Annotated in this window: 982 protein-coding genes, 22 tRNA genes, 1 other RNA gene, 2 pseudogenes and 3 riboswitches (2 of these 1010 only partly in view); of the genes and pseudogenes, 560 read left to right on the top strand and 447 right to left on the bottom strand. The window is 29.1% G+C overall.

The window, feature by feature from the left end:
• Both hslU and hslV read right to left on the bottom strand, forming a co-directional pair.
• Window positions 1-807, bottom strand: partial view of an ATP-dependent protease ATPase subunit HslU gene (hslU, locus tag ACTTA8_RS06810; protein ID WP_440655079.1) — the 5' portion only. It extends 567 nt beyond the left edge of the window; the window shows 807 of its 1,374 coding nt (coding positions 1-807); the start codon lies at window positions 805-807; the stop codon falls past the left edge of the window.
• The gene (gene hslV, locus ACTTA8_RS06805; RefSeq protein WP_440655078.1) at window positions 807-1,322 is read right to left on the bottom strand and encodes an ATP-dependent protease subunit HslV; all 516 of its coding nucleotides are present in this window, start codon (window positions 1,320-1,322) and stop codon (window positions 807-809) included. Before hslV ends, hslU begins: the two co-directional genes overlap by 1 nt.
• An 89-nt stretch (window positions 1,323-1,411) precedes the next feature.
• On the opposite strand from hslV, the gene hisB reads away from it, so the two are divergent.
• Genes hisB through ACTTA8_RS06770 form a run of 7 tightly spaced genes read left to right on the top strand, consistent with a single transcriptional unit; the run spans window position 1,412 to window position 5,243 of the window.
• Window positions 1,412-2,002, top strand: coding sequence for an imidazoleglycerol-phosphate dehydratase HisB (gene hisB / locus ACTTA8_RS06800; protein ID WP_440655076.1), 591 nt, complete (start codon window positions 1,412-1,414; stop codon window positions 2,000-2,002).
• Window positions 2,003-2,007: 5 nt separating this feature from the next.
• Window positions 2,008-2,634: an imidazole glycerol phosphate synthase subunit HisH gene (gene hisH, locus ACTTA8_RS06795; RefSeq protein WP_440655075.1), complete on the top strand. Its 627-nt coding sequence runs from the start codon at window positions 2,008-2,010 to the stop codon at window positions 2,632-2,634.
• Entirely contained in the window at window positions 2,634-3,359 is a 726-nt protein-coding gene (gene hisA, locus ACTTA8_RS06790) for a 1-(5-phosphoribosyl)-5-[(5-phosphoribosylamino)methylideneamino]imidazole-4-carboxamide isomerase (RefSeq protein ID WP_440655074.1), read from the top strand. The genes hisH and hisA overlap by 1 nt, the downstream gene beginning before the upstream one ends.
• Window positions 3,352-4,107: an imidazole glycerol phosphate synthase subunit HisF gene (gene hisF / locus ACTTA8_RS06785; RefSeq protein ID WP_440655072.1), complete on the top strand. Its 756-nt coding sequence runs from the start codon at window positions 3,352-3,354 to the stop codon at window positions 4,105-4,107. Before hisA ends, hisF begins: the two co-directional genes overlap by 8 nt.
• 1 nt (window position 4,108) lies before the next feature.
• The gene (gene hisE / locus ACTTA8_RS06780) at window positions 4,109-4,381 is read left to right on the top strand and encodes a phosphoribosyl-ATP diphosphatase (protein WP_440655070.1); all 273 of its coding nucleotides are present in this window, start codon (window positions 4,109-4,111) and stop codon (window positions 4,379-4,381) included.
• Window positions 4,378-4,743 carry an HIT domain-containing protein gene (locus ACTTA8_RS06775; protein WP_440655069.1) on the top strand — a complete coding sequence of 122 codons (366 nt, stop codon included), beginning with the start codon at window positions 4,378-4,380 and terminating at the stop codon, window positions 4,741-4,743. Before hisE ends, ACTTA8_RS06775 begins: the two co-directional genes overlap by 4 nt.
• Window positions 4,740-5,243: a GNAT family N-acetyltransferase gene (locus ACTTA8_RS06770; RefSeq protein ID WP_440655068.1), complete on the top strand. Its 504-nt coding sequence runs from the start codon at window positions 4,740-4,742 to the stop codon at window positions 5,241-5,243. The genes ACTTA8_RS06775 and ACTTA8_RS06770 overlap by 4 nt, the downstream gene beginning before the upstream one ends.
• Here the strand turns inward: ACTTA8_RS06770 and ACTTA8_RS06765 are convergent.
• The 3 genes from ACTTA8_RS06765 to ACTTA8_RS06755 are packed head-to-tail and all read right to left on the bottom strand — an operon-like array spanning window position 5,240 to window position 9,180.
• Window positions 5,240-6,508, bottom strand: coding sequence for a tetratricopeptide repeat protein (locus tag ACTTA8_RS06765; protein WP_440655066.1), 1,269 nt, complete (start codon window positions 6,506-6,508; stop codon window positions 5,240-5,242). The two genes, ACTTA8_RS06770 and ACTTA8_RS06765, sit on opposite strands and share 4 nt — an antisense overlap.
• 42 nt (window positions 6,509-6,550) lie before the next feature.
• Window positions 6,551-7,096 (bottom strand): LolA family protein, encoded by a 546-nt coding sequence (locus tag ACTTA8_RS06760; RefSeq protein WP_440655064.1) that lies wholly within the window; start codon window positions 7,094-7,096, stop codon window positions 6,551-6,553.
• Window positions 7,096-9,180, bottom strand: coding sequence for a DNA translocase FtsK 4TM domain-containing protein (locus tag ACTTA8_RS06755; RefSeq protein ID WP_440655062.1), 2,085 nt, complete (start codon window positions 9,178-9,180; stop codon window positions 7,096-7,098). The genes ACTTA8_RS06760 and ACTTA8_RS06755 overlap by 1 nt, the downstream gene beginning before the upstream one ends.
• Before the next feature lie 62 nt (window positions 9,181-9,242).
• On the opposite strand from ACTTA8_RS06755, the gene ACTTA8_RS06750 reads away from it, so the two are divergent.
• Window positions 9,243-10,316, top strand: a complete 1,074-nt coding sequence (locus tag ACTTA8_RS06750; RefSeq protein WP_440655061.1) for a ubiquinone biosynthesis protein UbiB — start codon at window positions 9,243-9,245, stop codon at window positions 10,314-10,316.
• A 3-nt stretch (window positions 10,317-10,319) separates the two neighbouring features.
• Here ACTTA8_RS06750 and ACTTA8_RS06745 read toward each other — a convergent pair whose 3' ends face one another.
• Window positions 10,320-10,958: an LON peptidase substrate-binding domain-containing protein gene (locus tag ACTTA8_RS06745; RefSeq protein ID WP_440655059.1), complete on the bottom strand. Its 639-nt coding sequence runs from the start codon at window positions 10,956-10,958 to the stop codon at window positions 10,320-10,322.
• Between the two features lie 44 nt (window positions 10,959-11,002).
• Between ACTTA8_RS06745 and ACTTA8_RS06740 the strand changes: the two genes are divergently transcribed.
• The 3 genes from ACTTA8_RS06740 to ACTTA8_RS06730 all read left to right on the top strand — a co-directional run bounded on the left by ACTTA8_RS06740 (window position 11,003) and on the right by ACTTA8_RS06730 (window position 12,355).
• Window positions 11,003-11,857, top strand: coding sequence for a sulfotransferase domain-containing protein (locus tag ACTTA8_RS06740; RefSeq protein ID WP_440655058.1), 855 nt, complete (start codon window positions 11,003-11,005; stop codon window positions 11,855-11,857).
• A gap of 69 nt (window positions 11,858-11,926) precedes the next feature.
• Window positions 11,927-12,001, top strand: a tRNA-Gly gene (locus tag ACTTA8_RS06735).
• Window positions 12,002-12,007: 6 nt separating this feature from the next.
• Window positions 12,008-12,355 carry a 4a-hydroxytetrahydrobiopterin dehydratase gene (locus ACTTA8_RS06730; RefSeq protein ID WP_440655057.1) on the top strand — a complete coding sequence of 116 codons (348 nt, stop codon included), beginning with the start codon at window positions 12,008-12,010 and terminating at the stop codon, window positions 12,353-12,355.
• On the opposite strand, the gene purH is transcribed toward ACTTA8_RS06730, so the two are convergent.
• From purH to ACTTA8_RS06700, 6 genes are all read right to left on the bottom strand, one after another.
• Window positions 12,345-13,880 carry a bifunctional phosphoribosylaminoimidazolecarboxamide formyltransferase/IMP cyclohydrolase gene (gene purH, locus ACTTA8_RS06725; protein WP_440655055.1) on the bottom strand — a complete coding sequence of 512 codons (1,536 nt, stop codon included), beginning with the start codon at window positions 13,878-13,880 and terminating at the stop codon, window positions 12,345-12,347. The genes ACTTA8_RS06730 and purH overlap by 11 nt on opposite strands.
• Window positions 13,880-15,505, bottom strand: coding sequence for a heparinase II/III domain-containing protein (locus ACTTA8_RS06720; RefSeq protein ID WP_440655054.1), 1,626 nt, complete (start codon window positions 15,503-15,505; stop codon window positions 13,880-13,882). Before ACTTA8_RS06720 ends, purH begins: the two co-directional genes overlap by 1 nt.
• A 4-nt stretch (window positions 15,506-15,509) precedes the next feature.
• Window positions 15,510-16,169 carry a ribulose-phosphate 3-epimerase gene (gene rpe, locus ACTTA8_RS06715; RefSeq protein WP_440655052.1) on the bottom strand — a complete coding sequence of 220 codons (660 nt, stop codon included), beginning with the start codon at window positions 16,167-16,169 and terminating at the stop codon, window positions 15,510-15,512.
• Window positions 16,170-16,197: 28 nt separating this feature from the next.
• Window positions 16,198-16,554 (bottom strand): hypothetical protein, encoded by a 357-nt coding sequence (locus tag ACTTA8_RS06710; RefSeq protein WP_440655051.1) that lies wholly within the window; start codon window positions 16,552-16,554, stop codon window positions 16,198-16,200.
• Between the two features lie 69 nt (window positions 16,555-16,623).
• The gene (locus tag ACTTA8_RS06705; RefSeq protein ID WP_440655050.1) at window positions 16,624-18,438 is read right to left on the bottom strand and encodes a sodium:solute symporter family protein; all 1,815 of its coding nucleotides are present in this window, start codon (window positions 18,436-18,438) and stop codon (window positions 16,624-16,626) included.
• Window positions 18,438-18,698: a DUF4212 domain-containing protein gene (locus tag ACTTA8_RS06700; protein ID WP_440655048.1), complete on the bottom strand. Its 261-nt coding sequence runs from the start codon at window positions 18,696-18,698 to the stop codon at window positions 18,438-18,440. The genes ACTTA8_RS06705 and ACTTA8_RS06700 overlap by 1 nt, the downstream gene beginning before the upstream one ends.
• A 121-nt stretch (window positions 18,699-18,819) precedes the next feature.
• Between ACTTA8_RS06700 and ACTTA8_RS06695 the strand changes: the two genes are divergently transcribed.
• Window positions 18,820-19,443, top strand: a complete 624-nt coding sequence (locus tag ACTTA8_RS06695) for an esterase (RefSeq protein ID WP_440655047.1) — start codon at window positions 18,820-18,822, stop codon at window positions 19,441-19,443.
• On the opposite strand, the gene acs is transcribed toward ACTTA8_RS06695, so the two are convergent.
• On the bottom strand, window positions 19,440-21,506 hold the full coding sequence (gene acs, locus ACTTA8_RS06690) for an acetate--CoA ligase (RefSeq protein ID WP_440655046.1): 2,067 nt from the start codon (window positions 21,504-21,506) through the stop codon (window positions 19,440-19,442). The two genes, ACTTA8_RS06695 and acs, sit on opposite strands and share 4 nt — an antisense overlap.
• A gap of 10 nt (window positions 21,507-21,516) precedes the next feature.
• On the bottom strand, window positions 21,517-21,930 hold the full coding sequence (locus ACTTA8_RS06685) for an EVE domain-containing protein (RefSeq protein ID WP_440655044.1): 414 nt from the start codon (window positions 21,928-21,930) through the stop codon (window positions 21,517-21,519).
• A gap of 72 nt (window positions 21,931-22,002) precedes the next feature.
• On the opposite strand from ACTTA8_RS06685, the gene ACTTA8_RS06680 reads away from it, so the two are divergent.
• Complete coding sequence (locus tag ACTTA8_RS06680) at window positions 22,003-22,545, top strand: 2OG-Fe(II) oxygenase (RefSeq protein ID WP_440655043.1); 543 nt, start codon at window positions 22,003-22,005, stop codon at window positions 22,543-22,545.
• A gap of 5 nt (window positions 22,546-22,550) precedes the next feature.
• On the opposite strand, the gene tsaD is transcribed toward ACTTA8_RS06680, so the two are convergent.
• A complete protein-coding gene (gene tsaD, locus ACTTA8_RS06675; RefSeq protein WP_440655041.1) occupies window positions 22,551-23,624 on the bottom strand; it encodes a tRNA (adenosine(37)-N6)-threonylcarbamoyltransferase complex transferase subunit TsaD in 1,074 nt (357 codons plus the stop codon).
• 55 nt (window positions 23,625-23,679) lie between these two features.
• On the opposite strand from tsaD, the gene hemC reads away from it, so the two are divergent.
• From hemC to ACTTA8_RS06635, 8 genes are all read left to right on the top strand, one after another.
• Window positions 23,680-24,597: a hydroxymethylbilane synthase gene (gene hemC / locus ACTTA8_RS06670; RefSeq protein ID WP_440655040.1), complete on the top strand. Its 918-nt coding sequence runs from the start codon at window positions 23,680-23,682 to the stop codon at window positions 24,595-24,597.
• Between the two features lies 1 nt (window position 24,598).
• Window positions 24,599-25,297 carry a uroporphyrinogen-III synthase gene (locus ACTTA8_RS06665; protein WP_440655039.1) on the top strand — a complete coding sequence of 233 codons (699 nt, stop codon included), beginning with the start codon at window positions 24,599-24,601 and terminating at the stop codon, window positions 25,295-25,297.
• A gap of 2 nt (window positions 25,298-25,299) precedes the next feature.
• On the top strand, window positions 25,300-26,385 hold the full coding sequence (locus tag ACTTA8_RS06660; RefSeq protein WP_262589969.1) for a mechanosensitive ion channel family protein: 1,086 nt from the start codon (window positions 25,300-25,302) through the stop codon (window positions 26,383-26,385).
• Window positions 26,382-26,672: a YggT family protein gene (locus tag ACTTA8_RS06655; protein ID WP_440655038.1), complete on the top strand. Its 291-nt coding sequence runs from the start codon at window positions 26,382-26,384 to the stop codon at window positions 26,670-26,672. The genes ACTTA8_RS06660 and ACTTA8_RS06655 overlap by 4 nt, the downstream gene beginning before the upstream one ends.
• 8 nt (window positions 26,673-26,680) lie before the next feature.
• Entirely contained in the window at window positions 26,681-27,526 is an 846-nt protein-coding gene (gene folD, locus ACTTA8_RS06650; protein WP_440635371.1) for a bifunctional methylenetetrahydrofolate dehydrogenase/methenyltetrahydrofolate cyclohydrolase FolD, read from the top strand.
• Between the two features lie 79 nt (window positions 27,527-27,605).
• The gene (locus ACTTA8_RS06645; RefSeq protein WP_262589965.1) at window positions 27,606-27,809 is read left to right on the top strand and encodes a hypothetical protein; all 204 of its coding nucleotides are present in this window, start codon (window positions 27,606-27,608) and stop codon (window positions 27,807-27,809) included.
• Window positions 27,810-27,812: 3 nt separating this feature from the next.
• Window positions 27,813-28,085: an SHOCT domain-containing protein gene (locus ACTTA8_RS06640; protein ID WP_440655037.1), complete on the top strand. Its 273-nt coding sequence runs from the start codon at window positions 27,813-27,815 to the stop codon at window positions 28,083-28,085.
• Window positions 28,086-28,093: 8 nt separating this feature from the next.
• Window positions 28,094-28,885, top strand: coding sequence for a TauD/TfdA dioxygenase family protein (locus ACTTA8_RS06635; protein WP_440655036.1), 792 nt, complete (start codon window positions 28,094-28,096; stop codon window positions 28,883-28,885).
• On the opposite strand, the gene ACTTA8_RS06630 is transcribed toward ACTTA8_RS06635, so the two are convergent.
• From ACTTA8_RS06630 to ACTTA8_RS06620, 3 genes are read right to left on the bottom strand one after another with little or no spacing between them, the layout of a single operon-like run.
• Complete coding sequence (locus tag ACTTA8_RS06630) at window positions 28,886-29,869, bottom strand: MBL fold metallo-hydrolase (protein WP_440655035.1); 984 nt, start codon at window positions 29,867-29,869, stop codon at window positions 28,886-28,888.
• 4 nt (window positions 29,870-29,873) lie between these two features.
• On the bottom strand, window positions 29,874-30,965 hold the full coding sequence (locus ACTTA8_RS06625) for a PQQ-dependent sugar dehydrogenase (RefSeq protein WP_440655034.1): 1,092 nt from the start codon (window positions 30,963-30,965) through the stop codon (window positions 29,874-29,876).
• Window positions 30,940-31,650, bottom strand: a complete 711-nt coding sequence (locus tag ACTTA8_RS06620; RefSeq protein WP_440655033.1) for an SDR family NAD(P)-dependent oxidoreductase — start codon at window positions 31,648-31,650, stop codon at window positions 30,940-30,942. The genes ACTTA8_RS06625 and ACTTA8_RS06620 overlap by 26 nt, the downstream gene beginning before the upstream one ends.
• Window positions 31,651-31,677: 27 nt before the next feature.
• Between ACTTA8_RS06620 and ACTTA8_RS06615 the strand changes: the two genes are divergently transcribed.
• The 5 genes from ACTTA8_RS06615 to ACTTA8_RS06595 are packed head-to-tail and all read left to right on the top strand — an operon-like array spanning window position 31,678 to window position 34,576.
• On the top strand, window positions 31,678-33,168 hold the full coding sequence (locus ACTTA8_RS06615) for a cryptochrome/photolyase family protein (protein WP_440655031.1): 1,491 nt from the start codon (window positions 31,678-31,680) through the stop codon (window positions 33,166-33,168).
• A gap of 5 nt (window positions 33,169-33,173) precedes the next feature.
• On the top strand, window positions 33,174-33,503 hold the full coding sequence (locus ACTTA8_RS06610) for a hypothetical protein (protein ID WP_440655029.1): 330 nt from the start codon (window positions 33,174-33,176) through the stop codon (window positions 33,501-33,503).
• Between the two features lies 1 nt (window position 33,504).
• Window positions 33,505-33,633 carry a DUF2256 domain-containing protein gene (locus ACTTA8_RS06605; RefSeq protein ID WP_262589955.1) on the top strand — a complete coding sequence of 43 codons (129 nt, stop codon included), beginning with the start codon at window positions 33,505-33,507 and terminating at the stop codon, window positions 33,631-33,633.
• A 5-nt stretch (window positions 33,634-33,638) separates the two neighbouring features.
• Entirely contained in the window at window positions 33,639-34,358 is a 720-nt protein-coding gene (locus ACTTA8_RS06600; protein WP_440655028.1) for a type 1 glutamine amidotransferase, read from the top strand.
• On the top strand, window positions 34,355-34,576 hold the full coding sequence (locus ACTTA8_RS06595; protein WP_440655026.1) for a hypothetical protein: 222 nt from the start codon (window positions 34,355-34,357) through the stop codon (window positions 34,574-34,576). The genes ACTTA8_RS06600 and ACTTA8_RS06595 overlap by 4 nt, the downstream gene beginning before the upstream one ends.
• Here the strand turns inward: ACTTA8_RS06595 and ACTTA8_RS06590 are convergent.
• From ACTTA8_RS06590 to ACTTA8_RS06560, 7 genes are read right to left on the bottom strand one after another with little or no spacing between them, the layout of a single operon-like run.
• Window positions 34,573-35,712, bottom strand: coding sequence for an FAD-binding domain-containing protein (locus tag ACTTA8_RS06590; protein ID WP_440655025.1), 1,140 nt, complete (start codon window positions 35,710-35,712; stop codon window positions 34,573-34,575). The genes ACTTA8_RS06595 and ACTTA8_RS06590 overlap by 4 nt on opposite strands.
• Before the next feature lie 6 nt (window positions 35,713-35,718).
• Complete coding sequence (locus ACTTA8_RS06585) at window positions 35,719-36,099, bottom strand: phosphate-starvation-inducible PsiE family protein (protein WP_440655024.1); 381 nt, start codon at window positions 36,097-36,099, stop codon at window positions 35,719-35,721.
• Complete coding sequence (locus tag ACTTA8_RS06580; RefSeq protein ID WP_440655023.1) at window positions 36,099-36,557, bottom strand: hypothetical protein; 459 nt, start codon at window positions 36,555-36,557, stop codon at window positions 36,099-36,101. Before ACTTA8_RS06580 ends, ACTTA8_RS06585 begins: the two co-directional genes overlap by 1 nt.
• Window positions 36,558-36,610: 53 nt before the next feature.
• Window positions 36,611-37,228 (bottom strand): DsbA family oxidoreductase, encoded by a 618-nt coding sequence (locus ACTTA8_RS06575; RefSeq protein WP_440655022.1) that lies wholly within the window; start codon window positions 37,226-37,228, stop codon window positions 36,611-36,613.
• A 4-nt stretch (window positions 37,229-37,232) separates the two neighbouring features.
• Window positions 37,233-38,420 carry an argininosuccinate synthase gene (locus ACTTA8_RS06570; RefSeq protein WP_440655020.1) on the bottom strand — a complete coding sequence of 396 codons (1,188 nt, stop codon included), beginning with the start codon at window positions 38,418-38,420 and terminating at the stop codon, window positions 37,233-37,235.
• Between the two features lie 4 nt (window positions 38,421-38,424).
• Window positions 38,425-38,934 (bottom strand): invasion associated locus B family protein, encoded by a 510-nt coding sequence (locus tag ACTTA8_RS06565; RefSeq protein WP_440655018.1) that lies wholly within the window; start codon window positions 38,932-38,934, stop codon window positions 38,425-38,427.
• Window positions 38,925-39,959, bottom strand: coding sequence for an aldo/keto reductase (locus ACTTA8_RS06560; protein WP_440655017.1), 1,035 nt, complete (start codon window positions 39,957-39,959; stop codon window positions 38,925-38,927). Before ACTTA8_RS06560 ends, ACTTA8_RS06565 begins: the two co-directional genes overlap by 10 nt.
• Window positions 39,960-40,038: 79 nt before the next feature.
• Here ACTTA8_RS06560 and ACTTA8_RS06555 point away from each other — a divergent pair, with 79 nt between their 5' ends.
• On the top strand, window positions 40,039-40,800 hold the full coding sequence (locus tag ACTTA8_RS06555; RefSeq protein ID WP_262589945.1) for a Bax inhibitor-1/YccA family protein: 762 nt from the start codon (window positions 40,039-40,041) through the stop codon (window positions 40,798-40,800).
• A 1-nt stretch (window position 40,801) separates the two neighbouring features.
• On the opposite strand, the gene ACTTA8_RS06550 is transcribed toward ACTTA8_RS06555, so the two are convergent.
• On the bottom strand, window positions 40,802-41,146 hold the full coding sequence (locus tag ACTTA8_RS06550; protein ID WP_440613652.1) for a DUF2794 domain-containing protein: 345 nt from the start codon (window positions 41,144-41,146) through the stop codon (window positions 40,802-40,804).
• Window positions 41,139-41,690, bottom strand: a complete 552-nt coding sequence (locus ACTTA8_RS06545) for a septation protein A (protein WP_440655016.1) — start codon at window positions 41,688-41,690, stop codon at window positions 41,139-41,141. The genes ACTTA8_RS06550 and ACTTA8_RS06545 overlap by 8 nt, the downstream gene beginning before the upstream one ends.
• Window positions 41,691-41,777: 87 nt before the next feature.
• Between ACTTA8_RS06545 and hspQ the strand changes: the two genes are divergently transcribed.
• From hspQ to ACTTA8_RS06470, 15 genes are all read left to right on the top strand, one after another.
• Window positions 41,778-42,098, top strand: coding sequence for a heat shock protein HspQ (gene hspQ / locus ACTTA8_RS06540; protein ID WP_440655014.1), 321 nt, complete (start codon window positions 41,778-41,780; stop codon window positions 42,096-42,098).
• A 172-nt stretch (window positions 42,099-42,270) separates the two neighbouring features.
• Window positions 42,271-42,978: a heme ABC transporter permease CcmC gene (gene ccmC / locus ACTTA8_RS06535; protein ID WP_440655013.1), complete on the top strand. Its 708-nt coding sequence runs from the start codon at window positions 42,271-42,273 to the stop codon at window positions 42,976-42,978.
• Window positions 42,975-43,202: a heme exporter protein CcmD gene (locus ACTTA8_RS06530; RefSeq protein ID WP_440655011.1), complete on the top strand. Its 228-nt coding sequence runs from the start codon at window positions 42,975-42,977 to the stop codon at window positions 43,200-43,202. The genes ccmC and ACTTA8_RS06530 overlap by 4 nt, the downstream gene beginning before the upstream one ends.
• A 10-nt stretch (window positions 43,203-43,212) precedes the next feature.
• The gene (gene ccmE / locus ACTTA8_RS06525) at window positions 43,213-43,632 is read left to right on the top strand and encodes a cytochrome c maturation protein CcmE (RefSeq protein WP_262589939.1); all 420 of its coding nucleotides are present in this window, start codon (window positions 43,213-43,215) and stop codon (window positions 43,630-43,632) included.
• Window positions 43,633-45,507: a heme lyase CcmF/NrfE family subunit gene (locus ACTTA8_RS06520; protein ID WP_440655010.1), complete on the top strand. Its 1,875-nt coding sequence runs from the start codon at window positions 43,633-43,635 to the stop codon at window positions 45,505-45,507. It begins immediately after the preceding gene.
• Window positions 45,504-46,022: a DsbE family thiol:disulfide interchange protein gene (locus ACTTA8_RS06515; protein WP_440655008.1), complete on the top strand. Its 519-nt coding sequence runs from the start codon at window positions 45,504-45,506 to the stop codon at window positions 46,020-46,022. The genes ACTTA8_RS06520 and ACTTA8_RS06515 overlap by 4 nt, the downstream gene beginning before the upstream one ends.
• Window positions 46,019-46,378 (top strand): cytochrome c-type biogenesis protein, encoded by a 360-nt coding sequence (locus tag ACTTA8_RS06510; protein WP_440655006.1) that lies wholly within the window; start codon window positions 46,019-46,021, stop codon window positions 46,376-46,378. The genes ACTTA8_RS06515 and ACTTA8_RS06510 overlap by 4 nt, the downstream gene beginning before the upstream one ends.
• A 6-nt stretch (window positions 46,379-46,384) precedes the next feature.
• On the top strand, window positions 46,385-46,897 hold the full coding sequence (locus ACTTA8_RS06505) for an acyloxyacyl hydrolase (RefSeq protein ID WP_440655004.1): 513 nt from the start codon (window positions 46,385-46,387) through the stop codon (window positions 46,895-46,897).
• A gap of 10 nt (window positions 46,898-46,907) precedes the next feature.
• Window positions 46,908-48,059, top strand: a complete 1,152-nt coding sequence (locus ACTTA8_RS06500) for an alpha-hydroxy acid oxidase (protein ID WP_440655003.1) — start codon at window positions 46,908-46,910, stop codon at window positions 48,057-48,059.
• Between the two features lie 73 nt (window positions 48,060-48,132).
• Window positions 48,133-49,296 (top strand): pyridoxal phosphate-dependent aminotransferase, encoded by a 1,164-nt coding sequence (locus ACTTA8_RS06495; RefSeq protein ID WP_440655002.1) that lies wholly within the window; start codon window positions 48,133-48,135, stop codon window positions 49,294-49,296.
• Between the two features lie 3 nt (window positions 49,297-49,299).
• Window positions 49,300-50,796 carry an FAD-linked oxidase C-terminal domain-containing protein gene (locus ACTTA8_RS06490; RefSeq protein ID WP_440635392.1) on the top strand — a complete coding sequence of 499 codons (1,497 nt, stop codon included), beginning with the start codon at window positions 49,300-49,302 and terminating at the stop codon, window positions 50,794-50,796.
• Window positions 50,750-52,030, top strand: coding sequence for an FAD-binding protein (locus ACTTA8_RS06485; RefSeq protein ID WP_440655001.1), 1,281 nt, complete (start codon window positions 50,750-50,752; stop codon window positions 52,028-52,030). The genes ACTTA8_RS06490 and ACTTA8_RS06485 overlap by 47 nt, the downstream gene beginning before the upstream one ends.
• Entirely contained in the window at window positions 52,030-53,319 is a 1,290-nt protein-coding gene (gene glcF / locus ACTTA8_RS06480) for a glycolate oxidase subunit GlcF (RefSeq protein ID WP_440654999.1), read from the top strand. Before ACTTA8_RS06485 ends, glcF begins: the two co-directional genes overlap by 1 nt.
• A 7-nt stretch (window positions 53,320-53,326) precedes the next feature.
• Window positions 53,327-54,280 (top strand): 2-hydroxyacid dehydrogenase, encoded by a 954-nt coding sequence (locus tag ACTTA8_RS06475; protein WP_075505843.1) that lies wholly within the window; start codon window positions 53,327-53,329, stop codon window positions 54,278-54,280.
• Between the two features lie 6 nt (window positions 54,281-54,286).
• Window positions 54,287-55,492, top strand: coding sequence for an MFS transporter (locus tag ACTTA8_RS06470; protein ID WP_440654997.1), 1,206 nt, complete (start codon window positions 54,287-54,289; stop codon window positions 55,490-55,492).
• On the opposite strand, the gene ACTTA8_RS06465 is transcribed toward ACTTA8_RS06470, so the two are convergent.
• Window positions 55,489-56,577 carry a GAF domain-containing protein gene (locus tag ACTTA8_RS06465; RefSeq protein WP_440654996.1) on the bottom strand — a complete coding sequence of 363 codons (1,089 nt, stop codon included), beginning with the start codon at window positions 56,575-56,577 and terminating at the stop codon, window positions 55,489-55,491. The two genes, ACTTA8_RS06470 and ACTTA8_RS06465, sit on opposite strands and share 4 nt — an antisense overlap.
• 143 nt (window positions 56,578-56,720) lie before the next feature.
• On the opposite strand from ACTTA8_RS06465, the gene ACTTA8_RS06460 reads away from it, so the two are divergent.
• From ACTTA8_RS06460 to ACTTA8_RS06395, 14 genes are all read left to right on the top strand, one after another.
• Window positions 56,721-57,782 carry an NAD(P)-dependent alcohol dehydrogenase gene (locus ACTTA8_RS06460; RefSeq protein WP_440654995.1) on the top strand — a complete coding sequence of 354 codons (1,062 nt, stop codon included), beginning with the start codon at window positions 56,721-56,723 and terminating at the stop codon, window positions 57,780-57,782.
• 20 nt (window positions 57,783-57,802) lie between these two features.
• Complete coding sequence (locus ACTTA8_RS06455; protein ID WP_440654994.1) at window positions 57,803-59,341, top strand: extracellular solute-binding protein; 1,539 nt, start codon at window positions 57,803-57,805, stop codon at window positions 59,339-59,341.
• 72 nt (window positions 59,342-59,413) lie between these two features.
• A complete protein-coding gene (locus ACTTA8_RS06450; protein ID WP_085114993.1) occupies window positions 59,414-60,277 on the top strand; it encodes a carbohydrate ABC transporter permease in 864 nt (287 codons plus the stop codon).
• Between the two features lie 3 nt (window positions 60,278-60,280).
• Window positions 60,281-61,129 carry a carbohydrate ABC transporter permease gene (locus ACTTA8_RS06445; protein WP_440654993.1) on the top strand — a complete coding sequence of 283 codons (849 nt, stop codon included), beginning with the start codon at window positions 60,281-60,283 and terminating at the stop codon, window positions 61,127-61,129.
• On the top strand, window positions 61,129-62,208 hold the full coding sequence (locus ACTTA8_RS06440; protein WP_440654991.1) for an ABC transporter ATP-binding protein: 1,080 nt from the start codon (window positions 61,129-61,131) through the stop codon (window positions 62,206-62,208). Before ACTTA8_RS06445 ends, ACTTA8_RS06440 begins: the two co-directional genes overlap by 1 nt.
• Window positions 62,201-63,274, top strand: a complete 1,074-nt coding sequence (locus tag ACTTA8_RS06435; protein ID WP_440635399.1) for an ABC transporter ATP-binding protein — start codon at window positions 62,201-62,203, stop codon at window positions 63,272-63,274. The genes ACTTA8_RS06440 and ACTTA8_RS06435 overlap by 8 nt, the downstream gene beginning before the upstream one ends.
• Window positions 63,275-63,399: 125 nt before the next feature.
• Complete coding sequence (locus ACTTA8_RS06430; protein ID WP_262589921.1) at window positions 63,400-64,560, top strand: TRAP transporter substrate-binding protein; 1,161 nt, start codon at window positions 63,400-63,402, stop codon at window positions 64,558-64,560.
• Window positions 64,561-64,636: 76 nt separating this feature from the next.
• Entirely contained in the window at window positions 64,637-65,221 is a 585-nt protein-coding gene (locus ACTTA8_RS06425) for a TRAP transporter small permease subunit (RefSeq protein ID WP_440654990.1), read from the top strand.
• A complete protein-coding gene (locus tag ACTTA8_RS06420; protein WP_262589918.1) occupies window positions 65,211-66,572 on the top strand; it encodes a TRAP transporter large permease in 1,362 nt (453 codons plus the stop codon). The genes ACTTA8_RS06425 and ACTTA8_RS06420 overlap by 11 nt, the downstream gene beginning before the upstream one ends.
• A 6-nt stretch (window positions 66,573-66,578) precedes the next feature.
• Entirely contained in the window at window positions 66,579-67,907 is a 1,329-nt protein-coding gene (locus ACTTA8_RS06415; protein WP_440654988.1) for an amidase, read from the top strand.
• A complete protein-coding gene (locus ACTTA8_RS06410; protein WP_179850415.1) occupies window positions 67,908-68,084 on the top strand; it encodes a hypothetical protein in 177 nt (58 codons plus the stop codon).
• A gap of 17 nt (window positions 68,085-68,101) precedes the next feature.
• Window positions 68,102-69,007, top strand: a complete 906-nt coding sequence (locus tag ACTTA8_RS06405; RefSeq protein WP_440654987.1) for a DMT family transporter — start codon at window positions 68,102-68,104, stop codon at window positions 69,005-69,007.
• 85 nt (window positions 69,008-69,092) lie between these two features.
• Window positions 69,093-69,809, top strand: coding sequence for an alpha/beta hydrolase (locus ACTTA8_RS06400; RefSeq protein WP_440654986.1), 717 nt, complete (start codon window positions 69,093-69,095; stop codon window positions 69,807-69,809).
• A gap of 49 nt (window positions 69,810-69,858) precedes the next feature.
• A complete protein-coding gene (locus ACTTA8_RS06395; RefSeq protein ID WP_440654984.1) occupies window positions 69,859-70,422 on the top strand; it encodes a hypothetical protein in 564 nt (187 codons plus the stop codon).
• On the opposite strand, the gene ftsY is transcribed toward ACTTA8_RS06395, so the two are convergent.
• A complete protein-coding gene (ftsY, locus tag ACTTA8_RS06390) occupies window positions 70,415-71,332 on the bottom strand; it encodes a signal recognition particle-docking protein FtsY (protein ID WP_440654983.1) in 918 nt (305 codons plus the stop codon). The genes ACTTA8_RS06395 and ftsY overlap by 8 nt on opposite strands.
• Window positions 71,332-72,156, bottom strand: coding sequence for a diaminopimelate epimerase (gene dapF, locus ACTTA8_RS06385; RefSeq protein ID WP_440633094.1), 825 nt, complete (start codon window positions 72,154-72,156; stop codon window positions 71,332-71,334). Before dapF ends, ftsY begins: the two co-directional genes overlap by 1 nt.
• Before the next feature lie 166 nt (window positions 72,157-72,322).
• Here dapF and ffh point away from each other — a divergent pair, with 166 nt between their 5' ends.
• The 29 genes from ffh to atpC all read left to right on the top strand — a co-directional run bounded on the left by ffh (window position 72,323) and on the right by atpC (window position 105,235).
• Complete coding sequence (gene ffh / locus ACTTA8_RS06380) at window positions 72,323-73,681, top strand: signal recognition particle protein (RefSeq protein ID WP_440654982.1); 1,359 nt, start codon at window positions 72,323-72,325, stop codon at window positions 73,679-73,681.
• A 17-nt stretch (window positions 73,682-73,698) separates the two neighbouring features.
• Entirely contained in the window at window positions 73,699-74,184 is a 486-nt protein-coding gene (gene rpsP, locus ACTTA8_RS06375; RefSeq protein WP_440654981.1) for a 30S ribosomal protein S16, read from the top strand.
• Window positions 74,185-74,198: 14 nt separating this feature from the next.
• Window positions 74,199-74,885 (top strand): tRNA (guanosine(37)-N1)-methyltransferase TrmD, encoded by a 687-nt coding sequence (gene trmD, locus ACTTA8_RS06370; protein WP_075506095.1) that lies wholly within the window; start codon window positions 74,199-74,201, stop codon window positions 74,883-74,885.
• Window positions 74,886-74,901: 16 nt separating this feature from the next.
• Window positions 74,902-75,456, top strand: coding sequence for a 50S ribosomal protein L19 (rplS, locus tag ACTTA8_RS06365; protein ID WP_262589909.1), 555 nt, complete (start codon window positions 74,902-74,904; stop codon window positions 75,454-75,456).
• 11 nt (window positions 75,457-75,467) lie between these two features.
• Window positions 75,468-76,871: a 3-isopropylmalate dehydratase large subunit gene (gene leuC / locus ACTTA8_RS06360; protein ID WP_440654979.1), complete on the top strand. Its 1,404-nt coding sequence runs from the start codon at window positions 75,468-75,470 to the stop codon at window positions 76,869-76,871.
• Complete coding sequence (gene leuD / locus ACTTA8_RS06355; protein ID WP_440613682.1) at window positions 76,872-77,477, top strand: 3-isopropylmalate dehydratase small subunit; 606 nt, start codon at window positions 76,872-76,874, stop codon at window positions 77,475-77,477.
• Window positions 77,470-78,576 carry a 3-isopropylmalate dehydrogenase gene (gene leuB, locus ACTTA8_RS06350; RefSeq protein WP_440654978.1) on the top strand — a complete coding sequence of 369 codons (1,107 nt, stop codon included), beginning with the start codon at window positions 77,470-77,472 and terminating at the stop codon, window positions 78,574-78,576. Before leuD ends, leuB begins: the two co-directional genes overlap by 8 nt.
• A gap of 26 nt (window positions 78,577-78,602) precedes the next feature.
• Entirely contained in the window at window positions 78,603-80,366 is a 1,764-nt protein-coding gene (locus ACTTA8_RS06345) for an acyl-CoA dehydrogenase family protein (RefSeq protein WP_440654976.1), read from the top strand.
• 2 nt (window positions 80,367-80,368) lie between these two features.
• Window positions 80,369-81,985, top strand: coding sequence for an acyl-CoA synthetase (locus ACTTA8_RS06340; protein ID WP_440633088.1), 1,617 nt, complete (start codon window positions 80,369-80,371; stop codon window positions 81,983-81,985).
• 8 nt (window positions 81,986-81,993) lie between these two features.
• Window positions 81,994-82,770 (top strand): alpha/beta fold hydrolase, encoded by a 777-nt coding sequence (locus tag ACTTA8_RS06335; protein WP_440654974.1) that lies wholly within the window; start codon window positions 81,994-81,996, stop codon window positions 82,768-82,770.
• The gene (locus tag ACTTA8_RS06330) at window positions 82,767-83,876 is read left to right on the top strand and encodes a dimethylsulfoniopropionate demethylase (RefSeq protein WP_440654972.1); all 1,110 of its coding nucleotides are present in this window, start codon (window positions 82,767-82,769) and stop codon (window positions 83,874-83,876) included. Before ACTTA8_RS06335 ends, ACTTA8_RS06330 begins: the two co-directional genes overlap by 4 nt.
• 15 nt (window positions 83,877-83,891) lie before the next feature.
• On the top strand, window positions 83,892-84,899 hold the full coding sequence (locus ACTTA8_RS06325; protein WP_440654971.1) for an aspartate-semialdehyde dehydrogenase: 1,008 nt from the start codon (window positions 83,892-83,894) through the stop codon (window positions 84,897-84,899).
• Window positions 84,889-85,272 (top strand): succinate dehydrogenase, cytochrome b556 subunit, encoded by a 384-nt coding sequence (gene sdhC / locus ACTTA8_RS06320; protein WP_440654970.1) that lies wholly within the window; start codon window positions 84,889-84,891, stop codon window positions 85,270-85,272. Before ACTTA8_RS06325 ends, sdhC begins: the two co-directional genes overlap by 11 nt.
• 1 nt (window position 85,273) lies before the next feature.
• Entirely contained in the window at window positions 85,274-85,600 is a 327-nt protein-coding gene (gene sdhD, locus ACTTA8_RS06315) for a succinate dehydrogenase, hydrophobic membrane anchor protein (protein ID WP_440635420.1), read from the top strand.
• Window positions 85,600-87,375, top strand: a complete 1,776-nt coding sequence (sdhA, locus tag ACTTA8_RS06310) for a succinate dehydrogenase flavoprotein subunit (RefSeq protein ID WP_440613691.1) — start codon at window positions 85,600-85,602, stop codon at window positions 87,373-87,375. Before sdhD ends, sdhA begins: the two co-directional genes overlap by 1 nt.
• Window positions 87,375-88,154, top strand: a complete 780-nt coding sequence (locus tag ACTTA8_RS06305) for a succinate dehydrogenase iron-sulfur subunit (RefSeq protein ID WP_262589896.1) — start codon at window positions 87,375-87,377, stop codon at window positions 88,152-88,154. The genes sdhA and ACTTA8_RS06305 overlap by 1 nt, the downstream gene beginning before the upstream one ends.
• A 39-nt stretch (window positions 88,155-88,193) precedes the next feature.
• Window positions 88,194-89,687 carry a CoA-acylating methylmalonate-semialdehyde dehydrogenase gene (locus tag ACTTA8_RS06300; RefSeq protein ID WP_440654969.1) on the top strand — a complete coding sequence of 498 codons (1,494 nt, stop codon included), beginning with the start codon at window positions 88,194-88,196 and terminating at the stop codon, window positions 89,685-89,687.
• A gap of 10 nt (window positions 89,688-89,697) precedes the next feature.
• On the top strand, window positions 89,698-90,660 hold the full coding sequence (gene mdh, locus ACTTA8_RS06295; RefSeq protein ID WP_440654967.1) for a malate dehydrogenase: 963 nt from the start codon (window positions 89,698-89,700) through the stop codon (window positions 90,658-90,660).
• 2 nt (window positions 90,661-90,662) lie between these two features.
• A complete protein-coding gene (sucC, locus tag ACTTA8_RS06290) occupies window positions 90,663-91,823 on the top strand; it encodes an ADP-forming succinate--CoA ligase subunit beta (protein ID WP_440654966.1) in 1,161 nt (386 codons plus the stop codon).
• Window positions 91,824-92,699 carry a succinate--CoA ligase subunit alpha gene (gene sucD, locus ACTTA8_RS06285; protein ID WP_440654964.1) on the top strand — a complete coding sequence of 292 codons (876 nt, stop codon included), beginning with the start codon at window positions 91,824-91,826 and terminating at the stop codon, window positions 92,697-92,699.
• 36 nt (window positions 92,700-92,735) lie between these two features.
• Window positions 92,736-95,654, top strand: coding sequence for a 2-oxoglutarate dehydrogenase E1 component (locus ACTTA8_RS06280; protein WP_440654963.1), 2,919 nt, complete (start codon window positions 92,736-92,738; stop codon window positions 95,652-95,654).
• A 6-nt stretch (window positions 95,655-95,660) separates the two neighbouring features.
• Window positions 95,661-96,962 carry a 2-oxoglutarate dehydrogenase complex dihydrolipoyllysine-residue succinyltransferase gene (gene odhB / locus ACTTA8_RS06275; protein ID WP_440654962.1) on the top strand — a complete coding sequence of 434 codons (1,302 nt, stop codon included), beginning with the start codon at window positions 95,661-95,663 and terminating at the stop codon, window positions 96,960-96,962.
• Window positions 96,963-98,363, top strand: coding sequence for a dihydrolipoyl dehydrogenase (gene lpdA / locus ACTTA8_RS06270; RefSeq protein ID WP_440654961.1), 1,401 nt, complete (start codon window positions 96,963-96,965; stop codon window positions 98,361-98,363).
• A 22-nt stretch (window positions 98,364-98,385) separates the two neighbouring features.
• Window positions 98,386-100,341, top strand: a complete 1,956-nt coding sequence (gene priA / locus ACTTA8_RS06265; RefSeq protein WP_440654960.1) for a replication restart helicase PriA — start codon at window positions 98,386-98,388, stop codon at window positions 100,339-100,341.
• Window positions 100,342-100,449: 108 nt separating this feature from the next.
• A complete protein-coding gene (gene atpH / locus ACTTA8_RS06260) occupies window positions 100,450-101,007 on the top strand; it encodes an ATP synthase F1 subunit delta (RefSeq protein WP_075506074.1) in 558 nt (185 codons plus the stop codon).
• The gene (gene atpA / locus ACTTA8_RS06255) at window positions 101,008-102,543 is read left to right on the top strand and encodes a F0F1 ATP synthase subunit alpha (RefSeq protein ID WP_262589886.1); all 1,536 of its coding nucleotides are present in this window, start codon (window positions 101,008-101,010) and stop codon (window positions 102,541-102,543) included. It begins immediately after the preceding gene.
• Window positions 102,544-102,549: 6 nt separating this feature from the next.
• Window positions 102,550-103,422, top strand: a complete 873-nt coding sequence (locus ACTTA8_RS06250; RefSeq protein ID WP_075506072.1) for a F0F1 ATP synthase subunit gamma — start codon at window positions 102,550-102,552, stop codon at window positions 103,420-103,422.
• Window positions 103,423-103,424: 2 nt separating this feature from the next.
• Window positions 103,425-104,843 carry a F0F1 ATP synthase subunit beta gene (gene atpD, locus ACTTA8_RS06245; RefSeq protein WP_262589885.1) on the top strand — a complete coding sequence of 473 codons (1,419 nt, stop codon included), beginning with the start codon at window positions 103,425-103,427 and terminating at the stop codon, window positions 104,841-104,843.
• A complete protein-coding gene (atpC, locus tag ACTTA8_RS06240; protein ID WP_440633077.1) occupies window positions 104,843-105,235 on the top strand; it encodes an ATP synthase F1 subunit epsilon in 393 nt (130 codons plus the stop codon). The genes atpD and atpC overlap by 1 nt, the downstream gene beginning before the upstream one ends.
• Here the strand turns inward: atpC and ACTTA8_RS06235 are convergent.
• The 12 genes from ACTTA8_RS06235 to metX form a co-directional block, all read right to left on the bottom strand.
• Entirely contained in the window at window positions 105,228-105,704 is a 477-nt protein-coding gene (locus ACTTA8_RS06235; RefSeq protein WP_440654959.1) for an RNA pyrophosphohydrolase, read from the bottom strand. The two genes, atpC and ACTTA8_RS06235, sit on opposite strands and share 8 nt — an antisense overlap.
• A gap of 1 nt (window position 105,705) precedes the next feature.
• Window positions 105,706-106,842 carry a S41 family peptidase gene (locus ACTTA8_RS06230; RefSeq protein WP_440654958.1) on the bottom strand — a complete coding sequence of 379 codons (1,137 nt, stop codon included), beginning with the start codon at window positions 106,840-106,842 and terminating at the stop codon, window positions 105,706-105,708.
• A complete protein-coding gene (gene rsfS, locus ACTTA8_RS06225; protein WP_440654957.1) occupies window positions 106,839-107,189 on the bottom strand; it encodes a ribosome silencing factor in 351 nt (116 codons plus the stop codon). The genes ACTTA8_RS06230 and rsfS overlap by 4 nt, the downstream gene beginning before the upstream one ends.
• A 17-nt stretch (window positions 107,190-107,206) precedes the next feature.
• Complete coding sequence (gene nadD, locus ACTTA8_RS06220; RefSeq protein WP_440655473.1) at window positions 107,207-107,734, bottom strand: nicotinate (nicotinamide) nucleotide adenylyltransferase; 528 nt, start codon at window positions 107,732-107,734, stop codon at window positions 107,207-107,209.
• Window positions 107,730-108,980, bottom strand: a complete 1,251-nt coding sequence (locus tag ACTTA8_RS06215) for a glutamate-5-semialdehyde dehydrogenase (protein WP_440654956.1) — start codon at window positions 108,978-108,980, stop codon at window positions 107,730-107,732. Before ACTTA8_RS06215 ends, nadD begins: the two co-directional genes overlap by 5 nt.
• A complete protein-coding gene (gene proB, locus ACTTA8_RS06210; RefSeq protein WP_440654955.1) occupies window positions 108,981-110,087 on the bottom strand; it encodes a glutamate 5-kinase in 1,107 nt (368 codons plus the stop codon).
• Window positions 110,077-111,060, bottom strand: a complete 984-nt coding sequence (gene cgtA, locus ACTTA8_RS06205; protein ID WP_440654954.1) for an Obg family GTPase CgtA — start codon at window positions 111,058-111,060, stop codon at window positions 110,077-110,079. Before cgtA ends, proB begins: the two co-directional genes overlap by 11 nt.
• A 26-nt stretch (window positions 111,061-111,086) precedes the next feature.
• On the bottom strand, window positions 111,087-111,341 hold the full coding sequence (rpmA, locus tag ACTTA8_RS06200; RefSeq protein WP_075506491.1) for a 50S ribosomal protein L27: 255 nt from the start codon (window positions 111,339-111,341) through the stop codon (window positions 111,087-111,089).
• A 14-nt stretch (window positions 111,342-111,355) separates the two neighbouring features.
• Window positions 111,356-111,754 (bottom strand): 50S ribosomal protein L21, encoded by a 399-nt coding sequence (rplU, locus tag ACTTA8_RS06195; RefSeq protein WP_440633072.1) that lies wholly within the window; start codon window positions 111,752-111,754, stop codon window positions 111,356-111,358.
• A gap of 66 nt (window positions 111,755-111,820) precedes the next feature.
• A complete protein-coding gene (gene gloB / locus ACTTA8_RS06190) occupies window positions 111,821-112,540 on the bottom strand; it encodes a hydroxyacylglutathione hydrolase (RefSeq protein WP_262589875.1) in 720 nt (239 codons plus the stop codon).
• Complete coding sequence (metW, locus tag ACTTA8_RS06185) at window positions 112,541-113,137, bottom strand: methionine biosynthesis protein MetW (protein WP_262589873.1); 597 nt, start codon at window positions 113,135-113,137, stop codon at window positions 112,541-112,543.
• Window positions 113,127-114,257, bottom strand: coding sequence for a homoserine O-acetyltransferase MetX (gene metX / locus ACTTA8_RS06180; RefSeq protein ID WP_440654952.1), 1,131 nt, complete (start codon window positions 114,255-114,257; stop codon window positions 113,127-113,129). The genes metW and metX overlap by 11 nt, the downstream gene beginning before the upstream one ends.
• Window positions 114,258-114,448: 191 nt before the next feature.
• Between metX and hisC the strand changes: the two genes are divergently transcribed.
• Window positions 114,449-115,531, top strand: coding sequence for a histidinol-phosphate transaminase (hisC, locus tag ACTTA8_RS06175; RefSeq protein WP_440654951.1), 1,083 nt, complete (start codon window positions 114,449-114,451; stop codon window positions 115,529-115,531).
• A complete protein-coding gene (locus tag ACTTA8_RS06170; RefSeq protein ID WP_440654949.1) occupies window positions 115,532-116,428 on the top strand; it encodes a prephenate dehydrogenase in 897 nt (298 codons plus the stop codon).
• Here the strand turns inward: ACTTA8_RS06170 and ACTTA8_RS06165 are convergent.
• From ACTTA8_RS06165 to ACTTA8_RS06155, 3 genes are read right to left on the bottom strand one after another with little or no spacing between them, the layout of a single operon-like run.
• Complete coding sequence (locus tag ACTTA8_RS06165; RefSeq protein ID WP_440654948.1) at window positions 116,425-117,168, bottom strand: C40 family peptidase; 744 nt, start codon at window positions 117,166-117,168, stop codon at window positions 116,425-116,427. The genes ACTTA8_RS06170 and ACTTA8_RS06165 overlap by 4 nt on opposite strands.
• Window positions 117,158-118,534, bottom strand: coding sequence for an AmpG family muropeptide MFS transporter (locus tag ACTTA8_RS06160; protein WP_440654947.1), 1,377 nt, complete (start codon window positions 118,532-118,534; stop codon window positions 117,158-117,160). Before ACTTA8_RS06160 ends, ACTTA8_RS06165 begins: the two co-directional genes overlap by 11 nt.
• A 2-nt stretch (window positions 118,535-118,536) precedes the next feature.
• Complete coding sequence (locus ACTTA8_RS06155; protein WP_440654946.1) at window positions 118,537-119,976, bottom strand: TrkH family potassium uptake protein; 1,440 nt, start codon at window positions 119,974-119,976, stop codon at window positions 118,537-118,539.
• A gap of 87 nt (window positions 119,977-120,063) precedes the next feature.
• On the opposite strand from ACTTA8_RS06155, the gene ACTTA8_RS06150 reads away from it, so the two are divergent.
• From ACTTA8_RS06150 to ACTTA8_RS06135, 4 genes are read left to right on the top strand one after another with little or no spacing between them, the layout of a single operon-like run.
• Window positions 120,064-121,626, top strand: a complete 1,563-nt coding sequence (locus ACTTA8_RS06150) for a lysine--tRNA ligase (RefSeq protein ID WP_440654945.1) — start codon at window positions 120,064-120,066, stop codon at window positions 121,624-121,626.
• Entirely contained in the window at window positions 121,626-122,678 is a 1,053-nt protein-coding gene (locus ACTTA8_RS06145) for a quinone-dependent dihydroorotate dehydrogenase (RefSeq protein ID WP_440653117.1), read from the top strand. The genes ACTTA8_RS06150 and ACTTA8_RS06145 overlap by 1 nt, the downstream gene beginning before the upstream one ends.
• Window positions 122,679-122,730: 52 nt before the next feature.
• Window positions 122,731-123,042: a 50S ribosomal protein L28 gene (gene rpmB / locus ACTTA8_RS06140; protein WP_075506505.1), complete on the top strand. Its 312-nt coding sequence runs from the start codon at window positions 122,731-122,733 to the stop codon at window positions 123,040-123,042.
• Window positions 123,042-123,596, top strand: a complete 555-nt coding sequence (locus tag ACTTA8_RS06135; RefSeq protein ID WP_440653116.1) for a queuosine precursor transporter — start codon at window positions 123,042-123,044, stop codon at window positions 123,594-123,596. Before rpmB ends, ACTTA8_RS06135 begins: the two co-directional genes overlap by 1 nt.
• Here the strand turns inward: ACTTA8_RS06135 and speB are convergent.
• Genes speB through ACTTA8_RS06120 form a run of 3 tightly spaced genes read right to left on the bottom strand, consistent with a single transcriptional unit; the run spans window position 123,593 to window position 126,698 of the window.
• Window positions 123,593-124,468 carry an agmatinase gene (speB, locus tag ACTTA8_RS06130; protein ID WP_440634794.1) on the bottom strand — a complete coding sequence of 292 codons (876 nt, stop codon included), beginning with the start codon at window positions 124,466-124,468 and terminating at the stop codon, window positions 123,593-123,595. The genes ACTTA8_RS06135 and speB overlap by 4 nt on opposite strands.
• A gap of 2 nt (window positions 124,469-124,470) precedes the next feature.
• A complete protein-coding gene (locus ACTTA8_RS06125; protein WP_440648278.1) occupies window positions 124,471-125,514 on the bottom strand; it encodes a 1,9-bis(guanidino)-5-aza-nonane synthase in 1,044 nt (347 codons plus the stop codon).
• Window positions 125,514-126,698 (bottom strand): type III PLP-dependent enzyme, encoded by a 1,185-nt coding sequence (locus ACTTA8_RS06120; RefSeq protein ID WP_440613720.1) that lies wholly within the window; start codon window positions 126,696-126,698, stop codon window positions 125,514-125,516. The genes ACTTA8_RS06125 and ACTTA8_RS06120 overlap by 1 nt, the downstream gene beginning before the upstream one ends.
• A gap of 164 nt (window positions 126,699-126,862) precedes the next feature.
• Here ACTTA8_RS06120 and ACTTA8_RS06115 point away from each other — a divergent pair, with 164 nt between their 5' ends.
• Window positions 126,863-127,426 carry an ActR/PrrA/RegA family redox response regulator transcription factor gene (locus tag ACTTA8_RS06115; protein WP_440613721.1) on the top strand — a complete coding sequence of 188 codons (564 nt, stop codon included), beginning with the start codon at window positions 126,863-126,865 and terminating at the stop codon, window positions 127,424-127,426.
• On the opposite strand, the gene ACTTA8_RS06110 is transcribed toward ACTTA8_RS06115, so the two are convergent.
• Window positions 127,419-127,970 (bottom strand): biotin transporter BioY, encoded by a 552-nt coding sequence (locus ACTTA8_RS06110; protein WP_440654943.1) that lies wholly within the window; start codon window positions 127,968-127,970, stop codon window positions 127,419-127,421. The two genes, ACTTA8_RS06115 and ACTTA8_RS06110, sit on opposite strands and share 8 nt — an antisense overlap.
• Window positions 127,971-128,081: 111 nt before the next feature.
• Here ACTTA8_RS06110 and polA point away from each other — a divergent pair, with 111 nt between their 5' ends.
• Genes polA through ACTTA8_RS06075 form a run of 7 tightly spaced genes read left to right on the top strand, consistent with a single transcriptional unit; the run spans window position 128,082 to window position 136,603 of the window.
• Window positions 128,082-130,856 carry a DNA polymerase I gene (polA, locus tag ACTTA8_RS06105; RefSeq protein WP_440654942.1) on the top strand — a complete coding sequence of 925 codons (2,775 nt, stop codon included), beginning with the start codon at window positions 128,082-128,084 and terminating at the stop codon, window positions 130,854-130,856.
• A gap of 56 nt (window positions 130,857-130,912) precedes the next feature.
• The gene (locus tag ACTTA8_RS06100) at window positions 130,913-131,620 is read left to right on the top strand and encodes a response regulator transcription factor (RefSeq protein ID WP_440613724.1); all 708 of its coding nucleotides are present in this window, start codon (window positions 130,913-130,915) and stop codon (window positions 131,618-131,620) included.
• Window positions 131,620-133,161 carry a sensor histidine kinase gene (locus ACTTA8_RS06095; protein WP_440654941.1) on the top strand — a complete coding sequence of 514 codons (1,542 nt, stop codon included), beginning with the start codon at window positions 131,620-131,622 and terminating at the stop codon, window positions 133,159-133,161. Before ACTTA8_RS06100 ends, ACTTA8_RS06095 begins: the two co-directional genes overlap by 1 nt.
• 42 nt (window positions 133,162-133,203) lie before the next feature.
• A complete protein-coding gene (gene ahcY, locus ACTTA8_RS06090; protein ID WP_440633057.1) occupies window positions 133,204-134,490 on the top strand; it encodes an adenosylhomocysteinase in 1,287 nt (428 codons plus the stop codon).
• Complete coding sequence (gene tsaE, locus ACTTA8_RS06085; RefSeq protein WP_440654939.1) at window positions 134,474-134,926, top strand: tRNA (adenosine(37)-N6)-threonylcarbamoyltransferase complex ATPase subunit type 1 TsaE; 453 nt, start codon at window positions 134,474-134,476, stop codon at window positions 134,924-134,926. Before ahcY ends, tsaE begins: the two co-directional genes overlap by 17 nt.
• A gap of 12 nt (window positions 134,927-134,938) precedes the next feature.
• On the top strand, window positions 134,939-135,880 hold the full coding sequence (locus ACTTA8_RS06080; protein WP_440654937.1) for a phosphotransferase: 942 nt from the start codon (window positions 134,939-134,941) through the stop codon (window positions 135,878-135,880).
• Between the two features lie 3 nt (window positions 135,881-135,883).
• Window positions 135,884-136,603, top strand: coding sequence for a sugar phosphate nucleotidyltransferase (locus tag ACTTA8_RS06075; RefSeq protein ID WP_440654936.1), 720 nt, complete (start codon window positions 135,884-135,886; stop codon window positions 136,601-136,603).
• On the opposite strand, the gene ACTTA8_RS06070 is transcribed toward ACTTA8_RS06075, so the two are convergent.
• Window positions 136,557-137,267: a 2,3-bisphosphoglycerate-dependent phosphoglycerate mutase gene (locus ACTTA8_RS06070; RefSeq protein WP_440654934.1), complete on the bottom strand. Its 711-nt coding sequence runs from the start codon at window positions 137,265-137,267 to the stop codon at window positions 136,557-136,559. The two genes, ACTTA8_RS06075 and ACTTA8_RS06070, sit on opposite strands and share 47 nt — an antisense overlap.
• Window positions 137,268-137,311: 44 nt before the next feature.
• Between ACTTA8_RS06070 and ACTTA8_RS06065 the strand changes: the two genes are divergently transcribed.
• Window positions 137,312-137,701, top strand: coding sequence for a VanZ family protein (locus ACTTA8_RS06065; RefSeq protein WP_440654933.1), 390 nt, complete (start codon window positions 137,312-137,314; stop codon window positions 137,699-137,701).
• Window positions 137,688-138,287: a transglycosylase SLT domain-containing protein gene (locus ACTTA8_RS06060; protein ID WP_440654932.1), complete on the top strand. Its 600-nt coding sequence runs from the start codon at window positions 137,688-137,690 to the stop codon at window positions 138,285-138,287. The genes ACTTA8_RS06065 and ACTTA8_RS06060 overlap by 14 nt, the downstream gene beginning before the upstream one ends.
• Here ACTTA8_RS06060 and ACTTA8_RS06055 read toward each other — a convergent pair.
• From ACTTA8_RS06055 to msrA, 4 genes are read right to left on the bottom strand one after another with little or no spacing between them, the layout of a single operon-like run.
• A complete protein-coding gene (locus ACTTA8_RS06055; RefSeq protein WP_440654931.1) occupies window positions 138,284-141,406 on the bottom strand; it encodes an efflux RND transporter permease subunit in 3,123 nt (1,040 codons plus the stop codon). The genes ACTTA8_RS06060 and ACTTA8_RS06055 overlap by 4 nt on opposite strands.
• 4 nt (window positions 141,407-141,410) lie before the next feature.
• Window positions 141,411-142,406, bottom strand: coding sequence for an efflux RND transporter periplasmic adaptor subunit (locus tag ACTTA8_RS06050; RefSeq protein WP_440654929.1), 996 nt, complete (start codon window positions 142,404-142,406; stop codon window positions 141,411-141,413).
• A 3-nt stretch (window positions 142,407-142,409) separates the two neighbouring features.
• Window positions 142,410-143,222: a rhodanese-like domain-containing protein gene (locus ACTTA8_RS06045; RefSeq protein ID WP_440654928.1), complete on the bottom strand. Its 813-nt coding sequence runs from the start codon at window positions 143,220-143,222 to the stop codon at window positions 142,410-142,412.
• Between the two features lies 1 nt (window position 143,223).
• Window positions 143,224-143,667: a peptide-methionine (S)-S-oxide reductase MsrA gene (gene msrA, locus ACTTA8_RS06040; protein WP_440654926.1), complete on the bottom strand. Its 444-nt coding sequence runs from the start codon at window positions 143,665-143,667 to the stop codon at window positions 143,224-143,226.
• Window positions 143,668-143,700: 33 nt separating this feature from the next.
• On the opposite strand from msrA, the gene ACTTA8_RS06035 reads away from it, so the two are divergent.
• Window positions 143,701-144,582 carry a DMT family transporter gene (locus ACTTA8_RS06035; RefSeq protein ID WP_440654925.1) on the top strand — a complete coding sequence of 294 codons (882 nt, stop codon included), beginning with the start codon at window positions 143,701-143,703 and terminating at the stop codon, window positions 144,580-144,582.
• Window positions 144,575-145,210, top strand: a complete 636-nt coding sequence (locus tag ACTTA8_RS06030; RefSeq protein WP_440654924.1) for a DNA-3-methyladenine glycosylase family protein — start codon at window positions 144,575-144,577, stop codon at window positions 145,208-145,210. Before ACTTA8_RS06035 ends, ACTTA8_RS06030 begins: the two co-directional genes overlap by 8 nt.
• Here the strand turns inward: ACTTA8_RS06030 and ACTTA8_RS06025 are convergent.
• A complete protein-coding gene (locus ACTTA8_RS06025) occupies window positions 145,197-145,496 on the bottom strand; it encodes a DUF1330 domain-containing protein (protein WP_440654923.1) in 300 nt (99 codons plus the stop codon). The two genes, ACTTA8_RS06030 and ACTTA8_RS06025, sit on opposite strands and share 14 nt — an antisense overlap.
• Complete coding sequence (locus ACTTA8_RS06020) at window positions 145,497-146,384, bottom strand: hypothetical protein (RefSeq protein ID WP_440654922.1); 888 nt, start codon at window positions 146,382-146,384, stop codon at window positions 145,497-145,499.
• A gap of 33 nt (window positions 146,385-146,417) precedes the next feature.
• On the opposite strand from ACTTA8_RS06020, the gene ACTTA8_RS06015 reads away from it, so the two are divergent.
• Window positions 146,418-146,951 carry a phosphoribosyltransferase gene (locus ACTTA8_RS06015; protein WP_440654920.1) on the top strand — a complete coding sequence of 178 codons (534 nt, stop codon included), beginning with the start codon at window positions 146,418-146,420 and terminating at the stop codon, window positions 146,949-146,951.
• Window positions 146,952-146,989: 38 nt separating this feature from the next.
• Here the strand turns inward: ACTTA8_RS06015 and ACTTA8_RS06010 are convergent, their stop codons facing one another.
• Complete coding sequence (locus ACTTA8_RS06010) at window positions 146,990-148,300, bottom strand: NCS2 family permease (protein ID WP_440654919.1); 1,311 nt, start codon at window positions 148,298-148,300, stop codon at window positions 146,990-146,992.
• Window positions 148,301-148,426: 126 nt separating this feature from the next.
• On the opposite strand from ACTTA8_RS06010, the gene ACTTA8_RS06005 reads away from it, so the two are divergent.
• Complete coding sequence (locus ACTTA8_RS06005; protein ID WP_440654918.1) at window positions 148,427-148,732, top strand: hypothetical protein; 306 nt, start codon at window positions 148,427-148,429, stop codon at window positions 148,730-148,732.
• 41 nt (window positions 148,733-148,773) lie between these two features.
• Here the strand turns inward: ACTTA8_RS06005 and ACTTA8_RS06000 are convergent, their stop codons facing one another.
• Together ACTTA8_RS06000 and ACTTA8_RS05995 are read right to left on the bottom strand one after the other, a co-directional pair.
• Window positions 148,774-149,220, bottom strand: a complete 447-nt coding sequence (locus ACTTA8_RS06000; protein WP_440654916.1) for an Hsp20 family protein — start codon at window positions 149,218-149,220, stop codon at window positions 148,774-148,776.
• 102 nt (window positions 149,221-149,322) lie between these two features.
• On the bottom strand, window positions 149,323-151,398 hold the full coding sequence (locus ACTTA8_RS05995; RefSeq protein ID WP_440654914.1) for a S9 family peptidase: 2,076 nt from the start codon (window positions 151,396-151,398) through the stop codon (window positions 149,323-149,325).
• A gap of 16 nt (window positions 151,399-151,414) precedes the next feature.
• On the opposite strand from ACTTA8_RS05995, the gene ACTTA8_RS05990 reads away from it, so the two are divergent.
• Window positions 151,415-151,915 carry a J domain-containing protein gene (locus ACTTA8_RS05990; RefSeq protein ID WP_440654913.1) on the top strand — a complete coding sequence of 167 codons (501 nt, stop codon included), beginning with the start codon at window positions 151,415-151,417 and terminating at the stop codon, window positions 151,913-151,915.
• On the opposite strand, the gene ACTTA8_RS05985 is transcribed toward ACTTA8_RS05990, so the two are convergent.
• On the bottom strand, window positions 151,912-152,877 hold the full coding sequence (locus ACTTA8_RS05985; RefSeq protein ID WP_440654911.1) for a glycosyltransferase family 9 protein: 966 nt from the start codon (window positions 152,875-152,877) through the stop codon (window positions 151,912-151,914). The genes ACTTA8_RS05990 and ACTTA8_RS05985 overlap by 4 nt on opposite strands.
• Window positions 152,878-152,927: 50 nt before the next feature.
• On the opposite strand from ACTTA8_RS05985, the gene ACTTA8_RS05980 reads away from it, so the two are divergent.
• The 4 genes from ACTTA8_RS05980 to ACTTA8_RS05965 are packed head-to-tail and all read left to right on the top strand — an operon-like array spanning window position 152,928 to window position 156,561.
• A complete protein-coding gene (locus ACTTA8_RS05980; RefSeq protein ID WP_440654910.1) occupies window positions 152,928-153,812 on the top strand; it encodes a dihydrodipicolinate synthase family protein in 885 nt (294 codons plus the stop codon).
• Between the two features lies 1 nt (window position 153,813).
• On the top strand, window positions 153,814-155,004 hold the full coding sequence (locus tag ACTTA8_RS05975) for a class I SAM-dependent methyltransferase (protein ID WP_440654908.1): 1,191 nt from the start codon (window positions 153,814-153,816) through the stop codon (window positions 155,002-155,004).
• A gap of 27 nt (window positions 155,005-155,031) precedes the next feature.
• Window positions 155,032-156,237 (top strand): hypothetical protein, encoded by a 1,206-nt coding sequence (locus tag ACTTA8_RS05970; protein WP_440654907.1) that lies wholly within the window; start codon window positions 155,032-155,034, stop codon window positions 156,235-156,237.
• Between the two features lie 30 nt (window positions 156,238-156,267).
• On the top strand, window positions 156,268-156,561 hold the full coding sequence (locus ACTTA8_RS05965) for a hypothetical protein (RefSeq protein WP_075506452.1): 294 nt from the start codon (window positions 156,268-156,270) through the stop codon (window positions 156,559-156,561).
• Here the strand turns inward: ACTTA8_RS05965 and ACTTA8_RS05960 are convergent.
• Complete coding sequence (locus ACTTA8_RS05960) at window positions 156,558-156,905, bottom strand: DCC1-like thiol-disulfide oxidoreductase family protein (RefSeq protein ID WP_440654906.1); 348 nt, start codon at window positions 156,903-156,905, stop codon at window positions 156,558-156,560. The genes ACTTA8_RS05965 and ACTTA8_RS05960 overlap by 4 nt on opposite strands.
• Window positions 156,906-156,992: 87 nt before the next feature.
• Here ACTTA8_RS05960 and tldD point away from each other — a divergent pair, with 87 nt between their 5' ends.
• From tldD to ACTTA8_RS05945, 3 genes are read left to right on the top strand one after another with little or no spacing between them, the layout of a single operon-like run.
• Entirely contained in the window at window positions 156,993-158,405 is a 1,413-nt protein-coding gene (tldD, locus tag ACTTA8_RS05955; RefSeq protein ID WP_440654904.1) for a metalloprotease TldD, read from the top strand.
• Window positions 158,406-158,408: 3 nt separating this feature from the next.
• Entirely contained in the window at window positions 158,409-159,725 is a 1,317-nt protein-coding gene (locus ACTTA8_RS05950) for a TldD/PmbA family protein (RefSeq protein ID WP_440654902.1), read from the top strand.
• Window positions 159,722-160,693: an NAD(P)-binding protein gene (locus ACTTA8_RS05945; protein ID WP_440654900.1), complete on the top strand. Its 972-nt coding sequence runs from the start codon at window positions 159,722-159,724 to the stop codon at window positions 160,691-160,693. The genes ACTTA8_RS05950 and ACTTA8_RS05945 overlap by 4 nt, the downstream gene beginning before the upstream one ends.
• A gap of 2 nt (window positions 160,694-160,695) precedes the next feature.
• On the opposite strand, the gene ACTTA8_RS05940 is transcribed toward ACTTA8_RS05945, so the two are convergent.
• On the bottom strand, window positions 160,696-161,376 hold the full coding sequence (locus tag ACTTA8_RS05940; RefSeq protein ID WP_440654898.1) for a DUF6134 family protein: 681 nt from the start codon (window positions 161,374-161,376) through the stop codon (window positions 160,696-160,698).
• Between the two features lie 44 nt (window positions 161,377-161,420).
• Between ACTTA8_RS05940 and yczE the strand changes: the two genes are divergently transcribed.
• Window positions 161,421-162,068 carry a membrane protein YczE gene (gene yczE, locus ACTTA8_RS05935; protein WP_440654897.1) on the top strand — a complete coding sequence of 216 codons (648 nt, stop codon included), beginning with the start codon at window positions 161,421-161,423 and terminating at the stop codon, window positions 162,066-162,068.
• Here the strand turns inward: yczE and typA are convergent.
• On the bottom strand, window positions 162,065-163,891 hold the full coding sequence (typA, locus tag ACTTA8_RS05930; protein ID WP_440654895.1) for a translational GTPase TypA: 1,827 nt from the start codon (window positions 163,889-163,891) through the stop codon (window positions 162,065-162,067). The two genes, yczE and typA, sit on opposite strands and share 4 nt — an antisense overlap.
• A gap of 404 nt (window positions 163,892-164,295) precedes the next feature.
• Window positions 164,296-164,835, bottom strand: coding sequence for a DUF2939 domain-containing protein (locus ACTTA8_RS05925; protein ID WP_440654894.1), 540 nt, complete (start codon window positions 164,833-164,835; stop codon window positions 164,296-164,298).
• 67 nt (window positions 164,836-164,902) lie between these two features.
• Between ACTTA8_RS05925 and ACTTA8_RS05920 the strand changes: the two genes are divergently transcribed.
• The 5 genes from ACTTA8_RS05920 to ACTTA8_RS05900 all read left to right on the top strand — a co-directional run bounded on the left by ACTTA8_RS05920 (window position 164,903) and on the right by ACTTA8_RS05900 (window position 167,123).
• Entirely contained in the window at window positions 164,903-165,190 is a 288-nt protein-coding gene (locus ACTTA8_RS05920; protein ID WP_440654892.1) for a hypothetical protein, read from the top strand.
• 35 nt (window positions 165,191-165,225) lie between these two features.
• Window positions 165,226-165,414 (top strand): hypothetical protein, encoded by a 189-nt coding sequence (locus ACTTA8_RS05915; RefSeq protein WP_440654890.1) that lies wholly within the window; start codon window positions 165,226-165,228, stop codon window positions 165,412-165,414.
• Window positions 165,415-165,442: 28 nt separating this feature from the next.
• Window positions 165,443-165,967: a hypothetical protein gene (locus ACTTA8_RS05910; RefSeq protein ID WP_440654888.1), complete on the top strand. Its 525-nt coding sequence runs from the start codon at window positions 165,443-165,445 to the stop codon at window positions 165,965-165,967.
• 49 nt (window positions 165,968-166,016) lie between these two features.
• Window positions 166,017-166,685: a hypothetical protein gene (locus ACTTA8_RS05905; RefSeq protein WP_440654886.1), complete on the top strand. Its 669-nt coding sequence runs from the start codon at window positions 166,017-166,019 to the stop codon at window positions 166,683-166,685.
• An 81-nt stretch (window positions 166,686-166,766) separates the two neighbouring features.
• Window positions 166,767-167,123, top strand: a complete 357-nt coding sequence (locus tag ACTTA8_RS05900) for a hypothetical protein (RefSeq protein WP_440654884.1) — start codon at window positions 166,767-166,769, stop codon at window positions 167,121-167,123.
• Between the two features lie 8 nt (window positions 167,124-167,131).
• On the opposite strand, the gene ACTTA8_RS05895 is transcribed toward ACTTA8_RS05900, so the two are convergent.
• From ACTTA8_RS05895 to ACTTA8_RS05885, 3 genes are all read right to left on the bottom strand, one after another.
• The gene (locus ACTTA8_RS05895) at window positions 167,132-168,340 is read right to left on the bottom strand and encodes a tyrosine-type recombinase/integrase (RefSeq protein WP_440654882.1); all 1,209 of its coding nucleotides are present in this window, start codon (window positions 168,338-168,340) and stop codon (window positions 167,132-167,134) included.
• Window positions 168,341-168,420: 80 nt separating this feature from the next.
• Window positions 168,421-168,651, bottom strand: coding sequence for a hypothetical protein (locus ACTTA8_RS05890; protein ID WP_440654880.1), 231 nt, complete (start codon window positions 168,649-168,651; stop codon window positions 168,421-168,423).
• Window positions 168,652-168,750: 99 nt separating this feature from the next.
• Complete coding sequence (locus ACTTA8_RS05885) at window positions 168,751-169,404, bottom strand: hypothetical protein (RefSeq protein ID WP_440654878.1); 654 nt, start codon at window positions 169,402-169,404, stop codon at window positions 168,751-168,753.
• A gap of 147 nt (window positions 169,405-169,551) precedes the next feature.
• Between ACTTA8_RS05885 and ACTTA8_RS05880 the strand changes: the two genes are divergently transcribed.
• From ACTTA8_RS05880 to ACTTA8_RS05850, 7 genes are read left to right on the top strand one after another with little or no spacing between them, the layout of a single operon-like run.
• Window positions 169,552-170,292, top strand: coding sequence for a recombinase family protein (locus ACTTA8_RS05880; protein ID WP_440654876.1), 741 nt, complete (start codon window positions 169,552-169,554; stop codon window positions 170,290-170,292).
• On the top strand, window positions 170,285-170,584 hold the full coding sequence (locus tag ACTTA8_RS05875) for a hypothetical protein (RefSeq protein WP_440654874.1): 300 nt from the start codon (window positions 170,285-170,287) through the stop codon (window positions 170,582-170,584). Before ACTTA8_RS05880 ends, ACTTA8_RS05875 begins: the two co-directional genes overlap by 8 nt.
• Window positions 170,532-171,008, top strand: coding sequence for a hypothetical protein (locus tag ACTTA8_RS05870; protein ID WP_440654872.1), 477 nt, complete (start codon window positions 170,532-170,534; stop codon window positions 171,006-171,008). The genes ACTTA8_RS05875 and ACTTA8_RS05870 overlap by 53 nt, the downstream gene beginning before the upstream one ends.
• Window positions 171,008-171,559 carry a hypothetical protein gene (locus ACTTA8_RS05865; protein WP_440654871.1) on the top strand — a complete coding sequence of 184 codons (552 nt, stop codon included), beginning with the start codon at window positions 171,008-171,010 and terminating at the stop codon, window positions 171,557-171,559. Before ACTTA8_RS05870 ends, ACTTA8_RS05865 begins: the two co-directional genes overlap by 1 nt.
• The gene (locus ACTTA8_RS05860) at window positions 171,559-172,116 is read left to right on the top strand and encodes a hypothetical protein (protein WP_440654870.1); all 558 of its coding nucleotides are present in this window, start codon (window positions 171,559-171,561) and stop codon (window positions 172,114-172,116) included. The genes ACTTA8_RS05865 and ACTTA8_RS05860 overlap by 1 nt, the downstream gene beginning before the upstream one ends.
• Complete coding sequence (locus ACTTA8_RS05855; RefSeq protein ID WP_440654869.1) at window positions 172,116-172,295, top strand: hypothetical protein; 180 nt, start codon at window positions 172,116-172,118, stop codon at window positions 172,293-172,295. The genes ACTTA8_RS05860 and ACTTA8_RS05855 overlap by 1 nt, the downstream gene beginning before the upstream one ends.
• Window position 172,296: 1 nt before the next feature.
• Window positions 172,297-172,695 (top strand): hypothetical protein, encoded by a 399-nt coding sequence (locus ACTTA8_RS05850; RefSeq protein ID WP_440654868.1) that lies wholly within the window; start codon window positions 172,297-172,299, stop codon window positions 172,693-172,695.
• Window positions 172,696-172,797: 102 nt separating this feature from the next.
• Here ACTTA8_RS05850 and ACTTA8_RS05845 read toward each other — a convergent pair.
• From ACTTA8_RS05845 to groES, 5 genes and pseudogenes are all read right to left on the bottom strand, one after another.
• Window positions 172,798-172,974, bottom strand: a pseudogene (locus ACTTA8_RS05845) (RepB family protein); the annotation flags it as partial.
• Between the two features lie 48 nt (window positions 172,975-173,022).
• Entirely contained in the window at window positions 173,023-173,406 is a 384-nt protein-coding gene (locus tag ACTTA8_RS05840; protein ID WP_440654867.1) for a hypothetical protein, read from the bottom strand.
• Between the two features lie 143 nt (window positions 173,407-173,549).
• The gene (locus tag ACTTA8_RS05835) at window positions 173,550-173,789 is read right to left on the bottom strand and encodes a hypothetical protein (RefSeq protein WP_440654865.1); all 240 of its coding nucleotides are present in this window, start codon (window positions 173,787-173,789) and stop codon (window positions 173,550-173,552) included.
• A gap of 829 nt (window positions 173,790-174,618) precedes the next feature.
• Window positions 174,619-176,283 (bottom strand): chaperonin GroEL, encoded by a 1,665-nt coding sequence (gene groL / locus ACTTA8_RS05830; RefSeq protein WP_440654863.1) that lies wholly within the window; start codon window positions 176,281-176,283, stop codon window positions 174,619-174,621.
• A gap of 23 nt (window positions 176,284-176,306) precedes the next feature.
• On the bottom strand, window positions 176,307-176,597 hold the full coding sequence (groES, locus tag ACTTA8_RS05825) for a co-chaperone GroES (RefSeq protein WP_075506443.1): 291 nt from the start codon (window positions 176,595-176,597) through the stop codon (window positions 176,307-176,309).
• Window positions 176,598-176,727: 130 nt separating this feature from the next.
• Here groES and ACTTA8_RS05820 point away from each other — a divergent pair, with 130 nt between their 5' ends.
• The 6 genes from ACTTA8_RS05820 to ACTTA8_RS05795 are packed head-to-tail and all read left to right on the top strand — an operon-like array spanning window position 176,728 to window position 183,162.
• On the top strand, window positions 176,728-177,546 hold the full coding sequence (locus ACTTA8_RS05820; RefSeq protein ID WP_440654861.1) for a TIGR01459 family HAD-type hydrolase: 819 nt from the start codon (window positions 176,728-176,730) through the stop codon (window positions 177,544-177,546).
• The gene (locus ACTTA8_RS05815) at window positions 177,540-178,463 is read left to right on the top strand and encodes a bifunctional riboflavin kinase/FAD synthetase (RefSeq protein ID WP_440654859.1); all 924 of its coding nucleotides are present in this window, start codon (window positions 177,540-177,542) and stop codon (window positions 178,461-178,463) included. The genes ACTTA8_RS05820 and ACTTA8_RS05815 overlap by 7 nt, the downstream gene beginning before the upstream one ends.
• Entirely contained in the window at window positions 178,460-181,183 is a 2,724-nt protein-coding gene (gene ileS, locus ACTTA8_RS05810; protein ID WP_440654858.1) for an isoleucine--tRNA ligase, read from the top strand. Before ACTTA8_RS05815 ends, ileS begins: the two co-directional genes overlap by 4 nt.
• Window positions 181,184-181,185: 2 nt before the next feature.
• Complete coding sequence (gene lspA / locus ACTTA8_RS05805) at window positions 181,186-181,695, top strand: signal peptidase II (protein WP_440654857.1); 510 nt, start codon at window positions 181,186-181,188, stop codon at window positions 181,693-181,695.
• Entirely contained in the window at window positions 181,682-182,011 is a 330-nt protein-coding gene (locus ACTTA8_RS05800; protein WP_440654855.1) for a DUF3035 domain-containing protein, read from the top strand. Before lspA ends, ACTTA8_RS05800 begins: the two co-directional genes overlap by 14 nt.
• The gene (locus ACTTA8_RS05795; RefSeq protein ID WP_440654853.1) at window positions 182,011-183,162 is read left to right on the top strand and encodes a glucose-6-phosphate isomerase; all 1,152 of its coding nucleotides are present in this window, start codon (window positions 182,011-182,013) and stop codon (window positions 183,160-183,162) included. Before ACTTA8_RS05800 ends, ACTTA8_RS05795 begins: the two co-directional genes overlap by 1 nt.
• Here ACTTA8_RS05795 and rsmD read toward each other — a convergent pair.
• Both rsmD and purD read right to left on the bottom strand, forming a co-directional pair.
• A complete protein-coding gene (rsmD, locus tag ACTTA8_RS05790) occupies window positions 183,159-183,719 on the bottom strand; it encodes a 16S rRNA (guanine(966)-N(2))-methyltransferase RsmD (protein ID WP_440654852.1) in 561 nt (186 codons plus the stop codon). The genes ACTTA8_RS05795 and rsmD overlap by 4 nt on opposite strands.
• Window positions 183,719-184,981 carry a phosphoribosylamine--glycine ligase gene (gene purD, locus ACTTA8_RS05785; protein ID WP_440654851.1) on the bottom strand — a complete coding sequence of 421 codons (1,263 nt, stop codon included), beginning with the start codon at window positions 184,979-184,981 and terminating at the stop codon, window positions 183,719-183,721. Before purD ends, rsmD begins: the two co-directional genes overlap by 1 nt.
• A 24-nt stretch (window positions 184,982-185,005) precedes the next feature.
• Between purD and ACTTA8_RS05780 the strand changes: the two genes are divergently transcribed.
• Window positions 185,006-185,200 (top strand): DUF2093 domain-containing protein, encoded by a 195-nt coding sequence (locus ACTTA8_RS05780; protein WP_440654850.1) that lies wholly within the window; start codon window positions 185,006-185,008, stop codon window positions 185,198-185,200.
• Between the two features lie 2 nt (window positions 185,201-185,202).
• Here the strand turns inward: ACTTA8_RS05780 and ACTTA8_RS05775 are convergent, their stop codons facing one another.
• From ACTTA8_RS05775 to ubiA, 5 genes are read right to left on the bottom strand one after another with little or no spacing between them, the layout of a single operon-like run.
• Window positions 185,203-186,063, bottom strand: a complete 861-nt coding sequence (locus ACTTA8_RS05775; RefSeq protein WP_440654849.1) for a lysophospholipid acyltransferase family protein — start codon at window positions 186,061-186,063, stop codon at window positions 185,203-185,205.
• 4 nt (window positions 186,064-186,067) lie between these two features.
• Window positions 186,068-186,997, bottom strand: coding sequence for a tetraacyldisaccharide 4'-kinase (lpxK, locus tag ACTTA8_RS05770; protein ID WP_440654847.1), 930 nt, complete (start codon window positions 186,995-186,997; stop codon window positions 186,068-186,070).
• Window positions 186,987-188,228, bottom strand: a complete 1,242-nt coding sequence (locus ACTTA8_RS05765; protein WP_440654845.1) for a 3-deoxy-D-manno-octulosonic acid transferase — start codon at window positions 188,226-188,228, stop codon at window positions 186,987-186,989. Before ACTTA8_RS05765 ends, lpxK begins: the two co-directional genes overlap by 11 nt.
• 2 nt (window positions 188,229-188,230) lie before the next feature.
• On the bottom strand, window positions 188,231-189,967 hold the full coding sequence (locus ACTTA8_RS05760) for an ABC transporter ATP-binding protein (RefSeq protein WP_440654843.1): 1,737 nt from the start codon (window positions 189,965-189,967) through the stop codon (window positions 188,231-188,233).
• Window positions 189,967-190,833, bottom strand: coding sequence for a 4-hydroxybenzoate octaprenyltransferase (gene ubiA, locus ACTTA8_RS05755; RefSeq protein ID WP_440654841.1), 867 nt, complete (start codon window positions 190,831-190,833; stop codon window positions 189,967-189,969). Before ubiA ends, ACTTA8_RS05760 begins: the two co-directional genes overlap by 1 nt.
• A 49-nt stretch (window positions 190,834-190,882) precedes the next feature.
• Here ubiA and ACTTA8_RS05750 point away from each other — a divergent pair, with 49 nt between their 5' ends.
• Entirely contained in the window at window positions 190,883-191,287 is a 405-nt protein-coding gene (locus ACTTA8_RS05750) for a DUF2721 domain-containing protein (RefSeq protein WP_075506429.1), read from the top strand.
• Here the strand turns inward: ACTTA8_RS05750 and ACTTA8_RS05745 are convergent.
• The 3 genes from ACTTA8_RS05745 to ACTTA8_RS05735 are packed head-to-tail and all read right to left on the bottom strand — an operon-like array spanning window position 191,284 to window position 193,779.
• Complete coding sequence (locus ACTTA8_RS05745) at window positions 191,284-192,255, bottom strand: quinone oxidoreductase family protein (protein WP_440654839.1); 972 nt, start codon at window positions 192,253-192,255, stop codon at window positions 191,284-191,286. The genes ACTTA8_RS05750 and ACTTA8_RS05745 overlap by 4 nt on opposite strands.
• Window positions 192,256-192,258: 3 nt before the next feature.
• Window positions 192,259-193,095: a pirin family protein gene (locus ACTTA8_RS05740; protein ID WP_440654837.1), complete on the bottom strand. Its 837-nt coding sequence runs from the start codon at window positions 193,093-193,095 to the stop codon at window positions 192,259-192,261.
• 18 nt (window positions 193,096-193,113) lie between these two features.
• A complete protein-coding gene (locus ACTTA8_RS05735) occupies window positions 193,114-193,779 on the bottom strand; it encodes a haloacid dehalogenase type II (protein WP_440654835.1) in 666 nt (221 codons plus the stop codon).
• Window positions 193,780-193,795: 16 nt separating this feature from the next.
• On the opposite strand from ACTTA8_RS05735, the gene ACTTA8_RS05730 reads away from it, so the two are divergent.
• The 9 genes from ACTTA8_RS05730 to ACTTA8_RS05690 all read left to right on the top strand — a co-directional run bounded on the left by ACTTA8_RS05730 (window position 193,796) and on the right by ACTTA8_RS05690 (window position 201,930).
• On the top strand, window positions 193,796-194,497 hold the full coding sequence (locus ACTTA8_RS05730) for an RsmE family RNA methyltransferase (protein ID WP_440654833.1): 702 nt from the start codon (window positions 193,796-193,798) through the stop codon (window positions 194,495-194,497).
• A 60-nt stretch (window positions 194,498-194,557) separates the two neighbouring features.
• Window positions 194,558-195,373, top strand: a complete 816-nt coding sequence (gene coxB / locus ACTTA8_RS05725) for a cytochrome c oxidase subunit II (RefSeq protein ID WP_428080982.1) — start codon at window positions 194,558-194,560, stop codon at window positions 195,371-195,373.
• Window position 195,374: 1 nt separating this feature from the next.
• On the top strand, window positions 195,375-197,009 hold the full coding sequence (ctaD, locus tag ACTTA8_RS05720; protein WP_075506423.1) for a cytochrome c oxidase subunit I: 1,635 nt from the start codon (window positions 195,375-195,377) through the stop codon (window positions 197,007-197,009).
• Between the two features lie 30 nt (window positions 197,010-197,039).
• Entirely contained in the window at window positions 197,040-197,951 is a 912-nt protein-coding gene (gene cyoE / locus ACTTA8_RS05715; RefSeq protein WP_440654832.1) for a heme o synthase, read from the top strand.
• A gap of 118 nt (window positions 197,952-198,069) precedes the next feature.
• Complete coding sequence (locus ACTTA8_RS05710; RefSeq protein WP_256998103.1) at window positions 198,070-198,603, top strand: cytochrome c oxidase assembly protein; 534 nt, start codon at window positions 198,070-198,072, stop codon at window positions 198,601-198,603.
• Window positions 198,604-198,612: 9 nt separating this feature from the next.
• Window positions 198,613-199,401, top strand: coding sequence for a cytochrome c oxidase subunit 3 (locus ACTTA8_RS05705; protein ID WP_075506420.1), 789 nt, complete (start codon window positions 198,613-198,615; stop codon window positions 199,399-199,401).
• A gap of 10 nt (window positions 199,402-199,411) precedes the next feature.
• On the top strand, window positions 199,412-200,065 hold the full coding sequence (locus tag ACTTA8_RS05700) for an SURF1 family protein (protein WP_440654830.1): 654 nt from the start codon (window positions 199,412-199,414) through the stop codon (window positions 200,063-200,065).
• A complete protein-coding gene (gene thrC, locus ACTTA8_RS05695) occupies window positions 200,066-201,448 on the top strand; it encodes a threonine synthase (protein WP_440654829.1) in 1,383 nt (460 codons plus the stop codon).
• Window positions 201,445-201,930, top strand: a complete 486-nt coding sequence (locus tag ACTTA8_RS05690; RefSeq protein WP_440654827.1) for a peroxiredoxin — start codon at window positions 201,445-201,447, stop codon at window positions 201,928-201,930. Before thrC ends, ACTTA8_RS05690 begins: the two co-directional genes overlap by 4 nt.
• Here the strand turns inward: ACTTA8_RS05690 and rnhA are convergent.
• The 15 genes from rnhA to ACTTA8_RS05615 are packed head-to-tail and all read right to left on the bottom strand — an operon-like array spanning window position 201,922 to window position 214,591.
• Window positions 201,922-202,347, bottom strand: a complete 426-nt coding sequence (gene rnhA, locus ACTTA8_RS05685) for a ribonuclease HI (protein WP_075506416.1) — start codon at window positions 202,345-202,347, stop codon at window positions 201,922-201,924. The two genes, ACTTA8_RS05690 and rnhA, sit on opposite strands and share 9 nt — an antisense overlap.
• Entirely contained in the window at window positions 202,347-203,312 is a 966-nt protein-coding gene (locus ACTTA8_RS05680) for a homoserine kinase (protein ID WP_262589791.1), read from the bottom strand. Before ACTTA8_RS05680 ends, rnhA begins: the two co-directional genes overlap by 1 nt.
• Entirely contained in the window at window positions 203,313-204,257 is a 945-nt protein-coding gene (gene ispH, locus ACTTA8_RS05675; protein WP_262589790.1) for a 4-hydroxy-3-methylbut-2-enyl diphosphate reductase, read from the bottom strand.
• Window positions 204,238-205,185 (bottom strand): Brp/Blh family beta-carotene 15,15'-dioxygenase, encoded by a 948-nt coding sequence (locus tag ACTTA8_RS05670; protein WP_440654825.1) that lies wholly within the window; start codon window positions 205,183-205,185, stop codon window positions 204,238-204,240. Before ACTTA8_RS05670 ends, ispH begins: the two co-directional genes overlap by 20 nt.
• The gene (locus ACTTA8_RS05665) at window positions 205,186-206,250 is read right to left on the bottom strand and encodes a lycopene cyclase family protein (protein WP_440647001.1); all 1,065 of its coding nucleotides are present in this window, start codon (window positions 206,248-206,250) and stop codon (window positions 205,186-205,188) included.
• On the bottom strand, window positions 206,237-207,088 hold the full coding sequence (locus ACTTA8_RS05660; protein WP_440634709.1) for a phytoene/squalene synthase family protein: 852 nt from the start codon (window positions 207,086-207,088) through the stop codon (window positions 206,237-206,239). Before ACTTA8_RS05660 ends, ACTTA8_RS05665 begins: the two co-directional genes overlap by 14 nt.
• Before the next feature lies 1 nt (window position 207,089).
• Entirely contained in the window at window positions 207,090-208,550 is a 1,461-nt protein-coding gene (crtI, locus tag ACTTA8_RS05655) for a phytoene desaturase family protein (RefSeq protein WP_440654824.1), read from the bottom strand.
• A gap of 39 nt (window positions 208,551-208,589) precedes the next feature.
• A complete protein-coding gene (locus tag ACTTA8_RS05650; RefSeq protein WP_440654822.1) occupies window positions 208,590-209,102 on the bottom strand; it encodes a F0F1 ATP synthase subunit B family protein in 513 nt (170 codons plus the stop codon).
• Entirely contained in the window at window positions 209,077-209,667 is a 591-nt protein-coding gene (locus ACTTA8_RS05645; RefSeq protein ID WP_440653014.1) for a F0F1 ATP synthase subunit B family protein, read from the bottom strand. Before ACTTA8_RS05645 ends, ACTTA8_RS05650 begins: the two co-directional genes overlap by 26 nt.
• 4 nt (window positions 209,668-209,671) lie before the next feature.
• Complete coding sequence (locus ACTTA8_RS05640; protein WP_006997791.1) at window positions 209,672-209,899, bottom strand: F0F1 ATP synthase subunit C; 228 nt, start codon at window positions 209,897-209,899, stop codon at window positions 209,672-209,674.
• Window positions 209,900-209,916: 17 nt separating this feature from the next.
• A complete protein-coding gene (locus ACTTA8_RS05635; RefSeq protein WP_075506408.1) occupies window positions 209,917-210,651 on the bottom strand; it encodes a F0F1 ATP synthase subunit A in 735 nt (244 codons plus the stop codon).
• A gap of 9 nt (window positions 210,652-210,660) precedes the next feature.
• Window positions 210,661-210,936, bottom strand: a complete 276-nt coding sequence (locus ACTTA8_RS05630; RefSeq protein WP_262589780.1) for an AtpZ/AtpI family protein — start codon at window positions 210,934-210,936, stop codon at window positions 210,661-210,663.
• 9 nt (window positions 210,937-210,945) lie between these two features.
• Complete coding sequence (locus ACTTA8_RS05625) at window positions 210,946-213,519, bottom strand: chromosome segregation SMC family protein (protein ID WP_440654820.1); 2,574 nt, start codon at window positions 213,517-213,519, stop codon at window positions 210,946-210,948.
• Between the two features lie 8 nt (window positions 213,520-213,527).
• Window positions 213,528-214,106 carry a DsbA family protein gene (locus tag ACTTA8_RS05620; protein WP_262589778.1) on the bottom strand — a complete coding sequence of 193 codons (579 nt, stop codon included), beginning with the start codon at window positions 214,104-214,106 and terminating at the stop codon, window positions 213,528-213,530.
• Window positions 214,103-214,591, bottom strand: coding sequence for a DUF721 domain-containing protein (locus ACTTA8_RS05615; RefSeq protein WP_440654818.1), 489 nt, complete (start codon window positions 214,589-214,591; stop codon window positions 214,103-214,105). The genes ACTTA8_RS05620 and ACTTA8_RS05615 overlap by 4 nt, the downstream gene beginning before the upstream one ends.
• Between ACTTA8_RS05615 and ACTTA8_RS05610 the strand changes: the two genes are divergently transcribed.
• Together ACTTA8_RS05610 and ACTTA8_RS05605 are read left to right on the top strand one after the other, a co-directional pair.
• The gene (locus ACTTA8_RS05610) at window positions 214,592-215,578 is read left to right on the top strand and encodes an A/G-specific adenine glycosylase (RefSeq protein WP_440654817.1); all 987 of its coding nucleotides are present in this window, start codon (window positions 214,592-214,594) and stop codon (window positions 215,576-215,578) included.
• On the top strand, window positions 215,575-216,720 hold the full coding sequence (locus tag ACTTA8_RS05605) for a salicylate 1-monooxygenase (RefSeq protein WP_440654816.1): 1,146 nt from the start codon (window positions 215,575-215,577) through the stop codon (window positions 216,718-216,720). The genes ACTTA8_RS05610 and ACTTA8_RS05605 overlap by 4 nt, the downstream gene beginning before the upstream one ends.
• Here the strand turns inward: ACTTA8_RS05605 and ACTTA8_RS05600 are convergent.
• The 3 genes from ACTTA8_RS05600 to ACTTA8_RS05590 form a co-directional block, all read right to left on the bottom strand.
• A complete protein-coding gene (locus ACTTA8_RS05600) occupies window positions 216,717-217,787 on the bottom strand; it encodes a site-specific DNA-methyltransferase (protein WP_440654814.1) in 1,071 nt (356 codons plus the stop codon). The genes ACTTA8_RS05605 and ACTTA8_RS05600 overlap by 4 nt on opposite strands.
• Before the next feature lie 105 nt (window positions 217,788-217,892).
• The gene (locus ACTTA8_RS05595; RefSeq protein WP_440654813.1) at window positions 217,893-218,453 is read right to left on the bottom strand and encodes a ribonuclease HII; all 561 of its coding nucleotides are present in this window, start codon (window positions 218,451-218,453) and stop codon (window positions 217,893-217,895) included.
• Window positions 218,453-219,169, bottom strand: coding sequence for a uracil-DNA glycosylase (locus tag ACTTA8_RS05590; RefSeq protein WP_440654811.1), 717 nt, complete (start codon window positions 219,167-219,169; stop codon window positions 218,453-218,455). The genes ACTTA8_RS05595 and ACTTA8_RS05590 overlap by 1 nt, the downstream gene beginning before the upstream one ends.
• 14 nt (window positions 219,170-219,183) lie before the next feature.
• Between ACTTA8_RS05590 and ACTTA8_RS05585 the strand changes: the two genes are divergently transcribed.
• From ACTTA8_RS05585 to ACTTA8_RS05570, 4 genes are all read left to right on the top strand, one after another.
• On the top strand, window positions 219,184-220,872 hold the full coding sequence (locus tag ACTTA8_RS05585) for a tetratricopeptide repeat protein (RefSeq protein WP_440654809.1): 1,689 nt from the start codon (window positions 219,184-219,186) through the stop codon (window positions 220,870-220,872).
• Window positions 220,869-221,711: a 4-(cytidine 5'-diphospho)-2-C-methyl-D-erythritol kinase gene (locus ACTTA8_RS05580; protein ID WP_440654807.1), complete on the top strand. Its 843-nt coding sequence runs from the start codon at window positions 220,869-220,871 to the stop codon at window positions 221,709-221,711. Before ACTTA8_RS05585 ends, ACTTA8_RS05580 begins: the two co-directional genes overlap by 4 nt.
• A gap of 34 nt (window positions 221,712-221,745) precedes the next feature.
• Window positions 221,746-221,819: transfer RNA gene (locus ACTTA8_RS05575), tRNA-Gln, on the top strand.
• Window positions 221,820-221,824: 5 nt separating this feature from the next.
• Complete coding sequence (locus ACTTA8_RS05570) at window positions 221,825-223,099, top strand: CCA tRNA nucleotidyltransferase (protein WP_440654806.1); 1,275 nt, start codon at window positions 221,825-221,827, stop codon at window positions 223,097-223,099.
• On the opposite strand, the gene greA is transcribed toward ACTTA8_RS05570, so the two are convergent.
• Genes greA through ACTTA8_RS05555 form a run of 3 tightly spaced genes read right to left on the bottom strand, consistent with a single transcriptional unit; the run spans window position 223,096 to window position 224,863 of the window.
• A complete protein-coding gene (gene greA / locus ACTTA8_RS05565; protein ID WP_440633748.1) occupies window positions 223,096-223,572 on the bottom strand; it encodes a transcription elongation factor GreA in 477 nt (158 codons plus the stop codon). The genes ACTTA8_RS05570 and greA overlap by 4 nt on opposite strands.
• 3 nt (window positions 223,573-223,575) lie before the next feature.
• The gene (gene hemF, locus ACTTA8_RS05560) at window positions 223,576-224,403 is read right to left on the bottom strand and encodes an oxygen-dependent coproporphyrinogen oxidase (RefSeq protein ID WP_440654805.1); all 828 of its coding nucleotides are present in this window, start codon (window positions 224,401-224,403) and stop codon (window positions 223,576-223,578) included.
• Between the two features lies 1 nt (window position 224,404).
• On the bottom strand, window positions 224,405-224,863 hold the full coding sequence (locus ACTTA8_RS05555; protein WP_440654803.1) for a tRNA (cytidine(34)-2'-O)-methyltransferase: 459 nt from the start codon (window positions 224,861-224,863) through the stop codon (window positions 224,405-224,407).
• A gap of 91 nt (window positions 224,864-224,954) precedes the next feature.
• Here ACTTA8_RS05555 and petA point away from each other — a divergent pair, with 91 nt between their 5' ends.
• Genes petA through ACTTA8_RS05540 form a run of 3 tightly spaced genes read left to right on the top strand, consistent with a single transcriptional unit; the run spans window position 224,955 to window position 227,521 of the window.
• Window positions 224,955-225,467, top strand: a complete 513-nt coding sequence (gene petA / locus ACTTA8_RS05550; RefSeq protein ID WP_075506393.1) for a ubiquinol-cytochrome c reductase iron-sulfur subunit — start codon at window positions 224,955-224,957, stop codon at window positions 225,465-225,467.
• 10 nt (window positions 225,468-225,477) lie between these two features.
• Complete coding sequence (locus ACTTA8_RS05545; protein ID WP_440613798.1) at window positions 225,478-226,740, top strand: cytochrome b; 1,263 nt, start codon at window positions 225,478-225,480, stop codon at window positions 226,738-226,740.
• Between the two features lie 22 nt (window positions 226,741-226,762).
• Window positions 226,763-227,521, top strand: coding sequence for a cytochrome c1 (locus ACTTA8_RS05540; protein ID WP_440655471.1), 759 nt, complete (start codon window positions 226,763-226,765; stop codon window positions 227,519-227,521).
• Here the strand turns inward: ACTTA8_RS05540 and ychF are convergent.
• The 7 genes from ychF to lgt are packed head-to-tail and all read right to left on the bottom strand — an operon-like array spanning window position 227,498 to window position 233,412.
• On the bottom strand, window positions 227,498-228,571 hold the full coding sequence (gene ychF, locus ACTTA8_RS05535) for a redox-regulated ATPase YchF (protein WP_440654802.1): 1,074 nt from the start codon (window positions 228,569-228,571) through the stop codon (window positions 227,498-227,500). The two genes, ACTTA8_RS05540 and ychF, sit on opposite strands and share 24 nt — an antisense overlap.
• Window positions 228,571-229,131, bottom strand: a complete 561-nt coding sequence (pth, locus tag ACTTA8_RS05530) for an aminoacyl-tRNA hydrolase (protein WP_440654801.1) — start codon at window positions 229,129-229,131, stop codon at window positions 228,571-228,573. The genes ychF and pth overlap by 1 nt, the downstream gene beginning before the upstream one ends.
• A gap of 40 nt (window positions 229,132-229,171) precedes the next feature.
• Window positions 229,172-229,861, bottom strand: coding sequence for a 50S ribosomal protein L25/general stress protein Ctc (locus ACTTA8_RS05525; RefSeq protein WP_440654800.1), 690 nt, complete (start codon window positions 229,859-229,861; stop codon window positions 229,172-229,174).
• A 45-nt stretch (window positions 229,862-229,906) separates the two neighbouring features.
• Window positions 229,907-230,839, bottom strand: a complete 933-nt coding sequence (locus ACTTA8_RS05520; RefSeq protein WP_440618924.1) for a ribose-phosphate pyrophosphokinase — start codon at window positions 230,837-230,839, stop codon at window positions 229,907-229,909.
• Window positions 230,840-230,848: 9 nt separating this feature from the next.
• Window positions 230,849-231,607, bottom strand: coding sequence for a peptidoglycan editing factor PgeF (gene pgeF / locus ACTTA8_RS05515; protein ID WP_440654799.1), 759 nt, complete (start codon window positions 231,605-231,607; stop codon window positions 230,849-230,851).
• Window positions 231,600-232,649, bottom strand: a complete 1,050-nt coding sequence (locus ACTTA8_RS05510) for an SAM-dependent methyltransferase (RefSeq protein ID WP_440654797.1) — start codon at window positions 232,647-232,649, stop codon at window positions 231,600-231,602. Before ACTTA8_RS05510 ends, pgeF begins: the two co-directional genes overlap by 8 nt.
• Window positions 232,633-233,412, bottom strand: a complete 780-nt coding sequence (gene lgt / locus ACTTA8_RS05505) for a prolipoprotein diacylglyceryl transferase (RefSeq protein ID WP_440654795.1) — start codon at window positions 233,410-233,412, stop codon at window positions 232,633-232,635. Before lgt ends, ACTTA8_RS05510 begins: the two co-directional genes overlap by 17 nt.
• Before the next feature lie 32 nt (window positions 233,413-233,444).
• On the opposite strand from lgt, the gene ACTTA8_RS05500 reads away from it, so the two are divergent.
• On the top strand, window positions 233,445-233,696 hold the full coding sequence (locus ACTTA8_RS05500; RefSeq protein ID WP_440654794.1) for a hypothetical protein: 252 nt from the start codon (window positions 233,445-233,447) through the stop codon (window positions 233,694-233,696).
• Here ACTTA8_RS05500 and ACTTA8_RS05495 read toward each other — a convergent pair.
• From ACTTA8_RS05495 to ACTTA8_RS05485, 3 genes are read right to left on the bottom strand one after another with little or no spacing between them, the layout of a single operon-like run.
• Window positions 233,674-234,993 carry an ATP-binding protein gene (locus tag ACTTA8_RS05495; RefSeq protein ID WP_440654793.1) on the bottom strand — a complete coding sequence of 440 codons (1,320 nt, stop codon included), beginning with the start codon at window positions 234,991-234,993 and terminating at the stop codon, window positions 233,674-233,676. The two genes, ACTTA8_RS05500 and ACTTA8_RS05495, sit on opposite strands and share 23 nt — an antisense overlap.
• Entirely contained in the window at window positions 234,974-235,651 is a 678-nt protein-coding gene (locus ACTTA8_RS05490; protein ID WP_440654792.1) for a response regulator, read from the bottom strand. The genes ACTTA8_RS05495 and ACTTA8_RS05490 overlap by 20 nt, the downstream gene beginning before the upstream one ends.
• Entirely contained in the window at window positions 235,644-236,081 is a 438-nt protein-coding gene (locus ACTTA8_RS05485) for a MarR family winged helix-turn-helix transcriptional regulator (protein ID WP_428080895.1), read from the bottom strand. The genes ACTTA8_RS05490 and ACTTA8_RS05485 overlap by 8 nt, the downstream gene beginning before the upstream one ends.
• Window positions 236,082-236,153: 72 nt before the next feature.
• Here ACTTA8_RS05485 and ACTTA8_RS05480 point away from each other — a divergent pair, with 72 nt between their 5' ends.
• Window positions 236,154-237,035, top strand: coding sequence for a branched-chain amino acid aminotransferase (locus ACTTA8_RS05480; protein ID WP_440654791.1), 882 nt, complete (start codon window positions 236,154-236,156; stop codon window positions 237,033-237,035).
• Here the strand turns inward: ACTTA8_RS05480 and pgsA are convergent.
• From pgsA to uvrB, 5 genes are read right to left on the bottom strand one after another with little or no spacing between them, the layout of a single operon-like run.
• The gene (gene pgsA / locus ACTTA8_RS05475) at window positions 237,032-237,616 is read right to left on the bottom strand and encodes a CDP-diacylglycerol--glycerol-3-phosphate 3-phosphatidyltransferase (protein ID WP_440654789.1); all 585 of its coding nucleotides are present in this window, start codon (window positions 237,614-237,616) and stop codon (window positions 237,032-237,034) included. The genes ACTTA8_RS05480 and pgsA overlap by 4 nt on opposite strands.
• Before the next feature lie 2 nt (window positions 237,617-237,618).
• On the bottom strand, window positions 237,619-239,454 hold the full coding sequence (gene uvrC, locus ACTTA8_RS05470; protein ID WP_440654788.1) for an excinuclease ABC subunit UvrC: 1,836 nt from the start codon (window positions 239,452-239,454) through the stop codon (window positions 237,619-237,621).
• A complete protein-coding gene (locus ACTTA8_RS05465; protein ID WP_440654787.1) occupies window positions 239,441-239,866 on the bottom strand; it encodes a dihydroneopterin aldolase in 426 nt (141 codons plus the stop codon). Before ACTTA8_RS05465 ends, uvrC begins: the two co-directional genes overlap by 14 nt.
• Window positions 239,863-240,615, bottom strand: coding sequence for an SDR family oxidoreductase (locus ACTTA8_RS05460; protein ID WP_440654786.1), 753 nt, complete (start codon window positions 240,613-240,615; stop codon window positions 239,863-239,865). Before ACTTA8_RS05460 ends, ACTTA8_RS05465 begins: the two co-directional genes overlap by 4 nt.
• Entirely contained in the window at window positions 240,597-242,771 is a 2,175-nt protein-coding gene (gene uvrB, locus ACTTA8_RS05455; RefSeq protein ID WP_440613811.1) for an excinuclease ABC subunit UvrB, read from the bottom strand. The genes ACTTA8_RS05460 and uvrB overlap by 19 nt, the downstream gene beginning before the upstream one ends.
• Before the next feature lie 36 nt (window positions 242,772-242,807).
• On the opposite strand from uvrB, the gene ACTTA8_RS05450 reads away from it, so the two are divergent.
• Both ACTTA8_RS05450 and ACTTA8_RS05445 read left to right on the top strand, forming a co-directional pair.
• On the top strand, window positions 242,808-243,995 hold the full coding sequence (locus ACTTA8_RS05450; protein ID WP_440654784.1) for a pyridoxal phosphate-dependent aminotransferase: 1,188 nt from the start codon (window positions 242,808-242,810) through the stop codon (window positions 243,993-243,995).
• Window positions 243,996-243,998: 3 nt separating this feature from the next.
• Window positions 243,999-244,652, top strand: a complete 654-nt coding sequence (locus tag ACTTA8_RS05445) for an NAD(P)H-binding protein (RefSeq protein WP_440654783.1) — start codon at window positions 243,999-244,001, stop codon at window positions 244,650-244,652.
• Between the two features lie 2 nt (window positions 244,653-244,654).
• On the opposite strand, the gene ACTTA8_RS05440 is transcribed toward ACTTA8_RS05445, so the two are convergent.
• Together ACTTA8_RS05440 and trxB are read right to left on the bottom strand one after the other, a co-directional pair.
• Window positions 244,655-245,287: a hypothetical protein gene (locus ACTTA8_RS05440; RefSeq protein WP_440654781.1), complete on the bottom strand. Its 633-nt coding sequence runs from the start codon at window positions 245,285-245,287 to the stop codon at window positions 244,655-244,657.
• 114 nt (window positions 245,288-245,401) lie between these two features.
• Window positions 245,402-246,346 carry a thioredoxin-disulfide reductase gene (gene trxB, locus ACTTA8_RS05435; protein ID WP_440654780.1) on the bottom strand — a complete coding sequence of 315 codons (945 nt, stop codon included), beginning with the start codon at window positions 246,344-246,346 and terminating at the stop codon, window positions 245,402-245,404.
• Between the two features lie 21 nt (window positions 246,347-246,367).
• Between trxB and ACTTA8_RS05430 the strand changes: the two genes are divergently transcribed.
• Complete coding sequence (locus ACTTA8_RS05430; RefSeq protein WP_440654778.1) at window positions 246,368-247,312, top strand: mitochondrial fission ELM1 family protein; 945 nt, start codon at window positions 246,368-246,370, stop codon at window positions 247,310-247,312.
• On the top strand, window positions 247,312-247,977 hold the full coding sequence (locus ACTTA8_RS05425; protein WP_440654776.1) for a hypothetical protein: 666 nt from the start codon (window positions 247,312-247,314) through the stop codon (window positions 247,975-247,977). Before ACTTA8_RS05430 ends, ACTTA8_RS05425 begins: the two co-directional genes overlap by 1 nt.
• On the opposite strand, the gene ACTTA8_RS05420 is transcribed toward ACTTA8_RS05425, so the two are convergent.
• Window positions 247,974-248,312, bottom strand: coding sequence for a heavy-metal-associated domain-containing protein (locus ACTTA8_RS05420; RefSeq protein ID WP_440654775.1), 339 nt, complete (start codon window positions 248,310-248,312; stop codon window positions 247,974-247,976). The genes ACTTA8_RS05425 and ACTTA8_RS05420 overlap by 4 nt on opposite strands.
• Before the next feature lie 68 nt (window positions 248,313-248,380).
• Here ACTTA8_RS05420 and ACTTA8_RS05415 point away from each other — a divergent pair, with 68 nt between their 5' ends.
• Window positions 248,381-248,770: an ATP-binding protein gene (locus ACTTA8_RS05415; RefSeq protein ID WP_440654774.1), complete on the top strand. Its 390-nt coding sequence runs from the start codon at window positions 248,381-248,383 to the stop codon at window positions 248,768-248,770.
• Here ACTTA8_RS05415 and ACTTA8_RS05410 read toward each other — a convergent pair whose 3' ends face one another.
• Window positions 248,771-249,136, bottom strand: coding sequence for a hypothetical protein (locus ACTTA8_RS05410; RefSeq protein WP_440654773.1), 366 nt, complete (start codon window positions 249,134-249,136; stop codon window positions 248,771-248,773).
• Between ACTTA8_RS05410 and ACTTA8_RS05405 the strand changes: the two genes are divergently transcribed.
• The gene (locus tag ACTTA8_RS05405; protein ID WP_262589735.1) at window positions 249,105-249,413 is read left to right on the top strand and encodes a hypothetical protein; all 309 of its coding nucleotides are present in this window, start codon (window positions 249,105-249,107) and stop codon (window positions 249,411-249,413) included. The two genes, ACTTA8_RS05410 and ACTTA8_RS05405, sit on opposite strands and share 32 nt — an antisense overlap.
• Before the next feature lies 1 nt (window position 249,414).
• On the opposite strand, the gene ACTTA8_RS05400 is transcribed toward ACTTA8_RS05405, so the two are convergent.
• Entirely contained in the window at window positions 249,415-250,407 is a 993-nt protein-coding gene (locus ACTTA8_RS05400; protein WP_440634671.1) for a type IV pilus twitching motility protein PilT, read from the bottom strand.
• Window positions 250,408-250,543: 136 nt separating this feature from the next.
• Between ACTTA8_RS05400 and ACTTA8_RS05395 the strand changes: the two genes are divergently transcribed.
• From ACTTA8_RS05395 to ACTTA8_RS05355, 9 genes are read left to right on the top strand one after another with little or no spacing between them, the layout of a single operon-like run.
• Entirely contained in the window at window positions 250,544-252,310 is a 1,767-nt protein-coding gene (locus ACTTA8_RS05395; RefSeq protein WP_440654772.1) for a PilN domain-containing protein, read from the top strand.
• Window positions 252,310-253,524: a LysM peptidoglycan-binding domain-containing protein gene (locus ACTTA8_RS05390; RefSeq protein ID WP_440654770.1), complete on the top strand. Its 1,215-nt coding sequence runs from the start codon at window positions 252,310-252,312 to the stop codon at window positions 253,522-253,524. Before ACTTA8_RS05395 ends, ACTTA8_RS05390 begins: the two co-directional genes overlap by 1 nt.
• Entirely contained in the window at window positions 253,524-255,134 is a 1,611-nt protein-coding gene (locus tag ACTTA8_RS05385) for a secretin N-terminal domain-containing protein (protein ID WP_440654769.1), read from the top strand. Before ACTTA8_RS05390 ends, ACTTA8_RS05385 begins: the two co-directional genes overlap by 1 nt.
• 28 nt (window positions 255,135-255,162) lie before the next feature.
• A complete protein-coding gene (locus tag ACTTA8_RS05380; protein ID WP_440654767.1) occupies window positions 255,163-256,914 on the top strand; it encodes a GspE/PulE family protein in 1,752 nt (583 codons plus the stop codon).
• Between the two features lie 4 nt (window positions 256,915-256,918).
• Window positions 256,919-258,208, top strand: a complete 1,290-nt coding sequence (locus ACTTA8_RS05375; protein WP_440654765.1) for a type II secretion system F family protein — start codon at window positions 256,919-256,921, stop codon at window positions 258,206-258,208.
• Window positions 258,209-258,211: 3 nt separating this feature from the next.
• On the top strand, window positions 258,212-258,787 hold the full coding sequence (locus ACTTA8_RS05370) for a pilus assembly FimT family protein (protein ID WP_440654763.1): 576 nt from the start codon (window positions 258,212-258,214) through the stop codon (window positions 258,785-258,787).
• Entirely contained in the window at window positions 258,787-259,602 is an 816-nt protein-coding gene (locus tag ACTTA8_RS05365; RefSeq protein ID WP_440654761.1) for a type IV pilus modification PilV family protein, read from the top strand. Before ACTTA8_RS05370 ends, ACTTA8_RS05365 begins: the two co-directional genes overlap by 1 nt.
• Before the next feature lies 1 nt (window position 259,603).
• Window positions 259,604-263,272, top strand: a complete 3,669-nt coding sequence (locus ACTTA8_RS05360) for a PilW family protein (RefSeq protein ID WP_440654759.1) — start codon at window positions 259,604-259,606, stop codon at window positions 263,270-263,272.
• Window positions 263,272-268,956, top strand: a complete 5,685-nt coding sequence (locus ACTTA8_RS05355) for a LamG-like jellyroll fold domain-containing protein (RefSeq protein WP_440654757.1) — start codon at window positions 263,272-263,274, stop codon at window positions 268,954-268,956. The genes ACTTA8_RS05360 and ACTTA8_RS05355 overlap by 1 nt, the downstream gene beginning before the upstream one ends.
• Window positions 268,957-268,958: 2 nt before the next feature.
• Here ACTTA8_RS05355 and ACTTA8_RS05350 read toward each other — a convergent pair whose 3' ends face one another.
• The 7 genes from ACTTA8_RS05350 to ACTTA8_RS05320 all read right to left on the bottom strand — a co-directional run bounded on the left by ACTTA8_RS05350 (window position 268,959) and on the right by ACTTA8_RS05320 (window position 279,731).
• Window positions 268,959-270,440 carry a FecR domain-containing protein gene (locus ACTTA8_RS05350; protein ID WP_440654756.1) on the bottom strand — a complete coding sequence of 494 codons (1,482 nt, stop codon included), beginning with the start codon at window positions 270,438-270,440 and terminating at the stop codon, window positions 268,959-268,961.
• Window positions 270,437-272,053 carry a hypothetical protein gene (locus ACTTA8_RS05345; RefSeq protein ID WP_440654755.1) on the bottom strand — a complete coding sequence of 539 codons (1,617 nt, stop codon included), beginning with the start codon at window positions 272,051-272,053 and terminating at the stop codon, window positions 270,437-270,439. The genes ACTTA8_RS05350 and ACTTA8_RS05345 overlap by 4 nt, the downstream gene beginning before the upstream one ends.
• A 79-nt stretch (window positions 272,054-272,132) precedes the next feature.
• A complete protein-coding gene (locus ACTTA8_RS05340) occupies window positions 272,133-274,820 on the bottom strand; it encodes a FecR family protein (RefSeq protein WP_440654753.1) in 2,688 nt (895 codons plus the stop codon).
• The gene (locus ACTTA8_RS05335) at window positions 274,817-276,211 is read right to left on the bottom strand and encodes a tetratricopeptide repeat protein (RefSeq protein ID WP_440654752.1); all 1,395 of its coding nucleotides are present in this window, start codon (window positions 276,209-276,211) and stop codon (window positions 274,817-274,819) included. Before ACTTA8_RS05335 ends, ACTTA8_RS05340 begins: the two co-directional genes overlap by 4 nt.
• Window positions 276,204-278,159 carry a CHASE2 domain-containing protein gene (locus ACTTA8_RS05330; protein WP_440654751.1) on the bottom strand — a complete coding sequence of 652 codons (1,956 nt, stop codon included), beginning with the start codon at window positions 278,157-278,159 and terminating at the stop codon, window positions 276,204-276,206. The genes ACTTA8_RS05335 and ACTTA8_RS05330 overlap by 8 nt, the downstream gene beginning before the upstream one ends.
• A gap of 54 nt (window positions 278,160-278,213) precedes the next feature.
• Window positions 278,214-278,765, bottom strand: a complete 552-nt coding sequence (locus ACTTA8_RS05325; protein ID WP_440654749.1) for an invasion associated locus B family protein — start codon at window positions 278,763-278,765, stop codon at window positions 278,214-278,216.
• A gap of 18 nt (window positions 278,766-278,783) precedes the next feature.
• Window positions 278,784-279,731, bottom strand: coding sequence for a LysR family transcriptional regulator (locus ACTTA8_RS05320; protein WP_440654748.1), 948 nt, complete (start codon window positions 279,729-279,731; stop codon window positions 278,784-278,786).
• 113 nt (window positions 279,732-279,844) lie between these two features.
• Here ACTTA8_RS05320 and ACTTA8_RS05315 point away from each other — a divergent pair, with 113 nt between their 5' ends.
• The gene (locus tag ACTTA8_RS05315; protein ID WP_440654746.1) at window positions 279,845-286,975 is read left to right on the top strand and encodes an autotransporter-associated beta strand repeat-containing protein; all 7,131 of its coding nucleotides are present in this window, start codon (window positions 279,845-279,847) and stop codon (window positions 286,973-286,975) included.
• Here ACTTA8_RS05315 and ACTTA8_RS05310 read toward each other — a convergent pair.
• Window positions 286,972-287,808 carry an AAA family ATPase gene (locus tag ACTTA8_RS05310; protein ID WP_440654744.1) on the bottom strand — a complete coding sequence of 279 codons (837 nt, stop codon included), beginning with the start codon at window positions 287,806-287,808 and terminating at the stop codon, window positions 286,972-286,974. The genes ACTTA8_RS05315 and ACTTA8_RS05310 overlap by 4 nt on opposite strands.
• A gap of 51 nt (window positions 287,809-287,859) precedes the next feature.
• Here ACTTA8_RS05310 and ACTTA8_RS05305 point away from each other — a divergent pair, with 51 nt between their 5' ends.
• Window positions 287,860-288,492 (top strand): hypothetical protein, encoded by a 633-nt coding sequence (locus ACTTA8_RS05305; protein ID WP_440654743.1) that lies wholly within the window; start codon window positions 287,860-287,862, stop codon window positions 288,490-288,492.
• Complete coding sequence (locus ACTTA8_RS05300; RefSeq protein ID WP_440654742.1) at window positions 288,492-289,556, top strand: putative zinc-binding metallopeptidase; 1,065 nt, start codon at window positions 288,492-288,494, stop codon at window positions 289,554-289,556. Before ACTTA8_RS05305 ends, ACTTA8_RS05300 begins: the two co-directional genes overlap by 1 nt.
• On the opposite strand, the gene ACTTA8_RS05295 is transcribed toward ACTTA8_RS05300, so the two are convergent.
• From ACTTA8_RS05295 to ACTTA8_RS05285, 3 genes are read right to left on the bottom strand one after another with little or no spacing between them, the layout of a single operon-like run.
• The gene (locus ACTTA8_RS05295; RefSeq protein ID WP_440654740.1) at window positions 289,553-291,250 is read right to left on the bottom strand and encodes a tetratricopeptide repeat protein; all 1,698 of its coding nucleotides are present in this window, start codon (window positions 291,248-291,250) and stop codon (window positions 289,553-289,555) included. The genes ACTTA8_RS05300 and ACTTA8_RS05295 overlap by 4 nt on opposite strands.
• 34 nt (window positions 291,251-291,284) lie before the next feature.
• Window positions 291,285-292,040, bottom strand: coding sequence for a prepilin peptidase (locus tag ACTTA8_RS05290; protein ID WP_440654739.1), 756 nt, complete (start codon window positions 292,038-292,040; stop codon window positions 291,285-291,287).
• Window positions 292,041-292,553, bottom strand: coding sequence for an STAS domain-containing protein (locus ACTTA8_RS05285; protein WP_440654738.1), 513 nt, complete (start codon window positions 292,551-292,553; stop codon window positions 292,041-292,043).
• Window positions 292,554-292,591: 38 nt separating this feature from the next.
• On the opposite strand from ACTTA8_RS05285, the gene ACTTA8_RS05280 reads away from it, so the two are divergent.
• Window positions 292,592-293,359 carry a hypothetical protein gene (locus ACTTA8_RS05280; protein WP_440654736.1) on the top strand — a complete coding sequence of 256 codons (768 nt, stop codon included), beginning with the start codon at window positions 292,592-292,594 and terminating at the stop codon, window positions 293,357-293,359.
• Window positions 293,360-293,369: 10 nt separating this feature from the next.
• Here the strand turns inward: ACTTA8_RS05280 and ACTTA8_RS05275 are convergent, their stop codons facing one another.
• The gene (locus tag ACTTA8_RS05275) at window positions 293,370-294,047 is read right to left on the bottom strand and encodes a hypothetical protein (protein WP_440654735.1); all 678 of its coding nucleotides are present in this window, start codon (window positions 294,045-294,047) and stop codon (window positions 293,370-293,372) included.
• Between the two features lie 67 nt (window positions 294,048-294,114).
• On the opposite strand from ACTTA8_RS05275, the gene ACTTA8_RS05270 reads away from it, so the two are divergent.
• The 7 genes from ACTTA8_RS05270 to ACTTA8_RS05240 all read left to right on the top strand — a co-directional run bounded on the left by ACTTA8_RS05270 (window position 294,115) and on the right by ACTTA8_RS05240 (window position 301,707).
• The gene (locus ACTTA8_RS05270) at window positions 294,115-295,740 is read left to right on the top strand and encodes a hypothetical protein (protein ID WP_440654734.1); all 1,626 of its coding nucleotides are present in this window, start codon (window positions 294,115-294,117) and stop codon (window positions 295,738-295,740) included.
• A gap of 171 nt (window positions 295,741-295,911) precedes the next feature.
• Entirely contained in the window at window positions 295,912-296,514 is a 603-nt protein-coding gene (locus ACTTA8_RS05265; RefSeq protein WP_440654733.1) for a type IV pilin protein, read from the top strand.
• An 87-nt stretch (window positions 296,515-296,601) separates the two neighbouring features.
• Window positions 296,602-297,450, top strand: coding sequence for a hypothetical protein (locus ACTTA8_RS05260; protein ID WP_440654732.1), 849 nt, complete (start codon window positions 296,602-296,604; stop codon window positions 297,448-297,450).
• The gene (locus tag ACTTA8_RS05255) at window positions 297,447-297,953 is read left to right on the top strand and encodes an rRNA adenine N-6-methyltransferase family protein (RefSeq protein WP_440633804.1); all 507 of its coding nucleotides are present in this window, start codon (window positions 297,447-297,449) and stop codon (window positions 297,951-297,953) included. The genes ACTTA8_RS05260 and ACTTA8_RS05255 overlap by 4 nt, the downstream gene beginning before the upstream one ends.
• Window positions 297,954-297,985: 32 nt before the next feature.
• Window positions 297,986-298,870 (top strand): AAA family ATPase, encoded by an 885-nt coding sequence (locus ACTTA8_RS05250; protein WP_440654731.1) that lies wholly within the window; start codon window positions 297,986-297,988, stop codon window positions 298,868-298,870.
• Entirely contained in the window at window positions 298,860-299,786 is a 927-nt protein-coding gene (locus ACTTA8_RS05245; RefSeq protein ID WP_440654729.1) for a hypothetical protein, read from the top strand. The genes ACTTA8_RS05250 and ACTTA8_RS05245 overlap by 11 nt, the downstream gene beginning before the upstream one ends.
• Window positions 299,779-301,707: a transglutaminase family protein gene (locus tag ACTTA8_RS05240; protein ID WP_440654728.1), complete on the top strand. Its 1,929-nt coding sequence runs from the start codon at window positions 299,779-299,781 to the stop codon at window positions 301,705-301,707. Before ACTTA8_RS05245 ends, ACTTA8_RS05240 begins: the two co-directional genes overlap by 8 nt.
• 19 nt (window positions 301,708-301,726) lie before the next feature.
• On the opposite strand, the gene ACTTA8_RS05235 is transcribed toward ACTTA8_RS05240, so the two are convergent.
• A complete protein-coding gene (locus ACTTA8_RS05235; RefSeq protein ID WP_440654727.1) occupies window positions 301,727-303,286 on the bottom strand; it encodes a sulfatase-like hydrolase/transferase in 1,560 nt (519 codons plus the stop codon).
• A gap of 134 nt (window positions 303,287-303,420) precedes the next feature.
• Here ACTTA8_RS05235 and ACTTA8_RS05230 point away from each other — a divergent pair, with 134 nt between their 5' ends.
• Window positions 303,421-304,203, top strand: coding sequence for a hypothetical protein (locus tag ACTTA8_RS05230; RefSeq protein ID WP_440633809.1), 783 nt, complete (start codon window positions 303,421-303,423; stop codon window positions 304,201-304,203).
• A 115-nt stretch (window positions 304,204-304,318) separates the two neighbouring features.
• Window positions 304,319-304,654: a diacylglycerol kinase gene (locus ACTTA8_RS05225; protein WP_440633810.1), complete on the top strand. Its 336-nt coding sequence runs from the start codon at window positions 304,319-304,321 to the stop codon at window positions 304,652-304,654.
• Between the two features lie 33 nt (window positions 304,655-304,687).
• On the opposite strand, the gene ACTTA8_RS05220 is transcribed toward ACTTA8_RS05225, so the two are convergent.
• The 5 genes from ACTTA8_RS05220 to carA all read right to left on the bottom strand — a co-directional run bounded on the left by ACTTA8_RS05220 (window position 304,688) and on the right by carA (window position 310,172).
• The gene (locus ACTTA8_RS05220; RefSeq protein WP_440633811.1) at window positions 304,688-304,990 is read right to left on the bottom strand and encodes an STAS domain-containing protein; all 303 of its coding nucleotides are present in this window, start codon (window positions 304,988-304,990) and stop codon (window positions 304,688-304,690) included.
• Between the two features lie 99 nt (window positions 304,991-305,089).
• Window positions 305,090-305,302 (bottom strand): hypothetical protein, encoded by a 213-nt coding sequence (locus tag ACTTA8_RS05215; protein WP_440654726.1) that lies wholly within the window; start codon window positions 305,300-305,302, stop codon window positions 305,090-305,092.
• A 3-nt stretch (window positions 305,303-305,305) separates the two neighbouring features.
• On the bottom strand, window positions 305,306-305,692 hold the full coding sequence (locus ACTTA8_RS05210) for a hypothetical protein (RefSeq protein WP_440654725.1): 387 nt from the start codon (window positions 305,690-305,692) through the stop codon (window positions 305,306-305,308).
• A gap of 87 nt (window positions 305,693-305,779) precedes the next feature.
• On the bottom strand, window positions 305,780-308,998 hold the full coding sequence (gene carB / locus ACTTA8_RS05205; protein ID WP_440654724.1) for a carbamoyl-phosphate synthase large subunit: 3,219 nt from the start codon (window positions 308,996-308,998) through the stop codon (window positions 305,780-305,782).
• Window positions 308,976-310,172: a glutamine-hydrolyzing carbamoyl-phosphate synthase small subunit gene (gene carA, locus ACTTA8_RS05200; RefSeq protein ID WP_440654723.1), complete on the bottom strand. Its 1,197-nt coding sequence runs from the start codon at window positions 310,170-310,172 to the stop codon at window positions 308,976-308,978. The genes carB and carA overlap by 23 nt, the downstream gene beginning before the upstream one ends.
• Before the next feature lie 127 nt (window positions 310,173-310,299).
• Here carA and ACTTA8_RS05195 point away from each other — a divergent pair, with 127 nt between their 5' ends.
• The 5 genes from ACTTA8_RS05195 (at window position 310,300) to ACTTA8_RS05175 (ending at window position 314,638) form a co-directional block, all read left to right on the top strand.
• Window positions 310,300-310,761 (top strand): GatB/YqeY domain-containing protein, encoded by a 462-nt coding sequence (locus tag ACTTA8_RS05195; protein WP_440654722.1) that lies wholly within the window; start codon window positions 310,300-310,302, stop codon window positions 310,759-310,761.
• Entirely contained in the window at window positions 310,761-312,536 is a 1,776-nt protein-coding gene (dnaG, locus tag ACTTA8_RS05190; RefSeq protein ID WP_440654721.1) for a DNA primase, read from the top strand. The genes ACTTA8_RS05195 and dnaG overlap by 1 nt, the downstream gene beginning before the upstream one ends.
• Before the next feature lie 65 nt (window positions 312,537-312,601).
• The gene (rpoD, locus tag ACTTA8_RS05185; RefSeq protein WP_440654720.1) at window positions 312,602-314,425 is read left to right on the top strand and encodes an RNA polymerase sigma factor RpoD; all 1,824 of its coding nucleotides are present in this window, start codon (window positions 312,602-312,604) and stop codon (window positions 314,423-314,425) included.
• A gap of 3 nt (window positions 314,426-314,428) precedes the next feature.
• A tRNA-Val gene (locus tag ACTTA8_RS05180) sits at window positions 314,429-314,503 on the top strand.
• Between the two features lie 58 nt (window positions 314,504-314,561).
• Window positions 314,562-314,638 (top strand) — tRNA-Ile (locus ACTTA8_RS05175).
• Window positions 314,639-314,641: 3 nt separating this feature from the next.
• Here the strand turns inward: ACTTA8_RS05175 and ACTTA8_RS05170 are convergent.
• The 3 genes from ACTTA8_RS05170 to ACTTA8_RS05160 are packed head-to-tail and all read right to left on the bottom strand — an operon-like array spanning window position 314,642 to window position 316,527.
• Complete coding sequence (locus ACTTA8_RS05170; protein WP_440654719.1) at window positions 314,642-315,112, bottom strand: hypothetical protein; 471 nt, start codon at window positions 315,110-315,112, stop codon at window positions 314,642-314,644.
• A gap of 6 nt (window positions 315,113-315,118) precedes the next feature.
• On the bottom strand, window positions 315,119-315,703 hold the full coding sequence (locus ACTTA8_RS05165; protein ID WP_440654718.1) for an MlaC/ttg2D family ABC transporter substrate-binding protein: 585 nt from the start codon (window positions 315,701-315,703) through the stop codon (window positions 315,119-315,121).
• A gap of 17 nt (window positions 315,704-315,720) precedes the next feature.
• Window positions 315,721-316,527 carry an MlaA family lipoprotein gene (locus ACTTA8_RS05160; protein WP_440654717.1) on the bottom strand — a complete coding sequence of 269 codons (807 nt, stop codon included), beginning with the start codon at window positions 316,525-316,527 and terminating at the stop codon, window positions 315,721-315,723.
• Between the two features lie 104 nt (window positions 316,528-316,631).
• Here ACTTA8_RS05160 and ACTTA8_RS05155 point away from each other — a divergent pair, with 104 nt between their 5' ends.
• The 20 genes from ACTTA8_RS05155 (at window position 316,632) to ligA (ending at window position 338,853) form a co-directional block, all read left to right on the top strand.
• Entirely contained in the window at window positions 316,632-317,363 is a 732-nt protein-coding gene (locus ACTTA8_RS05155) for an N-acetylmuramoyl-L-alanine amidase (protein ID WP_440654716.1), read from the top strand.
• A 41-nt stretch (window positions 317,364-317,404) separates the two neighbouring features.
• Window positions 317,405-317,761, top strand: an RNA gene (gene rnpB, locus ACTTA8_RS05150) — RNase P RNA component class A.
• 264 nt (window positions 317,762-318,025) lie between these two features.
• On the top strand, window positions 318,026-318,484 hold the full coding sequence (mraZ, locus tag ACTTA8_RS05145) for a division/cell wall cluster transcriptional repressor MraZ (protein WP_440654714.1): 459 nt from the start codon (window positions 318,026-318,028) through the stop codon (window positions 318,482-318,484).
• Between the two features lie 10 nt (window positions 318,485-318,494).
• Window positions 318,495-319,970 carry a cell division protein FtsZ gene (ftsZ, locus tag ACTTA8_RS05140; protein WP_440654713.1) on the top strand — a complete coding sequence of 492 codons (1,476 nt, stop codon included), beginning with the start codon at window positions 318,495-318,497 and terminating at the stop codon, window positions 319,968-319,970.
• A gap of 18 nt (window positions 319,971-319,988) precedes the next feature.
• Complete coding sequence (gene rsmH / locus ACTTA8_RS05135) at window positions 319,989-320,999, top strand: 16S rRNA (cytosine(1402)-N(4))-methyltransferase RsmH (protein WP_440654712.1); 1,011 nt, start codon at window positions 319,989-319,991, stop codon at window positions 320,997-320,999.
• Window positions 320,996-321,304 carry a cell division protein FtsL gene (locus tag ACTTA8_RS05130; RefSeq protein WP_440654711.1) on the top strand — a complete coding sequence of 103 codons (309 nt, stop codon included), beginning with the start codon at window positions 320,996-320,998 and terminating at the stop codon, window positions 321,302-321,304. The genes rsmH and ACTTA8_RS05130 overlap by 4 nt, the downstream gene beginning before the upstream one ends.
• Window positions 321,301-322,992 (top strand): peptidoglycan D,D-transpeptidase FtsI family protein, encoded by a 1,692-nt coding sequence (locus tag ACTTA8_RS05125; RefSeq protein ID WP_440654710.1) that lies wholly within the window; start codon window positions 321,301-321,303, stop codon window positions 322,990-322,992. The genes ACTTA8_RS05130 and ACTTA8_RS05125 overlap by 4 nt, the downstream gene beginning before the upstream one ends.
• A gap of 2 nt (window positions 322,993-322,994) precedes the next feature.
• Window positions 322,995-325,838, top strand: coding sequence for a UDP-N-acetylmuramoyl-L-alanyl-D-glutamate--2,6-diaminopimelate ligase (locus ACTTA8_RS05120; RefSeq protein ID WP_440654709.1), 2,844 nt, complete (start codon window positions 322,995-322,997; stop codon window positions 325,836-325,838).
• Window positions 325,839-326,924, top strand: coding sequence for a phospho-N-acetylmuramoyl-pentapeptide-transferase (mraY, locus tag ACTTA8_RS05115; RefSeq protein WP_440654708.1), 1,086 nt, complete (start codon window positions 325,839-325,841; stop codon window positions 326,922-326,924).
• Entirely contained in the window at window positions 326,924-328,207 is a 1,284-nt protein-coding gene (gene murD, locus ACTTA8_RS05110) for a UDP-N-acetylmuramoyl-L-alanine--D-glutamate ligase (protein ID WP_440654707.1), read from the top strand. The genes mraY and murD overlap by 1 nt, the downstream gene beginning before the upstream one ends.
• Window positions 328,197-329,315: an FtsW/RodA/SpoVE family cell cycle protein gene (locus ACTTA8_RS05105; RefSeq protein ID WP_440654706.1), complete on the top strand. Its 1,119-nt coding sequence runs from the start codon at window positions 328,197-328,199 to the stop codon at window positions 329,313-329,315. The genes murD and ACTTA8_RS05105 overlap by 11 nt, the downstream gene beginning before the upstream one ends.
• A 3-nt stretch (window positions 329,316-329,318) precedes the next feature.
• On the top strand, window positions 329,319-330,386 hold the full coding sequence (locus tag ACTTA8_RS05100; protein WP_440654705.1) for a UDP-N-acetylglucosamine--N-acetylmuramyl-(pentapeptide) pyrophosphoryl-undecaprenol N-acetylglucosamine transferase: 1,068 nt from the start codon (window positions 329,319-329,321) through the stop codon (window positions 330,384-330,386).
• Complete coding sequence (gene murC, locus ACTTA8_RS05095) at window positions 330,376-331,770, top strand: UDP-N-acetylmuramate--L-alanine ligase (RefSeq protein WP_440654704.1); 1,395 nt, start codon at window positions 330,376-330,378, stop codon at window positions 331,768-331,770. The genes ACTTA8_RS05100 and murC overlap by 11 nt, the downstream gene beginning before the upstream one ends.
• Window positions 331,770-332,675, top strand: a complete 906-nt coding sequence (gene murB / locus ACTTA8_RS05090; protein ID WP_440654702.1) for a UDP-N-acetylmuramate dehydrogenase — start codon at window positions 331,770-331,772, stop codon at window positions 332,673-332,675. The genes murC and murB overlap by 1 nt, the downstream gene beginning before the upstream one ends.
• A gap of 1 nt (window position 332,676) precedes the next feature.
• The gene (locus tag ACTTA8_RS05085; protein WP_440654701.1) at window positions 332,677-333,591 is read left to right on the top strand and encodes a D-alanine--D-alanine ligase; all 915 of its coding nucleotides are present in this window, start codon (window positions 332,677-332,679) and stop codon (window positions 333,589-333,591) included.
• Window positions 333,572-334,243 carry a cell division protein FtsQ/DivIB gene (locus ACTTA8_RS05080; RefSeq protein ID WP_440654700.1) on the top strand — a complete coding sequence of 224 codons (672 nt, stop codon included), beginning with the start codon at window positions 333,572-333,574 and terminating at the stop codon, window positions 334,241-334,243. The genes ACTTA8_RS05085 and ACTTA8_RS05080 overlap by 20 nt, the downstream gene beginning before the upstream one ends.
• On the top strand, window positions 334,236-334,940 hold the full coding sequence (locus ACTTA8_RS05075; RefSeq protein WP_440654698.1) for a hypothetical protein: 705 nt from the start codon (window positions 334,236-334,238) through the stop codon (window positions 334,938-334,940). The genes ACTTA8_RS05080 and ACTTA8_RS05075 overlap by 8 nt, the downstream gene beginning before the upstream one ends.
• Before the next feature lie 64 nt (window positions 334,941-335,004).
• A complete protein-coding gene (lpxC, locus tag ACTTA8_RS05070; RefSeq protein ID WP_440654696.1) occupies window positions 335,005-335,925 on the top strand; it encodes a UDP-3-O-acyl-N-acetylglucosamine deacetylase in 921 nt (306 codons plus the stop codon).
• A gap of 47 nt (window positions 335,926-335,972) precedes the next feature.
• Window positions 335,973-336,821 carry an outer membrane protein assembly factor BamD gene (locus ACTTA8_RS05065; RefSeq protein ID WP_440654694.1) on the top strand — a complete coding sequence of 283 codons (849 nt, stop codon included), beginning with the start codon at window positions 335,973-335,975 and terminating at the stop codon, window positions 336,819-336,821.
• A gap of 1 nt (window position 336,822) precedes the next feature.
• A complete protein-coding gene (ligA, locus tag ACTTA8_RS05060; protein ID WP_440654693.1) occupies window positions 336,823-338,853 on the top strand; it encodes an NAD-dependent DNA ligase LigA in 2,031 nt (676 codons plus the stop codon).
• Here the strand turns inward: ligA and ACTTA8_RS05055 are convergent.
• Together ACTTA8_RS05055 and ACTTA8_RS05050 are read right to left on the bottom strand one after the other, a co-directional pair.
• Entirely contained in the window at window positions 338,836-340,530 is a 1,695-nt protein-coding gene (locus ACTTA8_RS05055) for a M24 family metallopeptidase (protein WP_440654692.1), read from the bottom strand. The genes ligA and ACTTA8_RS05055 overlap by 18 nt on opposite strands.
• Window positions 340,527-342,563, bottom strand: a complete 2,037-nt coding sequence (locus ACTTA8_RS05050) for an ATP-dependent helicase (RefSeq protein ID WP_440654690.1) — start codon at window positions 342,561-342,563, stop codon at window positions 340,527-340,529. The genes ACTTA8_RS05055 and ACTTA8_RS05050 overlap by 4 nt, the downstream gene beginning before the upstream one ends.
• A gap of 33 nt (window positions 342,564-342,596) precedes the next feature.
• On the opposite strand from ACTTA8_RS05050, the gene ACTTA8_RS05045 reads away from it, so the two are divergent.
• Window positions 342,597-344,087, top strand: coding sequence for an AsmA family protein (locus tag ACTTA8_RS05045; protein ID WP_440654688.1), 1,491 nt, complete (start codon window positions 342,597-342,599; stop codon window positions 344,085-344,087).
• Here ACTTA8_RS05045 and fumC read toward each other — a convergent pair.
• The gene (fumC, locus tag ACTTA8_RS05040; RefSeq protein WP_440654687.1) at window positions 344,075-345,463 is read right to left on the bottom strand and encodes a class II fumarate hydratase; all 1,389 of its coding nucleotides are present in this window, start codon (window positions 345,461-345,463) and stop codon (window positions 344,075-344,077) included. The genes ACTTA8_RS05045 and fumC overlap by 13 nt on opposite strands.
• A gap of 66 nt (window positions 345,464-345,529) precedes the next feature.
• On the opposite strand from fumC, the gene ACTTA8_RS05035 reads away from it, so the two are divergent.
• Window positions 345,530-345,901, top strand: a complete 372-nt coding sequence (locus ACTTA8_RS05035) for a phosphoribosyl-ATP diphosphatase (RefSeq protein WP_440654685.1) — start codon at window positions 345,530-345,532, stop codon at window positions 345,899-345,901.
• Here the strand turns inward: ACTTA8_RS05035 and nadC are convergent.
• On the bottom strand, window positions 345,898-346,731 hold the full coding sequence (gene nadC / locus ACTTA8_RS05030) for a carboxylating nicotinate-nucleotide diphosphorylase (protein ID WP_440654683.1): 834 nt from the start codon (window positions 346,729-346,731) through the stop codon (window positions 345,898-345,900). The genes ACTTA8_RS05035 and nadC overlap by 4 nt on opposite strands.
• Before the next feature lie 4 nt (window positions 346,732-346,735).
• Window positions 346,736-347,725, bottom strand: coding sequence for a quinolinate synthase NadA (nadA, locus tag ACTTA8_RS05025; protein ID WP_440654682.1), 990 nt, complete (start codon window positions 347,723-347,725; stop codon window positions 346,736-346,738).
• 55 nt (window positions 347,726-347,780) lie between these two features.
• Between nadA and ACTTA8_RS05020 the strand changes: the two genes are divergently transcribed.
• A tRNA-Leu gene (locus tag ACTTA8_RS05020) sits at window positions 347,781-347,866 on the top strand.
• A gap of 12 nt (window positions 347,867-347,878) precedes the next feature.
• Here the strand turns inward: ACTTA8_RS05020 and ygfZ are convergent.
• Window positions 347,879-348,766 (bottom strand): CAF17-like 4Fe-4S cluster assembly/insertion protein YgfZ, encoded by an 888-nt coding sequence (gene ygfZ / locus ACTTA8_RS05015; protein ID WP_440654680.1) that lies wholly within the window; start codon window positions 348,764-348,766, stop codon window positions 347,879-347,881.
• Window positions 348,767-348,809: 43 nt separating this feature from the next.
• Between ygfZ and ACTTA8_RS05010 the strand changes: the two genes are divergently transcribed.
• Window positions 348,810-350,117 carry a dihydroorotase gene (locus tag ACTTA8_RS05010; RefSeq protein WP_440654678.1) on the top strand — a complete coding sequence of 436 codons (1,308 nt, stop codon included), beginning with the start codon at window positions 348,810-348,812 and terminating at the stop codon, window positions 350,115-350,117.
• Here ACTTA8_RS05010 and ACTTA8_RS05005 read toward each other — a convergent pair.
• Both ACTTA8_RS05005 and ACTTA8_RS05000 read right to left on the bottom strand, forming a co-directional pair.
• A complete protein-coding gene (locus ACTTA8_RS05005) occupies window positions 350,110-350,445 on the bottom strand; it encodes a DMT family transporter (RefSeq protein ID WP_262589656.1) in 336 nt (111 codons plus the stop codon). The genes ACTTA8_RS05010 and ACTTA8_RS05005 overlap by 8 nt on opposite strands.
• Window positions 350,445-352,340, bottom strand: coding sequence for a propionyl-CoA synthetase (locus tag ACTTA8_RS05000; protein WP_440654676.1), 1,896 nt, complete (start codon window positions 352,338-352,340; stop codon window positions 350,445-350,447). Before ACTTA8_RS05000 ends, ACTTA8_RS05005 begins: the two co-directional genes overlap by 1 nt.
• A gap of 213 nt (window positions 352,341-352,553) precedes the next feature.
• Here ACTTA8_RS05000 and ACTTA8_RS04995 point away from each other — a divergent pair, with 213 nt between their 5' ends.
• The 5 genes from ACTTA8_RS04995 (at window position 352,554) to ACTTA8_RS04975 (ending at window position 356,447) form a co-directional block, all read left to right on the top strand.
• Window positions 352,554-353,321, top strand: coding sequence for a bacteriorhodopsin-like (locus tag ACTTA8_RS04995; protein ID WP_440651056.1), 768 nt, complete (start codon window positions 352,554-352,556; stop codon window positions 353,319-353,321).
• 103 nt (window positions 353,322-353,424) lie between these two features.
• Window positions 353,425-354,426, top strand: coding sequence for a fatty acid desaturase (locus tag ACTTA8_RS04990; RefSeq protein WP_440654674.1), 1,002 nt, complete (start codon window positions 353,425-353,427; stop codon window positions 354,424-354,426).
• A 60-nt stretch (window positions 354,427-354,486) separates the two neighbouring features.
• Window positions 354,487-354,807 (top strand): 2Fe-2S iron-sulfur cluster-binding protein, encoded by a 321-nt coding sequence (locus ACTTA8_RS04985; RefSeq protein WP_440654673.1) that lies wholly within the window; start codon window positions 354,487-354,489, stop codon window positions 354,805-354,807.
• A complete protein-coding gene (locus ACTTA8_RS04980; RefSeq protein WP_440654671.1) occupies window positions 354,808-355,824 on the top strand; it encodes an NAD(P)/FAD-dependent oxidoreductase in 1,017 nt (338 codons plus the stop codon). It abuts the gene before it with no gap.
• Entirely contained in the window at window positions 355,821-356,447 is a 627-nt protein-coding gene (locus ACTTA8_RS04975; protein WP_440654669.1) for a glutathione S-transferase family protein, read from the top strand. The genes ACTTA8_RS04980 and ACTTA8_RS04975 overlap by 4 nt, the downstream gene beginning before the upstream one ends.
• On the opposite strand, the gene ACTTA8_RS04970 is transcribed toward ACTTA8_RS04975, so the two are convergent.
• Window positions 356,448-356,963 carry a TraR/DksA family transcriptional regulator gene (locus ACTTA8_RS04970; protein WP_440654668.1) on the bottom strand — a complete coding sequence of 172 codons (516 nt, stop codon included), beginning with the start codon at window positions 356,961-356,963 and terminating at the stop codon, window positions 356,448-356,450.
• 79 nt (window positions 356,964-357,042) lie between these two features.
• On the opposite strand from ACTTA8_RS04970, the gene ACTTA8_RS04965 reads away from it, so the two are divergent.
• From ACTTA8_RS04965 to ACTTA8_RS04940, 6 genes are all read left to right on the top strand, one after another.
• Complete coding sequence (locus ACTTA8_RS04965; RefSeq protein ID WP_440654667.1) at window positions 357,043-358,362, top strand: glycosyltransferase family 39 protein; 1,320 nt, start codon at window positions 357,043-357,045, stop codon at window positions 358,360-358,362.
• 3 nt (window positions 358,363-358,365) lie between these two features.
• Window positions 358,366-359,235, top strand: a complete 870-nt coding sequence (locus tag ACTTA8_RS04960) for a glycosyltransferase (RefSeq protein WP_440654666.1) — start codon at window positions 358,366-358,368, stop codon at window positions 359,233-359,235.
• A 12-nt stretch (window positions 359,236-359,247) separates the two neighbouring features.
• Entirely contained in the window at window positions 359,248-360,021 is a 774-nt protein-coding gene (locus ACTTA8_RS04955; RefSeq protein WP_440654664.1) for a hypothetical protein, read from the top strand.
• Window positions 360,022-360,060: 39 nt separating this feature from the next.
• Window positions 360,061-361,497 carry a DUF1800 family protein gene (locus tag ACTTA8_RS04950; protein ID WP_440654663.1) on the top strand — a complete coding sequence of 479 codons (1,437 nt, stop codon included), beginning with the start codon at window positions 360,061-360,063 and terminating at the stop codon, window positions 361,495-361,497.
• On the top strand, window positions 361,494-362,645 hold the full coding sequence (locus ACTTA8_RS04945; protein ID WP_440654661.1) for a DUF1501 domain-containing protein: 1,152 nt from the start codon (window positions 361,494-361,496) through the stop codon (window positions 362,643-362,645). Before ACTTA8_RS04950 ends, ACTTA8_RS04945 begins: the two co-directional genes overlap by 4 nt.
• Before the next feature lie 67 nt (window positions 362,646-362,712).
• Window positions 362,713-363,747, top strand: coding sequence for a GMP reductase (locus ACTTA8_RS04940; RefSeq protein ID WP_440613904.1), 1,035 nt, complete (start codon window positions 362,713-362,715; stop codon window positions 363,745-363,747).
• Between the two features lie 14 nt (window positions 363,748-363,761).
• Here ACTTA8_RS04940 and ACTTA8_RS04935 read toward each other — a convergent pair whose 3' ends face one another.
• Both ACTTA8_RS04935 and ACTTA8_RS04930 read right to left on the bottom strand, forming a co-directional pair.
• Entirely contained in the window at window positions 363,762-365,039 is a 1,278-nt protein-coding gene (locus ACTTA8_RS04935; RefSeq protein ID WP_440654660.1) for a Y-family DNA polymerase, read from the bottom strand.
• Window positions 365,017-365,412, bottom strand: a complete 396-nt coding sequence (locus ACTTA8_RS04930) for a LexA family protein (RefSeq protein ID WP_075506508.1) — start codon at window positions 365,410-365,412, stop codon at window positions 365,017-365,019. The genes ACTTA8_RS04935 and ACTTA8_RS04930 overlap by 23 nt, the downstream gene beginning before the upstream one ends.
• Before the next feature lie 188 nt (window positions 365,413-365,600).
• Here ACTTA8_RS04930 and ACTTA8_RS04925 point away from each other — a divergent pair, with 188 nt between their 5' ends.
• The 6 genes from ACTTA8_RS04925 (at window position 365,601) to alaS (ending at window position 372,617) form a co-directional block, all read left to right on the top strand.
• Window positions 365,601-365,984, top strand: a complete 384-nt coding sequence (locus tag ACTTA8_RS04925; protein ID WP_440654659.1) for a VOC family protein — start codon at window positions 365,601-365,603, stop codon at window positions 365,982-365,984.
• 13 nt (window positions 365,985-365,997) lie between these two features.
• Window positions 365,998-366,363 (top strand): GFA family protein, encoded by a 366-nt coding sequence (locus ACTTA8_RS04920; RefSeq protein ID WP_440654658.1) that lies wholly within the window; start codon window positions 365,998-366,000, stop codon window positions 366,361-366,363.
• A complete protein-coding gene (locus tag ACTTA8_RS04915; protein WP_440654656.1) occupies window positions 366,329-367,297 on the top strand; it encodes a uridine kinase in 969 nt (322 codons plus the stop codon). Before ACTTA8_RS04920 ends, ACTTA8_RS04915 begins: the two co-directional genes overlap by 35 nt.
• Window positions 367,294-368,592: a TolC family protein gene (locus ACTTA8_RS04910; RefSeq protein ID WP_440654655.1), complete on the top strand. Its 1,299-nt coding sequence runs from the start codon at window positions 367,294-367,296 to the stop codon at window positions 368,590-368,592. Before ACTTA8_RS04915 ends, ACTTA8_RS04910 begins: the two co-directional genes overlap by 4 nt.
• A gap of 108 nt (window positions 368,593-368,700) precedes the next feature.
• Window positions 368,701-369,855, top strand: coding sequence for a recombinase RecA (gene recA / locus ACTTA8_RS04905; protein WP_440613910.1), 1,155 nt, complete (start codon window positions 368,701-368,703; stop codon window positions 369,853-369,855).
• Between the two features lie 95 nt (window positions 369,856-369,950).
• Window positions 369,951-372,617: an alanine--tRNA ligase gene (gene alaS, locus ACTTA8_RS04900; protein WP_440654654.1), complete on the top strand. Its 2,667-nt coding sequence runs from the start codon at window positions 369,951-369,953 to the stop codon at window positions 372,615-372,617.
• Here alaS and ACTTA8_RS04895 read toward each other — a convergent pair.
• Entirely contained in the window at window positions 372,609-373,823 is a 1,215-nt protein-coding gene (locus tag ACTTA8_RS04895; protein ID WP_440654653.1) for an NADP-dependent isocitrate dehydrogenase, read from the bottom strand. The genes alaS and ACTTA8_RS04895 overlap by 9 nt on opposite strands.
• A 76-nt stretch (window positions 373,824-373,899) precedes the next feature.
• Here ACTTA8_RS04895 and ACTTA8_RS04890 point away from each other — a divergent pair, with 76 nt between their 5' ends.
• The 9 genes from ACTTA8_RS04890 to panB are packed head-to-tail and all read left to right on the top strand — an operon-like array spanning window position 373,900 to window position 381,204.
• Entirely contained in the window at window positions 373,900-374,547 is a 648-nt protein-coding gene (locus ACTTA8_RS04890) for a phosphatidylserine decarboxylase (RefSeq protein ID WP_440613919.1), read from the top strand.
• A 2-nt stretch (window positions 374,548-374,549) separates the two neighbouring features.
• Window positions 374,550-375,356, top strand: coding sequence for a CDP-diacylglycerol--serine O-phosphatidyltransferase (pssA, locus tag ACTTA8_RS04885; RefSeq protein ID WP_440654652.1), 807 nt, complete (start codon window positions 374,550-374,552; stop codon window positions 375,354-375,356).
• Complete coding sequence (locus ACTTA8_RS04880; protein WP_440654650.1) at window positions 375,356-376,267, top strand: glycosyltransferase; 912 nt, start codon at window positions 375,356-375,358, stop codon at window positions 376,265-376,267. The genes pssA and ACTTA8_RS04880 overlap by 1 nt, the downstream gene beginning before the upstream one ends.
• Window positions 376,268-376,879, top strand: a complete 612-nt coding sequence (locus tag ACTTA8_RS04875) for an RlmE family RNA methyltransferase (protein WP_440654648.1) — start codon at window positions 376,268-376,270, stop codon at window positions 376,877-376,879.
• Window positions 376,880-376,916: 37 nt separating this feature from the next.
• Window positions 376,917-377,993 (top strand): IMP dehydrogenase, encoded by a 1,077-nt coding sequence (gene guaB, locus ACTTA8_RS04870; RefSeq protein ID WP_440654647.1) that lies wholly within the window; start codon window positions 376,917-376,919, stop codon window positions 377,991-377,993.
• The gene (locus ACTTA8_RS04865) at window positions 377,993-378,430 is read left to right on the top strand and encodes a tetratricopeptide repeat protein (protein ID WP_440635310.1); all 438 of its coding nucleotides are present in this window, start codon (window positions 377,993-377,995) and stop codon (window positions 378,428-378,430) included. Before guaB ends, ACTTA8_RS04865 begins: the two co-directional genes overlap by 1 nt.
• Window positions 378,420-379,982, top strand: coding sequence for a glutamine-hydrolyzing GMP synthase (gene guaA / locus ACTTA8_RS04860; protein WP_440654645.1), 1,563 nt, complete (start codon window positions 378,420-378,422; stop codon window positions 379,980-379,982). Before ACTTA8_RS04865 ends, guaA begins: the two co-directional genes overlap by 11 nt.
• 21 nt (window positions 379,983-380,003) lie before the next feature.
• Window positions 380,004-380,423 carry a VOC family protein gene (locus ACTTA8_RS04855; RefSeq protein ID WP_440654644.1) on the top strand — a complete coding sequence of 140 codons (420 nt, stop codon included), beginning with the start codon at window positions 380,004-380,006 and terminating at the stop codon, window positions 380,421-380,423.
• A 4-nt stretch (window positions 380,424-380,427) separates the two neighbouring features.
• Window positions 380,428-381,204, top strand: coding sequence for a 3-methyl-2-oxobutanoate hydroxymethyltransferase (gene panB / locus ACTTA8_RS04850; protein ID WP_440654642.1), 777 nt, complete (start codon window positions 380,428-380,430; stop codon window positions 381,202-381,204).
• On the opposite strand, the gene ACTTA8_RS04845 is transcribed toward panB, so the two are convergent.
• The 3 genes from ACTTA8_RS04845 to ACTTA8_RS04835 form a co-directional block, all read right to left on the bottom strand.
• Window positions 381,201-381,812: a YjbE family putative metal transport protein gene (locus tag ACTTA8_RS04845; protein ID WP_262589620.1), complete on the bottom strand. Its 612-nt coding sequence runs from the start codon at window positions 381,810-381,812 to the stop codon at window positions 381,201-381,203. The genes panB and ACTTA8_RS04845 overlap by 4 nt on opposite strands.
• Before the next feature lie 83 nt (window positions 381,813-381,895).
• Window positions 381,896-382,387 carry a tetratricopeptide repeat protein gene (locus ACTTA8_RS04840; protein WP_440654640.1) on the bottom strand — a complete coding sequence of 164 codons (492 nt, stop codon included), beginning with the start codon at window positions 382,385-382,387 and terminating at the stop codon, window positions 381,896-381,898.
• Window positions 382,387-383,160 carry a 5-oxoprolinase subunit PxpA gene (locus ACTTA8_RS04835; protein ID WP_440655470.1) on the bottom strand — a complete coding sequence of 258 codons (774 nt, stop codon included), beginning with the start codon at window positions 383,158-383,160 and terminating at the stop codon, window positions 382,387-382,389. The genes ACTTA8_RS04840 and ACTTA8_RS04835 overlap by 1 nt, the downstream gene beginning before the upstream one ends.
• Window positions 383,161-383,188: 28 nt before the next feature.
• On the opposite strand from ACTTA8_RS04835, the gene ACTTA8_RS04830 reads away from it, so the two are divergent.
• From ACTTA8_RS04830 to ACTTA8_RS04785, 10 genes are all read left to right on the top strand, one after another.
• Window positions 383,189-383,866 carry an allophanate hydrolase subunit 1 gene (locus tag ACTTA8_RS04830; protein ID WP_440654638.1) on the top strand — a complete coding sequence of 226 codons (678 nt, stop codon included), beginning with the start codon at window positions 383,189-383,191 and terminating at the stop codon, window positions 383,864-383,866.
• Window positions 383,856-384,797, top strand: coding sequence for a biotin-dependent carboxyltransferase family protein (locus ACTTA8_RS04825; RefSeq protein WP_440654636.1), 942 nt, complete (start codon window positions 383,856-383,858; stop codon window positions 384,795-384,797). The genes ACTTA8_RS04830 and ACTTA8_RS04825 overlap by 11 nt, the downstream gene beginning before the upstream one ends.
• Window positions 384,797-385,669: a DMT family transporter gene (locus tag ACTTA8_RS04820; RefSeq protein WP_440654634.1), complete on the top strand. Its 873-nt coding sequence runs from the start codon at window positions 384,797-384,799 to the stop codon at window positions 385,667-385,669. Before ACTTA8_RS04825 ends, ACTTA8_RS04820 begins: the two co-directional genes overlap by 1 nt.
• 31 nt (window positions 385,670-385,700) lie before the next feature.
• Window positions 385,701-385,790: riboswitch (glycine riboswitch) on the top strand.
• 78 nt (window positions 385,791-385,868) lie between these two features.
• On the top strand, window positions 385,869-386,969 hold the full coding sequence (gene gcvT / locus ACTTA8_RS04815; protein ID WP_440654632.1) for a glycine cleavage system aminomethyltransferase GcvT: 1,101 nt from the start codon (window positions 385,869-385,871) through the stop codon (window positions 386,967-386,969).
• Entirely contained in the window at window positions 386,969-387,349 is a 381-nt protein-coding gene (gene gcvH, locus ACTTA8_RS04810; protein ID WP_262589607.1) for a glycine cleavage system protein GcvH, read from the top strand. Before gcvT ends, gcvH begins: the two co-directional genes overlap by 1 nt.
• Window positions 387,349-390,219, top strand: coding sequence for an aminomethyl-transferring glycine dehydrogenase (gene gcvP, locus ACTTA8_RS04805; protein ID WP_440654630.1), 2,871 nt, complete (start codon window positions 387,349-387,351; stop codon window positions 390,217-390,219). Before gcvH ends, gcvP begins: the two co-directional genes overlap by 1 nt.
• A 6-nt stretch (window positions 390,220-390,225) precedes the next feature.
• On the top strand, window positions 390,226-391,464 hold the full coding sequence (locus ACTTA8_RS04800; RefSeq protein WP_440654629.1) for an NAD(P)/FAD-dependent oxidoreductase: 1,239 nt from the start codon (window positions 390,226-390,228) through the stop codon (window positions 391,462-391,464).
• Window positions 391,457-392,221, top strand: a complete 765-nt coding sequence (locus tag ACTTA8_RS04795) for a DUF1365 domain-containing protein (protein ID WP_440654628.1) — start codon at window positions 391,457-391,459, stop codon at window positions 392,219-392,221. Before ACTTA8_RS04800 ends, ACTTA8_RS04795 begins: the two co-directional genes overlap by 8 nt.
• Complete coding sequence (locus ACTTA8_RS04790) at window positions 392,221-393,399, top strand: class I SAM-dependent methyltransferase (RefSeq protein WP_440654627.1); 1,179 nt, start codon at window positions 392,221-392,223, stop codon at window positions 393,397-393,399. The genes ACTTA8_RS04795 and ACTTA8_RS04790 overlap by 1 nt, the downstream gene beginning before the upstream one ends.
• 10 nt (window positions 393,400-393,409) lie before the next feature.
• On the top strand, window positions 393,410-393,949 hold the full coding sequence (locus ACTTA8_RS04785) for a DUF3833 domain-containing protein (protein WP_440613940.1): 540 nt from the start codon (window positions 393,410-393,412) through the stop codon (window positions 393,947-393,949).
• Here ACTTA8_RS04785 and ACTTA8_RS04780 read toward each other — a convergent pair whose 3' ends face one another.
• Entirely contained in the window at window positions 393,950-394,708 is a 759-nt protein-coding gene (locus ACTTA8_RS04780) for an SDR family NAD(P)-dependent oxidoreductase (RefSeq protein ID WP_440654625.1), read from the bottom strand.
• Between the two features lie 21 nt (window positions 394,709-394,729).
• Here ACTTA8_RS04780 and ACTTA8_RS04775 point away from each other — a divergent pair, with 21 nt between their 5' ends.
• Entirely contained in the window at window positions 394,730-395,197 is a 468-nt protein-coding gene (locus tag ACTTA8_RS04775) for a TspO/MBR family protein (RefSeq protein ID WP_440654624.1), read from the top strand.
• A 2-nt stretch (window positions 395,198-395,199) separates the two neighbouring features.
• Window positions 395,200-396,303 carry an NAD(P)/FAD-dependent oxidoreductase gene (locus ACTTA8_RS04770; protein WP_440633895.1) on the top strand — a complete coding sequence of 368 codons (1,104 nt, stop codon included), beginning with the start codon at window positions 395,200-395,202 and terminating at the stop codon, window positions 396,301-396,303.
• Here ACTTA8_RS04770 and ACTTA8_RS04765 read toward each other — a convergent pair whose 3' ends face one another.
• Genes ACTTA8_RS04765 through ACTTA8_RS04740 form a run of 6 tightly spaced genes read right to left on the bottom strand, consistent with a single transcriptional unit; the run spans window position 396,304 to window position 403,912 of the window.
• Window positions 396,304-397,749: a protein adenylyltransferase SelO gene (locus ACTTA8_RS04765; RefSeq protein ID WP_440654622.1), complete on the bottom strand. Its 1,446-nt coding sequence runs from the start codon at window positions 397,747-397,749 to the stop codon at window positions 396,304-396,306.
• A 5-nt stretch (window positions 397,750-397,754) separates the two neighbouring features.
• Window positions 397,755-400,523 carry a formate dehydrogenase subunit alpha gene (gene fdhF / locus ACTTA8_RS04760; RefSeq protein ID WP_440654621.1) on the bottom strand — a complete coding sequence of 923 codons (2,769 nt, stop codon included), beginning with the start codon at window positions 400,521-400,523 and terminating at the stop codon, window positions 397,755-397,757.
• On the bottom strand, window positions 400,523-402,178 hold the full coding sequence (locus ACTTA8_RS04755) for an NADH-ubiquinone oxidoreductase-F iron-sulfur binding region domain-containing protein (RefSeq protein ID WP_440654619.1): 1,656 nt from the start codon (window positions 402,176-402,178) through the stop codon (window positions 400,523-400,525). Before ACTTA8_RS04755 ends, fdhF begins: the two co-directional genes overlap by 1 nt.
• A 16-nt stretch (window positions 402,179-402,194) precedes the next feature.
• A complete protein-coding gene (gene fdhD / locus ACTTA8_RS04750) occupies window positions 402,195-403,034 on the bottom strand; it encodes a formate dehydrogenase accessory sulfurtransferase FdhD (protein ID WP_440654617.1) in 840 nt (279 codons plus the stop codon).
• Between the two features lie 2 nt (window positions 403,035-403,036).
• The gene (locus ACTTA8_RS04745) at window positions 403,037-403,513 is read right to left on the bottom strand and encodes an HPP family protein (protein ID WP_440654615.1); all 477 of its coding nucleotides are present in this window, start codon (window positions 403,511-403,513) and stop codon (window positions 403,037-403,039) included.
• Window positions 403,514-403,912: an iron-sulfur cluster assembly scaffold protein gene (locus ACTTA8_RS04740; protein WP_440654614.1), complete on the bottom strand. Its 399-nt coding sequence runs from the start codon at window positions 403,910-403,912 to the stop codon at window positions 403,514-403,516. It abuts the gene before it with no gap.
• 24 nt (window positions 403,913-403,936) lie between these two features.
• Here ACTTA8_RS04740 and mobA point away from each other — a divergent pair, with 24 nt between their 5' ends.
• The 6 genes from mobA to ACTTA8_RS04710 are packed head-to-tail and all read left to right on the top strand — an operon-like array spanning window position 403,937 to window position 410,161.
• On the top strand, window positions 403,937-404,563 hold the full coding sequence (mobA, locus tag ACTTA8_RS04735) for a molybdenum cofactor guanylyltransferase (RefSeq protein ID WP_440654612.1): 627 nt from the start codon (window positions 403,937-403,939) through the stop codon (window positions 404,561-404,563).
• A complete protein-coding gene (locus ACTTA8_RS04730; protein WP_440654611.1) occupies window positions 404,556-405,809 on the top strand; it encodes a molybdopterin molybdotransferase MoeA in 1,254 nt (417 codons plus the stop codon). The genes mobA and ACTTA8_RS04730 overlap by 8 nt, the downstream gene beginning before the upstream one ends.
• Before the next feature lie 49 nt (window positions 405,810-405,858).
• Window positions 405,859-406,764: a DMT family transporter gene (locus ACTTA8_RS04725; RefSeq protein WP_262589588.1), complete on the top strand. Its 906-nt coding sequence runs from the start codon at window positions 405,859-405,861 to the stop codon at window positions 406,762-406,764.
• 6 nt (window positions 406,765-406,770) lie between these two features.
• Entirely contained in the window at window positions 406,771-407,988 is a 1,218-nt protein-coding gene (locus ACTTA8_RS04720; protein WP_440654610.1) for an aminopeptidase P family protein, read from the top strand.
• Window positions 407,989-407,993: 5 nt separating this feature from the next.
• A complete protein-coding gene (locus ACTTA8_RS04715) occupies window positions 407,994-409,109 on the top strand; it encodes a serine/threonine protein kinase (protein ID WP_440654608.1) in 1,116 nt (371 codons plus the stop codon).
• 2 nt (window positions 409,110-409,111) lie between these two features.
• Window positions 409,112-410,161, top strand: coding sequence for a threonine aldolase family protein (locus tag ACTTA8_RS04710; RefSeq protein ID WP_440654607.1), 1,050 nt, complete (start codon window positions 409,112-409,114; stop codon window positions 410,159-410,161).
• Here ACTTA8_RS04710 and ACTTA8_RS04705 read toward each other — a convergent pair.
• The 8 genes from ACTTA8_RS04705 to ACTTA8_RS04670 form a co-directional block, all read right to left on the bottom strand.
• Window positions 410,154-410,381 carry a hypothetical protein gene (locus tag ACTTA8_RS04705; RefSeq protein WP_262589584.1) on the bottom strand — a complete coding sequence of 76 codons (228 nt, stop codon included), beginning with the start codon at window positions 410,379-410,381 and terminating at the stop codon, window positions 410,154-410,156. The genes ACTTA8_RS04710 and ACTTA8_RS04705 overlap by 8 nt on opposite strands.
• Before the next feature lie 102 nt (window positions 410,382-410,483).
• Complete coding sequence (locus tag ACTTA8_RS04700; protein WP_440654605.1) at window positions 410,484-410,954, bottom strand: zinc ribbon domain-containing protein; 471 nt, start codon at window positions 410,952-410,954, stop codon at window positions 410,484-410,486.
• A 24-nt stretch (window positions 410,955-410,978) separates the two neighbouring features.
• On the bottom strand, window positions 410,979-411,875 hold the full coding sequence (locus ACTTA8_RS04695; RefSeq protein WP_440654603.1) for an endonuclease NucS domain-containing protein: 897 nt from the start codon (window positions 411,873-411,875) through the stop codon (window positions 410,979-410,981).
• 359 nt (window positions 411,876-412,234) lie between these two features.
• Window positions 412,235-412,840, bottom strand: coding sequence for a hypothetical protein (locus tag ACTTA8_RS04690; protein ID WP_440654601.1), 606 nt, complete (start codon window positions 412,838-412,840; stop codon window positions 412,235-412,237).
• A 2-nt stretch (window positions 412,841-412,842) separates the two neighbouring features.
• Entirely contained in the window at window positions 412,843-413,430 is a 588-nt protein-coding gene (locus ACTTA8_RS04685; protein WP_440654600.1) for a hypothetical protein, read from the bottom strand.
• Window positions 413,427-413,618: a hypothetical protein gene (locus ACTTA8_RS04680; protein WP_440654599.1), complete on the bottom strand. Its 192-nt coding sequence runs from the start codon at window positions 413,616-413,618 to the stop codon at window positions 413,427-413,429. The genes ACTTA8_RS04685 and ACTTA8_RS04680 overlap by 4 nt, the downstream gene beginning before the upstream one ends.
• Window positions 413,611-413,961, bottom strand: coding sequence for a hypothetical protein (locus ACTTA8_RS04675; RefSeq protein WP_440654597.1), 351 nt, complete (start codon window positions 413,959-413,961; stop codon window positions 413,611-413,613). The genes ACTTA8_RS04680 and ACTTA8_RS04675 overlap by 8 nt, the downstream gene beginning before the upstream one ends.
• A gap of 283 nt (window positions 413,962-414,244) precedes the next feature.
• On the bottom strand, window positions 414,245-415,237 hold the full coding sequence (locus tag ACTTA8_RS04670) for a hypothetical protein (RefSeq protein WP_440654595.1): 993 nt from the start codon (window positions 415,235-415,237) through the stop codon (window positions 414,245-414,247).
• A 130-nt stretch (window positions 415,238-415,367) separates the two neighbouring features.
• Here ACTTA8_RS04670 and ACTTA8_RS04665 point away from each other — a divergent pair, with 130 nt between their 5' ends.
• The gene (locus ACTTA8_RS04665) at window positions 415,368-415,838 is read left to right on the top strand and encodes a GFA family protein (protein WP_440654594.1); all 471 of its coding nucleotides are present in this window, start codon (window positions 415,368-415,370) and stop codon (window positions 415,836-415,838) included.
• On the opposite strand, the gene ACTTA8_RS04660 is transcribed toward ACTTA8_RS04665, so the two are convergent.
• From ACTTA8_RS04660 to ACTTA8_RS04640, 5 genes are read right to left on the bottom strand one after another with little or no spacing between them, the layout of a single operon-like run.
• Entirely contained in the window at window positions 415,831-416,658 is an 828-nt protein-coding gene (locus ACTTA8_RS04660; RefSeq protein ID WP_440654592.1) for a phytanoyl-CoA dioxygenase family protein, read from the bottom strand. The two genes, ACTTA8_RS04665 and ACTTA8_RS04660, sit on opposite strands and share 8 nt — an antisense overlap.
• Window positions 416,655-417,734, bottom strand: coding sequence for a Gfo/Idh/MocA family protein (locus ACTTA8_RS04655; protein WP_440654591.1), 1,080 nt, complete (start codon window positions 417,732-417,734; stop codon window positions 416,655-416,657). The genes ACTTA8_RS04660 and ACTTA8_RS04655 overlap by 4 nt, the downstream gene beginning before the upstream one ends.
• The gene (locus tag ACTTA8_RS04650) at window positions 417,731-418,741 is read right to left on the bottom strand and encodes a Gfo/Idh/MocA family protein (protein ID WP_440654589.1); all 1,011 of its coding nucleotides are present in this window, start codon (window positions 418,739-418,741) and stop codon (window positions 417,731-417,733) included. Before ACTTA8_RS04650 ends, ACTTA8_RS04655 begins: the two co-directional genes overlap by 4 nt.
• Before the next feature lie 27 nt (window positions 418,742-418,768).
• The gene (locus ACTTA8_RS04645; protein ID WP_440654587.1) at window positions 418,769-419,449 is read right to left on the bottom strand and encodes a formylglycine-generating enzyme family protein; all 681 of its coding nucleotides are present in this window, start codon (window positions 419,447-419,449) and stop codon (window positions 418,769-418,771) included.
• Window positions 419,450-419,453: 4 nt separating this feature from the next.
• Entirely contained in the window at window positions 419,454-420,278 is an 825-nt protein-coding gene (locus ACTTA8_RS04640) for a phytanoyl-CoA dioxygenase family protein (RefSeq protein ID WP_440654585.1), read from the bottom strand.
• Window positions 420,279-420,289: 11 nt separating this feature from the next.
• On the opposite strand from ACTTA8_RS04640, the gene ACTTA8_RS04635 reads away from it, so the two are divergent.
• Window positions 420,290-421,063, top strand: a complete 774-nt coding sequence (locus ACTTA8_RS04635) for an MOSC domain-containing protein (protein WP_440654583.1) — start codon at window positions 420,290-420,292, stop codon at window positions 421,061-421,063.
• Here the strand turns inward: ACTTA8_RS04635 and ACTTA8_RS04630 are convergent.
• From ACTTA8_RS04630 to rpsF, 12 genes are all read right to left on the bottom strand, one after another.
• Complete coding sequence (locus ACTTA8_RS04630) at window positions 421,060-422,388, bottom strand: MFS transporter (protein WP_440654581.1); 1,329 nt, start codon at window positions 422,386-422,388, stop codon at window positions 421,060-421,062. The two genes, ACTTA8_RS04635 and ACTTA8_RS04630, sit on opposite strands and share 4 nt — an antisense overlap.
• Window positions 422,389-422,419: 31 nt before the next feature.
• A complete protein-coding gene (locus ACTTA8_RS04625) occupies window positions 422,420-423,295 on the bottom strand; it encodes a DMT family transporter (protein WP_440652737.1) in 876 nt (291 codons plus the stop codon).
• Complete coding sequence (gene gshB / locus ACTTA8_RS04620) at window positions 423,292-424,215, bottom strand: glutathione synthase (RefSeq protein ID WP_440654579.1); 924 nt, start codon at window positions 424,213-424,215, stop codon at window positions 423,292-423,294. Before gshB ends, ACTTA8_RS04625 begins: the two co-directional genes overlap by 4 nt.
• On the bottom strand, window positions 424,205-425,500 hold the full coding sequence (locus tag ACTTA8_RS04615) for a glutamate--cysteine ligase (protein ID WP_440654578.1): 1,296 nt from the start codon (window positions 425,498-425,500) through the stop codon (window positions 424,205-424,207). Before ACTTA8_RS04615 ends, gshB begins: the two co-directional genes overlap by 11 nt.
• Window positions 425,501-425,529: 29 nt before the next feature.
• Window positions 425,530-426,087: an HD domain-containing protein gene (locus ACTTA8_RS04610; protein WP_440654576.1), complete on the bottom strand. Its 558-nt coding sequence runs from the start codon at window positions 426,085-426,087 to the stop codon at window positions 425,530-425,532.
• A 3-nt stretch (window positions 426,088-426,090) separates the two neighbouring features.
• On the bottom strand, window positions 426,091-427,572 hold the full coding sequence (purF, locus tag ACTTA8_RS04605; protein ID WP_440654575.1) for an amidophosphoribosyltransferase: 1,482 nt from the start codon (window positions 427,570-427,572) through the stop codon (window positions 426,091-426,093).
• Window positions 427,526-428,071, bottom strand: coding sequence for a CvpA family protein (locus ACTTA8_RS04600; protein ID WP_440654573.1), 546 nt, complete (start codon window positions 428,069-428,071; stop codon window positions 427,526-427,528). Before ACTTA8_RS04600 ends, purF begins: the two co-directional genes overlap by 47 nt.
• Window positions 428,071-430,464, bottom strand: a complete 2,394-nt coding sequence (locus ACTTA8_RS04595) for an efflux RND transporter permease subunit (RefSeq protein WP_440654571.1) — start codon at window positions 430,462-430,464, stop codon at window positions 428,071-428,073. The genes ACTTA8_RS04600 and ACTTA8_RS04595 overlap by 1 nt, the downstream gene beginning before the upstream one ends.
• Before the next feature lie 20 nt (window positions 430,465-430,484).
• Window positions 430,485-431,903, bottom strand: coding sequence for a replicative DNA helicase (locus ACTTA8_RS04590; RefSeq protein ID WP_440654569.1), 1,419 nt, complete (start codon window positions 431,901-431,903; stop codon window positions 430,485-430,487).
• A gap of 69 nt (window positions 431,904-431,972) precedes the next feature.
• Window positions 431,973-432,431, bottom strand: coding sequence for a 50S ribosomal protein L9 (gene rplI, locus ACTTA8_RS04585; protein WP_440654568.1), 459 nt, complete (start codon window positions 432,429-432,431; stop codon window positions 431,973-431,975).
• Complete coding sequence (gene rpsR, locus ACTTA8_RS04580; protein ID WP_262589558.1) at window positions 432,431-432,703, bottom strand: 30S ribosomal protein S18; 273 nt, start codon at window positions 432,701-432,703, stop codon at window positions 432,431-432,433. The genes rplI and rpsR overlap by 1 nt, the downstream gene beginning before the upstream one ends.
• Complete coding sequence (rpsF, locus tag ACTTA8_RS04575; protein WP_440654567.1) at window positions 432,703-433,056, bottom strand: 30S ribosomal protein S6; 354 nt, start codon at window positions 433,054-433,056, stop codon at window positions 432,703-432,705. The genes rpsR and rpsF overlap by 1 nt, the downstream gene beginning before the upstream one ends.
• Window positions 433,057-433,142: 86 nt before the next feature.
• Between rpsF and fabD the strand changes: the two genes are divergently transcribed.
• From fabD to gmk, 4 genes are read left to right on the top strand one after another with little or no spacing between them, the layout of a single operon-like run.
• Window positions 433,143-434,069 (top strand): ACP S-malonyltransferase, encoded by a 927-nt coding sequence (fabD, locus tag ACTTA8_RS04570; RefSeq protein WP_440654566.1) that lies wholly within the window; start codon window positions 433,143-433,145, stop codon window positions 434,067-434,069.
• Window positions 434,066-434,803: a 3-oxoacyl-[acyl-carrier-protein] reductase gene (gene fabG / locus ACTTA8_RS04565; protein ID WP_440654565.1), complete on the top strand. Its 738-nt coding sequence runs from the start codon at window positions 434,066-434,068 to the stop codon at window positions 434,801-434,803. The genes fabD and fabG overlap by 4 nt, the downstream gene beginning before the upstream one ends.
• A gap of 48 nt (window positions 434,804-434,851) precedes the next feature.
• A complete protein-coding gene (locus ACTTA8_RS04560) occupies window positions 434,852-435,091 on the top strand; it encodes an acyl carrier protein (RefSeq protein ID WP_008544320.1) in 240 nt (79 codons plus the stop codon).
• A gap of 8 nt (window positions 435,092-435,099) precedes the next feature.
• Window positions 435,100-435,732: a guanylate kinase gene (gene gmk, locus ACTTA8_RS04555; RefSeq protein ID WP_440654564.1), complete on the top strand. Its 633-nt coding sequence runs from the start codon at window positions 435,100-435,102 to the stop codon at window positions 435,730-435,732.
• Here the strand turns inward: gmk and rsmA are convergent.
• The 6 genes from rsmA to ACTTA8_RS04525 are packed head-to-tail and all read right to left on the bottom strand — an operon-like array spanning window position 435,721 to window position 443,393.
• Window positions 435,721-436,506: a 16S rRNA (adenine(1518)-N(6)/adenine(1519)-N(6))-dimethyltransferase RsmA gene (gene rsmA, locus ACTTA8_RS04550; RefSeq protein WP_440654563.1), complete on the bottom strand. Its 786-nt coding sequence runs from the start codon at window positions 436,504-436,506 to the stop codon at window positions 435,721-435,723. The two genes, gmk and rsmA, sit on opposite strands and share 12 nt — an antisense overlap.
• Entirely contained in the window at window positions 436,503-437,459 is a 957-nt protein-coding gene (locus tag ACTTA8_RS04545; protein WP_440654562.1) for a 4-hydroxythreonine-4-phosphate dehydrogenase PdxA, read from the bottom strand. Before ACTTA8_RS04545 ends, rsmA begins: the two co-directional genes overlap by 4 nt.
• Complete coding sequence (locus ACTTA8_RS04540; RefSeq protein WP_440654561.1) at window positions 437,449-438,381, bottom strand: peptidylprolyl isomerase; 933 nt, start codon at window positions 438,379-438,381, stop codon at window positions 437,449-437,451. Before ACTTA8_RS04540 ends, ACTTA8_RS04545 begins: the two co-directional genes overlap by 11 nt.
• Before the next feature lie 16 nt (window positions 438,382-438,397).
• Window positions 438,398-441,205 (bottom strand): LPS-assembly protein LptD, encoded by a 2,808-nt coding sequence (locus ACTTA8_RS04535; RefSeq protein WP_440654559.1) that lies wholly within the window; start codon window positions 441,203-441,205, stop codon window positions 438,398-438,400.
• Window positions 441,195-442,268 (bottom strand): LptF/LptG family permease, encoded by a 1,074-nt coding sequence (locus tag ACTTA8_RS04530; protein ID WP_440654558.1) that lies wholly within the window; start codon window positions 442,266-442,268, stop codon window positions 441,195-441,197. The genes ACTTA8_RS04535 and ACTTA8_RS04530 overlap by 11 nt, the downstream gene beginning before the upstream one ends.
• On the bottom strand, window positions 442,269-443,393 hold the full coding sequence (locus ACTTA8_RS04525) for an LptF/LptG family permease (protein ID WP_440654556.1): 1,125 nt from the start codon (window positions 443,391-443,393) through the stop codon (window positions 442,269-442,271).
• 61 nt (window positions 443,394-443,454) lie between these two features.
• On the opposite strand from ACTTA8_RS04525, the gene ACTTA8_RS04520 reads away from it, so the two are divergent.
• Window positions 443,455-444,909: a leucyl aminopeptidase gene (locus ACTTA8_RS04520; protein WP_440654555.1), complete on the top strand. Its 1,455-nt coding sequence runs from the start codon at window positions 443,455-443,457 to the stop codon at window positions 444,907-444,909.
• 1 nt (window position 444,910) lies between these two features.
• Window positions 444,911-445,312 (top strand): nucleoside-diphosphate kinase, encoded by a 402-nt coding sequence (ndk, locus tag ACTTA8_RS04515; RefSeq protein WP_440655469.1) that lies wholly within the window; start codon window positions 444,911-444,913, stop codon window positions 445,310-445,312.
• On the opposite strand, the gene purN is transcribed toward ndk, so the two are convergent.
• The gene (gene purN, locus ACTTA8_RS04510) at window positions 445,302-445,883 is read right to left on the bottom strand and encodes a phosphoribosylglycinamide formyltransferase (RefSeq protein WP_440654554.1); all 582 of its coding nucleotides are present in this window, start codon (window positions 445,881-445,883) and stop codon (window positions 445,302-445,304) included. The genes ndk and purN overlap by 11 nt on opposite strands.
• Window positions 445,858-446,889 carry a phosphoribosylformylglycinamidine cyclo-ligase gene (purM, locus tag ACTTA8_RS04505; protein WP_440654552.1) on the bottom strand — a complete coding sequence of 344 codons (1,032 nt, stop codon included), beginning with the start codon at window positions 446,887-446,889 and terminating at the stop codon, window positions 445,858-445,860. Before purM ends, purN begins: the two co-directional genes overlap by 26 nt.
• Before the next feature lie 11 nt (window positions 446,890-446,900).
• On the opposite strand from purM, the gene ACTTA8_RS04500 reads away from it, so the two are divergent.
• Genes ACTTA8_RS04500 through aspS form a run of 3 tightly spaced genes read left to right on the top strand, consistent with a single transcriptional unit; the run spans window position 446,901 to window position 450,424 of the window.
• Window positions 446,901-447,980: a DUF2066 domain-containing protein gene (locus tag ACTTA8_RS04500; RefSeq protein WP_440654550.1), complete on the top strand. Its 1,080-nt coding sequence runs from the start codon at window positions 446,901-446,903 to the stop codon at window positions 447,978-447,980.
• Entirely contained in the window at window positions 447,977-448,639 is a 663-nt protein-coding gene (locus ACTTA8_RS04495; RefSeq protein WP_440654548.1) for a DNA replication protein, read from the top strand. Before ACTTA8_RS04500 ends, ACTTA8_RS04495 begins: the two co-directional genes overlap by 4 nt.
• A complete protein-coding gene (gene aspS / locus ACTTA8_RS04490) occupies window positions 448,640-450,424 on the top strand; it encodes an aspartate--tRNA ligase (protein WP_440654547.1) in 1,785 nt (594 codons plus the stop codon). It begins immediately after the preceding gene.
• A 2-nt stretch (window positions 450,425-450,426) separates the two neighbouring features.
• Here the strand turns inward: aspS and ACTTA8_RS04485 are convergent, their stop codons facing one another.
• The gene (locus ACTTA8_RS04485) at window positions 450,427-451,242 is read right to left on the bottom strand and encodes a TSCPD domain-containing protein (protein ID WP_440654545.1); all 816 of its coding nucleotides are present in this window, start codon (window positions 451,240-451,242) and stop codon (window positions 450,427-450,429) included.
• A 114-nt stretch (window positions 451,243-451,356) separates the two neighbouring features.
• On the opposite strand from ACTTA8_RS04485, the gene ACTTA8_RS04480 reads away from it, so the two are divergent.
• Complete coding sequence (locus tag ACTTA8_RS04480; protein WP_440654544.1) at window positions 451,357-451,716, top strand: NADH-ubiquinone oxidoreductase subunit NDUFA12 family protein; 360 nt, start codon at window positions 451,357-451,359, stop codon at window positions 451,714-451,716.
• Window positions 451,679-452,080, top strand: a complete 402-nt coding sequence (locus ACTTA8_RS04475) for a DUF2155 domain-containing protein (protein ID WP_440654542.1) — start codon at window positions 451,679-451,681, stop codon at window positions 452,078-452,080. The genes ACTTA8_RS04480 and ACTTA8_RS04475 overlap by 38 nt, the downstream gene beginning before the upstream one ends.
• Here the strand turns inward: ACTTA8_RS04475 and accC are convergent.
• The 3 genes from accC to aroQ are packed head-to-tail and all read right to left on the bottom strand — an operon-like array spanning window position 452,077 to window position 454,289.
• Entirely contained in the window at window positions 452,077-453,414 is a 1,338-nt protein-coding gene (gene accC / locus ACTTA8_RS04470) for an acetyl-CoA carboxylase biotin carboxylase subunit (RefSeq protein WP_440635438.1), read from the bottom strand. The two genes, ACTTA8_RS04475 and accC, sit on opposite strands and share 4 nt — an antisense overlap.
• A 3-nt stretch (window positions 453,415-453,417) precedes the next feature.
• Window positions 453,418-453,852, bottom strand: a complete 435-nt coding sequence (locus ACTTA8_RS04465) for an acetyl-CoA carboxylase biotin carboxyl carrier protein (protein ID WP_440614627.1) — start codon at window positions 453,850-453,852, stop codon at window positions 453,418-453,420.
• Entirely contained in the window at window positions 453,849-454,289 is a 441-nt protein-coding gene (gene aroQ, locus ACTTA8_RS04460; protein ID WP_440614626.1) for a type II 3-dehydroquinate dehydratase, read from the bottom strand. Before aroQ ends, ACTTA8_RS04465 begins: the two co-directional genes overlap by 4 nt.
• A gap of 16 nt (window positions 454,290-454,305) precedes the next feature.
• Between aroQ and thiS the strand changes: the two genes are divergently transcribed.
• Both thiS and ACTTA8_RS04450 read left to right on the top strand, forming a co-directional pair.
• Window positions 454,306-454,515 (top strand): sulfur carrier protein ThiS, encoded by a 210-nt coding sequence (thiS, locus tag ACTTA8_RS04455; RefSeq protein WP_075506542.1) that lies wholly within the window; start codon window positions 454,306-454,308, stop codon window positions 454,513-454,515.
• Window position 454,516: 1 nt separating this feature from the next.
• Window positions 454,517-455,290: a thiazole synthase gene (locus ACTTA8_RS04450; RefSeq protein ID WP_440614625.1), complete on the top strand. Its 774-nt coding sequence runs from the start codon at window positions 454,517-454,519 to the stop codon at window positions 455,288-455,290.
• Here the strand turns inward: ACTTA8_RS04450 and ACTTA8_RS04445 are convergent.
• Window positions 455,283-457,103, bottom strand: a complete 1,821-nt coding sequence (locus ACTTA8_RS04445) for an Rne/Rng family ribonuclease (protein ID WP_440654540.1) — start codon at window positions 457,101-457,103, stop codon at window positions 455,283-455,285. The two genes, ACTTA8_RS04450 and ACTTA8_RS04445, sit on opposite strands and share 8 nt — an antisense overlap.
• A 102-nt stretch (window positions 457,104-457,205) precedes the next feature.
• On the opposite strand from ACTTA8_RS04445, the gene ACTTA8_RS04440 reads away from it, so the two are divergent.
• Genes ACTTA8_RS04440 through ACTTA8_RS04430 form a run of 3 tightly spaced genes read left to right on the top strand, consistent with a single transcriptional unit; the run spans window position 457,206 to window position 463,270 of the window.
• The gene (locus tag ACTTA8_RS04440) at window positions 457,206-459,542 is read left to right on the top strand and encodes a penicillin-binding protein 1A (RefSeq protein ID WP_440654538.1); all 2,337 of its coding nucleotides are present in this window, start codon (window positions 457,206-457,208) and stop codon (window positions 459,540-459,542) included.
• 36 nt (window positions 459,543-459,578) lie between these two features.
• Complete coding sequence (gene prfB, locus ACTTA8_RS04435; protein WP_440655467.1) at window positions 459,579-460,637, top strand: peptide chain release factor 2; 1,059 nt, start codon at window positions 459,579-459,581, stop codon at window positions 460,635-460,637.
• Window positions 460,634-463,270, top strand: coding sequence for a hypothetical protein (locus ACTTA8_RS04430; RefSeq protein WP_440654536.1), 2,637 nt, complete (start codon window positions 460,634-460,636; stop codon window positions 463,268-463,270). The genes prfB and ACTTA8_RS04430 overlap by 4 nt, the downstream gene beginning before the upstream one ends.
• Here the strand turns inward: ACTTA8_RS04430 and tyrS are convergent.
• Complete coding sequence (tyrS, locus tag ACTTA8_RS04425; protein WP_440654534.1) at window positions 463,267-464,496, bottom strand: tyrosine--tRNA ligase; 1,230 nt, start codon at window positions 464,494-464,496, stop codon at window positions 463,267-463,269. The genes ACTTA8_RS04430 and tyrS overlap by 4 nt on opposite strands.
• A 45-nt stretch (window positions 464,497-464,541) precedes the next feature.
• Between tyrS and ACTTA8_RS04420 the strand changes: the two genes are divergently transcribed.
• Window positions 464,542-465,687: an anhydro-N-acetylmuramic acid kinase gene (locus ACTTA8_RS04420; RefSeq protein ID WP_440654533.1), complete on the top strand. Its 1,146-nt coding sequence runs from the start codon at window positions 464,542-464,544 to the stop codon at window positions 465,685-465,687.
• Here ACTTA8_RS04420 and ACTTA8_RS04415 read toward each other — a convergent pair.
• The gene (locus tag ACTTA8_RS04415) at window positions 465,684-466,328 is read right to left on the bottom strand and encodes an alpha/beta hydrolase (RefSeq protein ID WP_440655466.1); all 645 of its coding nucleotides are present in this window, start codon (window positions 466,326-466,328) and stop codon (window positions 465,684-465,686) included. The two genes, ACTTA8_RS04420 and ACTTA8_RS04415, sit on opposite strands and share 4 nt — an antisense overlap.
• Before the next feature lie 149 nt (window positions 466,329-466,477).
• Between ACTTA8_RS04415 and ACTTA8_RS04410 the strand changes: the two genes are divergently transcribed.
• The 9 genes from ACTTA8_RS04410 (at window position 466,478) to ACTTA8_RS04370 (ending at window position 472,875) form a co-directional block, all read left to right on the top strand.
• Window positions 466,478-466,903 carry an Rrf2 family transcriptional regulator gene (locus tag ACTTA8_RS04410; RefSeq protein ID WP_440654532.1) on the top strand — a complete coding sequence of 142 codons (426 nt, stop codon included), beginning with the start codon at window positions 466,478-466,480 and terminating at the stop codon, window positions 466,901-466,903.
• A gap of 1 nt (window position 466,904) precedes the next feature.
• A complete protein-coding gene (gene sufB, locus ACTTA8_RS04405) occupies window positions 466,905-468,347 on the top strand; it encodes a Fe-S cluster assembly protein SufB (protein ID WP_262589522.1) in 1,443 nt (480 codons plus the stop codon).
• The gene (gene sufC / locus ACTTA8_RS04400) at window positions 468,348-469,082 is read left to right on the top strand and encodes a Fe-S cluster assembly ATPase SufC (RefSeq protein ID WP_440654530.1); all 735 of its coding nucleotides are present in this window, start codon (window positions 468,348-468,350) and stop codon (window positions 469,080-469,082) included. It begins immediately after the preceding gene.
• On the top strand, window positions 469,082-470,320 hold the full coding sequence (gene sufD / locus ACTTA8_RS04395; RefSeq protein ID WP_440654529.1) for a Fe-S cluster assembly protein SufD: 1,239 nt from the start codon (window positions 469,082-469,084) through the stop codon (window positions 470,318-470,320). Before sufC ends, sufD begins: the two co-directional genes overlap by 1 nt.
• A complete protein-coding gene (locus ACTTA8_RS04390) occupies window positions 470,317-471,537 on the top strand; it encodes an aminotransferase class V-fold PLP-dependent enzyme (RefSeq protein WP_440654528.1) in 1,221 nt (406 codons plus the stop codon). The genes sufD and ACTTA8_RS04390 overlap by 4 nt, the downstream gene beginning before the upstream one ends.
• Window positions 471,534-471,998, top strand: a complete 465-nt coding sequence (sufU, locus tag ACTTA8_RS04385; RefSeq protein ID WP_262589517.1) for a Fe-S cluster assembly sulfur transfer protein SufU — start codon at window positions 471,534-471,536, stop codon at window positions 471,996-471,998. The genes ACTTA8_RS04390 and sufU overlap by 4 nt, the downstream gene beginning before the upstream one ends.
• A gap of 2 nt (window positions 471,999-472,000) precedes the next feature.
• Entirely contained in the window at window positions 472,001-472,300 is a 300-nt protein-coding gene (locus ACTTA8_RS04380; RefSeq protein ID WP_075506523.1) for an SUF system Fe-S cluster assembly protein, read from the top strand.
• Complete coding sequence (locus tag ACTTA8_RS04375) at window positions 472,300-472,632, top strand: HesB/IscA family protein (RefSeq protein ID WP_440654526.1); 333 nt, start codon at window positions 472,300-472,302, stop codon at window positions 472,630-472,632. Before ACTTA8_RS04380 ends, ACTTA8_RS04375 begins: the two co-directional genes overlap by 1 nt.
• Window positions 472,633-472,704: 72 nt before the next feature.
• Entirely contained in the window at window positions 472,705-472,875 is a 171-nt protein-coding gene (locus ACTTA8_RS04370; RefSeq protein WP_428080472.1) for a hypothetical protein, read from the top strand.
• Between the two features lie 7 nt (window positions 472,876-472,882).
• On the opposite strand, the gene glnA is transcribed toward ACTTA8_RS04370, so the two are convergent.
• Complete coding sequence (glnA, locus tag ACTTA8_RS04365; RefSeq protein ID WP_440654525.1) at window positions 472,883-474,289, bottom strand: type I glutamate--ammonia ligase; 1,407 nt, start codon at window positions 474,287-474,289, stop codon at window positions 472,883-472,885.
• A 140-nt stretch (window positions 474,290-474,429) separates the two neighbouring features.
• On the opposite strand from glnA, the gene ACTTA8_RS04360 reads away from it, so the two are divergent.
• Together ACTTA8_RS04360 and ACTTA8_RS04355 are read left to right on the top strand one after the other, a co-directional pair.
• Window positions 474,430-474,912: a YbaK/EbsC family protein gene (locus ACTTA8_RS04360; RefSeq protein WP_440654524.1), complete on the top strand. Its 483-nt coding sequence runs from the start codon at window positions 474,430-474,432 to the stop codon at window positions 474,910-474,912.
• Window positions 474,909-475,790, top strand: a complete 882-nt coding sequence (locus ACTTA8_RS04355) for a DMT family transporter (RefSeq protein WP_440654522.1) — start codon at window positions 474,909-474,911, stop codon at window positions 475,788-475,790. Before ACTTA8_RS04360 ends, ACTTA8_RS04355 begins: the two co-directional genes overlap by 4 nt.
• Here the strand turns inward: ACTTA8_RS04355 and ACTTA8_RS04350 are convergent.
• From ACTTA8_RS04350 to ACTTA8_RS04340, 3 genes are all read right to left on the bottom strand, one after another.
• Window positions 475,783-476,688 carry a homocysteine S-methyltransferase family protein gene (locus ACTTA8_RS04350; protein WP_440654520.1) on the bottom strand — a complete coding sequence of 302 codons (906 nt, stop codon included), beginning with the start codon at window positions 476,686-476,688 and terminating at the stop codon, window positions 475,783-475,785. The two genes, ACTTA8_RS04355 and ACTTA8_RS04350, sit on opposite strands and share 8 nt — an antisense overlap.
• 7 nt (window positions 476,689-476,695) lie before the next feature.
• Window positions 476,696-476,758: riboswitch (SAM riboswitch) on the bottom strand.
• Between the two features lie 91 nt (window positions 476,759-476,849).
• Window positions 476,850-477,440, bottom strand: coding sequence for a putative 2OG-Fe(II) oxygenase (locus ACTTA8_RS04345; RefSeq protein ID WP_428080462.1), 591 nt, complete (start codon window positions 477,438-477,440; stop codon window positions 476,850-476,852).
• 36 nt (window positions 477,441-477,476) lie between these two features.
• Entirely contained in the window at window positions 477,477-478,223 is a 747-nt protein-coding gene (locus tag ACTTA8_RS04340) for a sulfite exporter TauE/SafE family protein (protein ID WP_440654518.1), read from the bottom strand.
• A gap of 15 nt (window positions 478,224-478,238) precedes the next feature.
• Here ACTTA8_RS04340 and ACTTA8_RS04335 point away from each other — a divergent pair, with 15 nt between their 5' ends.
• Window positions 478,239-478,739 carry a molybdenum cofactor synthesis domain-containing protein gene (locus ACTTA8_RS04335; protein WP_440654516.1) on the top strand — a complete coding sequence of 167 codons (501 nt, stop codon included), beginning with the start codon at window positions 478,239-478,241 and terminating at the stop codon, window positions 478,737-478,739.
• Here the strand turns inward: ACTTA8_RS04335 and ACTTA8_RS04330 are convergent.
• Genes ACTTA8_RS04330 through moaA form a run of 8 tightly spaced genes read right to left on the bottom strand, consistent with a single transcriptional unit; the run spans window position 478,720 to window position 483,138 of the window.
• Entirely contained in the window at window positions 478,720-479,136 is a 417-nt protein-coding gene (locus tag ACTTA8_RS04330; RefSeq protein WP_440618637.1) for a YqaA family protein, read from the bottom strand. The two genes, ACTTA8_RS04335 and ACTTA8_RS04330, sit on opposite strands and share 20 nt — an antisense overlap.
• Window positions 479,137-479,157: 21 nt before the next feature.
• Window positions 479,158-479,403: a DUF1244 domain-containing protein gene (locus tag ACTTA8_RS04325; protein WP_440651169.1), complete on the bottom strand. Its 246-nt coding sequence runs from the start codon at window positions 479,401-479,403 to the stop codon at window positions 479,158-479,160.
• On the bottom strand, window positions 479,396-479,980 hold the full coding sequence (locus ACTTA8_RS04320; protein WP_440654514.1) for a sulfite oxidase heme-binding subunit YedZ: 585 nt from the start codon (window positions 479,978-479,980) through the stop codon (window positions 479,396-479,398). Before ACTTA8_RS04320 ends, ACTTA8_RS04325 begins: the two co-directional genes overlap by 8 nt.
• Window positions 479,980-480,885, bottom strand: coding sequence for a protein-methionine-sulfoxide reductase catalytic subunit MsrP (msrP, locus tag ACTTA8_RS04315; RefSeq protein ID WP_440654513.1), 906 nt, complete (start codon window positions 480,883-480,885; stop codon window positions 479,980-479,982). Before msrP ends, ACTTA8_RS04320 begins: the two co-directional genes overlap by 1 nt.
• On the bottom strand, window positions 480,872-481,324 hold the full coding sequence (locus tag ACTTA8_RS04310; RefSeq protein WP_440654512.1) for a molybdopterin synthase catalytic subunit: 453 nt from the start codon (window positions 481,322-481,324) through the stop codon (window positions 480,872-480,874). The genes msrP and ACTTA8_RS04310 overlap by 14 nt, the downstream gene beginning before the upstream one ends.
• Entirely contained in the window at window positions 481,324-481,593 is a 270-nt protein-coding gene (locus tag ACTTA8_RS04305; RefSeq protein WP_440654510.1) for a molybdopterin biosynthesis protein MoeD, read from the bottom strand. The genes ACTTA8_RS04310 and ACTTA8_RS04305 overlap by 1 nt, the downstream gene beginning before the upstream one ends.
• 5 nt (window positions 481,594-481,598) lie before the next feature.
• The gene (moaC, locus tag ACTTA8_RS04300) at window positions 481,599-482,144 is read right to left on the bottom strand and encodes a cyclic pyranopterin monophosphate synthase MoaC (protein WP_440654509.1); all 546 of its coding nucleotides are present in this window, start codon (window positions 482,142-482,144) and stop codon (window positions 481,599-481,601) included.
• 1 nt (window position 482,145) lies between these two features.
• On the bottom strand, window positions 482,146-483,138 hold the full coding sequence (gene moaA / locus ACTTA8_RS04295; protein WP_440654507.1) for a GTP 3',8-cyclase MoaA: 993 nt from the start codon (window positions 483,136-483,138) through the stop codon (window positions 482,146-482,148).
• 33 nt (window positions 483,139-483,171) lie between these two features.
• On the opposite strand from moaA, the gene ACTTA8_RS04290 reads away from it, so the two are divergent.
• Window positions 483,172-484,011: a phytanoyl-CoA dioxygenase family protein gene (locus ACTTA8_RS04290; RefSeq protein ID WP_440654506.1), complete on the top strand. Its 840-nt coding sequence runs from the start codon at window positions 483,172-483,174 to the stop codon at window positions 484,009-484,011.
• A gap of 35 nt (window positions 484,012-484,046) precedes the next feature.
• Here ACTTA8_RS04290 and ACTTA8_RS04285 read toward each other — a convergent pair whose 3' ends face one another.
• The 4 genes from ACTTA8_RS04285 to ACTTA8_RS04270 all read right to left on the bottom strand — a co-directional run bounded on the left by ACTTA8_RS04285 (window position 484,047) and on the right by ACTTA8_RS04270 (window position 487,809).
• Window positions 484,047-485,009: an aldo/keto reductase gene (locus ACTTA8_RS04285; protein ID WP_440654505.1), complete on the bottom strand. Its 963-nt coding sequence runs from the start codon at window positions 485,007-485,009 to the stop codon at window positions 484,047-484,049.
• Between the two features lie 3 nt (window positions 485,010-485,012).
• Window positions 485,013-485,855 (bottom strand): amidohydrolase family protein, encoded by an 843-nt coding sequence (locus ACTTA8_RS04280; RefSeq protein ID WP_440654504.1) that lies wholly within the window; start codon window positions 485,853-485,855, stop codon window positions 485,013-485,015.
• 19 nt (window positions 485,856-485,874) lie between these two features.
• The gene (locus ACTTA8_RS04275) at window positions 485,875-486,729 is read right to left on the bottom strand and encodes an SDR family oxidoreductase (protein WP_440654503.1); all 855 of its coding nucleotides are present in this window, start codon (window positions 486,727-486,729) and stop codon (window positions 485,875-485,877) included.
• Window positions 486,730-486,804: 75 nt separating this feature from the next.
• Complete coding sequence (locus ACTTA8_RS04270) at window positions 486,805-487,809, bottom strand: substrate-binding domain-containing protein (protein ID WP_440651178.1); 1,005 nt, start codon at window positions 487,807-487,809, stop codon at window positions 486,805-486,807.
• Between the two features lie 142 nt (window positions 487,810-487,951).
• On the opposite strand from ACTTA8_RS04270, the gene ACTTA8_RS04265 reads away from it, so the two are divergent.
• Window positions 487,952-488,971 carry a LacI family DNA-binding transcriptional regulator gene (locus tag ACTTA8_RS04265; RefSeq protein WP_440647751.1) on the top strand — a complete coding sequence of 340 codons (1,020 nt, stop codon included), beginning with the start codon at window positions 487,952-487,954 and terminating at the stop codon, window positions 488,969-488,971.
• Here ACTTA8_RS04265 and ACTTA8_RS04260 read toward each other — a convergent pair whose 3' ends face one another.
• Genes ACTTA8_RS04260 through iolG form a run of 3 tightly spaced genes read right to left on the bottom strand, consistent with a single transcriptional unit; the run spans window position 488,972 to window position 491,749 of the window.
• A complete protein-coding gene (locus ACTTA8_RS04260; protein WP_440647749.1) occupies window positions 488,972-490,009 on the bottom strand; it encodes an ABC transporter permease in 1,038 nt (345 codons plus the stop codon).
• On the bottom strand, window positions 490,006-490,746 hold the full coding sequence (locus ACTTA8_RS04255) for an ATP-binding cassette domain-containing protein (RefSeq protein ID WP_440647747.1): 741 nt from the start codon (window positions 490,744-490,746) through the stop codon (window positions 490,006-490,008). Before ACTTA8_RS04255 ends, ACTTA8_RS04260 begins: the two co-directional genes overlap by 4 nt.
• Before the next feature lies 1 nt (window position 490,747).
• Window positions 490,748-491,749, bottom strand: coding sequence for an inositol 2-dehydrogenase (gene iolG / locus ACTTA8_RS04250; RefSeq protein WP_440654502.1), 1,002 nt, complete (start codon window positions 491,747-491,749; stop codon window positions 490,748-490,750).
• 138 nt (window positions 491,750-491,887) lie between these two features.
• Here iolG and iolE point away from each other — a divergent pair, with 138 nt between their 5' ends.
• Window positions 491,888-492,790 (top strand): myo-inosose-2 dehydratase, encoded by a 903-nt coding sequence (gene iolE / locus ACTTA8_RS04245; RefSeq protein ID WP_440654500.1) that lies wholly within the window; start codon window positions 491,888-491,890, stop codon window positions 492,788-492,790.
• Window positions 492,791-492,832: 42 nt separating this feature from the next.
• Here iolE and ACTTA8_RS04240 read toward each other — a convergent pair whose 3' ends face one another.
• Window positions 492,833-493,798 carry a hydroxyacid dehydrogenase gene (locus ACTTA8_RS04240; RefSeq protein ID WP_440654499.1) on the bottom strand — a complete coding sequence of 322 codons (966 nt, stop codon included), beginning with the start codon at window positions 493,796-493,798 and terminating at the stop codon, window positions 492,833-492,835.
• 112 nt (window positions 493,799-493,910) lie between these two features.
• Here ACTTA8_RS04240 and ACTTA8_RS04235 point away from each other — a divergent pair, with 112 nt between their 5' ends.
• The 3 genes from ACTTA8_RS04235 to ACTTA8_RS04225 all read left to right on the top strand — a co-directional run bounded on the left by ACTTA8_RS04235 (window position 493,911) and on the right by ACTTA8_RS04225 (window position 496,935).
• Window positions 493,911-494,507, top strand: a complete 597-nt coding sequence (locus tag ACTTA8_RS04235; RefSeq protein ID WP_440654498.1) for a TRAP transporter small permease — start codon at window positions 493,911-493,913, stop codon at window positions 494,505-494,507.
• On the top strand, window positions 494,507-495,796 hold the full coding sequence (locus ACTTA8_RS04230) for a TRAP transporter large permease (protein ID WP_440654496.1): 1,290 nt from the start codon (window positions 494,507-494,509) through the stop codon (window positions 495,794-495,796). The genes ACTTA8_RS04235 and ACTTA8_RS04230 overlap by 1 nt, the downstream gene beginning before the upstream one ends.
• 86 nt (window positions 495,797-495,882) lie before the next feature.
• Complete coding sequence (locus tag ACTTA8_RS04225) at window positions 495,883-496,935, top strand: TRAP transporter substrate-binding protein (protein WP_262589484.1); 1,053 nt, start codon at window positions 495,883-495,885, stop codon at window positions 496,933-496,935.
• A gap of 40 nt (window positions 496,936-496,975) precedes the next feature.
• On the opposite strand, the gene ACTTA8_RS04220 is transcribed toward ACTTA8_RS04225, so the two are convergent.
• Complete coding sequence (locus tag ACTTA8_RS04220) at window positions 496,976-497,446, bottom strand: tetratricopeptide repeat protein (protein WP_440654495.1); 471 nt, start codon at window positions 497,444-497,446, stop codon at window positions 496,976-496,978.
• Between the two features lie 105 nt (window positions 497,447-497,551).
• On the opposite strand from ACTTA8_RS04220, the gene ACTTA8_RS04215 reads away from it, so the two are divergent.
• Window positions 497,552-498,784 carry a cytochrome-c peroxidase gene (locus ACTTA8_RS04215; protein WP_440614586.1) on the top strand — a complete coding sequence of 411 codons (1,233 nt, stop codon included), beginning with the start codon at window positions 497,552-497,554 and terminating at the stop codon, window positions 498,782-498,784.
• A gap of 31 nt (window positions 498,785-498,815) precedes the next feature.
• Complete coding sequence (locus ACTTA8_RS04210) at window positions 498,816-499,898, top strand: Gfo/Idh/MocA family protein (RefSeq protein WP_440654493.1); 1,083 nt, start codon at window positions 498,816-498,818, stop codon at window positions 499,896-499,898.
• On the opposite strand, the gene ACTTA8_RS04205 is transcribed toward ACTTA8_RS04210, so the two are convergent.
• Genes ACTTA8_RS04205 through ACTTA8_RS04185 form a run of 5 tightly spaced genes read right to left on the bottom strand, consistent with a single transcriptional unit; the run spans window position 499,891 to window position 504,612 of the window.
• Window positions 499,891-500,814 (bottom strand): hydroxyacid dehydrogenase, encoded by a 924-nt coding sequence (locus ACTTA8_RS04205; protein WP_440654492.1) that lies wholly within the window; start codon window positions 500,812-500,814, stop codon window positions 499,891-499,893. The genes ACTTA8_RS04210 and ACTTA8_RS04205 overlap by 8 nt on opposite strands.
• Before the next feature lie 37 nt (window positions 500,815-500,851).
• Window positions 500,852-501,772: a DMT family transporter gene (locus ACTTA8_RS04200; protein WP_440654491.1), complete on the bottom strand. Its 921-nt coding sequence runs from the start codon at window positions 501,770-501,772 to the stop codon at window positions 500,852-500,854.
• An 11-nt stretch (window positions 501,773-501,783) separates the two neighbouring features.
• Entirely contained in the window at window positions 501,784-502,767 is a 984-nt protein-coding gene (locus ACTTA8_RS04195) for a phytanoyl-CoA dioxygenase family protein (protein WP_440654489.1), read from the bottom strand.
• 31 nt (window positions 502,768-502,798) lie between these two features.
• Window positions 502,799-503,668: a 2OG-Fe(II) oxygenase gene (locus ACTTA8_RS04190; RefSeq protein ID WP_440654488.1), complete on the bottom strand. Its 870-nt coding sequence runs from the start codon at window positions 503,666-503,668 to the stop codon at window positions 502,799-502,801.
• Window positions 503,668-504,612 carry a ketopantoate reductase family protein gene (locus ACTTA8_RS04185; protein ID WP_262589476.1) on the bottom strand — a complete coding sequence of 315 codons (945 nt, stop codon included), beginning with the start codon at window positions 504,610-504,612 and terminating at the stop codon, window positions 503,668-503,670. Before ACTTA8_RS04185 ends, ACTTA8_RS04190 begins: the two co-directional genes overlap by 1 nt.
• A gap of 87 nt (window positions 504,613-504,699) precedes the next feature.
• On the opposite strand from ACTTA8_RS04185, the gene ACTTA8_RS04180 reads away from it, so the two are divergent.
• The 3 genes from ACTTA8_RS04180 to ACTTA8_RS04170 are packed head-to-tail and all read left to right on the top strand — an operon-like array spanning window position 504,700 to window position 506,934.
• Window positions 504,700-505,677, top strand: a complete 978-nt coding sequence (locus tag ACTTA8_RS04180; RefSeq protein WP_440654486.1) for a DUF1907 domain-containing protein — start codon at window positions 504,700-504,702, stop codon at window positions 505,675-505,677.
• A 28-nt stretch (window positions 505,678-505,705) separates the two neighbouring features.
• Entirely contained in the window at window positions 505,706-506,119 is a 414-nt protein-coding gene (locus ACTTA8_RS04175; protein ID WP_262589473.1) for a MarR family transcriptional regulator, read from the top strand.
• On the top strand, window positions 506,119-506,934 hold the full coding sequence (locus ACTTA8_RS04170; RefSeq protein ID WP_440654484.1) for a 3-methyl-2-oxobutanoate hydroxymethyltransferase: 816 nt from the start codon (window positions 506,119-506,121) through the stop codon (window positions 506,932-506,934). Before ACTTA8_RS04175 ends, ACTTA8_RS04170 begins: the two co-directional genes overlap by 1 nt.
• Here ACTTA8_RS04170 and ACTTA8_RS04165 read toward each other — a convergent pair.
• Window positions 506,931-507,725 (bottom strand): HpcH/HpaI aldolase family protein, encoded by a 795-nt coding sequence (locus ACTTA8_RS04165; RefSeq protein WP_440654482.1) that lies wholly within the window; start codon window positions 507,723-507,725, stop codon window positions 506,931-506,933. The two genes, ACTTA8_RS04170 and ACTTA8_RS04165, sit on opposite strands and share 4 nt — an antisense overlap.
• 2 nt (window positions 507,726-507,727) lie before the next feature.
• Window positions 507,728-509,170, bottom strand: coding sequence for an NAD-dependent succinate-semialdehyde dehydrogenase (locus ACTTA8_RS04160; RefSeq protein WP_440654480.1), 1,443 nt, complete (start codon window positions 509,168-509,170; stop codon window positions 507,728-507,730).
• A gap of 95 nt (window positions 509,171-509,265) precedes the next feature.
• On the opposite strand from ACTTA8_RS04160, the gene iolD reads away from it, so the two are divergent.
• The 6 genes from iolD to ACTTA8_RS04130 all read left to right on the top strand — a co-directional run bounded on the left by iolD (window position 509,266) and on the right by ACTTA8_RS04130 (window position 516,397).
• Window positions 509,266-511,110, top strand: coding sequence for a 3D-(3,5/4)-trihydroxycyclohexane-1,2-dione acylhydrolase (decyclizing) (gene iolD / locus ACTTA8_RS04155; protein WP_440654478.1), 1,845 nt, complete (start codon window positions 509,266-509,268; stop codon window positions 511,108-511,110).
• 6 nt (window positions 511,111-511,116) lie between these two features.
• Window positions 511,117-512,274: a Gfo/Idh/MocA family protein gene (locus tag ACTTA8_RS04150; protein WP_440654476.1), complete on the top strand. Its 1,158-nt coding sequence runs from the start codon at window positions 511,117-511,119 to the stop codon at window positions 512,272-512,274.
• A gap of 11 nt (window positions 512,275-512,285) precedes the next feature.
• Window positions 512,286-513,308 (top strand): NAD(P)-dependent oxidoreductase, encoded by a 1,023-nt coding sequence (locus ACTTA8_RS04145; protein WP_440654474.1) that lies wholly within the window; start codon window positions 512,286-512,288, stop codon window positions 513,306-513,308.
• A gap of 113 nt (window positions 513,309-513,421) precedes the next feature.
• A complete protein-coding gene (locus tag ACTTA8_RS04140; protein WP_440614572.1) occupies window positions 513,422-514,447 on the top strand; it encodes a sugar ABC transporter substrate-binding protein in 1,026 nt (341 codons plus the stop codon).
• A gap of 91 nt (window positions 514,448-514,538) precedes the next feature.
• The gene (locus ACTTA8_RS04135) at window positions 514,539-515,633 is read left to right on the top strand and encodes an ABC transporter permease (RefSeq protein ID WP_440614571.1); all 1,095 of its coding nucleotides are present in this window, start codon (window positions 514,539-514,541) and stop codon (window positions 515,631-515,633) included.
• Window positions 515,633-516,397: an ATP-binding cassette domain-containing protein gene (locus ACTTA8_RS04130; RefSeq protein ID WP_440614570.1), complete on the top strand. Its 765-nt coding sequence runs from the start codon at window positions 515,633-515,635 to the stop codon at window positions 516,395-516,397. Before ACTTA8_RS04135 ends, ACTTA8_RS04130 begins: the two co-directional genes overlap by 1 nt.
• Here ACTTA8_RS04130 and ACTTA8_RS04125 read toward each other — a convergent pair.
• On the bottom strand, window positions 516,394-517,020 hold the full coding sequence (locus ACTTA8_RS04125; RefSeq protein ID WP_440654472.1) for an AAA family ATPase: 627 nt from the start codon (window positions 517,018-517,020) through the stop codon (window positions 516,394-516,396). The genes ACTTA8_RS04130 and ACTTA8_RS04125 overlap by 4 nt on opposite strands.
• A gap of 10 nt (window positions 517,021-517,030) precedes the next feature.
• Window positions 517,031-518,479 (bottom strand): xylulokinase, encoded by a 1,449-nt coding sequence (xylB, locus tag ACTTA8_RS04120; RefSeq protein ID WP_440654470.1) that lies wholly within the window; start codon window positions 518,477-518,479, stop codon window positions 517,031-517,033.
• A 77-nt stretch (window positions 518,480-518,556) separates the two neighbouring features.
• Here xylB and ACTTA8_RS04115 point away from each other — a divergent pair, with 77 nt between their 5' ends.
• Genes ACTTA8_RS04115 through ACTTA8_RS04105 form a run of 3 tightly spaced genes read left to right on the top strand, consistent with a single transcriptional unit; the run spans window position 518,557 to window position 520,699 of the window.
• Window positions 518,557-519,015, top strand: coding sequence for an RbsD/FucU family protein (locus ACTTA8_RS04115; RefSeq protein ID WP_440652622.1), 459 nt, complete (start codon window positions 518,557-518,559; stop codon window positions 519,013-519,015).
• Window positions 519,015-519,926, top strand: a complete 912-nt coding sequence (gene rbsK, locus ACTTA8_RS04110) for a ribokinase (protein ID WP_440654468.1) — start codon at window positions 519,015-519,017, stop codon at window positions 519,924-519,926. Before ACTTA8_RS04115 ends, rbsK begins: the two co-directional genes overlap by 1 nt.
• Before the next feature lie 11 nt (window positions 519,927-519,937).
• A complete protein-coding gene (locus tag ACTTA8_RS04105) occupies window positions 519,938-520,699 on the top strand; it encodes an SDR family NAD(P)-dependent oxidoreductase (RefSeq protein ID WP_440654466.1) in 762 nt (253 codons plus the stop codon).
• Window positions 520,700-520,702: 3 nt separating this feature from the next.
• Here ACTTA8_RS04105 and ACTTA8_RS04100 read toward each other — a convergent pair whose 3' ends face one another.
• Entirely contained in the window at window positions 520,703-521,704 is a 1,002-nt protein-coding gene (locus ACTTA8_RS04100; protein WP_440654464.1) for a 4-hydroxythreonine-4-phosphate dehydrogenase PdxA, read from the bottom strand.
• A gap of 89 nt (window positions 521,705-521,793) precedes the next feature.
• Between ACTTA8_RS04100 and ACTTA8_RS04095 the strand changes: the two genes are divergently transcribed.
• The 12 genes from ACTTA8_RS04095 (at window position 521,794) to ACTTA8_RS04040 (ending at window position 533,780) form a co-directional block, all read left to right on the top strand.
• Window positions 521,794-522,768 (top strand): Bug family tripartite tricarboxylate transporter substrate binding protein, encoded by a 975-nt coding sequence (locus ACTTA8_RS04095; protein WP_440647715.1) that lies wholly within the window; start codon window positions 521,794-521,796, stop codon window positions 522,766-522,768.
• 23 nt (window positions 522,769-522,791) lie between these two features.
• On the top strand, window positions 522,792-523,298 hold the full coding sequence (locus ACTTA8_RS04090) for a tripartite tricarboxylate transporter TctB family protein (protein ID WP_440654462.1): 507 nt from the start codon (window positions 522,792-522,794) through the stop codon (window positions 523,296-523,298).
• A complete protein-coding gene (locus tag ACTTA8_RS04085) occupies window positions 523,299-524,771 on the top strand; it encodes a tripartite tricarboxylate transporter permease (protein WP_440635000.1) in 1,473 nt (490 codons plus the stop codon).
• 2 nt (window positions 524,772-524,773) lie between these two features.
• Window positions 524,774-525,523, top strand: coding sequence for an SDR family NAD(P)-dependent oxidoreductase (locus tag ACTTA8_RS04080; RefSeq protein WP_440618600.1), 750 nt, complete (start codon window positions 524,774-524,776; stop codon window positions 525,521-525,523).
• Between the two features lie 5 nt (window positions 525,524-525,528).
• On the top strand, window positions 525,529-526,431 hold the full coding sequence (locus ACTTA8_RS04075; protein WP_440654460.1) for an ROK family protein: 903 nt from the start codon (window positions 525,529-525,531) through the stop codon (window positions 526,429-526,431).
• A gap of 179 nt (window positions 526,432-526,610) precedes the next feature.
• Window positions 526,611-527,516: a sugar ABC transporter substrate-binding protein gene (locus ACTTA8_RS04070; RefSeq protein WP_262589451.1), complete on the top strand. Its 906-nt coding sequence runs from the start codon at window positions 526,611-526,613 to the stop codon at window positions 527,514-527,516.
• Between the two features lie 72 nt (window positions 527,517-527,588).
• Window positions 527,589-529,184, top strand: coding sequence for an ABC transporter permease (locus tag ACTTA8_RS04065; RefSeq protein WP_440618598.1), 1,596 nt, complete (start codon window positions 527,589-527,591; stop codon window positions 529,182-529,184).
• Window positions 529,184-529,963 (top strand): ATP-binding cassette domain-containing protein, encoded by a 780-nt coding sequence (locus tag ACTTA8_RS04060; RefSeq protein WP_440654459.1) that lies wholly within the window; start codon window positions 529,184-529,186, stop codon window positions 529,961-529,963. The genes ACTTA8_RS04065 and ACTTA8_RS04060 overlap by 1 nt, the downstream gene beginning before the upstream one ends.
• Before the next feature lie 42 nt (window positions 529,964-530,005).
• On the top strand, window positions 530,006-530,854 hold the full coding sequence (locus ACTTA8_RS04055) for a phytanoyl-CoA dioxygenase family protein (RefSeq protein WP_440654457.1): 849 nt from the start codon (window positions 530,006-530,008) through the stop codon (window positions 530,852-530,854).
• 133 nt (window positions 530,855-530,987) lie between these two features.
• A complete protein-coding gene (locus ACTTA8_RS04050) occupies window positions 530,988-531,749 on the top strand; it encodes an SDR family NAD(P)-dependent oxidoreductase (protein ID WP_440652610.1) in 762 nt (253 codons plus the stop codon).
• 8 nt (window positions 531,750-531,757) lie between these two features.
• On the top strand, window positions 531,758-532,741 hold the full coding sequence (locus ACTTA8_RS04045; RefSeq protein WP_440652609.1) for an aldose epimerase family protein: 984 nt from the start codon (window positions 531,758-531,760) through the stop codon (window positions 532,739-532,741).
• Between the two features lies 1 nt (window position 532,742).
• A complete protein-coding gene (locus ACTTA8_RS04040; RefSeq protein WP_440652607.1) occupies window positions 532,743-533,780 on the top strand; it encodes a Gfo/Idh/MocA family protein in 1,038 nt (345 codons plus the stop codon).
• Here the strand turns inward: ACTTA8_RS04040 and ACTTA8_RS04035 are convergent.
• A complete protein-coding gene (locus ACTTA8_RS04035; protein ID WP_440655464.1) occupies window positions 533,777-534,841 on the bottom strand; it encodes a tartrate dehydrogenase in 1,065 nt (354 codons plus the stop codon). The genes ACTTA8_RS04040 and ACTTA8_RS04035 overlap by 4 nt on opposite strands.
• A 105-nt stretch (window positions 534,842-534,946) precedes the next feature.
• Between ACTTA8_RS04035 and ACTTA8_RS04030 the strand changes: the two genes are divergently transcribed.
• Window positions 534,947-535,459 carry a pentapeptide repeat-containing protein gene (locus tag ACTTA8_RS04030; RefSeq protein ID WP_262589441.1) on the top strand — a complete coding sequence of 171 codons (513 nt, stop codon included), beginning with the start codon at window positions 534,947-534,949 and terminating at the stop codon, window positions 535,457-535,459.
• Window positions 535,460-535,462: 3 nt separating this feature from the next.
• Window positions 535,463-535,756, top strand: a complete 294-nt coding sequence (locus ACTTA8_RS04025) for a hypothetical protein (protein WP_262589440.1) — start codon at window positions 535,463-535,465, stop codon at window positions 535,754-535,756.
• A gap of 85 nt (window positions 535,757-535,841) precedes the next feature.
• Here the strand turns inward: ACTTA8_RS04025 and mgrA are convergent, their stop codons facing one another.
• The gene (mgrA, locus tag ACTTA8_RS04020) at window positions 535,842-536,870 is read right to left on the bottom strand and encodes an L-glyceraldehyde 3-phosphate reductase (protein WP_440654455.1); all 1,029 of its coding nucleotides are present in this window, start codon (window positions 536,868-536,870) and stop codon (window positions 535,842-535,844) included.
• A gap of 129 nt (window positions 536,871-536,999) precedes the next feature.
• Between mgrA and ACTTA8_RS04015 the strand changes: the two genes are divergently transcribed.
• Window positions 537,000-538,439 (top strand): sodium:solute symporter family transporter, encoded by a 1,440-nt coding sequence (locus ACTTA8_RS04015; RefSeq protein ID WP_440654453.1) that lies wholly within the window; start codon window positions 537,000-537,002, stop codon window positions 538,437-538,439.
• A 1-nt stretch (window position 538,440) separates the two neighbouring features.
• Here ACTTA8_RS04015 and ACTTA8_RS04010 read toward each other — a convergent pair whose 3' ends face one another.
• On the bottom strand, window positions 538,441-538,809 hold the full coding sequence (locus tag ACTTA8_RS04010; protein WP_440654452.1) for a thioredoxin family protein: 369 nt from the start codon (window positions 538,807-538,809) through the stop codon (window positions 538,441-538,443).
• Between the two features lie 69 nt (window positions 538,810-538,878).
• Here ACTTA8_RS04010 and ACTTA8_RS04005 point away from each other — a divergent pair, with 69 nt between their 5' ends.
• Window positions 538,879-539,811 carry an ABC transporter ATP-binding protein gene (locus ACTTA8_RS04005; RefSeq protein WP_262589436.1) on the top strand — a complete coding sequence of 311 codons (933 nt, stop codon included), beginning with the start codon at window positions 538,879-538,881 and terminating at the stop codon, window positions 539,809-539,811.
• A complete protein-coding gene (locus tag ACTTA8_RS04000; protein ID WP_262589435.1) occupies window positions 539,801-540,568 on the top strand; it encodes an ABC transporter permease in 768 nt (255 codons plus the stop codon). The genes ACTTA8_RS04005 and ACTTA8_RS04000 overlap by 11 nt, the downstream gene beginning before the upstream one ends.
• On the opposite strand, the gene ACTTA8_RS03995 is transcribed toward ACTTA8_RS04000, so the two are convergent.
• The 3 genes from ACTTA8_RS03995 to ACTTA8_RS03985 all read right to left on the bottom strand — a co-directional run bounded on the left by ACTTA8_RS03995 (window position 540,565) and on the right by ACTTA8_RS03985 (window position 543,282).
• Window positions 540,565-541,704: a glycine cleavage T C-terminal barrel domain-containing protein gene (locus ACTTA8_RS03995; RefSeq protein WP_440618588.1), complete on the bottom strand. Its 1,140-nt coding sequence runs from the start codon at window positions 541,702-541,704 to the stop codon at window positions 540,565-540,567. The genes ACTTA8_RS04000 and ACTTA8_RS03995 overlap by 4 nt on opposite strands.
• A 101-nt stretch (window positions 541,705-541,805) precedes the next feature.
• The gene (aceA, locus tag ACTTA8_RS03990; RefSeq protein ID WP_440654451.1) at window positions 541,806-543,080 is read right to left on the bottom strand and encodes an isocitrate lyase; all 1,275 of its coding nucleotides are present in this window, start codon (window positions 543,078-543,080) and stop codon (window positions 541,806-541,808) included.
• Window positions 543,081-543,120: 40 nt separating this feature from the next.
• Complete coding sequence (locus ACTTA8_RS03985) at window positions 543,121-543,282, bottom strand: hypothetical protein (RefSeq protein ID WP_440614544.1); 162 nt, start codon at window positions 543,280-543,282, stop codon at window positions 543,121-543,123.
• A 111-nt stretch (window positions 543,283-543,393) separates the two neighbouring features.
• Between ACTTA8_RS03985 and ACTTA8_RS03980 the strand changes: the two genes are divergently transcribed.
• From ACTTA8_RS03980 to ACTTA8_RS03955, 6 genes are all read left to right on the top strand, one after another.
• Window positions 543,394-544,827 (top strand): helix-turn-helix domain-containing protein, encoded by a 1,434-nt coding sequence (locus ACTTA8_RS03980; protein ID WP_440618586.1) that lies wholly within the window; start codon window positions 543,394-543,396, stop codon window positions 544,825-544,827.
• 173 nt (window positions 544,828-545,000) lie between these two features.
• Window positions 545,001-545,270 carry a GNAT family N-acetyltransferase gene (locus ACTTA8_RS03975; RefSeq protein ID WP_440614542.1) on the top strand — a complete coding sequence of 90 codons (270 nt, stop codon included), beginning with the start codon at window positions 545,001-545,003 and terminating at the stop codon, window positions 545,268-545,270.
• Window positions 545,261-546,007, top strand: a complete 747-nt coding sequence (locus ACTTA8_RS03970) for a sulfite exporter TauE/SafE family protein (protein WP_440654450.1) — start codon at window positions 545,261-545,263, stop codon at window positions 546,005-546,007. The genes ACTTA8_RS03975 and ACTTA8_RS03970 overlap by 10 nt, the downstream gene beginning before the upstream one ends.
• Window positions 546,004-546,558, top strand: coding sequence for a hypothetical protein (locus ACTTA8_RS03965; RefSeq protein WP_440654449.1), 555 nt, complete (start codon window positions 546,004-546,006; stop codon window positions 546,556-546,558). The genes ACTTA8_RS03970 and ACTTA8_RS03965 overlap by 4 nt, the downstream gene beginning before the upstream one ends.
• Window positions 546,559-546,560: 2 nt before the next feature.
• Window positions 546,561-547,130: an SOUL family heme-binding protein gene (locus ACTTA8_RS03960; RefSeq protein ID WP_440654448.1), complete on the top strand. Its 570-nt coding sequence runs from the start codon at window positions 546,561-546,563 to the stop codon at window positions 547,128-547,130.
• On the top strand, window positions 547,127-547,540 hold the full coding sequence (locus ACTTA8_RS03955; RefSeq protein ID WP_440614538.1) for a carbonic anhydrase: 414 nt from the start codon (window positions 547,127-547,129) through the stop codon (window positions 547,538-547,540). The genes ACTTA8_RS03960 and ACTTA8_RS03955 overlap by 4 nt, the downstream gene beginning before the upstream one ends.
• Here the strand turns inward: ACTTA8_RS03955 and ACTTA8_RS03950 are convergent, their stop codons facing one another.
• Both ACTTA8_RS03950 and ACTTA8_RS03945 read right to left on the bottom strand, forming a co-directional pair.
• Window positions 547,541-550,075, bottom strand: coding sequence for an ABC transporter permease (locus ACTTA8_RS03950; protein WP_440654446.1), 2,535 nt, complete (start codon window positions 550,073-550,075; stop codon window positions 547,541-547,543). It lies immediately after the preceding gene.
• Window positions 550,059-550,724 (bottom strand): ABC transporter ATP-binding protein, encoded by a 666-nt coding sequence (locus ACTTA8_RS03945; RefSeq protein WP_440654444.1) that lies wholly within the window; start codon window positions 550,722-550,724, stop codon window positions 550,059-550,061. Before ACTTA8_RS03945 ends, ACTTA8_RS03950 begins: the two co-directional genes overlap by 17 nt.
• Window positions 550,725-550,929: 205 nt before the next feature.
• Here ACTTA8_RS03945 and ACTTA8_RS03940 point away from each other — a divergent pair, with 205 nt between their 5' ends.
• Window positions 550,930-553,881: a hypothetical protein gene (locus ACTTA8_RS03940; RefSeq protein WP_440654443.1), complete on the top strand. Its 2,952-nt coding sequence runs from the start codon at window positions 550,930-550,932 to the stop codon at window positions 553,879-553,881.
• 230 nt (window positions 553,882-554,111) lie between these two features.
• On the opposite strand, the gene ACTTA8_RS03935 is transcribed toward ACTTA8_RS03940, so the two are convergent.
• Window positions 554,112-555,806 (bottom strand): carbamoyltransferase N-terminal domain-containing protein, encoded by a 1,695-nt coding sequence (locus tag ACTTA8_RS03935; RefSeq protein WP_440654441.1) that lies wholly within the window; start codon window positions 555,804-555,806, stop codon window positions 554,112-554,114.
• A 1-nt stretch (window position 555,807) separates the two neighbouring features.
• On the bottom strand, window positions 555,808-556,524 hold the full coding sequence (locus tag ACTTA8_RS03930) for a hypothetical protein (protein ID WP_440654440.1): 717 nt from the start codon (window positions 556,522-556,524) through the stop codon (window positions 555,808-555,810).
• A 19-nt stretch (window positions 556,525-556,543) separates the two neighbouring features.
• Between ACTTA8_RS03930 and ACTTA8_RS03925 the strand changes: the two genes are divergently transcribed.
• Together ACTTA8_RS03925 and ACTTA8_RS03920 are read left to right on the top strand one after the other, a co-directional pair.
• On the top strand, window positions 556,544-557,461 hold the full coding sequence (locus ACTTA8_RS03925; protein WP_440654439.1) for a hypothetical protein: 918 nt from the start codon (window positions 556,544-556,546) through the stop codon (window positions 557,459-557,461).
• 2 nt (window positions 557,462-557,463) lie between these two features.
• Window positions 557,464-557,973 carry a hypothetical protein gene (locus ACTTA8_RS03920; RefSeq protein ID WP_440654438.1) on the top strand — a complete coding sequence of 170 codons (510 nt, stop codon included), beginning with the start codon at window positions 557,464-557,466 and terminating at the stop codon, window positions 557,971-557,973.
• 26 nt (window positions 557,974-557,999) lie between these two features.
• Here the strand turns inward: ACTTA8_RS03920 and ACTTA8_RS03915 are convergent, their stop codons facing one another.
• Window positions 558,000-558,533, bottom strand: a complete 534-nt coding sequence (locus ACTTA8_RS03915; protein WP_440654436.1) for a DUF2939 domain-containing protein — start codon at window positions 558,531-558,533, stop codon at window positions 558,000-558,002.
• 66 nt (window positions 558,534-558,599) lie between these two features.
• Between ACTTA8_RS03915 and ACTTA8_RS03910 the strand changes: the two genes are divergently transcribed.
• The 4 genes from ACTTA8_RS03910 to ACTTA8_RS03895 are packed head-to-tail and all read left to right on the top strand — an operon-like array spanning window position 558,600 to window position 560,717.
• Entirely contained in the window at window positions 558,600-558,905 is a 306-nt protein-coding gene (locus tag ACTTA8_RS03910) for a hypothetical protein (RefSeq protein WP_440654435.1), read from the top strand.
• 42 nt (window positions 558,906-558,947) lie between these two features.
• Window positions 558,948-559,559, top strand: coding sequence for an arylesterase (locus ACTTA8_RS03905; protein WP_440654434.1), 612 nt, complete (start codon window positions 558,948-558,950; stop codon window positions 559,557-559,559).
• Entirely contained in the window at window positions 559,560-560,249 is a 690-nt protein-coding gene (locus ACTTA8_RS03900; RefSeq protein WP_440654432.1) for an ion transporter, read from the top strand. It begins immediately after the preceding gene.
• A gap of 9 nt (window positions 560,250-560,258) precedes the next feature.
• Entirely contained in the window at window positions 560,259-560,717 is a 459-nt protein-coding gene (locus ACTTA8_RS03895) for a hypothetical protein (RefSeq protein ID WP_440654430.1), read from the top strand.
• Between the two features lie 5 nt (window positions 560,718-560,722).
• Here ACTTA8_RS03895 and ACTTA8_RS03890 read toward each other — a convergent pair whose 3' ends face one another.
• Window positions 560,723-561,118: a hypothetical protein gene (locus tag ACTTA8_RS03890; protein WP_440618578.1), complete on the bottom strand. Its 396-nt coding sequence runs from the start codon at window positions 561,116-561,118 to the stop codon at window positions 560,723-560,725.
• A gap of 130 nt (window positions 561,119-561,248) precedes the next feature.
• On the opposite strand from ACTTA8_RS03890, the gene ACTTA8_RS03885 reads away from it, so the two are divergent.
• The 3 genes from ACTTA8_RS03885 to ACTTA8_RS03875 all read left to right on the top strand — a co-directional run bounded on the left by ACTTA8_RS03885 (window position 561,249) and on the right by ACTTA8_RS03875 (window position 562,784).
• Window positions 561,249-561,506 carry a hypothetical protein gene (locus ACTTA8_RS03885; RefSeq protein WP_262589412.1) on the top strand — a complete coding sequence of 86 codons (258 nt, stop codon included), beginning with the start codon at window positions 561,249-561,251 and terminating at the stop codon, window positions 561,504-561,506.
• Window positions 561,507-561,613: 107 nt separating this feature from the next.
• Window positions 561,614-562,162 (top strand): tetratricopeptide repeat protein, encoded by a 549-nt coding sequence (locus ACTTA8_RS03880; RefSeq protein ID WP_440647658.1) that lies wholly within the window; start codon window positions 561,614-561,616, stop codon window positions 562,160-562,162.
• A 1-nt stretch (window position 562,163) separates the two neighbouring features.
• Window positions 562,164-562,784: an SOS response-associated peptidase gene (locus ACTTA8_RS03875; RefSeq protein ID WP_440618575.1), complete on the top strand. Its 621-nt coding sequence runs from the start codon at window positions 562,164-562,166 to the stop codon at window positions 562,782-562,784.
• Between the two features lie 2 nt (window positions 562,785-562,786).
• Here ACTTA8_RS03875 and ACTTA8_RS03870 read toward each other — a convergent pair whose 3' ends face one another.
• Both ACTTA8_RS03870 and ACTTA8_RS03865 read right to left on the bottom strand, forming a co-directional pair.
• Window positions 562,787-564,082, bottom strand: coding sequence for a DEAD/DEAH box helicase (locus ACTTA8_RS03870; protein ID WP_440647656.1), 1,296 nt, complete (start codon window positions 564,080-564,082; stop codon window positions 562,787-562,789).
• Between the two features lie 85 nt (window positions 564,083-564,167).
• Window positions 564,168-564,653 (bottom strand): YajQ family cyclic di-GMP-binding protein, encoded by a 486-nt coding sequence (locus ACTTA8_RS03865; protein WP_440654429.1) that lies wholly within the window; start codon window positions 564,651-564,653, stop codon window positions 564,168-564,170.
• Between the two features lie 61 nt (window positions 564,654-564,714).
• Between ACTTA8_RS03865 and ACTTA8_RS03860 the strand changes: the two genes are divergently transcribed.
• Window positions 564,715-565,734: a D-2-hydroxyacid dehydrogenase gene (locus tag ACTTA8_RS03860; RefSeq protein WP_440654427.1), complete on the top strand. Its 1,020-nt coding sequence runs from the start codon at window positions 564,715-564,717 to the stop codon at window positions 565,732-565,734.
• A gap of 18 nt (window positions 565,735-565,752) precedes the next feature.
• Here the strand turns inward: ACTTA8_RS03860 and ACTTA8_RS03855 are convergent, their stop codons facing one another.
• Genes ACTTA8_RS03855 through ACTTA8_RS03840 form a run of 4 tightly spaced genes read right to left on the bottom strand, consistent with a single transcriptional unit; the run spans window position 565,753 to window position 571,121 of the window.
• Window positions 565,753-566,715: an oligopeptide/dipeptide ABC transporter ATP-binding protein gene (locus tag ACTTA8_RS03855; protein WP_440654426.1), complete on the bottom strand. Its 963-nt coding sequence runs from the start codon at window positions 566,713-566,715 to the stop codon at window positions 565,753-565,755.
• Window positions 566,708-568,570, bottom strand: coding sequence for a dipeptide/oligopeptide/nickel ABC transporter permease/ATP-binding protein (locus ACTTA8_RS03850; protein WP_440654424.1), 1,863 nt, complete (start codon window positions 568,568-568,570; stop codon window positions 566,708-566,710). Before ACTTA8_RS03850 ends, ACTTA8_RS03855 begins: the two co-directional genes overlap by 8 nt.
• Complete coding sequence (locus ACTTA8_RS03845; RefSeq protein ID WP_440614524.1) at window positions 568,567-569,508, bottom strand: ABC transporter permease; 942 nt, start codon at window positions 569,506-569,508, stop codon at window positions 568,567-568,569. The genes ACTTA8_RS03850 and ACTTA8_RS03845 overlap by 4 nt, the downstream gene beginning before the upstream one ends.
• Window positions 569,509-569,564: 56 nt before the next feature.
• Complete coding sequence (locus ACTTA8_RS03840; protein ID WP_440654423.1) at window positions 569,565-571,121, bottom strand: ABC transporter substrate-binding protein; 1,557 nt, start codon at window positions 571,119-571,121, stop codon at window positions 569,565-569,567.
• Window positions 571,122-571,263: 142 nt separating this feature from the next.
• On the opposite strand from ACTTA8_RS03840, the gene ACTTA8_RS03835 reads away from it, so the two are divergent.
• The 12 genes from ACTTA8_RS03835 to ACTTA8_RS03780 all read left to right on the top strand — a co-directional run bounded on the left by ACTTA8_RS03835 (window position 571,264) and on the right by ACTTA8_RS03780 (window position 584,009).
• The gene (locus ACTTA8_RS03835; protein ID WP_440654422.1) at window positions 571,264-571,899 is read left to right on the top strand and encodes a DUF1028 domain-containing protein; all 636 of its coding nucleotides are present in this window, start codon (window positions 571,264-571,266) and stop codon (window positions 571,897-571,899) included.
• Entirely contained in the window at window positions 571,899-573,104 is a 1,206-nt protein-coding gene (locus tag ACTTA8_RS03830; RefSeq protein WP_440654420.1) for a M20 family metallo-hydrolase, read from the top strand. Before ACTTA8_RS03835 ends, ACTTA8_RS03830 begins: the two co-directional genes overlap by 1 nt.
• Window positions 573,105-573,121: 17 nt before the next feature.
• Window positions 573,122-573,571 carry a YtoQ family protein gene (locus tag ACTTA8_RS03825; RefSeq protein ID WP_440654419.1) on the top strand — a complete coding sequence of 150 codons (450 nt, stop codon included), beginning with the start codon at window positions 573,122-573,124 and terminating at the stop codon, window positions 573,569-573,571.
• Between the two features lie 4 nt (window positions 573,572-573,575).
• The gene (locus ACTTA8_RS03820; RefSeq protein ID WP_440654417.1) at window positions 573,576-574,172 is read left to right on the top strand and encodes a hypothetical protein; all 597 of its coding nucleotides are present in this window, start codon (window positions 573,576-573,578) and stop codon (window positions 574,170-574,172) included.
• A 55-nt stretch (window positions 574,173-574,227) separates the two neighbouring features.
• Entirely contained in the window at window positions 574,228-575,679 is a 1,452-nt protein-coding gene (locus ACTTA8_RS03815; RefSeq protein WP_440654415.1) for a deoxyribodipyrimidine photo-lyase/cryptochrome family protein, read from the top strand.
• Window positions 575,680-575,770: 91 nt separating this feature from the next.
• Complete coding sequence (locus ACTTA8_RS03810) at window positions 575,771-578,077, top strand: efflux RND transporter permease subunit (protein ID WP_440654414.1); 2,307 nt, start codon at window positions 575,771-575,773, stop codon at window positions 578,075-578,077.
• Window positions 578,074-578,877, top strand: a complete 804-nt coding sequence (locus ACTTA8_RS03805) for an outer membrane lipoprotein-sorting protein (protein WP_262589398.1) — start codon at window positions 578,074-578,076, stop codon at window positions 578,875-578,877. Before ACTTA8_RS03810 ends, ACTTA8_RS03805 begins: the two co-directional genes overlap by 4 nt.
• Window positions 578,874-580,055 carry a hypothetical protein gene (locus ACTTA8_RS03800; protein WP_440654413.1) on the top strand — a complete coding sequence of 394 codons (1,182 nt, stop codon included), beginning with the start codon at window positions 578,874-578,876 and terminating at the stop codon, window positions 580,053-580,055. The genes ACTTA8_RS03805 and ACTTA8_RS03800 overlap by 4 nt, the downstream gene beginning before the upstream one ends.
• Window positions 580,056-580,326: 271 nt before the next feature.
• Window positions 580,327-581,169 carry a HalD/BesD family halogenase gene (locus tag ACTTA8_RS03795; RefSeq protein WP_440654411.1) on the top strand — a complete coding sequence of 281 codons (843 nt, stop codon included), beginning with the start codon at window positions 580,327-580,329 and terminating at the stop codon, window positions 581,167-581,169.
• 1 nt (window position 581,170) lies between these two features.
• Window positions 581,171-582,067, top strand: a complete 897-nt coding sequence (locus ACTTA8_RS03790; RefSeq protein WP_440654410.1) for an NAD(P)-dependent oxidoreductase — start codon at window positions 581,171-581,173, stop codon at window positions 582,065-582,067.
• Window positions 582,064-582,795, top strand: a complete 732-nt coding sequence (locus ACTTA8_RS03785; RefSeq protein WP_440654409.1) for a class II aldolase/adducin family protein — start codon at window positions 582,064-582,066, stop codon at window positions 582,793-582,795. The genes ACTTA8_RS03790 and ACTTA8_RS03785 overlap by 4 nt, the downstream gene beginning before the upstream one ends.
• On the top strand, window positions 582,795-584,009 hold the full coding sequence (locus ACTTA8_RS03780) for a Coenzyme F420 hydrogenase/dehydrogenase, beta subunit C-terminal domain (RefSeq protein WP_440654408.1): 1,215 nt from the start codon (window positions 582,795-582,797) through the stop codon (window positions 584,007-584,009). Before ACTTA8_RS03785 ends, ACTTA8_RS03780 begins: the two co-directional genes overlap by 1 nt.
• Before the next feature lie 26 nt (window positions 584,010-584,035).
• Here ACTTA8_RS03780 and ACTTA8_RS03775 read toward each other — a convergent pair whose 3' ends face one another.
• Together ACTTA8_RS03775 and ACTTA8_RS03770 are read right to left on the bottom strand one after the other, a co-directional pair.
• Window positions 584,036-584,263 (bottom strand): DUF6552 family protein, encoded by a 228-nt coding sequence (locus ACTTA8_RS03775; protein WP_440618568.1) that lies wholly within the window; start codon window positions 584,261-584,263, stop codon window positions 584,036-584,038.
• 4 nt (window positions 584,264-584,267) lie between these two features.
• Window positions 584,268-584,729 carry a DUF2141 domain-containing protein gene (locus ACTTA8_RS03770; RefSeq protein ID WP_440654406.1) on the bottom strand — a complete coding sequence of 154 codons (462 nt, stop codon included), beginning with the start codon at window positions 584,727-584,729 and terminating at the stop codon, window positions 584,268-584,270.
• On the opposite strand from ACTTA8_RS03770, the gene ACTTA8_RS03765 reads away from it, so the two are divergent.
• Window positions 584,713-585,102: a DUF2306 domain-containing protein gene (locus ACTTA8_RS03765; RefSeq protein ID WP_440651227.1), complete on the top strand. Its 390-nt coding sequence runs from the start codon at window positions 584,713-584,715 to the stop codon at window positions 585,100-585,102. The genes ACTTA8_RS03770 and ACTTA8_RS03765 overlap by 17 nt on opposite strands.
• A 23-nt stretch (window positions 585,103-585,125) precedes the next feature.
• Here the strand turns inward: ACTTA8_RS03765 and ACTTA8_RS03760 are convergent, their stop codons facing one another.
• Window positions 585,126-586,100 (bottom strand): dihydrodipicolinate synthase family protein, encoded by a 975-nt coding sequence (locus ACTTA8_RS03760; RefSeq protein ID WP_440654404.1) that lies wholly within the window; start codon window positions 586,098-586,100, stop codon window positions 585,126-585,128.
• Window positions 586,101-586,217: 117 nt separating this feature from the next.
• Here ACTTA8_RS03760 and ACTTA8_RS03755 point away from each other — a divergent pair, with 117 nt between their 5' ends.
• Window positions 586,218-586,670 carry an Lrp/AsnC family transcriptional regulator gene (locus tag ACTTA8_RS03755; protein WP_440654402.1) on the top strand — a complete coding sequence of 151 codons (453 nt, stop codon included), beginning with the start codon at window positions 586,218-586,220 and terminating at the stop codon, window positions 586,668-586,670.
• 87 nt (window positions 586,671-586,757) lie between these two features.
• On the opposite strand, the gene ACTTA8_RS03750 is transcribed toward ACTTA8_RS03755, so the two are convergent.
• From ACTTA8_RS03750 to ACTTA8_RS03740, 3 genes are all read right to left on the bottom strand, one after another.
• The gene (locus ACTTA8_RS03750) at window positions 586,758-587,729 is read right to left on the bottom strand and encodes a DUF3179 domain-containing protein (RefSeq protein WP_440654400.1); all 972 of its coding nucleotides are present in this window, start codon (window positions 587,727-587,729) and stop codon (window positions 586,758-586,760) included.
• Between the two features lie 61 nt (window positions 587,730-587,790).
• Window positions 587,791-588,462, bottom strand: a complete 672-nt coding sequence (locus ACTTA8_RS03745; RefSeq protein WP_440654398.1) for a GNAT family N-acetyltransferase — start codon at window positions 588,460-588,462, stop codon at window positions 587,791-587,793.
• A gap of 28 nt (window positions 588,463-588,490) precedes the next feature.
• The gene (locus ACTTA8_RS03740; RefSeq protein WP_440654396.1) at window positions 588,491-588,694 is read right to left on the bottom strand and encodes a hypothetical protein; all 204 of its coding nucleotides are present in this window, start codon (window positions 588,692-588,694) and stop codon (window positions 588,491-588,493) included.
• Window positions 588,695-588,726: 32 nt separating this feature from the next.
• On the opposite strand from ACTTA8_RS03740, the gene ACTTA8_RS03735 reads away from it, so the two are divergent.
• The 4 genes from ACTTA8_RS03735 to ACTTA8_RS03720 are packed head-to-tail and all read left to right on the top strand — an operon-like array spanning window position 588,727 to window position 591,733.
• Window positions 588,727-589,272 carry a DUF4174 domain-containing protein gene (locus ACTTA8_RS03735; protein WP_440654394.1) on the top strand — a complete coding sequence of 182 codons (546 nt, stop codon included), beginning with the start codon at window positions 588,727-588,729 and terminating at the stop codon, window positions 589,270-589,272.
• A gap of 37 nt (window positions 589,273-589,309) precedes the next feature.
• On the top strand, window positions 589,310-589,909 hold the full coding sequence (locus ACTTA8_RS03730) for a LysE family translocator (protein WP_440654392.1): 600 nt from the start codon (window positions 589,310-589,312) through the stop codon (window positions 589,907-589,909).
• An 11-nt stretch (window positions 589,910-589,920) separates the two neighbouring features.
• On the top strand, window positions 589,921-590,340 hold the full coding sequence (locus tag ACTTA8_RS03725) for a hypothetical protein (RefSeq protein ID WP_440654391.1): 420 nt from the start codon (window positions 589,921-589,923) through the stop codon (window positions 590,338-590,340).
• 46 nt (window positions 590,341-590,386) lie between these two features.
• Window positions 590,387-591,733 carry an NAD(P)/FAD-dependent oxidoreductase gene (locus ACTTA8_RS03720; RefSeq protein WP_440654389.1) on the top strand — a complete coding sequence of 449 codons (1,347 nt, stop codon included), beginning with the start codon at window positions 590,387-590,389 and terminating at the stop codon, window positions 591,731-591,733.
• Between the two features lie 272 nt (window positions 591,734-592,005).
• On the opposite strand, the gene ACTTA8_RS03715 is transcribed toward ACTTA8_RS03720, so the two are convergent.
• Entirely contained in the window at window positions 592,006-592,740 is a 735-nt protein-coding gene (locus ACTTA8_RS03715) for a hypothetical protein (protein ID WP_440654388.1), read from the bottom strand.
• A 109-nt stretch (window positions 592,741-592,849) separates the two neighbouring features.
• Here ACTTA8_RS03715 and ACTTA8_RS03710 point away from each other — a divergent pair, with 109 nt between their 5' ends.
• The 4 genes from ACTTA8_RS03710 (at window position 592,850) to ACTTA8_RS03695 (ending at window position 595,692) form a co-directional block, all read left to right on the top strand.
• On the top strand, window positions 592,850-593,470 hold the full coding sequence (locus ACTTA8_RS03710) for a hypothetical protein (protein ID WP_440654386.1): 621 nt from the start codon (window positions 592,850-592,852) through the stop codon (window positions 593,468-593,470).
• A 4-nt stretch (window positions 593,471-593,474) separates the two neighbouring features.
• Window positions 593,475-593,894, top strand: coding sequence for a hypothetical protein (locus ACTTA8_RS03705; protein ID WP_440654385.1), 420 nt, complete (start codon window positions 593,475-593,477; stop codon window positions 593,892-593,894).
• Between the two features lie 150 nt (window positions 593,895-594,044).
• Complete coding sequence (locus tag ACTTA8_RS03700) at window positions 594,045-594,881, top strand: hypothetical protein (RefSeq protein ID WP_440654384.1); 837 nt, start codon at window positions 594,045-594,047, stop codon at window positions 594,879-594,881.
• The gene (locus ACTTA8_RS03695; protein ID WP_440654383.1) at window positions 594,874-595,692 is read left to right on the top strand and encodes a M48 family metallopeptidase; all 819 of its coding nucleotides are present in this window, start codon (window positions 594,874-594,876) and stop codon (window positions 595,690-595,692) included. Before ACTTA8_RS03700 ends, ACTTA8_RS03695 begins: the two co-directional genes overlap by 8 nt.
• Before the next feature lie 54 nt (window positions 595,693-595,746).
• Here the strand turns inward: ACTTA8_RS03695 and ACTTA8_RS03690 are convergent, their stop codons facing one another.
• Complete coding sequence (locus ACTTA8_RS03690) at window positions 595,747-596,376, bottom strand: endonuclease NucS domain-containing protein (protein ID WP_440654382.1); 630 nt, start codon at window positions 596,374-596,376, stop codon at window positions 595,747-595,749.
• Between the two features lie 124 nt (window positions 596,377-596,500).
• Between ACTTA8_RS03690 and rseP the strand changes: the two genes are divergently transcribed.
• The 4 genes from rseP (at window position 596,501) to ACTTA8_RS03670 (ending at window position 601,013) form a co-directional block, all read left to right on the top strand.
• Window positions 596,501-597,613 carry an RIP metalloprotease RseP gene (rseP, locus tag ACTTA8_RS03685; RefSeq protein ID WP_440654381.1) on the top strand — a complete coding sequence of 371 codons (1,113 nt, stop codon included), beginning with the start codon at window positions 596,501-596,503 and terminating at the stop codon, window positions 597,611-597,613.
• A gap of 157 nt (window positions 597,614-597,770) precedes the next feature.
• Window positions 597,771-598,046, top strand: a complete 276-nt coding sequence (locus ACTTA8_RS03680; protein WP_075506581.1) for an HU family DNA-binding protein — start codon at window positions 597,771-597,773, stop codon at window positions 598,044-598,046.
• A 144-nt stretch (window positions 598,047-598,190) separates the two neighbouring features.
• Window positions 598,191-599,492, top strand: a complete 1,302-nt coding sequence (locus ACTTA8_RS03675) for an ammonium transporter (protein WP_440654379.1) — start codon at window positions 598,191-598,193, stop codon at window positions 599,490-599,492.
• 228 nt (window positions 599,493-599,720) lie between these two features.
• Window positions 599,721-601,013: an ammonium transporter gene (locus ACTTA8_RS03670; protein ID WP_440654377.1), complete on the top strand. Its 1,293-nt coding sequence runs from the start codon at window positions 599,721-599,723 to the stop codon at window positions 601,011-601,013.
• A gap of 54 nt (window positions 601,014-601,067) precedes the next feature.
• On the opposite strand, the gene bcp is transcribed toward ACTTA8_RS03670, so the two are convergent.
• Window positions 601,068-601,535, bottom strand: coding sequence for a thioredoxin-dependent thiol peroxidase (gene bcp, locus ACTTA8_RS03665; protein WP_440654376.1), 468 nt, complete (start codon window positions 601,533-601,535; stop codon window positions 601,068-601,070).
• An 85-nt stretch (window positions 601,536-601,620) separates the two neighbouring features.
• Here bcp and ACTTA8_RS03660 point away from each other — a divergent pair, with 85 nt between their 5' ends.
• The gene (locus ACTTA8_RS03660; protein ID WP_440654374.1) at window positions 601,621-601,965 is read left to right on the top strand and encodes a rhodanese-like domain-containing protein; all 345 of its coding nucleotides are present in this window, start codon (window positions 601,621-601,623) and stop codon (window positions 601,963-601,965) included.
• Here ACTTA8_RS03660 and ACTTA8_RS03655 read toward each other — a convergent pair.
• Window positions 601,962-602,540, bottom strand: coding sequence for a 2-hydroxychromene-2-carboxylate isomerase (locus ACTTA8_RS03655; RefSeq protein WP_440654373.1), 579 nt, complete (start codon window positions 602,538-602,540; stop codon window positions 601,962-601,964). The two genes, ACTTA8_RS03660 and ACTTA8_RS03655, sit on opposite strands and share 4 nt — an antisense overlap.
• Window positions 602,533-603,006 (bottom strand): ABA4-like family protein, encoded by a 474-nt coding sequence (locus ACTTA8_RS03650; RefSeq protein WP_440654372.1) that lies wholly within the window; start codon window positions 603,004-603,006, stop codon window positions 602,533-602,535. Before ACTTA8_RS03650 ends, ACTTA8_RS03655 begins: the two co-directional genes overlap by 8 nt.
• Before the next feature lie 24 nt (window positions 603,007-603,030).
• On the opposite strand from ACTTA8_RS03650, the gene ACTTA8_RS03645 reads away from it, so the two are divergent.
• Entirely contained in the window at window positions 603,031-603,594 is a 564-nt protein-coding gene (locus tag ACTTA8_RS03645) for a regulatory protein RecX (RefSeq protein ID WP_440654370.1), read from the top strand.
• Here the strand turns inward: ACTTA8_RS03645 and ACTTA8_RS03640 are convergent.
• From ACTTA8_RS03640 to ACTTA8_RS03630, 3 genes are read right to left on the bottom strand one after another with little or no spacing between them, the layout of a single operon-like run.
• The gene (locus tag ACTTA8_RS03640; protein WP_440654369.1) at window positions 603,586-603,729 is read right to left on the bottom strand and encodes a hypothetical protein; all 144 of its coding nucleotides are present in this window, start codon (window positions 603,727-603,729) and stop codon (window positions 603,586-603,588) included. The genes ACTTA8_RS03645 and ACTTA8_RS03640 overlap by 9 nt on opposite strands.
• Window positions 603,729-604,493 carry a 3'(2'),5'-bisphosphate nucleotidase CysQ family protein gene (locus tag ACTTA8_RS03635; protein WP_440654368.1) on the bottom strand — a complete coding sequence of 255 codons (765 nt, stop codon included), beginning with the start codon at window positions 604,491-604,493 and terminating at the stop codon, window positions 603,729-603,731. The genes ACTTA8_RS03640 and ACTTA8_RS03635 overlap by 1 nt, the downstream gene beginning before the upstream one ends.
• 3 nt (window positions 604,494-604,496) lie before the next feature.
• Entirely contained in the window at window positions 604,497-604,667 is a 171-nt protein-coding gene (locus ACTTA8_RS03630) for a DUF3553 domain-containing protein (protein WP_075506600.1), read from the bottom strand.
• A gap of 41 nt (window positions 604,668-604,708) precedes the next feature.
• Between ACTTA8_RS03630 and mnmA the strand changes: the two genes are divergently transcribed.
• The 13 genes from mnmA (at window position 604,709) to ACTTA8_RS03565 (ending at window position 616,179) form a co-directional block, all read left to right on the top strand.
• A complete protein-coding gene (gene mnmA / locus ACTTA8_RS03625; protein WP_440654366.1) occupies window positions 604,709-605,827 on the top strand; it encodes a tRNA 2-thiouridine(34) synthase MnmA in 1,119 nt (372 codons plus the stop codon).
• A gap of 163 nt (window positions 605,828-605,990) precedes the next feature.
• Window positions 605,991-607,166 carry a trans-sulfuration enzyme family protein gene (locus ACTTA8_RS03620; RefSeq protein WP_440654364.1) on the top strand — a complete coding sequence of 392 codons (1,176 nt, stop codon included), beginning with the start codon at window positions 605,991-605,993 and terminating at the stop codon, window positions 607,164-607,166.
• Entirely contained in the window at window positions 607,163-608,383 is a 1,221-nt protein-coding gene (locus tag ACTTA8_RS03615; RefSeq protein WP_440648669.1) for an MFS transporter, read from the top strand. The genes ACTTA8_RS03620 and ACTTA8_RS03615 overlap by 4 nt, the downstream gene beginning before the upstream one ends.
• A complete protein-coding gene (locus ACTTA8_RS03610; RefSeq protein WP_440634937.1) occupies window positions 608,361-609,575 on the top strand; it encodes a chorismate-binding protein in 1,215 nt (404 codons plus the stop codon). Before ACTTA8_RS03615 ends, ACTTA8_RS03610 begins: the two co-directional genes overlap by 23 nt.
• Window positions 609,572-610,132, top strand: coding sequence for an aminodeoxychorismate/anthranilate synthase component II (locus ACTTA8_RS03605; RefSeq protein WP_440654362.1), 561 nt, complete (start codon window positions 609,572-609,574; stop codon window positions 610,130-610,132). Before ACTTA8_RS03610 ends, ACTTA8_RS03605 begins: the two co-directional genes overlap by 4 nt.
• Window positions 610,092-610,835 (top strand): aminotransferase class IV, encoded by a 744-nt coding sequence (locus ACTTA8_RS03600; protein WP_440654361.1) that lies wholly within the window; start codon window positions 610,092-610,094, stop codon window positions 610,833-610,835. The genes ACTTA8_RS03605 and ACTTA8_RS03600 overlap by 41 nt, the downstream gene beginning before the upstream one ends.
• A gap of 2 nt (window positions 610,836-610,837) precedes the next feature.
• Window positions 610,838-611,236, top strand: coding sequence for an HIT family protein (locus tag ACTTA8_RS03595; RefSeq protein WP_440634934.1), 399 nt, complete (start codon window positions 610,838-610,840; stop codon window positions 611,234-611,236).
• Between the two features lie 98 nt (window positions 611,237-611,334).
• On the top strand, window positions 611,335-612,129 hold the full coding sequence (locus ACTTA8_RS03590; RefSeq protein ID WP_440654359.1) for an adenylyl-sulfate reductase: 795 nt from the start codon (window positions 611,335-611,337) through the stop codon (window positions 612,127-612,129).
• Window positions 612,130-612,162: 33 nt separating this feature from the next.
• On the top strand, window positions 612,163-612,633 hold the full coding sequence (gene aprB, locus ACTTA8_RS03585; RefSeq protein ID WP_075506608.1) for an adenylyl-sulfate reductase subunit beta: 471 nt from the start codon (window positions 612,163-612,165) through the stop codon (window positions 612,631-612,633).
• On the top strand, window positions 612,633-614,492 hold the full coding sequence (gene aprA / locus ACTTA8_RS03580; protein ID WP_262589350.1) for an adenylyl-sulfate reductase subunit alpha: 1,860 nt from the start codon (window positions 612,633-612,635) through the stop codon (window positions 614,490-614,492). The genes aprB and aprA overlap by 1 nt, the downstream gene beginning before the upstream one ends.
• A 27-nt stretch (window positions 614,493-614,519) precedes the next feature.
• Complete coding sequence (locus tag ACTTA8_RS03575; protein ID WP_075506610.1) at window positions 614,520-614,870, top strand: hypothetical protein; 351 nt, start codon at window positions 614,520-614,522, stop codon at window positions 614,868-614,870.
• A gap of 66 nt (window positions 614,871-614,936) precedes the next feature.
• Window positions 614,937-615,071 (top strand): hypothetical protein, encoded by a 135-nt coding sequence (locus ACTTA8_RS03570; protein WP_440654358.1) that lies wholly within the window; start codon window positions 614,937-614,939, stop codon window positions 615,069-615,071.
• 28 nt (window positions 615,072-615,099) lie between these two features.
• Window positions 615,100-616,179, top strand: a complete 1,080-nt coding sequence (locus tag ACTTA8_RS03565; protein ID WP_440654356.1) for a TSUP family transporter — start codon at window positions 615,100-615,102, stop codon at window positions 616,177-616,179.
• Here ACTTA8_RS03565 and ACTTA8_RS03560 read toward each other — a convergent pair.
• Genes ACTTA8_RS03560 through ACTTA8_RS03550 form a run of 3 tightly spaced genes read right to left on the bottom strand, consistent with a single transcriptional unit; the run spans window position 616,176 to window position 618,721 of the window.
• A complete protein-coding gene (locus tag ACTTA8_RS03560) occupies window positions 616,176-617,249 on the bottom strand; it encodes a YeiH family protein (RefSeq protein WP_440654355.1) in 1,074 nt (357 codons plus the stop codon). The genes ACTTA8_RS03565 and ACTTA8_RS03560 overlap by 4 nt on opposite strands.
• Before the next feature lie 16 nt (window positions 617,250-617,265).
• Window positions 617,266-618,432 carry a UxaA family hydrolase gene (locus tag ACTTA8_RS03555; protein ID WP_075506613.1) on the bottom strand — a complete coding sequence of 389 codons (1,167 nt, stop codon included), beginning with the start codon at window positions 618,430-618,432 and terminating at the stop codon, window positions 617,266-617,268.
• Window positions 618,433-618,436: 4 nt separating this feature from the next.
• Window positions 618,437-618,721 (bottom strand): UxaA family hydrolase, encoded by a 285-nt coding sequence (locus ACTTA8_RS03550; protein ID WP_440654353.1) that lies wholly within the window; start codon window positions 618,719-618,721, stop codon window positions 618,437-618,439.
• A gap of 116 nt (window positions 618,722-618,837) precedes the next feature.
• Here ACTTA8_RS03550 and xsc point away from each other — a divergent pair, with 116 nt between their 5' ends.
• From xsc to ACTTA8_RS03515, 7 genes are read left to right on the top strand one after another with little or no spacing between them, the layout of a single operon-like run.
• Window positions 618,838-620,622 (top strand): sulfoacetaldehyde acetyltransferase, encoded by a 1,785-nt coding sequence (gene xsc / locus ACTTA8_RS03545; protein WP_440654352.1) that lies wholly within the window; start codon window positions 618,838-618,840, stop codon window positions 620,620-620,622.
• Complete coding sequence (locus tag ACTTA8_RS03540; RefSeq protein WP_440654351.1) at window positions 620,615-620,998, top strand: SxtJ family membrane protein; 384 nt, start codon at window positions 620,615-620,617, stop codon at window positions 620,996-620,998. Before xsc ends, ACTTA8_RS03540 begins: the two co-directional genes overlap by 8 nt.
• Window position 620,999: 1 nt before the next feature.
• Entirely contained in the window at window positions 621,000-621,149 is a 150-nt protein-coding gene (locus ACTTA8_RS03535) for a DUF5989 family protein (protein WP_440654350.1), read from the top strand.
• Window position 621,150: 1 nt separating this feature from the next.
• On the top strand, window positions 621,151-622,986 hold the full coding sequence (locus tag ACTTA8_RS03530; RefSeq protein ID WP_440654349.1) for a carbamoyltransferase family protein: 1,836 nt from the start codon (window positions 621,151-621,153) through the stop codon (window positions 622,984-622,986).
• A 15-nt stretch (window positions 622,987-623,001) separates the two neighbouring features.
• Window positions 623,002-624,180: a hypothetical protein gene (locus ACTTA8_RS03525; protein WP_440654348.1), complete on the top strand. Its 1,179-nt coding sequence runs from the start codon at window positions 623,002-623,004 to the stop codon at window positions 624,178-624,180.
• Window positions 624,177-625,484, top strand: coding sequence for an NAD(P)/FAD-dependent oxidoreductase (locus tag ACTTA8_RS03520; RefSeq protein ID WP_440654347.1), 1,308 nt, complete (start codon window positions 624,177-624,179; stop codon window positions 625,482-625,484). The genes ACTTA8_RS03525 and ACTTA8_RS03520 overlap by 4 nt, the downstream gene beginning before the upstream one ends.
• A gap of 17 nt (window positions 625,485-625,501) precedes the next feature.
• Entirely contained in the window at window positions 625,502-626,698 is a 1,197-nt protein-coding gene (locus tag ACTTA8_RS03515) for a hypothetical protein (RefSeq protein ID WP_440654346.1), read from the top strand.
• A 1-nt stretch (window position 626,699) separates the two neighbouring features.
• Here the strand turns inward: ACTTA8_RS03515 and ACTTA8_RS03510 are convergent, their stop codons facing one another.
• Genes ACTTA8_RS03510 through ACTTA8_RS03500 form a run of 3 tightly spaced genes read right to left on the bottom strand, consistent with a single transcriptional unit; the run spans window position 626,700 to window position 629,293 of the window.
• The gene (locus ACTTA8_RS03510; protein WP_440654345.1) at window positions 626,700-627,584 is read right to left on the bottom strand and encodes a DMT family transporter; all 885 of its coding nucleotides are present in this window, start codon (window positions 627,582-627,584) and stop codon (window positions 626,700-626,702) included.
• A gap of 58 nt (window positions 627,585-627,642) precedes the next feature.
• Complete coding sequence (locus ACTTA8_RS03505) at window positions 627,643-628,419, bottom strand: fumarylacetoacetate hydrolase (protein WP_440654344.1); 777 nt, start codon at window positions 628,417-628,419, stop codon at window positions 627,643-627,645.
• A gap of 13 nt (window positions 628,420-628,432) precedes the next feature.
• Entirely contained in the window at window positions 628,433-629,293 is an 861-nt protein-coding gene (locus ACTTA8_RS03500; RefSeq protein WP_440654343.1) for a DMT family transporter, read from the bottom strand.
• 51 nt (window positions 629,294-629,344) lie between these two features.
• On the opposite strand from ACTTA8_RS03500, the gene ACTTA8_RS03495 reads away from it, so the two are divergent.
• Window positions 629,345-629,944 (top strand): LysE family translocator, encoded by a 600-nt coding sequence (locus tag ACTTA8_RS03495; protein WP_440654342.1) that lies wholly within the window; start codon window positions 629,345-629,347, stop codon window positions 629,942-629,944.
• Here the strand turns inward: ACTTA8_RS03495 and ACTTA8_RS03490 are convergent.
• Genes ACTTA8_RS03490 through ACTTA8_RS03475 form a run of 4 tightly spaced genes read right to left on the bottom strand, consistent with a single transcriptional unit; the run spans window position 629,941 to window position 633,675 of the window.
• Complete coding sequence (locus ACTTA8_RS03490; RefSeq protein WP_440654340.1) at window positions 629,941-630,744, bottom strand: M23 family metallopeptidase; 804 nt, start codon at window positions 630,742-630,744, stop codon at window positions 629,941-629,943. The genes ACTTA8_RS03495 and ACTTA8_RS03490 overlap by 4 nt on opposite strands.
• Complete coding sequence (locus ACTTA8_RS03485) at window positions 630,729-631,487, bottom strand: SDR family NAD(P)-dependent oxidoreductase (protein WP_440614478.1); 759 nt, start codon at window positions 631,485-631,487, stop codon at window positions 630,729-630,731. Before ACTTA8_RS03485 ends, ACTTA8_RS03490 begins: the two co-directional genes overlap by 16 nt.
• Entirely contained in the window at window positions 631,487-632,080 is a 594-nt protein-coding gene (locus tag ACTTA8_RS03480) for a TerC family protein (RefSeq protein WP_440654338.1), read from the bottom strand. Before ACTTA8_RS03480 ends, ACTTA8_RS03485 begins: the two co-directional genes overlap by 1 nt.
• Window positions 632,080-633,675 (bottom strand): GMC family oxidoreductase, encoded by a 1,596-nt coding sequence (locus tag ACTTA8_RS03475; protein WP_440654336.1) that lies wholly within the window; start codon window positions 633,673-633,675, stop codon window positions 632,080-632,082. Before ACTTA8_RS03475 ends, ACTTA8_RS03480 begins: the two co-directional genes overlap by 1 nt.
• 140 nt (window positions 633,676-633,815) lie before the next feature.
• On the opposite strand from ACTTA8_RS03475, the gene ACTTA8_RS03470 reads away from it, so the two are divergent.
• The 5 genes from ACTTA8_RS03470 (at window position 633,816) to ACTTA8_RS03450 (ending at window position 639,420) form a co-directional block, all read left to right on the top strand.
• Window positions 633,816-634,910 (top strand): TRAP transporter substrate-binding protein, encoded by a 1,095-nt coding sequence (locus tag ACTTA8_RS03470; protein WP_262589327.1) that lies wholly within the window; start codon window positions 633,816-633,818, stop codon window positions 634,908-634,910.
• 71 nt (window positions 634,911-634,981) lie between these two features.
• Window positions 634,982-635,596, top strand: coding sequence for a TRAP transporter small permease subunit (locus ACTTA8_RS03465; RefSeq protein ID WP_440654334.1), 615 nt, complete (start codon window positions 634,982-634,984; stop codon window positions 635,594-635,596).
• Window positions 635,596-636,930 carry a TRAP transporter large permease gene (locus tag ACTTA8_RS03460; RefSeq protein WP_440654332.1) on the top strand — a complete coding sequence of 445 codons (1,335 nt, stop codon included), beginning with the start codon at window positions 635,596-635,598 and terminating at the stop codon, window positions 636,928-636,930. Before ACTTA8_RS03465 ends, ACTTA8_RS03460 begins: the two co-directional genes overlap by 1 nt.
• Before the next feature lie 26 nt (window positions 636,931-636,956).
• Window positions 636,957-638,414 carry a cytosine permease gene (locus tag ACTTA8_RS03455; RefSeq protein WP_440654331.1) on the top strand — a complete coding sequence of 486 codons (1,458 nt, stop codon included), beginning with the start codon at window positions 636,957-636,959 and terminating at the stop codon, window positions 638,412-638,414.
• Between the two features lies 1 nt (window position 638,415).
• The gene (locus ACTTA8_RS03450) at window positions 638,416-639,420 is read left to right on the top strand and encodes an alcohol dehydrogenase catalytic domain-containing protein (protein ID WP_440654329.1); all 1,005 of its coding nucleotides are present in this window, start codon (window positions 638,416-638,418) and stop codon (window positions 639,418-639,420) included.
• Here ACTTA8_RS03450 and ACTTA8_RS03445 read toward each other — a convergent pair.
• The gene (locus tag ACTTA8_RS03445; RefSeq protein ID WP_440654328.1) at window positions 639,404-639,538 is read right to left on the bottom strand and encodes a hypothetical protein; all 135 of its coding nucleotides are present in this window, start codon (window positions 639,536-639,538) and stop codon (window positions 639,404-639,406) included. The two genes, ACTTA8_RS03450 and ACTTA8_RS03445, sit on opposite strands and share 17 nt — an antisense overlap.
• Before the next feature lie 75 nt (window positions 639,539-639,613).
• Between ACTTA8_RS03445 and ACTTA8_RS03440 the strand changes: the two genes are divergently transcribed.
• Window positions 639,614-640,264: a DUF3047 domain-containing protein gene (locus ACTTA8_RS03440; RefSeq protein WP_440654326.1), complete on the top strand. Its 651-nt coding sequence runs from the start codon at window positions 639,614-639,616 to the stop codon at window positions 640,262-640,264.
• Here ACTTA8_RS03440 and ACTTA8_RS03435 read toward each other — a convergent pair whose 3' ends face one another.
• On the bottom strand, window positions 640,265-640,405 hold the full coding sequence (locus ACTTA8_RS03435) for a hypothetical protein (RefSeq protein WP_440618523.1): 141 nt from the start codon (window positions 640,403-640,405) through the stop codon (window positions 640,265-640,267).
• 58 nt (window positions 640,406-640,463) lie between these two features.
• Here ACTTA8_RS03435 and ACTTA8_RS03430 point away from each other — a divergent pair, with 58 nt between their 5' ends.
• Entirely contained in the window at window positions 640,464-640,877 is a 414-nt protein-coding gene (locus ACTTA8_RS03430) for a YbgC/FadM family acyl-CoA thioesterase (RefSeq protein ID WP_440654324.1), read from the top strand.
• On the opposite strand, the gene ACTTA8_RS03425 is transcribed toward ACTTA8_RS03430, so the two are convergent.
• Window positions 640,874-641,554: a uracil-DNA glycosylase gene (locus ACTTA8_RS03425; RefSeq protein WP_440654322.1), complete on the bottom strand. Its 681-nt coding sequence runs from the start codon at window positions 641,552-641,554 to the stop codon at window positions 640,874-640,876. The two genes, ACTTA8_RS03430 and ACTTA8_RS03425, sit on opposite strands and share 4 nt — an antisense overlap.
• A gap of 2 nt (window positions 641,555-641,556) precedes the next feature.
• Between ACTTA8_RS03425 and ACTTA8_RS03420 the strand changes: the two genes are divergently transcribed.
• Window positions 641,557-642,114, top strand: a complete 558-nt coding sequence (locus ACTTA8_RS03420) for a histidine phosphatase family protein (protein ID WP_440654321.1) — start codon at window positions 641,557-641,559, stop codon at window positions 642,112-642,114.
• 10 nt (window positions 642,115-642,124) lie between these two features.
• Window positions 642,125-642,262 carry a hypothetical protein gene (locus tag ACTTA8_RS03415; RefSeq protein WP_262589316.1) on the top strand — a complete coding sequence of 46 codons (138 nt, stop codon included), beginning with the start codon at window positions 642,125-642,127 and terminating at the stop codon, window positions 642,260-642,262.
• Here the strand turns inward: ACTTA8_RS03415 and ACTTA8_RS03410 are convergent.
• Genes ACTTA8_RS03410 through ACTTA8_RS03400 form a run of 3 tightly spaced genes read right to left on the bottom strand, consistent with a single transcriptional unit; the run spans window position 642,259 to window position 643,088 of the window.
• Window positions 642,259-642,687: a hypothetical protein gene (locus ACTTA8_RS03410; RefSeq protein ID WP_440654320.1), complete on the bottom strand. Its 429-nt coding sequence runs from the start codon at window positions 642,685-642,687 to the stop codon at window positions 642,259-642,261. The genes ACTTA8_RS03415 and ACTTA8_RS03410 overlap by 4 nt on opposite strands.
• Window positions 642,674-642,844, bottom strand: a complete 171-nt coding sequence (locus ACTTA8_RS03405) for a hypothetical protein (protein ID WP_179850442.1) — start codon at window positions 642,842-642,844, stop codon at window positions 642,674-642,676. Before ACTTA8_RS03405 ends, ACTTA8_RS03410 begins: the two co-directional genes overlap by 14 nt.
• A complete protein-coding gene (locus tag ACTTA8_RS03400; protein WP_075506630.1) occupies window positions 642,837-643,088 on the bottom strand; it encodes a DUF1289 domain-containing protein in 252 nt (83 codons plus the stop codon). Before ACTTA8_RS03400 ends, ACTTA8_RS03405 begins: the two co-directional genes overlap by 8 nt.
• Before the next feature lie 84 nt (window positions 643,089-643,172).
• Between ACTTA8_RS03400 and ACTTA8_RS03395 the strand changes: the two genes are divergently transcribed.
• The 7 genes from ACTTA8_RS03395 to ACTTA8_RS03365 all read left to right on the top strand — a co-directional run bounded on the left by ACTTA8_RS03395 (window position 643,173) and on the right by ACTTA8_RS03365 (window position 650,302).
• A tRNA-Leu gene (locus ACTTA8_RS03395) sits at window positions 643,173-643,257 on the top strand.
• Between the two features lie 10 nt (window positions 643,258-643,267).
• A complete protein-coding gene (tig, locus tag ACTTA8_RS03390; protein ID WP_440654319.1) occupies window positions 643,268-644,713 on the top strand; it encodes a trigger factor in 1,446 nt (481 codons plus the stop codon).
• Window positions 644,714-644,745: 32 nt separating this feature from the next.
• On the top strand, window positions 644,746-645,357 hold the full coding sequence (gene clpP, locus ACTTA8_RS03385; RefSeq protein WP_440654317.1) for an ATP-dependent Clp endopeptidase proteolytic subunit ClpP: 612 nt from the start codon (window positions 644,746-644,748) through the stop codon (window positions 645,355-645,357).
• Window positions 645,358-645,446: 89 nt separating this feature from the next.
• The gene (clpX, locus tag ACTTA8_RS03380) at window positions 645,447-646,715 is read left to right on the top strand and encodes an ATP-dependent Clp protease ATP-binding subunit ClpX (protein WP_075506632.1); all 1,269 of its coding nucleotides are present in this window, start codon (window positions 645,447-645,449) and stop codon (window positions 646,713-646,715) included.
• Between the two features lie 60 nt (window positions 646,716-646,775).
• Window positions 646,776-649,154 (top strand): endopeptidase La, encoded by a 2,379-nt coding sequence (gene lon, locus ACTTA8_RS03375; RefSeq protein WP_440654316.1) that lies wholly within the window; start codon window positions 646,776-646,778, stop codon window positions 649,152-649,154.
• Window positions 649,155-649,204: 50 nt separating this feature from the next.
• A tRNA-Val gene (locus ACTTA8_RS03370) sits at window positions 649,205-649,280 on the top strand.
• A gap of 68 nt (window positions 649,281-649,348) precedes the next feature.
• Window positions 649,349-650,302 (top strand): tyrosine-type recombinase/integrase, encoded by a 954-nt coding sequence (locus ACTTA8_RS03365; protein WP_440654315.1) that lies wholly within the window; start codon window positions 649,349-649,351, stop codon window positions 650,300-650,302.
• An 11-nt stretch (window positions 650,303-650,313) separates the two neighbouring features.
• Here the strand turns inward: ACTTA8_RS03365 and ACTTA8_RS03360 are convergent, their stop codons facing one another.
• Window positions 650,314-650,631 carry a hypothetical protein gene (locus ACTTA8_RS03360; RefSeq protein ID WP_440654314.1) on the bottom strand — a complete coding sequence of 106 codons (318 nt, stop codon included), beginning with the start codon at window positions 650,629-650,631 and terminating at the stop codon, window positions 650,314-650,316.
• A gap of 116 nt (window positions 650,632-650,747) precedes the next feature.
• On the opposite strand from ACTTA8_RS03360, the gene ACTTA8_RS03355 reads away from it, so the two are divergent.
• Window positions 650,748-652,055: an MORN repeat-containing protein gene (locus ACTTA8_RS03355; RefSeq protein WP_440654313.1), complete on the top strand. Its 1,308-nt coding sequence runs from the start codon at window positions 650,748-650,750 to the stop codon at window positions 652,053-652,055.
• An 11-nt stretch (window positions 652,056-652,066) separates the two neighbouring features.
• On the opposite strand, the gene ACTTA8_RS03350 is transcribed toward ACTTA8_RS03355, so the two are convergent.
• The 10 genes from ACTTA8_RS03350 to ACTTA8_RS03305 form a co-directional block, all read right to left on the bottom strand.
• Window positions 652,067-652,258, bottom strand: a complete 192-nt coding sequence (locus ACTTA8_RS03350) for a hypothetical protein (protein WP_440654312.1) — start codon at window positions 652,256-652,258, stop codon at window positions 652,067-652,069.
• 64 nt (window positions 652,259-652,322) lie between these two features.
• The gene (locus ACTTA8_RS03345; protein ID WP_440654311.1) at window positions 652,323-652,658 is read right to left on the bottom strand and encodes a hypothetical protein; all 336 of its coding nucleotides are present in this window, start codon (window positions 652,656-652,658) and stop codon (window positions 652,323-652,325) included.
• Complete coding sequence (locus ACTTA8_RS03340) at window positions 652,655-652,981, bottom strand: hypothetical protein (protein WP_440654309.1); 327 nt, start codon at window positions 652,979-652,981, stop codon at window positions 652,655-652,657. The genes ACTTA8_RS03345 and ACTTA8_RS03340 overlap by 4 nt, the downstream gene beginning before the upstream one ends.
• Window positions 652,982-653,332, bottom strand: coding sequence for a hypothetical protein (locus ACTTA8_RS03335; RefSeq protein ID WP_440654308.1), 351 nt, complete (start codon window positions 653,330-653,332; stop codon window positions 652,982-652,984). It abuts the gene before it with no gap.
• Window positions 653,333-653,335: 3 nt separating this feature from the next.
• A complete protein-coding gene (locus tag ACTTA8_RS03330) occupies window positions 653,336-653,581 on the bottom strand; it encodes a hypothetical protein (RefSeq protein ID WP_440654306.1) in 246 nt (81 codons plus the stop codon).
• 39 nt (window positions 653,582-653,620) lie between these two features.
• A complete protein-coding gene (locus ACTTA8_RS03325) occupies window positions 653,621-654,322 on the bottom strand; it encodes a hypothetical protein (RefSeq protein WP_440654305.1) in 702 nt (233 codons plus the stop codon).
• Window positions 654,319-654,606 carry a hypothetical protein gene (locus ACTTA8_RS03320; RefSeq protein ID WP_440654303.1) on the bottom strand — a complete coding sequence of 96 codons (288 nt, stop codon included), beginning with the start codon at window positions 654,604-654,606 and terminating at the stop codon, window positions 654,319-654,321. Before ACTTA8_RS03320 ends, ACTTA8_RS03325 begins: the two co-directional genes overlap by 4 nt.
• Before the next feature lie 78 nt (window positions 654,607-654,684).
• Entirely contained in the window at window positions 654,685-654,927 is a 243-nt protein-coding gene (locus ACTTA8_RS03315) for a hypothetical protein (protein WP_440654301.1), read from the bottom strand.
• 10 nt (window positions 654,928-654,937) lie between these two features.
• Window positions 654,938-655,357: a hypothetical protein gene (locus tag ACTTA8_RS03310; RefSeq protein ID WP_440654300.1), complete on the bottom strand. Its 420-nt coding sequence runs from the start codon at window positions 655,355-655,357 to the stop codon at window positions 654,938-654,940.
• 6 nt (window positions 655,358-655,363) lie between these two features.
• Window positions 655,364-656,008, bottom strand: coding sequence for a hypothetical protein (locus ACTTA8_RS03305; RefSeq protein WP_440654299.1), 645 nt, complete (start codon window positions 656,006-656,008; stop codon window positions 655,364-655,366).
• A 386-nt stretch (window positions 656,009-656,394) separates the two neighbouring features.
• Between ACTTA8_RS03305 and ACTTA8_RS03300 the strand changes: the two genes are divergently transcribed.
• The 38 genes from ACTTA8_RS03300 to lpxB all read left to right on the top strand — a co-directional run bounded on the left by ACTTA8_RS03300 (window position 656,395) and on the right by lpxB (window position 693,583).
• On the top strand, window positions 656,395-657,384 hold the full coding sequence (locus tag ACTTA8_RS03300) for a hypothetical protein (RefSeq protein ID WP_440654298.1): 990 nt from the start codon (window positions 656,395-656,397) through the stop codon (window positions 657,382-657,384).
• A 475-nt stretch (window positions 657,385-657,859) separates the two neighbouring features.
• Window positions 657,860-657,934 (top strand) — tRNA-Val (locus ACTTA8_RS03295).
• 12 nt (window positions 657,935-657,946) lie between these two features.
• A tRNA-Asp gene (locus ACTTA8_RS03290) sits at window positions 657,947-658,023 on the top strand.
• A gap of 88 nt (window positions 658,024-658,111) precedes the next feature.
• On the top strand, window positions 658,112-658,480 hold the full coding sequence (locus ACTTA8_RS03285) for an NADH-quinone oxidoreductase subunit A (RefSeq protein WP_075506634.1): 369 nt from the start codon (window positions 658,112-658,114) through the stop codon (window positions 658,478-658,480).
• A gap of 10 nt (window positions 658,481-658,490) precedes the next feature.
• Window positions 658,491-659,006: a NuoB/complex I 20 kDa subunit family protein gene (locus ACTTA8_RS03280; protein ID WP_425321967.1), complete on the top strand. Its 516-nt coding sequence runs from the start codon at window positions 658,491-658,493 to the stop codon at window positions 659,004-659,006.
• A 2-nt stretch (window positions 659,007-659,008) separates the two neighbouring features.
• The gene (locus ACTTA8_RS03275) at window positions 659,009-659,614 is read left to right on the top strand and encodes an NADH-quinone oxidoreductase subunit C (protein WP_440654296.1); all 606 of its coding nucleotides are present in this window, start codon (window positions 659,009-659,011) and stop codon (window positions 659,612-659,614) included.
• Window positions 659,598-660,773 (top strand): NADH-quinone oxidoreductase subunit D, encoded by a 1,176-nt coding sequence (locus ACTTA8_RS03270; protein WP_218836792.1) that lies wholly within the window; start codon window positions 659,598-659,600, stop codon window positions 660,771-660,773. Before ACTTA8_RS03275 ends, ACTTA8_RS03270 begins: the two co-directional genes overlap by 17 nt.
• Window positions 660,770-661,378 (top strand): NADH-quinone oxidoreductase subunit NuoE, encoded by a 609-nt coding sequence (gene nuoE / locus ACTTA8_RS03265; protein WP_440654294.1) that lies wholly within the window; start codon window positions 660,770-660,772, stop codon window positions 661,376-661,378. The genes ACTTA8_RS03270 and nuoE overlap by 4 nt, the downstream gene beginning before the upstream one ends.
• Window positions 661,371-662,702 carry an NADH-quinone oxidoreductase subunit NuoF gene (gene nuoF, locus ACTTA8_RS03260; RefSeq protein ID WP_440654292.1) on the top strand — a complete coding sequence of 444 codons (1,332 nt, stop codon included), beginning with the start codon at window positions 661,371-661,373 and terminating at the stop codon, window positions 662,700-662,702. Before nuoE ends, nuoF begins: the two co-directional genes overlap by 8 nt.
• Window positions 662,695-664,725, top strand: a complete 2,031-nt coding sequence (nuoG, locus tag ACTTA8_RS03255; RefSeq protein WP_440654291.1) for an NADH-quinone oxidoreductase subunit NuoG — start codon at window positions 662,695-662,697, stop codon at window positions 664,723-664,725. Before nuoF ends, nuoG begins: the two co-directional genes overlap by 8 nt.
• A gap of 1 nt (window position 664,726) precedes the next feature.
• Window positions 664,727-665,725 (top strand): NADH-quinone oxidoreductase subunit NuoH, encoded by a 999-nt coding sequence (gene nuoH / locus ACTTA8_RS03250; RefSeq protein ID WP_440654289.1) that lies wholly within the window; start codon window positions 664,727-664,729, stop codon window positions 665,723-665,725.
• 2 nt (window positions 665,726-665,727) lie between these two features.
• Window positions 665,728-666,213, top strand: a complete 486-nt coding sequence (gene nuoI / locus ACTTA8_RS03245) for an NADH-quinone oxidoreductase subunit NuoI (protein WP_075506642.1) — start codon at window positions 665,728-665,730, stop codon at window positions 666,211-666,213.
• Window positions 666,214-666,846: an NADH-quinone oxidoreductase subunit J gene (locus tag ACTTA8_RS03240; RefSeq protein WP_440654288.1), complete on the top strand. Its 633-nt coding sequence runs from the start codon at window positions 666,214-666,216 to the stop codon at window positions 666,844-666,846.
• Complete coding sequence (gene nuoK / locus ACTTA8_RS03235; protein WP_075506644.1) at window positions 666,839-667,150, top strand: NADH-quinone oxidoreductase subunit NuoK; 312 nt, start codon at window positions 666,839-666,841, stop codon at window positions 667,148-667,150. Before ACTTA8_RS03240 ends, nuoK begins: the two co-directional genes overlap by 8 nt.
• A 2-nt stretch (window positions 667,151-667,152) precedes the next feature.
• Window positions 667,153-669,066, top strand: coding sequence for an NADH-quinone oxidoreductase subunit L (gene nuoL, locus ACTTA8_RS03230; RefSeq protein WP_440654287.1), 1,914 nt, complete (start codon window positions 667,153-667,155; stop codon window positions 669,064-669,066).
• On the top strand, window positions 669,066-670,547 hold the full coding sequence (locus ACTTA8_RS03225) for an NADH-quinone oxidoreductase subunit M (protein WP_440654285.1): 1,482 nt from the start codon (window positions 669,066-669,068) through the stop codon (window positions 670,545-670,547). The genes nuoL and ACTTA8_RS03225 overlap by 1 nt, the downstream gene beginning before the upstream one ends.
• A gap of 1 nt (window position 670,548) precedes the next feature.
• Window positions 670,549-671,967, top strand: a complete 1,419-nt coding sequence (gene nuoN / locus ACTTA8_RS03220; RefSeq protein ID WP_440654284.1) for an NADH-quinone oxidoreductase subunit NuoN — start codon at window positions 670,549-670,551, stop codon at window positions 671,965-671,967.
• Complete coding sequence (locus tag ACTTA8_RS03215) at window positions 671,967-672,503, top strand: biotin--[acetyl-CoA-carboxylase] ligase (protein ID WP_440654283.1); 537 nt, start codon at window positions 671,967-671,969, stop codon at window positions 672,501-672,503. Before nuoN ends, ACTTA8_RS03215 begins: the two co-directional genes overlap by 1 nt.
• 5 nt (window positions 672,504-672,508) lie before the next feature.
• Window positions 672,509-673,255 carry a type III pantothenate kinase gene (locus ACTTA8_RS03210; protein ID WP_440654282.1) on the top strand — a complete coding sequence of 249 codons (747 nt, stop codon included), beginning with the start codon at window positions 672,509-672,511 and terminating at the stop codon, window positions 673,253-673,255.
• 1 nt (window position 673,256) lies between these two features.
• A complete protein-coding gene (locus ACTTA8_RS03205; protein ID WP_440654281.1) occupies window positions 673,257-674,915 on the top strand; it encodes a ribonuclease J in 1,659 nt (552 codons plus the stop codon).
• The gene (locus ACTTA8_RS03200; RefSeq protein WP_440654279.1) at window positions 674,915-675,160 is read left to right on the top strand and encodes a DUF1467 family protein; all 246 of its coding nucleotides are present in this window, start codon (window positions 674,915-674,917) and stop codon (window positions 675,158-675,160) included. The genes ACTTA8_RS03205 and ACTTA8_RS03200 overlap by 1 nt, the downstream gene beginning before the upstream one ends.
• A 1-nt stretch (window position 675,161) precedes the next feature.
• Window positions 675,162-676,496, top strand: a complete 1,335-nt coding sequence (proS, locus tag ACTTA8_RS03195) for a proline--tRNA ligase (RefSeq protein WP_440654278.1) — start codon at window positions 675,162-675,164, stop codon at window positions 676,494-676,496.
• Entirely contained in the window at window positions 676,493-677,722 is a 1,230-nt protein-coding gene (locus tag ACTTA8_RS03190) for a lipoprotein-releasing ABC transporter permease subunit (RefSeq protein ID WP_440654276.1), read from the top strand. Before proS ends, ACTTA8_RS03190 begins: the two co-directional genes overlap by 4 nt.
• Window positions 677,715-678,392, top strand: a complete 678-nt coding sequence (locus ACTTA8_RS03185) for an ABC transporter ATP-binding protein (protein WP_440649009.1) — start codon at window positions 677,715-677,717, stop codon at window positions 678,390-678,392. The genes ACTTA8_RS03190 and ACTTA8_RS03185 overlap by 8 nt, the downstream gene beginning before the upstream one ends.
• Entirely contained in the window at window positions 678,385-681,801 is a 3,417-nt protein-coding gene (gene dnaE, locus ACTTA8_RS03180) for a DNA polymerase III subunit alpha (protein WP_440654274.1), read from the top strand. The genes ACTTA8_RS03185 and dnaE overlap by 8 nt, the downstream gene beginning before the upstream one ends.
• A 129-nt stretch (window positions 681,802-681,930) precedes the next feature.
• Complete coding sequence (gene rpsB, locus ACTTA8_RS03175) at window positions 681,931-682,749, top strand: 30S ribosomal protein S2 (protein ID WP_440654272.1); 819 nt, start codon at window positions 681,931-681,933, stop codon at window positions 682,747-682,749.
• A 1-nt stretch (window position 682,750) separates the two neighbouring features.
• On the top strand, window positions 682,751-683,602 hold the full coding sequence (gene tsf, locus ACTTA8_RS03170; RefSeq protein ID WP_440654270.1) for a translation elongation factor Ts: 852 nt from the start codon (window positions 682,751-682,753) through the stop codon (window positions 683,600-683,602).
• The gene (gene frr / locus ACTTA8_RS03165; RefSeq protein WP_440654268.1) at window positions 683,603-684,154 is read left to right on the top strand and encodes a ribosome recycling factor; all 552 of its coding nucleotides are present in this window, start codon (window positions 683,603-683,605) and stop codon (window positions 684,152-684,154) included.
• Window positions 684,151-684,825, top strand: a complete 675-nt coding sequence (gene uppS, locus ACTTA8_RS03160; RefSeq protein ID WP_440654267.1) for a polyprenyl diphosphate synthase — start codon at window positions 684,151-684,153, stop codon at window positions 684,823-684,825. The genes frr and uppS overlap by 4 nt, the downstream gene beginning before the upstream one ends.
• Window positions 684,825-685,484 (top strand): phosphatidate cytidylyltransferase, encoded by a 660-nt coding sequence (locus ACTTA8_RS03155; RefSeq protein ID WP_440654266.1) that lies wholly within the window; start codon window positions 684,825-684,827, stop codon window positions 685,482-685,484. Before uppS ends, ACTTA8_RS03155 begins: the two co-directional genes overlap by 1 nt.
• Complete coding sequence (gene dxr / locus ACTTA8_RS03150; protein WP_440654264.1) at window positions 685,484-686,656, top strand: 1-deoxy-D-xylulose-5-phosphate reductoisomerase; 1,173 nt, start codon at window positions 685,484-685,486, stop codon at window positions 686,654-686,656. Before ACTTA8_RS03155 ends, dxr begins: the two co-directional genes overlap by 1 nt.
• 1 nt (window position 686,657) lies before the next feature.
• A complete protein-coding gene (bamA, locus tag ACTTA8_RS03145; protein ID WP_440654263.1) occupies window positions 686,658-688,901 on the top strand; it encodes an outer membrane protein assembly factor BamA in 2,244 nt (747 codons plus the stop codon).
• Entirely contained in the window at window positions 688,901-689,407 is a 507-nt protein-coding gene (locus tag ACTTA8_RS03140) for an OmpH family outer membrane protein (protein WP_440654262.1), read from the top strand. Before bamA ends, ACTTA8_RS03140 begins: the two co-directional genes overlap by 1 nt.
• Window position 689,408: 1 nt before the next feature.
• A complete protein-coding gene (gene fabZ, locus ACTTA8_RS03135) occupies window positions 689,409-689,855 on the top strand; it encodes a 3-hydroxyacyl-ACP dehydratase FabZ (protein ID WP_440654261.1) in 447 nt (148 codons plus the stop codon).
• Window positions 689,856-689,906: 51 nt separating this feature from the next.
• Window positions 689,907-690,887, top strand: a complete 981-nt coding sequence (gene lpxD / locus ACTTA8_RS03130) for a UDP-3-O-(3-hydroxymyristoyl)glucosamine N-acyltransferase (protein ID WP_440654259.1) — start codon at window positions 689,907-689,909, stop codon at window positions 690,885-690,887.
• Window positions 690,884-691,666 (top strand): acyl-ACP--UDP-N-acetylglucosamine O-acyltransferase, encoded by a 783-nt coding sequence (gene lpxA, locus ACTTA8_RS03125; RefSeq protein ID WP_440654257.1) that lies wholly within the window; start codon window positions 690,884-690,886, stop codon window positions 691,664-691,666. The genes lpxD and lpxA overlap by 4 nt, the downstream gene beginning before the upstream one ends.
• Before the next feature lies 1 nt (window position 691,667).
• Entirely contained in the window at window positions 691,668-692,453 is a 786-nt protein-coding gene (lpxI, locus tag ACTTA8_RS03120) for a UDP-2,3-diacylglucosamine diphosphatase LpxI domain-containing protein (RefSeq protein WP_440654256.1), read from the top strand.
• Window positions 692,450-693,583, top strand: coding sequence for a lipid-A-disaccharide synthase (gene lpxB, locus ACTTA8_RS03115; RefSeq protein ID WP_440654255.1), 1,134 nt, complete (start codon window positions 692,450-692,452; stop codon window positions 693,581-693,583). Before lpxI ends, lpxB begins: the two co-directional genes overlap by 4 nt.
• Here lpxB and gltX read toward each other — a convergent pair.
• The 7 genes from gltX to ACTTA8_RS03080 form a co-directional block, all read right to left on the bottom strand.
• Complete coding sequence (gene gltX / locus ACTTA8_RS03110; RefSeq protein ID WP_440654254.1) at window positions 693,563-694,960, bottom strand: glutamate--tRNA ligase; 1,398 nt, start codon at window positions 694,958-694,960, stop codon at window positions 693,563-693,565. The genes lpxB and gltX overlap by 21 nt on opposite strands.
• Window positions 694,961-694,982: 22 nt before the next feature.
• The gene (gene lexA, locus ACTTA8_RS03105; RefSeq protein WP_440654252.1) at window positions 694,983-695,660 is read right to left on the bottom strand and encodes a transcriptional repressor LexA; all 678 of its coding nucleotides are present in this window, start codon (window positions 695,658-695,660) and stop codon (window positions 694,983-694,985) included.
• 89 nt (window positions 695,661-695,749) lie between these two features.
• The gene (locus tag ACTTA8_RS03100) at window positions 695,750-696,541 is read right to left on the bottom strand and encodes an indole-3-glycerol phosphate synthase TrpC (protein ID WP_440654250.1); all 792 of its coding nucleotides are present in this window, start codon (window positions 696,539-696,541) and stop codon (window positions 695,750-695,752) included.
• On the bottom strand, window positions 696,534-697,526 hold the full coding sequence (trpD, locus tag ACTTA8_RS03095) for an anthranilate phosphoribosyltransferase (RefSeq protein WP_440654248.1): 993 nt from the start codon (window positions 697,524-697,526) through the stop codon (window positions 696,534-696,536). Before trpD ends, ACTTA8_RS03100 begins: the two co-directional genes overlap by 8 nt.
• A gap of 4 nt (window positions 697,527-697,530) precedes the next feature.
• Window positions 697,531-698,097 (bottom strand): anthranilate synthase component II, encoded by a 567-nt coding sequence (locus ACTTA8_RS03090; RefSeq protein WP_440654246.1) that lies wholly within the window; start codon window positions 698,095-698,097, stop codon window positions 697,531-697,533.
• Window positions 698,097-699,554 carry an anthranilate synthase component I gene (gene trpE, locus ACTTA8_RS03085; RefSeq protein ID WP_440655462.1) on the bottom strand — a complete coding sequence of 486 codons (1,458 nt, stop codon included), beginning with the start codon at window positions 699,552-699,554 and terminating at the stop codon, window positions 698,097-698,099. Before trpE ends, ACTTA8_RS03090 begins: the two co-directional genes overlap by 1 nt.
• Window positions 699,554-700,975, bottom strand: coding sequence for a SurA N-terminal domain-containing protein (locus ACTTA8_RS03080; protein WP_440654244.1), 1,422 nt, complete (start codon window positions 700,973-700,975; stop codon window positions 699,554-699,556). The genes trpE and ACTTA8_RS03080 overlap by 1 nt, the downstream gene beginning before the upstream one ends.
• Window positions 700,976-701,031: 56 nt before the next feature.
• Between ACTTA8_RS03080 and tpiA the strand changes: the two genes are divergently transcribed.
• Genes tpiA through ACTTA8_RS03040 form a run of 8 tightly spaced genes read left to right on the top strand, consistent with a single transcriptional unit; the run spans window position 701,032 to window position 707,459 of the window.
• A complete protein-coding gene (tpiA, locus tag ACTTA8_RS03075; protein ID WP_440634095.1) occupies window positions 701,032-701,772 on the top strand; it encodes a triose-phosphate isomerase in 741 nt (246 codons plus the stop codon).
• Window positions 701,773-701,778: 6 nt separating this feature from the next.
• Window positions 701,779-702,078 carry a preprotein translocase subunit SecG gene (gene secG, locus ACTTA8_RS03070; RefSeq protein ID WP_075506676.1) on the top strand — a complete coding sequence of 100 codons (300 nt, stop codon included), beginning with the start codon at window positions 701,779-701,781 and terminating at the stop codon, window positions 702,076-702,078.
• 44 nt (window positions 702,079-702,122) lie between these two features.
• Entirely contained in the window at window positions 702,123-703,739 is a 1,617-nt protein-coding gene (locus ACTTA8_RS03065; protein WP_440654242.1) for a CTP synthase, read from the top strand.
• The gene (gene kdsA, locus ACTTA8_RS03060; protein ID WP_440654240.1) at window positions 703,736-704,557 is read left to right on the top strand and encodes a 3-deoxy-8-phosphooctulonate synthase; all 822 of its coding nucleotides are present in this window, start codon (window positions 703,736-703,738) and stop codon (window positions 704,555-704,557) included. The genes ACTTA8_RS03065 and kdsA overlap by 4 nt, the downstream gene beginning before the upstream one ends.
• Window positions 704,554-705,810 (top strand): phosphopyruvate hydratase, encoded by a 1,257-nt coding sequence (gene eno, locus ACTTA8_RS03055; RefSeq protein WP_440654238.1) that lies wholly within the window; start codon window positions 704,554-704,556, stop codon window positions 705,808-705,810. Before kdsA ends, eno begins: the two co-directional genes overlap by 4 nt.
• Window positions 705,810-706,112: an FtsB family cell division protein gene (locus tag ACTTA8_RS03050; protein WP_440618473.1), complete on the top strand. Its 303-nt coding sequence runs from the start codon at window positions 705,810-705,812 to the stop codon at window positions 706,110-706,112. Before eno ends, ACTTA8_RS03050 begins: the two co-directional genes overlap by 1 nt.
• Window positions 706,102-707,022, top strand: a complete 921-nt coding sequence (gene lipA / locus ACTTA8_RS03045) for a lipoyl synthase (protein ID WP_440654237.1) — start codon at window positions 706,102-706,104, stop codon at window positions 707,020-707,022. Before ACTTA8_RS03050 ends, lipA begins: the two co-directional genes overlap by 11 nt.
• Window positions 707,022-707,459, top strand: a complete 438-nt coding sequence (locus ACTTA8_RS03040; protein ID WP_440654235.1) for a type II toxin-antitoxin system RatA family toxin — start codon at window positions 707,022-707,024, stop codon at window positions 707,457-707,459. Before lipA ends, ACTTA8_RS03040 begins: the two co-directional genes overlap by 1 nt.
• On the opposite strand, the gene ACTTA8_RS03035 is transcribed toward ACTTA8_RS03040, so the two are convergent.
• The 3 genes from ACTTA8_RS03035 to ispF are packed head-to-tail and all read right to left on the bottom strand — an operon-like array spanning window position 707,456 to window position 709,511.
• Window positions 707,456-707,923: a CinA family protein gene (locus tag ACTTA8_RS03035; RefSeq protein WP_440654233.1), complete on the bottom strand. Its 468-nt coding sequence runs from the start codon at window positions 707,921-707,923 to the stop codon at window positions 707,456-707,458. The two genes, ACTTA8_RS03040 and ACTTA8_RS03035, sit on opposite strands and share 4 nt — an antisense overlap.
• Window positions 707,923-708,414, bottom strand: coding sequence for a phosphatidylglycerophosphatase A family protein (locus ACTTA8_RS03030; RefSeq protein ID WP_440654231.1), 492 nt, complete (start codon window positions 708,412-708,414; stop codon window positions 707,923-707,925). Before ACTTA8_RS03030 ends, ACTTA8_RS03035 begins: the two co-directional genes overlap by 1 nt.
• Window positions 708,411-709,511 carry a 2-C-methyl-D-erythritol 2,4-cyclodiphosphate synthase gene (gene ispF / locus ACTTA8_RS03025; RefSeq protein WP_440654229.1) on the bottom strand — a complete coding sequence of 367 codons (1,101 nt, stop codon included), beginning with the start codon at window positions 709,509-709,511 and terminating at the stop codon, window positions 708,411-708,413. Before ispF ends, ACTTA8_RS03030 begins: the two co-directional genes overlap by 4 nt.
• Window positions 709,512-709,534: 23 nt before the next feature.
• Between ispF and ACTTA8_RS03020 the strand changes: the two genes are divergently transcribed.
• The 10 genes from ACTTA8_RS03020 to ACTTA8_RS02975 all read left to right on the top strand — a co-directional run bounded on the left by ACTTA8_RS03020 (window position 709,535) and on the right by ACTTA8_RS02975 (window position 720,658).
• On the top strand, window positions 709,535-711,316 hold the full coding sequence (locus tag ACTTA8_RS03020) for an ATP-binding protein (protein ID WP_440654228.1): 1,782 nt from the start codon (window positions 709,535-709,537) through the stop codon (window positions 711,314-711,316).
• A gap of 1 nt (window position 711,317) precedes the next feature.
• Entirely contained in the window at window positions 711,318-712,673 is a 1,356-nt protein-coding gene (locus tag ACTTA8_RS03015; RefSeq protein ID WP_440654226.1) for a sigma-54-dependent transcriptional regulator, read from the top strand.
• Window positions 712,674-714,065 carry a Trk system potassium transporter TrkA gene (gene trkA / locus ACTTA8_RS03010; protein WP_440654224.1) on the top strand — a complete coding sequence of 464 codons (1,392 nt, stop codon included), beginning with the start codon at window positions 712,674-712,676 and terminating at the stop codon, window positions 714,063-714,065.
• A gap of 238 nt (window positions 714,066-714,303) precedes the next feature.
• Complete coding sequence (locus tag ACTTA8_RS03005) at window positions 714,304-715,473, top strand: TrkH family potassium uptake protein (RefSeq protein WP_440654222.1); 1,170 nt, start codon at window positions 714,304-714,306, stop codon at window positions 715,471-715,473.
• A 29-nt stretch (window positions 715,474-715,502) separates the two neighbouring features.
• Window positions 715,503-715,579: transfer RNA gene (locus ACTTA8_RS03000), tRNA-Arg, on the top strand.
• A 125-nt stretch (window positions 715,580-715,704) separates the two neighbouring features.
• Entirely contained in the window at window positions 715,705-716,745 is a 1,041-nt protein-coding gene (locus ACTTA8_RS02995; protein ID WP_075506690.1) for an amino acid ABC transporter substrate-binding protein, read from the top strand.
• 63 nt (window positions 716,746-716,808) lie between these two features.
• Entirely contained in the window at window positions 716,809-717,960 is a 1,152-nt protein-coding gene (locus ACTTA8_RS02990; protein WP_440654220.1) for an amino acid ABC transporter permease, read from the top strand.
• Window positions 717,961-719,403, top strand: a complete 1,443-nt coding sequence (locus tag ACTTA8_RS02985; RefSeq protein ID WP_440654219.1) for an amino acid ABC transporter permease — start codon at window positions 717,961-717,963, stop codon at window positions 719,401-719,403.
• Window positions 719,404-719,405: 2 nt separating this feature from the next.
• Window positions 719,406-720,140, top strand: a complete 735-nt coding sequence (locus ACTTA8_RS02980) for an amino acid ABC transporter ATP-binding protein (RefSeq protein WP_316963573.1) — start codon at window positions 719,406-719,408, stop codon at window positions 720,138-720,140.
• A 146-nt stretch (window positions 720,141-720,286) separates the two neighbouring features.
• On the top strand, window positions 720,287-720,658 hold the full coding sequence (locus tag ACTTA8_RS02975) for a helix-turn-helix domain-containing protein (RefSeq protein ID WP_440654218.1): 372 nt from the start codon (window positions 720,287-720,289) through the stop codon (window positions 720,656-720,658).
• Window positions 720,659-720,724: 66 nt separating this feature from the next.
• On the opposite strand, the gene ACTTA8_RS02970 is transcribed toward ACTTA8_RS02975, so the two are convergent.
• Together ACTTA8_RS02970 and ACTTA8_RS02965 are read right to left on the bottom strand one after the other, a co-directional pair.
• Window positions 720,725-720,800 (bottom strand) — tRNA-Asn (locus tag ACTTA8_RS02970).
• A gap of 50 nt (window positions 720,801-720,850) precedes the next feature.
• A tRNA-Cys gene (locus tag ACTTA8_RS02965) sits at window positions 720,851-720,924 on the bottom strand.
• Window positions 720,925-721,045: 121 nt separating this feature from the next.
• Between ACTTA8_RS02965 and ACTTA8_RS02960 the strand changes: the two genes are divergently transcribed.
• The 11 genes from ACTTA8_RS02960 to phoB all read left to right on the top strand — a co-directional run bounded on the left by ACTTA8_RS02960 (window position 721,046) and on the right by phoB (window position 734,903).
• Window positions 721,046-723,673, top strand: coding sequence for a valine--tRNA ligase (locus ACTTA8_RS02960; RefSeq protein WP_440654217.1), 2,628 nt, complete (start codon window positions 721,046-721,048; stop codon window positions 723,671-723,673).
• Complete coding sequence (ilvD, locus tag ACTTA8_RS02955) at window positions 723,673-725,391, top strand: dihydroxy-acid dehydratase (RefSeq protein WP_440654215.1); 1,719 nt, start codon at window positions 723,673-723,675, stop codon at window positions 725,389-725,391. Before ACTTA8_RS02960 ends, ilvD begins: the two co-directional genes overlap by 1 nt.
• Entirely contained in the window at window positions 725,391-726,596 is a 1,206-nt protein-coding gene (locus tag ACTTA8_RS02950) for a sugar phosphate nucleotidyltransferase (protein ID WP_440654213.1), read from the top strand. The genes ilvD and ACTTA8_RS02950 overlap by 1 nt, the downstream gene beginning before the upstream one ends.
• Before the next feature lie 7 nt (window positions 726,597-726,603).
• Window positions 726,604-727,446 carry an EamA family transporter gene (locus ACTTA8_RS02945; protein ID WP_440654211.1) on the top strand — a complete coding sequence of 281 codons (843 nt, stop codon included), beginning with the start codon at window positions 726,604-726,606 and terminating at the stop codon, window positions 727,444-727,446.
• A 265-nt stretch (window positions 727,447-727,711) separates the two neighbouring features.
• Window positions 727,712-728,869: an ATP-binding protein gene (locus tag ACTTA8_RS02940; RefSeq protein WP_440654210.1), complete on the top strand. Its 1,158-nt coding sequence runs from the start codon at window positions 727,712-727,714 to the stop codon at window positions 728,867-728,869.
• A 105-nt stretch (window positions 728,870-728,974) separates the two neighbouring features.
• Window positions 728,975-729,994: a substrate-binding domain-containing protein gene (locus tag ACTTA8_RS02935; RefSeq protein WP_440654209.1), complete on the top strand. Its 1,020-nt coding sequence runs from the start codon at window positions 728,975-728,977 to the stop codon at window positions 729,992-729,994.
• Window positions 729,995-730,104: 110 nt separating this feature from the next.
• The gene (pstC, locus tag ACTTA8_RS02930) at window positions 730,105-731,508 is read left to right on the top strand and encodes a phosphate ABC transporter permease subunit PstC (protein WP_440654207.1); all 1,404 of its coding nucleotides are present in this window, start codon (window positions 730,105-730,107) and stop codon (window positions 731,506-731,508) included.
• On the top strand, window positions 731,501-732,763 hold the full coding sequence (gene pstA / locus ACTTA8_RS02925) for a phosphate ABC transporter permease PstA (protein WP_440654206.1): 1,263 nt from the start codon (window positions 731,501-731,503) through the stop codon (window positions 732,761-732,763). The genes pstC and pstA overlap by 8 nt, the downstream gene beginning before the upstream one ends.
• A complete protein-coding gene (gene pstB / locus ACTTA8_RS02920) occupies window positions 732,763-733,524 on the top strand; it encodes a phosphate ABC transporter ATP-binding protein PstB (RefSeq protein WP_440614405.1) in 762 nt (253 codons plus the stop codon). Before pstA ends, pstB begins: the two co-directional genes overlap by 1 nt.
• A 3-nt stretch (window positions 733,525-733,527) precedes the next feature.
• Entirely contained in the window at window positions 733,528-734,220 is a 693-nt protein-coding gene (phoU, locus tag ACTTA8_RS02915) for a phosphate signaling complex protein PhoU (RefSeq protein WP_262589241.1), read from the top strand.
• A gap of 2 nt (window positions 734,221-734,222) precedes the next feature.
• Window positions 734,223-734,903, top strand: coding sequence for a phosphate regulon transcriptional regulator PhoB (gene phoB / locus ACTTA8_RS02910; RefSeq protein WP_440654204.1), 681 nt, complete (start codon window positions 734,223-734,225; stop codon window positions 734,901-734,903).
• Here phoB and ACTTA8_RS02905 read toward each other — a convergent pair.
• From ACTTA8_RS02905 to znuA, 5 genes are all read right to left on the bottom strand, one after another.
• Window positions 734,892-735,548 (bottom strand): MIP/aquaporin family protein, encoded by a 657-nt coding sequence (locus ACTTA8_RS02905; RefSeq protein ID WP_440654202.1) that lies wholly within the window; start codon window positions 735,546-735,548, stop codon window positions 734,892-734,894. The two genes, phoB and ACTTA8_RS02905, sit on opposite strands and share 12 nt — an antisense overlap.
• A complete protein-coding gene (locus tag ACTTA8_RS02900) occupies window positions 735,538-735,969 on the bottom strand; it encodes an arsenate reductase ArsC (RefSeq protein WP_440654200.1) in 432 nt (143 codons plus the stop codon). Before ACTTA8_RS02900 ends, ACTTA8_RS02905 begins: the two co-directional genes overlap by 11 nt.
• Window positions 735,969-736,190 (bottom strand): DUF6552 family protein, encoded by a 222-nt coding sequence (locus ACTTA8_RS02895; protein WP_440655460.1) that lies wholly within the window; start codon window positions 736,188-736,190, stop codon window positions 735,969-735,971. The genes ACTTA8_RS02900 and ACTTA8_RS02895 overlap by 1 nt, the downstream gene beginning before the upstream one ends.
• A 59-nt stretch (window positions 736,191-736,249) precedes the next feature.
• Window positions 736,250-737,131, bottom strand: a complete 882-nt coding sequence (locus ACTTA8_RS02890) for a phytanoyl-CoA dioxygenase family protein (protein ID WP_440654198.1) — start codon at window positions 737,129-737,131, stop codon at window positions 736,250-736,252.
• 132 nt (window positions 737,132-737,263) lie between these two features.
• A complete protein-coding gene (gene znuA / locus ACTTA8_RS02885) occupies window positions 737,264-738,280 on the bottom strand; it encodes a zinc ABC transporter substrate-binding protein ZnuA (protein ID WP_440654197.1) in 1,017 nt (338 codons plus the stop codon).
• 70 nt (window positions 738,281-738,350) lie between these two features.
• Between znuA and ACTTA8_RS02880 the strand changes: the two genes are divergently transcribed.
• Genes ACTTA8_RS02880 through ACTTA8_RS02865 form a run of 4 tightly spaced genes read left to right on the top strand, consistent with a single transcriptional unit; the run spans window position 738,351 to window position 741,324 of the window.
• Window positions 738,351-739,097 (top strand): ATP-binding cassette domain-containing protein, encoded by a 747-nt coding sequence (locus tag ACTTA8_RS02880; protein ID WP_440654195.1) that lies wholly within the window; start codon window positions 738,351-738,353, stop codon window positions 739,095-739,097.
• Window position 739,098: 1 nt separating this feature from the next.
• Window positions 739,099-739,902 carry a metal ABC transporter permease gene (locus tag ACTTA8_RS02875; protein ID WP_440614397.1) on the top strand — a complete coding sequence of 268 codons (804 nt, stop codon included), beginning with the start codon at window positions 739,099-739,101 and terminating at the stop codon, window positions 739,900-739,902.
• A gap of 25 nt (window positions 739,903-739,927) precedes the next feature.
• Window positions 739,928-740,326: a Fur family transcriptional regulator gene (locus ACTTA8_RS02870; protein WP_440614396.1), complete on the top strand. Its 399-nt coding sequence runs from the start codon at window positions 739,928-739,930 to the stop codon at window positions 740,324-740,326.
• A complete protein-coding gene (locus ACTTA8_RS02865; protein ID WP_440654193.1) occupies window positions 740,326-741,324 on the top strand; it encodes an Ldh family oxidoreductase in 999 nt (332 codons plus the stop codon). Before ACTTA8_RS02870 ends, ACTTA8_RS02865 begins: the two co-directional genes overlap by 1 nt.
• On the opposite strand, the gene xth is transcribed toward ACTTA8_RS02865, so the two are convergent.
• Together xth and ACTTA8_RS02855 are read right to left on the bottom strand one after the other, a co-directional pair.
• Complete coding sequence (gene xth / locus ACTTA8_RS02860) at window positions 741,316-742,092, bottom strand: exodeoxyribonuclease III (protein WP_440654192.1); 777 nt, start codon at window positions 742,090-742,092, stop codon at window positions 741,316-741,318. The two genes, ACTTA8_RS02865 and xth, sit on opposite strands and share 9 nt — an antisense overlap.
• The gene (locus ACTTA8_RS02855; RefSeq protein ID WP_262589230.1) at window positions 742,092-742,409 is read right to left on the bottom strand and encodes a HesB/IscA family protein; all 318 of its coding nucleotides are present in this window, start codon (window positions 742,407-742,409) and stop codon (window positions 742,092-742,094) included. Before ACTTA8_RS02855 ends, xth begins: the two co-directional genes overlap by 1 nt.
• 50 nt (window positions 742,410-742,459) lie before the next feature.
• Between ACTTA8_RS02855 and ACTTA8_RS02850 the strand changes: the two genes are divergently transcribed.
• From ACTTA8_RS02850 to secF, 13 genes are read left to right on the top strand one after another with little or no spacing between them, the layout of a single operon-like run.
• Complete coding sequence (locus ACTTA8_RS02850) at window positions 742,460-743,578, top strand: deoxyguanosinetriphosphate triphosphohydrolase (protein WP_440654191.1); 1,119 nt, start codon at window positions 742,460-742,462, stop codon at window positions 743,576-743,578.
• On the top strand, window positions 743,575-745,308 hold the full coding sequence (gene argS, locus ACTTA8_RS02845; RefSeq protein WP_440654190.1) for an arginine--tRNA ligase: 1,734 nt from the start codon (window positions 743,575-743,577) through the stop codon (window positions 745,306-745,308). The genes ACTTA8_RS02850 and argS overlap by 4 nt, the downstream gene beginning before the upstream one ends.
• Window positions 745,308-745,571, top strand: a complete 264-nt coding sequence (locus ACTTA8_RS02840) for a hypothetical protein (RefSeq protein WP_262589227.1) — start codon at window positions 745,308-745,310, stop codon at window positions 745,569-745,571. Before argS ends, ACTTA8_RS02840 begins: the two co-directional genes overlap by 1 nt.
• A complete protein-coding gene (locus ACTTA8_RS02835) occupies window positions 745,561-746,511 on the top strand; it encodes a glycoside hydrolase family 3 N-terminal domain-containing protein (protein ID WP_440654188.1) in 951 nt (316 codons plus the stop codon). The genes ACTTA8_RS02840 and ACTTA8_RS02835 overlap by 11 nt, the downstream gene beginning before the upstream one ends.
• Before the next feature lie 9 nt (window positions 746,512-746,520).
• Window positions 746,521-747,264: a segregation and condensation protein A gene (locus ACTTA8_RS02830; RefSeq protein ID WP_440654187.1), complete on the top strand. Its 744-nt coding sequence runs from the start codon at window positions 746,521-746,523 to the stop codon at window positions 747,262-747,264.
• Entirely contained in the window at window positions 747,257-747,958 is a 702-nt protein-coding gene (gene scpB, locus ACTTA8_RS02825) for an SMC-Scp complex subunit ScpB (RefSeq protein ID WP_440654186.1), read from the top strand. Before ACTTA8_RS02830 ends, scpB begins: the two co-directional genes overlap by 8 nt.
• Window positions 747,959-748,005: 47 nt before the next feature.
• Complete coding sequence (tatA, locus tag ACTTA8_RS02820; protein ID WP_262589223.1) at window positions 748,006-748,206, top strand: twin-arginine translocase TatA/TatE family subunit; 201 nt, start codon at window positions 748,006-748,008, stop codon at window positions 748,204-748,206.
• Between the two features lie 5 nt (window positions 748,207-748,211).
• Window positions 748,212-748,430, top strand: a complete 219-nt coding sequence (tatB, locus tag ACTTA8_RS02815) for a Sec-independent protein translocase protein TatB (RefSeq protein WP_262589222.1) — start codon at window positions 748,212-748,214, stop codon at window positions 748,428-748,430.
• Window positions 748,423-749,193, top strand: a complete 771-nt coding sequence (gene tatC / locus ACTTA8_RS02810; RefSeq protein ID WP_262589221.1) for a twin-arginine translocase subunit TatC — start codon at window positions 748,423-748,425, stop codon at window positions 749,191-749,193. Before tatB ends, tatC begins: the two co-directional genes overlap by 8 nt.
• Entirely contained in the window at window positions 749,186-750,445 is a 1,260-nt protein-coding gene (serS, locus tag ACTTA8_RS02805; protein WP_440648414.1) for a serine--tRNA ligase, read from the top strand. The genes tatC and serS overlap by 8 nt, the downstream gene beginning before the upstream one ends.
• Before the next feature lie 53 nt (window positions 750,446-750,498).
• Entirely contained in the window at window positions 750,499-750,789 is a 291-nt protein-coding gene (yajC, locus tag ACTTA8_RS02800) for a preprotein translocase subunit YajC (protein ID WP_440654184.1), read from the top strand.
• 13 nt (window positions 750,790-750,802) lie between these two features.
• Window positions 750,803-752,356, top strand: a complete 1,554-nt coding sequence (secD, locus tag ACTTA8_RS02795) for a protein translocase subunit SecD (RefSeq protein ID WP_440654183.1) — start codon at window positions 750,803-750,805, stop codon at window positions 752,354-752,356.
• Window positions 752,356-753,252, top strand: coding sequence for a protein translocase subunit SecF (gene secF / locus ACTTA8_RS02790; protein WP_440654182.1), 897 nt, complete (start codon window positions 752,356-752,358; stop codon window positions 753,250-753,252). The genes secD and secF overlap by 1 nt, the downstream gene beginning before the upstream one ends.
• On the opposite strand, the gene ACTTA8_RS02785 is transcribed toward secF, so the two are convergent.
• Both ACTTA8_RS02785 and uvrA read right to left on the bottom strand, forming a co-directional pair.
• Window positions 753,249-753,851, bottom strand: coding sequence for a urate hydroxylase PuuD (locus ACTTA8_RS02785; RefSeq protein ID WP_440654181.1), 603 nt, complete (start codon window positions 753,849-753,851; stop codon window positions 753,249-753,251). The genes secF and ACTTA8_RS02785 overlap by 4 nt on opposite strands.
• Window positions 753,852-753,901: 50 nt before the next feature.
• Window positions 753,902-756,754, bottom strand: coding sequence for an excinuclease ABC subunit UvrA (gene uvrA, locus ACTTA8_RS02780; protein WP_440654180.1), 2,853 nt, complete (start codon window positions 756,752-756,754; stop codon window positions 753,902-753,904).
• 89 nt (window positions 756,755-756,843) lie between these two features.
• Here uvrA and ssb point away from each other — a divergent pair, with 89 nt between their 5' ends.
• The 6 genes from ssb (at window position 756,844) to ACTTA8_RS02750 (ending at window position 762,277) form a co-directional block, all read left to right on the top strand.
• Entirely contained in the window at window positions 756,844-757,296 is a 453-nt protein-coding gene (ssb, locus tag ACTTA8_RS02775) for a single-stranded DNA-binding protein (protein ID WP_262589214.1), read from the top strand.
• Between the two features lie 5 nt (window positions 757,297-757,301).
• On the top strand, window positions 757,302-759,881 hold the full coding sequence (gene gyrA / locus ACTTA8_RS02770; protein WP_440654178.1) for a DNA gyrase subunit A: 2,580 nt from the start codon (window positions 757,302-757,304) through the stop codon (window positions 759,879-759,881).
• Window positions 759,881-760,375, top strand: coding sequence for a pantetheine-phosphate adenylyltransferase (coaD, locus tag ACTTA8_RS02765; protein WP_262589212.1), 495 nt, complete (start codon window positions 759,881-759,883; stop codon window positions 760,373-760,375). Before gyrA ends, coaD begins: the two co-directional genes overlap by 1 nt.
• Window positions 760,368-760,928, top strand: a complete 561-nt coding sequence (locus tag ACTTA8_RS02760) for a peptidylprolyl isomerase (protein WP_262589211.1) — start codon at window positions 760,368-760,370, stop codon at window positions 760,926-760,928. The genes coaD and ACTTA8_RS02760 overlap by 8 nt, the downstream gene beginning before the upstream one ends.
• A gap of 8 nt (window positions 760,929-760,936) precedes the next feature.
• Complete coding sequence (gene tgt, locus ACTTA8_RS02755) at window positions 760,937-762,049, top strand: tRNA guanosine(34) transglycosylase Tgt (RefSeq protein ID WP_440634142.1); 1,113 nt, start codon at window positions 760,937-760,939, stop codon at window positions 762,047-762,049.
• Between the two features lie 152 nt (window positions 762,050-762,201).
• A tRNA-Lys gene (locus ACTTA8_RS02750) sits at window positions 762,202-762,277 on the top strand.
• A 10-nt stretch (window positions 762,278-762,287) separates the two neighbouring features.
• On the opposite strand, the gene ACTTA8_RS02745 is transcribed toward ACTTA8_RS02750, so the two are convergent.
• Window positions 762,288-763,115 carry a M48 family metallopeptidase gene (locus ACTTA8_RS02745; protein ID WP_440654177.1) on the bottom strand — a complete coding sequence of 276 codons (828 nt, stop codon included), beginning with the start codon at window positions 763,113-763,115 and terminating at the stop codon, window positions 762,288-762,290.
• 112 nt (window positions 763,116-763,227) lie between these two features.
• Between ACTTA8_RS02745 and ACTTA8_RS02740 the strand changes: the two genes are divergently transcribed.
• Entirely contained in the window at window positions 763,228-763,884 is a 657-nt protein-coding gene (locus ACTTA8_RS02740) for a DUF502 domain-containing protein (RefSeq protein WP_440634143.1), read from the top strand.
• On the opposite strand, the gene recG is transcribed toward ACTTA8_RS02740, so the two are convergent.
• On the bottom strand, window positions 763,881-765,932 hold the full coding sequence (gene recG, locus ACTTA8_RS02735) for an ATP-dependent DNA helicase RecG (protein ID WP_440654175.1): 2,052 nt from the start codon (window positions 765,930-765,932) through the stop codon (window positions 763,881-763,883). The genes ACTTA8_RS02740 and recG overlap by 4 nt on opposite strands.
• A gap of 23 nt (window positions 765,933-765,955) precedes the next feature.
• Here recG and ACTTA8_RS02730 point away from each other — a divergent pair, with 23 nt between their 5' ends.
• Window positions 765,956-766,213 carry a succinate dehydrogenase assembly factor 2 gene (locus ACTTA8_RS02730; protein WP_440614375.1) on the top strand — a complete coding sequence of 86 codons (258 nt, stop codon included), beginning with the start codon at window positions 765,956-765,958 and terminating at the stop codon, window positions 766,211-766,213.
• Window positions 766,214-766,218: 5 nt separating this feature from the next.
• On the opposite strand, the gene ACTTA8_RS02725 is transcribed toward ACTTA8_RS02730, so the two are convergent.
• A tRNA-Ser gene (locus tag ACTTA8_RS02725) sits at window positions 766,219-766,308 on the bottom strand.
• A gap of 85 nt (window positions 766,309-766,393) precedes the next feature.
• Between ACTTA8_RS02725 and rarD the strand changes: the two genes are divergently transcribed.
• The 9 genes from rarD to ACTTA8_RS02680 are packed head-to-tail and all read left to right on the top strand — an operon-like array spanning window position 766,394 to window position 774,830.
• Window positions 766,394-767,272: an EamA family transporter RarD gene (gene rarD, locus ACTTA8_RS02720; RefSeq protein ID WP_440654174.1), complete on the top strand. Its 879-nt coding sequence runs from the start codon at window positions 766,394-766,396 to the stop codon at window positions 767,270-767,272.
• Complete coding sequence (locus ACTTA8_RS02715) at window positions 767,259-768,260, top strand: lytic murein transglycosylase (RefSeq protein ID WP_440614373.1); 1,002 nt, start codon at window positions 767,259-767,261, stop codon at window positions 768,258-768,260. The genes rarD and ACTTA8_RS02715 overlap by 14 nt, the downstream gene beginning before the upstream one ends.
• Window positions 768,250-769,089 (top strand): hypothetical protein, encoded by an 840-nt coding sequence (locus ACTTA8_RS02710; RefSeq protein WP_440654173.1) that lies wholly within the window; start codon window positions 768,250-768,252, stop codon window positions 769,087-769,089. The genes ACTTA8_RS02715 and ACTTA8_RS02710 overlap by 11 nt, the downstream gene beginning before the upstream one ends.
• Window positions 769,082-770,233, top strand: a complete 1,152-nt coding sequence (locus ACTTA8_RS02705; protein WP_440654172.1) for a D-alanyl-D-alanine carboxypeptidase family protein — start codon at window positions 769,082-769,084, stop codon at window positions 770,231-770,233. Before ACTTA8_RS02710 ends, ACTTA8_RS02705 begins: the two co-directional genes overlap by 8 nt.
• Entirely contained in the window at window positions 770,226-770,840 is a 615-nt protein-coding gene (gene tmk, locus ACTTA8_RS02700) for a dTMP kinase (RefSeq protein ID WP_440654170.1), read from the top strand. The genes ACTTA8_RS02705 and tmk overlap by 8 nt, the downstream gene beginning before the upstream one ends.
• Entirely contained in the window at window positions 770,837-771,766 is a 930-nt protein-coding gene (locus ACTTA8_RS02695) for an AAA family ATPase (protein WP_440654168.1), read from the top strand. The genes tmk and ACTTA8_RS02695 overlap by 4 nt, the downstream gene beginning before the upstream one ends.
• Entirely contained in the window at window positions 771,759-773,300 is a 1,542-nt protein-coding gene (gene metG / locus ACTTA8_RS02690) for a methionine--tRNA ligase (protein WP_440654167.1), read from the top strand. The genes ACTTA8_RS02695 and metG overlap by 8 nt, the downstream gene beginning before the upstream one ends.
• On the top strand, window positions 773,293-774,054 hold the full coding sequence (locus tag ACTTA8_RS02685) for a TatD family hydrolase (protein WP_440654166.1): 762 nt from the start codon (window positions 773,293-773,295) through the stop codon (window positions 774,052-774,054). The genes metG and ACTTA8_RS02685 overlap by 8 nt, the downstream gene beginning before the upstream one ends.
• A gap of 5 nt (window positions 774,055-774,059) precedes the next feature.
• A complete protein-coding gene (locus tag ACTTA8_RS02680; protein ID WP_440654165.1) occupies window positions 774,060-774,830 on the top strand; it encodes an MBL fold metallo-hydrolase in 771 nt (256 codons plus the stop codon).
• Here ACTTA8_RS02680 and ACTTA8_RS02675 read toward each other — a convergent pair.
• Genes ACTTA8_RS02675 through ACTTA8_RS02665 form a run of 3 tightly spaced genes read right to left on the bottom strand, consistent with a single transcriptional unit; the run spans window position 774,825 to window position 777,025 of the window.
• Entirely contained in the window at window positions 774,825-775,367 is a 543-nt protein-coding gene (locus tag ACTTA8_RS02675) for a glutathione peroxidase (RefSeq protein ID WP_440654164.1), read from the bottom strand. The genes ACTTA8_RS02680 and ACTTA8_RS02675 overlap by 6 nt on opposite strands.
• Window positions 775,364-776,545 carry a Na+/H+ antiporter NhaA gene (gene nhaA, locus ACTTA8_RS02670; protein ID WP_440654163.1) on the bottom strand — a complete coding sequence of 394 codons (1,182 nt, stop codon included), beginning with the start codon at window positions 776,543-776,545 and terminating at the stop codon, window positions 775,364-775,366. Before nhaA ends, ACTTA8_RS02675 begins: the two co-directional genes overlap by 4 nt.
• A 6-nt stretch (window positions 776,546-776,551) precedes the next feature.
• The gene (locus ACTTA8_RS02665) at window positions 776,552-777,025 is read right to left on the bottom strand and encodes a zinc-ribbon domain-containing protein (RefSeq protein ID WP_440654162.1); all 474 of its coding nucleotides are present in this window, start codon (window positions 777,023-777,025) and stop codon (window positions 776,552-776,554) included.
• 94 nt (window positions 777,026-777,119) lie between these two features.
• Between ACTTA8_RS02665 and ACTTA8_RS02660 the strand changes: the two genes are divergently transcribed.
• The 8 genes from ACTTA8_RS02660 to ACTTA8_RS02625 all read left to right on the top strand — a co-directional run bounded on the left by ACTTA8_RS02660 (window position 777,120) and on the right by ACTTA8_RS02625 (window position 782,773).
• Window positions 777,120-777,196, top strand: a tRNA-Pro gene (locus ACTTA8_RS02660).
• A 5-nt stretch (window positions 777,197-777,201) separates the two neighbouring features.
• Window positions 777,202-777,483, top strand: a complete 282-nt coding sequence (locus ACTTA8_RS02655; protein ID WP_440614362.1) for an ETC complex I subunit — start codon at window positions 777,202-777,204, stop codon at window positions 777,481-777,483.
• A 3-nt stretch (window positions 777,484-777,486) separates the two neighbouring features.
• Window positions 777,487-778,479 (top strand): putative transporter, encoded by a 993-nt coding sequence (locus ACTTA8_RS02650; protein ID WP_440654161.1) that lies wholly within the window; start codon window positions 777,487-777,489, stop codon window positions 778,477-778,479.
• A complete protein-coding gene (glpX, locus tag ACTTA8_RS02645) occupies window positions 778,479-779,423 on the top strand; it encodes a class II fructose-bisphosphatase (RefSeq protein ID WP_440654160.1) in 945 nt (314 codons plus the stop codon). Before ACTTA8_RS02650 ends, glpX begins: the two co-directional genes overlap by 1 nt.
• Before the next feature lie 44 nt (window positions 779,424-779,467).
• Window positions 779,468-779,542, top strand: a tRNA-Glu gene (locus ACTTA8_RS02640).
• An 18-nt stretch (window positions 779,543-779,560) separates the two neighbouring features.
• Window positions 779,561-779,824, top strand: coding sequence for a GIY-YIG nuclease family protein (locus ACTTA8_RS02635; RefSeq protein ID WP_440654159.1), 264 nt, complete (start codon window positions 779,561-779,563; stop codon window positions 779,822-779,824).
• Window positions 779,799-781,922 carry a glycosyltransferase gene (locus tag ACTTA8_RS02630; RefSeq protein WP_440654158.1) on the top strand — a complete coding sequence of 708 codons (2,124 nt, stop codon included), beginning with the start codon at window positions 779,799-779,801 and terminating at the stop codon, window positions 781,920-781,922. The genes ACTTA8_RS02635 and ACTTA8_RS02630 overlap by 26 nt, the downstream gene beginning before the upstream one ends.
• On the top strand, window positions 781,919-782,773 hold the full coding sequence (locus tag ACTTA8_RS02625; protein WP_440654157.1) for a glycosyltransferase family 2 protein: 855 nt from the start codon (window positions 781,919-781,921) through the stop codon (window positions 782,771-782,773). The genes ACTTA8_RS02630 and ACTTA8_RS02625 overlap by 4 nt, the downstream gene beginning before the upstream one ends.
• A 20-nt stretch (window positions 782,774-782,793) precedes the next feature.
• On the opposite strand, the gene ACTTA8_RS02620 is transcribed toward ACTTA8_RS02625, so the two are convergent.
• The gene (locus ACTTA8_RS02620) at window positions 782,794-783,747 is read right to left on the bottom strand and encodes a site-specific integrase (RefSeq protein WP_440654156.1); all 954 of its coding nucleotides are present in this window, start codon (window positions 783,745-783,747) and stop codon (window positions 782,794-782,796) included.
• 81 nt (window positions 783,748-783,828) lie between these two features.
• Here ACTTA8_RS02620 and ACTTA8_RS02615 point away from each other — a divergent pair, with 81 nt between their 5' ends.
• Genes ACTTA8_RS02615 through ACTTA8_RS02605 form a run of 3 tightly spaced genes read left to right on the top strand, consistent with a single transcriptional unit; the run spans window position 783,829 to window position 785,043 of the window.
• Window positions 783,829-784,305, top strand: a complete 477-nt coding sequence (locus tag ACTTA8_RS02615) for a DUF2938 family protein (protein ID WP_440654155.1) — start codon at window positions 783,829-783,831, stop codon at window positions 784,303-784,305.
• A 44-nt stretch (window positions 784,306-784,349) separates the two neighbouring features.
• Window positions 784,350-784,787 carry an N-acetyltransferase family protein gene (locus tag ACTTA8_RS02610; protein ID WP_440654153.1) on the top strand — a complete coding sequence of 146 codons (438 nt, stop codon included), beginning with the start codon at window positions 784,350-784,352 and terminating at the stop codon, window positions 784,785-784,787.
• Window positions 784,768-785,043, top strand: coding sequence for a methylated-DNA--[protein]-cysteine S-methyltransferase (locus ACTTA8_RS02605; protein ID WP_440618399.1), 276 nt, complete (start codon window positions 784,768-784,770; stop codon window positions 785,041-785,043). Before ACTTA8_RS02610 ends, ACTTA8_RS02605 begins: the two co-directional genes overlap by 20 nt.
• Before the next feature lie 548 nt (window positions 785,044-785,591).
• Here the strand turns inward: ACTTA8_RS02605 and ACTTA8_RS02600 are convergent.
• Genes ACTTA8_RS02600 through rplM form a run of 7 tightly spaced genes read right to left on the bottom strand, consistent with a single transcriptional unit; the run spans window position 785,592 to window position 790,822 of the window.
• Window positions 785,592-786,440 carry a DMT family transporter gene (locus tag ACTTA8_RS02600; protein WP_440654152.1) on the bottom strand — a complete coding sequence of 283 codons (849 nt, stop codon included), beginning with the start codon at window positions 786,438-786,440 and terminating at the stop codon, window positions 785,592-785,594.
• 16 nt (window positions 786,441-786,456) lie between these two features.
• Window positions 786,457-787,359, bottom strand: a complete 903-nt coding sequence (locus ACTTA8_RS02595) for an AEC family transporter (protein WP_440654150.1) — start codon at window positions 787,357-787,359, stop codon at window positions 786,457-786,459.
• Complete coding sequence (locus ACTTA8_RS02590) at window positions 787,359-788,651, bottom strand: homoserine dehydrogenase (RefSeq protein ID WP_440654149.1); 1,293 nt, start codon at window positions 788,649-788,651, stop codon at window positions 787,359-787,361. The genes ACTTA8_RS02595 and ACTTA8_RS02590 overlap by 1 nt, the downstream gene beginning before the upstream one ends.
• The gene (locus tag ACTTA8_RS02585; protein ID WP_440654148.1) at window positions 788,648-788,872 is read right to left on the bottom strand and encodes a hypothetical protein; all 225 of its coding nucleotides are present in this window, start codon (window positions 788,870-788,872) and stop codon (window positions 788,648-788,650) included. Before ACTTA8_RS02585 ends, ACTTA8_RS02590 begins: the two co-directional genes overlap by 4 nt.
• Window positions 788,869-789,891: an N-acetyl-gamma-glutamyl-phosphate reductase gene (argC, locus tag ACTTA8_RS02580; protein WP_440654147.1), complete on the bottom strand. Its 1,023-nt coding sequence runs from the start codon at window positions 789,889-789,891 to the stop codon at window positions 788,869-788,871. Before argC ends, ACTTA8_RS02585 begins: the two co-directional genes overlap by 4 nt.
• Before the next feature lie 33 nt (window positions 789,892-789,924).
• On the bottom strand, window positions 789,925-790,362 hold the full coding sequence (rpsI, locus tag ACTTA8_RS02575; protein ID WP_440614345.1) for a 30S ribosomal protein S9: 438 nt from the start codon (window positions 790,360-790,362) through the stop codon (window positions 789,925-789,927).
• A 1-nt stretch (window position 790,363) separates the two neighbouring features.
• The gene (rplM, locus tag ACTTA8_RS02570; RefSeq protein ID WP_440614344.1) at window positions 790,364-790,822 is read right to left on the bottom strand and encodes a 50S ribosomal protein L13; all 459 of its coding nucleotides are present in this window, start codon (window positions 790,820-790,822) and stop codon (window positions 790,364-790,366) included.
• 142 nt (window positions 790,823-790,964) lie between these two features.
• Window positions 790,965-791,031, top strand: a riboswitch (SAM riboswitch).
• Window positions 791,032-791,033: 2 nt separating this feature from the next.
• Here rplM and ACTTA8_RS02565 point away from each other — a divergent pair.
• Window positions 791,034-792,362 carry an O-acetylhomoserine aminocarboxypropyltransferase/cysteine synthase family protein gene (locus tag ACTTA8_RS02565; RefSeq protein ID WP_440654146.1) on the top strand — a complete coding sequence of 443 codons (1,329 nt, stop codon included), beginning with the start codon at window positions 791,034-791,036 and terminating at the stop codon, window positions 792,360-792,362.
• Window positions 792,363-792,389: 27 nt separating this feature from the next.
• Here ACTTA8_RS02565 and ACTTA8_RS02560 read toward each other — a convergent pair whose 3' ends face one another.
• Complete coding sequence (locus ACTTA8_RS02560; RefSeq protein WP_440654145.1) at window positions 792,390-793,370, bottom strand: COX15/CtaA family protein; 981 nt, start codon at window positions 793,368-793,370, stop codon at window positions 792,390-792,392.
• An 88-nt stretch (window positions 793,371-793,458) separates the two neighbouring features.
• On the opposite strand from ACTTA8_RS02560, the gene ACTTA8_RS02555 reads away from it, so the two are divergent.
• Window positions 793,459-793,749 carry a chorismate mutase gene (locus ACTTA8_RS02555; protein ID WP_075506733.1) on the top strand — a complete coding sequence of 97 codons (291 nt, stop codon included), beginning with the start codon at window positions 793,459-793,461 and terminating at the stop codon, window positions 793,747-793,749.
• A gap of 1 nt (window position 793,750) precedes the next feature.
• Here the strand turns inward: ACTTA8_RS02555 and ACTTA8_RS02550 are convergent, their stop codons facing one another.
• From ACTTA8_RS02550 to ACTTA8_RS02525, 6 genes are read right to left on the bottom strand one after another with little or no spacing between them, the layout of a single operon-like run.
• Window positions 793,751-793,942, bottom strand: coding sequence for a 50S ribosomal protein L33 (locus ACTTA8_RS02550; RefSeq protein WP_023853780.1), 192 nt, complete (start codon window positions 793,940-793,942; stop codon window positions 793,751-793,753).
• A complete protein-coding gene (locus ACTTA8_RS02545; protein WP_440654143.1) occupies window positions 793,943-794,305 on the bottom strand; it encodes a MerR family transcriptional regulator in 363 nt (120 codons plus the stop codon). It abuts the gene before it with no gap.
• Window positions 794,298-794,597: an HU family DNA-binding protein gene (locus tag ACTTA8_RS02540; protein WP_440654141.1), complete on the bottom strand. Its 300-nt coding sequence runs from the start codon at window positions 794,595-794,597 to the stop codon at window positions 794,298-794,300. The genes ACTTA8_RS02545 and ACTTA8_RS02540 overlap by 8 nt, the downstream gene beginning before the upstream one ends.
• Window positions 794,598-795,599: a phosphate acyltransferase PlsX gene (gene plsX, locus ACTTA8_RS02535; protein WP_440654140.1), complete on the bottom strand. Its 1,002-nt coding sequence runs from the start codon at window positions 795,597-795,599 to the stop codon at window positions 794,598-794,600.
• Window positions 795,600-795,612: 13 nt separating this feature from the next.
• Window positions 795,613-795,795 (bottom strand): 50S ribosomal protein L32, encoded by a 183-nt coding sequence (gene rpmF / locus ACTTA8_RS02530; protein WP_023853776.1) that lies wholly within the window; start codon window positions 795,793-795,795, stop codon window positions 795,613-795,615.
• Window positions 795,796-795,797: 2 nt separating this feature from the next.
• Entirely contained in the window at window positions 795,798-796,265 is a 468-nt protein-coding gene (locus tag ACTTA8_RS02525; RefSeq protein WP_440654139.1) for a ubiquinol-cytochrome C chaperone family protein, read from the bottom strand.
• Between ACTTA8_RS02525 and bamE the strand changes: the two genes are divergently transcribed.
• Window positions 796,264-796,746 carry an outer membrane protein assembly factor BamE domain-containing protein gene (bamE, locus tag ACTTA8_RS02520; protein ID WP_440654137.1) on the top strand — a complete coding sequence of 161 codons (483 nt, stop codon included), beginning with the start codon at window positions 796,264-796,266 and terminating at the stop codon, window positions 796,744-796,746. The two genes, ACTTA8_RS02525 and bamE, sit on opposite strands and share 2 nt — an antisense overlap.
• Here the strand turns inward: bamE and ACTTA8_RS02515 are convergent.
• The 11 genes from ACTTA8_RS02515 to ACTTA8_RS02465 all read right to left on the bottom strand — a co-directional run bounded on the left by ACTTA8_RS02515 (window position 796,733) and on the right by ACTTA8_RS02465 (window position 806,261).
• Window positions 796,733-798,838, bottom strand: a complete 2,106-nt coding sequence (locus ACTTA8_RS02515; RefSeq protein ID WP_440654136.1) for a sodium-translocating pyrophosphatase — start codon at window positions 798,836-798,838, stop codon at window positions 796,733-796,735. The two genes, bamE and ACTTA8_RS02515, sit on opposite strands and share 14 nt — an antisense overlap.
• 76 nt (window positions 798,839-798,914) lie before the next feature.
• Window positions 798,915-799,874: a thiamine-phosphate kinase gene (gene thiL, locus ACTTA8_RS02510; RefSeq protein WP_440654135.1), complete on the bottom strand. Its 960-nt coding sequence runs from the start codon at window positions 799,872-799,874 to the stop codon at window positions 798,915-798,917.
• The gene (locus ACTTA8_RS02505; protein ID WP_428080061.1) at window positions 799,867-800,268 is read right to left on the bottom strand and encodes a transcription antitermination factor NusB; all 402 of its coding nucleotides are present in this window, start codon (window positions 800,266-800,268) and stop codon (window positions 799,867-799,869) included. The genes thiL and ACTTA8_RS02505 overlap by 8 nt, the downstream gene beginning before the upstream one ends.
• Entirely contained in the window at window positions 800,265-800,654 is a 390-nt protein-coding gene (gene ribH / locus ACTTA8_RS02500; RefSeq protein WP_440654133.1) for a 6,7-dimethyl-8-ribityllumazine synthase, read from the bottom strand. Before ribH ends, ACTTA8_RS02505 begins: the two co-directional genes overlap by 4 nt.
• The gene (gene ribB, locus ACTTA8_RS02495; RefSeq protein ID WP_440654132.1) at window positions 800,654-801,754 is read right to left on the bottom strand and encodes a 3,4-dihydroxy-2-butanone-4-phosphate synthase; all 1,101 of its coding nucleotides are present in this window, start codon (window positions 801,752-801,754) and stop codon (window positions 800,654-800,656) included. Before ribB ends, ribH begins: the two co-directional genes overlap by 1 nt.
• Complete coding sequence (locus ACTTA8_RS02490) at window positions 801,741-802,334, bottom strand: riboflavin synthase (protein WP_440654130.1); 594 nt, start codon at window positions 802,332-802,334, stop codon at window positions 801,741-801,743. The genes ribB and ACTTA8_RS02490 overlap by 14 nt, the downstream gene beginning before the upstream one ends.
• Complete coding sequence (gene ribD, locus ACTTA8_RS02485) at window positions 802,327-803,439, bottom strand: bifunctional diaminohydroxyphosphoribosylaminopyrimidine deaminase/5-amino-6-(5-phosphoribosylamino)uracil reductase RibD (protein WP_440654129.1); 1,113 nt, start codon at window positions 803,437-803,439, stop codon at window positions 802,327-802,329. The genes ACTTA8_RS02490 and ribD overlap by 8 nt, the downstream gene beginning before the upstream one ends.
• On the bottom strand, window positions 803,420-803,878 hold the full coding sequence (gene nrdR, locus ACTTA8_RS02480; protein ID WP_075506746.1) for a transcriptional regulator NrdR: 459 nt from the start codon (window positions 803,876-803,878) through the stop codon (window positions 803,420-803,422). Before nrdR ends, ribD begins: the two co-directional genes overlap by 20 nt.
• Before the next feature lie 3 nt (window positions 803,879-803,881).
• Window positions 803,882-805,189, bottom strand: coding sequence for a serine hydroxymethyltransferase (glyA, locus tag ACTTA8_RS02475; RefSeq protein WP_440654128.1), 1,308 nt, complete (start codon window positions 805,187-805,189; stop codon window positions 803,882-803,884).
• Between the two features lie 6 nt (window positions 805,190-805,195).
• A complete protein-coding gene (rpiB, locus tag ACTTA8_RS02470; protein ID WP_440654127.1) occupies window positions 805,196-805,621 on the bottom strand; it encodes a ribose 5-phosphate isomerase B in 426 nt (141 codons plus the stop codon).
• A 1-nt stretch (window position 805,622) separates the two neighbouring features.
• On the bottom strand, window positions 805,623-806,261 hold the full coding sequence (locus tag ACTTA8_RS02465; protein ID WP_262589157.1) for an aspartyl/asparaginyl beta-hydroxylase domain-containing protein: 639 nt from the start codon (window positions 806,259-806,261) through the stop codon (window positions 805,623-805,625).
• A 73-nt stretch (window positions 806,262-806,334) separates the two neighbouring features.
• On the opposite strand from ACTTA8_RS02465, the gene hemB reads away from it, so the two are divergent.
• The gene (gene hemB, locus ACTTA8_RS02460) at window positions 806,335-807,324 is read left to right on the top strand and encodes a porphobilinogen synthase (protein ID WP_440654125.1); all 990 of its coding nucleotides are present in this window, start codon (window positions 806,335-806,337) and stop codon (window positions 807,322-807,324) included.
• Here hemB and recO read toward each other — a convergent pair whose 3' ends face one another.
• Genes recO through dapA form a run of 10 tightly spaced genes read right to left on the bottom strand, consistent with a single transcriptional unit; the run spans window position 807,325 to window position 814,647 of the window.
• Entirely contained in the window at window positions 807,325-808,005 is a 681-nt protein-coding gene (recO, locus tag ACTTA8_RS02455; protein ID WP_440654124.1) for a DNA repair protein RecO, read from the bottom strand.
• A 1-nt stretch (window position 808,006) separates the two neighbouring features.
• Window positions 808,007-808,672, bottom strand: coding sequence for a ribonuclease III (rnc, locus tag ACTTA8_RS02450; RefSeq protein WP_440654122.1), 666 nt, complete (start codon window positions 808,670-808,672; stop codon window positions 808,007-808,009).
• Entirely contained in the window at window positions 808,672-809,409 is a 738-nt protein-coding gene (lepB, locus tag ACTTA8_RS02445; protein ID WP_440654120.1) for a signal peptidase I, read from the bottom strand. Before lepB ends, rnc begins: the two co-directional genes overlap by 1 nt.
• Window positions 809,409-809,792, bottom strand: a complete 384-nt coding sequence (gene acpS, locus ACTTA8_RS02440; RefSeq protein WP_440654118.1) for a holo-ACP synthase — start codon at window positions 809,790-809,792, stop codon at window positions 809,409-809,411. The genes lepB and acpS overlap by 1 nt, the downstream gene beginning before the upstream one ends.
• Window positions 809,792-810,511: a pyridoxine 5'-phosphate synthase gene (locus tag ACTTA8_RS02435; protein ID WP_440654116.1), complete on the bottom strand. Its 720-nt coding sequence runs from the start codon at window positions 810,509-810,511 to the stop codon at window positions 809,792-809,794. The genes acpS and ACTTA8_RS02435 overlap by 1 nt, the downstream gene beginning before the upstream one ends.
• Window positions 810,508-811,095, bottom strand: a complete 588-nt coding sequence (gene pyrE, locus ACTTA8_RS02430) for an orotate phosphoribosyltransferase (RefSeq protein WP_075506756.1) — start codon at window positions 811,093-811,095, stop codon at window positions 810,508-810,510. Before pyrE ends, ACTTA8_RS02435 begins: the two co-directional genes overlap by 4 nt.
• Entirely contained in the window at window positions 811,052-812,797 is a 1,746-nt protein-coding gene (locus tag ACTTA8_RS02425) for a RelA/SpoT family protein (protein WP_440654115.1), read from the bottom strand. Before ACTTA8_RS02425 ends, pyrE begins: the two co-directional genes overlap by 44 nt.
• A gap of 20 nt (window positions 812,798-812,817) precedes the next feature.
• Entirely contained in the window at window positions 812,818-813,336 is a 519-nt protein-coding gene (gene folK / locus ACTTA8_RS02420) for a 2-amino-4-hydroxy-6-hydroxymethyldihydropteridine diphosphokinase (protein ID WP_440634578.1), read from the bottom strand.
• Window positions 813,302-813,772 (bottom strand): SsrA-binding protein SmpB, encoded by a 471-nt coding sequence (smpB, locus tag ACTTA8_RS02415; RefSeq protein ID WP_075506759.1) that lies wholly within the window; start codon window positions 813,770-813,772, stop codon window positions 813,302-813,304. Before smpB ends, folK begins: the two co-directional genes overlap by 35 nt.
• A complete protein-coding gene (dapA, locus tag ACTTA8_RS02410) occupies window positions 813,772-814,647 on the bottom strand; it encodes a 4-hydroxy-tetrahydrodipicolinate synthase (protein ID WP_440654113.1) in 876 nt (291 codons plus the stop codon). The genes smpB and dapA overlap by 1 nt, the downstream gene beginning before the upstream one ends.
• 43 nt (window positions 814,648-814,690) lie before the next feature.
• Here dapA and ACTTA8_RS02405 point away from each other — a divergent pair, with 43 nt between their 5' ends.
• Window positions 814,691-816,877 (top strand): lytic transglycosylase domain-containing protein, encoded by a 2,187-nt coding sequence (locus ACTTA8_RS02405; protein ID WP_440654111.1) that lies wholly within the window; start codon window positions 814,691-814,693, stop codon window positions 816,875-816,877.
• Here ACTTA8_RS02405 and ACTTA8_RS02400 read toward each other — a convergent pair.
• A tRNA-Ser gene (locus tag ACTTA8_RS02400) sits at window positions 816,878-816,969 on the bottom strand.
• 67 nt (window positions 816,970-817,036) lie between these two features.
• Between ACTTA8_RS02400 and ACTTA8_RS02395 the strand changes: the two genes are divergently transcribed.
• Genes ACTTA8_RS02395 through ACTTA8_RS02380 form a run of 4 tightly spaced genes read left to right on the top strand, consistent with a single transcriptional unit; the run spans window position 817,037 to window position 822,132 of the window.
• Window positions 817,037-818,290, top strand: a complete 1,254-nt coding sequence (locus tag ACTTA8_RS02395; protein WP_440654110.1) for a sarcosine oxidase subunit beta family protein — start codon at window positions 817,037-817,039, stop codon at window positions 818,288-818,290.
• Entirely contained in the window at window positions 818,290-818,565 is a 276-nt protein-coding gene (locus tag ACTTA8_RS02390; RefSeq protein ID WP_440654109.1) for a sarcosine oxidase subunit delta, read from the top strand. Before ACTTA8_RS02395 ends, ACTTA8_RS02390 begins: the two co-directional genes overlap by 1 nt.
• A 5-nt stretch (window positions 818,566-818,570) precedes the next feature.
• Entirely contained in the window at window positions 818,571-821,582 is a 3,012-nt protein-coding gene (locus ACTTA8_RS02385) for a sarcosine oxidase subunit alpha family protein (protein WP_440654107.1), read from the top strand.
• Window positions 821,569-822,132, top strand: a complete 564-nt coding sequence (locus ACTTA8_RS02380; RefSeq protein ID WP_440654105.1) for a sarcosine oxidase subunit gamma — start codon at window positions 821,569-821,571, stop codon at window positions 822,130-822,132. Before ACTTA8_RS02385 ends, ACTTA8_RS02380 begins: the two co-directional genes overlap by 14 nt.
• A gap of 3 nt (window positions 822,133-822,135) precedes the next feature.
• Here ACTTA8_RS02380 and ACTTA8_RS02375 read toward each other — a convergent pair whose 3' ends face one another.
• Genes ACTTA8_RS02375 through gatC form a run of 7 tightly spaced genes read right to left on the bottom strand, consistent with a single transcriptional unit; the run spans window position 822,136 to window position 828,785 of the window.
• Window positions 822,136-822,663, bottom strand: coding sequence for a thermonuclease family protein (locus ACTTA8_RS02375; RefSeq protein ID WP_440654104.1), 528 nt, complete (start codon window positions 822,661-822,663; stop codon window positions 822,136-822,138).
• Window positions 822,663-824,000 (bottom strand): MATE family efflux transporter, encoded by a 1,338-nt coding sequence (locus tag ACTTA8_RS02370; protein WP_440654102.1) that lies wholly within the window; start codon window positions 823,998-824,000, stop codon window positions 822,663-822,665. Before ACTTA8_RS02370 ends, ACTTA8_RS02375 begins: the two co-directional genes overlap by 1 nt.
• Before the next feature lie 20 nt (window positions 824,001-824,020).
• Entirely contained in the window at window positions 824,021-824,926 is a 906-nt protein-coding gene (gene trhO / locus ACTTA8_RS02365) for an oxygen-dependent tRNA uridine(34) hydroxylase TrhO (RefSeq protein WP_440654100.1), read from the bottom strand.
• Window positions 824,926-825,576, bottom strand: a complete 651-nt coding sequence (locus ACTTA8_RS02360; protein ID WP_440654098.1) for an O-methyltransferase — start codon at window positions 825,574-825,576, stop codon at window positions 824,926-824,928. Before ACTTA8_RS02360 ends, trhO begins: the two co-directional genes overlap by 1 nt.
• Window positions 825,577-825,580: 4 nt before the next feature.
• Window positions 825,581-827,044: an Asp-tRNA(Asn)/Glu-tRNA(Gln) amidotransferase subunit GatB gene (gatB, locus tag ACTTA8_RS02355; protein ID WP_440654096.1), complete on the bottom strand. Its 1,464-nt coding sequence runs from the start codon at window positions 827,042-827,044 to the stop codon at window positions 825,581-825,583.
• Window positions 827,041-828,498, bottom strand: a complete 1,458-nt coding sequence (gene gatA, locus ACTTA8_RS02350; RefSeq protein ID WP_440654095.1) for an Asp-tRNA(Asn)/Glu-tRNA(Gln) amidotransferase subunit GatA — start codon at window positions 828,496-828,498, stop codon at window positions 827,041-827,043. The genes gatB and gatA overlap by 4 nt, the downstream gene beginning before the upstream one ends.
• Window positions 828,498-828,785 carry an Asp-tRNA(Asn)/Glu-tRNA(Gln) amidotransferase subunit GatC gene (gene gatC / locus ACTTA8_RS02345; protein ID WP_075506772.1) on the bottom strand — a complete coding sequence of 96 codons (288 nt, stop codon included), beginning with the start codon at window positions 828,783-828,785 and terminating at the stop codon, window positions 828,498-828,500. The genes gatA and gatC overlap by 1 nt, the downstream gene beginning before the upstream one ends.
• Window positions 828,786-828,835: 50 nt before the next feature.
• Between gatC and ruvX the strand changes: the two genes are divergently transcribed.
• Genes ruvX through ACTTA8_RS02310 form a run of 7 tightly spaced genes read left to right on the top strand, consistent with a single transcriptional unit; the run spans window position 828,836 to window position 835,474 of the window.
• Window positions 828,836-829,291, top strand: a complete 456-nt coding sequence (gene ruvX, locus ACTTA8_RS02340) for a Holliday junction resolvase RuvX (RefSeq protein ID WP_440654093.1) — start codon at window positions 828,836-828,838, stop codon at window positions 829,289-829,291.
• Window positions 829,292-829,333: 42 nt separating this feature from the next.
• Window positions 829,334-830,272 (top strand): aspartate carbamoyltransferase catalytic subunit, encoded by a 939-nt coding sequence (locus ACTTA8_RS02335; protein ID WP_262589128.1) that lies wholly within the window; start codon window positions 829,334-829,336, stop codon window positions 830,270-830,272.
• The gene (pyrC, locus tag ACTTA8_RS02330) at window positions 830,273-831,559 is read left to right on the top strand and encodes a dihydroorotase (protein ID WP_440654091.1); all 1,287 of its coding nucleotides are present in this window, start codon (window positions 830,273-830,275) and stop codon (window positions 831,557-831,559) included.
• Between the two features lie 2 nt (window positions 831,560-831,561).
• Window positions 831,562-832,140: a glycerol-3-phosphate 1-O-acyltransferase PlsY gene (gene plsY, locus ACTTA8_RS02325; protein ID WP_440654089.1), complete on the top strand. Its 579-nt coding sequence runs from the start codon at window positions 831,562-831,564 to the stop codon at window positions 832,138-832,140.
• A 37-nt stretch (window positions 832,141-832,177) separates the two neighbouring features.
• On the top strand, window positions 832,178-834,760 hold the full coding sequence (gene topA, locus ACTTA8_RS02320; protein ID WP_440654088.1) for a type I DNA topoisomerase: 2,583 nt from the start codon (window positions 832,178-832,180) through the stop codon (window positions 834,758-834,760).
• The gene (locus tag ACTTA8_RS02315) at window positions 834,760-835,023 is read left to right on the top strand and encodes a hypothetical protein (RefSeq protein ID WP_440654086.1); all 264 of its coding nucleotides are present in this window, start codon (window positions 834,760-834,762) and stop codon (window positions 835,021-835,023) included. Before topA ends, ACTTA8_RS02315 begins: the two co-directional genes overlap by 1 nt.
• The gene (locus ACTTA8_RS02310) at window positions 835,013-835,474 is read left to right on the top strand and encodes a RidA family protein (RefSeq protein WP_440654085.1); all 462 of its coding nucleotides are present in this window, start codon (window positions 835,013-835,015) and stop codon (window positions 835,472-835,474) included. The genes ACTTA8_RS02315 and ACTTA8_RS02310 overlap by 11 nt, the downstream gene beginning before the upstream one ends.
• Window position 835,475: 1 nt before the next feature.
• Here ACTTA8_RS02310 and ACTTA8_RS02305 read toward each other — a convergent pair whose 3' ends face one another.
• Together ACTTA8_RS02305 and ACTTA8_RS02300 are read right to left on the bottom strand one after the other, a co-directional pair.
• Window positions 835,476-836,771, bottom strand: coding sequence for a UDP-glucose dehydrogenase family protein (locus ACTTA8_RS02305; protein ID WP_440654083.1), 1,296 nt, complete (start codon window positions 836,769-836,771; stop codon window positions 835,476-835,478).
• The gene (locus tag ACTTA8_RS02300; protein ID WP_440654081.1) at window positions 836,768-837,583 is read right to left on the bottom strand and encodes a sugar phosphate nucleotidyltransferase; all 816 of its coding nucleotides are present in this window, start codon (window positions 837,581-837,583) and stop codon (window positions 836,768-836,770) included. The genes ACTTA8_RS02305 and ACTTA8_RS02300 overlap by 4 nt, the downstream gene beginning before the upstream one ends.
• 34 nt (window positions 837,584-837,617) lie before the next feature.
• Here ACTTA8_RS02300 and ACTTA8_RS02295 point away from each other — a divergent pair, with 34 nt between their 5' ends.
• A complete protein-coding gene (locus ACTTA8_RS02295) occupies window positions 837,618-838,433 on the top strand; it encodes a pantoate--beta-alanine ligase (RefSeq protein ID WP_440654079.1) in 816 nt (271 codons plus the stop codon).
• Here the strand turns inward: ACTTA8_RS02295 and mgtE are convergent.
• Window positions 838,430-839,803 (bottom strand): magnesium transporter, encoded by a 1,374-nt coding sequence (gene mgtE, locus ACTTA8_RS02290; RefSeq protein WP_440633440.1) that lies wholly within the window; start codon window positions 839,801-839,803, stop codon window positions 838,430-838,432. The genes ACTTA8_RS02295 and mgtE overlap by 4 nt on opposite strands.
• A gap of 61 nt (window positions 839,804-839,864) precedes the next feature.
• Between mgtE and lipB the strand changes: the two genes are divergently transcribed.
• Window positions 839,865-840,482, top strand: coding sequence for a lipoyl(octanoyl) transferase LipB (gene lipB, locus ACTTA8_RS02285; RefSeq protein ID WP_440654077.1), 618 nt, complete (start codon window positions 839,865-839,867; stop codon window positions 840,480-840,482).
• Here lipB and ACTTA8_RS02280 read toward each other — a convergent pair.
• The 42 genes from ACTTA8_RS02280 to ACTTA8_RS02075 all read right to left on the bottom strand — a co-directional run bounded on the left by ACTTA8_RS02280 (window position 840,460) and on the right by ACTTA8_RS02075 (window position 870,010).
• The gene (locus tag ACTTA8_RS02280; protein ID WP_440654075.1) at window positions 840,460-841,377 is read right to left on the bottom strand and encodes an RluA family pseudouridine synthase; all 918 of its coding nucleotides are present in this window, start codon (window positions 841,375-841,377) and stop codon (window positions 840,460-840,462) included. The two genes, lipB and ACTTA8_RS02280, sit on opposite strands and share 23 nt — an antisense overlap.
• Before the next feature lie 10 nt (window positions 841,378-841,387).
• Entirely contained in the window at window positions 841,388-841,831 is a 444-nt protein-coding gene (gene rplQ / locus ACTTA8_RS02275) for a 50S ribosomal protein L17 (protein ID WP_262589113.1), read from the bottom strand.
• A complete protein-coding gene (locus ACTTA8_RS02270) occupies window positions 841,831-842,859 on the bottom strand; it encodes a DNA-directed RNA polymerase subunit alpha (protein WP_075506787.1) in 1,029 nt (342 codons plus the stop codon). Before ACTTA8_RS02270 ends, rplQ begins: the two co-directional genes overlap by 1 nt.
• Entirely contained in the window at window positions 842,859-843,308 is a 450-nt protein-coding gene (gene rpsK, locus ACTTA8_RS02265; protein ID WP_075506788.1) for a 30S ribosomal protein S11, read from the bottom strand. Before rpsK ends, ACTTA8_RS02270 begins: the two co-directional genes overlap by 1 nt.
• Before the next feature lie 2 nt (window positions 843,309-843,310).
• On the bottom strand, window positions 843,311-843,694 hold the full coding sequence (rpsM, locus tag ACTTA8_RS02260) for a 30S ribosomal protein S13 (protein WP_075506789.1): 384 nt from the start codon (window positions 843,692-843,694) through the stop codon (window positions 843,311-843,313).
• A gap of 55 nt (window positions 843,695-843,749) precedes the next feature.
• On the bottom strand, window positions 843,750-844,313 hold the full coding sequence (locus ACTTA8_RS02255; RefSeq protein ID WP_440648593.1) for an adenylate kinase: 564 nt from the start codon (window positions 844,311-844,313) through the stop codon (window positions 843,750-843,752).
• Window positions 844,314-845,594, bottom strand: coding sequence for a preprotein translocase subunit SecY (gene secY, locus ACTTA8_RS02250; protein ID WP_075506791.1), 1,281 nt, complete (start codon window positions 845,592-845,594; stop codon window positions 844,314-844,316). It lies immediately after the preceding gene.
• Between the two features lie 9 nt (window positions 845,595-845,603).
• Window positions 845,604-846,056, bottom strand: coding sequence for a 50S ribosomal protein L15 (gene rplO, locus ACTTA8_RS02245; protein ID WP_075506792.1), 453 nt, complete (start codon window positions 846,054-846,056; stop codon window positions 845,604-845,606).
• Entirely contained in the window at window positions 846,056-846,571 is a 516-nt protein-coding gene (gene rpsE, locus ACTTA8_RS02240) for a 30S ribosomal protein S5 (protein ID WP_075506793.1), read from the bottom strand. The genes rplO and rpsE overlap by 1 nt, the downstream gene beginning before the upstream one ends.
• Window positions 846,572-846,573: 2 nt before the next feature.
• Complete coding sequence (gene rplR / locus ACTTA8_RS02235; protein ID WP_440654074.1) at window positions 846,574-846,930, bottom strand: 50S ribosomal protein L18; 357 nt, start codon at window positions 846,928-846,930, stop codon at window positions 846,574-846,576.
• Window positions 846,930-847,469, bottom strand: coding sequence for a 50S ribosomal protein L6 (gene rplF, locus ACTTA8_RS02230; RefSeq protein WP_262589108.1), 540 nt, complete (start codon window positions 847,467-847,469; stop codon window positions 846,930-846,932). Before rplF ends, rplR begins: the two co-directional genes overlap by 1 nt.
• Entirely contained in the window at window positions 847,469-847,864 is a 396-nt protein-coding gene (gene rpsH / locus ACTTA8_RS02225; RefSeq protein ID WP_428080012.1) for a 30S ribosomal protein S8, read from the bottom strand. The genes rplF and rpsH overlap by 1 nt, the downstream gene beginning before the upstream one ends.
• An 11-nt stretch (window positions 847,865-847,875) precedes the next feature.
• A complete protein-coding gene (rpsN, locus tag ACTTA8_RS02220) occupies window positions 847,876-848,181 on the bottom strand; it encodes a 30S ribosomal protein S14 (protein ID WP_075506797.1) in 306 nt (101 codons plus the stop codon).
• A gap of 2 nt (window positions 848,182-848,183) precedes the next feature.
• On the bottom strand, window positions 848,184-848,738 hold the full coding sequence (rplE, locus tag ACTTA8_RS02215) for a 50S ribosomal protein L5 (protein WP_262589106.1): 555 nt from the start codon (window positions 848,736-848,738) through the stop codon (window positions 848,184-848,186).
• Window positions 848,738-848,983, bottom strand: a complete 246-nt coding sequence (gene rplX, locus ACTTA8_RS02210) for a 50S ribosomal protein L24 (RefSeq protein WP_262589105.1) — start codon at window positions 848,981-848,983, stop codon at window positions 848,738-848,740. Before rplX ends, rplE begins: the two co-directional genes overlap by 1 nt.
• A gap of 1 nt (window position 848,984) precedes the next feature.
• The gene (gene rplN / locus ACTTA8_RS02205; protein WP_008544079.1) at window positions 848,985-849,353 is read right to left on the bottom strand and encodes a 50S ribosomal protein L14; all 369 of its coding nucleotides are present in this window, start codon (window positions 849,351-849,353) and stop codon (window positions 848,985-848,987) included.
• Window positions 849,353-849,589, bottom strand: coding sequence for a 30S ribosomal protein S17 (gene rpsQ / locus ACTTA8_RS02200; protein ID WP_428080011.1), 237 nt, complete (start codon window positions 849,587-849,589; stop codon window positions 849,353-849,355). Before rpsQ ends, rplN begins: the two co-directional genes overlap by 1 nt.
• Window positions 849,582-849,773, bottom strand: coding sequence for a 50S ribosomal protein L29 (gene rpmC / locus ACTTA8_RS02195; protein ID WP_075506802.1), 192 nt, complete (start codon window positions 849,771-849,773; stop codon window positions 849,582-849,584). The genes rpsQ and rpmC overlap by 8 nt, the downstream gene beginning before the upstream one ends.
• Window positions 849,774-850,184: a 50S ribosomal protein L16 gene (rplP, locus tag ACTTA8_RS02190; protein WP_075506803.1), complete on the bottom strand. Its 411-nt coding sequence runs from the start codon at window positions 850,182-850,184 to the stop codon at window positions 849,774-849,776. It lies immediately after the preceding gene.
• On the bottom strand, window positions 850,184-850,864 hold the full coding sequence (gene rpsC, locus ACTTA8_RS02185) for a 30S ribosomal protein S3 (RefSeq protein WP_440654072.1): 681 nt from the start codon (window positions 850,862-850,864) through the stop codon (window positions 850,184-850,186). The genes rplP and rpsC overlap by 1 nt, the downstream gene beginning before the upstream one ends.
• Complete coding sequence (gene rplV, locus ACTTA8_RS02180; RefSeq protein WP_440614293.1) at window positions 850,848-851,246, bottom strand: 50S ribosomal protein L22; 399 nt, start codon at window positions 851,244-851,246, stop codon at window positions 850,848-850,850. The genes rpsC and rplV overlap by 17 nt, the downstream gene beginning before the upstream one ends.
• Window positions 851,247-851,248: 2 nt before the next feature.
• Window positions 851,249-851,539, bottom strand: coding sequence for a 30S ribosomal protein S19 (gene rpsS, locus ACTTA8_RS02175; protein ID WP_075506806.1), 291 nt, complete (start codon window positions 851,537-851,539; stop codon window positions 851,249-851,251).
• Complete coding sequence (rplB, locus tag ACTTA8_RS02170; RefSeq protein WP_075506807.1) at window positions 851,539-852,378, bottom strand: 50S ribosomal protein L2; 840 nt, start codon at window positions 852,376-852,378, stop codon at window positions 851,539-851,541. The genes rpsS and rplB overlap by 1 nt, the downstream gene beginning before the upstream one ends.
• A gap of 4 nt (window positions 852,379-852,382) precedes the next feature.
• Window positions 852,383-852,676, bottom strand: coding sequence for a 50S ribosomal protein L23 (gene rplW / locus ACTTA8_RS02165; protein ID WP_262589101.1), 294 nt, complete (start codon window positions 852,674-852,676; stop codon window positions 852,383-852,385).
• 1 nt (window position 852,677) lies between these two features.
• Window positions 852,678-853,301 (bottom strand): 50S ribosomal protein L4, encoded by a 624-nt coding sequence (rplD, locus tag ACTTA8_RS02160; RefSeq protein WP_440654071.1) that lies wholly within the window; start codon window positions 853,299-853,301, stop codon window positions 852,678-852,680.
• Window positions 853,301-854,011, bottom strand: a complete 711-nt coding sequence (rplC, locus tag ACTTA8_RS02155; RefSeq protein WP_440614291.1) for a 50S ribosomal protein L3 — start codon at window positions 854,009-854,011, stop codon at window positions 853,301-853,303. The genes rplD and rplC overlap by 1 nt, the downstream gene beginning before the upstream one ends.
• A gap of 2 nt (window positions 854,012-854,013) precedes the next feature.
• A complete protein-coding gene (gene rpsJ, locus ACTTA8_RS02150) occupies window positions 854,014-854,322 on the bottom strand; it encodes a 30S ribosomal protein S10 (protein WP_023853699.1) in 309 nt (102 codons plus the stop codon).
• Window positions 854,322-856,400, bottom strand: coding sequence for an elongation factor G (gene fusA / locus ACTTA8_RS02145; protein ID WP_440648601.1), 2,079 nt, complete (start codon window positions 856,398-856,400; stop codon window positions 854,322-854,324). The genes rpsJ and fusA overlap by 1 nt, the downstream gene beginning before the upstream one ends.
• Before the next feature lie 6 nt (window positions 856,401-856,406).
• On the bottom strand, window positions 856,407-856,877 hold the full coding sequence (gene rpsG, locus ACTTA8_RS02140; protein WP_075506812.1) for a 30S ribosomal protein S7: 471 nt from the start codon (window positions 856,875-856,877) through the stop codon (window positions 856,407-856,409).
• On the bottom strand, window positions 856,877-857,248 hold the full coding sequence (gene rpsL, locus ACTTA8_RS02135; RefSeq protein ID WP_075506813.1) for a 30S ribosomal protein S12: 372 nt from the start codon (window positions 857,246-857,248) through the stop codon (window positions 856,877-856,879). Before rpsL ends, rpsG begins: the two co-directional genes overlap by 1 nt.
• 169 nt (window positions 857,249-857,417) lie before the next feature.
• Window positions 857,418-861,590, bottom strand: a complete 4,173-nt coding sequence (gene rpoC, locus ACTTA8_RS02130) for a DNA-directed RNA polymerase subunit beta' (protein ID WP_440654069.1) — start codon at window positions 861,588-861,590, stop codon at window positions 857,418-857,420.
• Window positions 861,590-865,675 carry a DNA-directed RNA polymerase subunit beta gene (gene rpoB / locus ACTTA8_RS02125; protein ID WP_440654067.1) on the bottom strand — a complete coding sequence of 1,362 codons (4,086 nt, stop codon included), beginning with the start codon at window positions 865,673-865,675 and terminating at the stop codon, window positions 861,590-861,592. The genes rpoC and rpoB overlap by 1 nt, the downstream gene beginning before the upstream one ends.
• A gap of 56 nt (window positions 865,676-865,731) precedes the next feature.
• Entirely contained in the window at window positions 865,732-866,097 is a 366-nt protein-coding gene (gene rplL / locus ACTTA8_RS02120) for a 50S ribosomal protein L7/L12 (RefSeq protein ID WP_262589092.1), read from the bottom strand.
• Between the two features lie 6 nt (window positions 866,098-866,103).
• The gene (rplJ, locus tag ACTTA8_RS02115) at window positions 866,104-866,622 is read right to left on the bottom strand and encodes a 50S ribosomal protein L10 (protein ID WP_428081222.1); all 519 of its coding nucleotides are present in this window, start codon (window positions 866,620-866,622) and stop codon (window positions 866,104-866,106) included.
• 5 nt (window positions 866,623-866,627) lie between these two features.
• Complete coding sequence (rplA, locus tag ACTTA8_RS02110) at window positions 866,628-867,317, bottom strand: 50S ribosomal protein L1 (protein ID WP_440618335.1); 690 nt, start codon at window positions 867,315-867,317, stop codon at window positions 866,628-866,630.
• Window positions 867,317-867,742 carry a 50S ribosomal protein L11 gene (rplK, locus tag ACTTA8_RS02105; RefSeq protein WP_262589090.1) on the bottom strand — a complete coding sequence of 142 codons (426 nt, stop codon included), beginning with the start codon at window positions 867,740-867,742 and terminating at the stop codon, window positions 867,317-867,319. Before rplK ends, rplA begins: the two co-directional genes overlap by 1 nt.
• Entirely contained in the window at window positions 867,742-868,272 is a 531-nt protein-coding gene (gene nusG, locus ACTTA8_RS02100; protein ID WP_262589089.1) for a transcription termination/antitermination protein NusG, read from the bottom strand. Before nusG ends, rplK begins: the two co-directional genes overlap by 1 nt.
• Window positions 868,272-868,463 carry a preprotein translocase subunit SecE gene (gene secE / locus ACTTA8_RS02095; protein ID WP_262589088.1) on the bottom strand — a complete coding sequence of 64 codons (192 nt, stop codon included), beginning with the start codon at window positions 868,461-868,463 and terminating at the stop codon, window positions 868,272-868,274. Before secE ends, nusG begins: the two co-directional genes overlap by 1 nt.
• Before the next feature lie 17 nt (window positions 868,464-868,480).
• A tRNA-Trp gene (locus ACTTA8_RS02090) sits at window positions 868,481-868,556 on the bottom strand.
• A gap of 10 nt (window positions 868,557-868,566) precedes the next feature.
• Entirely contained in the window at window positions 868,567-869,757 is a 1,191-nt protein-coding gene (gene tuf / locus ACTTA8_RS02085) for an elongation factor Tu (protein ID WP_262589086.1), read from the bottom strand.
• A gap of 47 nt (window positions 869,758-869,804) precedes the next feature.
• Window positions 869,805-869,878, bottom strand: a tRNA-Gly gene (locus ACTTA8_RS02080).
• Window positions 869,879-869,924: 46 nt separating this feature from the next.
• A tRNA-Tyr gene (locus ACTTA8_RS02075) sits at window positions 869,925-870,010 on the bottom strand.
• A 130-nt stretch (window positions 870,011-870,140) separates the two neighbouring features.
• Here ACTTA8_RS02075 and rlmB point away from each other — a divergent pair.
• Together rlmB and ACTTA8_RS02065 are read left to right on the top strand one after the other, a co-directional pair.
• On the top strand, window positions 870,141-870,884 hold the full coding sequence (rlmB, locus tag ACTTA8_RS02070) for a 23S rRNA (guanosine(2251)-2'-O)-methyltransferase RlmB (RefSeq protein WP_440654065.1): 744 nt from the start codon (window positions 870,141-870,143) through the stop codon (window positions 870,882-870,884).
• A gap of 33 nt (window positions 870,885-870,917) precedes the next feature.
• Window positions 870,918-870,993, top strand: a tRNA-Thr gene (locus ACTTA8_RS02065).
• Window positions 870,994-871,145: 152 nt separating this feature from the next.
• Here the strand turns inward: ACTTA8_RS02065 and ACTTA8_RS02060 are convergent.
• The 5 genes from ACTTA8_RS02060 to ACTTA8_RS02040 all read right to left on the bottom strand — a co-directional run bounded on the left by ACTTA8_RS02060 (window position 871,146) and on the right by ACTTA8_RS02040 (window position 874,499).
• Window positions 871,146-871,916, bottom strand: a complete 771-nt coding sequence (locus ACTTA8_RS02060) for an NAD kinase (RefSeq protein WP_440652363.1) — start codon at window positions 871,914-871,916, stop codon at window positions 871,146-871,148.
• Window positions 871,917-871,920: 4 nt separating this feature from the next.
• A tRNA-Leu gene (locus ACTTA8_RS02055) sits at window positions 871,921-872,006 on the bottom strand.
• A gap of 44 nt (window positions 872,007-872,050) precedes the next feature.
• Entirely contained in the window at window positions 872,051-873,343 is a 1,293-nt protein-coding gene (locus tag ACTTA8_RS02050) for an NAD(P)H-dependent oxidoreductase (protein WP_440654064.1), read from the bottom strand.
• A gap of 5 nt (window positions 873,344-873,348) precedes the next feature.
• On the bottom strand, window positions 873,349-873,750 hold the full coding sequence (locus tag ACTTA8_RS02045; RefSeq protein WP_440654063.1) for a gamma-glutamylcyclotransferase family protein: 402 nt from the start codon (window positions 873,748-873,750) through the stop codon (window positions 873,349-873,351).
• Complete coding sequence (locus ACTTA8_RS02040; RefSeq protein WP_440618330.1) at window positions 873,750-874,499, bottom strand: competence/damage-inducible protein A; 750 nt, start codon at window positions 874,497-874,499, stop codon at window positions 873,750-873,752. The genes ACTTA8_RS02045 and ACTTA8_RS02040 overlap by 1 nt, the downstream gene beginning before the upstream one ends.
• 20 nt (window positions 874,500-874,519) lie before the next feature.
• On the opposite strand from ACTTA8_RS02040, the gene sfsA reads away from it, so the two are divergent.
• From sfsA to grxD, 9 genes are read left to right on the top strand one after another with little or no spacing between them, the layout of a single operon-like run.
• Entirely contained in the window at window positions 874,520-875,218 is a 699-nt protein-coding gene (gene sfsA, locus ACTTA8_RS02035; protein WP_440654061.1) for a DNA/RNA nuclease SfsA, read from the top strand.
• A complete protein-coding gene (gene map / locus ACTTA8_RS02030; RefSeq protein ID WP_262589077.1) occupies window positions 875,211-875,981 on the top strand; it encodes a type I methionyl aminopeptidase in 771 nt (256 codons plus the stop codon). The genes sfsA and map overlap by 8 nt, the downstream gene beginning before the upstream one ends.
• Window positions 875,982-875,984: 3 nt before the next feature.
• On the top strand, window positions 875,985-877,277 hold the full coding sequence (gene purB, locus ACTTA8_RS02025) for an adenylosuccinate lyase (RefSeq protein WP_440654059.1): 1,293 nt from the start codon (window positions 875,985-875,987) through the stop codon (window positions 877,275-877,277).
• Window positions 877,277-878,062 (top strand): phosphoribosylaminoimidazolesuccinocarboxamide synthase, encoded by a 786-nt coding sequence (purC, locus tag ACTTA8_RS02020; protein ID WP_440654057.1) that lies wholly within the window; start codon window positions 877,277-877,279, stop codon window positions 878,060-878,062. The genes purB and purC overlap by 1 nt, the downstream gene beginning before the upstream one ends.
• On the top strand, window positions 878,059-878,301 hold the full coding sequence (purS, locus tag ACTTA8_RS02015; RefSeq protein ID WP_440654055.1) for a phosphoribosylformylglycinamidine synthase subunit PurS: 243 nt from the start codon (window positions 878,059-878,061) through the stop codon (window positions 878,299-878,301). The genes purC and purS overlap by 4 nt, the downstream gene beginning before the upstream one ends.
• Before the next feature lie 3 nt (window positions 878,302-878,304).
• The gene (purQ, locus tag ACTTA8_RS02010) at window positions 878,305-878,988 is read left to right on the top strand and encodes a phosphoribosylformylglycinamidine synthase I (RefSeq protein ID WP_440654054.1); all 684 of its coding nucleotides are present in this window, start codon (window positions 878,305-878,307) and stop codon (window positions 878,986-878,988) included.
• Window positions 878,985-881,177, top strand: a complete 2,193-nt coding sequence (gene purL, locus ACTTA8_RS02005; RefSeq protein WP_440654052.1) for a phosphoribosylformylglycinamidine synthase subunit PurL — start codon at window positions 878,985-878,987, stop codon at window positions 881,175-881,177. Before purQ ends, purL begins: the two co-directional genes overlap by 4 nt.
• Window positions 881,177-881,407 (top strand): BolA/IbaG family iron-sulfur metabolism protein, encoded by a 231-nt coding sequence (locus ACTTA8_RS02000; RefSeq protein ID WP_262589071.1) that lies wholly within the window; start codon window positions 881,177-881,179, stop codon window positions 881,405-881,407. Before purL ends, ACTTA8_RS02000 begins: the two co-directional genes overlap by 1 nt.
• A complete protein-coding gene (gene grxD / locus ACTTA8_RS01995; protein ID WP_262589070.1) occupies window positions 881,407-881,739 on the top strand; it encodes a Grx4 family monothiol glutaredoxin in 333 nt (110 codons plus the stop codon). Before ACTTA8_RS02000 ends, grxD begins: the two co-directional genes overlap by 1 nt.
• Before the next feature lie 9 nt (window positions 881,740-881,748).
• Here grxD and rpsD read toward each other — a convergent pair whose 3' ends face one another.
• From rpsD to ACTTA8_RS01950, 9 genes are read right to left on the bottom strand one after another with little or no spacing between them, the layout of a single operon-like run.
• On the bottom strand, window positions 881,749-882,366 hold the full coding sequence (gene rpsD, locus ACTTA8_RS01990; protein ID WP_440648935.1) for a 30S ribosomal protein S4: 618 nt from the start codon (window positions 882,364-882,366) through the stop codon (window positions 881,749-881,751).
• A gap of 40 nt (window positions 882,367-882,406) precedes the next feature.
• Window positions 882,407-883,120 carry an RNA methyltransferase gene (locus ACTTA8_RS01985; protein WP_440654051.1) on the bottom strand — a complete coding sequence of 238 codons (714 nt, stop codon included), beginning with the start codon at window positions 883,118-883,120 and terminating at the stop codon, window positions 882,407-882,409.
• Window positions 883,120-883,983: an urea carboxylase-associated family protein gene (locus ACTTA8_RS01980; RefSeq protein WP_440654049.1), complete on the bottom strand. Its 864-nt coding sequence runs from the start codon at window positions 883,981-883,983 to the stop codon at window positions 883,120-883,122. Before ACTTA8_RS01980 ends, ACTTA8_RS01985 begins: the two co-directional genes overlap by 1 nt.
• A gap of 2 nt (window positions 883,984-883,985) precedes the next feature.
• Window positions 883,986-885,587: a citramalate synthase gene (gene cimA / locus ACTTA8_RS01975; RefSeq protein WP_440654047.1), complete on the bottom strand. Its 1,602-nt coding sequence runs from the start codon at window positions 885,585-885,587 to the stop codon at window positions 883,986-883,988.
• Entirely contained in the window at window positions 885,584-886,939 is a 1,356-nt protein-coding gene (gene cysS / locus ACTTA8_RS01970) for a cysteine--tRNA ligase (protein WP_440654046.1), read from the bottom strand. The genes cimA and cysS overlap by 4 nt, the downstream gene beginning before the upstream one ends.
• Window positions 886,940-886,984: 45 nt before the next feature.
• Window positions 886,985-887,722 (bottom strand): NAD(+) synthase, encoded by a 738-nt coding sequence (nadE, locus tag ACTTA8_RS01965; protein ID WP_440654044.1) that lies wholly within the window; start codon window positions 887,720-887,722, stop codon window positions 886,985-886,987.
• 39 nt (window positions 887,723-887,761) lie between these two features.
• Window positions 887,762-889,141 (bottom strand): class II 3-deoxy-7-phosphoheptulonate synthase, encoded by a 1,380-nt coding sequence (locus ACTTA8_RS01960; RefSeq protein WP_440652346.1) that lies wholly within the window; start codon window positions 889,139-889,141, stop codon window positions 887,762-887,764.
• Window positions 889,142-889,176: 35 nt separating this feature from the next.
• Entirely contained in the window at window positions 889,177-890,997 is a 1,821-nt protein-coding gene (gene glmS, locus ACTTA8_RS01955) for a glutamine--fructose-6-phosphate transaminase (isomerizing) (protein ID WP_440654043.1), read from the bottom strand.
• Between the two features lie 2 nt (window positions 890,998-890,999).
• Window positions 891,000-891,623 carry a DapH/DapD/GlmU-related protein gene (locus ACTTA8_RS01950; protein ID WP_440654041.1) on the bottom strand — a complete coding sequence of 208 codons (624 nt, stop codon included), beginning with the start codon at window positions 891,621-891,623 and terminating at the stop codon, window positions 891,000-891,002.
• Between the two features lie 69 nt (window positions 891,624-891,692).
• On the opposite strand from ACTTA8_RS01950, the gene ACTTA8_RS01945 reads away from it, so the two are divergent.
• The 4 genes from ACTTA8_RS01945 to ACTTA8_RS01930 are packed head-to-tail and all read left to right on the top strand — an operon-like array spanning window position 891,693 to window position 895,934.
• A complete protein-coding gene (locus ACTTA8_RS01945) occupies window positions 891,693-892,358 on the top strand; it encodes an HAD family hydrolase (RefSeq protein WP_440654039.1) in 666 nt (221 codons plus the stop codon).
• A gap of 53 nt (window positions 892,359-892,411) precedes the next feature.
• Window positions 892,412-893,914, top strand: coding sequence for an MmgE/PrpD family protein (locus ACTTA8_RS01940; RefSeq protein ID WP_440654037.1), 1,503 nt, complete (start codon window positions 892,412-892,414; stop codon window positions 893,912-893,914).
• Window positions 893,914-894,810, top strand: a complete 897-nt coding sequence (gene prpB, locus ACTTA8_RS01935) for a methylisocitrate lyase (RefSeq protein ID WP_440654035.1) — start codon at window positions 893,914-893,916, stop codon at window positions 894,808-894,810. Before ACTTA8_RS01940 ends, prpB begins: the two co-directional genes overlap by 1 nt.
• Complete coding sequence (locus ACTTA8_RS01930; protein ID WP_262589057.1) at window positions 894,810-895,934, top strand: bifunctional 2-methylcitrate synthase/citrate synthase; 1,125 nt, start codon at window positions 894,810-894,812, stop codon at window positions 895,932-895,934. Before prpB ends, ACTTA8_RS01930 begins: the two co-directional genes overlap by 1 nt.
• A 2-nt stretch (window positions 895,935-895,936) precedes the next feature.
• Here ACTTA8_RS01930 and ACTTA8_RS01925 read toward each other — a convergent pair whose 3' ends face one another.
• The 3 genes from ACTTA8_RS01925 to ACTTA8_RS01915 are packed head-to-tail and all read right to left on the bottom strand — an operon-like array spanning window position 895,937 to window position 899,057.
• Complete coding sequence (locus ACTTA8_RS01925; protein ID WP_440654033.1) at window positions 895,937-896,110, bottom strand: hypothetical protein; 174 nt, start codon at window positions 896,108-896,110, stop codon at window positions 895,937-895,939.
• A 5-nt stretch (window positions 896,111-896,115) separates the two neighbouring features.
• Window positions 896,116-897,129: a ribonucleotide-diphosphate reductase subunit beta gene (locus ACTTA8_RS01920; RefSeq protein ID WP_440614253.1), complete on the bottom strand. Its 1,014-nt coding sequence runs from the start codon at window positions 897,127-897,129 to the stop codon at window positions 896,116-896,118.
• On the bottom strand, window positions 897,120-899,057 hold the full coding sequence (locus tag ACTTA8_RS01915) for a ribonucleoside-diphosphate reductase subunit alpha (protein ID WP_440654032.1): 1,938 nt from the start codon (window positions 899,055-899,057) through the stop codon (window positions 897,120-897,122). The genes ACTTA8_RS01920 and ACTTA8_RS01915 overlap by 10 nt, the downstream gene beginning before the upstream one ends.
• A gap of 179 nt (window positions 899,058-899,236) precedes the next feature.
• Between ACTTA8_RS01915 and ACTTA8_RS01910 the strand changes: the two genes are divergently transcribed.
• Entirely contained in the window at window positions 899,237-900,691 is a 1,455-nt protein-coding gene (locus ACTTA8_RS01910) for a phosphomannomutase/phosphoglucomutase (protein WP_440654031.1), read from the top strand.
• A 103-nt stretch (window positions 900,692-900,794) separates the two neighbouring features.
• Here the strand turns inward: ACTTA8_RS01910 and ACTTA8_RS01905 are convergent, their stop codons facing one another.
• The 5 genes and pseudogenes from ACTTA8_RS01905 to ACTTA8_RS01885 all read right to left on the bottom strand — a co-directional run bounded on the left by ACTTA8_RS01905 (window position 900,795) and on the right by ACTTA8_RS01885 (window position 904,831).
• Window positions 900,795-901,196 carry an HIT domain-containing protein gene (locus tag ACTTA8_RS01905; RefSeq protein ID WP_440654029.1) on the bottom strand — a complete coding sequence of 134 codons (402 nt, stop codon included), beginning with the start codon at window positions 901,194-901,196 and terminating at the stop codon, window positions 900,795-900,797.
• Window positions 901,197-901,198: 2 nt separating this feature from the next.
• Window positions 901,199-901,984: a sulfite exporter TauE/SafE family protein gene (locus tag ACTTA8_RS01900; protein ID WP_440654028.1), complete on the bottom strand. Its 786-nt coding sequence runs from the start codon at window positions 901,982-901,984 to the stop codon at window positions 901,199-901,201.
• A gap of 40 nt (window positions 901,985-902,024) precedes the next feature.
• Window positions 902,025-903,017 (bottom strand): tRNA dihydrouridine(20/20a) synthase DusA, encoded by a 993-nt coding sequence (dusA, locus tag ACTTA8_RS01895; RefSeq protein WP_440654027.1) that lies wholly within the window; start codon window positions 903,015-903,017, stop codon window positions 902,025-902,027.
• Between the two features lie 180 nt (window positions 903,018-903,197).
• Window positions 903,198-903,578, bottom strand: a pseudogene (gene rpoZ, locus ACTTA8_RS01890) (DNA-directed RNA polymerase subunit omega); the annotation flags it as partial.
• Window positions 903,579-903,622: 44 nt separating this feature from the next.
• Window positions 903,623-904,831 carry an MFS transporter gene (locus ACTTA8_RS01885; protein WP_440654025.1) on the bottom strand — a complete coding sequence of 403 codons (1,209 nt, stop codon included), beginning with the start codon at window positions 904,829-904,831 and terminating at the stop codon, window positions 903,623-903,625.
• An 11-nt stretch (window positions 904,832-904,842) separates the two neighbouring features.
• Between ACTTA8_RS01885 and ACTTA8_RS01880 the strand changes: the two genes are divergently transcribed.
• Together ACTTA8_RS01880 and ACTTA8_RS01875 are read left to right on the top strand one after the other, a co-directional pair.
• Entirely contained in the window at window positions 904,843-905,718 is an 876-nt protein-coding gene (locus ACTTA8_RS01880; protein ID WP_440654023.1) for an NAD(P)-dependent oxidoreductase, read from the top strand.
• A 3-nt stretch (window positions 905,719-905,721) separates the two neighbouring features.
• Window positions 905,722-906,327 (top strand): flavin-binding protein, encoded by a 606-nt coding sequence (locus tag ACTTA8_RS01875; protein ID WP_440654022.1) that lies wholly within the window; start codon window positions 905,722-905,724, stop codon window positions 906,325-906,327.
• On the opposite strand, the gene ACTTA8_RS01870 is transcribed toward ACTTA8_RS01875, so the two are convergent.
• Genes ACTTA8_RS01870 through ACTTA8_RS01860 form a run of 3 tightly spaced genes read right to left on the bottom strand, consistent with a single transcriptional unit; the run spans window position 906,324 to window position 908,083 of the window.
• The gene (locus ACTTA8_RS01870) at window positions 906,324-906,614 is read right to left on the bottom strand and encodes a DUF1330 domain-containing protein (RefSeq protein WP_440654020.1); all 291 of its coding nucleotides are present in this window, start codon (window positions 906,612-906,614) and stop codon (window positions 906,324-906,326) included. The genes ACTTA8_RS01875 and ACTTA8_RS01870 overlap by 4 nt on opposite strands.
• A 27-nt stretch (window positions 906,615-906,641) precedes the next feature.
• Entirely contained in the window at window positions 906,642-907,559 is a 918-nt protein-coding gene (locus tag ACTTA8_RS01865) for an ROK family protein (protein ID WP_440654019.1), read from the bottom strand.
• Window positions 907,560-907,570: 11 nt separating this feature from the next.
• Window positions 907,571-908,083: a gamma carbonic anhydrase family protein gene (locus ACTTA8_RS01860; RefSeq protein WP_440654018.1), complete on the bottom strand. Its 513-nt coding sequence runs from the start codon at window positions 908,081-908,083 to the stop codon at window positions 907,571-907,573.
• A gap of 20 nt (window positions 908,084-908,103) precedes the next feature.
• Here ACTTA8_RS01860 and ACTTA8_RS01855 point away from each other — a divergent pair, with 20 nt between their 5' ends.
• Genes ACTTA8_RS01855 through ACTTA8_RS01845 form a run of 3 tightly spaced genes read left to right on the top strand, consistent with a single transcriptional unit; the run spans window position 908,104 to window position 910,627 of the window.
• Complete coding sequence (locus ACTTA8_RS01855) at window positions 908,104-908,658, top strand: thioredoxin family protein (protein ID WP_440654017.1); 555 nt, start codon at window positions 908,104-908,106, stop codon at window positions 908,656-908,658.
• On the top strand, window positions 908,658-909,740 hold the full coding sequence (locus tag ACTTA8_RS01850; RefSeq protein ID WP_440654016.1) for a glycosyltransferase family 4 protein: 1,083 nt from the start codon (window positions 908,658-908,660) through the stop codon (window positions 909,738-909,740). The genes ACTTA8_RS01855 and ACTTA8_RS01850 overlap by 1 nt, the downstream gene beginning before the upstream one ends.
• A complete protein-coding gene (locus tag ACTTA8_RS01845) occupies window positions 909,737-910,627 on the top strand; it encodes a DMT family transporter (RefSeq protein ID WP_440654015.1) in 891 nt (296 codons plus the stop codon). Before ACTTA8_RS01850 ends, ACTTA8_RS01845 begins: the two co-directional genes overlap by 4 nt.
• On the opposite strand, the gene ACTTA8_RS01840 is transcribed toward ACTTA8_RS01845, so the two are convergent.
• From ACTTA8_RS01840 to ACTTA8_RS01830, 3 genes are read right to left on the bottom strand one after another with little or no spacing between them, the layout of a single operon-like run.
• Complete coding sequence (locus ACTTA8_RS01840) at window positions 910,624-912,123, bottom strand: tripartite tricarboxylate transporter permease (RefSeq protein WP_440654014.1); 1,500 nt, start codon at window positions 912,121-912,123, stop codon at window positions 910,624-910,626. The genes ACTTA8_RS01845 and ACTTA8_RS01840 overlap by 4 nt on opposite strands.
• On the bottom strand, window positions 912,120-912,590 hold the full coding sequence (locus ACTTA8_RS01835; RefSeq protein WP_440618295.1) for a tripartite tricarboxylate transporter TctB family protein: 471 nt from the start codon (window positions 912,588-912,590) through the stop codon (window positions 912,120-912,122). Before ACTTA8_RS01835 ends, ACTTA8_RS01840 begins: the two co-directional genes overlap by 4 nt.
• Window positions 912,591-912,618: 28 nt before the next feature.
• A complete protein-coding gene (locus ACTTA8_RS01830; protein WP_440654013.1) occupies window positions 912,619-913,599 on the bottom strand; it encodes a tripartite tricarboxylate transporter substrate binding protein in 981 nt (326 codons plus the stop codon).
• Window positions 913,600-913,679: 80 nt separating this feature from the next.
• Between ACTTA8_RS01830 and ACTTA8_RS01825 the strand changes: the two genes are divergently transcribed.
• Complete coding sequence (locus ACTTA8_RS01825; RefSeq protein ID WP_440654011.1) at window positions 913,680-914,753, top strand: AbrB family transcriptional regulator; 1,074 nt, start codon at window positions 913,680-913,682, stop codon at window positions 914,751-914,753.
• On the opposite strand, the gene ACTTA8_RS01820 is transcribed toward ACTTA8_RS01825, so the two are convergent.
• Entirely contained in the window at window positions 914,743-915,684 is a 942-nt protein-coding gene (locus ACTTA8_RS01820; RefSeq protein WP_440654009.1) for a glycosyltransferase family 9 protein, read from the bottom strand. The genes ACTTA8_RS01825 and ACTTA8_RS01820 overlap by 11 nt on opposite strands.
• 32 nt (window positions 915,685-915,716) lie before the next feature.
• On the opposite strand from ACTTA8_RS01820, the gene ACTTA8_RS01815 reads away from it, so the two are divergent.
• Window positions 915,717-916,106 carry a DUF6165 family protein gene (locus tag ACTTA8_RS01815; protein WP_440654007.1) on the top strand — a complete coding sequence of 130 codons (390 nt, stop codon included), beginning with the start codon at window positions 915,717-915,719 and terminating at the stop codon, window positions 916,104-916,106.
• On the opposite strand, the gene ACTTA8_RS01810 is transcribed toward ACTTA8_RS01815, so the two are convergent.
• From ACTTA8_RS01810 to speD, 5 genes are read right to left on the bottom strand one after another with little or no spacing between them, the layout of a single operon-like run.
• Complete coding sequence (locus ACTTA8_RS01810) at window positions 916,096-916,884, bottom strand: phytanoyl-CoA dioxygenase family protein (RefSeq protein ID WP_440654006.1); 789 nt, start codon at window positions 916,882-916,884, stop codon at window positions 916,096-916,098. The genes ACTTA8_RS01815 and ACTTA8_RS01810 overlap by 11 nt on opposite strands.
• Window position 916,885: 1 nt before the next feature.
• On the bottom strand, window positions 916,886-917,563 hold the full coding sequence (locus ACTTA8_RS01805; RefSeq protein ID WP_440654004.1) for an ABC transporter permease: 678 nt from the start codon (window positions 917,561-917,563) through the stop codon (window positions 916,886-916,888).
• Window positions 917,563-918,255 (bottom strand): ABC transporter permease, encoded by a 693-nt coding sequence (locus ACTTA8_RS01800; protein ID WP_440654002.1) that lies wholly within the window; start codon window positions 918,253-918,255, stop codon window positions 917,563-917,565. The genes ACTTA8_RS01805 and ACTTA8_RS01800 overlap by 1 nt, the downstream gene beginning before the upstream one ends.
• Before the next feature lie 44 nt (window positions 918,256-918,299).
• The gene (locus tag ACTTA8_RS01795; protein ID WP_440654000.1) at window positions 918,300-919,151 is read right to left on the bottom strand and encodes a transporter substrate-binding domain-containing protein; all 852 of its coding nucleotides are present in this window, start codon (window positions 919,149-919,151) and stop codon (window positions 918,300-918,302) included.
• Between the two features lie 57 nt (window positions 919,152-919,208).
• Window positions 919,209-920,249: an adenosylmethionine decarboxylase gene (gene speD / locus ACTTA8_RS01790; RefSeq protein WP_440653999.1), complete on the bottom strand. Its 1,041-nt coding sequence runs from the start codon at window positions 920,247-920,249 to the stop codon at window positions 919,209-919,211.
• An 86-nt stretch (window positions 920,250-920,335) separates the two neighbouring features.
• Between speD and ACTTA8_RS01785 the strand changes: the two genes are divergently transcribed.
• Window positions 920,336-922,369, top strand: coding sequence for a bifunctional aldolase/short-chain dehydrogenase (locus tag ACTTA8_RS01785; protein ID WP_440653998.1), 2,034 nt, complete (start codon window positions 920,336-920,338; stop codon window positions 922,367-922,369).
• 1 nt (window position 922,370) lies between these two features.
• Here the strand turns inward: ACTTA8_RS01785 and mtnA are convergent, their stop codons facing one another.
• Window positions 922,371-922,746, bottom strand: the end of a protein-coding gene (gene mtnA / locus ACTTA8_RS01780) for an S-methyl-5-thioribose-1-phosphate isomerase (protein ID WP_440653997.1). 695 nt of this gene lie beyond the right edge of the window; 376 of the gene's 1,071 nt are visible here — the last part of the coding sequence; its start codon lies off the right edge, out of view; it ends in the stop codon at window positions 922,371-922,373.

Genomic DNA, 922,746 nt, shown 5'->3' with positions numbered 1-922,746 from the left:
CAAGAATACTATTCCATTGTTTTCAGTTGAAATTTTTGCAGCTTTAATAATTTTGTCTTGTTCAATTAATTTATCAGACTCATCGTTAATCAGTATCTCGTGAGATTCTTTTACTGACATCTTTCTTTTTTTTTCTTTATTCCCCATAGATTTACCAATCATTTCTCCAATGTTTATCATCCCAACATTAGCACCTGGCATTCCTGGGATTTCAAAAGATGCACCGTTTGAACCTGTATCGCTTACAGCAATCTCTATTTCATTGTCATCTAAGTCACCATTTCTTAACCTTTTTCTAAAACTCTCTCTTGTTGCAAGGCTTGCTTTTTTCCCTACTAGAGCATCTAAAACTTTTTCTTCTGCTGCTTTTTGCGCCTGTGCATATACTTCTTTTCTTTTTTTAACTTTTTCCATAGCAATTGCTATTTCAATTAAATCTCTAACTATTTGCTCAACATCTCTTCCAACATAACCAACTTCTGTAAATCTTGTTGCTTCAACTTTAACGAAAGGAGCTTCTGCTAATTTTGAAAGTCTTCTAGAAATTTCTGTTTTTCCAACTCCTGTTGGTCCAATCATTAAAATATTTTTTGGTAAAACTTCATTTTTCATTTCACCTTTTAAAGCCTGTCTTCGCCACCTATTTCTTAATGCAACAGCAACAGCTTTTTTCGCTTTATTTTGTCCAACTACAAAACGATCTAACTCAGAAACTATTTCTCTTGGCGAAAGAGCGCTTACTAAAGACGCTTCTTCTTTATGAGTTTTTTCTTTAGGATGTAAAGGTGTAACGTTTGAATTATCCATTATATTTTCTCAATTTTAACATTTTCATTTGTAAAAACACAAATATCTGCTGCAACTTTAATAGCTTTTTTGGCAACTTCTTCTGCTGACATGTTACCTTCCATTAGTACTTTTCCAGCCGCCAATGCATAATTACCACCAGAACCAATTCCAATTACATCACCTTCAGGCTCTAAAACATCCCCAGTTCCAGAAATTATATAACTGTTATTTTTGTCACCAACAGCCATTAATGCTTCTAATCTTCTTAAATATTTATCAGTTCTCCAATCTTTTGCCAGCTCGACAGCAGCTCTTGATAAATTGCCTGCATGTTTTTCTAATTTTCCCTCTAGTCTTTCAAACAACGTTAGTGCATCAGCAGTTGATCCTGCAAATCCTGCAACTACATCTCTTTTTTCAATTTTTCTTACTTTTGATGCTGTACTTTTGACAACAGTATTTCCCATACTAACTTGTCCATCACCAGCAACTACAACTTCATTATTTTTTCTAACTAATACTATTGTTGTCATATCTAATAAATGGTAACTATTTTTGATACTTCAAGTATCTAGACTGATATTGATATAGTTGGATTAAGTATGTATACCATCTAAAATATATGGCTAGAAAAGGAAAAATTTTTCGAAAAACAAAAGAAACCAGCATAAGTGTTGAATTAAACATAGATGGCAAAGGGAAATACCAAATTGATACAGGAATAGGTTTTCTAGATCATATGCTTGAGCAATTATCAAAGCATTCTTTGATTGATCTAAAAGTGAAAGCAAAAGGAGACACTCACATTGATCTTCACCACACTACTGAAGATACAGGAATAGCAATTGGTGAGGCTTTAAAAAAAGCTGCAAAAAAATTTGTAGGCATTAAAAGATATGCACACAGAGTTATTCCAATGGATGAAACGTTAACAAGAGTTGCTATAGACGTTTCAAATAGACCTTATTTAATTTGGAAAGTAAAATTGAAAGTTGAGAAACTTGGTGAGATGGATACAGAGTTGTTTAAAGAATGGTTCCAGGCATTTTCGCAGGCTGCAGGTATTACAATGCATGTCGAAAATATTTATGGTGATAACAGTCACCACATTATTGAGTCTTGTTATAAAGCATTAGCAAGATCGCTTAGAGAGGCATTGGAGATGGATCCTAGAAGTAAAAAAAGTATTCCATCAACTAAAGGCTCATTATAAGTTTAATGAACGTCACTATTGTTGATTATAATTCGGGCAATATAAGCTCTGTAATAAACTCATTTAAGGAAGTTGCTAAAAACAAAGTAAATATCGAAATAACCTCAGATTTAAATAAGATTAAATCTTCTGATAAAGTAGTTTTGCCAGGGCAGGGTTCGTTTAAAAGTTGTGTTGATGCTTTGAACAATATCAATGGTTTAGTTAATACATTAAATGAGTTTGTAATAAGTAATAAAAAACCACTTTTAGGAATTTGTGTTGGTTTGCAAATGTTTGCGGACATTGGTTTTGAAGAAACAGAAACAAAAGGACTTGGTTGGATTTCAGGCAAAGTATCAAAAATAAACAATCAAAATGGAAAATATAAACTTCCACACATTGGCTGGAACGAAATTAATATAACAAAAAATAGTAAAATTTTAAAAGGTATAGAAAATAATTCTCATATGTATTTTGTTCATAGTTATGAATTTGTACCAGAGGATAAAAATGTGATTTCGGCAACAACTGATTATTCTTCAAATATTGTTTGTTCTGTTGAAAAGGAAAATATTTTTGGAACACAGTTCCACCCTGAAAAAAGTGACAAGATTGGTCTTAAAATAATAGATAATTTTATAAATATATAATGAAGATATTCCCAGCAATAGATATTAAAGACAAAAAGTGTGTGAGGTTAGTAAAAGGAGACTTTGAAAATAAAACCGAATACGAAATGTCTCCTGTTGAACAAGCAGCTAATTACAATGACCTTGGTTTTAAAAACTTACACATAGTCGATTTAGATGGGGCATTAACTGGTGAAACAATTAATTTAGATATTATTCACGAAATAGTTACTAAATTTGATCTTAAAATTGAGATTGGTGGAGGTATAAGAAATTTTGAAAGTATTCAGAAATATACTGATGCTGGTGTTGATAAAGTTATTTTAGGAAGTGCTGCTATAAAAGATAAAAATTTTTTAAAACAAGCTTGTGAAAAATTTCCAAATAAAATTGCACTAGGTTTAGATGCCAAAGAGGGTTATTTATCTGTATCTGGTTGGAAAGAAAATTCTAATCAATTGACTTTAGATTACTTAAAAGAAGTGAACGAATATGGAGCAAGCAGGCTTATTTATACTGATATCAATAGAGATGGAATGAAGCTAAGTCCTAATTTTGAAGAAACAGTTAAGGTTGCTGATACATCTAATTGTCCAGTGATCATTTCAGGTGGAGTTTCATCAATAGATGACATTAAAAAAGCTAGGGAATTAAATAATAAAAATATTGAAGGTATTATAGTTGGAAAAGCTATTTATGATGGTGATATTAAATTGGATGAATTAGCTAAGGAAGTAAATGCTTAAAAATAGAATAATACCTTGTTTAGATGTTAAAAATGGCCGTGTTGTAAAAGGAATTAACTTTGTTGATCTACAAGATGCGGGCGATCCGGTCGAACAGGCCAAAATTTACTCCGATGGAGGAGCAGATGAAATTTGTTTCCTGGATATCACTGCATCCAATGAAAATAGAGATACAATTTATGATGTCGTAAAGAAGACTTCTAGAAAATGTTTTGTTCCTTTAACTGTTGGAGGAGGCGTTAGAAGTGTAGACGATATAAATAAATTGCTTAATTGTGGGGCAGACAAAGTTTCTATTAACACTGCGGCAGTTCGAAATTCAGAAGTAGTAGTCGAAAGCTCAAAAAAATTTGGTTCACAATGCATTGTTGTCGCCATTGATGCAAAAAAAAATGCTGATACATGGGAAATTTTTACCCACGGTGGAAGAAACAATACTGGAATTGATGCAATAGAATTTGCAAAAAAAATGGAAAATTGTGGTGCAGGAGAACTATTAGTTACATCAATGGACAGAGACGGCACCCAAATAGGTTATGATATTGAGCTAATGTCTAAAATTTCATCTATTGTAAATATTCCCGTTATTGCATCTGGTGGAGTAGGGAGTCTAGATCATTTGGTTGATGGAATTAAATTAGGAAATGCTAGTGCAGTTTTAGCAGCATCAATATTTCATTATGGTAAACACTCTGTAAAAGAAGCAAAGGAATATCTGGATTCAAAAGGAATACCTGTTAGAATTTGATATGCTTAATACATTAGAAAATCTAATTAAACTTGCAAGAGAAAGAAAAATTAATCCAATTGAAGGTTCTTATACAAATAAATTACTTACAGACAAATCTTTAAGTAAAGCCAAAGTCTTGGAAGAAGTTTATGAATTAATTGAAGCTATAGAGGAAAATACAAATAAAATTCATGAAGCAGCCGATGTATTTTATCATTTGTTAATGTATTTAGAAGCAAATGATATAAAAATTGAAGAGGTAATGGGAGAATTGGAAAAAAGAAAAAAATGAATTACGATGATAATAATATTTTTGCTAAAATTTTACGAGGAGATGTTCCTTGTAATAAAATTTATGAAGATGATTTTATTTTATCGTTTCACGACATCAACCCTCAAAAAAAAATTCATGCTTTAGTAATTCCAAAAGGAAAATATATTGACCTTGATGATTTTAGCTTGAATGCATCTCCTGATGAGATGGTCGGTCTTTTGAAGGGAATAAATATAGTTGCAAAAAAACTAGGTATTTCAACAGAAGTAGGCAAAGGTTATAGAGCCCTAGCAAACATTAGTGACTATGGTGGTCAAGAGGTTCCTCACCTACACTTTCATTTATTTGGGGGCGAAAGAGTAGGAAAAATGGTTGGGTGACAGAAGTTGTTCAAAGAAATTATTTAGAAATAAAATCACTTAAAGAACTTAAGGAAAGCCATCGATTATCAGCTGAATATTCTATAAATTTAATTGACCCAACTAATTTTCAATTAAATAAATTTTTTTATAAAAATATTGGTAAAGATCATAAATGGGTAGATAGATTAATTTGGACCGAACAACAATGGATTGATTATATTTCAAGCGATAAAGTAAAAACATATATATTAAAAAAAAATGAAGATCTTGTAGGATTTTTTGAATTAGTAAGTCATTTAGATACAAAAGAAATAGAAATCGCTTATTTTGGAATTCTTAAAGAATATCAAAATAAAAAAATTGGATCTTTTATGTTATCAGAAGCAATCAAAATATGTTTCGTAGAGGATATAAATAGAGTATGGCTACATACTTGTTCTTTAGATCACAAAAATGCTTTAAAAAATTATTTAAATAGAGGTATGAAAATATTTAAAAAAGAAAAAGTAAAAATTTAATTTTTTTGCTGTTTTAATTGCAGATGTTTTTCAACAAATTTAGAATGAAAAACTTGATCTGATATGTTTTTGTAAGTTTCATCGCCAGTCAATTTTGCAAATGCAAGCCAATTTCTGAACACTAATGCATCAAATAATGAAATCCCCTCTGATGTAGGATTTGATTTTTTGTCAAATATTAAATCTGGATTTTTTTCATCAAATTCTTTTTCATACTCTTTCCATTTTTCGTCATATTCCATGGCCTTATTATCTAAACGATTGTAATCAGGATATTTGACATAATATTCAGAACAACCTCTTTTAATCTTACAATTTAAATTCTTATTAAAATTTTTTTTTAAAATTCCTTTTAGTTCTTCTAAAATTTGATTAGATTCTTTAATAGAGTCTGAAAATATTAATCCCTTATAATTTCCTGATACACCTGATCTTAATTCAATCATGCATTTTCTTGAATTATTGTACTTAAATTTTATTTTATCAAAAACAATATATAATTTAATAAGTTCTACAATATTGGAAACTTCGATTTGAATTTTATAGCAGCCAAAACAATGTTTTGGAATAATATTAGCCTCGTTAAATATTTTTTTATGTCTATTACAATGAGGAGGCTGCTGTTGTTCTCTATAGGTTTGAACTTTATCAAACTCTAAATTGTTAAAATTTTTATCTAGAACTTTATTGATATCTTGTAGTAATTTTTTAATTTGAAGATCATCAATAAATTTATCTTGTGAATAGTACAATTGAATCTTTTTCATATCTTTGTGCGCAGTAATTATATTTGAATCGTTGTATTTAATTTCATCAGTTTGAGACAAAACATTAAGTAGACCATTTAATGGCTGCTTTAAATTTTTATTTAATTCAATTGATTTTATGTAGTTCTCAATTGATTTTTCATTTTTTCCTATTGTGTAATAAGTACCAGCCAAATTGTTGTAAAATTCAGCTGCATTAGGCTTTATAGATATTGCTTTTTCATAATCTTCTATAGTTTTTTCAAAGTTGTTAATTTTTGAAAAAGCGAAACCTCTATAAAAATAAAAAGTTGGATTATTATTATTTAGATTTATTGCGTAACTAAAATTATCAATAGAATCGTCAATTTTATTTAAATACAAGTATGACAAGCCTTTTAAAAAGAAGGAAGTTGGATTTTTTTTAATATCTTCAGTTAAATTATTTAAATAAGTTATAGCTTCAGAATATTTTTTATTCTGAATTAACTGTGCAACATCTTTAATATAAATGTCCATTTTTTTTAATATATTATCTTATCTTGAGTCTGAATTATAAAATTATTTTTGTATTGGAATATTAAAAAGATCATCATTAACCTTTTGATTTATTTTTATGCTTGATAAATATGTAGTACTTTGATTTTGATATATATCTTTAGTTTGCCAACCAAGTATATTAAAATTTTTATTATCAAAAAATATATTAATTTCGTTATTATTTTCAAAAATTTTATAATTTATTAATTTATTATCAATTATAGTTTCTTCAAAATTATAAATTTCTTCCATTAGAAAATTTTTATCCAAAATAAAATGAAGTGGAGTATTTTTAAGAGGATATCTATAATAACCTGTTCTAGTACTGATAACTAAAGATTTACCGTTTGAAATTAAAATTTTATTATTACTTTTTTTATATTTACAAAAAATTTTTTTCGGATATTTGATTATACAATCACCGTTTTCAATTTTACCATTTATACTCTGCTCAAAACTAAAACTAACACTATATGTATTTTTAAGTTTTTTAATAATTTTATCTCTATTATCTGCATTTGCTACAGATAATAAAAAAAAAAATAGCAAAAAAAAGTATTTAAACATTAAAGAACGTCTCTTTTACCAACATGATTTGCTTTACTTACAATCCCATCTGCTTCCATCATATCAATTATTCTTGCCGCTCTATTATAACCAATTTGAAGTTTTCTCTGTAAAAATGATGTCGATGCTTTTCCTTCAGATCTAATAATTTCTATAGCTTGTTGATAAAGCTGATCTTTGTCACTATGATCAAAATTATCTCCACTTTCTTTCTCATCAGCAAAATTCAAAATTTCATCAATATAATCTGGTTCTGATTGTGCTCTTAGAGAGTTGTTTATTTTTTCGATTTCATTCTCTGAAACAAAAGGAGCGTGTATTCTTATAATTTTATTAGCTGAAGACATATATAGCATGTCACCTTTGCCCAGTAATTGTTCAGCTCCTTGTTCTCCAAGTATAGTTCTACTATCAATTTTAGAAGTTACTTGAAAAGATATTCTAGTTGGAAAATTCGCTTTAATTGTTCCAGTAATAACATCTACACTAGGTCTTTGTGTTGCCATTATGATGTGAATACCTGCAGCTCTTGCCATTTGAGAAAGTTTTTGGATATAATTTTCAATTTCTTTGCCAGCAACTAACATTAAGTCTGACATCTCATCGACAACAACAACTATATATGGCATCGGCAAGCTATGTTTAGTGTTATAACCATCAATGTTTCTAACACCTTCTTTTGTCATAAGCCTGTACCTACTTTCCATTTCTTTAACTACCCAACCAAGAACAGAAGCAGCTTTTTTTGCCTCTGTAATAACTGGACATAGCAAATGTGGGATACCTTCATATGTTGATAACTCAAGCATTTTAGGATCAATTAATATAAATTTACATTTGTCTGGAGTGTGTCTGTATAGAATAGATAATATAATTGTATTTATGCATACAGATTTTCCTGATCCTGTGGTTCCAGCAATCAGTAAATGAGGCATGGACGATAAATCTCCTACTATTGGTTTACCTGAAATATTTTTACCTAAGGCAATTGGTAGTTTAATTTCTTTTTTCTTAAAGTCTTGGCTACTAAGAATCTCACTTAGATAAACATTTTCTCTTGAATTATTTGGTAGTTCAATTCCTATTGTATTACTACCTGGAATTGTTGAAATTCTAGCTGATTCCGAACTGGTGTTTCTTGCAATATCATCAGATAAATTAATTATTTTTGAAACTTTCACTCCAGGAGCAGGTTCAAATTCATTTAGAGTAACAACTGGTCCATGACTAACTTTTTGAATTTCTCCTTTGACACCAAAATCTAAAAGAATTTTTTCTAAAAATTTTGGATCATTTGATTCATTTCTTCCTGAATTTTCTCTTTCCTTCTTTGATGGCACTTTTAAAAGATCTAATTTTGGTAATTGAAATTTGCTTTTTTTATTAGCTTGTTTATCTGCTTTTATAAAAGGTAAATCTTCTTGAATAAGATTTTTGATTTCATCTTGTGGTATGTATTCACTTATAAGTTCACTTTTATCAGTATAAGATTTTTCATTTTTATTAAAAAAGATTTTAAATAATTTTTTTAAATATTTTAAAAATTTAATAGGATTAAAATTTATACTTTTTAAAAATAAAATTATTACAATTAAAATTAGACAATAATAAAATGTATTTTCTTGTAGTTGAATGATTGAATTTAAAAAAGTATGATTAAAGTAGTTTCCTATAAATCCCCCATTTCCGTTTACGTAAAAAATAAAAGAATTAGGGTAAAAATAACTTAAAAAAAGAGACCCAATTATAGAATATAAAATTGTCACAAAAGTATTTTCAATTATTAAGAAAAAATCTTTATAACGAAAAATATTTATTCCAGAGACAATGTAGGTAAGTGATATCAAAAAAGCAATTAATCCAACAGATTGAAAAAAAAGATCAGAAATAAAGCTTCCTTGAAAACCTAATAGGTTTTTAATTTCAATTTCTTTTGGAAAAATAAAATTAGGATCCTCAGGTGTGTATGAAAAAAGTGCGATAAAAAGCAAAGCTCCTGCAATAAAAACAATAATACCAAAAATCTCAATTAAACGTTTAAGTGTAAAATTAATTAATGAATTAGCTGCTTTTTTTATATTCATATATACAAATCAAATTTAACACTTTGTATCATCTAATTTTTGTTGTTAAAATTAAAAATAATATGAGAGTTTGTATATTAGGTAGTAACTTAACAAGTTTAACTTTGGCAAAAGCTTTAGTTAATCAGAATATAAATGTTGAAATTTTTACTAATAAAAAAAAACAAACAATTGATTCCTCAAGAACTATTGGAATTACAAAAAGCAATATCGAATATTTTAACAAAAATATTGTTAAAATTGATAAAATTATCTGGCAGTTACATAAAATTGAAATTTTTTCTGAAAAATTAAAACAAGAGAAATTGTTAAATTTTGAGAATAATAATGAACAACTTTTTTCAATTGTTAGTAATTATAAACTTTATAATATTTTAGAAAAAAGTCTTATTAAAAATAAATATTTCAAAAAAAATTATAAAAAAATTTTACTATCTAATATTAAAAATTATGATCTTGTAATTAATTTAGAATTCTCAAATTTTATCTCAAAAAAATTTTTCTCAAAAAAAATTGTAAAAAGATATAACAGTATAGCTTACACCGGAATATTAAGGCATAAAAAAATTGAGAATAAAGTTGCACGCCAATTTTTTACTAAAATTGGACCCTTAGCTTTTCTTCCTATTTCTGAGAATGAAACATCAATTGTTTATTCTATCAATCATTCTAATGAATTTAAAAAGGCAACTTTAGTCGATTTGATCAATCATTATAATTCAATATATAAGATTGAAAGAATAACTAAAATTTCTTCCTTCGAACTATCTTCATTAAATCTGAGATCTTATTATTATAAAAATATTTTAGCATTTGGTGATTTACTGCATAAAATTCACCCTTTGGCTGGACAGGGTTTTAATATGACAATAAGGGATATAAAAATATTGTTAGAAATTATCAAAAGCAAAAAAAATTTAGGATTGCCCCTAAACGTTTCTGTAAATCGGGAGTTTCAACGTATTACAAAACATAAAAATTTTATTTTTTCTAAAGCGATAGACTCCATTTATGAATTTTTTAACTTTGAAGGAAAATTAAAAAGCAACACCTTGGTTAATTCCTTGAAACATTTAGGTCATAATCAATTTATCAATAAAATTTTTAAAAAGATTGCAGATAGTGGTTTTGCTTGATTTTTATTGAAGGGTTCTATTTTCGTAAATATCGTGTGTATAAGTTTTTAAAATTTCTGCTATTTTATTTTTTCTAATATCTAAATTTTTTGATTCTAATAAAACTTGTTTTTCTTCAAGCGTAAATGGCGAAGTCATTGCAAGGGCATTTATTATTTCATCCAGACTTTGCCTCTCTAAAGCTTTCCAATTAATAACAAAGCCCTTTCTTTCAAACAATGATTTTAGATCTTTAAAAATAATTTCAAGATCTTGGAATTTTAATTCTGCTTTTTTTTCATCTATATCGTCTTTAAAAGTAGTAAAATCAACCTCACATTCTCTATATTTTTTTGTAGTATTTATTTCATCTATTATTTCAAATCTTAATAATCCTTTTAATTCAATTAAATAGCGACCATCATTAGTTTCATTGAAGCTTGTTATTTTACCCATACACCCAATTTTGTATAACTCTGGAAAATTTCCATAATTAGCAGGAGTTTTGGGTTGAACCATACCTATAAATTTATTTGATTTCATCGCATCATCTATCATATCAATGTAACGTGGCTCAAAAATATTCAACGGAACAGCTGTTTTTGGAAATATTATAAAGTTACTTAGTGGAAAAACAGGTATTATTTTTGGTAAATTTTTCATATTTTTTTTTAAAATAAACATTATTGATCTATATTATTTATACAATGATATTTTGGATCGCATCATACCCAAAAAGTGGAAATACTTGGTTGCGAGCATTGATAAGCTCATATTTTTATAGCCAAGATGGTATATTTAATGAAAAAATTATTAGTAATATCGGACAGTTTCCTGAAAAGAGACATTTTAATAATTTTGATTACAATCCAAAAATTGTTACAGACACAGCAAGATTTTGGTTAAAAGCACAGGAACAAATTAATTTAAATAAAAAATTATATTTTTTTAAAACTCATAATGCTTTTGGATCTGTAAATAATAATCAATTTACCGATGCAAAAAATTCTATTGGAGCAATCTATATAATTAGAGATCCAAGAAATGTCATTACGTCACTAAAAAATCATTATGAATTAAATAGTGATCAAGCTTTAAAATGGATGCAAAATGAAAACAATTATATTTATGATGTACACAGGTTTAAGCAGGATGGTTACAGTGATTTTCAATTTATAAGTTCCTGGGCAACAAACTATAAATCTTGGAAAGTACAAAAAAAAATACCAATTAAAATAATTAAATACGAGGATCTTCTTACTGAAACTTATTATGTTTTTAAAGATTTAGTTGATTTTATTAATATAACAACCGGTAATAAAGAAAAAATAAACAAAGATAAATTAAAGAATGCAGTAAATTCAACTTTATTTGATAAATTAAAAAATAGTGAGAAACAAAATGGTTTTTCAGAAGCAATTACTTCCAAAAAAAATGATGAAAAAATACCTTTTTTCTATCTAGGTCCAAAAAATGATTGGAGAAAAATTTTAGATGATGAATTAAAAAATAAATTAAATGAAATTTATAAACAGAATTTAATAGAATTATCTTACAATTGAGTTGATGAAATATGAATTTTGGCTCTTGCTTAATTAATTAAAAGCTAATAATTTCAGTTAAATAAACAAGCGGGCATAGCTCAGTGGTAGAGCGTCTCGTTGCCAACGAGAAGGTCGAGGGTTCGACCCCCTTTGCCCGCTCCAAATTTTATGAGTAATGATCTTTTAACTAAAAAATGTTTGCCTTGTGAGGGAGGAGTTCTTCCTTTTGATGTGTCTGAAATTCATAAATATCAGAAGAAAGTTGATGGTTGGGATATAACTGAAGATGAAAATAAAATATTTTTTCTATTTAAAAAATTTCAATTTGAAAACTTTTTAAAAAGTCAAAATTTTGTTAATGAAGTTGGTAAAATTTCTGAGGAAGAGGATCATCATCCAGACATAAGTTTTGGTTGGGGTTATGCAGAAATTAAAATTACAACACATGCCATTAAAGGCCTTTCAGAAAATGATTTTATTTTAGCTGCTAAGATAGATAAAATTACTAATGTCTGAAATGTCTTGTCTTAGAAAAGACCAGAATAGTATCTGTTTCGTTTGCAAATTTAATTATTTCTCTATCTCTAATTGATCCAGAAGGTTGAATTACAGCTTGAACTCCTGATTGAACTAATTTTTCAATTCCATCCACAAATGGAAAGAAAGCATCTGATGCTGCAACCAAATTATCTCCAAATAAATTAAATTTTCTCATTTTATTAATTGCTATCTCGCAGCTATCTAATCTACTTGGTTGACCCGATCCAATACCAACAATTGACTCATCTTTTGCAAGAACAATTGCGTTCGATTTGACATATCTACAAACATTGAATGCAAAAATTAGATTTCTAAGCACTTTGGGGTTTGGTTTTTTTTTAGATACAACTTTAAAATCTTTATTTTTGAATATTTTTAAGTCTTCAGATTGAACTAATATTGCTTCATTTGATGAAGTGAATTTCGTAATTTCACTAAGTGAATAACTTGTTGCATCAATTACACGTAAATTTTTTTTTGTTTTAAGTATTTTTAGGGCATCACCATCAAAACCATTAGCAATTATTACTTCTAAAAAAAGTTTATTTAGTTCAACTGCAAGATTTTTCCTTATTTTAAAGTTACAAGATACAATTCCCCCAAAAGCACTCACAGGATCACATGCTAATGCAGATTTATAGCTATCTATAGGATTTGTATTTATTGATACACCACAAGGGTTTGCATGTTTTACAATTACAGTACCTTTGTTTCTTGGTAAAGATTTTGAAATAGTTAATGCAGCAAAAATATCGTTATAATTATTATAACTTAATTGCTTTCCGTGAAGTTGTTTTAAATTAGTTTTTAAATTTTTTGAATAATATCCACTAAATTGATGTGGATTTTCTCCATACCTCAGTTTTTCAATTAAATTTGCAGAAAAAACTTTTTCTTCTGGTAAGTGTATGTTTGCTTTTTTATTAAAATAGTTTGAGATTATCGAGTCATAATAAGCAGTTTTTGTAAAAGCTGTTCTTGATAGTTTTTCTCTGAAATTTAATGATGTAGCTCCATTATTTTTACTCATTTCATCTATTAATTCTTGATATTGATCTGCAGAAGTAATCACTGTTACATCATTATAATTTTTAGCAGCAGACCTTACCATAGTAGGACCCCCTACATCTATATTTTCAATTATTTTTTTGTGATTATTTGTAGTTTCTAAAGTTTTTTCAAAAGGATAAAAATTTACAATTACTAGATCAATATTTTCAAAATTATTTTTTTTTAAGTCATTTAAATGTGTTCTATTATTTCTTTTATTTAAGATCCCTGCATGTATTTTTGGATGTAAGGTTTTGACTCTTCCCTCTAAAATTTCAGGAGAATCTGTAAAATCAGATACTTCTAAACAATTAAATTTTAATTTTTTTATTTTTTTATAAGTTCCACCAGAACTAATAATTTTGATTTGGTATTTTTTTAAAATTTCTAAAACTGGTTTTAAATTATTTTTATCTGATACAGAAATAAGAGCTGTCTTTATTTTTTTCATTAAATTTTACTTATTTCCCATCTAATTATTTGCTCGTTTTCATTATTTATGCCTGAAATATATATATTTTGGTTTTCTTGATATGAATTTTTATTACCGAAATATAAACCATTATCAATATTTATATCATAGTTATCACAACTAAATTGCCAACCTTCATCTTCTAATTGAATTAATATAAACTTATTATTTTGTGTTTTCATAACTTTAGTGTCTGGATGAAGATGAAATCTAATATCAAATTTAATTTGTTTATCAGGATCTTTTCTTACTATTTTATCATAACCAATAAATTTAAATTGTTCAGGATAGAATTCTATTTCTCTATGATGATCCAATTTAAACTTTTTGAGGTAACCATTATGACTAGCCGAAATTTTCCAATAATTCTTCTCAAAAACTATATTTTTATTTTCAATTTTTAAATCTTTTTGTATCAAAAAATTATCACCAGCTTTATTAAAATCACATGAAGAATAATCTTCAATTGAAAGTGTACTGTGTAAAGCGGTGCTTTTGGAAAATTTATTTAGTCTGTTTTTTGGATCTGGATAATATCCAGAATTTGAAATTAATTTTTTATCGTTAGAAAAAATTTCAAAAGATAAGGCGCCTGCCTGATAATTTTTGGTATATATTTTCTCAGGATTTGATCCAACGTCAGCTGCTAGGATAAATTTTTTATTTTGTAATATTGTATATCCAGCTAACTCATTAATTTGATTTTTAAAAGTATATCCAAATCGTTTTAAATATTGGTCAAATTCATTATGATTAGATGAATAATTTCCATTAAAAAAAATATCTTGTTTTATGTTTTGCCATATAAACGCATAACTGGATCCTAAATAATATATTGTTTCATCAACATATTCTGGAATTGGATTTTGCGATTCTTTAAACCATTCCCTAATAATGATTAGATATTTAAGATAAAAAACTAAATTTTGAATATTTCTTGATTTGGGAAAACCTTGTTTATCAAGAGAGTTTTTGATTAAATTTTTTAATATATTTAAACCACTGTCTAAATAATTTTTCTCATCTTTATATGCTAAACCTGTTAAAATTATTGCGGCACAGCCAATTAGTTTTTCTTCTGTTTCATCTAAATTTTTGATCTCATTTAATAAATGGTTAGTTTGTTTTTGAAGCATATGATTAAAATACAATCTATATTCTTCATTACTATCTTCATAAGTTAATTGATGATTGGAAAGCCAAGCAATAATTCTTTTTGCAGTAATGTTGAATTCCCAGATATTTTCATCAAATCTTTCATTCTTAGTAATCCATTTAAGAATAATTGATTGAGTAGTTTCCTTTGATGATTTTAAATCTAAACTAAAAAACCAAAAAAAATTATTTAGTTTTCTAAAGTCTTTTATGGGAATATTATTTTGCCAAATGGCATCAGTTGCAAAATCGTCGATTTTATATTTTTTTTTCTGATATTTTATAATTGAAGATAAAAGATGAGGACTTGGTTTATATTCAAAATTGTTATCAAAAGTTTTTGAAATTCGTTTTTCATAAAAATTTGATTTTTTGTATAATTTTTTAAATGAGGATTTTAACTTAAAAAATATTCCACTAGAAAGATTTAAGGAATTTTTAGATTGCATTAACTTATTTTGTTTTTAATAAATTAATATTTTTTTTAATATCTCCATCATTGCTTTTAAAAACCGTTGTACCAGATACAAGAATATTAGCACCAGCTTCAATTGCTATTTTACAATTATCAAAATTTATCCCACCGTCTATTTCGATATCAAAGTTAAGTTTTTCTATTTCTCTAATTTTTTTTAATTGTTTAATTTTTTCTAAAACTTCTGGCATGAATTTTTGTCCACCAAACCCAGGATTTACACTCATTATTAAAACTAAATCAATTTTATCTAAAAGATTTTTTATTAAATCTATACTTGTTTCAGGATTAAGTGAAACTCCTACTGTTTTCTTTAGATCTTTTATTTTATTTATTGAGTCTTCTAAGTTATCAGTTGCTTCAGGATGCACAGTAATTATATCTGCACCTGCATCCGCATAAGCTTCTATGTATTTATGTACTGGAGAAATCATTAAATGAACATCGAATTTTAATGAACAATGTTTTCGGAGGGCTTTAATTACTGGAGGACCTATTGTTAAGTTTGGAACAAAGTGTCCATCCATAACGTCTACATGAACCATATCAGCTCCACCTTCCTCAAGTCTTTTTATTTCATTACCTAATTGGCTAAAATCAGCTGATAAAATTGAAGGTGATATTTGTATATTTTTCATTGATATCTAGACTTACTAGTATCAATTTTTAAAATTTAATTGAATTAAAAAATTGATAAATTTGTCTAGAAATTTCACTTTCAAGAGGGAAGGATAACATTCCCATAACTGAATATCCTAAGATCCAAGGCATCAAATAAAATCTAATCATGAAAAAGAACCAAGCTACATAAAGTGGTACCAATGGTTGAATTATGAAAGATGGGGTAACAGGTTTAAAAATTTTTAATAGTGGATTAGTAAATTTTACAAACGCTTTCATAAAGAAAAATCCAGAGTCTTCCCTTTGAAAGATGTTCATTGCTACTCTTCCAACTAAAGTCCACATTATAATTCCAAGAATATAGTCAATTATATAAACTAAAGGATGAAAGTTAGCAGACATTGAGGAATTTATATTTGATCTTAAAAAGAAATAAAAGGGGCGAAATTAATCGCCCCTTAAAAAGATTGTTTATTTTTGGCCGCCGATTACAGATGCACCCGCAGGTACCCTAGAATCATCAATCATCTTTTGTGTTGCAGCGCTTGGTGCTGAAGTCATTAAACTCACAACAACCATAGCTACTAAGCTAACAGTAGATCCGAAGATACCAAATGTTAACTGAGTAATTCCTAAGAATCCGCTTCCACCACTTCGTACCCAAACTAGATACGCGAAACCAGAAACTAATCCTAAGACCATACCAGCTATAGCACCTTCTTTATTAGCTCTCTTCCACCATACACCAAGTACAAGTGGCCAGAACAATCCAGACATCGCAAAGTCAAAAGCCCAGATTACTGAACCTAAGATACCTTGGATCTCCATTGCTGCAATAGTTGCTCCTGCAAAACCAATTACTACAAGTAATACCCTTGCAACAACTAGTCTCTTAGCAGTCTCAGCTTTAGGGTCTACCATTTTGTAGTAAACGTCATGCGAGATTGCATTTGCAATTGCAAGAATCAAACCATCTGCAGTTGACATCGCAGCTGCCAAACCTCCGGCAGCAACTAGACCTGAGATTACATATGGTAATCCAGCAATTTCTGGTGTTGCTAATACAACGGCTTTACCACCCATGAAGAACTCGTTTAATTCAACAGTTCCATTTCCGTTAAAGTCGCTTACAAACATCAGATTTGCTTGGTTCCAGTTTTGATACCAATCGATTGCTTGAACTTCTGCAATTGATTTACCAATAATACCTGTTGGTAAGTTTGGATCAATCAAAGCAAGTTTAGATAGTGTCGCTAACATTGGTGCAGAAGAATATAGTAGGAAGATAAAGAATACTGACCAACCTACTGATTTTCTAGCTGCTTTTACACTTGGAGTAGTAAAGAACCTCATCATCACGTGTGGTAATGAAGCTGTTCCCATCATCATTGCTAATGCCAATGAGATGAAAGCCCAAGGTGTTGCGTTTACTTCAGAGTGAGCTTTAGTAATACCAGCTAACCCTTTAGGTACTGTAGCTAAATCAGCAGCAGAGTTTTTAACAAAACCATACTGTTGTTCTAACTCACCAATTCTAGCAACTTCATCAGCTAACATGAAGTGTGGGAAGAAACCCGCACCAATGTTATTACTGATCCAGAATACTGGAAGTAGGTAAGCTATAATTAGTACAATGTATTGCGCAACCTGTGTCCAAGTTACCCCTCTCATACCACCAAGCATTGAACATAGTAAAATACTAACTAGTCCAACATATACTGCGTATTGGAATGGGATATCTAAAGCAACAGCTGCAATAGTACCTGTAGCGTTAATTTGTGCAGTCACATATGTGAATGATGCAACAGTTAAAACGATAACCGCCATCAATCTTGCAGTATTACCACCGTATCTAGTACCTACGAAATCTGGAACTGTGTAACATCCAAATTTTCTTAAGTATGGTGCTAATAAAGTTGCAACTAACACATAACCACCTGTCCAACCTACAAGCAAAGCCATATATCCATAACCTTTGAAGTAAATACCACCTGCCATTGCAACGAAAGAAGCACCAGACATCCAGTCAGCTGCTGTTGCCATTCCGTTGAACACAGTTGGAACCGTTCTTCCAGCTACGTAATAGTTACTTGCTTGGGCTGTTCGAGATAGCCAACCAATTGCTGCGTAGATAAAAATGGTAAAACCTACAAAGCAAATACCTATTGCTTTTGCAGACATACCCATCTGCTCACCAATCGCCATTAAGATTATGAAACCTATAAATCCACCTGTGTAGATTCCATAAACTTTAGGCAAGTTATCTATAAAATTACCCTTAATCATTAGTCGTCTCCTTTTTCACTGAAGCCGAACTCTTCATCAATTTTTTCTTGTCTACCTGCAAACCAGAAAATAAGGATTACAAATATTGCAAGAGAACCTTGACATGTGAACCAATAAGTTAATGGATACCCAAAAGGTCCAGTAACTGTGTTCATTTCAGCTCCAAAAAGGAATATACCCATTGAGAATACAGCCCAGATTGCTAATGTAACAAATAGCAAACCTCTGGTCTTTTCCCAGTGTTGAGCGTTTTTCGCCATGTATACCTCTCTTTTTTAGTTATAACTGATAAAACCTTAACCATTATAAAAGAGAATAAAAGTGTAAAATTAGCCGTATTAGGTTAATTTTTTCTTATATTTTCAATAAAATTAACTTTTTATGGATAAAAAAAAATTAAGTTGGAAAGATTTATCTTTAAGTGACTTCAAAGTTTATTTTTTTTCTTTGTTTAAAGCTTTTATTCCTAAAACAAAAATTAAAACTTTAGATGAGTTAGAGGAGTTTATCCAAACAAAATCTGCATGGGTATCTCAAGTTACACTTTATAGTTATTTAAAAACTAGAATGGGGACAAGATATGTCCTTCATTTTGACAATGATGAATTTATGAAGTCAGTCAATGAAGCAAAATGGAATATTTATTCTGTTGCTCTTCAAGATTTAACTTTTTTCACTTTTTCTTATTTAAAAGTTAATTTTAGTTTTAATGAATTAGATAAAGCTAAGGAAATTTTTTTAAAAATTTTAGATGATGAGACAACGAACAACATGCCTTTAAATGTCATCGAAGAAGCAAAAAAAGAATTTGATGAAAGACTAATTAATATTGATTGGGAAAAGTATCATAATGATCGTCCTTTCAACCCAAGTGCTTTATCAATGTATAAATGGGCACCAATAGCTGATGAGCTAAAAACACTTGATCGAAAAATAGTTTTAAATTCTGTTATTTTAAAATGGGATGTTATTAAAAAAGAATTTAAAGATAGAATACAGTTTTAAATATTTTTTCTGTTTTCAACTAAACTATTAACAACACTAGGATCGGCCAAGGTAGTTGTGTCTCCTAATTGACCATGTTCATTTGCAGCAATTTTTCTTAAAATTCTTCTCATAATTTTTCCAGATCTTGTTTTTGGAAGTCCTGGAGTGAAATGAATTAAGTCAGGTGTAGCAAGTGGACCAATTTGTTTTCTTACCCAAAGTTTTAGATCTCTTTCGAGTTCACCAGTTTCCCTTTCACCAGCATTTAATGTTACATAACAATACAATCCATTACCTTTAATATCATGTGGGTAACCCACGACTGCTGCCTCTGCTACTTTCGGATGAGCTACAAATGCACTTTCAATTTCAGCTGTACCTAAGTTGTGTCCTGATACAATAATTACATCATCTACTCGACCTGTAATCCAATAATATCCATCTTTGTCTCTTCGACATCCGTCACCAGTAAAATATTTGCCTTCAAACTGAGAAAAGTAAGTATCAATAAATCTTTGATGATCCCCATATACTGTTCTCATTTGTCCAGGCCATGATTGTGCTATGCAAAGTCTTCCTTCTCCAGGTCCTTTTATCTCTTTGCCTGATTTATCAACCAACATGGGCTTAATTCCATAAAATGGTTTTGTTGCAGAGCCAGGTTTTAAAGGAATAGCACCTGTTTGAGGGGCAATTAATATCCCTCCTGTTTCTGTCTGCCACCATGTATCTACAATTGGGCACTTAGAATTTCCAACTGTTTTGTAATACCACATCCAAGCTTCTGGATTTATTGGTTCACCAACAGTTCCAAGTAACTTTAAAGATTTTCTAGATGTTTTTTTTACAGGCTTATCACCTTCTCTCATTAGAGCTCTGATTGCAGTGGGTGCAGTATAAAAAGTATTTACTTTGTATTTGTCGACTATTTGCCACCATCTAGAACTATCTGGATAGTTTGGTATTCCCTCAAACATTATAGTTGTTGCACCATTCGAAAGAGGACCATAAATAATATAACTGTGACCTGTTACCCAACCAATATCAGCAGTACACCAATAAATATCTTTTGGTTTGTAATTAAAAATATATTGATGAGTCATTGATGCATACACCATGTATCCACCTGTTGTGTGCAAAACTCCCTTTGGTTTTCCAGTTGAGCCTGATGTATATAAAATAAATAAAGGATCTTCAGCGTTCATTTCTTCTGGTTCACACTGAGATGGAACATCTTTAATTAAATCATGATACCAAACGTCTCTATCATAATTCCAACTAACTGAATTGCCTGTACGTTTAACAACAATACATTTTTTCACATTAGGACAACTCTCTAATGCTTCATCAGTTGTTTCTTTTAAAGGAATAGTTTTTCCACCTCTAACACCTTCATCGGCCGTAATTATATATTCCGACTCACAGTCATTAACTCTTCCAGAAATGGAGTCTGCTGAAAAACCTCCAAAAATAATTGAGTGGACTGCACCAATTCTAACACATGCTAACATTAAAATTGCTAGCTCTGGTATCATTGTGAGATAAATTGTAACACGATCTCCTTTTTTAATACCTAATTTTTTTAAACCATTTGCAGCTTTAGAAACTTTTTGATGAAGTTGTTTGTATGTAATTTTTTGACTATCTTTTGGATCATCACCAACCCAAATTATTGCTGTTTTATCTTTTTTATCTTTTAAATGTCTATCAATACAGTTTGCTGACGCATTTAAGGTCCCATCTTCAAACCATTTAATTTTTACTTCTTTAGAACTATATTTAACATCTTTAATTTTTTTATATGGTTTAATCCAAGTAATTCTTTTCCCTTCTTTTTTCCAAAATTCATCATTATTTTTAATAGACTGAGAATATTTTTGTTCATATTTACTTTTGTTAGCTAAACTGCTTTTGATCCACTCAGGTTTAGTTTTTATAACCAATTCTGGAGTAGGTTTGTCATTTTGTTTTAAAATTCTCTTTGATTTCTTTCTTTTAACTTTAGTTTTTTTCTTAACTACAGTCTTTTTTTTTACTTTAGTTTTTCTTTTAACTTTAGTTTTTTTCTTTTTTTTTGGCATGGATTTTTTTTTAACTTTTACTCATCTTATTTATAATTTTCCAGCTTTTATCATCAATTGGCATTACTGAAAGTCTACTTTGTTTAATAAGCGCTAAATCCCTTAAATCCTTATTTTTTTTGATATTTTCAAGGGTCACTGGTTTAGAGAACTTACTTTTAAATTGGACTGTTACCGCAACAAATCTTCCGGTCTTATCAGTTTTATCTAAATAGTGTTCTTTAATTACTTTTACTATCCCAACCACTTCCTTACCAATATTAGAGTGATAAAAAAAACATAGATCATCCTTCTTCATAATTTTTAGGTTGTTTGCTGCTTGATAATTTCTAACACCATCCCAGGGAGCACCTTTTTTGCCAGCCTTAATTTGTTGATCAATTGACCAAACATCTGGTTCAGATTTTAATAACCAATAATTCATTATTTAATTTATAATATAATAAGTTATATTTTAACTTTTTAAACAATTGTTGGACAGTTAATATTTTAGTTTATGAGAGCAGCAAATTATTCATCGATTAATATATATAATCATGATCAGATTAAAGAAATAAATAGTATCATTAGGTCAAATTTTGTACCAGGAAAAGATAATTTTGCATCAAAATCAAACAAAACTTCTGAGGTTAAATTTGTACTCTACGGAAAGCTTCAAAAATATATAGGTAAATTTGTAGATTTTTGTTTTACAGCAAACAATAATTTTTTTGGTTTTGATCTTCATCCACTAACTGATCTTAAAAAACTCAATTACAACATTTATAATACCGACCAAGAATATACTTGGCATATAGATGCAGTTCCAGGCGATCCAGTCAGAGATATTAAATTAACAGCCTTATTAAATTTATCTGATGAGAATTATGAGGGTGGAGAATTATCTTTGTTCAGAGCTAATGAAATAATTTGCAATGAATTTAATCAACCTGGGAGCGCAATTATATTTCCCTCATTTATAAATCATAAAGTTAACAGGGTAATATCAGGTAGAAGACATACTTTAGCAATTTGGTTGTCTGGACCAAAATTTAGGTAAAAATTTTAAATTTTTACACCTGCACCTTTTAAAAATGCAGCCTTCTCGTCTAAAGGCCATCTTGGTTTTGCTGGATAATCTAAATTATTAAATTCATTCAATTTATATTTTTCCAGACCTACCATTGCGATCATTGCAGCATTATCCCCACAAAGTTCTATTGGTGGAAATATACTTTTGTAATTATTGGCTTTACATAAATTAATTAACATAGATCTAATTTTTTTGTTAGCAGCAACTCCACCAGCTACTACAAAAACTTTTTCTTTTAATTCATTTTCTTTTTCAAATTCTTCAAATGCTATCTTAGTTTTCTTATAAAGAATTTCTTCAATTGTCTTTTGAAAAGAAGCTGCTAAATCAAATTTCTCTTGATCTGTTTTGATAAATTTTGAAATTCTTAAAATTGCTGTTTTTAATCCTGCAAAAGATAAATTGCATCCACCTTTATTAAAAATCGGTTTAGGTAAATCATATTTTTCAGGATCTCCTTTCTTTGCCAAAACTTCGATTTGTGGTCCGCCAGGAAATTCAATTCCCAAAAGTTTAGCTGTTTTATCAAATGCTTCACCTAATGCGTCATCAATAGTTGTTCCTAATCTTTTATATTTTCCAAGACCTTGAACACTTAAATATTGTGAGTGACCTCCTGAAATTAATAATAATAGATAGGGATAATCTAAATGAGAATTTAACTTAGGACTTAGTGCATGACCCTCAAGATGGTTAACTGCTATAAAAGGTTTATTAATTGCGTTTGCAAAAGCTTTTCCAAAACTTAAACCAACTGACAAACAAACAATTAAACCTGGCCCAGCAGTTGAAGCAACAGCATCAATTTCTTCAATTTTTTTTCCACTATCTGAAATTGCTTTTTCAACAATCCAATCTATTTTTTCTATATGTGATCTTGCGGCTAGTTCGGGAACTACTCCCCCAAATTCTTTGTGAACATCTACCTGACTAGAAACAATATTGGATAAAACTGTTGGAATTCCTTTGTCATTTTCAGTTATTATAGATGCTGCCGTTTCATCACAGCTAGTCTCTATTCCAAGAATTAAGGGTTTTTTACTCATTCAAATAGTTTTTAATAATTGTACAATCTCAATACAAGTAAGAAATAAATTTTTAATGAATAGAAAAATTATAATAGGCTCAAGAGGAAGTAAATTGGCTTTGCTTTATGCGCAAAAAGCTAAAGATAAAATTATTGAAGCTTTAAACTTACCAGATGATCAGATTGTCATTCAAACAATAACTACAAAAGGTGACCAAATTCAGGATCGAAGATTATCTGAGGTCGGTGGTAAGGGTTTATTTTCTAGTATGATTGAAAAAGAACTGAAAGAAAAAAAAATTGATATAGCCGTGCATGCATTAAAAGATATGCCAGCAATTGAAACTAAAGGACTTAGAACAAATTCATTTTTAGAAAGGACAGATCCAAGAGAAATTTTAATAACTAATGATAAGAAAAATATTAAAGAATTAAAATTAAATGCAATAGTAGGAACCTCATCTTATAGAAGGGAATTTCAAATTAAAAAAATAAGATCAGATCTTAACTGTAAATTAATAAGAGGAAATGTAGATACTAGAATCAAAAAGCTAAAGGAAGGTATTTATGATGCAATAGTTTTATCTTATGCAGGTATAAAATATTTAAATTTAGATAATGAAATTTCTGAAATTTTTTCAACTGATCAAATTATTCCAAGTGCAGGTCAAGGTATTATTGCTTTACAGTGTAGAGATAACGATGATGAAATTATAAAAGTTTTGGAAAAAATAAATCACAAAGATACTTATATGAGAGCTCACATAGAGAGAAACATTTTAAAGGTTTTGGAAGGTGACTGCGAAACTGCAATAGGTGCTCATTCAATTATAGAAGGGGATAAAATTACCGTTGAAGCTGAATTATTCTCACTAGATGGTTCTCAAATATTTTATGAAAAAAAATCTGGTAATATTGATATGTTTAAAGAAATTGGAACAGAAGTTGGTAACACTTTAAAAATTAAATCTAATAATTCATATAAAAAGTAAAATGCATATTTTGTTAACTAGACCTATAGAAGATTGTTCAGAAATGATAGTTAAGTTTCAATCTTTAGATCATAAAGTATCTCATCTACCATTAATAAATATTCAAAAAGTTCAACATGAAGAAATTAACTCTCATGATTATGGTGGTTTAATTTTTACAAGTTCTAATGCAGTGAGAAATTTAAATGTAGAAAATTTAAATAAAAAATTAATTTGTTTTTGTGTTGGTAGTGCTACAGAAAATAAAGCTAGAAGTTTAGGTTTCCAAAATACAATTGCTGCTGAAGGAAATGTTTCAAACCTTAAAGAATTAATTTTGCAAAATTATGAATTAAAAGAAACTCCACTTCTTTATGTGAGTGGTGAGATCATAACAACAGATTTAGACCAACAATTATTAAAAGAAGGGTATGTTGTTAAACGTATTATTAATTATAAAGTTAATCATACGGAAAAATTTGATGGAAATTTTGTTAATGAATTAAAGCAGAATATACCAGATATTGTTTATATTTATTCTCAAAATAGTGCCTCTAGTTTCTTAAATTTTATAAAAATCTACCACACAGAAAACCTTTGGATGAATACAAACTTGATGTGTATAGGTGAAAAAACCTCGTCAATATTGAACGAAATCAAATGGAAAAAGATATTTCTTTTTAATCCTGGAGAAGAAGAGTTTTTGTTATATAAAATTTAGGTATGGAATTAATAAATAATTTTTCTGAAATATTTTTATCTGTTTGGAATAAAGGAATACTTGGTGTTGATATTTTTCAAATTTTAATTGGAATAGGGATATTCTTACTTTTTTTAGTCTTTAGAGGGTTAATAAGTAAATTAATTATAAAAAAATTAGAAATTATTTCAAAAAGAACAACAAACAAATTAGACGATACTTTTGTTCAGTCATTAATTGGTCCAGCTAGATTTTTACCAATTGTATTAGGTTTCTTTATTGCGAGTTACTACATGACTTTTTCAACAGAGGGTAGAGAAGTAGTTGATACAATTAATAGAACTTTAATTACGATATTGATTTTTTGGGTTATTCATCAAATTATAGAACCAATTTCATATATCTTAAGTGGACTAGATAAACTTTTAACTAGAGAACTTATTGGTTGGATAATTAAATCACTTAAGATTTTAATATTTATTTTAGGATTAGCTGCAGTACTAGAATTATGGGGTATTAAGATAGGACCAATTATTGCTGGTCTTGGTTTGTTTGGAGTTGCTGTTGCACTTGGAGCACAAGATTTATTTAAAAATTTAATTTCTGGAATTTTAGTATTAGTTGAAAAAAGATTTAAAATTGGAGATTGGATTGCAGTAGATGGGATTATTGAAGGCACAGTTGAAAAAATTGGTTTTAGATCAACAACAATAAGAAAGTTTGATAAATCTCTAGCGATTATTCCTAATTTTCAATTTGCAGAAAATGCTGTGGTTAATGTTAGCGAAACATCTAATTGGAGAATTAGATGGATAATTACATTGCAGTACGACTCTACGATTGATCAATTAAAAAAAATCAGAGAGGAAATTGAAAGTTATATAAACAACAGTGAAGATTTTAATCAATCAACTGGGGTTGCGGTTAGAATTGAGAAGTTTTCTGATAGTTCAATAGATTTATTGGTAAGATGTTTTACGAATTCAAATAGTTGGAGTAATTCACTAGAAGTTAAAGAGAGATTAGCAATTGAAATTAAGCAGATTGTAGAAAAAAATAAGGCCTCTTTTGCTTTCCCAAGTCAGTCAATTTATGTTGAGAAAAAATGATAGCAATTTTTTATTTAGTTTTACAGATTTTAAAACTGTATTCTTATGTTGTAATAGCAAATGTAGTTATAAGCTGGTTGATAGCATTTAATGTTTTAAATACTCAAAATAGATTTGTTTACTCAATTTTAGAGCTTACTTACAAATTAACTGAGCCAATACTTAATAAAATTAGACGTTTTTTGCCCAATTTAGGATCACTAGATATTTCGCCAATCATTTTTCTTCTATTGATTTGGTTTATTGAAATGTGTATGAAGCTCTACATTGCACCAATAATATTTTAGAAGGTAAAATGATTTTAATTGACGGAAAAAAAGCTGCAGCTGAATTAAGAGAAGAATTAAAACAAGAAGTATCAGGACTTAAATCCAAATATAACAAAGTCCCTGGTTTAACCGTGATATTAATTGGAGATCTTACTCCAAGCCAAATTTATGTTCGTAATAAAGAAAAATCAGCAAACGAAGTAGGATTAAAATCGGAAGTAATTAAATATCCAGATAGTGTTGAAGAAAAAACTGTTTTAGAAAAAATTGAAGAATTAAATAAAGATGAAACAGTTTCAGGAATTTTAGTTCAATTACCATTACCAAAACATATAGATAAGCAAAAAGTTATTGAAGCAATTGATCCCTCTAAAGATGTAGACGGTTTTCATCCAATGAATGTTGGAAATCTTTCATCAGGTTATGAAAGCTCAGTTCCTTGTACACCTCTTGGCTGTTATTTGTTAATTAAAAAAATTGAACCAAATTTAAGTGGAAAAAAAGCAGTAGTAGTTGGTAGATCAAATTTAAATGGAAAACCAATGACTCAATTACTTTTGAAAGAAAATTGTACCGTAACAATTACTCATTCAAAAACTAAAGATCTAAAAGCTGAATGTTTAGAAGCTGATATAATTGTTGCAGCAGTTGGAATACCTGAGCTTGTAAAAGGAGATTGGGTAAAGAAAGATGCAATAGTAATTGATGTTGGTATCAATAAAACTGACAAAGGTATTGTTGGAGATGTTGATTTTGAAGATGTTTCAAAAAATGCAAAAGCTTTAACCCCAGTTCCAGGCGGTGTGGGACCAATGACTATCGCTTGTTTATTAAAAAACACAATTGAGTGTTTTAAAAGATCACAAAAATAAAGACTTTTTATCTAAGTTTAATTGTCTCAAGGATATTTAAACTGATTAAATTACAGTTGTATTTGATAAACTAGTCTAGATGAAAAAACCTAAATACGAATACAGAATTGCAATTATAATGATTTTGTTAACTGCAGTTCCAATTGGAGCTACTCAATTGGGTTGGTATTTATATAATAAGCAAGTTGGATTTGATTTTGGAATGATTGCAGGAGTTTTTTCTGTTATCTTAGCTGGATATTTGATGTATGAAAAAGGTTGGAGAGATGAGGATGAGGATTAATTAATGGAAAAAATTATTTTTTTTGCTTTAGCAGTGCCAATTTTAGGATTTGTTTTTTACCTTGGAGGATCTGCAATAATGAAAGGTTTTAAGGCTAAAGTTGATAATCGACCTATTAAACCTGAGGAAATAGAAACAGACTCTGAAACAGTAACTAGACCCTCAAATAGTAACGATTTAAGTTCTGAAATTTCAAAATTAAATGAGTTGTACAAAAATGGAGCTCTTACACAAGAAGAGTTTGAAAAAGCTAAAAGTAAATTACTGAATAGCTAAACTTAGATATGTTTAAGATTATTCCCAATAAAAAAAATATTGGGGCTGAGATTATTGGTAATGTTAAAAAAATTTCTAAAAAAGATTTTAAAATTTTTTTAAAAGCACTTGAGCTTTATGGTATGATTTTTTTTAGAAGGCAAAAATTAAGTTCTTCAGATTATATAGAGTTTGCTAAACATTTTGGTAAATTAGCAAAATATCCAAGACTAAAAGGATTAAGTAAGAAATATAAACAAATTACTGTTGTTCAAAGAAAAGCAACAGATAAGGGACCTAGTTTTGGAGAACAGTTCCACACAGACTCAATTTACACAAAAAAACCACCTAGATTTACAATGCTTTATTCTAAACTAGTTCCTAAAAAGGGTAGAGCAAATACTGAATTTTCCTCTCAATACTTAGCTTATGATTATTTGTCCAAATCAATTAAAAATAAATTACTCAAAGTGAAGGGAAGGTACTCTTCTGAAGGACCAATTTCAGTTACTACAAGAGAAAGAGTAAAAGAGAAGGGTAGAAAGATTGAAGAATTAAAATCTATTCATAAAATTATAAAAAAGATAAACTCTAAAAATACGCTTTATTGCAGTCCAGGACATCTTGTAGGATTTTCTCCAAATTTAAAAAATTTTGAAAAAGTTAAAAAACAATTATTTAAGCACCAAGTTAAAAAAAAGTTTCAATACTCATTAGAGTGGGAAAAAGATCAGTTAGCTATTTGGGACAATAGATCCATGCTCCACCAAGCTACCCCTTTTAAAGGCAATAGAATTATGCATAGAATAACTATATTGTAGTTATAATAATTCGTTTAAGGATTTTAACTCACCAATATTAAATGTAATTGCATCTTCTCTTTTAAATCCATAATTTTCTGCATTATCTTTAAATCGAATTGGTGGTTCCATAATTGGCTCTAAAGATAAAACAAAAGTCCCCCAATGCATTCCTAATACTTTTTTGCTTTTAAGATCTTTTGCTACATTTAAAGCTTCTTCTGGAGTTGTGTGGTAAATAGTTTTGTCAAACATTGGTTTAAAATTATATGCTCCAATGTTGATCATAGTAAGATCAATTGGACCATATTTTTCCCCTAATTCTTTATAAATATTTCCATAACCAGTATCGCATGCAAATAAAATTTTCCTATTTTTATATTCAATTAAAAAATTTCCCCACAAAGTTTTATTTGTATCTGTTAGGCTTCTTTTTGACCAATGAACTGCTGGTAGCAAGGTTACTTTTAAATCACTATTAATATTTTTATGATCATACCAATCCATTTCATTTACATCTTTGTAATTCTTAAAATATTTTCCAAGGTTAAGTGGAACCAATACTTTTGCATCCTTGTATGGAAAATTTCTGATAGTTGACATATCTTGATGATCATAATGATTGTGAGTTAATAAAAATAAATCTGTTTTTGGAATTTCGTTTAGATCTAAAGCAGGTTTAGTAAATCTTTTTGGTCCAAATATTAACGGACCTGCATTTTTTGAAAAAACAGGATCAGTAATAATTGTTGTATTACCTAATTTAATTAAATAAGTAGCGTGCCCAATCCAGGCAATGTAATCATCATTTTTGTATTTTTCTAAATTAGACTTCACTTTTTCTTTTTCGACAACATGCTCTTTTGGAAAATTAAGACTAATATTTTTTCTTAATTTACTGAAAGTTCTATAAGAAAATTTACCTGATCTAGATATTACAACTGGTGAACCTTCAGGATTTCGAAAAGTTCCATCTGATAAGTGGTGATAAGGTTTCTCTTTCACTTTATTAATTATTTTTTTCCATTAGCCACAAATCATCTCCAGCTAAAAAGTAAATTTTCCCATCAACTGGGTGAACTTGTATGTCTCTAATTCTCCCAATTTTATCCTTAAAAATAATTTCCTCTTGGATTTCAGATGTGTTTGAAAATATTAATTTTCTTAAAGATTTATCTTTAAGAGAAGTAATTAATGCGTGACCATTCCATTCCTCAAACTCTTTACCTTTATAAATTGTAATAGCACTTGCAGCGATTGACGGAACCCAATATTGGATGGCTTTTGTAAATCCTGGTTTCCATTTTGGACCAATTTTAGTTCCAGAATAATTTGTTCCTCCCCAGCCTAAAATTTTCCACCCATAATTTTCTCCTTTTTTGACCTCTCCAAACCAATCACCACCTCTTGCTCCATGATTGCTCATATAAATTTTTCCATCAAATTCTGAAAAAGTTAAACCCTGAGGATTTCTAACTCCTATCTGGTATATCTCTGGAAGCCAATCTGGCTTACCTTCAAATTTAGGGTTATCTTTTGGAATACTTCCATCTAAATTAATTCTAATAATACTGCCCGGATGTTGAGTTGGATCTTGAGCAATCATATTCAAGCCTCTTTCACCTGCAGAAGCAAATAAGTAATTTTCCTTGATAGCAAGTCTCGATCCAAAATGATATCCAGACTCAATTGGTGGATTTGCTTGAAATATATTTTTAAAATTTAAAGAATTCTTATTTAAATTTGCTTTTGCAATTGAGGTACTGGTTTTCCAGTCTCCTCTATTTTCTGAATATGAAATCCATAATTTTTTATCTTTATGAATAATATCTAAAAGACCACCTTGACCATGAACAAAATAGTTTAAATTATGTTCAATTTCAGAAATATTTTTTGAAACAATGTTTATTATTTTAATTTTGCCACCTTTTTCTGTAACAATTAATTCTTCACTATTAATGAAACTTGAACCCCATGGTTCACTAAAAGACCCTAATTTTTCAAAATTATAATTTTTAGAATTTGCTATTGTGGAAATTAAAATAAAAAAAAATATTAAAATAAATTTTTTCACTTTATGAAAGTTTAGATCTACCACCATCTACAGCTATAACTTGACCAGTGATCCAAGAACTATCTTCTGTAAGTAAAAATTTAGCAAGTGACGCTGAATCTTTTCCTTCCCCCAATCTTTTTAATGGATGCGCTTTTGCAATACCTTCTGCTAAAGCAGCATTTTTTAACATTGGTTCAGCAATTTTAGATTTTGTTAAGCTTGGTGCCACACAATTTACTCTTATGTTTGGAGCAAATTCTGCAGCTAAAGAAACAGTCAGACCTTCAACAGCTGCCTTTGCTGACGCTATAATTGCATGATTGGTGAAACCTCTTTGTGCGGCAACAGTTGAAAACATTACAATTGAACCTTTATTTTTTTTTAAACTTTCTTGATATCCCTTGATAGCCTCTACAGCAGAATAAAGATTAAGTTTCATGCATTTTTGAAAATCTTGCTCATTAATCATTCTAAGTGGCTTTAAGTCTATAGATCCTACACAGTAGGCCAATCCTTTGATTTCAGAAATATCTGATTTAATTTTTTCTATAAATCCATCCTCCAAAACATCCACAACAGTATGTGAGCACCCAAGCTTTTCTACAATTGGAGCAAGTTCACTTTCATTTCTTGCAACTAAATGAATATCATTTCCTGAATTTTTTAATTGTTCTGCTAAACTAGATCCAATCGAGCCAGTTGCACCAAAAATAAGATATTTTTCTGACATAAAAATTTTTATTAGTTATATTTAAATATGAAGTTATTTTTTATACTTGGCAATCAATTATTTCCAACAAAATACATTGACCGCTTCAAAAAAGACCATCTATTTTTTATGGCCGAAGACAAGGGTTTATGCACCTATGAAAAGCATCATAAACAGAAAATTTTATTATTTTTATCATCAATGCGATCTTATGCTGATGAGTTAAAGAAAAATAAATTTAAATTAGACTATGTCAAAATTGAAGACAAAGAGTTTCATGATGATTATTTAAAAAAGTTAAAAAATATTATTACTCAAAAAAAAATAAAAGAAATTTCTAGTTTCGAAGTAGAGGATAAATTTTTTGAAAAAAAAATTTATCAATTTTTAAAAAAAGAAAAAATTAATTGGAATGTAATTCAAACACCAATGTTTTTAAATTCTAGAGAAGATTTTAAAAATTATTTATCAAAATCAAAAAAACCTTTTATGGCAACTTTCTACAAGGATGTTAGAAAAAAATCTGGAATATTGATGGGGTCAGATGGTAATCCAATTGGAGGTAAATGGAGTTTTGATGAAGATAACAGAAATAAATTACCAAAAGATATATCAATTCCTAAATTTCCAAAAATTAATGAAACTAGTCACACAAAAAAATTGAAGCCTATTATTGAGAAGGAATTTAAAAACCATCCAGGGAGTACAGAGAATTTTTGGTTTGCTACTGAATATGACGATGTAGTTAAACTTTTAAACTTTTTTATAAAAGAAAAATCTAATCTATTTGGTGATTATGAGGATGCTGTTGATCAAAAAGATAATATTCTTTTTCATAGTGCTTTAAGTCCTTATATAAATTTAGGCATAATAACACCTGAATTTGTAATCCAAAAAATTTTAGATTTTCATAAAAAAAATAAAATTAGAATAAATTCCTTAGAGGGTTATGTGCGTCAGGTAATTGGATGGAGGGAATTTATGCGTGGAATTTACCAGTCCTACTCGCATGAAATGGAAACAGGAAATTTTTTTAAACAGAATAGAAAAATGAAAAGTTCATGGTATGAGGGTACTACTGGTCTTCCACCATTAGATTATGCGATTAAAAATGCAGTCACCAATGGCTGGTCACATCACATTGAAAGATTAATGATCTTATCCAATATTATGAACCTCTGTGAGATAAAGCCTACAATTGTTTATAAGTGGTTTATGGAGATTTTTGTAGACTCATCAGACTGGGTAATGGTTCCCAATGTATATGGAATGGGATTGTTTAGTGATGGAGGGATTTTCGCGACTAAACCATATATTTGCGGATCTGCATATTTTATGAAAATGATGGACTTTAAGAAAGGTGATTGGTGTAACACCATGGATGGTCTTTATTGGAGATTCATAGATCGGAACAGAAAATTCTTTTTAAAAAATCCAAGACTATCAATGATGGTTAGAATTTTTGATAAAATGAAAGATGAGAGAAAAAAAATGATTTTATCAGAGGCTGATAAATTTATTAAACAAAATACAAACTGAACTATATGTATATTGCCATTACTGGTTTAAAGCCAAAAAATTTTTTTTCAAAATTAAGATTTTGGTTGTTAGCAATCCCATCTTTTAGGGCAGCACAAAAAGCTGAAGGAAACATATTTTGTGAAACGAAGCCATTTAACGGATACCAGCATACTTTAACAGCTTGGAAAGATAGAAAACTGATGGTTAAATATTTAAATGGAACTGAGCACTCAAAAGCAATGAGAAATTTTAGAGCAATTGCAGCAGGTTCTACATATGGTTATGAAAGTGATCATATTCCAAATTGGGATGAAGCTTTAGATCTTTGGAATAATAATTTTAAAGAATATTAAATTGAAAAAACAAAACTTACCTTCAAAAATATGTCCTGTATGTAAAAGACCATTTACGTGGCGAAAAAAATGGAAACTTAATTGGGATAGAGTAAAATATTGTTCCAAAAAGTGTTCTAAGCTAAGTTAATCATAGTGAATATAATTGTACTACAACATATTAAAATCGAGGATCCGGGCTACATTAAAGATTTAATGCTATCTGATGGATTTAATTTAACCACGATAGAGTTAGACGAAGGTGAAAAAATACCAGAGGATCTTAGTAATTTTGATGGAATGTTTTGTATGGGAGGACCAATGGATACCTATATGGAAAAAGAATATCCATGGTTAATTGAAGAAAAGAAAAAAATTAAAGAATTTGTTGTAGATTTGAAAAAACCTTATTTAGGTTTTTGTTTGGGTTGCCAACTATTAGGAGAGGTAGTGGGTGGTAAAATTGTGAAATCAAATCCTGCAGAAATTGGTATTATGGATATTGATTTTTCGAAAGAAAAAGAAAACGATAATTTGTTTTCACAATTTCCTAATAAAATAAAAAGTTTACAATGGCATTCTTATGAGGTCCAAGGAATTGAAAAAAACAATAATATAACTTTATTGGCTTCCTCACCGATTACTAAATATCAAATATTTAAATATCAAAACCACGCTTACGGAATTCAATTTCATATAGAAATAAAAGATACAACAGTCAATGAATGGGGATGCGTTCCTGAATACAAGAAAGCTTTAGAGGATCAGCTTGGGAGCGATGCTTTAGAAAAGTTTAATCAATCAGCAAAAGATAACATGAATGACATGAATAATTATTCTACAATTCTTTATAATAATTTTAAAAAACTTTTATGAATAATAAAATCTTTGAATGGGCAGGGGTTATTACAGCAATATTATATTCTTTATTTGTGGCTTTAAACATAGGAATAGAATTTTTTGGTTTTTGTTTATTACTTTTGTCAGCTATCTTAATTGGAATTTGGGCTTACAGAGGTGGACATAAAGGAATTCTCTTACTGCAATTTTTTTATGCTATCGCTGGAATTATAGGTATGGTTCGATGGTTTTAACTTAAGGTTGAAACAATTTTGGGAATATAATTTTTAAAATTAAAAAAACCTTTATTACAATATTGCCAAGCTAACTGATCAAAGCTTCTGTATAAAAAACTCACATTTAAATCGTTTGAATTTAAGTAGTCTAAATTTTCACCAACTGTTGGATACAAACCATAACAATTTTCAATGTTTGTCACTTCACTTATATCAATTAACTGAAAATCAAAAGATTGATTTTTTAATCTTTGTCCTTGGTCTTCTATTAACTGAGATTTAAATTTCACTAATTTTTCACTGAGTTTAATAGATCTATTTTCATTTTTGTTAGAAACTAAGTAAATTTTCTTAAAGTTTTTTTCTTTAAAGTCAGTGATTTCAAATGAGAGATTATTATCAAAAATTAAAAGATTTTTTTCTTCAATATTTTGTGGGTTAGTAAAATCTTGTTTTATTATTTGATAAGATTTTTCTGAAATTTTCGGAGGAGCGTTTTCATTCAATTTTATGTTTTGGAATCTATTGTTCGTGAATTTTTTAATATTCCATTCACTAGCAAGATAGTGTTTGCCTTGAGTTTGAACACCTGCAACCCATCGCCATCCTAGAGTATTTGATGCAGCGTCTCCATCATAAAGATGTTTCATGAAAAATTCTGCACCTAATTGCCAAGGTAATTCTAAAGTAAAAATCCAAATACTGGCAAACCACATTCTTGTGTGATTATGCAAATAATTGTTTTCTTTTAGCTCGTTAACCCACTCATTGAAGCATTCAATATCTGTTTTTCCCTCAATTGCTGAGAGATAATTTTTATTATTTTGAAGTTCATTTTTAATTTGATTTAATTCAATAAGATAATCTGCCCAAACATTTGGTCTTAGCTCTAGCCAACCTTTCCAATAAGTTTTCCATAAAACTTCTTGAATAAATTTTTCATTTTTTGAAAAAGAAAATTTGCTTAGAGCTTTCTGGACGACCTCTTTTTCGTTAATAATTCCATGTGTTATGTATGGAGATAAGCAAGATATGTTATTTCTTTTTTCAGGACCAAAATCAAAATTTCTTAATTTAGAGTATTCTGCAAGACCGTTATCGATAAAATTATTTAATTGATTTAAGGCCTTAGCCCTTGAAGGTTCAAACATCATCTTAAATTATTTTGATTTTTTTTTCTTGAGACCTAATTTATCACTATGTCTCAATCTTAAGACAACAATTGCTCCAGCAATTAATAAAATTGCGACAGCTTCATAAACAAGTGCAGTAGGATCCATTTCTTTTCCTTGTAAAATAATAAATCTTGCAAGAGCAGTAATCGCAATAAGCAGTGGAAGGGTAATACTAATTGATTGTTGGTTCCAAAAAACTCTAACCATCGCCAGGACCTCTAAATAAAGAAACATTAATAGTAGATCAGCTAATGTTACAGATTGATTTAAGAACATCTTTTTCATTTCAATTCCAACTGCAATTACTGTACTGATTAAGATAATAACCATCAAAGCTAGTTGTAAGTTTTTTGCTATCTTATCCATTATTTGTCTTTACTAAATGGAAGCCATTTTTCGAAAACTGATTTTGACGGCCCATCATATGGAATTGAATAAGAACTTGGATTAGGACTAGTTAATACCTCAATACCTTTTGAAAAAACAAATATAAATACTATTACAAAGACAATCACCATAATTTTAAAAGGATCAAAATTTTTAGTTTGAAATACACTGCTAGATCTTTCCTCTGCTTTATGAAATTGTTTAAAAGTCATATATACAGCAAAAATTAATCCTACATGCGCCACATAAAGACCTGCCCAACCAAATGCAAATGTTGTGTATGAAAACACATATAAACTAAAAACTGTTGTCCAAATAAAACTTAAAACTAAAAGAATTTGAAGCCTAACTGTTTTGGGTAGTGCTCTCAGATCATTTTTACTATCATCAAACAAAATGTTTGCAGCATCTTTCATCCAGTTTTTTAATGAGTCCATGCACTTAACATATAGTTTTAAAAAGTTATAACAAAGGAAAAATTGACTTAATTTTAGTTTAAGTTTGAAATTATTGCATTTTCCAAGTGAGTTATACTTTGAGCACCTGATATAAAATCATTTCCTATTTCATAAAAAGGAACACCACTTATATTCTTTTTTTTAGCAATTAATATTTTTGAATTTACAGCCTCAATATTTTTATCATTAATAAAATTTTTAAAGATCTCTTCAGAAATATTATGTTGCTTTGCAATATTGGTTAAAACATTAATATCTCCTATATCCAGACCATCAATAAAATATGATTGATAAATTTTTTCTTTTATCTGGTTTTGTATATTGAACTTTTTACTCAAAATTATTAGCAAATGAGATAGAACTGTGTTGGGAGTTTTTTTTATTTTTTCTAAATTAAAAGTCATTCCAGATTCTTTTGCTTTTAATTTCATATTTTCATACATGGGATCTGCAAATTTTTTCCCACCAAATTTTATTTGAAGATATTTATCTCTAGAAATACCTTCATTTGGCATATCTGGGTTTAATTGAAATGGTATATGTTTAATTTCAAACTTTACATTGGGAAACTTTTTAATCGCTGTATTTAAATTTTTATGACCTATGTAACACCATCCACAAATAGTGTCTGCGAATATATTTATTTCCATTTATTTATGAACGAAGTTTTTTCTTATGAAAATTAATAAATCTTTCAACATTAGATTTGTTAAATGTTTTATTTTCTTCAAAGGAAACTTTTTTCATAGAGTAGGCTGAACTGTTTGTAATTCGAGACTCGATTATTACATTTCCTTTAAAAAGTTTAAGTTTTACTGAGCCATTAACTTTGTTTCTTTTCAGATCAACAATTTTTTGAAGTTTAAATCTTTCTTTTGAATACCAATAACCATTATAAATAAGTTCAGCATATCTTGGCATAATCTGATCTTTTTTATGCATTGTTTCTTTATCTAATGTTACGGATTCAATTGCTCTATGTGCATGAATTAATAAAGTTCCACCTGGTGTTTCGTACACACCTCGAGACTTTATTCCAATAAATCTATTTTCAACTAAATCCACTCTTCCTATCCCATTTTTTCCAGCAACATTGTTAAGCTTTTCTAATAGTTTAGAAGGAGACATTTTTTTTCCATTAATTGCAAAGGGATCACCATTTTTAAAATTGATTGTAATAAATGAAGGCTTACTTGGAGCTTTCTCAGGAGAAACTGTTCTTTGGTAAATAAATTCTGGTGCAGAATTTTTTGGATTCTCTAATACTTTCCCCTCAGTTGATGTATGAAATAAATTATCATCTATTGAAAAAGGTGGGGCACCTTTTTTATCTTTTGGTATTGGTATCCCGTGTTTTTTTGCATAGTCAATTAAATCAGTTCTTGATTTTAATTTCCAAATTCTCCATGGAGCAATAATTTTTATTTTTGGTCCAAAGTAATGATAGCCCAATTCAAATCTTACTTGGTCGTTTCCTTTTCCTGTAGCACCATGTGATACTGCATTAGCTTTAAATTTTTTAGCAACTCTTATTTGGTCTTTGGCAATCAGTGGTCTGGCAATAGAAGTCCCTAAAAGATACACACCTTCATAAATTGCATGTCCTCTAATCATTGGATAAACGTAATCTTTTACAAAAGTATCTTTTAAATCTTGAATAATGATATTTTTTACACCAAATTTTTTTGCGTTATTAAAAATTTTTTTTCTATCGATTTCTTGACCAACATCAGCGGTGTAACAAATTACTTCAGCGTTATAATTTTCTTGAAGCCATTTTAAAATTATGGATGTATCTAAACCGCCTGAGTAGGCAAGTACAATTTTATTTTTCGGTTTCATTTAATTATGTACAAGCTTTTTTTGATGCGTTGTAAGCTTTTGTAAATCCAAGCAAAGAATAATGATCAATTGTTTGAGATCCATTTTGATTGTACCCAGTAATCATTATTCTTGATCCCTTCTTCATTCTACTAATCATTTTTACTTCGATTTTGTTATCAGCAATCCATGCAAATCCCTGTTGTATTATATCAAACTTAAATTTGTTCTTTCCAGATGCAGCAATTACAGAATTCTTGTTATTAAATTCATATCCAGGAGTAACACTTACTTCATTTAAAATACTTTCTTCTGGTCTAAAAGTTACAAATAATTTAGCATCTCTTTTGTTTGATTTTGGTGCTTGAAGCACAGGTACTGATTGTGCAAAACATACTTTGCCATCAGGTTCATAAGCTACCATTGCCTCCCAATCTTTATATTTACCAATTTTTTTTACTTCCTGAGCAAATAGATGGTTTGAATTTAAGATAAATAGGGCTGATAAAATTATTATTTTTTTAATTAAGGACATGGGTTTGGATAAATTGTTTGAACTTGATTGATTTCTTCAATGACATCATTAGATAAATTTACATTTACACTTTCTATATCTGATTTCAACTGCTCCATTGTGGTTGCACCTATAATAACACTTGTCATAAATTCTTGGATTTCACAAAATTTAATAGACATTTGTGTCATATTTAAATTGTGTTTCTCGCAGATTTTAAAGTAAAGTTCTACAGCAGCCTCTGTGTTTGGTTTTTTATATCTTGTCCAAAAATCGAAGTCTCTTTCCATTCTTGAGCCTTTAGGAAAATTCTTATTTCTATACTTTCCTGTTAAGTATCCACTCGCCAGAGGTGAGTATGCAAGGCATCCAATTTTTTCTCTAATTGAAATTTCAGACAATCCAATTTCATAGACTCTATTTAATAAATTATAGGGATTTTGAATAGACATCATTCTTGGTAAATTTTTATCTTTTGATAGCTGCAAATAATTTAATGCTCCCCAAGGAGTTTCGTTTGAAAGACCAACGTATCTTATTTTCCCAGCTTTAATATATTTATCTAATTCCCCAAGAACATCTTCAAATTGATTCCAATCATTTTCTTTATGAACATAACCAAGTCTTCCAAAATTATTTACATTTCTTTCTGGCCAATGCAGTTGATATAAATCAATATAATCTGTTTTAAGTCTCTTGAGACTATTGTTTAAAGCCGTTTCCAAGTTTGGACCTGTAAAACTATTTTCTCCATTTCTTATATAATTTCTTGCTGGACCAGCAACTTTTGTAGCTAAAATAACTTTTTTTCTTTTTTTTGTTTTTTCAAACCAATTACCAATTATTTCTTCAGTGTCCCCATAAGTTTCTTTACGAGGAGGAACTGCATACAATTCAGCTGTGTCCCAAAAATTTACTCCATTGCTTAAAGCAAAGTCCATTTGTTCAAAGGCTTCATCTTGAGTATTTTGTTCTCCCCAAGTCATTGTACCGAGACAAATTGTGCTCACGTCAAGATCGGTATTTCCCAATTTTTTGTAATTCATTAATGTTTTATGTTAACTTTTTATTAATCTTTAAAGGTGTCTTGAATAATCATTAAAAGACTATTATATGTAACATATTATGGAATTTGATAAAAACGGAATATTAAACAGAGCAAAAGCAGCGCAACAAACTGCAGCTGTAATGGATGAAGGCTTAAGAGCCTACATGCTAAAAGTTTACAACTACATGGCAACAGGAGTGTTGTTAACAGGGATCATCGCATTAATAACATTTAAGATGTCAGTCGTAACTGATCAATCAGGTGCAATTGTTGGATTAACACAAATGGGTAATGCAATTTATTTATCAGGACTTAAATGGTTGGTGATGTTAGCTCCTTTAGGAATCGTTTTTTACATGAGTTTTGGAATTAATAAAATGAGTGCTTCAAAAGCTCAAACAACATTTTGGGTGTTTGCAGCTTTAATGGGTCTTTCATTGTCTTCAATCTTATTAGTTTACACTGGTTTGAGTGTTACTAGAGTATTTTTCATAACTTCAGCAACTTTTGGAGCAATGAGTATTTATGGTTATACAACAAAAAGAGATTTAACTAAGTTTGGATCATTTTTAATGATGGGATTGATTGGTATAATTATTGCATCAATAGTTAATATTTTCCTAAAGTCTTCAATGATGTACTTTGTAATTTCAATTTTAGGTGTTTTAATTTTCGTAGGCTTAACAGCTTATGATACTCAAAAAATTAAAAACATGTATGTTGCAAGTGACTCTGGTGAAATCGTAGGAAAAAAAGCAGTAATGGGTGCTTTAACATTATACCTAGACTTTATTAATCTGTTTATAATGTTGTTAAGACTTTTTGGTCAAAGACGATAATTTATTTTTGAAGTTTCTTCCAATTAGTATTTTTAAGTAAAGACTTAAGTTCATAAGAATTTTTTAAAATCTTACCACTTGTATCTGTGATTAAGTATTTTAAATTTTTATTTTTTGGCTTAAAATTTTTACAGATTTTATAGAGTGCATTTTCTGCTGCATTCCTAAATACACTAAAGCTAACTTGTTTGCTTGAAATGTTGAGACCATAATCTTTCCAAGAGCCTTCTGAAACCATCTTAGCATAAAGATCTAAAATAATTTTTAGCTCATCTTTTTCAAAAAATTGTTTTTCCTCTATTTTATTATGTGGATTGTTTACTACTAATCTTAAGTTATTACGCATCTATTTTATGTTTATTTATCAAAGGTACCTGAAATCCAGTAAACACTATTGTTATTGGAAGCATTCCCCATACTTTAAAATTGACCCAAAATTCTTCAGTTTGTGTTCTCCAAACAAATTCATTTAATAATGCAAGACCAAAGAAAAAAAACATCCATCTTCGATTTAAAATTTCCCATCCGATATCTGACAAAGGTATTGATTTACCCATAACTTTTTTAAGCACTGGTTCTTTCGTAAAGTATTTTCCAAAATATAAAGCCAAAGAAAACATGATATTTATTATTGTTGGTTTTACATAAATAAATACTGGATCATTAAAGTAGATAGTGAGACCTCCAAAAAAAGTTATTAAAATTCCACTTAACAAAGGCATCGGTGGTATTTTTTTTTCAAAAAACCAAACAACTGCTAATGCAATGATAGTTGCAACTATTAAGGGAGGAATTGCTACTGATAAATTTTTTCCACTGTTATAATAATAGAAAAAAAATATTGCTAAAGGTCCAAAATCAGTAACAAATTTTAAAAAAGATTTATTCACTAAAAACATATTAACATATTTGCCACATCACAAAACATTAATATTTTTTACATTGATTTTTATTTTTAAATACCCATACTAACTATTATGGCAATCCAAAAAGCTAAATTCTCAATTGGAGATATTGTTAAACACAAGCACTTCGAATTTAGAGGTGTTATTTATGATGTAGACTTCGAGTTTAACAATTCTGAGGAATGGTATCAGTCAATTCCAAAAAATGTTAGACCAAGAAAAGATCAGCCTTTTTATCATCTACTTGCCGAAAATGATGAAATTACTTATGAAGCCTATGTTTCAGAACAAAATCTTTTGATAGACGACTCAGACGAGCCTATAAAACATCCGTTAATTGAGGAAATTTTTTCAGGCAAAAAAGGCTCAAGTTATTTCAAGCTTTCTAATTAGCTATCATTTTTCAAACACATTTATTTCCAATCTAAGCCACACTAATTTTTTATAAAATGGTCATATTCTGATCAAGAGTGTTAAAAGTTAATCTTTATTATCTCCCCTCTTCATTCTTGATCAGATAATTTTTCACAATAGTATTTTTAAAATAAATCTTTAAATTATAAATATGTTTAAACTTTTAGAGCCAAATAAAATTTTTCAAATTACTTCGAAAGCACCAAAATATGTTTTATTTTTATTCGTTATTGTTCTATCTGTTGGATTAGTTGAAGCACTTATATTGTCTCCAGAAGATTATAAACAGAGTGATGCTGTTAGAATTATGTATGTTCATGTTCCTGCTGCATGGATTTCTCTTGGAATTTTTTCTTCGATAACTGTTTTATCAATTTCAGGATTTATTTTTAAAAACAAAAATTTTTTTTTAATATCCAAAAGTTTAGCACCTTCAGGTTTTGTTTTTAACATTATTGCTTTGGTAACTGGTTCTATTTGGGGGAAGCCTACTTGGGGTACATGGTGGGCCTGGGATGCTAGGATTACTTCGATGTTAATTTTAGCTCTATTTTATGCTTTATACTTAATCTCTTGGAGAATTTATGAAAATGAAGAAAAAGTTTTTAAAATCTCAACTTTTATTACCATTCTTGGAATTATAAATGTGCCAATAATTAAGTACTCCGTTGATTGGTGGAATACACTTCACCAACCTGCTTCAATAAATATTTTGTCTAAAAGCTCAATTCATTCATCAATGCTTTATCCATTATTGATAATGACTGCGGCATTTGCTCTATTTTCGTTGTTAATTTTCTTAATGAAATATAATACAGAACTGATAAAAATTAAAAATAAAGGTTTAGATAGATTATGATTAAAGAATTATTATTTATGAATGGATATGCAGTATACGTGTTATCTGCATTTAGTTTTACTTTATTAAGTTTCCTAAGTTTATATTTAGTAACAAAGGTTCAATTTATTAAAGAACAAAATAAATTTGTTGCTAAGTTTGGATCACTTAACGCTGAACAAGCTAATTCTGCAAAATCACAAAGAATAAATAAAGAAATTTTAGCTGACGCAACAAACAACTAATTTTTGATCGATGTATGGTCGAAAAGTTAAGTTAAGATTTCTGTTTGTTTCGACTATTTTATTAATTTTAATATTAACTGTTTTTTTAGTTTTAAAATCCTTAGAGGAAAACGTTGTTTATTTTCAATCTCCTTCAGAGATTAAGTCATTAACTGAGCTGACAAATAATAAAATCAGAGTAGGTGGAATGGTTAAAAAAAATTCTATTAGTATGAATTCTAACGAAGTGAATTTTATCATTACAGATTTTAAAAATGAGATTAATGTTACCTATTCAGGGGCAGTCCCAAATTTATTTGAGGAAGGAAAGGGAGTTGTAGCTGAAGGTGTTTTGAAAGACAGAAATTTCTTTTCAGCAACAAAAATTTTAGCAAAGCATGATGAAAATTATATGCCTCCAGAGGTTAAAGCTGCATTGGAGGAAAATTAATTGATTTATAGTGTTGTTGGATACTATGCATTAATTTTAGGATTAATTAGTGGTTTAATTTTGATTTACTTTTCAGTTCAAAATTTTAGAAATTCAGAAATTTTAGATACTAAAATATTATCGTTATCATTTTTACAATTATTGTTTGTTGTTATTAGTTTTTTTGGTTTAGTTTTATCTTTTGTAGTTTCAGATTTTAGTAATGAAACTGTATTTAATAATTCTCATACTACTAAACCTTTATTTTACAAGATTACGGGAACTTGGGGAAATCATGAAGGTAGTTTGTTATTGTGGTTGTTGGTTTTAACATTATTCATTTTTATTTTTTTACTAAGAACAAATAATCAATCTATAAAATACAAAACTCTAACAACAATATTTCAGCAGATAATAATTATCGGTTTTTTTATATTTTTATTAAAAACTTCTAATCCATTTAATTACTTATTCCCAATTCCTGAGCAAGGTTTAGGTTTAAATCCAATATTGCAAGATCCTGCATTAGCAATTCATCCACCTATTTTATATTTAGGCTATGTTGGTTCATCAATAATATTTTCCTCTGCATTAGCAGCAACAACTTTAAAAATGGTTTCAGGAAGCTGGGCAACTCATATAAAAAAATGGACTTTAGTTTCATGGATTTTTTTGACCTTAGGAATTTTACTAGGTTCTATTTGGGCTTATTATGAACTAGGATGGGGAGGATTTTGGTTTTGGGATCCAGTTGAAAATGTATCTCTTATGCCTTGGTTAGCATTAACCACATTACTACATTGTATATTAGTTTTAGAGAAAAAATCGATTTTAACATCTTGGGTTATAATTTTATCTATAGCTACATTTACACTTAGTATGTGTGGAACTTTCTTAGTTAGATCAGGTATCCTTAATTCAGTTCATACTTTCGCTAACGACCCTGAAAGAGGTCTATTCATATTAATATTTTTATTTGTTCTAATTTTTATTTCTTTATTTATTTTTTTCTTTTTTCATAAAGAGGATCAAAAGAATTCAATAAATCTTTTTTGGTTAAGTAAAGAAAGTGCAATTATATTGAATAATTGGTTCATGATGTATTTTTTATCTGTAGTTTTAATCGGTACAGTGTATCCAATTTTTTTAGACGTAATTTCTTCAGAAAAAATATCAGTCGGTCCACCGTTCTATCATAAACTAATTATCCCTTTCTTAATTCCATTTTTAATCGCTATGGCGATTGGACCTCAATTGAAATGGATTAAATCTAACTTAGAGAGTAAAAAAATTCTTATATTTTTATTATTTATATCGATTTTAATATCTTATTTAATTGTTAAGAATTTTGATAAAAATTTCCTTGTAAACACTATTTTAATCTCAAGTGCATTTTATTTATTTTTTATTACTGTAAGGGATTTTTTTACAATAAAATTTAAAAACATATCTCAAAATATTGCTCACTTTGGATTTAGCTTATTAATCTTAGGTATTTTATTTAATAATTTACTTTCTAGTGAAGTAATAACTAATCTTAAAATTGGTGAAAGTTATGAAAACTCAAAAATTAAAATTACACTTGAGGACGTAAACCAGAGAAGTGAAAAAAACTTTAACTCAGTAGTAGCAAATTTTAAAATAATTTCTCCAGATGGAAAAATTAATAAAATGTCTCCAGAGTTAAGAATTTATAATCAGCCAAATATAGTAACCAGTGAAGCTGATATTAAAACTTCTTTAATGAAAGATAAATTTATTGTCATAAACTTGGTGCAAAATCAGGAATATTTTAATGTTAGATATCAAGACAAACCTTTTATGCTTTGGATATGGGTATCAGTATTATTATTAAGTATGGGTGGAATATTAAGTTTTTTTAGAAAGAAAATATGAAAGATAAATTAATACCTTCAATCATAATAATTAGTTTTATAATTATTTTTTTAATATTTTATAAAGGTTTGCAGGAAACTAACATCTACACTCCTAAGTCTGAAATAAAAAAAGATGTACCAATTTTTTCTAGTATTAATTTTAACACTAAAGAAAATGTTAATTCATCAGAAATATTTAATTCAAATAAATTTTATTTATTAAACATATGGGCCTCTTGGTGTGTTCCCTGTAGACAAGAACATTCTTATTTAATGAGATTAAGTGAAAACAATAAAATAACTTTAATTGGATTAAATTATAAAGATAATTTTAATAATGCTCAAAATTTTCTAATAAAATTGGGAAATCCATACGAAACAATATTATTAGATGAAGATGGTACAATTTCAATAGAGTGGGGGGCATATGGTGTGCCAGAAACTTTTTTAATTCATAAAAATAAAATAGTTGCAAAATATATTGGGCCATTAAATGAACAATTAGTCAAAGAAATTAACTTGATTATAAAATGAGAATTTTAAAAATTATTTTAGTTATTTTATTATTAATTCCAAAAATATCATTTGCTAGTGATCAGCTTGAAAGAAATAAGATTACGAAAAATTTAAGATGTTTAATTTGTCAGGGTCAATCTGTGTACGATTCAGATTCTGACTTCGCAAATAGTATGAAAATTTTAGTTGATAAAAAACTTGAGGAAGGATTATCTGAAAACCAAATTTATGATTTTTTTAAAGAAAAATACGGAGAATGGATTTTGTATGATCCTAGTTTAAATAAAAATACTTATATACTTTGGTTATTGCCAATATTGATATTTTTACTTGGAGGTGCAATAATCCTCAAAAAACTAAAATTTAAAAATTAACCCATAATGCAATTAAAAAAAATTCTGATTTTATTTTTATTTTTAACATTTACGATTTCATTAAATGCGGAAGAAATTAAATCGAATGATTTAAATACAGAATTTAATGTTTACACAGGAATGTTTGATTTTAGTGATGATGGCAAAAAATCAACTTTGTTAGGTTTTCAGCATCAAAATGAAAATTTAAATAGAGATACTTTTTTAGGAAATTTGTCACCAATAACTGGCGCTCTTCTTACAGCAGATAGCGCAGCCTACGTTTACACAGGAGTAGAGGCACAATATAAAATAGGATCTTTAAATTTTAATCCAAGTTTTGCCCCTGGACTGTATCATGAGGGAGATGGAAAAGATCTTGGCCATGTTTTAGAATTTAAAACTGAATTACAAATCTCTTTAGACATGTCTGAAAATAGTCAATTTGGCTTTTCATATAATCATTTGTCCAATGCGAGTTTAGGAAGCAAAAACCCTGGGGCAAATAGCTATATGTTTAATTTCTTTAAAAACTTTTAGTAAATTTTTTATGAACTTAAGTGATTGTTATAATTTTGACGATTTTAGAAAATTAGCCAAGAAGAAACTTCCAGCGCCTATTTTTCATTATATTGATGGTGGTGCGGATGATGAAATAACTTTAAACAGAAATACAGATTCATTTAATGACTGTGATTTAGTTCCTAATATTTTGAATAGTGTTGGTGAACCTGATTTATCCACAACAGTTTTTGGGAGAAAAATTGATATGCCTTTATTTTTATCTCCTACAGCAATGCAAAGCTTGTATGATCCAGAGGGCGATAAAGCTTCCGCTAGAGCAGCAGAGAAATTTAATACAATTTATAGTATGTCTACAATGGCATCATTTTCTATTGAAGAAGTTGCAAATATTTCTAGTGGTCCAAAACTATTTCAACTTTACATTCATAAAGATAAATCAATTACAGATGATTTAATTGAAAGATGTAGTAGAGCAAATTTTGATGGTATGTGCATCACTGTTGATACTTTAGTTGCTGGTAATAGAGAAAGAGATCATAGAACGGGTTTTACTACCCCACCTAAATTTACATTAGATAGTTTATTAAGTTTTGCTATGAGACCTGGTTGGGTTTTTAAATATTTTACTAATAAAAAATTTGAATTAGCAAACATTAAAAACAAAACTGACAAAGGAACAAACATAGCTAAATCAGTAATGGATTATATAAATGAGCAATATGATCCAGCAATGAATTGGAAAGATGCAGAATACTGTATTAAAAAATGGAATAAACCAATGGCACTAAAAGGTGTGATGTCTGTTGAAGATGCAAAGAGAGCAATTGATATAGGTTGTACAGCAATAATGATATCTAATCATGGCGGAAGACAATTGGATGGATCTAGGTCACCCTTTGATCAAGTTAAAGCAATTTCAGATGCTGTAGGAGATAAATTAGAAATAATTCTAGATGGTGGCGTAAGAAGAGGAACACATGTTCTAAAAGCTCTTGCCGCTGGTGCAACTGCTTGTAGTTTTGGAAAAGCTTTTCTTTTTAGTTTAGGTGCCGGAGGACAAAAAGGCGTTGAAAGATTACTAGAGAACATGCAAAAAGAAATTAGAAGAAATATGATTTTGATGGGTTGTAAATCCGTAAAAGATCTTGATGCATCAAAAATAATCTACAGAAATTAAGATAAATTAAGGAAATTTAAATTTTATCTTAATAGACAATCAATTTAATTTATGTATATTTTCCAACTTTATTATGAAACTTGCAGCGTCACTTGATAGACTTGGAACAGAAAGTGCTTTCTCAGTTTTAGCTGAAGCTAAAAAATTAGAGGCACAAGGAAACCCAATGATACATCTTGGGTTAGGTCAGCCAGATTTTAAAACACCCAAACATGTAGTTGAAGCTGCAAAAAAAGCTTTAGACGATGGTCACCATGGTTATGTTCTTTCAAACGGAATTTTAGAGTGCAGACAGGCGGTTACTAGATGGATCAAGAAAAGATATAACACTGAAGTAGATCCTGAAAGAATTATCATAATGCCAGGTGGTAAACCTACAATGCATTATGCAATACAATGTTTTGGTGAGCCTGGAGCTGAAATTATTCATCCAACACCAGCTTTTCCTATTTATGAGTCTATGATCAATTATACAGGCTCTACTGCTGTACCTTATGATTTAACAGAAGATAAAGATTTAAAATTTAGTGCAGATAAAATTTTATCATTAATAACTGAAAAAACTAGATTGTTAATTTTAATAAATCCTAATAATCCAACTGGAAGTTTTGTTGAGAAATCTGAAATTGATAAATTAGCAGAGGGTTTAAAAAAACATCCTCACGTAACTATTTTGAGTGATGAAATTTACAGTAGACAAATATTTGATAATAAAGAAATGCCAACATTCTTTAACTATCCTGAGTTAAGAGAAAGACTAATTGTTTTAGAAGGATGGAGTAAAGCTTACTCAATGACAGGTTGGAGATTAGGTTGGAGTTTTTGGCCTGAAAATTTAATTGAACATATTAATAAATTACTAATCAATAGTGTATCTTGTGTAAATGCTGCAGCTCAATTTGCAGGAATAGCAGCACTTGATGGACCAGACGACTCAATTGATTTGATGATGGAAAAATTCACACAAAGAAGAAAATTAATTCATGAAGGACTGAATAGTCTACCCGGAGTAGAATGTAGTTTACCAGGAGGAGCATTTTATGCATTTCCAAAAGTTATAGGGACTGGAATGGATGGTTCAGAGTTTTGTAAAAGAGCTATGCATGAAGCGGGCGTTGCTATTGTCCCAGGCACAGCATTTGGAAAAACATGCAAAGATTACGTAAGATTTAGCTTTGCTGCATCTCAGGATAACATTTCTAACGCATTGGAAAATATCAAAAAAATGCTAGGTTAAGCTATGTCTGAAATAGCTTTGCCAAAAATTGATAGGTCTATTGTATCTAATAAATCTCAAATAGTAAAAAAACTATCAAGTTTAACTAACCCAGAAAATGTTTTAAGCGAAGCTGATGAATTGAGACCTTATGAAACTGATGCTCTTTCAGTTTATACCCAAACGCCTTTAGCTGTGGTCTTGCCTGAAAACACTAAAGAAGTTAGCGAAATTCTTAAATATTGCAATGAAGAAAATATCAAAGTAGTTCCAAGAGGAGCTGGTACAGGTTTATCTGGTGGAGCATTACCTTTGCAAGATGCCATCCTTTTAGGTTTAGGAAAATTTAATAAAATTTTAGAAATTGATTATGAGAATAAATGTGTGATCACTCAACCTGGTGTTACTAATTTAGGAATTACTCATGCTGTAGAACATAAGGGTTTTTATTATGCTCCAGATCCATCTAGTCAATTAGCATGCTCAATAGGTGGTAATGTGGCTGAAAATTCAGGAGGTGTTCATTCTTTAAAATATGGAACCACTACAAACAATATTTTAGGTGTAGAAATGGTAATGATGGATGGAACCATTTGTAAAATTGGAGGAAAATCTTTTGATCAAGAAGGATATGACCTCATGGGATTAATTTGTGGTTCAGAAGGATTATTAGGCGTTGTTACTGAAGTAACTGTTAAGATTCTGAAAAAACCAGAAGTTGTTAAAGCAGCTTTAATTGGTTTTCCATCAATTAAAGAAGGAGGAGATGCAGCGTCTGAAATAATTTCAAGCGGAATAGTTCCTGCTGGAATGGAAATTATGGACAAAGCTCTTATTGAAGCAACAGATAATTTTAGCAAAGCTGGTTATCCAAGAGATGCCGAATTATTATTAATTGTTGAACTTGATGGAACAGAGTCAGAAGTAAATGAGTTGATTAAAAAAGTTGAGATAATTTGTAAAAAAAATAATTGTTCAAGTTTAAAATTAAGCAAAAATGAAAAAGAAAGACTATCTTTTTGGGCTGGAAGAAAAGCTGCTTTTCCAGCATGTGGTGCGATGGCCCCAGATTATTACTGTATGGATGGCTCAATACCTAGAGGTAAACTTGCAGAAGCTTTACTTGAAATAAAAAAACTTTCAGAAAAATATAATTTACCAGTGGCAAATTGCTTTCATGCGGGTGATGGAAATTTACATCCACTAATTATGTTTGATGGAAATGATAAAGAGCAGTTAAGAAAAACTGAAGAGTTTGGATCAGAAATATTAAAAACTTGCGTAAGACTTGGAGGAGTAATCACAGGAGAGCATGGAGTTGGTATTGAAAAAAGAGAACTTATGTGTGAGATGTTTAATGATAATGATATTCAACAACAGTTAGATATTAAAAAATCATTAGACGAAAAAAATTTGTTAAATCCTGGAAAAGTATATCCTATTCTCAGAAAGTGCGCGGAGGAAGGAAGGGTTCATGTCCATAAAAGCAAAGATAAATTCCCAGATCTTCCAAGATTCTAATAATATCTATTATCCAAAAAATGAGAGTGAAGTTTCAGAATTAATTAGAGAACTTTACAAAAAAGACTCTCCTACAGAAATAATAGGAAATAATTCTAAAAGCTTCATAGGAAATAAAGCTCAATCAGCAAATACAATGTCACTTTCGAAGCTAACAGGCATAATAGATTACAGACCTGAAGAACTGTATATTAAAGTAAAGGCTTGCACACCAATTGAAGAAGTTGAAAAAATACTTGATGAAAATAATCAGGAATTAGCTTTTGAGCCTATTGATTTTGGTTATATAAAAAATGGTGTATCTAACAAAGGAACAGTTGCAGGTTATTTATCTTGTAATTATGCAGGCTCAAGAAGGTTTAAAGTTGGAAGTGTTAGAGATCATGTGTTGGGTTTTAAAGGAGTAAATGGCAAAGGGGATATTATTAAATCAGGTGGCACAGTAGTTAAAAATGTTACAGGTTATGATTTGTCAAAACTTATAGCTGGATCTTTTGGAACATTAGTAGCTTTAACAGAAATCACTTTAAAGGTTTTACCAAAAAAAGATACTTCAAATACAATCGCAATTTATATTGATAAATTTGAAGAGATTTTTGATTTATTTATTAAATTATCAAGTTCAAGCAGTGAAATATCAGGAGCCGTGTATGTTCCCAATAAATCAAAGGATGATGATTTTTTAAAGAAAAAAAATTCTGTATTTAAATTTAATGATTTAAAATCAAATACTTCTTTTCTAGCTTTTAGAGTAGAGGGAGATAAAATTTCAATTAAGGAAAAAATTAAAAATTTAAGTAAAGAGCTTGAACTTAATAAATTTGAAATTTCTACTTTAGATGTTTATCAATCAGAACCATTTTGGAAAAAAATTAATAATTTAGAAATTTTTGAGAATACCAAAAATAATTTAATCAGAATGGTTATTCCTCCAGCAAAAGGATCAAATTTAATAAAATTTTTAGACAATAAATATAAATATTTTGTAGATTGGTGTGGATCATTATTTTGGATAGAAGTTGATGAACAAAAAGAAGAAAAAATAAAAGAGCTAAAAAAAATAGCTCTGGAGTCAGGTGGTTATTTAACTGTAATAAAAACTTCAGCAGATTATGATTATGGAGAATCAATTTTTACAGTCGATGATATACGTTTGATGATTTCAGAAAAAATTAAGAAAAGTTTTGATCCAAAAAGAATTTTAAACCCTGGAAAAATGTATAGAGGAATTTAATGCAGACAAAATTTACTGAACAGCAACTTAAAGATTCTGATAATTTTGCTACAGAAAAAGTATTTAAAAAGTGTGTTCACTGTGGAATGTGTAATGCTACTTGTCCCACACATCAGCTGTTAGGTGATGAATTGGATGGACCAAGAGGTAGAATTTATCTTATTAAAGACATGTTGGAAAATAACAGAAAACCAACTGAAAAAGTTGTTAAGCACATTGATCGTTGTCTTTCATGTTATAGCTGTATGACTACTTGTCCTGCAGGTGTAAATTACATGCACATCATAGATCATGGAAAAAAATATATTGAAAAAAATTATGAAAGATCTTTTTTTGATAAACTAATTAGATATTTTTTATCAATCACTTTACCAAATGTTAAAGTATTTAGACTTTCAAGTTTTTTTGTTAAATTGGCAATGCCATTCAAATTCTTAATGCCTACAAAGATTAAAGACATGATTGAATTAATGCCAACAACTTTTCCAAAAAAAACTTTACCTATTAAAGAGATTTACAAAGTTTCAGACAAGAAAAGAATAGCAAGAGTTGCTTTATTAACTGGATGTGTACAAAAAGAAATTTCACCTCAAATAAACGAAGCAACAATCAGATTATTAAATAGACATGGGATTGAAGTTGTGGTTCCCAAAAAAATTCGTTGCTGTGGATCTTTAAATCATCATCTAGGAAAAGAAGAGGATGCTCACCAAGATTTTAAAAATAATATAAATACTTGGTATGAGGAGCATCAAAAGGGAAATTTAGACGCAATTTTATCTAATACATCAGGTTGCGGTACTACCATGAAGGATTATGGTTTTATTTTTAGAGATGACAAAGAGTTAAGTAAAAAAGCAAAAGTCATATCAGATCTTACAAGAGATATTTCTGAGTATATTTTTGAAAGTTTAAAACTAAATATAAAATCTAAAGGAAAGAAATATAAAGTTGCTTATCACTCTGCATGTTCAATGCAGCATGGTCAAAAAGTTCATTCACAACCAATTTCATTACTTGAAAAAACTGATAATGAAATAATGGAAATTCCACAAGGGCACATTTGTTGTGGATCAGCAGGAACTTACAATATTTTACAATCAAAAATTGCAAAACAACTATTAGAAAATAAGGTAAATAACATAGAAAGTTTAAATCCTGATTTTATTTCAACAGGAAATATTGGTTGTATTACCCAAATTTCTCATGGTACTAAAGTCCCAATTTTACATACAATTGAAGTTTTAGATTGGTACACAGGCGGTCCCAAACCTGAAATTTTAAAATAGGGGTTTTATGAAAAAAATTTTAATTACTAGAAGACTAATCCGAGAGAGTGAAGATAAAGCATCAAAATTATTTGAAGCTAAATTTAATTCAAATGATGAACTTTATTCACAATCAAAAATTATTGAAATGAGCGAAGGATGCGATGGAATTTTATCATCTTTAACTGAAAAATTAGATGCTGATACAATAAATAAGCTTCCAGATAGTATTAAAATAATTTCAAATTTTGCAGTTGGTTTTGGAAACATTGATTTAGATGCTGCTAAAAAAAGAGGTATTGCTGTCACTAATACCCCAGAAGTTTTATCAGATGCTACAGCTGAGATAGGAATATTACTTATATTAGGAGCTTGTCGAAGAGCGTCTGAGGGAATTGAGTCTGCTCGTGAGGGTGGATGGAAATGGTCCGCAGATTATTTAATTGGAAAACAGTTAACAGGAACAAGATTAGGAATTTTAGGTATGGGTCGTATCGGTCAAAAAATTGCAAATATTGCTAAATCTTTAGGCATGGTTATTCATTATCATAATCGTTCAAAATTAAGTGAAGATAAAGAGCAGGGCGCAATTTATCATGACAGTATAAAAAGTCTTTTTTCAGTTTCAGATGTTTTATCTATCTGTTGCCCAGCTACAAAGGAAACAGAAAATTTAATAAATAAAGAGACAGTTGAGTATTTCCCCAAAGGTGCTGTGATAACAAATGTTGCTCGAGGTGATATAGTTGATGATGAAGCTTTGATTGATGCATTGAATAGAAGAAAAATTTATGCAGCAGGATTAGATGTTTATAAAAATGAACCAAATTTAAATCCTGGTTATTTAAAAATCCCGAGTGTTTTTGTTTTGCCTCATTTAGGAAGCGCCACAAAAGATACTAGAATTGCAATGGGAAATTTAGCGATAGACAATATAGAAGAATTTTTTAGAACTGGTAATTGCGTTAATAAAGTTAACTAAATTTTAATGAATAAACCTGTTCTAGCTAAATCAAAAGCTATTATAATTTTTTTAGTTTTTGCTTTAGGATATTTTATTTCTACTCTCTTAAGAGCAATAACTGCAACAATTTCACCTGAATTAGTAAATGAATTTAATCTTTCTGCGGGAGAGCTTGGATTATTGGGAGGTGGATATTTTCTAGGATTTGCAAGTGTACAAATCCCTTTAGGCTATATGCTAGACATGAGAGGTCCAAGAAAAATTGTTTCATACTTTTTATCATTAACCATTGTTGGTTTATTAATATTTGCTCTCGCTCAGAATTTTTTAACTCTTTTAGTATCTAGAATTATTATAGGAGTTGGTGTTGGAGCTTGTTTAATGGGGCCTTTGACAGCTTATCGGATTTGGTATCAAGATGAAACCCAACAACGTGCAAACTCATGGATGTTAATGGTCGGTGCAATTGGTATGTTGTCATCAAGTTTACCAGTTCAATTTTTCTTACCTATAATTGGTTGGAGAAATATTTTTTTGCTTTTAGCTTTCATAACTTTGGTTTGTATAATTTTGATAATTATTTTTATTCCTCAGTGGACTTCAAAAGGTAGTCAGAAAAACGATGATGCAAAATTGAGTATTGTTTGGCAAAATCAATTCTTCAGAAGTGTTATTCCAATGGGCTTTTTTAGCACTGGAGGATTATTTGCTATCCAAACACTATGGGCTGGTCCTTGGATGATAAAAGTATCTGGGTATAAACCAGAAGAAAGTGCAAAAGGGTTATTTTTAATTTATTTTTTTATGTTGCTATCATTTTTGATATGGGGCTATTTTGTTCCGAAATTTTCAAAGAACGTTAATGATGCAATCAGATTGTTGAAATATGGTTCACCATTAAGTTTATTGATATTGGGTGTAATTATTTATCTAGGTCCAAATACAGATTCAATTCATTGGGCATTATTCATAGTTTCAGCTGTATTTTTGTCCTTAATTCAGCCAGCAGTTGGGATGGCTTTCTCTGTATCTAATGCAGGCAAAGCTCTAACTTCTTATAATTTGTTAATATTTATAGGTGCTTTTTTTCTGCAATGGATAATCGGCCTTATTATAGATTTAGGATTAAGTTTAAATTATTCTGAAATTGCTTCATTTCAATTAGCAATGTCTTTTGTACTAGTTACGTCTTTAACTTCTTATTTATATTTTTTAGTAAAAAATAATTAACTTAGATGCTTATAAATTGTAGTTCTAGATACACCTAATTTTCTTGATGCTGCAGAAATATTATTAGTTTCACTAAAAGTAGATCTAATTAGAATACACTTTTCTCTTTTAATTTTTGTATCCTCGCAATTTTTACAAGCGTAAGTTTTGTTTTGCTTGCCAGTTTCTATAAATTTACTTTCTTTAAAATTTTGACTTTTGACCACAAAAACAGATGAACCTAAATGATCTGTTATCTTTAGAGTTTTATTATTTAAGATATCTGATGCAATTGATGAAAATGAAGTTGTAAAAATTTTATTAAAATTTTCATTTTTTAAATCAACTAGTCCATTAAGCATAATTTTTGCATTGTTATTTGCACCCACAATTAATCCATCCCCATTTATTGCCAGCATTCCAACACTAGTTGTAGTTAGATATTCTTGTCTTGGGTGAAAAGAAATAATTAATTCGTTTTCAAACTTTTTAATAAACAATTTGGTTTCGATACTTCTGGTTGCAAGTCTTACTAAAGCTAGCGTATGTTGTTCTCTGGACATTGAGTCTGTTGAAGCATCAATAATACCAATAATTTTACCGTCATAATTTATGATTGGACTTGCAAAGCACGAAATATTTTCATGAGCGGTAAAAAAGTGTTCTTTACCCGAAACGATAGTTGGTTTTTTTAGTTCAACAGATAATCCAAGACCGTTTGTTCCACAAATTTTTTCTGCCCAAATTGAACCTGGTATTACTGTTTTACCAACGTCAGTTTGTAAACAAGATTTGTCATAAATTGTATCTAAGACTAATCCTTTCTCATCTGAGTAAGCTACCATAAAATTTGTTCCTGCTATTTGGGAATATAAAAGTTCTAGTTCAGGAATAATTATTCTTCTGATAGTTTCATTTCGCTCTTTTATCTCTTTTAATTCGATTGATGAAATTACACTTTGTTTAGGATCATTAAATGGATCAAGGCCTTCACTGATACATCTTAACCAACTTTCGTTAATATCTTTTCCCATCTCATAAGAGCTCATATTCCTTTTATGTAGGATATTTCTAAGTTCGCTGTTTGAGTGACTTAAGTTTGACATTTTGAAAGTTTATTTGTTTTTTTAGATACAACAACCAACCACAGGTTGTAATTGTTAACTTTCTGTACATATAAAGATGCCGTTGACTCCATTCTACATCAGAACTTTAATAGTGTTAATGAAATATTAAAGGAGAGATAATAATGAAAGCACAGGTTTTGCATAAATACGACCCTGAAATGAAAGAAAAGGTCTGGGTCACAGGTGAGGAGATGCCAGATCCTAAAATTGAAAAGGCGTCAGACGTTATAGTTAAAATTGGTGCTGCAGGAGTTTGCAGAACTGATTTACATATTATTGAAGGAGTATGGAAACACATCCAAGATCCAGATGGAAAATTATTACCATGCGTAATGGGACATGAAAATGCTGGTTGGGTAGAAGATGTGGGTTCAGACGTTACTGAATTTAAAAAGGGTGATCCTGTAATATTACACCCACTTATTTCTGGAACAGGAGGAACTTGTTTAGATTGCAGAAGAGGTAATGATATGCATGCTGAAGCAGGCGCATTTCCTGGATTAAGTATTAAAGAAGGTGGCTACGCTGAACTATTAAAAACTAGCGTTAGAAATCTAATTAAACTTCCAAAAGTATTAGCGCCTAAAGATGTTGCACCTTTTTCAGATGCAGGTCTTACAGCTTATAGAGTAGTAAAAAAAGCAACAAGACATTTGCTACCTGGTCAGAGCTGTACAATTATTGGTGCAGGAGGTTTAGGTCACATCGCTATTCAATGTTTAAAAGCTATGTGTGCAGCAGATATTATTATTGTTGAAAAATCTGAAGCAGCATTGAAACATGCAATGGAACTTGGTGGTGACCACGGAGTTTTAATTGATGGAAACGAAATTGAAAAAGTTCAAGAACTAACAAAAGGAAAAGGTTCTGAAGCTGTAATTGATTTCGTAGGTGAAAAAGGATCTACTACCATGGGAATTCAAATGACTTCTAATGGTGGTTTTTACTACATAGTTGGATATGGAGAAGAAATTAAATCACTTGCAGTTGATTTAATTATTTCTGAGAAAACAATTGTAGGTAATTTAGTGGGAACGTGGTCTGAATTATATGAATTAATGGAGTTAGCTGACAGAGGTAAAGTTAAGCTTTCTATGCAGGAGTATAGTTTAGACGATGCTAATAAAGCGCTTCATGATCTTAACGATGGTAATGTTAAGGGACGAGCTGTTTTAGTTCCATAAAAAAAAAAAGAGAGGTGATAATGAAAATAATAAAAACCTGCTTAACGGCTGTAATATCAAGTATGATGATATTTAGCCCTATGGCATATGCTGATAAGTGGAGTGATCAATTCCCACATATCAAAGCAACAGGAGATATTCCAGGTGATTGTTCTTATGAGGAAATGTCTAAGAAAAATTACAAAGGAAAAACTCTTAAAATAAATACTCACGCAATTCCAGTAATGGGAGAGCCAACAGCTCTTCATGCTGAACAGTTTGAAAAATTAACTGGAGCTAAAGTTGAAGTTACTCATACACCAGCAGGTGATTTGTATTCTAAAGCAATGGTTCCTTTTCAAGCTGGACAAGCACCTTACGATATTGTGTTTGGATTTTCTAACTTTATCAATGACTGGAAAAGATATTTAGCACCAGTTCCTAAGAAGTATATGAACTCAACAGAGATGAAAGATGTAACTAAATCTCATATGGGAGTATCATCTTGGGATGGAACTATGTACCAGTATCCAGTTGATGGTGACAGACACTATCTAAAATATAGAAAAGACGTCATTGACAATCCTGAAATGCAAAAAAAATATAAAGCAGAAACAGGAAAAGATCTAAAAGTTCCAACAACTTGGAAAGAATATGCTGAGATGGCAAAATTCTTTAATGGTTGGGACTGGGATGGAGATGGTGAGTTAGAATATGGTTCAGCTGAAGTTATGAAAAAAGACGACTTAATGTTCGCAGCTTTTTTCAGCAGATCAGTTGCATATGCTAAAAATCCAAGAACTCCAGGTGGTTTCTTTTTTGATTTAGAGACTATGACACCAAACATTAATAATCCAGGTTTCGTTGAAGCTTTAACTGATTGGGTTGAAGCTACTAAATATGTTCCTCCAGGAGGAATTAACTTTGGTTTAGGTGACGAAATCGGTTCATTTGGTGGTGGACAAACTCTATTTAGTTTTTCATGGGATGATGCATTTATTGCAGCAATGCAAGATGATAGCCCTATTAAAAACAAAGTAGGTACAGCTCCGCTTCCAGGTGCTAACAAAGTTTGGAACAGAGTTTCAAATAGTTGGGAAAATCAATACAACCAAGCTCCTTACATTGTTTGGGGTTGGGCAGTTGGTGTTGCTAAGAAAAGTAAAGTAAAAGATATGGCGTTTGATTATCTTTGCTTCTTCTCAAACGGAGCAAACCACCAAGCTGACTTAGCAATTGGTAGATTTGGTGTTAACCCATTCAAAAACTCTGACTTCGACCCTAATATTTATATTAATAGCATGGGTTGGGATCCAGAGATCGCTAACAGTTACACTCAAACACTTTTAGATATGGAGAAAAGTCAAAATAGAGTTTTCCCTTTAAGAGTTCCAGGTGTATTTGAGTTTACAAGTGCTGTCGCTACAGGAACTTCTAAAGCTTTAGCAGGACAATTGTCTCCTCAAGAAGCATTAGATGAAGTTGCTAAAGAGTGGGAAGCAATTGTAAGCAGAGTAGGTAAAAAAGCAGTAAGAGATGCCTACGCTGTTGGTGTTAAAATGGAAGATAACCAACTGTAATAATACTTAATTTATGTGGCCATTTATTAAAATGGCCACATATAAAAAACATAATATAATCCAATTTTACAAATGAACTTTAAGCATAAATATTTCTTTCTGTTTCCAGGTCTATTTGTGCTTATTGGAATTTTAATTTTTCCAATTATTTTTGTAGTTAGATTAAGTTTATCTGGATGGAATAGTTATAATCCAGGTTTAGATTTTATAGGTATAGAAAACTATATACGACTTTTTACTGATGACCCAAGATTTTGGGAATCTTTTTTTAGATTAAGTTTTTTGTCTGTTACAACAGTAATTCTCCAGTATGTGATTGGATTTGCTCTTGCACATATGGTCTGGAAAGACATCAAATTTAAAAGATTTTTTAGAGTTTTATTTTTAGTCCCAATGATGACAACTCCGGTGATCATGACTGTTATTTGGAGAACTTTTTTTCATGAATCTTTGGGGCCAGTTAATGATATTTTATCTAATTTTGGTTTATCTCCAAAATGGTTAACAGATCCAGCTTTAGCTAAATTCACAGTAATCATAGTTGAGGTTTGGCAGTGGACACCATTTATGTTTCTACTTTTATTAGCAGGTTTATTATCATTACCAAAAGAACCATTTTTGGCTGCTGCAATTGATGGAGCTAGTCCTGTTAGAAAATTTATTTATGTAACTTTTCCATTAATGGCTCCCATATCAATTGGTGCAATAATTATAAGATTAATTGAGGCATCTAAAATTATGGATACGGTGTATGTTTTAACTTCTGGTGGTCCTGGAACTGCTACAGAAACATCAAGTTTTTATATTTTTATTAAAGGATTAAGAGAGTTTCAAATGGGATATGCAGCCTCAATGTCTTTTACTTACTTAATTATTATGATCATTAGTTTAACAATCATTGCAAAGGTTTTAACTAAATTACTTTTAAAAGAATAAATTATGAGCAAATTTTATACATTTCTAAAATATTTTTTTATTGTCTTTTGGGCAGTCTTTGTTGTTGCTCCATTTCTTTGGGCCTTAACTACATCGTTTAAAGATTTTCAATCTGTAAATGGTGGAGTTACTTACATACCATGGGTAGATTTTGAACCTAATCTAGAAGGTTGGAAAGTTCTGATAAAATCTCCAGCTAAAGGTGGCGTTGATATAGTAGAACCTTATTTCAATAGTTTGTTTGTAACATGTACAGCAAGTTTAATTAGTATAATTCTCGGAACGTTGTCAGCTTATGCGCTTTCTAGATATACATTTAAAGCAGGCTTTGTAAAAAATAATGACATTACATTTTTCTTTATTTCGCAAAGAATTATGCCACCAATTGTTTTATCAATTCCATTTTTCTTATTTTTAAGTTCAATTAATTTATTAGATAGCCTCGTAGGATTGATTGTAGTTTATATTGTTTTACTGATGCCTATTGCAGTTTGGATTATGGTTGATTTCTTTAATAAAGTTCCAAGAGAAATTGATGAAACAGCTTTGATTGATGGATGTAATCCTTATCAAGCTTTCTTAAAAGTGGTGCTACCAAACTCAATACCAGGATTAATTGTTGCTGGTATGTTTTGTATTATTTTTGGATGGATTGACTTTTTCTTTGCATTTATTTTAACTTTTACAGAAGTACAGTTATTACCAGTTAAAATAGTTGCTCTGAACTCATCTGTTACTCCATGGTGGAGTTTGTCAGCATCTGCTCTGGTTTCAGTTGCACCATTAATTATAGTAGCCTTCATAGTTGAGAGATACCTATCTAAAGGAAATTTATCAGGAGCAATTAAATAATGAATTTAATAGCTAACAATTTAACTTATAAACCAAGCGAGGAATATCACTTAAACGAAGTATCATTTAATTTTAAAGAGGGGAATTTATATACAATTCTTGGAAGAACTTTATCAGGTAAAACAACTTTATTAAAAACTATAGCTGGTCTTTTAACCCCAGACAGTGGTGCTATTGAATTTGATGGTAAGGATTTTTTAAAAGTTCCAGTTTGGAAAAGAAATGTAGCTATGGTGTATCAACAATTTATTAATTATCCTCATTTAAACGTATTTGAAAATATTGCGTTTCCTTTGAGACAAAGAAAAATCGATAATGAAGAAATCAAAAATAAAGTAATGGGGTCTTTAAAATCAGTTGGGTTAATTGGCTATGAAAACAGAAAAATACAGGAGTTGTCTGGTGGTCAGCAACAACGTGTCTCTTTAGCAAGATCATTAGTTAAAAACGCCAAAATATTATTGCTAGATGAACCTCTGGTTAATTTAGATTACAAATTGAGAGAACAGCTTAGAGAGGAATTTAAGAGTTTGTTTTCAAAAGGTTTAGCTGATGAAACTATCTTAATTTATTCTACTACAGACCCAAGAGAAACCATGGAATTAAATGGAGAAGTAATTGTTTTAGACGAGGGGAAAGTGCTACAAGTAGGTCCAGCAAAAGAAATATTTGAGAACCCAAGTTCTTTAAAAGTTGCTGAAATTTCTAACGACCCACCTATGAATATTATTGAAGCAGAAATATCTAATGAGCAAATAAGATTTGAAGGTATTGAAATAAAAGCACCCAATCATCTATCAAAGCTAACAGATAGCGGACTAAAGATTGGTTTAAGATCTTCAGATATTGAACTTAATGAAAATGGTTATGAATTTGAAGTTGAGCTTGCTGAAATTAGTGGTTCTGAAACTTTGCTCCATTTAAAAAGAGGAACTATAAAAATTATTATTTCTATAGAAGAGGTTTTGAATTTTAAAATTCATGACAAGATTAAAATAGATTTTAAAATAGATAGAGCTTATGCTTTTGCTGCTGATGGTAAATTAGCATCCTCACCATTTGGAGGAAACAATGGCTAAAATTGATTTAAGTAATATCTCACATTCTTACAATCCAAATGATCCAAATCCAGTTTATGCATTAAATCCATTTTCGATGACTTGGGAGAATGGAAATAGATATGCAATCTTAGGTCCTTCTGGATGTGGAAAAACAACGATGTTAAATATTGTTTCTGGATTAGTAAGACCATCAGCTGGAAAAATATTATTTGATGATAAGGATGTTACAGATTTAAAAACAGAAGAAAGAAATATTGCTCAAGTTTTTCAGTTTCCAGTAATTTATAACACCATGACAGTTTTTGAAAATCTTGCTTTTCCATTAAAGTGTAGAGATTTTTCAAAAGCTAAAATAGATGAAAGAGTTAATTCTGTTGCAGAAACTTTAAATTTAAAATCTTTTTTAAACTCTCCTGCACGAAAATTAACAGCAGATCAAAAACAATTGATATCTTTAGGAAGAGGTTTGGTTAGAGAAGATGTTGCTGCGGTTTTAATGGACGAGCCTTTAACTGTTATTGACCCTGATTTAAAATTTAGATTGAGAAGAAATCTAAAAGAAATAAACGAACAATACAAAACAACTTTAGTTTATGTAACACATGATCAAAACGAAGCCATGACATTTGCAGATAATATAATTGTGATGAGTGAAGGAGAAGTTGTACAAACAGGTTCACCTAAAGAATTATTTGAAAGACCTAATACAACTTTTGTTGGTTACTTTATTGGTTCACCTGCTATGAATTTATTTGATAGTGAAGCAACTTCAGAAAATACTGTTAAAATAAATAATACAATAATTAAGACGAATACAAATTTGTCTAATCTAAAAAGTAAAAATATAAAATTAGGAATTAGATCTGAGTTTATTAAAATTGCAAAAAATCAAAGTGAAAATCTTGTTGATGTAAATGTTCAAAAAGTTGAAGATTTTGGAAATTACAAATTGATTACTGCAAGAATGGATAATTTTGAAATTAAGTCTAAGGTTAATAGAGAAACTGAAATTTCAGGCGAAAAAATTAAACTTCATATACCAGCTGAAAAGTGCTGTATTTACGAAAATAACAAATTGATTTAAGTTTTAAATACTACCTATAATTGTAAAAAAATTCTATCTAACCCATTCTAGATCACTTTTTAGAAAGACTCTAATCTAATAATATGTTTTAGTGCTCTACAAGTTAATTAACTAGAGGAGAATAAATGATTAAGAATAAAAAATCTTTGAAGAGTTCTAAAACTCCTTCAAGAAGAAAGTTCTTCAAAGCAGCGGCAGCAACTGGTGCAGCAACAGCAGCAGCAGTGGCTATGCCAAACATTGCTTTAGGTGACGGTCACGTTACTTTAAAAATGCAAGCTGCTTGGCCATCAGGTGCTAACATATTTTTCGAAATGGCTTCAGACTATGCGAAAATGGTTAGTGACATGTCAGGTGGTAAATTAAAAATTGATGTGCAACCAGTTGGAGCAGTTGTAAAAACTTCTGAAATTGGTCAAGCAGTTAGTTCTGGAGTAGTAGATATGGGTCACTGGGTGACAGCATACTGGTACGGAAAAAACCCTGCTGCATCTCTTTTTGGAACAGGTCCCTCATACGGAATGTCGTCTCAAGAAGTTATGGGATGGATGGAGTATGGTGGAGGAAGAGCATTATATGAAGAAGCTGTAAAAAGTGTAGGATTTAATTACACAGGTTTCTTCCATATGCCAATGCCTGCACAGCCTTTTGGTTGGTTCAAAAAGAACGTAACTAAAGTATCTGATGTTAAAGGTATGAAGTATAGAACTGTTGGTCTAGCGACTAACGTTTTAACTGCTATGGGAATGGTTGTAAGACAGTTACCAGGTGGTGAAATCCAACCAGCAATGAAAACTGGTTTGATTGATGCTGCTGAGTTTAACAACCCAACATCAGACTCACAGTTTGGAATGCAAGACGTCTCTAAACACTATCACTTAGGAAGTTTCCACCAATCTCAGGAAATGTTTGAAATTCCTATGAACACTAAGAGACTAAACAGCCTTTCACCTGAACATCAAGCTATCTTGAGAAATGCTGCTTATGCTGCAAACTCAGATAACTACTTTAAAGCATTGGTTAGATATTCAACTGACCTTGCTAAGTTGATGAATGAGCATAAGGTTAATGTTTACCAAACGTCTGATGCTATCCTAGCAGAACAATTAAAAGGTTGGGATAAAGTTGTAGGAGAGTTTTCTGCTAAAGATGCTTTCTTCAAAAAAGTAGTAGACTCACAAAAAGCATACGCTAAGAGAACTATGAAGTATCTGTTGATGAATCAACCGAACTACAAATTAGCTTATGAAAATGAGTTTGGTCCAATCGAAAAAGTTAAAATCTAATTAACTTTAAAATAAATTTAAAAGGGGGTTGAAAAACCCCCTTTTTTTTACACGTATTTTAATATATTTCTTTGATATGAAGCCATTTATACAATTTGCAGATACTCTCAGCACATCAATGGGGAAAGCTTTTTCTTGGTGCATAGTAGTTTTAATGGGAGGAACTGTTTATGAAGTAGTTATGGCCTATGTTTTTAATTCACCTACACTTTGGAACTTTGATTTTAGTATGCAGATGTATGGTGCAATTTTAATGATGTCAGGAGCATATTGTTTAGCTACGGAATCTCACGTAAGAGGAGATGTTATATATAGATTGTTTAGTCAAAGAACTCAGGCTTGGATTGATTTAGTTTTATACTTTATTTTCTTTTTTCCAGGTGTGATCGCGTTAGCTTTTTATGGATATGAATATGCTGCGCTTGCTTGGAAAATAAAAGAGACTAGTTGGAGTAGTCCAGCTCAAATCCAAATTTATATGGTTAAATCGATGATACCAGCTGCAGGTGTTTTATTAATTATTCAAGGCATCAGTGAAGTATTTAGATCTATTATATGTATTCAAACAGGACAATGGCCAGCACGAATGGTCGTTGCTGAAGAAACAGAACAAGTTTTAATGAGAACAGCTCAAGAAGAGGACAAAAAAAATGTTATTTAGTTTAACAAATCCAGAAATTGCAATTTTAATGATGGGTATGTTTTTGTTTGCAGTTCTTTTAGGTTTCCCGATTGCTTTCACTTTAATGGCTATGGGAATAGGCTTTGGATATTTTGCTTATTACGATGCAACAATGATGGAGCACATTTTTGATAATCGTATATTCCAATTGTTTGTTCAAAATACTTATACTGTTATGGACAACAACGTTCTTACGGCTGTGCCTTTATTTTTATTCATGGGATATTTAGTTGAAAGAGCAGGGATCGTAGCTAAACTATTTTTTGCAATTAGATTGGCCGCACATAGACTTCCAGCTTCAATGGCGGTAGCTGCACTAATTACTTGTACATTATTTTCGACAGCTACAGGAATTATTGGTGCTGTTGTAACTTTGATGGGACTGTTAGCATGGCCTGCAATGGTTAAAGCAGGTTATGATAAAAAATTTGCGTCAGGAATTATTTGCGCTGGTGGATGTTTAGGAATTTTAATTCCACCGAGTATTATGCTTATTGTTTATTCAGTAATAGCCCAACTATCACCATTAAGACTTTTTGCAGCAGCAATATTTCCAGGTCTACTTTTAGCAGGTCTTTACATTGCATATGCAGTATTTAGAGCATGGTTAAATCCATCTATTGCTCCTAGACCTCCTAAAGAAGATATTCCACCAACTGGTGAAATTTTAAAAGAAGTTTTGGTTTCTTTTGTTCCACTGTTTGGTTTAATTATGCTTGTATTAGGTACTATTTTGGCAGGTATTGCAACTCCAGCAGAAGCAGCTGCAGCAGGAGCTTTTGGAGCAATACTTTTATCTTGGTTTTATAAAACACTTAAATGGCAAAACTTTAAAGAGTCTGTTTTTTTAACAGCTAAAACAACTGCAATGATCATGTGGCTGTTTATTGGTTCCTGGACTTTTTCATCGGTGTTTTCTTATTTGGGGGGACACGAGGTTTTTGAACACTTCTTTACTTCTATAAATATTACGACTTGGCAGTTTTTAATTATCACTCAAATAATTATTTTTCTTCTAGGATGGCCTTTAGAATGGACTGAAATTTTAATTATTTTTGTTCCAATATTTTTACCCTTGTTAGAAGTATTTGGTGTTAATCCATATTTCTTTGCAATGTTAATTGCTTTAAATTTACAAACATCGTTTTTAACACCACCCATGGCTATGTCGGCTTATTATTTAAAAGGAGTTCAAAAATCTAATGTTGAACTTATGGATATATTCAGAGGAATAATGCCATTTTTAGCAATTGTAATATTTGCGATGTTTTTAATGTATATGTTCCCAGGAATAGCGCTTTGGTTACCGGAAACTTTATTTGCACAATAAAAGAAAATGACAGATGTTTTTTCATTAAAAGTTGAAGAACTTGCTGTAAAAATTAAAGAAGCACAAATTACATCAGTAGAGTTGTGTACAATTTATATAGACAGAGTAAATAAATTTGAAAAAGACGTAAAAGCATGGGCGCATTTAGATAAAAAACTTTTACTAGAAAAGGCATCAGAGGCTGATGAACATAGGAAATCAGGCAAACCACTCGGTCCACTTCATGGAATACCTGTTGCGGTAAAAGATATCGTTGGAACTGTTGATATGCCTACAGAATGTGGAACATCAATAAGAAAAGGGAAATCATATTCTCAAAATGCTGAAATAGTTGATCTATTAATATCTGCTGGAGCAATTATAATGGGCAAAACATCAACATCAGAATTGGCATTTTTAGGTCCTTCAAAAACTACAAATCCTCATGATTATTCCAGAACCCCAGGTGGATCATCTAGTGGATCTGCAGCAGCAGTAGCTTCTTTTATGGCTCCGCTTGCAATTGGTTCTCAAACAGGAGGTTCGGTTATAAGACCTGCATCTTATTGTGGAGTTGTTGGTTATAAGCCCAGTTATGGATTAATAAGTAGAAATGGAGTTCTTAAAACATCTGAAAAATTAGATCACATCGGTGTTTTTGGAAGATCGGTAGAAGATGTTGCTCTTCTTGCTAAAATTTTAATCAAAAAAGATAATTATGACACAGCAACAGTTCATTACTCTAGTGATGAAATGTTAGTAGAAACAAAAAAAGGACCTTTGTTTGATCCTAAATTTATTTTTTACAAGACTGATCATTGGAAGCTTCTTGGAAAAAAATCAAGAGAAGCATTTGAATACTTTATAAAATCATTCAAAAATAATATCGAAGTTTTTGATACACCTTCGTACTTTAAAGATATTCATAAATACCATCAAATAATTTATGAGACGGATTTAGCTAATAATTTTTCACTCTATTATAAAAAATATAAGAAAAAATTATCTAAGTATATGCAAGATGCAATTTCCAAAGGTAACAAACATTCTGCAAAAGAATATGCAGAAGCTATAGATTTTATGAAAAGAAGTTATGAATCTTATAAGGAAGTTTTTGAGGATTATCATGGAGTTTTATCCCCATCTAGTCCTGGAGTAGCACTGAAAGGTTTAAAAAGCACAGGAACGGCAGAATTTAATAAAGTATGGTCTTATTTAGGTACACCTTGTATATCATTACCTATACTTCAAGGTGAAAACAATTTACCTTTAGGTGTACAATTAATTGGCGCAAAATATGATGATCAAAGATTTTTAGGTGTTGCTAATTGGTTAGAAAAGGAATGTAATAATTAAATGCAAAAATTTACAACATTTTTAGGTTCTCTTCTCGCAATTGCTTTTTTAGTAGGACTTGCAACAACGTTGACTAGATCATCGATGATTGGATTTTTTGATGTTCTTCCTGTTTATATTTTAATGGGTGGAGCAATTTTTATGATGGTTTACGAAGCGTTTTTCGATAAAAAATAATTTTTCTTAATATACAATTGTCTAGTCAAAATAAAAATTTATTAGCTTTATCTCTTTTATTTATTCAACCGATATTCATGGCATCTAATTTAATTGTTGCTAGAGGTGGTGTTGAGTTTGTACCCCCAATTTCATTAGCTTTTTGGAGGTGGACGTTTGTATTTTTACTTCTTTTACCTTTCACATATTCATCATTAAAAAAAAATTTCAAAGTTATTAAAAATGAATACTCAAAATTATTTTTTCTAGGCGCAATGGGATGTGGAGTTTGTGGGGCTTTTCCTTTTTTAGCAGGTAAAACGACAACTGTTACAAATATGGGAATTATTTATACCTCATCTCCTATTTTTATAATTATGATTTCTGCAATATTTTTTAAAGAAAAAATTAATTTATTAAAAATTATTGGTTTGATTTCGTGTTTAGTTGGAGTTTTAGCAATTATTATTAAAGGAGATTTAAATTTACTTTTAAATTTAAATTTCACCATTGGAGATTTATGGATGTTGGCAGCTGCGATTGGCTGGGCCTTATATTCGATTTATTTATTTTACTGGAAATCTCAATTATCGATTTTTACTAGATTTTCTATGATATCTTTTTTTGGCGCAGTTAGTTTATTTCCATTTTATTTGGCAGAAGAAATTTATTTTGAACAAACTATATTTAATTCTGATTTTTTATTGTGGACTATATTTGCAGCCGTTTCACCAGGAATTATAGCATTTACTTTATATACTAAAGCTCAAGAAAGCTTAGGAGCTTCACTTACTGGTTTTACTTTGTATGTATTTACTATCTATGCAGCAATTTATGGATTTATATTGTTTGATGAAAATTTAGAAACATTTCATTATATTGGTACCGCACTTGTTTTTGTTGGAGTTTACTTAGCAAAGAAAAATTATGATACCAAAACCTAGGAAGTTAATTTTGCAAATTATAATTTGGATCTTCGTTATATATCTTATTTTACTAGCTTATCTTTTTATATTTCAAAGAAATCTAATGTATCATCCCCAGGAAAATAATTATTCAGGAGATAAAATAGAAGTAGAAATAGAAAAAGTTCAAATTCAAACAGCAGATAACATTAGCCTTTTAGGATGGTTTCATAAAAAAGATTTGAAAAAATTTAAGACCGTTGTTTATTTTCATGGAAATGCAGGAAGCCTAGAAAATAGAATTCATAAATTAAATCATTTTAAAAATATGGATGTAAATTTTTTAATTATCGCTTGGCGTGGATTTAGTGGAAATTTAGGAAAACCATCTGAAAATGCTTTATATGAGGATGGAAAAAGCGCAATTAACTGGCTTAAAAATAAAGGTTTGAGTGACAGTGATTTAATCATTTATGGAGAGTCACTTGGCACAGGAATTGCAACTGAGGTTTCTCAAAATAAAAAATATGCTGGTTTAATTTTAGAAACACCTTTCACTTCAATGATTGCTGCAGCTAAGAATTTTTATCCATACATTCCTGTCTCTCTAATATTGAAAGATAAATATAAAAATGATGAAAAAATAAAAAATATTAATATTCCAGTTTTAGTTATGCATGGCGAAAAAGATCAAATTGTTCCTTTTTCAATGGGAAAGAAGATGTTTGATTTAGCAAATGATCCAAAGTCCTCTTATTTTACCAAACATGACGATCATATGATGGAATTTGATAATAATATGGTTTTCCAACTAGGTTCATTTATAAAAAGTTTAAATTAAGCCACAATCAAAACAATTTTATTCCAAAAATTCTAATTAATTTCTAACCATGAAGAAATTATTCATTTATATTTTTTTGACTTTTCTTATTTCAGGAACTTCTTTTTCTAAAGAAAATTTGTCTTCAATTGAAAATTTATTTTTTATTGATCAAATGAACTCGCATGATGAAAATTTTGCTTTGTATTTTAAACCAAGAGCAAAGGCTATATTAGCAAAAGGGGAAGTAAGTAATTACATCAATGATTACCCTAAAGATCTCTATATATATGATTATAAAACAGAAGTATCATCACCATTGATTTCTTATGAATGGTTTCCAAGAAAAGCAAAAAATTTTTTGAAGGAATATAATTTTCCAGTTTTTCCAGATGATTTTGCTTATTATCTATTAAAGGATAACAAAACATTGGTCATGATTAGTGCTGTTAAAAGTTTAAAAGTAAATTTCAAATACGATATTGTTGAAAAGAAATTAGATTTATATCCAACTAATGGAAAGTTTGATTTCATTATTTCCTCTATTGCAAAGGACTGCGGACACTACAAATTTAAGGATAATTATAGATGTAGTTTCTATAAACCTTTAATATCTAGTAATTTAATTAAGTAATTTGTGTAAACGCATCAGCAAATTTTTCAGCTTCAAAAATTTGCAGATCATCTTCCTTTTCACCTAAACCAAGTGCAATAATTGGTATTTTATACTTTTTGGCTACAGCCAGAAGTATTCCTCCCTTAGCTGTTCCATCTAATTTTGTCATTACCAAGCCTGTAATTGGGATAATTTTATTAAATTCTTCAACTTGATTTAAAACGTTTTGCCCTGAAGTTGCATCTAAAACTAAAATAACATCATGAGGTGCACTTTCATCTATTTTTTTAGTAACGTTTGCTATTTTTTTATATTCTTCCATCAGGTTTTTTTTATTTTGTAATCTTCCAGCAGTATCAATTAAAACTTGATTAAAATTGTTTGATATAGATGTTTCTATTGCTTTATAGGCGACAGATGCAGGATCAGAACCTTGTGAAGATTTTGTAATTTCAACATCAATTTTTTTTGCCCAATTTTCTAATTGTTCTATAGCAGCAGCTCTAAATGTATCTGATGCTGCCAACATAACTTTATTTCCATTTTCTTTTAATATTTTACTAATTTTACCAATAGTTGTTGTTTTACCAACGCCGTTAACTCCAGAAACTAAAATAGCATTAAGTTTTTCTTTATTCTTAAAAAATTCGTTATTTTCTAGAGGTTTCATAACTGAGATAATGTAGTCTTTAAGAATATTATTTATCTCAGCAGTTAAATCTTTGTTTGGATCTATTTTTGTTTTTGATATTATTTCTCTAATTTCTGAGGCAGAAGCTACCCCAACATCTGATTGAATTAAATAATCTTCAATTCTGTCTAAAGCTTTGTCATCAATTTCTTTTTTGACAACTATATCTCTTAAGCCCGATGTAAAAGCTGAAGCACTTTTTTTAAATCCTGATTTAAATTTTTCGAAAATTCCCATTAAATTTCTATATCGATTTCTTTTATATCAGAAACAGGACCTTTCATGTGGATACTATTGTTTTCATCTATAAATATCGTCAATCTTCCAGTAGAAAATTCGATGTTAACTTTATCGCTAGCAAGTCCTGCCTGTTTAGCAGCAAAGGCAGTAGCACAAGCTGCAGTTCCACATGCTTTTGTCAAACCAGCTCCTCTTTCCCAAACTTTTACCTTTATTAACTCTTTGTTTACTATTGTGGCTATTGTGACATTACATTTTTCTGGAAAAAGTTTGTGGTTTTCTATTTCTGGGCCAATTTTTTCTATTTTGAATTGTTCGTTGTCTTCCACAAAAAAAATTATATGAGGATTTCCAACATTGACGGCTGTTCCTCCAAAAAATTCATTATTATTTGAATCAACAATTTTAATATTTAAGTTTTTAGTTTCTAATTCTTGAGATAATGGAATTTCATTCCATTTAGTTCTGCCCAAACCAATTTCAGTAGATACTAATTTTTCTCCTAAAATATGAGATTTTAAATGGCCAGATAAAGTTGTTAATATAATTGTGTCTTTATTTTTTTCTTTTCCTAATAGCTCAGCCACACACCTTGTACCATTTCCACATGCACCAGAAACCCCACCATCAGAGTTAAAAAATTCTATTGAAGCATCGTAATTTTGGTCTTTATTAATTAATATAAGTTGGTCGCATCCTATAAAGTTTCTGTCACAAATTTTAATTATTTGGTCTTTGGTAAGATTTGTAACTTTTTCTCTATTATCAATAATTACAAAATCATTGCCTAAACCGTCCATTTTAAATGCTTTAATATTCATAATTAGATATTTAACTTATTTATTGACTTTTTGAACCTCTATTATAGGTTGTTGCCGTTTCCGCAAAAACATTAACTTTGTGGTGTCTTTGGAAACAAAGAGATCGACACTAGTCAGCGAGAGTTCGCCCACTAGTGCGTTACTGCTATGCGTAACAAAAAAATATATGTTTGAAAATTTAACAAATAAATTTGAAGAAATTTTTTCTTCTTTAAAAAAAGCACCCTCTCTGAATGAAGCTCAGGTAGATGAGGGCTTGAGAAGTATTAGGCAAGCATTGCTTGAGGCAGATGTTTCTTTAGATGTTGCAAAAGAGTTTGTTGAAAACGTAAAACCTAAAGCTTTAGGACAAGAAATCATAAGATCAACTTCTCCTGGAGACATGGTTGTAAAAATTGTCTACGATGAGCTAGTAAACTTACTAGGTTCTAGCAATGCAGATATAAATTTAAATGCTGTACCACCAGTTCCTATGATGATGGTTGGTTTGCAGGGTTCGGGTAAGACAACTTCTACTGCAAAATTAGCTAAATATTTAGAAGATAACAAAAAGAAAAAAGTGATGATGGTCAGTTTGGATATTTATAGGCCAGCAGCACAAGAACAGCTTAGATCTTTAGGTGAACAGAATAATATTTTGACACTTCCAATTATTGAAGGTCAACAACCAACTGATATTTGCCAAAGAGCCATGAGTGCAGCAAATCTAAATGGAGCAGATATAATTTTGTTTGATACAGCTGGGAGAACACAAATTGATTTACAAATGATGAGCGAGATCAAACAAATTGAGAGCATTATTAATCCAGCAGAAACTTTTCTTGTAGCGGACTCTCTTACAGGTCAAGTTGCTGCTTCAGTTGCAAAAGAGTTCAAAAACACAGTTAACTTATCTGGAATAATCTTAACTAGAGCTGACGGTGATGCCAGAGGCGGAGCTGCTGTGAGTATGAAATATGTATCAAATGTTCCGATAAAATTTTTGGGTATAGGTGAAAAAATAGAAAATTTTGAGGTATTTCATCCAGATAGAATAGCAAATAGAATTTTAGGAATGGGAGACATTGTTTCTCTTGTAGAAAAAGCTGCACAAGATTTAGGTGAAGAGAACATTAAAAAAGCTGAAGAAAATTTAAAAAAGGGTCAATTCTCTATGGAAGATTACCTTTCTCAATTAAGACAAATGAAAAAAATGGGAGGCATTGAGGGGATCATGTCTTTTATGCCAGGAGTATCTAAAATTAAATCTCAAATGGATTCAGCAGGGATTGACGAAAGTATTATAACAAAAAACGAAGCTATCATTTTATCAATGACAAAAAAAGAGAGAGAGAATCCAAAAGTAATTGATGGTTCAAGAAAAAAAAGAATTGCTAATGGCTCTGGCACAGATCCAGCCACTATCAATAAATTGCTTAAGCAATTTAAAATGATGTCTGAAATGATGAAAAAGATGTCAAAAGGAAATCTGAAAGGTATGTCTGATCATGGGATACCACCAGAGCTATTTAATAAACTAAAATAATAAAATAAGGAGAACAAATGTTAAAACTTAGATTATCAAGGGGAGGCTCTAAAAAGAGACCAGTTTACAAAGTTGTTGTAGCTGACAGTCGTTTCCCAAGAGATGGAAGATTTATAGAAAAAGTTGGTTTTTTTAACCCACTACTTCCTAAAGATAAAAAAGAAAGAGTAGGTCTTGAAGCTGAAAGAATTAAATATTGGCTAGGTCAAGGTGCTAAACCAACAACAAGAGTTGCAAGAATTTTAGGTGAAAATGATTTAATCCCTATGCCAGCAGCTGGAAATAACCCAAATAAAGCTGTTCCTAAAAAAGAAAGAAATAAAAAAGAGGAAGATGGTGCAGAAGCCCCTAAAGCTCCAGCAGCAGAAGCTCCAAAGGAAGAAGCTCCTAAAGCAGAAGCAGCTCCAGCAGCAGAAGCTCCAAAGGAAGAAGCTCCTAAAGCAGAAGCAGCTCCAGCAGCAGAGGCTCCAAAGGAAGAAGCTCCAGCTGAGGAAAAAAAATAAACTGAGGACAGTATATGTGGCAAGCTCAAGTGTTTACACTTTATCCAGATATTTTTCCTGGTCCTTTGTCTAAAGGTCTATATGGAAAAGCAATGTCTAAAAATATTTGGAATTTAAAAGTAGTAAACATTAGAGATGCTGCTGAGGATAAACACAAAACTGTGGATGACACTCCCTATGGAGGTGGTTCAGGAATGTTGATGAAAGCTGATGTATTAGCAAAATCATTAGATCAAAATAAAAATGAGGGAGAAAAAATATTATATTTATCTCCAAGAGGAAAAAAATTTGATCAAAATTATGCCAAAGAACTATCAAAGGAAAAATCGGTTTCGATAATTTGTGGACACTTCGAAGGAGTTGATGAAAGAGTGTTAAGCACGAGAAATATAGAAGAAGTTAGTATTGGAGACTTTATTTTATCAGGAGGAGAGTCAGCAGCATTTGTGGTGATTGATAGTATTTTGAGACTTTTACCCGGTGTTCTGGGAAATGAGAATTCTACAGTAAACGAAAGTTTTGAAAATGGATTATTAGAGTATCCACAGTTCACAAAACCTCAAATTTGGGAGGAAAAAGCGGTTCCAGAAGTACTTTTGTCAGGAGATCACAGTAAAATTAAACACTGGCGTTTATCTCAATCTGAGGCTATAACACGCGTCCGAAGACCAGATTTATGGGAAAAATATAAGAAGAATTAATTTGATAAATATAACTATGAAAACAATTGAAGAGATAAATCAACATAACGTTAAAAAAATACTTTCAGAAAAAAAGATACCTGAATTCTACCCTGGAGATGTAGTTAAAGTAGGTGTTAGAATTACAGAGGGAAAAAAAGAGAGAATTCAATATTTTGAAGGCGTTTGTATTGCAAAAAAAAGCAGAGATTTAAACTCGTCTTTCACAGTTAGAAAAATTTCTTTTGGTGAAGGTGTTGAAAGAACATTTCCACTTTATGGAACTCTAATTGACTCAATTAAAGTTATTAGATCAGGAAAAGTAAGAAGAGCAAAATTATACTATCTAAGAGACAGAACAGGTAAATCAGCAAGGATTGCAGAAAAAATCAGAAAAAAAATTGGTATTGATGTTGATGCAAAACCTGAAACAGTTACTGAAGAAAATGTAGCACCACCAACAGAAGCTCCAAAAGAAGAGGCTCCTAAAGTAGAAGCAGCACCAGCTGCAGAAGCTCCAAAAGAAGAAGCCCCTAAGACAGAAGAAGCTACTGCCGAACAATCAACAGAAAGTACTTCAGAAAAAAAATAATTTTTTTTTCAATGTCCACTACTCTTTACGATAAAATTTGGAATGATCATTTAGTAGATCAGCAAGAAGATGGAACAGCTTTATTGTTTGTCGATAGACATTTAATTCATGAAGTTACTAGTCCACAAGCTTTTGAAGGTTTAAGAAATTCAAATAGAAAAGTTCGTCATCCTAATTTAACTTTAGCTGTTGCTGATCATAATGTTCCAACGACAGATAGAACTAAAGGGATATCAGATCAGGAATCAAAAATACAAGTTGATACATTAGAATCAAATTGTAAGGAATTTGGTGTACAGCTTTTTGGTATGGATGATAAACGACAAGGAATTGTTCATATTATTGGACCAGAACAAGGTTTTACTCAACCAGGAACAGTTATTGTATGTGGAGATAGTCATACCGCAACTCATGGTGCTTTTGGATCATTAGCTTTTGGTATTGGAACATCTGAAGTTGAACATGTTTTAGCAACGCAAACACTCGTTCAAAAGAAAGCAAAAAATTTTAGAATTAATGTTAATGGAACACTTCCATTAGGAGTAACATCTAAAGATGTAATACTTCAAATCATTGGAAAGATTGGTACTGCAGGTGGAACAGGTTGTGTAGTTGAATATGCAGGAGATTTAATAAGATCTTTGAGTGTTGAACAGAGAATGACTATTTGCAATATGACCATTGAGGGTGGTGCAAGAGCTGGATTAATTGCTCCAGATGAAAAAATATTTGAATATTTAAAAGGTAAACCCATGTCTCCAAAAGGAGAAAATTGGGAAAAGGCACTGGAATACTGGAAAAGTTTAAAAACAGATGCTGATGCAAGTTTTGATAAAGAAATAAATCTTAATGCAAATGATATTTTACCAATGATTACTTGGGGGACTTCACCTCAAGATGTAATTACAATCGATGGAAAAGTACCAAATCCTCAAAATGAAAAAGATGAGGATAAAAAGAACTCAATTGAAAGAGCATTAAAATATATGGGACTAACACCTGATATGGCAGCAACTGATATCAAGATAGATAAAGTTTTTATTGGAAGCTGTACAAATGGAAGAATTGAAGATTTAAGAGAAGCTGCCAAAATCTTAAAGGACAAAAAAATATCATCTCATGTAAATGCTATTGTAGTTCCCGGGTCAGGATTGGTTAAAGAACAAGCTGAGCAAGAAGGTTTAGATAAAATATTTGTAAATTCAGGATTTGAATGGAGAGAGCCAGGCTGTTCTATGTGTTTAGCAATGAATGCAGATAAATTAAAACCAGAGGAAAGATGTGCATCTACTTCAAACAGAAACTTTGAAGGAAGACAGGGAAGAGGCGGCAGAACGCATCTAGTAAGCCCTGGGATGGCAGCTGCAGCTGCAATCTCTGGTAATTTAGATGATGTAAGAAAGTATCAAAATTAAATGCAAAAATTTAATACATTAAAAAGTATTCCAGCTTATTTACCAATCGTAAATATCGATACAGATATGATTATTCCTAAGCAATTTTTAAAAACAATAAAAAGAACTGGACTTGGAAAAAATTTGTTTTTTGAAATGAGATATGACGATAATGGAAAAGAAATTAATGATTTTGTATTAAATCAGGAACCATTTAATAACTCAAAAATTTTAATTGCAGGAAACAATTTTGGATGTGGTTCATCAAGAGAGCATGCTCCATGGGCATTGTTAGATTTTGGAATTACTTGTGTGATTAGTTCAAGTTATGCTGATATTTTTTATAGTAATTGTTTTAAAAATGGAATTTTACCAATAATTCTCGAAGAAGAAAAAATAAAAGAACTTTCTGAATACGCAAATAGAAAAGAGGAAATTTCTGTAGACTTAAATGATCAAAAAATTATTTATGGAAACAATGAAATTAAATTTGAAATAGATCCATTTAAGAAAAAATGTTTGCTAGAAGGATTAGATGACATTGCTCTTTCTTTAAAAAAATCTGACAAAATTGAAAATTTTGAAAATCAATTAAAAGATAAAAAACCTTGGATTTTTAATGATTAAAGTTAAAAAAAGAAAAATTCTATTATTACCAGGAGATGGTATTGGACCTGAAGTAATTGGAGAGGTTAAAAAAATAATTAACTGGTTCAATGATAAAAAATCCTTAGACTTTGAAATAGATGAAGATCTTGCTGGTGGATGTTCTTACGATAAACATGGTACACCAATAACAGATGAAGTTTTTTATAAAGCTTTAGAGAGTGAAGTTGTTATGCTTGGTGCAGTGGGAGGACCCAAGTGGGATAATATTGAGTTTTCAAAAAAACCTGAGAGAGCTTTATTAAAATTAAGAAAAGAATTAAAATTATTTGCAAATTTGAGACCTGCAATATGTTTTGAACAATTAGTTGGCGCATCAACACTTAAACCAGAGGTGGTTTCTGGTTTAGATATAATGATTGTAAGAGAATTAACAGGTGGAATTTATTTTGGTGAACCAAGAGGTATTAAACCAATAGAAAATGGTGAAAGAAAAGGAATAAACACTCATACTTATACTACTAGTGAAATTACTAGAGTTGCAAGAGTTGCTTTTGATCTTGCTAGAAAAAGATCAAACAAAGTTACCTCTTGTGAGAAATCTAATGTTATGGAAGCTGGACAACTATGGAAAGAAGAAGTTCAGGAACTTTATGAAAAAGAATACAAAGATGTTGAGTTAAGCCATATGCTTGCAGATAACTGTGCAATGCAATTACTTAGAAATCCAAAACAATTTGACGTAATTGTTACTGATAATTTATTTGGTGATATGCTTTCAGATCAAGCTTCAATGTTAACAGGATCTTTAGGATTATTACCTTCTGCATCTTTGGGTGCAAAAAATAAAGATGGTGAAATGAGAGCAATGTATGAACCCATACATGGTTCAGCTCCTGATATTGCAGGAAAAGGGCTAGCAAATCCAATTGCAACAGTATTAAGTTTTGCAATGGCTTTAAGATATTCTTTAAATCTTGATAATGAAGCTGATGCTTTAGAAAATGCAGTACAAGCTGTGTTAAATGATGGTCTAAGAACGAAAGATATCCTTTCTGAGGGTATGAAAGAAGTATCTACTTCGCAAATGGGCGACGCGATAATTTCAAAATTGCAATAAACCTCTAAGTATTCTAAGCTTTTCAAATGCCAAGTTATTCTGCACCCGTCAAAGATATGATGTTTCTCTATGAAAAATTAAGAGATAACAAAAATTATAATGATCTTGAAAGATATAATGAAGTCAGCTCAGATTTGGTTAAAGATATTTTAGAAGAAGCAGCTAAAATCAATCAAAATTTAATTTTACCACTTGCTAAAGTAGGTGATGAAAATCCGGCAGTTTTAGAAAATGGTGTAGTTAGAACACCACCAGGATACAAAGAAGCTTATCAGAAATATATTGAGGATGGATGGACTTCATTGTCATGCGATCCAAAATATGGTGGTCAAGGAATGCCAAAAACAGTGAGTGCTTTTTTTGACGAAATGCTGTCTTCAGCGAGTTTATCTTTTAAACTTTATAGTGAATTAAGTATTGGAGCATACAATTGTATTAATCATCACGCTACTGATGAAATAAAAGATAAATATTTACCTAAAATTGTAGAAGGTAAATGGAGTGGTACGATGTGCTTAACAGAACCTGTTTGTGGTACTGATTTAGGTTTACTTAAAACAAAAGCAGTTAGTCAATCTGATGGAACTTATAAAATAACTGGCCAAAAAATTTTTATCACATCAGGTGATCATGACTTAACAGAAAACATTGTTCATTTAGTCTTAGCAAGATCTACCGACTCTCCTTCTGGAACAAAAGGAATAAGTTTATTTTTAGTACCCAAGTTTTTAGTAAATCAAGATGGATCGGTTGGACAAAGAAATGGTATTTCAACAGGATCTATTGAAACAAAAATGGGAATTAAAGGTTCGGCAACTTGTGTCTTAAACTTTGATGATGCAACAGGATACATGATTGGTCCTAAGGACAAAGGTTTAAATGCAATGTTTACCATGATGAATCTTGAGAGAATTGTAGTCGGTATTCAGGGATTGGGTATTTCAGAAATTGCTTACCAAAATTCACTTGCTTATGCAAAAGAGAGAAAACAAGGAAAGACTAATAATTCTAAATCTACTAATGGTGCAGATTTCATTATTGACCATGCAGACATAAGAAGAACTTTATTAAATATGAAATCAATAATTGAGGGAGAAAGAGCCTTATGCTTTTGGTTGTCTCAACAAACTGAAGTTAGTCTTCATCATCCAGATGAAAAAATTAAACAGGAAGCTTCTGATTATGTTTCTTTGATGACACCTGTAGTTAAATCTTTATTTACTGATTTAGCTATGGAGATTACGAGTGATGCTATGCAGATTCATGGAGGATACGGTTATACTAAAGACCAAGGTATTGAGCAATTATATAGAGATAATAGAATCACACCGATATATGAAGGAACCAATTCAGTTCAAGCTGCTGATTTAGTATTTAGAAAATTAATAAACAGAAATGGTGATGTAATTTCTAAATTTTTAGAAATGATAAAATCTGAATGTGAAAACAAACATGAAAAGGTAAAATCATTTACAAAAGATCTTACATATTATCTTGATATTTTATCAAAGTTCACTGGTTGGATTGTAGATAAAAGTAAAATTGAAAAAGATGATGTTTCTGCAGCTGCAAATGATTATTTAAAAACACTTGGTTATATTTCGATTGCTTTTTCATGGATAAAAATCTTAGAAATCAGTTTTAAAGACTATGAAGAAAATAAAGAGTTTTATTCAGACAAAATTAATACAGCTACATTCTACTTTGAAAAAGTGTTACCAAGAGCAGAATATCATTATAAATCTGCAGTTTCAGGTAGCTCAAATATAATGAAATTTAAATTTAATTAATAATGAATCATTACGATATTAATCTGGATAGAAATAATGCAAATTATGTTCCATTAACACCACTAACATTTTTACAAAGAGCCAAAGATGTTTATCCTGATTATGAGGCTATAGTTTATGAGGATAGAAGCTATACTTGGAATGAAGTTTATAAAAGAGCAGTAAAATTTGCCAGTGCACTTTCTAAAATTGGCATTCAAAAAGGAGATACAGTATCTTTTTTAGCTTTTAATACTCCTGAAATTTTTGAAGCACATTACTCAGTTCCAATGACAGGAGCTGTTTTAAACACAATAAATATAAGATTAGATGCTAATACAATTAATTATATTTTAAATCACAGTGATGCGAAGGTATTGGTTGTAGATAGACAATTACATGTAGAAGTAAAAAAAGCTTTAAAAAATTTAAATAAAAAAATCACGGTTATAGATATTAACGACAAACATGCTGATCAATCGAAATTGGAAAAAATTGGAGATTTAGAATACGAAAGTTTTTTAAATACTGGAGATGAGAATTTTGATTGGAAAATGCCTGATGATGAATGGCAGGCAATATCTTTAAGTTATACTTCAGGTACAACTGGCAATCCCAAAGGTGTTGTTTATCATCATAGAGGTGCGTACTTAATGTCCACGGGAAGTACTGTTGCCTGGAATATGCCTAATCGTTTAAATTTTTTAACTGTTGTACCTATGTTTCATTGTAATGGCTGGTGCTATCCATGGACAGTTCCAATGTTAAATGGAAGAACAATTTGCTTAAGAAATATTGATGTTAAGAAAATTTTTGAGCTTATTGATAAATATGACATTACTCATTTTGGAGGAGCACCAATAGTTTTAAATATGATAACTGGAGCTCCCGAAAGTGATAAAAAAAAATTAAAGCATAAAGTTTACGTCTTAACTGCTGGAGCACCTCCGCCAAGTATTATTTTTAAAAAAATGAAATCTCTTGGATTTGAAGTTATGCATGTTTACGGTCTTACAGAAACATATGGTCATGTTACACAATGTGCGTGGAATGATGGATGGAATGATTTAGATGAGGATAAACAAAATGAGATTAAAGCAAGACAAGGAGTGAGGTATCCCAATACAGAAGGAGTAACAGTTTTAGATCCAGAGACGATGAAAGAAGTTCCTAAAGACGGAAAAACTATCGGAGAGATCATGATTAGAGGAAACGTAGTAATGAAAGGTTACTTTAAAGATAAAGAAGCTACCGATAAAGCAATGAAAGATGGATGGTTTCATAGTGGTGACTTGGCAGTTATGTTTCCTGATGGATATGTAAAAATCCAAGATAGATCGAAGGATATTATTATCTCAGGGGGAGAAAATATTTCATCAATAGAAATTGAAAATACATTATCTAAACATCCTTCAGTTTCAATAGCAGCGGTAGTTGCTAAACCAGACGAAAAATGGGGAGAAGTACCTTGTGCCTTCATCGAGATGGTTCAAGATAAGCCTGTTACTGAAAAAGAATTAATTGATTTCTGTAAAGAAACTTTGGCTGGATTTAAAGTTCCCAAAAAAGTTGTTTTTTGCGAACTACCTAAGACATCAACTGGAAAAATACAGAAGTTTGAACTGAGAAAAAAAGTTTAGGAATCTAATTGATATTTGAAATCGAAAATAAAAGTATTTTTGCTTCAGACAATGGCAAAGCTATAGATAAAAACAAAGATACCATTGTTTTTCTTCATGGAAGTGGCTTATCTCATATTGTTTGGTCATTAAGTGAGCAATTTTTTTCAAATAATAATTTCAATGTATTATCTATTGATTTACCAGGACATGGAAATTCTGAGGGGCCATGTTTAAAAACTATTGAGGAGATAGCAGAATGGTTAGAACTTGTATTTGATGCCCTAGAACTTCAAAATTTAATTTTAGTTGGTCATTCACAAGGATGTTTAGAAATACTTGAATATTCCCATAGATACAAAGATCGACTAAAAAAAATAGTCTTTTTAGGTGGATCTAATAAAATGCCTGTTCATCCCGATTTGATTGAGCTTGCAGAAAATGGAGATTCTGATGCAGTAAAGTTAATGATGAAGTGGGGATATGAGGGCTCAAAAAAATTTATAGGTGGAAATCCAGTTGAAAGAATTATTCAATCTCCAAAAGATATTAGTGAAATACTTGCTGTAGATCTTATAGCTTGTAATAATTACAAAAATGGTTCAACCGCAGCTGAATCTATCGAGGTTCCATCAATGTTTGTTTTTGGTTCTTTAGATAAAATGGTTAATTTAGAATCTGGAAAAAAATTCTCTCAATTGATTAAAAATTCAACTATTCATGTAATTGAAGGATGTGGGCATATGATTATGATTGAAAAAGCATTTGAAATGCGGGACAAGGTTTTAGATTTTTTAAATAAATGAAAAATTATTCAATAGCAAAATCTAGAAGACTTAGAAGTACACCTTATACTTCAAGAATAGAAAAACAAGGTGTAACAGCTTATACAATCTATAATCATATGTTGCTTCCAGCAGCCTTTGGATCTGTAGAAGACTCTTATCATCACTTAAAAAAACATGTTCAAATTTGGGATGTTGCAGCAGAAAGGCAAGTTGAAATTTCAGGAAAAGACTCAGCTAAATTAGTTCAATTAATGACTTGTAGAGATTTATCTAAATCTAAAGATGGTAGATGTTATTATTGTCCTATTATAGATGACCAAGGTGGATTAATTAATGATCCTGTAGTGCTGAGATTAAGTCAGGAGAAATGGTGGATATCCATTGCAGACTCTGATGTAATTTTATTTGCAAAAGGATTAGCAATTGGAAATAAATTTGATGTGAAAATCTTTGAACCAAATGTAGACATCATGGCTGTTCAAGGTCCAAAATCATTTAAGTTAATGGAAAAAGTATTTGGCGAAAAAATAACTAAATTGAAATTTTTTGGATTTGATTATTTTAATTTTGAAGGAGTTGACCATTTAATTGCACAATCAGGTTGGTCTAAGCAAGGTGGCTATGAAATTTATGTTCAAAATACTGAGTCCGGTCAAAAGTTATATGATCATTTATTTGAAGCTGGTAAAGAATTTAATGTTAAGCCTGGATGCCCTAATTTAATAGAGAGAATTGAAAGTGCTCTTCTATCATTTGGAAACGATATGGATAACAATGATAACCCGTTTGAGTGTGGTTTTGATAAGTATATTAACTTAGATAGTGATGCAAAGTTTTTGGGTAAGGAAAAATTAATCAAAATAAAAGAAGAAGGAATTACCAAAAAATTGATGGGTATAAAAATTGATATTAATGAAATCAGTGTAACAGGTTCTCTAGATTTGACAGATGAAAACAATAACCTAATTGGAGAATTAAGATCTGCTTGCTATTCACCTCACTTCAAAAAAGTAATTGGTATAGCTATGATGCAAAAAGGATACTGGAATCCTGAGCAAAATGTAAAAGTTGTTGTAAATGGACATAATTGCGCTGGAAAAGTTTGCGATTTACCTTTCATTTAGTATAACAACCCCATCATGAATATAGCTATAGTCGGAGCCACGGGTAATGTTGGAAGAAAAGTACTAGAAGTGCTTGAGAGGAAAAATTTGACTATTTCAGAAATTTTTTTAGTTGCATCTGCAAGAAGTGCTGGTTCAAAAATTAATTTTAAAGGTAAAGACATAGAAGTTGAAAATTTAGAGACTTTTGATTTTTCAAAAGCAAAAATTACTTTTTTTGCAGCGGGTGGAAAAATTTCAGAAGCTTATGCCTCAAAAGCAGCAAGTCACAGTATTGTAATAGATAATTCTAGTTTTTATAGAATGGACCCTGATGTTCCTTTAATTGTACCTCAAGTAAATGCGGATGACTTAAAAAATATAAAAAAAAATATTATTGCTAATCCTAATTGCTCAACTGCACAATTAGTCTTACCATTAAAACCAATCCATGATTTATTTAAAATAAAAAGAGTAGTTGTAGCTACATATCAATCAGTATCTGGTGGTGGGAAAGCACCAATGGATGAATTAGTAGAACAGACTAAGTTAGCACTAGAAAACAAAGCAATTGAATCAAAAAATTTTACAAAACAAATTTCATTTAATTTAATTCCACATATTGATGTATTTGCTGATGACGGATACACAAAAGAGGAATTAAAAATGACCAATGAGACTAAAAAAATTCTAGATCAAAATATTGAATTATCAGCAACTTGTGTAAGAGTACCAGTTTTAGTTTCTCATTCTGAAGCAGTAAATTTAGAATTAGAAAAAGAATTTACAATTGATCAAATTAAAGAATGTCTTGAGAAAATGGAAGGCTGTAAAGTTATTGATGAGAGACAAGATGGTGGATATTCAACACCACTTGAAGCGGCTGGAAAAGATGAGACATTCATTTCAAGAATTAGAGAAGATAAGACTAAAAAGAATTGCTTAAATATGTGGATTGTCTCAGACAATTTGCTTAGAGGTGCAGCTTTAAATGCAGTTGAAATTGCCGAAACATTAATAAAAAATAATTTTTATGGAAAGTAAAAGACCTCTTTCTCCTCATATACAAATTTATAGATGGCACATATCCTCACTAGTATCTATTTCTCATAGAATAACTGGAATAATAAATATCTTTGCAATAACTTTAGTTTGCGTCTGGGTTTCTTGGCTAATTTTAGGAGAACCAAAATATGATTTGATAAACTTATTTTTTAATTCATTTCTTGGAAAATTTGTTGCAATAGGTTTAACGTGGTCTTTTAGTTTTCAGATACTTAGTGAAATCCGACATATAATAATGGATATGGGTTATGGCTATGAACTGAAGACTACTCGTCTAACAGGTTTGATGGTGATCTTTGGTTCATTGATTTTAACTATTTTATTTTACTTAATTGGAAAAAACTTTTTTTAATATGAATTTAGCTACAAAAAAATGGGTGTTTTTAAAATTATCATCTATAATTTTAGTCCCTTTAATGTTTTGGTTTATAATTAATTTCATATCAGTTTATGATGGAGATTATTCTGAAGTAGTTAGTTTTTTTTCAAACAAAACAAATAAGTTTTTATTTAGTATATTTTTAATTTTTGCTTATTTTTTTTCTGCCCTAAGTATTAGTGAGGTTTTTGAGGACTATATTTCTAATGAAAAAACCAAATATGTCGCAAACAGACTTCTCTATATTTCTGCTATAATCATTCCATTATTAACAATAATAATTTTACTTAATCTAAAATAATGAGCGCCTATAATATTATAGATCATGAATATGATGTAGTTGTTTTAGGAGCTGGTGGATCTGGCTTGAGAGCCGCTGTTGGATTAAGCGAAGCTGGATTGAAAACAGCTTGTATTTCAAAAGTATTTCCAACTAGAAGCCATACATCTGCTGCACAAGGAGGTATCTCAGCTGCACTTGGTAACATGGGAGAAGATGACTGGAGATGGCATATGTATGATACGGTTAAAGGTGCAGATTGGTTAGGTGATCAAGATAGCATTGAGTATTTATGCAAAGAAGCTCCAAAAGCTGTTTTAGAATTAGAAAAATATGGAGTTCCATTTAGCAGAACTGAAGAGGGAAAAATATATCAAAGACCTTTTGGTGGAATGACAAAAAATTATGGAAATGGAATTGTACAAAGAACATGTGCTGCTGCGGATAGAACTGGTCATGCAATTCTTCATACGCTTTATGGACAAGCCTTAAAACATAACACTGAGTTTTTTATAGAATATTTTGCATTAGATCTTTTAATGAAAGATGGAGCGTGCAAGGGATTAATTGCATGGAATTTAAATGATGGAACAATCCATAGATTTAGAGCACATACTGTAATTATAGCTACAGGTGGATATGGGAAAGTCTATTATTCAGCTACATCTGCGCATACTTGCACTGGAGATGGAAATGCAATGGTATTAAGAGCTGGATTGCCTCTTCAAGATATGGAGTTTGTTCAATTTCATCCAACAGGAATTTATGGTCATGGTACGTTAATAACAGAAGGTGCTAGAGGTGAGGGTGGTTATCTAACTAACTCTAAGGGCGAAAGATTTATGGAAAGATATGCTCCAAATGCAAAAGATTTAGCATCAAGAGATGTTGTTAGCAGATCAATGTCTATTGAAATAAATGAAGGAAGAGGAGTTGGAAAAGATCAAGATCATGTTCATTTAAACTTAAGTCATTTAGATAAAGATATTATTGAAAGTAGACTTCCAGGAATTACTGATGCTGCAAGATTATTTGCAAATGTAGATGTAACTAAAGAGCCTATACCGGTTGTACCAACAGTTCATTATAATATGGGAGGAATTCCAACAAATTATAAAGCAGAAGTTTTAACTGTTAATGGTTCAGAAAAAACTGTTCCAGGGCTGATGGCTATAGGAGAAGCAGCATGTGTATCTGTTCATGGTGCGAATAGACTTGGCTCTAATTCATTAATTGATTTAGTAGTGTTCGGAAGAGCAGCAGCAAAAAGAGCAGCAGAATTAGTTAAACCCGGAACTCCTCATGAAGAGTTACCTGAGTCTGAGACACAAAAATGTTTAGATAGATTTGATAAGTTAAGAAATGCAGATGGAAATAATAGTACCGCAGAACTTAGACTTTCAATGCAAAAAACAATGCAATCTAAATGTGCAGTATTTAGAACAGAAAAAAATTTAAAAGAAGGCGTTGATGATATTAGAAAAACTTATGATGGAATGGACTCTATTTCTGTTAAAGATAGATCTTTAGTATTTAATACTGATTTAGTTGAAACTTTAGAATTTGATAATTTAATTAGACAAGCAGTAACAACAGTAGAATCTGCATATCACAGAAAAGAAAGCAGAGGAGCTCATGCAAGAGATGATTATCCAAAAAGAGATGATGATAAATTTATGCAACATACTCTTGCTTGGTGTGATGGAAAAAATACAAAAATTAGTTATAGACCAGTCCACAAATCAACTTTGACTAATGAAGTTCAATATTTTCCACCACAAGAGCGGGTATACTAATGGTACAATTGAATTTACCAAAAAATTCTGAAGTCAAAAAAGGTAAATATTTTAAAGATAAAACAGGCTCTAAAAATCTTAGAAGAGTAAATGTTTATAGATGGGACCCTTCTACTGAAGAAAATCCAAGAATTGATACTTATGAAGTTGATATGGATAATTGTCCTTCAAAAGTTTTAGATATTTTAAATAAAATTAAAAACGAAATTGACCCAACACTAGCTTATAGAAGATCTTGTGCTCATGGAGTTTGTGGTTCTTGTGCTATGAACATGGGTGGCAAAAATGGTTTAGCGTGCACAACTCCGCATTCGGAAATTGATGGAGATATAGACATATATCCACTACCGCACTTGAAAGTTAAAAGAGATTTAATTGGAGATTTGGATGGTTTGTATAAACAGTATCAATCTATTGAACCTTGGTTAAAAAATAATTCAAAAAAAGAAACAACAGAAATTTATCAATCTCAAGAAGATAGAGCAAAACTTGATGGCGCTTATGAATGTATTATGTGTGCATGTTGTTCAACATCTTGCCCAAGTTATTGGTGGAATGGAGATAAATACTTGGGTCCAGCAGTCCTTCTACAAGCTTACAGATGGATCGTTGATAGTAGAGATGAAGAAAGAAAAGCAAGATTAAAAAAAGTTGCTGATGAATTAAAACTTTACAGATGTCATACTATTTTAAATTGTACAAATGCTTGTCCCAAAGGCCTAAATCCAGCAAAAGCAATTGCAGAAATTAAAAAAATGTTAGCTACGGCCAATGTTTAAATAGACTATTAAGTTTTTTTGATTTAAAAGACCGTATTCATGAAATTAATAGAGCACTTCGTTAATGGAAAAATAATTCCAGGTTCATCTGATAGAAAAGGAAAAGTATTTAATCCTGCAACAGGAGAACAAGAATCTGAGGTTAGACTTGCAAGTAAATCTGATTTAGATCAAGCTGTAGAAGCAGCCAAAAAAGCATTTGAAACTTGGTCTGCAAAACCTCCTTTACAAAGAGCAAGGATAATATTTAAATTTAAAGAATTAATAGAAAAAAACTCTGATGAGTTAACAAAGCTAATAGTATTAGAACATGGAAAAGTTTTTGAGGATGCTAGAGGATCTTTAACAAGAGGGCTTGAGGTAGTTGAGTTTGCTTGTGGAATTCCTCATTTGTTAAAAGGTGAATATTCAGAAAATGTTGGAACAAATGTTGACAGTTGGTCAATGAGACAACCTCTGGGGGTGGTAGCTGGAATTACTCCATTTAATTTTCCAGCAATGGTACCAATGTGGATGTTTCCAATAGCAATTGCTTGTGGAAATACATTTATATTAAAACCTTCTGAAAAAGATCCTTCATGTCCACTTAGATTAGCAGAGTTACTTAGTGAAGCTGGATTGCCTGAGGGAGTATTTAACGTAGTTAATGGTGATAAAGAAGCTGTTGATGCAATTTTAGAAAATAAAGATATTAAAGCTGTAAGCTTTGTCGGATCCACTCCAATTGCAAAATATATCTACGAAAATTCAGCTAAAAATGAAAAAAGAGTACAAGCACTTGGAGGTGCAAAAAATCACTTAGTAGTCATGCCAGATTGTGATTTGGATGGTGCAGTAAATGGATTGATGGGTGCAGCTTACGGATCTGCAGGTGAGAGATGTATGGCTCAATCTGTTGCTGTTGCTGTTGGAGATATTGGTGATGAACTAGTTTCAAGACTTTCAAAAAAAGCAGAGGCCTTAAAAGTAGGACCTGGTATGGATAAAACTTCAGAGATGGGACCTCTGGTTACAAAAGAACATTTAGAAAAAGTAAAAAGTTATGTTGATTTAGGAGTTGAAGAAGGTGCTAAATTAGTTGTCGATGGAAGAAACTTAAAACTCCAAGGTTATGAAAACGGATTTTATATAGGTGGTTGTTTATTTGATCACGTTAATAAAGACATGAGAATTTATAAAGAAGAAATTTTTGGTCCAGTTCTATCTGTAGTTAGAGTTAAAACTTTTGAAGAGGCTGCAAAACTAATCAATGATCATGAATACGGAAACGGAGTAAGTATTTATACTAGAGATGGTGATGCAGGCAGAACATTTGCTAGTAAAATTCAAGTAGGAATGGTTGGTATCAATGTTCCAATTCCAGTTCCTATGGCCTTTCATAGTTTTGGTGGTTGGAAAAGATCATTATTTGGAGATAGTGGCATGCATGGCATGGAAGGAATAAAATTTTATACTAAACTTAAAACTGTAACATCACGATGGCCTTCAGGTGTGCGTACAAACGCAGAATTTGTAATGCCAACAATGAAATAAGAGGAAATAAATGAAAAAAATATCTTTAATTGGCGCAGGCCAAATAGGTGGAACATTAGCACATTTAATCGGAATAAAGGAGCTTGTTGATGAAGTTGTTTTATTTGACGTTGCAAGTGGAATAGCTAAAGGAAAGGCTTTAGATATAGCTCAATCATCATCAGTTGATGGATTTAATGTAAAATTATCAGGTACAGACGATTATAAAGATATTAAAGATTCTAATGTTATTATAATTACAGCAGGAGTTCCTAGAAAGCCAGGAATGAGTAGAGATGACCTTCTTGGTATAAATTTAAAAATTATTAAACAGGTAGCTCAAGGAGTAAAAGAAAACGCTCCGAACGCCTTCGTAATTTGTATCACCAACCCTTTAGACGTAATGGTTATGGCGTTTCAAAAGTTTTCAGGTTTGCCTGCAAATAAAGTTGTCGGCATGGCAGGAATTTTAGATAGCTCAAGATTTAAACTATTTTTATCATTAGAGTTTGGTGTGCCTGTGAGAGAGATTGAAGCAATGGTTATGGGTGGTCATGGAGATACTATGGTTCCAATGCCAAGATTTACAAAAGTATCTGGCAAACCTTTATTGGATCTTGTGAAAGAGGGAAAGATTTCTCAAGAGAGAGTTGAAGAAATTAATCAAAGAACTAGAGACGGTGGAGCAGAAATTGTTAAGTATTTAGAAAAAGGTTCTGCTTTTTATGCACCTGCAGCATCGGGAGTTCAAATGGCTGAATCATATTTAAAAGATGAAAAAAAATTATTACCTTGCGCAGTACAGTTAAATGGTGAATACGGAGTAGAAAATGTTTATGCTGGAGTACCAGTTGTAATTGGTAAAGATGGAGTTGAGAAAATTGAAGTAGTGGATTTAGATGAAAAAGAAAATAAAGAGTTTATGCACTCTATTGATGCTGTAAAAGCTCTTTGGGAAGCTGCCTCTAAAATAGTTCCAGATCTTTCAAAATAATAATGAATATTCACGAGCACCAAGCGAAAGAAATTTTAAAGAAATATGGAGCAATAGTTCCAGCAGGATTTTTTTCAACAAATGTTGATGACTTGATTGAAAAAGCAAAAAATTTAAAAACTGAAAAGTATGTTTTAAAGGCTCAAATTCATGCTGGTGGTAGAGGTAAAGCTGGAGGAGTTAAAATTCTTAATACACTTGAGGAATTAAAAAATTCAGCAAATGAGTTGCTTGGAAAAACACTTGTAACTCATCAAACTGGACCAGAAGGAAGAGAAGTTAAGCGATTATATGTTGAAGAATCCTCTAATATAGAAAAAGAATTCTATTTATCATGTTTAGTTGATAGAGCGAGCTCAAAGATCGCATTTATTTCAAGTGACCAAGGTGGAATGGATATTGAAGAAGTAGCAAGCTCAAATCTAGAAAAAATTATTACAACTAAAGTTGATATAGCTGAAGAAATATCAGATGCAGATTGTGAGTCAGTAATTAAAATTTTTGATTTAAACAGTGATGCAAAAGATCAAGCAATTTTACTAATCAAATCGATTTATAAAATGTTTATTAGTACAGATGCTAATATGGTTGAGGTAAATCCTTTAATTTTAACAAAAGAGGGAAAGATTGTTTGTTTAGATGCGAAAGTTAATTTCGACTCTAATGCATTATTTAGACACCCTGAAATTTTAGAATTAAGAGATCTAAATGAAGAAGATCCTACGGAGATTGAAGCTAGCAAACATGATTTAGCTTATATCAAGTTAGATGGAAGTATTGGATGTATGGTTAATGGTGCAGGTCTAGCAATGGCAACTATGGATATAATCAAATTATATGGTAAAGAGCCAGCTAATTTCTTAGATGTAGGAGGTGGAGCCTCAAAAGAAAAAGTTTCTGCAGCATTTAAAATTATTCTTTCAGATAAAAATGTGAAGGGAATTTTGATAAATATTTTTGGGGGAATAATGAGATGTGATGTGCTTGCACAAGGAGTAGTGGACGCTGCAAAAGAAATTAATATTAGTGTACCTTTAGTAGTTCGACTTGCAGGGACAAATTTTAAAGAAGGAAAAGAAATTTTAGATAATTCAGGTTTAAAATTAATTTCAGCAGAGAACTTAGATGATGCTGCTAAGAAAATTGTTGAGGCTATTAAATAAATGTCAGTTTTAGTTAATAAAGAAACTAAAGTAATTTGTCAGGGTTTTACAGGTGCACATGGAACTTTCCATTCAGAGCAAGCAATAAAATATGGAACAAATTTAGTAGGAGGTGTTACTCCTAAAAAAGGAGGTCAAAAGCATTTAGACAGACCTGTATTTAATTCTGTAGCTGAAGCTAAAGATGCAGTTGGGGCAGATGCCACTATGATTTATGTGCCTGCAAAATTTGCTGCCGCAGCAATTATAGAAGCTATCGATGCATCTGTTGAATTAATTGTTTGCATTACTGAAGGTATCCCAATTCAAGATATGCTTAAGGTTAGAAAAAAATTAGATGAGTCTAATAGCAGACTTATAGGTCCAAATTGTCCAGGAATTATAACTCCAGATGAATGTAAAATTGGAATTATGCCTGGTAATATTCATAAAAGAGGTTCAGTTGGAATTGTATCTAGATCTGGAACTTTAACCTACGAAGCGGTTGCTCAAACAACTGAAAATGGATTAGGGCAATCAACATGTATCGGAATTGGAGGAGATCCTATAAATGGTACAAATTTTATAGATTGTTTAGATTTGTTTTTAAATGATGAAGAGACACAATCAATTTTAATGATTGGAGAGATAGGAGGTTCTGCTGAAGAGGAAGCTGCAGAATTTTTGAAAAACCATAAGATTAAAAAACCAACAGTTGGATTTATAGCTGGAATTACCGCGCCACCAGGGAGAAGAATGGGGCATGCAGGTGCAATTATTTCTGGAGGTAAAGGTGGTGCAGAGGATAAAATAAAAAAAATGGAAGAATGTGGAATTACAGTCGCAAAATCACCATCAATAATTGGTAAAACTTTATTTGATAAACTGTCTAATTGAAAAATATTTTTTAGAGGGATATATTAAATAAATAAGATGTCATCATCAAAAAATCTCGATTTCGAAAAAAATTCATTTTTACATAAATCAAATAGTGCATTCATTGAGCAAATGTACTTAAAATTTATTAACAAAGATAAAGATCTCCCTGAAAGTTGGTTAAATTATTTTGAAGGAATCGGTGATGAAATAAAAGTAATTGCTAATGAAATAAATGGACCGTCATGGGGACCAGAAAAGACCAAAATAAATATTGATGAGCTTCAAAAGAAAATAGATGAAAATGAAATTACTAATTTAAATAATGAAAAAATAGATACTTCAGAAAAATTTAATTTTCAATTACTTGCAGATTCTAACAAAGATTCAATAAGTGCAGTTGCGTTAATCAGAGCTTACAGATTAAGGGGGCATTTGTTAGCTGATCTTGATCCTTTGGGAATGAGAGAGTCTGAATATTTAGATGAACTTCATCCAGAGTTTTATGGTTTTAAGAAAGAAAACTATGAAAGAAAAATTTTCTTAAACGGCGTGATAAATAAAAAGTATGCCAATATTAAAGAAATTTTAAAATTTATGAAAAAAACCTATTGTGGAAAAATAGGTTATGAGTTTATGCACATTTCTAATCCTGATGAAAGAAAATGGTTTAGAGATAGAATTGAGCAAGATGATAAAGCTCTTCAGTTTACTAAAAATGGTAAGGAAGCAATTCTAAATAAATTAGTTCAAGCAGAAGGTTTTGAAAAATTTTTAGCAACTAAGTATGTTGGTACAAAAAGATTTGGATTAGATGGAGGAGAAAGTTTAATTCCTGCACTTGAGCAAATAATTAAAATTGGTGGTCAACAACAAATTAAAGAGGTTAAAATTGGAATGTCTCATAGAGGCAGACTAAATGTTTTGGCTAACGTTTTACAAAAATCTTATAAAAGAATATTTAATGAATTTGCTGGTGAATATAGTGATGACTCTGAGGATAGTGCTGGAGATGTAAAATATCATCTTGGTGCATCTTCTGACAGACAATTTGATGGAAATTCTGTTCATGTTAGTTTGACAGATAATCCATCTCACCTTGAAGCAGTAAATCCTGTCGTTTTAGGACAAACTAGAGCAAAACAATTTTTTCATAAAGACAAAGAGAGAAACAAAGTTATCCCAATACTAATTCATGGTGATGCTGCATTTGCTGGTCAGGGTGTGGTAGCAGAATGTTTTGCTATGTCAGGTCTACCAGGACATAACACTGGTGGTACTATTCATATAATTGTAAATAATCAAATTGGTTTTACAACGAGTCCTCGATTTGCAAGATCGTCACCTTATCCTTCTGATGTTGCAAAAATGGTTGAGGCTCCAATTTTACATGTTAATGGAGACGATCCAGAGGCAGTTGTTTATGCTACCAGAATAGCTACAGAATTCAGATTAAAATTTAATAGAGACGTTGTAGTAGATTTAATTTGTTACAGAAGGTTTGGTCATAATGAGGGAGATGAGCCATCGTTTACTCAGCCATTGATGTATCAAAAAATTAAATCTCACCCAAGTGTATATAAAATTTATGGGAATAAACTGGTTAATGAAAAATCAATTACTCAAGAATTATTAAATCAAAATGTTAAATCATTTAAAGATTTATTAGATGATCAATATAAAAGTGCAAAAGACTACAAGCCTAAAATAGAATGGTTTGAGGGTACATGGTCAAGATATAAACCTGAGAAAGGAAAAGATAAAAGAGGAATATCAGGTTTTGATGAGGAGAAATTAAAAATAATTTCAAAAAAAATAAATACAGTACCATCAGAAAAAAATATTCATAAAACTATTAGTAAAATATTAAATACGAGAAGAGACTCGATTGAAAAAGGAGTGGGAATTGATTGGTCTTCAGCAGAAGCTCTTGCGTTTGGATCTTTGTTAGTTGAAGGATATCCAGTTCGTTTAGTTGGACAAGACTCTGGTAGAGGAACTTTTAGTCAAAGACATTCTGTACTAAGAAATCAAATTGATAATTCGAGATATATTCCATTAAATAATATTGTCAAAGGTCAAAAACAATTTGAAGTAGTAGATAGTTTTTTATCTGAACTTGCAGTTTTAGGTTTCGAATATGGTTACAGTTTAGTTGAACCAAACACTCTAACAATTTGGGAAGCTCAATTTGGAGATTTTGCAAATGGAGCTCAAGTTGTGATTGATCAGTTTATAGCATCAGGTGAGAGAAAATGGAATAGAGCATCAGGCCTTGTAATGTTGTTACCTCATGGATACGAAGGTCAAGGTCCTGAACATTCATCTGCTAGATTAGAAAGGTTTTTACAGTTATGTTCAAACGACAATATGCAAGTTATGAATTGTACAACTCCAGCCAATTATTATCATGCATTAAGACGTCAAATGCATAGAGATTTTAGAAAACCACTAATTATAATGACTCCAAAGTCATTACTCAGAAATAAATACTGCGTTTCTAACTTAGAGGATTTTAACAAACAAAATACTTTCCATAGAGTTTTGTGGGATCATGCGATCGATCCAAAATCAAATGGTTTTATTAAACTTAAAGAAAGCTCTGAGATTAAAAAAGTTATTTTGTGCTCAGGCAAAGTTTACTTTGACTTACTTGACGCTAGAGAAAAATTAAAAAGAGATGATGTAATTATGTTTAGAATAGAACAACTTTATCCTTTCCCAGCAAAAGCTTTAGTAAACGAACTTAAACCTTATGCCAAAAATGCTAAATTCTTTTGGTGTCAAGAAGAGCCAAAGAATATGGGAGCATGGTTTTCAGTGAGAGATTATATTCAATGGACATTAGATACTTTAAAGGCTAAATATAATGAAATTTCTTATATAGGAAGAAGCCCTGATGCAACTCCAGCAACTGGATATGCAAAGAGGCATAATTCTCAGCAACAAGAAATAATTAATAAGGTGTTTGATTAAATTATAATGAGTGAAAAAATAGTAGTTCCAGTACTTGGTGAGAGTATTACAGAAGCAACGGTTGCAAAATGGTTAAAAAAAACTGGAGATGCAGTTGAAGCTGATGAACCAATTGTAGAACTTGAAACTGACAAAGTTAATTTAGAAGTCCCATCACCAATAACTGGTGTTTTAACAGAAATTAATTCACAAGATGGCTCCACAGTGGAAGTTGGAGCTTTATTAGGTTCTGTTTCAGAAAATGGTTCAGCAAAAGTGATACCAACTGAAAAAAAAGAGGAACCCAAACAAGTTGAAGAAGCTCCTCCTGAAAACAATGTAATAAAATTAGATACAAATAAAAAAGAACCAGAAATTTTTGAAGATAAAAAAACAGAAATTCAAAAACCTAAGCCCTTAGTTTTGACTGAGGAAGTAGCACCAAAACCAGTGCCAGTAATAGATAATAAAAATGATACTTTGTCTCCTGCTGTCAGAAAAATTGTTACTGAAAATAATATTGATGTTAATTCAGTTCAAGGTTCAGGAAAAAATGGTCAGGTTTTAAAAGGAGATTTAATTGGTCTAATGGGAGCAAATCCAAAACCATCAGAGAGAAAAATTCAATATGGTCAAGAAGAACGAATTAAAATGACCAGACTAAGACAGACAATTGCTAAGAGATTAAAACAAGCTCAAGAAAATGCTGCATTACTTACAACTTTTAATGAAGTTGACATGACAAATATAATGGAAATGAGAAAAGAAAATCAACAAGACTTTCAAAGTAGATATGGAATTAAATTAGGCTTCATGTCATTCTTTGTTAAAGCATGTGTAGTGGCCTTGAAACATTTCCCTGCTGTTAATGCTGAAATTGATGGCGATGAAATTATATATAAAAACTATTATAATATTAGTTTTGCTGTAGGTACGGATAAAGGTTTAGTTGTTCCAGTTTTAAGAAATGCAGATGAGCTTTCATTTGCAGATATTGAAAAAAATATCAAAGATATTTCTGAAAAAGCTAGAGATGGAAAATTAACAATTGAAGATTTACAAGGAGGAACATTTACTATCAGTAATGGTGGTGTATATGGGTCAATGTTATCAACTCCAATTCTAAACTTACCTCAATCAGGTGTTCTAGGTATGCACAACATTGTAGAGCGCCCTGTGGTAGTAGAAGGTGAAATAAAAATAAGACCCATCATGTATTTAGCTCTTTCTTATGATCACAGAATTATTGATGGCAAAGAATCTGTTTCTTTCTTAAAAATGATTAAAGAAAATCTAGAAGATCCTAGAAGATTATTTTTGGATATTTAAATGTCAGAAAAATTTCAAGCTGTAGTTATTGGAGGAGGGCCTGGTGGTTATGTTTGTGCAATTAGGCTTGCACAATTAGGTTTGAAAACAGCATGCATAGAGTCTAGAGGTTCACTAGGTGGAACTTGCTTAAATGTTGGCTGTATACCATCAAAAAGTTTATTAAATCTCTCTGAAGAATTTCATAAAGTAAAAAATTTATCCAATAAGGGTATCGAGATAGGTGAGGTGAAACTTAATCTTGAAAAGATGATGAAAAGTAAAGATAAAGCTGTAACAATATTGACCAAAGGTGTTGAATTTCTTTTAAAAAAAAACAAAGTTACTTATTTTAAGGGTCACGGAAGCTTTAAATCAAAAAATCAAATCTTAATTAAAGATGATAACAATAATGAGACAATTATTGAATCAGAAAAAACAGTAATAGCAACCGGATCTGTACCAGTTTCATTACCTGGAATTGATATTGATGAAAAAGTAATTGTTTCCTCTACAGGGGCCTTAAAATTAGAAAAAGTACCAAATAAAATGGTCGTGGTTGGAGGTGGCTACATTGGTTTAGAGATGGGTTCAGTTTGGTCAAGATTAGGTTCGGAAGTTCAGGTTGTAGAATTCTTAGATCATATTACACCTGGAATGGATAAAGAAATTTCGTCTGAGTTTATGAAAATTTTAAAAAAACAAGGTATTAAATTTAATATGCAAAACAAAGTTGAAACAATTCAGAAAAATAACAACGGAGCAGTTGTTTCAACAGTAGATAAAGATGGCAATAAAAATAATTTTGAATGTGATGTGGTATTAATTTCTGTTGGAAGAAAACCAAATACGGATGGACTAAATTTAGATGCAGTAGGAATTGATTTAGATGAAAGAAAAAGAATAAAAACTGACAAAACTTTTAAAACAAATGTCGAAAATATTTTTGCTATTGGCGATGTAATAGTAGGACCAATGCTTGCTCATAAAGCTGAAGATGAAGGAATTGCAGTTGCGGAAAATATTGCAGGACAATCTGGACATGTTAATTATGATACAATACCTGGTGTTGTGTATACTACTCCAGAAGTTGCATCTATAGGAAAAACAGAAGAACAATTAAAAGAACTTAATCAAAAGTATAAAGTTGGTAAATTTTCATTTATGGCAAATTCTAGAGCTAAAGCAATTGATGATGCTGAGGGATTTGTAAAAATATTAGCAGATGAGCAAACAGACAAAGTATTAGGAGCTCATATTATAGGCCCTCATGCAGGAGAGTTAATCGCTGAAATAGGTGTAGCTATGGAATTTGGTGCAAGTTCAGAAGATATAGCAAGAACATGTCATGCGCACCCAACTTTTTCAGAAGCAGTTAAAGAAGCTGCATTATCAGTAGATAAAAGAGCAATACACTCTTAATTTTTTTTCATATTATAAAAATATGAAATTTCCGATTCTTTTACCTAATATTTTTGATCATCCATTTACTTATGAAAGTAGTATTGATCTCGAATTGGGAGATTATGTGGAAGTTCCTTTTGGTAAATCAAAAATTACAGGTGTAGTTTGGGATGAATTTGAAAAAAATAGCAACAAAACGTTTAAAATAAAAAAAGTTTTAAGGAAGTTAGATGTGACTCCTCTAAAAAAAAATACTATTAAATTTTTAAACTGGTTTTCAGAGTACAATATTATTCCAAAAGGAATGGCTCTAAAGCTTATTTTATTAAGTAGTCATGCAATAGAAAATAAGGAGCTAAGTTCTTATAATAATTTTAAAAGTGAGATTAAAAATACATCTATAAAATTAACCAAATATCAAATCAAAGCATATGAGGAAATGGTAAGCACTAACCAAAATTTTAGAGTACATGTGTTACAAGGAACAACAGGATCAGGTAAAACTCTTGTGTATTTTGAAGCTTTAAAAAACCTTATAAAACAAGGATATCAGGGGTTAATTTTGTTACCTGAAATAGGTTTAACAGGTCAATTTGAAAAAAAATTTAATGAATATTTTGGTTTTAATGCGGCTGTGTGGCACTCAGGAGTTTCAAAAAAAAAGAAAGAATTAATTTGGAGTGGAATATCAAATGGAGAAGTTAAAGTAATTATAGGAGCAAGATCATCATTATTTTTACCTTTTAAAAATCTAGGTATGATAATTGTAGATGAAGAGCATGATCAATCATTTAAACAAGATGAAGGTGTAACTTATAATGCACGAGATATGGCAATTTCTAGAGCTTCATTTGAAAATATACCAGTTAATTTAGTAACAGCTGTTCCATCAATTGAAACTTTTGAAAATATTCAAAAAGGAAAATATTCTTTATCAAGACTTACAGAGAGGTATAAAAATGCTTCATTACCAAATTATGAAATTATAGATCTTAATAAAACTAAACTTGAAAAACAATCTTGGTTATCAGATAAAATAATTGAAAAAGTACATTTTCACCTTGAGAGAAAAGATCAGGTTTTATTTTTTTTAAATAGAAGAGGTTTTTCACCTCATGCGTTGTGCAAAAATTGTTTAACTAGCTATTCTTGTCCAAATTGTACTATCAACCTTGTTTATCATAAAAATAAAAATAATTTATTATGTCACTATTGTGGTTTTAAAACTGATTTAAAAAGAGATTGCTCAAAAGAGGGTGAATGTAATTTTGTCTTTAGTGGACCTGGTGTAGAGAGGATATCTGAGGAAGTTAAAAAAAAATTTCCTAATAAGGAAGTTGAAATTTTTTCAAGTGATACAATGAATAAAAAAGACTCATCAAGCAAATTAGAAAGAATTATAAATAATCAAACCGAGATATTAGTTGGTACACAATTAATTTCTAAAGGATTTCACTTTCCAAGTTTAAATTGCATTGTTGTTGTTGATATTGATTTATCAGCTAACGGAAATGATTTAAGAGGAGCTGAAAAAAATTTGCAGTTATATCATCAGTTATCAGGAAGAGCTGGAAGAACAGGAAAACCTGCAACAGTATATTTTCAAACCTATAACAATAATAAAAATATGATTTTAGAAATTACAAATAAAAATCCTGATATATTTTTAAAAAGAGAACTGGAAATTAGAAAAAAAAATAAACTTCCACCTTATCAAAGATTTATTTCTCTGATTATGACTGGTGAAAATCAAAAAAAATTAGAAAAAGAGGCTTATGACTTTAAAAATTATTTAGAAAACAATATCGAGGGGAATATATTAGGTCCAGTTGAAGCTCCTATATTTAGACTAAAAAGAAATTTTAGAGTCAGATTTTTAATTAGAGGTTCAAAATCTATGAAACTGCAAAATGCTATTGCAAAATCAGTTCCAAAATACAAATTTCCAAAAGGAATAAAACTTTCAGTTGATGTTGATCCAATTAACTTCAATTAGGCCCAAAAAAGAGGACTTTTTCGTCAATCAGTCACTTGAAGACACAAAGGTCATGTGCTAATTAGAGCGTGATTTTTAAATAATCTTCAACATTTTAGAGGTATCAAGTTGAGCAAAGACACAGGATTTTCAATTACTTCAGCAGAAAGGTATTCACTTGCGCTTTATGAATTATCTACTGAAAGCAATGTTACATCCCAAATAGAAGAGCAGTCACTCTCAGTTCTAAAATTGCTAGAACAAAGCCAAGATTTTTCAAATTTAATAAAAGATCCAACTACAAGCCAAGATGATTTATTAAAAGTAGTCAATACAATCTCAGAAAATTATAAATTTGATCAATTGTTAAAAAATTTTTTAAGTTTTTTAATTCAAAAGAGAAGGTTCTTTTTTGTAGAAAGAATTCTTAAAAGTTTCATCGAGATCTGTTCAGAAAAAAGGGGAGAACTAAAAGCCGAATTAAGATCTGCTAAACAATTATCTAATGAAGAAATTAAACAAATTACGGAAGAATTAACTAAAAACTTTAGTTCAAAAATAAAATTAAACTACAAACATGATGAAAGTTTAATAGGAGGTTTAGTAGTACAGGTAGGGAGTACTATGGTTGACACCTCAATTAAAAGTAAATTACAACAAATCGAAAATAGAATGATAGAGGCATAAATGGAAATAAATCCTTCAGAAGTTACAAAAATATTAAAAGAACAAATAAAAAATTTTGGAGATAAAGCAGAGGTTACTGAGGTAGGTCAGGTTTTATCAGTTGGTGATGGTATCGCTAGAATTTACGGTCTTGACAATGTTCAGGCTGGAGAGATGGTTGAATTTTCTGATGGCTCTAAAGGTATGGCCCTAAACTTAGAGAGCGAAAACGTTGGTGTTGTAATTTTTGGTGATGACAGAAATGTTAAAGAAGGTGATGTTGTAAAAAGAACTGGAAAAATTGTTGATACGCCAGTTGGAAAAGAGTTACTAGGTAGAGTAGTAGATGGTTTAGGAAATCCAATTGATGGCAAGGGTGCATTAGATAAAAGTGTACAAAAGAGCAGAGTAGAGGTTAAGGCTCCTGGAATTATCCCTAGACAATCAGTTAATGAACCAATGCAAACAGGTTTAAAATCAATTGATAGTTTGGTTCCAATCGGAAGAGGACAAAGGGAATTAATCATTGGTGATAGACAAACAGGAAAAACTGCGGTTGCAGTTGATGCAATCATAAACCAAAAAAAGATCAATGAATCAGGCGATGAAAAACAAAAATTATATTGTATTTATGTTGCTGTAGGTCAGAAAAGATCAACTGTTAGACAAATTCAAAAAACTTTAGAGGAAGCTGGTGCAATGGAATACACAACAATTGTTGCTGCAACAGCATCAGACTCAGCGCCACTTCAGTTTTTAGCTCCATATACTGGTTGTGCTATGGGTGAATATTTCAGAGATAATGGAATGCACGCGTTGATTATTTACGATGATTTATCAAAACAAGCAGTTGCTTACAGACAAATGTCACTTTTACTTAGAAGACCTCCAGGACGTGAGGCTTATCCAGGAGATGTATTCTATTTACATAGTAGATTATTAGAAAGAGCTGCAAAATTGAGTGATGAACATGGTGGAGGATCTTTAACAGCACTTCCAATTATTGAAACTCAAGGTGGAGACGTATCTGCATTTATTCCAACAAATGTAATTTCAATTACGGATGGTCAGATTTTCTTAGAAACTGAATTATTCAACCAAGGAATAAGACCTGCAATTAACGTTGGTTTATCAGTTTCAAGGGTAGGCTCATCTGCACAAACTAAAGCGATGAAAAAAGTTTCAGGATCTATGAAACTTGAGCTTGCTCAATATAGAGAAATGGCAGCATTTGCTCAATTTGGTTCAGATTTAGATGCTTCTACTCAGCAGTTATTGAATAGAGGATCAAAATTAACTGAGCTTTTAAAACAAAAGCAATATTCTCCAATGACAGTTGCTGAACAAGTAATTTCGGTTTTCTGTGGTGTTAAAGGATATCTTGATGATATCGATTTAAAAGACGTTGCAGGTTTTGAAAGTAAAATCATTGAAAAATGTAAATCAGAAAAACCTGAGATTATTGAGTCGATACAAAGTTCAGGAAAACTTGAAGAGGATAAAGAAAAGTTATTAGTTGAACTGATTACTCAATTAAAGGAAACCCTTAAATCTTAATTTGATATGGCAAGTTTAGACGACCTAAAAAAAAGAATAGCCAGTGTAAAATCTACACAAAAGATTACTAAGGCTATGAAAATGGTTGCAGCTGCAAAATTGAGAAAAGCACAAGAAAGTGCTGAAAAAGGACGGCCTTATTCAGAAAAAATGAACAATGTAATTTTAAACCTTTCTAGTGGAATTTCAGATAAAGAAAATGCACCAAAGTTATTAGCTGGTACAGGACAAGACAAAGTTCACCTTTGTGTTGTTATGACATCAGATAGAGGTCTATGTGGTGGATTTAATTCTAACATAATTAAGAAAGCAAAAAGTTACTTTTCTAAAATTTTAGATGAGAATAAAGAGCTTAAAATTATCACTGTAGGTTCAAAGGGCAATGACCAGCTTAAGAGAATTTATGGTGATAAAATAATTGAAAACATTTCATTTAAAGAGTCGAAAAATGCAAATTATTTTGATGCAGACAAAGTAGGAAAAATTATTATTGAAAAATTTGAAGCAGGTGAATTTGATGTTTGTACGATTTTTTACAATAAATTTAAAAATGTAATTACGCAAATCCCACAGGCTCAACAAATAATCCCTTTAAATGATGAGGGAAGTGAAAATAGTTCAGATGAAAGTTACGAATTTGAACCAGATGAAGATGAAATTTTAAGCAATTTGTTGCCAAAAAATATTTCAACACAAATATTTAAGGCAATGTTAGAGAATTCAGCTAGCGAACAAGGATCCAGAATGAGTGCAATGGATAATGCAACCCGAAACGCAGGTGAAATGGTTGACAAACTTACTATCGAATATAATAGAAGTCGTCAGGCAGCAATTACTAAAGAACTAATAGAAATCATATCAGGAGCAGAAAGTTTATAATTATGAGCAAAGGAATAATCACACAAGTTATTGGAGCGGTAGTAGACGTAAAATTTGAGGGAGAATTACCGGAAATTTTAACAGCATTAGAATGTAAAAATGGTGACAATAGATTGGTTTTAGAGGTTGCTCAGCACTTAGGAGAAACTACTGTAAGAACTATTGCAATGGATGCTACTGAAGGATTAAAAAGAGGAGATGAAGTTGTAAATACGAATGCTCCTATCCAGGTACCTGTTGGACCAGAAACACTAGGTAGAATTATTAATGTAATTGGTGAGCCAATCGACGAAAGAGGTGAGGTTAAAACTAAAGAAAGCTGGCCTATTCACAGAGCTGCGCCTGAATTTAATGATCAATCAACTGAAACTGAAATATTAGTTACTGGTATTAAAGTTATCGACTTATTAGCACCATATGCCAAAGGAGGAAAAATTGGACTATTTGGAGGTGCTGGTGTTGGTAAGACAGTTTTAATTATGGAATTGATTAACAACGTTGCGAAAGCACATGGTGGATTTTCAGTTTTTGCTGGAGTTGGAGAAAGAACTAGAGAAGGAAATGATCTTTACCATGAGATGATGGAATCTGGAGTAATCAAGCAAGATGGTCCTGGTTCTAAAGCTGCATTGGTTTATGGACAAATGAATGAACCCCCAGGAGCAAGAGCAAGAGTTGCTTTAACTGGATTAACAGTTGCAGAATATTTTAGAGATCAAGAAGGACAAGACGTTTTATTCTTCGTTGATAATATTTTTAGATTTACTCAAGCTGGTTCAGAGGTATCTGCTTTATTAGGTAGAATTCCTTCAGCTGTAGGATATCAGCCTACATTAGCTACTGATATGGGTAATCTTCAAGAAAGAATTACAACTACAAACAAAGGATCAATTACTTCTGTGCAAGCGATTTATGTTCCAGCTGATGACTTAACTGATCCAGCACCCGCAACATCATTTGCTCACTTGGATGCTACTACTGTACTTTCAAGACAAATAGCTGAAATTGGTATTTATCCCGCAGTAGACCCATTAGATTCTACTTCAAGAATTTTAGATCCAAGAATAGTTGGTGATGAGCACTATAGAGTTGCGAGAGATGTACAAAGAATTTTACAATCTTATAAATCACTTCAGGATATTATTGCTATCCTTGGTATGGATGAATTATCTGAAGAAGACAAATTAGTGGTAGCAAGAGCTAGAAAGATTCAAAGATTTTTATCTCAACCATTCTTTGTTGCGGAAGTATTTACAGGTTCACCAGGAAAATTAGTTGATCTTGAATCTACAATCAAAGGATTTGATGCAATCTGTAAGGGTGAATATGATCACTTGCCAGAAGCAGCTTTTTACATGGTCGGTACAATTGAAGAGGCTATTGAAAAAGCTCAAAAAATGGAAAAAGAAGCTGCAGCTTAATGAGCGAAGAATTTAAAATTGAGATAGTAAATCCTGAAAAATCTTTTTTGGTCAAAGAAGATGTATCAGAAGTAGTAGTACCTGCTTTTGAGGGAGAAATGGGGATATTAAAAGATCACATTTCAATTATCTCATTTTTAAAACCAGGTATTATCAAAGTAAGTTCAAAATCTGGTGATGAAAATTATTATGTTGAGGATGGTATAGTAGAGTTTAAAAATAATAATTTATCTATTCTAACAAGCTCAATTTATAATTTATCTGATATGGATAAATCTGTTCAACAAGATTTACTGAAAAAAGCTGAAGAAGAGGCAGGAAAGTCAGATATTAATGATCAAGCTAAATATTTAGTAGATCAAAAAATTGAAGTTTTAAAAACTCTTAATTAAGAATTTTTTTTACTTTATCTTTAACTTCTTTGTACACGTGAAGTTTAAAATCAACCACTAAGTCTGTTATTTTGTCTAGCTCTACCCATTTCCACTCTAAAAACTCAGGGTGTTTAGTTTTGATATTTATTTCACTATCTGACCCAACAAATCTCATTAAAAACCATTTTTGTTTTTGACCTCTGTACTTTCCTTTCCAAATCAAACCAAGCAATCTATCTGGAAGTTCATAAGTTATAGTCCCGTCTAATTCTTTGATCAATTCGACACTCTTAATACTAGTTTCCTCTTCTAATTCCCTGTAAGCAGCTTTTAAAAAATCCTCACCTTCATCTACACCGCCTTGTGGCATTTGCCAAAAATTTTTGGGGTTATCTATTCTTTTGGCAACAAACACTTTATTCTCTTTATTTAACACAACAATTCCTACTCCACTTCTTAGTGGAAGATTATGTAAATCTTTTTTCATTTTATCCGTTGAGTAATTTAATTGCGTAATTTAGTTGATTATCAGTGTCAGTTCTTATTTTAAAATTATCACCTTCTTCATTCACCTCAATGTCTGGACGTACACCAACCTCAGATATAGATTTCCCAGATGGAAGATAATATTTTGCAACAGTTAAACGTATTGCGCCTCTATTTTTAAGAGGAATAATAGATTGAACTGAACCTTTACCATAACTGTTTTCACCTATAACAATTGCTCTTTTGTGATCTTTTAAAGCTCCTGCAACAATTTCTGATGCTGAAGCTGATCCATAATTTATCAGTACTAATAATGTTTTTCCGTCAGTTATGTCTCCTTTTTTTGCAAACCATTTTCTATTATCAGATTTTTTTCTACTTTTAGTAGAGACAATTTCACCATTTTCTAAAAAGAAATCAGATATTCTTATTGCTTGGTTTAGTAATCCACCTGGATTATTTCTTAAATCCAAAATAAATGAATTAAGATTTTTATTTTTTTTTAATTTCTTTATTTGTTTTTCTATTTGATCACTACTGTTTTCATTAAATGAAGTTAATCTAATATAGCCAATATTTTCTTCTAATAACTCTGACTTAACTGATTGAATTTCAATTATCTCTCTAATGATATTAAATGTTAGTGCTTTTTTTTCTCCTCTTCGTCTAACTGTTAATTCTATACTTGAACCTACTGGGCCTCGCATTAAATCAACAGCTTCACTTAGAGATTTCCCTTGAACTTGGGTATCATTAATTTTCACAATGTAATCACCAGCTTTTAATCCAGCTTTTGACGCTGGTGTGTCATCAATAGGTGAAATAACTTTAACAACTCCTGCTTCCATACTTACCTCAATTCCAAGGCCGCCAAATTCACCGCTAGTTTCAGTTTGCATTTCCTCTAGAATTTCAGGAGACATATAAGAGGAATAAGGGTCTAAAGATTGAAGTAAGCCATTGATAGCAGAGTCCATGCTTTCAGATTGATTGATCTCATCAATATATTCTCTATTTATTTTTTCTAAAACCTCGCCAAATAAATCTATCTTTTTGTAAATATCTACTTCAGAAGAGTTTGCTGAACTTAAATAAAAAAATGATAAAAAAATAATTGAGTAATATTTAATTATTTTCATATCATTACTTTTTCTTTAGGAATAAATTCTGACCAGATTTTTTCTAATTCATAAAATTTTCTTTTCTCTGGATGAAAAATATGAACGATTAGATCTATACCGTCTACCAATTTCCATTCACCACTTTCTTTACCCTCAATTTTAGAGTCTTTAATTCCATTATCTTTAAGCTTTTCTAACACTTGTTCAGATAAAGATTGTATATGTCTAGATGATGTACCGCTTGCTATTATCATATAATCTGCCATCGAACTTTTATCTTTTAGATCAATAGTTACTATGTCTTCAGCTTTGTTAAGATCTAATGTGGTGATTACAATTTCTTTGAGATTTGAAATTTTATCCATTAATTAAATTCAGACTATCAAATTTTTCTTAATTGAGAAGATGAAATGTTGACTTTATTAAACTCTATGAATTTGAGGGAGGTATTACGAAGAGCCCTAAATGTCTTTGATTTTAATGAGTTTTTTTTATAACCATGTCTATCGAAAACTAAAATATTACACTTTTGTGAAATAGATTTTGATTTATACCATCTGTGAAAATTTATTAAGTTATCTGCTCCCATTAAAAAATAGATTTCAATATTTTTATTTTTTTTCAAATGATTAATTAAATCGATTGTTTTATTTGAATTAATTTTATTTTCGTAAAATCTCACTTTTATAAATGAATTTTTACCAATAATTTTTTTACAGAATTTTATTCTTTCAGTAACTGAGGTTTTGCTCTGGTTTTTAAAAGGATTTTTTTTTGTGATTGCCCAAATAATGTTTTTAAGCTCAAATCTTTTTTTTGCTTCTTTTGAAATAGCTAGATGACCTTTATGAGCAGGATCAAATGATCCTCCTAAAATTCCTATTTTTGTTTTATTTGATTTCAAATTAATTTCTTATTTTACCGTTACTTGTAATTTGATATTTGTATGAAACAAGTTGATTAAGTCCTACAGGCCCTCTTGGTGGTAGTACATTGGTAGAAATTCCAACTTCTCCTCCGAACCCAAATTCACCTCCATCTGCAAATTGAGTTGAAGTGTTATGCATAGCAATAGAGCTTTTGACTTCTTTTAGAAATTGATTGGCTGTTTTTTTGTTTTTTGTAATTATTGAATCTGTATGCATTGTTCCATACTTATTAATATGACTTATAGCTTCATTGAGGTTGTTTACTATTTTAACAGAAACTACTGAGCTTAAATATTCTGTAGACCAATCTTTTTCAGTAGCTTTAAAAATTTTACCTTTATAAAATTTAGTCAAAGTCTTTTCTCCATAAATTTTACAACCATTTTTTTCTAAATTACCCAGGATTGTATTGCTAAATTTTTTAACAATATTTTTATGTAGAATAATGGTTTCAGTCGCCCCACATATGCTGGTGTTTCTTAATTTTGCGTTAGTAACAACTCTATTTGCCATCTTTAATTCAGCGTCTTTGTCGACATATGTATGACAAATACCCTCAAGATGACCAATTATAGGAACCTTAGAAAGTTCTTGAACTTTTCTTACAAGATTTTTTCCACCACGTGGGATTATAACATCAATATATTCTTTCATTTTGGAAAGCATTACATCAACCATCTTTCTGTTTTTAGAGTCTATAAATTGTATAAAGTTTTCATCTACTTTATTTTTTTTGAGCGCTTTTCTAAAAAGTTTTGACAAAATTCTATTTGAATTGATTGCCTCAGAACCTCCTCTTAAGATTACAGCATTACCTGATTTGAAACATAAACCCGCAACATCTGATGTAACATTTGGCCTACTTTCATAAATTACACCAATAACTCCTATTGGAATTGATACTCTACTAATATTTAATCCATTAGGTCTTTTCCACTTTTTTAAAACATGATTAATGGGATCTTTAAATTTAATAATACTAATAATAGAATTTCTGATGTCGTTTATTTTTTTCTCATTTAAATGAAGTCTATTAATTAAATTTTCTTTTAATCCTATTTTTTTTGCGTAATTAATATCTTTAGTATTTTCTTTAATTATTAAACCTTTGTTTTCGTTAAGCATTTTGGCATAGGAGGCTAAAACACTATTTTTAACTTTTGTGTCTATTTTATATTGACTTGCTTTTCTTGCTCTTTTACCAATTAAATTCATATAATTATTCATCTATACTTCTACCATATCATCTTTATGAATAACTTCAGATTTTGCAACATACCCAAGTAATTTTTGAATTTCATTCGAATGGTGTCCCATAATTTTTTTTACTTCATCAGAAGAAAAAGAACTTAAACCTCTAGCACATTCATTATTTTTTTTATCTAAAACTTTTATATGATCACCTTTGTTAAATCTTCCTGATACATTTTTAATACCTGCAGCTAGTAAACTTTTTCCAAGCTTTAACGCTTTTTTGGCTCCATCATCAATTACAATATTTCCTTTAGGTGCAATTGAGCTAATTATCCATTTTTTTCTAGCATGAAGTTTAGAGACCTTTGGGCTGAACCATGTACAATTATTTTTTTCAATAATCTTTGAAATAGGATTTGAATACAGTCCGTTTGCAATAATCATACTGCTGCCAGCTAATTGACAAATTTTAGCAGCTTCAATTTTTGTTTGCATTCCTCCACTTCCATATTCATTAATTCCTTTGATATTAATTTCTTTTAAGTCTTTGTTTATATCATTTACTATTTTTATTAGTTTAGCGTCTTTATTTACTTTTGGATTTTTTGTAAAAAGGCCATCTACATCTGAAAGTAAAATTAATGTATCAGCGTTTGTAATTTGAGCTACTCTAGATGCCAATCTATCATTATCTCCATATTTTATTTCAGTTGTTGCAATTGTATCATTCTCATTAACAACTGGGATAAATCCAAGTTCGAATAAATTTTCGAATGTTCTTTTGGCATTTAAGGATCTTCTTCGTTCCTCCGTATCTTCTAGAGTTAACAAAATTTGTGAAATATTTAATTTGAATTTTGAGAAGGTCTGAGAGAATAAATTCATTAGTTCAATTTGGCCAATAGAGGCAATTGCTTGACTTTTATCTAACTTAATATTTTTTTTGTTAAAATTCATTTTTTTACATCCAAGAGCGATAGCACCTGAACTAACAATGACTATTTTTTGATTTTTATCTTTTAGTTTTTTGATGTCCCTCGCAAAGCTTGAAAGCCATTTTTTTCTTATTTTTTTATTTTCATCAACTATTAAAGATGAACCAATTTTAATAACAATAATTTTCGAGTTTTTAAGATACATAGGATAATAATTTTGCCTTAATTTTTGAAACCGACTCTTTATTCAAAGTTGTCATAGTCATTATCTCACAATTTTTATCTTTAGAGAAATCATCAATTACATCTTTAGCTGTGTCTTCATCAATTAAATCTATTTTGTTAAACACAATTAACTCTCTCTTTTCAAGCATTTTAGAACTGTAATTTTTAAGTTCATTTTTAACCTGATCATAAGATTCCTTAAGATCAAGATTAGTAATATCAATTAAATGTAATAAAGATTTGCATCTTTCTATATGTTTTAAAAACTGTATCCCAAGTCCAACACCTTCATGGGCACCTTCTACTAATCCGGGTATATCGGCTATTGTGATTTCTTTATCATCATAGCTAGCAACACCCAAGTTAGGATTAAGTGTTGTAAATTTATAATTAGCAATTTTAGGATTTGCGTTTGTGAGTGCTGCCAACAAACTTGATTTTCCTGCGTTAGGTAATCCGATAATTCCGATATCAGCTATTGTTTTAAGTTGTAACCAAATTGTAAACTCTTCTCCCAAAGTTCCTTTCGTAAATTTTCTTGGAGCTCTGTTTGTAGAACTTTTAAATCTAGTATTTCCCAAACCACCTTTGCCACCATTAGCTGCAATGTACTCTTCTCCTTTTTTGTTAAAATCAAATAATAGAGTTTTGTTATCTTCTTCAAATACCTGGGTTCCAAGAGGAACTTTTAAAACCAAATCATCACCACTTTTACCTGTTCGATTTTGACCAGAACCATTCTCTCCACGCTGAGCTTTATGATGTTGTTGATATCTGTAATCAATTAAAGTGTTTAAGTTTTCTTCTGATTTTAAAATGATAGAGCCACCCCTGCCTCCATCACCTCCATCAGGTCCTCCAAACTCAACATACTTTTCTCTTCTAAAACTTGGTGAACCGTCACCGCCGTTTCCAGCCTTAACATAAATTTTAACTTGATCGAGAAATTTCATAATACAACATTTTCTTGGTTGTACTATTAATTGGGTTTTACTGAAACGTAAGTTCTATCTAATTTAGATTTTTTGAATACAACTTTACCTTTGATAACAGAAAAAATTGAATGATCTTTTCCCATTCCAACATTTTCGCCAGGAAAAATTTTTGTTCCTCTTTGTCTAACAATTATATTTCCAGGTATTACAGTTTCTCCACCGTATTTTTTAACACCAAGTCTTCGACCAGCACTATCTCGTCCGTTTCTCGATGATCCACCTGCTTTTTTTGTTGCCATAATTTACCTAATAACTATTTACTTGCAGCTTCCTTAACTTCTTCTTTTTTGGGAGCTGGTTTAATTTTTTCAGCTTCAGATAATACTTTACCATCTTTTGAAAAAATTTTGTTAATTCTTATCAAAGAAAATTGTTGTCTGTGTCCATTTTTTCTTCTTGAATTTTGTCTTCTTCTTTTTTTGAAAATTAGAATTGTTCTATTTTTACTATTTTTAATTAAATCTGCCTCTACCTTAGCACCTTCAACATTAGGAGTTCCAACCTCAATATTTTTATCATCCCCATATGCTAGGATTTCATTAAATTCTATCTTAGTTTCAGGCTTTGAATCTGGTAATTTTTCAATTTTTAATATCTCACCAGATTTAACTTTGTACTGTTTACCACCTGTTTTTATTACTGCGTATGACATAGTATGAATATTAAATTTAAGTAACCGCAATATAGTTACCGGAAGCCTATAGTCAAGCTGAATTAGTTAGAAATTATCCTTTAAATCCCTTAATTTTGAAAAGGATTTTAGGTCATTAGCTCTTAAAAAAATATTACAATCAATTTCATCTTGTAAGGTTGATGGAATAGTAGGTAAATTATTATTTCTTTGTTGTTTTATAAATTCTATTTTCTTTAACAAAGAAGAGTTTTCAGAATCATGTTTCAAACAGAATTTTGAATTATTTAAAGTATATTCATGGCCACAATAGATTTTTGTTTCTTTAGGTAAAGATTTTAATTTACTTAAAGAGTTATACATTTGTTCATATGTACCCTCAAAAATTCTACCACATCCAAGTGAGAAGAGAGTATCTCCGGTGAATAGTAGGTTTTCTTCAAAAAAATAAAAACAAATATGTCCTGTTGTGTGTCCAGGGATATGAATAATTTTAGCTTTAAAATTTCCGCTATTCCAAATTTCATTATCTTTTAACAAGATATCAATCTCTGGTATCCTTTTTGCATCTCCATTAAATCCTAGAACAACAGATCCAAATTTTTTTTTTAATTCAGTATTACCCCCAACATGATCATAATGATGATGAGTATTTAAGATATATTTTAATTTAATATTTTTATCGTTTAAGTAATTGATTATTGGTTTAGCTTCACTTGGATCAACAACACATGCTTCCTGTTTTTCATTATCAATAATTAAATAACTATAATTATCTTGTAGGCACGGTATAATTTCAACTTTCATTTATTTTTCTATTAAAAATATTCCAAGATCAGCAAATAAATTTTTAGTTCCTAAATTACTATTTGTTATATTTGAAGTGTTGTTACTATTTAAAGCTAAAGTTTTTATCATTTTAATTTCTTTAAATTTTATAAAATTTACAAAATCTTTAATTGTGCACATATGTAAATTAGGCGTACTGTGCCATTGTTCTGGTAAAGATTTTGTTATTGGCATTGTGCCCTTAAATAATAGATGCAATCTAACTTGCCAATTACCAAAATTTGGTATCGTTACAATTGCTTTTTTTCCAACTCTTAAAAGTTCATCTAAAACAATTTCAGGGCTTAAAAATGCTTGGAGTGTTTGACTCAATACTACATAGTCAAACGATTTATCAGGAAATTGTTTTAAGTCTTTCTCTGCGTTACCTTCTATTACAGTTAATCCTTTTGCAATACATTCTTGTACTTTTTCCTTAGAAATTTCTAGCCCTCTTACATTTATATTTTTATGTTCTTTTAAAAATTGCATCAAAGTTCCATCTGCACAACCTACATCTAAAACTTTTTTATTATCCTCAATTAAATCTGATATTACTTTAAATTCATTTTTCATTTTTTAATTCTATATAAGATTTGTCTAAGAAATTCTTCAGAGCATTTAAAAAATCGGGTACATCTAATAAAAAAGAGTCGTGACCTTTATCAGATACAATTTCTACAAAACCAACATCTGCTCCAATAGAATTTAAAGCTATAACAATATCTTTATTTTCTTGGGTTGGATAAAGCCAATCAGAAGTAAAGGAAATAACAAAAAATTTAGCTTTTGTATTTTTAAATGCATCAGACAAATTTCCATTAAATTGTTTAACTAAATCAAAATAATCCATAGCCCTAGTTATGTAGAGGTAACTGTTTGCATCAAATCTATCTACAAACACAGATCCTTGGTATCTCAAATAACTCTCAATTTGAAAATCTGCATCAAAACCAAATTTCAAATCTTCTCTTTCTTGCAATTTTCTCCCAAACTTTTCCTGCAAACCTTTTTTTGAGAGATAAGTTATATGAGCTGCCATTCTTGCAACAGCAAGTCCTTTACCTGGGTTGGTGTTATTAGTTTCATAATTTCCATCTTTCCAATCGCTGTCAGCAGTGATTGCTTGTCTTCCTAGTTCATTGAAAGCAATATTTTGTGCTGAATGACTTGAGGTTGTAGCAATGGGTATAACAGTTTTAGCTTTATCAGGAAAGTTGGTGATAAATTGAAGAACTTGCATACCTCCCATGGAACCTCCGGTAATTGCAAATAGTTTATCAATTCCAAAGTGTTCAAGTAAATTATATTGTGCATTCACCATGTCATTAATTGTAATAACTGGAAAATCAGTTCCAAAAGTTTTCTGTGTTTCAGGATCTTTATGGCTTGGTCCATAAGATCCCATACATCCACCAATTACATTTGAACAAATAACAAAATATTTATTTGTATCTATTGCTTTGTCTGGACCTACAGCAAAACTCCACCAACCGTCTTTTTTAGTAACAGGATTTAAACCAGTTACAAATTGATCTCCAGTTAGTGCATGAAATACTAATATAGCATTGTCTTTATTTTCATTTAAAGACCCATAAGTTTCGAATGCAATTGGAAAATTATTTATAGTTTTACCACAATCCAATTTAAGAGGTTTTTTTATAATTAATGTATTAATATTTTTTTTTGTATTCATTTTAAGGCCTTTAGATGAATTGTGAGAAAAAAAACTATTTTAGCGGTTTTTTTTAAGCGCTCGCAATTCAGTTAAATCAGCGCATAAATTTTGTACAAGAACTTGTAATTTATGTCAATTTTTTAAAATAAGATCATATTCTCTATAAATATTTGTTTTTTTATCTATAAAGAGCTCATAAAAATAAAAAAATGAACACACCTAAATTTAAAAAATTTAACATAGAAGCTTATAAGCCTGGCAAATCTAAAATTAACAAAATTAAAAAGGTCATTAAATTATCAGCTAACGAGTCTGCTCTAGGGATGAGCCCGTTAGCAAAGAAAGCAATATCTCAAAAAAATTTAGTATTAGATAAATATCCAGATGGAAAATCTACCAATCTTAAAATGGCAATATCTAAAGCATATAAATGCAATTTCGATAAAATAATATGTGGAGCAGGTTCTGACGAGGTAATTCAAATGTTATGTCAATTATATCTACATCCAAATGATGAAGTGATTGTTCCACAATATAGTTTTTTAATGTACAGGATTTATGCAAAAATTGTTGGTGCAAAAGTTGTATTTGCAAAAGAAAATAATTTTAAAGTTTCAATTGAAGAAATATTGAAAAAAGTATCTAAGAAAACCAAAATAGTTTTTATTGCAAATCCAAATAATCCAACAGGAACATATTTAACTAAAAAAGAGACATTAGAACTTAGAAGAAAGTTGAATAGAAATATTTTATTAGTAATTGATGATGCTTACTCAGAATATATGAAAAATGATGATTACAGCTCTGGTTTAGAATTATTTAAAAATAAAGACAATGTATTTATATTGAGAACATTTTCTAAAATGTTTGGTTTGGCATCATTAAGAATTGGCTGGGGATATGGATCGAAACAGATAATTAGAGCTTTAAATGTTATTAAACCACCTTTTAATGTAAATGGTTTGGCTCAAGTTGCGGCCGCAGAGTCTTTGAAGGATAAGCAATTCATTCAAAAGTCAATTAGACATAATTTAAATTATGCAAATAGACTAAAAAAATTTCTCGAAAAATATAATATTTTTTCAAACGCTGTATCGGCAAATTTTTTACTATTAAATTTTGATGACTGTAAATATTCAGCAAATTTTCTTTACCAAAAATTAAAAAATAAAGGAATTATATTAAGATCTACTGAAGATGGTTATCATGTTAAAAACAAATTGAGATTAACTATTGGCTCATCTAGAGAAAATTTAATATTCATGAATGCAGTAAGAAAGATTTTTAATTAAATGAAAAATATTTTAATAATAGGTTGTGGTTTACTTGGATCTTCAGTTTTAAGATCTATACACAAAAATAAATTAGCAGATAAGGTATATATTTATGAAAAGTCAAAAAAGAATATATCAAGAATTAAAAATCTTAAATTACCTGGAAAAGTAGTTAGTTCATTAAAAGAAGCTGTAACAAAATCTAATTTTATTATTTTTTGTACACCTATGAGTGAATACAAAAATATTATTATGAAAATAAATAATTATATTTCTCCTAACACATTAATTACTGATGTTGGCTCTTCAAAAATTGAATCATCAAAAATAATAAAAAAATTTTTAAAAAAAGGAATTGCATGGACTTCCAGTCACCCAATTGCTGGTTCTGAAGTAAGTGGACCACAGCACGGAAAGAGCAACATGTTCGAGGGTAGATGGTGTATTTTAATTAAAGAAAAAAATACAATTAAAAAAAATTTAAATTTTCTGAAAAAATTTTGGGAGAAGATTGGATCAAAAGTAACAATCATGTCACCAGAAAAACATGACAAAATTTTTTCAATAACTAGTCATTTGCCTCACTTAATTGCATATAATTTAGTTAAGTCAGCTCAAGATTTTGAGAAAAAACAAAGCTATGATTTAATCAAATATAGCGCAGGAGGACTAAGAGATTTTTCAAGAATAGCAGCTTCCAATGAGATTATGTGGAGAGATATTTTTTTCAATAACAATAAAAATATTTCAAATGCTATTGATTTATTTATTAAAAATTTAAAATCATTTAAATCTGATATTAATTCAAAAAATAATAAATCTATTATTAACAAGCTTACTGAAACTAAAAAAGTCAGATCAAAAATAATCAAACTCAAACAAGATATTAATAAGCCAGATTTTGGAAGAAGCTAAATTTTAATTTTAGCTATTTTTTTAACTTTAAGTTTTGCTGTATTTTCAATTCTTCTAATTGTCTTAATTATAGGCATGATCAATACTTTCTTTTCAGGTCCATATGCATGTATTAATTGCTTGGAATTTAAACACATTGCGACATGCCCTTTCCAAAAAATGATATCTCCCTTTTGAAAATTTCTTTTTATGTTTCCTTTTAAATATTTAATTTGATCTTTGGTATCTCGAGGAAAAAACTTATTATTATAATAGTAAAATATTTGTAATAGGGCTGAGCAATCTATTCCCACGTAACTTTTTCCACCCCAGATGTATTTTATGTTCAAAAATTGTTTAAAGATTTTAATAAAGTTGTTTTCTTTATAATTTATTTTTTTTATATCTTTTTTTTTAATCCATTTATTTTTATCAATTCTGGCAAAATTTTTATTAGTTTCTTTAACTGACAATTTTGATCCAAAAGACAGAAAAGTATTAGTTTTTAAATTTGGTTTTTTATAGATATTTGCTTTTAAACTACTTACCTTATAATTAGCTTTAAATTCTTTTGAATATTTTTTATTTTGAATGTACCCAGTATAATTATCAAAACTAGATTTTATTTTTATCCAATTTTTAGTTTTAGATAAAATTTTAAATTTTTCTCCATACAATATTTGTGAGGTTACTTCTGAAAATTTAGAGGATTTCTTATAAATATTAGAAAAACTACCTGTAAAATAAAATTTATTTTGCACCAATTTTAATTTTATTTTTTATCATCCATAGGCATATTAGTGAAGGAATAACCATAATAGTTGTTAAGACAAAAAATGTTCCCCAATCTCCGTTTAACCAATCTACTAAAGCTCCTGATGATGATGCTAAAGTTGTCCTCCCAGCAGTCCCTATAGACGCAAGTAATGCGTATTGTGTTGCTGTATATGTTCGATCAACCAGTAAAGATATAAATGCTACAAATGCAACAGTTGCAAAAGCTGCAGTAATATCGTCAGCAATAACTGCTATTGCAAATAATAGTTCAGATTTACCAGTCCATGCTAAGACAGCAAATAACAGATTTGTAACCGCCATTAAACCTCCTGCAAAGAACATAGTTTTTATAGTTCCAGCCCTCATGGCCATTACGCCACCAATTAAAGTAAATACGACAGTTGTGATCCAACCCAATCCTTTTGAATAGATTGCTATTTGTCCTTTTGAAAAGCCTATTTCTTTATAAAATACAATCGACATTCTACCCATGAATGCTTCTCCAATTTTAAACAAAAAGACAAATCCTAAAATTCCAGCTGCTATGGCAAAACCATTTTTTTTGAAGAAGCTAATAATGGGCCCACCAATTGTTCCAGTTATATAGGCAACAAAAGTTGTAATAATATTGTTAGATCCTAGTTTACCTTTAATTAGATTATCAGTTTCCTTTTGCTTTGATTGTCTGTCAGTTTCTACTGGTTCATGAACAAACATTAGAGCAATATTCATTAAAATAATTAGAACACCTAATATTAAAAAAGTTACTTGCCAATAATCTTGGATACCAATATTTTCAAAGAACTCCGCAGTAAATAAAGCAACTACACCACCTAATTTGTAACCTGTCCACCAACCAACTACAGCCATTGCAGCACCTGCTGCCATTGATTTTCCCTCATTTTCATTAATTTGTTCAATTCTTAATGCATCTACCGTTATATCTTGAGTTGCTGATGCTATAGCGATGATTAATCCAACTGTAATTATCAACGCTAAATTTTCTGTAGGATTTATAATACTCCAAACTAGTAAACTTAATAGAATTACTAATTGCATTAAAACAATCCAACCTCTTCGGTGACCTAATTTTTTAGTTAGGAAAGGAATTTGAATTCTATCTATAATTGGTGCCCAAAGATAATTAAAAGCATAAACTCCAAAAATAAGTCCTGCCCATCCAATAGTAGATCTACTTAATCCTTCTTCTTTTAACCAAAGACTTAAACTACTAGCAATCAAGACCCATGGAAATCCACTGATTGCACCTAGTAATAAAATTCTTAGCATTCGGATATCTTTGTAAACTGAAATGGATTCTAACCAGGATGTTTTTTTTATTTCAGACATAACTAATTTTTCCAAAATGATGGTAAGAACAATACTAATATCGCAAACAGCTCAAGTCTACCTAAAATCATACCAACTGTTAAAATCCATTTAGAAAGGTCTGGTAACGCAGAAAAATCTCCATTGGGGCCAATTATTGGACCAAGACCAGGTCCAACATTTGAAATAGATGTAGCTGCACCTGAGATAGCAGTAATAAAATTTAAACCAGTTAAGGATAACAATGCAGTAAGAATAAAAAATATTACGATATAAAAGTAAATAAATGAAATTATTGAAGCTATAAATTTTTCATCAACTGAACTTTGATCATACTTAATTACAAATACCCCTTTAGGATAAATTATTTTTTTTAATTGGTTTAGAATAAATAAATAAAGAATTTGAATTCTAAATATTTTTACACCACAAGCTGTAGAACCCGCGCATCCACCTATAAACATCAAAGCAAGAAACAGGGTTATAGGAAAACTGCCCCATTTATCAAATTCTGCGTTTACATAACCAGTACCACTCAAGATTGATATAGTATTAAAAAATATTGATCTTAAACTAAAGTTTTCTTGGTTAGAAAATAATAAGTAAATAGATAAAATTATAACAGTGAATATTATAATTTTTAAAAAGGTTTTGATTTGAATATCATTTAAAAAAATTTTTTTGTTTCCACTTATAAATTTAATGTAAGCAATAAAAGGAATACTTCCCAATATAATAAAAAACATTGATGAAATCTCAATTGGTAAACTATTAAAGTATCCAATTGACTCGTTGTAGTTAGAAAAGCCTCCAGTAGCAATTGTAGTCATTGAGTGGGTTAAGCTGTCAAATTTACCCATACCAAATATCCAATAAGTGATTGCACAAAGGCCTGTTAATCCTGAGTAAATATAAATTAATCTAAGTGCTATTTCTTTTGACTTAGGGAGTATTTTTTCTGAAGAGTCATTACTTGAAATTTTAAATAATTGCATACCTCCAACATTCATTATAGGCATTAAAGTAATCGCCATTACAATTATTCCAATTCCACCTAGCCATTGTAAAATAGCTCTCCATAAAAGAAGACCCTTTGGTGCGTTCTCTAAATCTGAGATTATTGTAGATCCAGTTGTAGTAATTCCTGACATACTTTCAAAAAAAGAGTCTGTAATTGAAAGTTCAATACTAGAGAATACAAACGGTAAAGATCCAAATACTGCAATACTAATCCAAGATAGGGCAGTTAATAAGAAAGCTTGTTGTAGATTAAGTTTTTTATCGTGATCTAAATTTGATAAAAAAAATAAAGTTCCAAAGATTATGGTTACAATAGATGAGCCAAAGAAAGATGAGTCTATCTCTGAGTAAAAGAATTGTACTATAATTGGGATGAACATTGATACACCCAATATTATTTGCAGAATTCCAAGCGTAAAAAAAACAGTTTTGTAATTAGACATTTTGAAAGAACAATATTTTATGGTAAATAAATTTCAACTCTATAAGAATTAATATAATCACTAGTTTAAGGTTAAAAAGAGCAATTCATGATTAAAAAAGATGTCCTAGAAAAGACAAGTGCTTGGCCTTTTGTTGAAGCTAAAAAAATGCTTCGTGAAAGAAAAGCTTTTATTGAAAAAAAAGGTAAGATTACTCTCCAAACAGGATATGGTCCAAGTGGATTACCTCATATAGGAACTTTCGGAGAAGTTGCACGAACTTCAATGATAGTTAATGCACTTAATCAACTCACAGATTTACCAACAGAAATTATTACATTTTCAGATGACATGGATGGCTTAAGAAAAGTTCCAGATAATGTTCCTAACCAAGAATTGTTGCAACAAAACCTTCACAAACCTTTAACGCAAGTACCTGATCCTTTCCAAAAATTTAATAGTTTTGGAGAACATAATAATGAAATGCTAAAGGATTTTTTAAACAGTTTTAATTTTAAATATAATTTTAAAAGTTCCACATCTTTGTACAAGGCAGGTTTTTTTAATCCTACTTTGAAAATTATTTTAGAAAATTATGAAGGAATAATGAATATTATTTTACCAACACTTGGGAAAGAAAGACAAAAAACATACAGTCCTTTTTTACCAGTATGTCCTGACACAGGTCATGTTTTGGAGATACCTGTTATAGAAATTAATCAGTCTAATTCTAAAATAATATTCGATAATAAAGGTAAAAAATTAGAGAGCAGTATTTTAGACGGGAATTGTAAATTACAATGGAAAGTAGATTGGGCAATGAGATGGTTTGCTTTAGATGTTGATTTTGAAATGTATGGTAAGGATTTGATTGAAAGTGCAATTTTATCTACAAATATCATTAATTTGTTAGGTAAAAAGAATCCTTCAGGATTTGCATATGAACTTTTTTTAGATGAAAAAGGTGAGAAAATTTCAAAATCTAAAGGTAATGGAATAACTATTGATCAATGGTTGAAGTATGCTTCACCAGAAAGTTTATCTCTATATATGTATCAAAATCCAAAAAGAGCTAAAAAACTTTATAAAGAAATAGTTCCAAAAGCAGTAGATGAATATTTGGATAACATTGAAAAATCTAAAAAACAGACTGAGCAGCAATTAGTAATGAATCCAGTGTGGCATGTCCACAATGGTAGCATTCCAAAAGAAGACATGATTATGAGTTTTTCAATGTTATTAAATTTAGTTGAAACAAGTAATGCAGATAGTAAAGATTTATTATGGAAATTTGTAAAAAAATACAAACCCAATATTCAAGAAACTAATTTTCCTATTTTTGATGGATTAGTAGGTTACGCAATTAAATATTTTAATGATGTAATTAAGTCTCAAAAAAAATACAAAACACCTTCTGAAGATGAAAAAAAAGCTCTTGAAGCTTTAATTTCAACTTTAGCAAAATGTAATGATCAGATGTCACCAGAGGAAATTCAAACTTTGATTTATTCTACTGGAAAAGAAAATGGTTATGCTGAAAATTTAAGAGATTGGTTTAAACTTATTTATGAGGTGGTTTTTGGTGATGAAAATGGACCAAGAATTGGATTTTTTATAAGTTTTTTTGGTGTTAATGAAACAAAAGACCTTATAATGAGTAAACTCAAATAATGTATTCAAATTTAAGATCTTTAATTTTCAAATTAGATCCAGAAAAAGCGCATACTCTAGCAATTCAATCTTTAAAATTTAATTTAGTATCAAATGTATTTGATGAAAATAAAAATGATCCTATTTTTAGAACACAAATATTTGGCAAAGATTTAAGCAATCCAATAGGAATAGCTGCTGGTTTTGACAAAAATGCAGAAGTTTACAATCCTTTGTTTAAATTAGGATTTGGTTTTGTTGAAGTTGGAACCATTACTCCTTTAAAACAATATGGTAACGAAAAGCCAAGAGTATTTAGATTAGTTGAAGATCAAGCGTTAATTAATAGATTGGGATTCAACAATCAAGGATCTGAAACTATTTTAAATAGAATAAAATCAAATAAAAAAAATGGAATACTAGGAGTAAATGTTGGACCAAATAAAGACTCTGATAATCGATTAAATGATTATTTAATTGGATTAGAAAAATTTCATGAAGTTGCTGATTATATTACAATTAATATTTCTTCTCCGAATACTGAAAATCTAAGAAATTTTCATGATGAAAATAAATTAAATGAATTATTAAAATCAATCAAAGATAAAAAAAATGAACTGAAAATAAATATTCCAATCGTAGTTAAAATTTCTCCAGATATTGATTTAAAGCAAATAGAATTAATATCAGAGATTCTTTTAGAAAATGATATATCTGCAATAATTATTTCAAATACATCAGAAAGTACTAGAGATGATTTAAAAAATATTCAACGACACCAAAAAGGAGGCTTGTCAGGAAAGCCAATTGAACAAAAATCAAATTTACTTATTAATCAATTCTTTAAATTGTTAAATGGTAGAATTAAAATAATTGGGGTGGGAGGTATTGACTCTGGGAAGTCTGCACATGATAAATTTTTGTCAGGGGCAGACTATATTCAGCTATATACCGGTATGGTATTTCAGGGACCCAACATTGCTGCAAACATTAAAAAAGAGCTAAAAGAATTACTTCTTAGAGATGGAGTGAAAAATATTTCAGAAATCGTTGGAAATAAAACTCTTTCTTAATTTTAATAAACTTGACGCCCTTAATATCTCCCCTTATATAGGCACTGAAATTATGTCAAAAAAATGCGAACTAACTGGTAAAATTCCTATGAAGGGTCATAATGTTAGTCATGCTAACAATAAGACTAAAAGAAGATTTTTACCCAATTTAAAAAAAGTAAAATTTACAAGTGAGCTTGCTGGAAGAAGTTTAAAACTAACAGTTAGTAATTCAGGAGTAAGATCAGTTGATAAAAAAGGAAGTTTTGACGAATTCTTAAAAACTGTAAAAAATAAAAATATATCACCAAGATTAAAAAAACTTAAAAAAGTTATTTTATTAAAATCACCATATAAAAAAAAGCCAGTAGCTAAATCTGCTTAATGAATAAATTTTTTATCAGCCTATCTTTAATGATGGGTGTGGTTGTTTTATCCTCAAACTATCTTGTTCAATTTCCAATAAATTATTATGGATTAAATGAAATTCTTACTTATGGAGCTTTTAGTTATCCTGTAGCTTTTTTGATAACTGATTTAGCAAATAGATCTTATGGAAAGATAATTGCGAGAAAAATAGTTTATTTTGGTTTTTTTATAGGAATTATTTTTACTTTATTTTTTTCAACAAACTTCGATGATTTAATATCCATTAGAATTGCAGTTGGATCTGGAGTTGCTTTCCTTACAGCCCAATTGTTAGATATTCAAATATTTGATCGTTTAAGAAAAAAACAGTGGTTTGTTGCACCTCTAACTTCATCATTAATTGGTTCAACTATTGATACTTTTTTATTTTTCTCAATATCATTTTATGGAACAGGAGTTCCTTGGGTAACTTTGTCCTTAGGCGATTTAGCTGTTAAGTTGCTAGTAGCACTAATAATGTTAATACCATTTAGAATGTTATTAAAAATATTTAAGCCAATTAAAGTCTAATATAAAAATTTATAAGATAAAATTTTATAAGCTAATTTAGCAACAAGAAAATTATAGGAGTTGAATCCTTTAATTGGAGAAAGTTCATTAATGTCAGCTCCAACTATATTTGAATTTTTTGCTGCAATTCTAATTATCTCTAATGTCTCGTCCCACAACAATCCACCTGGTTCAGGTGTTCCGGTAGCAGGCATAATACTTGAATCTAATCCGTCGACATCAAACGTTAAGTAAACAGTCTTATTTTTTATTAATTTTTTAAATTTATTTAAATTCCATTTCTTTTTATCTTTTGCCCAGAAGATATCTATTCTATTTGAATTTTTTTTTAAAAATGGAATCTCACTTTCTGATATATTTCTAATTCCAAAAGAAATTAAAGATACATTTTTATAATCTAAACATCTTCTTATTGCTGATGCATGTGAAAATTTTTCACCATTATAACTTTCACGTAAATCTGCGTGCGCATCGAAATGTAAAAGACAAATATTTTTATATTTTTTTGTAAAAGGAACAATGCATCCTGGTGTAATTGAATGTTCACCACCAAAAGTCATTGGAAATAGTTTTTTATCTAAAATTTCCCCATTGATTTTAGAAATTTTATTTAATGCTACTTTGATATTTTTATCAATTTTGAATGGTTTTAATGTCTTGATACCTATTTTTTTGTAAGGTTCACAATTTAGTTCCTCATCATATAGTTCAACTTGGTGAGAAGCTTTGATAATTTCTTTTGGTCCATTTTTTGTTCCACCGCCATAACTAACTGTTTTTTCAAGTCCAAATGGAACGACTACTACTTTTTCTTTGAAGTTGAATGTATTATCAATTCCTAAGAAACCATGTTTGTTTGATAAGTATTTCAATTTTATATAAATATTTTTGAGAAGTTTTTTCGTTCTCTATTTTTCCACTCACCTTTATGGTAAGCATCGCTAGCTATTAATGGCAATACACTTGTTGCTTCAGCAAATACCATTTGTTCTTTAGTGATATCCACTTTACCCCAAGAACTTGCTTCTTTTAAAGTAGAACTACTACACGCACCATCTCTACTATCAGCAACTGTAATTTGTACAGCATACTTATGCATATCTACATTTTTACCAAGAAGCTCAGCACAAATAACAGTGTCTTGAATAAAATTTTTAGGAACTCCTCCACCAATCATAAATAAACCAGAACCTTTTGATTTGATTTTAATTTCCGTTAGTTCTCTAAATTCTCTAACTGAGTCTATAGTCATATGTTTTTTAGGATTTTTTTCTTGATGCATTACAAGACCAAAACCTGCACTTGAATCTGTGAAAGCTGGACAAAAAATTGGAACATTATTATCGTAAGCTGTTTCAATTAAAGAGTCTTTCTTTTTTGAATTTTTTTTTAAATATTTTCCCATTTCTAAAATAAACTCTCTCGAAGTATAACTTCTTGGTTCTAAAGTATCTGCAATTTCACAAATAATTTTATCACACATTTGAAGCTCTTCTTCATCGATATATGTGTCGTAAATTCTATCAATATAGTTGTCTCTTAATTCTGTATCATCTTGAAATTGAGATCCCTGATAATGTTTAAATCCAAGAGCTTCAAAAAAATCCATATCTACAATTGATGCCCCTGTTGCTACAATTGCATCAACCATATTGTATTTAACAAGATCTTTATAAATATTCATACATCCTGCTGCAGATGTTGATCCTGCTAAAGTAAGAAAAATTGTACACTCCTTATCTTTAAGCATTTCGTTGTAAATGTTTGCTGCATTTGCAGTCTCTCTAGATACAAATGACATTTTCTCCATTGAAGAAATAATTGTTCTAGAGTCAAACGAAGTAATATCTATATGTTCGACAGGATTTTTTAAAAAATCTCTTTTACTATTATGTCCTGGATTTTTTTGGTCTGACATTAAGCAACCATATGAGCGCTGTTAACGTCTTTTTCATACATTGACATTATTGGTTTATCTTCAACTTCATAAATTTCATCTGAATAGTAACCATTGAATTGTGTTCTAAAAGTTAATCCATATGCTCCAAGTTGACCAAGCTCTATGTAATCATTTTCTTTAATATTATTTGGTAATAAAAAAGGTCCTTTCATATAATCCATGCTATCGCAAGTAGGACCAAAGAAATCAAAAGCAGTCAATTTTTTTGAAATTATTTTATTTGAATTTTCTTTAATCATTTTAGATGGATAAACTATGTTAGGTGTGCCTGCATCAAATAGGGTTCCATATGTTCCATCGTTTATATAAAGTTTTTGTTTTTTTCTTAAATTAACTTTAACAATTGTTGAACCACTTTCTGCAACCAATGCTCTTCCTGGTTCACAAATTATCTCTGGCAACTTCTCTAATTTTAAATTAGACAAACTTTTTTTAATTTCATTGAAGTATTCATCTAATGATTGTGGAATTAAATCTGGATAAATTGTTGGAAATCCTCCACCAACATTTATTGTATCAGGGATTATTTTTGTTTTTTTAATTATATTTCCAATCTCATTTATACCTTTAGCATATGAAATTGGATGCATACACTGCGATCCAACATGGAAACTTAATCCAATTTTTTTTGCATATTGTTTTACTAATCTTAGTAATCCTACAGCTTCAGATGTTAGTGCTCCAAATTTTTTAGATAAATCAATTTCAGCATGCTCATTTGAAACAGCAACTCTTACAAATAATTCTAAATCTTTTGCATTATTTGTACTTTCAATAATTTTGATTAACTCTTCTTTTGTGTCTAATGAGAAAGTTTTTACACCATAATTAAAATAGGCCTCTTTGATACTTTCTCTACTTTTTACAGTATGCATATAAGAACATTTTGCATTTTGAGTAAGTTTTCTTATAGCTTTAATTTCTTCAATTGAGGCAACATCAAATTGGTTTACACCTGTGTTTAAAATTGTTTGAATAACTTCGGGATGTGGGTTTGTTTTAACTGCATATAAAATTTTTCCAGGGAACTTATCTAAGAAAAATTTAACCGAAGACTCTATGGATTTCTTCCTAATACAATAAACAGGCTTTTCAGGTTTCAGTTGATTTATAAGTTCTTCAACTGACTTAAATTTTTGCATTTCATATGCCTCCAAAAAAAATTTAATAAAAAAAAGTTTTTAATAAAACTTTAATAATTTGAGCCATATAATGTAAACACAGGCAATGTAAAGCAAATAATTCAATGCTGATTTGCGCAATTTTCATATATTGTAATATTAGATTTTGACCCCATATAAGGCTGATGAAAAACGAAGCCAAATTACAAAATCTAAGCGATTTCGAAAATAAGTCGCTTTTAATAGTAGATGATGACAATCCTTTTAGAGAAAGATTGGCAAGAGCTATGGAAAAAAAAGGTTTTGAAGTTTTTCAAGCTGAGAGTGTACAAAAGGGAGTTGAATCCGTTAAAAGTAAAAAACCAGGTTTCGCAGTTGTGGACTTAAGACTTGGAGACGGTAATGGCCTTGAGGTCGTTAAGGAGATTCAATCTTCTAATAATGATAGTAGAATTATAATGCTCACGGGTTATGGAAATATTCCCACTGCAGTTGCAGCTATTAAAGAAGGTGCAATTGATTACTTAGCAAAACCAGCAGATGCAGAGGATGTAGAAAAAGCATTGTTGGCAGATCCAGCTAAAAAGGCTGCACCACCAGAAAATCCAATGTCAGCAGATAGAGTTAAATGGGAACATATTCATAGAGTATTTGAATTATGTAATAGGAATGTTTCTGAAACAGCTCGAAGATTGAAGATGCACAGAAGAACTCTTCAAAGAATTCTATCTAAAAGATCCCCTAGATAATATTTCTTATTTTAATTATTTGTTTAGCGGCTAAAGCTAAAATAATAATTTTAAATAGTTCTGCTAATAAAAATGGTTTTGCACCAAGTGAAAATATCGGTTTATCCCAACCAATCAGAGTACCCAGCCATATTAAACCCAAGATATAGATTGTAGATGTTGCAATAACTAATTTAGTTAGAATAATTATAAAACTATCTTTTGTATTAATTTTTGAGGCTAAATAACAAGCAGTTAAAAAACCAATTAAATAGCCCATCGTTGGGCCAGTAAAATAGACTATACCAATTCCTTTTTCTGGAGAGTTTGAAAATACAGGTAATCCCGCAATCCCCTCTAATAAATATAAACCTACAGAAGCTAATCCAATTTTATAACCTAGGCTTACACCTAAGAATATAACAACAAATGTCTGCATTGTCATTGGGACTGGATAAAATGGAATTTTAATTTTTGCAGAGATAGTTAAAGCAATTGAACCCAGAATCACAGCTAACAAAGATTTTATGATTTTTGTTTGTGTTAAGTTTTTTGTAAGTTCCATAGTAAAATAATACTCAAAATATAAAAAATAATCTAGCTATATTAGCTTAAAGGTTTAAATTTATTTTTTTATATACAGAAATTGTTAGCAATGTAATATTTGTTAATCTTCATGAATAAAATTCAAAAAACAGATCATTTTTATTTAATTGATGGCTCTGGTTATATTTTTAGAGCTTATTATGCTTTACCACCATTGACTAGAAAAAGTGATGGACTACCCACAGGTGCTGTAAGTGGATTTTGTAGCATGTTGTTTAAATTATTAGAGGATTCAAAATCTGATCAAAATTTACAAAAACCAACACATTTTGCTGTAATTTTTGATTCTGCCAGAAAGACTTTCAGAAATGAAATTTATAGTGATTATAAAGCTAATCGATCAGAAGCCCCAGATGATCTAGCACCTCAGTTTGAGTATATTAGAAAATCAGTTTTAGCGTTTAATTTACCTTCTGTAGATTTGCCAAACTATGAAGCTGACGATCTCATAGCCACATATGTTGATCAAATACTCAAAAAAGGGGCTAAAGTTACAATCGTTTCATCAGATAAAGATTTAATGCAACTTTATAAAAAAGGTGTTCGAATTTTTGACCCTATGAAAAATAAATTTATCACAGAGGACGATGTGATTAAAAAGTTTGGTGTTGATGCTTCTAAAGTTATAGATGTTCAATCTTTAGCAGGCGATAGTAGTGACAACGTACCTGGTGTTCCAGGAATAGGAGTTAAAACAGCCGCAGAATTAATTAATAAATATGGTACTCTAGAAAAATTATTAGACTCTGCCCATGAAATTAAACAGAACAAAAGAAGAGAAACTTTAATAGAGAATAAAGATAAAGCTTTAATTAGTAAAAAACTTGTAACTCTAGATAATAAGTCTCCAGTAAATAAAAACTTAACAGAATTTAAACTCAAAGAGGTTGATAAAGATAAACTTTATAAATTTTTAAGAGAAATGGAATTTAATAGATTGTTAAGTTCTGCAATTTCAGCTTATGGGGAACCAAAGTTATCTGGATCTGAAAATAATTTAAAATCTACTGAAAAACAAAAACCAATAAGCAATAAAGATTATCATCTAATTACAGATATTAATGAAATTGATGAGTGGATAGAAGAAGCTGAGGAAGCAGGGGAAGTTGCTGTCGATACAGAGACAAGTTCGTTGGACCCCCATCAGGCTGATTTAGTTGGAATTTCACTTTGTTCAAAAATTGGAAAAGCTTGTTACATCCCAGTTGGTCATAAATCTAAGGATTGTTTAAATAAAGATAGCGTTATCAATAAATTAAAAAATTTATTAGAGGACCCAAGTGTTAAAAAAATTGGTCAAAATATTAAATTTGATTTTATAGTTTTCTACAAACTTGGTATTTCACTTTCGTCAATGGAAGATACTATGCTTATGTCTTATGTATTAGATGCTGGAAAGAACAGACATAACATGGACACCCTTTCGGATATCCATCTTGGACATAAAACAATTTCATTTAAAGAAATTGTTGGTACTGGTAAAAAAGAAATAAATTTTAGTGAGGTAGAATTAGAAACAGCAAAAAATTACGCAGCAGAAGATGCAGACGTTACTTTCAGGTTATATAAAAAATTTATCAAAAGTTTAAAATCTGAAAAATTATTTAATATCTATGAGATTTTTGAAAAACCACTAATTAAAATACTTGCATTTATGGAAATCGAAGGTGTTGAAGTAGATAGTAAATTTTTAAATTCTCTTTCCTCTAAATTTAATAAAAAAATTAAACAAATTGAAAAAGAAGTTTTCAAGATTTCTAAGAAAGAATTTAACATTGCTTCACCAAAACAATTAGGAGAAATTATTTATAATGATCTTAAGATTGCAGGGACAAAAAAAACAAAAAAGGGAAGTTTTGCAACAAGTGCAAGTGTTTTAGAAGATTTAGCCTTCAAAGGTCATGAATTTCCAAAATTAGTATTAGATTGGAGACAGGTTTCAAAATTAAAAAATACTTACTCCGACGCTTTGCCAGAGCATATTAATCCAAATACAAAAAGGGTTCACACATCTTTTTTATTGGCAGCAACAACAACAGGCAGATTAGCCTCAAGTGATCCAAATTTGCAAAATATTCCAATTAAATCTGAAGATGGAAAAGATATAAGAAAAGCGTTTAAGGCTAAAAAAGATCATCTATTAATATCCGCAGATTATAATCAAATTGAGATGAGAATTTTAGCAGATCTTGCAGATGTTAAAGAACTTAAAAAAGCTTTTAAAAATAACGAGGATATTCACTCATTAACTGCTAGCCAAATATTTAATGTCGATATTAAAAAGGTGAATCAGGACCACAGAAGGAAGGCTAAGGCAATAAACTTTGGAATAATTTATGGAATTTCTCAGTATGGTTTGGCTAAACAAATCAATGTTTCTAATTATGAAGCAGAAGAATTTCTTAATGCTTATTTTACTAAATTTCCTGAAATTAAAGTTTATATGGATAGCACAATTAAGTTTTGTAGAAAAAGTGGTTATGTAAACAATATATTTGGAAGAAGATCTCATTTTAATGGAATAAATGATAAAAATTTTAATGTAAGAAATTTTCAAGAAAGAGCAGCAATTAATGCTCCAATTCAAGGATCAGCATCTGAAGTTATGAGGTTAGCAATGATCAGATTAGACAAAAAATTAAATGAAGAAAAAAATTTGAAATCAAAAATACTTCTTCAAATACACGATGAGCTTATTTTTGAAGTCCCAAAAAAAGAGGAAAAGGCAATGGTCAAGTTAATACAGAATGAGATGACCAGTGTTACTCAAAGTGATTATCATTCCTTTTCTACCCCTTTAACAGTTGATGTAAATGTTGGTGATAATTGGGGAATGCTTCACTAATTATATTCAATTGCCTAATTTAGAACAATTTAATATTTTTATATGTAAAAATAAAAATGCAAACACAAACTATAGCTCTAATTGATGATGACAGAAACATACTAACTAGTCTTAGTATTGCCTTAGAAAAAGAGGGTTTCAAAGTTCAAACATATATTGATGGAGAGAGTGCATTAATCGGTCTTACTAGAATGCCACCTGACTTAGCAGTTATTGATATTAAAATGCCAAAAATGGACGGCGAAGAATTACTTAAGAAATTAAGAAAAAAAACTTCTCTACCAGTAATATTTTTAACATCCAAAGATGATGAAATTGATGAGTTGCTAGGATTAAAATTAGGTGCAGATGATTTTGTAAAAAAATCTGGAGGATTTTCAATTAAAGTTTTGATTGAAAGAATAAGAGTTCAATTAAGAAAAAAAGACTCAAATAATACATTAGAGGAAAATAAAAGCTTAATATCACATGGTAGATTAAAACTTGATCCATCTCAGCTTGAGTGTGAGTGGAATGGCAAACAATTGCCAGATAAATTAACAACTACTGAATTTTTGATTGTTAAAGAATTGGCAAAAAGACCTGGAATAATTAAAGAAAGAGCTCAACTAATGGATATTGCTTACAGAGAAGATACAGATATTGAAGATAGAACTATTGATAGTCACGTCAAAAGAATAAGAAAAAAATTCAAAAAAGTAGATCCTGATTTTTCAGCTATTGAAACTAGATATGGTAGTGGATATAGATGGAATGTTAGCTGATGTTTAGTAAATACTTAAAAACACTTTCTATACTTAAAAAATTTCTTTTTATAAACTTTGTAATTTTTACAATTATTGGTTTATTTACACTTACTTATCTTACAAATATTGAACCAAGTTTATTAAAAAAAAAATCTGAAGATCATATTAATATTATTAATAATACGACTGATAATATTAAAAGATTGAATATAAAATTTCAGGAAAATGATATTAGAAAATTTTTATTTTCTACAAGATTTATTTTTCAAAATTTAGACAGAGTCATTTTCTTTGACAATAAATTAGAATTAATTGGTGATACTGATACTTTAGATCTTGATCCACGATCTTTTTCAACACGATTAGATAAAATTGAATTTGAAAGTTTGAGTGAAGAAGTTAATGAAGATGAAAACAAAGAAAATAATTCTTCTCAAAATAATGAAACAAAGTCTTCATTTAAAGATTTATTAGAAAGGTATAATAATTCAGATAACTATGGAAATTATTATACTTTTACAGAAGATAATTTAAATCAATTTAAAGTTACAACAGTTAAAAATGTAAAAAGTGATGAAAATAATTTAGGTTTTATAGTTATCTCAGAGAACGCTAATGAGATTAAGACAGCTATAGATGAGAGAAGAGCATTTGTAATTAGAACGGCAATATCAGTTGGTTTTGTAATTTTAATTTTTTCTTTTGTACTTAGTAGATATTTTATTAAACCAATTCAAAATTTAGTTGGATACACAATCAGAGTAAAAGAAAAAAATCCTGGCAAAACAGGAATTGAAAATTTGAAGAATAGAAATGATGAATTAGGATTATTATCTAATTCAATGGAGGATATGACTAATGAATTACAAAAACGAATTTCTCATGCAGAAAATTTCTCAACAGACTTAGTGCATGAAATAAGAAATCCACTAGCATCTTTAAAAAGTGCATCAGAAATTTTAAAAGATACAAAAGATATAAATCAACAGAATAAGCTTTTAGATATTCTTACCCACGATGTACAAAGAATTGAAAGATTAATCACAGATTATTCACAAATGTTGAAAGATGAAGTTGCTCTTAGTAAAGAGCAAATGAAAAAATTAGATATACAACCAATTATCCAATCTGTTGTTGATGATTATAATAACATTTATAAATTCAAAAAAAATATAAGTATAAACTATCAAAACGATGGAAAGTCAGAGTATCTAATTAATGGAATTGAAAATAGGATTGAACAAATCGTTGCAAATTTATTAGATAATTCTATTTCATTTAGTGACGATGGTAGTGAGGTAACTGTAAACGTTTCAAATGGATTAGAAAAAAAAGTTACAGTTGAAATTTTAGATGAAGGACAGGGATTTAAAGAGAAAGATACTTCAAAAATTTTTAATCGTTTTTACAGTAATAGACCAGAAAATTTTGGTGAACATTCAGGATTGGGTCTTAATATTGTAAAAAATTTAGTCGAGCTCCATGATGGAAAAATTGAAGCATCTAATAGGCTAGATAAACAAGGAGCACTGATAGAAATACAATTTCCTAGTTTGTAATCTTTAGTTGATAAAATAGAACTTAAATGTATAAAGCTCGCTATGGATGATTTTAAAGTAAAAGATATTTCTCAGGCTGAGTTTGGCAGAAAAGAAATTTCTATCGCAGAAAGTGAAATGCCTGGTTTAATGGCATTAAGAGAAGAATATTCAAAAGAAAAGCCCTTAAAAGGTGCTAGAATTATTGGATGTCTCCATATGACTATCCAAACAGCAGTACTAATTGAGACATTAGTAGATCTTGGAGCAGAAGTAAGATGGTCATCTTGCAATATATTTTCTACACAAGACCATGCTGCAGCAGCAATAGCGAAAGCTGGAATTCCTGTTTATGCATGGAAAGGTGAAACAGAAGAAGAGTATTTATGGTGTATTAAACAAACAATAGTTGGAAAACCTGATTGGAAACCCAACATGTTATTAGATGATGGGGGAGATTTAACTGCCATCATGCACAATGAATACAAAGATTTGATGAAAGATATAAAAGGTGTTTCTGAGGAGACTACAACCGGAATTAAAGCATTAAATAAAATGGAGAAAGATAATTCTCTATTAGTTCCTGCAATAAACGTTAATGACTCTGTAACGAAATCTAAATTTGATAATTTATATGGATGTAGAGAAAGTTTAGTTGACGGAATCAGAAGAGCTACTGATGTTATGATGTCGGGTAAAATTGCTATAGTCGCTGGTTTTGGTGACGTTGGAAAAGGGAGTGCCGCATCTTTAAGACAAAGTGGTGCTAGAGTTCTTGTTACTGAAGCAGATCCTATTTGTGCACTTCAGGCAGCAATGGAAGGTTATGAAGTAGTTTTAATGGAAGAAGCTATTAGTAGAGCAGACATAGTTGTTACAGCAACTGGAAATAAAGATATAGTTACAGCTGATCATATGAGAGATATGAAAGATAGAGCAATCTTGTGCAATATTGGACATTTCGATAATGAAATTCAAGTTGAGGCATTGAAAAATTATAAATGGACAGAAGTTAAGCCCCAAGTACACGAAATCGAATTACCAAGTGGAAAAAGAATTATCCTATTAGCTGAGGGAAGATTAGTTAATTTAGGTTGTGCAACAGGACACCCAAGTTTCGTAATGAGCGCATCTTTTACCAATCAAGTAATTGCTCAAATAGAACTTTGGCATAACCATAAAAATTATGAAAATAAAGTTTATGTTTTACCGAAGCACTTAGATGAAAAAGTAGCAACATTACATTTGAAAAAAGTTGGGGCTAAATTAACAAAATTATCAAAAGAACAAGCAGATTACATAAGTGTTGGAACAGAAGGCCCATTCAAACCAGATGCCTATCGCTATTAAAAATAGCAAGATCGATATAAGTTCAGAAGAAACAACAAAAGTTTTAGCAAAAAGTTTTAAAAATTTTTTGCAAGGTGGAGAAATTATATTTTTATATGGTGAAATGGGTGTGGGCAAAACTACATTTATAAAATATTTGATTAATGAATTTCAAAAAAGTTCAGATTTTCGAATTACAGAAGTTTCAAGTCCAACATTTAATTTATTAAATGAATATCAAATAGGTCCCAAGAAGATAAAACATTACGATTTATTTAGGATTAAAAATAAAAGAGATACTAATGATCTAAACATATTTGAAAAAGATAATAATTTAATAACTTTTGTTGAGTGGCCAGAATTAGTTAAAGATATTCAAGAAAAAGTTATTGTATTAAGATTTAACTATGAAAATGAGCTAAATAACAGAAGTGTTGAAATCACAGGCATTGATTAAGAATATATTAGAATGAAAAATTCAAAAGATTTGCAAAAAATAAAAGGGGATGCATCATTTAGAACATTTTATAGAAGTAAAAAAAATAACTCTATTGTTGTTTATGCAAAAAAAGAAAAAGAAAAAAATTTATTAATTTATGATGCAGTCAATAAAATTTTACTAAAAAATAAAATTTCTGCACCAAATCTGATTAGCCATCATTATAAAAAAAACTTTATTGAAATTCAGGATTTTGGGAATGTTTCATTATTCAAAATTTTAAAAAATAAAAAAAAAAATAAGTATTTATTTTTTAAAAACATTATTCACATACTTAATAAATTACAAAGTATAAAAACTAAAAAGATAAAAAATTTTTTAAATCAAAATTACAAACTTGAGTTATATAAAAATAAAATTTTATATAATGAAGCAAAACTATTTAGCGACTGGTATGTTGAAAAAAAATTAAATAAAAATAAATCTTTATTAAAAAAAAAAATTAAAAATGAGATAAATAAATTATTATCTAAACTTAATAATAAAAACGTTACTTTTGTACATAGGGATTTTCATGTTTCAAATTTAATGTATTTTAAAAATCAAATTAGCTTAATTGACAATCAAGACGCTCTTATTGGAAATAAAGCTTATGATTTAGCGTCATTGATAGATGATGTTAGATTTAAAACTAATAACAGATTAAAAAATAAGATTTTTGATTATTACATAAAAACCAATAAAAAAATTAATTTAATTAAATTTAAACAAGACTTTGAAATACTATCAGTTCTAAGAAATTTAAAAATCATTGGAATTTTCACAAGGCTTGCTTATAGAGATAATAAAAAAAAATATATTCAATTAATACCTTATGCATGGGAAATGATAGATTACAGATTAAAACAGAATAAGATTTTTAAAGATTTAAAATTATTGTTAAAAAATAATTTTCCAGAATTTATTAGTTAAATTATGAAAATAAATACAGCGTTAATATTATGTGCAGGATATGGAAAAAGATTAAACCCATTAACATTAGATACACCCAAACCATTGTTGAAGTTACATAATGTAACAATGTTGGAAAAGTGCATTAAATTGATTAAAAGTTTGGGAATTAAGAAAATTTTAATAAATTCCTTTTATTTAAAAGATCATTTTCCAAAATTTTTTAAAGATAACAATTTTGATATTGATATTGATATTGAAATTATAGAAGATGGAAAAGAAATTCTAGATACTGGAGGCGGTATTTTAAATTTAATTAAGCATTCTAATGAAGATGATTTTATAGTTTTTAATCCTGATACTGTTTGGACAAAAGAGTATTTTGATGAAATTAATAAAATGGAAAAGTTCTATTTTAGTGAAAAATTAAAAAATATTCTTTTATTAGTGAACAAAAATTTAAGTTTTGATAAAAATTTAAAGGGTGATTTCAATTTAGAAAATAATCTTATTACCAAGGAATTAGATAAAAATTATATCTACATCGGCTGTCAGATATTAAGTAAAAAATTGTTTAAAAATGAAACTAATGAAAAGTTTTCAATTTCTAAAATTTGGAACAAATTGATTGATACCAAAGATTTACATGGATATGAAAGCAAACAAAATTTTTATCATTTAACTAATTTGGAAATCTTCAAAAAACTAAAAGATCTTTGGCTCTATCAGAGTCTAAATATTTAGCACTTAAAACTTTTTTATCTCCATTTACTTCAATAAGTAAAGGATTACCTGTTGGTATTTCTAATTTTGAAATTACATCATTATCCAAATTAAATAGGTACTTACAAAGAGCTCTAATTGAATTTCCATGTGCAGAAATTAAAATATTTTTATCATTTATGATTTCAATTTTCTTTTTGTAAAAATCTATTACTCTCTCATAAGTATCTTTTAGAGACTCTGTACTAGGTATTTTATCTTCAGGAATATTTTTATAAATTTCTATATTAGATGGATGATATGGATTTTGTTTGTCTAGAGAATCAGGTCTTAAATCCCAAGATCTTCTAAACTGATGTACCTTATCTTCCCCTAATTTTACCTTCATTTCGTCTTTGTTGAGACCAGTAAGTGCACCATAATGTCTTTCGTTTAATTCCCATGCCTCACTAGGAACTTTATTGTCCTTTAATTCTCCTTGAATTATTTTTAAAGTATTTTTAGCTCTTAATTGAACAGATGAGAAATAAAGATCTATTGTTAGGTTGTTTTTATTAATTAATTCACCTGCTTTTTTTGCTTCAGATTTGCCATTATCTGTTAAATCAACATCAACCCATCCTGTAAATTTTTTCTCAAGATTCCAAACACTTTGCCCATGTCTTACTAAAATTAAATAACTCATTTGTTTATCTTTTAAATCAATTTGATAAATAAACTACTACATTAATGATTAATATATTTTCAAGATATAAGCTCATTTTTTATTTATCTAACTTTGTACTAATTTTTCTATATTTATTTCCCGGAAGTATATTGGGGCATTTTTTGTACAATGATGTTAAAAAACAACCACAAATTACTCCTGATTTTATAATTTCCACAAATCATCTCTATGCTTTTTTAGTTTTTTCAGCAGTTGGTTTCTTGACATTTAAAAAATTAACACAATTTAAAAAATTAACTATTTATTTAGTTTTTCTCTCAATTATTTTAGAAATCATGCATTTATTTATTCCAGAGAGAGGTTTTGAATTTTCCGATTTATTTGGAAACTTAATTGGTGTTGTAATAATTATTATCATAAGTTTTTTTTTAAAAAAAAATGAAAAATATTAGAAGTATTTATATATTTATATTTATTTTATCTTTAAGTGGTTGTTCTTCGATACCAAAAAATGTTTCTGATGGTTGTTCAATATTTAATGAAAGATATTTATGGTACAAGCATGCCAAGAAAACAGAAGCAAAGTGGGGAACACCTGTACATTTACAATTAGCTATCATAAAGATGGAATCCAGCTTTGATTGGTTGGCAAAACCTCCAAGACAAAAAATATTTAAAGTTATTCCTTACAAAAGACCCTCTAGTTCTTTTGGATATTCTCAAGCGGTGAAAGGTACTTGGAAACAATACAAAGAAGAAACAGGTAATAAATTTGCAACAAGAACAAGATTTAAAGATAGTGTTGATTTTATTGGTTGGTATACAAACAAAACTGAGAAAATTTTAAAAGTTTCAAAGAAAGATGCTTTTAGACAATATGTTGCATACCATGAAGGGTGGGGAAATTATAAAAACTATAAAAAAAATAACAAGGTTATTAACTTAGCTAAAAGAGTTGAGAAACAGTCTAATATTTATAAAAAACAATTATCAGATTGTAAAAATAAATTAACTACAAGTAAGTATATTATTTTTTAATTTAATTGTTTTTTCAGCTCTATATCTACAGCATCAATTCTCTTAGTATTTTTTGCTAATGCTAAATACATTGTAGGAGTTACATATAGAGTAAAGAATGTTGATATAATCATTCCACCTAAAATAGTTGCACCAACTGCTAATCTTGATCCTTCTCCAGCACCAGGACCTATATTTCCGATAACCAAGGGTATCATAGCAATCATAGTACTTAGTGATGTCATTATAATAGGTCTAATTCTTAGCTTACAGGCTTTCAACACTGCCTCTTGAATTTTAACACCCGTCGTTCTTATTTGATTGGCATAATCGACTATCAAAATACTATTCTTCGTAGAAATACCAATAAGAATGATTAAGGCAATTTGTGAGAATATATTTACTGAACTATTTAAAAATAAAATAAATACTAAACCACCAAATACAGCTAAAGGAACTGTCAAAATAATTATGAAAGGGTGTACAAAAGAGTTAAATGTTGCTGCCATTACCAAATAAGCAGTCAACAAAGCTAAAGCAAAAATTAAATAAATTTCGTTTGTAGTTTCTTTCAATTCTTCTGATTTTCCTTTCCAAGTAATTTGGTTTTGAGGCGCAACTTTTATCATTACATCTTCTAAATATTTAACAGCTTCAGTTAGTGTGTAATTTTCTGATAGTGCAGCTGAAATTGTAACAGCTCTTTGTCGATTATATCTTGGTAGTGCCTCTGCAGTTCCTTTTTCCTCAAATTCAACAAGACTAGCTATTGAAACTAATTTTCCAGTTGTTTCAGATCTTACAAATATTTTTGATAATCCGTCTTGATCACGTCTATCAGCTAAATATTGTTGTAAGATTATTGGGTATTCTCTTCCTTCTTTACTAAATGAAGTAACTCTTTTTCCACCATATAGTGTCTCAAGAGTTCTACCAATATTCTCTGTAGATACACCTAAGTCATTAGCTCGATTTTTGTTTGTGATTAATTTAACTTCAGGTTTGTTTTTTGTGTAATCACTTTCAATTCTGAACATATTTCTATTTTTTCTTAATTCTCTTAGAACACTATTTTGAATATCTTCTAATTCTTCATAGCTTGTCCCATAAATAACCATCTGTACTGGTTTGTTGTAGTTTGAAACTCTTATTCCTTGTGGAGATATCGGAAATGCAAAAGTTTCTGGAACCGAAACCACTTGTCCAATAGCTTCTCTTAATACAGTTTGACTATTTTTTTCTCTATTTTTCCATTCATCAAGTAAAGCAATTATTATAAAAGTGTTATAAGATGTTGCGGATCTTCCAAATCCAGGAACTCTCATGATTAGTCTTTCATATGGGCTATCTTCTGCTTGCAATAATCTTAATATTCTTCCTTCAATTATCTGAGCTTTTTCTTGAGTATATTCAAATGAACTACCTTCATCTGTCGAACCTATTATTAAATAAGAACCTCTATCCTCCATAGGCAGCAATTCTTTTTTTGAAAAATTAAAAAGATAAGCAGATGCTGCAACGATAAAAATTATAAATATCGAAATAGTTTTTTGTCTATTTATCCAGTACTTGAGTGAATCAATATAAAATCCAGTAAAAGATTTAAATTTATTATTAAATTTTTTAACTAATAAATTAACTTTTTCTTTTTTATTCAAAAATTTACTTCCAAGCATTGGAGATAGAGTTAATGCAACAAAGGATGATACTACAATTGAAAATGATAGCGCTATGGCTGTCTCTTTAAATAAAGTTCCAGATATTCCTTTAATAAATATAAGGGGCAAGAACACTGCAATTAAAATTAAAGTAGTTGCAATAATAGCAAAAGTAATTTGCTTAGAACCTTTATAAGCAGCAACTAGTGGTGTTTCACCATTTTCTATTCTAGTATAAATCGCATCTGTCATAATTACAGAGTCATCAGTAATTATTCCTATTGCTAAAATAAAACTTAATAATACAAAAATATTTATTGAGAGATCAAAAATGTATAATCCAAGAAATGAACCAATTAAACTAACAGGAAGAGCTACAGCTGGTACAATTACCGCTTTAAGATTTCCAAGAAAAAGATAAATAATTAAAACTACTAAAACAAAAGCAATAATTAAACTTTTATAAACTTCTTCGATTGCAGCACCAATATATGTTGCTCTATTAAATGCTATCTCCAAACTTAGTCCATCTGGAAGTGATTTATTCAGTTCTTTTATTTTGGCTTTAATTTGGTTTGATAACTCTACAGTTGAAGCACCACTTTTAGCATATATGCCAATTCCTACAGTTTTTAGGTTGAGTGCATTTTTACTTTGTGCTTTGAATAAAGTTTTCTCTGAAACAGGTCCAAATTCTATATTTGCCACATCAGAAAGTATTACTACTTTGTCTTTATTTTTTCTAAGAGGAAGTTGCTTTATAGTATCTATTTTTGAATAAGACTTATCTATATTTAAAGTTAAATCTTTATTATTTGCCTCTAATGTACCAGCAGGAATATTAAGATTTTCATTTCTTAAAGCTCTTTCAACCTCTTGAATTGTAAGGTTATTGGCTGCTAATTTGATAGGGTCTATCCAAACTCTTACACTAAGCTCTCTTAGTCCACCAACTAAGATCCTTCCAACATTTGGAACACTTGAAAAAGCGTCTATAAGATATCTTTCAGCATAATCTCCAAGATCAAGATCATCCCATGTAGGAGATGTCAGTGCTACCCACATTGTAGTTGTGAAACCTGCTGCTTGTTTTAGAATTTGGGGTGGATTAGACTCGCTAGGCAAATTATCAACAACACGAGCAACTCTTTCTCTAATATCATTCGCTGCATCATCTAAATCAATATCTGTATTAAATTGTATATTAATTCTACTTCGTCCATTCAAAGAATTAGAGTCGATATTTTTAATACCTTCTGCACCACCTATTACGTCTTCAAGTTTTTGAGTTATTTCTTCATCAACAATTTCTGCTGATGCTGATTTATAATCTGTTTGAACTTGAACTACGGGAGGCTGTATTCCATCTGGAAGTTCTCGAACTGGTAGCTCCACAAAAACAAATATTCCAAAAATAATTAGAATTAAAGACATTACCCAAGCAACAACAGGTCGTTTAATACTAACTTCGGTTATATACATTTAATTACTTTTTTTCTTTTTCAGATTTTTTAAAAACATTTTTTAACCAATCAAATTTACCTTTTTTTTCTTCAGCTTTTTTGGATCCCTTTTTTTTACCCCAACTAGAATTTCCTTGTTTTTTTTTTGCACCTTTTTCTATAGGTCTAATCGTTAAATTTGGTCTAACTTTTTTTGTACCCTCAGCAACAATTTTATCTCCTTTATTTAATCCATCTAAAATCTCTACAAATCCTAAATATCTATCACCTACGGTAACATTTGTTTTTATTACTTTATTTTTCTCATCCACTTTATAAATAAATATATTTTCACCTTCGACTATTGTGCTTGTGTCAGGTGCACTTAAACCATCTCTAACATTGTATTTAATTGAAATTTCTAAAAATGAACCTGGTAAAATTTCTCCAGATTTATTATCCATTTTTATTCTTGTAGCTAATGATCTGGTATCTTGACTTATTCTGCTTGCGAAGGAGTCAACTTCACCTTTATAAATTTTATTTTTATATCCAGAAAACTTTATATCAACAGGTAAACCAACTTTTATAAATGGAACAAAAATTTCTGGTATATCAACATCGCAATACAGTGAGCTAGTATCCTCTAAATTAATCAATAAAGAAGATTTTGATACTTCTAAATCTTCAGAAAATTCTCTTTTTCCAATAACCCCATCAAATTGAGCGATAATTTTCCTATTCTTAAGATTAGCAACAACATCGCCTTTTTTAACTTTTTTATTAAAATCTATCGGCTTTAATATCTCGTATTTTTCAACCTTAAATGATTGAGTTTTAACTGGTGCTGCTGTTCCGTATGTACTTATAACATTTTCAAAAGTTCTCTCTTGTGTTGTGGTCACTATTATTCCAGGAGGAGGTCTTTTACTAAATTTTTTCTTAAAATGATTTCCAATCATTGTTCTGCCAATAATCACTATGGCAATAATTAAAAAGAAGATGACGATTATACTCGTGATTTTAGTTGATGTTTTCATAATTTAAATTTTTCCATATTCAGACCAAGATCCGTCATAAATGGTTGGGTGATATTTAGTATTAACTAAAGAATATGCAAGCGCTAAAACACAAGCAGTAACACCAGATCCACAAGAAAAGACTAAATTTTCCTCAAAATTTTTTGATATTTTTTGAAATAATTTATTTAATTCCTCTTTATTTTTAAAAGTCTTATTTTCATTTATTACCTCTGTAAAAGGCAAACATACCGAATTTGGAATAGAACCACTTCTTACATTTTTTCTTGGATCTGGAGCTTTACCTTCAAATCTTTCTCTACTTCGCGCATCTACTACTTTGAATTCTTTTTTAGAAATATTTTGATCAATTAAAACTTTATTTTTTACGAGTTTAGATAATTCATTACCCTCATAGTTAGATTTATTTAAATTTGCTGAAATATTTGAGGTCTTTTTATTTTCACTTTTCCATTTTTTAAAACCACCATCAAGAACATTAACCAATTTTGGATCATGACCAAAATAAATAAAATTATACCAACCTCTGCATGAACTTATGACATTTGAATTATCATAAATTACAATTTGATCATCTTTTGAAATTCCTAAGTCTGAAATTATTTCATTCCAAGCCACTAAGCTTGGAAGCATATGAGGAAGGTCTGTGTCTTGTTTTGAATTTTTATCTAAATCAAAAAAAATAGCATTTGGGATATGCTCTTTATCAAATTCATCTTGAGCATTTCTATTTTCAGCAGGCATATGCCAAGAACAATCAATTATCTTCACTTTGTCGAGATTTTTCTCTAGCCAATCTGTATCAACTAATGACATACTATCTTTTTTCTAGATACTTTTGGTGATACTCTTCAGCTGCACAATAGTTTTTAGTTAATGAAATTTTTGTTACTACTTTGCCAGATAGTTTAATATTTTCTTTTGCTACCATCTTTTGTGCAATAGTTTTTTGATCATCGTTTGTATAAAAAATTTCACTTCTATACTGAGTTCCAAAGTCAGGACCTTGAGAATTTAACGTAGTGGGGTCATGAAATTTAAAAAAATGTTCAAGAATATTTTCGTAAGAAATTATATTTGGATCAAATTCTAACTTAACTACTTCAGCATGATTGGTTGTACCAGAACAAACTTCTTTATAATTTGTTTCGTCAGAGTTACCTCCACAATATCCTACTTCTGTCTTTGTAACACCATCAAGTTTGCTGAACTTTATTTCTGGTCCCCAAAAACATCCTAAACCTAAAATTGCTATTTCCATTGATAAATACCTTAATTAATCTAAGTTAATCACATGTTGTCAAAAAATCAATTGGGCTTTTTTTATATGTTTATATCTGTGTGCGCTTTCTCGCTAATGGATTTAATTGTTAAATGGTCTGATGATTATCCAGTTGGGCAAGTTTTGTTTTTTAGAGGCTTTTGTGGAATTATCCCAATTTTATTCCTTATCCCTAAAGATCGGTATTTTGATTTCTATAAAACAACGCGACCTGTGCTTCATTTTAAAAGATGCTTAGCGGGACTTATAGCTTTAGTTTCTATATTTGTTGCACTTAGAAATTTACCTTTGGCAACTGTTGTAAGTATTTCCTTTGCCGCACCTATTTTTATTACAATTTTTTCAATTTTTTTATTAAATGAAAAAGTTGGTTTATATAGATGGATGGCAGTGCTAGTTGGATTTTTAGGAATAATATTTATTACTGAGCCAGGATTTAGTGCTTTAAATTTGTATTATATTTACCCAATTATTTTTTGTTTAGGTCTTTCCTATGTAGCAATTGCTATTAGAAAATTATCTACAACTGAACCACCATGGTTAATAAGTTTTTTCTTTTCATTTTCTATTATGCTTTTAAGTTTTCTGTCGTTTTATCAGGGCTGGATATTACCTAGTTTAATCGACCTATTTTTATTGTCTATGATCGGAATTCTTGGAGGACTTGCTAATTTGTGGTTATCACAGTCTTATAAATATTCAGAGGTAAGTTTAGTTTCCCCATTAAAATATCTGGGATTAGTCTTTGCAATTATTTTTGGATATTTCATCTGGAATGAAATTCCGACTGCAAAAACTTTGTTAGGATCTTTATTAGTTATTGTTTCATCTATAATTATATTCAGAAGAGAAATGTATTTGAAAAAAAAATTATCTGTTTCACGTCATGAGTAAAACTCCTTTATACTGGAATAAGGCCAAAAGATATTTATCAAAAAAGGATAAAACCATGTCTTCTTTGATTAAAAAATACAAGTCACCATCAGAAACTGTTCTTACATCTAGGAAAGATGTTTTCTTTTCTCTTTGTAAAAGTATTATTGGCCAACAAATTAGTGTAGCTGCTGCTAACGCAGTTTTTCTAAAGTTTAAAAAAAAATGTAAAAACAAGATTAATGCAAAAACAGTGAATAAATTATCAAGCTCTCAATTAAAGAGCTGTGGATTAAGCAGACAAAAAGTTGAGGGTATTAAAAGTTTAGCAAAACAAGTATTAAACAAAACATTTAATCCTAAAGTTATTCCAGGTATGTTTGATGAAGAAGCAATTGTATACTTGTCTCAACTTAGACAAATAGGAAGATGGTCTGCTGAAATGATTTTATTATTTACTTACAATCGTCCTGATATATGGCCTGTACAAGACATAGGACTACTAAGAGCTATATCAAAAAATTATAATAAAAAATATCTTCCACCAGAAAGTTATGTAAACTTATTGCAAAAAAGATTTTCCCCATATTGCTCAGTAGCCACATGGTATCTTTGGAGAAGTATAGATCCTGAACCTATTCAGTATTAAATCCTCGTACAACCTGCAAATGTCTTACAGTTGTATCTTTTGCTAGACTCCAACCTGCTTGATAATCTTTTGAATTATGACACTCTATAGCTTTTTCATAGCTTGGAAACTCCCAAATAACAGTCCTCACAAAATTGTCCCCTTCAAAGGTTTTATGTTCTCCACCTCTCACTAGCGGAATACCACCAAAACTTTTAATGATTGGAGTAACCGTTTCTGCGTATTTTTTTAGATTGTCTTTATTATTTACTTCTAAGTATAAGCTTATCCAGTAACCTTTTTCCATTTAGTCTATCCATTTTTTATATTTATTTAAATTATTAATCAAAAATTTTGGTAAATTTTTTAAAGGGTATTTTTCTAATTTTTTACCCCCTAACTTATTTTGTCTTTTGTCAGCACCTAAGTCATAAATTGCAACTTTGTTCTCTATAATTTTATTAATTTTTTTTGTTGTTAATATCTTGTTATCAAATTCTGTGTGATGTAAATATGATTTAAGTTTATATTTAATTTCATCAGCTGTTTTAATATTTGTAAAATGCCATCCTCCATTTTTAATTATTTTGCAATTTATATATTTTTTTTCAGAAAAAATTGTATCTAGTCTATATAAAGGATATTTTCGGTCTTTTATATTTCTTAACCATTGAGGATTTTTAAGATATTTTTTTTTACAAGCTTTAGTACCAGTCCAAATAAAGTTAGGTAATTTTAAATTAAATTTATAATAAAGCATATCTTGTTGAAAAAAAATTATCTTTTGACTCAAATTATTAAAATTTATAGTTTCTAGATTTGGAATTTCATCTACATCAGAAATTAGAATAATATCCTCTTTGCTAGCTCTTTCCAAACCTTTTGTAATAAAATTTCTTTGTTCATTTTCTCTGTAAACAGCGTTCATTATTAATTTTTTTGATTTTTCTTTTTCAGTATCATTCTTATTTATAATTTCTACTTTTGAAGGAACTTGATCATGAATAATGTAAATTATTTTATCTTTGAATTTATCGAATTTTTTTTTATCAAATTTTAATTCTCTTTTTTCACCTTTGTGATTATAAATACTTTCGACAATTATGAAGTAATCAATATATTTGCTTAAAATATTTAATCTTAAATCAAGTATCATCTCTTCATCAAAATACATAAAACAATCAAATATTTTCATAATGCTTTTTTAATCTTTTTAATTTTTTTTTATATGATAAAAAAAATTATGGCAGATAAATTGATAATAACCTTTGATGAATATACAAAAATTGTTGAGAAATTAGCAATAGAAGTCCATAAAAATTACAAACCAACTGTATTAGTTGGTATTATGAGAGGTGCAGCGCCTATTTTAGATATTCTCTCAAGAATATTAAAACTACCTATTGCATACATTGTTATTCAAAGTTATTCAGGTGAAGGAATTGAAGATAAGCAAGGTGAACTTATGTTTGCAAGGGAAATAAGCTCATTAGCTAATAACGAGGATTTTAGTAAAGTTTTATTGATCGATGATCTTTCTGATACTGGTTTAACTTTAAATAAAAGTATTGAGTGGTTAAAAAATTATCCTCAAACAAGAGATTTTATAGAAGAAGTTAAAACTGCTTGTCTTTGGAAAAAAAAATCATCAACTTTCGAACCAGATTTCTGTCCTGTAAGACTAGACTCTGACCCTTGGATTGTTCAGCCAACTGAACATTATGAAGAATTATCTATTGAAGAATTAATTAAAAGAAATTAGTTAACAGGGCTGGTAAACCAGCCCTGTTAAAATCTTATTTAACTTACAGCAAAACTTACAACACTAAGTATTGCAACTACCCATATTGCTGGAGAAGTGCTTGAAAACTTTCCAGTAAATATTTTAATTAATGCGTAAGAGACAAATGCTAGAGCAATTCCATTACTTATACTGTATGTTAATGGCATTGCTATCATTGCAAGTATTGCAGGAGCAGACTCAGAAATATCGTTCCACTCAATATCTGTAATATTTCTTACAAAAAGAACAGACACAAAAAGTAGAGCTGCACCATCAATTTGTTTAGGTAAACTAGTTGCTAAAGGAGCAAAAAAGATACACGCTAAAAACAAAATACCTATAACAAGAGATGTCATCCCTGTTTTACCGCCTGCTTTTACACCAGCACCAGACTCAACATAACTTGTTACAGTGGTAGTTCCCATCATTGCACCTGCAACTGTTCCAACACTGTCAGATAACATTGCTTTATTGATATCTTGAACTTTTCCATCTTTACCAACTTTACCTGCAACGTTTGCAACAGAAGTTAAAGTTCCAGCCGTATCAAAGAAGTCGATAAATAATAAAGTAAAGATTACTGTAGACATACCAGCAGTCATTGCAGCAGACAGATCAAACTCAAAAAGATATGTCATTGGAGGAGGTGAGCTAGCTAAACCATTAAATTTAGCAAGGCCAGCAGCCCAAGCAATGATACTAAATACCAATATTCCTATGATGATGTTACCTTTTACATTCATTTTTTCTAAAACAATGATGGCAATAAAAGTTGCACATCCTAAAAGAACTAATGGATCTCCAAGATTACCTAATTTAACTAAAGTTACAGGATCATCTACGACTACCTCCATAATTTGCAATCCAATGATTGCTAAAAATAATCCTATACCTGCACCAATTCCTAATTTTAAACTTTTTGGAATTGAGTTAATGAGCCATGCTCTAATTGGTGTTAAAGATATTATTAAGAATAATACACCAGCAACTAATACTGCACCAAGTGCTTCTTGAGGTGAGTATCCCATACCTGCACATACACCGAATGCAACGAATGCGTTAATACCCATTCCGGGTGCAAGTCCTATTGGCCATGTCTTTCCATAAAAAGCCATAATAAAACATGCTAAAGCTGTGGCTAAAATCGTGGCTGTATATACTGCGCCGAAATCAAAGAAACCTTTTTCTGGTCCGGCGAATTCACCCGATAAGATAAATGGATTTAAAAACATTATATAAGCCATCGTTAAGAACGTAGTAGTTCCCGCTATGACTTCAGTTTTAAAATCTGTTTTGTGTTTTTTATAATTAAAATAATTATCAAGCATTTGTCCTCCTAATGTCAGATAATTATTTGATTCTGTTGAATAATACTTTGAATAAGTCACTTTTATTCACAAAATTCAACTCACAAGTTTATATTTATGCCATATTTGTAATGATAGTGTTATTATATGAAAAATTTGAGAATTTTATTCATTACATTTTTTATCTTCTTATTTGTTTCAGGGTGTCAAACAGTAAAGCAAAAAACTGATGCCGCTATTGAAAAAGAAAACAAAAAGTTGAGCGAATTTATTGGTCAATCAGCTAGTAAATTACAAATGGAACTTGGAAAACCTGATGAAGATTTTGAAAATGAAAAAGGTAATTTTATCTTTGTCTACAACACTAAGAAGTATGGGTTTCCATGTGAAAGAAGATTTGAAATAGATCCAGATAAAATTGTAATTGGATTTGCTTCTAACGGATGTTTTTAGAATTTACCTGCGAGGATAAATCCTCGCAAGTAAGGGTAAACTTATTTAATTTCTATAAGTTTTTTCTTTTTATGTTCTGGAATAATTCTTTCACAAGATATTGTTAAAAGACCATCTTTAAGTTCAGCACCATTTACTTTAACATCATCAGCAATAGTGAATGATCTTGCAAATTGTCTTTGAGAAATACCTTTATGAATTATTTCTCCATTAACTTTATTGTTTTCAGATATATTAACTTGTTTTGTTCTTACAGTTAATAAATTATCTTCAAACTCAACCTCAACATCATTTTTATTAAAACCAGCTAATGCAACTTCAATTGCATAATTATCCTTACCAGTTTTTCTGATATTGTATGGGGGGTAGTTTGATTGCATTGTCAAACCGCCATTACCCAACATACTTTCGAATTGCTCAAACATATCGTCAAAGCCAATTGAAAAAGGTCTTAGTGAGTTAAATATAGATAGATCCTTACTTGTCATAATATCCTCCTTTTTTTAAGCAAGTTTATTTTGTGTATGCCCCATAAGGCGACATACATTACCTATGTAGGTATGATGAAAAAAATTTCAATATATGAAAAATTAAATTTTTTCTGAAATTTTTAATGCAAAGGCGTAGTCGAGTGCAATTTCTTCTATTGCCCCATCTCTACCAGATTTACCTCCATGACCCGCATTCATTTCTGTTTTAAGGAGCAACAAATTATTATCAGTTTTATAGTCTCTAAGTTTAGCTGTAAATTTTGCAGGTTCATCAAACAAAACCCTGTTATCACTTAAACTAGTTGTTATTAGCATATGAGGATAATCCATTTTTTTTATATTATTATATGGAGCATATGAGAAAATATAATCAAAGTGCTCTTTTTTCTCTTTAGCATTACCAAATTCATCAAATTCACCAACCGTAAGTGGTAAAGAGTGATCGAGATTTGTTGTTAATGAGTCCACAAAAGGAACAGCCATAATTATACCTAAAAATAATTCTGGAGCTTGATTAACAACAGCTCCCATTAATAAACCACCAGCAGATCCACCCATACCGATTATTTTTCCTTTTGAAGTATAGTTATTTTCAATCAAATATTTTGCAGCATAAATATAATCTTCAAATGTATTTTTTTTATTAGTTAACTTTCCTTCTTTCCACCATTTCATTCCTTTTTCCATTCCACCTCTAATATGCGCAGTAGCCCAAATAATATCTCTATTTATTAAGCTCAGTCTTGTTGAGGAAAAACCTGGACTCATCGAACTACCATACGATCCGTATCCGTATAGTAACAAATTTGCTGTTCCGTCTATTTTTGTATTTTTGTGTCTTGTAATCGTAAGTGGTACCATTCTTCCATCATGAGATTTAAACTCTATTCTCTCAACTATATAATCATCTGTATTATGGCCTGAGGGTATTTCTTGTTCTTTTACAAGTGTTTTAGATTTAGTTTTTAAATTATATTTGTAAACCCTTGAAGGTGTTTTGGGTGAAGAGTATGAAACGTAAACCTCATCTGTGTCTCTATTTCTTTGTGTTAATGAAATACCAGGAACACATACTTTTTCGTCAGAAAAAATTAATTCCTCTTCGTTGTTTGTTAAAGCGTCAATAACAAACAGTTTATCCAAGGCTTCTGATGTTTCGGATCTAATTATCCAGTCATTTAAAAATGTAAGTCCACCAATTAAAACTTCTTTTTTTGCAGGAATAAATGTCTCCCAATTCTGATTTTCTAAAGTTTCTGAAATATCTATTTTAAAATCCTCCGCATCTTTATTTGTATGATTGTAAAATTTTCCATTCCATGAATTTACAGAGTAAAGAATTCCCTTTTCGCGTTTAATTATTAATTTTGGATTTGGTTTTACTTCATTCACATGAAAGTAATATTGCTCCGAAGTATTGTGATCTGAAGTATTTATGAAATAATATTTCTCATCAGAACTTAACCCAATACTAACAGTGAAAGCTTCACTTTTTTCATCGAAGATTAATTCATCTTCACTTTCAAAATCTCCAATTTTATGTCTATAAATTTTTCTAGCTCTATGATTTTCATCTAACTTTGAATAAAAAAGATACTTATCATCCAAGCTGAAAATTATACTTCCTGATGTTTCTTTTATTTCTTTTGAAATTATTTTTTTATTTTTAATATTTCTTACATAAATTGTATAATACTCTGAACCTTTGGTATCTAGTGAGTACCCAAGATATTCATCATTATTACTAACTTCTAAATCTCCAACACCGAAATATTCAACATTTAATTTTTCTTTTTCTTTATCTCCATTCCAAATTTCTTCAATTTCTGATGAACCAATTTTTTTTCTTAATTTTATAGAGTAATTTCCTTTGGCAGTAGTCTTTATCCAATACTCATATGAATGATCTTTAAAAGATAAGCTTTCATCGTCTAATTTTATTCTACCTTTAATTTCATCAAATAATACTTTTTGAGCATTTTTAGTATTTTTTAGATGATACTCAGTATATCTATTTTCATCTTCTAAATATTCTTTTACCTCTGGAAGAAGCTTAGTTTTGTCTTGCAAGACCTCCAAAATATTTTCTTGATGTATCCAGCTATAGTTATCTTCCCACTCTATATTGTGACAAGATTTTAGCTCTGGTTTTTTTTTTAGATATGGTACTTTCATTTTTAACTGGAAATATATGAATTTTATAATTTATACATTATTAATTGTAATTGGTTTATATTTTTTATTAAGACTTTTTACTCAAGTTGAGTCAAAAAAAATATCAAAAGGTTTAAGAGTATTCTTATTCATAGTTTTAATCATCTTTGCAGTTTTGTTTGCAATTGGAGGTAAATTTTTACTTACTTTACCATTTACTCTCGCGAGTCTTGCTCTTTTAAAATTGAAAGGTATGTCAATTTTTCAGTTAATTTCGTTGTACAGATTAATACAAACTTTAAGAAATTCAGGGAGATTTTCATTTAATAACACTGCATCAAATTTAAATACAATGTCTACTGAAGAAGCGTATCGTATACTTAATTTAAATCCTTCAAAAAGTTTAACTAAAGAGGATGTAAATAAAGCTTACATTAAAATACAAAAAAAAATTCATCCAGATATTTCACCTGAGACTTCTAGGTTGTCTACATTAGTAAATGAAGCTAAAGAAATAGTATTAAATGATATTAGTTAAGGAATGATTGAATTTAATTTATCAAGTATTTTTTGAGGATTAATTTTATCTTTTCCTAAAGTTCCGTGAGTTACTTCATTAACATCATCAGGTAATATAGGATGCATTTTAGAACTGTAATTTCCATACATCAGGGGAGTATCTGCCATTAAAGTTATCGTTTCTACGCCAAGCGCTGAAGAAAGATGACTGAAGCTTGAATCATTACATATCGATACATCACAATTTTTAATAATCGGCAAACATTCATTTATAGATAAATTATCTAAAGATTGACAATTTTCTTTAAGGTCTGAAATTTTAATTTCATTTAAAATTTTTTGTTCTTCATCGTTTTTACCAGTTGCTAAAAAAAATTTACATTTTTTTTGCTTAGAAATTTTCTTCATTACTTTTAAATAAGTTTTAGCTGGAATCCTTTTCGTTGGTCCAGATCCACCTATACCAAGAAGTATATTAAGATCATTTTTAGAAAAATTATATTTTTTAGCAGCTTCTAAAACACTTGATTCATCAATTTGAATTTTTGGATTATTTTTTACTTGGATACCAAGTGAATCAAAAATTAATTTACTAGAAGCCTCTACCATATTTTGTCCTTTTTTCTGAAACATAGGAAACTGATAAATTTTTTTAATACCAGATAATTTTGCAATTAATTTGAAACGAAGCGAAGAGTTAAAAATGAAAATCTTATTAAAATTATATTTCTTTAATTCACTTGCTAATCTCAAACTTCCAAAAAATCCGTTATGTTCTAAGTTTTTAAATTTATTATTTTTCTTTAAAATGATTATTTCATCAATGTAGTTTGTTTGATTTAAATACTCTTTGCACTTCGAGCTTTCTTGAACAAGTAAACTTACAGGAGTATTAAATTCGTTAGATATCGCCTCTATAAAAGGTAAAAATATAATACTATCACCAATTCCCATTCTGTTCTGAACTGCTAAAATTTTCATATTTTTATTTATAAACTTTACTAATTATAATTTTTATATAAATTTTTAATATGAGTAAAATAAATGGAGTTTATGCCGCTACCTTGTCATTATTAAATGAAGATCTTACTCTTAATGTTGACAAAACGATAGAACATGTAGAATTGACTATTGATAATGGCTGTCATGGAGTTGCAATATTTGGAAGTACTGGCCAAGCTCAATTAATTTCTGTTGCAGAAAAAATCAATTTTCTAAATAAATTATCAACAAATAAATATAAAGATAAATGTATTATTGGAACTGGATTGAACTCATTAGGTGAAATAATAAATGTAATGAGAGTTTCCATATCATTAAATTTTGAAAAATTTCTGATTATGCCACCAGCATTTTATAAATATAATGACGAGGACGTATTTAAATTTTACTCTAAAATAGTAGAGTCTGTGCCACAAGCTCAAATTATTTTATATAATTTTGAAAAACTTTCTGGATATAAATTCAGTATTGAGTGTGTAGAAAAGCTTGTTAAAAATTTTCCAGACCAAATAGTTGGGGTTAAAGATAGTTCATATAATCTTTTTGAAAATTTAAAATTAGATAATTTTTCAGTTATGCCAGGTTCTGAGTCTAAATTATTGAAGGGACTAGAGTTAGGTTGCTCAGGAATAATCACTGCTACATGCAACGCAACATCCCTAATGGCAAGGAAAGTATATGATGATTTTAAAAATGGAAAAGATCAAGAAATAAATACTAAACTTTGTGATGTGAGAGGTACGTTTGAAAAATATAATTTAATTTCTGGTTTACATACTTTTTTTAAGCATAAAGATAGTATTTATGAAAATTTGCTTCCTCCTTTGAGAATTCTTAATAAAGAGGAAGAATTTGATCTTTTAAATAAATTAGAGAAATTAGATTTTTCGTTTAAATCATCTATGGCAGCTTAATATGCAATTAGCAAGGTTCTTAAATAGTGTTTTTAAGAAAGATGGTTTTATCCTAGTTGATGCAAATTCTAAAAGTTATATAATTGGAAATCCCGAGAATGAAAATCCTATAAAAGTTAAAATATTAAATAAAAAACTTCATTATAAACTTTTATTTCATCCCGATCTATATTTTGGAGAAGCTTATACCGATGGAGAAATAGTTATTGAGAACGGTAGTCTTACAGAATTTTTAGATTTGTCTTTGATGAATTTTGGTAGAGGAGATTTAAACTTTTTTAGTTACTTAATTAATAGATTGAGAGGATCATACAGATATCTAACAAATTTTAATTTTATCAAAAAATCTAAAATGAATGTTACACATCATTATGATATCAAAGATGATCTTTATGATTTATTTTTAGATCCTAAAAGACAATATTCATGTGCCTATTTTAAAAATGAAAATGATACTTTAGAAACTGCTCAGAATAATAAAATTCAGCATATAATTAAAAAATTAAATATAAAGCCAAACCAAAAAGTCCTTGATATTGGATGTGGGTGGGGATCTTTAGCAGTTGATATTGCAAAGTCAGCTAATTGTGAAGTAACTGGAATCACATTATCTGAGAATCAATTTAAATATTGTAAACAAAAAGCTAAAGAACTGAATTTAGAAAATCAATTAACATTTAAATTAATTGATTATAGAGAGCTGGATGAAAAATTCGATAGAATTGTAAGTGTTGGAATGTTTGAACATGTAGGAAGAAAATTTTACAGAAAGTTTTTTGCACAAGTTGAGAAACTTCTTAAAAATGATGGAGTTTCGTTAATTCATACCATTGGATCGGTAAATCCCCCAAGAGATCCTCACCCATGGATCACAAAATATATATTTCCAGGTGGTTATACACCAAGTTTGAGTGAAGTAACTACCCCAATTGAAAAAGCTGGCTTAATCGTTGCTGATATTGAGGTACTAAGAATGCATTATTCTCATACATTAAGACATTGGAAAGAAAATTGTCTAAAAAATAAAGATAAAATTATTAACATGTTTGATGAGCGTTTTTTTAGGATGTGGGAATTTTACTTAGCAGGTTGTGAAATGGCATTTAAATGGGGAGACCAAGTTGTATATCAGTTTCAGCTTACTAAAAATTACACTTCCACACCAGTTACAAGAGACTATATTTATCAATAATTTATTGGTAAATAATAATTCCTTTTAATGAAAAAAATAAAAAAAAAACAAAATAAATCATTTAAAAAAAGCAAAAAAAAATCTCAGCTAAAATCTAAAAAAGTTAAGAAAATTTCAAAAGTTAAAAAAACAAAACCCAAGATTAACAAAAGTAATAAAAGTAATAAAATTAAAACTAAAAAAAAAAATAATTTAAGAGTTAAAACAAAAAAAATAGTTATTAAAAAAACTAAAAAAAAAAGTTTTCTATTAAAAATAATTAATTTTCAAAATTCACTTAAACCCGAATTCAAATTTAAAATAAATATTAATATAGAAAAATATATCCAAGCATTTTTTGATAAAATTTCTGAAACAATCAGCAACTATAAAGATCTTAAAAAAGAAGAGCATAGAAGAATAAAACTTGAAAAACAGGAACAAGAAAGACAGGAAAAATTAGCCATACAGCTAGAGAGGCAAAAAGAACAAGAATTAAAGTTAAAACTAAATGAACAAGTATTAAAAGAAGAAATTAGATTAGAAAAACAAAGAACAAAAGAAATTAAGTTATTCCTAAGAAAAGAGCAGGCATTATTAAGAATTGAACAAGCTGAAAAACAGAAGAAATTTTTACAACAATTAAAATTAGAAAAACAAATTGAAAAATTTAGAGTAAGGGAAGTTAAAGAATTAGAAAAATTAGAAAAAATATCATTAAAAGAAAAAAGAGAAGATTATGCAGGACTTCAACAGAGAATTGAGAAGTTAAAAGAGAAATATCGAATAATCAGAGATCAAAAAATAAGAGAAAGAGTAGAAGCTTTAGGAGTTAAAATTCAAGGTGATGAAGATAGGGAAACATTACTAAGGAAAGAAAAAGAGTATACTTTAGCAAGGCAAAAAATTGAGTTTGCTCTTGAGAGCTTTTATAGAAGTGCTAGCAGTTTAGTTTTCCAATTAAATAAAAGGCATATCACAAGACACATGTCTATTTTTCGATGTATAGATAGAAGATTTGAAACAGGTGAGATATTTGTTAAGTGGGATGAGGCTCCTGATGAAGAGTGGTTATTATTAATTTATATTAAAAATAATTCTCCTGATGAAGGTATAGTGATTGAAGATAAAACTAATCCTGAGAAAAATATCTCTCACGAATTTAAAAATAATGAAATATTTAAGGCTTCAGACACTATGGTGGACTCCTTAACTCAATTGATTGCAAGAAAAAGAGCGAAAAATAACAATTAATTATTACATTTAATTTAAGTATTATTAGTTATGCTTTATGGAATAATTGCAATGGTAATTTTGTATGTGTTCTTAAGTTATATACTTGCTTGGATCAGATACTTTAATAGTCAGGACGAAAGGTTAGGACAATCAACCTGGAGATGGAGTTATGATTATGAAGTTGATGGAGAAAGAGACATATCCGATTTAGATGACAAGAATTTTGTAAGATTAAGAAGAAAGAGAAATAAAATTATTACCCTTATGTATTCAGTAGTTTTAATTATGTTTATTCTTTCAATGTCTTTATTAAGTCAAATTTTGATATTTTTTCTTAACTAATTTTTTAATTGTTTTTTATTTTTTAAATATAAGAAATAAGCAACTATTTCATATCCATATTTAAAAATTGTAAAGATAATAGGAAGTTTGAAAAAACTATATAAGAATTTATATTTTGGTATTCTCTTCCAGACATAAAGAAAAGCCTCTGCACCTTCAATTACTTGATCGTTTTCTTTAATGTGCAATCTTCTTAAAAGTTCTTTGTCATTTTTGGAAGTTTCTTTTTCTGCTTCTTTGTTATCCGTAATATCTATCCAATCAATATCTTCAATATTTTCTTTTTTATACATATTGATTTCTGTTCTGCAAATTTTGCAAGAGTTATTAAAATAAACTTTCATAAAAAAATTATATTAACTTTAAAATTAAGCATGTAAATGCGCCAAATGATTAGTTGAAAATTAATAATAAAGTACTATTTAAACTGAGTGAGTAATTTTTTTGACAAATCAGATTTAACAAGAAAAGATGCTGATACAATAGTATCTGATACATTGCAAAATTGTGATGATGGTGAACTATATTTGGAGGACACTAAATCCGAATCTATTTTATTAGATGATAATAAAATTAAAAGCTCAAGCTATAGTTCAGATTTAGGTTTTGGATTTAGAGCAATTACAGGAGAGGTAGTTGCATATTCTCATTCTAATGAAATATCAAAAGATTCATTAAAAAAATCCTCTGAAAATTTAAAATCTACACTTAAGTCTATGAAAGGTACTTATAATCAAGATATCTCAAGATCTAATAAAAAATTTTATCAGGATATTAATCCCATAGACCAAAAAACATTAAATTCGAAATTAGAAGTATTAAATAAAGTAAATGAGTATCTAAGAAAAAAAGATCAATCTGTAAAACAAGTTACTACGAGTTTTGCAGGTGAACAAAAATCTATTGAGATTATAAGATCAGGTGGTGAGGTATTAACAGATGTCCGACCATTAATTAGATTCAATGTATCCGTAATGTTAGAAAAAAATGGAAGAAAAGAAACTGGCGTTTATGGAATAGGTGGAAGGCAATCTTATGATGAATATCTAAAAAATGACAATTGGAAAACTGTTTGTGAGGAAGCATTTAGAATTGCCTCAGTAAATTTAGATAGTAAACCTGCTCCAGCAGGAGAAATGAAAGTTGTTTTAGGACCTGGATGGCCAGCGATTTTAATACATGAAGCGATTGGTCATGGTTTGGAAGGAGATTTTAATAGAAAAAAAACTTCTGCATTTCATGATCTTATGGGCCAAAAAGTTGCCAGTGAGGGAGTTACAATTGTTGATGATGGAACAATTGATAATAGAAGAGGTAGCTTAACTATTGATGATGAGGGTACACCAACAGAAAAAACAGTATTGATTGAAAATGGGATATTAAAGAATTTTATGCAAGATAGATTAAATGCTAGATTGATGAATACCAAATCTACTGGCTCAGGGAGAAGAGAAAATTATAGACACGTTGTTTTACCAAGAATGAGAAATACAATGATGTTGAGTGGAAACCAAACTCAAGAAGAAATGATCAAATCAGTAGACAAAGGAATTTTTGCAGTAAGTTTTGGAGGAGGACAAGTTGACATTACATCTGGAAAATTTGTATTTAATTGTACTGAGGCGTATGAAATTAACAATGGAAAGATTGGTTCACCAATAAAGGGAGCTACACTAATCGGAGATGGTCCGTCAATTCTAAAAGAAGTTTCCATGGTCGGTAATGATATGATGTTGGATCCTGGTATCGGAACCTGTGGCAAGGCTGGACAAGGTGTACCAGTTGGAGTTGCTCAACCTTCAATCTTAATTGATAAAATGACTGTTGGTGGAACGAAACTTTAAATTATGGTTAAGGATCAAGAATATCTAAGATCAAAAGCATCATTTTGCTTAGATTTAGCTAAGAAGTTAGGTGCAACTGGATCAAGTGTAACAGTAGGTCATTCAATTTCTGAAACTGTAAATTTTAGAAATAATACTTTAGACGAGTCTAATAGATCAGATGGATTAGCAATAAGTATAGAGACTTATTTGGGAAAAAAAAGATCATCGATTTCTTCATCAAACTTATTAGATGATAACATTAAAACATTAATAGAAAAATGTTTTGAAACAACTAAAAATACACCTGAAGATGAATTTAATTCTCTACCAGATAAAGATCTTTTAGCTAAAGAAATAAAAAATTTAAATTTATATGATGAGACACACTTCGATAATGAAAAAAAAATTGAATATTTAAAAGAACTTGAGAGCGCTGCATCTTCAGAAGAAAAAATCATAAATACAGAGTCTAGTTTTACTGAAAATAAATCTAACTTTATTTTAGCAAATAGTGATGGATTTTGTAATGGATACAAATCATCTTCATTTAGTGCATCTTGTGTTACTGTTGCTAAAGATGAAAATAGCATGGAAAGAGATTATGAATTTACAAGCAAACGTTATTTATCAGACATTAAGGGTGCAAAAGAACTTGGTCAAAAAGCTTCTGAACAAACCATAAGAAAGTTAAGCCCAAATAAAATTGGAAGTGAAAAAATAAGTATTATATTTGATAAAAGAATTGCAAAAGGAATGTTGGGAGCTTTTGCTGGAGCCATATCGTCATCTGCAATTTCTAGAGGAACATCTTTTCTTAAGGACAAAATCAATGAACAGATATTTACAGAAACAATAAATGTTATTGATAAACCCGATATAAACAAAGGTGTTGGGTCTCAATTTTTTGATTCAGAGGGAGTAAAATCAGATACTTTAAATCTTGTACAAAATGGTATTTTAAAAAATTATCTAGTTGATACTTACAATGGAAAAAAACTAAATTTAAAATCAAATGGAAGATCTGGTGGTACAACAAATTTATATTTCGATAATGGGAAGATTAGTTTTGAAGATTTATTAAAAAGTAATTCAAAACATATTTATGTAACCGAAACAATAGGCCATGGAAGTAATTTGGTTACAGGAGATTATTCAGTGGGTGCAACAGGCTTCCTAATTGAAAATGGCGAATTTAAATTTCCAGTAAATGAAATAACAATTGCGGGAAATTTCAAAGATATGTTTAAAAATATAACTTTAGCCAGTGATTTAGATTTTGAATATTCCATTAACTCACCAACTATGATGATAGAAGGAATGACAGTTGCAGGTAAATGAGCACTTACTGTGTAATTGGATCTGGAATATCTGGTGCTACAATTTCAAATCTATTAAATAAAAAACACTCTGTAGACCTCTATGACAAAGCAAGAGGTCCTGGCGGGAGATCGTCATTTAAAAGGTTAGATAAAAAGATAGGCTTTGATCATGGTGTTCAATATATTTCTCCTAAGACTATTGAGTTTAAAAAATTCACAACAAAACTCATAGCAAAAAAAATATTAAAAAATTGGAAGGGCCAGCATATTTTTCAAAATAAAAAGATAAAAGAAAATAAAAACCATCAAAAAATAATTGGCAGACAAGGTAATAACGATATTAGCAAGTATTTATTAAAAAAAATTAATTGTAATTTTAAAAAAGAATTAAAAAAAATTGATTTCAACAAAAACAAATGGAAACTTACCTTTTCTGATGGCGATAATAAATTTTATGATAATCTAATTTTAACTTGTCCACATCCTCAATTACTTAAATTAGCAAAAAAATTTATTAATCATTCATTTATTAAAAAAAAATTAAAAATGGATGCAAATATTACTGTCATGATAAAAATGAAAAAAACAAAAAAAAATATAAGTAGTTTTTTGTTTGATGATCAAATTTTAGGTTGGGCTGCTAGAGAAAACAGCAAGTTAAGATTTAAAAGTATTTATGAATTTTGGACACTTCAAAGTACAGCAATATGGGCAAATAAAAAAATTTTGAAAAATAAAGAAAATAAAGATTTAAATTCAAAAATATTAATTAATAAATTTTTTGATCTTACTGGTATTAAAAAAAGCAAAATCTTTTTTTCTTTAAATCATGGATGGATGTATTCATCAAATTCAAAACCTTTAAAAATTAAAAGTTATTGGAATTCAAAAATTAATTTAGGAGTTTGTGCTGATTGGTTTGTTGGACCTAGGCTAGAAGCGGGATGGATAAGTGCTAATGACCTTTTTAGGAAAATAAACAGATAAAATTACTCAATATTTTTAATTCTATACTCCCAACTTCCCATTCTTTCATAGGTAACTTTAACTATCACTGAAGTTTTTTTATCAAGCCATATATTAAAATTTAATCTTTTATCTTCTGGAAGTGTCATATCTTTAGAAGTGAGTTTAAAATGATCAGTATCAAATTCCTTCCCATTGATTGAGATTTTTTCTTTACCGATAAATGTAACCAGTTGTTCTTTTATACTTCCAGAAATAGGGCTAATTTGGCTCTCTGCTTGTAACAATTTATGGCTCCACCAATTTCCAATTGTATTTTTCAAAGAAGCTTCACCAGAAAAAGAAGATCCTTGAATATCAAATTTATTAGTTTGATTATTTAATATCAAATTTACAAATTTTTCTTTTTTATTCTGACGTGTTTTAGATTTAAAGGAAATTAAATTATCTCCAAAATATTTTTCTTCTCCAAAACCTTCTACTTCAAAAATAGTTGCTCCAAGTAGTTTTACTGTAAATTTATATTTATTATTTACAGTTGTTTCATTGTCTTTCCTAGAGAAAGAATAATTATTATATCCTATAACTTCATTATTTCTTAAGATTTCAAGTTCAATTTTTTTGAAGTTATTATAATGACCAACATGTGCGTTTAAGTTAAAAGTAAATAAAAAAAATATAATAATAGTGTAAAATTTTTTCATGATAATAATATAAATAAAAATTAAACTAAAAGTATCAATATTTAATGTTCCTATCTATAAAAAATATTCCAAAAGTAAATTGGAGCTCAAACGAAAGTTTGAACTTCAAGCCAAAATTTTCAACATCATTTTTTTTAATTTTTGGTTTAACAATTTTTGGTTTGGGAGAAGGTTTGTTAATTTTATCAACAACTGGAAACTCACCCTGGTCAGTATTAGCTGAAGGAATTTCACTCAACTCCAGTTTATCCATTGGAGCAGCAACTTTTTTTGTAAGTGTAGGAGTACTTTTTTTATGGATTTTTTTAAAACAAAAACCAGGTCTTGGAACAATATTTAATATCATCGTAATTGCTGCTATGATTGATTTCACTCTAAATTATTTTCAACCACCTTCATCTCTTTTTACAAAATACTTATTAGCAATTCTTTCAGTAATTTTAGTAGGACTTGGTAGTGGTATTTATTTAGTAGCTAATCTTGGTCCAGGTCCACGAGATGGTTTGATGACAGGACTAACAAAAACAACAAATTTACCTATAGCCTTGGTAAGAGCTTTTTTAGAAATTACTGTTGTAATTATTGGTTGGTATTTAGGTGGGACCGTTGGAGTGGGCACACTTATATTTGCTTTTGGAATTGGCCCTTGTGTAGCTTTAGGATTATTTTTAGTTGGAAAAATATTCAACTAAGCTGCAGCGCTAGTTTTCTCACTTCTTTTTCTTTTATGAGGATCAAGAATTGCTTTTCTCAATCTACAAGACTCAGGTGTAATTTCTAATGCTTCATCACTGTTAAGCATACTTAGTTGTTCAGCTATTGACATTTTTCTAACAGGAGTAAGAACGACGTTTTCATCTGTTCCTTGTGTTCTCATATTTGTTAATTTTTTTCCTTTCATGACATTTATAATCATGTCACCTGGTTTTGGAGATAATCCAACAATCATACCTGGATAAACAGGATCATTATGAGTAACAAACATTTCTCCTCTCGCTTGAAGATTAAAGATTGCAAAAGCTACTGCTTTTCCTTGTTCCATTGCAATCAATGCACCATTTCTTCTACCTTCCATTTCACCTTCAAAAGGACCGTAGTCATGGAAAATTCTATTAATTACACCTTCACCTTTAGTAAGCGTTAGAAATCTACTTGTGTATCCCATCAAACCTCTCGTAGGTGCATGAAATATCAATCTTTTCTTATTTGTACCGGTATCTTTTAGTTCAATTAATTTACCTTTTCTTCTATTCATTGAGTCGATTACTTTTGAAGAGTGTTCTTCATCTAAATCCATAGTAATTTCTTCAATTGGTTCAAGTTTGTTTCCTTGATCATCAGTCTTATACAAAACTTTTGGTGGACTCACTGTCATTTCAAAACCTTCTCTTCTCATTTGAGTAAGAAGTATTTCCAACATTAATTCACCTCGTCCACTTACGACGAATGAATCTTTTCCATCATTTTCTGAAAAAGTAATTCCTACATTGTTTTGTGCTTCTTGAACTAATCTTTCTCTAATTTGAGTACTTGTAAGTTTTTTACCTTCTGTACCTGCTAATGGAGAAGTATTAACAGTTATTGTAATCGACATTGTTGGAGGATCAATCGGAGTCGCTGGTATAGGATCATTAACTTCCAAATTACAAATTGTATCAGCAACATTTGCTTTTTCTAATCCTGCTACAACGACAATATCTCCTGCTTCTCCAACATCAATTGGAACTTTTTTTGTTCCTTCATATCTAAAAATCTTTGTTAATTTTCCTTCATCAACTTTTTCACCATTTAAATTAATAGCTTTGATTGGTTGGTTTGCTTTTGCTGTACCTTGTGTAATTCTACCTACTAGACTTCTACCTAAAAAACTGTCTGAATAAAGCAATGTTGATAACATTGCAAAAGGTTTGGTTTTATCTAATTCAGCTGGTTTAACGTGCTCCACAATTAAGTCTAATAAAGGATTTAAATTTTCTCTTGGCCCATCTACCTCATGATCAGCCCATCCAGATCTTCCACTTGCATATAAAACAGGAAAATCTAATTGTTCTTCATTTGCATCTAAACTTACAAATAAATCAAAAGTTTCATCTAAGACCTCATTAGCTCTTTGATCTGCTTTATCTAATTTATTAATAACTACAATTGGTTTTAAACCTTGTTTTAATGCTTTCGATAAAACAAATTTTGTTTGAGGCATAACTCCTTCTGCAGAGTCAATTAATAAAAGAGCTCCATCAGCCATGCTCAAAACTCTTTCAACTTCTGCTGCAAAATCTCTGTGGCCAGGTGTATCAATAATATTTATTCTTGAATCATTCCAGTTAATAGATGCAGGTTTTGCAAGAATTGTAATTCCTCTTTCTTTTTCTAGTTCCCCAGAGTCCATTAATCTTTCATCAACAACTTCATTTTCTCTAAATGATCCACTTTGTTTCATTAAATTATCAATCAAAGTAGTTTTGCCATGGTCGACATGGGCTATGATTGTGATGTTTCTTATGTTGTTGCTCATAAATTGTGGCTCTTATACATATTTAATTTGATATTAAAACTTAAAAAAACTCATGACTGGCTTGATTAATTTAAATAACTTGTGATTAATTAGACTTTTTTTGTTTATCTTTTTTAAGTTTCCTTTTTTCTTTAAAACTTAATTTGGGTTTCTTTTTTGCACTGGAATCCTTAAATGATTTTCCGCTGTATCTTTTTGACATAATTTAAATTTGCATAAAAAAAAGGCCATCATGTGATGGCCTTTTAAATTTTAGTTTTAGAGTAGTGGGATTACATTCTCATTCACTGATTGAATAACTATTGAATTACATAGATTTTTCAAATTGTTCATTACTTTGTTCATTACTCTAAAGGTCATTTTCAAAAGGAACTAAAAAGGAACTCAAAAGATAGGTCATTTAATTACTTTAGATCTCCCAGTAAGTTTTCAGGAAACTCAATTTGAGTAATTTTCCAAGTCAGACCTTTTCTATTAAAAAAAACAGGAAACTCTTGTCCCTCATTTTCATAAGTAATGTAAAAAGAACTTAAACCATTAAAGTCCATTATGGTAAACCCTCCTATTAACGTGAGAAATGTAGGTTCTGGTATTTCATCTTTTTTTTCACTCTTTTCTATCAACATACTTAACCCCTCTGGATTAAGATAAGTATCCACCATAGTCTCTACAAATTTACCAGCTAAACCAGTTAATAATACCCCAAGTTCTCCTAGATCTTTAAGTTCTTCACTCTTTTGAGTTTCTTTGAGTAATTGAATATTAATATAATTTTTAAAGTTTTCTCTTAACTCATTCCACTCCACGTAATCTTTGATAAGTTTTTTATCATTATAGTAAATTCCTTTATGAAACTGATGAAATGAATAGAGCGCTGTAAAGAAGTATAAAAATATAATTACGATTGGACTTATAATTAAAGTAAGTTTTAGTTTTTTATTCATAAAATTAAGAAGATAATTTTATCAAATCATTTTAATTAAGATATAGTTGAGTATAATTATTTAATTAGTGAAAAAACTTTTAATAATATTGATTATTTTATCTTCTTGTTCCACTCCTCAATCAAGATCTAATGAATACTATGAAACAGTTATAGGTCATATTGTTCAAACAGCTCTATCAGGGGAATGTAATTCAAAATGTATTAATTCAATTGTAAGTAATGATTTAAAATATGCCACTTATTCACAATCGATGTATGTACTAGATCAAGTAAGTAAGAAATTGCCCAATGTATTTAAAGGTGTAAAAAGAGAACTTTCTATTAAAATTGAGGAGAAATATAAAAAATATTAATTTACAAATACTATTTTTATAATTATGTCTTTATTATGAGTGATAAGAATCTACATCCAATTCCGAAAAGATCTAACATTGAGATTGTTCCTGGAAGTATAAAAAAGGTTGGTATTGGAAAATGGACATTCAAATGGAAAGAAGCTGGTAGTAGTGTAACTAATAATAAAACTATAAATACATCGGTTAAAAGTGATAATAATTTCGAATTCAAATGGGTTTAAATTAAATTGTTAATTATTATAATTAAATATGCCAAAACCTAAAAAAAAAATTAAAAGTTTTAATACGAGTGAATTAAAAAAAAATATTTTAGGTGACTGGATTTCTATTTTAAATTTCCCTTTAATTATATTTTTTTATTATTTGTGGTTCAATCAAGATAAAGTAACCGACGACACAAGTGATTTTATTTATGTGGCATTGATATTACCTGCCGCTTTAGGTTTATTTTGTGTGTTCAAGTATTCTAAAGAATACAAATTTTCTAAATTTGGACCCTCATTTTGGATTATTTTATTTGGTTTTATTTGGTGGACATTTCTTGGAGACAGTTATAATCATATGAAAAATCTGGGCAAAGCTCATCTAACACTTTTTGGCGAAACAATTCTTCATGATGTTATTTTTTATGGATCATTATTAACAGGTTTTATTATTAATCTTTCTAAAATTAAAAATTTTTTTAGAGCTATATCTTATACATTTGGACAGATACCCTTCATATTTATTGCTCTATTTTTTGTCAAAGCCGGATTAAACGCAATTAAAAAGTAGTATTTACTAATTAAATTTATAAAATAATTAAATAAAAGATAAATTATTTATGTTTAAAATTACTTTAACAGCATTATTCATTTTTTTTACATCATTAAACTACCTAAGCGCCCAGGACACAAATAATACAAGTGAAGAGTGTAGTACTCAAAAATTTGAAAATTTTTTAAATTGTGATTTTGAAACTTTGTACGAAAAATGTGGTGATAGACAAAGCGATATGATTACAGAAAGAAATTTTACCAAACAATCAGCTAATAATTTTGTAGGTGATAATTTAAGATGTTATACAAATTCATTTGATCCTATTTTTGGCATGAATTATGGAGTAGAAGTAATGTATAAGTGGGATCTAAAAAAACATAAGAATAAATCTGACAGACTTCGAGAAGCCATAAAAAATAAAGAAAAAATTAATATGGTTATGATTAGATTTCGTCGCCCAACTGAACAACAGATGGGTCAATTATACGACTATTTATTAAAAAATAAGAAAAGCAGTGGAGCTATAAATAGTATTTCCGAAGTAAAAGAAAAAAAGAAAAACTTTGCCTTATACTCTTTTGATGCGACCAAAACATTTCTTCTTATGACACCAGACTATCATGGTACTGGTGTATATTATTATTTAGCTTATGTTGGTTCTGATTTTGTTACGGATATTATTAATTCTTTTCTAGAAATTGATGAGGTAAAAACTGGAGAAGATAAATTATAGTAAACTTACAATAAAAGAGTATTTTATTAATTTATCGTGAAGAAATCGTAAATTTAATTAATAAGAGGAGAAAATGAAAATATGAATAAATTTGGAAAAGTTTTTGGTATTTTAGCTTTAATAATTTCAATAATTTCGGTTTTTTTTCCAGGTGGAGCTTTAATAGCAACACTTCTTGGAGCACCTTTAATAATCTTTTCATGGAAAGATGGAGCAATTTTTGGATATGTGGCAGGTGGTCTAAATATAATTAATATAATTTTTTTATCACCAACCGTATGGATGGCAATGGGTGTAGCGGAGGCATCTGGAGAAGGTGGAGCACTTTCATTGGGAATTTTTTACGTTATGGTTCAAGTCTTAGCTATGGCTATAATGGGATTTATTACGTGGAAGTCTAACAAAAAAGTTAGAACAAAATCAAAGAGTAAAAAATAAATCTAATATTATTTAATTACTTTAAATTTTTTAGGTATTCTTTTGTGTAATTGAATTAACGCCTCATCAGTATTTCCAAGATAGACACTCATTATCATTCTTGGACTTGTATTCATCAATTTTGATATGTCTTCAATTGAAGTTCCTTTTTTCCATTGTTCTGTGGCGTATGTATGTCTAATGGCGTAAAGAGGTCTAGTTCCACCTTTGTAATAATAAAGATTCAAATCTTTCGAAAATCTTGAAAAGGTTTTACCTGTCTTGTTCTTTAATGTTTTTCTATCTTTGATAAATGGAAAAAGTAAATAGTCATCATCTTTCAAATTCTGATGTCTGTTTATGATTTCTGAAAAGATATATTTTGTAAAAAAGTCATTGGCGATTGGGTAGTGAATTGGTTTTGTTTTAGTATTTCTGACGGTAAATTTAAGGATATCTGTTTCTGGATTATCTTTATCTTTTATAAACTCATAATCTTTTCTTTTTAAATTTAATGGTTCTAATCCTGGTCTAAATCCAGCGCTTCTTAATAAGTTAAAATAATCTTTACACTCTAGGAAAAAAATATCTTTTGTTTTTTCATACTCTTTCTTACATCTGTTGTTGATTAAATTAAGTTCTGAATTTTCGTATGGTTCTCTTGGAGTATTTATTACTTGTTGAGTTGGTGTATCAGGAACATAATCAATCTTACCTCTATCTTTCGCTCTTTTAAACATTTGAGTAATAACAGAAAAATATTTGTTAATTGTGTTTCCACTTTTACCTTCCTCTTGTAGTGAAGATAAAATTTCATCATCAATTATTTGTTCAATTGTTTCTATGTCGTTGTAATCAACATCTTCAAAAAAAGGTTTTAGATATTTCCATTTTGATTTATCTCTTTCACCTTGTTCATTATTTTTTAAGTGAGTCTTGTGTTTGTATTTTCTAACTTTAAAATTTAAATAAGGTTGGGCGATATCTAAATCAAAATTCTTTTCTTCTTTGGTAGTAGTATCTTTATTAACTGAAAACCACATTTTAAATTCTGTATTCGCTTTTGATATCGCTTCATTTATGTTTTTAGTTTTTAAACTAATTTCTTTATAACCAGATTTGTAATGAACTTTACCAACATAGAATCTACAGAAGTAAGTATTCTTATTTTTATATTTGTAGATAGATATTTTTAATCTCGGTATTTTCTTTAATGTAGTTTTATCAATAACACCCATAATTGTTTTCCTATTTGAATAATCTTAAATGGACTTTTGAGGTAATCAAATGGATTACCTCTACTCGTTAGTGAACACTTTTAGATTTTTAACAATTCGTAATTGTTGTCAATTTTCATATGTTTTACGTCTTTTACAAAACGGTCAATCATAGAAATTGAATTTAAATAATACATTTGAAGTTTTTGTGTGTCATTACCACAAGTACGAATATATGCTTTTAAATATCTTTCACTTAAATTTTCTAATTTGGAAATTAGATGTTCTTTGTCTCTCATAATTGACTTTTCTATTTCTAACTTTGTATTCATAGTTTTTTACCTTTCTTTGTTAAGTTTAACTATGAGTACAATTTATCAGAAAAGAGGGATATAATCGTTTACCTGTGACTGTGACTTTACAAAGGTAAACTAATTATCTGAATATTCACCAGGAAATTTACCTTTACAGACATTTTCTAGAATCTTTGACGCCTTAAGAATGTTCCTACTAATAATAACAGATTTGTTTTTAAATGATTTAATTCCACTACCTACACCTTGTAATTTTCGTCTTCTTAACTTTCCTTTTTGAAGTAGTGTTTTAACCTTACCTTGTCTTTCATCTATTTTGTTATTAGTTAATTCCCAAATATCTTCCAACTTCTTATCTTTATTCTTTTGTCTAAATTTCCAAGCGATTAAAAAACTATCTAACGCCACAGTTTTTATATTCTTTCTTTGATGAGTTAATACAAACCGTGAAGTAGATTTATTAACTTTATCTTTTAATAACTTTGGTATTTCTCTTTGAATCTCTTTAATCTTAAAGTTGGTTGGAATTTCTAAGGTAATTGATTGTGGATTTGTAATCTTATTAATAATCTTAATAGAACCTTTTGATGTGAATAGATGTGAATGTGTTTTAAACCATTTATCAAATTTAGAGTTCTTTATTTGAATTTCACTTAAATTCCAAGACTTGTAATACTCTTTATCTATTTTCTTGTTTAATTTTTCATCTAATAAACAAGTTTTTAAATAATCAAACCAAACTCTATAAGGTTGTAATTCACCAAATTTCATAGACTTTAAATACCATCTTTTTTAATTAAAAACATTAACTTTTGACTAGGTTCTATCAAATGTTAATGGAATCTGTTGAGGAATATAGGTTTCCTGATACCGTATTCTAACCAAGAACGTGATTAGAATAAAAACGAAAGGAAAAAAATGACTGTATATTTCTATGGAAGAAACAGCGATAGTGAGAGTTTTGAAAGAGGAAGTTCAATAGAAACTCAAATATCAAAGTGTAAATCATACGCCAACATTAAAGATTTAAAGATTGATGTTGAAATAACTGAACAGGTATCAGGAACTGTAAATTTTGAGAGGCGTCTCAAAGGTTCTGAACTAATGAGTTCTCTTAAAAGAGGGGACCATATTATTTGTTCTCATTTAGATAGATTTAGTAGAAATACTTTGAATCTTCTTACACTTGTTGAAAAATTTAAAAGACAAAAAGTAAATCTTCATTTTGTAGATGTTGGGGGAGAGGTGACAGGAACTGACGCCATGGGTTCTGTATTTCTTAAATTACTTTCTGTCTTCGCTGAATTTTACGCCAAACAAGTTAGTGAAAAAACTAAAGCGACCAAACAAAGAATGGTTAAAGAAAATAAATTTACTGGAGGATTTAGACCTAAATTTGGTTATGACGTTGATGACAATGGTTATTTAGTTCCTTGTGAGAAAGAACAATCAATTATTAGATTGATGAAAATTCTTAGGAAGAAAGGAAACTCTTATAAAAAGATTTCTGAAATAGTGACTAAATCAACTCGTAAGAAATTCGCTCAATCGTGGGTGTTTAACATTCTTAAAAGAGAAGGTTCAGTTCCCCCAAATGATGAAGTCCTTAGACACAATATCTCGAATATAGAACTTCAACCAAATATCAGTGATGTTTAAAAAGATACAAATTATAATTATATTTTTAAATGTTTTATTTACCACTCACGCTTTTAGTAAATCAAACGAATATTACAGAACTACACTTTTACATATTTTGAGCGAGTGTAGTTCTGAATGTCAAAAATCTGTAATTGAAAAAGAGATCAAACATATAATTTATAAGATATTAGAAAAACTATTAAGAAAACTAGAATTAGAGTTATTGGAAAAAAAATTGTTAACTGTTAGAGTTGATAATGAGAAAAATAATACTAATAACCCTTATTTCAATCATTTTAATTCCAACTAAATCTTTTTCTAAAGAAGTAAATTTGTCTTGTGACTTATCAAGTTTTTTTATTAAAAAAAACTTCGTCACTGATGAAGTAAAAATACCTTTAGATAAAGTTAAACCACATTATCTGGAAAAGGTCACAATTAAATTTGATATGGAAAAAGAAAAATTTTTAGGTTCAAATCTAATATACCAAGATGAATTTAGAGATGTTCTTTTTAGTGAAGAAGAAATATATTTTTTGACCAAAGGTATTGATGACGACCATTTCGCTTTTTATGATACTAGATTGAATAGATTGACAGGTCAATTAACAAGAATTACCCAACCAACAAAATCGCTTATAAAAGAACAATTAAAAAATACTGATGGACCTACTGATGGTGGTTTTAAACAAACTGAAATTTATCAATGTAAGGTTATAGATAAGTTGTTTTAATGTTTAATTTATTTAAAAAAAGTGAATACGAAACTATTTCTCAAAATATCAAATATAAAAATCATAAAATTATAGAAAAATTAAATAAAGATGAATTTAAAAAATTCTCAAAATTATCTGAAAAAAAACAGAAAGATTATTTGAGAAATTTAGTTGAAAGTTTATCGGGATTAGATTTCGCAAGAGTTATTGGGTATAGTTTTCATTTTAAAGACTTACCTATGTTCTCTTATCAATTACACATAAGTGAAAATGATTATCAATTAATCATATATGGTAGGGATGAATTCAACGGTTTTAAATGTGATTATTTGTTAAGTGAAAATGTATTTAGACTAACCTTAAAAAATAGTGATGAAGTTAAGGAAGATGAAAATGATTTCAAAAGACTAATCGGAAATGATACTTTTGATATTGTAAATAAAATAACAAAAACTTCATTCGAAGTTTCAAAGAAAGCGAAAAAACTACACAAAGAAATGATTTCAACAACTTATCTTAATGAGTTTAGTTATAATGAAAGAAAGAAAAATCCAATAAGAGTAATTTAATGAGTATTTTTGATTTTTTAAAAAAACAACCAACTTTAAAAAGAAAATTAAAACTATCAAAAGTAGAAGATTTTGATTTTATTAAAAATCTTAAAGATAAAGATTTACCTTTTTTATATGAAGATAAATTTACAAAACTGATTGATATTGTGGATATGGTATTACAAATACAACACGAACTAGGTCAATCAACAATCAACAAAAGAACAAAAGAGATTGGTTATAATGTTTTAGATAGTCAATTAGCGTATGGTTATTACTATGGTTTCTGCGATTTTGTAATCACAACTTCAAAATATAGAGAAGGAATGGTGGAACTTTTTTATCTATGGATAAATGTAGTTCATAGATTTACTAAAGTAGGAAATAGTCCAAAAGAATTTGTTGATTATTTCGCTTTAATTCAAACTGATTTTATACACGATAAAAAATCTCAATTTTATAAAGGGTGTTTAGTTGGTGGTCAGGACGCAAAAGATTGGATGAGTAAAAAAAGTCAAACAATTATGGGTTTGGTTAGTTTGTTAAAAACTACAAAGAAAATAAAAGATAAATGATGAAAACATTTAAAAAAACTTTTGATTTCTATGTGACAGACGTAGAACTAGATAATTATGTCCATACTATACTTCAAAGTCCAGAAGTAGATCCAGAAGATGAAATAGATGTGTCTGTAGATAAAGATGATTATAATACTTATTTAACTTTAAAAGTTTTAGATAGGGTATTAAATTAAAATGACCGCTATAATCTTTCTCTCTATTTTTGGATTTATTCTTGGAATGATTAATGGAGGCGCTTACCATGATTTTAAAAAGAAAATAAATGATATAAAAGTTTTATTCTTTGGTTTTTCATTTTTTAGTTTAGTATTTTTTTTCATGGTTTGGAGTGTTTTCTCTTCTATAGATGAATCTTTAAACATTCATGAGAGAGTAGGAGTATTAATTATTCCACCTTCAATTTGGGTTTTTTCTTTTGTGGATGGTTATAGAGGTGGAAATAAAATTCAAAAATTCATGGATTATTTTAAAAATTCTTTTGGAGGAATATTTAAAATCTTTGGAATTCTAATTCTTTTTCTCATAGTAATTTTACTATTAGTCAAAATAGTAAAATATTTTTGGTACTTGTAATGACAATTAAAAATTAAATTATTAAAGGATGAGTGACGGTGAGTGAGAGGTTCATTCACCGTCACTAATAACAAAATACTTAAAACTACTATTATTTATTCATTATCTACTATCAACAAAACGCTTAATGGCGTTCTCTACAACAACAGACATTATCATTCCGTGTTTTTGACATACTTGTTTAAACTTATCTTTGTAAGTTTTAGATATAAAATAATTTACTCTTTCTTTTTCATTTTGTTGTTTGTTTATTTTTTCTGATTGTACTGACCACATGGGAGATTCCTTACGTTTATTTTATGTTAGTTTTGAGTTGTCAGTATTTTGTTAATTTTTAATGTCATACGCCAATTTTACATCGCCAACTATTTCATCAATTATTTTTGACCATTGTCTTAAAGAGTGGGCGTCATTTGTTTCATGACCTAATGACTTTAGATAGTCTTTATATTTTTCTTTTTTATCTATCAGTTTATTGTGAGTCATCATATCCTCATATTCAGACTCAACTTTTCTAATATCAAAATAATCTTTGGTTTCTTTAAACTGATTTGATTTTAAAATCGCTCTAATATCTAAATTATTACCATAAGAGTGTCTTGATAAATTCTCTAATTGAACTTGAGCGTTTTTCGCTTGTCGTTCCTTTTCTTTTGAATTTTGTATCGCTTTACGCCTCATCTGTTCAGCGTTCATTCTTGTAAATTCCATATCTTGTTTTCCTTTATAAAGTTTCAACAATCATTTCTAAAATTTGAACAATCTGTAATTGTCGCTTTTCAGATGATTTTTCTTTTTTAATTTGTTGTAGTAGTTGTTTAATCTTTTGTTTGTTCATACTTATATTTATCTACTCAATCCTTGAATAAAACTCCTCTTTGTTGTTCCTCATTAATTAGTCTATTAATTTCATTAGTCTTATCTGTTCCATAGATGAATCTTTTGACTCTTTTGATTAATCCAATCGCTCTTCTATGTTCTCTATGACTTGTTTCTGTATTATCAATTACCCAATTACTTAATTGAACTAACTCCTTTAAGTAGTAATCAGATATCCTCATCACATTACCGTTTCTAAATTTTACCTTACTCATGTTTCCCTCTTTTGTTTTCTAGTGAGTTGAACTTCGTTCAACCAAGTCTAGCGACTTGTTCCTAGTAAATAATTGTTTCTAGTTTGAATACACTTTACCCATCCGCTAAAGATGGATAAAGTTGTTCAGACTGTTTCTCGTCCCGAACACATCTAATTTGATAACTGAAAGATTTTCATTTTTCTAAAATGTTCTTTCAAGGTAAGTGTGGTTCCTGTTCTCACTTTTACATCAACTTATACCGCTAAGTATTTTTTCCAAACCAATTAGATAATCTGGTACCTCATAGACCTCAAAGTATAGTCTAACTCTTTGGGATTATTATTTTAAGATGACCTTGTCCCCTTATCATCTTCTTCATACGCTTGTTTTTCCTCTAAAGACTCACACCCTTAGTTTCGTGTAGTCGTTATTGTCCTACAGAACATGAAATAAAAAAAATTAAGTATTCAGATATTGTTAATTAAGAGTCACTCGCCTTACGCCATAAATGACTATTTAAAATATCTTACTTAATCTTATGATTATTTATACAAAGGGGGTTTTCTAGTACGCTACTTTTGACAAGTTCTTGTCAGAGGTAATATTCAATCTAACCTCAAAGATATTCTAATTGATTAAACACGCTCACAGATTACACAATCGTGTGTATCGGATTTTATGTAGATTGTATCGTAAATAAATTTTCACCCTCTCTAATAGTCTTAAATTGTTCATTACTTGTTCATTACTCATTCATTACTTTGTTCATTACTTTTATTTTCGTAGAGATAAAAAAAAAGGCGAGTAAAAACTCGCCTTTTTGAATTTTGGATTTCCGAAATGAGTCTTACATTCCCATTCCACCCATTCCACCCATGCCGCCCATACCACCAGGCATACCACCAGGCATTCCACCACCAGCAGCATCTTTTTCCTCAGGTTTGTCAGCAATCATCGCTTCTGTAGTTACTAATAATCCAGATATTGAAGCAGCATCTTGTAGAGCGGTTCTTACAACTTTAACAGGATCTATAATTCCTTTAGCGAACATATCGCAATATTCTTCGCTTTGTGCATCATATCCATGTGTTTTTTTATTTTGCTCTAACAATTTACCAACAACTACTGAACCATCTACACCAGCGTTTTTTGTAATTTGTCTGATTGGAGCTTCAAGTGCTTTTCTAACAAGCTCTACACCTGCTTTTTGATCATCACCTTTTGCTTTAACCTTATTAAGGTCTTGAGCAGCATAAAGTAATGCACAACCACCGCCAGTTACAATACCTTCTTCAACTGCGGCTCTTGTTGCGTTCAAAGCATCCTCAACTCTATCTTTTCTTTCTTTAACTTCAACTTCAGTTGCACCACCAACTTTGATTACAGCAACTCCACCAGCTAGTTTTGCAAGTCTTTCTTGAAGTTTCTCTCTGTCATAGTCAGAAGTTGTTTCATCAATTTGTTGTTTAATTGAAGCACATCTTCCTTCGATATCAGATTTTTTACCACTTCCGTTAACAATGGTACTGTTATCTTTATCTACTTTAACTTTCTTACATGAACCTAGGTCATCAAGTTTAACATTCTCAAGTTTAATTCCTAAATCTTCAGAAATAACCTGACCTCCAGTTAAGATACCAATATCTTCAAGCATTGCTTTTCTTCTATCACCAAAACCAGGTGCTTTTACTGCAACTACTTTTAGACCACCTCTTAATTTGTTTACCACTAAAGTTGCTAAAGCTTCCCCTTCAACATCTTCAGAAATAATCATTAATGGTCTACCTGCTTGAACAACAGCCTCTAAAAGAGGAACCATTGGTTGTAGGTTTGTTAATTTTTTTTCATGTAAAAGAATGAAGGGGTTGTCTAACTCAGTAGTCATTTTATCACTATTAGTAATAAAGTATGGTGATAAATAACCTCTGTCGAATTGCATACCTTCAACTACGTCTAGTTCAGTTTCAATTCCTTTATTTTCTTCAACCGTGATAACACCTTCGTTTCCAACTTTTTGCATTGCTTTTGCAATCATAGTTCCTATTTCTTTATCACCATTTGCAGAAATAGTTCCAACTTGTGCAATTTCATCACTGTCTTTTACTTTTTTAGCTGATGCTACTAAGTTTTCTTTTACAACTTCAACCGCTGCATCAATTCCTCTTTTAACATCCATAGGATTCATGCCAGCAGTTACGTATTTTACACCTTCTCTAACAATTGCTTGTGCAAGAATAGTTGCAGTTGTTGTACCATCACCAGCTTCATCGTTTGTTTTGCTAGCAACTTCTTTAACCATCTGCGCACCCATGTTTTCAAACTTATCCTCAAGATCAATTTCTTTAGCAACAGAAACACCATCTTTAGTAATTCTTGGTGCCCCATAAGATTTATCCATTACAACATTTCTTCCTTTAGGACCCAAAGTCACTTTAACAGTATCAGCTAAGATATTTACTCCTCTAATCATAGCTGCTCTTGCTTCAGCATCAAATTTAACAACTTTTGCCATTTTGTTTTCTCCTTTAAATTAAATTACTTACTTGAAATACCCATAATGTCAGACTCTTTCATTATGCTATATTCTTTGCCATCTATTTTGACTTCGGTCCCTGACCATTTGCCAAATAAAACTTTGTCTCCAACTTTAACATCCATTGGAATTGTTTTTCCATCTTCTGTTTTAGCTCCACCACCAACAGCAACAACTTTTCCTTCTTGAGGTTTTTCTTGAGCTGTATCTGGGATAATTATACCACCAGCAGTTTTTTCACTGCTGTCTAAAACTTCGATTAATACTCTATCATGTAACGGTTTAAACTTCATAAATCTCCTTTATAATTCTATATAAATATGAGCCTCATATAGATATTTCATAGCCTATTTCAAGATAAGAGAATCTTTTCAGAGTAATTATGCTAGGAAAATCTAAATATTATGGTTTATAGGTAAAATAATGACCAAAAATTTAGACTTAGATGGCCTTCAGTCAATTGCTGATAATTATGACCTTTTTTACATAGATTTGTGGGGGGTCATTCATAATGGTGTCAAATTACATAACTCAGCAATAGCAACTTTAAATGAACTTAAGAAAAAAAATAAAAGGTTTGTTCTTTTAACCAATGCTCCAAGACCGAATACTACAGTAAATAAATTTTTAGAAAAAATGGGCATGAGCGAAGATTTGACAAAACATGTTTATACCTCGGGTGAAGCAGCTTTAAATTTTTTAAAAACATCTTTCAAATCTAAGAATTTTTTTCATATAGGTCCCCCTAGAGATTTTGATTTATTCAATGAATTTAAAAATAATAAATCAACCGAACTAAATGAAAGTGAATATTTACTTTGCACAGGTTTGTTCGATGACCATGAGGATGATTTAAGTTATTACAAAAACTTACTTGAAAATCACACAACAAAAAAAATGATTTGTACCAACCCTGATTTAATTGTTGATCGAGGAAATATTAGAGAATTGTGTGCAGGTTCAGTTGCTATGGTTTTTGAAAAAATGGGTGGAGAAGTAATTTATTTTGGCAAACCTCATGCTGAGGTTTATAATCAGTCTATAGACAATATTGGTAAGAAAGTTTTGGCAATTGGTGATAATTTAAATACAGATATAAAGGGCGCTAACTTATTAAATTACCATTCCTTGTTGGTTTGTAATGGAATTCATAAAGAAGAAATACAGAACAAAGGAGTTACTGAAGTATCAAAAGAGTATGAAGTTATCGTTAATTTTACTCAAACAGAATTAAAATGGTAAAGTTATATAAAAATTTCAATATTATTAAACACCATAAAAATTCAATTATATTAATTGGAAATTTTGATGGTCTTCATTTAGGACATCAAAAATTATTTAAATTAGCTCTATCATATAAAAATAAATATAATTCAAAAATTGGTGTTATTAATTTTGATCCAATGCCTAAGATGTATTTTAACAATTCATTGAAGAATTTTAAAATTTCGTCTGTAAATCAAAAATTAGAATTACTAAAAAAATTAAAAGTAGATTTTATAATTACAAAAAAATTTGATAAAAATTTTTCCAAAATAAAATCAATTAAATTTATAAAAGAAATTTTATATAAAAAACTCAATTGTAAGTTTATATTTGTAAGTAATAATTTTAGATTTGGAAATAAAAGAGAAGGTGATGTTAAATTACTTATACAAAATGAAAAAAATTATAATTATAAAGTTATTAAACCAAAGCCACTTTTAAAAAGTAAAAAAATAGTATCTTCAACGATAATAAGAAACTTACTTGAAAAAGGTTATTTAAATAGAGCTAATAAATTTTTAGGAAGAGAGTGGACCATTGATGGAATAGTTCAAAAGGGAAGGCAAGTTGGAAAAAAAATTGGTTTTCCAACATGCAACATAGATATTAAGGATTATGTATTAGCACAGCCAGGAGTTTATGCGGTAAGAGTATTAAGAAAAAAAAATCAAAAAAAATTGAGTGGTATAGCAAATCTTGGCTACAGACCCACATTTAATCAAAAAAAAATCTTACTTGAGGTACATTTGTTTAATTTTTCTGGAAATCTTTATAATAAGCTTTTATCAGTGCAGTTTTTAAAGTTTATTAGAAAAGAAAAAAAATTTAAGAATGTTGATCAACTCAGAAAACAAATTAAATCTGATTTAAATATTGCAAAAAAAACTAAATGAGCAAATCTGATATAAATCTACCTAAAACAGCTTTCTCAATGAAGGCGAACCTACCAACTAGAGAACCAGAAATTCTAAATTATTGGCAAAAAATAAACCTTTATGATGAATTAAGAAAGTCAAGCAAAGGTAAAGAAAAATTTGTCTTACATGATGGCCCTCCATATGCAAACGGCAATATTCATATGGGGACAGCATTAAATAAAATTTTAAAAGACATAATTGTAAAATTTCACCAAATGGATGGAAAAGACTCAATTTATGTACCTGGATGGGATTGTCATGGTTTACCAATCGAATGGAAAATTGAAGAGGAATATAAAAAAAATAAAAAAAATAAAAACGATGTCCCTATAGTTGAGTTTAGAAAAGAGTGTAGATCTTTTGCTGAAAAATGGATCGAAATTCACAAAGGCCAATTCAAAAGATTGGGTGTGGTTGGTGATTGGGAAAATTATTATTCTACAATGAGCTTTGATGCAGAGGCTCAAATAGTGAGAGAGCTTGGAAAATTTCTTAAAGAAGGAAGTTTATATAGAGGTTATAAACCAGTTTTATGGTCAACTGTTGAAAAAACTGCTCTTGCTGATGCAGAAGTAGAGTACCAAGACCATAAGTCAGATACTATATATGCATCGTTTTCAGTAAAGTCATCTAAAATTAAAGAATTAGAAAAAAGTGAAATTATAATTTGGACAACTACTCCATGGACGATTCCTGCTAATAAAGCATTAGCTTATAATGAGGCCTTAGAATATGTTTTATTGCAAGTTAATGATGAGGGAGATTTTCAAAACAGAAAAATAGTTGTTGCACAAGCTTTACTTGAGTCAGTTATAAATGAATGTGGAATAAAAAATTATAAAGAAATTAAAAAATTTAAGGGAAAAGAGTTTAAAGATACTATTTGCAACCATCCCTTTTTAAACTTAGGTTATGAAACTGAAATCCCAATGTTGGAAGCAAGATTTGTAACAACAGATCAGGGCACAGGAATAGTTCATTGTGCACCAAGTCACGGTCCTGATGATTTTAATTTATGCTTAAATAATGGAATAAAAGCAATAGAGACAGTTGATGGTGATGGAAAGTATACAAATAATGTAAGATTATTTGAGGGTATACATATTTTTAAGGCAAACCCAATAGTTATTGAAAAACTTAAAGAACAAAAAAATTTATTATCAAATGGAGAACTAGTTCATTCTTATCCACATTCTTGGAGATCGAAGGCACCACTTGTTCATAGAGCAACGCCCCAATGGTTTATCTCTATGGAAAGTCATAAATTAAGAGATAAGGCATTAAAGGCAATTGATGACACTATTTTTTATCCAAGCAAGGGAAAAGAAAGATTAAAATCAATGATAGAAACAAGGCCTGATTGGTGTGTATCCAGACAAAGAGTATGGGGTGTACCTTTACCTATTTTTGTAAATAAAAAAACAAAAGAAATTTTGGTTGATGATGAGGTTAATGAAAATATTGCATCAATTTATGAAAAAGAAGGTTCTGATTGCTGGTTTTCAGATGATCCGCAAAGATTTTTAGGAGACAAGTATGAAGCTCAAGATTACGATAAATTAAGTGATATTGTTGAGGTTTGGTTTGATAGTGGATCAACTCATTCATTTGTATTAGAAAAAAGACAGGATTTAAAATGGCCAGCATCAATGTATTTAGAAGGATCAGATCAGCATAGAGGTTGGTTCCACTCATCTCTTTTAGAATCTTGTGGTACTAGAGGAAGAGCTCCATTTGACTCCATTTTATCGCATGGTTTTGTTGTAGATGGAAAAGGTTTAAAAATGTCAAAATCTTTAGGAAATGTAATTGCTCCAGAAGATATTTTAAAAAAATATGGAGCAGATATCTTACGAATTTGGGTAGCATCTTCAAATTATTCAGAGGATTTACGAATTGATTATTCAATATTAGACCAACATGCAGACTCTTATAGAAAAATAAGAAATACTTTCAGGTATTTATTAGGAAACCTAAATGACAATTTTGAGATGATAGATTTTAAAAAAATTAAATTATCAGAACTACCAGAATTAGAGCAATATATGTTGCATAAAATATTCTCTCTCAACAATAATTTTAAAAGATACTTTGAGAGCTATGATTTTCATAATCTTTATAAGGAATTATTAAATTTTTGTACTGTAGATTTATCGGCATTTTATTTTGATATAAGAAAAGATACTTTGTATTGTGATAGTAAAAATTCAGACAAAAGAAAATCAACAATTTTATTATTAAACATTATATTAGAATCTTTATTAAAATGGTTCGCTCCCATTTTGTCATTTACAACTGAAGAGATTTATAGACTATTATCAAAAGAAAAGAAAAGCATACATCTTGAAAAATTTTTAGAATTTCCAAAAAATTTTCAAAATAATGATTTAAATAAAAAGTGGGAACAACTCTTAAAAATCAGAGATATTTGCAATATAAGTATCGAAGAAAAAAGAGCTAGCAAAGAAATTGGGTCAAGTCTTGAAGCAGAACTAGATATTGAAATTAATGAAAAATTAAAAAACATAACAGATAATGTTGATTTTTCAGAATTATGTATCACATCTAAATCAAAAATTATTTATAATAATAAAGATATAAAAGTTACTACAAAAAAAGCAAAGGGCACAAAGTGCTCAATGTGTTGGAAAATTAACATTAATGGATGTGATAGAGTTAATTGTGCTAAGCATTAAAAATGAATTTAGGGATTGTTAAAAATAAAACTTATCAAGATTTATTTATAATTTTTTTAATTTTTATATTTGATAGGATTTCTAAAATTTTTGTAATTAATACTTATTCACAAAATTCGTTCTCTGAAATTTTTCAATCTAAGTTCTTAAATATTCATCTTATTTGGAATGATGGAATAGCTTTTGGATTATTATCTATTTCTGAAGGTAATCTATACAATTTTTTTACATTTTTAATTGTTTTAATAATATTTGGAATTTTTTTAATGTTTTATAAATCAAAAGGTTTAAGAAGATATTCATATTTAATGATTGTGGGTGGAGCGATAGGCAATCTGTTTGACAGGATTGTGTACAAAGCTGTTCCAGATTTTATAGATTTTCACATAAAAGATTTTCACTGGTTTATATTTAATATTGCTGATGTATTTATAACAGTGGGTATATTTTTTATGATTTTCATTGAATTTACTGATAAAAATAAAGAACAGAATAATTATGAAAAAACTTAAAATTGTATTTGTATTTATATTTGCTCTATCTTTTCTGAATTCCTGTGGAACACTTGGTGAGGGTTTGAGTATGAAAAAAAAAGATAATACAGATGAATTTTTAGTTAAAAAAAAAAGTCCTTTGAAATTACCACCAGATTTTGATGAGTTACCTGTTCCTTCGACTGAAAAAACATCATCTGATTTAGAAAAAGATTCAAGTATAAAAGATTTAATTACTGAAAAAAATAATGAAATTGAGGAAAAAAAAAACGAAGAACGCTCAGTTAATCAAAGTTTAGAAAATTTCGTGTTAGATAAAATAAAAAAAAATTAATGCTAACTAGAAATATTTATTTTAAAAATTTCAAGAAAAAATTTAAATATTCAAAGGTTACAGAGAAATTAAAATTTATTTTAAACGAAAAAAATGAAGTAATTAATTCCTTAAGCGAAAATTATAAATATTCATATAAAAAAAATAAAATTAGTAAATATAAAAAAAAATCTCAATTTAGAGTTATTGGAATGGGTGGTTCGTCCTTGGGCTCCAAGGCAATTTATGAATTTCTGAGAAACAAGATAAGGTTTAATTTTGAGTTTGTAGACAATCTACAGTCAAAATATGAAATAAAAAAAAAAGATTATACTAATTTGATTATTTCTAAATCGGGAAATACTACTGAGACAATAGTTAATTCAAATATACTTGTTAAAAATACTGATAAAAATATTTTTATTACTGAAAATAAAAAAAATTACTTAGCAACTTTAGCCGAAAACTTAAAAGCAGAAATTATCCATCACAATAATTTTATTGGAGGTAGATATTCTGTACTATCCGAAGTAGGAATGGTGCCTGCAGAGTTAATGGGTTTAAAGCCTGAAAAATTTAAAACACTAAATTATTTAATAAAAAAAAAAGGATTTATTAACAACCTTGTTACAAATGTAAGTACGATACTTTATTTAAATAAAAAAAAAAAATTTAACTCAGTCATATTGAATTATGATCAAAAATCGCATTCTATATTTGAATGGTATCAACAATTAGTTGCTGAGAGTCTGGGCAAGAAAGGCAAAGGTATTTTACCTATAGTCTCTAGTATGCCAAAGGATAATCATAGTGTTATGCAACTATATCTAGATGGCTTTAAAAATAATTTTTTTACTTTTTTTTATGTTAATGACGTTAATTCTTCAAAAATAAAATCGACTTCAATTTTAAAATCAAAAAAATATCTTAAAAATAAAACTTCTCAACAAATAAAATATTTACAAAAAATAGCGACAGAAAATGTTTTTAAAAAGAAAAATATTCCTTTTAGAAGTTTTGAAATTAAAAAAAGAGATGAAAATACTTTAGGTGAAATTTTTACTTTTTTTATTTTAGAGACTATATTATTGGGAAAGTGTTTAAATCTTAATCCATTTGATCAACCAGCCGTCGAATTAATAAAAAAAGAGACAAAAAACCTTCTAATTTAAGATAGCAAGAAAATCACTTTTGAAATTCCATATTTTTTTTCCTCAACTGTTTCAAAATATGCAGGAATTATATCTTTGCTGTTCTTATGTCGATGAATAACTAGAATTCCACCTTTTTTAAGAATTTTTGCATTATTTATATTTTTTAAAATTAAATTTAAATTTTCATCTTTGTATGGAGGGTCTAAAAATACCAAATCATATTTATCTGTGAGTGTATAGAATAAATTTTTGTCATAGGCATTTCCTTCAATTATTTTTGAATTTTTTATTGTTTTAAGATTTGATAAATTTTTCTTTAAAATTGTTAAGGCTTCTTTATAGTTTTCAATAAAAGTTACTTGTTTTACACCTCTAGACAAGCATTCCAAACCAAATGACCCAACTCCTGAAAAAATATCTAAAATATTGGATATATCCAAATTTATATCAAATTTATTTGAGTGCTCTAATATATTAAAAACAGACTCTTTAACCAAATCCTTTAAAGGTCTTGTTTTTAAATCTTTTGGTTGAATTATTTTTTTACCTCTAAAGGTTCCAGATATAATTCTCATCAATCTATAACTTTATATCCAATATCTTTTCTAAAAAAACCATTTGACCAGTCTAATTTTAAAATATTTTTTATTATACTTTCCCTTGCTTTTAAAAAATCATCTGAAAGACTTGTAAAATTTAATACTCTTCCACCTGTAGCGTAAATTTTTCCATTTTCAATTTTTGTACCTGCATGGAATAAGTATTCATTATCTTGAAGATCAATTTTATTTATGTTTTCTATCTCAATATTTTTATCAAATGTATCTGGATATCCTTTTGAGCAAACCACAACACATAAGCTTTTTTTGTTAGACCATTTTATATCAATTTCGTTAAGCTTTCTTTTGCAACATGAAATTAAAATATCAAAAAGGTCCGTCTCAAGTTTTGGAAGTATAGTTTGGCACTCAGGATCCCCCATTCTAACATTGTATTCAATAAGATAGGGTTCATTTTTTACTATCATGAGTCCTGTATACAAAAATCCTTGATACTCTGTATTCAAATTACTTAATCCTTTAAGAGTAGGTTTAATAATTTTATCTATAATTTTTTTTTCCAACTCTTTATTTATTAATCTTGAAGGTGAGTAAGCACCCATGCCTCCTGTATTTTTACCATTGTCGCCCTCTAAAACTCTTTTATGATCTTGTGCTGTACCAAAACATTTAAAATTTTTTCCATCATGTATTGAAAAGAAACTCATTTCCTCTCCATCTAGATATTCTTCGATAAGCAGATTTTCTGCTTTTCCAAATTTACCATTAAATATTTCTTCTATAGCAGTACTAGCTTCATTTAAGTCTTTACATATATAAACACCTTTTCCCGAAGCCAAATTGTCAGCTTTAATAACAACTGGAAAAGATGTATTTTTTAAAAAATTTGTTGTTTCATTTATATTTTTAAAAATACCAAACTTTGCTGTAGGTATTTTGTATTTTTCACAAATTTTTTTAGTAAATATTTTAGATCCTTCCAATTGAGCTGCCATTTTGTTGGGGCCAAAAACATCTATTTTTGATTTTTTAAGATAATCTACTAAACCATCCACCAGAGGTTTTTCAGGTCCAACTACAATTAAATTAATGTTTTGATTTAATATATATTTTTTAATTTCTTCAAATTTGTTTAGATCAATATCAACGTTTTTTGCAATTTTTGAAGTTCCAGCGTTACCAGGAAAACAATAGATTTCATGAATTTTATCTGATTTTTTTAATTGAGAGCATATTGCGTGTTCACGACCTCCACTTCCAATTATTCCAACTTTCATATAATAACTATATAAACCAAAATAATGAAAAAATTAGCAAAAATAAAGTATCTACCCAATAATTTTAATATAATTGAACCTGGTGAGTATGTTGAATGTGCAGTTTCAGGAAAAAAAATTAAAATTGAAAATTTAAATTACTGGAACGTTGAGTTACAAGAGGCATACTATTCATATAAAGAAGCGCACCAAAAAAGAGAAAAATTAGAAAAAAACTAAGATCATTTCCATCTATTATGTGACCAGATCCATTGAGAAGGATTTTTAGTTATCATTTTTTCCAATATTAAATTTAATTCATCTGTAATAAATTGAATTGATTGCGACTCTTTAAATAAAATAGGACTCTCAACATTAATTTTAAAATTTATCCCTTCAAGTCTTTTTATAGAAACAGGGACTATTGGAATATTAAACTTTTTTGCAAGTTGGGCTGGAACAGTGGTTGTAAGTGCTTTTTGATTAAAAAAATTTGACAATATTCCCTCTGATACTCTTTGATCTATCATCAAGGCTGTAGAAAAATTTTTTTTTTTATATTTTATTAAATTTTTCATTCCACCAATTCCTTTTTTAATTTGATTTTTGCAAATAAATTTTTTTCTTATTCTTTCCATAATTAAATTTATAAAAATATTATTTAAAGGTCTGTAGATAGCTGATAAATCGATGCCAGATTTTTCCAAATACATAGCCATTAATTCAAAGTTTGCAAAATGGCCCGATATAAAAATAACTTGTTGTTTTTTAATTTTTATATCTTCAAGTATTTCTTTTCCTTCAATTTGAATGTTATTCTTTAGGTTTCCTTTTCTAAAATCTTTAATAAACATGTACTCAGCAAAAGTCCTTCCGTAGTTATTCCACATTAGGGAAGTTAATTTATTTAACTCATCTGAATTAATATTAGGAATTGCTTTTTTAATATTCGAGTGAATAATATTTTTAGATCTAAAAAAAGGTCCTATTTTTTCAAATATTTTTCCTCCAATATATGAAGATAATTTTGGTCCTAATATTTTAAAAATTATAAAACTAGTGCTTGTTAATATAAATTGAAAAAAATAAACAATAAGCTTCATAATATTAGCTAACAAGATCCACTATCTTTTTTTCATCAAGAATTTTTAACTCAACTTTTAAATAATTTATTTTATTTCTATTTTCCTCACTTAGTCTAAAATAATCTTTTTCAGTAGTTATTATTTTACAATTAAAATTTTTTGCATTATTTATAATTTTATTTATATTCTCTTCAGAATAATTATAGTGATCTGGAAATTCATAATCTTTAAAAACATTTAAACCATAGTTTTTTATCATGGATATAAATGTCTGATGATTTCCTATTCCAGAAAAAACTAAATATTTTTCTTCTTTTTTAAATTCATCGATATTTAACGGCACATATTGTCCAAAATTAATATTTAAATTCGATGAAATATTCTTTAATGCTTCTTTGATCATCTCTACATTTTCTAAATTGCCATTTATAAAAATATTTTTATGATTGGCTAAATTATTTAAATTTTCTCTTAAAGGTCCAGCAGGTAAAGTCATGCCATTTCCTATCCAATTAATATTATTAAAACAAACAAACTTTAAATCGTATTTAATTGATTTATCTTGCAATCCATCATCAAATATAGCTACTTGGTAATTATTTTCTTCAGCTTGTTTTAAAGCATTTATTCTTTTTTTAGATGAAAAAAGCCTTCCATGTTTTTCTAATATTTTTTGTTCATCAGACTGATTTTTATAAAACTTTTTTATAAAACAGGATTTAATTTTTTTTTTTTTCAAAATTTCATTTAATTTAATACTTAATGAAGTTTTCCCCGTGCCACCCAAATATATGTTTCCAACACAAATTGTTTTTATATTTAGATCTTGTTCAGTAGGTGAAGTTATTTTAATTTTTTGAAAGAGTTGTAAAATTAAAGCTATAGGGAAAAGTAAATAAGCATAAATATTAGGTTTTTTATAATCCCAAAATTTGGGTTTTTTAAAATTCATTTTTGATTAATAAATTTAATTCATTTAAAGTTTTTTTAAGAATTGTATTACCTATTAATTTTATTTTATTTGCAATATTTTTATTTTTTTTGAACGTAATTAATTTTGCAAGTCTTTCAGGCGAATTTATTTTATATGAAATTTTTAGAGTATTTAATAATTTATATATATCCTTAAAATTATCAGTGTTAGGTCCATGAAATATTTTTGCACCACATCTTGCAGCCTCTAAGGGATTTTGACCACCTCGGTTTATAATTGAACCACCTAAAAATACAGACGATGCTATTTCATGAAATTTCTTAGTCTCTCCAAAAGTATCAACAATATAAATATCAACATTACTTAAATTTTTAGGTTTTAAACTATGAATTTTAACTACCAAATTCATAGATTTAATTTTATCTGAAATTTCATTAACTCGATGTACATGTCTTGGAATAATTATAGTTACAAGATTGCTTATTTTTTTTTTTAATTTTAAATGAGTTTCAGCACAAAATATTTCCTCATCTTTGTGAGTACTCGAAGCCACCCAGACTTTTTTTTTATTAAATTCTCTCTTTAAATATTTTGGAATTTTATCTAAATGATTGTTGCTGTTTTCAGCAAATTTAAGATTTCCTAGTTCTTTAACTTTTTTTAGTTTTAATTTATTTAAGTAGTATTTTGTCTCTTTATTTTGTGGAAAAGAAACATTTATCTTTCCAAATACTGATTTAGTAAATTTTTTTAATTTTGACCATTTTTTATAAGTTTTATTTGTTATTCTTGCATTTAATAATACTAGTGGAATTTTTTTTTTATCAAGTAAATTAAACATACAGGGCCAAATTTCTGATTCTATAAAAATAGCTAAATTAGGTTTCCAAAAATTTAAGAATTTTTTATTTATAAAATGATAATCAATCGGATAAAATTGATGTACAGCCTTTTTAAATTTAAATTTTTCAAAAACCTTAGCAGAACTTAGTGTGCTCGAAGTTACTAGAATTTGTTTTATTTTTTTGTGTTTCTCATAATATTTGACTATAGGAATTATGCTCAAAATTTCACCTACACTAGCTCCGTGAAACCATATTAATCTTCCGTTTATTCTTTTTTTGGTATTAAAACTAAACTTCTCAACAAACCTTGTTTCGTGTTCTTTATTTTTAAATAATCTGTAAACTATTATTATTGGTGAAAATATAAGAGCTAGAGAAAGTAATAATTGATATATTAAAAACATCTTTATTTCTGAATTTGTTTTTCATAAAAATTTTTATATTTTTCAGATTTTAGAATGAGTTCATCATGTTTTCCGTTATCTATAACCTGACCATTTTCAATTAAGTAGATGTTATTTGAATTTTTGACTGTTGAAAGCCTATGTGCAATTACAATTGTAGTTTTGTCATTAGTTAAAATATTTAAAGCATCTTGTATTTTTTTTTCTGTTTCAGAATCTAAGGCAGACGTCGCTTCATCTAACAATATTACTTTGCTATTTTTGATCATAGCTCTAGCTATTGAAATTCTTTGTTTTTCACCACCTGATAGTCTAAAACCATTTTCTCCAATAACTGTCTCATATTTATTTGGTAGTTTTTCAATGAAATCATGGCAATTTGATAATTTGGCAACTTTATAAACTTCGTCATCTGTGGCCTTGTCATTAGCGTATTTAATATTATTTTTTATTGTGTCATCAAATAAAGTTGTCTCTTGACTTACCAAAGAAATATTTTCCCTTAAAGATTTCAAGGTAACATCAAAAATTGATTTTTCATCCATACATATATCTCCAGACTGAGGTTGATAAAATCTCGGAATTAAGTTCAAAATCGTTGATTTTCCCGATCCACTATGACCAACTAATGCAGTCATTTTACCTCCTTCAAATTTTAAATTTATTTTCTTTAATACTTCTTTTTCTTCATTCTCATATTTGAAAGTAACATTTCGAAAATCAATTTTTGCATTTTTTAGATTTAAGTCTTGAGCGTTATTTTTATCTTTAATTAAGTTTTCGATATCAACTACTGGCAAAATTCTTGATGCCGCTGAAAAACCTTGGTTTATAACAATATTTAAAGTCGATAAAGACCTTACAGGTTGGTAAGCCAACATCATTGCAGCAAGGAAAGAAAAAAAATTATTAACCTCAAGTTGATCTTTAACTATTAATTTACCTGAATAGTAAATTAAAATTGCAATCATAATACCTGTAAAAACTTCCATAATAGGCGACATTCTTACTAATACAGTACTTATTTTTTTACTTTTCTCTTTAAGTTGCTGAAGATGTGTATCAGCTCTAACTTTTTCAAAATTTTCTTTTTGGAATATTTTTATTAATTTATGATTCTTAAAAAGTTCAACCAAATAGCTAGTGAAAAACCCCGATTTTTCTTGAGCCTCTGTTACTACTTTGCCCATTCTTTTACCTAAAGTTCTAGCAGCAAAACTTGCAAGGGGTATCATTACTATTGAAATTAAAGAAAGTTTCCAATTCTGAAAAAACATTACTGAAAGTAATCCGATTAAAGTCAAACTATCTTTAAACAAATTCAAAAGTGCATTACTTAGTAAATTAGTTATATGGTTAACATCATAAATTAAGTTTGATATAAATTTTCCTGAATGTTTTTTATCAATAAAATGTGTATCAGCTTTGATAAGTGACTTTAGCATATCAACTTGAAGTTTCATTTTTACTTCTTCTGCAACATTTATCATTAGCACTTTTGCAATATATAAAGACACTCCTTTTGTTATAAAAGCTATGATTATAAAAATTGGTATTATAAATATTAATGTTTGATCTTTATCTATGAAGATTTTTTTTATTGCCGGATCTAAAAGCCAAGCAATTGAGGAGGTACTACCTGCAACCAATATTGAAAAAAAAACAGATAAAATAATTTTATTTAAATGTTTTTGTGTATAGTCTTTATACAACCTTTTAAAAAGTAGTTTTTTATTCATTATATAGTTTTCGCTATTATTAAATTAAGAAATATAATTAATCCTAAAAAATTGTTACTTTTAAATTTTTCTAAGCAATCTGAAGGAGAAACAAAATTTAATTTCCTTATTTGAAAAATTAATAAGTGCATAATTGGAAAAATCATAAGTACAAAATAATAAAATTTAAATTTCATTAAAATTCCAATTAAAATTAGTGATAAGATAAAAATACAATATGAAACATATAAAAATTTTTTGGGATATTTTTTAAACTTTATTGAGGTCGATTTTACTCCTATAATTTCATCATCTTTAATATCTTGGAATCCATAAATTGTGTCGTACCCTAGTGTCCAAAATATGGCTCCTATATAAAAAACTATTGGAATTAATGAAATTTCATTTGAAATAGAAATCCAGGCCAACACAAGACCATAATTAAAAGTAATACCTAAAAATAATTGAGGCCAATAAGTTATTCGTTTCATTAATGGATAAGTAAATGCCAAAGGCATAGAAATCATCGCCATTATAATCGTGAAATTATTAAAATTTATAAGCACAAGAAAAGCGATTGCACATAGAGTTAATGCATAAATTGATGCAAGTGTGATGGATATTTGCCCTGAAGCAATTGGTCTATTTTTAGTTCTCTCAACTTTTTTATCAAAATTTTTATCAACGATATCATTTACGATGCAACCAGCAGATCTCATTAAAATTGCACCCGATAAAAAAAGAAAGCTATAAAAAAAATATTTTTTTAAATCTCCATTAAAGTCATAAACTATTGTTAAGCCCCAAAGACATGGCCAAAATAAAAGCATAAAGCCAATTGGTTTTTTTAACCTTGTTAACTCAATAAATAAATTTAATTGGCTCATAATTTACTTGTAAATAACAAAGGCTAGTTTCATAATCAATTTGATTCGTATGAATATAGATTACACAGTTACAGCATTGATGTTTCCAGCTATTCCATTGCTAATGAGTGTGTACAGCAACAGATTTCATTCTCTTAGCATCTTAATTCGTCAACTTCATGATGAGCATGTTTATGAAAAGCATATACCACCTGAATGGAAGAAGCAGTTTATTAATTTAAGTGGCAGAATAACACTTCTTAGATGGACAATTTTATTTGCCTCATTTGGCTTCCTATTTAATATGCTTACTGTTTTTGCACTTTACTTAGATGAAGTATTTGCAGCGAGGGTAATTTTTGGTTCTTGCTGTTTATCCATGATTATATCAATTATTTTTTTTATAAGAGAAATTCAAATTTCAACAAATGCACTAAAACTCCATATGTCTGATATGGATGTAGACGTAAACTAGGGAAGTATAACCGCTGGACCAGTAAGAACTCTAGACTCTAAATCTTTGTGTGCTTGAGCAATATCTTTTAAAGAATATTTTTTTGAAATTTTTACTTTTACTTTTCCGCTTGAAGCCATTTCAAAAACTTTATTAGCAGCTTCATCAAGTTCTTCTCTTGTTGTAGTGTACTGCATAATACTTGGTCTTGTTAAATAAAGTCCTTTTGGCTGAATTGATTTTGCAACATTAACTGGATCTAGAGGCCCAGACGCATTACCAAAAGAAACTAACATTCCTCTTAATTTTAAACATTCAATTGAACCATCAAAAGTATTTTTTCCAACTCCATCGTAAACAACAGATAATCCTTTTCCTTCAGTAATTTCTTTTACTTTTTCGGCAAAATTATCTTTGTTGTAATTAATTACATGGTCATAACCATTTTGTTTTGCATTTTCTATTTTTTCATCTGAACCAACAGTACCAATTACATTGCATCCTAAACTTTTAGCCCATTGTCCAAATATTTGACCAACACCACCTGCTGCTGCATGAAATAAAATATCTTCTCCAGATTTTACAGGATAAGTTTTGTGTAAAAGATAAAAAGTAGTTATTCCTTTTGTCATTAAAGTTGCTGCAGTTTCTAAATCAACACTGTCAGGAACTTTTACTAAGTTTTTAGTTGGATAATTTCTATGAGTTGAGTAAGCGCCAAGAGGAGCTGCACAGTATGCAACTTTATCTCCAACTTTAAAATCTTTTACATCTGAGCCTATTTTAGTTATTTCTCCAGCTCCCTCTAGACCAATTGGAGTGGGTAGAGTTAATGGATAAAGTCCTGACCTGTGATAAGTATCAATATAATTTAAACCAATAGCATGGTTTTTAATAGTTACCTCATCAGCTTTTGGTTCCTCAAGTTTAAGTTCTTTATATTCTAAAACTTCTGGTCCACCTGCTTTTGATATTATAACTGAATTCATAATTTATTTTACAAATGTACCATTATGATAATCTTGAACTGCTTGCAAGATTTCTGCTTTAGTGTTCATCACAAAAGGCCCACCTCTTGCAATTTCTTCATTTATTGGCTTTCCAGATATCACAAGAAATTTAGCATTTGTTTTTGCTTTTACTTTAAGCTCTTCACCTTTTGTTAATAATATTAAAGTACTATCTTTAACATTATCATGTTTCTCACTGCCAATTTCAATTTCACCGTCTATTAGGTAAATAAATGTATTGTGAGTTGATGGAATATTAAAATTAAATTGTTTGTCTTTGTTTAACTCCACATCAAAATAAACTGGTTCCACATTATGACCTTTTACAGGTCCTTCAGCATTTTCAAATTTACCAGCAATAACTTTTACTTGTTTCTCATCATCTTTATGAACACTCATTTTGTCTGCATCAATATAAATGTATTCTGGTTTACTCATTTTCAATTTAGCAGGCATGTTAATCCATAATTGAAAGCCATGAAGTCTTCCTTCTTTCATTGCCGGCATTTCTGAATGAATAATTCCACTTCCTGTTTTCATCCACTGAACATCACCTGCAGTCATTCTTCCTTCACCACCAGTGCTATCTTTGTGTTCAAAATCTCCCGCTAACATATAAGTAACAGTTTCAATTCCTCTATGAGGGTGAGGTGGAAAACCAGCAATATAATCCTCGCTATTTTCAGATCCGAATTCGTCTAGCATTAAGAAAGGATCAAAATAATTTGGTTCAACACCAATACTTCTTTTTAATTTTACTCCTGCACCATCAGAAGCTGGAATAGGATCTATGATTTTTGATACTTCAATTAATTTCATGGAAGCTGATATAATTATCTACTTAGTTATATCAAGTAGGCCATTTAAATTTTTAATTTCATTTTGTGGTGAATAATCAAGTTTATCAAAGATATTATTATTTCTGTTTACCCAAATAGAATTATATCCATAGTTTCCACCACCAGATACATCCCAGGTATTTGCACTTAAAAAAGCAACTTCATTTTTTTCAATTTTATATTTTTTTATTGGCATATCATAAACTTTGGAGTCAGGCTTAAAAATACCAACTTCTTCGACAGAAAAAATATCATCAAATAAATTATTTAAATTATTACTTTGTACTAATTCATTTAGTAAAGAAGGTGTACCATTTGAAAGTATTGCTAGTTTAAAATTTTTTTCTTTTAAAGATTTTAATACTTCTGGAACTTCTTCAAAAGGTGAAAGAATTTTATATAGATCTAATAATTCATCCCTCATTGAATTATCTATTTTAAAAACACTCATTGATTTATCTAAACTGTCTTCAGTGATTTGCCAAAAATCTTTGTGTCTTTTCATTAGGCTTCTAAGCCATGTGTATTCTAGTTGTGTGGTTCTCCAATAATTTGCAAAAGCTTCCCACTTATCACCAATTTTGTCTTTACATTTTTCTGCAGCTGAATTTACATCGAATAAAGTGCCGTAAGCGTCAAAAATTATTGCTTTAATATTTTTCATAAACTAATTTAATAATATGAGTAACATTAGATTATATTTTTCTAAAAGTTTATCTAATAATTTAACTGATACACTTGATAAATCTCAATCGCATTACGTAAACAAAGTAATGAGAGTTAAAGAAAATGAAATTTTTTCTTTATTTAACAGTAGTGGTGAATGGGAAGCAAAAATTTTAAACATTTCAAAAGGTATTGTTGAATTTAATGTTACAAAGCAATTAAGACAAAAAGAAAATTCTAAAGAATTGTGGCTTGCTTTTTCTCCAATTAAATCAAATTACTTTAACTTTATGATTCAAAAAGCAACTGAGTTAGGAGTTACAAAATTTATTCCAATTATATTTGATAGAACGATTGTTCGTAAGATTAATAAAGAACGATTAGAGAAAGTAATTATTGAAGCATCAGAGCAATCGAATAGAATTAATGTTCCTGATATTGAGGACCCAAGATCATTAGATAGTTTTTTAAATAGTAATGAAATGGATTTAATTTTTACTGATCTAAATTCTGAAAATACCAAAATAGATTTAAAGATGGTTACAGATAAACCTACATGTGTAATTATAGGTCCAGAAGGAGATTTTTCTGAAGAGGAAAGGGCTAAGATTCTAAAATTTAGCGGAGTTCAACCATTGAAAATTAATGAGAATATATTGAGATCTGAAACAGCTGTAATTTCAGCTATATCGATCATAAAATACGCCATAAATTGATATTTTGTCGCGAAAACTAAAGTGTAATTTTTTTGAAGACGTTCTATATAGGGTAAAAAAATGAAAAAAATTTTAATAACAATTCTTTCAATTTTAACTCCTGCAGTTGCGTTTGCTAACCAGCCAAAAGATTGGCAATTAGGTTTTCAAAAAGCAGCATCAGAGTCTATGAGAGATATAGTTAATTTTCATGACAAATTGTTATTACCAATCATAATTGCGATAAGCGTTTTTGTTTTATTTTTAATGGTCTATGCATGTATCAGATTTAGAGCATCAGCAAATCCAGTTCCTTCTAAAAGAACTCACAATGTTGCTGTAGAGGTTTTATGGACATTAATTCCATGTTTAATTTTAATCGTGATGGCAGTTCCATCTTTTAAAATTTTATATAAACAAGACTCAATACCAAAAGCAGATGTAACAGTTAAGGCAATCGGTTATCAATGGTACTGGGGATATGAGTATCCAGATGAAAATATTATTTTCGACTCTTATATGATTGAAGACAAAGATTTAAAAGAAAATCAACCAAGATTATTAGCTGTAGATAATGAATTAGTTGTTCCAGTGAATAAAGTAGTTAAAGTTTTAATTACTGCAAATGATGTTTTGCACGCTTGGGCATTACCATCTTTTGGAGTTAAAAGAGATGCGGTTCCTGGAAGAATAAATGAAACATGGTTTAAAGCGGAAGAAGTTGGAACTTATTATGGACAGTGCTCTGAGCTTTGTGGAATTAAACATGCTTTTATGCCGATTACAGTGAGAGTAGTTTCTGAAGAAGAATATCAAGAATGGCTTACTGGTGCTAAAATAAAATTTGCAAAAGAAATTAATGAAGAAGATCAATTTAAAAAACTAGCGAGTAAATAATATGTATACACAAACTGCATCACACGACGATCATCATACACCAACTGGTTGGAAACGTTGGGCGTATTCAACTAATCACAAAGATATCGGTACAATGTACCTTATATTTGCAATTGTTGCAGGTGTGATCGGAACTGCATTCTCAGTTTTAATGAGAATGGAATTGATGCATCCAGGTGATGGAATTTTGGGTGGAAACTATCATCTATACAATGTCTTAGTAACAGGTCATGGTTTAATCATGATCTTCTTTATGGTTATGCCAGCAATGATTGGTGGTTTTGGAAATTGGTTTGTACCAATTATGATTGGTGCACCTGATATGGCATTCCCAAGAATGAATAATATTTCATTTTGGTTACTACCAACTTCATTCATTTTATTAATCATGTCTATATTTATGGATGGCCCTCCAGGTCAAACTGGAGTTGGTGGTGGATGGACAATCTATCCTCCTTTATCATCTACAGCAGGACAGCCTGGTCCAGCAATGGACTTTGCTATTTTAAGTTTACACTTAGCAGGAGCGTCTTCAATTTTAGGAGCGGTAAACTTTATAACTACAATTTTAAACATGAGAACTCCAGGTATGACATTGCATAAAATGCCTTTATTTGCTTGGTCAATTCTAGTTACAGCGTTCTTATTACTTTTATCACTTCCAGTATTAGCAGGTGCAATCACAATGCTATTAACGGATAGAAATTTCGGAACTGCATTCTTTGATGCTCAAACAGGTGGAGATCCAGTGTTATTCCAACACTTATTCTGGTTCTTTGGCCACCCTGAAGTTTACATTTTAATTTTACCAGGTTTTGGAATGATCAGTCATATTGTTTCAACATTCTCAAGAAAACCAGTATTTGGATATTTAGGTATGGCATATGCAATGGTAGCAATTGGAATAGTTGGTTTCGTTGTATGGGCTCACCATATGTATACAGTTGGTTTAAGTACAGATACTAAAGCTTATTTCTTAGCAGCGACGATGATCATTGCTGTTCCGACGGGAATTAAAATATTTTCTTGGATAGCAACCATGTGGGGTGGTTCAATATCATTTAAGACACCTATGGTCTGGGCTTTAGGATTTATATTTTTATTTACAGTTGGTGGAGTTACAGGTGTTGTTCTTGCAAACGCAGGTGTAGATACAGCAATGCATGATACTTACTATGTAGTAGCTCACTTCCACTATGTATTATCTTTAGGTGCGGTGTTCGCAATCTTTGCAGGCTTTTATTACTGGTTTGGAAAAATGAGTGGTTACGAGTATTCAGAATGGTTAGGTCAATTACACTTCTGGTTAACATTTATTGGTGTAAACTTAATTTTCTTCCCTCAACACTTCTTAGGTTTAGCGGGGATGCCTAGAAGATATGCAGATTATCCAGATGCGTTTGCTGGTTGGAATTACATATCTTCAATTGGATCATATATTTCTGTAATTGGTTTAGGAGTATTTTTCGCAAATCTAATTTATGCATTTTATAAGAAAAAAGCTGCTGCTCAAAACCCTTGGGGTGAAGGAGCAACAACTTTAGAGTGGACAGTACCGTCTCCTCCAAATTTTCATACTTTTGATGAATTACCGAAGTTTGAAGATGAAGAGAGCGCAGAAAAATCTACTACTTAAAAAGTATTTAGATTTTTTGTCTAAAATTAAATGATTAAGTCTAAGTTAAAAAATAGAAATTTAAGCCAAGAAGACGTATTCAATTTCTCTGAGTTATTTAAACTCATGAAGCCAAGAGTAATGTCTCTTGTAATTTTTACTTGTGCAGTTGGTTTGTTGATGGCACCAAATATTATTCCAACAAAAGATGCAATAATTGGAATTATTTTAGTTTCTATTGGAGCTGGTGCTGCTGGAGCTTTAAACATGTGGTACGAGTCTGACTTAGATGCATTAATGACAAGGACTTGTTTAAGACCTATACCAACTGGGAAGGTTAATAAAAACCAAGCTTTGATTTTTGGTATCGCTTTATCAATATTTTCTGTTGTTGCTTTAGATTATTTTGCAAATACAGTTTCAGCAGCTTTATTGTTATTTACAATTTTGTTTTATGTGCTGGTTTATACCGTTTGGCTTAAAAGAAAAACGCCTCAAAATATAGTTATTGGAGGCGCTGCAGGAGCATTACCTCCTGTAATTGGTTGGACTATAGCTACTAACTCACTTTCACTTGAGCCATTAACTTTCTTTCTAATTATCTTTTTTTGGACACCATCACATTTCTGGGCACTAAGTTTATATAAATCTGATGATTATAAAAAAGCAAATATTCCAATGCTTCCATTGACTAATGGTGTTGAAAGCACAAAATTAAATATATTTGTCTATTCGTTAATAATGTTGCCAGTTATTGTTTTCCCATACGCAATTAATTTTGTTGGTCTAGTATTTTTAATTCCATCATTAATTTTGACAATTTACTATAATTACTTATGTTTTGAACTTTACAATTTTAAGAAGAACAAGTTTGATGCAAAAAAAGCAAAAACAATTTTTGGATACTCGATATTATATTTGTTTTTAGTTTTTGTATTTTTCTTAATAGATAAAATTTTATGATAACACCCGATAAAAAAACAAAGAAAAAAAATATTATTACTGCTTTAGCAATTTTAGCTTTTATGGTTTTTTTGTTTGTTTTTACATTATATAACGTTGGCGTATTTGATAGGCAAATATGATTAAGAGCAAAACATTAACTCCATTACTTCTGGCAGGTATTTTTTGTTTAATGTTAGGTTTATCTTTTGCGGCAGTGCCCTTATATGATCTTTTTTGTCGTGTAACTGGCTTTGGAGGAACAACCCAAGTATCTAAAGAAGCTCCGAAAATAGTTTTAGATAAAGTTGTAAGTGTAAGATTTGATACGAATGTAAACAATCTTACTTGGGATTTTAAGGCTAAATCAAATGTCATTGATGTTAAGGTTGGTCAGGTAAATAGAATTGAGTTTGAGGTTGAGAACTATGGAGACGAAACAACTTATGGAGTTGCTAGTTTCAACGTTTCACCTGCAAGTTTTGGTAAATATTATAGCAAATTAGGCTGTTTTTGCTTTGAAAAACAGGAACTTAAAGCCGGTGAGAAGGCAACTTATATTATGACTTTTTATTTGGACCCAGAACTGGTAAATGACCCAACAGTTAAAAACTTACAGGATGTAACTATGTCGTATACTTTTTTCTCGACAGATTATTATAAACAATCATAATTAAAAAATATGTCAGCTGAAAAAAAACATGATTATCACTTAGTAGACCCAAGTCCTTGGCCTATATTTACATCTTTTGCATGCTTGGTACTAGCTATTGGAGCAATTTTTTATATGCACAATGATGTATCTTGGGGAATGTATTTGGGATTAGCTCTTGTAATTTATGCAGCTTATATGTGGTTCAGAGATGTTGTGATTGAAGCTGAACATCAAGGTCACCATACTCCGGTTGTTCAAATCCATCATAGATATGGAATGACGTTATTTATTGCTTCTGAAGTTATGTTTTTCGTTGCATGGTTTTGGGCATATTTTGATATAAGTTTGTTCCCAAATGAGTTTGTTGGAAATGTTTGGCCTCCACAAGACATAGAAACTTTTGATCCATGGGACATTCCATTAATCAATACACTAGTTTTATTATTATCTGGTACTACAGTAACTTGGGCTCACCACTCTTTATTAGAAGACGATAGAAAGGGATTTATTCAAGGATTAACAGCAACTGTTGCACTAGGCTTCTTTTTTACTTTGTTACAGGCTTACGAATATCATCATGCTACATTTGATTATTCAGGACATATTTATGGTGCAGTATTTTATATGGCAACAGGTTTTCACGGTTTCCACGTAATTGTTGGAACAATTTTTCTTGCTGTTTGTTTATGGAGAGGAAGATTGGGTCACTTTACAAAAGAACACCACTTTGGTTTTGAGGCAGCTGCTTGGTACTGGCACTTTGTTGATGTTGTTTGGTTATTCTTGTTTGCAGCTATCTACGTTTGGGGAAGTTAATATTTAATCCTTGAAGAATAAGCTTCTATTTTCAGTTTTCGTTTATTTTATAATTTTAGTTTTATTGTCATTAGGCTTTTGGCAATTATATAGATTGAGTTGGAAATTAGATCTAATCAATCAAATTGAAAATTCTTTAAAGATTGATCCAGTTGAACTTCAAAATGTAGAAAAAAAAAATTATTTAAGAATTAAAACATCAGGACAAATTGATTTTGAAAAACAAATTTATCTCTATAATCTTAACGAAACTGGTAAACCTGGATTTGAAGTTATTAACCCAATTAAAGTTGGAAATGAATATTATTTAATTAATAGAGGCTGGATATCTTTTGAACAAAAAAACAAACAAGAGATTAATGTTGTTGATCAAAAAAATATTATTGGTACTTTAATGCTTCAATCAAAATCAAGCTCATTCAAACCCAAGAATGAAGTAGATAAAAATTATTGGTTCACACTAGATCGGGAAGATATTTTGAAATTTACAGGAAAAAAGTTTTCAAAATATATTATTTATTTAAATGGTAACTACGAAAACCCAAGACCAAGAGTGATCACTGCTAAAATTTCAAACAATCACAAAAAGTACGCAATTACTTGGTTTTCGATGGCGATTTCAATCCTTTTAATATATCTATATTTTAGAAAAAAAAATTATTAAATGAGATACGTCAGCACTAGAGATACTTCTAAAACTTACGAATTTAAGGATGTTTTTATCAAAGGTCTTGCTGATGATGGGGGATTGTTCATTCCTAGTTCACTTCCAAACTATAGTGAAAAAGAAATTCAAGAATTGAGGTCACTAAATTATTCAGATTTAGCAAAAAAAATTATTTTTCCTTTTATAGGAAATTTTATGGATAAAGATGAATTGTCTAAAATAATTGATAAATCTTATTCTGTTTTTAGGAGAGAAAATGTAATTGATTTCATAAAAATAGGAGATCGATCAGTCTTAGAGTTATTTCATGGCCCAACACTAGCCTTTAAGGATGTTGCTATGCAACTTCTTGGAAATTTTTATGAATTTTATTTAAGCAAGCAAAAAGAAAAAATTAATATTGTAGTTGCCACATCTGGAGATACAGGGGCAGCAGCTATAGATGCAATAAAAGGAAAAGAAAATTTAAATATTTTTGTACTACATCCTGATAATCGAGTTTCTTCTGTTCAGCGAAAAATCATGACTACTGGAAAACATGAAAATGTATTTAATATCGCTATTAAAGGAAATTTTGATGACTGCCAAAACTTAGTTAAATCAATGTTTTCAGATACAAAATTTTCTCAAGATATTAATATGTCAGGTGTAAATTCAATCAACTGGGCAAGAATTATTGCTCAATGTGTTTATTACTTTTACAGCTATTATCTCATTGAAGATCACACTAAACCCACTAATTTTTCTGTTCCCACAGGGAATTTTGGAGATGTTTACGCAGGTTATTTAGCCAAAAAAATGGGTTTGCCCATTAATAAATTGATTGTTGCAACAAATCAAAATGACATTCTCCACAGAGCTATTTCAAACGGTAATTACGAGGCTGAAACTGTTTCCGAAACTATTTCTCCTAGTATGGATATACAGATTGCAAGTAACTTTGAGAGACTTATTTTTGATTTGAATGATAAGAATTCAGAACAAACATCAAAAGACATGATGAAAATTAAAGAAGAAGGAAAATATTCAATTGATAAAGAAAAGTTAAATTTAATTAATCAAGATTTCTTATCAGCAAGAATGAGCGAGACCGAAACACTTGATATTATTAAGGCTGTTTATCAAGAATTTAATATTGTTTTAGACCCTCATACTGCAATTGGTTATGGAGCTTTTGATAAACACAATCTCAATGGTAATAATATTGTGCTAGCAACAGCACATCCATGTAAGTTTCCTGATGCAATTCAAAGTGCTATAAATATTAAAGCTGAGTTACCAAATGAACTTCAATTTATATTAAATGAGAAAGAAAATTATGATATTCTTGAAAATGATATTGAAAAAGTAAAAGAACATATTAAAGATAGATCCAAATGAAAATAAAAGAAAACGATAGCCTACCAAATTCAGAAATTTTTGTTCTTCAAGATGGAGAGCCTGTAAAAAAAAATATAGAAGATTTTTTTAAAGACAAAAAAGTTGTAATATTTGGACTACCCGGGGCATATACTTCTGTATGTTCTGCTAAACATTTGCCAGGATATATTAAGATGCATGATCAATATAAAGAAAAAGGTATTGATCATATAATTTGTGTTTCAGTAAATGATCCCTTTGTGATGAATGCTTGGGGTAAACAAAATGATGTTGGTGAAAAAATTGTTATGATGGGTGACCCATTTCTTAATTTCACAAAAGAAATTGGTGCAGATATTGATAAAAGTGGCAGAGGTTTAGGAATTAGATCTAATAGATACACGATGTTTGTTGATAACATGAAGGTTATTAAAATTCAGGAAGAAGCAGATACAGGATCTTGTGAAATCTCAGCAGCAGAAAATTTCTTTAAATTAATCTAGACTTGCAGCTTTTTTAGCTAATAAATCAACTTCTTCATTTAGTGGATTTCCAGCATGAGCTTTAACCCAGTTCCACTTAATCTTAAAATTATTATTCAAATCATGCAATTGAACCCATAAATCTTTATTTTTAACATCTTCTTTATTAGATGTTTTCCAATTATTTTTAATCCAATTGTGGATCCAATCAGTAATTCCATTTTTAACATATTTAGAATCCGTGTAGATTTCTATCAAATCTTCAGAATTTACTTCTTTTAATGCATTGATTGTCGCCATTAATTCCATTCTATTATTTGTTGTATCTTTTTCACTTCCACTTATTTTTTTCACTTCATTATCAGTGCATATTATTGCTGCCCATCCACCATTTCCTGGATTTTTTAAACATGAGCCATCAGTATAAATTTTAATCATTAAATCAAATAATCTTTAAAACTATTCAAATTGTTATGGGTAATAAGTTTTTGATAATATTCGTTTGGATCTTTAATTTTGATTAATGCTGTTTTTGGAGTATTTGTATAATCAAATAGTCTAGTTAACAGATATCTTAGAGCAGCACCTCTGCACAAAATATTTAAATTGTTTTTTTCATTTAAATTAATTTTCTTAACACTGTTGTATCCCTTGATTAATTTATCAACTTTCTTCTTATTAATTACAAATTTTTTATTTTTTTCATCAAAACATAGTGCATTAATACAGATTGCTATTTCATACATATAGTAATCGTTAGCAGCAAAGTAAAAGTCTATAATTCCCGACAGCTTATTTTTATCAAAAAAAATATTATCTACGAATAAATCACCATGTATAATTCCAGAAGGAAGTTTTTTTGGCCAATTTTTTTTAATATCGTTAAAATTATTAAATAAAAATTTTTTCAAATTTGATCCTTTATTTGATTTAAATTTAATACTCTGGAGTAAAGGTTTTAAATATTTTACACCCATTGAATTTTTTCTAGTAAATTTTATCTTCTTAGTAACCATATGCATTTTAGCTACTGCTTTTCCAATAACATAGCAGTCACTTTCGTTAACTTTCTTTTTATCTTTTCCACTTAAGAAAGTCACAATACAGGCTGTTTTATTTTTTAGTTTAATTAAATAATTTTTGTCTTTAGTTTTAAGTGGTCTTGGGCAATTAATTTTTGAATCATTTAAATAATCCATTAATTTCATAAAAAAAGGTATCTCTTTTGGAAGAACTCTCTTCTCAAAAATTGTGAGAATAAACTTTTTATTTTTGGATTTTAAAATGTAATTTGTATTTTCAATTCCTTTAGTAATTCCTTGGAAACTTAAAATTTTTTCAATATTAAACTTCTTATTTATTATATCGATATCACTCTGATTTATTTTTGTATATACAGCCATTTAATTTAATTTGTTAGGAACTTTAAAGACCACATTTTCTTTTATAATTTCTACTTCCTCAAGATTTATAGAAAATTTTTTTTTTAATTCATTAATAAAATTTTCTACAAGAATTTCGGGTGCTGATGCTCCTGATGATATACCAATAGTATTTGAATTCTGTATTTGATCAAAGGGAATTTCACTTTCAGAATGAAAAAGTTGTGAATTTTGACAACCTGATTTTTTTGCTACTTCAACAAGTCTAACTGAATTTGAAGAGTTTCTACTACCTATTACAAAAAACATATCACACTTTTTTGCAATATTTTTTACTGCCATTTGTCTATTAGTTGTTGCATAACAAATATCCTCTTTTGCTGGCTCTTTAATGTTTGTATATCTATCTTTCAAAATTTTTATTATTTCTTTAGTGTCATCAACAGATAGTGTTGTTTGAGTTATATAAGCCAATTTTTCTTTATTATTGGTTTTATACTCCATTGCTTCAGCTTCATTTTGAACCAAATCAATAGATCCTTTGGGTAATTGGCCCATAGTGCCTATTACTTCTGGATGGTTCTCATGTCCAATCAAAATAATATGATAACCAGCTTTATTTAAGTTTTCCGCTTCTCTATGAACTTTAGAAACTAGTGGACAAGTAGCATCTACATAAGTCATTTTATAATTTTCAGCATCTTCTGGTATTTTTTTTGGAACACCGTGTGCAGAAAAAATAACAGGTCTAGATTTGTCATTAATTTCCTCCAATTCTTCAACAAAGATAGCACCTTTATTTTTTAAATTATCAACAACATGCTTGTTATGAACGATTTCGTGTCTAACGTAAACTGGCGATCCATATTTTTGAATAGATTTTTCTACAATCTCTATAGCTCTCTCAACACCAGCACAAAAACCTCTTGGAGCAGAAAGTAAAATTTTAATTTGTTTGTTTTTCATTTTTCTCTAAAAAATATTCCAGCAATATATGTGGAAAGGTTAAAGACGCCAAACCAATAAAAATTAGTTTTAAGATTGCATCATCTAAATAATTAACGTCATTTAACAAAAATAATACAATTATTGAAATAAAGATTGTTAAAAGAGTAAGTGGTAAAGCCTTTAAAATAAATAATTTTAGCCCATTTTGGAGATTGTTTTCATCAAGGTCGATCGCAAGCGAAATAGAGTGCCTCACAGAATGTAAAAAACAAAAATAAATTGTAAAAGCTGTTAAAGGAGTAAAGTAGTAATTTAAAATTATAATTGAGAAATAATCAAAAAAAATAGTGAATTTTTTTATTTCAAACTTATCAATAAATAAAAATACACTTGATAATGAACTCAAAATAATTGATATCTCGATTATCTTTTTTTCTTCTAAAAATTCTAAGAATAAATAAAAATTTTCATTAACAACAAGTAATGATTTGAATATTTTCACAGTATCATCAAAATGAAAAAAAAGCGGGGCAAGAATTATGAGCGATCCTTTTAAAAGGTATAATAATTGAATTAAGTACGATTTTTTGTTTATTAAAAATTGTGTATCTTCTTTACCAAAATGAAATGCTGCCACTATAAGAAAAACTAACAGTGTGGTTGCAGGTAAGAGTGACCAAATAATAATGACGCAAACCGCTATAAAAATATAAAAGATATAGAAAATATATATTCTTTCAAAATTAAACAATTTAAGAAGTTTTTTACCTTTAATATAATCTAATGCACCGTGTGAAACTCCAATAGTTAAAATTAAAAATAAGCATATTGATGATGAAATATCTAAATAATTTAATTTAAACATCACAACAGAAAATAGATTAATTAGCAAAAAAAATATAAATGAATGATTAAGGTTAATTTTTTTAATTAATTGATTAGTCATTTAAAATAATTCTTTTAAAAATTTCCATTTAGGCATTTTTAAAATTATTTCTAAATCTTCAAAAAAATTACTTTTATTAGATAAGAAATTAATAGCAGTCTTAGGTGAACTATTGAACATTTTAAAAAAAATTTCCCCCATATCTGAAGAGTTATTTCTTAAAACTTTCAAAAAAATATTGTCCAAAAAATCATATTTTTTCTTAATTTTAAACAATTTAGCTTTAGAAATATTTTCAATGTTTTCTGTTATATATTTGCTGTGTTCCTGAATATTTAAAAAAGTATAACCCGTGCTTAATCTTGTCATATCACCGGCTGATCCAATATATATTTCATTTAATTTTTTTAGATTTTTATTTCTAAATAAAGGTATAGAGCCTTCTTCTTTAAAATTGATTTTATAATTTCTGATATTTAAATGGTTTTTTAAGTATTGATCTATTTGATTATCATAATCTTTTATATTTTCATTACTTAAATTTGATATCCAGGTAGTTTCCACAAGAGCACTTTTTTTTGAAAAAGGTAAAGTGTAAAAAAAATGAACCTCATTTTTTTGATCACACGCAAAATCCATTAAGTTAAATATTTGGTCATCAAAAAAATCTTTTTCTGTTTCAATTTCTACACCACAAAAATGTTGCCACAAATTATTTGTCTTATTTTCAAAATTAGGAACGCTGTTAAAAATTATTGAATTTGATAATTCAATATCATTAATATTCTTAAAAAATTTTATATTTTCATTTAATTTAAGTTTTGAAAGAATTTTGTCATAAAATTTTCCAGTATCTATAGATTGATAAGGTGTTAGCTTGCAATCAATAAACTTTGTATCATTAGGAATGTTTATAGAAAAATTATTCCAACTTTTTTTTACACAATCATCAAAATTATGTGGAAATACTTTCCAAAATGACCAAGTTTTGTCTCTTTTATATTCGTCCCTAGGCTCAATTATAGCCAAAGATTTATTTTTTAATTTATCAGAAATTTCAAGTTCATAAGCCAAAGACAAACCTGCACAACCACCACCGATAATTATATAATCAAAATCTTTCATTTAAATTTATCTCTTCATTAATTAATGAATGATCATGTTCAATGTTATTATCATTTTTATTTGTAAATGTTAAAATTATTAAATCAAATATTGATAAAAAAGTTTCAATAATTTTTTCAATTTTTGTTACATAAATTTTTCCAGAATTTTTATAATTTTCTAAATTATTTTTATTAATTATTTTGTGTCCAATTTTCCTGTAGACTCGCCTTGCAACTAAAATAGAGAATCTGAAACTTAAAGGTATTTCTTTAATTGAGTAAAAAGAATTTTCATAAAATCTTTCAGATAAAGAAATGGTAGATTTGATATCGTTGAAATTTTCATTGATATAAATTCTTTTATTATTTTTATCTTCAATTACGTCTCTTGAAATATTGGTAAGCTGCATTGCTATTCCAAGATCGATAGCTGATTTCAAGGAATCTGTCTTATTAACTTTTAAAATTTTTGCCATCATTAAACCAACTGTACCTGCTACTCTATAAGAGTAAATTAATAACTCTTTTTTTGATTTTAATTCCACTCTTTCTTTAATATCTGAATTAATCCCATCAAATAAATCATTAATTACTTTTGTTGAAATATTAAATTCATCTATAAGTTCCCAAATATTTTTAATAACAATATTCTTAAAGTTTTTATTTAAAAAATCTTTTTTAAAGTTTTCAAATTTAATTATTTTGTCTTCTAATTTTGCTGGATCATCTGCAATATTATCCGCTTCTCTACAAAAATCATAAAGCGCAGAACATTTGTCATAAGTTTTTTTTGGTAAAAAAAAACCAGCCCAATTAAATGATTTTGCATATGTTGATAAATAATTTTTAGTTAACATTCTAGATCAATTTATCTAATACTTTTGCTGATGAAAGTACTCCTGGTACTCCCGCACCTGGGTGAGTTCCAGCACCAACAAAATATAAACCATCATAAATCTCTGATTTATTATGAAATCTAAAATAAGCTGATTGAGTGAATTTAGGCTGAATTGAAAAACCTGATCCATATTTTGTATTTAGTTCTTTCTCAAAATAATCAGGTGTAAGATAAAAGTCTGATACAATATTATCTCTAAGATTTGGCATTAAATCATTTTCCATTTTATCAATCACAAGATTTTTCATTTTTTCACCTTCTATTTGCCAATCTATATTTGATTGATTATTTGGAACTGGAACCAATACATAAAAACAATCACTACCCTCAGGAGCCATGCTCTTATCTGTTGCAGAAGGTCTATGTAGATAATAGCTAATATCGTTATTTAATTTTTTATGATCAAAAATATCATCCAGATGTTCTTTATATTTGTTTCCAAATTTAATTGTATGATGCTCAACGTTTTCATAGACTTTTTTGGTTCCAAAATAATAAACAAATAAACCCATTGAGTAATCCATCCTCTTTTGTTTCCAATCAAACAGCATTGAGTTTTTTAAGTTTTTACTAGTCATCTTTTCATAAAAAGCAGGAGGGTCGGCATTACAAATAACATTATCAGCTTTGATAATCTCTTCATTGTCAACTACAACACCAGTAATTTTATTATTCTTAGTAATAATTTGTTTTACCTCAGTATTTTTTATTATTTTGATTTCTATTTCCTCCATTAACTTTTCAAATCCTTTAATTATATTTCCTGTACCGCCCATTGAATAATGAATGCCCCATTTTTTTTCTAAATAAAGAATTAGCCCATAAATTGAGGTAGTTGTGAATGGATTACCACCAACCAAAAGTGGATGCATACTAAGCATCCTTCTTAATTTTTCATTTTTTACATAAGACGATACTAATGAATAAACTGATTTATAACTCTTAAGTTTTAATAATGCTGGCAGCTGTTTCATCATAAAAAAGGGTCTATCAAATGGAACATCTGCAAGTTCTAAAAATCCTTTCTCAAAAATTTTTTTGGTAAAATTTACTAAATTTTCATAACCCTTAACATCTTCTTGATTTAAATTTTCAATTTGTTTTTTCATTTCTATTTCATCACCTGAGTAATTAAATTTAGTTTGGTCCTCAAAAACAAATTGATACCAAATTTTAAGTGGGGTTAGTTTTATGTAGTCCTCAGGATTTTTAGAAAACAAACTGAATAGTTCGTTAATTAAATATGGAGCTGTTATTACTGTTGGCCCAGCATCAAAGGTAAAACCATCTTTTTTGAAAACTCTAGCTCTTCCACCTAAATCTGAATGTTTTTCTATTAATTTTACTTTATGTCCTTTGGCTCTTAGTCTAATTGCTGCAGCAATACCACCAAATCCAGATCCAATAACTATAGAATTCATTGCTGTAATTTATAGCTTTTTAAGGAAATTGTAACCGTATTATGAGTTTATTTTTTTTAGCTGTTCTTTAGTTTCTTCTAAATTTTTTTGAAATACAGCATCCAGTTTAGATTTATCAACTGATGTAGTTATGATTTTTTTTACTGAATCTACCGCTATTTTGATTGAAGCATCTTTTATTTCTTTCAATGCAGCCTCTTTCATTTGGCTAATTTTATTTTCAGCTAAACTTTTTTTAATTTCTGATGATTTATGAAATTTATCATTTAAATCTATTATTAATTTATCCGATTCTTTTTTTGCATTCTCCAAAATTTCATTACTTACTGAAGTAGCGGTATCTAATTTTTTTTGAGCATTATCGAGCAAAGTTTTTGCTTCTGTTCTCAATTTTTCACTTTCATCTATCTCATTTTTGATATCAGAAATCATACCATCAAGCATTTGAGAAACTTTTTTTGGAATTTTAAAGCAAACTAAAACTCCGATGAAGATTACAAATGAAATTGCTACCCAGAAAGTTGCATCAATTGCCATAGTATTTATCTCCATTTCTTCTAGATAGATCGTCAACAATTGCTGATATACTGCTATTATTTACTTCAGCACCAATAAGTTTTTGAAGTAACTCGGATGATGTTTCTATAGCAATTTTATTTATTTTATCAGGTGCATTATCTCTTAAAGCTTGGATTTCTTTTTCCGCTTTAGCTATTTCGTCATCTATTTGTTTATCAAGAACGTCTCTTTTAGCATTTATATCTTTAACTGCCTTTTCTCTTGCTTGATTAAACATAGCATTAGCTTCAGTTTTGCTTTTTAAAATTATTTGATCATATTCTTTAAGTTTGGTCTCACTATCTTCTCTTTGTTTTTCAGCTGCCTCAATATTTTCTAGAATTTGAGATTTTCTAGATTCTAAGTTGTTACTAATTTTTGGAAGGATTAGTTTAGATAAAACCAAATACATTATCCCAAAAGTAAGTACCAACCAGAAAATCTGAGAAACCCAAAACTCTGGATTTAATTGAGGCATTCCTCCACTTTCAGCGGCAAAAGCTTCTTTGATAAAAAAGAAGCTTAAAAATACCAGATGAAGATATATTTTTTTGACCATTAACTTAAAACGCAAATAAAATAATCAATGCAACAACTAATCCAAATAATCCTGTTGCTTCAGCAAGTGCAAAACCTAAAAGTAGGTTAGGAAATTGTTTCTGAGCTGCTGATGGGTTTCTCATAGCACCTGATAAATAATTTCCAAAAATTATTCCAATACCAACACCGGCACCAGCTAAAGCTATTGCTGCTAAACCTGCTCCGATCATTTTTGCTGCTTCTAATTCCATTATATCCTCCTCTGTTATTAATGGTGTAAATTTAATGCATCATTTAAATAGATGCAGGTTAAAATTGCAAAAACATATGCTTGAAGAAAAGCAACTAATATCTCCAAACCAGTTAATGCAACCGAAAAACTTAGTGGAAGCCATCCACCAACTATTCCAAGACTAATTACAAAGCCTCCGAAAACTTTCATCATTGTATGACCAGCCATCATATTTGCAAATAATCTAACTGATAGACTTATTGGTCTACTTAAATAAGAAATAATTTCAATAACTACTATTAAAGGAAGTAATACCGCTGGTACTCCACTTGGCACAAACAATTTTAAATATCCAAAACCATGTTTAATAAATCCAATTACTGTTACGCCAATAAAGATAAATGCAGCAAGAACAAATGTAACGATAATATGACTAGTTACAGTGAATGTGTACGGTATCATTCCAAACATGTTGCAAAATAAAACAAACATGAACAATGAAAAAATAAATGCAAAATATGGTTTTGCTTTAGAACCAGCTGTATCACTAATCATTTTAGCAACAAAGGTGTAGCTAAGTTCTGCTAATAATTGAATTTTATTTGGTAAGATTGAATTTTTCTTAGATCCTAAATTAAAAATTAATAAAATAGAAACTGTACTTATAATCATAAACAAACTTGCGTTTGTAAAAGATATATCAAATGCTCCAACTTTTATTTCAGGTCCAATTCTATAAACATCGAATTGGGACATCGGGTTTGCTGCCATAGTACTAACTTATTTTTGCATCTTTTTTGCTGATCTAATCACGTTTGTTATTCCAGCGACCACCCCAACAAAAAAAAATATTAATATAAACCAGGGTTTAGTACCAAAGGTCTTGTCAAAAATAAACCCAATAATTGTCCCGACGGCCACTGCAGAAACAAGTTCTGTGCTCAATTTGAATGCAGTTCCAATAGGCGAGGGATTATCCTTCTTGTTATAAAGATTTTTCTTGGAAATCTTGCTTTTTGCAATCTCTAAGCGAGTTTTAAAAGGGTCTTTTGCCATTTATTCTGGTTAAGCAACCATACTTTCTGCTTTTTGAAGGTCTACGGCTACCAGTTGGCTTATCCCTTTTTGAGGCATAGTTACCCCATATAGCCTGTTCATTTTAGACATTGTTAAGGCGTGGTGAGTAACAATTATAAATTTAGTGTTAGTAATTTTAATTAATTCCTCTAGCAAGCTACAAAATCTTGTAACGTTAGCGTCATCAAGAGGAGCATCCACCTCATCTAAAACACAAATTGGAGAAGGGTTAGTTAAAAATACTGCAAATATCAAAGATAGGGCAGTAAGTGCTTGTTCACCACCAGATAATAAAGTTATAGATTGAAGCCTTTTTCCTGGTGGACTGACTAACATTTCTAAACCAGCTTCTAATGGATCATCAGAGTCTACTAATTCAAGCTTGGCATTTCCTCCATTAAAAAGTTTTGTATAAACCTCATTAAATTTTCTGTTAACTTTTTCAAATGCCTCAACAAGTCTTTCCCTTCCTTTTTGATTTAGCTCATCAATACTATCTTTAAGTTTAACAATTGCAGTAACTAGGTCACTACGATCTTGTTCCATTTTTTTTATTTCTTCTTCATACTTACTAGTTTCCTCATCTGCTTTTAAATTTACAGAACCTAATTGATCTCTTTGTTGTTTTTTTTTATCTAATGCATCTTCTTGATCAACATGATTTGGAAGTTCTTCAACTCCAAATAAATTTGAATTTTCTAAAATATTTTCTTCTGTTAAATTTAATTCTGTATTAACCCTATCAAGCAAATCATTTTTTCTTTTTTGTAAACCTTCTATGGTTGCACCTGAGCTAGCTTTTCGCTCTCTAATTTGAATTGATTGCTCTTGTATCTCATTTAGTTGAGCTCTTAAAGTTTCAATTTTTTTATCAGTTTCTTCTATAATTTTTTCGTTCTCTATTTTTTCTTCATCAGAAATTCTTAAATTTTCTGAAATTTGACCTTTTCTTTCTGCTTGTACTCTTGGCTGATTTTCTAAATCATTTAATTGTTTAGATAATTTATTTTTTCTTTCAGTTAATTCATTTACCATTTTTTCTGAATTTGATAAAAGATTTTTCCAGCTTTCTATCTCAGTCTCTATTGTTTTTATTCTTTCATTTCTTTTTACCGATTCATTCTTTATCGACTGATTTTTACTATATGCATCAGCATATTTTTCTTGAAGTATTTTAATATTTTGAGATTTCTCATTTACACTTAATAGTTCTGTTCTTGATTTTTCATTTTTTAAATCATTAATAAAATTGTCTAATTCCATATTACATCTATCGAGTAATGTAACTGCTTGATTTATCTCATTATTATCAATTAATTCTTTTGCTCTAGTAATTGAATTTTTTACATCCTTTATAGGACCAATGCTTATTTTAATTGTATCGTCAGCTAAACTATTAACAACTTCGTCAACTTCTTTTTGCTCTCTTTCAAGTTCATTTTTTGCATTTTCTAGATCTTCGTTTGATAACTTTTCTGTTTCAAAATATTTTGAATCTACTTCAATTAAATCTGACTTTTCTTCCTTTAATCTTTTTTCATTGGAGTTAGCATCAATAATAATTCCATTTTCTCTAGTTATGTCTTCGTCTAAAGTCTTTATTGATTTCTTAATTGTTTCAATTTCATCTTGAATTCTAGTATTTTCCTCATCTAGGTTCTGTAGTTCCAAATTAAGTCTCTGTATTCTTGATAAATTTTCAATATTTTTTTCTCTAAGTGGAGCAACTTTATCAGTTGAAGTTTTTATTAAGTTTTCAAGTTCAGATATCTGATTGTTGAAACTTTCAACTTCTCCTCCTGCCTCTGTATTAATTTCATTTTCTATTCTTATTTCCTTATCGATATCTAATAATCTTAGATAATATAGACCAGCCTCTATTTTTTTTATTTCCTCTGAAATTAATTTGTATTTTGTAGCTTCTTCCGCTTGTTTTTGAAGATTTGCCAATTGTTTTTCTTGTTGCCTTCGTAATTCATCAGCTCTTTTTAAATTATTTTCAGCCGCGCCAAGTCTAAGTTCAGCTTCATGTCTTCTTACATGTAAACCAGAAATTCCAGCTGCCTCCTCAAGTATTGCTCTTCTGTCAGTAGGTTTTGCTGTCACTAAAGCTCCAATTCTTCCTTGACTAATCATAGAAGGGGAATGTGCACCCGTTGAAAGATCTGCAAAAAACATTTGAGCATCTCTTGCTCTTACCTCTTTGTCATTAATATAAAATTTAGAACCCTTATCTTTTTCAATTTTTCGTCTAACTTGAATGTTTTCTAATTCACGATATTGAATGGGACCTTCTTTTTCTTTGTTCTCTACTTCTATGGAAACTTCTGCAATATTTTTTGATGCTTTATTAGATGTACCTGAAAAAATTACATCTTCCATTCCTGAACCTCTCATACTTTTTGCAGAGGTCTCTCCCATTACCCATCTTAAAGATTCTACTATGTTTGATTTTCCACAGCCGTTAGGACCAACAATTCCAGTAAGACCTTCTTCTATCAAGAAATTTGTTTTTTCAGCAAATGATTTAAATCCATTTAATTGGATTTTTTTAAACTCCATGCACTAACTTATATCATTTTTTCTAGTGCTTTTTTTAAATTTTTATAATTAAGTTTTTTTTCGAATTTTTTGTTATTTATTATTATCGTAGGAGTTGAGTTTACCTTGAAGTTTTTAGAACCATCTATTCGGTCATTTAACACAAAATCCTCAATATTTTTGTTATTCACACAAGATTCAAAATCGATGGAGAAACCTTCATTTTTTAAAAATATTTGAAGATTTTTATTTGCTTCTTCAATAGAGCTTCCCTTTACCCATTTTTGTTGGTTGGCGTATAAACTTTCCAAAATATCAGCATTACCATCATTTTTACATTGAGCAACTTTTGAAGCGTTGAAGGCGGCAATATCTAAAGGAAAATGTCTAAATTCTATTTTAGCAAGACCTGTGTCCAGATATTCTTTTTTAAGTTCTGGATAAACGTTTTTATGAAAATTAGCACAATGGCTGCAAGTTAGTGACTCGAACGCAATTATAGTTATTTTTGCGTCTTTATTTCCAACAATAATTCTTTTTATTTCTTCAGCGTTTAAATTTGAAAAGCTTCCTAAAACAATTATGGCAAGTAATATAATTTTTTTCATTTTTCCTTATAAACTTTTGTTAATTCTGTTAATGATTTTTTAATCTTTTCGTTTTTAACATCTTTGATTTTATCGCGATATTTACTAATTGCCACATTATTAGATTTAATTTCATTCAAACTGCTAGTTTTTTGTTCCTCATCAAAGCTAATAAATTTGAGCTTTTCAACAACATCGTAGCCAAAAAAATTATTCATTTTATCTAAAATGTTTTTTTTTGAATATTCTACATCTACTTCATGGCCCCTTTTAACCATTACAACTAAAGTACTCACACCAAATCGATTTGAGTTTTTGAATGTTTTTGGGAAACAGACTTTAAACAATTCATTCCCGACTAAATATTTCCAATTACTGAGTGTTTCTGAATATATATGACCTTTTTTATTAATAATTTTTTTTAGATTTTTTGGCAAAGTGTCTTTGAAAGATCTTAATCCTTGAATGCTAGTATTTCTCTGCTTAGTATTATTTTTAAATTGCATATGAAAGATCTAATAATAACAAATAAAATTCTCAATTGGTACGATATAAATAAGAGATCTTTACCTTGGAGAAATAAGGTTTCACAAGAAAAGAAACAATACTTTATATTGGTTAGCGAGTTTATGTTGCAACAAACTCAGGTTGCTACTGTGATACCTTATTTTAATAGATTTATTAAAAATATTCCTAATATTGAAAAGTTATCAAAATATAATGATAGAAAATTAACCAAACTTTGGGAAGGTCTTGGATATTATTCAAGAGTAAGAAATTTAAAAAAAACTGCTCAAATAATTGTTAAAAAATTCAATAAAAAAATACCTAGAGATTTTTATGAATTAAAATCATTACCAGGTATTGGCGATTATACAGCGAGTGCAATTTCAGCAATCGCATTTAACAAACCAATAATTCCTTTGGATGGAAACATTGAAAGAGTATTAAAAAGATATCTGTATTTAAAGAAACAAAGTCAAATTAAAAAAGAATTCTTACAAGATCAAAAAAAAATTTTTGGGACATCGACAAAAAGATCAAGCGATTATGCGCAAGCTTTGATGGAATTGGGTGCATTAATTTGTAAACCTACAAACCCTAATTGTAATAAATGTCCACTATCTAATAATTGCAAAGCATTTAAAAATAAAAATTTTGATTTAGTGAAATTAAAGAAAATTAACAAGGAAACATATTATAAATTGAATGTTTATAAAAAAAATAATCAATATTTATTAATCAAAAATAATAAATTTAATTTTTTAAAAAATTTAAATATTTTTCCAATGGATCAATTAAATAATCCTAAAAATTTTGATAAAGATTTAAATTTTAAAATATCTAATATGAATATGAATATTAAAATTGAATATAAAAAGAAGCATTACTTTGACAAAAATATTAATTGGATAAATCCTGCAAAGCTTGAAAATTATGTACTTCCAACATTTACCAAAAAGATAATAAAATTCTTAGAAAGTCAAAAATGAAAAAAATAGCAATTATTGGCGCAGGTATTTCGGGTCTGTTTATAGCTAACTTATTTAAAGGAAATAAAGATTATCAGGTCACAATTTATGAAAAAAAAACTTCATTAGAAATAGGGGAAGGTTATGGCATTCAATTATCTGTTAATAGCGTAAAGTTATTAAACAAATTAGGCTTCTCTTCCTTGTCGAACAAAGAGAAATTTAATCCAAAAAAAATTGACTTTTATCAAATTAAAAATTCAAAGAAAATTTGTGATTTAGATATTTCAGAATTTAATTTTGATGATTGTAAGTATACAACATTGAAAAGATCAAAATTACTTCAGTTTCTAATAAATCGACTGGATAACAATACAATCCAGTTTAACTGCAGTTTGGACAAGATAGAATACAGCAATGATTCAATAAATTTAACTTTTGATAAAGAAAAAACAACTTGTGATCATTTAATTATTTCAGACGGTGTATTTTCAAAAGGAAAGTCATTAATTTCAAATAATAATTCAGAACCAATTTACAATAACACTATCGCTGTTAGAGCCAGTGTATCTAAAGAAAGTCTTGATATTATAAACGAGGATAATATTTCTTTATTTTTAGGATCAGATTTTCATTATGTATTATATCCACTTAATAATGATGAAAATTTTAATTTTATTGGGATATTGAAGAATAAGTTAAATTCCGATCAGCAAAAAAACCACAATCTTTGTAATGAAAGTACATTTATTGAAAACATTAAACAAAAATTATCCAAGAAAATTTCATCAAAAGTATTTCAGAGTCTTGAAGATATTAAATTGTTTCCAGTTTTTGTAAGTAAAAATCCATTTATTCCTCCCAAAAATATTTATTTAGTTGGAGATGCTTTTTTTGCATTCTCTCCTTCTTTTGCTCAGGGAGCCTCACAATCAATAGAAGGAGCTAATCAATTACATAAAGTTATAATTAACCAAAAAAATGATTTTTATAATTCTAGATTAGAGAGAGTAAAAATGATTAATAGAAGATCTGATTTTAATCAATTTGCTTTTCATTTATCAAATCCGATTATGATCTTTTTTAGAAATATTTTTTTAAAGCTTTTGACAAAAAATAAAAAATTTCTGCAAAGTTATTTAGGTAAAATTTATAAAGATTAATTTTTAGAAATTAATCTTTGTCTCAAGTAATCGATTGGGTAGGTTCGTCCATTAATATCACAATGCCAAAATGTCCAACCATTACAGCTTTCAGCTCCCAAAATAGTAGCTGCAACTTTATGAATAGAACCTTCCGCTTGGTTGTGTTTGATGCTACCATCAGCCATTATTCTTGCTGTTATTTTTTTCTTATTATCAAAAATATTTGTTCCAGGCTTAATTATTCCAAGCTCTACCAACGATCCAAATGGAATTCTTGGTTTTGATCTGTTATTTTTAAGTGTATCTAATAAATCATCTTCAATTGGTTTGGTAGCCTTTAAACGTTCCTCAGCAGCTTTAAAATAATTCTTTTCTTTTTCTATACCAAAATAATTTCTCCCTAGTTTTTTTGCAACTGCAGCAGAAGTTCCAGAACCTAAAAAAGGATCAAGAACTAGATCATTTTTATTTGATGTAGCTAGTAAAATTCTATGTAAAAGTGATTCTGGTTTTTGAGTAGAGTGAATTTTTTTTCCATTTTTTTTAAGTCGTTCAGAACCACTACAAATAGGAAGACTCCAATTAGATCTCATCTGAAGATCATCATTTAAACATTTCAAAGACTGATAATTGAATGTGTATTTTGATTTTTCACTCTTCGAAGCCCAAATTAAAGTCTCATGAGCATTTGTAAATCTTGTGCCTCTAAAGTTAGGCATTGGATTATTTTTATTCCAGATGACATCATTTAGTATCCAGAAACCTAAATTTTGTATTGCAGTTCCTACTCTAAAAATATTATGGTAACTACCTATAACCCAAATAGCTCCATCCTTTTTCAAAATCCTTTTGCATTCATTAAGCCATTCATACGTAAACTCATCATATTTTTTAAAATTTTCAAATTGATCCCACTTGTCGTTTACAGCGCTTACTTTTGATCTATCTGGTCTAGTCAATTCACCTTTTAATTGTAAATTATATGGAGGGTCAGCAAAAATTAAATCAAAAGTTTCACGTGGAATTTTTTTTAATTCTTCGAGACTGTTTCCGTTAATTATTTTATTTTTAAAATCAGATTTCATTTGTAAAAAATTAATTAGACTCCAAATGGATTCCTCGGTCAACCTGTGATTGAAAAAATTAGATTCGATTTGTGTATCGAATTTTAATGATAACTAGATGTAGTATTAAGTTAATCTAGATATAGGAGAGAAAGTTTTTCTATGATGTTTGGTTATGCCTAGTTTCTTTAATGCTTGTAAGTGTTGTTTAGTTCCATATCCAAAATTTTTATCCCAATGATAACCTTTGTTTTTTTTTGATAGAGTAGCAACTAATCTATCTCTTGATACTTTTGCTATTATAGAGGCTGCAGAAATTGATGGAATTTTTTTATCACCCTTTATGATCGATTTTAATTTATAATTTTTTAAATTTGGAATTTTGTTTCCATCTATCAATACAAGAGTTGGTTTTTTTTTTAATTTTAATATAGATCTTTTCATAGCCAGTAAACTTGCATTTAGTATATTGAGTTTTTCAATCTCGTTAACAGAAGCTTTGCCTAATGACCAAATTGAATTTTTTTTAATATAATTAAAAAGGTATTCTCTCTTTTTTTTACTCAACACTTTTGAGTCTTTTAAAATTTTTGGATCCGCAGATTTCTTGAGAATGACAGCAGCAGCATAAACAGGACCTATTAAACTACCTCTGCCGACCTCATCAACACCAGCTATTAATTTCATTAAATTGTTAATTTTAACTCTTTAACTTTTTCTCTTATTTTTTTTAAATCTTCCCATGAATATTTTTTATTATCTGGATATCTAATTAAATAAGAAGGGTTAAAAGTTATCATTAAAGGATAAGTATTATTATTTAAAATTATTTCCTTCCATTTACCTCTTTCTGAAGATATTTTTTCATTAATCCCAGTAACAGCTTCCATAGCTGTGCTACCCATTAAAATTATAATTTTGGGATCAATAATAGATATATGTTCTTTTAAAAAGTTTGAGTAACGTTTAATTTCTTGTGAAGTTGGTTTTCTATCCTCTGGTGGTCTAAAATTTATTGCATAACTTGTATAAATATTTTGTCTCTTAATATTTATTGCTATTAACATTTTGTCTAAAAGCTCTCCACTTTCTCCTTTAAAAGGGTTTCCAACTTTGTCTTCAATTTCGCCTGGTGCTTCTCCGATTAACATTATAGGACTATCAATATTTCCTTCTCCAAGAACAATATTTTTGGAATTATTTCTTAGTTTACAATTTTCAATTGAATTTAATTGTTTCTTTAGATTTTCTAATAAATCTTGTTTATTTCTTTGATTGATATCACTTTCTTTTTTGACTTCAGAAAACCTATTAATAGGTTTTTTATCAAATACAAAATTGGCTTCTATTGTATTTATTAATTCTTCGTTTAATTTGTCGTTTTGATTTATCAATTTTTTCACCTTACAAGGATTAAATGATATCTAAAATATTTAAAATCATATTGTTATTAGTGTTATCCTATCAGACACCCGTTTATTCTAAAAGTACAAGTTTTAATGATTTCAACTCAAGAGATTTATCTAATTATTTTTCAGGTATTATAGCTTATGAAAATAGAGATAATTCAGAAGCTTTAAAATATTTCAATTTAAGTAAAGTTTTATTAAACAGCCATGACAATTATTTAAAAAGATACGTTAATTCTCTTGTATTGGAAAACAAAGTAGCGCAAGCAATTAATGTTATAAAAAATAACTCAAAAAAAAGCAACTCCAATTTTTTTGATGCATATGTTTTATTAATAATTGATAGTTTGAAAAAAAATGATTTTGATAAAGCTGATATTTACTTAGATCAAAGTTTGAGATTTCAGGAAGAAAATAGAATTAATCTAGTAATTTTTGAGACTTTAAAGCAGTACATTTACACTTTTAAAAATAAAAAACTTTTACCTAATAAGAAAAATTTTGGAAACTTATCATTAATAGCTGAGGCATTTCAAAGATGTCATTATAATGATCAAAGAACCAGCTCTTTCTTTTTAAATTTAATCAACAGTCAACAAGGTGATTATTCAAGATATATATTTTTTTATATAAATTATCTTATTCAGAATAAGGAGTTTGATCAGGCAAAGTCAGTAATTGATCAAATTGATTATATTGGCTCAACACTTTTGTTAACTCAAACCAAAAGCTGGATAGATAATAATAAGTTTAAAAGTTTTGAAAAAATTTTCTCATGTGGAAACCACAATGATATAATTAGTGAATTTTTATTTTTGATATCAAATCTTTATTCATCACAAGATAATTTTGAAAAATCAAATTTTTATTTAAATTTATCAATATACTTAAATCCTAAATTTGAATTTAATTTATCCCTTGTTGCAGAAAATTTCTTTGCAGATGGTGAATACAACAAGGTAAAAAAAATAGTAAGAAAATTTAAAGAGACTGATGAGTTTTATTATTGGTTTAGAGTTAAAAAAGAAGCGCAAATAATAGTGAAAGAACAAAATTATGAAAAGGGCACAAGCTATATCGAGTCTAAATTTAAAAATATTGAAAAACCTAATCCAAAGATGATTTTTGATTTAGCGAATTTTTACAAAAACTCTAAAAATTATGAACTTGCAATTGATAATTATTCAAGATTAATCTCCTCACTAGAGGATACATCTGTAATTAAATCAGATATTTTATATCGAAGAGGTGGGAGTTACGAAAGATTAGGTAATTATGAGAAGTCAGATGAAGATTTACTTCATGCATTAAGAATAAGACCTAATGATGCATATGTCCTAAATTATCTTGCTTATTCTTGGTTAGAACGTGATTACAAAATAGATGAAGCGATGGAAATGTTAAAAATAGCATATGATTTAAAAAGTAATGATCCCTATATTATTGACTCAATTGGTTGGGCATATTTCTTGATAGAGGAATATAAAGAAGCAGAAAAATATTTAAAAAGAGCTGTAGAATTAATGCCTGATGACCCAATAGTAAATGATCATTACGGAGATATATTGTGGAAGCTAGATCAAAAAATTCAGGCGAGATATTTTTGGAATAGTGTGTTGAGCTTTGATGATACTGAAGATGATATGATAGAAAATATAAACAAAAAATTGATTACTGGCTTTAAATCTATTCAATGAAATTAAATTTAAAGTCTCATGCTAAAATCAATTTAGCTCTCAATGTAACAGGAAAAAATAAATCATTACATAAAATTGAAAGCATCATTAGTTTTATTGATTTGTATGATGTTATTTCAATAAAAAAAAAAGGAGGTGAAAAACATAATATTTCTTTTCAAGGGAAATTTGCGAAAGGTATTGGAAAAAAAAATACCGTTCAAAAACTCTTTCAAATACTAGATCGAGAAAAATTATTGCTAAATCAAAAATTTAGAGTTTCTATAACAAAGAATATTCCTCAAAAAGCAGGACTTGGTGGTGGTTCTATTAATGCTGCGAGTATTTTAAATTTTTTAAATAAAAAAAAGGTAATTAAAATTAGTGAAAAGAAAATTTTGGAGGTTTGCTCTGAAATAGGGTCTGATGTTATTTTAGGTATAGACCCATCTAGCTCAGTTTTACTTTCAAACAATAAAATCAAAAAATTTTTTAATTGTCCGACTCTAAATATGCTTTTAATAAAGCCCAATTTTGGTTGTGCGACAAAAAAAATTTATTCTAACGTTAAAAATTTTAAAAAACCAAAATTTAATAATCCAAAAAAAAATATGTTTGGTTATAAATTTTTAAAAAATCAAAGTAATACTTTAGAAGATGTTGCAATTTCAAAATACCCACAAATAAAAAAGATTAAGTTGTTTTTAGAAAAGACTAATAATCCTGAGTTTGTAAGAATGACTGGGTCTGGATCTACAGTTATTGCATACTATAAATCAGTCAAAGACTGTAATTCAGCAAAAGTTCAATTTAAGAGGAAATTTAAAAATTGTTGGTTGTGTGTATCAAAAACTATATAAATTTATTTTTTTTGTGTTATAGGAACTATAATATTGGGGCGTAGCCAAGCGGTAAGGCACGGGTTTTTGGTACCTGCATCCTAGGTTCGAATCCTAGCGCCCCAGCCATATATATGGATAAATTTTTAGATAAAATTTTTTTTAGGTCCAAAAATCTTAATTACATAAGTAAAAATATAAAAAACATATCCGAGAACACTCCTGCAAAAAAAATTTTTGAAGCAATTAACAATTATTCTGAAAATAGTGAATTAAGATTTGTTGGAGGATGTATTAGAAAAATTATAAATCGAGAAGAAGTAGATGACATTGATTTAGCAACTAACATTACACCAGATGAAGTTTGTGATGCACTAAATAAACATCAAATTAAATTTTTTGAGTCAGGTAAAGAACATGGCACGATAACTGCAGTAATAAATGAAAAAAACTATGAAATTACTTCACTTAGAAAAGACGTTGCTACAGACGGAAGACATGCAAAAGTTGAATTTACTTCTGATTGGAAAGAAGATTCAAAAAGAAGAGATTTTACAATTAATGCTATTTACTCTGATAGTTTAGGAAATTTATTTGATCCACAAAATGGTAAGCTAGATTTAAATAAAGGTGTTTTAAAATTTATTGGAGATCCAGAAAAAAGAATTCAAGAGGATTATTTAAGAATATTAAGATATTTCCGTTTTCATATTAATTACTCAACTGAAAATCATAAAACAGAGATAATTAAAATATTTAAAAAAAATATCAAAGGTATTTCGAACTTATCTGCTGAAAGATTATTAGATGAATTTAAAAAGACAGTTAAATCAAAAAATTTTCTCAAATTATTTGAAGATCAACAAAGTTTAGAAATATTAGAAATAGTATTTCCACAATTTAAAAATATTAATCATTTTAAGAAGCTAAATTCATTCAGTTCTAAAGCTATCAGTAGCTTTGACTTTATTTTTATAATTGCATTACTGATTATTGATGAAACAGACAATACTGATTATTTTATTTACAAATTTAAAATCTCAAAAAAAGATCAAAAGAGGCTCAAATTAATTCATTATTTTTTCAAAGAAAATGTGAATATTAAAAGTTTTACAGAAAAAAACTTTAATAAAATATTTTACTATAATGGCAGACAAACTGTGATTGATATAATTAATTTTAAATTGTTCTTTTCAAGTAAGGTAGAAAATAAATTATTAAAATTACTTAAAATTTATGAAAATAAAACATTGCCTGAATTAAAAATTGGAGCAAATATTTTAATGTCTAAGTATAAAATTCCTGAGGGTAAAATTTTAGGTAATAAATTAAAACTTATTGAAGAAACCTGGGTTCAAAATGGATTTCAAATTTCAGATAAACAAGTTGAAAAAATTGTAAAAAGTTAAATATATTTAACGTCTTTAATTTCAAAATTCTTTGTGCCTGAGGGGGTGTTTATTTCCACAAGATCACTTTTATTTTTACCTATTAATCCTTTTCCAATTGGTGACTGAAAGAAAATTAATTTTTGTTTTAAGTCAGCCTCATCTTTTCCAACAATTTTATAATTTATTTTTTCTCCACTATCTAAGTCTTCTAAATATACAGTTGATCCAAAAATTACTTTGCCCTCATTATTTAATTTAGTTACATCAATTACATTAGCTCTAGCTATTATGTCGTTTATTTCAGTAATCCTACCTTCATTGTGAGATTGTTCTTCCTTTGCAGCATGATATTCGGCATTTTCTTTGAGATCTCCATGCGATCTTGCTTCAGCAATTGCAGCAACTATTTCAGGTCTTTTCTTTTCTTTTAAAAAAATGAGTTCTTCCTCTAATTTTTTTAGACCATTTGAAGTTATAGGTTCTTTTTCCATTTTTTATTTCCACTTTGCTAAGGGAGGTAATGACATTAAAATTCCTTCAACATTACCACCAGTTTGTAATCCAAATTTAGTTCCTCTGTCATACAGTAAATTAAATTCTGCGTAACGACCTCTCTTAATATACTGCTTCTCTTTTTCTTTTAAAGACCATTTTTTGTTAATTTTTTTTCTAATAATTTCATTAAAAATCATTTGAAAAGTAATACCAACATCTCTTACAAATTTAAAATCTTTTTCGAAATTATCATCTTTATAATCAAAAAAAATTCCCCCAATTCCTCTAGCTTCTTTTCTGTGGGGTAAATAAAAATATTCATCGCACCATTTTTTATATTTTTTATAATAATTTTTATTATGTTGATCACACATTAACTTTAAAGTTTTATGAAATTTATTTTTTTCATTATCATCTTTGATGGCTGGGGTTACATCCATTCCCCCTCCAAACCAATTTTTTTGAGTGCTGATATATCTTGTATTAAAATGCATAGCTGGAATGTGTGGATTTTGCATATGCATAACTATTGAAATTCCTGAAGCCCAAAATCTAGGATCTTTCTCAGCTCCTAGTATATTTTTTTGAAATTTTTTAGGAAATTTTCCATATACCTTTGAGAAATTTACTCCTACTTTTTCAAAAATTTTTCCATTTTTTAAAATTCTATATTCACCACCTCCTTCATCTTTTTTAGAGTTTCTTTTCCAAGAAGTTGATACAAATTTTATTTTGTTGTTTTCTAATTCAAGTATGTCATTACAAATTGCATTTTGTAATAATTTGAACCAATTGCTAGCTAGGTCTTTTTTAATTGAATTGTCCATATTACATTAAATTATTTTGCCTTAAACTTTCAGCCAAAACTATTGCAACTGAGGATGCTATATTTAGAGATCTAGCATTTTCATTCATTGGAATTTTTAGACGATCATCAATCAGCTTATGAACCTTCTCTGGAACACCAGCGCTCTCTCTTCCAAATAATATTGTATCATCAGCTTTAAAATTAAATTTAGTATAATTTATAGAACCCTTTGTTGTCATTAAAACAATTCTTTGATTCTTTTTTTCTTCAAAAAAATGTTCTGCACTTTGGTAGAATTTAATTTTACTATAGTCCATGTAGTCCATGACAACTCTTTTAAACCTTTTGTCAGATAATAAAAATCCACAAGGCTCAATAATTTCTAATTCCGCCCCTAAACAGGCACACGTTCGTATAATTGCAGCTGTATTCTGTGGAATATCTGGCTCGTATAGTGAAATTTTAGGTCTAGGTTTCATCCGTAATGTGTCATTCTTTCAGTAGAAAAATTACTGTTATCTTATAAGAAATCGTATATTAAATTAATTTTTTAACAAAAAACTATTTAAAATGTCAGATAAAAAGCCAAAAAAAAGAAGAGATTTTTTATTTACAGCGACCACAGCTGTAGGTGCAGTTGGAGCTGCAGCAGTAGTGTGGCCCATGGTAGATCAAATGAACCCAGATGCTTCAGTTAAAGCATTAGCAAGTACCGAGGTAGATGTAAGTTCAGTCAAACCTGGAAACACAATTACAGTTCTATGGAGAGGAAAACCAGTTTTTATTAGAAGAAGAACACAAGAAGAGATCGACGAAGCAAGATCTGTTAAAATGGAAGAATTAATTCATCCAGAAAAAGATGAGGATAGAGCAAAAAATCCTGAATGGTTAGTCATGCTTGGAGTTTGTACTCATTTAGGATGCGTGCCTTTGAATGACAAAGGTGATTATAATGGATGGTTTTGTCCTTGTCACGGTTCTCACTATGATACGTCTGGAAGAATTAGAAAAGGACCAGCTCCTTGGAATATGGAAGTTCCAAAATATGAATTCGTAAACGCAAACACAATTAAAATAGGATAGTACAGCTGTTATGAGTGATCACGATTATCAACCTAAATCAAAAGTTGGTCAATGGTTTAATGATAGATTACCGTTACTAACTCTTGCAAATCATTTAACGGATTATCCTACTCCAAAAAATTTAAATTACTGGTGGACATTTGGAGGAATTTTAACTTTTTGCTTAATCACACAAATTATAACAGGATTAACTTTGGCAATGCATTACATTGCTCATGCTGACATGGCATTCGAAAGTGTTGAGCATATAATGAGAGATGTTAACTACGGATGGTTAATTAGATACATACATGCAAATGGTGCATCGATGTTTTTTCTTGCTGTGTATATTCATATCTTTAGATCGTTATTTTATGGTTCTTACAAAGCACCAAGAGAAATAATTTGGATTATAGGTATAGTAATTTACTTGTTAATGATGGCAGCTGCATTCATGGGCTACGTCTTACCTTGGGGACAAATGAGTTTCTGGGGAGCAACAGTTATTACAAATTTATTTAGTGCAATCCCGTTAGTAGGTGAGGGAATTGTAACATGGTTATGGGGTGGATACTCAGTTGATAATCCAACTTTAACAAGGTTTTTTACTCTACATTATTTAATCCCATTCTTAATAGCAGGACTTGTAATTTTACATATATGGGCTCTGCATGTACCTGGAAATAATAATCCAGTTGGTATTGATATCAAAAAACCATCTAAGGATACTGTCCCATTCCATCCATACATTGTTATTAAAGATGGTTTTGCATTATTAATGTTTATGATTGTTTTTGCATTTTTTGTTTTTTATACGCCTAATATTTTGGGTCACGCAGATAATTACATAGAGGCAAATCCTATGGTAACTCCAGCTCATATAGTTCCAGAATGGTATTTGTTACCTTTTTACGCAATACTAAGATCGGTACCGGATAAACTACTTGGAGTAATTGCAATGCTATCTGCTATTTTAATACTTGCAGCTTTACCTTGGCTAGATACTTCAAAAATTAGATCAGCAGTATTCAGACCTTTGTATAAACAGTTTTACTGGATTTTAGTAGCAGACGTTTTAATTCTTGGTTACATGGGAGCAATGCCTGCAGAAGGTCTTTATTTATTAATTGCAAGAGTAGCCACTGCCTATTATTTCTTACATTTCTTGGTTATTCTCCCTGTGCTTGGATTTAAAGAGAGAACATTACCTGTTCCACTAAGTATAACAGAGCCTATTTTAGGTGGATCACCAAACTTAGCAGCCGCAAAACACAGAGAAAGTAAAATAAAATAAAGTGAAAAAGTTATTTAAACTAATTTTAATACTTTCATTTTTTTCTCTAAATAGTATCCAAACATTTGCTGCAGAAAAAGTAGATTATCTTAAAACAGATTGGAGTTTTAAAGGTCTTTTTGGAAAATTTGATAGAGCAGCTCTTCAAAGAGGATATCAAGTTTATACGGAAGTTTGTGCTTCTTGCCATTCAATGAAATATTTGAGCTATAGAAATTTATCAGAAGAGGGTGGACCAGAGTTTTCAGAGGCAGCTGCAAAAGCAATCGCTGCTTCTTTTGAAGTTACAGATGGACCAAACGCTGATGGTGAAATGTTTACTAGACCCGGAAAACTTTCGGATAAATTTGTAATGCCATACGACAATGTAAAAGCTGCGCAAGCTGCTAACGGAGGAGCTTATCCACCAGATATGTCTGTTTTAGTTAAAGCTAGAGGTGGTGGAGTTGATTATATTTATTCTTTACTTCAAGGTTATGATGATCCACCAAGCGGAGTAGCTTTGGATGATGGAGTTTATTATAACAAATACATGTATGGTAATAAGATCAGAATGGCAGCGCCATTATCAGATGGAATTGTAGAATATGGGGATGGTACTAATGCATCAGTTGAACAGATGTCAAAAGATGTAACAACATTTTTAATGTGGGCTGCGGAGCCTCACTTAGAAGCAAGACACCAAATGGGATTTAAAGCTATAGTATATTTGATTATTTTAACTATTTTAGTTTACTTTAGTATGAAGAAAATTTGGTCACGTGTTGAATCTGAAGTTTAATACATCTCCATCTTTAACAATATAATCTTTTCCTTCTAATCTCATTTTCCCATTTGCTTTAGAATTTACCCAGCCATCATTTGCTATAAAATCTTCATAAGAAATAGTTTCAGCTCGTATAAAGCCTTTTTCAAAATCAGTATGTATTTCGCCTGCTGCCTTAGGAGCTGTACAATTTTTTTTAATTGTCCATGCTCTTGTTTCTTCAGGACCTGATGTAAAATAAGTATCTAGCTCTAGAATATTGTAACCTTTTTGAATTAACATATTTAATCCAGTTTCTTTTAAACCTATCATTTCCATATAATTTTTTTTCTCTTCAGCAGGTAGCTCATTAATTTGATTTTCAATATCAGCGGATACAATTAGTGTATTTTCATTCCCAAATTTTTCTATGAAATCATTTGTATATTTATTACCATTCTGAACGCTTTGTTCATCGACATTACAAACATATATTTTTGGCTTAATTGATAATAAACCGCTTTGATTTAATTGCTTCGTATCAAATTGTGTTTTTAGAACTGAAATATCTTTATCATTATTTATGCAATCTAGAGCAATTTCTAAAATTTTAAGTTGTTCCTCATCTACATTTTTTTTGTTATTTTTTTCCAATCTTTTTTGAATACTTTCAAGATCTGCAAGCATCATTTCAGTTTCAATAATTTCCAAATCTCTCACTGGGTTTATATCAGGATTAACATTTTGGATATCATCTGAATCAAAACATCTAATCATATGAATTACAGCATCAACTTCTCTGATATGAGAAAGAAATTTATTTCCTAATCCTTCTCCTTTTGAAGCTCCTTTAACAAGACCAGCAATATCAACGAATGAAATTGTAGTATTAATTACCTTTTTAGAGTTAGATACTTTTGATAATTTAGACAATCTTTCATCTGGTACGGGAACTACACCAACATTTGGATCAATTGTACAAAATGGAAAATTAGCCGCTTGTGCTTTACTAGAATTTGTTAGTGCATTAAAAAGTGTAGACTTACCAACATTTGGTAACCCAACAATTCCACATTTAAAACTCATTATTTATTATTAACTGTACTTGAAAATAGATCTAATTTTTTATCAATTAATATTGAAATTGACTCAGTAATATTATTTGTAATTTTTTCTAATCCAGCCATTTCATCTTCATCAAAATTTTGAAGTACAAAATCACTTACTTCCATATTGTCCTTTGGTTTTCCAATACCAATTCTTACTCTAGAATAATCTTTACCAATAAATTTATCTATTGAAGCTATACCATTATGACCTGCGCTAGATCCACCAAACTTGGCTTTAATTTTTCCAAATTCTACATCTAAATCATCATGAAAAACTATGACATCCTCAGCATCTATTTTAAAATATTCTATTAATTCTCTTATACAAATTCCTGAATTATTCATGAAAGTTAAAGGTTTAATTGCATATATTTTTTTGTCTCCAACATTTCCTGTTGTAAGCAAACCTTTAAATTTTGGTTTTTGTTTTGATAGGCCAAATTTTTTATTTATCGAGTCTATAATTTTAAAACCTACATTATGTCTATTATTTTCACTATCGGGCGTTGGGTTACCTAGTCCTACAAATAAAAGCATAAAAATTTTTTAATGGAAAACAAACTTCAGTCTAAATAATTTATTTTTTTTCTTCGGCAGGCTTCTCTTCGCCTTCAGCAGCTGGTTTATCGCCTTCAGCTGGTGCAGCAGCCTCAGCACCCGCTTCACCCTCTGCAGCTTCAGCTTCAGCTGGTTTTTCTGGCTCTTTCATTACAGTTGGAGCCGCAAGTGTTGCAATAACGAAATCCCTACCTTGAATAGTTGGTACAACTTCAGGATCTAGATTAATTGATGAAATTTTAAAACTTACTCCAATATCAATACCATCTAAATCGATTAAAAGATTGTCAGGTATTTTTTCACTTGGACATTTTAATTCAACTTTTCTTCTTACAATATTTAATACTCCACCTTTTTTTAATCCAGGTGATTTTTCATGATTAATAAATTTAACTGGAACCTCAATTCTAATTTTTAGACCAGGCACAACTCTTAAAAAATCAACATGTATAGGTTCGTCTGACAAGATGTGATATTTTACTTCTCTTGGCAGTACATTTTGTGGTTTACCGTTTACATTTAATGTAAGAATTGTAGATAAAAAATTTGAATCTTCTAACATCGACTTTAGCAGTTTCTTAGATATAGAAACTTTTTCATTTTGAGCTTCACCGCCGTAAATTATAGCTGGCACTTCTCCATTATCTCTTAGTGAGTTGAGATCACCTTTTGTTTTAGTATCTCTGATGTTAGCTTCTAAAGTATTCATAAAATCAAGGGTTTTTAGCTCAAGATCCTTAATAACACAAGGTAATTATTTAAATAAATCAGATACAGAAGTAGAATTTGATATTCTTTTAATTGCTTCACCCATTAGCCCTGAAATAGATAAAACTTCAATGTTTTTTGCACCTTTTATTTTGTCACTATTATCAATTGTGTCTGTAATTACTAAATTTTTGATAACAGAATTTTTAATTTTTTTGACCGCTTCACCACTAAGTACTCCGTGAGTAATATAAACGTAAACTTCTTTTGCACCTCTATCTTTTAGAGCTTTAGCTGCATTTACAATTGTTCCACCTGAGTCGATGATATCGTCTACAATTATACATGTCTTACCTTTTACATCCCCGATCACATTCATAACCTGAGATTGTCCTGGCTTAGGTCTTCTTTTATCTACTATAGCTAGACCAACATTTAAAAGTTTTCCAAGAGATCTTGCTCGCTCTGTACCACCCACATCTGGAGCAACACAAATCATATTTTTACTTTTAATTTTTTTCTTAACGTGTCTTGCAAAAATAGGAGTAGCAAACAAGTTATCTACTGGAATATCAAAAAATCCTTGAATTTGTCCTGCGTGCAAATCTACTGTTACAACACGATCTGCTCCTGCTTTTGTAATCAGGTTAGATACTAGTTTTGCTGAAATTGAAGTTCTTGGGACAACTTTTCTATCTTGTCTTGCATAACCAAAATATGGAATAACAGCAGTTATATTTTTGGCAGATGATCTTTTTAAAGCATCTATGCATAATAAAAGTTCCATTAAATTATCATTAGCTGGTGAAGAAACAGATTGAATAATAAAAATACTATTTCCTCTTATGTTTTCATTAATCTCAACATAAATTTCACCATCAGAAAAATTTCTAATACTTGAATTGACTAATTTAGATTTTAAATATTTAGCAATATTCTTACTGAGAGGTTTATTACTATTTCCTGATAATAATTTCATGAAAAAAACCTAATTAAGCATAATTATTGAAATATTTCTACCATAATCAGCATGATTTAAACTTTTTGATCTTCTAGCACTAAAAAATTTATTTTTAGCATCGAATGTATCAACGTCAATTTTTTCTATTTTTTTCACACCAGACTGAAGAATTAATGATTTAACATAACTAGATAAGTTAAAATATAACTTTTCTTTACCCATTTTAAAAAATTTATGATTAGTTTTGTCTTTTCTTATAAATTTTTTATAAAAATCTTTTTGAACTTCATAATTTTTAACTGATATTGATGGACCTATAATTGCTGTAATATTTTTTGTTTTAGACCCTCTCTTAACCATAAATTTAATCACTTTTGATATAATTCCCTTAAAGGCACCTTTCCATCCTGAATGAATTGCAGCTATCATTTTTCTCTGATTGTCAAAAACAAGTATCGGCACACAATCTGCAGTCAAAACCGCAATAGGTAAATTTACTTGGTCAGTAATAATTGCATCGGCCCTAGGTTTTATTTTTGATTTATACTTTTTGTCAATAAACACGAATTTATTACTATGAATTTGATTAAGTAAAAAAATATTTTTTGAGTTCTTAGAAATTTTTTTCCTGACAATATTTAAATTTTTTTTTACACTTGCACTATTGTCATTTGAACCTGGACCACAATTTAAACTTTTATAAATATTTTTTGATACACCACCGATGCTATTAAAAAAACCATGTTTGATAGCTTTATTTATTGAAAGCTTTTTAGATTTAATCAATTTGAAAACCTGTTTTAAATTTATTGTTTTTAATTTTAATCAACATTACCTTAAACAACTCCCCCATTTGTTTCTCATCAATTAAACGTCTAATTCTATAAAATAGATCTGTTTTTTGTGAGAAGGCTATATTATTACTTACAATCTCTGCTCTCTGCAAAATTCCCATACTTGTTAAGAATTTTTTTTGATTAGTAATTAGATGATCTAGTTTTTCAAATTGATTAATATAATTAGCATATAAATTAAAATTTAAATTGTATGTAATATCAGAGTCGCCGATATCTTCTAATATGTTTGAAAATTTATGATCTTTTATTGCTTGAATAGTATTTTTTATTTTCAGATCTAAATATCCATAATCAATTATTAAAAGTCCACCATCTCTGTTCTCAATAATTTTACAAATTTTCTCTAGATATTTAAACGCTTCCGGAGAGTATTCAATAACATCTTGGTCCTTAGATATTTCAAATTTAAGTTCTTGCTCTATTGTTTTAATATTAACTTCTTTATCATTGAACTCAGCCTTTTTGTAAGTTTTTAAATTAACATACCTTTCAAACCAATTATTCTCCTTTTTAAAAAATTGCTTTATTGGAAGTGCATCAAAAAATTCGTTAGCAAGATAAATGCAAGGAAATGTGTTATCGATTTCAACTTCATTTACCCAGATTATTTTTTCAGAATTTAAATTTTTTTTTTGTTCATTGATTAAATATGAGCTTTTTTCATGAATCATTAAATTACAGGAGTTAAAACAATCAGGAAAATTCTTTAATGTTTCAGATACAACTTTCATCATCTCTCCATTACCAGCGCCAAGTTCAATTAAGTTAAATTTTTTAGGTGAACCAATGCTTTTCCAAAAAGTTATTACCCAAATCGCAATTATTTCTGAAAATAGTCTTGTGATGTTGGGAGACGTAATAAAATCACCTTCCTTTCCAAAGGGATTTTTTTTCATATAATAACCATTTTCTTTATCGTAAAGAGCGTGATTTATAAATTGATCTAGAGGTAAATTAGTCGACTTGTTCATTTTTTTTCAAAAAGAAAATAATTAATCCAATTATCAAAAAGATAAAACTTATTAACTGACCCATAGTTAAATTGAATATTAGGTATCCCAATTGATCATCTGGAACTCTAAAAAATTCAACAATAAATCTAAAGATTGAATAGAAAATTAAAAATAATCCAGAAATAAATCCAGCTATAGCAAAATTTCCTCTATTTCTAAAATAAAGTAAAATTAAAAATAGAATTAAACCTTCTAATAATGCCTCATAAATTTGTGAGGGATGTCTTGATTGATTATCTATTTGTATGAATGTAACTGCCCAAGGTAAATTAGTTATAGTTCCATAAAGTTCAGAATTTATAAAATTTGCAATTCTTCCAAAAAATATTCCAATAGGTGCAACTAGAGCGACGACGTCTAAATATAAAAACGCATCTTGATTATTTTTTTTTGCAAACAATATAGTTGCGATAACAATACCAATTACTCCTCCATGAAAAGACATGCCACCTTCCCATACTTTTAAAATATCTAATAGATTATTGATATAGAATTCAAAATTATAAAATAATACATATCCAATTCTTCCACCTAAAATAATTCCAATGATTAAGTAGGTTATATAATCATCAAAATTTTTATTTATTTCAGAATTCTTTAAGAATAGTTTTTTTGCTATTAACCATCCAAATAAAATACCCGCAATATAAGCTAGCGAATACCATCTAATTTCTAAAGAAAATATTTCTATTGCAACTGGGTCAAAATTATTGATGAACATTTTAAATTATATCTATATTGTATATCTCAAATATGAAAAATTCTAAATTTATAATTGATAAATTTGCAGAACTACTAGAGCAGGGATTAATAACTTCAAAAGATTTATCATCTGAAATCTTAAATATATTTAAGTCAAAGAGAGATGAATTTGTTTTTAAAATGAAACTTACTAGCAAGGATGAATTTGAGATTCTTTCAAAGAGAGTAGAAAATTTAGAAAATAAAATTTCAAAATTAGAAACAAAAAAAAAGAAGAAAACTAGACCGGCAAAAAGATCTTAACTCTTAGCCCATTAAATTTTGATTTTTCCAGCATAATGTTGCCACCATGGGATTTGATAATATCAGACGCAATTGACATTCCTAGACCAACACTAGATTTTGAATCATTTCTCCCTTTGTCCATCTTATAAAAAGGTTTAAATACGTTCTCATGTTCTTTTTTAGGTATCCCTGGACCGTCATCATCAATAATTATAAATAGGTTTGTTTTTTTTTTGGTTAGGCTTATTTCAACTTTGTTTGCATATTTTAATCCGTTATCAATCAAGTTATTTAAAGATCTATTGATAAGGTTCTTTCTGCCATTAATGTAAATTCTAGGAATTAAATTATGAGAAATGTTTTTATTATTATATTTATTTATAATTTTCTCTATTAGTTCTGAAAGATTAAACATTTCGTCTTTTTCAACATATGACGAGCTTGTAAATTGCAGGTATTCATTAAGCATTTTTTCCATTTCGTTAATATCATCTGTTAACTTGTCAGCCGCATCTTTATCCTTAAGAAAAGCTAGTTGTAGCTTCATTCTTGTTAAAGGAGTTCTTAAATCATGACTAATGCCTGATAACATTTCAGTTCTCTGATTAAGATGTCTTTCAATTCTCTTTCTCATTTTGTCAAATTCATGACCTGCTTGACGTATCTCAAGTGCTCCTGAAGGTTTGAATTCTTCTATATCTTCCCCTTTTCCAAATCTTTCAGCAGCACGAGCTAAATTTGTAATTGGTCTTGTTTGGTTTTTTAAAAATATTAGTGAAATAATAACCATTATAATTGCAGGAACTGTAATCCATAGTGCAAATATTCTTGCAGAGGTACTAGTGACTCGATCTTTTGGAACTAAAAATTTAAAATATCCATCTTCATATTTTATTCTTAAATCAACTAGTTCTTTATAGTTTGTAGTATTAAACCAATAGATCTCAGAAGAAAATTTAGACTTCAATTCTCTTCTTAAAGTTCGATCAATTGGACTAAACCATCTTTCTTTATTTTGATCACTTAATTTTTCATCAACAACTAATTCAATATTTAAATCTAGAAACAATGAAAATAGGTTTGTCACTTCTTGTTTATCATTTTCTTCATTTTGATAAGCTTCTACAAAAGCACTAATTTCATTTACCAGAGTTCTGGTCATACCTTTATTAGTTTTAATCCATAAACTATCAAAAAAAACAATGGTGATTATTAATTGGATAGTAATTACAGGGACAGCAACAATTAAAAGTGCTCTATAAAATAATCTTTTTGGTAAAACTTTTTTTAAATAATTACTCAATCCAGAGAACATATCCTGCACCTCTAATTGTTTGCAAAAACTTAGGACTTTTTTGATCTATTTCAATTTTTTTTCTCAATCTAGTAATAATAACATCGATAGATCTTTCTTTATCTAGATTAATTAATTTTCCTATATCTTCTCTTGAAAATGTTTTTCCAGGACTATTAATCATTTTTTCTAAAATTGTCTTTTCAGTATTATTAATTTTAAATTCTTTTTGATCTCTAATAATTAAAAGTTTATTTAAGTCGATTTTGACATTTTCAAATTCAATAATTCTTTTTTGCTCAGTTTTTTGTGTCTTATCTAAAATGTTTTTTATTCTTAGAATTAATTCTTTAGGTTCAAATGGTTTGGGCAAATAATCATCTGCACCAACTTCAAGACCTTCTATTCTTTCCTTAGCTTCTCCTTTAGCAGTAAGAAGTATTATTGGAGTATCTAGATTTTTTTTATTTTCTACTATAAATTCTATTCCATTCTTTCCAGGCATCATTATATCGAGCACAATTAAATCAAACTTTATTATTTTTATTTTCTCTGAGGCATCTTCAGCACTGTCAGCTGTAGTTACTAAATAATTATTTTCATTTAAAAATTTCTTTACTAATGATCTAATACCATCGTCGTCATCAACTACTAAAATATGAGCTAAAAAATTATCCATTAATTATTTTATTTAATACATTGTCAAAATTAACAACTTCTTCTGAAGTTGAATTTAAAAGAGCAGAATAAATTCTTTTTTTTTGTAAATTAAAAATTTCTTCAAATATTTTCTTTCCTTTTTCGTTTAAAAACACATGTTTAACCCTTGTATCCTGATCATTTTTCTTAAATATGACGATATCTAACTTTATTAAATCTTTTAAAACTCTATTGAGGCTCTGCTTAGTTACTTTTAATTTTTTTAGAAGATCTGAAATAGAGATACCTTCATAAGATGAAATTAGGTGAATAACCTTATGGTGGGCTACACCAATTGAATATTTATCTAAAATTTTTTTAGAGTCTGAAAATGTCTCTCTGTAACTAACAAATAATTTTTCAATTAAACCCTTAAGTTGATCGTCTTTAAGATATAAAAGTTCTTTCATAATGGGTAAGTTATATTGACATATCAAAGATACAAAGATATTTTTCAATGATATTTTAAAATATTTTCACTAATGATACCGTACGATAAAAGATCTGGAAAAATTTGGTACAACGATGAACTTGTTGATTGGGGAGATGTAAAACTACATGTGTTAAGTCATGGTTTGCATTATGCGAGTTGTGTATTTGAAGGTGAAAGAGTTTATGATGGCTCTATTTTTAAATTAGAGGAGCATACCTCAAGATTTTTTCATTCTGCTAGAAGAATGGGTTTCGAAATTCCTTATACTGAAGAGCAAATAAATACTGCTTCAAATAAAATAATTGCAACTCAGAATGTAGAAAACGGATATGTAAGACCAGTAGCTTGGAGAGGCACTGAAATGATGGCTATATCAGCACAACAAACAAAAATTCATGTTGCGATTGCAACTTGGGAGTGGGGATCTTACTTTGATCCAAAACTAAAAGTTGAAGGCATTAAATTAAATATTTCAAACTGGAGAAGACCAGCTCCTAATACTATACCTTGGGATACTAAAGCATCAGGTTTGTATATGATTTGCACATTATCAAAACATGAAGCTGAAAAACAAGGTTACACCGATTCTTTAATGTTGGATCACGAAGGAAATATTGCTGAAGCAACAGGGGCCAATGTATTTTTTAAAGATAAAAATGGAGAAATTCACACACCAATTCCAGATTCGTTCTTAGATGGAATTACAAGAAGAACTGTAATTGGAATTGCAAAATCAAAAAATATAAAAGTACATGAAAGAAAAATTAGTCCAACAGAACTTCCTAACTTTGTGGGATGCTTTTTAACAGGAACTGCTGCTGAAGTTACACCTGTATCTTGTATTGCAGAAAATCAATTCAAAGTTTGTGATACCATCATCGATCTTAATGAAAGCTATCAAGCGCTGGTGAAAAAGAAAAAAGCAGCTTAATCTTTGTTATCTTCTGATATTGCGTGGTCAATACCCTTTCGTAAATAATCATAACCTGTAAATAAAGTAAGCGCAGCTGATAACCATAAAAAAATAATCCCAATAGTTTGAGCATTATAATTTTCAAAGTTGATTATTTTGTTTCCAGTATCTCCTGAAAGTAGAAGACCAATAGCAACCATTTGTAACACTGTTTTGAGTTTAGCAAGATTTGAAACTGGAAGTTTAATCTGACCTTTTGCTAAAAATTCCCGTAATCCAGAAATTAAAATTTCTCTAGTTAAAATTATTATAGCTGCAATAACCTCATAATTTCTGATTGTTCCATCCATCACCAGTAAAATTAGAGCTGTAGCGACTATAATTTTATCTGCAATTGGATCTAATAGTTCTCCCAATTTAGACTCTTGTCCTAACATTCTAGCTAACATGCCATCTAAAAAATCTGTAAATGAAGCAATTATAAATAAAATTAAAGCAGTTAAATCACCATAAAAACCTGGAAGATAAAATGCTAAAACAAAGAAGGGTACAATTATTATTCTCCCTATTGTCAGAATGTTTGGAATTTTTTTTAACATAATTATTCGTGAAAGAAGTTATATATCTTTTTTGCTACTTTTTCTTCAACACCTTCAACAGATTTAATTTCATCCAAACTAGCTGACTCAACAGATCTTGCTGACCCAAAATGGTTTAACAGTGCTCTTTTTCTAATTGCTCCTATACCCTCAATTTGGTCCAGTAAAGATTTGCTAATTCCTTTTTTTCTCTTTGCTCTGTGGGCACTGATTGCAAATCTGTGTGATTCATCTCTTATCCTTTGAAGAAAGAATAGAGTAGGGTCATTTTTTGAGAATTTATATTCTTTGCCATTGTGAAAAAATGTTTCATTTCCACTATTACGAAATTTACCCTTTGCTATTGCGATAATTGGAATGTCGTGAAGCCCCAATTCATTTAAACTTTCTCTAGCTACTGAATATTGTCCTTTTCCTCCATCTACTAATACTAAATCAGGAAAAGTGAGATAATTATCTTTTTCTTGAACGGCACGTTTAAATCTTCTGTTTAATACTTCTCTCATCATCCCATAGTCATCTTGCTCATTTTTTTTGTGCTTGATATTGAACTTTCGATATCTTTTTTTAATAAATCCCTCATCGCCATAAGCAATTAAAGCTCCAACACTATTTGTTCCTTGGATATGGCTGTTATCATAAACCTCAATTAAATTTATATTTGTTTCAAGATTGAATTTTTTTGCAACTTCATCAAAAAGTTCTCGATTATTCTGACTTTCATAAAGTTTTCTATTCAAACTGTCTTTTGCGTTTTTTATTGCTTGATTAATTACTTTTAGTTTTGAACCTTTTTTAGCAACACTAATGTTAATTTGTTTTCCCTCTTTTTGAGTTAAAGTTTTTTCAATTAAAACTTTTTCTTTTATTTCCTCAGATAAAATTATTGCAGAAGGCACACTTTTATTTTCATAAAATTGTGAAACAAATGAATTTAAAATATCTCCTAATTTTTCATCTGGGTCATGTTTTGGGAAAAAAGCTTGGTTACCCCAATTTTGCTTTGAACGATAAAAAAATACTTGAATACAAGTTTTGCCAGACTCTTTGTATCCAGCAATAACATCTGCCTCTACTAAGTTTGCCTCATTAATTCTTTGAGAAGATTGAATAATATTTAAAGCTTTAATTCTATCTCTTAAAATTACTGCTTTTTCAAAATCTAATTCTTCACTTGCCCTTTCCATTTGGCTTGAAAGATTTTTTTGAATTTTTCTTGATTTACCTGATACAAATTCAATAGCATCATCAACTGTTTGTTGATAATCATTTTTTTCAACATAACCAACACATGGACCAGAACATCTTTTAATTTGATAAAGGATACAAGGTCTTTCTCTATTTTTAAAAACAGTATCATCACAAACTCTTAGATGAAAAATTTTTTGGATCATCTTTATAGTCCAGTTAGCTGAACCTGCTGATGCAAAAGGGCCAAAATAAAATCCTTCTTTTGTTTTTTTTCCTCTATGTCTTTTAATTTGTGGCCATTTATCCTTGTTACCAATAAAGATAAATGGAAATGATTTATCATCTCTTAATAAAATATTGAATTTTGGCTTAAATTTTTTAATTAAGTTTGCTTCTAGAAGTAGAGCTTCACTTTCATTCGAAGTAGTTGTTATCTCTAATTTTCTAGTTTGAGACAACATTCTCTCAGTTCTAATTATATGGTTTTTTTCAGATACATAACTTTTAAGTCTATTAGGAAGATTTTTTGCTTTTCCTACATAAAGGATTTCATTTTTTTCATTTAGCATCCTGTAGACACCAGGAAGTTTAGGGACTAGCGAAAGCTCTTTTTTAATTACCTCTTTTCCTATTTCAGAGCTTATCATGACTTCTTTTTTTGGTAATTTGAATACCAACAGATGAACATTGCTTAAGAATTTCTAATTTCTCAATTTTCAACATTATTTTAGCAATCCTTTGATCTTTGAATAATTCATCAAATACAGCCTCAGCTAATGTTTCAAGAAAGTTGTAGTGTTTTTTTTTAACAAGTTTTGTGATCAATTTTACAATTGTTCCATAATTAACAATTGATTTTATATCTTTATCACTTGATGGCTTTTTATCCTCGTAATCAATTTCTAGGCTAAATTTAACTTTTTGAGGCTTTTTCTTTTCAAAGTCATAATAGCCAAGTTTTAAATTTAAAATTAGTTCATTAATTAGAATTTTCTTTTCGTAATTAAAAAGACTTTTGTTTTTATTTATTCTTACAATCTTAAAATTACTTCTTTTCATTCTTTGCCCATAATATCTGGTGTTTGCCAGTTTAAGTTCTGCCCACTATCTATAGCTAAAACTTGTCCTGTAATAGATATATTTTTTATAAAAAAGTCAACTGCATTACATATTTGTTCAACATCAACTTGTTTTTTTAGTGGGGTTGCTAAATATTGTTTTCTAAAATGTTTTTCAGATTGTCTTTGATTTTTAATAGTTGGGCCAGGTGCTATACCGTTTACTCTAATTTTTGGAGCTAAACTCATAGCACTAGTTTTAGTCAAAGTATAAAGTCCAGTTTTACTAATTGTGTACGAAAAAAAATATGGAGTTAGTTTGAAAACTCTTTGATCAATTATATTAATTATATTGTTATTTGTTCCTTTAACATTTTTTGCAAATTCTTTTGATAACAGTGCAGGTGTTCTTAAATTTGTTCTTAAATGTTGCCCCCAACTATCTGTTGTAAAGTTTTCTAATTTATCATTTTCAAACAAAGAGGCATTATTAATTAGACAATCAAAATACTTAAGTTTTGATTTTGCATATTTTACAATTTTATTTACATCATTTTCTTTGCTTAAATCTCCTTTAACTAAGTAAACTTTAGTACCATTATTTGATAGTTCTATTTTTAACTTTTCAGCTTTTGATTTTGATTTATTAAAATGAATCAAAATTTCTTTATTAGGACCAGATAATTTTTTTGCTATTGCAGCACCAATTCTTGTTGCTCCACCAGTAATAATTATTTTCCGTGCTTCCATTTTTTATCTCTTTTTTTTGTAACTTTTGTTCCAGGCATTCCCATTGTTGATCGACCTTTTGGATAAAGTTTATTTTTTACATCATACTGCCTTATTTTTGGATTTAATGTAATTTCTAATTCGCTACTTTCCAACTTTCTTATTTCGTCTCTAATTTTAGCGGCTTCTTCAAATTCAAGATTAGATGCAGCTTCTTTCATCTTTTTATCTAGTGCTTTAAGATGTTTCTTTAAGTTTCCACCAACATTAGAACCCTCGCTTATTTTTACATAATCTTTTTCATAAACACTCTCTAAAATATCGCTAATTTCTTTTTTAACTGATGTTGCGCTAATCTTATGTTTTTTATTATAAGCTATTTGAATATTTCTTCTTCTATCTGTTTCAGCAACTGCCTTTTTTATACTTTTGGTTTCTTTATCAGCATACAAAATAACTTTTCCATCTACATTTCTTGCTGCTCTTCCTATTGTTTGAATAAGCGAAGTTTCTGATCTTAGAAAACCTTCTTTGTCCGCATCTAAAATTCCAACTAGAGCACATTCAGGAATATCAAGACCCTCTCTTAGTAAATTGATACCAACTAAAACATCGAATACACCCATCCTCAAGTCTCTCATTATTTCAATTCTCTCTAAAGTATCTATATCTGAGTGAAGGTACCTAACTTTAATTCCATTTTCATGAAGATATTCAGTTAAATCTTCTGCCATTTTCTTGGTAAGAGTTGTGACTAAAACTCGATGATTGTTTTCAATCACCCTTTTGCATTCGTGCATCAAATCATCTACCTGATTTTTTGCAGGTCTAATTTCAACTACAGGATCAATTAGTCCAGTTGGTCTGATAACTTGATCAATAAATTTTCCTTTTGTTTGCTCTAGTTCCCACGGTCCTGGTGTTGCAGATACAAATACAGTTTGAGTTCTCATTAAATCCCACTCTTCAAACTTTAATGGTCTATTATCCATGCATGATGGCAGTCTAAAACCATATTCCGCAAGAGTACTTTTTCTTGATCTATCTCCTTTGTACATTCCATTAAGTTGTGGAACAGTTACATGACATTCGTCAACAAATATTAATGTATTATCTGGAAAATATTCAAATAGAGTAGGAGGAGGTTCTCCTGGTTTTCTTCCAGATAAAAATCTTGAATAGTTTTCAATTCCAGCACAAGAACCAGTTGCTTCAATCATTTCTAAATCAAACTTAGTTCTTTCCTCTAATCTTTGAGCCTCTAATAATTTATTTTCTGCTCTATGTTTTTTTAAAGTTATTTCTAATTCTTTTTTAATATTAATAACTGCCTGTTCGATTGTAGGTTTAGGAGTTATGTAATGACTATTCGCATAGACTTTTACTAAACTTAGTTCTCTAACTTTATCCCCAGTTAAAGGATCAAACTCTTCTATCTGTTCTAATTTATCTCCAAATAGACAAAGCCTCCAAGCTCTGTCCTCTAGATGGGAGGGAAATATTTCTAAATATTCTCCTCTTGCTCTAAATGTTCCTCTATAAAAATTTTGATCATTTCTTTTGTATTGTAAAGCAACTAAAGATTTAATTATTTCTTCTCTGTTGTAATCATAATTTTTTTGAAGAGTTAGTGTCATTTTACTGTACGCCTCAACAGAACCTAATCCATAAATACATGAAACACTTGCTACAATTAAAACATCATCTCTTTCCAAAAGAGATCTGGTTGCAGAGTGTCTCATTCGGTCAATTTGTTCATTAATCGATGCCTCTTTTTCTATATAAGTGTCAGATCTTGGAACATAAGCCTCCGGTGTATAATAGTCATAATAAGAGACAAAGTACTCAACTGCATTATCTGGAAAAAATGTTTTCATTTCTCCATAGAGTTGTGCTGCAAGGGTTTTGTTTGGAGCAAGTATCAATGCTGGTCTATTAGTAGCCTCGATTACTTTTGCCATTGTAAAAGTTTTTCCAGATCCTGTAACTCCAAGTAATACTTGATTAAATTGATCTTTATTTGCACCATTTACTAATTTCTTAATAGCTTCTGGTTGATCACCTGCAGGTTTAAAATCAGATTTAATTTTGAATTTTTTTCCACCTTCGAGTTTTCCACCAATTTTAGGATTTTTACTCTGAATATCTGTAATTAAATCTTGATAAGTATTTTCCATATATTAAACAGCGTATTAGAATTTATTTATATTTCAATGAGCATAATATCAGACAGTTTAAAACGAATTAAACCATCACCAACTATTGCAGTTACTCAAAAAGCAAGAGAACTTAGAGCTGCAGGAAAAGATGTAATTGGACTTGGAGCTGGAGAACCAGATTTTGATACACCAGATAATATTAAAAATGCAGCAATTAAAGCTATCAAAAGTGGAGACACAAAATATACAGCAGTAGATGGAACACCTGCTTTAAAAAAAGCAATCGTAGATAAGTTTAAAAGAGAGAACAAAATTAATTACACTACAGATCAAATCACTGTTGGTGCTGGTGGAAAACAAGTTCTTTACAATGCTTTCATGGCAACTTTAAATAAAGGTGATGAGGTAATTATTCCTGCACCTTTCTGGGTTTCTTATCCTGATATGGTTTTACTAGCTGGTGGAAAACCAAAGATAGTTAAGTGCACAGAAGAAGAAGGATTTAAACTTACTGCAAGTAAATTAAAAAAAGCTATTACTAAAAAAACAAAATGGGTAATTTTAAATTCACCTTCCAATCCAACTGGAGCAGGTTATTCAAAAAAAGAAATTGAAGATTTAGCTAAAGTTTTAATGAAAAATAAAAAAGTTCATATTTTGAGTGACGATATCTATGAACATATAGCATATGATAATTTTAATTTTTATACAATTGCTCAAAATTCTAAATTGAAAGATAGAACTTTGACTATGAATGGCGTTAGTAAATCTTATGCAATGACAGGTTGGAGAATAGGGTATGCTGCAGGACCAAAAGATATCATTAAAGCAATTGGTAAAATTCAATCTCAATCAACATCAAACCCAACATCTATCAGTCAAGCTGCTGCAGTTGAAGCTTTAAATGGAAATCAAGGTTTTATAAAAAAAAGATCAAAAGCTTTCAAAGAAAGAAGAGATTTTGTTGTAAAAAGTTTAAACAGCATTAATGGTATAAATTGTTTAACACCTAATGGGGCATTTTATGTATTTCCAAGTTGTAAGGGATTGTTAAATAAAAAAACTAAATTGAAAACTGATACCGAGTTTGTTCAAAAACTACTTGAGCAATCTAATGTTGCAGTTGTTCAAGGATCTGCATTTGGTTTAGATGGATACTTTAGAATTTCTTATGCTACTTCAATGCAAAATTTGAAAAAAGCAATGGATAGAATAAAATCTTTCTGTGAAAGCCTTTCTTAAGAAGTGAAAATAGCACTACTATTTGGCTCAACTGGATTAGTTGGAGGTCATGTTTTAAATCAACTTACTCAGAATGATAATTACTCTAAAATTAAAATTTTTGTTCGTTCTCCAATTCAAATAGATAATTCAAAAATTGAAGTAATTAAAACTGATTTTAATAATTTAGAAAAATACAAAGAACAGATTGTGGGAGATGAATGTTATTTTTGTATTGGGACAACAAAAAAAAATTCTCCTGATAAAAATGAATATCAAAGAATTGAATTAGATATTCCAAAACAAGTGGCTCAAATTGCAAAATCTAATAATGTTAATTCATATTTATTTGTATCATCAGGATACGCAAATTCTAAAAGTTCAGGAGATTATTTAAAATATAAGGGCCTGGTAGAAGAAGAGATCTTAAGTTTAGGCTTTTCTAAAATAGGAATTATGAGACCCTCATTTATTTTGGGTAATAGAAAAGAATTTAGATTGGGAGAGAAAATAGGAATAATTATTTTTAAACTACTTAATCCTTTATTTATTGGACCACTGAGAAAAATGAGATCAATTCATTCAGAAACAATTGCAAAAGCAATGATTAAGATTGCAAATGATAATATCGATCAAAGAATCTTTGAGTCAGATCAAATTTCAGATTTAGTAAAATAAATTTATTTTAATTTACAATGACTGTTTTCTACGATGCACCCAACTTTTTCCATTTCTTCGTCAAATATTTTTGGGTGTCTTAAAGCATAAATATTTTTTAAATAATTAATTCCATACCGTTTAAATTTTCCATCTTCTGTAAGTGCACCAGATTCGTGCCCATATGAAATCACAGTTTCTAATAAATTTCCTTTTTTATCATAGAGAACTGTTTCTCCATAACAATTACAAAAATAACTTCTGTTCTGTTCAGGCTCAATATCAATAAAAATAGAGGTTCCTCTTATTCCAATTGTGCCGTGAGGAATTTCAACATTTAATTCTTCTTGTCTTTTGCCAAAAACTGCATGAACAGAACCTTTAATAACTTTTAGTAAGTTTTTTGAGACAAATTGAAGTTTAGTTTCTGGTCTTATTAAATAAAAATCATCTTTAAATTTAATTATTGATTTTTCATCTTTAGTTTCAATTGTAGAATTATTTAAATCTTGAAAATTTAATTCTGCCTCCTTACCATCTATAAAAAATTTTCCTGATAATATTTTATTAGTTTCAGAGGCAAATGCGAGCTTTGGGCTTAACCCCCAAGCAATCATAATTTGACTTACAGTTTTTATAAATTTTCTTCTGTTCATTTAAATTAATTTTATACCTGAAATTAAAAGATGAGGGTATACAAAATTTTTATACTAAGCTTAATCTTAACGATTATTCATTATCTAGCAAATACTATTAATTATAACTTAAAATTAATGGGCTAGGAATTTTTCTGCTTCTAGAGCAGCCATACAACCCATCCCTGCGGCTGTAACTGCTTGTCGGAAGGTTTTATCTTTAACATCTCCTGCAGCATAAACTCCAGGAATATTCGTTTCTGTAGAATCTGGTTTTGTAATTAAATAACCTTCTTTATCCATTTCTAATTGGTCTTTGAAAAGTTGTGTTGCAGGATCATGACCAATTGCAATAAATAAACCATCTAATTTAACTTCCTCTGTTTTTTCAGTTTTCAAATTTTTAATTTTTATCCCTTTAACATTTTTTGGTTCACTATCACCTAAAACATCCTCAACAACAGAGTCCCAAACAATTTCAATTTTTTTATTTTCCATCAATTTTTTTTGCAGCATCTTTTCAGCTCTCAAACTATCTCTTCTATGAATTAATTTTACTTTTGATGCAAATTTTGTAAGAAACATTGCCTCTTCTACTGCAGCATTACCACCTCCAACTACAGCAACTTCTTTATCTTTAAAAAAGAAACCATCACATGTAGCACATGCTGAAACTCCAAATCCTCTAAATTCTTGTTCAGATTTAATGTTTAACCATCTTGCTTGCGCACCAGTTGAAATAATTATGCTATCTGCAGTATATTTTTGACCACTATCACCGACAGCTTCAAAAGGTGTAGATTTTAAATTCACTGATCCGATATGGTCTTCTATCATTTCTGTTCCAACAGCTTTTGCTTGATCTCTCATTTGATCCATTAACCACGGTCCTTGAATTACTTCTGCAAATCCTGGAAAATTTTCTACATCAGTTGTTGTTGTTAATTGTCCACCTGGCTGAGCGCCGTGAACAAGGATAGGATTTAACATTGCTCGTGCAGCATAAACAGCTGCTGTGTATCCGGCAGGACCAGATCCAATTATTAACACTTTTGTGTGTTTAGTTGGATTTTGACTCATATGAAAGCTATATAGTGATAAATGTCTAAATTAAAAGGTTTATTATTAACTCAAGGAATGCATGGAATGATTAGTCAAGTCGAGGGACTAGCAAAAGCACTTGATATTGATTTTACACACCACAAAGTTGAACTAAAAAGTATTTGGAAACTTGTTCCACCTAAATTTACCCCAATTTCTCAAAACGTTTATAAAAAAGTTGAAGATAATGATTTTGATATAATAATCTCATGTGGAAGAAAGAGCGTAATTCCATCTATTCACTTAAAAAGTATTTCTAAAAAAAAAATATTTAATATTCATATCCAAGATCCAAAAATAGATTTTAATCATTTCGATTTTATTGTTGCTCCAGAACATGATGGAATTAATGGCGATAATATTATTAGCACAAAGGGAGCTATTCATTATCTTTCAGAGAAAGAAATTGTGGAAAATAAAGATTATTTAAATTCTTTTATCAAAAAGGACGAAAGAAAAATTTGGTGCTTAATTATGGGAGGACCAACAAAATATTATGATTATTCAACTAAAAATATGAAACACATTTTCTCAATGTTTTATAAATTAATGAAGAAACATGATTTCCAATTAGTAGTAATCCCATCAATGAGAACCCCAATAAATACTATTCATTATGCAAAAGAGTTTTTTGGAGAAAAACATACAGTGATTATGAATGTAGATAAAAAAGCCTATCTATCTGCTTTAGCTTTATCTGAAAATATAGTTGTTACATGTGACTCGAGTTCAATGATCTCCGAAGCTGCGTTAACAGGTAAACCAATATATGTGGCTAATATTTTACCAAAAAAGAATGACAAAAGATTCCAAAGATTTAGAAATTTATTTAGAGAACTAAATATCACTAGAAACTTAGGTGAGGAAATTGAAAATTGGAACTATGAAAAACTAGATGAAACGAATAGAGTAGCAAAAATTATTAAAGAAAAAATTCAATCTTAATGTCATTTTTAAATTCTATAAAAAATAATTCAAAAAAATATTATACACCATTTGATCATTGGGAATATAGCAATGCTTTATCTGAAGGAGCAATTGAAGAGATTATTAAAGCAGATATTCCAGATTTAAGTGATCATAATTTGAATTATGACGGGACAAGAGCAATTGATGGAGGAGCAGCAGAATTTAGAGAGGGTATTTCCTCTGGTGGTAAAGCAATAAAATTTAGATGTTTTGTAACAAAAGAAAATAGTTCTCAATTTCCAAATCTTGTAAAATTTATAAATGAACTTCAGTCAAAAGAAACATTTGAGACAATATCTAAAATGATCAATAAAGATTTATCTAATTCATTTGTTAGAGTTGAAGTGATTTGTGATAGAGAGGGTTTTTGGCTCAAACCACACTGTGATATTAAAGAAAAATTAATGTCAGGATTAATTTTTGTAAATAAAACTAATGAGTCTGAAGATTTGGGAACTGATTTTTATAATGAAAAATTAGAGAAAGTTAAAACATTGCCTTACAGAAACAACTACGGTTATCTTTTTACCAGCGGACCAAATACTTGGCATGGCATGGAAAAAAAGAGCATTCTTAAAGAAAGACGATGTTTACAAGTAAACTATGTGACTTTCGAAACTGATTGGAAAGTAAAAAATTAAAATTTATTTAATGAAACTAATCCAGATTTTGGATCAATAATTTTTTCATTTAAGGTAGCAACTTTACCAACTGCAAAACCAGCATTCTCAATTACCTTTTTAAAGTCCTCTTCAGAAAAATTTGGAGTATTTTCAAAGTTTATAAACGCAACTCCCTCTGGCCATGAAACTTCAACATTACCTTCACCTGTTGCAGCTTTAAGTTCTTTTTCAACTTTTGCTTGGCATGCCATACATACCATTCCATCTACAACTCCAATCATAGCAACTTCTGCTTTGACTATGTTTTGAAAAAATAATAATGATGTAAATAAAACTAATAAGATTTTTTTCATAATTCTCTTATAAACTATTTTTTTTAATTTAATATACCCATATTGGGTAATACTATTGAAATTTATTTATGAACATAAAAATGCATTCAAATCCTTCAGAGTTAAAAGATACAAGATTTAAAATAGAGGAATATTGCAAATTAAATCTACCAAATATTGAAATAGCAAGTGTAACTCTAGCAATTGATGAAGCTTTACAAAATGTAATTCGTTATTCATATAAAATGAAAAAAGATCAAAAAATTGATTTAAATTTAGAAATTATAAATGACGATGAGCTTAAAGTAATAATTACTGACTACGGTGAACAAGTACCATTAGATACGATTAAACCAAGAGATTTAGATAAAGTCAGACCTGGAGGTTTAGGAGTATACTTCATAAAGAAAACTTCTAAATTTTGTGAGTACAAACACAATGAGGTTGGTCCCGGCACAACTTTAACTTTAATTTTTTAACTATTCCTCTTTAACTAGTTTTGGCTTTGCACATTTATAAAATTGGTTAGACCCTCTTAATGATTTTTGTAACAACGCTAATTCATTAGAATTTTGGCTGTAAGTTAAATTTGTCTGAAGTCCTCCAATAGATCCAACAGAGGAGAAAGATGATGGGGTTTGTTTACCCATCTTGAAATTTACTTTTGTTTTTGAATTATTAATTTTGGTTAAAATAATTTGTTTTCTCTTTTTTGAATAAACCCAAACTGTTGTATTTTTTTTATTTTTACAACTTAATTGATAAATATTTGCATTAGAATTTTTAGGAATAAAAGCTATAACAATAATAACGATGGTAAATTTTAAAAAAAATTTAAATAACATTAAAATATTCTTTCTAGCTTTTTTTGCATTTTTAGCAGCTAATTATCTTTATAATAATATCATTACAAAATCCACAGCTAACAATATCAAGTTTTTAGAGGTTGAGGTTGAGCTAAAAGGTAATGTGGATTTCAATTTAAAATGTGAAGGAGCAAATAATCCAAATCCTTCAAGTGTTAACAGAGGCCTTGGCGAACAAACTGAAAGTAATTGTACTGGTACTGGAACTTTTTCTGCAATAGTTCCCCAACAAAGATTTACCGAAAGTTCAAATTAATCTACTCAACTAATTTTTTGAGTTTTAAACCCTCAAGACATTTTTCCATTGTAAACATTCCATCTTTAGCAGATGTTTGAAGAGTAGATTGAATTTGTTCTGTTTTGCCTTCTCTAATTAAATTTCTTATAGCAGGTGTTCCCGTCATTACTTCATGACATCCAATTCTTCCTCCACCTTTCTTTTTTAATAACTGTTGAGACATTACTAATCTAATTGATCCAGCTAACATTGTCTGTGCTTGCTCTTTTTGAGCTGGAGGAAAGACGTCTAAAATTCTTGTAATTGTTGATGAGGCACTACTTGCATGTAAAGTTCCAAAAACTAAGTGACCTGTTTCTGCTGCAGTCAATGCTAATGAAATAGTTTCAAGATCTCTCATTTCACCAACTAAAATTACATCAGGATCTTGTCTTAATGCAGACTTTAATGCCTTTGCAAAACTTCCAGTATCTTTTCCAACTTCCCTTTGAGAAATAATACTTTTTTTAGCAGGATGAACAAATTCTATTGGATCTTCAATTGTAATTATATTTTCTGCTCTATGAGAATTAATCTGATCTATCATTGCAGCAAGTGATGTAGACTTACCAGATCCAGTTTGTCCTGTAACAAGCACCAATCCTGTTTTATGAGTGATTGCTTCATGTGCTGCAGGTGGCAAACCTAGTTTTTCAATATTAGGAATTTCACTTATAATTTTTCTAAGAACCATACTTGGTCCATAAGAAGAATAATAACCGTTTGCTCTAAATCTCTGTCCATCAACAACAACAGCAAAATCTAAATCACCATTGCTTATTAAATAATCATATTGAGCTTTATCTAAAGATTGTTTCCAAAAAGTTTCTATATCTTGTCTTGAAATAATATCTTCACTAAAAACTTTAATTTCACCGTTCTCTCTGATTGCAAATGGTTGATTCGATCTGATGTGAATATCTGACAAATCATATTCTTTTGGGTATGATTTTAATTTATCGTGAAGACTCATAAATGTTTTGATGCTCTAAAAGTTGTAGCTTTTCAAGTTTTTTTTAATGTTTATATATATATAAAGTAACACAACTAATGCTTGTGTACCGATTCGGTATTTATTATTGTGATTTTATTCGGTTTTTATAAAAATTATGATTGATAAAATTGGTCCTCCTATTGCAAAAGCTTTTGCTCCTATCATTAAATTAATAGGAAAAAATCACTCAAAAAAAGAAAAAGTAATAGGTGTTGTCTTTAGAGATAAATTTATTCAAGCTGCAGAAATTTCATACAAAAAAGGTGTTTGCAAAATTGATAATTTCTCTAATCAGCAAATAGCAGGAATTGGAGAAGACCAAGATTTTTTATCCGCAACAACATATTTAAGTGATCAAGTTAAAAACGCTTTAGATTCGATTAAAACTAAAACAAAAGATATTGCCGTTTCTTTGGACACATCTAAGGCACAAATTTACAATTTACAAATTCCAATTATGGATGAAGAAAGTTTAAGGGAAGCAACTGCTTTAGGTGGATTTTGGGATCAGTTTGATGAAACACCTGAAAATTTAGATGAATTTGAAACAAGTTATTCTGTAATGAGTACAAATGAAGAGCTTGGTGTAATGGATGTAGTTTTAGTTGCCATGGAAATAAAGTTTGTAGAAACTTATTCGAATATTTTTAGACTTGCAGGCTACAATCCTGTTGTTATTGATCTTGCACCATTTGCACATATCAATGCTCAAGGAATTCTTCTTGGGAAAGAAGGTTTCGAAACTCCAAATGTGGTTTTAAATTATACTAAAGAGGAGAAAAGTATCACGATTTGTTCTAATAAAGGATTTCAATATTCAGAATTAAATATTATTGAAGCAGATCAAGTGTTACTTGATACTGTGGAAGAAGTTGAGAGTATTGAAACAGAATTTTGGGATGAAATCTTTGAAAGATTGGGTTCACAAATAAAACAATATTTAGTTGAGTATGAAACAAAGTATGAATTTGATCCAATTAATATTGTTACAGTAATTTCAGATAAATCTAAAATTAAAAATGTTTCAAAAGGAATTGAGAGGCAACTAGGAGATGTTGTAGTTAAAATTTACAATCCCGAGGATTCAGCTGAAATTTCTGATGATGCAAAAAAATATATCGACTCACTGAGTAATAAATCTCTTGCATCAGAGGCTATAGGAATTGCATCAAGAAAATTAAATTCATTTGATCTAGATACTAATGAAATAATTTCAGTAAATTTATTGTCTAATTTTAATCAAGTGAAAATTAACAGGAGATCAAAATCATTAGGAAATTTTTGTTTATTGATATCAATGATATTTATTTTAGGCTTTATAGGACATGTGCTGCCATTTAAAATGTTGAAGATTATGAATAATTCCTCAAAATTAAATGCAGCCAAGACACTACAAGAAGATGTTGAAAGTAAAAAAAATCTTTTGAATGGGTACAATGCTAAAATTAAAAAAATAAAAGCAGATAAAAATACAGCTGCTTCATTTGGATCAAATTTGAAAACAACAGCAAATCTTTATGCTAGTCTAAATCAAATAGTTCCAAAAGATGTAAGATTAACAAGTTTTGGGATAGAGGAAAAAAACAATATCTTATTTTCTGGAGTTGCAATGAATGACCAAGCAGTTGTAAAAATGATGAACAACTTTTCAGAAAATGAAGTAGTAAGTGATAGTAAAATTGAAGCATTGGTAGAGTTTTCTAAAGAAGATAGGTTAGATCTTTATAAAATCGAAGGTCAACCTGCACCTAAGGAGGAAGATTTACCAAAAGAAAAAATAACTAAAAAATTTAATTCAAGATTGTCTTTGAAACCTCTAGAGAATGAGATTTTTGATGATGAAACTGTAGTTCTAAAACTATTGAAGGCAGGTAAAAAATAATGTTACTTCGATATTTACTAACATTTGTAGTAATATTTTTTCACAGCAATTCTTATGGTGACCCATTTACAAATGAAATTGGTATTATTAAAGAGCCGGAAGTAGTTGAGATTGTTGTTGAAGAGACTGTAGAGCCTGAGTCTGATTTATTAATTGAGGAGGATATTGCTAAAGAACTCGAAATGGCAGAGGAACTATTTAATAACAATGATGAAGAAACTATAGTTGCTGAAGCTGAACCTGAAAGCACTGAACTAGTTACAGTTTTAAATATTGATCCAATTGTTGCATATGCTTTAAGAGAATATTTACTGAAAGGTGTAGCGCTGAGTAAGGAGTCTGACATTCAGTTTCAAAGAGCCAAAGTTAGAAAAATTGATATAGCAAAAACACCGACTACTCACATCATATCTGAAAACGATACAATTGAAAAAATTGCTTTTAGATATGGTTTTTCTTTAAGAGAAATAGAGATTGCAAATGCGATATACCCTGGATCTAGGAAACTAGTTATTGGTGATAAGTTAGTAATCCCAAATAGATTTCACATAGTAAAAGAAGGTCAAAATTTAAATATTATTGCAGAAAGATATAATTTAAATCCAACACAACTTGCTTCTTACAATAATTTAGAAGACGAAAATATTTTATTAATAGGTGATAAATTATTATTACCGTTCTTTATTCATGTAACTAATGCAAATGAAACAATTGCTGATATCGCTGAAAAGTATGAAAGAGAAATACCTGAGTTAATTGAATTTAATGCTTTTGAAAAAAACACAGTTATTTTAAATGAAAATCAATTAGTAAAAATCCCAATCTATACTAATAAAAATATTTCTTATGAAAATTTAGATAAGAAAAGTATTAGTGACTTTAAAATAGATAGAAAAAATCTTGCAATCATAGAAATAAACAGCAGCGAATTTATGGTTAGAGAGGGAGATAGAATAGGAAATAGAGACGGTGTAATAGTTTCAATTGAAAAAAATAGAATGATTGTTTTAGAAGATAATATTGAATATGAGTTTTTAATAAATACTCCAATAGTAGGTTTGGCAATTGCATCTCTACCACAAACTGCTACTGAGGAATTGGTTAATACTGATATAAATAGTGAAGAAGTTGATAGTGGAACCGAGAGTGTTGATGAGGAAAATAATGATGAAGGTACTGAAACTGTAACAAATGTAGAGGATTTGTTTAACTAATGTTTAAAAAATTAATAATTTTATTTTCTGTTTTCATAATTCTTACGAGCTGTAGAAGTGGAAGACCAGATATGGCTAATGAACAAAAAGATGGAGGTGCTGTTCAAGATATTGAAATTTTTAATGTTAAAGCATCTGCAGAAAATTTTAGAGATACGACAGATGAATTCGCCAAAGATGTAGAAGATATTCAAAAAATTGAAAAAAAACCTTTAAAACGAAGAATATCATTAAATAAAACTGACGACGCAAAAAAACCCTCTTCTTTAAAAATAGTTGATCATAACTCATTTGTAAAAAAATTGGATACGAATGAAGTATCTTTAAAATTAAATAACATGGATATCAAATCAGCTTTAAAATTATTTGCTGGACTAGCTCAAAGAAACATAATTATTGGAAATGAGGTAAGCGGAAATATAACTATAGATTTTGAAAATATCAAATGGGGATCAGCAGTATATGCATTGTTAGATATAAATAATTTAATAATGACAGAGGATAGAGACTCAGGTTTGTTAAGAGTACATTCTCAAGAGGTATTTGTAGAATTAGAAAAAAATAAAATTGAAAGAACTTTAGAGGTAAATAAAAATGTACTAACATTGGAAAGTGGAGGAAGCCTTGATACTGATACAGATGGTGAAGCAGAAAGATTATTAGTGACTGAAATTTTTAAAGTTTTTCATCAAACTTCCGCAGATATAATAGAACCTATTCAATCGATATTGGGCGATGAAAATGAAATAGAGTTTGTTGATGACCCTTCAAATAATCAGCTTTTGGTAAAAGGAACCCCAGAGGAATTAAATCAAGTAGAGTCGTTGTTAGATCAAATTGATATTGAAAAGAAACAAGTTTTAATTGAGGCATATATTATAAATGCTTCTGATACCTTCCAAGAAAACTTCAATAATAGATTAGAGGCTGTAAATGCTAGCCAACTTGAAAATGGTAGAGATGGCATTGTATATACAGGAGTATCAACAAATCCTGGTCAAGATGGTTTTGCCTTTAACATAGATACTACTACAGAAACTGGTCCGGAATTAAGTACTGGATTTCCAGATGAAACTCTAGCAGGTGGCGCAGTTTTAATTGGTAATATTGGAATAACAAGATTGAAAGCTGTTATTAATATGTCAATTAATGACAAACTAAGTGAAACTATCTCTAATCCAAAACTTTTTGCAATGGACGGAGAAACAGCAACTTTAACTCAAGGAAAAACTTTACTTAAGGTAATACCAGCAGCTGGAGATGCGGCTGCTAGCACCGTCGAGGTACCGCAAAATTTAACTATTGAGGTTACTCCTGATGTAATTGGAGATAGTAAAGTAAAACTAGAATTGACACTTAACAATGATAAACCTGGAGATGCTAGTGGAAGTGATGTTGCAACTGATGAAGAATCATTGACATCGATAGTATTGTTGGAAACTGGTCAAGTAGCAGTCTTAGGTGGTGTTTATGTTAATACTAAAAATGATAATGATAATTTTGTGCCTTTTTTTTCAAAAATTCCACTTCTAGGCACATTTTTTAAATCCCAAACAAAACAAGACGATAGAACACAACTATTAATATTCGTGAGTGCAAATATTGTATAAGTTATAAATTGAATTATAACTATAGACGATGCCTTCAATAAATCCTGATATAAGTCTTAAAATTACAACACTTCTTAAAAATTCAGGAAAACTTTCTGAAGCAAATTTTAATGAAGCTAAAAAAAAATATGAAAGTAATGGTAAAGTACCCCTTGGCGTTCTAGAGTACCTAATTAATGATAAATTAATAACTGAAGACGATGTTGTTTCAGCTGTTTCAAGAAATTACGCTTTACGTAAAGTTGTTTTAACAGAGCAAAGTATTAAAAAAGATGCTGTAAAAAAACTTCCAAAGGACTTTATAATGGAAAATGAAATGCTTCCATTTGAACTTAATGGGAGAATTTTAAAAATTGCATTATTTGACCCAACTAGATCTACATTAGCTGGCAAAATTAAAAGTATGACTGGTTGCAATGTTGAATTGTATGTTGCTAAACCAACTAATTTAGATCAAGCTCTAAAATTTAAATCTGTAATTGAAGCAACACAAGAATCAGCAAGTTCAATAAATGCTCAAGCTCAAAAATCATCGCTCTCCAAACCAAATTTGAACGTCAAAGTACCAAATGTTAAAATTGCTGGAGGCGAAAATGCTGTTGTTGAGTTTGTTGATAAGGTTTTAAATGAATCTTTTTTTAGTGGTACGAGTGATATTCATATTGAAATTTTTAGAAGAGGTGAGGCTCGAATAAGATTTAGAAAAGATGGTGTTCTTCAAGAACAATTACAGTTCAAACAATTTCTGATGGAGAACTATAACGCAATAGTTACCAGATTAAAAATTATGTCTGGTTGTGACATTTCAGAAAAAAGATTACCACAGGACGGAAAACTTCAATTTAAAAATCCACAACCAAAAAATGAGGATGATGTTGATATTGATGTTAGATTTTCAGTTATTCCAGCTAAGGAAGGTGAAAGAGTTGTTATGCGTTTACTTGCTGCTGGACCAGATCTTGGTTTAGAGCAAATTGGTCTTGATAAAGAAGATTATGATAATTTAGTTACAGCTATAACTGCTCCCCAAGGCATGGTTTTGGTTACCGGTCCAACAGGTAGTGGTAAGAGTACAACTCTTTATGGCTGTATCAAAAAAATAAATAATCCTGGGACAAATATAATGACAGCTGAAGATCCAGTTGAATTTTATTTGAAAGGTGTCGGTCAAATTCAAGCTAATAATGAAATTGGTTTAACATTTGAAGCGATATTAAAATCTTTTTTAAGACAAGACCCAGAGGTAATTCTAGTTGGAGAGATAAGAGATAAATCTACAGTAGATATTGCAATTAAAGCAGCTTTAACTGGACACTTGTTGTTAAGTACACTTCATACAAATGATGCGGTCTCAACAGTTGTTAGATTAGTAAATATGGGTGTTCCAAGTTTCATGGTTGCATCAGCACTAAGTTTGATTGTTGCTCAAAGGTTAGCTAGAAAAAATTGTTCGTCATGTACTGCTGATGATGAAAAAGTTACTAAGGAAAATTTATTAGAATATGGTTTTAAAGAGGAAGAATTAAATTCATTTGTACCCAAAATGGGTGCTGGTTGTGCAGAGTGTAACAACACTGGGTACAAAGGCAGACAGGGAATTTATGAAGTTTTAAAAAAAACTCCTAATTTAGAAGCCGCAATCTTAAGAGATGCTAGAGGAGATGAGATGCTTGAAGTTGCTGTTAAGGATGGTTTTAAAACTATGCAAGTTATTGGCAGAAATTTTATTAAAAAAGGTATATTGTCTGTTGAAGAATATTCTAGAATTTTAGTAGTTTAAATATATGGCAACATTTCAGTATGCTGGCGTTCAAGCTGGAAAAAAAATTAATGGTGTAATCTCTGCTTCTGATCCAAGAGCTGCCGCTGCAGAACTTAGAAAAAAAAAAATTATTGTTACCTCAATAAAAAAAGGAAATGGTAAGTCAGATTCAAAAGGACCACCATCCTTAGACGATATTCCTATAAGCAATGCACCAATAATATTTTCAAAAGGTAACATATATTTAAATTTTGGTCCTTGGGCCAAGGTACCTCAAAAAGAATTATTGCAGTTTACAAAAAAGGTTTCGACTATGATTAAAGCAGGCCTACCTATATTAGAGTCTATAATGATGATTAGAGATCAAACTGTACATATGAAAATGAAAATGACAGCTCACTCTATAGTTAAAGATTTAAATGGTGGTATGAATTTGACAGATGCATTTGCTAAACATCCAAAAATATTTGATAATATTTATTTAAATATGATTTCCGCAGGTGAGGCTAGTGGTAAGCTGGATGAGTTTTTAATTAAATTAGTAGAGTTATTAGAGAAAAATGCAAAAATTAGATCAGGAATAAAAAGTGCATTATTTTATCCTGTAATGCTTCTGACTGTTGCAACAGTGATTACAATTTTTATGTTGTGGAAAGTAGTTCCAGTTTTTGAAAAAATGTATGCATCTATGGGTGTTCAGCTTCCTGGAGCAACTTTAGTTATTGTCAATGCAAGTAGGTTTATTGCTGATCCAACTAATTTATTGAAAATAGTTGGAATAATAATCATGATAAGAGTTTCGTACAATTTTATGTACAAAAATATAGAAGGTTTTAGACATGTCATGCACAAAAGATTTTTGAAGTTTCCATTATTTGGAGATTTAATAGTCAAAGCAACTGTGTCAAGGATGTGTATGATTATGGCCAATCTAACAAGAGCAGGTGTTAGCATTATTGATACAATCAAAATTTCAAAATCTGTCACAACCAATCTTGTATTTATTTATGCTCTTGAGAGAGTTGGTAAACAAATAGTAACTGGTCAAACTCTATCCGCATTACTTCAAAAAGAAGAACATATATTCCCACCCGCATTAGCTCAGTTGACCGCAGTTGGTGAACGAACAGGAAATATGGAAGAAATGTTTCAATCTATCGCAAATTACTATGAGGAAGAATTTGATGGTGTGGTTGCAGCTCTGTCGTCGATTATTGAACCTTTGATGATTGTTTTAATAGGTGCAATTATTGGAGTTCTTATGGTCGCTTTATACTTACCAATTTTCAGTATCGGAAACGCAGTAGGATAAACAATGTTTAAAAAAGAAAAGGGTTTTAGTCTCTTAGAGCTTATGACTACAATTGGTATTCTGGCTATTATAGGTGCTGTAGGATTTCCTGCCATTGACAACTTTGGTGAACAAGAAAATTTTGAGAGTGATCTTGCAACAATTCGAGGTCAAATAAATTATGTTAGACAACTCTCATTGGAAGATGGAAATGCTTACACAATAAGAATTATAAATGATACCACTAATAATACTGCAGATTTAGAGATTTGGCAGGCTCAAGGATTGAATAGATATAATGTGGAATATCATAAATCAACAGCAACCAAGTGCTCTGATTTTGATGGCACAAATGACAAAGGAACTAAACTCTTAGATTTAACAAAAAAACTTGAACATATGACAATAAGCAGATGCACATCTACAACGGGCAACTGCACAAAAGTTTCTGCTTCAAATAATTTTTTTTGTTTTTTACCGGATGGTTCGTCACCTGAAAACGCTAGAGGAGAAATGCAAGCTTCCGAAAATGCTGGAGGAAAAAAAGATTATTTACACACTTACGAGACAGGTTTTTTTAATAACGGAAAAAGAATGTAATGAATTTAAAGTACAAATTTCAGAAAGGAGTATCTTTAGTTGAGGGAATGACGGCTGCTGGAGTTTTGGGTGTAGCTATAACTGTCTTTATGACATTACAATCTTATCAAGAAAGAGATTTTGCAAATCTAAGGAAGTTTGACAAAGCTGCTTATGCAGTTGAATTAATGTTTGAAGAGCTTGCAGCTGTTTATAATCCTGTAGCTGCTCAATATGGAAATCCAAGAGTGTTTGAGGACACAACAGCTGGGACATCACTGAAAGTAAAAGGTCTAGCTCAACAACCAGGTGATGGGGATCAAATTATAATTGAAGGGGTTGGTGGAAGGTATGAGATTACCGACTCTACAGATTTTGACTCTGATAATAATACCACTTTGTCGTTGGAAAGATCAGATGTCCCCGATGATACACCTAACAAAAATATGGCATCAGACGCTACAGAAAATGCACCAATTACTTTTATATCAAATTCTGAAGGGAGTTTAGATCCTTATGATGATCTAGATATGACAAAGTTTGAAGACACAACATATAAAGCAACAATTACTAATCAAAAAGTTTTAGCCGATTTAGATAATTGGGGAGCTTTATTAAAGAAGCATCTTGGGCCTGCAAGAACTGGAGATAAAAGGTTGCTTGAAATAGAAGATATCGAAAGAGATGTTCCTGTTGATAAAGATAATGATGGAGTTACAGATCAAGAGGGAGGTGTGGATGTTTATGAAACTGTTAAAAAGAAACAAGTAACAATAATTATTAAACAAGACAAAATTGAAGAAAAATTTAGAAGATTATTTTTAGCTGGAACTTAAAATGAATTTAAAAAAATTTATTACTCAAAAAGGATTATCTCTTACTGAAGCACTGGTTGCTGTTGTTGTTTCTACAATTGTGATGGGTGCAACTTACACAATTTATAGTAATTTTCAGGGTACATTTGTTAGACAAGTTAATCACAACAATATGAAACAAGAAGCTAGATTTGCACTTCATGTTTTGCAACATGATAGCAAAATGGCTGGTTACAAACATCCCGATAGTACTGATGGTGAAGTTCAAGTGCCAGTAAAAGTTCTAAATACTGATGGCACAGAAGTTTCAGATGATACAGAGTATGGTGAAATAGTATCTTTTTGTTTTGATACTGAAGATAATAGCGGCAATATTCAAAGAAAGTTGATTAAGTATGAGTTAAAAACTCCCTACTCTCCGCTTACTGATAAAACTGTACTTAAGAAAAAAGTTTGGAATACAACAAATTGTGACGAGGATGATACCGCTAATACAACAGTCGATGTCGATTGGATGCCTGTTGCTCAGTTTTTTGATGAAATTGGCATTAGAATAAGAAGCAAACACATCGACTTTGAAATTACTTTAGTCTCTAAAGATGAAAAGGTAACAGAAAAATATACAGTCTCGTCTTACATGAGAAATCTAAACTTTGGTGGAAAAACTTATTATGTTTATGATGAGGAAGACCTTCACGAAAACCGAACAGCAGTTATACCTTTCACAGGTAGTTTAAAAGTTCAGTGTGCAAACAATCTTACAAGAGATATTCAACTTGCAAACTTTGTAACTTCAGATGACATCATTGTTCTTCATCAAGGTGAGACAATTGGTGGAACAAGTCTTACCAGGACTCATGATGCAATAGTTTTTAATTCAGAAAAGCCACCAGCGATAACCGGAATACCAAGTGTTAGTCACGATGAAATGAGATTAAAGTTAGTTACAACTACTGCTGCAGCTAATTTACCCCCAGGACTTACCGTAACATCAGGGTATGATGATTTAAATAACAATAATTCTGGTGACGATGGTGAATGGAATGGTTCTCTAACACTCGAAGGTACTTTAGATAATTTAGATACTAATTACACATTTAATTCTGATGGTTACCAAGATTTTACAATTAGATTAAAAGCAGATTTAGATACAAGTTGTGATAGCCAACCTTGGGAAGATCAAAATGAAGCTTATAAAGATTATAAGGTAAGAGTTATGAAGTATGATGCACCTCAGTTTTCAGATGTAAATTTGCATACTTGGGAAGCAAAAGGATTCACTTATGGCGATGCCAATTATGAAAGAAAAGGGACATCAAGTTATAATGGAGGTCCTAACTACGATTTAACAGATGATGGTAGATCATTTTATATACAGCAAAATTTAGCGTCTCCTTCTTTTTTAGCTTCTACAGAGGAATATGACTCATTTGTTTTAAAAGGAATGATTTGTTCTGGTGGTTATCCTGACTGTAATCACAACATGAGTGCATGGATGGATGATGATATGTTGGGTTTTGCTGCAGGATATCAAAGACCTAGTGTTGTTCAAAAAACTTGGCCAGATGGTAGAATTAGAGCCTGTGCTGGAATTGATTATGAAAGTTTAAATGGTACATCTGGATTTAGCGCATCTAAATTAAGAAATTCATTAAGAAGTAATGATAAAACAGAGTGGGATGGTTTATCGGCTTCTGAAAAAAATGAATGGTGGGGAGAACCTGCAGACCTTGTTTATGATATGTATTTATGGTCTTGGTGGGGGGCGCAAGGTAATAGATCTGCTATCCATCTACATCATTTCAAAGGTTATGAGTTCGATCACACTAGAAATTGTGGTTATAACGAAGGATCCTATCTATCACATGCTGATATGAACAGGTTAACGGGATGGTCTACTCCCAATTCATCAAAAATGTCTGATTTTAATGAGAATGGATACAATAGACTTTTCATGAGAACTGATAGTACCAGACCAGCAAATACTGGTTCTAGGAACTGTAATAATAGAGGGAGTTCATTTTCAAGAATCAGTTACAATCCTGGTGCAACTCATAAATGGGGATGTGGACACGGAAAAAATACTGGAGTTAAAAATACCATTACTCTGACATACCATCCAAATAAATTTAGAGCTAACATAGATAACAAACCACATGTAGCTAACAGCAACAGTCAAAGGTTCACAGCATTTGATTATAGATTTGATAGTGATGGAGATTTATTTGATCATACTTTATCTGCTTGGCCTTATAATGAAGATACAACACCAACTGCCATTAGTCTTCCGAGCGGAGATGATGATACTGAAGAATTAAAAGCAGAAGGGTTTAAAAGGTTTCAAAAAGGTTCTGTTGCAATAGTTTCTTTTTCACAACCTGACAACAGATATTCTAATATTCAAATTGCAAGACTACCAAGGTTTATCCCTGACAAAACTGATGGCAATAAACCAATGCCTAAAGCACAAAATTTATACTATTACATGGACGAAGACTATTTTACAGTTAACAGAATATATGGTTTGCTAAGTAAATCTTATGATCCCTTTGGAGAACACATAGAAGTATTGGTGCAGTCAAATTCATCAGCTAACTGTGCACAAATCGGTGGTAGAGGAACAAATGAAACAGCTTCAATTAAAACTCAAAGTGTAGATGGTTCTGATAGATCTATGAATTGCAGATTGAGTGGAGAGTGGAGGGCAACCACAGCAGTTTGGGCTAATAATACAGAACTTCCAAATATAGGAGAAATGTATGATACTCAAGATAAGGACTCTTATAGTGGTGCTAGGGCAACAGTAACAACTACCGCAGGAAATACTATTTATGTTTTTGCCGATGGTTCTTTCAGATATCAAGCTTATGCTGATGGTTTTAATGATGGTACTCCAAAAGAAGACTCTTTTTATTATGCAGTTCAATCAGAAGATACCTCTAATAATAGAATTTCAGACATAAAAAAGGTTTATATTGGTTTTAATATTGGAAACACTACACCTACAGGAGTTTCGTTTAAGGAAGCAGATGGTACAGCCATCACAGATAATAATAACTTTGATATTGCTGAAGATGATAACAAAGATCTAATAGTAGGTGAGATTTATGCTACTAGTACTCAAGAACCTGATACACACGATTTTGTAAGATTTAATCTTGGTGAGGTTCCAAATGATGATTCAGATAAAGATGTAGATCACGGAACTAGATTTAGAATTGACCAAAAAGATGATAAATTTTATTTAGTTTTAAATGATGATAGTGACATTAGATGGTCTAATTTACCTTCAAATAAAAAATATTTCTCGATAAGAATTGTTGCTACAGATTTAAGAGGAAACCAATTAACTACTACAGAAAAAGTATATGTAGATAGAGTTGATTGCTCAGAAACAGCAATGGAAAATATCACTGTTTATAAAACAAAAGCAGCAATGACCATTGAGGGTTATATTCAAGGAAAAGAAGGAGAGAAAGTATTTAGGAGACAGACAGTCCCACTAACTACTAGCTTGGATGAGGCTGTAATTACATTTGAATATCCCGAAAGGTCAGTACAACCATCTGTAAAAATAGCTGAAAAAACAGTAACGGTTGATGGAGAAGATGTTGTTATTGGAATGTTATCAAATAGATGTAAGGAAACTCATAGTTACATTGATAGACAGCAACTTTGGAGCGACTCATAATGAAAAAACAAAAAAACGAAAAAGGTTTTGTCCTTGTATTTGTAATTGCTGTCGTCTCAGCATTGTCAATTATGACGGGAGCAATGTTTTTTTATTATGACAATGATTTAAAAAGTGTTTCAAGAAATTCAGTTATGCAACAAGTAAATCTTGCTGCGGAAACGGGATTACAAGAAGGTCAGAAATGGATCACTGATCAGCTAAATTCAAATAGTTTTACTCTAGTTGATATTCAAAATACCCTTAATGTTGCTGACTCAGATAATAAATGCCTTAATAGGCATGGTTTTACCAATTCTAGTGAAGATATTTATTATGCAAAAAGAATAAATGCAAATCTTGGAACAGATGATCCAAAATTTGAAGACATGTCTTATGAGGTTTTTGTTCAAAGGCATGCAGATGTAGTTCGATCTATTTATTTCTCAGCAGAGGGTTCAAAAAACAATACTGAAAAAGATACTACTTACACAGACAGATCTTTTGCGCTTGTTGAAAACTTTAAAGATTTTCCAAACGATCAATTTACAATTGAAATGTGGATACAAAATAAACAGCCAGGATCTACTTATGACATGCATGCTTTTGAATGGGGTAGAACTTGGGATTTAGTATTTAAAGTTAAAAATGATGAGTGGTCTCCAAGACTTGGAGAAGTTGTTTTGGATGACCAAGGAGATATTGGATCTCCTGTTAAGGATGAGTGGGTTCACATTGCATGGGTATGGGATGGAGGTACACCGGGGAGTACTGATACCGATAATGTTAGAATTTACCAAAATGGAACTTTAAGTGGAACATATAATGCAGATATAGGAGCTAGACCTAAATCTGGTTATACTAATCCTCCTGAGACATTACCCGAAGGAGATTTTTGGCCGTTAGCAATCGGAGAAGGTTTGGCTGGCTTTAATCCTAGTAGTTATTTGACTGGAGATCCAATAATTCAAAGTGTTCCTTGGCTTGGTAATATTGCTGAAATGAGAATATGGAATGTATCAAGATCAGGCACTGACATTGCAAACAATAATAGAAGAAGATTAACAGGTTCTGAACCAGGATTAGTTTCATATTATAAGTTTAATGAAGGATCAGGTAATACTGCTAAAGATTTTAACACCTCAAGAGCAGCTGATAGAAAAAATGATGCAACGATATATGGTATTGGAAACAAAGGAACTTTATGGAAAACAGAAATTGTTAAATATCCAGTTACTTCAACAACAGACGATGCACCGTCGATCAATGTTCCACCTGGAGAAGATGTTGTTTATTACAAAATTTTATCATGTGGAAAAGGACCTCAAGAACAAATCGTTCCTCTTGAATTAATTGTTTCAGCTCCAGTTCAAAAAGGAGATGTAGGAGATGGTAAAATTGCACTTACAGAAGAAGACTTAAACGATCTAACTGGTCAAGAAGGCACTCCATTAATAACACCTTTAAATAATTATATTGCTCAAGAAGGAGTAACTGGAGATATTAAAATTCAAACCAAAGATAATACTAATACAAACTTTTATGTTTTTAAAAGGTCTATGGAGCAATGTAGTAACTCTAATTCATTTACAGATTTCAGTGCAGCCTCGTCATACTCTGAAGGAGACTGTGCAGAATTTGAAGATAAATTGTATTTCCTAGAAAAAGATGATGGAAAATCAGCTGGTGACGATTTTATAGAGGATGATTGGTCTGAGGTTTTGGGTAGCGATTGTGACGGTGTACAATTTACATCAAATTCAGGTGATAATAGTTATGGTCATTATTATAAATATTTTTCAACTGCACCAAATGTAACTTCTGATCTTGGTTACAATGGTGACTCGATTGACTGGTGGGAAGCAAAAAGAAGAGCTGAGCAATCTACTTGTGGAGGTATGCGAGGATATTTAGTTTCTATAGAAAGTGCTGAAGAAAATGAATTTATTAAAGATGCTGTAATGTGCAATAGCAGTACGCAGTCTGGCTGTACTGGAGTTACCCCTTTTCATGTTGCTGCTGGAGAAACCAGAGAAAATTACTATGGAACAAGATTAGATCAATCTAGTGATCAACACTATATCTGGCTATCAAACTCAGATTGGAGAAATCCAACCTCGAATGCAGCTAATATGCAATCAGAGTCAGGACCTTTAATGGGAATGAGTGTTTCCTATACAAACTGGCAAAGTGGTGAACCCAATAATTCAGCAGAGCCATATGCTGATATGGAAATAAATAGAAGCGATAGAACCAACGGGGGTTGGAATGATTTAAGAAGAATTCCAAATTGTAGTTCTGGAGGACTAGATTGTATTACTGGTTATGTTGTTGAATATGGAGGTTTTGATCATTTTAGCTTAGAGCATGATATTAACCAAGATGGTGACACTGACGATGCAGATGAGATAGATATTAGTGGTCATAACTTTTGTGTTGCAAGAGCCACTATAGAAGCAGACACATATGTAGCTCCGGTTGATGGAAACAGTGATGGAGACTTATTAGATCTTGATGCAGACACCAACCCAGACGTTATAGAAGATTATTTAAAACTTGATACTGATGCTGAAGATTATCCATCAGCAATAACAGGTGACATTTCTTCATCTTCTGTAGATCATAACACGACTGACGATTATCCAGGTTGGAATGCCTACACAGGAGTCCTTACTATGGTTCATTCTGGTAAACCAAATGATTGGAGTTCAACATCAACTTATTCAGCTAATGATTTTGTTTGGTTTAATAATAGAGTTTGGAAAAATACTTCAGGTGGCACGATAACTGGTGGTTCTTCATTAGATTTAACTCAAACTCCTACAATTTATAATCCACATAATTGGACTATGTATGAAGGTGACGAGTCTGATGCACCGTGTGCAGACGTAGATGTTTGGACACAAGCATTTGAATCTATAAAATATTACAATTCAAAAGAAGTAGATGCAGAAGAAGGAGAAAACCCTTATGCTTATGAAGGAACAGATGGTTCAGACGGCACAGAAGGTGAAGACACTGAAACTACTACAGCCTCGCTTGGAGAAAGAACAATTTTATTTTCTTTAGGTCCGCTTCATGTTGAAGAGCATAGAGATGGATACAATCACTTCTACGAATTTTATGAGTTTCCTGCTAGACCAGATGGAACTGCTAATTCAAGTCAAAATCTATACAATAATAAAAATAGAAGAATGAATGAAGCGTTCTCTCTATCTAGACAATTAGATTATTTTGGAAAAAGTGGATACCTTGCAACTATAACAAGCGAGTCTGAAAATGATATCATTACAACTAAAGCAGTTGGAAATGGATGGATGGGTGGATTAGCTATGTCGGATAACGCAAATACTGTAGCTAATTTAAATAAATGTGGTGGTTTCCGACAAAGATCTAATAGAGCTCAAGCAACAGCTGATTTTCAAGCTTTACGAGATTTTGAAAATATACCATTTTATAGAAATGGCCAAACTTATGGAGCCAGTACTAGATATGTTAGAAACATAGTTGAAAAATATCAAACAACAACAGCAAGAACAATTACATCAATATCAAAAGCTAATCCGGCATTAATTACAACAAGTTCGGCACATGGTCTTACCAGTGATGATATCATTAAGATCGCAGATATTAGCACTGCTAATCAAATGAATGTTGATGGTATGACACAACTAGCAACTGGATTTTATAGAGTTAGGGTTGTTTCCAATACAACATTCAGACTTGTCGATTTAGATACTAGAAATCCTATAATTTCTACTTCTTGGTCTAATTATACAGCAAGTTCAGCTCAAATGTGGGTATTGGAAGGGTATCAGAATGAATATTACAGAAAAGGATCTTCATCATTAACTGCATCAAATGCAAACCCCCAATCTCAGTCTGGTTTAACATTGTTTTATAAAGATCCTAAAATAGCTTTGTCTTCAAATGCAGCAATTACAGGCAATAATACAAAAAGATATTTTACAGATTCGTTTACAAACGTTGATGATACGGTAACGAGCACAGAATGTCCTGTATGGAGATGGATGACTGGACCTGAAGGTATGTTATGGAATGGAAGAGGTTTGGCTTTTGCTCCAACACGAACAGCTTCTGGAACACCTTCTGCTAACAATGGAACCTGGGAAAGAGGTGTTACAGCTGGTTCTAATGATCCTCAAGGTCAACAAATTGGTGAAGTGTTTGTTGATGGTATGCCATTTAGAAATTGGAATGGAACTGGAGAACCTAATAATGTTGCACAAACAGAACATGGTATTCATTTATTAGGAACTCATTTCGATGATGATGATGAGCTCACATGGAATGATTTACACAATTGGAGTGCAAGTTACTCAAATAACTTTAATTATTCAATAAGAGGATTAGTTTTAGAATATGGGGGTATGGAAAATGATGAAGATCCTAATATTAGAATAGCTACAAAAAGAGTAATTAAACTTTTTGATAGGAGAGTAACAAAAGCCATTGTGAAAATAAAATCAGGAGCTGAAACTGGCGACAAACTTGTAGTAGGCTCAGAAGAACTTAATGCAGTTAATTTAACTGCTACAGGAAATGAAACTAGCGAGGTTACTTTATCTGGAGATGCAACTTGTAAAAATTATGTTGATTTAATTAAATCTATGTATTTTGAACACAATGCATCTGCTGATGGAACAAGAGAAATAGAAGTATTGTTAGGAGATATTCAAAAGCCAAGTAACGCTGAACATTATTATCAGTTAAAAGATACTGAGTTAAGTTACAATCAAGCAAATTTTCAAGCGAGTTACCAAAACCTTTGTGGTATTCAAGGTTATTTAGCTAATGTTACAACATCTGCGGATCTAGATGCAATCGAAGAACTTGGTGTAACTGATGATAAACAAGTTTGGGTCAATGGAACAGATGAATGTCAGGGTGGAATTTTTAGATCTGGATTTTGGAGATATACATCTGGACCTTGGCAGGACAAAGAGTTTTGGAGAGTACGATTAAATGTACCCGTTGGCACAAATCAAGAGGTAATTGATAATATAGAAAACCAAGCAAGCTGTAACTATTCAACAACTAGATCAAGTCAATCAAGTGTTAGAGTTGGTCCTTTTGAAAGCTCAAATTGGATTAGCTCTCATCCAGCTGCTAATACAAATGATTATCTTGTTTTCCAACAGACTAGCTCTGCATCTACGACTGGAATTATGACTAGAGGTGGTATGGCTAGTTCCGATGTTGAGGGTTTCATCATTAGATATGGAGGAAGTGTAGGAGATTTTACAGGTGCAGATATTGAAGAAGATGATAATGATATTAATGTACTATTAGGTCCTGAAAGAGCTGAAATTTCTTTTTACAATGATGGAAGTGATAATAGTATTTTTATAAGCGATGAGGACTCTGTTAAAGTTGATACCAGTGGTGATTTAGCATTATCTACAGGGTGGTCTAAAACAGCTGATTTTGTAGCTTCTAATAATTCACCGTTAAAAATTACATCACCTTCTGGTGAGGTTGCAACAATTCAACAATGGCGAGACGAACTTCAGAAAGTTTATTATCAAAGTACTGATACTAGTGATTTTACTCCAGGAAATAGAAAAATTAAAATTAAGCTAGTGTATGGAGATACTTCATTGAATCAAGAAATTGGAATTGTAAAAACTATAGGAAGCAGAAACGCTGTTACTGTTACACCTATATCTTGGAATAATAGATAATTTTAATCTCTTGATGGCATAATACCAGTTCTTTGGCCATCTATAGTATTTTCTGTATCAGTTGCTGCATCATTATAATCAGAAACATTTAAAGCAATTGTTGCAACTGAACCAGTTGATGGATTGGGTGATCCATTCATTTGAACATTAAAGAAATCTGTTGCAGCATCTGCATAATAACTTCCAGCAGCTGAAGTAAAGTTAGCTGGATTAAAACCAGCATCACCTGATTTAGTGGTTGTTGCGGTTGTACCGTTTGAATTATTTATACTAAAAATTCCATTATTTGTTCCCCACATTGATGTAGATGCTGATCCACTAGAATAATCTGTTGTAAAAGAATAGCTAAAATCTACATCAGCGTTACCATCTAAAGATAACGTTCCTGAGTATGTGTTGTTAATCGTTTGAGACGCAAAGTTAACTGTTGTTACACCACTAAAAGTCCCAGAACCAGTTCCTTTAGTTGCTGCCATATTAATATTGTTACCTGTATAAGTATAAGTTCCTGAAGTAATTCCTTGAAAATCTCCGTAATTAGTTTGTCCTAAATTGGTACCACCATAACGTAATATATATGCTAGACCGTCTCCACCTTCAGCGTTTGCCATCACAATTTGGTTTTCTGCTGACTCGTTTTCAAATTCAGCTTGACCTTCTTCGCCAATGATATCTACAACATCAACACCTAGTACTTCTGCAATTTGATCAAAAGTTAATCCACCATCACTTAAATTTAAGGCAGTAGTTACTATTTCACCTATTATTTCATTTCCACTTATTTGTTGATCATCAAACAAACCTTCTTTAATTGCACTCTCTACATCTTGAACATCAAGATTTGCTTTAACATCTAAAAAATTTTGGAATTGTTGTAATTGCTCTTGTGTAATTTCCACTGGAGGAGTTGGAATTTGGTTTAATGATAATTGGGTAAATGAAAAAGGAGTATCTAATAATACACTTCCAAGTTCATTTGCAACTTCTACCGCTCCTGGTCGTAATCCTAAGGTATTGTCTTCTCCAGGACCAATTAGTAATACTTGTGCATTATCTTCTTCATCTATAATTGTTTGAAACTCTGTACCTCTTGCACCTATTGTTCCTGCTGCAGTCTTAACTTCTAATTTTTCAGGGTTCTTTTGATTAATCAATCCACTTAAAACTTTTACACTTCCTTCATTAAGGGTAGCTAAAAAACTGCCGTCTAATGTACTTGTATCAAAAACAAATTCATCTATTGTTATTGATGTTTTTTCTCCGATTGTAAGAACCGTCTCGTCTAAAAAGATTATTTGAGATTTAGATTTTCCATCAGAAATAATTTCATCTCCAAAGAAAATTTTATCTCCGGCTTTTAAAATTTCTCCTTTTTGATTGGTAATTTTTCCAATTGATAATGTAATTGCACCTACAATTTTCTCATCAGCAACTGAATGACTGATAAAAAATAGGGTTAAAATTAGAGCTAATATTTTCTTCAAAACATCATCCTTTTTGTTAATCCAAATTTAATTATTTCCTTATCATAGTCGTAGTTAAGGATATTTGAGCTCGACTCTATATCAGAATAAGAAAGATTGTAAAAAACATTCTTTATATACATATTCTTTATTACATCTTCTAAATTTCCAGAAAGTGTAACACTATTTGTTACAATCTCATCATCTCTGACCGTATCGCTTTTTACGAAAGTGTCAGATTTATCATATTTATTTGAGTTGTTTGAATGAGAAATTGTATAATTTAGAAATCCAATTTTTCCTGAATTTGAAATAGTATAAAAATTATTTTCATATCCATAAGAGTCTAGCTTAGCGTTATACTGATTTATACCTAATTTAAATTTTATATTATTGGTATTGCTCAAAAAATATTCATAACCCGTTGCAAGTCCATAATAAGTATTATTTTTATTATTTGCAGAACTAAAAGTAGTATCTGTTCTATAATCTGTAATACCCATATTTGAAGATACTAACAGATTTTGATTTGGTTTAGTTAGATATCTATTTTCAAGAGTAACATTATAAATTACATTTTCAGCATCATTAACAAAATTATTGTTATTCATTGAAAAGAAAGCGGACGTATAATTTTTATTGAATTGTTTATTGTAATTAACAAACAAAGAATCTAGATCATTTTCTTTATTCTTATCTCTATTCTGTCTTGTTACATTTTTACCTAAACTTAAACTTAAATTTGAAGTATCAGATAGTTTTTTAAAAGCTCCTGTTCTTATAAAGATGTCACTATAAGAATCTTCGTAAATAGTATCAGCAGCGTAATTACTTAAACTATCACTGATATATAATGTTTTTGAATTTGAAACAGTATTAACATTGTTTTCTTCTGCAAGATTAACACCAAAGTCTACATATCTAATCCAGTCGTTTTCATTCCTTGGTTTTTTTTGATTTTCTAAAGTTTGAGTTAGTGAGTTAAGTTGCTCTCTGATATCAGCTGTTAATTTTTCACTCTGTTTTATTTCATCAATAATTGCTTTTGTTCTTTCTTTAGAGTCTATTTTTAAAGATATTGACAACAAATATAATTTTAAATCTAAATTTTCAGAGTATAGATCTGATAGTCTTTCTAAAGTTGCAATAACAGTTTTATAATTTCCTAAACTTTCTTGTTCTTTTGCAAATCTCAAATTTAATTCAAGATCAGTTGGATTGTTAAGAATTTCAGAATATTTTATTCCTTTAGAATTATCATTTGATATCTGTAAATTTTCTTTCTCAGATTTATTTTCTGAAACAATTAACTCATTTATTTTACTTACAATATAACTTGGAACATTTTCAAATTCCTTTAACTCATTTAATAACTTTTTTAACTCTGTCTCATTTAAAGTTTTTTCATAAAGATAAAATAGTTTTATTTTGATCTCTAAATTTTTTGGGTAAACTTTTTTTAAAACTTCGAGCGCATAAATTGCCTCATTAACTTTGTTATCTTTTTCTTGATCAACAAATAAAAATGCTTGTTCAAGATCTTCTGGTTTATTTAAAACTTCACTTAAAACCAAATTTGCATGAGCCTTAGTGATTGAAATAAATATAAAAATAAGAAAGATTGGTAATTTCATAGTAGCTTTTAAAAATTAGAAATCATTAGAGAGGTAGTGCGATTACGTCAATTCTTATATTTAGTAATTATAAATTTACCTAATCTCTTCCATTACTTGAGGTGCCTGATATTTGATTAGTTGTTCCATCAGTGTCTTTTGTTTGAACAGTGACAGTAGTTGAAACTGAGTCTGCAAAAGATTTTCCAGACAAGTTTTCAAAATTTGACTCTACAGTTACAAAATAATTTGCACTTGCACTATCGTCATATCCTGTAGAAGGTAATGTTTTACTTATGTCTCCAGTTATAGAATTATTTATATCAGTAATGTTGCTGCTACTATCTACTTGAAATGAAGATGCGGGTGTAACATTTCCTGAAGATCTTGAGTTATATGTGATATCTTTATCAATAGTAAAATCTCTAGCTGAGGCACTTCCTATTTGCACGTCAGTAGCAACAATGCCTTGATTAATAGTTCTTGTGCTATAATTTATAGTATGAGTAGGAGTAAAAGATCCTGCAGTGTCTCCTGGGTTATCAACTGCTGTTGCTGCATTACCACCTGCAGTATCCACATAAAGCGTTGTACTTGTTCCAGTAAAGGTTTCTGTGCCACTTGTTTTAGTATTTAAGTCTGAGTAAGTAGTAGTACCTATTTTGTAGCTTTCAGTGTTTAATACAAGAGGATCATTAATTTTTATTTCATTTCCATAAGCTAAATCTAAATATCCTCTTAATGATAATTCAAAACTAGGTAGAACCTCTTCCTCTTTATTTTCAACTTCTGAATTTCTATCAAGTTTTATTTCTTCTTCAGGAAGTTCTTTTTCTTCTACTTTGCTTTCTGAAATTATTTCGTTTGCACCAATTTCTATTACTTCGGTTTTTATTTCAGCAAGAGCAACTTGTTGAAAAGCTTCATCTACTTCTGAATAAATCTCATTTAATTGACTATCAATTTGTGTATACAGTTCATTTATTTCTTCCTCAGAAGCTCCAGCTTGTATAGCTTGATCTACTCTAGAATATAATAAATTTGCTTCCTGATCTGCTTTTTGTGCCAATTCTTCAGCTCTCTTTTCTGCTTCATAAATTTCTGGAAATTGTTGTGCAAATTGTTGTTCATATTGTTGATCTACTTCTTGCCAAGCAATATCTGCCTGATCTTCTTCGACAAAAGTCACGCTTCCATCCAATTGAAATATTGGAACCAATCCTTCATCACCAGCATTTATCCAATTTTGAGAGTATTTATTTGTATCAAATATAAAACTTTCTTTTGTTTGATTAAATTCCTCATTCGTAAATACATCTAATTTAAAATCATTTCCAAATTGACCCTCTATTGATGCCAAACCAAAAGCCTCTATAGATTGATTTGCTTCAAACATTACATTATCCATTTCAAAAATTATTTGATCTAATTCCTCTGGTGAAGCTCCAGACTGTAGTGCTGTTTCAAATCTTTGATTAAGAGCATCCATTTGAGGATCAATTTGTTGTTCATAAAATTGACCTTTTTCTAAATTAATTGCTATTCCATCTTGACCTTTTAAAATAATTTGTTCAGGTATAAAATTTTCAATTAAATTATTTCCATCTCCAGGAAAATTTGCAAACTGTGGTTTAAAATCTATATCTCCCATTTCTAAAAATACTACATCGCCAGTTTGATCATTAAAGACAGGAACTTTAATGTCATTAAATCCTGCATTAAATTGATTAAATTCTGTTGGAACAAAATCTACATCTTCTATTCTTGCAGAAATAAGCATTGCTTTTTCAATTTCATTTTGCAATTCGTTTGCAAAGAATGCATCTGCCTCAGGTGAATTTATATCTATACCATCTGGTAATTCATTTTTTACGTCATCAGGTATCAATGCTCTTGGTATAACTTCTCCACTGTTTAAAAATGATTTTCCAAGTAGTTGAGCAGTGATACCTCCATCATCTTTAGAAAGTGCAGTCACCAAAGTATCTAAGACAAGATCACCTAATTCTTCATCTTCACCAAAAATTTCTGCTTGGATTAACTCTTTAATATCCTCACCTTGTTCTTCTGTTTGAGCTAGCAAAGTTTCTTCTGTCTCCTCATTTTCTGTTACTTCAATTTCTGGCTCTATCTCAAGCTCTTGAAATTTTTTTAACTCATTTTGTGATACGATAACAGGTTGTCTTGGAGCAGTATTTTGATTAACTTCTGTAAATAAATAAGGTTTGTCTAGAAGAACTGTTCCCGCTGCATTTGAAACTTCTACAGCTCCAGGTCTAAGTCCAAGCGAATTTTTTGGTCCTGGACCAATAAGTAATATTTTGCTTTTAGTTGTAATTGGATCAACTGCCGCTTTAAATTCAGTACCTCTAGTTCCTATTGTTCCGGCAGGAGTTTCAACAACTAAATTTTCCGGATTTTTTTCACTTATTTTTCCAGTAAGAATTTTTACACTTCCAGATTTTATAGTAGATAATAATTTTCCATCAGCACTTTCAGGATCAAAAATAAATTCATCAATTGTCAATTCTGTACTAGATCCCACAGTCATAACTGTTTGGTCTATAAATAATATCTGAGATTTGCCTCCATCTTCAGTATTGATTGTGTCACCAAAATATACTGGATCACCAACATTCAGTTTTTTCCCATCTTGGTTGAAGGCATTTCCAACCACAAAACCAATAATTCCAATTTCTTTAGCAAAAGAATTAGAAATGTTTAGTAAAATTAATAAAATTAAAGAATAGATTATTTTCATTGGAATTTTCTTATATGTGTTTTTCATTTAAAATAAACTCTTTTTGATAAACTAAAAATTAATGTTTCTTTTTCATAATCATTTTGTAGCCAGTTACTATTATTATTAGTTTCAGACCAAGAGATACTGTAAGTAAATGTATTAAGGAAATTTTGAAGTTTATCAGACGCTTTTAACAGTTTAATTGAATTAGAAATTTGCCCTAGTCCACCATTTAATGAAATAGAGTAATTTTCAACATCATCGTTTCTGACAATTGATGGATGCACAAATGTGTCTACTTGATTATATTCTTTATCAGTTTTTGTATAACTTAAGCCCAAATTACCAATTGGTAAGTTTTTTGAGTAAGAAACTGTGACAGAGTCATCAGTAAGACCGTTATAATCTGCAATTGCCTCAGTTTCATTAAATGCATATTTTAATGTTAAAGATTGTTGCTGGCTAAAAATATATTGGTATCCAATATTAAATCCTTTTTTAAAAGTATTAGTCTCTCTTTTTGTTGAGTTTGAAGGATTTTGATTACCTCTACTATCTGATAAAATTAAACCAGACAATATTTTATGGTTATCAATTAAATTATAGGAATTGTTTAAATTGAAACTTCTTGAAATAGAATCAGCAGTTCTCCTAGAGTTTGTGTCTGTTAATGAAAGTGATGCACTAAATGTATTTTTGTTTGAAAAATTACTATAACTTGTTGAAAAACTATTTGTATCATTTTCATCAGATGTAGCTCTATTTTGTTCTGAACTTGAAGTACCCAAAGAAAGATTTAGATTTGAGTTATCATTTATTTGATAAACTGCCCCCAACATTGAATTAATAGTTTCAATATTATCACCTTCAGTACCTGTCATGTTAACAATTGTTCCAGAAGAATATTTAGTTTTAGTATTTGAAATACTTCCAACGTTAGAATGCAATGCTGTTTTCCAACCAAAGTCCTGATAAAAAGTCCAATTTGATTTAGAAACTTTTGTTGATTTTTCTCTATCTTTTTCGGCTTCGTTTACAATATCTCTTGCTTGTTGTCTTGCTTCTGTTTTGTTTTCATTAATTTTCTTTTTATTAATATCATCAAACACCTGTGCTACTCTTTTTTTAGTTTTTTCATCAATTTCATTCGATTGTCTTATTTCAGTCACTAACCTGAGTACTTTCTCTGTACTATCTGTCTTAACTGCAATTGATAATAGATATAATTTTAGATCTATGTTTTCAGGATATAAAGCAGTCAATCTCTCAAGAGTAGCAATTACATTTTTATATTCACCAAGATCTTCCTGTTCTTTTGCATATCTAAGATTTAGTTTAAGATCAGTTGGTTGTTTTAATATTTCTGTATAAGTAACTTCAGCTTTAGCAATCGTGTTAATTGTAAGAAGCAAAAACAAATATATAAATCTAATCATTTTTTTTTCCTGAAATAACCATGCAAGTTATATCGTCTCTAAGTGGTTTTTTTGAATTTGTTAGTAGCGTGCTTAATTTGTCTATTATTTCTTGAGGCTTAAATAAACCATAATTTTTAAGGTTTTTTTCAAGCCCTTTAACTTGTAATTCTTCACCGTTTTCTAAATACCCCTCAGTAACTCCATCAGTATAAATCATTAAATTTTTTTCTTTTATATTAATTGTAGAGGTTAGAAAAAAGCTGTCCTCTTCCATTTTCATTATCCCAAGAGGCGGCAATGTAGATTTTAAATAGTCAAATTTATAATTATTATCAAAAATCATTATAGGTTCGTGGCCAAGGTTAATATATTCTACTAAGTTACTTTCAATATTTAGTTTTCCAATTACAGCAGTAATAAACATTCCTTGATATGAAGAGTCTGCTACTTGATTATTTATAAATTTTGCTATTGTTGAAACTGGCTTTTCTAGTCTTGCCATAGACCTAAACACAGCTGCAGCATTTGCCATTAAAATTCCAGCTTTTACTCCCTTTCCAGAAACATCCGCTAGAGTAAAATATAGTTCATTATTATTTATTTGAATGTAGTCGTAATAATCACCCGAGACATCTCTTGCAGGTATATTTTTTGCATACAAAACTTCATTATCCTTAAAATCAACTGGAAATAATTTTTTTTGAACTTCACCAGCAATCTCCCTTTCTTTTTTAAGAACAATTTGTTTTTTTTCGTTTTCAATTGCGATTTCGTTTTCTTGAAGATATCTAAAATAAAGTGTTATTAAAAACAACAAAGCAGAACTTAAAATTGTATAAAAAATATCTACGAAATAATTAAATTGATAAGAAACTAAACTAAGTAATATTAAACCAAAAACTAAACCAATATAAAAAACAATACTTAATTTTGGATTTATTTTTTTTGGAATAATTAAAACTAAAATTAAAGATAATAATAAAATTATATTTTCAACAATTTCAGTAGTTAAATTTCTTATAATGAAGTCATTGTTAATAATATTTTCAATAGCATGGGCATGAGTCTCGACTCCAGGAATTACCTTGCCACTCGGTATTTTTACGAAGTCAAAAATTCCTTGAGCTGAACTACCTATTAAAATAATTTTATCTTTAACAATATTTTTACTAATTTTGTCATTTAATATATCTACTGCAGATAAATATTTTTCTTTATCAAATTTTTTATAATTTATATACACTATTGAATTAGGGTCAGTATTAATTTTATATTTTCTGGTTTTAATTTCCTCAATTCCACTTTCAGATGATTTTACTAAAATACTTTTATTGTCATGAAGTAGTCTCAGTGTTTCCAAACTTAAAGCTGGCCAAATATCACCATCAATTTTTAATAAAATTGGTAGAGATCTTAAAACTCCATCTTGATTATCCAGATAAGAAATATTTCCAATTCCTTTAGCTGAATTATTTATTTCTTCTAATGAAGTAATTTTGTTTCTAAAATTGTATAAAAATTTAGAAGCATCTCCACCTCTAGAAATTAAATTTGTTTTCGGTTTTGAACTATTCATCTTATCAAAAACTGAAACATCACCCAACACTGGCAAAACTACATTGGAATTGTTAATAGCATCTGAAAGCAACTGGTCAGAATCTAAAATATTTTCATTAGATATGTTGAATTGTTTTAAGATTTTTTTTGGATTTTGTTTATCTTCTTCACTAAAAAAAATATCGAAAGAAATTACTGATGCTTCCAAATTCTCTAATTTGTCAATAAGGTCAGCAAAAACGTCTCTTCTCCAAGGAAATTGACCTATTTCACCTATACTTTTCTCGTCAATATCAACGATTAAGACATCATTAAACTCGCTATTTTCCTCAAAAATAGACTGATAAATATCATATGAGATATTCTCTATTCGTTTAACAAAATTACTGTCCTGGATTTTAATTAGCACTAACAGCGCTAGAAAAATAAGCCCAAGGTATTTTTTTAAATTTTTCACAAATTTTTAATTTTTTTGTTTTTCAAATTCAGTAAGTGCATCTTCAAAACCTTGTAATGAAGATTTAATTAAAAATGGCTTTTCTCTAAATCCATCAACTAAAATTTCAAAGTAGATTGATTTTGTCATTGCTTCTTTAATCTGTTTAAAAAGACTCTCTATCGCAGGATCGGTAGTATCATTTGAAATTGATATTATACATCCAACAACTTCACATTTTATGAAAGGTAAATTAACTGCAGTCCCTTTATGAAATTTGATCGAAGCAGGTCTTTGAACATTAACACCTAGTGGAGTAATTATATTAATTAATTCTTTTAACTCATTTTTATTATTTAAAAATTCTGAATACACTACCGTAAATTGTAGATTTAAATTTTTAACTTGTAAAAATTGTACAATTTCACATTTTTGTTCTTTATTTTCATTAACACATCTTAATGTCCAATCTCTAAATTGTTTTGTAGTAACAGTTGGTACTTTTTCTTCACTTTGTTCTGCATGAGTAAAATTTAAATTAAATACAAATATAAATATAAAAGTTACTAATAATCTCATATTTTTAATCTCTACTTATTATAACCATAAAGCATTCTTTAAAGCTTCATTGGTTGTATTAATATTTTTCTTATTATTTTTATTTTGAATCAATAAAATATCTCTATTCATTTGAGGTTTATTAATTCTAGTAAATAAAAGTTTATGATCAATTGCTACACTTTCAGGAATTATCGCAACTCCTAAGCCACTTTTAATACAAGAAGCAGCCGTTGTATCGCTATCAGTAAAAACAATATCTCTATCACTATTTTCTTGCTTTCTTTTTTTAATATTTTTTTGGATTTCTTTAAAGTCTGGGGAGGAACCTTTATTCTTTAAATAATCATAGTAAAAAAATTCACAAGTATTTCTAAAGATATAATTCTTTTCTTTTCGAACCATATCAATACTTACTTCTTTAATATCTTGAAATTGGTGCCCCTTATAAAAGGCAACACAAAACGGATCTTCATATAAATTGATCGTATCAATATTATCATTTGAAAATTTGATACAACTTATTGCAAAATCAATTTTATTTTTTTCAACTAGATTAATCATTTCAAAACTATCACTCTCAATAATTTTTATTCTTACTTTAGGATTATTTTTTTTAATCAACCAAAGTATATTTTGTTTATGGGAATAGGTAAGGGTGCTTGGAATACCAAAAACAATTTGATCATTATTTCTATTTTCATCATCAAATTCTATTGATTTTATATTTTCTATAACTTTATCATTGAACGCTAAAATCGATTTTGCATTCATATAAAAAATTTCACCTTCTTTAGTTAGAGTGACTCCTTTTTTAGTTCTGATAAATAATTTTTTTCCCAAACTATTTTCAATAATTTGTACGGATCTTGTAATTGAAGGTTGAGCAACATTTAAACTCGAACTTGCAGATAAAATACTCCCCGTATCTGCTACTGTTATAAAATACTTTAAAAACTTAGGGTTTAAGAACTCTTGATTACTCATAATCGCATTTATAGAATTTTTTTATATTTAATCAAATTGTATATATAACTAATATTATATACCATAAGTTGCATCAAAATAACTTTATTGGATTAGTGCAAGTCAAAAATTAAATGTTGTTAGAATTAAATGAAAAATTTCTTTTTTTGAAAAAGTTTATTTGCTGTTTATTTTTGATATTTATTTTTTCATTTAACGGCAAAAGTTTAGCTAACACTATAAATGAAAATACCGACACTGTAGAAAATAATAATCTTGATTTAGATGGCGATATAAAAGCAAGCACAACTTACAATATTACAAATAATGCTGTTTATACTCTTAACGGAGAAATACTTAGTAACGGCTATGATTTGACAAAACAAGGGAATGGAACTTTAATTTTAAACGCAAATAGTTCAAATTTTGGTAATGTTATTTCTAATACTTTCACCATAGAAGGTGGTTTGGTTGGAATTGGAAACAATGGATCGTTTGGAAGCGCAAACAACACAATTAGTTTAGAGGGTGGAGGAATATCATCCTCAAACACATCATCTCGTTCGATTAGTAATGATATAAACATAACATCATCAACAACTATTGGTGATGCAACAAATAATGGTGCCTTAACTTTGTCAGGCGATGTTTCAATTTCTGGAGGCAAACATACTGTTACATCAAATAGTAATAATACTTTATCTGGAGCTGTAAATCTTGGAGGTCAGAATATAACATTTGATACTTCAAGTGGAGTTACTTCAACTATATCTGGAGTAGTTAGTAATGGTAATGTAGTTAAATCTGGAAGTGGTACTTTAAAGTTAACTGGAACAAACACTCAATCTCAAACAGTTTTAAATGGAGGAATATTAGAGGTTGCAACAGATAGAGGTTTAGGAAGTGAACCTGGTAGTTTAGTCTCTGATAATATTAGAATTGTTGATGCAACTTTAAAATTTTCTAACACAGGTACAATTACTCTACATGCTAATAGAGGTATTACTTTAGCAAATAATAATGCAACGATTGAAGTAACTAATTCAGGTGCTAGGGTAAATTATAATGGTGATATATCTGGTAATTACAATTTAACAAAAACTGGATCAGGTATTTTAGCTTTAGGTGCTGCTAATACTCATGATTTATCAGGAGATGTAACAGTAAGTGCTGGTCAAATGATGTTTGTCAGTGGAACTTCAGATGCATATTCCTTTGATGTTATAGTTGCAAATGGAGCTAATGCGTCTGTAAATAATGATGCTTTTGCTTCAGGAAATTCAATTACTGTTCAAAGTGGAGGTTCTTTAAATTTTTATCCAGGGACAGATTCTGGAAGAACCTTTAGCATGGACATAAGTTTAGCAGGTTCTGGGAATAATAATTTTAACAGTGGTACAGCAGCAACATTAACATCTAGTTATGATAGAAATACTACTTTGACTGGAACAGTAACTTTAACTGCGGACTCGAATGTATTGCACAAACCTAATTTAAATTCAGATGCAAGTAATAAGTTTATATTTGGTAATTCAAATGGGTCTGCTACTATTGCAATTAATTTAGGTAGCAACACCTTCACATTGCTTGCTGAAGGAACTAACGCTAGAGAATATCAGTTTTTAGATCTTGTTAATGGAACTGGAACTTTAGATGTTGATAGATATACAACAGCAGACTTTACAAGTGGAGAAGGAGGTTTTGCAGACACAGTAAATTTAGATGTTCAGGGAACTCTAAATATGGGCTCAAGTGACACTATAGCTTCACTTACAGGTACTTCTACAGGTTCAATAGATCTACAAAATACAACTCTAACAATAGACCAAGATACCAATACTACTTATGCCGGGGTAATTACAGATAGCACAGGAACAAGTTCTATTGTTAAGTCAGGAACAGGAACATTAACTTTAAGCGGAACAAACTCTTACAGCGGTAATACTACCCTTAATGCTGGAAACTTAAGTATTTCAGCAGATAACAATCTTGGGTCTGCACCAAGTTCTGCTGATACCGATAATATAATTTTTAATGGCGGTGGTTTAATAATAACCTCAGGAGTTACATTTGACTCTAATAGAGGGGTTACAATGACAGGTGCTGGAACAATAAATACAGCATCGTCAACAACATCAAATATTCAAGGTGTTATCACTGGCTCAGGTGCTTTAACTAAATCAGGTGATGGAACTTTAACCTTAAGTGCAACAAATACTAATACTGGAGATATTACAATTTCAGCTGGAACATTAGACGTTCAAGGCCAGTTAGAAAGTGGAAATTATGATGGTGCAATTGCAAATTCAGGAACTTTTACAATAAACTCATCATCTAACCAAACTTTAGCAGGTGTGATTTCAGGAACAGGTGCTTTAAATAAATCAGGTAGTGGAACTTTAACTCTTTCAGGTACAAATACTTATTCTGGTTCAACAACTATTACAAATGGAACTATTAGTGTTTCAAGTTCAGCTAATTTAGGAGCAACTCCTGGCAGCGCAGATGGAGATAACATAATTTTTAATGGTGGAACTTTAAGTGCTACAAATGATTTTACTTTAGGTGCTAATAAAGGAATTACGTTAACTGGTAATGGTACAATTGAAGTAACATCATCCAATACAATGACCTTTGATGGTATCATTACAGATTCTGGTAATTTAACTAAATCTGGAAGTGGTACTTTAGTCTTGGGTGGAGCTAATCAAAATGATGGAACAATTACAGTAAATGCAGGTATTCTAGAAATATCTGATCAGTATTCTTTAGGGTCATCAAGTGGAGGAACAGTTGTTGCAGATGGTGCAAGTTTAAAAATAACTGATGCAATTACGATTACTAATGAGAGCTTAACATTAAATGGAAATGGTGTAAGTAATGGTGGTGCTTTACAAGCTGCAAATACTTCTGGAACAATAACATTATCAGGGAGTGCTACTACTCTTGGTTCTGATACTACAATAAATATTGATGACGGAAATTTAACATTTGGTGGTCGTTTAACAGCAGGAGCCAACAATTATGATTTAACTATTACAGGTGGTGATGGAACAATTAGACCATCAGGTGGTTTAGTGTTGAATTCTGGAACTTTGACAATGTCAGCGACTGGTACATTTTTTGCAGAGAACAGCAGTACTTATTCTGGAGGTACTACAGTGACTGCTGGTGCCATTCAGTATGGAAATAATGATGCTTTTGGTACAGGCGCTATAACAATGACTGGAGGTAAATTTTATACATCAGATGCAAGTGATTTTACAATTGATGAGAATTTAAATTTACAGGGTTCAATAACTTTAGGAAATAGTGGAGATAGCAATACAATTACTTTTTCAGGAACCAATACTCTAACTGGAAATACTACCGCCAGTATTGATAGCGCTGTATCAATGGCAGCAATTGATGATGGATCTAACACTTATAATTTAATTAAATCTGGAAGTGGAACTTTAACTTTAACTGGATCAAATGGTTACGACGGTACTACTACCATCAGTGCTGGAACTTTAACTGTAACAGGAACTCTTGATAACAACACAGCAGTAGCAGTTTCAAGTGGTGCAATTTATGATGTTGATTCAAGTGATACCATTGCATCTGTGAGTGGTGCTGGAAATATCGAAATAGCAAGTTCTCAAACATTAACTGCTGGAGATAGTAATGATAAAACTTTGTCAGGTGTAATATCAGGTTCTGGAGGTTTAACTAAAGCGGGATCAGGAACTCAAACTTTAAGTGGTGCAAATACCTACTCTGGAGCTACGACTATTAATGCAGGAACCTTATCTGTAACTGGGTCATTGTCTGACAGCACTGGAGTAACAATTGCCTCTGGTGCAATTTATGATGTGGATGCAAGTGATACAGTTGCTTCAATTGGTGGAGCCGGAAATATTGAAATTGCTGGCTCACAAACTTTAATTTTTGGTGATGGAAATAATAAAACTTTATCTGGTGTAATATCAGGCTCTGGTGGATTAACAAAAGCTGGCTCTGGAACTCAAACTCTAAGTGGTAACAACACATTTTCAGGTTTAACAACTATTGATGCAGGAACATTGACTGTTTCAGGAACTTTATCAGATAGTACAGCAGTAACAGTTGCATCAGGTGCCACTTATGATGTTGACGCAAGTGATACCATCGCATCCGTAAGTGGAGCAGGAAATATTGAAATAGCAAGTTCTCAAACATTAACTGCTGGAGATAGTAATGATAAAACTTTATCTGGAGTAATTTCGGGATCTGGTGGATTAACTAAAGCTGGCTCTAGTACTTATACTTTAAGCGGAACAAATACTTATACAGGTAACACAAATATTAATTCAGGAACTTTAACTGTTTCAGGTACTTTATCTGATAGCACTTCAGTAAGTGTTGCTTCTGGTGCAGTATATGACGTAGATGCAAGTGATACGGTTGCTTCAATAGAAGGAGCTGGAAATATTGAAATAGCAAGTTCACAAGTTCTAACTGCTGGTGACACAAACAATAAAACTGTTTCTGGTGTAATATCAGGATCTGGTGGATTAACAAAAGCTGGTTCTGGAACTCTTACTTTAAGTGGAACAAATACTTATTCAGGAAATACAACTATTTCAGCGGGTACAATTGATATAAGCGGACAATTAAACAGTGGATCGTACGCTGGTAACATATCAAATTCTGGTACACTAACTTTTAGTTCTTCAAATAATCAAACTTTATCCGGAACATTATCTGGTTCAGGAGATTTAAATAAATCTGGTTCAGGTGATTTAACTTTAACAGGAACAAATACTTTCACCGGAGATACAACATTAACTGCAGGCACTCTATATGTTGGAACAGCAAGTGATGGATCAAATACCATTATTCCAAGAGATATTAGTGTAGAAGGAGGTACATTAAGTGGAGGTGGTGTTATAGGGCGTAATGTTACATTCTCATCTACTGCAGGTACTTTAGCACCTGGAAATAGCATAGGCACTCTTACTATAACTGGTAACTTAACGTTATCTGCAGACGATACTACAAACATAGAATTTAATTCAACAACAGCAGACAAGATTGTAATTAACGGAAATACAGTGCTTGCAGGAACTATTTCTTTATATCCTGAAGATACCACTTACTCAGACGTAACACATACAATTGTAGATGCTTCTGGCGGTGGAACATTTAATGGAACTTTTTCAACAGAGACAATGAATAATGAGAGTAATCTTAATGATGCTACTTGGGATATTGTTTATGATACTTCGGCAAAAACTGTTTCTTTACAAATTGCTGAAGCAGCTAGCACATGTAACATAAACTGCACAACAACAGTTTCATCATCAAAAGATATTGCAAAAGTATTTGACAATGCAACTACTGGAACATTAAAAGAGGTTAAAGATGTTTTAGATAGCGCAACAGTTTCTTCTGTTAATACTGAATTAGATAAATTAAAAGGTACTGTAATTGCAACATCATCTATTCAATCAAATACTAATCATAATTATTTTAATAGAGCTGTTGCAAATACTACGTCTCTTTCAAACACAACCTTTGTAACAAATTTTACTTCAACAGCTAATGATCTCACTTTAGCATCATTACAAGACCAAGGTTTGTATGGAGATAAAAAAAGATACAGTGAATACTATGATTATAGCGATGTATCGGTTTTAGGTTTTATAAAAAATAATAAAAATAAATCATTTTTTGAAAGGTTCGAGTCAGATGATAGTGCTTCATTTTTAAGAACTTTTGGAACAAATACTAAAAGAGATAATATTGGTGAAGGTTATACGGGATATAATTCTGATACGACAGGAATATTATTTGGAGAACAATTTAAAAAAGACGATATAAATTTTGATGGTTATTCAATTGGAATTTCAAAAACTGATACAACTTATAATGATAGTTATGGAGATGCTGAAATTTATTCAATGCATGCCTCAATGTTTAAGCAAATTGATGATGAAGATTATGCGTTTAATTTGTTAGGTAGCGCTTTTGTATCTAAGACTAACAGTAATAGAAATGTATCTGTATTTGGAACTTCTATAGATGATAAATATAAATCTGATTTTTATGATGTTGGTTTTAATTTAGAAGCTCAGCACATAGCAAAGTATGATTTTGATGGTTATAAAATATCTCCATCTGCCAAAATAAACTATAGTTATATTTTCAAGGGAGATACAAAAGAAACAGGTGGTGATTTAGCATTAACAGTTGATAATGAAGATCTTTTTATCGTCAAACCTGAGGTTGGAATTTCAGTATCAAAAAACTTTTCTGAAAAAGATAATAAATTAAGTCTGTTGGAATTAGCAGCTTTTGTATCTAGAGACTACTTTATCGAAGGATCAGAAAATAAAGCAAGATTTGCATCTGGCTCTACTTTTAACCACGATTTACCAAGAGACAAAGAAGACTACTACTCTTTAGGGGTAGGGTATAATTTTCTTAATAAAGAGAACAACACAAGCCTAATGGCTAATGCATTTTTGTTAGAAAATACAAAAGAAGATATCAGCTCTAATATTTTTTCAATTACATTTAGAAAATTCTTTGGTGAATTTGCAAAAGGTAGAATACCAAGCGTGATTGCAAAAAAAGATATCCCAGTAAAATCTGATCAGGATCAAAATGATAATGAGGAACAAACTAAAGTAGTTTTAAAGAAAGATCCTCCTATGAAATCTGATAAAGATTTAGAACAGAGTAATGAAGTTATATCGAGCGATAATGAAATAGGAAAGGATGAAACTATCATAGCAACTTTTCCAGATCAAAATTTAAACAATGATATTAAAAAAGACGTTAAAGAAAAAATTAAAAATTTTGAGAAAAAAATTGAAATAGTTTTAAAAGAAAATCCAACAAAAGAGGAAGTTGAGGAAATTTATATCAGTTTAAACAATGAAATGAAAAATTCATCTAAAAGAGATCTAACTTTAGATGACGTTTATAATAATTTGTTTGCAAATTGTTATGTGGTAGAAAAAAATCTAACAAGATTAATTAATTATTATGATAAATTACAATTATACCAAATATTGGATAAATGTTCTCAGTTAAAAGATCCAAAAATACATTTAATTGCAAATAGGTTACATGATATTCAAATGGACGAAAGATCTGCTATTGAGATTTTATATTCAAGATATCTTAAAATTTTAAGTTACATTCCAATAGTAACTTTCATAGCATTAATCATTCTATTTTATGAAATTATTAGAAGATTTATTACTTATAGATATAATTCAAGAATTATAAGTTAAGAAAAATTATTGATAGTGTTTTCAATATCTTCTTTTTTGATCATCATTAGATCTAATTTTGTTTTGTTTTCTTTTTTATTCAATCTAACTGATTGAATTTGAATGCAATTTTCAAAAAATCTTCTTAAATCCCTTGCATTAGAATATCGGTCGCCAGTTATTTCAATAATTTTATTACAGGAGTTTTTAATTGAAGTACTTGCATCATTAGCAATCATATACTTATTATCTCGACAAAGTTTATAAAAAATTTGGTATAATTCTAAGTCATTATAATTTTCAAAAATAATATTTCTTTTAAACCTTGATACCAGACCTGCATTAGAGGAAATAAATTCTTTCATATTAGTCTCATAGCCAGCTACTATAACTATTAACCTGTCCCTATAATCTTCCATATATTTAAGCAATTCATCAATTGCTTCTTGACCATTATCGTTGGGATCGTTTTTGTTTGATAAAGTGTAAGCTTCATCAATGAATAATACATTATCTATTGCTTGATTAAATTTTTCCGCAGCTCTTTCAGCTGTTTTTCCTTTTTCTGCTACCACTAAATCACTTCTAGTTACTTCAATTAGTTTCCCACCTGAAATGATTCCTAAATCTCGATAAATATTAGCTAAAAGTCTAGCTACTGTGGTTTTTCCAGTTCCTGGATTTCCTGAAAAAATTAAATGATAGGTAAGTGGCATTGCATCTCCAAGACCTTGTTCTTTTCTTTCTTTAGAATTTTGAAGAAAAGCCAATAAATTTTTTACTTCTTCTTTTACTTTTTTTAATCCTGGTAACTTATTTATTTCATTTAGATTTTTTTCTAGATCTTCATTCATTGATTTCTATTGAATTATAGTTAAAAATTAAATTAAGATCTTTTTATTTAAATGAAACTGATAATTCAAACACTTTTAATTTTATTTTTTTCATCTTCTTTTTTATTTTCAGGTGAACCAGGAGATTTACCTGGAGAAGAAACAGACAAACCAGAAGAAATGTTTGATGAAAAACCAACAGAAAAAGAGGGTTTAGATGTCTCAAATATTACTGAACTATTAAAACCAAAAAATACTGAAGTAGTACTTCCAAAAAATAGATTAGAGCAAATATTTAACCAATCTTTTTTAGCTGAACTTAATAAAGATCAATTAAGTATAATTGGTGAATGTGAAAATAATCTTGTGGAAGGAAAATGTTACAAAGTAAGGCCAAATAAACTATCAAATCATTTTAATAATTATTATTTTTATACAAATTCTCAAAATCAAGTTTATTCAATTATTGCATTTAACAATAAAAAACAAGGTGATCTAAATTTGTGTAAAGAAAAAATTTCTTTATGGAAAGATTATTTTAATAGTTATGATTTAATTGAAAAAGAACCAAAAGATAATTCATTAAATTTTGTATTAACTGATGCTCCACAAAAAAATAGCATCGAAATTTTTGCTTCTTGTTATAATGAGCAATTTAGAGATATATCTTCTAGTTTTAGTATTAAATTTTTTAAAAATGTTTAATGAGAGTTTTTGTTATTCTCATTTTAACTATATTTATTCAAAATAAATTATATGCAGGTAATATTACTGCAGAAGTCAGACAATCTTACAAAGAAAGAACAGAGTTTGTAAAAAAATACATATCTACTATTAAAGAAAATAGAGAAACAAATAAAAAATTTAAAGGGAGTGTAGTCGAGTCTGTTTCTGGTAGACTCTATACTAGATGGGGATCTTTATCTCAATACGAATTAGATCAAAAAGCCTTAAAAGATTGTAAAAATGATGGTGGGATTGATTGTTTAGTTCGATTTAGAACTCTCAAGAAAAACCCTAAATATAATAGATATGCAAAATATATTAATTCAAAATCAAGTTTAAAAGTTTTAGGTGAGTATATTAAATCAAAAAAAAAAACTTCTTCTAGAGGAATAGATATTTTAATTAGCACTGAAAACTTTAAAAACAAAAAAGATTTTTTTTGTGGTCAAGTAAAGTCTAATTACGATGATATTATCAACAATCTTGTAAAAGAAATAAGTATCTATCCAGAATCTTTCTTAGAAAACTCAGGTTTAAAATATGTAATGGTTTGTGAAAAAATAACTGACAAATCATTAGGATTTGAACCAGGTGGTTTGGCACCAGGGCATGTTGATCAGTCGCCAGGAGTTTTTTATTTAAATTTGTCGGTTGTTAATGAAATTAAAAACTCAAAAGCAAAAAAAAATTATATTAGACTTTTGTTTCATCATGAATTCTATCACATTATAGACTCTAAATTATCTTTGATGCAATTAGATGAAACTTGGGAAAAAATTAATAAGGTAGATTATTCTGATGATTTAATAACCGGTAGCTCAGGTATTGACACCTCGGTAGAAGGATTTATTTCAGGTTATGCAAGAAATAATTCTGCAGAAGATAAAGCAGAATTATTTGCATTCATGATTGCACAACATAAAGAATTTAAAAAAGCTATAGCTAAAGATGAAATATTGTTAAAGAAATCTAAATTAATGATCTCTAGACTTAAAAATATTTCAAAAGAAATAAATAAAAATTTTTGGAAAAATTTAAATTAAGTTTTTCTTAATTCGCTAATGTTTTTAATTAATTCTTGACAATCTTTTTCAACTTTTGAAAAGACATCTGACCAGTCTCCTTGGACCTTTTGTCTGTAAATTCTAAAATTATCGTACCAAATAGTTTCATCTTTAGAATTTAGCCACCTCCAATCAGAAACTTTAGGAAGCAATAACCAAGTTTGAGTACCAAGTGTTCCTGCTAAATGAGCAATTGAAGTATCTGTAGTTATTACGAGATCTAAATATTTTATTATTGCAGCAGTATCGATGAATTTTTTTGAACCAACATCCATTAGTAAATCATAGTTAACAATATTTTCCTCTAAATTAAATTTTTCAATTTCAGATACAGCTGAACCTTTTTGAAGATTTATGAATGTAGCTGATGGATTTTTTACAATATTTTTAAAATTATTTAGAGAAACTGAATTATTAGCAACCCTAGGATTTAAACTACTACCTTGCCAGTTTAAACCAATTTTTACATTATTGTTAACCTCTATCAGTGTTTCCCATTCTAAAAGTTTATTATCATTAATTTTGATAGATGATGGTAAAGGACAATTGCTATTAAGATCTGGTGTAAGTAAATAAATTAAATTTTGTAATGGTATCCAATAATCGTAATCATCATATTCACTTTCACTACTAACAATTTCTTCTATAAAAACCATATCTTCAAAGAAATGATGAAGTTCTTCCTGACACTGGAATATAATTTTGCAATTAAGTTGACTTAATGTTTCAAGGTATCTTGAAAATTGTAAAGAATTACCCAAACCACTTTCAGCAACAATTAGAATTTTTTTATTCTCAATATTTTGACCATTCCAAATTAAATTTTTTTTATGAATTACTGATTTAAAATTTTTATCTTCATATATTCTGTGATTATATTCTTTGAAACCTTCTTCAAAATTTGACATTGATAAAAGGGTAGTACCTAGATTAATTTTTGATTTATTAAAGTTTGGATTGAGTTCAATTGTTTTTTTATACATTTCTATTGCTTCAGAATATTTCCCAGCATTTAGTAGGGTGTTAGCAAAATTAAAATGCACTACATGAGAATCTGGTTTCGCTTTAATTGCTCTTTGATGACAGATTATTGCATCTTCGTACTTATGCTGAAGATAAAATAAGTTTCCAAGATTACTTAAAATAAAATGATTACCTGGATTGTTTATTAGACCTTGTTGATAAACTTTTATGGCTTCATCGTATTTTTGTTCTTGTTTGTATAAAGTTGAAAGACTTAAGTATGCCTTTATTTCTTTAGAATTTATTTTAATGGCAGCTTTGTAACACTCAATTGCTTTTTCTAACTTTTTACTTTGTTCATAGATCAAACCTAAACTTAAATAACCATCAACATAAGTAGGGTCATGAGCCAAAAGGTTTGTTAAAACTTTTTCTGCAGCAGAGTTATTATTTAATAAAAATATATTTGTACCTAATCTATTTAGTGCTTTACGATCAAAATTTCTATCTAGTGAAGAAAAATAGTACCAAATTGATTTATCAAAGTTATTTTGTTTATAATGAATATCTCCAATTAAATTATAAATTTCATGATTGTTGGGATCGTGTTTTAATAGATTGCATGCATTTTGCTCAGCTAGGCCATATTGTCTATTATCTAATAATTGATAATTTTTTTTAATATTTTGAGCTACTAGAGATTTATTCATTTTTAAAACGAATCAGTTACCTAACAATATATCTTTAAATCAAATTATAAAAGGCTGATCCTAGATATGGATACAATGCAGAAGCTATGACTATAAAGCATCCATAAGGAATTTGAAAATTTTTATCTTTTTTATAAAGATAAATAATCAATGAACCAACTATTGCCCCAGTGATTGCTGAACTTGCCAAGATTAAGTAAATTGATTTTACTCCAAGCCAAATACCAACCATTAGAAATAATTTGGCGTCTCCTAGCCCCATTCCTTCAACCTTTCTGACTTTAAAGAATAAAAATCTAATAATATAAATAATTAAATAACCAATTACCCCACCAATGATAGAACTAAATATATTAACATCAAAAGGATTATGCTTAAAAAAAGTAAAAATCAGACCAAGAAGTGATAACGGAATGGTAATTTTATCAAGTATTAAATAATATTTTAAGTCAGTAAAAAAAATTATTAATAATCCTGAATAAAAAATAATATATGCTAAAGATTTAACATTCAGTCCATATAAACTGTAAGCATAGACAAATAAAATTGCTGTTAAAATTTCTACCACAAGATAGCTGATATTAATTTTGCTTTTGCAATTTTTACATTTACCGAGATTTAAGATGTAAGAAATGATTGGAACATTTAAATAAAAAGGTATTTTATATTTACAAGTAGTACAAAATGATCGTTTTGAAATGACATCTAAATCATTAGGAAGTCTATATATACATACATTATAAAAACTTCCAAAAATTGATCCAATAATGAACAGTGATAAGGAAAGCACTTATCTTTTAAATTTTATTTTGTCTCCATCATCATCATCTCTTTTGATGCTAGGATTTGTTTCTTCAGTTTCCTTGTTTTCTGTTTCTTCATTATCAAATTGTTGCTGAGGTTCTTCACTAGGAGCAAGGTCAACATTTTCACTTGCTTGTGGCTCAGGTTCTTGAATAGTTTCTGGCTCTGAACTTACTTCAGCTGCATTTGTACCTGTTACATTTTTAATTTTAAAAATTTTATCTAGGTGAGCTAATTTAATGACTTTCATTACTTCATTGCTAACGTCAGTTAGAAAAAATTCTTTAGAGTTACTTTTTGAGAGTTGCATGCCTTCTACTAACGCAGCTATACCAGAAGAATCAATATAGTTCACTTTTGATAGCTGCACCTCAATTGTCTTCACATTATCAATTAAATCTTTTATATTATCTCTTAGTTCTGGAGAGCTATCTAAATCCACTTCACCAGAAACGAATAGTTTTCCTATATTTCCATTAATTTTTTGTTCAATAGACATATGTATTTTTTTATATTATTAGTTTTAAATTACAACATATGATTATCGATTGTATTTGCGGAAAAAAAAAATTTAAATTAGCTGACGGCGTAATGCCAGAACAAGGCTCAAAAGTTAGATGTGGCTCATGTTCTGAGGTATGGTTTTATCATCCAGATAAAGGAAACAATCCAATCAATCAAGATACAACTCCTAAGGAAGAGCAAGATTCTTTGATAGAAAACAATAATGATATAGAAAAAAATGAGGAAATTGAGGACTTCGCTGCAACAACGCAAGCTCAAGCTCAAGAAGATGAAACGATAGATCAAACAACAAGCTTAGGAGATTCAGAAGAGTTGTTAACCACTCATGAAGAGAGTTTGTCAGAAGAGGAAATCAGAGAAGAAAATTTAGAGGATACTAACAAAGAAAATCCAGAAGTTATATCAAATTTTAAAATATTTACAGATGAAGAAACGAATGATCCTCCGTCAAAAGAAGAGATGGATAAAAATATGGATGAATATAAAATTGAAAGAGATAAAAATTTAAATTTCTTTCAAAAATTATTTAAAAAAGATAGAATCTTAGAGGCAAAAAAATCTATAGAAAAAGAACAGCAACAAGCAGATCAGCAAAAAACTAATGATGGCAGAAGAGCAAGATTGCTCTTTTATTTGCTTATACTATTATTAATTGTTTTTTCTATTTTAATAGTTCCTTTTAGAGATCAAGTTGGGATGGCATTTCCATTCATGGAACACTATTTAGAATTTTTAAAACCAATGTATGATTACATTAAGGAACCTTTGGGACTAAAATAGAAATTTATTATTAATTTTCAGTTTCAGCTTTATTTTTTGCAGCTAATTTTTCCTCTTCTGCTTTGAATTTTTCTATAATTTTTGATTTATCTTTCAATAATTTTTCTTTACCAGGGAAAACATAAACTCCAATTTTTCCTTGAGCTATTACTTTTTCAGAATTAGCATTTTCTCTAGAAATATTTTCATCAATTATATTTATTTTAAAATCACTCTCTGCAATTTTATTTTTAAAATAAGTTAAGTTTTGATAGGTACTTAAGAATTGGTACTCGATGTAATTAACTGAATAAATTTTTCCCAATTTATCACTCTCACTTTCATTTAAACTATTGATTTGCACATTAAATTCACTCGCCATTCCCGAAATTGAATTTTTGAAATTTTGAAATTCAGTTGGAGACATAAATTTCATTATTTCCTTAATATACTCATACTCATTTTTATTTACCTCTTTTCCAATTTTAGCCATTTTAATAATAATATTGTCAGACTCTTGTTGGATATTTCCAGTATTAGTTAAAAGTTTATTTTGTTTTGAAAGTTGAATTGAAGTGTAAATCTCGGAAAATAAAAATGCCAATAAGGCAATAATCATTACAGCAAAACCCACTACAACAAATTTTGATTTATCTTTAATTGATTCGTCTTCAACAACTTTTGATTTATTTTTTCCTAATCCAAACATTATAAATTTTTTACTATCATTTATAGATTTGATAAACTGCAAATGATTCGTTCTTAAAATTTATTATATGAAAAAAACCCCAATTTACATCAAAAAAACTCTTGATGAAATTAGGCTCGAATTATTAAAAGATAAAAAACTTAAACTATCCAGACAACTGTATACTCAAAAGCTAAAGGAAATTTTCAATGAGCAGGTAATTGATCTCAAAGATGGCATGGAAACAAAAATGTCGTCTACAGGCACAGATAAAACCGTTGTTATTTCTTCTTCTAAGGAATCATCTTCGCAATCAAAATCAAGACAAACTAATAACAATAATAAAATAATTTTCCTTAACAACGAAGTTGTTGAGCAAAATTTAAGTGAGATAGATGAAGCCAATAATGATTTGTCTAACTTTGGTAATCTTGACGAAAGTATCATTGAACTTAAAGATGAAGTTTCTAATAATAATGATCAAAAGATAATTGATTTGATTGAGGAAGTAGATGAAATAATTAATCTAACAAATGAAGTGGCTGAAAGAGTTGTTAGCAATAAAGAAAATAATTACGAAAAAACATTTAATGATGAAGTAGCCAAAGAAGAAATTACAACTCCTCAGATATTTTCAAACGAGCAATTAGAAATGTTAAACGCTAAAATAAATGATTTAGATTTAAATAGTTCTGAGTTAACTGAGAAATTAGATGAGTTATTAAATCAAAAAAATATTTTTTCTGAAAAATTTAATGATGAGCTTGATGTAAAATTAACTGAAGCGCTTAATAGATCTGAGGAAAGTTTAGAAAATAAACTAAACAATATTAATGATAATTATCATCAAGAGTTTGAGAAATACGAGGATGAAGCAAATAAAAATTTTGCGAATTTAGAGGATCAAATTGTTCAATTAAATACTCAGTTTCATGATATTCAAAATAATATCAGCTCAATTTCAAACAAAATAGACGATAATATTAATCAATTAAACAACCCACAAAAAATCAGTGAAAACTTAAATATTGAAAAACAAATTGATGAAAAAATAAAAGATTTAAAAGATTATAATTTAAAGATTGAAAATACATTAAATAATCTTCACAACAAAATTGAAGAGACTTTAGATAATTTATCGATCTATAGAAACGAAGCAATTGAAAAAGTAGATGAAATAAATCAAAAAATTCAAAATATTGAACCTGACTTAATAAATAAAATAGAAGAAAAACAAAAAAATAAAAGTGAATCTGAAAAACTTCAGGAGAAGTTTGAACAAATCTCCAAGGTTATGGATTTGCAAAATATGAGAATGCTTCAAATGTATCATTCATCTGAATTACAAAATAGTCATTCTATATTGCAAAATAACATGAAACAAAGAAATCAAGATCACGAATCAAAAGATAAAACATTAAAGTTAATTAAAGATCAGATGACGGAAGAGCTTTACCCAAATATCCAAAATGAAATAGAAAAACAGTTTAAGCTTTTAAAAGACCAACTTTCAAATTATGAAATTAAAAGTATTTTAGACAAAATTCAATCTACCAACATAAGCAAGGAAGCAAAAAAACCTCTAAAAAAATTTAGCAATCTTTTTGACGCAAAAAAATACGTAAAAGGAATAGTGACAAAAAAATCCAGAGATTGGATTAAGGAAAATGAAAGTTCTATAGAAAATGTAGCAAAAAAATTGCTTAATGAGTAAATTGCCAAATACTGACCTAATTATAGGTTTTTTGTTTGATAATAGTAATATATATAAAAATATTATATATCAAAAGTAAGTATTTAATTCTTTCTTTGACTTAAAAATAAAATATTACTATATCTACGATCAATATTATTTAAATAATTAAAGATAAAAAAAGGTATATAAATGAAAAAAACATTACAAAAAGGTTTTTCACTAGTTGAATTACTTGTTGTTGTAGCAATTATCGGTGTATTAGCTGGAGTTGGTGTTGTAGGCTATCAAAGTTACACAGATTCTGCAAAAGAGAGAGTAGCCATTGCTAATTTCAATTCAGTTAAAAGATTTATGGAAACAGAGTTAACATTATTAAATAATAATATTCAAACTGTTTCAGGTGCAATTAATAGCTTTTCTACTAACTGTGCAGGCTCCACTACTAAATACGATAGTGAAGCTTCTGATAAAAATATTGGTAAATTCCTTAATGGTGCTGTTTGCTATTTTGATACTTCAGGATATGGAAATGTATTCAAAAACCCGTACGATCCTGCCGGAGCAAGTCAAGTAGTATATAATAAAAACACATCAGCTCTTGAAAAAGGACACATTAACATCGCCTTTTTTACAGCCGGTTCTCGAGCAGGACTTACAGCGACAGAGCTTACTTCTGCAAAAGCAACAACGGCATCAGCAACAAAAGGTCACTTTATTATAACTTACGCAACTGCAGATGATACAGAAGGTACATCTGGAGATGAAAAAGGAAAATTATTTGAATTAAAATAATTTAATTTTTAAAGTTTTAAAAACCCCTTTATTAAAATTAAATGAAGGGGTTTTTTTTTACAGAATACCATATCAGAGAAATTATAAATGGTTCATAAATTAAATAAAACGAAAGTTATTCTAATATTCTTAGTTTTATTAGTGAGCACTTCCTTGACTTATGTTGTTCTTCAAGAATTTAGAAATAATTATTCTATAGTAAAAATTAGTGTCAATAAAACCAACGGTAGTGATACTTCATACAAAATTTCGAACGAAATTCTTAACTTTCTTAAATCAAAAAATATAAGTACTGATTTAGATAAAGATACTTTAGAGAAAATTTATTGGACAGAAAGAGTTAAAGAGGGAGGTTTAATTCTTCTATTTAGGCATTCCGAAAGAGAAAAATGGAATAATTCAGTTGAAGGTTTTGATGCTTATGAATTGTTTAATAAGTATAACGCTAGAAATTTTTCTTGGGATAAGGCAACTTGTTTAACACAAAAAGGTATTGAGGAGTCTAAATTAATTAATGAAGCTTTTTCACATGCCAATATTGAAATAAGTGAAGTTATTAGCAGTCCCTCGTGTAGAGCTGTTGAAACAGCATTGTTTGCATTTAATAAAATAGATAAAATATTCTCTGGTCTTTTGCATTATACAGCATTTCATCCTCTAGATAGGAACAAAATTGGAGAAAAATTAAAAGAAGCTGTTTTAGATTTAGAAATAAAAAAGAATAAAAATATAATTTTATCTGCTCATAATAAAGTAATTTCTCACCACAGTTTTATAGACGCGATGAATGTAGGCGAAGGATTGGAAGAATCAGGATTTTATATAATTGAAAAAAAAGATGATACTTTAAGAGTACCATTTAAGTTTAGTTCAATTAAAAATTTTATAATTCTTTTGTACAGACATGAATTTGAGAAAAGTTCATATATTAAATGAATTTAATATTTAAGAAATTTTTAAAAGATCCAAGAAATATTGGAGCTATTGTGGAATCTTCTGAAAATTCTGCAAAGAAAATTTCTAATATTATAAATAAAACTAAGATAAAAAATGTTGTAGAGATAGGGGGTGGCACCGGAAGTTTATCAAGATTTATACAAAATAAAGATTTAACAATAGTTGAGAGAGATATAGATTTTGTTAAATTATTAAGAAATACGTACCCTAGCTCCAATATTGTAAATAGCTGTGGAATAGATTTTCTTAAAAATTATAGAGATAAATATGGATTATTCACTTCAATACCACTTATAAAAAATCAAACAACAATTGACTTAACTAATTTAATTAATGAACATATTAAAAATGGTCAACTAGATTGGTTTATTATATTGGGCTATAAATTTTTCGATCAATTTAAAAAAGTTAATTTTAAGAATCATGACAGACATTTTGTGCTCAAAAATTTGCCGCCTGCCTTTATTTGGCATTACTATTAATTTAGGATGAAATTTTTTTATAAATAAGTTTTATGTTTAAAGAAATTATTAAAAGTATTAAAAAGGATATTGTTGGAAATGATCAAAATATTAAAATTTCATTAGCAGCAATATTATCTGGTGGGCATATATTAATTGAAGATCTTCCCGGAACTGGAAAAACTACTTTTGCAAAATCTATTACCGCTGCACTTAATTTAGATTTTAAAAGAATACAATTTACATCAGATCTCTTACCAAGTGATATTTTAGGTTTTAATTTTTTAAAAAATGATAAATTTGAAGTTAAGAAGGGACCAATTTTTACAAACATAGTTTTAGCCGATGAATTAAATAGGGCTAGCCCAAAAACACAAAGTGCTTTTCTAGAGGCCATGGAAGAAAAGTCGGTCACAATAGATAGAGAAACATTTACTTTACCCGATCCGTTTATTGTAATTGCAACGCAAAATCCTTCAGATTTATCAGGTACATCTTTGCTGCCTGAGTCTCAATTAGACAGATTTATGATCTCTTTTTCCTTAGATGAATTATCTGATCGGCAACAACTTACTCTTTTAAAAAATGAAAATAATTTAGATATAAAAAGAAATAATCAATTTGATTTTAAGGATTTAAGCTCTCTTCAAGAAATAAACATCAATGATAATGTTTATAAATATATTCAAGAAGTTAAACAATTTCTTAACTCAAATTTTTCAGAAGTTCATATATCATCAAGGTGCTTGAAACAAATAGTTGCGATTTCAAAATCATTAGCAATATTGAATGAAAAAGATTATGTAACCATACAAGATGTTAAAGATATTATTCCATATGTATTGAAACATAGAATTAATACTATAGAGAAAAAGTATGTTGTTAATTTTATAGATCAAGAGATATTAAAAAAAATAAATATTTCTGATGATTTTTGAAAAGTGGAAAAAGTTTATAAAAAAAAAATTAGAAAAAAATTCTGAATTTCATAAAAATTTATTAACTAAAAAAAACTTATATATTTTTCCAAATCTTAATGGATTTAAACTGGCAGTATTTATATTTTTTGCCTTTGCTTCTTCTATATTTTATCAAAATAATGTTGGACTTTTAATTTCAATTATTCTTTTCATAATTTATTTTATTTCTATTATTATTTCTTATCAAAATTTAGTTTCAATCAGGATTGATCCAATAAATTACTTAGTCCCAAATAACAAAAATGTGTATTTAAGTTTCTTTATTCAAACGCTGAACAAAAAAGACAGATTAAATCTTAATTTTCTTTTAGATAAAGAAAAATTACAAAATTTTGATTTAAGTAGCGGCAAGGAGATTAATATAAAATATTTTTTTAAAAAAAGAGGTGTTCAAGACATGCCTCAAATTAAATTAGAATCAGTATTTCCATTTGGGATCATTAAGGCATTTGGTACTGTAAAACTTAAACAAAAACTATTTATTTATCCAGAGCCTATTAAACCACCTAGTTTCCTAATTAGCAGATTAGAAAAACAAAATTTAAAAAATGATATTGATTATGAATTTGAAACTATAGAGGAGCAAAAAGAAAATGAAAATTTATCTAGGATTTCATGGAGGCATTATTCAACTATGAAAAAACTATTTATAAAAAAATTTTTAAGAATTGATAATAATGACCAAATTTTGATTGATATAGAGAAGCTTGAAAGTTCAAATTTTGAATTGTCTCTTTCGTATGCTTCTTACTTAATAGAATATTTCTATAATCAAAAAAAAAAATTTGCTTTAAAATATAAAAATTTTACATCTAATTATTCTAAATCTTTAACACATAAAAATGAGTTGCTAAAATTTATTACTAATGTCTAGATTTAATCTTCTAAACCCTAAAATTAACTCATATTTGCTTTTAGTGTTTTCTATTACCACACTTTTGTTTAATGTGAATTTTTATAATCAAATTTTATTTATATTAGTTTTAGGTTTTTCAATATTTCAAAATTTTTATCAGTACAAGTTTAAGAATTTTTTTTCTTACATAGTTGGATTGTTAGCTATTTATATCCAATTTAAATTAAATGATCAGACACTGTCGAAAGAATTTTTTTTAAATACAGTTTTATTGTTAATATTTATTAAATTTTCTGAAGCTAAAAATAAAAACGATTATTATTTCTTTAATTTTACAATAATTTTTTTATCAGTAACCTCACTAATCTATGGTCAAGATTTCTTAAGTTCAGCTAATTCAATTTTATTAATGCTGCTATCAATTCTTCATCTTTATTCAATAAATCAACAAAGAGCAATTCAACTTAATTTAAAATACATAGGAAAGTATTTATTAATTGGTATTATTGCATTATCAATAATTGGTATCACTTATTTTATATTTCCTCGTTACGAAATAAAAATTAAATTATTTGAAACTGCAAAAAATAATTTAGGAATTCCAGATCAAATCGAGCTAGGTTCTTTTAGCCAAATATCCAACAATAATGATAAGGTTTTTATCTACGACACTCTAGAAGATAAAGCTGATAAACTTATATATTTTAGAGTAAAAGTATTTGATTTATTGAACCTGGAGAGATCTTGGGTCCCAGCTCCAAATGAAGTGTTTAACAACAATTACAAAGATAGCTTTTCAATTATAAAAAAACTTAGTTCAGAAAGTATAAATTCAAAATTAATTGTTTATCCTAATGACAAAACTTGGCTACCTATATTGAATAATTTTTATTTTGATAACAAATTAGTAAAAAACAATTTCTTAAATGGAACAGCTAACACATCTGAAAAAATTGATAAAAAAATTCCTTATTTTATAAAACCTACTAATTTTCAAATTAATTTAAATGATGACCTTCAAGATTTTTATAGAAAACTGCCAAATACATTTTCTGAAAAACTATTTGATTGGTCTTTAAATATTAAAAATAGCTCTTCTTCTGATGAAGAATATTTAAATAAACTAATGGAACATTTTTCTAATGGTGAATATTTTTATTCATTAAGTCCGAATATAGATAATTCAAATAATTATGAGAAATTTTTCTTTGATACTAAAACAGGTTACTGTGAATATTATGCTGGCATGTTTGCTATTCTTGCAAGATTGCAGAATATTCCTACAAGATTGGTAAGTGGTTATATGGGGGGAACTTATAACGAATTAGGAAATTTTTATACTTTTAAACAATCTGATGCGCATACATGGGTTGAAAGTTACATTGAAGAGAAGGGCTGGATTAGATATGATCCTACACAAGTTATTCCTCAAATTAATATTATTAGCTTTAACAACGTATCCTCAAATAGTTCACAATCTCAAAATTTAGTTAAAGAAAATGATTTTTTTAAATCAAACATGATTAAGTTATATTACGATTACTTTGATTATATTTGGACAAATAAATTCCAAGAATATAATCAACAATCTAGAAATGAATTGATAAAAAATACTTTAGAGAATGTGAAGTTTAACTCATTTTATCTATTTATTTTCATTTGCACTTTGCTATTGATAAAACCTATTCAAATTTTGTTAAATAAAAAATTATTTTATTCAACTTTGTTTAAAAAAATAAAAAATAAAAAAAAAATTTACAATAAAACTCTTACCCATCAAGAACTTTTTAAGTTACTTTCTGATGAAGACAAAATTAAATTAAATGAAGTTTTTAATGTTTACGAAAAAATAAACTTTGCGAAAAATTATAAGATTAGTTACAAAACTTTCTTTAAAGAAAATTATAAGATAATAAAGTTTTACTTAAATATTGTTTAATTTTTAATTAAATTTATTATTAATCAATTGTTAATATCATTGTGGCGTTTGGACCAGGATCTTGACCATCTGTCCTTGCAGGTGGTACAAATTTCAATAGACGTCTCATATAAAAATTACTTAGAATATCTGGTCTCATTACTAAATTGTAATGCTGATCATAATCAAAATTTTTTTTATCCTCAAATAATGACACACCAAAACCAAACTGCTTGTTATTTTTTGGTAAAATCCCTAGGCCGTCTAAAATAGTAGGCGCTATATCAAAATGATTGATTTTATCTCTGTTAATTTTCTTGTTTGAATTAGTCTTAAAATAAATATTTCTCTCATCCTCTTTACTTAAGGATCCAATAAGGTCTCTAAAAGCTAAATGATCTCCTAAAATAACAACTAAAGTTTCATCCAATATACCCAAACTATCCAAGTCATCAAAAAATTTTTTAATTAAAGTTCCGGAACATTTATAAGCTTCGTATGCTTGTAAGCTTTCTGAACTTATATCTCCTATTATACACTCAGGAGAATAACCAAATGGATGGTGAGTGTCGGTATTAATGATTGTAAAATTAAAATTTTTTCCTGAATTGTAAGTTTTAATTATTTCTTTTTTTGCATGATTTAATAAGGTGCTATCATAAACACCTCCTCCCCAAGCCATTTTGTTTGAGGGTTTTTCAATTGTTCTAAAATCCTTTTTGATTATGTTAGCATCATTAACTTTAAAACCGTGTCTTTCTTTAAAAGGTCCAAAACTCTGGAATTGTTGATCAACAGAGATATAAAACACTTGTTCATAATTCTGTTTGGCCAATACATCACTCAAACAATATAATTTTTCTTTAGGAAGTTTTTCCATGTTAGTATTTACCACTACAACAAAAGGGACTGAGCATTGACTAGCCACAACCCCTGCAATACTAAAATTTGTAGAAGGTGCATGCTTAAAATCATAAACATTTTTTCCCTTAATCTCGTTGAAGGGCTTAAGAGGATCAGATTTATTATTATTAGACAATTTGCTAATATTATATTCAAGCGACTCAACATAAAATAATATTAAATTTTTCTTTTTTTTTGGTTCATTGTATTTGATTGTATAAGGGTTTTTGTAAAGATTTGGATAATCTTCATAACGAGCACTTTTTTCAAAATATTCGAAAAATCCAAACTGAAGAACAAAAAATAACGAACAGTAAAACAAAAGTATATAAGAATTGAATAATGATATTTTTAAAAATTTATTAAAAAAAATTTTTTTAATAAAATTTTTATATTTATTAATCCATAAATTTTTTTGTTCTTCATTAATTTTCAATAAAATATTTAATTTTTTATTAAATAGTAAAGTTATAAAAGCTATAATAATAGCTGGTAAAAATGTGTATAAGGCAAACTCTATTTTATATTTATTTGGTGAGTTTTTAAAACCTTCATATCCGATATGAATATTGTATAAAATTTCTACATAATAAACATTTTTACCAAAAGTTTTAGTAATCCAAAATGTGAGCGTAATTATAAAAAAGCTTAAAAACAATATCAGCAAACAGACAATATCTTTTTTAGTTAAATTCATTATAATTTGTTTGTTTATATTTAAATTTTAAATCTGCAATCTATTTTGTTCAAAAATATATAATTTCTATTGAAAGTAAAAGATAGATTAGTTAGTAAGCATAATATGTTTGTTTTATATTATAGTACACTCTAATGAAAAAAATTTTTGTTTTTTCAACTTTAGGTATTTTAATCTTATTTTCATTTTTTATTATTTTCACACAAGAAAAATCTGAAGCTAAAAAAGCTGCAGACGATGAGGCAATAGCAATTTTTGCAGGATATAAACCATTATCAAATTTAAATATGTATATTGGTTCAAAAGTAGCAGACACCTTTGAGTATTTATTAACGAATTTAAAAAATGAATGTTCGGTACTATACGGTGAAAAAATGGAGATAAAGGGGAAAATTAAGGTTGATACTGTGAGTGATGATATCTCTAGGTATAAAAATGAAAAAAATATTCAAGTTTTGTGTAAAGGTGTCAAATATGAATTTCTAGATATTAACGGAGATCCTTTAACAGATGAAATTGAATTAATGTTTAATAGCTGCAATAATTCTGTATTAGATTACTACATATCATCAGATCTAAAAGCTAATCTTTTTGGTAAAAATCCAAAAATTTTTGATGAATGGGTTTCGTATTTTAAAAATTATTCATCAAAAAATTCTGTAGTTGAAAGAAAAATTATTGAAGATGAATTTTTAGGCATAAAAACTTTATATAATGTTAATAGGAAATATTGGTACCATGAATTAAATCCTTTGGATGAGAACGGTAAAGAAATTAAAAAATCCTGGCCTCTTTATGGTACTATCTTTTTGGAAATTATTAATAAAAAAAAAAGTGAAAACACTAATGATTTAGGAACCAATAATATAAAATTTAGAAGTTATTTAAGTCATATTTCTCGCGCAAAAAATTGCTAAACTTTAAAAAAAATTTATTTAAATTTATTAAAATTTCTTAAGTTCAATTAGAGGCAGATCTACAAATTAACAATAAAGACAAATATATTTAAAATATGATAGTGTCATTTATGAAATGGTAAAAAAACTTTTCTTTAATCTTAAAAATTCAATTAATGGATTAAATGTCGCTTGTAAGGAAAATTCTTTTATTCTTGAATTAATTTTAGGGTTATTTTTAATACCATACCTTGTTTTTATAGATATTGAAATTTTATTTAAATTAATAATTTTTGTTACTTATGTAACTTTATTGGCATTAGAAATTATTAATTCTGCTATAGAGATATTATGCAATAAAATAACAAAACAATATGATGCTGATATTAAAAAAATTAAAGATTTGGGAAGTGCAGCGGTATTTATTATATTAATTACTTTACTTGCTTTAATCGTTGCAACTTTATTCTGAATCTATAGGTAAATTTTAGATATTAGTTAAAAATTAATTTTCAATATCAAAAAAACTTGTTAGTTTAGCAAGTTTTAAAACTGAAACTACAGCTTCGCTAGGTTTGACTAATTTAAATTCTTTACTTCCTTCACCAGCTCTTTGTTTGCTTTCAATCAATACTGCAATTCCTGAACTATCAATGTAATTTACAGCGCTCATATCAACTGACACAGCTTTATTATCATCTAAAGCTCCATGCACTTGTTGTCTTAAGTTTCCTGAATTTTCTAGATCTATTTCACCGCTGACTGTAATTATCAGCACGTCATTTTCAGTTTTTTCTGGATAACTCATGATTTTAATATAATCAGAGTAAACAAGTAGTCAACAAAATCATTAAACTTAAATGTTATTGCTGATGATAAATATTGAATTTAATTTAAATAATTAAGCCTAAGAGTAGCTTGCAGCAATTAATGCGATTGCAGAAATAGTAGACAAAACATAAACAAATTTCTTTTTTCTTTTTTCTTTTTTGGCAATCTTATCCATAATTTGATTATAATTTAACTTATTATTATATTCATTTTTTTCTAAATAAGCTTTAGGTATAACTACATCGTTTATATTTTTATTTTTTAAAATTATATGTTGAATATTATTCATAATTTAAATTTTTCTAGAAAGCTCAATTAATTCTTTGAGAATTATTTCATTATTTTCTAAATTTTTCTTTCTCCATTCTTGAGAAACATAAATTTTTGAATTGTCTCTAATTAACCAATTTAATTTGATTAATTCTGAAACTTTTCTTCTAACAGTTTCTCTTGGAAGACCAAGACTTCTTGAAATTAAATTAATACTTGCTCCATTTGAAGTAGAGCAAAAAACCTCATTTTCACAAATTAAGTTTTCATTTGTAAAATTTTTTAAATTAATTCTACTTACTAATTTTAATATTTGAGGGTAATAAGATCTGTCACCAAAGTCGGATATATCTTTTGTGTATATTGAAGCTACTAAATCTTCGATTATTTTGTAATTTTGTAAATGCATGGGATGATCTTTTACCCAAATTGGGTTTTATTTAAAATAAAATTTATATTATTATCTAAGCTTAATATAAAATTTTTCTATAGATATTTATTGAATAGCTTGAACTTCTAACTTTTTGGTTTTTAAAGATTTAATTGCTTCCAAACATGCTAGAGCAGTAGACATGTTTGTGCAATATGGAACTTTATTTTTAAGAGTTGCTCTACGAAGTGCAATAGCATCATTTAATCTGTGCTCACTGTTTCCACCACCAGTATTAATTACAAGTGCAATTTTATTAGAGTCTAAAACATCTACAATATGAGGACTACCACTGCTCACTTTGTTAATAATTTTACATTTCATTCCATGTTTTTGTATATATTCAGCAGTACCTTTTGTTGCACATAATTTAAAGTTAAGCTTTATCAGCTGTCTTGCTAAATCAATACCTTCATCTTTATGAGAGTCTTTTAAAGATATAAATGCAAGACCCTCTTTTGGAAGTGAATTAGCTGCAGCAATCTGACTTTTAGCAAAAGCCATTCCAAAATCTTTATCAAAGCCCATTACTTCACCTGTAGATTTCATCTCAGGTCCTAAAAGTAAATCGCTATTAGGAAACTTATTAAAAGGAAATACAGCTTCTTTTACTGCATACATTCCTTTTGATTTATCTTTAAGATTAAATTTAGAAAGTTTTTCTCCAGTCATTATTCTTGATGCAATCTTTGCAAGGGGAATTCCTTTTGCTTTTGATACAAAAGGCACAGTTCTACTAGCACGAGGATTTACTTCAATAATATAAATTTCATCTTTCTTGATTGCATATTGAATATTCATAAAACCTTTTACTTCAAGTGCTAAGGCAAGTTTTTTTGTTTGATTTTCAATTTCTTTAATTAGATATGGTTTAATTGATACCGGTGGCAAACTACATGCTGAGTCCCCAGAATGAATACCTGCTTCTTCAATATGTTGCATGATACCTGCTACATAAACATCTTTACCATCAGAAATAGCGTCTACATCAACTTCCATTGCATGATCTAGAAACTTATCAATTAGAATTGGATTTTCTTCTGCAGCTTTAAATGCTTCTTCAACAAAGTTTTTTAACTGACTTTTTTCATGGACAATTTCCATTGCTCTTCCACCCAAAACATATGAAGGTCTAACCACTAGTGGTAAACCAATTTTTTCAGATATCTTAATTGCCTCTTTGAATGTTTTTGCAATTCCACTATCTGCTTGTTTTAAATTTAATTTAATTAATAAGTTTCTAAATTGATCTCTATCTTCTGCTAAATCTATTGAGTTGTATTGTGTTCCTAAAATTGGAAGTTTGTTATCATTTAAAAATTTAGCAAGCTTAATTGGAGTTTGTCCTCCAAACTGAGTAATAACTCCTATTAGATTTCCTTTTGTTTGCTCTTTTTTAATAATGTTAAATACATACTCTTCTTTCAAAGGTTCAAAATATAAACGGTCACTCGTATCATAATCAGTAGATACAGTTTCAGGATTACAATTAACCATGATTGTCTCAAAACCTGCGTCTTTTAATGAAAAACTTGCCTGACAACAGCAATAATCAAACTCAATCCCTTGTCCTATTCTGTTAGGGCCACCGCCTAAAATTATAATTTTCTTTTTATTTGATGGATCTGCCTCACACTCAGAACTTATTGAAAAATTTCTTTGATAAGTTGAGTACATGTAAGGCGTAAATGATTTAAATTCAGCAGCACAAGTATCAACTTTTTTGTATACGGGTAGCACTTTTAAAGCTGTTCTTTTTCTTCTTACTGTATCTTCTGAGGAATTAGTAAGCTCGGCTAATTTTTTGTCTGAAAAACCATTAGATTTTATTCTATTAAATTCATTATAATCTTTTGGAAGACCTCTTTTTTTAATAATTAATTCATTATCCACAATTTCTTTAATTTGTCCTAAGAACCAAGGATCAATTTTAGATAAACTATATATTCTTTTTAAGCTAATTTTTTTTCTTAAAGCCTCCGCAACAAGAAGCATTTTGTTTGGAATATGATCTTTAAGTTTTTTTTCGATTTGTTTTTTATTTAAATTGAATATTTGGTCAAAACCAGAAAAACCAGTTTCTAGAGAAACCAATGCTTTTTGAACAGATTCTTTGAAATTTCTTCCAATTGCCATTGCCTCACCAACAGATTTCATTGAAGTACCTAAAGTCGCTGGCGAGGTAGAAAATTTTTCAAAAGTAAACCTTGGTATTTTAGTTACTACATAATCAATACTTGGCTCAAAAGAAGCGGGTGTTACTTTTGTAATCTCATTTTTAAGTTCGTCTAATGTATAACCAACCGCGAGCTTAGCCGCTACTTTTGCAATTGGAAACCCAGTTGCTTTAGATGCAAGTGCTGATGATCTAGATACTCTAGGATTCATTTCAATAACAACCATTCGTCCATTTTTTGGATTGATTGCAAATTGAACATTGGATCCACCTGTCTCAACTCCAATTTTTCTTAAACATGCAATAGAGGCATTTCTCATAACTTGATATTCTTTATCAGTAAGAGTTAAAGCTGGAGCAACAGTTACAGAATCTCCTGTGTGAATTCCCATCGGGTCAATATTTTCTATTGAGCAAATGATGATACAGTTGTCTTTTTTATCTCTTACAACTTCCATCTCAAATTCTTTCCAACCCTCTAAACACTCTTCTACAAGAACCTGGCTAACTGGTGACTCGTGTAATCCATTTTTTATAATTTTAAGATATTCTTTTTTATTCTTTGCTATTCCACCACCTAGACCACCTAGGGTAAATGCAGGTCTAATGATTGCAGGCAAACCAATTTTATTTAGAACTTTAGAAGCTTGATTGATATTATTAACAATCTCAGATTTTGGTAAATCTAAACCAATATCAATCATATTTTTTCTAAATTTCTTTCGATCTTCAGCATTAGAAATTGCTTTAGAATTTGCACCAATAAGCTCTATTTTGTATTTTTTTAATATCCCTTTTTTCTCTGCCTCCATTGCAAGATTAAGAGCAGTTTGGCCTCCCATAGTCGGTAGAATTGCATCTGGTTTTTCTTTTATAAGAATTTTCTCTAGAACCTCTAAGGTGATTGGCTCTATATAAGTTTTATCTGCAACATCTGGATCTGTCATGATGGTTGCAGGATTAGAATTAATTAAAACAACTTTATAACCTTCATCTTTTAAAGCTTTACAAGCTTGTGTTCCTGAATAATCAAACTCACATGCTTGGCCAATAATAATTGGACCAGCACCTACTACTAATATTTTTTTAAGATCTTTTCTTTTTGGCATTTTTTTTCATATTGTTAATAAATTCTTTAAATAAATAGACACTATCTTGTGGTCCAGGGTTAGACTCGGGGTGATATTGAACTGAAAATACTGGTTTATTTTTTAATTTAATACCCTCAATACTATTATCAAATAATGATTTATGAGTGACTTCAATATTTTTTGGTAAGGTTTCTTTAACAACTTCAAAGCCATGGTTCTGACTAGTGATCTCTACATTGCCATGAATTAAATTTTTTACAGGATGATTTGCACCTCTATGACCTAACTTCATTTTTTTTGTTTTACCACCAAGTGCTAAAGCGAGAATCTGGTGACCTAAACAAATACCAAATATTGGAATGTTTTTTTTAATAAGGTTTTTAATTATATTTATCGCATACTTTCCTGTAGCAGCTGGATCTCCAGGACCGTTTGATAAAAATATTCCATTTGGTTTAAGACTTAAAATTTTTTCAGAAGATGTTTTGCAATGTACTACTGTCACTTTGCAATTAAAATCAGAAAAATATCTTAAAATATTTTTTTTAATACCATAATCAATTGCAACAACATGAAATTGATTTTTTTTATTTTTTACAAATCCATCTTTCTTTTTCCAAGTTTTAAAACCTTTCCAAATATAATTTTTAGGAGTTGATACTTCTTTTGCAAGATCTAGATTTTTTAATCCACTCCATTTTAAAGTAGTATTTGTTAATTTACTTATATTAAATTTTTGTTTTTTTGAGAAAGCAATTGTTCCTTTTGGTGCTCCTTTATCTCTAATAAAATTAGTTAAACTTCTAGTATCTAGACCAGTGAGACCAACAATTTTGTTTTTCTTAAGCCAAGCATCTAGGTGCAAAAAAGCTCTATAGTTTGATGGATCAGTTATTTCTGAATTAAAAATTACTCCTTTTGTCCATATCTTATCAGACTCTATATCCTCTTTATTAGTTCCAACGTTTCCAATGTGTGGAAAGGTAAAATTAATAATTTGTCCTGCATAAGACGGATCTGAGATTATTTCTTGGTAGCCGGTTAAAGAGGTATTGAAGCATACTTCTCCGGTTGCCTCTCCTTCGTAGCCAATACCAATTCCTTTAAATACCTTCTTATTTTCAAGAACTAAAAAGCCTGTATTAATTTGATGATTATTTTTTGAGTTTATTTTTTTTGAATTTTTGATCAATTACAACTCATGAGTTAAAGGTTAATACAATAATTGCTTTATTATCGCAACAGAGATGTATTATAAAATTGTAAAAAAACAATTTTTCTTTTGAAGAATTTTTTCTTTTAAGTAGATTAAAAAAATTATGTCATTAAAGAATACTATCGAAAACGAATATAAAAATGCTCTAAAATCGAAAGATAAAAATAAAATATCAACCTACAGGTTAATTTTATCTTCTATTAAAGATTTAGATATTGCGAACCGTTCTGGCCCCAATAAGAAAGACACAGATGATGAGGATATAAAAAAACTACTTAAAAAAATGGTTAAACAACGAGCCGAATCTATTGAGATTTATAAAAAAAACAACAGAACGGATTTATTAGAAATTGAGCAGAATGAATATGATATTTTAACAAATTTTTTACCCAAACAAATGGGCGAAGAAGATACCAAAAAATTGTGTGCTGAATTAATAGCCAAGTTGGGTGCTAGTTCTATTAAAGATATGGGTAAAATAATGGGTGAGTTAAAGAAATCTCATTCTGATGAAATTGATTTTTCTAAAGCTGGATCAATAATTAAGGAATTATTGAACAGTTGATGAAATACCCCAAAGAGTATTTAGATGAAATTAAGACACGGTTGAAAGTATCAACGGTTGTTTCAAAAACAGTTTCATTAAAAAAAAGAGGTAAAGAATTTGTAGGTTTATCTCCATTCAAAAACGAAAAAACACCTTCATTTACTGTTAATGATGAAAAAGAATTTTATCATTGTTTTGCTACTTCAGAACATGGAAATATTTTTGATTTTGTAATGAAAACTCAGAATTTGAAGTTTGGAGAAGCAGTTAAACATTTAGCACAATTGGCAGGCATGCAACCATACATGTTTTCAAAAAAAGATGAAGAGAGAGAAAAAAAATGGAATGAATATAAGTCAGTCTATAATGAATATGTTGATTTTTACCATAATGAATTATTAAAAAACGAACAACATTCAAATGCTAGAGAATATTTAAAAAATCGATTTTTAAGTAAAGAAGACGTAAAAAAATTTAAAATGGGATATGTGGAAAAAAATTCAAATATATTTGAGCAATTAAAAAAAAAATATAGTGAACAAACTTTAATTGAAACTGGATTATTTTATTTAGATGAAAAAAAGAAAATTTATGTCGAAAGATTTAGAGGAAGATTAATTTTTCCAATTAATAACATAACTGGTCAACCAATTGCTTTAGGTGGAAGAATTATAGAAAAACTAGATTACCTTGCAAAATATATCAATTCGCCAGAAACTTTATTTTTTAAAAAAGGATCCAATTTATATAATCTAGATTTAGCTAGAAAATTATCAAACAAAGTAGATCATATTTATTTAGTCGAAGGCTATATGGATGTTGTAGGCTTAAGTAAAAATGGAATTGATAACGCTGTAGCAAATCTTGGCACTTCACTAACTGATAAACAAATTCAAATACTTAATCAATTTTTCGATGACATTATCATTTGTTTTGATGGTGATGAAAGTGGGTATAAAGCTGCTTTAAGAGCAGCGGAAAATTCAATTAAAGAGCTAAAACCAGTAAAACAAATTTCATTTTTATTTTTACCAAATAAAGAAGACCCTGACAGTTATGTGAATAAAAATGGAAAAGCTAATTTTATAGAATTTACAAAACAATCTAAGTTATCAATTCATCAATTTATTTTTAGTCACTATAAAAAACAAACTGAAAATAATCCTTCTTCAATGGCTATTTTTGAAAAAAGGTTAAGAGATGTAGCAAATACCATTAAGGATGATTATATAAAAAAATATGTATTAGAATATTTTTTAGAGAAAATTGCAGAATTAACTCCTCATTCAAATCAAAAAAATAAAAAAACTTACAAAAAATCAACCAAATCTTTAGATGCTACAAAGAAGTTTTATAACGAAAGCCAATCTTTATCTGGAGTTGAGCTTAAAGAATTTTCTTTAATTTACTTGGTAATTAATAATTTGAATTTAATGCAATCAAATATTCATTTAATTGAAAATCTTAAATTATTTACTGAAGTTAATAAAAAAATCTTTAATCAAATAATTGAAGTTTTAAAATCTGAAAATCAAATAGCTGTTCAGGACTTAAATTTGGATAGTCAAATAATTGAAAAGATAAATAAATTTGCGCCAATAAAATATATCTTAAAAAATAATTCTGAAGATGAACAGAAAATCATTGAATTGCTTGAAGATATTTCACGAGATTTAATGAATTATGATCTTGAGTTTAGAATTCAAGAGTTAGAATCGAAGTTTTCAGTCGATATGAGCGAGAGTACATTTAATGAGCTAAAAGAGCTCAAAAAAAAGCAGAATCTCAATTAATCTGGACAAATTTGTAATGGATTTTTACAAATTTGACATTATATAAGACTTTCAACTTTATCACTGTGGAAAGAATAATTACAAAATCATTTGCTAGATTAATGGGTCGTGGAAACCATAGAGGTTTTATAACATACGAGGAACTAAGTAAATCATTAGGTAAAAGAAATTTATCAGATGAAAATCTTGCTCAAGCTTTTATTCATATATTAGATGAAAATATCTCATTAGTTGAAAAAAAATCAGATTTTAAAGTTCTTAGAAAAAAAGAAAATTCAAATAAAGAAGAAGGTAAAACAATTGAAAAAAGTGACGATCCTATAAGAATGTATTTGCGTGAAATGGGGGGTGTCGAATTACTTTCGAGAGAAGGAGAAATTGCTATTGCAAAAAGAATAGAGGCTGGAAAAGATGTGATGTTAATTGCATTATCACAAAGTCCTATAACAGCACAACAATTTTTTGAGTGGAATGAAAAACTTCAAAAAGATGAAATTTTAGTTAGAGAAATTATAGATATAGATACAAACTATATGGAAGATGAGTCAACAGGACCAAGTGCTAAACAAAAAAATGCTGGAGAGACAGACAAAGAGGAAGGCTCTTCAGACGAAGATGATGACTTCAATCCAACTCTTGCTGCAATGGAGACAGAAATTAAACCAAAAGTATTAAAAACAGTTAACACGTTAACTAAAGAATATACAAAGCTTATTAAATATCAAAAAGAAAAGTTAGATTGTATCTTAAATTCTCAAAATTTTACACCTGCAAAGGAAAAAGGATATGAAAAAATTGTAAATGATATTTTAGAAAATATTAAATCACTTCAACTATCTCCCTCTGTTTTAGAAGAACTTGTGCAAAAACATTATGTTGAGAATAAAAAAATAATTTCATTAGAAGGTAATTTATTGAGACTTGCGATGGATCAAAAAATACCAAGAAATGAATTTATAAAATTTTATATAGGTAATGAAATAAATCCAAATCTTAAAAAATTTTTAGATACAAATATAGTATGGAAGCAATTCTTTGCAAAAAATAAAGATGAATTTAAAAATATAAGAGCAAGACTTATTGAAATTAGCCACAAACTTGGAATTTCTGTAACTGATTTTAAAAAATTAGTTAGCAGAATTCAAAAAGGAGAAAAAGAGTCTAGGATAGCTAAAAAAGAGATGGTTGAAGCAAACCTAAGATTGGTAATTTCAATAGCCAAAAAATATACAAATAGAGGATTGCAATTTTTAGACTTAATTCAAGAGGGTAATATTGGATTAATGAAAGCAGTTGATAAGTTTGAGTATAGAAGAGGATATAAATTTTCTACATATGCAACTTGGTGGATTAGACAAGCAATAACTAGATCAATTGCAGACCAAGCAAGAACAATTCGTATACCCGTTCATATGATAGAGACAATTAATAAAATAGTGAGAACTCAAAGATTAATCTTAAGTGAATTTGGCAGAGAGGCAACACCTGAAGAACTGGCACAAAAATTAAGAATGCCTTTAGATAAAGTTAGAAAAGTTTTAAAGATTTCAAAAGAACCTGTTTCTCTTGAGAAACCGGTAGGTGATGAGGAAGATAGTAGTTTAGGTGATTTTATTGAAGATACAAAAGCTTTGGCTCCGTTAGAACAAGCAATAAAATCTAATCTTGGAGAAGCGACAACGAAGATTTTATCTACTTTAACTCCAAGAGAGGAGAGAGTTTTAAGAATGAGATTTGGTGTTGGTATGAATACTGATCATACTTTAGAAGAAGTGGGTTTGCAATTCTCTGTAACTAGAGAAAGAATTAGGCAGATCGAGGCCAAAGCTCTTAGAAAATTAAAGCACCCTAGTAGATCTAAACAACTAAAAAGTTTCTTAGAAAGTTAGATTGGGCCGTTAGCTCAATAGTAGAGTACTGCATTGACATTGCAGGGGTAGTTGGAGCGTAACCAACACGGCCCACCATTATTGATTTATCTTTAATTGATAAGTTAAGAAAAATGATATAACTAACTATTGTTTTGGGCCTGTAGCTCAGTTGGTTAGAGCAGTACACTCATAATGTATTGGTCCCAGGTTCGAGTCCTGGCGGGCCCACCATATTTAATCTTTTGATATACCTGCTAGTTTTTGCAAAAGGTATATTTCTTTTTCTGTTAACCCTTTTTTATTTAATTCAGCAATTATTATTTTTTTAAGATTTTTCATAGCTAAAAATGAAAGAACACCAAGAGTTAAAGTAATCAATGAAATCCAAAAATTTGATAAATTTATTAGTATTAAAAATATTGAAATTGTAATCCAAAAAACTGTTAAACCTGCAACAATTATCTTTTGACTTTTTAAATCTTTTATTTTTAAAAAAAACAGGAACATGAGAGTTATGAGTATTAAAATTCCAGAAATTGTAAACCACAAATAAATTGAAATATCAGATGTACTTCCACCCACAAAAGTATCTTCTAACGCTTCGTTAACAAAGAATAAAATTGTTCCTTTATATGATGAATAGATTAAAAAAAATGAAGAAGTTAAAGCTGAAATTAAAAGTATCGATTTAGTTGAAATCTTCAAAATTTATTAGCTATTTGAAAAATCCCTTAATTTTGAAATCAATGCATTTATATCACCATCGGCACTAAGGATAATTGAATTAAATTCCTCTTTCTGAGTTCTTGCTAAACTTAATCCTTCTATAATAAGATCTCTGATAAGTGGTTGTTCTTTATTTTTTGTATAAATTCTCCAATCTATTTTGACAGCTGGTCTTTTATCAGTCGCAGCAAGTGTACTTGATACTATAGTGTAGTTTTCATTTATTTTTTTTTTTGAATCAACATTTATAATTGGATTAGAATATTCTGCTAATCTACTTGAGAAACTTTGTAAAAAATATTCAGTGAATACTTTTTCATATTCATTTTTTTGTTCATCAGATGCACTTTTCCTATGTGCTCCAAGTGAATAGAAACCTATGCCTCTTATATCAACTGTATCTAAAGCTATCGATTTCAATTTATCCATTCTTTCTTCTTTAGTTAAACCACTGCTTAAAGTTTCAGCGGCTCTATTAACAGTAGACTGAACAAAAACATCTGCTTCTATCGAGAAACTGTTTGTTAAATTGAGATTAAAAAAAACTAATAATATAAGTAATTTTTTCATTTTATTGGAATAATTAATTATTTATTTTCGATTTCTTCCCAGCCATTATCATCTTCAAAAATTATTTCTAAGTTTCCTCTTTGAAGATTTTTAATTTTATTTTCTCTATCTTGTAAATATAAACTTCTGATAGAAGCATAAAAATCTATTGAATTTTTTTCAAGGTTTTCAAGTGACTCTATGTTATTGGCTCTAAATTCGATACCACTTATACCTTTAGAAGCTAAATAAACTCCTTCACTCAAAAATTCATTGTTACCATGAGTAGAGGCATTATACCAAGGGTCCCCACCTAATACATTAACAAATGATCCTGTAGTGTCCCTAACCGTAGATGGCCCTAGTACTGGAAGGACAAGGTAGCAACCTGGTCCAAATCCCCATTTACCTAATGTCTGACCGTAATCTTCTCTTTCATATTTTGGAAATCCTATTTTATTAGCAACATCAATAAATCCTAAAATTCCAACAGTACTATTGACTAATAATCTTCCTGTATTAACAAATGCAGTTTTAACATCACCTTGTAAAACATTATTTGGTATTGTTATTAAGTTAGATAAGTTTCTTACTGCATTACTTGTACCTGTTTGTACTCCTTCTGGTAATTTTCTGTATCCTTCTGCTATAGGTTTTAACAATGTTTTATCAAGACCTTGATTAAATGAAAATGTCGCTCTATTTAACTTTTCAAAGCAGTCTCTAGTTTTTGTTACTTGCTCAGTTTTCTTTTTGTTTAAAGTGGTTTCACCATCTGATCCAGCATAGGCATTAATTCCTTGTAGGAAAATTAGAACAGAAATTATTAATATTTTTTTAAGCATTGTTCATTTTATATTATATAAATTTTTATAATAAAGTAATTTTTAAATTAGAAAAATGTCGATAAAGTGTTTAATAATTGTTGAAAATAGACCCCATATTGAGCATGACAATAAATCCATATTATTCACCTAATTTTGACTCAAAAAAAAGGAGTTTAGATAAAATTAATTTCATTATTTTTCATTACACAGGAATGAAAAATGAGAAAAAAGCTATTGATAAATTATTAGATATTAAGTCCAAAGTAAGTTGTCATTATTTTATAAAAAATAACGGTGAAATTTTAAGAATGGTACCTGACACATATATTGCTTGGCATGCGGGAGTTTCTAGTTGGAAAAAATTTAAATCTCTAAATAAAAATTCTATTGGAATTGAAATAAACAATCCTGGTCATGAGTTTAGGTATAAAAATTTTTCAAAAAAGCAAATTTATTCTCTAATTAAGTTGACAAAATATATTATTAAAAAATATAAAATTAATCCAAAATCTATATTAGGTCATTCGGATATTGCACCAGATAGAAAAAAAGATCCAGGTGAAAAATTTCCTTGGGAATTTTTATCAAAAAATAATATAGGTATTTGGCATGAGTTAAAATCAAATGAAATTAAAGTTTATAGAAAATTAAAATTAAGCAACCTATTAAAAATAAAATTTATAAATAATCTTTATAAAATTGGATATCCTAAGAACTCGAAAATAAATAAAAATAAATACAATAAAAATATCACAGTCGCATTTCAAAGAAGATTTAGACAAGAATTGATAGATGGAAAAATTGACAAAGAATGTTTGTTAATAAGTGAAAACCTAATAAAAAAGCTTAATTAAATTATCTTGTAATTTTTAAGTTTAATTATAAGTTCACTTTGCCAGATAAATGACTTATCGCTTTAATTTATTTTAAAGAGGAAAGTCCGGGCTCTACAAGGACACAGTGCCAGGTAATGCCTGGCAGGGGAAACCCTAGGGATAGTGCCACAGAAAATAAACCGCCATAACATGGCAAGGGTGAAAAGGTGTGGTAAGAGCACACCGGTTCTATTGGTAACAATGAACGCTGGAAAACCCCACTGGGAGCAAGACTAAGTAGAGATGACATTGTTGCAAAACTAAAAGCCGTCCTTGGCTAGTCATCAGGGTTAGTTGCTTGAGCTTAAGAGTGATCTTAAGCCTAGACAAATGATAGGTTTAAATGACAGAACCCGGCTTATAGTTTATCTGGCAATTCACAGTTTAAAAAAACAAAAAAATTAAATATCCATACAATTATTTTTATAGCTAGAAGCATAAATTTAAATGGAGCTTGAATAAGTATTCTCATTATTTTAGCAACCAAATAAATGAAAGAGCTTATCAATTTCAAATAATTACTTAGAATTTTCCTCTTAAAATGACTTTAATTAAGCAAAGAATCAACATTTGACTATCTTTTTAAATACCCATATATTCCCATATATTCCCATTTATGGAATTTATAAAATTAAAAAAACATGTTTTTATCTACTTACGAGAACAGATTGGACAAAAAAGGGAGAGTATCTGTGCCTGCTAGCTTCAGATCTCATTTGTCTAATTTAGGTTATAATGGTGTTATTTGTTATCCATCTTTTAATAATTCTTCGATAGAAGCATGCTCCCAAGACAGAATTGAAAAAATTTCCTCTGCTATAGACTCTTTAAATCCTTTTGAGGAAAAAAGAGATTATTTTGCGACATCAATATTAGCAGAGAGTATAAATTTACAGTTTGATAGTGAAGGTAGAATTTCTCTTTCATCAAAATTACTAAAACATGCAAAAATAAAAAATAGCATGTTGTTTGTTGGTCAAGGTCAAACCTTTCAAATATGGGAACCAACAGCATTTGAAAAATTTAAGACATCAGCTAGAAAAAAAGCAAATATTAATCGAGCTAATCTTAAATGGGAGCTTCAAACAAATAAACAATAGGGGAAACAAGATGACAATTAACTTTAAAGCACCAGAGATAAAAGAGCTACAACCACGACTACTAGTTCTAGGAGTTGGTGGAGCTGGCGGAAATGCAATTAATGAAATGATAGAAAATAATCTGCAAGGTGTAGAATTTATTGCAGTTAATACTGATGCTCAAGATTTAAAGTTAAGTAAAGCAAAAACAAGAATTCAAATTGGTCTAAATTTAACAAAGGGTTTAGGAGCAGGTGCAAAATTAGATATAGGACAAGCAGCTGCTGATGAGTCTTTAAATGAAATTGTAAATACACTTCAAGGTGCAAATATGGTTTTTATTGCAGCTGGTATGGGTGGTGGAACGGGCACTGGTGCTGCTCATGTCATCGCTAGAGCTGCTAAAGAATTAAATATATTAACAGTAGGTGTTGTGACTCTTCCATTTTTATACGAAGGCCCCTCTAGAATGCGAAGAGCACAACAAGGATTGGAAGAATTAAGAAAACATGTGGATACTATAATTGTAATTCCGAACCAAAACCTATTTAAAATTGCAAACGAACAAACAACTTTTGAAGAGTCTTTTAATCTTTCAAATAATGTTTTGATGCATGGAGTTCAGAGTATTACAGATTTAATGGTAAGACCTGGATTAATTAATTTAGATTTTGCAGATGTTGAAACTGTAATGGCTTCAATGGGCAAAGCAATGATGGGTACAGGAGAAGCTGAAGGTGAAGGTAGAGCACTTAAAGCTGCAGAGATGGCCATTAGCAATCCATTAATTGACGATTATACTTTGAAGGGTGCTAAAGGGTTACTAGTAAATATTACTGGTGGTAAAGACTTAAAACTTTTTGAAGTCGATGAAGCAGTTAACAAAGTAAGAGCAGAGGTTGATCCAGAAGCTGAGTTAATTATAGGAGCAATAACTGATGCTGACTTAGACGGAAAAATGAGAGTTTCAATTGTTGCAACTTCATTAGATGGACAACAACCTGAATCTAAATCTGTAGTAAATATGGTGCATAGAATACAAAATCGTAATCCTGGTTACTCTGATTTTTCAAATATGGGATCTCCAGCATTTAATTTTTCAAACTCATCAAGCCCAATTACTCATGGTGCTAACGCTCTCAAAGTTGAGAATGAGGTTGTTCAAGAACAAGAACAAGTAACTGTTGAAAATAACATGATGAATGAAAATTTTGTTTCAGAAAATAGTGTATTAACAGAAAACATTGTAGATGATAGCACTGTAAATGAAATGGAAAAATCGTTTACTCAAGAAGCAGTAGAAACATTTGAAGAAAAAAATCATGATGAAAATGTTCAAGAAAAAACATCAAATGATCTCAAGGAATTTGGTGTAGATTCAGACTCACCAGATTTATTTAGCTCAGAAAGTGAAAATTCTTCACCTTCAGATTTGTTGAATTCAGAGGATCAAGAAGATGAAGATGATCTTGAAATTCCTGCTTTCCTAAGAAGACAAAAAAATTAATGGTCTTCAAAGAAATAAATGGAAGCCACCATAGTACCGGATGTACAAAAACATTATCCTGTACTGCTAAAAGAAATTATTAGCGTTATCACCCCTCAACATGGTGGCACATTTATAGACTGTACATTTGGTCAAGGTGGATATTCAAAAAAAATATTAGAGTTTGAAAATACAAAGGTAATAGGACTTGATAGGGATATTGAAAGCCAAAAAATTGCAAATTCAATTTCAAATGATTTTGATGATAGATTTATTTTTAAAAATTTAAAATTCAGTCAATTAACAAATTTAAAAATTAAAAACGAAAATATCAAAGGTATTATTTTTGATCTTGGATATTCATTAACACAAATGAAAGATCCAAAAAAAGGATTATCTTTCAACTTAATGACAGATTTAAATATGCAATTGGGTTTAAACAACTATTCAGCTGCTGATGCTATTAATAAACTCGATGCAAAAGAATTGGAGAAAATTTTTAAATACTTTGGAGATGAAAAAGATGCAAAATATATTTCTAAAAATATTGTAAAAGAAAGATTAAACAAGAAAATTGATACACAGGGTTTAATTAAAATTATTGATAAATCAAAAATAAGAAAAAATTTTAAAGTACACAATTCAACTAAAGTTTTTCAAGCTCTTAGAATTTTTGTAAACAAAGAAATAAGCGAATTAATTTATGGACTGATAAATGCTACCAAAGTATTAAAAAAAGGAGGTGTTTTAGCTGTTGTTACATTTCATTCTTTAGAAGATAAAATTGTAAAATATTTTTTTAAAAGTCTTTCTCAAAATAAAAGTATTTCGAGATATTCACCTATTATAGATCAAAAGGAAACTCTTTTTAATTTAATTCAAAAAAAACCAATTACACCATCTGATCTTGAGATAAAAGAAAATCCTCCTTCAAGATCTGCAAAACTACGATATGCAATTAAGAAAAGTGATTTCTTTAATTTTGACACAGATATTGAGGAAAAATTTAAAAATTTTTTAGAAATTGAAAAGTTTGGAGATAAGCTTTGAAAAAATTATTATTAGTATTTACGATTATAATTTTAGTTTTAACAACAGCAATTATCAAAAATACTACAAAAAAAATTGAAGATAAAATATTTGCTTATAAAGAAAGTGTAAGACTTTTAAAATCAGATTTAGAAAATATTCATTTGGAATACGATTATCTAAGTTCTGCTGAAAAATTATTAGAATATCAATCTTTATATTTTGAAGATCAATTAGTTCAAAAAAAAATAGAAGATATTAAAATTTATAATATTTTAGAAAATGTAAATAAATTAGAGGATTATAAAATAACCAAGGAAAAATGAGTAATTTTAAAGAAAGATTAACAATTGAGGATCACAAAAATGATTTTGATTATAAAAAAAACAATACTGGATTAAATATTCAATTTAATCGAGTTGCTTTTATTTTTTTTGTCTTTTTTGTTATTTACTCAATATACACAATACATCTAATTCATTTAGGGTCTCGAGAGGCAAAAATTGAAAATATAAGTAATACACTTCCTCTCAATAGTGATCTTTATAGAGCAGATATTTTAGATATTAATGGAAATTATTTAGCAAAGACTGTTAAGTCTATTGATATTGGTCTTAAAACTTCAGACATAATTAGTAAAGAAAAATTACTGTTAAGTCTTAAAATTATTTTCCCAGACAAAGATTTTAATGAAATTGAAAAAAAAATAGAAAACAAAAAGTTTTTTTATTTAGAGAAAAAAATTTCAGAAGAAAAATATGAGCAAATTATGAAGTTGGGAGATAAATCTCTTATTCCCGAAGAAAAAGTGCTTAGAATGTATCCACAGAAAAATCTTTTTAGTCATATTTTAGGTCAAATTGATAATGACAATAATGGTATTTCTGGATTAGAAAAATCGTTAAATGAAAATCTTAGATCATCTAGAGACCCAATTAAATTAACTGTTGATAAAGACATTCAATTTTTAATTAGAAAAGAATTATTAAAATATCAGGAAATTTTTAAAAGCAAAGGTAGTGCAGCGATTTTGATGGAAGTTAATAATGGCAATATACTCTCTTTAGTTTCATTACCTGATTTTAATCCAAATGAGAGAGAAAATATATCAGATGTAAATTATATTAATAGAGTAACAAAAGGAACATACGAGCTTGGTTCAGTTTTTAAAGTTTTTACTTTTGCAAGCGCTTTAAATGAAAAATTAATTGAACCAGATACTGAATTTTTAGATTTACCAAAATCAATTAAGTGTGACAGATACAGAATTGGAGAATATGATAATGAAATACCTTCAGATTTAACTGCTGAGCAAATTTTAGTTAGATCTGGAAATATAGGATCTGTACGAATTGCACAAAAAGTTGGCCCAGAAAAATTTAAATCTTTCTTAGAGGATATTGGAGTATTAAGCCAGATTAATTTTGACATTGAAGAAGTGGCACCTCAAATTGATTATGATTTTGGAAAATGTAGATTGGCAACAGCCTCTTTTGGTCATGGAGTAGCAACAACCATTCTTCAGCTAGCAAAAGGATATGCTATTTTGGCTAATGGTGGCTACGATGTAAAACCAACATTGGTTTTTAAGGAAGATAACAAAAAAAATAACAACAAAAGAATAATTAATGAAGGAATTTCAGAGCAAGTTATTAATGCTTTAAGAAAAATTGTTAATACAGAGGAGGGTACTGCTAGATTTGCAGATGTTGAAAATTATGAAATTGGAGGCAAGACAGGTACGGCCGACCAACCCGAAGGAGGAAAATATTCAGAGGCGAAAATAAATACTTTTAGTTCGGTATTCCCAACCTCAAATCCTCAATTTGTATTTGTTGTGATGTTAGATACACCTAAAAAATCAAAAGATTATTATTATAAGTATAGGCATAGAAAAGGTGGATGGAAGGGAACACTTTATAATACAGCTGGTTGGACATCTGTAGAGGTGGCAGGAAAAGTTATAGATAAAATTGGGCCTATTTTAGCCACAAAATATTTACAGGTTAACTAAAAATGTTACTTGGAAATTATTTTGATGGTATCCACAAAAATTATAAAAAAACATTTTTTTCAGGTATCTCTTTTGATACTAGATCTTTAAAAAGAAATAATATTTTCTTTGCTATAAAGGGAAATAATATAGACGGGAATAAATTCATTTCTAAAGCTATACAAAAAGGTTCTAAAATAATTGTAACAGAACAAAAAATAAAAGATTACCGAAATGGAATTTTGTTTATAAGAACAAAAAATATAAGAAAATTATTAGCAGAAGTCTCATTTAAAATTTACAAAAAAATACCAAAAAATTTAGTTGCTGTTACAGGAACCAATGGAAAATCTTCAGTTGCTGAATTTTATTTTCAAATAATGAAATTAAATAAAAAAAAAGTAGCTTCAATTGGAACATTAGGAGTTAAATCAAAAAATATTAATTTAAATTTATTTAATACAACTATTGATCCAATTAAATTAGGACAGATTTTACAAAAATTAAAAAAAGAAAAAGTTGAAAATGTTATTATGGAAGCTTCCAGTCATGGACTAAAACAAAATAGATTAGATGGATTAAATTTTAAATCTGGAATTTTTACAAATTTATCACAAGATCATCTTGATTATCACAAAAATTTAAAAAATTATTTAAAAGCAAAACTTTATTTATTTGAAAATTTAATAGAAAAAAAAGGAAATATAATTACAGATAAAAATATACCTCAATATAAAACAATTAAGAAAATCTCTTCAAAGAAAAAGTTAAAACTATTAGCAATAAATTCAAAACAAAATAATTTTGAAATATTATCTCATAGATATGACAACGAAAATCAATTGATTAAAATAACACATAAAAATTTAATCAAGGAAATTAATTTAAAATTAATAGGTAAAATTCAAATAAAGAATATTTTGATGGCAGCAATGGCAGCACAAAAAAGTAATTTAAATTTTAAAAATATTTTAAAAGTCTTACCAAAATTAAAACCAGTTGAAGGTAGATTGGAAAAAATTGGAAAAATTAAAAATAATTCAATTGTTATTCTTGATTATGCACACACACCTGATGCTTTAAAAGTTTGTCTTTTAAATATTAAGGAGCAATTTCCTGATCAAAAGTTAAATCTTTTATTTGGCTGTGGTGGAAATAGAGATCAAAATAAAAGAGCTAAAATGGGCAAAATAGCAAGTATTTATGCAGATAATATCTATCTAACTGATGATAACCCTCGTTATGAAAATCCAGTAAAAATAAGAAAAGATATTAAAAAAGGCATCAATGTTAAGAAAATTACAGAAATTTCTAATAGAGGAACAGCAATATCGGAAGCAATTAAAAATTTGAAAAGCGGTGATATTTTACTAGTTGCAGGAAAAGGGCACGAAAACACACAGGAAATTGCTAAAAAGAAAATCAAATTTTCCGATAGAATAAAAATTCTAAAAGAAATTAATAAAAAAAACAAAAATTTATCCGATCAATTAAAGTTAAATATAATTCAAGAACTTTCCAACACTAAAAAATTATCAAAGTCTATTTCTATAAATAATGCGTGTATTAATTCTAAAGAAGTAAACAAAAACGATTTATTTTTTGCTATCAAAGGTAAAATAAATGATGGAAATAAATTTGTTTCACAATCATTTAAGAAAAAAGCATCATTAGCAATTGTAAATAAAATTCAAAATAATCTAGATAATAAATGGCAGATAAAAGTTAAAAACACCTTAAAATTTTTAACAAATGTTTCAAAAGTATACAGAAAAAATATTAGCACAAACATTATAGCTATTACGGGTAGTTGTGGAAAGACTACACTCAAAGAATTATTGGGAAGTGTGTTGGGAAAAATTTCAATTACAAGTATATCACCAAAGTCTTATAATAATAAATTTGGAGTTCCCTTAAGTCTTCTTAATATTAAAGAAAATGATCAATATGGAATTTTAGAAGTAGGAATGGATAAAAAGGGTGAGATTGATTATCTAACAAAAATAATTCAGCCAAATGTTGGAGTTATTACAAATATAAATTATGCCCATGCAAAAAATTTTAAAAACATAAAACAGATTGCCTTAGCAAAATCAGAGATTATAAGTAACATTAAACCAAATGGTTCTATTATCTTAAATGCAGATGATAAATTTTTCAAACTTCATAAAGAAATTTCTCAAAAGAAAAATCTTAAATTAATTTCATTTGGTATTAAAAGTAATAGAGCAGATATTAAGTTAATTGATATTAAATCGTTTGGAAAAAATTTTAAAATTAAAATTAGATTTATGAATAAAATTAAATATTTTATAACCTCTAATGACTATCAAAACAATATTTATAATATTCTATCTGCATTAGCTGTTATTAGTGTGAATTTAAATATATTTAATTTAAATAAAAATATTTTCTTGAATTTTAGAATTCCTGATGGAAGAGGGGACCATTCAATAATTAAAATAAACAATAAGAAAATAAATTTAATTGATCAAAGTTATAACTCAAATCCACTATCATTAAGTTCTGCTATTAAAAATTTTGATAAAATAAAATCAAACAAGTCTAAAAAGTATTTGTTGCTTGGAGATATGTTGGAGCTTGGTGGTTATTCCAAAAAACTTCATGAATCTATTGCTCCACTAATAAATCAAACTAAAATTGATAAAGTTTTTGTAAAAGGAAAAATGGCTTCTTTGATATATAAAAAAATATCAAATAGTAAAAAAGGTAAAATATTACGTAACAATTCTCAGATCGATGATTTGATTAGAAATGATATTAAAAACAATGATTATTTAATGATTAAAGCCTCACTTGCGACAGGTTTTAATAAGATAGTTAATGAACTAAAAGGTTTAAACTAAATGCTATACCAGTTTCTATTAAATTTTGTTGATAATTTTGGCTTTTTAAACGTCTTTAAATATTTAACTTTTAGAACAGGTTTATCTTTTTTTACATCATTAGTGATAGCTCTATTTATTGGTGGACCTTTTATAAAATTTTTTTCAAATCAAAAAATTTTTAATCCAATTAGAGAAGATGGACCCGAAGACCACATAGTTAAAAAAATTGGAACACCAACAATGGGTGGAATTATTATTTTACTTGGACTAATTATTTCAGTTATTTTATGGGCAGATTTATCAAATAATAATATTTTATTTTGTTTATACATTGCTCTTTCATTTGGATTACTTGGTGCATTTGATGATTATAAAAAAATTAAGCAAAGGAATTCCTCTGGAATTTCATCAAAGTTTAAAATAACTGTACAAATTATTTTAGCGTTACTAGGTGTAGGTCTGTTTGTTTATTTTAATGATTATCATGATTTAAATAATTTATATTTTCCTTTTTTTAAAAATTTAATAATTAATCTTGGATGGTTTTTTATTCCTTTTGCTGTATTTGTAATTATAGGTTCCTCTAATGCTGTAAATCTTACAGATGGTCTAGATGGTTTGGCAACAGTACCAGTAATATTGGTAGCAGCTTGTTTTGCATTTATAAGCTATGTAACTGGAAATATTGTTTTTTCAAGTTATTTACAAATTCCTTATATTGAAGGAACAGGTGAAGTTGCAATTTTTTGTGGTGCGATTATTGGAGCATGCTTAGGATTTTTATGGTTTAATGCCCCTCCAGCTAAAATTTTTATGGGAGACACAGGCTCTTTATCTTTAGGTGGTTCACTAGGAGCTGTAGGTATTATAACAAAACACGAGATTGTTCTAGCAATAACGGGAGGTCTTTTCGTTTTAGAAGCAGTCTCTGTAATGGTTCAGGTAATTTCATTTAAACTTACAGGAAAAAGAATTTTTAGAATGGCTCCCATACATCATCATTTTGAGAAAAAAGGTTGGCCCGAGTCCACTGTAGTTATTAGATTTTGGATTATCTCAATAATTTTAGCAATGATAGGACTTGCTACATTAAAATTAAGATAATGAAAAATAAAAAAAATATTTTTTTAAGAAAAAAAATATTAATATATGGATTAGGTAAAAGTGGAATATCTTCATATAAATTTTTAAAAAAAAAAGCAGATGTTTATCTTTTTGATGACAATCCAAAAATAAATAAAAAAATATTAAGTTTAAGTGAACTTTCAAAAATAAGTTTTGATGTAATTATTATTAGTCCAGGAATAGATATTTCAAAATGTAAATTATCAACGTTCTTGAAAAAAAATTCACAAAAAATTTATACAGATCTTGATGTTTTGTACTCATTTTATAACAATTTGAGCATAACAATCACTGGTACTAATGGAAAATCAACTACAGCAAAACTACTTCAAAATGCTTTGGTTGATCAAAAAAAAGATGCTCGATTAATTGGGAACATAGGAAACCCAGCACTTGCAGAGAAAAAAATAACAAAAAAAACGATTTTTGTGATCGAAGCCTCCTCCTATCAGCTAGATTATTCAAAGATTTTCAGTTCAAAATATAGCTTAATTTTAAACATTTCAGCAGATCACATTGAAAGACACAAGAACCTAAAAAATTATGTCAATGCAAAATTTAAATTAATCGAGTCACAAGTTAAGGGAAATTTTGCATACGTTAAAAAAAATGATTCATTAATCACCAAAAAAATTAAAAAAAATAAATTTAAGTCAAAAATTTATAAAGTTGATATCTCAAATTTGAAAAACATAATTGATAAGATTAGTAATAAATACTTTGCTTCTGACGGTAATAGAGAAAATCTTTCATTTATTTTTGAAATTGCACCTAAATTGAAACTTTCTAAAAACAGATTAATCCAAACAATTAATAATTTTAAGGGACTTGATTATAGACAACAAATTGTTTTTGATAAAAAAAATTTAACAATAATTAACGATTCTAAATCTACAAGCTTCGCTTCTTCAGAAAATATATTAAATAATTTGAATGATGTTTATTGGATTTTGGGAGGAATACCAAAAAAAAATGATAAGTTCAAATTATCTAAAATAAAATGTAAAAATATAAAAGCGTTCATTTTTGGTTCATATCGTAATAAGTTTCATAAAGTTTTGAGAAATAAATTAAAGGTTAAAAAATATAAAACTTTAAATGAAACCTTACGTGCAATTTTCTTAGAGATAAAAGATCAAGAAATTAAAAAAAATATAATTTTTTTTAGTCCTGCTGGTGCATCATTTGATAGTTTTAAAAATTTTGAAGATAGAGGAGATTACTTTAATAAAATAATTAAAAAAATAATATATGCAAAGTAATAGCATAATTTATAAATTTTATTACCAGTGGTGGAAAAATATAGACAAACCTATATTATTTTTAGTTAGCTTTTTATTCACCATTGGACTTTTTTTCTCTTTAGTGTCAACATCACTCATAGCTTCAGACAAATTAGATACCAACAATTATTTCTTTTTTTTTAAACATTTAATTTATGTAATTATCGGAGTAATTTTAATTTTTATTTTTTCATCTTTAAATCAAGATAAATTGTATAAATTTTCAATAATTCTCTTTTTTATTTCATTACTCTCTTTGTTTTTAGTACCTATAATTGGCATAGAAGTTAAGGGATCAAGGAGATGGATCGATTTATTTTTTTTACCAAGATTTCAACCCATAGAAATAGTGAAACCTTTTTTGATTGTAATTTTTGCAATTATTTTATGTAAAAAAGAAACTAATATTTTATTCAAATATTTAGCATCAACAATTTTAATGACTTTAGTTTCTTTGCTACTGATAATTCAGCCAGACATTGGCCAAACATTATTAGTAGTTTTTTTGTGGGCTGTTTTGATATTTTGCTCAGGTATTAATTTATATTTTTTGCTCACAATTTCTTCTATTGGATTAATTTTGTTGTCTTATATGATCATTTACATACCAAAATTTAATTATATTAAAGCTAGAATTTTTTCATTTTTTGATAAAGAAACAGGTACTCATAATTTTCAATCAGATAAAGCAATAGAGTCAATAACGAGCGGAGGTTTTTTTGGAAAAGGGATTGGAGAAGGAACACTCAAAAATAGAGTACCAGAAGCACATACTGATTATATTATTTCAGTAATTTCTGAAGAGTTTGGTGTGATTGCCATAATTTTAATCTTAATTTTGTTTTTAGTCCTAATTTATATGGTTTTTAAAAAAATAAGTTTTGAAATTGAGGAGCAAAATAAACTTATTCTAATTGGATCAGTAAGTTTAATTCTTATGCAGGCCACAATCCATACTGGAGTTAATATAAGATTATTTCCAACAACCGGAATGACATTACCTTTTTTGAGTTATGGTGGCTCTTCAATTGTAAGTACCTCAATATTGACAGGTATAATTTTAAACTTAACAAAAAGAAAAATATAATAGGTGAGAGAAAAAGTATTAATTTCCACTGGAGGTTCTGGAGGACATGTAATTCCAGCAATTACAATACATGACCATTTAAAAGAAAAATATGAAACAATAATCTCAACAGATTCTAGAGGATTAAAATATTTAGAAAAAAATGATTATAGATCTATTTTAATAGATACACCAAAGTTTAATAGCTTAATACTTTTTCCTTTTACATTATTTAAAGTCTTAATATTAACAATTAATTCTCTAAAAATATTAAAAAAAGAAAAAATTTCTTACTTAATTTCAACGGGTGGGTACATGTCCTTACCTTTATGTTTAGCAGCAAAAATTCTAAATATTAAAATTTTTTTAATTGAACCAAATATGGTTTTAGGAAGAGCGAATAGATTTTTTTTAAATTTTTCTAAAAAATTAATTTGTTATTCAATAAACTTAAAAAATTATCCAAAAAAATTTGAAAATCAGAAAAAAATTTCAAAACCTTTTATAAGAAAAAAATATTATGAAGCAAATTTATATAAAAAAGATGTAGATTTATTTACCATTATGATTATTGGAGGTAGTCAAGGAGCTAAAATTTTTGATACACTTATTAATGAAACAATTTTGAGTGTCTCAAAATCTTGCTTAATTAATGTAATTCATCAAACTAGCGAAAAAAACATAAACTATTTAAAAAATTTTTATAAAATTAATAATATAGAAAGCAATGTTTTTAGTTTTGATCAAAATTTAAATGAACTTATGAAGCAGTCTGATTTATGTATATCAAGGTCAGGCGCTTCAAGCTTAGCTGAAATGTCATTAATGAATGTTCCTTTTATAGCCATACCACTTCCTAGTTCTAAGGATAATCATCAATATGAAAATGCTAAATATTATTATGATAAAGATTGTTGCTGGATAATTGATCAAAAAAAATTTGATAAAAAGAAATTTGAAGAATTATTGTTAAAAATATTAAAGAAAGACAAAGATTATGTCGCAAAAAAAGAAAATCTAAAAAAATTAAATTATCAAAATACTTGGAATAATGTTAATCAAAATTTATTGGGAATTTTAAATGAAAATTGAATTAGCTAAATCAGAAGTTATTCATTTTGTTGGTATAGGTGGGATAGGGATGAGTGGCCTTTCTATGATAATGAAAAGAAAAGGTTTTAAAGTTCAAGGAAGTGATATCTCAAATAATAAAAATATTAATAGGATTAGAAAAGAAAAAATCAAAGTTTACGTTGGACATAAAAAACAGAATATAAGTAAGGCTACAATTTTGGTTGTTTCTTCAGCAATTAAACAAAATAACCCAGAATTAATTGAAGCAAAATCAAAAGGTCTACCAATATACAAAAGAGGCGAAATGCTAGCAAACATTGTGTCTCTCTCTAAAAATATTGTAGTTGTCGGATCTCACGGCAAAACAACAACTACTTCATTAATTGCATCAATTTTTCAAAATACAAAAATAGACCCGACGATTATTAATGGAGGAGTTATAAATTCAATCAATAATACAGCAAAATTAGGTAAAAGTGATTGGTCTATTTTGGAGGCAGATGAGTCTGATGGTAGCTTTATATTTATACCGCCAACTTATTCTATCATAACTAACATTGATAGAGAGCACATGGATTTTTATAATTCGATGAAAAAATTAAATAAATATTTTATTGATTTTGTTGAGAAGGTTCCATCTTTTGGAAAATCATTTATCTGTTTAGATGATAAGAATAATAAAAATTTAATTAAAAATATTAAAAAGAAAAATTTTTATACGTATGGTGAAGATCCTAAATCAAACTTTTCTATAAAAAATATAAATCAATATAAAGAATTTTCAAAATTTGATTTATTAATAAAATTACCAAATAAAAAAAATCGTTTCTTAAAAAATATAATAGTTCCCCTTTTAGGAAATCATAATATTAAAAATGCAGTTGCGGCTCTTGCAGTATCGTTGACTGTTGGAATATCAATATTTGATATAAAAAAAGGACTTAAAAATTTTAAAGGTGTTCAAAGAAGATTTAATAAGATTTTTTCTTTTAATAATGTTGATTTTTTTGATGACTATGCACATCATCCAACTGAGATAAGAGAAGTACTTAATGGGGTAACGAAAGTATATAAAGATTATGAGAAGATATGTATTTTTCAACCCCATAGAATATCAAGAGTAAAAGATTTAAAAAAAGAGTTTAGCTATGCTTTTAGAGATGCTGATAAAGTAATTTTATTTCCAATCTATAATGCCGGTGAAAAAATCAAACTCGGTTTTAGTTATCTTAGTTTTGCAAAACAAATTATTAAAAATTCGAGGGTTGAATTATTGATGATCGAGGATCAATTGCAATTAGCAAAATATGTAAAAAGTAATATTTATGGAAAAAAAATTGTTATTGGTATGGGTGCTGGTTCAATTTCAAGCTGGATGAGAGAACTACCCAAATATTTATAATGAAAACTAATTTGAAAAAACTATCAAAAGAGTTTGGTCAAAACCTAAAGCTAGACTGTGACTTAAAAAAAAAAAATTGGTTTAATATTGGTGGTAAAGCTAAAATTTATTTTAAAGCAGATAATTTAAAAGATTTAATCAAATTTTTAAAATTTATAGAAAATAAAGAAAATATCTTTGTCTTAGGTGGAGGATCCAACACATTAATAACAGACGACAAATATGACGGTGTAGTAATCAAGCTTGCAAATAATTTTAATAATTTATCAGTTCTGTCAGATGATATAATTATTGCAGGAAGTATTGTTAGTGACAAAGCATTATCAGAATTTGCATTAGAAAATAGATTAGGTGGTTTTGAATTTTTGTCTTGTATACCAGGTACAGTTGGTGGTGGAATTAAAATGAATGCTGGCTGTTTTAATAGAGAATTTAAAGATTTTCTAATTTCGATTCAAGCAGTTACTAAATCTGGCCAGGTAGTAACTATACCTGCAAAAGATATAAATTTTAAATATAGAGATAGCGGTCTATCTGATGACCTTATTTTTTTAAGCGCCTCCTTTAAAGGGTATAAGAAAGAAAAAGAATTAATCCAAAATGAAATGAATTTTTTAAAAGAAAAAAAAGAAAAAGCACAACCAACAAGAATTAAAACCAGTGGAAGTACTTTTAAAAACCCTTTAGATCAATCTGAAAAAAAGGTTTGGGAACTGATAAAAGAGTCTGTTCCTTTAGATATTTCTTTTGGTGATGCATATATTTCAGAAAAACACTGTAATTTTTTTGTAAATAAAGGTAATGCTAAATTTAAAGATATGAAGAGTTTGATTGAATATGTGTCAAAAAATGTTTTTGAGAAAACAGGTATAAAGTTAGAAACTGAAATTAAAATTTTAGAATAAATTGAAAAAAAAAATACTAATACTTTCAGGTGGAATATCAAAGGAGAGATTAATAAGTCTTGATACGGGTAAACAGGTTGCCAAAGAGCTGAAAAAAAATGGTTATAAAATTCAGATTTCTGAACCAGATAGATTTTTATCTTTAAATATTAAAAAATTTAAACCTGATATAATTTTTAATGCATTGCATGGTCAATTTGGAGAGGATGGATATATCCAAAGTATTTTAGAGAAATTTAAAATTCCATATACTCATTCTGGTGTTGTTGCTTCATCAATTGCAATGGATAAAGAAATTTCAAAAAAAATTTTTTTAAAAAATAAAATTACTACGCCAAAATTTTTTGTTTATAATTATGATTACAAATCATCTGATTTAATAAAAAAAATTAAGTCAAAACTTAAATTTCCAGTTGTGATAAAACCTTTAAATGAAGGTTCTAGTGTTAATGTTTTTATATGTAATAAATCCAATCTGATAAATAAAGTTAATTCATTAAAAGATTATAAAAAAATTATGATTGAGCAATTTATTGGAGGAAGAGAAATTCAGGTAGCAATTATGGGTAATAAAAAGCTTGGAGCAATTGAATTAAGACCCAAAAGAGCATTCTATGATTATCAAGCAAAGTACAACACAAATGCAAAAACTCAACATATAATCCCTGTTGATTTACCAAATAAAAAATTAAATCAAGTATTGAATATTGCGCATAAAGCACACAAGATTATTGGTTGTTCTGGTGTAACACGATCAGATTTTAAATATTTTGAGGGAAGATTTTATCTATTAGAAATTAACACTCAACCAGGCATGACTAAATTGTCTCTCGTTCCAGAAATAGCCTCTTATAAAGGAATAAACTTTCTAAAATTAATTGAATGGATATTAAAAGATGCATCAAAGAAAAAGTAAAAAAATCTTAATTTACTTTTTTTTATTAATAATTTTAAGTTCAGTCAGTAACCTAAACTTATATAATTCAAGTTTTGAAAATATTAAAACTATAAGTGTTATTGGTTTAAATGAAAATGATAAAAATAAAATAATTAATGATTTAAAGTATTTAAAATTAGAAAAAATTTTTTTCTTAAAAGAAGATAAAATTATAAAAATAATTCAGAGATATTCAATAATAGAAAAATTTAAAATATTTAAAAAATATCCATCAAGCCTGATTATTAATATTGAGAAAGCTAAACTTTTAGCAAAAATGCAATATCAAAATAAAATTTATTATATTGGATCAAATGGCAAATTATCAAAAGATAACTATATGAAAAAGGAATTACCGTATATTTTTGGAGCTCCTGATGTAATAGAATTTCTAAATTTTCAAAAAACTTTAGTTCAATCCAAGATTGATTACAATCATATTAAATCATTATTTTTTTTTAAATCTAAAAGATGGGATATAAAATTGAAAAACAATATTACTGTTAAATTACCAAAAAAAGTTGACAAACTAACTTTAAATAATTTGTGGACAATATTAAATGATAATAGATTTGAAAATATTAAAATAATTGACTTAAGAATAAATAATCAAATTATCTTAGATGGATAAAGATATAAAATTCAAAGCATACTTAAGTATATCTAACTCTAGATTTGAATTAAATCTTTTTGATGTCAAAAATTTTAAAAATTTATATCAAAAAAATTTGAAAATAATTAATAGTGATGATGCTATAAATTTTACTACATTAAGTAAATTTCTTGATGAAAATATTTATATAATTGAAAAATTATTTGGAAAATTTATTAACAACATTGATTTAATAATTAAAAGTAAAAAAATTAATTCATTCAATTTATCAATAAAAAAAAAAAACTATGAAAAAGATATTACAAAAAAATTTTTACAAAAATTACTGACAGATACTAGAGATTTGTTTCAAGAGAACCATCAAAATGAAAAAATTTTACATATGATAGTTAATCGATATATAATTGACAATGTTTCCTTTGAAACAATTAATGAAAATTTAAAAGCAGATCATATTTCTATCGAAGTAAAATTTATTACTATTCCAGATTTTATTACTTTTAATATTGAAAATGTTTTAAAAAAATATCATATACAACCAGATGATTATTTAGACGAAACTTACATAGAAAACTTTTTTGAAGAGGAAAATTTAAATTTTTACGAAAAAACTTATAAAATTCAGCATGGTGCTAATTTAAATGAGATTGATATAATTCCTAAAAATACTCAAAAAATTAGTTTTTTTGAAAAGTTTTTTCAATTTTGGGGTTAATCTTGTTTTATATTGTAATATTAATTGTTTTTGAATCTATATATATCAAAACTAATAATGGCGTGTGTCATATTTAACGCAAAAAACAATTAAAAATACAGTGTCATTTGATGGTGTAGGCCTTCATAGTGGTGTTAACGTAAATTTACATATTAAGCCGGCGGAACCAAATTTTGGAATAGTATTTAAAAGAATAGATTTAAAAAATAATAATCTTGTTTTTCCAAATTTTATTAATGTCTCAAATACCTCTTTAAATACAACAATTGAAAATGAGTTTGGAGTAAAAATTTCAACAATTGAACATTTGATGGGTGCATTATTTTGTTTAGGTATAGATAACGCTTTAATTGAAATTGACAATGAAGAGGTGCCAATTCTAGATGGATCTGCAAAAGTTTTTGTAGAAAAAATTCAGAAAATTGGATTAAAAGTTAGCAGCTTCCCAATTAAAATAATAAAAATTAATAATGAAGTTGAATATTCTGAAAATAGTAGATTTATATCAATTAAGCCTTCAACATTAAGTTTAGACATTGAATTTCAATTAAAATATCAAAATCCTGTAATTGGTAATCAAAAAAATTTGGTTAACGTATATGAGGATGATTTAAATGACGTATTTAATTCTAGAACCTTTTGCTTGCATGAGGATATTGAAATGATTAAAAAAAATGGTTTGGCAAAAGGTGGAAGTTTAGAGAATGCAATAGTTGTTAAAGGCAAAGAAATTTTAAATCATGAAGGTTTAAGGAATCAAAAAGAATTTGTGAATCATAAGATTCTAGATTGTATAGGTGATCTTTACACATGTGGATACAGAATTGTTGGATCAATCAAATGTGTTCGTGGAGGTCACTATCTGACTAATCAATTATTAAAAAAAATATTCTCGAAAAAAGAGAACTTTTCAATTATTGAAATCAAAGAAAAAAATCTTCCTCATAATCTTGTAAATAGAAATATTTTAAGATCCATTGCTTAAATTAAAAGATAGCTTTAAAATTATAGCATTAATAAGTATAAACAATTATGCAACTCTTCAGACCTATTTGCTGGGTATTAATTTTAATATTTCTGTCTTTTTGTTCAAAAGATGATTTAGAAAAAAATATTATTAAAGAAAATAGTCTGGAGCTTCAAGTTCTAGAAGCTTATGAAGAAGGTTTAAAATCCTTAAATGAAGGTGACGCCTTGTTTGCTGCCAAAAAATTTAATGAGGCAGAAACACTTTTTCCTCAATCTGAATGGGCTCCTAAATCTGCTTTAATGGCAGCTTATTCTTATTATGCTCAAGATTATTATTTGGACTCTATAGCTGAGCTTGAAAGATTTAAAAGAGTATATCCATTTTATAAAAATATGGACTATGTATATTATTTATTAGGTCTTAATTGGTATGAACAAATTATTGATGAAAAGAAAGATTTAGAAACTATCATTAATGCTAAGGAAAATTTTATATTCTTAATTATCAATTACCCTAATACAGAATATGCTTTAGATGCAGAGTTTAAAGTTGCTTTAATAGATGATGTTTTGGCGTCAAAAGAAATGTATATAGGCAGATATTACCTTCAAAAAAAGAAATGGATACCTGCCATAAATAGATTTAAGAATGTAATAGATGAATATGACACAACTACATATACTGAAGAGGCTTTATATAGATTAGTTGAAACATACTATAAAATTGGCTTAATAGATGAGGCTAAGAAATATGCAAATTTACTTGGTTACAATTATCTTTCCTCAAAATGGTATGAGAAATCTTATATATTATTTAATGAAAATTTTGAAAATAAATTAATTAATACTATTAAAAAAGATAAAAAAAATAAAAAATCTTTTTTAAAAAAATTTAAATCTCTTTTTGATTGAGATGAACAAAAAAAAAATTTATTTAGATTACTCAAAAAATATAAATCTATTTAAAAAATATAATAAAGCATACTATGAACAGAGTAATCCAAAAGTTACAGACGAAGAATATGATAATTTAAAAAATAAAATTTTAAATCTAGAAAAAAAATATAAATTCTTAAAATCTGATGACTCTCCACTAAAAATAGTTGGTCATAAACCATCAAAAAATTTTAAAAAATCTTTGCATAAAGTTCCAATGTTATCACTTGGTAATGCATTTTCTGAAGATGATTTAATTAATTTTGAAAAAAAAATAAAAAATTATTTATCAATAAATAATGATTTTGATATTAATTACAGTGCTGAGCCAAAAATTGATGGGATATCTGCCTCTTTAACTTATATAAATGGAGAGTTTTATAAAGGTCTTTCAAGAGGAGATGGAAAGGAAGGTGAGGAAATAACAGAAAATTTAAAGACTATAAATGATATTCCCAAAAAAATTTCTAATAAAGATTTTCCAGAAGAAGTAGATATTAGAGGAGAAGTATTTATTCAAAATAGTGATTTTAAAAATTTAAATGAAAAATTTGCAAATCCCAGAAATGCAGCATCTGGTTCACTTAGACAAAAAAATCCAGAAGAAACAAAAAAAATACCTCTAAAATTTATTGCTTACACATTTGGATATGAAAAAGGTTTAAAAATTAAAAACCAATTTGATTATCTAAAAAAATTAAATGAATGGGGTTTTAAAACAAACCCATTGAATATTTTAACCTCAGGTATCAAAAACCTGATGAAGAATTACCAAAAAATTGAAAAAAAAAGAGCTGATTTAGATTTTGATATAGATGGGATAGTATACAAGGTTAATGATTTCCACATGCAAAAAAGATTAGGAAATGTGGCTAATGCACCTAGGTGGGCAATTGCTCACAAATTCTCATCCAATAAAGCTGTTTCTCAAATTTTAGATATAGAGATACAAGTAGGCAGAACTGGTGCTTTAACACCAGTTGCAAAGATCAAGCCAATTAATATAGGAGGAGTTATAGTTTCAAATGCAACTTTACATAATGAAGATGAAATCAATCGAAAAGATATTAGAGTAGGAGATACAGCTGTCATAGAGAGAGCGGGAGATGTTATACCTCATATACTTTCTGTAGATATAAAAAAAAGGTTAAAAAACTCAAAAAAATTTATTTTTCCTGAAAATTGTCCTTCATGTGGATCAAAAACCATTAAAGAATTTAATAAGATTACAAAAAAAGTTGATGCTGTAAGAAGATGTTCTAGTGAAGGTTATTATTGCGATAAGATTTCAATTGAAAAACTAAAACACTTTGTATCAAAAGAAGCATTTAACATAGATGGTTTTGGAAAAAAAATAGTTGAAAATTTTTGGAAATTAAAATTTATAAAATTTCCTTATAACATATTTTATCTAGATTTTTCAAAAATTGAAAAATTAGAAGGTTGGGGCAAACTTTCTGTTCAAAATTTAAAATATTCAATTGATCAAAAAAAAAATATTTCTTTAGAGAGGGTAATTTATTCGTTAGGTATTAGACATATCGGATTAGAAAATGCCAAGCTTTTATCAAAACATTTTATATCATTTTCAAATTTTAAAAATTTATCTAAAGAAAGTGATTATGAAGACATGTTAAATATTGATGGTATTGGTGAAACACAAGTAAATTCAATTAAAAGTTTTTTTTCAAATGACGCAAACCTAAAAGTTTTGAATGAATTAGAAAAAGTTTTAGTGGTAAAAAATGCTGTTCAAAATTCTGATGATGGTTTATTAAAAAATAAGACTTTTTTGGTTACAGGTAAATTAAATGGAATTAGTAGAGCCGAAATTAAATCAATGATTGAAGAAAATTCTGGAAAAACAGTTAGTAGCGTCTCTAAAAAATTAAATTATTTAATTATTGGTGACAAACCAACAAAAAAGAAGATAGATAATGCTAAACAGCTTAAAATAAAAATTTTAGATCAGTCTGAATTTTTGAAAATGCTAAATAAAACTAGCTAACCACTTTCTTTCATTTTGATTTAAATATTTTGATATCTTTGAATAAACTTCTAAATGATATTTAAACAGATAGTTTTTTTCATTATTTGTTAATAAATCAAAATTTATTAAATCTCTCTCTATAGGTGCTAATGTTAAATTATGAAATAACAAGTTATTATTTGTTTTTTTAACATAAACTAAATTTTCAATCCTAATTCCATATTCATTCGTTTTATAATATCCGGGTTCATTACTTAAAATCATACCTTCTCTTATTTTAATTGTATTTATTTTTGTAATAGATTGAGGCCCCTCATGAACATTAAGAAAAAAGCCAACACCATGCCCTGTACCATGAGCATAATCTAAGTTACTTTTATTTAAAAATTTTCTTGCTCTTTTATCTATTTTTTTACCAGTATCTTGTCTATTTATATTAGTTGTAGCTACAGCAATATGACCCTTCAAAACTTTCGTAAAAACATCCTTGATGTTTTGTTTTGGTTTTGAAAAACAAATTGTCCTTGTTACATCAGTTGTTCCATATTTATATTGACCACCAGAGTCACAAAGAAAAATATCCCTCTTATTTATAACACGGCAATTTTCTTTCTTTGCACGATAATGGACAATGGCACCATTTTTGCCAGATCCAGCTATTGTATCAAAACTAGGATAAAGAAAATTTTTATTTAATTTTCTAAAATTTTCTAGTTTCTTAGCTGCTTCTACTTCTGTAATTTTTTTTTTATTAATTTTTTTTATCCAAAATAAAAATTTAGTTAATGCTACTCCATCGAAGATATGAGCATTTATCATATTTTTAATTTCAGTTTTATTTTTGATTGCCTTTAAAAGATAAATTGGATCTTCTCTTTTTATGATCTTAAATTTAGACTTAATTAAATTTTCATAAAATATTGAACAAGATTTGTCATCAATAATAAAGTTTTTTCCCTTAAGATTTCGTATTCTACTTGGTAGAGCATTTGTATCTAAAAATTCATCTCTATTAATAATTCTATTTTTTAATAATTGCTTACACTTTTTAAGATTACTTATAAGTAGTATTTTTTTTGACTTACTTACTATTAATCTTGAATTGGGAATTGGACTGTTAGGGCCATCTCCACCTCTTATATTTAAAGTCCACGCAACATTTTCTGGCGCACTAATAAAAATATAATCAGATTTATTTTTTTTTAAATGTTCTGTTATTTTATTTAATTTTGAATTAATACTTTCACCAACAATATTTTTATCTAAAGAAAAAAATGGTTTAGAGGTATGTTTTTTCTGTTTTTTAATTCCATCAATTAGATTTTTTTCAACAGATTTGATTTTGTTGTGTTTTAAAAAATAATTTTTAATTTGAGTATTGGTAAATAATTTTGGATCTATACCAAGTGTAAGATTTTTAAATAAACTGCAATTTATTAATTTTTCAAATCCATAAATTTTAAAATTTTTCCCACTCTCAATTTTACTTTGAATTGTGTATCTTCCGTCAGTAAATAAATAATTTATATTTTTAAGAATTATAGCTAGACCAGCAGATCCACTAAAATTTGAAATAACTTCTAATCGATTTAATTTTGAATATTCAGTAAAAAAATCGTCATTTTTTGGAATTACGTAGCCATCAATTCCATATTTTTTAAATTTATTTCTTAATAATTTTATATGATTCCTCATTTAATTCTCTTTTGATATCTTATCCACCCAGGACTTCTTGTTCCTTCTTCGATTTCAAAATCCTGATTAAACTCAAAATCATCATCATTGTTAGTTTCCTCTTCAAAGAAAGAATTTTTTTCTAAATGTTTTTCTGGTAATTCATCAATAAATCGCGAAGCCATACTGTCTATCCAATCTCCTTGGTAAAATCTATTCATCGAGAAAGAGATCACAGCTTTCTTCTTTGCTCTTGTAACTCCTACATACGCTAATCGTCTTTCTTCTTCTAGGCCATTTTGACCTTTTTCTTCAATAGATTTTTGATGTGGAAACAATCCTTCTTCCCATCCAGGTAAAAATACAACATCAAATTCCAAACCTTTTGCTGCATGCATGGTCATCATATTAATTTTTTCACCATCCCATTCTTGATCTACCGAGGTTGCTAAAGATACGTGTTCTAAAAAACTTTCTAGATTATCAAATTCTTTCATAGCACTTAACAATTCTTTAATATTTTCCAGTCTATTTTCATTATCTAAATCTTTTTTATTTTTAAGCATTGCTGAATAGCCAGACTCATCTAAAACAATTTGTAATAACTTTATATGATTTGATTTCTTTATAATTAAATCATTTCTCCATTTGATTAGAGAATTAATAAATAAACTAAGTCCAATTTTAGCTTTTGGCTTAATTAAATTTTGTTCAAGCATTTTGATTGATGCTCTTTCTAAATTTAAATTATTTTCCTTAGCAAACTCATGAATGCTTTTTAAGGTACTATCACCTATTGATCTTTTTGGATTGTTAACAATTCTTTCAAAAGCTAAGTCATCTTTCTCTTGATGAATCAATCTTAAGTATGCAACACAATCTTTAATCTCAGCTCTTTCATAAAATTTTGTACCACCTAATATTCTGTAGGGCATACCAATTTTCAGAAATCGCTCTTCAAATTCACGTGTTTGAAAAATGGCTCTAACTAAAATTGCAATGTTATTATAAGAGAATTTTTTTTTAATTTTTTTTTCAATTTCATCTGAAACTCCAACTGCTTCATCTTTACCATTTTTAAAACAGTTTAATTGAACTAAATCACCTTCTTCCATTGTAGTAATCAATGTTTTTCCAACTCTATTTTGATTATTAGAAATAAGGTTTGAAGCAACTGATAAAATATTCTGTGAGGATCTATAATTTTGTTCTAATCTTATTACTTTTGTATTCTCATAAACTTGGTCAAATTCTAAAAAGTTTTTAATCTCAGCACCTCTCCAGCTATATATTGATTGATCATCATCACCAACACAGCAAATATTTTTATTTTTTTCAGATAGAAGATTAAGCCATTTACTTTGAATAAAGTTTGTATCTTGATATTCGTCAACTAAGATATATTTAAAATTTTTAGAATATATTTCTCTAATATCAGCATTAAATTCTAAAATTTTAACTGTGTGTAAAATTAAATCACCAAAATCACAGGAATTTAAATCTGTTAATTTTTGTTGATATATTTTGTATAATGGAAGTACAGTTTTCTCATAAATATCTTTTTTATTTATGACTACTTCTCCAGGATAAAAACCTTTATTCTTCCATCTATCAATTATTGCGAGTATAAATTTTGGAGATAATTGTTTGATATCAATATTTTCTGCTTTGCATATATTTTTTATTAATCTAATCTGATCGTCAGTATCTATAATAGTGAAATTCGAGTTTAATTGTGCAGCTGATGCATGTTTTCTTAACAATTTCGCACAAATTGAATGAAAAGTTCCTAACCAAGAAAGACCAACAGCAGCAGATCCTAAAATTTTACTAACTCTATTTTGCATTTCTTTAGCAGCTTTATTTGTAAAAGTGACTGCAAGAATTTGATTAGGAAAAGCTTTTTTTTCCTTAATTATATTTGCTATTCTTGATGTTAGTACTTTAGTTTTTCCTGAACCAGCGCCAGCCACTATTAATAGAGGACCATCTAGATGCATTACAGCATCCTTTTGAGCTTCATTTAAACCATTTAAATATTCTCTATTTATCATTCAAAATAATGTTTTATAAGATTACTACTTAAAATGAATAATCTTAAATTAATTGCTAATTTTAATAAAAAATTCAGTAGATTTATTAATAATCTATTAGAGAAAAATTTAAACAAGTTAAATGTTGATAACTTTAAAAATTTATTAATTAACAATAAAATATTTTTATCTATTGTCGCACTAATTATTTTATTTTTATCATATCTTTCATTCCCAAACATTCATAGCAAAGAGGAAGTAGCTTTAGAAATTAAAAAATATTTAAAAAGCAAATTAAACCTAGAGTTTAGTTTTCAAGAAGATTTAGATTATAAATTCTTACCAAGACCTCATTTTACTACAAATAATTCCTCAATTAATTCTGAAGAAGATAAAATTGCAGAAATAAAAAAACTTAAAGTATATGTCTCTTTAGAAAATCTATTTTCTTTAAAAAATATAAAATTAAATCATGTCATCTTAGAAGAAGGAAATTTTAACTTAAACAAAGAAAATTATAATTTTTTTTATAATTTATTAGATGGTAATTTTAATGATTTTAAATTTGAAATATTAAAAAGTAATGTTTTTTTTAGAAGTTTAGAAAATGAAGTTTTATTTATTAATAATATCAAAAACGCAAAATATTTTTTCGATCCTAAAGAAATTAAAAATATGTTTTATGCAAATAATGAGATATTTAATTTACCTTATTCAATCAAAGTTTTTGATAATAAAATTGAAAAAACAATACATTCTAAAATAAATATAGAAAGTTTAAGATTAGAAATAGACAATCAATCTTCATATGATGATACAAATTATTCAGGTTTTTCAGAAATAAATTTAATAAACTCAAAAAATTTATTTGAGTATCAATATAAAAACGATTTGTTTGAGTTTAAATTTTTTGATAAAAAACAAAATCCTGAGTTTTCTTATAAAGGTAGATTTAATTTAAAACCATTTTACGCAAATATAATAGGTAATACTAATAAACTAGATCTTTCGCCTTTGTTTTCACCAAATGCGATTATTAAAGAGCTTTTAAAGACTGAAATTTTAAATAATAAAAATATTGATTTTTATTTAATTATTTCTGGAAACTATATTGAAAAATTTGATGATTTTAAAAATGTTTTAATAAAATCTAAAATTCAAGAAGGTTTAATTGATATTGATCAATCCAAAATGACATGGAGAAATAATATTGATTTTGAATTTTTAAATAGCTTAATATTTGTGAAAGAAGGAAAATTAATTTTAGACTCAAATGTTGAAATTAATATAAATGATATAAATGAACTTTATAAGTTCTTGCTTACCCCAAAAAATTTGAGAAAAAAAATTAGTAAAGTTGATGTTAATCTCACTTATTTGTTTGATGAAAAAAATATAAAAATTAACAATATAAGGGTAGACGGAAAAACACTTGAAAAATCTAATTATAATTTTGAAGACATTTTACTGAAAGAAAACAATCTACAAAATAAAATTTATTTAAAAAATTTATTGAATGAAGTGATAAAAAATTACGTAGGATAAATCATTTTTCTAGGATCAACTATTTTCAAGTAGCCTTTTTCACTGATTAATCCAGTTTTTAACGTTTCGTATTTTAGTGTTGTGTTGTTTTTCAAAGCTGTTTTAGCTATTTTTGCAGCATTATCATAACCAATATGCGGAGCTAAAGCAGTTACTAACATTAAAGAATTATCTAAATGTTCTTTTATCTTCTTTTTATTAGCTTTAATTCCTTTAACACAATAAAGGGCAAAATTTTTTGCACTGTCTGCTAATAAGTCGATAGATTGCAAAATGTTATGGGCAATTAATGGCTTAAATACATTTAATTCAAAATGACCATGCGATCCTGCCATAGTAATTCCATTGTGATTTCCAATTATGTTTGCACATACCATTGTAACTGCTTCACACTGAGTTGGATTTACTTTTCCAGGCATTATTGATGAGCCAGGTTCATTCTCAGGCAGTATCAACTCTCCATATCCAGCTCGAGGTCCAGATCCTAAAAATCTGATATCATTTGAAACTTTCATCAATGCAACAGCGCATGTATTTAATGTTCCAGAGAAATTTACTATTGCATCATGTGCCGCAAGTTCAGCAAATTTATTTGGTGCAGGTTTAAATTTTATTTTAGTAAATTTTGAAATTTCTTTAATAATTTTTTTATCAAAATTTTTTTTTGAGTTTATTCCAGTTCCAACAGCTGTTCCACCTTGAGCTAAAAATAGAATTTCTTTCAATGCATATTCGATTCTTTCGATACATTTTTTTAATTGAGCATGATATCCAGAAAATTCTTGACCAAGAGATAACGGAGTTGCATCTTGAAGATGAGTTCTTCCAATTTTAACTATTTTTTTAAATTCTATAGATTTTTTCTTTAATTCTTTTTCTAAGATTTTTAAACTTGGTAGCATTTTAGTCAACGTTTGTGTCGCTACAGAAATATGCATTGCAGTTGGAAAAACATCATTTGTAGATTGTGATTTGTTTACATGGTCGTTTGGATGAACTGGCTTTTTTGTACCTTTTCTTCCACCTAAAATTTCTATTGCCCTGTTTGCAACGACCTCATTTACATTCATATTTGTTTGTGTCCCAGATCCTGTTTGCCAGACTTTTAAAGGGAAGTTTTCATCTAATTTACCTTTGATTACTTCATCTGAGGCTTTGATTATTGCTTTGGAAATTTTATTACTAATTAATTTATCCTTAGCATGAACTATAGCTGCTGATCTTTTAATAATAGCAATAGATTTTATTATAGAAATATTAACTAAGATTTTTCCAATGTTAAAAAATTTATTTGATCTTTGCGTTGAAGCACCCCAGTATTTGTTATTGGGAACATTTATACTTCCAATACTGTCAAATTCTTTTCTTATTTTCATTGATTAATTTTTAAGTAAAAATAATTATATTCATACAATAAATTTTAAAAAACTTACAGGAGCAATATGTCGAATTTTAGTAAAGTTGGAACTTTTATGAAAACCTTTGGCCAAGATGTTAAAACTAAGCCATCTTTTAGTACCGCTAAGATAAATAAATTAAGAATAGATTTAATTAAAGAAGAGCTAGATGAGCTTACAGAAGCTATGAATAATAAAGATTTATTAGAAGTTGCTGATGCACTTACAGATATTTTATATGTAACTTATGGTGCAGGTCATGCATTTGGCATTGATTTAGATAAATGTTTTGAAGAGGTTCAAAATTCAAATATGAGTAAATTAGATGAAAATGGAAAACCAATTTATAATGAAGCTGGAAAAGTAATGAAAGGCCCTAACTATTTTAAACCAGATCTATCTAAGTTTGTAAGTTAAATTTCTAGCTTAAAGTCAACTGCTGTAGCACTATGAGTAATACTTCCTACAGAAATTCTATCTACACCAGTTGAAGCAATCGCTTTAACAGTTTTTAAATTAACATTGCCCGAGGCCTCAGTTTCGTAATACTTTTTAGCAATTTTAACTGCATTTTTTAAATTTTTGATGTTCATATTATCTAGCAGAACAGTATTAAACTTTAATCCTAAAATTGATTTAAGTTGATCAATTTTATCAACTTCAACCGTAATTTTTTTTCCTTTTTTATTATTAATTGCTTTAATAACTAAAGATTTTAAATCTGAACTTGCGATGTGATTGTCTTTTATTAAATATTCATCACTTAGATTAAATCTATGATTTGTGCCACCTCCTAATTTCACAGCATACTTTTGGATTACTCTAAGGTTAGGAATTGTTTTTCTTGTACAACAAATTTTAGTTTTTTTTCCAGCTAATCTAACAAATTTATTTGTTGTAGTTGCTATACCAGAAATATGTGACAAAAAATTTAAACCCACTCTTTCCGCAATTAAAATATTTTTTGCCTTACCTTTAATCAAAGCAACTATGGAACCTTTTTTAATTCTTGAGCCATCTTTTTTTTTGATAATAAATTTTATTTTATTATCTATTAATGAAAAAGTTTGCTTAGCAAACAATAATCCAGCAACAACTGCGTTTTGATTTGATAATAACTTTACAGTTATTATCTTATCTTTGTCAATTAAGGCTGATGTGATATCTCCTGAGGGATACAGATCTTCGTTTAGAGCTAACTTAACAGTACTTTTTATAAATTCTTTGCTTAATTTAATTTTTGACACTTAATTATCTGCCAATAGCTGCCATTCTCTCTACAGATATTCTCGCTTTTTCTATTATTTCTTTGTCCATAATAATTTCGCCAGTTTCATTTTCCAAACAATCTAAAATTTTAGGTAAAGTAATTTTTTTCATATGCGGACACATATTGCATGGTTTAACAAAATCTACATTTGGATTTTCTATTTGAATGTTGTCACTCATTGAACATTCAGTAACCATCATTACCTTTTTTGGTTGATTATCTTTTACATATTTAATCATTCCAGAAGTGGATCCTGCAAAATCACTTGCTTCTATTACATCTGGTGGACACTCTGGATGAGCAATAATTTTTATTCCAGGATTGTTTTTTCTAATATCTTCAATTTCTTTTTTATTAAATTGGTCGTGTACTATACAAATTCCTTTCCAGGATATAATTTCTATATCAGTTTGAGATGCAACGTACTTTGCAAGGTAATCGTCAGGTAAAAATATAACTTTTTTTACTCCAAGTGATTTAACAATTTTTACTGCATTTGCTGATGTACAACAAACATCTGTTTCAGCTTTTACTTCAGCTGAAGTATTTACGTATGATACTACTGGAACACCTGGGTATTTCTCTTTTAGTAATCTCACATCTTTACCAGTAATTGAGGATGATAAAGAACATCCTGCTTCCATATCAGGTAAAATTACTTTTTTATTAGGGCTCATTAATTTTGCTGTTTCAGCCATAAAGTGAACTCCTGCCATTAGAATTATATCTGCTGAAGTTTTTGACGCTTCTATAGCTAGCGCAAGTGAGTCTGCAGAGAAATCAGCAACACCATGATAAATTTCTGGTGTTTGATAGTTGTGAGCTAAAATAACTGCGTTCTTTTCTTTTTTTAATTTATTGATTTTATGTATGTACGGTGCGTGCACTGACCATTCTATTTCAGGCATCACCTTTGAAATTTTTTGGTAAATTGGATCTGTTGCTTTACGTACTTCTTGTGTAAATTCCATAAAGTTTTTTACCAATTTGAAACATACTTGTCATTCATTTATTATGAGACATATCGCGGTCGTGCTGAAATTGGTAGACAGGCACGGTTGAGGGCCGTGTGGACTTAGTCCATGAGAGTTCGAGTCTCTCCGACCGCACCAAATTTCTATTTTTTAACTAATCCAATAAGGTTTCTTTATGTTTATTGAAGCTTCTTTAGTTTTAAATTCAAGTTTTTCATCAAAGTTTTTATCTAGAAATTTGATTAAAGCGAAGGGGTAATCATTATTTATTAATACTTTACCGATTTCATTTTCATTATTAAAAATACTTTCTCCTTCGTTTAATTTTCCATTAATTATTTTTATAGGCATCAATCTTTTTGAAAGTTTATTTTTTAGCTTAATTCTAGCCGTATTTTCTTGGCCTACGTAACAACCTTTTTTAAAATCAATTCCATTTAGTTCTTCAAAATTACATTCAATACCAAATAATTTTTCTTGTAATTTATTTAAATCTTTTGGAACTATACCAAGGCTATGGCTATGAGAGTAGTATTCATTTATATTTGCATCATGAAGATCTAGCTTCTTTAAAGATAAGTAAAGTTTTTCTAAATTAATTATTAATCTTGCTCCTAATTGTTTATTTCTTGGATCTAAAAAAATAGGATCTTCTCTATAATTAATAGTAAATCCTGATTGATCTTTTGCTTCATCAAATTTCAAAAATTTTTCATGGGAAAAAGCCGCCACAACAAACTCATTACTTAGATTAAGTATTTCAACTTTAGATCTTAGCTTATATAGAGATAACTGCTTAAACAATCCATCTACCTGATGCTTTTCACAATCTAAAAGATAACCTAATTTATATTTAACAATTATAAATTCGTATAAAAATTTCCCTTGTGGAGTTAATAAAGATGTAAAACAACTATTATGTTCACTTACTTTATTTATGTCGTTACTGATAAGATTTTGTAAAAAATTTTTTGCATCCTCTCCACTTATGTAAAGAATTGATCTGTCTTCTAAAATATAAACATTTTTAATATTCATAATTGATTAATTATAGATTGTAATATAATAACAATTTCTCAGAATGTTAGATCTTTTAATCAAAAATGGACAATGTTACATCGATGGTGAATTAAAAGATGTTGATGTTGCAATAAAAGATGGAAAAATTCAAAAGATTGGTCAAATTTCAGATCAAGCAAAAGAAACAATTAATGCTAAAGGTCAAACAGTTTTACCTGGCTGTATAGATACCCAAACACATTTTAGAGAACCTGGATCAACTGATACTGAGGATCTTCATTCAGGAAGTAGGGCGGCAATAGCAGGAGGGATTACTAGTGTATTTGAAATGCCTAATACTAATCCTCCAACTTCAAACATGAAAGAGTTTCAAAGAAAACTAGATCTCGCTAAAAATAGAATGTATTGCAATTACGCTTTTTACTTTGGTGCAACTGCTGATAATGCAGACGATTTAGCTAGCTTAAAAGATTTGGAGGGTTGTTGTGGAATTAAGTTATTTGCAGGATCCTCCACGGGAAATTTATTGGTTGCCGAAGAGGACGATATAGATAAAGTTTTTCAAAACGCTTCAAAAGTCGTTGCAGTTCACTCTGAAGATGAATCAATATTAAAGATTAATAAAAAATTGATTAAAGAAGGAGATGTTCACACACACCCAGTATGGAGAAGTGCGGAATGTGCAATAGCATCAACAAGAAGAATTGTACGAATTGCAGAAAAACATAAAAAAAAAGCTCATGTTCTTCATATAACAACCAAAGAAGAAATTGATTTTCTATCTCAGCATAAGGGAAACATTACTTTTGAGATAACTCCTCAGCATTTAACTCTTTATGCTCCAGATTGTTACGACAAACTAGGAACCTATGCTCAAATGAACCCACCATTAAGAGATAAATCTCATTATGATAGATTATGGTATGGGGTAAGAAATAATTTTAATGATACTATTGGTTCTGACCATGCGCCTCATTTAAAAGAAAACAAAGATAAAGTTTATCCAAACACTCCCTCTGGGATGCCAGGTGTGCAAACTTTAATGCCTGTAATGTTAAATCATATTAATGATGGAAAACTAAGTTTAAATCAATTGATGAACTTTGTTTGTGAAAATCCTGTTAAAATTTTTGGTATAAAAAATAAAGGTTTTATAAAAGAAGGATATGATGCTGACTTTACAATTGTGGATATGAACAAAACAATTGAGATTAAAAATGAAAATATTGAAAGTAAATGTAAATGGTCTCCATTTAATGGATTTAAATTTAAAGGAACACCTACACACACTATCATTGGAGGAAAAATTAAAATGCAAGATGGAAAAATTTTAGGTGACCCAGAAGGTACCCCATTAACTTTTAGTTAATTGTTTTAGAAGAATAAATATTTACAAGAGTTAATCCTAATACAATTAAGAACATACCCAAAACAACCTGCCAACTTAAAGACTGTCCGTAAAAAATATATCCAAGTATAGCAATTGTAAAAATTCCTAAACCACACCATGTTGCATAAACTACAGCCAAGGGAAGTTTAGTAACTACAATTGAAAGACAAAAAAATGCACATACATAAAAAAATATTAAAGCACCTGTTGGAACTGGTTTAGTAAAACCTTTTGTAACAGGTAAAAGCATTGTTCCTGAAACTTCAAATATAGTCGCAGCAATTAAGATTAAATATGTTTTAAGCATTATTTTATAATTTTATTTTGAGTTAAGTTTTCTTTAATTTCATCTAAAATTGCTGGATCATCTATTGTAGGTGGAATTTTATATTCAACACCATCTGCAATTTTCCTTATTGTTCCTCTTAAAATTTTACCTGATCTAGTTTTTGGTAATCTTTTAATAACTATAACAACTTTAAATGCTGCTACAGGTCCAATCTTTTCTCTAACCATTTGAACACATTCTTTTGATACGGATTCATTATCTTTTTCAACACCAGATTTTAAAACTACTAAACCTATTGGTAATTGACCTTTAAGTTTATCTGCAATTCCAAGTACTGCGCATTCAGCAACTGATTGGTGTTCAGATAAGACTTCCTCTATTGCACCAGTTGATAATCTGTGACCAGCAACATTAATAATGTCATCTGTCCTAGACATGATCCAAATGTAACCATCATCATCAATGTGACCTGCATCATATGTTTGATAATAACCCTCATAATTAGTCATATAATTTTCTTTATATCTTTGATCTGCATTCCAAAGAGTTGGGAATGTTCCAGGAGGCAAAGGTAGTTTTACAACAATATCTCCCATTTCATTTGGTTTAGCTAAAGATTGGTCTGGTTTAATGATTTTGACATCATATCCAGGAACAGCCTTACAAGCTGAGCCATATTTTGTTTCCATCATTTCAATCCCGGTGCAATTTGAGCTGATTGCCCAGCTAGTTTCTGTTTGCCACCAGTGGTCTATTACTGGTACCTTTAATAAATTTTCAGCCCACTTGATTGTATCTGGATCTGCTCTTTCCCCAGCAAGAAACAAGCTCTCAAAACTTGATAAATCATATTTAGAGAAAAATTTACCTTCAGGATCCTCCTTCTTGATAGCTCTAAATGCAGTTGGTGCTGTAAATAAAGATTTTACTTTATAATCTGAAATGATTTTCCAGAAAACACCAGCATCTGGTGTCCCAACTGGCTTTCCTTCAAATAAAACTGTGGTACATCCTTTGAACAATGGAGCATAAACAATATAAGAGTGCCCAACAATCCATCCAATATCGCTTGCCGACCACCAAATATCATCATTATCAATATTGTAGATATTCTTCATGGTCCATTTCAGAGCAACGATATGACCACCAGTATCTCTTACAATACCTTTTGGTGTTCCAGTTGTTCCAGATGTATATAAGATGTAAGCAAACTCATTTGAATTCATCTCAACACAATCAGCATCTTTTGCATTTGAGACTGCTTCTTCCCAACTTATCTCTGTTGGAGTATTTAATTTAACTTCGTTTCCTGGTCTTTGGAACAAAATCATCTTTTCAATTTTATGATTGGCTATTTTTATAGCTTCATCTACTAGAGGCTTGTATTCAACTGTCCTTCCAGGCTCAAAACCGCATGAAGCCGTTACTAATAGTTTTGCCTTACTGTCGTCTATTCTGCTTGCAAGTTCATTTGAGGCAAATCCACCAAAGACAACTGAGTGTATGGCTCCAATTCTTGCACACGCAAGCATAGCTATCACTGCTTCAGGGATCATTGGCATGTAAATGATTACTCTGTCTCCTTTATTTACACCTTGTTGTTTTAAAGCACCCGCAAATCTTGATACTTTTGATCTAAGTTCCTCATAAGTGAACTTAGATTTGTTGCCTGTAATAGGACTATCGTAGATTAAAGCTGTTTTTTGTCCTCTTCCCTGGTCAATGTGAATGTCTAGAGCATTATAACAAGTGTTAGTAACACCATCTTCGAACCATTTATAGAAAGGAGGATTAGATTTATTTAAAATTTTTGTTGGTTTTTTAAACCAAAAGATATCTTCACTTGCTTCTTGCCAAAATTTTTCAGGGTTTTGAATGGAATTTTCGTAAATACTTTGAAATTTTTTTGACATGCTAATTTGATTCGATTTTTGATATTTTTTTGGTTTTTAACTTATAAATTGTATTTAATTTTAAAAATTCAGTAAAATCAATGCAAATTAATGACAATTAAGTCTTCATAAAACTAATTTAATTTGCTATTTAACCCCAACTTTGGCTTAGGGTTACTTAAGTCTAGTTTATATAAACTAAACAAATAAAAACTAACGAAGAGGGAGTTTTTTATGAAAAAACTTAAATTGTTTGCTCTTACAGTTGTTGCTCTTATGGGCGTAACTGGTGTTGCAAACGCTGAAACAGCTATGCTGGCTCAAGACGATTTCGTAGGTATTTCGTTTTGGTTAGTATCTATGGCTTGTTTAGCTGCTACTGTATTCTTTTTCTTAGAAAGAAGTTCAGTTCCAGCTGGATGGAGAGTTTCAATGACAGTTGCTGGTCTAGTAACTGGTATTGCATTCGTACACTACATGTACATGAGAGATGTATGGATCGCTACTGGTGACTCACCAACTGTATACAGATACATTGACTGGTTAATTACAGTGCCATTATTGATGTTAGAATTCTATTTTGTTCTATCAGCAGTAAACAAGTCAGACTCTGGTATTTTCTGGAGACTAATGATTGGTACATTAGTAATGCTAGTAGGTGGATACTTAGGAGAAGCTGGATACATCAACGCTACACTTGGTTTCATAATCGGTATGGCTGGTTGGGTATACATCTTATATGAAGTATTCTCTGGTGAAGCAGGTAAGAGAGCAGCGAAAAGTGGTAACAAGTCACTTGTAACTGCTTTTGGTGCAATGAGAATGATCGTTACAGTAGGTTGGGCGATTTACCCATTAGGTTACATTTTTGGTTACCTAACAGGTGGTGTAGATGCTAACTCACTTAACGTGATTTACAACGCAGCTGACTTCTTGAACAAGATCGCTTTCGGTCTGATCATTTGGGCAGCAGCTATGCAACAACCTGGTAGAGCTAAGTAGTAGTTTTACTTAAAATTTAAAAAAGGGCAGGTACAATTTTGTACTTGCCCTTTTTTTTTGCCTTAGGTAAAATTATGTATAGTTATTATACATATTTTTTATTATGGATGTAAAATTAGAAAAATGGCACAAATGCCAAGTTGATATTGAGGTTCTAAAAGAACTTTCAAAAAAATCAGACATTAAAGGTCTGCAACACGTTTCTGTTTTTTTTGGATTGTTGTTAATAACAGGAACCTTAGCATATATAACTTGGGGCACATGGTGGTCTGCTTTTTGGTTTTTGGTTTACGGAAACATTTATGGTTTTTCAAATCCATTGTGGCATGAGACAGGTCACAAAACTGCGTTTAAATCAAAATCTTTAAATGAATTTTTTTACTATATCTCTTCTTATCTTTCTAATTTTGAACCATTAAGATGGAGATACACACACTTTGTTCATCATGGAAATACATATTCAACAGAAAATCCGTTTGATCATGAAATTGAATATGGAAATAATTTAAAAGATACGCCAAAAAATTTATTAATGAATTTAATTCCTTTTATGGAACTTATTTATTTTAAAAAAAGTATTGCTTATGAAATTATTCAACATGCATTTGGTGTTAAAACTAAAGTTATGCAAGATTGCATTCCTGAAAACGCTCAATCAAAAGTAATTTTTAATTCTGGAGTTTTTGTTGGAATTTGGATTGCAATTATATTGTGGTCTTTAATTACATCATCTTGGTTACCAGTTTTGTTTTTTTTATTACCAAAATTTTATGGAAGAACTTTACACAAACTAGTTTCTTTTACTCAACATGCTGGTTTAGCAAGAAATATTAAAGATCATAGATACACAACAAGGGAAATGTACTTAAATCCTATCTTAAGCTTTTTATATTGGAAAATGGAATATCATGTAACTCATCACATGTTTCCAACAGTTCCATCTTATAATTTAGATAAACTTCATCATCATATTAAAGATCAGTTACCAAGAACAAATGATGGTTTAATTGATGCCTACAAAGAAATTTTACCAGCTATAATGAAACAAACAGAAGACACTAGCTACTTTTTTAAAAAAGAAGTGCCAGAACCTCAAAATGCATAAATCTTGTTAAGTATGTTTTTACTTACTTGCTCATTTTAGATAAAAACCTATATATAACACATGGCAAAAATTACTTACCATACACACGATAGCAAAACCCATACAATAGATATCCAAAATGGATTAACAGTAATGGAAGGCGCGGTTCAAAACGATATTTCGGGAATTGATGCTGACTGTGGTGGCGGAATGGCATGTGCTACCTGTCATGTTTATGTAAAAGAAGATTGGTTTGAAAAACTTCCAAAAAAAGAAGATGGTGAAGAAGATATGTTAGATATGGCCTATGAACCAAAACAAAATAGTAGATTAAGTTGCCAATTAATTGTTTCAGACGAATTAGATGGATTGGAAGTTACTATTCCAGAAAAGCAAGCTTAGATGAATAAAACAGACGTGTTAATTATTGGAGCAGGACCAACGGGTTTGTTCTGTGCTCATCAACTTGGAATTATAGGTCTTCAATGTGAAATCGTAGATAATCTAGATAAAGCAGGTGGACAGTGTATAGAACTTTATCCTGACAAACCTATTTATGATATTCCAGCAGTACCAGAATGTACTGGAGAAGAATTAACAAATAATCTCCTCCAACAAATTAAACCTTTTAATGTTAAATTTCATTTAAATGAAAGAGTTGAGGAACTAAAAAAAGTTGAAAATCGTTGGCATGTCAAAACAAGTGGAAACCAAGAGTTTGATGTAGCAGCAATTATTATTGCAGGTGGAGTTGGATCTTTTGAACCTAGAAAATTTCCAGTTAAAGAATGTGAAAAATTTGAAGGATCCTCATTATTTTATTCAATTAAAGACAAAACAATTTTTAAGGATAAAACCATTTCTATTTTTGGTGGCGGGGATTCTGCTCTAGATTGGGCAATTGAATTATCAAATACATCTAAAGTAAATTTAATCCATAGACGTGACGGGTTTAGCGGAGCTGAATCTAGCGTTCAAAAAGTAAAAGAATTAAATGAACAAGGAAAATTAAATTTATACACCAAATATCAAATGGACGCTATTAGTGAAGACAACCAAATTAGTTCGGTAAAAATAAAACATGACGAAGGAGAAATAAAAGAATTACAATCTGATTATGTTCTTGGTTTTTTTGGTTTAATTATGCAGCTTGGTCCTATTTTAAATTGGGGATTAAACATCAATAAAAAAACAGTTGAAGTAAATACTGAAAACTTTGAGACTAATGTTGATGGTATATTTGCAATTGGTGATATTTGTTCTTATCCAGGTAAATTAAAATTAATTCTTTCAGGTTTTCATGAAGGAGCTCTTGCTGCACGAGGTTGTTTTAAATATGCAAGACCAGAAGAAAAACTAAGATTTGAATTTACTACTACATCAAAGGCTGCTCAAGAGAGACTTGGTGTAAAAAAATGATAGAATTATTTACTGCTAATACTCCAAATGGTTGGAAGATTGGTATTATGCTGGAAGAAATTGGTTGTGAATACAAAGTAACTAAGATTGATATAGGAAATGACGAACAATTTAATCCAGATTTTTTAAAAATAAGTCCATTTGGTAAAATTCCTGTAATTACTGATCATGAAAATAATAAAAGCATCTTCGAGTCTGGTGCAATACTTATGTACTTAGGTGAAAAAAGTGGAAAATTTTATGATGAAAAAGATCGATTAGTAATTAATCAATGGTTGATGGCTCAAATGGGAACTATAGGTCCTATGATTGGTCAACACCATCAGTTTCATCATTATAATCCAGGAAAAAGTGAGTTTGGAGAACAAAGATATTTTAAAATTGCTAAAAGAATTTATGGAGAATTAGATACAAGATTAAAAGTTTCTAAGTTTTTAGCTAAAGATAATTATACAATTGCTGACATTGCAACATGGCCATGGATAGCAAGACATGAGTGGCATGACATTGGATTAAAAAATTATCAAAACTTATCTAGATGGTATCAAGAAATTTCTGAACGCGAAGCTGTTATAAAAGGATATGCCTTTATGGATAATGATGCGAAAATACCGAAACCTTAATTAGTCATCTGCATGAACTTTTTCATCTTTTTCATGCTTTTCTTGTGCAGCGATTGTGTATTTAGCAACCGGTCTTGCCATTAATCTTTTTAACCCAATAGGTTCAGCTGTATCTAAACAATACCCGTAAGTATCATCCATAATTCTTCTTAAAGCTTTGTCGATTTCAGAAATTAATTTAATTTGTCTATTAATTGCTTTCATCTCTACATTTTTATCGATGTATGAACTTGCCTGATCTACTAGATCTGCTGAAATATTGTTGTCATCCATACTCCCATTGTAAAGAGCTTCATTGTTTGCTTTAATTAATTCTTTCTTCCATTCATTTAATCTCATTCTAAAAAAGACTTTATGTTTTTCGCACATATATTTTTCAGTTTCTTTTGGAACGTAAGTTTTTGAAATTTTTATTGGTACTTTTTTAGGTGGCGAGGCCACAGATTTCTTTGGCTTACTTGCAACTTTTGCTTTTGGTTTAGAAACTTTTTTTTTTGCTTTAGCAGTCTTTGGCATAGCGTAATTTTGAATGGTCGGAGTATATTCAGCAAAATAGGGGTGTCAAGCAAGCTGAATTGTTATAAATATTTAGATAATGAGCGTTAATAACAAAAATATAGATAATCTTTTTTATATTTTTGTTATATCTCATCTCATTTTTTGGACTTTGACTCCAACTCTCACAAATCACAATTTACCTTTAGATACAATAGAGGCTTTAGCTTGGGGAAGCAATTTAGATTGGGGTTTTAATAAACACCCTCCCATGAGTGCTTTTTTTCCAGAAGTTTTTTTTCATATTTTTGGTTCACAGGATTGGGCTTATTATTTACTAAGCCAAATTTTTGTAATTATTTCTTTTTATTATGTTTACAAACTTTCGAACGAAATACTTAAAAACAAATTTTTTGGTTTAATTTCAGTTTTATTAATTGAGACAATTTATTTTTATAATTTTACCACACCTGAGTTTAACGTAAATGTATGCCAGTTACCTTTTTGGTCTTTAACTGCTTATTATTCTTGGAAAATTTATAATGAAAAAAATATTAAGTTTTGGGATTGTTTTTTAATAGGTTTGTTTGGTGCATTAGGATTTCTATCAAAATATTTGTTCATTTACTTATTAGTTTCTATTTCACTTTTATTTATTTATTTAATTGTAAAAAAAGAAAGAAAGTTTGATTTTAAATATTTGATTACAATAGAAGTCTTTATAGTTGCTTTAGTTCCACACTTAATTTGGTTAAATAATAATGAATTCATTACAATTACTTATGGACTTGCAAGAACAGGTTTAGAGCAATCAAGTTTTATTGATCACATCAAATTTCCATTAATATTTTTAGGAAAACAAATTGGTATATTAATTCCATTTATAATTTTAATGTTGTTATTGGTTAAAAAGATTAAATTTAAAATAAATTTTAAAGATAAAAATTTATTATTTTTGTTAGCAATTAATATTTTACCGATTGCTCTCATGTTTTTAACTTCATTGATAACAGGTTCAAAAATTCGAACAATGTGGATGACACCATTTTATTTATTCTTTGGAACATTAATTGTTTATTTATTTCAATCTCAAATAAATTTGAAAAAATTAAAACCATTTATGTTTGGATTTTTGTTTTTTTTCTTTTTATCACCTGTTCTTTACGCTTATGTTTCGGTTTCAAAAGACGATAAGAGAACAGATTATCTAGGTAAAGAAATTGCCATGAAAACTCAATATGCTTGGAACCAACAATTTAGCTCTAAGATCAATGTAGTGCTTGGAGATGAGTGGAATGCAGGTAATTTATCTTATCACCTCAAATCTAGACCTGTTTGGGAAGGTATAGTTGAAAGAGAAAAACTTGATCAATTGAAAGATCATATGTGTATTGATAATATCTGTGTTGGTTCAAGATAATCTATGAAATATTTGATTTTAGTGCCTATATATAATGACCGTGAGTCTTTAAAGTTATTAATAGAAAATATTAATAGAGAGATAAAAGATTTAAATTCTGAAATATCATTAGTGGTGATTAATGATGCCTCTTCACAACAAATCGTTGATGAATATCCTAATATTGAAAATATACACTCAATTGAAATAATTAACATGAAAGAAAACAGAGGTCATGCAAGATCTATTGCATCTGGTTTGAAATATATCTATGAAAAAAAGGAATTTGATTACGTAATTCCTATGGACGGCGATGGTGAGGATAGACCTGAAGAAATTAAAAATTTTATTGAACTATCAAAGGAAGCTGGAGACAGATCGATAATAGGTGAAAGAGTTAAAAGATCAGAAAGTATGTTTTTTAAATTATGTTACCAATTTCATAAGTTTTTAACTTTAGCTTTTACTGGGCAATCAATTAGATTTGGTAATTTTACTTGTCTCTCGAAAACAACTGTTAAAAAGATGTTGGAAGAAAAATCTACTTGGAATAGTTTTTCAGGATCTTTGAAAAAAATTGAAAAAGATCTAATTTCTTCTCCATCAATAAGAGGCAAGAGATATTTTGGGCCATCTCAAATGAGTTTTTTTAATTTGCTAAAACATTCTCTCTCAATAATAAGTGTGTTTAGAAAAACTGTTTTAATTCGTTCAGCTTTATTTATTGTTTTTTACATTTTGTTAATCAAAAGCAATGCATCAATTGTTACTTCATTGCCTTTAGTATTATTGTTAATAATGATCTATTCAATTTCTAGTTTAGCTTTGAGAGAAAATATTGAAGAACTAAATAATTCACTACAAAATATTAATGATATTGAAAAAGTAAAATAAAAAACAATTTTAATGTTCAAAAAAATTTTTGATGAGGAAAATAATATAATTAATTTTTTAATTTTTAGCTTAATTTTTATTATTTTAATATCTTATGTACAAGGTTATCAGTGCAAATATATCAAACCATTAATTTGTAAAGCACCAATAATAAATTCATTATTTTCTGAAAATGGATTTATTGAAAACATTCAATCAATACTTTTGTTTCTATCTTTGATTATTTTATTTACGATTTTAAAACATTTAAAAGATGAAACTTATTTAAAGGTTTTTATTCTATTGAAAATTATTGCTTTGACATATTATTTAGGAGAGGAGATTAGTTGGGGACAACATTTTTTTAAGTGGGGAACTCCAGAAATTTTTAATGAATTAAATAATCAAAATGAAACTAACTTACATAATATTTCAAATTTACTTGACCAGTTACCTAGATCTTTAGTTATTTTATGGTGTGGTTTTGTCCCATTTATTTTTTATTTAGTGAGAAAAAAAATGATTACATTTAGAAATGAATTAAACTTAATATTTCTACCCAGTTTAAAACTTTTAGTTGTATCTTCTATTTTGCTTTTATTTTTTTTACCAGATTTTATTGTTGATAAAATGAATCTTCATCCAGGACATTATATGGATGGTGAGGATATAATAGAGGCAAAATTTTATGATATTTTGACTTTCAATTTTGTTGAAAGATTATCTGAAATTCAAGAATTAATATTTTGTTTTTATTTTTTAACTTATTCAATATTATTTAAAAAAAGCTTAATAAAAATTAAATAAAATATTGAAATAAAAATTTTTAATTTTTATATTTATATAATGAAAAACTTTTTTAGAAAAGTTGCTTTTGGAATAGGAATTAACGAAGAAGTTCCTTCAGATCCATTAAATTGGGCTTTAAATCAAGTAGATGAAATTCCAGAATTTTCATGGACAGGAAAAATTCTTACAGAAAAAGAATTGAGAGGCCATTATAGAGACTGGGTTTATGGTGATAGAAAAGTTTTAAGAAAAAAATATAAAGATAATAAAAATCTTTACAAAGTTCATAAAGATAAATTGAGACATGAGACGGGACAAAAATTCTGGGAGTCTCTGGAGATATCCATTAGACATAATGAAGGGATTAATGGTAACAACCCAGTTCTTGCAAAACTATGGATGTTCTGGGGAAACTTTTTTGCAATCAGTGAGAAAGATTTTTTAGCAAATTATTCTACAGGTGCTTATCAAAGAGAAATAATTTGGCCTAATTTAAATCAGTCATTTGAAAAGATGGTATATGATGTAACTACATCTTGGGCAATGATACATCATTTGGATAATAGTGAAAGTGTTGGTCCAAAAAGTACTTCAGCTAAAGAAGAATGGCGAAGAAGAAAGAAAGAACCTGCAACTATTAATGAAAATCATGCAAGAGAACTTTTAGAGCTTCACACTGTATCTCCTAAGGCAGGCTATTCTCAAGAAGATGTAATTCAGTTAGCTTATATTATGACAGGGTGGGAACACAAATATGGTAAAAAAAGTTTAGAAACGGGAAATGTTTGGTTCAACTCTGAACATCATCAACCTGGAAAAAAAAATGTATTAGGAAAAGAATATAAAAAAGGCAAAAAAACATTAGCCGTTGTAATTAAAGATTTGGTTAATCATCCTAATTGCAGAGACTTTGTTGCTGAAAGATTGTGTAGATTTTTAATTACTGATGAACCTACTAAAGAGATGAAGCAACCAATTATTGATGCATTTCAAAAATCAGATGGTCATATTCCAGAAATTCATAAGGCAGCTATAAAAGTTGCTTTCGAATACAATGATAAATATAAAAAATTTCAAACACCTGAAAATTGGGTCATTCAAGTTGCAAAAATTGCAGATTTAAATTGGCCACCTTCACCAGATCTAATGGATAAATACGAGCTAGGTCAAAAACCATTCGATTCTCAACGTGAACCTGAGTGGTTATTACAAAATATTGGACATCATCCTTACAGGGCAAAACAACCAAATGGTTGGTCAGATCATTCTGACGATTGGATTTCACCAGAATTATTAATTAGAAGACTGGTTTATGCAAAAGCAAGCTACAATTTTCATAAAATTGAAAATAATAAAAATGCAGAATATTATGCAAACATGGTTGAAAAAAATTTTGATAACCCAGATAAAATAATGAACTATATCAACCAAAAAAATAGGTCTATTGAAAAACATACTCTACTTTTTAACCATCCGGAGTTTTTAAAAGCATGAAAATATCAAGAAGAGATTTTTTAAAAACTACCGCTCTAACGTCATTATATTTTGCAGGCTTTGGAGGAATAGGTAGTGCAAATGCAGGAACAAAAAAGAATTTAGTAATAATTATGTTACGAGGTGGAATGGATGGCTTGTGCGCTATTCCAGTTAAAGATGACAAAAACTTTGAAAAATTAAGAAGCAAAATCAATCTTGATAGAACTTTAAAATTAACATCTGATTTTGATTTACACCCAGCATTAAAAACATTTAAAAGTCTTTGGGATGAGAATTTAAGTGCAGCAGTTCATGCAACAAATATTCCTTATACTGGTAGATCCCATTTTGATGGTCAAAACTTAATGGAGTCTGGTGGAAAAATTCCTTACCAAGAAAAAACAGGTTGGCTTGGAAGAGGAATGAAAACAGCAGGATTGACGGGTCAAGGGTTAGCTTTAGCTTTACCGATGCCTTTATTGATTAGAGGTGTTCCAATGAATAACAATTATTTTCCTGTAGGTCGTAGTTTACCATATCCTGATACTTTAGAACTTATTAAAAAAGCTTACAAAGAATATGATGAAAAATTATTAAGTGATAATTTAGAAATAATTTTAACAAGAGATTTCAACAACAGATCTAGAGATGATGCTTGGATTTTAGCTTCGAGTGCTGGTGCAGAATTATCAAAACCAGATGGGCCTAAAGTTGCGGTTTTTGAAGTAGATGGCTTTGATACACACGCTGCGCAAGGTGCAACAGATGGAGCGCACGCAGATTGTCTATCAGATTATGACAATATTGTTAAATCTCTTAAAGCATCAATGACTAAGGAAGCATTTGATAATACTTTGGTTTTAACTTTAACAGAATTTGGAAGAACAATTAAACAGAACAGTAGTAATGGAACTGAACACGGTTATGGTTCAGCTATTTTAATGGCTGGAGGATTATTAAAAAAAGCACAAGTTTATACAGACTGGCCAGGCCTAAAAAGAAAAGAATTATTTGAAGGAAGAGATTTAAATTCAACTATCGATGCAAGATCAGTCTATGCATCAGCAATGTCTACAGTCTTCGATGTTGAATTTGAAAGAATTCAAAAAGATGTTTTCTGGGGTGATAAGCTAGACAACTTATCCGACAAGCTTTTTAAAGCTTAATTAAAAACTTATCCACAAGCCACAATTTAATTGAAATAGTATTTTAGAAATAATAGCATTTTAAATTATGAGAATAGAAGAAGAGCTTAAGCTAGATTACTCTGATGTCTTATTCAGACCCAAGAGAAGTACATTAAAAAGTAGAAAGGATGTAAATCTTCTTAGAACGTATAGATTTAAATATAGTAAAAATGAGTGGTCAGGAATTCCTATTATGGCAGCTAACATGGATGGTGTTGGCGAGCTAAGTATTGCTGAAAAATTAAATGATCATCAAATGATTACATGTTTAACAAAACAACATGATGTAAAAAAAATAAAACAAAATAAAAATATCAAAAAAATCTACCCAAACATTGCACTTAGTGTTGGTATTAAAAAAGAGGACTTTCAAAATTTAGATAAGGTTTTGAAAGAATTTAGTTTTTTCAAATTTATTTGTATCGATGTTGCTAATGGTTACTCAGAGCATTTCACAAATTTTATCAAATCAGTAAGAGAAAAATATCCAACCAAAACAATTATTGCAGGAAATGTTGTAACTGCAGATATGACACAAGAATTAGTTCTTAGTGGTGCAGATATTGTTAAAGTTGGAATAGGACCTGGAAGTGTTTGTACAACTAGAATTCAAACTGGAGTAGGTTATCCACAATTAAGTGCTGTTATTGAGTGTGCTGATGCAGCTCACGGTTTGGGAGCTCATGTAATTGCTGATGGGGGATGCACATGCCCTGGTGATGTTGCAAAAGGTTTCGGTGGTGGTGCAGATTTTGTAATGCTAGGTGGAATGTTAGCAGGTCATGATGAAGGAAAAGGTAAAATAGTAAAAGTAAATGGATCTAAGTATATTGAATTCTATGGATCAAGCTCAGAAGTTGCTAACAAAAAACATTATGGTGGATTAGCAGATTATAGAAGTAGCGAAGGAAGAAAAGTTAGAGTTAAATACAGAGGAAAAATAAATGATACTGTTTTAAATATTTTAGGTGGTGTTAGAAGTAGTTGTACTTATGTAGGAGCACCATCACTCAAACAATTGAGTAAATGTACCACTTTTGTAAGAGTATCTAATCAATTTAATGATACTTTTGTAAAATAAATTAATAATTTCTTTTAAGTTCTAATCGTTGGTAAACAATAAAAATCAGCAGTATCAATTTTAGAAGAATACTGCCTTCTCATATTCCATTTTTTATGAACCCCAGCACTTGCAACACTTAAAGTAGATCTTCCATATCGATGATTAGTATTATCAATTGATCTCATTAAACTATTTATCTTTTCATCCTTTTCAGATGTAAATAAATTTGTTTTATCACTAGCATTAGATAATCCTGTTAGCATTACGCCTGCTTTTTGATAATGATAACCATTTTTAAAAATACTCTCAAGAATTGAAACCGCAGTTTTAACAGTTTCAATACTATTATTTGTTGCAATTGGAAAATCAACTGTCTTTGCATTTGAATAATAACCAAAGTTTTTATGAAAAGGGCTGGTTCTTACAAATACTGTAATTGCTTTTGCAACCAAAGACTCTGATCTAATTTTTTCAGACGCATTTAAACAATAGTTTGCAACTGCTTCTTTTAATTCTTGAAACGTTTCAATTCTTTTTCCAAATGATCTTGAAACAACACAACTCTTTCTTTTAGTAGTAGTTGTTTCTAAATCAATACAAGGAATTCCTTTAAGCTCCATTGCGGTTCTTGAACTTAAAACATTAGAACTTTTCTTGATCCATGTGTTAGATTTATTTTTAAGCTGCTTAGCATTATAAATTCCATGCTTTTGATAAAATTTAGTTAATTGTCTACCAACACCCCAAACATCATTAATTTCAACTTTTTCTAAAATAGGATCTAAATTATCTATTCCAATTAAACTTGTTACTCCTGATTGTTTTTTCTTTGCAATATGATTTGCAACTTTACTTAATGTTTTTGTTTTTGCGATCCCAATGCTTGTTGGAATACCAGTCCATTGCAAAACTGTTTCTCTTATTTCTTTTCCAACTTTTTCTACATCCTGATCTTTAAAGTTTGATAAATCTAAAAACGCTTCATCAATTGAATAAACTTCTATTTCTGAATTAAATCTTTTAAGAGTTCTCATTACTCTTCTAGATAAATCTCCATATAAAGAATAGTTTGATGAAAAAACATTTACATTATTTTTAACAATAATATCTTTTGCTTTAAAATAAGGTTCACCCATTTTAATTCCTAAAGCTTTTGCTTCGTTAGATCTTGAAATGATACAGCCATCATTATTAGATAAAACGACAACAGGTTTTTTTCTTATTTTAGGATTGAATAATCTTTCACAAGAAACATAAAAAGAATTGCAATCAACGAGTGCTATTTTTTTAGTATACTGAGTGGATGACATAAGTAACTACTCCCCAAATAAAAACATCTTGTTCTTCATTAATTAAAATTCTGTCAGAAAACTCTTTAGAGCCAGAGGTTAAAAATTTTTTATCTCGTTCTTGAACTAAAGTTTTAACTACAAGCTCATCATGAACATTTGCAATCACAGTTGAAAAGTTTTTTGGTTTTAAACTTTTATCAACGACCAATAAATCTCCATCGTTAATGCCAACATCGACCATGGATTTTCCTTGAACTCTGATAATGAAAGTTGCTGGAACATTTCTTATTAAATGCATGTTTAGATCGATATCTTCTTCGATATAATCTGTTGCAGGAGAAGGAAAACCAGCGCCTGCTTTATGTAGATAATATGGGATTGTTAGTTTCATGTTCTTGTTTTGTTCTAATTTATAGACTATTTATGGAATACACTCAATAGGTTGTATTTTGAGTCTGTAACTGAATCAAAAGTGAATCAAAACGTGAACATCCAATCCACATATTGTGGACTTGTGGATAACTTCAACCATAGATAGTTTAAGTTGGTTATTTAAATATATAAATTCTGAGTTTGATTATGAATGTTTTAGATTTTGTCATGGTTGGTTCTAATGATCATCAAAAATCAGGTGACTTTTATGATGCTGTTTTTGAACCTTTAAAATTAAAAAGAATTTTAAAAACAGAAAAGTATTTGGGTTACGCTCATTTAAGTGATCCAGACAAAGTTCAATTTTATGTAACGCATCCTGTAAATGGTGAGCCCGCAACTTTTGGAAATGGTTCACAAACTACTTTATTAGCTGACACTAAAGAAGCAGTAGATAAATTTTACGAAGTTGCAATTTCAAAAGGAGCAAAAGATGAAGGTGGACCAGGGGTTAGAAAAGATGGAAATTACTATGCATACGTTCGTGATTTAGATGGAAATAAGATTGCAGCAAAAAGTATTTTAACTTAAATTAAGGAGATATATGAAATTAAGTTGTCATTGTGGATCTGTAGAAGCTGAAATTAATTCTACAGTTAATGAATTAGCAAAGATTGTTAGATGCAATTGTTCAATTTGCAAAAGAAAAAATGCAACAATGGGTATGGTTAAAAATGAAGATTTTAAACTTACAAAAGGTGAGGATAAAATAAAACTTTATCAATATCATACAAAAGTTGCCAAACATTATTTCTGTACTGAATGTGGAATTTACACTCATCATATTCCAAGAAGCGCACCAGCCATGACTGGATTTAATTTAGGTTGTGTTGATGAAATTAAAGTTGAAGATATAAAAGAGATAGCCCAATTTGATGGTCTTAACCATCCAATGGACCAAGAAAAATAAAAGTTCAATGCAATCTACTGCTGAGTGTTTTAAAAAAGTTAAAGGTGATTGTCTAAAATTTATTAAATCACAAGAAACCTCAAAAGAAAAATTTAGCAACAAAGATAAGATGCTTAAATCTTTTCTAATTCCAGTGTGTTTTTGGATTGCAAAAAAAGCTAATAATAAAAAACCTTACTTTGTTGGTTTAGCAGGAGGACAAGGAACTGGTAAGACAACTATAAGTTCAATTGTAAAAATAATATTAGAAAAATATTTCAAATTAAAAGTATTTAAAATTTCTATTGATGATTTTTATAAAACTAGAAAAGAAAGATCTATTTTATCTAATAAAGTCCACCCTATGTTGATGACAAGAGGGGTACCTGGAACACATGATGTAAAAATTATGTTGGATTTCTTTAAAAAATCAAAAAGTAAAAACTTTAAATCAATAAAGTTACCAAGTTTTAATAAGGCAGTAGATGACCGATCTCCTAAAAAAAGTTGGTACAATATTAAAGAGCAGCCAGATGTAATTATATTTGAAGGATGGTGTGTTGGTGCAAGAGCTGAAGTTAATAAAACACTTAAAAAATCAATTAATTCACTTGAAAGAACTAAAGATCAAAAACTTATTTGGAGAAAATATGTAAATGAGCAATTAAAGACAAAATATAAAAAACTATATTCTCAATTAAATTGTCTGATTTATTTAAAAGCAAAAAATTTTAATTTGCTTCAGAAATGGAGACTTAAACAAGAGCATAAGTTGTGGTTAAATACTAAAAATAAATCTAGTCATAAAATAATGAGCAAAGGAGATGTTATTAATTTTATGCAAACTTACCAAAGAATTACACAGAACATGTTTAAATTTGCACCAAAATATTCTACAATTATCTTAAATTTAAATAGCAACCATCAAATTAAGACAATAAAATATAATAAATGAAAAAGTTTTTAATAATTATCTTTTGTATATTTGTTTTTCCATTAAGTGCATTTTCAGCAACTTTAAAGGAAGCGCTTAAACAAACTTTTGATAATAATCTTGAGCTTCAGGCAGAGAGAAAAAATTTAGAAATTCAACAAGAAGTAATCAACATGTCCAGAAGTGATTTGCTGCCTAGCTTAACTCTTTCTGGTACAAAAAATTTTGAAGATACCAATAAACTTACAAATCAAAGTGGAGGAGATGCATCAATCACCGATACAGATACGATGACTTCTTCAATTAAACTTGAGCAAACATTGCTTGATGGAAGTGGAAGAAAAACAGAATATGAGAAAAGTAAGTTAGGATTAAATTTAACAGAAGCAAAATTAGTTAAAAAAGAACAAGAAATTTTCTTAAGAGCTATTGAGGCATATACAGGATTAATTTTAGCTTATGAAAAATTAAATATTAATGAAGAAAACGTAAACTTACTTCAAAGACAATTTGAATTAGATAATGCAAGATTAAGTAGAGGACAAATAACAGCATCTGATTTGGCACAATCCCAATCTTCTCTTGCGGGAGCTCAAGCAAGATATATTGAGGCTCAAAATAATATAGTAACTAGTAGATTAAATTATGAAAATGTAATTGGAACTATTGCAGAAGAAGCAAAATTAAAAAAAATATATAATGCACAAGTAACAATCCCTCAAAATTTAAGTGAAGCTAAAAAAATATCTTTAGAGAAAAGTCCAGAATTGATTATTGCAGAAATAGAATATGGACAATCAGAACTTGATGTAAAAATTGCAAGATCTGATCTTTCACCAACAGCAAAAATTTCTTTAGAGAGAACTTATACCGATGATTTAAGTGCAACTTATGATGAAAGAGAAAAAGATGTCTTACAAGCAACAGTATCTTGGCCTTTTCAATTTGGTGGAAAGAATAAATCTAATGTAAGTAAAAATCTTCAAGCTAAGGGAATGAAGAGATTATTATTAGAGAATGCACAAAAAAATAATACTCAGTCTGTGACATCTTCTTGGTCAACTTTGCAGTCTTCAAGAAGTTTTTTACAAGCTGTGCAATCACAAGTTAAAGCCTCAGAAGTAGCAACTGAAGGAATTAGCTTTGAATATGAAAGTGGATCTGGAAGATCTACTTTTGATGTTCTTCAATCTAGATCAAATTTAATAAACGCAAAAATTAATCTTGCTGAAGCAGAAAGAAGCTACTTGTTAGCTCAATATAGAGTTTTAAAATCAGTAGGTCTTTTAAACAGCGACTATTTAAATCTTAAGTAATTCAGTCTTTTTTTATCCATTAAAAACAAAGATCTTGCCAATGAGAACAAAATGTGTACATTTAAATCATGATTCGACTGTTAAAAAACGTAAAAAAAGAGGCAAAAAATGACGAAAAGTAACCTAAAAGTAGTTAAATCTACTAAAGATCAAGAAATGGATATTAAAGAAAAGAACAAAGCATTAGATGCTGCAATAGCTCAAATTACAGATAATTTTGGAAAAGGCTCTGTAATGAAGCTTGGCCAAAAGAGAGCTATGGATATTGAGTCTGTTTCAACAGGTTCTTTAAGTCTTGATTTAGCTTTAGGTATAGGCGGATTACCAAAAGGAAGAATTATTGAAGTTTATGGACCAGAATCATCTGGAAAAACAACATTAGCATTACAAGTTGTTGCTGAAGCTCAAAAAGCAGGTGGAATTTGTGCATTCGTTGATGCAGAGCATGCCTTAGATCCAGTTTATGCAAAAAAATTAGGTGTAAATACTGAAGAACTTTTAATCTCACAGCCAGATGCTGGTGAACAAGCATTAGAAATTGCTGATACACTAGTAAAATCAGGCTCTATTTCAGTTATTGTAATCGACTCTGTTGCAGCTTTAACACCAAAAGCTGAGATCGAAGGTGAGATGGGAGATCATCATGTAGGTCTTCAATCAAGATTAATGAGTCAGGCTTTAAGAAAATTAACAAGTTCAATTTCAAACACAAATACAATGATGATTTTCATCAACCAAATCAGAATGAAGATTGGAGTTATGTTTGGAAGTCCTGAAACTACATCAGGCGGTAATGCACTTAAGTTTTATTCATCTGTTAGAATGGATATTAGAAGAATAGGTGCAATCAAAGACAAAGATGAAATTATTGGTAACTCAACAAGAGTGAAGGTAGTTAAAAATAAAGTAGCTCCACCATTTAAAGTAGTTGAATTTGATTTGATGTACGGAAGAGGAATTAGCAAGATGGGTGAATTAGTCGATCTTGGTTCCAAAGCAGATATTATTGAAAAATCAGGAGCATGGTATGCTTATAAAGGAGAGAAGATTGGTCAAGGTAGAGAGAATGCTAAGACTTATCTGGCTCAAAATCCTAAAGTTGCTGCAGAAATAGAAATGGCAATTAGAGAAAAAGCTGGTGTTATTTCTAAAAAAATAGAAGGAAACCCGATAGATCCTGAGAAATTGGAAAAAGAAAAGAAAGTAGCTGAAAAAGAAGAAGAAGCAAAAGCCGAAGCTACTCCTCCATCTAAAAAGAATTAATAGGTCATCTTTATTAATAAAAGGCGCTTAATTTTAAGGGCCTTTTTTCCCGTACTGCATCTAGACATAAAATAAAAAAGCTGTATTTTAAAAATATGGCAGACAAAACTCTCAATGAAATTAGAAATACTTTCCTGAAATATTTTGAAAAGAACGATCATCAGATTGTGGAATCTAGTAATTTGGTCCCAAATAATGATCCAACATTGATGTTTGCTAATTCTGGAATGGTTCAGTTTAAGAACGTTTTCACAGGTTTAGAGAAAAGAGATTATGTAAGAGCAACTACTTCACAAAAATGTGTAAGAGCTGGTGGTAAACATAATGATTTAGAAAATGTTGGCTATACACCTAGACACCACACTTTCTTTGAGATGTTAGGAAACTTTTCATTTGGAGATTATTTTAAAGAACAAGCAATTGATTACGCTTGGAATTTAATTACTAAAGATTTTGGAATAGATAAAAATAGACTTTATGTAACTGTATTTCATGAAGATGATGAAGCCTTCAATTTTTGGAAGAAAATAGCAGGTTTTAGCAACGATAGAATAATTAGAATAGCAACTTCTGATAATTTTTGGTCAATGGGAGAGACAGGACCATGTGGACCTTGTTCAGAAATATTTTTTGATCATGGTGATCATTTGCATGGAGGATTACCTGGCACTAAAGATGAAGATGGAGACAGATTTATTGAAATTTGGAACTTAGTCTTCATGCAATTTGAACAAGTTACAAAAGATAAAAGAATAAATCTTCCAAAACCATCTGTTGATACAGGGATGGGTTTAGAGAGGATTGCTGCTTTGCTACAAGGCACTCATGATAATTATGAAACAGATCATTTTAAAAAAATAATTAATTCAGCTTCGGATATAATTAAAATTAAATCAGATAAATCTAATTTATCTAGTTTTAGAGTTATTGCTGATCACTTAAGAGCCAGTTCATTTTTAATTGCTGAAGGAGTATTGCCATCTAATGAAGGAAGAGGGTATGTGCTTCGAAGAATTATGCGAAGAGGAATGAGGCACTCTCATTTGTTAGGAGCTAAGGATCCAGTATTTTCAAAACTATTTGATACCCTATTAAATGAAATGTCAGGAAATTATCCTGAACTTAAAAGAGCAGAATGTTTAATTAAAGAAACTTTAAAGATGGAAGAAGAAAAATTTTTAGTTCTTTTAGATAGAGGAATTAAAATTTTAAATGATGAAATTTCTAAAATAGATAAAGTTTTACCAGGTGATATTGCTTTTAAACTTTATGAAACTTATGGTTTCCCAATTGATCTTACAGAAGATATTTTAAAATCAAAATCTTTAGAATTTGATAAAGAAAGATTTGGTGAGTTGATGAGAGAAAGTATTGAGCTTGCTAGAAAAAATTGGAAAGGATCTGGAGATAGTGCAGTTGAGCAAGTTTGGTATGGAGTTAAAGAAAAACATGGAGCTACAGAATTTTTAGGATATGAAAATGATCAAGCACAAGGAGTGATAAAATCTCTTCTTAAAAACCATAAAGAAGTTGATACTTTAAATGCTGGAGATGAAGGTATCATTGTTGTTAACCAAACACCATTTTATGCTGAATCTGGAGGTCAAGTAGGGGATACAGGATTGATCTCTAAGGATGAATTTGAATTTGAAGTAACAGATGTTCAAAAAAAATTGGGAGATTTATTTGTTCATTACGGAAAAGTTAAAAGAGGCTCAATAAAGCTTGAACAAGACGTCGAAATGAAAATTAATATTGAGAAAAGAAATGATACAAGAGCTTATCATTCAGCAACTCATTTATTACACGAGTCTCTTAGAAGAGTTTTAGGTCCACATGTTACTCAAAAAGGATCTCTTGTTGAGCCGGAAAGATTAAGATTTGATTTTAGCCATATGAAGCCAATTTCAGATGATGAGATGTTAAAAATAGAAAGTCATGTAAATGATATGATTTCTAAACAATCTGATGTAACCACAAGAATTATGACACCGAAAGAGGCAGTTGATAATGGAGCTTTAGCATTATTTGGTGAGAAATATGGAGACGAAGTAAGAGTGTTATCAATGGGGGATGAAGGAGAAAAATATTTTTCAACTGAATTATGTGGCGGAACCCATGTAAAAAACACTGGTGATATTGGTAAATTTAAGATTATAAGCCAATCCTCAATAGCTGCAGGAGTTAGAAGAGTAGAGGCTTTAAGAGATAAGCAACTAGAGGACTATCTAAAAAATAAAGAAAAAATGTTAAACTTATCATCTGAAAAAGATGATGAACAAATTAATGAGCTGAGCAGGCAAATTTCAGATCTTGGTGGAAAACCAAATTTAGATGAAAGTGATAAAAAAGTTTTAATCAAAAATTTAAATAAACAATTAGAAACTTTATCAGTTAATTCAATTTTACAAGACCAATCCAAAAATAAAGTTAATGATCTAGATGTCAATGGAGTGAAAGTAAGATTTCAAAACGTTGAAGATCTTCCTCCTAAAGAATTAAGAAAACTTGTAGACAAAGGTAAAAAAGAATTGGGCGAAGGTATTGTAATAGTTTTTGCAAGCAAAGATGACAAAGTCGGTATTGCAGTAGGTGTGACAGAAAAATTATCTGACAAATTTGATGCAGTACAATTTGTAAAAGCAGGTTCGGAAGTAATTGGAGGCAAAGGAGGTGGTGGAAGAAAAGACTTTGCTCAAGCTGGTGGTCAAGACCAATCCAAAATCAATGATGCTTTTGAAAAAATAAAATCTTTAATTTAATTTCTTTTTAAGATTACCATCAATTTCATCTAAAAACTGATTAGTAGTTAAAAACTTACTGTTTGGTCCAACAAGAATTGCTAAATCTTTTGTCATAGATCCTTTTTCAACACACTCAATACATACAGCTTCTAACGTTTGAGCAAATTTAATTAATTCTTGATTGTTATCTAATTTTCCTCTGTGAGCCAATCCTCTTGTCCATGCAAATATGGATGCAATAGGATTTGTAGAAGTTTCTTTTCCTTGTTGATGCATTCTATAGTGTCTAGTAACAGTTCCATGAGCAGCTTCAGCTTCCATCACTTTTCCATCAGGAGTTAACAAAGTACTCGTCATTAATCCTAATGATCCATAACCTTGAGCCATAGTATCAGACTGAACATCACCATCATAATTTTTGCAAGCCCAGATATATTTGCCACTCCATTTCATTGCACATGCGACCATGTCATCAATTAATCTGTGTTCGTAAGTTAATTTATGTTTTTCAAATTCTTCTTTGTATTCATTATCGAATACTTCTTGGAAAATATCTTTAAATCTTCCGTCGTATTGTTTTAAAATTGTATTTTTTGTAGACATATAGACTGGCCACTTTTTAATTAATCCATAGCTAAAGCATGATCTTGCAAAGTCTTGAATAGATTTGTCTAAATTATACATTGATAGTGCTACACCAGGACCAGTGAAATTAAATACCTCATATTTTATTTCATCTTTTCCATCTTCTGACGTCCACTTAACTTCCATTTTACCTTTTCCAGGCACTTTAAAATCTGTAGCTCTATATTGATCACCAAAAGCATGTCTTCCAATGATCACAGGATCTGTCCACGAAGGAACTAATTTCGGAATATTTTTACAAATAATTGGTTCTCTGAAAACTGTTCCTCCAATAATGTTTCTTATTGTTCCATTTGGAGATCTCCACATTTTTTTTAAATCAAATTCTTCAACTCTTGCCTCATCTGGAGTAATGGTTGCGCATTTAATTCCAACACCAATTTTTTTGATAGCATTTGCTGAGTCTATTGTGATCTGGTCATCTGTATTATCTCTGCTTTTCATTCCCAGATCGTAATATTCGATGCCAAGATCTATATATGTAAGGATTAATTTGTTTTTAATAAACTCCCATATAATTCGAGTCATTTCATCACCATCTAACTCGACAACTGGGTTATTTACCTTGATTTTGCTCATTAAATTAAATTTATCTTATTAATTGAATTAGATTGGTTTATATACATATTAATCGAAAATTAGCAAATAGAAGAATATGTTTACCAAGATATTTCCAAAGATACACACAGAGGGTTACAAGTTTATTGTAATCGCAGGATTCATCACAATCATCTTATTGTTAGTAAATGGATTTTTAGGATTAATTGGATTGCTTTTAACTATATGGGTTTATTATTTCTTTAGAGATCCTGAAAGAGCAATCATAGGAGATGACAATTATCTAGTAAGCCCAGCAGACGGTGAGGTAATTAAAGTTGAAGAGGTAGATGGACCAAAAGAATTAAATTTAGAAAACAAGAAATTTAAAAAGATTAGTATCTTCATGAACGTATTTGATTGTCATGTAAATAGAACTCCTTGTTCTGGGAAAGTTGAAGATATTTTATACAAGCCAGGAAAATTTTTAAATGCTTCACTCGATAAGGCGAGCGAAGATAACGAGAGGAATTATTATAAGTTAAAAGATAATCATGGAAATGATATTGTTATAGTACAAATAGCAGGTTTGGTTGCAAGAAGAATTGTTTGCGAGACAAATAAGGATCAAACATTAAACCAAGGTGATCGAATTGGAATGATTAGATTTGGAAGTAGAGCAGATGTGTATTATGAAAATTATGAACCATTGGTTAAAATTGGTCAGACTGCAATATCAGGGGAAACTCTATTAGCAAAAAGATAGATATGCAACAACCTAAAAAAAATTTTAAAATAGTTCCTGAAAAAAGGAGTGCTAGAGTAATTTTACCTAACATGCTGACACTTATAGGTGTTTGTATTGGTCTTACATCTATAAGATTTGCTTTAGACGGAAGATATGAGTTTGCAATCATTGCAATAATAATTGCAGCTGTAATTGATGGACTAGATGGAAGAATAGCAAGATTAATCAAAGGTACATCAAAAGTTGGAAAAGAATTAGATTCTTTGACTGACATGATTAGCTTTGGGGTTGCTCCTGCTTTTATAATGTACTTTTGGAAATTAAATGAACTTGGAAGGTTTGGATGGCTAGTTTGTTTAATATATGTAATTTGTGTTGCATTAAGATTGGCACGTTTCAATGTAAATACAGGAGGCGAACCATCTTGGAGAGATAATTTTTTTGAAGGTGTTCCTTCTCCAGCTGGTGGAATTTTAGTATTAACACCACTTATATTTAGTATGTCTAGTATTGAAGTGTTTAAAGTAGATTATACAATTATTGTGCCGATATTTTTTATTGTCACTTCTTTTTTATTGATTAGTAAGTTTCCAAGCTATTCATTTAAAAAAATTGTAATTCAAAGAAAGGCAACAATTTTCTTATTATTTGGAATTGTCTTATTTTTTGGATTATTGTTAATTTATCCTTTTAATGTAATTTCATTAAGTGCTTTAATTTATCTAACTATGCTTCCAATAAGCTTTTTTCATTATCAAAAACTTAAAAAACAAAACGAAGGTCAGAATTATGACGATGAAGATGACGATCTTGAAGATGTATTGTAATGAAAAAAAATACCATTGTTTCTTTAGCAGACTCTAATTATTTCCCTTTATTGGATGAATTAATAGACTCCATCAAACAGTTCGAAGCTAGCAAAGATACTGCAATATGTGTTTTGGATGCTGGATTATCAGAAGAACAAAAAAATAAATTATTATCTAAAGTAGATGAGATTAAATCTGCAGAGTGGGATATAAAAGTTCCTGAAAGTAAAATTAAAGGAAGAGAATGGTTAAAAAGCCAAGTTTCAAGAGCATTTTTACCAAAATATTTTCCTAATTATGAAAAATATCTTTGGATTGATTGTGATGCTTGGGTCAATGATTGGCAAACAATAGAATTATATTTCAAAGCCTGTGATAATAATAAATTGGGTATTACACAAACCATAGGACCAGGTTACAAAATTACCTCAAAAGTAAATTGGGTTTTTGGAAAACTCGCAATAATTAAATCTCAAAATTTTAAACATGCAGTAAAATCTAAAATTAATATGGACAAAGCTAGGAAATTAGCTTTTGCACCTCATATAAATATAGGTGTCTTTTCTCTAGAAAAATATTCTAAATCTTGGGAAATTTGGCAAAATAATCTCAGAGAAACTTTAAAAGGCGGAGATATTTTTGGCTCCGAACAACTTGCAATGAACATTTCGGTTTATCATGATAATATTGAAACTGAATTTTTACCTTTAAATTGTAACTGGATAACAAGCAATCTTTTACCAAAATTTGATCAGGTAAATAATACATTTGTTGAACCTTATTTACCTAATTACAAAATTGGAATAATGCATCTTGCTGCTGGCATTTGGAAAAACAATCAAGATATGAGAATTAATAAAGATATTAAAATAGAAATCCAAACTCTTGATGGCAAGATATTAAATAAAAGCTTAAGATTTGAAAATTAATTGAAAAAAAATAAAATTTCAAAAAATTGGGTCAACAAACAGCGAAGAGATACATACGTTAGACAATCAAAAGTTGATGGTTATAGAGCAAGATCTGCCTACAAACTTATAGAAATTGACGAAAAATTTAAAATTTTTAAAGGTGGGTTAACTGTTATTGATATTGGAGCTGCTCCTGGAAGCTGGTCCCAATATGCAAATAAAGTATCTAAGAATGGGAAATTAATTTCAATTGATTTGAAAAAGATGGAACCAATTGGATCAAGTCTTCAAATACAAGGTGATTTCACTGAAGAAGGAGTTCAGCAAGAGATAAAAAAAAATACAACCACTAAAGTAGATGTTGTGATGTCAGACATGGCTGTAAATACCACAGGAATTAAAAATATTGATTCAATTCAAACAGGAGAACTTTGTAAAGAAGCAATGGTATTTGCAAAAGATTTATTAAATGAAAATGGTTACTTTGTTTCTAAAATCTTTATGGGGGGAACTTTCAACGAAATAGTCGCAGAAGGTAAAAAATATTTTAAAGAAGTTAAGGTTTTTAAACCTAAATCGAGTAGAAAAGATTCAAAAGAAAGTTTTATAATTTGTAAAAAACTTAGATAGAGACTTTAAAATTAAAAGGAATCGTATATAAAAGATCATGGTTCCTATAAAAGAAGCACTCACCTTTGACGATGTTACGTTAGCCCCGAAGTACTCGGAGATATTGCCATCTGAAGTAAATACATCAGTCAATTTAACGAAAAATTTAAAACTTAAAATCCCACTTTTGTCTTCTGCAATGGACACTGTTACAGAAAGCAATATGGCTATAGCAATTGGTAAAGCCGGTGGAATAGGGGTTATTCATAGAAATTTAGATATCAAAAAACAAATTTTAGAAATTAAAAAAGTTAAAAAACAAAAATTGTTAGTTGGAGCAGCTGTTGGAGCATCAATTGCTGAATTTGATAGAGCTAAAGCTATACTTAAAGAAGGTGTAGATTTAATTGTAGTAGATACTGCTCATGGACATACCAAAAAAGTGGGAGAAATAGTTAAATATATAAAAAAAATTAAAAGTAAGAACATTGCTTTATGTGCTGGAAATATTGCAACACCTGAAGCAGCAAAATTTTTAATTAAATTAGGAGTAGATATTATTAAAGTTGGGATTGGACCAGGATCAATTTGTACAACAAGATTAGTAGCAGGGATAGGTGTTCCACAGTTAAGTGCAATTTTATCAGTAAGAAATGGACTTAAAAATAAAAATGTAAAAATAATTTCTGATGGTGGAATAAAATATTCTGGCGATCTAGCAAAAGCTTTTGCAGCAGGTGCGGATGCTGTAATGATAGGTTCTTTATTTGCCGGTACAGATGAAACACCTGGTAAATTAATTAAGAAAAATGGAAAATTATTTAAAAGCTTTAGAGGGATGGGTTCTGTAGGAGCTATGAATAAAGGTTCAGCAGATAGGTATTTTCAAACTAAGCAAAAAGATACATCCAAGTATGTTCCAGAGGGAGTAGAAGGTTTTGTAAAATACAAAGGTGATGTTGGCAGTATTATATTTAAATTAATTGGTGGCCTTAAATCTTCTATGGGTTATCTTGGTTCAAAAGAAATTGTGAAATTGAGAAACAAACCACAATTTGTTAAAATTACTAAAGCTGGATTTTATGAAAGTATGGTTCATAATGTAGATGTAATTAAAAATGACAGTAAATATTAATGAATAAAATTTTGAAATTTATTTCACTGGTTGTTTTAATTGTTTCGTTTCAATCTAATTCTTTTTCAAAGGAAAATTTTTTTAATGAAGCAATTAAATTATATGAAAAAGAAAAATATGAGGATGCGAGATTTTTATTTGAGAGAAATATTGTATTTAATCCAAAGGATGCAAATTCATACTTGTATTTAGCAAAAATTTATAATCACGAAGAAGATCAAAGAAAAGAAGAATACAACTTAGAAACTACTCTATTAATTGATCCTCAAAATGAAGAAGCTATTTTAATGCTAATGAAAATTGCACTTGAAAAATCTAATTATGATAAAGTTAAAGAATTATCTGAAACATTTGTTCAAGTATGTAAGTCATTATGTGATGAAAATAATGAAATTTTAGAGTCTTTAAAAAATCTAGAACCAAGCAATGAGTCTTGATAATAGCCTTAACAAAATCTTAATTGTAGATTTTGGTTCACAATTTACTCAATTAATAGCAAGGAGAATTAGAGAGCTTGGAGTTTTCTCTGATATTGTAAGTCATAAAAAAATTAAACTTAATCAAATTAATCAAAGCGTAAAAGGTATAATTTTATCAGGAGGCCCTCTGAATGTTTATCAAATTAATAAATATTCATTTGATAAAAAAATTTTGGAATTAAATATTCCTGTTCTTGGTATTTGTTTTGGCCATCAAATATTATCTAAACTTAATGGTGGAAGAGTTAAGCAATCAAAGCATCGTGAATTTGGTTTAGCAAATGTAATTAAAAAAAATAATAGTCTCTTAACTAATAATTTTTTTGGTACAAAAAAATCTAAAGTGGTCTGGATGAGCCATGCTGATCAAGTATCTAAATTACCTAAAAATTTTAAAGTAATTGCATCAAGCTCAAATTCTAAATTTGCAATTGTAGAAAATAAAATTAAAAATTTTTATGGTGTTCAGTTTCACCCAGAGGTAACTCATACAGAGAACGGAAAAAAACTAATTAGTAATTTTATTTTTCTTATTTGTAAAATTAAGAGAAATTGGTCATCAAAAGATCAAAAGGTACAATTAATTAAAGATGTAAGGTCTCAAGTTGGAGATAATAAAGTTATTTGTGCGTTATCAGGTGGAGTAGATAGTAGTGTGGTTGCTCAATTATTGAATAAAGCAATAGGTAAAAAACTATATTGTATTTTTGTAAACACCGGATTGCTTAGAAAAAATGAAGAATTTCAGGTTGTTAAAACTTTTAAAAAACGACTAAAAATGAATTTAATCTATGTGAATGCTGAAAAGGAATTCTTAAGTAAATTAAAAAATGTATCTGATCCAGAGAGAAAAAGAAAAATAATAGGAAATCTATTCATTAAAATATTTGAGAGATATGCAAAGAAAATAAAAAATGTAAAATTTTTGGCACAAGGAACTTTGTACCCAGATTTAATTGAAAGTAAGTCTGTTACTGGAAGTCAAACTTCCAAAATAAAATCACATCATAATGTGGGTGGTTTACCAAAAAAAATGAACTTAAAGTTAGTAGAGCCATTAAAATTTCTATTTAAAGATGAGGTAAGAAAATTAGGTTTAGAGTTAAATTTAAGTCATGAAATAATTTCACGACATCCGTTTCCTGGTCCTGGTTTAGCAATTAGAATGCCAGGTATTATTACTAATGAAAAGATTAAAATTTTAAAAGAAGCTGATCATTATTTTATACAAGCTTTAAGAGATCATGGGCTTTACCATAAAATTTGGCAAGCATATGCAGCATTACTTCCAGTAAAAACAGTTGGAGTTATGGGTGATAACCGAACATATGAATATTTATGTTTACTAAGAGCAATTACCTCTGAAGATGGAATGACTGCAGATTTTTATGAATTTAAAAAATCGTTTATGCAAACTATTTCCAACAAAATTGTCAATAGCATAAGAGGAATTAATAGAGTTGTGTATGATATTACTTCTAAGCCCCCAAGTACTATTGAATTAGAGTAATTTTAATTATAAAAACATCTTATGAAATATTTACATACAATGATCAGAATTAAAGACGTAGATGAATCTTTAAGATTTTTCTGTGAAGGCCTTGGTTTAAAAGAAACAAGAAGAATGGAAAATGAAAAAGGAAGATTTACTTTAATTTTTCTTGCAGCTCCTAACGATGAAAAGGCAGAAATTGAGTTAACTTACAATTGGGATGGTGATGAACTTGGTGAGGGTTCTAGAAATTTTGGCCATCTTGCATACAGAGTAGATAATATTTATGAAACATGTCAAAGGCTAATAGACATGGGTTACACTATAAATAGACCACCAAGAGATGGTCATATGGCATTTGTTAGATCGCCTGATAAAATTTCAATAGAAATACTTCAAGAAGGAAATTTAGAGCCTAAAGAGCCATGGGCTTCAATGGAAAATACCGGCTCTTGGTAGGTCGATGAACAAAAAGATTTCAGATTTTATAAAGAAAAAAAATAAAACTAAATTAGTAACTTTAACTGCATATTCTAAAAATATTGCATCAGTCTTAGACAATTATTGTGATCTAATTTTAGTAGGGGATTCACTTGGATCAGTTTTATATAATTATAAGTCTACTAGAGAAGTAACTTTAAATACTATGATTGAACACTCCAAAAGTGTTCGTATGGGTATTAAAAAAAGTTTAATGATTGTCGACATGCCTCATAACACTTATCGAAATCCTAAAGAGGCATTGAAAAATGCAAAATTAATTATGAAAAAAAGTAAATGTGATGGGGTCAAATTAGAGGGAGGAAAGAAAATTATAAATACTATTAAAATCTTAGTTAACAATAATATTCCTGTAATGGGCCATATAGGAGTTTTACCTCAGTCAGATAAAACATTTAAATTTAAAGGTAAGAAACAAAGTGAAAAAGAAAATATTATGAGAGACGCAAAGTTACTTGAAGAAGCAGGTTCATTTTGTATGGTTTTAGAGTGTGTTCAAACATCATTGGCAAAACAAGTAACTAAAAGTGTTAGTGTTCCAACAATTGGGATAGGTGCATCTAATAATTGCGATGGTCAGATTTTGGTATTTGATGATTTAATAGGTTTAAATCCAATCAAATTTAGATTTGTTAAGAAATATACAAATATAAAAACAGAAATATCAAAAGCAGTCTCTAAGTATGCAACTGAGGTTAAAAAAAGAAAATTCCCCTCTAAAAAATACTCTTTTAATTAAAAATATTTTTTAAACTCCTCGTTAATATTCAGTATCTCAAGATCTACTAAACCACCTATAATTAATTGTAAGCCAACAACTAAAATAAATATTAAACCAATGTAAGCTATCCAAATATGTTTTTGAATATAATTAGCCATATAAGTAGCTAATGCACCAGTAAGAACGACCGATAGGACAAGACCAAAAATCATATAGCCAAAATATCCTTGAGCTGCAGCAACAACACCTATAACATTGTCAAAACTAATCATCAGATCAGCAAATAGCACTTTACCTATACTATTTATGTACGATGGTTGTTTTGTTTTTTTAACTGAAGGTTTTATATTTTTTATATCAACAAGATCTTTTCTTAAGTCATTAACTATCCATACCAGCAATAATCCACCTAAAATTTTTATAAAATAAAATTCAAATAAAAAAGTAGCAAAGATTGCAAAAAAGATTTTAAAAACAAACGCTCCAATTACACCCCATAAAATAATTTGTTTTCTATTTTTGGGTACAAAATTTGATGCAATAGAACCAACTATCACAGCATTATCTGCTGTTAAGATAATAGTGATAAAAATAATTTGGGTTAGGATTATGAGCTCTTCAATCAAGATGTCTAATTATTATTTCAATTTAACAAGATTGCAATCAAAGAATAAAAAAAAGCGGTCAAAACATTTGACCGCCTAATAAATTAGTATTTAGATTTCTTTGTTCCTTCTATTATTTCTTTTAACTCGTTGTATTCTTCACAGTTACAAGCTTCCAATACTTTAAGTCTTTCTTTAGCTAAATCCATTCTATTTGTAGCAACATATAATTCACCTAGATACTCGTTTATTCCAATATGGTCTGGTTTGATTGCTAGGCCTTGAAGATAATATTTTTCTCCATTTTCAAAATCACCAAGTTTTCTTGTTGTAAAACCAAGATAGTTAAGTGTATCCGCTTGAATTGGTTTTTTATCGTTTGATTTTAGAAGAAGTTTTTGAGCTTTTTCATATCTCTTTTTAGCTTTTTCTAATTTGCCTTTTTTTTCATATTTTTTTGCAGCTTTAACATGAGTAACTGCTTTATCGTAATCTGATTTTACTTTCTTAGGTGTTGAGTCAGAACTGCTACCTGCTGACATTGCATTGGAAGCAAATAAAACAAATATCAAAGTAATAAATATTTTTTTAATCATTATAAAAATTTCTCCATTTGGCTTAAAGGTTTTAAGTTTAGTCCATTTTCAATTAAATTTTCTTTAATTGACTTTGCTGTTGCAAGCGAACTATCATTATCTCCATGTATGCACACAGAGTCGATTTCACAAGGTATTTGCTTTCCACTGTGACAATTCAGTGCCTGATTTTTTACCATACTCAATACATGTTTTTTAGCTTCTTCAGGGTCAGTAATTAATGCATGTGATTTTTTTCTAGAAACTAAATTTCCATCATCTTCATAGGTTCTATCTGCAAAAATTTCACAGGCAATTTTCATATCTAATTTTTTAGCTGATTGTTCCATTTTAGAACCAGTAGGTACTAAATAAATCAAATCTCTACTTATTTCATTGATCGCTTTTGCTAATGTAGTTGCTAGATCAATATCCTCACACGCCATATTATTTAATGCTCCATGTGGTTTTATATGAGTAACATTTTCTCCATGATCCTGAGCAATCTTTTGTAAAATTTCATATTGATCAATAATTAATTTTCTAACTTCTTCAGGTGCAAGGTCCATTCTTTGTCTTCCAAAATTTTCTGGGTCATTGAATGATGGATGAGCACCAATGCTTACACCATTTTTTTTTGATATTTGAACCACTTGGTTCATAGATTCTTCATCACCGGCGTGAAATCCACATGCAACGTTAGCAGAATTTACTATATCGAGTAAATCTGGATCATATTTATTTGAATGGTGTTTTGATTTTTCACCTAAATCACAATTTATATTAATTTCCATAGTTCTAATTGTTGAAGTATAACATGCCATGATAAAAAATATATCAAATCTTGGTGACGCAGCTGTTTATTGCGATTTTGGTATAGAGGTAAATAAATCAGTTAACTCTGAAGTAATAAAATATTTTAAAGCTTTAAAAAAAGAGAATGTTGAAAGTATAAATAATCTTACTCCTTCTTATAATAAATTAATAGTTTCTTACGACCTTAGAAAAACAAACTTTAAAGAAGTTAAAAAATTAATTGAAAATTTAAATGTTAATGAAACTGAAGATGACAATAGCACTAAAATTGAAATTCCTGTTTGTTGTGATGATCAATTTTCTCTTGATATAAAAAGATTAGAAGAAAAATTAAATATCAGTCGAGATAAAATTTTAGAAAATTTTTTTAGTAAGGAATATTTTTGTTATATGACAGGATTTATTGCTGGTATGCCATTTTTAGGTGATTTGGATGAAAATATGAGAGTGCCAAGATTAGAAACACCAAGAGTAAAAGTCCCAAAAGGATCAGTTGCTTTAACCGAACAATTTGCAAATATTTATACATTTGAAAGCCCTGGAGGATGGAACATACTTGGCAATACACCTGTAGATGTTTTTGATAATTCAAAAGAATTAGAGCCAAATTTAATAAATCCTGGCGATATAGTAGTTTTTAAACAAATAAATCTTGAAAAATATAATAGTTATAATGACAAATAATTTCGAAATTATAAGAGCCGGAGTAAACACAACCTTTCAGGACCAAGGAAGAAATAATTTATATCATATAGGAATTCCATTTAGTGGAGCGATGGATAATAGAAATTATAGTTTAGCTAACAAGCTGGTAGATAATAAATTAAATTCGCCAGTTATAGAATTTGCATACCAAGGACCACATATAAAATATTATGGAGATAAAATTAATATTGCAGTTACAGGTGATGTTATTTTTAAAATTATTAAAGGTGGTACAGAAATTGATGGTAATTGTTATGAGAGTTATCAAATTGAAAGTGGAGATGAAATTAATCTAATCTCAACAAATAAGTCAATTTATGGATATTTAGCAGTTGGTGGAGAATTAGATTTAAAATTTCAATGGAATAGTTGTTCGATAAATACCAAGGCAAATATTGGATCAAATAATGGAAAAAAATTAGAGAACGGTCAAAAAATAAATATCCTAAATATTAATTCAGACCAAAGTAAAAAAAAGACTAACTGTATAAATTCTAAAGTTGAAAATATTAGAGTAATAAAAGGACCAAACTTTGATTATTTTTCTGATGAAGGAAAAAAGATATTTTTTGAAAAAGAATTTTCTGTGTCAAAACTTTCAGATAGAATGGGAATGAGATTAGAAGGTCCAAAAATTGAAAATATTGTAAATACCAACATTAAATCAGAAGGGTTGTTAAAAGGAGTCATCCAAGTACCAGCAGATGGAAACCCAATTATTATGCTTTCAGACCATGGTACTATTGGAGGATATCCAAAAATTGGTGTGGTAGCTAGTGTTGATTATGATCGATTGGTACAAATATCACCTGGCTCAAAAATCAAATTTAAAGAGATAAATTTATCTGATGCTGAAACTTTATTTAAATTGTATGAGATGGATACTCAGAACTTACTCAATCAAATATAATGAATATTATTAGAAAATTTCCAGGGCCTTTTTTAATTTTCTTAGGTGCGTGTAGTCTTAGTTTTGGAGGTTTGATTGTTAAGTCATTTGAAGGGGCAACTCTTTGGCAAATATTATTTTGGAGAACAGTATTTTTCCTTATTGTAATTAGCTTGTACTTAGTTTTAACTTATAAAAAACAAGTATTTAGATCCTTTTATAATTTAGGATTTCCTGGTTTCTTTGGTGGATTTATTTTATCACTCGGTTTTAGTGGCTATGTATTTGCGATGTATAACACAACAGTTGCTAATGCTAATTTTATTATTCAAACACAAACAATCTTCCTAGCAATATTTGGTTATTTTTTTTTAAAAGAAAAAATTTCAGCAATCACTCTGACTTCAATAATTCTTGCAATTTCAGGAATACTTCTAATGGTTGGAAGCTCTTTATCTCCAGGTCAAATGTCTGGAAATATTGCAGCTTTCATAATGCCAATATCATTTGCTACTTTAATTTTAGTTGTAAGAAAATATCCAACTGTTGATATGGTTCCTGCTCAATTTGTTGCAGGAGTTTTTGCTTTGTTAATTGGTTATCTAATGTCAGAAAAAATAATGATATCTCCAAACGATATCTTTTTAGGATTTTTAGCTGGGTTTTTACAATTAGGATTAGGTTTTATATTTATTACTATCGGAGCTCAAAGAACACCATCAGCAATGGTTGGAATCATAATGTTAACAGAAGCAGTACTAGGTCCTTTATGGGCGTGGTTGTTTATAAATGAACAACCGCCTTTCATAGTGATAATTGGAGGATCAATAGTTATTTTTGCAGTTTTACTTCAATTTTACAATTTATATACATCAGAAAAAAAAGCGATCTAATAACATTTGACATTAAACAGTATTTATTAGAATATTTGTTAACGGGAGAGATCACAAACATTGTGACACCGAAGGAGCAACCGCCCAGGAAACTCTCAGGTAAAAGGACCGTATTATATTAACTCTGGAAAGAGATTGAATTCTCGCCGAAGGAGTAAAACTCTCAGGCAAAAATACAGATGGGTACGACAGAGTTAGTATGGGAAAAAAAACATCTTTAAACAAACTTCATCAAGATAACCAAGCTAAATTTGTAGAATTTGCTGGATATGAAATGCCCATACAATACAGCAAAGGAATTGTTGAAGAACATAAATTTACAAGATCAAATGCAGGTATTTTTGATGTGTCTCATATGGGTCAATTATTTATTTATGGCGAAGAAGATTTAACTGCTGATCTTGAAAAAATTTTTCCACTTGATTTAAAAAATTTGAAACAAAACTGTTCTAAATATAGTTTTTTAATGAATGATAGTGCAGGAATTCATGATGATTTGATAATCACTAAAATTGAAAAAGGATATTTAATTATTTTAAACGCAGCATGCAAAGACAATGATTTTAAAATTTTATCAGATTTACTTAAAAGTAAATATGAAATGGTTCTTGATGATCAAAGAGCATTAATTGCAATCCAGGGTCCAAAGTCAGTTGAGATTTTAAACAATATAATAGAGGGTGTTGAAAAACTTAATTTTATGACAGGGAACTGGTTTGATTATAAAGATCAGAAAGTTTTTGTAACAAGATCTGGATACACAGGAGAAGATGGTTTTGAAGTATCTATTAATAACGATTTAGCTGAGGTATTTACTCAGAATTTGATGGAAAAAGGAGCACAACTTATAGGACTTGGGGCAAGAGATACCTTGAGATTAGAGGCTGGATTGTGCTTATATGGACATGAACTTGATACTGAAAAAACACCAATTGAAGCAAACTTAAAGTGGGCGATTTCTAAAGAGAGAATTTCAAATGGTGGATTTGTTGGTTCTGATAAAATTATGAGAGAAATACAAGAAGGTACCTCTAAAATTAGAATTGGGATTAAGCCAGAAGGAAGATTGATTGCCAGAGAAAAAACTAAAATCTTTGATGAGTCAGAAAAACTTATTGGCGAGATTACCAGTGGAACCTTTGGTCCGAGTGTAAATGGCCCAATAGCAATGGGCTACATTGATAAAGAGTTTTCTAAAGTCGATACAAAAATTTTACTTGAAGTAAGAGGAAAAAAACATCCTGCAAGTGTTTGTGGGTTACCATTTTATAAAAAAAGTTACGTGAAAGGAGCAAACTAATGAGTGAGGTTAAATTTTCAAAAGAGCACGAGTGGATTACAGTGGAAGGCGATGTTGCTACCATTGGAATTACAAAACATGCAACAGAAATGTTAGGAGATATTGTTTTTGCTGAGTTACCTGAAAAAGGTTCAAGCGTTGAAAAAGACGGAACAGCAGGAGTAGTTGAGTCAACTAAAGCTGCAAGTGATGTTTATACTCCAGTAAGTGGTGAAGTAGTAGATACCAACCAAGCCATAGTAGATGATCCTGCTAAGATTAACGAAGACCCTGAGGGATCAGCTTGGTTTTTTAAACTTAAATTAAAAGATAGTTCAGAAATGGACAGCTTAATGAACAAAGAAGAATATGATAAATTTGCAAAGGAGAGTGCTAGCTAATGTTACATAATTCACAAAAAGACTTTTTAAAAAGACACATTGGCCCTTCAGAAGAAGATCAAAATAAAATGCTGAAGGAGCTTAATTATAATTCATTAGACGATTTAATAAAAAGTACAGTTCCAGAAAAGATACAATTGAAAGATGGATTAAATATAGGAGAGTCTAACTCTGAATATGAAGCATTAAGAAAATTGAAAGCGATTTCAAAAAAAAATCAAATTTATTCAAATTTTATTGGTATGGGTTACTATGGAACTTACACTCCATATGTAATTTTAAGAAATATTTTAGAAAATCCAGGTTGGTACACTTCTTATACTCCTTATCAGCCTGAAGTAGCGCAAGGAAGATTAGAAATGCTTCTAAACTTTCAACAAATGATTGTTGATTTCACAGGTATGGATATTGCAAATGCATCGTTGCTTGATGAAGGAACAGCAGCTGCAGAAGCTATGGGATTAAGTCATAGATTAAACAAAAAAGATAGCAATTTAGTTTTTGTTTCAGAAAATTGTCATCCACAAACAATTGATGTAATTCAAACAAGAGCAGAACCAATGGGATTAAAAGTACTTGTTGGTAATGAAGATAAAGTATTGGATCAACTTAAAGAGGATTTGGTTTGTGGAATTCTTCAATACCCTGGAACTTTAGGAGACATTAAAGATCCAAGTGAAGCCATTAGTAAAATCCATAAAAAAAATGGAAAAGCCGTATTAGTTTCTGATTTATTAGCTTTAGCGCTACTTAAAACACCAAGAGAATTAGGTGCTGATATTGCAGTTGGAAGTTCACAAAGGTTTGGAATACCAATGGGTTATGGCGGACCTCATGCAGCTTTCTTTGCAACTAAAGATGAATTTAAAAGATCTATGCCAGGAAGAATTATTGGTGTGTCAGTAGATAGACATGGAAATAAAGCTTACAGATTATCACTTCAAACAAGAGAGCAACATATTAGAAGAGATAAAGCGACAAGTAACATTTGTACTGCTCAAGCATTGTTAGCAATTGTTTCAGCTGCATATGCTATTTACCACGGTCCAGATGGAATAAAAACTATTGCAGAAAGAGTTTCTCAATTAGCTAAAAATTTTGCAGATAAATTAAAACAATCTGGATATGAAATTTATTCAGATCATTTCTTTGATACAGTTACAATTGTAACAAAAGATAAAACTGATCAAATCTATAAAAATGCTTTAGATCAAAAAGTAAACATTAGGAGAGTAAATTCTGAAATGTTGGCTGTTTCTTTTGATGAAAAGAAAAATGTTTATAGAGTAAATCAATTGTTGAAAATTTTTAATGCAGCTGAGTCGATTAAAAGAGAAGATCCAACAGTAAGTTTACCAAATTTACCAAAAAATTTATTAAGAACTTCAAAATATTTAGAACATCCTGTTTTTAATTCATATCATTCAGAAACCGAGATGCTTAGATATTTAAAAAAACTAGAAGATAAAGATATAGCTCTTAATAGAACTATGATTGCACTTGGATCATGTACTATGAAATTAAATGCTACTGCAGAAATGATTCCTATTTCATGGAGGGAGTTAGCGGAACCTCATCCGTTTGTACCTGTAGAGCAGATGGAAGGGTATAGAGCTTTATTCACTGATCTTAAAAATTGGTTAAGATCAATTACAGGTTTTTCTGGAGTTTCACTTCAACCAAATGCAGGTGCTCAAGGAGAATATGCGGGGTTAATGGTAATTAGAAAATATCATTTAGATAGAGGCGAAGAAAATAGAAATATATGTTTAATTCCAAGCTCAGCACATGGAACAAATCCTGCTAGTGCACAAATGGTTGGAATGAAAGTTGTAGTTGTTGATTGTGACAAAGAAGGAAATGTTGATTTTGAAGATTTGAAAAAAAAAGCAGAAGCAAATTCTGAAAATCTTGGAGCATTAATGGTTACATATCCTTCTACTCACGGTGTATTTGAAGAAAAAATTACAGATATATGTGAACTTATACATAAACACGGTGGTCAAGTATACATGGATGGTGCAAATTTAAATGCACTTGTTGGAATAGCAAGACCTGGAAATTTTGGTCCAGATGTTTGTCATATAAATTTACACAAAACATTCTGTATTCCACATGGTGGTGGAGGACCAGGAATGGGTCCAATTGCATGTAAAAGACATTTGCAAGTTTATTTACCTAATCATCCAGTTGTTAAAGATTGTGGACCTGCTACAGGAATAGGAGCAGTTTCAGCAGCCCCTTGGGGAAGCTCAAGTATTTTATCAATTTCTTGGATGTATATTAAAATGATGGGTTCAGAAGGTTTAAAATTAGCTACTCAAGTTGCTATATTAAACGCAAATTATATAGCTCACAGACTTAAAGATCATTTTCCAATTTTGTACAAAGGCTCAAATGGAAACGTTGCTCATGAATGTATCATTGATATTCGATCAATTAAGAGTGAGACAGGTATTACTGAGGAAGATATCGCTAAAAGATTGATCGATTATGGTTTCCATGCACCTACAATGTCTTGGCCAGTTGCAGGAACTATGATGATAGAGCCAACAGAGAGTGAAAGTTTATCTGAGCTTGATAGATTTTGTGATACTTTAATTAATATCAAGTCTGAAATAGATAAGATTAATTCTGGTGAGTTTGATAAAGTAGATAATCCTATTAAGAACGCTCCTCATACAGATATAGAACTTGCATCAGATGAATGGGATCATAAATATTCAAGAGAGCAAGCTGCTTATCCTGCTAAGTTCTTAAAAACAAATAAATTTTGGCCACCAGTTGCAAGAGTGGACAATGTTTATGGAGATAAGAATATCTTTTGTACTTGTCCAAGTATGGATGAGTTTAAAGAAGACGCGGCATAATCATTAATGAAAATTGCTGTAGTTGGTTCTGGGATATCAGGCTTAAGTGCTGCATATTATTTATCAAAAAAACATCACGTAGATCTTTTTGAGAAAGAAGATCATTTTGGTGGTCATTCTCACACAATAGATTTAGTTTTTGATGAAAAGAAAGTATCTGTAGATATTGGTTTTATTGTATTTAATTTTCAAACCTATCCAAATTTAATTAATTTTTTTAAAGAAAATGATGTTCAGATAGAAAAAAGTGACATGTCATTTTCTGTATCAGTAGAAAATTCAAACTTTGAATATTGTGGAAAAGGTTTAAATGGAATTTTTTCTAATAGATCTAATTTATTTAATCCTAATTTTTTAAAAATGTTTTTTGATATCATTAAATTTTATAAAAAAAGTGATCAAATAAATGTTAGAGATCAAAAACTAACTTTAGGTGAATATTTGGAAAACAATAAACTATCAAAAACGTTTATTGATTACCATATCATCCCAATGGTATCTGCAATCTGGTCTATTCCACCTTATGAAGCTAGCAAGATGCCAATAACATTCTTTTTAAAATTTTTTCAAAATCATGGGCTCTTTAAATTAAAAAATAGACCTCAGTGGTATACTGTATCTAATAGAAGTAGAACTTATGTAAACAAAGTAATTTCAAAGATAAGTGGTGAATATTTTAAAAATTATAAAATTAAAAAAATTATAAGAAAGTCAAAAGGGTTAGATTTATATTATGGTGGTGAAAGTGAATTTTTTGATTACGATAAAGTTGTTATAGCAGCTCACGCTGATGAAGCTTTAAAGTTGATTGATAATCCTACTAATGAAGAGACAAAAATTTTATCTAATTTTAGTTACAAGGAAAATATTGCATATATTCATACAGATAAAAGAGCGATGCCAAAAAATAAAAAGGCATGGTCCTCATGGAATTCATCAATCAATGACAAAGATTTAGAAAAAAATTCTATTACTTATTGGTTAAACCTTTTGCAAAACCTTAAATGCAATGAGGACATTTTTTTAACTCTTAATCCTTATTTTGAAATTGATGAGAGTAAAATACTTAAAATAGTTAAATTTACTCATCCTTATTATGATCAACAGGCACTAGATGTTCAATCAGAACTATCTAGTTTACAAAATAAAAAAGATTTGCTTTTTTGTGGGAGTTATTTTGGTTACGGTTTTCATGAAGATGGAATAAAATCATCGATTGAAATGCTAAAATACCTAAATGACTAATTCATGCATATATAACGGAAAAGTAATCCATAAACGTTTCAAACCTAAAGAACACTATTTTAAGTATAGTGTTTTCTCACTTTTAATTGATTTATCTGAGTTAAGAAAAATAGATCAAGAGATAAGCTTCTTTTCATTGAATAAATTCAATCTAATCAGTTTTCATGAAAAGGATCATGGTGAACGCGACGGATCTTCTCTTGAAGAGTGGGTAAAGAAAAATTTAGAACAAAATAGAATAGACACCACAGATATTAAAATTAAGCTTCTCTGTTATCCAAGAATTTTTGGTTATGTTTTTAATCCTTTAAGTATCTTTTTCGTTTACAATCAAAATGATAAATTAATATCTATATTATATGAGGTGAAAAATACATTTGGTGAGCAACATACTTATGTTTTTAGAGTAGATAGTGAAAATAAATTAATTCAGAATAATTGTTCTAAAAAATTTCATGTTTCACCTTTTATAGAAATGAATTGCAAGTATTTCTTTAGAATTCTTAATCCTGATGAAAAACTTTCTGTAATCATTGATCAATACGATCAAGAAGGAAAAATTTTATTTGCATCTCAAGATGGTAAGAAAACTGATTTAAATAGCAGCCAATTATTAAAGTCTTATTTAAAACATCCTCTAATGACCATTAAAATAATATCAGCAATCCATTTTGAAGCATTTAAATTATGGATGAAAGGAATTAAAATTATTAAAAAAAAAATAAAAATAAGAAACAATATAACGGTAGAGAATTAATGTTATTAAATAAAACTGCAGATAAATTAGTTTTTAAATTTTTAAGTAAAATTAAAAATGGATACCTTGAGATTACTACCCATGAAGGTGAGATATTAAAATTTGGTAACCCTGATCAATCTTTGAAGGCAAATATTAAGATAAAAAATCCAAATTTTAATTATAATTTAATTAGAGGTGGAAGTATTGGTTTTGCTGAAAGTTATATGAGAGGTGAATTTGAAACTGATAATCTTTCAGATCTAATTGAGTTAACAGCTAGAAATATTCAAGTGATATATAAATTCTCTGGTTTGCTTGATCTACCTATAATTAATTTTGTAAAAAATAAAATAATTAAAAATACAAAAAGTCGAAGTAAGGAAAATATTGCAAAACATTATGATCTAGGAAATGATTTCTTTTCATTGTGGTTAGATGATACTTTAACTTACTCAAGCGCAATCTTTGATGATAGCTCAAAAAATTTAAGCGTTGCACAAAATAATAAATACCAAAAATTAATTGATCTAATCAAACCTAGTTCTGGAGATAAAGTTTTAGAAATTGGTTGTGGTTGGGGTGGCTTTGCAGAATATTTAGGAAAGAAATACGATGTGAAACTAGACTGTATTACTATTTCTAAAAAACAATTCGAATACGCAAAAGAAAGAATTCATAAATGTGGTCTAAATGAAAAAGTAAATATTGAAATTAAAGACTACCGTGATCTTCAAGGAAAATATAATTCGATCGCTTCAATTGAAATGATTGAGGCAGTTGGGCAAAATTATTTAGAGAGTTATTTTAAAACAATAAAAGATAATTTATCGAATGGAGGAAAGGCTGCAATTCAAGCAATAACCATTGATGATAGTTTGTATGATAGATACAAAAATAAACAGGATTTTATTCAAAAATACATTTTCCCAGGAGGATTTCTTCCTAACAAAAATAGCATTAATAGATACGTTTCAGATAACGGCTTAACAATTAATTCTTACATATCATATGCAGATCATTATGCAGAAACGTTAGCTATCTGGAGAGAAGAGTTTTTGAGAAAATGGGATCAAATTAAAAATCAAGGATTTGATCTGACCTTTAAAAGAATGTGGGAATTTTACCTATCTTATTGTGAAGCTGGATTTAAATCTAAAAATATTGATTTGATTCAATTTTCAATGCAGAATAAATAACACCAATAATATGAAAATAATTAAATCAATTTCGTTGATAATTCTGGCTTTCTTAATTACAAGTTGCTCAAATAATAGTGCCATGAAACCAGAAGATTTTAAAAATAAAGAACCTAGATTAATTATTGAAGAATACCTTACAGGAAACGTTAAAGCTTGGGGTGTTTTACAAAATCGATCAGGAAAAGTTACAAGACAATTCTCAGCCGATTTAGACGGAACATGGGATGGTAAACAATTAATTTTAAAAGAAAAATTTAATTGGGACGATGGTGAAGTTCAAGACAGAGAGTGGACAATTACTAAAATAGATGAACATAATTATGAAGGTACAGCAGGGGACGTTGTTGGAAAAGCAATAGGATATTCTTACGGACCTGCTTTTAAATTTGAATACGTTTTGTTAGTTCCAGTTAAAGGAAAAGAATTAAAAATTACTTTTGATGATTGGATCTTTAAACAGGATGAAAGAGTTGCAATCAACAGAGCTACAATGACTAAGTTTGGATTTAAAGTAGCAGAACTGACTGTTGTATTTGTTAAAGATTAATTATTTCTTTTGATGCTTAGTCATCTTCCCTACTAATTTAAAATAAATTTTACTTGGAAGAAAACTAAAGAATTTTAAAGTTAAAGTAAGCGCTTTTGGAAAATGTATTTCAAAAACATTCTTATTAATCAAGCCATCATAAATTTGATCAGCTGCAAATTCAGGTGTTTTTAGAAATGGCATTTTAAAATCGTTTTTATCGGTCATGGGTGTTTTAATAAAACCAGGAGAAACTAAACAAACACGAACATTGTACCTTTTAAAATCAAAATATAAACTTTCTGCTAAATTATTTAGTGCAGATTTTGATGGTCCATAACCAGTTGAATTAGGCAATCCTCTATAACCAGCAATAGACGAAACTATAGTGATTATACCACTTTTTCTTTCTCTATAATATTGTTCCACTGCTTTAATGGAGTTAACTGTTCCAAAAAAATTTACTTTAAAAACATCTTCCATTTGCTCAACATCGATTTTTTTTTCTTTTTTTGGATTCCATGTACCAGTTGAAAAAAAACATATATCAATATTTTCAAACTTATTTTTAATCTGGTTGAAAACTTCTATACATTTTGTTTTATCAGTAACATCCAAAGGAAATGATGAAATATTTTCATAATTTTTTGAAAGTTCATCTAGGAGCTCAACTCTTCTCGCAGATACCGCAACATTCCATTCTTTGTTTGCAAATTTAATTGCCAAAGCTTTACCAATTCCTGTGCTACCACCAGTTATCCAAATAGTTTTTTTGCTCATTTTTTGTTATGTATAAACATTATGTTAAAAAATAAAATTGTAACATTTATATTATTTCTTATCATTACATTTTCAGCATCATTAATTGGAGGATTAGCTACAGTTACTTTCAAGGATCCTTGGTATTCTCTATTAAATAAACCTGTTTTTAATCCACCAGACTGGGTGTTTGGTCCGGTATGGACAATTTTATATTTATTGATGACAATTTCTATTTGGATGTATTGGCATTCCAAAAATAAAGAGATGAATACAGTTTATATTTATTTTATTCATTTAGTTTTCAATGCAACTTGGAGTATAGTTTTTTTTGTATTTCACAACATGCTTTTAGCTTTATTAATATTAGTTGTATTAATTGCATTTATTATCAATCTAATCATAAGATTTAGACGCGTCACAATGATGAGCTTGTATTTAATGATTCCATATTTACTTTGGTGTTGCTTTGCTCTAATTTTGAATACAAGTTTGATAATATTGAATTAATTATGGATGATGTTGTTGTAGTTGGTGGTGGCATAATTGGAGCAGCAACAGCATATTTTCTCTCAAAAGAGGGGAGAAAAGTTAAGGTCATTGAAAGAGATCCAACTTACAAAACAGCTTCATTTCCTTTGTCTTTAGGAGGTTTTAGAAGACAATTTTTTCAAAAAGAAAATATCTTACTTGGTAAATTTGCAAGAGAATTTATTTTTCAAATACCAGAATTATTGAAAACTGAAAAAAATCCTAATCCAACAGCAAGTATGGTAACCAATGGCTACCTTTTGATGTTTGGTCCCGAACATGCTGAAGAACAATATAAAGCTTTAGAAAATCATAAAGAATGTGATGCAGGTACAAAAAATATTAAAGGCTCAGAGCTATCGAAAGTATTTCCATATATAAATGATGAAGGTGTTGAGACTGCTACTTACACAGATAATCAAAGCGAAGGTTGGATAGATCCTTTTATGTTTCATAGTGCACTGAAAAGTAAGGCAATCGAACTTGGAGCAGAATTTATAAAAGGAGAGGTTAAAAGTCTTTCAGAGATAAATGCCAAAACAATTGTTTCTGCAGCTGGTTGTTGGACTAAAGAATTATTAGAAGACATTCCTGTTGAACCTCAAAAACACACAGTGTTCAGAGTAAAATGTCCAACATATATAAAAGAAATGCCTCTAACTGGTGATTTAACTACTGGTGTTTATTGGAGACCTGAGGGTGGAGAGTATTTAGCAGGATCACCATTATCAGTATTTGGTGCAGACGATTTAGAGCCAGCATGGAATGATTTTGAAGAATTAGTTTGGCCAGCACTAGCAAAAAGAATACCAGCTTTTGAAGAATTAAAATTAACTGGAGGCTGGGCAGGTTACTACGATTGTAACAGATTAGATAATAATGCTGTTGTTGGGAAACATCCTAAGTACGACAATGTTTATATGGCTACTGGTTTTACTGGAAGAGGATTAATGCAAGCTCCAGGTATTGGAAGAGCGTTAACTGAATTGATCACGACTGGTTCATACCAAACAATTGATATAAGTGATTTTGCTGTTGAAAGAGTGTTGGGCAAAACTGCAAGAAGAGAACCTTACGTTTTATAATTAAGTTCCACAAAAAGTTTGATATTTTTCATTACCTGTTGGTGTAGGTTTTTGAAATTCAATAATATTTTCTTGATCAGAATAAGGATTACTTAAAACTTTTAAAAGTTTATTCATTGTTTCTAGATTTCCTTTGTCCGCATCAGCTAGAGCATCCTCTACTTTTTGATTTCTTGGTATAACTATAGGATTAGTTTTTTTCATCAGTTCTAAGTATTTGTCAGATGAATTATTTAGTTTTAATCTTTTCTCCCATTCATTAGTCCAATTTTTAAAATCATCATTTTTGTACACTTCATCATCAATCTCAACACCCATTAAATGACAGAAGGTATTTGTGTAATCTACATTATTATTTTTCATCCAATCTAAAAGTTTATTAATTAAAGTTAGATCATTTTTATCTTCACCAAATAAACCAAGTTTATCTCTCATCATATTTAACCATTTTTCTTCATAAATATTTTGAAAATTATCAATTAACTCTGTTGCAATTTTAATTGCTGAATCTTCATCTTTATCAATAAGTGGTATCAAGCATTCTGCAAATCTTGCTAAATTCCATTTTGTAATTGGTGGTTGATTTGAAAAAGCATATCTTCCAAATTTATCTATAGAGCTAAAAACAGTTTTTGGATCATACTGATCCATGAATGCACATGGACCATAATCAATTGTTTCACCAGAAATTGCCATGTTATCAGTGTTCATCACTCCATGAATAAATCCAACTCTCATCCAATTAATGACTAATTGACATTGTTTTTCCATTACAAGACTTAATAAATCTAAAGCTTTATTTTTTGAGGACTTAATTTCTGGATAGTGTCTATCAATTGTGTAATCAACCAATGTATTAAGATCCTCTAGATTTTGAGTAGCTGCAATATATTGAAAAGTACCAACTCGAATATGACTGGATGCAACTCTTGTTAAAATTGCTCCATTTAACAAATTTTCTCTAACAACTTTTTCTCCAGTTTTAACAACCGCAAGACTTCTAGTTGTTGGAATATTTAAAGCGTTAATTGCCTCACTAATTATGTATTCTCTTAGCATTGGACCTAAAGCAGCCCTTCCATCACCACCCCTAGAAAAAGAAGTTCTCCCTGAACCTTTAAATTGTATGTCGAAACGTTGATTTTTATTATCTATGTGCTCTCCTAATAGAACTGCTCTACCATCTCCAAGCATCGTGAAATGACCAAATTGATGGCCAGCATATGCTTGTGCAATTGAATTGGTTCCATCAGGTAAACTATTTCCTGAAAATATTTCAGCTAATTTTTTTTTATCTATTTCTGAAAAGTTTAAATTTAAATTTTTAGCAAGTTTTTCATTTAAAATAACAAGCTCAGGCTCATGAACTGGAGTGGGCTTGATGTCTTCTTTAAATGTTTTTGATAGTTTTGAATATGAATTATCAAAATGCCAACCGATGGTCATTTTAATTAACTAACTTCAGCTTGATGTTCTTTTGGCTTAACTTCTGTTTTAAATTGATTAGAAATTTTTTGAACCTCAACTGATGAAACTTTGTATTCAGCACACATTGTTTCCTCATCTTTTCCATGACCAGTTACCATATTGACCATATGTTCTGGGAAATGGAATGTTGTAAATACAATTCCTTCTTTAACTTTGTCTGTTACTTCAACTTTTAAAGCAACTTCTCCTCGTCCAGAATATAATCTTCCAATATCACCTGTATTTAAATCTCTATGAGCTGCATCTTTAGGATGAATTAATAAAACATCTTCATCAACAATGTTTATGTTTTTTGTTCTTCTTGTCATTGTTGCTGCATTGTAGTGTTGTAGAACTCTACTTGTAGTTAAAATTAACGGATAATCTTTTTGATTAGCTTCTATCTCACTAGATTCTTTCCAATCAAAGTTTTTCAATCTTCCTTTTCCAAGTTTAAATGTTTCTGTGTGTAGAATTTGTGTATCTGTTCCATCTTCTTTTACAGGCCATTGTAATCCTAATTTACCAAGTCTCTCTCTAGTAACACCTTTAAAGAATGGTACCACATCAGCAATCTCTGCTAATACTTGATCTGCATCATAAGATGGTTGATCAAAACCTAATTTTTGCATCATCTCAGTTACAATTAGTCCATCTGGTTTTGTGCCTGGTAATGGAGGAACTGCTCTATTAACTCTTTGAATTCTTCTTTCAGTATTTGTAAAAGTTCCATCTTTTTCTAAGAATGTAGTTCCAGGTAAAACTACAGTTGCAAGTTTTGCAGTTTCACTCATAAATATTTCTTGAACCACTAATAGCTCTAATGAGTTCATTGCTTCAATAACATGTGCACTATTTGGATCTGTTTGAACTATATCTTCACCAATAATCCATAAACCTTTTAGTTCTTTACTGATTGCGGCCTCAAACATTTGAGGAATTTTTAAACCTGGTTTAGTAGGGTGAGTTACACCATATTTTTCAGTATAAAATTTTTGATTGTTTTCATCTGCTACTTCAAAATAACCTGCACCTTGGTGAGGCTGACAACCCATATCCGCAGCACCTTGTACATTATTTTGGCCTCTAAGTGGATTTACACCAACACCTTTTCTTCCAATATTTCCTGTAATCATTGCTAAATCAGCAATCAACATCACAGTTTTAGAACCTTGTTCGTGTTCAGTAACTCCTAATCCATGGAACTCCATTGAATTTCTTGCTGTTGCATAGGCAATTGCAGCTTCTTTAACTAGTTGTTTATCAACACCAGCAACTTTTGCTAACTGATCAACATCCTGTCTTTCGATTTCTTTTAAGAAATTATCAAAACCTTCTGTTCTATCTCTTACAAAGTCAGCATTATAAAGTTTAGATTTAATAATAAAGTGTAACATCATATTTAGAACCGCAACATTAGTTCCTGGTCTAAGTTTGATATGATAATCTGCAAGCTTAGCTAATTCAGTTGTTACTGGATCAAGAACAATTAATTTTTTACCTTTCATCACTTGCTGTTTAATTTTTGCTCCTGTTACTGGGTGAGCATTGGTTGGGTTTGCACCAATAACTAAAAATAAATCTGCATGATAAATATCTTCTGTTGAGTTAGTTGCAGCACCTGTTCCAAATGTTTGCTGCATACCCCAAGCTGTAGGTGAATGACAAATTCTTGCACAACAATCTACACTGTTAGTTCCAACAGCTGCTCTAATCATTTTTTGGAAAACATAGTTTTCTTCGTTTGTACATCTTGCAGAAGAAATTCCAGCAAAAGCATCTGGTCCGTTTTCTTTTGTAATTCTATTCATTTCTTTTTTGATAAAGTCATACGCTTCATCCCAACTAGCTTCCTCAAACTTTCCATTTCTTTTGATTAATGGAGTTTTTAATCTGTCAGGGTGTTCATAAAAACTAAATGCGTATCTTCCTTTGATACAAGTATGACCTGCGTTTACTTCAGTTTGTTTAGGAGTATCTATTGCAACTACCTTATCATCTTTAATTGATGCTTCTAGGTTACAACCAACACCACAGTACGAACAAGTTGTTCTAACTTTTTTATCTACAGCTGCAGATTTAGATTGGAATACATCTGAAATTGCATCCGTTGGACATGTATGGGCACAAGCTCCACATGACACACAAGAACTATCTCCAAACATCATATCGTTGTCTGTTGTAATTCTAGATTCAAATCCTCTACCACTCATTGTTAAAACAAATGATCCTTGAATTTCATCACATGCTCTGACACATCTTCCACAGTTAATACAGTTATCTAAATTCATTCTCATGTAGTCATGAGAAGTATCTCTTGGAATTCCTTTATGTTGCTTAGGACTATTGTATCTATGATCAGCAACACCTAAATCATTTGCAACTGTTTGAAGTTCACAGTTATTGTTTACTTCACAAGTATCACATTCCATTGGGTGATCAGTTAAAACTAATTCAACAATATTTTTTCTAAGATTTGTTAATGCTTCGTTTGAAGTAAATATGTGCTGGTTTTCTGTAACTGGTGTATGACAAGATGCAACCACTCTAGTTGGTCCGTCTTTTTCTAACGCAACTTCAACTGAACAAACTCTACAAGCTCCATATGGTGCTAAGTTAGGGTCATCACATAAAGTTGGTACCTTTTTTTCACCAACATAGCTTTTAACAAACTTTAAAATAGATGTATGATTAGGACCTATTTCGTAAGGTTTTCCATCAATATAAGCAATTTTTCTTTTCTCTGAGCTCATTAATTATCTTTCACCATATCATTTTTCATTTCATCGCCAAAGTATTTTAGGATGTTTTGAATAGGAGTTGGGATCGCTCCACATAGAGCACATAAGCAGCCTTTTTGCATAGTAACCAACAACTCTTCTAGTAATTTTAAAGGAATTTTAGCTGTTTTTTTCTTAGCTTGATCAAACATTTCTTTTCCTCTGTAAGATCCAAGTCTTCCTGGAAAACATTTTCCACAAGATTCTTCTGCAGAAAATTCAAACAAATGATGAATATATTCAGCCATTGGAAAATCTTTTGGGATACTAACTACACTTGCGTGACCTAACATAAAACCTTTTGCAGTAAACTCTTGAAAATCTAAATTTAAATTTTCTATTTCACTTAAAGGAACGACACCACCTAAAGGGCCACCTATTTGAAAAGCTTTAACAGGTTCTTTGTATCCGCCACCAATTTCATTAAATATTTTTTTCATTGGTGTTCCCATGTCAATTTCATAAACACCTGGATTATTAAAGAAACTATCTAAGCAAACTAATTTTGTTCCAGCTGACTTTTTATTTCCAACTGCAGAAAATTTGTCTGATCCATTTAATAAAATTCCAGTTGCAGCCGCTAAAGTTTCAACATTGTTAACTACAGTTGGTTTTTTATATAAACCTTCAGTAACTGGGAAAGGGGGTCTTACATCTACTTCAGCTCTTCTTCCTTCAATAGAAGCTATTAAAGCTGTTTCTTCTCCACAAATATATGCACCTTGACCGATACAAATTCCAAGATCAAAAGAAAAATCTGTCCCTAAAATATTTTCACCTAATAAATTTAATTTTTTAAGTTCATTAATACATCCATTGATCGCTTCAATCGATTTTGGATACTCACCTCTGATGTATAAAACTCCTTCATCACTTCCAATTACAAATCCACACAGCACCATTCCAAAAATAACTTTTAATGGTTGATCTTCTAACAGGTATCTATCTGAAAAAGCTCCTGAGTCACCTTCATCTGCATTGCAGATAACATATTTCTTATCACCTTTTGCTTTACTACAGAAATCCCACTTCATTCCAGTTGGAAAACCAGCGCCACCTCTTCCTGTAAGGTTTGAGTCTAATAATGATTTTACTATTTCTTTTTTATCTGTTTTTAAAAATTTACTTAGTTGTTCTTTAAATTGATCTGTTGATGATAACTTATCATCCATTAAAAAACTTGTTGTTGCATAGCTCTTAGAGAAAAATTTTTCTTGTTTAATTTCTTCACCTTTTAAAATTTGATCAATCTTTTCAATATCTTTTCCAGCATAATTTTCACCATCATAGTGAAATGCATGATTTTCATAACAATGACCCAGACAAAACATCTCTCCAACTTTGTCATCACCTAATTTTTCTTTTAATTTATCTTTTAGTTTGTCTTGAGTACCAGCACACATGCATGCACTTCCGTTACATACGAAAGCTTTTTTTTCTCTATGTGAAGGTCTTAAAAATTCATAAAAAGATTCAGCACCGTGAAGTGTTGAAACTCCAAGGTTATGTTTTTTTGCAATTTCTTTAATATCTTGAGGGCTTTCACTTAATGTGTTCTCTGAAATTTGCTTAAATAGGTTGTCTTTTAAGCCTATTCTTCCAGATAAATTACTTATATTTTTTGACACAATTTCCCTTTTTTTATTATTCCACCTTAACTTTTTTGTTATTTGTGTAAATATTAAAACTGTCCCTCTTTACGAAACCTATGAGGGTAATGTCAAACTTATTAGCTAAATCGATAGCAAGACTTGTTGGCGCACCAACCCCGATCATAATCCCAATATCTGTCATTAAAACCTTCTGAACTAGCTCAAAATTAAGTCTCCCAGAACACGTAATAAATTGGTCTTTTGGATCAAATTGGTTTTTCTCCAAAGCACAGCCGATAAGTTTGTCTAAAGCATTGTGTCTTCCAACATCTTCTCTTAGAGCTATCAATTTTCCATCACTGTTAAATAGACCACTTGCATGGATACCACCAGTCTTGCTGAATTCAGACTGATCTTTTCTTAAAATATCAGGTGATTTAATAATTACATCTTTTGAAATTTTAGGTTCTGAGGCATTTGTCTTTGTAGTTTTAATTATCTCTAGCGCATCCAATGAAGATTTCCCACAAACACCACAAGATGAGTTGGTTAAAAAATCTCTTTTAATTTTTGATATATTAACATTTTCTGAATTATTGAGTGTTGCAAGTATTTTATTTTGAATTTTATATTGACCAACTTTGTCTCCATAACTTTCAATGCTATCGATATCATTTAAACTTTTTACAATTTGTTCATTAAATAAAAATCCTCTTACAAGATCTTCATCATTACCAGGAGTTCTCATCGTAATAGATAAAGTTTGTTCAACCCAATTATCTTTTTCTTTGTACTTTAAAGAAATCTCTAATGGCTCTTCAATAGAAACTAAATCTTCAACATCTTTAAAATTATTAGATGAATACTTTAAAACTTTATATTTTGAATTCATAATTATTTTAAAGGATAGTTTTTTTGCAATAAATATTTATTGATTATGATTGCGAGTAACAAAATTATGATACATCCAAATATAATTGGATTAATTAAATAATTATAAGAAGCACTTCCAATAATAACAATTATTGGGTTTCCTCCTGCAGGAGGATGAACAACATTTAATAAAATCATTAAGAACACTCCAATACCTACTGCAAATGCAATACTAATATAAATTGGAAGTGGAATAAAATTAACAAATAACACCCCCACTAAAGCAGTTAACAAATGTCCAAAGAAAACATTTTTTGGTTGAGCAAAAGGACTTTCAGGAAATCCAAACAACAAAACCATGGATGAGCCAAATGATGCTGCAATAAAATATCCAAGAGTACTTTTGTAAGTTAATACTGTAAGTACCCCTATAGTGATTGCTGAAAAAAAACCTGCAATCAATGCTTTTTGTAATAATGGTTTTGTGATTTTAATCATTTAAATTTTTAATGCTTTAACAATTGTTCTTAAAGGTAAAAGCAAACATTCTTTCCTTGAAAGATTTTTTTTATCTAAAATTTCTTTAAAATCTTTCCAGTGTTTTTCTAGACTTACTTTAACATCTTCAAACAATTTTTCACCAGCTGTAACAAAATCTTTTATTTCATTTAAGTTTTTATCCTTAATTTTTCTAGATAATAAGCTGACAGATGCTTGGCAATAAATACAAGATTTACACTGATAACCCATATCTTTTACAACATCATCTTTGACAATTAAGCTTATTTCCATTTCATCTCCACAAATAGGATTTTTGTTTTTTGATTTGTGAGTAAAGTTTTCTAAAACTTTATTATTTTCTGTGTGAGACGCGATTTCTAAAATTCTTAAATCCATTTAATTTCTTTAATTCAACTTTGAATGTTTTATATTTTATTAATGGAACATAACAATATTTTAGGAACAGTGCTAGCAGGCGGGAGGTCACAAAGGTTTGGTGAAGACAAATCTCAGATATTGCTAGCTGATAAAATATTAATTGATTACATTTTGGCAGAAATAATTGATGAATTTAAGGAAGTATTAATATTATCTAATAATTCAATTAAGTTTACTAATTCAGATAAAATTTCACTAATTGGAGATATTAAAAAAGATCTTGGTCCTCTAGGCGGAGTTCTATCAGCAATGAAATGGGTAAAAGATAATAACAAAAATTATCAATGGATAGCAACTTTTCCAGTAGATACTCCCTTTTTTAAAAAAGAAATTTTACAGCAATTCATTAATCAAATTGATGAAAATGAAAGTAGTTTATTTTTTATAAAATCAAACAATACTAGGCATAACATCTTTGGTTTATGGTCGATGAATTTATTAGATCAATTAGAAGATGATCTAGAAAAGGGAGCTCGGAAAGTTGAATTGTGGGCTAATAGTATTGGAGTTAAAACAATTAATATGGAGTTTCCAAATCAAGATCCTTTCTTTAATATCAATACAAAAGAAGATTTAGAACAAGCTAAAGAATTATTAAAAAATGATTAGTTACGATCAATCTAGAAAAATTTTAAAAAAAGCAAAAATTAAAATTAAAGATGAAACTATATTGAGTGAAAACTCTCTTAATAGAGTGATTTCAGATAATATTTATTCAAAGATCAATTATCCAGCAGGAGATAATGCTGCATTTGATGGATTTGCAGTTAATTCAAAAGATACAAACGGAATTAATAAAAATTCACAAAAACAATTTAAAATAATCGGATCTATTGCAGCAGGAACAAAATCATTTAATAAAAAAATTAAAAAATATGATGCTGTTGAGATAATGACAGGCGGAATAATTCCAAAGGGTTTTGATACAATCATTCCAATAGAACAAATTATTTTTTATCCAAACAAAAATAATAAAAAATACATTTTAGTTAATCAAAAAATTAAAAAGTTTAACCATGTAAGGTTTGCAGGTTCAGACTTTAAAAGAAATGAGATCGTTGTTAAAAAAAATACAATTATTCAACCAAATCATATTTTAGCTTTTAAAACCTTGGGGATAAAGAAGATTAAAGTTAAAAAGAAAATTAATATTTTATTTTTTTCAACAGGAAATGAAATTACAGACCAAGACAGTATTCCAAACTGGAAAGTTAGAAACTCTAATAGTCATTATATCAAAAATCTTAAAGAAAACTTTTTATTCAATTTTAAAAATGGTGGAATACTTAGAGATAACCATCAAAATATTTACAAATCACAAATTAAGAAACTTATAAATAGTGATACAGATATATTGATAACATCAGGCGCTGTTTCTGCTGGAAAATATGACTATATTCCAAGTATTGTTAGAACATTTAAATTATCCAATTATTTTAAAAGTGTAGCAATCAGACCAGGTAAACCAATTTTATTTGCCAAAATTAAAGGAAAACAAAAAGCAATCTTTGGTCTTCCGGGAAATCCAATGTCATCATCTGCTTGTTTTAGATTTTTTGTTATCCCTTTTATGGAAAACATTTTAGGACTAACTGAAGAGCAACCTATCAGAGCCACTTTAAAAAATAGTTTTTCTAAAAAACGGAATTTTACAAGGTTTGCAAAAAGCAAATTAAGTACAACTAAAAATGGAAAAATAGAAGTTGAGATTTTACAAGGGCAAGAGTCTTTTAGAGTAAAATCTTTTGTTAATTCAAACATTTGGTCTTTGTTGCCAACAGGGAAATCAAAATTTAAAAAAGGAGATATCTTAGATTGTTTTTTCCCCAACCATTCTAATCAAACTTTGATTTAGAAACGAATTTTTGTTGTAGAAAAATCTTTTTAGAATTAGATTTCTAGAAATGTTAGAGTTAAGAAATCCAAAACTTGCTGTGCCAATTGTACTGTTTGCTGGCATATTATGGTCATTTGGACCTTTGGTAGTTAGATATATGGATAGTCCCAATCTTGTCCCTTGGCAGTATATATTTGGAAGAGGTTTAACTATTTTTATTCTACTTAATCTCTATCTATATTTTGAAGAAGGAAAAAACTTCTACAAAAATTACTATAAAATAGGATTATCAGGGATAGTTGGCGGCTCAGGTCTTGGAGTTGCAATGATCACGTTTATTTATTCTATAACAAACACCAGTGCTGCTGTTACTTTACTTTGTTTGGCTGCAATGCCTTTTTTCACAGCTCTTTTGGCATTTTTATTTCTTAGAGAACGAATTTCACTTAATGTTTGGATATCAATTATAATTGCTTCAGCTGGTATATTGATAATGGCAATTGGTAATACTGGTGAGAAATCTTTAATTGGTTTTGTATTTGGATTAACATCATCTATAGGTTTTTCAGTTTTTTCAGTTTCACTTAGGTGGAGAAAAGAAACTCCTAAATTTACAACAGTTGCTTTTGCAGGTTTCTTTTGTTTTGTGTTTGCATCAATTATGATTTTATCTACTGGGCAAGCATTCTTTGCTACAAGCTACAATAGTTCATTATTTTCACTACATGGATTTTTAGTTTGTTCAGGATTAATTTTGTATTCAATTGGTTCAAAAGCTATTCCAGCTGCTGAGTTGACATTGTTATCTTTAACAGAAGTTGTGGGTGGAATATTTTGGGTTTGGTTACCAATTTTAGGAATTAATGAAGTACCATCAACCAATACAATTATTGGAGGTTTTTTTCTGTTTGTATCTTTATTCTACTACAGTTTAATTATGAGATGGAATAAACGCTACATAGCATTAAATTAAATTATTATGGAACGACCAGACTTTTTTGAACTTAAAAATGGTGAAAAAGTAAAATTACCATTTACAGATAAAGAGTATAACGATCGAGTAAGTAAACTTAGATCAGTGATGGAAAAAAATGGTCTTGATATGATTATTTTAACATCCATGCATAACGTTGCGTATTACACAGGTTTTATTTATTGTTCTTTTGGAAGACCATATGGATGTGTGATTACTCAAGATAAAATTTCAACAATTTCAGCTAATATTGACGCAAGTCAACCCTGGCGAAGATCACACTGTGATAATGTAATTTATACTGATTGGAAAAGAGATAATTTTCTAAGAGCAATTGTATCAATTATTGGAAGAGATGAGCCTCCAAAAAACATTGGAATTGAAAATGATCATGTCACTTTAGATATGAGAGAAAAAATAGGATCTATTTTTACTTTCTCTGTTTTTAGTGATGTTTCAAAAGATCTAATGAAACTTAGAATGATTAAATCTGATGAAGAAATTGAGATCATTCGAAATGGTGCAAGGATTGCAGACATTGGTGGTGAAGAAATAGCTAAAAATATTAGACAAGATAACACGGAGATCGAAGTAGCAATAGCAGCAAGAGATAGGATGGAAAGAGAGATTGTTAAAAGTTATCCAGGTGCAGAGTACATGGACACCTGGGTATGGTTTCAATCTGGTATCAATACTGATGGAGCTCACAATCCAAAGACTAATAGAAAATTAGTTAAAGGAGATATTTTATCTTTAAATACTTTCCCAATGATCTCAGGGTATTACACTGCACTAGAGAGAACTTTGTTTTTGGATCATGCAGATGATGCATCACTTAAAGCTTGGGAAGCAAATGTTAAAGTGCATAAGCGAGGATTAGAATTGATTAAACCAGGTGTTAAATGTTCAGACATTTGTCATGAGCTAAATGAATTATTTGCTGAACTTGGTTACCTTCAGTACCGAACATTTGGCTATGGCCATTCATTTGGTATGCTTTCACACTTTTATGGAAGAGAAGCTGGTTTAGAATTAAGAGAAGATATTGATACTGTTCTTGAGGAAAATATGGTGGTGTCTATGGAGCCAATGATAATGATCCCAGAAGGCAATCCTGGTGCTGGTGGATATAGAGAACACGATATATTAGTGATTGGTAAAGATGGAGCAGAAAATATTACAAAATTTCCTTTTGGTCCTGAGCATAATATTATAAAAAACTAATCTTTATGATTGAGAATAAAACTATTGTTAATAGTTGGAACGAGTGGGATCCGTTAAAACATGTAATTGTTGGAAGAGCGGATGGTACTTGTATTCCAGCACCAGAGCCAGCATTAGATGCAAAAGTTCCTGAAGATAGTGATATGCGAGGACAGTTTGGTCCACGAACTAAAGACACAGTCGATAAAGCAAATGAATTATTAGACAACTTTTCAAACATGCTTCAAAAAAGAGGCATTAAAGTTGATCGACCAACACCAATTGATTTTAATCAAAAAACATCAACACCAGATTGGGAAGCAGAAACTATGTTTGGTTGTATGCCCCCAAGAGATGTTTTGTTAACTGTAGGTAATGAAATTTTAGAAGCAACAATGAGTTACAGATGTCGTTGGTTTGAATATTTATGTTACCGACCATTACTTAAAGATTATTACAATCAAGATCCTAACATGAGACACGAGTCTGCTCCAAAACCAAGATTAACAGATGCAGATTACAGAAAAGATTATTTATCAGATAAAATTGGGGTTCAAAAAAGATTAGAGTGGACTGAGAAAAAATATTTTGTAACTACTGAAGAAGAGCCATTGTTTGATGCAGCAGATGTATTGAGATTTGGAAAAGACTTGGTTGTTCAACATGGATTTACAACTAATTTAAAAGGAATTGATTGGCTAAAGAGACATTATAAAGATCATAGAGTACACGCAGTAAATTTCCCAGGAGATCCATATCCTATTCACATTGATGCAACCTTTACCCCAATAAAAGAAGGTTTGATTATCAACAATCCTCAGAGAAGATTGCCAAAAGAACAAAGAAAACTTTTTGAAGATAATGGATGGGAAATAGTTAATAGTGCTCAACCAGCACATAACGAACCGCCACCGCTTTGTTATTCTTCAACATGGTTATCAATGAATGTTTTGGTTTTAGATCCTAAAACAGTTTGTGTTGAGAAAAGTGAAATTTATCAAGCTGAACAATTAGATAAATTAGGAATGGAAGTGGTACCAGTAGAGCTTAGAGATGCTTATGCATTTGGTGGAGGACTTCACTGTTGTACAGCAGATGTATATAGAGAAGGTACTTTAAAAGATTATTTTCCAAAACAATAACAATGGCAAAAATTAAAACAAAAAGAGAGCGAGTTAAATTCGCCTCCGATAATGTCGCTGGCGCTTGCCCTGAAGTATTAGAAGCAATCATTAAAGCAAATGAAGGAGATAGTACTCCTTATGGAAATGATCCTTTATCAACAGAGTTACAAGATAAGTTTTCAGAAATATTTGAAAAAGAAGTAATTGTTTTTCCAACTGCTTCTGGAACAGCTGCAAACGCTTTAGCTTTATCTACGATGACACCATCATATGGAAATATTTATTGTCATAGGATGTCTCACATTAATACAGATGAATGTGGTGCACCCGAATTTTATACAGGGGGTGGAAAATTAATCCCTTTAACTGGAATACTGGGAAAAATAACTGCAGAAGAATTACACCAATCTATAGGTGGAAAGGGAATTGTTCATCATACACAACCTTCATCAGTTAGTATTACTCAAGTTTGTGAAACAGGAGAAGTTTATCAATTAGATGAAATCAAAAAAATTGCAGAAATTACTCATAAACATAATCTAAATTTACATATGGATGGAGCTAGATTTGCTAATGCATTGGTGTCTTTAGATGTAACTCCTGCTGAAATGACCTGGAAATCAGGGGTTGATGTATTGTCATTTGGAGCAACAAAAAATGGATGTTTAGCAGCTGAAGCAATTATATTTTTTAAGAAAGAATTGGTAGGAGACATTGCTTATTTAATGAAAAGAGCAGGGCATTTGTTATCTAAAATGCGTTTTGTCTCTGCTCAGCTTGATGCTTACATTTCAAATGATGTATGGTTGAGAAACGCAAAACATGCTAATGCAATGGGAAAAAAATTAAGTGACGGTCTAAGTAAGCATAATGATATTGAAATTACTTATCCAACAGAAGCAAATGAAGTTTTTGCAAAGTTTCCAAGAGAAAAAATAGTACATCTAAATTCTCAAGGTTATAAAATGAATGAGGAAGAATTAGATGGTAAAGCAGTTAGATTGGTCGCCGCATGGAACACTAAAAATAGTGATGTCGATGAATTGTTAAATGCAATTAAAGCTAACTAGGATTTTCTTTTAAAAACTCTATATACTTTATAACTTCATCAAATTGTTCATCAGGAATATCTTTATAACTTGCATTGAATTTACTTTTCACACAAATAGCAACATGAGCATAAGGGTTTCTTCCTTTTGGGTGATTTGGGTGATCAGGTAATTGCCCTACCAAATAATCGCCAGCTTCCTGAATAATTTTCCAGAGTTTACTTGCGTTTTCTTTGTTCATGCCACTCTAAACTTTGTTTTATCTCCAAATGTTCTAGTCTATGTTCTAGTTTATCCTAAAAAATCCTATAACCCAGAACCAGGATCGATAGAAATTTTTTAATTAATAACACCTTGCTTTCCCATATTGTTTATTATCAAGCAAACCCCAAATAGTTATAGTGAAACCACTTGTGTTGTAATCGTTCTTAGCTTGTTTACAGACTACCTGAGCATAGATTTCGGCTGCTTGCCCAGTTGGAGGACTTTTAATTTTTATCCAAAATGAAACATCTTGAGGAAAACTAGACTCTACATAACCAGGATCATTATATTGAGCCATCAACTTAGCTCTTCCCTCTCTATTTATATTTGTAGATTTTGTTGTAGTAGTTGATGAATTATATGTTTTAGTTTTTGTTTCACTCTTCTCATCTTTTGTAAGCTCACCAATTCCATATAGTAATATAAAAATGATAAATAGGGTGCTCTTCCAGCCAATACTCCATTGCTTTTTTTTAAATCCACAATTAGGGCATTTTTCTGCTGAGTCAGATATTTGTTTATTACATTCTTTACATTTTACTAAAGCCATAAGTTAAGATTATCAAAAACTTAACTATTCAACCAGCTCAAATTTTTTATATCTTAAAAACTTAACGTTATTCACAATATCTAAAGACAGTCTAATATTCCTATCTTCTTCTAAAGCAATGATTAATCCTTTTACCTCTTGATTATCAGTGGCCACATTCTTTTTGATCCACCCCATATATCTAGTTATTTGACCAACTACCTCATCACTTGCCTGACCTTTTTTTAATTCAATGACTAATAATTCAGATTTATCTTTTTTAACTGCAAGTATATCTAAAGGACCTGAGCCAGCCCAATTTTGACCAGGCTTACCAGTTGATTTATTTGGAACCAAGTCATAGTTTTCAGACAAAGAAATCTCTTCCCAATTCTTAATCATAAATTTTTCTAATTCTTTTTCTTTCGCATAAGCAGAAGCTTTAGAAGAGATTGTTTTTGTAATAGTTGTTGGTGTTTGGTCTATAGGAGTAATAATCTCCTGGATTATGTCACCTGAATCTTGAATACTTAATTGTAATTCTATGGTTTCAGAGTCATTGCCCTTACCATCTTTACAATGCACTCCATCTTTATAGTTAACTATTTTTCCAATACCTAAGTATGTAAAAGCTGGATCTTTAGTGTCCCATCTTGCGAAAAAATATGGTGTTAATTCACCACCTAATAATTTCTTAAATGTAGGTTGATTGGAATGAGATTTAGGTTTTCCATACCAAGCTATTTTCTGAGTTTGGTTGTCATAATAATTATCAAAATCATGACCAGTTTTTCCAGGAACACCAATGTTCATAAATATAATAAGTTTATCCTCAACTCTTACATATCCCGTATCCCAGTCGCCACCAGCTGGTCTTCCTGTGTCAGGTAAACAGATCCATCCAACATCTACTCTTGTATATTTTGATCCTTTTTTAAACATGGCAAAAATTTATCAGAATGTGTGTTTAGAGTCTAATTGCTTTAAAAACAGTTTTTTGATTTATCTCTAAATGTTCTAGTCTATGATCTAGTTTGTTCCTTAAATTAATGAGTCTTAATACGAATTATTTTTAATTAAATTTTAATTATCCGCCTAACTAGTGTCTACTAGTGTGAACTCGTGTGTACTAGGGTGTCCCTTTATTCCCCCAAATAATCGCCAGCTTCCTGAATAATTTTCCAGAGTTTACTTGTGTTTTCTTTGTTCACACTGTCCTATTTCTTGTTTTATCTCTTCCTGGACTAGTTTACGGACTAGTATCCTATAAAATCCTAGATTTAAATGTTTTAAATCTACTTTCATAGAATATTGTTATTTTTTAAAATTTGCATCTCCAATTCATTAAAAGAAAAATCAAATTTAATATTTTGATTAATATTTTCCTTGATAAATTTAATATCATCTAGGTCATCTGAGTTTCTTGGATCAAAAATTGAGGTTGTCCATTCAGGATTATTCAATCCCTCTTTAATCCATTCATCGTCTTCGTCTTGAAAAATATCAATTGGCATAATCAAATTTATACCAAATACTATTTTGTTAACTCTTTCTAATCTGTTTATGAATTTTACCAATAATTTAGGATCATAAAGCAAAATATCATCTACTAAATATAATTTTTCTTGAGAATATTTTATTGGTTCACAGTAAAATTTATTATTTTTTTGAATTCTATATTTTTGATTATTTTTTAAACCTTCAATCTGATCACTGTAAGGAATAGTATAGTTAATTTTCCATAAAAACTCAGAAATTGAAGAGGATTCCTCAATAAATTTTAAAATTTCATTATTCCAACAATGATCTTGATCATCCCAGTAAGAAACATTTTCTCTTACCCATAAATCTCCACCGTCATATTCAAAATAATTATTTTTTTCATTAATTAATTTTGGATAAGTCATTGTTAGTTTTTTAAATTTTCTTTCTCAATAATCTTGAAAATCTTGTCAAAATGAAAAGTTTTTATTCTATATTTGCATTTTTCAGTTAAATTTGAGCCTCCTCTTTCTACATCCTCATATCTAGTTCTAATAACAAAGTTAGATTTTTCATGCATCTCTCCAATTAGAAATTTTGATGATTTTATGCGGCTTATACATTCGACATATATACCTGTAATTATTTTTTCCTTTTTGAGTTCATTTTTAAATTCTGAATAGTCATTTTCAGTACCATATTCTCTTCCATCACGCATAAAGTCTGGGTGAGTGATGTAGTCTTTTTCTTTTAGACCACTTCGATAATACTTTGTGAATATAAGTCTAAATTCATTTACAGACTTTAATCTGAATATAATATCCATCGTTTCAGTACAGCAATCTAAACGATCATATAGAGGTGTAATTTCAATTTTGTCTAATTCTGATTTTTTATCTTCTCTTAATAATGAATTTACAAAGTTAGTGATTAAGTCTTTTTCTTCTTGAGTAAATCTTTTGATTTCTTTTGGAAATATTTGGTCATCTATCTTATCACCAAAAATTTTTATCATGAATTTTTACATTTAATTTGGATATCTACTACTGTATTTCCTTTTATATCTTTAACTTCATAATCATAAATGTATTTATCGTCATGTTTCTTTAATAATTTATCAATAAGACGGTAAACTTTAAAAAGATAACTCAGATGCTTATCCTCAACATCATCTACTTTTATTCTTAAAAAATTATTATTCATTGTTAATTTCTTTAAAAGCAATCATCATACCACTATGACTATCTTTAAGTTTATCTATTTGTTGAATATATTCTTTTGCTTTATTTGGAAATTTTTTAATTTTTTCAATTGTTTCCTTAAAAGGAAGAAGTTTTGACCCACAGATACAAATTGGTGCTTGAATCATGTAATCACATTTATCACAAACAGCGTATTGTCCATCATGACCCTGTAATTCACCTAGTTCCTCATTAATACCATAATTACATTTTGTTCCACAGTTATTGCACAAAACACTCACCCCATGATTTGAGAAAGGCACACCCCCACAAGAAAAGCAATACCAATCAATATTTATCTTCATTAAGTTTATTTTACAAAAAGATAATCAATATAGCTATTTGATTTATCTAAATATGGCCTAGTTTGTGGCCTAGTTTTTTAGTTAAATTAATGAGTCTTACAGCGAATTATTTTAAATTAAAATTTAATTATCCGCATAACTAGTGTGATGTAGTGTGAGCTAGTGTGGAGTAGGGTGTCCCGCTATCCCACCAAATAATCGCCAGCTTCCTGAATAATTTTCCAGAGTTTACTCGCGTTTTCTTTGTTCATTTAGTTTTAAATAAGTTTTATTTATTGTATTTTTAATTTCTTAAGATCTTACTTTCTGAAGAAATTACTTTATCATTGATAAGACTATTTCTAATAAATTTTAAAACCAATTCTTGGTGTGGCCAAGAACATTCAGAAAATACTATCCAGTGTCCATTTTTTAATTTTTTTCCATCCCAACGTTGTTTACATGGTTTTCCATTTACCTTAGGTCCTTTTTCATATTCAAACCAATTTACACCTGGAATTTTAGCTATCCATTTAAGATCAGTTGAGGTTGCTTTCCAATCATGTGTTAAATCATCTGGACTAGCAAATACTAATGAGTTTGCGTATTTCGCAGTCTTTAATTCGTTTACTAAATATTGTCTTACTGGATTATTTTCTTCTTTAGGCCAACAATTTGGATTAAAGGCTATAGTTCCTCCGAATAGCTCTTCTTTAAATGCTGCGTATCTTATTGCATTCCACGCACCGCAAGAATGTCCAGCTAAGAAAATTTGTTTAAAAGGGACACCGTTTAAATTAAATTTTCTTACAACTTCCTCTGTTACTTGCATTCGAACATCGGTTGATAAATTTCTTAAATATTCTTTCCAATATGGGCATTCCAAGGTATGACCAAATCCTTTTTTAATACATTTTTTAGCTGAAGCTTTAAATTTTTTTCCTGCTTCACGTCCTCCTGTAGCGTCGAGATGTCTTGTGTTTGTAATTAAGCAATTCATCCATACAATAATTTCTTTTTCTCCAATTTTGGCTCCTGATAGCATAGAAATAAAAGTAAGATCTTCACTTTGGTTGCAAAATTTCTCTTTTGTTTCGTTACCACCGTGGTTCCAAATTAGTAAAATTTTATCTTCAGGATTTTCGATTTCATAACCTTTAATTAGTTTAAATGCTTTACCTTCAAGGTTTGATGAAATGAACCCACTACTTTTTGCGCTAAGCTGTTTAGCTTGTGCTGGTAAATTTAAATTTAGTAAAAATAATGTTAGTATTATGAATTCTAAAAATTTTTTCATTCAATGATGCTAACAAAAACTCTTTAGTTTATCTATTTTATTTATCTCTCTTTCTGTAAAATTAGGGTTAAATTTTTTATAAATTTAGATCCTATTTGAATTAAGTTATTAAAACACTATAGTCTTAATTATGTCAGATAATGAAATTCATCAAGGTGGCTGTGCTTGTGGAGAAAATAGATATGAGACAACTGGTAATCCAGAAAGAGCTAGAGTTTGTCATTGTAGATATTGCCAACTAAGATCAGGTAGTCCTTTTGGTGTTGGTGCTTGGTTTAAAGAAGAAAATGTAAAACACCATTCACAAAATTATAATCAATACAAATTTGTAACAGAGAGTGGAAATACTTTTGAAACCAATTTTTGTAAAAAATGTGGAACTAGTGTTTATTGGACAATATCAGCACCTGCTTTAAAAGGTTTAACAGCAATTGCTGCTGCAACATTTGATCCACCAAGTTTTTGGTTTGGTGTATCAGGTGAAATTTTTACAAGATCAAAAGCACCTTATATTGATATTAAATGTGAAGAACAATTTGAGACATCACCAACTTATAATCCAACTAAAAAGGATGAAGATAGGTTTGATGGATCTAAATAGAATTATTTTCCCATAAAAGAGGAAAGTATTCTTCATCTAATAAATCGCTATTTTCCTTTTTATATTTTTTGTAAGTTTTGGCTGTTCCACCTTCATTTGTTGGATGAAATTTAGCATTACTTGGAACACAATGAGAAACAATTGCTCTTCGGTTATTGCTTGAAGTATTTATACCTGATCCATGCCATGTGAAGCCATGGTGAAATGAAACTCCACCAGCTGGCACTTCTACATAAGCAACTTCTATTTGTTTGTTATTTTTTTCAGCAAAAATGTTTAATTCTTTTTTATAATTTTTAGGGGAGTGAAATTCTCCTTTAGGAGGTTGAAGTCCCCATTTATGAGAGCCTTTGATATATTCTAAAGTCCCAGTTTCTTTTGAGGTATCATCTAATGACATCCAGCAAGTCATCATAGTTTGTGGAATAAGCCAATCATCATAAGCAGCATCTTGATGAAATCCTAAAGTTTTTCCTCCTGGTGGTTTCCATAAAACATTATCCTGAATTAATCTTGCACCTTGCCAGTTCATTAAACGACAGCAAACTTCACCAATTATTTTATGACAAACTACTTTTTTTATTAAATGATCTGCTTTCCAAGCATTACAGATTTGACGAGTAACATCCTCAGGATCTTTACCAAATTTCCAGTTCCATTCATCTGGCTCAATTCCTGTTTCAAAATTACCTTTAAATAAAGGCTCAAATTTATTTCTAAGATTTTCAATATAATTTAAATCTAAAAAGTTATCTAAAATCAGAAAACCATTATTATTAAACTCTTCAATTAAACTCTCATTGAGCTCAAAGTTTATCATGAATTATTTGGTAACCATGAATTATAAAGTGGATTGTCTTTATCTATTGGAAGTTTGATGTTTTTATTTTGTCTGGAAGAATCATAAACAGCGGTAACAAATTCCAAAGATTTTCTAGCATCTGATAAAGTTACCTCATCACTAGTAGATCCATCTAATTTATTTGCAATTTCATCAAACATACCTGCATACCAAGATTGAGGCTCTTCTACTTTTGCCAACACTTCATCTATTTTAGCTTGAGTAACAGGGTATCTTGGTAAGAAATGCCACTCATCATCTGCTGGACTGTATGGTTTATCCGGAGATGCACCTGACTCTGCTGTTAATCCATCAAAACAAAACCGAAGTCTACTTGTATCGTTTGCAGCTCCAAGTGTAATTGAGCTAGTAACCAATGTCCCATTTTCCATTTCAATTGATAAAGCTGCACAATCTTCAACTTCAATATCATTTACTCTCGTTGATAATTTAGCAAATACATTTGAAACTGGACCTAAGATCATGCTCACTAAGTCATGAATATGTATCGAATGACTTAATATAGCTCCACCTTGTTCACCTTCCCAAGTTCCTCTCCAAGGTTTTGAGTAATAATCTTTTCCTCTATTCCAATGAGTTTCCAAGGAAGCAATCAAAGGTTTCCCTGTTAAACCAGATTTAATTAATGCTTTTAATTTTGAAAATCCTAAACCATATCGATATTGGAAAACTGGAAAAATAATTTTACCTGTTTCTTTACTTATCTTTTCTAATTCATCTACTTCTTTAAGACTTGATACTAATGGTTTTTCACAAATTACATGCTTTCCAGCTTCCATAGCTTTTTTGCAAGCTGAAAAATGTAAGTGAGGGGGAAGACATATATCAATGATATCTATTTCTTTTACTTTTAATACTTCATCAAAGTTGAGTGACACGTTTGTTTCGGTGTCATTTGATAAAATATTGTCAATTGCTTCTCTTGTAAGCCCGCATAAAGTGTGAACATTAAACCTCTCTTTAACTTTTTGAAAATCTTCATAGTGTTTAGCGCCAATGTTAGTTCCTATAATTGCTACTTGATACTTTTTCATTTTGTTTCAGCTTTTAATTGTGCTTTTATTGCAAGTTCCATTGAAAGATAAGTTAATTCCTGAGAACAAGCAGTTTCTGTTCTATTGACTACATCATTAATTAAATTTCTAAAGTAGGGGAACTTAACATCAGAGCAATCAATGTATTTAACTTCTTCATTGTTAGCTAAATATAAATGATTACCTTTTTCTGATTTTGCTAAATCTGTATATTTTCTTATTTCTATATAGCCTTTATCTCCAAGGATTAATAATCTTCCATCTCCCCATGTCGGAAGTGCATCTGGAGTAAACCAATCTAATCTAACGTAACCGTGGCCACCATTGCCAGTTAGATTGACCTCTCCAAAATCTTGAAAACCAGGCTTTTCCTTTTTGGTAGTGTTTTCTACAAAAGCATGATTAATTTTTGCTTCATTTGAATTTGTAAATACTAAAAATTGATGAATTTGATGTGAGCCTATATCAGTAATTATTCCACCATAACTTTCTCGATCATAAAACCAGTCAGGTCTTTCATAGTTACCTTGTCTGTGTGGACCCGTCCCAATTGTTTGCTTTATTTTTCCAATTTTTCCGTCGTTAACTAATTCTTCAGCTTTAGCAACAGCTGCAACATGAAATCTTTCTGAAAAATTAACTGACCATATTTTTCCAGTTTCTTTTACTGTTTGTTTAAGCTCATTTAATTGATCTAAAGTAGTACAACCAGGTTTATCGACCATCACATCTTTTCCAGCTTTTAAAGATTCTATTGAATTATGAGCTCTATCTTTTGGAACTGAAGATATTAAAATCATATCAATTGATGGGTCATTTAATATTTCTTCCTTATTTTCTTTTCTTTTAATATTTGGATATTTTGAATTGAATTCCCCTAGGGTTAATGGATCACCTTCAGTCCAAAAATGATTACAGGTACATCCTTCTTTTAACATTTCATCCAACATGTCAAAGATATGACCATGATCGATACCTATAACTCCCAATTTTAAATTATTTTTCATTTGAAGATTTAATTTTAAAATAAAATTTTAATCAAAAGCACATCTAAAACCAACATAAATTGCATAGAAATTGGATGGTTTGTATTGTGCTCCACTTTTAGAAGTCTTAGAACCTCCATACCACCAAGAAGCACCAGCTGTTAATGAATTGTCATTTTTTTGATCGTCTATCCATTCCCAAACATTTCCTCCCATTGCAACTAAACCATTAATTCCCTCTGGTAGTTTAGTTACATCAATATGTTTGTCATAATTTAATAATCCTTGAGAATTCATATTTTTAGCCTCATCACCACTTGGGTATTTATAGACTTTGCCTTTTTCAAACTCTGAAGAATTAAATACTTGCTTGTATGCAGCGTAAGACCATTCATCAAAAGTGGGCAGTCTACCATCTATTGATTTACAGTAATCCTCAGCTTCATATCTACTAACATGGACTGCTGGCTCTAATTCACTATCAGGATTTTCGCCGTAAGGAGTTTTATATGTCCAACCATCTCTTTTTTCCCAACCTGCACCCCATTCATATCCACCACCAGTTTTCTCTGCTTCCGTTATTAAATTATTTTTTTTGGCATAATTTTTAAATTCTTGGATAGTAATTTCATATTTATTTAAAGAAAAGTTGCCAAAATCAATTTTGGTGTTTTCAAAAGCAAATGTTTTAGAAAATAAAAATAAACTTAAAATAATTAATTTCTTCATTTAATTAGTAGTTTCCTTTTTTATCTGAACCTTTATAAAAAATATCTTGAAGATTTTGATTTTCTCTTTTTTTAATCAACAAATCTTCTTTATTCATTAGTGAGTTTGGTCTTTGAATTATGTCATGGTGATGAAATTCATCAACTCCTCTTGCTAATTGAACACTATTTTTGCCTAATACTTGTTTAACATTAGTGCCAATATAACTTTGGATTACAAATCCAATTCTTCTGTCATTACTTTTGTTTATCCCTGATCCATGAACTATTCTTGGATGGTGCAATGACATTTGACCTGCAACAAGTTCAACAGATTTAACTTTATCGTCTGGAACATCATTAACTGTTTGGCCTCTTGTTAATAAATTTCCTTCATTAAATTTTTCATCATGATCTTTAATTTCTATATGTGATTTAGGCCACATTTTCATACAACCATTTTCTTCATATGAATCTGTTAAAGCTACCCAAGCTGTAACCCAATTATGAGGTTCTAAACCAATATATTTTGCATCCTGATGATAACTTACAAAACCTGTTTGGTTAGGATTTTTTATAAACAAAGTTGTTCCACATACTAAAATATTTTTTCCAATAATACTTTCTACGGCATCTAATAGTTTTGAATTATGAACTATTGAATCTAATTTTGGTGATATTAAATGAGCATTATATCTTTCTGATTTATCAATTTCATCAGGCATTTCTTTTTCGATTAATTCAATTTCATCTCTTGCTTCTTTAGCTTCTTCTTTTGATAAAATATCAATTGGTGCTAAGTAACCTTGATCTTGGTATTGTTTAAGTTGATTTGAATTTAAATTAGCCATATGTTTTTGGAATGAATATTAGCATATCCTCTATTTATTTTTCACCAGTAAAATCAATCTCGTTTCAAAAAATTAATAAATGTGAGATTAAAAAAAATATAGGAATTATTAATGATCGTTTGTTTTCGTTCTCAAGATTATTAGATAGTGGAAAGGCTCAAAAAATGGAACAGGAGCCTGGTGAGAGAAAATTGATAAATTTTCTTACTTTAAAAAATACACCTATACTTAACAAATATTCATTTGAATTTAATGAAGGAAATCTAGAATTATTTGATAACCAAAAAAAATTAATTTCAATCAATCCTAATAATCCTGAAGAAGTAAGTTTAATAGAACAAGAAGTATTAAATTTAGATGACCAAGTTAAAGGACCAGTATTTCTATTAAAGAATAACCAAAATCCTTTTTTTGACACTAATAGCGGGGGAGAGGCAATGAACTCAATATCTTTGATAAATCACAATAGTATAAAAGACTTTGAGAAAAATATGGGTAAAGAAGTCGAGTATCAAAGGTTTAGAGGAAACTTTTATGTAAGTGGTTTAGATGCTTGGGAAGAGAGAAATTGGATAGGTAAAACCATCAATATTAATGGAGTACCTTTTAAAGTTGACGATCATATTCCAAGATGCTCAGCAACAAATCTGAAACCTAAATCAGGTGAAATAACCTTTAACCTTCCTCAGAAACTTAAAGAATTTTATGATCACATGGATCTTGGAGTTTATTTAATTCCTCTAGAGGATGGCGAAGTATCTACTGAGGATAAAATTACGATTTAATTTGTTGAACTAGGTTCTTCAAAAACGTTTTTAGTTTCGTTTGTAGCAGTATTATCTAATGTTTCGGGCGTATCTGGGTCTAATTCTAATCCTGCAGGTGTGATGGTTGCAGGAACAGGTGTAAATGTAGAATCTGGATTGTCCACAGTTTCTCTTATTCTCATTCTGTATAAACCAAATGCACCAATTAAAGCATGGACTATAATTAAAAATACAAAAAATCCATTTAACCCAAACCAACCCATAAATAGCGAACATAAAATAGGACCACTTATAGCCCCTAAACCAAAGATTAATTGAAGTCCTCCTCCAGCAGCAACGAATTTAGATTTTGGAACAAAGTCATTAGTGTGTGCAAGGTTTAAAGAAAATAATGGAAGACATAAACTTGAATAGAGACCAACCGCAATAAAGAAAACTATTTTTTTAAATGCAAGTTCATCCATATAATAAATGTTTTGTATAGGATCATTAGAAGTTAAAATTGATAATAATGCTAAAGCAGAACTTCCAAATGTTGTTACGATAATTACCCTTCTTCTATCGTATTGATCAGAAAAATATCCAATTGGTCCTTGACCTAACACTCCCGCAATTGTTGCTATAAACAAAAGAATTGAAGTTTCAAATAAAGTTAGTTTTGCAAGGGTTGCGTAAACTGAAATTAATGAAAAAAATGCAGCATGAATTACTCCAGTGAAAAAAGAACTAAAAGTACCAAGAGGAGAGATTTCATAAAGTTCTTTAATACTAATTGTCTCAATTTTTTTAAATTTTGGAGCTGGTCTTTTTGTTAATAAAATTGGAACTAGCGCTAAAGATAAAAGCACAGATACCAAAATAAAAGGTTCATATGCTTTTGGTTCACTTAAGTTAAGTAACAACATTCCAACTGCAAGACCAAAATAAATTACCATCATATAAGCAGACAATAATTGTCCTCTATTCTTATTAGTTGCTCTATCGTTTAACCAACTTTCAGTAACAACATAACAACTAACTAAACTGATACCTGTTATAAATCTACTTACTGTCCACATAAATGGATTTACATAAACTACTGCAAGCAATGCACTAAGTGATGCAAGGGACGCAAAAGCTGCAAATACTCTGATATGACCAACCTTAGATACAAAATTTGGAGTTGTTCTTGAGCCAATAAAATAACCAACATAATATCCTGACATGAATATTCCTGTGGTAAATACACTAAAGTTTTCAAGTACTGATCTGATACCCATTATCTGCATTTGTAATCCATGAGCTATCATCATGGTTCCAATACCTATAAATAGGGCCCAGGATTTTTTTACTTCTTTTTGCATTTCTAAATTTTAAGTATCAATAAATTGCGGGCTAAGTAGTTTTGGTTTGTGTTTTTTTTATGGCTAGGAATGAGTGAATAGCGATAGTCAAAATGATCACCACTCCTCCTTGAATTGTCTCCATTGAAGGTTGTTCTTTTACAACCATCCACACCCAAATAGGTCCCAAAACCGTTTCCATTAGAAAGAATAGATTTACCTCAGCTCCTGTTATGTATCTTGGAGCTAGTGTTACAAGCACAAAAGGAATGGCCACACAAAGGATACACATCGCTGGAATGATATAAATATCATTGTCTTTTAGCTCAAACGTATCAATAAAGAATAAAGCGACTAATGCTACGACCAGTTTACCAACCACAGCTGAAGGAACTAGGTTAAGGCTTTTTCCAGCTCTGATGATTGTTGCCCCAGCAGCAAGACCACATGCAGTAATAAAACCTAAAATATCACCAAAAATATTTCCTAATTTCACAGAGTCGTAAAATATATAAAGAACACTTAAAAACGTAATTGCTATAGCAACCAAAGTGTTTCGATCTGGTTTTTCTTTTAAAAATATTGCACCAAAAATAGCTGATAACATTGGCGCAAGTGCAATCATAACAAGCGTGTTTGCAACATTTGTGTTTTGAATTGATAATACAAAAGTAATATTGGTAATTGAAAACGTAACTATATAAGCAACACCATAAATTGAATTTCCATAAAGTAATTTAAAAAAACTTGATTTGTAAATAAACAACATTCCAACAAACACAGTTACAAATGGAATAATGCCTCTATAAAAAACTAATCCCCAAGTATCTACATTTGAAAGTCTAATAAATAAACTATCAGGAGTGATAAACATCACTGCCACAAAAGCCATTAAAGAACCTTTTTGCTGATCAGTTAAATTGTTCATGCTTTTAATTCTTTCCAAAAAGTTTTTGCTAAATTTATTCCTGATAAATCAAAAAAAGTTTTAAGTCCTGTAGGAGAAGTAACATTGATGTCTCCATTTAATTTTTGATCTATAAAATCAATCCCTGCAAAATAAATATTTTCTTTTTTTAGATCTTTAGCAATTAATTTTGAAATTTTATTTTCTTGCTTAGTTAAATTGATATTAATCGGTTTAGCACCTTTGCTCATATTACTTAAATAAGATCCTTTTTTAGGAACTCTAGAAATTGCACCACAAACTTTTCCATTAATTATAAAAACTCTTTTGTCTCCTTTATTAATCTTAGGTAAAAATTTTTGACACATAATATGATCATGTTTTTTAATAAATTTATTAATAAGTTTTGAATTAAATTTATTTAATAAGTGAATATCATTACCACTATAACTATGAATAGGTTTGATAATTACTTTCTTATGTTTTTTAATAAAATTTTTGATTTCATTTATATCCTGAGAAAAAAGCGTATCAGGCATATATTTTAAATATTTTACTGAATATAACTTTTCGGAAATATTTCTTATTGATGTTGGGTTATTGATTATTTTAACTTTATTTTTAATGAAATCTAAAATGTAAGTCGTTGAAATATATTCTAAATTAAATGGTGGATCTTGACGGATTAAAATAAACTTACATTTTGCAAGGTCTAAAGTTTGTTCTTTAATGATTTTGTAAAATTTTTTGTTTTGATAATTAAACTTTATGAAGAAGCCTTTAGCTAAAACTTTTTTGTTAATTATTGATAGATTTTTTGGATCGTAATAAAAAATCTTATATTTGTGTTGAATTTCGTTAGCCAAAAAAACACTAGTATCAGTTACAGAGTTTAAAGAAGAGGGATGGTTGCCTTGAACAGCTACTATTTTATTTGTCATATAATTCTTCTAAATTTTCATCTTTTGAAAATTTACTAATCATATGATCTGCATTTGTAGTCTTATTATCAACTACATTTTGCAAATGATTTAAGAAGATAGTTTCGTTATTTCCTTTTTTACTAATGATATCTCTTTTCTCTAATCCTTTTCTAGAAATATCTAAAAGAGCAGAAGTCCAATGCAATAAGTCTTTACCCATTAATTGAGTGTTAAATCCTTTTTGTGGAGCTTCTAAATAAGCATTAATTATTTTATCTGTTTCCCATGAAGAGATTAATTCATACGCTTCATCTAAATTTCCATACAACATACCAATATTAAAAGCTGGTCCAGCACATAGGCAATCCCAACCACAGGTATCCATTGATCTAAGCTCAATATATTTCTTCAGTCTATTTTCAGTGAAGATTGTGCTTAAGTGGGTTGTAAGATCAGCTTCAGTTGGAAGTCTATTTCCTATTTCTTCAATTTTTCCATCCATGAAATCTTTAAATGTATATTTTCTTCCAGAAATATACTGATCATTATGTTGAATGAATAAAATTGGAAAGCTCATGACAAATTCTGCATATTTTTCAAAATCTAAACTTTCAAAAAATAATTTAGGCAAACCTCCTCTTGAAGTGCTTTGCCATACTTTAGATCTGTAAGATAAATAATTACTGTTCTTTTTTTCAACTATTGATGAGTTTGCAAATAGTGCAATTGAAATAGGAACAATAGAATTAGCTAGTTTAAATTTTTTAATAAAATCTTCTTCTGAATTGTAATCAATATTTAATTGTGTTCCACACGTTCGATACATCATATCTAAACTAAGCTCTCCACCTAGTGGCATGTCTTTTGTCATTAACTCATAACGTTGCTTAGGATTGTTTGGAATATCCTCTAATTTTGAAATAGGATCAAAACCCGCACTAACTATTTTGATATCTAATTTTTTAGTAACTTGTTTTAATTCAAATAAATAGTCTTGAGACTCTGCACAAGCTTCATGCATATGGTTTAACTTGTCACCAGATAGTTCAATTTGGTTTCCAGGTTCTAGTGTAATATTTTTTCCACCTTTATTAAGACCAATAATATTTTCTTTTTCAAAAACAGGGTTCCAGCCAAACTCAGTTAAGGCTGTAAACATTTCTTTTACTTTTGAGTAATCAATTCTTTTGTTGTCTTTAGTATTGAACAAGAATTTTTCATGTTCGATACCAATTCTAAAATCTCTATCTTCTTTGATACCAGATTTAAAATATTCAATAATTTTTTCTTTACTGTTAATCATGCGCTTTAGATAGTGGATTTTAATTTAATTTAAAGTAAAGAATAGGGCTTTCTTGAGAATATTTTTCTTACCATAGGCGCAAATTCCTCCAATTTCATACTTTTATAGTGTGGATCAAAAGAAGCCTGGTCCCATTTCTCACAAAACTCTACAGCATCATTAAAATATTTATGATCTTTATATTTATCTCTTTGATTTTGATTCTTTCCAAGATGATGCGCATAATAATACATCTGAAACTCACCATGCTTTTGAATAATCCAATGTGTTTTTTCTGAAACATAAGGTTTTAAAACTGACGCTGCATATTCTGAATGATTAACAGGAGCTAACTCGTCTCCAATATCATGCAGTAATGCTGCAACTACCAATTCTTCATCTGCATTATCTTTAAAAGCTCTTGTTGCAGTTTGAAGAGAGTGTTCAAGTCTAGTTATTTTATATCCTTCTAAAGTAGAATTTAATCCACTCATAAATTTTAATATTCGATCAGCAGTACCATCAATATATTTTTGTTCATACTCATCAAGCAACAAGTACTCATCCTTGGTACCATTTTTCATTTCAGTAAAATTTACCGTTTTCATTTTTTAGTTATTTGAGGCTGTACTTAATAAAGAAAGTTGAGTTATTTTATTATCACCCAATTCATCAACAGGTTTAACTGGGTAATCACCAGTAAAATAATGGTCTGTTAGTTGAGGATAAGCTGCATTCCTTTTGTCAAAACCAATTGCTCTATATAATCCATCAATAGATAAAAATTTAAGTGATTTTGCTCCTATGTATTCACAAATTTCATCATTAGTTTTATTTGCTGCTAATAACTCTTTTTTAGTTGGGGTATCTACACCATAAAAATCTGGATATTTGATCTCAGGACAAGCAATTCGAACATGAACTTCTTTTGCACCTGCATCATACAACATTTTAACAATTTTATAAGAGGTAGTTCCTCTAACAAGTGAGTCATCAATTAGAATAATTTTTTTATCTTTAATTGTACTTTGATTTGCATTTAATTTTAACTTTACACCTAAACTTCTAATTTGCTGACTTGGTTCAATAAAAGTCCTTCCAACGTAGTGATTTCTGATTAGACCATGTTCAAAATTCATTTTTAAATGTTGAGCAAAACCGAGAGCTGCAGCATTACCAGAGTCTGGTACAGGAACAACTATATCTGCATCAACATTGTTTTCTTTTGCAAGTTCTTTTCCTAAATTTTTTCTATGTTCATAAGCTGTTTTATTATCAAGTAAGCTATCTGGTCTTGAAAAATAAATATACTCAAAGACACACGGTCTTACTTTCTTAGGGGGGAAGGGCTTTATACTAGTTAGTTCATCATTTTCAATTAACACTATTTCACCGTTCTCAACTTCTCTTATAAATTTTGCTCCAATAATATCTAATGCACAAGTTTCAGAAGCTAACACATAGCTACTTCCTAGTTTTCCAATCATCAATGGTCTAATTCCATAAGGATCTCTTACACCTATTAAAGATTTTTGTGTCATCATTACCAAAGCATATCCTCCTTGGATTTGGAATATGGCATCAATAACTTTATCAATTGTTTTTGATCTTTTAGATTTAGCAATTAACTGAACTATGGTTTCTGTATCAGAAGTAGTATAAAAAATTGCTCCTTCTTCAACGAGTTTATTTCTTAAAGATATTGAATTTGTTAAGTTTCCGTTGTGAGATACCCCAATTCCACCTGCGTTAGTATCTGCAAAAAAAGGCTGAATATTTCTTAAAATATTATTGCCCGTAGTGCTGTATCGATTATGTCCAATAGCATAATTACCTTTAAGGTTTTTTAAAACTTTTTCTTTGTTGAAATTATCTCCAACTAAGCCAAATCTTTTTTCCGAATAATATTTTTCACCATCAAAAGTAACTATTCCACAACCTTCCTGACCTCTATGCTGAAGTGCGTGCAAACCTAAAGCTGTTAAAGCAGAAGCATCTTTTGCATTGCTTATGCCAAATACTCCACATTCTTCTTTTAGTTTCGGATCAAATATCTTCAATTTTTTCTTTAGATTCTTGATATGTTTTTTCATTAGGAAATTCTTCAACAAGATAACTACTACCTTTTTTCAAATATGGAAAGACGTATGATTTATCTAAATTAATTGGCCATTTATCGTAGTTATAAACAATATGTACTCCAGAAAAAATAGATACACATACAATATATGCTTTAACAAACCCAAAAAAGAATCCGAAGGTAGTATCCAAGCCACCAATGCCAGTATATTTTATTGCTTTACTGATACCCTTGTTAACTAATAAGACTAAAAAGATAACAACTATAAATATTGCAATTCCAAGTCCAACATCTAGAACATATTCGTTGTCGATTATATCTTTTACATAAGGTTTTATACGTGGAAATAAAATTAGTGTAATAACGTAGGCCATAAGCCATTTTGCCATTGAAAGGATGCTCAAGACAAACCCTTTTCTATAACAACTAATTAAAGACCATATGGTTACTGCGATATAGATTAAATCAATAATAGAGGATGCTTCAAAAAAATCTTTAAGAGCATCTACCATTAAGCATCTTTACCAAAAGGTTTAACCACCAATATCAATGCCGGCAGCAAAGTTAACACCGATATCATTGCAAGTAACATCGCTAGACCTGTAAACATTCCAAAATAGATGGTTGGTATAAATTTAGATAATACTAAAATTGAAAAACCAAATACAATTGTGATTGAAGTATTTAAAATTGCAACCCCAACTGTTGAGTGACAGGTTTTTAATGTGCTGTTGTAATCTTTTAGTTTGCTAAATTCTTCCTTGAATCTGTAGATATAGTGAATACTGTTATCAACAGCAATTCCGATTGTAATTGCAGCAATTGTGATAGTCATCATGTCTAATGGTATTCCTAATAATCCAATAATTCCCAAAATAAAGAATGCAGCTATGAAATTTGGCACAACTCCAATTAATGAAAGTTTAATATTTCTAAATAAAATAATAAACATTGAGAAAATACCAATCATAACCAAACCAAGTGTCAAAATTTGTGACTTAAATAAACTTTGTAACAAATTATTAAATAGAATTAATACCCCTGCTAATTTGTAATCATCCTTTTCTAATCCTAGTTCATTTTCTAGATCAAAATTAATTTTATTAATTAAGTCATTTCTTCTTAAATTTTCTTGCGAGTCTATTATTCTAAGACTTATTCGAGCCTCATTATTTTCTATTGATAGATATGGATCAATTATTTCTGTTTTAATGCTTTCAGGTATTTTTGAATACAATACTCCCATCTCTAAAGTACCAAGCGGATTATTATTGTTCAGTTGTGTTGCAACATCAATAATTGATGAAAAAGATAAAACTTTGCCGACTTGTGGAAGACTATCTAAATAATTATGAACCGATGCAATTCTATCTATTTTATCCTTAGTAAACCAATATTTTTCATCATTTGTATCTTCTTCATCTCCCCAATCTTCAAACTCATCATCATCCTCTGATTTCTTTTCCTCTTTTTTAGGAAACTTTAAAATAACTTCTAAAGGAGTGGTTCCACCAAGTTCTTCGTCAATTAGTTTCATACCTTTGTATATTTCAGTATTTTTATCGAAATAATTTATAAAACTATTCTCAACCTCAAGTTTGCTAATTCCAACGACACTTAAGACAATTATAATTCCAGTAGCAGAAAAAATTGTAAATTTATTATTTAAAGAAATTGAACCAAGTATTGATGTAATTTTAGAGTCTTGTTCTTTTTTTAAAGATACATTTCCAGTTGAAGTAAAACTTAAAAGAGTAGGGAGTAAAGTAAAAGTAATTATAAAAGATGTAATCAAACCAAAAGTCATCATCCATCCAAAATCTATAATTGGTTTAATTTCACTAAAGATTAAAGATAAGAAAGCCAAAATTGTTGTTAATACCGTATACAATATAGGCCAAAACATTTTACTCGTTGTTAAGGAAATAATTTCAAAATTATTTTTTGTTGGAAAATTTTTTTTAAGCTGGAGAAACCTTGTACTCATATGAATGTTCATTGCCATTGTAAGAATAAGCATTAAGGCAATAAAGTTTGATGAAATAACAGTTACTTTCCACCCAAGTAATCCAAGTAGACCCATCATAATAATTACAGAGAAAAAACAACTGCTAATAGGAACTATAATCCAAATTAGATTTCTAAATACAAACCAAAGAGTTGCTATAATAAATAATAAAACTCCAATACCAAACACAATGATATCACTTTTAATGAAAGTCATCATATCATCTGCAATCATTGGAATTCCACCTAGGTAAATTTTTCCAACATCGCCGTAACTTTGAATTACTTGTCTTATCTCTAGAATGTTTTGATGATTTTGTTTTTTGATTTGATCTTTGTAGTTTTCAATTTCTTCTCTAGATTTATTTTCAATATCTTCTAATTTTTTATTTTGTTTGATGTTAACAATAATCCCACTTGTCTTACCGTCTTCACTAATTACAAAATTTCTAAACACAGGACTGTTTAAAATTTCACTAAATCCTCTTTCTCTATCTACTTCTTCATCTTTTAAAGTTTTAAAACTTTCTAATCTTTCCTGAAGTGGTGCATCTGAATTATTTAAAAGTGGTATGTCTAAAAGTGTAATAACACTATGAACCCAATCTAAACTTTGAATTTTATATTTTATACTCAGTAAATTATTTATTGAAGAGTCTGTAACCATCCCTTCATTAGGAGTGTAGGTGAGAACTAAAAATTCCTTAGAACCGTATCTTTCTGTTATTTCCTGCAAGTATGCGAGATCCGGATCCCCATCAATTAACAATGTTTCTGAAGAAGCATCTAACCTAAAATCTTTAGAATAATAACCAAAACTTAAAATAGAAATAATCAGTATTATAAATACTGCTTTTGGGTTCTTTAAAACTAAGTTTTGATACATTTGAGCTAACATTAGCTCTTTTATATTTGAAATTAATTAGTTTGAGTATCTTTAAATTTGGTAAATCTTTCCTCAAACTCAAGCGTAACATTACCAATTGGACCGTGTCGTTGTTTTCCAATTATAATTTGCGCTAAGTGCGCTACTTCATTCATTTTAGCTTGCCATTCAGCATGTTCTACAGTTGCTTCTCTTGGCTCTTTTCTAGATAGATAATATCCTTCTCTGTATACAAACATCACCACGTCCGCGTCTTGTTCGATTGAGCCTGATTCTCTTAAGTCAGCTAGTTGTGGTTTATGATCATCTCTTTGTTCCACTTGTCTTGATAACTGTGAAAGTGCAACAACAGGAACTGCTAGTTCTTTTGCAATAGCTTTTAGCCCTTGCGTAATTTGAGAAATTTCCTGAACTCTACCGTCTTTATTATAAGTTGTTCCTCTCATTAACTGAATATAATCAACCACGATCATATCTAATCCAAATAGTCTTTTAATTCTTCTTGCTCTATTACTTAGTGCCGCAATACTGATAGCCGGTGTTTCATCTATATAAAGTGGAAGTTCAGCTATATTTTTAGAAGTCTCAAGAAATTTATCAAATTGATCATCAGAAATTCTTCCTCTTCTTATATCGTTTGAGCTAATTCTTGCTTGTTCTGAGATAATACGAGTTGAAAGCTGTTCAGATGACATTTCTAAAGAGAAAAAAGCTATAGAAGATTTTTTACCACTATCTTGTAATTTTTGAGCAGCATTAAATGCAATATTTGTTGCAAGTGAAGTTTTACCCATTGATGGACGACCTGCAATAATGATCAAATCAGATTGATGTAACCCACCAAGTTTATCATCCAAATCTCTAAGACCTGTTGGAACACCAACAATTCCTTCTTCATTTTTATATGCAGCAGAAGCCATTTCGATAGTTTGTTTCATGGCATCATCAAATTTAATAAGAGAAGAATTAAAAGATCCTTTTTCTGCTAAATCAAATAATTGTCGTTCAGAGTTTTCAATTATAGTCTGACCGCTAGTATCAAGGTTATTTAATTTAGCGCTATCAATAGTTTCTTCAGAAATTTTTATTAGCTCTCGTCTTACAAACATATCATATATAATTTTTGAATATTCTACTGCTTGTCTTACAGATGTAGAAAATTTAGTTACTTTAACTAAATATTCTGGAACATTAATTTCATCTTTTTCATCTTCAAAATAATTTTTTAAAGTGATTGGATTAGCAAGCATTCCTTTGTAAATAAGACTCTCGATTGCTTCAAATATCTTTTGATGCATAGGATCATAAAAGTTAATAGAGGAAACAATCGTATTAACTTCATCAAAAATATCATTGCTGACTAGTATTGAACCAATCACAGCTTGTTCAGCTTCAATGTTATTTGGTAATTCTTTGAATTTGTCTTTTACGATACTTAAATTATTTTCCATAAATCAAAATCTATAGAAAATATTTTAATATTTAAATTTTAATTTTTAACTGTTGAAAAGAATGTATAATTATTGAATTGTATCTGCCGATGTAACGTTAACTACTATTTCAGCATCAACTTCAGAGTGTAAAGAAATTCTAACTTTGAATTTTCCTAAAGATTTAATTTCTTCGACTGGTTGTATCATCGAAGGTTTAATTTCAACTTTATTTTCTTCTTGAATAAGTTTTGAAATTTCAGTTGGTTTCACTGAACCATAAAGTTCATTGTTTTCAGTACTTAATTTCTGAACTGAGTATTCTTTATTATTTATTTGTTCTGCAATATTAGTAGCTTCTTGTTTTCTCTCATTATCTTTCTTAGATAAATCAGCTTTTATTTTTTCAACTTCTTTGATGTTTTCTTTAGATGCATAAAGAGCTTTTTTGTTTGCAATTAAAAAATTTCTAGCAAAACCTCTCTTCACATCTATCACTTCACCTATAGATCCAATTCTTTTAACGTTTTCTAATAAAATAACTTTCATTATATTAAAGCTAGGTTTCTTGCTCTTTTAATTGATAAAGATAATTCTCTTTGTTTTTTTTGAGAAACGTTTGTAATTCTTGATGGTAAAATCTTACCATTTTCAGAAACATATCTTTTCAATAGTTTAATATTTTTATAATCGACCTTAGGTGCACCTTTTACTGAAAGTGGGCAAGTTTTTTTAAATTTATATTTATTTGGTTGAAAAATACTTAACTTAGCAAAGTTACTTTGCTTTCCTTTTTTATTTCCACTTTGTCTTTTTGGCATTAGTTTCTGGTACTTTCTTTGTTTTCACTTTCTTCTTTTTTTCCAAAGTAGTTAGTGTCTAAATCAAATTCTTTTACTCTAACAGTTAGATATCTTAATAATTTTTTATCAATAGCTTCGTTTTTTTCTAACTCTTCAACTACTTTACCTTTACCTTTGATTTTAAAGTGTATGTAGCTCCCTTTTTTATTTTTCTTAATTAGATAAGAAAGGTTTAGAAGGCCCCAGTTTTCGGTTTTTACAACTTCACCTTCATTTTTTTCAACAATTTTTGAATATTTTTCAGTTAACTGTTTTAACTCGCTCGGAGATGTATCTTGTCTGGCTATTATAGTATGTTCGTATAAGTTCATTTATGTTCTTTAATAAAAAGTGAGGATATACTATTATAAAAGTTCAATTACAATAGATAAAAACACAAAATTAGTAATATTTTTATATGTTTTCAGTAATATTTCCAGGTCAAGGATCTCAATTAGTTGGAATGGGAAAAGAGTTTTATGACAAATTTGAGCTTGTGAAAAGTCTATTTAAAGAGGCAGACGAGACATTAAATTATTCAATTTCAAAGCTAATATTAGAAGGACCTAAAGAAGAGCTTGATTTGACAGCAAATACTCAACCAGCAATTTTTTTAATAAGCTATTCTATATTTAATGTTATTAAAAAAGAATTTAATATTGATTTAAATAAAGCAAAATATTTTGCAGGGCATTCTTTAGGTGAATATTCTGCTTTATCTTGTGCTGGATATTTAAACTTTCCAGAAACATTAAAAATTTTAAGAATCAGAGGCGATGCTATGCAAAATTCCGTACCAAAGGGTGAGGGTGGCATGGTTGCAGTGCTTGGATCAACTGTTGAAGTAATAGAAAAAATATTAAAAGATAATAAGACCAAATTTTTGGTACAAATAGCAAATGATAATTCAGAAGGGCAAATAGTTTTAAGTGGAAAGACTCAAGATTTAGAAAAGTTAACTGAAATATTAAAAGAAAATTCAATTAAAAATATAAAACTTCCAGTTAGCGCTCCCTTTCACTGTAGCCTTATGAGTAAGGCAACAGAAATTATGACAGAAGAATTAAACAAGATTTCATTTTCTGACGGAAGTAATAAGTTGATATCAAATGTAACAGCTGAAGCCATTTCAACTTCTGAAGATTTAAAATCACTTTTAATAAAACAAATTGAAAATAGAGTAAGATGGAGAGAAAGTGTATTAAACATGATAAATAATGATATAGATCATTTTATAGAAATTGGACCTGGTAAAGTTTTGTCAGGTTTAGTAAAGAGAATTAACAGAGAAGTTAAAATTAACACAATAAACAGTCAAGAGGATATTGAAAATTTAAAAATATGAATGATTTAAAAGATAAAAATATAATTGTTACAGGCGCATCTGGAGGAATAGGTAATTCTATTGTAAAAAAATTATATGAAAGCGGTGCTAATATTTTAGCTTCAGGAACAAGAATTGAAAAACTTGAAGAATTAAAAAATGAATTCGAAAAAATAAATATTTTAAAGTTTGATATATCTCAAAGTGAAAAAATTGAAGAATTTATTGAAAATGCAACAAAAGAATTAGGTGGTAGTTTAGATTGTATTGTAAATAATGCGGGCATAACTCAAGATAATTTAGCTATTCGAATGAGTTTGGATGAATGGAAAAGAGTTATTGATATAAATTTAACTTCAACATTTTTGATGAGTAAATTTGCTATAAAAAAAATGTTAAAAAATAAATCTGGAAAAATAGTTAATATAACCTCTGTCGTAGGACATACAGGAAATTTAGGTCAAGCTAACTATACTGCGTCAAAAGCAGGAATAGTAGCAATGTCAAAAAGTTTAGCAATTGAATATGCTAAGAAAAATATTAATGTTAATTGTATCTCACCTGGATTCATTAAAACTGCAATGACAGATAAGATAGATGAAAAGTTTAAAGAAACAATCATATCAAAAATACCTTCAGCTCGTCTTGGAGAGCCTGATGATATTGCAAATGCTGTAGGTTTTTTGTGTTCAGACCAATCTAGCTACATAAATGGTGAAACCTTGCACATTAACGGTGGCATGTATATGGCTTGACAAAACAGCTTTTTAAACTAATAACGAATTATAACAAAAAGGATCAATATGTCAGAAGACGTTTCAAGCAAAGTAAAAAAAATTGTAGCAGATCACTTGGGTATCGATGAGGCTAAAGTAACTGAAGAATCAAGTTTTATAGATGATTTAGGAGCTGACAGTTTAGATACGGTTGAGTTAGTGATGGCTTTTGAAGAAGAATTTGGATCTGAAATTTCAGACAGCGAGGCTGAGAAAATTTTAACTGTAGGTGATGCAGTTAAGTTTATCGAAGGAAAAGCTAACTAGAAATTTTAATGCCCTCAAAAAATGATGGGGTTATGATTATACTTTCCTCTCCATCTGGAGCAGGAAAGACAACTCTTGTAAACTTATTGTCTAAAAAAGACAACTTTGTTACATCTATTTCACACACCACAAGAGACCCAAGGCCTGGTGAGGTGCATAATAAAGATTATTTCTTTATTGATAATGAAGAGTTTAAAAGGTTGATAAAAAATGAAGAATTTCTTGAGTACGCAAAAGTATTTAACAATTTGTACGGCACTACAAGAACACCAGTAATAAATAATTTAAATGCAGGTAAAAATGTTTTATTTGATATTGATTGGCAAGGCGCTGATCAAATAAAAAATAAAAAATTAGATTATAAATTAATTACCTTCTTTATTCTTCCACCAAGCAAAGAGGTTTTGTTCAAGAGACTCTCCAACAGAGATATGAAAGATAAATTAATTGCTGAGGAGAGGATGAAGCAATTCGAAAGAGATGTTTTGCATTGGATAAACTATGATTATGTTGTGATTAACGATGATATTAAAAAGTGCTTTGAAAAAATTGAGAATTTAATTGAAGCAGAGACAAATAATGGTTCAAAAGATTACGATGTAAAATTTATAAGAGATCATGTGGAAAAACTAACTAATTAATTTTTCGTATTCTTGTGTTAACTTAAGATAAGTTTTGGGACTTAAATTTTGAGGTCTTAATTTTAGATCTAGTTTGAGTTTATCTAATACCCTAAGGTCACCATTAAAAATTTGATTATATGGTTTTTTAATCATTTTTCTTCTATTGTTGAAAAATATTCTTGTAATTTTTTCTAAATTTTTAGGATCTTTAATTTTATAAAAATCTTTTTTGGGAGTAAAAAAAATTAAAGAGCTATCTATTTTTGGTTTTGGTTTAAATGAACTTGGTTTAATATCCATGATTTTAATTACATTCAACTTCCAGCTAGTTAAAACTGACAGCCTACCATATTTGGAGCTATTAAAATTAGCAATAATTCTATCTGCAACTTCTTTTTGAAACATTAAAACTAATGCCTCGAACCATAAATTATCTCCTAAATTTACTATCCACTTACTTAATATTTCAGTAGAGATATTGTAAGGTAGATTACCAAAAACAACTACTTTTTCATCGAATAAAGAATTTTCATCCACATCTAATACATCTTTATTTATAATATTTAAAAGATTTGGGTACTTGATTTTGAGTTTTTTAGCTAGCTCATCATCTTTTTCAATTACAAAAGTTTTCTTGGGAGTTTTATTTAAAATGTATTTTGTTAAATTGCCAGTTCCTGGACCAATTTCTAATACAATTTTATTATTAATTTCAATATGATTAACAATTGTTTTTAAAACACTATCATCAATTAAGAAATTTTGACCTAAACTTTTTTTTGCTTTAATCAAACTTTATCTAGAAATGAAATTGCTTTAATTAAACTTAATGGATTGGATAAATTTTTACCAAACATTTGTTTATTAGGACCATGATCAGGAGAAATTCTAATATATGGTAAACCTAACGTTATATTTATTGCATCATATTCATAAATTGTTTTAATAGGTGTTAGTACCTGATCATGATACATTCCTAAAATTACATCATATTTTGTTCTGTTTTGTTTCAAAAAAATGGTATCAGCTGAATATGGGCCAGAAATCTTAAATCCTTTTTTTTTTAATTTATTTATAGTTGGTAAAATAATATTTTCATCTTCACTGAATTTATCTATGGTTTCACAATGGGGATTTAAACCAACCACAGCTATTTTTGGACTAATTTTTCTATATTTTTTATAAAATTCTGTAATTAAGTAAACCTTTTCCTTGATATTTTCTTCTGTGATTTTTTTCGTGACTTCTTTAAGCGGTACATGAGTAGTTAAAGGACAAACAGATAAATTTTCATTATAAATCAGCATAGCAATTTGTTTAATTTTACTTTTTTTTGCTAAATATTCAGTAATTCCAGGAAATTTTTTTTTTAAAAATTCTTTTTTGGAAATAGGGCCATTTATCAGCTTGTAAGTCTTTAAATAAGAAAGAAGTTCAAAACCTTTTTTGAAAGAGTTCTCAATAAAACTATTAGCAATATTTTTTTGATTTTTTCTTTTTTTATATTCTATATTTATCAAGTTAATAAAATTTTTATTTTTTTTTATATTACTCAAATTATTAAAATTAATTACGTTTATATTTTTTTTTATATTTAAAATTTTCATTTGATTTTGAATTAATTTAAGTGATGATATTAAAATTATAGGTGATTTATATTTTTTAATTTTTAATGCTTTAAAAAAAATTTCTAAAAATATACTTTTTGGCTCACCACCAACTATTATTATAGGTTTATTTTTCATTGATAATTGCATTTTTTCTTATTTTATTAAAAAAAATATTAGAAAATTGATTTAATTGTTGTGTTTGTAAATTTCTTTTTCTAGCTAATATCTCTTTTTCAAAATCTATTTTTTTCTCTATTGTTTTAATATCTTCAATGTATAAAATTAAATAACCACCCGGAATTAGTATTGGATTTGTATATTGATTTCTTTTTATTTTATTCAATTCATTTAAAATTTTTTTACTTATGTTATTCTCATTTACCCAACCTAATTTTCCCCCTGTATTAGCACTGTCTGATATACTAAAAATTAAAGCCGTGTTTCCAAAACCATTTTCATTTATACTTTGAGTAATTTTTTGAATATATTTTTCTTTTTGATTTTTATTTTCAATACTAAAAAGAATTTCTGATAGCAAATAAGATTTTGAGGTATTTTTTAAATTTTTTACATTTTTTTCAATTTCTTCATTGTTTATTTTTAATTGTGAATTAAATCTTTCATATATTAAACTGTTCCATATTGCTTCATTTGATAGTTTTTTCTCAACTAATGAAATATTAATATTTAGGTTGGTCAAATATTTTATAAAGTCTGTTTTATTATTAAATCCAATTTTTTTATAAACTTGTCCAATTATATTTTCTAAATAATCCTGATTGATTTCAATTTTTTTATATTTTAAGATTTCAATCTCTTTAATTTTTTCTCTTACTAAAGAATTTTTAGCTATTTCATAAACTTTATTTTCTTCAAGATTATTTAAATTTGGATTTAAAGCTTTCAGATATCTCTTTTCATTAATTATATCTAGATATGTTATTATTTTATTATTAACTTTAACTACAATCTTGTTTTCAATGGCAAAAGATTTTGTTAATAAAATTGAGAAAATAATTAAAATTATATACTGAAAAGGTATTTTTTTTAAAAACATTTGATGCTTATTTAAATTAATCTAGTGACTGTTCAAAAGTTGTTATTGGATAAAAACTTATTGTAAACATTAAATTTTCACTAGGTTTTAAATCCCTGTCATTATAATAAGTTTTATTAAATTTAATTCCAGCAGTTAAACAATCGTTTTTATACTCATATACTAAATTGTAATATTCTGTTAAGTTAATTTCTCTATTTCTCCTAGTTTTAAAAAATAATGAATTTTCTTTATTAAAGTTATAACTAGTTTTATTTTCAATTATATTTGTATCTCCAATAATTGAGTTTTCTTCTATAAAATTAAACTCAGTAATAAAATTGTTTAAAGATAAATCTAAACCTATTGAATTGTATTTAAATTCCTCAACTTTATTATCCATTGCAAACTCATAATCTAGGATTATATTTTTCGAATATTTATATTCGAGTGATCCAAATATATTTGAGCTTTTGTTATTTATCGAGGATAATTCAGGTATATTATTTTCTTTATCATCTCTAAAAACAGATGCTAATTTGATTTCAAGAGATTTATCATCATTTGTTTTATTGTCTTTTTTAAGATAATCTACTCCAACTGTAATCGAATTTCCTGACTCGAAACTATCGTCTATACCCAGTCTATTTATATTGAAAATATTGTCAGTATTTATTCTTCTCTCGCTACTGGAATAATCTTTCATATCACTTGGATTTACTCTTAAAGATAATCTAGGAATTAAAGTTTCATCAATATTTTTATTTTTTCTAATTAACGGAAGTTCAGACTTAAATTCTGTCAATGATTGAAATTCTATTTGAGGACTTGACTTATAATTGCTTACATTTTTCCCAACACTATTTAAATTTTTAAAATAGAAATTTATATTATTTTTTATACCTAAATTTTCAAAAATATTGTCATTTACACTAAAACCAATATCATTAATCACTCTAGTTTTTAAATTATTTGTATTATCAAGTATATTATTTCCACTAGATTTAAAATCATATGAACCATATTTTGTAAGAATAGGACTAGAGGAGAATTTATAATATGGCAGAACATATTGATACCTGTCAGAAAGTGGTTTTTTTAAATCTTCATAAATATCAGCTCCTGAAGATAAAGAATATTTTTCATGTTCCAAAACAACGTTAAATCCTGATTGCAAAACATCAAAACTATTAGGTTTAATTTTACTTTCTTGAAGATTATCAGAGAATATTTTTAAATAAGTATCTTTATTTGTTTTTTCTATAAATAAATCCAGATCACTTTTGAGAAAGTTTTGAAAATCTAAATTTTTTTTATATTCAAGAAAAATATGGTTTATATTTTTTTTTTTATTTGCAATGGAAGACTTATATCCATTAGTTATACCAAAATCTGCAATAAAGTTTGAATTTTTATTAGCTTGTCTAAATTCATTTTGTATCATGATTATATTTTTAGAAAATACTGATGGAGTAAAAGTGAAGTCTTTATTTTCAGAAATAACCTGGAAATAAGGAATTTTTAGAGAAGATCCAAGCACATTAGAATTATTTAACCTAGGTGTTAAAAAACCAGATTGCCTTTTTACAGTTGGATCAGGATGAAAAAATTTTGGAAAATAAAAAATTGGTAAATCATAAACTTTCAATACTGTATCCTTATATAAAATCTGTTTTTTATTTTTGTCATGTTTAATTTCTGAGGATTCTAATCTCCAAGGAGGACAATTATCATTTTTTTTACAACTTGTGAAAACTGCCTTATTGACTTTGGTAATATTATTTTTCTGTGATGATGATATCCCATATAATCTTGGGTCGTTGTCTATTCTATCAAAGGTATTACTTTTTAGGATTATTTTTGTATCACCAGTTATGAATTGTTTGTTTTTAAAATCAAAAAAACCATTAGCAAAAAAATATCTATTTTTTTCCCTATCAGGTAAATTATAATTTTCCATAACATAAATATTATTACCTTTTAAAAATTCTTTATCTAAAAGATATTCAAAATTATCAAGTTCATACAAAGTATTGTTATCATCAAATATTTTTGTTTTTTGCGATGATGTAAATTTCATTTCTTTTTCTGAAAAGTAAGCATCATTTGTCTCAAATTTATATTTTGATTGAAAATTCGAGATAGTTTTGCCTTTTGTGTAAAATTTTACTCCTTTGATGTATACGATATTATCTGAATTAATATTAATATCTCTTCTATAATCATTTAATTCTATATTTTGTTTTGCAGTAAATTTCTCTTGATCTCTAAAATAAGTAACTTCTTCCGCTTTTAAATTAATTTTTTTAATATTATCTTCAATGTCTACATTTTGTTTTGCAGTAAATTTCTCTTGATCTCTAAAATAAGTAACTTCTTCCGCTTTTAAATTAATTTTTTTAATATTATCTTCAATGTCTACATTTTGTTTTGCAGTAAATTTATTTTTAGTTTTAAAATATGAAAATTTTTTTGATTTAACTTTAACATTGTTATTTCTATCAATAGCTAAAATTTTTCCATCAGCGGATATAGTTTCTTGGTTTTTTGAATATAAAATATTATCAGCATAAATAACTAAATTATTTTTTGTGTCTTCTATTTTAATATTACCAGCTGCATACAAAATATTTGCAACTTTGTTATACTCAAATTTTTCTGCTTTAATTGAAATACCATTATTTGTTAAAACCTCCCCTCCATCATATCCTTTAAAAAGATTACCATTTTGAGTAATTTCGATTTCTGAAACATTAAATTTAAAATTTTCATTAGAATATGAAATATTTGATTTTATTAAAATCAAAAAAAAGATGACAAAATATAATAGTCTTTTATTTTTCATTTATTCTAACTAACATAATAATAGTTACAAAGGATAAAATAATCAAAGGGATCCAGATCGATAATATATAATTTATTTTTTCAGTTGTTCCAAGTGCATTAAATAAATTATTAAAATAGTAAATTATAACACACAAAAATAAACCAATTGAAATTTTGAAAGTATTACTTTTGTAACTTTTAACCCTAAACATAAGAGCTCCTGAAAATAAAGTCATTAAAATTAAGTACAATGGATAAGAAAGTATTTTTTGAATCTGTATATTTATTTCAATGGTAGAGTAGTTTAATAGAATGTAATTTTTTTTTAACTCTAGGAGTTTTAAAAATGATAATGATGAAAGATTTGAAAATAAACTATTAATTCTTTTAGAATTAAAATTTGAATATAAATTAATCTGATTTTTAGTTTCAATTGTATTTCTTACTAATATTTCAGGATTATATATAACCCAATTATTTTCTATTATATTAATTTTATCACTCTTAATATTTCTAATTATTTCATAATTAGATGTAAATTCTGTGATTATATTGTCTATTAAAAAATTTTTATCTATTTTAGATGAATTTACTAAAAGGATTTTATTATCAATTTTGTCTCTTATCCAAAGTCCATTTTGATTTATAACCGCAAGGTATTTTCCATCTTTTGTATAATTTGATTTCGTTTCTAAGTATAATTTTTTCAGGTTAGATGAGGTAGTATAAAATACACTTACAATTATCATACTTAATATCAGTGAAACAAAACTAATAATTATTAATATTTTCGAATTTTTAAATCCAGTATATTTAAAAATTTTTATTTCATCATTATTAAAAAGTTTAATAAAAAACAATTGTGTAGAAATTAAAAATATAAATGGAAAAATTTCAAATATTACTGCTGGGGAATTTAAAAAAGATAAGTAAATAGTAAAAAAAACTCCTACGTCAATATTTTTAAAAAATTCTAGTTCACTTAATAAGTTTACAATAAATACTAAACTAAAAATAATTAATAGTACGTAAAAAAAAGAGCTCAAAAAATATTGGGATAAAAATTTTATATAAGTTTTCATTTAATTTTTTTTTAAAATGGATAAATAATAAAAATAGTATGTGATACTTAAAATTATTGGTAACAAAATTATCAAAAAATTTCTAGCATTGGAATCTTTTACAAATCTCAATGTAGTTTCAGAGAAAATAATTATGAAAAATCCAATTAAAAAAACTAACACTCTCTTTTTTGAATAATTAATTTTTTCTTTAGAGTAAACTATAAGTAAAAGAAGCGTTAACATCAAAGCTGGTAAATAAAGAGGTATCACTAATCTTTTGTAAAGTTCAGAAAGAATATTGTTTAAATTTTTTACTTCACAGTTCCTAACTTTTTTAATAATTTTTTCTAAATTAGTCTTGTTTATTAAATTTATAGCACACTCTATTAACTCTTCTGTAAAATGTTCTTGGGTTTTTTTTACTAAAATTGTGTTACTTGAAAAGGGAGATAAATTAAACTCTGATTTTTCAAATGAAAAATTTGTTATGTTTTCATTTGATATATTTATATTTTCACCCTCATATAACAAAAGAGTAGGATTATTTGAATTAGTTTTAAATTCACCTTTTTTCGCAAAAATTATCTGGAAATCTTTATCATTTATTTTTCTTTTTATATAAATGTTTTTATAACTTTCATTGTTATCTTTATCTTCTGAATAAATTGTTAAATTATTTATTGTAGCATTGAATTTCTTTACTTTAATAAAATTTTCAACGAAATTAAATTCAGAAGTTCTCATAAGGTTTCTAGCTAAATTTTGTGATTTTGGGACAATTATAGTTGTTAAAATTATTTGAATTAAAAGTAAAAAAATTGAAACAATAAAAAAATAATTTATAAAATTAATTTTTTTTACTCCATTATTCCAAAATATTATAAGTTCATTCTTAATTTCGTACTTAGAAATCACATAGGAAAAGCTAAAAAAGAATGCAAAAGGAAATATTCTTGTTAGTATTTTTGGAAAATTTAGTAAGGAGTATTGAAGGTATACTAGATAATTTCTTCCATCATCTATAATAATATCTAAATAATTAACAGCTTGAAAAACCCAAATTATTGTACTCCCACTAATTAAAGCTATCGTAAAAAAAATTAAACAATCTTTTAAAAAATTCCTATAAATTACTTTTTTCATTGAAATATGCTATTTTTACACTTATATAGCATCCATCTCGCATAGAGTGTATTGAAAATTTATGACATTAAATATCAGTTATAGAAATAATTTATCTAAAACAAAATTTAGTCATTTGATATTTTTTGTTGATGAAAAATACAATTTATCAAGTTTAAAGAAAAATTTTACAGAAACTGAGAATAGATTTATTTTTGATATATTAAATTCACGCAATTTATCAAAAAAGATAATAAGTTTTGATTTAAATTCAAAAAAAAAAATTTTTTTAATTTCAATAAAAACAAATATTAAATCTTATCAAGTTGAGAATTTAGGTGGAGAATTCTTTAATTATCTAAAAGAATTTAAACAAGAAGAATTTGCAATTAATTCTGACATTATACCTTCAAAGTTAAAAAATTTTTTAGGTTATTTCTTACATGGATTTAAATTAAAATCTTACGTGTTTGAAAAATACATAACAAAAAAGAATAAAAAAAATATATCAATTAATGTATTAGGAAAAAACATTCCATCTTTAAAAGACCAAATTAAATTTAAATCAATAGAAGCAGGAACTTTCTTGACCAGAGATTTAGTTTCAGAACCTGGAAATGTTTTGCATCCTGATGAATATGCCAAAAGAATTAAAGCTTTGAAAAAATATGGCTTAAAAATAACGGTTTATGATGAAAAAAGATTAAAGAAATTAGGTATGAATACTTTACTTGGTGTTGGCCAAGGAAGCATAAGAGGATCTTACCTAGTAACAATGGAATGGAAAGGCTTAAAAGATAATTCTAAACCGTTAGCGTTTGTTGGAAAAGGTGTTTGCTTTGATACTGGAGGAATTTCACTTAAGCCAGCAAAATTTATGGAAGATATGACATATGATATGGCCGGTTCTGCGGTTGTTGTTGGGTTGATGAAAAGTTTAGCTCTTAGAAAAGCAAAAGTTAATGCTGTTGGTGTAGTGGGATTGGTAGAAAATATGCCAGGTGGAAATGCTCAAAGACCAGGAGATATAGTTAAATCTTACAGTGGAAAAACTGTTGAAATACTAAATACTGATGCTGAAGGTAGACTAGTTCTTGCAGACGCACTTACGTATACAGAGGAAAAATTTAAACCTAGATTTATTATTGATCTTGCAACTTTGACTGGCGCAATTATTGTATCACTTGGATCTGAGTACGCAGGTTTATTTTCAAATGATGATAAATTATCTCAACATTTAATAGAAGCAGGTGAAAAGGTTGAAGAAAAAGTTTGGAGAATGCCTTTAAATAAAAATTTTGATAAATTAATTGATTCAAAAAATGCTGATATGCAAAATATCAATTATGTAGGTGGAGCAGGATCAACAACTGCTGCTCAATTTTTACAAAGATTTATATTAAAAAAAACACCATGGGCTCATTTAGATATTGCTGGTATGGCTTTCTCTAAATATGGAGGTGCGTTAAATTCAGGTGGAGCCACTGGTTATGGAGTAAGATTATTAAATAAACTAATAGAGGACAAATATGAGTAATATTGAACAAACATTATCAATTATTAAACCAGATGCTGTTGAAAGAAATCTCGAGAATGAAATTAAAGAAATGTTTAAAAATAACGGTTTTTCGATTTTAAAAGAAAAGAAAATTCAAATAGAAAAAACTGAAGCTGAGAATTTTTATAAAGTTCATGAAACAAAGCCATTTTACAATGATTTATGTGAATACCTATCTTCAGGTCCTATAGTAGTAATGGTGCTTGAAAAAGAAAATGCGGTGTTAGGAAATAGAGAATTGATGGGTGCAACAAACCCTAAAGATGCTGAAGAAGGCACAATTAGAAAGAAATATGGGATTTCAATTGATAAAAACTCTGTTCATGGATCCGACAGTGTTGAAAACGCCAAAATTGAAATCGATTTCTTTTTTAAAGATTAAAGATTTTCAAAATAGCTTTTGGATATAATTTATGCTCTTGAGCTAAAATTTTTTTAGCAAGACTAACTTGGGTATCTTTTTTTAAAATATTAACCTTCTTTTGAAGAATTATTTTTCCAGAATCTAGCTTTTCATTTACAAAATGTACAGTACATCCCGAGTATTTATCTTTATTTTCTATAGCTCTTTGATGAGTATTTAAACCTTTATATTTTGGTAACAGGGAGGGGTGAATATTTAAAATTTTACCATTAAAATTTTTAATAAAATTTTTTGAAAGGATTTTCATAAATCCTGCTAAGCAAACTAATTCAATTTTATTTTTTTTAAGATCATTAAGTATCTTTTTTTCAGCAATTTCTTTATTTTTAAAATTAATTATTTTTTTTTTAATTTTAAAAATGTCTCCATACTTCAAACCTTTAGCTAATTTATTATTTGTGATAATAAGTTTAATAGAAACAGGTGATTTGTTTAATTTAGAAAACTTAATAAGTGATTTTAAATTACTGCCTGTTCCAGAGATAAATACTGCAGTTTTTATTTTACTTGTTCCAGTCGATTGAACCATTTAATTTTACTTTATTTTTACCACTTATAATTTTTCCAATTACATATGGTTTATAATTTTTAGGAAAGTAACTTTGAATTTTGTTCAAGTTTTTTTTGTTGATAATTAAACAAAAACCAACACCACAATTAAATGTTTTTAACATTTCATTTTCAGGTATTCCATTTTTTTTAAGCCAATTAAATATTTTTAAAGTTTTAATTTTGTTTAAATCAATATCTGCTACCATGTTATCAGGAATAACTCTTTTGATATTATCTGCAAGTCCTCCACCTGTAATATTTGCACAACCATTAATAAGATTTTTTGAAATTATATTGATTATTTCTTTCACATATATTTTTGTTGGTTTCAAAAGTTCTGATTTTAAAAATTTATTTTTATTTATATTAATTTTTTTTTTATTTATTAAATACCTTACAAGTGAGAACCCATTTGAATGTAATCCGCTAGATGGAATTGCTAATATTAAATTATTTTTTTTGATTTTATTTTTATTTAAGATTTTATTTTTACCAACAATACCAACAGCAAAACCAGCTATATCAAATTTACCTTTTGAATAAGTGCCAGGCATCTCTGCTGTTTCTCCACCCACAAGTTCACAATCTGATAGTTTACAGCCCTTAACTATTCCTTTAATAATTGATTTAAGTTTAATTAAATCAATCTTGTTTATTGAAATGTAATCTAAAAAAAGCAACGGTTTTGCACCTTGAACAATTAAATCGTTCACACTCATTGCTACAAGATCAATACCAATTGTGTCAAATTTATTTAAAGAATTAGCTATTTCAATTTTAGTACCAACACCATCTGTGCAAGCAACTATTTGAGGTTGCCTTATGTTGCTTGGGATATTTGAAATAGAACCAAAGCCCCCAATATTAGAAAACTTTTTTTTGCCCCTTTTTTTTGATGATACTGATGAAATGAAATTTACAAACTTATCAGCGGCTTTAATGTTAACACCACTTTTTTTATAGGTAAAATTTTTATTATTCATTACAATATTATATGAGGTGTTTTTCAAAATTAATTAAACAGAAGAATTTATATAATCTTTTTCTATTTCTTGCTTTATTAAATATTTTTTTTTCCACAGAAAATAGTGTTGCAAAAACATTTTCTATAAAAGAAATTGAAATTTCATCTCCATTTAATGCCTCATTTGACAAAAATAAGATAATAAATCGAGGTTTTGTTGAAGCATATGGGGAACTTATTTTTACGATTGCTCAAAGCAAGGATCAAAAAAAACTTCAAAATTCATCAACCAAAGAAATTAAAAGTTTAGTTGAAACATTTTCGATTGTTCAAGAAAGTTTTATTGATGAAATATATAATCTTACCTTAAATGTAGAATTTAATAAAAAAAGTTTTTTTGAATTATTAGAAAAAAAAAATGTATTTCCCTCATCTATTATTCAAAAAGATTTAATTTTTTTTCCAATAGAGGTGGATGAAGAAAAAAATGAAATATTTCTTTTCTCTGAAAGTCAATTATTTAAAAATTGGAATTTTAAAAAAGAAAAACACCATCAACTAAATTACATTTTACCAAACGAGGATATCGATGATTATAATTTAATTAAAAAAAATATTAACAATTTAGAAGATTTTGATTTTAGAGAAATTTCAAAAAAATATAATTTTGAAGATTTTATTATAATGATTGTTTTTAAAAAAAATCAAGAAATTCGAGTACTTAATCAAATAGTATTTAACAACAGCCAACATGTAAAAAATTTTAAATTCAAAAATGTCAATTTAGAAAATTTAGAAGATTTAAAAAAATTCATAGATAAACAAAAAACAGTTTTTGAAGATTATTGGAAATTAAAAAACATAATCAACACATCAATTAAATTGGATTTGACTATATCAGTTGATAATAGCAATATAATTAAAATCGATCAGTTTGAAGAAATACTTTCTAATATAGAATTGGTTAATAAATTCAATATATTTAAATTTGATAATAAAAAAAACATTTATAAAGTAATATTTAATGGTACCCGAGATCAGTTCTTAAATTTGATGAAAGATTATGATTATTTTTTTGAAATCAAAAATAAAATTTGGGTATTAGAATGAAATCTTTAAATCAAGAAATCTTAAAATTTGATTATGAACAAAACTTTCAAGATCAGGATTTTTATGTATCAAAATCTAATGAATTTTCATTTTTATTATTGAATAGTTGGCCTAAATGGGAAAAAAATTTTATAAATTTAATTGGCGAAAAATTTTCTGGAAAATCTCATTTAATCAATATTTTTTTACATAAATTTAAGGGTATTAAAATAAACGCAGCTGATATTAGTAATGAATATTTAAAAAAAATTAAAATCTATGAAAATATAATTATTGAAGATTTAGATAAAAATATTGATGAAAAGTTATTATTTACTTTTTTGAACAATATTGAACAAGACAACAAATACTTAATTATTACTTCAACCAAACCCATAGTTGATTACTCTTTTGAATTAAATGATTTAAATTCTAGAGCAAAAAATTTTATATTATCAAAGATTGATAAACCAGAGGATGATTTATTATATGCCCTAATATTAAAAAATCTTTCTGATCGTCAGATATCAATTGATAAGAAATTAATAGATTTCATTATAAAAAGAATAGATAGATCCTATGGCAAAATATCTGAATTCATATATAAGATCGACGAAATTAGTTTAAAAAGGAAAAAACCAATCGATTTTAAAATTATTAAAGAAGCTTTAGGAGATTAATTGAGTAAATACAGAACACATACTTGTAACGAATTAAGAAAAGAAGACGTTGATAAAAAAGTATTTCTTTCAGGCTGGATCAACAAAAAACGAGATCATGGCAACTTATTGTTCATAGATTTAAGAGATAATTATGGTGTCACACAATGTATTATAGATAAAGATAATACAAATTTTACAAACTTAGAAAAAACTCAATTAGAAACTGTAGTTAAAATCATAGGTAAGGTTGTAGCTAGATCTGAAGATACAATTAACAAAGAAATAGGCACAGGAGAAATTGAGGTAAAAATTGATACTTACGAAGAACTAGGTTCTTGCAAGGAATTACCAATGCCAGTTTTCAGTAATCAAGAATATGCTGAGGAAATAAGGTTAAAATATAGATTTTTAGATTTAAGAAGAAAAAAAATACATGAAAATATAATCTTAAGATCAAAAGTTATTTCACACATTAGAAATGAAATGACTAAGTTAGGTTTTTTGGAATTCCAAACACCAATACTAACATCCTCTAGTCCTGAGGGAGCTAGAGATTTTTTAGTTCCAAGTAGATTAAATCCAGGAAAGTTTTATGCGTTACCTCAAGCACCACAACAATTTAAACAACTAATTATGGTATCTGGTTTTGATAAGTATTTTCAAATAGCCCCTTGCTTCAGGGATGAAGATGCAAGAGCAGACAGAAGTCCAGGTGAATTTTATCAACTAGATTTAGAAATGTCTTTTGTAGAACAAGAAGATGTTTTTAATGTTGTTGAAAATTTAATGGTTAATACTTTTAAAACATTTTCGAATAAAAAATTATTAAACGATAAGTTTCCAAGAATTTCTTACAAAGAATCAATGTTAAAATATGGAAGCGATAAACCTGATTTAAGAAATCCACTTATAATAAATGATATTACTGAAATATTTACAAGAGAAGATGTATCTTTTGAAATATTTAAAAAGTTAGTAAAAACTGGTTCAAGAGTAAGATGCATTATAACAAAAAATACTAAGGATAAACCAAGAAGCTTTTTCGATAATATAGATAAATGGGCCAAAGAACAAGGAGCATCAGGTTTGGCTTATTTTACATTTGAAAAAGATACTGAGTTATCTGGTAAAGGACCTATAGGAAAATTTTTCACCAAAGAAGCATTGCAAGAAATAATGAATTTAACTAATGCAGAAGTAGGTGACAGTATTTTTCTAGCTTGTGGCAAAAAAAATGAATTAGAAAAAATAACTTCTCAGGCAAGAAATAAAATTGCAGAAGATTTAGATTTAATTGATGAAGATATTTTCGCGTTTTGCTGGGTAGTTGATTATCCAATGTTTGAAAGAGATGAAGTAACCAATAAAATTGAATTTAGTCATAATCCATTTTCTATGCCACAAGGTGATTTGACAGAAAAAGAACTTGAAAATCCTCTAGAACTATTGGCTTATCAATACGATATTGTTTGTAATGGTATTGAATTATCCTCTGGCGCTATAAGAAATCACAAACCTGAACTTATGTATAAGTTATTCTCAATTGCTGGTTATGATAAGCAGCAAGTAGATGAAAAATTTAGTGGTATGATAAATGCATTAAGTTACGGTGCTCCACCTCATGGTGGTATTGCTCCAGGAATCGATAGAATTGTTATGCTGTTAGCTAATGAAAAGAATATAAGAGAAGTAACAATGTTTCCAATGAACCAGAATGCTCAGGATCTGATGATGAATGCTCCATCAGAAGTTAACCCAGAACAATTAAAAGAATTAAACTTGTCTTTAAAAAATAAAAAATAAAATTATTTCTTACCTTTAAGACTTATTTTAACATCAGACAAATCAACTAGATTTTTTTTGTAATTATTTCTAACAAATCCTTTGCTAGTAATATCCTTTACAATTTTTAATAATTGATTTTGATCATCATTTTCTTGATCATTGACATCATTTTCACCAATTGCGGGAGTATGTGCAAGATCTTCTCTATTTTGATAAGATATAGCTAGTTCTCTAAAAATATAATCTAAAATAGAAGTAGCGCTCAATATTCTATCATTTCCATGAACTTTACCTGATGGTTCAAATTTTGTTCCCACGAATGCACTTATAAATTCATCTAATGGCACTCCGTATTGAAGACCTAAAGATACTGCTATAGCAAAGTTATTCATTAATGCCTTAACTAGTTCTCCTTCTTTACTTGTGTCGATAAATATTTCTCCAATTTTTCCATCTTCATATTCACCTGTATGAAGATAAACTTTATGATCTCCAATTGTAGCTTTTTGAATATAGCCTTTTCGTCTGTCAGGCATACTAAATCTTTTGCCACCTTTTTCTGAGGATTTGTTTAAGTTTTGAACGACGGTTTCTTTACTTATAGAATTTTCACTTGTACTTTTTGAAACAATTTCAATTTTTTTATTTTCAACTACTTTTTTATTATTTGGATCTAAACTTTTAGTTTTTCTATTGTCTAACTTAACATCTAAAACTTCGAATTTACCGTCGTCTCTTTTTTCTAGGTTTTTAAGTTCTGTTTCATTAATATCGTCTAAGTAATGATTCACTTTAAAGGTACAAGTGTAATAAGTTTCTACAAGATATTTTGCCATTTTACCTCAGTTTAAAATTAGTTTGAAAATAGATTCTTTTAATTTATATACTTATTCAAATTTTAGTCTAATTTAATTTTTACAATTTTTAATTGAAATAAAAAATAAAATAACATGTTGACACTTTTAAAAAAAATTTTCACTTGGTGGAATCAGGATACTTTTGGCACAAGATTAAAAACAATTTTTTTTGGAAAACTTGCTGGTACAGATCAGTTTGGAAATAAATATTATGAAGATAAAAAAGGAAAAAGATGGGTTATATATTCTGATGTTATTGATGCATCAAAAATTCCTGTAGAGTGGTATTCATGGATGCATTTTACACCAAACAAAATAGAAAAAAAACACGAGCTTGAAAAATATGAGTGGCAAAAACCTCATCAATCAAACCTAACGGGAACAAAAGAAGCGTATTATCCAAATAAAAATAAAGATGGTGTTAAAAAAAAATATACTAGTTGGAAAGAGTAGTTTTTTTCTTTACTTACCAATCCTCTTTTTTCTATTTACAACTATTTCACATTCAAAAAGTCAACTTGAGGGTTCTTTTACAGAAATTAAGATTTTAGATAAAATTAGTTCTAAAAATACTTCATTAAAACTTAAAAATGGTCAATTGTTAAAATTTAAAGACTTATCAATTCATAGTTTAAAATGTAAAAATTCTGAATTTGACGATAATCCAGAAGTTACTGCTTACATTCAAGTCAGAGATTTATCGAATCAAAATAATGATGAAGTTTTTGTTTTTAATGGATGGATGTTTTCATCAAGCCCTTCAATAACTCCATTTGATCATCCAATTTACGATGTGTGGCTAGTAAAATGTTATTAAACTATAGTATCTTTATCTAGCCAGCTTACATTAAAATCTGAATTGATAAATTTTTTATGGTTTAACAATTTTTTGTGAAGTGGGATAGTAGTTGTAATACCTTCAATAACAAATTCATCTAAAGATCGGTTCATTCTTTGAATAGCTTCAGTTCTGTTTCGCCCATGACAAATTAACTTACAAACCATGCTGTCATAATATGGAGTGACTTTATAACCCTGGAATATAGCACCATCTACTCTTGTTCTAAATCCAGATGGCTGGTGGCACATGCTTATAACTCCTGGAGAAGGTTGAAAATTTTTACTGGCATCCTCAGCGTTTATTCTGCATTCAATAGCATGACCTCTTGGATTAATGTCGCTTTGATGTAGTGCTGTTTCCTCAGAAAACGCTATCCAAATTTGTTCTTTAATAATATCTACTCCTGTAACCATTTCTGTAACAGGGTGTTCAACTTGAACTCTAGTATTCATTTCCAGAAAATAAAACTTTCCATCTTCATAGATAAACTCAACTGTGCCTGCACCCATGTACCCAATTTTAGAGACCATTTTTACAGTTTTTTCAAAAAGATCTTTTCTAATTTCATCATTCAAAACAGGACTTGGGGTTTCCTCAATAAGTTTTTGATGTCTTCTTTGAACAGAGCAATCTCTTTCATGCAAATGCACAACTCTGTTTTTTCCAGCGAGTATTTGAACTTCTATATGTCTTGGATTTTGAAAGAACTTCTCAATATATACTTCGTCATTACCAAAGTATTTTTGTGCCTCTGATTTAGCTGTTGAAAACAAAGTTTCAAATTCTTCCTCTTTATGTACTATTTTCATACCTTTTCCACCACCTCCACCTGAGGCTTTAATCAGAACAGGAAAACCAATTTTTTTACAAAGATCTTTTGCTTCATTAATATCCCTAACACCACCTTCAGATCCTTCAATAACTGGTAAACCATTTTCTTTAGCTATTCTTTTAGCTTGAATTTTATCACCCATCATTTCGATATGTTTGGATGATGCACCAATAAATTTAATTTTATTTTCTTCTAAAATTTTAGCAAAGTTAGCATTTTCTGATAAGAAGCCGTATCCTGGATGAACAGCGTCTGCATTAGTCAGTTCTATTGCAGACATCAATGCAGGAATATTTAAATAACTGTTTGCTGGTTGATGAGAACCTATACAGACACTTTCATCTGCCATTCTTACATGCATGCTTTCTCTATCAACATCTGAATGGACTGCTACAGTTGCTATACCCCATTCTTTACATGCTCTTATAATTCTAACTGCAATTTCCCCACGGTTTGCAATTAAAATTTTTTTAAACATTATTTATTCTAAAATAAGAATTGTTTGACCAAACTCAACTGGCTGACCATCATCAACACAAATTTCTTTTACAACACCATCATGGGTAGAAGGTACATGGTTCATTGTTTTCATTGCTTCAACAATCATTATTGTGTCACCCTTTTTAATTTTTTTACCGACTTCAACAAATTTTTTTGCCCCAGGTTCTGGTGCATGATAAGCAGTTCCAATTATTGGAGAAGTAATTTCTGTACCAGATTTAACACTTTCAGAAGATTTGGAAGCAGCAGTTAAATTTGTATTGTTTACAGATGCTGGAATTGTTTGATTGCTAATTGATACGTTATTTTTTGAAACTTTAATTTTAGTATCTTTTTCGGTAATTTCTATTTCAGTTAAATTAAACTCATCTAAATAATTACTAAGTTCTTTGATTATGTTTTTATCTATTTTCATTTTTGTAAAAGCTTTTGTAATGAAATTATGGCCAAAATATATCCTTCAGTGCCTAATCCAAAAATCCCACCTGTAGCAACTCCACTAATAAGTGATTTATGTCTAAATTCTTCTCTTTTATATATGTTTGATATATGCATTTCAATTATTGGTTTCTTGAACAATTCAAGTGCATCTCTTATTGCAACTGAAGTATGTGTAAATGCGGCAGCATTTATAATCATTCCATCATAAGTTTTACGTGCATCTTGAATTGTATTTACTAAATCTCCTTCCAAATTTGATTGGATAAATTCACAGTCTAGCCCAACTTCTTTTGATTTTTTTAAACAATTTTCTTTAAGTTGTTCATAGTTACCTGATCCATATTGTGATTGTTCTCTTTCACCTAATAGATTAAGATTTGGACCATTAATAATAATTATTTTATTATTCATTCAGCTTTTATATACGATGAAAAAAATAAAAATCAAAGTAAATGGTAAAAACAGATCAATTTCTGAAACATATAAACTTTCAGATTTAATAAAACACCTTAAAATTCCTATGAAAAAAGTAGCAATTGAACTTAATGAAGAAATAATAGATAAAAAAAATGTTAACAAAATTAAATTAAAACAAAACGACAAAATTGAGATTGTTCATTTTATAGGAGGAGGGTAGTATGAAAAAAGATAATCTCATCATTGCTAAAAAAAAATTTAAATCTAGATTAATTGTTGGTACTGGAAAGTATAAAACTATGTCTGAATGTGCGAAAGCTATCAAATTGTCAGGAGCAGAGATAGTAACTGTTGCAGTTAGAAGAGTAAATATTTCTGATAAGAACAAACCTTTGTTAATGGATTATATAGATCCAAAAAAGATTACCTATTTACCTAATACAGCGGGTTGTTTTAATTCTAAAGAAGCTTTGAGAACTTTGAGGTTAGCAAGAGAAATTGGTGGGTGGAAATTAGTTAAATTAGAAGTTTTGGGAGATAAGGAAAATTTATTTCCAGATATGATTGAAACTTTAAAATCTACTGAAGTTCTTACTAAAGAGGGGTTTAAAGTTATGGTTTATTGTAACGATGATCCATTAATGGCAAAAAGATTAGAAAATGTTGGGGCTGCTGCGATAATGCCACTAGCAGCACCAATTGGATCAGGTTTAGGAATACAAAATAAAATTAATATTCAAATAATCAGGAAACAAACTAAACTTCCGTTGATAATTGATGCAGGTCTTGGACAGGCTTCAGATGCTACAATTGCAATGGAGCTGGGTTGTGATGGAGTATTGGTAAACACTGCAATTGCGAAAGCAAAAAAACCATTTGATATGGCTCTTGCATTTAAAAATGCTGTTATTGCTGGAAGACAATCATATAACTCAGGAAGAATAGATAAAACTTTAATGGGAAACCCTTCTTCTCCATTAAAAGGTATTATTTAGTTTTTTTATAATATTTCTTTTTTTTATAATTCTTTTTTATTTTTTTTACTTCTTTTTTTTGAGAAATTTTATCTTCTTTATTTTGGGTTTCTAAGTTTTTTAATTTTTCATAATGTTCAACAAGTTCAATAGTTTTTTTGGATTTGTTCTGAACGTTGATAATATATTCTGGAATTATCAGAGAGTTGTCACTGATGATATCAATTGTCATTTTATTTTTTTTTTCAAAGTAAGTTAAATCATTAACAAAGTTTTCCTTTAGAAAATCTGAAATTTTTTCACAGACTCTTACTTCAACAAATTTTGCTTTATTGGTTACAGCCTTTAATTCAACAATTTTTAATAATTTTTGAGCAAAAGACTCGTCTGTTAAAGTTACCTTCCATTTAACAGCACTTTCTCTCAATCTTTGTCGAGACATTTCTAAAAGGCCAAAATTACTTATTCTTCCTATTTGAATTCTTGCTCTATCAGATCTACATTTTTCCTTAAGCTTTCTTTCTACTAAGCGTCGGTTTCCAAAACTAAGCATATCAATGAAATCTATAATTATTAATCCTGATAAATCTCTTATTTTTATTTGTCTCGCAATTTCTTCTGCTGCTTCAATATTCGTGTCTAAAGCTGTGCTCTCAACATTTTTACCTTTAATTGAGCTACCAGAGTTAATATCTATCGATACAAGTGCTTCTGTAGGATTAATAACTAAATATCCTCCTGATTTGAGTTTAATTTCTGAGTCAAAAATTTGATTTAATTTTTGTTCAATATTTTCCTCAATAAATAACGGTGTTCTTCCTCTATATTTTTTAACTTTTTTTACACTTGATGGCATCATTGTTTTCATAAAAGATTGGGCTTTTTTATAACCTTCATTTCCTTCAACAATAATTTGGTTAGTGCTATCATCGTACATATCTCTTAAAGTTCTTTTAATTATTTCACTTTCTTGATGAATCAAAGATGGAGCTATAGAGTTAATTGCATTATTTTTTATCTGTCCCCAAGTATTAATAAGAGTTGTTAAGTCACTATTGATTTCATTTTTTGTCTTGTTGCTTCCCGCTGTTCTTACAATTAAACCCATCTCTTTAGGAATTTCAATTTCATTTAAAATAGTTCGAATTTTTTTTCTATCAGCAGGATTAAATATTTTTCTAGAAATTCCACCACCTTTAGGTGTGTTTGGCATTAACACTATGTATTTTCCTGCGATTGAAATAAATGTGCTTAGTGCAGCACCTTTTTGACCTCTCTCGTCTTTGATGACTTGTACAAGAATTACCTGATTAGGTTTGATTACTTCTTGAATTTTGTATCTTTTAAATTTGAATTTTTTTTCAGGTTTTTTTTCAGGTTTTTTTTCAGTTTTTTCCTCTGTATCTGAATTTTCTTTTATCTCTATTTCCTCTTTATCAGATTCTAAATTTTCAACCTTTTCCTCTATTGGATCATCTATTTCAAGTTTGCCCTCAGCAATATTTTCTTCTTCTTTTGCCTCAACTTGCTTTGAAAGTTCTTCCCTTGCTTTTTCTTCTTCTTCTTTTATTTTTTCAAGATCAGCTTTTGGTATTTGATAATAATCTGACTGAATATCATTAAATGATAAAAATCCATGTCTTTCTCTTCCAAAGTCAACAAAAGCTGCTTGGAGCGAAGGTTCAATCCTGCTTACCTTACCTAAATAAATATTATTTTTTATTAAATTGTTTTTTAAACCTTCGTACTCGTAGTCTTCAATATTTTCACCTGATTTAAGTACAACTCTAGTTTCATTTGGATGCGATGCATCGATATATAAATTTTTTTCCATAATATGTTGATTGTTAAGTTCATTAATTTTTTGTTTAGTAATAAATTTTGTTTATCTCTGATGCCTTATCTTTAACAAATTCCAAGATATAATGGAAACAAAATGAGTAAATTATTTAAAAATATTCTGTTATTTTCCTCTACTATTTTAATATTATTGGGTATTTTAATATTTAGTATTTTATGGAAATACTCTAACGATATTCCAGATTATAAATTTTTAAAGAGTTATAAGCCACCAGTCTCAAGCAAAGTTTACTCAAGAAATGGAGAATTGGTTGCAGATTTTTCAAAAGAAAAAAGAGTTTTTGTTCCGTACAATGCTATACCAAAAAATGTAATTAATTCATTTTTATCTGCAGAAGATAAAAATTTTTTCTCTCACCCGGGTGTTGATGCGAAAGGAGTTCTAAGAGCAGTTATAAACAATATTTCAAATATAATGTCCTCTAAAAGATTAGAAGGTGCCTCAACCATTACCCAACAAGTAGCAAAAAATTTTTTATTAACAAATGAAGTAAGCCTAAATAGAAAGATAAAAGAGGCAATTTTAGCTTTTAGAATTGAGAGAGCATTATCAAAAGAAAGAATACTAGAACTTTATTTAAATCAAATTTATCTTGGTAGTGGTGCTTATGGTGTGGCTGCTGCAAGTTTGGAATATTTTGATAAATCTATAAGAGAACTTAATTATTCAGAAGCTGCATTATTAGCTGCTTTACCTAAAGCGCCTAGCAAATACAATCCTTATAAAGATAAAGATTTAGCAAAATTTAGAAGAAATTTAGTTTTAAAAAATTTATATGAAAATAATTATATTACATCTGAGTGGTTAGAAAAATTAAGTAATCAAGAAATTAAATTAAAGAAAAAACAAAAAATATACTTAGAAGATGCACAATATTATATTGAAGACGTTAGAAAAAATGTCATAGAAAGTTTGACATACGATAAAGTTTATAAACAAGGTCTAAATATCAATACTCCAATAGATTTAGATTTACAAAAAATTGCAACTAATTCTCTAAGATCTGGGTTAATTTCCTATGATCAGAGAAAAGGTTGGAGGGGAGCGCTAATTAACAAACCTTACAATTCAAATTGGTACAAAGATTTAGATAAATACAAACTTGAAAAATCAATTAATTGGAAATTAGCAATTGTAAAAAAATTAAATAAATTTTCAGCAATTGTAGAAACGATTGATGAAAATGATGGAGTTATTGAATATAAAGATATTTCATGGACAAAAAAAGAGTTTAACCAATTATTAAAAATTGGTGACATAATTTATGTGAAACATATAAAAGATAAAAAGTATAGTTTACAACAATTGCCAAAAATAAATGGAGGAATTGTTGTAATGGATCCTTATACGGGAAGAGTTTTGGCTCTTAATGGTGGTTTTAGTTTTAAAAAAAGTGAGTTTAATCGAGCAACACAAGCAAAAAGACAACCAGGATCTGCATTTAAACCATTCGTTTATGCTCTTGCTTTAGAAAATAATTATACACCTACATCATTAGTTTTGGATGCACCCTTAGTTTTAGATCAAGGAGATGATTTAAAGTTATGGAAACCAGAAAATTATGGAAAAAAATTTTACGGTCCATCTACAATTAGAACTGGATTGGAGAAATCAAGAAATCTAATGACAGTTAGAATAGCTCAAAATTTAGGTTTGGATAAAATTATTAACTATTCAAAAAAACTTTCAATTTATGAAAATCCTGAAGAACTTTTGTCAATTTCCTTAGGTTCTGCTGAAACTACCTTGCTGCAGCTTACATCGGCATATTCTGTTTTCGTCAATGGGGGAAAGCTTGTTGAACCCGTTTTGATTGATAGGATACAAGATAGTGAGGGAAACACCATTTATAATAATGATAAAAGATCTTGTGTAAATTGTGATGCAATATCCTATCTTAGCGATGATTATCCTGAGTTAAAAAATAAATATACACAAATTTTTTCTGAAGAAACTGCATATCAAATAACATCAATTCTTGAAGGGGTAGTTCAAAGAGGAACTGCAAAAAAATTAAGGGATTTAAAATTGAATATTGCAGGAAAAACTGGAACCACGAATAATAATACTGATACTTGGTTTATTGGTTTTACATCAAATTTATTAGTTGGAGTTTATGTAGGAATGGATAGCCCGACACCACTTGGTAAATTTGAAACAGGATCAAAAACAGCTCTACCAATATTTAAAAATTTTATAAAAAATTCTGTTAAAAAGTCAGAGGCTAGACCATTTAAAGCAGCAAAAGACACAGTAATGATGGTTGTGGACACATCAACAGGTCAAAAAGCTAAATTTACATCAAAAAATACTATAATTGAGGTTTTTAAAAAGAAAAATGTTGTAGATGGTAAAGTTCTTTATTCAAATTTTGATAGAATGGATATAAACAACATATTAAAGTTTTATTAATGGATAACAATTACCAAAATTACAAAGAAGAAATAAATAAGATTAATCAAAGAATTAAGGAGTATCTTTGAAAACAATAAAATTTACTCAAAACTTGAAAAATTAAATTCTCAAATGTTAGATGCCAATTTTTGGCAAGATAAAAATAATTCAAAAAAAGTTATAAAAGAGAAAAAACTCTACGAAGACTTAGTAAATTCTTTAAATCAGTCTATCCAAAAATTAAATGATTTTGATGATTTGAATGAGCTTGCTTTAGAGGAAAATAATCTGGCAGTTCAGGAAGAAACATTACAAAATATTAAAGATTTAAAAAAAGAAGTAAAAAAAAACGAAATCAAGTGTTTTTTATCAGACGAAGCAGACTCACTAGATTGCTATATAGAAATACATGCAGGTGCTGGAGGCACAGAAAGTCAAGATTGGGCAGATATGTTGAGAAGGATGTATTTGAAGTGGTCTGATAAAAAAAGTTTTACATCAAATTTAATTAGTGAGCACAAAGGAGATGAAGCTGGTATTAAATCAGCAACAATAAAAATTGAAGGTGATTATGTATTTGGTTGGTTGAAAAAAGAATCAGGCATTCATCGTTTGGTTAGAATTTCTCCATTTGACTCAGGAGCAAGAAGGCACACAAGTTTTGCAAGTGTTTGGATTTACCCAGTAGTGGATGAAAATATAAATATTGAGATTTTAGAGAAAGATTTGAGAATAGATACTTATAGATCAAGTGGTGCTGGTGGACAGCATGTAAATACAACTGATAGCGCTGTAAGAATTACTCACATTCCATCTAAAATAGTAGTCCAATGTCAAAATGAAAGATCGCAACATAAAAATAAAGAAACTTGTATGAATATGTTAAAAGCAAGATTGTATGATTTTGAAATTAAAAAAAGAGAAGAGGAGAATCAAAGTACAGAAAACAGTAAATCAGAAATTGGTTGGGGGCATCAAATAAGATCATATGTTTTGCAACCTTATAGATTGGTAAAAGATAACAGAACAAATTATGAAAGCACAAGTCCAGATAAAATTCTTGATGGAGAATTAGATGATTTTTTAGAACAATCTCTTTACAAAATTAAATGAAAATAAATATTTTTAAATACTTTTTATTATTACTAGGATTTTTAATATCACTAATATTTTATTTAAGCATTGTTGGAATAGAGACTGACAAATTTAATCAACAGATAAAAGACACAGTTGTTCAAAGTAACAATAATCTGGATGTATCATTAAAAAAAGTAAAATTAATTCTTGATCCTTTTAATCTTAAAATAAATGCAAAAACTATTGGCGCAAATATCTATTATGCAAATAGACCACTTGAACTTGAATACATAAAAACTCAAGTATCACTTGATTCTATTCTTAAAAATAAATTAGTTTCCTCTAATTTTGAGGTAGCAACAAAGTCAATATTATTAAAAGATTTTGTAAAATTTATAAGAGCCACAAGCAATAAACCAGAATTATTAATTTTGGAAACTTTCATTAAAAAAGGACATGTAATTTTTGATTTAAATCTAAACTTAGATCAAAATGGAAAAATTAAAAATGATTACAAAATAAAAGGATTATTGAAAGATGGAAAATTTAAATTATTTAATGGATTAGATTTTAATAATATTAATTTTTTATTTAATATAGAAAAAGACAAATATTTATTTGAAGACATTAAATTTGCATCAGATCAAATTAATTTTTCCTCTAAATTATTAAAAGTTAACAAAAAGAATAATAATCATTACGTAGAGGGTAAAATTCTAAATTCTGAGGCAGTTTTATCAGATAATTTAATTAATATATTAAATTCAAATTTAAATAACTTTAATTTAAAAAATACTAAGTTTAGTTCTGAGAATATTTTCAATTTTGAAATAACTAATAATTTTAAATTAAATAATTTAAGAATAGACTCTGATATAAATTTTAAAAAAGTTATTTATAATAATAATTTAATTCCAAATTATTTTTCAAATCAAAATAGTCAAATCTTATTAGATAATCATAAATTAAAATTAATTTATGAAAACAAAGCTCTTTTAGCTAATGGTTCAGGTGAATTTAAGTTAGATAATAAATTAAATAAAATTGAATACACTTTTAAAAGAGACCAAAATAACATTGAATTTGAAACTAATTTAAATATTAAAAAAGGGATATTAAAAAATCAAAAAATTATTCAGGAATATTTTCCACTCACAAAGGATCAAATAAATATTGAAAATCATAAAATACAGTTAAAGTATAAAAACAAAGATTTTATAATTAAAGGTGAAGGTAAAGTAAAACTTAATAAAGATTTTGATTATATTGAGTATTTTTACAGCAAAAATGATAAGGATTTTGAATTCATATCTGATATTAATTTAAAAAGTGTTGATTTAAAAAATCAAGAATTCTTAAAACAATTTTTCCCATCTACTAAAAAATATCTTAACCTTCAAAATCATAAACTCAATATTAAATATAAAAATGGTTCATTAACTCTTTCAGGTAATGGAAATATAAAAATTGATAAAAACTATGATGAAATAAATTACTTTGTTTTTAATGATAAAGAAAAAACCAATTTTGATTTAAAGTTAATTTTAAATCAAACAGATTTTGAAATTAAAAATTTAAATTATAAGAAAAATATAAATGAAAAAACAAATTTAGCAGTTGCTGGAACATTAAAAAGTTCAAAAAATTTAAATTTTGAAAATATAAACATCACAGATAATGAAAATAAAATTAAGATTAATAATTTAATATTAGATAAAGATTATTTAATAGATAGGTTTGATAAAATTGAATTTGATTATATTGATACTGAAAATAAAGAAAATCAGTTTATTATTCAGAGACAAAATGAAAATCATTATAAATTAAATGGATTGTTCTTAAACGCTAATTCAATTGTAACAAATTTACTTGAGAGTAAAAAAGAAAAAGAAAATAAAATTTTTAAGAATAATTTTAAATTGGGCTTAAATCTGAATGAAATTTATATAGATGAAATTAATTTTGTTAAAAATTTACAAGGGTCAATTTTGATTAAAGATAACAAAGTTGTTGATGCAAATTTATCTGCAAATTTTGAAAATAATAAAAATATAATTTTTTCTATTGAAACAACTGATAACGGTGAAAAAATAACTAAATTTTATTCATCTAGAGCAAAACCATTGGTGAAAAGATATAAATTTATAAAAGGATTTGATGAAGGCAACTTGGATTTCATATCAACAAAAAAAAATGAAAAATCAGTATCAAATCTTAAAATTTATGACTTTAAGTTAAAAGAGGTACCAGCATTAACAAAACTTCTAACACTAGCTTCCCTACAAGGAATTGCTGATATTTTAACTGGAGAAGGAATAAGATTTGATGAGTTTGAGATGAAATTCAATAACCAGAAAAATCTAATGACAATAGATGAGCTCTATGCAATTGGCCCAGCTATTTCAATATTAATGAGTGGTTATGTGGAAGAAGAAAAATTGATAAGTCTAAGAGGGACTTTGGTACCAGCAACAACTATAAATAAAACAATAAGTAAAATTCCATTATTAGGTAAAATTTTAGTTGGTGATAAAGTAGGAGAGGGTGTTTTTGGAGTAAGTTTTAAAATAAAAGGACCACCAAAAGATCTTGAAACATCAGTAAACCCAATAAAAACATTAACTCCAAGGTTTATAACTAGAACTCTTGAAAAAATTAAAAGAAACTAACTTAATTCAATTTTAATATGCCTTTTTTTACCTATAGAAAGCTTTAAATAATTTTCTGAAAATAGCTCCTGATTAATAATAAATTTTTCATCTGAAACTACAGCATCATTAATCTTAATAGCTTTACCTTTAATCAATCTTCTTATCTCACTTTTTGAATTTTCTGCTTTAGATAAAATTATCAAATCAATTATATTGATTTTATTTTCTAATTGTGTTGTTTCGATTTTAACACTTGGTAAGTTAGAGCCCAAAGAATTTCCAGAAAATGCCTCTTTTGCTGCTTGTTCGGAATTTTTTGCAGTATCCTCTCCATGCAACATAGCCGTTGCTTTGTTAGCTAATAATATTTTTAATTCATTGATATTTTTTTCTTCTAAAGTATTGATTTCACTTATATCAATATCAGTAAACATTTTTAAAAATTTCATTACATCTCTGTCATCAACATTTCTCCAAAATTGCCAATAGTCATAAGCTGATAAATATTTTTCGTCTAACCAAATAGCACCATTTTCAGTTTTTCCCATTTTTGCACCTGTAGCTAGAGTAATCAATGGAGTCGTTAATCCATATGTTTGTTTATTAGAATATCTCTTAATTAGTTCAACACCATTTACAATGTTTCCCCATTGATCGGAACCACCTATTTGCAGAACACAATTTTTTTTTTTATTTAATTCTAAAAAATCATAGGCCTGGAGTATCATGTAATTAAATTCCATATAACTAAGCGACTGTTCTCTTTCTAATCTCAGTTTTACACTATCAAATGTAAGCATTCTATTGATGGTAAAATGCTTTCCTATATCTCTTAGAAAAGAAATATAATTTAAATCTTTAAGCCAAGTATAATTATTGACATATATAGGTTTTGTTTTTGGATCATCATTATCTAGAAATTTTTTTAGAATATTTTTAATATTTTTAATATTTTTTTCAATTTCATTTTCATCTAAAATTTTTCTTGTTTTATCTTTTCCTGAGGGATCACCTACTCTTGTTGTTCCACCTCCTAGCAATACGATTGGTTGGTGACCATTTTTTTGTAACAATCTCAAACACATGATTTGCAACAGACTACCAACATGCAAACTTTCAGCGGTGCAATCAAATCCTATATAAGCTTTAATTTTTTCTTTATCTAATAAATTAGATAAGTCAGCTTCACTAGTACATTGATAAAAATATCCTCTATCTTTAAATTCTTTTAAAAATTTATTCATAAGACTATAGTTACTATATACAAATTTTTTTTAAAAATAATATCAATGAAAAAAAAATTATTTTCAGCTATGGGCTTAATGAGCGGCACATCTATGGATGGAGTCGATGTTTCAATAATTAAATCTGACGGATATGATGAGGTAGAACTAATTTTTGATCAATACTTTGAGTACGATATTGATCTCTATAGGCAATTATCAACCTTAAGAGACAAAATTAAAAGTAGTGAAGATTTGACAAAATATTCTAAGGAATTGAGTGATTTGGAGAGAGCTTTAACTATTTTTCATGCTGAAAAGATCAGCAAAATAGCATTAAAAAATGAAATAGAAATTGATCTTATAGGTTTTCATGGTCAAACTATTTTCCATAGCCCACAAATTAAAATTACTAAACAACTAGGTGATGGCAATTTGTTATCTCAATTATTAAAAAAACCTATAATTTACGATTTTAGACAAGCAGATATTGATAACAATGGTCAAGGAGCACCTTTAACACCGATTTACCACAGATTATTAGTTAATAATTTTTTAAATAAAGAAAAAGATAATTCAGCTCAACCTATTTGCATTGTTAACATTGGAGGAATATCCAATGCTACAATAATAAATGATATTTCCAATAATATAGAAAATGATTTAATTGCTTATGATATTGGTCCAGGTAATTGTTTAATAGATGAATGGATCAGGAATAATTCAAATTTAAAGTTTGATGAAGATGGTAAAATTGCAAAATCTGGAAAAATTGATCAATTAATTCTAAATCAAGCAATAGATAATTTCAAAATTGAGACTTATTCAAAATCACTTGATGTAAAAGAATTTGATATATCTTTTGCAAGAGGTTTATCTTTAGAAGACGGGTGTTCAACAATTACAGAATTTACAGCATATTTGATTGCAGAAGGAATCAAATTTTTAAATAAAAATAATTCTAACAAATATTTATTTTGTGGTGGAGGTCGAAAGAACAAATTTTTGATTGAATCAATTATTAGAAATTCAAATTTAAATAAGAATAATTTTGATGTGATAGATAATTTTCAACTGAATGGAGATTATATCGAGTCCCAAGCGTTTGCTTATTTAGCAATCAGATCTAAATTAAATTTACCAATTTCTTTTCCAAGTACGACAAGATGTAATGCCCCAGTCATTGGAGGCAAACTAGTAAATAACTATTAATATAAAGCTGTTTCTTTTTTTATATATTTATCCAAAGTTTTTGTTAAAGCGTCATCAGTTTTAGAAAAGAAATGATTTGCTTCTGTTATAGTTTGAAATTCAACTTTGATACCTTTTTGAGCGCTTAATCTTTTATCCAATTCAGTAATATATTCTGCTGGCACCAACTCATCTTTTTTTCCATAAACAACCATCCCAGATGTTGGACATGGAGATAAAAAAGAAAAATCATAGACATTAGGTTGTGGAGATATGGCTATAAATCTATTTATTTCTGGTCTTCTCATAAGCAGCTGCATTGCAATCAAAGAACCAAAAGAAAATCCTGAAACCCAACATTGCGAATTATCAAAATTTTCTCTTTCCAGCCAATCTAGTGCTGCTGCAGCATCAGCTAGTTCGCCTTGACCATTATCAAATTCTCCATCACTTTTTCCAACTCCTCTGAAGTTTACTCTGCAAACTGAAAAATCATTTTCCATGAATGTATGAAATGTATCTACAACTACTTTATTGTTCATGGTTCCCCCATACTGTGGATGAGGCTGTAGGACTAATGCAATAGGAGAAGTATTTTTTTTACTTTTATAATATTTAGCTTCTAATCTACCAGCAGGTCCAGGTATGAAAATTTCTAAAATTTTATTATCCATATATGCAATTGATTATTGTTCTCAAAAAAAATGTACGTTTATCACAACTGAGCGACAAAATGGTAGTTTTTTTTTACTTTATAAACTTGACCATTTTAGTCGGGTATGTATAAAAAAGCCACATTTTAAGGGTAAAAATGAAACTAACATCAAAAGGAAGATATGCCGTAATGGCATTAGTTGATCTAGCAAGGTTTGATAATATCAACCCTGTATCATTAAGAGACATTTCTTTAAGACAAGGAATTTCATTAGATTTTTTAGAACAAATATTTTCAAAACTTAAAAAAAATCAAATTGTGAAAAGTATTAGAGGTAATCAAGGAGGTTACATTTTATCAAAAGACCCTAGTGAAATAAAACTTACAAATATTTTCAATGCAGTAGATGAGAAAGTTAGGACTGTTCAGTGTAAAAAAGAATCTAAAAAAGGTTGTAACGGTAAAGCTACAAAATGTATTACACACAATCTATGGGATGAACTTGAGGTTCATATTAATACTTTCTTTGAAAATAAAAGCTTAAACGACTTATTAAAAAATAATAAAGAGAACAGAGTATAGTATGGATAGTAGGCAGAAAGAAATAGATAGTTTGAAAGATTACAAATATGGTTTTTCAACAGATATAGAAAATACAAAAGCACCTAAGGGTTTAAATGAGGATGTAATAAAATTTATCTCCAATATTAAAAAAGAGCCTCAATGGATGTTAGATTTTAGATTAAAAGCTTTTGAAAGATTTAAACAACTAAAAGAGCCTGATTGGCAGAAACCGAAATATCCTAAAATAGATTATCAGGATCTTTACTACTACTCAGCTCCCAAAAGCATGAAAGATAAACCAAAAAGTTTAGATGATCTTGATCCAAAATTATTAGAGACATATAAAAAATTAGGAATTCCCCTTCAAGAGCAAGCAAGGTTAAATGGTATTGCTGTAGATGCAGTTTTCGACTCTGTTTCTGTTGCAACTACTTTTAAAGAAGAACTTACTAAGCAAGGAATTATATTTTGCTCGATGTCTGAAGCTATTCAAAAACATCCTGAATTAGTTAAAAAATATCTTGGATCGGTTATTCCTACAACTGATCATTTTTTTGCAACTCTTAATTCTGCAGTCTTTACTGATGGCTCATTTGTATACATTCCAGAAAATGTTAAATGTCCTATGGAATTGTCTACTTACTTTAGGATCAATGCATCAGAAACAGGACAATTTGAAAGAACATTAATCATAGCTGATAAAGGAAGTTATGTAAGCTACCTAGAAGGATGTACAGCTCCAATGAGAGATGAAAATCAATTGCATGCAGCTAATGTTGAATTAATTGCTCTTGACGATGCAGAAATAAAATATTCAACAGTTCAAAATTGGTATCCAGGAGATAAGGATGGAAAAGGTGGAATATATAATTTTGTTACTAAAAGAGGATTATGCAAAGGTAAAAATTCTAAAATTTCTTGGACCCAAGTAGAAACCGGTTCAGCAATTACTTGGAAATATCCAAGTTGTATTTTGAAAGGTGATAATTCTGTAGGTGAGTTTTATTCTATAGCAATTACAAATAATCATCAAAAAGCTGACACTGGAACTAAAATGATACACTTAGGAAAAAACACAAAAAGTAAAATAATTTCAAAAGGAATTTCAGCAGGTAAATCAGATATGATGTACAGAGGATTAGTAGATATATCTTCAAAAGCTGATAATTCTAGAAACTTTACTCAATGCGACTCTTTATTAATGGGCAACAAATGTGGAGCTCACACAATTCCTTACATCAAGAACAAAAATCTTAAATCAAATATAGAACATGAAGCAACAACATCAAAAATTAGTGATGAACAACTATATTACTGTAATCAAAGAGGATTGAATCAAGAAGAGGCAGTTAGTTTAATTGTAAACGGTTTTTGTAAAGAAGTTCTGCAGCAGTTGCCAATGGAATTTGCAGTAGAAGCGCAAAAACTTGTAGGTATTAGTTTAGAGGGGAGTGTTGGATAGATGTTATCAATAGAAAATCTTAAAGCAAAGATTGATGAAAAAGAAATATTAAAAGGTTTAAATTTAGATATTAAACGAGGAGAAGTTCATGCAATTATGGGTCCAAATGGATCTGGAAAAAGTACATTATCAAATATTTTGTCAGGTAAAAAAGGTTACGAAATAAATGGTAAAGTTACATTTGATGGAGAAAACTTATTAGAATTAGAAACAGAAGAAAGAGCTCATAAAGGAATTTTTTTAGCGTTCCAATATCCAATGGAAATACCAGGTGTTAACACAAATACTTTTTTAAAAACGTCAATAAATGCAATTAAAAAAGCTAGAGGTGAAAAAGAGCTAGATGCAATTGAATTTTTAAAATTAATAAAAGAAAAATCTGCAGAACTAAAATTTGATGAAAAAATTTTAAACCGACAACTTAACGTTGGATTTTCAGGTGGAGAAAAGAAAAAAAATGAAATTTTACAAATGTCTATCTTAAATCCAAAATTATCAATTCTAGATGAAACAGATTCAGGATTAGATATAGATGCTTTAAGGATAGTTTCAGAAGGAGTTAATTCACTAAGAAATAAAAACAATTCTTTTTTAATAATAACTCATTATCAAAGATTGTTAGATTATATCAAACCTGATTTTGTTCATGTTCTTAAAAATGGACAAATTATTAAATCAGGTGATTTTGAATTAGCAAAAGAATTGGAAAAAGTAGGTTATGAGGATTTTAATTAATGCAAAATGAACTTAAATTAAATTTTGATAAAATTATTAGTTTAAATAATTTTTCTGATAGTCAGAAAAAAATTAAACAAGAAAATTTTAATAATTATTTTGAAAAAGGTTTACCAAATAAAAGAAATGAGGATTGGAAATTTTCAGATATAAATCAAATTATTTCAAAAAATTTTGACAATTTAAACTTTATTGTTGATCAAAATAAAATTTTTGAAGAAAAAGATTTTCCACTAGAATTTGAACATAATAAAATAAGTTTTGTTGATGGAAAATTATATGATTTTGATTTTAAACACGAAGCCAAAGATAAAATCTTAGTCGATCAGAATTTAGACTTAGATGATACTGTTTATCAAAATACTCTTTTAAATTTGAATTCAGCATTTCTTACTAGTGTTTCGAAAATTACTATTAAAAAAGGTTACAATGTTAAAAAACCTTTGATTTTATTTAATTATTTAAGTGATGGTTTAAAATCTTCTGCAATTAATTCTAGAGTAGATATTAATTTAGAAGATGACAGTTCATTGTGTGTAGTTAATTTTTTAAATGAAAATTCTGAAAAAAATTTCATTAATTTTAGACAAAAAATTAAGATTGGAGAGAATTCAATTTTAAAAAATTACAGTCTAGACTCAAATACTTCAGAAAATATAAAGTATTTTAACAAAGATATTAATTTATCTAAAAATAGTCATTTAGAATATTTTATTTTATCAGAAGGTTCAAAATTTATAAAACAAGATATCAATTGCAATCTAGATGACGAATATGGTTCTATTGCATTAAATGGAATTATCAATTTAGAAAATGAAAAACATCATGAAATAAAAACTGTAATTAATCATAAAAAAGAAAATTGTAAAAGTTATCAATTAATTAAAAGTGTATTGAATGATAAATCAAAAGGTATTTATCAAGGTAAAATTTTTGTAAGTCCTGAAGCACAAAAAACAGATGGATACCAATTAAGTAGAGCTTTATTGTTAAATGAAAGTGTTGAATTTAATGCTAAACCAGAATTAGAAATATATGCAGACGATGTTAAATGTTCACATGGATCTACATCAGGAAATATTGATGAAAATTCAATTTTTTATTTAATGTCTAGAGGTCTCAGTTATTCAGAATCAAAAAAATTATTAACAAATGGTTTTCTTAACGAGGTAATTGAAAAAATTTCTAATGAAGATGTAAAAAAATTAGTTAAAAAATTATCAGGTATAAATGTATGAACATAGATCAAGTTAAAAAAGAATTTCCAATATTTGATGAGAAAATCCAAAATAATGATTTGGTTTATTTGGATAGTGCAAATTCATCACAAAAACCAAAAGTAGTGGTAGATAGAATTAATGAATTTTATACCAAACAATTTTCTAATGTTGGTAGAAGTGTTCACTATCTTGCGGTTGCTGCAACAAATTTATATGAAAATACTAGAACATCAGTTCAAAAATATATTAATGCTAAAGATAAAAATGAAATAGTATTTACCAAAGGTGCTACCGAAGCATTAAACCTTGTTGCTAATACATTGGGTCAAAATCATTTAAACGAAGGTGATGAAATATTAATTACCGAATTAGAACATCATTCAAATTATGTACCTTGGCATTTTTTAAGAAAATCTAAAAATATAAAAATTAATTTTGCAGAAATAAATGAAGAAGGAGAAATTACACTAGAAGAAATTGAAAAGAAAATTACTCCTAAAACAAAAGTTATTTCAATTACTCATTTATCAAATGTGACTGGAGCAATATTACCAGTAAAAGAAATTACTGATTTAGCACATTCAAAAGGAATAATAGTTGTCGTAGATGGTTGCCAAGGAGCTCCTCATTTAAAGCTAGATATGCAAGACTTAGATTGTGATTTTTATGCAATTTCTTGTCATAAAATGTATGGCCCTACAGGATTAGGGGTTCTTTATGGTAAGAAAAAGTGGCTGGATGAACTTCCTCCTTACCAAGGTGGTGGCGGAATGATTAGAGAGGTTAAAAAAGATAGAATTACCTATGGTGATTTACCTAATAAATATGAAGCTGGAACCATGGCTACAGCGCAAGTTATTGCTTTTGATCAATCAATTAAATTTCTGGAGAGCGTTGGTATTGAAAATGTTATGAAACATGAAGCAGAATTAGTTGAGTATGGCCAAGAATTATTAAAAAAAAATAATTCAGTAAAATTAATTGGAAATCCAAAAAATAAAGGTGGAGTTTTGTCTTTCACTTTAGAAGGTGTGCATCCTCATGACATCGCAACAATTTTAGATGAAGACGGAGTTGCAATAAGAGCTGGTCATCATTGCTGTCAAATTTTACATGACAAACTTAATATACCAGCGAGCGCACGAGCTTCCGTTGGAATATATAATACTAAAGAAGATTTAGATAAACTTAATGATGCAATAAATAACTGTAAGAAAATATTTAACTTAAAATGAATTTAAAAGAATTATATCAAGAAATAATTTTAGAGCATGGAAAAAATCCAAGAAATCTTCGTAAGACAGAAGATTTTAATAAAGATGCCAAAGGCAACAATCCACTGTGTGGCGATAACGTTCATGTCTATTTAAAATTAAATGGACAAAGAATTGTAGAAGATATTTCATTTGAAGGTAGTGGTTGTGCAATTTCTATGGCTTCTGCATCAATAATGACTGATTTAATTAAAGGCAAAAATGAAAATGAAGCAAAAGAAATTGTTGAAGATTTTTTAGGGATGATTAAAGAAAATCCTGAGCTTAAATCAGAAAATCTTAAAGAAGATGAAAAAACAAAACTAATGTGTTTATCTGGAGTAAAACAATATCCAATGAGAGTAAAGTGTGCCACACTATCTTGGCACACACTAGTTTCAGCTTTTGATAATAAAACTGATGAGGTTAAAACAGAAAATTAATTATGTCGAAAAAAGATCAAATTATTGAAGAAATTAGAAAAATTTACGATCCTGAGTTACCAGTGAATATTTATGAACTAGGTTTAATTTATGATATAAAAGTTGAGGATGATAAATTTGCAAAAATTAAAATGACTTTGACCACTCCTAATTGTCCTGTTGCTGAAAGTTTACCTAAAGAAGTTAAAGATGGTGCAATGCAAGTTGAGGGTATTGAAGACGTTGATCTTGAATTAGTTTGGGACCCACCTTGGAATAAAGATATGATGTCAGAAGCTGCAAAACTGGAGTTAAATTTATAATGAATCCAATTATTAAATTAAGTGATAATGCTGCGGAAAGAATTAAAGAAATTATGTCTAATGCAGAAAAAGGCTCTTTAGGTGTAAGAGTTTCAGTTAAATCAGGAGGTTGTGCTGGCATGTCTTACGTCATGGAGTATACCAAAGAAGTAAATCCAAATGACGAAGTCATTGAGGAAAAAGGTGTAAAAGTATTCGTCGATTCTGCAGCTATTATGTATTTGCTTGGAACAGAAATGGATTACAAAAAAGAGGAGCTATCTTCTTCATTTGTATTCAATAATCCAAACGAAACAGAGAGATGTGGTTGTGGGGAATCCTTTAAAATCTAGCAAAAGTTGAATATTCCCATTTAACGCATATCAGTATTGCATTATACGCATACCTAGTATATATATCTAGGTATGAATAAATTTGAATTTAAAAATCTTGTTAAAAACCTAAAAGATACAATTAAAGAAAGAACTTTCTTTAAAGATTTACGTAAAGAAGTTGAGACCGGTGCAAACGGAACTCAAGATTACGTTGTTAAAAAAGGTATTAACAAAGATACAATTGCAACAACCAGACAGTAATTAAATATTAACTACTGTAATACATCTCAAACTCTACAGGATGAGGTGCGTGTTCAAATTTATGAATTTCCTCAAACTTAAGAGCTATATAAGCATCGATTTGGTCGTCAGTAAATACACCACCTTGAGTTAAAAACTCTCTATCTTTATCTAAACTTTCCATTGCTTCTCTTAAAGATCCGCAAACAGTTGGTATAGCTTTTACTTCTTCTGGTGGCAATTCATATAAATCTTTATCAAAAGACTCACCTGGATGTGTTTTGTTTTTAATTCCATCAATACCAGCCATTAGCATTGCTGCGAACGTTAGGTAAGGATTACCTGCTGCATCTGGAAATCTAATTTCACATCTTGCACCTTTTTTACTTAAAGTAATTGGAATTCTACATGATGCGGATCTGTTTCTAGCAGAGTAAGCTAATAATACTGGTGCTTCAAATCCAGGAATTAATCTTTTGTAACTATTTGTTGTAGAGTTAGCAAAAGCATTAATTGCTTTAGCGTGTTTTAAAATTCCACCAATATAGTGTAATGCAGTTTCAGAAAGTCCTGCATATGCTTCACCAGAAAATACAGGGGTATCACCTTTCCAAATAGATTGGTGAATATGCATACCTGAACCATTATCACCAGCAACTGGTTTTGGCATGAAGGTTGCAGTTTTTCCAAAAGAATGTGTCACCATTTGAACTACATACTTATAAAGTTGAACGTTATCTGCTTGGTCAACTAAAGTTCCAAAATACATACCAAGTTCATGTTGACTTGGAGCAACTTCATGGTGATGTTTTTCAACTTTGATACCAACTTCTTTTAAGTTTTTTAAATATTCACCACGCATATCTTGCTCACTATCAACAGGTGGCACAGGGAAATAACCCCCTTTAATTTGAGGTCTATGACCCATATTTCCATTTTCATATTCTTTACCTGAATTATATGGACCTTCTTTACTATCTATTTTAAATCCACTTTCATTCATATCATTTTTAATTCTTACATCATCAAAAACAAAAAATTCTGGCTCAGGTCCAAAAAACGCTTTATCACCAATACCTGATGCTTTTAAATATTCCTCTGCTTTTTTTGCAACTCCTCTTGGATCTCTTTCGTAAGGATCTTTTTTGATTGCATCTAAAATATCACAGAACAAAACTACAGTATTATGAGACGTGAAAGGATCCATGAACATTCTTGCAGTATCAGGTTTTAAAATCATGTCAGATTCGTTAATTGCTTTCCATCCAGCAATAGATGAACCATCAAAAAACACTCCTTCATTAAGCATGTCGGCATCCACTATTGATGCATCCATAGTTAAATGTTGAAGTTTTCCTCTTGGATCAGTAAATCTTAAATCTACGAATTCTGCTTCTTTTTCTTTAATATATTTTAAAACGTTTTCTGCACTCATTTTGTCTCCTATGTAATTTTGATGGTGCCTAATTAGCAAAAAAAAGTTAAAAAATAATGCTTATTTAATAAATAACACCTATGCATTTTTTACATAAGTAGTGTATCTACTCAATCAAATTAAGGAATTTAATAAATTCAATGGAATCAATACTAAATAAAGAACCGGTAAAAAGGGCAGAAAAAGCTCTTAAAACATCCGATCAAAATTTAAATGTTATCGTCTTAGACAAAACAGCAAGAACTGCCAATGATGCTGCTACAGCTTTAGGTTGCAATGTTGGTGCTATTGTTAAAAGTTTACTTTTTAGGGCAGGTGACAACTATATATTAAGCTTGGTATCTGGAGACAAGCGTTGCTCATTAAATAAGTTAAAAAAAATTCTTAATGAAAAAGACGTGTCCATGGCATCTCCTGAGGCAGTTAAAGAAAATACTGGATATACAATTGGTGGAGTGTCTCCAGTAGGGCACTTGAAGCGATGTAAAATCTTTATTGATAAAAGTCTTGAGAGATTCCCAGATATATATGGAGCAGCTGGACATCCAAATGCTGTTTTCAAAATAAATTATAATAAGTTAATTGAAATAACAAACGGAACACCAGAAGATATTATTGAATGAGAGAACCAAAACTAATTGATTATAGTTTATTAACGTTGCTAGCATTGATTTGGGCATCAGCTTTTTTTAATATTAAAATAGCAACCTATTCGTTTGGACCTGTTACGATTGCGTTTCTAAGAGTTTTTTTTGGTTCAATTCCAGTTTTACTACTTTGCTTTTACAAACAAATTAAAATTGAGGCATTTTCAAAAGATTGGCATTGGTTTGCAATGATTGGATTTATAAATTTAGTAGCTCCATTTTTTTTAATAGCATATGGAGTTAAATCTGTTCAAAGTAACTTGGCAGCAATTTTAATGTCATCAACTTCACTTAGCTCAGTAGTATTAGGACATTTTTTCACCAAAAATGAAAAATTTAATTTAATTAGAACAACAGGAGTTCTAATTGGATTTTCAGGAATAGTTTATTTATTTTCAGATAATTTATTAATTAATGAAAATAACTTTACCTCAGCATTATTAATTTTGTTAGGTGCTACTTGTTATGTAATTGGAGGTCTTTTAACATTAAAAATAAGTAAGAAAAAAAATGAAAATGTAACCAGTTCAATTTTGATTTGGGCTACTATTATATTATTACCTTTAGTATGTTTGATTGAACAACCTTGGAAAACTGTTCCAAGATTAGATTCTACTATTTCAGTTATTTATCTTGGGTTGGTATCTACTGGAATTGCTTGGTTATTAAGATTTAGAATTTTAATTAACAATGGTTTAATTTTTCAATCTCAAGTATCTTATTTAATTCCAATATTTGGTACCATTTTAAGTTATATCTTTTTAAAAGAATTGGTTACTACTAAAGTTATAATTTCATTGATTACAGTTGCTACAGGTATCTATTTTGTAAGAAAAGGTACAAAATTTAAATAATGTTTTTTATTGCCTCTATATGAGAAGGGCGAGTTTCACAACATCCTCCGAGAATCGTGGCTCCATTTTCTTTAAATTTATTTGCAAAAATTGATATTTTTTCAGGATCTAAATCTTTTCTTTGACCTAAAAAACTATTGGGGTTAGATCCATCATTCTCTTTATACTGAGAAGTATAACCACCTTTAGGTTTGGTTGTAATAAATCCGTTTAATTTAAAACCAAATGGAACTTTAAGTTTTTGAATTTCATCTAAATTATTTTCATAATTTTCAGGCGAAACACATGCTAGAATTACTCCTAAGCAATTTTCTGTAATTATTGAATTAATTTCAGAAATTTTTTCTCCACTTGGTAAAGAATTTCCTTCAGAAATATGAACCCCAACTAAGTATGGTTTATTAAATTTCTTAATAGCTTGTATTCCACATCTAATTTCTTTGATACTGCTCCAGACGTCAAAATAGAAAAAATCTACTGAAGGATTTAGTATTTCTGCTAATTCTAAATGATCTTTTGTAATTTCTTTTTCGCTTCTCTTGTCTTCTTCATATGTCAAATCTTGAGGAGGAAGTCCTCCTGCAATCTTAATATGTGGATTATTTAATTTAGCTTTTTGTGCAATTTCACAGGCTTTCTGATTTAAGAATTTAAATTGATCTTCTATTCCATTTTCTCTCAATCTTTTTCTTCTCGTTGTAAAAGTTGTAGTTACAATTACATCAGCTCCAGATTTAATAAAATCATTATGAATATTAAGTATTAAATTGTGGTATTTTTCCTCAATTAAAGCATTTGCACTCCACAAAGTTCCTTTAGGTTCCATACCTCTGGCCAATAATTCTTGACCCATTCCACCATCTAAAATTTTTGTTGTTTTAAAAAAATCCTTATTCATTTTATCCTCACTTTTTTAGTGCTTAAGCTACATGCAGGTGCACAATATAGTTTAACTACCTTGCTAATTAGATCTAATGGGAATTTCCATTTTAGCAGTTTATGCCCGCAATAGGATCAAATCGGCAATTAGATTTATATAATATTATTAAAGTTTGTAAATTATTTATTAAAAATTATTTTAGCATTGAAAGAAAACGATCTTCTTTCTTCTTCAATATTAAAGGGGTAGGCTGTATGCATTAAGTAGTTTGGAAATATTAAAAGATCGCCTGTTTTTGGTATCAAATTAAAAATACTTTTTGAAAGAAAAGCTTTTTGTCCATTTATAAAATCAATTGTTCCATTGGTTTTTATTTTTTTATTTTTAACATTTTTATTTTTTGTCATATGTTTTGGAATTTTTAAATAACCAACACCCGATAAGTCTCCTTCATGATAATGTATAGGATTATACTCATTTTTATATTGGCTAACGACCCACAGATTTAAAATTCTAATTTCTTTAATTTTTTTAATATGTTCTTTAGTTAGAAAAATTTTAATATTTTTTATTAATTCTTTTTCCAAATTTTTTTTTATAAAACTTTTAGAAATTTGAACTTCTTTTCTAATTTGACTTGCTAATTTTGAACTATAATCATTTGATTTTGAGAAGATTTTTGTATCAACTTCATTGTTAAGTTTTTCTAAAAATTTTTTAGAAATTTTAGATTTTCCTATTGAAGGCCCAAATGGTTTAAAATTTTTCATGAGAGATTAAATATATCAAAAAATAATTAATTCAACTTAAGCTATAAGTGTTATGCCCATTCTTATAGCGACAAAAATTACTAAGCATGCAGTCATTAGAGCTAATATTTTGTTAGATAGAAATTTTATATTTAAAAAACTTCCAATTTGACCACCAATTAAGACAGCAATAAATAGTGGCCAGTAATTTAAAAATTCGTTGAAGACTATATCCTTTGTTAATTGACCACCTATACCAAAAATTGAATTTACTAAAATAAATAAGGACGCAGTACTTGTTATATGCTTTGGAAATCCTGCTTTTATCAAAAATAAAATAGGACTTAAAAATATCCCACCACCAATTCCAACCAAACCAGATATAAAACCAATGATTGATCCTATTAATATTGATAAAACTAGGGGTATTTTTTTAATTACAATTTTTTGTTTGTTAAAGGATTTGCTTTCAATAAGTAAAAAAATTCCAGCTAATATTAAAATGAAGAAAAGTAAAATCTCGAATAAATTTTTTTCAATTGAGATAGATGCTCCGATAAAAGCAAAAGGTATAGAACCAATTAAATAAGGATAAAGTAAATTAAAATTAATATTCTTTGATTTTAAAAAATTTATAGAATTTCCAGAAACTACAATAATATTACAAATCAAAGCTAAAATTGGAAAAATATAGTAAGGGATATCCCAAATTAAAAGTAAAGCAAGATAAGTTGAGCCACCACCAAATCCTATACTTGAATATAATACTGCAGTTATAAAAAAAAATATTGTAAGTATAATCATTAAAAAAATTTATTTATGATTGTAAATATAGCTTTACTAACTGTAACAGATACAAGAACAATTGATAACGATAAATCTGGTGCGATCTTGGTTGAAAAAATTAAGGAGGCCAATCATCAATTAATTGACAGAAAAATTTGTAAAGATAATAAAGCAGATATAGTTAAAATTCTAAAAGACTGGACTAATCATAAAGATATTGATGTTATCATTACAACTGGTGGCACAGGTTTAACTGGAAGAGATATTACACCCGAAGCTGTTGATGAAATAGCAGATAAACATATTCCAGGATTTGGCGAAGTTTTTAGGACTATTAGTTTAAAAACAGTTGGTACGTCTTCAATTCAATCTAGAGCTTGTGCAGTTCTATCAAATGGTAAATACATATTTGCCTTACCAGGATCCTCAGGTGGAGTAACAGATGCTTGGGATGGTATTCTTAAACATCAATTAGATATTAATCACAAACCTTGTAATTTTGTCGAATTGTTTCCTAGACTAAAAGAGAAATAAAAAAATATCTCATTATTTTTCCAAAACTCACAAGCAATAAAAAAATTAAAAACTTAATTCTCATCGTTCCAGCAATAAAAGTAATTGGATCACCAATAATTGGTACCCACGCAAATAACAAAGACCATTTACCATACTTTTTAAACCACCTGGATGATCTATCAATTTGTGTGTTAGTAAAAGGAAACCATTTTTTATCTTGAAATTTCAAGAAATAAATTCCTAGAAACCAATTGAAGATAGATCCTAAAATATTTCCAAAACTTGCAAAAAATATTAACAAAAATTTGTTATAAGTTTCTGATAATAAATAAGTTGCTAATATAGCCTCAGATGAAAAAGGAAGTATTGTTGCAGCTAAAAATGAAACAATAAATAGACTTAAATAGGCAAACATTAACTAGAATTGAATAGAAAGTTACTTCTGGTATTTTTCTTTCCATTCAGAGTAGGGCATTCCATAAATATGCTGCCTTGCATCAGGATCTGATATTTCTACTCCTTTTTTTTCAGCTTCTTCTCTATACCATCTAGACAAACAATTTCTGCAAAATCCAGCTAAATTCATTAAATCAATGTTTTGAACATCTTTTCTTTCATCTAAATGTTTCATTAATCTTTCAAGTGTAGCTGATTGAATTTCTTTTTTTAGATTATCATCCATAATTTACGTTCCTATTTTTAATTTTAATTCTTAAAGCAAGTAAAACAAGTATTATTACCAAATATACTAGTGGTCTAAAAAAAATTGTTTTAGATAACCATATATAATGAAGAGCTCCAAATATCGCTATTACGTAAATTAATCTGTGTAATTTTTTCCAATTGTTTTTAAGCAACTTCATCATCATTTGAGAAGATGTAATTGCCAATGGAAGTAGTAATACCCATGCTGCAAATCCAATAAAGATGTATTTTTTTTTCAGAACATCATCAATTATTGGCTGTAAATTAAATCTATAATCTATACCTACGTAAGTAAGGAGATGAAGAGATGCATAAAAAAAAACAAACAATCCCAACATTCTTCTAAAACTTATCCAAATATTTAAATTAGTTAGCCTTTTAAGTGGCGTCATACTTAATGTTAGACAGATAAATATTAAAGTCCACTCTCCAGTAAAATGAGTAATTTCTTTTACAGGTTCTGGCCCAAGTTTATTGAAGTATATTTTGTAAAAAATTAATAAAAAAGGAATTGTACTTAAAATAAATACACCTGGTTTAAAATATTTTCTCATTAAAAATATTTTTTTAGATCCATCCCTGTATATAAATTTGCAACTTCATCTCCATAACCATTAAACATGAGCGTTTTTACTCTTGGCACCCAAATATCTTTACCAATTATTCTTTCTGTTGCTTGAGACCATCTAGGATGATCTACATTAGGATTAACATTAGAGTAAAATCCATATTCTCGTGGAGATGCCCACATCCATGATGAAGTCGGCATTTTTTCTACAAATTTTATCTTAACAATTGCTTTTGCACTTTTGAAACCATACTTCCAAGGGATAAATATTCTCAGAGGCGCTCCATTTTGATTTGGAAGCTTTTTACCATACAAACCTGTTACAACTGTAGTTAAAGGGTGCATTGCTTCATCAATTCTTAATCCTTCTTTGTAAGGCCAGTTCAAAACCGGATATCTTTGACCTTTCATTTGTTCAGGATCATAAACACTTTCAAATTCAATATACTTTGCTTTGCTAGTTGGGTTTACTTTTGACAATAATTTACTTAGCGAAAAACCCATCCATGGAATAACCATTGACCATCCTTCTACACATCTTAATCTGTATATTCTTTCTTCAGAGACAAATGTTTCGGTTATTTCTTCCATAGAAATTTTGATAGGTTTTTCAACTTCACCCTCTATACTTAGTGTCCATGGTGATGTTTTAAAATTTTGTGAATTAACATAGGGATCACTCTTTGAAGTACCGAACTCATAATAATTATTATAAGTTGTTATGTCTTTGAAACTTGTAAGTTCATTCCTATCATCAGCTTGAGATTGACTTGCAAAAGGAATTGCGGCTACTGCTAAAGAACTTACACCATACCCAAGAGATTTAATAAAAGATCTTCTATTTTTATAAATTTTCTCTGGTGTTATTTCTGAGTACTTAATTTTTTTCATGAATAATAGGATTACCTTTTAACCAATCGCTTTGATTATTTGTATAATGTTCTTTTTTCCATATAGGAGACCTTTTTTTAATTTCTTCTATTATATATCTTGATAGAACATAAGCCTCATCTCTATGCTTGCATGCAACTCCTATAATAATACTAATTTCACCTAAATTTAAGTATCCTTTAGCATGTTCAATAAAAACACTCTTATTCTTTATATTTAGTTTTTCTTCAGCCTCATTATAAATTTCCTCAAAACTTTTTATTACCAAAGCATCATGGCTATCATATGTAATACCTAAAACACTTTTATTATTATTTTGATTACGAACTGTGCCACTAAAAATTAATGAAGCTCCAAAATCATTCGATGCTATAAACTTTTCAGCATCAATTAATGATAATTTTTTAACTTTACTATCTACAATGTCAGTATGAAGCATTAACCCCCTCCAATTGGAGGAATAATACCAATTTTTTCATTATTTGTGATTTTATAATTGTCGCTAACAATATTATTTTTTTCTGAACAAAAAGCTGAAGAGTTAATGATTTTTATATAATTTTCATTTCCATTAAATTTCTGCTCTACATATTGGATTATTTTATTCCTTATATCCTTGATTGTTGTCTTTTGACCTAGATCTAGTTCTAATAAATTTTGGTTACTAAAATCTCTTGCAGCTCCAAACAACTCAATTTTAACTTTCATAAAGTTTAGAAAAAATCTTTTAAAAAATTTGGAAGTCCATCTGGATTTTTCCATAATCCAGTTTTTCCACCTTCTTTAATTAATAATTTTACATTATCTATTTTTAGATGAGGATTTACAATTTTGCTTAAATCGTAAATTGTAATCAGAGCTGCATTTACTCCCATTATTGCTTCCATTTCCACACCTGTTTTGGCATAAGTAGAAACCACACAGTATACTTCTAGAGAACACTCTTCTTCATTCATTATGATTTTAGTAGCGGTATGATCTATTGGAAGAGGATGACACAAAGGTATTAATTCACTTGTTTTTTTAACTCCTAATACTGCCGAAACCTCTGCTAAAGTAATTGGATCACCCTTAGGCATCTTTTTACTTTTAATTAGTTCAAACACTTCTTTGACAACATAAATTTTTCCTGATGCCAAAGCTCTACGGAATGTTTCTTTTTTTTCAGAAACATCAATCATTTTAAATGAATTTTTTTCAAAAATTTCCTTTGCCCAGTTTTTTAAATCGTTATTAGTTACAATCTTTAAATTTTTCATTTTATCCACCTGTTGTTGATAGATTTTTTGTTAATCCTGTTTCTCCTATTTCAAGATAGTGAGATTCTTTTTTATAATTTAATTGTTTCAAAATTAAATCTTTCAGTTCTTCAGTTTGGTCATCTCTTTGCATCAAGTGTCTAATATTTATTCCAGTATTTCCAAATAAACACAATCTTAAATCACCTTTGGCAGTTATTCTTAGTCTGTTACAACTCTTGCAAAAATCTTTTGAGTAGGGTGCAATAACACCAAATTTTCCTTTGTATTCAGGATTTATATAATTCTTAGAAGGACCAGCATCTTTACCAAATGTTTGAATTACCCAATTATTATTATTTAAATAATCTGTAAATTTATTTGCAGACACATGATACTGATTAAAATAATCTAAATTATCTCCAGTTTGCATTAATTCTATATATCTAAAATCAATTTGATTATTTTTTATAAAATTAGCCCAACTTTTAAAATCTTCTTCTTTATCATTAACTCCTTTAAGAAGAACTGCATTAACTTTGATATTTTTAAAATTTAATTTTTGTAATTTTTTTATTCCTTCTAAAATCTCATTTAATCTATCATGTCCTGTAATTTTTCTAAAAGTTTTTGGGTCAAGACTATCAATACTTATATTTATACCATCAAGACCACTTTCATTTAAATCATCTGCAATTCTATCTAAGTGATATCCATTAGTAGTGATTACAGTTTTTTTAATACCTGAATTTTTTTTAATTATTTTAATTATATCCAAAAAATCTTTTCTAACTGTAGGTTCTCCTCCAGTTAATCTTATCTTAGATACACCTAATTCTGATAAAGCTTTTGCAAGTCTTCCAATTTCTTCTTTAGTGATAAAGGTTCTGTTATCACTTTTATCAATTTTATAACCATTGGGTAAACAGTAGCCACATTTAAAATTACACACATCAGATATTGACAATCTTATGTATGGAAACCTCCGTCCAAAACTATCTTTGAGAATATTCATATGATATATTGAGTATTATTTCTTAAATAATCTATGAGTCAAATTTTAAATGATAATGAGATTAAACTATTTAAAAGAGATGGAGCGGTATTTTTAAGAAATAAATTTGATATAAAATGGATTGAGCTTTTAAGATCTGGAATAAATAAAGCAAAAAACAATCCAAGCCCCAGGTTTACTAATCATACCACAGATCCAAATTTGCCTTGTTATTTAGAGGATTTTTGGACATGGAACTTACATAAAGAATTTGAAAATTTTGTTTTTAATTCACCTACAGCTAAAATTGCCTCTGAATTACTAGATGCCAAACAGATTAATTTAGTAATGGATAATTGGTTTTTTAGAGAAGCTGGCTCTAAATCTAAACCACCATTTCATCATGATATTTCTTACTTTGATTTTGAAGGTTCAATGTGTGTTTTGTGGATACCTCTTGAGCCAGTAAGAAAAGAAGACTCTATAGCCTGGATAAAAGGATCTCATTTGTGGAATAAATTATTTATAAGAACTCGTTTTAAAGACGGTCATAAAGTTGATGGAGCAGAAGGAGTTGTGAATGGTGTTAAGTATGAATTAACCCCAGATATAATTTCTAATAAAGAAAATTATGAATTTTTAGAATGGGATTTAGAAGTAGGAGATTGTGTATATTTTGATATTAGAACTTTACATGGAGCTTTATACGAAACTACTCCAAAATCAGACATAAACAGATTTACACTTAGAATGGCAAAAGAAAATTCAAAAATAATTTATAGAGGTGATTGGGCTAGAGAAGAAAGATCAATTATGGAGGCTAATGGATATAAAAACGGTGATGATTTAAGTGGTAAAATGTTTCCAACACTTTATGAAATTAATTCAAATTAATTATAAAATCTATTTGTCTTAAATTTTTTTAAAATTTAGCCTGGAGTATATGTCCTCTCAGCCTCTGGATCTTTGGTTGAGTAAGGTAATTTTAAAACTTCATTCCAAAATTCTTCTGGTATATCTGTTTCAGCCCAAGAAATATTTTTTTCAATACTCTGAACACTAGTAACACCACAAATGGTAGATGTTATTCTTTTATCTTTCATTGAAAACTGTAAGGCTGCAGCACCCATTTCAACATTATATTTTTTACAAACTTTTTCTAATTCTCTAGCTGGCGCAAGTTTTTCTTCAGTAGCATCCTGGTAAGTTATTTTTTTAAAATTACTTGGACCTTTTGCCAAAACACCACCTGCGTAAGGAGCAGCGTTAAAAATAGATATATTTTTACTATGAGCATAACTGTACATTTCATCTGCTTCTCTATTTAACAAAGTGTATCTGTTATGATTTATTATGACATCAAAGTCCCACTTTCTTAAGATAGGGAACATAATATCTATTCTTCCCATAGCTAAACCAACTGCTTTTGCCAAACCTTCTTCTTTAATTTTAAACAATTCATCCAATGCCCCATCTTTTTTAGTTACGTCATTTATATCTTTTACGTATTCTGGGTCATGAAGAAATAAAACGTCTACAGAATCAACGTTTAAAGCTTTTAAACTTTCTTCAACAGACTCCCTTGTTCTTTTTTTATCAAGAACCAATGTATCCATATTTCTATCGATCTTAGTTGATAAGACAAATTTTTCTGGCCACCCGCCATTTTCTTTTATTGCCATACCAATTCTTTTTTCACTTTCTCCCATTGCGTAATTTCTTGATGTATCAAGCAAATTTACTGGACCTTGAAAAAATCTTTTTAGTGTTTCTTGAGCTCTTTGTTCAGGTACTTCATAACCGTAAGTATCAGGCATACTTCCTAAAGAAGAAGTTCCAAAACTCAATTCAGTGACTTCAACACCAGTATCTTTGATTTTATTTTTTTTCATAAATTATATTTTTAGTTTATAAAACTTTACTGCATTATTATAAAAGATGTTTTGTTTTTCAGCTATACTTAATTCTTTAAGTAAATTTGTTGCTGCATTATACCATCCTAAATAGTTTGTTCTTAAGTTGCAAACAGGCCAATCTGACCCCCACAAAATCTTTTTATCAGTAAATAGATTTAATATTTCATCTACATATGGCTTTAGATCTTGCTCAGTCCAATTTTCGCAGGCTTCTGTGACCATACCAGAAAATTTACAATATACATTTTCTAGCTTAGATAATTTGTCCATACCTTTTTGCCAATGAATAAATTCTTCTTGTTTATTGTTACAGATTTTTGGTTTCATTAAATGATCTATAATAAATCTTAGAGAAGGATATTTTGTAGCAATTTTGTAAAAATTTTCCAGGTGCACTGGAAATCCTAGTGCATCAAAGCTTAATTCTAAATTAATTATATTTTTAAAAAAAGTATCAAAATTTTTATTTAAAACCCAATTTTCATCTGGAATATCTTGTATCATTGGTCTTACACCAAGAAATTTAGGATGTTTTGAGAAAATTTTTAATTTTTCTAATTGATTTTGGTCTTCAAAATTTACCCAACCAATAACTCCACAAACTAAATCAGAACCTTCAGCAATATTTAACATATATTCAGTTTCAGCATTAGTTGCTGCAGCTTGAACTAAAACAGTTTTGTGTAAATCTATAGACTCAGAAACTTTAGTTAAATCTTTAACTTCATATTTTCGATTTAATATTGGATTGTCTTTTGGCATCCAATGATAATCATCCCTTGAAGGATCCCAAAAATGTTGATGTGAATCAATAACTTTCATAAGTTATTATAAATTAGGTTCACTCTCCCAAAATGCTTTCATCTAAAATCTTAGTGTCATATGCTGAATAAGAATGCCAACCCGCAACCGTTTGATCAAAATCAACAATACTTCCAGTCATAATCCCCGACTCATCTGAGCACAAGAAAGCTAAGATCTTAGCAACATCCAAAGGTTTGTTTAATCTTTTAAATGGAACTTTGGCTTCAGCTTTTTTTAACCAGTCATCATCTGCATTATGAAATTTTTTTTGAATTACTGTTTCTGCTGGTGTATCTGTCCAACCTAAATTTACCCCATTAACTCTTATTTGGTGCCCAGATACTGAATTTGCAACATTTTTAATCATTACTGCTAATGCTGCTTTAGAAGAGCTGTAAGCAGTTAAGAAAGGCATACCACTATATCCAGCCATTGATAAAATATGAGCAATAGTTCCTTTTTTTTTATCTCTAATCATTATTTTTATAACATCTTGCATCATAAAAAGTGGAGCTTTTACATTTACATTAAAATTTTTGTCATAATTTTCCTCTGTAGTGCTTAAGATCGTTCCTCTTTCTGTAAAAGCAGCAACATTAATAAAACTATCTACAGTATTGAATTTTTTATCAGTCTCAGAAACTATTTTTTTACAATCTTCAAGTTTTTCTAAATCTGCTTGAACGTATAAGCATTCCGCACCTATACTTTCTATTTCAGATTTTATCTTGTTTCCTTTCTCTTTATTTCTTCCACAGATAGTTATTCCCTTAGCACCTCTACTTGCAAGCAATTTTGCTGTCTCAGCTCCACTACCTTGAGTACTTCCTGTTACAATTATTATTTTATTTTTAAACTGGTTAGCTTGATCAGATATATATTTATTAGTCATAAAATTTTAAGTTATACAGATAACTAAGCCCAATATAAAAATTGGGCTTAGAAACTTTTAAGAAGAATAATGATTTTATCCTGCAATACAAGATCCAATGTTTGGCTTCATACAAACATCAAGACCTGTATAGATTGCTTTTAGTGACGGGTTGTCAAATTTTAATGCTTTACCATCTACTATGTCTTTAAGAACATACATAGCTTTGTAGCCCATCATATAAGGTTGTTGACCTACTTGACCATGTGTTCTTCCAGCATCTAAATCTTCCATTTGCATTGGAAGAGTATCTGCAATTACAACAGCAGTTTTCATAGAACCAATTCTATCTGCATGCTTTTCAGCAACTCTTCTGAAAGCTTTAGATACAAATTGAGGAAAACCTCCAGTTGGTACAAATGCTGTTAGATTTGGATGTTTTGCAAAGATATCTTCCATTTGTTGTACAGAAAGAGGGAAATCATCGTTCGTGTACAGAGGACATCCGCTAGCTTCAGTCCATCCATTTTCACCTTTAAGAGCCGCACTAGGATAAGTTCCTGAATCTGCTCTTCCAGCAATAGTGTCTCTTATTCCTGACATTCTTTCATTGTGGTTTGCAGCTGCAGCACCACCAGATTGTATACAAATTTCACCACCGTTAGGTTTTAACATCATAACGATTTGCGCAAGGTATACACCAATGTCATAGTTTTTTGTTCCAACATAAGCTGCTCTTAAACCAGCATCTTTAGTTAAAAGATCTGAGTCCCAAGTAATAATTGGAATATCTGTTCCTTTAACAGCTTTTGCCATTGCAGCTGCATTAGAAGATGCAACAGCAATTCCATCAACACCTTTAGCAATTAAATCTTGAACAATTTGAACTTGTTCTTGTTCAGTATGCTCTCCAGGTCCAATGTATAAACACTCTATTCCACCAATTTCTTTCTCAGCAACTTTACAACCATCTCTTGCTAAATCAAAAAATGGGTTGTTCATAGCTTTTGGAACTAATGCAAAAACTTTATCAGCTGCATATGAAATTCCAGAAATTGATACAAAAATAAATGCTAACATTGCAATTATTGTTTTTCTCATATTTCTCTCTCTATTAGTTAGTTAATGTATTAAACAAATACTATTTAGAATGAGACTTCGTTTCAAGTAAAATGATGTAATACAACTAAAAAGTGATACATCAAATGATTGATTTTACATCATTAAGTGATATCATGCTTTCATGAAAAATCATTGGAAAAATGTCTCTATAAAGAAAATTTCTGATGAATCAGGGTTTGGTACAGCGACTGTAGATAGAGTTTTAAATAATAGGAAAGGGGTGAGTAAAAAAACTAAAGATAAAATCTTTAAAATTTTAAATAACCTTCAAAACGGAAATAATACAAATCAAACTAAAAATATTTTAATTTGTTGTCAATCAGGACCTTCATATAACAAGACTCTTGAGCAGAGTTTAGATAAAATTAATAATGAAATTTATAAGTTTAATTTGATAAAACATTTTATCCCTGCGAAAGAATTTAAACCTAGTCAATTTGTTAAAATTTTAAAAGAAACTTCAAAGTTTGATGCAGTGATTATAGTTTCACAGGAAGATCAAAATATAAATAACGAGCTAAGTAAAATTACAAGTGAAGGAAAACCTGTAATTACATTAACCACTGATTTTCCAAATTCAAGCAGATCAGCTTATATAGGTAATAATCAATCTAATGCTGGATCTACTGCTGCAAATATAATTGGAAAAAATGTTGGGAAAAGATCAGGTTCAATTTTGATGGTCATGAGCATGCCATACAGGTGCCAACAGGAAAGAGAGCTAGGTTTTAGAAAAGTATTGAGATCAGAATTTCCAAATCTTAAAATCAAAGAAAGTGTTTTTAATTTAGATACATCGGAACAAAGTTACAAATATGTTAAAAAATATATTAAAGAAAATGGACCACCGTTAGGAATTTATAATATTGCTGGAGGAAATTTAGGTGTCGCAAAAGCAATTAGTGAAATGGATGTAAAAGACCATATTGTATTTGTAGGTCATGAATTAAATAAAAATTCTAGAGATCTTTTAGAAAATAATAAAATGGATTTTGTTATAAGCCATGATGTTGAATTAGAAATTAAAGTTGCATTTGATAAAATTTTAGATTTTGAGAAAAATTCAGATAATCAAAATTCTTTTTTTTCAGATATATTAATTTTCAACAAATATAATTGTATGGATAAGAAAGTTTATTAATTAATTTTTCTTATTTTTAACTTTTTCCAACCAAACCGCACCTACGATAAATATACCTAAAAATGTTCCTTGCCAGTAAGGGTCAATTCCAGCCATTAGAAGACTGTTTCTAATTGTTTCCATTAATGCAGCACCAATAAATGCTCCAAAAGTACCACCAACACCACCCATTAAGTTAGCACCACCAATAACTGTTGCTGCAATAACTCTTAATTCATAAGTGTAGCCTAAAGCATTGGTTACTGAGCCCATCCATCCAACTATCATAACAGCTGAAATTGCTGCAAATAGTCCACTGATCATGTACACCGACATTTCAATCCATCTTGTATTAATTCCAGATAATTCCGCAGCCTTTTTATTACTGCCAACTGCAAAAACATGTTTGCCATATGAGGTATATTTCAATACTAAACCCATAACTATTGTAAGAAATATTAATAACCAAGTTGCGTTAGCAAGCCCCAGCATTGATCCTCCTCCAATTTCATAAAACATTTCATCTTTAGGTCCAAATTCATAAAACATTTTATTGTTTGAGACTACTAAAGCTAAACTTCTTGCAGCAGCCATCATTCCTAAAGTGACTACAAATGGAGAAAGTTTAACATAAGCAATTAGATATCCATTTACTGCACCAATTAATGTACCAGCAAGTAAAGCTAAAATTATTGACACCCAAACATAAACTCCTTCAAAATATGAAGCTTTGGAATACCATTCAGGTAAAAATTGAGCATCCAAAAATAAACCACATATAACTCCTGTGACACCCATTATTGACCCAACAGATAAATCTATCCCAGCAGTAATAATCACAAATGTCATTCCAATTGCCATTATTCCGATGAAAGAAAAGTTTCGTGTAATATTAAAAAGATTATCTTTGCTAGAAAAAGCATCTTCTACAAAAAACATAATAAAACAAATCCCAAATAAAGCTATTGTTACCCAAAAAGATTGTTCAGAAACAAGTTTTTGAAATAAATTCTTTTCTGTCTTAGAGATTATTTCCTGATTAAATTTTACTGAACTCATACTCTATCTATTGCCCCTGTAATTAAGCCTGTAGCTTCTTCTGTAGAAGAATCTTTTATATTTTTTTCACAAACCTTTTCACCTCGTCTTAATACTACTAGCTTGTCACATACTTCAAATATATCTGGCATTCTGTGACTAATTAACATTACAGCTATTCCTTGATCTTTTAATCTTTTTATAAGATCTAATACTTCAGCAACCTGTCTAACACTAATTGCTGCTGTTGGTTCATCCATTAAAACTAATTTAGGATTTGTAAGTCTAGTTCTTGCAATAGCCACAGCCTGTCTTTGTCCCCCAGACATTTGCATAACTAAATCTTTTGGTCGAGTTTCAGATTTAAGTTCCTCAAATAATTCAGAAGATTTTTTAAACATTGCTGGATAATCCAAATATTTAAATGGCCAAATACCTTTTTGTATCTCTCTACCTAGAAAAACATTAGATGCTGCAGTCAAATGATTACAAAGAGCTAAGTCTTGATAAACCACCTCAATACCAGACTTTCTTGCATCTACTGGTTTTGAAAATGACACAGTGTTATTTTCAAACTTTATTTCACCACTTGAAGGTTTAAAATTACCAGCAATAATTTTTAATAGTGTAGATTTACCCGCTCCATTATCACCCATTAATCCTACAGTTTCAGCTTCTTTAATATCAAAACTAACCCCTGTTAAAGCCTGTATGGCTCCAAAATTTTTTTCTATATTATTTAAAGAAAGAATGCTCATTTTAGAATTTTACATCTACAACTTTGCCACTTTCAAATGATTCATATGCTGCATTAGCTATTATTAAAGCGTTTCTACCATCTTCAAATCCTACTAATGGTTTTGTTTTATCTTCAACACATTTTACAAACTCATTAAATTGATCTCTGTAAGCTTGCTCATATCTTTCAATAAAAAAGAAATGTATGGGTTCTTTTTCATTTGTAGATGTACTTGTGTATCTTTCTAAAGAAGTTGGGGTTTGATTGTTTGAAATTACCATACCTTTACTTCCAAACACTTCTACTCTTTGGTCATATCCATAAACTGCTCTTCGAGAGTTATTAATATGGATTAAAACTCCTTTTTTTGATTTTAGAATAAACATTGCTGTATCTAGATCTTTTTCTTGCTGTGAATTTTTATCAAACAAAGCACCTCCAAATGCAGATATTTGAGCTACAGGATCATCCCCTAAAATAAATCTAGTTAAATCGAAATCATGTATAGTGGTATCTCTAAAAAATCCTCCTGCAGCTTTTAGATAGTCAATCCCTGGAGGCTCAGGATCTCTACTTGTAATAACAACCATTTCTAATTCACCAATTTCTTTTTTTACTCTTGCTTGTTGAGCTTTTGCATGACTTGCATCAAATCTTCTATTAAAGCCGATTTGAATAGGAACGTTTGTTCCCTTTATATTTTCCATGCATTCATTTACTTTATTGATATCTAAATCAATTGGCTTTTCACAGAAAATTGCCTTTCCTGCTTTTGCTGCCATTGTAATAAATTGAGTGTGTGTTGGTGTAGCTGAAGCGATAAGAACCGCATCTACATCATCTGAATTTATTGCTTCCTCAGGTGAAGATGCAATTGAACACCCTGTTGATTTTGATACCCCTTTAGCGAATTCTGAGTTAACATCATATATATATTTTAATTTTGCATTCGGATGTGCTGCAATAAATTTAGCATGCATTTTTCCAATTCGTCCTGCTCCCATTAAAGAAAAGTTAAGCATAAGAATATAGAACAGAATTAAAAAATAAAATCAAGAAACATTTTTAAATGATGAATTAAACATCAAATTAAATTATAATTTTCTTGATGCACAAAACATCATAATTTAAAAATAAATTTAACTTTTTAAATAATTAATATGTCAGTAAAATTAGGAATAGCACCAATTGCTTGGAGTAATGATGATATGCCTGAATTGGGTGGTGATACCCCTTTAGAACAATGTTTGTCTGAAGCTAGTCAGGCAGGATTTATTGGAATTGAATCTGGTGGTAAATTTCCAAACAAATCAGAAGAATTAATTCCAAAACTTACTGAATTTAAATTAAATCTTTGCTCAGGTTGGTATGGAGCTAATTTAAGAACAAATAGTATCGATGAAGAAAAAAATCTAATTCAAGATCAGTTAAAGCTTTTTAAAGATTGTAATTCACCATGTATGGTTTTTGCTGAAGTTTCTGGCTCAATTCAAGGAGATCCAAATCGAAAATTATCTACAAGACCCCAAATGGATCTGGAAGAGTCTAAAAAATATTATGAAAAAATTTCAGAAATGGGAAAATATCTTGAAGACGAAGGTATGCCACTTGCTTACCATCATCATATGGGAACAGTAATAGAGACTGAACAAGATACAGTAAGATTGCTTGAGAACACTCATGATAGTGTAAAACTAACATTAGATACTGGCCATATGTTGTTTGCTCAGGGAGATTCGTTAAAAATATTAAACGACTTTAGCGAAAGATTAATTCACATGCATTGTAAGGACATTAGAAAAAATGTTTTAGAAAAATCTTTAAAAGAAGACTTAAGTTTTAGAGGAGCATTTTTAGAAGGTGCATTTACAGTTCCAGGTGATGGATGTATTGATTACAAGCCCTTATTTGATCTGTTGAAAGAAAAAAATTATTCTGGATGGTTAGTAGTAGAGGCAGAACAAGATCCTGCAAAAGCAAATCCATTCGAATATGCAAAAATAGGTTACAAGTATTTAACTGAAACTTTAAATCTTAGTGGTATTGAGATTTATAAAAGTTAATTTTCAATAAATAATAAATCTAAATTTTTAGATTATCTCTTACTACAGTCTTACAATTTTTGATTTTTCCAATGTATCATCGAAATAATCAATTATATTTTGAATTGTTTCTACACCCATTCTTGTCATACATTCATCAGTAAACGCTGCTGTATGTGGACTTAAGTACACTTTTTCATTTTTTAAAAGAGGATTATCATTTTCTGGTGGCTCTTGTTTGAATACATCAATTCCTGCTCCAAATATTAAATTTTCATTTAAAGCCTTATCAAGATCTTCCTCATGAATAATTCCACCTCTTGCCGCATTAATGATGATGCAGTTTTTCTTCATCGTTTTAAGTAAATCATAATTAATAAGATTTTCTGTTTTTTCTGTTAAAGGCATATGTAAAGAAATTACATCCATTGTTTTTACTGCCTCTTCAAGACTATCAACTTTTTTTCCTCCAAGCTTTTCTATTGTGTCTTTATCTACAAATGGATCATAGACGAATACATTCATTTCAAATCCTAAACATCTTTTAATAAGTGCTTTACCTATTCTACCAAATCCCATAATTAGGAAATTTTTTTTCCATACTTCAATAGTTTTGGGTAATTTATTTCTATCCTTAAAATTACCTTCTTTAACTGTCGTATGATAAAGCTCTCTTCTTTTTGCTATATTAAGTAATACAAACATAACATGCTCTGCAACTGTAACTGCATTTGCATTAGCTGTAATAGCAATTTTGATATCTCTTTCTTTAGCTGTTTTTAAATCAATATTATCGTAGCCAACTCCATGTCTAGATATTATTTTAAGATTTTTGGCTTCGTTAATTACCTCACCTGGTAGTTTTGCTATTCTAACTGAAGCACCATCACAATCTTTTATTTTAGCCTTTAAGTTTTCTACTGAAACATCGTCAGTTACCTCTACATCAAAATCTGGATGGTTATTAATTAATTCCATGCCTTTATCATGAAGTTTTTGGATAACTAGAATTTTCTTTTTATTACTCATAATTTTATTTAAGCTTTTCTGTTGAAGGCTTTTCTAATACGAAAAATATCCAACAATGTAAAATAGTTTTTTAAAAAGTTGTAATTATTTTCTTATTAAAATAAATTTAGTTGTGAATTTAACTATAAAAACTCTATTTTACATTTTTAACTTTCTTGAAAAGATAAATACTTTTTTTCTAAGAATTGGAAGACAATTTGCATGGATCGCAATTTTTTTAATGGTTGTCGTAATTATGATCCAAGTTTTTTTTAGATATGTTCTCAACAACGCATTACCTTGGCCTGATGAAGTTGCGAGATTTTTAATGCTATGGATGACAGGGTTAATTGCTCCTTCAGCTTATAGATGGGGTGGTTTTGTCTCAATTGATATGCTGGAAAGATTTTTACCTAAAATCATATCAACTTTTTTAACCTTATTTTTATTGATCATATCTTTATTTGTTTTGGTCATTGGACTTGAATTAGGTTTGAAACACATTAATGCTGGATGGATATTTAATTCAGCTTCAATCAAAATTCCATTTAATTTAATTGGCGGCAAAGCAGAGCCAATAAAATTAGCCTGGATGTATATGTCGTTACCTGTTGGAATTGTTTTTTTGATTTCAGTAAACATAGAGTTAATTTTAAGAAATTTTTTAAGTAATTTTACAAAATTAGAATTACCTGAAGATTTAGATAAACAAAAATTGGAGACTCAATAATGTTGATTTGGTTTCTCCCTTTATTTTTATTATTTTTGTTAATTGGATTACCAGTATTTTTTGGATTGTTGGCTGCTCCTGGAATTTTACTTTGGCTGAATGATCAATCTAGAGATGGAGCAATGCTTTATAGAAATATTTACAATGGTATTGATAGCTTTCCTTTAATGGCAATTCCTTTTTTTATGTTGGCTGGTGAGCTAATGAATAGGGGAGGAATTACTCAAAGATTAGTAGAATTTAGCCAGGCGATGATGGGGCATTTAAAAGGTGGTTTGGCACATGTTAACGTCTTAACTTCAATGCTTTTTGCTGGCCTATCTGGATCTGCAGTTGCAGATACTTCTGCAATTGGTTCAATGTTAATTCCTGCAATGGAGAAGCAAGGGTATACAAAAAAATTTTCAGCAGCAATTACCGCAGCGAGTTCAGTAATTGGTCCAATCATTCCACCTTCAGGAATAATGATTATTTATGCATACGTTATGGGAGAGAGCGTAGCTGCTTTATTCCTAGCAGGTATTATTCCTGGAATTTTAGTTGGTGTTAGTTTGATGGTGACAATCAAGTTTATGGCTAAAAGATATAATTTTCCTGCTGTAACAAAAAAGACAACATGGAGACAAAGAGGAAAAGCTTCTTTGAAAGCTTTTTTCCCATTGATGACTCCTGTTATAATTCTAGGAGGTATACTTGGAGGGATTTTTACTCCAACCGAAGCATCTGCAGTTGCAGCTGCTTATGCAATGTTTATAGGTTTATTTGTTTTAAAATCTTTAGAGTGGAAAGACATACCAAAGGTTATGACAAAAGCTGCAATGGTTTCATCTGTAGTATTACTTTTGGTTGGTGCTGCAATGGCTTTTAAAACAGTTGTTAGCTTATCTCATGCACCAGAATATCTTGCTGAATTTGTTTTAGGATTAACTGATAATCCCTATATTTTATTGTTTCTTATAAATATTTTACTTTTTGTTGTTGGAATGTTTTTAGATGCCGGTCCTGCAATAATTATTTTAGGACCAATACTTGGACCAGTGTTTGTAGAATTAGGTGTACATCCAGTTCATTTTGCAATTATTATGTCAGTTAATTTGACTGTTGGTTTAGCAACACCACCAATGGGTTTAGTTTTATTTGTTGCGTCCTCAGTTTCTGGTGAAAGAGTTGAAACTATATCAAAAGCAATATTGCCATTTTTAGCAGTAGAAGCAATTGTAATATTTTTAATTACTTACTTCCCGTCAATCTCAATGACCATTCCTTTACTTACAGGTTTTGCAAAATAATTTTAATTTTTAGATAATAGACTCAGAGGTTCAATTTAGGTATAGTTTCTATACTTAAATATATATTTAAAGAGAGGGAAAAAATAATGAGTAAAATAATTAAATCATTCTTTTCATTATTGTTCTTAATTAGTTTTACAGCTTCTGTTTCAGCTGCTGATTACAATTTAAGAATGACAATGAACTCTAATGATCAAGATGAAGACTATGATGGTGCAGTAGTATTTAAAAACTATGTAGAAGCAGCATCAAATGGAAAAATATCTGTAGAACTTTTCGTAGGTACACAGTTATGTTCTAAAGGAGCAGAATGTTTACAAGGTGTTTCTGATGGAAGCATCGACGTTTACATTTCTACTTCTGGAGGAGCAGCTGGTGTATTCCCATACGTTCAAGTTTTAGATTTACCATACCTAATGGCAGACGACAGAATTGCTGAAGATGTTATGCAAGGTGATTTTGTAAGAACTATGAGACAAATGGCTCTTAAAGATTCAGGCGATACAATAAGATTAATGACTATTGGAAACACTGGTGGATGGAGAAATTTTGCTAACACTAAAAGAAGAGTTGCAGAACCATCAGACATGAAAGGTCTAAAAATCAGAACTGTTGTAGCTGACTTACCTCAAGAGCTTGTAAGAGCTTTAGGTGCATCACCAACTCCTATTCCATGGCCAGAATTATTTACATCTTTTCAAACAGGTGTAGTTGAAGGTTCTAAAAATGGAATAACTGACATTATGAACATGAAGTTTCCAGATGCAGGTCTAAAATATGTTACTTTAGACGGCCATGCATACATGGGAGCACTTTGGTGGATGAACAATGCAAAATATCAATCTATGCCAAAAGAACTTAAGAAAGTTATTACGGATGGATTTTATGCATTGCAACAAGCAACATTTGCATCTCCAAAAAGAAAATCAATCAAAGCATATGAAGACTTTGTAGCAGGCGGTGGAGATTTATATGTTCCAACTCCAGCACAAAAAGCTAGCTTCAAAAAAGCTGCTAGTCCAGTTTATGATTGGTTTAAGTCAAATGTTAAAGGTGGCGGACAAATCTTTGACGCTTTAACAAGCGCAGTTGCTGATGCTGAGAAAAAAGCATCAAGTGCATACGACAAAGACTTATAATCTTAATTTAATGATGGGGCGGATTTAATTATTCGCCTCATTACCTAAACGGATAAATCCAAGCTTTGTAATCTTTAATAAGTATATGCGCTTTTTCAATTTGTTCAGGAGTCATTTTTTTAACAACTTCTTCTTGAGAAATCGCAGCATCAGGATCGCCTCCAATAGCAGACAAACCATACCACATGTAAGCTCTAACAAGATCAGGAGCAGGAAGTCCTCTACCGATTTCATAATACCACCCAACACCCGATTGAGCACCGGGATGACCTTTCATCGAGGATCTAAGATACCATTCAAAAGCTCTAACATCGTCTTGCTCAACCCCAAGACCCATTGCATACATTATTCCAATAAGTTCTTCAGCATCAGCGTTCCCAGATCTAGCAGCTGGCATCAGCTCTTCCATAGCCTCTTGAAATTTTCCAGCTTCCATCAAATCTCTAGCATTTTCAATTTCTGCAAAAACTATAGATGGAATAAAAAAAATTATAAAAATATATCTCAACATATAAAAATATTAATATTTATAATTCCATTTTTAATTTCAGCAAACAAAACATATTCAATTGAATTACCAAAACCTTTAACAGGTAATGATTTTCATAAAGTTGATATGGAAAAGGTTAAAATAGGAAGACTTTTATTTCATGATAAAATTTTATCTGCCAATCGTAATATTGCTTGTGCAACTTGTCATAGCCATGATCTAGGAGGGTCTGATGGACTTTCATTAGGAATTGGTGAAGGAGGACATGGTATTGGATTAGAAAGAACAGCTGGATCAGGAGATGATAAAATCAAAAAACGTATTCCAAGAAACGCTTTAGCATTATGGAATTTGGGATTTAAAGATATTACAACACTACTTCACGATGGTAGAGTGACTAAATCTGACATATTTGGAAATGGTTTTAATACCCCAGCACAAGAACTGCTTCCAAAAGGTCTTGATAATATAGTAGCGGTACAAGCTTTATTTCCAATGACAAGGCAATTTGAAATGGCTGGAAATCCAGGTGAAAATGAAATTATAGGACTTGTTTCAAAAGTTGGTAAAGACAGTATGAGAATTGATAGAGTTTGGCCTGTTATTACTCATAGAATAAGAGGAGTTCCTGAATATGTTGAAATGTTTAAACACGCTTTCGATGATGTTGATAATGCTTTAGACATAAATATTACACATATAGTAAACTCAATTGCAGCTTTTGAAATTCATGAATGGACATCTTTTGACTCTCCATTTGATGAATATTTAAACGGAAATAAATCAGCTTTAAATTCAAATCAGATTGCAGGTATGAATTTATTCTATGGTAAAGCTAATTGCAGCTCATGTCATTCAGGGTCTTTATTGTCTGATCAAAAATTTCATTCAATAGGTATTCCACAATTTGGACCGGGCAGAACCAGACCTTTCGATCCTTATGCACGTGATGTTGGAAGAATGGTTGAAACAGATGATGTGGATGACATGTATAAATTTAAAACACCTGCGCTAAGAAATGTTTCTTTAACGGCACCTTATGGTCATAATGGTGCTTATCCAACACTTAAGGGCATAATTAAACATCATTTAAATCCAGTAACTATGAACAAAAATTGGAAACCTCAATATGCAAATTTACCTAATGCTCCATGGTTAGAACAAATAGATTTTGTGACTTTTTCTGACAAAAGAGAACAGGATAGAATTATTTCAAGTATAGATATCAAGCCAATAGATTTAAGTGAAAAAGAAATTGATCAATTAGTCTCTTTTTTACAATCTCTAACTGGAAAAAGTGGAAATCAAAGACCACTCGGTAAACCAGAAAAAGTACCAAGTGGATTAACAATTGATTAAATTTATTTAATTAAACTGATAGACAATAAATATGGAAAAAATTAAATATGGAATAATTGGAGCTGGCACGATGGCTCGAGAACATATTTTAAATTTATCTTTGATAGACGAAGCTGAAGTAGTTGCTCTTTCAGATCCTCACGAAGAGTCTTTGAAACAGTGCCAAGAATTACTTAAATCAGAAGTTGTTTGCTTTAAAAATCATCAAGATTTGATTAAAGAAAATTTAGTCGATGTATATATAATCTCATCTCCTAATTTTACTCATATTCAAATTTTAAAAGATGTAATTCAAACTAAGAAACACATATTGGTTGAAAAACCTTTGTGTACTAAGACAAAAGATTGTTTAGAAATAGAAAAACTTACTAAAGATTATCCATCAGTATTTTGGACTGCTATGGAATATAGGTACATGCCTCCTGTTTCAAAATTTATTAAAGAAATTCACAATAAAACAATTGGTGATCTAAAAACATTAACAATAAGAGAGCACAGATTTCCTTTCCTAAAAAAAGTAAATGACTGGAACAGATTTGAAAAAAATACCGGAGGAACTTTAGTTGAAAAGTGTTGTCATTTTTTTGATTTGATGCGTTTTATTGTTAAGAGTGAGCCTGTAAGTGTTTATGCGAGTGGGGGACAAGATGTAAATCATTTAGATGAGGAATATGATGGGAAAAAACCAGATATTATTGATAATGCTTACGTAATTGTTAATTTTGAGAACGGCTCAAGAAGTATGCTTGAGCTTTGTATGTTTGCTGAAAATTCTGAAATGCAAGAAGAGTTAACCGCAACAGGAAATATCGGTAAAATTGAAACTTCAGTTCCTTCAAACGAGTCTGGGAAAACTACTTCTGATGTAAGAATTGGTATGAGAGATGGAAAAACAAAACAAGAAAGTGTTAGTGTAGATCCAAAAATACTTGAAGCAGGACATCATCATGGGTCAACTTATTATGAACATTTAGCCTTTATAAATGCAGTAAAAAATAAATTAAAGCCAGAGGTATCTTTGAATGATGGATTAATTGCAGTTGCTGTTGGAGAAGCTGCTGAGACATCAATTAAACTTGGAAGAGTAGTTAAGTTAAACGAAATAATTACTTAAAAAAATCTATCGCCTTTTTAACTATAAAATTACTAACTCTTATATTTGACTCTGTTGTCACACCTGAAATATGAGGAGTTAAAATACAATTCATTTCAGATGTTATTCTTTCGTATAAATCTTTTTTAATAGGTTCATTTTCAAACACATCTAATGCAAATCCTGAAATTATATTTTGATTATAAGCATCTATAAGATCGTTCTCATTCACAACACTACCTCTAGAAGTATTAATTATTATTGGCTGTTTTTGCATTTTAGAGAATGAAGACTTGTTGATTAAATTTTTAGTCTCTTCTGTTAATGGTAAATGTAAAGAAATAATATCTGCATTTTTAAATACTTCTTCTAATGAAGATAATTTATAATTTTTTTCATTATCTTCTAATTTTTTAATATAAGGATCATAAGCCAAAACATTAAGTCCATTTTTCAAACTATAGTCAGCAACTTTTCTGCCGATGGTACCAAAACCCACTATTCCAATAGACTTTCCATTTATTTCAGAGGATTTAATAGTTGTTCTAGGCCAATCACCTTTGATCGTTCCATAATGAAACATAGGAATTTTTTTTATTAAAGACATAGAAGATGAAATCACATATTCAGCTACAGAGTCTGCATTCATACCAGTTGCAGGTTGGACATGAATATTTTTGGTTCTACAAAATTCAGTATCAATATTATCTAAACCAACACCCAGTCTTCCTATAAATTTTAATTTACTAGCGTTAGATAAAATATCTTTGGTTACTTGAGTTTTATTTCTGACAATTAAACCATCATAATCTTTAATAATTTCTTTAAGTTCTTCTTTTTTTTCCCAAAGCTTTTCATCAAATTTGATTTCAAAAGTATTATTTAGATCATCTAAACTGTCTTGATTAATAAACTCTGTTATTAATATTTTAGCCATACTTACTTATATATATTTTTAACTTAAATTGAATAACTTACTTTTTTATTGAAATCGTTGTTGGCCTTATTGAATTTGAAACAATATTTCTAGAAAGTTTTATCTCTCTTAAAACAATATAAATTCCAGCACCAATTATAAAAACATTTCCTAAATAAATATTCCAAGTAGGGATTTCATTAAAAATATAAAAACCGATCAATGCACCAATTAGTAATTGAACATATTGTGTATTTGCAAATATTGAAGCAGGAAGATGGCGAGCCGAGTTTATAATAAAAATCATTCCCATTCCTCTTAATAAACCTGCATTAAAATTTAAAAAAAAATCTGTTTTAGTCATTGGAATATAAAGCTCGAATGTAATCACACCAGAGATCACAATTAAAATTAACTTTCCAATTATTAAAAATGAATACACACTCTCTGATTGACCATATTTTTTAACCAACAAATGACCTACAGACCCAAAAATTGGTATTAACAATGCTAATAACACATAATTATTTATTTCTTTTCCAAAAGGATCAATTGCAATTATTGTTCCAATAAAACCGATCAATATTGCCGTATATCTTCTCCAACTTACTTTTTCTTTTAGAAAAATTACAGATCCAATTGTTAATACAAAGGGTGTAAAGAAGATGATACTATACATGGTTGTAAGTGGGAGTTTATTTATACAAAGAAAAAATAATCCCATTGAAATTATTAAAGTTATTGCTCTAACTAAATGTACAAAAAAGTTTTTAGTTTTAATTTTTTTCCAGGAATTTCTAACTTGTGTGTAAAGTAAAATTGGCAGTAATGCAGATAAAGAATTAATAAATATTATTTGTGTTACATGATAATAATTTGTCAATTCTTTTGCTATAGAGTCCATGATAACAAATAAGGAATAACCAAGAATTGCTAAAAAAAAGTCTACCGAGTAGACGCGGGTTGTTACTGAATTCATTAATTAATTTTTTATAATAATTTTGAAAGATTTCTTTTACTATTCTTAAACGTTGGCAAAGGATATTTAAAGGCATATTTACGTGGTATACACTTTTCTTTTGCCCTTTCCCAAAGAGCTAACCATTGTTTAAAATTCTGAATTTTGAGATTTTTTTTGTTTTTACTTCTTACATAGAAATTTGGAAGTGGATCTCTTCCAGAAGGTTGGCCGGCTACGTTATATCTAAGGTCTGCACTTATTCTAAAATCATTTGATCTATTAGGTAAGGAGCAGTGAATTGAATGTTTATGCAAAAGAATTACATCTCCAACGTCTGCCTCTAAGTGAATATGCTGCATTTTATCCAGTAATTTACTGTCTTTAATTTCTACTTGGCCCCTATAACCAGCGATATGATTTAATAATCCCATTTTATTAATTTTCTTAACAGTAATCATGCACCCATTTTTTTTTGTAGTTTTTGTAAAAGGTATCCATACAGTAACCATGTCCGTTAACTTTTGTCCTTTAGTATTAAGAACAGCAGCATCCTGATGCCAAGGTGTTCTTCCACTTAAACCGTCTAAAATTGAACCTTTTGGTAATTTTTTTTCTGGTTGTTTAATTCTAGTATTTTGTACTGGATTAGACATAATTTCTTTTCCCAAAATTTTTTCAACAACATCTAAAATGTTTTTATTGGTAATTAAATTCCATAAAGATTGAGTAGCAAAATAATCACTATCTTTCTTAACATGATCTCTTGGTAATCTAGTATTAAAATATTGATCTAAATCATCAATTTTTAATTTTGATATATAAGAATATTTTTTTTTAAAATCTAAATTAAGAACTTTTTTTAAATCTTTTTTTTTTGCAAATTTTTGGATTAAGCAATCCATTACAAATTCCATGTCATTAAGGATTGGCTTTAAATCTCTTTGAAAGTTAAGTACATTTTTTACTTTCAAGTAACCTTGTTCAAACAATTTCTTTTGTAGATTATTTGCCATTAATAGAACCTAGTAGAATTTTTTAACAATATCAATTCTTAGGAGCAGTTGTTAAATAATTTGCATCATGAAAAGAAGTTAACATTTTTTTCTTGGTGCTAATTATGTGAGGATAGTAAGCTGTTCCTTTATAATTCCAAATAACTGGCTTATTGAGTGCGTAACTTCCATAAATAAAAAATCTTTTTGGACAGTTTTTTTCTATAAAACGTTTAACTCCATGATAAGAATTTGGTGTAGATTGAAAAAATACCACAGTTCCTTTCTTTGGAGTAAATGCTTTTACTATTTCTAATTCACTCATTTTTGGAAATCGCCTGAAACTTTTTCTTAAATTTTTCTTTGATTTTTTTCTATAAATTGTAAGTGATCCTCCATTTTTCTTTGGAATATCTGTTAGATAAATTAAGAAATTATACAATCTCGTAATATCATCTCTATGAGGACGCAGTCTGTATCCTCCTTTAGAAACCGAAAAATCAATATCTAAATTAACTTTTGGGTTAGTGTAATTGTTTCCTAATAATTTTTTTAATTCACTTGAATTTAATTTCTTTTTAATAGTAAATTTTTTTTGATTAAATATTTTTGGTTTGTGAGTGTTTGTCCAAGATCCATCTTTAAAATTTTTATAAAAAAGAGTTTCAATTTTTTTATAAAATGCTTTGCTATTAAAAAGTTTGAAGAGTTTTGCGGAATTATTTGAAGATTTAATATAGTTATTAAAATTTTTTGAGCCTTTATTAATTCTGCTTCGACCACCCATTATCATGTCATCAAAAGCTTTAGATTTACTAATTTCATCAATTAATAAATTGCAAGTATTTTTCTCAACGACTTTATCTCCAACTAGTACAGGAAAATTACTTTTAATTTTTTTTAATCGATTAATTTTAAGCATTAACTATACATACCTTCTTTAACCTTGATCATTTTATACATCAGGTCATTTAAAGGTGTTTTTACTCCATGTTTTTTTCCAATTTTAGAAACAGCACCACTTATAAAATCAATTTCTGTTTTTCTTTTGTATTGAACATCAAAAGCCATTGAAGATTTGTTAGTTTGCATAGAATCTACAATTTTATTGAACATAAATAGACACTCATCTTCAGAAACATTAACTCCATCAGCAAGTGCTACTTCTCTTGTCTCTAAAATGATTTCTTTACCAAGCCCTCTTGAAACATCATTAGCCTTATTATTTACGTAAAGATCGGTGTGATGTAGGTCAAATATAGCTGAAAGAGGACCAATCGCTGTTAGAGCAAAAAGCTTCATCCATTTTCTTTTTTTAACATCTTCAGCTGCAATCATTTCTAAATTATGTGCAGTAAAAGTATCAGCTATTTCTGTAATTCTTTCCGTTATTCCTCCTTCATATTCACCAATCCATGAAGGCAATGCGCCATGGTTCATTATATGACCTGGTCCTAAAATATTAGAAGCTTGTGTTGTTGTTCCACCGATTACTTTTTCATTTCCAACGATACTTTGAATTATTGCTTCATGACCAATTCCATTTTGAAAAGACATGAAAACTGTTTTTTCACCAATAATATTTTTAATGCTATTTAACGCTGGTTCTAATGCAGTTGCTTTACACATAACAATCACTGCATCCATCTTATCTAACGATGATGGATCTGAAGTAGCATTAACTTTAATTATACGATCACCACCGTGACCATCCATTTTCAAACCATCTTTATTAATTGCATCAACATGCTCTTTCCAAACGTCAATTAAAGTTACATTTAAACCTTTTTCAGCTAGCAATCCTCCAAACAGACATCCCATTGCACCTGCGCCTAATACGGCTACTTTTAAATCTTTATTTATCATCGTTACCTTTTTAAAATTATTTATGTATAGAAATTATATATATTATCTATAGACAATATGCAAAATAAATTATAGCTTATTAACATCATGCAATTAAAAATAGAAAAAGGAGCTTTCACAAATCATTCACTTGAAGATATAGCGTATGCATTAAAAAAAGGACTTTCAGAAAATTATAAAAATGTTGAAGTAGAAGTTGTAGATTGTCCCAATCTTCGTGAATGGGATTGTCCATCTGAAGGAATAAGCGGTAACCAAAAAATCATTGATGTTGGTGGTGAACCATACATGCATGATCCTAATTTTATCGGTGCTGAATTTGATTACCAAGAAATTTCTAAAATGATTGGATCAGAAAAATCTTATGCATTAGGTGCTGGATCTGGTGCAATGTCGTGTTTAGATGGTCACTGCGGAGAATTAGTAATTAATGAAAATTTAATTACTGACGAATCTAGATCTATAATTGCAAGAGTAAGTCCTGATAAAAAATGTATTGTTGAAAAATATAGCGCACGAAAACACGGTGGACTTGGAAATATTTATTATACAGATGGTAAACAAGGAAAAGTAATTAAAATAAAAATCAAAGGAAGATCAGGTAATCAAGGTTCACTTCCGCAAGCAATGAGGTCTTCTTTATCTAATAATTTAAACCTCAATGAAAATGAACACATTGCTATCGCGGGTGTGTTTAGAATTTTAGAAGGAAAAGTAAGATCGCATGTTCAACCAGATTATAAAGATATCAAACATGAATACTATGATCCAAAACAAATGAAGTGTGTAAAAGATTTTCTTCAATTTTATGAACCTGTTGGTCCAAAATTACAGTGTTATACAGTTCTTTGGACTGGAGATCCTACTGGAGGAGAATTGAATTTAAGAGAGTCTGGTGAACATACTCATTTTCATTCTTATGAAGACGATAAAGATGCTGGTCATTACCATTTTGATGTAACACCAGATGAAATAGAATATGAAGGATATTTTAATACAGCCTCAGAAGTGCATAGAGTAAATAACATTTATAAAGAGCTACTAAGCAAAAATAGTATTGAATAGAAAACTTAATAAGTTTAAGTTTATTTAAATGAAAAGACAGTTTAAGTATCCAAAAAATTTTGAAGAACAGAAAAAGATTTCAAAATCAACTCAGAAAAGAATTACATTAGCTGAAATTTCGCTTGGAGATTTTGAGGGAAGGTTAGCAAATGATTTATTAAATTGGTTTTCTCTGACACCTCAACATTGGATTATGCTGCACATGGTTATGCTTGCTTATTATAAAAATAAATCTATTACAAAAAATGAACTATTAAGAGTTATAGAGAAATCTTATTTAACTTCTAATGTTTATATCGATACAGCAATCAAGAAAGGTTATTTTAGAATTATTAGAAACGAAAAGGACAAAAGATCAATTTTTATTTTACCATCAGTTGTTACCATTAAGACTTTTGAGGAATTTATTGATCGAAGAGACGTTCTTTATAAAGGTATTTAATGAAGAATGTATATACATGGGCTGCAAAACCAGCCAAAAGATCAACTACAGTAGGTGATTTAAAAGCAGCCAAAGGTAAAAGAAAATTTACTCAAGTTACCGCAAATACTGTTGATGAAGCTTCATCTGCTGAAAAAGCTGGCTTTGATATGATTATTGCTAACGCTAAAAATGTTATTCCAGTTAGGGAAGGGTCTAAAAATCTTTTTTTAACTGCAGCTTTAGTTTTAAACGAATTTGTTACAGCAGATGACATTATGCGTGGAGCTTTTAAAGCTTTAGAAAACGGCGCTGATGCAGTGATGACACCAAGAAGTATGGACATAGTAGAAATGCTAGCAAAGGAAGATGTACCCGTTATGGGTCACTTAGGATTAGTTCCAAGAAAATCAACTTGGATAGGTGGACTTCGAGCAGTTGGTAAAACTGCAAATGAGGCTTATGAGTTATTCCAAAAGTTTAAAAGATTAGAAGATGCAGGAGCTTTTTCTGCTGAGTGTGAAGTAATACCTGAAAATGTAATGGGAGAAATTTCTAAACGAACAGATATTGTAACTGTCTCTTTAGGATCTGGAAGAAATGCAGATGTGATGTATTTATTTATGGAAGATATTTGTGGTGATACTGAAAATCCTCCAAGACATTCTAAAGCTTATGGAAATTTATTAAAACTTAGAAATGAAATTAAGGTTGAAAGAGTTAAAGCTCTTAAAGCATTTAAAAAAGATTCTATGGCTGGAAAGTTTCCAAGCAAGAAACAATCCTCTAATTTAGATAAAAATCAGTTTGAAGAATTTTTAAATCAACTTGATTAATAAGTAGCGTCGTTGTCTTTTTTAGACAAAGAACCTTTCATCTTATCAACAGTTGCTTTAGCGCCAGCACTTAAAGCTCTTAAATCAGAAGCTATCGTTACAAAATCAAAACCTTTTTCAATCATCTTCGTTGCGTATTCTGTTGTACCATTGTGAATTCCTGCAAAAATATTATTTTTCTTTGCATGTTCTAGAATTCTCAAAATTTCTGAATAAGCCTTTGTTGTTTCAGCTCGATCAAATCCAGGTTTTTCACCGATTGCTAAACTTAAGTCTGCAGGCCCAATATAAATACCATCAACACCTGGTGTTGACATTATCTCATCTAAATTTTCTAAAGACTCTTTAGTTTCTATCATTGCTAATTTAAGAATTTCTTCATTAGCGTGATCTGCATAATCTGCACCACCATAAATTAATCCTCTAACAGGACCAAAGCTTCTGTAACCATCAGGTGGGTACATACATGCTTGAACAAAATTTTCAGCTTCTTTTCTATTACTAACCATTGGACAAACAATTCCATAACAACCAGCATCTAAAATTTTCATTATTTGTCCTGGCTCATTCCAATTAACTCTAGCAAGTGGAGTGACATCTGTCGTCGAAATTGTTTGAAGCATCGGAAGAGCATTACTGTAATCAACTAATCCATGCTGCATATCTATAGTTAATGAGTCCCAACCTTGATGTGCCATTGCTTCTGCAGATGCAGTACTTGGAATTGCGCACCAACCATTAATGACGGGTTTACCGTCTTTCATCATTTGTTTAATTTTATTTTTTCTCATAATTATACCTTTAATGCCATGTGCGTGTATTTAACGTTTAGATAATCTTTGATCGCCATTGATCCACCTTCACGTCCATAACCAGTTTGTTTGATACCACCAAAAGGAGCTTCTGCTACAGCAACTGCACCAGTATTAACAGCAACGCAACCAGACTCTAACATTTCAGAACCTCTGTTGGCTTGGTCCATGTTATTTGTATACAAATAACTACATAAACCAAGGTCGTTATTGTTTGCTCTTTCAATAACTTCATCAAATGTTTTAAACGTAAGAACGGGTACGAGAGGACCAAATGGCTCTTCTCTCATAATCGTAAAATCGTCTTTTACATTATCAAAAACAGTTGGCTCATAAAAATAACCTTTGTTAAAACCCGAAGGTCTTTTTCCTCCCATCAAAACATTGGCTCCTTCATTTTTTGTTGTCTCAACTAGTTTTTCAATTTCATCTAATCTTTTTGCAGTAGTTAAAGGACCTAAGATAGTTCCTTCATCCATACCATTTCCAATTTTTAATTTCTTTGCTCTATCCATAAAAGCTCCAAGAAATTCATCTTTTTTATTTTCTTGGATATAAAATCTATTTGGAGAGATACAAACTTGTCCATTGTTTCTGAATTTTGCAGTAATCGCAATATCTGCAACTTTATTCATATCAACATCATCACAAACAATAAAAGGTGAGTGACCACTGAGCTCCATAGTTACTCTTTGAACTTTATCTGCTGCTTTCTTTAATATTAATTTACCAACTCTTGTTGAACCAGTGATTGATACTTTTTTAATAATATCAGACTCTAATAATTCATTAGAGATTTCTGCAGGATCACCAGATAATAAATTAACCACACCATCAGGTACACCTGCTTCTTTGCAAATATTAACTAATTCCATAACTGCACCTGGTGTAATTACATCTGGTTTACAAATTACAGAGCAACCAGCAGCTAATGCTGTTGAAATTTTTCTTGCAGCTAAAATTATTGGAAAGTTCCATGGTATCAAAGCAGCCACAACACCTACTGGCTGATAGTAAACATGTACTCTTGTATCAGGAAATCTACTTTGAACTGTTTGACCGTAAATTCTTTTTGTTTCTTCAGCATTCCATTCAAATATATCTGCTCCTCCACCAACTTCTCCAACTCCTTCAGCAAGAGGTTTACCAACTTCAAGCGTTAACCATTTAGCAAGAACATCTTTTTTCTCTCTCATTAGATCTGCAATTTTTCTAATTACATATGATCTTTGCCATGGAGTAGTGTTACTCCAAACTTTAAGACCTTTCTCAGCTGACTTTAATGCTTTTTGTACATCTACTGAAGATGCTTTTGATGCTTTTCCAATCACTTCCTCAGTTGCAGGGTTGATTACATCATATGTCTCTTTTTTTTCTGCTTCTTGCCATTTTCCATCAATGAATTGTCCAAATTTGTTATACATAATTTTTTATTTTTTTAAGGTTTACTAAGTTGGGTTTTTTAATTTATAAATATAAATATATTTAAACATTATACATAAAAAAAATAAACCCAATTATGAAAAAAATCACTCTTACTTGTGCACATGCAATCGTTAAATATTTAATTGCCCAAAAAATATTAATTAATGGCAAAAAAGAACCACTCTTTCCCGGTGTCTTTGGAATTTTTGGACATGGAAATGTAGCGTGTTTAGGTCAAGCACTTGAAGAAAATCAAAAAGAATTACCAACTTATAGAGGCCATCATGAACAGAATATGGCTTTAACTGGAATAGGTTATGCTAGAGCAAAGAGAAGACAACAAATTTTTGTAGCAACAGCATCTGTTGGTCCAGGTGCAACCAACATGGTTACTGCAGCAGCAGTTGCAATGAGTAATAGATTACCAATTTTATTTCTACCTGGTGATACTTATGCAAATAGAATGCCAGATCCAGTATTGCAACAAGTTGAACAATTTAATAATCCAAGCATAACAGCAAACGATGCTTTCAAACCAGTTACAAGATATTTTGATCGTATAACTAGACCTGAACAAATAATTCAATCATTTCCAATAGCAGTTCAAACAATGTTAGATCCTGCTGACTGTGGCCCTGCTTGTATTGCTTTAAGCCAAGATATCCAAGGCCAAACTTTTGATTATCCAGAAGAATTTTTTAAAGAAAGAGTTCATACAATTAGAAGACCAAGACCAGATGAATTTCAAATTAAAGAGGCAGCTGAAAAAATTAAATCTTCAAAAAATCCAATCATAATATCTGGAGGGGGAGTTTTTTATTCAGATGCAATGGAAGAGTTAAGTCAGTTTGCAATTAAACACAATATTCCAGTTACACAAACTGTAATGGGTTATTCAACAATGAAGAGAGATCATTCTCATTTTGCAGGTCAAATCGGAGGACTTGGTGGAAAAAATACAAACTCATTAGCAAAACAAACCGATCTTGCTATTGCAATAGGTACAAAGCTAGCTGATTTTACTACTGGATCATGGGCAAATTTTGAAAACGAAAATTTCAAATTAGTTTCAATCAATGTATCAAGATATGATGCTAACAAACATTTGGCTCAAGCTGTTGTTGGAGATGCAAAAGTTTCATTAACTGAACTTTCACAAGCTTTAGGTGATTGGAAAGCAGGAGAAGATTGGAATAAGAAATCTCAAACAGAACTTAAGTCATGGAATGAACATATAGATAAAGAGAGCGCTCCAACTAATCAGGAAGTTCCAAGTTATGTTCAGGTAATTGGTGCTATTTATAAAAATTCTGATCCAACTGATATTGCAGTTACAGCTGCAGGAGGTTTGGTAGGTGAAGTAATTCAAGTATGGAGACCAAGAGAACTAAATACTCATGAAACAGAGTGGGGTTTTAGTTGTATGAGTTACGAAATATCTGGAGCATTAGGAATTAAGATGGCTAATCCAGATAAAGAAGTAATCTCATTTGTTGGCGATGGTTCTTATCTATTAAATAATACTGATATTTATTCTTCAGTAATTACAAAAAATAAATTGATAATCGTTGTTTGTGATAATGGTGGCTTTGCAGTTATAAACCGACTTCAATTATTCAAAGGTGGAAAAGAGTATAACAACTTATTAAAGAGCTCTAATACACCTGGCTTAGTTGATGTAGATTTTGCAAAACATGCAGAAAGTATGGGGGCTAAATCTGAACACGTTACTTCAATTTCAGATCTTGAAGCTGCATTTAAAAGAGCTAAAGCATCTGATGTAACTTATGTTATTTCAATTAAGACACATGCTTATAAATGGGTAGAAGGATCATCTTTTTGGGATAGTCCAACTTTAGAAATTCCAACAACCAAAGAAAATGAAGAAGCTTTAAAACTTTATAAAGAAGGAAGAAGCAAGCAAAGACAAGGTATTTAATCCTCTATGAACAAAGTATTTAAAGTTGGCCTTATAGGTTGTGGTCATATTTCAGAAACTTATTTTAGAGCTCAGGAGTATTTCAATAATATCAGAATTGTTAAATGCGCTGATATTAATATGGAAACAGCGAAGAAGTGTGCAATTCATTACAATATTGAAGCTGTAACTGTTGAAGAACTTCTTAAAGATAAAGAGATTGAAATAATTTTAAACCTTACAATTCCTGGTGCACATTTTGAAGTTTCAAAAATGGCTTTAGAAAATGGTAAGCATTCTTATGCTGAAAAACCTATGGCTGTTAACTTTAAAGATGGAAAAAAATTAGTTGAACTTGCTAAAGAGAAAAATCTTTATATTGGAAATGCACCAGATACTTTTTTGGGTGGGGGCATTCAGAAAACTCGTGAACTCATTGATAACGGTGTAATTGGTGACATTAAATTAGGTAATGCTATTTTTGCTTTCCCTGGAGTGCAATCTTATCATCCAAACCCAGAACCTTGGTTTGCTGAAAATGAAGGGGGTCCCGTAATAGATATGGGTCCATATTATCTTACGGCATTAGTAAATTTAATTGGTCCAGCAAAACAAGTACAAGGAAGATATACAAAAGTTTTTGAAGAAAGAGAAATTGGGATAGGCCCAAAAAAAGGTCAAAAATTTAAAGTAGAAACTCCAACGACTTATCTTGCAACTATACAATTTGAAAATGATTGCATTATACAGATAACTTTATCATTTGATGTAGTCGCTCATCAAAGAAACCACATAGAGCTATATGGTAACAAAGGATCAATTATTGTTCCTGATCCAAATATGTTTGGTGGATCAGCTTTTGTTTCAGTGACTGCTGGCGGTAATTGGGGTGAGCACAAAACAGATATGATGCCTTTAGGAAAAATTAACATTAAAAGTCAAAGCTCAAGAGCAAATGAATCTCCAACAAATGCAAATTATAGAGGAGCTGGTCTATCGGAGATGGCTTATGCAATTGAGCACAATTTAGAACATAGATGTAATGGTGAGCTTTCTTTGCATGTTTTAGATATCATAGACTCAACTATGAGAGCATCTCAAACAGGTATCCCGCAAGAAATAAAGACTACTTGCAAAAAACCTAAACCATTTACGTTAGAGGAAATAAAAAAAATTATGAATTAATTTTTTAATTTATGAAAAAATTAATTGTAATTTCAGATCCTTTCCCAAGAACTTTAGATCTAATTTTCACAAAAAAAAAACTAAAAGAACTTAAAACTAAATACACACTTATTGTAGCCCCAAGCAAAAACAAAAAAAAATTTTATGAAAGCAATATTCACAAAGCTTCATTTATAATGGGTCAACCCGATCTAGATAAAAAACTTTTATCAAAAGCAATTAAATTAAAAGCAATTATAAATGTTGAAAGTAATTTTATGAACAATGTTGATTATAAATATTGTCATAAAAGAGGTATTCATGTGATAGCTACTTCTCCTGTTTTTTCAAAACCTGTAGCTGAGATAGCATTAGGAATGACATTATCCCTATTAAGAAATATTCATGAAGCGCATTTCGATTTTCTAAAAGGTAAAGAGAAATATGGCCTAGAAAGTAATCTTAAAGCATCAATGTTGTCAGGTAAAAAAATTGGTTTATTAGGGTTTGGTGATTTAGCAAAATCTCTTTATCCACTACTTTTACCATTTACAAAAGATATCTCTGTTTATGATCCATGGCTTCCAAAAAATGTGATCAAAAGATATGGATTTCAGCCGATCAATTTAAAAGATATGTTTTCAAAATGTGAGGTAATTTATGTTTTAGCAGCCGTGACAACTGAAAATAAAAATTTAATTGATAAAAAATTGTTAAACAGAATGAAGCCAAATACTCTATTTATTCTAATGAGTAGAGCAGCAGTTGTTAATTTTAAAGATTTAGTTACTAGATTAAAAAAAGGAGATATTTATGTAGCCACTGATGTATTTCCAGAAGAGCCTGTAAGAAAAAATGATCCTATAAGAAAAGTAAAAAATATTTTATTTTCAGCTCATAGAGCCGGTGCATTAAAGGAGGCTTTTTTTGACATGGGAAATATAGTTCTTAAAGATATGGATTTAATTTTAAAAAATCAAAAACCAAAATATTGTAAAAAAGCACAATTAAAAACAGTTGAATTGTTAAGCTCCAAACCTGTCAGTGTTAACTAAATTTAAAAATTATTTGTTTGACAATTTATTCAACTTTTAGTTGTGAGCGTTTTTTTTTGTTGCTAATCATTTCCAATTACATTTAACTCTTAATAAATAAAAGGGAGATATATATGAAAAAACTAACGTTAACTCTCGCTTCAATGATTTTAAGTGGTCTATTTTTTGTGACTACTTCAGCGAATGCTGCAATTGAAGCTTGTTTGATTACTAAGACGGATATCAATCCATTTTTCGTAAAAATGAAAGAAGGTGCTGAGGCTCGTGCTAATGAGTTAGGTGTAAAATTATCATTTTTTGCTGGAAAAATTGATGGTGACCATGAAACTCAAGTAAGAGCTGTTGAAACTTGTATAGCATCTGGTGCAAAAGGAATTTTAATTGCTGCATCTGATACTAAAGCAATAGTTCCAGTTTTAAAAAACGCACAAGATAACGGTCTATTAGTTATTGCGCTTGATACACCTTTAGAACCTATCACAGCTGCAGACTCTACTTTTGCTACTGATAACTTTGAAGCTGGAAGACTAGGCGGTGCTTGGGTTGCTGCAAAATTAGGAGCAAATGCTGCTAATGCAAAAATTGCAATGTTAGATCTTAATGAAAGTCAACCATCTGTTGGTGTTTTAAGAGACCAAGGTTTCTTAAACGGATTTGGTATTGATACTAAAGACGTTTCAAGATGGGGAGACGAAGATGATCCAAGAATCATTTGTAATGAAGTTACAAATGGTAACGAAGAAGGTGGAAGAACAGCAATGGAAAAATGTCTTCAGAAAGATAGAGACATTAATGTAGTTTATACAATTAACGAACCAGCAGCTGTTGGTGCTTATGAAGCTTTAAAAGCAGCGGGCAAAGCAGATGGAAGTGTATTAATTGCTTCTGTTGATGGCGGATGTCCAGGTGTAGCTGATGTTAAAAAAGGTATAATTGGAGCTACATCACAACAATATCCTCTTTTAATGGCTTCTTTAGGTGTTGAGGCTATTAAAGCTTGGGCAGAAAATGGAACTAAACCTGAGAACTCTCCAGGATTAAAGTTTTTTAATACTGGTGTAAATTTAGTTACAGATGATGCTGCAAGTGGAGTTCCTTCAATAAGTGTTAAAGAAGGAATGGACAGATGTTGGGGATAATCCAATAACTTTTCATTTTGTCAGGGCAGAATATTTCTGCCCTGATAAACTTGACTTTAAATTCTGTAATTATTAATTTTATTTTTTATTCATGAGCAAAATATCTGATGACATATCAAAAGATTTAAAAGATCAGCCAAAGTTTACATCAGATATAGGTGATAAGGCTCAAGACCACCATACATTTGATATTGGTGAGCAAACGTTTTTAAAAAAACTTCAACATTTTCTACATGGTAATCCAACTATTGTTCCAGTAATTATTTTAATTTTAAGCGTAATTGCTTTTGGATTTATAGCTGGAGGAAAATTCTTTTCTGCATTTAATTTATCTTTGATTGTTCAACAGGTAACAATTGTTGGAATTTTAGCTGCAGCACAAACACTGATCATTTTAACTGCTGGAATTGATTTAAGTGTTGCTGCAATGATGGTTCTTGCATCAGTCGTTATGGGAAAACTTTCAATTGATTTTGGGATGCCCACTTTACCTGCAATTGCAATAGGTATGATTTCAGGAGTTGTGACTGGTGCTATAAATGGTTTATTAGTAACAAGATTAAAATTACCTCCATTTATTGTTACTCTTGGAACTTGGAATATATTTTTTGCATTAGTTATTTTTTTTACTGGTTCTCAATCTATAAGAAGTTCAGTAATTGAAGAGAATGCACCTTTATTACATTTTTGGGGTGAAAGAATAAATCTTGGAGGTTTCGTATTTACTTACGGTGCTTTCTTGATGATCGCTATATTTGTTTTCTTATGGTTTATGCTCAATAAGACTGCATGGGGAAGACATGTCTATGCAATTGGAGATGATAAAGATGCTGCAGAGCTGTCTGGTATTAGAACAGATAGAATGCTTGTATCAATTTATGCTGTTGCAGGATTGGTTATTGCTATAGGAGCATGGGTTTCAATAGGAAGAGTCGGATCAGTTTCACCAACAAGTTTTTATGAAGGAAATCTAGACTCTATTACAGCAGTTGTAATAGGTGGTACTTCACTGTTTGGTGGAAGAGGAACTATTATTGGATCTTTATTTGGAGCATTAATTGTAGGTGTATTTAGTTCTGGTTTGTCAATTGCTGGATTAGATGTTTTATGGCAAAGGTTCGCGCTTGGTTGCTTGATCATTATTGCTGTTGGTATAGATCAATGGATTAGGAAGGTATCAAATTAATGAAACCTGTTCTTGTTGCAAAAAATTTATCAAAAAAATATGGAAGAGTTGTTGCTTTGGATAGTGCTGATCTGGAGCTTTATCCCGGAGAGGTATTAGGAGTTATTGGAGACAATGGTGCTGGTAAATCAACTTTAATTAAAGTTTTATGTGGAGCAGTAATACCTGATAGTGGCGAAATACTTTTAGATGGAGAGAATGTAACTTTTACTTCACCTATTGAGGCTAGAAAACTAGGTATAGAAACCGTTTACCAAAACTTAGCTCTTTCTCCAGCTTTATCAATAACTGACAATATGTTTCTGGGGAGAGAGATTAGAAAAAAAGGATTTCTAGGAAAATTTTTAAGATTTTTGGATAAAAAAGCTATGGCTGATGAAGCTCGAAAACGTCTTTCAGATCTAGGATTGTTAACAATTCAGAATATTGATCAATTAGTAGAAACTTTATCAGGAGGTCAGAGACAAGGTGTAGCCGTAGCTAGAGCAACATCATTTGGAACTAAAGTAGTAATTATGGATGAGCCAACAGCTGCCTTAGGTGTTAAAGAAAGCAGAAGGGTTCTTGAGTTGATAGGTGAGGTAAGAGCGCGTAAAATTCCTATTATATTAATTTCTCATAATATGCCTCATGTCTTTGAGGTAGCTGATAGAATTCATATTCACAGACTAGGAACTAGATTATGTGTTATTGATCCTAAAAAATATGAAATGTCAGATGCCGTTGCATTTATGACTGGAGCTAAAGAACCGCCAAAAGCTTAATTAATTAAAGTGTAGTCTGCCTCAATACTATTTTGCAAAACATTTAATCCGTTCGGAAGATCATTTTCATATACTTTTTTATGAATTTCTTCTTTAGGTAAATTAAAATTTTCCCAACGTTTAATAAGCCTTTCTTCTCTAATTTTTTCTTCACAATCAATTATGATTTTAGATTGAAAATAATTATGTAATTTTTTCCAAGGTTCAGAATTCAGAAGAAGATAATTTCCTTCAACTATTATAACTCTTGTTTTTTTTGAAATTATAACCGCTGACGATTTAGATAATTCTAAAGAACGATCGAAAATTGGGACAATAACTTCATCTTCATCATTTAATCTGTTTAAAAAATTTTTTAAACCCATAACATCAAAGGTTTCAGAGGATCCTTTTTTGGATAGTAAACCTTTATTTTCTAAAATATCATTATCATAATGAAACGCATCCATCTGAAGAATATTTGATGGATATCCTTTTAGATTTAAATCTTTTGTTATCTTTTCAGAAACAGTGGTTTTTCCCGAAGCAGGCGGTCCAGCCAAAGCTATCAAATATCTATTTTTTATATTATCTAATTTTTTTATTAAATCGCTGATTAGTTCTTCATAGATTAATCTTTTCATAATTATAATTTTAAGTTTTAGTATAAAATTTTTTCCATTTATCAAACCTATATGAAAGCAAAGAAGCAAGTTCAGGATCTTTTTTTATAATTTTTTTCACTTTAGGAGATTTCAGTTCTTTTTGGTGATCAAGATTATTGTAACCTAAAAAAGCTATTTTTGCTGCTCCATAAGCAGCCATTGAATCTGAAGTTTCTGTAATTGAAAGATTTTTATTTAGAATAGATGCTAAAATTTTAATCCAAGTTTCATTATTTGAACCTCCTCCAATTACATAAAGATTTTCTAATTTAATGTTTGTTTTTATAAGGGCTTGATAGTTGTCATTTAATGCAAATGAAATTCCTTCTATCAAACTGTAAATCATTGAGGATCTTGTTGTACTTATATCAACATTGTTAAAACTTGCACGAACATGAGGGTCGTTAATAGGCGTTCTTTCTCCAGTTAAATAAGGTAAATAGTACGGAGCATTTTTGATTAAATTTTTGGATTTAATTGCTTTTTTTAGATTTAGTGAAATTTCTTCTAGAGATGAATTAAAATTTTCAATAAACCAATTAATATTAGATGTGCAAGACAACATAACAGACATTAAATGCCATGTGTTAGGTAAACAATGGCAAAATGAATGAATCGCATCATTATAGTTTTTTAAAAATTTCTTTGTTGAAGCAAATATTACGCCTGATGTACCTAAAGATATTGATGCATCGCCTTCTTCATATAGACCTAGACCAACAGCTGCTGCCGCATTATCTCCTCCACCTCCGTAGACTTTACATTTTAAATCAAAACCATATTTTTCCGCGATTTCTTTTTTAACAATTCCAGTTTGATCTGTCCCTTCACAAGTTTTAGGCATTTGAGAAAGGTTCATAAAAGTAGTTTGTAATAATTTCTTTGACCAAGATCTACTTTTTACATCAAGCCAATATGTTCCAGATGCATCAGATAAGTCACTATAAAATTCTCCAGTAGTGTAAAATCTCAAATAATCTTTAGGTAGTAAACATTTGTGAATTGATTTGAAGTTTTTAAATTCATTATTTTTAAGCCATAAAATTTTTGGAGATGTAAACCCAGGCATTGCAATATTTCCCGCAATATCTAAAATATTTTTATTATTCATTATATCATTACACTCATTATGACTTCGAGTATCATTCCATAAAATACATTTTCTTATCACGTCATAATTTTTATCAAGACATGTAGCACCATGCATATGTCCAGAAAATGAGATTGACTTAATATTTTTTAAATTAATTTCTTTTTTTAATTTTTTGATGCAGTAATTGAGGGCAATGATCCATGATTTAGGATCTTGTTCTGACCACCCACTTTTTAGATTAGATAATGGAATATTTTTGCTAGAGGTTTTGCAAATTATTTCTTGATTGTCTCCAATAACAACACATTTCATTAATGTTGTTCCAAGATCGATACCTAAATACATTTTATGATTATATATTTTAATTATTGTAATTGAATTAATTTATTGAATTATTGAAATTAATTTAGTTGTATAAGGATATGTTAATTAAAATTGATCCAATACTAAGCCCTGATGTTTTACACTGCTTACGCAGTATGGGACATGGTGATAAGCTAATACTTTGTGACTCAAATTTTCCAGCATATTCTTTGAATAAAAGAGTTTATCGAATTGATGGTGTAAACGCTTCAAGAGCGGCAGAAGCTATTCTTTCAGTTTTTCCCTTAGATAGTTTTATAGAATATCCAATTTTGAGAATGGAAATTGATGGAAAACCAAATGAATTAAATGATGTCCACAAAGAACTTATAGATACAACAAAAAAAGTATCTGGAGATCATTGGAAAATAGGATCTATAGAAAGAAATAATTTTTATAAAGAAACAAAAAATGCTTACGCAATTATAACTACTAATGAAACAAGACCATTTGGCTGTTTTATTTTTACAAAAGGTGTAGTTAAACCCAATGGCGATGTGTGGGTTCTTGAAAAATAATGAATTCAATTTGTGTATTTGGAGTTTTTGTTGCTGATCTTTGCTTCTTTGGTGAGACAATTCCAGTTAAGGGTCAAACAGTTTTAGGAAAAAATCATATTGTTGGACCTGGAGGTAAAGGCTCTAATCAAGCAATTGCAGCTGCAAGATTAAAAGGTGATGTACATTTTATAACAAAAATTGGCCAGGATAGTCATGCCGATATGGCATTAAAATTATATAAAAAGGCTCAAATAAATATAAATTCAATCATCCAGGATAAAAATCTTTCCACGGGAGTTGCGGGTATCATGGTTGATGAAAAAGGTCATAACGCAATTAATGTTGTTGCTGGGGCAGCTGCCCACTTAAATAATGAAGATATAGATCAAAATCTAAACACCATAAAAAATTCAAAAATTTTTCTTACTCAATTAGAAACTCCAGAGCAAGTGACACTTTATGCTTTAAGTAAAGCTAAAGAAAATAATTGTGTTACAATTTTAAATCCAGCGCCTGCAAGAAAAATAGAAGAGGAATACTTTAAATTAATTGATTATTTTACTCCAAATGAAACAGAAGCAGAATTTTATTTAAATAAAAAAATAAAATCAGAAAATGATATTAAAGAAGCTGCTAAACAGTTTTTAAATAAAGGAGTTAAAAATATTATAATTACATTAGGAGAGAAGGGTGTTTATTATTCTAATGGAAAAGAAGATTATTTTGTTGAGGCATGTAAATTAAAAAATAATGTTGTAGATACTACTGGTGCGGGAGATGCTTTTAATGGTGCTTTTGTTGTTGGATTATCTAATGACCTAAAAAATAAAGATGCATTAGTATTTGCAAATAAAGTAGCAGGAATATCAACAACAAAATTAGGTGCAGCAGCATCAATGCCATTACTTCAAGAAGTAGAAAATTATTAAGTAAAATAAAAATGAAAGTAGAATATTTTGATTTGAAAGGAAAACGTGCTTTAGTTTCGGGCGGAGCATCTGGTATCGGCGCATCAATTGTTGAACATCTTTGTGAACAAGGTGTTGAGGTCTATTTTTTTGATATAGATAAAAAAGAAGCTCAAAAATTAATTTCAAAAATTAAGAGGAAAAAACATAAAATACCTACGTTTCATATCTGCAACATTAAAAATATAAAAAAATACAAAACTTTAATTCAGAGCATTATAAAAAAAAAAGGAGCAATTGATATTTTAGTAAACAATGCATCTAATGATCAAAGACATACTCTTGAAGAAGTTAATGAAAAATACTGGGACGACAGAATGGCAATAAATTTGAGGCATTACTTTTTTGCTACTCAAGCGGTAAAAAAAAGTATGATTAAAAATAAAGGTGGATCAATAATAAATTTAGGCTCGGTTAGTTGGATTAGAGGGGCCGTAATGTTTCCAGCATATAGTACTGCAAAAGCCGCAATTTATGGTTTAACCAAATCTTTAGCTAGAGATTTAGGACAACACAATATTAGAATAAACTCCATTGCACCTGGGTCGGTTGCAACTAAAAGACAGTCAAAATTATGGTTAAATCCAAAATTTAAAAAAGAAATTTTAGATAAACAGTGTCTTAAAAAACAAGTATTACCTGAGGATGTCTCAAGAATGGTTTTATATCTAGCATCAGATGTTTCATCTGGATGCACTAAACAAAATTTTACGGTAGATGCTGGTTTAATATAAGGCTTAACTTAACTTCTTTTTATTTTCAGCCATTGATAAAGCAATTTTAAATGAATTTAAAATTGGAGCTAAATTAGCTTCATTTTTTCCAGCAATTGCAAACGCAGATCCATGTGCAGTAGTTGTTACAGGAACTGTTAATCCGCCTTGAACTGTAACTCCTCTGTCAAAACCAAATGCTTTAAGTCCAGACTGAAGTGCATCATGGTACATTCCAACCATACAATCATGATTTTTATTTTTATATGCAACTACAAAAGATGTATCACATGGTAACGGACCATCTGTATCAAATCCAAGTTTTTTTGCTTCTTCTATTGCTGGAATAATTTCATCTTTTTCTTCAGTACCAAATTCTGCATGTGGGTTAAGTGCTTGAACTGCTATTCTAGGATTTTTTACGCCATTCAATTCCATAACTTCATTAATTAATTTAATTGGCTTTAAGATATTTTCTTTTGTAATGTGCTGTGCAACTTCTTTAATTGGAATGTGAGAGGTTACTCTTGCAGTCCAAAAATTATCTATAACATTAAACTCACAACAAAAACTTTTTACATCTAATTTTTCAGCCATTAATTGTAATTCATCTGAATGAGTGTTTCCTCCAAGTTTTAAACTTGTTTTATTCATTGGAGCAAAATTAATTGCATCAATTTTTTTTTCTTTAGCAAGAGTTAATGCTAAATCTAAAGCCTCCAAAACGCTTTCGCCTGATTCTTTTGAAGGTTCAGCTATTTTGTATTTATGGTTTTTTCCTTTTGAAATATCTAATAGAAATCTATTAGATTTATTAAAATCAATTTGTTCAAAATTTTCAACTACTTCAAGTTGGTGAGAGTTGCCAGTTACATTATTTCCACTCTCAAGTATCTGTCTTTCACCAATAACAACAATATTTGCTTTGTTAGTTATTTCTTCACTTAATAATTTTGAAATAAGTTCAGGTCCTATTCCTGCTGGATCACCAAGTAGAAGTGCGATGTTAGCTTTTGTTTCACTCATTTTTTACTTTACGTGTTGTATTAAAATATGATTATATATTTATATATAACTTATATATATAAAAACTAAATAAACTAAAGAGGGAAATAATGAAAAAAAGCTTTAAACTATTTTTAGCAGCTGCTTTTTTAGTAACTGAATTTTTTGTTGTAGCTCTTCCATTAATGATCACTTCAGCAAAAGCTGATGGACATCCAATACAAGCAATTACTCATGCTGGTTTTGGTGGTGGAACTGACGTTACTACTAGAATGATGTTATTAAGAGCAAGAAGAGTTCTTAAACAAGATATGCAGTTAGTTAACAAAAAAGGTGGTGGTGGAGCTGCATCTATGGATTACATGATGTCTTTGCCTGCAGATGGTAACCACACTTTAACTTGGACTACTGGTCACGCAGTATCAATGGCTTTAGGAAAAACTAAAGTAAAATTAAGTGATATGCAGCCTTTAGCAAGAGGAACAGACGATCCTCAATTATTTGTTGTTAACTGTAACAATGAAATTAAAGATGCTAAAAAATTCATTAGCGCGCAAAAATCAAAATCACTAAAATATGGAACAACACATACGGGTGGTATTGATGACGTTAGTGCAATTGCATTTACTAAAAAAGGTGGATTGACAGATCCAACTATTGTTGCTTACAAAGGTGTAGCACCAATTAAAACTAACCTAATCAAAGGTGATATCGATGTAGGTGTTTTAAACTTAGGTGAAGCATTAACTGAAATTAACGAAGGTAAACTTTGTGTATCAGTTGTATTAGCAAACAATAGAATGGCTAAAATTGGAGACTCTCCAACAGCTAAAGAATTAGGAATTCCTGTTTCTTTATCTACTGTTAGAGGTTTCGTAACTAAAAAAGGTGCTCCAGCAGATAGAGTAAAACAATTAGAAGCTGGAATGATGAAAGCTATGAGCCACAACTATTACAAAAATTTCTTAACTGAAATTGGTCTTGATGACACTAGTGTAGTTGGTGCTGACGAGTGGGGTAAGCAAATGGAAGAAATGCTTGCTGAAATGACTGCTCAGCTAAAAGCTTTAGGTTACATTAACTAATCTAATTAAAAGTACATTTGCATATGAAAAATGTACAAAAACAAAAAAGGGCAAACAAAAGTTTGCCCTTTTTTTTTAGAGACGAATTTAAAGTCTCTTTTGTTATTATTTTTATTTCTGTAGCATTATTAATTACTACTTTTACTTTTGATATTGTTCCTCCAATTTTGAATAGAGGAATACAACCTGCAACTTTTCCAAAAGCACTTTTAGTTTTAATAATAGTTATGACTTTATTGATTTATTATTTGGCAACTAAAAATCCTTGGAAGGTTCAAAAAAAATTACCTAAATCATTCTTTTTAACACTTTCAAGTTTTGTGATTTTTTTAGTAATTTCAAAAACTTTAGATTTCTTTTTGGCAATTTCAGTTTTATCAATTTTTGTTTCTTATTACTGGGGTGAGAAAAGAATATTCTATTTATTACTTGTTGGAATTATATTTCCTGTGATTGTCTTTATTTTTTTTGAAACAATTTTAGGTCTAAGATTTCCTCCTGGAATTATAACTAACATTTATTATAGCTAGATGGATAATTTATTATTAATGATGGCTCCTTTATTTAGCTCTAAGCTATTATTGGTTTTATTTTTTGGAACATTGTTTGGATTAATTTTAGGAGTGTTACCTGGTTTAGGTCCAACAACTGGTGGTGCATTAATTTTACCTTTTACAATGACACTTGATCCATTGTCAGCAATTGTATTGTTAACTTCTATTTATTGTGCAGGTACTTACGGTGGTGCGATAACAGCAGTTCTAATTAATACACCAGGAACACCAGCTGCTGCAGCAACTTGTTTAGATGGTTATCCTTTGGCACAAAAAGGAGAAGCTGGAAGAGCGTTAGGAATGGCTACTGTTTCAAGTACAGTTGGAGGTATTTTTAGTGTTGTAATACTTGTCTTTTTTGCACCTATACTGGCTCAGCTTGCATATGAATTTGGTCAGCCAGAATATTTTGCATTAGCGATCTTTGGTTTAACGATGCTTGCATCAATTGGAGAAGGAAGCCCTATTAAGAATTTGATTGCAGGTGCATTTGGAATTTTAATTTCAACAGTTGGTAAAGATTTTATGACATCAATTGATCGTTTTACTTTTGGAATTAACGAGTTAACTGAAGGGATTGGTTTTATACCAGTTGTGGTTGGTTTATTTGCAATGAGCGAGATGTTAACACAATCAACTTTAATTAATCAGGTATTTAACAGAATAGCTTTAAAAGCAATTAAACTTCCAAGTAAAGATGATTACAAAAAAACTTGGAAAACAATTTTAAGATCTAGTGGTATTGGTTCATTTATTGGAGTGTTGCCTGCTGAGGGTGGAACAGTTGCTTCTTTAATTGGATACTCAGAGGCAAAAAGATTTTCAAAAAAACCAGAGGAATTTGGAAAAGGATCTATTGAAGGTATTGCAGGTGCAGAAGCTGCAAATAATGCAGCAACAGGTGGAGCAATGGTTCCAACACTTGCACTTGGAATTCCAGGAAGTGCAACAACAGCTGTTATCTTAACTGGATTAATTATACATGGGGTTAGACCTGGACCTGATTTATTTAGAGAGCAACCTGATTTTTTATATGGAATATTTGGAGCAATGCTTATTGCTAATGTTTTGTTCTTTATATTTGGTTTTTTTGGTGCAAAAATTTTTGCAAGAATAACTTTAGTGCCTAATAAAATATTATGGCCAATGATTTTTGCAGTTTCAGTTTGTGGAACCTATTCATTAAATCAATCTATAATTGACGTTTGGATAATGTTATTTTTTGGTGTGCTTGGTTTTTTTATGAGAAGATATGGTTTCTCAGTTGTCCCTGTTATCATTGGTTTAATTTTAGGTGAGTTAGTTGAAGGTACCTTAAGACAATCTCTGGTTATATTTGATGGAAATTGGTTAATGTTTTTCACAAGACCAATAGCTTTAACATTCTTTATTTTATCTTTAATTGCTTTAGCTTTTCCTTTAATAAGAGCAAAAAAAATTAAAAAATAAACATGATTAAATTTGATTTAAACAACAGAGTAGCAATTGTAACAGGTGGAGCCCAAGGTTTTGGTTTAGCTATCACTGAAAGATTTATCGAGTCTGGTGCCAAAGTAGTAATTTGGGATATAGATGAAGGTGAAGCTAAAAAAGCTTTAGAAAAAGTAAATTCTGAAAATTTAACTTATCAAATAGTTGATGTAAGCAGCTTTGAAACAATTAATGAAAAATTATCTGAGGTTGAAAAATCTCATGGCAAGATTGATATCTTTATTAATAATGCAGGTGTTGCAGGCATGAACACTACTGTTGCAGAATATCCAATAGAAGAGTGGAATAAGGTAATTAATCTTAACTTAAATGCAGTATTTTATTGTTGCAAAGCAGTTGTTCCATTTATGGCAAAGAATGATTATGGAAGAATTGTAAATATTGCATCTATTGCAGGTAAAGAAGGAAACCCAAATGCAAGTGCTTACAGTACTTCAAAAGCAGGAGTTATAGGATTAACTAAATCTTTAGGTAAAGAACTTGCACAAAAAAATATTGCAGTAAACTGCGTTACTCCAGCTGCAGCAAAAACTAGAATTTTTGATCAAATGACCGAGGAGCATATAAATTATATGCTTTCAAAAATACCAAGAAATAAATTTGCTAAAGTAGAGGAATTGGCATCTTTGGTTGCTTGGTTATCAAGCGAAGAAAACTCTTTCTCAACAGCTGCAGTTTTCGATTTAAGCGGTGGTAGAGCAACTTACTAATAATTATGCAAGTAGGTATAGACGTTGGTGCAACAAAGATAGAGAGTGTTGTACTTGAAAAAGATGGACAAGAAAAGCACAGATCAAGAATAGCATGTCCAAAAAACTATACTCAAATTATTACTGCTATAAGAGATATTCATAAAAAATTAGAGGAAGAGTTTAAACAAGAGCTTCCAATTGGAGTTTGTCATCCAGGAGTTCACTCTCCTCAAACTGGATTGGTTAAAAATGTTCCAAACATCAGCTGGTTAGAAAAAAAACCTTTTCAAAGTGATTTACGTAAAGCATTAGGTAAAGAAGTGTTTTGTGAGAATGATGCAAATTGTTTTGCATTGTCAGAGGCTATAGATGGAGCAGGGAAACATTATAAAATTGTTTATGGAATTATTTTAGGATCTGGAGTTGGAGGTGGTTTGGTAATTGACAAAAAAATTGTGAGTGGTCCTAATGGTGTTGCAGGAGAGTGGGGTCATAATCAAATTCCCTATTTTGCTGCAAAAAAAGAAAATTTCGACTCGAGCAATCCAAGAGAAGCAGAGATTGAGAGTTTCTTATCTGGCTTAGGTTTGGCGAAAAGATTTAATAAACTTTATGGAAAAAATTTAAAAACAAATGAAATTTTTGAATTAAACAGACAACATGATTTAGACGCTGAAAAGTTTATAGACGATTTTAAATTAAATTTAGCAATGTCACTTTCAAGTATAATAAATATTTTAGATCCTGATGCTTTTGTTTTTGGGGGTGGAGTTTCAAATGAAATTGATTTTTTACATGAAATAGATTCATTAGTCAGAAAATTTGTTACTGGTAGAGAATACGAAGGTGTTTTTTTAAAACCAAGATATGGTGATGCTAGTGGCGTAAGAGGTGCTGCAAGATTAGGAAGAAGCGCGACATATTAGTTTTAAATTTAAATTTAGAAAAATTCTAAAATTTAAAAACAAGCAAAGAAGCGAAAAAAATTTAAAAAAAAAATTTCAATTAAAAGTTGTATTTATATTTTTTGTTATGATCTTTACTCAAAGTGGGTATATTTCATTTTTTTAAATTAATTTAAAAACATAAAAAAAAGGGAGAAATAATGAAAAAACTTATACTTTCGATTGCAGCTCTTGCATTATTTGCAACTTCTGCGTTCGCTGAAAGATATGTCATGATTACTCATGGTGAAGGAAAAGATCCTTTTTGGCCAGTAGTTCAAAAAGGTGGTGAAGATGCAGCTAGAGCAATCGGTGCTGACTTCGAATATATCTACAACCCTTCTGCTGATATGGCTGATATGGCAAGCTCAATTCAAGCTGCTGCAGCTACTCAACCAGATGGTATGGTAATATCTTTACCAGATCCAGATGCATTAGGCCCAGCTATTAAAGCTGCTGTTGCTGCTGGTGTTCCAGTAATTACAATGAACTCTGGTTTAGAGTCATCTGCTAGCCTTGGTGCTTTAATGCACGTTGGTCAGCCAGAATTACTTGCTGGACAAAAAGCTGGTGAAAGAGCAAAAGCTGAAGGTGCTTCTAAAGCACTTTGTATGATTCAAGAAGCATACAACACAGCTCTTGTAGACAGATGTGAAGGTTACGGTTCAGCTGTTCCTATGCAAATGACTGATACTACATCTGATCCTGCAACTATTCAAACTAGAGCAACTGCTGCTTTACAAGCTAACAGTGATATCGATGCAATCCTTTCAGTAGGACCACACGTGTGTGAAGCTGTTGATAAAGCTTTAGCTGATCTAGGTATGACAGTACACCACTCTTGCTTCGACTTAAGTCCTGCAGTTATGGATTTAATCGGATCTGGAAGAGTTGCTTTCACTATCGATCAACAACAAAGATTACAAGGTTATATGCCAATTATCGTATTACACTTGTACAACAACAGTGCTGGACTTTTACCAGGAGCTAACATCCCATCAGGACCTGGCTTCGTTGACAAGTCTAACGCTTCTTCAGTTGCTGCTTTAGCAGGTATTGATAGATAGTCTGTAATAATTTAAAGGGTCGATTATTCAATCGGCCCTTTTTTTTTAACAAAATTAATAAGTCTTTAATTAATGAATACATCAACAACAAAGAAACCAAGACAAGAGTCAGACCGACAAGGTGAAAAAAAATGGTACTCTGCATTTATGTCTCGACCAGAAGTTGGACCTTTTGGAGTTATGGTTTTACTTTTTTGTATGTTGGGATACTTTTCTATTCCAGAAGGACAATTTTCTCTTAACCCTTTTTCTGGTGAAGGATTTAACGCTTTAGGAATTAGAAATAATTTTAGGGTAATTGCACAATTAGGGATAGTTGCACTTGCTGCTGGAATGTTAATCATTGCAGGTGAATTTGACCTTTCTGTTGGTTCAATGATTGGTTTTGCTGGTGGTTGTATGGCAATGATACTTAAATGGGGTTTTGCTGTTGTTATTCCTTACATATCTTTTGAGGGAGGTTTTCATTTTGAAGGATTTACATTATTTAAAATTCAAGATGTATCTCCATTATTAGCAATATTAATTACATTATGTATGACATTATCTTTTGGATGGATACAAGGATGGATAATTGTTAAGAGTGGAATATCTTCTTTCATCGTTACATTAGGTGGACTTTTTTTCTTAAGAGGATTAACTGAGGTATCATACAGAGCATTTAACAAAGCTCCTGATCAAACTGCTGGATCAACAACTGTTACAGATTTACCAGATATCAAAAACATTATAAATGTGCCAGGTCATGGAGAAATGGAGAGAGACGCGGCTAAATCTTTACCAAATGACCAATTATTAGAAATTCTTAGCACTGTGCCAGCTAGCACGGTTGCAAAATTAACTGAACGATTAACATATATTAACGAAAAAGTTGCAGCTTACAAAACTGCCATGAATGCTGAAAAGATGATTGCAACTTTAGAAAAATCATTAGCTGGAGCAAAAAAATCTGGCAATGACTCAATGGTTGAAATTTTGACAAAGAAAATTGAAGCTGGTGTTAATGTTCCTGAAGTTGCAGCAAAAGCTGTTACTGATATCGATATAGCAAAAGCTTATATTGACACCATAGTTACAGCAAGACCAGTAGCTAATTTCTTTGGTGGAGACATTATGGAACCAGTGTTTAACTGGCTATATTATACGGTAGATTGGAACGTAAATAACTTCGGAAACATTTTTGCCAAAGGAATGTATTCTTGTTTAATGATCTGGGGACTAATTGCTTTTATTTGTTATTTAATTTTAAGTAAAACTCAAGCAGGTAACTGGATTTATTCAACTGGTGGAAATCTTAATGCTGCAAAAGCTAATGGTGTGCCAACGAATAAAGTTAAAATTTCATTATTTATGTTTACTGCATTCTGCGCAACTATGTTTGCGGCTTGTCAGGTATTTGAAGTTAACACAGCAGATACAGCTAAAGGTAATTTAAAAGAGTTAGAAGCAATTGCTGCAGCGGTTATTGGTGGTGTTGTTTTAACTGGAGGTTTTGGAACAATTGGTGGAATAATCCTAGGCACAATTATTTTTGGAATTGCAAAAGAAGCTTTCTTTTATATTCCTGGAATTGATGGATCGTTCTATAGGGTGTTCCTTGGAGCAGTTCTTGTTACTGCTGCCTTTACCAATGAGAATATAAGAAAACGAATTATGGGAAATATCTAATGGATAAAAAACCATTAATTGAAATAAAAAACTTAGTAAAAAAATTTGGAGCATTTACCGCTTTAAATGGAGTTTCATTAGATGTTTATCCAGGTGAAGTTCATGCTCTTTTAGGTGATAATGGTGCTGGAAAATCAACTTTGATTAAAGTTTTATCTGGTGTTCATCCTATGACAAGTGGAGAAATAAAAGTAGATGGAGAAAATGTTAACTTTACTACACCACGACAAGCATCTGATGCAGGTATTGGAACAGTTTATCAAGATTTAGCACTCAACGCTTTAACATCAGTAACAAGAAATTTTTTTCTTGGACGTGAAATAATAAAAGGTCCAGCCGGATTTGGTTTAATGCAAATGGATGAGATGGATAGAATAACAATAGAAGAAATGTCTAAAATTGGAATTAATATTGCAAACCCCAATCAGCCAGTTGGAACAATGTCAGGTGGACAAAGACAAACATTGGCCATTGCAAGAGCAATCTACTTTGGTGCAAAAATATTAATATTAGACGAACCTACATCAGCGTTAGGTCAAAAGCAGCAAATGGAAGTTTTAAAGACAATTAAAAAAGTTCAAAATTTAGGAAACATTGCAATTATACTTATTACTCATAATGAAATTCATGCACGTCTTATAGCTGATCGATTTACTTTTTTAAGTTTAGGAGAAGTAATTGGTTCAGGATTGTCTTCAGAACTAGGTAATGAAGATGTGAAAAGATTGATGGCAGGTGGTGCTAAAATTGGTGATTTAGCTAAAGAATTAGAGTTATAATTTTTTATTTTTTTTTAATTTTTTTTCACTTAAAATTTATCTATGCGGAAATTCTCAAGAGATAATTTTAATATTACCGAAGCAATAAATGAATTAATGCATGAATCTGGAGTTATTGTTGTTGAAAACGTATATAATTTAAACGAAATCAAAGAAGCAAGAGAGATTGTTAATCATTTTGCAGATACTCAAGAGCAAAAAGAAACCCACTTTAATGCCGAGGCTGAGGCGTCTGATAAAATTAAACTACAGCAAAGGATATGGAATTTATTTGGTAAAGGAGAGGTTTTTAGTAAATTAATAACAAACGACATTATTTTTAGCTTAATGTCTAAACTTTTAGGTTCAGAGTTTTTTTGTGGATCATACTGCGCAAGTAGATTGTTACCAGGATCCATAGGTCAAGAACTACATATTGATTATCCATATTGGGATTTTTATAATAGTGAGACTTTTCCCATGGGTCTTAATAGTTCATTTGCACAAAACTGTCAGGCTACTATACCTTTAGATATCTGCTCAGAACAATCAGGAGCAACAGCTTTCATACCAGGATCACAAAAGAAACTACACTATCCAAATGAAAATGATGACTTTTCAAACAAACAACAAATGATTGCTAATCCTGGAGATTTAGTTTTTTTTAATGGTAACTGTTGGCATGGAGCATCACCAAATAAATCAGATCACCAAAGAGCAGCATTACTGATAGAGTTTCTTCCAAAGTATATAAAACCAGTTGAAGATTTAGTTACCTATCTATCTGAAGACTTCAAAAATAATTCAAATCCAAAAGTGCGACAGCTTTTAGGATTAAATTATGAATATCCAAAAATAATGGATGCAAGTAAAAAAATAAATAATATTGGTTTGGGCTATAAGGCAAAATAAATTCTATATTTTTAATTTAAATTCTTTATAAGTACTAAAATAAAAAGAATTTAAATTATTTAATTAATAAAATTTTTAAATATCACTATTTAGAAAATTTAAGAGTATTTATAACTGGTGGAGGATTAAGAAAATGAAAGTAAAATATTATGATTTAGAAAAGAAAAGAGTATTTATAACAGGTGGAGGATCTGGAATTGGTGCTTCAATTGTTGAACATTTTTGTGAACAAGGTTCAGAAGTTTACTTTATAGATATTAATGTATCAGAATCTGAAAAATTAATTGAAGATATAAAAAATAAAAAATATTCAATACCAACTTTTATTGAATGTGATTTATTAAACATAAAACAACTTCAAAAGACAATTGCAGACATCATAGATCAAAAAGGTCCAATTGATATTTTAATCAATAACGCTGCTAATGACACAAGACATAAAATTGATGATGTTACAGAAGAATACTGGAATGAGAGAATAAATGTAAACTTAAGACATTATTTTTTCACAGTTCAATCAGTAAAAAAATCAATGATTGAAAATAAAGGTGGTGTAATTGTTAATATGGGTTCAGCATCTTGGATGGTTGGACAAGGTGGTATGGCAGCTTATACAGCAGCGAAATCTGGAGTAGTTGGCTTAACAAGGTCATTCGCTAGAGATTTAGGAGAATTTAATATTAGAGTTAACTCAGTAGTCCCAGGGTGGGTCTTAACACAAAGACAAATTGATATGTGGTTAAACGAAGAATCCGAAAAAGATTTGATGAAAAACCAATGTTTAAAAGAGAAACTAATGCCTCATGAGCTTGCGCAAACTGTTTTGTTTTTTTCATCAGAACAGTCTTCTGGTTGCACAAATCAATCTTACATCGTTGATAAAGGTTGGCTATAAAAGACTTTGTGAAAATACAAAGTTCAACGATAGAAAGTAAGTATTTAAAAGTTAAGTCAATTAATATTGGTGCTTGTTTATATGAAGTTTATGACAAGCAAAGGAAAATTAATTTAATCTTAAACCTAGGTCCTACAAAAAATTATGGCAGTAAGAATTTTTATGTGGGTGCTACTTGCGGCAGGTACGCAGGCAGAATTTCAAATTCAAGATTTAAGATTAAAAATAAGATTTATAAACTTGAAGGCAACGAAGGAAGAAATACACTTCATGGAGGAAAAATAGGATTTGATAGATTAGAATGGAAAATTAAACATCATTCAAAAAATAAAATTATCTATCAATTGTTATCTAAAAATTTAGACCAAGGTTTCCCAGGGGACTTAAATTCAGAGTGTATTTTTGAAATCAAAAACAAAAGCTTATTTATAAAATATCAATATAAATCAAGCGAATTAACTCATGTGAGTTTAACCAATCATAGTTATTGGAACTTGAATAAGAGTAAAAAAGAGACAATTTTCAATCATGATTTAAAAATTAACTCTGAAAAATATCTTGAAGTAACTAATAAATTAATCCCAACTGGTAAAATTAAAAAAGTTAAAAATACTATTAATGATTTTAATAAGTTTCAAAATATTGGAAAAAAAATAGACATTATTAAAAACAAAAAAATAAAGAGAGTATCTAATACAATCAATCAATTGGGATTTGATTTAACATATTGTATTAAAAAAAATTCTAAAAATTATTTAGCCTCTCTAAAAAATAAAAAAACTAATATTCAATTAGACTTTTATTCAAATCTTCCTGGTGTACAGCTCTATACCAGTCAAGGTTTGAGGTATAAAAATAAACTTGCTCCATACCAGGGGGTTTGTTTAGAAACGCAACACTACCCAGACGCACCAAACAATAAAAATTTTCCAAGTTCTTTAATTAAACCTAAAAAACTTTATAAGTACTTTACAAAAATAAATATTTCATAAAATGAATAAAAAAATAAACATATCCATTGTTGGAACTGGCTTAATGGGATTGCAACATATAAAGGCAATTTCAAAATCTAAAAAAGCAAACCTTCATTCAATAGTTGATATTAGTAACAACGCAAAAAATTTATCAAAAAAATATAAAATCCCATTATTTTCAAATGTAGACGAACTTTTAAATTCAAAGAATTTAGATGCAGTAATTGTAGCTACTCCAAATCAACTTCATGAAAAACATACAGTCAGTTTTTTAAAGAAAAAAATTCCAGTATTATTAGAAAAACCTATTTCAGATAATATTAATTCAGCTAAAAAAATTATTAGTAGCGCTAATAAAAATAAAACGCCGTTATTAATTGGGTATCATAGAAGACATAACTCTATTGTATCAAAGGTAAAAGAGTTAATCGATAAAGGTAAATTAGGAAACATCGTTTCAGCAAATGTATTGTGTTGGTTATATAAACACAAAGCTTATTACAAAGAAAAATGGAGAATTAGTAAAGGAGGCGGACCTTTAGGAATTAATTTAGTCCATGATATCGATATGATTTGCTACTTACTTGGTTCAATTAAATACGTTCAAGCATTTACAACCAACAAAACTAGAAAATTTGCAGTTGAAGATACAGCAACAATTAGTTTAATTTTTAATTCAGGTGCACTTTGTACATTAAATTTATCAGATACAATTGTTGCTCCATGGAGTTATGAATTAACTGCAGGGGAAAACCCAGCCTATCCAATAACTAATCAATCCGCATATATGATCGGTGGTACTAAGGGATCATTGCAATTTCCTAATTTAAAATATTGGTTCTATAAAAATGAGCGAAGTTGGTGGAATAAGATATTTGTTAATGAAGATAAAAATAAAAAAGACGACAGTACTTTAGTAAACCAAATTGATCATTTTGCAGATGTGGTATCTAAAAAAGTTAAGCCAAAAGTTAATGGCAATGACGGTTTAATTTCTTTAAAAATTTTTGCAGCAATAACAAAAAGTGCAAAAACTGGTAAGAAGGTTAAGATTTAAAGATTAGCCAATATTGAATTAGAACATTTTAAGGTATCAGCTTCTCCACCTAAGTCTTTAGTTCTATTTTCTTTTTGACTTAAAGATTTTTCAATAGCATCAACAATTGAATTGGAAGCTTCCTTTTCTCCTAAATAATCTAACATCATTGCTCCTGACCAAATTTGTCCTACAGGATTAGCAATACCTTTTCCCGCAATATCAGGCGCTGAACCATGAACTGGTTCAAATAAAGATGGAAATTTATTTTCAGGATTAATGTTTCCAGATGGAGCAATTCCAATAGTTCCAGTGCAAGCTGGTCCTAAATCAGAAAGGATGTCTCCAAATAAATTAGATGCAACAACAACATCAAACCATTCAGGATTAAGTACAAATCTAGCAACCAAAATATCTATATGATATTGATCGGTTTCAATATCTGGATAATTTTTTTTCATTTCATTAAAACGCTCATCCCAAAACGGCATTGTAATTGAAATACCATTTGATTTTGTTGCATTGGTTAATTTTTTTCTTTTTCTTTGTTTTGCTAATTCAAAAGCAAATTTTTGAACTCTATCTACTCCATGCGCAGACATGATAGTTTCCTGAATAGCTATTTCTCTATCAGTATTTTTAAACATCCTTCCACCAACAGAAGAGTATTCACCTTCAGTATTTTCTCTAACAATCAGCATATCAATGTCACCTGGTTTTTTATTTGCTAAAGGAGGATTTATTCCAGGAAATAATTTTACTGGTCTAAGATTGATATATTGATCAAATTCTCTTCTAAACTGAAGTAAGGATCCCCATAAAGATATATGATCTGGAACTTGATCTGGCATTCCAACTGCACCAAAGAATATCGCATCATGTTTTCCTAATTTTTCTTTCCAATCATCTGGAAGCATTTTTCCATGTTTTTCATAATAATCACATGAAGCAAAATCATATTCTGTAAAATTTATTTTGAATTGATGTTTTTCAGCAGCGTCTTTTAATACTTTTAAGCCTTCAGGAACTACTTCTTTTCCTATTCCATCTCCTGCTATTGAAGCAATGTTATATTCTTTCATAGGTTGATTTTTATACTTCAAAAATACATTAATTTATAATGTTAAATTATTTTTAAAGGCATAAACCTTCATTGTTTTGACATATTTTATTTGTTAGTTTTGATTATGAAAAAAATACTTCTTTTAATATTCTTTAGTTTCTTTTTTGTTTCAAATTCAAATGCTGCATGTGATGATCCATTAACAGATGGCGTAGATTATTCTAAATGCAGATTTTCAGATGCACAAGATCTACAAGGTAGTTATTTACCTAACTCTAATTTATCTTTTGCAAGTTTTGTGCAAGTAAATTTAGATAAAAGTATTATGATGAATTCAAATTTATCTTTTGGAACTTTTCCAGAATCTACATTTGTTAGAGCTAATCTTTATGAAACAATTAGTATTGGTGGCAATTTTGAAAAAACAAATTTCACTAATGCAAACTTAACTAGAGTTGATTTCATGGGAGCAACTCTAATTGAAGCTAATTTTCAAAATGCTAATTTAATGGAAGCAAATTTTACATCTGCAAACATTACTAATGCAAATTTTGAAAATGCAAATCTGATTGGTGCTACTTGGACTAATGGTAAGACATGTGGTCCAGACTCAATTGGAACCTGTATTGAGCAATAAGATATGAACACTTCAGTTAATACTGATGATGTTATTTTTAATTTTTTCAAACAAATCTGTGATGAAAAGGATGATCAAAAATGTGTTGAGCTTGGGAAAGAATGGATAAAAGCAATGGAAACTAACCTATCTTCTATGGAAGCAAATCTTAATGGTGCTGATTATCTAAAACATAAAGATGATATTCAAAGTAACCGAGATCATTTAAATAGCCTAAAAAATAAGAATTCTACAGAGTGGAGAGAGTATGCTACTCAGTGTATGATTGAAATAATGAATCACAAAGGTCAACAATAATGAGTAATCAAGAAAGAGTATTTCTAATTATTTGTGCTTCTTTAATTATTTTTACTCTTCATTATTTAATTGAAAAACACTTCTTTTAATAAGAACTAGATCTTGCCCACTTATTAATATTTCCGTCTTTAGCTTTTTTATTTATTTCTTTAAGTTGAGATTTAGAAAAATTTAAATTATTTAGACTTTCAATATTTTCTTTTATTTGTTTTACACTACTCGCACCAATTAAAGCTGTAGTGACTGCTTTATTATTTAAAACCCAAGCTAAAGCCATTTGCGATAATGTTTGACCTCTTTTTTTAGCAATTTGATTTAAATCTGAAATTATCTTTATGTTTCTTTTAGTTATGAAACTTTTATCTAATGCAGATTTTGGATCACTTGCTCTTGATGCTTTTGGAATTCCTTTTAAATATTTATCCGACAACATGCCTTGTGCCAATGGTGAAAAAGCAATAGTTCCAATTCCCAATTTAATCAAATTTTTATCCAAGTCTTTTTCAAACCATCTATTTATTAAAGAGTAAGAAGGTTGATGGATAAATATTTTAATGTTTCTTTTCTTTAAAATATTAAACATCTCAATTGTTTTCTTTGAAGAATAAGAAGAAATACCAATATAAAGAGCTTTACCAGATCTATAAATAAGCTCTAAAGCATCTGCTGTTTCTTCTAATGGTGTATTTGGATCAAATCTATGCGAATAAAAAATATCTACATAATCCAATCCCATTCTCTTTAAACTTTGATCACAGCTTGCAATGATATATTTTTTTGAACCCCATTCACCGTAAGGTCCTTCCCACATATCATAACCTGCTTTAGATGAGATAATTAATTCATCTCTATATCTTTTAAATTCTTTACTTAAAATTTTTCCAAAATTAGCCTCAGCACTTCCTGCTGGTGGACCATAATTATTTGCTAAATCAAAATGAGTAATCCCTGAATCAAAAGAATAAAACAACATTTTCTTTGCTTCAGATGTAAGTTGTTTACCACCAAAATTATGCCAAAGACCAAGGCTTATTAAAGGTAGATCAACACCACTCTTTCCACATCTTCTATATTTCATGTTGGAATATCTTTTTGGTGATGCTTTGTAGTTCATAACTCTTATAATATAACTTAATATTTTAGTTTAAAAACTTAAAATTAAATATATATTTAAATAAAGGGGTGTCTTAACAGACTGAGATTAAACCCTACGAACCTGTCCGGTAATTCAGAAAGGGATAAAATGGATAACACATACTTTTTAAGTCAATCATCATCATTAATATTAGTAATTATTATTAGTTTGGTATTTGCTGCATTAGGAATTTATCATTCTAAAAAATTCCAAGGAATAAGTAACTATTTAACAGCAAATAGAAATATAGAATTATTTTCATTAACAACCAGTCTTGTTGCATCTGCTTTAGGAGCATGGATTTTATTTGGCCCTGTTGCTGCTTCTACATGGGGTGGAATAGGGGCTGTTATTGGTTATGCACTTGGTACAGCTTTTCCAATGATTTTCTTAATCTATTTTGGAAGAAAAATTAGATCTGAGTTTCCAAAAGGTTCTTCTCTAATTGAGTTTATGAGAAAAAAATTTGGAAAAAGTTTATTTAAACTGATTTTGTTAATGACAATTTTTTACATGTTTATTTTTCTTTGTGCAGAGGTGACAGCTGTTGCGGTTTTAATCAATTATTTATCAGGTACAGATCTTTGGATCACTGCATTAATAGTACTTTTAGCCACTTTAACTTACACGCTTTATGGCGGTCTAAGAGCTTCTATATTTACTGATAATATTCAAATGATTGTAATTGGCTTTCTTTTATTAATCCTAATTTTAATTATCAGTTCATCAACAGGAGATAATTTTTCTTTTGCATTGATTAAAGAAAAAAATCCTCAATTATTAAGTTCATCTTATATTCCAAGTTATACAGCTGGATTAACTTTTTTTATTGCAGTTGCTGCTACAAATTTATTTCACCAAGGAAATTGGCAAAGGGTTTATGCTGCTAAAGATTACAACACTTTAAAATCAGCATTAATCATTTCGTTTTTTGTAATTGTTCCAATAGTTTTTTTAATGGGCTTTATTGGAATGGTTTCATTTTCTATTGATCCCTCAGCAAGAGCTGATTTAGGATTTTTTACTTTATTGTTAAAAGAACAAACCGAAATGCTTTCCTTAATTATTATTGTTCTTGGATTAGCTTTAACAATTTCAACAGTTGATACATTGGTTAATGCGATATCAAGTTTGTTTGTTGTTGATGGCAAAGCAACTTTTAATTTAGATAAAAAAACAGATTATTTAAAAATTTCTAAATACTTTATCGTATTTTTATCATTGATTGCATTTGGTGTTGCATCAAAAGGATTTGATATTTTGTATTTATTTTTACTTGCAGATTTACTTTGTTGTGCGTTTGTGTTCACAGTCTTTTACAGCTTTTACAACAAGGTAAATGAAAAAACTGCATATGTTTCAATTATAATTGGTTTAATTGGTGGGTTTTTAATGTTTCCTTATCCAGATTTTTCTAAGAGTTTATTGGTTGGGGGATTGATGTCTAAAGATCTATTTTCACCTTTTGTTGCACAATCTTTATTATTTTTATCATTTGTCGTTGCAACTTTTTTACCAGCAGTAATTTTGAAATTGAAAAGTAATTGATTTAGATCACTGATTTTAAAGCATCATAAATAAGTTCTTTGGTAGTCTCACCAATACTTCTGTAAACTTCTTTATTATCTTTAAAAATTAAAAGGGTTGTTTGATATTGAACATTAAAAAATTTAGCAATTTCCTTATTGGTTACATCAAATTTAAAGTATTCAATATTATCAAAATCATTTTTTGCTTTATCAAGAACTTTCATTTGGCTGGCACAAGATGTGCAATATTTAACCCAAGAACTAACCACCACAACTTTTCCATCCGCTAAAGCCTTATCAAACAGCTCTTTAGTATAAGTTGTTTCTTTAGCCATCCCATTAGTAGTGAATGCAAAGATAAAACAAATAAATACAAAAATTTTTCTCATTAATCGTGGATTGTAAACAAATTTTAAAATATTGTAATACAATAAATTGTCTCTATATATGCCTAGTTCATGTCTGATCAAATAAGCATAAATAATCTATCAAAAGTCTACGATAATGGCTTTGAAGCCTTAAAGAAAATAAACCTAAACATTAAAAAAGGTGAAATTTTTGCAATGCTTGGACCAAATGGTGCGGGTAAAACTACTCTTATAAGTATTATTTGTGGAATCGTTCGACCATCTTCAGGAAAAGTTACTGTAGATGATTTTGATATCATTGATGATTACAGAGAAACAAGATCCAGAATTGGATTAGTTCCACAAGAATTAACTTTAGAACAATTTGAAACAGTTTTTAACAATGTCTCTTATTCAAGAGGTTTGTATGGAAAAAAACCAGATCCAAAACATATTGAAAAAATTTTAAAAGACTTAAGCTTATGGGATAAAAAAGATTTAAGATTAAGACAGTTGTCTGGAGGAATGAAGAGACGGGTATTAATTGCAAAAGCATTGTCTCACGAGCCAACTATATTATTTTTAGATGAGCCAACAGCTGGTGTTGATGTTGAATTACGTCAAGACATGTGGAAGGTAGTTGAAACACTAAGAAAAACTGGTGTTACAATTATTCTTACCACTCATTATATTGAAGAAGCAGAAGCAATCGCTGATAGAGTAGGAGTAATCAATCAAGGAGAAATTATCGTTGTTGATGAAACAAAAGAATTATTGAAAAAAATGGGACATAAAAAGCTTACAGTAGATCTTCAAGAAGAAATCACTGAAATCCCAAGCAGTTTAGATAAGTATAATTTAGAAATTGGAGAAGATAAAAAATCAATCAATTACACATATAATGTTAGAGCTAAAAGCACTGGAATAACTAACTTGTTACAAGATTTAAAAGATGCAAATTTAAAATTACAAGATTTAAAAACTGAACAAACTACTTTAGAAAAAATATTTGTGACATTAGTAAAGGAGAACAATGAAGTTTAATTATTACGCATTTAGAGCAATGTACTTACATGAAATGGATCGATTTAAGAGAACATTGATGCAATCATTATTTTCACCAGTTCTATCAACCTCTCTTTATTTTATTGTTTTTGGATCTGTAATTGGTGGATATGTAGAAAAGATTGATGGAATTAGTTATGGATCTTTTATTGTTCCTGGTCTTTTAATGTTAACGTTGTTAACTCAGTCAATCAGTAACACTTCATTTGGGATATTTTTTCCAAAATTTAATGGAACTATTTATGAAATTTTAGCTGCACCAATTTCAACTTTTGAAATTGTTTTAGCTTTTGTGGGTGCTGGTGCTACTAAAACTCTTATAGTCGGATTAGTTATATTTTTAACATCAACGTTTTTTGTTGAGGTTCAAGTAATGTATCCATTGTTAATGATATTTTTGTTAGTATTAGTAGCATTTACATTTGCTTTATTTGGTTTTTTAATTGGTTTAATGAGCTCTAATTTTGAGCAAATGTCTATCATCCCAACTTTAGTTATTACGCCAATGGTATTTTTAGGTGGTAGTTTATATTCTTTAGATATGTTGCCTGAGTTTTGGCAAACAGTTACTTATTTTAACCCAGTTGTTTATTTAATTAATGGTTTAAGATTTGCCTTTTATGGTGTTTCAGATTTCAATATTTGGGTGAGTGTTATTTCAATGGTAGTATTTTTGATGTCATGTGTAACTGTTGTTACAGTTCTATTGAAAAAAGGATACAATATTAAATCTTAGCTACTAGCTATTTTCTTTTTTGGGTCGTAAAAAGGTTTTTCTACTATTGTAGCAGAACATTTTCTTTCGTGAGTTTCTATGTCTAATTTATTGCCTAACTCTGAATGATTAACTTCAATCATTGCAAGTGCAATATTCTTTTTCAATCTAGGTGAATATACAGCTGAAGTTACCTTACCAATTGTCTTGCCATCTTTTTCAATCTGCCAAAAAGTTGTGTTTGGTCCTGATAATGGATCACAATCAATGATAAGACCAACTTGTTTTCTTTTAATTCCTTCTTGCTTGATTTTTTTAAGTGCTTCTTTACCTATAAAATTTATATCAGCATCTAAATTAACTAATCGATCAAATCCTAATTCGAATGGATTTGTATGAATATCTGCATCTGCGTGATAAGAAAGCATACCACCTTCTATTCTTCTAATAGAGGATGTATGACCAGGTTGAATACCATGTTCTTTACCAGCTTCCATTATTTTTTCATAAAGTTCATTACCTCTTGAGCCATCTCTTAAATATATTTCGTAACCAAGTTCACTTGACCAACCAGTTCTTGATACAATTAATGGAATTCCATCAAGTTCATATTCTCTTAACCAATAATATTTAAGATCTCTGATATCTTTACCAAATAGTTTGACCATTATTTCTTGTGAGGTAGGGCCTTGTAACTGTAGAGGGGATACATCTGGTTCAGATATTTTAACATCTAAACCTGAGTTAACTGCAACACCTTGTGCCCATAACAAAACATCACTATCTGCTAAAGATAACCAAAAATGATTTTCAGCCAGTCTTAATAAAACTGGATCATTTAAGATACCGCCATCATTGTTTACGATTAAAACATATTTACATTGTCCAACTGATAACTTTGAAAGATCTCTAGGAGTTAAAAGCTGAGTAAATTTATATGCATCAGGACCAGTGATCTCGACCTGTCTTTCGACTGCAACATCACATAAAATTGATTTTTCAATAAGGTTCCAAAAGTTTTGCTCAGGACTTCCAAAATCCCTTGGAATATACATGTGATTATATACAGAAAAACCTGTTGCTCCCCATTTTACAGTAGCATCGAAATAAGGAGATTTTCTTATTTGTGTTCCAAAACCAAAATTTTTATTAGACATTTGAGAGGCTTAACAGTCTGAGTATTAATTACAAATAAAAAAAATAGCCCTAGTTATATTAAGGGCTATCAAAAAAAAATGGAGAGGGAAGTTATTTTTTTTTAAAACTGTTCAGATTCAGTAGAACCAGCCATTGCTGTTGTCGAGCTTTGGCCGCTACTAATAGTATTTGAGACTGCATCAAAATAAGACGTACCAACTTCTCTTTGGTGTTTAACGCTAGTATAGCCATCTTTCTCTCTAGCAAATTCTTGTTGTTGAATTCTAGAATATGCAGCCATACCTTCTTTTCTATATTTCTCAGCAAGTTCAAAAATTGCAATGTTTTGAGTATGAAACCCAGCAAGAGTAATGAACTGGAATTTGTAACCCATTTTAGCAATTTCTTGTTGGAATGAAGCAATCTCGTCATCACTTAAATGTTTTTTCCAATTGAATGATGGAGAACAATTGTAAGCTAACAGTTTTCCAGGAAACTTTTCATGAATTGCATCTGCAAATTTTTTAGCCTCAGCTAAATTAGGAGTAGCTGTTTCACACCAAATTAAATCAGCATACGGTGCATAAGCCAAACCTCTAGAGATAGCTTGTTCAATTCCATCTTTAACATAATGAAATCCTTCTGGAGATCTATCACCAGTTAAAAATGGTTTATCATTTTCATCAAAATCATTTGTAATAAGTTTTGCTGCATTAGCATCAGTTCTTGCTAATATAATTAAAGGAACTTCTGCAATATCAGCAGCTAATCTTGCGGCTTTTAAGTTTTTGACCATTGTACCAGTTGGAACAAGAACTTTTCCACCCATATGACCACATTTTTTTTCACTAGCTAATTGGTCTTCAAAGTGAACACCTGCAGCACCAGCTCTTATAAATTTTTTAGTTAATTCAAATACATTTAATGGTCCACCAAAACCTGCTTCACCATCAGCTATAATTGGAAGCATATAATCTACTTTTTCCTCTCTTTTCATTTCACCATCTTGCATTTCCATATGCTGAATTTGATCTGCTCTAATTAAAGAGTTGTTCATAGATTCAACTAACTTAGGAGCACTATCATAAGGATATAAAGATTGATCTGGATACATCTCTCCAGCAGTATTTGCATCTGCTGCAACTTGCCAACCACTTAGATATATTGCTTTTAATCCAGCTTTTGCATGTTGAACAGCTTGGTTACCTGACAAAGAACCAAGAGTATTAACATAAGCTTCTGTATTTAATAAATGCCAGAGTTTTTCAGATTGATTTTTGCAAAGTGAGTACTCAATTTTAATTGAACCTCTTAATCTCTCCACTTCTTCATCAGTGTAGTCTCGTTTGATACCTGCGAACCTTTTTAACTCGTAAGAGATTTTCTCAGCACTCATTGTTTTTAATCCTTTGTTGAAGAAAATTGAAAAAGTTGAATTAGTTACTATCGTTTAAAGCTTCGATTAGTTCACTCATTCCACTTGAACCCCAATCACAATGATCGTCCCTCATGTAAATTCCTTTACTATGATGGTGATCTAAATCCTCTTTTTTAATGATTTGGGCCTCATTTTCTGTGTTTTTTAAGTTTTTATCCATACGAGTCATATATTTTACAAAATTTACAAAATCTATAAAAAACGTTAAAAAGCTTTGTAAATAGGGAAAAAATATTGTAAAAATAAATTTACAAAATTTACAAATAGTAAAATGAGTCAAATAGATCTTAAAATAGGGCCAAAAATAAGAGCTTTTAGAAGACAACTTGGGCTACAAGCCAATAAATTAGCTGAAGATTTAAGTATTTCTCCTAGTTATTTAAACTTAATTGAAAGCGGTAAAAGAAAAATAGATGGTGATTTACTTTTAAATGTTTGTGAAAAACTAAATATCCAATTGTCGGATCTTACATCTAAAACAGATATTAATCTTCAAAACACAATTTCAGAAATTTTAGATGATAGTTTGTTTGAAGACTTAGATATTTTAGGTCCAGAAGTAAAAGATTTAGTAAGTACCAATCCAAAGATTGGAAAAGCAATTGTAAGATTAGGAGATATTCTTAAAAAAAAAGATCATGAATTGATAAGTAAGATTGAAAAAATTTCAGGAAAAATTGTAGATAATAGAAAAAATTCTTTTCCTGGAGAAGTGGTAGTTGATTTTTTTCAAGAGAATAAAAATTATTTTCCAAAGTTAGAAGAGTTTGCAAATAAAGTTTTTAATAAAATTCAAAAAAATAATCGAACAAGATATTTATCTCTGTGTGATTATTTACTGTCAGAATATTCAATAACTGTAAAAGATGTTATTCCGGATGAGAGTAAACCATTTTCAAAAATCTATAACAAAAGTAAAAAAGAGTTATTACTAAGTGATTATAGTTCTTTAGAAACAAAAAAATTACATGCTGCCTCTCAAATTGCACAACTGGGTGCAATTAAAGATGTTGAATATTATTTAACTAAGTTTAGTTTTCCATCAGAAGAATCGAAAAAACTTACTAAAGTTGCTTTGTTAAATTATTGTGGTGCTGCAATTTTGATGCCATACAAACTATTTCATTCTGAATGTAAAAAATTAAAATATGATTTAGAATTATTGCAAAATACATTTGCAACTTCATTTGAACAAGTAGCTCACAGAGTTACATGTTTGCAAGATCCAAAACTACCAGGTATTCCATTTCATTTCTTAAGAGTTGATATGGCTGGAAATATTTCAAAGAGATTTTCTTTATCTGGAATTGATATACCAAGATATGGTGGAGCTTGTCCTAGATGGAATGTTTATACTGCATTCACTACTCCAGGAGTTTTACATACAGCAGTTAGTAAAATGAATAATGGTGAAAAATATGTTTGTATTGCAAAAACTGTAGAAAAAGGAATTGGAAGATTTGGTCAATCTAAAAATGTATTATCTATAGGTTTAGGTTGTGAGGCAAAATATGCAAAAGATTTTATTTATACTGAAAATATGAACATTAATGATAAATCAACGGAAATTCCTATTGGTGTTTCATGTAGAACCTGTGACAGATTAGATTGTTCACAAAGAGCATTTCCACCACTACATAAAAAATTCGATGTAGACTTAAATAGTCGTGGGGTTTCTGTTTATGTTAGTGACGATAAATCTTAAACTATGATTAAATATATTTTACCTGCCATAATAATTTTTCTGATCGTATTATTTTGGGAAAAAATAACTGATTTTGTTGAGAAAAAGTTCAATATTAAGCTTAATTATATCGTTGTTAGTTCTATAGTTGCTGCAATAGCAATTATCCTTTTGCTCCTTAATTACTAGGATTTATGAACAGCATTGATTTATCTACTTATAAATTAGATGAAGCGGATGGTGTTTTTACTTATAAAAATGAAAATACAACACTTGGATTTGTTCGATTTAATGAAAAGGGAGAAGTGGAGTACATTTTTGTTAATCCAATTTTTAGAAAAAAAGGAATAGCAACAAAATTATTACAGTTGGTTAAACAAAAAACAGGAAAAGAAATAATCCTTCAAGAACCGATTAGTCCTTTAGGCTCAAAACTATTAAATTCATTAAACAAATGGAAATAAACTTATTATTTTTCTTCACAGTTGTACCAGCAATAATTTTGTACGGTATTGCAAAATCAGGGTTGGGTGGATCGATGACTTTAATATCTATTCCATTAATGACCATTGTAATGCCTTTGAACCAAGCATTAGGAATAATTTTGCCAATTTTAATATTTTCAGATTTTATTGCAGTTTATAAATATAGAAAAGAATATGACTTAGGTACTTTAAAGTTAATGGTTCCATTTGCTGCTGTTGGAATAATAATTGCATCTTTCACGTTCACATATTTTTCTGAAGAGTTATTAAAATTTATGATTGGTTTAATGGGATTTATTTTTGCAGGTCATTATTTTTTTTTTAAAAAAGATAAAGAAGCCAAATCTCAAAAAAATTCTATCAAAGGAAGTATTTGTTCTGTCATAGCTGGCTTTACAAGTTTCTGTGTCCATGCAGGAGGAACACCTGTAAGTGTTTATATGCTTCCTTTAAGGATGCAGAAAGAAATTTATGTAGGAACAAGAATTATATTTTTTACTTTTGTTAATCTAATAAAGCTTCCTTTATATATTAACCTTTCAATGACAAACTTAGTGACCTTTAAACAATCAGTATTTTTATTTCCAATTGCTTTTATAGGAATACTAATTGGTTATCGATTAATTAAAATTATAAATGAAAAATTATTTTATAATATTTTATATATTTTAATTTTTATAAGTAGTTCAAAACTTTTATATGATTATTTAATATGAAAAAAAAATTTAATCCTAGAATAAAAGCAAGAATAAGGAAAAATAAACAAGTTCTTAATAAAAAAATTGATAATTTTTTTGGTTGGGTAAAAGGTGCCAAACTTGTTGAACTTAAAGAATGTAATGTAGAGGAAGATCCAGTTCGACCAGAGTTAGACAATAAATTTAGAACAGGATTTGGAAGAAAAATTTATGGGGTCAAGTATCAAGGTGAAATTCATGCTGTTATGTGTTTTGCTTATACAAATCAAATTCCCAAAAGTGTGGATGAACTTGAAAAATTAAGTACTGATGCTTTTCTACAAAGTGCAATGAGAGATCAAAAAGGTGGTCAAATTGCTATTGCTTATACAGTATGGTCAAAGAAAAAAGGTGGAGGAAAGTTAATTGTAAAAGAAGTGTTTAAAAAGATAAAAAAATCCAATCATTTAAACAGACTAGTCACACTTTCACCTTTAACTGAAATGGCAACAAATTTTCATGAAAGAAATGGGGCAAAATTAGTTCAAATTAATGAAACTACACAAAATTTTGAATATAAAGTTATTTAACCATGAAGTTAAATAAACTATTAATTCTTCTATTTTGTACTTTCTTTCTTTTACCGTATTCTATTGTCATGGCTAATGAAGAAGCAAAGTATGAAGTAGTTGATAAAAATGAAATTTATGAGATCAGAAAATATTCTGATCGTTTAGCAGTTGAAACCTCTAGAGCTGGAATAGATAGTAATTTTAGAAAATTATTTAATTACATTTCTGGAAGAAATGACACACAGGAAAAAATAGCAATGACTACTCCAGTCACTCAAGTAGAAAAAAATGGAAATATGACTATGCAGTTTTATTTACCTTCAAAGTTTAATTCAGATAACGTACCTAACCCAAGTAGAAATGATGTAAGAATAGTAAATATTGAAGGAGGATATTATGCTGTGCTTAGATATTCTGGTCGAGCTTCTGATGGAAATTTCATAAAACATAAAGAAATCCTAGAAAAAGAGTTAAACAAAAATAATATTTCAATTATAAGTCCACCTATTAGAGCTACATATGATAGTCCTTTTACCCTTCCAATGAATAGAAGGAATGAGGCAATGTATAAAGTGGAGTTTAATTCATGAAGTCAAAGTTTAAAGCAATGGTGTTATCTTGTATGGACCCAAGATTTCAACATTTAGTTCACAATCATTTAAAGAAAAAAAAATTAACTGGTAAGTATAGTGCTTTTACAATTGCTGGTGCTGCGGTAGGGGTCACACATAATAAATTTAAAAAATGGCATAATACTTTTTATGATAATCTTGGAACTTCAATACAGCTTCATAAAATAGAAAAGCTTATTGTTATAAATCACAAAGATTGCGGTGCTGCAAAAATTGCTAATGGAAAAAAAGAATTTACACCAGCAAATGAAAAAAAAATACATCAAGACTCATTTAATAAACTTAAAAAGGAAATTAAAAAAAGATTTCCAAAACTAAAAGTGGAATTAAATGTAATTGCTTTAGATAGTAAAATTACAAAATTTTAATTATTGATTTCTAATCAAAGGATAAACTTTTGGATTTAGATATTTTAAATTTGTTAACATAATCAATATCAATGTTACAAATCCGATTGAAAAACCTAAGTAGATTAAAACTTTAAAATCAAACATCCATACAAGTTCAAAGATATTTTCCATAATAAATTTTGAACCAATTACTGCAAAAAATATTGCAATCAGTATGACTGATTTAAATATAATGATAAATTCTATTAATGATGAGAGGATTATTTCTTTTTTTGAAAAGCCTAGAATTTTAAATACTAAGTTTTGATACTCTTTGACCTTACCTTGAACCATAATTGCACTTGAAATAACAATTAAACCAATCACAATAGTTACAGCTGATATTAGAGTAACTGCAATGAATACTTTATTTAAAACAGCTGTTACTTTTGTCAGATAATCTGCAATTTTAATCATAGACAAGCTAGGCATAACTTCCAGCATTTCAGTTTCATCAAATTTATCAGAGTTAAATTTTGCTGTTGCTAAATATTCATGAGGAATATTTTGAGCGAACTGAGGATTAAATAGCATTGCAAAGTTAATACTTAAATCTCGATAATCAACTTCTCTAAAATTAATCACTTCGCCATCTATTTCTCTTCCATATATATTTAAAGTAAAAATATCTCCTAATTGAATGTTAAAATCTCTTGCAACTTTAGCATCTAAAGATATCTGAAGTTGATTAGGTTTATTTAAATCCCACCATTCTCCAGCAACTAATGGATTATCTTCAGGAACATCTTCCACCCATGAGGATCTTCTCTCACTTCCTATTACCCAATAACTATCATTATCAGGCTTAATATAAGTATTTGGATTAATGCCATTAATTTTTGTAATGCCAGATGAGACCATAGGAACAACTTCAATGTCTGCATCTGGATCCATCTTTAATATTCCTTGCTCAAACTTTTCACGCTCTCCTTTTTGAATTCCTACAAAGAAATAATCAGGTGCAATATCAGGAATTGATTTAGCAATTTCTCTTTGAAAATTTGTTCCAACCAACGCCAATGTTAAAAGTAAAGTAACTCCTAAACCTAAAGACATTATAGTAATTGGAGTGATACTTTTAGTTTGAGTGATATTCTTAATTGATACCTTTAATGAAATATTGGAGCTTGATTTAAATTTTTTAAGAAAAAATATAATTATTCTTGAAAGAAAGAAAAACACAATTAAACACACAAAAAATGCAGCAAAATAACCAAGACTGTAAGTCGGTTGCTCTGAACCAACTGTAAATAATAAAACTAAAATAGAGAGCAAAATAAAACTTAAAACAACAGACTTTTTTGAATAATAAAATTGTAGGTTTTGAAAAACATTTCTAAATAAATTAGATGCTTTTACTTGGTCAATTGAACTTATTGTTGGGATAGAAAATATTACAAGTACCAACAAACCTACTAAAAATATTTTAATAAAATTAACTATAGAAAATACTGGATAAACATTTAATCCAAGTCCATCTGATAAGTATTTATCAGCTATAGGGACTATTAAAAAACTAGAGCCATAAGAAATAACAGTAATTACAAACAACAATATTAATAATTGAAGATAATAAAGTGTCTTTATATTTCCTGAGTAAAATCCAACTGCTTTTCTAACTGCAATTGACATATTGTTTTGATTAATAAAAGAGAGAAGGGTGTTTGCAATTCCAATACCAGCAATCAACATCGCACTTATTGAAACAAGAGATAAAAATTGTGAAAAATTGTTAATTATTCTCTTTATTCCACTTGCTGAATTTTCAGGATAACGAAGCTTTACTTTTTGATCATCTTTAAAAATATTCTCAATTCGTTTTTCTAACTCTTCAGGGTTATCTCCTTCATTAAATTTTACTTTATATTCGTAGTTTAAAAAGCTTCCAATCCCGTTTAGTTTTAATATCTCTAATGTTTGCTTTCCTGCGAGTGCCCAATCACCAAAAGCAACAAATCCACTTACATCTGGTACTGATTTTATTATTCCTATAACTGTAAAGTTTTGGTCTTGAACTTTAACTTGTTCATTAAGTTTTATATTTAGTGTTTTTGACAAACTTTCATTAATTAAAATAGTATTTGGTTCCTTTTGCATTCGCTCATAAGCACCTTCGGGTTCAAATACTACTTCGCCATATAACGGGTATTTTTCATCAACTGTTTTAATTCTAGTAAATAACGATTTATTTTTTTCTCTTCCAGTTGTTGAAAGCATCGTACTGAACTCAATCATTTGAGATACAGTTGCAAATTCTTTTACCTGATTAACTAGTTCTAGATTTCCTTGGTTACGATTGTAATCAATTTCTAAATCGCCACCCAATAAAGCTTTTGCATTATCGTTCAGTTCCTTTTTAAGACTATCTTCAATTGTAAAAATAGCACTTAATATAAAGAGACTGATAAATAGAGTAACAATAATACTTGAGATTTTGTGATAGTTTCTGCTTAAATCCTTCAAAGCATATTTAAAAATCAAACTAAATTCAGATCGATTATTTAATTTTTCCATCTTTTATTTTGATTTTTCTTTTTGCTTTGTTTGCAAGTTTTGGATCGTGCGTTACCATGATTAAAGAAGATCCTTCCTCTTTTACATATTTAAATAGAATATCCGAAATCATTAATGAGTTTTCAGTGTCCAAGTTTCCTGTAGGTTCATCAGCTAAGATTAATTCAGGCTTCATTGCTATAGCTCTTGCAATCGCAACTCTTTGCTGTTCACCACCAGATAACTGACTAGGTAAATTATTAAATCGGTGCTTTAAACCAAATCTATCTAATAAATTTTTTGCCTCACTCTCAGGATTTTTAAAATTATTTAATTCTAGTGTTAAAGCAACGTTTTCAACTGCTGTGTAATTTGGAATTAAATAGAAGGATTGAAATATAATTCCAATATTCTTCTTTCTAATTTCTGATACTTCATCCTCATTTAAACCTGTAATTTCTTGATCTTGAAAAATAATTTTACCTGAAGTTGGTTTTTCTAGTCCTCCAACCAACATGATTAAACTAGTTTTACCAGATCCACTTTCACCAACGACAGAAACTGTCTCTTTTTTCTTAATGGTTAGATCAATATTCTTTAAAACACTGATGCTTTCTTTACCAGTTTGGTATTTGAGATTTATTTTTTTTAATTTAATAAGCACACTCATAAATAATTTTCTAAACCATTAATTGTAAATATTTCTACAAGGATCAAATTTTTATAAATTATATGTTTAATTTTACAATAAAATTAGGAATATTTTTAAATTAAAGAAAATTTTCTTTGATAATTACTTATCTAAAATATTTTCATTGAATATTAAGTTTAAATAATATTAGTATAAATTTTGATAAAAGTTATGATTATAAATTATGAAAAATAATTTTTTTGTTTTTTTAATTTTTTCTTGGCTTTTAATTTTTAATAATTCTGTAAGTGCTGTAGTAAAAAAATACCAAGGTGTAGGTGATCTATATCTTTCAGATAAATTAATTGATGAATACTTCAATTACATAAATCAAAAACCAAATAAACTGCCATTAGTATTTTTCATAACTGAAGATAAAGAAAATTCTTATTTTTCGATTATAAATAATGATGGGGGAGGTTGGGCAGGTTCTGCAACAATTTTAAAAAAAAAAAATAAATGTGAGAAAGAGTTCAATCAAAAGTGTAATTTATTTTCTAATGTAAGATATATTGTTTGGGATAATGGAATAAATCCATTGAAAGAATCAGATTCAAAAATTGATTCAAATACTTCTAAAGAAGAACTAATTTTAATATTAAGAAAATTAGGATTTATTATTGATCAAAATAAATTAGCTGAGGAAAAAGCTGCTCAAGAAAAAAGATTAGCTGAGGAAAAAGCTGCTCAAGAAAAAAAATTAGCTGAGGAAAAAGCAGCTAAAGAAAAAAAATTAGCTGAGGAAAAAGCAGCTAAAGAAAAAAAATTAGCTGAGGAAAAGCTTAAAGAAGAGGAAATAAATCGAAAACTATCACTTTTTAAGGAAACAGAATTAAAAAAAAGTCAAAAACTGATAAAATATACAAAGGAATTTGTTAAAACTTATCCAGATGAATTTGATATAGTAGAAATAGCGAAATTATTTTTATCAGTAGATGAAATATTAAAAGGTAATTTGAATAGTGCTGATGCTAAAAATTTAGAAAATCTAAAAAAATTTACTTCAAAATCTAAAAAATTTAAAAATTATGAAAAACAACTTCTAAAGAAAGACAGAGAAAAAAAGATTGAAGTTGTTGATACCAGTTTAAACAACCTTGGTAAAAACATAGATAAATTAAAGGAATTTTTAGTAAATAACATTACCTCAAGTTATTCAAAAGAAATAATAGAGCTAATAGAGGATTCTGAAAAAAGATTAAAAGATTACAAAAATTTACAAGATTTAAATAACCAAACAAAAAAAATAGATATTTTACTTTCAAAAATTAATGAATTTGAAAGAAATATATTGACGTTGAATAAATATTTAGCTGATTTGGAAGGTTACCTGTTAGAATTTATGTCTACGGAGCTATCACCAAAAATAATTGAACAAATAGAAAAAATTGAAAAATCTTTGAATGAAACAAATTCTTCAAATTTGAAACAACTAATCAAAGAGACAGAAGTTTTTATACAAGAAGAAATAATAAATTTTGAAAAAAAGCAAGCAGAAGAAAAACGTAAAGAAGAGGAGCGAATAGCAGAAGAAAAACGTAAAGAAGAGAAGCGAATAGCAGAAGAAAAACGTAAAGAAGAGGAGCGAATAGCAGAAGAAAAACGTAAAGAAAAAGAACGTTTAGCAGAGGAAAAACGTAAAGAAGAGGATCTTAAACTTCAAGAAACTTATAAAAAATATAAAATAGATTTAAATAATGAGTTTCAAAAAGATATTATTAAACTAGGTTTAAATAACAATTTTCAATTTGATGATATTTCTTTTTTGAGAAACGATAAAATTATCAAAATATCAAATTTGAGATCAAATGAACTTAAAATCGGAAATATAGAGTTAAAGGATTTCAATAAAAATATTTATGATCTTATAAAAAATGGTTTTAACGATAATCTGTTAAATGATTTATTTAAAACAAAAAACTGGTTCTCAAAATTGGTTATCTCAAACATTTCATATAATGATGCAAGAGGAACTAAAGTTGATATACAAGAGTTTTCAATTAATGATTTTGAATTAAATGGATATGAAAAATATAAAGATGAAATATTTAATACTTCATTAAAAAATGACGAATTAAATTATATTAGTGCTCTATTAAGTCTAAATATAGGCAATTACTCTGTAAAAAACCTCAAATATAAAAGTAATCTCGAGGAGTACTCATTTGATCTTACTGAATTTGATAATTTTAGTTTGACGAATACAGATAAATCAACAACAGTTAATTACAGATCTAATGATGCAAAAAACAACCTATCAATTTTTTATAAAGTAGCTAATTTAGATAATTTCTCTTTAGATCAAAAAGAAATTGTAAAATTATTGAATTCAATAAATACTAAAAAATTAGATTTATTTACCTCACCGGGTGTATTGTTGAATTCATTTTCTGAATTAGAAAATATAAATATAGAAGACTTAATTGTAGAAGAGTTAGATTCAAAAAGAAAAATTTTTTCTCTTAAAAATTTTGAAATAACTGACATAGAATTTGAAAAACCATCTAACAAAGATCAAAAAATTTTATCTAATTTAGAGTTTAATGTTGATGATCTGGAAATGGTAGGAATGGATAAATTTTATCCTGATTTTTCTAATTATATGAAAAAATTAAGCTATTCTAAAATAGGTTTAAACACAGGTGGAAAATGGTATTGGAATGTAAATGATGATGAATTTGGATTAAATTTAAACATAGGTTTAACAGATGCCTTTTCACTTAATTTTACTAGTGAATACTCAGGTCTTTCATCAGATTTTCTTAATTTAAATTCAGATGCTATGGGGGTATATTTTTTAACTAATTTTAAAATTAATGAGGCTGAACTATCATTACAAGACAAATCTTTAAGGAATAGATTGATCAGAATGTTCTCTTTAGAGACAAACAAATCAGAAGCTCAAGTTAAAAATATGACTATAAGCAATATAAGAAATTATTCAGCAACAATGAGACAATCAAATTTAACTCGGGAATATGAGAAATCTATAATAAATTTTATTGATGGAGATGATGAAATAAAATTTAAACTTAAACCAAAAACACCAGTATCAATTGCAGAAATAACACCTTATTTCCAGAATGGAGATGCCGATCTGTTGGCAGAGAAACTTAATTTAACTGTCGGTAACTAAATTTTATAAAATAAAAATAATTTTTATTTAAATTTAATTAATATACTTATTAATTAAAAATTTTATCTCTTACTAAATGGCTATATAGGTAAAGGGTAAAAATATTTCAAAAATTACAAATAAAGAGAAAAGTAAGACAAAAATAATAAAAATTACAAAAAAAAATGTTTTTATAAAACCATATTTTTTTCTAAAGTCGTTAATTAATAATAAATAATTTAATATTTTTTTCATATATTTTTAGTTTGATAAAGACCATCATCCATTAAAACAAATTTAATATCCATTCTTTTCATATTTACAAAAACATCAAATATATCAAATACCACAGGATCCTTTGATATGTTAAAGGAGGTATTAACTAATATTTCAGAACCTTCTTTTTTAAGTTCTTTTAAAATTTTATAGGTTATTGACGTTTCATCGTTAATTATTTGAGTTCTTGAAGTTCCATCTATATGAATTATTGAACTATATTTTTCATAAAGATTTTTTTTAGCATCACATAAGCAACCCATCCATTCTAAATTTTTCTTAACATTTTCATTTATATTAAAATATTTTTTAAAATCTTCTTCAAGTAACATTGGAGCTAAAGGTTGAAAATTTTTTCTTTTTTTAATTTTATTATTTAAATTATTTACTATCTCTGAATTTTTTGCATTACAAAATATTGATGTATTACCTAATGATCTTGGGCCAATTTCTGTAGCACCATAGTATGATGCAATTACATTACCTTCAATTATTTTATTTACAGTTTCTTCAATAAAATTTTCAGTTGTACATATTTTGACAAAATAGTTATCTTTATTTATTTTTTCATTAATTAATTGCTTTTTTGGTCCAAGGAATACTGTTTTTAGATTTAATATCTCATTTTTTTTATGATTTAAAAATGCAAAATTTGCAGCTCCAATTGCTGACCCTGAATCTCCAGGTGATGGAGGAACAATTAGTTCATCAAAAAAATCTAGTTTTGATAAATTATGTATCATCTTACAATTAAGTGCAACACCACCTGTTAAAACAATTTTTTTTTTATTAGAGATCTTAATAATATTTCTCATAATGTTTTCCATTGTTTCTTCTAAAATAATTTGAGCAGAACATGCAATGTCTGCATATTTCTTGAAATTGGCATCTATATTGATGTTCAGATAAGGTTCATCAATTATATTTCTTAGTTTTTTTGAGAAGGATTTGTTAGAACTTTTATGGAATTCAAAATATTTAATATCTAATTTTGAATTTTCTGTGTTTAATATCTTTTTAAATTTTTTTACATACTTAGGTTTACCAAAAGAGCTCAATGACATTACTTTGAATTCTCCCTCATTGACTTCAAATCCTAAAAAATCTGTAATAGTAGAATAAAATAAACCTAAAGAGTCTGGGTAATAGTTTGTCCAAATTTTTTTAATCTTATAATTTTCATCAATAGTGAAGGCAGCCATTGTTTCACCCTCTCCAACACCATCACAAGTTAAATACACATATTCTGAGAAATTTTTTACAATTGTCATTCCATACAAACAATGACTTAGATGATGTGAAGAATAGATAATTTTGTTTTTTGAAATTTTAATTTTTTTGTTTAATTCTGTAAAAAAAAAAATAGCACTCTTGTTAAAAAATTTTAAATGATTAATTAAAAAATCCCTATTTTGGATTGGATTTTTAATTGAATAATAAAATAATTCCCACCAAGATTTGAAAGGTTTTTCATAGAAAGAAATAAATTTTATATTTTTTTCATTTAAATCAAATTTTTTTATCAAAAAATCTAAACATCTTTTTGGAAAATTTTTATCTCCCTTAATTCTAGAAAATGATTCCTCTTTTAAAAAACAATTTATTCCATTGTTATTTGTTAAAAAAACTGAAGACTCATGATAATAAGCTGATATCCCAATATAATACATTTCAAACCATTGAATAAGGATCTATATTTTTAATAATATCATCAATTTTATTTATTTTTTTTAATTTTAAAAAATAAGTTAAGATATTCAAAAAAATTAAAATAGTTATTAATATCGGATAAAAAATAAAAGAAAATTTATTAAGACTATTTGCATGTAAATGTCTTAAATAACTTAATAATTTTTCTTTAGTTATTTTTATTTTAAAACCTATTTTACTATTGTATTTTTTTGCAAACTTTAGAGAATATGCAGAATGCCTCTCTTCATCTTTTAAGATATTTTTAATCTCATAAAATAAATTATTATTTTTATTTTGAATATCATTTGAAAAATTTATTAATTTTTTTTCTGCAATTTCTTCATTTGCTCCGATAAAAATTGCAAAGTCATTAATTTTTTTTTTTTCAAATATAAAGTGATCTTTAAATATATAACCTTTGTTATAGAGATGATTTGGAACGAAATTTAACTCTTTTTTATTAATTTTGTTATCTAATATTATTTGCTCTTTAAATTTATTAAAAATATAACTATGTTTATATTCATCTAAAGCATGTCTAATAAATCCTATAGAAAGTTTATTATCTAGTATGTTTTTTGCGGCATACAGCATTTCTAAAGCTGAGGCAAATTCTGCAGCAGCAAATTCATTTAAAACAAAACAACATCTTTCAGGATTAAATTTTTTAAAATTTTTTTTTGGAAGTAAGAACATTGTTATTATATTAATTTATTTGCTATTTTTATTAATTTCTAATGCAAAATCCAAAGATTGTTTACCGTTTATACCTTATGGTTGGAACGACTTTTACGTTCATCTGCCACAAAATACAACATTTTGTGTTGATGTTGATAAAACATCATATACTTACAAAACAGATATTTACGGAGGTAGAATTCTTTCGGATGATAAATTTGAAAAATGGCTTCAAGTTTTTGGTGACAGCCAGGTTGTAGGTTTAGATTTGGATATAATAGATAACCATTATTTAAATAAAATTTACAATAATTTTAACTTTATAATTTATGCTGCACCAAATAATGGTCCGTATGAGGTAATCAATTTTTTAACTAAAAATAATAAAATTTTAAAAAAAAGAGTTATTATAACTTTTAATTTTGCTGTAGATATATATAGGATCAATAGCACTTGGCACCCAACTAATTACGTTGCTTTAAGAGATTATCAGCTAGATGAAATAATAGAAAATCCTTTAAAATTTAAATTCCTAATTTTTAAAAATTTATTATTAAATAAAAATTTTACTATTAGAAGATTTAACAATCAAAGAATGCAAAAGCTATTTTTAAATTTAAATAATGATGATATTTATAAAAATTTAATAAAATATTTTGAAGAATTAAATCAATTGGCAATAAATAATAATTTTAATGTAACTTTTGTTGTTACTCATCCTTATTGGCTTTATTCTAAAAATGGAAATAATCTTATTTTAAACAGCAATTTATCGAATAAAGTATATAAATTAATTTGTAAAAGTTTTAAAATAACTAATAATATAGATAAAATTTTAATATCAAAAGTTTCAAATAATTTATTAGTTGATGATTTGACCTCTGATAAAAGACATATAAAATCTAAAAAAATTTATCTTGAAGACATAGAAACATTATGTAAGGATTATTATTAATTATGTTTTCTAATAAAGTTATTTTTTTATTTCTTGTATTTTTTTCGTTAAATTTTACAAATTTAGCAATTTCTGAAACTATAACTTTTGGATCATCTGTTTACGAGGGGGAAGTTAAAAAAGGGAAAGCACATGGTGAGGGTATCCTTACTTTCTCAGATGATACTACCTATAAAGGAAATTTTAAAAGAAATAAACCTCATGGAAAAGGTATTTATACAGATCCAAGAGAAATCTCATATGAGGGAAAGTGGAGAAATGGCAAACTGAAAGTAAAATTAGATAAAAAAACTAGAAGAGTAATTAAATTATCGGCAGAAGAGGGCCAAACTAATTTTTTTGAGATCAGGGGTACAGGTCAATTTATATCAGAATGGTTTGATGCTGAAATAAATACTGAGGGTAATTTTGTCCTTTCAAAAAAAGGGAAAAGAGATTTTGAAAGTGCAAAAAAACAAGCAGAAAGTGATAGCAGAAGTGGCGGAAGTGGCGGAAGTGGTGGGAGTAGTTAAAAAAATTTTAGATTAATAATTTTTAATTAATTACTTAGTAAGTTTTGTGGTAAGTCTATTTGAGTAATTTTCCAACTTAAACTTTTTCTGTTAAAATATACTGGAAATTCTTGACCTTCTTTTTCGTAAGTGATGTAAAAAGAATTTATTCCATTGAACTTTATGATTACCAAACCTCCTATTAAAGTGACAAATGATGGTTTAGGAATTTCTTTTTTTTTAAGATTTACTTCAAGCAACACACTTAATCCCTCTGGATTTAAATATGTATCAACCATAGTTTCTGCAAATTTTCCAGCAAGTCCACTCAATAATAAACCCAATTCTCCCAGTTTTTTAAACTCATCACTTTTTTGAGTTTCTTTGAGCAATTGAATATTAATATAATTTTTAAAGTTTTCTCGTAATTCATCCCACTCTACATAATCTTTGATGAGTTTTTTATCATTATAGTAAATTCCTTTGTGAAACTGATGAAGTGAATAAAGTGCTGTAGAAATATATAAAAATAAAATTAATAAGGGGCTTATAGTTAATGCTAATTTGTGTTTTTTTCTCATAAACTCTAAAAATTCACTCTATCAAATGATTATAATTAAGATATAGCTGAATTTAATATTTTATTAGTGAAAAAAATTTTAATAATATTTATAATTTTATCTTCTTGCACAACACCTCAATCAAAGTCTAATCAATACTATGAGACAGTCATAGGTCATGTTGTTCAAACTGTTATTTCAGGAGAGTGCAATTCAAAGTGTATTAACTCAATCGTGAATAGTGATTTAAAATATGCTACTTATTCACAAGCAATGTATGTGTTAGAGCAAATAAGTAAGAAATTACCCAATGTGTTTAAAAGTGTAAAAAGAGATCTTTCGATTAAAATTGAAGAAAAATATAAAAAGTCAGCCTTGAAACAAATAAAATAATGAGATTAAATTTTTAGAAAAAAATATATTAAATTTATTTTGATGAAAACTAAATTATTTATAAAAATTTTGATAATCTTTCTAGTGCACATTAATGCAAGTGCAATAGAAAAGGTTGTCTTATTTGGTGATAGTTTGATGGCTGGATATGGTTTAACTAAAGAACATCATTTATCTGTAGTATTAGAAGATAATTTTAAAAAAGATGGTTTAAATATAAAGATAATTAATGGCAGTGTTTCTGGAAGCACATCTTCAGGAGGATTAAATATTGCTGAATGGAGTTTATCAGAACCTGGTATTGACTTAATCATTTTAGGTTTAGGCGCCAATGATATGTTGAGAGGAATAAAACCAGAAGAAACTGAGAAAAATTTAGAAGAAATCATAAAGATAGCAAATAATAAAAAAATCAAAATTATTATTGCAGGTATGGTTGCTCCAACAACACATGGTGCTGAATACAAAAAAAGGTTTGATGCAATTTATCCAAATCTATCAAAAAAATATAATTTACCACTTATCCCATTTTTACTTGAAGGAGTGGCACTCGATCCAAGTTTAAATCAACAAGATGGAATTCACCCAAACAAAGAAGGAACAATTAAAGTAAGTGAAACTATTAAAAAAAGTATTATTAATATTTTAAATTAAATGAATAAATTTTTATATAATCTTAAAGAAAGCAGAATTTTTCAGTTTGTTGTTATTTCAATTATCATATTAAATGCAATTACAATTGGGGTTAACACTTATGAATTAAGCGATCTTACCAGACAAGCAATCAATTATTTAGATTATTCAATTACTATATTTTTTGTAATTGAAATTATAATTAGATTTGTAGGAGAACCTAAAAAACTACAGTTTTTTAAAAGTGGGTGGAATGTATTTGATACTTTAATTGTTTTAATTTCATTAATTCCAATTCCTAATAATTCTAGTTTCTTACTATTAAGGTTATTAAGAGTATTTAGAGTATTGAGAATTATCTCAGTTGTTCCAGAATTAAAAAAAATCATTGAAGCACTGCTTACTTCAGTCAAAAGAGTGTTTTATGTTGGATTATTATTGTTCATCATTCTTTATATATACGCAACTATAGGCTCAATTTTATTTAGCACAGATATTCCTGAAAGATGGAGCGATGTTGGTGTTGCTATGATTACGTTGTTTCAGGTTTTAACTCTATCTAGTTGGGAACAAGTAATGTTGCCATTACAAGATGTTTACTGGTGGGCTTGGATTTATTTTTTCAGCTTTATAATTATATGCGGAATTACAATGCTTAATTTGTTGATTGCGATATTAGTGGACGTAGTAATCAATCAGAAAAAGTTATAAGACTTTTTAATGAAAAGATTTGTTGTAGTTTTAAGTTTTATTTGTTTTGGTTATGCCAATGCACAGAATACAAATATTACCATAGATAGAAATTTAAATCTTTCATGTGCATTTGAAAAAGTAATTTTAAAAAATCCAGATCATAACTTTGAAACGTTCACAAAAGATCAAATAAAGAGAGATGATATTAATAAATTAGTAATAGAGTCTAAATCACCAAATCTATTAAACATTAAAAATTTATCTAATTTTATTGATAAAATTGAACTAGACGTAAAAATTTCTAATAAAGATATCGTTTTAATTCAAGCTCTTGATGATAATAACAATTACTCAGAATCGGCTGTTTTGACTTTTAAAACAGGAGAACTTATTCACGAAATAACAAAAAATATTAATCAAAAAGAAAAAGAAAAGGAAAAAGAAATTTTATTTTACAACTGCAAGAATAAAAATCAAAATACTTGATGATTTTAACCAAATAATTCTAGGAATATTATCAATTTATATAAATAATAAACTACAGAAAGTGCTATAGAAACTTTCACAACTCTTGGCCAAAACCAATTTTTATTATTACTTGCACTTCTCCACATCGCAACAGTAATTATTAATGTATAAATCAACAGTATTGCTAACTCTATTACGAGTATTGTTGCGTAAAAATTATTAATATTAGAAAAAATTTGTTTAATAATTAACTCAGGATTTTGATTATAATTTATAAGAGATTTATCAATTGAATCTAAAGCAAAAAAAAATGTTATAAAAATTATTAAGCTAAATATTAACTGGTATAGGGTTCCATAAACCCAGAATGTTTTACCAAGTCCGTAGTCACCTTTAATCAAATTTTTTAAAAAATTCATTGATCTTCTATAGTCCTAAAAATCACTAAAAAATAAACAAAATATTTAAATCTATTAAGCAATAAACAGATTTTTTGATAAATAAATATTTTTTTTTCCATATAATAATTTAAAGTGAAATAATCATTTCATGAAAAAAGTACTAATTACATTATTTTGTTTAAATTTTATTTTTTCTTCAGCTATTGCTGACTCTCTTGGAAATCTTAGAACAGTAAATCATTATCTATCAAATGGATATAATTTAGAGAGTACAATTTTAATAAATGATCAAAAAATATTGTATAATCTTAAAAATAATGGTTCGTCAAAAATGCAATTTGAACCTAAGTTAATTACTTGTATTTATAATATAAAAAAAGAAACAACGAATTGTTACAAACCTTAAGAATTTTCATCTTAATAAATTTATAAATTCATTTTGAAGTTGTAAAAATATGATCAAATTGTTTTAAGAATAAAGACTCTATTATTCATATTTGTTAATATTTAATTATGAAAAAGTCATTTATAGTAATTTTAATTTTATTACTTTCACAATTGCAATCTTTTGCAAATGATCGAGACATAAGGCTAAATCAATTATTTAATGAGCTCAAAGTTAATAAAGCAAAAGTAGCGTCTATTGTTGAACAGGAAATTTGGTCTTTATGGAGCACTCATCCAACTGATGAAAAGTTAACTGCTCGTTTAGAAGAAGGTTCAATGTTTGTTAGAAACCAACAGCCAAAAAGAGCAAGAGAAATATTTACTGAAGTAATAAATCTTGATGAAAATTGGGCTGAAGCTTGGAATAAGAGAGCAACTGTTCTTTATATGTTAGGAGAATATCAAAAATCACAAGATGATATTGATAAAGTCTTAGAATTAGAGCCAAGACATTTTGGTGCTTTAGCAGGACAAGGTTTAGTGAACATTCAATTAAAAAATTTTGAAAAAGCAATTAGAAGTTACAAACAAGCACAAGAGATTTATCCGTCCATGCGATCTCCAGAAATCATGATAAAACAAATCGAAGATTTGATGAAAGAACAAACAATTTAAAATGTGTGGAAGATACGTTGTTAAAAATCCAGTTACTAAAACTAGTTCTCTAGTTAAATCTGCAATTCAGGTTGAAGATAGTGAAAACTATAATGCTCATCCTTATCAAAAACTTCCAGTTATAAAAAAATATAAAAATGGAAATACCTTAGAATCTTTGAAATGGGGTTTGGTTCCAAGCTGGGCTAAAGATAAAGATTTTAAAGCTCTGATTAATGCACGACTTGAGACCATAGATGAAAAGGTTTCATTTAAAAAATTGATAAAAAATAATCGATGTGTTGCAGTTGCGGATGGATTTTATGAATGGAAGAGGGAAGAGAAAGAAAAAACTCCTCATTATTTTACCCGTAAAGACACCAATACCATCTATTTTGCTGGAATATTTGAAGATGATCAGTTTTGTTTAATTACAGAAGAAGCAAAAGAAAATATTAAGGAAATTCATCACCGACAACCAGTTATTCTTAATCAAGCGGATGTTAATAGATATTTAAATTTAGAATTACAAGGATCAGCGTTTCTAAATGAACGTAAATCACCAGATCTTATATTTCATGAAGTTTCAAAAGATGTAAATAAGCCTACTAATAACAGCGCTTCTTTAATACAAAAATTATAAATCTATTTTCTTTTATTTTTTTTAAACTTAAAGTTTTTAGGTCTTTTTCTATTTTTAAATTTTCTTTTATTATCTTTGTTTTCAAATTTTTTGAATTTCTTCTTTTTACTTAATTTATTGTTAGAAAATTTATTCTTAAATTTCTTTTTAAATTTATTTTTTTTATTAAATTTCTTATTCTTTTGATTGTTTGGTCTTGCTTCTTCTTTAAGTTTAAAGTCAGGATCTATTAATTTTTGTATAGATCTCCACATACTTCTGTCGTTGTTTGTTAAAAAAGTTAAAGCAGAACCATCTTTTCCAGCACGACCAGTTCTACCTATTCTGTGAATATAATCTTCTGGAACTTGTGGAAGATCGTAATTGATTACGTGTTTTATAACTGGAATATCTAATCCTCTTGCTGCAACATCTGTTGCAATTAAAATCCTACTATTACCATTTCTAAATCCTCTAATAACTCTATCTCTTTTACTTTGTCTAAGATTTCCATGAATGGCATCAGCTTTATGGCCATCATATTTTAATCTTTTTACAATTTTATCAGCACCATGTTTAGTTTTAACAAAAACTAAAATAGATCCACTTCTTTCAACTAATTGATTAATCAACTCATGATATTTCTTGTCTGCTGTGATTTGAAAAGTTTCTTGTTTAATTTTTTCAATTGGAGTTGATAAAGATCCAACAGACACTCTTTCAGGATTGTTAAGATACTTTTGAGAAATTTTTAAAATGTTTTCAGGTAAAGTTGCAGAAAACAATAATGTTTGATGATTTTTTGGAATAAATTTTAAAATTACTTCTATTTGAGGAGTAAATCCCATATCTAACATTCGATCTGTCTCATCTAGAACTAAGTAATTTACTCTAGATAAGTTCAAACTTTTTCGTTCTATGTGATCGTTAATTCTTCCAGGGGTTCCAACTATAATTCTTGCTCCTTTTTTTAATTGTCTTAGTTGTTTTTGCATACTCTCACCACCAATTAAAAGAGCATTACCAATTCCTATTTCTCTAATATTAAGTTTTAAAACAGTTTCCATTACCTGTGTTGCAAGTTCTCTTGTTGGACAAATTATTAATGCCATTGCTTGCTTATCTTTTAAAAGCTTATTTAGCATTGGAATTGTAAATGCTAGTGTTTTACCGGTACCTGTTTGAGCAGTTCCTAAAACATCTTTTCCTTCTAAGCTAATTGGTATCGATTGACTTTGAATAGGGGTTGGAGTTTTAAATTCAGCTAATTCAATTGATCTTTTTAATTTATTTTCAATGTTTAGATCAGAGAAGTTCATTATGTCGGGATTGGTATAAATTTTTAAGTAATTGAGTGTCTGCTTATATCTTTTTGTACCAAATACAATAAATAGTTTGGGAGGATTAATCTCTGAAGTTTACAAAATCTATTGGAAGTCCAATATCAATAGCTTTAATTGCTGCTATAGCTTCTTGAAGATCATCTCTTTTTTTACCATCAACTCTTAATTCATCTCCTTGGATTTTAACCTGAATTTTAAGTTTAAGTTTTTTAATATCAGCTATAACTTTTTTTGCATTTTCTTGGCTAATTCCCTCTTTAAGTTCGCTTACTTGTCTTATTGCTCTACCTGATGCACCTTCTGAGCTTTTAACTTCTAAAACTCTTGGATCTACTTTTCTTCTTACTAAATGTGTTTGTAATAATTCATTGACTTGCTTTAATTTTAATTCATCAGGAGCATTGGTTGTAACTGATTTATCTTTTCTCTCTATAGTGATGTGTAGTCCTTTAAAATCGTATCGATTGCTAATTTCTCTTAAGCAATTTGCTAAAGCATTATCAAATTCTTGATAATTAATTTTACTGATTACATCAAATGAAGGCATAGATATTTATACAATAATCTATTTTTTATTAAACGAAATTAAAGATAATATTAATTTAAATATGAAAAAAATTAAAATTCACATCAGAAATAATCATTGGAAAGAGGGATTTTTGCCTTGTGATGCTGAAGGTGAGAAAAACAATACAATCACCAAGGAAGAAATTGAAAAGGGTTTTGATCAATATCCTGAGTTAAGGGACAAAGTTGAATATGTAATTGATTGGGATGACGATAATTTTATCTCATCAATGCAATCAGCTGACATTTTACTCGGCTGGCAGTTTCCAACAAAAGATTTAAAACAAATTGCACCTAACCTTAAATGGATCCATGTGATTTCAGCTGGTGTTAATCATTTATCTCCATTTGATTGGATGACAGAAGATTTAGTTTTAACAAATAGTAGTGGTGTTCATGCTAAAAAAGCAGGGGAATTTGGTTTGATGAGTATATTAATGCTCCAAAATCACATGACTAGAATTGTAACAAATCAAAAAAATAAAGAATTCGTATCTTTACTTGGAAAACCAATCGAGGGAAGGAAAGTAGTTGTTGTTGGAACTGGTTCATTAGGTGGTTCAATGATTAAACATATCAGTAAGCTTGGAGCTGAAGTTATTGGTGTAAATAGAAAAGGAAAAAATGTTGAGGGGTGCTCTAAAATTATTACGTTTGATAAAATTGATGAAGTGTTACCTTTAGCTGATTTTTTATATCTAGCAGTTCCAGAAACAGAAGAGACCAAAGGATTAATTAATAAATCTAGATTAGATAAATTAAAATCTACGTGTGGGATTGTTAATATTGGAAGGCAATCTGTTTTAGATTATGAGGCTTTAAGAATTAAACTTCAAAATAATGAAATTGCTGGAGCAATTTTAGATGTATTTTCACAAGAACCTATTCCAAAAACATCAAACCTTTGGGATACCCCAAATTTAATTATCACCCCTCATATTTCATCCGATAGTGAGGGCAATTATATTGAGATGGTTCTTAAAATTTTCTTTAAAAATTTAAAATTATTCACAGAAAATAAAGAATTAATTAATCAAATAGATAGAAAGTTAGGTTATTAGATCTAGCTTAAACAAGTATTAAATGTTTGGAAAAAAACATTTATATTTTCTATTTTGTTTATCAGTTTCTGAAGGGTTAATATCTTTACATTTTTCAGTTTTATTTTCACATCTTGAATAAAACGAACATCCTTTAGGTGGATTAATTGGGTCTGGCAATTCTGTTTCAACTAAACTTTGAATTTCAATTTTTTGATTAGTTTTAGGTATACTATTTAAAAGTAAATTTGTGTATGGATGATAAGGTTTTTGAAATAATTCTTTAGCATCAGATTTTTCAACTATATCACCAAAATACATAACCATTACCCTGTCACATATAGCTTCTATCACCGCAAGATCATGACTAATTACAATATAAGATAATTCAAACTTTTTCTGCAAATCGTTTAATAAATTTAATATTTGTGATTGAACTGAAACATCTAGAGCGGAAACTGGCTCGTCTAAGATTATAATCTTTGCTTTAGATAGTAATACTCTTGCAATACCAATTCTTTGAGCTTGGCCTCCTGAAAATTCGTGTGGGAAACGATTTAAAAACTCTTCTTTTAAATTAACTTCTTTAATTATGTTTTTAATCTCTTTTTCAATTTCTTTTTCATCGAGATTTCTAAGATATTTTAAAGGTGCTGCTAAAGATTGATAGATTGTTTTTCTAGGATTTAGACTGCTGATTGGGTCTTGGAACATATATTGAATATGATTTGGTAGTTCATACTTTTCATAATTATTTATATCTTTGTCTTGTATCTTTATTTCACCAGAAGAAGGTGAAATTAATCCTGCTAACATTTTTGCTAATGTTGATTTACCACAACCAGACTCGCCAACTATTCCAAGTGACTCTTTTGCTTTTAAATTAATATTAATATTGTTTACGGCTCTTAAATTTATTGATTGCTTGTTAAATAAACCTTTATTTTTTGAATAAAACTTTGAGAGATTATTTGCAGATAAAATGTCCATTGTATTATTCATGAGGGTACAAACATCTAACCTCACTATCTCCTTTCTGAACTATTTTGATATCTTCATTTAGGCAGTTGTTTTTTTTAATTAAGCAACGACTAGCAAATGAACATCCAATTTCTTTCTTATATGTGATAGATGGGGGACTACCTAATATTGTTGGAAGTTTTCTTTTTCCAAATCCAATATGAGGAACACATTCCATCAACTGACTAGTGTATGGATGTCTTGGTTTGCTCATTATATTTTCTGTTTTTCCTTCTTCAACAATTTGGCCTCCATACATTACAATTACACGATCACAAATTTGCGAAACAACTCCAAAGTCATGTGAAATAAATAAAACGGATAATCCTCTCTCTTTTCTTAAAGTATCCAGTAATGATAATATTTGAGCTTGAACTGTTACATCTAAAGCAGTTGTTGGTTCGTCTGCAATAATTAATTCTGGATCATTAGTTAATGCCATTGCAATAGAAACTCTTTGTCTCATTCCACCAGAAAGTTCATGAGGATAGGAATTCCATACATTTTCAATATTAGGAATTTGAACTAACTTTAATAACTCCTTACCTTTTAATGTAGCTTCGTTATTTTTTTGATGATTGTGTTCAATAAATGCTTCTTCAAGCTGTTTTCCAATTTTAATCAGTGGGTGTAGGGTAGAGAGAGGATCTTGGAAAATATATGAAATTTTATTTCCTCTTAACTCTCTAATTTGTTCATAATTCATTTTTAAAATATCATCACCCTGAAATTTTACTGATCCATCAACAATCACACCTGGAGGAGAAGCAACAAGACAAGTAATTGATAAAGCTGTTACTGATTTTCCTGAACCACTTTCACCAATTAATCCTAAACATTCACCTTTTTTTATATCAAACGAAACATCCTTGGATGCTATGTGTAATTTGTTATCAAATTCAAAAGCTGTAGTTAAATTCTGTACTGATAAAAAAGAATTGCTTTTATTTTCAACATTTCTATTTAATTTAATTTGAGTAACAGGCTGAGGTTTAACTAATTCTCCTTTGCTTAACCTTGGATCTAACGCATCTCTAATACCATCACCAAATAAATTAACGCCAATAACAATTAAGAAAATCATAGCTCCAGGTACATATGAAGTATGAGGATTTACAATTAGTGAACTTCTTCCTTCTCCAAGCATTGAACCTAAATCAGCTTGTGGAGGTTGTGAACCTAAACCTAAAAAAGATAATCCAGCTGTTTCTAGTATCATCCAGCCAACAGTTGTTGAAATTGTAACAACTATAACCGGAAGAATATTTGGAAAAATTTCATAAATAATAATTTTAAAATTACTCATTCCAGATAATCTTGCAGCATCAATAAACTCTTTGTTAGCAATCGTGACAGTGACACCTCTGATGTTTCTTGCAAAAAAAGGAATGTTAACTAAAGCAACTGCAATCATAGCATTAAAAAGACCTGGTCCTAAGACTGCAACTATTGCAAGTGCTAACAAAATATAAGGAAATGCCATTAAGACATCTATGATACGCATAATAACGTTGTCAGTTTTATTTCCATAAAACCCAGCAATAGTTCCAAGTATTGACCCAATGGTTGCTGAAATTAAAGCTGCTGATATTCCAACCAACAAACTTAATCTAGTTCCCCATAATAATCTTGATAACAAGTCTCTACCTAAGTGGTCTGTACCAAGCAAGTATCCTTCTGAAAAAGGTAAAAGAAATCTGTCACTGGTTTTAATGACATCAGGATCTTTTAAAGGCAACAAAGGGCTTAAAAATGAAACTACAAAAATAATAACTAATAAAATCCCACCAAATAAAGCAAGTTTGTTTCTTGAAATTAATTTTAAAAAATTAATCATTTAATCCTTGGATCTAAATATCTTTGTAACAAATCAACTGCGATATTGAATAATACATAACAAGCAGCAACAAACATGACACCACCTTGAACAAGTAAAATATCTCTTTTTAAAATTGCATCGACTAACATTCTTCCAACACCTGGCCATTGAAAAACAATTTCAATAAAAACAGATCCAGATAAAACAAATCCAGCCTGCAAACCTAAAATTGGAAGAATAGTGACAATTGCAATTCTTAAAACATGTTTGAAAAGTACATTTCCTTCTCTAACTCCTTTAGCTCTTGCTGTTCTAATATAATCTTGTCTAAGTATTTCTAAAACAGAGTTTCTTGTTATTCTTGCAACTACTCCAGTTGCAACTAATGCCAGTGCTATTGCAGGCATGATTAAATGATGAATTAAATCTAAAAAATCACCCCCACCATAAATTGCATACATCCCTGATACTGGGAGCCACTGAAGATTAACTGCAAATAATAAAATCATCATCATTCCTAAAAAAAATGATGGCAATGAAATTCCAGTTAAAACAGTAAAAGTGATTATTTTATCTGTAATGGTGTATTGTTTAAATGCAGAGATTGTTCCAATTAAAACTCCAACTACAGAGCATAAAATAAATGCAGTTCCTGATAAAATTAATGTAGCATTAAATCTTTCTAAAATTTCATCCAATACTGGACGATTTAAAGCAAACGATCTTCCAAGATCACCTTGAACTAAGTTGCCAAGCCAAATGAAGTATCTTTGAACTAATCCCTTATCTAAACCTAGCTGTTCATTAAGAAGTTTTACATTCTCAGGTGTTGCATAAGAACCAAGTATTGCTGTTGCTGGATCTCCTGGAATGAGTGAAATAATAAAAAAAACTATAATTGTAATACCTAAAAGAACAGGGATTGCTGATAGTAATCTTTGAAGGAGATAATTCATGATAATACCCTAGGCTTTTTTAAGCCTAGGGCAACTATTATAATTCTTAACTTTTTTTAGTTTTTCTTAACGTCTTTTAATAAAAGTAAGAATGAAGGTTGAAGTGAAAAGTTACTCACTTTGTTGCTAGTAACTGCATTTTGTTTCCAGTTAGCAACAAATACCCATGGAGCATCTTCTTGAACAATTTCTTGCATCTCTTGATACAGTTTTGCTCTTTCTGCTTGGTCAGTAGATGATCTTGCTTTATTTAATAGATCATCAACTTTAGGGTTTGAGTAATATCCAGAGTTAAATCCTCCTTTGTCAGGCCAAGATTCTGTTCTTAGCGCTAAGAAAGGAAGTGTATCAGGATCGTTTGTCATCCATGCCATTTCTGCCATGTCTGCTTTTCCTTCTAAACCTGGGTTTACTTCACCTAGGAATGAGTTCCATTCAAAAGTTTTGATTTCAACATCAAAACCTACAGCCTTAAGATCTGCTTGAATTGCAGTTCCCATTGCAACAGGATCTAACATTCCAGAACCACCTTCAGTAACATAGAAAGTAAGTTTTGCACCTTCAACACCTGCTTCTTTAATTAAAGCTTTAGCTTTAGCAGGGTCATAAGGATATGGTTGTAAACTATTGTTATACGCCCAAGCAAATGCAGGAGGTGTTGGTCCAGCAGCTATTGCAGCTGTTCCTTCTAACACGTCATTTACAATTGCTTGTTTGTTAATTGCATAGTTAGCAGCTTGTCTTACTTTCTTATTAGCAAAAGGACCTTCTTTTGCATTTAAGATCAAGAACCAAACGTGAGGTCCTGCTTGTTCAACTACGCTAAATTTACTTCCACCAAATTTACTTAATGATGCAGGAGGAACTTCAACCATCATGTCAATTCCACCTGAAAGCATTTCAGCAACTCTAGTATTAGCATCAGTTATAGGTCTAAAAACAACTGCGTCTGTTCCAGCTTTTCCATCCCAATAACCAGAGTTTTTGTCTACAACAACTCTTTCATTTGATTTCCATTCATTAAATTTAAATGCACCAGTACCAGAAGGATTTCTTCCAAAATCTTTTCCGTGTTTTTTAACACCTGCTGGTGAAACAATTAAACCTGTTGGATATGCCAAGTTAGATAAAAAAGGAGCGTAAGGCTCATTCAATGTAAACTTAACTGTATTAGCATTTACTACATCAACTGATTTGATTGCTGAAAAAAAGAAAGATAGCGGGAAAGGTCCTGTATTGTGATAAGGATGATCTTTGTTTAACATTCTATCAAAGTTAAACTTCACGGCATCAGCGTTAAAGTCTGATCCATCATGAAATTTAATTCCTGATCTTAAATTGAATGTATAAACTGTTCCGTCGCTACTAATGTCCCAACTTTTTGCTAAAGCTGGTTCAACTTCTAATTTTCCGTCTGTATATCTTACAAGTCCATCATAGATATTCATTACTATTCTAAAGTCATTTACAGCAGTAACTGTACTTGGATCTAAAGATTTTGGCTCAGCTATTTGACCTACCACCAATACTTTGGCGTTAGATGCAACTGTAAAACCAGTTATGAAAACTAATGATAAAAGACTAATAAAAAATGTTCTTAACTGTTTTAACATTTTATCTCCATCGTTATATTTATTATAAATAAAGCCTAACAATTGATAATTTTAAATTCAACCCGATCATTTGTTCATTTCAGTTTTTCCTGAGTAAAAAAAATAGTAAAATAAAACAATTTTGTAGTAGGGTACCCATTTTATGACATTTTCAATTTTAGCTAGAAATCCAAAAACGGGCGAAATAGGTGGAGCCGCTGCTACAGGAAATCTTTGTGTAGGAGGATGGGTTTTAAGAGGAAATATAAAAAAAGGTATTACAGCATCACAAGGTTTTTATCCAAGCACTATTTGGGGTGAAAAAATTTTAAATAATTTAAATAAATATTCACCGACAATAGCAACAAATAAAGTTATCAAAAATGATAAGCAAAAGCATTACAGACAAGTTGCTTGTTTAAACATATCTGGCAAAGGTTTTTCATTTACAGGAAATAAAAATACAAAATACTTTAATCATATTGTTATGCCAAATTTGGTTGTAAGTGGAAACATGCTGTCCAATGACAAAGTGATCAATAAAATTGTGGATAATTTTAAGTTTAAAAATGAACCATTAGCAAAGACATTGGTAGAAGCTCTTAAAATAGGCAAAAAGTTTGGCAGCGACAAAAGAGGATTGATGTCTGCTGCATTACTAGTCTTTAAAAAAAACAATCCACCACTAAATATAAGAGTGGATCATGATACAAATCCGTTAGTAAAACTAGAAAAAATTCTAAAAATGACTAATAAAACTAAATATAAAGAGTGGTTAAAAAAACTTCCTACTAAATAATGATTATTCAAAATTATATAGAAAAAATTGCAAAGTGCTCAAAACCTGCAGAAGGTGTTACGAGGTTACCTTTTACAAAAGAACATAAATCTGCAAACAATCTTTTAAAACAATGGATGAGTGATGCTGGATTAAAAATTAGTTTAGATGCAGCTGGAACTTTAATTGGTAAATACGTCAGTCCTAAAAAAAATGTTAAAACATTATTGATTGGTTCACACCAAGATAGTGGTTACAACTCTGGAAGATATGATGGTATCATGGGAGTGATACTTCCAATTTTAGCTTTAAAAGAATTAAAGAAAAAAAAAATTATTTTATCCTACAATGTAGAAATTTTAGCTTTTGCAGATGAAGAAGGTGTTAGATTTCCAACAGCATTAATGGGACCAAGATCATTAGCAGGAACATTTAATAAAAAAGATTTAAAACTTAAAGATAAAAACAATATTTCTATTGAACAAGCTTTAAAAAGCTTTGGATGCAATCCATCAAAAATTAATTCATTAAAAAGAAATAAAAAAGATCTATTAGGTTTCTTTGAAGTTCATATTGAACAAGGACCAGTTCTAGAAAGTAAAAACTTAGCAGTTGGAATAGTAAATGGTATTTCTGGAATATCTAGATTTAAACTTGAAATCGAAGGTTACGCATCTCATGCAGGAACTACTCCAATGCATCTTAGAAAAGATTCATTAGCAGCAACTGCAGAAGTTATTAATGCTGTGGAAAATTTGGCTAAAAAAAATAAAAACTTTTTAGCAACGATGGCATCGATTGAGAATAGACCAAATAGTGTAAATGCTATTCCTGCAAAATCTTTATCTTTCGTAGAATGTAGAAGTGTCGATGATAAAAAAAGAAAAAAAGTAGAAAAAGAGATTTCTAAAAAAATCGGACTAATTTGTAAGAAAAGAGGTCTTAAATTTAATTTAAACAAAACTTACGATCAAAGTGCTGTTAGTTGTGATAAGAAAATTATGAGTACACTCAAAAAATCATTTCAGAATTTAAAATTAGATCCATTTGTATTGATGTCGGGAGCAACCCACGATGCATCAGCAATGTCTGATTTATGTCCTATTTCAATGCTTTTTGTAAGAAGTCAAAAAGGTTTAAGTCATAACCCAAAAGAATTTACTATCGAAAAGGATATGCAAATAGCAGTCAAAGTTATTGAAAAATTTTTAATTAATTTTAATTGATTTAATAAGAGGTATTCATGTTGAAAGTATATTTAGCAGGAGAAATTCACACAAATTGGCGAGATGAAATTATTGATGAATGTAAAAAACAAAATTTAGACATTCAATTTTCATCTCCTGTAACAGATCACGCATCTTCAGATGATTGTGGGGTTGAAATTTTAGGTCCTGAAGAGAAAAATTTTTGGAAAGATCGAAAAGGGGCTAATATCAATTCAATTAAAACTAAAAAATCAATCAAAGAAAGCGATGTAGTCGTTGTTAAATTTGGTGAAAAATACAAACAATGGAATGCAGCATTTGATGCTGGATATGCATCTGCATTAAACAAATCTATTATAGTTATTCATAGTGACGACCATCAACATGCCCTTAAAGAAGTAGATGCTGCAGCTTCAGCAGTTGCCTCAGATCAAAAACAAGTAGTTAGAATTCTAAAATACGTTTTAGAAGGTTCATTAAAATAAAGTAATGAAATTATTAAAATCGTTATTTTTTATTATTTTTTTTATCTCAACAAATTCGTACGCCGAAATTTATAAATTAAATTGCAAGTATTCAGAGGAATTAGGTGGGGGCAACAAAAGTGTTAAAACTTCTGTTTGGTATATAAACAATGAAAAAAAGATGATCGCTCTTGCAAAAATAAATAATTCTAATGTTAAATACACTTCAAATAAATGGGATGATAAAAGTTTTGGAGTCAAAAATGATGAGGTATTTATTAATCGATCCCAAATGAAAATTAAAAATAATATTTATGAAGTAGGCGCAAGCACAAACAAGGATACTAAAGAAATTATCTTAATGGCACTGAGTGAAGAAGGTTTAGATAAAGATCCAACTTGGATTAAACTACAAAAAGATACTAAAAAGTTATTAGCAAAAAAAAATACCCCTGAACTCGAGAAGCAAGTTGAAAAAATTTATAAATTGAATGATCAAGTAGTAGCAAAATGGACAATAGAGCAAAAATGCTCAAAACCAAGTAAAGTAAAAACTGCTAAGAAAGATCCTCTTAATAAAGTTAAAGACAAGTTAAAAGAAACTTTAGATAAAATTAATTAATATTCAAGATCACTAACAATTGGTTTAATTGGTTTAATTGGTTTTAATATTTAATATGAAAAAAATACTTTGGTTTAGACACGATTTAAGAATTGAAGACAATGAAGCTTTCAACAAAGCTTGTAATGATGGAGAAGTCTTACCAATTTTTATTTATGATGAAGATTATTGGAAATTAGAAACATCAAGTTCATTTCATTTAAATTTTACTAAAGAAAGCTTAGAGGAATTAAATAATGAACTGATAAGCAAATATAATTCTAAAATTTCTATATTTTATGGAAATACAATTGAGATTTTAAATAAATTAATTAACCAATTTAAAATTACAGATATTTTTACCAACCAAATATTTAGAAATAAATACACACTAGATTTAGATCAAAAATGCTCAGAGCTCTTTGTTGAAAAAGGAGTTAATTGGCATCAATTACAACAATTTGGAATTCAACTTGAAAATAGAAAAAGAAATTATTGGGCTAATCAGTGGAACAAATTTATCGACAACGGACCACAAACTATTAAAGCTAATTGTAAATTTTTAACCACAGAAACTTCATCTATTGAGGTGAAAACAAATCAAATTGATGGTTTAAATATTCAAAAAGGTGGAAGAACTCAGGCGCTCTCACACTTAAATAGTTTTTTAGAACAAAGATCTGAAAATTATCAAAAAGAAATGTCTTCACCAATTACTGGTGAAGTTGCTTGTTCAAGATTAAGTCCCCACATTACTTATGGCACTATTTCATTGAGAGAAATTAATCATGCAATTGATAATGCTAAACAAATCAATATGTCTTTTAATAAAGTTAAATCTTTAAGATCTTTTAGAAGTAGACTTGCATGGCACTGTCATTTTATTCAAAAACTTTATGATGAGCCTGAAATTGAATATCAAAATATGAATAGGGCTTATGATGGTATAAGAGAGAATGATTTTAATGAACAGTATCATCAAGCTTGGATGGATGGTTTAACTGGTTATCCTTTTGTTGATGCTTGTATGAGATATTTAAAATCAAATGGATGGATTAATTTTAGAATGAGAGCCATGCTAGTATCCTTTGCATCATACCAACTTTGGCTTGATTGGAGAAAAACTAGCAAACATTTAGCAAGATTGTTTACTGATTATGAACCTGGAATTCATTATTCCCAGTTTCAAATGCAATCAGGCACAACCGGTATCAATACAATTAGAATTTATAACCCTATTAAACAATCAACAGATCAGGATCCAGAAGGTGAATTTATTAAAAAATGGGTGCCAGAATTAAAAGAAATACCTAATAAATTAGTCCATGAACCATGGAAACTCACATACATAGATCAAAAGGGTCTTGGAATTGAAATAGGTAAACATTATCCAAATCCAATTGTTGATCACCATTCTTCATCAAAGATTGCAAGAGATAAGATTTGGATGGTTAAAAAAACAGAAGAGGCAAAGTTTAATGCCAAAAAAATCTTAGAAAAGCACGCAAGTGCTAAAGGTAGACGATAATCTTTTAAAAGTGCAATTTAATTAACAACATTTAAGAAATAAAACTTGTGTTATTTCATATTAATGTAATATGCGTGATTTAATTAAACATATGAACTTTTTTCCAGCCCTTGCAGATTTTGTTCTTAAGAGAAGAATAACAGTAATTGTTTTTGGTTTCTTAGTTGCACTAGGACTTATGGCAGGAGCACCAAATCTTAATTTCGATACTGACGCAAGAGTTTTTTTTGACAAAAATAATCCAGATCGGATTGCTTTAGATAAATTTGAAGCAGCGTATTCAAAAGATGACAACCTTATTTTTATCATATCCCCAAAAGATAAAAATATTTTTACTGCAGAAACATTAAAAGCAATTGGTCAATTAACAGAAGAATCTTGGCTCCTTCCGTATGTAAGAACTGTAAACTCTTTAACTAATTATCAAAATAGTTATGCTGAAGAAGACAGTCTTGTTGTAGAAGATTTAATCACTGACATAAATAATATTTCTCCTGAAGATGTTGCAAAAGCCCAAGAAGTAGCAAACTCTCGAATTGAACTTAAAAATACTTTCATTAACAATGATAACTCTATTTCTCAGGTAAATGTATTGTTCAGACTTCCTGGAAAGAATGCCATTATAGAAGTACCGTTTGTTATGGGTGAGGCTGAGAAGCTAAAAGAGAAATTTGAGGCAAGTAACCCGAACATCAAAGTTAGGTTGGCTGGTTTTGTACCTTTAAACAACCAATACAGCGAGTCAGGACAAGACGACTCAGCTACTCTTACACCTTTGATGGTTGTGGTTATACTTATCTCTGTTGCAATAATTTTAAGAAGTGTTTTTGGAGTTGGTTTAATATTTATCATCATCATACTTTGCGCTGGATCTTCCTTAGGTGCACTAGGTTGGTCTGGAACCAATATAAATAATGCAACTGTTGTTGCTCCACTTATGGTAATGATTTTAACTGTAGCTAGTACAGTTCACATCTTATCTTCAGTTCGTCAGACAATGACTATTACTTCAGATCGAAACGAGTGGGTGAGAATAGCAATTATTGATCATGGTCCTGCAATTACTGTTGCTTGTCTTACAACAGCAGTAGGGTTTCTTTCTTTAAATTTTTCTATTTCTCCTCCTTTTAGACAGCTTGGAAATATTGTTTTTGTTGGGGTAATTGCGGCTCTTTTTTACACTCTAACAATGCTACCCGCACTAATCAGCTTGTTACCTATGAAAAAAATAAGTTCGCAAGCCTCAATGGATAAAGGAATGTCAGGATTGGCAGAGTTTGTAATAAAATGGAAAAATTTTCTTTTAATTTCAACAACTGCACTTGTAGTGGTTCTAGTTTATGGAATTACTAAAATTTCATTGGAAGATGATTTTTTAAGATATTTCGATAAGAAATATGAATTAAGACAATCAATTGATTATTATGAGGAAAATTTTGGAGGTCTTAATGCACTTGAATATTCTATTAATTCAGGAGTTGAAAATGGAATAAATGATCCTGAATACCTCCAAAAGGTTGATGATCTTGTTGATTTTATTAGAAACCAACCAAAGGTAACGAGTGTAAGGTCTTACACAGATGTTGTAAAAAGATTGAACCAAAACTTTAACAACGACAATCAATCATTTTATAAAATTCCAACTACTGAACTCGAAGCAGCTCAATATCTGTTTCTTTATGAATTATCACTTGGTTACGGGTTAGATTTAACTGATCAAATCAATGTTAATAAATCTGCTCTTCGTGTAACAGCAAATGTTGCTAATGCCACAACTAAAGAATTTTTAAATTTAGATAAACAAATTCAAGAATGGTTTAACGACAATGCACCTGAATTAATGACAAAATCAACTGGACCTTCTCAAGTCTTTTCACAAATTTCATCAAGAGATGTGCCAGCTATGCTGAAAGGAACAGGTTTTGCCCTCATCGGTATTTCATTTATTATCTTAATTGTAATTAGAAATATTAAATATGGACTAATGAGTTTAATTCCTAACTTGTTACCTGCTGCTATGGCGTTTGGGTTGTGGGGATATTACACAGGTAGCGTAACTTTAGCTGTCTCTATTGTAGTTGCAATGACATTAGGAATAGTTGTTGATGACTCAGTCCATTTTATGCTGAAATATGCTAAGGCTAGAAAAAAAGGTAAGTCACCCGAGGATAGTGTTCGAGAAGCATTTCAAAAAGTAGGGATGGCACTAACAACTACAACAATTGGTTTATTTTTAGGTTTCTGTGTTTTGGCTCAATCAGGATTTACAGTAAATAAAGATATGGCTCAGCTTACTGCAATCACAGTTGTTTTTGCTTTAGTTGTCGATTATTTACTTTTACCACCAATATTAATTTTGATTGATAATTTTAAACAAAAAAGGAAAGCATCAATATGAAATATTTAATATCAATTTTTATAACCCTAACCATTTGGTGTACATCGTTATCAGCTCAAACCAATGAAGAAAAAGGGTTAGAGATTATTGAAAAAAGTATTGCCTTAGACAATGGTTTTATCGACAGCACTGTAGAGGGACAGATGGTTTTAAAAGATAAGTCTGGAAATGAAAGTGTTAGAAAATTTAAAAACCTAATTTTTGAAGAATTAGATGATACACTTGGAGATAAAAGTATTATAGTTTTTACAGAGCCAAGAGATGTAAAAGGCACATCGCTTTTAACTCATGCCAAAATAGAGCCTCAAGATGATGATCAATGGTTATATCTTCCAGCTCTTAAAAGGGTAAAAAGAATTTCTTCTTCTAATCGTACTGGTAAATTTGTTTCCTCAGAGTTTTCTTATGAGGATTTATCAACTGATGAACCAGAAGATTATACTTTTACTTGGATCGAAGATGGACCGTGCTTAATTGAAACTTCTCTTACATGTCACTTGATTGAAGCAACTCCTAAAAACAAAAAATCAGGTTATTCTAAAAGAGTAATTTATGTTGATACTGATGAATTTTTATATCAATCAGTTAAGTTTTATAATCGAAGAGGTGATTTAGAAAAAGAACTACATTTCAAAGGTTATCAAAAATATTTAGATAAATTTTGGAGAGCAGACACATTAGAAATGACTAATCTTCAAACAGGAAAATCGACAGTAATTGCTTGGGAAAATTATCAATTTCAAACTAATTTATCTTTGAATGATTTTAAACCAGAGAAGTTAGCCAAAATGGCTAGATGATTATTAGATTTTTAATTATTTTATTTACACTTATTAATACTAGCTCCTTAGCAGAAACATATACTGAGCAGTACGGAGAGGTAGAAGTAAGTTCATCTGTATTTTTTGATGATGTAGAAGGTGATGATCGAAAAAATACTCTGAATTCATCATCACTCAAATACAACTTCTTTTTTGAAAAGAATAATTTATCAGGAAAATTAAAAATAAATTCAGCAATATCAGATCCTGAAGTAGCTCAAAAGATTGATTTTAATGAAGCTTATTTGGAATACGCTAATAATGATTTAAGTTATTTAGTTGGGAATAACATAATTTTTTGGGGCAAGAATGAATTTTACAACCCCGTAGATATCATTAATTCAAAAGACTTTTCAAATGGTTTGGCTCAAGGTGAAAAAAAAGGTCAAACGATGGTAAATGTTAAAAGATATTTCGAGTCTAGTGAATTAAATTTTTTTATATTACCAGCAGTAACTAATACATACCCAACTTCTAAAGTAAGACCTCAATTAGCACTCGATGTTGATACCACCAATACTTATTCTGATGGAGCAAATAAAGATAACATAGGAATGGCATTACGTTGGTCAGGCTATATTAATGAATATGATTATGGACTTTCATTTTATGAAGGAAATACAAAAGATCCTGCTTTAGTTTTAAATTCAGGCAAATTTATTCCAAAATATTCTGAAATTACACAATTAGGTTTAGATCTTCAGGCTACCAAAGGAGATACTTTGTATAAGAGTGAAGTGGTTTATCGTGAAAACCAATATGATTATAACGGTAATATAGAGGATTATACTAATTTGATCCTTGGTATTGAGCACAACAATTATGGAATTTTAGAAAAGAGTTGGGATTTAGCAAATATAATTGAATATTCTTACGATACTCGTAGCACAAAATCTCACCACGGTTATCAAAACGATCTATTTTTAGGTGCTAGACTTGTACTTAATGATATTGAAGACACTCAGTATTTTGTCTCTATTCAAAATGATTTAGATAAAAATACACGAGCTTTAACATTTAATTATGAAAGTAGATTTTTTTCATCTCTTAGAGCTGGGATTGATATTTACCACCCTTTAAATCTTGAAGATGACACTCATCAATCTTCTTTTAAGGATGAGAGTAATATCAAATTTTACACCAGTTATTCTTTTTAGATTTAATTATCTTTATTTTGTTAATCAAAAATAGTTAGATCAAATTATCTTTACCTACGGTTAAAAATATAATACGATTTTGTTATGAATCTTAATCTTTTTACTCACTGCCATAGACTAGCTAAAGTTGGCTTGAGTTCAAAATTATCATCTAATTTATTTAATTTATTACTTCAAAAAGTAGACTGTAAAAATCACATAAATTCTTCAACGCCCACGAAATTGTAATCACTTCTTTTTTTAAAAAATTAATTTTAATTAAAGGAGAATTATGGAAATAAAAAACATTGTTAACTTAAAAGATTACCCAATTGATCACACAGGATCAAAAGAGTATCAAGATTTAATTACTAAAAATAGAGAGCTATTAGATAAAGATGGATGTTGTGTACTGCCAAACTTTGTACTTAGCGAGTCTTTGAAACGAATGAAGGAAGAAGTTGAAAGAAACCTTCCTAAAACTCATTGGACTAAAGATCATCACAACCCTTATTTTTCAAAAGATGATGAAAATTTATCTAAAGATCATCCAAAAAGAGTATTTTCATTTAGAGAAAGCGGCTACATTAATTCAGATGATTTAGAAGAACAATCTGATTTAAATAAAATTTACGACTCTGAAGAAATGTTAAAATTTATTTCAGATAGTTTAGGGGTTTTCCCTCTTTATCGATGGTCAGATCCTTTAGGTAAAAATCCATACAGTATCATGCATAAAGATCATTACTTTCCTTGGCACTTTGATGGAAACGAATTTACTTTAAGTATTTTAGTTCAAAAAGCAGAAAAGGGTGGATTGTTTGAATATTCACCTGATTTAAGAAGCTCTGAAAATGAAAACTTTGATGAAGTAACAAAAGTTCTTCGTGGCTCAAGAGACAAAGTTAAATCATTAGACCTTCAACCAGGAGATCTTCAAATATTTAAAGGAAGATTTTCTATGCACAGAGTAACAAAAATAGAAGGAAATACCTCTCGTTACATTGCATTACCAACATATGTAAAAGATAATTACAGAGTAAATAAACCTGAACATTCTAAACAAGTTTACGGCAAAGCACTTCCAATTCATTATGAGAGAAATAATGTTGAAGTAGATGGGTTAATGGATTGATATGAAAATAGGTTTTATTGGTTTAGGAAATATGGGTATGCCAATGGCATTAAACTTACACAAATCCAAAAGAATAGATTTATTGGGTTATGATGTAAGTGCTAAATCTTTAAAACAATTTAAAACTAAAAAAGCAAAAGCAACAAGCTCATTAGATGAATTAATCAAGTTTTCTGATGTAATTATCACCTGCGTTCCTGGACCAAAACAAATTAAAGCATTATCAATTGGTAAAGGTAAAATCATTGATCAATTAGGTAAAAATAAAATTTGGATTGATTGTTCTACTAATTCCTTAACTTGTTTTAATCTTTTAAAACAAAAGTTAAGTAAAAAAATAAATCAATTTGTTGATGCAACGATATCAGGTGGAAATTTAAAGGCTCAATCAGGAGATTTATCAATATTTATTGGAGGTAACAAAAAGACAGTTAATAAGCTTAAGTTTGTCTTTAATATATTAGGTAAAAACATCTATTATCTAAATAAACCTGGTGCTGGTTATGCTGCTAAAATTGCACAAGTTAGCCTTTGTTATTTAAACTATTTATCACTCTCAGAGTCGCTGATGCTTGGGGTAAAGTCAGGGATTAAACCAAAAACAATGTTAGAGATTATCGATAAAAGTGCAAGTGGTGGTTATACTTCAACAAGATACGGCCCTAACATGATTAATGGAGATTATGATCCATCTTTCTTTTTAGGTTTATCCATGAAAGATTTAAATCTTGCTAATGAAATTATTAAATTACAAAAATTAAAACTACCAATAATGAATTTAACTTCAAAAATTTATAACAAAGCAATTAAGAAATACGGACCAAATTCTAATCACTTAAAAGTGATTAAACTTTTAGAACAAAATAATAAATTAACTTTTTCAAAGGAGGGACGATGAAAAATAATATAAGCGAAGCAGATTGGAAAGTAAGAGTAGATCTTGCTGCCATGTTTAGATTAACAAACATGATGGGTTGGGATGATACGGTTTGGAACCATATCACTGCAAGAGCACCAGGAACGGATCATACATTTTTTATGCATGAGATGGGTTTGTTATATGAAGAAGTAAAAGCATCAAACTTAATTAAAGTTGATGAGCATGGTCAAGTTTTAGAAGGACCTGAAAAAGCAAATACTGCAGGTTTTATTATTCATAGTGCTATACATCTAAATCATCCAAATGCAAAGTTTGTCTTTCATGCACATCCTCCTTCAGCTTTAGCTGCAACTGCATTGAAAGATGGTATCCCTCATTTAGTTCAAGACAGTTCAATGCTTTATGGAAAAGTTGGTTATCATGAGTGGGAAGGACTATCGATTAATAAAGATGAGAGAGTTAGAATTGCTGAAAACATGGGAGACAATAAGGTTTTGATTATGAAAAACCACGGTCTTCTTACTGTTGGTGCAACAGCTGGAGAAGCATTTATGAACATGTATTATGCAATTAGAATGTGTGAGGTTGCAGTACAAGCAACAGGTTCAGGGTTACCTCTTGAAAGAGCAACAGAAGAAATGTGGAAATTATCTCAAAAACAATATGATTTATTTTCACCAGGTTTAAACGAGTGGCCAGCATTACTTAGAAGATGTGATGCAAAAGACCCATCTTATAAAGAGTAATGACAAAAATTAATTCTTTAGATGATATTGTAAAGAACGGCCTTTGTATTGGCTGTGGTATTTGTAAAGGTATTGCAGGAAATTCAATTGAGATGGAGATGAGTGACAAAGGTAATTTAGAACCTAAAGAATTAACGCCAATATCAAATGAAACTTTAGAGGAAATTAAAAAAGTTTGTCCTGGAGTTATTGCTGAGGGACCTGAAGATCATAAAGAAAATGAAGGAGCTAATAAAGATTTGGTTTGGGGAAATTATTTTGATTTATATTATTCATGGTCCACTGATCCAAAGATAAGATTTCAAAGCTCAACAGGTGGTTTGTTAAATGGATTGTCTTTATATTTACTAGAACAAAAGAAAGTTGATTTTATTATGCATACCGCAGGGGACAAAGATAAGCCTATGCGAAACATTGTAAAATACAGTTATAATAAAGAGGACTTAATTAACTGTGAAAGTAGATCAAGATACGGTCCATCATCACCTTTAAGTGAATTTCATAAAGCCTTAGATAAAAAACAAACCTTTGCTTTTGTTGGAAAACCTTGTGATGCAGGAGCAATTAGATTACTTGCTAAATCAGATGAAAGGGTTGATCAGTATTGTAAATATATATTCACCCTTGTTTGTGGAGGTTTTCAAGAACTTACAAAATCACAAGAGTTTATTGATAGCTTTAATGTTAAAGAAGAAGAATTAGAAGAATTTAGATACAGAGGATTTGGTAACCCTGGAAGAATGTATATCAAAACAAAAGATCAAAGAGAGTTTGATAAAGATTATAATTCTTTTTGGGGTGATGAAAGTAACTGGAAAGTTCCATTTAGATGTAAAATATGCCCCGATGCGATAGGAGAAAGTTCTGATATTGCAGCACTTGATACTTGGAGAGGGGGCTCACCTAAAGGAGAAGATGAGGGTTTTAACGCTGCAGTGATGAGAACTAAAAAAGGAATTAAAGTTTTTAATGAAGCAGTTGAGAACGGATACCTTGTTAAAGGAGATAAAGTAACTATTGAAGACATTAAAGATTTTCAACCTCATCAAACGAGCAAAAAACAAGCAGTGTTTGCAAGACATCTTGGAATGAAAAATAATAATGTTCCAACAATTAAGACTAAAAATCTTAGAATAGAAGAATTGTATAACTTAAACGATGATGAGTTTAACAGACTACAAGAGCAAGGTGTTTCAAAGAGGTTAGGAAATTAAAAATTTTTTAATATCTAAATAAAATCTTACGCGTTTAGATAACCAACTAGTAACGAAATAAAAGCACCTACGTGTACGACCATTATTGCTTTATCTTTCCACATAACTCCAACTGCAAACCAAAGAAAAATTCCTAAAAAAAATAAATAAACATTATAGGGAGTCATGTTTAATCCAGTCATCCCATAGCCAATTAATTGAATGATGGTTGCTATCCATTTTACATAATCAACTAATTTTATGTCTTTAATCATAAATTTATAAATTAATCTCAAGTTTCATATCACTTGAAACAGTAAAGGAAGCATCTTCAAATGAGGGCGGTCCAAACTTACCTTTGGCATTATTACTAAAACCAAATTGCTCTTTTGGTACGCCAAATAAATTTCTGTCCATTTTATTATTGTAGTTTTTATCAACAAAAATACCGATAGCATAAGTACCATCTGGTAATTCAAATGTGTAAGTGACACTTCCAGTTTCTACATCTTCGATTACACCTTGAATAATGCCTTTTGCTGCACCACCTTTTTCACCATCATCATTTTCAAATACCTCTGCATCATCATAAATAGCTAAATGCATTTCACCTTTTTTCTCAATATTATTAACTTTCACAATTACAGTTGCAGCATAAGTATGAGATATAGTAATAAGAAACGGTAAGATAAAAATTACAAATAAATTTCGATAAAATTTGATCATGACTTTATTATTCAATGAAGCACACCCTATACCACTTCATGCAATTATGGCAATGATTGCAATAATTTTAGGTGGTATTCAACTTTCTATGAAAAAAGGTGGAGCAATTCATAAATTGTTAGGTCGTATTTGGGTAGCCTTAATGCTGATTGTAGCGATAACTTCTTTTTTCATACACGAAACAAAAATGTGGGGAGATTATAGTCCTATACATTTATTGAGTTTGTGGACAATTTTCTCTCTTGGTCTTGGAATTTACTTTGTAAGAGTTGGTAATATTAAACGTCACAAACAAGTAATGATCGCAACTTATTTTTTTGCTTTAATTCTTACAGGCTTTTTTACGCTTTATCCAGGACGTATCATGCATCAAATTTTGATAGGCTGAAAATACTAAAATTAAGATCTAATTTATACGTTTAAAGATTTTGTTAAATTGTATTTAGCTAATAATAAAAACATATCATTTAGAAACTCACCAGGTATATTTCTATCAAAACAAGTTTTGCAGCTTAGATTATCTTTATTAATCAAGACATGAGCAAAAGCTTTATTTACATTAGAAAAAGGGTTTCCAAAATCTAGTTTTTGACCTTCTGAGAATGAAATTCTAATTATATCACTTAGCTCTTGAGACATCTTTTCTGCATCTCTAAAATTGCCCTTTGCAACATTATTACAAATTTCTCTTAAAATTTTGCCAAAACAATTTGCTGAGCTTAATAAAAATCCATCATATTTTCCGTGTGGTTGTAAATGATCAAAATAATTTTCCTCTGCTCCTCTTAAAAATATTAAATCATTAAAATTAATTCCAGAATTAACAACATCATCCTCACCACTAGTGTCCTTAAATAATTGAATTCTATCTTGAAAATTGTCTTTTAAAATTTTTAATGTTTCAGGTTCAATATTACATCTTACTACTTGAGGCAGTTGATAGATAGAAATTGGCAAATACGTATTTTCAATAATACGTTTAAAATGTGAAATAATTTCTTCTTGTTTGATGTTTTCATCAACGGGAGCACATAAAGTTAATCCAAAAAATCCTGCAGAAGTTCCATTTTTAATTATGTATCTTTCAATTATATCTGTCCGTTTTAGAACATCTTCTGTTGTTTTTCCAAATGCTCCAAATAAAACTTTGTTATCTTTTTTAATTAAAGAATTATCATTTAATATATCTAACCAATTGATTATTAATTCATCAGTTAAATTCCACCCATCCCCTGTAGTCCCGCATACCAAGAATTGTTTTACATATGGGTCTAACCAATTGATATGTTTTTGAATAAGCTTTTCATCTAGCTCTAAATTTTTTGTGTTTTGATATTGAGAAATAATTGGGACCCAAAGTGGATCAAATGATTTAGATTTATTCATGTAATTAGTAATTACACGAAATAAAAAATAAATTTTCTCTATTATTACTAATTTATAGTTGAATATTAATAAATTTTATAAGATATTTGATAAATATTAATAAAATTTATTAAAAATATGGATGAAGTTGATAAAAAGATTGTAAAAATACTTAAAAATAACAGCAAAACTACACTTCAAAATATAAGTGAGAAAATAAATTTAAGTATTGCTCCTACAGCAAGAAGAATAAATCAATTAGAAGAAAACAATATAATTAAAAATTATTCAGTAAATATTGATGAAACCTCTCTTGGTTATAAATTTCCTGCCTTCATATTTATTAGTCTAGAAAAACAGCAATCAAAAAATTTTGATAAATTTGAGAAAAAAATTTTAAATTTCCCTGAAGTAGTTGAGTGTTGGTTGATGACAGGAGCTAAAGATTATTTAATAAGAATTGCAGTTAAAGATGTTGAGGAATTTGAGGATTTTTTAACTAAAAAACTTACAGTAATAGAAGGAGTTTCTTCTGTTGAAACCTCTATACCTTTGAGAAGAGTAAAGTCGGATTACTCTCGAGTGGAATAAATTTTAATGATTAAAAACTAATCATTTATATTTACTAATTGAAAATTGATAGAATTGAACATGTTTTGATTTAAAGACACAAAAAATTCATCTATTTTGTATTACTTTCTTACCATCATGGAAAGCATGAAAAACAAAAGCAAAAGTGTAGTCGTAAAGAATATCTTGTAATTTTCCATCAATCTCTTTTTGAACTCTAACAAAACCTAAATCTCTACCTTCTTTAATTTTATTCTCTTCAAGTGCTGAATTTAAACCTTCAGACCAAGTAATAATTATACCATTTTTTTTAATGATTTTTTCTCTTTGAATTAAAGATAGTGAATAAGCAATCTCCTCAACAACAATTACATAATCCATTGGACTTATGTCCTTAGGCAGACCGCCGCTATATAGAAAAGGAAAACCAGATTTATCATAACCAACGTATGGATTGTCTCCATATCTTCTAGCTGCATCACCTTTTAATATTTTTATCTCATATCCTTTATTTTTTTTAATATTTAGAGCTTCTTTAAAAGGGATAATTAAAGCAGGTATTTTTTTTAATTTATTACCAGCTAATTCACCAACAATTCCTTGACCTGTAAATTGCTGCCACCATGTTTCAGTTTGCCTGTCATACATTATTAAGTCTGATTTACGCAATCTTCCAGATGTACCAAAATCTAAAACTTTATCTTCAAATCTACGATCAAAAACAATTGAGGCATTGCATAATGGGCAATATGTGACGGAAACTGGTATTCCACCAACCTGATCATTAACTATTTCATGCCAAGTTAATACTCGAATTGGATATATTTTAGCGTCATTATTTATCTCTAAATATATAACAGGTTCATTTGGACCCATGCTAATATCCATTTTTTTAAACTTAGGATTATCAATTGGAGGTATACCATCTCTTGGAGGCCCACCTGAAATTATCTCATCTAAAAAAATAGTTTTATTTTGAAAGTCATTTTTTGAAAATTCAGATTTTGCTCTTTTTAAATCAAATGCAAAAAGGTTGCTTGAATGAAATAATAACAAAATAACTAAGATAATTTTTTGCATTTATCCTAGTAATATAATAAATCTCTGATCCATATACATGTCAATTACATTGGTTTCGATGTTAATTTAACTTAAGACTTCTTTTTTGATTTAAATTTTTATCTAAATTTTTACTAGATAAGTATTTCAAATAACTTTTTTTTATCTTTTTCCAATCTTTATCAATAATTGCATACCAGGAAGTGTCTCTATTTCTTTTTTTATAAATTGTAGCTTGTCTAAATATACCTTCAAATTTAAATCCTAACCTTAAAGCAGCTTTATTCGATTTTTTATTTAAACTATCACATTTCCACTCGTATCTTCGGTAACCTAAATTCTCAAAAACATTTTTCATCATAAGATACATTGCCTCTGTTGCTTCAACTGTTCTTTGAAGATTTTTAGCATAAGTAATCCAACCTACTTCGATTGTTCCTATTTCTGGTTTAATTCTAAGATAACTTGCTAAACCACAATAGGTTTTAAGTCTTTTTGAATAAATTGAGTAAAAAAATGGATTACCTGATAACTTGTCAGTAGTTAAATACTTCTTAAAAGAACTAAAAGTCTTATAGGGTCCTGTTGGCATATAAGTCCAATCAATTCCTTTTTTGTCTAAAGAAAAGTTTTTATACAAATCTTTTGCATGCTTTTTTGGGTTAACTGGTTCTAAAAAGCAATATTTACCAATTAATTTTTTCTTTGAAGGGTATTTTGCTTTATTAAATTTTACACTAAAGCCTATTTTCATTTTTTTTCCTAACTGATTTATCTCATTATCAGATATCAAATTTTTCTAATAAGAAATTGATTAATAAATTGTAAATGAATGCAAAACTGAAAATATAAAATAGAAAAATTGCAGCTTTAGAATTAAATATGTATCCAGTTGAGGTTAAAAGAACTAAGAAAAAGCTTATCGATAAAGCAAGTTTAGATAGCGCTTTTTTCTTAAAATGAGATTTAATTTCTTTTTCCTTCATATATCCTATTAACTAAAATACTTAATATACCAATGAATTTTAAAAAATATATATGGAAATGTAGGTTGTTAGTTTTGAATACTCCAAACTACACTAATCAAGAGTATAAAAATTCAAAAGATATTTACCAAAAACATATTAAAGAATTTCACAAACGATTTATTAAATTAGTGACAAAATTAGATAAAGCTAAAAACTTTAGTGTGAGTTTAATTGGCTTTGATGGAAATGAAAAAGCTAAGCTAGATACAATAAATCTTAAAAAGATATTTAACTTGGTTGATAAAATGCCAATGAATAAAATGATAAAAGATAAAAGTTTTAAACCTTTAAATCTTTCATTATTTTCTGATTATAAACCTGAGACAACTTTACATGGATTAGGTTTTAAGAATAAAGAAAAGGCGCTTTATACAGTTAAAGCTATCAAAAAAAGATCAATTAAGTATCAAGTAAATGTTATTGCAACTATGCTTGGAAGAGCAAAAAATCATCCTAACAAAACTAATGATATGGATGATGCAATTGTGGTCTTTGAAAAGTGGATGAGAATGTATAAAAAGAATAAAAAGGCCTAAATTAAAGAATATTATAAATTTAATCACCTATTAAAGTATGACATTAATTGAAATAGTAGCTTTAATAATTTTTTTATTTCCTCTCGCTTTTAGCCCGGGACCTGGGAACATGTTCTTTGCAGCTAATGGAGCTAGATTTGGTTTTGCTAAAACTTTATCAGCAAATTTTGGTTATCATCTTGCAACGATTATAGTTACTTTTCTTATAGGTTTTGGTTTTAATATTTTTTTTTCATTTATTAATGATCAATATCAATACATTCAGATAATTGGATCATTATATGTAATCTATCTTGCCTATAAATTTTTCAAAGCAAGCACATATGAAAATAACAATCAAAATTTAAAATGTACTTTTGTTGATGGAGTTATACTTTTAGTATTTAACCCAAAAGCTTATGTGATAATTTCTTTAATGTTCACAATCTTTTTAGACGGTTCTCAAAACTTAATAAGAATAATTTTAATCAGTATAATTTTTACAGTAAATAACTGCGTGTCATTTACTCTGTGGACATTATTTGGTGACTTACTTGGTGCAAAATTTAGAAATGAAAAATATTCAAAAATATTAAACAAAATCTTCTCATTGTCTTTATTTTTGGTTGGTATATGGATGCTTTCAATTAAAATTTAAAAATACAAAAAATGAAAAAACTTATATCTGCAATAATTCTTAGTATCTTAAGCACAAGTGCTATTGCTGATGATCAACAAACTTTTGTGTTTAATAACTTACAAGGGGATTTTACAACTTGTTATAGTTATTACTTGTTATCTGAAGAAGGTTTTAAAAAAAGTGGTAGTGCTAATGATGAAACTATAGCAGGACTTAATAAATCAGCAGATTTATCATTAGAATCTGTTTTTATGATTGGTCAGCAATTAGGCATGAACACAGATACAATGAGAAATAGAGTAAAATCATCCTTTGAAAGTATGAAAAAAGAGATGGGCAAAGATTTTAAAAACTTTTCAGTAGTTTTAGATAAATACGGAATATTCTGTAAGGACTTAATAGAAAAAACAGACGACAGAGTTCTATTCTGGGAAGATAAATTTAAGTAAATTATTATTTAGATAATTAAGGGTTATGTTAACCTAACGTTAACCAATGAGTAATATTTATCATTCAGATATTTATCAGTTCAATAAACCTGTTCCTAGTTACTGGGAAGCAACTTCAAGTGAGAATTTAAATTTAGATAAACTTCAAAAAGATATTAGTTCAGAAATAGTCGTCATAGGTGGGGGTTATACTGGTTTGCTTTGTGCAATAAATTTAATTGAAAATCATAATTTAGATGTAGTTTTGGTTGAGGCTGGAAAAGTAGGTTGGGGCGCTTCTTCTCGAAATGCGGGGTTTTGCTGTCTTCCTCCAAGCAAAATGTCTTATAAAAAAATGCAATCTGTTTATGGAACAGAGGAGACTAGAAAATTTTTTAAAAATTCTGTTGAAGGAGCTAATTACACTAAAGAATTAATTGATAATTATAATATTGATTGTGATGTAACGGGTGAAAATAACTTTGTAGTAGCTCATCATAAAAACAAATTTGACCAAATTAAAGAACAAGCAGAGGTTTATAAATCTGAATTTGGAATAGAGACCAAAGTATACTCAAAGGAAGAGTTTGATGAAGTAGGTCATGGTGGAACTGAGCAATTTGGAGCATTTTCATATAAACCTGGTTTTGCGATCAATCCATTAAAATTTGTAAATGGACTTGCAAAACATGCATTATCTAAAAAGTTAAAGATCTATGAACATACAAAAGTTGAAAAAATCGAAAAAGAAAATGGCTCTTATCTTTTAAGAACTAATGAAGGATCAGTAAAAACAAAAAAAATAGTTGTTGCAACTAATGGATTTTATCAAGAGGGATTAATTCCTGAAATGGATGGAAGAGTATTACCTGTTATATCAAATATTATTGTAACAAGACCACTTACAAATGAAGAACTTAGTTTACATAATTTTAATACTTATGCACCAATAGCTAATTCTAAAAACCTTTTATATTATTATCGAAAGTTACCTGATAATCGAATTTTATTTGGAACTAGAGGAGACTTTGAAGGAAGTGATCAATCTAATCAAAACAGAGCTAATGATATGGAACAATTTTTAAAAAATATTTTTTCTAAATGGAGCAATGTTACAATTGATTATAATTGGCGAGGTTTGATTGCTTTATCTCAAAAGCTTACTCCTTCAATTGGTAAAATAGATAATGAAGAAATTTATTATGGATTTGGATATAGCGGAGTAGGGGTTAGTGCTGCTCCTTGGACCGGAAAACAATTGTCTAAACTAGTTTTTTCATCGAATAGTAAAGATTTAGATATCTCGTTAATTTATAAAGGTTTGCCTAAGAAATTTATTTTCCCAAAATTAAGAGTATTTTATTTTAAATTAGCAGTATGGTTTTATAGAATTAAGGATAAGTTTAATATTTAATGATTGAGTTTATAGATATATTTTTTAATCAATACTTAAGGATATTTGTAGGAATTGTCCTTTTAGGTCTTATTTTGTTTTCTTTGTTTTGCAAATTTAGAAAATAAATTATAAAATTATAATACTCAATTATTTAGTTTCGACTGTGTTGCGAACCTATTACTTGTATAGAATTAAAATTAATTATTTTCTCTTACCAACATTAATTAGACTTGACTAAATGAAACTCTTTTTTGATCTTAATTTTAAAAAAAAATTTAAAAAGAATTTACTTAATATGACCAGAAAAGCCTTAATCCTGTTTCGGATGTAGTATTTCTTGGTTCCATAAAAGAACCAGAGACATCTAGCTTTGAATCAGCAATATCCCAATGGTCCATATAAAATTCAATTGATAGACCCTCTTCTAAATATTTTTTTGCTGTAAGTTTTATTCCAGACCCTTCTTCTTGATCATTTGTAATATCCGAATAGACTGAACTTACTTGGCTAAGATAACTTTTTTGTTGACCATATAAAAAATACAAATATTCTCCTCTAAACTCCCAGTCATTAACTTCGTAATTTAATCCAAAAGGCATATAAATATACCTTGATTCTCTGTCGTAACCAGAATGACCAGTTGAAGATTGTTTTAACCCACTAGCATTTAATAAATATCTAAATCCTAATCCTGAAAAAATTGTTGTTCTAGAATTATTATTGTCTGATAATGGCAATCCTAAATATCCAGTCGTTTCAAATTGATAATCAGGAATTCCATTCATTGTACCTGTTCCCGCTGATTGATAATCAACCTCTCCAGCAGCAAACCTAGTTTTGAGACCAGTATATATTTCATCTTCATAGGTCTCGTTATTTAGCATTATTCCAATCATATAACCGTCCTGGGACATGAAAAATGAATTATCTACAGGATGTCTCTCCTCATAAATTTTTGAAGCACCATAAATACCAAATTCTTGTTTTACTTCAGTTAGTTGACCAGCATGAGCGTTTATGCTCATAAAAAAACAAGAAAAATACACAAAAAAATTAAATTTAAATTTTTTCTTATTTATAAAATTAATAAATAACAAGTTGCTTAACATAAAATTTATATATAACATACATACTATGATTTTAAACAAGTTATCATCAATATTGATAGTTTTTTTATTAGTCCTATCAACTGGCTCGAAAGCCGAAAGCTATCTATATGGAGGTCCAAAAATTTTTTACTATGATGTAACAAATGAGGATTTACAATCTACTGCAAACGAGATTGTTGCCTTAGGTTTTAGCTCTGCAAAAGTATCTGCAAATACTGCGGGAATTGGTTTTGATATTGGAATTGGTGGACCTATTAGCGAAAATGTAGATTTGGAAGCTGGTTTTGTTTATATGGGGGAGTTTGAGCTAAAAGCTACAATGACTGGGCCTTCAGAAACACTTACCTCTACTTCTAGCGCGTACTCTTTCCCAGTCGGTGCTAAATACAAAATAGGAGAAAGCGATAGTAATTTGTATATTAAGGGTGGTTTCCACTATTGGAAGCAAGTAACCGATATATCAACTTCTCTTGGTACCGTTGATATGTGGGGAACAGGTTTTGACCCCATGATTGGAATTGGCGGTCAAATTGGAAATCTTACTGTACACTATGAACATTATAGTTTTAGCGGTGTAGGTGCTGGCGCTGGAGTCGGTGAAGGAGGGATATCATCACTCGGTTTAACTTGGATTTCAAAATTTTAATTAAATGAAAAAAATAATAATAATTTCACTTTTGTTTTTTCTAAGTGCTTGCGCTGGAACTGGAACCAAAAATTATAGCTCAATCAGTTATGAAGCTCCTTCAGATCAAGCTGTATTGTTCGTGGGAAGAAAAAATCGTTACATTGCTAGTGCAGCGCTGCCAAAAATATTATTGGATGGACAAGAAATAGCAAGATTAGGTGTTGGCGAGATGGAAAGAATGAATATTTCTACAGGGGCACATAAATTGCAAACTAAAATTGGTAATGTGTTGCAATTAGGAACAGGAGGTGATTCAACTTCATTTGTTGCTGAAAAAGGAAAGAAATATTTTTTCATAATTGATTATGATCAGAAACTTTTGTCTGCTAGTTGGTCTATAGTGGAAACTACTGAAGGTGGTTTTCAAGGATCATTAAACTAAGTAAGATTAATCAATGAAAAAATTTTTAATTCTCATATCAATTTTTTTTTTTCATTAAAAACTCATTCTAAGGAACTATATATAGATCAACTTGTTGATTTAGGATTCCCAAAACTGTTTTTTTACAAAGATAATTATAATAGAAGTAATGTGAAATGGTTTGATCTAAAAGAAGTTGTTAATCAAAAACCTAAATTTTTAGCCTTAGTAGAACAAAACATTAAAGTTAATGGAAAATTCGTAGACTATAAATTTGTTTATAGTAGCAAACATAATTATTTTAAGTTTATAACTAAAGAAGAAGAAAATAAAAATTATTTATTAAACAAATTATCAATTTTTAAATCAAAGATTTCTGTACCAGAAAAAATTGATGATAAAAATATTTCAGAAAATGAATTTATTGAAAGTATCTTGGATCACTGTACTTATAGTCCAATTAAGAATGTAAAAGATCCTGAAACAAAAAAAAAGATAGTTTTTAAAAAATTTGAACAGTGCAAGGTCAAATATTTAAACAAAAAAAATATGAATGATTTGACACTTGAGCAGTTTACAAAATTAGAAAAAAATAAAATTATAAATAATTCTAAAAATAAAACTGAAATTAAAAAAAATAAAAATAATAGTAAAAAAAAGTGGAATATTACAAATGATAAAAATTTTGTGGTATCGTTAAAATGGGAAAAACTTCCATATTTAACTGTATCAACTTTAAAAATGACTAATGAAAATATAGGAATTATAAATATTAAATTTTATGAAACTAAAGACGAATGTGTTGGAGCCTTGGCTTTAGCTGACAATAATGAGGGTACTTGGTCAATAAATTGTCCGGATAATCCAGATAGAGAAGATGGTTTTAAAAAAAAACTAGCAGCATCAGGATCAATTTCAATTGAATTAAAAAATTTAATTGGTTTAGGATATGATACAAATAATAATAAAGTAAAATTTTTATCTAATATTGAATATTCGGATGAATAGGAGAAAATTTATAACACTGTCTGCTTTAGGTTGTTGTAGTTTGTTTTTACCAAGCTGTAAAACCAATCCTGTTACTGATAGAAAACAATTATTAATATATCCTGAAACTTTTATTAACAAACAGTCTTCATTATTTTATAAAAATTTTATTCGAAGAAGTAAAATTAGCAATGATAAAGAAAATACAAAATTAATGAAAAAAATTGCTGATGATATGATTTTTGCAATTGATGTTTATTTTCAAAAACTAAAAATACCTAATCCAACACTAGAATATGATTGGGAATATAATTTAATTGAAAGTGATCAAGTAAATGCTTTTTGTGCTCCTGGAGGCAAAATAGCAGTTTATACAGGAATTTTGAAATATACAGAAAATAAAGATGGTTTAGCTGCTGTTATGGGTCACGAAATTGCACATGCAGTTGCTAAACATAGTGCTGAAAGAATGAGTAGGGCAATTGCAACTGAAACAGGATTTGCAGTAGCTGATGTAGCAACTGGAGGAATTGCTGGTCAAGCTAGGCAAGTATTTTCAGATATGACTGGTTTAGATATTTTAGATATATCAGTTATGAAAACACATGGAAGAAAACAAGAGTCAGAGGCAGACTATATGGGGTTAGCATTCTGCAATATGACAGGGTATGATTTAAATGAATCTGTTCGATTATGGAAACGTATGAACCAAAAAAATAAAAATAAAGAAATACCTCAATTCTTAAGTACACACCCTTCAAGTGTTACCAGAATTCTTCAAATAAGGGGTTGGATACCTGAAATAAAATCTAAATTCCCATATTCTTTATAGATCAGTTTTGTTAGAATAAAATGGCTTAATTGTTAAAGATTAACAAATCCTTAACTATTCAACCAGCTCAAATTTTTTATATCTTAAAAACTTTACGTTACTAACAATGTCTAAAGAAAGTCTAATATTTCTATCTTCTTCTAAAGCTATGATTAGGCCTTTTACATCTTGATTTTCAGTCGCCACATTCTTTTTAATCCATCCCATATATCTTGTAATTTGACCAACTACTTCATCACTTGCCTGGCCTTTTTTTAATTCAATTACCAATAATTCAGATTTATTTTTTTTAACTGCAAGAATATCTAAAGGACCTGAGCCAGCCCAATTTTGTCCAGGTTTTCCTGTGGATTTATTTGGAACTAAATCATAGTTTTCAGATAAAGATATTTCTTCCCAGTTTTTAATCATGAATTTTTCCAACTCTTTTTCTTTGGCATATGCAGAGGTTTTAGAAGAGATTGTTTTTGTAATAGTTTTTGGAGTTTGATCTATTGGAGTAATTATTTCTTGAATAATATCTCCTGAGTCTTGAATACTTAATTGTAATTCTATGGTTTCAGTATCGTTACCCTTACCATCTTTACAATGCACTCCATCTTTATAGCTAACTATTTTTCCAATACCTAAATATGTAAAAGCTGGATCTTTTGTGTCCCATCTTGCAAAAAAATATGGTGTCAACTCACCTTAATAGAGGAAGACTGGGTCACTCTAAGGCTTTTTTAAAAGATGTTCAAAAGCCCAAGACTTACTACTGGTAATGAGGGGTTGTGATTAATATGATATTAAATTAAAATATAAAATTATGCTTAGTTATATCGTTCCATTTTTAATTCTTATTTTGGTGGTTGTATTCATCCATGAATATGGGCACTATTATTTTGCTAGAAGATATGGAGTAGGGGTTACTGATTTTTCCATTGGATTTGGTAAAGAATTATTTGGTTGGAATGATAAACATGGCACTAGATGGAAAGTGTGTGCTATTCCTTTAGGTGGATATGTAAAGTTTTTTGGAGATCGTAATGTTTATTCACAAGCTGATCATGAAGAAATTTTAGAAAAATATAATGAAGAAGAAAGAGATAAATTATTTATTTTAAAACCATTATATCAAAGAGTTTTAATTGTATTTGGTGGTCCTTTGGCTAATTTTTTATTAGCTCTAGCAATCTTCTTTTGTATTTATACATTTGTTGGAAAAGATTTTACTCCAGCAGTTATCAGCGAAGTTCAAAAAGATAGCCCTGCAATGGTTGGAGGATTAAAAAACCAAGATATTATTTTAGAAATTGATGGCAATGAAGTTAAAAGCATCATGGAAGTCTCAAAGTATATCACAATGTCCACATCAGACTTTATAGATTTCAAAGTTAAGCGTTCATATGAAGAATTAATTTTAAAAGTAAAACCAAACATTGTTGAAGGTGAAGATGGTTTAGGAAACAAAATAAATAAAAGAATGGTTGGTATAAAGCTAAGTGCTTACAATGATAAAATTAATCATGTTAAATTAGGACCAACTAAAGCATTGTATCATGCAGCAAATGAAGTCTATTTTGTGAGCGTTTCTTCATTAAAATACATTGGTGGAATGATCATGGGTAAAGCAGATACTTCCCAACTTGGGGGACCTATTAGGATTGCAAAAATATCAGGGCAAGTTGCAACCTTTGGAGTGTTAGCTTTTATTAGTATGATGGCTTATATTTCAATAAGTTTAGGCTTAATTAACCTGTTTCCGATACCAATGTTAGATGGTGGACACTTAATGTTTTATGCATTTGAAAAGGTTTTAGGGAGGCCTTTGTCTCAAAAAACACAAGAAGGCTTTTTTCGAATCGGATTGTTTTTGTTGCTATCATTGATGTTTTTCACTACATTTAATGACCTAAAAGACCTTGGTTTATTTAGATAATTTAAATTTCTAAATTGTTAAAAAGATCAATAAAATCAATGTTTATTTAATTTTTAACAAGATATTGTGTGTTCATTTAATAAAGACACTAAAAAAAAGCTTGATTTATCAACGTTTATGACAAGTATCAATATTAACCAACAATATCGGAGCTAAAATGAACAAAAAACAACTAGTAGCAAAGCTTTCTGGCTCATTAAATTTGAGCAAAGCAGATGCGGAACGGACGTTCGATACGATCACGAATACAATACTTGACGCCTTGAAGGGAGACGATTCAGTAAAAATCGCCGGCTTCGGGACGTATAAGGTTGCGAAACGTAAAGCAAGGGTTGGAAGGAATCCTCGAACCGGTGAGCAGATTCAAATCGCTGCTTCTCAGAAGGTAAAATTCTTACCAGCGAAAGCTTTAAAAGAAGTATTCAATAGATAATATTTTTTTAACAGCCCTAAACGATTGTAAAAACACGTTTAGGGTTGTTACTATATGCAAAAACTGCATACCCAATTTTCCTAATCAGCGTTAGTTTTTAAGTTTTTTAAATTTATAAACCTCACTTTAACAAGTGGAGGTCTTATGACTAAAATAATAAAGAGAATATCTGCACCATTACTAAGTTTGGTATTTTTGCTAAACATGAGTAGTGCGGGTATGGCAGAGACAACTGTTTCTGCTGAAGTGGGGTTTATATTTAACACTCTACTATTTTTAATTTGTGGTTTCCTTGTCATGTTCATGGCAGCAGGTTTTGCAATGTTAGAATCTGGTATGGTAACTTCAAGAAGTGTTTCAGTAATTTGTGCAAAGAATATTGGTTTGTATGCAATTGCTGGAATTATGTTTTGGCTAGTTGGTTACAACTTAGCTTATGGTATTCCAGAAGGTGGATACATTGGATCATTTACACCGTGGTCAGATGCAAGTGCAATTGACACTGGTTATTCAGATGGTTCGGATTGGTTCTTCCAAATGGTATTCTGTGCAACAACAGTTTCAATTTGTTCAGGTGCTATGGCTGAAAGAATCAAGTTATGGCCGTTCTTCTTATTTGCAGCTATCTTAGCTGGAATTATTTATCCAATCGTAATGGGTTGGCAGTGGGGTGGAGGCTGGTTAGCAGAACTAGGCTTCTCTGATTTCGCTGGTTCAACTTTAGTACACTCAACTGGTGGTGCTGCTGCTTTAGCTGGTATCATGTTGTTAGGTGCTAGATCAGGAAGATTTGATAGTAAAGGTCAACCAAAAGCGTTACAGCCTTTTGCTGCGTCTTCAATTCCATTAGTAACAATAGGTGTATTCATCCTATGGTTAGGTTGGTTTGGATTTAATGGTGGTTCACAATTAGCATTAGGTACTTTTGATGATGCAGTTGCGATCTCATCAATCTTTATCAATACAAATCTTGCAGCTTGTGGTGGAGTAATGGCCGCTGGTATCATTACAAGATTAATGTACGGTAAAACAGATGTAATTCAAATGTTAAACGGAGCAATTGGTGGTCTAGTAGCAATCACTGCAGAACCATTAGCACCATCTCCATTTGCAGCAATTTTAATTGGAGCTGTTGGTGGGTTAATCGTAGTGTTTGGAACTAAGTTGTTATTTAGCTTTAAACTTGATGATGTTGTAGGTGCAATCCCAGCTCACTTATTTGCTGGAATTTGGGGAACACTTGCAGTGCCATTAACAAACGCCGATGCATCGTTCAGTGCACAATTAATTGGTGTACTTTCAATTAACATTTTTGTGTTTGCTGTGTCTTACATCGTATGGTCAATAATGAAAGGTACGTTTGGAATCAGATTAAGTAAAGAAGCTGAAACAAAAGGTACAGACGTTACTGAAACAGGTGTAATTGCTTACGCAATACGTGACTAATTGCATGCAATATAGAGGCTCTTCGATCTCCATGTCGTTATCTCATTGAAGAGCCTCTAAACAAAGAATTAACTTATATCTCTCTCTAGTTAGTTAATAACCAAAGGCCCCAGAAATGGGGCCTTTTTTTTACACATATGCTTATTTCTCATAACTCTTTTGACCTATCAGCAGTACTTAAAATTTTAATGTTTATTAAAACGACAAGATCAAAAAAAAGGAGAGATAATGATTAATCATTTAAAAAAAATATCATTAAGCTTAATAATATTTTTAAGCTTTACTAATTTAGCTTCAGCAGAAACAACAATGTCAGCTGAAGGACAATATATTTTCAATTCATTAGGATTTTATCTTGGTGGTGTTTTAGTTGCATTCATGGCAGCAGGTTTCTGTATGCTTGAAAGTGGATTGGTGACAACCAAAAGTGTTTCAACAATTGCAGCAAAGAATATAGGTAAGTTTGCAATTTGTTCATTAATATTTTTTTTCTGTGGTTATAATTTAGCTTACGGAATTCCTGAAGGTGGGTTTATTGGATCATTTTCAATGTGGAGTGATGCTTCAGAACTTTCAACAGGTTATTCAGATTATTCTGATTGGTTTTTCCAAACAATGTTTGTTTGCGCAACTGCATCAATTGTATCTGGTGCTGTAGCAGAAAGAATTAAAATTTGGCCATTTTTTATTTTTGCAGCAATTATGGCTGGTATCATTTATCCTATTTCAATGGGATGGCAGTGGGGTGGAGGTTGGTTAGCAACTTCAGGTTTCTCAGATTTTGCTGGTTCAACTTTAGTTCACGCATGTGGTGGAGCAGCTGCTTTAGCAGGTGTAATATTATTGGGTGCAAGAGAAGGAAGATTTAATAAAAAAGGTGAAACAAAATCACTAGTTCCTTTTGCAGCATCTTCAATACCACTTGTTACATTAGGAACTTTCTTATTATGGTTCGGTTGGTTTGGATTTAATGGTTTTAGTCAACTTGCAATGGGAACGTTCGATGATGTAAATGCAATTAGTAAAATTGCAGTTAACACTCATTTAGCAGGAGCCGCTGGTACTGTTACTGCTGCAGTCGTTACAAGATTATTAGGTGGTAAAACAGATATCGTAATGATGCTTAACGGAGCATTAGCAGGTTTAGTTGCAATTACAGCAGAACCTTTAACTCCGAGTCCAGTACTTGCAATTGCTATTGGAGCTATTGGATCAATCATCATGTATTTTGGTACAAAGTTTTTAGAAAGTAAAAAAATTGATGATGTAGTTGGCGCAATTCCTGTTCATTTATTTGCTGGAATTTTTGGAACTTTAGTTGTGCCATTAAGTAATCCAGATACAAATTTTGGAACTCAGTTAACAGGTGTAATTGCAGTATGTGCATTTAGTTTCATACTTTCTTACATCACATTTAAAGTTCTAAAACAAACAATTGGTCTTAGAATTAGTTCTCAAGCTGAAAAACTTGGAACTGATGTTGCAGAAGTGGGTGTTAAAGCCTACGCAATAAGAGACTAAAATATCTCTCAATATATAACAATTAAAGGCTCCTTAGAAATAAGGAGCCTTTTTTTATTTTGAAATATCTTTTAATGTTTCTAGGACTTCTTTGGCGTGATCTTTTACTTTAACGTTTTCCCAGATTTTTAGGATTTTACCTTTTTTATCAATTAAAAAAGTTGTTCTATTTACTCCCATAAATTCTCGTCCCATAAATTTTTTCTTACCCCAGACTTTGTATTTTTTTAGTACTTTAATCTCCTCATCTGCGAGTAAATCAAATTTAATTTTGTATTTATCTCTGAATTTATCGTGACTTTTTAAGCTATCTTTTGAAATCCCATATACTTCACAATCTAGCTTTTTAAATTTTGCCAACAATTTATTGAAGTCATTAGTTTCAATTGTACATCCAGGTGTATCATCTTTTGGGTAAAAATATAAAACCACATATTTCCCAAGTGAATCTTTTAAAGAATATTTATCTTTTGATGTTGATGGAATGACAAAACTAGGTGCTTTAGAATTTATTTTTAACATAATACTCTAGCTATATAGTCCTTTTTTGATATTTTAAAATAAAATAATTAAATTAAAACTTACCTAAACCAAATAATTAAATTTTATGAGTGATATAAAAACTATAAATGCTGATGAAGCTTATCAAATGGTTAAAGAAAACAAATGCAATCTAATTGATATTAGAGAATTAAATGAATTAGAACTTACAGGAAAAGTTGAAGGAGCTAACCATATACCTATGGGAAATTTAGAAGTTCTTCTTGATCCTAATAGTGATGTTTATAAAAATGGTCAAATTTATAAAGATAAAGAAGTGGTTTTGTTTTGTGCTGGAGGGATAAGATCTGAGATGTCTGTAAAGTCCTTAACTGAAAAAGGCTTTAAAAATATCTCCCACATTGAAGGTGGTTTTGGGTCTATAAGCAATAGTAGTTTTAAAATAGTTTAAATATTTTTAATTTCATCTAAAGCGTATTCTAGGCGGTCTTGTCCCCAGAAAATTTTATTATTAACTATAAAAGTTGGAGCTCCAAATACCTCTTTTTCAAAAGCTTCTTGAGTTAATTCTTTTAATTTATCTTTAATATCTTGATTACCAATAGAATTAAAAAAACTATTCTCATCAATTTTTAATTTTTTTAATAGTATTTTGATATTTTCTTCATAAGATAAATCTATATCTTCTTTCCAATAAGCTTCAAAAAAACTATTTAAGTATTCTTCTTTTTTATTATCTTTAACACAAAGATAACCTCTCATTATACTTAAAGAGTTTATTGGAAATCTAGAATTCCATCTGAAACTTATGTTATTTTTTTTTGAAACAAGCTCACAATCATTTTGCATATTTTTCATTTTATACTTGTTAAAAGCAGGAGCTGTAATACCTGCTAAGTTGTGAAGACCACCTAACAATATTGGCTTTAATTTAAAATCAACATTTTTAATTTTTAAAATTTTTTTATATGCGATGTAAGCGTAAGGGCTAATAATATCGAAGTAAAAATCTATATGATCACTCATATAGATTTAGTCTTTTGGCGTAAAAAATTCTAATTATCCAATAAATAAATAATCCTATAGGTCCAATTAGGTATGTAATTATTAAAGGAACTGACATTAAAACTTTATTTACATAGTATTTTTGAGAGTCTTTAACCATCCACCCACCAACAAATAAATTTATAGCTACAAAATGAGTCCAGAAAAGAGTTAGGTATAGATTGTCTTCAAACAGTCGAGACAACTCAACTAAACCAAGATACAAACTAAAATTAGCATCGAAGTCATAACCAACGATGAAAGATCTGTATAAAATGTAAATATAAACCCCACTTAATAATAGAAATGGAAATATAGTAGTTACTACATACCTACTTAAGTGTGACTGGGGAAAAACTATTAAGATAAACCAAAAAGGTATAACTCCTAGATTGATCCACATATAAAGAACATCAATTGTGAAATAGTTATAAATTTGTTCGATCATATTTATATTATATAAAATCTAACGATGATTCCTATAAGAAATAAAAGAAAAACACTTCAAGTTACTGTTGATGAAATGAGGAATTTTGCATTTGCTTATGTTGAAAAATATGCACCTTCAAAACAACAACTTAAAACATATTTATTAAAAAAATATATGAAACTCTCTGCAACAGACTCTCGAAAAAAAGATGTGAATAAATTAATCGATATTGTTCTATCCGATCTAGAAAAAAATAAATTTATCAATGATCAATTTTATTCAGAAAGTAAAGCAAAGAGTATGATCCAAAGAGGAAATTCGATAAATAAAATTAGAAATTATTTAATGGGAAAGGGAATAGATGATGGTTTTATCAAGGATACAGTTGAGAAAATAAAACAAGATAATTCTGATCAAGATTTCTTTTCAGCAATAAAATTATGTAAGAAAAAGAGAATAGGACCAGCAAGAGCAGAGGATAATAGAACTTTGTTTTATAAAAAAGATATTTCTTTACTAGCAAGAAACGGATTTGATTTTGAAACATCAAAAAAAGTAATGGATATTGATAAAAATGAATATGAAAAAATAATTAAATTACTTTAATTTTCTTTTTTTCTCTTCATCAACAAGATGATTTATTTTGTTTCTAATATAATTTTTAACAAAAACAAAAACTAGTAATCCAAAAATTGAGATAGATACTATTATAATTAAAATAATTCTTAATTGCTCATCCATTAAATTATATTTTTACTTTTTAAAATTAAACTAGGATTTTTTAAATCTTTCTTACCATATAAAATCTCATTCCCATTAAAGTCTCTAACAGACCCTCCTGCATTTTCTAAAATTGCATGTCCTGCTGCAATATCCCATTCATAAGCTCGAGGTTCAGCAACATAACCATCAAACTCACATGCAGCAACAACACAAAATTTTAAAGAACTTTTCATTCTAGTATGCTCCTTAACACCTAACTCATCATAAATTTTTTGTATCTCAGGTTTAATTTTATTGCTGTAAGAAATGAAATTAAGTGGCTCAGTTCTTTTAGATGGTAACTCAGAAAGGTTTATTGTTTTTTCGTTGGTAAACTCAAAAGATTTGCCTTTCCTATATGAATAAAACATTCTTTTTTTAGCAGGTGCATTTATTAATCCTGCAACAGGTCTATTGTTGATAATTAAACCTGCATTAATAGTAAATTCCTCTAAATTGTTTATGTAATCATAGGTTCCATCAATAGGATCCACCAACCAAAAATCTTTTAATTTAGAGTTATCTTTGTTTTCAGAAGTTTCTTCTGAAATAATTGGAATATCAGGTGTTACCTTTGATATTTCAGAAGATATGAAATTATTTACTTCAATATCACCATTACTCACCGGTGTATTGTCAGATTTAATTTCTTTACTTAATCCTTTTTCTCTAAGCTGAAGAGACAAGTCTCCTGCTGATAAAAAAGTATCAACTAAATCCTCAATAATTTTTTGTAAGTCCATCTTTTATTTACCAATTTTTTTTAATTCTATATTTTTTGCATTTATTACTTTTTTACCTGCATTTTCAAAATTGACAGTAACCTTATCTTTTATGATTGATTGTACTTGTCCAATGCCCCAGTCTTTATTCTCAGGATTAGTGACTTTGTCGCCTGGTTCATAATCTAAAATCATTTAATTTAACTTATATTGTAAATCAGTATAAATACCACCTAATGAATAAAGAATTAAACTCTATCGGAATTGACAAAAAACCTGAAGATACAACAGTCGTTGTTGCAATGTCTGGTGGGGTAGACTCGTCAACTGTAGCAGGAATTATGAAAAACGAAGGTTATAAAGTTATAGGAATAACCCTTAAACTTTATGATGATGGAAAAGAAGTAGCGCAATCTAAACAGTGTTGCTCAGGTCAAGATATAATGGATGCAAAACGTGTTGCTCACAAATTAGGTATTGAGCATAAAATTTTATATTATCAAGATAAATTCAAGCAAGGAGTAATAGATAATTTTGTTGATAGTTATTTAAAAGGTGAAACTCCAATTCCATGTGTTCAATGTAATCAAACAGTAAAGTTTAAAGATTTATTTGAAGTTTCAAAAGATCTTAAAGCAGATGCATTAGTTACAGGTCATTATGTAAAAAATATCACATCAAACAACACCAATAATATGTATAGAGCAATTGATGAAAATAGGGATCAAAGTTATTTTCTATTCAACACAACTAGAGAGCAATTAGATTATTTGAGATTTCCATTAGGTGGAATGTTAAAAGATAAAACAAGAGAAATTGCTAAAGAGTTAGATTTAAATGTAGCTGATAAACCAGATAGTCAGGATATTTGTTTTGTGCCTAATGGAGATTATGCATCAGTAATTAGAAAATTTAGACCAGACTCTTTTCAAAAAGGTAATATTAAAAATTTAGATGGAAAAGTAATCGGTGTTCATGATGGTATTATTAATTTTACAATTGGACAAAGAAAGGGAATTAAGGTTTCAGATAAAGAAGCTTTATATGTTTTAAAAATAAATTCAGACAAAAATGAAATTATAGTAGGACCCAAAGAAAACCTTGGAAAAAAAGAAATATCTTTAAAAGATTTAAACTTATTAACTGACAAAAAAGATCTTGATCAAAATATATTTGTAAAGGTTAGATCAACAGGTAGTCTTCTTGAGGCAAAAGTAGATTTAAAAGACAATAATACTGCAAATGTTCATCTATTAAATCCTGAGGATGGAATATCTCCAGGACAGGCATGCGTATTCTATAGCAAAGACCAATATGGTCATAGAGTTCTGGGTGGTGGTTGGATTAAAGAATAAAAGAATTATTTCTTCTTATTTTTTCTTTTTGCTCTTCTCTTTTTGGAGCCTTGTTTTCTTCGACCCCTATGTTTCTTCGGATAACTCATTTGGTCCTATTTATTAATTTATTGACGTTTTTTACGGGATATAGCATTGTCTTTTAAACATATCAAATTTTATTATGAGCAATTCTTTTAAAACATTTTTAAAACATACAGCGAAAGACTTTCATAATCAGTCAGTTAATCCACCAATTGTGCGTGCATCAACGATTATTTTCAAATCTATGCAAGATATTAGGAAAACGCAAGACAAGGCAAAAAAAAACCCAACAGGTGGACATTTTGATTATGGCAGACAAGGAACTTCAACGACTCACATCTTACAACAAATTTTATCTAAACTTGAAGAAAGCTATTTTACTTTTTTAACACCCACTGGGTTTGGAGCGGTATTCCTTGCAATCTTCAGTGTTACAAGACCTGGTGATGAAATTATTGCAGCTGACCCAGTTTACAGTCCTACAAGACTTTTGACACAAGATTTTTTAAAAGAATTTAATATCAAAACAACTTTTTATGATCCACACGATCTTAAGACATTAGAAAAAGCAATTACTAAAAAAACTAAATTAATTTTCGTAGAAAACCCAGGAAGTAACACTTTTGATTTTCAAGATTTAGGGAAGATTGTCTCCATAGCAAAAAAACATAAAATTTTAACAGCAATTGATAATACGTGGGGAACTCCATATTTTTTAAAACCTATTAAACTCGGTTTTGATATGGCAATTGTTTCAGCAACAAAATATTACTCAGGTCATTCTGATGTAATGGGTGGAAGTTTAGCGGTTAATAAAAAGGTATTTCCAAAAGTAAAAGCAACTGAAAGAGTTACAGGTTTAAGATTAGGACCTGATGACGCTTATTTAATTACAAGAGGATTAAGAACTTTAGATGTAAGATTAGATAGACATAGAGAAAATGCAAAAAAAGTAGCAGAATTTTTATCTAAATTTAAAAATATAAAATTATTGTATCCATACAAAAAAGACTCTTACAATTTTAGAATGTGGAAAAAATATTATTCAGGTGCTTCAGGTTTAATGGGTTTAAGAATTAAAGCCAAAAGTGAAAAAGCAGTTGTTAAATTTGTAAATAATTTAAAATTATTTGGACACGGTTACAGTTGGGGAGGGTTTGAAAGTTTAGCATTGCATCAAAATGTTAGAGAACAAGGAAATAGAAGCTATCTTAAATTAGCAAAAAACGAATACATAGTTAGACTGCATATTGGTTTAGAGGATCCAGCAGATCTTATAGCTGATATAAAACAAGCTCTCAAAAGTCTTAAATGAGCTCAGAAAATTTTACTATAAGTAAAAAAGCTTTAATTACTCTAATAGCTGCATCGATAGTAGTAATAATTTCTTTAGGTATAAGACAGACTTTTGGTTTGTTTTATTTTGATTTCAATACTGACCTAGATATTTCTATTTCTCATTTTGGATTTGCTATGGGACTGCAGTTATTACTCTGGGGAGTATTTAGTCCATTATTTGGTGTAATTACTGATAAGTATGGAGGTGCAGTTGCAATATTTATTGGTTTTGTTTTTTATTTAGTTGGAGTTTTATTTTTTTATTCTGGATTTAATACCGGAAGTTACTTTACTTTAACTATAGGAGTAATGATAGGAATTGGGTTAGGTTCTACGGCAATAGGTATTCCTGTATCAGTTGTAGCTAAGCATTTTCCAGCATCTAATAGAACTATTGCAACAGGTATAGTTACATGCGCAGGTTCTTTTGGATATTTTGTTTCACCTTTACTTGTAAGATATTCTTTAGTTGAAACAGGTTGGGAAAATACTCTTTTATACTTTTCTCTTCTTTTAGGAATTGGCTTGGTAATATCTTTATTTGTTAGCACTCCAAAAATACCAGTTGGTGTTAATAAAGATAACAATCAAACTGCAAGAGAAGCTTTAAAAGAAGCATTTGCAAATAAAAGTTTTATCTATCTTACTTTAGGTTTTTTTGTTTGTGGTTGGCATATTGCTTTAGTAGCAACACATATTCCAACTTATATGGCAGACAAAGGTTTGCCTGACTGGACACCAGCAATGGTGCTAGCTTTAATTGGTGTATTTAATATGGCTGGTACGATTACGAGTGGCTATTTAGCAACAAGGTATAGTAAGAAAAAAATATTAAGTGCAATTTACCTATTAAGAGGAGTTTCAATTATTTATTTTATTTTTTTACCACCAAGTATATTTAATTCTGTCGTCTTTGGAGTTACTTTTGGATTTTTATGGCTATCTACAGTTCCTCCAACAAATGGAATTGTGGCCCATATATTTGGCACAAAATACGTTGGACTTTTATATGGAATAGTTTTCGTAAGCCATCAAATTGGTTCTTTCTTAGGAGCATATCTAGGTGGTGTATTTTATGAATTAAATGGAAATTTTGACTATGCATGGTACGGATCTATCGCATTATCATTATTTGCAGGTCTGATACACTTACCTATAGTAGAGAAAGCAATTGAAAGAACACAGCCAGCATAAACTTAAATTCAACCCTTACTTAGAGGATCTGTATCAATCAGATAAGCCTTTAATAATTTATAAAGTAGATGGTGGATACAATATTTATACTGATTTTTCTAAAAAGATCATTTTAACAAAAAAAAATATATATAAATTTCTTAATTCCATCGAGAAAAAAAAGTTTAAAAAAGAAACAGATTTATATCTTGGTTTTTTTGGTTATGAAATTTTATGTAATTTAATTGGTATTAAATTAAAAAATAAAAAAAGAATAAATTTTTATAAAGGAATTTTTTATAAACCCGAGACAATAATTAAAATTAGAAAGGATATTAAAGTTATATCTAATATCAAAAAACACACCTTCAATTATCAATTTAATAAAACTCAAATACTAAGTCCTTTCAAGATTAATATTTCTTATGCAAAATATAGAAAAATATTTGAATTATTTTCAAAAAAAATAAGACAAGGAGAGACTTATCAAATTAAAATTTGCACAAAATATAAGAATAAATCTTTAATCAATCCTGTTAATTTTTTTTGGAAATTAATGCGAGTTAATTCTTCACCAGAGTCATTTATGATTAAAGATAAGGATTACTCTATAGTAAGTTGTTCTCCTGAAACATTAATAGATAAGAAAAAAAATAAAATAATTACCAAACCAATAGCTGGTACCTTTAAGAAAAAATTATTATCAAATAAAAATATAGCTCTTAGGTATTTTAAAAATAATGAAAAAGAAACCAAAGAACACAACATGATAGTTGATATGGAAAGAAGTGATTTATCAAAAATTTGTAAACCTGGAAGTGTAAAAATACTTAAAAAAAAATATGTCGAGGAATATAAGCATCTTTTTCATTATGTGACTTCAATCGGTGGAATATTAAATAAAAATACGAAATTGATTGATATTATTAAAGCAATGATGCCAGGTGGATCTGTAATTGGTTGTCCTAAAATTAGAACTTTGGAACTTTTAAATAATCAAGAAAAAGAAAGTAGAAATATTTTTACAGGGAGTTTTGGAATTATTAAATTTAATCAAGATATGAAGTTTAATATTATAATCAGATCTATATTAAATTATAAAAATCAATCAGAGATTTCAGCTGCGTCTGGAGTAGTGCTAGATAGCTCTCCAAAGAAAGAATTTAACGAAAATTATATTAAAGCAAAATCTTTATTGGAGTTATTTAAATGATTTACATAATTGATCATCAAGACTCTTTCACATGGAATGTTGTTCATCAATTTGCAAAATTTGATAAAGTAATTTGCTCAAACTATTATGAAGTAAATGATAGATTACTTGATAGAAGTGATGTGATTGTTTTATCACCAGGACCCGGATCACCAATGGATTATCCCACTACTTCAAAAATCTATAAAAAATACAAAGGAAAGAAAAAAATTATTGGTATTTGTCTTGGATATCAAATGATTTTACATAATGAGGGAGGCAAAATAATACAACAAAAAAAAATTTACCATGGTTTTCAATCTAAAATAAAAACAAATAATCAAAGTAAAATTTTTAAAAACAATCAAGAGTTCAAAGTGGGAAGATATCATTCATTAAAATTAATGGAGCCATTTAAATCAAATTCTATTAAAATAACTATGAGATGTAGTAAAACAAAAATACCAATGGGCCTTGAGGATAATCAAAACAAAATATACGGATTTCAATTTCATCCAGAATCTTTTTTAACAGAAAATGGTAACACTCTTATTAAAAAAATCTTATCAGCTAAGTAATCTTAAAGAAGTTGCATTTAAAGATCTTTGGGGATCCAGAGGTGTATTTACAACAATGCGTATGGTTGGAAAACCTCCCAAGATAATATTGTTAAAACCACATATTGAAAACTTAATTAAATCTACAAAAAAATATGCAATTAGAAAAAAAAACTTAAAGAATATTATTTTAGATCTAATTAAAAAAAATACACTTTACAAAGGTCCTGATAATTTATTTAGAATTGCTTTAAATAAAAAACTAATATCTGTATCTATAAGAAAAAGACCAAAAATTAAAAAAAATTTTAGTCTTTTATTATTTAAATATAAAAGAGTTGAGCCAAATTATAAAAATCTTTATTACAAAAAAATTTTAGCAAAACTTAGTAAGGTTGACTCTTCTAAATTTGATATTGCTTTAGTTGCAAACAATAAAATATTAGAAACAGGCACTTCAAATTTAGTCTTTGTTAAAAATGGAAAAATATTTTCTCCAAAAAAAAATTGTTATTTTGGAAATACACTTAAGTTTATAAGTAAAAAAGTTAAAATTAATTTTAAAGATATATCAATTAAAGAAATTAATGATTATGAAGAAATAATTCTTATTGGATCAGGAAAGGGAGTTATGTCAGTGTCAAAAATAGATGAATTAAAATGGAAAAGTCGAAATAATGTTTCCTTTAATAAACTTAGAAAAATATATAATACTCTAATTTAAATATGAGAGATCCTAACAATCCTTGTTTATTCTGTGATTCAAAAAAAAGTGGTATTGCTCATGAAAATGATCTTGCTTATGCAAGTTTCGACTCTTATCCTGTTTCTGATCACCACTGTTTAATAATTCCTAAGCGTCATATTAAAGATTATTTTGACATGACAAATGATGAATTGATTGCTTGCAATGATCTTATCCAAATAGTTAAAAATGAAATTCTAAGTAAAGATACTAATGTTAAAGGATTTAATATTGGGACAAATGCTGGAAAAATTGCAGGTCAATCTATAATGCATTGCCATATACACTTGATACCAAGAAGAGAAGGTGACGTTGATAACCCCCAAGGTGGGGTAAGATCAGTAATTCCTAATAAACAACATTACAAACGTAAACCGTAAGTTGTTATTAATGACAAAATTGACCAATAGTTTTAGTTGAACTCTTTATTTAACTAGACTAGAAAATCTCAAACTAACTTTACAAATAATTTAAAATTATGTTATCTACAAATCCTTTTTCAATTTTAGCTGAAACAGTCTCACCTTTTGCAATGCAAAGCTTCATAATTGCTATGGTAATTTTGATTGCAGCAGGAACAATTATACAAATGATTGTTCACAAAAACGTTACTTATTTTTTTAATAATGCCAAAAAAGCAAAAGCTAATGCTGTTAAGGAATTGAGTTCAGGAGAAAGAGCTTCAATTATCGCAAAGACAACAGTTTATGATATCGGCACAACTGCAGAACTTGGATTTGGAAAAAGAAGGCTTGCACATGTTCTTGGTATGTATGGAACAATATTATTTTGGGTTGCATCAGCAGTTTTAGTATTTTGCTACACAGGAGCTGATAAACCTACTTCAGCTACTTGGTCTATGGTTTGGCATGTAGGCGCAATACTTACATGTGTTGGTGGTTATTGGTTTTGGTTTTTTTTAAGAGTAGATGTATCTGCGGAAGCGCATCCTTGGTACAGAATAATCAAAGCTGATTTATTTGTTTTAGCTTTATTAGCTTGTTCGACTTTTGGTTTATTGTGGTCTTACACACAATCTAATGGTCAAGCAGGATTATCTTATTTATTTTTGACTTTATTTGTCCTTTCAAATTTAGTTTTATTTGGAGGAGTTTACTGGTCTAAATTTGCACACATGTTTTATAAACCTGGTGCAGCAATCCAAAAAAATTTAGCAGAAGCAGATGGTTCGCGAGACAACTTACCTCCTCCTGCTGACGCGCCTGAACAGTTTGGTTTAGGTATTAAAAGAGAGCAACCTAAACACTATTAATATGATAAAATTAAAAAAGGAGAATAAATAATTATGTCAACTTTTGTATACATGACAAGATGTGATGGCTGTGGTCACTGTGTAGATATTTGTCCATCAGATATTATGCACATAGATGAAAATATCAGACGTGCAAAAAATATTGAACCTAACTTTTGTTGGGAATGTTATTCATGTGTAAAAGCATGCCCAAATCATGCAATAGACGTAAGAGGTTATGCTGATTTTGCTCCTATGGGTCATAGCGTTAGAGTTAGAAGAGAAGAAGAAAAAGGAACAATTTCATGGAAGATCAAATTTAGAAATGGAACAGAGAAAAACTTTGTTTCTCCAATTACTACAAAGCCATGGGGTAAATTTATTCCAAAACTTGCTGAAGGTGACAAACCAAACCAAGGTGAGATTAATTCACAAAGACTTTATACTGAGCCAGAAGGTTTAAATATTGATGGTGAATTACCATCAGTTCCAAAAGAGTCGTTTAAAAAAGGAGTTTACTACTAATGGCTAGACATAAAACACATTACGAAGATTGCGATATATTAGTTGTTGGTGGTGGTATGGCTGGAACAGGTGCTACGTTCGAAGCTAGACACTGGGGAAGAGATATGAAAATTGTTTGTGTAGAAAAAGCAAACATAGATAGAAGTGGAGCTGTTGCTCAAGGTCTTTATGCAATCAATTGTTACATGGGAATGCAATGGGGAGAAAATCAACCTGAAGACCATGTCAGATATGCAAGAAATGACTTAATGGGAATGGTTAGAGAAGATTTAGGTTACGACATGGCTAGACACGTAGACTCTACTGTTCACATGTTTGATGAATGGGGTCTTCCAATGATGAAAAATGAACAAACTGGAAGATATTTAAGAGAAGGTAAATGGCAGATCATGATCCATGGTGAAAGTTACAAACCTATTGTTGCTGAGGCGGCAAAAAAATCTGCTGACAAAATTTATAATAGAATAATGATCACTCATTTACTTATGGATGAGTCACAAGATAATAGAATTGGTGGAGCTGTTGGTTTCAACATGAGAACAGGTGATTTTCATGTTTTTAGAGCAAAAGCTGTAATAGTTGCAGCTGGTGGTGCTTCTCATATCTTCAAACCAAGAGCAGTTGGAGAAGGAATGGGTAGAACTTGGTATGCCCCTTGGAGTAACGGTTCAGCATATGCTCTTCCTATTGCTGCTGGAGCTAAAATGACACAAATGGAAAATAGAATTGTGTTATGTAGATTTAAAGACGGTTATGGGCCAGTTGGAGCTTATTTCTTACACTTAAAAACGTATACCCAGAACGCTAATGGGGAAAATTATGAGAAGAAATGGTATGATCAAACTAAAGAATTAGTTGGCGAATATATTGATCATCACCCAACACCTACTTGTTTAAGAAATCATGCTTTCATTCAAGAAGTTGCTGCTGGTGGTGGACCAATTCATATGGTTACAACTGAAGCTTTCCAAGATCCACATTTAGAAACAGTTGGTTGGGAGAACTTCTTAGGAATGACTGTTGGTCAAGCTGTAGTATGGGCGTCTCAAAACATTGATCCTAAATACACAAATCCTGAATTAACAACTTCAGAACCTTATGTAATGGGTTCACACGCTACTTGTTCAGGAGCTTGGGTAAGTGGTCCTGAAGATTTATCTCCACCAGAATATTTCTGGGGTTATAACAGAATGCTTACAATTGATGGTTTATTTGGTGCTGGAGACACTGTGGGTGGAAGTGCTCATAAGTTTTCATCTGGATCTTTCACAGAAGGTCGATTAGCTGCTAAAGCTGCTGTTAAGTATATCGAAGATAAAAAAGCTGAAGGAGTAAAGGTTTCAGACAAACAATGTGAGGATTTCAAAGCTATGGTTTACAAACCACTTGAAAACTTCACTGTTGCACAAAACGAAATCACTGGTGGAACTGTTTCTCCTAGCTATATATCACCAATCCAAGGTCTACAAAGACTACAGAAGATTATGGATGAATATGTAGGTGGAATTACATCTAATTATATGACTAATGGCAATATGTTGAAAAGAGGCCTTGAATTACTTGAATGGCTTCAAGAGGATCTTGAGCATGTTGGTGCTGAGGATTATCACCAATTGATGAGAGCTTGGGAATTGAAACATAGAGCTTTAACTTCTCAGTGTGTAACTGAACATACTTTATTTAGAGAAGAGACTAGATGGCCAGGATACTATTATAGAGGAGATCATATGAAACTTGATGATGATAATTGGCATTGTCTGACAGTTTCTAGAAGAGATCCAAAAACTGGTAAATTTAGTATGGAGAAGGTTCCTGTCTACCACATCGTGGATGAGAACGAGAAGAAAAAAGCTTCTTAAGATACTTTAATTAGAAATAGATAAGTTATGGATATTTTATCAAAAAAAGATGATGAAATATATGAGTTGGCTAAACCTATTTGGTTTAACCTGGTAAAATCGTCAAATTTAAAAGATTATGGTGGATTTACCAGAGATTTTTCAACTCAGATGCTCTTTGGAGCTAATGAGGTAGAGCTTGGAAAACAATGGGCTAACAATAAGCTTATCACTAATCTTCATGAAACGTTCGAGCCTTTTGGATGTCTTAGAAGAGGTGAGCATATAACCGTTCTGATAAAACAGACTAATAAAGAAATACCAGGAGAATTTCTAGGAAGGTTGGTTTTAGGTGTTGAGGATGAAATGGTTAAAGTTTTTGGCGCAACGATCTATTAGAAAAAAATTTATCTAATATTAAAATAATATTTGACAATTTGTTTTCCGGGTGTATTGACGCACTTAATGCAATTTTCTAACGTAAAAATTTTCAATAGACTAACTACCTTAAAAGTTTCTTTAGTAAAAACAGGTATATTTTTAAGTCTAGCTGCTTATTGGGGAGTTATTATAGTTGGAACTTTTATTACTTTTAACTAAGTTGTTTTTAAACAATTTATTTATTTAAATGGATGTATTTTTACCCATCGCGCAAGTTTTTGTTAATCCAATAGAAATTCTTATATTAAGTGCAATCGTTGGTGTTCTTTCTGGATTGTTTGGAGTGGGTGGTGGTTTTTTAATGACACCTTTTTTAATTTTTTTAGGAATTCCTCCTGCATACGCAGTTGCAAATGAAGCAAACAATATCTTAGCTACATCTGTATCTGGTTCAACAACACATTATTTAAAAAATACTTTAGATTACAAAATGGGTTTAATGATTGTCATTGGTGGTGCCATAGGTACCTCATTAGGAATTTTTACTTTTTCTTATTTTAAAGGTATTGGAAAGATTGATATAGTGATCTCTTTAGCTTACATGTATATTTTAGCAATCATTGGATCTTTAATGTTAGTCGAGAGCCTAGGTGAGATTGATAAAGCCAAAAGAAATATTTTAGTTAAAAAAAAATTACATGTTCATTATTGGATTCATGGTCTTCCTTTAAGAATGAGATTTCCAAAATCAAAATTATATGAAAGTATTTTTACCCCAATAGTTATTGGTTTAGTAGTTGGTTTTATTGCTGCAATAATGGGAATAGGTGGAGCATTTATATTAGTACCAGCAATGATTTATATAATTAAGATGCCAACCAAACTTGTTCCTGGAACATCGCTTTTTGTTACTATTTTTGTAAGTGTAATTGTCACTTTCTTGCATTCATTTAATTATGGCTCGATTGATTTACTTTTAGTATTTCTACTTGTTATTGGATCAATAATAGGTGTTCAGATTGGACAAAAATTAGGAGAAAAAATTGATAGCTCAGGATTACGAGCATTGATGGCTATTTTGATTTTAGCAGTTGGTATTGCCATCGCTTATGATTCATTTTTTGCAGATCATGATACAAATTCAACAATCACTTCTGTAATTCCTGATTTAAATTTTTTCTCTAAATTTATTTTAGATTTTTCTAATGAGATGCCATTCTTTTATGGCTTATTTTCAATTATGTTTGCAATATTTTTAGGTGTAGCTGCAGCATTTATAAGAAGATTTTTTTCAAATCTTAAAAAACAAATTTTGTTGAAATCTTAATTGAATAAATAAAGATATAACTCAATAGTACCCAAACAAACAATTCCAACAGTAGCCATTCCAATAAATCCAACCACAAAAGGTTTGTAACCCATATTTTTTATATCTCTCAAATTGGTAGACATACCAATTGCTGCCATTGCCATTGTTAGGAATATTTTTGATAAAGATTTAATTCCATCTACAGTGTTGAGCCAAATTTCATTATTGTTAGTAATAAAAATTTGATCACCAACATTTCGAACAATAATCATTGCAACAAAACCAAGTACAAAATAGGGAAAAATATCAATTATTGAGTATTTTTTTTCTTTAGATTGGCCTCTGTTATAAAGATACGCAAACAGGGGTATCATAATAATCAAAAAAGTATTTCTGATTAGTTTAGTAACTGTTGCTACATTTAAAGTCTCTGGACTATTGAATTGCTGATCATAGATCAATCCAGCAGCCGCTACTTGCGCTGTTTCGTGTATAGAGGTTCCTAAAAATAAACCAATTAAAAGTGGTTCACCATTAAAATAAAAATTTGCAAAGTATGGGTAGATCAACATTGAAAGAATTCCAAACAAAGTGATGTTCGCAATTGCGTAAGATATCTCATTTTTTTTGGCACTAATAACAGGGGCGGTTGCCATGATTGCTGTTGTTCCACAAACTGTACTGCCAATTGATATTAAATAAGCCATTCTTGTTGGGATTTTTAATCTCTTAATTAAAAGTTTAATAACAACTAATACACTTACAATGCAAATTACAATTAAAGGAATAGCAATTGCACCAAATTCAAGAAACTCAAAAGGTTTTAATTGAATACCTAAGCAAATTATTCCAAGTTTTAAAATATTCTTTTGAGTAAAATCCAAACCTCTTATGAAACTTTCTCTTATTTTAAAAATATTTCCAAAGAACATTCCTAAAAGGATTGCTATCATTGCAGTGGATATAGGACTTTTTTCATATCCGAGTAACTCTGTGCCTATGATATTATTAAAACCTTGCGATAGCGTGTAAAGAACAAACGCAAGTATAATACCAGGTAAAAGTACCAGGTACTTATTTTTAGACATAAACTAGGGTTATTTATTAAGCACTTCTGTAAAGCTTAGTCATTACAAATTCTCTATGACCTAAAGCTTCAGCACAAGTTAACCTTCCATTAGCTGTTCTAATAGTTGCTTTGATTAGTTCATCACCAGCTTGATCCAAATTCATTTCTCTAGAAAGTATTTTAGAAACATCGCAGTCGATATGTTCTTTCATGCTGACTGCTGTTAATGGATTGGCCGTTAATTTTACAACTGGTTCAATTGGATTTCCAATAATATTTCCTTGTCCTGTTGGGAATAAGTGAATATTAAAACCACCCGCAGCTTGCAACGTAACACATTCGGCTGCAGCTGAAGAAGTATCCATAAAATATAATCCAGGACCTTTTTGCGGTTCTTCAGCAGGTGTTAATACATCTACGAATTGTCTTGATCCTATTTTTTGAAAATTTCCAAATGCTTTTTCTTCAATTGTGGTCAGTCCCCCAGCTATATTTCCTGCAGTTGGTTGACTTTCTGATAAATCATCTGTTGCTTCTTTTAAAATGAAGTCATTGTATTCATTCCAAGTTTTTTTAAATTTCTCTTGTGCTTCTGGAGTTTTACCTCTTTTTTCACAAACAGTCTCAGCACCTGTAAGTTCTGAAGTTTCACCAAAACATAAATGAACCCCTAATGGCTCTAATTTGTCCATTAAATTTCCAACTGTTGGATTAGACGCAAGACCTGAAGTAGTATCAGACTCTCCACATTTTACAGAAATCCAAAGATCACTTATTGGACATTCTTCTCTTTGTTTTTCAGAAGCCCACATTGAAAATTCTTGAGCTTTTTTTGAAGCTTTCATGATTGTCTCAATGTCACCAGCACCTTCAATACTAAAACCTTCAACAGGTTTTCCAGTTTTTGCTACTTCATCAACAATTCTTTTAGTCCATTTAGGCTCAATGCCAATAATTATAGCAGCAGCAACATTTGGGTTTTTTGCTGTACCTATCATTGTTCTAAAATGTAACTCTAAATCAGCGCCAAACTGTAATCTTCCATACGAGTGAGGTAGCGCAATTGTGCCTTTAATATTGTTTGCTACAGCTTCTGCACAAGCATTTGAAATATCATCAACAGGCAAAATGATTACATGATTTCTTGTTCCAGCTCTGCCATTTTCTCTTTTATAACCTAAAAAACTTTTTGGGATTTCCATATTACTACCACTTCTTTGTTTTAACGTTGTGAACATGTACGTGTTCACCTTTTTTAATTGATTTGACTACTTTACCAATATCATGACCGTATTTAATAATAGTGTCACCTTCACTTAAATCGCTCATTGCAATTTTGTGTCCTAGAGGTATTTCATCTTCAGATTGAATGTTAACTGTCTTGTCATTTTCCATAATCCAGCAAGAGCAGTCCTGTTTTGGAGTGATTTTTTCAATAACAACTACTCCTACGTTGTCTTTTTCGTCGTGTATAATGATGTCTGTAGCCATAATGTTGTGTCGAATTGTTTGTTTGAAATTTACGAAATCTTATATATTAATCGCGAAAATTGACAAACGAATTTTATAAATTCTTAATAATTATACTTTAGAGGGGTTCTAGTCTTATGACAAAAATGACAACAGAAGAAGCTTTTGTAAAAGTTTTACAAATGCACGGCATTGAACACGCTTTTGGAATTATCGGTTCTGCTTTCATGCCAATATCAGATATTTTTCCTGATGCAGGAATTACTTTTTGGGATGTAGCCCATGAAACAAATGGTGGTTTAATTGCTGATGGTTATACAAGAGCTACAGGTAAAATGTCTATGGTCATTGCACAAAACGGACCAGGAATAACAGGACTAGTAACTCCAATTAAAACTGCATATTGGAATCACACACCTCTATTATTAGTAACACCACAAGCTGCAAATAAAACTATGGGCCAAGGTGGTTTTCAAGAAGTAGAACAAATGAACCTGTTTAAAGATATGGTTTGTTATCAAGAAGAAGTTAGAGACCCATCAAGAATGGCAGAAGTTCTAAACAGAGTAATCGAAAAAGCTATAAGAGGCTCAGCTCCAGCACAAATAAACGTTCCAAGAGATTATTGGTGTCAGGTTATTGATATAGATTTACCACCAATTGTAAGATTAGAAAGACAAGGTGGAGGTAACGATGCTGTTTCTAAAGCTGCTGATTTATTATCTAATGCAAAATTTCCAGTAATACTTTCAGGTGCTGGTGTTGTTATTGGTGGAGCTATTGATGCTACTAAAAATCTTGCTGAAAAATTAGATGCACCAGTATGTTCTGGTTATCAACATAACGATAGTTTTCCAGGAAGTCACCCACTAGCAGTAGGACCTTTAGGTTACAATGGCTCTAAGGCTGCAATGGAATTAATTTCAAAAGCTGATGTTGTTTTAGCATTAGGTACAAGATTAAATCCATTTTCAACTTTACCAGGATATGGAATTGATTATTGGCCAAAGAATGCAAACATCATTCAAGTAGATATTAATCCTGATAGAATTGGTTTGACTAAAAAAGTATCTGTTGGAATAAGTGGTGATGCAAAATTGGTTGCAGAGCAAATTTTAGCAAAACTATCTTCAAACGCTGGAGATACTGATAGACAAGCTAGAAAAGATTTAATTCACCAAACAAAATCTGCATGGTTACAAAAACTATCAAGTTTAGATCATGAAGATGATGACGAAGGAACAGTTTGGAATAAAGAAGCAAGAGAAAGAGATTCAGATAGAATGTCCCCAAGACAAGCTTGGAGAGCAATTCAATCTGGTATGCCTGATGATGTAATTATTTCAAGTGATATTGGAAATAACTGTGCAATAGGAAATGCTTATCCAACGTTTGAAAAACCAAGAAAATATTTAGCCCCTGGTTTATTTGGACCTTGTGGTTATGGATTTCCATCTATACTAGGTGCAAAAATTGGTTGTCCTGATACTCCAGTGATTGGTTTTGCAGGTGATGGAGCTTTTGGAATTAGCATGAATGAGATGAGCTCATGTGCAAGGGAAGAATGGCCTGCAATTACAATGGTAATTTTCAGAAATTATCAATGGGGTGCAGAGAAAAGAAATACTACTCTATGGTTTGATAACAATTTTGTTGGAACTGAGTTAGACCCTGAGTTAAGTTACGCCAAAGTTGCTGATGCATGTGGTTTAAAAGGTGTAACCGTTAAGACAATGGAAGAAACTACAAATGCAATCAAGCAATCTTGTGAAGATCAAAAGAAAGGGATTACAACATTTATAGAAGTAATTCTAAACCAAGAGCTTGGTGAGCCATTTAGAAGAGATGCGATGAAGAAACCAGTAAGAGTTGCTGGTATCAACAAAGCAGATATGAAACCTCAGAAATCTTTAAATGGATGAAATTAAAATAGGTTCTAATAGAAGTTTTGGAATTGTATTTTTTATAGTTTTTTTACTTATAGCAATTTATCCACTAATTAATGGAGATGAGCTAAGACTGTGGTTTTTATCTATATCAATAATTTTTTTATTTCTTGGACTGATAAATTCTAGAATTTTAAACCCTTTTAATAAACTATGGTTTAAGTTTGGAATTCTTCTTGGAAAAATAGTTTCACCATTAGTTATGGGTATTATATTTTTTTTAGTTGTTACACCTATAGGATTAATAATGAGGTTATTAAATAAGGATTTGTTAAATTTAAAATTTAACAATAATAACACTTATTGGATTGAAAAAACAGAACCAAAAAGTAAAATGAAAAATCAATTCTAAAATGAGTTTTTTAAAAGAATTTTGGGAATTTTTAAAAGTAAGAAAAAAATATTGGTTGTTACCAATAATTATAGTCCTATTTTTATTTGGTGGGTTAATTATTTTAAGTCAAGGATCTGCGGTAGCTCCATTTATTTATACTATTTTTTAAAGTGAAATCCATTCTAGGAATATCAGCTTTTTATCATGATAGTGCAGCATGCATAATTCAAGATGGCGAAATTATTGCTGCAGCTCAAGAAGAGAGGTTTACTAGAAAAAAACACGACTCAAATTACCCAAAAAATGCCATTAATTTTGTTTTAAATTTTTCAAATTTAAAACTAAGTGAAATTGATCAAGTGGTTTTTTTTGAAAAACCTTTTTTAAAATTTGAAAGATTGTTAGAGACTTATGTTGCTTTTGCTCCTAAAGGTTTTGTCTCTTTTAGTAAAGCAATGCCGTTATGGATTAAAGAAAAACTTTTTCAGAAAAATTTATTATTTAATAAATTAAAAGAACATGATGAAAATTTCAGATCAGATGAAAATATTTATTTTTCTGATCATCATTTAAGTCATGCAGCTAGTGCTTTTTTCCCATCTCCATTTGATGAAGCTGTTGTACTAACTGCTGATGGAGTAGGTGAGTGGGCAACAACTACTGTAGCAGTTGGTAAAGGAAATAATTTAGAAGTTAAAAAAGAAATTCATTTTCCACATTCATTAGGACTTTTGTATTCAGCATTTACTTATTACACGGGCTTTAAAGTAAACAGTGGAGAGTATAAGCTTATGGGGCTAGCTCCATATGGATCACCAATCTTTCAAGAAAAAATAAAAAAAATTGTAGATATTAAAAAGGATGGAACTTTTCGATTAGATCAAAAATATTTTAATTATGCTACTGGTTTGACAATGACAAATGATAAATTTTATAATTTATTTGGCCAAAAACCTCGCGATCCAAAAAAAGATAAATTAACCCAATTTCATATGGACATTGCTTCCTCTATTCAAAGTGTAACTGAGGAAATAATGATCAAACTTGCAAAATCTATTCGTGAAGAATATGGAATTAAAAATTTATGTCTAGCAGGTGGTGTAGCTTTAAATTGTGTAGCTAACGGTAAAATTTTAAAAGAAAAAATTTTTGATAATATTTGGATACAGCCTGCAGCAGGTGATGCTGGAGGTTCACTAGGTGCTGCCCTTGCACTTTGGCACATTGAACAAGGAAATAGAAGAGTATTAAGTGACAATGATAGTATGAAGGGATCTTATTTGGGATGTGAGTTTGATCAAAAACAAATAGAAGAAGAATTGAATTCTTTAGGTGCTAATTTTCAAACATTTGAATACGAAAATTTAATAGATAAAACAGCAAAACTTTTAGCGAATGAAAATGCAATTGGTTGGTTTCAAGGTAGAATGGAATTTGGACCAAGAGCATTAGGTGGTAGGTCTATACTTGGGGACCCAAGATCTGACAAAATGCAAAAAAATCTTAATTTAAAAGTTAAATATAGAGAGAGTTTCAGACCGTTTGCACCGTCAATATTAAGAGACGATTTATCTGAATGGTTTGATTTAGATGTTGATAGTCCATATATGCTTTTAATTGCTAACATTAATGATAAAAAAAAAATAAAAATGACGGAAGAACAAAAAAAACTATTTGGAATAGATAAGTTAAATGTAAAAAGATCAGAAATACCAGCAGTTACTCATGTTGACTATACAGCTAGAATACAAACAGTTACAAAAAAAACTAACAAATATTATTTTGATTTAATTTCTAAATTTAAAGAAAAAACTGGGTGCCCTGTAATTGTAAACACATCTTTTAACGTAAGAGGTGAGCCAATTGTTAATACACCAACTGATGCTTTTAATTGTTTTATGGGCACTGAATTAGACTATCTTGTCATAGGAAATTGTATTTTGGATAAAAAAATGCAAAATCAAAGCTTGAAATTAGATTATTCTAATAATTTTGAGAAAGATTAATCACAAAATTCAATTTTGAAAAAAATAATACTTATCAACATATCAGTTTTATTAGTATTGGTTATTAGTATTTTTTTTTTATTAAAATTTATAAATTTATTTATATCTGGACCACCTAGATATTACGAGCTGGTTTACAATTTAGAAAATGGTTCATTAAGGAAAAAAAAAGAGAAGCTCATATATTACAAATCCTTAAATTCAAAAATAAAACATGAAAATGAAATTAAATTTTACTCAGATGAATATAAAAATTTAAAATATTCAGGTCCTATAAAAAACGAGGATTGTGGAAGTTTTGAATCTGGCAAATATGAACTAATTTATGCATTAGACAATTATGGGTTTAGAGAAAATCAAGATGAACTACATCAAGAAACGGATTATGTTTTACTAGGAGATTCTTTTATTATTTCTGTTTGTGAGAGCAAACCTTATGATTTTAAAAGCCAACTGAAGATGCTTTCTAAAGACAAAAAATTTTTAAATTTAGGTGTAGGAGCAGATAATTATGTTAGTCAATTAGCGACTTTAACTGAGGTTACACAAAATACTAATTTTAATTCTTTGATTTGGTTTTTTTATGAGGGAAATGATTATAACGATGAACTCAACAAATATGAGTATTATAAAAAAACAATAAGACCTAATCATAATGAAAGAAAAAAAAGTATTAATCAAAGTATTAGTAATGATGAATTATATAAAGTTAAAAAAAAATTTTATATATCAAACTTTTATAAATTTAGAGTTTGGTTAGCAGAGGAAATAAATGGTTTATCTTCTTTATTAAAAATTTTTAAAAAATATGAAGCTCTACTAAATAATCATGAATATGAACAAGTGATTAAAATTGCTAGTAATTATTTAGATCAAAAAAAAATTCGAGAAAGGTATATTTATTACATTCCTAGCTGGCAAAGATTATCTAATTTTAAATCAAATAGAATTGGTTTTTACTCAACAAACCCTCAAATTAAACAACTAGATATTTTAAAAAAAAATGTAAAAGAAATATCTGAAAAAAATGGATTTACTTTCATAGATGGTGAAAATCGATTTTTGAATTTAAATAATCCTCTTAGTGTTTTTCATTATAAACTGAACACACATTTTAATAGATACGGTTATAAATTATTTGCTGAAGATGTTTATAATCAAATTATTAATAAATCGAATAATATAAATAAGTGACTATAATAAACGATCAAAGATGTGGATGGATTAAAGATTTACCTCCGAGAAAAAATATAAAATCATTTGAAGACAAAAAAGAAGATTTTGATTGGACAATAATTGGTGCTGGATATACAGGTTTGTCAGCAGCGAGGAAATTGGGAGAATTATTTCCAAATCAATCTGTTGCTTTAGTTGATGCACAGTTAGCTGGTGAAGGGGCCAGCTCAAGAAATTCAGGGTATTTAGTTGATACAACTTTGAATGATGGTTTTACTTCTAACAAAGATTTAGAAAATTATAAAATAAAAACAGATATTTACAATGCAGGTATTAATTGCATAAAAAAATTTATCAATAACTATCAAGTTGATTGTGAATTGAATGAGGCCGGCAAGTATTTTGCGACATCAAAGTTAGAGGATGAAAAAATTTTAATTAGATTTTCAAAAATATTAAAAAAATTAAATTTTGAAAATAAGATTTTTTATGAAAAGGATTTATTTAATAAACTTGGTACAAAATTTTATAAAATAGGACTTTATACAAAAGGAGGAATGTTATTGCATCCTGGAAAGTTAGTACGAGCAATGATAGGTGCACTTCCAAATAATGTTAATTTATATGAGAACACATTCTTAATAAAATGGGAAAAAGAAAAAGACAAAATTATATGTAAATTTAAGAACGGAAAAATAATTACAAAAAAAATTATTTTTGCTACAAATGGTTTTTTAAATTCTTTAGGCATTAAACCACATTACAATTTTCCACTTACATTAACAGCGAGCATGACAAGACCTCTAACAGATCAAGAATTTGAAAATATAGGAAGACCAAATGAATGGGGAGTATTGCCAGTAAGACCTTTAGGAGCAACTATAAGATTTACAAAAAATAAAAGACTTTTGATTAGAAATACTGCAGAACTACACAATCCCAATAATATGTCTGAAATTGACTTAGAAAAAAGAATATATAAACATAAAATTGGTTTAACAAAAAGATTTCCTGAATTACCAAATAATATTATTGAATCGTCATGGTCAGGAATTGTATCCAGAACTAGAAATAGTTCACAATTATTTGAATGCATTGATAAAAATGTTTTTGTTGCTGGTTGCTACAATGGATCAGGAATAGGTGTAGGTACTTTGTTTGGTGAACAAATAGCTAATAGAGCAAGTGGGATCAATACTGATGAAATAGAATTAATTGAAAAAAGAAAAAAACCTACTTTATTACCTCCAAATCCTTTTTTAAAATGGGGTATAAATTTAAGATTAAAATACGAGAGATTAAGAGCTAATTCTGAAATATAAACAGCTAAATTAATTAAATGTTAAAAAATGATAAAAAATTAAATTATTATTTTGGAATTTATATTGCTTTTTTATGTTTTTGTTCAATTTATTTTTTAAGCACAAGTTATGATCATTTTTCAAACAATGCTATTTCAGAATGGTTAATTAATTATCAAGGTGGTTTTGTAAGGAGAGGTTTTTTTGGTGAATTTTTTGCTCAAATTAGCTTATTTATTAAAATACCTTTAAGAGAGGTAATTGTAAATTTTTTATATTTAATTTTTTTTATTTATTACATATCTATCTTTTTGTTCATTAAAAATATTCAAAAAAATTATTTTATTATAATAGCTTTACTTTCCCCCTTATTTTTAATTTGGCCAATTGCTGAAAGAGAAGCATTAGGCAGAAAAGAATTATTAATTTTTTTAGCATTTATTTTTTTTTCTTATATTTATAATTATTTAAGTTTTAGATTATTATTAATTATATTAATATTTATTTATACACCAATCTTATTAACACATGAAATTGCAATATTTTATCTCCCGTTCTTCTATATTGTTTTATTTTTTAAAATAGAAAAAATTAATTTAGAAAGAATAATATTAATAATTTTTAGTTCTATATTTTTTTTGTTTATAATTTATATAATCTATAATTCAAAGATGTCATCAATTGAACTTGAATTGATGTGTTCAAATATTGAAAAAATTTTTAATGAAAAATGTGGACTAGGAGCATATTTTTTAGATAAAGATATAGAAGTTTATTTAAACGAATTGGGTCCAAAACCTACACATCTTTTAAGAAATTTATTAATATTTTTTATTGGATATATATTTTTAATCTTTTTAATTTTTTTTTCTAAATTTAATGAAACTAAAAATATAATTTTTAGTATTTTTAATTATCAATTGGTAATGATATTTTTATTTTTACCAACAATTATCCCCTTTTTCATAGCTGTTGATTGGGGCAGGTGGTTTAATATTAGTTATACAATGTTGCTATTGTTTTATTTGTTTTGTTTCAAAAATAAAATTATTTCTTTTAACAAAACGAACAAGATTTTTTTTTATTTATCGAAAAAGTTTAGCAAAAACAAAACAATTTTGTTCCTAAGTATTTTTTTAATTTGTTTTACATGGAACCCAAAAGCAGTTTATAATGAGGACATTGGATCAATTCCAATTTATAGAATTTTGGCAAAACTTCACAAGCACTTATAATTTATTTTGTTTTTTTCATATTTTGATTGATAACGAGTACAGCTCCAATAATTAAAATAGGAAGACCCATGATTAAATCATACTGCCATTCTAAATTTTCAAATATTGTTGAAATAATTAGTGCTAAAACGGGCATTACAACACCAACATAACCAGCTCTTCCAGGTCCAACTTTTTCAAGTAACTTTAAATAAGATACAAAAGCAAATATTGAGCCAAAAATTGAAAGATAAAGCAGTGATGAGATGTACCCGAAACTAGTTTCAAATAATAATTCAGCTCCTCGAAATTTTGTGATTACCAGTGTAACAATTGAACCATAAAACATAGCATATGCTATTGTTTGTATTGGTGGAAAATTATTGTTTAAATTTCTTTGATGGACCATATTACCCGTTGATGCACTAAATGTCCCAATTAGAGCTAGAAACAATCCTAAATGGGTTCCTTCGCTAAAACTAAAATTGAAAATTTCATCATTAAAAATGATTAAAATACCCACCATGCCAATTGATGCTCCAATTAAAGTTTTTATAGAAGGTTTCTTTTTAAAATAGAATGTTTCACCAACTATATTCATTATTACCACAGTTGAAAATACAATTGCTGGAAAAGCACTAATTAAATAAGTGTTAGACAAATAGAAGAAAACATAATTTACCGAATACAAGCAAATTCCAAAAAACAAAAACCAAAAATGTTGATTAATTGAAAATTGTAATTTTTCTTTTTTAATTATTAAAAAAATAAAGATTATAAATGAAGCTATTAAAAATCTATAAAATACAGATACCAATGGATCAACATAGCCTAATTGAAATTTAATTAGATACCAGGTGGGTGACCAACAAAAAAGAGTGATTATAAAAAGAATAATATTATTCATGATTAGCTAATTTTTACACACGTATTCTATGAATAAAATTATCCTTATGATTGTAATATTATGAAATAACTGCTCTTACAGATCCAAGTTTATCAATTTTTGCTGTATATGTTCCTTTTTTTATAATAGGTACAACCCCAACTGTGGATCCTGTAAAAACATAAAAATCTTTGTCTAAATTAATTTTATCTTTTTTAACTTTATTTAAAACAAACCTTAATGAATTTATTGGATTTACATAAACAGCATTAGTGTTTCCATCTACACTTTGCTTAGCTTTTTTGTTTGAAATATTTGTTTTTAAATTACCTATGTTAATTTTTTTAAATTTTTTCTTTTGTCCAATTAAAAATTTAATATTACCTCCAAAGTCACTACTTAAATCTCCAAAAGAAGTAATACCTTTTCTTTTTTGCCTATATCCAACTACTTCGATACACGGTGCCATGTGTGAAATATATTTAGTTATGTTACTATTTGTGACCTTACCTTTTGAAGTGAAAAAAGTTTTTTTGATTAAATAACAAACTTCAAGTTCAATCCCTAAAGCATATTTATTTATTTTTACTTTCTTTCCACTTTTTATTAAGTTATTTTTGAAAACAGATGCAATAAAAGGCTCTTTTTCTTTTAATTTTTTTATTAACGGAATGCCAGTTCCACCAGCTTTAAAACCTATTGTTGGATCTTTTATTTTGCTTTCACATAATTTTCTAAATTTATCCGCCTCAATAAGTTTTTTTGTAAATCTACTAGGTATAGGAGAGATAATTTTATTATTAAGAAAAGCATTAACTAATTTATCTGAAATTTTATCTTTAAGTGTTTTTGTCATAAGAATTTTTAATTTATTTTTTTGATGTTTGATTAATAACAAATATTCCTGAAGTTGTAATTATTATTGCACCTATAATAGTAAATAAATCTGGAACATCATCATATAAGAAAAATCCAAAAATTATTGCCCAAAAAATTAAAGTATAATGAAATGGCTGTATTATGCTAGCTCTTGCATTTTTAAGTGCTAATATTTGGAAGTATATACCTAATGAAAAAAATAAACCAATTGGCACAAAGAAATATAAAGAATTAAAATTAACAGGTTGCCAAAAATTAAATGCCATTATTGAGGTTATAATAATCCCAACTAGGGAAGAGTAGAACAAGGATACTTCAGGAGCATCATATTCAGTTATTTTTTTTGTTGCGATTTGATAAAGACCCAGAAAAAAAGCTGCTAGCAATGGAATAAAAGAATTTACACTAAATACATCAGATGCAGGTCTAATAATTATCAAAACTCCAATAAAACCTATAAAGATTGCTATCCAAGTTTTGATTGATACTCTCTCATTTAAAATAAATACAGACAAGGCAACTATAATTATAGGTGCTAGTGCGCCTATGCTATGAGCGTTTGCTAAAGACAGGTGTTTAAAAGATAAAACAAAAAAACCAGATTCTAAAATAGATAGTAGACTTCTTATAATTTGAAGTTTTAAATTATTAGATCTATAAAAATTATTATTGTTAGCTCTTTTTGCTTCTATCAAGCCTAACAAAAGCACAAAAGTATATTTGATAAATAATAATTGAAATATAGAGTAATGAATAACTGCAGTTTTTTGAATTGCATCAAGGATTGAAAATGAAAAGTAAGCAATTATTGCAAAAATAATTCCCAGTGTTTCTCTTGATTTAAATTTCATTTTTTTTGTTTTAATTTTATCTCAAGTTGTTATTGATTAATTCAGACTGTTATGGATTTTGTATTACTATATTTTGTTATAGCAAGTTTTTTAATAGTGATAGTGCCTGGCCCCACTGTTAGTCTGATAATTGCTAATTCTTTAAGATCTGGTGTAAAAGCAGGATTATTAAATGTTTTAGGTACTCAAGTTGGTGTTTTAATTTTGTTATTTTTATTAGCACTTGGATTTGAGATAGTTTCTCCTTTTCTAGAAGTGATTATTAATTATGTAAGAATTCTAGGTTCAATTTATTTAATTTCACTTGGAGTAATTGCAATTAAGTCAGATATTGATTTAAAAAAAACTCAAATAACTAAATTTGAAAAAAAATATTTTCTCCAAGGGTTAATAGTGATTTTAACTAATCCAAAAATCTTTTTGTTTCTGGGTGCATTTATTCCTCAATTTATTAATATAAATGAACCTGTTAGCTATCAGATAATTTATTTTGGAATTATCTTTATAATTGTAGCTACAATATTTGATAGCTCATATGCATTTGTATTTGACAAGTTTAGAGAATTCATAGCATCAAAATATTTAAAAGTTTTAAATAAAATTGGCGGATTTATATTAATTCTTGTTGGTATTTGGATGTTTTTTTATTAATTTTCCAAAACAGACATTGGGTCCAATCTAGTTTGAAACCAATTAATTCTAAAATCAAGATGAGGTCCAGTTGATCTACCTGTCGATCCTACAGTTCCAATAATATCTCCTTGATTAATTAAATCTCCAACAGAAACTAAAACATTTTCTAAATGTGAATATATAGTTGATATACCATGACCGTGATCCATAATGACTGTACCACCGGTGTAATATAAATCATCTTCAGCCATTGTAACTTTTCCTGAGGCAGATGATTTAATCATAGTGCCTTGTTTTGCAGCTATATCAATTCCGTAATGTGGCCATCTAGGTTTACCGTTTAAAATTCTTTGACTACCATAAACACCACTAATTATTCCTTCAACAGGCATTATAAATTTTTGCTTAAAAAATTGTAATTCAGAATTAATTGCTCTTGCTTCACCAATTGCATTATTTTCTTTTTTAATTCTTTTATAGACTGACTCGGGTGGGGTTACTTTGCTTTCTTCTAAGCCATCTATTCTTTGAATATTGTATTTTCTTTTTAAAACTTTTTTGGTTATTGTAGATTTCTTTCCATCAAAGATTTTTGTAAAAGTAAGATCATATTTTTGATCTCTATCAATACCAAAAACAAAAAAACCATCCTGTGATACTCTTACCTCTTTTTTTCCAACAAATATCTTAGCACCAGGATTTGTTTTCCCTAAAATAAAATGACCTTGTAAGAATTTACCTTCAAATTCTATCGCGTTTGCAGTTGAAAAAAAAAAGAAAAATATTAAAAAAAATCTATTTATTACTGAGCTGTCCATCCACCATCTATTATAATTGATGTTCCAGTTATCATTGAGGAAGCAGGTGAGGCTAAGAAACAAACTGTTGTTGCTACATCACTTTCAGTTGCTGCTTTTCCCATTGGAATATTTCCAAGCGCTAGTTTTTTAAATTTTTTATTTTTAAAAAAGTTTTTTACCATTGGAGTTTCTACAAACGTAGGAGCTACTGTATTAACTCTTATATTTCTTTTAGCTAACTCTACACCCATACCTTTTGTCAAACCTTCAATCCCAAATTTAGTCATATTGTAAACATTTCTCCCACCCATACCTACATGACCTAATTGAGAAGACATATTAATTATAGAGCCAGGTCTCTTTTTATTTTTAAGCATTTTCTTAACTACTAATTGCGCAACATTAAATGCAGCTTTTAGATTTAAATCTACCAAGTAGTTCATACTTTTTTGTTTAATTTTTTCAAAAGGTTCAGGAATATTAGTCCCAGCATTGTTTACTAAAACATCAATAATTTTGATTTTTTCTAATTTTGCTTTTAGATCTTCATAATTCATTACATCGCAAGGAACTTTAATTACTTTACCTTTAATTTTTTTAATATCTTTTTCTAATTTATTTAAATCAGATGGAGTTCTGCTTAATGCTATTACTGTTGCTCCAGCTTCAGCTAGTGCAATAGAACAAGCTCTCCCAAGTCCTTTACCAGCACCAGTAACTAGTGCGTACTTATTTTTAAGATTAATTTTTTGAAGATACATTAAAAGAATATTATTTTAATATCTGTATAAATCAACTCAACAGCTACTATTAATATTGCTAATAACCCAACCCATGCAATCCATTTGTATTTTTTTATCCATCCAGAAATTAATGTTGCAGCAGTTGCCATTAAAACAATCGATAGAACCAATCCAAATACAAGTAATCCATAATGATCACCTGCAGCACCAGCAACACCTAAAACATTATCTAAACTCATTGTAAAATCAGCAAGTAAAACAGTCCAAATTGCTTTTAAAAAACTTGAGTTGTCTACTTTTATATCTTCCTCTGCATCTGAGCCTTTGATTACATCAACATAAAGTTTGTAAACAATATAAAGGAGTAAAATTCCCCCAATAAGCCTTAGTCCTGTAATTTGTAACAAATAAGCTGTTAGTAACGTTAATATTATCCGTAATATTACTGCACCACCAATTCCCCAAAATATAACTTTCTTCCTTTGTTCAACTGGAAATTTTGAGGCTACCATTCCAATTATAATGGCATTGTCACCAGCTAACACTAAATCAATAAAAATTATTTGTGTTAAAATAGCAATTTGTTCGGGAGTAAAAAATTCTGCAAACATTATTGTTGTAGTATCATGTCAGCACCTTTTTCTGCAATCATAATCGTAGGTGCATTAGTATTTCCTGAAGTAATGTTAGGCATTATTGATGCATCAATAACTCTAAGATTTTCTATTCCTCTTACTTTTAATTTTTCATCAACTACTGACATCTCATCTTGTCCCATCTTACATGTACCAACAGGATGAAAGATGGTTTGTGCAAAATTTGATGCTTCTTTCACCAATTCCTCGTCATCATCAATATGAATACCAGGTCTATATTCCTCAGGTGTATATTTCTTAAAAGTTTCAGATTCCATTATAATTTTTCTTGTCAATTTTAATCCTTTAGCAGCAATCATTCTATCGTGATCAGTTGATAGGTAGTTTTGTTTTATTTTTGCGTAAACACGCGAGTCTTTATCAACAATACTTACGTGACCTCTACTTGTAGGTCTTATATTTGAAACAGTTGGAGTAAACGCGTGAAAATCATGATTTTTTGTAGCTCCCAAAGTATCCATACTCATTGGCTGAACGTGCCATTGTAAATCTGGTAATTCTAAAGAAGGGTCACTTTTTGCAAACATACAAAGCTGACTTGCTCCCATAGTCATTGGACCACTTCTTTTAAAAACATACTCTAATCCGATAAGCAAATTTCCAAACAAGCTATTAATTTTTTTGTTAAGAGATTTTAAACCGTTAATTTTATAAATAGGTCTTAACATTAAATGATCGTGTAGATTTTCACCTACACCATTTAAATTATGAACCATATCAATTCCTAAATTTTTTAGTTTTTCTGGATTTCCAATTCCTGACACTTGCAATATTTGAGGAGAACCGATTGCACCAGAAGAAACTACAACTTCTCTATTTGCTTCAGCTGTTTTCAATTCATTATCTTGCCAATACTCAATTGATTTTGCCTTTTTATTTTCAAAATTAATTTTTTTAACATGAGCGTGAGTAATAATTGTTAAATTTTTTCTATGCTTAACAGGGTTTAGATAACCAACAGCAGTACTGCATCTAAATCCATCTTTTTCTGTTACTTGAAAATAACCACAGCCATGATTGTCTCCTGTATTAAAATCTTTTGTTTTTGGTACACCAAATTCCTCAGCAGCGTTCTGAAACTCATCTAATAGAGGAAGATGTATTCTTTGATCTGAGACAGAGAGAGGTCCACCAACTCCATGATATTCACTTTTGCCTCTTTCTTGATTTTCTGCTTTTATAAAATAGGGCAGAACATCATCCCAACCCCAGCCAGTATTTCCAAGCTGTCTCCAAATATCATAATCTCTGTGTTGTCCTCGGATATATAAAAGTCCATTGATAGAAGAGCTTCCTCCTAAAGTTTTTCCACGGGGATAACGTATTGAAATATTATTCATGCTTTCATCTGGTTCTGTCTTGTAGCACCAGTCAGTATTAGGGTTGTGCATTGTTTTAAAATAACCAACTGGAATATGGATCCATGGATAATTATCTTTACCTCCAGCCTCAATCAAAAGAACTTTGTGTGAAGGATTTTCCGATAGCCTATTTGCTAAAACACAGCCTGCAGATCCAGCTCCTAGTATAATGAAATCAAAATTATTCATAAATTAGAACTCTTATAAATTAAAAAAATTATATTTCTAACAAATCTGTTAAAAATTTTAAAATATACAAATATTAACACTTGTTTTAATTTACATTCTTTGACACAGTTTCAGCTTTAAAAATAAAGAGAGGGAAACAAATGAAAAAAATCATTTCAATGTTATTTGCAGTTGCAATGGTGTTTGGATTTATTTCAAATGCTAATGCTGCAAAAACACTAAAATGTCAGACAGTTCTTAACACAAAAGCTGATGAAGTTAAGATGTTAAAAGACTTTACTGACACAGTAACAGCGTTAACTGGTGGATCTCTTAAGTTTGAAATTATGCCAGCTGGAGCTGTTGTTGGTGTAAAAGAAACTTTAGATGCAGTTGACAAAGGCCTAATCGATTGTGGTTTCGCATGGACTCACTATTGGTCAGGTGACCATCCTGCAGCTATGCTATTTGGTTCTCCAGTAGCTGGTGGTGGTGTTGGTATTGACAACATTGCATTCTTATCATGGTTCCAGTATGGCGGTGGAAAAGAGTTATACGACAGACTATGGAAAGAAATGGGAAGAGACATCAAAGGATTTATGATCCAACCAGTTGGACCAGAAGCTTTAGGTTGGTTTCCAAAACCAATTAAAGATATGGCTGACTTTAGAAAATATAAGTTCAGAACTCCTCCAGGAATTCCAGGACAAACATATAAAGACATCGGTATCGCATCTGTAGCTATGGGTGGTGGAGATATTCTACCAGCTTTAGAAGCAGGAACAATTGATGCTGCTGAGTGGTGTTGTCCAAAACCAGACTTAACGTTTGGTTTCCAAAAAGTATTAAAGCACTACTATCTACAAGGTCTACACCAAGTAGTCGTAAATGCTGACTTTTATATTACTGGAAAAACTTACAACGCTATGAGCGATCATGAGAAGAAGTCTCTTGAAGTTGCAGCTAATGCTTCATTAGCTAAATCTTTAAGTTACAGAATCTATGAAAATGGTAAAGCTTTAAGAGAGCTTACTGAAGTTCATGGAGTTAAATTAGAGGACACACCTTCTGATTACTTCACAGAATACATGGCTGCAGCTAAGAAAAGTTTGGAAACAAACGCTGCAAACAATGCATTCTTTGCAGAAGTATGGGACTCTATGAAAGAATTTGCTGATATAGCAGTTCCTTTCTGGAGTGGTGCGCAAATGTCTAATGCGAAGCTAGGAATGGCTCACGCAGCAACATTAAAGTAATCCAATAATTAATCTATAATTCAAATTAGAGCGGACTTAATTGTCCGCTCTAGTCTTTCTAACAAAATTTTATGGCTGAAGAACCAACTAAACTAGATATATCAGATGAAATGATAGCCGAAAGGCGAGGTGGTTCAGGAAAGATGCCAAACGACATGCCATCATGGATGGCAAGCTCAATTATAAATATTGATAAATTTAGTAAATGGATAGGTAATGTTGTTTGTTGGATACTGATGCCACTTATTTTTGCTATGACTTACGAAGTTCTAGCGAGAAAACTTTTTCATGCACCTACAATTTGGGCTTATGACATAAGTCGATTTTTATACGGTGCACTATTCATGTTAGGCGCAGGTTATGCGCTGTCAAAAGGTGTTCATATAAGAGCAGATTTTTTATACAGAAATTTCAAAACAAAAAACCAAGGGACGATTGATTTTTGGTTATATATTTTATTTTATTTTCCAGGACTAATTGTTTTTCTTTATATGACAATTGGTTATGTAGGTGAGTCTATTCAAAGAGGTGAAAGAGGAATGGATACTACTTGGATGCCTTATATGTGGCCGATTAAGAGTTGTTTATTGGTTGGTATCGTATTTTTATTAATCCAAGGTATTTCAGAATTATTAAAAAGTTATTGGGCTGCTACTAGAGGAAAATGGCCAGGAGAAGATGAATAATGCTAGCTGAATTTATAGATCCAGCATATTTAGGTTTTATTCTGGTTGGAGTAATGCTTTTTGCAATTTTCGTAGGGTTTCCTATTTCATTTACACTTATATTTTTAGGTTTTGTATTTGGATATTTAGGGTTTGGAAAATTGGTCTTTTATTTAATGACGCTCCAATTTTCAATGGTTATGACCGAACAAACCCTCGCCGCCGTCCCGCTCTTTGTCTTTATGGGTATTATGATGGAGCAGGCAGGTTTGATGGAAAGATTATTCTCATCTTTTCAAATGATGCTCGCAAGAGTTAGAGGTGCATTATATTATGCTGTTCTTTTTGTTTCAGTTATTTTTGCAGCAGCAACAGGGATTGTTGGTGCTTCAGTAACTATACTCGGTATCATGGCAGCAAAATCAATGAATAGATCTGGCTATGACGTCAGACTTGCTGCAGGAACGATAACAGCTGGTGGCACTTTAGGAATTTTAATACCTCCAAGTATCATGCTTGTTGTTATGGGCCCAATTATGGAAATTCCAGTTATTGATTTATTTGCCGCTGCTATAATTCCAGGAATTCTTCTAGCAAGTTTATACGCTGGATACACAACAATAAGATGCATGATCAATCCTAAATTGGGACCTGTAATTCCTGAAGAGATGAGAGCTGCTAGTATGAAAGAAGTTTGGAAAGAATTCTTCTTAGGTTTAGTTCCACCAGCAGCGTTAGTTTTTGCAGCATTAGGAAGTATACTTTTTGGTTTTGCAACTCCAACAGAAGCAGCTGGTTGTGGTGCAATGGGAGCTTTACTACTTTCTTTAGCGTATAAAAAATTAACTTTTTCTAAACTTCAAGAAGCTCTTGTTAAAACTTTAGAGATAACAGCTTTAATTATGGTTTTAGTTGCTGCATCAAACTTTTTTGGTGCTGTTTTTGCAAGACTAGGTACTCCAACTTTATTAACTGAATTCTTGTTAGGTTTAGAGATGAACAAATATTTAATATTAGCGATTGTAATGGTTGCAATATTTTTATTGGGTTGGCCTTTAGAGTGGGTACCAATCGTAATGATTATTGTGCCAATTATTTTACCATTAATTGAAGCTCTTGGCTTTAATCTTACCTGGTTTGCAATATTAGTTGCCGTGAATCTCCAGACCGCCTGGCTGTCTCCTCCAGTGGCATTGTCTGCGTATTTCTTAAAAGGGGTGGTGCCTGAATGGGATTTAAAAGATATTTATTATGGAATGATGCAATTTATGGTGCTTCAAATAATTGGTTTGGTTTTAATTATAATATTTCCTAAAATTGCACTTTGGTTACCAACTCTCCTATATGGACAGTAGAAATTATTAGTTTAAAATAATTTTTAGTGAATCAACCTAAAGTTAAATACTCCCTATCAAATTGGGATTTAGTTTCGGTAAATCCAAATTATAAAACTTGGAATTGGAAAGACCTTTTTTGTTACTGGGGAGTTAATGTACAAAGTGTAATTGGTTTTTCTCTAATTGCCTCGCTTTATATAATGTACAATCTAAACACCTTTGTGGTTTTAATAGGAACTTTATTAGGTTCATTTTTTGTTTATTTATTTGCTAATTTTATTGGAAAACCTTCACAAAAATTTGGATTACCTTTTGTAGTTTTGTTGAGATCTTCTTTAGGATTTAATGGAGCGAAATTTTTTGGATTAATCAGAAGCTTGGTTGGAATTTTCTTATTTGGAATTCAAACTTATTTTTTATCAAAAATTTTAACTTATCTTATTAGAATATTACTTTTCACTATCGATGAGTCATTGTTAGTACAAGATATATTTATTTTTTATTTTTTTGGTTTAAATATTATAGATTGGTCATCAATTTTAATTGTAATTATTTTTCAAACATTTTTGTTTAGTATTGGTGCTCAATATAATAAAAAAATAATAAATTTTTCAGCAATCAGTGTTTATGTAGGAATTATTGTTTTTTTCTTCCTTGTTTTTTTAAGTGATGTCAAATTAACATCAAAAGCCTTTGTAAATATTTTTAATATCAAAAACTTTTTTGATCTTAATAATTTATTACCACTTTTAACTGTAGCAGGAACTGTCTTTGCTTATTTTTCAATATTAATAATTAGTTTTGGGGACATTTCTAGGAATGTTAAAAATACTAAAGAATTGGGTAAAGGGAATTTAAGTTTGCTTATTAATTTAATTATTTTCTCTTTTTTCTCTATATTTATTGTTGCCGGATCAGATGCACTTTTAAATCAAAAATTTTCAGACATAGACAGAATTTTTACAAATCCCACTGATATAATTGGCAAATATGACAATATTCAAATAACTACATTGGTACTATTTTTTATCGTAATTGCCTCAGCATCCACGAATTTAGTAGCCAATTATATTCCATCTCAATATTCACTAATAAATTTTGTTCCAAATAAATTATCTTTAAGGAGTGCAAGTTATATAATTTCTTTCCTCGGTTTGTTGGTGGCTATTTTTTGGCTTACAATTTTGAGTCAAATTGGTATTTTATCTTTTATAGATACATTTGGTGCATTTTTTGGACCGTTATTTGGAGTAATAGTTGCTGACTATTATATGATCAATAAACAAAGCTTGAGTAACAAAGATTTGTATTCAGTAGAAAAAGAAAGTAGTTACTATTATTCAAAAGGGTGGCATATCAAAGGTGTTTACTCAGTATTTCTAGGTTTTATTTTTTCAGCATCAACAATTTGGAACATAAATTTAATGTTTTTACAGTCTTATGCTTGGTTAATTGGTGCATTTGTAGCCTGGATAACGTATTACTTGTTGGCAAAAAAATAATATGAAAGCTTTAGTATATACTGGAACACAAGAATTAGTTTACAGAGACGAACCTAATCCAATTGAAGTTTTGGGAGAAAGTATATTAAAAATCCATGCTTCAGGAATATGTGGTTCTGATATGCACGCATATCATGGACATGATGAGAGAAGAATTCCTCCGTTAATATTAGGCCATGAAGTTAGTGGTGAAGTCCAAAATGGTAAATTTAAAGGTAAAGATGTTGTTTTAAATCCTCTGATAACTTGTGGTAAATGTGAATACTGCACAAGTGGAAGAGAACATCTGTGTCCTCATAGAATTATTTTAGGCATGAATAAACCAATTGAAAGACAAGGGGTTTTTGCAGAGTTTGTATCAACACCTGATACAAATATTTATGAAATCCCAGATGGATTAGATAAAAATGAAGCACCAGTAGCAGAGCCAACTGCAGTTTCTTTGCATGCAGTATTAATTGGTGAACAATCTTTAAAAAAACCTTTATCTGAATGTAAAATTTTGATCCAAGGTGGTGGTGCAATAGGATTATTATGTGGTTTAATTTTATCTAAAATTAAAAATAGTAAAAATATAATTCTCTCTGATCCTAATAAATTGAGATTAAATGAGTGCTCAAAATATTTAGATGCAAAATATGTTGCACCAGACCATAATGAAATAGAAAGTAATAAATTTGATATTGTATTTGATACAGTAGGGCTGGAAATTTCAAGACAACAAGCTATTGAAGTAGTTAAGCCGGGCGGTTCAATTATACACATAGGCTTAACTCAGCCAGCTGGAACCTTTAATTTTAGAAAAATGACACTTCAAGAGGTGACTGTTATAGGAACTTATTGTTATACCAATAAGGATTTTGAGCAAACTTTGGCAATATTAGCTAACAAAGATATAGGTTCTCTAGATTGGATTGAATTTAGGGATTTAAAAAAAGGTGGTGATGCTTTTAAGCAAATCCATGACGGCACATGTGTTGCGCCTAAAATTATACTGATACCTTAGAATTAAAATTTAATTTTATAGCTCTAGAACTACCCATTTTGAGGTCATTAGACATAATTGGTGCAGATATCATTATTGACCAATAAATTAAAAGTAAAAAAATTGAAATTGTTTTCATATTATTTATTTAAAAATTAATTCTGATATTTGCATGTTTAAATCTTGTCTAAATAATGTATTAAGAACTTAAATTATGAAAATATTTTTTAAACTCATTTCAATTTTTTTGATTTCAATCAGCTCAGTTGTTGCAAATGAAGTTGTAGTTTTTGAGTTTACAGAAGCAGAACTTTCAGAATTAACTGTCAGAAAAGTAAGGGGAGCAAAGAACGAGACAAAATATACTGTTGGGAAAAATGAAAATGGAAATTTCCTTAAGGCTGTTGCCGATAATGCAGCATCTGGTCTTGGCAAAGAAGTTAAAATTGATCTAAACAAGACTCCTTTTATAAATATTACATGGAAAATTGAGCAAGATTTATCTGGAATTAAAGAAGATACAAAGAAAGGCCATGATTTTGCAGCGAGAGTTTTTGCTGTTAAAAAAACAGGTGCAACACCATTATCAAACAGAGCAGTTAACTATGTCTTTTCAAGTAACAATGATGTTGGACAAAGTTGGCCAAGTCCATATACAAAAAAATCTATAGATAATGTAATGGCAACGACAAAAAATAATTTAAATGAATGGGTAACAGTTAAATCAAATGTAAAAGAAGATTTTAAGAAATTCCACGATTTAGATTTAGATGAATTAGATGGTTTAGCAGTTATGGCGGATACAGATAATTCTAAAATGAAATCTGTGGCTTATTTTCAAAACATTTATTTTTCAGCAAATTAATTAAAGTTTAGTATATTTTTTTAGCCCCATACTCAGGATTGATAGTATGATTGCTACAATTACGTCTTCTATTGGAGTAGCATTAGGAACACCAAAGTTCCATAAAATTACTCCAATCAACCAAATTATATAAACTTTCATAGTAGTTATTATATCTTAGTTTGTATAAAAATTTCTCATTATTTGATATTAATGAACAATGCATAAAACTTTTAGCCATAATGTTAAAATTTACTATGAAGACACTGACTCTGGAGGAGTGGTTTATTATGCAAATTATTTAAAATACTTTGAAAGAGCAAGAACAGAAGCTCTATTAAATATTGGTTTAAGTAATTTAAAAATTAAAGAAGAGTTTAACTCTTTAATAATCGTTAAATCATGTAATATTGAATATAAAAAATCAGCATACTTAGAAGATAATTTAACAATAAAATCTTTTATTTCCTCTATATCAAAAACCTCTTTTGTAATGGATCAGTCAATTTACAGAGATGATTTGTTAATTGTGGATGCAAAAATACATTTGGTATTTGTAAATACAATCGGAAGACCTACAAAAATTCCTGAGATAGTTTTAAATAACTTTGAGCCTTATATTTTAAAAAACTAAATAGCTGTTTCTATTTTTATTTTTTTGAAAAAATTAACTATCATTTTTTCAGATATTAATTTTGTATTTACATTTCTAGGACTTGGATGATAACACGCGTATAATCTGATTTTATTTGATAAATCATAATATTTCCCATGCTTAAAACTATACTTTCCATTTAATTTATTTTTACTTTTGTAATATTTAATACAATTGTCAAAAGCAACTTTACCTAAAGCAACAATTGTTTGGATTTTGCTTAAAGTTTTAATCTCATTTTCAAAATGATTTGAGCAATTTGATAATTCCTCATTTGTTGGTTTGTCACCAGGAGGAACACATTTCAGTATATTGGTTATAAAAGTTGATTTTAATTCCAATCCATCATTTAAATTTTCTGAATAAGGTAGATTTGAAATATTTGCTTTTTTTAGACAAGAAAACAAGAAATCGCTTGATTTGTCTCCAGTAAAAGGTCTTCCTGTTCTGGTTCCCCCATGTGCTGCTGGCGCCAAACCTAAAATTAATAATTTCGAATTTATCTTACCAAATCCAGGAACTGGTTTACCCCAATAAGTTTCGTTAATATTTTGTTTTCGTTTTACAGTAGATATTTTTTTAATAAAATTAATTAATCTAGGACATTTTCTACATTTAATAATTTTCTTATTAAGTTGTTTTAATTTATTATTCATTAATGAAAATTTTAAAATATTTTTTAATTATATTTATATTTTTAAATTCTCCAAATAAAGCAGATTCAAATGAAGTTATGATTGGTGAGCTTCAAAAAGGTGGTAAATTAATATTTATTCGTCATGCTTATGCACCGGGAGGAGGGGATCCTTCTAATTTTGATGTTAATAATTGTGAAACCCAAAGAAACTTAAATGACGAGGGAAGAGTACAATCAAAAAAAATTGGAAATTTTTTTAAACAAAATGATATTTTAATAAACAAAATTTACTCTAGCGAATGGTGCAGATGCAAAGAAACTGCAGAAATAGCCTTTAAAAATTATGAAACAAAAAATTTTTTGAATTCTTTTTTTAGTGCAAAATTTGCTAAAAATAGAAAACAACAAGTTATTGATTTTAATAAATTCTTAAACACATGGGATCAAAAACAAAATATAATTTTTGTAACACATTACGTGGTAATATCTGAGCTTTTAAACTACGCACCATCATCAGGTGAGATTGTTATTTCAGATAAAAGTTTAAAAGTAATTGATACTTTAGAAATAGAATATTAAATTAGAATTTATGTCTTCAAAAAGAGCTATGCGACAAGCACAAAAACAAGCATTCGCTAAACATAGATCTAATATTTCAAATAGCAGATTCGATTTTAAAAAAAAAAATTTAGATAAACTTAAGGAAAATAAAAAAAAGAAGTCTTAACTTTGATTTGCGAATTTTTCTATTTTTTTACATGTAGAAATTTTTGAAATCCCTTCGATTTCGTTCATAACACTTTTAATAAATATCTCAGGCTTATTCTTTTCAATTAATATTTGAGTATAAAATTGAGGATAACCATGTTTTAAAGTAAAAATTTTACCATCTTCTTCGTAAATATTTCTTACATATGAGTTCGATTTTTTTACACTCAAATCAGTAATTCTATATTTTTGATAAGTTTTTTCTGCATAAACATAATTTCTAGTCATAATTAATTCATTAAGATTAAATATGTACTCATTTTTTAAATATTTATCTTCTTTATGATCACATTTGCTTAAAATTATAATTTCTGAAAATGAATGATTTATAAATGAGAAAGAAAATAAAATGAGAGAAAAAAAAAATAATTTATTTTTTTTCATTTTTTTCAGCAAAAAATAATCCAATTAAAAAAAGTGCTGTCCAGCCAATACCCAGTAATGCTTTAGGGCTAGTCTCAGCGCTCCACATATCTAAAACTAAAGCACCAAAGATTAGTCCTATAATATAAATTATAACTACAATTGTTGATTTACTCATTTTTAAGATTTTTTTTGAATAGAGATATTCCGTTATTTATTTTATGCTCGTAAGACTCATTAAAACTATCTAATTGCCAACCAGTTAATCTTTTTCTGATACTTTCTAAATTATTTTGTTTCCATTCATCTGTAGTTTCTTCTAGTTTCCACAGTTTTTTTTCATCATTATTTCTTCCACATCCATAACAATAACCTGTTGAGGGATCTGTTTTGCAAATACTAATACAAGGTGAAATAATCATATTATTTATATTTTTATATCCTTTTACACTATTATTCGGATTGGACAAATGAGTTCAATAATATATAAAGCACCTAATTTAACTGGGGCGATGGCGGAATTGGTAGACGCGCTGGTCTTAGGAACCAGTCGAGCAATCGGTGAAGGTTCGAGTCCTTTTCGCCCTACCATTAAATAATTATGAAAGTTACTGTAGAAAATAAAAAAGGTTTAAATAAAGATCTAAAAATTTTTATCGATAAAGAGACTATGAACTCTTATATGGATGAAAAATATGAAGAGATTAAAGGATCAGTAAATTTAAAAGGTTTTCGACCAGGAAAAGTACCAAAAGAAATTTTAAAAAGACAATTTGGTAAAGCTGTATTTGGTGAAGTATTAGACAAAGTTTTAAAAGATACATCTACAAAAGCGTTAGAAGAAAACAAAATTAAACCAGCAGGTCAGCCAAAATTAGATCTAAAGACATATGGTGAAGATAAAGAATTGGAATATGTATTGTCAGTTACAGAATTACCTAAAGTAGAGATTAAATCATTAGAAAACATTAAATTTGATGAATACACTGTTAAAATTGATGATAGTGAGACAGATAAAAGAATAAAAGAAATTGCCAAGAACCAACCAAATTTCAAGGAAGGTGAACCTGATACAAAAGCAAAAGAAGGTGATCTAGTTGCATTAGATTACAAAGCAACAATTGATGGAAAAGAATTTAAAGGAAGTGAAGGAAAAAATACACAGCTTACATTAGGTAAAGATTTATTTTTGAAAGGTTTCGATAAGCAGCTAATTGGTGTTAAAAAAGATGATGAGAAAGTTGTTGAAGCAACACTTCCAGAAAATTATCCTGAAAAAGAATTAGTTAATAAAAAAGCTAAATTTAATTGTAAAATTTTATCAGTTAAACAACCACAAGAGGTGAAAATAGATGATGATTTTGCAAAAAATTTAGGAGCTAAAGATTTGAAAGATCTTAAAGCTTTAATTTCAAAACAAATAAATGATGAATATAAAAATTCTTTAGATCAACTTTCAAAAAATCAAATTTTAAAAGAAATTGAAAAAATTAAAGTTGAAGAAGTTCCAGAAAACTTAATTGAAGAAGAAGTTAAAATTCTTTCACAAGGTATGTCTGAAGAGGAGGCTAAAAAAAATAAAAAATCTTTTGAAGAAAAAGCAAAAACAAGAATCAAAACTGGGTTAATCTTAAATGAATTTGGTGAAAAAAATCAAATCAAAGTTAGTGAACAAGAAATTCAAGCTGAAGTTCAAAAACAATTGAGAATGATGCCAGGACAAGAGAAAATGGTTATGGATTTTTATCAAAAAAATCCATCTGCTTTGGCCAGTCTAAGAGGGACAGTTTATGAGGAGAAAATTTTAAATCTTATAAAAGAAAAAGGTAAACCAAATAAAAAAGAAATTTCAAAAGATGAGGCGGAAAAAATCTTAAAAGAAGCTCATAAACATGATCACGATCATGATCATTCACATGATAACGAAGCTAAGAAAGAAACAAAAAAGAAACCTGTAGCAAAAGCTTCAGAGAAAAAAAAGCCTTCTACAAAAACATCAAAAGCAAAACCAGCCCCTAAAAAAACAAAAAAAGTTAGCAAAAAGTAATCACAAGTTGTATAAGTAGAAAGAATCAACTTATGACAACAAAATTATCAGAACATATGAGCAATCTAGTGCCGATGGTTGTAGAGCAATCATCTAAAGGCGAAAGAGCATATGATATTTATTCAAGACTTTTAAAGGAAAGAATTATTTTTTTAACAGGTCAGATAAATGACAATATTGCATCCTTAGTAACTGCTCAGTTATTATTTTTAGAAGCTGAAGATCCTAAAAAAGAAATTTATTTATATATCAATAGTCCTGGTGGACTGGTTACAGCTGGTCTTGGCATTTACGATACCATGCAATATGTAAAACCTGATATATCAACTTTATGTATTGGGCAAGCTGCATCAATGGGATCATTTTTGTTGGCTGCTGGAACTAAAGGTAAAAGGTTTTCGCTACCCAACTCTAGAATAATGGTTCATCAACCTTCAGCAGGTTTTCAAGGACAAGCTACAGATATAGAAATTCATGCTAATGAAGTTTTGTCATTAAAGAAAAGGTTAAATCAAATTTATTCAAAACATACAGGCAAAACTGTTGATGAAATAAAATCTGCTTTAGAGAGAGATAATTTCATGACCGCTGATGTCGCAAAATCATTTGGTCTTATTGACGAAGTAGTAGAAAAAAGATCATAATACACAATATATTGATAACTTACTAATCCAAACTTGATTAGTATGAGTCATCTATAATAAAGTAATGAAATTGATTCGTTTAAAAAATTATGAGTACAAATAATAAAAATATTCTTTACTGTTCTTTTTGTGGAAAGAGCCAACACGAGGTTAGAAAATTAATTGCAGGTCCAACTGTATTTATTTGTGATGAATGTGTTGAGCTTTGTATGGATATTATAAAAGAGGAAAGCAAAGATACTTTTGTTAAACATCAAGACGGTCTTCCTTCTCCAAAAGAAATTTGCACAGTGCTAGATGATTATGTAATTGGTCAAGCACATGCTAAGAAAGTTCTGTCGGTAGCTGTACACAATCATTACAAAAGACTTAATTATGAAAATAAAACTAGTAAGAATGTAGAATTATCTAAATCCAATATTTTATTAGTTGGTCCAACTGGTTGTGGTAAAACTTTATTAGCACAAACTCTTGCTAGAATTTTAGATGTTCCATTTACAATGGCAGATGCAACAACTTTGACTGAAGCAGGATATGTTGGTGAAGACGTTGAAAATATTATTTTAAAATTACTCCAGGCTTCAGATTATAATGTTGAAAAAGCACAACGAGGAATAGTGTATATCGACGAAGTTGATAAGATTAGTAGAAAATCTGAGAACCCATCTATTACAAGAGATGTATCTGGAGAAGGAGTTCAGCAAGCTCTATTAAAAATAATGGAGGGAACTGTTGCAAGTGTTCCACCTCAAGGAGGTAGAAAACATCCTCAACAAGAATTTTTACAAGTAGACACAACAAATATTCTTTTTATTTGTGGAGGTGCTTTTGCTGGATTAGACAAGATTATCTCTCAAAGAGACAAAGGTACTTCAATTGGTTTTGGAGCAGACGTAAAAAACACTCAAGACAAGAAAACAGGAGAGTGGATGAAGGGACTAGAGCCTGAGGATTTATTAAAATTTGGATTGATACCAGAGTTTATTGGAAGACTACCAATGATAGCAACTCTTGAGGATTTAGATGAAAAATCATTGATCAAAATTTTACAAGAACCAAAAAACTCTTTAACTAAACAATATCAAGAATTATTTAAGTTAGATGGAGCGAAATTAACATTTAAAGAAAATGCTCTCAAAGAAATAGCTCAAAAAGCAATTAGCAAAAAAACAGGAGCAAGAGGATTGAGATCAATATTAGAAAATATTTTATTAAAAACTATGTATGACCTTCCAAGTCAAGACAATATTGAAGAAGTAATTGTTGATGCAGGAGCTGCAAAAGGTCAATCGCAACCGATTTTAGTTCATTCTAAAGGCGAAAATAAATCTAAGTCTGGCAAAACATCAGCGGCTTAATATCCTTAATAAGTAACAAAAACCTATTGCAATATAATATATAATATCCATATTGTTCCCATGGATGTTAAAATATCATTGCCGTTATTACCTTTAAGAGACATTGTGGTCTTCCCAAGCATGGTAATTCCCCTGTTTGTAGGAAGAGATAAATCTATTTCTGCACTTAATGAGGTAATGAAAAAAGATAAGAAAATTATTCTTGTAACTCAAAAAAATTCAGAGATCGATGATCCTAAAAAAACAGACGTATTTATGTATGGCTGTGAAGGAAGCATCTTACAATTATTAAAATTACCTGATGGAACTGTAAAAGTTTTAGTAGAAGGTATTAAAAGGGTTAAAATTTTAGATTTTAAAGATAACGAGAAGTTTATTACGTGCGACTATACATATTTCAATGATATTTTGCCAAAAGAAGAAGATTTATTTCCTTTAGCAGCTACTGCTTTAAGAAGATTAGAAAAGTTAACTTCAATAAATAAGAAAATTTCGAACGAAACAATAAATACAATTAAGCAGTTAAAAGATCCTTCTCAAATAGCTGATAATATTGCCTCACACATCACAGCTACAATTTCAGAAAAACAACAAATTTTTGAAACCGTTGATGTTAAAAAGAGATTAAACGCCATAATTAAAATTATGGAGAACGAAACAAGCATAATTGGAGTAGAGAAAAGAATTCGAGGAAGAGTTAAAACTCAAATGGAGAAAACCCAGAGAGAATATTACTTAAATGAACAACTTAAAGCTATTCAAAAAGAACTTGGTGAGATTGAAGACGGCAAAGACGAAACAACTAGTTTAAATAAAGCTATCACAAAAGCAAAAATGCCAAAAGAAGTTGAAAAGAAATGTCTACAAGAGCTTAAAAAATTGAAGAACATGAGCCCAATGTCAGCTGAAGCAACAGTGGTTAGAAACTACCTTGATTGGATGACGGAACTACCTTGGCACAAGAAAAGTGAAGTTGATATCGATTTAACGAAGGCATTAAATATTCTTGATAAAGATCATTTTGGACTAGAGAAAGTTAAAGAAAGAATAATAGAATTTTTAGCTGTTCAAAAAAGAATGGAAAAAATTAAAGGCCCAATATTATGTTTAGTTGGTCCTCCTGGTGTTGGTAAAACATCCTTAGGTAAATCTATCGCAAAAGCAACTAACAGAGAATTTGTTAGAATGTCCGTAGGTGGGATGAGAGACGAAGCAGAAATAAGAGGGCACAGAAGAACTTATATCGGATCATTACCAGGTAAAATAATTCAAATGATGAAAAAAGCTGGAACAAAAAATCCTCTGATTTTACTAGATGAGATAGACAAAATTGGAAATGATTATAGAGGTGATCCATCATCAGCGCTATTAGAAGCGTTAGACCCAGAGCAAAATACAACTTTTAACGATCATTATTTAGAAGTTGATTATGATTTATCTGATGTAATGTTTGTAACAACAGCAAATACTCTAAACATATTACCTCCATTATTAGACAGAATGGAAGTAATAAGATTGGCTGGTTATACAGAGGATGAAAAAATTAGTATAGCTAACAAATATCTACTTCCTAAACAAATTAAAGATAATGGTGTTAAAGAAAAAGAAATGAAATTGGACGACGACATCATAAAAGAAGTAATTAGAGGATACACAAAAGAGTCAGGAGTTCGAAACTTAGAAAGAGAAATTTCTAAACTTGCTAGAAAAGTTGTTAAGAAAATTGTAGCGGGTGAAGAAAAAGAAGTCCAAATTAATAATAAAAATTTATCTGATTTTCTTGGTGTAGCTAAATTTAAATTTGGTGAATTAGAATCTGAAAATAGAGTTGGTATTGTAACTGGACTTGCTTGGACTGAGTACGGCGGGGAAATTTTAAAAATTGAAACAGTAACTATGCCTGGTAAAGGTAGAATGCAAATTACTGGTAAGCTAGGTGATGTGATGCAAGAGTCTGTAAAAGCTGCAAAATCTTTTGTTAGATCAAAATGTCTAGAGTATGGAATCATTCCACCTCTATTTGAGAAAAAAGATTTTCACATTCATGTACCAGAAGGAGCTACACCAAAAGATGGTCCATCTGCTGGAATAGGAATGGTCACTTCAATTGTTTCATCAATTACAAATATACCTGTGAGAAGAGATGTTGCGATGACTGGTGAAGTAACATTAACAGGTCAAGTATTACCAATAGGTGGCCTTAAAGAAAAATTACTAGCTGCTCATAGAGCTGGAATTAAAGAAGTTTTGATACCAAAAGAAAATGAAAAAGATTTAGTGGATATGCCCAAGAAGATTATAGATGATATTAAAATTACACCAGTTGAATATGCTGACCAGGTAATTAAAATTGCTTTAACTAAAGAACTTAAACCTACAGAATGGGTTGAGGTAGATTTAGCTAAAAAAGATGATAAATCTCAAGCTAGTATTCAATAATAATTAATTTACTTTATTTAAGTGTTGATGTAATAAGTAGCTCTGTTTTGGGGCGGTTAGCTCAGTTGGTAGAGCATCTCGTTTACACCGAGGGGGTCAAAGGTTCGAGTCCTTTACTGCCCACCAAAATTTAACTCAAGAAACTTTCCGACACTCTGACGACACACTTTGATCCAAAAAGAAAGGATTAAAGCATGGCGACAGTAAGAAAACATTATGGAAAATGGCAGGCAATTGTCCGTATAAATGGTCATCCAAGTATAATTAAATCTTTTGTATCAAAGACTGATGCAAAACGATGGGCAGAAATAATAGAGGTCAAGTTAAGAAGAGAAGAGGCGGGGATAGCCAGAATAAAATTTCCTAACTTTCAGGAAGTTGCCCAGAGATACATTGAAGAGATATCAGTTTTAAAAAAAAGCTACTCTGATGAAAAATGTACGATTTTAAATTTCCTAAAAGAAGATTGGGCTACCTTTCCTATTAATAGAATAGTACCAGACACCATAAATAAATATAAAAATAAACGGGCTAATGAGTTAACGGCAGGTACTATTAATCGTAGACTTGATGTTTTATCAAGTATGTATACGACATTTAAAAAAGAGTGGGGTTATTCTGTAGAAAATCCAGTTCTTTGTATTAGGAGACCTAAGAAAGCAGAACCAAGAAACAGAAGATTTACCGATCAAGAATTGGATAAACTTATTAAAGGTAATAGAGCCTCTCCTAAACTAAGATTAATAATTCAGATAGCCTTGGAGACAGCAATGAGACAAGGTGAGATATTAAGAATTAAACCTGAACATATAAACGGAAACACATTGTTCATACCTATTGCAAAAACGAAACCAAGAACTATTCCTTTAACATTAAAAGCAGTATCGTTATTAAATAATGCTGAACTACCATTTAATATTACAGGAAATGCTTTAAGCAAACAGTTTAAAAAGCTTTGTGATTATTATGGAATAAAGGATGCACACTTCCATGATTTGAGAAAGCAATCGTTAACTAATTTTATGTTATATAAAAAATTATCAGTTGCCGAAACAATGTTAATTGCAGGACACTCTGATCCGAGAATGTTACTAAAAACTTATAATAATCTTAAGGTTAAAGATGTGGCAGTCAAATTAGATAAGTAACTTTAAATATTTTACTTGCACTCAAAATAGGCTTTGGTTACAGCATTATTTAAATATTCTTCTTTAATTAAAACTGCATCTCTACCATTTTTATTACAATGATATTGCGCCGCGTTGGTTGCTTCAGATAATTTTACATAAACTTGTTTAAACCAGAAAGATATTGATTTTGGAGTTTTACTTACTATTTCAACAGCTGGACTACCGTATAATCTTGTTTGTTTTTCAAAAAATTGTCCATACTCTCCAAGAGATGATTGTTGTGTTGTGACGTCAGCACAACCATTTAGTAATGTTATAATCGCAATAATTTTAAGTAATCTTAACACATTATAAATTTATAGAATTCTTTAACAAAAGTCTAACTAATCATTTTAGATAGATTACTAAATATTTAATTATTGGAAAATTAGACTTTTTTAGAGAATTTGTTAATGATTGTTTTATGAAAATATTCCTTAAAATTTTTTTCATCATTACCTTTTTTCTATTCAACAATAGTTTTGCAGGTACAAAGGTTTATCCCAATGGAGATGAATATTCTGGGGATTTAAAAAATGGAAAACGTGAAGGCAAGGGAACATTAAAAATCTATCCTTTTGCAGAATATGTTGGTGAATGGAAAAATGATAAAAAGCATGGACAAGGTACTCTTATAGATAAAGACTTAATTAGTTTCACTTATACGGGTGGATGGAAAGAAGATAAGAAACATGGTTTTGGTTCTATAGAATATCAAAAAGGTCTTATCTATGAAGGAGAATGGAAAAACGGCAAGGAGGACGGTGAAGGTAAATTAACGTTACCAACAGGAGAACAATTTGTAGGTCAGTTTAAAGATGGTCTAGGATTTTTTGAAACAGCCAGTAATCCTTTTGTGTATGACAACACAGAAATTTTTTATGGAAAATATAAAGATGGAAAGAAAAACGGCTTTGGAACACTAATTATAATACGTGGAAAAGAATTTAAGGGTACATGGGAAAGCGGTAAATTAATAAAAATACAAGAAGATTCGACAGATGAAAGTGTACTTTTACAAAAAGGACATTCACTTAGGAGAAATGGATATTTAAATGGAGCTATCTTGTATTATAGAAGTTCTCTGGACGCAAACCCAGACTATCCACCTGCTGAACGTTCTTTAGAGGAAGCCCTTAAAGAGTTAGAAGAAACAAAAATCGCAAATTCACTTGATACAGTATGTAATAGTAACACGGATGATTTTGAGAAAATTAAATTTTGTCTTGAAAAATATTTATCATACAAAATGAAACCTGTTCATCCTAGTCTTATAAAAGATTTTCTGCCTAAGGTAGTTGATGGTACTAGTAATGATGTGATTATTTCTATTAACCTTAAAGACTCGTTTGATACAAACCAATATTCACTTTTAGATAATTATAAAACAGAAGTAAACAATGATAAAGCAAGAGTAAGATTTGATTATAAAGAAGGTAACGGTTATTTCATTTATGAATTTGTTGGGGCTACAGACAATGGATCTATGGTCATAAAGACCTGGAATAATACAGGGGGAAGTGCAGTATTTCAGTCATTATTAATTTTAAATGTTAAAAAAAGACAGGGTGTTAATAAAGATGTATTTAATTCTGAAGGTATAGTCTTCAATAGAGAACAAATAATATTAGAAAAATTGCTTTCTATCTCTTTAGAAGATAAAAAAAATTTAATCAAAATAAACGGAAATTCTATTTCTGTGAATGAATCAATAATTAAAATTAATTCATAAAAACTTAGAATTTATCTATTACTCAAGTGATCCCATATAAAAGCAATACATATAACTCCAAATAAAACTCCTAAAGATTTACCCATATCAATAAAAGGTTTTAAAAAATTATCTGGATTTAGAAGCGCAATTATTATTATTCCCACCATCATAATTAAAAATGTTAATGGAAATTCAGAACTTTTTTTCCTCTTACGCTTCATTGGCTACTAGAATATATTGAATAAGCAAGAGCTACAAGTTCTATTGTTATAATTACTTCAAGCATTAAAAAATTAGGCCATAATATCTTAATATTTTTTCTAAAATAACAAAAAACATCCCTGCAAAAATTACAAATATTATCATTTGAAAAACAATTCCAATATTGGCTAACAAAAAAAATAAACCTGCTAATCCAATAACAATATAAAAAGCTGCATTAAATAATAGACTAAGTTGACTAGATAGTAAGTTTAATTGACCAGCGTGAAGTAAAGCAACAAACATCACAATAGCCACTCCTATTAATGCAAATCTGTACTTATGATTTTGTTTTTGAATTATTTCGTTATTTAATTTTTTTTTAGGTTTTTTTCTATTTTTTTTTGTTTTTACTTTCATTTATTTAAACAATTTATACAAGTTTTATCTCCTGTTTTAGCAAGCCTTGAAAAAGCCGTATCACTTTCGTTATTGCACACTTTACAAAAAAATTCATTTAACTCTAGCTTATCATCAAATTCCTCTGCTGAAATTTTAAATCTTTCAATAACTTCAGTTTTATTTAATCCACCAGAAATATGAACTTTATTAATATGGGATACCCAAAATATATAATAGTATTGCTCTTCATGATGAGGTTGCTTATTTACCCTAGTAATACAGGTTAGATTTTTAACTGCTCCATGGATTAAAGGATCAGCATTTTTGTAAGTAAGAGACATCTAGCTATTTAATTTTATTCTAGGTGTGTATGAGCTTTCTGTATCTGGCCATTTATAGAGCCAATCTTCTCTTTTTAATTTTATCAAATAATCTTTTAATTCCTCATATGCTTTTGGATTATGAGACCAAAATACTCCGTATTGTAATTGCTTATGAAATCTTTCAATTTTTTGTTTAAAGTTAAATGCGTGAGCATAAGCTAATACATAACAGCAGTAATGATGGTAACAATGTTTCGGCAATTTATTTAACTGAATTATTCTTTCAATCTCACACCAATTCATAGGTAGAGCTCTATTATTACTAGTAGAATGTTTAATTAACTCGTCTAGTTTTTTATTTAGCTCCATCATCTAGTTAATAGTTTGGAAGTAATCTTCCAAATCTTCATAAGCATCACTATTTAAATCCCATTCCCATCTTTCTTTAGTGTTCTTATTTGGATTTTTTGTAAGAGTTGCCTCAATATAATCTTCCTTAATTCTTAGTTTGATTAATACTGAAATATCTGATGGGAAATTTTCAACTAGCTTAGGTATTTGATTATCGAATTCTACCACAGAAATCTTTTTATCAAAAAATGCTTTAAGTTGTTTCATCAATCTGAGACTTGATTACAATATTAATTTGTTTCTGCATTAAAATAAAGCTTGAGATTTTTTGCAAATAAATATTTTTGTAAATATATGATCAAAATCAGATGAAGATAATGGAAAAGTTAGTTCTCCAGTCACTCTATCTAGGACTACCTCATTATCATTTGATAGTTTAGGGTTAAATTTATTTGGATCAGGATGCTTAAATTTTACTTTTGTGCCCCATTGAATTTTTGTTTTAACTCTAAATCCATTAAAAATAATTTTATTAGAATTTTCATTTATAATTATGGATGCTTTTAAGCCTTTTTGAGAAGAACAGCTAAGCGTTACATCTTTTGAATTAGAACTTATTTGTTTTGCATTTCCAATTATTCCAGAGCCTGCATAAACTTTATTGTCAGTAACATAGTAATAAAATCTTTCACCATTATTTGTTCTACTAAAAAGATCTGAGCACTCATAGCTAAATTCGTCATCAAATCTTATGCATATTTTATTACCTTTTGTTTTCCATTTTCCTTTAGATAATTTTCCTCCGTGATTAAATTCATAATCTTTATTTCTAAAGTAAGTTTCGAAGTATCTAGTTTTTTGAACTAAGTAAAATCCAGAAAGTTTTTTTCCACTTAAGGCAGTATTAATTTGGCTTGAGTTTAATTTATCTAATTTATTTATATCTATACCGTGTGCACTTACATTAAGGATAAAGATTAAACAAATAACTGAAAATATTCTTTTCATTTTAGCTCTTCATCATTTAAAAATTCATCTAGTGACTTGACCATATCATTTTTATCTTTATTGTTATTAGCTGATGTAACGTTTTCAACTTTTTTAATTGTTTGTTTTGCCTTGTTTAGGAAAAAATAAAAATAAAAATAACTTCCTGCTGTTATAATAATTAATATATTTTTAATAACAAATGATAGTCCAATATAACTTTTTTCAAATTTAGTTTTATACTCAACATACTTTAAATATTCATTATGAATATAAACTATTAGAAATAATGTTATTACTAACATTAAAATTCCACCAATTCTTTCCTTCAACCACAGATAAATACGGCCGTACAAAAATTGTTTTGTGAAAAACTTCAGCATCTAAAAATTAGCAATACCAAACATTGCAAGTATAGCTGTTAAAGCACCTTTGGTACCTAGCCCCTTTAGTATTTTGTTTTCTTCTTTAGCTATCATTTTACGCATTTCTTCTTTGGTAAAATCAGTTTCTTTTTTCTGAGCAAATTCAAGTTTCTCTTTGATATTCTCAATTGCTTTTTTTCTAATTAATTTTTTTCCGTACTTTAGAGATGAGTCTGTTGCATCTTGTATTTTTTCTAACATTAACAATATTTTAAGTTATCTTACTTTGATTAACAAGATTTGGAGAATTAATATAAAAATATACTTTTCTACAATACCTAGGGCTTTCTAATAAAGGCATGTTTTCATCGATACAGTTCAAACAGTCACTTATAATATCCTCAAATTGTTCGTTGTAGTAATAAATATTAAATGCAGTCCAATAAAGAGTTATCAATGAGTAGAGCAAAACCTTATCGACTTTGCCATTTATTAAACCTTGTACTTCTTTAAAACTTTTTTTCTCTTTAAACGATTTTATTAAAATTTTCTGTACTTCTTCTGTCATTCCAAACCTTCCTCCTGTATGAAATATTCCATCTATTTCTTCATACTTAATTTTTATTTTAGGTGGACTTTTTTTGGGTCTAAATTTGTTTAAATGACTATTTAAGTAAGTAACTTTACTCATTAAAATTTATTTTAACTTTACATTTAGACCATGCACCATTGCATCATGTATAAATGCAAAACCTCTATCAAGTTCATCAATCGCTTCTTCTGGCAATTTGTTGTTAAAACATTCCTTATTGAATATTCTTGAAATTTCTGACCCCCCATTAGTGTACGCTTTGGAATATAAGTACTTTTGTAACCTTATAATTTCTGGTTCTGTTTCAAGTATTTCTAATATCAAATAATCTTTAATTTCAGTATACGTAACTGGATCTTGTGTTTTTGCTAAAGCACCAAAAACCATTTGAGTACTGATTGATCTCCAGTGAATTTCAAATAAATCATATTTAACAATATGTTTTTTTATTTTTTTGTATTTTTTTGAAATTGAATTGTAAGTATCTTTAATATGTTCATCCTCAATTGTTAGGTAATTAACAAGTTTCTGCTTAGTGAGATTTTCTGTAGACGGAGGTTTAAAAGAAAGTAGTTCAGACACATAATTTCCAGTGCTTTTATATAATTTCTTTGCTTCTTTTGATGTTGCTACTTCATAACCTTTTTTAACAATTTCTTCACTGACATCGTACGCAACCTTCACGGTAGTAGCTGTCAAATCTATAGCTCCTTTGAATATAGATCCTAATAAACTGTCTTTTTTTGACATGATGTATAATATCAAATCCTTAATACTGAGTCTATTTAGATATATTTTTAAAAAATTAAATTGTTAATATTGAACTATCAGTTTTAATTACCATTTTATTTTTTGTGGATCTAAAAAGGCATAATTTTAAAGATGATATCGAGCTCGATATTAATTTGCACTTATCTAGACAATCACACCCAAGTAGTTTTTTATTTAATTTATCAGAAGAATTGGGTTTAATTGGCTCTAAATATGACAAATATTATAATCACTTAAGCTGTATAGCAGCGAATTTAATCCTACTATTTTTAAATAGGAGAGGGGAGTACGTTTATTATTCTAGAGATCACAATTTCTATAAGGCAATTTTAAGATATAACCCTCTAAGCATATCATATCGTAAAATGTTAAAAGTTATTGAGTTATTAACTAAAAATAATTTTATTAATCACAAAAAAAGTTCTCCAAGCAGAAATAAAAAAATATTCAGACTTAGATCTAGGATAAAACCTTCTATTAAGTTTTTAAACCTTATAAGAAAAAACCATATTAAAAGAGAATATTTATTTAAAATAGACCCTGAGGTAATACGTCTTAAAAACACAGAGAAAAGCCTTGAAGATTACATAGATAATAATTATACAGATGAAATCAGAAGAGACTGCCAAAGCTATAATTCTCATCTTTCTCGGACAAAGATATCTCTAGCTAAGAATAAAACTGTAGATGAGTATTTAAAAACCAACTCTATAAATTATAAAAACAAAAATTATTACAGAGTGTTTAATCAAAAGCTTAACCTTGGTGGTAGATTTTATGGCCCATGGTGGCTTAATGTACCTTCAAAGTTAAGAAAGTATATTAAGATTAATAATAATAAAACAGTAGAACGTGATTATTCATCACTTATTATCCATCAAATTTATAGCGAGTTAGGACTAAATTTTTTTGAAGAGAACACATATTCAAATGATCCATACTTACTTAAAGGAATTCCAGATACCGAAAGAAAGGTTAATAAAGCTATAATACAGATAGCTTTAAACTGTAAGAATTTTAATAACTTAAACGTGGAATTACTTTCACAGTATAAAGAAGGTAAGCTTGCAGGAAGAAAACCTAGTAAAAAAGAAGTTGAGAGAAGGTTGGATATATTTAGGAAAATGAACCCTAAGATATCAAGTTATATTTATTCTAAGTGTGCTTTAAAATTTCAGTTTCAGGACAGTGAGATAGCTAGAAATGTTATTAAAGAGTGTAATGGGGAATTAATACCTGTACTAAGTGTTCATGACTCATTTATTGTTGAGAGTAAGAATGATAAATTCATTATAGATACTATGCTTAATGCTGTTAAAGAAGCTAGGTTTACATCTATACCATTAATAAAGTGATATCTCTTGGCCATATCTTAGGGTGTATATAGTATCCCCCATCTACTCTCAGAACAAAACTGTTAACTAGATTATTGTGGTTAACACTCCTAAGTTATACCTAAGAATTTATTTGGAATATAATCTGGTTAACAGAGTGAATTACTAATTTAAAATATAAGCATCTATAGTATACCACCACCCACCCAGTGCACCCCGCATATACCCCTAGTCAAAACATAGTGTTTAAGAGTCCATTAGAGCCACGTAGAGAGTCATTTCAATGGAATATGATTCAAGGTACTACAGAATTAATTTTAGGAATCTCAATGCCTTTATTTAGAATTTTGTTCAACATAATTTCTCGACACTCTCACGACACACTTGATATTTAATAATCACTTTTTCTTAGCATATTATTTGATATACTTACTATTGATTAAAGTGTACGTTTATTGTAGTAGGACGGTACTTTTTGAAGTAATAATTTGGTTTAGGGTAGGGCCTCAGTTGGTAGAGCATCTCGTTTACACCGAGGGGGTCAAAGGTTCGAGTCCTTTACTGCCCACCAAACAAATTAAGTGGGGGTGTAGCTCAGTTGGTTAGAGCGATCGCCTGTCACGCGATAGGTCGAGGGTTCGAGTCCCTTCACTCCCGCCACTTTTTCCCAATAAACTGTCTGTTAATATTAATAAAATGTGACTTATCTTCACTTCAACATAAGATAAAAACTGATATATAGATTTCCATGTTATCTGAATTTTTAAAAGATTACCTGCCAATTATTCTATTTTTAGTTATCGCTCTTGGTTTAAGTGTTGCTTTTGTAGTATTAAATTTTTTACTTTCTCCAAAAAAACCTGATCCAGAAAAATTGTCTGCATATGAATGTGGTTTCGAACCATTTCAAGACTCTAGAATGGAGTTTGATGTAAGATTTTATTTAGTTGCAATTCTATTTATCATATTTGATCTTGAAATTGCTTTTCTATTTCCATGGGCAATATCATTAGGAAACATTGGTCTATTAGGTTTTTCATCAATGATGATTTTTCTATTCATACTAACAGTTGGTTTCATTTATGAATGGAAAAAAGGCGCTCTAGATTGGGAATAAAATTAATTTAATGAACGATAAAATAGAACAAGTTCCTGAAGAGTTTAAACAACTTGCTAAAGACTTTAGTAAAAATGGTTTTATAACGACATCGTTGGATAATTTAATTAATTGGTCCAGATCTGGTTCTTTGCATTGGATGACTTTTGGTCTTGCATGCTGTGCAGTCGAAATGATGCAAACAGCAATGCCCAGATATGACCTAGAAAGGTTTGGAGCTGCTCCACGTGGATCACCAAGACAATCAGATGTAATGATTGTTGCTGGAACATTGACAAATAAAATGGCACCAGCTTTAAGAAAAGTTTATGATCAAATGCCAGAACCTAGATATGTAATTTCTATGGGTAGCTGTGCTAATGGTGGAGGTTATTATCATTATTCTTATTCAGTTGTTAGAGGGTGTGATCGTATAGTTCCGGTTGATGTATATGTTCCAGGATGCCCTCCTTCAGCAGAGGCATTATTATATGGAATTTTGCAATTACAAAAAAAAATTAGAAAAAAAGGATCTTTTATAAGATAGCCATGAATAGTTTACAGGATCTAGAAAAAAAAATTAATTCTGAGTTAACAACGAAAATTAACAATTCAGAAATAAAACATAATCAAATTTATCTAGAAACAGATAAAGATGATTTTTTAGATGTAATTTTATTCTTAAAAACTAATTTAGATACAAAATTTCGACAGTTAATAGATATTACAGTTGTAGATTATCCTGAAAATAATCAAAGATTTCAAGTAGTTTACTTATTTTTAAGTCATGAATTTAATCAAAGACTAGTTCTAAAATATTCTATTTCTGAAAATGAAGTTATACCTTCTTTGACGAGTGTTTTTCCCGCTGCAAATTGGATGGAAAGAGAAGTTTTTGATATGTATGGTGTAAATTTCAAAGATCATCCTGACTTAAGAAGAATACTTACAGATTATGGTTTTGAAGGACATCCTTTAAGAAAAGATTTTCCTTTAACTGGTCACTCTGAAGTTAGATACAGCGAAGATCAAAAAAAAGTAATCAGCGAACCAGTTAAACTAGAACAAAATTATCGAAATTTTGATTACGAGAGTCCTTGGGAAGGAACACAATATATTAAAGAAGAAATAGAAAATAATGACAAAAAAAATTAAAAATTTAAATCTAAACTTTGGTCCTCAACATCCAGCAGCTCACGGTGTATTAAGATTAATATTAGAATTAGACGGCGAGGTTGTTGAAAAAGCAGACCCACATATAGGTTTACTACATAGAGGTACAGAAAAATTAATTGAAAACAAGACATACATGCAAGCTGTTCCTTATTTTGATCGTTTGGATTATGTAGCTCCAATGAATCAAGAACATGCCTTTGCTCTTGCTGTAGAAAAAATTCTTAAAATAGATGTGCCGATTAGAGCTCAGTATATAAGAGTTATTTTTTGTGAAATAGGAAGGATATTAAGTCATATTCTTAACGTAACAACCCAAGCACTTGATGTTGGCGCTTTAACCCCATCACTTTGGGGTTTTGAAGAAAGAGAAACTTTAATGACTTTTTACGAAAGAGCTTCTGGATCAAGATTACACGCCAACTACTTTAGAGCCGGTGGTGTTCATCAAGACTTACCAAAAGGTTTAGAGGAAGATATCTCAAACTTTTGCGATACGTTTCCAAAAGTGATTAATGATTTAGAAAGTCTCTTAACAGACAATAGAATTTTTAAACAAAGAAACGTCGATATTGGAATTGTAAGTAAAGAGGATGCTTTAGATTATTCGTTTTCAGGAGTTATGATTAGAGGATCAGGTGTGCCTTGGGATTTAAGAAAATCTCAACCTTATGATTGTTATGAGGATTTAGATTTTAAAATACCAGTTGGAAAAAATGGTGATTGCTACGATAGATATTTATGCAGAATTGAAGAAATGAAAGAAAGTGTTTCTATTATTAAACAATGTTTATCTAAAATGGAAAAAGGTCCAATTAAATCATTAGATGGTAAAATTAGTCCACCATCAAAAAAAGATATTAAACAATCAATGGAAGCGTTAATTCATCATTTTAAATTATTTACAGAGGGTTATAGAGTACCTAAGGACGAAATTTATACAGCTGTTGAGGCACCAAAGGGAGAATTTGGAGTTTATTTAATTTCTGATGGTTCGAGCAAACCCTACAAATGCAAGATTAGAGCACCAGGATTTTCACATTTGCAATCAATGGATTATTTAATTAAAGGACACATGTTAGCAGATGTACCAGCTGTTCTAGGTTCATTAGATATTGTTTTTGGTGAGGTGGATAGATGAGTTTAAGAAAACCAGCAAAAGATCAACCAGAAAGTTTTGAATTTAATGCTTCCTCTTTAGAGGCAGCAAATAATATTGTTGCAAAATATCCAAAAGGAAAACAACAAAGTGCTGTGATGGCCTTACTTTATATTGCTCAAAGACAAAATAATAATTGGATACCATTAGCTGCAATGAAGTATATCGCTAAGTTTTTAGACATGTCTTATATAAAAGTTTATGAGGTGGCTACTTTCTACACAATGTACAATCTATCACCTGTTGGAAAATATTTTGTTCAAGTATGTACCACAACACCATGTATGATTAGAGGTGCAAATAAATTGGTTGAAGCTTGTAAGGAAAAAATTTCTGAAAATGAATGTGAATTATCAAGCGATAAGAGTTGTTCATGGATGGAAGTAGAGTGTCTTGGTGCATGCGTGACCGCTCCTATGATGCAAATAAATGATGATTATTACGAAGATCTTGATAAAGAAAAAACATCTGAGATTTTAGATAAAATTTTAAATGGAGAAACTCCAAAACCAGGTTCATACAGAGGAAGAATTAATAATGAGCCAGAGAACAATAGAAAAACACTAACAGATTTAAAAAATGCTTAAAGATCAAGATAGAATTTTTCAAAATTTATACAACGATAAAGGCTCTGATGTTGCAGCGTCACAATCAAGAGGTGATTGGGTAAACACTAAAGAAATTACTGAAAAAGGAAGAGATTGGATTATTAATGAAATTAAAGAGTCTCAGCTTAGAGGTCGAGGTGGCGCAGGATTTCCTACAGGTTTAAAGTGGTCATTTGCACCAAAAGAAGTTGGATCAAGACCACATTATTTGGTTATTAATGGTGATGAGTCTGAACCAGGCACTTGTAAAGATAGAGATATTTTAAGATTTGAACCTCATAAATTAATAGAGGGTTGTCTAATAGCATCATACGCAGTTCAAGCAAACGTCTGCTACATATATATTAGAGGAGAATATTTCGTTGATGGTCAAAAACTCCAAGCTGCAATTGATGAGGCTTATGAGAAAAAACTATTAGGAAAAAATGCAGCTGGAACTGGGTGGGATTTAGATATTTATATCCACTATGGTGCAGGAGCATATATTTGCGGTGAAGAAACGGCATTACTTGAAAGTTTAGAGGGTAAAAAAGGTCAACCAAGATTAAAACCACCTTTCCCAGCTTTGATTGGTTTATATGGATGCCCAACTATAATTAATAATGTTGAAACGATTGCTGTGGTACCAACTATTCTAAGAAGAGGAGCAAAATGGTTTGCTTCTTTAGGAAGAGAAAAAAATACAGGTACTAAAATATTCTGTATTTCTGGAAATGTTAATAATCCGTGTAATGTAGAAGAGGAAATGAGTATTCCTCTAAAAGAATTAATAGAAGTTCACGCTGGTGGAGTGATTGGTGGATGGGATAATTTACAAGCTGTAATACCTGGTGGATCTTCTATGCCTCTAATTCCAAAAGATAGATGCGAAACATTAAAGATGGATTTTGATGCGTGTGTCGAAGAAAAAAGTGGATTAGGAACAGCAGGAATAGTGGTTATCAATAAAGATCAAGACATTATTAAATGTATGGCGAGAATTGCTAGATTTTACAAACATGAAAGTTGTGGACAATGTACACCTTGCAGAGAAGGTTCTGGATGGATGTGGCGAATGCTTGAGCGTATGGCAAAAGGCGATGCAACTAAAGATGAAGTTGACATGTTAGGAGATGTAACAACCCAAATCGCTGGTCATACAATTTGTGCATTTGGAGAAGGTTCTTCATGGCCAGTTCAAGGTTTATTAAGACATTTTAAAAAAGAAATTCAAGAAAGAAACAATTTGGACCCAATTGTTCAGAAAAAAAATAATATACCTTATTTGGTTGATCAACATTTATTAGATAAAAAAAATGCTTAAATTAAAAGTAAATGACATTGATGTAGAAGTTGAAGAAGGACTAACAGTTCTTCAAGCCTGTGAAAAAGCAGGAGTTGAGATACCTAGATTTTGTTATCATGAAAAATTATCTATAGCTGGAAATTGTAGAATGTGTTTGGTGGAAATGGAGAAATCACTGAAACCTATTGCATCATGCGCAATGCCTGCTGCCGAAGGAATGAATATTAAAACAAACACAAGTTTAGTTGAAAAGGCTAGAAAAGGTGTAATGGAATTTTTGCTAGCAAATCATCCTCTAGATTGTCCTGTATGTGACCAAGGTGGTGAGTGTGATCTTCAAGATCAATCAATGTTTTATGGGGTAGATAAATCAAGATTTAAAGAAAACAAAAGAGCAGTTCCTGAAAAAAATATGGGACCATTAATCAAAACTCAAATGACAAGATGCATACATTGTACTAGATGTGTGCGATTTGCCACTGAAGTTGCAGGAGTCCCAGAGCTTGGTGCTATAGGTAGAGGTGAGGATATGCAAATTACAACATATCTTGAGCAATCAATGCAATCAGAATTATCTGCCAATGTAGTTGATTTATGTCCTGTTGGAGCTTTGACATCAAAACCTTATGTTTTTGAAGCGAGACCATGGGAATTAAAAAAGACTGAAACTATTGATGTTATGGATGCAATAGGTTCAAATATTAGAGTTGATACATACGATTGGGAAGTAAAAAGAGTTCTTCCAATAATAAATGAAGATATTAACGAAGAATGGATTTCAGATAAAACTAGATATGCGTGTGATGGTTTGCTTCATCAAAGATTAGATACTCCATATATTAAATACAACGGTAAATTTGAGAAAGCTTCTTGGCAAGAAGTTTATAAAATAATAAAATCTAAATTAGAAAATACATCTAAAGAAAAAGTATGTGGTTTTGTTGGAGATTTAACAAACATGGAAACTGCTTACATTTTTAAAGAATTTTTTGACCGAACAGTTGAAACTGATAATTATGAATCAAGATCAGATAATAGATATATTAATATTTCAAAAAGAGAAAATTATTTGTTTAATTCCTCAATTAATGGAATTGAAGATGCTGATTTAATTTTATTATTGGGCGCCAATCCTAGATACGAAGCAACAATTTTAAATGCAAGAATTAGAAAATCATATCTAAATAATAGTACAAGAATTGTATCATTAAATGATTGTGGAGATCTAACTTATCCTTACGAAAGTTTAGATGGGCAAACTAAAACAATTAAAGAAATTCTAGATGACACACATAAACTTTCAAAAGAAATAGAAAGTGCAAAAAAACCAATGATAATCATTGGTGAGTCTTTATTAAGATTAGAAAATGCACAATATTTGTTTAATAATTTAAAAGACTTTTTAAATAAAAAAAACAAATTCTCAGAAGAATGGAATCCTTTAAATATTTTATCTTGCGATGCAGCGACTGTAGGAAATTTTGATTTAGGAGTTTTAAATAATAAAACAAATTTAATAGAAGATTTAAAATCAAATATATTTGAAATAGTGTTTTTAATAGGTCAGGATAATTTAAATTTTGTTAAAAAAAATGAATTTGTTATTTATCAAGGAAGCCATGGTGACAAAGGGGCAGAGTGCGCAGATATAATTTTACCTGGCTCAGCTTACACAGAACAAGACGGTTATTATACAAATTTAGAGGGAAAAATTCAAAAAGCATTTAAGGCCTCATATCCCCCTGGAGACGCAAAAGAAGATTGGCAGATAATAAATGAACTAGCTGAATTCATGAATAATAGAAAATTATTTAATGATAAAGAAGAACTAGATAGCAGCATGTTAAATTATTTAAAATTGCAAAGTGAAAAACAAACTGAACAAAATAATAACAATTCTCATTTTGATTTTAATAATGAAAATTTAAAAATTGAAATTAAAGATTATTATTTTTCCAATGTTGTCGCTAAATCATCAAAAACAATGATTGAGTGCAATAATGCAAAAATGAATTTAAAATCAACAGGTACAGAAGGTTAAAATGGAATATTTGAATATAGTCTTTCAAGAGGTATACAAAATTCTATTTTTGTTAGTTCCTGTTTTAGTTTCTGTAGCTATGATTGTTTGGCTAGATAGAAGAGTTTGGGCTTTTGTCCAGAAAAGACAAGGACCAAATGTAGTGGGACCGTTTGGATTACTTCAATCATTAGCTGATGCGTTAAAATATATTTTTAAAGAAATAATCATCCCATCAAGCTCAAACAAAGTAATCTTTATATTAGCACCTATCGTTACTATGACATTAGCTTTGATTGCGTGGGCTGTTATACCTTTTAGTGCAACCCAGGTTTTAGCAGATATTAATGTCGGTATACTTTATTTATTTGCTGTTTCATCTCTAGGTGTTTATGGAATAATTATGGGAGGATGGGCTTCAAACTCTAAATATCCTTTCTTAGGTGCAATTAGATCTGCAGCTCAAATGGTATCATATGAAGTTTCTATTGGGGTTATTATAATAAATGTATTGTTGTGCGTAGGCTCATTGAATTTGAATGACATCGTAATTGCTCAACAAAATCTATGGTTTGTAATTCCGTTATTTCCAATGTTTGTAATATTTTTTATCTCTGCTTTAGCTGAAACCAATAGACCACCTTTTGATTTACCTGAAGCTGAAGCAGAATTAGTTGCTGGATACCAGACAGAATATTCAGGAATGATGTATGCTATGTTTTGGTTAGGTGAGTATGCAAACATCTTATTGATGTGTGCTATGGGAGCTATATTATTTTTAGGTGGCTGGCTATCTCCAATAGATATTTATCCATTTACTTTAGTTCCAGGTGCAATTTGGTTAATTTTAAAAATTTTATTTTTATTTTTCTTATTTGCTTTAGTAAAAGCAATTGTACCAAGATATAGGTATGACCAATTAATGAGATTAGGTTGGAAAGTGTTTCTTCCTTTGTCCTTAACTTGGGTTGTTTTAACTGCAAGTTATTTATTTTATTTTAACCTTTTACCAACAAACTAATTATGAATTTATCTAGATTTTTTAAAACTATTTTCATGGTAGATTTTGTAGGAGGATTATTCATTGCAATAAAAGAATTATTTAAACCAAAAAAAACAATCAATTATCCTTTTGAAAAAGGAAAAATTAGCCCAAGATTTAGAGGTGAGCACGCTTTAAGAAGATATCCAAATGGAGAAGAAAGATGTATTGCATGCAAACTTTGTGAAGCTGTATGTCCAGCCCAAGCAATTACAATTGAATCTGCTCAAAGAGAAGATGGCAGTAGAAAAACTACTCGTTATGACATTGATATGATGAAATGCATTTATTGTGGTCTATGTGAAGAAGCTTGTCCTGTTGATGCTATAGTCCAAGGTCCAAATTTTGAATTTTCGACTGAGACAAGAGAAGAATTATATTACACAAAAGAGAAATTATTAGATAACGGTGACAGATGGGAGAATATTCTAGACGCTAATATTAAAGCGGATAGTTCACATAGATAAATGATTGCTCACGCTATTTTCTTCTACACTTTTTCTATAATTGCAGTTGTGTCTGCAATAATGGTTACAGTATCTAAAAATACCGTCCACTCAGTTTTCTTTTTAATATTAGATTTTATAAGTATTTCTTGTCTATTTATTATGATTGGTGCAGAGTTTTTGGGTATGATAATGTTAATTGTTTACGTTGGAGCCGTAGCAGTTTTATTTCTTTTTGTTGTAATGATGCTAAATGTTGCTCAACAAAAAAATCAATGGTTTGCCTCTGCTGCTAGCTCAAAACATATTCCTGTTGGATTAATTATTAGTACAATCATTTTCTTTGAACTAATTATTGTAATTGGCGGATGGAAATACAAACCAGAGATTTTTGATATTAACAATTCATCAAAAGTTTCAGACTTAAGTAACACACACGCATTAGGTCAAATATTATACACTGATTACATACATGTATTTCAAATTAGCGGTATGATTTTGTTAGTTGCGATGGTCGGAGCAATCGTTCTGACTTTTAGACAAAGATCAAACGTCAAAAGACAAAGTTATATAAAACAAATTTCTCGTGAAAGAGCTGAAGGAGTAAGTGTTGTAGAAGTTGCTTCTAACAGAGGAGTTAAAATAGATGACTGAGATAGGTTTAGGACACTATTTAACTTTAGGCGCTGTTATATTTTCAATTGGAGTTATTGGAATTTTTCTTAATAGAAAAAATATTATTGTTATATTGATGAGTATTGAGTTGATTTTATTAGCTGTAAATATAAATTTAGTTGCTTTTTCAATTTTTCTTGGAGATTTAGCTGGTCAAGTATTTACCTTATTTATTTTAACTGTAGCAGCTGCAGAAGCTGCGATTGGTTTAGCTATAATCGTTGTTTACTATAGAAACTCTGGAACTATCAGAGTTGAAGAAATTGATGAGTTGAAAGGATAATAATGGAACTTTCAATTCTATTTCTTCCACTAATAGCATCAATTATTTCAGGTTTTTTTGGGCGTTACATTGGTGATAGAAATTCTGAAATAGTAACTAGTGCATTAGTCTCTATATCTGCGATTTTATCAATAATTGTTTTATATCAGGTAATCATTAATCAATATGAAGAAAATATTGTTATAGCAACTTGGATTAATTCAGGTTCACTTGATGTTAATTGGTCAATGTTAATTGACCCTCTATCAGCTGTAATGTTGGTTGTAGTTACTTCTGTATCAGCATTAGTTCATATTTATTCCATTGGTTACATGTCTCACGATCCACATAAACCAAGATTTATGGCTTACCTATCATTATTTACATTTGCAATGTTAATGCTTGTAACATCAGATAATTTTATTCAACTATTTTTTGGTTGGGAGGGTGTTGGACTTTGCTCATATTTTTTAATTGGTTTTTGGTTTAAAAAAGAGAGTGCTAATGCAGCTGCAATCAAAGCTTTTATTGTTAATAGAGTAGGTGATTTTGGTTTTGCATTAGGTATTTTTTTAGTCTTTTATTTGTTTGGGACTGTCAATTATGATGAAGTTTTCCAGCAAATTCCAACTGTGGTAGATAAAAATTTATCCTTCTTAGGTTTTGAAGTTAAAGCGATAGATTTGGTTTGTTTATTGTTATTTATCGGAGCTATGGGTAAATCAGCTCAAATTTTACTTCATACTTGGTTGCCAGATGCAATGGAAGGACCAACACCAGTTTCAGCTCTAATTCATGCTGCAACAATGGTTACAGCAGGCGTATTTTTAGTTGTTAGATGCTCACCTATTTATGAATTTTCTCCAGTAATTTTAAATTTGATTACTGTAGTTGGAATGACAACAGCTTTTTTTGCTGCAACGGTAGCTTTAGTTCAAACAGATATTAAAAAAATAATTGCTTACTCAACATGTAGCCAACTTGGTTATATGTTTTTTGCAGCTGGTGTAGGCGCTTACAATGTAGCTATGTTTCATTTATTTACACATGCCTTTTTTAAAGCTTTATTATTTTTAGGATCAGGATCAGTAATCCATGCTTTTAAAGATGAGCAAAACATTAATAACATGGGAGGTGTATGGAGAAAATTACCTTACACTTATGCTCTAATGATTATCGGAACTCTTGCTTTAACAGGTTTTCCTTTCTTATCAGGCTTTTACTCAAAAGATGCAATTATTGAATTTGCATATTTAAAAGGAAATACAACAGGTTACTATGCAGCTGGCATTGGAATAGTTACTGCATTTTTAACGTCAGTTTATTCTTGGAGACTAATATTCAAAACATTTCATGGCGAATATAATAATAAAGAGATTAAAATTGAGGAGACGCATGAGTCACCTTTGGTAATGCTTGTTCCGTTATTTGTGCTTTCTATTGGTGCAATTTTTGCAGGTGTTTTATTTAAAGATTTGTTTATTGGAAATAGTGGTGACAATTACTTTTGGTTAGAATCAATCAAATTTTTAGAACCTCTAAGCACAGATCATCCCCCGACATGGTTTTTACTTTTAACACCTAGTTTAGTTATCCTATCAATACCTATCGCTTATTATTTATTTGTTAAGAACAAAGAATTGCCAAATGAAATAGCGTCAATGAATAAACCTTTATACAACTTCCTTGTTAATAAATGGTACTTCGATGAGTTGTATGAGGTTATCTTTATTAAATCATCGAAAAAATTTGGGAAATTTTTATGGAAAGTTTGTGATGGAACTATAATAGATGGATTTGGTCCTGATGGAATTTCTTCTTTTATAAAAAAATGTTCAATTAAAGCAAATAAATTTCAAAGTGGTTTTATCTATCAATATGCTTTTGTAATGTTGTTAGGTTTTTCTGCTTTATTAACCTTCTTGATAGTTAAATAATGAGCTTTCCAATTTTATCATCTTTAATCTTGTTACCTACTGTAGGAGCTCTTTTTCTATTTTTTACAAAAGATAAAGATGGAAATAATTCAACAGCTAAATATGTAGCTTTATTTACAAGTATAGTTAATTTTTTAATTTCTATTTATTTATGGTTATCTTTTGACCAAAGTGTATCTGATTTTCAATTTGTTGAAGATAGAACATGGATCGAAGGATTTATTAATTATAAAGTAGGTGTCGATGGAATTTCGATATTATTTATAATCTTAACAACTTTTATAACTCCACTTTGTATCATTTCAGTTAACAATTCAGTAAAAAATAGATTACGAGATTTTTTAATTGCAATTTTAATCATGGAAAGTTTCATGATTGGTGTGTTTTGTGCACTTGATTTAGTTGTTTTTTATTTATTTTTTGAGGCTGGATTAATTCCAATGTTTTTAATTATTGGTATTTGGGGTGGTCCAAAACGTGTTTATTCAGCATTTAAATTTTTTCTATATACTTTGCTTGGATCAGTCTTGATGCTGGTTGCGATCATTTCAATATACTGGATATCAGGCACAACTGATGTAGTTAAACTTTATGAAATTGGAATTGATGCTAAATATCAAAATTTATTATGGTTAGCTTTCTTTAGTTCTTTTGCAGTAAAAACACCTATGTGGCCTGTTCACACTTGGTTGCCAGATGCCCATGTTGAAGCTCCTACAGCCGGTTCAGTTTTATTAGCTGCAATCTTATTAAAAATGGCAGGATATGGTTTTATTAGGTTCTCACTAGGGTTATTTCCTGTAGCTTCTGAAGTATTCACACCTCTTATTTATACTTTAAGTGTTATAGCAATAATTTTTACTTCCTTTATTGCCTTGATGCAGGAAGATATGAAAAAGTTAATTGCATATTCATCTGTTGCACATATGGGTTTTGTTACATTAGGTATTTTTACTCTTCAACAGCAGGGTATAGAGGGAAGTATAATTCAGATGATCAGTCATGGATTAGTGTCTGCAGCTCTATTTTTATGTGTTGGTGTTGTTTATGACCGTATGCATTCAAGGATGATAAATTCTTATGGTGGAATAGTTGCCATAATACCAAAGTATTCGATTTTATTTATGTTATTTACATTAGCTGCCTTAGGTTTACCTGGAACAAGTGGTTTTATTGGTGAATTTTTAATTTTAATGGGTGCTTTTAAGGATAATTTTTTAGTAGCCGTGTTAGCAAGCCTAGGGGTTATTTTAGGGGCTGCTTATATGCTTTGGTTGTATAAAAGAGTTGTTTTTGGAAAATTAGTCAATGAAGACTTAAAGCAAATGTTAGATTTAAATAAATCAGAGTATTTAATCTTAACATGTTTAGCTATTCCAACTTTATTTTTTGGTTTTTATCCAGATCCTTTGATTAATACAATTGAGGTTTCAGTTTCAGATTTAATAAATATGCATAATATTAATTTAGCGAGCAAATAATATGGAAAATTTAAATTTAATTTTACCTGAGATTTTTATCTCATTATCAATAATGTTTTTACTTGTATTGGGAGTGTTTAAAAAAAATAGTTCAGGCATTACTTTTAACTTGTCTTTGTTTGTATTTTTGATTGCTGCTATTATTGCTATTAACGAAACTTTCTCTGTGAATAGAGAAACTTTGTTTAATGGAAGTGTTGTAATAGATAAGATGTCTTCATTTATGAAGGTAATAACATTGTTGGGTGGTTTTCTAGTATTAGTTATTTCTTCTAGTTATTTAAAAATTTTTAAAATTTTTAATATTGAATATCCAGTTTTAATTTTGAGTTCTGTACTGGGAATGATGGTCATGATTAGTTCTAATGATTTAATTGTATTTTATATGGGTCTAGAGTTACAATCATTAGCCTTATATGTTTTAGCAACTTATAACAGAGATCAACTAAAATCATCTGAAGCAGGTTTAAAATATTTTGTATTAAGTGCATTATCATCAGGATTATTACTTTATGGATGTTCACTAATTTATGGTTTTTCAGGATCTACAAACTTTGATGTGATTTCTACACAACTTAATTCAAATGAGTATGTACTGACTTTTGGGATAGTTTTTATTTTAGTAGGTTTAGCATTCAAAATTTCAGCAGTACCATTCCATATGTGGGCACCAGACGTATATGAAGGATCTCCAACTACAGTAACTTTATTTTTCACAATGGTACCAAAAATTGCTGCGTTAACTGTATTTATTAGATTTTTATATGTTCCATTTATAAATCTAATCGATCAATGGCAAATGATAATTGTATTTTTATCTATTGCCTCAATGCTATTTGGTGCAATAGCAGCTATTGGACAAACAAATATTAAAAGACTAGTTGCTTATAGCTCTATTGGACACATAGGCTATACATTGGCTGGTCTTGCTACTGCTTCTAATGAAGGAATTCAAAGTTCAATAATTTATATTTCAATTTATGTTGTAATGAATTTGGCCCTTTTTTCTTGTTTGTTAATGCTTAGAAGAAATAATCAATATTACGAAGATATTGATGACTTATCTGGTTTATCGAAAAATCATCCATTATTATCTCTATCTTTACTTGTAATATTGTTTTCATTGGCAGGGATACCACCATTAGCAGGATTTTTTGCTAAGTTTTATGTTTTCAAAGCAGTTTTAGAACAATCAATGTATTTTTTAGCTATTGTTGGATTGTTATCTACTGTTGTTGCAGCTTTTTATTACCTAAGAATAATCAAGATTATGTACTTTGATAAAGAAAAAGATAAATATGATACAGATCATAGTTTATGGTTAAAATTTTCATTAACTTTTTCTACAATATTAATTCTTTTATACTTCATATTTCCAAGCCAATTAATTGAGGTAGTATCAAGAATTAATATTATTTAATGAAATTTAAGAAATTTAATTTTAAAATAATAAAAAGTACCAACGATACAGCTGCAAGAATAATAAATAAAACTAACTTTAAATTTGGTATGGTTGTTGCTGAAAAACAATTTAGTGGTCGAGGTCAGTATGGAAGAAAATGGATTTCATATAAAGGTAATCTATTTGTCTCTTTTTTTCATCCATTTGATGAAAATAAATTCTCAATAGAAAGAGTTACAAAGTTAAATTGTAAATTAGTTAAACAAACACTCTCTAAATATATAAAAAATAAAATTAACTTTAAAAAACCAAACGATTTATTAATTAATAAAAAAAAGATTAGTGGGATTTTACAAGAAATTATAACGAAATCAGATAAAAAATTTTTAATTACAGGAATAGGGATTAATGTAATAAAAAATCCAAATATTAAAAATTATCCAGCAACAAATTTATATAGAATAACAAGAAAAAAAATTAATAAATCTGAATTAGAAAAAAATTTGAAACTAGTTTTTGAAAATAGAATATCAAAAATGTATAAAATGAATTAATTAATATGTATATTTTAGGTGACATAGGAAATACTGACACTAAAATTTTTTTAGTTTCCAAAAGAAATAAAATTTTAAAAAGAATTACTTTTATTTCAAAAAAAATAAGCAATAAGCAATTAAAAATTTTATTTAAAAAAAATAAAATTCAAATAAATAAAATTGAAAAAATATTGTTTTGTAGTGTTGTCCCAAACACTTTTAAAATTATAAAAAACTACTTTTCTAAAATCACTAAAGTTAAATGCAATGAAGTAAAAAATTTGAATTTAAAATCAATGATTAAAATTAAAGTTGATTACAAGCAGGTAGGTTCTGATAGAATTACGAATGCCATAAGCTTATTGGATAATAAAAATAATTATATAATTTTAGATTTTGGTACTGCTACAACATTTGATGTTTTAATAAAAAATACGTATATGGGAGGCATAATAGCTCCTGGTATTAAGTTGTCTCTTAATACTTTGTCAGACAGAGCTACTTTAATCCCAAAAATTGAGCTTAAACGTATGAAAAAAGTAATAGGCAGCAACACACTTTCTGCTGTTAGATCAGGTTTTTTTTGGGGTTATGCTGGTTTAATTGACAATATGATTAATTTAATTAAGAAAGAGACAAGAAAATCCTTTAAAGTTGTATTGACAGGTGGATTTTCTGATTTATTTACAAGTTCAATAAAATCGAAAGTTAAACATAACCAAGATATTACAATTAAAGGTCTAATAAAGATTTCTGAGCAAATAAAATAATATGAAAGATGAATTGTTATTTTGTCCACTAGGTGGATCTGGTGAGATTGGTATGAACATGAATTTGTTTGGTTACGGTCAACCAAGCGATCATAAATGGATAATGGTAGACATTGGTGTAACTTTTGCTGATGACACTATACCAGGTGTTGATTTAATTTATCCTGATCCTGGATTCATTGTTGAGAGAAAAGATAACTTGTTGGGTATAGTTTTAACTCATGCACATGAGGATCACATTGGAGCAATCGCACATTTATGGCCAAAATTAAGATGTAAAATATTTGCTACTCCATTTACAGCAGTCTTGATTAGAGAAAAGTTTAGAGAAAAACAAATAGATATTACTAGTGATTTACAAATTGTTGAATTGAATGGAACTGTTTCATTAGATCCATTTGAAATTGAATATATAACTTTAACTCATTCAATTTTAGAACCTAATGGCTTAAGAATAAAAACTCCAGCTGGTGTAATTTTACATACAGGAGATTGGAAAGTAGATCCCAATCCACTTATTGGTGACAATATAAATGAGAAGAGATTAAAAGAAATTGGTGATGAAGGAGTATTAGCAATGATCTGTGACTCGACTAATGTTTTTAGTGCCGGCAAGTCTGGATCTGAACTTGATGTCAGAAAAAATATGTTAAATGTGATGTCGAGATTGAAGAAGAGAATTATAATTACTTCATTTGCATCTAATGTAGCAAGAATGGAGACAGTATTTTATTGTGCTGAGCAAACAGGAAGACAAATTTCACTAGTTGGAAGATCGATGCATCGTATTTACAAAGCTGCACGTCAATGTGGATATTTAAAAAATACAATTGAACCAATTGACCCTCGTGAAGCTAAAAATTTCTCAAGAGAAAAAATAGTTTATCTTTGTACAGGTAGCCAAGGAGAACCAATGGGAGCGATGATGAGAATTTCTAGTTATGTACACCCTGATGTTTTTATTGAAAAAGGTGATGCAGTAATATTTTCATCAAAAATTATACCTGGAAATGAAAAAAAACTTTATAAATTGCACAATCAACTTGTTAAAGATGGTATAGAAGTGATATCTGAAGAAACTGAATTTGTTCATGTTTCTGGTCATCCAAATAGAGAAGATTTAAAAGAAATGTATCAATGGGTAAAACCTAAATGCGTAATACCTGTACATGGTGAACATAGGCACATGATAGAACACATAAATTTTGCAAAAGAAATGCAAGTTCCATATCCTGTACAAGTAGAAAACGGTGATATAGTTAAGTTATATCCTGGTAATCAGCCTGAAGTTTACGACAAAGCTCCAAGTGGTCGATTATATTTAGATGGTAATGTAAGTGTTGATCCAGATTCACAGTCAATAAAAGATAGAAAAAATTTGAGTGTTAATGGATATCTTGAAGTAACTTTAATGATAACCCCTAAGGGAAATATTCATAACAATCCTGTGCTTTCTTTTCGTGGTTTGCCAGTTGATGATAGAGAAGAATTTGTTTATGGGTTAGAAGAAGAAATAGAAAAAACTTCTAGAACTTTTAAAATTGGAAGCAAGCAACAAGAGCATAATTTAATTGATGCATTGAAAATTGCCTGCAGAAAATTTTCTAAAGAAAGAACGGGAAAAAAACCTTTCACCAATATTAACTTAGTTAGAATTTAATGAGTGTAACTGGTTTAGCAATTATCTATATAATTATATGGTGGATAGTTTTCTTTGCTATACTTCCTATTGATGTAAACAGAGCAAAAACAGTAAAAATTGATGGTGAAGATCCAGGATCACCCGAAAACCCAAAAATGTTAAAAAAATTCTTGTATTGTACTGGTATAACAACTGTAATTTTTATCATTATTTATTTATTAATAAAATTTGAATATTTAAATTTAAGAAATATGATTAGTTAATATGCTTTTATCAAATTCATTTATTCCAATATTAAAAAATAATCCTTCTGAAGCAAAAATTAAATCTCATCAATTAATGTTGAGAGTTGGTATGATAAAGCAAGCTTCTGCAGGAATATACTCATGGTTACCTTTAGGGTTTAAGGTAATGAAAAAAATAGAACAAATTGTTAGAGAAGAGCAAAATAAGATTGGAGCTCAAGAAATATTAATGCCAACAATACAATCTAGTGAGATATGGAAAGAAAGTGGTCGATATGATGATTACGGTGAGGAGATGCTTAGAATAACTGATCGTCAAAATAGAGAAATGCTTTATGGACCTACCAATGAAGAGCAAGTTACAGAAATTTTTAGATCTTCAATTAAATCTTATAAATCATTACCCCAACTTATGTATCACATACAATGGAAATTTAGAGACGAAATAAGACCTAGATTTGGAATAATGAGGGGAAGAGAGTTTTATATGAAAGATGCTTATTCATTTGATGTATCAGATGAGGAAGCATTTTTTTCTTATAATAAATTTTTTCTTTCATATTTAAAAACTTTTAAAAGATTAGATCTAACCGCAATACCTATGGCTGCTGATACAGGCCCAATTGGAGGAAATTTATCTCATGAATTTATTATCCTAGCAGACACGGGAGAAAGTAAAATTTTTACTGATAAAAGAATTTTTGACTTAAATAGTGATGATACTCAATTAGAAAAATCTTCGTTACAAGAAATGAGGAAAAAATATGAGCAATTTTATGCTGTGACAGATGAAAAGTTTAACAAAGATGAATTTGAAAATATAGTTTCAAAGGAAAATCAATTAATCACAAAAGGTATTGAGGTAGGCCATATATTTTATTTTGGGGACAAATATTCAAAACCTATGAATGCATCAGTAGATTTGCCAGGTGGAAAAAAAGATTTTGTTAAAATGGGTTCCTATGGAATTGGTGTATCAAGGTTAGTAGGGGCCATAATAGAGGCAAAATATGATGAAAAAAATGAAATCATGAAATGGCCATTGTCTGTTGCTCCATATGATATTTCTTTGATACCGATGATAAATAAAAACGATAATTCAGCACTAGTTAGGGCCAATAAAATTAATAGTGAGTTATTAAAAAATAATATTGAAGCTATTATTGATGATACAGATGAAAATTTTTCATCCAAAATTAAAAAAATGAATTTAATTGGGGCTCCGTATCAAATTATCATTGGAAAGAAGAGTGAAGGTGATTTATTAGAGTTCAAAGAAACAGGTGGTGAAACTCAAAACTTACCTTTAAGCAAAATTATAGAAATTATAAATAAACAAAAAAATTCAATTTGATTTCTACTTTAGAAAAAGAAATTACTTTAAGATTTTTAAAAGCTAGAAAAAAAGATGGCTTTTTAAATGTTATTTCAATATTTTCCTTTATTGGAACAAGTCTTGGTGTTGCTGTTCTAATTATTGTTATGTCAGTAATGAATGGTTTTAGAACTGAATTAATCAATAAAATTGTAGGATTTAATTCACACGTAACTGTTAAACCTTATTCAAATTCAATAGATGAAACTAAAATAAATAATAAGCTAAAGTCAATCTCTAAGAATATTATTTTTAGTAATTCAGGAGAGGCAATTATCCTTAAAAACAATAATACTAAAGGAATAGTGTTACGAGGCTATAAACAAAATGATCTTTTAAATTTAGAGGTATTAACAAATGAAAAATTTAAAGGTGAATTAAATAAATTTGATAAAAATTTTATATCAATAGGAAGTGAGCTAAGTTTTTCTCTAAATCTTGAAATAGGAGATGAATTGACTTTAATGTCACCATCCGGTGTTCAAACAATAATTGGCAGTATGCCAAAACAAAAAACTTTTATTGTTAATTCAATTTTTAATAGTGGTTTAGCAGAATTTGATAACAATATTGCATTTATAGAACTTAATGTTTTAGAAGAATTCTTTGGATACGATCCCAACGACAGAAATTTAGAAATTTATCTGAAAAATCCAAATAATATCGAATCTCAAAAATTAATAGTGAAACAAGTTTTTGATGATGATTTTGTTTTTAGTTGGGCAGATATGAATAGTTCATTATTTTCAGCTCTAAAAGTTGAACGGAATGTTATGTTTATTATTTTGTCACTAATAATAATTGTTGCTGCATTTAATATTATTTCAGGATTAACTATTTTAGTAAAAAACAAAACGAGGGATATTGCTATCTTAAAATCAATTGGAGTATTAAATAAATCAATAATTAAAATATTTTTTTTAGTTGGAGTAATAATAGGTACTTCTGCAACAATTTTTGGTATTTTTTTAGGTATAACTTTTTCTATTTATATTGAAAATTTTAGACAATTTTTAAGCTCAGTTTTCAATATAAGTTTATTTCCTGAAGAAATATATTTTTTAAGCAAGATGCCTTCTGAGATCAATCCGACATCAATTATTCTAATTTCAGTTTGCTCAATAATTATAACTATTTTAGTATCAATTTTTCCAGCTTTTAAAGCGGCTAGATTGGATCCAATTAAATCTTTAAAATATGAGTAAGTATTTAGAATTAAAAAGTATATCTAAAAGCTTTGAGACTGAAAAAAAGATTAAAGTCTTAAAAGGTTTGTCACAAAATTTTGAAAAAGGTAAAATTTATTCAATCATGGGCCCTTCAGGTTCAGGTAAATCAACTTTGTTAAATTTAATTTCTTTAATAGACAGACCTTCATCAGGTCAAATTATGTTTAATCAAAATCAAATTAATTTTAATGACACAGAAGAAAATGATATTTTTAGATCAAAAAAAATTGGTATTGTTTATCAACAAAACAATCTTCTTTCTGATTTTACTGCCATCGAAAATATTTATTTAGCATCACTTGCTAACAATAATGACAAAGAATTAGCAATTACAAAGGCTAAAAAATTATTAAAAAAAATTGGTCTTTCAAATAGATCAAATCACTTTCCTTCACAACTTTCGGGTGGTGAGGCTCAAAGAGTAGCTATAGCAAGAGCTATCGTAAATGATCCCGAAATAATCTTGGCAGATGAGCCAACAGGCAGTTTGGATATGAACACAGCAAAAGAAGTTTTTAAACTTTTATATAATCAAAAAAAATCAGATAGATTAATAATATTTGCAACTCACAATAGATTTTTTGCTAATAAGGCAGATTGCCTATTGGAGATGAGAGATGGTATTATAAAATCATCTAATGTCTGAGTCATTAAATCAAAATTTTAATCATCTAAAAGTACATACACAATATTCTATATGTGAAGGTGCGGCTAAGATTGATGATTTACAAGAATATTGCAAATCAAACAAAATTAAATCTTTAGGAATAAGTGACACTTCTAATTTATGTGGAGCTTTAGAATTTGCAGAAAAAATTTCTAAATCAGGAACACAGCCAATTATTGGTACTCAAATTAATTTTAAACTAAATGATACAACTGGATTGTTACCTTTGTTTGCCTTAAATGAAACAGGTTATAAAAACATTATTGAATTGTCCTCGAATTCATATTTAGAAAATGATGAATTAAGTGACCCTTATGTAAATTTTGATGAATTATTAAAAAGTTCTGATGGTGTTTCAGTTTTTTCAGGTACAGTTTTAGGTCTTTTTGGAAAACTATTTGATAAAGGAAAATTTACAAAAATAAAAGAAATTTATTCAAAAATTAAAGAGGTTTTTGGAGATAGGTTTTATTTAGAAATTCAACGACACAACGACACTAATGAAAATGGGTTTGAAAAATTTAATCTAAAAAAATCTGTAGAACTAGAAATACCAATAATTGCTACTAATGAAGTTTTTTATTTATCAAAAGATATGCATGAAGCACATGATGCTTTGATTTGTATTGGTAACAAAACCTATATTAATGAAAAAAATAGATTAAAATTAAGTGATCAACATTATTTAAAAACTAACTCTGAAATGACAGAGTTATTTGCTGATATTCCTGAGGCATTAGAAAACAATTACAACTTTCCTTTAAGATGTAATTTTAGACCATTATTCTCTAATCCTATATTGCCTAACATTAGTACTGACAAAGATGGTAATGCAGATGATCTTTTAACTAAATATTCTTTAGAAGGACTGCGAGATAAATTTTTAAAAGTTTTTAATGTTAAATATAGCGAACTTAAAAATGATAAAAATTTTCTTCTTTATAAAGAAAGACTAGATCATGAACTTTCAATAATTGTTAAAATGAAATATTCGAGTTATTTTTTAATTGTATCTGATTATATAAAATGGGCTAAAGAAAATGATATACCAGTTGGTCCTGGTAGAGGCTCAGGTGCTGGGTCATTGGTTGCTTGGTGTTTATCAATTACTGATGTTGACCCAATTAAGTTTAATTTAATTTTTGAGAGATTTTTAAATCCAGACCGAATTTCTATGCCTGATTTTGATATAGATTTTTGTGAGGATAAAAGAGATCTTGTTTTTGAATACTTAACAAAAAAATACAAAGATAGTGTAGCTCACATAATTACTTTTGGTAAACTTAAAGCAAGGATGGTGATCAGAGACGTTGGTAGAGTTATGGGATTACCTTATGGGTTTATTGACAGCATATCAAAAATGATACCTTTTGATCCTTCCAGACCTCAAAATCTAACCCAATGTATAGCTGGAGAGCCAAGATTACAAAAGCTTATTAATGAGGATACCAGAGTTAAAAAATTAATAGAATTATCATTGAAATTAGAAGGTCTAAACAGAAATGTTGCTACTCATGCCGCAGGAGTAGTAATTGCAGATAAAAAATTAACAGAAGTAGTTCCTCTATATAAAGATACTTCTGCAGATTTACTTTTACCTTCAACACAATTTGATATGTATTCAGCTGAAAATGCTGGTTTAATTAAATTTGATTTTTTAGGGTTAAAGACATTAACAGTAATAAATAACACTCAAAAATTGGTTAGAAAAAAAGATAAAAAATTTAACATTGAACAAATAGATTTTGATGATCAAAAAGTTTTTGATCTATTATCATCTGGTAAAACAGTAGGCTTGTTTCAAATTGAAAGTGCTGGAATGAGAGAAGCTTTGCTTCACATGAAGCCAAATCATATTGAAGATATTATTGCACTGGTAGCATTATATAGGCCAGGCCCAATGAGCAATATACCAACTTATAATGATTGTAAGCATGGTAAACAAAAACCAGATTATTTACATCCATTATTAGAAGATATTTTAAAACCCACATATGGGGTAATTATTTATCAAGAGCAAGTAATGCAGATTGCTCAAAAACTCTCAGGATTTACTGCTGGTCAAGCTGATCTTTTAAGAAGAGCAATGGGTAAAAAGAAGAGAGCAGAGTTAGAGAAACAAAAACAAGGTTTTATCGTTGGAGCAGTTAAAAATGGAATTGCTAAAGATGTTGCAGCTGGAATATTTTTAAAAATCGAACCTTTTGCAGAATATGGTTTTAACAAAAGTCATGCTGCAGCTTATGCAATAATTTCTTATCAAACTGCATATTTAAAAACTTATTATCCTAAAGAATTTATTGCTGCATCAATGACTATGGATATTTCTAATCAAAATAAATTAAGTGAGTTTTATGAAGAATTAAAAAGACTTAATATTGAAACAATTAGACCTGATATTAATGAATGTTTTGCTGATTTTAAAACTATTGATGGAAGATTTTATTATGCCTTAGGTGGGATTAAAGCTGTAGGTTATGAAGCAATTTCAAATATTGTTAAAGAGAGAGAGTTAAATGGAAAATTTGAATCTATAAATGACTTCATAAATAGAGTTAATCCAAAAGATATAAATAAATTACAATTAGAAGGATTAGCTAAAGCTGGAGCATTTGATAATTTAAACTCAAATAGACAAGCAATATTTAACTCTATACCTAATTTAATTTTAAAAAATAAAAATATTGCCGAAAATAAATTAGCAAATCAAATTGATTTATTCTCTGACAATAATGAAGTAGAGGAAGATATTTTAACCAAAATAGATGATTGGAAATTTGAAGAGAGATTATCTAAAGAATTTGAGTCAGTTGGATTTTTTATATCTGATCACCCGTTAAATCAATTTACCGAAATTTTTGAAGACTATAAAATCAATGATTATACAAAATTTATATCAGATGATAATTCTGAAAATGTTAATGTAGCTGCAACATTACTTAAAGTTCAAGAGAGAAAAACTGCAAAAGGAAATGCATATGCTGTTTTAAAGTTGACAGATTTAAATAGTGTATTTGAAATATTTATTTTTTCAGATTTATTGGAGTTAAATAGAGAAATTTTAAAAGAAGGTAACTCATTGATTTTAACTTTGGTTAAGAATGTTTCTAACGATGAAAACCGTTTTAAAAGAATTAATGTTCAAAAAATAGCTTCTTTAAAAGACTTATTTAATAGTCCAATTAATGAAATATCATTTAGTGTTAAATCTATTGAACAAATTCAAGAGATATCAAAATTTTTAAATGAAGATGGCAAAACCCAAGTAAAATTCTATCTTTCAACAGAAGATCAAATTTTAAATTTTCAATTAAAAAAATTAATGAATCTTGATAGAAAATCTTTGAATCTTTTAAGAAAACAGCAAATTCAAGCAGAAATTAGTTAAATAAAACTTGTCAATTTTAACAAATATTTGTAAATAACCATTAAATTAAATTAACACGCACACAGTTGTTGGTTTTATACCTCCGGTCCTTAATTGGAAATTACTGTGGTGGCTTAACCGGGAATAAATATGAAAATACCTAACGTTACAATTCAACAATTATTAGAAGCAGGAGTTCATCTTGGACATAAAACTTTAAGATGGAATCCAAAAATGAAAAAATATATTTTTGGAAAAAGAGACTCAATTCACATTATAGATTTAACTCAAACACTAGAGTTAACAAAAGTAGCTTTAGAAAAGGTCTATAATACAATCGCAAATAATGGAAAAATTTTATTTGTTTCAACTAAAAAACAAGCATCAGAAGCTATTGCAGAAGTTGCTAAGGAAACTGATCAATACTTTGTAAACTATAGATGGTTAGGAGGAATGCTAACTAATTGGGGAACAATATCAAATTCAATTAAAAAATTAAAAAAATTAGAGATTGATTTAGCTGCTGAGAACAGAGGTTTCACTAAAAAAGAACTTCTTAAGATGAGTGTAAAAAAAGATAAACTACAAAGATCGTTAGGTGGAATTGCAGAAATGAAAAAAGTTCCAGAATTAGTTTTTGTAATTGATACTAATTATGAATCATTAGCTATTGCCGAGTCATCAAAATTAGGTATTCCTATAATTGCTATCCTAGATAGTAATTCCAATCCTGATCATATTGATTATCCAATTCCAGGAAACGATGATGCAAGAAGAGCAATAGATCTTTATTGTAATTTAATTAAAGAAACTATTAATAATGCAAAAAGTTCAATTCAATCCTCTGAACCTAAGCAAGAAAAAGTAAAGGAAAATAATGATGACGGAAAAAACAAAACTATTCAAGAAATTGATAGAGAAAAACTAGAAAAAAAATTCTCGAATGAAGAAAAAGGAAAGTTAAATTAAAATGAGTGATATAGAAAAAGTAAAAAAATTAAGGGAAGCAACAGGTGCTGGGTTTAAAGATTGTAATTTAGCAATCAAAGAGTCTGGCGGTGATTTAGATAAAGCAATTGAAATTCTTAGGGTTAAAGGAATATCAAAAGCTTCAAAAAAAATGTCAAGAGATGCTAAAGAAGGTGTTGTTGTAGTGTCAGGTGATGATAACAAAACTTCTGTGATAGAAGTAAATTGTGAAACCGACTTTGTTGCAAAAAATGATGACTTTATAAGCTTTGTTAAAGAATTAAGTGAATTAAATAACCAACACAGCTCTAATCAAGATGAATTAAAAAAAGCCATGATGAAAAATGGGCAAAGTGTTGATGATAACTTAGTAGCTCTTATTGCGAAAATTGGTGAAAAGATTACGATAGGTAAATCAAAAACTATTGAAAATAAAAGTGGATTAAACAACCATTACCTACACACAGTAGTAAAAGATAATGTAGCAAAATTAGCAGTATTAGTTTCTCTAGAAACAAGTGATAAATCAGATATAGTTAAATCATTTAGTAAACAACTTTCTATGCATATCGCAGCATCAAATCCTTTAGCTCTAGAAACAAACTTAATTGATCAAGCATTAATTGATAAAGAGCAAGAGCTTGTTGCTGAGGAACTGAAGAATTCAGGTAAACCAGAGGAAATTGCAAAAAAAATAAGTTTAGGTAAAATGAGTAAGTTCAAAGAAGAAAATGCACTTTTAACTCAAGCTTGGGTCATGGAACCAAAGAAAAAAGTTCAAGATATTGTTAAAGAACTATCTGTAGCTGATCTAAAAATTAAGGAATTCTTTAGAATAAAAATTGGAGAATAAATGTTTGATGAAAAATCATATGGTATAAAAATGGATAAAGCCATAGATGTATTTTCAAAAGAATTATCCTCGTTAAGAACAGGTAGAGCCAATGCAGCTATGCTAGACCTTATTAAAGTAGATGTTTATGGTCAGCAAATGCCAATTAATCAAATTGGCAGTATAACAACACCTGAACCTAGAATGATTAATATTCAAGTATGGGATGCAAATAATGTTCCTTTGCTAGATGCTGCAATAAAAAAATCAGATCTTGGTTTAAATCCACAAATAGATGGTCAGTTGATAAGACTTCCTATTCCAGAGCTAAATGAAGAAAGAAGATCTGAATTAAAAAAATTAATCAAGTCAATTGGTGAAAAATGTAAAGTATCAATAAGAAATATCCGAAGAGAGGCCAACGAAGATCTTAAAAAATTATTAAAATCTAAAGAGATTGGTGAAGATGATGAAAAATCTAAAGAAAAAACAATTCAAACTATAACTGATGAGCATATAAAAATAGTCGATGAAAAAGTTTCTTCAAAAGAAAAAGAAATAATGACAATATGAACCCATTAAATCATGTAGCCATTATTATGGATGGCAATGGTAGATGGGGTTTAAAATATAAAAATTCTAGAAACGCTGGTCATAAAGTTGGTTTAAAAACTGTTGAAAAAATTATTAAAGAAACAATAAGACAAAAAATAAATTTTTTAACTTTATATGCATTCTCTACTGAAAACTGGAAAAGACCAAAAAAAGAAATTAACTATTTGTTTAATTTGTTAGAAAGTTTTCTTATCAAAAGGATTGATCAACTGCATGCTCAAAACATTAAAATTAAAATTATTGGAATTAAAAACTTTTCAAAGAAATTAAATAATTTATTAATAAATGCAGAAAAGAAAACATTCAAAAATAAAACGTTACAAATAAACCTTGCTTTAAATTATGGCTCAAAAAAAGAATTAATAAATGCAATAAAAAAATTAAATAAAAATAAAAAAAAAATTAACGAAATCAATATAAATAAATATTTACAAACAAATGGAATACCTGATCCAGAGATCTTAATTAGAACTGGTAATACTAACAGGTTAAGTAATTTTCTGTTGTGGCAACTTGCTTATACAGAGATTTTCTTTGAAAAAAAATTATGGCCAGATTTCACTGAAGATGATTTTAAAAAAATTATAAAAAAGTTTAAAATTATTAAAAGAAATTTTGGAAATATTTAATGAAAACAGAATTAACAAAAAGAGTAATTAGTTCTTTAATTTTAATTCCATTAAGCTTTTATTTAATAATTAAAGGGAACATATTATTTAATTTTTTTTTAGCATTATGTTATTTAATTTCAATTTATGAATGGTTTATGATGAATAAAAAAAATTTTATTAAATATATTGGAATTATTTTTTTATCATCTTCTTTCATTATTGTATATTTGCTTCGTAATTATGATCCTTGTTGTAATAACTATCACACAGGATTAAGATTATTTATTGTAACTACACTTATTTGTATATTTGCAGATATTGGTGGTTATATTTTTGGAAAATTTTTTAAAGGACCAAATTTAACAAAAATAAGTCCAAACAAAACGTATTCAGGTTTAATTGGAGCTTATTGCTTGCCTATTTTATCTGTATTTATCTTAGCAAAAATAAACATATATGAACTGGAATTAAACCTAAAAATGTTTACTTTTATTGTAATAGTTTCATCAATAAGCCAAATTGGTGATATTATTATTTCTTATTTTAAGAGAATATCTAATATTAAAGATACTGGAAAAATAATACCTGGCCATGGTGGAATTCTAGATAGAATAGATGGTATGATATTTGCTTTCCCTGCTTCTTATATAACCTACTTATATTTTTTTAAATTTTAATGAAAAAAAAAATTGCCATATTTGGATCTACAGGATCAATTGGTAAAAGTTTGTTGAAAATTATTGAAAAAAATAAAAAAGATTTTGAAATAATTTTATTAACTGCAAATAGAAATCATACTGAACTTTTAAAACAGGCTATAAAATTTAATGTAAAAAATTTAATAATTACCAATGAAAAAAGTTACAATGAATTAAAAAAACAAAAAAATAAAATCTCAAAAATTAATATATTCAAAAATTATTTTAGTTTATCAAAGATCTTAAAAAGTAAACTTCACTATGTGATGAGTAGTATTGTTGGTGTTGATGGATTGTATCCAACTTTAAAGTCAATAAAATTTACTAAAAATATTGCAATTGCAAATAAAGAGTCACTTATTTGCGGATGGAATCTAATTGAAAAAGAAATAATTAAACATAAAACAGAATTTATCCCTGTCGATTCTGAGCATTTTTCTTTATGGTTTGGTTTGCAAAATTTAAATTCAAATAATATCGAGAAAGTATATCTAACAGCTTCGGGTGGTCCTTTTTTTAAATATCCATTAAATAAATTTAAAAAAATAACTATCAGCGAAGCTCTTAATCATCCAAATTGGTCGATGGGAAAGAAAATATCAGTAGACTCAGCGACTATGATAAATAAAGTTTATGAAGTCATTGAAGCAAAAAATATTTTTAATCTTCCTTACAACAAAATAAATATATTTATTCATCCAAATTCATATGTTCATGCTATACTTAAATTTAATAACGGTTTAATTAAGATTGTAGTACATGACACAACTATGAAAATACCAATATTTAATACTCTTTACATTAATTCTACCAAAAAAATTAAAACTAAAAAAATTAATATAGAAGCACTTAATAATCTAAATTTTTCTAACATAGATTTAAAAAGGTTTCCGATTGTAAAAATATTAAAATTATTACCAAATAAAATATCCCTATATGAAACTGTTTTGGTATCTGCAAATGACTGTTTGGTTGATTTATTTTTGAATAAAAAAATAAAATTTAATGATATTTCAAAAACAATATTAAAAATTCTTAAAACAAAAGAATTTTTAAAATATAAAAAAAAGTCCCCTAGAAATGTTGAAGAAATAATTGAATTAAACAATTATGTTCGTTTTAAAATATTAAAAAAAGTATATAAATCTTAAAATGTTTAAAACAATAAATCTATCATTTATAATTATTTTATTTCTTTTGAATTTTTCTAAATCTGCATATAGCGAAATTATAAATAATATTGAAATAAAAGGTAATGAGAGAATCCCATCAGAAACAATTTTAATGTTTTCACAGGTTGATATTGGTCAAGATCTTAAGATTAATGATTTAAATGATGTTTTAAAAAATCTCTATGGCACAAATTTTTTTGATGATGTTTCACTAAAGTTTGAAAAAAATAAATTGTTAATTTTAGTTAAAGAAAATCCTCTAATTGAAAGTGTGACTTATAACGGTATAAAATCTAAAACTTTAGAGGAGGAAATTACAAAAGATCTTAAATTGAAATCAAGATCTTCCTACAATGAAATATTATTGAATGATGATAAAAAAACAATTTTATCCTCTTTAAAAGATTCAGGTTATTATTTTGCAAAGTTAGATGTAAATCTTGTAACCATAGAAAATAATAAAGTTGATTTAGTCTTTAATGTAGATTTAGGAAACAAATCTAAAATTAAAAAAATATCTTTTATAGGAAACAAAATATTCAAAGATAATAAACTTAGAAGCTTAATAATTAGTGAAGAATATAAATTTTGGAAATTTATATCTGGTAAAAAATATTTAAATGAAAATATTATACAATTTGACGAGAGATTATTGAAAAATTTTTACCTAAATAAAGGTTATTATGATGTAAAAATTAATTCGTCTTTTGCAAAATTAATAAAAGACGATGAATTTGAATTAATTTTTAATATTAATGCTAAAGATAAATTTAATTTTGGAGAACTTAGTTTAAAACTGCCTTTAGATTTTAATGAGCAAAATTTTATAAAATTAAAAGAAACATTAAATAATTTAAGCAATACACCTTATTCAATTAATTCAGTAGACAGAATTATTAATAAATTAGATGAAATTGCTTCCTTAGAAGAGTACCAAACTATTAAAGCAAGTGTTCAGGAAGACATAGTTGATAACGTAATTAATTTAAAATTTCATATAGAAGAAACTGATAAAATATTTGTAGAGAAAATTAATATTTTTGGAAATAATATTACTAGAGAAAATGTTATAAGAAACCAATTTTATATAGATGAAGGGGATCCATATAATGAAATTTTAACTAACAGAACCATAAATGAAATTAGATCTTTGAATTTTTTTAAAGAAGTTAATTATGAAGTTGTAGAGGGAAAAGAAGAAAAATCTAAAATTATAAATATAAGTGTTGAAGAAAAACCAACAGGAGAAATAACTGCTGGCGCTGGATTTGGAACTTCTGGTGAAGTTATAGAATTTGGAGTAAAAGAAAATAATTACCTAGGGAAAGGTTTAGGTGTAACAAGCAACTTATCTTTAGCTAGCGATAAAATAACAGGTATTTTTAAAGTTAATAATCCAAATTTTAACAATACAAGTAAATCAGTAAATTTTTCTGTTTTAGCTAATGAAACAGATAAACTAAAAAACTTTGGATATAAATCAAAAAAAGTTGGTTCTTCTATTGGAACTGATTTTGAATTTTTAGATGATTTAAGATTGGGATTAGCTACTTCTACTTTTTTTGAAGATATATCAACATCAAGTACTGCATCTGCAAGGCAAAAAAAACAAAAAGGAAGTTATTTTGATACTTATGTAAAACTTGATGTAAGTTATGATAAAAGAAACCAGAAGTATAAAACTAATGATGGTTATTTAAGTATTTATTCTGTAGACTTACCTGTAGTAAGTGACACCAATACCCTAACTAATTTTTATAATTATAAAGTTTTTTCAGAACTATATGAGAATAATATTTCATCATTCTCTTTATCACTAAGTTCTGCAAATTCTTTGACAAATGACGATGTTAAGTTATCTGAGAGATTATATGTACCTCAAAGAAAGTTAAGGGGGTTTGTTAGTGGAAAGATTGGACCAAAGGATGGTAGCGATTATATTGGTGGAAATTATTACTCAATAATGAATATTAACTCTTCACTACCACAGATATTACCTAATTCTCAAAATATTGAGGTTGGGACTTTTATTGATGTTGCTAATCTTTGGGGTGTAGATGATGATACTCTTAGTGATGGAAGTAAAATCAGAAGTGCTTTTGGTATTGGTGTTGATTGGTATACTCCAGTAGGTCCATTAAGTTTTTCTTTAGCCCAACCTATTACAAAAAGTTCAACTGACAAAACAGAGACATTTAGATTTAATCTTGGAACAACATTTTAATGTTTTTAAAAAAAATTTATTTAATATTTTTAATTTCATTTATTAATCTACCTTTAGCAATTAGTTCAGAAAATGTAGTTTTTATAGACATAGATTATGTTTTAAACAATTCAAACTTTGGTAAAAATATCTATAATGATTTAAATGATTTAAATGAAAAAAATTTAAATTATTTGAGTGAAAAAGAAAAATTAATTAAAGAAAAAAAATTGTCAATTGAAAAAATGAAAAATATTTCCTCTAAAAAAAAATTTGAGAGTGATGTTGAACTATTTAATGATGAAGTTGTAAAATATAAAATAGAAAAAGATAAAATATTAAATGATTTTATAAAAAAAAAAGATGAGAAACTAAATAATTTTCTTATTAAAATAAATCCTTTAATTGAAGAGTATATGAGGGAAAATTCAATAGACTTAATACTTGAAAAAAATCAAATTTTTATAGGAAATACCAATAAAGATATTTCTGATGAAATATTAAAAATTGTAAACAATAAAATTTAAAATGTTAAAACTTAATAAAGATCAAATTCGTGATTTACTTCCTCATAGGGAGCCAATGTTATTAATTGATGAATTGTTTGACATAAAAAAACTTACATCTGCTACAGCTTTAGTAAAAGTTAAAAAAACAAGTTTTTTTGTACAAGGTCATTTTCCAGAAAACCCTGTTATGCCTGGAGTATTAATTGTTGAGTCATTTGGTCAAGCTGCTGCAGCACTCACAGCACATGGTTTAGATAAATCAACTTATCAAAACAAATTAGTTTTTTTAATGGGTGTAGAAAAAGCTAGATTTAGAAATCCAGTTATACCAGATTGTGATTTAATACTGAAAATTGAGGCCATTAGGTCACATGGTAGAGTATGGAAGTATAAAGGTGAAGCATTCGTTAATGATAAAAAAATGGCTGATGCTATTTGGTCAGCAACTATTGTAGATAAGAAATAAATAGCAATAATTATTGATAACTTTAAAAGAATTGCTCTGTTAAAAGCAATTATGTTAAATCCATTTTTTAAAAACAATGGGCCTTTTTTGGTTTCAGATATTCTAATAACATTAAAAATTGAAAATTATCATGTAAAAAAAAATATTGAAGTAAAAGACATAAAAGACCTTAATAATTCTAATTCTTCAGATATCACTTTTTTTCATTCCAAAAAATATGTAAATTTAGCGAAAAGTACAAAAGCATCTTTTTGTATAACTACAGAATCTTTAAAAAAAGAACTACCAACATCTTGTGTTCCCTTAGTTGTTGAAAATGTATTAGTATCTGTATCAAAAATAACATCAATGTTTTATCCTGATGCTATAAATGATGATTTTGATGATAGCGCTATTGATATTAATCAAACAAATTTTAAGGATAAAGTAATTTCAGGTAAAAATGTTTTAATTGGAAAAAATGTATCAATAGGTCAAAATTGTAAGATAGGTCATAATACAATCATTGAAAAAAATGTTTCAATTGGAGATAATTGTTCAATAGGCTCAAATACAATAATAAGAAATTCACTAATAAGTAAAAATGTTAAAATTTTAGATAACTGCGTAGTTGGGAAACATGGTTTTGGTTTTTTTCCAAATAAAAATAAAAATTTAAGATTTCCACATATTGGAATTGTTATTATTGAGGAAAATTGTGAAATAGGATGTGGGTCCACTATTGACAGGGGTTCGATGTCAAATACTGTTATTTGTAAAAATACTTATTTAGATAATCAAATACACATTGCTCATAATGTTAAAATAGGGGAAAATTCTATTATAGCTGGCCAGGTAGGAATTGCTGGTAGCTCGATTATTGGTTCAAATGTAAGAATAGGTGGTCAAGCAGGAATTTCAGGACATATTAAAGTTGGCAATAATGTAGAAATTGGTGGTGGTTCTGGTGTAATAAGAAATATTCCAGATAATACAAAAGTAATGGGCTATCCAGCAAAAAACATTAGAGAATTTTTAAGAGACAATAAATGATACACAAAACTGCTATTATTGACTCAAATGCTAAAATCTCCAAGAATGTAACAATAGGACCTTATTCAGTGATTGGCCCAAATGTGGAAATTGGAGAGGATACAATTGTGCAATCTCATGTAAATATAATAGGTAATACAACCATAGGTAAAAATAACCAAATCTATCCATTTGCATCTATAGGAAATGATCCGCAAGATTTAAAATTTAAAGGTGAAAAAACATTATTAGAGATAGGCGACAACAACAAAATAAGAGAGTACGTAACCATTAACCCAGGTACTGAAGGTGGTGGGGGAAAAACTAAAGTAGGAAATAATTGTTTGTTTATGGTCTCTTCTCACATTGCACATGATTGCATAGTTGGTGATAACGTAATTTTAGCAAATAATGTGCCTTTGGGAGGCCATGCTCACGTAGATGATAATGCTATAATTGGTGGTAATTCAGCTGTACAACAATTTACTAGAGTTGGTAAATTTGCAATGATAGGTGGGATGTGTGGAGTAGTAAGAGATGTGATACCATACAGTATAGCACATGGAAATAGAAGTATATTGCAAGGATTAAATCTAATTGGTTTGAGAAGAAAAAATATTCCAAATAAAGAAATATTATTACTTAACGAAGCTTATAAAATAATATTTAAGAATGAGAATTTAACAGAGAATTTAAGTAATTTAACAGATGATTTAAAAAAAAATGAATTAGTTTCTGAAGTAGTTAATTTTATAGAAAAAGATAAGAAAAGACCAATTTGCACTCCCTATTCAAAATAAAATGATTGGTTTGTTTTTAGGTGATTCAGATTTTCCTGAAATAGTTTTACAGAAAATTAAAAAATTAAAAAAAAAATATTTTATTATCGATTTTTCAAAAAATAATAAATTTCATAAAGATAAAAACTCTAACAGAATCAGTATTGGAAAATTTGGAAAAATAATTAATTTAATTAAAGAAAAAAATTGTAAAAAAGTTTTATTTGCCGGTAAAATAGCTAAGCCTAATTTTACTTCTCTTAGATTAGATTTTAAAGGTATATACTATATGCCAAGCGTGATTAAAGCTTCTAAAATTGGTGATGCTGCAATTATAAAATCTATAATTAAGATCCTTGCAGATGAAGATATTAAAGTAATTAGCTCAGTATATTTTAATCCAGAACTATCTCTTAAAAAAGGAAATTATACAAAAAATAAACCTAATAAGAATGATAACAACTCAATTCAAAAAGCTAAAAATTATTTCAATAAAATTAATAGTTTGGATCATATACAGGCTTTAGTTGTCAAAGATGATAAAGTAATTGCAAAAGAGGGAAGACAAGGAACAAAAAAAATGCTTTCAAAAGTAAAGAAAAATTCAAAAGGAATATTAATAAAATTACCTAAAAATAAACAAGATTTAAGAATGGATTTACCAACTGTTGGTTTGCAAACTTTAAAGGATATAAAAAAATATGGATTAAAGGGTCTAGTTTTAAAATCTAAAAAGAATATTTTTCTTGATAAAAAAGAAGTAATAAATTTTGCAAATAAAAATAAAATTTTTATTAAAGTTATATGAAAAAAATTTTTGTATTAACTGGTGAACCATCAGGAGACAAACTTGCATCAACTTTAATTTCAAGATTAAAACTAGAAAATTCTGAAATTGAATATTTATCAGTGGGCGGTACTCACCTAAAAAATTTGGGAATCAAGTCTATTTTTGATTTGAAAGAAATTACATATTTAGGGTTTACAAGTGTATTGCTTAATGTTTTTAAAATTAAATCAAAAATAAATAAAACTGTAGAAGAAATAGTAAAATTTAAACCAGATATATTGCTAAGTGTAGATAGTCCTGATTTTACCTTGCGTGTGGCCGAAAAGGTTAAAAAAATAAACAGCAACATTAAAACAATTCATTATGTAGCACCCCAAGTATGGGTATGGCGAAAGAATAGAGTTAAAAAAATTAAAAAATTTATTGATCACATTCTTTTGTTGTTTGAATTTGAAAAAAAGTACTTTGAAGAAGAAAATATATATAATACTTTTGTTGGTCATCCCCTTATAGAAAGAAATCAAAATAACAAAACTATTATTGATAATATTTTACCTAAAAATAAAAAAATAATATCTTTATTTCCTGGTAGCAGAAATTCCGAAACTAATGTTTTGCTACCTATATTATTGGATTTTATTAAATTAATGAACAAAAAGCATAATGAATATTTTTTCTATATTCATGCAACAGAAGAAAATAAAAGTTTAATTTTAGAACATGTAAAAAAACATAACTTTGAAAATATAGATATAGTGTCTGATGAAAATATTAAATCTGAAATTTTGTCTAAATCTATTTTTGCTGTTTCAAAATCTGGTACTGTTTCATTACAAATTTGCAATTTTAATGTTCCATCAATTATTATTTATAAACTTAGTTTTATTAATTTTATGATTTTTAAAATGTTAGTTAATGTAAAATTTGCAAATATTATAAATATAATTAATAATCGTGAGATAATTCCTGAATTACTTCAAAAAGAATGTAATGCAGATGAAATATATAGGTCTGTTATTTATTTACTTAAAAACCCCGAGTTGATGAAAAAACAAGTAAGTGAGTGCTCCAAAACTTTAGAGGGCATCAGATCTAAAACTTCATCTGCTAGTGAGGCAAGTTCTATTTTAATTAAGTATCTTTCTTAATCTTTTCTCAACATCTGCTTTACCTAAAGATATAACAATGTCATATAGGCCTGGTCCAAACTTAGATCCTGTTAGAGCCACTCTTAAAGGTTGACCTACGCCTTTGAAATTTGTTTCATGTTTTTTTATCAAGTTGTTGACTATTGGCTCTAAATTATCTCTAGTTAAACTTTCTAAATTTTTAATTTCATCTTGAAATTCATTAATTATTTTTTTGGATTTATCGTCAATTAGTTTTAAATCATTTTCATTAAAATTAACTTCATCATTAATGATATATTTTGCATTATTAAATATTTCCTCCAGTGTTTTTGCTTTATTTTTTAAAAATCCTAAAGATGATTTTATTTTCGATGCTTTTTCTGTATTAATTTTATCTTTATATTCTTCACAGTATCTCAAAAGATGATCATACAGATCATTTTCATCAATATTTTTGATATAGTGCTCATTCATTGACAAAATACGGCTCATATCTAATTTTGATGGTGATTTTCCAATACCTTCTAAGTTAAAAAATTTTATACTTTCCTCTAGAGTAAATATTTCTTTGTCTTGATACGACCATCCTAGTCTTAGTAAATAATTTCTTAATGCGTCAGGCATAATTCCAATTTTTGAATAGTCATCCAATGTTGAAGCATTATCTCTCTTGGATAATTTTTTACCGTCTATTGTGTGAATTAAAGGGATATGGGCAAACAGTGGAACATCCCATTTCATTGCTTCATAAATTTGTATTTGTTTAAAGGTATTTATTTTATGGTCATCACCCCTAATTATATGCGTCATTCCCATTTCATGATCATCTACAGTTGCTGATAAATTATAAGTTGGGGTTCCATCATTTCTTAATATTACAAAATCTTCAATTGTACTATTTTCGATTTCAACATAGCCCTGAACTAAATCTTTAAGAATTGAAATTCCTTCAATTTTGCTTTTAAATCTTATTACAGGTTTAATTTCTTTAGGAGTGTCTTTTTCTTCTGCATCCCTCCATTTTCTGTTGTAAATATAAGGTATTTTCTTTTGTCTAGCTCTTTTTTTTTGCTCTTCTATCTCTTCAGGTGAACAGTAACATTTATAGGCATACCCATTTTTTAATAATTCATGTGCAATTTTTACATGATCATCAATTTTTGTTGACTGAATATATTCTTCACCATCATGTTTTATCCCTAACCAATTTAAGGATTTAATTATTTGAATTTTGTGTTCTTCTTTCGATCTTTCCTTGTCAGTATCTTCAATTCTTAAATGAAAAGTACCTTTTTGATTTTTTGAATATAACCAATTAAACAAGGCAGTTCTAACACCACCAATATGAAGAGCTCCAGTAGGAGACGGAGCAAAACGAGTTGCTACTTTTGACATCAGAGATGTTTAGACTATTTTTTTAGAAGTTTCTATATAAAGATACCAAAACACCCTGGACTTTAACTCTATCAGGTCCAAATATTTTGGTTTCATAATTTCTATTTGCACTTTCTAACGCAACAACTTTACCTTTTTTACGAATTCTTTTTAACATCGCCTCGTGTTCATCAATTAATGCGACTACAATTTTTCCATTATCTGCTGTATCTGTTCTTTTAATGATAACCGTATCTCCCTCGTGGATTCCTGCTTCAATCATTGAGTCTCCTTGAACTTTCAATCCAAAATAATCTCCATTTTTTTCTAAATTATTTGGTAATGGTATTCTTGAAACTTCGTTTTGTATTGCTTCAACAGGAGTACCTGCTGCAATTTTTCCTAATACTGGCACTTCTATTTCATCTGAATTGTTAGTTTCTTCATCTAAACCACCTTTGATAACACTTGGTGAAAAACTATTGTAAATATCGTTTGCTGAAGCTGTTTCAGGTAATTTTACTACCTCTAAAGCTCTCGCTTTATGAGCTAATCTTTTAATAAATCCTCTTTCTTCTAAGGCGCTAATCAATCTATGAATACCTGACTTTGATTTTAAGTTTAGAGATTGTTTCATCTCTTCGTAAGAAGGAGATACACCAGAACTTCTCAACTTCTTGTTGATAAATAAAAGCAGGTTTTTTTGTTTTTTTGTTAGCATAAGAACAAATATCGTACAAATAATGTTCTATAAAAGTTCTTTTGTTTTAACAATACTAAAAAAAGTGAGTAAAATAGGGCTTAAATTGACTACAAAACTGAAAAAATTGAATTTTCATCCAATTTTTTCAAAAGTGATTCACCAATTAAAAAAGTATTAATTGAAGTCTTACTGTTTAATTCCAATAATTCTTCTTTAGATTTAATACCACTCTCAGAAATTAGAGGTCCTTTATGGTTTTTTACAACATTATAAATATCATAGGTTGTATTTATATCAGTTTTAAGTGTTTTTAAGTTTCTGTTGTTAATACCAATTAGTGCATCTTTAAAATTTAATGCCTTTTGAGCCTCTTCAACAGTATGTACTTCTACTATTACTGACATATCTAATTTCAATGCCTCTTGATATAAATTGTTTGCAAGATCATCTGAGACACCAGCTAAAATAATCAGAATTGCATCTGCACCATAACTTTTGGCAAGTGGCACTTGAAAAGTATCAATAAAAAAATCTTTACATAATATCGGTAAATTAACCTTATCTTTTATTTTGCTTACATGGATTAAATTTCCTAAAAAATAATCTTCTTCAGTTAAAACTGATAAACAAGTAGCATTATTTTTTAAATAAATACTAGCAATTTCTACTGGATTGTAGTCTTCAATTATAACACCTGCAGAAGGACTCGCTTTTTTTATTTCAGCAATAATTGAAGTTTTATTTTCTTTTAAATTGTTTTCAATTTTATCTTTAAAATTTATGTATGATTTATTTTTTTGTATTAATTCATCTAATTTTTTAAGATCTATTGATTTTTTTAGATTATCAATTTTTTCGATTTTTTTTTTAATTATATTTTCTAAAACGTTTTCAGACATTTTGTATTTGTTCCAAATGTGAAAAAGTTTTACCAGAAAGAATAAATTGTCTTGCGTGATTATAGGCTTCTTTAAAATCAACAAACTTTTCTGCAACAATTAAACCAGCTGCAGCATTTAAACAAACTGCTTTCGAAAAATCATTATCTTTACCTTTAAATATTTCAATCATTTTATCTGCATTAAATTTTGCATCATTACCAATTAAATTCTCAAATTTCTCTGCATTCACACCAATTGAATTAGGATCAACCAAGATTTCAGATATTTCTCCATTCTTCAATTGTATTATATTTGTTTTTGCATAAGGAGATATTTCATCCAATCCATCTTCGCTGTTTACTATCCACGCAAATTTTATATTTAAATTTTTTAATCCCTCTGCAAAAATTGTTAATAATTTTTTATCAAATACTCCAACAACCTGTCTTTCTACTAGAGCTGGATTACTTAAAGGACCAATCATATTGAAAATAGTTCTTTTACCGATTTTCTTTCTTACAGAGCCTACAAATCTCATAGCACTATGATAATTTGGAGCAAACATAAAACCAAAATTGTTATTGCTTATTTCTCGTTCTATTTCTCTCGGCTCTAAATCAATTTTAATATTAAGAGCTTCCAAAACATCTCCAGAGCCACATTTTGAGGATACAGCTTTATTGCCGTGTTTTGCAACTTTTATACCTATACTAGCCAAAAGCAATGATGATGCAGTTGATATATTAACAGTGTTCATTCCGTCACCACCTGTACCGCATGTATCTATACAATCTTGAACGTTTACTCTTTTAGATTTTTCTCTAAGGACATAAACACCCCCAGCAATTTCATCTGCAACTTCTCCTTTTTCTGAAAGAAGTGTTAAAAAATTATAGATTTGATCCTCATCAGCTTTACCAGTCATTAAAATTTCAAAAGCCGATTTACTTTCTTCAAAGGTTAAATTTTCTTTATTTCTAAGTTTTTCTAAAATCTTATCCATAAAATTAATAATTTATAAAATTTTTTAAAATTTTTATTCCTATCTTAGTTTTAATACTTTCTGGATGGAATTGCACACCATGAATATTAAATTGCTTATGTTGGATAGCCATAATTACCCCATCATCAGTTTCAGCTGTAATCTCTAAATCTTTCGAAAGGGTTTTTTTATCAATAATTAAGCTATGATATCTTGTAGCCTCAAAGGTACGAGGTAGATTTTTTAAAATCCCAATTTTTTGTGATTTAATTTTGCTAGTTTTTCCGTGCATTAATTTTTTTGCTTGAATAATTTTAGATCCAAAGACTTGACCTATAATTTGATGTCCAAGACAAACACCTAAAAAGGGCAATTTTTTATGCAATGATTTTAAAATGCTTATGCAATTTCCAGATTGATTTGGATTTCCAGGTCCAGGTGAAATAACAATTTTATCATATTTTTTTCTTAATATTTCTTTAGAGTTAATTTTATCATTTCTTATGACATCAACTTTTACATCTAATGAAGAAATGTAATGATAAAGATTAAATGTAAAACTATCATAATTATCTATTAATAATATTTTCATTATCTTAAAGCATTTATCAAAGCTTTCGCCTTGTTCACTGTTTCATCATATTCGTTTGTAGGCTTACTATCAGCCACGATACCTGCTCCAGCTTGTACATAGAATTTTTTATTTTTTGCTACAGCTGTTCTTAATGCAATACAAGTATCAAATTCACCATTAGCAGAAAAGTATCCAATTCCACCAGCGTAAACTTTCCTTTTTGACGTTTCTAATTCATCAATAATTTCCATTGCTCTTATTTTAGGAGCACCAGATACTGTACCAGCAGGAAATCCTGCCAACAGTGATTTAAATTTTGAAAACTTTTTATTATACTCTCCAACTACATTGGAAACTATATGCATTACATGAGAATACCTCTCAATTATGAAACTCTCAGTTACCTTTACAGTATTTATTTTTGATACTTTACCAGCATCATTTCTTCCTAGATCTAAAAGCATTAAATGTTCAGAAAGTTCTTTTTTATCTTTAAGAAGGTCTTTTTCATAAAAAAGATCTTCTTTTTTATTTTTTCCTCTTGGTCTAGTACCTGCTATTGGTCTAACTGTAATTTTGTTATCTCTTAGTCTTACTAAAATTTCTGGACTTGCTCCAATAATTTGAAAGTCATTAAAGTTGAAGTAAAACATAAAAGGAGAGGGGTTAGTTACTCTAAGTTTTTTATAAATTTCTAGGGGTTTTTTTGTTAATTTTGCTTCAAATCTTTGACTTAAAACAACTTGAAAAATATCACCAAGTTTAATGTATTTCTTAGCTTTATTAACCATTGCAAGAAATTTATTTTTAGATGTATTTGATTTAACTTTAATTTTTTTTTCTTTTAATACCCTTTTTGTATCAATATTTTTGATCGATGATTGAATTAATAGTTTAAATAGATCAGTCTTTATAGAGTCATACTTTTTTTGATAATTTTTAATTTTTTCATCATTAAAAACATTACTTATAAAAAATATTTCTTTTTTTAAATTATCATGAATAACCAAGGTTCTTGGTCTCATCAATCTTACATCAGGTAAATTAAGGTCATTTTTACATGAGTTAGGAATTTTTTCTATGTACCTAATAGAGTCGTATGAAAAATAACCTGAAATTAGCGAACAAATCTTAGGTAAATTCTTAGGTGTATCAAATTTAAAATTTTCAATAATTTTTTCTATTAACTCTTCTGGTTTATCTTTAAGAATGATTTTTTTATTTTCAGTGATTAAATATGACTTTTGGTTGTTGAACTCCCATATCTTATCAGGATCTTTACCAAAAATTGTGTATCTACCTTTAATTTTTCCTTTTTCAACAGACTCAAATATAAAACTATTTTTTTCCTCTAAAAAATTATCAATTAAATTTATTACTTCATCATCAGAATTTACTTTTTTAGAAGTGTATATAATCTGATTTTTTTTGCTTCTATGTCGAAACTTAAAATCTTTGAAGCTTCGATTAATTATCATTTGAAATAGTTTTTAATTCTATCAATAGTTTTTTGATTCAATTGAACCTGATATTTATTATTCAACAGGGTATCGTAAGATTGTAAAATACTTTTTCTGTTGTTTGTATTTTGTGAATTTACAAATCCTTTATATTCCTCACCTTCTTTATTTATCGTAATTTTATTTATATCTTTTATTTTGACTAAAAATATTTGATTATTAGTGTTGTTTACTAAAGCAAAAGAATTTTGAGGTAATGAGTAGAGCATTTTAATTGAATTTACTTCAAATAGCCCATCATCGTTAATCGAATTAATTGATCCAGTTTGGATTTTACCTGAACTTAACTCTATAAATTTACTTTCATTAAATCCATCATTCTGTATTTCTTCAATTATTTTTCTATTGTAATCAAATTTACCTTTTTGATAAATGAGCTCGACAATTTCACTTTTTACTATCTCATCATTTAGATCTGGTGAACGATCATATTCATTCTCTATATTATAAAGAATATAATTATCGCCACTTTCAAATATATCTAATTTGCTTGATTTCTTAGAGTAAATTAACTTTTCGTTTGTGCTAGTGTTTTCATCTGGAGCAAATTCATTAATATTATTCACATCCACATTCATGTTTTCGATTATTGAACTAAAACTTTCATTTTGAGAAATTTTATTTTCTATTGCATCAATTTCGTTAAAAAAATCTTGATTAAATTCATCAATTCCAATTAGATTTTTTGGATTTAAAACCACATATTTAAAGTCAATATATTGTCTTTTTAATTGATCTTTATTTTCTTCAATAAATGCTTTGATTTCATCTGATGTATAATCATCTTTAATCTTATATAAATTTTCCATATCAAAGTATTCAATAATTAATGATTTATTGTTTTCTTCAAATTTGCTTTCTATTAGAAATTCAGGGGTAACAGTACCTGCACCGATAAAATCAAATAAATGTTTCTGTAAACCTTGATTTTTTAATTTCAACTCAAACAAAGGAGCAGACATATTATTTGAAAGTAAAAATTTTTCGTATTTAATTCTTTCAAAAGCACCATTCTCGTCTTTAAAATTTTTATTGTCTTTTAAATATTTTAAAATTGTCTTTTCGTTTATAGAAAGTTTAAAATCTTCAATCTCTAGATCAATTAAAGTTGTTGAAATAAGTCCTGATAGTAATTCTTCTATAATATTGTTGTCTAAATTATTTCTTATTGCTTCTTGTGAAATTCCACTTTGATTAACATAGTCCATGAAATCTTGAGTGGTAACGTTAGTTTTATTTATTTTAGCAATGTTATTTTGATTGTTAGTGCTAAAGCCACCGCCAAATCCACCAAAGCCAAAAGCTATTATGATGATTACTATTAGAACCAATCCACCAAATTGTTTCCAACCTAAATTTTTTAATTTTTCAACCATAACGTTATAAATTTATTGATCTGTAAAAAACAAATCTATAGATTAAAAAGTCAATTATGACAAATAAATATATGTATTTTATAGCTAATTGGAAAATGTTTGGAGATTTAAAAACTATAAATTCATTAGATAAAGTTATTAAATTCTCAAAAAGTCATAAAAAAAATAAGTTCAAACTAATTTATTGTCCTCCAAATACTCTAATACGTCCAATTTCAAAAAGACTTAGTAAAACAAATATTGAAGTTGGTGCACAAAATTCTCATCAAAATTTAGATTATGGAGCTTTTACAGGTCAGGTTAATGCAAGAATGCTTAAAAGTGTTGGAGCAAAATATGTGATCTTGGGTCATTCCGAAAACAGAATGGCTGGAGAAAATGACAATCTAATTAATCTTAAAATAAAAAATTCAATTAAATCTGGTTTAAAAATTATTTTTTGTATTGGTGAAACTCTAAGACAAAAAAGAGATAAAAAGACTAATCAAGTTTTAAATAGTCAATTAAAGAAAGGATTAAAATCTATCAAAAAAATTAATGATATAATTATTGCATACGAACCAGTATGGTCAATTGGAACTGGTTTAATTCCTTCATCAGAGGAACTGTCTAAATCAATTAAATTTATAAAAAGTAAATTTGGAAAAAAATCTCCAAAAGTTTTATATGGAGGCTCTGTTAACATCAAAAATATTGATCAATTAAAAATAATTCCTGACATAGATGGTTTTTTAATAGGTGGAGCATCACAAAATCCAAAGAAATTTATTGATATAATTAAAAAAACCATTAATTAGACCACCATGGAAACATTATTACTTGTAATTAACATCATACTTGCATTTATTTTAGTTGTGCTTGTGCTACTTCAAAAATCAGAAGGTGGCGCTTTAGGTATTGGTGTTTCTCAAGAAAATTTCATGCTATCAAGATCTGCTGGTAGTTTTATTACCAAAGCAACTGCGATAGTTGCAACTTTATTTATCATTTGTAGCTTAGCGCTTACAATAATTTCTAGAGCAGAATTAACACCTACAGGATCAGTTTTAGACACGGTTGAAGAAAAAACTGAAGATACTCCATCAATTCCTGAAAATAATTAATTAATACTTTCTATTTCTTTTTTTATTAGCTATAAGATAATTCCATGGCGCGATATATATTTGTCACTGGCGGCGTGGTTTCATCCCTTGGAAAAGGTCTATCATCAGCATCACTAGCATATCTTCTGCAATCTCGAGGTTACAAAGTTAGGCTTAGAAAATTAGATCCTTACTTAAATGTAGATCCTGGAACAATGAGTCCATTCCAGCATGGAGAGGTTTTTGTAACAGATGATGGCGCTGAAACAGATTTAGATTTAGGTCACTATGAAAGATTTTCAGGAGTTACTGCAAAGAAAACAGATAATATTACTACAGGAAAAATTTATAGCGATGTTTTGAGGAAAGAAAGAAAAGGAGAATATCTTGGAAAGACAGTTCAAGTTATTCCACATATAACCGATAGAATTAAAGAATTTATTAAATACGATACGTCAAAAGAAGATTTTGTAATTTGTGAAATAGGCGGAATTGTAGGAGATATTGAAAGTTTACCATTTGTTGAAGCTATAAGACAATTTTCAAATGATATTGGAAAAAAAAATGCTTTATTTATTCATTTAACTTTAGTTCCATATTTAAAAGCTTCAGATGAAATAAAAACTAAACCAACGCAACATTCTGTTAAAGAATTGAGAAGTATTGGTATTCAACCTGATATAATTATTTGTAGATCAGAAAGACCAATACCTTTGGAGCACAGAAAAAAAATATCTCTATTTTGTAATGTTGATATTAAAAATGTAATTGAAACAGTTGATGTTAAAACAATTTATGAAGCCCCGATTAGTTTTGCTAAAGAAAAGTTAGATGTTCAAGTTTTAGATTACTTTAAAATAAAATCTAAAAAATCAAATAACCTAAACCCTTGGAAGAAAATTACTAAAATTACACTTAATACAAAAAAACAAGTTAATATTGCGATAATAGGTAAATATGTAGAATTAAAAGATGCATATAAATCATTAGATGAAGCCTTAACGCATGGAGGAATTACAAACAACCTGAAGGTAAATTTAGTTAGAATTGACTCAGAAAAATTAAAAGTTTCAGAAATTAAAAGTAAACTTAAAAATGTTTCAGGTATTCTAATACCAGGAGGATTTGGAAAAAGAGGAACTGAGGGAAAAATCGAAGCAATTAAATATGCCAGAATTAACAAAATACCATTTCTAGGTATTTGTTACGGTATGCAAATGGCAATAATAGAATTTGCTAGAAATAAATTAAAAATTAAAAAAGCAACTTCTTCTGAGTTTGATAGAGGTGGTGTTCATATAATTGGTTTAATGAATGAGTGGGAAAAAAGTGGAAAAAAAGTTAAAGGTACAGATAAAAATTTAGGTGGAACAATGAGACTTGGTTCTTATGATGCTATTTTAAAAGATAAGTCTAAAATTAGAGATATCTATAAATCAAGATTAATCAAAGAAAGACATAGACATAGATATGAAGTGGATATTTCATTTAAGGAAAAATTTGAGAAAAATGGACTAATATTTTCTGGTTTATCACCAGATAATAAACTTCCTGAGATAATTGAACTTAAAAATCATCCTTGGTTTATTGGAGTTCAGTTCCATCCTGAATTTAAATCTAGACCTTTATCTCCTCATCCTTTATTCTCTTCATTTATCAAAGCAGCAAAAAATCATAAATGAGTAGTATTACAGTTAATTGTGGGAACATAGAAATTTCAAACGATAAAAAAATTTGTATTATTGCTGGTCCATGTCAACTTGAAACAGAACAGCATGCAATGGACATGGCTGGAAAAATAAAAGAAATAACTTCCAAATATGGTTTAGGTTTCATTTATAAAACTTCTTTTGATAAAGCTAATCGAACAAGTTTAAAAGGTAAGAGAGGTGCTGGTTTGGAAGCTTCATTACCTATATTTGACAAAATTAAAAAAGAATTAAATGTTCCAATTTTAACCGATATTCATAATTCAGAGCAATGTTCAGTAGTTGCTAATCATGTTGATGTTTTACAAATTCCAGCTTTTCTTTGTAGACAAACTGATCTTTTAATTGCTGCTGCAAAAACAAATAAAATTATAAATGTTAAAAAGGGTCAATTTTTAGCTCCTTGGGACATGGTAAATGTTACAAAAAAAATATCAGACTCAGGAAACTCAAATATTCTTGTTACTGAAAGAGGTGCAAGTTTTGGATACAACACTTTGGTTTCTGACATGAGATCTTTACCTATTATGGCTAAGAATGGTTATCCAGTTATTTTTGATGCAACACATTCAGTTCAACAACCTGGAGGACAAGGAGAGTCTTCCGGAGGTCAAAGAGAATTTGTTGAGTATCTTGCAAGAGCAGCTGTTGCTGTTGGGGTTGCTGGTGTATTTATAGAAACTCATCAAGATCCTGATAATGCACCATCTGATGGGCCTAACATGGTTCCTCTAGATAAACTAGAAAATTTACTAAAACAGTTAACTGAAATTGATAAGCTTATTAAGTGAGTAAAATAACAAAAGTTAAAGCACGGCAAGTTTTTGATAGTCGGGGAAATCCAACTGTAGAAGCTGAGGTATATGCAAATAATTTAAGTGCATCTGCAATATGCCCATCAGGTGCATCAACCGGAACTTATGAAGCTTTTGAAAAACGAGATAAAAATAACAAGAAGTATTTAGGTAAAAGTGTTTTAAAAGCTGTTGAATTAGTAAATTCAAAAATTTCAAAAAAATTAAAAAGTCAAAGCGTTCATAATCAAGAGAGAATTGATGCTTTGTTAATTAATTTAGATGGTACGAGACAAAAAACCAATTTAGGTGCAAATGCTATGCTTGCAGTATCAATGGCTGTAAAAAAACTTTCTGCAAAAGTAAAAAAAAAACCTTTGTATAAAACATTTTTTTTAAAAAATAATTTTCAATTACCTTATCCATTAATGAATATTATTAATGGTGGAGCTCATGCCAACAATGGTCTTAGAATACAAGAATTTATGATACGACCAGATAGAGCAAAAAGTTTCTCAGAAGCAATGAGGATTTGTTTTGTTGTAATTAAAAACCTGAGTAATTTAATTAAAAACAAAGGTTATTCTACTTCAGTTGGTGATGAAGGTGGTTTTGCACCTATGATTAGTAGCAATAACCAGGCTTTAGATTTGATTGTCTCAGCAATTAAGAAATCTGGATTTGTAAATGGAAAAGATGTTTCTATTTGTTTGGATGTGGCTGCAAATGAACTATTAAAAAATAACAAATATTCAATCCATTCAAAAAGTTTTGTAAGCGTTGAAAAATCAATAAAAGAATACCAAAAAATTATCAAGAAATATAAAATTAAATCTATAGAAGATCCTTTTGCAGAAAATGATTGGTTAGCTTGGAATAAATTAATGCGTTCTGTCAAAAATGTTCAGATTGTGGGAGATGATCTTTATGTTACAAATCTTGAGAGATTAAAAAAAGGATTTTTAAATGTTTCATCTAATTCAATATTAATTAAACTTAATCAGATAGGTACTGTTTCTGAAACGCTAGATGTTATTAAATTTGCTCAAACTATCGGCTATAAAACAATAATTTCTCATAGATCTGGAGATAGTGAAGATACATTCATTGCTGATTTGGCAGTTGGAACAAATTCTAATCAAATTAAAACAGGATCTTTAGCACGTTCAGAAAGAGTTGCTAAATACAATCAATTAATTCGTATTGAAGAAGAACTTGGAAATAAGGCAAGAATGAATAAAATCAACTAATGTTGAGATTAATAAAAAGAAATTATTTTTTATTAACATCAATTTTTTTAATATTTTATTTTATTTTTAATTTAGTTTCTGGAGAAAGAGGTCTTTTTTCATATTTTGAAAAAAAAGAACTTTTGTCTGACTTGAAAAAAGAAGAGACATTGTTAATTAAGAAAATAGAGGATATTGATCATAAAAATTCTCTATTAAGTACAAATCTAGATTTAGATTATGTTGAAATATTAATTAGAGAAAGATTTTTATTTGGTAAAAAAGGTGAAACAATTTATTTAATTAAAAAAGATGAAAAGTAGACATCCTGAAAAAGAAAATAAGCCGATAAATCCAATTAAAAAAAAACCAGATTGGATTAGATCAAAGCTTACAAATAGCAAAGAATTTTTTTTAACGAAAACAGTAGTTAATAATAATAATTTAGTAACTGTTTGTCAGGAAGCAAACTGTCCAAATATTACTGAGTGCTGGAGTAAGAGACACGCAACTTTTATGATAATGGGTGATACTTGTACAAGAGCATGTGCTTTCTGTGATGTTAAAACTGGCGTTCCAGGAAATTTAGATTTATTAGAACCAGTCAAAATTGCAGAAGCTGTAAAAAAGTTAAATTTAAAACATGTTGTAATAACTTCAGTTGATAGAGATGATTTAGACGACGGAGGTTCTGAACATTTTTATAACGTGATTAATCAAACAAGAAAATCAAATCCAAATACAACTATAGAAGTTTTAACACCAGATTTTTTAAGAAAAGGGGAAGCTTACAAAAAAGTTATTGAAGCTAAACCAGATGTTTTTAATCATAATATTGAGACCGTACCCAGTCTATATTTAAAAGTAAGACCAGGATCTAGGTATTTTGCATCCTTAGAACTTTTAAAAAATGCAAAGAAAATTGATAAAAATATTTTTACTAAATCTGGAATTATGGTTGGGTTAGGAGAAACAAGAGATGAAATACTGCAAGTTATGGATGATTTAAGAGCAGCTGATGTAGATTTTATAACTATCGGCCAGTACTTGCAGCCATCAACAAAACATTTTCCGTTAGATAGATATTATACCCCAAAAGAATTTGTTGATTTAGAAACTATAGCAAAAGCTAAGGGATTTTTATTAGTTTCCTCATCACCTTTAACAAGATCTTCTTATCATGCTGATGAAGATTTTGCTAAGTTACAACAAAACAGAATAAAAAGTAATTAATGCCTAAAGCATCAGTTACACGTCACATCTCACGTGATAAACAAACATTGATTAATTTTGTTTTAGATATTGAAAAGTATCCTGAATTTATTCCATTTTGCATAGACTCAAAAGTTTATGAAACAAATGACGAGGAAGGTGTAAAAAAAATAATTGCTGATCTGACCATTGGTAAAGGACCCTTTATAGATACTTATAAAAGTGATGTAAGATATGATAAAAAAAACGACTCTATTCATGTAACCAATATAGATGGTCCCTTAAAACATCTTGAAAATAATTGGAAATTTGTAGAAAAAGATAATTTAACTGAAGTTCAATTTGATGTTGATTTTGAAATTAAAAATAAGTTTTTGAATTTAATAATGGAAAAATCATTTCAATTTGGTTTAAACAAAATAGCTGATGCTTTTCAAAAAAGAGCTGAAAATCTTTAAGAAATAATTTTTGTAATTTTATTTAATACTTCTCTTACTGTATTTTTTTGAATACTTGATCTGTTCCTAGATCCAAATTTATTCTCTAAAATAAATAAATATTTTCCTGTTTTAATACCAATATAAACAAGACCAACCGGTTTATCTTTAGTGCCGCCACCAGGACCAGCTATACCAGTAATTGATACATTAATTTTGCTTTTAGAAATTTTAGATAAATTCTTTACCATTTCTTCACAGCATTCTTTGCTTACAGCACCATATTTTTTAATGATATTTCTATTTACTTTTAAGATTTTGATTTTTGCTTCATTAGAGTAAGTAATTAAACCCATTTGAAAGTACTTGGATGAATTCGCTAATTTTGTAAGATTATTAGCCAACAGACCTCCTGTACAAGATTCGGCTACAGAAATTGTAAATTTTTTATCTATCAATTTTTTATGTAGTTTTTTTAAATTCATTAAAATATGAAACTAACTAAATAGACTACAACCATTGAGTAAAGACCAGCCATTATATCATCCATAATTATACCAAAATAATTTTTATGATTTTTATCGAAATAGCTTACCGGAAATGGCTTTAAAATATCAAAAAATCTAAATGATAATAAAGAAATAATATAATAAAATTCAATAGCAATATTGATTTGATTGGTTTGATTTAAATATAGCAAAAGTATCAAAGGCATTGATTGACCCAAAACTTCATCAATTACAATTTGTCTAGGATCTTTATTTTCAAATTCACTCTCTGTGTTTTTAACTGCATAAAAAGAATAAAAAAACAAAATAATAAAAAAGACTATTGAGAATTTTAAACTTGTATAATCAAGAATTTCATAAGCTATATAAATAAAGACTGATGTAACAATCGATGCAACAGTACCAGGCATTTTTGTTAAGTATCCGTACCCAAAGAAAGTTGAGATTAAAACATTAATTTTTTTCATTTTGATATCGAGCAAATTACTTCACAGGCAATTGCTTTTTCTTTTCCTATTAGTCCAAGTTTTTCTGTCGTTTTACCTTTTAAATTAATTAAATCTTTATTTAAATCTAGAAGATTTGAAAGCGAATTTAATATTTTATCTCTGTATTTTGATATTTTTGGTTTTTCACATATCAAATTAATATCTAAATTATTGATATGATAATTATTTGAATTTAATAACTTTATAATTGGTTTTAGCATTTTTGGAGACCTAATATTTTTAAACTTGCTACTGTTATCTGGAAAAAAAGTTCCAATATCCTTTTTTCTCATTGCTCCCAATATTGAGTCAATTATTGAATGAATTATTACATCACCATCAGAGTGTCCTTTTAATCCTGAGTGATAAGGTATTTTAATACCTCCTAAATAAAGTTTTTTACCTTTGATTAATCTATGGATATCGAATCCAATACCAAAATAAGTTAATTTTTCTTTAATATCTTCTTTGAAAGTAATTTTAGTATTTAAATTTTCACCTTGAATGAATTTTACTTTAATATTGTTTTCAATAAATAATGTTGCTTCGTCTGTAACTACCTTTTTTTGCTTTATTGATAAATTATATAAATCTCTAAATTTAAAAGCTTGGGGGGTTTGGGTTAAAATTGAATTATCTCGATTTAAATTAAATATCAGATTCTTAATCTTATATTTAATTGAGTCTTTTGATTTAATTACAGGTATCACAGCCTTATGTTTTTTTAGTGCACTGATTAATTTTTTTAAAAGAAGCAAAGTAAAATTTGGTCGTGCTGCATCGTGTATAAGAACATTAGTAGGTTTGTATTTCTTAATAAACTTTAAAGCAATTAACGAAGAATCGGATCTCTCTTTCCCACCAATTATAATGGAAACATTTTTTTTAAACTTTTCTTTAATTTCATTTTTTTTGTTAACTACAATTATTATTTTTTTAAAAAGTTTTGACTTTAAAGCCTTATCAACAGAGTGTTTGAATAAAGGTTTGCCTTCATAAATGTTGTATTGTTTGGGTTTTTTTGAATTAAACCTTTTGCTTTGTCCTGAAGCTAGTATTATAAAATAGTTGTTCATATTTATAGAATTTTTATATCTAAATGTCAGATTTTATTAAAAAAAATATTTATTTGATAATATTATTTATTATCACATTATCGATAGGTTTTTTAACGTTTTTAACTTTTATTGATAAAGGTTTTATTCAACTAACAGACAAAAATTTACAATATCTGTTGATACTAAATATTTTTTTACTAGCTGCTCTTTTTGTTTTTATTTTTTTTGAAATTAAAAAGGCAATAAGAACAGATGTTGATAAAGATGGTTTAAAATCTAATAAAAAATACATCACTGTTTTTGCTCTCTTCACTTTAATACCTTCAGTTTTAATCTCTATTTTTTCGTTATTTTTATTTTCTTTTGCTTTAGAAAAATATTTTGACAAAAAGGTTACCACAGTCGTTAATAATTCTTATGAACTTGCTAGAAACTATGTTGAAGAAATTAGAAACAAAATTCAATCCGATATTGTACTAATTGCTTTTGATACCAATAAAAGTAAAAATTTTTTAAATGATAATCCTAATGAATACAAAAGATTCTTAGACACACAGAAATTAATCAGAGGTGTTGATGAAATACATATTATAAATGTTGACAAAGAACTACTGTTTACATCTCTTAAAGATAATCAGCCATATATACCACCTGTTGATAGAGCGTTAGCATTAGTTCTTGAGGATGATAGACCATTGAAAATAATTAATGCTCCTAAAAATATGTCAGCTGCAATTATGAGATTACAAAATTTTGATAATAGATTTTTGTACGTCGTAAAGTATCTTGATAAAGACATTTCAAGATACTTAAACGAGTCACAAGAAGCAATTAATTTTTATTACACTGTTGAAGAAAAGAGTACAGGCATTAAAATTTCTTTTGCAATTATTTATGTTATTGTTGTAAGTGTATTGCTGTTTGTATCCATATCAATAGCTATACGATTTTCTTCTAGATTTTTTAGATCTATTAATAATTTAATTAATGCTTCTGTCTCAATTGGAGAAGGAAAATTTGACACAAAAGTTCCAGAAGTAAAAACTGACAAAGATTTAGAAATATTAAACAAAAATTTTAACTTAATGATTGATAGACTTAGAAATCAACAAGAAAAATTAATTATTAATGAAAGACATGAAGCATGGAGTAACTTAGCAAGAAAATTAGCACACGAAATTAAAAACCCATTAACTCCAATTCAGTTGACAATAGATAGAATGAAATCAAAATATTCTAATCAAGTCAATGAAGACGATAAAAAAAATTTTGATGAAAACCTTAAGATTATAAATAATCAAATTAAACAAATAGGAAATTTAGTTAATGAGTTTTCTGATTTTGCTCGTATGCCAAAACCAATTTTAAAAGAAAATAATTTAATTCAAATTATTGAAGAAAATATCAAATTATTAAATGAGTTAGATAATTCGATTAATATTACTGTTAACACCAATTCAAAAGAAGTTTTTTTAAATAGTGACAAAGAACAACTTGCGAGAGTTTTCTTTAATTTAATCAAAAATTCTATCGAAAGTATCCAACAAAGAGCAGAAAATGATAGTAATTTAAAGAAAATAATTACGATTGAAGTTTATGAAGAAAATAACCATATAACAATTATTCTAATTGATAATGGTATCGGTTTTGGAATATTTGCAGCAAATATTAAAGATATTTTGAATCCATACTTTACTACTAAAAAAAATGGAACTGGATTGGGTCTCTCCATAGTAAGTAAAATTATAAATGACCATAATGGAAAAATTGAATTTATACATTTAGACGAAGGCGCAAAAATTAAAATAGATTTTATTAAATAGAATGAGTTCTGAAATTTTAATTGTAGATGATAATGCTGATATAAGGAATATAATCAATGAGTTAATTTTGGATGCTGGTTATAAAACAAGACTTGCTGCTAATTATAATCAAGCATTATCTGAAATAGATAAAAAACTTCCAGATGTTGCAATTCTTGATGTTAAATTAGATAAGGGTGATAATGATGGTATAGAATTGTTATCGCATATTAAATCAAAAGATAAAGATGTACCTGTTATAATAATATCAGGACATGCAAATATAGAAATGGCTATAAAATCACTTCACGAAGGAGCCTTTGAATTTATTGAAAAACCCTTTGATCAAGAGAGATTGCTTAATTTTGTTAGAAGAGCTGTTGAAAACTATAATCTTAAAAAACAAAATAAAGAATATGAGACAAAGTTGTTTTCATCATATGAATTAATTGGAAATAGTAAAAATATTTTAAATATAAACGATCAAATTAAAAAAATTTCAATAACAGAAAGTAGAGTATTTATTAATGGTCCATCGGGATCTGGAAAAGAATTAATAGCAAGAAAAATTCATAAATTATCTAAAAGAAATAAAAATCCTTTTGTAGTTTTGAATGGAGCTTTATTAGATTCAAATAAATATGAACTTGAATTATTTGGAGAAGAAAAAGATAACGGCTCTATATCTTATGGAGCGTTAGAAAAAGCCAACAAAGGTACTTTATTGATAGACCAAGTTTCAGAAATACCTTTGGATATACAGTCAAAAATTTTGAGAGTTTTAACAGATCAAAAGTTTAAAAGAGTTAATGGTTCAAATGATGTGACTGTAAATGTTAGATTAATTTGCTCTTCAAGTAAGGATTTGAAGAAAGAAATTGAAATAGGAAATTTTAGAGAAGATCTATTTCATAGACTTAATGTTTTTGAAATAAATGTTGAACCATTGAGTCAACGTATTTCAGATATTCCACTTTTGATTAAATATTTTTCAAAAAAAATATCTGAAAATTACAATATTAATGAATTAGAAATAGATGAAGACAATACTTATATCCTAAATCATGATTGGCACGGCAATGTTAGAGAATTGAGAAATTTAATTGAACGAATTGCAATTTTACAACCTGACACAAAAGAAAAAATTTCAAATATAATAAAAGAATCCTTAAAAAATATTAATTTCAATGAACAATTGGCTGAAAACAGCCTATCTGTGCCATTAAAAGAGGCTAGAGAAAAATTTGAAAAGGAGTATTTAACTATTCAACTGAAAAAATTTAATGGGAATATTTCAAAAACAGCTAATTTCGTTGGAATGGAAAGAAGTGCCTTACACCGAAAATTAAAAGGCTTAGGAATTAAAGAATTTAATTAAATGAACATAATCATTTGTGGCGCAGGTAGAGTAGGCTTTACTATTGCTAAGCAGCTTAGTGATCAAGGTCATTCTATTACCGTAATAGATCCTTCTAGCGAAGATATTCAAAAAATTGATGATGCACTTGATGTTAAAGCCATAGTTGGAAAAGGAAGTTACCCATCAATTCTTGAAAAGGCTAATGCACAAGAGGCCGATATGATTATAGCAGTAACTCGAAATGATGAAATTAATATGGTTATATGCCAAATTGCATTTTCTATTTTTAAAATACCTAAAAAGATTGCCAGAATAAGATCTCAGGATTATTTAAATCCCAAGTTTACAACTGTTTATAACAAAGAAAACTTACCTATAGATGTTATTATTTCACCAGAAATTGAAATTGCAAAATCAATCCAAAGAAAACTCGAAGCTCCTGGAGCTTTAGATAGTGTTCCTTTTGCAGACAATAAAATCAGGTTACTAGAAATATTAATTAATGAAAATTGTAATTTGATCAATATTAAATTAAGTGATCTTACAAAAAAATACCCCAATCTCAAAGCAAATGTAATTGGTGTAATAAGAGAGGATAAGTTTTTTATTCCAAAAAAAACCGATGAAATAAAAACCAATGATAAGATTTATGTGATTATAAATTCAATCCAAATGTCTGAAACACTGGAAGCATTTGGTCACACTGAAAAAGTTTCTAAAAAAATTCTTATAGTTGGTGGAGGTAATATTGGTTTTAATTTAGCCAAAAATATCGAAGAAAATTTAGATGCTGCAAGAGTAAAAATTATTGAAAAAAATAAAGATAGGGCTGAATTTCTTGCAAGTGAGCTAAACAATACAATAGTTATCAATGGAGATGCGTTAGATGAGGAAGTTTTAGCTGAAGCAAATTTAGAAGAAGCAGAGACTGTTCTAGCTCTTACAAATGATGATGAGGATAACTTAATGGTAAGTGTTTTAGTTGAAAAATTTGCAAAAGATGAAAAAGAAATTGATGATAAAAGAACAATGGCATTAATTAATAAACCAAATTATTCATTATTACAGAACTCACTTAAGATTGATGATTTAATAGACCCTAGAATGAATACTGTATCTAGTATTTTAAAACATATCCACAAAGGTACAATTGAAACAGCTTATACAATAATGAATGGGGAATATGAGGTTATAGAGGCTGAGATTATTGAGACATCCGAATTAATCAACAAAGAATTAAAAAACTCCAACCTTCCTGAGGAAATTCGAATAGGTGCTGTGCTTAGAGATGCTAAAGTAATTATACCTAGATCTGACTTTGTATTTCAAAAAGAAGATAAAGTAGTTTTTTTAGCTAAAAAAGACTCAATCTCAGTTGTTGAAAACATTTTTAGAATTAGCTCAATTTAATTAAATGCCAGTACTACGGGTAAAATATTTAAGTTTTTTCTTCCTATTGATTTCAGTTTTTTCATTTCTAAATATTATTTATTCTTATTATTTTAATTTATACTTAAACTTAAATACATATTACTTTAGCTTAGTAATCTCTGGTTTAATTAGTTTTTTGTTTTACAAAATTGATAACTCAGAAAAAAAACCCACAATATTTGAAAAAATACTAACAGTGCTTTTGGGATTTTTGTTTATGCCGTTAGTATTATCAATTCCATTTTATTTTAGTATTTATAACTTAACTTTTTTAAATGCTTTATTTGAAGCAGTTTCTGGTTTTACTTCAACTGGTTTTACAATCTTTGAAAACATAAAACATATTGATCAGGGATTAATCATATGGAGATCATCAATTCAATGGATAGGTGGGTTATACTTTTTATTTACTATAATTTTTTTGATTGATATTTATGATGAAAACTTAAAAAAATCTCTAACAAATTTTTTATCATTTAATACAACCGAAATTTTAAAGCAAACAATTAAAATTTTTATTTTATATTCAACCTTAACATTAGCTATTTTTATAATTCTTAATTTATTCGGAATTAGATCATTTAATTCATTAAATTTAGCAATGACTATCATTTCGTCAGGTGGGTTTTTACCTGTTAATGATCTTTCAAATATACTTGTTCAAAATTCGCAGATAATAATTTTTTCTTTATTAATGTTAGTTTCTTTTTTTAGTATTTTCTTTGTATACAACTTAATTTTTTTAAGAAAAAATATTAATTTTTTTCATGAGGATATTCATTTATTTTTATACTTCGTGATAACTGTTGGAATTTTTTTTATATTTTTTAGTTACGATAATACTTTTTCTTATAGTTTTTTATCTTTAGTAAGTAGTATTTCTAACATTGGAATTTCATTGAGCGTTGAACAAACTAATCTTCAATTTTTGTTTTTACTTTTGGTTATAATAGGGGGCTCATTTATTTCAACAAGTTCAGGATTAAGATTTTTGAAAATTTACTCTTTAACAAAGTATTCTTTAAATCAAATACTGTCTTTCAGTAGACCAAAAAATGTTTTTATGAATAAGCTAGTATTTTCTAAAATTAATTTTGCAACTCAAGATATTAATAAATATTTTCTTACAATTATTATTTTTATAATTTCGCTTTTTTCTTTAACAATTTTTTTATCTTTGAGTAATATCAACTTTGAATATTCATTTAAATTAGCAGTATTAACATTGATGAATACTGTTAACTCCTCAGCATATGGAATAAGTGATTTTGATTTCCAAAGTTTACATTTTATTACTAAATATATTCTTATTTTCTTTATGATTATTGGTAGAATTGAATTGTTATCTTTATTATTGATAGCTAAAAAATTTCTGTTTAAATATTAAATTTGTAATATATATGTATTTCAAATATTGCGCCCTTAGCTCAGCTGGATAGAGCATCGGTTTTCTAAACCGAGGGTCGTAGGTTCGAATCCTTCAGGGCGCGCCATTTCCCAGTCTTTTGACCATAATTTCCTCTTGAAGTAGTTTTTCTAAAATGTTTTAATCCTTCGAATTCAAAACTAAGTTTTGAATTATTTGTTAACAAATAAAAATAACTAAAAAGGAAGAATAATGTTTAAATACTTAAAACAATTAACTTCTTTAGTGGCAATGGTTGCAGTGTTGTTTACTTTTACAACAGAAACTATGGCTGCTAAAAAATCTAAAACACTTAAAAACACTCAAAAGAAGGGTTTTGTAAGATGTGGAGTATCTCAAGGTCTTCCAGGATTTTCTAATGCTGATGCTGCAGGAAATTGGACTGGTATCGATGTTGATGTATGTAGAGCGGTAGCTGCTGCAGTACTAGGTGATGCAAACAAAGTTAAGTTTACACCATTAAGTGCTAAAGAAAGATTTACAGCTTTAACTTCAGGTGAGATTGATATCTTATCAAGAAACACAACTTGGACTCTTTCTAGAGATGCTGATATCGGACTAACTTTCGTTGGAGTAAACTTCTACGATGGTCAAGGTTTCATGGTTAGAAAAAGTTCTGGTATTACTTCAACAAGCCAATTCAAAGATGGTATCTCAGCTTGTACAAACATTGGTACAACAACTGAGTTAAACATGAGAGACTTCTTTAACTCTAAAGGAATTTCTTATGAGCCAGTTGCATTCGAAAAAGCTGACGAAGTCGTAGCCGCTTATGATGCTGGTAGATGTGATACTTACACTACTGATAAATCAGGTCTTGCTGCACAAAGAACTAAAATGACTAACCCAGACGATCACATTGTATTACCTGAAACTGTTTCTAAAGAGCCTTTAGGTCCAGTTGTTAGACAAGGTGACTCAGTATGGGAAGATATTGTTAGATGGTCTTTAAATGCTATGATCGAAGCTGAGGAGTATGGAATTACTTCAGCTAATGCAGATTCTATGAAAACTTCAGACAATCCAGCTGTAAAAAGATTAGTTGGTGCTGAAGGTGAATTAGGTGCTGCTTTTGGTCTAGACAATGAGTGGAGCTTAAGAATTATCAAGCAAGTTGGTAACTATGGTGAAAGCTACAAAAGAAATATAGCTGACACTGGAATTTTACCAGACAGAGGTCCAAATGAATTATGGACTAAAGGTGGAATTCTTTACGTACCACCTGCAAGATAATTGCATATTTAACTAATTAAAAAGGGCTAGATTTTTCTAGCCCTTTTTTTTATAAGCTCTTAAATGAACTTCAAATTACAAAAAATAGTTCCTCAGTTAGTTACAGTTTTAGCAGTCATACTAGTTTTTGGTTTCTTTAGTTATAACGCCCAAGTCAATATGGAAAATAGAGGTATTGATTTTGGATATGGTTTTTTATCTCAAGAATCTTCTTTTGATGTTCAATTTTCTTTAATTGAATATGACGGATCGCATTCTTATTTTAGAGCTTACTTAGTTGGATTATTAAATACTATTTTAGTTTCAGTAATTGGGATTATATTTGCAACAATACTTGGAGTAATAGTTGGTGTTGCTAGACTTTCTCCAAACTACCTTATTAATAAATTTGCAGCATTCTATGTAGAATTTTTCAGAAATATTCCATTGCTTTTACAAATATTTTTTTGGTATTTTGCTGCTTTAAGAGCATTGCCACTACCCCAAGATGCTGATGCAATGTTTGGTGTTTTCTTCTTAACTATCAAAGGCCTTTATGTTCCAGCTTTTGTATGGGAGAACTTTAATGTTTTCTTTTATTCAATAGTTGCAGCAATAATTGCGATAGTTGTAATCAGAATTCATGCAAGAAAAGTTCAAGAAACTCAAGGTAAACAGTTACCAGTTTTATGGATATCTTTAGGATTAATTTTAATACTACCTTTATTAAGTTTTGTTATAGGTGGAGTAAGTTTATCTTTTGAAATTCCAAAATTAAAACAACTTGCAACTACATCCTTCATTTATGAAGGAGGTGTAAGTTTACCTCCTGAATTAATAGCATTAACTCTATCTTTAGCATTATATACAGCAACTTTTATTGCAGAGTGTGTAAGAGCTGGAATTCAAGGTGTTGGAAAAGGACAAAAAGAAGCCGCTGCATCTATTGGTTTAAATCCAAATCAAGTTTTAAAATTAGTAGTAATGCCTCAAGCTTTAAGGATTATTATACCGCCAACTACTAACCAATATTTAAATTTAACTAAAAATTCATCATTAGCAGCTGCAATTGCTTACCCTGATTTAGTTTTAGTATTTGCAGGTACTGCATTAATGCAAACAGGAAAAGCTATTGAGATCGTTTCTATTACTATGCTTACTTATTTAAGTTTGAGTATATCAATTTCTATATTGATGAATTGGTACAATAAAAAAATTGCTATTAAGGAAAAATAAATGTCAAAAATTAATTTTTTAAGACCTGATAAAGAAAATTTAAATACATTTTTGTATTTAGGTTCTTTGTTGTTTTTTATCAGTGTTTTAGATGTATTTTTGAATTCTTTTTTTAATTTTAACATCACGGGTTTCCTGCCAACTTTGTTAAGTTTTGTGATACCTTTAGTGATTGGATTTATAGGTCTTCATTTTATTAGGATTGAACACAGCGGTTATAAATTTTTAGATAGTTTAAACAAAAATATTAATACCAATAGTTTTAATGCTGTTCTTTCATTATTAATTATTTTTGTAATCATTAAAGCAACACCGCCAATTCTAAGTTGGTTCTTTGTTGATGCTAGCTTTGCAGGAGATAGCAAAGATGTTTGTTCTGGAACTGGTGCATGTTGGACATATATCAAAGTTTGGTTTAATAGATTTATGTATGGAATGTATCCAAATGCTGAACAATGGAGAATAAATTTATCTTTTATTTCTTTAGCGTTACTTGGATCAGTTGGATATTTTGCTACAGAGAAATTTAAAAAGTATTTAACTTTATACTACGTAGTAATTTATCCTTTTATTGCTTTCTTATTTATTTTCTTTTTTATATCAGGTGGACCAGTATTCTTTGATTTCTCTTACGGTATAATTGCTGCAGTTATCTCAATTATTCTTGGATTTTTTATTCCAAGTAGATTTAAGTTTTACTATTTTTTAATAGTACCAATTACTCTTTATATAGTTCTTAAATACTTTGTTTTTTATGAGGAGTTAATTGAACTTGGTAAGCTTGATGGATTAAACTGGGTTGAAACGGGAGCATGGGGAGGGTTGTCTCTAACATTCATAATCTCGTTCTTCTGTTTAATTTTCTGTTTTCCTATAGGGATGGCTTTCGCTCTTGGTAGAAGATCTGAGTTACCTTTGATTAGATATATATCTGTAGGATTTATTGAGTTCTGGAGAGGGGTACCACTTATTACAGTTCTATTTATGTCTGCTGTAATGTTTCCAATGTTTTTACCAGAAGATTTTTTCATAGATAAATTAGTAAGAGCAATTATTGCAATTTCTTTATTTGAAGCCGCATATGTTGCAGAAGTTATAAGAGGAGGCTTGCAAGCTTTACCAAGAGGCCAATACGAAGCTGCTAAATCATTGGGTATGGGGTATTGGAAGATGCATATATTTGTAATCTTACCTCAAGCACTTAAATTAGTAATCCCAGGTATTGCTAATACTTTTTTAGCATTAGTAAAAGATACACCTTTAATATTTGTAGTTGGTTTATTAGAGATTGTTGGAATGTTAAATTTAGCAAAAACTAATCCAGAATGGTTAGGATTTGCAATGGAAGGCTACGTATTTGCAGCAATAATTTTCTGGATTATTTGTTATGCAATGAGTAAGTATAGCTATAATTTAGAACAAAAGTATAAAACAGAGCGATAATTATGTCTGACAGTATTATTCAAATTAAAAATGTAAATAAATGGTTTGGGGATTTCCAGGTACTAAAAGATATAAATTTAGAGGTTAAACCAAAAGAAAAAATAGTAGTTTGCGGACCGTCAGGTTCTGGTAAATCCACATTAATTAGATGTATAAATAGATTAGAAGAACATCAACAAGGAGATATAATTGTTGATGGCAATACTTTAACAGAGGATACAAAAAACATTGAACAAATTAGAGCTGAGGTTGGCATGGTATTCCAACAGTTCAATTTGTTCCCACATTTATCTATTGTAGATAACTGTACACTTGCTCCTATTTGGGTAAAAAAAATGCCAAAAAAAGAAGCTGAAGAATTAGCATTAAAACATTTAGAAAGAGTACAAATTCTTGATCAAGCTCAAAAATTTCCAGGTCAGTTATCTGGTGGACAGCAACAACGGGTCGCAATTGCGAGAGCTTTATGTATGGAACCAAAGATTATGTTGTTTGATGAACCAACATCAGCCCTTGACCCTGAAATGATTAAGGAAGTTCTTGATGTAATGGTTGATTTAGCTAATCAAGGTATGACGATGATCGTTGTTACACATGAAATGGGATTTGCTAAAGAAGTTGCAGATAAAATGATCTTTATGGATGAAGGTATGATAGTAGAAAAAGCTGATACTAAAGAGTTTTTTGCTAATCCAAAGAGTGATCGTACTAAGCTTTTTTTAAGCCAAATTTTGTAAAATTTATATACATTCTAATCTTAACAATTGCTTGACAGGTTTTTACTTTTTAAGGTTTTTCTATTAAAATAAATAAATTTTTCTATTGCAGTAGTTGAAATAAATTTGTTCAATAGACTTTTAAAATTTAATTAAGAGGGGTCTTAATGGAAGATAATTTCAACAAACACTTAGGGAACAAACTTAAGTTAAGAAGATTGGCTTTAGGTTTAACCCAAACAAAAGTAGCAAAAGCAATAAACGTAACATTTCAACAAATTCAAAAATATGAAAAAGGAACTAATGGAGTAAGTTCAATTAGATTACTTCAACTTTCAAATTATTTAAAAGTTCCGATCAATTATTTCTTTGAAGATTTTTCAGAATATTTAGTTAATTTAGAAAAATCTCAAGAAGGACATATGAATGTTAATTATAATTTTTTAGCAAAAGTTTATTCAGAACTTAATGCTGATCAAAAATTAAAATTTAATAAAACATTACAAATTTCCGGATCAATTATTTCTAAAGCAGTTTAATCATAACCAAAATGGGACCCTTTTGGTTAGTTGCGTATTCTTAAATTTTTTTAGATTAATTTTTTTTGGCTCCTCGGGCAGGACTCGAACCTGCGACCAATTGATTAACAGTCAACTGCTCTACCAACTGAGCTACCGAGGAATATAAAAATCACAACTTACTTTTTTTTAAAACTAAAACAAGATTTTTTTTGGAGGCAACGCCCGGAATCGAACCGGGATACAAGGATTTGCAATCCTCTGCGTAACCATTCCGCCACGTTGCCACTTGTTTTAGACGAATAGCTTCAGGCCTTTTTATATTTAATTTTTTATATTAGTCTATTAAATAACGATCCAAATTGATTATTGTTAAATAAGATTATTAAATTATAAACTTTAAAATCAATGAGTAACGATAAATATATCCATTCTGAAGTTGAAAATAAGATTTATTCATATTGGGAAAAAAACGAATTATTTAAACCAAAAGAAAATTCTAAAAAATTTTCAATAGTAATTCCTCCACCAAATGTAACTGGTAGTCTTCATATGGGGCATGCATTAAATAATTCTATTCAGGATTTATTAGTTCGTTATCACCGGATGAATAATTATGAAACTTTATGGCAACCAGGAACTGACCATGCTGGTATTGCAACACAAGCTTTAGTAGAGAAAAAACTCACTTCAGAAAAAATAGATAAGAATGAGATTGGTAGAAATAAATTTATTGAAAAGGTTTGGGAGTGGAAAGAGCAATATGGCGACATAATAATCAATCAATTAAAAAAACTTGGTTGTTCTTGTGACTGGTCAAGAAATGCATTCACAATGGATGATAATTTATCCAAATCAGTTATCAAAGTTTTTGTAGAACTTTACAATAAAGGTTTAATTTACAAAGATAAGAAATTAGTAAACTGGGACACAGTTCTTAAAACAGCTATTTCAGATTTAGAGGTAGATCAAAGAGAAGTAAATTCAAAAATTTACTACATTAAATATCCTATAGATGGAACCAGTGAATTTATAACTATAGCAACTACAAGACCCGAAACAATGTTAGGTGATACTGCTATAGCTGTTAATCCAAAAGATGAAAGGTTTAAATCATTCGTTGGTAAAACAGTAACTATTCCAATTGTTGGTAGAAAAATAAAAATTATAGAAGATGATTATGCTGATCCTGAACAGGGTACAGGTGCATTAAAAATAACCCCCGCACATGACTTTAATGATTATGATTTAGGTCAAAGAAATAATCTTGAAATTATAAATATTTTTACTGAAGAAGGTAAGATAAATGAAAATGCTCCTAAGCATTACGTAGGTCTTGATAGATTTGAAGCTAGAAAAAGAATTTTAAAAGAACTTAAAGAAAAAGAATTTTTTGTAAAAGAAGAAAATATTAAAAATAAAGTTCCATATGGTGATAGATCTAATTCTATAATTGAACCTTTTCTTACAGAACAATGGTTTGCTGATGCTGGTAAATTATCTGTTAAAGCAAAAGAAGTTGTAAATTCAAAAAAAACAAATTTTTTTCCTGAAAATTGGTCAAAGACATATTTCCAATGGATGAACAATATTGAGCCTTGGTGTATTTCAAGGCAGTTGTGGTGGGGACACCAAATACCAGCATGGTACGGACCCGACAATAAAATCTTTGTAGCTATAAATGAAGAAGAAGCAAAGTCTCAAGCAAAAGAATTTTACAAAAAAGAAGTAGAGCTAAATAGAGATCCTGATGTTTTAGATACTTGGTTTTCATCTGGTTTATGGCCTTTTGCTACACTTGGATGGCCTGAAGATGATGAATATTTAAAGAAATTTTATCCAACTTCAGTATTGGTAACTGGTTTTGATATTATCTTTTTCTGGGTTGCTAGGATGATTATGTTTGGAACAGTGTTTTTAGATAAAGAACCCTTTAAAGATATTTATGTTCACGCACTTGTAAGAGATGAAAAAGGACAGAAAATGTCTAAATCAAAAGGAAACGTAATTGATCCTTTAGATTTAATTGAAAAATATAGTGCTGATGCATTGAGATTTACTTTATTATCAATGGCTTCACCAGGAACAGATGTAAAATTATCAGAAGATAGAGTTAAAGGTTATAGAAATTTTTTAAATAAATTGTGGAATGCTAACAATTTTTTAATAACAAATGAATGTGATTTTAAAGATATTGACGATCTACCTAGTTTAAACGTAAATATTAATAAGTGGATATATTCAGAGCTAATAGAAGCAAAGAATAAAATTCAAAAAAATCTTGAAGATTATAGATTTGATGAAGCTGCAAAAAACGCTTATCAGTTTGCTTGGCACTCATATTGTGATTGGTATCTAGAGTTATCTAAAACTATCTTATTTTCAGATAATAATGATGCAAAAGCTGAGGTTAAAAAAGTATCATCTTATGTATTTAAACAAATATTAATCTTACTTCATCCATTTATTCCATTTGTAACAGAGGAAATATGGCTCAAAGACCAATTTGATAAGAATGGTAGTGATTTTTTAATGCATAAAAATTGGGTAACTGGAGAAGTTAATAAAGATAATAGTACTGAGCAGGTAGAAAATATAATAAATATTATTTCAGAGCTTAGATCCTTTAAAAATGAGCTAAATGTTAGCCCAGGATCATTTATTGATGTTTCTGTCAAAGGTATTAATGACAATCAAAAAGAATTTATTAATAACAATGAAGTTATCTTAAAAAAACTTGGAAGAATAAACAGTATACTTGATGATGATTTAGAAAAACCTGCTGCAACAATGGTTGTTTCAGGTGATTTATTCAAAATTTATTTTGATAAAGATGTAGATTTAAAACTAATCAAAGAAAACTTAACAACTAAACAAAGTAGATTAGAACAAGAAATGAATAAAATATCTCAAAGATTAGAGAATAAAAGTTTTGTAGATCGTGCACCAAAAGAGATTGTTGAACAAGAAAAAACTAATTATAATAATTTAAAGAATGATATTGAGAAAATATCAGTAACAATAAAGGGTATATAATGGCAAAATTTAATAAAAAGAAACTTCCAAGTAGACATACATCATTAGGACCAGATAGAGCACCACATAGATCATTTTACTATGCAATGGGTGAAACTGAAAAAGATGTAGCAAAACCCTTTGTTGGAGTTGTTTCAACTTGGAATGAAGCAGCACCTTGTAACATTGCTTTAATGAGACAAGCACAATCTGTAAAAAAAGGTGTTAGAGCTAATGGTGGAACACCAAGAGAATTTTGTACAATTACCGTTACAGATGGAATTGCAATGGGTCATGAAGGAATGAAATCTTCATTAATTTCAAGAGAGGTTATCGCAGACTCTGCCGAACTTACTGTTAGAGGCCATTGTTATGATGCATTAGTTGGTATTGCTGGCTGTGATAAATCTTTACCAGGTTTAATGATGTCAATGGTTAGACTAAATGTACCAAGTGTGTTTATTTATGGAGGGTCCATTCTTCCAGGTACTTACAAAGGAAAAGATGTAACTGTAGTAGATGTATTTGAAGCAGTTGGAAAACATTCGTCAGGTCAAATGTCAGCAGCTGAACTTAGAAAATTAGAATTAGTTGCTTGTCCAAGTGCTGGAGCTTGTGGTGGTCAATTTACTGCGAATACAATGGCGTGTGTATCAGAAGCAATTGGTTTAGCATTACCTTATTCAGCAGGAACGCCTGCACCTTACGAGGAAAGAGATAAGTACGCAAAAGAAAGTGGTAAAATGGTTATGAACCTTTTACAGAAAAAAATTAAGCCAAGAGATATTGTTACAAGAAAAGCTTTAGAAAATGCTGCAACAATTGTTGCTGCAACTGGTGGATCAACTAATGCAGGTCTTCATTTACCAGCTATTGCTAATGAAGCAGGAATTAAATTTGATTTAATGGATGTTGCAAAAATATTTAAAAGAACTCCTTATCTAGCAGATTTAAAACCCGGTGGAAAATATGTTGCTAAAGACATGTGGTTGGCAGGTGGTGTACCGATGTTATTAAAAACTTTATATGAAGGTGGATATATTCATGGAGACTGTATGACTGTTACAGGCAAAACTATGAAAGAAAATTTAAAAAATGTTAAATTTAATCCTAAACAAAAAGTAATGAGATCTTATAAAGATCCACTATCTCCAACTGGTGGTGTAGTTGGTTTAAAGGGAAACTTAGCTCCAGAAGGAGCTATTGTTAAAGTTGCTGGGTTAAAAAATTTGAGCTTCACAGGAAAAGCAAGATGCTTTGATAATGAAGAAAGTGCGATGAAAGCAGTTCAAAGTAAAAAATATACTGATGGTGATGTAATTGTTATTAGGTATGAAGGACCAGTCGGAGGTCCAGGTATGAGGGAAATGCTATCAACAACTGGTGCAATTTATGGTCAGGGAAAAGGTGAGAAAGTAGCCCTTATAACTGATGGGAGGTTCTCAGGTGGTACTAGAGGCTTCTCAGTAGGACACATAGGCCCTGAGGCTGCTCTAGGGGGTCCTATAGGTCTATTAAAGAACGGAGATATCATTGATATTGATGCTAAAAAAGGAACTATCAATGTAAGACTTTCTAAAAAAGAATTAGCATCAAGAAGAAGAAAATGGAAAGCTAAAAAATCTGACTTTGGATCGGGAACTTTATGGAAATATGCGCAAACTGTTGGACCAGCATACTTAGGCGCTCCAACTCATCCAGGTAAGAAAAAGGAAGTGAAAGACTACTCAGAGATTTAATGAAAATAAGACCAGTAATTTTATGTGGTGGTGCTGGTACCCGTCTTTGGCCTAACTCTAAAAATCATCAAGCAAAACAGTTTATTGATTTTGGAAATTGGACTTTACTTGGAAAAACCTTAGAGAGAACAAAAGCATCCATTTATGATGCACCTATTATAAGCACAAACAAAAAATATCTAAATAAAGTTAAACAACATTTAAGAAAAAATAAAATCAATAAATACAAAATTGTTGTTGAGCCAGCTAAAAGAAATACGGCTCCAGCTATCTTAAGCACAGCTTTAATAAAAGATATTCCTGATAATCAACCACTAATGTTTTTTACAGCAGATCATTTGATTGAAAAGATGAATATTTTTAACAAAGCTATCAATAAAAATAAATCTAATCTTAATGAAAATAATATTTTTGTATTTGGTATCAAACCAAAATCACCAACAAGTGATTATGGTTATTTCTTAACCAAAAAAATTAAAGGAAACATAAATAAAGTAACTAGATTTATTGAAAAACCTAAAGAAGCAAAAGCAAAGGAAATTATAAAAAAAAATGGATATTGGAACTCAGGAATGTTTTATCTTCGAAAAGATTCAATCATCAATAACTTTAAAAAATATAACCCAACTATATATAGAAATTGTGTAGCAGCAGTTAATAAGACAAAATATAAATCAAACACTTATCATTTAAATAAAGCTTCATTTATAAAAGCAACTGCAAAATCTTTTGATTACGCAATACTTGAAAAAACAAAGCAAATTAATGCAATTAAATTAGATATACCTTGGTCAGATCTTGGTAGTTGGAAAGAAATTTTAAAAATGTATGACAAAAATAAAAACAAATACATAAAAAAGAAAAATGTTTATTACAGACCATGGGGTAGATACACGAACCTATTCGAAGGCAAAGAATTTTTAATTAAAGAACTTTATGTAAAACCAAAAGGAATACTAAGTTTGCAAAAACATCATCACCGTGCTGAACATTGGTTGGTTACTCAAGGAAATGCAAAAATAACACTTGATAAAGATGTAATTACTAAAAAACCTGGAGAACACATATTTATTCCATTAGAGGCCATTCATAGAGTTCAAAATCCTGGAAAAAAACCAGTTAAGATTGTTGAAGCTCAAGTTGGCTCAATACTAAAAGAAACTGACATTGTAAGATTTCAAGATGTTTACGGTAGAGTAAAATAAACATTTAATGGACACCACAGTTTTTTTTTTAATTTTATTGGCAACTATTATGCATGCCATTTGGAATGCAATGGTTAAGCATCATCCAGATAAGGCTATAGCGGTTCTAGCTATTGTTTTAGGTCACATACCTTTAGCTTTAATTTGTATTTTTTATTTTCCTTTGCCTGGAAAAGAGTCACTTCCATATATAATAGCCAGTGTATTAGCTCATCAAGGTTATCAATGGTACATGCTTAATTCTTACAAGGTAGGGGACTACACTAATGTCTATCCAATATTTCGAGGTTTTGGTCCTTTATTGGCTACATTAATCTCCATAATATTTCTTGGAGTTGTATTTAAAATAGCAACTCTAGTTTCAATATTATTGATCTGTTCAGGAATAATATTTCTCGGGTTATTTGGTTCAAAAAACCATAATCAAATCGAGATAATTAAATACTCATTACTTACTGGATCATTCATAGGTCTTTATTCGTTGATTGATGGATATGGAGCAAGAGTAAGCACTTCAGCAATATCCTATATTAGCTTTTCCTTTTTATTTAGTGCTATAGTTTTTCCTATCGTTTTAAAACTTAACAAACATGAGAATATTTTTTCTAAGGTTTTTAAAGATGCAAAAATGATATTTTGGGTAGGGGGATCTATATCTTTTATTATCTATGTGATTGTTGTTTGGGGTTTTACAAAAGCTCCAATTCCTCTAGTTGCAGCTCTAAGAGAAACAAGTATTTTTTTCTCAATATTTATTGGCTATTTCTTCTTAAAAGAAACTATCAATCTTAAAAAAATAATCTCTATTGTGCTTATAGTTATTGGGGTGATTGGGATTAAATTATTTTAAATATAGTTGAATAATTTAAGAATAATTATTGTATTCAAAAGCAATAGCATTATTGGAACAATAGTTCTTATTAGTTCCATAATATGATTTACTCTATCAAGTTTTCTCTCCAATTTTCTAATTGGACTCATGTTGTTCCACTCTCTTTTAGTAAATCCGTGTTTATTTCGATTGTTTTTCATGACAGGAAAATGTTTTAATGATTTTTTATAAAAAATCAAATTTTGATTATTTACTAATAGTATTTACGTAATACTATAATTTTATGGATCTTTTATTAATAATTTTAGTTTTAATTATTGTTATATTAACATTTTTATTATTAAAAAAAGAAAGAGTATTTGGAATTAACACTGAAGATAATTCTGATAAAAAAAAAGTAAAAATTATTGAAAGCAAAGATTATAGAAAGAATTTATATGATTTGCTAAATTATATTCCTGAGGCCGTATTAATTTTAGATAAAAGTAAAAAAATAATTTTTAGCAATAATTCCTCAAATAAACTTTTTAAAATAAAATTAAACGAAAATATAAGTGGGTTTTTACGTAATCCAGATCTTTTAAACTCTATTGATAAAGCTTTTCAGGGTACAAATGTTACAGATTTAGAAATTGAAATCAGAAATCAAGCAACTCAAAGATTAAATATAACTGCTTATTTAGATCACAATAACATTTTTTTTGATGAACAATCATGCGTGCTGCTTATGAGAGATTTAACTGAGTTTCACAAATTTCAACAATTGAAATCTGATTTTGTTGCTAATGTTTCTCATGAGCTTAGAACACCATTACAGTCAATTAAAATGGGCCTTGAGACCTTTGATGACAATTCAGAATTAAAAAAAAATTCAGAAATAAACAATTTGCTACCATTAATGATATCTCAATCAGAAAGAATGGAAAATTTGATTAGAGATTTATTGTCATTATCAAAAATAGAACTGCAAGAGCACATAAGGCCAACTCATGAGATAGATTTAATAGAATTGTTAGATTATGTAATTAAAACATACGAAAAAATAATTAGTAAAAATAATATTAAAATTAAATTTAATAAAATTGAAAATTTTAAAATAATTGGTGACAGAGATAAATTAATTGAAATTTTTACAAACCTTATTGATAACTCAATTAAATATAGTGACAAAAATAAAGAAATTACAATTTCAGCAAAAAAAGATGGTGAACTTAATATTGTTTCAATAGCAGATCAGGGAATAGGTATACCAAAAGAATCTTTGCATAGAATCACAGAGAGATTTTTTACAGTTGATCCTAGCAAAAGTCGTAGTGTTGGAGGAACTGGGCTTGGTTTAGCTATTGTTAAACATTTAGTTTCACAACATAGAGCTGAGATGGATATTAATAGTGTAGAAAATCAAGGAACAACAATAGATATCAAATTCAACTCACTATAATACAACTAAAAAGTTAGTGGTTGTAACAAAAGTTTAACCTTCCTTTAATAAAATATTTAAGAATCAAATCTATTTAGTTCGCATATGAATCTAAAAAGGAGAATTATGAAAAAAGTAATAAGTGTATTATTTGGATTTCTTTTAGTATTAAGTTTTACAACAACTAGTTACTCAAGAGATCAAATCAAAATTGTAGGATCATCAACCGTATATCCTTATGCAACAGTTGTAGCAGAAAAATTCGGTAAAACTGGGAAGTTTAAAACTCCAGTTATTGAGAGTACAGGTACTGGTGGTGGAATGAAATTGTTCTGTGCTGGTGTAGGTGTTAATCACCCAGATGTAACTAATGCATCAAGAGCTATTAAACCAAAAGAAAAAGCATTATGTGAAAAAAATGGTGTATCTGAAATTATTGAAATTGTAGTAGGTAATGATGGTATTTCTTTTGCACATGCAGTTAGTGCTCCAGACTCTAACTTTACAAAAGAGCAATTATGGAGAGCTTTAGCAGCTAAAGTTGATGTTGATGGTAAACTTGTTGAAAACCCATATAAAAAATGGAGTGATATTGATGCAAGTCTTCCAAACAAAAAAATTGAAATTTTAATTGCACCCCCAACGTCAGGAACGAGAGATGCATGGAATTCATTAGTTATGGGTAAAGGTTGCTCTAAAACAGCAAAATCTTTATTCGGTGATAAAGCAAAAAAAGAATGTGCAAAAATGAGAGAAGACGGTTATGCAGTTGAAGCTGGTGAAAATGACACTCTTATTGTTCAAAAATTAACATCAAACCCTGATGCTTATGGTTTCTTTGGTTACAGTTACCTTGTGGCAAATAAAGATAAGGTAAAAGCAGCTTCTATTGAAGGTGTACAACCATCTCTAGAAGGTATTCAAGATTACTCATACCCAATTGCAAGACCATTATTCTTTTACGTTAAAAAAGCACATATTGGTGTTGTCCCTGGTATTGAGGAATACTTAAAAGAATTTACTTCTAAAAAAGCTATGGGTAACAGAGGATACTTGGGAAAAATTGGATTAGTTCCTTTAGCATCTGACAAGTACAAAGTTACTCGAACTGCAGCATTAGATTTAAACACAATAAGTATTAATTAATTAAAATCTTATTTTCAAAAAAAGGCCAGTTTATCTGGCCTTTTTTTTATTCAATCTAGAATTTAATTTGTAACAAAACTGTAACATTTAGAAGATAGACATCATTTGGAATGAACTTCGTCTTAATATTCTTAATATCAATATTTTCATTATCTTTATTTTTTTACGGTAAATCAAAAACTAAAAGTATCTCAATAAACAAAAATATTAAATTAAACGCACTTCCAAAATTTTATGGATACTACCTGGTATTATGGTGTTCGATACCTTCTTTAGTGTTCCTCGTTATCTGGACATTGTTCGAACCAGTAATTATTAAATCAATAATTATTGAAACTGCTGCAAATAAGGGAGCTATTTTTAATGATAAGAATGAAGCAAATTTAGTTTATGAAAAAATTAAAGCTATTTATGCTGGTACTTTTTTTGGAGATATAGATATTATTTTAAAAGAAAGTGCAATTTCATATGCAAAATTTATTAATATTTTTACCAATTCAAAAATAGTATTAATTTTTACTATTGTCATTGCTTCAGTAATTTATTCGTTAAAAAAAATCAAAAATAACAACAAAGCAAGAGATGATGTTGAAAAAATTTTAAAAGGATTATTATTTTCTTCATCTCTAATTGCAATTTTAACCACTTTAGGAATAATTTTTTCACTTTTATTTGAAAGCATAAAGTTTTTCTCAGTGATAAATATTTTTGATTATTTATTTGGGACTAATTGGAGTCCTCAGAGAGCTTTTGTTAGTGATGCTTCTGCAATCACAGCAGCCGAATACGAAGAGCTTAAAGATGCATTTGGATTTATTCCATTGATTGCAGGAACCTCATTTATTGCTTTAATTGCCATGTTAGTTGCAGTTCCAATTGGGTTATTTTCTGGAATTTATATGGCAGAATACGCTTCACTAAAAATAAGGAGAATATCAAAACCAATAATTGAAATCTTAGCTGGTATTCCAACAGTTGTTTATGGATTTTTTGCAGCCCTAACAGTTGGTCCTTTTTTTAGACAAATTGGTGAAAATTTAGGATTAGCCGTATCATCTGAAAGTGCTCTCGCAGCGGGATTAATAATGGGTATTATGATTATTCCTTACGTGTCATCATTGTCTGATGATGTTATTAATTCGGTGCCACAATCTTTAAGAGATGGTTCTTATGCAATAGGTGCAACAAAGTCAGAAACGATAAAAAAAGTTGTTATACCCGCTGCATTGCCAGGTATAATTGGCTCAGTTTTACTTGCAGTATCAAGAGCAATTGGTGAAACAATGATTGTTGTTATGGCAGCTGGTCTTGCAGCAAATTTAACTATTAACCCATTAGAATCCACAACAACTATAACCACTCAGATTGTAATGATTTTAGTTGGTGACCAAGAGTTTGATAGTCCAAAAACTCAATCTGCTTTTGCATTAGGATTAACTTTATTCATAGCAACTCTTGTTCTTAATTATATAGCACAAAGAGCTGTTAAAAAATATCGAGAGAAATATGACTAAAGAACAAAGATTAAAAAAAAGACATAATGCTGAAAAAAGATTTAGATTTTATGGTCTAGCATCAATTTTTGTAGCATTGTTATTTGTTATTATTTTGGTTCACAATATTTTTTCAAAAGGAAGTTCTGCATTCATGAAAACAGCAATAAATGTTGAAGTTTTTTTTGATCAAGAACTTTTAGAAATTCAAAATGGAGCTACAGAGAATGAGATTTTAGATGCTGATTTTTATGATGTTACTATTGAGAGTTTGTTAAAAGTTTACCCTGCTAAGGATTTAGATCAAGAAAATCAATTGATTGACTTATTCACAACAGATGCTGAGATTGAAATTAAAAGAGCTTTTTTAGAAAATAATAATTTAATTGGAAAAACATTCAATATAGAGATTACAGCATCAGATGATATTGATCAGTTACATAAAGGAAATTATCCAAGAGATTTACCAGAAGACAGAAGAAGAATATCTGATTTTCAATTAGTTATTTATGATACGTTGGTTGAAAACAAAAAAATTATTAAGAATTTTAATAATTATTTTTTTAAAAATGGAGATTCTCGTGATCCTGAACTTGCTGGTATTGGTGGTGCTTTAGTTGGATCTTTTTACAGTATAATTATCTGTTTATTATTAGCTTTTCCTGTTGCAGTGTTAGCTTCAATTTATTTAGAGGAATTTGCTCCAAAAAATAAGATTACTGATTTTATAGAAATTAATATCAATAATTTAGCTGCTGTTCCTTCAATAGTTTATGGTTTATTAGCTTTACAAATATTATTAGCCACAATCCAATTGCCAAGATCCACACCATTAGTTGCTGGAATAACTTTAGCTTTAATGACACTGCCTAGAATTATTATACCTTGCAGAGCTTCATTGAAAGCAGTACCTCCATCAATACGAGAAGGAGCTTTAGCAGTTGGTGCTTCCAAATTTCAATCTGTATTTCATCATGTTGTTCCTTTAGCGTTGCCTGGAACTTTGTCTGGAACAATTATAGGATTAGCACAAGCTTTAGGAGAAACAGCTCCATTAATATTAATTGGTATGGTTGCATTTGTAGTTGATATTCCTTCAACACCAATAGATCCTTCAGCCTCTCTGCCTGTCCAAGTTTATTTGTGGTCTGAGTCTGCTGAAAGGGGATTTGTAGAGAAAACATCTGCTACTATCATGATGTTATTAAGTTTTTTAATTGTAATGAATTTCTTAGCGGTATATTTAAGACAGAAATTCGAGAAAAGATGGAACTAATGAACGAAGTAAAAATTAAATCAACGAATTTAAATGTGTACTACGGTGAGAAGCAAGCGTTGTTTGATGTTAATTTAGATTTAAATGAAAAAGAGGTTACAGCTTTAATTGGTCCATCTGGTTGTGGAAAATCTACTTTTATTCGATGTCTGAATAGAATGAACGATGTAATTGATATCTGTAAAGTTACTGGAAATATTGAAATTGATGGTATTGAAATTAATGACAAAAATTTAGATGTTGTATCTTTAAGGGAGAGAGTGGGAATGGTCTTTCAAAAACCAAATCCATTTCCAAAAAGTATTTATGATAACATTTCATACGGTCCAAAAATTCATGGAAAAGGTGAAACTAAAAGTGAATTAGATGAAATAGTTGAGAGTAGTTTGAGAAAAGCTGCTCTATGGGAAGAGGTGAAGGATCGACTTGACGAACCAGGTACAGGACTTTCTGGGGGTCAACAACAACGACTTTGTATAGCAAGAGCAATCTCTGTAAATCCTGAAGTTATATTAATGGACGAACCTTGTTCAGCATTAGATCCTATAGCAACAGCAAAAATTGAAGAATTAATCGATGAACTTAAAAAAACATATACAATTGTGATTGTAACACACTCAATGGCCCAAGCAGTTAGAGTTTCACAAAAAACAGGCTTTTTCCATCTAGGTAAGCTAATTGAGGTAGGTAAAACAGAGAAAATTTTTAAAAATCCTGACAATAAAATGACACAAGACTATATTACAGGTAGATTTGGATAAATTATGAGTAATGAGCACACAGTAAAATCATACGAAGAAGAATTAAGATACTTAATTGATTCAGTAATTAAAATGGGAAGTTTAACAGAGTCTCAAATGGTTGACTCTATGGATGCTGTAATCAAAGTTGATAAAGACTCTATTGATAAAATTATTAAAAGCGATGAAGAAATAAATAAATTCAGATCCAAAATAGATACTCAGATTATGACATTACTAGTCAAAAGAGCACCTATGGCTATTGATTTAAGAGAAACAATCAGTTCTTTAAAAATATCTCAAGATTTAGAAAGAATAGGTGATCTATCAAAAAGTAACGCAAAAAAAGTAAAACCTTTACCATTAGATTTACCTGAAGAATTATTAGGAAATTTAAAGAGATTAGGAGATTTAGTAATTAAACAATTAAATGATGTTCTAGATAGTTATGTAAATAAAAATTATGATAAAGCTAAAGAGGTATGGGAAAAAGATGAACAAGTTGATGATTTGACCTATATAGCTATGGAAAGTGTTATTGATTTTCTCTCAAAAGATAAAAAGAATTTAGATTTCTCTACCCATTTAATTTTTGCAACAAAAAACCTTGAAAGAGCTGGAGATCACATAACCAATATAGCTGAAACAATTTGTTTTTTGATTAAAGGTGAATACTTAAAAGGTAGCAGACCTAAAGGAAAAGTTATTCAACAATAAAAATGAATGGTAGGATATTTATTATTGAGGACGAACCTTCAATAATTCAATTAGTTCAACATAATCTAGAAAAAAATGGTTTTATAGTATCATCCTCATTAAATGGTAATGATGGTTTAAAAGAATTAAAAAAATTTCAGCCTGATCTGTTATTGTTAGATTGGATGTTGCCTGATCTTTCAGGGATAGAAATATGTAAAAGTATAAGAAAAGATAATAGTTTTAAAAGTTTACCTGTGATTATGCTAACCGCTAAAGGGGAAGAAGAAGACAAAATAAAAGGTTTAGATAGCGGTGTAGATGATTATTTAACAAAACCGTTCAGTTTTAATGAATTGATGGCAAGAATTAAAGCTGTCTTAAGAAGATCTAATCCAAATATAATATCTGATAGTTTAGAGTATGAAGATTTAATCTTAGATAGGATTGAAAAAAGAGTATTTAGAGACCAACAAGAAATTAAGCTTGGACCAACAGAATTTAGATTGTTGGAATTTTTTTTAACTAATCCAAAGAGAGTTTATTCAAGAGATCAAATTTTAGAAAATGTTTGGCCAAATAATGTAAATGTTGAAAGCAGAACTATTGATGTCCATATCAGAAGACTAAGACAATCTGTAAATTTAAAAAATAAAAAGGAATTAATTAGAACTGTAAGATCTTCTGGTTATTCACTTATTTAAAAAAACTTTTTTTACTAGATAAACAGCTATTATCATTCCAATTAATTCTGCCATTATATAAAATGGTGTATTTAAATAATTTATACCTGTAAAAGATTCTGTAAAAGTTCTAGCTATTGCTACTGCAGGATTTGCAAATGATGTTGATGAAGTAAACCAGTAACCAGCTGTAATATATAAACCAACTGAAGCAGCTACAGCAATTTTACCCGATTTCATTGAACCAAAAATTATCATTATAAGACCTAAAGTAGCTACTATTTCTGATACAAATATATAAACACCATCTCTTGATTTTGTTGACAGCTCAAATATTTGATGTTCAAAAAAGAAGTTAGCTAAAGCTACACCCAACATACAGCCTAAGATTTGAGCAGAAATATAAAAGGGAAGTAATCTTTTTTTTAATTTTCCCGTAATTACCATTGCAATACTAACAAATGGATTAAAATGAGCACCTGATACATCAGCAAATACTGTAATTAACACAAATAAACCAGCACCTGTTGCTATAGTATTGGCAATTAGCATTACAGCTATATCATTAGTCAAGTTTTCTGCCATTAAACCTGATCCAACTATGATCATTACTAGAAAACAACTTCCAATAAATTCTGAAAGAAAATATCTACTTTTATTTTTCATTTATCCAATCTCTAATTTTACTACTAATAATATTAAATGTGTTTCTAATGATTATTTGCTTTTCTTCATTATTTGCACTTTGAAGTTTGGATACAGGATCTTCAATATCCCAATGTATTATTTGTTCCTTTTGAGGCCAGATAGGGCACACCTCATTATTTGCGTTACTGCATACAGTAAATACATGATCCATTTTTATTTCATTATTTATAAATTCTTCAAAGTTTTTAGAGCTATAATTTCTTAAATCATAATTTTTGTTTTTCTCTAAAAAACTTTTAACATCTTGATTGATTTTTCCTGATGGATTACTTCCAGCACTAAAAGCTTTAAATTTATTTGGATATTCGTTATTAATAATACTTTCAGCTATAATACTTCTTGCAGAATTACCAGTGCATACAAATAAAACATTTTTCATTAAAAAATAATTTTGTAAATACCAATTACAAATAGTGGAATTTGTAATCCAAAATTAGTTAAAATAGCTTTATCTTTTAATAAAAACCCTGAAATTGTCCATCCAACAACACCAAGTCCATGAAAATATATATTCAGTGGATAAATATTAAGATTTGTAAGTAAAATACCAGTTAATACCAAAAATGTACTGATCCATTTAAGATATTTTTTTAAAAACAACATTCAAAATTTATATGAATGTTATGTTAAAGATTTATTACAAAGAACTTTAATGTAATTTAATTTTTTTGGAGTTCATAGATTGAGACGTAGTGTTTCTTTTTAGGTAGTGGGATTATTGTCGGAACTTTAGTTAATCTTGGTTTTATTGATTTATTTCCTACAATAATATTTTTATCATAATTTTCTAAATTTACTTCAGGATGAGGGTTTCCATCATTGATTAATGGCCAAGCATCACAAGCTCTATAACCAAATAAAATTAAGGGTCTTGAGTTATTCATAAGATTATGTCCAGACCCATGAACTGATCTACAATGAAAAAAAACAACTGTTCCAGCAGTTCCAGTTATAGAAACACTATCTTTAGTTCCTATTTTATTTTTCTTAGTATCTATTTTTCCAACAAAATAATTTTCTTTACTGTGGTGGCTGTATAATTTCTTTTTGTGTGAATTTTTTATTATTTTAAGAGGCCCATTTTTCTCATAGCAATCATCTAAATATATACCAACTGTGATTAAATCATCGTTTGTATGAGGGTAAAAAGCCCAATCTTGGTGCCATCCAATTTCACTCCCTTTTTTCTTATTTGGAAGCTTAAAATTTAATTTACCAAGATGAAATCTAACTGTTCCACCTAACAATTTTTTAGCTATGGATATAATCTTTTTATCTCTAGATAATTCATAGAAAACTTTATGCCTGTTCTGAGGATTATTTAGTCTTAAAATTTCTTTATTTTTGGATGAGTCTGAATTGTAAACAAAATGGTAATTATTATAGGATTGAGTTCCATTTACACCATTACGATATTTTTTCTTTTTCTCTTTTGAAATTACTTCATTAACAATTTTATTTATTTTGTTTATCTTTGTTTGAGAAATTAAATTTTCTTTAACAAGAAAGCCATTTTTTTTAAATAAATTTAAATTGTTCATAAAATCAAATTATAAAGAAAATAAATCCTCTTAGAAAAAATTACAATGCTTATTGTATTATAAAAATATCAGTGAATGTTATATGTTAATCCGAGAATTTAAAAAAATTCCCGGATTAAACCTAATTTTTAATTAACAACCTTTGAAAGATGCAGACATATTTCTAATTAAATTGAAATATAGATCTTTACCCGGATCTAATGTTGCACCCAGAGGATCCAGAACACCAGTTTTAATCTTCATATCTTTTGCTACAGCATTGATAATATCAGGATTAAACTGAGGCTCTGAGAACACACAAGCTACTTTATCATGCTCAATAATTTCTCTTATTTCAGCAAGTTGTTCTGCACCAGGCATTACATCAGTATTAACAGTAAATGCACCTAATATTTTAACGTTAAATCTTTCCTCGAAATATTGATAAGCATCATGAAATACAATTGAAGATACGCTGTTACTTAAACCAGTCATTACATCAATTGTAAGTTTATCAATTTTTTGCAAAGCCTTAGCTAAATTACTTTTGTATTTAGCTTCATTTTTTGGATCATTTTCAATCAAATGTTCTACCATTTCATTTAAGATAGCTTTTGCATTAATTGGGTCCAACCAAATGTGTGGATCAAATTCACCATGAGCATGTCCATCATGATCATCATGTCCGTGGTCGTCATGATCGTCTTCCTTTTTACCATGATCGTCGTGATCGTGGTCGTGATCATCTTCTTTTTTACCGTGATCGTCATCATGTCCATGGTCGTCATGATCATGTTCGTCAAAAATATTTCTTTCTCTAAATTTTAATACTTGTAATCCTTTGATTTCTATTAGTTCAATTTTTTCAGCTTTTTTTGCGATAGAACTTAACGGTTTTTCTAAAAAATTTTCTAAATCTTCTCCTACCCAAAACACAAGATCAGCATTTTGAAGCATTTTTGCATGAGAGGGCTTCATTGCAAATCCATGAGGTGAGCTATAACCATCCACTATTAGATCTAGTTTACCTACACCATCCATTAAATAACTTGCTAATGAATGTATTGGTTTAATAGAAGCAACTACTTTAATTTCAGCATTTGCTGATGAAAATATTGTTAAAAAGGATATTAATGAAAAGATTATTGGTAATTTTTTTAGATTTATCATAAGTAATTATTTAAAAGTTGTTATATTATAACATTATGTAATAATATAACATTTACAAGTCAAGGAATAAATGAATTCTGAGAATAAAACTTTGGTTCAACTAAATAATGCAGGCTTTCGACAAAATGGAAAGTGGTTGGTAGAAGGTGTTTCGTTAAAAGTTGAAAAAGGAAAAATTGTAACTTTAATTGGTCCTAACGGGTCAGGAAAAAGTACAACTGCAAAAATTGCTTTAGGAATTTATAAAAATATAGAAGGGAATGTTGAGAAATATACTAACAAGATTGGATATGTTCCTCAAAAAATATCTATAGATTGGACATTACCTCTTCGTGTTTATGATTTTATGCTGTTGACAGAAAATATTGACGAGGAAGCGATAGATGAAGCTTTAAATCTAACTGGTGTCATTCACTTAAAAAATAAAAATTTAGGAAATTTATCTGGGGGTGAGTTTCAAAGAGTTTTATTAGCAAGGGCTATTTCAAAAAAACCAGAATTATTAGTTCTTGATGAACCTGTTCAAGGTGTAGATTACACAGGTGAAATTGCTCTTTATGAATTGATTAAAAAAATTTCAGACACTCTCAATTGTGGAATTTTGTTAATTTCACATGATTTACACACTGTCATGACAGCTACTGATCATGTTGTTTGTTTAAACGGCCATGTTTGCTGTTCTGGTACACCAATGGATGTGGCAAAAAACACCGAATATAAAACCTTATTTGGCGAAAAAGCATCTCAAATTCTTTCTGTATATGAACATAAACATGATCATGTTCATTCAGAGGAAGGGCAAATAAAGAAAAATTAATATGTTTGATGATTTTTTTATTAGAGCTTTAGTTGCGGGAATAGGTGTGGCTTTAGTTACTGGCCCCTTGGGTTGTTTTGTAATTTGGAGAAGATTATCTTATTTTGGTGATACACTCTCTCACTCAGCTTTATTAGGAGTGACCATGGCTTATTCTTTAGAGTTAAATATAGCCTTATCTGTTTTTGTAATTTCATCTGTAGTTGCTTTAATTCTTATTCAACTTCAAAAAAAAACTAATCTACCTGGTGATGCTTTGCTAGGTTTGTTAGCCCATTCTTCTTTAGCAGTAGGCTTGGTTGTGATAGGTTTTTTAACATTCATTAGATTTGATATAATGGGTCTGTTGTTTGGTGACATATTGGCTGTAACTAAAAATGACATACTAATAATTTGGATAGGTGGCGCTATCATATTGTTGATTTTAAAATTGATATGGAAACCTTTATTTGCGTCTACTGTTAATTACGAATTAGCGGAGGCTGAAGGATTAAATCCTGAGCGCGCTAAAGCCGTATTCACAATTTTAATGGCAGCAATCATCGCAATTTCAATAAAAATGGTAGGATTATTATTAATAACCGGAATGCTAATCATTCCAGCAGCTATGGCCAGAAACATCTCAGACAGTCCTCAGAAAATGATATTTTTCTCAATTATAGGTGGTTTATTATCTGTAATACTGGGATTATTTTCCTCACTTGAGTTTAATACAGCCTCAGGACCATCAATAATTGCTGCATCATTATTTTTATTCATTTTGTCTTTATTTAAAATAAAGCAATCCATTCAATTGAAAAACTAATGACTAATTGATAAGAATTTTATAAATGCAAAAAGAACATAATCTTTCTAAAAACCAAAAAATAATTTTTGATCTTATTGATAAATCTGGTGAACCTATGAAGGCTTATTCAATTCTTTTTAATGTTCAAAAAAAAGGGATTAAAGCACCACTGCAAGTTTATAGAGCTTTAGATAAATTAGTTGAAATTGGAAAAATCCATAAGATCGAAAGTAGAAATGCTTTTATTGCATGTCAAAATTCTAGTTGCCAAATTTCTAAAGCAACAGCTTTTTCTATTTGCGAAAGCTGTGAAAAAGTTTCAGAGATAAATAATTCAAAACTTTCAAAATATTTATCAAATTTTGAGGATGACTCAGGAATGAGATACAATAAGTATAATTTAGAATTTTTTGGTTTATGTAAAAAGTGTAAATCGAAGTAATGAGCACAGTACCTTTAACCTTAGATGAAATATTTGAACTTGCCAAAAAAACTCTTTTGGCTAATGGGTGCGATGATGAAACAGCATCAACTTTATCAGATTTAATAAAAAATGCAGAAAGAGATGGTTCATTATCACATGGTTTATTTAGATTGCCTGCATACGTAACTGGTCTTAAAAGTGGAAAAATTAATGGAAAAGGTAAACCTGAAGTTAAAAAAATATCACCTTCTGTAATTAAAGTTGAGGGAAATAATTGTTTAGCACCTGTTGTTTTAAATAAAGGTTTGCCAGAATTAGCTAAAGCTGCAAAAGAAAATGGTGTTGCAGTATTAGCAATAAACAATTCACATCATATGGCTGCTATGTGGCCTGAAACAGAAAAGTTAGCTGAAGATGGTTTAGTTGCTTTTGCATGTACATCTTACAAACCTGCTGTTGCACCAGCAGGAGCAATAAAACCATTATTTGGAACGAACCCAATTTCATTTGCTTGGCCAAGACCTGGCAAAACACCTGTTGTTTATGATATGGCAACTGCATCGATGGCTATGGGAGAAGTTCAAGTTGCTAAAAGAGAAGGGCACAAAGTTCCACTTGGAACTGGTTTGACTAAAGATGGAAAAGAAACAACTGATCCAGGCGAAATTGCTGATGGTGGAGTATTATTACCTTTTGGTGGTTACAAAGGTTCTGCAATTGCAATGATGGTTGAATTATTAGCGGGCGCTTTAGTTGGTGACAATTTTAGTTATGAAACAGCTACTAAAGATAATAACGATGGTGGTCCTCCAAGTGGTGGTGAATTTATATTAGCAATAAATCCAGATAAAACATCAGGTACTGATTGGCAGAAACATGCAGAAGAATTTTTTGAGAATATGAAATCAATGGGTGAAGTAAGATTACCAGGTGAAAGACGTCATAAAAATAGATTGGACACTGGTCCAAGAAATATAAACGAAGAGTTAGTTAATAAAATTAAATCTTTAAGCTAAAGTAATTTCAATAGGGGTGTGGTCAGAGGGTTTTTCTCTCCCACGAGGATCTTTGTTGATGTTTATATCCTTAATTTGATCAATTAATGAATTTGAAACTAAAAAATGATCAATTCTCATGCCATTATTTTTTTGCCAGGCACCTCTCATATAATCCCAAAACGTATATCCTTCTTTTTCTTCATTAAAATATCTATAAACATCGTTAAAACCTAGATTTATCATCTCTCTAAATTTTTTTCTGATTTCCAACCTGTATAAAGCGTCATCCTCGAAACTTTTTACATTATAAACATCTTCTGCAGATGGAATTATATTAAAATCACCTGCAAGAATTAAGTTTGGATTTTTCTTAGATAAAGTTTTTAGTTGTTTGATTAATTGATCTAGCCAATTTTTTTTGTAGTCATATTTTTCAGTATCAACAGGATTTCCATTTGGAGTGTATATATTTATTAATTGAATATTTTTTTTTTTATGTTCAAATTCAGCAGAAATTATTCTTGATTGTTTAAATTTATCTTTAATTAAATCAGTTTTAATATTTTTTAATTTATTTTTAGAAATAATTGCTACACCATTGTAACTCTTTTGACCAAATACGTGGCTTTCATAATCCATTGAAGAAAAATCATCGTAAGGAAAATTGATATCCTCTGTTTTGATTTCCTGCATCATTAAAATATCTGGTTTATATTTTAATAAATAACTTTTAATATTTTCAGTTCGTGCTCTTACAGAATTGACATTCCAGGATGAAATCAGCATTAAAGTGAGAAAGAAACACCACAACCACAAGAAGATTTTGTTTGTGGATTAGATATTTTAAATTGTTCACCTATTAACTCAGAAACATAATCAACTTCAGATCCTTTAAGTAAATCTGCAGAAGTTTTATCAATTAAAATATTTTGATAATTTAAATCGTCGTCTTGTTTTGATTTATCAAAAGTGAATTCGTATTGAAATCCTGAACAACCACCACCTTTAATAGCGATTCTAAAAAATGAACCTTTGTCTTTTTTTGCTAACAAACTTTCTATTTGTTTTAACGCATTATCTGTAAATTTAATTTCTTTAATCATGTCTCAACACTGATATTACTAATATAATACTTAATTATTTTAATTAAAGGATGAAAAAAGACGCTTTGTTAGGGGTATACAAAAGTAAAGGCAGACTAATTAAGGAAGCTAACTCAAAATATCGATCTCCTTTTCAAAGAGACAGAGATCGTATTATTCATAGTGCATCATTTAGAAGGTTAAAACATAAAACCCAAGTATTTGTTAATACTGAGGGAGATCATTTTAGAACAAGGATTACTCACTCAATAGAAGTTGCTCAAATTGCAAGATCAATAGCTAAATATTTAAAATTAAATGAGGATTTAGCCGAAACTTTAAGTTTAGCACATGATTTAGGCCACCCGCCGTTCGGTCATGCTGGAGAAGATGCCTTACATGAATGCATGGAGAATTATGGTGGTTTTGATCACAACCTTCAAACTTTAAGAATAGTTATGTTTTTAGAAAATAAGTATTTTAAATTTAAGGGATTAAATTTAACTATAGAAACGTTAGAAGGTCTTCTTAAACATAACGGACCAGTTGAGGATATTGGTTTAGTTAACAAGCTAATAGGGCTGAAAACCTTTAAAGGTAAAATTAAATATAATTCATTTCCCTCTCTTGAAGCTCAAATTTCAGCAATTTCAGATGATATTGCATATAACAATCATGATATTCAAGACGGAATAAAAGCTAATCTTTTTAAAATGGAGGAATTGATCGAAATAGATTTTTTTAAAAATATTCATAAAAAATATAAAAATAAAATTACTAATAAAAATTATAAAATTGCAATTTATCAAATTATAAGAGACTCAATTGATCTCATGGTTAGAGATTTATTGAACAATACCCAAAAAAATATTCAAAAACTTAAGGTAAAATCCTCAAGAGATGTAGCTAAATCTAATGAGTTAATTGTTTGCTTTTCTAACCAAATTAAGAATGCAGAAAAAGAAATTAAATCTTTCTTAAGATACAAAATGTATGACAATAAATCAATATTGAAAAAAAATCATAAAGGTAAATTAATAATTAAGAAATTATTTAAAATAATTAAATCAAATCCAAGAAAATTTTTGTCCAAAGATCAATTGACTAAAGACAAATATAGAGCTATTTCAGATTTTATATCTGGTATGACTGATAGATATGCTATTAACCTTTATAACGATAATAAATGAATATTTTTGAATTATATTTAGACAAAATTAAATCAGTTATTGTTGATTTGAATAAAAATAATCAGCTAGAAATTCCAGAGAGTTTTAATGGTATTAATGCAGAAATACCTCCACCAAAATTTGATTGTGATATTTCAACAAATGTTGCAATGGTTTTATCAAAAATCAATAAAACCTCACCATTACAGCTTGCAGAAAAACTTGCTCCTGAAATTAAAAATAATGACAGCGAAATTGAAACAATATCTGTAGCCAAACCAGGATTTATTAATATTAAATTTAAACCATCTTTTTGGTCAAATTTTATTAAAAATATCACAGAAAATGCAGATAGTTTTGGAATTAATGAGAAAGAGAAAAAAAATAATTATTTAGTAGAGTTTGTTTCAGCAAACCCGACAGGTCCTTTACATGTAGGACATTGTAGAGGCGCTATTCTAGGTGATGTTATCTCTAATGTTTTAATTTTTAATAAACATAAAGTTACAAAAGAATATTATGTGAATGATTATGGTAACCAAATTATAAATTTTACTAAATCCGTATATTTTAGAATTAGAGAAGTTCATTTTAAAGAAACATTTCCTGAAGATAATCCTGATTTGTATCCTGGGGATTATCTAATTGATTTTGCAAAAAATATAATTTCAAATAATTCAAATATTAACTTTGATAATTTTGACGAAATTAGCGATAAATTAACTGCCTTATCAATAGAGCAGGCACTTCTGCTTATCAAAAACAATCTTAAAAGCTTGGGTATTAAACATGATAATTTTGTTAGTGAAAAAAATATCGTATTAAACAATGAAGTTGAAAGTGTAATAGATTTTTTAGAAAAAAATAACTTTATTTATAAAGGAAAAATCAAAGCCCCCGCTGGTGAAGATAACAAAGATTGGGTTGAAAGAGAGCAATTATTATTTAAATCCACAGACTTTGGAGACGATAAAGATCGTGCACTTCAAAAATCAGATGGTACATGGACTTATTTTGCAAGTGACGTTGCTTATCATAAAAATAAAGTTGATAGAAATTTTGATTACTTAATCAATATTCTTGGAGCAGATCACGCAGGTTATATAAAACGGATTACTTCATCTGTTGAAGCACTGTCAGGAAAAAAAGATACATTAATTTGTAAAATTAGTCAGTTAGTAAAATTAATAAAAGATAACAAGCCTTTTAAAATGTCTAAAAGAAAAGGGGATTACATTACGGTTGATGACTTGATTGAAGAAGTTGGAAAAGATGCAACAAGATTTATTATGCTTAACAGAAGTAGTGATGTTGAATTAGATTTTGATTTCGATGCAGTCAAAGAAAAATCTAAAGACAATCCATTATATTATGTTCAATATTGTTATGCTAGAATTTCATCTGTATTTAGACATATAGATAAAGACTTAAATTCAAAAATTGAATTAAATGATTTCAATTTTGAATATTCTAATGATGAAATTAAAATTTTAAAAAAATTATCTGAGTGGCCAAAATGTATAGATTCTGCAAGCACAAAATTAGAACCACATAGAATACCTGTATACTTATACGATCTTGCATCGGAATTTCACTCGTTTTGGAATTTAGGAAAACAATTTCCAGAAAAAAGGTTCATTAATGATCAAAAAACAGTTTCACCAGATAAATTGATATTTTTGAAAGCTATTTCTAATGTTATTAAAACAGGTATGGATATTGTTGGTGTTGATACACCCAATCAAATGTAATGCTTAAAGAAATAAAGTACTTAATATTTGTTTTAGTAATACTTTTATTTATTTTTTTTACAGGAAAATATTATTTTTCAGATGAACACAAAAAAAAATCATACAGATCTCATCAAAATATTGATGAGAAAATAAAATTATATTCAAAAAATTTACCAGTTTTAGAGAATGATACACAAAATGTAATTGAGTATGTTAAGCAAACAAACAAAAAGAAAAAGAAAAAGTTTAATTTTTGGAAATTATTAGATAATGATAAGTAAAAGAAAATCTTTTATAGTTGGTTTAAAATCAACAAAATTATCTAAAAATGAAATTTTATTTCTAAAAAAATATAAACCCTGGGGAATTGTCCTATTTACTAGAAATATTAAATCTTTTGATCAAGTTAAAAAATTAACCTCTAGCATTAGAAAAATTTTTAAGGATAAAAAATATCCAATCATGATTGATCAAGAAGGAGGAAGAGTAAACAGACTAAAAAATTTAATTTCCTTTGATAATATGACATCTGAATATTTTGGAGATTTGTTTAGTAAAGATAAAAAAAAATTTGAAATCGTTTATAAGTTATTTGTAGATAAGACCTCTTATTTATTGAATTTAATTGGTGTGAATATCAATACTGTTCCAGTTTTAGATCTTAGAGTTAATGGTGCAAGCAAAGTAATTGGTGATCGATCTTATTCAAAAAATAAAAAAATTGTCTCTAAATTAGGTGATATTTGTATTGAATTATTTCAAAATAACTCAATAGGAACTGTAATAAAGCATATACCTGGTCATGGTTTAGCAAAAGTCGACAGTCATTATTCAACACCGATTATTAATAAAACATATGGATATCTTCTCAAAAACGATTTTTGGACATTTAAAAAGAAGAAATGTTTATTTGCAATGACAGGTCATGTTGTTTATTCAAAAATTGATAAAAATAACACTGCCACTCACTCTAAAAAAATAATTAATATTATTAGGAAAAATATAGGATTTAAGAATATTTTAATTTCAGATGACTTATCAATGAAGAGTTTAAGTGATGATTTAAAAATTAATACCATTAATTTATTCAGTGCAGGTTGTAATATAGCACTTCATTGCAATGGAAATATGAAAGAAATGAAGATAGTTGCAGAAAATTCACCTCAAGTGAATAGTTTTATTGTTAAAAAAACATCTCAATTTTATAAAATTTTAAGTTAATATCTTTTCATGTCTGCCACTGATTCTGAATTATTTAATGTCGATATAAATAATTATAATGGACCATTAGATGTACTTTTAGATTTAGCAAAAGCTCAAAAAGTTGATTTAGAAGAAATATCTATAACTAAGTTAGCAGATCAATTTCATGAGTATATTACCAATGAAAAAAACTTAAATTTAGAAATTGCTTCTGAATATCTTTTAATGGCTACTTGGTTAGCTTATTTAAAATCAAAATTACTTTTACCTGGTACCCCTGAAGAAGAATTTAAAGTTCAAGAAGTTGCAGAAAAGTTAAAATTACAGCTAAAAAAATTAGAATTAATTCGATTATTATCTGAACAAATGCTTAAGAGAAAAAGATTAGGTAGAGAGATCAGAACTAGGGGCATGAAAGGAAGTATTAGATCAATTTATAGCACGGAATATAACTTAAGTTTATTTGAGCTAATGAAAGCTTACTCAACAATAATAATGACTAAAGATTTTCAAAAAATGAATATTCCAAAACTTCCTGTGTTCACAACAGAAGATGGGATCAAAACAATTAGAGAATTTTTTGGTAAACTATTTGAATGGAAAAAATTGGACGATTTAATACCAAGTAATTTTAAAAGTGGTTCAAAATACAAGAAAACTGGTAAAGCAGGAATATTTGCTGGATCATTAGAATTAGTTAAAGAAGGAAATTTATCAATTAAACAAGATAAATTGTTTGATGAAATATATATAAAGGAAATATATGATTAAAAAAGCAAAAGCTTCAAAAGATAATGTTTTAAAGTTTCCATCAAAATTATCGGATTTGGATAAAGAAATAGAAGCAATTATTTTTGCGGCAGCTGAGCCTTTAGATGTAGATACAATAGAAAGTAAAGTTTCTAAAAAAGGTAACGTTCCAGAGTCTTTAGAAAAATTAAGACAAGAATATTCAAATAGGGGAATTAATTTAATTTGTATAAAAGATAAGTGGTCTTTTAGAACGTCACCAAACTTATCAAGTTTGATGTCTCAAGAAAAAACTGTTGAAAAGAAACTATCAAGAGCTGCAGTAGAGACATTGGCTATAATTGTTTATCACCAACCGGTTACGAGAGCTGAAATTGAAGAAATAAGGGGAGTTGCTTTTGGTACTAATACTTTAGAGATATTAATGGAATTAAATTGGGTAAAACCAGGTGGTCGAAAAGATGTTCCAGGTAGACCAATTCAGTACATAACTACTGATGATTTTTTAAGTCATTTTAACATACAAAAATTATCTGATCTTCCAACAATTGATGAATTAGGAGCTGCTGGTTTAATTGATAGTTCAAGTGTTGATAATGCTATTTTTGGGACTGGAAAATTTTACAAAGAAAAGCAAGAAGAGAAAAAAGAAGATATTTATTCTAATATAGATGAAATGCTTAATAGCACTCTAGATCCCGAAGATAAAGAATAGTAAAAAAGTAACTTTCAAAACAACCTTAAAAAGGTTATAAGTTTTTTATGAGTATAGGAATTTGGCAAATAGCTATTGTAGTTATATTAGTTGTTTTATTGTTTGGAAGAGGAAAGATTTCAAGCTTAATGGGTGATGTAGCTAAAGGAATTAAAAGTTTCAAAAAAGGAATGGCATCAGACGTAACTGATGACACAGAGCCAAAAAATATATCTGACGATAACAAAGACTCGGATAACAAAAACTAATTTAAATGCCTACTATCGGTTGGTTTGAAATTTTAATTGTAGTTGCTATTGCTATAATAGTTCTTGGTCCAAAGGATTTTCCAGTAATGTTAAAAAAAGCAGGCTCGTGGATCGGATCAGCAAAAAGATACGTTAACAATATTCAAAATGAAGTTTCAAATCTAGAGATAGATGAAGAAAAAATTGATAACGAAATAAAAAAAGAAATTAAAAAAGATGAGTAATGAAGATCAGGAAGGTGGATTTGTTAGTCACCTTACAGAATTAAGAAAAAGATTGATAAATAGCTTTATCTTTTTATTTATCTTTTTTGTAATTTGTTACTTATTTGCAGAACATATCTATGGTTTCCTTGTTGATCCATTTGCAAGAGCTGTAAAAGAAGATGGCTCTGATAGAAGATTAATATTTACAGCTTTACAAGAAACCTTTTTAACATATCTTAAAGTATCATTCTTTACTGCTTTTTTTGTTACATGTCCTTTTATCTTAATGCAAATTTGGAAATTTATTGCACCAGGTTTGTATAAACATGAAAAGGTAGCAATTCTGCCTTACCTTATATTAACACCAATATTATTTTTTCTAGGAGGGATGCTCGTTTATTATTTGATAATGCCACTTGCGATTAAATTTTTTCTTTCATTTGAAAGCACAGGTCTTTCTACAAATTTACCAATCCAATTAGAAGCTAAAGTTAATGAATATTTATCACTAGTTATGAAATTAATTTTTGCTTTTGGTATCAGTTTTCAGTTACCAGTTGTTTTAAGTTTATTAGCAAGAATCGGAATTGTTGATAGTCAATTTTTAAAAGAGAGAAGAAAATATGTAGTTGTTATTATATTTGCAGCAGCTGCATTGTTAACACCACCGGATCCAATAACTCAAATAGGTTTAGCAATACCTTTATTAATTCTGTATGAATTATCAATATTTTCAGTAAAATTTATAGAAAATAAAAATTTACAAAAAGAAGATGCATAACATTAAAGAAATACGAAAAGATTTTTCCAAATTTCAAAAATCTCTTGAAAAAAGAAATTTAGAAGTAGATTTTGAAAAAATTCAAAAATTAGATGAACAAAATAGAAATTTAATTCAAAAAAAAGAAAGTTTAGAAAAAGAAAAAAAAGATATTTCTAAATCAAAAGATGAGAGTTTATTTAAGAAATCTAAAGAAATTAGCAAGGAACTCGAGAAAATTGTAGAAGATCAAAAACAAATTAAGTTTGATTTAGATAGTATACTGTCTAGCATACCCAATATACCACATGAAGATGTTCCAAATGGTAAAGACGAAAATGATAACAAAGAAATATTAAAATCAGGAGAGATACCCAATTTAGAATTTAAACCTAAAACACATTACGAATTAGGAGAAAAACTAAATATGCTTGATTTTGATTTAGCTACAAAAACTACTGGTTCAAGATTTGTATTTGTAAAAGATAAATTGGCTCTTTTAGAAAGGGCAATATCAAATTTTATGCTTGATACGCATATTCATCAAAATGGTTATCAGGAAATATCACCTCCATTAATGGCATCAGAAAGCACTATGTACGGCACTGGCCAGTTGCCAAAATTTGAAAATGATCAGTTTGAAATTAAATTTGACGAAGGTTCAGATAGAAAATTTTTGATACCAACAGCAGAAGTGATTTTAACCAATATTGTTAAAGATAAAATGATTGATCTTAATAATTTACCAATGAGATTTGTTGCTTCAACTCCTTGTTTTAGAAAAGAAGCTGGAAGTTATGGAAAGGATACAAGAGGCATGATTAGGCAGCATCAATTTTACAAAGTTGAAATGGTAAGCATTGTTGAGAATGAAAAATGTTTAGAAGAATTAGAGAGAATGACAAATTGTGCCACTGACATACTAGATAAATTAGAATTACCTTATCGAAAAGTAATTTTATGTTCAGGTGATATGGGTTTTAGCGCAGAGAAGACCTATGATATTGAGGTATGGTTACCATCAGAAAATAAATATAGAGAAATATCTTCATGTTCATCTTGTTCGACGTTTCAAGCACAGCGTATGAAGGCAAGATATAAAAATAATAATAAGGAAAATGTTTTTGCAGGTACGTTAAATGGAAGCGGTTTAGCTGTTGGAAGAACTCTGATTGCAATTATGGAAAACTATCAGCAAAAAGATGGTTCTATTATAATTCCTAAAGTTCTAAGACCTTATATGAACAATATGGAATTGATTTCTAACAATTAAAGTTGTTTTAATTAGTTAGATGGTATAAGAATGCCATAATTTAAAGGAGTTTTATGGAAGGTTCAGGAATAGGTCAATTTATACCGCTAATTTTAATTTTTGTTATTTTTTATTTTTTCTTAATCAGACCACAGCAAAAAAAAGTTAAAGAGCATAAAGTAATGGTCGAAGGTTTAAAGAGAGGTGATAAAGTAGTCACATCAGGTGGTATAACAGGAAGAGTAGAAAGATTAATTGATAACGATAAAGTAGAAGTTGAAATAGCTGAAAATGTCAAAGTAGAAATTGTTAAAGCTACAGGTATTCAAAGTCTCTTAAACAATACTCCAGAAGTTAAAAAATAATCAATTAAGATAAGTGCTTTATTTTTCTAAACTGAGAATCTTATTTGTAACTTTATTTTCTTTATTATTTATTTTAATTGCTTCATCAAATTTATTTAAGTTCGATGATAGTTTTTTTAATAAGAAAATAAATCTTGGTTTAGATTTACAAGGTGGCTCTTATCTTCTACTTGAAATTGATAATGAGCCTGTAATTGAACAAAAATTACAAAATTTAACAACCACTATTAGAAATTATTTCAAAGAGAAAAACATCAAAGTTAATAATATTAAAATTGATAATCAAAATATTTTTTTCAATGTTGCTGATTTAGACAAACAAGCAGTACTAGATGTGTTTCAAGATGAAAATAGTGATCTAAATCCTTATTACCCAAGATTTAAATCACACCAACTTGATATCGAAGATAATGGTATCAATTTAAAAGTAAGTTTTTCAAGACAAGGCATAATCAATCTTAAAACTTCATCGCAAGATCAAGCTATAGAAATTGTAAGAAGAAGGGTAGATGAAGTCGGTACTAATGAACCAAATATTTTAAAGAGAGGTAATGATAGAATTCTAGTTGAACTTCCTGGGTTAGATGATCCTCAAAGAATTAAATCACTATTAGGAAAAACTGCAAATCTTACATTTAGATTTGTAACTAATGATGAAAGCGATAGATTTGGTGTTGAGAAGTTAAAATTTGAAGATGGTTTAGAAGAGGCAACAGTAAGCAAAAGAATAATCATCAGTGGTGAAAATCTATTAGATGCACAACCAAAAATGGACACTCAAAACAATCAAACTATTGTGTCATTTACATTAGATAGAGTAGGAGCCAAAAGATTTGGTAAAGCAACATCTACTGGTATTGGAAAACAATTAGCCATTGTTTTAGATGGAAGAATAATTAGTGCACCTGTTGTTAGAGATACAATAGCAAGTGGATCTGGACAGATCAGTGGGGGATTTACTTTCCAAAGTGCTACAGATTTAGCTTTATTATTAAGATCTGGAGCATTACCTGCCCCATTAGATATTATAGAGGAAAGAACTGTAGGTCCTGATCTAGGACAAGATTCGATTAATGCAGGAATGATCGCTTTAGCTATAGGTTTTTTATTAGTTATTATTTTTATGTTTGTTAAATACAAAGTGTTTGGATTAATCACTAACGTAACATTAATAATAAATTTATTTTTATTACTTGGTATTTTAACTTTATTTGAAGCAACACTAACTCTTCCAGGTATAGCAGGGATAATTTTAACTGTTGGAATGGCAGTTGACGCAAATGTTTTAATCTTTGAAAGAATTAAGGAAGAACTTAAAGATGAAAGTAATAATATTTTAGCTTTTGATGGAGGTTACACAAAATCAAGAACAGCAATTATTGATGCAAATATTACTACTTTATTAGCAGCTATAATTTTATTTTTTATGGGTTCTGGTCCAGTAAAAGGATTTGCTGTTACTCTAGGTGTTGGAATTTTTACAACACTATTTTCAGTTTATTTTATAGCAAGATTGTTCACTAGTCTTTATGTGACAAGAAATAAAAATAAGGAAAAACTAATCTAATGATAGCATTCAATAAATACTATAATCACTTTAACATACTATCTATATTCTTAATTGCAGCATCACTTTTATTACTAATTTTTAAAGGTTTAAATTACGGTATAGACTTTAAAGGTGGAACATTGATTGAATTAAGGTCAACAGATAGCAAAATTAGTGTTAGTTCATTGAGAGATAAATTTAATCAAATGTATTTAGGAGATGTTTCTGTTAAAAAATTTGGAAATGATACTGATTTTCTAATTAAATTTGAAAATAAAGATAATAAAAAAAATATTATAGAAGATATTAAAAAAGATTTAGACAGTTCTTTTGGAAATAACTATGATTTTAGAAGAGTTGAAAATGTAGGTCCTAAAGTTAGTGCTGAATTGCTTAAAGCTGGCGTGATAGCAATTTCTTTATCTTTAACTGTAATGCTTATTTATATTTGGATACGTTTCGAGTGGCAATTTAGTTTGGGCGCAATTTTGGCATTATTTCATGATGTAATTGTTACATTGGGAATTTTTTCATTGTTTAGTCTTGAGATTAATTTATCAATTATTGCAGCTGTTCTAACTATTGTTGGTTATTCTATGAATGACACAGTTGTAATCTTTGATCGTGTTAGAGAAAATTTGAGAAAATATTCAGACATTAAAATTTTTGAATTAACAAATATTTCAATTAATGAAACTTTATCTAGAACAATAATAACCTCAGCTACAACTTTGTTAGCTTTATTGGCGATATTCTTTTTTGGTGGCGAAATTTTAAAAGGTTTTTCTTTAGCAATGATACTTGGTGTTGTGTTTGGAACTTATTCTTCGATTTATATAGCTAATACAGTTTTAGTGAGATTAAGAGTATCACAAAAAACAGTCTTAAGAGAAGACGATAGTAAAACAGTTTAATATAAGTTTTGAGCAGCTACCATTGAAAGTAACATTGGTAGAGATAAAAGTGTATTTGTTCTTGAAAATAACATTGCAGTTTTAGCAGACTTAGCTTTTGTTTCTGGATCAGCTTCAACTATTCCTAAAGCTCTTTTTTGGTTTGGCCAAATCACAAACCAAACATTAAAAGCCATTACAATTCCTAACCACATACCAATTCCTATTGCTGTATGTTTTGGAACACCAGATCCAATGCTAAAAGTCATAGCATCATGTAAATATCCATTTAACAGAGCTAAAATTAATCCTGAAAGAACAGTAAACGCAGCTGCCCATCTAAAATAAAATAATGCAGCAGGAGCAATTACTTTCCCAATAGCAGGTTTTTGTTCATCAGGTATTTTTCCCATATTTGGAATTTGAACAAAATTAAAATACCACAACAATCCTATCCACATTATTGCAACAACAACATGAATGTATCTAAATAACCAGCTCCAAAAAAGAGTATCGAATGCAATACCATCATTTAAATAGGAAAGACCTAAAAACAATATAATTACTAATGCAAGCGATGCATGAATTGTTTTAGATAGTGATGATAATAAACTGCTCATGATTCTTAATTAATATACACTAAATTTAGATTTTTTATAAGTTTTTATATTTAATACAAAAGAGGTTTTAAAAACTGGCCTGTGTAGCTTTCTTTTACTTTGCAAACTTCCTCGGGTTTACCTTCTGCAACAATTTTACCACCTTTAACACCACCCTCAGGACCCATATCGACAATGTGATCAGCTGTTTTTATAACATCTAAGTTATGCTCTATTACAACTACGGTGTTTCCTAATTTCACGAAGGTGTGAAGAATTTCTAGTAATTTTTTAATATCGTGCTGATGTAGTCCAGTTGTTGGTTCGTCTAATATGTACATGGTTCTACCAGTTGATCTTTTTGATAATTCCTTAGCTAGTTTAATCCTTTGTGCTTCACCACCTGATAGTGTAGTGGCTTGTTGTCCAATTTTAATGTAACCAAGTCCAACTTTTTTTAAGGTTAATAATTTAGATTTAATGTTTGAAATGTTTTCAAAATATTCACAACCTTCATCAACAGACATATCTAAAACATCAGCTATACTTTTTCCTTTAAACTTAATCTCTAAAGTTTCTCTGTTGTATCTCGTTCCTTTACACTCATCACACTGAATATAAACATCTGGTAAAAAATGCATTTCATAAGTAATAACTCCATCACCTTCACACGCTTCACATCTACCGCCCTTAACATTAAATGAAAACCTTCCTGGTTTATAACCTCTAGTTTTAGACTCTGGTAAGCTAGTAAACCAATCTCTAATAGGACCAAAAGCACCAGTATATGTGGCTGGGTTAGACCTTGGAGTTCTACCAATAGGGGATTGGTCGATATCAATAATTTTATCAATTAATTCTACTCCTTTGTAGCCTTTAAAAGCTTTAGGAGTTTTTCTAGCTTTGTTATTAAGTGTTAAGTTTAATGCATGAAATAATGTTTGTAATACTAATGTAGATTTACCACTTCCTGATACACCAGTTACACAAGTGAATGTACCTGTAGGAATTTTAAGATTAACATTGTTTAAATTATTTCCACTAGCACCATTTATTTCTACAAACCTACCATTTTTTGCTAATCGTCTAGTTTTAGGAATTTCAATTTTTTGTTTATTTGCAAGATATTGTCCCGTTATACTCTTCTTATCCTTTTTAAGTTCTTCGTAAGTTCCTTGAGCTGTTATTTGACCACCATTCGTTCCTGCTTCAGGCCCAAGATCAATAATATGATCTGCATTTTCCATTGTTTCAGTATCATGTTCAACAACAATTACTGTATTACCAAGATCTCTTAATCTTTTTAATGCATTAATTAATTTAACATTATCTTTTTGATGTAAACCAATTGATGGTTCATCTAAAACATACAATACTCCAGTCAAACCAGATCCAATTTGTGATGCCAATCTAATTCTTTGAGCTTCTCCACCTGATAAAGTTCCAGATTCTCTTGAGAGTGTTAAATAATCCAAACCAACATTAAGTAAGAAATTTAATCTTTCATTTATTTCTTTTAGGACATGCTCTGCAATTTTAAATTGTCTTTTATCTAAATTGTTTTCTAAGCTTTTAAACCATTCGGCAGCATCATGAATTGATTTTTTAGTAACCTCACTAATATTTAAATCATTAATTTTTACACATAATGCCTCTTCTTTAAGTCTATCACCATTACAAGCTTCACAAGCAGTATCAGATTGATATTCGGCTATCGCTTCTCTTTTCCATTCACTATCAGATTCCAAGAAACGTCTTTCAAGATTATTAATTACACCTTCAAAAGTTTTTTTATATGAATATTTTTCATATCCATCATCATAATTAAATTTAATTTCGTCCTCATCTGAACCATATAAAATCATATCTTTTATTTTTTTTGGTAGTTTTTTCCATTTTTCATCAAGAGAAAATTCATAATGCTTTGCAAGAGACGCTAATGTTTGGGCATAATATAAAGTTGTCGATTTGGCCCATGGTTCAATTGCCCCATCTGCTAAACTTTTACGATCATCTGGAACTACTAAATTTGGGTCTACATTTAATTTCATTCCTATACCTTCACATTCTTCACAAGCACCATAGGGACTATTAAATGAAAACAATCTTGGTTCTATTTCTTCGATAGTAAAACCACTTTCTGGACAAGCAAACTTTGTGGAGTAAATTAATTTTTGAATTTTTCTAAGTTTTTGAGGAAGAGTTTCATCTTCGTATTCAACAAAAACTAATCCATTAGCTAAATTTACAGCTGTTTCTACGCTTTCAGCTAATCTGTTTCCAAGTTTTGAATTAAGTACAATTCTATCAACTAGAATTGAAATGTCGTGTTTTAATTTTTTATCTAGGTTAGGAGATTTTTCTATATCGTATAATACATTATCAATTTTTATTTTTCTAAATCCACGTCTCTTATAGCTTAAAATATCTTTTTTATATTCACCCTTACGACCCCTAACTACTGGAGCATAAATATAAATTGTAGATTTTTTTGGTAATTTTTTAATTAAATCAACAATTTGAGTAATTGTTTGAGAGGTTATTGGCTTACCTGTAAAAGGAGAATAGGGTATGCCTGCTCTTGCATAAAGAACCCTCATATAATCATAAATTTCTGTAACAGTTGCAACAGTTGATCTGGGATTTTTTGAAGTGTTTTTTTGTTCGATTGCTATGGCTGGACTTAAGCCTTCAATTAAATCAACATTAGGCTTTTTCATTTTATCTAAAAATTGACGAGCATAAGCAGATAAGCTCTCGACATATCTTCTTTGACCTTCTGCATAAATGGTATCAAAAGCTAATGAAGATTTTCCTGACCCAGACAAACCTGTTATCACTACAAATTTATCTTTTGGAATTTCTACAGTCACATTCTTCAAATTGTGTTCTTTAGCGCCCTTAATAACTATCTTTTTCATCATATTTTTAGTTGCTTTGAGTCAATAAAATTAATATTCAGAAGAATTGTGATATAAATCTTATTAATTAATTTAACAAATATTAAAATATTATGGCTGGAAGTTTAAATAAAGTATTATTAATTGGTCGTTTGGGCGCAGACCCTGAAATTAAACAAATGGTAAACGGAAAGAGTGTAGCTAGACTAAGTCTTGCAACCAGTCAAACATGGAAAGATAAAAATACTGGTGAAAGAAAAGAAAAAACTGAATGGCACCGTATAGTTGTATTCAATGAAGGATTGGTAAATGTTGTTCAACAATATTTAAAAAAGGGCGCACAAGTTTATGTAGAGGGACAACTGACAACACGTAAATGGAAAGATGAACAATCTGGCCAGGATAAGTATTCAACAGAAATTGTTATACAAGGTTACAATTCTTCACTTACAATGTTAGGTGGAGGAAATACAGGTGGTGGAATTCAGAATGACACAACTCAACAAAACAATATTGAGGATTCTTCTCAAGTGTCAAATGATATGGATGACGAAATACCATTTTAATTTCTATGCAAAAAACTGAAGAACCAAAAGATAAGAATATTAATCTAATCTCTATGCATGACGAGATGAGCTCGTCTTATTTGTCTTATGCTATGAGTGTTATTGTAAGTCGTGCATTACCTGATGTAAGAGATGGATTAAAACCAGTTCATAGAAGAATTCTTTATGCAATGTACAAAGGTGGTTATGATTGGTCTAAACAATTCAGAAAATCAGCAAGAATAGTTGGGGATGTAATTGGTAAATATCATCCTCATGGTGATCAATCAGTATATGATGCTTTAGTTAGGATGGTGCAAGATTTTTCAATGAGCTTACCTTTAGTTCAAGGACAAGGTAATTTTGGATCCATAGATGGTGATCCAGCTGCAGCTATGAGGTATACTGAAACAAGATTATCAAAAGTTTCACAATATTTGATTGATGATATCGAAAAAAATACGATTAGTTTTAAAAGTAATTATGATGAAACTGAGAAAGAACCTAGCGTATTACCTGCGCAATTTCCAAATTTGTTAGTTAATGGGGCTGGAGGTATAGCTGTTGGAATGGCAACTAGTATTCCTCCTCATAATCTAGGTGAGATAATTGATGGTACTTTAGCTTTAATAGACAATAAAGATATTAAAATAAAAGAGCTAATGAAACATATTCCAGGACCAGATTTTCCGACTGGAGGAGTAATAATCGGCAAAGATATAATTAAACAAGGTTACAACAATGGTAGAGGCTCATTTAAAATTAGAGGTGAAGTATCAGTTGAAAGCTTAAAGAATGGTAGAGATAGATTAGTAATTACTTCAATTCCATACCAAGTAAATAAAGCTGTACTAAATGAAAGAATTGCACAATTAGTTAGAGAAAAGAAAATTGAAGGTATTAAAGACATAAGAGATGAGTCTAACAGAGAAGGTATAAGAGTTGCTATTGATTTAAGAAACGGTGTTGAGCCAGAAACAATTAAAAGACAACTTTACAAAAATACTCAAATAGAGAGCTCTTTTGGTTTTAACACTTTAGCAATAGTAGAAGGGAAACCAAAAACATGTACATTAAAAGAATTTCTTTCTAATTTTTTATCTTTTAGAGAAGATGTAGTAATCAAAAAAACAAAATTTGATCTTCAAAAAGCAGAGGAAAGAGCTCATATCTTAATTGGTCTATCTGTTGCAGTAGAAAACTTAGATAAAATTATAAAAATCATTAGATCTTCCAAAACACCTGAGGATGCAAAAAATGCTATTCTTAAAACTAAATGGAAAATAAACAAATCACAAAAGCTAATTTCTTTAGTAGAGGGAAAAAAAGGTAAAAATATTTATTCTTTATCTGAACCACAAGTTTTAGCTATCTTAGAATTAAGATTACAGAAGTTAACAGCTCTTGGTATAAACGAAATTGAAGTTGAGATTAAAAAATTAGCTGAATTAATTGCAAAATATAAAAAAATTATATTCTCTAAAAAAGAGCTTTTGAGAGTAATAAGCGAAGAATTAAAAAATATTAAAGAAAAATTTGCTGTTCCTAGAAGAACTAAAATTATTGATGCGGTATTAAATTACGATATCGAGGAAACAATCCAAAAACAATCTGTAATTATTACAGTAACTTTACAAGGGTATATTAAAAGAGGATCATTAAATAATGTGAAGCAACAAAAAAGGGGTGGAAAAGGTAAATCTGGAATTACTACCAGAGATCAAGACTCTGTAATACAAACTCTTTCGGTAAATACTCATACATCAGTTTTATTTTTTTCAACAGAGGGGCTTGTTTATAAAATTAAAGCTTGGAAAATACCTGAGGGATCATCGGCTTCAAAAGGTAAATCCTTATTTAATATTCTTCCGCTAAAGAGTCATCAATCCATTAGTTCAATTATGCCAATGCCTGATGAAGATACAGACTCAAAAAATTATCAAATTATTTTTGCAACATCACAAGGTAAAGTTAGAAAGAATAGTTTAGAGGATTTTTCATCCATTAATGCTTCAGGAAAAATTGCAATGAAACTTGACAACAACGATAAAATTGTTGGAGTTAAAATTTGTAAAGATGATCAAGACATAATTCTAAGTACTAAATTTGGAAAATGTATCCGTTTTGAAGCTAGAAAATTAAGAGTATTTAAGGGAAGGTCTTCTAAAGGAATAAAAGGTATTGAACTTGCTTCTGGAGATCAAATTGTTTCATTATCAGTAATTGATAATGATAAATTGAGTAAAAATGGAAAAAAATCAAAAGATGAAAAATCAGAATTAAAAGCAAAAGAAAAATTTGTTTTAGCAATAAGTGAAAACGGTTATGGTAAAAAGACTTCTCATATTGACTACAGAGTTACTAATAGAGGAGGAAAGGGCATTATTGGAATTATAAATTCACCAAGAAATGGAAATATAACATCATCTTTTCCTGTATTTGAAGGTGATGAAATTCTAATATCTACAAATAAAGGAAGAGTTATTAGAGTGGCGGTTAAAGAAATAAGAACTGCTAGTAGAAATACCCAAGGTGTAAGAATAATAAAATTATCTGGTGATGAAAAAGTTGTTTCTGCAATTAAGATTGATGATAATTTAATTTAATGAGTAAAATTGCTATTTATCCAGGAACTTTTGATCCAATTACTTATGGTCATATAGATGTTATTAAAAAAGCACTAAAGCTTTTTGATAAAATAGTAGTTGGGGTTTCGGATGTAAGTAATAAAAATTATTTATTCTCTTCTGAAGAAAGAATAGAAATTGTAAATAAAGCTTTATTCAAGGATTTAAAATTAAATAAAAAAAAAATTATCGTTGTTTCCTTTGGTTCACTAACTACAGATTTGTGCAAAAAATATAAATCAAATATCATATTGCGTGGCTTGAGAGCCGTATCTGATTTTGAATATGAATTTCAACTTGCAGGAATGAATAGAAAGCTTAACCAAAATATTGAAACAATTTTTTTAATGTCGGATGTAGAAAATCAAATTATATCTTCTAGATTTGTTAAAGAAATTGTAAAATTGAATGGAAATATTAAAAAATTTACTACCAAAAGCACAATAAAATCTTTAAAAGAAAAATATGAATAGAATTTTATCGTACATATTTATTTTATTTTTTATTAGTGCAAATCAATTAATAGCTGAGGAGAATATAATGATTTTAAAACTTAAAGATGGTGATGTAAAAATTGAATTATTTGAGGACGTGGCACCAAACCATGTCAAAAGAATTAAAGAATTAGCTAACAGTGGAAAATATGACAACGTTGTATTTCATAGAGTGATAGATGGTTTCATGGCTCAAACAGGTGATGTTAAATTTGGAAATTCAGAGTCTAAGGAATTTGACTTAAGAAGAGCAGGTATGGGTGGATCTGATATGCCTGATTTAGAGCAAGAGTTTAATAGTTTACCTCATGACAGAGGCACATTATCTATGGCTAGAGCTCAAGATCCAAATAGCGCAAATAGCCAGTTTTTTATTTGCTTTCAACCAGCTCCTTTTTTAGACAGACAGTATACTGTTTTTGGTAAAGTTGTTGAAGGAATGGAGTTTGTAGATAAAATTAAAAGAGGTGACCAAAATAATAATGGCGCTGTAACAGATCCTGATAAAATTATAAGCTTTAAATCTTTGTAAAATATTAAATGGCATTAAAAAATTTTGCCTTTAAAGTTTTAAACAAAGACAAATTTGCTAGATGCGGTGTTATAGAAACTCATAGAGGTGAGGTTAATACACCAGCATTTATGCCTGTTGGTACACAAGCAACAGTTAAAGCTTGTACAATCGATGATATAAAGAAAACTGGATCAGAAATAATACTATCTAACACATATCATTTAATGATCCGTCCTGGAGTGGAAAGAGTTGAGTCAGCAGGTGGTTTACATGAGTTCATGAATTGTGATTTGCCAATACTTACAGACTCAGGTGGTTTTCAAGTAATGTCTCTATCAAAGTTAAATAAAATAGATCGCGAAAAAGGGGCCATATTTAATTCACACGTCGATGGAAAAAAATTTTATTTAAGTCCTGAAGAAAGTATTAGGATTCAATTGGGTTTAAACTCAGATATTGTAATGATAATGGATGAGTGTCCAAAAAAAACTGAAGATTATAATTTAATAAAAAAATCTATGGATCTATCTTTGTATTGGGCTGAAAGATCTAAAAAGGCATTTGGAAACAATCCTCACAAAGCTTTATTTGGAATTATTCAAGGAGGATTATTTAAAGATTTAAGATTAAAATCCCTTGAAGGACTTATAAAGATTGGATTTGATGGCTATGCAGTTGGAGGATTAGCTGTAGGTGAAACTCAAGATGAAATGTTTAGCACTCTTGATGGTATTAAGGAACATTTACCAGACGAAAAACCTCATTATTTAATGGGTGTTGGTACACCATCAGATATTTTAGGAGCTGTAAAAAGAGGTATAGATATGTTTGATTGCGTTCTTCCAACTAGATCAGGTAGAACAGGTCTTGCTTTTACTTGGAATGGAAGGGTAAATATTAAAAATAACAAATATCAAAATGACAACACGCCGTTAGATCCTAATTGTGAAAATTTAAATTTAAATAAATATTCAAAAAACTATTTAAATCATTTGTTTAATACCAATGAAATATTAGCATCAATGTTATTAACACTTCATAATATAAATTTTTATCAAGAATTAATGTCTGAAATCAGAAAAAATATTATGAATAATACCTTCGATGAATTTCACGATAAATACATTGATAAGTTGTAGTTTTATTAACTGTGCTATTATGTGTACAACTTTGTAATGAAAACCCCTCATTTATAACGAATTCTTTTTGTAAAAATTACATTGAACGAATTGAAATATTAAAATTTATCTGTATACAAACCATATTCATTTTCATAAAAATGAATCTTTGTGGGCCGTTAGCTCAGTTGGTAGAGCAATTCCCTTTTAAGGAATGGGTCGATGGTTCGAGTCCATCACGGCTCACCACTTTTTGAATTTAACTTATTTCAATTGGTGGATAATCAAGAATTACCTCATTCATCCAATCATTTAACTGTTTAATTCTAGTGTCAGATGAAGGGTGAGTACTCATAAATTGTGGAGGTTCTTTTCCTTTATTAAATTCTTTCATTCTTTCCCAAATTTTAACTGTCTCTCTAATATCATATCCTGATAAAGATGAAAAAATCATACCAAGATAATCAGCTTCGCTTTCTTGTTTTCTGTTAAATGGATTCATTAATCCAATTTGAGATAGTAGGCCAACTGTATCCATTCCAGTTGTTCTGTTGATATCTGATAATATACCTCCACTTGCAATATCAATAATTCTGGTACCTGTGTTAAGTAAAACTCCTCTACTTGCTCTTTCAACAGAATGTTTGGCAACAGCATGAGCAACTTCATGTCCCATTACTGCAGCCAGACCATTAGTATTTTTTGTTACATCAAGTATACCTGTATAAACTGCAATTTTCCCTCCAGGCATGCACCAAGCATTTCTAACTTTTTTATTATCAATTAATATATATTCCCAATCAAAGTTAGCTGTTGGATCATTTAAATTAGATCTATAGAAATATTCACTAATTGAATCTTCCATTTTTTTTCCAATTTCTTTTATTTCATTTAAAGTTTTTGTGTCATCACTCATTTTCTCTTTTTCTTTAACTTTCTCATAAATTTGAGCAGCTTGAGCATTTAATTTAGCTTCAGGTATTAATTTTAATTGTTTTCTGTCAGTAATTGGAGCACTTGTGCACGAAGGTAGAAGTAAGCTTCCACAACTACATCCAACATATGTTAAAAATTTTCTTCTATTCATTTCATTCTAAAATTGGTAATAATTTATCATTATGAATCTTAATAATAAAATTTTAGTTGTATTATTTATCATTGCAATAATTTTTGTTACATATTCTAGTTATAGTTAATAAATGAAAGAAACCAAAAAGAAACCTATAAAAAAAAGAGAAATTATAGGTCTATGGTTTTATATTTTATCTTTAAAAATTAGGAATTATTTTTTTACAGGTGTTGTCGTTTTAATACCAATAGGACTAACTATTTATTTAAGTAAATTTTTAATAAATACGTCTTCAAAAATTTTACCGTCTCAAATAAATCCAAATTATTATTTGCCATTTAATATACCTGGCCTAGAGATAATTATTTCAATTATTTTCATAACAATCATTGGTTTCATATCTTTATCTTATTTAGGAAAAAAATTTCTTCAGTTAATAGACAGTTTATTCAAAAAAATACCACTACTAGGAACTTTTTGGTCTGCAATTAAACAAATGTCACAATCTTTTAAAGAAAGTGGTAGTAAAAGTAAGAGTGTTGTTCTTGTTGAATATCCAAGAAAAGGTGTTTGGGCTGTAGGTTTTGCAACTAAAGAAAATTCTGGAGAAATTGCTGAAAAAACAAATCAAAAATTAATAAACGTATTTGTTCCAACAACTCCAAATCCAACAAGTGGTTTTTTGCTAATGTTCCCAAAAGATGACGTTATATTTTTAAACATGACTTTTGAAGAGGCTTCTAAATTTATTGTGTCGGCCGGAACAACAACAACTGAAAAAAATTAAGCTATATCATTAATTATATCTGCTCTATCGTACAATTTAATTAAAGGTTTAAACTTACTTAAATTTTCATTTTCAAGTTCAATTCTTTTTATTTCTTTTTCAGCTAATTCAAATAAGTCACTATTTCGAATTGGGTCTGCTAATTTGAAATTTTTAACACCACTTTGTTTAAAACCCAGAATATCACCGAAACCCCTTATCTTCATATCTTCCTCAGAAATAACAAACCCATCATTAGTTTCTTTTAATATATTTATTCTTTTTTTAGCATTTTCACTCAAATTTGACTTAAACATCAAAATACACGTTGCTTCTTTCTCTCCACGACCAACTCTACCTCTTAATTGGTGGAGCTGAGATAGGCCAAACTTATTTGCATTTTCAATTACAATTACATTGGCATTTGGAAAATCTATTCCAACCTCGATAATGGTCGTAGATACTAATATTTTAAATTCTTTATTTAAAAATCTTTTTAAAATTTCATCTTTTTCATTTATATCTGTTTTTCCATGAAGAATAGAGACTTGTTTAGGGAATAATTTTTTTAAATATTCAAATTTTTGAATTGCAGAGGTATGATCTAATTTTTTAGACTCCTCAATTAATGGACAGACCCAAAATATTTGATTTCCTGAATTAATTTCTTTTTTTATAAATTTAATTACATCATCAATTTTACTTTCTAATTTACTGTAAGTTTTTATCATTTTACGGTTTTTAGGTTTTTCTCTAATAATTGATAAATCCATATCACCATAAATTGTCATTGTTAAAGTTCGTGGAATAGGTGTGGCAGTCATCAATAATACATCACAATCATTCCCACCTTTGTCAGATAATCTTTTTCTTTGATTAACACCAAACTTATGTTGTTCATCAATAATAATTAATCCTAATTTTTTAAATCTAACTGTTTTTTGAAAAATAGCATGAGTACCAAAAATTATATTAATCTTATTATTTATTAGTTCATTGAGGATTAATTTTTTTTCTTTGTAGCTAGACTTACCAGAAATTAACTCTGTTGATATGTTTGATGGAAAAATTTTTTTTGCTAAATTATAATGTTGTCTTGCTAATATTTCAGTAGGGGCCATAACAGCTACTTGAAACCCAGAATTGATAGTATTGAATGCAGCTAATAATGAAACAATTGTTTTTCCACTTCCAACATCTCCTTGTAATAATCTAAACATTTTAGTTGAGGATGATAAATCCTCATTAATTTCATTAATTGATTTAATTTGATCATCAGTTAATGCAAAATCTAATTTATTAATAAGTTGTTTTTGTTTATTTAAATTAATAATTTTATTTTTTTTCTTAACTTTCTTAATTTTTTTTCTTATTTCTGAATTAACTAAAAATGTTGCAAATATTTCATCATATGCAAGTCTTTGATAAAAATGATCTTTGTATTTTCCTATATTTTCATGCTTGTGTAATTCTCTAATAGCATCATTCCAATTGATATTATTGAATTTATTTAAAATTTTACTTGAGTGCCATTCTTTTAGGTTCGGTAATTTATCTATTATTTGTTTTATGATTTTATTATAAATTTTCTCAGATATTCCCTCAGTTAATGAATATTTATTATGAACTTGTTTAATTAAACTTGAGTCTTCAGATACATATTTAGGATTGGTTATTTGATATTTATTTTTAAAGTAGCCAATTTTCCCACTTACAGTTATTTCTTTTCCTAAAGGTAATACTTTTTTAATATATCCCTCATAACTATTAAAAAAAACACAATCTAGATCACCTGTTTCGTCTGAACACTTAACTCTATTTGGTAATTTTCTAATTCTTGGAAACAAATATTTATTTGCTACAACAGTAACAGTTTGATTTTCACCGATCTTTAAATCTTTTACTTTTGTTGACAAACTTCTATCTGTATAAGCCTTTGGAAGTTTCCAAAGTAAATCAAAAATATTATTTATATTCTTTTTCTTAAGTAAATTTGTTGTTTTTACACCTACGCCATTTAAAGCTGTTAGATCAGATAATAAATATTCAAAATTAGTTTTATTATCCATGATAAATTAATTATATTCTAATAATGAGCCTCAATATAGATGAATTAAAAAAAAAAATTATTTATCGTTCCAATTATCGAGGTACCAAGGAGATGGATAAGCTCTTAGGTAAATTTGTAAAAAAATACATCAATGATTTGCAAAAAGAGGATTTAATTGATCTAGATAAATTTCTTAATATTGATGACACAAATTTGTATAATTTCTATAATGGTTTTGATACTGAATTCGAAATAGAAAAAAACAATATAAGCTTATTGTTTAAAAATTTTAAATATTAAGTTGATGGCGGAGAGACTGGGATTCGAACCCAGGAAAGAGTTGCCCCTTTGCCGGTTTTCAAGACCGGTGCTTTCAACCGCTCAGCCATCTCTCCGTGAGCAAGGTTTTATAATTATAATTATTTAATTCAACAATAAAATAGTCTAAAAAAACTCATTAACGACTAATATCAAAGCTACATGAACAAAGAATTTAATAAAGGCCTTTTACTTGCTGGATTTGGATCTTTTTGGTGGGGTTTTTTTGGAGTTTTATATTTTAAATATATTACTTTTATTGGTTATATTGAGCTAGTAGTCCACAGATGTTTATGGACAACCTTGACTTTAATATTAACAACTTTCTTTTTTTCAAAATGGGATATTTTTTTTAAGATAATTAAAAGTAAACAAAATCTTGTTTATCTTTTTATGTCAGGCTTTTTGATTTTTATGAATTGGGGTGTATGGATTTATGCGATCGCTACTAACAGAATTATAGATGCTAGTTTTGGTTATTTTATAATGCCAATATTAAGTGTTCTTCTTGGTTATATTTTTTTTAAGGAAAAATTAAATAATAAAAGAATATTTTCAATTACCTTAGTTATTTTATCAATTTTATATTTAATTTTTGTAAGTTTAAAATCGCTTCCCTGGGTCGGTATACTTGTAGCACTAAGTTGGGGCTTTTATAATTTAGTAAGAAAAAAGGTTAATGTTGATACTGATATTGGACTTTTAATAGAAAGTTTATTTATATTGCCAATTGCAATTGGTGCATTCTATCTCATTGCAGTTAATGGTTACAATGATTTCTCGTTATCCAACCCTCCAATGATGTTAATAATATTGTTGGCAGGTCCAATGACGGTAATACCTTTATTTTTATATGTAAGAGGAGTTGAATTATGTGGATTAGGTCCAACTGGGATGATTTTCTATATCACACCAACTCTTCAATTTTTACTAGGTTTTTTTTATTACGATGAAGTTTTCTCATTTAATAAACTAGTAAGTTTCATTTTAATCTGGATTGCTGTAATAATATATTTGAGAGATTTATATGAAACTAATTAAACTTATACTTATTTTATCTCTTTTTTTTCATTCAAACACTTTAGCAGATATCAATATAGAATTCGAAAAATGGAAAAATAATTTCAAAAAAATTGCTCTAGAAAATAATATTTCCGAAGCAACATTTGATCTAGTTATGTCTAATACTAAGTTTTTACCCGATGTAATTAAATATGATAGATATCAACCAGAATTTTATGAAGATACAAAAACTTACATATCAAAAAGAACCTCTGACCAAAAAGTAAAAAAAGGAAAAAAACTTTATATAGATAATTTAAATTTAATTACCTCTGTTGAAAATGAATTTAACATAGAAAAAGAACTTCTCTTATCGTTAATGGGTATAGAAACAAATTTTGGAACCTATGTTGGTAAAATGGACATTCTTTCTTCACTAGCTACATTAAGTTTTGACAAAAGAAGATCAGAATTTTTTACCAAAGAACTTTTAATACTTTTAAATTTAATTGAGAAAAATCAAATTGATTATAAAACATTATATGGATCTTGGGCGGGTGCTTTTGGTTACTTCCAATTTATGCCTTCTACTATGAAAAATTATGCAACAGATTATGATGGCAATGGTTCAATAAACTTAAAAAGTAACCCTGATGCTTATGCTTCAGCGAGTAATTATTTAAAGAAAATAGGTTGGAAATCTAATGAACCATGTTTTTATAGAATTGATTTAAATAATGATATTCCAAAAAAATATTTAAATATTTCTGCAAAAAAATTACATGATAAGAAACAATTAAAGTTTTTTAGACAATACATTCAGAACAATTCAATTATTTCAAATAATTATGATGAATTAGAAGTTGCAATAATAACACCAGATAAAGATATAATTCCTGATGCGGAAACATTAAATCCAGCTTATGTGGTATTTAATAATTATGAAATAATTTTACAATGGAATAGATCTTTAAGATTTGCTTTAGCCGTATGCACATTAAAGGATAAATTCAAAGATGAACTTTAAAATAATATTACAATTATTGTTGTTTATTTTTTTTATTGGATGCAAACAATTAGAAACAACTCAAAAAAAAAACATTAAGACAGAACCAGATACATCTACAGCAGAAAAAACTTTAAAATCTTCAGATGAAAATGAAGAAGATAGTTCTAAATATATTTTTGATAGAGAGTATACCAACCAAGGCTTTGCATTAATTTACGACGAAAATCTCTTTAATGAAAAAAGTATTTCAAAAAAACTCGATAACAGAGGTTTATTTATTTTTCATACCAAAATTAGAAAAAATTCTTTCGTGAAAATTACTAACCCTGAAAATACAAAAACTGTTATTGCACAAGTGATATCTAATAAAGCAATTTTTTCAAATTTTTATAATTCAGTAATCACCAAAAGAATTGTTGATGAATTATTGCTAGATGAAAATGAACCCTATGTTGAATTATCTCTAATTTCTAATGAATCAACTTTTGTAGCAAAAAAAGCTAAAACTTTTGATGAAGAAAAAAAAGTAGCTCAAAAGGCTCCTGTGGATAGAATAACCATAGATAATTTAGGAACTGTAGAGAAAAAGGAATTGCCTAAGACTTCTCAAAGTAATTTTCTATATTCAATTAAAATTGCAGATTTTTATTATAAAGATTCAGCTGAAAATATGATCCAAAGAATTATGGATGAAACAAAGATAACAAATCCTGTTATAAAAAAATTATCTCAAACAAAATATAGGGTATTATTAGGTCCATTTAATGATATAAAAAAAATTCAAGAGTCATTTGACGAAATAGAAAAACTAAATTTTGAAAACCTAAAAATTATTAAAGATGTTTAAAAAATTAAATTTAATTATTTTAATATTCATTTTATTTGCATCTAAATCATTTGCTAATTTTGATGTGAAAGCAAAAACTGCAATAATTCAAGATTATCATTCTGGTGAAATTCTTTTTGAAAAAGAAGCGGACTTATCAATTTATCCTGCATCCATGACGAAAATCATGACCTCCATCATTGCCTTTGACTTAATTAAGTCAGGAGATTTGAGTATGGATGAAAAATTTATTATTTCAGAAAAAGCTTGGCGTTTATCTACATCTGGTTATTCCTCAATGTTTATAATGGTAGGGGACGAAGTCTCAGTTGAAAATTTACTAAAAGGTATTATCATAGCATCTGGTAATGATGCTTGTATTGCATTAGCAGAAGGCATAGCGGGTACTGAAGAAGAGTTTGCAATCTTAATGACAGCAAAAGCTAAAGAGTTAGGAATGGACAATACAAACTTTTCTAATTCATCAGGAATTAATCACCCTGATAATAATTCAACAGCTAGAGACATAATGATCATGTCTAGATACTTAATTAAAGAACATCCAGAATTTTATAAAATGTTTGCAGAAAAAGAATTTACTTGGGATAGAACAGGAGGAGATCCAATAACACAAGGTAATAGAAATCCTTTGTTATATAAAAATCTTGGAGCAGATGGTATCAAAACTGGTTATTTAGCTGTAGAAAAATATTCATTAGCTTCGTCTATAGAGAGAAATGGAAGAAGATTAATTGCTGTTGGCAGTGGTTTTAATTCAAAAAACGCCAGATCAAAAGAAAGTACTAAAATGTTAACTTATGGACTTACAAATTTTGATTTAGTTAAAATTACTGAAGCTAATAAACCTTTTCAAAAAATAGACGTATGGTTGGGAAAAGAAGATACGGTTGATGTTTATACAAATGAAGATATTTACAAAACTATTAAAAAAGCCAAAAAAAAATTATTAAAGGTTTCTGTAAATTATGATGGACCTGTAGAAGCACCAATAAACAAAGATCAAAAAGTTGCAACATTAAAAGTAGTTTATGACCAAGAATTAGTAGGTGAGTATGATTTGCTTGCTTTAAAAGAAATTAAAAAAGTAAATTTCTTTTCTAGATTGCTTAAATCATTAAACTACTTAATTTGGGGCGATGTCTAAGAAGCCAATTATTGTTTTTGAAGGTATAGAAGGCAGTGGAAAAAGTCATCATATAAAAATTGTTTCAAGGTATTTAGACAAAAATAAAGTTAAATATTTAAAAATCAGAGAACCAGGAGGGAGTTTAAATTCTGAAAAAATTAGAAAATTAATATTAAATAAGAAATCCAATTTTAATGTAAAAACTGATTTATTTTTATATCTAGCTGCCAGAAGTGAAAATATTAATCTTATTAAAAAATATTATAAAAAAAGAGTTATTTTAATTGATAGATTTATAGACTCTACAATTGCTTATCAGCATTATGGCATGGGCGTTGATATTAAAATTATAAATATAATTAATAAATATTTATTAAAAAATATTAAGGTTAATTTTACATTTCTTAATGTTGTAAATAAAAAAAATCTTTTCTTAAGATTGAAAATGAGAAAATCTTTGAATAGATATGATCAATTTAATAGCAGTTTCTATAACAAAGTTCAAAATGGATTTCTTAAGTTATCAAAACTAAATAAGAAAAAATATAAGATAATTGATTCAAATTTAGATATTAAGAAAAATGAAAAATTAATTATCAATCAAGTTAAAAAGTTAATTAAATGAATCTAAATTCATCTACACAACAGAATTTGTACGAACATCAAGAGATTTTCAACCATTTATCTAAATTATATTTAAATAACAAATTACCAAATAAAATACTTTTATCTGGTGAAAAAGGTATTGGTAAAGCAACATTAGGTTATCATCTTATAAACTTTGTATTATCAGAAGATGAAGAGCATTCTTATGATGTTGAAAATAATAAAATTAATTTAGAAAATAAATCATTCAAACTTATACAAAATAAATCTAATCCAAATTTTAATCTTATAGACGTAGCTGAAGATAAAAAAAACATTGATATAAATCAAATAAGAGAATTAATTGTTAATCTAAATAAATCTTCATTTAATAATAAAAAAAGATTTGTTTTAATAGACAATATAGAATTATTAAATTTGAATTCTATTAATGCATTACTAAAAGTCTTAGAAGAACCTAATGAAAATATTATTTTTATCTTAATTAACAATAATAAAAGAGTTTTACCAACTCTTAAATCTAGATGTTTAAATTTCAAAGTTTTTTTAACGAATGCTCAATTTATTGAAATTGTTAATAAATTAATAAACGATGATGTTTATAATTTTATAAATCAAGATTTAGTAAATTACTTTACAACACCAGGTAAATTATATGAATTATTAAAACTTGCAGAAAACTTTGATTTAGATCTTAAGGATTATAATTTAGACACCTTTTTGCAAAGTTTAATATCAAGCAAGACTTACAAAAAAAACAAACCAATTATTCAATTAATATATTCTTTTATTGAAGTTTATTTTAGAAACAATATATCTACGAAAAATACTAAATTATTTCACCTTTATCATTATTTTATAAAAAAAATTAATGATACTAAAATTTATAATTTAGATGAAGAGACATTATTTATGGAATTTGAAGATAAAGTTTTAAATGGATAAAAATTTTTATATTACAACACCTATTTATTATCCATCAGCTAAACCTCATATGGGACACGCTTACTCAAGTATAGCTGCTGATTTTTTTGCAAGATTTAAAATTATTGATGATTTTAAAGTACATTTTTTAACCGGAACAGATGAGCATGGTTTAAAAATTCAAAGATCAGCTGAACGAGCAGGGGAGACTCCTCAAAAATTTTGTGATCAAATAAGCAAAACTTTTCGTGATCTTTCAGATACTCTAAATTTATGCAACACTGATTTTATTAGAACAACCGAAGAGAGGCATAAAAAAACAGTGCAATATCTTTGGTCTGAACTTGAAAAGAATGATGATATTTATCTATCAAATTATTCTGGTTGGTATTCAGTATCGGATGAAGCTTTTTATAGCGAAGATGAGATAGAAGAAATAGATGGTAAAAAAATAGCTATATCATCAAAATCTCCTGTCGAATGGATTGAGGAAGAGTCATATTTTTTTAGGCTTTCAAAATGGGAAAAACCTCTTTTAAAATATTATGAGGATAATCCTGATTTTATTTATCCAGAATCTAGACGAAATGAAGTTATTAGTTTTGTAAAAAGTGGTCTAAAAGATCTATCAGTTAGTAGGAAAAGTTTTTCATGGGGTATACAAGTACCAAGTAATAAAAATCATGTAATTTATGTTTGGTTAGATGCACTTACAAATTATTTAAGTGCACTAAATTACCCAAATAAAGACGATGAATTATTCAAAAAATTTTGGCCCGCATCAATACATTTAATTGGCAAAGATATACTTAGATTTCATGCTGTTTATTGGCCAGCTTTTTTATTGGCTGCTAAAATTGAAGTGCCAAAAAGAGTTTATGGTCATGGTTGGATTTTATCTGGAGAAGAAAAAATGTCCAAATCTAAAGGTAATATTTTGGATCCTTTAGAAATAATTGAAGAGTATGGGTTAGATCCATTAAGGTATTATCTAATTAAGGAAGTTTCATTTGGCAATGATGGTAATATTTCTCAAGATAGATTGGAAGATTGTATAAACAGTGATTTAGCAAATAATTATGGAAATTTATGCCAAAGAGTTACTGCTTTTGCGATCAAAAATTGTGGTGGAAAAATACCTTCCGAAATTAAATTTCTTGATGAAGATTTATTTATTTTAGACAAGTATAAAAAAAATTTAGATAATATTAGATCTAAAATTGATCATCAAAACATTAACTTTTATATAGACTATATTGTTAATTCTCTTTTTGAAGCCAACAAATATTTTAATGATCAAGAACCATGGAAAAAGAAAGATGATCAAATTAGATTAAATACAATTGTCTATACTACATTGGAAATTGTTCGAAAAATAAGCTTCTTATTATATCCAATTATTCCGGAGTCTTCTTTAAAAGCACTAAAAATTTTTGACATAAATGAAGATCAAATAAAATTAAATTCTCTTTCAGATAATGAGTATTTAACTAAAGGAAATATTATTAAGAAAATTGATATACTGTTTAAAAAAATAGAAAAAAAAAATGATTGATTCTCATTGTCACCTAGATCACGAACCTTTGTTGAGTGATTTAACAAATGTTTTACAAAGATCAAAAGATATAGGTATTGAAAAACTATTAACAATATCAACGTCTCTTGAAAGTTTCTCTAGAGTTAAGGAACTAGTTAATATAGATGAGATGATTTATGGTACAATTGGAATTCATCCACATGAAAGTTCTACAAACACAATTATTGCCAGTGAAATTATTGACAACCTAAAAAATAACAAAAAAATTATAGGAATTGGTGAAACTGGATTAGATTTTTATTATAATAATAGTGAAAAAGATAAACAAATTGCCAGTTTTAAAGAACATATAGAAGCATCCACAAAGACTAATGCTCCTCTTATTGTTCATTCAAGAAATGCTGAAGATGAAACATTTGAAATTCTAAATCAATATAAAGATGAGAATATTAAAATTTTAATGCATTGTTTTACTGGTTCAAAAGAATTTTCAGAAAAATTATTATCTTTAAATTCTTACTTTTCTGCTAGTGGAATTATTACTTTTAAAAATTCAGTTGATTTACAAGAAACATTTAAATCAATCCCAAATGAAAATATTTTAATTGAAACCGATAGTCCTTTTTTGGCGCCAGTTCCAAATAGAGGAAAAAAAAATGAACCATCGTTTATCGATTTTACAGCTACAAAACTTGCCGAAATAAAAAATATTTCTAAAAAAGAATTGATAGAGCTAACCACTAATAATTTTAATAAACTTTTTTTTAATTAAAAAATATGAAATTTATTATTTTAGGTTGTGGTAGTTCAATGGGTGTACCAAGACCAGATGGTTTTTTTGGAAATTGTGACCCAAAAATTAAAAAAAATTACAGAACAAGATGCTCAGCTTTATTGAAAACTACTGATGAAAATATACTAATAGATACTTCTCCTGATTTAAGGGAGCAACTTTTAAGACATAAAATTAAAAAAATTAGTAAAGTTCTTTTTTCACATATGCATGGAGATCAAACACATGGAATTAATGATTTAAGATCTTTTTATATAAATAGCAGAAAACAAATTAATGTTTATGCAGATAATGATACTTCAAAATATCTTAAAAATTCATTTTCATACATTTTCAAAAGTTACTCAAAAGAATATCCAGCAACATTAAATTTAAATAAATTACCAAAAAATATTAATACAAAAAATAAGAATAAAAAAATTAATATTCAATCTATTAAAGTTGAGCATGGCAAAATAAATTCAAATTGTTTTATTATTGATAAAAAATTAGCTTATATCAGTGATGTAAGTAAAATTTTTGAAAAAGATTTTAAATATTTTAAAAACTTGAAATATTTAATAATTGATTGTTTGTGGTACAATTTTCATCCATCACATTTCAATTTGGAAAATTCACTTAATATAATCAAAATATTTAAACCTAAAAAGGCTATTCTTACAAATTTATCACCAGTTTTAGATTATAAAGTACTTAAAAAGTTATTACCTAAAAATGTTATACCTGCTCATGATGGTTTAACCTTAGATCTATAATATATTTTCAATTGATTTAATCAACTTTTTTGACATTGGTTTAGTAAAAGATGCAAATGTATCTTCAACTTTTCCTTCTTTGTTAATTAAAATTTTATGAAAATTCCATTTTGGAACAGCGGATTTACCATGATTATCTTTTGCCCACTTGAAAAGTTCATGAGCATTTTCTCCTTTAACTTCTGTGATAGTTGTTAGTGGAAAATTAATATTAAAATTTACTTCACAGAATTCTTTTACGTCAGCATCATTTTTTTTTTCTTGATTAAAGGAGTTTGAAGGGACACCAAGAACCACCAAACCTTCATCTTTATATAAATCCCATAATTCCTGCAATTCATCATATTGTTTGGTAAAACCGCAAAAACTAGCTGTATTAACTACCAGAATAACTTTATCTTTATAGTCATTTAGATTTATAGTTTCACCAGTTATGCTTTCAATTGTGAAGTCATAAAACTTTTTTTCATAGTTTGCAGTTGCTGATGTATTAAAAAAAAACATAAATATAGAAAACAGAAATACTACTTTTCTCATTTCTTAGGTTTATTTGGAGTAAGTAATATTAAAAAATAACCAAATAAAGTGGATAGCAATGAACCAGTTAATACACCTATTTTTACACCATCCATATATTGCATGTTCTCTAGGAAAGCTAGATTTCCTACAAACAAACTCATTGTAAAACCAATACCAGTAAGAACTCCAACTCCATAAAAATTGTACCAACTTGTATCGTTTGGCATTTGAGCAACTTTTAATTTTATTGATACATATGAGAATACAAAAACACCAAATTGTTTACCCAAGAATAGACCAAGCACAATACCTAGTGGAACCTTATCCAACAAAGAAGCAAAAGATAAACCCTCAAGTGAAACACCTGCATTGGCAAACGCGAATAAAGGCATTATTCCAAAAGCAACATATGGACTAATTGCATGTTCTATTTTTATTAATAAAGAAAAGTCTTTGTCTTTTTTTCTATGAGGAATTGTCATGGCTAATAAAACACCAGCAATTGTAGCATGGATACCTGAATTGTGAGTAAAATCCCAAAGGAAAAGGCCAACTACTAAATAAGGTAAGAATTTTTTAATATTAAAATTATTTATTAATAATAAAACGATAAAAGCTAACAGCATTAAGGTTAAATACTTTATGCTCAAATCTCCAGAGTAGAACAGGGCAATAATTACTATTGCTCCTAAATCATCAATTATAGCTAAAGCTGTCAAAAATACTTTTAATGATAAAGGAACTCTTTTTCCCAGCAATGATAAAACTCCTAAAGAAAAAGCTATATCCGTTGCTGATGGAATAGCCCATCCGTTTAATGTTTCGCTATCCCCTAAATTAATGAAAACGTAAAATAATGCAGGAACCAACATTCCTCCAACGGCGGCAATGATTGGCAATAAAGCTTGTTTAATATTAGAAAGTTCACCTTGTAAAAATTCTCTTTTTATTTCTAAGGTGACGAAGAAAAAGAATATAGCCATCAAGGCGTCGTTGATCCAATGTAATACAGATAATTTTAGACCAATATTATTAATACCTATAAATAAGTATTTATTTAAAGTAGCAAAATATAAATCTGCCAATCCTGAGTTACTTATAAATAATGCAATTATTGCAGCAAACAAAAGAACAAGTCCACTTGCAGCTTCTAATTTAAAAAACCATCTAAAAGGTTTTGATATATAATTAATCATAAAATATTAAATTAGGTCTATAATAAATAGTTTTATATCTTGCAATGTTTCAAAAAGGTTAAATAATATTATTTCTAGTCCAGGAAATACATTAATTAGTGGAGTTTTAAGTGTATCAACCAGTATTATTAAACCAACAAAAGATATAATAAAAACTACTAAATAAGAAAATAATTTAGATTTTTTAACATCAGATTTTTGAAAAGTCTTTAAGTTTTCTTTTTCTATTTCAGCATCAATTGTTGTTCCTTGTTGCAATGTTTCACTAATTTCTAAATTTTTTTCCATTACATCGTTACTTTGTTCTGTTTTATTTATAGAAATATTATTGTTTAATGTTAATGGAGCTTCACTTTCCTTTTGTGGTTTGTAAAACCAAACTCTTTCACATGATCCACATTGCAGCTCACGTCCTTCATTAGGAATTAACGAATTATCAATTTTGAATTGTTTCTTTTCGCAAGGACAAGTAATTATCATGCCTCGTTATATAACAGATTTTACTCAAAATTCTTTTAATTTAGGCTTCTTTATACATTGAAATTATCAATAACTACTGTATTAGTACATCGATCGGAGTGTAGCGCAGCCTGGTAGCGCATCTGGTTTGGGACCAGAGGGTCGCAGGTTCGAATCCTGCCACTCCGACCATCATTATGAAAAAAGCAATTATTTACATTCCTAATAAAAACCCAATGCAATCAGGTTTAGCTAAAAACGACAAATGGATATTAGAATTTAAAACTAAAGATCCAACAAAAAACCCATTGATGGGTTGGGAAAGTTCGTCAGATACTTATTCCGAATTAAAATTAGAGTTTTCATCAAAAGAGCTTGCAATCAATTATGCAAAAAAAAAGAAAATAGAATTTGAATTAATTGAACCTAGAAAAAGAAAAACAGTAAAAAAATCTTACGCTGATAATTTTTTAAAATAAAAAATGTTTAGGTTTTTCACTCAAAAACATTGGTTGTTGTGGTCGTGGATTGGTTCAGCAATAATTTTATCATCTCTTTGGATACAGGTAAAAATTGATGTAAAAATTAATGAATGGTTTGGTCAATTCTACGATATGATTCAAAAAGCTTTAGGCGCACCAAACTCTATTACTATAGAAGAGTATTGGGCAAGCTTATTATCTTTTATAACCTTGGCAGCTATGTACGTAGGTGTAGCAGTTGTTGTTAGTTTTTTTACATCACACTATTTATTCAGATGGAGAACTGCTATGGTTGAATGGTATCATAGCGTATATGATAAAGCTCGAAAAATAGAAGGTGCTGCACAAAGGGTTCAAGAAGATACCATTAAATTTTCAAGAATAATGGAGTCGCTAGGAACAAGTTTAATTGAAGCTTTAATGATACTGGTTGAATTTATGCCAATTTTATTCGGTTTAAGTGTTGGAATTCCAATTTTTTTCTTTGGTTATTGGGATTATGGATTAATAGTTGGCGCTTTAATTTGGTCTGTAGGTGGTACAATCTTTTTGATATTGCTTGGTTTAATTTTAAGATTAGTAGGTGTTGAATATGATCTTCAAAAAAAAGAAGCTGCATATAGAAAAATTCTTGTAATTGCAGAGGATGATGGAACCATTCGTCCAAAAACTATTGAAGAATTATTTGATGGTGTAAGAAATATACACTTCTTAAGTTATATTAGATACTTATATTTCAATATTGGAAGGATAGCTTACTTACAGGCAAATGTATTATCAGCATATGTATTTTTAGCACCAGCGATTGTAGCTGGAGCCGTTACACTTGGTGTTATGCAGCAGATAATTAGAGCTTTTGGCAGAGTTGAAGGCTCTATGCAATATATATTAAAAGCTTGGCCAACAATTATTGAACTTGCTAGTGTATATAAACGTTTAAGAGAATTTGAATCCAAAATTTTACAAGAAGATTTAATCGATAAAAAAGCCTAATGACCATTGATAAAAAATTTATTGATCAATTTGTTAACGTAACCTCAAAGGCAGCAATTGCTTCATCGTATTTTGTTGGAAAAAAAGATAAAATTGCAGCTGATAAGGCAGCAGTAGACTCTATGAGATCAGAGTTAAATAATATGGATATGATAGGTCAAATAGTTATAGGTGAAGGTGAGTTGGATGAGGCTCCAATGTTGTACATTGGTGAAAAACTTGGCACTAAAAATGGCCCTGAATTAGATATAGCAGTCGATCCATTAGAAGGAACTAATTTTGTAGCAAACAATCTTCCAGGTGCCTTATCAGTAATTGCAATTGCCGAAAAAGATAACCTATTTAAAGCTCCAGAAACCTATATGGAAAAAATCTCAACTAAAGTACAAGAAAAAAACGTGGTTGACTTAGATTATTCAATTAAAAAAAATATTTCTAATTTAAGCGAATACTTAAACAAAAAACCTGAGAATTTAACAGCATGTATTTTGGAAAGACCGAGGCACAACAAAATTATTGAGGAATTAAAAGATTTAAAAGTTAAAATTAAATTTATAACTGATGGAGATGTTTCTGGGGCGTTGTTAGTAACTGACGAAAAATACTCTGTTGATATTTTTTTAGGAACTGGAGGGGGGCCCGAAGGTGTTTTAGCAGCTTCAGCGTTAGATGCTTTTAATTGTAGTTTTCAGGGTAGATTTTTATTTGCAACTGATAAAGACAAGGAGAGAGCTAAAGAAATGGGAATTAGTGATCTTACAAAAAAATATGATTTAAATGAAATTATTAAAGGTGACTCGATTTTTTGTGCAACTGGTATTACCTCTGGTGATTTGGTTTCAGGCATAAAAATTGAAAAAGATAAATTTATTTCAGAGACTTTAGTGACACATAAACACTCCAAGCTTAAAAAGGTTGTAAAAATAAATCAAAAATTATTATGATAAGCTTGATTAATCACCTTTTTTACAATAAAAAGCAGCAATTTGGTCCCTTCGTCTATCGGTTAGGACACGTGGTTTTCATCCTCGAAAGAGGGGTTCGATTCCCCTAGGGACCGCCAATTATGATATAAGCCATAATGGTTTATTACGTTTATTTAATCAAAACTTTAAAAAATTATCCAAAAAAGACATACGTTGGCTATACGAATGACCTAAATAAAAGATTATTAAATCATAATACTAATAGAGGTGCTAAATCCACAAAAGGTTATAAATGGAAACTAATTTATAAAAAAAGATTTTATTCAAAATCAAAAGCGCTATCATTTGAATATAAGTTAAAAAACGATAGAAAAGAAAGATCAAAGATTATTTATGATTTTACCAAAAAAAAATCTTAAAATTGCAACAATATTACCTTACAAAGAAAATTATTCTTATAATAAAGCATCTGCTGCTTCACTTTGGGTTTCTGAATTTTTTAAAAAATCAAAATATAAAAAAGATAATATAATTTATGGACATACAACTTTTAATGATTTTTTAACAAACAATTACAAAAATATAAAATTAAAAAATATAAAATCTAGATTTAAAAGTACAACAAGTGAATATTCTAAAAAATTAATCAATGAATTAAATAAATTTAATTTTGATCTAATAGAAATTCATAATAGACCTCAATTGTTATTTAAAATAGTTTCTCAAGTTAATAATAGATTCATTTTTTATTTCCATAATGATCCATTATCTATGAAAGGATCAAAAACTGTTAAAGAAAGGCTTAAAATTTTAGAGTCTGTTGAAAAAATAATATTTGTAAGCGAATGGGTACGTAATAGATTTTTTTTAAATTTAGATAAAAAACTGCAAACTAAAACAGAAATTGTATACCCAAGTGTAAATAAACAAAAAAAATTAAAAAAAAATAAAAATATAATATTCGTTGGTAGATTAAATTATTCAAAAGGTTACGATATTTTTAAAGAGGCAATTGTTAGAGTCCTAGAAGAATTTTCCTCATGGAAGGCATATTCTTTAGGAGATGAAGATAGAAGAACTATTTTTATAAAACATAAAAACCATAAAGAGTTGGGTTTTCTTAATCATAAAAAAACATTAAGTATTTTGAACAAATCTGAAATAGCAGTTGTACCATCAAGATGGGATGAACCTTTTGGAAGAACGTCGCTTGAAGCCTCATCATGTGGATGTGCTACAATAATAAGTAATAGGGGAGGTTTGACAGAGACCACTGATAAAGCAGTAATTTTGAAAAATCTTACCTCTAACGATCTTTATTTAGAAATTAAAAAATTAATTAAAAACAATAAAAAAAGGAGATACTTACAATCACAAAGTCGAAATAATATCAAACATTTAATAAGTGATAATACTAAATTTTTAGATCAGATACGTGAAAGTTGTGTTCCTTTTTTTAAAATTAATTTTAATAAAAAAAAATTAAAAATTATAAATATATATAATCATGGCCAAAAACTTAATCATAGACTATTCAATATTTCTTTAGGAAAAAAATTCACCAATGGATTTATTAGAAACGGTCATGATGTACTAGAAATTAGTGATAGAGATTTTTTAAGAAACAATAAATCATTTAGTTTAATTCCTAGCAAAAGCAATTTTCAAAAATTCCTAATTGAAACTTTTAAAAATTATAATCCAGATATTATTTTTTTTGGTCACACTAAAAATATTGAACTTAATACTTTTGATGAATTTAAATCAATTAATAAAAATGTTATTTTATCACAATGGAATGAAGACCCGATAATGTCTAGTCTTAATTATTCAAAACAAAATATTTCTAATATCAAACTATATTCAGATTTTGTTGATCATAACTTCATTACAACAGATCCTTCGGTTATAAAAAAAGAAATAAATACTGATAATTTTACTTTTTTCTTTGTTCCAGTTGATAGGAATATTGAGAGTTTCGAGGTTTACAAAATGCGCCCTAAAAAAGATTTATTTTATGCAATGAGTCATGGCGTTAATAGAGCCACACTAAAAGATGGTACTGAAGATGAAAGAATTAATTTTTTAGATAATCTTGTTAAAAAAATTCCTGATGTAAAATATGATTTTTATGGATTTTCAAATAAACAACCCATATGGGGCAATGAATTTAATAATGCACTTATAAATTCAAAAATGGGACTCAATCTTAGTAGAGGTAAACCAACCAAGTATTACTCTAGTAATAGAATTGCTTCTATAATGGGCAATGGTTTACTTACATTTATTGATAAAAAAGTTGAGATGGATAATTTTTTTAATAATAATGAAATTATATTTTATAATAATATTAACGATTTAGCTGAAAAAATTAAATTTTATTCTAAAAACGAAAAAATAAGAAAAAAAATTGCTCGGAATGGAAAAATTAAATATTTTAAACTTTTTAATGAAAAAAAAATCACAAAGTATCTAATTGATATATCATTAGGCAATAAAGCTTTATTATTTAAATGAAGCTATCAATATTAGTTCCTACATTTAATAATTTGTTATATTTTAATTTTTTTATTAATTCTATTTATAAAAACTCTTATTATAAACATGAAATTATTGTTCATGTAAATGAAGGCACTGACGGTACATTACAATTTGTTAAAAAAAATAAGTTTAAATTTACATATAGTAGTGAAAATATTGGTTTATGTAGTTCGATGAATGAGGCATATAAAATGTCAACATCAGATTTTATCTTGTATGCACATGATGATATGTATTTTTGTAAAGATTGGGATAAATATTTAGTTGATGAAATTAGAAAACAAAAAAATAACCTTTACTATTTAACTGGTACAAATGTATCAACTAGATATGGTTTAATTAATTTTAATTGTGGAGATAGTATCGAAAATTTTGATGAAAATAAGTTTTCTAATTTTTGCAATCAAGATAATACACCTGATTTACAAGGATCACACTGGGCACCTCATTTAATACATAGAGAATTGTGGGATAAAATAGGAGGTTTTAGTGAAGAATTTAACCCGGGCGATGGTTCTGACCCAGACTTTTGTATGAAGTTGTGGCTAAATAAAGTAAGAATATTCAAAGCTATTTCAAAATTTAAAGTATATCATTTTAATTCTCTAACAACTAGAAATAATAAAGTTAAATTGAACAATGGAACTAAATTATTTTTGTTAAAATATGGAATTAATCCTAAATTTTTTAGAAAATATTATTTGCGAGGAAATAATTCAATTATACCCTATATAGGTGAGCTAGATAAACCAAATTATACTTTTTTAATGTTTTTTGATTTATTTATTAACAAGATAAAACGTTTATTTTTCAAAATAAATTCTTGATTCATGAATTTAAATTTATTTTATAACTTAATTTTATTAAGGGCATTGTTTTTAAATATATTTGCCTCTTTAATATATCTTCTAACCATTTGTGTTGTTTTATGGCCTGTCATAGCCATAATACTTCGTTCATCTGCACCTGAATCAGCAGCAACAGTAGCAAAACCTGATCTTAAACTATGACCTGAAAAGTTTTTATTTTCTATTCCTGCTAATCTTAAATGTTCTTTAATTAACAAAACTACAGATTGGTCAGTTAACCGATTGTCAGTTAAAACTGACCCTTTAGAAAATCTTCTAAAAATAGGGCCAGATATTATTTTAGACACTTCTAACCACTTTCTTAGATTAATTACAGGGCAATAATTTTCATCATCAAAGTAGGGCAGTCCTTTAATCATTCCCTCTCCAAATTGATCAGTTTTTGACTTTCTAACAGTAATTTTCACGCCTTCAGGGACAAATTCTATGTCCTCATAATCAATAGATATTAACTCTGTTCGTCTAAAACCACCTCCAAAACCAATTAAAATTATTGCTTTATCTCGAAGTTTTTTAATTTCATGTGTATTTTTCTCATTTATAGAATTAATAATTAATTTTAAATGATTGATTAATATAGGTTTTTTGCCTTTTTGAATGCTTCCTTTCAATCTCCTAATACCCATTAAATTTTCTACAATTATTGGATGTTTTGTATCTAAATAATGACCTTTTAATTTATGAACCATACTAATTGAGACAAGACGTCTTCTTAATGTGCTTATTTTTGATTTTTTAGAAAGATGTGTTAAATATAAAGAAATTATTTTAGGCTCAGTTGGTAGTGAATTTAATCCATGTTTAGAGCAAAAAGCTCCAAAATCCTTAAAGTCAGATTTGTAAGCTCTTAATGTATTGTTTGCTTTAGAGCTCTTCAAATTTTCTAATGTAGCCTCATGAAGAATTTTTAGATCTGTAGTTAAATTATTCATATTATTACTATTGATAACAATTAATTATCACTAGTAATATAATAAGTGATATTTATTGTCAATAGTTTAAATATTAAATAATTGAATGATATTTTGATTATTTTTGTTGCAGGAATATTTTCTTGCATAATATTGGATATTTTAGCTTATTTGCTTAAAAAAATGGGCATTCCAGAACCATCATGGAGTATTGTTGGAAGATGGACCTACCTAATGCTTAAAAATGGAACCTTTTACAACCCAAATATTATTGAAAAGCCAGTATTTGAACATGAGGTAATATTGGGATGGGTTTTTCATTACTTTATATCATTATGCTGGGCAACAATTTATTACATTTGCTTTATTTTTATTGGAATTAAAATGTCATATTTTTCGGGTTTTATTTTTGGCGCGATAACAACTTTAGCTCCATTGTTATTGTTTTTACCATTTACAGGACAAGGTATTTTTGCCAAAAATACTGATAAACCAATAGAAATTTCACTTATTTTCCTCATTAGGCATTCAATATATGGGTTAGCGATGTATGAAGGTTTTAGATGGTTTGGATTTTAAAAAAAACTATAATTACAATGTTTTGTTTAATATAATTAATGTAAATGATTAGAAAAATTAGAAGAAAAGATAAAGAAAAATGGATAAATTTGTACTGCGGTTATGCTAAATTTTATAAAGTTCCTATGAATCAAGACATTTTAGATACTTTATGGAGTTGGATAAACGATGAAAATCATATTGTTAATGGAATTTGTTATGAAATTGAGGGTAAAATTGTTGGAATTGCACACTACAGAACAATGCCAAGACCAATTAAAGGTCAATATATTGGATTTTTAGACGATTTGTTTGTAGATGAACATTTTAGAGGCCAGAAAATAGCTCAAAAACTTATAAATTACTTAGAATCTTTATCTAAAGAAAATAATTGGGATGGAATTCGTTGGATAACCCACTCTTCCAATGAGACGGCGAAAAAATTATATGATAAGATTGCTAAAAATACAGGATTTGAATTATATGAACTTAAAAGGGACTAAATTTCAGATAAAAGTTTGGAATTACTTGAAAAAAATACCTAAGGGAGAAGTCAGAACTTACCTCCAGGTGGCAAAGGCTATTGGAAAGCCAAAAGCTCATAGGGCAGTTGCAAATGCAGTTGGGAAAAACCCATATCCTCCAAAAATACCTTGTCATAGGGTAATTAGGACTGATGGATCACTCGGAGGATACTCAGGAAAAGGTGGAATTAAGACTAAACTGCGTTTACTTAGATCTGAAAAAGTAGACATTTAAGGTTAAAAAAGTGTTAAAAATAAAGGTTTTTAGGTAATTTTCACACATAATCACGTAAATAGTGCTATTCACCCTTCAGTTGTACTATATATCTAAACATAACTAAATAAATACCCTCTATGGGCGATTAAAGAGCATATTCTATTACTGCATTGCTCTATTTTTCAATGATATCAACCTTTTTTTAATGTCTTAAATTTGCTGTATTTTGCAGGTTTTTTAAGCCACCTGCCCTACAATTTTATATGAAAAAATATATTTTCGAATTTTATTAGTAAAAAACTGTTGAAAATAAACACTTCTAGGAGTTTATACTATTTTTAAACGCTATTAACTAAATTTACTGTTTCTTATATATCAATGTGATCTAAAAAAACCTTTAATTTTAATGATTATAATTATATAACCCAAATATTTCTTTACTTTACTTAGTATTAACGCTTTTTTATTATATTTATTTATACGTAATTTATTTAACAATTACAATTATTTAATTATATATATTAATGTAAAACATTAATATTTAGTATAAAAATAGTTACCAAGAATTACTTAGTTTTTAAAATATACTCTCTTCTGGTTATATAGAGACCACTTAAGACAATTATAAAAAGACCTAAGTAAGTCCAATTATCAGGTAATTCATGAAAGAAATAATAGCTAATTAATATGTTTGTTATGATTTCTGTATAACCTAAAGGAGCTAATTTTGAGGCATCAGCATATTTGAGTGATAAAATTAGGAAAAGATGGGCTACAGAGGCTATAAGGCCGATTAAAGCCATTAAAATCCACTGGTTTGTAGTAGGATTTACCCATACAGAAGGCATAAATAGGCTAATAATGACAGTTCCTATTAAACCAGAAAGCAAAAGCGTTAAAAGCGAGTTATCTGAAGTGCTAAGTTTTCTAGTTATAATGAGGTAAAATCCATAACAAATTCCATTACCTAAAGCGGCTAAAGTAGCTAAATTAAGTTCAATAAATCCGGGTCTAATAACAATCAAAGTACCAACAAATCCTAACGATACAGCAGTCCATCTTTTCACCCCTACTTTCTCATTTAAAAAAAATGGAGATAAAGCTGTGACACAAATTGGTGCTACAAATGCTAATGTTAAAGCTTTAGGGAGTGAAATTTCAGAAATCGCATAAAAGAATAAATACGTAGAAAAAACAAATATCAAACCTCTTATTAGTTGAAGAGCCGGTTTTTTAGTCCAAACTAATGACTGTCTGTAAAATATAAGCATTAAAGACAGAGTAAAAACTACGGTAAAAAAATATCTAGCCCATGTTATTTGCAAAACATCCATTGATGAGCTCAAATATTTAGCAAACGCATCCATAACAGGAACAATCATCCAAGCAGATGCATTTAAAATTATAGCCTTCACAACTGAAAGATATATCTTAATAGAAGTATTTTAAAGCAAAGAATACGACTATTGGAACTGTAATAAATGACATTAATGTAGAAACAACAATAGTGCTGGCGATGTTATCTACTATTTCTTTTGGTGAGTACATTGATCCAATTAAATAATTTAAAATAGCGCTTGGCATAGCAGATTGAATTAAAATTACACCCGCACCAAATCCAGAAAGATCAAAAAAAATTATAATTAAAAAACCAATTATAGGTCCAATGATTACTCTTCCAATAGAGGCAATTATTGAATTAGTGAAAGAAAAAACTTTTAATTTTGTTAATGCAATTCCTAACGACATTAATATTAAAACAATTGCTGTATATGTTAACAATTCAGTTAGATTAATAATTGCCTTGGGCATCTCCAAGTCAAAATAAATAAAAGCAACTGAAAATATAATTGCGTAAAAAGGTGGATTTTTAATTAAAATATTAAAGTCAAATTTTCTGTCGGCTAGAAATACTCCTAATGTAAAGTGAAGTAAAATTATAAGTGAAGATATTGATGCAGCTATTCCTAAACCTTGTGAACCATAAGCAAAAAGACAAATAGGAATACCCATGTTTCCATTATTAGGAAGAAGAAAAACTGGGATTTCTCTAATAATATCTTTAGTTTTTAATAGATATAAAATAATTAACCCTGTTAAACCAAAACCAGCAATAGCAATTAAATAATAAATAAAATAACTGGTATATTGTTCAAATGTTATACCTGTAGATGTAATAGAGTAAATAACCATTGCAGGTGTACCAACATTTGAGGCAAAAGTAGTTATAAAGGAATTATCAAAATCTGGTTTTTTCTTACCAAGATAATATCCAATCCCAACCACAAAAAATACAGGAAATAATACTTCAATAAGTTTGAAATATATTTCCATTAATCAAGCAATCTAATTAACGTAGGTGATTTTAAGATATTCTTATTTTTTTTAAATATAGATAAACAGCTATTACAATTTAATTCTGTGGTTTTATGAGTAACTATTACTATTGTAGCTTTATTATTTTTCTTATCTGGAGTTTGAATTAATCTTTTGACAGAAATTTTATATTTAGCTAAACGATTGGTTATTTGAGATAAAACGCCTGGTTTATCTTTAACTTCAAATCTTAAATATAAAGAATTAACATAATTATTTACGTTGTAAGTTTTTAAAGTTTTTAGCTTATTTGCACTTACACCAAATGGCTTTTTGATGTTTCCTCTTAAAATAGATAATAAGTCAGATAATAAAGATGATGAAGTGGGACCTGGACCAGCACCCTCCCCTTGTAATACACTTTCTCCTACTGGTTTGCCATTAAGTATCACAGCATTCATTACTCCATTTACATTACCAATATACGATTTTTTACTTACAAGACATGGATGAACAGTTTCAAAAAGTTGGTTATTTTTGAGTTCAGAGATACCCAGTAGTTTAATTCTTAAATCTAATTGATTTGCAATTTTAATATCTTTTAAATCAATCTTTTCTATTCCTTCCATTAAACATTTTTTATTAGATATTTTACTATTAAAAGCCAAAGCAGATAAAATTCTTACTTTTGCAAATGCATCAAAACCATTTAAATCTAATTTAGGATTACCAGGTTCTGCGTATCCAAGCAGTTGAGCTTTTTTCAAAACATCTACAAAATTTTGCTCAGAATTTTCCATCTCTGATAATATATAATTTGAAGTACCATTTAAAATTCCATAAACTTTAGATAATTTATTAGTAGCTAAACCTTCTTTAATAGATCTTAATATCGGTATCCCGCCAGCAACAGATGCTTCGAATTCTAAATTGACATTATTTCTTTCAGCTAGTTTTGCTAAATTGTTTCCATGTTTTGAAATTAAAGCTTTGTTTGGGGTTATTACATGGATTTTATTCTTTAAAGCAGTTTCAACTAATTTTTTTGAAACCCCATCTGATTGTCCAATTACCTCAAATAATATATCAACTTTTTCTTTTTTAAAAATTTCAAATGGGTTTTTGTAAAAAATTTTTCTATTAATTTTATATTTTCTTTTTTTATTTATATTTTTTGCAGATATAGCTACTATATTAACTTTTTTGCCTGTTTTAAGCTCAATATCTTTTTTTTTGACAATTAGTTCATTAAATAAATAATTACCAACTTGACCAAGTCCAACAACTGCAACATTCACTATATTATTCATTTGCTTATATCTGGATATTTACTTTTTTTAGTATAGTCATCTATATAAATCTCATATTCTTCTAATGTCATTTTTGTTATATCGTCTGACTTTTTAAGTATTTCAATTATTTTTTTTTGTTTTTTTTTACTTTCAGCAGGATGTTCTGTCCAATACTGAGAATCTTTATTTAAAGAACAATTACTTAAAAAAATTAGAAAAATAATTAACAAATATTTCATTTTAAAGCAGTTCTTTCAGGAAAATTAAATTTATTATTTAAATTTTGAACAGCCTGACCTGCTCCACCTTTAATTAAATTATCTATTGCAGAAATAATGATTATTTTGTTTTTAAATTTTGATTTACACACTGTGATAAAGCAATTGTTTGTATTGATAACATCATTTGTGCTAAGGAGTTTATCAGAGTCTAATATTTTAACAAAATTTTCTCCCTTATAAGACATCTCAAGTGTTTTGATGATTTTTGATTGATTAACATTTTTTTCTAAATCTAAATAAATTGTACTTAATATACCTCTAAACATTGGAGATAAATGTGGGGTAAAACTAAATTGAAAATTTTTATTTGTGAATTTGCTTAAAAATTGATGAATTTCAGAATTATGTCTATGAAAACCGACACCATAAGCACTTAAAGACTCGTATAAATTTTTATTTTTATATTTTTTATGAACTCCTCTACCGGCACCTGAATAACCAGATTTTGAATCAATAATTATATTGTTTAATTTAACTAATTTTTTTTTAATTAGCGGAACAAGAGGTAATAATATTGATGTTGGATAACATCCTGGACATGAAATAATATTGTGATTTTTTAATTCATCACGATTTATTTCGGGTAAACAATAAATGCTTTTCTTCTGTAATTTTGGAGCTCGATGTTTTTGTTTATACCATTTTAAATAATCATTAGCTTTTTTTAATCTAAAATCTGCTGCTAAATCAATTAGAGTAATATTATCGTTAAGTTTTTTTGCTATATCTTGAGCTTCACCATTTGGTAGAGCTGTAAAGACAACATCGATACTATTTAACAATTTAGGATTAAATTTTACGATTTTAGGTAATTTTTTTTTTGATAGAGATTTATCATAATAAGAAATATTTTTTCCAACAGACGAATTTCCACATAGATATTTAATATTAATATATTTGTGGTTAATTAATAACTTGATTAATTGAACACCAATATATCCTGTAGATCCGGCAACTAATGCATTTAGCTTAGGCATTTTTTATTATAGCAGTTTAAATTGTAAAAAAAATTATCTTTTAGAAAACTGGAAGCTTCTTCTAGCTTTTCTTCTACCAGGTTTTTTTCTCTCAACAGCTCTAGAATCTCTGGTTGTAAGCTTTTCAGTTTTCAATGTTGTTTTTAAATTTTCATCAAAGAGAACCAAGGCTTTAGAAATACCATGAACCATTGCTCCAGCTTGACCTGTAGGTCCACCACCTTTTACGCTACATCTAACATCATAATCTGTAGCTTGATTTATAATCTCAAAAGGTCTTGTAATTTGCATTTTGTGAATTTCATCAGCAAAATATTCATTATATAATTTGCCATTTACATAAATTTTACCAGAACCTTTTTTTAACCAAACTTTCGCTATTGAAGTTTTTCTTCTACCTGTCGCGTACTTACTGTCTTTAAAATCTAACTTTAATTTTGGAGTTTTTGTGTTTGATTGTACGTTTTCCATATTAATTTCTTGCAATGTTTTTATTGTTTAGTTTATCTAATTCAATAACTTTTGGATTTTGTGCAGCATGAGGATGTTCACTTCCTGAATAAATTTTTAATTTTGTTAATTGTTTTCTACCCAAAACACCACCTGGTAACATTCTTTTAACTGCTAGTTTCAAAGTTTCTCCAGGTTTTTTTTCATGAAGTTTTTCTGGTGTAGTAACTTTAATTCCACCAGGGTGTCCTGTATGTCTATAGTACTTTTTATTTTGAAACTTCTTACCAGTAAATTTTGCTTGTTCGATATTTTTTACTACAACAAAATCTCCATCATCCATGTGAGGTGTATAAGTAGTCTTATTTTTACCTCTAATAATATTAGATACAACGGTCGCTAATCTTCCGACAACTGCATTTTTTGCATCTATCTCGTACCAAGATGATGTAACTTGATCTTTTTTTGTGAATTTTGTCATTGTGCGAGGATTAATACTATTAAATTATTCAAAGTCAATTTTATATTTAGCTTGTAAAACATAACTAATATGCTATTTATCTATTGCCGATTTGATCCTATTGCGGGCATAAAACTGCTAAAATGGAATTTTCATAAAATTTTAAATCGGTAGGCATTTGAACTGTATTGTGCGCCTTGCATAAAGCAAAAGCACTAAAAAAGGAGTAAAAATGAGTACAAAAAGAAATAATCCAGAAACTATAGCAATACATGGTGGAGATTACAGAAGTGATCCAGCTACAAATTCAGTAGCAGTTCCAATTTATAGAACAACCTCGTATCAATTTAACAACACTGAACATGCGGCTAATCTATTTGCGTTAAAAGAGTTTGGAAATATCTATACACGGATAATGAATCCAACTAACGATGTGTTGGAAAAAAGAATCGCTGCTCTTGAAGATGGTCTTGCGAGTTTAACTGTAGCGTCTGGACAAACCGCTTCTACTTTTGCAATATTAAACGTTGCCCAAGCTGGAGACAATATAGTTAGTTCAACAGATCTATATGGTGGAACAGTTTCATTGTTTACGCATACTTTGAGTAAGCTTGGTATAGAGGTAAGATATGCAGATCCTTCAGATCCAAAAAACTTTGAAAAAGTAATAGACGATAAAACTAGAGCTTTTTATGGAGAAACATTACCAAACCCATATTTAAGAGTTTTTCCAATTAAAGAGGTTTCAGATATTGGTAGAAAATATAACATTCCATTAATCTTAGATAACACTGCTGCCCCTGTAATTTGTAAACCAATTGAACATGGTGCTGCTGTGGTTGTTTATTCTTTAACAAAATATATAGCAGGTCATGGAACAGTAGTTGGGGGTGCACTAGTAGATGGTGGAAATTTTGATTGGACAGCAGATCCAAAAAGACAGCCACTATTTAATGAACCTGACGCAAGTTATGGAGGTGTTGTTTGGGGTAAAGCTGTGCCCGAATTAACAGGTGCAAATGTTGCTTTTGCAGTTAGAGCAAGAGTAACTTTGTTGAGAGATTTAGGGTCGGCACTTTCTCCAGATAATGCATTTGGTGTCATACAAGGACTTGAAACAGTTGCTTTAAGAATGAAACAACACTGTGATAATGCTGCAAAAGTTGTAGATTATTTAAAAAATCATAAAGCTGTTGAGAGAGTAATTTATTCAACTGAGCATAATGAAGAAATATCAGGTCGAGCAAAAAAATATCTAAGAAATGGTAATGGTGCTTTAGTTGGTATTGAATTAGCTGGTGGTATCGAAGCTGGTAAAAAGTTCATTGAGGCTTTAAAAATGTTTTATCACGTTGCAAATATAGGTGATGCTAGAAGTTTAGCAATACACCCAGCAACAACTACTCACAGTCAATTAAATGAGGATGAATTAGCTGCTTCTGGTGTAACCCCTGGATATGTTAGACTATGTATTGGTTTAGAACATATCGATGATATCATCGATGATTTAGATCAAGCTTTAGACAAATCATCAAAAGGTAATTTAAAAGCAGTTAGTTAATTTTATTTATATGTCTACAAATAGAAATTAATTAATCTCTCTTTTGTATTTTGAGATAAATATAAAATACAAAGTTGAAAGTATTATCAAAATAGAATTTATCTGGTGTAAAGATGCAAATAACATTTTTACTCCAGATAAAATAGTTATCACTCCAAGAAAAATTTGAAATGCCAAAGCCAAACCAATTAATGTGATAGGTTTGTATAATTTTTTGTTTCCTGTATTAATTACCTTAAAGAGGATTAATGCATAAAACACAATAATTAAGTATGCTAAATTTCTATGTATAAACTGAACAATAGAGGGATTATCAAAAACTTTCAAATTCAAAAACTCTTTAAAACTACTATCATTAGGAAAATAACTAACTCCCATCAATGGCCAGGTGTTATAGATTTTACCAGCATCCATACCAGATACAAAAGCGCCTATAATTAGTTGCAAAAATAATAAAACTAAAAAAATTTTTACTATAAAAAGATTAATAGAGACTGTTTGATTTGAAAAGGATGATAACTTTAAAAATTGCCAATATACAATTGATAAAATGATAAAAGCTGTAACTAAATGTATCGCTAGTCTATAATGACTAACATCTATTCTTTCAACTAATCCACTTGATACCATGTACCAACCTAAAAATCCTTGAAAACAAACCAATAAAAAAATAAGTCCATATTTTTTTATAATCCAAACTCCATGTTTTACTGAAAAATAAACCATTGGGAGCAATACAGTTAAACCAATTATTCTCCCTAACTGCCTGTGTCCCCACTCCCACCAAAATATTACTTTGAATTCATCAAGAGTCATATTGAAGTTTTGTTGGCTGTATTCAGGAATTGTTTTATATAAACTAAAATATTCCAACCATTTTTCATTTGTAAAAGGAGGAAAAAAACCAACAAATAATTCCCAAGTAGTAATTGATAAGCCAGAGTCAGTTAATCTAGTCAAGCCTCCGACTAATATTATTAAAGAAACTAAAATTAGTAATGATAGCATCCACAATTTAAGTTGATTATTTAAATGATTATTCTCACTGTACATGCTCAGATAAATATAATAATTATTAAGTATTCCAATAAATTAAATGTCGCCAAATAATAAAAAAAAACTAGATTTAATAAGAGTTAAGCTAGATAAATTAGATAATAAACTGTTATCACTTATAAAATATAGAACAAAGCTAGTTGAGGAAGTTTTAAAGCTTAAAGAATTTAAAAAAGAAATCGTAGATAAGAAAAGAATTAATTTTATTTTAAAAAAAATTAAAGCAAAATCCTTAAAACAAGGCATAGATCCAAAAATAACTAATCGTATTTGGAAAAATATGATTTGGTCTTATATTGATTACGAAAGAAGAAATTTTAAAAAAAAATAGTTTATTTACTGTGTGGTGGAAGCTTTTTCTCCACAAACATTTCGTGTTTTCTTGTATCTGGATTATATTTTTTTGCAGATAATTTTACTTTAGCTTTTTCGCCACCTGCTGGTTTTTTTACATAATAAAAGTAAGGACTATCTGGTTTAGCTTCAGGTACCATTCTAACTTTTACGTGTGTTTTTTTTGCCATTTATTTTAGTGTTTTTAAAATATTTGATATTTTAGTTAACTTATTTTTTAATTTTTCAGCTTTTATAGATTTATCTGCCATTTCGTCAAGCTTTAAAGTATATTCATTATCAAGGATCTTTTTGACTCCATTAATTGTCATTCCTTGATCTTTAAGCAAATATTTAATCTTCTTAAGAAGATCAATATTCTTTTCATCATAATATCTTCTATTGGAATTAAGAATTTTTGGCTTGATTTGTTTAAACTGTGTTTCCCAAAATCTTATTATGTGTGTAGGCAAAGCACCCTTCTTATTGACTTTTAAGTCTAAAATTTTAGCAACTTCACCAATAGTTTTATAAGCCTGTTCAGCTTTATTCATAATCTTTTAGATTTATATACTCTTTAAATTCTTTTGAAGGTTTAAATAAAACAACATCCCTACTAGATATTACTTTAGTTTCCTTAGTTTTTGGGTTTCTGCCAATTCTACTTTTTTTTTGTCTAATGGAAAAAGTCCCAAATTTAGATAATTTAAGTTTTTTCTCTGATTTAATGTTAGAAACAATCGTGGATAAAAAATCATCAATTAAGTTTTCCGAAATCTGTTTAGAAAAACCTAGTTGCATATACACTAAATTAACTAAATCTTTTTTAGTTAAATTTATTCTCATTTAAAGATTCTGTTTAATCTTTTCTATCAAATTACCTTTAACAATTCTATGACAAACATCTAATGAGTTAGCAAAGCCAACGTAGTCGGTACCACCATGGCTTTTTACTACCGGAGAGTTTAAACCTATAAAAATTGCACCATTATACAGTCTCGGATCTAATCTTTTTTTAAATTTTTTTAAATTTGAAATGTTTAGAAGAGAAGATAGTTTTCCTATCCAATTTCCAGTCATTGCTTTTTTTAATTCACTTGTAATAAAATTTGCAGTTCCCTCAGCTGTTTTTAATGCTACATTTCCTGTAAATCCATCTGATACAATTACATCAACTTCACCATCCATAATGTGATTACCCTCGATGTATCCTGAGAAATTAAAATTTTCAGATTTTTTGTCATTAAGAATTTGATATGTTTCTTTTATTACTTCATTACCCTTTAATTCTTCTGAACCAATATTCAATAAAGCAACATTGGCTATTACATCTGGGTATAATGAATTATAAAGAGCAGCTCCCATAGATGAAAAATCACTTAAATTTTTTGAACTACACTCAATATTAGCTCCGAGATCTAATACAACACTCATACCTTTTTTATTTGGCCAAAGCGCAGATAGAGCTGGTTTATCTATATTTTCAATCATTTTAAGATTTAATTTTGATACAACTAATAGAGCGCCAGTATTGCCAGCAGATATTACTATATCAGCCTGCTTTTCTTTAACGCTTTGAATAGCAAGCCACATACTAGTGTCTTTCCCTCTTTTTGCACCTTCTAAAGGACTGTCCGTACTTTTAATTGCATTCTCTGTATGGAAAATTTCATAGAACTCTTTATTAATTTTATTTTCAATTAATGGAGAAATTTTATTTTTATCTCCATATATTTTGTAAAAAATGTTTTTATTTGATTGATGGTTATAAACAATACCATCAATTACTTTTTTTGGTGAACCGTCACCTCCCATTGCATCAACTGCAATTTTAATTTTTTCGGACATTAAGATTATTATACTATTCTTTTGGGTCTAAAACTTGTCTACCCTTATACATACCAGTTTTTAAATCTAGATGATGAGAAAGCCTATATTCACCTGATTTTTTATCCTCAACTATATTTTTAGTTGAAAATTTCATTGTTTGTGCCCTTCTCATTCCAGTTCTAGAAGGGGTTTGTTTTCGTTTTGGTACAGCCATAATTATGGGTTACTTACACTTTTTAAATAATAATTCAAAGTTTTTTTTGATAAATTTAAGTTAAATTCATCAAAATAATCAAGTAAATCATCAATATTATTAAAATCTTCTAAAAATATTGATAATTTTTCAATTTTATCTGATTTCGGTAAATCGTCCCAAAAATGTATCTCGGAAACCATGGAGTGAAACAAATTAATATAGTCTTTCATTTTTTTGTTTATAGATTGGTCCCCATATCCTATTTCTCTAATGCTCAATTCTAACTGTCTAAAGTTGAAATCATAAATTTCTTGTAAAACTTTTTTATTTTCCTCATTTTTATAGTTTTTAAGAAAAAATGAAAAATGAAGCAAAAATAAAGTTAATCTATCAGAAAAACTGTCTTGTCTATTTAAATCTTTATATAAATCTTTATTTCTAGTGAAATTAATTAAATTGTTATAAATATGTACATAATGACCACTCATGAATAAATTATACATATTTTTATTATTTTTAATACTTTCAAATTGTACTTTCAAACCTGTTGTTAAACATCATGGAGTGCCTTTCTTGGAGAAAAAACAAACAGTTCTAATTGTAAATAAAACTAATAAAAATGATATTAAAAAAATTTTGGGAAATCCTTCAACAACAAGTAAATTTGATAACGATATATGGATTTATATAGAGAGAAAACAAACACAATCAAAAATAAAAAATTTAGGTAGAATGAAAATATTTAAAAACGATGTGTTGGTTTTAGAAATTGATAAATATGGGATTCTTAAAAATAAAGAATTTTATAATAAAGACGATATGCAAAATATAAAAATTGTTGAGGCAACAACAAAAACTGGATTTAGAAAAAAATCTTTTATATATGATTTTATGTCTAGTATGAGACAAAAAATTAATGACCCTCTTGGACAGAGGGCCAAAAAAAGAAAAGAGATTAGGCAGCGATAACAGCCAACAACAATAAAGCTACAATATTTGTAATTTTAATCATTGGATTAACAGCTGGGCCGGCAGTGTCTTTATATGGATCTCCTACAGTATCTCCAGTTACGGCAGCTTTATGTGCCTCTGAACCTTTTCCACCATGATTTCCATCTTCTATATATTTCTTAGCATTGTCCCATGCTCCACCTCCGGCAGTCATAGAAACAGCAACAAACAAACCAGTTATAATTACTCCTAAAAGCATAGCCCCAACTGCAGCTAAAGCTGCAACCTGACCACCTATTGATAGAATTATAAAATACAAAACTACAGGTGATAATACTGGTAACAATGATGGAATTATCATTTCTTTAATTGCTGCAACAGTCAACAAGTCAACTAATTTAGCATAATCAGGTTTTTGTTTTCTTTTCATAATGCCTGGGAATTTTTTAAACTGTCTTCTAACTTCTACTACTACTGCACCACCTGCTCTACCAACAGCTTGCATACCCATAGAACCAAATAAATAAGGTAACATTCCACCAATTAATAAACCAACAACAACATAAGGATTTGATAAATCAAAAGTTACAACTATTCCCTCAAGTGGTGATCCTGCTTCTTTAGAAAAATGTTTAATATCCTCTGTGTACGCTGCAAATAAAACTAGTGCCCCTAAACCAGCAGAACCAATTGCATATCCTTTTGTAACAGCTTTAGTAGTATTACCAACAGCATCAAGTGCATCAGTAGTTTTTCTAACTTTTTTGTCCAAGTTAGACATTTCAGCTATTCCTCCAGCATTATCAGTAACTGGACCATAAGCATCTAACGCAACAACCATTCCAGCTAACGCTAACATTGTTGTAACAGCAATTGCTATACCAAATAGGCCAGCAATAGAATTTGTAATTAAGATACCAGCAACAATGATTAATGCAGGTATTGCTGTTGCTTCCATCGATACAGCTAAACCTTGAATAACATTAGTTCCATGACCGGTTGTTGACGATAAAGCTACTGATTTAACAGGTCTGTAACTTGTTCCTGTGTAATATTCTGTAATCCAGATTAATAAACCAGTAATAACTAAACCAATAACTCCACAGTAATATAAATCCATTCCATTAAATGTATTTCCATTAACAGTGTATTCATTTGTAAAACCAATTACATGATCAGTTACAGGCCAAAGAATAGCTAACGATGCAACAGCAGATACAATAAATCCTTTGTACAATGCGTTCATCACATTATTATCTTTTCCAAGTTTAACAAAGAATGTACCTATAATAGATGTTAACAAACAAGCAGCACCGATTGTAAGAGGGTAGATCATCATATTAAGATCACCTACAAAGAAAATTGATGATAAAACCATAGTTGCAACAATAGTAACAGCATATGTTTCAAATAAATCTGCTGCCATTCCAGCACAGTCACCAACGTTATCTCCAACGTTATCAGCAATTACTGCTGGATTTCTTGGATCATCTTCAGGAATTCCAGCCTCAACTTTACCAACAAGGTCAGCTCCAACATCTGCACCCTTAGTAAAAATACCTCCACCTAATCTCGCAAAAATTGAAATTAAAGAAGCACCAAACCCTAAAGCAACTAGAGCATTCACTATTTCTCTTTCATCTACATCAAATTTCAATAATAAAAAATAATAAACTGCTATTGCTAACAATGCTAAACCAGCAACTAACATACCAGTTACAGCACCAGATTTAAAAGCCACTGAAAGACCTTGAGCTAGACCTTTTCTTGAAGCTTCAGCAGTTCTAACATTAGCTTCTACAGAAACTAACATGCCGACATATCCTGCAATACCAGATAATGCTGCACCTATTAAATAACCAAGACCAACTAATGGGCTAAACGCAATACTAACAATTACAAGAACAGCTGCACCAACAATTGCAATTGTTTTATATTGTCTTGCTAGATAAGCTTTTGCTCCGATTTGAATAGCTGATGCAATATCTTGCATTTTTGCATTTCCTGCACTTGAATTTAAAATGTTTTTTCCGGTTAAAAACCCATAAACGATAGATAAAAAACCTGCTCCGATTGTGTATAATAAAATAGTTTCGACAGTTGCGCTCATATAACCCTTAGTTGTTGGTTGTTAATTTTTTAAGCCCGGACAATACAAAAAAAGTCAAAAAAGACAATAATTAACTTCAAAATTGGTGGATATAACCATCCGCATTATTGGCGATTTCTCTACCTTTTTGATCTAAAATTAAAGACTTATTTTTACCAGATAAAATAGTTCCTATTTTAGAAATTTTTATATCAAGAGATTTACCTAATTTATTTATGATTCTGGCATTTTTAGGTTTAGCAGTAAACAAAATTTGATAATCATCTCCATTAGAAACTAGATCAATTTTTTTTAAATTTTTACTATTGATTAGGTTGTTAAGATTTTTTGATACAGGAATAAATTTCTCATAAATTTTATAAGAAACATTTTGCTTGTTTATTAATTTATTCAAGTCTGCGATTAAACCATCAGATATATCCATAGAACTAGATGCTAAAGAAAGTAAATTTTTAGAAAACTTATTTTGGATATCGGGCATATAATATTTATTAATAAAATACTTCTCTTTAGATTTATTCAACTTAATTTTATTTTTTAAAACTTGAAGTCCAATAAAACTATCACCTAAATTTCCTGTAACATATATATCATTATTTACATTAGATTGATTTCTATAGATTATTTTTTTTGAATATCCAACTGAAGTTATTGTAAAGCTAAGTTTATTAGAAAAAGTTGTATCCCCTCCTCCTAGTAATAAATCATATTTTTTCTGCTCTTCCCTTAAAGAATTGGATATTTTTTTAAGATTATTTTTTGTAAAATTTTTTTTGTTCCCTGATCCAGCAATAAAATAATATTTTGGCTCTACTCCTTTACAAATTAAATCAGAAATTGAAGATCTTAAAATCTTTTTAATAACTAAATCTGGTCTTTTAAAATCAATAAAATGTGTACCTATGTTGTATGTATCTACTGAAATAACTAATCCTTTTTTTTTATCAAAAAAAACATCATCGTTTAAATTTAAAGCTGCTTTATTTTTTTTAGAAATATTAGAAAAATAATTGTTTATAAGTTCAAATTCATGCATTTGTTCTTAATTTTTTTCCAACATTATCGAGCAAAGCATTTAGATACTTAGTTTGTGAATTTTCTAAGAAATAATTTGATGAATTCAAATACTCTTTAATAATGATGTTTAAGGATAAATTAGGTTTGTACATTAATTCATATGTAGCAGCTTTTAAAATAGTTTGAAAAACCTTATCTAAATTTTCAAAGACAAATTCTTCACCTAATTTGTTTTTTAATTCATCTATAATTAGATCATTTCTTTCAATAGTTCCAAGTACAATATCTTTAATAAATTTTTTAAATCTGTGTTTTGGAAACTGTAGTTCATCGTCTTCGTTATAAAATTTACCATAGAGTTTTTGAATTATTATAACCCTAGGATTATTTTTTGGATTAAAATGTGTTCTCATTTTTGAGATAAAACAGAAATTACTGCTTCAGCTGCTTCCGCACCCTTTTTTTTTCTGGCTTTTGCTTGAGACATATTCAAGCAAGTAATTATTCCATTCCCAATTGGTTTTTTACTTAAAATTGATAATTCCATAATACCATTTGTTGCTGCTTGAGAAATAAAATCAAAGTGAGGAGTTTGACCTTTAATCACACAGCCTAAAGCTAAAAAAGCATCATACTTATTTATATTTCTTGAAATAGTCACTGGGATTTCAAAAGCTCCTGGAACGTTAATAACTTTTATATTATTTTTTTTTGAGATTAATTTTAAAGCACTTTTAAGTAATCCATCTGCAATATCTTTGTAATAATCTGCTATAACAACCAAAATTTTTTTCTTCATTATATCAATTCTTGTTTAGTAATTTTTATACCATAACCATCTAAACCAATAACTTTTTTTGGAGATTTTGTGATTAATATCATATTTTTAATTTTAAGATCTTTTATAATTTGAGCACCAATTCCATAATTTCTTATTAATTTGTCATTACCCTTTTTATAAAAATCTTTATTTTTATAATCTTTCAAAGTTTGTGTTACAGATTTTAAATTAGAATCTTTAATAAAGACTAATACACAATTGTTATATTTTTTAAAATAATTTAAAGTTTTGTTAAATGAGTTTGGTAATTGTTGATTAATTAAATAATTTTGAACCACATTTGAAGAGATTACTCTTACCCTTGGGGCAATACCCATTTTTATTTTTCCTTTAATTAAAGCAAAATGTTCTGCACCATCAATTAAATTTTCATAAATTCGAATATTATACTTTTGATCTTTTACAATTATTGAGCTTTGTTTTTTTAGTTTAATTAATTTTTCTTTTTTAAGTCTATAAGCAATCAAATCTTCAATCTTGCCTATTTTAAGTTTATGCTTATTGGCAAAATTAAATAAATCCTTACCTTTGGCCATTGTTCCATCTTCATTCATAATTTCACAAATAACAGCTGAATTATTTTTTTTTGCCAATTTTGAAATATCAACTGAAGCTTCTGTATGACCAGCTCTAACAAGGACACCTCCATCTTTTGCTATTATTGGAAACACATGACCTGGAGATACAATTTCATTTTTGTTAGCATTTTTCTTTGAAGCAACTTTAATTGTTTTAGCTCTATCCTTTGCTGAAATTCCTGTTGTAATTCCTCTTTTTGCTTCAATAGATATTGTAAATGCAGTTTTATTTCTTGATTGATTAATTGGTGACATTAATGAAAGGTTTAATTTTTTAGCCTGAACACTATCGAGAGCTAAACAAATTAAACCTCTGCCATACTTAGCCATAAAATTTATATTTTTTGAATTAGTATCCGATGTCGATATTACTAAATCGCCTTCATTTTCTCTTTTTTCATCGTCAACCAATATGAACATCCCGCCTTTTCTGGCAATGTTGATAATAGTTTCAATTGATGCAAAATTATTTTTTATCATTAAAATAATTTCTTACATATTTAGACAAGATATCAATCTCAATATTTACCAAACTAGATTTATTTAAAGTAGATAAATTAGTTTCTTTATACGTGTGAGGAATAATCCAAATTTGAAAACCTTTTTTTGTAATTTTTGAAATTGTAAGAGAGATACCATTTACACATATTGACGCCTTCTCTATTAGATGTTTTCTTTCCTTTTTTGGTATCTCAAAATCAAAAAGATAAGATTTATCTATTTTATTAATACTATTAACTTTTCCAACCGTATCAACATGTCCTTGGCAAATATGACCAGAAATTTTAGTTCCATATTTCAAAGGTAACTCTAAGTTCAAAACATCATTTGTTTTGAGAAATTTAAATTTGGACCTAACTAAAGTTTCATTAGATAAATAAAACTCCATTATTTTTGACTTATACGAAATTAATGTGAGACATACCCCGTCACATGCAACTGATAATCCCATATCTTTTGATGAAACCTTTAAGTTGCTTTTAACAAATATATTAATACCTTTTGGTCTTTTGGTAATTCTTTTGACAGTACCTTGGTTATATATAATTCCGTTAAACATAATTTTTATATAAATCTATTTTATCTTTTTTTAATTTCAGATTTAGTTTTGACTTATATCTATATTTTGATTTTAAAGTATTTAAACTGTTAAATTTAACAAATTCTGTATTTTTAGATAAATTATTCGAACTTTTAAACAAATAAAATTTATTAAAAATTTTATCATTTATGAATGATTTTGTAAGTTTATCTCCACCTTCAACCAATAAATTTCTACTTCCTAAGGAATAAAGTTTTTTTAATATCTCTTTTAATTTGAATTCTCTATTTTTATTAATTTTAGATTTGATTAATAAGACTTTTTTAGATTTAAATAATGAGATTTTTGATTTTATTGCTTTGTTATAAAAAATAATTGTTTTTACTTTAGTTGCTGATTTTATTAAGTAAGAGTTTGGATTAGAATTTAGCTTATTATCCAAAATAACTCTTATAGGTGAAAAATTATTTTTGTTTTTAAGTCTACAATTAAGTTTTGGATTATCTTTATTTAAGGTTTTGTATGAAATTAATATCGTATCATTTTTATATCTTAAAAAATGCGAAAATTTATCAGAATAAATATTAGTAATTTTTTGCTTTTCTTTACTATAAATTAAACTGTTCTTTGAAACTGCAATTTTACCTGTAACAAAAGGTATTTTATTTTTTCTATTAAAAAAATAAGGATAGTAAAACCGACTAATTTCTTTTTTTAAAAGATTTTTTCCAACTTTTATTTTACTTGATTTTAAAACTTTAAAAGATTTGCCACTAACACGTTCGTCAATATCAGAAATTGAATAAATAACTTCTGATATTTTTGATTTAATTATTAAATTTGTACAAGGTGGTGTTTTTCCTCTATGACAACACGGTTCTAATGTGACATAAATCTTTGATCCAGCAACATTTTCAATAGAGTCTTTAATTGCATTTCGTTCAGCATGAGGTCTTCCATCAAGTGAAGTCTGTCCTATAGATATAATTTTATTATTTTTAACAATTACACATCCAACAGATGGATTTGTACCAGTTAAACCTTCGCGTGCAATTGCCAAATTAAGGGCAATTTGCATGAATTGTTTATCTTTACTGGTAAATTTATCTTTTTTTGTAGACATCTAATCTGTCCACGAATTGTACAAAGTCTTTTTCTTCTCTAAAATTTCTATAAACGGAAGCAAAACGCACATATGCTACAGGATCAAGCTCTTTTAATCCTTCCATAACCATTGTTCCAATTGTACTTGTTGATATTTCTGTTTGTCCAAGTTCTTCTAATGATCTTGAGATTTTACTTATAAATTTTTCTGCAGTTTCAGTATCAATTGGTCTCTTTTTTAATGCTATATAGATTGATTTAGATAATTTATCCCTATCAAAAGAAGATTTTCTTCCATTTTTTTTAACAACCATTAATTCTCTAAATTGAATTCTTTCAAAGGTAGTAAATCTTTCACCACATATACATAATCGTCTTCTTCTGATTGCAGTTCCATCTTCGGTTGGTCTAGAATCTACAACTGATGTATCACCTTTTTTTTCACAAGGACAAATCATTATTTATAAATTTTTATATATTGGAAATGATGAGGTTAGATTAATAACTTCATTTCTTACTTCATTTTCAACTTTACTGTTATCATCAGGATTTTCAGATAAACCTTTAATAGTTTTTGTTATCAATTCACCTACAGTTTTAAATTCATTTAATCCAAATCCACGTGTAGTAGCCGCTTGAGTGCCCAGTCTAATTCCCGACGTAATCATTGGTTTCTCTGTATCAAATGGTATTCCATTTTTATTACATGTTATGTTAGCTCTTGATAGACTTTCCGCTGCAAGATTTCCTTTAACATTAAAAGGTCTTAAGTCAACAAGCATTAAATGGGTATCAGTTCCATCTGAATAAATTTTAAACCCATTGTTTTTTAAAGTTTCAGCTAAGATTTTTGCATTAGCTAAAACGGATTTTATATAATCTTGAAATTCTGGTTGAAGAGCTTCTAGAAAACCAGCAGCTTTAGCAGCAATAATATGCATCAAAGGTCCTCCTTGATAACCAGGGAAAACAGCTGTGTTAAACTTTTTACCAAGCTCCTCATCATTAGATAAAATTATTCCACCTCTTGCACTTCTAAAAACTTTGTGTGTAGTTGAAGTTACAACATGAGCATAATCACATGGATTTGGATAACCCTTACCAGCTACAAGTCCTGAGAAATGTGCCATATCAACCATTAAATAGGCTCCTACCTTATCAGCTATTTCTCTAAATCTTTTAAAATCTATTACTCTAGAATAAGCGCTGCCGCCTGCTATTATTAATTTAGGCTTGTGTTCTAAAGCAAGTCTTTCAACATTATCATAATCAATAAGCTCAGACTCTTTATCAACGTCATAACCTATTGCGTTAAACCATTTACCTGACATAGATATTTTCAATCCGTGTGTTATGTGTCCACCTGAATTTAAACTCATTCCCATAAATGTATCTCCAGGATTTAACAAAGCTAAAAATACAGCACCATTTGCTTGAGCTCCAGAGTGAGGTTGTGCATTTGCATATTTACAATTAAATAATTTTTTTAATCTCTCAATTGCAAGACTTTCTGCAACATCTACATGTTCGCAACCATTATAGTATCTTTTTCCAGGATATCCTTCGGCATACTTATTAGTTAAAACTGATCCTTGAGCTTCAAGAACTGCTTGTGAAACTATATTTTCTGATGCAATTAATTCTATATGTTGTTGTTGTCTTAAGAGTTCGTCTTTTATAGTTTTATATAATTCAGGGTCCTTGCTTGACAAACCATCCTCAAAGAAACTCTTATAACTATCGTTTAAATAACTTTTTTCACTAGACATAATTAACTATATTTTTTTTACTCTTTTTAAGTGTCTCCCACCTTCGAACTTTGTATTTAAAAAAATGCTAATAAATTTTAATGCATTTTTTTTAGTTAGTAATCTAGAACCTAATGTAATGATATTTGCATCATTATGCAATCTAGATAATTTAGTCGATTTTTCATTAAAGCATTGAGCTGCTCTAACATTTTTATGTTTATTTGCCGCAATATTCATTCCGGTTCCTGATCCACATACCAAAATACCAATATTTTTTTTAGATGAATTTACTTTTCTTGCAACTTTATGTGCATAATCTGGGTAATCAACGCTATTCTCATTTGAAGTACCAAGATCTTCGAAATTAATTTTTTTCTTTTCTAAATAAATTTTAATTGCTTCTTTAAGTTTAAAACCTGCGTGATCTGAAGAAATAAATATCTTTTTCAAATTAATTGAATTTATAATCTAACACACAAGCAACAAGGTGAACTCTATTTTCTTCTCCACCATTAAATGCATTATGATATTTTGTGTTATTAGTCACCCAGACAGAACCATCTGCAGGCATATGTTTTGCAACATTATCTATAACCATTAAGCATCCAGGATTAGTTACAATTGGAATGTGTAATCTTGGTTCTGGATCTCTATGCCAACTTAAAGTTGACCTTGGTTCTTTTAATAAAATTCTTACTCTACCCAATTTATATTTACTTGATAAAACATCATAAACTTCTTTAAAATAAGTATTCTCATAATCTTTTATAAATTCAGAATAAGCTGCTTCATCAATTTCAACATCTCTAGAAACCTCTTTTCCAGTTTTATCAGGTTTAGTCCAGTAAACACCTCTAGCTTTATTTCCTTTGATTGAATCAGGATCACCAGGAATTTGAGTTAATGAAATTGCTCCAAAGTGTGTTATCCCAGCATCTTCGAATTTTTTTGTCTTAATAATTTGGTTATAGGCCTCTTGAAGTTTATTTATATCAAATTTCAAGTTTTGTTTTTGAAAATCACTAAAATCTAAAATTCTTTCTTCTTTTTTTAGGTTTAGGTTTACAACTTTTGTGTTATCAATGCTCATAAAAATGGTTTTGTACTTAATTTAAGAGTTATTTGTATAATACATTTGTCGCATTAATAAAGTAAATTTAAACATGATTGTGGGAAAATATCCAAACCTAAGATTAAGAAGAAACAGAAAATCTTCTTGGACTAGAAAACTAATACAGGAAAATACCCTAAGTCCTAATGATTTTATTCTTCCAATTTTTCTTATTGATGGAGTAAATAAAAAACAACAAATAAAATCGATGCCTGGTGTCTACAGGTATTCAGTTGATAGAATCAGTCAAATTATTGACAAAGCGATAAGCAAAGGAATTCCAATGGTTGCTCTTTTCCCAAACACAAAAAAATCATTAAAAAATGAACTAGGATCAGAAGCACTCAATGAAAATAATCTTGTTTGTAGAGCATCAAGAATGATTAAAAAAAAATATAAAAATCAAATTGGAATTATGTGTGATGTTGCACTGGATCCTTATACCTCTCATGGACATGACGGATTAATCAAATTTGATAAAATTTTGAATGATGAAACAATCCAAGTTTTAATAAACCAATCTTTACTTCAAGCCGAAATGGGTTGTGATGTTTTAGCTCCATCAGATATGATGGATGGAAGGATTGGTAAAATTAGAAAAGCTATCGATCAAAACAATTTTCAAGAAGTTCAGATTTTATCTTATGCAGCAAAATATGCATCCAGCTTTTATGGTCCCTTTAGGGATGCTGTGGGGTCAAAGAGTTCATTAAAAGGAGACAAAAAAACATATCAAATGGATTTTAGAAACTCTAATGAATCATTAAGAGAAGTTGCTTTAGATATAAAAGAAGGAGCTGATATGGTTATGGTTAAACCAGGAATGCCATATTTAGATATAATTAAATCAATTAAAGAAAAATTCAAAATTCCAGTTTTTGCGTATCAAGTATCTGGTGAGTATAGTCTAATAGAAAATGCTATTAATAAAAACCTTGTAAGTAAAGATGCAGTGTATGAAAGTTTAGTGGCTTTCAAAAGAGCTGGTGCAAATGCGATTGTAAGTTATTACGCTGATCGAATTGACAAAATAATAGAGTAATCACCTTAAAGTATTAAGAAATAACAATCTATTATTTGGAAAATTAATATTGTTTGGTTTTAAAATTGTTTTATCTAGATAATCATTAACTAACTTCAAACCTTTTAATAAAATTTTAATATCTTCAACATCTTTGTCTTTTTCAATAAGAAAGTTTGGAACATATTTTTTTTCATTTGATGATGAAACATAGTAAACAGTTTCGTTATTTTCGGTATCTTTCTCTACTAAGTTTTCTAATTCTAAATCATAACCTAATATTTTTAGCAATTCTAATTCCCAAAAAATATATTTTTTTAACCAATTTTTATCTTGTAAAATTAAAAAGAAATTTTGAATTATGAAAAAAACTTTTTCATTGGATTGTGCGTCTGCTGTTAAAATTTTAATCAAATTCATTGCTGAAGTTAAGCATGATAATTTTTGTCTATCATCAAAATAAAAAGGGCTGTAAGCATTTAAAATTTCAACTTTAAAATAGCCAATCCTATTTTCATTTTTTGAATTATAATTAACATGCAATTTATTTCCTATTTGAAGATAATTTTTTATTTTTTTTGATGTTCCACCAAATATAATGCCTGATACTTTACCTTTTTCTTTGGTGAAAATTTCTACAATCAAGGAGTTTTCGTTATATCTATTTTTACTTAACAAAAAACCTTCATCAGACCAATTCATATTATTTATTGAAACTTTTTAAACACTCTGTAGCAGCACTTTGCTCAGCATTTTTTTTGGAATTACCAACGCCAATAAAGTATTTTGTATTTGGTAATTTTACTCCTACTTTAAATATAGGTTTGTGTCTTGGTCCAGTGTTTGAGATTAATTTATACTTAGGAAGACTTTTAAATTTTTTTAATGTTTGTTCTTGTAACTTTGTTTTGGCGTCAATTTCGGTAACAATGCTATCGCTAATTTTTTCTTCCCACTGCTTTAAAATAAATTTTTCAACAATATTAAAACCTTTATCAAGATAAATTGCTCCTATTAAAGCTTCGCAACTATCTGCAATAATTTTATCTTCAATTTTTATTTTTTTATTTCTTGGATTAAAAGTTTTTATATATTTTTCTAAATTAATAGATTTTGCAATTTCAAGACAAGATTTTTTATTAACAAGTGAAGCAAATTTCTTATCAAGTATTCCCTCTTTTTCGTTCGGATAAATTTCTAATAATTTTTTAGCCATGACCAGTCCTAGTACACGATCACCTAAAAATTCAATTTTCTCATTATTTTTAGAGGAATTAAAACTTTTATGAGTAAGAGATTGGTCTAATAAATTTTTATTTTTAAAAACTATATTTATTTTTTTTTCAAGTTCTTGATACTTTATTTTCATTAATTAATAACATTAAAGGTTCTTTTAAATCTTATAGATTTATGCCATTTCCAAAATTCAATAAAACTTCCTATTTTTTTATCAGATGAAAAAAAAATAAATTGAGCCTTACCAACTAAGTTATCTTTATGAACATAACCAACACTTGAAAGAAATCTGCTATCTTTAGAGCAATCCCTATTATCACCTAAAAAGAAATAATGATCATCTGGAACTGTAAAAACATCGGAATTTTGATAAGTATAATTTTTTAAATAAACTGTATGAAATTTTTTACCATTAGGTAATTTTTCCTCAAACTTTAAGACATCAATTGTTGTGTCACCACAATAAATTTTTGTTTTAAGTGGGATTTTAGATTTAAGTATTTCACTACTATTTAAATATAGATTGGCATCAATAAACTGGATTTTATCTCCTGGCAGCCCAATTAAACGTTTTATATAATCTGTTTTATTGTCAGCTGGTGTTTTAAATACAATTACATCCCCTCTTTCAGGACTTTTAAACATTATTCTTTTACTAAGTATTGGCGGACTAAAAGGAAAAGAATGTTTACTATATCCATATGAATATTTCGTAACAAATAATCTGTCACCTACAAGTAATGTGGGTTCCATTGAAGAAGAAGGTATATAAAAAGGTTGCACTAAAAGTGATCTAATGATTACTGCAATTATCAAAGCGTAAAATAAAGTTTTTATATTTTCTGCAAAGAAGTTTTTATCTAGTTTCATTATGATTGAATAATAGTAAATGCTGTTGAATATTTTTTTTCATCAGAAATGGATAGAAAACAATTATATTTTTTAATTTTAAATTTGTTTTGGATCATTTTGGTGATTTTTTTATTTGCAACATAATTTGGTTTACCCATTTTATCGTTAACTACTTCTATATCTTTAAAGTTCAATTTCATTCTAAATCCGGTACCCAAAGCTTTTGCAAATGCTTCTTTTGCTGCAAATCTTTTTGAAAAAAAGGCCACTTTATTCTTTATTAAGTTTGATTGTCTTTGTTCTCTCACACTATAAACTCGATTAATAAAAGATTTATTTTTTATAGCTTCTTTAATTCTTTTATTTTCAATTATATCAACTCCAATACCTAAAATTTTCATTAATTTTTAATAATTTTTTTAAAATCTTTAATTACTTTGGGTAGACCATAAAATATCGACTCTCCAATAATAAAATGTCCTATGTTGAATTCCTCGATTTCTTTAATTTTTGTTAAAATTTTAGTCGTCTTGTAATCTAAACCATGACCTGCATGTACTTTTATGTCTAGCTTACATGCAAGTTTTGAGCTTTTTTTAATTCTATTTAATTCGCTTGAAAAATTTTTATGCGATTTAACATAATTAGCTAGTTTTCCAGTGTGAATTTCAACACAATCCACATTTAATTTTTTTGAAAGTTTAATATCATTTAAGTTGGGATTGATAAATAAACTAGTTCTAATATTTGACTTTTTAAATTTAAAAATTATTTCTTTTAATTTTTTATAATTATCTTTTAGATTTAAACCACCTTCTGTGGTTATTTCTTTTCTGTTTTCTGGAACAATGCAAATGTAATTTGGTTTATATCTTAAAGCTTTTTTAATTATTTCACTATTCATTGAGACTTCAAGATTCACTAACACTTTATTCAAAGCACAAATCTCTTTAGTATCTAAATCATTTATGTGTCTTCTATCTTCTCTCAAATGAATAGTTACGGAGTCTGCACCCAATTTTATAACTTTTTTTGCTGCAAAAACTGGATTAGGATGTTTTTCACCACGTGCATTACGCAGTGTTGCAATATGATCTATATTTACACCTAGTCTTTTCACTTAATAAATCTACTTCCTGGAGTGGTAATGGGAATTGATTTTAGAGATTTAGGTATATTTTTAAGGTTGTAGCTAGGCACATCTATTTTTAAATGAGAAACAATTTTATTTTTTATTTTCAGAGATTTTTTTGTTGATCTGTCAATTATAGAAGCAAATCCAACAAGTCTTGCATTTGATTTTTTAATAAGTTTTACGCATTCCAAACTAGATTTACCTGTCGTAATCACATCTTCTATAATTAAAACTCTTGCTCCTTTTTTTATACTAAAACCTCTTCTGAGAGTAAATTTTCCATTCACCCTTTCACAAAAAATTGTTTCTTTTTTTAAAATTTTACCAATTTCATAACCTATTATTACACCACCCATAGCAGGAGCGAGTATTAAATCTATTTTTTTAAAATTTTTTTTAATTTTATTTGCTAGTGATTTGCAAATTTTTTCAGCTAAATAAGGAAAGCTTAAAAGTTTAGCACATTGAATATACTTTGGAGAGTGTAGTCCTGAGGATAAAACAAAATGTCCTTCTAATAACGCATCAGTCTTTTTTAAAATATTTAAGGATTTTTTGAGTGAAAGCATTTCTTTTTTCTTCGTGTCTAATTATCTTAAATTTTATACCTTTTTGCTTTAGCTCTGCAATAAAATTTGTAAAATTCTTAAGATTTCTGATTATTAATCTAAATTTAAAATTAATATAGTTTGGATTTTTACCCGCCATCTCTAAATTAGAAATGTTAAGTTTATGACTTCCAATTAAAGAACTTATATCGCCAAGTTGACCAGGTTTATCAGGCAATGAAATCCAAAGTGTAGTGTTATATTTTTTTGTTTTTTCCTCTTTTTGTTCACCTTTATCATGCCAATATCTTCTAACAGCAGCTCTTGCTTTACCTGTTTTGGTAGAAGGTATCCAATGCAAAGATGGTGAACTATTTTTAGATGTGAGAATGTTAACCCTATCACCATTTCTTAATATTGTTTGCAATTCACAGTTATTTCCATTTACTTCACAACCAATTGCAGAATTACCAATTTTAGTGTGAACAGCATAAGCAAAATCAATTGCTGTTGCATCTTTTGGTAATTTAATTACAGATCCTTTTGGTGTGAAGCAAAAAACATTTTCCTGAAACATTTGAAGCTTTGTATATTCATAAGAATCCTCAGGATTTTCATTTTTTTCGATAATCTCCACTAAATCTTTTAACCAATCATACTCTTTCCAACTTAATGAATTAAATTTTTCAGAAGATTTATATTGCCAATGCGATGCAACACCTCTTTGTGCAAAGTCATGCATTTCTTTAGTTCTAATTTGAATCTCTATAGGCTTTTTATTTGAACCAATAACTGAAGTATGAATTGACTTATATCCATTTATTTTGGGCGAAGAAATGTAGTCTTTAAATTTACCAGGAATACAGTTCCATTTCTTATGAAATATACCAAGAGTTTTATAACAGTCATCAATAGTATCTAATATAATTCTAAAGCCAATGATGTCTGTTATCTGCTCTAATGAAACTCTTTTTTTTTGAACTTTTCTCCATATTGAAAATGGAGTTTTTTCTCTTCCATAAATTTCAGCATTAATTTCGTGATCATTCAATATTTCACTGAGTTCATATGATTGTTCTTCAAAAATATCTTTTCTATCTAATTTTATTTCATCAAGTTTTTTTTTTATTAATTTTCTTGCATCGTAATTTAAAATTTCAAACGATAAATCTTCAAGCTCATCACGTATTCTGTGCATACCCATTCTGTCTGCCAATGGAGCATAAATTTCCATTGTTTCTTGAGCAATCCTTTGTCTTTTTTCCACTTTAGTAATTGCTTTAATCGTTCTCATGTTGTGCAATCTGTCTGCAATTTTTACTAACAAAACTCTGATATCTTTAGATGTTGCTAAAATTAATTTTCTAAAATTTTCTACTTTAGAATTTGATCCAGCTGTATTTTCAAAAACAGATATTTTAGTGACACCATCTACTAAGTCAGCAACCTCATCACCAAATTCAGCTTTTAATGTTTCATAAGTTGCAAAGGTATCTTCAATAGTGTCATGCAATAACCCAGTGGCAATTGTAGCACTGTCTAATTTTAACTCTGTTAAAATATTTGCAACTTCAATTGGATGTACAGAGTAAGGATCACCGGAAGCTCTCTTTTGACTCTTATGGGCCTTTACAGCAAAATTATAAGCTTTATCTAATTTTTCAGGATTTAAAAATTTATTATAATTTTTAACTTTATTAATTAGTTCATTAGAATTTAGCATAACCCTATTATAACATTAATTTAAATTTGTTTAATAGACCTAATGTCTGCTTCAGAGAGTGAAGAAATCAAGCTTTTAAGATCTTTTTTAATAATTGGATGATGCCATTCTTTTTGAATTTCAAAAAAAGGGATGAGTACAAAATTTCTTTTATGCATAAGTTTATGAGGCAAAGTTAATTTGTTTTTTACTTTTAAAACCTTTTTATTAAAATCAATAATGTCAATATCACAAATACGTGGATCATTTTTTTTACCTTTTTTTCTTCCTAATAAAATTTCAATTTTCTTACATATTTTAAGGAGACTTTCTGGATCAAAACAAAACTTTGCCTTGATAACTACATTTAAAAATTTAGGTTTTTTGGGGTCCGGCCAAGAAGGTGTTTCATAAAAACTTGAGATAGATAAAAAATCCAAATTATTTTCGCTTAAATGAGATTTTGCAATTTCTATATTTTTTTTTCTATCACCCAAATTAGAGCCAATACCTAAGTAAACAATTTTAGCTTGATTTTCTGATATATCTTGCCTTTTCACGGTTCCAGTCTCTGCTCTTTTTTGTTGCTCTTTTATCGTATTGCTTCTTTCCTTTAGCAACTGCTAATTCAATTTTGGCCTTTCCTTTTTTAAAATACATTTTTGTTGGAACAATAGTAAAGCCATCTCTTTGCATTTTTCCAATCAATTTGTTTATTTCTCTTTTATTTAGTAGCAACTTTCTTTCATCGGTTGGGTTATGATTGGAATAACTTGCTTGTTTGTAAGGTGAAATATGAGAATTAATTAAAATTATTTCTCCATTTTTTTCAACTGCATAAGAGTCTGCTATATTAACTTTTCCATCTCTTACTGATTTAATTTCAGAACCTTTAAGAACAATTCCTGCTTCTAAAATATCCTCAAAAAAATAATTAAAACTAGCTTTCCTATTTAAACAAATTATTTTTAAACCAGAATTGGTTTTTTTGTTCATTAAATCAATTTTGCTGACTGAAGAGACTTTTTAACAATTTCCTTGGTTTGTTCGGTAACTTTTACCAGAGGTAATCTAACATCATCTTCGCATAGATTTAATAATTTAGCTGCATATTTTACTGGACTAGGATTACTTTCAACAAACATTGAATGATGAATTGGCTGTAAAATTTTATCTAATTTTTCAGCTTCACCAATATCATTTTCAGATTTAGAGAATTTTTGAAAATCTGAACAAAGTTTTGGTGCTATGTTTGCTGTTACACTTATTGCACCTACTCCACCTCTTTTATTAAATTCTAGCGCATTGTCATCATTACCAGTCAATTGAACAAATTCTTTACCCATTTTTGATAACTGTTGATCAACCCTATCCAAATCTCCAGTGGCATCTTTTACACCAACTATATTTTTTAACTCGAACAGTCTTGCCATTGTATCAACATTCATATCAATAACTGATCTACCTGGTATATTGTAAATTATTATTGGTATCCCGCATTTGTCGTTTATAGCTTTATAATGCTGGTACAAACCTTCTTGAGTAGGTTTATTATAATAAGGTGTTACGATTAGAGCACCATTTGCACCTACCTTTTCAGCGTGTGAAGTTAAAGAAATAGCTTCCTCAGTAGAATTTGAACCTGTTCCAGCTATAACTGGAATTTTTCCATTACTTTCTTTTATGCAGAGATCAATTACTTTTTGATGTTCATCATGACTTAATGTTGGGGATTCTCCTGTTGTACCAGCAGGTACAAGCCCACTAGTTCCATTTTCAATATGAAAATGTATTAATTTAATATACGCCTCCTCATCTAAGAGATTGTTTTTAAACGGCGTAATTAAAGCAACATTTGATCCTTTGAACATAAATACTTATAACATAGTTTAAAGATTCATATACCAAAAGATTATGATTAAAAAATTATTATTTTTAATAATAACTTCCTTGATTAGCTTTAATTTCAGTTGGGCACAGATTGTTCCTTTAAAAAAACCATCGCTAACCTCTGAAGAATTAAACAAAAAAATAATATTAAATACAATCAAACCTCTAAAAAAACCGTCAAAAGTTAAAGTTGAGAAAAAGGTAACTAAAAAAGAAACTAAACTTAGTTTTCTTTTACCTAAAAAAAAGCCAGTTATAAGCGGGTTAATCAATTCAGGAACAGTAAAAATTTCTAAATTTTATAATAAAAAAGATTTTGGGATTGCAAAAAAAGCTATTGGCGAAATGCAAAAAGGTCAGTGGAAATCTGCAATTAACATCTCAAAAAAAGCTAAAGATAGATCTATATATAATTTTATAAAGTGGAGACATTTATTAACAACAGGTAATCAAGAGTCATTTTTTGATTACCAAGTCTTTATCGAGGAAAATTCAGATTATCCAAGAATAGATAGATTGAGATATTTGGCTGAGCATAAACTTTCTACGGAAAAAGTTTCTCCAAGAAAAATCATCAATTGGTTTTCAAAAAATGAACCTTTAAGTGGATATGGTAAGATGATTTTAGGTGAAAGTCATATTTTATCAGGAGATAAAGCAAAAGGTATTGCTCTAATTAAAAATGGATGGATTTCCGCAGATTTATCAAAAAGTGAGTTAAGGTTTTTCAGAAAAAAATATAAAAAATATCTTGATGCAAATGACTATATAAAAAGAGCTGATCATCTTGCATGGAATAGTGATCATTGGGATTTAAAAAGATTAATCAGATATTTACCTAAAGACTATGAATTGCTCTATACTGCAAGACATATTTTGATGACCAAGGGATACGGAGTAGATCAAGCAATCAAAAATGTTCCAAACAAATTTAAAAATGATGCTGGATTAAACTATGATCGTTTAAAGTGGAGGAGAAAAAAGGGACGATTGGAGTCTTCTACTGAAATTTTGCTCAAGATAAGAAATGATAAAGATTATTTAGTTAGACCTGACAAATGGTGGAAAGAAAGAGAAATCATTTCTCGAAAGTTAATTTACAAAAAACAATATGAACTAGCTTATAAAATTAGTAGCAATCACGGAATGTCTGAAGGGTCTGAATTTGCAGAGGCAGAATGGATGAGTGGTTGGATAGCACTAAGTTTTTTAAATGATCCACTTCTTGCTAAAGATCATTTTAAAAACTTTTTTGATAATGTTAATTATCCAATAAGTGTTTCTAGGGGCGCATATTGGTTAGGTAGATCATATGAAAAACTAAAAAATAAGGATCAATCGGAAAAATGGTATAAAGAGGCTACAAAATATTTAACTACATATTATGGACAACTAGCATTTTTAAAAATTAATCCTAATGGAAAATTTGAACTTGATAAAACAATGTTGGTTGAAGATGAATATAGAAAAGCTTTTTTTAATAAAGAATTAGTAAAAATCACACATCTTTTACATGAGTTAGATAAAGACAAGTATACAAAATTTATCTTAAGACATCTTGCTAATGATAACGTTTCTGAAGGCAGTGAACTTTTAGCTGCTGAACTTGCTACCACTATCAGTAGATATGATTTTGCTATACAAGTATCAAAAATTGCCTCTTATCAAAAAAGATTTCATAACAAATACAATTATCCGTTAATAAGCACACCTAAATACATTAATGGAAGAAAGATTCCTGAAAGTGCATTAATTTTATCAATTATAAGACAAGAAAGTGAATTTGATTTAAAAGCAAATAGTCATGCAGGTGCAAAAGGTTTAATGCAATTAATGCCTTACACAGCAAAATTAGTTGCTAAACAAGCAAAGCTTCCTTATGCAAAATCTCGATTAACAACTGATCCAGAGTACAATATAAATTTGGGATCTCATTATATTGCCGGTTTAATTCAGCAATATGATGGTGCTTACCCATTTGCAATAGCTGCATACAATGCTGGTCCAAATAGAGTCAAATATTGGAAAAAATTAAATAAGGATCCACAAAAAAAACAGATAAATTATGTTGATTGGGTTGAGCTAATTAAATTTAGAGAAACTAGAAACTATGTTCAGCGTGTATTGGAAAATTATAATGTTTACAGATATATGATGGAACAAAATCCAATAGTAATGAAAGATTTTTTTAAAGATCAGCCTTTATATTAGTGGCGGAGAGAGAGGGATTCGAACCCTCGGTACAAGTTTCCTCGCACGGTCATTTAGCAAACGACTGGTTTCAGCCTCTCACCCATCTCTCCGTATGACATTGTGTAATAAGTGATTTTATTGAAAATTCAATATTTATAAAGTAATTATTCAATTATTATGGGAAATAAATACTCAGTATTTTCATTAATCAAAAACGCTCTTTCATATCATGAGAATTGGCAAAGAGCATGGAAAGACCCTACTCCAAAAAAAGAGTATGATGCTGTCATAGTTGGTGGGGGTGGTCATGGTTTAGCGACAGCATACTATTTAGCAAAAAAACACAATTTGAAAAATATTGCAGTTGTTGAAAAAGGATGGATTGGTGGAGGAAACACTGGACGTAACACTACAATTATTAGATCGAATTATTTATGGGACGCTAGTGCTGGACTTTATGATCATGCGTTAAAAATTTGGGAAGGATTATCTCAAGAGTTAAACTACAATGTAATGTTTAGTCAAAGAGGTGTAATGAATCTTGCTCACAATTTGCAAGATGTAAGAGATTTAAAAAGAAGAACACACGCAAATAGACTAAATGGTATTGATGCCGTTTATTTAAGTACAGAAGAAGTTAAAAAGTTTTGTCCAATTATAAATACATCTCAAGATATAAGATATCCTGTACTTGGTGGTACATTACAAAGAAGAGCTGGTACAGCAAGACATGATGCTGTTGCCTGGGGTTATGCTAGAGGTGCTGATGAAATGGGTGTTGATATAATTCAAAATTGTGAAGTAAAAGGTATAAAAAGAAATGGTGATAGTGTTGAAGGTATAGAAACAACAAAAGGATTTATTAAAACAAAAAAAATTGGAGTTGTAGCAGCCGGACACTCAAGTGTGATAGCTAATATGGCTGGAATAAGACTTCCTCTAGAAAGCAAACCTCTTCAAGCACTTGTGTCAGAACCGGTGAAACCAATTATTGATACAGTTGTTATGTCAAATGCTGTACACGCTTATGTAAGTCAATCTGATAAAGGCGAATTAGTTATTGGCGCTGGAACAGATGATTATGTTTCATATACTCAAAAAGGAAGTCATCAAATAGTTGAAGGTACTCTAAATGCTATTTTAGAATTGTATCCAATTTTTAGTCGTATGAGAATGTTAAGACAGTGGGGAGGAATTGTGGATATATGTCCTGATGCAAGTCCAATATTAAGTAAAACTTCTATCAAAGGACTCTATTTTAATTGTGGTTGGGGTACAGGAGGTTTTAAAGCTACACCTGGATCAGGAGATTTGTTTGCACACACCATTGCTAATGATGAGCCACATAAACTTAATACAGCATTTAATTTAAATAGATTTGTAAGTGGAGACCTTGTTGATGAACATGGTGCTGCAGCAGTTGCTCACTAATGTTTGTTATTAATTGTCCATATTGTGGTGAGAGAGATCAGCAAGAATTTAAAGCTGGTGGTGAAGCCCATATAGAAAGACCTAAACAACCGACAGAACTTAGTGATGATGAATGGGCAGAATATTTATTTATGAGAAAAAATATTAAAGGTGTTCAATATGAAAGATGGAACCACGCTCACGGTTGTCGTAAATGGTTTAATATGGTTAGAGATACTTCGAACGATGAGATTAAAGCAATCTATAGAATAGGAGAAAAACCCCCTTCGATATAAAATAAATGTCAGAAAATTTAAGAGTTAAATCTAGTCAATATATTGATGAAACAACAAGAGTTTCGTTTAAATTTAATGGTAAGACTTATTATGGATTTAAAGGAGACACACTTGCTTCTGCTTTATTGGCAAATAATGTTCATTTAGTAGGTAGAAGTTTTAAATACCATAGACCAAGAGGTATTATGACATCAGGTTCTGAGGAGCCCAATGCAATTGTTCAAATCAATCCCAATACTAATAGAACTGAACCAAATGTTAGGGCAACTGAAGTTGAAATATATGAAGGAATGGAGGCATCAAGTCAAAATTGCTGGCCAAGTGTAAACTTTGATATTGGTGGAATAAATAATTTTTTATCACCCCTACTTCCTGCAGGATTTTATTACAAAACATTTATGTGGCCTGCAAGCTTCTGGGAAAAATATGAATACTTTATAAGACACTCAGCAGGACTGGGGAAATCACCAACATCAAACGATCCTGACATTTACGATCACAGAAATATTCATTGTGATGTTCTTGTTGTTGGTGCAGGTATATCTGGAATTCTAGCAGCTAAAAATGCTGCAAAGAATAACTACAAAACTTTACTTTTAGATGAAAAAAATGAATTGGGAGGATCAACTATTTATGAAAACAATGAAAGTAATAAAATTGATAACAAAATTTCATCTGAATGGTTAAAAAAAGAAATTGAAGAACTTAAAAATATTAAAAATTTAGAAATAAAAACTAGAACAAGTGTTGCTGCGTACCATCAATATAATTATTTGCTAGCAAGAGAGAACTTAACAGATTATTTAGAAAAAAAAGATAAGACAAATAAAATTAGACAAAGGTTACTTAAAATAAGAGCAAAGAAGGTAATTTTGGCAACAGGTGCTTTGGAAAGACCGATGGTATTTAATAATAATGATAGACCTGGAATAATGCTTTCTTCTGCAATTAAAAAATACAGTGATTTTTATGGTGTTGCCTGTGGTAGGAAGATTGTATTTTTTACAAATAATGACAGTGCATATGAAAGTGCACTTTCATTAAACGATAAAGGTATCAAAGTTGAAGCAATAGTTGATATTAGAAAGCAATCCGAAACAAATTTAGAAAAAAGAGTTATTGATGCAGGTGTAAAAATATACTGGGAACATACAGTTGTTGATACCTCTGGTTATAAAAGATTAAACAATGTCTCAATAATGAAATTATCAAATGATGGAACTTCAGTAACCGGAAATAAAATTTCTATTTCATGTGATTGTTTAGGTGTTGCCGGTGGATGGACTCCGGCTGTTCACCTATATACTCAGTCAGGTAGCAAACTTGCTTTTGATGAGGATAAAAAAATATTTATTCCAAATAAAAATAATTCAGATCAAATAAGTGTTGGATCTTGTTGTGGTGATTTTAAACTTGATGAAATACTTAAAAACTTAAATGAAAAACTAAAAGATTTTTTAGATATAAATAAAACAGATTTTGAAAATATTACTGTTAATAACGACCAAGAGATTTCAAAAAGAAATATATGGTTATTACCGTCTGATAAAGCTTTAGGCAAAACTAAGCCTTTTGTTGATTATCAAAATGATGCAACTGCAAAAGATATAAAATTAGCACTAAGAGAGGGTTTCAGATCTATCGAACATGTCAAAAGATATACAACAACTGGGATGGGAACTGATCAAGGAAAATTAGGAAATATGCATGCTTTGGGAATAATAGCAGATACAGCAGGTGTTAAAATGGGAGAACTTGGAACGACTACTTTTAGACCTCCTTATACTCCTTTAACATTTGGAACAATTGTAGGACGTAATGTTGGTAAGTTTTTTGATATTTTTAGAAGAACACCTATGAATGATTGGCATGTTGAACAAAAAGCAGAATTTGAAAATGTTGGTCAATGGAAAAGAGCTTGGTACTACCCTATCAATGGAGAAACTATGCAGCAAGCAGTTCAAAGAGAAAGCAAAGCTGCAAGAGAAAGTTCAGGAATATTAGATGCGTCCACACTTGGTAAGATTGATATACAAGGAAGTGATGCCTCAGAGTTTTTAAATAGAGTTTATACAAATGCATGGTCAAAACTTGGCATAGGCAAATGTAGATATGGTTTAATGTTAAATGAAGATGGTATGGTATATGACGATGGTGTTACTACAAGATTAGGTGAAAATCACTATCTAATGACAACAACAACTGGTGGTGCAGCAAATGTTCTTGGAAAATTAGAGGATTATCTTCAAACTGAATGGCCAGAATTAGATGTATATTTAACTTCAGTTACAGATCAATTTGCTACTGCAAGTTTGTGCGGTCCTAATAGTAAAAAAATTCTTAAAAAAATTATTCCTGATTTAGATTTGTCTGATGAAAATTTTCCACACATGTCTTTTAAAGAAGCAAAAATCGGAAGTATTGTTTGCAGAATTATGAGAATAAGTTTCACAGGTGAGCAAAGTTTTGAAATTAACGTGCAAGCAAGTTATGGAAAAGATCTATGGGAGAAATGTATAGATGCTGGTAAAGAATTTAATATTACTCCTTATGGTACAGAAACGATGCACTTACTGAGAGCTGAAAAAGGTTTTATTATTGTTGGCCAAGATACAGATGGAACAATGACACCAATAGATTTACAGATGGATTGGATTGTTAGTAAAAAGAAATATGATTTTATTGGTAAAAGATCTCTTTACAGATCAGATACTATGAGAGAAGACAGAAAACAATTAGTGGGATTATTAACAGATGACCCTAAAATTGTATTAGAGGAAGGAGCACAAATTGTTTCTGAACTAAATAAAAATCCTGTTGAAATGCTTGGTCATGTTACATCAAGTTACTTTAGTCCAAATTTAAATAAATCTATAGCCCTAGCCGTTGTCAGAGGTGGCAAAGATATGATGGGTAAAAAACTATTTATTCCTATGGAAGATAAAACAATTAATGTAACTGTTTCAAATCCAGTATTTTTTGATCAAACTAATGAAAGATTAAATGCTAAGTTATAATCAAGTAACAAATAGTGAAATTAATAACAACGGTGTTTCTGTAAAAGAAATTGCACCAATAATGAAATTAAATTTAAGAGGCAAAACAAGAGAATTTTTTACAAATGTAGGAAAAAACTTAAATATGATTTTGCCAACAGAAGCAAATACATCCTCATCTAGTGATAAACTTACTGCGATATGGTTAAGTCCAGATGAATGGATGATTGTATCAAATGAGACTAGTGGCAAAGAAACCAATACATACCAATTAAATGATATATTATTTAACAATATTTCAAAAACATCATTAGGAGCAGTAACTGATGTAACTGACCAATTTGTTCAATTAGAGATAAAAGGTGAAAAAATATATGAACTTTTTTCCTCAGGATGTCCTTTTAATTTTAACTTATTTCGTGAAAAAAAAGGCTCAACAACTCAAACTTTGCTAAATCATATAGATGTTATTATTCATAATAAGGACGAAAATATTGTTAATTTATTTGTTAGAAGATCATTTGCTAAACATCTTTGGGAATGGATGGAAGATAGCTCTTCAAGATTATAAAGATTAATTTTTACGCCTATAATCCCACGGCATTTCAAATTTACCTTGCCAAATACCTAATTTGTTATTTTTGGCATTAATTTCATCTGAAACATATTTTTTAGAATACTTTCTATATGCTAAAGCATAACCATTTGAAACCATCCAAGAATTTAAATTTATATTTCTTTTAAAACACTCACCTATTAACCTTTTATACCTATCAACGTCTATAATATTACAATTCAATTTTTGATTATTAATCTTTTTAATTAACTTTTCAGTAGATACTTCTCCACACATATAATCTTTAGTAAAAGACATAAAAGATATTGTTAAATAAGTTTTTTTACATTTTTGTTTTTTTTCAGGTGCATCAATACCGTATAATCGAATTTTTTTTGAATTAATCTTAATTGTATCTCCATCAACAACTTTAGCAAAACCTGAGATTTTATTTATATTTTCAGATCTTACATCGTTATATGTAAGTATAAAAAATATAGATGAAATAATTATCAAAATTATTAATTTCTTTTTTGTATAAAACATTAACCGGTAGTTAATTTATTGTTAATATAATATTTAACATAAAAGAATAGTAAGATTGATATTAACCATTGCAATATTGCCCAGATATAAAAGAAAGTTTTAAAGTCTGCATCAATAGAACGTGCTATATAATAAGATAAAAATGGAACCAAAACGTTCCTTAATATATTGTTAATCATTGCTTTCTCAGATTTTTTTAAAGCCATAAAGAAACCATTTGATAGAAAAAAAATTGGGTATGCTGGTATGATAAATGCAGAAATTTTTAAATACATTGACCCATATTCAATAACTTCCGTGTTAGATGAGAAAAATTTTGGCATTAAATCTGCAGTTACAAACACCAATACTCCAGACGCTAACATTATAATCAAGCCGTATTTTACTGATGTAAAATAAGATTGCTTTACTCTATCATAATATTTCGCACCTATATTCTGTGCAATAATTGATATTATTGCTGTATTGATCCCTAATACAGGCAGTAAAACAACCTGCTCTATCCTTGTTGCTGCTCCATAACCAGCTACAGCATATTCTCCTGTAAATGCAACATAAGTAAATACAATCGTTGCAGCAATTGAATACCCAAGAATAGCTATTGTAATTGGCATTGATTGGAAGAAAATGTTTTTAATGTAGAAAAATTTAATCTTAAAATTTTGAATAGTGATCTCTTTAATACGTTTATTTTTTAACAATTTAATTAAAACGATTATTAGAGAAAGAAATTGGGAAATCAAAGTTGCATAACCTATACCCGCAACACCAAGAGCTGGGATAAATAAAAATCCAAATATAAATATTGGATTTAATAAAATGTTTAAAAAAAAGGATAATATAAGAGCATTTCTATATGTGACTGTATCTCCCTCAGCATGAAGAAATGAGTTTAATGCAACAACTAGAATAAAGAGAATAGTTCCATAAAATATTACATTAGTATACTCAAGTCCAAGAGTAATTACCTCTCTTGATGAATTCATAGTTAAAAATAATTTTTCAGAGAAACTAAAACCAATTATTGACACAATTATTGAAATTATTACTGAATAAAGAATGATATTTGTAAAATAACCTAATACATTTTTTTCTTTTTTTTCCCCAATACTACTTCCAATTAATGAAGTCCCAGCAACAGTGACACCAATAGACGTGGCAATAATTAGAAAGTAGATTGGAAAGGATTTACTTAATGCAGATAAAGCTTCAGGCGAAATTTTCCCAGCATAAAAAGTATCAACTAAAGTGTATAATGTTTGAAATAATGTTCCAACACTTGCTGGTATTGCAAGTTTTTTTATAAGTTGAGAGACGTCATCTTTTAATAAATTCATTTCTTTAAACTAAAAATATTTTAATATTCTTTTTGAAAGATATGACTTTTTCTAGTTTTTTTGGCAAGGTTAATTTGTTTTTGTCTCATTCTAAATCTTGATTTTTGATCATTTGTTAAATTATCGTGACAATTTGGACAAGAAACACCTTCTTCATATTTTTTAGATTTTTTATCTTTTGGAGAAATAGGTTTTCTACAACCACTACACATTGAGTAAGAACCTATTTTCAAACCATGCTTTAAACTAATTCTGTTGTCAAAGACGAAACACTCACCTTTCCATAAACTTTTTTTTGGGTCTGTTTTTTTTAAATAGTTTAAAATACCACCCTTTAATTGGTAGACATTATTGTAGCCTTTATTTTCCAAAAAAACTGACGCTTTTTCACACCTAATACCTCCAGTACAAAACATAGCAATAGGTTGATTTTTTTTTAATTTTTTAAGATATTTTGGAAAATCTCGAAAATTATCTACATTTGGATTAATTGAACCTTTAAAAGTTCCAACTTTATATTCAAAAGGTTTTCTCGCATCAATTAAAACTGTTTTTTTGTCTTTAATTAATGAGTTCCACTTTTGAGGGTTAACATGACTATCTTTTTTTTTAATTCTCTTTTTTAAACTTAAATTCATTGGAACCACCTCTTTTTTAATTTTTACTTTTGGTTTATGAAATGGCTGAAAAGTGCTTTTTGAATTATTAATACTATCAAATTTTTCAAATTTAAATAATTTGTTTAAATAATCCTTGATCAGTTTAATATCTTTATTCTTCCCAGAAATTGTACCATTTAACCCTTCTTTAGAAATAATAATTGTTCCACGTATGTTTTTATTTGATAATTGATCTTGAAGTACTTTTTGATTTTTCTTTAAATAAGAAATTTTAATAAACTTATAAAATCCAAAAACATCAAACATTATAATTTTCTACAAACTGTCATACCATCACCTAATGGAACTATAATTTTTTCAACTCTTTTATCTTTAGAAACATAACTATTAAAATCTTTAATAGTTAAAGTGATTTTATCATCACTATTTTCATCGACAACTTGACCATACCATAGAACATTATCAATTATTATTAAGCCATTTTTCTTTAATAATATTAAAGATTTTTCATAATATTCTTTATATTTTTTTTTATCAGCATCAATAAAAATTAAATCAAAATCGTTTTCTTTTATTTCACTCAAACTTTCTAAGGCTGGTTTAATTATTGTTTGAATTTTATGATTTTGCTTTGATTTTTCAAAAAATTTTATTGCTATTTTGTTAGTTTCTTGATTTTTGTCTAAAGCAATAATTCTACCATCTTCTGGTAAAGCAAGAGACATTGACAAAGCACTTAAGCCAGTAAAAGTTCCAATCTCTAGTATTTTTTTAACATTAGATGTTTTTACTATTAAGTGTAAAAATTGAGATTGCGAGATAGATATTTGCATCCTTTTAATATCTCCCAGGGACTCATTATAAGAAATTATTTCTTTTTGAACTGGATGAAGATCTAGTCCATTATTTAAAATGTACTCTTGAATTTTGGTGCTAATTTTTAGGTCTGAGCCCATAAACCTAAAGTTTTTTCTTTAAAATCTCATTTACTAACTGAGGGTTAGCTTTTCCACCTGAAACTTTCATTACTTGTCCAACAAAGAAGCCAAATAATTTAACTTTACCAGATTTATATTCAGTAGCTTTATCTCTATTGCTATCAATTACTTTATCAATTAAAGCCTCTAAAGCTTTTGGATCGCTTTCTTGTTTTAAACCTTTTTCTTCAACAATTTTTTTAGGATCCTTGTCCCCTTCCATCATTTGTTCAAAAACAGTTTTTGCAATTTTTCCAGAAATTGTTCCATCCTTAATTAAATTTATTAATTTTGATAAATTACCAGCACTAATTGGACTATCGGTTATTTCTAAATTTTTTTCATTAAGTGCAGCAAATAATTCACCTGTTATCCAGTTTGTTGCTAATTTAACGTCAGATTTTTTAACAACGTCTTCAAAATAATTTGAGGTTTCTATATCTGAAACCATGATATTTGCTTCATATGGAGTTAATTTAAATTGATCTATAAATCTTTTTTTCTTTTCATCAGGTAACTCTGGTATTTCTGATTGCAATTGATTTACGAATTCATCAGAAACTTCTAATGGTAATAAATCAGGGTCTGGAAAATATCTATAATCATGAGCATCTTCTTTTGATCTCATGGATCTTGTTTCATTTTTTTTAGTATCAAAAAGTCTTGTTTCTTGATCAACAGATTGTCCATCTTCAATTAAATCAACTTGTCTATTTGCTTCATATTCAATTGCCATTTGCATGAATTTAATAGAATTAACGTTTTTAATTTCACATCTAGTACCAAAATCTTTTGTTCCTTTTTTTCTTACAGAAACATTAACATCTGCTCTCAAAGATCCTTCCTGCATATTACCATCACAAGTTCCTAAATAACGCATAATTGATCTTAATTTCTTAATATATGCATTAACTTCATCTGGCGATCTTAAATCAGGCTTGCTGACAATTTCCATTAAAGCTACTCCTGATCTATTTAAATCAACAAAGGTGTTTTTTGGATCTAAATCATGGATACTTTTACCCGCATCTTGTTCTAAGTGTAATCTTTCAATACCAACCTCTTTTTGACCATCTGGCATATCTAAAATGACTTTACCTTCACCAACTATTGGGTCCTTAAATTGAGAGATTTGATATCCCTGTGGTAAATCAGCATAAAAATAATTTTTTCTATCAAATACTGATCTTTTGTTAATTTTAGCTTTTAATCCTATTCCAGTTTTAATTGCTTGCTTAACACAAAATTCATTAATCACTGGAAGCATACCAGGAAAAGCAGCGTCTACTAAACTTACCTGTGTGTTTGGTTCAGCGCCAAATTTAGTAGCTGATGTAGAAAATAACTTTGATTGTGAAAGTACTTGAGCGTGAACTTCTAAACCAATGACAACTTCGTATTGATTATCATTTCTATTAATTAAATATTCTGACTTTTCTTTACTCACTTAATCCACCAATCAGTAATTTTATTTTTAAAATTAATTTTTTCTTCCATTGAATAAGCAATGTTTAAGATATTTTGTTCATCAAATGCTTTTCCAATAATTTGTAAACCTAAAGGGTAGCCTTTGCTGTCATGACCAGCTGGAATAGAAATTCCTGGTAAACCTGCTAAATTTACAGGAACAGTAAAAATATCGTTTAAGTACATTGAAACTGGATCATTTGTTTTTTCACCAATTTTAAAAGCAGAACTTGGTGTTGATGGAGTTAATATTGCATCTACTTTTTTGTACGATTCATCAAAATCATTTTTAATTAGTTTTCTAACTTTTTGAGCTTTCAAATAATATGCATCGTAATAACCTGAAGATAAAACATATGTGCCTATCATTATTCTTCTTTGAACTTCGGCTCCAAATCCCTCTGATCTAGTTTTTTCATACATATCAATAAGGTTTTCTCCATCAGCTCTAAAGCCATATTTAACACCATCATATCTTGCAAGATTAGAAGAAGCTTCAGCTGGTGCCACTATATAGTAAGTTGGTAAAGCATAATTTGTGTGTGGAAGAGAAATATCAATTATTTCCGCACCACAATCTTTAGCATACTCAATACCTTTCTGCCAAAGATCATCAATTTCTTTTGGCATTCCATCAACTCTATATTCTTTTGGTATACCTATTTTTTTTCCTTTAATGTCTTTTGTTAATTCTTTGCTGAACTGGTTTCTTTTAAAATCAATAGAAGTTGAGTCTTTTTGATCGTATGAGCTAATTACCTCTTGCAACAAAGCACAATCTTGAACATTTTGAGCTATTGGACCAGCCTGATCAAGAGAAGATGCAAAAGCAACTATTCCATATCTAGAACAACTACCATAAGTTGGTTTTAAACCCACTGTACCTGTAAATGACGCCGGTTGTCTAATAGATCCACCTGTATCAGTTCCAATTGTAATTGGAGTTAATTGTGCTGCTACAGCAGAAGATGAACCACCAGATGAACCACCTGGAACTAAATTTTTATCAATCGGATTTTGAACATTGCCAAAAAAACTTGTTTCATTTGATGATCCCATTGCAAATTCATCGCAGTTTAATTTACCAATAAGAATTGATCCCTCATTCCAGATATTCTGAGTAACAGTAGACTCATAAGTAGGTACAAAATTGTTTAATATTTTGCTACCAGCTGTTGTTCTTACATTAGCTGTACAAAATAAATCTTTTACAGCCATTGGTATTCCTGGTAATTTTAAATCCAATTTTGGATTGTCATCAAATTTTTTAGCTTTTTCTAAAGCATTACTAAAATCTTCAGTAATATAAGTGTTTAATTCTTTTGATTTTTCTGATCTATCAACAAAAGCTTGTGTAATTTCTGAAGAAGAAAGTTTTTTTTCTTTAATATTATTAACTAATTCAGAAAGCGTTTGCTTGGTTATATCAGACATTATTCTATAACTTTTGGTACAACAAAATAATCTTCATTATCTTTTGGAGAATTTTTTATTATTTGTTCCCTTAAATTTTTACTTTTAACTTCATCAGGTCTTAATTTTAAAGTTGTTTCAGCCACTGATGTAAGTGGTTCAACATTTTCAGTTTTAAGTTCATTGAGTTTTTCAATGAAATCAAAAATTGAATTCAAATCACTAGCAAGTTTTTCAGCTTTTTTCTCATCTACTGAAATTCTTGATAATTTAGATATATGCTTTATGGTTTTAAGATCGATGCTCATATGATATTTAAATATGACGCAAACTATCACTATAGTTTAAAATATACAACATGATCACAATAGAAGAATTTAAAAAAAAACAGTCAAAAAAATGTCGTTTGATAGGTTTAGATTTGGGCTCAAAAAGAATTGGTGTATCAATTTGTGACGAAAAGCAATTAATTGCTACCCCTTACAAAACTATACATAAATCAAAAAATAATGAATTAATTGAAGAGTTGAAAAACATTATTCAAGAGAATGACATCAAGGCAATTATCATTGGTTATCCTTTAAATATGGATGGATCTTCAGGCTCTTCAGCACAGTCAGTCAATGATGTATCTAAAAATATAGATAAAGAGATAGATGTTGATGTGTGTCTCTGGGATGAAAGGCTATCAACTGTTGGGGCTTTTAATTTATCAAGCCAATTAGATGTTAATGTATCTAAAAGAGAAAAGAATATAGATCAGAACGCAGCAGCTTTTATTCTTCAGGGAGCCATAGACTATCTAAATAATTAATCCTTGCCATTCAATGGCTTTATAGTTATAGAGTTAATTTTAATGGCAAAAAACATCAAAGCTATTAAAATTTCTCAAAAACATTTGTTAGGTATCCAAGATCTATCAGTTAGTGATATTAACTACATTTTAGATGAATCTGAAACTTTCATTAAATTAAATCAGAGTAAGAACAAAAAAATTGATGTTCTTAGAGGCAAAACTCAAATTAATCTATTTTTTGAACCATCAACAAGAACACAAAGTTCATTTGAGTTAGCTGGAAAAAGACTTGGTGCAGATGTGATGTCAATGAATATGAATAATTCAGCAATTAAAAAAGGTGAAACTTTAATTGATACAGCAATGACTCTAAATGCGATGCATCCTGACATTATTGTAATAAGACATCAAGATTCTGGAGCATGCAATTTATTATCTCAGAAAGTAAATTGTGTAGTATTAAATGCAGGTGATGGAAGGCGTGAGCACCCTACTCAAGCATTACTGGACGCTTTAACAATAAGAAATAGAAAGAAAAAAATTGAAGGATTAAAAATTGCTATATGTGGAGATATACTTCACTCTAGAGTCGCAAGATCAAATATTTATTTACTAACAATGCTTGGTGCTGAAGTAAATATTGTTGCCCCAACAAATTTGATGCCAAAAGAAATTGAAAAGTTTGGTGTTAATACTTTTACCGATATGAAAAAAGGATTGAAAGATTGTGACATTGTAATGATGCTAAGATTACAAAATGAGAGAATGACAAGTTCTTATTTGTCATCAAATAGAGAGTATTATGAATATTACGGTTTAACACCTGATAAATTAGATCATGCTAAACCTGATGCACTAATAATGCATCCTGGCCCAATGAATAGAGGTATCGAAATAGATACTAGATTGGCAGACGATATAAATAAAAGTGTAATCAAAGAGCAAGTTGAACTTGGAGTTGCTGTAAGGATGGCCTGTTTAAAAATATTTTGTGAATAAATGAAAAAACAATACTTTATTAACGCAAATATAATTGATCCTCAAAATTCAATTAATGAAAATGGAGGACTTATTGTTGGAGAAGAAGGTAAAATTGAAGCAATAGGGAAAAAAGTAAATACAAATAATTTACCATCCAGAGAAAAACCAATTGATTTAAAAGGAAAATATATATTCCCTGGTTTAGTCGATATGAGAGTTTTTGTTGGAGAACCTGGGTATGAGTATAAAGAAAATTTTAGAACTTTAAGTAATGCAGCTCTATCTGGAGGAGTAACATCTGTGGTAACAATGCCTAATACAGATCCTGTAATTGATAATGTTTCAATAGTAGATTTTTTAAAACGAAGAGGACGAGATAAATCTAAGATTAATATATTTCCATGCGCATCTCTTACGCAAAATGTAGAGGGAACAAATATGACCGAATTTGGATTGTTAGCTAGTAAAGGGATTGTAGCTTTTACAGATGGTGTAAAAACAATTCAAAATACTAGATTAATGTCAAGAATAATGAATTCAGCGAAGGATTTAGGATGCCTAATAATGCAACATGCTGAGGATTATGAGTTGGCAAAAAATGGTATGATAAATTCAGGTATAATCGCTACAAAACTTGGGTTATCAAGTATACCAGATGTGGCTGAGAGAATAATTATTGAAAGAGATTTAACATTGTTAGAAAAAGTGAAGTGTCGATATCACATATCTCAACTATCATCAGGCAAATCAGTAGAAATCATCAAAGAAAGGAAAAATGATATTAAATTTTCTTGTGGTGTTTCAATAAATAACCTTTCCTTAAATGAAAATGATATTGGAGATTTTAAAACATTTTTAAAATTATCTCCACCATTGAGAAAAGAGGAAGATAGATTGGCTTTAGTCCAAGGATTAAAAGATAAAACAATTGATGTCATTGTTTCAGATCATAAACCTGAAGATGAAGAATCAAAACGATTAACATTTTCTCAAGCAGCTACAGGTGCTTCCGGTATTGAAACTTTATTGTCTTTAAGTTTGGAACTATTTCATAATGGATCTGTAAAACTTGAAACAATAATCCAAGCACTAACATCTAATCCAGCTAAAATTTTAAATATCAATAAAGGAAATCTTTCAATTGGTAATGATGCTGACTTTTGTATTGTTGATATAAATAAACCTTGGATTGTAAAAAAAGAAAATTTAATTTCTAAATCCAAAAATACGTCTATTGAGGACAAAAAACTTCAAGGAAAAGTAACCAATACATTTGTAAAAGGTAAAGAATTATTTAAGATATAAAAATGGAATTATTAACAATAGGTATTATCACATACCTAATGGGTTCTATCCCTTTTGGGTTAATATTAACTAAAATTTTTTTAAAAAAAGATATCCGAGATATTGGATCAGGTAACATTGGTGCAACAAATGCTCTAAGAACAGGAAATAAATTTATTGGTTTTTCAACTTTAATACTTGATATAGTTAAAGCAGTTATTCCAGTTTTATATGTAAAGGTAAATTTTCCTGATCTGATTTATGTATCAGCTTTATGTGCTTTTCTGGGTCATGTTTTTCCAGTTTGGTTAAAGTTTAAAGGTGGTAAGGGAGTAGCAACTTATGTTGGTATATTATGCAGTATGAATATAATGTTTGGAATAGTTTTTGGTATTTGTTGGCTTGTAACTTTTTTTATTTCTAAATTTTCATCATTAGCATCATTAATTGGATCCTTTTCAGTTCCTGTTTATTTATTTCTGTTTGAATCAACAGAAAATGAATTATTTTTTGGAATAATGTTTATTTTAATATTTTATACTCATAGAGAAAATATTAAACGACTGATAAATAAAGAAGAAAACAAGACTAAAATTTATTAATTTGACTATCAAACACTTTTAAGTAGTTTGTTAAATTATGAATCTAGTCATAGTTGAAAGTCCTGCAAAAGCTAAAACTATAAACAAATATCTTGGTGATGATTATACTGTTTTAGCAAGTTATGGACATATAAGAGATTTACCATCAAAAAATGGATCAGTTGATCCTGATCATAATTTTAAAATGGAATGGGAAGTTGATAGTTTTTCAAAAAAATATTTAAAAGAAATAACTGATGTTGCAAAAGAATCCTCTAAAATAATCCTTGCTACCGACCCTGACCGTGAAGGAGAAGCTATAGCTTGGCATGTTAAAGAGTACCTTAATGAAAAAAAACTTCTAAAAGATAAAGAAATTGAAAGAGTTGTTTTTAATGAGATAACCAAAAAAGCTGTAATTCATGGTATTGAAAATCCACGACAAATCGAACCTTTGTTGGTGGATGCGTATATGGCGAGAAGAGCTCTTGATTACTTGGTTGGTTTTAATATTTCACCAATACTTTGGACGAAACTACCTGGGTCAAAATCAGCCGGAAGAGTTCAGTCTGTAGCTTTAAAATTAATCACTGAAAGAGAACATGAAATAGAATTATTTAATCCAGAAGAATTTTGGACACTTACTCTTAAATTTGGAGATGATAATAAAAGCACTATTACTGCAAGCATCTCTCAATTAAATGGTGACAAAATAGAAAAATTTACTTTTAGAGACAAAAGTAGCATTGAAAAAGCAATCAAAGAAATAAAAGAAAAAAGATTTCAAATAACAGATATTTCGTCAAAAGTTGTAAAAAGAAACCCCTCAGGTCCATTTACAACTTCAACATTACAACAAGTAGCATCTAGTAGGTTAGGTTTTGGAGCTTCAAGAACAATGCAAATTGCACAAAAACTATATCAAGGTGTTGAGATTGATGGGGATACTGTTGGATTGATTACTTATATGAGAACTGATGGAACTAATTTATCAGCTGATGCAGTAAATGATTTTAGAAATTTTATTAAAAATGAGTATGGTAATGAATATTTACCTGCTTCTGCAAATAATTATTCAGGTAAAAAAGCTAAGAATGCACAAGAAGCTCATGAGGCTATTAGGCCAACAGATATAAATAGAGCACCCGACACTTTAAAAAAATATTTAAGTAGTGATCAACAAAAACTATACAATTTAATTTGGTCCAGAGCTTTGTCCTCACAAATGGAAGTTGCTCAATTTGATAGAAATACCATAACAATAGAGTCAGAGGATAATCAGACAATATGTAAGGCAAGTGGCTCAGTATTAAAATTTGATGGTTTTTTAAAAGTTTACTCAAATACAAGTAAAGATGATGATGAAGAAATTTTACCAGAAATGTCTAAAGGGCCAATTAATATTGAAGCATTAATAGATGAACAACATTTTACACAGCCACCTCCAAGATACTCTGAAGCAAGCTTAGTCAAAAAATTAGAGGAATTGGGAATTGGTAGACCTTCTACTTATGCAAGTATAATTTCCACAATAGCTAATCGAGGTTATGCAGAAATAATAAATAAAAGGTTTTTTCCAACAGATCGTGGAAAACTTATCTCTGCCTTTTTAGAAAAATTATTCTCTAAATATGTTGATTATAACTTTACTGCAGGTTTAGAGGATCAACTAGATGAAATTACAACAGGGAAGGAAAGCTGGATAAAAGTTTTAGAGATGTTTTGGAAAGATTTTAATAATAATGTTTCTGAAGTTAAGGAGAAAAGAACTAGAGAAGTGTTAGATCTTTTAAATGAAAGTCTAGGTGCTTTAATTTTTGATACCGATAAAGATGGAAATATTGTTCGAAAATGCCAGCTATGTGATACGGGTTCACTAAGTCTTAAAAATAGTTTTAGAGGTGGAGCTTTTATAGGATGTTCAAATTATCCTGAGTGTAAATTCACTAGACCCTTGTCCAAAGCTAAAGCAGCAGCTCAATCACAGTTAGCAGAGCCTAAATTTTTAGGAAAACATGAAAATGGTAATGATATATATCTGAAAAATGGAAGATTTGGTCCCTATCTTCAATATGAAAAACTTGAGGAAGAAAAATTAGAGGAGACAAAAACTAAAAAAAAGAAAAAAACTAAAAAATCTAAACCGGATGTAAATGAATTAATTAAAAATGTTTCTATACCAAAAGGTTTGGAGTTAGAAAGTATAGATATAGAAAAAGCTCAATTTTTATGTTCTCTACCAAAATCAATTGGAGTCAACCCTGATAATCAAAAAGAAATTATTTTAAATACTGGAAGATTTGGTCCTTATCTTAAGTGCGAAAATAAATCTGCTAGAATAGAAAATGTAGAAGAAATTTTCTCTATAGGATTAAATCGAGCAATTACACTCATTGCTGAGGCGAAACCAGGTAGAATGTCATCTTCAATTATTAAGGATTTAGGAGAACATCCGGAAGATAAAAAACCAGTTAGGGTTATGAAGGGGCAATATGGTCCTTACATTAAATATAAATCTTTAAATGCAACAATTCCTGAAGAAAAAGATCCAACAGAGCTTACAATGGAAGAGGCGTTAATCCTTATTGAGAAAAGGAAAGAATACGATAAAACTAAAAAGAAGAAAAAAACTAAAAAATAATGAAAATTAAATTACTTAGTTATTTATTAATTTTGACACTCGCTAATGTTAACTTATCTGTGGCAGATGATTGTAATAAATTTGATAAATTAAGTAAAGAATATGCAAAATGTACGGCTGAATTGATCAAAGAAAAAACTTCTGAAAAATATAAAGAAGGTAAGAAAAAGTTTAATAAATTAAATTTAAAAGATAAGTTAATTAAATTTAAAGACAGTAAATCTCACAAAGAATTTATGGAGAAATTAAAAAATGAAAATTGAAGATAAAATTAATAATCTTAAAATTATTCTACCCGAAGCGAAACCACCTGTTGGTTCTTATGTTGCAACTAAAATAATCAATAATTTACTCTATATTTCAGGTCAAATATCAATAAATGAAAATGGTGAACTAATTAAAGGAAAAGTGGGAAAAGATTTAAGTACTGATGAAGGTTATGAGGCTGCAAAAAGATGTGGGTTGAGCTTAGTTGCTCAAGCAAAGGCTGCTTGTGATGGTGATTTATCTAAAATAAAATCATGCATCAAGTTAACTGGATTTGTTAATTCAACAGATGACTTTATAGAACAACCAAAGGTAATTAATGGTGCTTCAGATTTAATTGCATCAATATTTGGAGACGCTGGCATGCATACAAGAGCTGCAGTAAGCACTAATAGTTTGCCACTTGGAGTTTCTGTAGAAGTTGATGCTATATTTGAGTTAAACTAAACTATCTACCAATACCAAAATATTTTATACCTAATTTCTCTATCTTAGTTGGTGAGAATATATTTCTCATATCATAAATAATAAGTTTTTTATTCTTAGAAAGTTTTTTAAAATTAATTGATTTAAAATCATTCCATTCTGTATGAATAATTATAAGGTCTGAACCAGAAACACAATTTTGTATTGAATTAGCATATTCAACATTTTTTAGATTATTGAATTCTTTTTTTGAACCGGTAGGATCATAATATTTAATCTTTGCTCCCTTTTTGGATAGATAAGGAATTAATTTTAAACTTGAGGAGTCTCTCATGTCATCAGTGTTTGCTTTAAATGTAACTCCCAAAAATGAAACATTTTTATTATTAAATTTTTTAATTATAGAATTAAGTCTTTTAAGTAATAATTCAGATCTATTCTGATTGGATTTAATAACACTTTTAATTACAGATAAATTAGATTTAAATTTATCAGCTGTAGATACAATAGCTTTAGTATCTTTTGGAAAACAAGACCCTCCATATGCAGGACCAGCTCTTAAAAATCTACTTCCTATTCTGTTATCAAGTCCAATCCCTATAGATATATCTTCAACATCGATACCAGTTTTTTCACATAAATTAGCAATTTCATTAATAAATGTAATTTTAGTTGCTAAAAAAGCATTAGACGCATATTTAATTAACTCAGCGGCTCGTCTATTTGTAGAAACATATTTCGCACCTTTAGAAACTAATGGAGAATATAAATTTCTAAGTATTTTTTTCGATTTTTCATCGTTTGAACCAACCACGACTCTATCAGGATAAATAAAATCTCTAATCGCCTCACCTTCTCTTAAAAATTCAGGATTAGATACTACTGAAAACAATTTTTTATTTACTTTTTTTGATATAATCTTTTCTAGTTCATCACCTGTAGTAACAGGAACAGTTGATTTTGTTATAATTATTTTAAATTTATTAATTGATTTAGATATTTCTTTTCCAACTGAATAAACTTGAGAAAGGTCGGCACTGTTACTATTTTTTTTAGTTGGTGTTCCTACGCATATAAAAATTATATCAGATTTTCTTACAGATTCTTTTAAATTTGTTGAAAAATTTAATCTATTATTCTTGAAATTTTTTTTGACTAATTCTTCTAGACCTGGCTCGTAAATTGGTATTTTACCATTTTTTAGGTTATTAATTTTATTATCATTTTTATCTACACAAATAACATCATTACCTAAGTCTGAAAAACACACGCCGCTCACCAAACCAACATAACCTGTACCAATCATACAAAGTTTCATAGTTTTCCTATTTCTTTATTAGAATTAATATATCCTTGCATTGTCCCACAATCTAAATATTTACCTGAAAAATTATGAGCAATAAAATTTTCACCTTCATTTATTAAAGTTTGAATAGCATCTGTTATATGTATTTCACCACCATTACCAGGTTTTTGTTTGGATAATTTATTAAATATAATTTTGGGAAGAATATATCTTCCTATCACTGCTTTATTAGAAGGAGCATTTTTTATTGATGGTTTCTCAACAACTCCATCAATAAAATAATCATTTTTGGAAATTTTTTTATTTAAACTATAGATGCCCCATCTTGAAACAGTTTTAGAATTAACCTTCATACTAGCCATTACAGAGGATTTATATTTATGGTGGACTTTAATCATATCTTTTGAACAGTTTTTTTTTATTATCAAATCATCTGGTAGTAACATTAAAAAATATTTATCTTTTATATATTTTTTTGTTTTAAATACAGCGTCACCTGTTCCTTTTGGTATATTTTGATATACAAATTTTATTAGTTTTTTATATTTTAATATTTTTTTATATTCAGCAATTATTCTGGGATCTTTTTTCTTTTTAATTATTTTTTTGTAAAAAGCGTCACTATAAAAATAATTTTTAATCATTTTTTTTTTATTTGATATAATGAAAACAACTTCTTTTATACCAGCCTCAATGCATTCATCTAAAATATATTCAATTCCTGGCTTTCCATTTATTGGAAGTAGTTCTTTTGCAAAAACACTTGTTAAAGGCAATAGTCTAGTTCCTTGACCAGCTAGAGGAATAATTGCTTGTTTAATCATATAAATGTTTTACTTATCTAATTTTCTAATACAAATGAAAATTATATTAAATAATAATTCATTATATGAAGCTTTAAGGCCATTTAATGATGTTGGGTTTGTTCCCACAATGGGGAGTATACATAAGGGTCATTTATCACTTATAGAAAAATCAAATAGAACTTGCAAAAAGACAATAGTAAGTATTTTCGTTAACCCCAAACAATTTAACAATAAAAAAGATTTTAAGAACTATCCCACCAATATTAAAAAGGATATTAAAATTTTAAAAAAAACTAAAAAAGTAGATTTCTTATACATCCCAAAATTTAAAGACATTTATAATAATAATAAAAAATCAAACATAAAAATCGCAAATAAAGATAAAATTTTATGTGCTAGATATAGAAAAGGCCATTTTGAAGGAGTTCTAGATGTAATGGGAAGGTTAACCAATCTAGTAAATCCGAAAAAAATATTTATGGGTAAAAAAGATTATCAACAATATTTCTTAATAAAAAATTATCTAAAAAATAAATGTAAAGCCTCTATTATTCCATGCAAAACAATCAGAAATAAAAACAAAATAGCTTTGTCTTCAAGAAATAATCATTTAGATTTAAATGGAATTAAAAAAGCAAGTTTTTTAAGTAAAAATCTAATTAAATTAAAAAGAAATTTAGCAAATAGTAAAAAAATAAAACAAAGTTTAAACATTCAAATGAAATATTTTGAGAAATTTTTGAAAATTAATATTGAATACTTAGAATTAAGATCAATTAAAAATCTTAAAATATCTAATACTGTTAAAGGCTCACGTTTATTTGTTGCTTACTATATTGATAACATAAGATTAATTGATAACTTTTAAAGAAAGTAAGCCCCAACACCTAAAAATGACACAAAACCTATTACATCAGTAATGGTCGTAACAAAAACACTAGATGCAATTGCGGGATCAATATTCATTTTTTTTAATGTAAAAGGAACAAGTATACCAAACAGTCCAGCTATAATCATAGTTAGTACCATTGATATTGAAATAATTATTGAAAGAATACTATCTTGAAACCAAATTTGAACAATTAAAGCACTTATAGCGGCAAATATAATTCCATTTAATATACCAATTGAAAATTCTTTAAAAACATTTGATGAAAAATTATTTTGGGTTAAGTCATTAGTTGCAATTGTTCTGACTGTAACAGCTAATGTTTGCATTCCTGCATTACCACCCATTGAAGCAACAATTGGCATTAGGAAAGCAAGAACAACCATTTGCTCAATAGTTGCTCCAAACAGACTGATACACCAAGTAGCTAAAAAAGCGGTAAATAAATTCAGTAAAAGCCAGTTAAATCTTCTTTTAGTTTTTGTAACAACACCATCTGTAATTTCCTCATCACCTACACCTGCAAGTCTTAATGCATCTTCCTCGGCCTCTTCTTTTAAAACTGTAAGTACATCATCGTTCATTATCATTCCTACCAATTTATTATTTTTATCAACTACAGCTGCTGAGTTAAGATTATAATTTTCAAAAAGATTAGCTACCTCTTCTTTATCCATATCTACAGGCACTAATAGTTGAGATTCAGACATAATGCTTGCCATCTTTGTGTCTCTCGGTGAAGTAAGCACTCTTGATGATGGGACTGTTCCAATAGGTTTAAATTCTTCATTAACAATAAAAATTTCCAAAAATTCCTCAGGCAAATCTTTATTTTCTCTTAGGTAGTCAATTGTTTGACCTACAGACCAGTTGCTTGGTATAGCTGTAAACTCACGCTGCATAAGTCTAGCAGCAGTATCTTCAGGATAGCTTAAGCTTTCTAACAGAGCAAATCTATCTTTAGGTGGTAATGAGCTTAATATAGTGTTCTTGTCTTCTTCGGGTACATTTTCTAAAATCGAAATAGCATCATCTGACTCTAAGTTGGTAAGAATAGTTACAATTGAATCTGAAGATAAATATTTAATTATTTCAGTTTGTATAGACTCATTTAATTCTACAAAAACCTCTGCATCAATATTAAAATTATTTAATTTAATTAAACTTTCTCTATCACTAATGCTTAAGTGTTCAATTATGTCTGCTGCATCAGCAGGGTGCATTTCATTGAATGAATCGTTAATAAATTTTGCATCATTGTTAGCTATTTTAGAGGTAACAACTCTCAAATATTCTTTATTGAATTCAAAATTTACTTTTTTATCTTTAGTTTTTTTAATTAAAGACATAAATGTACCTATAATTTAGTTGTGCACTATTAATACATAATTAAAATATTACAAATTTTAAATGGATATAGAGATCAAAAAGTCAATAAAACCGGTAAATTATTTTGAGGCAATTGATCTATTAGAGTCTAGATTAAAAAATATTACAGCTAATAAAGAAAAAGAATTAATTTGGATTTTAGAGCATCCTGAAATTTTTACTGCGGGTACCTCGTATAAAGAAAATGAAATAATTGATAAATCAATTGATCTATTAAAAACAAACAGAGGTGGAAAAATTACGTATCATGGTCCAGGTCAATTAATTTGTTATTTTGTTATTGATCTAAGAGAAAAAAAAGACATTAGAAAATTTATTACAAGCATTGAAAACACGATTATTCAAAGTTTAAAAAAATATAATATTGAAACCTTTCCTGATAAAGAAAATATTGGAATATGGTATAAAGACAAAAATGAAATTCAAAAAATTGCTGCGATAGGTATTAGAGTGAGTAAGTGGATTGCATATCATGGATTTGCAATAAATGTTGATAACAACCTAGAAAATTATAAAAAAATAGTACCTTGTGGAATATCTGATAAAGGTGTTACAAATTTAAAAAAAATTTCAAATCAAGATTATTCTAACTTAAATAATGAAATTATCAAAAATTTTATTTCAAATTTGAAAAACTAAGTCTTTTTGATTTTAACAACTTTTTAAAATATTCTGGTAATAAGGCTGAATAAGTATACTTCATATCATTTATTTTAAATTTAATTTGATATGAGTGCAGCATAAGATTTTTATTTATACCTTTGTCTGACTTAGACAGTTTGTATTTCGTATCACCAAATATAGGATTTCCAATTGCAAAAAGTTGTTTACGTAACTGATGTTTTCTTCCAGTTATTGGTTTTAACTCCAAAAAAGATGCTTCAGAATTTTTATCTATTACCTTGAATATAGTTTTTGCTTTTTCTACTAACTTTTTATCTCCATCATATCTTATTATGTCATCATCCCAAACACCTGTGTTTTTATTTACTTCTCCTTGGCATATGGCAAGATAAGTTTTATGTACTTTTCTTAATCTAAATAATGATGTTAGCAACTGTGCACTCTCTCTATTTTTTGCCATTATAAATACACCAGATGTATCTTTGTCTAATCTATGAACAGAATAAGGTTTTGTTCCTTTAAAAATTTCACTCTTTGCGAAAATATCAATTAAGTTTTTTTTAGATTTTGTACCACCTTGTACTGATATTCCTGATGCTTTATTTAATACAACAAAATTATCATTATCATCAATTATTTGATCTTCGTTTGATTTTATTATTTCTTTAGTAGGTAAAAATTTTATTTTTTTTTGTTCTACTCTTTCTTTAAATTCAATATTAAATATATTTATCTGATCTCCTTTTTTTATTTTGTGAGAACTTTTAACTTTTTTTTTGTTAATTTTAATTTTTCCTGTCCTAAGATATTTTTCAATTAAACCTTGAGGTATTTTTCCAATATTTAATCTCATCCATCTATCAATACGCATATCATTACACGTTGAATCAACGATGTATGATTTATTCATGACTTAGGATTTAAGCTGTAGCTTGTTTATTCTCTTCTGTCTTTGGAGCTTCTTTTGACGTATCTTTTTTCTTCTTATCTACTCTTTTTGCTTCAACATCTCTATCTACAAATTCGATAATTGCCATTGGAGCATTATCACCATATCTAAAACCCGCTTTAATAATTCTAGTATAGCCACCTTTTCTATTTGAATATCTTTTAGAAAGAGTTTTTTTTACTTTATTAGCTGATTTAATATCCTGCAATTGAGATACAAGCATCTTAGTTGTTTGCAATGTATCTTTTTTACCTAGAGTAATAATTTTGTCAGCTTGAGGTCTTAAAAACTTTGCTTTTGGCAATGTAGTTTTAATCTGTTCATATTTTATTAAAGAATTTAACATATTCTTTAACAGAGCTTTTCTATGCTCAGAAGTTCTATTTAACTTTTTGTTGGCTAAGCCGTGTCTCATTAAATTGCTTCCTCTAATTTTTTAGACATTTCTGCAATATTATCTGGTGGCCAGTTTGGTATTTCCATACCTAAATAAAGAGACATTCCAGTTAAAACTTCTTTAATCTCATTTAAAGATTTTCTTCCAAAATTTGGTGTTCTTAACATTTCACCCTCAGATTTTTGAACCAAATCACCAATATAAATTATGTTGTCATTTTTTAAGCAATTCATTGATCTAACAGATAGCTCTAATTCATCAACTTTTCTTAATAAATTCTTATTAAACTCAGGTTCAGATGAAACTTCTTTTACTGGAGCTTCAACTGGCTCATCAAAATTAACAAACATTTTCAACTGGTCTTGAAAAATCCTTGCAGAATACGCAACAGCATCTTCTGCAGAAATTGAACCGTTTGTTTCTACTTCCATTGTTAATTTATCATAATCAAGAGCCTTACCTTCTCTTGCTGTGCTAACAGAATAAGAAACTTTTTTTACAGGACTATACAAAGAGTCAATTGCAATCAAACCTAATGGTGGCTCCTCTGGTTTATTTAGCTCAGCTGGAACATACCCTTTTCCAGTGTTTACATTCATTTCCATGTGAAAAGTAGTGTTTTCATCTAAGTTACAAATTACTAACTCAGGATTTAATATTTCTACATCCGTCACAGGAGCAATGTCTGAAGCTTTTATTTCTCCTGGACCTTTTGCGTCTAAAACTAATTTTTTTGTACCTTCAGAATTACATTTTAAAGCTAGTGATTTAACATTTAATACTATGTCTGTTACATCTTCTCTTACACCTTTAATTGATGTAAATTCATGCAGAACACCATCTATTTGTATTGAGGTAACCGCAGCTCCTCTGATTGAAGAAAGCAAAATTCTTCTTAAGGAGTTTCCTAAAGTTAATCCGTAACCTTTTTCTAAAGGCTCAGCTATAATCTTAGCATGTGTTAAGTCATCACTAATTTGAACATCTAATTTAGATGGTTTAATCAAAGATTTCCAATTTTTAACATTAACGTTTTCTACTTCCATTAAACTCTCCTTTTTTTTGGTGGTCTAGTTCCGTTGTGAGGCATAGGTGTTGTATCTTTAATTGACAAAATTTTAAAACCTCTTGCTTGTAAAGCTCTTAATGCAGTTTCTCTTCCTGAACCAGGCCCTTTAACCTCAACAGATAATGTTTTCATTCCATACTCTAATGCTTTTGATGCTGCAGAGTCCGCTGCTATTTGAGCTGCATAAGGTGTAGATTTTCTTGATCCTTTAAATCCTTTCTGTCCAGCAGATGCCCAGGATATTACATTACCATTTGTATCAGCAATTGAAATTATTGTGTTATTAAATGTTGATTGCACATAAGCAATTCCATTTAAAATATTCTTTTTTATCTTTTTCTTTTTTGAATAAGAACTCTTTGCACTTTTTTTAGAAGATTTTTCTACCTTCTGATCTTTATTGTCAGTTTTTTCTGTTTTTGCCATTTTTATTTTTTAGTTGGTGTTAATTTCTTCCCTGCAATAGCGATTGCTTTTCCTTTTCTTGTTCTTGCATTACATCTTGTTCTTTGACCTCGTACAGGTAATTTTTTTCTATGTCTTGTTCCTCTATAACATGCAAGATCTATTAATCTTTTAATACTTAAAGAATAATCTCTTCTAAGATCTCCTTCGACTTTAAAATTTTGATCGATATATTCTCTTATTTTTAAAATTTCATCGTCAGTTAACTCATTCACTCTTTTGGCTCTTGGAATTTCTAGAGAAGAACAAATTTGTTGTGAGAATTTATCTCCAATTCCGTAAATATATGTTAGTCCAATGTGGACAAGTTTATTTTGTGGAATGTTTATACCTGCGATACGAGCCATAGTTTTTGTGATAAATTGTGCCTTTTATATAAGAAGATTAATCAAAGTCAACGTCTTAAACATTTATAAAAGTGTCTATTTTCCTTGTTATTTCGTCTATTTCTAAGCTCCCATCAATTTCCTTAAATTTAGGATTCTCTGAGTAGTAATTCAGTACTGGCTCTGTCGTGTTCATGTATGTATCAAAACGTTTTAGAATAGTGCTTGTTTCATCGTCTGATCTATTTTCAATAATTTTTCTTTTCTCTAGTCTTTTTACCACTGTATCTTTATCAACTTTAAGATACAAAATTAAATCTATCTTTTGATTTGATGCCTCAAGTAAAATATCTAAATTTTTTGCTTGGCTCAATGATCTAGGGTATCCATCAAATATTAATCTATTTTTTTTTTGAGGGTCAGAAACTAAATTTTCAATAAGCTTATTTACAATTTCATCACTTACAAATTTACCATTTTTCATATCATTGGTTATTGTCTTACCAATATCTGAATTTTTATATATTTCTTCTCTTAAAAGTTCACCGGTTGAGATTTGAAAAGAATTTAATTTCTTTACTAAATATTTAGCTTGAGTACCTTTACCAGCACCAGGCGGTCCAAACAAAACTATATTCACTTATTTTCCAAATTTAGTTTTCTTAATTAATTGTTCGTATTGAGAGCTCATTAATCTTGTTTGAATTTGAGTTACAGTATCAATGGCTACAACAACAACAATTAAAATAGATGCACCACCCAAATAAAAAGGAATTGGGTAATTAGCTATTAAAAATTCTGGCATCAAACATACAAGTGTCAAATATAGAGCGCCTATTGTAGTAAGTTTAGTTAAAATATTTTCGATATATAAAGCTGTACTTTCACCAGGTCTAATTCCTGGTACAAAGCCACCATATTTTCTTAAGTTTTCTGCTGTTTCGGTTGGGTTAAATGTAATTGAAGTATAGAAAAATGTAAAAAATATTATACCAGATGCATATAGCAACATGTACAAAGGTTGACCTTGAGTAAAATAAGAACTTAAGTTTAAAAAAGTTTCGTTGTTTGAAAAAGAAAAATTAGAAAAAGTAACTGGTAATAATAATAAAGCAGATGCAAAAATTGCAGGTATTACTCCTGCTTGATTAATTTTTAATGGCAAATGAGAAGACTCTCCACCATACATTTTGTTTCCCATTTGTCTCTTAGGATAATTGATAAGAATTTTTCTTAACGCTCTCTCCATAAAAACAACAAATAAAATAGTTAATATTAAAAGAACAAAAATTGCTAAGATCATGAAAGTTGATACAGCGCCTGTTCTACCTAATTCAAAAGTTGTAACTAAAGCTCTAGGTATTTCAGCAACGATACCGGCAAAAATAATTAGAGAAATTCCATTTCCAATTCCTCTTTGAGTGATTTGTTCTCCTAACCACATAAGAAAAATTGTACCAGCAACAATGGTTGTTACTGTTGTAATTTTAAAAAATGCTCCTGGATTAATTACTAAATCTGCAGAAGACTCTAAACCCACCGATAAACCATAACCTTGAACTGTAGCGAGTAAAACTGTTCCATATCTTGTAATTTGTGTAATCTTTGCTCTGCCAGTTTCTCCCTGAGCTTTTAAATTCTTAAAATAATCTGAAACTCCTGTTAACAACTGAACTATAATAGCTGATGATATGTATGGCATTATACCAAGCGCAAAAATTGCCATTCTACTGACGGCACCGCCAGCAAAAACATTGAACATACCAAGTAACCCTTTTTGATTACCGTCCATCATGATTTTTAATTGTTCTGGGTCAATTCCTGGTAAAGGAACAAACGTACCAAATCTATATACCGCAAGGATTGCTATGGTAAAAATTATTCTATTTCTTAGATCATTTGTTGAAGATGATGCGCTCATTTAAACAAATTATTTTTTTAATTGAATAGATCCACCAATTTTTTCTAGTTTTTCTATTGCTGATTTTGATGCCAAGTCAGCCTCAATATTAATTTTATCTTTTAACTCTCCAGTACCTAATATTTTTAATTTTGTAGAGTTTTTGTTTATTAATTTTAATTTTTTTAGAGATGAAGAATTAAGCACTTCATTTGGATTAATATTTTTTTTATCAATATAAGACTGAATTTTTTCCAAGTTTAAAATTGCAATGTTTTCTCTTGAAATTGGATTAAAACCTCTTTTAGGTAATCTTCTGTATAAAGGCATTTGACCACCTTCAAAACTTTTTATTGCAACACCAGATCTAGATTTTTGACCTTTAACACCTCTCCCAGATGTCTTACCTTTTCCAGAACCAATACCTCTTCCTACTCTAATTTTAGGTTTATTAATTTTCTGTCTTGTATTTAATGTAATCATTATCCTCTTTTTTCAATAATTTCTGATATTTTTTTATTTCTTATTGCTGAAATTTGTTTTGGTGAATTTTGTTTCATTAAAGCTTTCATAGTAGCTCTAATCACATTGTGTGCATTTGATGTGCCCATTGATTTAGCAACAATATCTTTTACACCCAATACCTCGCATACTGCTCTAACTGGACCCCCTGCAATAATACCTGTACCTTTTGATGCTGCTCTTAAAACTATTCTACCAGAGCCATCTTTAGCTTTTACATCATGGTGGATTGTTCTTCCTTCTCTCAAAGGTATATGTGTTAATTTTCTTCTCGCCATTTCATTAGCTTTTTTAATTGCATCTGGAACTTGTTTTGCTTTCGCGTGTGCTATTCCAATTTTTCCAGCCTGATTCCCTACCACTACAAGAGCTGAAAAACCAAATCTTCTTCCACCTTTTACAACTTTTGTAATTCTGTTGATATGAACTAACTTTTCTAAAATATCGTCTGTTTTTTTGTCTTTGTTATTTTCCATAATTAAAATTCCATCCCATTTTCTCTTAACGTGTCTGCAAATGCTTTAATTCTACCATGATATTTATAAGATCCTCTATCAAAATAAATTTTTGTAATATTTTTTTCGTGAGCTTTTTTTGCAAGCTTTTGGGCAACTAATTTTGAAAGCTCTGTTTTGTTAATTTTATCAGATGATTTTACATCTTTCTCAATGGATGAAGCTGATAACAAAGTTACTTTTTTTGTATCATCAATGATTTGAGCTGAAATATTTTTGGCAGATCTTGAAATACTTAATCTAAATCTATCTTTTGGAGCAACTTTTTTTACTTTGTTGCTAACTCTAAATCTTTTTCTAATACTAGTGTTTAGTTTCATTATTTTTTCTTACCTTCTTTTTTAAGAACATATTGGCCTTTTTCTCTAACACCTTTACCCTTATATGGCTCAATTTTTCTAAATGTTTTAATTTTTGATGCAACTTCACCAACTAATTGTTTGTCAGATCCAGTGATCTTAAGTGTAGTTTGTTTTTCTACAGCAATTTTAATTCCTTCTGGAATGTCAAAATCAATATCATGACTGTAGCCTAATTGTAAATTTAGCTGATTTCCTTTTAATGCCGCTCTATATCCAACACCTACAAGCTCTAACACTTTTTCGTAGCCAGTACTCGAGCCAATCACGGCATTATTAATTAAACTTCTGTTCATACCCCAAAGTCTTTTTGAATTTTGGTCAATTTTTTTTGGTTTAATTGAAATCTCTTTTCCTTCTTTGATATCCAAATTAAACATATCTAAATCAATATTTATTGATTTCTTTCCTAGTGGCCCTTCTATATTTATAATGTTGCCAGCTAAAGCAACTTTAACCTTTTCTGGGATTGATATATTTATTTTTCCAATTTTAGACATTAAAATACCTTACAAATAATTTCACCACCAACACGTTGTTTTCTGGCATCAATATCAGTCATTACACCTTTTGGTGTAGAAACTATTGCAATACCTAGACCGTTATTAATTTTAGGTAAACCTTCAGCACTAGAAAAAATTCTTCTTCCTGGTTTAGAAACTCTTTCAAATGCACTAATTACTGGGTTACCAGAATGATATTTAAGTTCTAAAGACAATGTTGGTTTATTATCCTCTGAACTAATTTTAAAATCTTTTATAAATCCTTCATTTTTTAGTATATCTGCAATTTTTGATTTAAAGTTTGATGATGGCAGATCTACTTTTTTATGATTTCTTGCTTGAGCGTTCTTAACTCTAGCTATCATATCTCCTATTGGGTCACTTAAACTCATAATTTTCCTTCCTACCAGCTCGACTTAACTAAGCCAGGTATTTTTCCTTGTAAACCTAATTGTCGAAGAGCAATTCTTGATATTTTCAATTTTCTATAAACACCATGTGGTCTACCTGTTATCTCACATCTATTCATCACTCTTGTTTTAGCTGAATTTCTTGGCAATTTTGATAATTTCTGCTGCGCCTTAAATCTTTCCTCTAATGGAAGTTTTTTATCCATTATTATTTTTTTTAAATTTTGTCTTTTCTTGAACATCTTGTCTGAAAGTTTAATTCTTTTTTTGTTTTTATTTACAGCACTAAGTTTAGCCATTTTTAATTGTCTCCTTTTTTAATAAACGGAAAATTCATTTTTTCTAACAATGCAAAGCTGTGCTCTTTGTTAATAGCTTTTATAACAATAACGATATCTAAGCCTCTAACTTTATCAGCTCTATCAAAACTAACTTCTGGAAAAATGATGTGTTCCTTTATGCCAAAAGTATAATTTCCGAATTTATCAAAACCTTTTGGCGACAATCCTCTAAAATCTTTAATTCTAGGAAGAGCAATATTTACTAATCTATCTAAAAATTCATACATTTTATTTTTTCTTAAAGTTACTTTTAAGCCTGCATTAGATCCTTTTCTTGTCTTAAAATTAGCTACAGATTTTTTGAATTTTGTAGTTACAGGTTTTTGGCCTGTTATCTTAGCCATATCCTCTTCACACGATTTAAGAATTTTAGAGTCTGAACCATCTAAACCAAGACCCATATTTAAAACAATTTTTTCAATTCTTGGCGCCATATAAATATTTTTGAAGCCAAATTGGTCTTTTAAAGCTGGTTGTATTTCTTTATTAAAAATTTCTTTTAATCTTGGAGTCATTATTTCTTAGCCTCTTTTTTCTTTTCTGCTTTTTCATCTATTAATTTTAAATTTGATAAATGAATAAAACCTTCTTTTGAAAAAATACCACCTTTTTTCTCTTTTGTTGTTTTAACGTGTTTTTTAACCATATTAATTTCTTTTACTTTGGCTCTATTATTTGCTCTGTCGATTTCGATAACTTCACCCTCTTTTTTTTTGTCTTTTCCAGTTAGCACTCTTACTTTTAGACCTTTTTTAATCATCTTATAAAACCTCCGGCGCTAGTGAAATTATTTTCATTTGCCCTCTACTTCTTAATTCTCTAGTAACAGGGCCAAATATTCTAGTACCAACTGGTTCACCCTTATCGTCAACTAATACTGCTGCATTATTATCAAATTTTACTTTTGATCCATCGTTTCTATGAATTCCTTTTTTAACTCTTACTACTACAGCTTTATGAACGGTTCCTTTCTTTACTTTGCCCTTAGGGATAGCCTCTTTCACAGCAATTACAATTGTATCTCCAATGCTGGCATATCTTCTCTTAGATCCACCCAATACTTTGATGCACTCTATTCTTTTTGCACCAGTGTTGTCAGCAACTTGTAATTCTGTCTGTACACCAATCATTATTTATTATTCTCCATAACTTGAAATTTTTTATTTTTTGAAAATGGTTTGCTTTCAATAATTGAAACTTTATCACCTGTTTTAAATGTATTATTTTCATCATGAGCATTGTAATTTTTTCTGACTCTAATGACTTTTTTCAATACAGGGTGTGAATATTTTCTCTCTACCATAACTGTAATTGTTTTATTAGGTTTGTCGCTTATCACCACTCCTGTTAATATTTTTTTAGGCATTTGATTTTCCTTTTAAAATTGTTTTCAATCTTGCAATTGTTTTTCTTGTTTCTCCAATTTTTGCAGGATTAGTTATTTGAGAATTCATTTTTTGAAATCGAAAATTAAATAAGTCTTTTTTAAGCTTATCAATATTTTTGATAACTTCATCTTTGCTTAATTTTTTAATTTCTTGTTTTTTCATTTATGCAAATCTCTTTATTGTCTTTGTTTTTATTGGTAGCTTTGCTGAAGCTTTGTAAAGTGCCTCTTTGGCAATTTGTTCAGAAACACCATCAACTTCAAATAAAATTCTTCCAGGTTTTACTCTACATGCAAAATATTCTGGTGATCCTTTTCCTTTACCCATTCTAACTTCTATTGGTTTTTTAGAAACTGGAATATTTGGAAAAACTCTTGTCCATACTCTGCCTTGTCTTTTCATATGTCTAGTTAAAGCAACCCTAGCAGCTTCAATTTGTTTTCCAGTAACTCTTTCAGGCTGTAATGCTTTCAAAGCATATGCACCGTAATTAATAGTACTTGCTCTAGTAGCATTACCATGAATTCTTCCTTTATGAGCTTTTCTCCATTTAGTTCTTACTGGCTGAAGCATTATTGTTTACCTTCCTTTGGAGTGACTTTGTTTGTTTCCTGGCTAAATTCTCTTGCAAAAACTTCACCTTTATAGATCCAAACCTTAATTCCAATAATTCCATATGTTGTAAGAGCTTCCGCTTCTGCATAATCTATATCTGCTCTTAAAGTGTGTGATGGTATACTACCATCTCTTAACCATTCAGTTCTAGCGATCTCATTACCACCTAATCTTCCACTTACTGAAACTTTAATCCCTTTTGCACCTAGTCTAATACATGATTGCATAGCTCTTTTCATGGCTCTTCTGTATGAAATTCTTTTTACTAACTGTTGTGCAATGTTTTCAGCAACTAAATATGCATTTGTTTCAGGTTTTTTAACCTCTTTGATATTTAAGTTGACTTCATTTGTCGTAAATTTTGATAAGTTATTTTTAATTTTATCAATATCACTACCTTTTTTACCAATTACAAATCCAGGTCTAGATGTGTAAATTGTAACGTAACATTTGTTTGATGTTCTCTCTATCATCACTTTAGATACACCTGAATTAATTACATTCTTCTTTATGTATTCTCTTATTTTAAAATCTTCAATTAGATAGCTGCCAAAATCTTTTTTCTTAGCATACCAAACAGAGTCCCAACCTCTGTTTACACCTAATCTAAAACCTACAGGATTAACCTTTTGTCCCATGTTTCTCCATTTGTTTTGCCTCTGATAAAATTATAGTTACTGTTGACCAAGGTTTTAAAATTGGTGCCGCTCTACCTTTTGCTCTTGGTCTAAATCTTTTCATAACAATTTTTTTTCCACAATACGCTTCTTTGACAATTAAATTGTCAATATCATATTGAAAGTTATTTTCAGCGTTTGCAACAGCTGAGCTAATTGTCTTTCTAATATCTCTTGTAACTCTTTTTTCTGAAAACTGCAGGTCTCTAATAGCTACATCAACCTTTTTACCAACAATACTTTTTAGAATTGGATTAATCTTTCTTACGCTAGATCTAATTCCATTGTTTATAGACTTTACAGTCTTATTGTTGTTTTTATCAATTTTCTTTTTCTTTCCCATAATTATTTTTTCTCTGCTGGTTTAGCTTTTTTATCGGCTGGTGTGTGTCCAAAAAAAGTTCTTGTTGGCGCAAACTCTCCTAATTTATGACCAACCATATCCTCTGATACTGTTATTGGAATAAATTTTTTACCATTATATATTTGAAAAGCTACCCCTACAAAATCTGGAAGAATAGTAGATTTTCTAGACCAAGTTTTAATTGGAATTTTCTTCGGATCATCTTTGTACTTGTCTACTTTTTTCATCAAGCTTTCTTCAACAAATGGTCCTTTCCATACAGCTCTAGCCATTACTTAGTATCCTTCCTTTTATTTCTTCTCTTAACTATAAATTTATCTGTTCTCTTATTGTCTCTAGTTTTTAAACCTTTTGCTGATTGTCCTGTTGGAGACACTGGATGCCTTCCTCCTGCTGACTTACCTTCACCACCTCCATGTGGGTGATCAACTGGATTTTTAACAACACCTCTAGTATGAGGTCTTCTTCCTAACCATCTTGATCTACCAGCTTTTCCAATTTTAATATTTTTTTGATCAGGATTACTTAAAATTCCAATAGTAGCTAAAGCTCTAGAGTCTATTTTACGTACTTCACCTGACGCTAATTTAATTAAACTATAATTTCCATCTAATCCACTAATTGTAACTGAAGAACCAGCGGCTCTAGCTATTTTACCTCCACCACCTGGTTGAATTTCAACGTTATGAATATTGATACCAACAGGTATATCTTGTAACGGCATGCAATTTCCAATTTTAATTTCTTTTTTCGATCCACTCTCAATCTTATCTCCGACTTTAATTTTTTGAGGAGCTAAAAAATACGAATGTGTTCCATCTTCAAATTTGACCAACATTATGTAGCAAGATCTATTCGGATCATATTCTATTCTTTCAACAGTAGCCTCCATGTCAAATTTTTTTCTATAAAAATCAACATGTCTATACATCTTCTTATGACCACCTGCTCTGTTAATTGAAGTGATGTGTCCATTATTATTTCGACCCTTCATAGCATTTTTTGGAGAAACAAGAGTTTTGAAAGGTTTGCCTTTCCATAGACCTGTTCTATCTACTAAAATAGTACCTCTGGTAGATTTTGTGTATGGTTTAAAAGTTTTTAATGCCATTTTCTTAAATTCCTGTTGTTAGATCAATGCTTTGACCTTTTTTTAGAGTTATAATAGCTTTTTTGTATCCTGAAACTTTCACTTTTTTACCTCTAGTGAGTTTAGTTCTATTTTGTTTATTGATGATGTTAATTTTAGTGACATTAACTTTAAAAATTTTTTCAATATTTTTTTTTAGGTTTTTTTTATTAGCACCATCAGGAACCTTAAAAGTAATTTTGTTCAATTCTGATAGATTTGTTGATTTCTCAGTAACAACTGGAAAAAGAATTTTATCGTATAAATGAATTTTATCCATATTAAGAAAACCTTTTCTCCAATTCTTTTACTGAGCTTTCAGTAAAAACTACTTTCTTAAATTTTATAATATCGTAAGCACTAAAATGATTTACGTCAGTAACTTTTACGTTAGGAATATTTCTTACAGATTTTTCTATCTTATCTTTAGAGTTTTTATCGAGTATAATTAATGAATTAGAAATCTCTAGTTTATTAATTATTGAATTCATTTCTTTTGTTTTTTTAATTTCAGAATTAAAATCATTTAAAATTAATAAGTTCTTATTATTATTTTTTTCAGTAATTAAAGAAGCAACACTTTGTTTCTTTTCATTTTTATTTAACTTTCTTTTTTTGTAAGCTAATTCACCTTTTGGACCATGAGCTATACCACCACCAACAAAAATAGGAGCTTTTCTACTAGCGTGTCTTGCTCCACCAGTTCCTTTTTGTGCATAAATTTTTGATGTTGGACCTTTTACTTCATTTTGTTGTTTAGTTTTAGCGTGTCTACCTTTGTAGTTGGCATTTGTTTTGTATAAAACACTAGCAACTAACTTTTGATTAATTTTTGCATAAAATATTTTATCTAAGACTTCAATAGTATCTTTTTTTCCGTCTATGCTAATTTTATCTAATTTCATTATTTTTTCTTTTTATCTGGTGTTTTTTTTGCTTCCTCAGCAGCAGCTTGCTTTTCACTGATTGTCATTTTGTTTATATTTTTTACTGATTTTTTAACCATCACTTCAGCATTTTTTGATCCTGGAATGGATCCCTTTAAATAAAGTAACTCATTTTCTAAATCTGTTTTTATTATTTCGATATTTTGCATTGTTCTTAACTTATCACCCATATGACCAGCCATTTTTTTTCCTTTAAAAACTTTACCTGGATCTTGACTATGTCCGGTTGAACCATGAGCTCTATGAGAAATAGAAACACCATGGCTAGCTCTTAAGCCTCCAAAATTATGTCTCTTCATTGCACCAGCAAAACCTTTACCAATCGTTTTTGATCTTGTGTCTACAAATTTTATATCTTTGAAAATTTCTAAACCAAATTCATTTCCTTCTTTGTAAGCAGAAGTATCGTTTACTCTAAATTCTTTTAATTTTTTCTTAGCTTCAGTGTTTTTCTTTGCAAAAACACCTTTCATTGCTTTTGTTAATTTTGAATTTTTAATTTTTCCATATCCAAGTTGAACAGCTTTGTAACCTCTTTTTTCTTCCTCAATTACTTGAATAACTCTAGCTTTTTCAACTTTAAGAACTGTAACAGGCACCAACTGACCAGATTTATAAAATTCTCTAGTCATGCCAATTTTCTTACCTAATAAAGCTATCTCGCTCATAATTAAATTTTTATCTCCACATCTACACCTGAAGCTAAGTCTAATTTCATTAAAGCTTCTACTGTTTGTGGTGTTGGTTCTATAATATCTATTAATCTTTTGTGAGTTCTAGACTCAAATTGCTCTCTACTTTTTTTATCAATGTGTGGAGATCTTAAAACTGTATATCTTTCAATTCTAGTAGGAAGTGGTATTGGACCTTTTATAGTAGCTCCAGTTCTTTTAACTGTATTAACTATTTCTTCGGTAGAAGCATCCAAAACTTTATTATCGTATGCTCTTAGTTTAATTCTAATATTTTGTTTTTCCATTAACCTGCTACCTTTTTAGTTACTTCATCTTGAACGTTTTGTGGAACTTTAGAATAATGATCAAAGAACATTGAATATTGCGCTCTTCCTTGAGACATTGACCTTAGATTGTTTATGTAGCCAAACATATTTGCTAAAGGAACCATTGCCGTGATTACAGTTGCATTACCTCTTTGCTCTTGAGTGCTAATTTGGCCTCTTCTACTGTTTAGATCACCAATTACATCACCCATATAATCTTCTGGAGTAACAACTTCTACTCTCATAATGGGCTCTAAAAGCTTTAATCCACCTTGAGTGCAAGCTTCTTTAAAACATGCTCTGCTGGCAAGTTCAAATGCTAGAACACTTGAGTCTACATCATGATGCAAACCATCAACAATTGTTACTTTGTAATCAATCATAGGAAAACCTGCTAATATTCCACTATCAGAAACTGTCTCAATACCTTTTTCAACACCGGGGATAAATTCTTTTGGAATAGCTCCACCTTTAATGGCACTTTCAACTTCTCTACCCTTACCTGGTTCTTGAGGTTCAACAAATAATTTTACTTTAGCGAATTGACCAGCGCCACCACTTTGTTTTTTATGTATATATTCAAATTCAGCTGATTTTTCTATTGTCTCTCTGTAAGCAACTTGTGGAGCTCCAACATTTGCTTCAACTTTAAATTCTCTTTTCATACGATCAACAATAATATCTAAGTGTAACTCACCCATTCCTTTGATGATTGTTTGACCAGATTCCTCGTCAGATGATACTCTAAATGATGGATCTTCTTTAGCTAATCTTGCTAAAGCTTCACCCATTTTTTCTTGGTCACCTTTTGTTTTAGGCTCAACAGCAATTTCAATTACTGGTTCAGGGAATTCCATTGGCTCTAATAAAACAGGATTTTCTTTGTCACACAAAGTATGACCTGTCATAGTATTTTTTAAACCTGCCAAAGAAACAATATCACCTGCATTTGCTTCTTTAATATCTTCTCTAGAGTTTGCATGCATTAAAAGCATACGACCAACTCTTTCTTCTTTATCTGATGAAGAATTGTACACAGCTGTACCAGATTTAATTGTACCAGAATAAATTCTAACAAATGTTAATGAACCAACAAAAGGATCATTTGCAACTTTAAATGCTAAACCTGAAAAAGATGATCCATCCTCAAACTTCATTTCAATTTCATCATCTGAACCAACTTTAGTTCCCTTAATAGATCCAATATCTACTGGACTTGGAAGGTAATTAATAACAGCATCTAATAAAGGTTGAACACCTTTATTTTTAAAAGCTGAACCAGTTAAAACAGGAACAAAGCTAAAATTTAAAGTTCCTTTTCTGATACATTTAACTAAATCTTCCTCTTTAATTTCATCGCCGTTTAAATACGCTTCCATTAACTTTTCGTCTTGCTCAACTGCAGACTCAATTAGTTCGGTTCTGTATTTTTCTGAAATTTCTTTTAAATCATCAGGTATATCTTTATATTCCCACTCTGCGCCTAGTGCTTCATTTTTCCATACTTGGGCTTTCATTTTAACTAAATCAACAACTCCAGTTAATGAAGCTTCAATTCCAATAGGTACTTGTAAAACTAATGGTTTAGCACCCAATCTATCTCTGATCATATCAACACATCTAAAGAAATCAGCACCAGTTCTATCAAGTTTATTTACAAAACAAATTCTCGGAACTTTGTATTTGTCTGCCTGTCTCCATACTGTCTCAGATTGAGGCTCTACACCAGCAACTCCATCAAATACAGCCACAGCACCATCTAGTACTTTTAAAGATCTTTCTACTTCAATTGTAAAATCGACGTGGCCCGGAGTATCAATTATATTAACTCTGTGGTCATTCCAGAAACAAGTTGTTGCTGCAGAAGTAATTGTGATACCTCTCTCTTGTTCTTGCTCCATCCAATCCATTGTTGCAGCACCATCATGTACTTCACCAATTTTATGACTTTTTCCTGTATAATATAAAATTCTTTCTGTAGTAGTTGTTTTACCAGCGTCTATGTGGGCCATGATTCCAATGTTTCTATATTTATCTAATGTATGAGTTCTAGCCATAAATTTTTACCATCTAAAATGAGCAAATGCCTTATTAGACTCTGCCATTTTATGAACATCCTCTCGTTTTTTTACTGCAGCACCTTTTTTTTCATAAGCATCATACAGTTCGTTAAAAATTTTATCTGCCATGTGTTTGTCTTTTCTTTTTCTAGCTGAATCAACTAACCATCTTATTGCAAGCGCTTGGGCTCTTTTACTTTTTACCTCAACAGGCACTTGGTAAGTTGCACCACCTACTCTTCGTGATCTAACTTCTACTGTTGGTTTGATATTGTTAATCGCTTCATTGAAAATATTTATAGGCTCGTCTTTAGTTTTTGTTTTAATTTTCTCTATTGCTTCATAAACTATTTTTGCAGCAATTCCTCTTTTACCATCATACATGATGTTATTTATTAATTTTGGAATTATAGTTGAATTAAATTTTGGATCAGGAACTACATTTTTTTTGGGTTGAGTTTTTTTTCTAGACATTATTTACCTTTTTTTGTTCCGTATAAAGATCTTCTCTGTTTTCTATTTGCAACACCTTGTGTATCTAAATTTCCTCTTAAGATATGATATCTAACACCAGGTAAATCTTTAACCCTTCCACCTCTAATTAGTACTACTGAGTGTTCTTGTAAGTTATGACCTTCGCCTGGAATATAAGCAGTTACTTCAAAACCGTTTGACAATCTAACTCTAGCAACTTTTCTTAATGCAGAGTTTGGTTTTTTTGGAGTGGTTGTATAAACTTTAACACAAACACCTCTTTTCAAAGGTTGCTTCTGTAAAGCAGGAACTTTGTTCCTAGAAACTTGTTTAACTCTTTTTTTTCTTAACAACTGATTAATAGTTGGCATAATTTTTTTTTAAAATTAATTAATTTATTTTTGAGATGAAAATAACTGACAGGTTATTTTGTGGCAGCGTTTAGTACCTCAAGAGCACTACATTCCAACCAAAAACATCGCCAAAATACTTATTAATCAGCTATTGTCAAACTAAAACTGCAATTTTTAGGTGATTTTTTTATTGATTTACTTGTGTTTCTTCAGGCTCAGAAGCTTCAAGTTTATCTTGTTCTGCTAAGAAGCTATTATCATCTTCTAAGGCCTTGTTGTTCCATCTGTTCTTGATATTACCCGTTCCAGCGGGAACTAATCTTCCAACTATTACGTTCTCTTTTAAACCGTTTAATGGATCAACTTTCCCTTTAATTGCAGCGTCTGTTAATACTCTTGTTGTCTCTTGGAAAGATGCAGCAGAAATGAATGATTCTGTTTGAAGTGAAGCTTTAGTAATACCCATTAAAACTCTTTCTCCAACTGCAGGAGTTTTGCCTTCAGCAACTAATTTTTCATTAGTATTATCAAACTTGATTCTATCAACTACTTCACCCGGTAAATAGCTTGAATCTCCAGATACCTTAACTTCAACTTTCTTAAGCATTTGTCTTAGAATTGTTTCAATATGTTTATCGTTAATAATTACACCTTGTAATCGATATACTTCTTGAACTTGATTAACAAAATATTCTGTTAATTCTTTAATACCTAAAATTCTTAAAATATCATGCGGTAATGGCTGTCCATCTAAAAGATATTCACCTTTTTGAATTTTTTCACCAGGATTAAAGTTAATGTGTTTTCCTTTTGGAATTAAATAATTTGATGGTTCTGATCCGTCTTCTGGAACAATTGAAATTCTTTGTTTACCTCTAACTTCTTTTCCAAAAACAACGCTTCCATCATTTTCAGCAATAATAGCACTGTCCTTAGCTTTTCTAGCTTCGAAAAGTTCAGCTACTCTTGGAAGACCTCCGGTAATATCTTTAGTTTTTGTTGTTTCTTTAGGTAATCTTGCAATAACATCGCCAGCATAAACTTTTTGACCATCTTTAATTGATAAAATCGAATCTGGTACTAAGTAATATCTAGCTTCATTGTCATCTGCTTTTTTAATTACATTTCCTTTTTCATCTCTTAAAGTAATTCTTGGTTTTAAATCTGTACTCTTAGATTGACCTCTCCAATCAATTACAGATTTTGATGATATACCAGTTGCATCATCAGTAGTTTCTTGAATTGAAACACCATCTATCAAATCAACATAACTTGCAATACCACTCTTTTCAGCAATAACTGGAGTTGTATATGGATCCCACTCACAAATTTTTGTATTTGCTTTAACTTTATCTCCATTATTAAAAAATAATCTTGATCCATAAGCAACTTTATAAACTGCTATTTGAACTCCTTTATCATCCTCAATAGAAAGTTGAGTATTTCTTCCCATAACAATTAAATTCTTTTTTGAATCTTCTAAAATATTTGAGTTAATAATTTTTAATGTTCCATCGCTTTTGCTGATAATTTGGTTATCTTGTTTAACAGAAGCTGTTCCCCCAACGTGGAATGTTCTCATCGTTAACTGCGTACCTGGTTCTCCAATTGATTGAGCTGAAATCATACCAATGGCTTCACCCACATGCACCATTTTACCTCTAGATAAGTCTCTTCCATAACAAGTAGCGCACACACCCTCTTTAGAACTACAAGTCATTACTGAATAAACTTTTATAGATTTAACACCTGCTGCATCAATTTTATCACAACCTGCCTCGTCAATCATTTCCGACTTTTTAATTATTACCTCACCACTTAATGGATTTTTCACCTCAGCAGCTGTAACTCTACCTAGTGCTCTTTCTGCCAAACTAACAACTACATTACCACCTTCTAAGATCTCTGATAGTTCAATAAAACCTGGTTCTTCACATTTAATTTTTGTTACTGTTAAATCTTGAGCAACATCACACAATCTTCTTGTTAAATATCCAGAGCTTGCTGTTTTAAGCGCAGTATCTGCTAATCCTTTTCTTGCTCCGTGTGTAGAATTAAAATACTCTAAAGCTGTTAAACCTTCTTTAAAGTTAGAGATAATTGGACTTTCAATAATTTCACCTGAAGGTTTTGCAATTAATCCCCTCATACCAGCTAATTGTTTCATTTGCGCTGCTGAACCTCTGGCTCCGCTATCAGCCATCATAAATACTGAATTTATTTTTAAGCCCTCTTCTGTTTTTTCAGTTGCAGAAATTCTTTTCATCATTTCACCCGCAACTTTATCTGTACATTTAGACCATGCGTCAACAACCTTGTTGTACTTCTCGCCTCTTGTAATCAAACCTTCTGCATATTGAGTTTCATAATCAGCAATTAATTTTTTAGTATCATCAATTAATTGAGTTTTATTTTCAGGAATAATTAAATCATCTTTTCCAAATGAAATTCCAGCTTTAAATGCATGCTTAAATCCTAAATCTTTAAGTTTATCACAGAAAATAACTGTCGTTTTCTGACCACAGAATCTGAAAACAACATCAATTATTTCGGAAACAACTTTTTTTGGTAGCAATCTATCAACTAATGAAAATTTAATATTGCTATTTTTTGGTAATAGGTTGGCTAATAAAAATCTTCCTGCAGTTGATGTGTATTTTTCAATCTTCTTATTTCCTTTGTCATCAACAGTTTCATATCTTGAAATAATAGTGCTATGAACGTTAATTTCACCTGAAGATAATGCAAACTCTATTTGATCAGAATTAGTAAAGTATCCAGATGGTTTATCCGATACTGGTTCCTGAGAAAGATAATATATTCCTAAAATCATATCCTGACTTGGAACGATTATTGGTTTGCCATTTGAAGGAGATAGAATGTTGTTTGTTGATAGCATTAATATTCTTGCTTCCAACTGAGCTTCTAGACTTAAAGGTACATGAACAGCCATTTGGTCACCATCAAAATCAGCATTAAAAGCTGCACAAGTTAATGGGTGTAGCTCAATTGCATCACCTTCAATTAATTTTGGTTCAAAAGCTTGAACACCAAGTCTATGAAGTGTTGGTGCTCTATTTAATAAAACAGGGTGCTCTCTTACGATTAACTCTAACGCATCCCATACAGCATTAGTTTCTTTCTCTACTAATTTTTTAGCTTGTTTGATTGTAGATGCTAATCCTAATTTATTTAATCTTGCGTATAAAAATGGTTTAAATAACTCCAAAGCCATTTTTTTTGGCAATCCACACTCATGTAATTTTAAGTCTGGACCGACAACGATTACTGATCTTCCAGAGTAATCTACCCTTTTTCCTAACAAGTTTTGTCTAAATCTACCTTGCTTTCCTTTAAGCATTTCTGCAAGAGATTTAAGTGGTCTTTTACCTGTTCCAGTAATAACACGACCTCTTCTTCCATTATCGAAAAGAGCATCAACAGATTCTTGAAGCATTCTTTTTTCATTTCTAACAATGATGTCTGGAGCTTTAAGATCCATTAATCTTTTTAATCTATTATTTCTGTTAATAACTCTTCTATATAAATCGTTAAGATCTGAAGTAGCAAATCTACCCCCATCTAGCGGAACCAATGGTCTTAATTCTGGTGGAATAACAGGAACCACAGTCATAATCATCCATTCTGGTTTTTGACCAGTTTCGATAAATGACTCTATTAATTTTAATCTCTTAATTGCTCTTTCTTCATTAACTTTAGATTTAGTCTCTTTAATAAAGCTAACAAGATTTTTTCTCTCTAATTCTAAGTCAAGATTTTTTAACATCTCAAGAACAGCTTCTGCTCCAATACCTGCAGTAAAGCTTTCTTCTCCAAATTCATCTTGATATTTTGCTAATTCTTCTTCATTTAAAAGTTGGTTTTTTTGCAAACCAGTTAATCCCGGTTCAATTACTATAAAGTTTTCAAAATAAAGAACTCTCTCGATTTCTTTCAACTTCATATCTACCGCAAGTGCAATTCTACTTGGTAATGATTTCAAAAACCAAATATGTGCCACAGGAGTTGCGAGATTAATGTGGCCCATTCTCTCTCTTCTTACATTAGATTTTGTTACCTCAACACCACATTTTTCACAAATAATACCTCTAAATTTCATTCGTTTATACTTTCCGCACAAACATTCATAATCTTTGATTGGTCCAAAAATTCTTGCACAGAATAGACCATCTTTCTCTGGTCTAAAGGTTCTATAATTTATAGTTTCAGGTTTTTTAATTTCACCAAATGTCCAAGATTTAATTTTCTCAGGACTAGCTAAAGAAATTTTAATACTATTAAAATTTTGCGCTTCTGAAATTTCGCTTCCTTTAAATAAATCAGTTAATTCTTTTTTCATTAATTAAGCTCCACGTTTAATGCTAATGATTTAATTTCTTTAACTAAGACGTTAAATGACTCTGGAATACCAGACTCGAAATTCTCTTCACCTTTAACTATAGTTTCGTAAACTTTAACTCTTCCTGCAACATCATCAGATTTTACAGTCAAAATTTCTTGCAAAGTATAAGAAGCTCCGTAAGCTTCAAGAGCCCATACTTCCATTTCTCCAAATCTTTGACCACCTAATTGTGCTTTACCACCAAGAGGTTGTTGTGTAACCAAACTGTAAGGACCTGTAGATCTTGCATGAATTTTATCTTCAACTAAATGATGAAGTTTCAGCATATAAATTATTCCAACTGTAACTGGTCTGTCAAATTTTTCTCCAGTTCTTCCATCCCATAAATAAGTTTGTCCAGATCCTGGTAAGTTCGCTAACTCTAACATGTCAGTTACATTTTTCTCTTTAGCGCCATCAAAAACAGGAGTGGATATTGCAATCCCATTTTGTAAATTTTCACACAGGTCTTTAAATTCGTTCTTACTTAATTTGTCTACTTTTTCATTGAAAGTATCTTCTCCATAAACAGATTTTAAAAATTTTTCTATTTTTTCAGTTCTTTCAATTTTTTTATTATTTTCGTTAACTAAATTTTTAATCTGTTCACCAAATTCTTTACAAGCCCAACCAAGGTGAGTTTCTAAAATTTGACCTACATTCATCCTACTTGGAACACCTAGAGGATTTAAAACAATATCAACTGGTCTACCATCTTCTCTGTATGGCATATCTTCAACTGGTACTATTTTACTAACGACGCCCTTATTACCATGTCTTCCTGACATTTTATCACCTGGTCTTAATCTTCTCTTAATAGCTACAAAAACTTTTACCATTTTCATAACACTTGGTAATAAATCATCACCACTTCTAATTTTTAAAACTTTATCCTCAAATCTTTCTGTAATGTCTTGTTTTGCTTTGTTGTATTGATCTTTAAGTTGTGCCAAAGTCGCTTCATCATTTACATTTCCAACTGTAATTTTAAATACATCATTTATAGATAGATTATTAATTGCATCAAAATCAAGTTTTGTTCCTTCAGATAAATCTTTTACTTTTTTAGTTAATGATGATCCTGATAAAATTTGTGAAGCTCTTTGTTTAATGCTTCTCTCTAAAATTTCTTCCTCTACTAATTTATCTTGCTGAACTTGTTCAATTTCAGCTCTTTCAATAGTTATTGATCTTTCGTCTTTTTCAATACCATGTCTGTTAAATACTCTTACATCGACAACTGTACCACTAGCACCTCGTGACATTCTCAAAGATGTATCAGTAACATCAATAGCTTTTTCTCCAAAAATTGATCTTAATAGTTTTTCTTCTGGTCCTGATGCTGAATCACCTTTTGGTGTAACTTTTCCAACTAAAATATCTCCAGCGTTTACTTCAGCTCCAATGTAAACTATTCCTGATTCATCAAGATTTTTTAAAGCTTCCTCGTTAACATTAGGAATATCCCTGGTAATTTCTTCTTCTCCAAGTTTTGTGTCTCTTGCCATTATTTCATATTCTTCAATATGTACTGAAGTAAATACATCGTCAGTTACACATCTTTCTGAAATCAAAATTGAGTCTTCAAAGTTGTAACCTTGCCATGGCATAAATGCTACTGTTACATTTTTTCCAAGTGCTAATTCACCTAATTTTGTTGAAGGACCATCTGCAATAATATCACCGGATTTAACTTTATCACCAACTCTAACAAGTGGTCTTTGGTTAATACACGTATTTTGGTTTGATCTTTTAAATTTTTGTAAATTATAAATATCTACTCCTGATTCACTAAAATCAGTTTCTTCTGTTACTTTAATAACAATTCTCTTACCGTCAATTTTATCAACAACTCCATCTCTCTTAGCAACAATAGTTACACCAGAGTCTAAAGCCACATCACTTTCAATTCCAGTACCAACCAATGGAGATTCTGGTTTTAAAAGAGGAACTGCTTGTCTCATCATGTTAGAACCCATTAGAGCTCTGTTAGCATCATCATTTTCCAAGAAAGGTATTAAAGATGCTGCAACAGAAACAAGTTGTTTTGGTGAAACATCGATATAATCAATTGCATCTGGTTTTGATAAAAGGAAGTTTAAATTTTGTCTGCAAGAAACAAGTTCCTCAACTATCTTTCCATTTTTATCTAACTTTGTATTTGCTTGTGCAATTGTAAATTTGGTTTCTTCCATTGCAGATAAATACTCAACTTTATCTTGCACAACCCCATCTTTTACTTTTTTATATGGGCTTTCAATAAAGCCATATTTATTTATTTTTGCATAAGTTGATAAACTATTTATCAAACCGATGTTTGGTCCCTCTGGAGTCTCAATTGGACAAATTCTTCCATAATGGGTTGGGTGAACGTCTCGAACTTCAAATCCTGCTCTTTCTCTAGTTAGTCCACCTGGGCCAAGAGCAGAAACTCTTCTTTTATGTGTAATTTCAGATAATGGGTTCGTTTGATCCATAAACTGTGAAAGTTGAGAGCTAGCAAAAAAATCTTTCAATGAAACAGTTAGCGGTTTTGCGTTAATTAAATCTTGCGGCATCGCAGACTCAACATCAAGAGTAGTCATTTTTTCTTTAATAGCCCTTTCCATTCTGTAAACACCAATTCTCGCTTGGTTTTCAACTAACTCACCTACAGAACGTACTCTTCTATTTCCTAAATGATCAATGTCATCAACATCATCCTTACCATCACGCAAATCTAACATTTTGTGAATAATTGCAATGATGTCATCATTTCTTAAGATCGTAATTTTATCAGAACACTCTTGGTTTAGTCTTGAATTCATTTTCACTCTACCAACATCAGATAGATCGTATCTGTCTGAGCTAAAGAAAAGATTGTTAAATATTTGAGTGGCTATCTCTATTGTAGGTGGCTCTCCAGGTCTTAGCATTTTATATATTTCAGTTATAGCTTCATCTTTAGAGTTATTTTTGTCAGCTAAAACTGTTGTTAATAAATATGGTCCTTTATTTATGGAATTTGTTACGGATATTTGCAAAGAGTGAACATTTGCATCCAGTATTTGTTGAATAATTGTATCATTAAGTTCGGTACCAATTTTAAAAGTACCTTCTTCTTCATCACTTACTTTAACATCTCTATGTAAGAATTTTCCAAAAAGAGATTCTCTTGAAACTAAAATATCTTTAAGTCCGTCATTAGCTAATTTTTTAGCATTTAAAAAATTAATTTTATCACCTAGTTTGATTACTATTTTACCAGTTTTTGCATCAATTACTTCTTCAGAAAAATTTTTAGCCTTGTAATTCTCAGGATTAAATTTAGTTTTCCATTTTTCTGTCTTAGGATCAAAAGTATATTGCTCACTATCATAAAACTCATCAACAATTTCTGATTTAGAAAAACCTAAAGCTAAAAGTAACGTTGAAGCAAATATTTTTTTCTTTCTATCAATTTTAAAATATAAAAAATCTTTAACATCATATTCAAAATCTAACCATGATCCCCTGTTAGGTATTACTCTACAATTAAATAATAATTTTCCACTTGCATGAGTTTTTCCTTTATCATGGTCAAAGAAAACTCCTGGACTTCTATGCATTTGGTTTACAACAACACGTTGAACACCATTGGTAATAAACGTTCCACTATTAGTCATCATAGGTACTTCACCCATGTAAACTTCTTGTTCTTTTGCTGATAAAATATCTTTAGTATTGTTTTCTTGATCTATTTCGTAAACAACTAATCTTAAAGTACATTTAAGAGCTGAAGAATAAGTTAGACCTCTTGTTATACATTCTTCAACATCAAATTTAGGTTTTTCTAACCTGTATGAAACATATTCAAGAGTTGCTTTGTCATTTAAATCTTCAATTGGAAAAATACTTTTAAAAACTCTATCAAAACCTTTTGTTAATTCGGTTTCAGCATAGAATTCGGTTAATTCTTTGTAAGAATTTTTTTGAACTTCAATAAGATTTGGAATTGATAAGCTTTCTTTTAGTTTACCAAAACTTTTTCTAATGTTTTTCTTTTCAGTAAAAGATAATTGCATCTATATTTATTAATACTGATTAAAAATAACCAGTATTTGAATTCTTTCTAATTAATTTATTTAAGTTCTACTTTTGCGCCAGCAGCTTCTAACTTGGCTTTGATCTCTTCGGCATCTTTTTTGTTAACACCAGATTTAACTTCTTTTGGTGCTCCCTCTACAAGATCTTTTGCTTCTTTTAAACCTAATGAAGTAGCTGCTCTTACTTCTTTGATAACATTAATTTTTTTATCACCTGCAGAAACTAACATGATAGTGAAATCATCTTTTTCTTCTGCTGGAGCTGCACCACCTGCTGCTGCTGGAGCTGCTGCTGCCATTGGAGTTACACCCCACTTTTCTTCTAACTGTTTTGAAAGTTCGGCTGCTTCAGCGACAGTCAAACTTGATAAGTCTTCAATAATTTTATTTAGGTCAGGCATATTTTTCTACTCTTTGGGTTGTGTTTCAGAATTTTCTGCGGACAAACTACTCATTTTTTCCGAATGTGCAAGCAAAATACTAATTAATTTTGAGGCTGGAGCGTTTAAAATACCTACAATATTAGCTCTTGCTTCATCAAGTGTAGGTAAACTAGCAACATTTTGGACACCGGCCTGATCCAGGACCTCATCATCCATTATTCCGCCAATTAATTTGAGATTTTCATTATCTTTAGCAAATTTGGATAAGATCCTTGCAGACATTATTGCATCTTCACCAAATGCAACCGCTGTTGGACCTGTGAAAAGATTGGATAAATCTTTACACTTAGTTTTTTCTAATGCTAATTTTGTGATTCTGTTTTTAGTGATCTTAAAGACGATACCATGCTCTCTCATTTTTGCTCTTAAATCATCTAATTGAGTCATTGTTAAGCCTTGATAGTGTGTAACCATCACAGCTTTACTACTCTCAAATTTAGAAGTCATTTCTTCAATATAATTTTTCTTTTGTTCTTTGTTCATCATAACTATATCGATTTTCCTAATTTAACTTTGTATGAAACACCCATAGTAGAAGTTGCAAAAACACCTTTTATTAAATCACCTTTGAGTGTGTTGTTAGATTTTTCTTTTTCTAATGCATCTATTATTGCATTATAATTCTTCAATAATTGATCATCACTGAATGATTTTTTTCCAATACTTACTCCAATGTTTCCATCTTTATCATTTCTAATTTCAACTTGTCCTGATTTTGCATCAGTAACTGCTTGTTTAATATTTTCAGATACTGAACCAAGTTTAGGATTTGGCATTAATCCTTTTGGACCTAAAACTTTTCCTAATTTCGAAAGTTTGATCATCATCCCAGGTGTGCAAATCAATTTTTCAAAATTTAAATCTCCACCTTTGATTTGTTCAACAAACTCATCTCCTCCAACAATATCAGCGCCTGCATCTTTTGCCTCTTGCGCTTTATTATCTTCACAAACAACAGCAACTTTTACTTTCTTACCTGTTCCTCCTGGAAGATTTACCACAGTTCTAATGTTGACTTCACTTTTCTTTTGTTTGTTATTTATTTGGAAACTTAAATCTAAAGATTCATCAAATTTTGTTGTGCAGTTTTTTTTAAGCTCGGGTAATAATTTTTCAATAGACTCTGCATTTAAGTCTTTAGTTTTTTCAGGTAATTTTTTATATCTTTTTGAAGCCATTATTCTTTTACCTCTATACCCATTGATCTAGCTGAACCTGCAATAATTTTTACTGCTTCATTTATATCGTGAGCATTTAAATCATTCATTTTTTCTTTAGCAATATCTTCTAATTGTTTTTTAGAAATTGAAGCTACAATATTTCTTCCTGGTTCTTTTGATCCACCTTTTAATTTAACAGCTTCTTTAATATAAAAAGATGCTGGTGGCGATTTAATTTTAAAATCAAATTTTTTATCTTTATAAACAGTAATTTCAACTGGAACAGGTTTTCCAGCCATAGATTTTGTTTTGTCATTAAATGCTTTACAAAATTCCATTATATTAACGCCACGCTGACCTAAAGCAGGACCAACAGGAGGAGCGGGATTAGCTTGTCCGCCTTTAATTTGTAACTTTATAAATCCACTTATTTCTTTTGCCATTAACTTACTTTCTCAACTTGGTTATATTCTAAATCTACCGGTGTTGGACGACCAAATATAGAAACTGACACCTTAAGTCTAGCTTTTTCTTCATCAATTTCTTCAATCATTCCATTAAATGATGCAAATGGACCATCAACAACCTGAACTTTTTCACCAACGCTGTAATCTATACCAGATTTTGGCTGAGCCACACCATCTTTAATTTGGCCTAAAATCTTCTCAACTTCCTTATCAGAAACAGGTACTGGGATGCCTTTTGATCCAAGGAAACCACTAACTCTCTTTATTCCTTTGATCATATGATAAATATTGTTATCCATTTCACTCTTTATTAGTACGTATCCAGGAAAATATTTCTTTTTTCTTTGAATTCTCTTTCCTCTTTTAACTTCCGTAACATCGTGAGTTGGAACTATAATTTCTTCAAATTTCTCACTTATTTTAGCCTTATCTGCTTCTTCTTTAATTAATGAAGCAACTTTATTTTCAAAACTGGAGTGTGATTGAACAATGTACCAATTTTTCATTAAATACTCACCTTTAACAACAGTTCTAAGAAGAATTTAAGTACCTGATCCAATAAAAGAAAAAATAAAGACATTACAACCGCCATAACAAATACCATTAAAGCACCTTGCAAAGTTTCTTTCCAAGTAGGCCAAGTAACTTTGAAAGCCTCTTGTTTTACTTCCTGAATAAATTTAATCGGGTTCTTCATAATTCTTTAGCTCAAATTGGCAGGAGCGGAGGGACTCGAACCCTCAGCCTCCGGTTTTGGAGACCGGCGCTCTACCAATTGAGCTACACTCCTATTTATAGAGTTACTCTATAATTTTAGTTACTACTCCTGCTCCAACAGTTCTACCACCTTCTCTAATAGCAAAGTTTAATTTTTCTGCCATTGCAATAGGTGTAATCAGTTTAACAGTGAATTTAGCATCATCACCTGGCATAACCATTTCAGTACCTGCTGGTAATTCTACTTCTCCTGTAACGTCTGTTGTTCTAAAATAAAACTGTGGTCTATATTTTGTAAAGAAAGGAGTGTGTCTTCCACCCTCGTCTTTTTTAAGAATATAGGCTTGAGCTTCAAATTTAGTATGAGGAGTTATTGATCCGGGCTTGCAAAGAACTTGACCTCTTTCAATGTCAGTTCTTTCAATACCTCTCAATAAAATTCCTACGTTATCACCAGCTTCACCTGAGTCTAAAAGTTTTCTAAACATTTCTACTCCAGTACAAACTGATTTTTTTGTTTCTTTAATTCCAACGATTTCAACTTCCTCACCAGTTTTAATTACACCAGATTCTACTCTTCCAGTTGCAACTGTTCCTCTTCCTGAAATTGAAAATACGTCCTCAACCGGCATCAAGAATGGTTTGTCAACTTCTCTAGCTGGTTGCGGGATATGTTCGTCAACAGCTTTCATTAATTCTAAAATTGAATTTTTTCCAATTTCATCATCTCTTTTTTCAACTGCTGCTAAAGCTGAACCTTTAACTATTGGAGTTGTATCTCCAGGATATTTGTATGAAGTTAAAAGTTCTCTAATTTCTTCTTCTACAAGTTCAATCATATCTTTATCATCAACTTGGTCTACTTTATTTAAGTAAACAACAATTGCTGGAATACCAACTTGTCTTCCTAAAAGAATATGTTCTCTTGTTTGTGGCATAGGACCATCAGCTGCATTAACAACTAATATTGCTCCATCCATTTGTGCTGCACCAGTAATCATATTTTTTACATAGTCAGCGTGACCAGGACAGTCTACGTGAGCATAGTGTCTTTTTTCAGTTTCATATTCAACGTGCGCTGTTGAAATTGTAATTCCTCTTTCTTTTTCCTCTGGAGCTTTATCGATTTGATCGTATGCTACAGCTGTTCCACCACCAGCTTCAGCTAATACATTTGTTATAGCTGCAGTAAGAGTTGTTTTACCATGGTCGACATGACCAATAGTCCCAATGTTACAGTGGGGTTTACTTCGTACGAATTTTTCTTTTGACATTTCTTTTTAACCTCAGTTTTTTTTTTTTGTTTCTTACTTTAATTTCTTGGAGCGGGTAAAGGGAATCGAACCCTTACATCCAGCTTGGAAGGCTAGCGTTCTACCATTGAACTACACCCGCACAACCCCAAGAGTAACACTCCATTGTTATTTAAAATTATACTAAATGGTGGAGGGGGAAAGATTCGAACTTTCGAAGACCGAAGTCAACGGGTTTACAGCCCGCCCCATTTGACCGCTCTGGAACCCCTCCTTTGGGGAAGTGTCCCCTTGTTCAATATAGCTTCAAATAACATGCGTTTTATATATTTTATTTATCTAAATGCAACACGTGATTTATTAAGAAAAACTATTAAAAAGCGTGTAAAACACATCATAATTTTATGAATAAATCATCTTTTTTTATTGTTGGTCAACACGCGGTAATGGAAGCATTACGTAATCCAAATAGGAAAGTTTTAAGAGTGTTTTTGACAGAGGATGCTAAAAAAAATATTCATAGAAAAAATCCAAATAAAAATCTTCTTGAAGAGGTAAAAGTCTATTTTAAATCAAAAAAAGAGTTAGACAAATACTCATCAAAAGAACAATTAATGCATAATGGATATGTTGCTGAGATTGAACATTTAGACCAACCAGAATTAAAAGAATTTATTAAAGGAAAAAATAATTTAACCTTTGTATGTTTAGATGAAGTTACTGATCCAAGAAATATAGGTTCGCTCATTAGAAGTGCAGCATCTTTTAAAATTGATGGTGTAATAATTAAAGAGAGACATTTTCCAAAGGATAGTAAACTAATGTATAAATCAGCAAGTGGATGTATGGAGCATGTAAATATTTTTGAAGTTTCAAATATTAATTCTACCTTAAAAAATTTAAGAGAAAAAAATTTTTGGGTTTATGGTTTTGATTCAAAGGGCCAAAAGGATTTTACTGATGTTAAATGGGAGGGAAATAATATTTTACTTTTTGGATCAGAAGGATTTGGAATGAGGCAGCACACTGGAAAATATGCAGATTTTTTTGTCAAAATTGATATCAATGAAGAAATAGAAAGTTTGAATATATCAAATAGTGCAGCAATAGTGTTTCATCATTTAAGTTATTTAAAAAAAAAGAGTTGATTATTTAACAAATAATTAATAATTATTGCGCATGCCCTTGTAGCTCAGTTGGTAGAGCAATTGATTTGTAATCAATAGGTCCGCGGTTCGAATCCGTGCGGGGGCACCACTACTTTCTTTACCAAGCAGTTAACTTCAAACACTTATAAAAATTCTCTATACGAACATAGCAACCGAAGAATGACATTAATTTAAATGCAAAAAATCCTACAAATATAACTAAAGCAACTATTATAATTGGATTAAATTTATTCATTAAATCTAACTTGTTTCTTTTCTTATTTGTTCAATTTTAATTTTTTTTTGTAGACTTCTATTTTTATCATAGAGAAGATTAAACTTAATTTTATTATTTATTTTAACAGTAATAGATTTTGCATTTCTTACTTCCAAATTATCTGCAACTGCACTAATGGGTCTCTTAGATGGATTGAGATTTGTGATAACAATTTTAGATTTATCATTAACTATTTTGCCCTTCCACCTTCTTGGTCTAAATGCGCTAATTGGAGATATGGATAATTTTTTTGAATGAAGACTTAATATAGGTCCATGAACAGATAAATTGTAAGCAGTGCTTCCAGCAGGTGTAGACACCAAAACTCCATCAGAAACTAATTTTTTTATAATTTGCCTAGAACCTTGTTTAATTGATAACGAAGCTGCTTGTCTGCTCTGTCTTAATACAGAAACTTCATTAATAGCAATAGATTTTTTGATTTGATTATTTTTATTTCTTACAATCATCTCTAAAGGAGAAATTGAAACCATATTTGCTTTGGAAAGGTTTTTTATTATATCTTTTGAGGAAAATTTATTCATTAGAAAACCGTAGTTTCCAGAGTTAATCCCATAGAAAAATTTATTAGAATTTTTGTTTCTTTTAAGAGTTTGGAGCATAAAACCATCACCTCCAATAACAATAGTTAAATTTTTGTTTTGAAAATTATTAGAACTAATTTTTTTTAATAAAATATTTTTTATATTTAAGGATTTATTATTTTTATCAGAAATAATTTGTAGTTTGTTCATTTAATGGTGCCCTCGGCCAGACTCGAACTGGCACTCCGCAAGCGGCAAGGATTTTAAGTCCTTTGTGTCTACCAATTTCACCACGAGGGCATTAATGAATTTCACTGTTATATCCACAATTATTTATAACTCAACTATATTAAATTGTATTGGTAATCTCTAGCTTCTATTACCTCTTTTGGCAAATTAAGCTCAACATCACCAATTTTTATTATTTCATCTTTGTTGATATTTTTTTTCAATATTGCATTATCTGTTAAACCAAGTGGTAAAATCATTTCATTTTTTGAATTTTGAGATGTAATTAATTTACCTCTTGCACAAAACCCCCCTTCCCCGTCGAGCTTTTCACCAACTTTTAAATCTTTTTTTGCAACACTTGCAACATCTGCATTATATTTTTTTGTATAACCTGTTGCTCTATTATCAAGCGCTATAGAATATATAGACTGAGCAAGTTCTAAACCAATATAATGATAAGGTCTCCATATTGCCGAGTAGTTTCCAGAGGAATCTGTGACCATTCCATAATCTTTAAAACAATTTTTTACATATTCATTTTGAGCTTTAATTACAATGTATACGCCCCACCTCAAGTCATTAGGAATATCTTTTTTATTTAGATCAATACTTGATATAACTTCAACTTGACCTTCAAAATCAATTAATCCACCATCTTTTTTTGGTATTAATTTTTTTGCTATATCATAAACCCCAACTGGAGGAAAAGTTAATCCGTTAGAAGGACATCTAAGATTTGCAGCATTGCTTACTGCGCACATTTCAATTGCAGATTTATCACCACATAAAAAACTATTGAACATTTTAGGATTCATTCCTGACTCACTCTCTGCTCTTTCTTTAGTTAAACCATAATGACCCCAAACTGTATCAGGTGTAGAATATTCAAAACTTGGATGGTATTTTGTTCCTTTTCCAGCACAAATAACTTCAAAACCATTAAGTCTAGCCCATTCAATTTGTTCTAGAATTAACGAAGGTTGATCACCATAAGCCATCGAACAAATAACTCCATTTTCTCTAGCTAAATCTGATAAATATTTTCCACATGTAATATCTGCCTCTACATTAACTAAAATCAAATGTTTCTTTTCTTTTAAAATTCTTGTTGCATGGACAGTGCCTACAATAGGGTTTCCTGTTGCTTCAATAAAGATTTCAATATTTCTATCAATAATTTGATCAAGATAAGTTGTAAAATTGATTTTAGATACCTCTTCTTTACTTACTCCACTTTTTAAACAATTTCTTTTTGCTTGATCAATATTGAGGTCAACTATGCTATCAATTTTAATTTTATTTAAGTTGGAATATTGTGATAAAAACATACTTACAAATTTTCCACATCCAACAAAAGCTACTCTTATTGGATGTTTTCGATCCTCTAATTTTGTGTGTAAAAACATTTCAATTAAAATTGTAAGGCTTTTGTGAGAAATTTTTTATCTAACTTGCAATCTTTATATCCTCTTTTAACTATATTTAGATATCTTTCTGTAGGAAACTTAAAAGGAGATTTCTTAACCATTGTATAGGTCATGACTTTTTTTCCATAATAATTGAAATAGTATTTTTTATATAAAATTGGAAAATCCTCATAAACATCCAACTTTTTCTCATCACTTTTTGAAATTTCAAATAATCCACCTGGTACGATTGAATTTTTTTTTGGCTCAATGTCTGCTGCTCTATATTTGCTTCTAAATGTTAATTTAAAATCTTTTAAATTTATTTTTTTTAAAAAAACACTGTCTTTGCATCTTCGTTTCATTTGAAAATGATGAAGATTGCTACCATAAGCAAAATACAACATTACCGCTCAACTACCTCAATTTTTTTTTCATTTACAAATTTTAAAATCTGCGAATTACAATCATCAATTTTATTTTGATCTTCTGATCTAATAACTATCGATACACCAAGCTTACCGGCATGAAAAAATGGGTAACTGCCAATCTCTACATCCAAATTATTATTTTGTACTTTTGTTAATGAACTTGCTATTTCACTTTCAACTGTTCTTAAACTTATAGTTAAGCTTTTGATTGGTTCGCCTCCAACTATATTATTTGTTAATCCACCTAACATGGATTTTAAAATAGAAGGAACCCCTGGCAGAGAATAAACATTCTCAACATTAAATCCTGGAGCACCACTTGTTGGATTTAAAATAAGATTTGCATTTTCAGGCATCCATGCCATTTTCTGTCTTCCCTCATTAAATTCTCCTGGTTGATAATATTCTTCTAGAATTTTGAAAGCTTCTTTGTGAACTTCATATTTTACTCCAAATGCTTTTGAAACTGATTGAGCTGTTATATCATCGTGAGTAGGCCCAATACCTCCAGTTGTAAAAACATAATCATATTTTGATCTAAGTAAATTTAGTGTTTCAACTATAATATTTTCTACATCGGGAATTACTCTAACTTCATCAACCTTTACCCCTATAGAATTTAACCAAGTTGCTAATGTTGAGGTATTAGTGTCTTGTGTTCTTCCAGATAAAATTTCATTACCAATAATTAAAATAGAAGCTTTAAATTTTGCTTTTTTATCCATATGAAATATATAATTTACTCATGGAATTTACCAAGTCTTTAGTAAAAGGCAAACTAATCAAACGTTACAAAAGGTTTTTTACCGACATAAAACTTGGTAAAGAAATTGTCACAGCTCATTGTCCTAACACAGGATCTATGAAAGGTTTATTAGATGAAGGTAATGAAGTTTATTTACTACCAAATAATGATCCTAAGCGAAAACTAAAGTTTGGACTTGAAATAATTAAATCAAGAAAAAATTTAGTAGGTGTTAACACTCATATAGCTAACAAGATAGTAAGTCATGCTATCGAAAACAATTTGATCAAAGAATTAAAAAATAACGATAAAATAAAACCAGAGGTATTCTTTAATAAGGAAACTAGATTTGATTTTTTGCTAGAAAAAAAAAATAAGAAAAGCTTTGTAGAGGTCAAGAACGTTACTTTATTTAGAGATAAAGAAACTGCAGAGTTTCCAGATGCCATTACTTCAAGAGGTTCTAAGCATTTATTAACTCTTATTGATGCCATAAATAAAGGTTATAAAGGTTATTTGATCTTTTTAGTTCAAATTCAAAATATGAAATATTTTAAAATAGCTAAAGATATAGACGAAGAATATTATGAGAATTATAAAAAAGCTAAAAGAGCTGGAGTAAATTTTCTAGCTTATAGATGTGATATAAGTTCAAAAAAAATTATTATAGATAAAAAACTTAAAATTTTGGATGAGTGATTATAAAGAAAAATTTGAAAAAATGAGAATTGCTGGTGATTTAGCAGCAAGGACACTTGATATGTTAACAGACAACATTAAGGAAGGTGTCTCAACAGACTATATAGATAAATTGGGATATGAATTTATAAGAGATAATGGAGGACACTCTGCTCCACTTTACTATAGAGGTTTTACAAAATCTTTATGTACTTCATTAAATCATGTTGTGTGCCATGGAATTCCCTCAGATAGAGTCTTAAGAGATGGTGATGCAGTAAATGTAGATGTTACTGCAATTGTAGATGAACATTATGGTGATACCAGTAGAATGTTTTGTATTGGAAAAACACCAATTAAATTAAACAATCTAATAGATGCTACTTACGAATCTATGATGAGAGCAATTAGAATTTTAAAACCAGGAATTAAATTAGGCGATATTGGTTACGAAATTCAGTCATTTGTTGAAGAAAAAGGATACTCTGTTGTTAGAGATTTTTGTGGTCATGGTATAAGTACAACATTTCATGAGCCACCAAACATTTTACATTATGGAAGTAAAAACTCAGGACCAGATTTAAAACCTGGCATGACTTTTACAATAGAGCCTATGATAAATTCAGGTAAATATGATGTTAAAATGTTAAATGATGGTTGGACTGCTGTCACAAAAGATAAATCTTTATCTGCTCAATTTGAACATACGTTAGGAATTACTGAAAATGGTTATGAAATCTTTACAGAATCTGCTAAAGGTTATTCAAAGCCTCCATACTTATAATTAATGATTAAAAGATACTCTCGAAAAGAATTAACTGATATTTGGTCAGAGGAAAACAAATATAAAATTTGGCTAGATGTAGAAGTTGCAGCTGCTGAGGCTATGGAAAAACTTGGTCAAATACCAAAAGGAGTAGCTTCAATTGTTAGAAAAAAAGCAGTTATCAATGTAACTACAATACATAAAATTGAATCTGAAGTTAAGCATGATGTTATAGCATTTCTTACCTCTGTTACAGAAAAAGCAGGAATTAAAGCAAGATATTTACATCAAGGTATGACTTCATCAGATGTACTTGATACCAGTTTTAATATTCAATTAGTTCAATCCGGAAAAATAATTCTTAAAGATATCGATCAAATTTTAAAAGTACTTAAGAAGCAGGCAAAAAAATATAAAATGACTCCATGTATGGGAAGAAGTCATGGAATTCATGCTGAACCAGTTACTTTTGGATTAAAATTAGCATCTTTTTATGAGGAATTTAAGAGAAACAGAAAAAGACTTAAAGATGCAATAGATGAGGTATCAACTTGTGCTATATCAGGAGCTGTTGGAACTTTTGCAAATATAAGCCCTAATGTAGAAAAACATGTTGCAAAAAAATTAGGTTTAAAAGTTGAACCCATTTCAACACAAGTAATTCCAAGAGATCGACATGCATTTTATTTTTCAGTTTTAGGTATTATTGCAGGTTCAATTGAGAGAGTTGCAATTGAGATAAGGCATTTACAAAGAACAGAAGTTTATGAATTACAAGAGTACTTTTCAAAAAAACAAAAAGGATCATCTGCAATGCCTCACAAGAAAAATCCAATTTTAAGTGAAAACTTAACTGGTTTGGCAAGAATGGTTAGAAGTGCTGTGATACCTGCTTTAGAAAATATAGCACTATGGCATGAAAGAGATATTTCACATTCAAGTGTTGAAAGAAACATTGGTCCTGATGCAAATATTACAACAGACTTTGCATTGGTTAGATTAACAAATATTTTGGACAATATGATTGTTTATCCAAAAAAAATGTTAGAAAACTTGAATATAACAAAAGGGCTAATTTTCTCTCAAGAAGTTATGCTAGAGTTAACTAAATCAGGTTTAAGTAGAGAAAAATCTTACAGAATGGTTCAATCGTATGCAAAAAAATGTTTTGCGGAAAACCTAAACTTATTTGATGTGATATCGGATGATAAGTTTATTATGAGCAAAATTACAACAAAAAGACTTAAATCTATTTTTAGTTACGCAAAACACTTTAAAAATGTGAATTTGATCTTTAGAAGAGTTTTTAAATAATGAAAAAGGGAAAAAAACTATACGAAGGTAAAGCAAAAATCATTTATGCAACAAATGATAAAAATTTAGTTATTCAATATTTTAAAGACGATGCAACGGCATTCAATAATCAAAAGAAAACTACAATTGAAGGCAAAGGTGTTTTAAACAATAGAATATCTGAACATATTCTCTCAAATTTATCTCAAATAGGAATTAAAAATCATTTAGTGAAAAGATTAAATATGCGTGAACAAATAATAAAACTAGTTGAGATAATTCCAATTGAATTTATTGTTAGAAATGTTGCAACAGGATCTATCACTAAAAGACTAGGTATTGAGGATGGAACTGTTTTAAAAGAACCATTAATTGAATACTGCTTAAAAGATGACAAATTAGGTGACCCTCTAATTGCAGAAGAGCACATTATAGCTTTCGATTGGGCTAGCAAGAACGAAATTGATAAAGTCAAGAAAATGATACTAAGAATTAATGACTTTATGATTGGAATGTTCAGAGGAGTTGGAATTAAGTTGATTGATTTCAAACTAGAATTTGGAAGGTTAAAGTCTAATGGGAAGCAAGAAGTAATTCTTGCAGATGAAATTAGCCCAGATACATGCAGACTTTGGGACAGTATTACAGATAAAAAACTTGATAAAGACAGATTTAGAAAAGATTTAGGTGATTTAATTCCAGCCTACACAGAAGTTGCTAAAAGATTAGGTATTTTGCATGAACAATCCAATGTAAGTGCCGTGAATGTAACAAAATTATCATCTGTTAAGAGAAAGAAAAAATGAAAATCTCAGTAGTCATCACTTTAAAAAAAGATGTGCTAGATCCACAAGGTAAAGTTATTCATCAAACTTTAGATGGCATGGGTTTTGATGATATTAATGAAGTTAGACAAGGTAAATATTTTGAAATTGACACAAAAGAAAATGATCCAAAAAAAGCTAAAGATAAAGTTGAAGAAATGTGCAAAAAACTTTTAGCTAATCTCGTAATTGAAAACTATAAAATTATTGATCTAAAGTAATTAATGAAATCATCTGTCATTACTTTTCCTGGATCCAATTGCGATAGAGATATGGATGTTGCTCTAAAAAAATTTGGATTTAAAAATAAAATGGTTTGGCATGATGATGCTGAACTTCCAAAAAGTGATTTAATTGTATTACCAGGAGGATTTTCATATGGTGACTATTTAAGATGTGGGAGTATGGCATCTAAGTCTAAAATCATGAAGTCAGTCATTAATTTTGCTAACTCTGGCGGTATGGTAATGGGAATTTGTAATGGATTTCAAATATTAGTTGAAACTGGACTAGTTCCAGGTGTGTTATTAAGAAACAAATATTTAGAATTTATTTGCAAAAATGTATTTGTAAAAATTAATAACAAAACAAATAATTATTTTAATAATATTAAAAATGATGTCCTAGAATTTCATATTGCACACAATGAAGGGAATTATTTTTGTACAAAAGATCAATTAAAAGAAATTGAAGATAATGAACAGATTGCAATAAATTATTGTAATGAAGACGGAAAAATAGAAGAACAATTTAATCCAAACGGTTCAATTAAAAATATTGCTGGTATATTTAATAAAGAAAAAAATGTTTTAGGTATGATGCCTCATCCCGAAAGAATGATTGATAATTGTTTATCAGGAGAAGATGGTTCAATTTTTTTTAATAATTTAATTAATAATTTAAAATGATAGTAAACGAACAAGTAGCTATTGATCATGGTTTAAAAAAAGATGAATATGCTAAAATTTGTGAATTATTAAAAAGAACACCAAATATTACTGAACTTGGTATTTTTTCTGCAATGTGGAATGAGCATTGCTCATATAAATCTTCAAGACTTCATTTAAAAAAACTTCCAACAAAAGGAAAAAAAGTTATTCAAGGTCCTGGAGAAAACGCTGGTGTTATTGATATTGAAGATAATGATGCCATTGTTTTTAAAATTGAAAGCCATAACCACCCATCTTTTATTGAGCCCTATCAAGGTGCAGCAACTGGCGTTGGTGGGATTATGAGGGATGTATTTACAATGGGTGCTAGACCTATTGCAAATTTAAACTCAATTCATTTTGGTTCCCCTCAACACAAAAAAACAAAAAATCTGCTAAGAGGTGTAGTTCATGGAATTGGAGGATATGGAAATTGTATGGGTGTTCCAACTGTTGCGGGACAAACAAGTTTTGATAGTTCATATAATGGAAATATCTTGGTTAATGCAATGACCTTGGGGTTGGTTAAAAAAGATAAGATTTTTTACTCAAAAGCAGCTGGTTTAAACAAGCCAGTTATTTATGTTGGTTCAAAAACAGGTAGAGACGGAATTCATGGAGCCAGCATGGCTTCAGCAAGTTTTGATGACAAAATAGAGGAAAAGAAACCCACTGTTCAAGTTGGAGATCCATTTACTGAAAAACTTTTACTGGAAGCTTGTTTAGAATTAATGGCCGGAGATTCAATTATAGCTATACAAGATATGGGAGCTGCTGGATTAACATCATCAAGTATAGAAATGGCATCAAAAGGAAATCTTGGAATTGAAATAAATCTAAACAAAGTTCCTTGCAGAGAAACTAAGATGACACCTTATGAAATTATGCTCTCTGAAAGCCAAGAAAGAATGTTGATTGTTTTAGAAAATGGAAAAGAAAAACAAGCAAAAAAAATATTTGATAAATGGAATTTAGATTTTGCAGTAATTGGTAAAACTACTAATTCAAAAAAAATACAACTTTACTTCAACAATGAAAAGGTAGCAGACATCCCAGTAAATACATTAGTCGAAAATTCACCTATGTACGATCGTAAATGGAAAAAAGCAAAGCTACCTAAAAAGAATAAAATTAAAAAAGAAGATTTAAAAAATTTCAAAATTATAGATGTTCTGAAAAAAGTTTTAGCAAACCCAAATATTTGTAGCAAAGATTGGATTTGGCAGCAGTATGATCATACGGTTATGGGTGATACTATTCAAAAACCAGGTGGAGATGCTGGAGTTGTGAGAGTGCATGGAACAAATAAAGCCGTAGCCGCTTCAGTCGACAGTTCTGCTGTATATTGTTGGGCTCACCCTCTCACCGGTGGTAAACAAGTTGTTTGTGAAAGTTTTAGAAATTTAATTTCTGTTGGTGCAAAACCAATAGCTATTACTAATTGTTTAAATTTTGGAAGCCCTGAAAATGAAGAGAATATGGGTGAGTTTGTCGAATGCGTTCAAGGAATTGGTGAAGCAAGTGAGTATTTAAAATTCCCAGTAGTTTCAGGAAATGTTTCTTTTTACAATCAAACTAAAGATGAAGGTATAAAGCCAACTCCTGCTATTGGAGGTGTGGGTTTGATAAAGGATTATAATAAAATGATAACTATGGATTTTAAAGAGATTGATAATGTGGTTTTAGTTATTGGAAAAACAGAGGGACATTTAGATCAAACTTTATTTGCAAGGAATATATTAGATGAAAAAAATGGTCCTCCTCCCGAAATTAATTTATTTAATGAAAAAAATAATGGAGAAACATTATTGAAACTTATCGAAAGCAATCTAATCAAAAGTGCTCATGATGTTTCTTTAGGTGGAATTGTTACAGCGGTAGCCAAAATGTGCATCAAAGGTAAAAAAGGAATAAATTTAAATAAACCAAAATATTTAATCAATGAATTGGAGTATTTCTTTGGTGAAGATCAAGGGCGTTACATAATTGAGGTTAGTAAAAAAGATTTAAAAAAAGTCACAGATATATTGAATAAAAATGCTGTTCATTTTGATGAACTTGGTACAATCAGTGAAAATGAACTATATTTTGATGATAAGACAAAAGTTACAATTGACGAATTAACAAGTTCAAATACAAAGTGGCTTACAGATTATATGAGTAACTAATGGCAATGGATTTGAAAGAAATTGAGAGTTTAATTAAAGAAGCAATGCCTGATGCTGTTGTAGAGATTCAAGATTTAGCAGGTGATGGAAATCATTATTCAGCGACTGTGACTTCTTCTCAATTTTCAGGAAAAAGTAAAATTGAACAACATAAAATGGTATATAATTCTCTAAAAGGACGTATGGGAAATGAATTACATGCCCTAGCAATTAAAACAAAGGAGCAATAATGGACGATAATACAAAAAATATAATTCAAAATCATATAGACAACAATGATGTTTGTTTATTTATGAAAGGAACTCCAGATGCTCCACAGTGTGGTTTTTCAATGGCTGTTTCAAACATGTTAAAAATTCTTGAAGTAAATTTTAAAGGAGTAAATGTTTTAGAAGATCAAAACATCAGAGAAGGTATTAAAGTTTACAGTGATTGGCCAACAATTCCTCAATTGTATATTAAAAAAGAATTTGTTGGTGGATGTGATATCGTAAAAGAAATGTATGAAAACGGAGAACTTAAAAAAGTTCTTGAGGATAAAGGTATCAATTTTAAAAATTAAATTTAGAAATTATCTAGAGTAATATTCAATTACAAGATTGGGTTCCATTATTACTGGATAAGGAACTTCTTCAAATTTAGGAATTCTTACAAATTTCAATTTTTTGTTCTTTTCATCCATTTGGATGTATTCTGGTGTTTCTCTCTCTTTATTTGCTAGAGCGATATCAATGATTGCTAATTGTTTAGATTTATCTCTAATTTCAATTGTGTCCTCTTCTTTTACTGAATAGCTTCCAATATTAACTTTCTTGCCATTTACTCTAACATGACCGTGATTGATTAATTGTCTAGCTGAAAAAATAGTAGTTGCAAACTTTGCTCTATAAATAATAGCGTCTAGTCTTCTCTCTAAAAGACCGATTAAATTTTCACCTGTGTCACCCTTAAGCATAACTGCTTTTTTGTAAATATTTCTAAACTGTTTTTCGTTAATATTTCCGTAATATGCTTTTAATTTTTGCTTAGCTTGTAGCTGAATTCCATAATCTGAAGGCTTAGAAGTTTTTGTTTGACCATGTTGACCAGGTCCATATGCTCTAGTATTAAAAGGACTTTTTGGTCTACCCCATAGGTTAACCTTTAATCTTCTATCTACTTTATGTTTAGAGTTTAATCTTTTTGTCATTTAATAGTGGGCTTTATAAACTTACTCTTACTTTTGTCAATCAACGTTTTTTGCCTAAACTTGCAAATACACCAGATAAAATACGCGATTCTTTTGATGATAATTCCATCCGGTAAAAGATATTTCTTAGGTTTTCTAGCATTATTGGCTTCTTCTCTTTTGATTTAAAGAAATTAATCTCTTCAAGATTCTGAATACATAAATTAACCATTGCAACAATCTCTTTTTTAGAGGCAGATTTTACTTTATTTGATTTATTAAAAGGGGTCACTTTTGAATTAAGAATACTTGATACATATTGAGCAATAATTATGAGACTATGAGAGAGGTTTAATGACTTAAATTCAGGGTTTGTTGGAATTTGAAGTGTATAATTTGCGTAACTAATCTCATTATTAGATAAACCTGATGCTTCTGATCCAAAAAGGAATGCTACTTTTTTTTTATAGTTAATTTTTTTTAAATCTTCTAATTGAATATGCTTAATATTTTTATTTCTAAATCTCGCAGATGTTGCAATAACAATATCAATATTTTTCAAAGACCTTTCTAAATTTTCATAACTCTTTGTTTTGTTAATAATATTCTTAGCCCCAACAGAAGTTGCTAAAATTTTATCGTTTGGAAATATTGGTTTAGGATCTACAACAACTAATTTCTGAAAATTGAAATTTTTCATTCCTCGTGCACAAGCTCCAATATTTTCTGAAAGCTGAGGCTTATGTAAAATGAAAGAAATATTGTTAACAGACATTAATCAATGCCATGATTTCTGTTATAACTAGAAACAACAGATGGTTTAATATCTTTTAAATACTTGGGATCTACAGACCAAGTAGAAACTTTTAATGGATAACATTTTGCAACATCAGAAGAGTGTTCAGATCCACAATCTCCCCCGGGACAAGCTGAAAGAGCACCCAACAAATCTGTTTCAGCAAAAAACTCCAGATAATCGCCTGGCCTAACAGGGCTAGCTTTCATAAAGTATTGTTTAGTATCATTAGTAAAACCAGTAAGCATAAATACATTTAATACATCATGAACTATTTTTTCAGCATGATCTAATTGAACATTTTTTTCTTTAACTAGTGCTCTTGTTAGATTTGAATGACAACAATAGTGGTAATCATTATCGCTTAAAAGTTTTGAAGTATAAGGATCGCATCTAGTACCAATTACATCATGAACAGAGCCACCATCTTTATCATAATCATACCAATCCAAAGTATCCCAAGTTATTGTCGCTAAAGATCTAAGATATGGAAAGCTGCTAAACATTTTGTCTCCAACTGATAGATGTGTCCCATATAAAGCTCTTGTTTTTCCTGAATAAAATTTTTCCTCTAAATTATTTAAATTAAATATATTTAGATCTCCTACTTGTGGGCCATCTACACTTTCAATTCTAAAAAACTCACCAAATTTTACCTCGAACGTTTTTGCATCTCTAGGAGGAATAATTACTTCATCTTTTTTAATTAAATGTTCTCTTGCAGTATGTAAAATACTTAAATTTTTATCTTCAATTGTGATATTTGGATAACAAACAATAGGTTTTGCCCCTATCCTACTATCAATATCTCTTGGTTTTTCTGAAAATTTTTTAATTTTCATTTTTATAAACTTCCAGGCGCTTTATCCTTAAATAATTTATAATCTAAACTATCCACTAAAGCTTTAAATGAGGCGTCAATTATATTAGGTGATACTCCAATTGTGAACCAGTTCACTCCTTTGGAGTCTGTGCTTTCAATACTAACTCTGGTAACTGCTTCTGTACCTGTATTTAAAATTCTAACTTTATAGTCAACAAGTCTTAAATCTTTCAAATACTCTGAATATTTAGCAAGCTTGTTAACATTCTTTCTGATTGCATTATCCAAAGCATTAACAGGTCCGTTTCCTTGTCCTTCGCATAAAATTTTGTCTCCATCTACCTCTAATTGAGCTTTAGCGTAAGATATAATCTCTCCAGTTTTATCTTTCTTTACTGAAACATCATACTCATTAATTGAAATATATCTTGGTATCTCTCCCATCAATCTTCTTGCAAGTAATTCAAAAGATGCATCTGCACCATCATAGCTGTAGCCAATGAACTCTCTATCTTTTACTTCATCTAAAAGTTTTTTTATTTTTGGGTCACTTTTCTGAACATTAATCCCTATTGAATTTAATCTTGACATTATATTTGATTGTCCTGATTGATCTGAAACTACAATATTTCTAGAATTTCCAACCTCTTCAGGATTGATGTGTTCATAAGTTTTTGGATCTTTTTGAACTGCAGATACATGCATTCCACCTTTGTGGGAAAAAGCTGATGCACCAACATAAGGTAAATGTTTGTTAGGTTTTCTATTTAATATTTCATCTAGTAATCTTGAGCATTGAGTTAAATTTTTTAAATTATCTCTCTTGATACTTAGTACAAATTTATCAGAAAAATCTTTCTTTAAGAAGAATGAGGGTATTAATGACATCAAGTTTGCATTACCACATCTTTCACCTAATCCATTTATAGTACCTTGAACTTGTCTTACGCCAGCTTGAACTGCTGCAAGACTATTAGCAACAGCGTTTTCAGTATCATTATGAGCGTGTATTCCTAAATTTTTTCCTGGAATATGCTTGGTTACTTCAGTTACAATTTTAGAAATTTCATATGGGAGTGTACCACCGTTAGTATCACACAATACAATCCATCTAGCTCCATTTTCAAACGCAGCTTTTAAACAAGACAAAGCGTATTCTGGATTAGATTTATAACCATCAAAGAAATGTTCAGCATCAAACATAAATTCTTTACCTGATTTTACTATATGTTTAGCACTTTCACTTATGTTCATTAAATTTTGTTCGTTAGTTATTCCTAAGGCAACTTTCACTTGAAAATCCCATGATTTACCAAATAAACAAACAGATGAGCTTTTTGAATTTATTAATGATGATAACATTGGATCATTTTCAGCACTATGCTCTGATTTTTTTGTCATACCAAAAGCAGTTAATTTAGTTGATTTAAAATTATGATCTTTATTAAAAAATTCTGTGTCTGTTGGATTAGCTCCTGGCCATCCTCCTTCAACATAATCTACTCCTAACAAATCCAATGCAGATGAAATTTTCTCTTTATCATCGATAGAAAAATCTACACCTTGAGTCTGTGCACCATCACGTAAAGTTGTATCAAAAATATAAAGTTGCTCTTTACTCATTTAAATTTCCAAATTGTTTTACCATCTTTATCTTCTATTAAAACACCTTTGTCTGAGAGTTCATTTCTAATTTTATCAGCTTCTTCATAATTTTTTTTCTCTCTTGCTTTGTTTCTTTCGTCAATTTTCTTCAATATTTCTTCTTCAGAAATAGAGGCTTTACTTTTCTTCAAACTTAACCACTCCTCTTTATTTTGATTTAATAAACCTACAAATCGACAAGCAGAAACAAATAAAGCTTTATCATTGTCATTACCTTTTTGTGCTTTTTCATATAATTTGTGTAAATTTGCTATGTAACCTGGTGTGTTTAAATCATCATAGAGGGGTTGAAGAATTTCACTTGAGACATCTGTATTTTTTTTAATATCTAAATAAACGTTGTACCATTTGTTAATTGTATTTTGACAATCTTCCAAAAGCTTATCATTCCAATCCAATGGTTGTTTATAATGTGCGCTCATTAAAGCTAATCTTAAAACTTGACCACTTATCTTTTTTCTAAAATCTTTTATTTTTAAAATGTTACCTTGAGATTTTGCCATCTTTTCATTGGACATAGTGATAAATGCATTGTGCAACCAAAAATTAGCAAATACCTTTGTGCCATTAGCACATCTTGATTGTGCTATTTCATTTTCATGATGGGGAAATATTAAATCAATACCTCCACCATGGACATCAAACTCATCTCCTAAAAATTTTTTTGACATTGCTGAACATTCTAAGTGCCAGCCAGGTCTTCCTTTTCCCCATGGAGAATCCCAAGAAGGTTCATCATCTACTGATGGTTTCCATAAAACAAAATCTTCTGAATTTTTTTTATTTTCACTGACTTCAATTCTAGATCCTGCAATTAAATCTTCTAATTTCTTATTAGAAAGTTTACCATAATCCTTAAATTTTTTGACCTCAAAATAAACATGATTATTGTTTTCATAAGCAAAACCTTTTTTGATTAATTCAGAAATCATATTAATCATCAAATCAATATTTTCAGTTGCTTTAGGTTGATGAGTTGGTGCTTCACAATTTAAATAATCACAATCTTCACCAAAACTTTCTGTTACTTTATTTGTTAACTCTGAAATTGAAATATTATTTTCTTTTGATGATTTAATAATTTTATCATCTACATCTGTAATATTTCTAACATAAGTAACTTTTGAATATTTTTTATTAAAAATTTTATAAAGAATATCAAAAACAACTATTGGTCTTGCATTTCCAATGTGAGGATCATCATAAACTGTTGGTCCACAAACATACATTCTTATATTTTGTTCATCTATTGGAACAAATTTTTCTTTTTTGTTTGTAAGATTGTTTGTTAAAAAAATATCGTTACTCATAATTTTAGAAATATACTTAAATTATAGATTTGTGAATCTATTTGATTAATTTGGAATTTTGCATACTGGAATAGGCTCCATTTTATGCAAATTTTGTTTTCTAATGGTTTCGTATTTTGCTCTATTGGAAGATTTAGGATTATCCATAGCTTCCTCAAGCTCTTCATATTTTAACCCAAGCTGACCCTCATCTGTTCTACCATCATCCCATAATCCATCAGTAGGTGCAGCTTCAATTATTTCATTTAATATTCCAAGCTCTTTTCCAAGTTCCCAAACCTGAGTTTTATTACAATCTGCTATGGGAGAAATATCTACACCTCCATCTCCGTATTTTGTGTAAAATCCTACACCAAAGTCTTCTACTTTGTTACCAGTTCCAACTACTATTCCTTTATTAGCTGCAGCTACTTGGTAAAGAGTAGTCATTCTTAATCTTGCTCTAGAATTTGCCATTCCATGCTCGTTTTCAAATTTAGATAAACTTGAGCTAAATGCTAAAAACAATTCATCTAAATTAATTGTATGTGCTTCAACATTTTTAAAATTTTTTACCAACCATTCCTGATGTTTTAAACTTAAATCATGTTGATGTGATTTTTGTTTAATCGGCATCGACAAAACTATAGTTTTCAAACCCGTCATAGCACTTAAGGTGCTAGAAACAGATGAGTCAATACCTCCAGATATTCCAATAACAAGAGACTGTGCCTTTGAAGGCATATTGTCCACATAGTTTTTAATCCAATTAGATATAAACTTAGCTTTTTCTGAGGCGTTCATGATAAATAAATTATTTTATTACAGATATTTTACAATGCCTTAAGATGCCGCTCTATCTGCATTTTTAGAATATGAGCTATTCTTTTTAATCTCATCTGAAATCATAAATGCCAATTCTAAAGCTTGGTTGGCATTCAATCTTGGATCACAATGAGTATGGTATCTTGAAGAAAGATCTTCTTCAGAAATTTTTTGTGCTCCACCAATACATTCAGTTACATCTTGACCAGTTAACTCAATGTGAAGACCTCCTGCATAACTTCCTTCACTTTGGTGACATGCAAAAACATTTTTAACCTCATTTAGTACACTATTGAATGGTCTAGTTTTGAAACCTGTTGCAGCTTTAATTGTGTTACCATGGCATGGGTCACAAGACCAAATTACATTCAATCCCTCTTTTTTAATTGCTCTAATTAATTTTGGTAAAAATTTTGAAACATTATCTGCTCCAAATCTTGAAATTAAAGTTATTTTACCTTTTTCATTTTTTGGATTAATTCGGTTACAAAGATTAATTAAATCATCTGGTTTTAGTGTTGGTCCACATTTTATACCTATAGGATTTTCAATTCCTCTACAAAATTCCACATGTCCTCCATCAAGCTGTCTTGTTCTGTCTCCTATCCAAACGAAATGAGCTGAGGTATCATGGTTCTCACCTGTAGTAGAGTCAGTTCTAGTCATTGCCTCCTCAAAAGGTAATAGTAACGCTTCGTGTGATGTCCAAAAATTCACTGTGTATAATCTATTATTGAAATCTGATGTAATTCCACAAGCTCGCATAAATGCTATGGCATCTGCAATTTTATCTTCAAGATCTTTAAATTTTTTGGCTTCTGGACTTTTTTTAATATAGCCTAAATTCCATAAATGAACTTTGTTCAAGTCTGCAAAACCTCCTTTTGAAAATGCTCTTATAAGATTTAGAGTTGATGCGGATTGAGAATAAGCTTTAAATAATCTTTTTGGGTCAGGTACTCTTGCTTTTTCAGTAAATTCCATTCCGTTTATATTATCACCTAAATAACTTGGAAGCTCCACACCATCTTTATTTTCAACAGGAGAACTTCTTGGTTTTGAAAATTGACCAGCAATTCTTCCTACTTTAACGACTGGTAAAGAAGCTGAATAAGTTAAAACTAAAGACATTTGCAAAATTAATTTAAATGTATCTCTTAAATTATCAGGGTTAAATTCAGCAAAACTCTCTGCGCAATCTCCACCCTGAAGTAAAAATGCTTTTCCGTCCACAACATCAGCTAATTGATCTTTTAAGTGTCTAGTCTCACCTGCAAATACTAAAGGAGGAAAAGTTCCAATTTTATCTAAAACTTTATTCAGTTCTTTTTTATCTGGATATTCCGGTATGTGTTTAACTGGATATTTTCTCCAACTATTTTTTTTCCAATTTTTCATATTCAACCTAGGGGTGTTTTAGCAGAGTTTAAATTTTATTCAACTGTGACGGATTTAGCTAAGTTTCTTGGCTTATCTATATCATAACCCATTTTCAAAGCTGAATAATAAGCAAGCTTTTGAAGTGGAATTGTTAAAAGGAATGGTAATAAATCATCATTGGTATTTTCAACCTCAATAGTTTCCCAAATATTCTCTGAAACAATTTCATCCTTACTTTTGTTTGTGATTAAAAGAACTTTGGCACCTCTTGCTATAACTTCCTGCATGTTGGAAATTGTTTTTTTATAGTAAGTGTCTCTTGGTGCCAGAACAACAACTGGCATTCCTTCCTCTATCAGCGCTAGTGGTCCATGTTTCATTTCTCCCGCAGGATAGCCCTCAGCGTGAACGTAAGATAATTCTTTTAGTTTCAATGCTCCTTCCAAAGCTATTGGAAAAGAGAAACCTCTTCCAAGGAACATAGATCCTTTAGCTTCATTAAATGTTGAAGAGATTGCTTGAATATCATTATCTACTAATAAAGTTTTTTCTATTAAGCTTGGTAAGTTTTTAAGATCTTTAATTTTTTCCTGATAATTTTTTTTATCTATTTGACCAGACGAAGATCCAATTTTTAAAGCTAAAATATATAAAACAAGTATTTGACCTAAGAACGCTTTTGTAGATGCAACCCCTATTTCGGGTCCACAGTGAATTGGTAATACAAAATTTGAGTCTCTTGCTATTGAGCTTTCAATTACATTAACTACAGCACATGTTTTCATATTATTTTTGTTGCAAAGATCCAAAGCTGCATAAGTATCTGCAGTTTCACCAGACTGAGAAACAAAAATATATAAACTATCCTTTTTAAATCTATTTTTTCTATATCTAAACTCTGAAGCTATATCGATATTAACATCTAAAGAGGTTAATTCTTCAAACCAATATTTTGCCATTAAACAAGAATGATAAGCAGTACCACAACCAATTAAAGTAACTGATTTAATTTCATTGATTTTCCATGGAAAATTGAAAATGTTTATCTCATTATTTACATTATCTAAATATTCTTTAATTCCAGTTTTTACTGTTACAGGCTGCTCCTCTATTTCTTTAGCCATGAAATGTTTAAAGTCGCCTTTCTCATAATTTGACTCATTAGATGATAATTCTAAAATTTTTTTGTTAATTTTTTTTCCCTCTTGATTGTAAAAATGAACTTGATCTTTTTTAACAATACAAAATTCTCCATCATCAAGATAAGTAATTTTATTTGTCATGGATTTTAAAGCATAAGAGTCTGACCCTAGGTAATTTTCATTAGGACCATAACCAACAGCTAGTGGTGATCCTCTTCTTGCACCTACAATTAAATCTGGAATATCTTTAAAAATTATACCTAATGCAAAACTTCCATGAAGTTGTGTCAAAGTTTTGGTTATTGCATCTTCTAGCTCCATAGTTTTTAAATTTTCTGTAATTAAATGGACTATTACCTCAGTGTCAGTCTGAGATTTGAAGGTATGACCCTTGTTAATTAAATGTTTTTTTAAAATTGTTGAGTTCTCTATTATTCCATTATGGACGACAGAAACATTATCTGATGAGTGTGGGTGAGCATTAATACTATTTGGAATTCCATGAGTAGCCCATCTTACATGGCCTATCCCAATATTTCCTTTTAAAGATTTTAGATCAAAGTTTTGTTCTAAATTATCAACTCTTCCTTCGGATTTTACTTCATTAATTTCACCATCAAATAAAGTTGCGACCCCTGCAGAGTCGTACCCTCTATATTCTAGTTTTTTTAAAGAATTTATAATATTTGCAGAAACAGATTTGTTACTAGATATTCCTATAATTCCGCACATATTTATTTTGTTTTTCTTTTATAATTTTTAATTTCCACTTGCACAGATCTAGTTAGTGCTAAAGATTTTTTTTTAACATTTTTTGTTATTACAGATCCTGCACCTATTATACTTTCTTTATCAATTTTTATAGGCGCTACTAGAGATGAATTTGATCCTATGAATACTTTATCTTCGATTACCGTTTTACTTTTTTTTACACCATCATAATTACAAGTAATTGTTCCAGCACCAACATTAACCATCTTGCCAATATTACTATCTCCGACATAAGATAAATGATTAATTTTTGATTTATTTCCAACAGTTGATTTTTTAATCTCTACAAAATTACCTACTTTTGAACCTTCTTTAAGAATTGTATCAGGTCTAATTCTTGCATAAGGACCTATCTCAACTTTATTTTCTACCTTACAAGTTTCGAGATGCGAAAAAGATTTAATAACAACATTATTTCCTATTTTAACTTTAGAACCAATTACCACATATGGTTCAATTATTACTCCTTTTCCAATTTTAGTATCCTTTGAAAAAAAAACAGTTTCAGGACCTGTCATTTTAACTCCAGCTTTTAAAAACTTATTTCGAAGTTTATTTTGATTATTTTGTTGCTTTGTATGTTTCATCTAGATTTTCTTTATATTAAGTATATATCTTAATTAATTCACAAATTATTTCTTTAAAATACTTTTGATATGAAACAAAAATTTACAGTATTGCTTGATTTAGATGGAACTTTAATAGATACGGCACCAGATTTAATTACTGCACACAACCATGTAATGAAAAAATTTGGTTATCCAACAAAAACATTAGGCGAATTAAAAAATGCAGTTGGCAAAGGTGCAAAAGCTATGATGGCAAAAGCTAACGGTCAATGGAAGTGGTTTGATGAAAAAATCCAAAACGAAATGACTGATGAATTTTTGTCTTTCTATGGAAAGAATATTTATAACAAAAGCACTTTAATAAATGGAGTAAAAGATTTTTTAAATTGGTGTAAAAATGAAAAAATCTCTATGGCTGTTTGTACTAACAAAACTGAGCATCTTGCTGTTGATCTTTTAAAAAAAATCGGGATTTATGATTATTTTGAATATGTAGCGGGATATAACACATTTGATTATTGTAAACCTGATCCTAGGCATTTAACGACAGTGATAGAAATATTGGATGGAGATTTAAAAAAATCAATTATGATTGGAGATAGTGAAACTGATGCAAACTCTGCGAAAGCAGCAGATATTCCAATGATATTGTTAAAATATGGATATACTGAAAAAAGATCTGATGAAATCTACCATAATCACTTAATAAAAGATTTTGTTGGAATTGAAAAAATCATATCTGAATATCTTTAATATTGATTAATTTATTTTAGCTATTAAAACAAAATTACTTATAAGGAGTTATCTTGTTACTACATACAGTTAAAGTTTTTCCATCTAAAATTCATTTACCAAAGAAAAAACAACTTGGCTGGAAAATTGCAGAAATTGCAAGTGATAACGCTAAACTAAATAAAGAGGCAATTGAAATGGTAATTAATAGAATTATTGACAATGCTTCAGTTGCTATTGCCTCTTTAAATAGAAAGCCTGTTATTTCATCAAGAGAGATGGCTTTGAAGCATTCAAGAAAGAATGGAGCAACTCTTTTTGGAGTTAACTCAAAACTAAAATTTGATTGTGAATGGGCAGCCTGGTCAAATGGAACCGCTGTAAGAGAACTTGATTTTCATGATACTTTTTTAGCTGCAGATTACAGTCACCCTGGTGATAATATTCCCCCACTTTTAAGTGTAGCCCAACAAAATAAAAAGAGTGGTTTAGATCTATTAAGAGGAATTATAACTGCTTACGAAGTTCAAGTAAATTTAGTTAAAGGGATTTGTTTACATAAACATAAAGTAGATCATATTGCTCACCTTGGTCCAAGTGTTGCTGCGGGGTTAGGATCAATGTTAAAATTAAACACTGAAACAATTTATCAAGCAGTTCAGCAAGCACTCCACACAACTATTTCTACAAGACAATCAAGAAAAGGAGAGATATCTAGTTGGAAAGCATATGCACCTGCACATGCTGGGAAACTAGCAATTGAAGCTGTTGATAGAGTTATGAGAGGTGAAGGCGCCCCAAGTCCAATTTATGAAGGTGAAGATAGTGTAATTGCAAGGATACTTGATGGAAAAAAAGCAAAATATAAAGTTCCATTACCTAAAAAAGGAGAAAGTAAAAAAGCTATATTAGAAACTTATACAAAAGAATATTCTGCAGAGTATCAATCTCAGGCTTTAATAGATCTTGCAAAGAAACTAAAAACCAAAGTACCAAATTTAAATCAAATCAAAAAAATAGATATTTATACAAGTCATCATACGCATTATGTAATTGGAACAGGTGCAAATGATCCACAAAAAATGGATCCAAATGCAAGTAGAGAAACATTGGATCACTCTATTATGTATATTTTTGCAGTCGCCCTAGAAGATGGTGATTGGCATCATGTAAAATCTTACACAAAATCAAGAGCTAATAGAAAAAGTACTATTAAAATATGGAATTCAATAACAACCTATGAAGATAAAAAATGGACAAAAAAATATCATGACCCAGATCCAAAAAAGAAATCTTTTGGAGCAAAAGTTGTTGTTACATTGAACAGTGGGAAAAAAGTAACTGAGGAACTAGATAGAGCTGATGCTCATCCATATGGAGCAAGACCATTTAAAAGAGAAAATTATATAAATAAATTTTTAACTCTAACGGATGGCATTTTAGATAATAAAGAGAGTGATCGCTTTTTAAGAAATGTTCAAAATTTAAAAAACTTAAAAGCTGGTCAATTAGATAAACTAAATATTGAGATTAAAAAAAGTAAGTTAAAAAGAAATTTGAAAAAAGGAATTTTTTAATGCACTTTGTTGAAAAAGAACCAAGTCAAAAAAGAATAGATTTTGAACAAAAACTTAAATCAAGTAAAATTCTGAGAGTTCCTGGAGCTTACAATCCTCTAACAGCGAAATTAATTGAGGAAATTGGTTATGATGCAGTTTACGTATCAGGAGGTGTTATGGCTAATGATCTTGGTTTTCCTGATATTGGTTTAACAACACTTCAAGATGTGAGTACCAGATCTTATTTAATATCTAGGGTAACAAATCTTCCAACAATAGTTGATATAGATACAGGATTTAAATCTTGTAAAGAAACTATAGAAACTTTTGAAGAGTTTGGGTTAACTGGTGTTCATTTGGAAGACCAGATTGAAAGAAAAAGATGTGGGCATCTAGATAATAAAGAACTTGTCTCAACGGAGAATATGGTTTCAAAAATAAAAGAATGTGTAGCTGCAAAAAAAGATCAAAATTTTAAAATTATAGCACGCTCAGACGCAAAAAGTGTTGAGGGAATTGATAAAATGATTGATAGATGTAAAGCTTATATTGATGCTGGAGCAGAAATTGTATTTCCTGAAGCTTTACATGATGAAAAAGATTTTGAAAAAGTAAGAAAAGAACTTTCATGTTATTTGTTAGCTAATATGACAGAATTTGGTAAATCCAAGTTATTAAACTATAAGGAGTTAGAAAACCTTGGCTATAATATTGTTATATATCCAGTAACTACACAAAGATTAGCAATGAAAAACGTTGAAGATGGATTAAGAGACATTTATGCAAATGGACATCAAAATAATATAATAGATAAAATGCAGACAAGGAAAAGATTATATGAATTAGTAGAATACGAAAAATATAATTCTTTAGATGAAAAAATTTATAATTTTAGTACAGAAGGACATGAATAATGAGTGATGATATTAAAAAAGGTTTGCTTGGAATTGTTGTAGATGAAACTGAAGTTTCAAAAGTTATGCCGGAGATTAATTCTCTGACATATAGAGGTTATGCTGCTCAAGATTTATGTGAATACTGCAGATTTGAAGAAGTTGCTTATTTAATCTTAAACAAAGATCTACCTAACACTATCCAATTAAGACAGTTTGAAAAAGAAGAGAGAAACAATAGAGAGCTTACTAAAAATTTATATGAAATTATAAAACATATGCCAAAAAAATCCCATCCAATGGATGTTGCAAGAACAGCTGTTAGTGTAATGGGATTAGAAGATAAAGAAACCTCCAACTCGACTCCAGAAGCCAATATGCGAAAAGCATTAAGAATTTTTGCAAAAACACCTACAGCTCTTGCTGCTTTTTACAGAATTAGAAGTGGTAAAAAAATAATTAAACCTAAAAAGAATTTAACTTTTGCAGAAAACTTTTTCTACATGTGTTTTGGGAAAGTACCTCAAAAAGAAATTGTTAAAGCATTTGATGTTTCTTTAATATTGTACGCTGAACACAGTTTCAATGTTTCAACTTTTACTGCTAGAACAATTACAAGTAGTTTGTCTGATATTCATGGGGCGATAACCGGTGCAATTGCTAGTTTAAAAGGACCATTACATGGTGGTGCAAATGAAGAAGTTATGCACATGATGAATAGAATAAAAAAACCAGAAAATGCACTAAAATGGATTAATAACGCTCTTAAAAATAAAGAAGTAGTTATGGGCTTTGGTCATAGAGTTTATAAATCAGGAGATTCTAGAGTTCCAACTATGAGAAATTATTTTGGTAAAGTTGCTAAACTTAAAAAAGATAAAAAGTTTGAAAAAATCTATGACATTGTTGAAAAAGTTATGATCAAAAAGAAAAATATTCATCCAAATGTGGACTACCCTACTGGTCCAATGTATCATTTAATGGGATTTGATACTGATTTTTTCACACCTATATTTGTTATTTCTAGAATCACTGGTTGGTCAGCGCATATTATGGAACAACACGCTGCCAACAAACTTATTCGTCCACTTGCTAAATATAAAGGTAGCAAGCATCGAAAAGTAATGGAATTAAATTACAGATAATATCAATCTAAATCTAAATCACCGCAAGTTACATCTGTGAACACACATGTACTATAGTGATACGTAGTTTTAACATCTTTAACTACACCAAGAGCTGTACCTTCAATTGTACCTGTAACTGTATTGCAACCAGATAAAAGTAAAATAAAAAATATTAAATAATATTTTTTAAACATTAAGTTTAACTAAATGCTTCTGCCCAAGTTCCTTGGGTTGACGCTTTAGAATATTCTGTAGCTCTTCCTTCAAAGAAGTTCATGTGCTCTACAGCATTCAACATCGTATCTAACCAAGTTAATGGATTTTTATCAATGTCATATATCGCTTCTAATCCTAACTGATCTAATCTTCTATTTGCTATAAAACGAATATATTTTTTAATATCATCAGCAGTCAAACCTTCCATTGGACCCATTTGAAAAGCTAAATCGATAAAAGCATCTTCATGCTCAACTATTGTTCTACATGCTTCATAAATTTCTTTTTTCAATTGAGGTGTCCATGTTTCAGGATTTTCTTTAATGAAATCTTTAAATAATCTGATCATCGAATTGCAATGCAACGTCTCATCTCTCACCGACCAAGTAACAATCTGACCCATTCCTTTCATCTTGTTATGTCTTGGGAAGTTTAACAAAATTGCAAAACTTGCAAACAACTGAAGACCTTCTGTGAAAGCACTAAATACAGCAATTGTTTTTGCAATATCATGATTTGATTTAACATCGAAACCTTGCATGTAATCGTATTTATCTTTCATTTCTTTGTATTTCATGAATGCTGAATACTCAGACTCTGGCATACCAATTGTATCTAACAAATGTGAGTAAGCAGCAATGTGAACAGTTTCCATTGAAGCAAAAGAAGACATCATCATTAATACTTCAGTTGGTTTAAATACATTCATGTAATGTCTTATATAACAGTTGCTAACTTCGACATCTGCTTGTGTAAAAAATCTAAAAATTTGTGTTAATAGATTTTTTTCTGAAGTTGAAAGATTTTTTTGCCAATCTCTCACATCATCTCCAAGTGGAACTTCTTCCGGTAACCAGTGAATTCTTTGTTGAGTTAACCATGCATCATAGCACCATGGATATCTAAAAGGTTTGTAAACTGGATTTGCAACAAGCAATCCATTATTGTTTTTTTGTGGTTGAATAATTTCTGACTTAACTTTTTCTGCTACTGACATGATAAACACTCCTCATACTCTGGTTCACTATTTTCGGTTGATTTATTTTTATATACATTAGCCATGATGTCTGTTGACTTAGAGTCGTTAACATTCTCAGCTCTTTGAATTGATTTTGATCTGCAATAGTAAAGGCTCTTTAAACCTTTCTTCCACGCATCAAAATGAATTTTATGTAATTCTTTTTTATGAACATCTGCAGGTAAAAATAAGTTAACTGATTGAGCTTGTGAAATAAAAGGAGTTCTGTCTCCACTCAATTCAATTATCCAGCTTTGATTAAGTTCAAATGCAGTTTTAAATACATCTTTTTCTAAATCAGTCAAAAAATCTAAATGATTAACTGAGCCTTGGTTTGTAGTAATACTAGACCAAGTTTCCTCATCATTTTTACCATGGCTTTCAAGAATTTCTTCAAGATATCTGTTTCTCACATTAAATGAACCAGATAAAGTTTTGTGAGTATAACTGTTTGCTGCAATGGGCTCTACTCCTGGAGAAGCTCCTCCACAAATAATAGAAATTGATGCTGTTGGCGCAATTGCAGTTTTGTTAGAAAATCTTTCTTGATAACCATACTCTGCAGCATCTGGACACGCTCCTCTTTCTTGAGCTAAATCTTTAGAAGCTTGATTAACTTTTTCATGAATATTTTTAAATATTTTTTTATTCCATGATTTTGCCATTACAGACTCAAGTGGAATTCTATTTTTCTGTAAGAAAGAATGGAAGCCCATCACACCCAAACCAACACTTCTCTCTCTTTCAGCAGAGTATTTAGCATCTTTAAATTGTTCAGGAGCTTTGTTAATGAAATCAGATAACACATTATCCAAAAATCTCATTACATCACTAATCATATCTGGATCATCTTTCCATTCTTCATATTTTTCTAAATTTAAAGATGATAAACAGCACACCGCCGTTCTATCTCTACCATCTTTATCAATTCCTGTAGGAAGAGTTATCTCACTGCATAAGTTAGAAGTTTTAACAGTAAGATTTGCTAACTTATGATGTTGAGGAATTTGTCGGTTAACTGTATCTATATAAATTATATAAGGCTCACCAGTTTCAATTCTAGCAGTTAATAATCTTATCCATAAATTTCTTGCAGAAATAGTTTGTTGCACAGTTCCGTCTGCTGGACTTTTTAATGCCCACTGTTCATCTGTTTCAACTGCTCTCATGAAAGCATCTGAAACTAAAACACCATGATGTAAATTTAATGCTTTTCTATTTGGATCTCCACCAGTTGGTCTTCTCATTTCAATAAACTCTTCTATTTCAGGATGATCGATAGGAAGATAACAAGCTGCAGAGCCTCTTCTTAATGAGCCTTGGCTAATTGCCATTGTTAAAGAGTCCATTACTTTAATAAAAGGAATTATTCCTGAAGTTTTTCCAACTCTGCCAATTTTTTCTCCAATAGATCTTAGGTTACCCCAGTAGCTTCCAATTCCTCCGCCCTTCGCAGCAAGCCAAACATTCTCACTCCAAAGATCTAAAATTCCACCTAAGCTATCAGATGCTTCATTTAAAAAACATGAAATAGGTAAACCTCTTTTAGTTCCACCGTTTGATAAAACTGGTGTTGCTGGCATAAACCAAAGATTGCTTATGTAATTATAAATTCTTTGTGCATGTAGATTGTCATCAGCATAAGTGCTTGCTACTCTTGCAAATAAATCTTGATAAGATTCGTTTAAACCAAGATATCTATCTTTTAAAGTTGCTTTACCAAAATCTGTAAGTTTCGAATCTTTAGAACGATCAATTTTAATTATTATACCTTTGTCGTTTTGAAATAATTCTGTTTCATTATTTAAAGAAAATAAATCAGGCTTATTTGCTTTTGAAACTTCTTTAACTTCTGGGCTATATTCGGAGACAGCTTTCTTGAGGGCTTGAGATAGAATCTTGTTCATATTTATTATTATATTATTTTAGTTTTGCGAAAACAACTATATGTTGTATGCGCTTTTATTAAGTATACTAAATAAACGTTTAATCAATGGAACATTTATAGAACGCGACAATATAATTATCAATAAAAAAATTAAATTTTTTTAAAGAAATTAACATAAAAAGAGTAAGTAGTGGATAAATGAGTGAAAATTTAAAAATAGATCCTTATGGTTTTAGAGAATATGACGCCCGATGGTTGTATGGGAAAGACATAAACTCAGCAGGAATAGAGAATCTCGGCAAGGGACTTGGGACACAAATAAAAAATCATACCAAAAAAGATCATCCAAGAATTATTGTTGGACATGATTACCGATCTTACAGTGAGGAAATAAAAACTTCACTTAAAAGAGGGTTAAAGTCAACAGGATGTCATATAGAAGATATTGGTCTTTCATTATCTCCAATGGTTTATTTTGCACAATTTAATTTAGATGCAGATGCAGTTGCTATGGTTACAGCAAGTCATAATGAAAATGGTTGGACTGGTGTAAAAATGGGTATCAAAAAAGGCTTAACTCATGCGCCCGAAGAGATGAGAGAATTAAAAGAAATAACATTAAATGAAAAGTTTTCAAAAGGTGATGGAAATGAAAAAGAAATAAAAGATTTCAATAAAATTTATATAAAAGATCTGATTAATAAAAACAAAATAAATAAAAAAATTAAGGCTGTAGTTGCTTGCGGTAATGGAACAGCAGGTGTTTTTGCACCAGATATTTTAAGGGGTGTTGGGTGTGAAGTGATCGAGTTAGATTGTAACTTAGATTGGAATTTTCCAAAATATAATCCTAATCCAGAAGATTTAGAAATGCTTCATGAAATTGCTAAAGTAGTTAAAGAAAATAATGCTGATATAGGTTTTGGCTTTGATGGTGATGGAGATCGAGTTGGTGTTATTGATAATGAAGGTAACGAAATATTCTCTGATAAAATTGGTTTATTAATAGCAAGAAACTTATCAACTAAACACAAAAATTCTAAATTTGTTGTTGATGTAAAATCAACAGGTTTGTACTCAAAAGATAAAATTTTATTAGAAAACAATTGTGAAACAATTTATTGGAAAACAGGTCATTCCCATATTAAACGTAAAGTTAATACTGAAAAGGCATTGGCAGGCTTTGAAAAAAGCGGTCATTTCTTTTTCAATCAGCCTTTAGGATATGGTTACGATGATGGAATAAATTCAGCCATTCATGTCTGTCATTTATTAGATAATGAAAATAAAAAAATGAGTGAAATAATTAATGAATTACCAAATACTTTTCAAACACCAACGATGGCGCCATACTGTAAAGATGAAGAAAAATATCAAGTTGTTGAAGATTTGGTAAAAAAAGTAGAGCAATTAAAAAATAATAAAACTAAAATTGATGATCAAGTAATAACTGAAGTTCTTACAGTTAATGGTGTAAGATTTTCTTTTGAAGATGGATCTTGGGGATTGATAAGAGCATCATCAAATAAACCTTCATTAGTGATTGTAACTGAAAGCCCAACCTCAGATAATAGAAAGAAGAAAATCTTTGATTTTATTGACGATTTACTTCAAAAAACGGGGAAAATAGGCGAATACGATCAAAAAATTTAGTGCTTAATAAAGTTAATTTTCAACTAATAAGTGTTCATAAAACTGTAAAGAATCATTTAAAAAATTAGGTGAGGTGATGGAGGGAGACTGAAGTCACCTCTTTTTATTTTAGAGCTTTTCTTAATTTATCTACTATTATTTTTAGAGCTGTTTTTGAGTAATTTTTTCCTTTAACAACCCATACAGATAATGGCCAGGAACTATCTTTTTTACTTCTAGCAATAATATGTATATGCAACTGAGGAACAATATTTCCAATTTTTTCTACATTGAGCTTCGAAGTTTTAAATAATTTTTTCATTACTTTACTTGCATAAACAATTTCCTTCATTAGCAGAGTTTGATCTTTAGAATTAAGATCGCTTATGTCGGTAATCTTATTTCTTTTGGGAATTAGAATTATCCATGGAAATTTAGAATTATCGTTTAACCTAATAGTGCATAATTTAAGATCAATAAGATGATGTGAAGTCTTTAAAAATTTACTATTTAACTTAAACGACATGCTTATAATTTAATATATTCGTAGAAAAACTTAACTGCTACGAATAGTAAGAAAATAGCAAGTAATTTACTAATTTTATTTTTATCTATTCTGTGAGCCGTTCTTGCACCTATTCTTGCCATAAAAGTTGTAATCGGAATGAAGATTAAAAAAGCTGGTACATTTAAAAATCCAATACTAAATGGTAAATTTGTTTTTAAATAACTTCCTGAAATAAAAAAACCTGTAGCACCAAATAGTGCAATTAAAAAACCAATCGCTGCAGCACTTCCAATTGCTTTATTAATTGAATAACCGAAAAATTTAAGGATTGGCACATTCATAACAGCACCACCTATACCTGTTATAGCTGAAATAAATCCAACAATCCCACCAAGTATTATTTTTAAATACAATTTCATTTCAGATATTACATTTTGTTCTTTTTCTTTAATCGTAAGTAAATAAATTCCTAAAAGAAAGATTACGATTGCAAAAAAAAGTACTAATGATTTTGTTTTGAAAGTTGCAGCGAATATTGTTCCCAAAACAACTCCTGCAACTACAAAAAAACCATAGCTTTTAACTACATTAAAATCGACTGAATTAAATTTATGATGGATTAAAACTGAAACTATTGATGTTGGAATTATTATTGCAAAAGAAGTTCCTACCGCTAAGTGCATTATATAAACTTGATCAATTCCAAGTTTGCCAAATATATAATAAAGAAACGGGACAGTTATTAAACCACCGCCGATACCAAAAAGGCCAGCTACAAATCCTACTGGAATTGCAGTCAAAACCATTAATAAAACTATATAGATATATTCATTTGCTAAGATTGAACTAAGCAGATTGACCTTCTCTCATATCAACATTGTTGTATTTAATTTTATCCATTATGTGATCAATTTTTTTTACATCAGCATCTCTCACACACATATTTTCGCTTAAATATCTTTTCCAATGGCTGGCACCAGATTGACCGTGAAATAAACCTAATGTGTGTCTCATAATTTGATTTAAACGAGTTCCTTTTTTCAATTCATCTTTTACATAAGGAATTAACTGCTCAACAACATCTTGCCTACTAGGAATATCCTCATTGTTAAAAATTTCTTTCTCAATATCTGCTAACAAATAAGGTGTGTGATAAGCAGCTCTTCCAATCATAACACCATCTGTTTTTTCTAAATGTGGTTTAATTTGATCAACAGAAGTTATTCCTCCATTGATTATTATTTCATCATTTGGAAAATCTTCTTTTAACTTATAAACAAACTCGTACTTTAAAGGTGGAATATTTAGATTTTGTTTAGGTGTAAACTTACCAAGCATAGCCTTTCTTGCATGGATTATAAAAGTTTTAACACCTGTAGATTTTATAGTAGATATAAAATTGTTCAAGTTTTCATAATCTTCAACATTGTCATATCCAATTCTAGTTTTTATGGTTACAGGTAATTTAGTTTTTGATTTCATCTCTGTTAAACAATCTGCAACTAAGTTTGGTTCTTTCATTAAACAAGCACCAAATCTATTTTTCTCTACTTTTCTACTTGGGCAGCCTAAGTTTAAATTAATTTCATCGTAACCAAAGTCTTCTCCAACTTTTGATGCCTCCGCAAGTAACTTAGGTGAAGATCCACCTAATTGGAGTGCAACTGGCTTTTCATTAATATTGAATTCTAGTAATTTTTTTTTATCTCCCCTATTGATTGCTTCATCGACAACCATTTCAGTATAAAGAAGTATATTTTTGGATATTAGTCTTAAAAAATATCGTTCATGACGATCTGTACAGTCCATCATAGGAGCAACTGATACTAACCTATTCATAAACTAAAACTTTATATTATTTTTTTATGAGTTTGAAGCTTCTGGATCTTCAGAAGCAACATCTGCTTCTTGATTTTCTGATTCTGAAACTTCATCTAATGAAACTTCACCCTGTTCATTCATAGTTTCTTGGCCAACTGAAGCGTCTACTTCAGGTGTAGCTGTTTCAGATAATTCAGCTAAATCTTCCTTTGATACTTGGATTTTTTCTGGAGTTTTTCTTGCTCTTTTAGATGGTAAAATTGGAGTTCCACTTTTTGAAATTTCTCCTTTGTAAAGATTTTCAAAATCATCACCTATATCTTCATCATCCTCTACCCCGTCATCAACTTGTTCAACGTGTTTTCTAAGTTTGTAAACTGCACTTTCAGTTAAATCTGATACTTTGATTTTCTCTTCAGCAATTTCTCTTAAAGATATCACTGTATTTTTATCATTATCTCTATCTATTGTTGGTTCTAAACCAGCATTAAGTTGAGTAGCTCTTTCTTTAGCCACTAAAACTAGTTCATAAGGACTTTCTACTTTATCTATGCAGTCTTCTACTGTTACTCTAGCCATGCGCAGTATCTACACAGAGAGTCTAATAAAATCAAGGGATATTTTTATAAATAATGAGGATTTAACTTATTTTTTATCATGAATAAAAGTACAAGCATAAATCCAACGTATATTGCGGAAAAAGTAGCGATTTGTTCAATACCAAAACCTTTGTCTATCAAAAATCCATATAAAGCAGTTCCAAAGGCAGTGGAGAAAACCATTAAAGCAGAAGTCATAGCCTTTATTCCTCCAATAAATCTTACACCATACAATTCTGCCCATGTAGATGTACCTAATACATTTGCAAAACCATTTGTCATTCCCAATAATCCTAAAAAAATAAATGAAACGATCGGATGATCAAAAACTATCAATATCAAAGCAGCAATCAACATGGGAATGTTTGTAAAAATTAATAATTTCCTGCTTGAAAACTTATCTATTAAAATACCAGTTATAAATAAAGTCAAAACAGAACAAATCGAATAGGCCATAAAAGATTGAGCTATCACATATGGACCCCATCCCTTAGAAATTTGAACAAATGATTGAAAAACTGCAAAGCCTGTAAAAATCCATGGCATTGCTAATAAGTTCCCACAAATAATATAAAACTTATAATCTTTTAATACTTCTCCTCTGGACCATTGTTTAATTGCATCCTCTTGAGAATTATTATTACTGTCAGACTCTCTAGAATTAATATTTAAATTATTTATTAAGAACATTGAGACAACAGGCAGAAATAAAATAATAAGCAAAGAAAATCCTACCCATAACTCCCTCCAATGTATGAAAGTTAAAAAATATACTATTAAAACTGGTAAAATAAATTCTGCTAACGACAAACCTAGCCAAGATGTGCTTAATGCTTTTCCTCTTGATTTATCAAAATATCTTGAAACTGTAGTACTAGCAGTATGAGACATTAACCCTTGACCAAATAACCTCATTAAAAAAATTGCTAAAAATAAAAAAACTATTGAATTGATTTTAGAAAATATAAATGAAGATATGCTTAATGATATAATTACAAAATATGCAAATTTAATTGCACTAAAATCATCTATTTTTTTTCCAACCCATATTAAAATAAAACTACTGCATAAAGTTGCGGAAGCATAAATTGAACCAAATTGTCCATGAGATATAGAAAGAGCTTCTCTAATACTAGTGTTAAACAAACCAAGAAAATAACTCTGTCCAAAACTTGAAAAAAATGTAAAAATAAACCCAAATACAATTATTTTTAAACTTAAACTTTTAAACATAGAAAAAAATTATGACTTGTAATGTTGCTTTCATAGGTCTTGGGGTTATGGGCTACCCAATGGCTGGTTATATATCAAAAGCCGGACACAATGTAACTGTTTTTAATAGAACAAAATCAAAAGCTGAAAAATGGATTGGTGAATACAAAGGTAAAATGGCAGATACTCCTGCTAAAGCTGCAGAAGGTGCAGATTTTATTTTTACATGTGTAGGTAATGATAACGATTTAAGAGAAGTGGCTACAGGAGAGAATGGATTATTTAACACAGCAAAAGCTGGATCAATATTTATTGATAACTCAACTGTATCTGCAGAAGTGTCTAGAGAATTATATAAAGCTGCAAAAGATAAAGGTTTTGATTTTTTAGATGCGCCAATATCTGGAGGTCAATCTGGTGCTGAAGGTGGAATACTTACTGTAATGGTTGGTGGTGATGAAGAAGTTTTTAAAAAAGCAGAGCCAATAATTGATTGCTATAGTAAAAAAGTAAAACTAATTGGATCGTGTGGAAGTGGACAGCTTACTAAAATGATGAACCAAATGTGTATAGCTGGAGCAGTTCAAGGTTTATCAGAAGCAATTAATTTTGGAATAAATGCAGGTTTAGATATGGATAAAGTAATGGAAACTATATCTAAAGGTGCAGCACAGTCTTGGCAGATGGAAAATAGATATCGAACTATGACTGATGATAAGTTTGATTATGGATTTGCTATCGATTGGATGAGAAAAGATTTAAAAATTGCAATTGAAGAAGCAAAAAGAAATGGTTCACCAGTGCCGATTACAGAAATCATAGATGGTTACTATGCGGAAGTTCAAGAAATGGGTGGTAACCGTTGGGATAGCTCTGCACTTATTGCTCGATTAAAAAAGAAAAAATAATCTGTGACTGATACTGTTCCTTATTATGAGGACTTTGTAGAGATCAAAAAGAAAATTTGGTCTATGTTAAATAATGCTGTTAAAGATAGAAGTTCACCTTTTAGAATACCTGTATTTATATGTGGTAGCCAATCTGACTTGGATGGTAGAATTGTAGTTCTTCGTAAATCAGACCAGTCTAATAACTTAGTTCAGTTTCATAGTGATATTCGTTCAAATAAAATTGAAAAATTAAAATCTAACAAAAATGCAGCAATGTTATTTTATGATAAAGATGAAAAAATTCAGGTTAGGCTAAAAGTAGAGTGTACCATTAATCATAATAACGAAGTTACTAAAGAATCTTGGTCAAAAACCCAACACATATCTAGAAAATGTTATTTAGTTGATAAAGGACCAGGAACTATGTCTGATACTCCTACATCTGGACTAAAACCTGAGCTTGATAATTTTGATTACACTAAAGAACAAAGTGAAGAAGGTTACAAAAATTTTACGGTTATTCAGTGCAAAATAAAATTAATAGAATGGTTATATTTAGCCGCTAAAGGTCATCGAAGAGCAAAATTTGATTTAGTAAATAATAAAGATACCTGGTTAGTACCTTAAATCCCTTTTACAATTATATTGCTTCCTTCAGAGTTTTGAAGACGAATATCTTTAACTGGCTTATACTCATCAGAGTGATACCATTCTAAAGCTTTTTTATATGATGGAAATTTAATGATTACTAATCTTGGAAAATTATCTTCGCCCTCTACTACTTGATATTCACCATTTCTAACTAGATATTCTCCACCAAATTTTTTTACAACCTCTGTAACTTTAGCCACATATTCTTTATAGTTTTCTGGATTTGTAACTTTTAATTGAGCTATAACGTAACCTGCTGACATAATTCCCTTCCTTTATTAATTGTTCTGTTAATTATTCCAAAGCCAAGCTGCTCCCCTCACACCACTTGAGTCACCGTGTAAATTTTTTAAAACTTTCGTTTCTATTTTTTTTGCAAATGTATATTTGGGAATTAATTTTGGAATGTTATTATAAAATCTTTCAATATTTGACATACCTCCACCTAAAACAATCGCACCAGGATCAAAAATACCAATCATTACAGCTAATAATCTTGCCATTCTATCCTCATATAAAGAAAATTCTAAATTAGCACGATCATCATTATTTTTATCTAATTCTACAATTTCTTTTGTTGTAAGATTTGTATTATATTTTTTATTAAATATATTTGTAAAACCAGTTCCTGAAATAAATTGCTCTGCACATAAAGGTCTTCCACAATTTCCTGAGGGACATTTAACGTCTAGTTTAATTTCTTCATCAGTTGGATAAGGTAATGGTTGATGTCCCCAATCTCCTGCTATTTGATTAGCACCTTCAATTATTTCTTTTTTATAAGATAAACCTCCTCCAAAACCTGAGCCTATTATTATTCCAAAAACAGAGTCATAATTTTTTCCTGCGCCATCAATTGCTTCCGATAAAGTCAAGCAATTCGCATCATTCATTAATTTTACTTGTCTTTTTAAAGCAATTTCTAAATCTTTTTGAAAAGGTTTGTCATTTAACCATGACGAATTTGCGTTTGTTATTAGTTTGGTTTCTTTTGATGAAAATCCTGGTATCCCTAGTCCTACGCTACAGGTTTGATTACTAATATTATCAAATTCATCGACAAGTTTTTTTATTGTATCAATTCCAGAAACATAGTTTTTATCATAATAATATCTTTTTCTTTCAATTTGATTTCCTTTATCGTCAATTAAAACTCCTTCAATCTTAGTACCTCCATAATCAATACCAATTTTAAATTTTTTATTCATAGATTTAATATTTAAAATATTGATTTTGAATACTTCTTCCAGTTATCTTGATAGTGTTTAGTGTTTTTCTCTACTGCTTTTTTTTCTTCCTCAGTCACTTCTCTTATAACTTTTCCCGGAGAACCAACAACTAAGGAATTGTCAGGTATCACTTTATTCTCAGTAATTAATGCTTTTGCTCCAATGATGCAGTTTTTTCCAATATTTGCTTTGTTCAAAATTACTGCTCCAATTCCTATTAAACTATTATCTCCAATAGTACATCCATGAAGCATCACTAAATGACCTATAGTGACATTTTTGCCTACTCTCAACGGACAGCCGGGATCTGTATGTAAGACACTACCATCTTGAATATTAGATCCCTCACCTATATGAATATTTTCTATATCCCCTCTTAAAACAGCATTAAACCATATGCTTGTATTCTTCTCCAATGTAACATCTCCAATTACAGTTGCGTTTGGAGCTACCCAATTTTCGCCAGAGTTTTTTGGTTTTTTATCTTTTAAATCATAAAACATAATTTATATATTCTTACAGTATGCCAATACAAACTCCAATATGTGATTTTGGTCAAAAAGCTATTCCATTTGAATTAAAATCAACAGATAATAAAATTCTTTCGTTAGAGGATATCAAAGGAGAAAATGGAACTTTGATAATGTTTATTTGCAATCATTGTCCATATGTAAAAGCAGTTACAAAAGAAATAGTTGAAGATTGTAATGAATTAAAAAAAATTGGAATAAATTCAGTTGCAATTTGTGCAAATGATGCAGAAAATTATCCTGAAGACTCTTTTGAAAATATGATTAAATTTTCAAAAGATAATAATTTTAATTTTCCTTACTTAAACGACGAAACGCAAAATATTGCAAAAGCATATGATGCTGTCTGCACACCAGATTTTTTTGGATATAACAAAGATTTAGAACTTCAATATCGAGGAAGATTAAGAGAGTTAAGAAATCTTATACCTGTTAAAGAAGGTGAAAGTGATTTGTTAAAAGCTATGAAACAAATTTCTGATACAGACAAAGGTCCTAAAGACCAAATTCCTAGTGCTGGCTGCAGCATAAAGTGGAAAACTAATTAATGTATTTAATTGTTACTAGATCTTTTCCTCCTGAACTTGGTGGAATGCAGAGCTTGATGTGGGGTTTATCAAGAGAGTTATCTAAAAACTTTATGATCAAAGTGTTTGCAGATTATATTGATAATCATAAAGATTTTGATGAACAAGCTTCGTTTTCAATTGAAAGAGTTGGTGGAATAAAACTTCTTAGAAAATATAGAAAAGCTCAATTAATTAATGAATTTATCAAAGAGAATAAGGTTGAAGGAATAATTGGAGATCATTGGAAAAGTTTAGAATTAATTAAAACTTCCAAAAAAAAATATTGTCTTATACATGGTAAAGAAATCAATCATCCTAAAGGGTCAACTCAAAATAAAAGAGTTTTAAATGTTCTTAACAATGTAGAAAAAGTTATTGCTAACTCACAATATACTAAAAACCTTGCTATTGAATGTGGTATTAATGAAAATAAAATTGTTGTTATAAATTGTGGAGTAGATCTACCAAAAGAATTAAACGAAAAATCATTAGAAAAAGTTGAAAGCTTATTAAAAGTCAAAACTCCTAGATTAATTACTGTTTCAAGATTTGATAAAAGAAAAAATCATGAAAAAGTTGTGATGGCTCTTAGAAATCTAAAACAAATTTACCCAGATATTGTCTACATTTGTATTGGATATGGTGATGAAGAAGAAAACATAAAAAAATTAGTAAAAGAATTAAATTTAGAAGAACAAGTAATGTTTTTTAAAGACATAAGTGATGATTTAAAAAATGCTCTTGTTGCTAAATCAAATTTATTTGTAATGCCTTCTATAATTCATAAAAAATCTGTTGAGGGGTTTGGAATTGCATATGTTGAAGCAGCTCAATACGGTGTACCATCTATAGGCGGTAAAGATGGTGGTGCGGCAGATGCAATAGATCATGAAAAAACTGGTTTAATATGTGATGGAAATAATCTTGATGATATTTATTCTTCAATCAAATCAATGTTAGAAAATAAAAAATATTTAGAACTTGGAAAAAATGCAAAAGAATTTGTGAATAAATTTCAATGGTCAAAAATAATTGAGGAATACAAAAAGATACTAAATTGATTTCAAATAATAAATTAGCAATTTTTTTAATTATAATTTCAGTTTTTTGCGGAACATTAATGTTAACCTTTTTAAAATTAGCACAAGAGGAAGTTAATGTTTATGTAGCAGGTTTTTTTAGATTTTTATTTGGTTTCCTGATTATTTTTCCTTATATGTTAAAAACTAAATTTGCAGTTTTTAAATCTAATCATCATAAGAAACATTTTCTTAGAGCAGTTTTAAACTTGCCTTCAATGCTTTTATATTTCTCAGCTTTAACAATGATGCCAATTGAAAAAGCTACAGCAATATCTTTTGTTGTTCCTTTCATAGTTACTATTTTAGCTGTTTTGTTTCTTGGAGAAAAAATTTATATCTACAGAAGTTTTGCACTAGTTTTAGGATTTATTGGTATGCTGGTAATTTTAAGACCAGGTATGATTGACATCTCTATTGGAGTATATATGGCACTGGCATCATCTTTTATGTGGTCAATAGTGATTATAATTACAAAAACTATAACAAAAGACGATAGTTCAATTACAATTTTATCTTATGGATACTGTTATATGACTATTTTTAGTTTTCTTATTGCATTGTTTTATTGGCAAACACCTAGTTTACAAACTTTGACTTATTTGTTCTTTGCAGGTCTATCTGGCACTTTATTGCATCTTTGTATTAATCATGCCTATAAACTAGTAGATGTGAGCATGACACAACCCTATTCTTTTCTAAGTTTAGTATTTGCATCTCTGATTGGTTATTTTGTATTTAGCGAAATCCCTGATCTCTTCACTTGGATTGGTGCTAGTATTATATTTTTAGGAGTTTTCATTATGTCATACCGTGAAATGAAGCTTAATAAAGAAATAATTAGAAAACGAATAGATATTAAATCTTAATTTTTCTTCTTAAAAGTTTTGTAAATATGCCAAACTACAATTAAAATTGTAGTAGCAAGGATACACGAAGTTAATGTTCTATCCCACAAAAATTCCCACGAACCATTACTTAATAACAAAGAACGTCTCAAGTTTTCTTCCATCAATCCACCAAGTACAAAAGCTAATATCAAAGGTGGCATAGGGAAATCATATAATCTTAAAAAAGTTGCTACCACAGCAATTCCAATCATTAAATAAATATCAAAATTATTAAATGACATTACATAAATCCCAGTAACAGAAAAAAATAAAATTAAAGGTATTAAATAATTTTTAGGAACAGCAAGAATTCTAGCTATATAGGGAATGAGTGGTAAGTTTAATATAAGAAGTATTACCATTCCAATATACATAGACATAATTATTGACCAAAAAATCTCTGGATTAGTCATATAAAGTCTAGGGCCTGGTTGAACACCAAAACCTAAAAGAGCCCCAAGCATTACTGCTGTAGTTCCACTCCCAGGAATTCCTAAAGTAAGCATTGGTACAAATGAACCTGAACAAGCGGCATTGTTTGCAGTTTCTGGTGCAGATAAACCATTTACACTTCCTTTACCAAATTTTTCTTTCTCCTCATCGCTGACCACGTTTCGTTCCATTCCATAAGCTAAAAAAGAAGCAATTGTTGCACCAGCTCCAGGTAAAACACCAATTAAAAAACCAATTACTGATGATCTTGGAATTGTTTTGTACATTTTAGTTCGTTCTTCTTTATTAATCTTAATTGACCCTAATTCTGTTAATGAAACTTGTTTAGCAGCAGTAGTTGGATCATTTCTCTTTAAAATAATTGTTAAAGCTTCACTCATTGCAAAAGTAGCCATCACAACTAATACAAAGCTAATACCATCAGTTAAGTTCATATTGTTAAATGTATATCTTGTAATATCAGACAAACTGTCTTGACCAACTGAAGCTAACATCAAACCCAGAACAACCATCATCATTGCTTTTAAAAATTGTCCCTTAGATGAAAAAGCTGCAATGGCCGTTAAACCTAAAATCATCAAAGCAAAATAATCAGGTGATCTAAAAGATAAACTTACTTTAGATAAACTTGGTGCCATAAATAATAAATAAATTGCAGATAATGTTCCACCAGCGAATGAACTCCATGCAGCTATTGCTAAAGCTTTTCCAGCCTTACCTTGCTGTGCCATTGGATAACCATCAAATGAAGTTGCAACTGTTCCTGGAACACCGGGAGCATTTAATAATATTGAAGAAGTTGAACCACCAAATACTGCTCCATAATAAACTCCAGCCATTAAAATTAATCCAGTTGCGGGTTCAAAACCATATGTAATAGGTATCATTAAAGCTATTGCAGTCATTGGACCAAGACCAGGAAGCATTCCAATAATTGTCCCAAAGAAACAACCAACCATAACCATTAGTATATTTTGGAGTGTAAGTGCAGTTGTTAATCCAATTAGTATTCCTTCAATCATCCCATCACTCCAATTAATTGTAAAAATGGATCTCTTAAATAAATATCAAGAATACCATGAAGCAAATACATAAAGGCAGCAACAAATGGAAAGGATAATAAAAACATTAAAATCCACCTTCGTTCTCCTAAAAAATAATATGAAGCAAATAAAAATAATGAAGTGGTTAAAAAATAACCAACTTTTAAAATTGTAGCTCCGTAAATAATTGCAATTAATATAAGTATACCAGTTTTTTTATACTCTAAATTTTTATGCTCTACTTTAATTGTATTTGGGTCTGGTAAAATAAGTTTTAATCCAGAAAAAAATAATCCTGCATAACCTAAATAAATTGGAAATGTTCTAGCATTAAATGGAGCATTTTCATCAAATGTAAAAACTTGAATTTGATAAGCTAAATATAAATAGAATGCAGAAAAAACAAAAAAGAGCAGTGATATAATTTTTGTAGTATTTATATTCACTGCTCTAATTTTAATTTCTAACCAAAGGTTAGATAACTCCTAGTTTTTTCATAAGAGCTGTCATTTCTTCAGTTTGTTTTTCTAAGAAAGAAACAAACTTACCTTCAGGGTTATAAATATTAACCCAAGCATTTCTTGCTCTTACTGTTTCCCATTCAGGAGTTTTTTGTACATCGCCAAGCATTTTTGCAATTGCAGCTTTATCAGAATTGCTCATACCTGGAGGGCCAAAGAAACCTCTCCAGTTAACGAATTGTACATCGTAACCCTGTTCTTTAAGAGTTGGTGCATCTGGTGCATCAGAAACTCTTGAAGGAGCAGTAATACCAATAATTGTTACTTGGTCTCTTGCACCCATCAATTCACCTAAACCAGTTGAAATGATTTGAGTTTCTCCAGATAAAAGTCCAGCTAAAGCTTTTCCACCAGCATCATAAGGAATGTATGCAACAGCATTTGGATCTGCACCTGCAGCTTGGAATGCTAAAGCACCAATTAAATGGTCCATACTTCCTCTTACTGATCCACCAGCCATTTTAATTGAGCTTGGATCTTTTTTGTATGCATCAACTACATCTTTAAAGTTTTTGTAAGGTGAGTTTTTTGCAACTGCAATAGCACCGTAGTCACCAATAACACCAGCAATCGGCACAACATCTTTATAAGATAAAGTTCCACTACCTTTTACGTAACCTTCGTGTCTAGTAATTGATCTTAATACTAATGGTGTAGATTGAACTAAAACTGTATTAGCAGGTTTAGTATTAATCATGTAAGCAAGTGCTTTACCACCACCACCACCTGACATATTTTCAAATGATGCACTTTTTAACATACCAGCTTTTGTTAAAGCTTCTCCAGTACCTCTAGCAGTTCCATCCCAACCACCACCAGCACCACCACCGATTACAAAGTGCAATTTATCAATTGCTACTGAGCTAGTGGTAGTTGCTGAGAATAATAGGATTGCTGAGAATAATACTGAAAATAATTTTTTAAGATTACTCATAATACCTCTCTTCTTGTTTATTAATTAAATTATATTAAACATTTAATATAAAGTAGTGTCAATCATATAGAAATTTAAAGATGAATTCATCAACACAGAAAATTAAAGAAAATTTGTCTCAGTTATTTACATTAAAATTTATAACTGTTTTTTTGATAAGTGTACCGAGTGCAATAATTGCAGAACAATTAAATATTCCACTTGCTTGGTTTTTAGGTCCAATGATTATCACATCAATTGCTGCTTTATCAGGAATAAAAATCATTATGCCTAAAATTGTTTTGAGCTTTATTCTAATTATTTTAGGTTTGCATATTGGAAATTACATAGATCAAAATCTATTTAACCAAATAGTTAATTGGATTTGGACATCTCTGATTATGTTAATTTACATAATAATCTGTATTCTAGTTGTTGCTAAGTATCTGCAAAAATTTGCAAATTACGGTAACAAAGCCTCTATATTTTCTGCTGCTCCTGGTGCTTTAGGTCCATTAATGATTTTAGCAGAAAATGAAAAAACGGATTTATCTCAAGTTGCAACTTCTCACTTAATTAGATTGATCATTATTATAACTGTAATTCCACTTATTATCGTAAACAATACTGACAATGATGTTTTATTAAATGGTGAATTTAATTACTTGGCTCAAAATCATTTAAATTTAATTTTACTTATTATTGCATCTTTATTTTTTATTTTTGTTTTTGAGAAAATTAGAGTGCCAGCAGCCTTATTATCAGGAACATTATTTGCAAGTGGCATATTACAAATTACAGATGTAGCAACGTATAAATTGCCAGACGAAACAGTAAATTTTTGTCTGTTAATTCTTGGTTCTTCTGTTGGATGTAGGTTTGCTGAAAAAACTGTTAAAGAGATAGCCAATAATTCTCTTCATAGTATTGTGGCTACCACTATTTTGGTAGTATTAGGTTTGGTTGCAGCCTATGTTGCAACATTCTTTGTTGATACAAATATTTTAACTTTAATATTATCTTTTAGTCCTGGAGGAATTTATGAAGTGGCAGTTATAGCAATTGCTTTTGATTTAAACCCAGACTTTGTTGCTTTTCACCATATAATAAGATTGCTTTTTATACTTTTCACAGTTCCAATATTTTTAAGAGTTTTAGAAAAAATTAAGAAATAATTTCAGAAAGTCTCTCAAAAACTTTTTCTGCTGAGAGTTTTGATAATTCGTGGGCTTGTATTGCTTTAAAATTATCTCTTTCAATACTCACTTTAAATGGAGTTGTATGTGAACCAAATAAAGCAACACCCTTTGATCCTAAATGAGCCGTTATATGAGCAGGTCCTGTATCATTAGCGACCACAAACGAACTGTCTTTAATTAATCCAGATAATTGTGAAATATTTAAAGCTTTACCATTATCTAAAACACATAAAGCATTTATATTTTTTGCATCTTTAATTTCATCTGGTCCGGGAGCAGTAACAACTTTAAATTTATTTTCAAATTTTTCATTAATCATAGAGATTAGATCGTTATAGTAAGGCCATTTCTTTGAAGTTAAATGAGGTGAACAAAAAGGAAAAAGTATTATATATTTATCTAGTTCGTAATTATTTTTTATTTCTGAAATATCAACTGTACTCCACGAAAAGTCAGGTTTCATTGTATGATTGGTATTAATTCCTGAAGACCTTAACTGATGATCAAATCTTGAAAGAACAGAATCTTTATCAAAATCTTTTTTAGTTTTTCCTTCTGGAAGTGTTGTTTCTGTTGAACTCCAAATGGTTTTGTCAGCTTTAGGAAATAATATATTTTTGTAAAATGATGTTCTGCTAGAATTTTGAAGGTCATAAACTTTTGAGAAATTATGTTTTTTAATCTCTCTCATTAGCAAATATAAATAAATTAAGTTAATCTTTGATAATCTCTTATCTAGAATAACATTTGAAATATGTGGGTTTTTTTTAAATAATTCAAAGTAAGGTTTTGTTGTTAATAAATGAAATTGATCTCCTTTATGATTTTCAGAAATATCTTGAATTGCCCCACATGCTTGAGCTATATCGCCTAAAGATCCATGTTTAATAATTAAAATATTAGACATATTTCTAACAACTTAACATAGTATAAAGTTTTATGAATAAAATTATAGTAGAGGTTTCTGTTGGAGAGCTTTTAGACAAGATTTCAATATTAGAAATCAAACAAGATAAAATAAAAGACCCAGAAAAATTAAATTTTATAAATAACGAACACTCTATTCTTAAAAATCAGTTAGAAAAAAATGTAAAGTCTGATGAGAAACTTGAAAAATTATTTCAAGACTTGAAAGATATAAATGCCAAACTTTGGGTTATTGAAGATGATAAAAGAGATTGTGAAAAAAATAAAGATTTTGGAGAAAAATTCATAAAACTTTCTAGAGATGTTCATTTTTTAAATGATGATCGTGCAAAAATAAAACTAGAAATGAATAACCATACCGGTTCTATAATTAAAGAGATTAAAGAATATGCTAGTTACTAAAAACTTTTGGAAACCAATCCTCCCTCATCTGATCTCCTGATTTCAAATTAATTCCATCAAACGGTGGTGATGTTGGGCCACCTCTTTCAACAAAAGCAACATCATCACCTATAAATCTCATGGAGAATGCTCTACGAGATTGAGAACTTTTATTTCCTGTAGAACCATGAACAGTTTTAAAATTAAACAAAACTGCATCACCTAATTTTAGCTCAGGTACTAATATATCTTCTTCAAATTCTTCTTTTTTTGGAAGATTCATAAACGAACTATCATCTTGATACCAAGGTTGATCGTTAGACCATTTAGTAGGTCTTAAAAGTTTTTGCCATTTATGTGATCTTAAAATTAATTTAAGGTTATTTTCTTTATTTACTTCATCTAATGGTATCCAAAAACTTCCTGTATCATCTCCATCAACACAATAATAAGGCATATCTTGATGCCAGGGTGTTTCTTTGTTTGTTCCTGGATCTTTTATAAAAAGGTGATCATGAAAAATTTGTATAGATTTTGAATTTGTAGCTTCAGCAACTATTCGAGCAGCAGGAGAATTGAACATACAATCTTTGAATTCTTGAATTCTTTCCCAATTGCAATAATCTTCAAAAAATCTTCCCTCATTTACACTCACGTTTTCTCTTCCATGTTGGCTTGGGTTGTCTAAAACTTTTTGAAAACCACTTCTTAATGGTTCAATCCAATCTTTAAATGTATCTTTAATAATAATTGCACCAAGATTTTGATAATCATTAATCTGTTTTTGAGAAAGATACATTTTATTGTTGGTAGCTATATTTTTTTTCTAAATACTTAATCACATTATGAATAACGAAAGTCATAAACAAATATATTCCACCAGCTACAATAAATACTTCTATAGGCTTAAATGTTGTTGATATAATGTATTTTGCAACACCCGTTAAGTCCATTAGTGTTACTGTGCTTGCTAATGAAGTACCTTTCATCATTAAAATTATTTCATTTCCATATGCAGGAAGTGATTGTCTGATCGCAATAGGTATTTGAATTTTATAAAATATAATTTTATTTGAAATACCTAAACTTTTTCCGGCTTCAATAACTCCAGGTTTTATAGTTTGAAATGCAGATCTTAATATTTCAGAAGTGTATGCGCCAGTATTTAATGTAAAAGCAATTATTGCACACCAATAAGGTTCTTTTAAAACAACCCATAAAAATGTTGATCTTAAATATTCAATTTGTCCTAACCCAAAATAAATAATAAAAATTTGAACTAATAAAGGAGTACCCCTAAAAACATAAGAGTATACGTAAGCAAACTTATTGATAAATACATTTTTGTTTAATCTCAAAATTGCAAAAAACAATCCAAGAAATAATCCAAAAAATAAAGAAGCTGATAAAAGTTTTAAAGTAATAACAGTTGCTCCTAATAGTTTTGGAAAACTAGCGATCATTAAATCAAAATCCATTAATAACCCCTACTGTATTTCACTTCTAATTTATTAATTAGCTTCATACTTATGTAAGTGAGCATTAAATATAAAACTGCTGCAAAAGAATAAAAAAATAATGGATCTCTTGTAGATCCTGCAGCAATATAAGATTGTCTCATGATTTCGACCAAACCAGTCACAGATATCAAAGAAGTATCCTTTAAAGTAATTTGCCAAACATTGCTTAAATTTGGAATTGCCAGTCTCAACATTTGTGGAAGAATTATTTTATAGAATTGGCCAAATTTGCTTACACCTAAAACTTTTGCGGCCTCGAACTGTCCCTTATCAATCGATTGAATGGCTCCTCTAAAAACTTCTGTTGAGTAAGCCCCTGAAATTATGCCAATAGCAACAGCGCCAGTAATAAATGCATTAATCTCTATATATTCGTAATAACCAAATATTGATGCAACATACATTATTGCACCACTCCCACCAAAAAATAATAAATATATAACTAATAATTCTGGTACACCTCTAATTACTGTGGTGTAGAAATTTCCAAAAAAGTTTAGTGTTTTATATTTTGAAAGTTTAAGAGGAGTAAAAATTAAAGCAAAAAGGAAGCCAACTAACATTGCTGTAACAGATACAGCAACAGTCATTAAAGTTGCGTAAAATAACTCGTCACCCCAACCTGTTTTTCCAAATGCAAGAAGTTCCATATAGACTGGCGACTATATATTATAGTCGCCAAATCCAAAATTAATTACATAGAAGCGTCGAAACCAAAATGTTTAATTGCAAGTTTGCTAATTATTCCTTGTTTTCTAGCTTTGTTAATAGCTTTATTGAAATCTTTTAAGATTTTAGCGTCTCTTTTTCCAATAGCGCTATCACTGGCTTGTCTGATTCCAACACCAACTCCATTTCCAAATGCACCACCTGAAAAAGTTGGTCCAACTAAAACAACTGGCTTACCAGATTTATCAGCATAATCTGTAAACGCTACAGCTGCAGCGAGTGCAACATCACATCTTCCAGAAGTTAAATCTAAGTTTACCTCATCTTGAGTTTTGTAAGTTCTAACATTCACACTTCCAACATCACCAGACTCTAAAAAGTTTTGGTGAATTGTACCTGTTTGCGTACATACAGTTTTCCCAGATAGAGCATCAGTTAAAGTTTTAAGTGCTTTTTTAACACTAGAACCACCTAAAGATAAATTTATACCTTCTGGTGTATCCATGCCTTCTAAACTTGAACCTTTCATTACAGCTAGAGATGCAACTTCATCAGCATAGCCTTGTGAGAAAGTAATTGTTTTCTTTCTTTCATCAGTAATAGACATACCGGCCATGATTGCATCAAATTTTCTCATTACTAATGCAGGTATCATACCGTCCCAATCTTGCTCAACGATTGTACACTCATACTTCATAATTTTGCAAAGCTCTTGAGCTAGCTCAACCTCAAATCCAATTAAATTGCCAGAAGCATCTTTTGAATTCCATGGAGGATAAGCACCTTCAGTTCCAATTTTAATTTTCTCAGCAGAAACATTTCCGATGATTAAAAAAGAAGCTAGAACTGTTAAAATAGTTTTTTTGAATATATTCATATTTTCTCCTTTAATTGGAATAATTATTTCACAATTTTTAGAAAGAAAAAAGAAAAATTAATGATTTATTGAAGATGAAAAGTTCCAAGCACAATCAAAACTTGGTATATAAACTCTAGATAATTTGGCATTACCAAAATTTTGATTAAATACATTTAACCAGTTATCAACTTGCTTAGGTTTTTTATCCTGACTTCCAACTTGAGCTGTAATCACACCTTTTGGTTTTAATATTCTCACCAATGAGTCCATATTTTTTGCTGCTAGGTCTATGCAAAACTGATCATCATTTAGATCTACAAAAATATGATCGTAAGTATCGTCAGCAACAGATTTAATACTTTCAAATGCATCTCCCCATACACATTTGACTGAATTTTTTTCTGTAGCTTTTTTTCCAATATCACCAAGATGTTTATTACAAACATCCACAACTTCTGGATCTAACTCATACCAATCAATAAAATTAAAATTTTTAGAAATACATTCTCTTGCAACTCCCCCATCTCCACCTCCGATGATAGCTGCTCTTTCATTATCTTTGTTTAAATTTAATCCTGAGCCAACAAATGTTGAGCTGTATAAATGTTCATCAGTTGCAGCAACTTGAATTTCACCATCTATAAATAATGATTTTCCAAACTGCTCAAGATCTAAAATTTCAATATGTTGACCAACTTTAGATTTAAAATCTTCTAAAACATCATTTACGACATAAGATTTTTGTAAACCTGGAGAGCTATAAATGTCATGATAAAGTGATTTTGTATCTCTATTAAATTCTTTTTTAACAATTCTTATGTGCTCAAATTCTTTTTTAATTATATCTATTGCAACTGAAGGGTTCACTTTTCCACAAGTAAAAAAATCAAAACTAATTATTCCTTTTTCAGGAAATGTATGAAAACTGATATGACTTTCTGCAAGAAGAGCTAATATTGTAAATCCTTGTGGTTCAAATTTATATTTTGAAATATTTAAAATTGTAACCTTTGCAGCTTTTGCAATTTCATGAATTGCTCTTTCAAATACTGAAGGATCGTATTCTTTTGCAGTCCCAATTATATCTAAAGTTATATGTTCGCCTACTTTTGTCATTTTGCTGATTAGTTGAAACTTACTAGTGGTATTTTTTGCTTCTTTCAATCAAAAAACTATTATAATACTTAGCAGAGGTTGAAACAGTGAAAAACAATTGGTCGAATTCAGAAGCTCAAAAATATATTAAAAAGTACAAGAAACTTGGTCATTCTAAAGATATGGCTCTAAGAGTTTACACTACAAGATTATTGGGAAGAAACAGTGAGTTAGTGCTTCACGGAGGTGGTAATACATCTGTAAAAACATCAATTAAGGACATTGATGGTAAAAATTATGATGTACTTTGTGTAAAAGGAAGTGGTTGGGATATGGCTGAAATAGAACCAGCAGGATTACCAGCTGTAAAACTAAATCCACTATTGGCGTTAAAAAATAAAAAATATTTAAGCGATGAGGACATGGTTGCATATCAAAAAAGAAATTTAATAAATATTAAATCTCCAAACCCGTCTGTTGAAACTTTTTTACATGCATTTCTACCTTTTAAGTTTGTGGATCATACTCACTCTGACGCAATAATGGATATAACTAATAGATCTAACGGAAAAGAACTTTGTAAGAAAATTTTTGGACCAAAAGTTAGTATAGTTCCTTATGTGATGCCAGGATTTGGTTTAGCGCAAAAAATTAATGAAGTTTATAAAAATAATCCGAATATTGATTGCCTAATTTTATTAAATCATGGAATATTTACTTTTGATGATGATGCCAAAAAATCTTATGACTTAATGATTAAATATGTATCGATAGCTGAAAAAACTATTAAAAAATTAAAGAGAAAAAAAATTAAACAAATTAAAAATTATAATTTTAGATTTAAGCCTCATGAAATTGCACCAATTTTAAGAGGATTGCTATCAGAAAATAAAGATCAAAAATTTATCTTAAATTATAGATCAAATAAAAATCTAAATTATTTTATTAATGGTAAAGATGTCAAAAGATACTCTAGTATAGGAACTGCAACACCTGATCATGTTATTAGAGTAAAACCATTTCCATTAGTTATTAGTCCAAAAGAAAATTCTTCAATTGAAGATTTTAAAAAGCTAGCTGAGAAAAGTTTTAAAGATTACAGAATAAAGTATGTGAGATATTTCAATACCAATAAGAAAAAAGTAAAAGGTAAGAAAACTATGCTGGATACTTCGCCAAGAGTAATTTTGGTGCAAAATATTGGATTGTTTAGCGTAGGAGATAGTCTTAAGGCATCTAAAATAGCTGGAGATTTAACCGAAACAAACGCAAGAGTCATTTCATCAGTTGAGGAAACTACAAAATACAAGTTTATTCCAGAAAAAGATTTATTTGATGTTGAATATTGGTCTTTAGAACAAGCTAAAATTAAAAAAGCTAAAAAAAATCTTCAAGGAAACGTTGTTGTAATTACTGGAGGATTTGGTGCAATTGGTACAGCAACTTATAAACTTTTTAAAAGTTATGGCGCTGAAATTGTTCTCTTAGATTATGACGCAAAAAAAGTTATAGAAATGCAAAGTAAAATTTCAGATCTTTGTTTGCATTGTGATGTAAGAAATAAAAATAGTGTTAAAGCTGCTTTTAAAAAAATAAACGAAATATATGGTGGTATTGATATTCTAATTTCTAATGCTGGGACTGCAATTGGTGGATCTATAGCGGAAGTAGATGATAAAATATTAAGAGAAAGCTTTGAGGATAATTTCTTTTCTCACCAAAATTGTGCATCAGAAACAATTAAAATAATGAAAAAACAAAATATTCAAGGATGCTTATTATTTAATATTTCAAAACAATCAGTAAATCCTGGAAAAAATTTTGGTCCTTATGGTCTTCCAAAAACTGCTTTGTTAAGTTTATGTAAGCAATATGCATTAGATTATGGTTCTCTTGGAATAAGATCAAATGGTGTAAATGCTGATAGGATTAGGAGTGGATTGCTTAATGATGGAATGATTAAATCTCGTGCAAAAGCTAGAGAAGTTTCTACTGATGAATATATGAGAGGAAACTTGCTTTTAAATGAAGTAAAAGCTGAAGATGTTGCTAAAGCATTTTTTCATTTAGCGGTTTCAAAAAAAACTACTGGTGCAGTTTTGACTGTAGATGGTGGTAATATTGCAGCTTCTCTTAGATAATTTATTTAAATAATTTTTCTAATCCCTCTGAAGAAGCTTTAGAAATACCTCTTTCAGTGATCAATCCAGTTACATATTTAGCGGGTGTTACATCAAAAGCTAAATTCATAGCCTTACTTTTCTTCGGATAAATCAAAACTTTTTTAAATTCATTGTTTTCATCAATACCCTCTACATGAGATAACTCCTCAGAGTTTCTTTCCTCAATTGGAATGTCTTTTGCATCTTTAATATTCCAATCGATAGTTGAACTTGGGAGTGCAACATAAAAAGGAACATTATTATCATGTGCAGCTAAAGCTTTTAGATAAGTTCCAATTTTATTACACACGTCTCCATTTGATAAAGTTCTATCTGTTCCAACAATACACATGTCA

Source organism: Candidatus Pelagibacter sp. HIMB1506, assembly GCF_052047935.1.
Lineage (GTDB): Bacteria > Pseudomonadota > Alphaproteobacteria > Pelagibacterales > Pelagibacteraceae > Pelagibacter.
The sequence above is the reverse complement of the archived record's forward strand: the minus strand, read 5'-3'. Positions and strand labels throughout refer to the sequence as shown.

Bases quoted from the DNA above. Each gene is read 5' to 3' on its own strand.
- hslV (WP_440655078.1), bottom strand. From the start codon at position 1,322: ATGACAACAATAGTATTAGTTAGAAAAAATAATGAAGTTGTAGTTGCT.
- hisB (WP_440655076.1), top strand. From the start codon at position 1,412: ATGGCTAGAAAAGGAAAAATTTTTCGAAAAACAAAAGAAACCAGCATA.
- hisH (WP_440655075.1), top strand. From the start codon at position 2,008: ATGAACGTCACTATTGTTGATTATAATTCGGGCAATATAAGCTCTGTA.
- hisA (WP_440655074.1), top strand. From the start codon at position 2,634: ATGAAGATATTCCCAGCAATAGATATTAAAGACAAAAAGTGTGTGAGG.
- hisF (WP_440655072.1), top strand. From the start codon at position 3,352: ATGCTTAAAAATAGAATAATACCTTGTTTAGATGTTAAAAATGGCCGT.
- hisE (WP_440655070.1), top strand. From the start codon at position 4,109: ATGCTTAATACATTAGAAAATCTAATTAAACTTGCAAGAGAAAGAAAA.
- ACTTA8_RS06775 (WP_440655069.1), top strand. From the start codon at position 4,378: ATGAATTACGATGATAATAATATTTTTGCTAAAATTTTACGAGGAGAT.
- ACTTA8_RS06765 (WP_440655066.1), bottom strand. From the start codon at position 6,508: ATGGACATTTATATTAAAGATGTTGCACAGTTAATTCAGAATAAAAAA.
- ACTTA8_RS06760 (WP_440655064.1), bottom strand. From the start codon at position 7,096: ATGTTTAAATACTTTTTTTTGCTATTTTTTTTTTTATTATCTGTAGCA.
- ACTTA8_RS06755 (WP_440655062.1), bottom strand. From the start codon at position 9,180: ATGAATATAAAAAAAGCAGCTAATTCATTAATTAATTTTACACTTAAA.
- ACTTA8_RS06750 (WP_440655061.1), top strand. From the start codon at position 9,243: ATGAGAGTTTGTATATTAGGTAGTAACTTAACAAGTTTAACTTTGGCA.
- ACTTA8_RS06745 (WP_440655059.1), bottom strand. From the start codon at position 10,958: ATGAAAAATTTACCAAAAATAATACCTGTTTTTCCACTAAGTAACTTT.
- ACTTA8_RS06740 (WP_440655058.1), top strand. From the start codon at position 11,003: ATGATATTTTGGATCGCATCATACCCAAAAAGTGGAAATACTTGGTTG.
- ACTTA8_RS06730 (WP_440655057.1), top strand. From the start codon at position 12,008: ATGAGTAATGATCTTTTAACTAAAAAATGTTTGCCTTGTGAGGGAGGA.
- purH (WP_440655055.1), bottom strand. From the start codon at position 13,880: ATGAAAAAAATAAAGACAGCTCTTATTTCTGTATCAGATAAAAATAAT.
- ACTTA8_RS06720 (WP_440655054.1), bottom strand. From the start codon at position 15,505: ATGCAATCTAAAAATTCCTTAAATCTTTCTAGTGGAATATTTTTTAAG.
- rpe (WP_440655052.1), bottom strand. From the start codon at position 16,169: ATGAAAAATATACAAATATCACCTTCAATTTTATCAGCTGATTTTAGC.
- ACTTA8_RS06710 (WP_440655051.1), bottom strand. From the start codon at position 16,554: ATGTCTGCTAACTTTCATCCTTTAGTTTATATAATTGACTATATTCTT.
- ACTTA8_RS06705 (WP_440655050.1), bottom strand. From the start codon at position 18,438: ATGATTAAGGGTAATTTTATAGATAACTTGCCTAAAGTTTATGGAATC.
- ACTTA8_RS06700 (WP_440655048.1), bottom strand. From the start codon at position 18,698: ATGGCGAAAAACGCTCAACACTGGGAAAAGACCAGAGGTTTGCTATTT.
- ACTTA8_RS06695 (WP_440655047.1), top strand. From the start codon at position 18,820: ATGGATAAAAAAAAATTAAGTTGGAAAGATTTATCTTTAAGTGACTTC.
- acs (WP_440655046.1), bottom strand. From the start codon at position 21,506: ATGCCAAAAAAAAAGAAAAAAACTAAAGTTAAAAGAAAAACTAAAGTA.
- ACTTA8_RS06685 (WP_440655044.1), bottom strand. From the start codon at position 21,930: ATGAATTATTGGTTATTAAAATCTGAACCAGATGTTTGGTCAATTGAT.
- ACTTA8_RS06680 (WP_440655043.1), top strand. From the start codon at position 22,003: ATGAGAGCAGCAAATTATTCATCGATTAATATATATAATCATGATCAG.
- tsaD (WP_440655041.1), bottom strand. From the start codon at position 23,624: ATGAGTAAAAAACCCTTAATTCTTGGAATAGAGACTAGCTGTGATGAA.
- hemC (WP_440655040.1), top strand. From the start codon at position 23,680: ATGAATAGAAAAATTATAATAGGCTCAAGAGGAAGTAAATTGGCTTTG.
- ACTTA8_RS06665 (WP_440655039.1), top strand. From the start codon at position 24,599: ATGCATATTTTGTTAACTAGACCTATAGAAGATTGTTCAGAAATGATA.
- ACTTA8_RS06660 (WP_262589969.1), top strand. From the start codon at position 25,300: ATGGAATTAATAAATAATTTTTCTGAAATATTTTTATCTGTTTGGAAT.
- ACTTA8_RS06655 (WP_440655038.1), top strand. From the start codon at position 26,382: ATGATAGCAATTTTTTATTTAGTTTTACAGATTTTAAAACTGTATTCT.
- folD (WP_440635371.1), top strand. From the start codon at position 26,681: ATGATTTTAATTGACGGAAAAAAAGCTGCAGCTGAATTAAGAGAAGAA.
- ACTTA8_RS06645 (WP_262589965.1), top strand. From the start codon at position 27,606: ATGAAAAAACCTAAATACGAATACAGAATTGCAATTATAATGATTTTG.
- ACTTA8_RS06640 (WP_440655037.1), top strand. From the start codon at position 27,813: ATGGAAAAAATTATTTTTTTTGCTTTAGCAGTGCCAATTTTAGGATTT.
- ACTTA8_RS06635 (WP_440655036.1), top strand. From the start codon at position 28,094: ATGTTTAAGATTATTCCCAATAAAAAAAATATTGGGGCTGAGATTATT.
- ACTTA8_RS06625 (WP_440655034.1), bottom strand. From the start codon at position 30,965: ATGGTGGTAGATCTAAACTTTCATAAAGTGAAAAAATTTATTTTAATA.
- ACTTA8_RS06620 (WP_440655033.1), bottom strand. From the start codon at position 31,650: ATGTCAGAAAAATATCTTATTTTTGGTGCAACTGGCTCGATTGGATCT.
- ACTTA8_RS06615 (WP_440655031.1), top strand. From the start codon at position 31,678: ATGAAGTTATTTTTTATACTTGGCAATCAATTATTTCCAACAAAATAC.
- ACTTA8_RS06610 (WP_440655029.1), top strand. From the start codon at position 33,174: ATGTATATTGCCATTACTGGTTTAAAGCCAAAAAATTTTTTTTCAAAA.
- ACTTA8_RS06595 (WP_440655026.1), top strand. From the start codon at position 34,355: ATGAATAATAAAATCTTTGAATGGGCAGGGGTTATTACAGCAATATTA.
- ACTTA8_RS06590 (WP_440655025.1), bottom strand. From the start codon at position 35,712: ATGATGTTTGAACCTTCAAGGGCTAAGGCCTTAAATCAATTAAATAAT.
- ACTTA8_RS06585 (WP_440655024.1), bottom strand. From the start codon at position 36,099: ATGGATAAGATAGCAAAAAACTTACAACTAGCTTTGATGGTTATTATC.
- ACTTA8_RS06580 (WP_440655023.1), bottom strand. From the start codon at position 36,557: ATGGACTCATTAAAAAACTGGATGAAAGATGCTGCAAACATTTTGTTT.
- ACTTA8_RS06575 (WP_440655022.1), bottom strand. From the start codon at position 37,228: ATGGAAATAAATATATTCGCAGACACTATTTGTGGATGGTGTTACATA.
- ACTTA8_RS06570 (WP_440655020.1), bottom strand. From the start codon at position 38,420: ATGAAACCGAAAAATAAAATTGTACTTGCCTACTCAGGCGGTTTAGAT.
- ACTTA8_RS06565 (WP_440655018.1), bottom strand. From the start codon at position 38,934: ATGTCCTTAATTAAAAAAATAATAATTTTATCAGCCCTATTTATCTTA.
- ACTTA8_RS06560 (WP_440655017.1), bottom strand. From the start codon at position 39,959: ATGAATTACAAAAAATTGGGAAATACCGATCTTGACGTGAGCACAATT.
- ACTTA8_RS06555 (WP_262589945.1), top strand. From the start codon at position 40,039: ATGGAATTTGATAAAAACGGAATATTAAACAGAGCAAAAGCAGCGCAA.
- ACTTA8_RS06550 (WP_440613652.1), bottom strand. From the start codon at position 41,146: ATGCGTAATAACTTAAGATTAGTAGTAAACAATCCACATAATAAAATA.
- hspQ (WP_440655014.1), top strand. From the start codon at position 41,778: ATGGCAATCCAAAAAGCTAAATTCTCAATTGGAGATATTGTTAAACAC.
- ccmC (WP_440655013.1), top strand. From the start codon at position 42,271: ATGTTTAAACTTTTAGAGCCAAATAAAATTTTTCAAATTACTTCGAAA.
- ACTTA8_RS06530 (WP_440655011.1), top strand. From the start codon at position 42,975: ATGATTAAAGAATTATTATTTATGAATGGATATGCAGTATACGTGTTA.
- ccmE (WP_262589939.1), top strand. From the start codon at position 43,213: ATGTATGGTCGAAAAGTTAAGTTAAGATTTCTGTTTGTTTCGACTATT.
- ACTTA8_RS06515 (WP_440655008.1), top strand. From the start codon at position 45,504: ATGAAAGATAAATTAATACCTTCAATCATAATAATTAGTTTTATAATT.
- ACTTA8_RS06510 (WP_440655006.1), top strand. From the start codon at position 46,019: ATGAGAATTTTAAAAATTATTTTAGTTATTTTATTATTAATTCCAAAA.
- ACTTA8_RS06505 (WP_440655004.1), top strand. From the start codon at position 46,385: ATGCAATTAAAAAAAATTCTGATTTTATTTTTATTTTTAACATTTACG.
- ACTTA8_RS06500 (WP_440655003.1), top strand. From the start codon at position 46,908: ATGAACTTAAGTGATTGTTATAATTTTGACGATTTTAGAAAATTAGCC.
- ACTTA8_RS06495 (WP_440655002.1), top strand. From the start codon at position 48,133: ATGAAACTTGCAGCGTCACTTGATAGACTTGGAACAGAAAGTGCTTTC.
- ACTTA8_RS06490 (WP_440635392.1), top strand. From the start codon at position 49,300: ATGTCTGAAATAGCTTTGCCAAAAATTGATAGGTCTATTGTATCTAAT.
- ACTTA8_RS06485 (WP_440655001.1), top strand. From the start codon at position 50,750: ATGTCCATAAAAGCAAAGATAAATTCCCAGATCTTCCAAGATTCTAAT.
- glcF (WP_440654999.1), top strand. From the start codon at position 52,030: ATGCAGACAAAATTTACTGAACAGCAACTTAAAGATTCTGATAATTTT.
- ACTTA8_RS06475 (WP_075505843.1), top strand. From the start codon at position 53,327: ATGAAAAAAATTTTAATTACTAGAAGACTAATCCGAGAGAGTGAAGAT.
- ACTTA8_RS06470 (WP_440654997.1), top strand. From the start codon at position 54,287: ATGAATAAACCTGTTCTAGCTAAATCAAAAGCTATTATAATTTTTTTA.
- ACTTA8_RS06465 (WP_440654996.1), bottom strand. From the start codon at position 56,577: ATGTCAAACTTAAGTCACTCAAACAGCGAACTTAGAAATATCCTACAT.
- ACTTA8_RS06460 (WP_440654995.1), top strand. From the start codon at position 56,721: ATGAAAGCACAGGTTTTGCATAAATACGACCCTGAAATGAAAGAAAAG.
- ACTTA8_RS06455 (WP_440654994.1), top strand. From the start codon at position 57,803: ATGAAAATAATAAAAACCTGCTTAACGGCTGTAATATCAAGTATGATG.
- ACTTA8_RS06450 (WP_085114993.1), top strand. From the start codon at position 59,414: ATGAACTTTAAGCATAAATATTTCTTTCTGTTTCCAGGTCTATTTGTG.
- ACTTA8_RS06445 (WP_440654993.1), top strand. From the start codon at position 60,281: ATGAGCAAATTTTATACATTTCTAAAATATTTTTTTATTGTCTTTTGG.
- ACTTA8_RS06440 (WP_440654991.1), top strand. From the start codon at position 61,129: ATGAATTTAATAGCTAACAATTTAACTTATAAACCAAGCGAGGAATAT.
- ACTTA8_RS06435 (WP_440635399.1), top strand. From the start codon at position 62,201: ATGGCTAAAATTGATTTAAGTAATATCTCACATTCTTACAATCCAAAT.
- ACTTA8_RS06430 (WP_262589921.1), top strand. From the start codon at position 63,400: ATGATTAAGAATAAAAAATCTTTGAAGAGTTCTAAAACTCCTTCAAGA.
- ACTTA8_RS06425 (WP_440654990.1), top strand. From the start codon at position 64,637: ATGAAGCCATTTATACAATTTGCAGATACTCTCAGCACATCAATGGGG.
- ACTTA8_RS06420 (WP_262589918.1), top strand. From the start codon at position 65,211: ATGTTATTTAGTTTAACAAATCCAGAAATTGCAATTTTAATGATGGGT.
- ACTTA8_RS06415 (WP_440654988.1), top strand. From the start codon at position 66,579: ATGACAGATGTTTTTTCATTAAAAGTTGAAGAACTTGCTGTAAAAATT.
- ACTTA8_RS06410 (WP_179850415.1), top strand. From the start codon at position 67,908: ATGCAAAAATTTACAACATTTTTAGGTTCTCTTCTCGCAATTGCTTTT.
- ACTTA8_RS06400 (WP_440654986.1), top strand. From the start codon at position 69,093: ATGTATCATCCCCAGGAAAATAATTATTCAGGAGATAAAATAGAAGTA.
- ACTTA8_RS06395 (WP_440654984.1), top strand. From the start codon at position 69,859: ATGAAGAAATTATTCATTTATATTTTTTTGACTTTTCTTATTTCAGGA.
- ftsY (WP_440654983.1), bottom strand. From the start codon at position 71,332: ATGGGAATTTTCGAAAAATTTAAATCAGGATTTAAAAAAAGTGCTTCA.
- dapF (WP_440633094.1), bottom strand. From the start codon at position 72,156: ATGAATATTAAAGCATTTAAAATGGACGGTTTAGGCAATGATTTTGTA.
- ffh (WP_440654982.1), top strand. From the start codon at position 72,323: ATGTTTGAAAATTTAACAAATAAATTTGAAGAAATTTTTTCTTCTTTA.
- rpsP (WP_440654981.1), top strand. From the start codon at position 73,699: ATGTTAAAACTTAGATTATCAAGGGGAGGCTCTAAAAAGAGACCAGTT.
- trmD (WP_075506095.1), top strand. From the start codon at position 74,199: ATGTGGCAAGCTCAAGTGTTTACACTTTATCCAGATATTTTTCCTGGT.
- rplS (WP_262589909.1), top strand. From the start codon at position 74,902: ATGAAAACAATTGAAGAGATAAATCAACATAACGTTAAAAAAATACTT.
- leuC (WP_440654979.1), top strand. From the start codon at position 75,468: ATGTCCACTACTCTTTACGATAAAATTTGGAATGATCATTTAGTAGAT.
- leuD (WP_440613682.1), top strand. From the start codon at position 76,872: ATGCAAAAATTTAATACATTAAAAAGTATTCCAGCTTATTTACCAATC.
- leuB (WP_440654978.1), top strand. From the start codon at position 77,470: ATGATTAAAGTTAAAAAAAGAAAAATTCTATTATTACCAGGAGATGGT.
- ACTTA8_RS06345 (WP_440654976.1), top strand. From the start codon at position 78,603: ATGCCAAGTTATTCTGCACCCGTCAAAGATATGATGTTTCTCTATGAA.
- ACTTA8_RS06340 (WP_440633088.1), top strand. From the start codon at position 80,369: ATGAATCATTACGATATTAATCTGGATAGAAATAATGCAAATTATGTT.
- ACTTA8_RS06330 (WP_440654972.1), top strand. From the start codon at position 82,767: ATGAAAAATTATTCAATAGCAAAATCTAGAAGACTTAGAAGTACACCT.
- ACTTA8_RS06325 (WP_440654971.1), top strand. From the start codon at position 83,892: ATGAATATAGCTATAGTCGGAGCCACGGGTAATGTTGGAAGAAAAGTA.
- sdhC (WP_440654970.1), top strand. From the start codon at position 84,889: ATGGAAAGTAAAAGACCTCTTTCTCCTCATATACAAATTTATAGATGG.
- sdhD (WP_440635420.1), top strand. From the start codon at position 85,274: ATGAATTTAGCTACAAAAAAATGGGTGTTTTTAAAATTATCATCTATA.
- sdhA (WP_440613691.1), top strand. From the start codon at position 85,600: ATGAGCGCCTATAATATTATAGATCATGAATATGATGTAGTTGTTTTA.
- ACTTA8_RS06305 (WP_262589896.1), top strand. From the start codon at position 87,375: ATGGTACAATTGAATTTACCAAAAAATTCTGAAGTCAAAAAAGGTAAA.
- ACTTA8_RS06300 (WP_440654969.1), top strand. From the start codon at position 88,194: ATGAAATTAATAGAGCACTTCGTTAATGGAAAAATAATTCCAGGTTCA.
- mdh (WP_440654967.1), top strand. From the start codon at position 89,698: ATGAAAAAAATATCTTTAATTGGCGCAGGCCAAATAGGTGGAACATTA.
- sucC (WP_440654966.1), top strand. From the start codon at position 90,663: ATGAATATTCACGAGCACCAAGCGAAAGAAATTTTAAAGAAATATGGA.
- sucD (WP_440654964.1), top strand. From the start codon at position 91,824: ATGTCAGTTTTAGTTAATAAAGAAACTAAAGTAATTTGTCAGGGTTTT.
- ACTTA8_RS06280 (WP_440654963.1), top strand. From the start codon at position 92,736: ATGTCATCATCAAAAAATCTCGATTTCGAAAAAAATTCATTTTTACAT.
- odhB (WP_440654962.1), top strand. From the start codon at position 95,661: ATGAGTGAAAAAATAGTAGTTCCAGTACTTGGTGAGAGTATTACAGAA.
- lpdA (WP_440654961.1), top strand. From the start codon at position 96,963: ATGTCAGAAAAATTTCAAGCTGTAGTTATTGGAGGAGGGCCTGGTGGT.
- priA (WP_440654960.1), top strand. From the start codon at position 98,386: ATGAAATTTCCGATTCTTTTACCTAATATTTTTGATCATCCATTTACT.
- atpA (WP_262589886.1), top strand. From the start codon at position 101,008: ATGGAAATAAATCCTTCAGAAGTTACAAAAATATTAAAAGAACAAATA.
- ACTTA8_RS06250 (WP_075506072.1), top strand. From the start codon at position 102,550: ATGGCAAGTTTAGACGACCTAAAAAAAAGAATAGCCAGTGTAAAATCT.
- atpD (WP_262589885.1), top strand. From the start codon at position 103,425: ATGAGCAAAGGAATAATCACACAAGTTATTGGAGCGGTAGTAGACGTA.
- atpC (WP_440633077.1), top strand. From the start codon at position 104,843: ATGAGCGAAGAATTTAAAATTGAGATAGTAAATCCTGAAAAATCTTTT.
- ACTTA8_RS06235 (WP_440654959.1), bottom strand. From the start codon at position 105,704: ATGAAAAAAGATTTACATAATCTTCCACTAAGAAGTGGAGTAGGAATT.
- ACTTA8_RS06230 (WP_440654958.1), bottom strand. From the start codon at position 106,842: ATGAAAATAATTAAATATTACTCAATTATTTTTTTATCATTTTTTTAT.
- rsfS (WP_440654957.1), bottom strand. From the start codon at position 107,189: ATGGATAAAATTTCAAATCTCAAAGAAATTGTAATCACCACATTAGAT.
- ACTTA8_RS06215 (WP_440654956.1), bottom strand. From the start codon at position 108,980: ATGAATAATTATATGAATTTAATTGGTAAAAGAGCAAGAAAAGCAAGT.
- proB (WP_440654955.1), bottom strand. From the start codon at position 110,087: ATGTATCTTAAAAACTCGAAAATTATTGTTATTAAAATTGGTTCATCT.
- cgtA (WP_440654954.1), bottom strand. From the start codon at position 111,060: ATGAAATTTCTCGATCAAGTTAAAATTTATGTTAAGGCTGGAAACGGC.
- rpmA (WP_075506491.1), bottom strand. From the start codon at position 111,341: ATGGCAACAAAAAAAGCAGGTGGATCATCGAGAAACGGACGAGATAGT.
- rplU (WP_440633072.1), bottom strand. From the start codon at position 111,754: ATGTCATACGCAGTAATAAAAACAGGTGGTAAACAGTACAAAGTTAAA.
- gloB (WP_262589875.1), bottom strand. From the start codon at position 112,540: ATGAAAGTTGAAATTATACCGTGCCTACAAGATAATTATAGTTATTTA.
- metW (WP_262589873.1), bottom strand. From the start codon at position 113,137: ATGAAAAATGAATTTAAAGTAATATCAGATTTAATTGAGGATAATAAA.
- metX (WP_440654952.1), bottom strand. From the start codon at position 114,257: ATGAATACAAAAAAAAATATTAATACATTAATTATAAAAAAACCTCTT.
- hisC (WP_440654951.1), top strand. From the start codon at position 114,449: ATGAACACACCTAAATTTAAAAAATTTAACATAGAAGCTTATAAGCCT.
- ACTTA8_RS06170 (WP_440654949.1), top strand. From the start codon at position 115,532: ATGAAAAATATTTTAATAATAGGTTGTGGTTTACTTGGATCTTCAGTT.
- ACTTA8_RS06160 (WP_440654947.1), bottom strand. From the start codon at position 118,534: ATGTCTGAAATAAAAAAAACATCCTGGTTAGAATCCATTTCAGTTTAC.
- ACTTA8_RS06155 (WP_440654946.1), bottom strand. From the start codon at position 119,976: ATGTCTAATTACAAAACTGTTTTTTTTACGCTTGGAATTCTGCAAATA.
- ACTTA8_RS06150 (WP_440654945.1), top strand. From the start codon at position 120,064: ATGATTAAAAAAGATGTCCTAGAAAAGACAAGTGCTTGGCCTTTTGTT.
- ACTTA8_RS06145 (WP_440653117.1), top strand. From the start codon at position 121,626: ATGTATTCAAATTTAAGATCTTTAATTTTCAAATTAGATCCAGAAAAA.
- rpmB (WP_075506505.1), top strand. From the start codon at position 122,731: ATGTCAAAAAAATGCGAACTAACTGGTAAAATTCCTATGAAGGGTCAT.
- ACTTA8_RS06135 (WP_440653116.1), top strand. From the start codon at position 123,042: ATGAATAAATTTTTTATCAGCCTATCTTTAATGATGGGTGTGGTTGTT.
- ACTTA8_RS06125 (WP_440648278.1), bottom strand. From the start codon at position 125,514: ATGTCAGACCAAAAAAATCCAGGACATAATAGTAAAAGAGATTTTTTA.
- ACTTA8_RS06120 (WP_440613720.1), bottom strand. From the start codon at position 126,698: ATGCAAAAATTTAAGTCAGTTGAAGAACTTATAAATCAACTGAAACCT.
- ACTTA8_RS06115 (WP_440613721.1), top strand. From the start codon at position 126,863: ATGAAAAACGAAGCCAAATTACAAAATCTAAGCGATTTCGAAAATAAG.
- ACTTA8_RS06110 (WP_440654943.1), bottom strand. From the start codon at position 127,970: ATGGAACTTACAAAAAACTTAACACAAACAAAAATCATAAAATCTTTG.
- polA (WP_440654942.1), top strand. From the start codon at position 128,082: ATGAATAAAATTCAAAAAACAGATCATTTTTATTTAATTGATGGCTCT.
- ACTTA8_RS06100 (WP_440613724.1), top strand. From the start codon at position 130,913: ATGCAAACACAAACTATAGCTCTAATTGATGATGACAGAAACATACTA.
- ACTTA8_RS06095 (WP_440654941.1), top strand. From the start codon at position 131,620: ATGTTTAGTAAATACTTAAAAACACTTTCTATACTTAAAAAATTTCTT.
- ahcY (WP_440633057.1), top strand. From the start codon at position 133,204: ATGGATGATTTTAAAGTAAAAGATATTTCTCAGGCTGAGTTTGGCAGA.
- tsaE (WP_440654939.1), top strand. From the start codon at position 134,474: ATGCCTATCGCTATTAAAAATAGCAAGATCGATATAAGTTCAGAAGAA.
- ACTTA8_RS06080 (WP_440654937.1), top strand. From the start codon at position 134,939: ATGAAAAATTCAAAAGATTTGCAAAAAATAAAAGGGGATGCATCATTT.
- ACTTA8_RS06075 (WP_440654936.1), top strand. From the start codon at position 135,884: ATGAAAATAAATACAGCGTTAATATTATGTGCAGGATATGGAAAAAGA.
- ACTTA8_RS06070 (WP_440654934.1), bottom strand. From the start codon at position 137,267: ATGAGTTATTTAATTTTAGTAAGACATGGGCAAAGTGTTTGGAATCTT.
- ACTTA8_RS06065 (WP_440654933.1), top strand. From the start codon at position 137,312: ATGATTAATATATTTTCAAGATATAAGCTCATTTTTTATTTATCTAAC.
- ACTTA8_RS06060 (WP_440654932.1), top strand. From the start codon at position 137,688: ATGAAAAATATTAGAAGTATTTATATATTTATATTTATTTTATCTTTA.
- ACTTA8_RS06055 (WP_440654931.1), bottom strand. From the start codon at position 141,406: ATGTATATAACCGAAGTTAGTATTAAACGACCTGTTGTTGCTTGGGTA.
- ACTTA8_RS06050 (WP_440654929.1), bottom strand. From the start codon at position 142,406: ATGAAAACATCAACTAAAATCACGAGTATAATCGTCATCTTCTTTTTA.
- ACTTA8_RS06045 (WP_440654928.1), bottom strand. From the start codon at position 143,222: ATGTCATTAGTTGATACAGATTGGCTAGAGAAAAATCTCGACAAAGTG.
- msrA (WP_440654926.1), bottom strand. From the start codon at position 143,667: ATGGAAATAGCAATTTTAGGTTTAGGATGTTTTTGGGGACCAGAAATA.
- ACTTA8_RS06035 (WP_440654925.1), top strand. From the start codon at position 143,701: ATGTTGTCAAAAAATCAATTGGGCTTTTTTTATATGTTTATATCTGTG.
- ACTTA8_RS06030 (WP_440654924.1), top strand. From the start codon at position 144,575: ATGAGTAAAACTCCTTTATACTGGAATAAGGCCAAAAGATATTTATCA.
- ACTTA8_RS06025 (WP_440654923.1), bottom strand. From the start codon at position 145,496: ATGGAAAAAGGTTACTGGATAAGCTTATACTTAGAAGTAAATAATAAA.
- ACTTA8_RS06020 (WP_440654922.1), bottom strand. From the start codon at position 146,384: ATGAAAATATTTGATTGTTTTATGTATTTTGATGAAGAGATGATACTT.
- ACTTA8_RS06015 (WP_440654920.1), top strand. From the start codon at position 146,418: ATGATAAAAAAAATTATGGCAGATAAATTGATAATAACCTTTGATGAA.
- ACTTA8_RS06010 (WP_440654919.1), bottom strand. From the start codon at position 148,300: ATGCTTGATAATTATTTTAATTATAAAAAACACAAAACAGATTTTAAA.
- ACTTA8_RS06005 (WP_440654918.1), top strand. From the start codon at position 148,427: ATGAAAAATTTGAGAATTTTATTCATTACATTTTTTATCTTCTTATTT.
- ACTTA8_RS06000 (WP_440654916.1), bottom strand. From the start codon at position 149,220: ATGACAAGTAAGGATCTATCTATATTTAACTCACTAAGACCTTTTTCA.
- ACTTA8_RS05995 (WP_440654914.1), bottom strand. From the start codon at position 151,398: ATGAAAGTACCATATCTAAAAAAAAAACCAGAGCTAAAATCTTGTCAC.
- ACTTA8_RS05990 (WP_440654913.1), top strand. From the start codon at position 151,415: ATGAATTTTATAATTTATACATTATTAATTGTAATTGGTTTATATTTT.
- ACTTA8_RS05985 (WP_440654911.1), bottom strand. From the start codon at position 152,877: ATGAAAATTTTAGCAGTTCAGAACAGAATGGGAATTGGTGATAGTATT.
- ACTTA8_RS05980 (WP_440654910.1), top strand. From the start codon at position 152,928: ATGAGTAAAATAAATGGAGTTTATGCCGCTACCTTGTCATTATTAAAT.
- ACTTA8_RS05975 (WP_440654908.1), top strand. From the start codon at position 153,814: ATGCAATTAGCAAGGTTCTTAAATAGTGTTTTTAAGAAAGATGGTTTT.
- ACTTA8_RS05970 (WP_440654907.1), top strand. From the start codon at position 155,032: ATGAAAAAAATAAAAAAAAAACAAAATAAATCATTTAAAAAAAGCAAA.
- ACTTA8_RS05965 (WP_075506452.1), top strand. From the start codon at position 156,268: ATGCTTTATGGAATAATTGCAATGGTAATTTTGTATGTGTTCTTAAGT.
- ACTTA8_RS05960 (WP_440654906.1), bottom strand. From the start codon at position 156,905: ATGAAAGTTTATTTTAATAACTCTTGCAAAATTTGCAGAACAGAAATC.
- ACTTA8_RS05950 (WP_440654902.1), top strand. From the start codon at position 158,409: ATGGTTAAGGATCAAGAATATCTAAGATCAAAAGCATCATTTTGCTTA.
- ACTTA8_RS05945 (WP_440654900.1), top strand. From the start codon at position 159,722: ATGAGCACTTACTGTGTAATTGGATCTGGAATATCTGGTGCTACAATT.
- ACTTA8_RS05940 (WP_440654898.1), bottom strand. From the start codon at position 161,376: ATGAAAAAATTTTACACTATTATTATATTTTTTTTATTTACTTTTAAC.
- yczE (WP_440654897.1), top strand. From the start codon at position 161,421: ATGTTCCTATCTATAAAAAATATTCCAAAAGTAAATTGGAGCTCAAAC.
- typA (WP_440654895.1), bottom strand. From the start codon at position 163,891: ATGAGCAACAACATAAGAAACATCACAATCATAGCCCATGTCGACCAT.
- ACTTA8_RS05925 (WP_440654894.1), bottom strand. From the start codon at position 164,835: ATGAATAAAAAACTAAAACTTACTTTAATTATAAGTCCAATCGTAATT.
- ACTTA8_RS05915 (WP_440654890.1), top strand. From the start codon at position 165,226: ATGAGTGATAAGAATCTACATCCAATTCCGAAAAGATCTAACATTGAG.
- ACTTA8_RS05910 (WP_440654888.1), top strand. From the start codon at position 165,443: ATGCCAAAACCTAAAAAAAAAATTAAAAGTTTTAATACGAGTGAATTA.
- ACTTA8_RS05905 (WP_440654886.1), top strand. From the start codon at position 166,017: ATGTTTAAAATTACTTTAACAGCATTATTCATTTTTTTTACATCATTA.
- ACTTA8_RS05900 (WP_440654884.1), top strand. From the start codon at position 166,767: ATGAATAAATTTGGAAAAGTTTTTGGTATTTTAGCTTTAATAATTTCA.
- ACTTA8_RS05895 (WP_440654882.1), bottom strand. From the start codon at position 168,340: ATGGGTGTTATTGATAAAACTACATTAAAGAAAATACCGAGATTAAAA.
- ACTTA8_RS05890 (WP_440654880.1), bottom strand. From the start codon at position 168,651: ATGAATACAAAGTTAGAAATAGAAAAGTCAATTATGAGAGACAAAGAA.
- ACTTA8_RS05885 (WP_440654878.1), bottom strand. From the start codon at position 169,404: ATGAAATTTGGTGAATTACAACCTTATAGAGTTTGGTTTGATTATTTA.
- ACTTA8_RS05880 (WP_440654876.1), top strand. From the start codon at position 169,552: ATGACTGTATATTTCTATGGAAGAAACAGCGATAGTGAGAGTTTTGAA.
- ACTTA8_RS05875 (WP_440654874.1), top strand. From the start codon at position 170,285: ATGTTTAAAAAGATACAAATTATAATTATATTTTTAAATGTTTTATTT.
- ACTTA8_RS05870 (WP_440654872.1), top strand. From the start codon at position 170,532: ATGAGAAAAATAATACTAATAACCCTTATTTCAATCATTTTAATTCCA.
- ACTTA8_RS05865 (WP_440654871.1), top strand. From the start codon at position 171,008: ATGTTTAATTTATTTAAAAAAAGTGAATACGAAACTATTTCTCAAAAT.
- ACTTA8_RS05860 (WP_440654870.1), top strand. From the start codon at position 171,559: ATGAGTATTTTTGATTTTTTAAAAAAACAACCAACTTTAAAAAGAAAA.
- ACTTA8_RS05855 (WP_440654869.1), top strand. From the start codon at position 172,116: ATGAAAACATTTAAAAAAACTTTTGATTTCTATGTGACAGACGTAGAA.
- ACTTA8_RS05850 (WP_440654868.1), top strand. From the start codon at position 172,297: ATGACCGCTATAATCTTTCTCTCTATTTTTGGATTTATTCTTGGAATG.
- ACTTA8_RS05840 (WP_440654867.1), bottom strand. From the start codon at position 173,406: ATGGAATTTACAAGAATGAACGCTGAACAGATGAGGCGTAAAGCGATA.
- ACTTA8_RS05835 (WP_440654865.1), bottom strand. From the start codon at position 173,789: ATGAGTAAGGTAAAATTTAGAAACGGTAATGTGATGAGGATATCTGAT.
- groL (WP_440654863.1), bottom strand. From the start codon at position 176,283: ATGGCAAAAGTTGTTAAATTTGATGCTGAAGCAAGAGCAGCTATGATT.
- groES (WP_075506443.1), bottom strand. From the start codon at position 176,597: ATGAAGTTTAAACCGTTACATGATAGAGTATTAATCGAAGTTTTAGAC.
- ACTTA8_RS05820 (WP_440654861.1), top strand. From the start codon at position 176,728: ATGACCAAAAATTTAGACTTAGATGGCCTTCAGTCAATTGCTGATAAT.
- ACTTA8_RS05815 (WP_440654859.1), top strand. From the start codon at position 177,540: ATGGTAAAGTTATATAAAAATTTCAATATTATTAAACACCATAAAAAT.
- ileS (WP_440654858.1), top strand. From the start codon at position 178,460: ATGAGCAAATCTGATATAAATCTACCTAAAACAGCTTTCTCAATGAAG.
- lspA (WP_440654857.1), top strand. From the start codon at position 181,186: ATGAATTTAGGGATTGTTAAAAATAAAACTTATCAAGATTTATTTATA.
- ACTTA8_RS05800 (WP_440654855.1), top strand. From the start codon at position 181,682: ATGAAAAAACTTAAAATTGTATTTGTATTTATATTTGCTCTATCTTTT.
- ACTTA8_RS05795 (WP_440654853.1), top strand. From the start codon at position 182,011: ATGCTAACTAGAAATATTTATTTTAAAAATTTCAAGAAAAAATTTAAA.
- rsmD (WP_440654852.1), bottom strand. From the start codon at position 183,719: ATGAGAATTATATCTGGAACCTTTAGAGGTAAAAAAATAATTCAACCA.
- purD (WP_440654851.1), bottom strand. From the start codon at position 184,981: ATGAAAGTTGGAATAATTGGAAGTGGAGGTCGTGAACACGCAATATGC.
- ACTTA8_RS05780 (WP_440654850.1), top strand. From the start codon at position 185,006: ATGAAAAAATTAGCAAAAATAAAGTATCTACCCAATAATTTTAATATA.
- ACTTA8_RS05775 (WP_440654849.1), bottom strand. From the start codon at position 186,063: ATGAAGCTTATTGTTTATTTTTTTCAATTTATATTAACAAGCACTAGT.
- lpxK (WP_440654847.1), bottom strand. From the start codon at position 186,997: ATGAATTTTAAAAAACCCAAATTTTGGGATTATAAAAAACCTAATATT.
- ACTTA8_RS05765 (WP_440654845.1), bottom strand. From the start codon at position 188,228: ATGTTTTTAATATATCAATTATTACTTTCTCTAGCTCTTATATTTTCA.
- ACTTA8_RS05760 (WP_440654843.1), bottom strand. From the start codon at position 189,967: ATGAATAAAAAACTACTTTTTAAAAGGTTGTATAAAGACTATACACAA.
- ubiA (WP_440654841.1), bottom strand. From the start codon at position 190,833: ATGAGCCAATTAAATTTATTTATTGAGTTAACAAGGTTAAAAAAACCA.
- ACTTA8_RS05750 (WP_075506429.1), top strand. From the start codon at position 190,883: ATGAATATAGATTACACAGTTACAGCATTGATGTTTCCAGCTATTCCA.
- ACTTA8_RS05745 (WP_440654839.1), bottom strand. From the start codon at position 192,255: ATGAATTCAGTTATAATATCAAAAGCAGGTGGACCAGAAGTTTTAGAA.
- ACTTA8_RS05740 (WP_440654837.1), bottom strand. From the start codon at position 193,095: ATGAAATTAATTGAAGTATCAAAAATCATAGATCCTATTCCAGCTTCT.
- ACTTA8_RS05735 (WP_440654835.1), bottom strand. From the start codon at position 193,779: ATGAAAAATATTAAAGCAATAATTTTTGACGCTTACGGCACTTTATTC.
- ACTTA8_RS05730 (WP_440654833.1), top strand. From the start codon at position 193,796: ATGAGTAACATTAGATTATATTTTTCTAAAAGTTTATCTAATAATTTA.
- coxB (WP_428080982.1), top strand. From the start codon at position 194,558: ATGAAAAAAATTTTAATAACAATTCTTTCAATTTTAACTCCTGCAGTT.
- ctaD (WP_075506423.1), top strand. From the start codon at position 195,375: ATGTATACACAAACTGCATCACACGACGATCATCATACACCAACTGGT.
- cyoE (WP_440654832.1), top strand. From the start codon at position 197,040: ATGATTAAGTCTAAGTTAAAAAATAGAAATTTAAGCCAAGAAGACGTA.
- ACTTA8_RS05710 (WP_256998103.1), top strand. From the start codon at position 198,070: ATGATTAAGAGCAAAACATTAACTCCATTACTTCTGGCAGGTATTTTT.
- ACTTA8_RS05705 (WP_075506420.1), top strand. From the start codon at position 198,613: ATGTCAGCTGAAAAAAAACATGATTATCACTTAGTAGACCCAAGTCCT.
- thrC (WP_440654829.1), top strand. From the start codon at position 200,066: ATGAGATACGTCAGCACTAGAGATACTTCTAAAACTTACGAATTTAAG.
- ACTTA8_RS05690 (WP_440654827.1), top strand. From the start codon at position 201,445: ATGAAAATAAAAGAAAACGATAGCCTACCAAATTCAGAAATTTTTGTT.
- rnhA (WP_075506416.1), bottom strand. From the start codon at position 202,347: ATGATTAAAATTTATACTGATGGCTCATGTTTAAAAAATCCAGGAAAT.
- ACTTA8_RS05680 (WP_262589791.1), bottom strand. From the start codon at position 203,312: ATGGCTGTATATACAAAAATAAATCAGAGTGATATCGATATAATAAAT.
- ispH (WP_262589790.1), bottom strand. From the start codon at position 204,257: ATGAAAAACAAACAAATTAAAATTTTACTTTCTGCTCCAAGAGGTTTT.
- ACTTA8_RS05670 (WP_440654825.1), bottom strand. From the start codon at position 205,185: ATGACTAATCAATTAATTAAAAAAATTAACCTTAATCATTCATTTATA.
- ACTTA8_RS05665 (WP_440647001.1), bottom strand. From the start codon at position 206,250: ATGAAAGATTTTGATTATATAATTATCGGTGGTGGTTGTGCAGGTTTG.
- ACTTA8_RS05660 (WP_440634709.1), bottom strand. From the start codon at position 207,088: ATGTTAACTAAAAATTATTTATCAACATATGCAAAATCATTTAATTGG.
- crtI (WP_440654824.1), bottom strand. From the start codon at position 208,550: ATGAATTCTATAGTTATTGGATCTGGATTTGGTGGTATTGCTGCAGCA.
- ACTTA8_RS05650 (WP_440654822.1), bottom strand. From the start codon at position 209,102: ATGGAGATAAATACTATGGCAATTGATGCAACTTTCTGGGTAGCAATT.
- ACTTA8_RS05645 (WP_440653014.1), bottom strand. From the start codon at position 209,667: ATGGTCAAAAAAATATATCTTCATCTGGTATTTTTAAGCTTCTTTTTT.
- ACTTA8_RS05640 (WP_006997791.1), bottom strand. From the start codon at position 209,899: ATGGAATTAGAAGCAGCAAAAATGATCGGAGCAGGTTTAGCAGCAATA.
- ACTTA8_RS05635 (WP_075506408.1), bottom strand. From the start codon at position 210,651: ATGGCAGCAAACCCGATGTCCCAATTCGATGTTTATAGAATTGGACCT.
- ACTTA8_RS05630 (WP_262589780.1), bottom strand. From the start codon at position 210,936: ATGGCAAAAGACCCTTTTAAAACTCGCTTAGAGATTGCAAAAAGCAAG.
- ACTTA8_RS05625 (WP_440654820.1), bottom strand. From the start codon at position 213,519: ATGGAGTTTAAAAAAATCCAATTAAATGGATTTAAATCATTTGCTGAA.
- ACTTA8_RS05620 (WP_262589778.1), bottom strand. From the start codon at position 214,106: ATGAAAAAAATTATATTACTTGCCATAATTGTTTTAGGAAGCTTTTCA.
- ACTTA8_RS05615 (WP_440654818.1), bottom strand. From the start codon at position 214,591: ATGCAATTTAAAAATAATACTAAGCAGAGAAATACTAGCATTCAAGGA.
- ACTTA8_RS05610 (WP_440654817.1), top strand. From the start codon at position 214,592: ATGAAAGATCTAATAATAACAAATAAAATTCTCAATTGGTACGATATA.
- ACTTA8_RS05605 (WP_440654816.1), top strand. From the start codon at position 215,575: ATGAAAAAAATAGCAATTATTGGCGCAGGTATTTCGGGTCTGTTTATA.
- ACTTA8_RS05600 (WP_440654814.1), bottom strand. From the start codon at position 217,787: ATGAAATCTGATTTTAAAAATAAAATAATTAACGGAAACAGTCTCGAA.
- ACTTA8_RS05595 (WP_440654813.1), bottom strand. From the start codon at position 218,453: ATGAAATTAATAGCTGGTGTTGATGAGGTCGGCAGAGGTAGTTTAATA.
- ACTTA8_RS05585 (WP_440654809.1), top strand. From the start codon at position 219,184: ATGATATCTAAAATATTTAAAATCATATTGTTATTAGTGTTATCCTAT.
- ACTTA8_RS05580 (WP_440654807.1), top strand. From the start codon at position 220,869: ATGAAATTAAATTTAAAGTCTCATGCTAAAATCAATTTAGCTCTCAAT.
- ACTTA8_RS05570 (WP_440654806.1), top strand. From the start codon at position 221,825: ATGGATAAATTTTTAGATAAAATTTTTTTTAGGTCCAAAAATCTTAAT.
- greA (WP_440633748.1), bottom strand. From the start codon at position 223,572: ATGGAAAAAGAACCTATAACTTCAAATGGTCTAAAAAAATTAGAGGAA.
- hemF (WP_440654805.1), bottom strand. From the start codon at position 224,403: ATGGACAATTCAATTAAAAAAGACCTAGCTAGCAATTGGTTCAAATTA.
- ACTTA8_RS05555 (WP_440654803.1), bottom strand. From the start codon at position 224,863: ATGAAACCTAGACCTAAAATTTCACTATACGAGCCAGATATTCCACAG.
- petA (WP_075506393.1), top strand. From the start codon at position 224,955: ATGTCAGATAAAAAGCCAAAAAAAAGAAGAGATTTTTTATTTACAGCG.
- ACTTA8_RS05545 (WP_440613798.1), top strand. From the start codon at position 225,478: ATGAGTGATCACGATTATCAACCTAAATCAAAAGTTGGTCAATGGTTT.
- ychF (WP_440654802.1), bottom strand. From the start codon at position 228,571: ATGAGTTTTAAATGTGGAATTGTTGGGTTACCAAATGTTGGTAAGTCT.
- pth (WP_440654801.1), bottom strand. From the start codon at position 229,131: ATGCTTTTATTTGTAGGACTAGGTAACCCAACGCCCGATAGTGAAAAT.
- ACTTA8_RS05525 (WP_440654800.1), bottom strand. From the start codon at position 229,861: ATGAATACTTTAGAAGCTAACATCAGAGATACTAAAACAAAAGGTGAT.
- ACTTA8_RS05520 (WP_440618924.1), bottom strand. From the start codon at position 230,839: ATGAAATTATTATCAGGAAATAGTAATAAACCTCTCAGTAAGAATATT.
- ACTTA8_RS05510 (WP_440654797.1), bottom strand. From the start codon at position 232,649: ATGAACAAGTCGACTAATTTACCTCTAGATCAATTTATAAATCACGCT.
- lgt (WP_440654795.1), bottom strand. From the start codon at position 233,412: ATGTTCATCAATAATTTTGACCCAGTTGCAATAGAAATATTTTCTTTA.
- ACTTA8_RS05500 (WP_440654794.1), top strand. From the start codon at position 233,445: ATGAAAAATTCTAAATTTATAATTGATAAATTTGCAGAACTACTAGAG.
- ACTTA8_RS05495 (WP_440654793.1), bottom strand. From the start codon at position 234,993: ATGTTCTCTGGATTGAGTAATTATTTAAAAAAAGTTTTACCAAAAAGA.
- ACTTA8_RS05490 (WP_440654792.1), bottom strand. From the start codon at position 235,651: ATGGATAATTTTTTAGCTCATATTTTAGTAGTTGATGACGACGATGGT.
- ACTTA8_RS05485 (WP_428080895.1), bottom strand. From the start codon at position 236,081: ATGAAAGAACTTTTATATCTTAAAGACGATCAACTTAAGGGTTTAATT.
- ACTTA8_RS05480 (WP_440654791.1), top strand. From the start codon at position 236,154: ATGATACCGTACGATAAAAGATCTGGAAAAATTTGGTACAACGATGAA.
- pgsA (WP_440654789.1), bottom strand. From the start codon at position 237,616: ATGTTAAAAAAAATTCCAAACATTCTGACAATAGGGAGAATAATAATT.
- uvrC (WP_440654788.1), bottom strand. From the start codon at position 239,454: ATGATAAGCTCTGAAATAGGAAAAGAGGTAATTAAAAAAGAGCTTTCG.
- ACTTA8_RS05465 (WP_440654787.1), bottom strand. From the start codon at position 239,866: ATGAAAAGAAGTAATTTTAAGATTGTAAGAATAAATAAAAACAAAAGT.
- ACTTA8_RS05460 (WP_440654786.1), bottom strand. From the start codon at position 240,615: ATGGAAGCACGGAAAATAATTATTACTGGTGGAGCAACAAGAATTGGT.
- uvrB (WP_440613811.1), bottom strand. From the start codon at position 242,771: ATGGAAAATACTTATCAAGATTTAATTACAGATATTCAGAGTAAAAAT.
- ACTTA8_RS05450 (WP_440654784.1), top strand. From the start codon at position 242,808: ATGAGCATAATATCAGACAGTTTAAAACGAATTAAACCATCACCAACT.
- ACTTA8_RS05440 (WP_440654781.1), bottom strand. From the start codon at position 245,287: ATGAACAGAAGAAAATTTATAAAAACTGTAAGTCAAATTATGATTGCT.
- trxB (WP_440654780.1), bottom strand. From the start codon at position 246,346: ATGAGTCAAAATCCAACTAAACACACAAAAGTGTTAATAATTGGATCT.
- ACTTA8_RS05430 (WP_440654778.1), top strand. From the start codon at position 246,368: ATGTCTAAATTAAAAGGTTTATTATTAACTCAAGGAATGCATGGAATG.
- ACTTA8_RS05425 (WP_440654776.1), top strand. From the start codon at position 247,312: ATGTCATTTTTAAATTCTATAAAAAATAATTCAAAAAAATATTATACA.
- ACTTA8_RS05420 (WP_440654775.1), bottom strand. From the start codon at position 248,312: ATGAAAAAAATCTTATTAGTTTTATTTACATCATTATTATTTTTTCAA.
- ACTTA8_RS05415 (WP_440654774.1), top strand. From the start codon at position 248,381: ATGAACATAAAAATGCATTCAAATCCTTCAGAGTTAAAAGATACAAGA.
- ACTTA8_RS05405 (WP_262589735.1), top strand. From the start codon at position 249,105: ATGGTAAATTTTAAAAAAAATTTAAATAACATTAAAATATTCTTTCTA.
- ACTTA8_RS05410 (WP_440654773.1), bottom strand. From the start codon at position 249,136: ATGTTATTTAAATTTTTTTTAAAATTTACCATCGTTATTATTGTTATA.
- ACTTA8_RS05400 (WP_440634671.1), bottom strand. From the start codon at position 250,407: ATGAGTCTTCACGATAAATTAAAATCATACCCAAAAGAATATGATTTG.
- ACTTA8_RS05395 (WP_440654772.1), top strand. From the start codon at position 250,544: ATGATTGATAAAATTGGTCCTCCTATTGCAAAAGCTTTTGCTCCTATC.
- ACTTA8_RS05390 (WP_440654770.1), top strand. From the start codon at position 252,310: ATGTTACTTCGATATTTACTAACATTTGTAGTAATATTTTTTCACAGC.
- ACTTA8_RS05385 (WP_440654769.1), top strand. From the start codon at position 253,524: ATGTTTAAAAAATTAATAATTTTATTTTCTGTTTTCATAATTCTTACG.
- ACTTA8_RS05380 (WP_440654767.1), top strand. From the start codon at position 255,163: ATGCCTTCAATAAATCCTGATATAAGTCTTAAAATTACAACACTTCTT.
- ACTTA8_RS05375 (WP_440654765.1), top strand. From the start codon at position 256,919: ATGGCAACATTTCAGTATGCTGGCGTTCAAGCTGGAAAAAAAATTAAT.
- ACTTA8_RS05370 (WP_440654763.1), top strand. From the start codon at position 258,212: ATGTTTAAAAAAGAAAAGGGTTTTAGTCTCTTAGAGCTTATGACTACA.
- ACTTA8_RS05365 (WP_440654761.1), top strand. From the start codon at position 258,787: ATGAATTTAAAGTACAAATTTCAGAAAGGAGTATCTTTAGTTGAGGGA.
- ACTTA8_RS05360 (WP_440654759.1), top strand. From the start codon at position 259,604: ATGAATTTAAAAAAATTTATTACTCAAAAAGGATTATCTCTTACTGAA.
- ACTTA8_RS05355 (WP_440654757.1), top strand. From the start codon at position 263,272: ATGAAAAAACAAAAAAACGAAAAAGGTTTTGTCCTTGTATTTGTAATT.
- ACTTA8_RS05345 (WP_440654755.1), bottom strand. From the start codon at position 272,053: ATGAAATTACCAATCTTTCTTATTTTTATATTTATTTCAATCACTAAG.
- ACTTA8_RS05340 (WP_440654753.1), bottom strand. From the start codon at position 274,820: ATGAAAAACACATATAAGAAAATTCCAATGAAAATAATCTATTCTTTA.
- ACTTA8_RS05335 (WP_440654752.1), bottom strand. From the start codon at position 276,211: ATGATTAGATTTATATATTTGTTTTTGCTTCTTACAATTAACACGATT.
- ACTTA8_RS05325 (WP_440654749.1), bottom strand. From the start codon at position 278,765: ATGAGATTATTAGTAACTTTTATATTTATATTTGTATTTAATTTAAAT.
- ACTTA8_RS05320 (WP_440654748.1), bottom strand. From the start codon at position 279,731: ATGAGTAATCAAGAGTTCTTAAACCCTAAGTTTTTAAAGTATTTTATA.
- ACTTA8_RS05315 (WP_440654746.1), top strand. From the start codon at position 279,845: ATGTTGTTAGAATTAAATGAAAAATTTCTTTTTTTGAAAAAGTTTATT.
- ACTTA8_RS05310 (WP_440654744.1), bottom strand. From the start codon at position 287,808: ATGAATGAAGATCTAGAAAAAAATCTAAATGAAATAAATAAGTTACCA.
- ACTTA8_RS05305 (WP_440654743.1), top strand. From the start codon at position 287,860: ATGAAACTGATAATTCAAACACTTTTAATTTTATTTTTTTCATCTTCT.
- ACTTA8_RS05300 (WP_440654742.1), top strand. From the start codon at position 288,492: ATGAGAGTTTTTGTTATTCTCATTTTAACTATATTTATTCAAAATAAA.
- ACTTA8_RS05295 (WP_440654740.1), bottom strand. From the start codon at position 291,250: ATGAATAAATCTCTAGTAGCTCAAAATATTAAAAAAAATTATCAATTA.
- ACTTA8_RS05285 (WP_440654738.1), bottom strand. From the start codon at position 292,553: ATGTCTATTGAACAAAAAATTAATGGAAATATAGGAAAACTATTCGTT.
- ACTTA8_RS05280 (WP_440654736.1), top strand. From the start codon at position 292,592: ATGATTATCGATTGTATTTGCGGAAAAAAAAAATTTAAATTAGCTGAC.
- ACTTA8_RS05275 (WP_440654735.1), bottom strand. From the start codon at position 294,047: ATGTTTGGATTAGGAAAAAATAAATCAAAAGTTGTTGAAGACGAATCA.
- ACTTA8_RS05270 (WP_440654734.1), top strand. From the start codon at position 294,115: ATGAAAAAAACCCCAATTTACATCAAAAAAACTCTTGATGAAATTAGG.
- ACTTA8_RS05265 (WP_440654733.1), top strand. From the start codon at position 295,912: ATGAAAAAAACATTACAAAAAGGTTTTTCACTAGTTGAATTACTTGTT.
- ACTTA8_RS05260 (WP_440654732.1), top strand. From the start codon at position 296,602: ATGGTTCATAAATTAAATAAAACGAAAGTTATTCTAATATTCTTAGTT.
- ACTTA8_RS05255 (WP_440633804.1), top strand. From the start codon at position 297,447: ATGAATTTAATATTTAAGAAATTTTTAAAAGATCCAAGAAATATTGGA.
- ACTTA8_RS05250 (WP_440654731.1), top strand. From the start codon at position 297,986: ATGTTTAAAGAAATTATTAAAAGTATTAAAAAGGATATTGTTGGAAAT.
- ACTTA8_RS05245 (WP_440654729.1), top strand. From the start codon at position 298,860: ATGATTTTTGAAAAGTGGAAAAAGTTTATAAAAAAAAAATTAGAAAAA.
- ACTTA8_RS05240 (WP_440654728.1), top strand. From the start codon at position 299,779: ATGTCTAGATTTAATCTTCTAAACCCTAAAATTAACTCATATTTGCTT.
- ACTTA8_RS05235 (WP_440654727.1), bottom strand. From the start codon at position 303,286: ATGAATTTAACTAAAAAAGATATTGTCTGTTTGCTGATATTGTTTTTA.
- ACTTA8_RS05230 (WP_440633809.1), top strand. From the start codon at position 303,421: ATGAAAAAAATTTTTGTTTTTTCAACTTTAGGTATTTTAATCTTATTT.
- ACTTA8_RS05225 (WP_440633810.1), top strand. From the start codon at position 304,319: ATGGTAAAAAAACTTTTCTTTAATCTTAAAAATTCAATTAATGGATTA.
- ACTTA8_RS05220 (WP_440633811.1), bottom strand. From the start codon at position 304,990: ATGAGTTATCCAGAAAAAACTGAAAATGACGTGCTGATAATTACAGTC.
- ACTTA8_RS05215 (WP_440654726.1), bottom strand. From the start codon at position 305,302: ATGAATAATATTCAACATATAATTTTAAAAAATAAAAATATAAACGAT.
- ACTTA8_RS05210 (WP_440654725.1), bottom strand. From the start codon at position 305,692: ATGCATTTACAAAATTACAAAATAATCGAAGATTTAGTAGCTTCAATA.
- carB (WP_440654724.1), bottom strand. From the start codon at position 308,998: ATGCCAAAAAGAAAAGATCTTAAAAAAATATTAGTAGTAGGTGCTGGT.
- ACTTA8_RS05195 (WP_440654722.1), top strand. From the start codon at position 310,300: ATGTCATTAAAGAATACTATCGAAAACGAATATAAAAATGCTCTAAAA.
- dnaG (WP_440654721.1), top strand. From the start codon at position 310,761: ATGAAATACCCCAAAGAGTATTTAGATGAAATTAAGACACGGTTGAAA.
- ACTTA8_RS05165 (WP_440654718.1), bottom strand. From the start codon at position 315,703: ATGAAAAAATTACTTATATTATTAGTTTTTTTTAATCTCAATTTAACA.
- ACTTA8_RS05160 (WP_440654717.1), bottom strand. From the start codon at position 316,527: ATGCTTAAAAAAATATTAATAATTTCTGTTCTAATTTTCCTACAAGGA.
- ACTTA8_RS05155 (WP_440654716.1), top strand. From the start codon at position 316,632: ATGACAATAAATCCATATTATTCACCTAATTTTGACTCAAAAAAAAGG.
- mraZ (WP_440654714.1), top strand. From the start codon at position 318,026: ATGTTTTTATCTACTTACGAGAACAGATTGGACAAAAAAGGGAGAGTA.
- ftsZ (WP_440654713.1), top strand. From the start codon at position 318,495: ATGACAATTAACTTTAAAGCACCAGAGATAAAAGAGCTACAACCACGA.
- rsmH (WP_440654712.1), top strand. From the start codon at position 319,989: ATGGAAGCCACCATAGTACCGGATGTACAAAAACATTATCCTGTACTG.
- ACTTA8_RS05125 (WP_440654710.1), top strand. From the start codon at position 321,301: ATGAGTAATTTTAAAGAAAGATTAACAATTGAGGATCACAAAAATGAT.
- ACTTA8_RS05120 (WP_440654709.1), top strand. From the start codon at position 322,995: ATGTTACTTGGAAATTATTTTGATGGTATCCACAAAAATTATAAAAAA.
- mraY (WP_440654708.1), top strand. From the start codon at position 325,839: ATGCTATACCAGTTTCTATTAAATTTTGTTGATAATTTTGGCTTTTTA.
- murD (WP_440654707.1), top strand. From the start codon at position 326,924: ATGAAAAATAAAAAAAATATTTTTTTAAGAAAAAAAATATTAATATAT.
- ACTTA8_RS05105 (WP_440654706.1), top strand. From the start codon at position 328,197: ATGCAAAGTAATAGCATAATTTATAAATTTTATTACCAGTGGTGGAAA.
- murC (WP_440654704.1), top strand. From the start codon at position 330,376: ATGAAAATTGAATTAGCTAAATCAGAAGTTATTCATTTTGTTGGTATA.
- murB (WP_440654702.1), top strand. From the start codon at position 331,770: ATGAAAACTAATTTGAAAAAACTATCAAAAGAGTTTGGTCAAAACCTA.
- ACTTA8_RS05080 (WP_440654700.1), top strand. From the start codon at position 333,572: ATGCATCAAAGAAAAAGTAAAAAAATCTTAATTTACTTTTTTTTATTA.
- ACTTA8_RS05075 (WP_440654698.1), top strand. From the start codon at position 334,236: ATGGATAAAGATATAAAATTCAAAGCATACTTAAGTATATCTAACTCT.
- ACTTA8_RS05065 (WP_440654694.1), top strand. From the start codon at position 335,973: ATGCAACTCTTCAGACCTATTTGCTGGGTATTAATTTTAATATTTCTG.
- ligA (WP_440654693.1), top strand. From the start codon at position 336,823: ATGAACAAAAAAAAAATTTATTTAGATTACTCAAAAAATATAAATCTA.
- ACTTA8_RS05055 (WP_440654692.1), bottom strand. From the start codon at position 340,530: ATGAGGAATCATATAAAATTATTAAGAAATAAATTTAAAAAATATGGA.
- ACTTA8_RS05050 (WP_440654690.1), bottom strand. From the start codon at position 342,563: ATGATAAATAGAGAATATTTAAATGGTTTAAATGAAGCTCAAAAGGAT.
- ACTTA8_RS05045 (WP_440654688.1), top strand. From the start codon at position 342,597: ATGAATAATCTTAAATTAATTGCTAATTTTAATAAAAAATTCAGTAGA.
- fumC (WP_440654687.1), bottom strand. From the start codon at position 345,463: ATGAAAATAAGAAAAGAATTTGACAGTATTGGAAGTATAAATGTTCCC.
- ACTTA8_RS05035 (WP_440654685.1), top strand. From the start codon at position 345,530: ATGTCGAATTTTAGTAAAGTTGGAACTTTTATGAAAACCTTTGGCCAA.
- nadA (WP_440654682.1), bottom strand. From the start codon at position 347,725: ATGGAATTTACACAAGAAGTACGTAAAGCAACAGATCCAATTTACCAA.
- ygfZ (WP_440654680.1), bottom strand. From the start codon at position 348,766: ATGAATATTAAAAATGTTTATATTTTAGAAGACAGATCAATTCTTTAC.
- ACTTA8_RS05010 (WP_440654678.1), top strand. From the start codon at position 348,810: ATGTTAGATCTTTTAATCAAAAATGGACAATGTTACATCGATGGTGAA.
- ACTTA8_RS05005 (WP_262589656.1), bottom strand. From the start codon at position 350,445: ATGCTTAAAACATATTTAATCTTAATTGCTGCGACTATATTTGAAGTT.
- ACTTA8_RS05000 (WP_440654676.1), bottom strand. From the start codon at position 352,340: ATGTCAAAAAAATTTCAAAGTATTTACGAAAATTCCATTCAAAACCCT.
- ACTTA8_RS04995 (WP_440651056.1), top strand. From the start codon at position 352,554: ATGAAAAAACTTAAATTGTTTGCTCTTACAGTTGTTGCTCTTATGGGC.
- ACTTA8_RS04990 (WP_440654674.1), top strand. From the start codon at position 353,425: ATGGATGTAAAATTAGAAAAATGGCACAAATGCCAAGTTGATATTGAG.
- ACTTA8_RS04985 (WP_440654673.1), top strand. From the start codon at position 354,487: ATGGCAAAAATTACTTACCATACACACGATAGCAAAACCCATACAATA.
- ACTTA8_RS04980 (WP_440654671.1), top strand. From the start codon at position 354,808: ATGAATAAAACAGACGTGTTAATTATTGGAGCAGGACCAACGGGTTTG.
- ACTTA8_RS04975 (WP_440654669.1), top strand. From the start codon at position 355,821: ATGATAGAATTATTTACTGCTAATACTCCAAATGGTTGGAAGATTGGT.
- ACTTA8_RS04970 (WP_440654668.1), bottom strand. From the start codon at position 356,963: ATGCCAAAGACTGCTAAAGCAAAAAAAAAAGTTTCTAAACCAAAAGCA.
- ACTTA8_RS04965 (WP_440654667.1), top strand. From the start codon at position 357,043: ATGAGCGTTAATAACAAAAATATAGATAATCTTTTTTATATTTTTGTT.
- ACTTA8_RS04960 (WP_440654666.1), top strand. From the start codon at position 358,366: ATGAAATATTTGATTTTAGTGCCTATATATAATGACCGTGAGTCTTTA.
- ACTTA8_RS04955 (WP_440654664.1), top strand. From the start codon at position 359,248: ATGTTCAAAAAAATTTTTGATGAGGAAAATAATATAATTAATTTTTTA.
- ACTTA8_RS04950 (WP_440654663.1), top strand. From the start codon at position 360,061: ATGAAAAACTTTTTTAGAAAAGTTGCTTTTGGAATAGGAATTAACGAA.
- ACTTA8_RS04945 (WP_440654661.1), top strand. From the start codon at position 361,494: ATGAAAATATCAAGAAGAGATTTTTTAAAAACTACCGCTCTAACGTCA.
- ACTTA8_RS04940 (WP_440613904.1), top strand. From the start codon at position 362,713: ATGAGAATAGAAGAAGAGCTTAAGCTAGATTACTCTGATGTCTTATTC.
- ACTTA8_RS04935 (WP_440654660.1), bottom strand. From the start codon at position 365,039: ATGTCATCCACTCAGTATACTAAAAAAATAGCACTCGTTGATTGCAAT.
- ACTTA8_RS04930 (WP_075506508.1), bottom strand. From the start codon at position 365,412: ATGAAACTAACAATCCCATATTATCTACATAAAGCAGGCGCTGGTTTT.
- ACTTA8_RS04925 (WP_440654659.1), top strand. From the start codon at position 365,601: ATGAATGTTTTAGATTTTGTCATGGTTGGTTCTAATGATCATCAAAAA.
- ACTTA8_RS04920 (WP_440654658.1), top strand. From the start codon at position 365,998: ATGAAATTAAGTTGTCATTGTGGATCTGTAGAAGCTGAAATTAATTCT.
- ACTTA8_RS04915 (WP_440654656.1), top strand. From the start codon at position 366,329: ATGGTCTTAACCATCCAATGGACCAAGAAAAATAAAAGTTCAATGCAA.
- ACTTA8_RS04910 (WP_440654655.1), top strand. From the start codon at position 367,294: ATGAAAAAGTTTTTAATAATTATCTTTTGTATATTTGTTTTTCCATTA.
- recA (WP_440613910.1), top strand. From the start codon at position 368,701: ATGACGAAAAGTAACCTAAAAGTAGTTAAATCTACTAAAGATCAAGAA.
- alaS (WP_440654654.1), top strand. From the start codon at position 369,951: ATGGCAGACAAAACTCTCAATGAAATTAGAAATACTTTCCTGAAATAT.
- ACTTA8_RS04895 (WP_440654653.1), bottom strand. From the start codon at position 373,823: ATGAGCAAAATCAAGGTAAATAACCCAGTTGTCGAGTTAGATGGTGAT.
- ACTTA8_RS04890 (WP_440613919.1), top strand. From the start codon at position 373,900: ATGTTTACCAAGATATTTCCAAAGATACACACAGAGGGTTACAAGTTT.
- pssA (WP_440654652.1), top strand. From the start codon at position 374,550: ATGCAACAACCTAAAAAAAATTTTAAAATAGTTCCTGAAAAAAGGAGT.
- ACTTA8_RS04880 (WP_440654650.1), top strand. From the start codon at position 375,356: ATGAAAAAAAATACCATTGTTTCTTTAGCAGACTCTAATTATTTCCCT.
- guaB (WP_440654647.1), top strand. From the start codon at position 376,917: ATGGTTCCTATAAAAGAAGCACTCACCTTTGACGATGTTACGTTAGCC.
- ACTTA8_RS04865 (WP_440635310.1), top strand. From the start codon at position 377,993: ATGAATAAAATTTTGAAATTTATTTCACTGGTTGTTTTAATTGTTTCG.
- guaA (WP_440654645.1), top strand. From the start codon at position 378,420: ATGAGTCTTGATAATAGCCTTAACAAAATCTTAATTGTAGATTTTGGT.
- ACTTA8_RS04855 (WP_440654644.1), top strand. From the start codon at position 380,004: ATGAAATATTTACATACAATGATCAGAATTAAAGACGTAGATGAATCT.
- panB (WP_440654642.1), top strand. From the start codon at position 380,428: ATGAACAAAAAGATTTCAGATTTTATAAAGAAAAAAAATAAAACTAAA.
- ACTTA8_RS04840 (WP_440654640.1), bottom strand. From the start codon at position 382,387: ATGATTAAAAAAATATTTATTACTTTGATATTTGTTTTATTTGCTTCC.
- ACTTA8_RS04835 (WP_440655470.1), bottom strand. From the start codon at position 383,160: ATGGAAATTAATATAAATTGTGATTTAGGTGAAAAATCAAAACACCAT.
- ACTTA8_RS04830 (WP_440654638.1), top strand. From the start codon at position 383,189: ATGATAAAAAATATATCAAATCTTGGTGACGCAGCTGTTTATTGCGAT.
- ACTTA8_RS04825 (WP_440654636.1), top strand. From the start codon at position 383,856: ATGACAAATAATTTCGAAATTATAAGAGCCGGAGTAAACACAACCTTT.
- ACTTA8_RS04820 (WP_440654634.1), top strand. From the start codon at position 384,797: ATGAATATTATTAGAAAATTTCCAGGGCCTTTTTTAATTTTCTTAGGT.
- gcvT (WP_440654632.1), top strand. From the start codon at position 385,869: ATGGGAAAAAAAACATCTTTAAACAAACTTCATCAAGATAACCAAGCT.
- gcvH (WP_262589607.1), top strand. From the start codon at position 386,969: ATGAGTGAGGTTAAATTTTCAAAAGAGCACGAGTGGATTACAGTGGAA.
- gcvP (WP_440654630.1), top strand. From the start codon at position 387,349: ATGTTACATAATTCACAAAAAGACTTTTTAAAAAGACACATTGGCCCT.
- ACTTA8_RS04800 (WP_440654629.1), top strand. From the start codon at position 390,226: ATGAAAATTGCTGTAGTTGGTTCTGGGATATCAGGCTTAAGTGCTGCA.
- ACTTA8_RS04795 (WP_440654628.1), top strand. From the start codon at position 391,457: ATGACTAATTCATGCATATATAACGGAAAAGTAATCCATAAACGTTTC.
- ACTTA8_RS04790 (WP_440654627.1), top strand. From the start codon at position 392,221: ATGTTATTAAATAAAACTGCAGATAAATTAGTTTTTAAATTTTTAAGT.
- ACTTA8_RS04785 (WP_440613940.1), top strand. From the start codon at position 393,410: ATGAAAATAATTAAATCAATTTCGTTGATAATTCTGGCTTTCTTAATT.
- ACTTA8_RS04780 (WP_440654625.1), bottom strand. From the start codon at position 394,708: ATGAGCAAAAAAACTATTTGGATAACTGGTGGTAGCACAGGAATTGGT.
- ACTTA8_RS04775 (WP_440654624.1), top strand. From the start codon at position 394,730: ATGTTAAAAAATAAAATTGTAACATTTATATTATTTCTTATCATTACA.
- ACTTA8_RS04770 (WP_440633895.1), top strand. From the start codon at position 395,200: ATGGATGATGTTGTTGTAGTTGGTGGTGGCATAATTGGAGCAGCAACA.
- ACTTA8_RS04765 (WP_440654622.1), bottom strand. From the start codon at position 397,749: ATGACCATCGGTTGGCATTTTGATAATTCATATTCAAAACTATCAAAA.
- fdhF (WP_440654621.1), bottom strand. From the start codon at position 400,523: ATGAGCTCAGAGAAAAGAAAAATTGCTTATATTGATGGAAAACCTTAC.
- fdhD (WP_440654617.1), bottom strand. From the start codon at position 403,034: ATGAATTCAAAATATAAAGTTTTAAAGTATTCATCTAATAATTTTAAA.
- ACTTA8_RS04745 (WP_440654615.1), bottom strand. From the start codon at position 403,513: ATGATTAAAATCACAAAACCATTATTACAAAAAGCATTGATTGCAGGT.
- ACTTA8_RS04740 (WP_440654614.1), bottom strand. From the start codon at position 403,912: ATGGATTTAAGAATTTTAGAAATCGCGTCTCACACAGAAAATAATAAA.
- mobA (WP_440654612.1), top strand. From the start codon at position 403,937: ATGTTTTATATTTTATTAATGGAACATAACAATATTTTAGGAACAGTG.
- ACTTA8_RS04730 (WP_440654611.1), top strand. From the start codon at position 404,556: ATGATTAGTTACGATCAATCTAGAAAAATTTTAAAAAAAGCAAAAATT.
- ACTTA8_RS04725 (WP_262589588.1), top strand. From the start codon at position 405,859: ATGTTAGAGTTAAGAAATCCAAAACTTGCTGTGCCAATTGTACTGTTT.
- ACTTA8_RS04720 (WP_440654610.1), top strand. From the start codon at position 406,771: ATGGAACGACCAGACTTTTTTGAACTTAAAAATGGTGAAAAAGTAAAA.
- ACTTA8_RS04715 (WP_440654608.1), top strand. From the start codon at position 407,994: ATGATTGAGAATAAAACTATTGTTAATAGTTGGAACGAGTGGGATCCG.
- ACTTA8_RS04710 (WP_440654607.1), top strand. From the start codon at position 409,112: ATGGCAAAAATTAAAACAAAAAGAGAGCGAGTTAAATTCGCCTCCGAT.
- ACTTA8_RS04705 (WP_262589584.1), bottom strand. From the start codon at position 410,381: ATGAACAAAGAAAACGCAAGTAAACTCTGGAAAATTATTCAGGAAGCT.
- ACTTA8_RS04700 (WP_440654605.1), bottom strand. From the start codon at position 410,954: ATGGCTTTAGTAAAATGTAAAGAATGTAATAAACAAATATCTGACTCA.
- ACTTA8_RS04695 (WP_440654603.1), bottom strand. From the start codon at position 411,875: ATGTTTAAAAAAGGATCAAAATATACAAGAGTAGATGTTGGATGGATC.
- ACTTA8_RS04690 (WP_440654601.1), bottom strand. From the start codon at position 412,840: ATGACTTATCCAAAATTAATTAATGAAAAAAATAATTATTTTGAATAT.
- ACTTA8_RS04685 (WP_440654600.1), bottom strand. From the start codon at position 413,430: ATGATAAAAATTTTTGGTGATAAGATAGATGACCAAATATTTCCAAAA.
- ACTTA8_RS04680 (WP_440654599.1), bottom strand. From the start codon at position 413,618: ATGAATAATAATTTTTTAAGAATAAAAGTAGATGATGTTGAGGATAAG.
- ACTTA8_RS04675 (WP_440654597.1), bottom strand. From the start codon at position 413,961: ATGAAGATAAATATTGATTGGTATTGCTTTTCTTGTGGGGGTGTGCCT.
- ACTTA8_RS04670 (WP_440654595.1), bottom strand. From the start codon at position 415,237: ATGAAAAAATTTTTAGAATTCATAATACTAACATTATTTTTACTAAAT.
- ACTTA8_RS04665 (WP_440654594.1), top strand. From the start codon at position 415,368: ATGTCAGATAATGAAATTCATCAAGGTGGCTGTGCTTGTGGAGAAAAT.
- ACTTA8_RS04660 (WP_440654592.1), bottom strand. From the start codon at position 416,658: ATGATAAACTTTGAGCTCAATGAGAGTTTAATTGAAGAGTTTAATAAT.
- ACTTA8_RS04655 (WP_440654591.1), bottom strand. From the start codon at position 417,734: ATGAAAAAGTATCAAGTAGCAATTATAGGAACTAACATTGGCGCTAAA.
- ACTTA8_RS04650 (WP_440654589.1), bottom strand. From the start codon at position 418,741: ATGAAAAATAATTTAAAATTGGGAGTTATAGGTATCGATCATGGTCAT.
- ACTTA8_RS04645 (WP_440654587.1), bottom strand. From the start codon at position 419,449: ATGAAGAAATTAATTATTTTAAGTTTATTTTTATTTTCTAAAACATTT.
- ACTTA8_RS04640 (WP_440654585.1), bottom strand. From the start codon at position 420,278: ATGGCTAATTTAAATTCAAATCAACTTAAACAATACCAAGATCAAGGT.
- ACTTA8_RS04635 (WP_440654583.1), top strand. From the start codon at position 420,290: ATGAATATTAGCATATCCTCTATTTATTTTTCACCAGTAAAATCAATC.
- ACTTA8_RS04630 (WP_440654581.1), bottom strand. From the start codon at position 422,388: ATGCAAAAAGAAGTAAAAAAATCCTGGGCCCTATTTATAGGTATTGGA.
- ACTTA8_RS04625 (WP_440652737.1), bottom strand. From the start codon at position 423,295: ATGAACAATTTAACTGATCAGCAAAAAGGTTCTTTAATGGCTTTTGTG.
- gshB (WP_440654579.1), bottom strand. From the start codon at position 424,215: ATGACAAATAAAATAGTAGCTGTTCAAGGCAACCATCCCTCTTCTTTA.
- ACTTA8_RS04615 (WP_440654578.1), bottom strand. From the start codon at position 425,500: ATGATTAACAGTAAAGAAAAAATTATTGAATATTTTAAATCTGGTATC.
- ACTTA8_RS04610 (WP_440654576.1), bottom strand. From the start codon at position 426,087: ATGAAAACGGTAAATTTTACTGAAATGAAAAATGGTACCAAGGATGAG.
- purF (WP_440654575.1), bottom strand. From the start codon at position 427,572: ATGAAAAAACATATCAAGAATCTAAAGAAAAAATTGAAGATATTTGAT.
- ACTTA8_RS04600 (WP_440654573.1), bottom strand. From the start codon at position 428,071: ATGGTAGATGCTCTTAAAGATTTTTTTGAAGCATCCTCTATTATTGAT.
- ACTTA8_RS04595 (WP_440654571.1), bottom strand. From the start codon at position 430,464: ATGTTAGCTCAAATGTATCAAAACTTAGTTTTAAAGAACCCAAAAGCA.
- ACTTA8_RS04590 (WP_440654569.1), bottom strand. From the start codon at position 431,903: ATGGAAAATAATTTAAGTATCGTAAAAGACAAATTCAAAGAATTACCA.
- rplI (WP_440654568.1), bottom strand. From the start codon at position 432,431: ATGAAAGTTATTTTATTAGAAAACGTTAAAAGAATTGGATCTATAGGT.
- rpsR (WP_262589558.1), bottom strand. From the start codon at position 432,703: ATGCCAAAAAGACAAAGTGGAAATAAAAAAGGAAAGCAAAGTAACTTT.
- rpsF (WP_440654567.1), bottom strand. From the start codon at position 433,056: ATGAACTTATACGAACATACTATAATAGCCAGACAAGATACATCTCCG.
- fabD (WP_440654566.1), top strand. From the start codon at position 433,143: ATGTTTTCAGTAATATTTCCAGGTCAAGGATCTCAATTAGTTGGAATG.
- fabG (WP_440654565.1), top strand. From the start codon at position 434,066: ATGAATGATTTAAAAGATAAAAATATAATTGTTACAGGCGCATCTGGA.
- ACTTA8_RS04560 (WP_008544320.1), top strand. From the start codon at position 434,852: ATGTCAGAAGACGTTTCAAGCAAAGTAAAAAAAATTGTAGCAGATCAC.
- gmk (WP_440654564.1), top strand. From the start codon at position 435,100: ATGCCCTCAAAAAATGATGGGGTTATGATTATACTTTCCTCTCCATCT.
- ACTTA8_RS04545 (WP_440654562.1), bottom strand. From the start codon at position 437,459: ATGAAAAATAAACCTATAATAATAGTTGGTGGTGAGCCAAAAAGTATA.
- ACTTA8_RS04540 (WP_440654561.1), bottom strand. From the start codon at position 438,381: ATGTTTTTAAAAAAAATACCTTTTCAGTATATAATTTTAATTATTTTC.
- ACTTA8_RS04535 (WP_440654559.1), bottom strand. From the start codon at position 441,205: ATGAAAAATAAAAGACTATTATATTTTGTCATCTTTTTTTTGATTTTA.
- ACTTA8_RS04530 (WP_440654558.1), bottom strand. From the start codon at position 442,268: ATGAAAACTTATATAAAATTTTTATCCCAATATTTTTTGAGCTCTTTT.
- ACTTA8_RS04525 (WP_440654556.1), bottom strand. From the start codon at position 443,393: ATGAAAAAAGTAATTTATAGGAATTTTTTAAAAGATTGTTTAATTTTT.
- ACTTA8_RS04520 (WP_440654555.1), top strand. From the start codon at position 443,455: ATGACATTAAATATCAGTTATAGAAATAATTTATCTAAAACAAAATTT.
- purN (WP_440654554.1), bottom strand. From the start codon at position 445,883: ATGGTTCAATCGACTGGAACAAGTAAAATAAAAACTGCAGTATTTATC.
- purM (WP_440654552.1), bottom strand. From the start codon at position 446,889: ATGAATAATAAAAATTTTACCTATAAAAAAAGTGGTGTTAACATTAAA.
- ACTTA8_RS04500 (WP_440654550.1), top strand. From the start codon at position 446,901: ATGAGGTGTTTTTCAAAATTAATTAAACAGAAGAATTTATATAATCTT.
- ACTTA8_RS04495 (WP_440654548.1), top strand. From the start codon at position 447,977: ATGAAATCTTTAAATCAAGAAATCTTAAAATTTGATTATGAACAAAAC.
- ACTTA8_RS04485 (WP_440654545.1), bottom strand. From the start codon at position 451,242: ATGGCAAAATATCTTGTAGAAACTTATTACACTTGTACCTTTAAAGTG.
- ACTTA8_RS04480 (WP_440654544.1), top strand. From the start codon at position 451,357: ATGTTGACACTTTTAAAAAAAATTTTCACTTGGTGGAATCAGGATACT.
- ACTTA8_RS04475 (WP_440654542.1), top strand. From the start codon at position 451,679: ATGGTGTTAAAAAAAAATATACTAGTTGGAAAGAGTAGTTTTTTTCTT.
- accC (WP_440635438.1), bottom strand. From the start codon at position 453,414: ATGTTTAAAAAAATTTTAATTGCAAACCGTGGGGAAATTGCAGTTAGA.
- ACTTA8_RS04465 (WP_440614627.1), bottom strand. From the start codon at position 453,852: ATGAAAATAGATAAAAACATAATCAAAGAACTTAGTAATTATTTAGAT.
- aroQ (WP_440614626.1), bottom strand. From the start codon at position 454,289: ATGAATAATAAAATAATTATTATTAATGGTCCAAATCTTAATCTATTA.
- thiS (WP_075506542.1), top strand. From the start codon at position 454,306: ATGAAAAAAATAAAAATCAAAGTAAATGGTAAAAACAGATCAATTTCT.
- ACTTA8_RS04450 (WP_440614625.1), top strand. From the start codon at position 454,517: ATGAAAAAAGATAATCTCATCATTGCTAAAAAAAAATTTAAATCTAGA.
- ACTTA8_RS04445 (WP_440654540.1), bottom strand. From the start codon at position 457,103: ATGGAAAAAAATTTATATATCGATGCATCGCATCCAAATGAAACTAGA.
- ACTTA8_RS04440 (WP_440654538.1), top strand. From the start codon at position 457,206: ATGAGTAAATTATTTAAAAATATTCTGTTATTTTCCTCTACTATTTTA.
- ACTTA8_RS04430 (WP_440654536.1), top strand. From the start codon at position 460,634: ATGAAAATAAATATTTTTAAATACTTTTTATTATTACTAGGATTTTTA.
- tyrS (WP_440654534.1), bottom strand. From the start codon at position 464,496: ATGAATAAATTTTTAAAAGAATTTAAAGATAGAGGATATTTTTATCAA.
- ACTTA8_RS04420 (WP_440654533.1), top strand. From the start codon at position 464,542: ATGAAAAAAAAATTATTTTCAGCTATGGGCTTAATGAGCGGCACATCT.
- ACTTA8_RS04410 (WP_440654532.1), top strand. From the start codon at position 466,478: ATGAAACTAACATCAAAAGGAAGATATGCCGTAATGGCATTAGTTGAT.
- sufB (WP_262589522.1), top strand. From the start codon at position 466,905: ATGGATAGTAGGCAGAAAGAAATAGATAGTTTGAAAGATTACAAATAT.
- sufC (WP_440654530.1), top strand. From the start codon at position 468,348: ATGTTATCAATAGAAAATCTTAAAGCAAAGATTGATGAAAAAGAAATA.
- sufD (WP_440654529.1), top strand. From the start codon at position 469,082: ATGCAAAATGAACTTAAATTAAATTTTGATAAAATTATTAGTTTAAAT.
- ACTTA8_RS04390 (WP_440654528.1), top strand. From the start codon at position 470,317: ATGAACATAGATCAAGTTAAAAAAGAATTTCCAATATTTGATGAGAAA.
- sufU (WP_262589517.1), top strand. From the start codon at position 471,534: ATGAATTTAAAAGAATTATATCAAGAAATAATTTTAGAGCATGGAAAA.
- ACTTA8_RS04380 (WP_075506523.1), top strand. From the start codon at position 472,001: ATGTCGAAAAAAGATCAAATTATTGAAGAAATTAGAAAAATTTACGAT.
- ACTTA8_RS04375 (WP_440654526.1), top strand. From the start codon at position 472,300: ATGAATCCAATTATTAAATTAAGTGATAATGCTGCGGAAAGAATTAAA.
- ACTTA8_RS04370 (WP_428080472.1), top strand. From the start codon at position 472,705: ATGAATAAATTTGAATTTAAAAATCTTGTTAAAAACCTAAAAGATACA.
- glnA (WP_440654525.1), bottom strand. From the start codon at position 474,289: ATGAGTGCAGAAAACGTTTTAAAATATATTAAAGAAAAAGAAGCAGAA.
- ACTTA8_RS04360 (WP_440654524.1), top strand. From the start codon at position 474,430: ATGGAATCAATACTAAATAAAGAACCGGTAAAAAGGGCAGAAAAAGCT.
- ACTTA8_RS04355 (WP_440654522.1), top strand. From the start codon at position 474,909: ATGAGAGAACCAAAACTAATTGATTATAGTTTATTAACGTTGCTAGCA.
- ACTTA8_RS04350 (WP_440654520.1), bottom strand. From the start codon at position 476,688: ATGAATAAGGATTTTTTTAAAACAACAAAAATTTTAGATGGTGGAATG.
- ACTTA8_RS04345 (WP_428080462.1), bottom strand. From the start codon at position 477,440: ATGAAAAATTTTAAACCATTTGGGCCTTCAATAGGAAAATCTAAAATT.
- ACTTA8_RS04340 (WP_440654518.1), bottom strand. From the start codon at position 478,223: ATGATTATACTTACAATATTTTTTTTTATAACTGCAGTATTATATTCA.
- ACTTA8_RS04335 (WP_440654516.1), top strand. From the start codon at position 478,239: ATGATTGTAAATATAGCTTTACTAACTGTAACAGATACAAGAACAATT.
- ACTTA8_RS04330 (WP_440618637.1), bottom strand. From the start codon at position 479,136: ATGTTTGCCTATTTAAGTCTATTTATTGTTTCATTTTTAGCTGCAACA.
- ACTTA8_RS04325 (WP_440651169.1), bottom strand. From the start codon at position 479,403: ATGGATGATAATCTAAAAAAAGAAATTCAATCAGCTACACTTGAAAGA.
- ACTTA8_RS04320 (WP_440654514.1), bottom strand. From the start codon at position 479,980: ATGAGAAAATATTTTAAACCAGGTGTATTTATTTTAAGTACAATTCCT.
- msrP (WP_440654513.1), bottom strand. From the start codon at position 480,885: ATGAAAAAAATTAAGTACTCAGAAATAACACCAGAGAAAATTTATAAA.
- ACTTA8_RS04310 (WP_440654512.1), bottom strand. From the start codon at position 481,324: ATGCTTCATACTGACATTGTAGATAGTAAAGTTAAAAAATTATCATTA.
- ACTTA8_RS04305 (WP_440654510.1), bottom strand. From the start codon at position 481,593: ATGAAAGTTAAAATTGAGTTGTTTGGAGCTGCAAGAGATTTTAGTAAC.
- moaC (WP_440654509.1), bottom strand. From the start codon at position 482,144: ATGAAAAATTTAAAGATTGTAACTAATAACGATTTAAAAAACTGGGCA.
- moaA (WP_440654507.1), bottom strand. From the start codon at position 483,138: ATGAATATTCTCAAAGATAGTTTTGGACGGAGGTTTCCATACATAAGA.
- ACTTA8_RS04290 (WP_440654506.1), top strand. From the start codon at position 483,172: ATGAGTCAAATTTTAAATGATAATGAGATTAAACTATTTAAAAGAGAT.
- ACTTA8_RS04285 (WP_440654505.1), bottom strand. From the start codon at position 485,009: ATGAAAAAAAATAAAATCAAAGATACTGGTGTTGAAGTCACTGAATTG.
- ACTTA8_RS04280 (WP_440654504.1), bottom strand. From the start codon at position 485,855: ATGAAAGTTATTGATTCACATCAACATTTTTGGGATCCTTCAAGGGAT.
- ACTTA8_RS04275 (WP_440654503.1), bottom strand. From the start codon at position 486,729: ATGACTAATAAATATATATCTGATCAAGCTAACCAGTTTAAAAATAAA.
- ACTTA8_RS04270 (WP_440651178.1), bottom strand. From the start codon at position 487,809: ATGAGAAAAACAATAATTGCAATGTTAGCATTTATTTTTGTATCAATT.
- ACTTA8_RS04265 (WP_440647751.1), top strand. From the start codon at position 487,952: ATGAAAAATCATTGGAAAAATGTCTCTATAAAGAAAATTTCTGATGAA.
- ACTTA8_RS04260 (WP_440647749.1), bottom strand. From the start codon at position 490,009: ATGAGTTCAGTAAAATTTAATCAGGAAATAATCTCTAAGACAGAAAAG.
- ACTTA8_RS04255 (WP_440647747.1), bottom strand. From the start codon at position 490,746: ATGAGCATTCTTTCTTTAAATAATATAGAAAAAAATTTTGGAGCCATA.
- iolG (WP_440654502.1), bottom strand. From the start codon at position 491,749: ATGCTTAACTTTTCTTTAATGGGAGCAGGACGAATTGGAAAAATGCAT.
- iolE (WP_440654500.1), top strand. From the start codon at position 491,888: ATGTCAGTAAAATTAGGAATAGCACCAATTGCTTGGAGTAATGATGAT.
- ACTTA8_RS04240 (WP_440654499.1), bottom strand. From the start codon at position 493,798: ATGAGTAATAAAAAGAAAATTCTAGTTATCCAAAAACTTCATGATAAA.
- ACTTA8_RS04230 (WP_440654496.1), top strand. From the start codon at position 494,507: ATGTTGATTTGGTTTCTCCCTTTATTTTTATTATTTTTGTTAATTGGA.
- ACTTA8_RS04225 (WP_262589484.1), top strand. From the start codon at position 495,883: ATGAGTAAAATAATTAAATCATTCTTTTCATTATTGTTCTTAATTAGT.
- ACTTA8_RS04220 (WP_440654495.1), bottom strand. From the start codon at position 497,446: ATGTTGAGATATATTTTTATAATTTTTTTTATTCCATCTATAGTTTTT.
- ACTTA8_RS04215 (WP_440614586.1), top strand. From the start codon at position 497,552: ATGGAAAAGGTTAAAATAGGAAGACTTTTATTTCATGATAAAATTTTA.
- ACTTA8_RS04210 (WP_440654493.1), top strand. From the start codon at position 498,816: ATGGAAAAAATTAAATATGGAATAATTGGAGCTGGCACGATGGCTCGA.
- ACTTA8_RS04205 (WP_440654492.1), bottom strand. From the start codon at position 500,814: ATGGCTAAAATATTAATAACAGAGTTTATTAATCAAGACAGTTTAGAT.
- ACTTA8_RS04200 (WP_440654491.1), bottom strand. From the start codon at position 501,772: ATGAATTCAGTAACAACCCGCGTCTACTCGGTAGACTTTTTTTTAGCA.
- ACTTA8_RS04195 (WP_440654489.1), bottom strand. From the start codon at position 502,767: ATGGCAAATAATCTACAAAAGAAATTGTTTGAACAAGGTTACTTGAAA.
- ACTTA8_RS04190 (WP_440654488.1), bottom strand. From the start codon at position 503,668: ATGCTTAAAATTAATCGATTAAAAAAAATTAAAAGTAATTTTCCTGTA.
- ACTTA8_RS04185 (WP_262589476.1), bottom strand. From the start codon at position 504,612: ATGATAAATAAAGATTTAAAAGTAGCCGTATTAGGCGCAGGTGCAATG.
- ACTTA8_RS04180 (WP_440654486.1), top strand. From the start codon at position 504,700: ATGCAATTAAAAATAGAAAAAGGAGCTTTCACAAATCATTCACTTGAA.
- ACTTA8_RS04175 (WP_262589473.1), top strand. From the start codon at position 505,706: ATGAAAAGACAGTTTAAGTATCCAAAAAATTTTGAAGAACAGAAAAAG.
- ACTTA8_RS04170 (WP_440654484.1), top strand. From the start codon at position 506,119: ATGAAGAATGTATATACATGGGCTGCAAAACCAGCCAAAAGATCAACT.
- ACTTA8_RS04165 (WP_440654482.1), bottom strand. From the start codon at position 507,725: ATGAGAAAAAATAAAATTAAACAAATGATGAAAGACGGTAAACCCGTC.
- ACTTA8_RS04160 (WP_440654480.1), bottom strand. From the start codon at position 509,170: ATGTATAACAAATTTGGACAATTCATTGATGGAAAATGGCAAGAAGCA.
- iolD (WP_440654478.1), top strand. From the start codon at position 509,266: ATGAAAAAAATCACTCTTACTTGTGCACATGCAATCGTTAAATATTTA.
- ACTTA8_RS04150 (WP_440654476.1), top strand. From the start codon at position 511,117: ATGAACAAAGTATTTAAAGTTGGCCTTATAGGTTGTGGTCATATTTCA.
- ACTTA8_RS04145 (WP_440654474.1), top strand. From the start codon at position 512,286: ATGAAAAAATTAATTGTAATTTCAGATCCTTTCCCAAGAACTTTAGAT.
- ACTTA8_RS04140 (WP_440614572.1), top strand. From the start codon at position 513,422: ATGAAAAAACTAACGTTAACTCTCGCTTCAATGATTTTAAGTGGTCTA.
- ACTTA8_RS04135 (WP_440614571.1), top strand. From the start codon at position 514,539: ATGAGCAAAATATCTGATGACATATCAAAAGATTTAAAAGATCAGCCA.
- ACTTA8_RS04130 (WP_440614570.1), top strand. From the start codon at position 515,633: ATGAAACCTGTTCTTGTTGCAAAAAATTTATCAAAAAAATATGGAAGA.
- ACTTA8_RS04125 (WP_440654472.1), bottom strand. From the start codon at position 517,020: ATGAAAAGATTAATCTATGAAGAACTAATCAGCGATTTAATAAAAAAA.
- xylB (WP_440654470.1), bottom strand. From the start codon at position 518,479: ATGTATTTAGGTATCGATCTTGGAACAACATTAATGAAATGTGTTGTT.
- ACTTA8_RS04115 (WP_440652622.1), top strand. From the start codon at position 518,557: ATGTTAATTAAAATTGATCCAATACTAAGCCCTGATGTTTTACACTGC.
- rbsK (WP_440654468.1), top strand. From the start codon at position 519,015: ATGAATTCAATTTGTGTATTTGGAGTTTTTGTTGCTGATCTTTGCTTC.
- ACTTA8_RS04105 (WP_440654466.1), top strand. From the start codon at position 519,938: ATGAAAGTAGAATATTTTGATTTGAAAGGAAAACGTGCTTTAGTTTCG.
- ACTTA8_RS04100 (WP_440654464.1), bottom strand. From the start codon at position 521,704: ATGAGTGAAACAAAAGCTAACATCGCACTTCTACTTGGTGATCCAGCA.
- ACTTA8_RS04095 (WP_440647715.1), top strand. From the start codon at position 521,794: ATGAAAAAAAGCTTTAAACTATTTTTAGCAGCTGCTTTTTTAGTAACT.
- ACTTA8_RS04090 (WP_440654462.1), top strand. From the start codon at position 522,792: ATGAAAAATGTACAAAAACAAAAAAGGGCAAACAAAAGTTTGCCCTTT.
- ACTTA8_RS04085 (WP_440635000.1), top strand. From the start codon at position 523,299: ATGGATAATTTATTATTAATGATGGCTCCTTTATTTAGCTCTAAGCTA.
- ACTTA8_RS04080 (WP_440618600.1), top strand. From the start codon at position 524,774: ATGATTAAATTTGATTTAAACAACAGAGTAGCAATTGTAACAGGTGGA.
- ACTTA8_RS04075 (WP_440654460.1), top strand. From the start codon at position 525,529: ATGCAAGTAGGTATAGACGTTGGTGCAACAAAGATAGAGAGTGTTGTA.
- ACTTA8_RS04070 (WP_262589451.1), top strand. From the start codon at position 526,611: ATGAAAAAACTTATACTTTCGATTGCAGCTCTTGCATTATTTGCAACT.
- ACTTA8_RS04065 (WP_440618598.1), top strand. From the start codon at position 527,589: ATGAATACATCAACAACAAAGAAACCAAGACAAGAGTCAGACCGACAA.
- ACTTA8_RS04060 (WP_440654459.1), top strand. From the start codon at position 529,184: ATGGATAAAAAACCATTAATTGAAATAAAAAACTTAGTAAAAAAATTT.
- ACTTA8_RS04055 (WP_440654457.1), top strand. From the start codon at position 530,006: ATGCGGAAATTCTCAAGAGATAATTTTAATATTACCGAAGCAATAAAT.
- ACTTA8_RS04050 (WP_440652610.1), top strand. From the start codon at position 530,988: ATGAAAGTAAAATATTATGATTTAGAAAAGAAAAGAGTATTTATAACA.
- ACTTA8_RS04040 (WP_440652607.1), top strand. From the start codon at position 532,743: ATGAATAAAAAAATAAACATATCCATTGTTGGAACTGGCTTAATGGGA.
- ACTTA8_RS04035 (WP_440655464.1), bottom strand. From the start codon at position 534,841: ATGAAAGAATATAACATTGCTTCAATAGCAGGAGATGGAATAGGAAAA.
- ACTTA8_RS04030 (WP_262589441.1), top strand. From the start codon at position 534,947: ATGAAAAAAATACTTCTTTTAATATTCTTTAGTTTCTTTTTTGTTTCA.
- ACTTA8_RS04025 (WP_262589440.1), top strand. From the start codon at position 535,463: ATGAACACTTCAGTTAATACTGATGATGTTATTTTTAATTTTTTCAAA.
- mgrA (WP_440654455.1), bottom strand. From the start codon at position 536,870: ATGAACTACAAAGCATCACCAAAAAGATATTCCAACATGAAATATAGA.
- ACTTA8_RS04015 (WP_440654453.1), top strand. From the start codon at position 537,000: ATGGATAACACATACTTTTTAAGTCAATCATCATCATTAATATTAGTA.
- ACTTA8_RS04010 (WP_440654452.1), bottom strand. From the start codon at position 538,809: ATGAGAAAAATTTTTGTATTTATTTGTTTTATCTTTGCATTCACTACT.
- ACTTA8_RS04005 (WP_262589436.1), top strand. From the start codon at position 538,879: ATGTCTGATCAAATAAGCATAAATAATCTATCAAAAGTCTACGATAAT.
- ACTTA8_RS04000 (WP_262589435.1), top strand. From the start codon at position 539,801: ATGAAGTTTAATTATTACGCATTTAGAGCAATGTACTTACATGAAATG.
- ACTTA8_RS03995 (WP_440618588.1), bottom strand. From the start codon at position 541,704: ATGTCTAATAAAAATTTTGGTTTTGGAACACAAATAAGAAAATCTCCT.
- aceA (WP_440654451.1), bottom strand. From the start codon at position 543,080: ATGAGTGCTGAGAAAATCTCTTACGAGTTAAAAAGGTTCGCAGGTATC.
- ACTTA8_RS03985 (WP_440614544.1), bottom strand. From the start codon at position 543,282: ATGGATAAAAACTTAAAAAACACAGAAAATGAGGCCCAAATCATTAAA.
- ACTTA8_RS03980 (WP_440618586.1), top strand. From the start codon at position 543,394: ATGAGTCAAATAGATCTTAAAATAGGGCCAAAAATAAGAGCTTTTAGA.
- ACTTA8_RS03975 (WP_440614542.1), top strand. From the start codon at position 545,001: ATGAACAGCATTGATTTATCTACTTATAAATTAGATGAAGCGGATGGT.
- ACTTA8_RS03970 (WP_440654450.1), top strand. From the start codon at position 545,261: ATGGAAATAAACTTATTATTTTTCTTCACAGTTGTACCAGCAATAATT.
- ACTTA8_RS03965 (WP_440654449.1), top strand. From the start codon at position 546,004: ATGAAAAAAAAATTTAATCCTAGAATAAAAGCAAGAATAAGGAAAAAT.
- ACTTA8_RS03960 (WP_440654448.1), top strand. From the start codon at position 546,561: ATGAAGTTAAATAAACTATTAATTCTTCTATTTTGTACTTTCTTTCTT.
- ACTTA8_RS03955 (WP_440614538.1), top strand. From the start codon at position 547,127: ATGAAGTCAAAGTTTAAAGCAATGGTGTTATCTTGTATGGACCCAAGA.
- ACTTA8_RS03950 (WP_440654446.1), bottom strand. From the start codon at position 550,075: ATGGAAAAATTAAATAATCGATCTGAATTTAGTTTGATTTTTAAATAT.
- ACTTA8_RS03945 (WP_440654444.1), bottom strand. From the start codon at position 550,724: ATGAGTGTGCTTATTAAATTAAAAAAAATAAATCTCAAATACCAAACT.
- ACTTA8_RS03940 (WP_440654443.1), top strand. From the start codon at position 550,930: ATGAAAAATAATTTTTTTGTTTTTTTAATTTTTTCTTGGCTTTTAATT.
- ACTTA8_RS03935 (WP_440654441.1), bottom strand. From the start codon at position 555,806: ATGTATTATATTGGGATATCAGCTTATTATCATGAGTCTTCAGTTTTT.
- ACTTA8_RS03930 (WP_440654440.1), bottom strand. From the start codon at position 556,524: ATGTTCTTACTTCCAAAAAAAAATTTTAAAAAATTTAATCCTGAAAGA.
- ACTTA8_RS03920 (WP_440654438.1), top strand. From the start codon at position 557,464: ATGTTTTCTAATAAAGTTATTTTTTTATTTCTTGTATTTTTTTCGTTA.
- ACTTA8_RS03915 (WP_440654436.1), bottom strand. From the start codon at position 558,533: ATGAGAAAAAAACACAAATTAGCATTAACTATAAGCCCCTTATTAATT.
- ACTTA8_RS03905 (WP_440654434.1), top strand. From the start codon at position 558,948: ATGAAAACTAAATTATTTATAAAAATTTTGATAATCTTTCTAGTGCAC.
- ACTTA8_RS03900 (WP_440654432.1), top strand. From the start codon at position 559,560: ATGAATAAATTTTTATATAATCTTAAAGAAAGCAGAATTTTTCAGTTT.
- ACTTA8_RS03895 (WP_440654430.1), top strand. From the start codon at position 560,259: ATGAAAAGATTTGTTGTAGTTTTAAGTTTTATTTGTTTTGGTTATGCC.
- ACTTA8_RS03890 (WP_440618578.1), bottom strand. From the start codon at position 561,118: ATGAATTTTTTAAAAAATTTGATTAAAGGTGACTACGGACTTGGTAAA.
- ACTTA8_RS03885 (WP_262589412.1), top strand. From the start codon at position 561,249: ATGAAAAAAGTACTAATTACATTATTTTGTTTAAATTTTATTTTTTCT.
- ACTTA8_RS03880 (WP_440647658.1), top strand. From the start codon at position 561,614: ATGAAAAAGTCATTTATAGTAATTTTAATTTTATTACTTTCACAATTG.
- ACTTA8_RS03875 (WP_440618575.1), top strand. From the start codon at position 562,164: ATGTGTGGAAGATACGTTGTTAAAAATCCAGTTACTAAAACTAGTTCT.
- ACTTA8_RS03870 (WP_440647656.1), bottom strand. From the start codon at position 564,082: ATGAACTTCTCTGATCTAAACATTGAAAATAAATTAAAAAGATCAATT.
- ACTTA8_RS03865 (WP_440654429.1), bottom strand. From the start codon at position 564,653: ATGCCTTCATTTGATGTAATCAGTAAAATTAATTATCAAGAATTTGAT.
- ACTTA8_RS03860 (WP_440654427.1), top strand. From the start codon at position 564,715: ATGAAAAAAATTAAAATTCACATCAGAAATAATCATTGGAAAGAGGGA.
- ACTTA8_RS03855 (WP_440654426.1), bottom strand. From the start codon at position 566,715: ATGAATAATACAATGGACATTTTATCTGCAAATAATCTCTCAAAGTTT.
- ACTTA8_RS03850 (WP_440654424.1), bottom strand. From the start codon at position 568,570: ATGATTAATTTTTTAAAATTAATTTCAAGAAACAAACTTGCTTTATTT.
- ACTTA8_RS03845 (WP_440614524.1), bottom strand. From the start codon at position 569,508: ATGAATTATCTCCTTCAAAGATTACTATCAGCAATCCCTGTTCTTTTA.
- ACTTA8_RS03840 (WP_440654423.1), bottom strand. From the start codon at position 571,121: ATGTTAAAACAGTTAAGAACATTTTTTATTAGTCTTTTATCATTAGTT.
- ACTTA8_RS03835 (WP_440654422.1), top strand. From the start codon at position 571,264: ATGACATTTTCAATTTTAGCTAGAAATCCAAAAACGGGCGAAATAGGT.
- ACTTA8_RS03830 (WP_440654420.1), top strand. From the start codon at position 571,899: ATGATTATTCAAAATTATATAGAAAAAATTGCAAAGTGCTCAAAACCT.
- ACTTA8_RS03825 (WP_440654419.1), top strand. From the start codon at position 573,122: ATGTTGAAAGTATATTTAGCAGGAGAAATTCACACAAATTGGCGAGAT.
- ACTTA8_RS03820 (WP_440654417.1), top strand. From the start codon at position 573,576: ATGAAATTATTAAAATCGTTATTTTTTATTATTTTTTTTATCTCAACA.
- ACTTA8_RS03815 (WP_440654415.1), top strand. From the start codon at position 574,228: ATGAAAAAAATACTTTGGTTTAGACACGATTTAAGAATTGAAGACAAT.
- ACTTA8_RS03810 (WP_440654414.1), top strand. From the start codon at position 575,771: ATGAACTTTTTTCCAGCCCTTGCAGATTTTGTTCTTAAGAGAAGAATA.
- ACTTA8_RS03805 (WP_262589398.1), top strand. From the start codon at position 578,074: ATGAAATATTTAATATCAATTTTTATAACCCTAACCATTTGGTGTACA.
- ACTTA8_RS03800 (WP_440654413.1), top strand. From the start codon at position 578,874: ATGATTATTAGATTTTTAATTATTTTATTTACACTTATTAATACTAGC.
- ACTTA8_RS03795 (WP_440654411.1), top strand. From the start codon at position 580,327: ATGGAAATAAAAAACATTGTTAACTTAAAAGATTACCCAATTGATCAC.
- ACTTA8_RS03790 (WP_440654410.1), top strand. From the start codon at position 581,171: ATGAAAATAGGTTTTATTGGTTTAGGAAATATGGGTATGCCAATGGCA.
- ACTTA8_RS03785 (WP_440654409.1), top strand. From the start codon at position 582,064: ATGAAAAATAATATAAGCGAAGCAGATTGGAAAGTAAGAGTAGATCTT.
- ACTTA8_RS03780 (WP_440654408.1), top strand. From the start codon at position 582,795: ATGACAAAAATTAATTCTTTAGATGATATTGTAAAGAACGGCCTTTGT.
- ACTTA8_RS03775 (WP_440618568.1), bottom strand. From the start codon at position 584,263: ATGATTAAAGACATAAAATTAGTTGATTATGTAAAATGGATAGCAACC.
- ACTTA8_RS03765 (WP_440651227.1), top strand. From the start codon at position 584,713: ATGACTTTATTATTCAATGAAGCACACCCTATACCACTTCATGCAATT.
- ACTTA8_RS03760 (WP_440654404.1), bottom strand. From the start codon at position 586,100: ATGAATAAATCTAAATCATTTGATCCACTTTGGGTCCCAATTATTTCT.
- ACTTA8_RS03755 (WP_440654402.1), top strand. From the start codon at position 586,218: ATGGATGAAGTTGATAAAAAGATTGTAAAAATACTTAAAAATAACAGC.
- ACTTA8_RS03750 (WP_440654400.1), bottom strand. From the start codon at position 587,729: ATGCAAAAAATTATCTTAGTTATTTTGTTATTATTTCATTCAAGCAAC.
- ACTTA8_RS03745 (WP_440654398.1), bottom strand. From the start codon at position 588,462: ATGAAAATAGGCTTTAGTGTAAAATTTAATAAAGCAAAATACCCTTCA.
- ACTTA8_RS03740 (WP_440654396.1), bottom strand. From the start codon at position 588,694: ATGAAGGAAAAAGAAATTAAATCTCATTTTAAGAAAAAAGCGCTATCT.
- ACTTA8_RS03735 (WP_440654394.1), top strand. From the start codon at position 588,727: ATGAATTTTAAAAAATATATATGGAAATGTAGGTTGTTAGTTTTGAAT.
- ACTTA8_RS03730 (WP_440654392.1), top strand. From the start codon at position 589,310: ATGACATTAATTGAAATAGTAGCTTTAATAATTTTTTTATTTCCTCTC.
- ACTTA8_RS03725 (WP_440654391.1), top strand. From the start codon at position 589,921: ATGAAAAAACTTATATCTGCAATAATTCTTAGTATCTTAAGCACAAGT.
- ACTTA8_RS03720 (WP_440654389.1), top strand. From the start codon at position 590,387: ATGAGTAATATTTATCATTCAGATATTTATCAGTTCAATAAACCTGTT.
- ACTTA8_RS03715 (WP_440654388.1), bottom strand. From the start codon at position 592,740: ATGAGCATAAACGCTCATGCTGGTCAACTAACTGAAGTAAAACAAGAA.
- ACTTA8_RS03710 (WP_440654386.1), top strand. From the start codon at position 592,850: ATGATTTTAAACAAGTTATCATCAATATTGATAGTTTTTTTATTAGTC.
- ACTTA8_RS03705 (WP_440654385.1), top strand. From the start codon at position 593,475: ATGAAAAAAATAATAATAATTTCACTTTTGTTTTTTCTAAGTGCTTGC.
- ACTTA8_RS03695 (WP_440654383.1), top strand. From the start codon at position 594,874: ATGAATAGGAGAAAATTTATAACACTGTCTGCTTTAGGTTGTTGTAGT.
- rseP (WP_440654381.1), top strand. From the start codon at position 596,501: ATGCTTAGTTATATCGTTCCATTTTTAATTCTTATTTTGGTGGTTGTA.
- ACTTA8_RS03680 (WP_075506581.1), top strand. From the start codon at position 597,771: ATGAACAAAAAACAACTAGTAGCAAAGCTTTCTGGCTCATTAAATTTG.
- ACTTA8_RS03675 (WP_440654379.1), top strand. From the start codon at position 598,191: ATGACTAAAATAATAAAGAGAATATCTGCACCATTACTAAGTTTGGTA.
- ACTTA8_RS03670 (WP_440654377.1), top strand. From the start codon at position 599,721: ATGATTAATCATTTAAAAAAAATATCATTAAGCTTAATAATATTTTTA.
- bcp (WP_440654376.1), bottom strand. From the start codon at position 601,535: ATGTTAAAAATAAATTCTAAAGCACCTAGTTTTGTCATTCCATCAACA.
- ACTTA8_RS03660 (WP_440654374.1), top strand. From the start codon at position 601,621: ATGAGTGATATAAAAACTATAAATGCTGATGAAGCTTATCAAATGGTT.
- ACTTA8_RS03655 (WP_440654373.1), bottom strand. From the start codon at position 602,540: ATGAGTGATCATATAGATTTTTACTTCGATATTATTAGCCCTTACGCT.
- ACTTA8_RS03650 (WP_440654372.1), bottom strand. From the start codon at position 603,006: ATGATCGAACAAATTTATAACTATTTCACAATTGATGTTCTTTATATG.
- ACTTA8_RS03645 (WP_440654370.1), top strand. From the start codon at position 603,031: ATGATTCCTATAAGAAATAAAAGAAAAACACTTCAAGTTACTGTTGAT.
- ACTTA8_RS03640 (WP_440654369.1), bottom strand. From the start codon at position 603,729: ATGGATGAGCAATTAAGAATTATTTTAATTATAATAGTATCTATCTCA.
- ACTTA8_RS03635 (WP_440654368.1), bottom strand. From the start codon at position 604,493: ATGGACTTACAAAAAATTATTGAGGATTTAGTTGATACTTTTTTATCA.
- ACTTA8_RS03630 (WP_075506600.1), bottom strand. From the start codon at position 604,667: ATGATTTTAGATTATGAACCAGGCGACAAAGTCACTAATCCTGAGAAT.
- mnmA (WP_440654366.1), top strand. From the start codon at position 604,709: ATGAATAAAGAATTAAACTCTATCGGAATTGACAAAAAACCTGAAGAT.
- ACTTA8_RS03620 (WP_440654364.1), top strand. From the start codon at position 605,991: ATGAGCAATTCTTTTAAAACATTTTTAAAACATACAGCGAAAGACTTT.
- ACTTA8_RS03615 (WP_440648669.1), top strand. From the start codon at position 607,163: ATGAGCTCAGAAAATTTTACTATAAGTAAAAAAGCTTTAATTACTCTA.
- ACTTA8_RS03605 (WP_440654362.1), top strand. From the start codon at position 609,572: ATGATTTACATAATTGATCATCAAGACTCTTTCACATGGAATGTTGTT.
- ACTTA8_RS03600 (WP_440654361.1), top strand. From the start codon at position 610,092: ATGGTAACACTCTTATTAAAAAAATCTTATCAGCTAAGTAATCTTAAA.
- ACTTA8_RS03595 (WP_440634934.1), top strand. From the start codon at position 610,838: ATGAGAGATCCTAACAATCCTTGTTTATTCTGTGATTCAAAAAAAAGT.
- ACTTA8_RS03590 (WP_440654359.1), top strand. From the start codon at position 611,335: ATGTTATCTACAAATCCTTTTTCAATTTTAGCTGAAACAGTCTCACCT.
- aprB (WP_075506608.1), top strand. From the start codon at position 612,163: ATGTCAACTTTTGTATACATGACAAGATGTGATGGCTGTGGTCACTGT.
- aprA (WP_262589350.1), top strand. From the start codon at position 612,633: ATGGCTAGACATAAAACACATTACGAAGATTGCGATATATTAGTTGTT.
- ACTTA8_RS03575 (WP_075506610.1), top strand. From the start codon at position 614,520: ATGGATATTTTATCAAAAAAAGATGATGAAATATATGAGTTGGCTAAA.
- ACTTA8_RS03570 (WP_440654358.1), top strand. From the start codon at position 614,937: ATGCAATTTTCTAACGTAAAAATTTTCAATAGACTAACTACCTTAAAA.
- ACTTA8_RS03565 (WP_440654356.1), top strand. From the start codon at position 615,100: ATGGATGTATTTTTACCCATCGCGCAAGTTTTTGTTAATCCAATAGAA.
- ACTTA8_RS03560 (WP_440654355.1), bottom strand. From the start codon at position 617,249: ATGTCTAAAAATAAGTACCTGGTACTTTTACCTGGTATTATACTTGCG.
- ACTTA8_RS03555 (WP_075506613.1), bottom strand. From the start codon at position 618,432: ATGGAAATCCCAAAAAGTTTTTTAGGTTATAAAAGAGAAAATGGCAGA.
- ACTTA8_RS03550 (WP_440654353.1), bottom strand. From the start codon at position 618,721: ATGGCTACAGACATCATTATACACGACGAAAAAGACAACGTAGGAGTA.
- xsc (WP_440654352.1), top strand. From the start codon at position 618,838: ATGACAAAAATGACAACAGAAGAAGCTTTTGTAAAAGTTTTACAAATG.
- ACTTA8_RS03540 (WP_440654351.1), top strand. From the start codon at position 620,615: ATGGATGAAATTAAAATAGGTTCTAATAGAAGTTTTGGAATTGTATTT.
- ACTTA8_RS03535 (WP_440654350.1), top strand. From the start codon at position 621,000: ATGAGTTTTTTAAAAGAATTTTGGGAATTTTTAAAAGTAAGAAAAAAA.
- ACTTA8_RS03515 (WP_440654346.1), top strand. From the start codon at position 625,502: ATGTTAAAAAATGATAAAAAATTAAATTATTATTTTGGAATTTATATT.
- ACTTA8_RS03510 (WP_440654345.1), bottom strand. From the start codon at position 627,584: ATGAATAATATTATTCTTTTTATAATCACTCTTTTTTGTTGGTCACCC.
- ACTTA8_RS03505 (WP_440654344.1), bottom strand. From the start codon at position 628,419: ATGACAAAAACACTTAAAGATAAAATTTCAGATAAATTAGTTAATGCT.
- ACTTA8_RS03500 (WP_440654343.1), bottom strand. From the start codon at position 629,293: ATGAAATTTAAATCAAGAGAAACACTGGGAATTATTTTTGCAATAATT.
- ACTTA8_RS03495 (WP_440654342.1), top strand. From the start codon at position 629,345: ATGGATTTTGTATTACTATATTTTGTTATAGCAAGTTTTTTAATAGTG.
- ACTTA8_RS03490 (WP_440654340.1), bottom strand. From the start codon at position 630,744: ATGGACAGCTCAGTAATAAATAGATTTTTTTTAATATTTTTCTTTTTT.
- ACTTA8_RS03485 (WP_440614478.1), bottom strand. From the start codon at position 631,487: ATGTATCTTCAAAAAATTAATCTTAAAAATAAGTACGCACTAGTTACT.
- ACTTA8_RS03480 (WP_440654338.1), bottom strand. From the start codon at position 632,080: ATGTTTGCAGAATTTTTTACTCCCGAACAAATTGCTATTTTAACACAA.
- ACTTA8_RS03475 (WP_440654336.1), bottom strand. From the start codon at position 633,675: ATGAATAATTTTGATTTCATTATACTAGGAGCTGGATCTGCAGGCTGT.
- ACTTA8_RS03470 (WP_262589327.1), top strand. From the start codon at position 633,816: ATGAAAAAAATCATTTCAATGTTATTTGCAGTTGCAATGGTGTTTGGA.
- ACTTA8_RS03465 (WP_440654334.1), top strand. From the start codon at position 634,982: ATGGCTGAAGAACCAACTAAACTAGATATATCAGATGAAATGATAGCC.
- ACTTA8_RS03460 (WP_440654332.1), top strand. From the start codon at position 635,596: ATGCTAGCTGAATTTATAGATCCAGCATATTTAGGTTTTATTCTGGTT.
- ACTTA8_RS03450 (WP_440654329.1), top strand. From the start codon at position 638,416: ATGAAAGCTTTAGTATATACTGGAACACAAGAATTAGTTTACAGAGAC.
- ACTTA8_RS03445 (WP_440654328.1), bottom strand. From the start codon at position 639,538: ATGAAAACAATTTCAATTTTTTTACTTTTAATTTATTGGTCAATAATG.
- ACTTA8_RS03440 (WP_440654326.1), top strand. From the start codon at position 639,614: ATGAAAATATTTTTTAAACTCATTTCAATTTTTTTGATTTCAATCAGC.
- ACTTA8_RS03435 (WP_440618523.1), bottom strand. From the start codon at position 640,405: ATGAAAGTTTATATAATTTGGTTGATTGGAGTAATTTTATGGAACTTT.
- ACTTA8_RS03430 (WP_440654324.1), top strand. From the start codon at position 640,464: ATGCATAAAACTTTTAGCCATAATGTTAAAATTTACTATGAAGACACT.
- ACTTA8_RS03425 (WP_440654322.1), bottom strand. From the start codon at position 641,554: ATGAATAATAAATTAAAACAACTTAATAAGAAAATTATTAAATGTAGA.
- ACTTA8_RS03420 (WP_440654321.1), top strand. From the start codon at position 641,557: ATGAAAATTTTAAAATATTTTTTAATTATATTTATATTTTTAAATTCT.
- ACTTA8_RS03415 (WP_262589316.1), top strand. From the start codon at position 642,125: ATGTCTTCAAAAAGAGCTATGCGACAAGCACAAAAACAAGCATTCGCT.
- ACTTA8_RS03410 (WP_440654320.1), bottom strand. From the start codon at position 642,687: ATGAAAAAAAATAAATTATTTTTTTTTTCTCTCATTTTATTTTCTTTC.
- ACTTA8_RS03405 (WP_179850442.1), bottom strand. From the start codon at position 642,844: ATGAGTAAATCAACAATTGTAGTTATAATTTATATTATAGGACTAATC.
- ACTTA8_RS03400 (WP_075506630.1), bottom strand. From the start codon at position 643,088: ATGATTATTTCACCTTGTATTAGTATTTGCAAAACAGATCCCTCAACA.
- tig (WP_440654319.1), top strand. From the start codon at position 643,268: ATGAAAGTTACTGTAGAAAATAAAAAAGGTTTAAATAAAGATCTAAAA.
- clpP (WP_440654317.1), top strand. From the start codon at position 644,746: ATGACAACAAAATTATCAGAACATATGAGCAATCTAGTGCCGATGGTT.
- clpX (WP_075506632.1), top strand. From the start codon at position 645,447: ATGAGTACAAATAATAAAAATATTCTTTACTGTTCTTTTTGTGGAAAG.
- lon (WP_440654316.1), top strand. From the start codon at position 646,776: ATGGATGTTAAAATATCATTGCCGTTATTACCTTTAAGAGACATTGTG.
- ACTTA8_RS03365 (WP_440654315.1), top strand. From the start codon at position 649,349: ATGGCGACAGTAAGAAAACATTATGGAAAATGGCAGGCAATTGTCCGT.
- ACTTA8_RS03355 (WP_440654313.1), top strand. From the start codon at position 650,748: ATGAAAATATTCCTTAAAATTTTTTTCATCATTACCTTTTTTCTATTC.
- ACTTA8_RS03350 (WP_440654312.1), bottom strand. From the start codon at position 652,258: ATGAAGCGTAAGAGGAAAAAAAGTTCTGAATTTCCATTAACATTTTTA.
- ACTTA8_RS03345 (WP_440654311.1), bottom strand. From the start codon at position 652,658: ATGAAAGTAAAAACAAAAAAAAATAGAAAAAAACCTAAAAAAAAATTA.
- ACTTA8_RS03340 (WP_440654309.1), bottom strand. From the start codon at position 652,981: ATGTCTCTTACTTACAAAAATGCTGATCCTTTAATCCATGGAGCAGTT.
- ACTTA8_RS03335 (WP_440654308.1), bottom strand. From the start codon at position 653,332: ATGGAGCTAAATAAAAAACTAGACGAGTTAATTAAACATTCTACTAGT.
- ACTTA8_RS03330 (WP_440654306.1), bottom strand. From the start codon at position 653,581: ATGAAACAACTTAAAGCATTTTTTGATAAAAAGATTTCTGTGGTAGAA.
- ACTTA8_RS03325 (WP_440654305.1), bottom strand. From the start codon at position 654,322: ATGAAAAGAATATTTTCAGTTATTTGTTTAATCTTTATCCTTAATGTA.
- ACTTA8_RS03320 (WP_440654303.1), bottom strand. From the start codon at position 654,606: ATGTTAGTAATAACATTATTTCTAATAGTTTATATTCATAATGAATAT.
- ACTTA8_RS03315 (WP_440654301.1), bottom strand. From the start codon at position 654,927: ATGTTAGAAAAAATACAAGATGCAACAGACTCATCTCTAAAGTACGGA.
- ACTTA8_RS03310 (WP_440654300.1), bottom strand. From the start codon at position 655,357: ATGAGTAAAGTTACTTACTTAAATAGTCATTTAAACAAATTTAGACCC.
- ACTTA8_RS03305 (WP_440654299.1), bottom strand. From the start codon at position 656,008: ATGTCAAAAAAAGACAGTTTATTAGGATCTATATTCAAAGGAGCTATA.
- ACTTA8_RS03300 (WP_440654298.1), top strand. From the start codon at position 656,395: ATGTTAAAAGTTATTGAGTTATTAACTAAAAATAATTTTATTAATCAC.
- ACTTA8_RS03285 (WP_075506634.1), top strand. From the start codon at position 658,112: ATGTTATCTGAATTTTTAAAAGATTACCTGCCAATTATTCTATTTTTA.
- ACTTA8_RS03280 (WP_425321967.1), top strand. From the start codon at position 658,491: ATGAACGATAAAATAGAACAAGTTCCTGAAGAGTTTAAACAACTTGCT.
- ACTTA8_RS03275 (WP_440654296.1), top strand. From the start codon at position 659,009: ATGAATAGTTTACAGGATCTAGAAAAAAAAATTAATTCTGAGTTAACA.
- ACTTA8_RS03270 (WP_218836792.1), top strand. From the start codon at position 659,598: ATGACAAAAAAAATTAAAAATTTAAATCTAAACTTTGGTCCTCAACAT.
- nuoE (WP_440654294.1), top strand. From the start codon at position 660,770: ATGAGTTTAAGAAAACCAGCAAAAGATCAACCAGAAAGTTTTGAATTT.
- nuoF (WP_440654292.1), top strand. From the start codon at position 661,371: ATGCTTAAAGATCAAGATAGAATTTTTCAAAATTTATACAACGATAAA.
- nuoG (WP_440654291.1), top strand. From the start codon at position 662,695: ATGCTTAAATTAAAAGTAAATGACATTGATGTAGAAGTTGAAGAAGGA.
- nuoH (WP_440654289.1), top strand. From the start codon at position 664,727: ATGGAATATTTGAATATAGTCTTTCAAGAGGTATACAAAATTCTATTT.
- nuoI (WP_075506642.1), top strand. From the start codon at position 665,728: ATGAATTTATCTAGATTTTTTAAAACTATTTTCATGGTAGATTTTGTA.
- ACTTA8_RS03240 (WP_440654288.1), top strand. From the start codon at position 666,214: ATGATTGCTCACGCTATTTTCTTCTACACTTTTTCTATAATTGCAGTT.
- nuoK (WP_075506644.1), top strand. From the start codon at position 666,839: ATGACTGAGATAGGTTTAGGACACTATTTAACTTTAGGCGCTGTTATA.
- nuoL (WP_440654287.1), top strand. From the start codon at position 667,153: ATGGAACTTTCAATTCTATTTCTTCCACTAATAGCATCAATTATTTCA.
- ACTTA8_RS03225 (WP_440654285.1), top strand. From the start codon at position 669,066: ATGAGCTTTCCAATTTTATCATCTTTAATCTTGTTACCTACTGTAGGA.
- nuoN (WP_440654284.1), top strand. From the start codon at position 670,549: ATGGAAAATTTAAATTTAATTTTACCTGAGATTTTTATCTCATTATCA.
- ACTTA8_RS03215 (WP_440654283.1), top strand. From the start codon at position 671,967: ATGAAATTTAAGAAATTTAATTTTAAAATAATAAAAAGTACCAACGAT.
- ACTTA8_RS03210 (WP_440654282.1), top strand. From the start codon at position 672,509: ATGTATATTTTAGGTGACATAGGAAATACTGACACTAAAATTTTTTTA.
- ACTTA8_RS03205 (WP_440654281.1), top strand. From the start codon at position 673,257: ATGAAAGATGAATTGTTATTTTGTCCACTAGGTGGATCTGGTGAGATT.
- ACTTA8_RS03200 (WP_440654279.1), top strand. From the start codon at position 674,915: ATGAGTGTAACTGGTTTAGCAATTATCTATATAATTATATGGTGGATA.
- proS (WP_440654278.1), top strand. From the start codon at position 675,162: ATGCTTTTATCAAATTCATTTATTCCAATATTAAAAAATAATCCTTCT.
- ACTTA8_RS03185 (WP_440649009.1), top strand. From the start codon at position 677,715: ATGAGTAAGTATTTAGAATTAAAAAGTATATCTAAAAGCTTTGAGACT.
- dnaE (WP_440654274.1), top strand. From the start codon at position 678,385: ATGTCTGAGTCATTAAATCAAAATTTTAATCATCTAAAAGTACATACA.
- rpsB (WP_440654272.1), top strand. From the start codon at position 681,931: ATGAAAATACCTAACGTTACAATTCAACAATTATTAGAAGCAGGAGTT.
- tsf (WP_440654270.1), top strand. From the start codon at position 682,751: ATGAGTGATATAGAAAAAGTAAAAAAATTAAGGGAAGCAACAGGTGCT.
- frr (WP_440654268.1), top strand. From the start codon at position 683,603: ATGTTTGATGAAAAATCATATGGTATAAAAATGGATAAAGCCATAGAT.
- uppS (WP_440654267.1), top strand. From the start codon at position 684,151: ATGAACCCATTAAATCATGTAGCCATTATTATGGATGGCAATGGTAGA.
- ACTTA8_RS03155 (WP_440654266.1), top strand. From the start codon at position 684,825: ATGAAAACAGAATTAACAAAAAGAGTAATTAGTTCTTTAATTTTAATT.
- dxr (WP_440654264.1), top strand. From the start codon at position 685,484: ATGAAAAAAAAAATTGCCATATTTGGATCTACAGGATCAATTGGTAAA.
- bamA (WP_440654263.1), top strand. From the start codon at position 686,658: ATGTTTAAAACAATAAATCTATCATTTATAATTATTTTATTTCTTTTG.
- ACTTA8_RS03140 (WP_440654262.1), top strand. From the start codon at position 688,901: ATGTTTTTAAAAAAAATTTATTTAATATTTTTAATTTCATTTATTAAT.
- fabZ (WP_440654261.1), top strand. From the start codon at position 689,409: ATGTTAAAACTTAATAAAGATCAAATTCGTGATTTACTTCCTCATAGG.
- lpxD (WP_440654259.1), top strand. From the start codon at position 689,907: ATGTTAAATCCATTTTTTAAAAACAATGGGCCTTTTTTGGTTTCAGAT.
- lpxA (WP_440654257.1), top strand. From the start codon at position 690,884: ATGATACACAAAACTGCTATTATTGACTCAAATGCTAAAATCTCCAAG.
- lpxI (WP_440654256.1), top strand. From the start codon at position 691,668: ATGATTGGTTTGTTTTTAGGTGATTCAGATTTTCCTGAAATAGTTTTA.
- lpxB (WP_440654255.1), top strand. From the start codon at position 692,450: ATGAAAAAAATTTTTGTATTAACTGGTGAACCATCAGGAGACAAACTT.
- gltX (WP_440654254.1), bottom strand. From the start codon at position 694,960: ATGTCAAAAGTAGCAACTCGTTTTGCTCCGTCTCCTACTGGAGCTCTT.
- lexA (WP_440654252.1), bottom strand. From the start codon at position 695,660: ATGCTAACAAAAAAACAAAAAAACCTGCTTTTATTTATCAACAAGAAG.
- ACTTA8_RS03100 (WP_440654250.1), bottom strand. From the start codon at position 696,541: ATGTCTGAAAACGTTTTAGAAAATATAATTAAAAAAAAAATCGAAAAA.
- trpD (WP_440654248.1), bottom strand. From the start codon at position 697,526: ATGGATAAGATTTTAGAAAAACTTAGAAATAAAGAAAATTTAACCTTT.
- ACTTA8_RS03090 (WP_440654246.1), bottom strand. From the start codon at position 698,097: ATGAAAATATTATTAATAGATAATTATGATAGTTTTACATTTAATCTT.
- ACTTA8_RS03080 (WP_440654244.1), bottom strand. From the start codon at position 700,975: ATGGTTGAAAAATTAAAAAATTTAGGTTGGAAACAATTTGGTGGATTG.
- tpiA (WP_440634095.1), top strand. From the start codon at position 701,032: ATGACAAATAAATATATGTATTTTATAGCTAATTGGAAAATGTTTGGA.
- secG (WP_075506676.1), top strand. From the start codon at position 701,779: ATGGAAACATTATTACTTGTAATTAACATCATACTTGCATTTATTTTA.
- ACTTA8_RS03065 (WP_440654242.1), top strand. From the start codon at position 702,123: ATGGCGCGATATATATTTGTCACTGGCGGCGTGGTTTCATCCCTTGGA.
- kdsA (WP_440654240.1), top strand. From the start codon at position 703,736: ATGAGTAGTATTACAGTTAATTGTGGGAACATAGAAATTTCAAACGAT.
- ACTTA8_RS03050 (WP_440618473.1), top strand. From the start codon at position 705,810: ATGTTGAGATTAATAAAAAGAAATTATTTTTTATTAACATCAATTTTT.
- lipA (WP_440654237.1), top strand. From the start codon at position 706,102: ATGAAAAGTAGACATCCTGAAAAAGAAAATAAGCCGATAAATCCAATT.
- ACTTA8_RS03040 (WP_440654235.1), top strand. From the start codon at position 707,022: ATGCCTAAAGCATCAGTTACACGTCACATCTCACGTGATAAACAAACA.
- ACTTA8_RS03035 (WP_440654233.1), bottom strand. From the start codon at position 707,923: ATGAATTTAAAAAAACTACATAAAAAATTGATAGATAAAAAATTTACA.
- ACTTA8_RS03030 (WP_440654231.1), bottom strand. From the start codon at position 708,414: ATGAAAAAAATTAATGTTTTAATCTCAACTTTCTTTGGGTACGGATAC.
- ispF (WP_440654229.1), bottom strand. From the start codon at position 709,511: ATGAACAACTATTTTATAATACTAGCTTCAGGACAAAGCAAAAGGTTT.
- ACTTA8_RS03020 (WP_440654228.1), top strand. From the start codon at position 709,535: ATGTCAGATTTTATTAAAAAAAATATTTATTTGATAATATTATTTATT.
- ACTTA8_RS03015 (WP_440654226.1), top strand. From the start codon at position 711,318: ATGAGTTCTGAAATTTTAATTGTAGATGATAATGCTGATATAAGGAAT.
- trkA (WP_440654224.1), top strand. From the start codon at position 712,674: ATGAACATAATCATTTGTGGCGCAGGTAGAGTAGGCTTTACTATTGCT.
- ACTTA8_RS03005 (WP_440654222.1), top strand. From the start codon at position 714,304: ATGCCGTTAGTATTATCAATTCCATTTTATTTTAGTATTTATAACTTA.
- ACTTA8_RS02995 (WP_075506690.1), top strand. From the start codon at position 715,705: ATGTTTAAATACTTAAAACAATTAACTTCTTTAGTGGCAATGGTTGCA.
- ACTTA8_RS02990 (WP_440654220.1), top strand. From the start codon at position 716,809: ATGAACTTCAAATTACAAAAAATAGTTCCTCAGTTAGTTACAGTTTTA.
- ACTTA8_RS02985 (WP_440654219.1), top strand. From the start codon at position 717,961: ATGTCAAAAATTAATTTTTTAAGACCTGATAAAGAAAATTTAAATACA.
- ACTTA8_RS02980 (WP_316963573.1), top strand. From the start codon at position 719,406: ATGTCTGACAGTATTATTCAAATTAAAAATGTAAATAAATGGTTTGGG.
- ACTTA8_RS02975 (WP_440654218.1), top strand. From the start codon at position 720,287: ATGGAAGATAATTTCAACAAACACTTAGGGAACAAACTTAAGTTAAGA.
- ACTTA8_RS02960 (WP_440654217.1), top strand. From the start codon at position 721,046: ATGAGTAACGATAAATATATCCATTCTGAAGTTGAAAATAAGATTTAT.
- ilvD (WP_440654215.1), top strand. From the start codon at position 723,673: ATGGCAAAATTTAATAAAAAGAAACTTCCAAGTAGACATACATCATTA.
- ACTTA8_RS02950 (WP_440654213.1), top strand. From the start codon at position 725,391: ATGAAAATAAGACCAGTAATTTTATGTGGTGGTGCTGGTACCCGTCTT.
- ACTTA8_RS02945 (WP_440654211.1), top strand. From the start codon at position 726,604: ATGGACACCACAGTTTTTTTTTTAATTTTATTGGCAACTATTATGCAT.
- ACTTA8_RS02940 (WP_440654210.1), top strand. From the start codon at position 727,712: ATGGATCTTTTATTAATAATTTTAGTTTTAATTATTGTTATATTAACA.
- ACTTA8_RS02935 (WP_440654209.1), top strand. From the start codon at position 728,975: ATGAAAAAAGTAATAAGTGTATTATTTGGATTTCTTTTAGTATTAAGT.
- pstC (WP_440654207.1), top strand. From the start codon at position 730,105: ATGAACTTCGTCTTAATATTCTTAATATCAATATTTTCATTATCTTTA.
- pstA (WP_440654206.1), top strand. From the start codon at position 731,501: ATGACTAAAGAACAAAGATTAAAAAAAAGACATAATGCTGAAAAAAGA.
- pstB (WP_440614405.1), top strand. From the start codon at position 732,763: ATGAACGAAGTAAAAATTAAATCAACGAATTTAAATGTGTACTACGGT.
- phoU (WP_262589241.1), top strand. From the start codon at position 733,528: ATGAGTAATGAGCACACAGTAAAATCATACGAAGAAGAATTAAGATAC.
- phoB (WP_440654204.1), top strand. From the start codon at position 734,223: ATGAATGGTAGGATATTTATTATTGAGGACGAACCTTCAATAATTCAA.
- ACTTA8_RS02905 (WP_440654202.1), bottom strand. From the start codon at position 735,548: ATGAAAAATAAAAGTAGATATTTTCTTTCAGAATTTATTGGAAGTTGT.
- ACTTA8_RS02900 (WP_440654200.1), bottom strand. From the start codon at position 735,969: ATGAAAAATGTTTTATTTGTATGCACTGGTAATTCTGCAAGAAGTATT.
- ACTTA8_RS02890 (WP_440654198.1), bottom strand. From the start codon at position 737,131: ATGAACAATTTAAATTTATTTAAAAAAAATGGCTTTCTTGTTAAAGAA.
- znuA (WP_440654197.1), bottom strand. From the start codon at position 738,280: ATGATAAATCTAAAAAAATTACCAATAATCTTTTCATTAATATCCTTT.
- ACTTA8_RS02880 (WP_440654195.1), top strand. From the start codon at position 738,351: ATGAATTCTGAGAATAAAACTTTGGTTCAACTAAATAATGCAGGCTTT.
- ACTTA8_RS02875 (WP_440614397.1), top strand. From the start codon at position 739,099: ATGTTTGATGATTTTTTTATTAGAGCTTTAGTTGCGGGAATAGGTGTG.
- ACTTA8_RS02870 (WP_440614396.1), top strand. From the start codon at position 739,928: ATGCAAAAAGAACATAATCTTTCTAAAAACCAAAAAATAATTTTTGAT.
- ACTTA8_RS02865 (WP_440654193.1), top strand. From the start codon at position 740,326: ATGAGCACAGTACCTTTAACCTTAGATGAAATATTTGAACTTGCCAAA.
- xth (WP_440654192.1), bottom strand. From the start codon at position 742,092: ATGCTGATTTCATCCTGGAATGTCAATTCTGTAAGAGCACGAACTGAA.
- ACTTA8_RS02855 (WP_262589230.1), bottom strand. From the start codon at position 742,409: ATGATTAAAGAAATTAAATTTACAGATAATGCGTTAAAACAAATAGAA.
- ACTTA8_RS02850 (WP_440654191.1), top strand. From the start codon at position 742,460: ATGAAAAAAGACGCTTTGTTAGGGGTATACAAAAGTAAAGGCAGACTA.
- argS (WP_440654190.1), top strand. From the start codon at position 743,575: ATGAATATTTTTGAATTATATTTAGACAAAATTAAATCAGTTATTGTT.
- ACTTA8_RS02840 (WP_262589227.1), top strand. From the start codon at position 745,308: ATGCTTAAAGAAATAAAGTACTTAATATTTGTTTTAGTAATACTTTTA.
- ACTTA8_RS02835 (WP_440654188.1), top strand. From the start codon at position 745,561: ATGATAAGTAAAAGAAAATCTTTTATAGTTGGTTTAAAATCAACAAAA.
- ACTTA8_RS02830 (WP_440654187.1), top strand. From the start codon at position 746,521: ATGTCTGCCACTGATTCTGAATTATTTAATGTCGATATAAATAATTAT.
- scpB (WP_440654186.1), top strand. From the start codon at position 747,257: ATGATTAAAAAAGCAAAAGCTTCAAAAGATAATGTTTTAAAGTTTCCA.
- tatA (WP_262589223.1), top strand. From the start codon at position 748,006: ATGAGTATAGGAATTTGGCAAATAGCTATTGTAGTTATATTAGTTGTT.
- tatB (WP_262589222.1), top strand. From the start codon at position 748,212: ATGCCTACTATCGGTTGGTTTGAAATTTTAATTGTAGTTGCTATTGCT.
- tatC (WP_262589221.1), top strand. From the start codon at position 748,423: ATGAGTAATGAAGATCAGGAAGGTGGATTTGTTAGTCACCTTACAGAA.
- serS (WP_440648414.1), top strand. From the start codon at position 749,186: ATGCATAACATTAAAGAAATACGAAAAGATTTTTCCAAATTTCAAAAA.
- yajC (WP_440654184.1), top strand. From the start codon at position 750,499: ATGGAAGGTTCAGGAATAGGTCAATTTATACCGCTAATTTTAATTTTT.
- secF (WP_440654182.1), top strand. From the start codon at position 752,356: ATGATAGCATTCAATAAATACTATAATCACTTTAACATACTATCTATA.
- ACTTA8_RS02785 (WP_440654181.1), bottom strand. From the start codon at position 753,851: ATGAGCAGTTTATTATCATCACTATCTAAAACAATTCATGCATCGCTT.
- uvrA (WP_440654180.1), bottom strand. From the start codon at position 756,754: ATGATGAAAAAGATAGTTATTAAGGGCGCTAAAGAACACAATTTGAAG.
- ssb (WP_262589214.1), top strand. From the start codon at position 756,844: ATGGCTGGAAGTTTAAATAAAGTATTATTAATTGGTCGTTTGGGCGCA.
- gyrA (WP_440654178.1), top strand. From the start codon at position 757,302: ATGCAAAAAACTGAAGAACCAAAAGATAAGAATATTAATCTAATCTCT.
- coaD (WP_262589212.1), top strand. From the start codon at position 759,881: ATGAGTAAAATTGCTATTTATCCAGGAACTTTTGATCCAATTACTTAT.
- ACTTA8_RS02760 (WP_262589211.1), top strand. From the start codon at position 760,368: ATGAATAGAATTTTATCGTACATATTTATTTTATTTTTTATTAGTGCA.
- tgt (WP_440634142.1), top strand. From the start codon at position 760,937: ATGGCATTAAAAAATTTTGCCTTTAAAGTTTTAAACAAAGACAAATTT.
- ACTTA8_RS02745 (WP_440654177.1), bottom strand. From the start codon at position 763,115: ATGAATAGAAGAAAATTTTTAACATATGTTGGATGTAGTTGTGGAAGC.
- ACTTA8_RS02740 (WP_440634143.1), top strand. From the start codon at position 763,228: ATGAAAGAAACCAAAAAGAAACCTATAAAAAAAAGAGAAATTATAGGT.
- recG (WP_440654175.1), bottom strand. From the start codon at position 765,932: ATGGATAATAAAACTAATTTTGAATATTTATTATCTGATCTAACAGCT.
- ACTTA8_RS02730 (WP_440614375.1), top strand. From the start codon at position 765,956: ATGAGCCTCAATATAGATGAATTAAAAAAAAAAATTATTTATCGTTCC.
- rarD (WP_440654174.1), top strand. From the start codon at position 766,394: ATGAACAAAGAATTTAATAAAGGCCTTTTACTTGCTGGATTTGGATCT.
- ACTTA8_RS02715 (WP_440614373.1), top strand. From the start codon at position 767,259: ATGAAACTAATTAAACTTATACTTATTTTATCTCTTTTTTTTCATTCA.
- ACTTA8_RS02710 (WP_440654173.1), top strand. From the start codon at position 768,250: ATGAACTTTAAAATAATATTACAATTATTGTTGTTTATTTTTTTTATT.
- ACTTA8_RS02705 (WP_440654172.1), top strand. From the start codon at position 769,082: ATGTTTAAAAAATTAAATTTAATTATTTTAATATTCATTTTATTTGCA.
- tmk (WP_440654170.1), top strand. From the start codon at position 770,226: ATGTCTAAGAAGCCAATTATTGTTTTTGAAGGTATAGAAGGCAGTGGA.
- ACTTA8_RS02695 (WP_440654168.1), top strand. From the start codon at position 770,837: ATGAATCTAAATTCATCTACACAACAGAATTTGTACGAACATCAAGAG.
- metG (WP_440654167.1), top strand. From the start codon at position 771,759: ATGGATAAAAATTTTTATATTACAACACCTATTTATTATCCATCAGCT.
- ACTTA8_RS02685 (WP_440654166.1), top strand. From the start codon at position 773,293: ATGATTGATTCTCATTGTCACCTAGATCACGAACCTTTGTTGAGTGAT.
- ACTTA8_RS02680 (WP_440654165.1), top strand. From the start codon at position 774,060: ATGAAATTTATTATTTTAGGTTGTGGTAGTTCAATGGGTGTACCAAGA.
- ACTTA8_RS02675 (WP_440654164.1), bottom strand. From the start codon at position 775,367: ATGAGAAAAGTAGTATTTCTGTTTTCTATATTTATGTTTTTTTTTAAT.
- nhaA (WP_440654163.1), bottom strand. From the start codon at position 776,545: ATGATTAATTATATATCAAAACCTTTTAGATGGTTTTTTAAATTAGAA.
- ACTTA8_RS02665 (WP_440654162.1), bottom strand. From the start codon at position 777,025: ATGATAATTACTTGTCCTTGCGAAAAGAAACAATTCAAAATTGATAAT.
- ACTTA8_RS02655 (WP_440614362.1), top strand. From the start codon at position 777,202: ATGAAAAAAGCAATTATTTACATTCCTAATAAAAACCCAATGCAATCA.
- ACTTA8_RS02650 (WP_440654161.1), top strand. From the start codon at position 777,487: ATGTTTAGGTTTTTCACTCAAAAACATTGGTTGTTGTGGTCGTGGATT.
- glpX (WP_440654160.1), top strand. From the start codon at position 778,479: ATGACCATTGATAAAAAATTTATTGATCAATTTGTTAACGTAACCTCA.
- ACTTA8_RS02635 (WP_440654159.1), top strand. From the start codon at position 779,561: ATGGTTTATTACGTTTATTTAATCAAAACTTTAAAAAATTATCCAAAA.
- ACTTA8_RS02630 (WP_440654158.1), top strand. From the start codon at position 779,799: ATGATTTTACCAAAAAAAAATCTTAAAATTGCAACAATATTACCTTAC.
- ACTTA8_RS02625 (WP_440654157.1), top strand. From the start codon at position 781,919: ATGAAGCTATCAATATTAGTTCCTACATTTAATAATTTGTTATATTTT.
- ACTTA8_RS02620 (WP_440654156.1), bottom strand. From the start codon at position 783,747: ATGAATAATTTAACTACAGATCTAAAAATTCTTCATGAGGCTACATTA.
- ACTTA8_RS02610 (WP_440654153.1), top strand. From the start codon at position 784,350: ATGATTAGAAAAATTAGAAGAAAAGATAAAGAAAAATGGATAAATTTG.
- ACTTA8_RS02605 (WP_440618399.1), top strand. From the start codon at position 784,768: ATGAACTTAAAAGGGACTAAATTTCAGATAAAAGTTTGGAATTACTTG.
- ACTTA8_RS02595 (WP_440654150.1), bottom strand. From the start codon at position 787,359: ATGGAAATATATTTCAAACTTATTGAAGTATTATTTCCTGTATTTTTT.
- ACTTA8_RS02590 (WP_440654149.1), bottom strand. From the start codon at position 788,651: ATGAATAATATAGTGAATGTTGCAGTTGTTGGACTTGGTCAAGTTGGT.
- ACTTA8_RS02585 (WP_440654148.1), bottom strand. From the start codon at position 788,872: ATGAAATATTTGTTAATTATTTTTCTAATTTTTTTAAGTAATTGTTCT.
- argC (WP_440654147.1), bottom strand. From the start codon at position 789,891: ATGCCTAAGCTAAATGCATTAGTTGCCGGATCTACAGGATATATTGGT.
- rpsI (WP_440614345.1), bottom strand. From the start codon at position 790,362: ATGGAAAACGTACAATCAAACACAAAAACTCCAAAATTAAAGTTAGAT.
- rplM (WP_440614344.1), bottom strand. From the start codon at position 790,822: ATGACAAAATTCACAAAAAAAGATCAAGTTACATCATCTTGGTACGAG.
- ACTTA8_RS02565 (WP_440654146.1), top strand. From the start codon at position 791,034: ATGAGTACAAAAAGAAATAATCCAGAAACTATAGCAATACATGGTGGA.
- ACTTA8_RS02560 (WP_440654145.1), bottom strand. From the start codon at position 793,370: ATGCTATCATTACTAATTTTAGTTTCTTTAATAATATTAGTCGGAGGC.
- ACTTA8_RS02555 (WP_075506733.1), top strand. From the start codon at position 793,459: ATGTCGCCAAATAATAAAAAAAAACTAGATTTAATAAGAGTTAAGCTA.
- ACTTA8_RS02550 (WP_023853780.1), bottom strand. From the start codon at position 793,942: ATGGCAAAAAAAACACACGTAAAAGTTAGAATGGTACCTGAAGCTAAA.
- ACTTA8_RS02545 (WP_440654143.1), bottom strand. From the start codon at position 794,305: ATGAATAAAGCTGAACAGGCTTATAAAACTATTGGTGAAGTTGCTAAA.
- ACTTA8_RS02540 (WP_440654141.1), bottom strand. From the start codon at position 794,597: ATGAGAATAAATTTAACTAAAAAAGATTTAGTTAATTTAGTGTATATG.
- plsX (WP_440654140.1), bottom strand. From the start codon at position 795,599: ATGTCCGAAAAAATTAAAATTGCAGTTGATGCAATGGGAGGTGACGGT.
- rpmF (WP_023853776.1), bottom strand. From the start codon at position 795,795: ATGGCTGTACCAAAACGAAAACAAACCCCTTCTAGAACTGGAATGAGA.
- bamE (WP_440654137.1), top strand. From the start codon at position 796,264: ATGAATAAATTATACATATTTTTATTATTTTTAATACTTTCAAATTGT.
- ACTTA8_RS02525 (WP_440654139.1), bottom strand. From the start codon at position 796,265: ATGAGTGGTCATTATGTACATATTTATAACAATTTAATTAATTTCACT.
- ACTTA8_RS02515 (WP_440654136.1), bottom strand. From the start codon at position 798,838: ATGAGCGCAACTGTCGAAACTATTTTATTATACACAATCGGAGCAGGT.
- thiL (WP_440654135.1), bottom strand. From the start codon at position 799,874: ATGCATGAATTTGAACTTATAAACAATTATTTTTCTAATATTTCTAAA.
- ACTTA8_RS02505 (WP_428080061.1), bottom strand. From the start codon at position 800,268: ATGAGAACACATTTTAATCCAAAAAATAATCCTAGGGTTATAATAATT.
- ribH (WP_440654133.1), bottom strand. From the start codon at position 800,654: ATGAAGAAAAAAATTTTGGTTGTTATAGCAGATTATTACAAAGATATT.
- ribB (WP_440654132.1), bottom strand. From the start codon at position 801,754: ATGATAAAAAATAATTTTGCATCAATTGAAACTATTATCAACATTGCC.
- ACTTA8_RS02490 (WP_440654130.1), bottom strand. From the start codon at position 802,334: ATGTTTAACGGAATTATATATAACCAAGGTACTGTCAAAAGAATTACC.
- ribD (WP_440654129.1), bottom strand. From the start codon at position 803,439: ATGTCTACAAAAAAAGATAAATTTACCAGTAAAGATAAACAATTCATG.
- nrdR (WP_075506746.1), bottom strand. From the start codon at position 803,878: ATGATTTGTCCTTGTGAAAAAAAAGGTGATACATCAGTTGTAGATTCT.
- glyA (WP_440654128.1), bottom strand. From the start codon at position 805,189: ATGTCTAGTGAAAAAAGTTATTTAAACGATAGTTATAAGAGTTTCTTT.
- ACTTA8_RS02465 (WP_262589157.1), bottom strand. From the start codon at position 806,261: ATGAGCATTGATAACACAAAAGTTGTAAACCTAAACCTAAAAAAAGAA.
- hemB (WP_440654125.1), top strand. From the start codon at position 806,335: ATGATTGTGGGAAAATATCCAAACCTAAGATTAAGAAGAAACAGAAAA.
- recO (WP_440654124.1), bottom strand. From the start codon at position 808,005: ATGAATTGGTCTGATGAAGGTTTTTTGTTAAGTAAAAATAGATATAAC.
- rnc (WP_440654122.1), bottom strand. From the start codon at position 808,672: ATGAAAATAAAGTATCAAGAACTTGAAAAAAAAATAAATATAGTTTTT.
- lepB (WP_440654120.1), bottom strand. From the start codon at position 809,409: ATGAAACTAGATAAAAACTTCTTTGCAGAAAATATAAAAACTTTATTT.
- acpS (WP_440654118.1), bottom strand. From the start codon at position 809,792: ATGAAAATTTTAGGTATTGGAGTTGATATAATTGAAAATAAAAGAATT.
- pyrE (WP_075506756.1), bottom strand. From the start codon at position 811,095: ATGCTTTCACTCAAAAAATCCTTAAATATTTTAAAAAAGACTGATGCG.
- ACTTA8_RS02425 (WP_440654115.1), bottom strand. From the start codon at position 812,797: ATGCTAAATTCTAATGAACTAATTAATAAAGTTAAAAATTATAATAAA.
- smpB (WP_075506759.1), bottom strand. From the start codon at position 813,772: ATGAACAAAAAAACCAATTCTGGTTTAAAAATAATTTGTTTAAATAGG.
- dapA (WP_440654113.1), bottom strand. From the start codon at position 814,647: ATGTTCAAAGGATCAAATGTTGCTTTAATTACGCCGTTTAAAAACAAT.
- ACTTA8_RS02405 (WP_440654111.1), top strand. From the start codon at position 814,691: ATGATTAAAAAATTATTATTTTTAATAATAACTTCCTTGATTAGCTTT.
- ACTTA8_RS02395 (WP_440654110.1), top strand. From the start codon at position 817,037: ATGGGAAATAAATACTCAGTATTTTCATTAATCAAAAACGCTCTTTCA.
- ACTTA8_RS02390 (WP_440654109.1), top strand. From the start codon at position 818,290: ATGTTTGTTATTAATTGTCCATATTGTGGTGAGAGAGATCAGCAAGAA.
- ACTTA8_RS02385 (WP_440654107.1), top strand. From the start codon at position 818,571: ATGTCAGAAAATTTAAGAGTTAAATCTAGTCAATATATTGATGAAACA.
- ACTTA8_RS02380 (WP_440654105.1), top strand. From the start codon at position 821,569: ATGCTAAGTTATAATCAAGTAACAAATAGTGAAATTAATAACAACGGT.
- ACTTA8_RS02375 (WP_440654104.1), bottom strand. From the start codon at position 822,663: ATGTTTTATACAAAAAAGAAATTAATAATTTTGATAATTATTTCATCT.
- ACTTA8_RS02370 (WP_440654102.1), bottom strand. From the start codon at position 824,000: ATGAATTTATTAAAAGATGACGTCTCTCAACTTATAAAAAAACTTGCA.
- trhO (WP_440654100.1), bottom strand. From the start codon at position 824,926: ATGTTTGATGTTTTTGGATTTTATAAGTTTATTAAAATTTCTTATTTA.
- ACTTA8_RS02360 (WP_440654098.1), bottom strand. From the start codon at position 825,576: ATGGGCTCAGACCTAAAAATTAGCACCAAAATTCAAGAGTACATTTTA.
- gatA (WP_440654095.1), bottom strand. From the start codon at position 828,498: ATGTCTGATATAACCAAGCAAACGCTTTCTGAATTAGTTAATAATATT.
- gatC (WP_075506772.1), bottom strand. From the start codon at position 828,785: ATGAGCATCGATCTTAAAACCATAAAGCATATATCTAAATTATCAAGA.
- ruvX (WP_440654093.1), top strand. From the start codon at position 828,836: ATGATCACAATAGAAGAATTTAAAAAAAAACAGTCAAAAAAATGTCGT.
- ACTTA8_RS02335 (WP_262589128.1), top strand. From the start codon at position 829,334: ATGGCAAAAAACATCAAAGCTATTAAAATTTCTCAAAAACATTTGTTA.
- pyrC (WP_440654091.1), top strand. From the start codon at position 830,273: ATGAAAAAACAATACTTTATTAACGCAAATATAATTGATCCTCAAAAT.
- plsY (WP_440654089.1), top strand. From the start codon at position 831,562: ATGGAATTATTAACAATAGGTATTATCACATACCTAATGGGTTCTATC.
- topA (WP_440654088.1), top strand. From the start codon at position 832,178: ATGAATCTAGTCATAGTTGAAAGTCCTGCAAAAGCTAAAACTATAAAC.
- ACTTA8_RS02315 (WP_440654086.1), top strand. From the start codon at position 834,760: ATGAAAATTAAATTACTTAGTTATTTATTAATTTTGACACTCGCTAAT.
- ACTTA8_RS02310 (WP_440654085.1), top strand. From the start codon at position 835,013: ATGAAAATTGAAGATAAAATTAATAATCTTAAAATTATTCTACCCGAA.
- ACTTA8_RS02305 (WP_440654083.1), bottom strand. From the start codon at position 836,771: ATGAAACTTTGTATGATTGGTACAGGTTATGTTGGTTTGGTGAGCGGC.
- ACTTA8_RS02300 (WP_440654081.1), bottom strand. From the start codon at position 837,583: ATGATTAAACAAGCAATTATTCCTCTAGCTGGTCAAGGAACTAGACTA.
- ACTTA8_RS02295 (WP_440654079.1), top strand. From the start codon at position 837,618: ATGAAAATTATATTAAATAATAATTCATTATATGAAGCTTTAAGGCCA.
- mgtE (WP_440633440.1), bottom strand. From the start codon at position 839,803: ATGTCTTTAATTAAAAAAACTAAAGATAAAAAAGTAAATTTTGAATTC.
- lipB (WP_440654077.1), top strand. From the start codon at position 839,865: ATGGATATAGAGATCAAAAAGTCAATAAAACCGGTAAATTATTTTGAG.
- ACTTA8_RS02280 (WP_440654075.1), bottom strand. From the start codon at position 841,377: ATGAATAAATCATACATCGTTGATTCAACGTGTAATGATATGCGTATT.
- rplQ (WP_262589113.1), bottom strand. From the start codon at position 841,831: ATGAGACACGGCTTAGCCAACAAAAAGTTAAATAGAACTTCTGAGCAT.
- ACTTA8_RS02270 (WP_075506787.1), bottom strand. From the start codon at position 842,859: ATGGAAGTAGAAAACGTTAATGTTAAAAATTGGAAATCTTTGATTAAA.
- rpsK (WP_075506788.1), bottom strand. From the start codon at position 843,308: ATGGCAAAAACAGAAAAAACTGACAATAAAGATCAGAAGGTAGAAAAA.
- rpsM (WP_075506789.1), bottom strand. From the start codon at position 843,694: ATGGCTCGTATCGCAGGTATAAACATTCCACAAAATAAACTTGTCCAC.
- secY (WP_075506791.1), bottom strand. From the start codon at position 845,594: ATGAGCGCATCATCTTCAACAAATGATCTAAGAAATAGAATAATTTTT.
- rplO (WP_075506792.1), bottom strand. From the start codon at position 846,056: ATGATTACATTAAATACAAGACAGAAAATTAATAAACCTAAAATTAGA.
- rpsE (WP_075506793.1), bottom strand. From the start codon at position 846,571: ATGGAAAATAACAAAGACAAAAAAACAGACGATATTTTAGAAAAGTTA.
- rplR (WP_440654074.1), bottom strand. From the start codon at position 846,930: ATGAAACTAAACACTAGTATTAGAAAAAGATTTAGAGTTAGCAACAAA.
- rplF (WP_262589108.1), bottom strand. From the start codon at position 847,469: ATGTCTAAAATTGGAAAAATAAATATATCAATCCCAGAAAAGGTTAAA.
- rpsH (WP_428080012.1), bottom strand. From the start codon at position 847,864: ATGAGTTTAAGTGACCCAATAGGAGATATGATAGCTAGAGTTAAGAAC.
- rpsN (WP_075506797.1), bottom strand. From the start codon at position 848,181: ATGGCTAAACTTAGTGCTGTAAATAAAAACAAAAAAAGAATTAAACTT.
- rplE (WP_262589106.1), bottom strand. From the start codon at position 848,738: ATGACTCCAAGATTAAAAGAAATTTTTAATAAAGAAATACAACCAGCT.
- rplX (WP_262589105.1), bottom strand. From the start codon at position 848,983: ATGATTAAAAAAGGTCTAAAAGTAAGAGTGCTAACTGGAAAAGACAAA.
- rplN (WP_008544079.1), bottom strand. From the start codon at position 849,353: ATGATTGGTGTACAGACAGAATTACAAGTTGCTGACAACACTGGTGCA.
- rpsQ (WP_428080011.1), bottom strand. From the start codon at position 849,589: ATGCCTAAAAAAATATTAACAGGAGTGGTGATAAGCGACAAACCTAAT.
- rpmC (WP_075506802.1), bottom strand. From the start codon at position 849,773: ATGAAAAAACAAGAAATTAAAAAATTAAGCAAAGATGAAGTTATCAAA.
- rplP (WP_075506803.1), bottom strand. From the start codon at position 850,184: ATGCTTCAGCCAGTAAGAACTAAATGGAGAAAAGCTCATAAAGGAAGA.
- rpsC (WP_440654072.1), bottom strand. From the start codon at position 850,864: ATGGGACAAAAGGTTAATCCTGTAGGTTTTAGATTAGGTGTAAACAGA.
- rplV (WP_440614293.1), bottom strand. From the start codon at position 851,246: ATGGGAAAGAAAAAGAAAATTGATAAAAACAACAATAAGACTGTAAAG.
- rpsS (WP_075506806.1), bottom strand. From the start codon at position 851,539: ATGGCTAGAGCTGTATGGAAAGGACCATTTGTTGAAGAAAGCTTGATG.
- rplB (WP_075506807.1), bottom strand. From the start codon at position 852,378: ATGGCATTAAAAACTTTTAAACCATACACAAAATCTACCAGAGGTACT.
- rplW (WP_262589101.1), bottom strand. From the start codon at position 852,676: ATGGATAAAATTCATTTATACGATAAAATTCTTTTTCCAGTTGTTACT.
- rplD (WP_440654071.1), bottom strand. From the start codon at position 853,301: ATGAAATTAGATAAAATTAGCATAGACGGAAAAAAAGATACTATTGAA.
- rplC (WP_440614291.1), bottom strand. From the start codon at position 854,011: ATGAGCGAGATAGCTTTATTAGGTAAGAAAATTGGCATGACTAGAGAA.
- rpsJ (WP_023853699.1), bottom strand. From the start codon at position 854,322: ATGGAAAAACAAAATATTAGAATTAAACTAAGAGCATACGATAATAAA.
- fusA (WP_440648601.1), bottom strand. From the start codon at position 856,400: ATGGCTAGAACTCATACATTAGATAAATATAGAAACATTGGAATCATG.
- rpsG (WP_075506812.1), bottom strand. From the start codon at position 856,877: ATGTCTAGAAAAAAAACTCAACCCAAAAAAAATGTAGTTCCTGATCCA.
- rpsL (WP_075506813.1), bottom strand. From the start codon at position 857,248: ATGCCAACTATTAATCAGTTGTTAAGAAAAAAAAGAGTTAAACAAGTT.
- rpoC (WP_440654069.1), bottom strand. From the start codon at position 861,590: ATGAAAAAAGAATTAACTGATTTATTTAAAGGAAGCGAAATTTCAGAA.
- rpoB (WP_440654067.1), bottom strand. From the start codon at position 865,675: ATGCAATTATCTTTTACTGAAAAGAAAAACATTAGAAAAAGTTTTGGT.
- rplL (WP_262589092.1), bottom strand. From the start codon at position 866,097: ATGCCTGACCTAAATAAAATTATTGAAGACTTATCAAGTTTGACTGTC.
- rplJ (WP_428081222.1), bottom strand. From the start codon at position 866,622: ATGAACAAAGAACAAAAGAAAAATTATATTGAAGAAATGACTTCTAAA.
- rplA (WP_440618335.1), bottom strand. From the start codon at position 867,317: ATGGCTTCAAAAAGATATAAAAAATTACCTGAAAAAACTAAAGACTTA.
- rplK (WP_262589090.1), bottom strand. From the start codon at position 867,742: ATGGCAAAAGAAATAAGTGGATTTATAAAGTTACAAATTAAAGGCGGA.
- nusG (WP_262589089.1), bottom strand. From the start codon at position 868,272: ATGAAAAATTGGTACATTGTTCAATCACACTCCAGTTTTGAAAATAAA.
- secE (WP_262589088.1), bottom strand. From the start codon at position 868,463: ATGAAGAACCCGATTAAATTTATTCAGGAAGTAAAACAAGAGGCTTTC.
- tuf (WP_262589086.1), bottom strand. From the start codon at position 869,757: ATGTCAAAAGAAAAATTCGTACGAAGTAAACCCCACTGTAACATTGGG.
- rlmB (WP_440654065.1), top strand. From the start codon at position 870,141: ATGAATAAATCATCTTTTTTTATTGTTGGTCAACACGCGGTAATGGAA.
- ACTTA8_RS02060 (WP_440652363.1), bottom strand. From the start codon at position 871,916: ATGAACAAACTACAAATTATTTCTGATAAAAATAATAAATCCTTAAAT.
- ACTTA8_RS02050 (WP_440654064.1), bottom strand. From the start codon at position 873,343: ATGTTTTTACACACAAAATTAGAGGATCGAAAACATCCAATAAGAGTA.
- ACTTA8_RS02045 (WP_440654063.1), bottom strand. From the start codon at position 873,750: ATGTTGTATTTTGCTTATGGTAGCAATCTTCATCATTTTCAAATGAAA.
- ACTTA8_RS02040 (WP_440618330.1), bottom strand. From the start codon at position 874,499: ATGGATAAAAAAGCAAAATTTAAAGCTTCTATTTTAATTATTGGTAAT.
- sfsA (WP_440654061.1), top strand. From the start codon at position 874,520: ATGGAATTTACCAAGTCTTTAGTAAAAGGCAAACTAATCAAACGTTAC.
- map (WP_262589077.1), top strand. From the start codon at position 875,211: ATGAGTGATTATAAAGAAAAATTTGAAAAAATGAGAATTGCTGGTGAT.
- purB (WP_440654059.1), top strand. From the start codon at position 875,985: ATGATTAAAAGATACTCTCGAAAAGAATTAACTGATATTTGGTCAGAG.
- purC (WP_440654057.1), top strand. From the start codon at position 877,277: ATGAAAAAGGGAAAAAAACTATACGAAGGTAAAGCAAAAATCATTTAT.
- purS (WP_440654055.1), top strand. From the start codon at position 878,059: ATGAAAATCTCAGTAGTCATCACTTTAAAAAAAGATGTGCTAGATCCA.
- purQ (WP_440654054.1), top strand. From the start codon at position 878,305: ATGAAATCATCTGTCATTACTTTTCCTGGATCCAATTGCGATAGAGAT.
- purL (WP_440654052.1), top strand. From the start codon at position 878,985: ATGATAGTAAACGAACAAGTAGCTATTGATCATGGTTTAAAAAAAGAT.
- ACTTA8_RS02000 (WP_262589071.1), top strand. From the start codon at position 881,177: ATGGCAATGGATTTGAAAGAAATTGAGAGTTTAATTAAAGAAGCAATG.
- grxD (WP_262589070.1), top strand. From the start codon at position 881,407: ATGGACGATAATACAAAAAATATAATTCAAAATCATATAGACAACAAT.
- rpsD (WP_440648935.1), bottom strand. From the start codon at position 882,366: ATGACAAAAAGATTAAACTCTAAACATAAAGTAGATAGAAGATTAAAG.
- ACTTA8_RS01985 (WP_440654051.1), bottom strand. From the start codon at position 883,120: ATGTCTGTTAACAATATTTCTTTCATTTTACATAAGCCTCAGCTTTCA.
- ACTTA8_RS01980 (WP_440654049.1), bottom strand. From the start codon at position 883,983: ATGAAAATTAAAAAATTTTCAGAAAAACCAAGAGATATTGATAGTAGG.
- cimA (WP_440654047.1), bottom strand. From the start codon at position 885,587: ATGAGTAAAGAGCAACTTTATATTTTTGATACAACTTTACGTGATGGT.
- cysS (WP_440654046.1), bottom strand. From the start codon at position 886,939: ATGAGTAACGATATTTTTTTAACAAACAATCTTACAAACAAAAAAGAA.
- nadE (WP_440654044.1), bottom strand. From the start codon at position 887,722: ATGAACGCCTCAGAAAAAGCTAAGTTTATATCTAATTGGATTAAAAAC.
- ACTTA8_RS01960 (WP_440652346.1), bottom strand. From the start codon at position 889,141: ATGAAAAATTGGAAAAAAAATAGTTGGAGAAAATATCCAGTTAAACAC.
- glmS (WP_440654043.1), bottom strand. From the start codon at position 890,997: ATGTGCGGAATTATAGGAATATCTAGTAACAAATCTGTTTCTGCAAAT.
- ACTTA8_RS01950 (WP_440654041.1), bottom strand. From the start codon at position 891,623: ATGAAACATACAAAGCAACAAAATAATCAAAATAAACTTCGAAATAAG.
- ACTTA8_RS01945 (WP_440654039.1), top strand. From the start codon at position 891,693: ATGAAACAAAAATTTACAGTATTGCTTGATTTAGATGGAACTTTAATA.
- prpB (WP_440654035.1), top strand. From the start codon at position 893,914: ATGCACTTTGTTGAAAAAGAACCAAGTCAAAAAAGAATAGATTTTGAA.
- ACTTA8_RS01930 (WP_262589057.1), top strand. From the start codon at position 894,810: ATGAGTGATGATATTAAAAAAGGTTTGCTTGGAATTGTTGTAGATGAA.
- ACTTA8_RS01925 (WP_440654033.1), bottom strand. From the start codon at position 896,110: ATGTTTAAAAAATATTATTTAATATTTTTTATTTTACTTTTATCTGGT.
- ACTTA8_RS01920 (WP_440614253.1), bottom strand. From the start codon at position 897,129: ATGTCAGTAGCAGAAAAAGTTAAGTCAGAAATTATTCAACCACAAAAA.
- ACTTA8_RS01915 (WP_440654032.1), bottom strand. From the start codon at position 899,057: ATGAACAAGATTCTATCTCAAGCCCTCAAGAAAGCTGTCTCCGAATAT.
- ACTTA8_RS01910 (WP_440654031.1), top strand. From the start codon at position 899,237: ATGAGTGAAAATTTAAAAATAGATCCTTATGGTTTTAGAGAATATGAC.
- ACTTA8_RS01905 (WP_440654029.1), bottom strand. From the start codon at position 901,196: ATGTCGTTTAAGTTAAATAGTAAATTTTTAAAGACTTCACATCATCTT.
- ACTTA8_RS01900 (WP_440654028.1), bottom strand. From the start codon at position 901,984: ATGGTTTTGACTGCAATTCCAGTAGGATTTGTAGCTGGCCTTTTTGGT.
- dusA (WP_440654027.1), bottom strand. From the start codon at position 903,017: ATGAATAGGTTAGTATCAGTTGCTCCTATGATGGACTGTACAGATCGT.
- ACTTA8_RS01885 (WP_440654025.1), bottom strand. From the start codon at position 904,831: ATGTTTAAAAGTTTAAGTTTAAAAATAATTGTATTTGGGTTTATTTTT.
- ACTTA8_RS01880 (WP_440654023.1), top strand. From the start codon at position 904,843: ATGACTTGTAATGTTGCTTTCATAGGTCTTGGGGTTATGGGCTACCCA.
- ACTTA8_RS01870 (WP_440654020.1), bottom strand. From the start codon at position 906,614: ATGTCAGCAGGTTACGTTATAGCTCAATTAAAAGTTACAAATCCAGAA.
- ACTTA8_RS01865 (WP_440654019.1), bottom strand. From the start codon at position 907,559: ATGAATAAAAAATTTAAAATTGGTATTGATTATGGAGGTACTAAGATT.
- ACTTA8_RS01860 (WP_440654018.1), bottom strand. From the start codon at position 908,083: ATGTTTTATGATTTAAAAGATAAAAAACCAAAAAACTCTGGCGAAAAT.
- ACTTA8_RS01855 (WP_440654017.1), top strand. From the start codon at position 908,104: ATGCCAATACAAACTCCAATATGTGATTTTGGTCAAAAAGCTATTCCA.
- ACTTA8_RS01850 (WP_440654016.1), top strand. From the start codon at position 908,658: ATGTATTTAATTGTTACTAGATCTTTTCCTCCTGAACTTGGTGGAATG.
- ACTTA8_RS01840 (WP_440654014.1), bottom strand. From the start codon at position 912,123: ATGATTGAAGGAATACTAATTGGATTAACAACTGCACTTACACTCCAA.
- ACTTA8_RS01830 (WP_440654013.1), bottom strand. From the start codon at position 913,599: ATGAGTAATCTTAAAAAATTATTTTCAGTATTATTCTCAGCAATCCTA.
- ACTTA8_RS01825 (WP_440654011.1), top strand. From the start codon at position 913,680: ATGAATTCATCAACACAGAAAATTAAAGAAAATTTGTCTCAGTTATTT.
- ACTTA8_RS01820 (WP_440654009.1), bottom strand. From the start codon at position 915,684: ATGTCTAATATTTTAATTATTAAACATGGATCTTTAGGCGATATAGCT.
- ACTTA8_RS01815 (WP_440654007.1), top strand. From the start codon at position 915,717: ATGAATAAAATTATAGTAGAGGTTTCTGTTGGAGAGCTTTTAGACAAG.
- ACTTA8_RS01810 (WP_440654006.1), bottom strand. From the start codon at position 916,884: ATGTATCTTTCTCAAAAACAGATTAATGATTATCAAAATCTTGGTGCA.
- ACTTA8_RS01805 (WP_440654004.1), bottom strand. From the start codon at position 917,563: ATGGATTTTGATTTAATGATCGCTAGTTTTCCAAAACTATTAGGAGCA.
- ACTTA8_RS01800 (WP_440654002.1), bottom strand. From the start codon at position 918,255: ATGGAACTTCTTGCATTTGGAAAAACAGGTTGGGGTGACGAGTTATTT.
- ACTTA8_RS01795 (WP_440654000.1), bottom strand. From the start codon at position 919,151: ATGAATATATTCAAAAAAACTATTTTAACAGTTCTAGCTTCTTTTTTA.
- speD (WP_440653999.1), bottom strand. From the start codon at position 920,249: ATGACAAAAGTAGGCGAACATATAACTTTAGATATAATTGGGACTGCA.